This is a genomic window from Pseudomonas sp. B40(2017) (assembly GCF_002112855.1).
Taxonomy (GTDB): domain Bacteria; phylum Pseudomonadota; class Gammaproteobacteria; order Pseudomonadales; family Pseudomonadaceae; genus Aquipseudomonas; species Aquipseudomonas pharyngis.
In genome coordinates this window covers 57,097-809,670 of record NZ_NEIT01000001.1, presented here as the reverse complement: position 1 = coordinate 809,670, position 752,574 = coordinate 57,097, and the positions used below count along the sequence as shown (strand labels likewise).

Annotated in this window: 663 protein-coding genes, 5 tRNA genes, 11 pseudogenes and 2 riboswitches (1 of these 681 only partly in view); of the genes and pseudogenes, 358 read left to right on the top strand and 321 right to left on the bottom strand. The window is 59.9% G+C overall.

From position 1 onward, the window contains the following. Positions 1-155 precede the first annotated feature (155 nt). The 5 genes from CAF76_RS03615 (at position 156) to CAF76_RS28335 (ending at position 5,005) form a co-directional block, all read left to right on the top strand. Positions 156-776, top strand: coding sequence for a hypothetical protein (locus CAF76_RS03615; RefSeq protein WP_085646847.1), 621 nt, complete (start codon positions 156-158; stop codon positions 774-776). An 89-nt stretch (positions 777-865) separates the two neighbouring features. Continuing rightward, positions 866-1,501, top strand: a complete 636-nt coding sequence (locus CAF76_RS28350; RefSeq protein ID WP_143491807.1) for a hypothetical protein — start codon at positions 866-868, stop codon at positions 1,499-1,501. 99 nt (positions 1,502-1,600) lie between these two features. After that, positions 1,601-2,926, top strand: a complete 1,326-nt coding sequence (locus tag CAF76_RS28345; RefSeq protein ID WP_143491806.1) for a PIN domain-containing protein — start codon at positions 1,601-1,603, stop codon at positions 2,924-2,926. A 165-nt stretch (positions 2,927-3,091) separates the two neighbouring features. Then, positions 3,092-4,072 (top strand): putative phage abortive infection protein, encoded by a 981-nt coding sequence (locus CAF76_RS28340; RefSeq protein WP_143491805.1) that lies wholly within the window; start codon positions 3,092-3,094, stop codon positions 4,070-4,072. A 72-nt stretch (positions 4,073-4,144) separates the two neighbouring features. Further along, positions 4,145-5,005: a hypothetical protein gene (locus CAF76_RS28335; protein ID WP_143491804.1), complete on the top strand. Its 861-nt coding sequence runs from the start codon at positions 4,145-4,147 to the stop codon at positions 5,003-5,005. A gap of 244 nt (positions 5,006-5,249) precedes the next feature. Here CAF76_RS28335 and CAF76_RS03605 read toward each other — a convergent pair whose 3' ends face one another. Continuing rightward, positions 5,250-5,612 carry a DUF6124 family protein gene (locus CAF76_RS03605; RefSeq protein WP_085646845.1) on the bottom strand — a complete coding sequence of 121 codons (363 nt, stop codon included), beginning with the start codon at positions 5,610-5,612 and terminating at the stop codon, positions 5,250-5,252. A gap of 576 nt (positions 5,613-6,188) precedes the next feature. Continuing rightward, positions 6,189-6,569: a type II secretion system minor pseudopilin GspI gene (gene gspI / locus CAF76_RS03600; RefSeq protein WP_085646844.1), complete on the bottom strand. Its 381-nt coding sequence runs from the start codon at positions 6,567-6,569 to the stop codon at positions 6,189-6,191. A gap of 146 nt (positions 6,570-6,715) precedes the next feature. Here gspI and gspG point away from each other — a divergent pair, with 146 nt between their 5' ends. The 9 genes from gspG (at position 6,716) to CAF76_RS03555 (ending at position 29,055) form a co-directional block, all read left to right on the top strand. Beyond that, a complete protein-coding gene (gspG, locus tag CAF76_RS03595) occupies positions 6,716-7,174 on the top strand; it encodes a type II secretion system major pseudopilin GspG (RefSeq protein WP_011334561.1) in 459 nt (152 codons plus the stop codon). Positions 7,175-7,182: 8 nt separating this feature from the next. Beyond that, entirely contained in the window at positions 7,183-8,136 is a 954-nt protein-coding gene (gene gspK, locus CAF76_RS03590; RefSeq protein WP_085646843.1) for a type II secretion system minor pseudopilin GspK, read from the top strand. Next, positions 8,133-9,278, top strand: coding sequence for a type II secretion system protein GspL (gspL, locus tag CAF76_RS03585; RefSeq protein ID WP_085646842.1), 1,146 nt, complete (start codon positions 8,133-8,135; stop codon positions 9,276-9,278). Before gspK ends, gspL begins: the two co-directional genes overlap by 4 nt. After that, positions 9,271-9,816 carry a type II secretion system protein GspM gene (gene gspM / locus CAF76_RS03580; RefSeq protein ID WP_085646841.1) on the top strand — a complete coding sequence of 182 codons (546 nt, stop codon included), beginning with the start codon at positions 9,271-9,273 and terminating at the stop codon, positions 9,814-9,816. The genes gspL and gspM overlap by 8 nt, the downstream gene beginning before the upstream one ends. Continuing rightward, entirely contained in the window at positions 9,813-12,164 is a 2,352-nt protein-coding gene (gspD, locus tag CAF76_RS03575) for a type II secretion system secretin GspD (RefSeq protein ID WP_085646840.1), read from the top strand. The genes gspM and gspD overlap by 4 nt, the downstream gene beginning before the upstream one ends. Then, complete coding sequence (gspE, locus tag CAF76_RS03570) at positions 12,161-13,567, top strand: type II secretion system ATPase GspE (protein ID WP_085646839.1); 1,407 nt, start codon at positions 12,161-12,163, stop codon at positions 13,565-13,567. The genes gspD and gspE overlap by 4 nt, the downstream gene beginning before the upstream one ends. After that, the gene (gene gspF, locus CAF76_RS03565) at positions 13,567-14,778 is read left to right on the top strand and encodes a type II secretion system inner membrane protein GspF (RefSeq protein ID WP_085646838.1); all 1,212 of its coding nucleotides are present in this window, start codon (positions 13,567-13,569) and stop codon (positions 14,776-14,778) included. The genes gspE and gspF overlap by 1 nt, the downstream gene beginning before the upstream one ends. Before the next feature lie 496 nt (positions 14,779-15,274). After that, positions 15,275-16,384 (top strand): substrate-binding domain-containing protein, encoded by a 1,110-nt coding sequence (locus CAF76_RS03560; RefSeq protein WP_085610499.1) that lies wholly within the window; start codon positions 15,275-15,277, stop codon positions 16,382-16,384. Positions 16,385-16,572: 188 nt separating this feature from the next. Further along, positions 16,573-29,055 (top strand): filamentous haemagglutinin family protein, encoded by a 12,483-nt coding sequence (locus CAF76_RS03555; protein WP_085646837.1) that lies wholly within the window; start codon positions 16,573-16,575, stop codon positions 29,053-29,055. 49 nt (positions 29,056-29,104) lie between these two features. Here the strand turns inward: CAF76_RS03555 and CAF76_RS03550 are convergent, their stop codons facing one another. The 3 genes from CAF76_RS03550 to CAF76_RS03540 all read right to left on the bottom strand — a co-directional run bounded on the left by CAF76_RS03550 (position 29,105) and on the right by CAF76_RS03540 (position 30,774). Beyond that, positions 29,105-29,446, bottom strand: a complete 342-nt coding sequence (locus tag CAF76_RS03550; RefSeq protein ID WP_082934424.1) for a type II toxin-antitoxin system RelE/ParE family toxin — start codon at positions 29,444-29,446, stop codon at positions 29,105-29,107. After that, positions 29,379-29,573 carry a hypothetical protein gene (locus tag CAF76_RS03545; protein ID WP_064597149.1) on the bottom strand — a complete coding sequence of 65 codons (195 nt, stop codon included), beginning with the start codon at positions 29,571-29,573 and terminating at the stop codon, positions 29,379-29,381. The genes CAF76_RS03550 and CAF76_RS03545 overlap by 68 nt, the downstream gene beginning before the upstream one ends. 253 nt (positions 29,574-29,826) lie before the next feature. Further along, a complete protein-coding gene (locus tag CAF76_RS03540; protein WP_085646836.1) occupies positions 29,827-30,774 on the bottom strand; it encodes a transporter in 948 nt (315 codons plus the stop codon). A 211-nt stretch (positions 30,775-30,985) separates the two neighbouring features. Here CAF76_RS03540 and CAF76_RS03535 point away from each other — a divergent pair, with 211 nt between their 5' ends. The 11 genes and pseudogenes from CAF76_RS03535 to CAF76_RS03485 form a co-directional block, all read left to right on the top strand. Continuing rightward, positions 30,986-32,023, top strand: a complete 1,038-nt coding sequence (locus CAF76_RS03535) for an AraC family transcriptional regulator (RefSeq protein ID WP_085646835.1) — start codon at positions 30,986-30,988, stop codon at positions 32,021-32,023. A gap of 268 nt (positions 32,024-32,291) precedes the next feature. Continuing rightward, a complete protein-coding gene (locus tag CAF76_RS03530; RefSeq protein WP_085610495.1) occupies positions 32,292-33,179 on the top strand; it encodes a Dyp-type peroxidase in 888 nt (295 codons plus the stop codon). Positions 33,180-33,188: 9 nt separating this feature from the next. Next, a complete protein-coding gene (locus tag CAF76_RS03525; RefSeq protein WP_085646834.1) occupies positions 33,189-34,157 on the top strand; it encodes a Gfo/Idh/MocA family protein in 969 nt (322 codons plus the stop codon). 203 nt (positions 34,158-34,360) lie between these two features. Then, positions 34,361-35,107, top strand: coding sequence for a GntR family transcriptional regulator (locus CAF76_RS03520; RefSeq protein WP_064597137.1), 747 nt, complete (start codon positions 34,361-34,363; stop codon positions 35,105-35,107). A gap of 2 nt (positions 35,108-35,109) precedes the next feature. After that, a complete protein-coding gene (locus CAF76_RS03515) occupies positions 35,110-36,840 on the top strand; it encodes a fumarate reductase/succinate dehydrogenase flavoprotein subunit (RefSeq protein ID WP_085646833.1) in 1,731 nt (576 codons plus the stop codon). Between the two features lie 25 nt (positions 36,841-36,865). Next, on the top strand, positions 36,866-37,111 hold the full coding sequence (locus tag CAF76_RS03510; protein ID WP_003225615.1) for a ferredoxin family protein: 246 nt from the start codon (positions 36,866-36,868) through the stop codon (positions 37,109-37,111). A 233-nt stretch (positions 37,112-37,344) separates the two neighbouring features. Next, the gene (locus tag CAF76_RS03505; protein ID WP_085646832.1) at positions 37,345-38,748 is read left to right on the top strand and encodes an ABC transporter substrate-binding protein; all 1,404 of its coding nucleotides are present in this window, start codon (positions 37,345-37,347) and stop codon (positions 38,746-38,748) included. Between the two features lie 268 nt (positions 38,749-39,016). Then, a complete protein-coding gene (locus CAF76_RS03500; RefSeq protein WP_064597129.1) occupies positions 39,017-39,799 on the top strand; it encodes an ABC transporter permease in 783 nt (260 codons plus the stop codon). Beyond that, positions 39,799-40,647, top strand: coding sequence for an ABC transporter ATP-binding protein (locus tag CAF76_RS03495; protein ID WP_085646831.1), 849 nt, complete (start codon positions 39,799-39,801; stop codon positions 40,645-40,647). The genes CAF76_RS03500 and CAF76_RS03495 overlap by 1 nt, the downstream gene beginning before the upstream one ends. Next, entirely contained in the window at positions 40,644-41,606 is a 963-nt protein-coding gene (locus CAF76_RS03490; RefSeq protein WP_085646830.1) for a HEAT repeat domain-containing protein, read from the top strand. Before CAF76_RS03495 ends, CAF76_RS03490 begins: the two co-directional genes overlap by 4 nt. Next, positions 41,603-41,872 (top strand): annotated as a pseudogene (locus tag CAF76_RS03485) (DUF971 domain-containing protein); the annotation flags it as partial. The gene CAF76_RS03490 and the pseudogene CAF76_RS03485, both read left to right, overlap by 4 nt. 7 nt (positions 41,873-41,879) lie before the next feature. Here the strand turns inward: CAF76_RS03485 and CAF76_RS03480 are convergent. Continuing rightward, positions 41,880-43,538 (bottom strand): phosphoethanolamine transferase, encoded by a 1,659-nt coding sequence (locus CAF76_RS03480; protein ID WP_085646828.1) that lies wholly within the window; start codon positions 43,536-43,538, stop codon positions 41,880-41,882. A gap of 200 nt (positions 43,539-43,738) precedes the next feature. Here CAF76_RS03480 and lexA point away from each other — a divergent pair, with 200 nt between their 5' ends. The 4 genes from lexA to CAF76_RS03460 are packed head-to-tail and all read left to right on the top strand — an operon-like array spanning position 43,739 to position 49,470. Further along, positions 43,739-44,356, top strand: a complete 618-nt coding sequence (lexA, locus tag CAF76_RS03475; RefSeq protein WP_064381249.1) for a transcriptional repressor LexA — start codon at positions 43,739-43,741, stop codon at positions 44,354-44,356. Further along, entirely contained in the window at positions 44,356-44,973 is a 618-nt protein-coding gene (gene imuA / locus CAF76_RS03470) for a translesion DNA synthesis-associated protein ImuA (RefSeq protein WP_085646827.1), read from the top strand. Before lexA ends, imuA begins: the two co-directional genes overlap by 1 nt. Before the next feature lie 7 nt (positions 44,974-44,980). Further along, positions 44,981-46,396 (top strand): DNA polymerase Y family protein, encoded by a 1,416-nt coding sequence (locus tag CAF76_RS03465; protein ID WP_085646826.1) that lies wholly within the window; start codon positions 44,981-44,983, stop codon positions 46,394-46,396. Further along, positions 46,372-49,470, top strand: coding sequence for an error-prone DNA polymerase (locus CAF76_RS03460; RefSeq protein WP_218190793.1), 3,099 nt, complete (start codon positions 46,372-46,374; stop codon positions 49,468-49,470). Before CAF76_RS03465 ends, CAF76_RS03460 begins: the two co-directional genes overlap by 25 nt. On the opposite strand, the gene CAF76_RS03455 is transcribed toward CAF76_RS03460, so the two are convergent. The 7 genes from CAF76_RS03455 to CAF76_RS03425 form a co-directional block, all read right to left on the bottom strand. Beyond that, positions 49,471-50,130, bottom strand: coding sequence for a flavin reductase family protein (locus CAF76_RS03455; RefSeq protein WP_085646825.1), 660 nt, complete (start codon positions 50,128-50,130; stop codon positions 49,471-49,473). 11 nt (positions 50,131-50,141) lie between these two features. After that, a complete protein-coding gene (locus tag CAF76_RS03450; RefSeq protein ID WP_085646824.1) occupies positions 50,142-51,629 on the bottom strand; it encodes an amidohydrolase family protein in 1,488 nt (495 codons plus the stop codon). Continuing rightward, positions 51,626-52,822 carry an amidohydrolase family protein gene (locus CAF76_RS03445; protein ID WP_085646823.1) on the bottom strand — a complete coding sequence of 399 codons (1,197 nt, stop codon included), beginning with the start codon at positions 52,820-52,822 and terminating at the stop codon, positions 51,626-51,628. The genes CAF76_RS03450 and CAF76_RS03445 overlap by 4 nt, the downstream gene beginning before the upstream one ends. 219 nt (positions 52,823-53,041) lie before the next feature. After that, positions 53,042-54,094 carry an extracellular solute-binding protein gene (locus tag CAF76_RS03440; protein WP_064597104.1) on the bottom strand — a complete coding sequence of 351 codons (1,053 nt, stop codon included), beginning with the start codon at positions 54,092-54,094 and terminating at the stop codon, positions 53,042-53,044. 15 nt (positions 54,095-54,109) lie between these two features. Next, positions 54,110-54,898, bottom strand: a complete 789-nt coding sequence (locus tag CAF76_RS03435) for an ABC transporter permease (RefSeq protein WP_064597101.1) — start codon at positions 54,896-54,898, stop codon at positions 54,110-54,112. Further along, positions 54,895-55,812, bottom strand: coding sequence for an ABC transporter permease (locus CAF76_RS03430; protein ID WP_007959454.1), 918 nt, complete (start codon positions 55,810-55,812; stop codon positions 54,895-54,897). Before CAF76_RS03430 ends, CAF76_RS03435 begins: the two co-directional genes overlap by 4 nt. Position 55,813: 1 nt before the next feature. Continuing rightward, on the bottom strand, positions 55,814-56,899 hold the full coding sequence (locus tag CAF76_RS03425) for an ABC transporter ATP-binding protein (protein ID WP_085646822.1): 1,086 nt from the start codon (positions 56,897-56,899) through the stop codon (positions 55,814-55,816). 140 nt (positions 56,900-57,039) lie between these two features. Here CAF76_RS03425 and CAF76_RS03420 point away from each other — a divergent pair, with 140 nt between their 5' ends. The 3 genes from CAF76_RS03420 (at position 57,040) to CAF76_RS03410 (ending at position 62,636) form a co-directional block, all read left to right on the top strand. Then, the gene (locus CAF76_RS03420; RefSeq protein ID WP_039768861.1) at positions 57,040-57,729 is read left to right on the top strand and encodes a GntR family transcriptional regulator; all 690 of its coding nucleotides are present in this window, start codon (positions 57,040-57,042) and stop codon (positions 57,727-57,729) included. 132 nt (positions 57,730-57,861) lie between these two features. Continuing rightward, on the top strand, positions 57,862-59,973 hold the full coding sequence (locus CAF76_RS03415; RefSeq protein ID WP_085646821.1) for a PAS domain-containing hybrid sensor histidine kinase/response regulator: 2,112 nt from the start codon (positions 57,862-57,864) through the stop codon (positions 59,971-59,973). A 29-nt stretch (positions 59,974-60,002) separates the two neighbouring features. Then, positions 60,003-62,636 (top strand): excinuclease ABC subunit UvrA, encoded by a 2,634-nt coding sequence (locus CAF76_RS03410; protein ID WP_085646820.1) that lies wholly within the window; start codon positions 60,003-60,005, stop codon positions 62,634-62,636. A 95-nt stretch (positions 62,637-62,731) separates the two neighbouring features. Here CAF76_RS03410 and CAF76_RS03405 read toward each other — a convergent pair whose 3' ends face one another. The 7 genes from CAF76_RS03405 to CAF76_RS03375 all read right to left on the bottom strand — a co-directional run bounded on the left by CAF76_RS03405 (position 62,732) and on the right by CAF76_RS03375 (position 68,920). Beyond that, positions 62,732-64,675, bottom strand: a complete 1,944-nt coding sequence (locus tag CAF76_RS03405; RefSeq protein ID WP_085646819.1) for a response regulator — start codon at positions 64,673-64,675, stop codon at positions 62,732-62,734. Next, on the bottom strand, positions 64,665-65,540 hold the full coding sequence (locus CAF76_RS03400) for a sensor histidine kinase KdpD (RefSeq protein WP_085646818.1): 876 nt from the start codon (positions 65,538-65,540) through the stop codon (positions 64,665-64,667). Before CAF76_RS03400 ends, CAF76_RS03405 begins: the two co-directional genes overlap by 11 nt. Next, a complete protein-coding gene (locus CAF76_RS03395; RefSeq protein ID WP_085646869.1) occupies positions 65,533-66,543 on the bottom strand; it encodes an ATP-binding protein in 1,011 nt (336 codons plus the stop codon). Before CAF76_RS03395 ends, CAF76_RS03400 begins: the two co-directional genes overlap by 8 nt. Continuing rightward, positions 66,540-66,944: an anti-sigma regulatory factor gene (locus tag CAF76_RS03390; RefSeq protein ID WP_039768856.1), complete on the bottom strand. Its 405-nt coding sequence runs from the start codon at positions 66,942-66,944 to the stop codon at positions 66,540-66,542. The genes CAF76_RS03395 and CAF76_RS03390 overlap by 4 nt, the downstream gene beginning before the upstream one ends. Continuing rightward, entirely contained in the window at positions 66,941-67,303 is a 363-nt protein-coding gene (locus tag CAF76_RS03385; RefSeq protein WP_011334518.1) for an STAS domain-containing protein, read from the bottom strand. The genes CAF76_RS03390 and CAF76_RS03385 overlap by 4 nt, the downstream gene beginning before the upstream one ends. A 3-nt stretch (positions 67,304-67,306) precedes the next feature. Beyond that, positions 67,307-68,158, bottom strand: a complete 852-nt coding sequence (locus CAF76_RS03380) for an STAS domain-containing protein (protein WP_064597079.1) — start codon at positions 68,156-68,158, stop codon at positions 67,307-67,309. Between the two features lie 240 nt (positions 68,159-68,398). Then, a complete protein-coding gene (locus tag CAF76_RS03375) occupies positions 68,399-68,920 on the bottom strand; it encodes a DUF4142 domain-containing protein (protein WP_085646817.1) in 522 nt (173 codons plus the stop codon). Between the two features lie 205 nt (positions 68,921-69,125). Between CAF76_RS03375 and CAF76_RS03370 the strand changes: the two genes are divergently transcribed. Both CAF76_RS03370 and CAF76_RS28705 read left to right on the top strand, forming a co-directional pair. Beyond that, a complete protein-coding gene (locus tag CAF76_RS03370) occupies positions 69,126-69,368 on the top strand; it encodes a YdcH family protein (protein WP_064597076.1) in 243 nt (80 codons plus the stop codon). A gap of 109 nt (positions 69,369-69,477) precedes the next feature. Then, positions 69,478-69,648, top strand: a complete 171-nt coding sequence (locus tag CAF76_RS28705) for a hypothetical protein (RefSeq protein ID WP_178076150.1) — start codon at positions 69,478-69,480, stop codon at positions 69,646-69,648. 108 nt (positions 69,649-69,756) lie between these two features. On the opposite strand, the gene CAF76_RS03365 is transcribed toward CAF76_RS28705, so the two are convergent. The 4 genes from CAF76_RS03365 to CAF76_RS03350 form a co-directional block, all read right to left on the bottom strand. After that, on the bottom strand, positions 69,757-70,773 hold the full coding sequence (locus tag CAF76_RS03365; RefSeq protein ID WP_371857884.1) for an SMP-30/gluconolactonase/LRE family protein: 1,017 nt from the start codon (positions 70,771-70,773) through the stop codon (positions 69,757-69,759). 56 nt (positions 70,774-70,829) lie between these two features. Then, positions 70,830-71,975, bottom strand: coding sequence for a sterol desaturase family protein (locus tag CAF76_RS03360; RefSeq protein WP_085646815.1), 1,146 nt, complete (start codon positions 71,973-71,975; stop codon positions 70,830-70,832). Between the two features lie 109 nt (positions 71,976-72,084). Next, complete coding sequence (locus CAF76_RS03355) at positions 72,085-72,948, bottom strand: LysR family transcriptional regulator (protein WP_007959472.1); 864 nt, start codon at positions 72,946-72,948, stop codon at positions 72,085-72,087. Positions 72,949-73,008: 60 nt separating this feature from the next. Further along, positions 73,009-74,727 (bottom strand): hydrogenase maturation protein, encoded by a 1,719-nt coding sequence (locus CAF76_RS03350; RefSeq protein ID WP_085646814.1) that lies wholly within the window; start codon positions 74,725-74,727, stop codon positions 73,009-73,011. Positions 74,728-75,025: 298 nt separating this feature from the next. On the opposite strand from CAF76_RS03350, the gene CAF76_RS03345 reads away from it, so the two are divergent. The 13 genes from CAF76_RS03345 (at position 75,026) to CAF76_RS03285 (ending at position 91,514) form a co-directional block, all read left to right on the top strand. After that, entirely contained in the window at positions 75,026-75,532 is a 507-nt protein-coding gene (locus CAF76_RS03345) for a sigma-70 family RNA polymerase sigma factor (protein ID WP_085646813.1), read from the top strand. Further along, the gene (locus CAF76_RS03340) at positions 75,529-76,476 is read left to right on the top strand and encodes a FecR domain-containing protein (protein ID WP_085646812.1); all 948 of its coding nucleotides are present in this window, start codon (positions 75,529-75,531) and stop codon (positions 76,474-76,476) included. Before CAF76_RS03345 ends, CAF76_RS03340 begins: the two co-directional genes overlap by 4 nt. Positions 76,477-76,567: 91 nt before the next feature. Beyond that, positions 76,568-79,492, top strand: a complete 2,925-nt coding sequence (locus CAF76_RS03335; RefSeq protein WP_085646811.1) for a TonB-dependent receptor — start codon at positions 76,568-76,570, stop codon at positions 79,490-79,492. 269 nt (positions 79,493-79,761) lie between these two features. Continuing rightward, positions 79,762-80,238, top strand: coding sequence for an antitoxin Xre/MbcA/ParS toxin-binding domain-containing protein (locus tag CAF76_RS03330; RefSeq protein WP_172829488.1), 477 nt, complete (start codon positions 79,762-79,764; stop codon positions 80,236-80,238). Continuing rightward, positions 80,235-80,738, top strand: a complete 504-nt coding sequence (locus CAF76_RS03325; RefSeq protein ID WP_064597057.1) for an RES family NAD+ phosphorylase — start codon at positions 80,235-80,237, stop codon at positions 80,736-80,738. Before CAF76_RS03330 ends, CAF76_RS03325 begins: the two co-directional genes overlap by 4 nt. A gap of 117 nt (positions 80,739-80,855) precedes the next feature. Beyond that, the gene (locus tag CAF76_RS03320; RefSeq protein WP_085646810.1) at positions 80,856-83,510 is read left to right on the top strand and encodes a TonB-dependent receptor; all 2,655 of its coding nucleotides are present in this window, start codon (positions 80,856-80,858) and stop codon (positions 83,508-83,510) included. A 227-nt stretch (positions 83,511-83,737) separates the two neighbouring features. Next, the gene (locus tag CAF76_RS03315; protein WP_085646809.1) at positions 83,738-85,588 is read left to right on the top strand and encodes an extracellular solute-binding protein; all 1,851 of its coding nucleotides are present in this window, start codon (positions 83,738-83,740) and stop codon (positions 85,586-85,588) included. Continuing rightward, positions 85,575-86,639: a microcin C ABC transporter permease YejB gene (locus tag CAF76_RS03310; RefSeq protein WP_085646808.1), complete on the top strand. Its 1,065-nt coding sequence runs from the start codon at positions 85,575-85,577 to the stop codon at positions 86,637-86,639. Before CAF76_RS03315 ends, CAF76_RS03310 begins: the two co-directional genes overlap by 14 nt. Further along, complete coding sequence (locus CAF76_RS03305; protein WP_085646807.1) at positions 86,639-87,661, top strand: ABC transporter permease; 1,023 nt, start codon at positions 86,639-86,641, stop codon at positions 87,659-87,661. Before CAF76_RS03310 ends, CAF76_RS03305 begins: the two co-directional genes overlap by 1 nt. A gap of 1 nt (position 87,662) precedes the next feature. Then, on the top strand, positions 87,663-89,297 hold the full coding sequence (locus tag CAF76_RS03300) for an ABC transporter ATP-binding protein (protein ID WP_085646806.1): 1,635 nt from the start codon (positions 87,663-87,665) through the stop codon (positions 89,295-89,297). A 34-nt stretch (positions 89,298-89,331) separates the two neighbouring features. Then, entirely contained in the window at positions 89,332-89,859 is a 528-nt protein-coding gene (locus CAF76_RS03295; RefSeq protein ID WP_064381302.1) for a PAAR domain-containing protein, read from the top strand. Positions 89,860-89,871: 12 nt separating this feature from the next. Then, on the top strand, positions 89,872-90,912 hold the full coding sequence (locus CAF76_RS03290) for a hypothetical protein (protein WP_085646805.1): 1,041 nt from the start codon (positions 89,872-89,874) through the stop codon (positions 90,910-90,912). Beyond that, complete coding sequence (locus CAF76_RS03285; RefSeq protein ID WP_085646804.1) at positions 90,909-91,514, top strand: hypothetical protein; 606 nt, start codon at positions 90,909-90,911, stop codon at positions 91,512-91,514. The genes CAF76_RS03290 and CAF76_RS03285 overlap by 4 nt, the downstream gene beginning before the upstream one ends. Positions 91,515-91,604: 90 nt before the next feature. Here the strand turns inward: CAF76_RS03285 and CAF76_RS03280 are convergent, their stop codons facing one another. Further along, positions 91,605-91,922, bottom strand: a complete 318-nt coding sequence (locus CAF76_RS03280; protein WP_007959502.1) for an SCP2 sterol-binding domain-containing protein — start codon at positions 91,920-91,922, stop codon at positions 91,605-91,607. A gap of 48 nt (positions 91,923-91,970) precedes the next feature. After that, the gene (locus tag CAF76_RS03275; protein WP_085646803.1) at positions 91,971-92,681 is read right to left on the bottom strand and encodes a histidine phosphatase family protein; all 711 of its coding nucleotides are present in this window, start codon (positions 92,679-92,681) and stop codon (positions 91,971-91,973) included. Positions 92,682-92,888: 207 nt separating this feature from the next. On the opposite strand from CAF76_RS03275, the gene sohB reads away from it, so the two are divergent. Both sohB and CAF76_RS03265 read left to right on the top strand, forming a co-directional pair. Then, a complete protein-coding gene (sohB, locus tag CAF76_RS03270; protein ID WP_064597046.1) occupies positions 92,889-93,911 on the top strand; it encodes a protease SohB in 1,023 nt (340 codons plus the stop codon). A 193-nt stretch (positions 93,912-94,104) separates the two neighbouring features. Beyond that, positions 94,105-98,982, top strand: coding sequence for a dermonecrotic toxin domain-containing protein (locus CAF76_RS03265; protein ID WP_085646802.1), 4,878 nt, complete (start codon positions 94,105-94,107; stop codon positions 98,980-98,982). 48 nt (positions 98,983-99,030) lie between these two features. On the opposite strand, the gene CAF76_RS03260 is transcribed toward CAF76_RS03265, so the two are convergent. After that, a complete protein-coding gene (locus tag CAF76_RS03260) occupies positions 99,031-99,525 on the bottom strand; it encodes a DUF934 domain-containing protein (protein ID WP_007959510.1) in 495 nt (164 codons plus the stop codon). Further along, positions 99,509-101,167, bottom strand: coding sequence for a nitrite/sulfite reductase (locus tag CAF76_RS03255; RefSeq protein WP_085646801.1), 1,659 nt, complete (start codon positions 101,165-101,167; stop codon positions 99,509-99,511). Before CAF76_RS03255 ends, CAF76_RS03260 begins: the two co-directional genes overlap by 17 nt. A gap of 525 nt (positions 101,168-101,692) precedes the next feature. On the opposite strand from CAF76_RS03255, the gene CAF76_RS03250 reads away from it, so the two are divergent. Continuing rightward, positions 101,693-102,766 carry an ABC transporter substrate-binding protein gene (locus tag CAF76_RS03250; protein ID WP_085646800.1) on the top strand — a complete coding sequence of 358 codons (1,074 nt, stop codon included), beginning with the start codon at positions 101,693-101,695 and terminating at the stop codon, positions 102,764-102,766. Positions 102,767-102,771: 5 nt separating this feature from the next. Here the strand turns inward: CAF76_RS03250 and CAF76_RS03245 are convergent, their stop codons facing one another. Further along, positions 102,772-102,990, bottom strand: coding sequence for a DUF2970 domain-containing protein (locus CAF76_RS03245; protein WP_007959515.1), 219 nt, complete (start codon positions 102,988-102,990; stop codon positions 102,772-102,774). A 180-nt stretch (positions 102,991-103,170) separates the two neighbouring features. Next, positions 103,171-106,881 (bottom strand): methionine synthase, encoded by a 3,711-nt coding sequence (gene metH, locus CAF76_RS03240; protein WP_085646799.1) that lies wholly within the window; start codon positions 106,879-106,881, stop codon positions 103,171-103,173. A 158-nt stretch (positions 106,882-107,039) separates the two neighbouring features. Here metH and CAF76_RS03235 point away from each other — a divergent pair, with 158 nt between their 5' ends. From CAF76_RS03235 to nfuA, 3 genes are all read left to right on the top strand, one after another. After that, the gene (locus tag CAF76_RS03235) at positions 107,040-109,334 is read left to right on the top strand and encodes a fatty acid cis/trans isomerase (protein ID WP_085610457.1); all 2,295 of its coding nucleotides are present in this window, start codon (positions 107,040-107,042) and stop codon (positions 109,332-109,334) included. Positions 109,335-109,393: 59 nt separating this feature from the next. Beyond that, positions 109,394-110,395, top strand: a complete 1,002-nt coding sequence (locus CAF76_RS03230) for an acyltransferase (protein WP_085646798.1) — start codon at positions 109,394-109,396, stop codon at positions 110,393-110,395. 91 nt (positions 110,396-110,486) lie between these two features. Beyond that, positions 110,487-111,071 carry a Fe-S biogenesis protein NfuA gene (nfuA, locus tag CAF76_RS03225; protein WP_007959519.1) on the top strand — a complete coding sequence of 195 codons (585 nt, stop codon included), beginning with the start codon at positions 110,487-110,489 and terminating at the stop codon, positions 111,069-111,071. Between the two features lie 144 nt (positions 111,072-111,215). Here the strand turns inward: nfuA and cobM are convergent, their stop codons facing one another. The 4 genes from cobM to CAF76_RS03205 form a co-directional block, all read right to left on the bottom strand. Beyond that, positions 111,216-111,962 carry a precorrin-4 C(11)-methyltransferase gene (gene cobM, locus CAF76_RS03220; RefSeq protein WP_085646797.1) on the bottom strand — a complete coding sequence of 249 codons (747 nt, stop codon included), beginning with the start codon at positions 111,960-111,962 and terminating at the stop codon, positions 111,216-111,218. Between the two features lie 91 nt (positions 111,963-112,053). After that, positions 112,054-112,467, bottom strand: coding sequence for a cobalamin biosynthesis protein (locus CAF76_RS03215; protein ID WP_039768823.1), 414 nt, complete (start codon positions 112,465-112,467; stop codon positions 112,054-112,056). Next, positions 112,464-113,165: a CbtA family protein gene (locus CAF76_RS03210; protein ID WP_039768821.1), complete on the bottom strand. Its 702-nt coding sequence runs from the start codon at positions 113,163-113,165 to the stop codon at positions 112,464-112,466. The genes CAF76_RS03215 and CAF76_RS03210 overlap by 4 nt, the downstream gene beginning before the upstream one ends. Positions 113,166-113,176: 11 nt before the next feature. Further along, a complete protein-coding gene (locus CAF76_RS03205; protein WP_007959524.1) occupies positions 113,177-113,374 on the bottom strand; it encodes a CbtB domain-containing protein in 198 nt (65 codons plus the stop codon). A 120-nt stretch (positions 113,375-113,494) separates the two neighbouring features. Then, a riboswitch (cobalamin riboswitch) is annotated at positions 113,495-113,717 on the bottom strand. Between the two features lie 927 nt (positions 113,718-114,644). Next, positions 114,645-114,855, top strand: a riboswitch (cobalamin riboswitch). A 98-nt stretch (positions 114,856-114,953) separates the two neighbouring features. Here CAF76_RS03205 and cobW point away from each other — a divergent pair. The 6 genes from cobW (at position 114,954) to CAF76_RS03175 (ending at position 125,145) form a co-directional block, all read left to right on the top strand. After that, the gene (gene cobW / locus CAF76_RS03200) at positions 114,954-116,027 is read left to right on the top strand and encodes a cobalamin biosynthesis protein CobW (RefSeq protein WP_064597024.1); all 1,074 of its coding nucleotides are present in this window, start codon (positions 114,954-114,956) and stop codon (positions 116,025-116,027) included. A 3-nt stretch (positions 116,028-116,030) separates the two neighbouring features. Then, positions 116,031-119,879: a cobaltochelatase subunit CobN gene (gene cobN / locus CAF76_RS03195; protein ID WP_085646796.1), complete on the top strand. Its 3,849-nt coding sequence runs from the start codon at positions 116,031-116,033 to the stop codon at positions 119,877-119,879. 8 nt (positions 119,880-119,887) lie between these two features. Beyond that, positions 119,888-120,901: an ATP-binding protein gene (locus tag CAF76_RS03190; RefSeq protein WP_085646795.1), complete on the top strand. Its 1,014-nt coding sequence runs from the start codon at positions 119,888-119,890 to the stop codon at positions 120,899-120,901. Next, entirely contained in the window at positions 120,814-121,566 is a 753-nt protein-coding gene (locus CAF76_RS03185) for a VWA domain-containing protein (RefSeq protein ID WP_371857881.1), read from the top strand. Before CAF76_RS03190 ends, CAF76_RS03185 begins: the two co-directional genes overlap by 88 nt. Positions 121,567-121,606: 40 nt before the next feature. After that, entirely contained in the window at positions 121,607-123,253 is a 1,647-nt protein-coding gene (locus CAF76_RS03180) for a phospholipase D-like domain-containing protein (RefSeq protein ID WP_085646793.1), read from the top strand. A 335-nt stretch (positions 123,254-123,588) separates the two neighbouring features. After that, positions 123,589-125,145, top strand: coding sequence for a TerC family protein (locus CAF76_RS03175; RefSeq protein ID WP_085646792.1), 1,557 nt, complete (start codon positions 123,589-123,591; stop codon positions 125,143-125,145). A 5-nt stretch (positions 125,146-125,150) separates the two neighbouring features. Here the strand turns inward: CAF76_RS03175 and CAF76_RS03170 are convergent, their stop codons facing one another. From CAF76_RS03170 to CAF76_RS03145, 6 genes are all read right to left on the bottom strand, one after another. Further along, positions 125,151-126,227 (bottom strand): GGDEF domain-containing protein, encoded by a 1,077-nt coding sequence (locus CAF76_RS03170; RefSeq protein WP_085646791.1) that lies wholly within the window; start codon positions 126,225-126,227, stop codon positions 125,151-125,153. Next, positions 126,211-127,089 carry a DUF4434 family protein gene (locus tag CAF76_RS03165; protein ID WP_085646790.1) on the bottom strand — a complete coding sequence of 293 codons (879 nt, stop codon included), beginning with the start codon at positions 127,087-127,089 and terminating at the stop codon, positions 126,211-126,213. Before CAF76_RS03165 ends, CAF76_RS03170 begins: the two co-directional genes overlap by 17 nt. Then, positions 127,089-130,247, bottom strand: a complete 3,159-nt coding sequence (locus CAF76_RS03160) for a phage receptor (RefSeq protein ID WP_085646789.1) — start codon at positions 130,245-130,247, stop codon at positions 127,089-127,091. Before CAF76_RS03160 ends, CAF76_RS03165 begins: the two co-directional genes overlap by 1 nt. Then, positions 130,244-132,418: a cyclic di-3',5'-guanylate-activated glycosyltransferase NrfB gene (nrfB, locus tag CAF76_RS03155; protein WP_085646788.1), complete on the bottom strand. Its 2,175-nt coding sequence runs from the start codon at positions 132,416-132,418 to the stop codon at positions 130,244-130,246. The genes CAF76_RS03160 and nrfB overlap by 4 nt, the downstream gene beginning before the upstream one ends. After that, positions 132,415-133,569, bottom strand: a complete 1,155-nt coding sequence (gene wecB / locus CAF76_RS03150) for a non-hydrolyzing UDP-N-acetylglucosamine 2-epimerase (RefSeq protein ID WP_085646787.1) — start codon at positions 133,567-133,569, stop codon at positions 132,415-132,417. The genes nrfB and wecB overlap by 4 nt, the downstream gene beginning before the upstream one ends. 175 nt (positions 133,570-133,744) lie before the next feature. After that, entirely contained in the window at positions 133,745-134,176 is a 432-nt protein-coding gene (locus tag CAF76_RS03145) for a co-chaperone YbbN (RefSeq protein WP_085646786.1), read from the bottom strand. A gap of 203 nt (positions 134,177-134,379) precedes the next feature. On the opposite strand from CAF76_RS03145, the gene CAF76_RS28700 reads away from it, so the two are divergent. From CAF76_RS28700 to CAF76_RS03100, 9 genes are all read left to right on the top strand, one after another. Next, positions 134,380-134,526, top strand: a complete 147-nt coding sequence (locus CAF76_RS28700; protein ID WP_172829487.1) for a hypothetical protein — start codon at positions 134,380-134,382, stop codon at positions 134,524-134,526. A 273-nt stretch (positions 134,527-134,799) separates the two neighbouring features. After that, positions 134,800-135,648 (top strand): transporter substrate-binding domain-containing protein, encoded by an 849-nt coding sequence (locus CAF76_RS03135; protein WP_085603277.1) that lies wholly within the window; start codon positions 134,800-134,802, stop codon positions 135,646-135,648. 51 nt (positions 135,649-135,699) lie between these two features. Next, positions 135,700-136,362, top strand: coding sequence for an amino acid ABC transporter permease (locus tag CAF76_RS03130; protein WP_059405928.1), 663 nt, complete (start codon positions 135,700-135,702; stop codon positions 136,360-136,362). Between the two features lie 9 nt (positions 136,363-136,371). Next, positions 136,372-137,034, top strand: coding sequence for an amino acid ABC transporter permease (locus tag CAF76_RS03125; protein WP_085646785.1), 663 nt, complete (start codon positions 136,372-136,374; stop codon positions 137,032-137,034). Further along, the gene (locus CAF76_RS03120; RefSeq protein ID WP_007960239.1) at positions 137,031-137,828 is read left to right on the top strand and encodes an amino acid ABC transporter ATP-binding protein; all 798 of its coding nucleotides are present in this window, start codon (positions 137,031-137,033) and stop codon (positions 137,826-137,828) included. Before CAF76_RS03125 ends, CAF76_RS03120 begins: the two co-directional genes overlap by 4 nt. 31 nt (positions 137,829-137,859) lie before the next feature. After that, complete coding sequence (locus CAF76_RS03115; RefSeq protein ID WP_039768794.1) at positions 137,860-138,249, top strand: RidA family protein; 390 nt, start codon at positions 137,860-137,862, stop codon at positions 138,247-138,249. 143 nt (positions 138,250-138,392) lie between these two features. After that, complete coding sequence (locus CAF76_RS03110) at positions 138,393-139,157, top strand: IclR family transcriptional regulator (RefSeq protein WP_085646784.1); 765 nt, start codon at positions 138,393-138,395, stop codon at positions 139,155-139,157. A gap of 39 nt (positions 139,158-139,196) precedes the next feature. Next, a complete protein-coding gene (locus CAF76_RS03105) occupies positions 139,197-140,417 on the top strand; it encodes an amino acid deaminase (protein WP_064596998.1) in 1,221 nt (406 codons plus the stop codon). Next, positions 140,417-141,349: a sugar kinase gene (locus CAF76_RS03100; protein WP_085646783.1), complete on the top strand. Its 933-nt coding sequence runs from the start codon at positions 140,417-140,419 to the stop codon at positions 141,347-141,349. The genes CAF76_RS03105 and CAF76_RS03100 overlap by 1 nt, the downstream gene beginning before the upstream one ends. Positions 141,350-141,469: 120 nt before the next feature. Here the strand turns inward: CAF76_RS03100 and CAF76_RS03095 are convergent, their stop codons facing one another. Together CAF76_RS03095 and CAF76_RS03090 are read right to left on the bottom strand one after the other, a co-directional pair. Then, on the bottom strand, positions 141,470-141,745 hold the full coding sequence (locus CAF76_RS03095) for a peptidylprolyl isomerase (protein WP_007952044.1): 276 nt from the start codon (positions 141,743-141,745) through the stop codon (positions 141,470-141,472). A gap of 50 nt (positions 141,746-141,795) precedes the next feature. Next, complete coding sequence (locus tag CAF76_RS03090) at positions 141,796-144,333, bottom strand: PAS domain-containing protein (protein ID WP_085646782.1); 2,538 nt, start codon at positions 144,331-144,333, stop codon at positions 141,796-141,798. Positions 144,334-144,461: 128 nt separating this feature from the next. Between CAF76_RS03090 and CAF76_RS03085 the strand changes: the two genes are divergently transcribed. The 3 genes from CAF76_RS03085 to CAF76_RS03075 all read left to right on the top strand — a co-directional run bounded on the left by CAF76_RS03085 (position 144,462) and on the right by CAF76_RS03075 (position 149,656). Beyond that, positions 144,462-145,574 carry a PilT/PilU family type 4a pilus ATPase gene (locus tag CAF76_RS03085; protein ID WP_064596992.1) on the top strand — a complete coding sequence of 371 codons (1,113 nt, stop codon included), beginning with the start codon at positions 144,462-144,464 and terminating at the stop codon, positions 145,572-145,574. A gap of 219 nt (positions 145,575-145,793) precedes the next feature. Beyond that, positions 145,794-147,182 (top strand): hypothetical protein, encoded by a 1,389-nt coding sequence (locus CAF76_RS03080; protein WP_143491802.1) that lies wholly within the window; start codon positions 145,794-145,796, stop codon positions 147,180-147,182. Then, positions 147,179-149,656 (top strand): hypothetical protein, encoded by a 2,478-nt coding sequence (locus CAF76_RS03075; RefSeq protein WP_085646780.1) that lies wholly within the window; start codon positions 147,179-147,181, stop codon positions 149,654-149,656. Before CAF76_RS03080 ends, CAF76_RS03075 begins: the two co-directional genes overlap by 4 nt. A 33-nt stretch (positions 149,657-149,689) precedes the next feature. Here CAF76_RS03075 and CAF76_RS03070 read toward each other — a convergent pair whose 3' ends face one another. The 10 genes from CAF76_RS03070 to CAF76_RS03025 form a co-directional block, all read right to left on the bottom strand. Next, positions 149,690-151,648 carry an acetoacetate--CoA ligase gene (locus CAF76_RS03070; protein WP_085646779.1) on the bottom strand — a complete coding sequence of 653 codons (1,959 nt, stop codon included), beginning with the start codon at positions 151,646-151,648 and terminating at the stop codon, positions 149,690-149,692. Positions 151,649-151,769: 121 nt separating this feature from the next. Next, the gene (hbdH, locus tag CAF76_RS03065; RefSeq protein WP_007952053.1) at positions 151,770-152,543 is read right to left on the bottom strand and encodes a 3-hydroxybutyrate dehydrogenase; all 774 of its coding nucleotides are present in this window, start codon (positions 152,541-152,543) and stop codon (positions 151,770-151,772) included. 7 nt (positions 152,544-152,550) lie between these two features. Further along, positions 152,551-153,942, bottom strand: a complete 1,392-nt coding sequence (locus CAF76_RS03060; RefSeq protein WP_085646778.1) for a GntP family permease — start codon at positions 153,940-153,942, stop codon at positions 152,551-152,553. A gap of 273 nt (positions 153,943-154,215) precedes the next feature. After that, positions 154,216-155,631, bottom strand: a complete 1,416-nt coding sequence (locus tag CAF76_RS03055; RefSeq protein ID WP_085646777.1) for a sigma-54-dependent Fis family transcriptional regulator — start codon at positions 155,629-155,631, stop codon at positions 154,216-154,218. Positions 155,632-155,671: 40 nt separating this feature from the next. Beyond that, positions 155,672-157,246, bottom strand: a complete 1,575-nt coding sequence (locus tag CAF76_RS03050; RefSeq protein ID WP_085646776.1) for an ABC transporter ATP-binding protein — start codon at positions 157,244-157,246, stop codon at positions 155,672-155,674. 13 nt (positions 157,247-157,259) lie between these two features. After that, positions 157,260-158,282 (bottom strand): ABC transporter permease, encoded by a 1,023-nt coding sequence (locus CAF76_RS03045; protein WP_085610438.1) that lies wholly within the window; start codon positions 158,280-158,282, stop codon positions 157,260-157,262. Further along, positions 158,282-159,343, bottom strand: a complete 1,062-nt coding sequence (locus tag CAF76_RS03040; protein ID WP_007952064.1) for a microcin C ABC transporter permease YejB — start codon at positions 159,341-159,343, stop codon at positions 158,282-158,284. Before CAF76_RS03040 ends, CAF76_RS03045 begins: the two co-directional genes overlap by 1 nt. Further along, positions 159,343-161,211, bottom strand: coding sequence for an extracellular solute-binding protein (locus tag CAF76_RS03035; protein WP_085646775.1), 1,869 nt, complete (start codon positions 161,209-161,211; stop codon positions 159,343-159,345). Before CAF76_RS03035 ends, CAF76_RS03040 begins: the two co-directional genes overlap by 1 nt. A gap of 134 nt (positions 161,212-161,345) precedes the next feature. Continuing rightward, on the bottom strand, positions 161,346-161,627 hold the full coding sequence (locus CAF76_RS03030) for a peptidylprolyl isomerase (protein WP_007952068.1): 282 nt from the start codon (positions 161,625-161,627) through the stop codon (positions 161,346-161,348). A gap of 96 nt (positions 161,628-161,723) precedes the next feature. Continuing rightward, positions 161,724-162,593 (bottom strand): triacylglycerol lipase, encoded by an 870-nt coding sequence (locus CAF76_RS03025; RefSeq protein ID WP_064596978.1) that lies wholly within the window; start codon positions 162,591-162,593, stop codon positions 161,724-161,726. A gap of 340 nt (positions 162,594-162,933) precedes the next feature. On the opposite strand from CAF76_RS03025, the gene CAF76_RS03020 reads away from it, so the two are divergent. After that, on the top strand, positions 162,934-164,046 hold the full coding sequence (locus CAF76_RS03020; RefSeq protein WP_256579582.1) for a hypothetical protein: 1,113 nt from the start codon (positions 162,934-162,936) through the stop codon (positions 164,044-164,046). Between the two features lie 61 nt (positions 164,047-164,107). Here CAF76_RS03020 and CAF76_RS03015 read toward each other — a convergent pair whose 3' ends face one another. Continuing rightward, entirely contained in the window at positions 164,108-165,184 is a 1,077-nt protein-coding gene (locus CAF76_RS03015) for a 3-deoxy-7-phosphoheptulonate synthase (protein WP_064596977.1), read from the bottom strand. Between the two features lie 616 nt (positions 165,185-165,800). On the opposite strand from CAF76_RS03015, the gene CAF76_RS03010 reads away from it, so the two are divergent. From CAF76_RS03010 to CAF76_RS02980, 7 genes are all read left to right on the top strand, one after another. Then, on the top strand, positions 165,801-166,244 hold the full coding sequence (locus CAF76_RS03010; RefSeq protein ID WP_085646774.1) for an N-acetyltransferase: 444 nt from the start codon (positions 165,801-165,803) through the stop codon (positions 166,242-166,244). 127 nt (positions 166,245-166,371) lie between these two features. Beyond that, positions 166,372-167,013 carry a UvrY/SirA/GacA family response regulator transcription factor gene (gene uvrY / locus CAF76_RS03005; RefSeq protein ID WP_032829778.1) on the top strand — a complete coding sequence of 214 codons (642 nt, stop codon included), beginning with the start codon at positions 166,372-166,374 and terminating at the stop codon, positions 167,011-167,013. 2 nt (positions 167,014-167,015) lie between these two features. Then, positions 167,016-168,839, top strand: a complete 1,824-nt coding sequence (gene uvrC / locus CAF76_RS03000) for an excinuclease ABC subunit UvrC (protein WP_085646773.1) — start codon at positions 167,016-167,018, stop codon at positions 168,837-168,839. 32 nt (positions 168,840-168,871) lie between these two features. Continuing rightward, positions 168,872-169,432 (top strand): CDP-diacylglycerol--glycerol-3-phosphate 3-phosphatidyltransferase, encoded by a 561-nt coding sequence (pgsA, locus tag CAF76_RS02995; protein WP_064596971.1) that lies wholly within the window; start codon positions 168,872-168,874, stop codon positions 169,430-169,432. 60 nt (positions 169,433-169,492) lie between these two features. Continuing rightward, a tRNA-Gly gene (locus CAF76_RS02990) sits at positions 169,493-169,568 on the top strand. 46 nt (positions 169,569-169,614) lie between these two features. Next, positions 169,615-169,688: transfer RNA gene (locus tag CAF76_RS02985), tRNA-Cys, on the top strand. 194 nt (positions 169,689-169,882) lie between these two features. Further along, a tRNA-Leu gene (locus CAF76_RS02980) sits at positions 169,883-169,969 on the top strand. An 81-nt stretch (positions 169,970-170,050) separates the two neighbouring features. On the opposite strand, the gene xerC (CAF76_RS02975) is transcribed toward CAF76_RS02980, so the two are convergent. From xerC (CAF76_RS02975) to CAF76_RS02965, 4 genes are all read right to left on the bottom strand, one after another. After that, the gene (gene xerC / locus CAF76_RS02975; protein WP_085646772.1) at positions 170,051-171,085 is read right to left on the bottom strand and encodes a tyrosine recombinase XerC; all 1,035 of its coding nucleotides are present in this window, start codon (positions 171,083-171,085) and stop codon (positions 170,051-170,053) included. Continuing rightward, positions 171,086-171,295, bottom strand: a complete 210-nt coding sequence (locus CAF76_RS02970) for a DUF4224 domain-containing protein (protein ID WP_085646771.1) — start codon at positions 171,293-171,295, stop codon at positions 171,086-171,088. A gap of 88 nt (positions 171,296-171,383) precedes the next feature. Next, positions 171,384-171,539, bottom strand: coding sequence for a hypothetical protein (locus CAF76_RS28695; RefSeq protein ID WP_178076149.1), 156 nt, complete (start codon positions 171,537-171,539; stop codon positions 171,384-171,386). 30 nt (positions 171,540-171,569) lie between these two features. Further along, positions 171,570-172,181 (bottom strand): hypothetical protein, encoded by a 612-nt coding sequence (locus tag CAF76_RS02965; RefSeq protein WP_085646770.1) that lies wholly within the window; start codon positions 172,179-172,181, stop codon positions 171,570-171,572. A gap of 149 nt (positions 172,182-172,330) precedes the next feature. On the opposite strand from CAF76_RS02965, the gene CAF76_RS02960 reads away from it, so the two are divergent. Next, the gene (locus CAF76_RS02960; RefSeq protein ID WP_085646769.1) at positions 172,331-172,609 is read left to right on the top strand and encodes a hypothetical protein; all 279 of its coding nucleotides are present in this window, start codon (positions 172,331-172,333) and stop codon (positions 172,607-172,609) included. Positions 172,610-172,725: 116 nt separating this feature from the next. On the opposite strand, the gene CAF76_RS02955 is transcribed toward CAF76_RS02960, so the two are convergent. Both CAF76_RS02955 and CAF76_RS02950 read right to left on the bottom strand, forming a co-directional pair. Then, positions 172,726-173,127 carry a hypothetical protein gene (locus tag CAF76_RS02955; RefSeq protein ID WP_085646768.1) on the bottom strand — a complete coding sequence of 134 codons (402 nt, stop codon included), beginning with the start codon at positions 173,125-173,127 and terminating at the stop codon, positions 172,726-172,728. Positions 173,128-173,200: 73 nt separating this feature from the next. Then, on the bottom strand, positions 173,201-173,923 hold the full coding sequence (locus tag CAF76_RS02950) for a hypothetical protein (RefSeq protein WP_085646767.1): 723 nt from the start codon (positions 173,921-173,923) through the stop codon (positions 173,201-173,203). 123 nt (positions 173,924-174,046) lie between these two features. Here CAF76_RS02950 and CAF76_RS28325 point away from each other — a divergent pair, with 123 nt between their 5' ends. After that, a complete protein-coding gene (locus CAF76_RS28325; protein WP_143491801.1) occupies positions 174,047-174,901 on the top strand; it encodes a DUF3800 domain-containing protein in 855 nt (284 codons plus the stop codon). Positions 174,902-174,952: 51 nt separating this feature from the next. On the opposite strand, the gene CAF76_RS02945 is transcribed toward CAF76_RS28325, so the two are convergent. Continuing rightward, entirely contained in the window at positions 174,953-175,198 is a 246-nt protein-coding gene (locus CAF76_RS02945) for a DUF4406 domain-containing protein (RefSeq protein WP_256579581.1), read from the bottom strand. Between the two features lie 23 nt (positions 175,199-175,221). Then, positions 175,222-175,839: a hypothetical protein gene (locus CAF76_RS02940; RefSeq protein ID WP_085646766.1), complete on the bottom strand. Its 618-nt coding sequence runs from the start codon at positions 175,837-175,839 to the stop codon at positions 175,222-175,224. Between the two features lie 55 nt (positions 175,840-175,894). Between CAF76_RS02940 and CAF76_RS02935 the strand changes: the two genes are divergently transcribed. Beyond that, positions 175,895-176,572, top strand: a complete 678-nt coding sequence (locus tag CAF76_RS02935) for a DUF2971 domain-containing protein (protein WP_085646765.1) — start codon at positions 175,895-175,897, stop codon at positions 176,570-176,572. Positions 176,573-176,611: 39 nt separating this feature from the next. Here the strand turns inward: CAF76_RS02935 and CAF76_RS02930 are convergent, their stop codons facing one another. Then, positions 176,612-178,657, bottom strand: a complete 2,046-nt coding sequence (locus tag CAF76_RS02930; RefSeq protein WP_085646764.1) for a DNA cytosine methyltransferase — start codon at positions 178,655-178,657, stop codon at positions 176,612-176,614. A gap of 52 nt (positions 178,658-178,709) precedes the next feature. On the opposite strand from CAF76_RS02930, the gene CAF76_RS02925 reads away from it, so the two are divergent. Further along, complete coding sequence (locus tag CAF76_RS02925) at positions 178,710-179,534, top strand: hypothetical protein (protein ID WP_143491800.1); 825 nt, start codon at positions 178,710-178,712, stop codon at positions 179,532-179,534. Here CAF76_RS02925 and CAF76_RS02920 read toward each other — a convergent pair. Next, a complete protein-coding gene (locus CAF76_RS02920) occupies positions 179,516-180,466 on the bottom strand; it encodes a phosphoadenosine phosphosulfate reductase family protein (protein WP_085646762.1) in 951 nt (316 codons plus the stop codon). The two genes, CAF76_RS02925 and CAF76_RS02920, sit on opposite strands and share 19 nt — an antisense overlap. 86 nt (positions 180,467-180,552) lie before the next feature. Between CAF76_RS02920 and CAF76_RS02915 the strand changes: the two genes are divergently transcribed. Beyond that, complete coding sequence (locus CAF76_RS02915) at positions 180,553-180,780, top strand: hypothetical protein (RefSeq protein ID WP_085646761.1); 228 nt, start codon at positions 180,553-180,555, stop codon at positions 180,778-180,780. On the opposite strand, the gene CAF76_RS02910 is transcribed toward CAF76_RS02915, so the two are convergent. The 9 genes from CAF76_RS02910 to CAF76_RS02870 all read right to left on the bottom strand — a co-directional run bounded on the left by CAF76_RS02910 (position 180,758) and on the right by CAF76_RS02870 (position 185,600). Next, on the bottom strand, positions 180,758-181,147 hold the full coding sequence (locus tag CAF76_RS02910) for a hypothetical protein (protein WP_085646760.1): 390 nt from the start codon (positions 181,145-181,147) through the stop codon (positions 180,758-180,760). The genes CAF76_RS02915 and CAF76_RS02910 overlap by 23 nt on opposite strands. 81 nt (positions 181,148-181,228) lie before the next feature. After that, complete coding sequence (locus CAF76_RS02905; protein WP_085646759.1) at positions 181,229-181,693, bottom strand: hypothetical protein; 465 nt, start codon at positions 181,691-181,693, stop codon at positions 181,229-181,231. Beyond that, on the bottom strand, positions 181,690-181,932 hold the full coding sequence (locus CAF76_RS02900) for a hypothetical protein (RefSeq protein ID WP_085646758.1): 243 nt from the start codon (positions 181,930-181,932) through the stop codon (positions 181,690-181,692). Before CAF76_RS02900 ends, CAF76_RS02905 begins: the two co-directional genes overlap by 4 nt. A gap of 7 nt (positions 181,933-181,939) precedes the next feature. Next, entirely contained in the window at positions 181,940-182,503 is a 564-nt protein-coding gene (locus CAF76_RS02895; protein WP_085646757.1) for a siphovirus Gp157 family protein, read from the bottom strand. After that, positions 182,500-183,237 carry a hypothetical protein gene (locus CAF76_RS02890; RefSeq protein WP_085646756.1) on the bottom strand — a complete coding sequence of 246 codons (738 nt, stop codon included), beginning with the start codon at positions 183,235-183,237 and terminating at the stop codon, positions 182,500-182,502. The genes CAF76_RS02895 and CAF76_RS02890 overlap by 4 nt, the downstream gene beginning before the upstream one ends. Before the next feature lie 156 nt (positions 183,238-183,393). Then, the gene (locus tag CAF76_RS02885) at positions 183,394-183,588 is read right to left on the bottom strand and encodes a hypothetical protein (RefSeq protein ID WP_085646755.1); all 195 of its coding nucleotides are present in this window, start codon (positions 183,586-183,588) and stop codon (positions 183,394-183,396) included. Beyond that, positions 183,585-183,776, bottom strand: a complete 192-nt coding sequence (locus tag CAF76_RS02880; protein ID WP_085646754.1) for a hypothetical protein — start codon at positions 183,774-183,776, stop codon at positions 183,585-183,587. Before CAF76_RS02880 ends, CAF76_RS02885 begins: the two co-directional genes overlap by 4 nt. Further along, a complete protein-coding gene (locus CAF76_RS02875) occupies positions 183,773-184,177 on the bottom strand; it encodes a hypothetical protein (RefSeq protein ID WP_085646753.1) in 405 nt (134 codons plus the stop codon). The genes CAF76_RS02880 and CAF76_RS02875 overlap by 4 nt, the downstream gene beginning before the upstream one ends. Before the next feature lie 943 nt (positions 184,178-185,120). Next, positions 185,121-185,600 (bottom strand): hypothetical protein, encoded by a 480-nt coding sequence (locus CAF76_RS02870; RefSeq protein ID WP_085646752.1) that lies wholly within the window; start codon positions 185,598-185,600, stop codon positions 185,121-185,123. A gap of 138 nt (positions 185,601-185,738) precedes the next feature. Here CAF76_RS02870 and CAF76_RS02865 point away from each other — a divergent pair, with 138 nt between their 5' ends. Beyond that, positions 185,739-185,960, top strand: coding sequence for a hypothetical protein (locus tag CAF76_RS02865; RefSeq protein WP_085646751.1), 222 nt, complete (start codon positions 185,739-185,741; stop codon positions 185,958-185,960). 91 nt (positions 185,961-186,051) lie between these two features. On the opposite strand, the gene CAF76_RS02860 is transcribed toward CAF76_RS02865, so the two are convergent. Genes CAF76_RS02860 through CAF76_RS02845 form a run of 4 tightly spaced genes read right to left on the bottom strand, consistent with a single transcriptional unit; the run spans position 186,052 to position 188,499 of the window. Then, complete coding sequence (locus tag CAF76_RS02860; protein WP_085646750.1) at positions 186,052-186,549, bottom strand: type II toxin-antitoxin system VapC family toxin; 498 nt, start codon at positions 186,547-186,549, stop codon at positions 186,052-186,054. Then, positions 186,550-187,344: a hypothetical protein gene (locus CAF76_RS02855; protein WP_256579590.1), complete on the bottom strand. Its 795-nt coding sequence runs from the start codon at positions 187,342-187,344 to the stop codon at positions 186,550-186,552. It lies immediately after the preceding gene. Between the two features lie 56 nt (positions 187,345-187,400). Continuing rightward, on the bottom strand, positions 187,401-187,697 hold the full coding sequence (locus CAF76_RS02850) for a DUF6388 family protein (RefSeq protein ID WP_085646749.1): 297 nt from the start codon (positions 187,695-187,697) through the stop codon (positions 187,401-187,403). 31 nt (positions 187,698-187,728) lie between these two features. After that, entirely contained in the window at positions 187,729-188,499 is a 771-nt protein-coding gene (locus CAF76_RS02845; protein ID WP_143491799.1) for a S24 family peptidase, read from the bottom strand. A gap of 99 nt (positions 188,500-188,598) precedes the next feature. On the opposite strand from CAF76_RS02845, the gene CAF76_RS02840 reads away from it, so the two are divergent. From CAF76_RS02840 to CAF76_RS02795, 10 genes are all read left to right on the top strand, one after another. After that, positions 188,599-188,811, top strand: a complete 213-nt coding sequence (locus CAF76_RS02840) for a YdaS family helix-turn-helix protein (protein ID WP_085646748.1) — start codon at positions 188,599-188,601, stop codon at positions 188,809-188,811. Positions 188,812-188,864: 53 nt separating this feature from the next. Then, on the top strand, positions 188,865-189,482 hold the full coding sequence (locus tag CAF76_RS02835; RefSeq protein WP_085646747.1) for a hypothetical protein: 618 nt from the start codon (positions 188,865-188,867) through the stop codon (positions 189,480-189,482). A gap of 146 nt (positions 189,483-189,628) precedes the next feature. After that, positions 189,629-190,429 carry a Rha family transcriptional regulator gene (locus CAF76_RS02830; RefSeq protein WP_085646746.1) on the top strand — a complete coding sequence of 267 codons (801 nt, stop codon included), beginning with the start codon at positions 189,629-189,631 and terminating at the stop codon, positions 190,427-190,429. Further along, positions 190,426-191,352, top strand: a complete 927-nt coding sequence (locus tag CAF76_RS02825; protein WP_085646745.1) for a helix-turn-helix domain-containing protein — start codon at positions 190,426-190,428, stop codon at positions 191,350-191,352. The genes CAF76_RS02830 and CAF76_RS02825 overlap by 4 nt, the downstream gene beginning before the upstream one ends. Then, positions 191,339-192,136 carry a hypothetical protein gene (locus CAF76_RS02820; RefSeq protein WP_085646744.1) on the top strand — a complete coding sequence of 266 codons (798 nt, stop codon included), beginning with the start codon at positions 191,339-191,341 and terminating at the stop codon, positions 192,134-192,136. Before CAF76_RS02825 ends, CAF76_RS02820 begins: the two co-directional genes overlap by 14 nt. Then, positions 192,133-192,396 (top strand): hypothetical protein, encoded by a 264-nt coding sequence (locus CAF76_RS02815; RefSeq protein WP_085646743.1) that lies wholly within the window; start codon positions 192,133-192,135, stop codon positions 192,394-192,396. Before CAF76_RS02820 ends, CAF76_RS02815 begins: the two co-directional genes overlap by 4 nt. Continuing rightward, a complete protein-coding gene (locus tag CAF76_RS02810; protein WP_085646742.1) occupies positions 192,393-192,797 on the top strand; it encodes a recombination protein NinB in 405 nt (134 codons plus the stop codon). The genes CAF76_RS02815 and CAF76_RS02810 overlap by 4 nt, the downstream gene beginning before the upstream one ends. Next, complete coding sequence (locus tag CAF76_RS02805; RefSeq protein WP_085646741.1) at positions 192,794-193,393, top strand: recombination protein NinG; 600 nt, start codon at positions 192,794-192,796, stop codon at positions 193,391-193,393. The genes CAF76_RS02810 and CAF76_RS02805 overlap by 4 nt, the downstream gene beginning before the upstream one ends. Further along, a complete protein-coding gene (locus tag CAF76_RS02800) occupies positions 193,390-194,097 on the top strand; it encodes a hypothetical protein (RefSeq protein WP_085646740.1) in 708 nt (235 codons plus the stop codon). The genes CAF76_RS02805 and CAF76_RS02800 overlap by 4 nt, the downstream gene beginning before the upstream one ends. Positions 194,098-194,105: 8 nt before the next feature. After that, positions 194,106-194,651: a hypothetical protein gene (locus CAF76_RS02795; RefSeq protein ID WP_085646739.1), complete on the top strand. Its 546-nt coding sequence runs from the start codon at positions 194,106-194,108 to the stop codon at positions 194,649-194,651. Between the two features lie 589 nt (positions 194,652-195,240). Here the strand turns inward: CAF76_RS02795 and CAF76_RS28810 are convergent. Further along, positions 195,241-195,960: a type II toxin-antitoxin system HicB family antitoxin gene (locus CAF76_RS28810; RefSeq protein ID WP_256579579.1), complete on the bottom strand. Its 720-nt coding sequence runs from the start codon at positions 195,958-195,960 to the stop codon at positions 195,241-195,243. 51 nt (positions 195,961-196,011) lie between these two features. Next, complete coding sequence (locus CAF76_RS02785; RefSeq protein WP_085646738.1) at positions 196,012-196,191, bottom strand: type II toxin-antitoxin system HicA family toxin; 180 nt, start codon at positions 196,189-196,191, stop codon at positions 196,012-196,014. Between the two features lie 190 nt (positions 196,192-196,381). Here CAF76_RS02785 and CAF76_RS02780 point away from each other — a divergent pair, with 190 nt between their 5' ends. Genes CAF76_RS02780 through CAF76_RS02765 form a run of 4 tightly spaced genes read left to right on the top strand, consistent with a single transcriptional unit; the run spans position 196,382 to position 197,472 of the window. Then, the gene (locus CAF76_RS02780) at positions 196,382-196,705 is read left to right on the top strand and encodes a peptidase M48, Ste24p (RefSeq protein ID WP_085646737.1); all 324 of its coding nucleotides are present in this window, start codon (positions 196,382-196,384) and stop codon (positions 196,703-196,705) included. 1 nt (position 196,706) lies between these two features. Continuing rightward, on the top strand, positions 196,707-196,979 hold the full coding sequence (locus CAF76_RS02775; RefSeq protein WP_085646736.1) for a hypothetical protein: 273 nt from the start codon (positions 196,707-196,709) through the stop codon (positions 196,977-196,979). A 53-nt stretch (positions 196,980-197,032) separates the two neighbouring features. Further along, positions 197,033-197,221 (top strand): hypothetical protein, encoded by a 189-nt coding sequence (locus CAF76_RS02770; RefSeq protein ID WP_085646735.1) that lies wholly within the window; start codon positions 197,033-197,035, stop codon positions 197,219-197,221. After that, positions 197,218-197,472, top strand: coding sequence for a hypothetical protein (locus CAF76_RS02765; RefSeq protein ID WP_085646734.1), 255 nt, complete (start codon positions 197,218-197,220; stop codon positions 197,470-197,472). The genes CAF76_RS02770 and CAF76_RS02765 overlap by 4 nt, the downstream gene beginning before the upstream one ends. Before the next feature lie 35 nt (positions 197,473-197,507). On the opposite strand, the gene CAF76_RS02760 is transcribed toward CAF76_RS02765, so the two are convergent. Next, the gene (locus tag CAF76_RS02760; protein ID WP_085646733.1) at positions 197,508-197,891 is read right to left on the bottom strand and encodes a hypothetical protein; all 384 of its coding nucleotides are present in this window, start codon (positions 197,889-197,891) and stop codon (positions 197,508-197,510) included. 374 nt (positions 197,892-198,265) lie between these two features. Here CAF76_RS02760 and CAF76_RS02755 point away from each other — a divergent pair, with 374 nt between their 5' ends. From CAF76_RS02755 to CAF76_RS02700, 12 genes are all read left to right on the top strand, one after another. Next, positions 198,266-198,889, top strand: a complete 624-nt coding sequence (locus tag CAF76_RS02755; RefSeq protein ID WP_085646732.1) for a putative metallopeptidase — start codon at positions 198,266-198,268, stop codon at positions 198,887-198,889. A gap of 31 nt (positions 198,890-198,920) precedes the next feature. After that, positions 198,921-199,382, top strand: coding sequence for a DUF2280 domain-containing protein (locus tag CAF76_RS02750; RefSeq protein ID WP_039772281.1), 462 nt, complete (start codon positions 198,921-198,923; stop codon positions 199,380-199,382). Next, the gene (locus CAF76_RS02745) at positions 199,369-200,670 is read left to right on the top strand and encodes a terminase large subunit domain-containing protein (protein ID WP_085646731.1); all 1,302 of its coding nucleotides are present in this window, start codon (positions 199,369-199,371) and stop codon (positions 200,668-200,670) included. The genes CAF76_RS02750 and CAF76_RS02745 overlap by 14 nt, the downstream gene beginning before the upstream one ends. Further along, a complete protein-coding gene (locus CAF76_RS02740) occupies positions 200,667-202,085 on the top strand; it encodes a DUF4055 domain-containing protein (RefSeq protein ID WP_085646730.1) in 1,419 nt (472 codons plus the stop codon). The genes CAF76_RS02745 and CAF76_RS02740 overlap by 4 nt, the downstream gene beginning before the upstream one ends. Then, positions 202,060-203,148: a minor capsid protein gene (locus CAF76_RS02735; protein WP_085646729.1), complete on the top strand. Its 1,089-nt coding sequence runs from the start codon at positions 202,060-202,062 to the stop codon at positions 203,146-203,148. The genes CAF76_RS02740 and CAF76_RS02735 overlap by 26 nt, the downstream gene beginning before the upstream one ends. Positions 203,149-203,199: 51 nt before the next feature. After that, on the top strand, positions 203,200-203,865 hold the full coding sequence (locus CAF76_RS02730; protein ID WP_085646728.1) for a hypothetical protein: 666 nt from the start codon (positions 203,200-203,202) through the stop codon (positions 203,863-203,865). Between the two features lie 79 nt (positions 203,866-203,944). Next, positions 203,945-204,673 carry a hypothetical protein gene (locus CAF76_RS02725; protein ID WP_085646727.1) on the top strand — a complete coding sequence of 243 codons (729 nt, stop codon included), beginning with the start codon at positions 203,945-203,947 and terminating at the stop codon, positions 204,671-204,673. 12 nt (positions 204,674-204,685) lie between these two features. Next, on the top strand, positions 204,686-205,648 hold the full coding sequence (locus CAF76_RS02720) for a major capsid protein (RefSeq protein ID WP_039772291.1): 963 nt from the start codon (positions 204,686-204,688) through the stop codon (positions 205,646-205,648). A gap of 45 nt (positions 205,649-205,693) precedes the next feature. After that, positions 205,694-206,284, top strand: coding sequence for a hypothetical protein (locus tag CAF76_RS02715; protein ID WP_085646726.1), 591 nt, complete (start codon positions 205,694-205,696; stop codon positions 206,282-206,284). Positions 206,285-206,341: 57 nt separating this feature from the next. Next, a complete protein-coding gene (locus CAF76_RS02710) occupies positions 206,342-206,845 on the top strand; it encodes a DnaT-like ssDNA-binding protein (RefSeq protein WP_085646725.1) in 504 nt (167 codons plus the stop codon). A 16-nt stretch (positions 206,846-206,861) separates the two neighbouring features. Continuing rightward, entirely contained in the window at positions 206,862-207,230 is a 369-nt protein-coding gene (locus CAF76_RS02705) for a hypothetical protein (RefSeq protein WP_085646724.1), read from the top strand. Beyond that, positions 207,227-207,823: a hypothetical protein gene (locus CAF76_RS02700; protein WP_085646723.1), complete on the top strand. Its 597-nt coding sequence runs from the start codon at positions 207,227-207,229 to the stop codon at positions 207,821-207,823. The genes CAF76_RS02705 and CAF76_RS02700 overlap by 4 nt, the downstream gene beginning before the upstream one ends. 7 nt (positions 207,824-207,830) lie before the next feature. On the opposite strand, the gene CAF76_RS02695 is transcribed toward CAF76_RS02700, so the two are convergent. After that, the gene (locus tag CAF76_RS02695) at positions 207,831-208,316 is read right to left on the bottom strand and encodes a hypothetical protein (RefSeq protein ID WP_085646722.1); all 486 of its coding nucleotides are present in this window, start codon (positions 208,314-208,316) and stop codon (positions 207,831-207,833) included. A 59-nt stretch (positions 208,317-208,375) separates the two neighbouring features. On the opposite strand from CAF76_RS02695, the gene CAF76_RS02690 reads away from it, so the two are divergent. The 19 genes from CAF76_RS02690 to CAF76_RS28990 all read left to right on the top strand — a co-directional run bounded on the left by CAF76_RS02690 (position 208,376) and on the right by CAF76_RS28990 (position 225,037). Continuing rightward, positions 208,376-208,804, top strand: a complete 429-nt coding sequence (locus CAF76_RS02690; protein WP_085646865.1) for a phage tail terminator-like protein — start codon at positions 208,376-208,378, stop codon at positions 208,802-208,804. A gap of 39 nt (positions 208,805-208,843) precedes the next feature. Then, complete coding sequence (locus tag CAF76_RS02685) at positions 208,844-209,503, top strand: phage tail protein (RefSeq protein WP_085646721.1); 660 nt, start codon at positions 208,844-208,846, stop codon at positions 209,501-209,503. Between the two features lie 9 nt (positions 209,504-209,512). Then, positions 209,513-209,893, top strand: a complete 381-nt coding sequence (locus CAF76_RS02680) for a phage tail assembly chaperone (RefSeq protein WP_085646720.1) — start codon at positions 209,513-209,515, stop codon at positions 209,891-209,893. 77 nt (positions 209,894-209,970) lie between these two features. Then, positions 209,971-210,216, top strand: coding sequence for a DUF1799 domain-containing protein (locus tag CAF76_RS02675; protein WP_371857883.1), 246 nt, complete (start codon positions 209,971-209,973; stop codon positions 210,214-210,216). Positions 210,217-210,243: 27 nt separating this feature from the next. Continuing rightward, positions 210,244-213,300 carry a phage tail tape measure protein gene (locus CAF76_RS02670; protein ID WP_085646719.1) on the top strand — a complete coding sequence of 1,019 codons (3,057 nt, stop codon included), beginning with the start codon at positions 210,244-210,246 and terminating at the stop codon, positions 213,298-213,300. Continuing rightward, complete coding sequence (locus CAF76_RS02665; RefSeq protein ID WP_085646718.1) at positions 213,300-213,638, top strand: phage tail protein; 339 nt, start codon at positions 213,300-213,302, stop codon at positions 213,636-213,638. The genes CAF76_RS02670 and CAF76_RS02665 overlap by 1 nt, the downstream gene beginning before the upstream one ends. A gap of 9 nt (positions 213,639-213,647) precedes the next feature. After that, positions 213,648-214,397, top strand: coding sequence for a phage minor tail protein L (locus CAF76_RS02660; RefSeq protein ID WP_085646717.1), 750 nt, complete (start codon positions 213,648-213,650; stop codon positions 214,395-214,397). Position 214,398: 1 nt separating this feature from the next. Then, positions 214,399-215,172, top strand: a complete 774-nt coding sequence (locus tag CAF76_RS02655) for a C40 family peptidase (protein ID WP_085646716.1) — start codon at positions 214,399-214,401, stop codon at positions 215,170-215,172. Positions 215,173-215,219: 47 nt separating this feature from the next. Further along, positions 215,220-215,852: a hypothetical protein gene (locus CAF76_RS02650; protein WP_143491797.1), complete on the top strand. Its 633-nt coding sequence runs from the start codon at positions 215,220-215,222 to the stop codon at positions 215,850-215,852. 30 nt (positions 215,853-215,882) lie between these two features. Then, complete coding sequence (locus CAF76_RS02645; RefSeq protein WP_085646714.1) at positions 215,883-216,305, top strand: hypothetical protein; 423 nt, start codon at positions 215,883-215,885, stop codon at positions 216,303-216,305. Positions 216,306-216,358: 53 nt separating this feature from the next. Then, complete coding sequence (locus tag CAF76_RS02640; protein WP_085646713.1) at positions 216,359-216,961, top strand: tail assembly protein; 603 nt, start codon at positions 216,359-216,361, stop codon at positions 216,959-216,961. Then, positions 216,958-217,692 (top strand): DUF4145 domain-containing protein, encoded by a 735-nt coding sequence (locus CAF76_RS02635; RefSeq protein ID WP_085646712.1) that lies wholly within the window; start codon positions 216,958-216,960, stop codon positions 217,690-217,692. Before CAF76_RS02640 ends, CAF76_RS02635 begins: the two co-directional genes overlap by 4 nt. 56 nt (positions 217,693-217,748) lie before the next feature. Then, on the top strand, positions 217,749-221,354 hold the full coding sequence (locus CAF76_RS02630; protein ID WP_085646711.1) for a host specificity protein J: 3,606 nt from the start codon (positions 217,749-217,751) through the stop codon (positions 221,352-221,354). Then, on the top strand, positions 221,354-221,650 hold the full coding sequence (locus tag CAF76_RS02625) for a hypothetical protein (protein WP_085646710.1): 297 nt from the start codon (positions 221,354-221,356) through the stop codon (positions 221,648-221,650). Before CAF76_RS02630 ends, CAF76_RS02625 begins: the two co-directional genes overlap by 1 nt. Before the next feature lie 8 nt (positions 221,651-221,658). Beyond that, complete coding sequence (locus CAF76_RS02620) at positions 221,659-222,384, top strand: hypothetical protein (protein WP_085646709.1); 726 nt, start codon at positions 221,659-221,661, stop codon at positions 222,382-222,384. Between the two features lie 64 nt (positions 222,385-222,448). Further along, complete coding sequence (locus tag CAF76_RS02615) at positions 222,449-223,672, top strand: pyocin knob domain-containing protein (protein ID WP_085646708.1); 1,224 nt, start codon at positions 222,449-222,451, stop codon at positions 223,670-223,672. An 11-nt stretch (positions 223,673-223,683) separates the two neighbouring features. Beyond that, positions 223,684-224,097, top strand: a complete 414-nt coding sequence (locus tag CAF76_RS02610; protein ID WP_085646707.1) for a hypothetical protein — start codon at positions 223,684-223,686, stop codon at positions 224,095-224,097. Positions 224,098-224,155: 58 nt separating this feature from the next. Further along, positions 224,156-224,581, top strand: coding sequence for a cell wall hydrolase (locus CAF76_RS02605; RefSeq protein WP_085646706.1), 426 nt, complete (start codon positions 224,156-224,158; stop codon positions 224,579-224,581). A 243-nt stretch (positions 224,582-224,824) separates the two neighbouring features. Beyond that, entirely contained in the window at positions 224,825-225,037 is a 213-nt protein-coding gene (locus CAF76_RS28990; RefSeq protein ID WP_371857879.1) for a lysis system o-spanin lipoprotein Rz1, read from the top strand. A gap of 49 nt (positions 225,038-225,086) precedes the next feature. On the opposite strand, the gene CAF76_RS02595 is transcribed toward CAF76_RS28990, so the two are convergent. After that, entirely contained in the window at positions 225,087-225,431 is a 345-nt protein-coding gene (locus CAF76_RS02595; RefSeq protein ID WP_085646704.1) for a hypothetical protein, read from the bottom strand. A 202-nt stretch (positions 225,432-225,633) separates the two neighbouring features. Between CAF76_RS02595 and CAF76_RS02590 the strand changes: the two genes are divergently transcribed. Then, positions 225,634-225,846 (top strand): hypothetical protein, encoded by a 213-nt coding sequence (locus CAF76_RS02590; protein WP_085646703.1) that lies wholly within the window; start codon positions 225,634-225,636, stop codon positions 225,844-225,846. Positions 225,847-225,939: 93 nt separating this feature from the next. Here CAF76_RS02590 and CAF76_RS02585 read toward each other — a convergent pair whose 3' ends face one another. From CAF76_RS02585 to CAF76_RS02540, 10 genes and pseudogenes are all read right to left on the bottom strand, one after another. Next, the gene (locus tag CAF76_RS02585) at positions 225,940-226,149 is read right to left on the bottom strand and encodes a hypothetical protein (protein ID WP_085646702.1); all 210 of its coding nucleotides are present in this window, start codon (positions 226,147-226,149) and stop codon (positions 225,940-225,942) included. A 313-nt stretch (positions 226,150-226,462) separates the two neighbouring features. After that, entirely contained in the window at positions 226,463-226,747 is a 285-nt protein-coding gene (locus CAF76_RS02580) for a hypothetical protein (RefSeq protein ID WP_039768769.1), read from the bottom strand. An 82-nt stretch (positions 226,748-226,829) separates the two neighbouring features. After that, positions 226,830-227,060 (bottom strand): hypothetical protein, encoded by a 231-nt coding sequence (locus tag CAF76_RS02575; RefSeq protein ID WP_064596967.1) that lies wholly within the window; start codon positions 227,058-227,060, stop codon positions 226,830-226,832. A gap of 120 nt (positions 227,061-227,180) precedes the next feature. Beyond that, a complete protein-coding gene (locus CAF76_RS02570; RefSeq protein WP_085646701.1) occupies positions 227,181-227,411 on the bottom strand; it encodes a hypothetical protein in 231 nt (76 codons plus the stop codon). Positions 227,412-227,482: 71 nt separating this feature from the next. Further along, positions 227,483-229,108 (bottom strand): annotated as a pseudogene (locus CAF76_RS02565) (ABC-F family ATP-binding cassette domain-containing protein). Positions 229,109-229,251: 143 nt separating this feature from the next. Then, positions 229,252-230,289, bottom strand: a complete 1,038-nt coding sequence (locus CAF76_RS02560; protein WP_064596961.1) for a DNA topoisomerase IB — start codon at positions 230,287-230,289, stop codon at positions 229,252-229,254. Positions 230,290-230,362: 73 nt separating this feature from the next. Continuing rightward, positions 230,363-231,442, bottom strand: a complete 1,080-nt coding sequence (modC, locus tag CAF76_RS02555) for a molybdenum ABC transporter ATP-binding protein (protein ID WP_085646700.1) — start codon at positions 231,440-231,442, stop codon at positions 230,363-230,365. 3 nt (positions 231,443-231,445) lie between these two features. After that, positions 231,446-232,126 carry a molybdate ABC transporter permease subunit gene (gene modB, locus CAF76_RS02550; RefSeq protein ID WP_085646699.1) on the bottom strand — a complete coding sequence of 227 codons (681 nt, stop codon included), beginning with the start codon at positions 232,124-232,126 and terminating at the stop codon, positions 231,446-231,448. After that, positions 232,127-232,882, bottom strand: a complete 756-nt coding sequence (gene modA / locus CAF76_RS02545; protein ID WP_064596955.1) for a molybdate ABC transporter substrate-binding protein — start codon at positions 232,880-232,882, stop codon at positions 232,127-232,129. It abuts the gene before it with no gap. A gap of 173 nt (positions 232,883-233,055) precedes the next feature. After that, positions 233,056-234,117: a nitronate monooxygenase family protein gene (locus CAF76_RS02540; RefSeq protein WP_085646698.1), complete on the bottom strand. Its 1,062-nt coding sequence runs from the start codon at positions 234,115-234,117 to the stop codon at positions 233,056-233,058. A 214-nt stretch (positions 234,118-234,331) separates the two neighbouring features. On the opposite strand from CAF76_RS02540, the gene CAF76_RS02535 reads away from it, so the two are divergent. Beyond that, entirely contained in the window at positions 234,332-235,315 is a 984-nt protein-coding gene (locus tag CAF76_RS02535) for an MDR family oxidoreductase (RefSeq protein WP_085646697.1), read from the top strand. On the opposite strand, the gene ada is transcribed toward CAF76_RS02535, so the two are convergent. The 5 genes from ada to CAF76_RS02515 form a co-directional block, all read right to left on the bottom strand. Then, positions 235,316-236,389: a bifunctional DNA-binding transcriptional regulator/O6-methylguanine-DNA methyltransferase Ada gene (gene ada, locus CAF76_RS02530; RefSeq protein WP_085646696.1), complete on the bottom strand. Its 1,074-nt coding sequence runs from the start codon at positions 236,387-236,389 to the stop codon at positions 235,316-235,318. It abuts the gene before it with no gap. A gap of 88 nt (positions 236,390-236,477) precedes the next feature. Further along, positions 236,478-237,140 (bottom strand): DNA oxidative demethylase AlkB, encoded by a 663-nt coding sequence (gene alkB, locus CAF76_RS02525; protein WP_064596947.1) that lies wholly within the window; start codon positions 237,138-237,140, stop codon positions 236,478-236,480. 5 nt (positions 237,141-237,145) lie between these two features. Next, positions 237,146-237,859 (bottom strand): 2OG-Fe(II) oxygenase, encoded by a 714-nt coding sequence (locus tag CAF76_RS02520; protein ID WP_085646695.1) that lies wholly within the window; start codon positions 237,857-237,859, stop codon positions 237,146-237,148. Positions 237,860-237,950: 91 nt separating this feature from the next. After that, complete coding sequence (locus tag CAF76_RS28690) at positions 237,951-238,121, bottom strand: hypothetical protein (protein WP_172829486.1); 171 nt, start codon at positions 238,119-238,121, stop codon at positions 237,951-237,953. Positions 238,122-238,155: 34 nt separating this feature from the next. Continuing rightward, positions 238,156-238,458, bottom strand: a complete 303-nt coding sequence (locus CAF76_RS02515; RefSeq protein ID WP_007958929.1) for a DUF1883 domain-containing protein — start codon at positions 238,456-238,458, stop codon at positions 238,156-238,158. Positions 238,459-238,668: 210 nt separating this feature from the next. Here CAF76_RS02515 and CAF76_RS02510 point away from each other — a divergent pair, with 210 nt between their 5' ends. Next, a complete protein-coding gene (locus CAF76_RS02510) occupies positions 238,669-239,025 on the top strand; it encodes a hypothetical protein (RefSeq protein WP_064596943.1) in 357 nt (118 codons plus the stop codon). 72 nt (positions 239,026-239,097) lie between these two features. Further along, entirely contained in the window at positions 239,098-239,328 is a 231-nt protein-coding gene (locus CAF76_RS02505) for a hypothetical protein (RefSeq protein ID WP_011334337.1), read from the top strand. A gap of 2 nt (positions 239,329-239,330) precedes the next feature. Here the strand turns inward: CAF76_RS02505 and CAF76_RS02500 are convergent, their stop codons facing one another. Beyond that, the gene (locus tag CAF76_RS02500) at positions 239,331-239,627 is read right to left on the bottom strand and encodes a hypothetical protein (protein ID WP_064596941.1); all 297 of its coding nucleotides are present in this window, start codon (positions 239,625-239,627) and stop codon (positions 239,331-239,333) included. Between the two features lie 139 nt (positions 239,628-239,766). Beyond that, positions 239,767-239,955: a hypothetical protein gene (locus tag CAF76_RS02495; RefSeq protein WP_064596939.1), complete on the bottom strand. Its 189-nt coding sequence runs from the start codon at positions 239,953-239,955 to the stop codon at positions 239,767-239,769. Positions 239,956-240,202: 247 nt separating this feature from the next. On the opposite strand from CAF76_RS02495, the gene galU reads away from it, so the two are divergent. Together galU and gorA are read left to right on the top strand one after the other, a co-directional pair. Continuing rightward, positions 240,203-241,042: a UTP--glucose-1-phosphate uridylyltransferase GalU gene (gene galU, locus CAF76_RS02490; protein ID WP_039768735.1), complete on the top strand. Its 840-nt coding sequence runs from the start codon at positions 240,203-240,205 to the stop codon at positions 241,040-241,042. Positions 241,043-241,171: 129 nt separating this feature from the next. Further along, positions 241,172-242,530: a glutathione-disulfide reductase gene (gorA, locus tag CAF76_RS02485; RefSeq protein WP_085646694.1), complete on the top strand. Its 1,359-nt coding sequence runs from the start codon at positions 241,172-241,174 to the stop codon at positions 242,528-242,530. On the opposite strand, the gene CAF76_RS02480 is transcribed toward gorA, so the two are convergent. Then, positions 242,527-243,531, bottom strand: a complete 1,005-nt coding sequence (locus CAF76_RS02480) for a DNA-binding protein (protein ID WP_085646693.1) — start codon at positions 243,529-243,531, stop codon at positions 242,527-242,529. The two genes, gorA and CAF76_RS02480, sit on opposite strands and share 4 nt — an antisense overlap. A gap of 177 nt (positions 243,532-243,708) precedes the next feature. Here CAF76_RS02480 and CAF76_RS02475 point away from each other — a divergent pair, with 177 nt between their 5' ends. The 3 genes from CAF76_RS02475 (at position 243,709) to ahpF (ending at position 247,038) form a co-directional block, all read left to right on the top strand. Further along, entirely contained in the window at positions 243,709-244,647 is a 939-nt protein-coding gene (locus CAF76_RS02475) for a site-specific integrase (protein WP_143491796.1), read from the top strand. Between the two features lie 136 nt (positions 244,648-244,783). Beyond that, a complete protein-coding gene (ahpC, locus tag CAF76_RS02470) occupies positions 244,784-245,347 on the top strand; it encodes an alkyl hydroperoxide reductase subunit C (RefSeq protein WP_007958941.1) in 564 nt (187 codons plus the stop codon). 128 nt (positions 245,348-245,475) lie between these two features. Beyond that, positions 245,476-247,038: an alkyl hydroperoxide reductase subunit F gene (gene ahpF / locus CAF76_RS02465; protein ID WP_085646691.1), complete on the top strand. Its 1,563-nt coding sequence runs from the start codon at positions 245,476-245,478 to the stop codon at positions 247,036-247,038. Positions 247,039-247,120: 82 nt separating this feature from the next. Here ahpF and gloA read toward each other — a convergent pair whose 3' ends face one another. Continuing rightward, positions 247,121-247,642 (bottom strand): lactoylglutathione lyase, encoded by a 522-nt coding sequence (gloA, locus tag CAF76_RS02460; RefSeq protein WP_065260490.1) that lies wholly within the window; start codon positions 247,640-247,642, stop codon positions 247,121-247,123. Between the two features lie 142 nt (positions 247,643-247,784). Here gloA and CAF76_RS02455 point away from each other — a divergent pair, with 142 nt between their 5' ends. Further along, positions 247,785-248,303, top strand: a complete 519-nt coding sequence (locus CAF76_RS02455; RefSeq protein WP_085646690.1) for a DUF4946 domain-containing protein — start codon at positions 247,785-247,787, stop codon at positions 248,301-248,303. A 206-nt stretch (positions 248,304-248,509) separates the two neighbouring features. On the opposite strand, the gene CAF76_RS02450 is transcribed toward CAF76_RS02455, so the two are convergent. The 3 genes and pseudogenes from CAF76_RS02450 to CAF76_RS02440 form a co-directional block, all read right to left on the bottom strand. Then, entirely contained in the window at positions 248,510-248,875 is a 366-nt protein-coding gene (locus tag CAF76_RS02450) for a histone-like nucleoid-structuring protein, MvaT/MvaU family (protein ID WP_064596925.1), read from the bottom strand. 234 nt (positions 248,876-249,109) lie between these two features. Next, the gene (locus CAF76_RS02445) at positions 249,110-250,645 is read right to left on the bottom strand and encodes an EAL domain-containing protein (protein ID WP_085646689.1); all 1,536 of its coding nucleotides are present in this window, start codon (positions 250,643-250,645) and stop codon (positions 249,110-249,112) included. 106 nt (positions 250,646-250,751) lie between these two features. Next, positions 250,752-251,019 (bottom strand): annotated as a pseudogene (locus CAF76_RS02440) (LysR family transcriptional regulator); the annotation flags it as partial. Positions 251,020-251,330: 311 nt separating this feature from the next. Between CAF76_RS02440 and hppD the strand changes: the two are divergent. Continuing rightward, on the top strand, positions 251,331-252,407 hold the full coding sequence (gene hppD, locus CAF76_RS02435) for a 4-hydroxyphenylpyruvate dioxygenase (protein WP_007958955.1): 1,077 nt from the start codon (positions 251,331-251,333) through the stop codon (positions 252,405-252,407). A 63-nt stretch (positions 252,408-252,470) separates the two neighbouring features. Here hppD and rarD read toward each other — a convergent pair whose 3' ends face one another. From rarD to CAF76_RS02415, 4 genes are all read right to left on the bottom strand, one after another. Beyond that, positions 252,471-253,352: an EamA family transporter RarD gene (rarD, locus tag CAF76_RS02430; protein ID WP_085646688.1), complete on the bottom strand. Its 882-nt coding sequence runs from the start codon at positions 253,350-253,352 to the stop codon at positions 252,471-252,473. A 168-nt stretch (positions 253,353-253,520) separates the two neighbouring features. Beyond that, a complete protein-coding gene (locus CAF76_RS02425; protein WP_085646687.1) occupies positions 253,521-255,638 on the bottom strand; it encodes an acyltransferase family protein in 2,118 nt (705 codons plus the stop codon). A gap of 108 nt (positions 255,639-255,746) precedes the next feature. Then, positions 255,747-256,760 carry an aldo/keto reductase gene (locus tag CAF76_RS02420; protein WP_085646686.1) on the bottom strand — a complete coding sequence of 338 codons (1,014 nt, stop codon included), beginning with the start codon at positions 256,758-256,760 and terminating at the stop codon, positions 255,747-255,749. Between the two features lie 69 nt (positions 256,761-256,829). Beyond that, positions 256,830-257,729: a LysR family transcriptional regulator gene (locus CAF76_RS02415; RefSeq protein ID WP_085646685.1), complete on the bottom strand. Its 900-nt coding sequence runs from the start codon at positions 257,727-257,729 to the stop codon at positions 256,830-256,832. A 97-nt stretch (positions 257,730-257,826) separates the two neighbouring features. Between CAF76_RS02415 and CAF76_RS02410 the strand changes: the two are divergent. Continuing rightward, positions 257,827-258,183, top strand: a pseudogene (locus CAF76_RS02410) (hypothetical protein); the annotation flags it as partial. 548 nt (positions 258,184-258,731) lie between these two features. Next, entirely contained in the window at positions 258,732-259,103 is a 372-nt protein-coding gene (locus CAF76_RS02405) for a DUF6124 family protein (RefSeq protein WP_011334319.1), read from the top strand. A gap of 57 nt (positions 259,104-259,160) precedes the next feature. On the opposite strand, the gene CAF76_RS02400 is transcribed toward CAF76_RS02405, so the two are convergent. Next, the gene (locus CAF76_RS02400) at positions 259,161-260,471 is read right to left on the bottom strand and encodes an MFS transporter (protein WP_085646684.1); all 1,311 of its coding nucleotides are present in this window, start codon (positions 260,469-260,471) and stop codon (positions 259,161-259,163) included. 171 nt (positions 260,472-260,642) lie between these two features. Here CAF76_RS02400 and CAF76_RS02395 point away from each other — a divergent pair, with 171 nt between their 5' ends. The 4 genes from CAF76_RS02395 to CAF76_RS02380 all read left to right on the top strand — a co-directional run bounded on the left by CAF76_RS02395 (position 260,643) and on the right by CAF76_RS02380 (position 266,075). Continuing rightward, positions 260,643-261,767 (top strand): sugar diacid recognition domain-containing protein, encoded by a 1,125-nt coding sequence (locus CAF76_RS02395; RefSeq protein WP_085646683.1) that lies wholly within the window; start codon positions 260,643-260,645, stop codon positions 261,765-261,767. A gap of 91 nt (positions 261,768-261,858) precedes the next feature. Continuing rightward, a complete protein-coding gene (locus tag CAF76_RS02390) occupies positions 261,859-262,998 on the top strand; it encodes a glycerate kinase (RefSeq protein WP_085646682.1) in 1,140 nt (379 codons plus the stop codon). Between the two features lie 222 nt (positions 262,999-263,220). After that, positions 263,221-264,846 (top strand): methyl-accepting chemotaxis protein, encoded by a 1,626-nt coding sequence (locus tag CAF76_RS02385; RefSeq protein ID WP_085646681.1) that lies wholly within the window; start codon positions 263,221-263,223, stop codon positions 264,844-264,846. A gap of 41 nt (positions 264,847-264,887) precedes the next feature. Continuing rightward, the gene (locus CAF76_RS02380; RefSeq protein ID WP_085646680.1) at positions 264,888-266,075 is read left to right on the top strand and encodes a pyridoxal phosphate-dependent aminotransferase; all 1,188 of its coding nucleotides are present in this window, start codon (positions 264,888-264,890) and stop codon (positions 266,073-266,075) included. Between the two features lie 124 nt (positions 266,076-266,199). On the opposite strand, the gene CAF76_RS02375 is transcribed toward CAF76_RS02380, so the two are convergent. The 5 genes from CAF76_RS02375 to CAF76_RS02355 all read right to left on the bottom strand — a co-directional run bounded on the left by CAF76_RS02375 (position 266,200) and on the right by CAF76_RS02355 (position 271,729). Then, positions 266,200-267,177 carry a D-glycerate dehydrogenase gene (locus CAF76_RS02375; protein WP_064600846.1) on the bottom strand — a complete coding sequence of 326 codons (978 nt, stop codon included), beginning with the start codon at positions 267,175-267,177 and terminating at the stop codon, positions 266,200-266,202. 21 nt (positions 267,178-267,198) lie between these two features. Further along, the gene (locus CAF76_RS02370) at positions 267,199-268,497 is read right to left on the bottom strand and encodes an MFS transporter (protein WP_064596897.1); all 1,299 of its coding nucleotides are present in this window, start codon (positions 268,495-268,497) and stop codon (positions 267,199-267,201) included. Between the two features lie 66 nt (positions 268,498-268,563). After that, positions 268,564-269,583 carry a sugar kinase gene (locus tag CAF76_RS02365; RefSeq protein ID WP_143491795.1) on the bottom strand — a complete coding sequence of 340 codons (1,020 nt, stop codon included), beginning with the start codon at positions 269,581-269,583 and terminating at the stop codon, positions 268,564-268,566. Continuing rightward, positions 269,576-270,358 carry a sugar phosphate isomerase/epimerase gene (locus CAF76_RS02360; protein WP_064596894.1) on the bottom strand — a complete coding sequence of 261 codons (783 nt, stop codon included), beginning with the start codon at positions 270,356-270,358 and terminating at the stop codon, positions 269,576-269,578. The genes CAF76_RS02365 and CAF76_RS02360 overlap by 8 nt, the downstream gene beginning before the upstream one ends. Positions 270,359-270,700: 342 nt before the next feature. Beyond that, positions 270,701-271,729: a LacI family DNA-binding transcriptional regulator gene (locus CAF76_RS02355; RefSeq protein ID WP_085646679.1), complete on the bottom strand. Its 1,029-nt coding sequence runs from the start codon at positions 271,727-271,729 to the stop codon at positions 270,701-270,703. 225 nt (positions 271,730-271,954) lie between these two features. Here CAF76_RS02355 and CAF76_RS02350 point away from each other — a divergent pair, with 225 nt between their 5' ends. From CAF76_RS02350 to CAF76_RS02335, 4 genes are all read left to right on the top strand, one after another. Further along, the gene (locus tag CAF76_RS02350) at positions 271,955-272,758 is read left to right on the top strand and encodes a hypothetical protein (RefSeq protein ID WP_085646678.1); all 804 of its coding nucleotides are present in this window, start codon (positions 271,955-271,957) and stop codon (positions 272,756-272,758) included. Positions 272,759-272,914: 156 nt separating this feature from the next. Beyond that, the gene (locus CAF76_RS02345; RefSeq protein ID WP_085646677.1) at positions 272,915-274,921 is read left to right on the top strand and encodes a hypothetical protein; all 2,007 of its coding nucleotides are present in this window, start codon (positions 272,915-272,917) and stop codon (positions 274,919-274,921) included. A 194-nt stretch (positions 274,922-275,115) separates the two neighbouring features. Then, positions 275,116-277,359, top strand: a complete 2,244-nt coding sequence (locus CAF76_RS02340; RefSeq protein ID WP_085646676.1) for an autotransporter outer membrane beta-barrel domain-containing protein — start codon at positions 275,116-275,118, stop codon at positions 277,357-277,359. 298 nt (positions 277,360-277,657) lie between these two features. After that, the gene (locus CAF76_RS02335; protein ID WP_218190792.1) at positions 277,658-278,377 is read left to right on the top strand and encodes an IS4 family transposase; all 720 of its coding nucleotides are present in this window, start codon (positions 277,658-277,660) and stop codon (positions 278,375-278,377) included. A gap of 45 nt (positions 278,378-278,422) precedes the next feature. Here CAF76_RS02335 and CAF76_RS02330 read toward each other — a convergent pair whose 3' ends face one another. The 4 genes from CAF76_RS02330 to CAF76_RS02315 all read right to left on the bottom strand — a co-directional run bounded on the left by CAF76_RS02330 (position 278,423) and on the right by CAF76_RS02315 (position 284,073). Beyond that, positions 278,423-278,917: a hypothetical protein gene (locus tag CAF76_RS02330; RefSeq protein WP_085646675.1), complete on the bottom strand. Its 495-nt coding sequence runs from the start codon at positions 278,915-278,917 to the stop codon at positions 278,423-278,425. Positions 278,918-279,067: 150 nt separating this feature from the next. After that, positions 279,068-279,709, bottom strand: coding sequence for a DUF1345 domain-containing protein (locus tag CAF76_RS02325; RefSeq protein ID WP_085646674.1), 642 nt, complete (start codon positions 279,707-279,709; stop codon positions 279,068-279,070). 92 nt (positions 279,710-279,801) lie between these two features. After that, a complete protein-coding gene (locus tag CAF76_RS02320; RefSeq protein ID WP_085646673.1) occupies positions 279,802-282,900 on the bottom strand; it encodes an efflux RND transporter permease subunit in 3,099 nt (1,032 codons plus the stop codon). A gap of 15 nt (positions 282,901-282,915) precedes the next feature. After that, positions 282,916-284,073: an efflux RND transporter periplasmic adaptor subunit gene (locus CAF76_RS02315; RefSeq protein ID WP_064596879.1), complete on the bottom strand. Its 1,158-nt coding sequence runs from the start codon at positions 284,071-284,073 to the stop codon at positions 282,916-282,918. Positions 284,074-284,336: 263 nt separating this feature from the next. On the opposite strand from CAF76_RS02315, the gene CAF76_RS02310 reads away from it, so the two are divergent. Together CAF76_RS02310 and CAF76_RS02305 are read left to right on the top strand one after the other, a co-directional pair. Further along, positions 284,337-285,038, top strand: coding sequence for a response regulator transcription factor (locus tag CAF76_RS02310; RefSeq protein ID WP_007960391.1), 702 nt, complete (start codon positions 284,337-284,339; stop codon positions 285,036-285,038). 4 nt (positions 285,039-285,042) lie between these two features. Then, positions 285,043-286,344, top strand: coding sequence for an ATP-binding protein (locus CAF76_RS02305; RefSeq protein WP_085646672.1), 1,302 nt, complete (start codon positions 285,043-285,045; stop codon positions 286,342-286,344). Positions 286,345-286,469: 125 nt separating this feature from the next. Here the strand turns inward: CAF76_RS02305 and pncA are convergent, their stop codons facing one another. The 4 genes from pncA to CAF76_RS02285 all read right to left on the bottom strand — a co-directional run bounded on the left by pncA (position 286,470) and on the right by CAF76_RS02285 (position 288,983). After that, positions 286,470-287,096, bottom strand: a complete 627-nt coding sequence (gene pncA / locus CAF76_RS02300) for a bifunctional nicotinamidase/pyrazinamidase (RefSeq protein ID WP_085646671.1) — start codon at positions 287,094-287,096, stop codon at positions 286,470-286,472. 50 nt (positions 287,097-287,146) lie between these two features. Beyond that, complete coding sequence (locus tag CAF76_RS02295; RefSeq protein WP_085646670.1) at positions 287,147-287,905, bottom strand: anti-sigma factor; 759 nt, start codon at positions 287,903-287,905, stop codon at positions 287,147-287,149. Continuing rightward, positions 287,902-288,387 carry a sigma-70 family RNA polymerase sigma factor gene (locus CAF76_RS02290; RefSeq protein ID WP_143491794.1) on the bottom strand — a complete coding sequence of 162 codons (486 nt, stop codon included), beginning with the start codon at positions 288,385-288,387 and terminating at the stop codon, positions 287,902-287,904. The genes CAF76_RS02295 and CAF76_RS02290 overlap by 4 nt, the downstream gene beginning before the upstream one ends. 62 nt (positions 288,388-288,449) lie before the next feature. After that, positions 288,450-288,983, bottom strand: coding sequence for a tetratricopeptide repeat protein (locus CAF76_RS02285; protein ID WP_007951256.1), 534 nt, complete (start codon positions 288,981-288,983; stop codon positions 288,450-288,452). A gap of 158 nt (positions 288,984-289,141) precedes the next feature. Here CAF76_RS02285 and CAF76_RS02280 point away from each other — a divergent pair, with 158 nt between their 5' ends. The 3 genes from CAF76_RS02280 to nudC all read left to right on the top strand — a co-directional run bounded on the left by CAF76_RS02280 (position 289,142) and on the right by nudC (position 291,647). Further along, positions 289,142-289,915, top strand: a complete 774-nt coding sequence (locus CAF76_RS02280; protein WP_064596869.1) for a class I SAM-dependent methyltransferase — start codon at positions 289,142-289,144, stop codon at positions 289,913-289,915. An 82-nt stretch (positions 289,916-289,997) separates the two neighbouring features. After that, the gene (locus tag CAF76_RS02275; RefSeq protein ID WP_085646668.1) at positions 289,998-290,810 is read left to right on the top strand and encodes a crotonase/enoyl-CoA hydratase family protein; all 813 of its coding nucleotides are present in this window, start codon (positions 289,998-290,000) and stop codon (positions 290,808-290,810) included. 6 nt (positions 290,811-290,816) lie between these two features. Further along, positions 290,817-291,647 carry an NAD(+) diphosphatase gene (gene nudC, locus CAF76_RS02270; RefSeq protein ID WP_064596865.1) on the top strand — a complete coding sequence of 277 codons (831 nt, stop codon included), beginning with the start codon at positions 290,817-290,819 and terminating at the stop codon, positions 291,645-291,647. Here the strand turns inward: nudC and CAF76_RS02265 are convergent. Further along, on the bottom strand, positions 291,615-292,394 hold the full coding sequence (locus CAF76_RS02265) for a TSUP family transporter (protein ID WP_027611974.1): 780 nt from the start codon (positions 292,392-292,394) through the stop codon (positions 291,615-291,617). The two genes, nudC and CAF76_RS02265, sit on opposite strands and share 33 nt — an antisense overlap. A 334-nt stretch (positions 292,395-292,728) precedes the next feature. Between CAF76_RS02265 and sfnG the strand changes: the two genes are divergently transcribed. Further along, positions 292,729-293,823 (top strand): dimethylsulfone monooxygenase SfnG, encoded by a 1,095-nt coding sequence (gene sfnG, locus CAF76_RS02260; RefSeq protein WP_085646667.1) that lies wholly within the window; start codon positions 292,729-292,731, stop codon positions 293,821-293,823. A gap of 42 nt (positions 293,824-293,865) precedes the next feature. Here sfnG and CAF76_RS02255 read toward each other — a convergent pair whose 3' ends face one another. Together CAF76_RS02255 and CAF76_RS02250 are read right to left on the bottom strand one after the other, a co-directional pair. After that, positions 293,866-294,345, bottom strand: a complete 480-nt coding sequence (locus CAF76_RS02255; protein WP_007951263.1) for a nuclear transport factor 2 family protein — start codon at positions 294,343-294,345, stop codon at positions 293,866-293,868. A gap of 53 nt (positions 294,346-294,398) precedes the next feature. Beyond that, positions 294,399-294,965 carry a TetR/AcrR family transcriptional regulator gene (locus tag CAF76_RS02250; RefSeq protein ID WP_085646666.1) on the bottom strand — a complete coding sequence of 189 codons (567 nt, stop codon included), beginning with the start codon at positions 294,963-294,965 and terminating at the stop codon, positions 294,399-294,401. Between the two features lie 217 nt (positions 294,966-295,182). Between CAF76_RS02250 and pssA the strand changes: the two genes are divergently transcribed. After that, the gene (pssA, locus tag CAF76_RS02245; RefSeq protein WP_085646665.1) at positions 295,183-296,526 is read left to right on the top strand and encodes a CDP-diacylglycerol--serine O-phosphatidyltransferase; all 1,344 of its coding nucleotides are present in this window, start codon (positions 295,183-295,185) and stop codon (positions 296,524-296,526) included. Positions 296,527-296,675: 149 nt separating this feature from the next. Here pssA and efeO (CAF76_RS02240) read toward each other — a convergent pair whose 3' ends face one another. Genes efeO (CAF76_RS02240) through efeU form a run of 4 tightly spaced genes read right to left on the bottom strand, consistent with a single transcriptional unit; the run spans position 296,676 to position 300,885 of the window. Beyond that, positions 296,676-297,500: an iron uptake system protein EfeO gene (gene efeO / locus CAF76_RS02240; protein ID WP_085610380.1), complete on the bottom strand. Its 825-nt coding sequence runs from the start codon at positions 297,498-297,500 to the stop codon at positions 296,676-296,678. Between the two features lie 21 nt (positions 297,501-297,521). Further along, entirely contained in the window at positions 297,522-298,820 is a 1,299-nt protein-coding gene (efeB, locus tag CAF76_RS02235) for an iron uptake transporter deferrochelatase/peroxidase subunit (protein ID WP_085646664.1), read from the bottom strand. A 17-nt stretch (positions 298,821-298,837) separates the two neighbouring features. Continuing rightward, positions 298,838-300,037, bottom strand: a complete 1,200-nt coding sequence (efeO, locus tag CAF76_RS02230) for an iron uptake system protein EfeO (protein ID WP_085646663.1) — start codon at positions 300,035-300,037, stop codon at positions 298,838-298,840. Positions 300,038-300,045: 8 nt separating this feature from the next. Continuing rightward, complete coding sequence (gene efeU / locus CAF76_RS02225; RefSeq protein WP_085646662.1) at positions 300,046-300,885, bottom strand: iron uptake transporter permease EfeU; 840 nt, start codon at positions 300,883-300,885, stop codon at positions 300,046-300,048. A 179-nt stretch (positions 300,886-301,064) separates the two neighbouring features. On the opposite strand from efeU, the gene CAF76_RS02220 reads away from it, so the two are divergent. From CAF76_RS02220 to CAF76_RS02195, 6 genes are all read left to right on the top strand, one after another. Further along, positions 301,065-302,081 carry an AraC family transcriptional regulator gene (locus CAF76_RS02220; protein WP_085646661.1) on the top strand — a complete coding sequence of 339 codons (1,017 nt, stop codon included), beginning with the start codon at positions 301,065-301,067 and terminating at the stop codon, positions 302,079-302,081. A gap of 184 nt (positions 302,082-302,265) precedes the next feature. Continuing rightward, positions 302,266-303,930 (top strand): AMP-binding protein, encoded by a 1,665-nt coding sequence (locus CAF76_RS02215; RefSeq protein ID WP_085646660.1) that lies wholly within the window; start codon positions 302,266-302,268, stop codon positions 303,928-303,930. Between the two features lie 15 nt (positions 303,931-303,945). Continuing rightward, positions 303,946-304,707, top strand: a complete 762-nt coding sequence (locus CAF76_RS02210; protein ID WP_085646659.1) for an SDR family NAD(P)-dependent oxidoreductase — start codon at positions 303,946-303,948, stop codon at positions 304,705-304,707. Positions 304,708-304,719: 12 nt separating this feature from the next. Further along, positions 304,720-305,913 carry an acetyl-CoA C-acyltransferase gene (locus tag CAF76_RS02205; protein ID WP_085646658.1) on the top strand — a complete coding sequence of 398 codons (1,194 nt, stop codon included), beginning with the start codon at positions 304,720-304,722 and terminating at the stop codon, positions 305,911-305,913. 131 nt (positions 305,914-306,044) lie between these two features. After that, positions 306,045-307,172: an acyl-CoA dehydrogenase gene (locus tag CAF76_RS02200; RefSeq protein ID WP_085646657.1), complete on the top strand. Its 1,128-nt coding sequence runs from the start codon at positions 306,045-306,047 to the stop codon at positions 307,170-307,172. 14 nt (positions 307,173-307,186) lie between these two features. Further along, positions 307,187-307,960: an enoyl-CoA hydratase gene (locus CAF76_RS02195; RefSeq protein ID WP_039768644.1), complete on the top strand. Its 774-nt coding sequence runs from the start codon at positions 307,187-307,189 to the stop codon at positions 307,958-307,960. A gap of 89 nt (positions 307,961-308,049) precedes the next feature. Here CAF76_RS02195 and CAF76_RS02190 read toward each other — a convergent pair whose 3' ends face one another. The 15 genes from CAF76_RS02190 to argH all read right to left on the bottom strand — a co-directional run bounded on the left by CAF76_RS02190 (position 308,050) and on the right by argH (position 324,333). Further along, positions 308,050-309,201: an acyl-CoA dehydrogenase family protein gene (locus tag CAF76_RS02190; protein ID WP_007951276.1), complete on the bottom strand. Its 1,152-nt coding sequence runs from the start codon at positions 309,199-309,201 to the stop codon at positions 308,050-308,052. Positions 309,202-309,204: 3 nt separating this feature from the next. Further along, the gene (locus CAF76_RS02185; RefSeq protein ID WP_085646656.1) at positions 309,205-310,311 is read right to left on the bottom strand and encodes an enoyl-CoA hydratase/isomerase family protein; all 1,107 of its coding nucleotides are present in this window, start codon (positions 310,309-310,311) and stop codon (positions 309,205-309,207) included. Between the two features lie 166 nt (positions 310,312-310,477). Next, positions 310,478-311,332 (bottom strand): alpha/beta hydrolase, encoded by an 855-nt coding sequence (locus CAF76_RS02180; protein ID WP_085646655.1) that lies wholly within the window; start codon positions 311,330-311,332, stop codon positions 310,478-310,480. After that, the gene (locus CAF76_RS02175; protein WP_085646654.1) at positions 311,325-311,729 is read right to left on the bottom strand and encodes a RidA family protein; all 405 of its coding nucleotides are present in this window, start codon (positions 311,727-311,729) and stop codon (positions 311,325-311,327) included. Before CAF76_RS02175 ends, CAF76_RS02180 begins: the two co-directional genes overlap by 8 nt. Before the next feature lie 3 nt (positions 311,730-311,732). Beyond that, the gene (locus CAF76_RS02170) at positions 311,733-312,959 is read right to left on the bottom strand and encodes a cytochrome P450 (RefSeq protein ID WP_085646653.1); all 1,227 of its coding nucleotides are present in this window, start codon (positions 312,957-312,959) and stop codon (positions 311,733-311,735) included. 2 nt (positions 312,960-312,961) lie between these two features. After that, positions 312,962-314,575: an acyl-CoA dehydrogenase family protein gene (locus CAF76_RS02165; protein WP_085646652.1), complete on the bottom strand. Its 1,614-nt coding sequence runs from the start codon at positions 314,573-314,575 to the stop codon at positions 312,962-312,964. 395 nt (positions 314,576-314,970) lie between these two features. After that, positions 314,971-315,657, bottom strand: a complete 687-nt coding sequence (locus CAF76_RS02160; protein WP_064596825.1) for an HPP family protein — start codon at positions 315,655-315,657, stop codon at positions 314,971-314,973. Positions 315,658-315,814: 157 nt separating this feature from the next. Then, positions 315,815-316,993 carry an MFS transporter gene (locus CAF76_RS02155; protein WP_064596823.1) on the bottom strand — a complete coding sequence of 393 codons (1,179 nt, stop codon included), beginning with the start codon at positions 316,991-316,993 and terminating at the stop codon, positions 315,815-315,817. 16 nt (positions 316,994-317,009) lie between these two features. Beyond that, positions 317,010-318,362 (bottom strand): MmgE/PrpD family protein, encoded by a 1,353-nt coding sequence (locus CAF76_RS02150; RefSeq protein WP_085646651.1) that lies wholly within the window; start codon positions 318,360-318,362, stop codon positions 317,010-317,012. After that, on the bottom strand, positions 318,359-319,249 hold the full coding sequence (locus tag CAF76_RS02145; protein WP_085646650.1) for a polysaccharide deacetylase: 891 nt from the start codon (positions 319,247-319,249) through the stop codon (positions 318,359-318,361). Before CAF76_RS02145 ends, CAF76_RS02150 begins: the two co-directional genes overlap by 4 nt. After that, on the bottom strand, positions 319,242-320,090 hold the full coding sequence (locus CAF76_RS02140; protein WP_178076148.1) for a polysaccharide deacetylase: 849 nt from the start codon (positions 320,088-320,090) through the stop codon (positions 319,242-319,244). Before CAF76_RS02140 ends, CAF76_RS02145 begins: the two co-directional genes overlap by 8 nt. A 147-nt stretch (positions 320,091-320,237) precedes the next feature. After that, positions 320,238-321,062: an ABC transporter substrate-binding protein gene (locus CAF76_RS02135; protein ID WP_085646648.1), complete on the bottom strand. Its 825-nt coding sequence runs from the start codon at positions 321,060-321,062 to the stop codon at positions 320,238-320,240. A gap of 39 nt (positions 321,063-321,101) precedes the next feature. Then, positions 321,102-321,866, bottom strand: coding sequence for an amino acid ABC transporter ATP-binding protein (locus CAF76_RS02130; RefSeq protein WP_039768627.1), 765 nt, complete (start codon positions 321,864-321,866; stop codon positions 321,102-321,104). Between the two features lie 10 nt (positions 321,867-321,876). After that, positions 321,877-322,755, bottom strand: coding sequence for an amino acid ABC transporter permease (locus CAF76_RS02125; RefSeq protein ID WP_011334265.1), 879 nt, complete (start codon positions 322,753-322,755; stop codon positions 321,877-321,879). 150 nt (positions 322,756-322,905) lie between these two features. After that, entirely contained in the window at positions 322,906-324,333 is a 1,428-nt protein-coding gene (argH, locus tag CAF76_RS02120; RefSeq protein ID WP_085646647.1) for an argininosuccinate lyase, read from the bottom strand. Positions 324,334-324,644: 311 nt separating this feature from the next. Here argH and CAF76_RS02115 point away from each other — a divergent pair, with 311 nt between their 5' ends. Beyond that, positions 324,645-325,610, top strand: coding sequence for a LysR family transcriptional regulator (locus tag CAF76_RS02115; protein WP_085646646.1), 966 nt, complete (start codon positions 324,645-324,647; stop codon positions 325,608-325,610). On the opposite strand, the gene CAF76_RS02110 is transcribed toward CAF76_RS02115, so the two are convergent. The 10 genes from CAF76_RS02110 to arnB are packed head-to-tail and all read right to left on the bottom strand — an operon-like array spanning position 325,594 to position 336,553. Beyond that, a complete protein-coding gene (locus CAF76_RS02110; RefSeq protein ID WP_085646645.1) occupies positions 325,594-326,121 on the bottom strand; it encodes a GNAT family N-acetyltransferase in 528 nt (175 codons plus the stop codon). The genes CAF76_RS02115 and CAF76_RS02110 overlap by 17 nt on opposite strands. A 36-nt stretch (positions 326,122-326,157) precedes the next feature. Then, positions 326,158-327,777, bottom strand: coding sequence for a glycosyltransferase family 39 protein (locus CAF76_RS02105; protein WP_178076147.1), 1,620 nt, complete (start codon positions 327,775-327,777; stop codon positions 326,158-326,160). Further along, complete coding sequence (locus CAF76_RS02100; protein WP_085610361.1) at positions 327,750-329,129, bottom strand: UDP-glucose/GDP-mannose dehydrogenase family protein; 1,380 nt, start codon at positions 329,127-329,129, stop codon at positions 327,750-327,752. Before CAF76_RS02100 ends, CAF76_RS02105 begins: the two co-directional genes overlap by 28 nt. Next, positions 329,126-329,530: a 4-amino-4-deoxy-L-arabinose-phosphoundecaprenol flippase subunit ArnF gene (gene arnF / locus CAF76_RS02095; protein WP_064596801.1), complete on the bottom strand. Its 405-nt coding sequence runs from the start codon at positions 329,528-329,530 to the stop codon at positions 329,126-329,128. Before arnF ends, CAF76_RS02100 begins: the two co-directional genes overlap by 4 nt. Then, positions 329,527-329,871 (bottom strand): 4-amino-4-deoxy-L-arabinose-phosphoundecaprenol flippase subunit ArnE, encoded by a 345-nt coding sequence (gene arnE, locus CAF76_RS02090; RefSeq protein ID WP_064596800.1) that lies wholly within the window; start codon positions 329,869-329,871, stop codon positions 329,527-329,529. Before arnE ends, arnF begins: the two co-directional genes overlap by 4 nt. After that, positions 329,868-331,517 carry a lipid IV(A) 4-amino-4-deoxy-L-arabinosyltransferase gene (gene arnT / locus CAF76_RS02085; protein ID WP_085646644.1) on the bottom strand — a complete coding sequence of 550 codons (1,650 nt, stop codon included), beginning with the start codon at positions 331,515-331,517 and terminating at the stop codon, positions 329,868-329,870. Before arnT ends, arnE begins: the two co-directional genes overlap by 4 nt. After that, positions 331,514-332,398, bottom strand: a complete 885-nt coding sequence (arnD, locus tag CAF76_RS02080; protein WP_085646643.1) for a 4-deoxy-4-formamido-L-arabinose-phosphoundecaprenol deformylase — start codon at positions 332,396-332,398, stop codon at positions 331,514-331,516. Before arnD ends, arnT begins: the two co-directional genes overlap by 4 nt. Next, on the bottom strand, positions 332,398-334,389 hold the full coding sequence (gene arnA, locus CAF76_RS02075) for a bifunctional UDP-4-amino-4-deoxy-L-arabinose formyltransferase/UDP-glucuronic acid oxidase ArnA (protein ID WP_085646642.1): 1,992 nt from the start codon (positions 334,387-334,389) through the stop codon (positions 332,398-332,400). Before arnA ends, arnD begins: the two co-directional genes overlap by 1 nt. Further along, positions 334,386-335,408 (bottom strand): undecaprenyl-phosphate 4-deoxy-4-formamido-L-arabinose transferase, encoded by a 1,023-nt coding sequence (gene arnC / locus CAF76_RS02070; RefSeq protein ID WP_085646641.1) that lies wholly within the window; start codon positions 335,406-335,408, stop codon positions 334,386-334,388. The genes arnA and arnC overlap by 4 nt, the downstream gene beginning before the upstream one ends. Beyond that, positions 335,405-336,553, bottom strand: a complete 1,149-nt coding sequence (arnB, locus tag CAF76_RS02065; protein WP_085646640.1) for a UDP-4-amino-4-deoxy-L-arabinose aminotransferase — start codon at positions 336,551-336,553, stop codon at positions 335,405-335,407. The genes arnC and arnB overlap by 4 nt, the downstream gene beginning before the upstream one ends. Positions 336,554-337,000: 447 nt before the next feature. On the opposite strand from arnB, the gene xerC (CAF76_RS02060) reads away from it, so the two are divergent. Further along, on the top strand, positions 337,001-337,846 hold the full coding sequence (gene xerC, locus CAF76_RS02060) for a tyrosine recombinase XerC (RefSeq protein ID WP_256579588.1): 846 nt from the start codon (positions 337,001-337,003) through the stop codon (positions 337,844-337,846). A 14-nt stretch (positions 337,847-337,860) separates the two neighbouring features. Here xerC (CAF76_RS02060) and CAF76_RS02055 read toward each other — a convergent pair whose 3' ends face one another. The 5 genes from CAF76_RS02055 to CAF76_RS02035 all read right to left on the bottom strand — a co-directional run bounded on the left by CAF76_RS02055 (position 337,861) and on the right by CAF76_RS02035 (position 344,033). Next, entirely contained in the window at positions 337,861-338,412 is a 552-nt protein-coding gene (locus CAF76_RS02055) for a membrane integrity-associated transporter subunit PqiC (RefSeq protein WP_085646638.1), read from the bottom strand. Between the two features lie 16 nt (positions 338,413-338,428). Then, entirely contained in the window at positions 338,429-340,084 is a 1,656-nt protein-coding gene (locus CAF76_RS02050; RefSeq protein WP_085646637.1) for an intermembrane transport protein PqiB, read from the bottom strand. A gap of 113 nt (positions 340,085-340,197) precedes the next feature. Then, on the bottom strand, positions 340,198-341,499 hold the full coding sequence (locus tag CAF76_RS02045) for an FAD-binding oxidoreductase (RefSeq protein ID WP_085646636.1): 1,302 nt from the start codon (positions 341,497-341,499) through the stop codon (positions 340,198-340,200). Next, on the bottom strand, positions 341,496-342,584 hold the full coding sequence (locus tag CAF76_RS02040; RefSeq protein WP_085646635.1) for a polyamine ABC transporter substrate-binding protein: 1,089 nt from the start codon (positions 342,582-342,584) through the stop codon (positions 341,496-341,498). Before CAF76_RS02040 ends, CAF76_RS02045 begins: the two co-directional genes overlap by 4 nt. 90 nt (positions 342,585-342,674) lie before the next feature. After that, entirely contained in the window at positions 342,675-344,033 is a 1,359-nt protein-coding gene (locus tag CAF76_RS02035) for a glutamine synthetase family protein (protein ID WP_007951306.1), read from the bottom strand. Between the two features lie 161 nt (positions 344,034-344,194). On the opposite strand from CAF76_RS02035, the gene CAF76_RS02030 reads away from it, so the two are divergent. Then, positions 344,195-345,103, top strand: a complete 909-nt coding sequence (locus CAF76_RS02030) for a helix-turn-helix domain-containing protein (protein WP_085646634.1) — start codon at positions 344,195-344,197, stop codon at positions 345,101-345,103. Between the two features lie 109 nt (positions 345,104-345,212). Here CAF76_RS02030 and CAF76_RS02025 read toward each other — a convergent pair whose 3' ends face one another. The 15 genes from CAF76_RS02025 to rfaH all read right to left on the bottom strand — a co-directional run bounded on the left by CAF76_RS02025 (position 345,213) and on the right by rfaH (position 363,117). Further along, positions 345,213-346,262: an acyltransferase gene (locus CAF76_RS02025; RefSeq protein WP_085646633.1), complete on the bottom strand. Its 1,050-nt coding sequence runs from the start codon at positions 346,260-346,262 to the stop codon at positions 345,213-345,215. 127 nt (positions 346,263-346,389) lie between these two features. Continuing rightward, on the bottom strand, positions 346,390-347,862 hold the full coding sequence (locus tag CAF76_RS02020; protein WP_178076146.1) for a family 16 glycosylhydrolase: 1,473 nt from the start codon (positions 347,860-347,862) through the stop codon (positions 346,390-346,392). A gap of 5 nt (positions 347,863-347,867) precedes the next feature. After that, positions 347,868-348,923 (bottom strand): UDP-glucose 4-epimerase GalE, encoded by a 1,056-nt coding sequence (galE, locus tag CAF76_RS02015; RefSeq protein ID WP_085646631.1) that lies wholly within the window; start codon positions 348,921-348,923, stop codon positions 347,868-347,870. 29 nt (positions 348,924-348,952) lie between these two features. Further along, positions 348,953-350,371: an oligosaccharide flippase family protein gene (locus CAF76_RS02010; protein WP_085646630.1), complete on the bottom strand. Its 1,419-nt coding sequence runs from the start codon at positions 350,369-350,371 to the stop codon at positions 348,953-348,955. Between the two features lie 13 nt (positions 350,372-350,384). Beyond that, positions 350,385-351,338, bottom strand: a complete 954-nt coding sequence (locus CAF76_RS02005) for a glycosyltransferase family A protein (protein ID WP_085646629.1) — start codon at positions 351,336-351,338, stop codon at positions 350,385-350,387. Between the two features lie 16 nt (positions 351,339-351,354). Continuing rightward, positions 351,355-352,668 (bottom strand): O-antigen ligase, encoded by a 1,314-nt coding sequence (locus CAF76_RS02000; RefSeq protein WP_085646628.1) that lies wholly within the window; start codon positions 352,666-352,668, stop codon positions 351,355-351,357. Then, positions 352,665-353,777 (bottom strand): glycosyltransferase, encoded by a 1,113-nt coding sequence (locus CAF76_RS01995; RefSeq protein ID WP_085646627.1) that lies wholly within the window; start codon positions 353,775-353,777, stop codon positions 352,665-352,667. Before CAF76_RS01995 ends, CAF76_RS02000 begins: the two co-directional genes overlap by 4 nt. Next, positions 353,774-354,853, bottom strand: a complete 1,080-nt coding sequence (locus CAF76_RS01990) for a glycosyltransferase (RefSeq protein WP_085646862.1) — start codon at positions 354,851-354,853, stop codon at positions 353,774-353,776. Before CAF76_RS01990 ends, CAF76_RS01995 begins: the two co-directional genes overlap by 4 nt. 2 nt (positions 354,854-354,855) lie before the next feature. Beyond that, positions 354,856-355,560, bottom strand: coding sequence for a WecB/TagA/CpsF family glycosyltransferase (locus CAF76_RS01985; protein ID WP_085646626.1), 705 nt, complete (start codon positions 355,558-355,560; stop codon positions 354,856-354,858). 13 nt (positions 355,561-355,573) lie between these two features. Then, entirely contained in the window at positions 355,574-356,914 is a 1,341-nt protein-coding gene (locus tag CAF76_RS01980) for a UDP-glucose/GDP-mannose dehydrogenase family protein (protein WP_085646625.1), read from the bottom strand. Positions 356,915-356,981: 67 nt separating this feature from the next. Beyond that, on the bottom strand, positions 356,982-358,373 hold the full coding sequence (locus CAF76_RS01975; RefSeq protein ID WP_085646624.1) for an undecaprenyl-phosphate glucose phosphotransferase: 1,392 nt from the start codon (positions 358,371-358,373) through the stop codon (positions 356,982-356,984). A 148-nt stretch (positions 358,374-358,521) separates the two neighbouring features. After that, a complete protein-coding gene (locus CAF76_RS01970; RefSeq protein WP_039768574.1) occupies positions 358,522-360,834 on the bottom strand; it encodes a GNVR domain-containing protein in 2,313 nt (770 codons plus the stop codon). 2 nt (positions 360,835-360,836) lie between these two features. After that, positions 360,837-361,370: a polysaccharide biosynthesis/export family protein gene (locus CAF76_RS01965; RefSeq protein WP_085610331.1), complete on the bottom strand. Its 534-nt coding sequence runs from the start codon at positions 361,368-361,370 to the stop codon at positions 360,837-360,839. A 12-nt stretch (positions 361,371-361,382) separates the two neighbouring features. Then, a complete protein-coding gene (locus CAF76_RS01960) occupies positions 361,383-362,543 on the bottom strand; it encodes an outer membrane beta-barrel protein (protein WP_039768571.1) in 1,161 nt (386 codons plus the stop codon). Between the two features lie 37 nt (positions 362,544-362,580). Further along, the gene (rfaH, locus tag CAF76_RS01955; protein WP_085646623.1) at positions 362,581-363,117 is read right to left on the bottom strand and encodes a transcription/translation regulatory transformer protein RfaH; all 537 of its coding nucleotides are present in this window, start codon (positions 363,115-363,117) and stop codon (positions 362,581-362,583) included. Positions 363,118-363,720: 603 nt separating this feature from the next. Between rfaH and CAF76_RS01950 the strand changes: the two genes are divergently transcribed. Then, positions 363,721-364,698 (top strand): NAD-dependent epimerase, encoded by a 978-nt coding sequence (locus tag CAF76_RS01950; protein ID WP_085646622.1) that lies wholly within the window; start codon positions 363,721-363,723, stop codon positions 364,696-364,698. A 27-nt stretch (positions 364,699-364,725) separates the two neighbouring features. Here the strand turns inward: CAF76_RS01950 and CAF76_RS01945 are convergent, their stop codons facing one another. From CAF76_RS01945 to CAF76_RS01915, 7 genes are all read right to left on the bottom strand, one after another. Continuing rightward, positions 364,726-365,181 (bottom strand): TspO/MBR family protein, encoded by a 456-nt coding sequence (locus CAF76_RS01945; RefSeq protein ID WP_064600841.1) that lies wholly within the window; start codon positions 365,179-365,181, stop codon positions 364,726-364,728. A gap of 58 nt (positions 365,182-365,239) precedes the next feature. Next, positions 365,240-368,185 (bottom strand): PAS domain S-box protein, encoded by a 2,946-nt coding sequence (locus tag CAF76_RS01940; protein WP_085646861.1) that lies wholly within the window; start codon positions 368,183-368,185, stop codon positions 365,240-365,242. Between the two features lie 164 nt (positions 368,186-368,349). Beyond that, on the bottom strand, positions 368,350-369,888 hold the full coding sequence (locus tag CAF76_RS01935) for a cryptochrome/photolyase family protein (RefSeq protein ID WP_085646860.1): 1,539 nt from the start codon (positions 369,886-369,888) through the stop codon (positions 368,350-368,352). Positions 369,889-369,896: 8 nt separating this feature from the next. Then, positions 369,897-370,439: a DUF3833 domain-containing protein gene (locus CAF76_RS01930; RefSeq protein WP_085646621.1), complete on the bottom strand. Its 543-nt coding sequence runs from the start codon at positions 370,437-370,439 to the stop codon at positions 369,897-369,899. 461 nt (positions 370,440-370,900) lie between these two features. Continuing rightward, positions 370,901-371,884 carry an LLM class oxidoreductase gene (locus CAF76_RS01925; RefSeq protein ID WP_085646620.1) on the bottom strand — a complete coding sequence of 328 codons (984 nt, stop codon included), beginning with the start codon at positions 371,882-371,884 and terminating at the stop codon, positions 370,901-370,903. A 508-nt stretch (positions 371,885-372,392) separates the two neighbouring features. After that, complete coding sequence (locus CAF76_RS01920; RefSeq protein WP_085646619.1) at positions 372,393-372,755, bottom strand: response regulator; 363 nt, start codon at positions 372,753-372,755, stop codon at positions 372,393-372,395. 24 nt (positions 372,756-372,779) lie between these two features. Next, complete coding sequence (locus CAF76_RS01915) at positions 372,780-374,225, bottom strand: ATPase domain-containing protein (RefSeq protein ID WP_178076156.1); 1,446 nt, start codon at positions 374,223-374,225, stop codon at positions 372,780-372,782. A 266-nt stretch (positions 374,226-374,491) separates the two neighbouring features. On the opposite strand from CAF76_RS01915, the gene CAF76_RS01910 reads away from it, so the two are divergent. From CAF76_RS01910 to CAF76_RS01875, 8 genes are all read left to right on the top strand, one after another. Continuing rightward, on the top strand, positions 374,492-374,926 hold the full coding sequence (locus CAF76_RS01910; protein ID WP_085610674.1) for a hypothetical protein: 435 nt from the start codon (positions 374,492-374,494) through the stop codon (positions 374,924-374,926). Then, complete coding sequence (locus CAF76_RS01905) at positions 374,923-376,383, top strand: ATPase domain-containing protein (protein ID WP_085610326.1); 1,461 nt, start codon at positions 374,923-374,925, stop codon at positions 376,381-376,383. Before CAF76_RS01910 ends, CAF76_RS01905 begins: the two co-directional genes overlap by 4 nt. Positions 376,384-376,393: 10 nt before the next feature. After that, a complete protein-coding gene (locus CAF76_RS01900) occupies positions 376,394-377,419 on the top strand; it encodes a sensor histidine kinase KdpD (RefSeq protein WP_085646617.1) in 1,026 nt (341 codons plus the stop codon). Positions 377,420-377,726: 307 nt separating this feature from the next. Beyond that, positions 377,727-379,301 (top strand): phospholipase D family protein, encoded by a 1,575-nt coding sequence (locus tag CAF76_RS01895; protein WP_085646616.1) that lies wholly within the window; start codon positions 377,727-377,729, stop codon positions 379,299-379,301. Positions 379,302-379,394: 93 nt separating this feature from the next. Then, complete coding sequence (locus tag CAF76_RS01890) at positions 379,395-379,793, top strand: DUF5329 domain-containing protein (RefSeq protein ID WP_085646615.1); 399 nt, start codon at positions 379,395-379,397, stop codon at positions 379,791-379,793. Between the two features lie 148 nt (positions 379,794-379,941). Next, positions 379,942-380,763, top strand: a complete 822-nt coding sequence (locus CAF76_RS01885; protein ID WP_085646614.1) for an ABC transporter substrate-binding protein — start codon at positions 379,942-379,944, stop codon at positions 380,761-380,763. After that, a complete protein-coding gene (locus tag CAF76_RS01880; protein WP_085646613.1) occupies positions 380,760-381,605 on the top strand; it encodes an amino acid ABC transporter permease in 846 nt (281 codons plus the stop codon). Before CAF76_RS01885 ends, CAF76_RS01880 begins: the two co-directional genes overlap by 4 nt. A gap of 35 nt (positions 381,606-381,640) precedes the next feature. Then, positions 381,641-383,029 carry an LLM class flavin-dependent oxidoreductase gene (locus CAF76_RS01875; protein ID WP_085646612.1) on the top strand — a complete coding sequence of 463 codons (1,389 nt, stop codon included), beginning with the start codon at positions 381,641-381,643 and terminating at the stop codon, positions 383,027-383,029. A gap of 2 nt (positions 383,030-383,031) precedes the next feature. Here CAF76_RS01875 and CAF76_RS01870 read toward each other — a convergent pair whose 3' ends face one another. Both CAF76_RS01870 and CAF76_RS01865 read right to left on the bottom strand, forming a co-directional pair. After that, the gene (locus CAF76_RS01870) at positions 383,032-383,739 is read right to left on the bottom strand and encodes a cupin domain-containing protein (protein WP_085646611.1); all 708 of its coding nucleotides are present in this window, start codon (positions 383,737-383,739) and stop codon (positions 383,032-383,034) included. Between the two features lie 61 nt (positions 383,740-383,800). Continuing rightward, positions 383,801-384,655 carry a GNAT family N-acetyltransferase gene (locus tag CAF76_RS01865; protein WP_085646610.1) on the bottom strand — a complete coding sequence of 285 codons (855 nt, stop codon included), beginning with the start codon at positions 384,653-384,655 and terminating at the stop codon, positions 383,801-383,803. Positions 384,656-385,247: 592 nt separating this feature from the next. Here CAF76_RS01865 and CAF76_RS01860 point away from each other — a divergent pair. The 12 genes from CAF76_RS01860 (at position 385,248) to CAF76_RS01805 (ending at position 399,330) form a co-directional block, all read left to right on the top strand. Then, positions 385,248-385,916: a haloacid dehalogenase type II gene (locus tag CAF76_RS01860; protein WP_039768553.1), complete on the top strand. Its 669-nt coding sequence runs from the start codon at positions 385,248-385,250 to the stop codon at positions 385,914-385,916. A gap of 32 nt (positions 385,917-385,948) precedes the next feature. Further along, positions 385,949-387,223 carry an FAD-binding oxidoreductase gene (locus CAF76_RS01855; protein WP_085610317.1) on the top strand — a complete coding sequence of 425 codons (1,275 nt, stop codon included), beginning with the start codon at positions 385,949-385,951 and terminating at the stop codon, positions 387,221-387,223. A 94-nt stretch (positions 387,224-387,317) separates the two neighbouring features. Continuing rightward, entirely contained in the window at positions 387,318-388,955 is a 1,638-nt protein-coding gene (locus CAF76_RS01850) for an ABC transporter substrate-binding protein (RefSeq protein ID WP_085646609.1), read from the top strand. A 47-nt stretch (positions 388,956-389,002) separates the two neighbouring features. After that, positions 389,003-389,959, top strand: a complete 957-nt coding sequence (locus tag CAF76_RS01845; protein ID WP_039768548.1) for an ABC transporter permease — start codon at positions 389,003-389,005, stop codon at positions 389,957-389,959. Next, complete coding sequence (locus CAF76_RS01840) at positions 389,956-390,831, top strand: ABC transporter permease (protein ID WP_039768547.1); 876 nt, start codon at positions 389,956-389,958, stop codon at positions 390,829-390,831. The genes CAF76_RS01845 and CAF76_RS01840 overlap by 4 nt, the downstream gene beginning before the upstream one ends. A gap of 1 nt (position 390,832) precedes the next feature. Beyond that, positions 390,833-392,674: an ABC transporter ATP-binding protein gene (locus CAF76_RS01835; RefSeq protein ID WP_085646608.1), complete on the top strand. Its 1,842-nt coding sequence runs from the start codon at positions 390,833-390,835 to the stop codon at positions 392,672-392,674. Beyond that, on the top strand, positions 392,671-392,979 hold the full coding sequence (locus CAF76_RS01830) for a (2Fe-2S)-binding protein (RefSeq protein WP_039768543.1): 309 nt from the start codon (positions 392,671-392,673) through the stop codon (positions 392,977-392,979). Before CAF76_RS01835 ends, CAF76_RS01830 begins: the two co-directional genes overlap by 4 nt. Then, positions 392,961-394,337 carry an NAD(P)/FAD-dependent oxidoreductase gene (locus tag CAF76_RS01825; protein WP_085646607.1) on the top strand — a complete coding sequence of 459 codons (1,377 nt, stop codon included), beginning with the start codon at positions 392,961-392,963 and terminating at the stop codon, positions 394,335-394,337. The genes CAF76_RS01830 and CAF76_RS01825 overlap by 19 nt, the downstream gene beginning before the upstream one ends. Continuing rightward, on the top strand, positions 394,334-395,488 hold the full coding sequence (locus CAF76_RS01820) for an FAD-binding oxidoreductase (protein WP_085646606.1): 1,155 nt from the start codon (positions 394,334-394,336) through the stop codon (positions 395,486-395,488). The genes CAF76_RS01825 and CAF76_RS01820 overlap by 4 nt, the downstream gene beginning before the upstream one ends. Continuing rightward, positions 395,485-396,642, top strand: a complete 1,158-nt coding sequence (gene argE, locus CAF76_RS01815) for an acetylornithine deacetylase (protein WP_085646605.1) — start codon at positions 395,485-395,487, stop codon at positions 396,640-396,642. The genes CAF76_RS01820 and argE overlap by 4 nt, the downstream gene beginning before the upstream one ends. A 123-nt stretch (positions 396,643-396,765) precedes the next feature. Next, on the top strand, positions 396,766-398,223 hold the full coding sequence (locus CAF76_RS01810) for an NAD-dependent succinate-semialdehyde dehydrogenase (protein WP_039768536.1): 1,458 nt from the start codon (positions 396,766-396,768) through the stop codon (positions 398,221-398,223). Between the two features lie 27 nt (positions 398,224-398,250). Continuing rightward, positions 398,251-399,330 (top strand): tartrate dehydrogenase, encoded by a 1,080-nt coding sequence (locus CAF76_RS01805; protein WP_085646604.1) that lies wholly within the window; start codon positions 398,251-398,253, stop codon positions 399,328-399,330. 54 nt (positions 399,331-399,384) lie between these two features. Here the strand turns inward: CAF76_RS01805 and CAF76_RS01800 are convergent, their stop codons facing one another. Then, positions 399,385-400,311 carry a glyoxylate/hydroxypyruvate reductase A gene (locus tag CAF76_RS01800; RefSeq protein WP_085646603.1) on the bottom strand — a complete coding sequence of 309 codons (927 nt, stop codon included), beginning with the start codon at positions 400,309-400,311 and terminating at the stop codon, positions 399,385-399,387. A 286-nt stretch (positions 400,312-400,597) separates the two neighbouring features. Here CAF76_RS01800 and gabT point away from each other — a divergent pair, with 286 nt between their 5' ends. From gabT to CAF76_RS01785, 3 genes are all read left to right on the top strand, one after another. After that, entirely contained in the window at positions 400,598-401,890 is a 1,293-nt protein-coding gene (gabT, locus tag CAF76_RS01795) for a 4-aminobutyrate--2-oxoglutarate transaminase (RefSeq protein WP_085646602.1), read from the top strand. 96 nt (positions 401,891-401,986) lie between these two features. Beyond that, positions 401,987-402,643: a 2-haloalkanoic acid dehalogenase gene (locus CAF76_RS01790; RefSeq protein WP_085646601.1), complete on the top strand. Its 657-nt coding sequence runs from the start codon at positions 401,987-401,989 to the stop codon at positions 402,641-402,643. A gap of 45 nt (positions 402,644-402,688) precedes the next feature. Further along, positions 402,689-403,177 carry an Lrp/AsnC family transcriptional regulator gene (locus tag CAF76_RS01785; protein ID WP_039768527.1) on the top strand — a complete coding sequence of 163 codons (489 nt, stop codon included), beginning with the start codon at positions 402,689-402,691 and terminating at the stop codon, positions 403,175-403,177. Positions 403,178-403,239: 62 nt separating this feature from the next. Here the strand turns inward: CAF76_RS01785 and CAF76_RS01780 are convergent, their stop codons facing one another. Then, positions 403,240-404,703 carry an aldehyde dehydrogenase family protein gene (locus tag CAF76_RS01780; protein ID WP_085646600.1) on the bottom strand — a complete coding sequence of 488 codons (1,464 nt, stop codon included), beginning with the start codon at positions 404,701-404,703 and terminating at the stop codon, positions 403,240-403,242. Between the two features lie 225 nt (positions 404,704-404,928). On the opposite strand from CAF76_RS01780, the pseudogene CAF76_RS01775 reads away from it, so the two are divergent. Next, a pseudogene (locus tag CAF76_RS01775) lies at positions 404,929-405,069 on the top strand (diguanylate cyclase domain-containing protein); the annotation flags it as partial. A 40-nt stretch (positions 405,070-405,109) separates the two neighbouring features. On the opposite strand, the gene CAF76_RS01770 reads toward CAF76_RS01775, so the two are convergent. The 4 genes and pseudogenes from CAF76_RS01770 to CAF76_RS28805 form a co-directional block, all read right to left on the bottom strand. Continuing rightward, a complete protein-coding gene (locus CAF76_RS01770) occupies positions 405,110-406,210 on the bottom strand; it encodes a low temperature requirement protein A (RefSeq protein WP_085646599.1) in 1,101 nt (366 codons plus the stop codon). 159 nt (positions 406,211-406,369) lie between these two features. Beyond that, positions 406,370-406,897 carry a DsbA family protein gene (locus tag CAF76_RS01765; protein WP_064596690.1) on the bottom strand — a complete coding sequence of 176 codons (528 nt, stop codon included), beginning with the start codon at positions 406,895-406,897 and terminating at the stop codon, positions 406,370-406,372. Positions 406,898-406,908: 11 nt separating this feature from the next. Beyond that, complete coding sequence (locus CAF76_RS01760; protein WP_085646598.1) at positions 406,909-407,451, bottom strand: redoxin domain-containing protein; 543 nt, start codon at positions 407,449-407,451, stop codon at positions 406,909-406,911. A 32-nt stretch (positions 407,452-407,483) separates the two neighbouring features. Further along, positions 407,484-407,765: pseudogene (locus CAF76_RS28805) on the bottom strand (TolC family protein); the annotation flags it as partial. 348 nt (positions 407,766-408,113) lie between these two features. Here CAF76_RS28805 and CAF76_RS01750 point away from each other — a divergent pair. The 3 genes from CAF76_RS01750 to CAF76_RS01740 all read left to right on the top strand — a co-directional run bounded on the left by CAF76_RS01750 (position 408,114) and on the right by CAF76_RS01740 (position 410,457). Further along, entirely contained in the window at positions 408,114-408,413 is a 300-nt protein-coding gene (locus CAF76_RS01750; RefSeq protein ID WP_085646596.1) for a hypothetical protein, read from the top strand. Between the two features lie 128 nt (positions 408,414-408,541). Beyond that, positions 408,542-408,907, top strand: a complete 366-nt coding sequence (locus CAF76_RS01745) for a histone-like nucleoid-structuring protein, MvaT/MvaU family (protein ID WP_064596683.1) — start codon at positions 408,542-408,544, stop codon at positions 408,905-408,907. A gap of 233 nt (positions 408,908-409,140) precedes the next feature. After that, positions 409,141-410,457: an APC family permease gene (locus CAF76_RS01740; protein ID WP_371857875.1), complete on the top strand. Its 1,317-nt coding sequence runs from the start codon at positions 409,141-409,143 to the stop codon at positions 410,455-410,457. A 152-nt stretch (positions 410,458-410,609) separates the two neighbouring features. Here CAF76_RS01740 and CAF76_RS01735 read toward each other — a convergent pair whose 3' ends face one another. Together CAF76_RS01735 and CAF76_RS28985 are read right to left on the bottom strand one after the other, a co-directional pair. Further along, complete coding sequence (locus tag CAF76_RS01735) at positions 410,610-410,930, bottom strand: hypothetical protein (RefSeq protein WP_085646595.1); 321 nt, start codon at positions 410,928-410,930, stop codon at positions 410,610-410,612. A 283-nt stretch (positions 410,931-411,213) separates the two neighbouring features. Further along, positions 411,214-411,480 (bottom strand): annotated as a pseudogene (locus CAF76_RS28985) (short chain dehydrogenase); the annotation flags it as partial. Between the two features lie 240 nt (positions 411,481-411,720). On the opposite strand from CAF76_RS28985, the gene CAF76_RS01725 reads away from it, so the two are divergent. The 10 genes from CAF76_RS01725 (at position 411,721) to CAF76_RS01680 (ending at position 418,440) form a co-directional block, all read left to right on the top strand. Beyond that, positions 411,721-412,368: a hypothetical protein gene (locus CAF76_RS01725; protein WP_085646593.1), complete on the top strand. Its 648-nt coding sequence runs from the start codon at positions 411,721-411,723 to the stop codon at positions 412,366-412,368. Next, positions 412,368-412,796: a phage holin family protein gene (locus tag CAF76_RS01720; RefSeq protein WP_085646592.1), complete on the top strand. Its 429-nt coding sequence runs from the start codon at positions 412,368-412,370 to the stop codon at positions 412,794-412,796. The genes CAF76_RS01725 and CAF76_RS01720 overlap by 1 nt, the downstream gene beginning before the upstream one ends. Then, positions 412,793-413,614 carry a DUF3618 domain-containing protein gene (locus CAF76_RS01715; protein WP_085646591.1) on the top strand — a complete coding sequence of 274 codons (822 nt, stop codon included), beginning with the start codon at positions 412,793-412,795 and terminating at the stop codon, positions 413,612-413,614. The genes CAF76_RS01720 and CAF76_RS01715 overlap by 4 nt, the downstream gene beginning before the upstream one ends. A gap of 134 nt (positions 413,615-413,748) precedes the next feature. Next, positions 413,749-413,997: a hypothetical protein gene (locus CAF76_RS01710; protein WP_170844925.1), complete on the top strand. Its 249-nt coding sequence runs from the start codon at positions 413,749-413,751 to the stop codon at positions 413,995-413,997. Positions 413,998-414,010: 13 nt separating this feature from the next. Further along, positions 414,011-414,526, top strand: coding sequence for a CinA family protein (locus tag CAF76_RS01705; RefSeq protein WP_085646590.1), 516 nt, complete (start codon positions 414,011-414,013; stop codon positions 414,524-414,526). Next, the gene (locus CAF76_RS01700; RefSeq protein WP_085646589.1) at positions 414,516-415,034 is read left to right on the top strand and encodes a hypothetical protein; all 519 of its coding nucleotides are present in this window, start codon (positions 414,516-414,518) and stop codon (positions 415,032-415,034) included. The genes CAF76_RS01705 and CAF76_RS01700 overlap by 11 nt, the downstream gene beginning before the upstream one ends. A gap of 7 nt (positions 415,035-415,041) precedes the next feature. Then, positions 415,042-415,488 (top strand): DUF421 domain-containing protein, encoded by a 447-nt coding sequence (locus tag CAF76_RS01695; protein ID WP_039768514.1) that lies wholly within the window; start codon positions 415,042-415,044, stop codon positions 415,486-415,488. A 154-nt stretch (positions 415,489-415,642) separates the two neighbouring features. After that, on the top strand, positions 415,643-416,527 hold the full coding sequence (locus CAF76_RS01690; protein ID WP_064596678.1) for a manganese catalase family protein: 885 nt from the start codon (positions 415,643-415,645) through the stop codon (positions 416,525-416,527). A gap of 61 nt (positions 416,528-416,588) precedes the next feature. Continuing rightward, positions 416,589-417,518, top strand: coding sequence for a ZIP family metal transporter (locus CAF76_RS01685; protein ID WP_085646588.1), 930 nt, complete (start codon positions 416,589-416,591; stop codon positions 417,516-417,518). Positions 417,519-417,552: 34 nt separating this feature from the next. Next, entirely contained in the window at positions 417,553-418,440 is an 888-nt protein-coding gene (locus CAF76_RS01680) for an alpha/beta fold hydrolase (protein WP_256579578.1), read from the top strand. A 107-nt stretch (positions 418,441-418,547) separates the two neighbouring features. On the opposite strand, the gene CAF76_RS01675 is transcribed toward CAF76_RS01680, so the two are convergent. The 3 genes from CAF76_RS01675 to CAF76_RS01665 all read right to left on the bottom strand — a co-directional run bounded on the left by CAF76_RS01675 (position 418,548) and on the right by CAF76_RS01665 (position 422,038). Next, positions 418,548-419,471, bottom strand: coding sequence for a bestrophin family protein (locus CAF76_RS01675; protein WP_256579587.1), 924 nt, complete (start codon positions 419,469-419,471; stop codon positions 418,548-418,550). A 151-nt stretch (positions 419,472-419,622) separates the two neighbouring features. Then, a complete protein-coding gene (locus CAF76_RS01670) occupies positions 419,623-420,933 on the bottom strand; it encodes an NTP/NDP exchange transporter (protein ID WP_085646585.1) in 1,311 nt (436 codons plus the stop codon). Between the two features lie 58 nt (positions 420,934-420,991). Beyond that, positions 420,992-422,038, bottom strand: a complete 1,047-nt coding sequence (locus CAF76_RS01665; RefSeq protein WP_085646584.1) for an SDR family oxidoreductase — start codon at positions 422,036-422,038, stop codon at positions 420,992-420,994. Between the two features lie 145 nt (positions 422,039-422,183). On the opposite strand from CAF76_RS01665, the gene CAF76_RS01660 reads away from it, so the two are divergent. Continuing rightward, entirely contained in the window at positions 422,184-423,116 is a 933-nt protein-coding gene (locus tag CAF76_RS01660; RefSeq protein ID WP_085646583.1) for a LysR family transcriptional regulator, read from the top strand. 232 nt (positions 423,117-423,348) lie between these two features. Here CAF76_RS01660 and CAF76_RS01655 read toward each other — a convergent pair whose 3' ends face one another. Further along, complete coding sequence (locus CAF76_RS01655; RefSeq protein ID WP_064596666.1) at positions 423,349-424,200, bottom strand: LysR substrate-binding domain-containing protein; 852 nt, start codon at positions 424,198-424,200, stop codon at positions 423,349-423,351. Between the two features lie 241 nt (positions 424,201-424,441). Here CAF76_RS01655 and CAF76_RS01650 point away from each other — a divergent pair, with 241 nt between their 5' ends. The 15 genes from CAF76_RS01650 (at position 424,442) to CAF76_RS01580 (ending at position 440,940) form a co-directional block, all read left to right on the top strand. Next, positions 424,442-425,284 carry a transporter substrate-binding domain-containing protein gene (locus CAF76_RS01650; protein WP_085646582.1) on the top strand — a complete coding sequence of 281 codons (843 nt, stop codon included), beginning with the start codon at positions 424,442-424,444 and terminating at the stop codon, positions 425,282-425,284. Between the two features lie 65 nt (positions 425,285-425,349). Beyond that, positions 425,350-426,201 (top strand): transporter substrate-binding domain-containing protein, encoded by an 852-nt coding sequence (locus CAF76_RS01645; protein WP_064596663.1) that lies wholly within the window; start codon positions 425,350-425,352, stop codon positions 426,199-426,201. Next, on the top strand, positions 426,198-427,622 hold the full coding sequence (locus tag CAF76_RS01640; RefSeq protein ID WP_085646581.1) for an FAD-binding oxidoreductase: 1,425 nt from the start codon (positions 426,198-426,200) through the stop codon (positions 427,620-427,622). The genes CAF76_RS01645 and CAF76_RS01640 overlap by 4 nt, the downstream gene beginning before the upstream one ends. Then, entirely contained in the window at positions 427,619-428,830 is a 1,212-nt protein-coding gene (locus CAF76_RS01635) for an aminotransferase class I/II-fold pyridoxal phosphate-dependent enzyme (protein WP_085646580.1), read from the top strand. The genes CAF76_RS01640 and CAF76_RS01635 overlap by 4 nt, the downstream gene beginning before the upstream one ends. Beyond that, positions 428,827-429,561: an amino acid ABC transporter permease gene (locus CAF76_RS01630; RefSeq protein WP_064596656.1), complete on the top strand. Its 735-nt coding sequence runs from the start codon at positions 428,827-428,829 to the stop codon at positions 429,559-429,561. The genes CAF76_RS01635 and CAF76_RS01630 overlap by 4 nt, the downstream gene beginning before the upstream one ends. Next, entirely contained in the window at positions 429,551-430,339 is a 789-nt protein-coding gene (locus CAF76_RS01625) for an amino acid ABC transporter permease (protein WP_085646579.1), read from the top strand. The genes CAF76_RS01630 and CAF76_RS01625 overlap by 11 nt, the downstream gene beginning before the upstream one ends. After that, on the top strand, positions 430,326-431,162 hold the full coding sequence (locus tag CAF76_RS01620; RefSeq protein WP_085646578.1) for an amino acid ABC transporter ATP-binding protein: 837 nt from the start codon (positions 430,326-430,328) through the stop codon (positions 431,160-431,162). The genes CAF76_RS01625 and CAF76_RS01620 overlap by 14 nt, the downstream gene beginning before the upstream one ends. Positions 431,163-431,178: 16 nt before the next feature. Beyond that, positions 431,179-431,775 (top strand): cysteine dioxygenase, encoded by a 597-nt coding sequence (locus tag CAF76_RS01615; RefSeq protein WP_085646577.1) that lies wholly within the window; start codon positions 431,179-431,181, stop codon positions 431,773-431,775. After that, positions 431,772-432,428 (top strand): glutathione binding-like protein, encoded by a 657-nt coding sequence (locus CAF76_RS01610; RefSeq protein ID WP_085646576.1) that lies wholly within the window; start codon positions 431,772-431,774, stop codon positions 432,426-432,428. The genes CAF76_RS01615 and CAF76_RS01610 overlap by 4 nt, the downstream gene beginning before the upstream one ends. 21 nt (positions 432,429-432,449) lie before the next feature. Continuing rightward, positions 432,450-435,218: a cystathionine beta-lyase gene (metC, locus tag CAF76_RS01605; RefSeq protein WP_085646575.1), complete on the top strand. Its 2,769-nt coding sequence runs from the start codon at positions 432,450-432,452 to the stop codon at positions 435,216-435,218. Between the two features lie 488 nt (positions 435,219-435,706). Beyond that, on the top strand, positions 435,707-437,761 hold the full coding sequence (locus CAF76_RS01600) for an ATP-binding cassette domain-containing protein (protein ID WP_085646858.1): 2,055 nt from the start codon (positions 435,707-435,709) through the stop codon (positions 437,759-437,761). An 87-nt stretch (positions 437,762-437,848) separates the two neighbouring features. Then, on the top strand, positions 437,849-438,826 hold the full coding sequence (locus CAF76_RS01595; protein WP_371857882.1) for a glycine betaine ABC transporter substrate-binding protein: 978 nt from the start codon (positions 437,849-437,851) through the stop codon (positions 438,824-438,826). After that, a complete protein-coding gene (locus CAF76_RS01590) occupies positions 438,823-439,749 on the top strand; it encodes a homocysteine S-methyltransferase family protein (protein WP_085646573.1) in 927 nt (308 codons plus the stop codon). Before CAF76_RS01595 ends, CAF76_RS01590 begins: the two co-directional genes overlap by 4 nt. Then, positions 439,742-440,209 (top strand): peptide-methionine (S)-S-oxide reductase MsrA, encoded by a 468-nt coding sequence (gene msrA, locus CAF76_RS01585; RefSeq protein ID WP_085646572.1) that lies wholly within the window; start codon positions 439,742-439,744, stop codon positions 440,207-440,209. Before CAF76_RS01590 ends, msrA begins: the two co-directional genes overlap by 8 nt. A gap of 215 nt (positions 440,210-440,424) precedes the next feature. Beyond that, complete coding sequence (locus CAF76_RS01580) at positions 440,425-440,940, top strand: cupin domain-containing protein (RefSeq protein WP_085646857.1); 516 nt, start codon at positions 440,425-440,427, stop codon at positions 440,938-440,940. 283 nt (positions 440,941-441,223) lie between these two features. Here the strand turns inward: CAF76_RS01580 and CAF76_RS01575 are convergent, their stop codons facing one another. After that, complete coding sequence (locus CAF76_RS01575; RefSeq protein WP_085646571.1) at positions 441,224-443,014, bottom strand: thiamine pyrophosphate-requiring protein; 1,791 nt, start codon at positions 443,012-443,014, stop codon at positions 441,224-441,226. Positions 443,015-443,278: 264 nt separating this feature from the next. Between CAF76_RS01575 and CAF76_RS01570 the strand changes: the two genes are divergently transcribed. After that, complete coding sequence (locus CAF76_RS01570; protein WP_064596590.1) at positions 443,279-444,502, top strand: zinc-dependent alcohol dehydrogenase; 1,224 nt, start codon at positions 443,279-443,281, stop codon at positions 444,500-444,502. 124 nt (positions 444,503-444,626) lie between these two features. Here CAF76_RS01570 and CAF76_RS01565 read toward each other — a convergent pair whose 3' ends face one another. The 3 genes from CAF76_RS01565 to CAF76_RS01555 all read right to left on the bottom strand — a co-directional run bounded on the left by CAF76_RS01565 (position 444,627) and on the right by CAF76_RS01555 (position 447,301). Then, positions 444,627-445,286: a carbonic anhydrase gene (locus CAF76_RS01565; RefSeq protein WP_011334144.1), complete on the bottom strand. Its 660-nt coding sequence runs from the start codon at positions 445,284-445,286 to the stop codon at positions 444,627-444,629. Positions 445,287-445,420: 134 nt separating this feature from the next. Beyond that, positions 445,421-445,930 carry a nucleoside deaminase gene (locus tag CAF76_RS01560; RefSeq protein ID WP_011334143.1) on the bottom strand — a complete coding sequence of 170 codons (510 nt, stop codon included), beginning with the start codon at positions 445,928-445,930 and terminating at the stop codon, positions 445,421-445,423. Between the two features lie 30 nt (positions 445,931-445,960). After that, the gene (locus CAF76_RS01555) at positions 445,961-447,301 is read right to left on the bottom strand and encodes a nucleobase:cation symporter-2 family protein (RefSeq protein WP_085646570.1); all 1,341 of its coding nucleotides are present in this window, start codon (positions 447,299-447,301) and stop codon (positions 445,961-445,963) included. Positions 447,302-447,514: 213 nt separating this feature from the next. Between CAF76_RS01555 and CAF76_RS01550 the strand changes: the two genes are divergently transcribed. Beyond that, entirely contained in the window at positions 447,515-448,429 is a 915-nt protein-coding gene (locus CAF76_RS01550) for a LysR family transcriptional regulator (RefSeq protein WP_085646569.1), read from the top strand. 60 nt (positions 448,430-448,489) lie between these two features. Here the strand turns inward: CAF76_RS01550 and CAF76_RS01545 are convergent, their stop codons facing one another. After that, entirely contained in the window at positions 448,490-449,248 is a 759-nt protein-coding gene (locus CAF76_RS01545; protein WP_085646568.1) for an SDR family NAD(P)-dependent oxidoreductase, read from the bottom strand. Positions 449,249-449,478: 230 nt separating this feature from the next. Between CAF76_RS01545 and CAF76_RS01540 the strand changes: the two genes are divergently transcribed. Beyond that, positions 449,479-450,933 (top strand): MFS transporter, encoded by a 1,455-nt coding sequence (locus CAF76_RS01540; RefSeq protein ID WP_085646567.1) that lies wholly within the window; start codon positions 449,479-449,481, stop codon positions 450,931-450,933. A gap of 6 nt (positions 450,934-450,939) precedes the next feature. On the opposite strand, the gene CAF76_RS01535 is transcribed toward CAF76_RS01540, so the two are convergent. Beyond that, positions 450,940-451,791, bottom strand: coding sequence for a LysR family transcriptional regulator (locus CAF76_RS01535; protein WP_085646856.1), 852 nt, complete (start codon positions 451,789-451,791; stop codon positions 450,940-450,942). A 93-nt stretch (positions 451,792-451,884) separates the two neighbouring features. Continuing rightward, positions 451,885-452,115 (bottom strand): hypothetical protein, encoded by a 231-nt coding sequence (locus CAF76_RS01530; RefSeq protein ID WP_011334137.1) that lies wholly within the window; start codon positions 452,113-452,115, stop codon positions 451,885-451,887. A 282-nt stretch (positions 452,116-452,397) separates the two neighbouring features. Between CAF76_RS01530 and CAF76_RS01525 the strand changes: the two genes are divergently transcribed. Next, the gene (locus tag CAF76_RS01525; protein ID WP_085646566.1) at positions 452,398-453,198 is read left to right on the top strand and encodes a DUF1206 domain-containing protein; all 801 of its coding nucleotides are present in this window, start codon (positions 452,398-452,400) and stop codon (positions 453,196-453,198) included. On the opposite strand, the gene CAF76_RS01520 is transcribed toward CAF76_RS01525, so the two are convergent. After that, complete coding sequence (locus tag CAF76_RS01520) at positions 453,192-454,106, bottom strand: LysR substrate-binding domain-containing protein (protein ID WP_011334135.1); 915 nt, start codon at positions 454,104-454,106, stop codon at positions 453,192-453,194. The two genes, CAF76_RS01525 and CAF76_RS01520, sit on opposite strands and share 7 nt — an antisense overlap. Before the next feature lie 197 nt (positions 454,107-454,303). Here CAF76_RS01520 and CAF76_RS01515 point away from each other — a divergent pair, with 197 nt between their 5' ends. The 4 genes from CAF76_RS01515 (at position 454,304) to CAF76_RS01500 (ending at position 458,335) form a co-directional block, all read left to right on the top strand. After that, on the top strand, positions 454,304-455,053 hold the full coding sequence (locus tag CAF76_RS01515; protein WP_064381592.1) for an SDR family NAD(P)-dependent oxidoreductase: 750 nt from the start codon (positions 454,304-454,306) through the stop codon (positions 455,051-455,053). Positions 455,054-455,150: 97 nt separating this feature from the next. Continuing rightward, positions 455,151-456,449 (top strand): MFS transporter, encoded by a 1,299-nt coding sequence (locus CAF76_RS01510; RefSeq protein ID WP_085646565.1) that lies wholly within the window; start codon positions 455,151-455,153, stop codon positions 456,447-456,449. Between the two features lie 18 nt (positions 456,450-456,467). Next, positions 456,468-457,316: a transketolase gene (locus CAF76_RS01505; protein WP_085646564.1), complete on the top strand. Its 849-nt coding sequence runs from the start codon at positions 456,468-456,470 to the stop codon at positions 457,314-457,316. Further along, on the top strand, positions 457,313-458,335 hold the full coding sequence (locus tag CAF76_RS01500; protein WP_085646563.1) for a transketolase family protein: 1,023 nt from the start codon (positions 457,313-457,315) through the stop codon (positions 458,333-458,335). Before CAF76_RS01505 ends, CAF76_RS01500 begins: the two co-directional genes overlap by 4 nt. A gap of 20 nt (positions 458,336-458,355) precedes the next feature. Here the strand turns inward: CAF76_RS01500 and CAF76_RS01495 are convergent, their stop codons facing one another. After that, positions 458,356-459,333 carry a GlxA family transcriptional regulator gene (locus CAF76_RS01495; protein ID WP_085646562.1) on the bottom strand — a complete coding sequence of 326 codons (978 nt, stop codon included), beginning with the start codon at positions 459,331-459,333 and terminating at the stop codon, positions 458,356-458,358. 105 nt (positions 459,334-459,438) lie between these two features. On the opposite strand from CAF76_RS01495, the gene CAF76_RS01490 reads away from it, so the two are divergent. From CAF76_RS01490 to CAF76_RS01480, 3 genes are all read left to right on the top strand, one after another. Next, the gene (locus CAF76_RS01490) at positions 459,439-460,236 is read left to right on the top strand and encodes an SDR family oxidoreductase (RefSeq protein ID WP_085646561.1); all 798 of its coding nucleotides are present in this window, start codon (positions 459,439-459,441) and stop codon (positions 460,234-460,236) included. Positions 460,237-460,259: 23 nt separating this feature from the next. After that, on the top strand, positions 460,260-461,024 hold the full coding sequence (locus CAF76_RS01485) for an SDR family oxidoreductase (RefSeq protein WP_011334128.1): 765 nt from the start codon (positions 460,260-460,262) through the stop codon (positions 461,022-461,024). Between the two features lie 212 nt (positions 461,025-461,236). Next, positions 461,237-462,388 (top strand): L-dopachrome tautomerase-related protein, encoded by a 1,152-nt coding sequence (locus tag CAF76_RS01480; RefSeq protein ID WP_085646560.1) that lies wholly within the window; start codon positions 461,237-461,239, stop codon positions 462,386-462,388. 72 nt (positions 462,389-462,460) lie between these two features. Here CAF76_RS01480 and CAF76_RS01475 read toward each other — a convergent pair whose 3' ends face one another. Then, on the bottom strand, positions 462,461-463,432 hold the full coding sequence (locus CAF76_RS01475) for a LysR family transcriptional regulator (RefSeq protein WP_172829483.1): 972 nt from the start codon (positions 463,430-463,432) through the stop codon (positions 462,461-462,463). A 284-nt stretch (positions 463,433-463,716) separates the two neighbouring features. On the opposite strand from CAF76_RS01475, the gene CAF76_RS01465 reads away from it, so the two are divergent. Together CAF76_RS01465 and CAF76_RS01460 are read left to right on the top strand one after the other, a co-directional pair. Further along, complete coding sequence (locus CAF76_RS01465; RefSeq protein ID WP_085646558.1) at positions 463,717-466,122, top strand: glucose/quinate/shikimate family membrane-bound PQQ-dependent dehydrogenase; 2,406 nt, start codon at positions 463,717-463,719, stop codon at positions 466,120-466,122. Positions 466,123-466,206: 84 nt separating this feature from the next. Next, entirely contained in the window at positions 466,207-467,505 is a 1,299-nt protein-coding gene (locus tag CAF76_RS01460) for a carbohydrate porin (protein ID WP_085646557.1), read from the top strand. Positions 467,506-467,572: 67 nt separating this feature from the next. Here CAF76_RS01460 and CAF76_RS01455 read toward each other — a convergent pair whose 3' ends face one another. Next, entirely contained in the window at positions 467,573-469,768 is a 2,196-nt protein-coding gene (locus CAF76_RS01455) for an OsmC domain/YcaO domain-containing protein (protein ID WP_085646556.1), read from the bottom strand. Between the two features lie 207 nt (positions 469,769-469,975). Between CAF76_RS01455 and CAF76_RS01450 the strand changes: the two genes are divergently transcribed. After that, the gene (locus tag CAF76_RS01450; RefSeq protein WP_085646555.1) at positions 469,976-471,271 is read left to right on the top strand and encodes an OprD family porin; all 1,296 of its coding nucleotides are present in this window, start codon (positions 469,976-469,978) and stop codon (positions 471,269-471,271) included. A gap of 9 nt (positions 471,272-471,280) precedes the next feature. Here CAF76_RS01450 and CAF76_RS01445 read toward each other — a convergent pair. From CAF76_RS01445 to fdnG, 7 genes are all read right to left on the bottom strand, one after another. Further along, a tRNA-Sec gene (locus CAF76_RS01445) sits at positions 471,281-471,376 on the bottom strand. 6 nt (positions 471,377-471,382) lie between these two features. After that, positions 471,383-473,293, bottom strand: coding sequence for a selenocysteine-specific translation elongation factor (gene selB, locus CAF76_RS01440; protein ID WP_085646554.1), 1,911 nt, complete (start codon positions 473,291-473,293; stop codon positions 471,383-471,385). Then, positions 473,290-474,699 carry an L-seryl-tRNA(Sec) selenium transferase gene (gene selA / locus CAF76_RS01435; protein WP_085646553.1) on the bottom strand — a complete coding sequence of 470 codons (1,410 nt, stop codon included), beginning with the start codon at positions 474,697-474,699 and terminating at the stop codon, positions 473,290-473,292. The genes selB and selA overlap by 4 nt, the downstream gene beginning before the upstream one ends. A gap of 47 nt (positions 474,700-474,746) precedes the next feature. Next, the gene (gene fdhE, locus CAF76_RS01430) at positions 474,747-475,673 is read right to left on the bottom strand and encodes a formate dehydrogenase accessory protein FdhE (RefSeq protein ID WP_064596558.1); all 927 of its coding nucleotides are present in this window, start codon (positions 475,671-475,673) and stop codon (positions 474,747-474,749) included. A gap of 3 nt (positions 475,674-475,676) precedes the next feature. Next, positions 475,677-476,330: a formate dehydrogenase subunit gamma gene (locus tag CAF76_RS01425; RefSeq protein ID WP_011334113.1), complete on the bottom strand. Its 654-nt coding sequence runs from the start codon at positions 476,328-476,330 to the stop codon at positions 475,677-475,679. Next, on the bottom strand, positions 476,327-477,262 hold the full coding sequence (gene fdxH, locus CAF76_RS01420; protein ID WP_085646552.1) for a formate dehydrogenase subunit beta: 936 nt from the start codon (positions 477,260-477,262) through the stop codon (positions 476,327-476,329). Before fdxH ends, CAF76_RS01425 begins: the two co-directional genes overlap by 4 nt. 14 nt (positions 477,263-477,276) lie before the next feature. Then, positions 477,277-480,342, bottom strand: a complete 3,066-nt coding sequence (gene fdnG / locus CAF76_RS01415; protein ID WP_143491792.1) for a formate dehydrogenase-N subunit alpha — start codon at positions 480,340-480,342, stop codon at positions 477,277-477,279. Positions 480,343-480,664: 322 nt separating this feature from the next. On the opposite strand from fdnG, the gene CAF76_RS01405 reads away from it, so the two are divergent. The 4 genes from CAF76_RS01405 to CAF76_RS01390 all read left to right on the top strand — a co-directional run bounded on the left by CAF76_RS01405 (position 480,665) and on the right by CAF76_RS01390 (position 484,890). Next, a complete protein-coding gene (locus tag CAF76_RS01405) occupies positions 480,665-481,813 on the top strand; it encodes a MalY/PatB family protein (protein WP_085646550.1) in 1,149 nt (382 codons plus the stop codon). A 95-nt stretch (positions 481,814-481,908) separates the two neighbouring features. Beyond that, the gene (locus tag CAF76_RS01400) at positions 481,909-482,766 is read left to right on the top strand and encodes a glucose 1-dehydrogenase (RefSeq protein ID WP_085646549.1); all 858 of its coding nucleotides are present in this window, start codon (positions 481,909-481,911) and stop codon (positions 482,764-482,766) included. A 90-nt stretch (positions 482,767-482,856) separates the two neighbouring features. Then, a complete protein-coding gene (locus tag CAF76_RS01395) occupies positions 482,857-483,468 on the top strand; it encodes a Yip1 family protein (protein ID WP_085610274.1) in 612 nt (203 codons plus the stop codon). Between the two features lie 48 nt (positions 483,469-483,516). Continuing rightward, positions 483,517-484,890 (top strand): sodium:proton antiporter, encoded by a 1,374-nt coding sequence (locus tag CAF76_RS01390; protein ID WP_085646548.1) that lies wholly within the window; start codon positions 483,517-483,519, stop codon positions 484,888-484,890. A gap of 14 nt (positions 484,891-484,904) precedes the next feature. Here the strand turns inward: CAF76_RS01390 and CAF76_RS01385 are convergent, their stop codons facing one another. Genes CAF76_RS01385 through CAF76_RS01370 form a run of 4 tightly spaced genes read right to left on the bottom strand, consistent with a single transcriptional unit; the run spans position 484,905 to position 491,414 of the window. After that, on the bottom strand, positions 484,905-485,441 hold the full coding sequence (locus CAF76_RS01385) for a hypothetical protein (protein WP_064596549.1): 537 nt from the start codon (positions 485,439-485,441) through the stop codon (positions 484,905-484,907). 54 nt (positions 485,442-485,495) lie between these two features. Beyond that, entirely contained in the window at positions 485,496-487,436 is a 1,941-nt protein-coding gene (locus CAF76_RS01380) for a PAS domain-containing sensor histidine kinase (RefSeq protein WP_085646547.1), read from the bottom strand. Positions 487,437-487,446: 10 nt separating this feature from the next. Further along, positions 487,447-489,765 (bottom strand): ATP-dependent DNA helicase, encoded by a 2,319-nt coding sequence (locus tag CAF76_RS01375; protein ID WP_085646546.1) that lies wholly within the window; start codon positions 489,763-489,765, stop codon positions 487,447-487,449. Then, positions 489,762-491,414 carry a VRR-NUC domain-containing protein gene (locus CAF76_RS01370; protein WP_085646545.1) on the bottom strand — a complete coding sequence of 551 codons (1,653 nt, stop codon included), beginning with the start codon at positions 491,412-491,414 and terminating at the stop codon, positions 489,762-489,764. Before CAF76_RS01370 ends, CAF76_RS01375 begins: the two co-directional genes overlap by 4 nt. A 197-nt stretch (positions 491,415-491,611) precedes the next feature. On the opposite strand from CAF76_RS01370, the gene CAF76_RS01365 reads away from it, so the two are divergent. Beyond that, complete coding sequence (locus CAF76_RS01365) at positions 491,612-491,836, top strand: YgdI/YgdR family lipoprotein (protein ID WP_039768348.1); 225 nt, start codon at positions 491,612-491,614, stop codon at positions 491,834-491,836. A gap of 59 nt (positions 491,837-491,895) precedes the next feature. Here CAF76_RS01365 and CAF76_RS01360 read toward each other — a convergent pair whose 3' ends face one another. The 3 genes from CAF76_RS01360 to CAF76_RS01350 all read right to left on the bottom strand — a co-directional run bounded on the left by CAF76_RS01360 (position 491,896) and on the right by CAF76_RS01350 (position 493,895). After that, on the bottom strand, positions 491,896-492,270 hold the full coding sequence (locus CAF76_RS01360) for a hypothetical protein (protein ID WP_064596542.1): 375 nt from the start codon (positions 492,268-492,270) through the stop codon (positions 491,896-491,898). A gap of 218 nt (positions 492,271-492,488) precedes the next feature. Beyond that, positions 492,489-492,956, bottom strand: coding sequence for a hypothetical protein (locus tag CAF76_RS01355; protein WP_256579576.1), 468 nt, complete (start codon positions 492,954-492,956; stop codon positions 492,489-492,491). A 117-nt stretch (positions 492,957-493,073) separates the two neighbouring features. Continuing rightward, on the bottom strand, positions 493,074-493,895 hold the full coding sequence (locus CAF76_RS01350; RefSeq protein WP_085646544.1) for a GIY-YIG nuclease family protein: 822 nt from the start codon (positions 493,893-493,895) through the stop codon (positions 493,074-493,076). 150 nt (positions 493,896-494,045) lie between these two features. Here CAF76_RS01350 and CAF76_RS01345 point away from each other — a divergent pair, with 150 nt between their 5' ends. Then, positions 494,046-495,416, top strand: coding sequence for a hypothetical protein (locus CAF76_RS01345; protein ID WP_085646543.1), 1,371 nt, complete (start codon positions 494,046-494,048; stop codon positions 495,414-495,416). 237 nt (positions 495,417-495,653) lie between these two features. Here CAF76_RS01345 and CAF76_RS01340 read toward each other — a convergent pair whose 3' ends face one another. The 13 genes from CAF76_RS01340 to CAF76_RS01280 all read right to left on the bottom strand — a co-directional run bounded on the left by CAF76_RS01340 (position 495,654) and on the right by CAF76_RS01280 (position 516,694). After that, the gene (locus tag CAF76_RS01340) at positions 495,654-497,507 is read right to left on the bottom strand and encodes a polyurethanase (protein ID WP_085646542.1); all 1,854 of its coding nucleotides are present in this window, start codon (positions 497,505-497,507) and stop codon (positions 495,654-495,656) included. Positions 497,508-497,607: 100 nt separating this feature from the next. Further along, complete coding sequence (locus tag CAF76_RS01335; protein WP_085646541.1) at positions 497,608-499,296, bottom strand: polyurethanase; 1,689 nt, start codon at positions 499,294-499,296, stop codon at positions 497,608-497,610. Positions 499,297-499,353: 57 nt separating this feature from the next. After that, positions 499,354-502,440 (bottom strand): autotransporter serine protease, encoded by a 3,087-nt coding sequence (locus tag CAF76_RS01330; RefSeq protein ID WP_085646540.1) that lies wholly within the window; start codon positions 502,438-502,440, stop codon positions 499,354-499,356. Positions 502,441-502,622: 182 nt separating this feature from the next. After that, positions 502,623-505,574, bottom strand: coding sequence for an autotransporter serine protease (locus CAF76_RS01325; protein WP_085646539.1), 2,952 nt, complete (start codon positions 505,572-505,574; stop codon positions 502,623-502,625). Positions 505,575-505,824: 250 nt separating this feature from the next. Next, positions 505,825-507,186, bottom strand: coding sequence for a TolC family outer membrane protein (locus CAF76_RS01320; protein ID WP_085646538.1), 1,362 nt, complete (start codon positions 507,184-507,186; stop codon positions 505,825-505,827). 2 nt (positions 507,187-507,188) lie between these two features. After that, positions 507,189-508,538, bottom strand: a complete 1,350-nt coding sequence (locus CAF76_RS01315; RefSeq protein ID WP_039768319.1) for an HlyD family type I secretion periplasmic adaptor subunit — start codon at positions 508,536-508,538, stop codon at positions 507,189-507,191. Further along, positions 508,535-510,322: a type I secretion system permease/ATPase gene (locus CAF76_RS01310; protein ID WP_085646537.1), complete on the bottom strand. Its 1,788-nt coding sequence runs from the start codon at positions 510,320-510,322 to the stop codon at positions 508,535-508,537. The genes CAF76_RS01315 and CAF76_RS01310 overlap by 4 nt, the downstream gene beginning before the upstream one ends. A 205-nt stretch (positions 510,323-510,527) precedes the next feature. Then, positions 510,528-510,956, bottom strand: a complete 429-nt coding sequence (locus CAF76_RS01305) for an AprI/Inh family metalloprotease inhibitor (RefSeq protein WP_158090456.1) — start codon at positions 510,954-510,956, stop codon at positions 510,528-510,530. 93 nt (positions 510,957-511,049) lie between these two features. Further along, positions 511,050-512,516, bottom strand: coding sequence for a serralysin family metalloprotease (locus CAF76_RS01300; protein WP_064596527.1), 1,467 nt, complete (start codon positions 512,514-512,516; stop codon positions 511,050-511,052). 388 nt (positions 512,517-512,904) lie between these two features. Then, positions 512,905-513,990 (bottom strand): polyamine ABC transporter substrate-binding protein, encoded by a 1,086-nt coding sequence (locus CAF76_RS01295; RefSeq protein ID WP_085646536.1) that lies wholly within the window; start codon positions 513,988-513,990, stop codon positions 512,905-512,907. A 56-nt stretch (positions 513,991-514,046) separates the two neighbouring features. Next, positions 514,047-514,391 carry a cupin domain-containing protein gene (locus tag CAF76_RS01290; RefSeq protein ID WP_064596520.1) on the bottom strand — a complete coding sequence of 115 codons (345 nt, stop codon included), beginning with the start codon at positions 514,389-514,391 and terminating at the stop codon, positions 514,047-514,049. A 29-nt stretch (positions 514,392-514,420) separates the two neighbouring features. Beyond that, positions 514,421-515,827 (bottom strand): FAD-binding oxidoreductase, encoded by a 1,407-nt coding sequence (locus CAF76_RS01285; protein WP_085646535.1) that lies wholly within the window; start codon positions 515,825-515,827, stop codon positions 514,421-514,423. A gap of 51 nt (positions 515,828-515,878) precedes the next feature. Then, positions 515,879-516,694, bottom strand: coding sequence for an AraC family transcriptional regulator (locus CAF76_RS01280; protein ID WP_085646534.1), 816 nt, complete (start codon positions 516,692-516,694; stop codon positions 515,879-515,881). Positions 516,695-516,957: 263 nt separating this feature from the next. Between CAF76_RS01280 and CAF76_RS01275 the strand changes: the two genes are divergently transcribed. After that, positions 516,958-517,230, top strand: coding sequence for a DUF1652 domain-containing protein (locus tag CAF76_RS01275; protein ID WP_085610669.1), 273 nt, complete (start codon positions 516,958-516,960; stop codon positions 517,228-517,230). 58 nt (positions 517,231-517,288) lie between these two features. Here the strand turns inward: CAF76_RS01275 and CAF76_RS01270 are convergent, their stop codons facing one another. Then, positions 517,289-519,763, bottom strand: a complete 2,475-nt coding sequence (locus tag CAF76_RS01270) for a UvrD-helicase domain-containing protein (protein WP_085646533.1) — start codon at positions 519,761-519,763, stop codon at positions 517,289-517,291. Between the two features lie 278 nt (positions 519,764-520,041). On the opposite strand from CAF76_RS01270, the gene CAF76_RS01265 reads away from it, so the two are divergent. Beyond that, positions 520,042-520,737, top strand: a complete 696-nt coding sequence (locus CAF76_RS01265; protein ID WP_085610260.1) for a pirin family protein — start codon at positions 520,042-520,044, stop codon at positions 520,735-520,737. 61 nt (positions 520,738-520,798) lie between these two features. Here CAF76_RS01265 and pgm read toward each other — a convergent pair whose 3' ends face one another. The 4 genes from pgm to CAF76_RS01245 all read right to left on the bottom strand — a co-directional run bounded on the left by pgm (position 520,799) and on the right by CAF76_RS01245 (position 527,023). Continuing rightward, entirely contained in the window at positions 520,799-522,445 is a 1,647-nt protein-coding gene (pgm, locus tag CAF76_RS01260) for a phosphoglucomutase (alpha-D-glucose-1,6-bisphosphate-dependent) (RefSeq protein WP_064596506.1), read from the bottom strand. A 76-nt stretch (positions 522,446-522,521) separates the two neighbouring features. Next, complete coding sequence (locus tag CAF76_RS01255; protein WP_085610258.1) at positions 522,522-523,952, bottom strand: PLP-dependent aminotransferase family protein; 1,431 nt, start codon at positions 523,950-523,952, stop codon at positions 522,522-522,524. 49 nt (positions 523,953-524,001) lie between these two features. Continuing rightward, positions 524,002-525,456, bottom strand: coding sequence for a hypothetical protein (locus CAF76_RS01250; protein ID WP_064600815.1), 1,455 nt, complete (start codon positions 525,454-525,456; stop codon positions 524,002-524,004). A gap of 544 nt (positions 525,457-526,000) precedes the next feature. Then, entirely contained in the window at positions 526,001-527,023 is a 1,023-nt protein-coding gene (locus tag CAF76_RS01245; protein ID WP_064381679.1) for a zinc-dependent alcohol dehydrogenase family protein, read from the bottom strand. A 270-nt stretch (positions 527,024-527,293) separates the two neighbouring features. On the opposite strand from CAF76_RS01245, the gene CAF76_RS01240 reads away from it, so the two are divergent. From CAF76_RS01240 to tatA, 5 genes and pseudogenes are all read left to right on the top strand, one after another. Beyond that, complete coding sequence (locus tag CAF76_RS01240) at positions 527,294-528,208, top strand: LysR family transcriptional regulator (RefSeq protein ID WP_039768298.1); 915 nt, start codon at positions 527,294-527,296, stop codon at positions 528,206-528,208. Between the two features lie 154 nt (positions 528,209-528,362). After that, positions 528,363-528,746, top strand: a complete 384-nt coding sequence (locus CAF76_RS01235; RefSeq protein WP_064596500.1) for a putative quinol monooxygenase — start codon at positions 528,363-528,365, stop codon at positions 528,744-528,746. A gap of 105 nt (positions 528,747-528,851) precedes the next feature. Further along, positions 528,852-529,324 (top strand): annotated as a pseudogene (locus CAF76_RS01230) ((2Fe-2S)-binding protein). A 12-nt stretch (positions 529,325-529,336) separates the two neighbouring features. Then, positions 529,337-531,577, top strand: coding sequence for a xanthine dehydrogenase family protein molybdopterin-binding subunit (locus tag CAF76_RS01225; RefSeq protein ID WP_085646532.1), 2,241 nt, complete (start codon positions 529,337-529,339; stop codon positions 531,575-531,577). Positions 531,578-531,676: 99 nt separating this feature from the next. After that, on the top strand, positions 531,677-531,898 hold the full coding sequence (tatA, locus tag CAF76_RS01220) for a twin-arginine translocase TatA/TatE family subunit (protein ID WP_085646531.1): 222 nt from the start codon (positions 531,677-531,679) through the stop codon (positions 531,896-531,898). A gap of 104 nt (positions 531,899-532,002) precedes the next feature. Here tatA and CAF76_RS01215 read toward each other — a convergent pair whose 3' ends face one another. The 6 genes from CAF76_RS01215 to CAF76_RS01190 form a co-directional block, all read right to left on the bottom strand. After that, positions 532,003-532,881, bottom strand: a complete 879-nt coding sequence (locus tag CAF76_RS01215) for an AraC family transcriptional regulator (protein ID WP_064600813.1) — start codon at positions 532,879-532,881, stop codon at positions 532,003-532,005. An 88-nt stretch (positions 532,882-532,969) separates the two neighbouring features. Further along, positions 532,970-533,314 (bottom strand): hypothetical protein, encoded by a 345-nt coding sequence (locus CAF76_RS01210; protein WP_085646530.1) that lies wholly within the window; start codon positions 533,312-533,314, stop codon positions 532,970-532,972. A 398-nt stretch (positions 533,315-533,712) separates the two neighbouring features. Further along, positions 533,713-534,459, bottom strand: a complete 747-nt coding sequence (locus CAF76_RS01205; protein ID WP_085646529.1) for a YkgJ family cysteine cluster protein — start codon at positions 534,457-534,459, stop codon at positions 533,713-533,715. Between the two features lie 277 nt (positions 534,460-534,736). Continuing rightward, positions 534,737-535,870 carry an NADH-dependent flavin oxidoreductase gene (locus CAF76_RS01200; RefSeq protein ID WP_085646528.1) on the bottom strand — a complete coding sequence of 378 codons (1,134 nt, stop codon included), beginning with the start codon at positions 535,868-535,870 and terminating at the stop codon, positions 534,737-534,739. 118 nt (positions 535,871-535,988) lie between these two features. Next, positions 535,989-537,143, bottom strand: coding sequence for an aldo/keto reductase (locus tag CAF76_RS01195; protein WP_085646527.1), 1,155 nt, complete (start codon positions 537,141-537,143; stop codon positions 535,989-535,991). Between the two features lie 605 nt (positions 537,144-537,748). Further along, positions 537,749-538,999: an MFS transporter gene (locus CAF76_RS01190; protein WP_085646526.1), complete on the bottom strand. Its 1,251-nt coding sequence runs from the start codon at positions 538,997-538,999 to the stop codon at positions 537,749-537,751. A 101-nt stretch (positions 539,000-539,100) separates the two neighbouring features. Here CAF76_RS01190 and CAF76_RS01185 point away from each other — a divergent pair, with 101 nt between their 5' ends. Next, entirely contained in the window at positions 539,101-540,069 is a 969-nt protein-coding gene (locus CAF76_RS01185) for an AraC family transcriptional regulator (protein ID WP_085646525.1), read from the top strand. Positions 540,070-540,106: 37 nt separating this feature from the next. Here the strand turns inward: CAF76_RS01185 and CAF76_RS01180 are convergent, their stop codons facing one another. From CAF76_RS01180 to gcvA, 3 genes are all read right to left on the bottom strand, one after another. Beyond that, positions 540,107-540,868, bottom strand: coding sequence for an SDR family oxidoreductase (locus CAF76_RS01180; protein WP_085646524.1), 762 nt, complete (start codon positions 540,866-540,868; stop codon positions 540,107-540,109). A 29-nt stretch (positions 540,869-540,897) separates the two neighbouring features. Next, positions 540,898-541,725, bottom strand: coding sequence for an EamA family transporter (locus CAF76_RS01175; RefSeq protein ID WP_085646523.1), 828 nt, complete (start codon positions 541,723-541,725; stop codon positions 540,898-540,900). A gap of 75 nt (positions 541,726-541,800) precedes the next feature. Further along, entirely contained in the window at positions 541,801-542,706 is a 906-nt protein-coding gene (gene gcvA / locus CAF76_RS01170) for a transcriptional regulator GcvA (RefSeq protein ID WP_085646522.1), read from the bottom strand. A 430-nt stretch (positions 542,707-543,136) separates the two neighbouring features. On the opposite strand from gcvA, the gene mexE reads away from it, so the two are divergent. From mexE to CAF76_RS01155, 3 genes are read left to right on the top strand one after another with little or no spacing between them, the layout of a single operon-like run. Continuing rightward, on the top strand, positions 543,137-544,390 hold the full coding sequence (mexE, locus tag CAF76_RS01165) for a multidrug efflux RND transporter periplasmic adaptor subunit MexE (protein WP_064596473.1): 1,254 nt from the start codon (positions 543,137-543,139) through the stop codon (positions 544,388-544,390). Between the two features lie 15 nt (positions 544,391-544,405). Beyond that, positions 544,406-547,597, top strand: coding sequence for an efflux RND transporter permease subunit (locus CAF76_RS01160; RefSeq protein ID WP_064596472.1), 3,192 nt, complete (start codon positions 544,406-544,408; stop codon positions 547,595-547,597). Then, positions 547,594-549,015, top strand: a complete 1,422-nt coding sequence (locus CAF76_RS01155) for an efflux transporter outer membrane subunit (protein WP_085646521.1) — start codon at positions 547,594-547,596, stop codon at positions 549,013-549,015. The genes CAF76_RS01160 and CAF76_RS01155 overlap by 4 nt, the downstream gene beginning before the upstream one ends. A 60-nt stretch (positions 549,016-549,075) precedes the next feature. Here CAF76_RS01155 and CAF76_RS01150 read toward each other — a convergent pair whose 3' ends face one another. From CAF76_RS01150 to CAF76_RS01140, 3 genes are read right to left on the bottom strand one after another with little or no spacing between them, the layout of a single operon-like run. Beyond that, positions 549,076-550,056, bottom strand: a complete 981-nt coding sequence (locus CAF76_RS01150; protein WP_085610246.1) for an HlyD family secretion protein — start codon at positions 550,054-550,056, stop codon at positions 549,076-549,078. Between the two features lie 4 nt (positions 550,057-550,060). Then, a complete protein-coding gene (locus tag CAF76_RS01145; RefSeq protein ID WP_039768281.1) occupies positions 550,061-550,261 on the bottom strand; it encodes a DUF1656 domain-containing protein in 201 nt (66 codons plus the stop codon). Further along, a complete protein-coding gene (locus CAF76_RS01140; protein WP_085646520.1) occupies positions 550,251-552,386 on the bottom strand; it encodes an FUSC family protein in 2,136 nt (711 codons plus the stop codon). Before CAF76_RS01140 ends, CAF76_RS01145 begins: the two co-directional genes overlap by 11 nt. A gap of 191 nt (positions 552,387-552,577) precedes the next feature. Between CAF76_RS01140 and CAF76_RS01135 the strand changes: the two genes are divergently transcribed. From CAF76_RS01135 to CAF76_RS01125, 3 genes are all read left to right on the top strand, one after another. Then, a complete protein-coding gene (locus CAF76_RS01135) occupies positions 552,578-553,633 on the top strand; it encodes a tetratricopeptide repeat protein (protein WP_085646519.1) in 1,056 nt (351 codons plus the stop codon). 128 nt (positions 553,634-553,761) lie between these two features. Further along, complete coding sequence (locus CAF76_RS01130) at positions 553,762-555,264, top strand: ATPase domain-containing protein (RefSeq protein ID WP_064596462.1); 1,503 nt, start codon at positions 553,762-553,764, stop codon at positions 555,262-555,264. Continuing rightward, on the top strand, positions 555,261-556,931 hold the full coding sequence (locus tag CAF76_RS01125) for an ATP-binding protein (RefSeq protein ID WP_085646518.1): 1,671 nt from the start codon (positions 555,261-555,263) through the stop codon (positions 556,929-556,931). Before CAF76_RS01130 ends, CAF76_RS01125 begins: the two co-directional genes overlap by 4 nt. 13 nt (positions 556,932-556,944) lie before the next feature. Here the strand turns inward: CAF76_RS01125 and CAF76_RS01120 are convergent, their stop codons facing one another. Genes CAF76_RS01120 through CAF76_RS01100 form a run of 5 tightly spaced genes read right to left on the bottom strand, consistent with a single transcriptional unit; the run spans position 556,945 to position 563,489 of the window. Further along, on the bottom strand, positions 556,945-557,322 hold the full coding sequence (locus tag CAF76_RS01120; RefSeq protein WP_007954537.1) for a response regulator: 378 nt from the start codon (positions 557,320-557,322) through the stop codon (positions 556,945-556,947). Positions 557,323-557,366: 44 nt separating this feature from the next. Continuing rightward, on the bottom strand, positions 557,367-558,581 hold the full coding sequence (locus tag CAF76_RS01115) for a hybrid sensor histidine kinase/response regulator (protein ID WP_085610240.1): 1,215 nt from the start codon (positions 558,579-558,581) through the stop codon (positions 557,367-557,369). Then, positions 558,575-559,168, bottom strand: coding sequence for a chemotaxis protein CheB (locus tag CAF76_RS01110; RefSeq protein WP_085646517.1), 594 nt, complete (start codon positions 559,166-559,168; stop codon positions 558,575-558,577). The genes CAF76_RS01115 and CAF76_RS01110 overlap by 7 nt, the downstream gene beginning before the upstream one ends. After that, positions 559,165-559,998 carry a protein-glutamate O-methyltransferase CheR gene (locus CAF76_RS01105; RefSeq protein ID WP_064596454.1) on the bottom strand — a complete coding sequence of 278 codons (834 nt, stop codon included), beginning with the start codon at positions 559,996-559,998 and terminating at the stop codon, positions 559,165-559,167. The genes CAF76_RS01110 and CAF76_RS01105 overlap by 4 nt, the downstream gene beginning before the upstream one ends. Further along, on the bottom strand, positions 559,998-563,489 hold the full coding sequence (locus tag CAF76_RS01100; protein WP_085646516.1) for a response regulator: 3,492 nt from the start codon (positions 563,487-563,489) through the stop codon (positions 559,998-560,000). The genes CAF76_RS01105 and CAF76_RS01100 overlap by 1 nt, the downstream gene beginning before the upstream one ends. A gap of 264 nt (positions 563,490-563,753) precedes the next feature. Between CAF76_RS01100 and CAF76_RS01095 the strand changes: the two genes are divergently transcribed. From CAF76_RS01095 to CAF76_RS01035, 13 genes are all read left to right on the top strand, one after another. Next, entirely contained in the window at positions 563,754-564,116 is a 363-nt protein-coding gene (locus tag CAF76_RS01095) for a response regulator (protein WP_085646515.1), read from the top strand. Between the two features lie 434 nt (positions 564,117-564,550). Further along, complete coding sequence (locus tag CAF76_RS01090; RefSeq protein WP_143491791.1) at positions 564,551-568,444, top strand: hypothetical protein; 3,894 nt, start codon at positions 564,551-564,553, stop codon at positions 568,442-568,444. A 77-nt stretch (positions 568,445-568,521) separates the two neighbouring features. After that, the gene (locus tag CAF76_RS01085; RefSeq protein ID WP_085646513.1) at positions 568,522-569,811 is read left to right on the top strand and encodes a glycosyltransferase; all 1,290 of its coding nucleotides are present in this window, start codon (positions 568,522-568,524) and stop codon (positions 569,809-569,811) included. A gap of 156 nt (positions 569,812-569,967) precedes the next feature. Further along, complete coding sequence (locus tag CAF76_RS01080) at positions 569,968-570,858, top strand: phospholipase (RefSeq protein WP_371857874.1); 891 nt, start codon at positions 569,968-569,970, stop codon at positions 570,856-570,858. Between the two features lie 53 nt (positions 570,859-570,911). Continuing rightward, positions 570,912-571,817 (top strand): AraC family transcriptional regulator, encoded by a 906-nt coding sequence (locus CAF76_RS01075; protein WP_039768255.1) that lies wholly within the window; start codon positions 570,912-570,914, stop codon positions 571,815-571,817. 226 nt (positions 571,818-572,043) lie between these two features. Next, on the top strand, positions 572,044-573,354 hold the full coding sequence (locus tag CAF76_RS01070) for a sugar ABC transporter substrate-binding protein (protein ID WP_085610234.1): 1,311 nt from the start codon (positions 572,044-572,046) through the stop codon (positions 573,352-573,354). 169 nt (positions 573,355-573,523) lie between these two features. Beyond that, the gene (locus CAF76_RS01065; protein ID WP_039768250.1) at positions 573,524-574,450 is read left to right on the top strand and encodes a carbohydrate ABC transporter permease; all 927 of its coding nucleotides are present in this window, start codon (positions 573,524-573,526) and stop codon (positions 574,448-574,450) included. Positions 574,451-574,458: 8 nt separating this feature from the next. Further along, on the top strand, positions 574,459-575,289 hold the full coding sequence (locus CAF76_RS01060) for a carbohydrate ABC transporter permease (protein WP_007957423.1): 831 nt from the start codon (positions 574,459-574,461) through the stop codon (positions 575,287-575,289). Between the two features lie 23 nt (positions 575,290-575,312). Further along, positions 575,313-576,416 carry an ABC transporter ATP-binding protein gene (locus tag CAF76_RS01055; RefSeq protein ID WP_085610232.1) on the top strand — a complete coding sequence of 368 codons (1,104 nt, stop codon included), beginning with the start codon at positions 575,313-575,315 and terminating at the stop codon, positions 576,414-576,416. Positions 576,417-576,432: 16 nt separating this feature from the next. Further along, positions 576,433-577,905, top strand: a complete 1,473-nt coding sequence (locus CAF76_RS01050) for a mannitol dehydrogenase family protein (RefSeq protein ID WP_085646511.1) — start codon at positions 576,433-576,435, stop codon at positions 577,903-577,905. 219 nt (positions 577,906-578,124) lie between these two features. Continuing rightward, positions 578,125-579,621, top strand: coding sequence for a xylulokinase (gene xylB, locus CAF76_RS01045; RefSeq protein WP_085646510.1), 1,497 nt, complete (start codon positions 578,125-578,127; stop codon positions 579,619-579,621). Between the two features lie 13 nt (positions 579,622-579,634). Next, positions 579,635-580,573, top strand: coding sequence for a carbohydrate kinase (locus CAF76_RS01040; RefSeq protein WP_085646509.1), 939 nt, complete (start codon positions 579,635-579,637; stop codon positions 580,571-580,573). Between the two features lie 44 nt (positions 580,574-580,617). Further along, positions 580,618-581,238: a hypothetical protein gene (locus CAF76_RS01035; protein WP_085610228.1), complete on the top strand. Its 621-nt coding sequence runs from the start codon at positions 580,618-580,620 to the stop codon at positions 581,236-581,238. A 144-nt stretch (positions 581,239-581,382) separates the two neighbouring features. Here the strand turns inward: CAF76_RS01035 and CAF76_RS01030 are convergent, their stop codons facing one another. Then, the gene (locus tag CAF76_RS01030; RefSeq protein ID WP_085646508.1) at positions 581,383-582,684 is read right to left on the bottom strand and encodes an OprD family porin; all 1,302 of its coding nucleotides are present in this window, start codon (positions 582,682-582,684) and stop codon (positions 581,383-581,385) included. Between the two features lie 265 nt (positions 582,685-582,949). Here CAF76_RS01030 and tssI point away from each other — a divergent pair, with 265 nt between their 5' ends. The 10 genes from tssI to CAF76_RS00980 all read left to right on the top strand — a co-directional run bounded on the left by tssI (position 582,950) and on the right by CAF76_RS00980 (position 596,510). Then, positions 582,950-585,145 (top strand): type VI secretion system tip protein VgrG, encoded by a 2,196-nt coding sequence (gene tssI, locus CAF76_RS01025; RefSeq protein ID WP_085646507.1) that lies wholly within the window; start codon positions 582,950-582,952, stop codon positions 585,143-585,145. Position 585,146: 1 nt separating this feature from the next. Further along, positions 585,147-585,722 carry a lytic transglycosylase domain-containing protein gene (locus tag CAF76_RS01020; RefSeq protein WP_064596421.1) on the top strand — a complete coding sequence of 192 codons (576 nt, stop codon included), beginning with the start codon at positions 585,147-585,149 and terminating at the stop codon, positions 585,720-585,722. Beyond that, entirely contained in the window at positions 585,719-586,267 is a 549-nt protein-coding gene (locus CAF76_RS01015) for a hypothetical protein (protein ID WP_085646506.1), read from the top strand. Before CAF76_RS01020 ends, CAF76_RS01015 begins: the two co-directional genes overlap by 4 nt. Positions 586,268-586,458: 191 nt before the next feature. Further along, positions 586,459-588,513, top strand: a complete 2,055-nt coding sequence (locus CAF76_RS01010; RefSeq protein ID WP_085646505.1) for a type VI secretion system tip protein VgrG — start codon at positions 586,459-586,461, stop codon at positions 588,511-588,513. Then, positions 588,504-589,367 (top strand): DUF4123 domain-containing protein, encoded by an 864-nt coding sequence (locus tag CAF76_RS01005; RefSeq protein ID WP_085646504.1) that lies wholly within the window; start codon positions 588,504-588,506, stop codon positions 589,365-589,367. The genes CAF76_RS01010 and CAF76_RS01005 overlap by 10 nt, the downstream gene beginning before the upstream one ends. A 35-nt stretch (positions 589,368-589,402) precedes the next feature. After that, positions 589,403-592,699: a hypothetical protein gene (locus CAF76_RS01000; protein ID WP_256579575.1), complete on the top strand. Its 3,297-nt coding sequence runs from the start codon at positions 589,403-589,405 to the stop codon at positions 592,697-592,699. A gap of 9 nt (positions 592,700-592,708) precedes the next feature. After that, positions 592,709-593,674, top strand: a complete 966-nt coding sequence (locus CAF76_RS00995; RefSeq protein WP_085646502.1) for a tetratricopeptide repeat protein — start codon at positions 592,709-592,711, stop codon at positions 593,672-593,674. 2 nt (positions 593,675-593,676) lie between these two features. Next, on the top strand, positions 593,677-594,708 hold the full coding sequence (locus CAF76_RS00990; RefSeq protein ID WP_256579574.1) for a tetratricopeptide repeat protein: 1,032 nt from the start codon (positions 593,677-593,679) through the stop codon (positions 594,706-594,708). A 176-nt stretch (positions 594,709-594,884) separates the two neighbouring features. Beyond that, a complete protein-coding gene (locus tag CAF76_RS00985; RefSeq protein ID WP_085646501.1) occupies positions 594,885-595,868 on the top strand; it encodes a tetratricopeptide repeat protein in 984 nt (327 codons plus the stop codon). A gap of 153 nt (positions 595,869-596,021) precedes the next feature. Next, positions 596,022-596,510 (top strand): DUF3304 domain-containing protein, encoded by a 489-nt coding sequence (locus CAF76_RS00980; protein WP_143491790.1) that lies wholly within the window; start codon positions 596,022-596,024, stop codon positions 596,508-596,510. Between the two features lie 133 nt (positions 596,511-596,643). Here the strand turns inward: CAF76_RS00980 and CAF76_RS00975 are convergent, their stop codons facing one another. Both CAF76_RS00975 and CAF76_RS28635 read right to left on the bottom strand, forming a co-directional pair. After that, positions 596,644-596,940: a hypothetical protein gene (locus tag CAF76_RS00975; RefSeq protein WP_025109577.1), complete on the bottom strand. Its 297-nt coding sequence runs from the start codon at positions 596,938-596,940 to the stop codon at positions 596,644-596,646. 362 nt (positions 596,941-597,302) lie between these two features. Next, positions 597,303-597,440, bottom strand: a complete 138-nt coding sequence (locus CAF76_RS28635) for a hypothetical protein (RefSeq protein ID WP_158090455.1) — start codon at positions 597,438-597,440, stop codon at positions 597,303-597,305. Here CAF76_RS28635 and CAF76_RS00965 point away from each other — a divergent pair. Both CAF76_RS00965 and CAF76_RS00960 read left to right on the top strand, forming a co-directional pair. After that, positions 597,433-597,693 carry a DUF2790 domain-containing protein gene (locus CAF76_RS00965; RefSeq protein WP_085646499.1) on the top strand — a complete coding sequence of 87 codons (261 nt, stop codon included), beginning with the start codon at positions 597,433-597,435 and terminating at the stop codon, positions 597,691-597,693. The genes CAF76_RS28635 and CAF76_RS00965 overlap by 8 nt on opposite strands. Positions 597,694-597,783: 90 nt before the next feature. Continuing rightward, the gene (locus tag CAF76_RS00960; protein WP_064596409.1) at positions 597,784-598,182 is read left to right on the top strand and encodes a hypothetical protein; all 399 of its coding nucleotides are present in this window, start codon (positions 597,784-597,786) and stop codon (positions 598,180-598,182) included. On the opposite strand, the gene CAF76_RS00955 is transcribed toward CAF76_RS00960, so the two are convergent. After that, on the bottom strand, positions 598,179-598,448 hold the full coding sequence (locus CAF76_RS00955; protein ID WP_011334036.1) for a DUF1652 domain-containing protein: 270 nt from the start codon (positions 598,446-598,448) through the stop codon (positions 598,179-598,181). The genes CAF76_RS00960 and CAF76_RS00955 overlap by 4 nt on opposite strands. Before the next feature lie 371 nt (positions 598,449-598,819). Between CAF76_RS00955 and eco the strand changes: the two genes are divergently transcribed. The 3 genes from eco (at position 598,820) to CAF76_RS00940 (ending at position 600,053) form a co-directional block, all read left to right on the top strand. Beyond that, a complete protein-coding gene (gene eco, locus CAF76_RS00950) occupies positions 598,820-599,305 on the top strand; it encodes a serine protease inhibitor ecotin (protein ID WP_064596407.1) in 486 nt (161 codons plus the stop codon). A 20-nt stretch (positions 599,306-599,325) separates the two neighbouring features. Next, on the top strand, positions 599,326-599,631 hold the full coding sequence (locus CAF76_RS00945; RefSeq protein WP_039768220.1) for an NIPSNAP family protein: 306 nt from the start codon (positions 599,326-599,328) through the stop codon (positions 599,629-599,631). Between the two features lie 83 nt (positions 599,632-599,714). Beyond that, entirely contained in the window at positions 599,715-600,053 is a 339-nt protein-coding gene (locus tag CAF76_RS00940; protein ID WP_085646853.1) for a DUF2834 domain-containing protein, read from the top strand. Here CAF76_RS00940 and CAF76_RS00935 read toward each other — a convergent pair. Continuing rightward, positions 600,034-600,957 (bottom strand): magnesium transporter CorA family protein, encoded by a 924-nt coding sequence (locus tag CAF76_RS00935; RefSeq protein ID WP_064381745.1) that lies wholly within the window; start codon positions 600,955-600,957, stop codon positions 600,034-600,036. The two genes, CAF76_RS00940 and CAF76_RS00935, sit on opposite strands and share 20 nt — an antisense overlap. Positions 600,958-600,964: 7 nt before the next feature. Beyond that, on the bottom strand, positions 600,965-602,539 hold the full coding sequence (locus CAF76_RS00930; protein ID WP_085646498.1) for a RimK family protein: 1,575 nt from the start codon (positions 602,537-602,539) through the stop codon (positions 600,965-600,967). Positions 602,540-602,631: 92 nt separating this feature from the next. On the opposite strand from CAF76_RS00930, the gene CAF76_RS00925 reads away from it, so the two are divergent. Beyond that, positions 602,632-603,735: a GNAT family N-acetyltransferase/peptidase C39 family protein gene (locus CAF76_RS00925; protein WP_085646497.1), complete on the top strand. Its 1,104-nt coding sequence runs from the start codon at positions 602,632-602,634 to the stop codon at positions 603,733-603,735. A gap of 5 nt (positions 603,736-603,740) precedes the next feature. Here the strand turns inward: CAF76_RS00925 and CAF76_RS00920 are convergent, their stop codons facing one another. Together CAF76_RS00920 and CAF76_RS00915 are read right to left on the bottom strand one after the other, a co-directional pair. Beyond that, positions 603,741-604,886, bottom strand: a complete 1,146-nt coding sequence (locus CAF76_RS00920; RefSeq protein WP_085646496.1) for a PQQ-dependent sugar dehydrogenase — start codon at positions 604,884-604,886, stop codon at positions 603,741-603,743. Positions 604,887-604,936: 50 nt separating this feature from the next. Next, a complete protein-coding gene (locus CAF76_RS00915) occupies positions 604,937-605,278 on the bottom strand; it encodes a hypothetical protein (protein WP_085646495.1) in 342 nt (113 codons plus the stop codon). Positions 605,279-605,469: 191 nt separating this feature from the next. Here CAF76_RS00915 and CAF76_RS00910 point away from each other — a divergent pair, with 191 nt between their 5' ends. Then, on the top strand, positions 605,470-606,330 hold the full coding sequence (locus CAF76_RS00910; protein ID WP_064596394.1) for a Ku protein: 861 nt from the start codon (positions 605,470-605,472) through the stop codon (positions 606,328-606,330). 42 nt (positions 606,331-606,372) lie between these two features. On the opposite strand, the gene lpxO is transcribed toward CAF76_RS00910, so the two are convergent. After that, positions 606,373-607,272: a lipid A hydroxylase LpxO gene (gene lpxO / locus CAF76_RS00905; protein WP_085646852.1), complete on the bottom strand. Its 900-nt coding sequence runs from the start codon at positions 607,270-607,272 to the stop codon at positions 606,373-606,375. A gap of 392 nt (positions 607,273-607,664) precedes the next feature. Here lpxO and CAF76_RS00900 point away from each other — a divergent pair, with 392 nt between their 5' ends. Both CAF76_RS00900 and CAF76_RS00895 read left to right on the top strand, forming a co-directional pair. Next, positions 607,665-609,251: an ABC-F family ATPase gene (locus tag CAF76_RS00900; RefSeq protein ID WP_039768209.1), complete on the top strand. Its 1,587-nt coding sequence runs from the start codon at positions 607,665-607,667 to the stop codon at positions 609,249-609,251. A 144-nt stretch (positions 609,252-609,395) separates the two neighbouring features. After that, positions 609,396-610,583 carry an MFS transporter gene (locus CAF76_RS00895; RefSeq protein ID WP_085646494.1) on the top strand — a complete coding sequence of 396 codons (1,188 nt, stop codon included), beginning with the start codon at positions 609,396-609,398 and terminating at the stop codon, positions 610,581-610,583. A 4-nt stretch (positions 610,584-610,587) separates the two neighbouring features. On the opposite strand, the gene CAF76_RS00890 is transcribed toward CAF76_RS00895, so the two are convergent. Both CAF76_RS00890 and CAF76_RS00885 read right to left on the bottom strand, forming a co-directional pair. Continuing rightward, positions 610,588-611,625, bottom strand: coding sequence for a dienelactone hydrolase (locus CAF76_RS00890; RefSeq protein WP_011334022.1), 1,038 nt, complete (start codon positions 611,623-611,625; stop codon positions 610,588-610,590). 235 nt (positions 611,626-611,860) lie between these two features. After that, on the bottom strand, positions 611,861-612,472 hold the full coding sequence (locus CAF76_RS00885) for an FMN-dependent NADH-azoreductase (RefSeq protein WP_039768205.1): 612 nt from the start codon (positions 612,470-612,472) through the stop codon (positions 611,861-611,863). 127 nt (positions 612,473-612,599) lie between these two features. On the opposite strand from CAF76_RS00885, the gene CAF76_RS00880 reads away from it, so the two are divergent. Next, positions 612,600-613,508, top strand: coding sequence for a LysR substrate-binding domain-containing protein (locus CAF76_RS00880; RefSeq protein WP_064596388.1), 909 nt, complete (start codon positions 612,600-612,602; stop codon positions 613,506-613,508). Continuing rightward, positions 613,505-613,864 carry an MmcQ/YjbR family DNA-binding protein gene (locus tag CAF76_RS00875; RefSeq protein WP_085646493.1) on the top strand — a complete coding sequence of 120 codons (360 nt, stop codon included), beginning with the start codon at positions 613,505-613,507 and terminating at the stop codon, positions 613,862-613,864. The genes CAF76_RS00880 and CAF76_RS00875 overlap by 4 nt, the downstream gene beginning before the upstream one ends. Here CAF76_RS00875 and CAF76_RS00870 read toward each other — a convergent pair. Together CAF76_RS00870 and CAF76_RS00865 are read right to left on the bottom strand one after the other, a co-directional pair. Beyond that, positions 613,861-614,289 carry a DUF1294 domain-containing protein gene (locus CAF76_RS00870; RefSeq protein ID WP_085646492.1) on the bottom strand — a complete coding sequence of 143 codons (429 nt, stop codon included), beginning with the start codon at positions 614,287-614,289 and terminating at the stop codon, positions 613,861-613,863. The genes CAF76_RS00875 and CAF76_RS00870 overlap by 4 nt on opposite strands. Beyond that, on the bottom strand, positions 614,286-615,116 hold the full coding sequence (locus CAF76_RS00865) for an undecaprenyl-diphosphate phosphatase (RefSeq protein WP_039768199.1): 831 nt from the start codon (positions 615,114-615,116) through the stop codon (positions 614,286-614,288). Before CAF76_RS00865 ends, CAF76_RS00870 begins: the two co-directional genes overlap by 4 nt. A gap of 303 nt (positions 615,117-615,419) precedes the next feature. On the opposite strand from CAF76_RS00865, the gene CAF76_RS00860 reads away from it, so the two are divergent. From CAF76_RS00860 to CAF76_RS00820, 9 genes are all read left to right on the top strand, one after another. Beyond that, positions 615,420-617,054 carry a methyl-accepting chemotaxis protein gene (locus tag CAF76_RS00860; RefSeq protein WP_085646491.1) on the top strand — a complete coding sequence of 545 codons (1,635 nt, stop codon included), beginning with the start codon at positions 615,420-615,422 and terminating at the stop codon, positions 617,052-617,054. 81 nt (positions 617,055-617,135) lie between these two features. Continuing rightward, on the top strand, positions 617,136-617,699 hold the full coding sequence (gene pnuC, locus CAF76_RS00855) for a nicotinamide riboside transporter PnuC (RefSeq protein WP_085646490.1): 564 nt from the start codon (positions 617,136-617,138) through the stop codon (positions 617,697-617,699). Continuing rightward, a complete protein-coding gene (locus tag CAF76_RS00850; RefSeq protein WP_085646489.1) occupies positions 617,696-618,220 on the top strand; it encodes an AAA family ATPase in 525 nt (174 codons plus the stop codon). The genes pnuC and CAF76_RS00850 overlap by 4 nt, the downstream gene beginning before the upstream one ends. A 357-nt stretch (positions 618,221-618,577) precedes the next feature. Next, positions 618,578-619,027 (top strand): hypothetical protein, encoded by a 450-nt coding sequence (locus CAF76_RS00845; protein WP_064596378.1) that lies wholly within the window; start codon positions 618,578-618,580, stop codon positions 619,025-619,027. Position 619,028: 1 nt separating this feature from the next. Continuing rightward, positions 619,029-619,601, top strand: a complete 573-nt coding sequence (locus tag CAF76_RS00840) for a hypothetical protein (RefSeq protein ID WP_039768194.1) — start codon at positions 619,029-619,031, stop codon at positions 619,599-619,601. Between the two features lie 70 nt (positions 619,602-619,671). Then, positions 619,672-620,670: a hypothetical protein gene (locus CAF76_RS00835; protein WP_064596376.1), complete on the top strand. Its 999-nt coding sequence runs from the start codon at positions 619,672-619,674 to the stop codon at positions 620,668-620,670. Between the two features lie 63 nt (positions 620,671-620,733). Further along, on the top strand, positions 620,734-621,414 hold the full coding sequence (locus CAF76_RS00830) for a C39 family peptidase (RefSeq protein ID WP_007957477.1): 681 nt from the start codon (positions 620,734-620,736) through the stop codon (positions 621,412-621,414). A gap of 43 nt (positions 621,415-621,457) precedes the next feature. Then, positions 621,458-622,204 (top strand): hypothetical protein, encoded by a 747-nt coding sequence (locus tag CAF76_RS00825; RefSeq protein WP_085646488.1) that lies wholly within the window; start codon positions 621,458-621,460, stop codon positions 622,202-622,204. 45 nt (positions 622,205-622,249) lie between these two features. Further along, positions 622,250-623,554, top strand: coding sequence for a transporter (locus CAF76_RS00820; RefSeq protein WP_085603928.1), 1,305 nt, complete (start codon positions 622,250-622,252; stop codon positions 623,552-623,554). A gap of 82 nt (positions 623,555-623,636) precedes the next feature. On the opposite strand, the gene CAF76_RS00815 is transcribed toward CAF76_RS00820, so the two are convergent. Then, the gene (locus tag CAF76_RS00815) at positions 623,637-624,962 is read right to left on the bottom strand and encodes a sigma-54 dependent transcriptional regulator (protein ID WP_039768186.1); all 1,326 of its coding nucleotides are present in this window, start codon (positions 624,960-624,962) and stop codon (positions 623,637-623,639) included. A 346-nt stretch (positions 624,963-625,308) separates the two neighbouring features. Here CAF76_RS00815 and CAF76_RS00810 point away from each other — a divergent pair, with 346 nt between their 5' ends. The 3 genes from CAF76_RS00810 to nhaB all read left to right on the top strand — a co-directional run bounded on the left by CAF76_RS00810 (position 625,309) and on the right by nhaB (position 628,726). Then, positions 625,309-625,575, top strand: coding sequence for a hypothetical protein (locus CAF76_RS00810; RefSeq protein ID WP_085611679.1), 267 nt, complete (start codon positions 625,309-625,311; stop codon positions 625,573-625,575). Between the two features lie 284 nt (positions 625,576-625,859). Beyond that, positions 625,860-627,149: a hypothetical protein gene (locus CAF76_RS00805; protein WP_064596372.1), complete on the top strand. Its 1,290-nt coding sequence runs from the start codon at positions 625,860-625,862 to the stop codon at positions 627,147-627,149. A 74-nt stretch (positions 627,150-627,223) separates the two neighbouring features. Beyond that, positions 627,224-628,726 (top strand): sodium/proton antiporter NhaB, encoded by a 1,503-nt coding sequence (gene nhaB, locus CAF76_RS00800; protein WP_039768180.1) that lies wholly within the window; start codon positions 627,224-627,226, stop codon positions 628,724-628,726. Between the two features lie 46 nt (positions 628,727-628,772). Here nhaB and CAF76_RS00795 read toward each other — a convergent pair whose 3' ends face one another. From CAF76_RS00795 to gnd, 3 genes are read right to left on the bottom strand one after another with little or no spacing between them, the layout of a single operon-like run. After that, the gene (locus CAF76_RS00795; RefSeq protein ID WP_085646487.1) at positions 628,773-629,582 is read right to left on the bottom strand and encodes a Cof-type HAD-IIB family hydrolase; all 810 of its coding nucleotides are present in this window, start codon (positions 629,580-629,582) and stop codon (positions 628,773-628,775) included. Next, complete coding sequence (gene zwf, locus CAF76_RS00790) at positions 629,579-631,102, bottom strand: glucose-6-phosphate dehydrogenase (protein ID WP_085646486.1); 1,524 nt, start codon at positions 631,100-631,102, stop codon at positions 629,579-629,581. Before zwf ends, CAF76_RS00795 begins: the two co-directional genes overlap by 4 nt. Next, positions 631,099-632,079: a phosphogluconate dehydrogenase (NAD(+)-dependent, decarboxylating) gene (gnd, locus tag CAF76_RS00785; RefSeq protein WP_085646485.1), complete on the bottom strand. Its 981-nt coding sequence runs from the start codon at positions 632,077-632,079 to the stop codon at positions 631,099-631,101. Before gnd ends, zwf begins: the two co-directional genes overlap by 4 nt. A 273-nt stretch (positions 632,080-632,352) precedes the next feature. Here gnd and CAF76_RS00780 point away from each other — a divergent pair, with 273 nt between their 5' ends. The 3 genes from CAF76_RS00780 (at position 632,353) to CAF76_RS00770 (ending at position 634,934) form a co-directional block, all read left to right on the top strand. Next, entirely contained in the window at positions 632,353-632,535 is a 183-nt protein-coding gene (locus tag CAF76_RS00780; protein WP_007957508.1) for a DUF6026 family protein, read from the top strand. Between the two features lie 210 nt (positions 632,536-632,745). After that, positions 632,746-634,497: a phosphoethanolamine transferase CptA gene (locus tag CAF76_RS00775; RefSeq protein ID WP_085646484.1), complete on the top strand. Its 1,752-nt coding sequence runs from the start codon at positions 632,746-632,748 to the stop codon at positions 634,495-634,497. Between the two features lie 230 nt (positions 634,498-634,727). Then, the gene (locus CAF76_RS00770) at positions 634,728-634,934 is read left to right on the top strand and encodes a hypothetical protein (RefSeq protein WP_085646483.1); all 207 of its coding nucleotides are present in this window, start codon (positions 634,728-634,730) and stop codon (positions 634,932-634,934) included. 83 nt (positions 634,935-635,017) lie between these two features. Here CAF76_RS00770 and CAF76_RS00765 read toward each other — a convergent pair whose 3' ends face one another. The 7 genes from CAF76_RS00765 to CAF76_RS00735 form a co-directional block, all read right to left on the bottom strand. After that, positions 635,018-635,515: a GNAT family N-acetyltransferase gene (locus CAF76_RS00765; protein WP_039768172.1), complete on the bottom strand. Its 498-nt coding sequence runs from the start codon at positions 635,513-635,515 to the stop codon at positions 635,018-635,020. Between the two features lie 98 nt (positions 635,516-635,613). Then, the gene (locus CAF76_RS00760; RefSeq protein WP_085646482.1) at positions 635,614-636,195 is read right to left on the bottom strand and encodes a DinB family protein; all 582 of its coding nucleotides are present in this window, start codon (positions 636,193-636,195) and stop codon (positions 635,614-635,616) included. Positions 636,196-636,211: 16 nt separating this feature from the next. Further along, positions 636,212-637,330, bottom strand: a complete 1,119-nt coding sequence (zapE, locus tag CAF76_RS00755; protein WP_085646481.1) for a cell division protein ZapE — start codon at positions 637,328-637,330, stop codon at positions 636,212-636,214. 22 nt (positions 637,331-637,352) lie between these two features. Further along, positions 637,353-637,694 carry a nuclear transport factor 2 family protein gene (locus CAF76_RS00750; protein ID WP_007957516.1) on the bottom strand — a complete coding sequence of 114 codons (342 nt, stop codon included), beginning with the start codon at positions 637,692-637,694 and terminating at the stop codon, positions 637,353-637,355. Between the two features lie 51 nt (positions 637,695-637,745). After that, on the bottom strand, positions 637,746-638,462 hold the full coding sequence (locus tag CAF76_RS00745) for a YafY family protein (RefSeq protein WP_085646480.1): 717 nt from the start codon (positions 638,460-638,462) through the stop codon (positions 637,746-637,748). 88 nt (positions 638,463-638,550) lie between these two features. Further along, a complete protein-coding gene (gene speB, locus CAF76_RS00740) occupies positions 638,551-639,510 on the bottom strand; it encodes an agmatinase (protein WP_085646479.1) in 960 nt (319 codons plus the stop codon). A gap of 26 nt (positions 639,511-639,536) precedes the next feature. After that, positions 639,537-640,628 carry a polyamine ABC transporter substrate-binding protein gene (locus CAF76_RS00735; protein WP_085646851.1) on the bottom strand — a complete coding sequence of 364 codons (1,092 nt, stop codon included), beginning with the start codon at positions 640,626-640,628 and terminating at the stop codon, positions 639,537-639,539. 99 nt (positions 640,629-640,727) lie between these two features. Here CAF76_RS00735 and CAF76_RS00730 point away from each other — a divergent pair, with 99 nt between their 5' ends. From CAF76_RS00730 to CAF76_RS00715, 4 genes are all read left to right on the top strand, one after another. Beyond that, on the top strand, positions 640,728-641,627 hold the full coding sequence (locus tag CAF76_RS00730) for a LysR family transcriptional regulator (RefSeq protein ID WP_085646478.1): 900 nt from the start codon (positions 640,728-640,730) through the stop codon (positions 641,625-641,627). 99 nt (positions 641,628-641,726) lie between these two features. Continuing rightward, complete coding sequence (locus tag CAF76_RS00725; protein ID WP_085611690.1) at positions 641,727-643,193, top strand: nucleobase:cation symporter-2 family protein; 1,467 nt, start codon at positions 641,727-641,729, stop codon at positions 643,191-643,193. Positions 643,194-643,262: 69 nt separating this feature from the next. Further along, on the top strand, positions 643,263-643,736 hold the full coding sequence (locus tag CAF76_RS00720) for an LEA type 2 family protein (RefSeq protein ID WP_007957522.1): 474 nt from the start codon (positions 643,263-643,265) through the stop codon (positions 643,734-643,736). Positions 643,737-643,786: 50 nt separating this feature from the next. Further along, positions 643,787-644,344, top strand: a complete 558-nt coding sequence (locus CAF76_RS00715; protein WP_085646477.1) for a GNAT family N-acetyltransferase — start codon at positions 643,787-643,789, stop codon at positions 644,342-644,344. Here CAF76_RS00715 and CAF76_RS00710 read toward each other — a convergent pair. Continuing rightward, positions 644,334-645,257, bottom strand: a complete 924-nt coding sequence (locus CAF76_RS00710) for a carbon-nitrogen hydrolase family protein (RefSeq protein ID WP_085611692.1) — start codon at positions 645,255-645,257, stop codon at positions 644,334-644,336. The genes CAF76_RS00715 and CAF76_RS00710 overlap by 11 nt on opposite strands. An 84-nt stretch (positions 645,258-645,341) precedes the next feature. On the opposite strand from CAF76_RS00710, the gene CAF76_RS00705 reads away from it, so the two are divergent. Next, complete coding sequence (locus CAF76_RS00705) at positions 645,342-646,256, top strand: LysR family transcriptional regulator (RefSeq protein ID WP_085646476.1); 915 nt, start codon at positions 645,342-645,344, stop codon at positions 646,254-646,256. Here CAF76_RS00705 and CAF76_RS00700 read toward each other — a convergent pair whose 3' ends face one another. Continuing rightward, a complete protein-coding gene (locus CAF76_RS00700; protein WP_007957535.1) occupies positions 646,257-646,511 on the bottom strand; it encodes a hypothetical protein in 255 nt (84 codons plus the stop codon). A 153-nt stretch (positions 646,512-646,664) separates the two neighbouring features. Between CAF76_RS00700 and CAF76_RS00695 the strand changes: the two genes are divergently transcribed. After that, positions 646,665-646,982, top strand: coding sequence for a YqjD family protein (locus tag CAF76_RS00695; protein ID WP_007957537.1), 318 nt, complete (start codon positions 646,665-646,667; stop codon positions 646,980-646,982). 55 nt (positions 646,983-647,037) lie between these two features. Here CAF76_RS00695 and CAF76_RS00690 read toward each other — a convergent pair whose 3' ends face one another. After that, a complete protein-coding gene (locus CAF76_RS00690) occupies positions 647,038-648,069 on the bottom strand; it encodes an Ldh family oxidoreductase (protein ID WP_085646475.1) in 1,032 nt (343 codons plus the stop codon). 328 nt (positions 648,070-648,397) lie between these two features. Beyond that, positions 648,398-648,667 (bottom strand): PepSY domain-containing protein, encoded by a 270-nt coding sequence (locus CAF76_RS00685; RefSeq protein WP_085646474.1) that lies wholly within the window; start codon positions 648,665-648,667, stop codon positions 648,398-648,400. A gap of 154 nt (positions 648,668-648,821) precedes the next feature. Between CAF76_RS00685 and CAF76_RS00680 the strand changes: the two genes are divergently transcribed. Continuing rightward, positions 648,822-649,826 (top strand): FecR family protein, encoded by a 1,005-nt coding sequence (locus tag CAF76_RS00680; RefSeq protein ID WP_064596334.1) that lies wholly within the window; start codon positions 648,822-648,824, stop codon positions 649,824-649,826. A 62-nt stretch (positions 649,827-649,888) separates the two neighbouring features. Here CAF76_RS00680 and CAF76_RS00675 read toward each other — a convergent pair whose 3' ends face one another. Beyond that, entirely contained in the window at positions 649,889-652,225 is a 2,337-nt protein-coding gene (locus CAF76_RS00675) for an acylase (RefSeq protein WP_085646473.1), read from the bottom strand. A gap of 294 nt (positions 652,226-652,519) precedes the next feature. Here CAF76_RS00675 and CAF76_RS00670 point away from each other — a divergent pair, with 294 nt between their 5' ends. Next, the gene (locus tag CAF76_RS00670) at positions 652,520-652,897 is read left to right on the top strand and encodes a fe2+ zn2+ uptake regulation protein (RefSeq protein ID WP_085611698.1); all 378 of its coding nucleotides are present in this window, start codon (positions 652,520-652,522) and stop codon (positions 652,895-652,897) included. 18 nt (positions 652,898-652,915) lie between these two features. Here the strand turns inward: CAF76_RS00670 and CAF76_RS00665 are convergent, their stop codons facing one another. After that, positions 652,916-653,104, bottom strand: a complete 189-nt coding sequence (locus CAF76_RS00665) for a hypothetical protein (protein ID WP_085646472.1) — start codon at positions 653,102-653,104, stop codon at positions 652,916-652,918. A gap of 157 nt (positions 653,105-653,261) precedes the next feature. Between CAF76_RS00665 and CAF76_RS28685 the strand changes: the two genes are divergently transcribed. The 6 genes from CAF76_RS28685 to CAF76_RS00640 all read left to right on the top strand — a co-directional run bounded on the left by CAF76_RS28685 (position 653,262) and on the right by CAF76_RS00640 (position 660,690). Continuing rightward, complete coding sequence (locus CAF76_RS28685) at positions 653,262-653,402, top strand: hypothetical protein (protein ID WP_178076145.1); 141 nt, start codon at positions 653,262-653,264, stop codon at positions 653,400-653,402. Between the two features lie 262 nt (positions 653,403-653,664). Then, entirely contained in the window at positions 653,665-654,924 is a 1,260-nt protein-coding gene (locus tag CAF76_RS00660) for an MFS transporter (RefSeq protein WP_085646471.1), read from the top strand. Further along, entirely contained in the window at positions 654,924-656,054 is a 1,131-nt protein-coding gene (locus CAF76_RS00655) for an acyl-protein synthase (RefSeq protein WP_085646470.1), read from the top strand. The genes CAF76_RS00660 and CAF76_RS00655 overlap by 1 nt, the downstream gene beginning before the upstream one ends. Before the next feature lies 1 nt (position 656,055). Continuing rightward, positions 656,056-658,500 carry an aldehyde dehydrogenase family protein gene (locus CAF76_RS00650; protein ID WP_085646469.1) on the top strand — a complete coding sequence of 815 codons (2,445 nt, stop codon included), beginning with the start codon at positions 656,056-656,058 and terminating at the stop codon, positions 658,498-658,500. Continuing rightward, positions 658,484-659,773: a phenylacetate--CoA ligase family protein gene (locus tag CAF76_RS00645; protein ID WP_085646468.1), complete on the top strand. Its 1,290-nt coding sequence runs from the start codon at positions 658,484-658,486 to the stop codon at positions 659,771-659,773. Before CAF76_RS00650 ends, CAF76_RS00645 begins: the two co-directional genes overlap by 17 nt. Next, complete coding sequence (locus CAF76_RS00640; protein WP_085646467.1) at positions 659,773-660,690, top strand: GNAT family N-acetyltransferase; 918 nt, start codon at positions 659,773-659,775, stop codon at positions 660,688-660,690. The genes CAF76_RS00645 and CAF76_RS00640 overlap by 1 nt, the downstream gene beginning before the upstream one ends. A 40-nt stretch (positions 660,691-660,730) precedes the next feature. On the opposite strand, the gene CAF76_RS00635 is transcribed toward CAF76_RS00640, so the two are convergent. Further along, complete coding sequence (locus tag CAF76_RS00635) at positions 660,731-661,264, bottom strand: hypothetical protein (RefSeq protein WP_064596317.1); 534 nt, start codon at positions 661,262-661,264, stop codon at positions 660,731-660,733. A gap of 381 nt (positions 661,265-661,645) precedes the next feature. On the opposite strand from CAF76_RS00635, the pseudogene CAF76_RS28980 reads away from it, so the two are divergent. The 19 genes and pseudogenes from CAF76_RS28980 to CAF76_RS00545 all read left to right on the top strand — a co-directional run. After that, a pseudogene (locus tag CAF76_RS28980) lies at positions 661,646-662,776 on the top strand (cache and HAMP domain-containing protein); the annotation flags it as partial. Positions 662,777-663,115: 339 nt separating this feature from the next. Next, positions 663,116-663,637: pseudogene (locus CAF76_RS28975) on the top strand (methyl-accepting chemotaxis protein); the annotation flags it as partial. A 164-nt stretch (positions 663,638-663,801) separates the two neighbouring features. Further along, complete coding sequence (locus tag CAF76_RS00625; protein ID WP_007957572.1) at positions 663,802-664,248, top strand: DUF411 domain-containing protein; 447 nt, start codon at positions 663,802-663,804, stop codon at positions 664,246-664,248. After that, positions 664,248-664,682 carry a YqaA family protein gene (locus CAF76_RS00620; protein ID WP_085646465.1) on the top strand — a complete coding sequence of 145 codons (435 nt, stop codon included), beginning with the start codon at positions 664,248-664,250 and terminating at the stop codon, positions 664,680-664,682. Before CAF76_RS00625 ends, CAF76_RS00620 begins: the two co-directional genes overlap by 1 nt. Positions 664,683-664,767: 85 nt before the next feature. Then, the gene (locus CAF76_RS00615; RefSeq protein ID WP_085611706.1) at positions 664,768-665,793 is read left to right on the top strand and encodes an alpha/beta fold hydrolase; all 1,026 of its coding nucleotides are present in this window, start codon (positions 664,768-664,770) and stop codon (positions 665,791-665,793) included. A gap of 13 nt (positions 665,794-665,806) precedes the next feature. Beyond that, entirely contained in the window at positions 665,807-666,760 is a 954-nt protein-coding gene (locus CAF76_RS00610) for a D-2-hydroxyacid dehydrogenase family protein (protein WP_085646464.1), read from the top strand. A gap of 529 nt (positions 666,761-667,289) precedes the next feature. Beyond that, complete coding sequence (gene glgA, locus CAF76_RS00605) at positions 667,290-668,876, top strand: glycogen synthase GlgA (protein ID WP_039768136.1); 1,587 nt, start codon at positions 667,290-667,292, stop codon at positions 668,874-668,876. 18 nt (positions 668,877-668,894) lie between these two features. Continuing rightward, the gene (treZ, locus tag CAF76_RS00600; protein ID WP_039768135.1) at positions 668,895-670,697 is read left to right on the top strand and encodes a malto-oligosyltrehalose trehalohydrolase; all 1,803 of its coding nucleotides are present in this window, start codon (positions 668,895-668,897) and stop codon (positions 670,695-670,697) included. After that, positions 670,694-672,772, top strand: coding sequence for a 4-alpha-glucanotransferase (gene malQ / locus CAF76_RS00595; protein ID WP_085646463.1), 2,079 nt, complete (start codon positions 670,694-670,696; stop codon positions 672,770-672,772). Before treZ ends, malQ begins: the two co-directional genes overlap by 4 nt. Further along, on the top strand, positions 672,769-675,546 hold the full coding sequence (locus tag CAF76_RS00590) for a malto-oligosyltrehalose synthase (RefSeq protein ID WP_085646462.1): 2,778 nt from the start codon (positions 672,769-672,771) through the stop codon (positions 675,544-675,546). Before malQ ends, CAF76_RS00590 begins: the two co-directional genes overlap by 4 nt. 29 nt (positions 675,547-675,575) lie before the next feature. Beyond that, positions 675,576-675,911 carry a DUF2934 domain-containing protein gene (locus CAF76_RS00585; protein ID WP_085646461.1) on the top strand — a complete coding sequence of 112 codons (336 nt, stop codon included), beginning with the start codon at positions 675,576-675,578 and terminating at the stop codon, positions 675,909-675,911. A 109-nt stretch (positions 675,912-676,020) separates the two neighbouring features. After that, positions 676,021-678,180 carry a glycogen debranching protein GlgX gene (gene glgX / locus CAF76_RS00580; RefSeq protein WP_064596299.1) on the top strand — a complete coding sequence of 720 codons (2,160 nt, stop codon included), beginning with the start codon at positions 676,021-676,023 and terminating at the stop codon, positions 678,178-678,180. A 1-nt stretch (position 678,181) separates the two neighbouring features. Next, positions 678,182-679,180: an acyl-CoA dehydrogenase family protein gene (locus CAF76_RS00575; RefSeq protein ID WP_085646460.1), complete on the top strand. Its 999-nt coding sequence runs from the start codon at positions 678,182-678,184 to the stop codon at positions 679,178-679,180. Next, entirely contained in the window at positions 679,177-679,935 is a 759-nt protein-coding gene (locus tag CAF76_RS00570; RefSeq protein WP_085646459.1) for a PIG-L deacetylase family protein, read from the top strand. Before CAF76_RS00575 ends, CAF76_RS00570 begins: the two co-directional genes overlap by 4 nt. Beyond that, entirely contained in the window at positions 679,932-680,531 is a 600-nt protein-coding gene (locus tag CAF76_RS00565; RefSeq protein WP_064596295.1) for a class I SAM-dependent methyltransferase, read from the top strand. The genes CAF76_RS00570 and CAF76_RS00565 overlap by 4 nt, the downstream gene beginning before the upstream one ends. Continuing rightward, positions 680,528-681,187, top strand: coding sequence for a glycosyltransferase family 2 protein (locus tag CAF76_RS00560; RefSeq protein ID WP_085646458.1), 660 nt, complete (start codon positions 680,528-680,530; stop codon positions 681,185-681,187). The genes CAF76_RS00565 and CAF76_RS00560 overlap by 4 nt, the downstream gene beginning before the upstream one ends. Before the next feature lie 181 nt (positions 681,188-681,368). Next, a complete protein-coding gene (locus tag CAF76_RS00555; RefSeq protein ID WP_064596291.1) occupies positions 681,369-682,130 on the top strand; it encodes a PIG-L deacetylase family protein in 762 nt (253 codons plus the stop codon). Between the two features lie 91 nt (positions 682,131-682,221). Next, entirely contained in the window at positions 682,222-683,019 is a 798-nt protein-coding gene (locus CAF76_RS00550) for an endonuclease/exonuclease/phosphatase family protein (RefSeq protein WP_085646850.1), read from the top strand. A gap of 391 nt (positions 683,020-683,410) precedes the next feature. Then, the gene (locus CAF76_RS00545) at positions 683,411-684,481 is read left to right on the top strand and encodes an autotransporter outer membrane beta-barrel domain-containing protein (protein ID WP_085646457.1); all 1,071 of its coding nucleotides are present in this window, start codon (positions 683,411-683,413) and stop codon (positions 684,479-684,481) included. Between the two features lie 51 nt (positions 684,482-684,532). On the opposite strand, the gene glgB is transcribed toward CAF76_RS00545, so the two are convergent. From glgB to CAF76_RS00530, 3 genes are all read right to left on the bottom strand, one after another. Further along, a complete protein-coding gene (gene glgB, locus CAF76_RS00540) occupies positions 684,533-686,764 on the bottom strand; it encodes a 1,4-alpha-glucan branching protein GlgB (RefSeq protein WP_085646456.1) in 2,232 nt (743 codons plus the stop codon). A 2-nt stretch (positions 686,765-686,766) separates the two neighbouring features. Beyond that, positions 686,767-690,108 (bottom strand): maltose alpha-D-glucosyltransferase, encoded by a 3,342-nt coding sequence (gene treS / locus CAF76_RS00535; protein ID WP_085646455.1) that lies wholly within the window; start codon positions 690,106-690,108, stop codon positions 686,767-686,769. Between the two features lie 170 nt (positions 690,109-690,278). After that, positions 690,279-692,273 (bottom strand): alpha-1,4-glucan--maltose-1-phosphate maltosyltransferase, encoded by a 1,995-nt coding sequence (locus tag CAF76_RS00530; protein WP_085646454.1) that lies wholly within the window; start codon positions 692,271-692,273, stop codon positions 690,279-690,281. A 216-nt stretch (positions 692,274-692,489) separates the two neighbouring features. Here CAF76_RS00530 and CAF76_RS28680 point away from each other — a divergent pair, with 216 nt between their 5' ends. Continuing rightward, positions 692,490-692,648, top strand: a complete 159-nt coding sequence (locus CAF76_RS28680) for a hypothetical protein (protein WP_165369575.1) — start codon at positions 692,490-692,492, stop codon at positions 692,646-692,648. On the opposite strand, the gene CAF76_RS00525 is transcribed toward CAF76_RS28680, so the two are convergent. Continuing rightward, the gene (locus CAF76_RS00525) at positions 692,649-693,185 is read right to left on the bottom strand and encodes an MgtC/SapB family protein (RefSeq protein ID WP_039768121.1); all 537 of its coding nucleotides are present in this window, start codon (positions 693,183-693,185) and stop codon (positions 692,649-692,651) included. It lies immediately after the preceding gene. 125 nt (positions 693,186-693,310) lie between these two features. Here CAF76_RS00525 and CAF76_RS00520 point away from each other — a divergent pair, with 125 nt between their 5' ends. The 3 genes from CAF76_RS00520 to mapR all read left to right on the top strand — a co-directional run bounded on the left by CAF76_RS00520 (position 693,311) and on the right by mapR (position 696,817). Continuing rightward, positions 693,311-693,559: a DUF3203 family protein gene (locus tag CAF76_RS00520; protein WP_007952135.1), complete on the top strand. Its 249-nt coding sequence runs from the start codon at positions 693,311-693,313 to the stop codon at positions 693,557-693,559. 195 nt (positions 693,560-693,754) lie between these two features. Next, positions 693,755-695,185, top strand: a complete 1,431-nt coding sequence (gene ccoG, locus CAF76_RS00515; RefSeq protein WP_085646453.1) for a cytochrome c oxidase accessory protein CcoG — start codon at positions 693,755-693,757, stop codon at positions 695,183-695,185. Between the two features lie 222 nt (positions 695,186-695,407). Beyond that, positions 695,408-696,817, top strand: coding sequence for a GntR family transcriptional regulator MpaR (mapR, locus tag CAF76_RS00510; protein WP_039772397.1), 1,410 nt, complete (start codon positions 695,408-695,410; stop codon positions 696,815-696,817). A gap of 123 nt (positions 696,818-696,940) precedes the next feature. Here the strand turns inward: mapR and CAF76_RS00505 are convergent, their stop codons facing one another. From CAF76_RS00505 to CAF76_RS00470, 8 genes are all read right to left on the bottom strand, one after another. Beyond that, the gene (locus CAF76_RS00505) at positions 696,941-697,687 is read right to left on the bottom strand and encodes an SDR family oxidoreductase (protein ID WP_039772394.1); all 747 of its coding nucleotides are present in this window, start codon (positions 697,685-697,687) and stop codon (positions 696,941-696,943) included. Between the two features lie 85 nt (positions 697,688-697,772). After that, on the bottom strand, positions 697,773-699,854 hold the full coding sequence (locus tag CAF76_RS00500) for a bifunctional diguanylate cyclase/phosphodiesterase (protein ID WP_085646452.1): 2,082 nt from the start codon (positions 699,852-699,854) through the stop codon (positions 697,773-697,775). 322 nt (positions 699,855-700,176) lie between these two features. Next, on the bottom strand, positions 700,177-701,646 hold the full coding sequence (locus CAF76_RS00495; RefSeq protein WP_085646451.1) for an efflux transporter outer membrane subunit: 1,470 nt from the start codon (positions 701,644-701,646) through the stop codon (positions 700,177-700,179). Then, positions 701,643-704,750, bottom strand: a complete 3,108-nt coding sequence (locus tag CAF76_RS00490; protein ID WP_085646450.1) for an efflux RND transporter permease subunit — start codon at positions 704,748-704,750, stop codon at positions 701,643-701,645. The genes CAF76_RS00495 and CAF76_RS00490 overlap by 4 nt, the downstream gene beginning before the upstream one ends. Continuing rightward, positions 704,747-707,851, bottom strand: a complete 3,105-nt coding sequence (locus CAF76_RS00485; protein ID WP_064596269.1) for an MdtB/MuxB family multidrug efflux RND transporter permease subunit — start codon at positions 707,849-707,851, stop codon at positions 704,747-704,749. Before CAF76_RS00485 ends, CAF76_RS00490 begins: the two co-directional genes overlap by 4 nt. Beyond that, positions 707,848-709,155: an MdtA/MuxA family multidrug efflux RND transporter periplasmic adaptor subunit gene (locus tag CAF76_RS00480; protein WP_085611729.1), complete on the bottom strand. Its 1,308-nt coding sequence runs from the start codon at positions 709,153-709,155 to the stop codon at positions 707,848-707,850. Before CAF76_RS00480 ends, CAF76_RS00485 begins: the two co-directional genes overlap by 4 nt. Before the next feature lie 175 nt (positions 709,156-709,330). Beyond that, the gene (gene tpx, locus CAF76_RS00475; RefSeq protein WP_011333939.1) at positions 709,331-709,831 is read right to left on the bottom strand and encodes a thiol peroxidase; all 501 of its coding nucleotides are present in this window, start codon (positions 709,829-709,831) and stop codon (positions 709,331-709,333) included. Between the two features lie 149 nt (positions 709,832-709,980). Then, on the bottom strand, positions 709,981-710,493 hold the full coding sequence (locus CAF76_RS00470; RefSeq protein WP_064596265.1) for a hypothetical protein: 513 nt from the start codon (positions 710,491-710,493) through the stop codon (positions 709,981-709,983). 311 nt (positions 710,494-710,804) lie between these two features. On the opposite strand from CAF76_RS00470, the gene CAF76_RS00465 reads away from it, so the two are divergent. The 3 genes from CAF76_RS00465 (at position 710,805) to CAF76_RS00455 (ending at position 714,019) form a co-directional block, all read left to right on the top strand. Beyond that, on the top strand, positions 710,805-711,230 hold the full coding sequence (locus CAF76_RS00465; protein WP_064596264.1) for a YciI family protein: 426 nt from the start codon (positions 710,805-710,807) through the stop codon (positions 711,228-711,230). Between the two features lie 150 nt (positions 711,231-711,380). Beyond that, positions 711,381-713,027 carry a J domain-containing protein gene (locus CAF76_RS00460; protein WP_085646449.1) on the top strand — a complete coding sequence of 549 codons (1,647 nt, stop codon included), beginning with the start codon at positions 711,381-711,383 and terminating at the stop codon, positions 713,025-713,027. Further along, on the top strand, positions 713,024-714,019 hold the full coding sequence (locus tag CAF76_RS00455) for a DUF3829 domain-containing protein (protein ID WP_085646448.1): 996 nt from the start codon (positions 713,024-713,026) through the stop codon (positions 714,017-714,019). Before CAF76_RS00460 ends, CAF76_RS00455 begins: the two co-directional genes overlap by 4 nt. A 49-nt stretch (positions 714,020-714,068) precedes the next feature. Here the strand turns inward: CAF76_RS00455 and CAF76_RS00450 are convergent, their stop codons facing one another. The 4 genes from CAF76_RS00450 to CAF76_RS00435 all read right to left on the bottom strand — a co-directional run bounded on the left by CAF76_RS00450 (position 714,069) and on the right by CAF76_RS00435 (position 718,150). Next, positions 714,069-714,740 (bottom strand): DUF3313 domain-containing protein, encoded by a 672-nt coding sequence (locus tag CAF76_RS00450; RefSeq protein WP_085646447.1) that lies wholly within the window; start codon positions 714,738-714,740, stop codon positions 714,069-714,071. Between the two features lie 156 nt (positions 714,741-714,896). Beyond that, entirely contained in the window at positions 714,897-715,871 is a 975-nt protein-coding gene (locus CAF76_RS00445) for a hypothetical protein (protein ID WP_064381826.1), read from the bottom strand. A 129-nt stretch (positions 715,872-716,000) separates the two neighbouring features. Then, a complete protein-coding gene (locus tag CAF76_RS00440) occupies positions 716,001-716,480 on the bottom strand; it encodes a DUF934 domain-containing protein (RefSeq protein ID WP_085646446.1) in 480 nt (159 codons plus the stop codon). After that, a complete protein-coding gene (locus tag CAF76_RS00435) occupies positions 716,477-718,150 on the bottom strand; it encodes a nitrite/sulfite reductase (RefSeq protein ID WP_085646445.1) in 1,674 nt (557 codons plus the stop codon). Before CAF76_RS00435 ends, CAF76_RS00440 begins: the two co-directional genes overlap by 4 nt. Before the next feature lie 352 nt (positions 718,151-718,502). On the opposite strand from CAF76_RS00435, the gene ccoN reads away from it, so the two are divergent. Next, positions 718,503-719,930: a cytochrome-c oxidase, cbb3-type subunit I gene (gene ccoN / locus CAF76_RS00425; protein ID WP_085646849.1), complete on the top strand. Its 1,428-nt coding sequence runs from the start codon at positions 718,503-718,505 to the stop codon at positions 719,928-719,930. Between the two features lie 15 nt (positions 719,931-719,945). Continuing rightward, positions 719,946-720,167: a hypothetical protein gene (locus CAF76_RS00420; protein WP_064596255.1), complete on the top strand. Its 222-nt coding sequence runs from the start codon at positions 719,946-719,948 to the stop codon at positions 720,165-720,167. A gap of 246 nt (positions 720,168-720,413) precedes the next feature. On the opposite strand, the gene CAF76_RS00415 is transcribed toward CAF76_RS00420, so the two are convergent. Continuing rightward, positions 720,414-720,905 (bottom strand): hypothetical protein, encoded by a 492-nt coding sequence (locus CAF76_RS00415; protein ID WP_085646444.1) that lies wholly within the window; start codon positions 720,903-720,905, stop codon positions 720,414-720,416. Positions 720,906-721,020: 115 nt separating this feature from the next. Next, complete coding sequence (locus CAF76_RS00410; RefSeq protein ID WP_085646443.1) at positions 721,021-721,530, bottom strand: GNAT family N-acetyltransferase; 510 nt, start codon at positions 721,528-721,530, stop codon at positions 721,021-721,023. Between the two features lie 379 nt (positions 721,531-721,909). Here CAF76_RS00410 and CAF76_RS00405 point away from each other — a divergent pair, with 379 nt between their 5' ends. Then, positions 721,910-722,281, top strand: a complete 372-nt coding sequence (locus tag CAF76_RS00405; RefSeq protein ID WP_085646442.1) for a DUF6124 family protein — start codon at positions 721,910-721,912, stop codon at positions 722,279-722,281. Between the two features lie 75 nt (positions 722,282-722,356). Here the strand turns inward: CAF76_RS00405 and CAF76_RS00400 are convergent, their stop codons facing one another. The 13 genes from CAF76_RS00400 to CAF76_RS00340 all read right to left on the bottom strand — a co-directional run bounded on the left by CAF76_RS00400 (position 722,357) and on the right by CAF76_RS00340 (position 735,793). Continuing rightward, positions 722,357-723,334, bottom strand: a complete 978-nt coding sequence (locus CAF76_RS00400) for a LysR family transcriptional regulator (RefSeq protein WP_085646441.1) — start codon at positions 723,332-723,334, stop codon at positions 722,357-722,359. Positions 723,335-723,405: 71 nt separating this feature from the next. Beyond that, positions 723,406-724,353 carry a peptidylprolyl isomerase gene (locus CAF76_RS00395; protein WP_085646440.1) on the bottom strand — a complete coding sequence of 316 codons (948 nt, stop codon included), beginning with the start codon at positions 724,351-724,353 and terminating at the stop codon, positions 723,406-723,408. Further along, positions 724,350-724,817 carry a YbjN domain-containing protein gene (locus tag CAF76_RS00390; RefSeq protein WP_085646439.1) on the bottom strand — a complete coding sequence of 156 codons (468 nt, stop codon included), beginning with the start codon at positions 724,815-724,817 and terminating at the stop codon, positions 724,350-724,352. The genes CAF76_RS00395 and CAF76_RS00390 overlap by 4 nt, the downstream gene beginning before the upstream one ends. Positions 724,818-724,846: 29 nt before the next feature. Next, positions 724,847-725,476 (bottom strand): DNA repair protein, encoded by a 630-nt coding sequence (locus tag CAF76_RS00385; protein ID WP_085646438.1) that lies wholly within the window; start codon positions 725,474-725,476, stop codon positions 724,847-724,849. A 16-nt stretch (positions 725,477-725,492) separates the two neighbouring features. Beyond that, positions 725,493-727,190, bottom strand: a complete 1,698-nt coding sequence (locus CAF76_RS00380) for a putative porin (protein ID WP_007955107.1) — start codon at positions 727,188-727,190, stop codon at positions 725,493-725,495. Between the two features lie 39 nt (positions 727,191-727,229). After that, entirely contained in the window at positions 727,230-727,934 is a 705-nt protein-coding gene (locus CAF76_RS00375) for an energy transducer TonB (RefSeq protein WP_085646437.1), read from the bottom strand. 3 nt (positions 727,935-727,937) lie between these two features. Then, positions 727,938-728,363 carry a biopolymer transporter ExbD gene (locus tag CAF76_RS00370; protein ID WP_007955109.1) on the bottom strand — a complete coding sequence of 142 codons (426 nt, stop codon included), beginning with the start codon at positions 728,361-728,363 and terminating at the stop codon, positions 727,938-727,940. Positions 728,364-728,374: 11 nt separating this feature from the next. Next, a complete protein-coding gene (locus CAF76_RS00365) occupies positions 728,375-730,174 on the bottom strand; it encodes a DUF2341 domain-containing protein (protein WP_085646436.1) in 1,800 nt (599 codons plus the stop codon). 14 nt (positions 730,175-730,188) lie between these two features. Further along, positions 730,189-731,784 carry a ShlB/FhaC/HecB family hemolysin secretion/activation protein gene (locus tag CAF76_RS00360; protein WP_085611750.1) on the bottom strand — a complete coding sequence of 532 codons (1,596 nt, stop codon included), beginning with the start codon at positions 731,782-731,784 and terminating at the stop codon, positions 730,189-730,191. Between the two features lie 71 nt (positions 731,785-731,855). Next, on the bottom strand, positions 731,856-732,467 hold the full coding sequence (locus CAF76_RS00355) for a transposase (RefSeq protein ID WP_082934408.1): 612 nt from the start codon (positions 732,465-732,467) through the stop codon (positions 731,856-731,858). A gap of 275 nt (positions 732,468-732,742) precedes the next feature. Beyond that, positions 732,743-733,951, bottom strand: coding sequence for a DSD1 family PLP-dependent enzyme (locus CAF76_RS00350; protein WP_178076153.1), 1,209 nt, complete (start codon positions 733,949-733,951; stop codon positions 732,743-732,745). 74 nt (positions 733,952-734,025) lie between these two features. Next, the gene (locus tag CAF76_RS00345) at positions 734,026-735,354 is read right to left on the bottom strand and encodes a D-arabinono-1,4-lactone oxidase (RefSeq protein WP_178076152.1); all 1,329 of its coding nucleotides are present in this window, start codon (positions 735,352-735,354) and stop codon (positions 734,026-734,028) included. Positions 735,355-735,430: 76 nt separating this feature from the next. Continuing rightward, positions 735,431-735,793, bottom strand: a complete 363-nt coding sequence (locus CAF76_RS00340; protein ID WP_085646433.1) for a cytochrome c5 family protein — start codon at positions 735,791-735,793, stop codon at positions 735,431-735,433. Positions 735,794-736,024: 231 nt separating this feature from the next. Here CAF76_RS00340 and CAF76_RS00335 point away from each other — a divergent pair, with 231 nt between their 5' ends. The 3 genes from CAF76_RS00335 (at position 736,025) to CAF76_RS00325 (ending at position 740,703) form a co-directional block, all read left to right on the top strand. Further along, positions 736,025-737,650: an NADP-dependent glyceraldehyde-3-phosphate dehydrogenase gene (locus tag CAF76_RS00335; protein ID WP_085646432.1), complete on the top strand. Its 1,626-nt coding sequence runs from the start codon at positions 736,025-736,027 to the stop codon at positions 737,648-737,650. A 46-nt stretch (positions 737,651-737,696) separates the two neighbouring features. Next, the gene (locus CAF76_RS00330) at positions 737,697-738,737 is read left to right on the top strand and encodes an FUSC family protein (protein ID WP_172829531.1); all 1,041 of its coding nucleotides are present in this window, start codon (positions 737,697-737,699) and stop codon (positions 738,735-738,737) included. A gap of 73 nt (positions 738,738-738,810) precedes the next feature. Next, entirely contained in the window at positions 738,811-740,703 is a 1,893-nt protein-coding gene (locus CAF76_RS00325; RefSeq protein WP_085646431.1) for an acyltransferase family protein, read from the top strand. Between the two features lie 2 nt (positions 740,704-740,705). Here the strand turns inward: CAF76_RS00325 and CAF76_RS00320 are convergent, their stop codons facing one another. Continuing rightward, on the bottom strand, positions 740,706-741,599 hold the full coding sequence (locus CAF76_RS00320) for a DMT family transporter (protein WP_085646430.1): 894 nt from the start codon (positions 741,597-741,599) through the stop codon (positions 740,706-740,708). A 139-nt stretch (positions 741,600-741,738) separates the two neighbouring features. Here CAF76_RS00320 and CAF76_RS00315 point away from each other — a divergent pair, with 139 nt between their 5' ends. Both CAF76_RS00315 and CAF76_RS00310 read left to right on the top strand, forming a co-directional pair. After that, positions 741,739-742,176 carry an Lrp/AsnC family transcriptional regulator gene (locus CAF76_RS00315; RefSeq protein ID WP_085646429.1) on the top strand — a complete coding sequence of 146 codons (438 nt, stop codon included), beginning with the start codon at positions 741,739-741,741 and terminating at the stop codon, positions 742,174-742,176. Between the two features lie 40 nt (positions 742,177-742,216). After that, positions 742,217-742,543 carry a YceK/YidQ family lipoprotein gene (locus tag CAF76_RS00310; protein WP_064596208.1) on the top strand — a complete coding sequence of 109 codons (327 nt, stop codon included), beginning with the start codon at positions 742,217-742,219 and terminating at the stop codon, positions 742,541-742,543. 72 nt (positions 742,544-742,615) lie between these two features. Here the strand turns inward: CAF76_RS00310 and CAF76_RS00305 are convergent, their stop codons facing one another. Further along, positions 742,616-743,287 carry a Bax inhibitor-1/YccA family protein gene (locus CAF76_RS00305; RefSeq protein WP_007955123.1) on the bottom strand — a complete coding sequence of 224 codons (672 nt, stop codon included), beginning with the start codon at positions 743,285-743,287 and terminating at the stop codon, positions 742,616-742,618. A 122-nt stretch (positions 743,288-743,409) separates the two neighbouring features. Between CAF76_RS00305 and CAF76_RS00300 the strand changes: the two genes are divergently transcribed. Continuing rightward, positions 743,410-743,497 (top strand) — tRNA-Ser (locus CAF76_RS00300). 374 nt (positions 743,498-743,871) lie between these two features. Then, on the top strand, positions 743,872-744,123 hold the full coding sequence (locus CAF76_RS00295) for a DUF2790 domain-containing protein (protein WP_085646428.1): 252 nt from the start codon (positions 743,872-743,874) through the stop codon (positions 744,121-744,123). Between the two features lie 76 nt (positions 744,124-744,199). On the opposite strand, the gene CAF76_RS00290 is transcribed toward CAF76_RS00295, so the two are convergent. Then, positions 744,200-745,126, bottom strand: coding sequence for a LysR family transcriptional regulator (locus CAF76_RS00290; protein WP_085611760.1), 927 nt, complete (start codon positions 745,124-745,126; stop codon positions 744,200-744,202). Between the two features lie 239 nt (positions 745,127-745,365). On the opposite strand from CAF76_RS00290, the gene CAF76_RS00285 reads away from it, so the two are divergent. From CAF76_RS00285 to CAF76_RS00270, 4 genes are all read left to right on the top strand, one after another. Beyond that, complete coding sequence (locus tag CAF76_RS00285; RefSeq protein WP_085646427.1) at positions 745,366-746,802, top strand: NAD-dependent succinate-semialdehyde dehydrogenase; 1,437 nt, start codon at positions 745,366-745,368, stop codon at positions 746,800-746,802. 11 nt (positions 746,803-746,813) lie between these two features. Then, positions 746,814-747,146, top strand: coding sequence for a carboxymuconolactone decarboxylase family protein (locus CAF76_RS00280; RefSeq protein ID WP_085646426.1), 333 nt, complete (start codon positions 746,814-746,816; stop codon positions 747,144-747,146). Further along, the gene (locus tag CAF76_RS00275; protein ID WP_039772202.1) at positions 747,147-748,148 is read left to right on the top strand and encodes an NAD(P)H-quinone oxidoreductase; all 1,002 of its coding nucleotides are present in this window, start codon (positions 747,147-747,149) and stop codon (positions 748,146-748,148) included. Between the two features lie 106 nt (positions 748,149-748,254). Continuing rightward, a complete protein-coding gene (locus tag CAF76_RS00270) occupies positions 748,255-748,722 on the top strand; it encodes a hypothetical protein (RefSeq protein WP_039772200.1) in 468 nt (155 codons plus the stop codon). Between the two features lie 127 nt (positions 748,723-748,849). Here the strand turns inward: CAF76_RS00270 and CAF76_RS00265 are convergent. Next, positions 748,850-751,938, bottom strand: a pseudogene (locus tag CAF76_RS00265) (efflux RND transporter permease subunit). Beyond that, a protein-coding gene (locus CAF76_RS00260; protein WP_085646425.1) for an efflux RND transporter periplasmic adaptor subunit crosses the window boundary here: on the bottom strand, positions 751,935-752,574 show its 3' portion. Its footprint extends 470 nt past the window's final position; 640 of the gene's 1,110 nt are visible here — the last part of the coding sequence; the start codon falls outside the window, past its right edge; it ends in the stop codon at positions 751,935-751,937. Before CAF76_RS00260 ends, CAF76_RS00265 begins: the two are co-directional and overlap by 4 nt.

The following is a 752,574-nucleotide window of genomic DNA, read 5'->3' as shown; positions in this document are numbered from 1 at the left end:
GTGCGGTTGGGGGTGGAGAGGTTGGGGGAGGGGGTGGAGATGCCTAGGTTGGTTAGGCCGTGATCAGTGAGGTCTGCACAAAAAAAATAGTAGCCATTTAATGTCATACCGTTGAAAATCTCTTGACCGTCGTAACTCAATGGATGAAATACCTTATGGAAATAGGAACGATCGTAAAAATCATCATGGCTATTGGCGCGATGATCGGTGTAGCAAAAATCTTCTATGAACTTTCCTCCAGCAGTAAGTTGAAACTGAGGGAAGAGTATAAATTTGCGAAAGAATTTCTCGCCGATATAGATGAAGAAGTACCACCTCATCACCTTGCTGTTGAACGAGGCTACTACGCCTTGGCGGGAACCTCTTCTATTCAGGTTTCCGATATTAAGTACCTTATTTCACTCTCTAATCCTAACAAGTCTTTGAGCGATTACGCGCTTTCAAGGCGGTACGTAGAGTTAAATAAAAAGGTTCATAGGATTGAGTTTAGGTCAAAGTACCAAAATCGTTTTTCTAGAGTCTGGAGGAAATCATTTTATCTTCTTATTTACATCTTGGCATCCCTGTTGGCAATGTCCCCCCTTCTGCTTGCGGCACCCTTTAATCTTGGTCCGAAATTCATGCTGCTGGCGTTGGTTACAATCCCAGGCTGTGGTTTTTTTGCATTTGACGCGTTACGCAGTTGCATGAAAATCATGAGGGGTGAAGCTTTAGTCAAAGATCAGGAAAAACATGTGCCCCTTATCATCGTGAAGAACGATAAAAAGATAATATAAAACAAAAAAAGAGGCGATAAAGGTAGAGAGCTGCGTTTTCTGTCTCGTTCTGAAAAATAGCTTGCGATCATTTTCTATTGGGTTTTTCGATGACTCCAGAACACAAGTTTCACTCATATGTAACAGTCGCAACCGTGATTTTCATGTTTTATGTTATTGATTTAGTTGTTCCGCGCCTGACTTTTTCACCTGAGCTAAATCAATACATCAAACCGGTGGTGATCATTTTCTCCACTGTCGGGATTTACAGGGCCCTTGCGGCGCTAGTTGTTGGCTTAGCAAAGCGTTGGAACTGGGTAAAGCGCTGGTTGCTTGGCGCGCACTACCTTGGGGGCACTTGGGTCGGAAGCTTCAAGTCTGCTAGTGGAGAGACAATTCGTACGGTAGAACATTTCGAGCAGTCTCTTTCGACATTAAAAATCCGAGGGCAAGCTTTCAATGAATTTGGTGAATCATACGCATTATGGAACTCAGTCTCAGAGAATATAGACGCAGTTTCCGGACTCCTGACATACACTTACAACTGTGACAAAGATAGCGAAAAGTATTCGTTCCAGGGTATTGGCGTGTTTCATTTTCAGCGCGCCGATTCTACATGTGCCCCGACGAGTATTCGCGGATATTCCGCAGACTTGACCGACGGAAAGAGAACTGATAATGAGGAGCGGAAGTATTCAGACAGATTAATTGCCTTTAATGAAGTTTTGCGTGCCATAAAAATCTAGTCGGTGGTTGGGAAAATAAACTCAATAAGGGCGAGCGGATATTTCTTAAGTGCAAGGTTTTCCGATCAAATTGTTATAATTCTCAAGAGTGCAAGTTGAATGACGAATGGTACAAAACCAAAGGTGGCCGCTACAGAGAAAGGTCATATTTCGCCAACTATTTGGGCGCTTGAAGAAGCATTCCCAGACTTGACTCACTTGCTTCAATCGTCTGTACTTCATGCGCATGATAAAAATGAGTTGGTTGTACTAGACACCAATGCGCTGCTGCTGCCATTTGTAATGGGCGGTAGACAATTTGGAGCAATTAAATCGACGTTTGCTAAATTAGCTAAAGCAAAAAGGTTGTTTGTGCCTGGGCGAGTGCTTCGGGAGTATATATCAAATCGGGATCGCAAAATTTCAGATATTTTGAAAGATGTTGAAGCCAAAGCCAATGGTGTAAATAACGGGATGATTAATTTACCTGATTTTTTTGATGATCTCCAAGAGGCGGCCCCTGCTCTAAACGCAATAAAAAAAATTCGCCAAGCAAATAATGAATACTCAGAGTCATTGCGCAGTTTAGTAAAGACCATGAAGGCATGGCGCGGGAATGACCCTGTGAGTTCGGCCTATCGCGAAATTTTTGTGGGTGACGCCGTAGTTGATCCAGCTTTTGAACGAGGCGAGGTAGAGAGAAAATGGAAAGAGCGAGTAGCATCTAAAATTCCACCTGGATATAAGGATGCAGGCAAAGCAGATTCGGGTATTGGGGACTTTTTAATTTGGCTTAGCATTATTGAAATTGGCAAGAAAAAAAAGCAAAATCTCATATTTGTGACAGGTGAGGAAAAAGCTGACTGGCGTGTAAGGAGCAATAATAAGGGGATTTACCTCAGGCCTGAATTAATTGATGAATACCGCAGAGAGACTGATGGAAGAAGCCTCGAATTATTAAGTTTAGGTGAGCTGCTCAGCCGTGAAGGTGTAGAGAAGGACGTAGTAGCGGCAGTGAAGGATGCCGAATCCTCAGTTTCTACCAATGAGACGTTAAGACTGAACTATTACGAGAATATTGTTGAGTTTGACTATTCGACGTGTAATGGCGAACTGTCAATCAAGGTGGCAGATAAGGCAAGCTTTAAGTTGCAATTCAGCAAGGCAAGTGATGAAAGAATTTATGTGTATACAGTTCCTGGAACAAAAGTAGCTCGAGTGAAACATGTGTCTAGGGATGAGGTTTTAGTGTTTGACTCTTTTGACAGTAGTTCGCGAGTCTACGCTGTAGGGGTGGCAGAGGTTTTTCTAGTTAAAAATTTCGACGGAAGCATATTGGCTGCTAAAATAATAGAGATTAAAGATGACACTCGCGATTCTGATGAGGATGGTGTCACCTTTATTTATCGAACATTTGCTCCTGGAGTTACGGTGTACGCCCCGTAGGATTAAATAATCTTACTCTTGATAAGTGGTTGCTAAATAAGGCGGCCATGGGGGGGTAGGCAACTAACCGGTGTTGGTTAGAAAGGAGACTGGTTTATTTTCCGAGAATATTTTGGTCATGCTATAGAAAATAGTTAATAAGGCTTCGTTGGTTAAGGTGCAGAAATGAAAAAATTTAGTAATTTTTTTTACAAAGAAGATTTTGATAGTCCAAGCTCTCCACCAAATTTGCATATGCGAAATGTTGCTTTGGTTTGTTTTGGCGTGATACTGGTTTCTGTTCTTTCGTATGCTCTGGTTTTGATTTTAAAGACCTGGCCAATTGAAGAGTATTCAATAGCGAAGGCTGGAACTTTTGGAGATAGTTTTGGCGCGTTAAATAGCTTGTTCACGGGTCTTGGTTTCGCTGGACTACTTGTCACGATTTTCCTACAGCGCGAGGATATAAAGCTTACAAGAATGGAGCTTTCCGAAACTCGCACTGAAATAAAGCTTCAGAGCAGAACTTTTCAGCAGCAACAGTTTGAAGAGTCGTTTTATCGCCTTCTTACGCTTTATAAAGAAAATCTAAGTCATCTATCAATAAGATCGGAGGCGGCAGTAGGTGAACGAATTTATGGAATTGATGCGCTTAGTGTTCTTCAGCAGAAATTTGATGAGGCTTGTGCCGCGCACCGTATGTTGATTTTTCCCTTTAATCCTGAGGGGGATGATCAGGAAGATTACATATATTTACTCTATAAAATTAGTAGTGCAATTTTCTTTCGACAAACAAGATATACCGAGACGTTGAACACAATTTTATCTTTGGTTGAGGATGATTGCTTTTCGCCAGAAAGGCAGGAGCACTATCTTAATATATTGTCTTCTCAGTTTACTATCTATGAGGTGAAGTATCTGTTTTATCAAGCTTTTCTGAATCCGAACTACAAAAGATTGCGCTCTATTATTTCAAAGTCGCCGTCCTTCCGAGAACGCTTTTCTTCGTCAAGCATTCCTCCGAGCCATTTTAAGAGCTTTGAGCTTTTATGGGAGGTGCGTTTGGTCCAAAAAGAATTTAATTCTGATCGGCTTTTTTCAAGTGATCGTTTTAGAGCTGCGCGGAAGCGAGCTGCTCAACGTCGTCAAAAAAAAACGGGGCGTTGATGGGGTAAGGTTTGTATGAGTAAAGTGGAGTGGCGTATATAGTTATAATTCAATTTTGGGTGTGAGAAGGATATGGCTGCTAATCGTCCTACAAATGAACAAATAATCGCAGCGTTAAATAAGTCCGGATTTCTCTTTGAGCAAGAAGTTGCGACCGCTCTGGAAGAGGAGGGGTTTCATGTTGAAACATCTTGGCCCTATTTGGACCTGGATACGAAGAAATCTCGGGAGATCGACCTTCGTGCGGTGAAAACTTTTCTTCATGATGAGGAAAGGAAAATCCAAGTTTTTGCAGAGCTTCTAGTTGAATGTAAAGACTCCAGTTGTCCTTTTGTTTTTTTAGAACGCCCTAAGAATAAACGTGAATTGGTCACGCTTCGTCCCAAAGAGTACATTTTTCCTTGTAGGTTTTACCGAGAAAATATTGGTCCTAACTCCTTTAGAGAAGTGCCTGCGTTCAGTCATTTAGGGCTTGCTTCATCTCACTACTATTTTCAATCCCCGAACAAGGCTACCCAGTTCTCGAAAGTCGTAAGAAAAGGAAGCGACTGGGTTGCTAATCATGACGGAATTTATGACTCGATATTTCTTCCAATGGTTAAAGCTTTGGATATGCGTCTTAAATCCCTTGGTTTAAACAATTCGGGCGATTGGCGTGTTGTATGGTTGGTTTTTCCTGTGGTGGTGCTGCGCGATAACTTGATGTCACTTACTCTAGATGGTGAGGAGAAAACTTTAATGGAGCGAGGCAGGATTACATTTGTGCGTAATTTAGATTCGGATATTCTAAAAGGTGACTATCTTGTTGATTTTGTGACATCCCATTATTTACGAAGTTACCTTGAGTCCGATGTCGGGAGTTTTGCGACCGCCGTTGCGAATCTTAGTGTCTCATCTCCCGCTCTAATTAGAGGTGACAAAGTACTTAAGTAAACCCTCAGAAGGCGGTGCTTACCTTTAAGTAAATCGACCCCTTTGTATCAGTAGTAAACTGTCTGGCGGAGGAGCGAGAGATATTTATTACTGCAAGTGTTGGCTACGAATCGACAAACCTGAAAACCTAGGACGACATCGAAATCCTTTTAAAATAGAGCTCTTCATTTGGCCGAGGCTGTCAGTTACGACTGACAACCTCGGCCATTTTCTTTCCAGCTATTGATCTACAGCGCTCAGCCGCTTACGCCTTCACCTCAACATGATCCAACGCCTGATTCACCGCCAGCCCCGCAACCATAACCACCTGCGCAATTCCCAGCGCAGTCTTGCGGTGCGCAGGCTCCAGGATTGCGGCGAAGTTGCTGAGCATTTCGCTGGCGGAGCTGAGCGATTCGCAGGCGTTGGCCAACAGGGATTCGCTGTTGTAGGCGGGGTTGGCCAGGAACATGGGGTCGTGCGTGGTGTGGCTGCCCATGATGCGTTGTTGTGGGGTGAGGTAGTGGTCGAGGGCGCGTTCGGCGGCTTCGTTGAGGGTTCGGGAGTCGGGGAATTGGTAGGGTGAAACCGGATCGGTTTCTGGTGGGTTGGGTGTTGGCTTGATCATTGATGTAACTCCAGTACTGATTAAATTGGAGTCAACCACTCTCGCTACCAAACGAGGGGGTGGCGACCATACGCAGGTTGGTAGACCGGAGCACTGGAACCGGCGCTTCCGAAGAAGCCCTGAGCATGGCCACCATAAATCCAGTCGCATGAATGCAACTGCATAAGGTGACGCAATGCGTCAGCGCTGCGGGCTACCAAACCCGATCACTTGTTTTCAGTGACCATGGAACGATAAGACCCGCGTACTAGACGCACAAGCCGGCGGATTCTGGCTTAGTCGTAGGTAATGGCGCAAGGCGTTGTAGCCTTGGGGAAGTAACGGTGAGTGTCTTTTAAACGGGGTTTTTGGGCGCGTTAAACGGGTGGGTCAAGAGCGGCCCTCACCCCAGCCCTCTCCCGGAGGGAGAGGGGACTGACCGAGGTGTCTTGCGCTTTACATCGACCTGAGAGACCGAGTTGATTATGGATTCAACGCGGTGCGTGCAAGTTGGTTTAGATTTTTAGGTTGGTATCGGAAATGTCCCACGCTGATTCATTTGCCATCGAGGGGGCCGACATTTAAGGCGGGCTCGGGCTAGGGATTCTCGGGGCGGCTAAGCAAAGTCTCCAGCCTCGCCAACGCCGGCGCTTCCTGGCTGCGATCAAACACCTGCACACCAACCTTGAGCAAGCGGCCGTTTTCCGCTGCGGAGATGATCTGCTCGCAGCGCAGCATCAACCGCCCCTGATCGCAATCCTGCGCTTTCACGCCCATCGGCAACTTGCCTTCCAATCGCAACTCCGCCATCCGACTCTGCGCCGCAATCATCGCAATCGAGCGATCCCGCAGTATCCCGCTGCTCTGCGTCATCAACCCCGCCACACGAACAGCGGCGGACATGGCGACGGCGATGATCGCCAGCGCGACGAGCACTTCAATCAGGGTGAATCCGGCTTGCGGGGAGGGGGTGCGCATCGGGGGCTCGGGCAGTCGGGCAGCCCTTGACGCTAACGCCCGTGCTTGACGGCTTGACGACGAAAACACCCGAGGATTTTCAACATCCCTGACATATCTTCTTGCAACACTGCGCGTCGAATCGAATCAAGCCAGGGAATGACGAGATGGATATCGCGCAGTTCAAACAGCCCAGTCGACCGAGCCGGATGCCCCGTGGGCAGCAGGGTTTTACGCTGATCGAGATCATGGTGGTCGTGGTGATTCTCGGGATTCTGGCGGCGATGGTGGTGCCCAAGGTGCTCGACCGGCCGGATCAGGCGCGGGCCACGGCGGCGAAGCAGGACATTGGCGGGTTGATGCAGGCGCTGAAGCTGTATCGCCTCGATCACGGCACTTACCCGAGCCAGAGCCAGGGCTTGAAGGTGCTGGTGGAGCGGCCGGCCGATGCGAAGAACAGCAACTGGCGCTCGTACCTGGAGCGCCTGCCGAATGACCCGTGGGGTCGTCCTTATCAGTACCTCAATCCCGGTGCCAACGGCGAGATCGACATCTTTTCCCTCGGCGCCGACGGCCAGCCTGACGGCGATGGCGTAAATGCCGACATCGGTTCCTGGCAGTTGTAAGGCCGGTCATGAACAGCCAATCGAACCAGCAGGGGATGGCGATCATCAGTGCGCTGCTGATTACGGCGGTGGTCGCGGTGATCGCTGCCGGCATGCTTACGCGCCAGAGCGTTTCGACCCGTGCGCTGGAGGCCGAACAACTGCGCGTGCAAGGCCGTTGGGTGTTGCACGGCGGGTTGGAGATCAGTCGGCAATTGTTGTGGGATGCGCGGCAGCGCGATCCGCTGACCCGACTCGATCAACCGTGGGCGCAGCGGTTGAACACTCAGGGTTTCGAGGGGTGGCTGGAGGACGAGCAGGGCAAGTTCAACCTGCGCAATCTGGTGGCCAACGAGCGGATCGATGACGCGCAGGTGCAAGCGTTCGAGCGTTTGTGCGAGTTGATCGGTGTCAGCAGCGGCTTGAGCCGGCGCATCAGTCAGCGGGTGATCGGCTCTTATCCGCACCTGTTGAATGCCCAAGTGGTGGACAAGCCTGTGACGAAAAATACGTTCGACAGCGGGCGCGCCACGTCGCCGTCCGCGTCGCGCAAACCGCAATCGCCGACCTTGCCGATGCTGCGCACGCTGGACGATTTGCGCAGTGTCGACGGGGTCAACGATGCGCTATTGGCGAAACTGGCGCCGTACCTGACGGTGATTCCGGCAACCACCTGGCTCAACGGCAACACCGCCACAGCGCCGGTGCTGGCGGCTTATGTGCCGGGGCTGTCGCTGGAGCGGGCGCAGGCGTTGATCAACGAGCGTGACGCCGGGCGCTGGTTCATCAATCGCGGGGATTTCGTCAACCGTCTGCGACTGCCGCAACTGGAGATCACCAGCGTCAAGGTCGGCATCACCAGTGACTGGTTCCGGCTGCGCGGGCAGGCGCGGCGGGATCAGCGGCGGGTCAGCCTCGATGCGTTGTTGCATCGCAGCCAGGATCGGTTGCCGCAAGTGATCTGGTCGCGGGTGGGCGTATGAGCCCGTTGCGCGTGAGTCTGCCACCGCTGGCGAAGCTGAGTCTCGACAGTGAAGTGGATTGTGCGTGGCTGGATCGTCAGGGGCAGGTCACACGCCAGGAACGTGTGCGGCTCGGTGCACTGCCGAAGCAACCGCTGGTGTGCTTTCTGCACCCGTCGGACAGCCTGCTGGCGAGCATTGATCTGCCGCCGCTCCCCGCGAACAAAACTGCTGCGGCCGTGCAATGTGCGGCGCAGGCCTTGATGCTCGGTGACAGCGCCGAGATGCACATCGCCCACAGCACTCGCAATGAAAGCGGCCAGGTGCAGATTGCCTGGGTAGCACGCAAGGATTTGCAGCACCTCGGGCAATTCGGTTTGAACCTCAAAGGTCTGTACCCGGCGGCCTACAGTTTGCCGGTGATGGCCGGCGGCGTTGGTTGCCTGCACGACGATCACCTGTTGCTGCGCCACGGCCCGAATGCGGCGCAGGTGCAGCCGATGATCGACGAAGCGTGGCTGTTGGAAACCGGTCTGCCGGCGCACTGGATCGGTGACGGCGCGCCTGAGGCGGTGCAATCGACATTGGCTGACACGCAACGCTGCTCCGGCCCGTTGCCGAATTGGGGCCTGCACGGCGGCCTCCAACAACCGGGCACCGAACATCGCGGCTGGGGCCGGGCGCTCGGTTGTTGTGCGCTGGCGTTGGCGGTGTGGGTGATCGGTTTGAACCTGTACGCCGCCCGCGAGGCCGGGCAGGGCCAGCAGCTCAAGGCGCAGATGGCGCAGCGGGTGAAGCAGGCGTTCCCCGAGTTGCCGGTGATCCTCAATCCGCTACAACAGGCCCGTCAGCAAATCGCGGCGCGCCAGCAAGGCGCGGTGGATGCGCCGGGGCAGGATTTCACGCGGCTGGTGTCGCAGGCCGGCAGTGGCATGCCGTCCATGGCCGGTACGGTGCAGCGGCTGGAGTTTGTCGACGGTGCGTTGCAACTGAGTCTGTTGCCCGAGGCGCGGCGTTCGGGCAACGACAAGGATTGGCAAGGCACGCTGGCCCAGGCCGGCATCAGCATCAGCCCGAATGACGAAGGCTGGGTCCTGCGCCCGGCCGGCGAGGCGACCGCCGCCACCGACAACGACGACAGCAGCGGAGCCGAAGATGAATAGCCCCTCGCTTGCGAAATACCGCGCCGGTTGGCAGCGCTTCAATGCTCAGTTGCAGGCCCGTTGGCAGCCGTTGGCCGTGCGGGAAAAACGCATGGTCGGCGGCATGGCGGCGCTGTTGCTGGGGCTGTTTGTGTGGGTGGCGTTGATTCAGCCGCCGCTGAAGAAGATTGCCGTATCGCAAGTCGAAATCCCGAAATTGCGCGCCCAGGCCGAAGCGCTGGAAGTGCTGTTGCGCGACGTCAGCGTGCGCCCCGACGGGCAGAACCTGGAGCAGTCGCTGCAACAAACCTTGCAGGCCAGCGGACTGGGCAGCCATTACCAATTGGCGGCCGCGTCCGCCGGCTGGCAGTTGACCTTCGACGCTGCACCCGCCGACGCCGTGCTCGACTGGCTGCTGAGCCAACCGCGGATTTTTTCACTGCAAGTGGTCGAGGCCCGTCTGCAACGCGCAGACGACGCCGCGACCGATGACACCGCCGGCACTCTGTCGGGCACCGTACGCATGGATCAGGCGCTGGGCGCTAAGGAAGCTTCATGAAGGGGTCAGGATCCAAACGCATGGCGTTGCCGATGCTGTTGATGGCATTGAGCGCGTGCAGCAACACCACACCACCGAATCAACCGCCGCTGCTGGTGGACAGCGAACTCGGCCGGCCGCTGGCCAACACCCAGCGCAGCGGCGACGCAGTGCTCGACCGCGAGCGCGCGCAAGCTCAGGTCAGACCCGCGCCAAAGCAATTGCACAACATCACCGAGCGCGCCCGCAGCGGCGGCTCGGCGCGGGGCACGACATTGCCGGCCAATCCGTTGGGCGATCAGCCGGTAACGCTGAATTTTGTCGACGCCGATATTCAAGCGGTGGTGCGGGCGTTGTCGCGTTCCACAGGTCAGCAGTTTCTGGTCGACCCTCGGGTCAAGGGCAACCTGACGCTGGTCTCCGAAGGCCAGGTGCCGGCGCATCAGGCTTACGATATGTTGCTGGCGGCGCTGCGCATGCAGGGTTTCAGCGTGGTGGATGTCGGCGGCGTGGCGCAGGTGGTGCCAGAGGCCGACGCCAAGTTGCTCGGCGGGCCGATCTACAGCGCCGACAAACCGGCTGGCAACGGCATGCTCACTCGCACGTTCCGCCTGCAATACGAGAACGCGGTGAACCTGATCCCGGTGCTGCGCCCGATTGTGTCGCCGAACAATCCGATCAACGCCTATCCGGGCAACAACACCATCGTCGTCACCGATTACGCCGAGAACCTCACGCGGATCGCGCAACTGATCCAGGGCATCGACACCCCGAGCGCCATCGACACCGACGTGGTGCAGATCCAGAACGGCATCGCCGCCGACATCGCGCCCATGGTCGCCGACCTGCTCGACGCGCCGGGCAACGATCCGACCCAGAAAATCGCGGTGATCGGCGACCCGCGCTCCAACACCATCATCATCCGCGCCGGCAGCCCCGAGCGCACGGAGCTGGCGCGCAACCTGATCTACAAACTCGATAACGCCCAGAGCAATCCGAGCAATCTGCACGTGGTGTATCTGCGCAACGCTCAGGCCGGTAAATTGGCCCAGGCCCTGCGCGGGTTGTTGACCGGCGAGAGCGACAGCGGCACCAGCGACAATGCGCGCTCGGTGCTCAGCAACATGGGCAGTTCCACCAACTCGGGCGGCGGGCAAAACGGCCAGAGCGGTACGCAAACCAACGGCAGCACGTCGACCACCAACAGCGGCAGCACCGGCGGCAGTTACGCTCAGGGCAGCGGCGCCACCAGCGGCAGCGGCAATGCGCAAAGCAGCGAACAGAACGTCGCCTTCAGCGCCGGCGGCGTGACCATTCAGGCCGACGCCACCACCAACACCTTGCTGATTTCCGCGCCGGAACCGCTGTATCGCAACCTGCGCGAAGTCATCGACCTGCTCGACCAGCGCCGCGCGCAAGTGGTCATCGAAAGCCTGATCGTCGAAGTCGGCGAGGACGACGCCAGCGAATTCGGCGTGCAATGGCAGACCGGCAACCTCGGCGGCAAAGGCGTGATCGGCGGCGCCAACCTTGGCGGTTCGGGGATCAACGTCAACGGCAAGACCAGCCTCGATGTGCTGCCGCAAGGCCTGAACCTCGGCTACGTCAACGGCACCGTCGATATTCCCGGCATCGGCAAGATCCTCGACCTGAAAGTGCTGGCCCGGGCGCTGAAGAGCAAGGGCGGCACCAACGTGCTGTCGACGCCGAACCTGCTGACCCTGGACAACGAAGCGGCGAGCATTTTCGTCGGCCAGACCATCCCGTTTGTCAGCGGCAGTTACGTCACCGGCGGCGGGGGCACCAGCAACAATCCGTTCCAGACCGTGACTCGCGAAGAGGTCGGTTTGAAGCTCAATGTGCGGCCGCAGATTTCCGAGGGCGGCACGGTCAAGCTCGACATCTATCAGGAAGTCAGCAGCATCGACGAACGTGCTTCGGCGGCGGCCAATTCGGCGGGGATCGTCACCAGCAAACGGGCGCTCGACACCAGCATCCTGCTCGATGACGGGCAGATCATGGTGCTCGGCGGTCTGCTGCAGGATGGCTACAGCCAGAGCAATGACGCGGTGCCGTGGCTCTCGAATATTCCAGGGCTGGGTGCACTGTTTCGCAACGAACGCCGCTCGATCACCAAGACCAATCTGATGGTGTTCCTGCGCCCGTACATCATCCGCGACAGCGCGGCGGGGCGCAGCATCACGCTGAACCGTTACGACTTCATGCGCCGTGCTCAGGGCGGTCTGCAACCGGAGCGCAGCTGGGCGATGCCGGACATGCAGGCGCCGCAATTGCCGGCCACCGCCCAAGGCGTGCCGGCGCCGGTGTCAGGCCCGCGCGCGACCATCAAAGCGGTGCCGCTGCAATGAGCGCATTGCCTTACGCCTGGGCCAAGGCGCAGCGGATTCTGCTGCGCGACGGCGTGCTGACGGTGTGCCCGTCGACGCCGGGCTGGTCGATCAGCGAGGTGCGCCGACAGTTCGGCGCGGCGAGGCTTGAGCGGGTGCGCGATGACGAGCTCGACGGCTTGCTCGCCACGGCCTACGCCGACACCGGCAGCGCGGCGGCGGTGGTTGGCGCGGCGGAAAACGAAGTCGACCTCGACCGCCTGATGCAGGACATGCCGGAAATCACCGACCTGCTCGACACCCAGGACGGCGCGCCGGTGATCCGCATGATCAACGCCTTGCTCACCCAAGCGGCGCGGGATGAGGCCAGCGACATTCACATCGAACCGTTCGAAACCCATTCGGTGGTGCGCTACCGGGTCGACGGCACGCTGCGCGACGTGGTCTCGCCGCGCAAGGCGTTGCACGGTGCGCTGGTGTCGCGGATCAAGATCATGGCCCAGCTCGATATCGCCGAAAAACGCCTGCCGCAGGACGGCCGCATTGCATTGCGCGTAGCGGGGCGGCCAATCGACATTCGTGTTTCCACCGTGCCCACCGGCCATGGCGAGCGAGTGGTGATGCGTCTGCTGGACAAGCAGGCCGGACGCCTGCATCTGGAAACGTTGGGCATGGACGCGCAGGTGCTGGCCAAACTCGATCACCTGATCCGCCAGCCCCACGGCATCGTGCTGGTTACCGGCCCGACCGGTAGCGGCAAAACCACCAGTCTTTATGCGGCGCTGGCACGGCTTGATGCGAGCACCAGTAACATCCTTACCGTGGAAGACCCGGTGGAATATGACTTGCCGGGCATCAGCCAGATTCAGGTCAACGCGAAGATCGACATGACTTTTGCATTGGCATTGCGGGCGATTCTGCGGCAAGACCCGGACATCATCATGATCGGCGAGATCCGCGACCTCGAAACCGCGCAGATTGCGGTGCAGGCTTCGTTGACCGGTCACTTGGTACTCGCGACTCTGCACACCAACGACGCGGTGTCGGCGGTCAACCGCTTGGTCGACATGGGCGTCGAGCCGTTTCTGCTGGCCTCGTCGATGCTCGGCGTTTTGGCCCAGCGGTTGGTACGACGGCTGTGCAATCAGTGCAAACAGGAAGACCCGGCCACGCCCGGCACTTGGCGTCCGGTGGGTTGTGCCGCGTGCAATCACACCGGTTACAGCGGCCGCACCGGCATTCACGAATTGTTCTGCATCGACGACGACATCCGCACCCTGATTCACCAAGGGGCAGGGGAGCAGGCGTTGCGCGCAGCGGCGAGCAAGGCCGGGATGTTCAGCCTGCGCGAGGACGGCGAGCGCTGGATCCGCAGCGGTGCCACGGCGCCTGAAGAAATCCTTCGTGTGACACGGGACGCCTGATGAATCGCTATCGTTTTGAGGCCGCCGATGCCAGCGGCAAGATCGAGTCCGGGCATCTGGAGGCGGAGAGTCAGGGCGCGGCGTTTGGCGTGCTGCGCGGGCGTGGTTTGACGGCGTTGTCGGTGGAGAAGGAAAGCAATGTCTCTCAGCATGGTGGCGGTGGATTGTTCAGCGCCAAACTATCGGACAACGATCTGGCCTGGGCCACCCGGCAGCTGTCGAGCCTGCTCGGCGCCAGCCTCCCGTTGGAGGCTGCGCTGAGTGCCACCGTCGAACAGGCCGAAAAAAAACACATCGCCCACACCCTCAGCGCCGTGCGCGCCGATGTGCGCAGCGGCATGCGCCTGGCCGAAGCGCTGGCGGCGCGGCCACGGGATTTTCCGGAGATTTACCGGGCGCTGATTGCGGCGGGCGAGGAGTCCGGCGATCTGGCGCAGGTGATGGAGCGGCTGGCGGATTACATCGAGGAGCGCAACAACCTGCGCGGCAAGATTCTCACCGCGTTCATCTATCCGGGTGTGGTCGGGCTGGTGTCGATCGGCATTGTGATTTTCCTGCTCAGCTATGTGGTGCCACAGGTGGTCAGTGCGTTTTCCCAGGCGCGGCAGGATCTCCCAGGGCTGACTTTGGCGATGCTCAATGCCAGTGATTTCATTCGTGCTTGGGGCTGGTTGTGTGCCGGGATCATGGCCGGTGCGTTCTGGAGCTGGCGTCTGTATTTGCGCAACCCCGCGGCGCGTTTGAGTTGGCATCATCGGGTGCTGAAGCTGCCGCTGATCGGGCGCTTTGTGCTGGGGCTGAACACCGCGCGGTTCGCCTCGACCCTGGCGATTCTCGGCGGCGCCGGGGTGCCGTTGTTGCGCGCATTGGAGGCGGCGCGGCAGACCTTGTCGAATGATCGTCTGAGCCTGAGCGTCAATGAGGCCACCGCCAAGGTGCGCGAGGGCGTCAACCTGGCGGCAGCGCTGAAAGTGGAGAACGTGTTCCCGCCGGTGCTGATTCACCTGATCGCCAGCGGCGAGAAAACCGGTGCGCTGCCGCCGATGCTGGAACGTGCGGCGCAAACCCTTTCCCGCGATATCGAGCGTCGGGCGATGGGTATGACCGCGTTGCTTGAGCCGCTGATGATTGTGGTGATGGGCGGGGTGGTGTTGGTGATCGTGATGGCGGTGCTGTTGCCGATCATCGAGATCAACCAGTTGGTGCAGTAGGGGAGCCCGTTTATTTGATGTTGTTTGGGCTGGCCTCATCGCGAGCAGGCTCGCTCCCACAGGAGTATGAGGTGGACCCCAATTCTGTATTCACCACCGACCATTGTGGGAGCGAGCCTGCTCGCGATGGGGCCAGGCAGAGCAACAAATAATCCAAACTTTTTCCCTGGACTTCAGCATCACCCGACCCTCATTCCCCCCATCCTCGGGTTCTCCTTTCTGTCATCTGCAACGGCCCTTCAAGGGCTGTGGCCGACTCCCTCGAAAAGCTTGTCTTAGACCCTCCGGCTCACCACCAGAACACCCGAGAAAATCCCTCGAAAATCACCTCGCACCTCCCGAGGTTTTTTCCTTTATCTGTCACCGGAAGCTGCGAATTTCTCAGTGCGACTTAACCACGGACCCCGCTTGCGAAGGTCGGCGGTGAGTCTTCCCAGTGTCATGCAAGACCCCTGAAAACCTGTGTTCACAACCAACGTTGAAAAGGAGATTCTTCATGTTCAAGCGCACTCTGATCGCAGCTTCCCTGACCGTTGCCGCTCTTGCTTCCGCTCAAGCCATGGCTGTTACCGGTGGTGGTGCAACTCTGCCAGCCGCTCTGTACAAAGGTTCGTCCGACAGCATCCTGCCAGCCAACTTCAGCTACGCTGCCATCGGCAGCGGCGGTGGCAAGACCGCTTTCCTGACCAACAACCCGGCTGGCTTCAGCACCACTGGCACTGTGCACTTCGCCGGTAGCGACTCGATCCTCAGCGCTTCGGAACTCAGCACCTACAGCAGCACCTACGGCGCTTCGTTCGGCCCGCTGATTCAACTGCCTTCGGTTGCCACTTCGGTTGCCATCCCTTACAAAAAAGCCGGTCAGACCGCTCTGAACCTGACCAGCGCTCAACTGTGCGACGTGTTCTCCGGCGCCAAAACCACTTGGGGTGCTGTACTGGGCACTTCCGACACCACCGCCATCCGCGTTGTTTATCGCAACGTTTCCAGCGGCACTTCGGAAATCCTGACCCGTCACCTGAACGCCGTCTGCCCGACTCAGTTCGCCACCAGCACCACCTTCACCGCCGCTCGTATCGGTGGCATCGCGCTGCCTTCGAACTGGGTCGGCGTTGCCAACACTTCCGATGTCGCCACTGCCGTGAACGCAGTTGACGGCTCCATCGGTTACGTCGGTCCGGACGGTGTAGATGCCACCAGCAACGCTGTTGTTGCCCGCGTCAACGGTGTTCAGCCGACTTCGGCCAACGTCAACCTGGCACTGGCATCGGTTACCGCTCCTTCGACCGCTGCCCAGGCTGCCAACCCGGCCAACTGGTCGCCAGTGGTTGCCAACCCGGCTCTGGGTTACAAGCTCGCTGCCTACACCAACTTCATCTTCGGTCAGTGCTACAAGGATGCAGCCGTGGCCGCCGACGTCAAAGCCTTCCTGACCAAGCACTACAGCATCCCGGGCAACAACGCCGCGACTCAGGCTCACAAGTTCGTCGCAGTGCCTGATTCCTGGAAAAACGCTGTAACCGCCAACTTCATCACCAACACCTCGGGCAACAACCTGGACATCAACAACACCACCGTGTGCAACACCATCGGTCGTCCTTTGTAAGCTCGCGCAGTCGTAACAGAAATGGCGGCAACCTTCGGGTTGCCGCCATTTTTTTGGCTGGATACACCTCAATCATGAAGTTTGTGTGACATCCGTTCGGTCGCGCCCCTCGCCAACTGCCTATGACGTAACAGCAGGTTTTTGCACGCCTGCGGCCTTGTGTGGCAATCAAAAAGGATCTCGTAGTGATGCTCGCTCGCCCATCCCGTCGTCGTACCAGCGTTCTGTCCTCCAAACGTGAAGCCATGGAGCCGGCGCTGTGGTTGCTCAAACCGTTGGCGCACGCGGTGGCGTTGTGTCTGGTGGCGGGCAGCGCGCAGGCGCAGACGGCGTTCAGTTCGGGCTGGTTTGCTGCCAAGGGCGCGGCGCAACAGGCTGCGGCGGCGCGTCCGAGCGTGGGTGGCTTGCCTGGAATGACACCGCCGCTGGCCCAGCAGCAGAAGGCCAATGCGCAGTTGCAGCGTTCGATTCAGACCCTGAACAACACGGTCGCCGCGATTGCCGCGCAACAGGCGGCGCAGGCGGCCGGGCGCGCCGCCGCGTTGGGCTCGGTGCAGTTTGTGCCGGACGGTCTGGGCGAAGGCGGTCTGAAAGTCGACAACAGCCTGACCCAGGGCTGGCAGAACGCGAAGGGCCCGCAGCAGACCCAGGTCGATGGCAAGACCACAGTGACGATCGAGCAGACCGCCGACAAGGCCATTCTCAACTGGGAAACCTTCAACGTCGGTCGCAACACCACGGTCGATTTCGCGCAGCAGTCGAACTGGGCAGTGCTCAACCGGGTCAACGATCCGAACGCCCGGGCCAGCCAGATTCAAGGCCAGATCAAAGGCAACGGCACGGTGATGCTGATCAACCGCAACGGCATCGTGTTCAGCGGCAGCAGTCAGGTCAACGTGCGCAACCTGGTGGCGGCAGCGGCGAACATCACCGATATCCAGTTCCGTGATCGGGGTCTGTATTTCGACAGCACCGGCAGTCAGCCGACCTTCACCGATGCGGCCGGCAAAGTGCTGGTGGAGCGCGGTGCCTCGATTGAAACCCATAAACCGTCGGCTTCCACCGATGCCGGCGGCTATGCGCTGCTGCTCGGCAACGAAGTGCAGAACGACGGCAGCATCAACACTGCCAAGGGTCAGACCGTGCTGGCCGCCGGTGACCGTTTCTACATCCGCAAGGGCTCGGGCACCGAAGGCAATGCGCTGTCGACCACATTTGGCAGCGAAGTGATTCCGGGATTCAAGGCCGGTGCGGTGGCGGGCAAGGTCAGCAACAACGGATTGATCCAGTCCGCTACGGGCGACATCACCCTGACCGGTCATGAGGTCGTGCAAAACGGCGTATTGCTCGCCAGCACGTCAGTGGCGACGCGAGGCACGATTCACCTCACCAACCCGATCTCCGATACCAACGGCAGCGTGACGCTGGGGCAGGGCAGTGCCACGGCGATCATGCTCGACAGCAGCGACATGACCGCCCTCGACAGCCAGCATCAGGCCGCGCTGACGGGCGTCACGGCCAACAACCGGATCCGTGGCGACCAGTCGCGCATCGAGATCCAGAGCGGCGGTAGTGTCGAGTTCCAGAATGGCTCCATCACTCTGGCCACAGGCGGGCAGGTCGCGGTCAGCGCGCAGCGCCGCAGCCTGGTGCGTGAGGGCGCGATGATCGATGTGTCCGGTGCCATCGGCGTCAAGGTGGCGATGGAAAACAACAGCATCAAGATCAACGTGCAGGGCAATGAGCAGCGTGATGCGTCGGTCAACCGCGAGAAGGGCGCGCTCAACAGCAACGACATCTGGGTCGATGTTCGCGAGCTGGTGTATGTGCCGGCCGGCACCAACGGCTATGCCACGGATCGCTGGTACACCGCCGGTGGCCTGTTGGAAGTCGGTGGTTATCTCGGCACCCAGGGGCACAGCGTCGGCGAGTGGATGGCCCAAGGTGGCGTGGTGAGTTTCGCCGGCAACGACGTGGTCACCGAAAAGGGTTCGCTGATCAACCTGTCCGGCGGCACCCTGGATGTGCAGAGCGGGCAGATCCGCCAGAGCTGGCTGCGTGGCGCAGACGGGCGCTTGTACGAAGTTTCCCGTGCACCGGGGGATCTGCTCTACACCGGGCTGTACAAAGGTTATGAAGACAACAGCGAGCGCTGGGGCCAGACCAGCTACTTCTACAACCCGCTGATCGCTCCGCGTTCGCGCTTCGAGTCGGGTTACACCGTGGGCCGCGATGCCGGGCAACTGGTGATTTCCACTGCCAGCGCCGTGCTCGACGGGCAGATGATCGGTGATGTGTACCAGGGCGAGCGGCAGAATCAGGCGCCGAAACCGGTGCTCGACGGCTATCAGCAGAGCCAGACCGCGCTGGCCCGGCGTGCGCAATTGATTGTCGGCAGTTACGAGCCGACCTTTGTCGCGGCGTCGAACGGCCTGCTCTACACCCTCAATCCAATGCTTGATCAGGTGCAGATCGGTGGCACGCGCCCGGTCGCCGGCAACGATCTTGAATTGACCGGCGCGGTGTCCGATGCCCGCAAGGGCAAGCTGTATCTCGATAACGATCAGCTCAACGGATTCCGCCTGGGTGCGCTCAAGGTTTCGGCCAAGGATCAGATCGCCGTTGACGGCGCGCTCACGGTCGACAGCGGTGGCGAAATCACCCTCTACGCCCCGGATGTGCAGGTCGGCGCCGACCTGACTGCTCGCGGTGGCAGCCTGCGTCTGGGCAACGTACTCAACCAGTTCAACGGCGGTACAAACACCGACACTCGCCTGGCGGCCAAAACCGACAAGGCGACACAAACCCGCATAGCCGAGGGCGTGCTTCTCGATACACGAGGCCTGTGGAGCAACCTGCGCACCAACCCGGACGATAACGCCAGCCTGGCGTATCTGAACGGTGGCCTGATATCGGTCCGTAGCAGCGGCGATATTGACGTCGCTGCCGGCAGCCTGCTCGATGTCTCTTCCGGTGGTGCCGTGCTTGCCAATGGCAAGACCCGGGGCGGCAAGGGCGGCGATCTGACGCTGGAGTCGAGCGCTATTTCCGCGCCAGGAAAGACCCATCTGAACCTCGATGGCGAACTGCGCGGGTACGGCGTCACGGGCGGCGGCACCCTGACGGTGCAGGCCAACAAAATACTCGTCGGGCAAACGGATAAAACCCTGGCGGACAACACCCTGCAACTGTCCGCGGATCTGTTCGGCAAGGGGTTCTCCGCCTACAACCTGATCGGCCTGAGCGGGCTCGACGTTGCCGAAGGCACCACAATCGACGTGAACATGCCGGTCTACCGTTTCGGCGATGCGGCACCGAACGAGATCAGCGGCGTTGATCCGCGTACGGCGCTGGAGCTGTGGACCCCGACGCTGTTCCAGGAAAACCCGACCAAGGGCGTTCTGACCCAGCGCGCCGGTGCCAGCCTGACGTTGCAAGGTGGCGCGACATTGGACGACCTGATCGATGCCGCCAACAGCACCTTGACGCTGGGCCGTGGCTCGCGCATCAGCGTCGACCCGGGACAAAGCATCAAACTGCGTGGCGCCGGGCAGATCACCGTCGATGGTGAGCTGTATGCAAGGGGGGGCACGATTGACATCCGCCAGCAACAGTTCGGCTCGATCAAGCCGGCGACGTCCATCCTGGTTGCCGATCCGAAGGCCCATGACCGTTCGATCTGGATCGGTGAACAGGCCGTGCTGGATGTATCCGGCCAAGTCAGTACCGCAACGGACGTTCTGGGGCGCACGTATGGTCAGGTGGGCAAGGGCGGCAGCATCGTCATCGGCGGCGAGATCGACTCGAAACTCGCCACAGCCACCGCTGCCGATGCTTACGTGATCGTACGACCAGGCGCACGGCTGGATGCCTCGGGTGCAGAGGCGTTGCTCGATATCGCCGGCCAGGGTCCGACCCGCATCGCCACTGACGGTGGTCGCATCAGCCTGAGTTCTTACAACGGTCTGTTCATCGAAGGCAGTCTGCGTGCGGTGGCGGGTGGTCTCGGGGCCGCTGGAGGTCGTCTGGACATTGCCCTGGAATCACCGTTGTACGCGGACTCTGCGGACAACAAGGTGCGAGCGCCAAGGGAGATGATCATTGCTCAAGGCGCGGCTGATCAGCGATTGGGATCGGATCTGGAACCCGGCCATAGCGCTGACGGTTTGCGCTATGGGCAGGCGCGCTTGAGTGCCGATGGTTTGATGAGTGGTGGTTTCGATAACCTGAGTCTGCTCAGCAACGGTCTGCTGTCGTTCGACGGTGACGTGAATCTGCACATGAATCAGAGCCTGAGCCTGTATGCGGGCGCCTTGTCTCTGGCCGAGTCGTCGAACGATGCAACGCGTGTCAATGTCAGCGCACCCTATCTGCGCCTGTCCGGAGTCGGCACCTACTACGGCATCGTCGGTAAGGTTCGACCTCAGGCAACACTCAATCCGACGACCCGACTGTCAGAGGCCAGCTTCAACGCATCGGCGAATCTGCTGGATCTGAGCAACGGTCTGTCGTTCGGTACCCAGGGCGTGATCCGGCAAGTCAGCGGACCTGCCGCTGAATACAGCCGACGGGCTTTTGGCGAGGTATCGCTCGACAGCAGCGGTGATCTGCGTTTCCTGGCACAGACCGATGGCGCGGAGAGGACCCGCCTGTGGACGCCGGGTGACTTGAGCCTTGGCGCTGCACAGATTTATCCCGCCAGCGGCGTCCAGGCTGAAGTGCGTGTCGGTTATCAGGGCTCGATTACGGCGCCGGCGCACACGTTGCGCATCAGCGGACGGGGTGCGGCGCCCGTTGCATTGCCGTACTCGGTGTTCGGCAAGTTGAGTCTGTATGGCGGGTACGTCGAGCAGGGAGGGGTGATTCGCGCACCGCTGGGCCTGATTTCTCTGGGTGACGACCTGTTGACCCAGACCCGCGAGGTTCATCTGCTTCCCGGCAGCCTGACCTCGGTCAGCGCTGCAGGCCTGGTGATGCCGTATGGTGGCACCACCGATGGCATCGACTACCTTTACAACGGCAAGTCCGTCGCCCTTGAGGGGATCACGGGCGAGAACACCGGTGTGGCAATCCGCTCGCAATTCATTGACGTACAGAGCGGCGCGGTCATTGACCTTTCGGGCGGTGGCGATCTGCGCGGCGCCGGTTTCGTTTCCGGGCGTGGCGGCTCAACCGATGCGCGTTTCAACCCGCTGGTACGCAACGCCGCTGACGGTACATTCAGCTTGCCGGGGCTGGCAAGCAACCCGGTCTACGCCATTGTCCCGGGCAATCAGAGTACCTACGCGCCCGTGCTCGCCGAAGCCGGTGCGGTGGACCCGCGTATCGGCCAGCAAATCACGCTGGGGGCTGGTGTTCCGGGGCTGCCGGCGGGCACCTACACACTGTTGCCTTCTACTTTCGCGCTGTTGCCCGGTGCGTTCCGGGTCGAGGTCAATGGTCAGGCCGCACCAGGCACGACAACGGGCACATTGCGCAATGGTTCGTGGACCAGCAACGCACAGATGTCGATTGCCAATACCGGGCTGCGCGACAGTCTGGCCAGTCAGGTCATTCTGACGTCGGCTGATGTGTTGCGCCGTTATTCGCAGTACAACGAAACCGGATTCACTGCATTTATCCAGAGCGATGCCGCGCGCCGTGGCGTGCCAAGGGCGCTGGCACCGATGGATGGCAAGACACTGGATTTGCGTCTGGTTGCTGGCGGCAAGCAAGACATTGCGCTTCAGTTCGCGGGTAGCGCGTTATTCGCGGCAGCCGAAAATGGCAGGGTTGGCACAGCGGTGGTACGCAGTGGCAATGCCGGCGCAGATTTTGAAATCCTGGGTGCAGGGCATGCTCCCACGGAAGGTTTCAAAGGCGTCTCTCTCTATGCCGATACCCTGAACAACCTGAATGCAGGACGTCTGACCGTCGGCGCAATGCCGAATGTGCGGTACACCGTGGAAGGTAATCTCATCAGTTTCCTGGGTGATAACTCCAGCATCGTTCTGCGTGAAGGGGCCGTATTGTCGGCGCCGGAAGTGCTGTTGCGCACGACATCGGGCGCCGGCGGGATAACGGTCGAGGCGGGGGCGGGCATCAATACGCTGGGGCGCGGCAATGTCGCTTATGACTCCGCAGACGGCTATCTCTATAATCCGGGGGCCGCCAGCATGTTGTTGGTGTCCAACGGCTGGACCAATGTGCTGGCACCCGACCAAGGCGCCGGCGGCAACGTTCGTATCGGCACCTGTGCGTCTGACGCCTGCAGCAACCCGGCGCTGCTTTATTCCAATGGCAGCATTACCGCCGCCACCAACGATCAGTTCGAGCTGGGTGAGACAGTACGTTTCGGTACCCGACATCTGGCGCTCGCCGTTGGCGCGGTGAATGTCGGTAATGCAGCGTCGCTGGCGGCGGCAGGCAACCGCGTACCCAATGGCCTGGTACTGAACCCGACTGTGCTTGACCGCCTGTTACGCGGCGATACCCAGTATGGTGCGCCAGCCCTTGAAACCCTGAGCCTGACCGCTCGCGATGCAATCAACTTCTTTGGCAGCGTGACCCTCGATACGCTGGACCCGCAGACCGGTCAGAGCAAGTTGCAGAATCTGTTACTCGTGACACCTGCGATTTACGGCTCGGGCGATGCCAATGATGTGGCGACCATCCGTACCAGCAGTCTGATCTGGAACGGTGCCACTCAAAACCCGGGCACGGTGATCAAAGAGGGGGCCGGCACCGGAAAGGGGACGCTGGATATTCAGGCGCAACGCATCGAGCTGGGTTACGGGCCGATGCCACAGCCCAATGGTCTGGATCAGAACAATCGTCTTGCACTGGGTTTTGCCAACGTCAACCTGAGCGCCAGCGACCGTATCACCGCCAATCACAAAGGCAGCCTGGCGGTGTATCAGGAGCAGGGCGTTTACGACCCGGTCAAAGGCTACACCTACAGTGGCGGCAATCTGAATTTGCGCACACCGTTGCTGACTGGTGAAGCGGCATCGGTCAGTCTGCTCAAGGCCGGCAACAGCCTGACGCTCAGTGGCGCCGGGGCTGTTGGAGTGGCCAATGCCCTGGGGGCGGAGTTGAACCTTGAAGCCCGCGACATCGTGCTCGACAGCCGTATCGCATTGGCCAGCGGCAAGCTTACGGTGAAGTCCGAGGACGATCTGACCCTGGGCAGCGGAGCCGTATTGGATATGGCCGGGCGCACCTTGCCGTTCAACGATGTCAGCAAGTACAGCTGGGGCGGCGATGTTTCGCTGTACAGCGCCAACGGCAATATCCGTCAGGCCACGGGCTCGCGCATCGATCTGTCGGCGCAGAACAATCAGGCCGGCAATCTCAGCGTCGTCGCATTGGCGGACGCAGCCGGGATGGTCGACCTGCAAGGCGAGATTGTCGGCGGCAGCAGCGGTTACTACGACGCCGGGGGCACGTTGGTGCCGTACAAGGCCGGGGGCGTGGACATTCGCGCGCAGCGTCTGGACGGTGACGCCTCCGAGCAGTTTGCCGCGCTCAACCAGCGCTTGAACGCCGGTCAGGTGTTCGGCAGCCGCAGCTTGCAGCTCAAGCAGGGCAACCTGGTGATCGGCGACGGTCTCAAGGCCGGTGAGGTCAATGTGTCGGTGGACAATGGCAGCCTGACGGTGGCCGGTCTGATCGATGCCAGCGGCGAGCGTGTCGGCAGCATTCGTCTGTCGGCGAAAAACGGTCTGACCCTCGCGGGTAACAGCGTGCTCGACGCCCATGGTCGCGTGCTGCGGGTCGACAGCTACGGCAAGATCATCGATGCGCCGAACCGTGCCACGGTCGAACTCGGTTCCGGCGATGGCTTGCTCACGCTGGGCAGCGGCGCGCGCATCGACCTGCGCCACGGCACCGATGCCGTGCCCGGTTTCCTGGCGGGGCAACACGATGGAATGCTGCGCGGCACGCTGGAGCTGAACGCGCCACGCCTGGGCAGCAATGACCTCGCCATCGACGCCAGTGGTGCGCTGACCATTCAGGGCGCCCGTTCTATCGGGCTCAATGGCATGCGCCGTTACACCGATGCCCGTGATGGTGTCGATCAGGCCGTCAGCGGGCGGCCGTATCAGGTCATCGATCAAGCCATGCTCGATCGCATTCACGGTGACAGCAACAACTTCATCAACGCTGCGCTGGGCAACAGTGATCTGCTGCAACGCAAACTGGCCGGGCTGAACAACGCCACCTACGCCGATGCATTCCATCTGCGGCCGGGCGTGGAAATCGCCAGCAAGACTGCCGACGGTGATCTGGTGGTGGAGGGCGATCTGGACCTTTCGGGCTATCGCTACGCCAGTCTCAATCCGCACACGCGGCTGAACCCTGCCGTTTACGGTTCAGGGGAGGCCGGCAGCCTGGTAATCCGTGCCGGCGGCAACCTCGATATTTACGGCAGCATCAACGACGGCTTCGCCCCGCCACCTGAAACCGTCGATGATGCCGGCTGGAAACTGATTGCAGGTGTGCAGCCGTTCGGCGGCGATCTGATCGTTCCGGGCACCGGTGTTTCGCTGGCCGAGGGTACGAGGTTCCCGGTAGGTGCAACGCTGAACTATGACGTGGCGATTCAGAGTGCGACCTTCGCCAGCGGTACGTTGCTGCCAGGTCAAGTGACCCTGAAAGAGTCCTATACCTTCAGCGCCGGTACGGTGCTGGCTGGCGCGATTCACGACCAGAACGGCAATTTGCTGTACGCCGCAGGAACATTGCTCAGCGACAGCGTGACCTTGCCAGCCACTACGCGCCTGGGTGCAGGCATTCGCCTGAACAAGGCGACCGCACTGGATGCGATGACCTGGCCCAAGGGTGTGCCGCTCCCCGGGACTGTCGATGCAGACACCGGCAACACTGGCGGCGTTCTGTTGAGCGGTTCACTGGCCTTGTTGCGCGGGTCGCTGATTCCGTCAATGACGGACGTGAAACTGGCCGACGGTACATCCCTGATCGAGTTGCGCCCGTTCAACGGCACGCAGCAGGGCAAGAACTGGGCAGTGGCGAGCATGTTGCCGTCGGGCAGTGCTTCGTGGTCAATGCGTGTGGTGGCCGGTGCCGATCTTGAGGCCGCCGATAACCGCATGGTCAAACCGGTGACCAGCGAAGGCAATTTGCGACTGGCGGATACTCACTATGGCGTGACGGTCACTCAGGGTGCCGCGAAACTGGTCTGGGCCGTCGGCAACCAGTATGGCTTCCCCGCGTATGAGCCGATCCCCGAGGAGTACCTGATTCTGTGCGAGATCGGTCCCGGCGATTGCGCGCCGATGGCACGCTGGGTCTGGGCACCGGGCAGTGGCATGGGCGCCGATTACGAGCCCGTTCCAGATGACTACCTGATCCTTTGCCAACTGATGCCGGAGTTGTGCCTGGAAAACAATCCGCAGAAATCCGCCAAGGCTCACACTCAGATGTTCAGTGTGCTGCGCACAGGGACGGGCGATCTCGACCTGATATCGGCGGGCAATCTGAGCATGGACTCACCTTTTGGTGTGTACACCGCAGGGACGCAGTCGGCCAATGTCGATCCGCTCTATAACCAGCCACGCGGGCACCTTTCCGATACCAACTCGGTTCTGGGCAGCACGGGGGCCGACTACGAAAAATGGGTCAACGGTGGTACTGACAGCCTTTATCAGGCCTGGTATCCACAGCTGGGCGGTAACCTCACAATCAATGCCGGTGGATCGATTTCCGGCGATTCGGTAGGGCACAAGGAGCAAACCACTTCCGGCGGTTTCCGCGACCAGATCGCCAGCGTCGCCGTCGGCAACTGGCTGTGGCGCCAGGGGACGGGGAGTGCCGATGTTCCAACCGCCTGGTGGATCAACTTCGGCAGTTACATCACTCAGCCGATACCGAATGCAACCAGTACCGACCCGTATCTGGTGGGGTTTACCGGCTTTGGTACGCTGGGCGGCGGCAACATCAGTTTGCGCGCCGGGGCTGACGCGGGCCTGTTGAAGCCCATGGGCGATGCGCGCAATTACCTGCGCAGTCAAGGGCTGATCGTGGCAGTCGGCAGCACAGGCAGAATCGGCAGCGATGGTAGCGTGCAGATGACCGGTGGCGGTGACATGGATATCCGCATTGGCGGTCAGCTCAACCCGTCGCTGCAAGCCCGGGCGGGTGATACCGGCACGGCGCGACCATTCCACGATCTGCAAGGTGCACTGATCAACCTGCGCGGCGCGGCACAATTGAGTGGCGGGGCTGTGGGCGGAATTGATCTGCAATACGGCGCGGCCTCGCAATTCAATGACCCGCGAGAGACGCGCGCTTTCGATCCGTTTACTTCCACGCTCAGCAAAGCTTCCGGTGGCCTGGTGTTGATTCCCGGTGACTCGGGCATGAGCCTGAGCACCCGTGGCGATCTGGTGTTGGGCGGGGCTGGGGATCCGGGGCGAGTGAGCCTGCAGAACGCGACCCCTGTTTTCGACAGCAATGGGGACATCAAGAGAGGCGGGATCCTGAGTGGTTTTTCGTTGTGGACCGACCATACGGCAATCGACTTGTTTTCGGCGGGTGGCAATCTCACGCCCAGTACGCAGATCGCAGAGTTCGACGGTTCCAACAATCTGATCCTTGGGCGAAACACTTCGCCTACGGACGGTCGATTCGTCTATCCCTCTATCCTTCGGGCAGTGGCGGGGCAGGGTTCCATTTATGCCGGCCCGTCTGCCGCTTTTGACGGCGGGCTTGGCAACAACCCGCTTAAAGCCTATTCGTTGCTGCTGGCGCCATCGCAGTCAGGTCAGCTGGAATTGTTGGCGGGTGATTCGATCTACGCGGGTGGCTATGCGATCAATCAATCCGGTGCCAGTCCTTTAGCCATCGCGACACCATTCAATCCGGCGTTCAATCGCTTTGATGCCAATTCGCAAGGCACACTGGTGGCCAGCAATTACAGTCGCGACGGTGTTGTTCCGGACGGAAACACGCGTTATCCGTTGTTCGCATTCGGTCCCGACAGCTATTCGGGATTGAGCGATGTGCAGCAGCCTGCACGCTTTTATGCGTTGACCGGTGATCTGGTGGGTATACGCACCGGTGAGACCTTGAATTTCGAAACATCCAAACGTACCTGGTACGAAGCCGCGGGCCCCGTCTGGATGATCGCCGGTCGTGACATCGTCGCGTCCGGAACCAATCTTGGACAGCCAACCTCCGTGCAGCCGGAAGAGATGGGCATCAACCGTGAGAACATCACGTCCACCGGCAACCTGTTTGTCCATAACGATCCACGAGACATTTCTCGCGTTTCTGCCGGTCGCGACATTCTCTACAGCAGCTTCGATATCGCCGGTCCTGGTGTCCTCGATATCAATGCCGGGCGCAACATCCTCATGGAAAACCGCGCCAGCATCACCAGCCTCGGATCGTTGGTGGCAGGCGATAAACAGCCGGGGGCCAGCGTGGTATTGCAGGCCGGTGTAGGCGCGCAGGGGCCGGATTACTCGCGGTTCATCGCCCGTTACCTGAACCCGCAGAACCTAGCCGACCCGAATGCGTCGCTCAACGGGCAACCGGGCAAAGTGGTCAAGACTTACCTCGATGAGCTGCAGAGCTGGCTGACCCTCGGCTATGGCTTCAGCGGCGACGCAGAGCAGGCGCAAGCGTTCTTCGCAGCCCTGCCAAGTGCCGAGCAGGCGATCTTCGCCCGCCAGGTTTACTTCGCCGAACTGCGTGCCGGTGGCCTTGAGTACAACGATGTCGACGGCCCGCGCAAAGGCAGTTACCTGCGTGGTCGCAACGCCATTGCTTCGCTGTTCCCGACTACCGATGTGGCCGGAAACCCGATCCGGTATGACGGCGACATCACCCTTTACGGTGGCGCCGGGGTCAAGACCCTGTTCGGTGGCGATATCCAGATGCTCACGCCGGGCGGCGGTCAGGTGTTCGGCATCGAGGGTGCCGCGCCGCCGTCCACGGCAGGGATCATCACCCAGGGTTCGGGCAACATTCATCTTTACTCCCAAGGCAGTATTTTGCTGGGGCAGAGCCGGATCATGACCACGTTCGGCGGCTCGATTCTCGGCTGGTCTGCCGAGGGCGACATCAACGCCGGTCGCGGCTCGAAAACCACCGTGGTCTACACCCCGCCGAAACGTGTGTACGACACTTGGGGCAACGTGACCCTGTCGCCATCGGTGCCGAGCACCGGCGCCGGTATCGCCACGCTCAACCCGATTGCCGAAGTGGCGCCGGGGGACATCGACCTGATCGCGCCGCTGGGCACCATCGATGCAGGCGAGGCGGGGATTCGCGTGTCGGGCAACGTCAACATCGCCGCGCTGACGGTGGTCAACGCCGCCAACATCTCGGTGCAGGGCAAGGCGACCGGCGTGCCGGTGGTGTCGGCGGTCAACACCGGGGCGATCACCTCGGCCAGCTCCGCTGCGTCGTCGGCAACCCAGGCGGCGGAGGACGTCGCCCGTCAACAACAGGCCGCCTCGCGCCAGAATCAGGCTTCGGTATTCACCGTGCAGGTACTGAGCTTCGGTAACGAACAACTGGCCCCGACCCGCGACGGCGCCAGCCGCGCGCCGACACCCGGCTACAACCCCAACAGCCCGGTGCAGGTGCTGGGCGCCGGGGCGCTGGATGAACAGGCGAAACAGCAGCTGACCGAAGAGGAGCGGGGACAGCTGACGTTGTAAACGACTCTCGTGTAGTACGCTTCGGGCGGCCGTTTGGTCGCCCTTTTTTTTAGGTTGATGAAGTTGGAGGGTATTTTTGTCGGGCGTGAAGCACCCTCAGTATTTTGATGTGGCCATTCACTCGATAGACCAGCAGATAATTCGGATGAATCACCATTTCGCGAGTGCCAGGTACTCGGCCGGGTCGGTAACCATAAGGTATTGATGAAAGTCGCTGTGCTGCTGCACCCACCTTGTTTCTTAGCGAAATTGAAGCGTTGGTGTTGTGTTGCTCGATGTATTTGAAGATATCAGCCAGTTGACGCGAGGACTTGCTGCTCCATTCAAGCAGCAGAGCGGCGCTTCCTGCGCATCTCTTCCAGCATCTGGTCGAGCATTGCCATAACTTCATCATGGGGAATGCCAGGACTTGGATCATCAAGTGCATCCTGTACCTCCGCACGAAACCAGCGATCGTAGCTCTCTGCCTCTTCTTCGGATTCGAAGTCAGCGTAAAACGGGGAATGCAATATGCTCATAGTGATCTCCGTGATCAATTTCAGCAGTTTAAGGGGGAATGGCCCATTGTCGTCACTGGCAGACGATGTACCCCATGAGCCCTTGAAGAACCATGGGATAACGAAGCCCAGTATCTGCAAGCGCCCCTTTGAAATCTGCCGGACGTTTCCCCCCGTTGTCCGGCAATCTCGACCGCCACTGTAGGCCTATTCCTACCCTCTGTTTTTCAGGTTTTCAGCCTACAAATCCGCGCGCACCTTCCTACAAATGCACTCAGAATGCATACGGAATGCTCACCTTCGCCCACAACATTTCCCCCTCCGGCCGGTTCTCCACGTCGAACTCCTTGGCCCAGCGGATCTCCGCGCTGGCGTATTTGAGGAAGGTGAAGTGCAGCGCCGGGCCGATGGCGAAGACCTTGCCGCGCACGCCGTCGTTCACGTCTTCGCCGGCGAATTGCACGGTGTGGCCGAACTGTTTGTCGTCGGTGGTCTGCTTGAGGAAATAGCCGTTGATGCCGAGCATCAGGTCGTCGGTGATCTTGTAGCTGGCCGAGTAATCGAAGTGGAAGATCTGCCCGGACTTGTAGTCGGTGTCCTTGTTCTTCTCGTTGAAGCTGTAGGTGGTTTTCATCGACAGCTCGGTGCGCTCGGTCGGCAGCCAGGTGAAGGAAAACAGCGGCTTGTAGGTGTAGAAGTTGTTGCTGGTGTTGGCCAGGCGATCGACGCTGTATTCGCCGGTGGGCACGGTGATTTCCACGGCGGCGCCGAGGGTCAGGTCCTTGCCCATGTCCCACAGGATGATCGGCGCGATGGTGGTATCGCCCATGCCTTCGCGGGTGTCGCTCAGGCCGAACACCGAGACTTCCTGCTTGAGCCACGGCTGGGCGATGTAACCGGCCAGACGTCCGCCGAAAATCCGCACCGGGCTCAGGTAATCGAGGCGCGGGATGACGGCGGTGGATTCGATCTCGACATTCGGCACCTTGCCGCCGAGCGAACTGATGTTGAGCTTTCGTGACTTGTAGTGGTTGTAGTAGAGGTTGAAGGCGACCATGTTCTCCGGAAGGCTGTCGACTTCCAGCGGCAGCATGAAGAAGCCGTCGGTGCCGGGGCCGATGTTGTCGACGCCGGCTTCGGTGGCCAGCGCCGGCAGGGTCGCGGCGCAGCCGAGCAGGCTCAGCGCCAGTCGCACAGGGAATGTCGCGCGGTTCGGGGTCATGTCCGTCCTCATTATTATTGTGTTTGGGCGCAACGCCGGCACGCAGGGTGCCCGGCCACGATAGAAATAAGCCCTTGGCGCACAACAGGGCAGGGTATTGGCGGACACGGAAGGGGACTTCTGCGGACAGTCCGCCAACCCTGTGCTAACTTCCTTCGACATAACCGGTTACAAAAATAACAATTCAGCGTGATCCGGAATGTCAGCCCCCATGAACGTAAAAGTCCAAGACCCGACCTTCGAAATGGCGCTGGTGTCGCCGTTTCTCCTGCAAACCCTGGCCGAAGTCGCCGCCAACAAGGGCGTCGAGCCGCAGAGCCTGTGCCGTGGCCTGGGTTTTGATTTCGAAGATCTGCAGGATCCGGCGCAGCGGATTTCCTACCGCCAGGCCGTGGCGATGATCCAGCGGGCGCTTAAAGCTTTGCCCAATCAGGGGCTGGGCCTGTGGGTGGGCGCGCAGAACGTGCTCGGGACGCTCGGTTTGCTGGGGCACGTACTGTCGCTGTGCAAGACCTTGCGCGATGCGTTCGACATTGGCGTTCGGCATCAGCACACCTCCGGCGGGATCGTCGTTTCCAGCGTCGATGTGGTGGGCGATCAGGTCTACGTCGACGTTGAATGCCGGCTGCCGTTTGCCGAGGTGCAGGTGTTTGCGGTGGAAGAGTTTTTCGCCAGCCTGCTGGTCTATGGCCGGGCGCTGGTGGGCGAGACGTTCAAGCCGATTGCCGTGGAATTCATGCATGCGGCGCCGGATTACGTTGATGAATACCGGCGTCTGCTGGGGCCGGAGGTGCGCTTCGGTTGCCTGCACAATCGGATGCTGATCGACGTGCAATGGCTGGATGTGAACCTGCCCAACCACCATTCGCTGGCGCTGCGTCAGGCGGTCAAGTTGCTGGAACTGGAGGCGGCGCAGGTTCATCAAAAACTTGATCTGATCCAGGCTGTGGAGCGGGCGATTGCCCGGGATCTGAGCCGGGGCAGTCACATTGAAAAGATTGCCGGTGACTTGAACATGAGCAGCCGGACTTTGCGCCGGCGGCTGACTGAACATTCGCTGACGTTTGAGGCGCTGCTGGAGCAGGTGCGGCAGGCGCGCACCATGAGTTTGCTGGCCAATCCTGATATGCCGATCGAGCGGATTACCGAGGAGGTCGGCTACAGCGACGTGCGCAGTTTTCGCCGGGCGTTCAAGCGTTGGACGGGGAAGAGTCCGAGTGCGTGGCGCATGGAGAGTTCTGTGATTTGACTTGAGACCGATACCCCTCACCCCAGCCCTCTCCCCGAGGGAGAGGGGGCCGACCGAGTTGTCTTGCGCGATACATCGACCTGAAAATTCTGTGTCGATTATGGATTCACCATCGTTCGTTCAGGTCGGCGTACCTCCTCAATTTTCCCCAATCAGTTCCCTCTCCCTCCGGGAGAGGGCTAGGGTGAGGGGGCGCTTTTGAGGCCATTCAACTCCACACAAACCCTCCGCCTACAGTTAAACTCCGCGCTCTTTCCAAGGAGTCGACATGAGTTACTACCAGCCGGGCATTCTCGCCACCCCTGTTCCGCCGCAAGCACGTCACCTGTTTTTCGCTCTCGAGTCGGTTGAAGCGCTGCCGCAGGCGATCGACAACCTGCTGAACCTGGTGGATGGCAAGTCGGCGGTGGTCGGTTTCGGTGAATCCCTGGCCAAGGCCCTGAATGTGCACGTCGACGGCCTGCGCAGCTTTCCGGCGCTGACCGGTGTCGGCGTGGAAAACCCGTCGACCCAGCACGCGCTGTGGGTCTGGCTGCACGGCGTCGACCGTGGCGAGCTGCTCAACCGCAGCACTGCGCTTGAGGCCGCCCTGGCCCCGGCGCTGCGTCTGGTGCAGATGCAGGAAGCTTTCCGCCACAAGGACGGCCATGACCTCACCGGTTATGAAGACGGTACCGAAAACCCCCATGACGAAGCCGCCATCGCCGCCGCACTGCAAAGTGAAGGCGCTGACGGTCTGGTCGGTGGCAGCTTCGCTGCGATCCAGCAGTGGCAGCACGACCTCAAGGGTTTCCATGCACTGTCCGCCGAGGACAAGGACAACATCATGGGCCGTCGCCTGAGCGACAACGAAGAGATCGACGACGCCCCGGTGTCCGCTCACGTCAAACGCACCGCCCAGGAAAGCTTCGCCCCGGAAGCCTTCGTCGTGCGTCGTTCGATGCCGTGGATCGAAGGCGATCGCGCCGGCCTGATGTTCCTCGCGTTCGGCTTCTCCCTCGATGCCTTCGAAGCGCAACTGCGGCGCATGAGCGGTCTGGAAGACGGCATCACCGACGGTCTGTACCGCATCAGCCGGCCGATCACCGGCGGCTACTACTGGTGCCCGCCGCTGCAAAACGGCCACCTCGACCTGCGCGCACTGCGCATCGGCTGAGGCGCAAGCATGCACGTGGTGCGTTGGGGCATGATCGGTTGCGGCAGCGTTGCCGAACGCAAGAGCGGGCCGGCTTTCTACAAGGCCCCCGGCTCGGCGTTGGTGGCCGTCATGGGGCGACGCCTCGAAGCGGTGACCGATTACGCCTCGCGCCACGGCATCGCCCGGACTTACACCGACGTCGATGCCCTGATCAACGACCCCGAGGTGGACGCGGTGTACATCGCCACGCCACCCAACAGCCACCACGCCTACAGCCTGAAAGTCGCCGCCGCCGGCAAGCATTGCTGCGTGGAAAAACCGATGGCGCTCAACGTCGGGCAAAGCCGCGAGATGCAGCAGGTGTTTGCCGATGCCGGTTTGCACCTGTTCGTCTCCTATTACCGCCGTTCATTGCCGCGCTTCCAGCAGGTGCGGCAATGGCTGGAGCAGGGGCGCATCGGTGAGGTGCGGCATTTGAGCTGGACGCTGACCAAGGCACCATCGCCCAAGGATCTGGACGGCAGCGCAAACTGGCGCACCGATCCGGCGGTGGCCGGTGGCGGGTATTTCGCGGATCTGGCCAGCCATGGTTTTGACCTGTTCCAGTACCTGCTCGGCGACATCGTCGAAGTCGCCGGCTTCACCGCACGCCAGGCCGGGTTGTATGCGGCGGAAGATGCGGTCAGCGCCAGTTGGCGATTCGCCTCGGGCGCGTTGGGCATGGGCTGCTGGAGTTTCGTTGCGGACCGGCGCGAGGATCGGGTCGAGATCATCGGCAGCCAAGGGCGGATCGGTTTTTCGGTGTTCGACGAGCACCCGGTCGAGTTGCATGCCGGTGAACACATCAGCCTGGAAATCCCCCATCACGATCACATCCAGTGGCACCACGTACTGGGCATGAACGCGCAGATTCGCGGTGAGTCCCGGCACCCGGCAGTCGCCGCCGAAGCCCTGAAGACCGATTGGGTCATGGATCAAATTCTCAAACGAACCTGACCCAAATCCCCTGTGGGAGCGAGCCTGCTCGCGATAGCGGACTGTCAGCCGATGAAAGTGTTGACTGACCCGACGCTATCGCGAGCAGGCTCGCTCCCACAGTATTTTGTGCGCATCTAACCTTATGCTCATTCGGTATTTCTCAAGCTTGTCATAATGTCTCTAAGATCACGTCATAACTCGTTATAACAAGTGATCCCGTGATGACCGATAACGTTCTCTCCTTAAGCAGCGTTCCTCTGCATACCCAACTGCGCGACGTGCTGCGCGCCCGGATTCTCGACGGCGAATACCCGCAAGACAGCCAGATGCCGTCCGAAAGCGAGCTCGGCGCACTGTTCAAGGTCAGCCGCATCACCGTGCGCCAAGCCTTGGGCGATCTGCAGAAGGAAGGTCTGATCTTCAAGATCCACGGCAAGGGCACCTTCGTCGCCAAGCCCAAGACCTTTCAAAACGTCAGCACCCTGCAAGGCCTCGCCGAGTCCATGACCGGCCGTGGCTACGAGGTGATCAACCGCCTGCGCAGCTTCAAATTCATCGCCGCCGACAAACTGGTCGCCGAGCGTTTGCAGGTTGCCGAAGGCGAAACTGTTGCGCAGATCAAACGCGTACGCCTGATCAATCGCGAGCCAATTTCGCTGGAAATCACCTACCTGCCCAAAGCCGTCGGCGAACGGCTGGAGAAGGCTGATCTGGTGACCCGCGACATCTTCCTGATCCTCGAGAACGACTGCGGCATCGCCCTTGGTCACGCGGATCTGGCCATCGACGCGGTGCTGGCTGACAGCGACCTGACTCAGGCGCTGAACGTCGAGGCTGGCTCGCCGATCATGCGCATCGAGCGTCTGACCCACGACGCCAACGGTCAGCCGCTGGACTTCGAACACCTTTACTACCGTGGCGATGCGTTCCAGTACCGCCTGCGGATCGACCGGCAAAAAGGGGCCTGAACATGACCCGCAATACTCTCGAACAGGAATACGACATCGTCGTGATCGGCGGCGGCACTGCCGGCCCGATGGCCGCGATCAAGGCCAAGGAAAAGAACAAGGAACTGCGCGTGCTGTTGGTCGACAAGGCCAACGTCAAACGCAGCGGCGCGATCAGCATGGGCATGGACGGCCTGAACAACGCGATCATTCCCGGCCACTCGACGCCCGAGCAGTACACCAAGGAAATCACCATTGCCAACGACGGCATCGTCAATCAGGCGGCGGTCTATGCCTACGCGACGCACAGTTTTGAAACCATCGAACAACTCGACCGCTGGGGCGTGAAGTTCGAGAAGGACGAAACCGGCGATTACGCGGTGAAGAAAGTCCACCACATGGGCGCCTACGTGCTGCCGATGCCGGAAGGGCACGACATCAAGAAAGTCCTGTATCGCCAGTTGAAACGCGCAAGGGTCAACATCACCAATCGCCTGGTCTGCACCCGTCTGCTGACTGACGAGGAGGGCGCCGTCAACGGTGTGATGGGGTTCGACTGCCGCACCGCCGACTTCCATGTGATCAAGGCCAAGGCAGTGATCCTCGCTTGTGGCGCGGCCGGCCGATTAGGTCTGCCGTCCTCGGGTTACCTGATGGGCACCTACGAAAACCCGACCAACGCTGGCGACGGTTACGCGATGGCGTACCACGCCGGGGCCGAACTGGCGAACCTCGAGTGCTTCCAGATCAATCCGCTGATCAAGGATTACAACGGCCCGGCCTGCGCCTACGTCACGGGGCCGCTCGGCGGCTACACCGCCAACAACAAGGGCGAACGCTTCATCGAGTGCGACTACTGGAGCGGGCAGATGATGTGGGAGTTTCACCAGGAACTGGAGAGCGGCAACGGCCCGGTGTTCCTCAAGCTCGATCATCTGGCCGAGGAAACCATCCAGAACATCGAGGAAATCCTCCACAGCAACGAGCGTCCGAGTCGCGGCCAGTTCCACGCCAATCGCGGCACCGACTACCGCACGCAGATGGTCGAGATGCACATCTCGGAAATCGGTTTTTGCAGCGGTCACTCGGCGTCCGGCGTGTGGGTCAACGAGCGCGCCGAAACCTCGGTGAAAGGTTTGTACTCGGCCGGTGACATGGCCGCCGTGCCGCATAACTACATGCTCGGCGCGTTCACCTACGGCTGGTTCGCGGGTAACAACGCGGCGGAATTTGTCGCCGGGCGCGAGTTCTCCGCGCTGGATGCCGAGCAGATCGAGAAGGAAAAGGCCCGGGTCTACGCACCGCTGGATCGCGAACACGGTCTGCCGCCGGCGCAGGTCGAGTACAAGCTGCGGCGCTTCGTCAACGACTACCTGCAACCGCCGAAAGTGACGAAGAAGATGGAAATCGGCCTGCAACGCTTCAGCGACATCGAGCGCGATCTCAACGAGATGAAGGCCAACAACGCCCATGAACTGATGCGCGCCATGGAAACCAGCGTGATCCGCGACTGCGCCGAAATGGCTGCGCGCGCCTCGCTGTTCCGCGCCGAAAGCCGCTGGGGCCTGTACCACTACCGCGTCGATCACCCGCAACGAGACGACCGCGAATGGTTCTGCCACTGCCACCTGAAGAAGGGCGAAGACGGGCGCATGACCAGTTTCAAGAAAGCCGTCGAGCCTTACATCATCCCCCTCGATGCCGAGGAAATGCAGGCCTACGACCGTTTGCGGGTCGGCGCTTTCGCCGCTTGATGCATCACTAGAGAGAGTCCGAACCATGGCCTATCAAGCCCAGGAAATCTTCTTCCGCTCCAACGCCCCCGTCACCGTAGACGAGGACAAATGCATCGCCGAAAAGGGCTGCACCGTGTGCGTCGACGTCTGCCCGATGGACCTGCTGGCGATCAACCCGGCCACGCAAAAGGCCTACATGGCCTTCGATGAATGCTGGTACTGCATGCCGTGCGAAAAGGACTGCCCGACTGGTGCCGTCAAAGTGGACATCCCTTACCTCCTGCGGTGACCCCCAATCCACTGTGGGAGGGGGCTTGCTCCCGAAGAGGCCGGCATTGCTGGCATTACTATTGACTGAAACACCGCTTTCGCGAGCAAGCCCGCTCCCACAGGGGATTTGTGGCGAGCCGATAGCCATCCGGTAAACCCCGGACGCTGAATTGAAAAACACCCCTCGTTTCCCACCGCGCCCTGATCGCGGCGGAGACGAACATCCTATAAATGATTCGAGGGGATTCAACCATGTTGCGTGCAGCAATCGCCGGTCTGGTACTGGCTTCGTTCACCCTGTCGGCCTCGGCCGAAACCATCCGCATTGCCATCGGCACCCAGGACACCACCATCAACTGCGCCGCCGGCGGCCTGTTGATTCGCGAGCTGGGCCTGCTCGACAAATACCTGCCTCACGACGGCGCCTACAAGGACGCCAAGTACGACGTGCAGTGGAAGAACTTCACCAGCGGTGCGCCGCTGACCAACGAGATGGTCGCCGGCAAACTCGACTTCGGCGCCATGGCCGATTTCCCCGGTGCGTTCAACGGTGTGGCATTTGAAACCGCCGGCAAACACAGCCTGTTCATCAGCGTGCTGTCGGGCAGCATCAAGGGCAGCGGCAACGGCATCGTGGTGCCGAGCGCGTCGGGCGTGCAGTCGCTGAGCGAACTCAAGGGCAAGACCATTTCCGTGCCGTTCGCCTCCACCGCCCACGGCATGCTGCTGCGCGCGGTGGCGGAGCAGGGTTGGGACCCGCTGAAGGACGTGAACATCATCGCCCAACCGCCGGAGGTCGCAGGTTCCGCGTTGCAGGCCGGCAAGATCGACGCCCACGCCGACTTCGTACCGTTCGCCGAGCTGTTCCCGAGCCGTGGCTTCGCTCGCAAGATCTACGACGGTGCCCAAGCCAATGCACCGACCTTCCACGGTGCGCTGGTGGATCAGGCCTACGCGAAAAAATACCCGGAAATCGTCGTCGCCTACCTGCGCGCCAGCATCGAGGCCAATCAACTGTTGGCCGCCGAACCGGAGAAATACAGCGAGCTGATCGCCAAGGTCACCGGCGTCGATGCCGAGGTCAATTACCTGTTCCACGGCCCGCTCGGCGTGCAGACCCGCGACCTGAGCTGGAAACCGGAATATCGCCAGGCTGTGGGCACTGCCATCGACACGCTGAAGCTGCTGAAGAAGGCCGATCGCGGGCTCGATCTGAACACCTTTATTGACGATCAGTACATCCGCGCGGCGTTCAAGGCTTCGAATCTGGATTACACGGCGCAACTGGCCAACTACGCGCAGACGCCGTTGAAGTCTGTCGATGCGGTGACTGGAAAAACTATCAGCGATTTCAGCCATGTCGCGGAAATCTGGGTGCGCGGTGAGGACAAGGTCCGGCGCTATGCCTCGGCTGAAGAGGCGTTCACCGCGCTGGACGGCCTGAAGTCGGAAGGCAAGAACATCCGGGCGGTGTATGCCCAGGCGAGTGACAGCGGAATCAAGTTGCTGGCGGAGCAGGCGTGGTTTGCCAGCGATGCGAAGGGGCGGTTGAGCGCGTTTTTGCTCAAAGGCCAAGCCCAGCAATACGCGTCGGCGCAGGGCGGGAAGGTTTTCGACTTCACCGATGCCACGACCCAGGCCGTTGCTGCCCGCTAACAGCAGATCAAAAGCTCCCCCTCACCCTAACCCTCTCCCGGAGGGAGAGGGGACTGACCGAGGTGTTTGCTGGAGCTACACCGACCTGAAATATCGAGTCGAGCTCAGGTTTTGAACATCATGAACACCTGCTCGCTATCGAGCCGAACCGAGATTTCGAAAAACTTGAAGATCGGCTCCCTTTCCCCCTCGCCCCCTTGGGGGAGAGGGCTGGGGTGAGGGGGTAAATCTCAGCCACAACACAGCTCCATAATTGGAAACCCGATCCATGAAGTCACCCACCCTACGCTGGACATCGAGAGCCGCCTCATTGCTCCTCTGCCTGCTCTTCTGGCAACTAGCCGCCAGCCACCACTGGAACCTCGGCCTCGTCACCTTCGCCAACGTCCCGACCCCGCTGGCCGTGATCGAAGCCGCCCTCGGCCTCGGCGACTCCGGCAAGCTCATCCAGCACCTGAGCGCCAGCCTCGGCCGGGTCTTTGCCGGTTACCTCGCGGCACTGGTGATCGGCATCGCCCTGGGCCTGGCCATCGGCCGTTCGAAATGGGCCGAAGACCTGCTGCTGCCGCCACTGGAAGTACTGCGCCCAATCCCCGCCGTGGCTTGGATTCCACTGGCCATCCTGATGTTCCCATCGTCGGAACTGTCGATGGTCTTCATCACCTTCACCGGCGCGCTGTTCCCGATCCTGCTCAACACCGTGCACGGCGTCGAAGGCGTCGATCCACGCCTGATCGCCTCGGCCAAAAGCCTCGGGGCCGGGCGTAGGGCGATTCTGCTGGAAGTGATCCTGCCAGGCGCCGCACCGAGCATCATCACCGGCCTCGCCATCGGCATGGGCACCTCGTGGTTCTGTCTGGTGACCGCTGAAATGATCTCCGGCCAGTTCGGCATCGGTTACTACACCTGGGAGTCCTACACCATCCAGAACTATGCGGACATCGTGGTCGGCATGTTGCTGATCGGCGTGTTGGGCATGGGCAGCAGCCTGCTGATCAAACGCCTGGGCGGGCTATTCACGCCCTGGCATCGACCACGAGGAAAAGCCTGATGAGCATGATGCAAACCCCGGAAGGGCGGATCGATATCCGCCAGTTATCCATCGTCCTTGGCGAAGGCCGGCAAGCGTTCGAAGCGGTGCAGGGCCTGGATTGCCAGATCGAACCCGGCCAGTTCGTGTGCATTCTCGGTCCGTCCGGTTGTGGCAAGTCGACCTTGCTCGGCGCGCTGGCCGGGCATCTGCAGCCCCATGGCGGGCAGTTGAAAGTCGATGGCGCCGAAGTGTCCGGGCCGTCGCCACAGCGCGGCATGGTGTTCCAGCATCACACCCTGTTCCCGTGGCGCAAGGTGCGCGACAACGTTGCCTTCGGCCTGAAGATGCGCGGCATCGGCAAAGTCGAGCGCCATCGCGCCGCCGATGAAATCCTCAAACTGGTCGGCCTCGAAGGCTTCGCCGAACGCTGGCCGGATCAACTTTCCGGCGGCATGCAGCAACGGGTGGAGATCGCCCGGGTGCTGGTCAACCGGCCACGGTTGTTGCTGATGGACGAACCCTTCGGCGCACTGGATGCGCTGACCCGGCTGAACATGCAGGAACTGTTGCTGGACATCTGGACGCGGATTCGCACCACCGTAGTGTTCGTCACCCATGACATCGACGAAGCGCTGTTCCTTGCCGACCGCTTGCTGGTGATGAGCGCACGGCCAGGGCGAATCATCGAAGACCTGCGCCTGGATTTCCCCCGGCCACGCACCACCGAACTGGTGACCAGCCACGAATTTTCGCGCCTCAAGCGCCACTGCCTCGACCTGCTGCGCCACGACAACGACCGACCGCTGCCGCGCCTCAATCCGCTCGGCCTGCCTCCTGAAAACTCTTTGCCGAGATTTGCCCTGTGACTTCATTTTTTGCTTTGACCGATAACGACGACATTCTCGCCCTGCAACCACGCCTGACCGCCGATGATGCCGGGGTGCGGCGGATTGCCCTGATCGACCTGGCCGACCTCGAAGAGCCGGACGGTCTGCTCTGGCTGGTCGAACGACTGGCCGAAGACCCTGCCGAAGAGGTGCGTGCCGAAGCGGCGCGTTTATTGGAAGACTGGGAAGACGAGCCGGTGGTTGAAGCGCTGTGCCAGGCGCTGACGGATCCGTCGCCGGCGGTGCAGGCCGCTGCGGCGCAGAGCCTGAGCCTGCTGAAGACCGAAGCGGCGGGCAGGGTGATTCTGCCGTGGACCAGCCATGCCGAAACCGGCGTGCGGATTGCCGCGTTCCGGGCTTTGCGCGAGTTGCGTTTCCCCGGCGCTGCGCCGGCCGCGACTCAGGCGCTGAACGATGCCGACGCCAGCGTGCGCCGCGAAGCCGTCGGCGTGCTCGGCTGGCTCAAGCAACTCGACGCGCTGCCGGCCCTGGCCCGCTTGGCCAGCAATGATCCGGACACCGAAGTGCGCCGCGCCGCCACCGGCGCCCTGGGCCTGGCAAGTGACGCTGACGTGCTGCCTGCGTTGCGTCAGGCCTTGCAGGATCAGGCCTGGCAAGTGCGCGAAGAAGCCGCGACCACCCTCGGCAAGGTCGGCCACACCGATGCGGGCCCGGCGCTGATCGAAGCCTTGGCCGACGACTACTGGCAAGTGCGCCTGCGCGCTACCCGTAGTCTCGGGCGCCTCAAGTACGTCGCTGCCCTCGACGCGCTGATCGACACCCTCGGCCACCGCATCAGCAACCTGCGCAAGGAAGCCGCGCTGGCCCTCGGCGAACTGAATGATCGCGGGGCCGTGGCCGCATTGCAGGCCGCGCAGGAAGACGGCGATCCGGAAGTGCGCAAAGCCGTGCGGATTGCCTTGAGTCAGCTGCAATGAATCCGCTGTCGGTCGGCAATTCTCAAACTGAGCACCGGTTGCGGCTGAGCTGGCCGGATGGCCGCGAGCAGTTGCTTGACCATGCCGAACTGCGCCGCCAATGCCCGTGCTCGCAATGCCGGGCGTTTCGCCTGCGGGGCTCGCCGCCCATGGTTGACCCGCGTGTGCGGGTCATCGAATTGAACGCTCAGGGCTACGGTCTGCAACTGGTGTTCAGCGACGGCCATCAGCGCGGGATTTACCCGTGGGCCTATCTGGCGCAGCTGGAGGGGATCACTGTCCCGCCGTCATCGCCGGCCGACAGCCATGGAAAATATCCAGCCCCGGCTGATACAGCGACGTCCTGACCTCGAACAACCCCAGCACCGAGTGGAACAGGTTGTCGTGGCTCAGATCCGGCTGGCTGCTTTTGCCTTGCAGGCAGCCACGGTCGATGCCCAGTTGCGCTAGGGTGTTGTTGCCGAACCACATCACCATCGGCACATGGGTCTGCGCTTCCGGCGCCAGCGCATAGGGCGCGGCGTGCAGGTACAGGCCGTTCTCGCCCAGCGATTCGCCATGGTCGGAGACGTACAGCATCGACGTATCGAGGTGGTCCTGATTGCGCTTGAGCAGCTCGATCACCTTGGCCAGGAAATGGTCGGTGTAGAGGATCGTGTTGTCGTAGACATTGACCAGTTCGTCACGGCTGCAACTGCCCAGTTGATTGGTGTGGCAGATCGGTTTGAAGCGCTCCATGTCCTTGGGATAGCGCTCGTAGTACTCCGGGCCGTGGCTGCCGTCGGCGTGCAGGACAATGATCGCGTTGCCCTTGAGGCTGTCGATGTAGCCTTGCAGGTCGGCCAGCAGCGCTTCGTCGAGGCAGTTGTTGCCGTCGCAGAACGGCCCCGGCTGATTCTTCGCGATGTCGCGGTTCGGCACGCGCAGGCAGGTGCCTTTGCAGTCGCTGTTGTTGTCCAGCCACAGCACCTGCACGCCGGCCCGTTGCAGGATGTCCAGCAGGCCTTCGTAGGTTTTGCCTTTCTTGTCGCTGTAGTCCTCGCGCGGGAACATCGAGAACATGCACGGCACCGACACCGCCGTCGAGGTGCCGCAGGAATGCACGTTGGTGAAGTTGAGGATTTCGAGTTTGCTCAGTTCGGGATTGGTCTCGCGCTCATAGCCGTTGAGCGAGAAATGGTCGGCCCGGGCGGTTTCGCCGACCACGAACACCATCAGCGATTTCTTCTCGCGACCGGCCGCCTTGGCGCTCATGACTGCGTCTTCGCCGATGGCCTGCACCACGAAATGCTTTTTGATCCCCAGCCGTTGCTTGGTGTATTTGCTGATCGCGTAGATGTAGTTGGTCGGGTTGATGAAGTGGGTGAGCTTGTCTTCCTCGCGAAAAATCGGCGCGTAGGTCGAATAGAACGCGCCCACCGAAGCGCCGATCACCAGCACACAGGCCACGATCACCAGCACCTTGTTCAGCAAGCCCCGAAAGAACGACCGATAAACCACCGGCCAGCGCCAGATCAGCACGGCCGGCAACACACCGAGCAACAGCACGTAAGCCAACAGTTTGCCGCTGAACAGCGCCGTGGCTTCCCCGGGGTTGGTTTCGAACACGTTCTGGATCATCACCGTGTCGATGGTGATGCCGTATTCGTTCATGAAATACGCCGCGCAGGCCGAGAGCAGGGCCACCAGGGTCAGCGCCGGTTTCAGCGTCCAGCGAAACGACACCAGGGTCAGCAGCAGGGTGATCGCCGCCCATAGAAACAGCCCGAAGGACGCGAAAAACGCCAGTTTCTGTGCGCCTTGCAGGGTAATCAACGTTCCCAGCGCCTTCCAGGTCGCCAGGTTGTACAGCGCCACCAGTGCCAGCGAAAACAGCAGCACCAGGCGGGTCGGAGTGATGACTGGCAAGCGCAGTCCTTTGCCCAAAGCCATTTGAATCTTTCCTCTACCGATAGAAAACTCATACGAATGTGCTCCTGACTGTAGAAGATGATTGGTAAAAATTTTGTAAACATCCGGTAACAGTTTTTCAGCGATGGCTGACGTAACTCAGGTGGCCGTTGAGCACCGCGCGGTGAAGTCGGACCGAGCTGACTGGCGGTGCTTGTCAGGAAATTCCCACAAGAGTACAAATGTACTCCATGACGACCCTGACTCCCCGCCGTACCGCCATCCTGACCTTCATCCGCGAACGCATCGCCGAACACGGTCAGCCCCCAAGCCTCGCTGAAATCAGCGAGGCTTTTGGTTTTGCCTCCCGCAGCGTGGCGCGCAAGCATGTGCTGGCGCTCACCGAAGCCGGGTTTATCGAGGTCAATCCGCATCAGGCCCGGGGCATTCGTTTGCTCGGGCAACCGGCGCGACCGGAACTGCTCGAAGTGCCGGTGCTCGGCCGGGTGGCCGCTGGTGCGCCCATCGGTGCCGATGCCGACCTGCACAATCGGCTGATGCTCGACCCGGCGCTGTTCTCCCGCACGCCCGACTACATGCTGCGGGTGCAGGGCGATTCGATGATCGAGGACGGGATTCTCGACGGCGATCTGGTTGGCGTGCGGCGCAACCCCGAGGCGCTCAACGGCCAGATCGTGGTGGCGCGGCTCGACGGTGAAGTCACCATCAAACGCTTCGAGCGGGTCGGCGATGAGGTTCGCCTGTTGCCGCGCAACCCGGCGTACCAGCCGATTGTGGTGCGGGCCGATCAGGACCTGGCCATCGAAGGGGTGTTCTGCGGTCTGGTGAGGCAAGGCTGATGGGGGCCGTCGTTGCGCTGGATACGCTGTTCAATGGCGGCCAGGTCTGGAAGGGCCGGCCTGCGCCACCGGCCGCCAGCCCGCAACCCACCGGGCACGCGGCGCTGGACGCTGCCTTGCCCAGTGGCGGCTGGCCGGAAGCGGCGCTGAGCGAAATCCTGCTGGTCGGGCCCGGTGTCGGCGAACTGCAACTGGTGTGGCCGACGTTGGCGCGGCTGTCGGCGGCGGGCGAGCGCATCGTGCTGGTGGCGCCGCCGTTCGTGCCGTACCCGCAGGCCTGGGCCAGTGCCGGGGTCGATCTGCGGCAGTTGTCGGTGATCCAGGCCAGCGAACGCGATGCGTTGTGGGCGGCAGAACAATGCCTGCGCTCGGGCAGTTGCGGCGCGGTGCTGTGCTGGCCGCACAAGGCTGATGACCGTGCCTTGCGCCGTTTGCAGGTGGCGGCGGAAACCGGCCAGACCCTGGCGTTCGCGTGGCGCCCATTGAGCGAGGCGATCAACCCGTCGCCGGCCGCATTGCGCATTGCCATCGATGCACGACCCGCGCAATTGCGCGTGCTCAAGTGCCGGGGTGGTCTGGCGCGCAGCGCACCGATTGCCTTCGCCGTGGGGCATTGAGGTCGCCATGCGCTGGGTTTGCATTCTGTTCCCGCAATTGGCTCTCGACGCCGTGCTGCGTCAGCGCCCCGATCCCGAGCAACCGTTGGCGCTGCTCAGCGGCCCGGCCCAGCGCCGGGTGCTGCAAGCGGTCAACCCGGCGGCGCGGGCACTGGGCTTGCGTCCGGGGCAGTCGATGACCGCCGCGCAGGCCATGAGCAAAGGGTTCGCCACCGTCGATTACGATTCGGCCGAGATCGAGCACTGGCAGCAGTTTCTCGCCGCCTGGGCCTATCGTTTCAGCGCCCAGGTCAGCGTGCATTATCCGCGCACCGTGGTGTTCGAGATCGAATCGAGCCTCGGCCTGTTCGGTTCCTGGTCGCAGTTCGAGGCACGCTTGCGCACGGAGCTGACCGAGCTGGGTTTTCGTCATCGCATCGTCGCCGCGCCCAATCCGGTGGCGGCGCGGGTGTTGGCCAACGCCTACGACGGATTGGTGGTGCCCGACGGTGAAGCCCTGCGCCATCACCTCGGGCAATTGCCGGTCGACCGCATCGGCCTTGAACCGAGCGTGGCCACGGCGTTGTCGCGCATGGGCCTGCGCAACCTTCATCAGGTGCAGAACCTGCCGCGTCAGGCCCTGGCCCGGCGTTTCGAGGCGCCGATGCTCAAGCATCTGGACACGCTGTTCGGCGCACGGCCGCTGGCGCTGGCGTTCTACCTGCCGCCGGATCGCTTCGATGTGCGCATCGAACTCAATTTCGACGTGCAGTCGCATCAGGCGCTGCTGTTTCCATTGCGCCGCCTGACGTCCGATCTGGCGGCGTTTTTGTGCGGGCGCGACAGCGGCGTGCAGCGCTTCGACCTGCATCTGGAACACGCCGGGTTGCCGGACACGCTGATCAAGGTCGGCCTGCTCAGCGCCGAGCGCGATCCGGCGATGCTCTTTGAACTGGCCCGTGGCCGATTGGAGCAGGTGCAGGTCGAAGCCCCGGTGCGCGGTTTTCGTTTGCGCGCCGAGGATCTGCCGAGTTTCGTGCCGCAGTTTCAGGAGCTGTTCGACGACCGTCCCCAGCAGACCTTGCCCTGGGAGCAATTGCGCGAACGCCTGCGCGCGCGTCTGGGGGATGAGGCGGTGCAGGGCCTGCGCTTTCAGGCCGATCATCGACCGGAGTGCGCGTGGCAGAGCGCCGATGACAAACAGCGTTGTCCTGCGTTGCCGGGCGTGCAGCGTCCGGGCTGGTTGCTGGGCGAGCCGCAGTCGGTGCCCGAAGGTTCGGCGCGGATTCTCATGGGCCCGGAACGCATCGAGTCCGGCTGGTGGGACGGTGACGATGTGCGCCGCGACTATTACCTGATCCAGAACCGCGCCGGCCAGCAAGGCTGGGCGTACCGGGCGGTGGGTGAGGGCGGTCCGTTGTGGCTGCAGGGCTGGTTCGCGTGAGCCAGGGTTACGCCGAACTGCACTGCCTGTCGAACTTCAGTTTCCAGCGTGGTGCGTCCAGTGCGCTGGAGCTGTTCCAGCGGGCGAAGAAACACGGCTATCAGGCACTGGCGATCAGCGATGAATGCACCCTGGCCGGGATCGTTCGTGCCTGGCAGGCGGCCAAATCCGTGGAGCTGCCGCTGATCATCGGCAGCGAAATCCGCATCGAGAACGGCCCGAAACTGGTGTTGCTGGTCGAGAACATCGAGGGTTATCAGGCGTTGTGCGGTTTGATCACCCAGGCTCGACGGCGAACCCAGAAAGGCCAGTATCAAACACTGCGTGAGGATTTCAGCGAGCCGCTGCCGGGGCTATTGGTGCTGTGGGTGCCGGATTCGGTCGATGAGGTGGAAGAGGGCCGCTGGCTGAAACAGACCTTCGGCGAGCGGCTGTGGCTGGCGGTGCAGTTGCACCGCGGGCAGGACGATCTGCGGCGACTGGCTGCACTGCTGAGTCTGGCGGATGAACTGCAGATTCCAGCGGTGGCCAGCGGCGATGTGCACATGCACGCCCGTGGTCGCCGGGCCTTGCAGGACACCATGACCGCGATCCGACACCACGTCCCGGTAGCGGAAGCCGGATTGCGCCTGCACCCCAACGGCGAGCGGCATTTGCGCAGCCTCGATGTGTTGCGGGAACTGTATCCGCAGCTATTGCTGGACGAGTCGGTGAGCCTGGCCCGACGCTGCACGTTCGATTTGAGCCAATTGCGTTATCAATATCCGAAAGAGCTGGTGCCCGATGGACACTCGGGCCGTTCCTGGCTGCGACAGTTGACTAAACAGGGCATCGCCTGGCGCTGGGAAAACGGCGCGCCCTTCAAGGTGCGGAGGCAGATCAACAAGGAACTGAAGCTGATCGCCGAACTCGGCTACGAAAGCTACTTCCTCACCGTGCACGACGTGGTGCGCTTCGCCCGGGAGCAGAAAATCCTCTGCCAGGGCCGAGGTTCGGCGGCCAACTCGGCGGTGTGTTTTGCCTTGGGTATCACCGAGATCGACCCGGATCGCACCACGCTGCTGTTCGAGCGTTTCATGTCGAGGGAGCGCAACGAGCCGCCGGACATCGACGTGGATTTCGAGCACGAACGCCGCGAAGAAGTCCTGCAATACGTGTTTCGTCGTTATGGTCGCCGTCGTGCGGCGCTGACCGCGGTGGTCAGCACCTACCACGCTTCCGGCGCGATCCGCGATGTGGCCAAGGCGCTGGGTTTGCCGCCGGACCAGATCAATGCGCTGGCCGACTGCTGCGGCCACTGGAGCGATGACACGCCGCCCGTGGAGCGCCTGCGCGAAGGCGGTTTCGACCCGGAAAGTCCGCTGCTGCACCGGGTGCTGAGCCTGACCGGGCAACTGATCGGCTTCCCCCGGCACCTGTCGCAACACCCCGGTGGTTTCGTGATTTCCGAGCAACCGCTGGACACTTTGGTGCCGGTGGAAAACGCCGCCATGGCCGACCGCACGATTATCCAGTGGGACAAGGACGACCTCGATGCGGTCGGGCTGCTCAAGGTGGATATCCTCGCCCTCGGCATGCTCAGCGCGATCCGCCGCTGTTTCGACCTGCTGCGCCGTCATCGTAACCAGAAGCTGAGCCTGGCGACGATTCCGGCCGAGGATCGCGCCACGTACGACATGATCAGCCGCGCCGACACCATCGGCGTATTCCAGATCGAGTCCCGGGCGCAGATGTCGATGCTGCCGCGCCTGCGCCCGCAAACTTTCTACGATCTGGTGATCGAAGTGGCCATCGTCCGGCCGGGGCCGATCCAGGGCGGCATGGTCCATCCGTACCTGCGCCGCCGGAACAAGGAGGAAGAGGAAACCTATCCGTCCCCGGAACTGGAAGTGGTGCTCAAGCGCACCCTTGGCGTGCCGCTGTTTCAGGAACAGGTGATGCAGATTGCCATTGTCGCTGCCGACTACAGCCCCGGTGAGGCCGACCAGTTGCGCCGCTCCATGGCCGCGTGGAAACGCCACGGCGGGCTGGAGCCGCACAAGGAACGATTGGCCGCCGGCATGAAGAAAAACGGCTACAGCCCGGAATTCGCCGCGCAGATCTTCGAGCAGATCAAGGGCTTCGGCAGTTACGGTTTCCCTGAATCCCACGCCGCCAGTTTTGCCTTGCTGACTTATGCCAGTTGCTGGCTCAAGTGCCACGAACCGGCGGCGTTCGCCTGTGCGCTGATCAACAGTTGGCCGATGGGGTTCTACAGCCCGGATCAGATTCTTCAGGACGCGCGCCGGCATCATTTGCAGATCCGCCCGGTGGACGTGCGCGCCAGTGACTGGGATTGCAGCCTGGAGCCGATCACCGGCGAGCAACCGGCCATCCGCATGGGCCTGCGGATGATCAAGGGCTTTCGCGAGGAGGATGCGCGCAGCATTGAAAGCGCGCGGGCGAGGGGTGCGTTTGCCGATGTCGCCGATCTGGGCGAACGGGCCGGGCTCGACAGTCGCGCTCAGGCGCTGTTGGCCGATGCCGGGGCATTGCGCGGTCTGGCCGGTCATCGTCATCGGGCACGCTGGGAAGTGGCCGGGGTGCAGAAACAGCTCGGGTTGTTTGCCGGGTTGCCGAGTCAGGAAGAGCCGGATGTGCTGCTGCCGACGCCGAGTGTCAGCGAAGATTTGTTCACCGATTACGCCACGCTGGGCACTACGCTGGGGCCGCACCCGCTGACGTTGTTGCGCAACGAGTTGCGGGCGCGGCGCTGCCGCAGTTCCCGGGAGTTACTGGAAGTCGAGCATGGTCGGCCGGTCAGCGTGGCGGGGCTGGTGACCGGTCGCCAGCGGCCGGGCACCGCCAGCGGCGTGACCTTCGTGACCCTGGAAGACGAGTTCGGCAACGTCAACGTGGTGGTCTGGCGCGATCTGGCCGAGCGTCAGCGTCAGGTGCTGGTGGGCTCACAACTGCTCAAGGTCGATGGCCGCTGGGAGCGGGAAGGCGAGGTGCGGCACCTGATTGCCGGACGCCTGAGCGATCTGACTCCGCTGCTCAACGGCATCCGCGTACAGAGCCGCGACTTCCACTGATCAGCGCTGTGGCCAGAACCGCTCGCCACCCCCCGGCGCGTCCGTCCACGCTTGCAACGAGCGGGTCGGCAGGTCGAAGTAATCCCGGGTCCGCGCATAACCATGGCCGCCCATGCGTCCGATCGCATCCAGCCCCAATTGATCGATGTACAGGGTTTTCGGGTCGATCAACTCGTCGCGCACATGGGCCATTAACACCTCGCCAAAAATGATCTCCCGCGACTGACCGATGTTCAGCGCCATCATCCGTCGACATTCCAGTGCCACCGGTGCTTCGCCGATTCGCGGGCATTTGACCGAAGTGCCGGGAATCGCTGTGAGGCCCGCTGCGGTCAACTCATCGAAGCCCGGCGCGAACGGCACGGCGCAGACGTTCATGGCTTCCACCAAGGCGTCGCTGACGATGTTGACGGTGAACTCCTGATTCATCTGGATATTGCGCGTGGTGTCCTTCGGGCTTTGATCGCCGTAGTTCTCCACGCCGAGCGCCAGAATCGGCGGATCCGCCGACAGCGCATTGAAAAAACTGAACGGCGCGGCATTGACCCGGCCTTCGCCGTCGATGGTGGTGACCAGTGCAATCGGGCGCGGCACCACGCTGCCGATCAGAATCTTGTACTTTTCCCGTGGGCTCAGTTGGCTGAAATCGAAGCTGTGCATGGCAGTGTTCTCTAAAGAAGTGGATCGATGGCGCTCAACGGCGCCTCGGCGCTGTAGTCGTCGGCGAACGCAATGGCCGGCTGGAACAGGGTTTTCCAGTCCGGTCGGCCAAAGGCCCGGTCGCTGTGGCTGCGCATCAGTTTTTCGTATTGGCGCTGGGCCTGGCGTTGCAGAGAGGGGTAGTCGACGCCGATGACCTGATCGTCCTGCATCACGCAGCGACCGTCGATGTAACTGGCGAGGCAGTCGTCGCCGCGTCCGGCCAACAGCAGGTTTTTCAGTGGATCGAACAGCGGGCCCAGGTGCAGACCGCGCAGGTTGAACACGGTGATATCCGCTTTGGCGCCGGGTGCCAGACGACCGAGGTCGTCACGGCCCAGCGCCTTGGCGCCGCCGAGGGTGGCGGCGTTGTACAGGTCGAGGCTGCTGGTCAGCGATGGACCACCTTCCATGAGCCGGGCGATGTTCAAACCGTGGCGCATGTTCTCCAGCAGGTCTGCCGGCCAGGTGTCGGTGCCAAGGGCGAAGTTGATGCCTTTGGCGCGATAGCGGCCGAACGAATTCAGCGCCTCGCCGTCACGGGCGAACACCAGCGGGCAGTGCACCAGACTGGCGCCGCCATCAATGACCCGCTGCAAGTCGTCATCGCCCGAGGTGTAGAGGCCGTGGGGCAGCAGGCTGCGCGGGGTGAGCAGGTCGAGTTGCTGCAACCAGCCCAGCGGCGTGGTGCCGCGCAACTGTTCGATCATCGCCACTTCCCCCGGCGCCTGACAGCAATGCAGACGCATCGGTGCGTTCAGTTCGCGGCTCAAGGCGGATGTGCGTTGCAGCAGTTTCGGCGTGCAGGTCTGGATGCGATCCGGCAGCAGCGCGCCGCGAATCAACCCGGCGTGGGCGCCATCGAAATCCTTGAAAAACCGTTCGGCCGCGTCCAGTCCCGCCAGGCCCCGAGCCTCATCCCAGTGATGGGCGAGGGTGCCGTCGGCGCGCCAGTAACTCATGCCGCTCATGTAGCAGGGGCCGAGATAGGTACGCAGGCCCAACTCGCCCGCCACGTTAGCGACCGCGGCGAACTCGTCGTAGGTCTCCGCCCATTCGCGGTAGTACATCGAGGTGATCGGCATGGCCGTGGTGATGCCGTTGCGGATCAACTGGGTGAAGGCGTAGCGGTATTTGAAGACCTCTTCCTCGGGGCTGAACGACTCGTGCGGGCCGGCCGCCAGATACTCCGCCGACCACATGCGGCCCATGGCGCGTTCGTCGCCGTTGTCCAGGGTCAGCACGGTGGAGTCGAGATCGCCGAGGGCATCCAGGTCAATGAAACCGGGGCCGATCAGCGCGTTGCCGTAGTCGATCCACTGATCCACCGGGCCTTGGTAACCGCGCCCGACAAATTCGATGCGCGAGCCGGCAAACACCACTTCGCCGTCGCGCCACAGCACATGTTGCGTGCCGTCGAAACCGACCACGCAACCGGCCTTCAGGCCGATGCGTTTCACAGACGGCTGCCCAGCAAACGACCGCCGCTGGCGATCAGTTCGCCGCCGCGATAGACCTGACGCACCGGCCGCGCGACTACCGCTTCACCGAGGGTTTCGACCGGCATCAGCAGAAAGTCCGCCGGCCGGCCGATGGCGAAGCCGTAATCCTCGATCCCCAATGCGCGCGCACCGTTGACCGTCGCCGCGTCGAACGCCGCCGCCAGTTCATCGTCCTTGCCCAGATCAAAACGAAACGCCAGCAGCATTGCCCGTTCCAGCATGTCGCCATTGCCCATCGGCGACCACGCATCACGAATGCCGTCGGAGCCCAGGCACACGTTGACGCCGGTCTCGCGCAGCGCCAGGAACGGCGGCACCGCGCAATCGGCCGGCGCCGAACTCATCAGCGAAATGCCCAGTGCAGCGAGGCGTTCGGCGACCGGTTTGACCTGACTCCACGGCAGCATGCCCAAGCAATAGGCGTGGCTGATCATCACCCGGTTGTGCAGGTTGAAACGCTCGGTGTAATCGGCGATCCGGGCGATCTGCCACAGGCCCAGTTCACCTTTGTCATGCAGGTGAATGTCGACGCCACGCTGGAACTCGCTGGCCAGTTTGAACACGAAATCCAGTTGCGCGATCGGGTCGTTGTCGATGCCGCACGGGTCGAGCCCGCCGACGTTTTCCACGCCCAGGGCCATGGCTTCACGCATCAGTTCGGCGGTGCCGGGACGGCTGATCAGGCCGGTTTGCGGGAACACCACCAGTTGCAGGTCGATCAGGTCGTTGTAGGTTTCGCGCAGTTGTTGCATGGCCTCGACGTGACGCAGGCCGAATTCCGGGTCGATGTCGACGTGGCAACGCATCGTCAGCGAACCCCGGGCGATGCAGTTTTCCAGCAGGGCGCCGGCGCGTTCGGCGATCGGCGCTTTCACTTCGCGCAGCACGCGGCGCTCGTTGCTGATGTAGTCCTTGAGCGTCGGGCCGGCGCTGTTCGGGCGCCAGGGTTGGCCGTAGAGGGTCTTGTCGAGGTGGACGTGGCTTTCCACCAGCGGGGCGGTCAGGAGCTGGTTCTGGCCGTCGATGTCGGTGGCGGCCAGTGGAGCATTGGAGGCCGGGCGGCGTTGGGTGAACTTGCCGTTTTCGATCAGCAGGTCTTCGGCAGGGGCGCCGTAGGGGCGGATGTTTCTGAGCCAGCGGGGGGCAGTCATTGGAACCTCATTTGTTCTTTGGATTTTTTCCCCTCACCCTAGCCCTCTCCCGGAGGGAGAGGGGACCGACCGAGTCGTCTCAGGTACTACGCCGACCTGAGAGACCGAGTCGATTATGGATTCAGAGCAAAACGTTCAGGTCGGTGTATTTCTTGAATATTCCCCAATCGGTTCCCTCTCCCTTTGGGAGAGGGCTAGGGTGAGGGCTGCGGTTTCGGATCAACCCTTAAGCTTCGACCAGATCCGATCCTGCAGCTCCCGCGCCTTGTTGCTGCATTCCTTCTCCGGGCGCAGGCGCGAGGCGTACTCCTCGGGCATGTTGATCGCGTCCATGACCTTCCATTTCGCATCCAGCAACTGATCGCTCTGAATCCCGTTGGCATAGGCAATCGCGTTGGACACGGCCGCCGCGTTCTCGGGCTTCATCATCCAGTCGATGAAGATCTTCGCGTTGCCCGGATGCGGCGCGCTTTTGGGTACGGCGAAGTTGTCCTGGAACATTGCCAGGCCTTCTTTCGGGTACACGTATTTGATCGTGCTCTTCTGCAACGTGGCGCGGGCCGTCGAGCCGTTCCAGTTCTGCATCATGATCACTTCGCCCGAGGCCATGCGGTCGACGGTGTTGTCGGAGCTGTACATCTTCAAAAACGGTTTCTGCTTTTGCAGCAGTTCGAGGATGCGCTTGGCGTCCTGCGGGTTTTCCGTGCATTCGTCGACGTTCAGGTAATGGCTGGCGGCATTGATCACGCTGCTGGAGGTGTCGAGGGCGGCAAGCTGGCCTTGCAGTTCCTTGCGCGGTTCGAAGAATTCTTTCCACGAATCATCGAGCTTGCCGCCGGGTACGCGGGCGCTGTCATAGGAAAACCCGGTGGTGCCCCACAGATACGGCGCCGAGAACTTGCGGCCCGGGTCGAAGCTCGGGTCGCGGAACGGGCCTTTGACGTACTGGAAGTTGCTCAGGGTCGGGGCGTCGATTTCCAGCAGCAGGTCCTGCTTGATCAGCGTCTGCATGATCGACTGCGACGGCACGATCACGTCATACGCGGCGCCGCCGGCCTGCAACTTGGCGAGCAGGGTTTCGTTGCTGTCGTAGCCGTCCATGGTGACCTTGATCCCGGTCTCCTTTTCGAACTTGGCCAGCAGATCCACCGGGTAGTAATCGGTCCAGTTGTAGAAGAACAATTGCTTGGGCTCGGCGGCGTGGGCGCCGAACGCGGTGAAACAACTCAGGGCCAGACCGGATACTGCCAGACGCATGTTTTTCACTTTCATGAGCGCGCTCCAGGTTTATTGTTGTTTGCCGCGTTGGCCGAGCCAGAAGGCCAGCACCACCAGCACGATGGAAATCACCAGCATCAGGGTTGAAATCGCGTTGATTTCAGGTGTTACGCCAGCCTTGATCGCCGAGAAGATGTACACCGGCAACGTGGTCGAACCGGGCCCGGCGACGAAGAAGGTCATGATGAAATCGTCGAGGCTGACCACGAACGCCAGCACCGAACCGGACAGCACCGCCGGCCACAGCAGCGGCAAGGTCACGCGGCGGAACACCTGCCACGGATTGGCATACAGGTCGTTGGCGGCTTCCAGCAGGCTCTTGTCCAGATCGTTGAGCCGCGCGCGGATCGGCAGGTAGGCGAACGGAATGCAGAAGCCGATGTGCGCGACGATCACCGTCATCAGCCCGAGCTTGATGCCCAGCGCCATGAACAGCAGCAGGGTGGCCACGGCGGTGACGATCTCCGGCAGGATCAGCGGCAGGTTGATCCCGCCTTCGACCATTTTCTGTCCGTAGAACGGCCGGTAAGTCGCCAGCGCCGCCAGCAGTGCAATCGCCGTGGCGCAGACTGTGGCGATGGTCGCGACGATGATCGAATTCAGCGCTGCGGTCTGGATCGACGGGTTGGCCAGGATCCGCCCGTACCAGGCGAACGAGAACTCGGTCCACACCGTCGCCGAGCGGTTGGCGTTGAAGCTGTAGGCGATCAACACCAGGATCGGCACGTACAGATAGGCGAGGATCAGCAGGCTGATTTCCCGGGTCGCCGGGAGTTTTTTCAGGTGCAGAGAGATCATGCTTTCGCTCCCCGGTTCAGGGTTTTCGCCGCGCTGCGGCTGTACAGGGCGTAGAGCACCAGTGACAACAGCAGAATCCCCAGCAGCAGGAACGACAGCGAACTGCCCAGCGGCCAGTTGCGTGCGGTGCCGAATTGTTGCTGGATCAGGTTGCCGATCATCAGGGTCTTGCCGCCGCCGAGGATCGCCGGGGTGATGAAGGCGCCGAGGCTCGGCACGAACACCAGCAACGCACCGGCAATCACGCCGGGCATCGACAGCGGCAGGATGATCCGCCGCAGCGCATGCCAGCGGTTGGCGCCCAGGTCATAGGCGGCTTCCACCAGACGCCAGTCGAGTTTTTCCAGGGTCGAGTAGATCGGCAGGATCATGAACGGCAAGAAGCTGTAGACCAGACCGACGCTGACCGCGAAGTCGTTGTACAGCAGGGTGATGCCGCCGGCACTCGGGAACAGCGCGTTAAGGCTTTGGGCGACCCAGCCCTGTTCGCGCAGGATGATCAGCCACGCGTAGTTGCGGATCAGCAGGTTGGTCCAGAACGGAATGGTGATGAGCAACACCATCAAGTTGCGCCGACGTGGGGTCAGGCTCGACATCCAAAGCGCCACCGGAAACCCGAACAGGAAGCACAGCACGGTGGTGCCGCCGGCCTGGAACACCGAACGCAACAGCGCTTGGGCGTAGACCCAGTTCAGCTCCAGTTCGCCGTCAAAACCTTCCTGGAAAAACAGCTGCACGTAACTTTGCAGTTGCCATTGGGCCTGCCAGTCGACGCCGCCGTAGGTGTTGCGCGGCAGCAGGCTGATGTAGCCCATGATCCCCAGCGGAATGGCGATCAGGGCGAGCAGGGTCAACACCACCGGGCTGAGCAACAGCGCGCGGTTGAGAGAGGGGGAAGTGCTGCTGACGCTCATCTCAGGCCTCCATCAACAGACAGGCCTGGGGCGGCAAATGCACCGCCACGGGCTCACCGACTGCGCGACCACGGTTCAGGCCTTCGTTGTTTTCCCGCAGCATGACTTTGATGTCGTTGTTCAAACGGCACTGGTACAGCGTCGCGGTGCCGACATACAGCACCGCCTCGATTACCCCGCGCAGGTGATGCGGTTGATCCGCTGCGACCAGTTGCGAACGTTCGGGACGAAACGCCAGTTGCACGCTGCTGCCGCTGACGCCTTGGGGCGGGCAGGGGATTTCCACCGGCATGCCGCTGGGCACGAAGAGGTTTTCGTTGTGTTCGCCGCGCTTGAGCTCGCCGGGGAGGAAATTGATGTCGCCGATGAACTGGGCGACGAAACGGTGCTGCGGGCGTTCATAGATGTCGGTCGGGGTGCCGATCTGCAGTATCTTGCCGGCGGACATCACCGCGATCCGGTCGGACAGGGTCAAGGCCTCTTCCTGATCGTGGGTGACGAAGATGAAGGTGATCCCGGCTTCCTGCTGTACGCGCTTGAGTTCGACCTGCATTTCCTTGCGCAGCTTCAGATCCAGCGCCGACAGCGGCTCGTCGAGCAACAGCACTTTGGGCTTTGGCGCCAGGGCCCGGGCCAGCGCGACACGTTGCTGCTGGCCGCCGGATAATTCCGCCGGTTTACGCCCGGCCAGGTGCTCCATCTGCACCAGCGCGAGCATTTCATCGACCCGTCCCGGAATTGTCTTGCGATCAAGACCCTGCATCTCGAGGCCGAAGGCGATATTCTGCGCGACACTCATGTGCGGAAACAGTGCGTAACTCTGGAACACCGTGTTGACCCGACGCTTGAACGGCGGCAGGTGATTGACCGTTTCGCCCGCCAGACGGATCTCACCGTCGCTGACGTGTTCGAAACCGGCGATGGTGCGCAGCAGGGTGGTCTTGCCGCAGCCCGAGGGGCCGAGGAGGGTGAAAAACTCGTTGTCGGCGATGTTCACCGACACGTTGTCGAGGGCAGGCGCGAGGCCAGGGTCATCAGAATACCGCTTGGATACGTTACGCACTTCAATGGCTATTGGTTGACCCATAATGGTGCAATCCTCTAATTATTGTATGCAATATCTGAATGCAATTTAGAAATACCCGGATTAATCTGCTGGCGCAACCCCCCATTTCCCTGACTGAGTCGTTCGTCGGGCAGCGTCGCCAGCGTTGAAGGAGCTTCCAAATGACCGAGAAAAAAACGGAAACCACGGTCGACCGCGTCTACCAAGGGGTTTACGAGGCGATCAGCAAGCGTTCGCTGCGTCCGGGGATGAAGCTGGGCGAGGCGTCGCTGGCGGAATTGTTCAATGTCAGCCGCACGTCGGTTCGCGCGGCGCTCAAGCAATTGGAGGCCGACGGACTGGTCACCACCGAGCCCAATAAAGGTGCGTCGGTGTCGCTGCCCAGCGATGAGGAAATCCGTTCGCTGTTCGAAACCCGGCGCCTGATCGAGATCGGCATCGTCACCGAACTGTGCCGGCGCAAGGACTCTGCGGCGATGCAGGATTTGCGTGACCACCTGCTGCTGGAAGACGAAGCCCACGAAGCCGGCGATCACGAGCGGCTGATTCACCTGCTCGGCGAGTTCCACATCAAACTCGCCCGTAGCCTGAATAACCCGGTGTTGCTCGACTGGTTTCAGAAGCTGATTTCCCGCGCCTCGCTGTACGCCGCCGCGCTGGATGACGACAGCCACGAAGCCTGCCGTGATGACGAGCACCTGCGGTTGATCGAGTACATCGAGGCCGGCAATCAGAGCGCCGCGATCGAGCTGACCTGCATGCACCTGGACGGCATCCAGAAGGCGATCCTCGACGTCGCTGCGAAAATGAAGACCGGCTACCATCCGCTCAAACACCTGATCGGAGTGTGAGCGTCGAGTGCAGGTGAAATCGGCTATACCTCTAATGAAACCATCGCTGCCCGACACGCTCGAAACAGACGGGCGTGGCGTTTGAACGCGCGGCGATAGAACCGGACCCACTACAAGGCGTTGAAGCAGCTGATGCAGTTTTTATCCGATAGCCATGGGTGTGACGGCTGGCAAGGCGAGATGGCCGGGCGCATTCGTGCGTTTGACTGGAGCAGGACTGATCTGGGCCCCCTCGAAACCTGGCCGGCCAGCCTGTGCAGCACGGTCCAGCTGATGCTGGCCTCGCCGCTGCCGATGGTCATGCTCTGGGGCCATGCCGGTTACATGATCTACAACGACGCCTATTCGCGATTCGCCGGCGGCCGGCATCCGTACCTGCTCGGATCACCGGTGGAACTGGGCTGGCCGGAGGTGGCCGATTTCAACCGGCATGTGGTCGACACCTGTCTGGCCGGCGGCACCCTGGAATATCGCAACAAGGTATTGGTGTTGCTGCGCGACGGCGTGCCCGAGGACGTCTGGCTCGATTTGTATTACAGCCCGGTGGCCAACGATGCCGGCGTGCCTTCGGGTGTGATGGCGATGGTGGTGGAAACCACTGAACTGGTGTTGTCCGAGCGTCTGCGCCAGGCCGCTGAAGATGCCTATCGCGCCGACAACGAGCGGGTGCGCCTGGCACTGAATGCCGGGGCATTGCTTGGCTCTTTTGTCTGGGACGTCAGAAACAACGTGCTGTCGGCCGACGAGCGTTTTGCCCGGACATTTTCCTACCCGCCTGATCAAGACCTGAGCAACCTGCCGCAGCATATCGCCGAGACGCACATTCATCCGGACGACCGTAATTGGGTACAGGAGTGCGTGGAGAATTCGGTGCGTACCGGCGAGCCCTACAACGCCGAGTACCGGGTGGTGCGTGCCGATGGCAGTTGTCTGTGGGTGCTCGCCAGCGGTGCTTGCGAATTCGACGAGCAGAGCCGGCCTTTCCGTTTCCCCGGTGTGCTGATCGATATTCACGAGCGCAAGATCGCCGAAGAATCGCTGCTCAAGTTCACCCGCAACCTCGAACAGCGGGTAGCGGATGAAGTCGAGGCGCGCCTCGCCGCCGAAGAGCAATTGCGTCAGTCGCAGAAGCTCGAAGCCATCGGCGGCCTTACGGGCGGCGTGGCCCATGACTTCAACAACCTGCTGCAAGTGATCGCCGGCAATCTGCACCTGCTGGCTCGCCATGAACCGGACAATGCCAACGTCCAGCGTCGGGTCAGCGCCTCGCTGGCGGCGGTGGAGCGGGGCGCCAAGCTGTCCTCGCAACTGCTCGCGTTTGCCCGGCGTCAACCGCTGTCGCCGGCGGTGTGCAATCCCCGGCAGATTTTCGAAGGCGTCGGCGAGTTGCTGCAACGGGCGCTGGGCGAAACCATTCAGATCGACGTGCAACTGCCTGTTGAGCCGTGGCACATCAACGTTGACCGCAATCAACTGGAAAACGCCATTCTCAATCTGGCAATCAACGCCCGGGACGCCATGAAGGGCGAGGGCACGATTGTACTCGGCGCCTCCAACCTCTCACTGGACCGGGCGTTCTGTTCGGGCAAGGGCATCGTGCCGGGGGATTTCGTGCGGGTCTCGGTCAGTGACAGCGGCGTGGGCATTGCCCCGCACATGCTCGAGCAGGTGTTCGAACCGTTCTTCACCACCAAGGCCGACGGCCAGGGTACCGGTCTCGGCTTGAGCATGGTGTTCGGTTTCGTCAAGCAGAGCGGCGGGCATGTGGAGATCGACAGTCGGATCGGCGAAGGCACGCGGGTGCAGTTGTACTTTCCACGCAGCCTGCGCCCCGTGCTCGATGACTCGCCGAGCGTCAATCATCAGCAGGCGGGCGGTCACGAGACGATCCTGGTGGTCGAGGACAACGAAGCGGTGCGCACCTCGGCGGTCGAACTGTTGCGCGAAGAAGGCTACCGCGTGCTGATCGCCGGCAACGGCGATGCGGCCATGCAGATGTTGATGGAAGGCGCTCGGGTCGACCTGATCTTTACCGACGTGGTCATGCCCGGTCTTATCAAAAGCTCCGATCTGGCGGCGTGGGCCAAGGTGCAAATGCCGCCGGTGGCCGTGCTGTTCACCTCGGGGCACACCCGCGACATCATCTCGCGCAACCACCAGCTCAGCCCCGACACCCATTTGCTCGGCAAGCCCTATGGCCCCGAAGCATTGCTGCAGATGATCCGTTCCGTGCTCAGCACCTGAGCTCCAAATCCCCTGACCAAGGCTGGCCGATGACTTCCAGACGCAATTCCAGTTCTGCCGCCGGCATGGTTCGCGTGCGCGGCGCCCGTGAACACAATCTGAAGAACGTGGACGTCGACATTCCTCGCGATGCACTGGTGGTGTTCACCGGGGTGTCGGGTTCGGGCAAGTCGTCGCTGGCGTTTTCGACGCTGTATGCCGAAGCCCAGCGGCGCTATTTCGAATCGGTGGCGCCCTATGCGCGGAGGCTGATCGATCAGGTCGGCGTGCCGGACGTCGATTCCATCGAAGGCCTGCCCCCGGCCGTGGCCCTGCAGCAACAGCGCGGCACGCCGAGCACGCGCTCGTCGGTGGGCAGCGTCACCACGCTCTCGAGCCTGATCCGCATGCTGTACTCGCGCGCCGGCAGCTATCCGCCGGGTCAGCCAATGCTGTATGCCGAGGATTTTTCACCGAACACGCCACAAGGCGCGTGCCCGCAATGCCATGGACTGGGCCGGGTTTACGAGGTCACCGAGGCGCTGATGGTGCCGGATCCGAATCTGACCATCCGCCAGCGTGCCGTGGCCTCTTGGCCGCTGGCCTGGCAGGGGCAGAACCTGCGCGACATCCTGGTGACCATGGGCATTGATGTCGATATCCCGTGGCGCAAGCTGCCGAAAAAACAGCGTGACTGGATCCTCTTCACCGAGGAAACACCGACCGTTCCGGTGTACGCCGGGCTGACGCCGGAAGAGACCCGCGTCGCCCTCAAGCGCAACATGGAGCCGAGCTATCAAGGCACCTTCACTGGCGCCCGGCGCTACATCCTGCACACGTTCACCCATTCGCAAAGTGCGCTGATGAAGAAGCGCGTGTCGCAGTTCATGATCGGCAGCCTTTGCCCGCTGTGCGATGGCAAGCGCCTCAAGCGCGAGGCGCTGTCGGTGACATTTGCCGGGCATGACATCGGCGAGTTGTCGCGCATGCCGCTGCTGCAAGTTGCCGAAGTCTTGAAGCCGGTGGCGGACGCGAGCTGGCTGGAACACGCCGATGAAAGCGGTGAAACCCTGACCCACAGCCAGACCCGCGAAGCCCGCCAGCAGCGCGTGGCTCATGGCGCCAGCGGCCACGCCAACGCGCCGGACGTGCGCCATACGCCGAACCTGTCGCTGGAAAAACGCCTGGCCGCGCAGCGCATTGCCGAGGACTTGCTGGAGCGGGTCAGCACCCTGACCGATCTCGGCCTCGGTTATCTGGCGCTGGAGCGCAGCACGCCGACCCTGTCGTCCGGCGAATTGCAACGCCTGCGACTGGCCACTCAATTGGGCTCGCAATTGTTCGGCGTGATCTACGTGCTCGACGAACCCTCCGCCGGCCTGCACCCGGCTGACGGCGAGGCGCTGTTCGAAGCCTTGCAGCGCCTGAAGGCCGACGGCAACAGCGTGTTTGTGGTCGAGCACGATCTGGACACCATGCGCCGGGCCGACTGGCTGATCGACGTCGGCCCGGCGGCCGGTGAAAAGGGCGGGCAAATTCTCTACAGCGGACCGCCACCGGGGCTGGCCGCGGTCGAGGACTCGCAGACCCGCGCCTATCTGTTCGCCGAACATCAACGGCCGAACCGCGCCGCGCGCAAACCGTCGGGCTGGCTGAAGCTCGACGGCGTCACCCGCAATAACCTGAATAACCTCAGCGCCGAATTCCCCTTGGGCTGTTTCACCTCGGTCACCGGTGTTTCCGGTTCGGGCAAATCCAGTCTGGTCAGCCAGGCGCTGCTGGAACTGGTCGGCGCACAACTCGGGCGCAGCGTCAGTGACGCCGAGCCGGAAGAGCTCAATCTGGAAGACGATACCCCGACCGCCAGCACCGGCCAGGTCAGCGCCGGGCTGGAGTCGATCAAGCGTCTGGTGCAGGTCGATCAGAAACCCATCGGCCGCACGCCGCGTTCGAATCTGGCGACTTACACCGGGTTGTTCGACAACGTGCGCAAGCTGTTTGCCGCGACCGATGAGGCGAAAGCGGCGGGTTACGACGCCGGGCAGTTTTCCTTCAACGTCGCCAAGGGGCGCTGCCCGACCTGCGAAGGCGAGGGGTTTGTCAGTGTCGAATTGCTGTTCATGCCCAGCGTTTATGCGCCGTGCCCGACTTGTCACGGCGCGCGTTACAACCCCGAGACGCTGGCCATTGTCTGGCAGGGCTTGAGCATCGCGCAGGTGCTGCAACTGACGGTGGACGAGGCGGTGGCGGTGTTTGCCGAGCAACCGGCGATCCGCCGTTCGCTGGAGGTGCTGCGCGACATCGGTCTCGGTTACCTGCGCCTCGGGCAACCGGCGACCGAGCTGTCCGGCGGCGAAGCCCAGCGCATCAAACTGGCCACCGAACTGCAACGCAACCAGCGCGGCGCGACGTTGTATGTGCTGGATGAACCAACCACCGGGTTGCACCCGCGGGACGTTGACCGCTTGCTGGAGCAGCTGGATGCGCTGGTGACGGCGGGGCACACGGTGATCGTGGTCGAGCATGAAATGCGCGTGGTGGCGCAGAGCGACTGGGTGATCGACATTGGTCCGGGCGCCGGGGATCAGGGCGGCAAGATCGTCGTGGCCGGAACGCCGCAGAAAGTGGCGGCGAGCAAGAAGAGCCGGACTGCGCCGTTTCTTTCTCGTGCTCTCAGCCGCTAGCCGTAGCGTGTCGAATATCGTCATCGCCAGCAGGCTGGCTCCCACAGGTTGCTGGTTTTTCATGTGGGAGCCAGCCTGCTGGCGATGGCGGTGTATCAGGCACCGTCGAGCGTGCGGCGTACCTTGTCCAGCAACTCGCGGATCTGGAACGGCTTGACCAGCATCTCCATGCCGGCCCCGAGGAACACCTGACGGTTGATCGCGGTTTCCGCGTAACCGGTCATGAACAGGATCGGCAGCGCTTCACGCCAGCCCCGGGCAACGTCCGCCAGTTCACGGCCGGTCATGCGTGGCAGACCCACATCGGTCAGCAGCAGGTCGATCGACGAGTCGTTTTGCAAGCGCTCCAGCGCGGTTTCGATATCGGCCGCCTGGGTGCAGCGGTAGCCGGCGTCTTCCAGCACTTCGGCGACGAACAGGCGCACCGCCGGCATGTCTTCGACGATCAACACATGTTCGCCCGAGCCTTGCGGATCGATGGTCACCGGGGCCACATCGACAGCGGTCGGATCGCTGGTGGCCGGCAGCATGATCGTCACTTCGGTGCCGCGTCGCGCCACGCTGCGGATGTGCGCATCGCCACCGGATTGACGAGCGAAACCGTAGATCGTCGACAGCCCCAACCCGGTGCCCTGGCCCAGCGGTTTGGTGGTGAAAAACGGCTCGAACACCTTATCGATGACGCTGTGCTCGATGCCGGTACCGTCATCGCGCACCGATAGCGCCACATAGGAACCATCGGCGAGGTTCGGGTCGCCGTGGGAATACGCCGCGTAAGTGCTGACCCAGATATTGCCACCCCGTGGCAATGCGTCCCGGGCGTTGATCACCAGGTTGAGCACTGCGCTTTCGAGCTGGATCGGATCGACCAGCGCGATGGCAGGTTTGGTGGTCATTTCCAGTTTGAGGGCGATGCGTTCGCCGATGGTACGCACCAGCAATTCTTCCAGCGAGCGGACGTGCTTGTTGATGTCCACCGGACGGGTGTCGAGCGGTTGCTGGCGGGCAAAAGCCAGCAGGCGATGGGTGAGCGAGGCCGCGCTCATCGCCGAACTCAGGGCCGCTTCGGCATAGAACTGGACCTTGTCCGGGCGCGCATCGGCGACGCGTTTCTGGATCAGTTCGAGGCTGGTGATGATCCCGGTCAGGAGGTTGTTGAAGTCGTGGGCGATGCCGCCGGTGAGTTTGCCCAGCGCATCCATTTTCTGTACTTGCAGCAGTTGCGATTCGGCGCGTACCCGGTCGGCGACTTCCTTGGCCAGTTGCGTGGTGGTGTCGTCCAGTCGCGCCAGGTGCGAACGTTCGCGGTGACGGTGTTCGGTGACGTCTTCGACGAACACCAGGCTCAGTTTCGGGGTGCGGTAGGGGGAAATTTGCCACTCGGTCTCACGGATCTCGCCCTGCACGCGCATGTTCAGCGTGCCTTTCCAGCGTTCGCCATCCACCAGCCGCAGGCGCAGTTCGTCGAGGATCGCGCTCTGATCCTCGGCGAAGCATTCGCTGAGGGTCTGCGGGTCGCGGTTGTCCTGGATCAGTTGGGAGAAAGCGTGGTTGCACTCGTGGACTTTCAGGTCGGCATCCAGCACCGCGATGGGCGCGGAGATGTTGACGAAGATCTCGCGGAAACGCGCCTCGCTTTCGCGCAACGCGTTCTCCGTGTCGCGCACCCGAAGCAGGGTGCGCAATGTTGCCAGCAGCACATCGGGATCGACCGGGTGAATCAGATACGCATCGGCCCCGGCATCGAGGCCGGTGATGATGTCGCCGGTCTGGATCGACGCGGCCGACACGTGGATCACCGGGAGCAGGGCGGTGCGCGCGTCGGCGCGCAGTTCGCGGACAATATCGAAGCCGCTCATGTCCGGCAGGTTGACGTCGAGAATCAACGCGTCGAGCTTTTCACTGGCGATCAATGCCAGGCCTTCGCCACCGGTGCCGGCCTCCAACACCTCATAGTCGTGGCGTTCCAACCGCCGGCGCAAGGCGTAACGGGTGGCGACGTTGTCGTCGACAATCAACAGACGGATGTCATGTTTCATCGACGCTCTCCTGGGCGATCGCCAACGGGATGATCACGAAAAAGCACGAACCCACGCTCGGGGTACTCTGGACGCCGACCTCGCCACCGAGCAATTCGGCGAAGCGTTTGCACAGGGACAAGCCGAGCCCGGTGCCGCGCAGGCGTTTTTGCAAAGGAGAGTCAACCTGTGAAAAGTCCTCGAACAACGTGCCGTGCAGTTCGGGGGCGATGCCGATGCCGGTGTCGCTGACGGCGAACCGCACCTTGTCCTCACCTTCAAGGCGCGCCGAGATCCTTACTTCACCACGGGTGGTGAATTTCAGCGAGTTGGAAATGAAGTTGCGCAGAATCTGCGCGAGCTTCTTGTCGTCGGTATAGAGACGCGGCAGGCCTACCGGCTCCTCGAAAATCAGGTCGACGGCGGTGGCGTCGACAATCGGCCGGAACATTCCGCGCAACGCCGCGAACAGGTCGAACATGTCGAACCACGCCGCAGAAATGCTGATGCGTCCGGCCTCGATCTTCGCCAGATCGAGCAGGTCGTCGACCATGTCACTGAGTTCCCGGGCGGCGCTGCTGACGAAGGCCACCTGCTTATGTTGCTCGGGACTCAGCGGGCCGTCGAGTTCGTCGGCCAGCAGGCTGTTGATGCTCAGGATCGAGCCCAGCGGTGTGCGGAACTCGTGGCTCATGTACGACAGAAAGCGGCTTTTCAGATCGGACGCCTGGCGCAGTTGTTCGGCCTGAGTGTCGAGTTCGGCGTACAGCGCGAGCACGCCCTGATTGGTTTCGTCGAGCTCTTCGCGCAACGCAGCGGTTTCGCTCTGCAACTGGGCGATCAACGCAGCCTGTTCGGCATTGCTCAGTGTCGGGGACTCAGCCATGGGCGGCCTCCAGGGCAACGACCAGCACCGTTACATCGTCGCGCCCGCGACAGAAATCGCGGTGCAGGACGGTGGCTATCACGGCGGGATGGCGATGCACCAGACCGGGGTAGTCTTGAAGGTTCCAACGGGACTGCAAGCCATCGCTGTACATGATCAATAGATGTCCGTTCACTTGAGCATAGTCAAAGGGCTGGGCTTTTCGGTATTGGCCGCCGACTATCCCCGGGTGCGAGGCCAGTCCGCGCGACTTGTCGGAGGCGATCAGGCTGGCACCGATGTTACCGACACCGGTGAACGACAGACTGGCACGCCCTGCGTGAAACTGCGCGAATGCCACTGCGCCACCCCGGCTCCCGATCATCTCGCGGTGCATGTCTTCCATCAGCAGCGTCGGCGCACCGAACGGGCTCAGGGCAAAGGCTTTCTCTCCTGCACGGGCCGCACGCTCGGCGTCCTCGCCATGGCCCAGACCGTCGACGATCAGGGCACTGATGTCACGGCCATGAATCGCCAGATGCCAGACGTCACCGCAGGCTGGATCGTTGTGCAGCGAGTGCTGGCTGACACCATACGGCAGATCCGCCTGACGGTCGCTGCGCGGGTACAGACGAGCCAGCAGCACGGCGCCGCGATGATCGGCAAATACGTCGAAGATATCCGCCTGTCGAGCCACTGCACCGAGGCCGATGCCCTGAGTGCCACCAGTGGAAAAGCCGTCCGCCAGACACGCGTCCAGATCAAACCCCTGGGCACGGTCGACCGCAATCATCTCGATGCCGTCGTCACCCTGACGGGGCAACAGGCGCAGGTGCAATTCCCCGCGCCCGGCATGCTTGAGCACATTGCTCGCCAGCTCCGTGGCCACCAGGGCGACGCGGCCGGCATCGCTTTCGCCAAAACCGTGTTGCTCGGCCAGACGCTGGGCCGTACGCCGGGCATGGCCGATCTGGCTGCTGTCCTCGATCACCAACACCTGGGTCAATGTCCCGCTGATGTTCATGTCCATCGGGTGATCGTTATGCGAGTGCCTTTGCCGGGCTCGGTGTCCAGTTCAAATTCGTCCACGAGACGCTTTGCCCCGGTCAGGCCCAGGCCCAGACCGCTGCCGGAGGTCCAGCCGTCGGTCATCGCCAGTTTGATGTCGGGAATGCCCGGGCCTTCATCGCGAAAGGTCAGGCGCAGGCCGACCTTGTGGTTGTCGTCGAGGATCTGCCAGTCCATGTCTCCGCCACCGCCATACACCATGGTGTTGCGCGCCAGCTCGCTGACGGCGGTCACCAGTTTGGTCAGGTCGATCAGGCGCATGCCGCATTCGGTGGCCAGCTTTCGCGCCTGTTGCCGGGCCAGCACCACGTCCTGCTCGATGTTGATCGGTTGGGTACCGCTGCTGCGCACGGTCATTGCTGGCGTACTCGTTCCTGCAGCAGTTTCATGCCGCGCTCGACGTTCAGCGCGGTACTGACGCCTGGCAGGTACAGACCGAGCTCGACCAGGGTAATGGCGACCGCCGGCTGCATGCCGACGAGCATGGTTTCGGCATCCATGATTTTCGACAGGCCGGAAATGGTGCCGATCATCCGGCCAATGAACGAATCGACCATGTCCAGCGCCGAGATGTCGATCAGCACCCCGCGCGCGGAGGTCTTGCTGATGCGCTCGGACAGGTCGTCCTGCAGGGTGAGGGCGAGCTGGTCGTGCATGTCGACCTGGATGGTCACCAGCAGGAAGTCACCCATCTGAAGAATCGGGATACGTTCCATTGTTCAGACCGTCTTGGTGAGGGTGATGCCCAGACGGGTCAGGGCCAGCTTCAGTGCGTCGGCCAGATTGGCTTTGGTGACCACGCCTTGCAGGTCGAGGCCCAGGTGCACGATGGTCTGGGCAATCTGCGGTCGCACGCCGCTGATGATGCAGTCGGCGCCCATCAGGCGGATCGCGGTCACGGTCTTGAGCAGGTGTTGGGCGACCAGCGTGTCGACGGTCGGCACGCCGGTGATGTCGATGATGGCGATTTCCGAGCCGGTGTCGACGATGCGTTGCAGCAGCGATTCCATTACCACTTGGGTGCGTTGCGAGTCGAGGGTGCCAATCATCGGCAGCGCGAGCACGCCGTCCCACAGCTTGACCACCGGGGTCGACAGTTCGAGCAGTTCTTCCTGCTGGCGCTTGATCACCGCTTCACGGGATTTCTGGAACGTGCGAATGGTGTACAGGCCAAAAGCATCGAACAGTTCGGAAATTTCCCAAAGCTGTTCGGCGAGCAGGGCGGGCTGATCCTGATAATGGTTTTGCAGCAGGGCGAACAGCGGGCCCTTGAGCGAGAAAATGAAGCTGGCGGTCTGCTGGGAATCCTGACCGAGCTGGGCACGGCTGTGGGAGAGTTTTTCGAGGAACTGGCGCATGCCTTCCCAGCCCGGCGCGGTGATGTTGGTGCCGCTGTCGTTTTTCAGGCCACTGACCACCAGCTGCAGGAATTCACTGGTCTGCTGCTGCAAGTCGTGTTCTTTGAGATTGCGGGTGGCGCCGCTGTCTTGCAGTCCCTTGATCCATTCGCCCAGCAGTTGAACCTGATTGTTTTTTATCGCATCGAGTGTGCTGTTCTGCAGTGCTGCCATGTGCCTGTTGCTCCATTGCGAATTGGGGGCCGGTTCTTCGGAAAATGACCGGCGCGAAGTGAATGACCTTGGCCGTTCGAAATAGTTGTTCGTTCCCCCGAGGATATTTTTGATCTGCCGCAAGTAACGCACCCGTAACTCTAGTCGGCGCGGCCAGGAATGCTGATCTCTTGCCTGCAACAAAGCCCCAACGCAAAGAGGCCGCGTCCAATGGAGGCGGCCTCTTTGCGTACCTGGCGATTACTTGCTGGGGTGTTTGGCCTGCAGCTCTTTGGCGTGGGCCAGGTGTTTCTCCAGTGCCGGCAGCATTTTCTGCGCAAAGGCTTTGAGTTCGGTGGCGCCTTTGACTTTGTCGTCGGTCACGGTGTTGGCTTGTTTCTTGAACAGCTCGATGGTTTCTTCGTGAGCCTTCACCTGATTGTTGGCATAGGCGGCGTCGAACGACTCATCACGGACTTCGAGTATTTTTTCCTTGGCCTGTTTGACCAGGGTCGTGGTGTCCGGCACCTCGATGTCGTTGGCCTTGGCAATCGTCGCCAGTTCATCGTTGGCCTTGCCGTGGTCGGTGATCATCATGTTGGCAAACGCTTTGATGTCGGCGGATTGGCTTTTTTCCAGCGCCAGGCGACTGGTTTCGATTTCGGCGATGCCGCCGGCCGCTGCGTTGTCGACAAAATCGTTGTCGGTAGCGGCGAAAGCCGAGCCAATGCCGGTGCTCAACGCAACGGCCAGAAAGAGATGACGCAGTTTGAATCCGTCCATTGGTGTTTCTCCACGCAGGTTTTTGTGAGCGTTATTCAATGGAGGGAGTTCGCCGACCAAAGGTTTTATCGCATTTGCGAATGGGCGACGAACGGACACCGCTGGTCTGACAGGTGGTCGACAGAAGTGGCCAACCGAGGCCATTCTGATACTTGGCCAGCGCAATCGGTCGCGTTGGCTGCCGATCAACTGACGGAGGTGTTCCATGCCGGTGACCCATGATTTGTTACAGGACTTGAAACTTACAAAGGAAGAGATCCAGCAACGACGCACCGCGGATCCACATCTGGATGCACTGATCAACAAGTATTCCCAGGCGGACGCCGACGTCGTCAAGGCCGAGACGGCGACTTCGGATGCGCCCAGTGACGACACCCTGAAGAAACTGAAAGAGAAACGCCTACAGGTCAAAGACAAGATCGTCGAGCAGTTGCAGGCTCGATCCTGACCGTCAGTCGCACCACCGGCCTGCGGTGGTGAATTGACTGGAACGACAGCCCCGACCGGCACCTCGAATGTTCAGAGTCTTCACATTGCGACTCTCAACGAGGTGCCTTATGAAAGATCCAAAATTCCCCAGTGAAGAACAGGGTGCATTCGACCCGGTTCCCACCCATCCCGAGCCCAATAGTCCGGCGCATACCGTCCGTAATCCTGAAGAGGAACGCAAGAGCGAGGAAGTGCCGGAGGACGAAGACCCGGAAACCTTCGATAGATCCAGTAACTGACTATCCGCTATCGCCAGCAGGCTGGCTCCCACATTTGGGATGCAAATTCTTTGTGGGAGCCAGCCTGCTGGCGATAGGGCCAGTCGACTTAATACAAAGTCCAAGGCCTCACTTCAAGGCGGCGTCCAATGGCATCCGCGCCATGTGCGTGGCCTTCAGCGAGCCGAAATACAGCCAGTCGCCATACTCGCGCACCGTGGTGATCGGCGAGTAATTGCCGGCGCTGGCATCCTGCAGATTGGCGATCACCTTGCCGTCCAGATCCAGCCCCAGCACGAACCCGCGCTTTTCCACCGGTTTGGGCAGCACGGTCATCGCCCGCACCAGCATCTTGCGCACGAAAGGGTGGGCGGCGGTGCGGTCGAGCAACGGATTGCGAGGCGTGTACAACGCCACCCAGAAACGATCCCGACCATTAAACGCCAGGTTGTCCGGCAGCCCCGGCAGGTTGTCGATGAACAGATCGTGGGTGCCGGCCTTGGGCCCGGTCAGCCAATAGCGGCTGATACGGTAGGCGCCGGTTTCGTTGACCAGCACATAGGCGTCTTCCGGGCCGAGGGTCACGCCGTTGGCGAACTCCAGCCTGTCCAGCAATACGCTGGTTTTTCCGGTCTGGAAGTCGTAACGCAGCAGGCGCCCGTCGCCGCCATGCTCGATGATCGCTTCGCCATCGTGGCCGTAACCCCAGCGACTGGAGGCATCGCTGAAGTAGGCGTAATGCCCGGACTTGTCGATGGCCACGTCATCGGTAAACCCGAACGGCAGGCCATTGGCTTCGGTGGTCAGCGCCACCAGTTGCCCCTGTGCATCAAGGGACAGCAAACCCTTGACCCCGTCGGCGATCACCAGCAAACCGTTGGGATGCCGCGCCAGCCCCAGCGGCCGGCCGCCGGTATCGGCCAGCACCTTGCGCTGCTGGCCATCGATACTGGTGCGTAGAAGGCGTCCGTCGTGCAGTCCGGTGATCAGAAAGTCGTTTTCCAGCAGCAGCGCTTCCGGGCCTTCGATGTCACTCGGGCCGACTTGCGCCGCGCTCTTGAGCCGCTGATTGTCAGCGTACTGGCCCTCGGTCAGCGAGGGCGCCGGTTGCGGCGTCCAGGCCACGGGCTCGACCCTGGTCGGCATCAACAGCAAAAAGCCCAGAACCCCGACAACCAGCAGCAACACCAGATAACGCCATCTCACACGTGGGCTCCCGCGAGTGCGAGATGCCGGGTGGCCATGTCGCGCAGGGCCAGCATCGACGTTGCCGACTCGCGCTCGATGCGCCGCTTGAGCAGCAGATGGTTGGCGATGCGCAGGCCGATCCCTTCGAACTGGTAATCGAGGGTGCGCACGAACCGCGTGGCAGCGTTGTGCGCCGAGCATTCATAGGTCAGCCGCAACGACAGACCCTGATCACCCTGGGCCCGGGCGCACCAGCGTCGGCCGGGCAGGTACTCGGTGACCTCCCAGCGCAAATGCCCCTCGCGACCGCCGGCATGGATGTCCTCGTCGAATCGTGCGCCGGCATGCAACGCACCGCTCGGGCCGTCGATCTTCAGCGAAGACGGGTGCCACTCCGGCCAGCGACTGACGGTGGCGGCGTAGGCGAGGACGGCAATCGGATCACCGGCGATATCGACTGTGTGCTGCATGCGGGTCATGAGCGTTCTCGAATCGGTCAGAGGGGCGGTTTCCGGCTCCCGGTAGAGGGTGCCGAACAGGTAGTCCATCAACGGAAAAACGATATTGAAATTGCGTTCCTGCATCTGCTCGCGACGGTGATGCAGCTCGTGCAGACGGCGCATCTGGCGGATCCACGGCAGGCGGGTCAGCGGGTTCTGCGGCGGCAGATGCTCGCAGGCATGAAACACTTCATAGGTCAGGTAACCGAACACCATGCAGCCAGCGAACAGTCCGGCGACGTTGCTGTTGACCTGCGCGAACAGCCACCACAGGGGCAGGGTGATCGCCAGCGTGTGCAGCACGATCAGCCAGGCCGGGAACAGGATCACCCGCCAGTCGCGGGGGCCGTCGTAGGTCATGTGGCCGGGGGTGAAGAAACTGTGATGATCGCCGGCATGCCGGGCGTAGAACATCCGGGCGAAGCGCTTTTTGTGGTGGCCGAGGTGGCGGTGCACCATGTACACGCCGAAATTGAAGAACAGCAAGGTCAGCGGCACGGTCAGCCATTCCAGCGGCCGCACCTGGTGCACGCTGCTCCAGAACGCGCCGACGGCCAGCACACCGAACAGCAGCACGAACGCGCCATGCAGCCACGGGTTGTAGCGGGGATGGATCGCCGCCCGGTAGCGGCTGCGAAATGCCTCGGTGGTCTGCCTCACTGCGCTCACCTGCGGATATTGTCGTTATCCCGGCAGCGTAGCCGATCCGGCCGTTTGTGCAGCGCCAACCTTCAGGTCACAAGTGCCATGCTCCGGTGCATAGCGGCCGTCAGCTCAACGGGTTCCAGCGCTGCGACCAGTCGTCATCGGCCTTGATTACCTCACGCAGCAGGTCGAACGCCTGTTGCAGGATCGCCGAGTCGCGGTCGCGGGAGTAGACGAGGTAGGTCGGGTAGCCGAATTCCGGGGCTTTGGTCACCGGCTCCAGCGCGCCGCTTTCCAGATAAGTGCGCACGACCCGGGTCCGGAAATAGCCGCTGCCGCCGTTCTCCAGAATGTATTGCAGGGCCAGCGGGCCGAGGTTGAAGCTCAGGGCAGCCTTGGCTTTTTCCGGCAGGGCGGCGTCGTGCTGGCGGCGGAAATCCGGGCCCCAGTCGATGTACACGTAAGGGGCAGGGCGGCCGGGCGTGGTCACCAGAATCAGTTTCTCTTCCAGCACTTGCTCGACCTGCAGCCCCGGCCAGTATTCCGGCTGATAGACCAGCGCCGCATCGAGCACCCCCAGTTCTAGCTGACGCAGCAGGTTTTCACCATCGCGGATCTCCATGCGCAAGGCGTGGCCGGGGATTTTCTCGCGCAATTCGGCGGCCCAACTGAGCATCAACGGGTTGCACAGGCTGACCTCGCCACCGATGTGCAGCACGTTGTGATAGCCCTCGGGCAAGGGCAGGTCGCGGCGTGCGGCTTCCCAGGTCTGCACTAGCTGATTGGCGTAGACCACGAAGGCCTCGCCGTTGGCGGTCAGCCGCGCACCGGCACGGTTGCGCACGAACAGCGTGCTGCCCAACTGGCTTTCGAGTTTCTGGACCCGGGCGGTGATTGCCGTTTGCGTGACGAACAGCTTTTCAGCCGCCGCGGCGAGGCTGCCGTGGCGGACGATTTCCAGAAAGGTGCGGGCGAGGTCAATGTCCATGGGCGGGCCGGTGGTTGAGGTGCGCGCATTGTACGGGCAGCCCCGGGACCGCGTCATTGTTCAGTCAGCCACTTCGACTTCTCGCACCCGAGCCCAATCCTCCACCAACCGCGCCGGCGTGCAGCAAGTCTTGCGCTTATACACAAAATTCCGGCACTTCTCGGCAAACTGATTGCGGTTGTACAGCATGTCTTCCTGCATCTCCTTCAACTCAGCCTCGCGACACTGCCGGATCAACACATGATCGACCCGCAGCTTGCGTTCGCGCACCGGCGCATAAGTCGGATCGCTCAGCACGCTGTTGGCCCGTTGCAGCAGCCACAGCGAGAACTCGTCCGGGCAGCGCGGGCCGATTTCCTGAACCATGCCCAGTTGCAGCGCCTGAGCCGCGCTGACCGGCAGACAGGCCTGGGTCAGTTGTTCCGCCATGGCCGGGCCGACGGCGCGGGGCAGGCTGTAAGTCCAGTATTCCGAGCCGTACAAACCCATGCTCTTGTAGTGCGGGTTAAGCACGATGTCGGCGCGGGCAAACACGATATCGGCGGCCAGTGCGAGCATCACACCGCCTGCGCCGGCATTGCCGGTAACCCCGCTGACCACCAGTTGCCGTGCGCTGAGCAATTCTTCGCACACATCATCGATGGCCTGGATATTGGCCCAGGCTTCGGCACCCGGATCCTCGGCGGCCTGGATCACATTCAAATGCACACCGTTGGAAAAACTGCCGCGACCGCCCTTGATCAGCAGCACCTGAGTGTCGCGGGATTTGGCCCAACGCAGCGCCTCGGCCATACGCTGGCATTGCTCGGTGCTCATGGCGCCGTTGTAGAACTCCAGCGTCAGCTCGCCGACCTGACCGGACTCGCGATAACGAATCGGCTGATACATCTCGTCAGTGAACGGCGCGTTGGCAATCGACCAGTCCAGCACCGGCACGCCAGACAACTTCCCGGCCAGTACATGCCGCGCCGGACGCTTGAAGGTTTCTTCGCCCGGTTGCGGTTTGCGCCGCAGCGAGCCGATCCACAGGCTGTGATCACCGGTCGCCACCAGTACCGCGTCGTCGTGTACCGCGAGAATCTCGCCGGGCATGCCGGTGCGATGATCGAGGTGTACGTCGTACACGTAATATTGCCCGCCAGCGAGGCTGGCAAGTACGCCGGGCTGGCCGTCCGCCGCGTCGATGCAGCGCTTGATGAAGCGCGAGCAGTCGTGCCAGCTGAAGGTGCGGTCGTCCTGTTTCATGTTCGGTTGCAGGCGTCCGCGCACTTTCGGATCGTTGTAATCCAGCGCCACCGGCACGAAGCCGTCGATGAATTTCTCCACCACTTCACGGATGCAACGAATCGCCGCGTCGCTGACCCGACCGTTGTACAGCTCCGATTTGCGCAGGCCGGTCGGCAGGTTGAATTCGCAGGTGGCCCAGACCGGGCCGGCATCCATTTCTTCCACCGCTTGCAGGGCGGTCACGCCCCAGGACGGCAGCTCGCGCATGATCGCCCAATCCAGTGCGCTGGCGCCGCGATCGCCGACGATGCCCGGGTGGATGATCACCACCGGACGCTGCGGATTGCTCCACAGCGCATGGGGAACGCGATCCTTGAGAAACGGGCAGATCACCAGGTCGGCGCCGCTGTTTTCGATCTGCTCGCACACGGCGGTTTCGTCGGTGAACAGCACCACGCTGGGCGAATGTCCGGCCTGGCGCAGTTCCAGCCACGCGCGTTGGGTCAGGCCGTTGAACGCCGACGACAGAAGAATGATGTTGAGTGATCGCATGATTGCTCTTCCTTGAAAGGTCAGCCGCAGGCTCCCGGTGAGCCGTCCGTGGCTATCGATGGAGGCGCAAGGTTAGAGACTGGCGTGGGGGGCGCCACTGATCGAGATCAACGTTGTGTCAGGCAATGTTGCCGTGCCGACGGCGTGCCTTATTCTCAAAGGTTTGCTGATCCTGATTTTTTATTACTTCAAATGTATCCGGCGCTATTGCACAGTCGCACCCTTGATCACCGCCGGAAGATCCCGGCGTATCCATGGATTTTCGCAGCGGGTGGAGCCCGTTTTCAGGGAGTAAGGCATGGGGAGTCACAACCCGCATTACCAGGTCATCGGGCAAATGTTCCAAAAGGACTACCGATGGTTGTGCGCGGCGGTCAGTCGTACCCTCGGCTGCCCGCACAGCGCACAGGACATTGCTTCGGAAACTTTTCTTCGGGTTTTGGCACTGCCCGATCCGCTGGCGATTCGCGAACCCCGCGCGCTGTTGAACACGATTGCGCGGCGGCTGGTCTATGAAGGCTGGCGCCGGCAGGATCTGGAGCGCGCTTATCTGCAAAGCCTTGCCTTGGCGCCGGAACCGGTGCACCCGTCGCCCGAGGAACGGGAATTGGTGATCGAAACGCTGCTGGCGGTGGATCGCTTGCTCAACGGCCTGTCGGCCAAGGCCAAGGCTGCATTTCTCTATCACCAGCTCGACGGTCTGACCTACAGCGAAATCGGCGAACGCCTCGGCGTGTCCACCAGCCGTGTGCAGCAATACATGGTCGAGGCATTCAAACGTTGCTATCAGGCGATGCAGGCATGAGGCCGGACGACACGCTGATCGACGAAGCCGCGCAATGGATGGCGCTGCTGCAATCGGGGCACGTCAGCTTGCAGGAGCGCGCGGCCTTCGACGCCTGGCGCACGGCGGATCCACGGCATCAGCAAATCATCGAGCAAATGGGTGGCGGGTTGAACCTGCTGCGCCATGCGAACCTGCGCGGCTTGCCGCGTGAAAGTGTCCTGCACAGCCTGAATGCGCCGTCCAGTCGCCGTCGATTCCTCAGCGGCAGTTTGAGTGTGCTCGGGATCGCGGTGCTGGCGGGTCTGCTCGGGCGACGCTATGGCTGGCTGCCGGAGGCCGGCGAGTTGTCGACCGGAACGGGCGAGCGTCGGGCGTTCACGCTGGAGGATGGCAGCGCCCTGACCCTCAATGCCCGCAGCCGCGTGGTGCCGCGCTTCAACAATCTTGAGCGTCTGCTGGACTTGCGCAGCGGTGAACTGCTGATCGATGTGGCGAAAAATCTGGGACGCCCCTTTGTGGTCGAAACCGAGCATGGGCGGATGCGCGCGCTCGGGACCAAATTCCTGGTGCAGCGCGGTGAGGATTCAACGCGGCTGGTGATGCTGCATTCACAGGTCGAAGTGGTCACCGCCAGCGGCGCGCGGCAAGTGGTGGAGGCGGGCGAAAGTCTGCTGTTCAACGCTCAGGAAATCCTCGCGCTGGAACACAGCAAAGGGCAGGAAAGTGCCTGGGTGCAAGGGCGGCTTGAAGTGCGTGATCGCCCCTTGAGCGAAGTCATCGACAGCCTGCGCAGCTACCGTCGCGGCATCCTGCACCTGAGTCCCGAGGTCGCCGGTTTGCGCCTCAGCGGTCTCTATCCGCTGGACGACAGCGACCGCACCCTGCAGCTGCTGGAGCGTTCTCTGCCGATCCGTGTCACCTGGCACAACCCGTACTGGGTCAGCATCGAAGCACGGTTATAAATCCATAACTTCCCGGTCTATCCGCGACCCTATAAAAAGCGCCGGCCCGCTGCTCATTCCCTGCAGACGCCTTCAACAGGGAAGCCCCTCGATGTTCTCATTCAAACAACAACAATTGTCCCGCCTGACGCTGGCCATCGTGCTGGCGACGGGCATGGTTCCGGTCGCCGTTCAGGCACAAGACGCCGCCGCTCAGGTCTTTACCTTCGACATTGCCGCCGGGGCCCTCGACGAGGTGCTGCTGGACATCTCGCGCCAGACCGGCGTGCCGATTTCCTTCAGTCAGAATCTGGTTCAGGGCAAACGCAGCAGTGCGGTGCGCGGCGCATTGGGTGGCCGCCAGGCGGTTGAGAAGGCCTTGATCGGCAGCGGCCTGCAAGTCGAGCAGGGCAGCCAGGGCCTGAGCATTCGCCCGGCCGATACGCCGAGTGCCGCGCCGGCCAAGGCCGCTGCCGTGGCACCCGCCAGCACTGCCGATTACCGCATGGAAAAAGTCACCGTCACCGGCTCGCGCATTGCCCGCGCCCAGAGCGATGGTGCGACCCCGGTCAACGTCATCACCCACGAAGAGATGGAAGCGCGCGGCTACAAGAATGTCTACGACGCCCTCGCCACGCAAACCCAGAACACCGGCATGACCCAGGGCGAAGACTACGGCAACACCTGGCAACCGGCGGCCAGCGCCCTCAACCTGCGCGGCCTCGGCCCCAACCACACGCTGGTGCTGATCAACGGCCGACGGGTCGCCGATTACCCGACGCCGTATGACGGCAAGGTCAACTTCACCAACCTGGCGAACATTCCGTCGGCGATCATCGACCGCATCGAAGTGCTCAGCAGCGGCGCCTCGGCGATCTATGGTTCGGACGCGATTGCCGGGGTGGTAAACATCATCCTCAAAGACAAAATGAATGGCGTCGACGTCAATCTCAAGGGCGGCACCAGCGAGCGCGGCGGCGGTGACAACCAGCGCTTGCAGATCAGCGGCGGCGGCAGCTGGGGCGACTTCGACGGGCTGTTCGGGCTCGAACTGACCAATCGCGATCCGATCTGGGCCGATGATCGCGGCTTCATGCAGAGCGGGCCGCTGGCGGATGTCGGCTACCGTCGCGACCTGACCAACAACCGCTATCTGGGACCCGGCTGTGGCGCGTATCAGGGCACGTTCGACAACAAGCTGTTCAACAGCGGCGGGCGCTGCCGCACCGACCAGATTTACAACGATTACTGGACGGTGCAGACGCAAAAGGAAAACTACGACGGCTACACCCGTGGCACCTGGCATTTCAGCGACAGCGGGCAGGTTTTCGCCGATCTGATGTACGGCCTCGATCACATCCAGAACAACACACGCGGCCCGAGCTTCACCTCGCCGGATTTCATCAACCAGAACAGCGGCAATCTGGAGCGTTGGTATCGACGCTTCGGCGAAGAGGAAATCGGTGGGCGCACCAGCAACAACAGCAAGTGGCGCGATACCTCATGGACCGGCACCCTGGGTCTCTCGGACAAGATCGCCGACACCGGGTGGAACTATGAACTGGCGGCCAACCGATCCGAGTACAAAAGTGTGCGCACCACCCGTTACACGCCGCTGTCGTCGATCCAGGATTTCTACCTCGGCCCGCAACTGGGCACCCGTGGCGGTTACCCGGTGTTCGCGCCGGATGCCTCGCGCCTCGACCGGCCACTGACGCAGCAGGAATGGGAGCAGTTTCGCGGCAACCTGACGCAGAGCAGCAAGTCGGTTTCCACCAGTTACAACGCGTCGGTCAACGGCGAGTTGTTTGACCTGCCCGCCGGTCCGGTGGGATTCGCCGGGGTGCTGGAGGCGGGCAAGCAGGAATACCGCATCGACCCGGATGACAGCCTAAACGACGGCAGTTTCTACGGCGTGACTCCTGCGCAAAGCTCCGGCGGCTCGCGCAAGCGTTACGCGGCCGGTGGCGAGTTCAGCATTCCAGTCACCGACACGGTGCTGGCGACAGCGGCAGGGCGCTGGGACCAATACAAATTCAGCGGCCGCACCGAGCAACAGAAGACCTACAACCTCGGCCTGGAATGGCGGCCGGTAACCAGCCTGTTGGTGCGCGGCAGCTACGGCACCAGTTTCCGCGCCCCGGACCTGAACTACATCTATCAGTCCGACAGCAACGGTTACTACCCGGCGCAGATCGACTATTACGGTTGCAGCCAGGGCGTGGAGGGCGCCTGTGATCGCGGGCGGGTCGATTACACCCAGAGCGGCACGGCGGATCTGGAATCCGAACGCGGCAAATCCTGGACCTACGGTTTCGTCTGGTCGCCGTCGCGCAATTTCGATTTTTCCACCGATTTCTGGCGGGTAGAGATCGATGACCTGTTGACCACCGTCGACGAAAACCGCCTGTTGCAGCAAGAGAACGAATGCCGCAATGGCACCCAGGACATCAACTCGGCCAACTGCCAGTCGACCCTGGCGCGCGTCGATCGCAATCCCGGCAACGCCGCCGTAGATCCCAATCAGTTGCAACGGGTACGCGTGAACGCGATCAACGCCGCCAGCGAACGGGTCAGCGGCCTGGACTTCAAAAGCAACATCCGCTGGGGCGCCGGGCAGTACGGCGCGTTCAGTTCGGCGCTGGGCTACACCCTGGTGCTCTCGCATTACTACAAGGAATCGGACGAGGCGCCGACCCAGGACTGGCGCACTTCGCGCACCAACTACGACTGGCGCAGCAAGGTCAACGCCAGCCTGACCTGGGATTACCAAAAGGCCACGGCAACGCTGATGGGGATTCGTTACGGCTCGGTCACCAATGGTGCGGGCGACGGGCGTCTGTCGCCGTGGACGGTGTTCAACGCCAGTGCGCGGTACAAGCTCAACGACCGGGCAAGCGTCGGGCTGACCGTGAACAACGTGCTCAATCAGGTCAAGCATGACGACTCGGCGGGATGGCCGTATTACCCCACCGGCAACTACGACCCGTACGGGCGCCAGTGGTGGCTGGATGTGAGTTATCACTTCGGCAGTTGAGGACGGAATAATGCCCGGCAGCGTCCTACGGAAGTTGCCGGGCTTTGGGCGAAAACGGGGATATTTCCGACGACTTTTTAAGGTTGGCCGTCGGAAGCGGGGCCTATAGCATCGGTCGTGACATGAAGTCACTGACCGGCCTGGAGACTCGGGCCCCTGACATTGGATGGATTATGCGAATCCCACATCTCGAGCACGAAAACTCTACTTATTCCCCTCGTGATTCCTGGCGCCACGATCACGCCAGATGCCCTATGGAGGGTGTTCCGATGCCCCAAGCGAAAGCACCCCGGTTTACGGGGCTGAAGAAGGTCGAGGGGAAGCCTGTTGAGGTGTTGCTGAACGGCCGGATATGGGACAGAGACACCATGCACATTGTTGGTTACGCGCGGGAAGGTTTTGATCTGCGGGACGTTGTGAACATGATTTCAACATCCGAGCTCTACCGGGAAAGCGAGCTTGTGCAGCTCATCACCGGAAAGTCCGTCAGAACCGTGCGGCGCTTGCTGAATAGTGGCGAGCCGACGCGAATGAGCCGACAGCAGAGCATGATCGCTTTTCAGTATGCGCACGCTCTTGAGTCCGCTATCGAGGTGTTCCACGATCAGCCGAGCGCCGAGGAGTGGATGAGCAAGGCGACCAAATGGTTAAACGGTTACAGACCCGTTGCATTGATTGAAAGCTCACTGGGGTATCAATCGGTCATTGCTTATCTGCACCGGATTAAATACGGGGTTTATCAATGAACCCGCTGCCTTGGGACGACCGCTGGTATGCGTGGCGTTTGGACCCTGAGCTTTACCGGTGCACATGGGACAGCGGCATCGGTTCAGAACTGCAGGGCGGTCGATGGAACCGGCCCGGCCGCCGTGTCGTTTATGCTTCGATCGATCCATCTACAGCCATTCTGGAGGTGGCCGCTCACGGGAGTTTCAACGCACTTGATAGAAGTCCCTATGTGCTGACGTGCTTTGAGGTGGTCAGTGAGGCGCTTGTGAAAATCGTGCAACCCGAGGAGCTGCCCAACCCCTACTGGATGAGTCCCGCACAGGCCTCGCCCAACCAGCAGGATTTTGCCGACGCGTTGCTCGCCGAGCACCCGTTTGTACTGATTCCATCGGCAGCCACCCGGCACTCGTGGAATTTGCTGGTGAGCTGCGATTTGGCAGAGGGGCAATTCAGGATGGTCTCGCAAGAGCGATTCGGGCTGGATACGCGATTGCTCAAGGACGCGGAACTGGTATGAGAAATCACGCGCGTCTTTTTGCATAACCTCAGCACCCAACGGTCTAAATCGCGCCCTATAAAACCCTGTCTGCCATCGCACATCCCTGCATAAACCAAAACGCAGGGATGGCTGTTCATGATCCATTTTTCACCCGTTAAATCCCCTTTGAGCCTGGCCTTGCTGCTGGCGATCAACACGTTGCCGGCCGTCGCTGCCGACAGCACGGCAAACGAACCGACCACCCAACTGCAACGGGTCGAAGTCACCGGCACCGCGATCCGCCGGGTCGATGCCGAAACCGCCGTGCCGGTCACCATCCTGCGGGTCGAGGAGTTGCAGAGGCAGGGCGTGACCACCACTGAAGAGCTGGTCAACCGCATCTCGGCCAACCAGTCTTCGGTGGGCTCCGGGCGCTCGGTGGGGTCGAGCAGCGGCGGGGCGTCCTACGCCGACCTGCGGGGCATTGGCCCGAACAAAACCCTGGTGCTGCTCAACGGTCGGCGTCTGAGCAACAATGCGACCAATGCGATCAATGGCTCTGGCGTCGACCTCAACACTATCCCGTTCGCCGCCATCGACCGGGTGGAAGTGCTGCGCGACGGTGCTTCGGCGCTGTACGGCACCGATGCCATCGGCGGGGTGATCAACTTCATCACCAAGACCAGCCTCACCGAAGGCCAGATCAGCACCAGCTACGACACGCCGACCCATTCTGGCGGCGGCGAAAGTCGCAATTTCAGCGGCAGTTGGGGTTTTGGCGATTTACAGGACGATCGCTTCAACGTTTTCGGCGTGGTGAGTTACGACAAGCAGAATCGCCTGGCCGCCGATGATCGTGGCTACACCTATAACTACCAGCCAGGGCGCGGTCTGGATTACACCTCCGGCACGGCATCGCCCGCCAACTGGAGCCAGGGCAGCAATGCCACCAACCCGCTGGCCGGTTCCGGTTGCAATGCGCCGGGGCTGTTGTCACGCAACGGCATCTGCCGCCAGAGCCTGTGGAACTACCTTGATCTGGTGCCGGAAACCGAGAAGACCTCGGCCTTCGCCAAGGCCACCGGCAAGCTGTCGGACGATCACAACGTCAGCCTCGAATACTTCTGGGCGCGCAACGAAAACCGTACCCAGATCGGGCCCGGCACTTTGATGGGCAATCAGGTCAACCCTGGCACGGCGTTCTATCCGGGGAACGGCATTACGCCCGGACCGAGCGGTTTTGCTTTGGACCCGACGCAACCGGTGGACGTGAACTGGCGTGAGACCGCCGTCGGTGCGCGTCAGCATGAGGACGACAACACCGGTCAGCGCCTGCTGTTGAGCTTCGACGGCACCCTGGTCGGGTGGGATTACAACCTCGGCGCGTCGTACAACCAGAACAAAGTGGTCAACACGATTCGCAGCGGTTATGTGAACGACCGTGCCGTGAGCCAGGGCATCGCCAACGGTGTGATCAACCCGTTCGGCCCGCAGACCGCCGCCGGTTCGGCACTACTGGCAGCCAACGAGGTAGAAGGCGATTACGCGGCCGCAGTGGGCCGGGTCAAGGCGATTGACGGGCGTGTCAGCCGCGAGATCGGCGACTGGTTCGGTGCAGGGCCTTCGGCACTGGCGCTGGGCGGCGAGTATCGCAAGGAAGATTTTCATCAGGATTTCGCTGCGTTTGCCGGCGACGTGCAGAGCCTGGGTGTTGATCCCAACGGCAGCGTACAAGGGGATCGCAGCGTCTCGGCGCAGTACGCCGAGGTCAACGTGCCGGTGCTCGACAGCCTGGAACTGTCCGCCGCCGTGCGCCACGACAAGTACAGCGACTTCGGCAGCACCACTAACCCGAAATACTCGTTCCGCTTCCAGCCGTTCAAGGAACTGGTGGTGCGCGGCGCCTACAGCGAAGGTTTCCGTGCGCCATCGCTGTACGAGTTGTACAACCCGACGTTTACTTCGTTCACCAACGCCAACTACAACGACCCGCGCCTGTGCGCTGGAGGCAACCCGAGCAACGGCGGCATTGCCAACCGCGACTGCGCCCAGCAGTTCAATCGCACCTCCGGCGGCAACACCGACCTGAGCCCGGAGACCGCGCGCAACGTCACCCTCGGTTTCGTATATCAGCCGTTTGATCGCCTGACCACCGGCCTGGATTTCTGGTGGATCGACATCGCCAACCAGATCGCCGAGTTCCCCGAATCGGCGGTGTTCGAGAATCCGGAGCTGTACCCGGAGCGCCTGATCCGCAAGCCCGACGGTTCCATCGACCACATCGTCACCGGGCTGGCCAACCTCGGCAAGATCAAGACCAACGGCGTCGACGTGAGTTTCGACTATCGCCTGCCGAGCACGCCGTACGGTGATTTCGGCATCGGTCTGCAAGGCACTTACGTGACCCGTTATGACTATCAGCAGCAGCTCAAGGGTGACTACATCGACAAGCTCGGCGATTTTCGCGGCGGCGACTTTGCCTCGGCCGGCGCCGTGGCCCGTTGGCGTCACAGCCTGACCGGCAGCTGGAACTACGGCCCGCTCGGCGCAAGCCTGACCAACCGCTACACCAGTGGTTACCACGACTCGGATCGCGAGACTCACGATTACGTCGGTTCGTACAACGTCTGGGACGTGGCCGGCACCTACACATGGCGCAAGACCCTGGCGGTGACCCTCGGGGTGAAAAACCTGTTCGACCGCGAGCCGCCGTTCAGCAACCAGACCTACACGTTCCAGAGCGGCTACGACCCGAAATACGGCGACCCGTTTGGCCGCACGCTGTACACGCGGGTCAATTACAAGTTCTGAAAATGATCGGTCGTGGCGGGTTTTAGTCACTTATCGTTCTAAACCCCGCCCTATAAAAAATGCCTGCCTGCTGCACATCCCAGGTAGGCAGGAGGTGTGGTGACTGCTTTGGCCCTATCGCGAGCGGGCTCGCTTCCACAGGTGTTTTGTGTTCATTGCGAACCATTGTGGGAGCGAGCCTGCTCGCGATGGGGCCATCGAGGCGCCCAATTATCAGGATCTTGCCGATGCTCTCCAGACTCATGCTTTTCAGCATCTTCGTGTTGTCGAGCCCGCTCAGTTTCGCCGCGCCCCAGCACGCCCTCACGGTCTACGGCGAAGCCCCGAAATACGCCCCGGACTTCCATCATCTGGCCTACGCCAACCCCGACGCGCCCAAGGGTGGAACCTTGCGCCGCTCTTCGCTGGAGAGTGGTCCGTTCGATCACCTGATTCCCTACATGGACAAAGGCACCGGCGTCGCCGACATCGACGGTTGGCTCTACGCGCCGCTGGCCTATCGCAGCAAGGACGAGCCTTATAGCGTCTACGGTCTGGTGGCGCAGCAGATGGAGCTGGACGCGGACCGGCGCTGGCTGCGCTTTTACCTCAACCCCAAGGCCCGGTTCGAGGACGGCACGCCGATCACCGCCGAAGACGTGCGCTACACCTTCGAGTTGTTCACCACTCAGGGCAGCCTCAAATATCGCCAGCAGTTTCGCGATGTCGCCGAGGTGCAGGTCGAGTCGCCGACTCAGGTGCGTTTCGTGTTCAAGAACAACGAGAGCCGTACCTTGCCGCTGGATCTGGCGACGTTGCCGGTGCTGCCCGAGCATTGGTGGCGCACGCGCAATTTCGCCGATGGCGCAGGTTTCGAGATTCCGCCGGGCAGCGGGCCGTACAAGGTCAGCGCGGTGGATGCCGGACGCAGCGTGAAATTCCAGCGGATCAAGGACTGGTGGGCCAGGGATCTGCCGATCACGCGCGGGCTCTATAACTTCGATCAGTTGAGCGTGGAGTTTTTTGCCGACACCGACGTGTCGCGACAAGTGCTCAAGGCCGGCGGCTTCGATTACAACCGCGAGTTCTCCGCCACCAGTTACACCATCGGTTATGCCGGGGCGGCGCTGGAACAGGGCAAGTTGCTGCGCGAACACCTCGCACCCGGCGCCGCGCAAGGTGCCCAAGGCTTTGTGTTCAATCTGCAGAAGCCGATGTTTCAGGATCGTCGGGTGCGGCAGGCGATTGCCATGCTCTGGGATTTCGAATGGAGCAACCGGCAGATGATGCGCAGCATGTACCTGCGCCAGCGCAGCTTCTTTTCCCACAGTGCGTTGTCGGCCACCGAACTGCCGGATGCCGAAGAACTGAAAATCCTCGAACCGTGGCGCGGCAAGATTCCCGATGAAGTCTTCAGTCAAGTGTTCGAAGCGTCGCGCACCGACGGCAGCGGCAACATCCGCGCGCAACAGTTGCAGGCATTGAAACTGCTGGAGGCCGCCGGTTGGAAACCCCGTGGCGATCAATTGGTGAATGCCGCCGGCGAGCCGTTGCAGTTCACCTTTCTCAACGGCCAAAAGGGTTTCGAGCGCCTGCTGCTGCCGTTCAAGCGCAACCTGGCGCAGATCGGCATCGGCTTCGATATCCGTCAGGTCGACACCGCGCAATACACCAACCGCGTGCGCAGCCGCGACTACGACATGATCGTCGTCGGTTACCCGGTGAGTCAGGCACCGGGGCGCGAGCTGTTCAACTACTTCGGCTCCGACGGCGCCGATGATCCAGGCTCGAACAACTACATGGTGCTGCGCGACCCGGCGGTGGATGCGCTGCTTGAAGGCGTGGTGCAGGCTGACAATCGCGAGAGCCTTCTGCGCCACGCCCATGCTCTGGATCGGGTGTTGCAGTGGGGCTACTACTGGATTCCCAACTATTACCCGCCGGGGATTTCCACGGTCTGGTGGAACCGCTTCGGTCGCCCGGCAATTGCGCCGTTGTACGACGCCGGACTCGACACCTGGTGGGAAATCAGCCCGACCGCGCTGACCTCGACGCAGATGCAGCAACAGCACAAGGAGTACGCCCATGTGGGGTTATAGCCTGCGGCGTCTGCTGCTGATCGTGCCGACCTTGCTGGCGATTCTGCTGGTGAACTTCGTGATTGTGCAGGCCGCGCCCGGTGGCCCGGTCGAGCAGGCCATCGCCCGATTGCAGGGGATCGGTGTCGGTGCGGCGTTGGGTGCCAGCCATGTCGAAAGCATTGGCGGCGAGTCCCGCGCGACTCGGGGCCTGGATCCGAAACTGGTGGCCGAGATCGAGCGGCAGTATGGCTTCGACAAAAGCGCTGGCGAGCGCTTGTGGCTGATGCTCAAGAGCTACGCGCAACTGGACTTCGGCAAGAGCTTCTTCCGTGGCGCGACGGTGACCGAACTGATCTGGCAGAAGCTGCCGGTGACCCTGTCGCTGGGTTTGTGGGCGACGCTGATCACCTATCTGGTGTCGATCCCGCTGGGGATTCGCAAGGCGGTGCACAACGGTTCGGCGTTCGATGTCTGGAGCAGCGCGGCGATCATCATCGGCTACGCCATGCCGGGGTTTCTGTTTGCGCTGCTGCTGATCGTGGTGTTCGCCGGCGGTACGGCGCTGGACTGGTTTCCGGTGCGCGGGCTGGTCTCCGACAACTTCGCCGAGCTGTCGCTGTGGGGCAAGGTTGCCGATTACTTCTGGCATCTGGTGTTGCCGGTCAGTGCGCTGGTGATCGGCGGTTTCGCGACGCTGACGATCCTGACCAAGAACAGCTTTCTCAATGAAATCTCGCGGCTGTACGTGGTCACGGCCCGGGCCAAGGGCTTGAGTGAACGACAGGTGTTGTACGGGCACGTGTTTCGCAACGCGATGTTGCTGGTGGTGGCCGGATTGCCTCAGGCATTGGTCACGGTGTTTTTCGGCGGCTCGCTCTTGATCGAAGTGATCTTCTCCCTCGACGGTCTCGGCCGCCTGAGCTACGAAGCCGCAGTGTCGCGGGATTACCCGGTGGTGTTCGGTTCGCTGTTCATCTTCACCCTGTTCGGGCTCTTGATAAAACTGCTGGGCGACCTGTGTTACACGCTGGTCGATCCGCGCATCGACTTCACCGCGAGGACTGCCTGATGCCGACGCTTTCTCCCATCGGACAGCGCCGTTGGGCGCGGTTCAAGGCCCATCGACGCGGCTGGTGGTCGTTGTGGCTGTTTCTCGCGCTGTTCGGCCTGAGCCTGGGCGGCGAACTGGTCGCCAATGACAAACCGTTGCTGGTGACGTATCAGGGCGAGTGGTATTTCCCGGCGTTCAAGCGCTACACCGAGCAGGATTTCGGCGGCGAGCTGCCGTTCCAGCCCGACTACCGCAGCGCGCAGGTGCGTGAACTGATCGAGGGGCAGGGCGGACGGATGTGGTTTGCGCCGATCCCGTTCGGTTTCGACACGGCCAACTACGACCTCACTGAACCGGCCCCGAGCCCGCCCACCGCTGAAAACTGGCTGGGCACCGACGATCAGGCGCGGGACGTGCTGGCGCGGGTGATATTCGGCACGCGGGTCTCGCTGTTGTTCGCCCTGGCGTTGACGGCGGTGAGCGCGTTGATCGGTATCGCCGCCGGTGCCTTGCAGGGCTATTACGGTGGTTGGGTCGACTTGCTCGGGCAGCGTCTGCTGGAGGTCTGGTCGGGGCTGCCGGTGCTCTATCTGCTGATCATTCTGTCGGGCTTCGTCGAGCCGAACTTCTGGTGGTTGCTGGGGATCATGGCCCTGTTTTCGTGGCTGAGTCTGGTGGACGTGGTGCGCGCCGAGTTCCTGCGCAGTCGGGGGCTCGAGTACGTGAAAGCGGCGCGGGCGCTGGGTGTCGGCGATGCACAGGTGATCGTGCGGCACATTCTGCCTAACGCCATGAGTGCGACGTTGACGTATCTGCCGTTCATTCTGACCGGAGCGATTGCGACGTTGTCGGCGCTGGATTTTCTCGGCTTCGGCATGCCCGCCGGCAGCGCTTCGCTGGGCGAGTTGATCGGTCAGGGCAAAAACAATCTGCAAGCACCGTGGTTAGGGCTGACGGCATTTTTTGCCCTGGCACTGATTCTTTCTCTACTCGTATTCATCGGCGAAGCCTGCCGTGATGCCTTCGACCCCAGGACTTGATATGCGTGAACATCTGATCGAAATACGCGACTTGCGGGTGGCGTTCAACGGGCAGGAAGTGGTGCACGGCATCGACCTCGACATTTGCCCGGGCGAATGTCTGGCGCTGGTGGGCGAGTCGGGCTCCGGTAAGTCGGTGACGGCCCACAGCATCCTGCAACTGCTGGACCCGGGCATCACGCAGATAGACGGCAGCATCCGTTATGGCGGCGAAGAATTGCTGGGGGTGCACGAGCGCTATCTGCGGCAACTGCGCGGCAACCGCATCGCGATGATTTTTCAGGAGCCGATGAGTTCTCTAAATCCGTTGCACAACATCGAGCGGCAACTCGGCGAAAGCCTGGCGCTGCACAAAGGCCTGGCGGGCGAGGCGGCGCGCAAACGGATTCTGGAACTGTTGGAACTGGTCGGCATTCAACGACCGCGCGAGCGGCTGAAGGCGTATCCGCATCAACTCTCCGGCGGGCAGCGGCAGCGGGTGATGATCGCCATGGCGCTGGCGTGCGAACCGCAGTTGCTGATCGCCGATGAGCCGACCACAGCCCTCGATGTCACGGTGCAACGCAAGATTCTGTTGCTGCTCAAGGAGCTGCAACAGCGGCTGGGCATGGCGCTGCTGATCATCAGTCACGACCTGAATCTGGTGCGCACCATCGCCCAGCGGGTGGCGGTGATGCGTGCAGGCGAAATCGTCGAACAGGCGAGCTGCGAGCAGTTGTTCCGTGCGCCGCAACATCCCTACAGCATCGAATTGCTCAACGCCGAACCCGGCGGTGCGGCACTGTGTCGTGATGCGGCGGAGGATTTGCTCGAGGTTCGCGATCTGAATGTGCGCTTTCCGCTGGGTGGCGGATGGCTGCGGGCCAAGACTTATCTGCACGCGGTCAATGGCATCGATCTGAACCTGCAACGGGGCAAGACCCTGGGCATCGTTGGCGAATCAGGCTCGGGTAAATCCACACTGGGTCAGGCGATCCTGCGCCTGATCGACGCCGACGGCAGCATCCGCTTCAAGGGTGAGGCGCTTGAACGACTGAGCGGCAAGCAATTGCGTCCGCTGCGCAAACGCCTGCAAGTGGTGTTTCAGGACCCGTTCGGCAGCCTGAGTCCGCGCTTGTGTGTGGAGCAGATCATTGCCGAAGGTTTGCAGGTGCACAGCGACTTGAATGCGCAGGCGCGCGAGCAGGCTGTGATCAATGTACTGAAGGAGGTCGGGCTCGATCCGGCGACGCGTCATCGCTATCCCCACGAGTTTTCCGGCGGGCAACGGCAACGCATCGCCATCGCCCGGGCGCTGGTGCTCAAGCCGGATCTGATCCTGCTGGATGAGCCGACGTCGGCGCTGGATCGCACGGTGCAGAAGCAGATCGTTGCGCTGTTGCGCCGGTTGCAGGAGGAATACGGTCTGACCTATCTGTTCATCAGCCACGACCTGGCGGTGGTGCGCGCGCTGGCCCACGATCTGATCGTGATGAAGGATGGCGAGGTGGTGGAACGTGGCGAAACGGCCGGGTTATTCCATTCGGCCCGGCACCCGTATACGCGGGAGCTGCTGGCGTCGTCGTTTGTGACACCGGTCACGGCAGAAACGGGCAGCCAGGAGGGCAGACTTTCACCCACGGAGCAGATCCGGTAAATTTCCCGGCTCCGCTCATACAAGGATGTAGATGATGGCAAAACCTGCCGCGCGCCTCAGCGATCTCAATGCCTGCCCGATCACTGGACACAGTACCAACCCCAGCACCAGCGGTTCACCCAATGTGAACATCAATGGCATGCCTGTGCTGCGAGTCGGTGATACCACCGCCTGCGGTGATTCCGTCACCGAGGGCATCGGCAACATCCTGATCAACGGCAAGCCAATCGCCTTCCTCGGCAGCGCCACAGCCCATGGCGGAATGATCATTACCGGCTCCGGCGACGTTTTTGTCGGCACGCAGGTGGGCGAGGCTCCCTTCACCCCGATCGTTACAGTGCCTAAACATAGCGAACGCTTCCAGTTGGTGGACGAGAACACCGGCGATGCCATTCCCGATATGCTTTATTGCATCGAAACCGGTGATGGCCAGCGTTTGGTCGGCCACACCGATAACCACGGCAATGCCGCGCGAGTGTTTACCGCCAATCCGACCTCCATAACCGTGCAATGGGGCAAGGAAGCAGCTGCGCATCTGGATGCTTTGGGTATCGATTACTAAGGAGGGTGACGCGTGGCAGCACCGAAAAAGAAACAGGCCCAGACCACTGACCAGCATGGGACGACTCAGGTCAAAGGTACGCTCGCCCAGGATTATGTGACGGTGGTGGGGGCTTCCTACATCAGTTTCATGGCCAATATCCGTGGTCAGCGCGGCAACATGATGAACTTCATCAATCAGGGTATACGGCAAATAAAAAACTATCCTGAGCCCACACCGAATTATTCCGTGCAAAGAGCATTTCTCATCTTCAAGGATGAATACGATCCGAAACTTCTCGCCGAAGTCAAAAAGATCGTGACGGAACGCTATAAGGCCGAGTACCGCGAATACGACAATATCTCGCAACTGGTCGATTTTGTGGTTTCGCGCAAGCGCAGGGGGCGTGAAATCAAGCAGATGGATTTCTTCTCACACGGCGTGGTGGGTGCTATCGAGTTTGGTTATGAACTCGACAAGCGTGAAAGTTACCGCTTGCGCGACGCCCAGGCCCGAATGTTTACACCCGATGCTTTCGCTTATGGAGCCAGGATCTATTCCTACGCCTGTCGTACCGGGCTGGGAATCGATGCTGATTTGACGGTGAGAGAAAACGAGGATCCCCACTACGAACGCAGTCTGGCGCAGATTATGGCGAATGCGACCGGTGCCGTTGTGTGGGCATTTCCGCGACGCAGTCTGTATGACCAGACCTATGGAACCGACGAGGATCGTCAGGCTGTCGAGAAAGCACCTGCCCGCCAGGAAGCCGACAAGGCGGCGAGCCGTGCTTATCGCAAACAACTGAGTGACTATCAGCGACGCCTGGCTGCTCATCGAACGGCGCAAAAAAATCCCGAAGCGCAGTTACCGCACGAAACCGCTCCCGTTGCTCCGAAAAAAACCTTGTCGGAGAGAGATGCTGCATTGCTCAAACAGGCTCAGGGACGAGATCAGTACAACAGCACCCTTGGTTATCCTCTGGATGCCGAAGGCGCTGTCCACCCCGTTCGATCCGGTAATACGCCGGATGGCGTTCCAAAAAAGCTATGCGAATACAAACCCGTCAAATGACGACCACAACACGACTATCGAAGTGTTTCGCCGTAACCGCCCTGATTCTTGTGGTGGCAGGCATTGGCTATTTTCTGGTTGGCAAGGAAGACGACATGTCCTCAAAAGTGATGATGAATTACGGACTCTGGAGCCCTGAAGACAATCGTTTCGATGCATCTCGCTGGTTCGAAAGCGGAATGTACCGCCGGCGCACGACAGGGACGCCAGCAGAAATCAGCGTCGACACGATGCTGCGCAACAAACCACTGCCTGTAACACGAGAGATGAATGAGGATCTGGTGGCGATTGCAGGGGTTGCGCTCGAGTATGACTTTCCCGAAATCAATACGGACTCGCTGATCAACCATCCGCCACAATTGACTCAACGTGTCAGATATTGGGTCAGCAAGTTCGATCAGCCTGACAAGCCAGTTGATCTATACAACCTTTATCTTGAATTGGATGGGCAACGTTTTGTGATCACTTTCAGCAGGGATGCGCAGACAGGTGATCTGATCGACAACAACAGTGCGCGAAAGGTTTCGGTTGACCAGGAAGCAGATGCTGAATACCTACAGGAATTCAGAGCGATGGACGAGGCTGAACGCCCTCGGCACTGACCGACCCGATTTTTTCAAACCATAAAAAAATCCCGTTACAAGTACGGGATTTTTTTATCAGACAGGCTCCGCAATATCGGAGCCGCGATCTTACGCCGGAAACAGCTCGGACAGTTTCATCGACAGCATCATGTCGCCTTCAACGCGCAGCTTGCCGCCCATGAAAGCCTGCATGCCGTCGGTTTCGCCGCTGACGATACCTTTGAGGGTTTCGCTGTCCAGCACCAGCGTGCAGTTGGCGTCCGGGTTTTCGCCTTCCTGGATGTCGCAGGTGCCGTCTTTGACGATCAGGGCGTATTGCTTGTCTTCGTCAGTGATGTTGAAACCGAAGACCAGATCCAGACCGGCAGCGGCGGCTGGGTTGAACTTGGCTTGCATTGCTTTTACGGCATCAGCTACGGAGGTCATGGTTCGATCCTTTTTGGTTGATTGCAGCAGGGTCACAGTAATCCGGACTCAGCGAAAGGTGATGAGTTCCGGGGCCTTCAGCAGTTGCAGATGCGCATGACTGTTGAAGGAAGCCAGAGCCACCTCGCGACCGCGGAACTTCAGCTGGTTGAGCGAGGTGTTGACGATTTGCCAGTTCAGTTCAAAGGCCTGCCGGGCAGGCATTTGAGTGATGAGGTGGAGCAGGGCGGTGATCGTGCCACCGGAGGTGAACACTGCGATTTTCTGGGTGTTGTCGGCTTGTTCAAGTATTCGGTGCAGACCTGCCTGGACCCGCTCGACGAAAGCCAGCCAGCTTTCCAGGCCCGGTGTGTCGTAGGTGCCGGCGAGCCAGCGTTCGATGATCAAGGCGAAGATGCGCTGGAACTCGCCACGGTTTTGTGCGGCGTTGCGCAGAATCTCCAGCGCTTCGGGCTCTTCCGGCAGCATGGCCGGGAGCAGGGCGCGGATCACGGCGTCGGCATCGAATTCGTTGAAGGCCGAGTCGATCTCCAGAACCGGAACCGGCAGGCCGACGGCGGCGAACTGTTCCAGCGCGCTGTTGGCCGTGTGTTGCTGGCGGCGCAGATCGCCCGACAGGCAGCGGTCGAAGCTGATTCCGAGTTCGGCGAGGTGGCGGCCGAGGATTTCTGCCTGGCGTACACCGGTCGGCGACAGGACGTCATAGTCGTCTGCACCGAAGGAGGCCTGGCCATGTCGAATCAAGTAGATGCTGCCCACGTCCGCGTCATCCCGGTACGTTGAAGGTTGTGGCGAGGTTATGGGGATGACGGTGAGCTGTCAATGAAAAAACATACGCTTGTTTGAAATGCCCGTTCCAGCCTTGTTGCCAGAGGTTTCACGGCTGGCCGACGGGCCGGTGCATGGGTATGCTGGAGCCAATTCCCGCGCGTGTTTTACGACCGTGGATCGTTTGAAGGAGTCTCTGTGGAGTTTTTGACTGAATACGCCAGTTTCCTGGCCAAGACCGTGACGCTGGTCATCGCCATTCTGGTGGTGCTGGCAAGTTTTGCTGCATTGCGCAGCAAGGGCCGGCGCAAATCGGCCGGCCAGTTGCAGGTCAGCAAGCTCAACGATTTCTATAAAGGCCTGCGTGAGCGTCTGGAGCAGACCCTGCTCGACAAGGATCAGCTCAAGGCCTTGCGCAAGGGCCAGGCCAAGTCCGAGAAGAAACAGAAAAAGAAACCCGAAGCCAAACCTCGGGTGTTCGTGCTCGACTTCGACGGCGACATCAAGGCCTCGGCCACTGAAAGTCTGCGCCACGAGATCACCGCGCTGCTGACCCTGGCCACACCGAAGGACGAAGTGGTCCTGCGCCTGGAAAGCGGCGGCGGCATGGTGCACAGCTACGGTCTGGCCTCGTCGCAACTGGCGCGCGTCCGTGAAGCCGGCGTGCCCTTGACCGTATGCATCGACAAGGTCGCGGCCAGCGGCGGCTATATGATGGCGTGCATCGGCGAGAAGATCATCAGTGCGCCGTTTGCCATCCTCGGTTCCATTGGCGTGGTGGCTCAGTTGCCCAACGTCAACCGCCTGCTGAAAAAGCATGACATCGATTTCGAAGTGCTGACCGCCGGCGAGTACAAACGCACCCTCACTGTATTCGGCGAAAACACCGAGAAGGGCCGGGAGAAATTCCAGGAAGACCTGGACATTACCCATCAGCTGTTCAAGAACTTCGTCGCTCGTTATCGCCCACAGCTGGCAATCGACGAAGTTGCTACAGGGGAAGTGTGGCTTGGCATCGCCGCACTGGAAAAACAACTGGTCGATGAGCTCAAGACCAGTGACGAATACCTGGCCGAGCGTGCCAAGCAGTCCGAGGTTTATCACCTGCACTACGCCGAACGCAAAAGCCTGCAGGAGCGTATCGGCATGGCGGCCAGCGGCTCGGTGGATCGCGTGTTGCTGAGCTGGTGGAGCCGCTTGACCCAGCAGCGTTTCTGGTAACAATTGCGCACGCTCGCGAGGTTTTCGCCCCGCGAGCGCGATGCATTTTCAACGCAAGACAGTGCGGTATATAGATATTTTGAAGTTTGATAATGTTGCTGTTTTAAGTGACGAACTCATCAAATAAGCGCGCTGTATTCAAAGGTCTTTCGACTTTATTCTGAATGTCCACTTCAGAATAAAGTTGCTAAACATGGATGTTGAAAGTAGTAAATCAAGTTTGCCTGCCATGACGCCTGATCAACAAGGTGTCTTTTTTGAACTGTATAAAAAACAGATTCCTTCCTGGTTGCTGACGTCGGCTGAGACGGTTCGCAATGACCTCTACGAAAGTTTGAAAAAAAGTTTTAAGTCGCGACATGCGGCACTGCAGCAACTGCGCGCACTTAAATCTCCACAAAGCTTCTGTACGCCGCTGTTGGCCAAGGCGATGAGTGAGAAACTGGGTGAACCTTTCGAGGTCGAGGGAGCGATTTTTCAGCATGTGCGTTCCACCTCCAGCCTTTTGGGCCTGCGCAAGAAACTGGTATTACCCATCGAACGCGATTTACTGATGGCTGCCTGCGAAAATTTCGAATTATCGGAAACGCTGGCCAGCAACTATCACGAACATTCCTTGCTTTATATTCCGGAACAGATAACAGGGCGATCCAGTCGTGTGTTGTCGATGCGGCCCAACGAATTCGCCAGACTGTGCCGTTTTCTGGATCTTGGCGAGCAATATCAAAAACATGTGAAGACTTTTTTTGGTGGCGGTAGTCAAGTCGCAAGTCTGCAGGCTACTTCGGTAACGTACTCGAAAGACCAGTTTGATGTTGATCGGCACATTGCTTTGATGCGCGGCTACATCAGCCCCGATGTCTATCAGATGCTGAATTCGGTAAAGAACCAGGAACCGTCGATCAAACTGGGCAACAACACACTTGGATTTCAAAGCCTTGAAATGCTCGGCGTGACGCTCAGGGGCCCAATGTTCATCGGCCCGGTCAGCGAGCATGCCGACAGCGATTACCGCTGTGTGATCTATATGCCAGGCGATCCTGATCACCCGTTGAAAGAATACCCGTCGTTTCAGAGGTTCGAACTCGAATTGAGCGGGCGTCTGCGTGACGCCCGGTTCCACCGTTTTTTTTCGCGCTTCATTACGATGAAGGATCGTCCGGCGTTCCTTAAAGGACTGGATGTAAGGTTGTTGAAAGTCCAGCCGAATCAATTCCCGATCTCCACGACGTTTCTGCCCCTGACAGGTATCGATCTTGAAGGTGATGCAAAACAGGATCTGTTTCTGGCGATCTTCCAGCACCGTGCCGCGCAGGTTTGCGCCGACGCCCGTCTGCTGGTGGTGCCGACCGACGACGAAGACGAGAAAACCCGACTGGCGAGGCTGGACACTTATAAGACCATCGGGCTGAACACCGCGCTGTTCTTCCTTTCATTTGTCCCGGTTCTGGGTCAAGTCCTGTGTGCCGTGGCCGGCTTGCAGTTGCTCAACGAAATATATGAAGGCATTGACAGTTGGGCCCACGGCGATCAGGAACATGCCGCCGACTGCCTGTTTGACACGCTTGAAAACCTGATCCTGATGGCGGGGTTCGCCACCGGCGGCGTAGCGGTGGGAAAAGCCTTTAAAACCGTGCGCTCGTCGAATTTCATCAGGGGCCTTGAGCATGTGCCGGTGGCTGACAACCTGTCGCATCGGTTGTGGAATCCAGACATGAGCGCTTACCGCCAGCAGGAGTCGATGCCGAGCAGTATGTCGACCGATGCACAAGGTCTGGTCTGGCGCGGCGAGGACGGTTATCTGCCCTTGGGGCCCGATGCTTACGCGGTGCGTCCGTTGAGCGGCACCAGTCTGTGGGAGGTGCATAACCCCACATTGCCCAAACGTTATTCGCCATTGCTTGAGTCCAATGGTGCGGGCGCCTGGCGGCATGACTCGGAGCTGCCTCACGAGTGGAATGCGCTGACGCTGTTCCGTCGGCTGGGCTTTCGTGAAGAACAGATTTCGGACACCCGTGCCGAACAAATCATCGCCGCAACCGGGATCGACGAAGCCGCCATGCGCCGGCTGTTTGTCGAGCGTGGCAAGCCCATGGCGATCCTGACTGATTCGGTCAGGCGCTTTCGTGCGGATATCGGTGTCACCCGGTTCATGGACCAGATGGCCGTTGCTGCCTCCGCGCCGCTGGCCGATGCCGATCTGCAGCTGTACTTGCTGACAGCAACGGGCCGCTGGCCGCGGGATCTGGCAATCAGCGTGACGGATATCATGGCCAACGAAGTGGCCCGATACGGTGGGACCCAAGGCACCCGCGAGGTAAAAATCAATGAAGATCTCATGCGCGACGGCCGGTTTTATCCGCCGTTGCTGGCAGCGCTCAGTGACAGTGAGCGTTCGCATCTGCTGGGTTCTGCCACCGTAGAGCCCAACAATCAGAGCGCGCTGCTCGGGATGCACATTGCCGGGCTGGCGCCCCGCATGCGCATGGCAATGATGGATCGACTGTTTCGGCGCGCGGACGTCTGCGAACTTTCCAGGAGCGAGCCGATCGTCAAGGCCTTTCCGGGGTTGTCGGCAAGCGTCGCCGACGAGTTGGCGCATCATGCCGATGCGCATGAATGGGCGCAGCTTGACGCAGGTACCGTTCCGCTGCGTCTGGCGGAAGAAGCACGGCGATATCAGCAGGTCCTGCGTCTGAACCGCGCTTATGAGGCGTTGTATCTGGACGCCGCCAGCGGGCGCGATGCGGATATGTTGATACTCGACACCTTGACGCACTTGCCAGGTTGGCCTGGTGATGTGTTTATCGAAATACTGGATTGGGGTGTATTTGCCGATCAACGAGCCACGATCGGTCCTGACGGCGCTGAACATCAGGCGTTGCTCGAGGCTTACCCTGAACGCTATCAGGGCCTGGATTCGAGCCATGCCGTCGTTTCCAGGCAGCCGGGGCGTACCCGGACGAATTTTTTCCAGGCATTGTGGCAAAGCCTTCCGTCACACAGCCGTAAAGCCATTGGCGTCGATGCGGATCTGGATGGCACGGGCCTGAGAGAAAAAATAACCGCGCTGGCACTGCAGCGACGTGTGGCCTACGCGAAGGTGCTGGGAATGGAAGCTCCGCATGCCGACTATCGGTCTCCCATGGGGCTGGCGGATCGGAAAGTCGAACAATCGGTTGTGCAGGCGGGGTCGCCCACTCACCCGATGCCGCATCGATCGTCCGTGTTGATACGCCGTGCCCGACGGCTGTATCCCGCGCATTCAATGGCGCAGATTGAGCGCTTTGTGTCGACGCTTGGGACTGACGAAGTGCTGGCCATTCGAAAGCTTGAGGACATGCGTCAGGAATACCGGACAATCCTCGACACGCTTGAGCGGTGGGTTCATCGCGAAACGTGGTATCACGACGGCGATGGCATGAGGCTGAGGGTTCCTTTCCATACCAAGAGGCGCGCGGCGCAGGCGATCCTGCGTGCGTGGCGCAAGGAAGACCAGACGCCCGCACCTTCCGGTGAGAACCTGTACAACCTTGTTTTCGATGCGGTTCCGCTGGGAAATCTGCCGGTGGTCGTCGGTGATTTCACCCATGTGACGGCGTTGCAGATGAGTGGTGTGGGGGCGAGTTCAGGACTGAATGCATTTCTGCGCAACTTTACCCGGCTGCGAGCGCTGAACCTTTCAGGAAACGAACTGACCCGCATCCCTCAGGTCGTTGCGGACATGTCGGGACTCACGGAGCTGGATCTGAGTAACAACGAAATTCGCCTGAGCGAACGAGCAGCGCAGGAGCTGGGTAGCAAAACACACCTGCACTCGTTGAACCTGAGTCTGAATCCAGACTTGGGCCAAGTGCCCGCGTTGGCAGGGATGCGCAATTTGCGCCACCTGGATCTGCACCATACGGGAATCACCCAGTGGCCGGCGGACATCGACGCGCTTACGCACCTGGAAACCCTGGATCTGCGCAACAACAAAATCGTCGAGGTTCCGGATTCTGTGTTCAAGGCGCGCGCCGTGCTCAATCGAGGCACCCATATCGACGGCAATCCGCTGTCCGTGGCCAGCCTTCAGGCCCTTGCCGATTATCAGCGAGTGCAAGGTATCAGCCTGGGTGTGATCACCCCTGACTACCTCGCTACGGTACGACCGGCTGTCGATATGCAGGGTGCCGGGTGGGTCAGCGGGTTGCCGAGGACGCAGATTGCGCGGGCGCAGGAGGTCCTGTTATCGCTGTCGGCTGATCCCGATTCCCGGGCCTTTTTCGAGATGCTCATGCAATTGCGAGGGACGGCCGATTATTTCCACACCCGCACCCAGCTTGGGCAGCGGGTATGGAACGTGCTGGAGGCCGCCTGTGAAAACGACAGGCTGCGTCGTGTGCTGTTTCGGATGGCCAGAGAAGGGCGTGTGAGTACCGCCAATGCCACTGCGTTATTTAGCGATCTGGAGGTCAGGGTTCTGTGCTTCAGGGCTTTGGTAGCGGCTCGCACCGGCAGTCAGGCGCTAGAGGGTGATCTGATTCGTCTGTTGCGTGGACTGTTTCGATTGCAGGAGCTTGAAAAACAGGTTGTCCTGGAAACGGCGCGTCGCGCCAGAACGGAATCGCTGACCTTGCGCCAGGCTCTGGATATCAACCTGATTTACCGGGTGCGACTGGCAGAGCGGCTGGAGCTGCCTGCGCAACCGACTGAGCTGAATGTGCGGCTGGACGTCGAGGTCAGCGATGAGCAGATCGATGAAGCCTATCAAAAGGTGGTCAAGGCCGAAAATACTGCGCAATTGGCAAACTCGATCAGCCGGCAGGAATTCTGGGCCGAGTATTTGTGGACGAGTCGTCAGGACGTGTTTGCCGAGATTCTGGATCGCTGTGCGCGGGCTTTTTCCCTGCTGGAGTCTCAGGCCAATCTGTCTCGCGAAGCCGCCGCACAGCAAATGACGACAATCTACGACAACTTCAGAAATGAAAGCCTGGAGTTGCGCAAGCAACTGACCAATGCGGCATTGGCACGCCATCCAGGGCTGCCATTGCCGGCCACCTCGGGGCCCAACAGATTAGGAACGAAATAGGACTGAACAGAGGCCCCGGGCCCTTCGACAAGGGCCCGGGGCAGGCGGTCAGCGGCGACGGAACAGCGGCAGCGGTTCGTCAGTGGCGGCCTGATAGGTCACCGAAAAGTCCTTGAGGCTTTCAAGGGCGTCGTACGGGTCTTTGTCCGCGCGCAGGGCGAAGGCATCGAAACCGCAACGGCGCATGTAGAACAACTGGTCGCGCAGCACATCACCAATCGCCCGCAGTTCACCTTTGAAACCGTAGCGGTCACGCAGCAGGCGGGCGTTGGAGTAATTGCGGCCATCGGTGAAAGCCGGGAAGTTCAGGGCAATCACCTGGAACTCGTTCACGTCGTCACCGATTTCTTCGGCTTCTTCATCGGCGTCCAGCCACACACCCAGACCGCCATCGCGGGCCTTGAGCATGCGGGCGTGTTCACGCCACAGCTGCAGCGGGACGATCAGGTCGTCACAGTTGCTGATTTCGTCGATGTTGAAATCCTTGGGCAGCAGGTGCCAGGTTTCGTCGACGACCTCGTTGTTCTTAATGATTCGCTGCATAGACGCGTTCCTTGAAGAGGTCGATGCCAATACGCTGGTAGGTGTCGATGAAACGCTCGTCTTCGGTGCGTTGTTCCACGTACACGTCGATCAGTTTGGAGATCACGTCCGGCATGTCTTCCTGGGCGAAGGAAGGGCCGAGGATCTTGCCCAGGCTGGCGTCACGGCTGGCGCTGCCGCCGAGCGAGACCTGGTAGAACTCTTCACCTTTCTTGTCCACACCGAGGATGCCGATGTGGCCGACGTGGTGGTGACCGCAGGCGTTCATGCAGCCGGAGATGTTCAGGTCCAGTTCACCGATGTCGAACAGGTAGTCCAGGTCGTCGAAGCGGCGCTGGATCGATTCGGCGATCGGGATCGACTTGGCGTTGGCCAGCGAGCAGAAATCACCGCCAGGGCAGCAGATGATGTCGGTCAGCAGGCCGATGTTCGGCGTGGCGAAACCTTGCTCGCGCAGCTCGCCCCACAGGGTGAACAGCTGGCTCTGCTCGACGTCGGCCAGAATGATGTTCTGCTCGTGGGAAGTGCGCAGTTGACCGAAGCTGTAGCGGTCGGCCAGGTCGGCGACGGCGTCGAGCTGCTTGTCGGTGATGTCACCCGGTGCAACGCCGGTCGGCTTCAGGGACAGGGTCACGGCCACATAGCCCGGCTTCTTGTGTGCCAGGGTATTGCGGGTGCGCCAGCGGGCGAAGCCCGGATGCTCTTTGTCGAGGGCGGCCAGTTCGGCGGTCTGGTTTTCCAGCGCCTTGTAGTCCGGGTCGACGAAGTGTTTGGCCACACGATGCACTTCGGCTTCGGTCAGCGTGGTCTGGCCGCCGCGCAGGTGTTCCATTTCGGCATCGACTTTCTGAGCGAAGACTTCCGGCGTCAGCGCCTTGACGAGGATCTTGATCCGCGCCTTGTATTTGTTGTCACGACGGCCGTAGCGGTTGTACACCCGCAGGATCGCGTCGAGGTAGCTCAACAGGTCCTGCCATGGCAGGAACTCGTTGATGAACGCACCGACCACCGGGGTACGACCCAGACCACCGCCGACCAGCACACGGAAGCCGAGCTCGCCATCGGCGTTGTGCACTGGCTCAAGGCCGATGTCGTGGACTTCGATGGCCGCACGGTCGGAGGTCGAACCGTTGACGGCGATCTTGAACTTGCGTGGCAGGTAAGCGAATTCCGGGTGGAACGTGGTCCACTGACGAACGATTTCGCACCACGGACGCGGGTCGATCAACTCGTCGGCTGCAACACCGGCGAACTGGTCGGTAGTGACGTTGCGCAGGCAGTTGCCGCTGGTCTGGATGGCGTGCATCTGCACAGTGGCCAGTTCGGCGAGGATGTCCGGGATGTCTTCGACCGCCGGCCAGTTGAACTGCACGTTCTGCCGCGTACTGATGTGGGCGTAGCCCTTGTCATAGTCGCGGGCGATCTTGGCCATCATGCGCACCTGACGCGAGGTCAGTTGGCCGTAAGGCACCGCCACTCGCAACATCGGCGCGAAACGCTGGATGTACAGGCCATTCTGCAGGCGCAGGGGGCGGAATTCTTCTTCGCTCAGCTCACCTGCCAGATAGCGTCGGGTCTGATCACGGAACTGCTTGACGCGGTCCTCGATGATCCGCTGATCGTACTCGTCGTATACGTACATATAAGTCCTGTTCTCAGGCTTTGGCCACTCGGAAAACGCTGCGTTTTCGCTTGCTGGAGTCCGATGGTTCCTCTGCAATTCTGCGCGCACGGCCGCGCACTCCCTGACGGAGCCGGGGCAATATACCCGTTTGCAGTTATGCGCAAAAGTGATGTTTGAGTATATGTAAAGAACCAAATCGCCTAACAAGAATCACTGTCAACTAAACCACATTTGTCGTGCGGACAATCATCGTCTTAACTGTGGTCGAGTCTTTCTGCAATCACCGATAAAACCGACAAGAGGCGATGCAATGAGCAACCCAACCAAAGCAAGGAAAAGCGATAGCAGCGTCGATGCCTGGGCGATTCTGTTCCTGATCATTCTGGTCGTTGGAACGGCGGTATTCTGGGTCAGCCATCAGTAAAACGACTCGTCCGGGCCCCGCTTGCGACGATTGTCGGACAAAAGGCGGGATCAAGCGCCAAAGGCCAGGTGATCAATGGCTATAATGCGCGGCCATTTTTCCTTGGGCCCGGATGATTCATGTTCAAGTTTTTCCACCTCAGCCTGCTGCTGTTCGGCGCGGTTTTCGGTACCTGCGCGCGCGCGGAGTCGGTGCTGTTCCTGAATCCGGGCTCGACGCAGGAAGCATTCTGGGTCAGCTACTCGCAATTCATGCAGGCTGCCGCCCGGGATCTGGGGATCGACCTGCGCATCCTTTATGCCCAGCGCCAGCCGGAACTGACCCTGGCGCAGGCGCGATTGGCCCTGCAGGGGCCTGAGCGCCCGGATTATCTGGTGTTCGTCAACGAACAGTACGTGGCACCGCAGATTCTGCGCTTGGCCAACAGCAGTGGTGTGAAGCTTTTTATTGTCAACTCGGGACTGACGTCCAACCAGCAGGCACTGGTGACAGAGGGCGCGGATCGCATTGGTAGCCTGGTGCCCAACGACGAGGAGGGCGGCTACCTGATGATGAAGGAACTGATTCGCCTGCATCCGCCCGTGGCGCCCGGTGAAAGCATCGATCTGCTGGCGTTTTCCGGCCTCAAGATCACGCCATCGGCGCAATTGCGCGAAAAGGGCATGCAGCGGGCCCTGGCGGAGAATCCGCAGGTACGTTTGCGGCAACTGGTCTATGGCGGCTGGACCCAGCAACGGGCTTACGAGCAGGCGAAGCAGTTGCTGGTCCGCTATCCCAACGTTTCATTGGTATGGGCAGCCAATGATGAAATGGCCTTCGGCGCGATGCGTGCTGCGTCCGAGGCCGGCAAGTTGCCGGGCAAGGACGTGCTGTTCAGCGCGGTCAACACCTCGCCCGAAGCTTTGCAGGCGGTGGTCGACGGACGCCTGAGCGCGTTGCTCGGCGGGCATTTCACCCTGGGTGGCTGGGCACTGGTCGAGCTGCATGATCACGCGCAAGGCGTCGATCTGAATCAGTATGGAGGCCGGGATCGGCAGATTCCGTTGCTGCAACTGATCGACAGGGATCATGCCCGCCGAATCCTTGCAATGGGCGCCTCACCGGACTACGGCGTGCAATTTCGCAAGCTCTCGGCGAAAGGGCGCCCGGTTTCGTATCGCTACCCGTTCAATCTGCAGACCCTGATGCACTAGGGCCGTCAGACGCCCGCCAGATGCACCACCAGTTGCACAATGCCAAACAGCGTCAGAGCGAACACCGCCGTGAACGCGATACCCAAGAAGATGAAATGGCTGGGCTTGCCGTGGGTGAAGTCCCTCGCCCGGTTCTTGCCGCTCTGCACCCCGAACGCCGCCGCCATGACGCTATGCAGCATCTGCCAGAACGTCGGTGGCTTGTTGTCGACTGGATCGTCCATAAATCCCCCGTCTGCCGTGTGTGTCAGACAAGCATAGCCAACCGTCCGGAGAACACCGCAAAACGAACTGTGGGAGCGAGCCTGCTCGCGAAGAAGCCATCAGCTTCAACATAAGTGTTGGCTGATAGACCGCTTTCGCGAGCAGGCTCGCTCCCACAGGGATATTGCGTTAGGGCAGGATCAGTTGTCGTAACCCAGATTCGGCGCCAGCCAGCGTTCGGTCAGGCTCAGTTCCTGGCCTTTGCGCGAGGTGTAGCTCTGCACCTGATCCTTGTCGACCTTGCCCACGGCGAAGTACTGCGCCTGCGGATGGGCGAAGTACCAGCCGCTGACCGCTGCCGCCGGGAACATCGCGTAGTGCTCGGTGAGGAACACGCCGCTGCGACCGGCGCGCATTTCCTGGGCCTCAGGGTCGAGCAGGGCGAACAGCGTGGCCTTCTCGGTGTGATCCGGGCACGCGGGGTAGCCGGGAGCAGGGCGGATGCCGGAGTACTGCTCTTTGATCAGCGCCTCGTTGTCGAGAGCTTCATCCTTGGCGTAACCCCAGTGCTCCTTACGCACCTGCTGGTGCAGCCACTCGGCGCAGGCCTCGGCCAGACGGTCGGCGAGGGCCTTGACCATGATCGAGTTGTAATCGTCGCCAGCGTCCTGATAAGCCTTGGCCACTTCTTCGGCACCGATCCCGGCGGTGGTGATGAAACCACCGACATAGTCGGTCACTTCACTGTCCTTCGGCGCGACGAAGTCGGCCAGGGAGAAGTTCGGCTTGCCGTCGGTCTTGATGATCTGCTGACGCAGGTGATGCAGGCGCGCCATCGGCTTGCCGTCATCGCCGTACAACTCGATATCGTCATCGTGCACCTGATTGGCCGGCCAGAAGCCGAACACCGCACGGGCGCTGATCAGTTTCTCGTCGATCAGCTTGGTCAGCATCTCGCGGGCGTCGTTGTACAGCGAGGTCGCCGCTTCACCGACCACTTCGTCTTCGAGGATGCGCGGGAACTTGCCGGCCAGATCCCAGGAGATGAAAAACGGCGTCCAGTCGATGTACTCGGCCAGGACGTTGAGGTCGATATTGTCCAGCACGCGGGTGCCGGTGAAGGTCGGTTTGACCGGGGTGTAAGTGGCCCAGTCGAACTGCGGCTTCTTGGCGATCGCGGCGGCGTAGCTCAGGCGCTCGGTGCGGGCGCTGCGGTTGGAGGTGCGCTCGCGGACGTCGATGTACTCTTCGCGGGTCTTCTGGACGAAGCCGGCCTTCAGTTCCTTGGACAGCAACTGCGTCGCCACGCCCACGGCGCGGGAGGCGTCGGTCACGTAGACCACCGCGTCGTTGCTGTACTTGGGCTCGATCTTCACCGCCGTGTGCGCCTTGGAGGTGGTCGCGCCGCCGATCATCAGCGGCAGGCGGAAGTCCTGGCGCTGCATCTCGCGGGCCACATGGACCATTTCATCCAGCGACGGGGTGATCAGGCCGGACAGGCCGATGATGTCGCACTTCTGCTCCTTGGCCACCTGCAGGATCTTCTCGGCCGGCACCATCACGCCCAGGTCGACGATGTCATAGCCGTTGCAACCCAGTACCACGCCGACGATGTTCTTGCCGATGTCGTGCACGTCGCCCTTCACCGTGGCCATCAGGATCTTGCCCTTGGCTTCCGGCTTGTCGCCCTTTTCCAGTTCGATGAACGGAATCAGGTGCGCCACAGCCTGTTTCATCACGCGGGCGGATTTCACCACCTGCGGCAGGAACATTTTGCCGGCGCCGAACAGGTCACCGACGATGTTCATGCCGGACATCAGCGGGCCTTCGATCACTTCGATCGGGCGTGCGAAGGACTGACGGGATTCTTCGGTGTCTTCGACAATGTGGGTGGTGATGCCCTTGACCAGCGCATGCTCCAGACGTTTGTTGACGTCCCAGCTGCGCCATTCTTCGGTCTCGGCTTCCTTGACGCTGCCATCGCCCTTGTACTTGTCGGCGATGGCGAGGAGGGCGTCGGTGCCTTCCGGGGTGCGGTTGAGGATCACGTCTTCAACGGCGTCGCGCAGTTCTTGCGGGATCTGGTCGTAGATCTCCAGTTGACCGGCGTTGACGATGCCCATGGTCAGGCCCGCGCGGATGGCGTACAGCAGGAACACCGAGTGGATCGCCTCGCGCACCGGGTTGTTGCCGCGGAACGAGAACGATACGTTGGACACACCACCGGAGCTCAGGGCATACGGCAACTCGTCACGGATGTAGGCACAGGCGTTGATGAAGTCCACAGCGTAGTTGTTGTGTTCTTCGATGCCGGTGGCCACGGCGAAGATGTTCGGGTCGAAGATGATGTCTTCTGGCGGGAAGCCGACTTCATTGACCAGAATGTCGTAGGAGCGTTTGCAGATCTCTTTCTTGCGCGCTTCGGTGTCGGCCTGGCCGGCTTCGTCGAACGCCATCACCACCACGGCGGCGCCGTAGCGCTTGCACAGTTTGGCGTGATGGATGAACTGCTCGACGCCTTCTTTCATGCTGATCGAGTTGACGATGCCCTTGCCCTGGATGCATTTGAGGCCGGCTTCGATCACGTCCCATTTCGAGGAGTCGATCATGATCGGTACGCGGGAGATGTCCGGTTCGCCGGCAATCAGATTGAGGAAGGTCACCATGGCCTTCTTCGAATCGAGCATCCCTTCGTCCATGTTGATGTCTATCACCTGGGCGCCGGCCTCGACCTGCTGCAGGGCGACTTCCAGGGCTTCGGTGTAGTTGTCTTCACGGATCAGGCGGGCGAATTTCGCGGAACCGGTGATGTTGGTCCGCTCGCCGACGTTGACGAACAGCGAGCTGCGATCGATGGTGAACGGCTCTAGGCCCGACAGACGGCAAGCCTTGGGAATGTCCGGAATCTGCCGCGGCGCATAGCCGGCAACGGCTTTGGCGATGGCTTCGATGTGGCCCGGCGTGGTGCCGCAGCAACCGCCGACGATGTTGAGGAAACCGCTCTGGGCGAATTCTTCGATGACCTTGGCGGTGTCCACCGGCAGTTCGTCGTACTCGCCGAATTCGTTCGGCAGGCCGGCGTTCGGGTGCGCCGAAACGTGGGTGCTGGCCTTGTCCGACAGCTCTTCCAGGTACGGACGCAGTTCGCGGGCACCGAGGGCGCAGTTCAGGCCGACCGAAATCGGTTTGGCGTGGGCCACGGAGTTCCAGAACGCTTCGGTGGTCTGGCCCGACAGGGTACGGCCGGAGGCGTCGGTGATGGTGCCGGAAATCATGATCGGCAACTCGAAGCCCAGTTCTTCGAACACGCCTTGCACGGCGAAGATCGCGGCTTTGGCGTTGAGGGTATCGAAGATGGTTTCGATCAGGATCAGGTCGGCGCCGCCTTCGATCAGGCCTTTGGTGGCCTCGGTATAGTTTTCCACCAGTTCATCGAAGGTAACGTTGCGATAGCCTGGGTTGTTGACGTCCGGCGACAGCGAGCAGGTGCGGCTGGTCGGGCCCAGAACGCCGGCGACGAAACGCGGCTTGTCCGGGGTCTCGAGGGTTTTCGCGTCGGCGACCTTGCGCGCCAGACGGGCGCCTTCTACGTTGAGTTCGTAGACCAGTTCTTCCATGCCGTAGTCGGCCATGGAAATCTGCGTGGCGTTGAAGGTGTTGGTCTCGAGGATGTCGGCGCCGGCGTCCAGGTAGGCTTTCTCGATGCCGCCGATCACGTCCGGGCGGGTCAGCACCAACAGATCGTTGTTGCCCTTGACGTCGCTCGGCCAGTCGGCAAAGCGTTTGCCGCGATAATCCTGCTCTTCGAGCTTGTAGCTCTGGATCATCGTGCCCATGCCGCCGTCGAGAATCAGGATGCGCTCTTTGAGAGCTTGCTTGAGAGCTTGAAGGCGGACGCTGCGATCGGACATTGGGGCTACTCGAAAAAGACCATGACGAAGGGCCGGGATCATAACAAACCTGTGCGGTTTTAGAGCATGTGACGCTTTTGCATGAATATCGCTCATGTTGGTACGAGCGTCATAACGGTAGAATCGCGGCGTTTTTCTTCAGGATCAGGGTCAGGGACATGTCGTACCGCGTCATCAGCATTTTTTTGCTGTTCTTAAGCTGGGGCGCCGCCGCGCAGCAACCCTCGATTTCTCCCGCTATTTCTTACAGCCGCGATATTCAGCCGATCTTCACCGAGAAGTGCGTGGCCTGCCATGCGTGCTACGACTCTGCCTGTCAGCTGAATCTGGGCAGCGGTGAAGGCGCAGCGCGGGGCGCGAGCAAGATGCCGGTCTACGATGGCGAACGCACCCAGGCGGCGCCGACCACGCGGCTGTTCTATGACGCCTTCGGCAAACGGGCCTGGCAGCAGAAAGACTTCTACTCGGTGCTCGACGCCCAGGGCAGCCAGGCCGCACTGATGGCGCGCATGTTGGAGCTGGGACACAAAACGCCGCTGACCCCCAACGCCAAACTGCCGCAAGACATTGTGCTGGGTCTCAACCGCGAAAACCTGTGCGCGATGCCCGCCGAGTTCGAAGGCTATGCCGGCGCCCATCCGAAAGAGGGCATGCCGCTGGCGGTGACCGGGCTGACCGATCAGCAATATCAGACACTGCAACGCTGGCTCGCTTCCGGCGCACCGATCGATGAGCAAGGCCTGGCGCCAAGCGCCAAGGAAGCGATGCAGATCGTCCAGTGGGAAAATCTGCTCAACCAGCCTGGCGCGCGGGAAAGTCTGGTCGGGCGCTGGCTGTTCGAGCACTGGTTCCTGGCGCATATCTATTTCAAGGACGGCGAGCCGGGGCATTACTTCCAGTGGGTGCGCTCGCGCACGCCGACCGGGCAACCAATCGATCTGATCGCCACCCGTCGCCCGAACGACGATCCGGGTACTCAGGTGTATTACCGCCTGTGGCCGGTGCAGGGCGTGATCGTGCACAAGACCCACATCACTTATCCGCTGAGCGCGGCGAAGATGGCGCGGGTCAAAAGCCTGTTCTACAACGGCAACTGGCAGGTCAATGCCTTGCCGGGCTACGGGCCGCAGAGCCGGGCCAACCCTTTTGCGACTTTCGAGGCGATTCCGGCGCAGGCGCGTTATCAGTTCATGCTCGATAATGCCGAATACTTCGTGCGCACCTTCATTCGTGGCCCGGTGTGCCGTGGGCAGATCGCAACCGACGTGATCCGCGACAACTTCTGGGCGCTGTTCCAGGCCCCGGAACACGACCTGTACATCACCGACCCGAACTATCGCGGCCAGGCCACGCCGTTGCTGGCCATGCCGGGGCAGAACGACGATGTCGGCAGTGTCTTGAGCCTGTGGCACAACTACCGCAACAAGCGAAACCAATACGAAGCCCTGCGCCGTGACAGCTATGCGGATCTGCCGGCGCCGAGCTGGTCGACCCTGTGGGCCGGCAACGACAACGCCTTGCTCAGCATCTTCCGCCACTTCGACAGCGCTTCGGTGACCAAAGGCCTGATCGGCGAAGTGCCGCAGACTATGTGGCTGTTCGACTACCCGTTGCTGGAGCGCACCTATTACCAGTTGGCGGTGAATTTCGATGTGTTCGGCAACGTCTCCCATCAGGCGCAAACGCGATTGTATTTCGACCTGATCCGCAACGGCGCCGAACAGAACTTCCTGCGCCTGATGCCCGCTGATTCCCGTGAGGGCTACCTCGACGATTGGTACCAGAGCAGCGGCCAGTTCAAGATGTGGCTCGATTACGAAGCCATAGACGATGACAAGCCGACCGCGCTGAAACTCGACGAGAAAGACCCGAAACGCGATTTCGCCATGCAATTGCTGGCGCGCTACGGCGATCTCAACGCGCGTCCGGATCCGATCAACCGTTGCGAAGACGCCTACTGCTCGCGCCCGAACATCGACCCGGCGCTGCAAAACGCCGAACAGGCGCTGAGTCGCCTGACTTCGCGCCCGGCGGCGGGCTTGAAAGTGATCGATCAATTGCCGGAAGCCACCATGCTCCGGGTTGAAACCCGCAGCGGCAAGCGCGAGGTCTACAGCCTGCTGCGCAACCGCGCCCACAGCAACGTGGCGTTCCTGCTCGGCGAATCGCTGCGCTATCAACCGGGGCTGGACACGCTGACGATCTACCCGGGCGTGCTCAGCAGCTACCCGAATTTCATGTTCAACGTTCCGGCAGACCAGGTGCCGGCGTTTGTCGATGCGATGGAAGGGGCAAAGGACGCGGCGCAGTTCGAGAAAGTCGTCGAGCGCTGGGGGATTCGCCGCAGTCATCCGCAGTTCTGGTTCTATTTCCACGATTTGAGCCAGTACATCCACGAAACCGAGCCGGTGGAAGAGGGCGTGCTGGACATGAACCGGTACGAGAATCTTTGATCGTTTGAGCGATGGCGGTTGTCCCAATCCTGTGAAGTACGGGATCGGGAGCGCCATCGATGTTGATTTCAGTGCAGGCCCTGCGAGCGCTCGCCGCGTGGGCGGTGGTCTGCCATCACTTCATGCAGATTTTCTTCGACTTCGAGGCGCGGGGGCCGATCGGGCAGCTGTTCATCGACAAGGGCGCGGTGGGCGTCGATATCTTTTTCGTGATCAGCGGGCTGGTGATTTTCCTGTCCACCGAAGGCAAGGCGCTGCCGCCCGCGCGGTTTCTGCTGTATCGACTTTTCCGGATTGTCCCGGCGTATTGGCTCTACACCGTGCTGATGGCTTTGTTGGTGGTATTCGCCCGGCCGTTGCTGCCGGATCAGACGGTGGACTGGAGTCATTTGCTGCTGTCGTTGCTGTTTATCCCGACCGAAAACCCCGGCGGCTACGGGATCTACCCGACCCTGAATGTCGGCTGGACACTGAATTACGAGATGCTGTTTTACGTGTTGTTCGCCTGGGCGCTGTTGTTTCGGTTGCAGGTGCGCTTGCTGGTGGTCGCGGCGCTGCTGTTTGCGGTGTGCCAGGCCTGGACCGGATTTGGCTGGGTCAGCGAGTTTTATCGCTCGGACATCGTTTATGAGTTCCTGCTCGGGATCAGTATCGGCATGTTCTATCGCCGCGGCTGGATCGGACCGGCGCTCTGGCTGCCGTTGCTGGGGATCGGGGCGGCGTTGCTGGCGATCTATTACTTGCCGCCCGATCCCCGGTTGCTGAATTGGGGCGTGCCCAGTGCGGTGCTGGTCATGGCCAGTTTGGCGCTGGAACGCCATGTCGAGCGCAACAGGCTGCTCAAGCTGCTGGGCGACTGTTCGTACTCGGTGTATCTGATGCATGTGCTGGTGCTGTCGGCTGGCGGTTATCTGGCCCGACGCTATGGGATCAACCCGTATTTGATGTTTGTTGTCTGTGCGCTGGCCATCGTTATCGGTTCTTGGCTGAGCTACGAATGGGTGGAAAAGCGCAGTTATCAGTGGCTTAAAGCACGGATTGACGGCGAACGTGGCGCTTAGCCGATTTGCGAACTATTCCTACGTAAATACTAGGACTTTGTGCCGCGCGCCGATTGGCGTAAACTCCGCCCCAAGCCTGCGAGGAGTTTCCATGACCGCTATTACCATTACCGACGCCGCCCATGATTACCTGGCCGATCTGCTCTCCAAGCAGAACACCCCGGGCATCGGCATCCGCGTTTTCATCACCCAGCCTGGCACCCAGTACGCCGAAACCTGCATTGCCTACTGCAAGCCGGGCGAAGAGAAACCTGAAGATACGGCGCTTGGGCTGAAAAGCTTCACCGCTTACATCGACTCGTTCAGCGAAGCGTTCCTCGATGATGCCGTCGTCGACTACGCCACCGACCGCATGGGCGGCCAGCTGACCATCAAGGCGCCAAACGCCAAAGTCCCGATGGTCAACGCCGACAGCCCGATCAACGAGCGCATCAACTATTACCTGCAAACCGAAATCAACCCGGGGCTGGCCAGCCACGGCGGTCAGGTCAGCCTGATCGATGTGGTTGAAGACGGCATTGCCGTGTTGCAGTTCGGCGGCGGTTGCCAGGGCTGCGGCCAGGCGGATGTGACCCTGAAGGAAGGCATCGAGCGCACTTTGCTCGAGCGCATTCCGGAGCTCAAGGGCGTTCGCGACGTGACCGACCACACGCAGAAAGAAAACGCCTACTACTAAGGTGTTCGCTGCGGCATGAAAAAACGGCGCCCCGTGAGCGCCGTTTTTTTATGCCAGAAATTCAGCGTCCCAAATCGCGAGCAGGCTCGCTCCCACAGGGAAATGCGGTCTATTGTGGGAGCGAGCCTGCTCGCGATGGGGCCGTCATGGGCGGTAAAGATGTGCATGCCCCGCGCGATACAGCGACGACTCGCTAAAGTGATCGCTACCCAACACCCGCCCAACCAGAATCAACGCCGTACGCCGAAACCCCTTGGCGGCAACCTTCGCGGCAATATCCTCCAGCGTCCCGACCGCCCAGTCCTGATCCGGCCACGTCGCCCGGTGAATCACCGCAATCGGGCAATCCGCGCCGTAATGCGGCAGCAGCTCAGCCAGGATTTTCTCCAGATGATTGACCCCCAGATGAATCGCCATGGTCGCTCCGTGCTGCGCCAGACTGCCGAGCTCTTCGCCAACCGGCATTGCGGTCTTGTCCGCATATCGGGTCAAAATCACGCTTTGCGAGATGTCCGGCAGGGTCAGTTCAGCGCCCAACAGCGCGGCGCACGCGGCGGTGGCGGTCACGCCGGGAATGATCTGGAACGGAATATCCAGCTCGCGCAAATAACGAATCTGCTCGCCAATCGCGCCATACAGGCTCGGATCGCCCGAATGCACCCGCGCCACGTCCTGGCCCTTGGCATGGGCGGTCTTGATCAGGTTGATGATCTGTTCCAGGTGCAGTTCGGCGCTGTTGACCACGGTTTCCGCGCAATGACCTTCCAGCACCGCCGTCGGCACCAGCGAACCTGCGTAGATGATCACCGGGCAACTGCGGATCAGCCGCTGGCCTTTGACAGTGATCAATTCCGGGTCGCCGGGGCCGGCGCCGATGAAGTAAACGGTCATCGTTGGATCCTGTAAAAAAGGGGCAGGGCGGTGCTTCACAAGCGCTTCAGATGAAGAATGCTCATGATCGAAAGCATGGATTATCGGGAATTTACGCCGCGCCGGCCAATGCCAGAGTTGCCTGGGCGTATTTTTGCCGGGGTATCAGCAGTTTTGCCGGGCCGCTTATCAACTGTTCGGCGAGTGCCAGCGCAGCACTTTCCGCCACGCCGTAGCAGCCGGTGCGTTCGAAGGCGATCTGTGAATGGTGACTCAGTCGTTGCTGATAACTGGCCAGTTCTTCGCTGCTGAAATACAGCAACGGCAGCGCCAGTTGGGCGGCGAGTTCCTGCAGGCCAGGTTCGTCGCGCTTGAGGTCGATGCTGGCCAGCGCCTTGACCTTCTCCAGATCAATTCGATGTGCCTGTAATGCCTGATCAAGCAAGGCGCGCAGCGTGCTGGCCGGGCAGCCGCGCTGGCAGCCCAGGCCGACCACGAAGGTCGGCGCTGCGCTGTCATCGGTCATGCCTGGTACTGACCTTCGCTTTTGCGGCGGAACAACCACGCGCTGATCAGGCCCAGGGCCAACCAGAACGCGACGTTGGTCAACTGCGAAGCGATTTTGAACTGAGCTTCGAGGGCTTCCGGGGCGAGCATCGAGTGCACTTCCGGTTGCGGCGCGCCGATCACGTGCGGCACGGCAAGGATCGCCACGCCGAGGATCTTCATCAGCCAGTGACGGCTGAACGCAATCAGGGCCAGACCGACAGCGGTGGAAGCGGCGGTGCCGATCCACCACATCTGACGCGAGGCCAGATCCGCGGCGGCGGTGCCCGGCAGCTCAGGTGGCAGGCCTAGGGTCGGTGCAAGCACGAAAGTCGCATAACCGGCCAGGCCCCAGAGCAGGCCTTGCGAGGTTTTGGTCGGCGCACGCAGGGTATACAGGCCCGCGAGCATCAGGGCAAAACCCACGGCAACCACCAGATTGCCACCGGTGGTGGACACCACGCGCTGCCAGCCGTCTTCCGGCTCCCAGGCTTCGGCATCGTGGGTGTGGGCGGCGGTGCCGGCAGCGTGTTCGTGAACTTCGGCAACCGGTTCGGCTTTCTCGAAGGTTTCGGCCTGCAGAATCAGCGGTGATACCCAGAAGCTTTGCAGCAAGGTCAGGAGCAGGGCAGCCAGAAGGCCGGTGAAACCTGCGGTCTGCGCAATACGCTTGATCATGTCGTCAGGTCTCAGTGGCACGGAAACGCAGCGCTGTGGCGGGTATCGTGAGCAGCGTTGTGCACCGCTTCGATGTGCGAGAAACCGGCGAAATACACCAGGCACGCACCGAGGATCGACGCGCAGACGGCGGCGGTCAGGCGTTGGCTCAGGGTGGTGGTGCTGGAGATCTTGTCCGAATTGCTGCCGGTGCTGCTGATGATCGACATGGCGCTTCCCTCTGGAGTGTCAGCGGGTGAATAGAGCGCATGAAAACCCCTGCGGCCGGGCACGCAGAGGTTCGAACAGCGCCCGCCCACCGCGGGTTTGTTATGTTCAGTAACGCAAGATGCGCACTGTGTGTTGCGGGCCGGTCTCCGGGCTCACGAGGGGTTGGCGTCTAGCCGACCTGCAAGCGTCACCTTCCCATGCCTGTGGGCACAGTGGATCTGACGCTTCGCTCGCTTACCGTTGCGGGGGCAGCACCGGACTGACATGGCTTTAGAGTAAAGCACATGATTCACCGGTTTCCCGTTTCACCCTGTGAGGGGCACCCGTAACAAGTTGTGTAGGAGAGCATGGGCGGGGGATTTGAGTCAATTGTGATCGGGATCGGGATCGGGATCGGGATTGGGATTGGGATTGGGATTGGGATTGGGGGCAGATCCGTTGCTGCGGTTATGGCTGCTTAGGGTTCCGCCCTTACGGCGGGTCACTTTTGGCAAACGCCCCAAAAGTAACCAAAAGGTCTCTAACCCTGACGTACGGCCCCTCGCTTAGGCTCGGGGTTCCTTCGCTCCGGGATTGATCCGGGGGCATCGCCTACGGTTTGCTTCGCTGCACCTCCTCTCGATGCATGCGGCTGCGCCGCACGGTCGCTGCGCTCCCACCCCCGGATCAATCCCTCCACTCAGCCTGCCGACGGGCCCTGCGATCAAAAGCGGTACTCGAGCTAACGCTCATCGTGTTGAGTGGTGAGGGGCGGGTGTTCGGCTTTGGTTTTTTGGTGGGTTTACCCCTCACCCCAGCCCTCTCCCCGAGGAGAGGGAGCCGATTTTTGTGCTTTTCAGAACCTGAGTTCGACGCGGTATTGCACGTCGGCACAACTCTTCCAAACACCTCAATCAGTTCCCTCTCCCTCCGGGAGAGGGTTAGGGTGAGGGGCTCTTGATCTGGCTTTTGATCTTTAGCCCCTTCGGCAGGCCGAGCGGAGGTGTCCATCAGGGGGTAGGCGCGTAGCGCCGTGCGGCGAAGCCGCATACATCGAGAGGAGGTGCAGCGAAGCAAACCGTAGGCGATGCCCCCTGATGGACACCGTAGTGAGGGAACACTGAGCCTAGGCGAAGTGCCCTACGCCGGGGCAAAAGCCTTTTGGTTCCTTTTTGGCGTTTGAAAAAGGGACTCGCTGTAAGAGCGAAACCGCCAGCTGCAGCACCCGAAGCAACGGATATGCCCCCAATCTCAAAATCCACCAACCATTGACCCATCCCCACACCCTGCGTAGCCTTGCGCTTTCGAGGTTCTTCGGCCCACGTCGAAGCTAAGAAGGGAACGCGGTCCAAGCCGCGGCTGCCCCCGCAACTGTGAACGGTGCTGTTCGCTGCCACGCCACTGCCAACTCCATCCAGAGCCAGCGGGAAGGCGCAGCGAATACCGGGCCAAGGCCCGAACACCGTCAGCCAGGAGACCTGCCTCGTCACAGATTCTCACTTTCAACCGGGCGGGGTGATCCGGTGGCGAACTCTCCAGGCACGCACTCGCGTTACCGGTCTCGTCCCGTATGCCCGCCACCTTGCCAAAGGGCATCCGATGAAAACACTGGCCAAACTCCCCGTCACCATCGTCACCGGCTTCCTCGGCTCGGGCAAAACCACCTTGCTGCGGCACATGCTCGACAACGCCCAGGGCCGCCGCATCGCGGTGATCGTCAACGAGTTCGGCGAGCTGGGTATCGACGGTGAAATCCTCAAACAATGCACCATCGGCTGCACCGAAGAAGAAGCCACCGGCCGCGTCTACGAACTGGCCAACGGGTGCCTCTGCTGCACGGTGCAGGAAGAATTCTTCCCGGTGATGCGCGAACTGGTCGCGCGTCGCGGCGACCTTGACCACATCCTGATCGAAACCTCGGGCCTGGCCCTGCCAAAACCGCTGGTACAAGCCTTCCAATGGCCGGAAATCCGCAGCGCCTGCACCGTTGACGCGGTGATCACCGTGGTCGACAGCCCGGCCGTGGCCGCTGGCACCTTCGCCGCGTTCCCGGATCAGGTCGACGCCCAGCGCAAACTCGATCCGAACCTGGACCACGAATCGCCGCTGCACGAGCTGTTCGCCGACCAACTGGCCAGCGCCGACCTGGTGATCCTCAACAAGGCCGACCAGACCAGCCCTGAAGACCTCGCGCGCGTCCGTCTGGAAGTCGCCGAAGAACTGCCGCCGGCCGTGAAAATCATCGAAGCCAGCAATGGTCGTCTGCCGCTGGACGTGTTGATCGGCCTCGGCGCCGGTTCCGAAGAACACATCGACAGCCGCCACAGCCATCACGATCACCACCACGGTGAAGGCGATGACGATCACGATGACCACGATCACGACGCATTCGACTCGATTTCCATCGAACTGCCGCAAGCTGACGAAAGCCTGCTGCTCGACGCATTGACGCAACTGGTGGTTCAACACGGCATCCTGCGGGTCAAAGGCTTCGCGGCGATCCCGAACAAGCCGATGCGCCTGCTGATCCAGGGCGTGGGCACGCGTTTCGACAAGCACTTCGACCGTCAGTGGGGCGCCGATGAGGCACGCGTGACGCGTCTGGTGTTGATCGGTCAGGAACTGGATGCCGCTCAACTCGAAGCGCAACTGCGCGCCGCGCTCAGCGTTTAAGCCATGCACCTGCTCAGGACCCAGCCCGGCGGTTTCGTGTCGGACGACAACATTGCCGACCTCGGACAAACCCCCGCCGAGCTGGTGATCCTGTGCAGCGGCGATTCCAGCCTGGCGCTGCTCGCCGAAGCGGCGCAGCAACTGCCCGAGGATTACCCGAGCGTGCGCCTGGCCAACCCGATGCAGGTGCAGAACCATGCGTCGGTCGACCTCTATGTCGATGAGGTGCTGCGCCACGCCAAGGTGATTCTGATCTCGCTGCACGGCGGCATCGCCTATTGGCGTTATGGCGTCGAGCGGCTGGTCGAATTGTCCGAGCGTGGCGTGCAGGTGATTCTGGTGCCGGGCGATGACCGTCCGGACCCGGAGCTCAGCGACTTGAGTACCGTGGGCGCAGAGGATCGCGACCGGCTCTGGCAGTTTCTGCGTCAGGGCGGCATGGGCAATGCGCTGGATTTTTTCCGCTGCCTGGCCAATCGCTGGCTGGCGCGGGATTACGTGTGGGGCGAGCCGCAGACGCTGCCGCGCACGGCGATTTATCACCCGAACAAAAACACCGCCGCACTGAGTGACTGGCAAGCCGATTGGCTGCCCGGTCAACCGGTCGCGGCGGTGTTGTTTTATCGCTCGCATTTGCAAGCGGCCAACACGGCATTTATCGACGTGTTCTGCCAACGGTTGCAGGCGGCCGGACTCAATCCGCTGCCGGTTGCCGTGGCCAGTTTGAAAGAGCCCGGCTGCCTGTCGGTGGTCGAGGACTGGCTGGATGAAGTCGAGGCCTCGGTGATTCTGAACACCACCGGTTTCGCCCAGTCCAGTCCGGAAGCGCCGCATCTGCGGCCGTTCCGTCGCAACATTCCGGTGATCCAGGCGATTTGCGCCCAGGACAACGAGCCTGGCTGGCGCGAGAGCGAGCAGGGCCTCGGCCCCCGGGATCTGGCGATGCACATCGCCTTGCCGGAGCTGGACGGGCGGATCATCAGTCGGCCGATCAGCTTCAAGGATCTGGCGTGGCGCAGCGAGCGCAGTCAGTCCGACGTGGTGTGTTATCGGGCGCAGCCTGAACGCATGGATTTCGTCGCCGAACTGGCGCGCCGCTGGGTCGATCTGGCGCGGGTGCCGAACGCTGAAAAGCGCATCGCGCTGATCCTCGCCAATTACCCGACCCGGGACGGGCGCATCGGCAACGGCGTGGGCCTCGACACGCCGGCCGCTGCGCTGAATATCCTGCGGGCATTGCAGGCCCAAGGTTATCCGCTGCCCGCCGAACTGCCGGACAGCGGCACCGAACTGATCCGGCAACTGCTGGGTGGTGTCAGCAATGATCTCGACACCCTCGATCAGCGCCCATGCCAGCAAAGCCTGGCGATGAATGATTACCTGTCGATGTTCAACGCGCTGCCCGAAGCCAACCGCACGGCGGTGCTGGAGCGCTGGGGCTCGCCGCAAAATGATCCGATGTGCCGGGACGGGCGGATGATGATCGCCGGCCTGCGTTTTGGCCTGACTTTCGTCGGCATTCAGCCGGCGCGGGGTTATCAGGTCGATCCGAGCGCGGTGTATCACGACCCGGATCTGGTGCCCCCGCACGCATACCTCGCGTTCTATTTCTGGCTGCGCCAGACCTACGGCGCCCACGGCGTGATCCACGTCGGCAAGCACGGCAACCTCGAATGGCTGCCCGGCAAAGGTGTGGGCCTGTCGGAGAGCTGCTGGCCGGACGCGCTGCTCGGGCCGCTGCCGAACATCTATCCGTTTATCGTCAACGATCCGGGCGAGGGCGCCCAAGCCAAACGTCGCACTCAGGCGGTGATCATCGACCACCTGATGCCGCCGCTGACTCGCGCCGAAACCTATGGCCCGTTGCGTAATCTCGAATTGCTCGCCGACGAATATTACGAAGCTCAGTTACTCGACCCGCGCCGCGCCCGTGAATTGCAGCGCGACATTCTGCAACTGGTGCGTGACACGCAGATCGATCGCGAGCTGCAACTCGACGAAGCCCTCGACAGCGATGCCGATGCGGCGATCTGGCTGCCGCGTCTGGATACCTATCTGTGTGATCTGAAGGAGTCGCAGATCCGCGATGGTCTGCACATCTTTGGAGAGTCTCCGACCGGACGGCTGCGCATCGACACATTGCTGGCGTTGCTGCGGATTCCGCGTGGCGATGGCAAAGGGGCGCAATCGAGTCTGTTGCGTGCGCTGGCCAAGGCGTTTCAGTTGGGGTTCGATCCGCTGGATTGTGCACTGGCTGATTCCTGGACCGGCCCGCGCCCAATGGAACTGCAATCGCTGAGCGATGAAGTCTGGCGCACGGCGGGGGATACTCGCGAACGTCTGGAGCTGTTCGCCACCCAACTGATCTCCCAGTCACTGCCATCCCCCTGTGGGAGCGAGCCTGCTCGCGATAGCAGTGTGTCATTCAAAACGGAATGGCCTGACCTGACGCCATCGCGAGCAGGCTCGCTCCCACAGGAGCCGCGCTGGGTTGAAGTCGGTGCAATCCTCGACAACCTCCGCGAAGTGATCGCCCCGCGTCTGGACGCCTGCGGCCCGGCGGAAATGCACGGCCTGCTCGACGCCCTCGGCGGTCGTTTCGTCCCCGCCGGCCCGAGCGGCGCACCCAGTCGCGGCCGCCTCGATGTGCTGCCCACCGGGCGCAATTTCTACTCCGTGGACGTGCGTAACCTGCCGACCACCACGGCCTGGCGAATCGGCTTCCAGTCCGCGACCCTGATTCTCGAGCGACACCTGCAGGACCACGGCGATCACCTGCGTCAGCTCGGCCTGTCGGTGTGGGGCACCGCGACCATGCGCACCGGCGGCGATGACATCGCTCAGGCCATGGCGCTGATGGGCGTGCGTCCGGTGTGGGCCACCGGCAGTCAGCGGGTCGATGATTTCGAGATTCTGCCGCTGAACCTGCTCGACCGGCCTCGGGTCGATGTCACGCTGCGGGTCTCAGGATTCTTCCGCGATGCGTTCGCCAACCTGATCCGCCTGTTCGACGCCGCCGTGCAAGCCGTGGCGGAGCTCGACGAGCCGGACGATCTCAATCCGCTGGCCGCGAAAGTGCGTGCCGAGCGTGAGGCGCTGCGGCAATCGGGTCTGGATGAAGAAGCGGCGCGACGTCAGGCCGGCTGGCGGATCTTCGGTGCCAAACCCGGCGCTTATGGCGCGGGCGTGCAGGGCGCAATCGACGGTCATCTGTGGCAAACCCGCGAGGATCTGGCCGAGGTCTACCTGAACTGGGGCGCTTACGCTTACGGTGGTTCTGACGAAGGCACCGCCGCGCGCGCGCAGTTCGTCCAGCGTCTGAGCCAAGTGCAGGCGGTGCTGCAGAACCAGGACAATCGCGAGCATGACCTGCTCGATTCCAACGACTATTACCAGTTCCAGGGCGGCATGCTCGCCGCCGTGGAAAGCCTGCGCGGTGAAGCGGCAGCCAGTTATCACGGCGATCACAGTCAGCCGGACCTGCCGAAAATCCGCACCTTGAAGGAAGAACTGAACCGAGTTATCCGCTCGAGGGCGGCGAATCCGAAATGGATCGACGGGGTCAAGCGCCACGGCTATAAAGGCGCGTTCGAACTGGCGGCGACGGTCGACAACCTGTTTGCCTTCGATGCCACCACGCAACTGATCGACGACCATCAGTACGCCTTGCTGGCCGATGCGTATCTGCTGGACCCGGCGACCCGCGAGTTTGTGCGCGAGCATAATCCCCATGCGCTGCGCGACATGACCGAACGCATGCTCGAAGCGCAGCAGCGCGGGATGTGGCAGGCACCGGGCGCCTACAAAGAGGCGCTGGAAAGCCTGCTGCTGGACATAGAAGAAGAGAGCTGAGACTGAACATGACCGACACCCCGCATTTCCCGCTCTCCGCCGTGGTTGGCGCCGATGATCTGAAACTGGCGCTGTACCTGACGGCCATCGACCCGAAGATCGGCGGCGTGCTGATCGAAGGCCCGCGCGGCATGGCCAAGTCGACACTGGCCCGGGGTCTGGCGGATCTGCTGGCCAGCGGTCAGTTCGTCACCTTGCCGTTGGGCGCCACCGAAGAGCGACTGGTCGGCACGCTGGATCTGGACGTGGCGTTGAGCGACGGTCGTGCGCAGTTTTCTCCCGGCGTTCTGGCGAAGGCTGACGGCGGCGTGTTGTACGTCGATGAAGTGAATCTGCTGCCGGATCATCTGGTGGACTTGCTGCTTGATGTGGCCGCCAGCGGCACCAACCTGATCGAGCGTGACGGGATTTCCCATCGGCATTCGGCGAAGTTCGTTTTGATCGGCACGATGAACCCGGAAGAGGGTGAATTGCGTCCGCAATTGCTGGATCGCTTTGGTTTGAACGTCGCCCTGAGCGGTCACACGGCGCCGGCCGAGCGAGGTCAGATCATTCGTCGTCGACTGGATTTCGACAGCGATCCGCAGGCGTTCTGTGCGCAGTGGGAGGTTGAGCAGCAAGCTCTGCGTCAGCGCTGCGAGAACGCCCGCAAGGTTTTACCGGGCATCCCGCTGGATGACGCGGCGCTGGCCCAGATCACCGAGCGCTGCTTCGCGGCGGGCGTCGACGGTTTGCGCGCCGATCTGGTCTGGCTGCGTGCCGCGAGGGCGCATGCGGCGTGGCGCGGTGCGGACGCCATCGCCGAGCAGGATATCGATGCGGTGGCTGAGTTCGCATTGCGTCATCGTCGTCGCGAACAGTCCTCCTCCAGTGCGCAGCCACCGGCGCAATCACCGTCCGGCTCCCAGACTGATCCAAGCGAAGGGCAGGGGCAGTGGGGAGAAATGCCGGCGCCGGCACTGGCTACCGGCGCACGCCGCGAAGTCCCTACCTGGCCGCCACACCTACAAAAAAAGCCTTAGGCATTCGCCCCCGATCCGACGCGGGGGCGAATGCCAGACCCCGCGCCGGACGCCTCGATAACGGCCGCCAGGGCAAGCGTCATGCCGCTCGCAGTGGCTCGGTGAACTGGCCCGGTACCTTGCTCAATGGCCGCCCGAAAACCCGGGCGGATCTGCTGTTTCAACTGCGCACCCGCACGCCCCATGAACTGTGGCTGGTGATCGTCGATGCCTCGGCCTCGACCCGTCGCCATCAAGCCTTGAGCGATGCCAAGGGCGTGCTCGCGCAACTGTTCGACAACGCTTATCGGCAGCGCGCACGCCTTGCGTTGCTGACCGCAAGCGGCGCCGTGCCGAAATGGCAGGTGCAAGGGCTGAAGGCTTCCAGCGGGTTGCGTGCGTGGCTCGATGGATTGGGTGCGGGAGGCGGCACGCCTCTGTTGGCAGCGCTGACGGAAGCCGGGCATTGGCTGACGGTGCGGCGCAAGCGTTTCCCCGCTGAACAGCAACGGTTGCTGGTGATCACCGATGGCCGTTTGAAAGACTGGCCGCAACTGCCGGCGCTCGCGTGTCCGGGCCTGTTGATCGATATCGAGCGCGGGCCGATCCGCCTGAAGCGCGCAAGGCAATTGGCGACAGCGCTGGACGCGGATTACCGGCATATCGACGAGTTATTGTCGGTCTGAGGACTATGCTGCAGTGAGGCCAAATCACAAGGAGTGAATCATGCGCGTACTGGTCGCCAATCCGCAGGACGATTTTCGCGTCAAGGCCTACGCCGGCACCAACGGTGTGCTGCTCGCCATGGACCTCGCCGAACCCCGGCGCAAAGGCCTGCTGGGGTTTGCCATCGAGAAACAGCAGGGCGACAAACCGTGGTTGTTCCTGTTCAACAGCCTGACCTTTCCGGGCAGGGCCCATACCTTCCCGCAGTTCCACGCCACGCCAAGCGACAAGGCGCCGTTGCAGAAATTTCGCTGGGCCGATTACGCGGTCAATCCGGGGATGACGATTCACTATCGCGTGCACCTGGCCTATGGCTCGCCGGACGCGCCGCAACTCGGCGAAGCGCTGGAGCTGACGATCCGTTCTGATGACGGTCATCCTGCCAGTCAGGGCGTGATCTTCAACCGTGCCGTGGCAGCGAGCCAGGCGTTTCAGCGCAAATTCCCCGATCTCGACGCACAGATCAGCGCCAACAAAAACCTGCCCCTCGAAGCCTGGCCCGATGCCGCGCGTCAGTGGCTGGAGAACGGTCTGCTCGGGCGCCTGCAAGGCTTTATCGAACGAGCGGTGGACGCTCAGTGGGCGCTGGACATCGCGATCTACGAATACCAGTTGCAAGCCATTATCGACACGGTGAACGCGGCGTTCGATCGAGGTGTTCAGGTGCGCGTGCTGTATCACGCCCGGCCCGACGACGAAGACACCACGATCAATGAAGCGAGTCTTGCGAAACTGCCGGCGACCAGCAAACGCGGGCGGGTCACCCACAATATTTTCCATAACAAGTTCATCGTCCTCAGCCGCCTCGACGGAGGCGGTGAACGTCAGCCACAAGCCGTACTGTGCGGCAGCACCAACTTCACCGCCAACGGCGTGTACCGCCAGGCCAACGTGGTGCATGTGCTGGACGATTCGGCGGTCGGCACGAGTTACCTGAAAACCTTCGAGCAGATCTGGGCCGAGCCGGCGGACGTCGGCGCCACCCGCGACTGGATTACCCAACACAACCCGATGAATCCGGCGCAGCCCCTGTTCGCCGGGTTCTCCCCGCGTACCGGCGGCGCGGATCTGCGGGAGTTCGTCGATATCATCGAGGGGGCGAAGAAAGACCTGCTGTTCGTCACCGCATTCGCCTTGCCCGACGCGATTCTCAACGCATTGCTCGGCCAGCCGCACGACGACATCCTGCGTTACGGCCTGCAAAACACGGTCAGCCGCATCACCGGCTTCCACGCCGACCGAACCGCCGAATTCGCCGCCACCGCGTTGCTTAATACCGGGCTGGAAGGCTGGTTACGGGAAAACATGAAAGGCCAGAAAGGCAACCTGCTGGTGCACACCAAAGCGGTGGTCACCGACTTCACCAGCGACAGCCCGACCCTCATCAGCGGCAGTCACAACCTCAGTACCTCGGCCAGCAACGGAAATGACGAGAACTATCTGATCATTCGCGGCGACACCGATCTGGCGGATCGCTATGGCCTGGAACTGCTACGGTTCTACGAGCATTACCGTTTTCGCTACTTCGCGAAAAAACTGGCATTGAAGCAGGTGCAGCCGTTGGCGGCGGATGACAGCTGGACCAACGACTACTACGTCGAGGACGATCTGCGCCAGTTGTCTCGCCTGCGGTTTTCCGGGCGTTAGCCCTTACATATCCGTTGGCTGCCGATGCTGACAAGAGCGGCGATAGTCAGGCGGCGTACAGATTTTGAAATGATTTCCAGCTGTAGGAAAAGTCATCAGAGCCTGTACGCTTCAAGGCCTTTTTTCATTCAGGATTTGCATGAACACCCTCTCGGAGCCTCCCAGTTCTTCTAAAAAAACAACGTTCCCTTCGCGCCATTGCGCGGTCTTGACGCACTCGCAGCATCCGGTCTTCCGACTCCCGACTATCGTTGATGGCGCCGCCTTCGAGCTTTCGCGCCGCGCTTTGCCGTGTCCGGCAGCCTGAATTCACTGAAGAGAGACAGAGACAGATTATGGAATGGTTAGCGGATCCCACGGCATGGCTGGGCTTGTTGACACTGATCGTGCTGGAACTGGTACTGGGTATCGACAACCTGGTGTTCATCGCGATCCTGGCGGACAAACTGCCGCCGCATCAACGCGACCGCGCACGCATCATCGGCTTGAGCCTGGCGCTGATCATGCGTCTCGGCCTGCTGGCGAGTATTTCCTGGCTGGTTACCCTCACGCAGCCTTTGTTCGAGGTGTTCGGCAAGAGCTTCTCCGGCCGTGACCTGATCATGCTGTTCGGTGGTGTGTTCCTGTTGTTCAAGGCGACCATGGAATTGCACGAACGGCTGGAAGGCCATATCGGCGAGCGTTCGACCAACGCCGCTTATGCGCTGTTCTGGCCGATCGTGGCGCAGATCGTCGTGCTCGACGCGGTGTTCTCCCTGGACGCGGTGATTACTGCCGTGGGCATGGTCGATGAACTGGCGGTGATGATGATCGCGGTGGTCGTGTCCATTGGTGTGATGATCGTTGCCAGCAAGCCGCTGACCCGCTTCGTAAACGCCCACCCGACGGTGATCATGCTGTGTCTGGGCTTCCTGATGATGATCGGTTTTGCCCTGACTGCCGAAGGCCTGGGTTTCCACATCCCGAAAGGTTATCTGTACGCGGCCATTGGTTTCTCGATCCTGATCGAGATCTTCAACCAGATCGCCCGCGCTCGTCGCAAGCGCTCGATGCAGGGCTTGCGCCCGATGCGCGAGCGCACGGCCCATGCGGTGATGCGTCTGTTGGGTGGTCGCAAACTGGCGGCGGAGGAAGTCGGCGAGGAGATTTCCGACTTGCTGGATAACGGTGAGGCGCCGAGCGCAGAGCTGTTCGACCGTCGCGAGCGGGTGATGATCAGTGGTGTGCTGCAACTGGCCGAACGACCGATTCGCGCTCTGATGACGGTTCGCGCCGATGTCGATCACATTGATCTGGCGGACGACGCCGAGGCTATTCGCACGCGACTGATGCATTCGTCCTACTCGCGCTTGCCGCTGATTCGTAACGGCGCAGTGGATGAGCCGCTGGGCTTCGTGCACAAGAAGGAATTGCTCAAGGAATATCTGGCCGGCAACGAGCCGAACCTTGAACACCTGGCGCGCAAGACCGTCAACCTGCTGGACAGCTATTCGATCCTCAACGCACTGGAACAAATGCGTGCAGCCTCGACCCACATTGCCTTTGTGGTGAACGAGTTCGGTGACTTTGTGGGTGTGTTGACCATGACCGACATTCTCGAATCGATTGCCGGTGAACTGCCCGATGCCAGTGAAATCGCCGGCCCCGACGTGGTCGAGGAGCAGGGCGGGTTTATCGTCAACGGTGCGCTGAACCTGACCCGCATCCGCGAGCACACCGGTTTTCGCGCCGAGCCGACCGAGGACTACCAGACCTTGGCCGGACTGGTGATGAGCCTGCTGGATCGCCTGCCGATGAAGGGCGATCGACTGGAGCATGAAGGCTGGGGCATGACCGTGATGGCGGTCGAAGAACGTCGTGTGACGCGAGTGTTGCTGGTGCGTGAGGCCTGATGGCCTCACTGATGAAAAGTGTACCGGTCCTTGCCGGTATGCTTTGACTCGTACAACGCTTCGTCAGCCTTGATCAGGGCCTGGTTCAGGGTGTCGCCATCTTCGACCCGGGCCAGACCGATGCTGATGGTCACCGGGTGCCGGGTCGGTTGCTCACGCACCACCCGGCACAATTTCCCGGCCAGCGCCTCGACATCCTCGCGGCGCACACCGGCCAGATAGATCGCAAACTCCTCGCCACCCAGTCGCGCGTACTCAAACGGTGCCATCACCGCTTTTATGTCCGCCGCGATGCGCTTGAGCACCTCATCGCCGATGTCGTGGCCGTACACATCATTCACTTTCTTGAAGTTGTCGATGTCGACCATCGCCAGGTAATGGTCATGCTCGCGCGGTACCGCTTGCAGGGTTTTTCCGGCGCGGGTCATGAATGAACGACGGTTGGGGATTTCAGTGAGGGTGTCGTTGTAGGCTTGATCCAACAGCAGTTTGGACATGATGTAGTTGTAGAGCTTGGCCTCGCGTAGCTTCAGAAACGTATAGATCGTCAACGCACAGAGAAAAACGCTGTAGGCGATGGTCATCACGCCTTTGAGTTCCAGCAGGTCGATGCCGGTGTTCATGAACGGATTGAGCACCAGCCAGGTGATGACCTGGGCACCGAAGAACGACCAGCGGCTGAGCGGCAGTACCGAGGCGCTGTACAACGTAGTGGCTGCGGCGAGCACCAGCCAGATGCCATGAAAGGTCGGCGGCAGGCCGTCGATCACCATTCGGATGCCGAGTGTGATGATCACCACGAATGTCAGGTTCAGCCAGTCGAAGTGTCGGGCCTTGCGGGTGAACATCAACACCACAGCAAGAATCGCAAAGGCTGCGATGAACACCATCGAACGCCAGGTGAATCCCTGATTGCCGATGAAGCTGACGATCAGGTCGAAGGCCAGCCAGATGCCCATGCTCGCCAGGTAGATCAACAGGCAGAACGAATGCAGCCGCTCGAATTCATGCTGGATGAACTCGCTCCACAGTTCGGCGGGCGCGGTCTTCTTCAGGACTTCGTCTTCAATGGTTTTGTACATTGCTGCCCGGATGCTTGCGTTGGTTGTCGAGGATAACCGAGCCCCACGGTCGATAGCGCAGGGAAAACACCGCGTTCTGATGGCAGCCGGTCGAGGTCGCCTCCGGGCTGGCCGGTTCGGCACGGAATGGCTCGCCCTCGCGGCTGACCTGCCGGAAGGCTTCGCGCACGATCCCCACGGAGCAGGGCAGTGCACTGGCGTAACCGTTGCGCACCAGCGGTGACAAACGCCCGGTGCCCGCGCCGTCCTGCCACCAGACCTGCGCACCGGCCGCCGTCAGTTCCCCCAGCCATTGAGCGTTGACCGCCGGGGCCAGTTTGCCGGCACTGAAGGCGCTGACATGCAACGGTGCATCTAGCTTTGCAGCGAAGTCCTTCAACTGACGCGCAAGCGTGGCCCGTCGATCTGCCGGCAGAAAGTGCTGGTCATCCAGTTCCAGCGGCAGATACCACCCGCTGACTTGCAGCTTCCAGTCCTGCCGCAGCTTCTTCTGCTGGGCCAGCGATTGCCCCAGTTGCGCCTGCCAGTAGGTGCCGAGGCCGGCGCTGTCCAGTTCATCGATGCGCTTGTAGTAGGCCGGGTCCATCGCCAGGCCGAGCACCAGTTGCAGACCTTGTCGTTGAGCGAGTTTCAGGCTGTTGGCGAGCCAGCCATTGGCGCCACCGAAGTCCGAGTCGCCATAGGCCGTCCACTGCACGATCACGGTTCGCGTGCCTTGCTTCGCGGTGTCTTGCCAGACTTTCTGCCACTGCGCCTGGGTCAGACCGGCATCGACATTCAGCGGCTGATAGAACAGCCGCTCATCGGCCTTCGCGACGGTGGCGCTCATCAGCAGGCACAAACACAACATCCATCGAGCCATCAGAAATTCCACTCCACGCCCAGCAGCACACCGTTGCCGCCTTCATACAGATTGCCGCCCAGCGACTGTTGATATTCGGTGCGAACCGTCAGTTTCGAACGGTAAGCGTTGTAGCGATCCTCGTCGTACCACCATTGCCAGCGCAGACCGACACCGGTGCGCAGGTCCTGGCGCCAGTCGTTGCTCGGGTCCTGGCTGGCAAATTCGAGGAAGCCGTAAGGCATGATCGTCTGGGCTCCGCTGAACGGCAGTTTCCATGCATGACCTTGCTGGAACCGCGACAGCCACTGGTGATCGCCGGCCTTGGTCCACCACGCGGCGTCGAGGTACAGGAAACGCTCGTCCCAGTCGTTTTCGTCGACACGCCAGTCGTTGCGGTACTTGCCCTGATCGAGGAATGAGGCGGTGGCGCGCAGCAGGTAATCAGTGGTGGTGTGGCCGTCCTTGCGGTGATCGTTGACCTGATCGAACAGCTTTTCCGGCACCAGCATCTGGCCGAGGCTCAGGCTGTGACTGTCGTCATCGTCGAACTGGCTCTGCTTGTAGATCTCGCCGTAGAAGTTGATGTTCTGTGTGCCCCACGGTTTGTAGCGCAGGCCGACACCGGCGGCGAGGGACTCGGCGTAACTGGAGCGACCTTGTCCGCCCAGCAAGACGCGACCGTACACCGACAGCGTGCTGCCGGCGCGGCTTGGTTCTTCGCCGAGGGCGTGGTCCCACATCGCCAATTGCACATTCTGCGAATCCGAGCGACGGCGTGAACCTTTGCTGTCGTCCGGGCGCACGAAGTCGTTGGTGGAGATCCCGGCCGGCGACCAGGTGCTGGCAATCGTCCGGCTGTCGCGACGGGACAAGGTTTCATGGGCACGGCGTTGGCGATAACGGCGGGCCTCCATGCTGCCGTCTTCGTCATCGGCCGCCACCGGGTCCTGCTCCAGATCGATCACCCGACGCAGTTCCTTGCGCGCGGAGGCGCTGTCTTCCACTTCGTCGTAGCGCCAGGCCAGGGTTTCGCCGAGGCGGTAATCCTCGGGGAAATCGCGGGTGGCCTGTTGCAGATACGGAATCGCCGTGGCGCGTTCTTCGCGGGTTTCGGCACCGGCCAGACGCATGCCGTAGTCGGCGCGATAACGCGGGTTGTTCGGCTCGCGGCGTACCGCTTCGGCCAGCCACGCGGTGCTTTGTGGCAAGTCCCCGGCCTTTTGCGCGGTGACCGATGCGGCGTAGAAGTGGCCGGCATCCGGTGCCTGTTGCAGAGCCTGACGCTGACGTTGCAGCGCCTGGGCGTGATCACCCCGTGCATCGGCGATGGCTGCGCCGAGGGCCCACTCATTGGCGCCGCGAGCGGTGCTCTGCTGCCAGTAGTTTTCGGCGGTCTGGCTGTCGCCGACATTCAGCGCGCTGCGACTGGCTGTCAGACGCGCATTGTCGCTGAGTTCGGCGGTCGGGATGCTGCGCCAGATCGTCAGTGCACCGGCAGAGTCACCGGCCGCTTCCGAGGCATAGGCCAGCGGCAGGCGACTGCCACGATCACCGAGCTTTTCAGCCTGCTGGTAATAGACGACGGCCTCACCCGGGCGATCAGGCATGGCGCAGCGACCGAGCGCGCGGTAATCGCCAGCCGCTTGCGGATGGCTGCCGATGGCTTGCTGCACGGCGTCGCACTGGCCGGTCTCCGCGAGTTGCGCGAGCAGTTGGCCGCGGGTGGCGCCGTCCACCCGGTTGAGCAGCAGCGCCATACGCCGCTGTTGTTCAGATGTCGTGGATGGCGCTGCGGCATACAAACCGGCAAGACGCTGCAACGCCGTCGCCGGCAGACGCCCGCCATGACGATCGAACGCGGATTCCAGCAACTGTTGGGCATGCGCGCGATCACCCGCATTCACTGCCAGATAGGTGGCCTGATTCAGCGAGGACAGATTGTCGGTTTGCCGGTAATGCAGTTCCCAAAGGGTTTGCGCTTCGATCATTCGCCCCATGCGCTGTGTCAGTTCGGCTCGGCGCTTGACGATATCGGGCGTCTGTTGCTGACCGGCCAGCCACGCGTTGACCTCGGCGCTGCGACCTTGCTCCTGCCAGATGTCGAGCACCTGCGTTTGCCGACGGCTGTCCCAAGGCTCCGGCAGACGGGTGCTTTGCAACAAATCCGAGGCTTGCAGGCGCTGGGTGAGTACCAGCCAGGTTTGTGGGTCGTCCGTTGGCGTGCAATTGCGCAGTTGCTTGAGCGCCGCTTCCGGATCCTGCCGCGACAGCCATTCGGCGGTTTCCAGGCAAGGACGTTGCAGATCGTTGCTCAGACGCTGCACGGTGGGCACATCTTCGGTCTTGCGCGCCAGTTCCCACAGCCGCTGACGTTGCGCCGGATCGGCGAGGTCGCTGGCCGGCAGCGACTGCATCCAGCGTTGGGCCTGTTGCTCGTGACCCATGGCGATGGCGCGGTCGACCATTGCCAGGCGAATGTTGCGCGCGGCCTCGGGACTCGGCGCCTGTTGCAGCAGTTGCTGCAGCGGCTTTTCATCGAGGCGTTGCACGTAGGCATTGGCCAGACGTTGCCAGCCTTCGGCGTCCAGTTGTTTGCGTGCGGCCAGCGGTGCCAGTTGGTCGATGGTGCCGCTCCAGTCGCGCAGTTGCTCCGACCAGTTGGCGCGGGCCAGACGCAGGATATTGTCATCGCCCTTGGGCGCCAGTTGCGCCAGCCAGTCGTGGGCCTTGGCCGCGCCGCCGAACTTGGCCAGGCTCAGGCTGTAGGCCTGCCAAAGACGCACACGGTCATTCAGGTTGCTGGTGGCCATCCAGCTTTCCACTTGTGTGCTGGTCGGAGGATCCTGTTCGATCCAGGTCAGGCGCAGGTCGAGCAGCGCTTCGCTGTTGTCCGGCAAGGCTTGCAGCGCTTCCTTGTAACGACGCTGCTTGGCCAGGGACTCCACCAACAGTGCCCGGGCCTCGTCGTTTTTCGGGACCTTTTCCAGCAAGTGGCGCATCAGGCGTTCGACTTCTTTCCAGTTGCCCTTTTTCGCCTCGCGATAGCTGCGGTCCATGTAGGGATAGCTGCGGAACTGTTCAAAGTCGCTCAGCGGTGCCGCTTGCAGCGGATACGCGGTGCTCAGGCCCAGCAGCAGGCTGCCCATCAGCAAGGTTTGACGATGCACAGGCTTCATGCGACCTCCCGGACAATGCGGTAGGCAGCTTGCTGTTCGCTGGTCTGATCAGCCAGCGCCTGTTCCAGTACTTCCTGGGTAATCATGCCCCGAGAAATCAGGTGTTCACCGAGTGACATCTTCTCGGCATCGAAGTCGATCAGCGCCTGATTGAACAGGGTGGGCGGCACCATGCCGCGCACCTGCAACAGATTGCCGAGCAGCACTTGATGGCGACTGACCCGTTCCAGCAGGGCCTCATCGTCCTGATGGCGCTCAAGCACTTCGAGCATATGACGCACTTCCTCATTCTGGCGGGGGCTGGCGTACCAGTAGCGAATCCCCAATGTGACGCGGCCCTGTGGTGCGAGACGGCTGCGCACCGGGCGTTTCAATTGACGGCTGATGGCGCCCAGCGAGACCTGGCTGACCGGGCCTTCGGAGGCCAGAATCAGGGTGTCGCCTTCTTCGGCCACCGGCAAAATGCCGTAGTGGGAAGCGACCCGGCGCGGTACGGCATCGATCAGGCGTTTGTCGAGCTTGAACGGATTGAGTGGCGCCCATTCCAGATCAAGCTGTTCGGCCAGGGTTTGCACGAGTTGGGTGCTGTTGATGTATTCACGCAAAAGCAGTTCGCGCCCGAGGCGCCGGCGTACCGGGCTGGTGATCGCCGCTTCCAGTTGCTCTTCGGTAAGCAGGCCTTTTTCCACCAGCCGATGGCCAAGTGGAGTGCGCTGGGCCTTGGTCAGCGCCGGGAATTCGTGAGTGGTTTTGTCCCAGGCCACGCGTCGAGAATCGCCCATTTCCATCACCTGACGCAGGGCGCGCAGGTTGGCGAAGAAATTGACGAAGTTGCTCCACATCATGCGCGGCGCTGACAGCAGACCTTCAACCAATCCGTAGTAACGAGTGACAAACCAGCCGCGCTGGAACAGGCGGTTGAGTAGCATCAGGCCGTTGAGCCACAGCAGCACCGAGAGCAGCGAACTGTCGGCGAGAATCGATGGATAACGCCACGAGTCCGGGGAAATGATCGTGACCGCCCACATCGCCAGCAGTACCAGGAACAGCAGGTTCACCAAAAAGCTCAGCAGGTAGGCGATCAGCCCGCGACGGTCGCGCCACAGGAAGTAGTTGAGCAGACCCTTGCGGCTCCAGCCGAGGTTCTTGGTGCCCTGGAACACGATGCCGACAATCCACCGCGATTTCTGCCGGATCGCATGTTGAAGGTCGCGGGGAAAGTGCTCGCGCACGCAGATCACCTGGGAGAACTCGCGGTTCATCCCGAACACCCAGGGTTGCTCCAGCGCCAGTTTCGGATCGCTGACCGAATAACGGGCGAAGATGCATTTCATGCCTTTCTGCTTGAGGCGGAAACCGATGTCGTAGTCTTCGGTGAGACTTTGCACATCGAAGGCAATGCCATCGCCGTCTTCCAGCAGGGCGCTGATGGCCTTGCGGCTGAAGCAGGTGCCGACGCCGGCGCTGGGCACTTGACCGGTGAGGGCTTCGCGAACAATGACGTCTTTGCCGTGGTTTTCCGCGAACTCATCGACGTAGTGCCCGGCGGTGAAGCCTTTCCACTCCGGCGCGTAGGGGTAGACCGGAATCTGGATCAGATCCTTGTTGGGCAACAGGAAGTTGTAGAGGCGCAATTCCATCGGCGAAATCACGTCTTCGGCGTCGTGCAGGATGAACCCGGCGAACTGGATTTTCGCCTCGCTCTCGAAGCGCAGGATTGCGTCGATGATGTTGTTCAGACAGTCGGCCTTGCTGGTCGGGCCGGGGCGGGCGCACACCACTTTGTGCACGTTGGGGTAGTGCTGGCAGACCGCATCGACATCGGCCTGGGTTTCGGCATCGTTGGGATAGGTGCCGACGAAAATCTGATAGTTCTCGTAGTCGATGGTCGAGGCCGCCAGGCGCGCCATTTCACCGACCACGCCGACTTCGTTCCACGCTGGCACCATGATTGCCAGCGGCTTCTCGGGAATCGAATACAGGCGCTCCTCGTCGGCGCGCTTGAATTTTTCGTAGATCCGCCAGCGCCGGATGAACTTGCGGCTCCAGTACACGAGGTCGATGAACAGGTCATCGAGCCCGAGGATGAACATCAGCAAGGCGAGGGCGATCGCCACATATTTGAGACCGAACAGCACATACGCGAAGAAATCGACCCAACCCAGACTCATACCCCTTTACCCACCGCCGAGTGTGCGCTCAGCCAGGCGTGGAGGCGGGTGGCGATCAGTTCGCTGGCGTGACCGTCGCCATACGGGAAGTGAACGCGGCTCATGCGGGTGTAGGTGTCCGGGTCGTCCAGCAGTAGCCGGGCTTCCTTGATGATGCGCGCCTTGTCGGTGCCCACCAGCAACATCGTGCCGCTCTCGAGCACGGAAGGCCGTTCAGTGACGTCGCGCAGTACCAGCAGCGGTTTGCCGATTGCCGGGGCTTCCTCCTGGACGCCGCCGGAGTCGGTCAGGATGAAGTGCGCGCGGCCCATCAGCCAGACGAAGTTCGGATAGTCCTGCGGTGGCACCAGATAGATGTTCGGTTTGTCGGCCAGCATGCCGTACACCACCTCCTGCACCAGCGGATTGAGGTGCACCGGATAGACAAATTGCACGTCCGGGTATTGCCCGGCCAGTTCGGCCAGGGCCTGGCAGATATTGCGGAAACCGTCGCCGAGATTTTCCCGTCGATGGCTGGTCACCAGAATCATCCGGCGCTGGTCATCAATTGCCGCCAGAGGCGAATCGGCGGGCGGATGCCAATCGATGTCCTGCTGGTGCTTGCGCATCCACAGCAAGGCATCGATCACGGTGTTGCCGGTGATTTCAATGTTGTCTTCGGGTACGCCTTCGCGCAGCAGATTGGCAGCGGATTTGGAGGTCGGCGGGAAATGCAGGTCGGTAATCACGCCAGTCAGACGGCGGTTTGCCTCCTCGGGCCAGGGCGCGCGAAGGTTGCCGGTACGCAAACCGGCTTCGACGTGACCGATGGGCAACTGGCGATTGAAGGCGGCGAGGGCGGCGATGAAGCTGGTGGTGGTGTCGCCGTGGACCAGCACGATGTCCGGTTTGACCCGCTCGTAGGCCTGATCGAGCTGGGCGAGCAGATGTTGCGACAGACCGTTCAGGGTCTGGCCCTGGGTCATGACTTGCAGGTCTTCGTCGACCGTCAGTTCGAATGCGTCCAGCACCTGAGTGAGCATCTCGCGATGCTGGCCGGTAGAGCAGATGTTGAGTGTGATGTCGGGCCACTGACGCAGAATCCGGGCCAGCGGAGCCATTTTGATGGCCTCCGGGCGAGTGCCGAAAACCATCATGACTTTAAAGGACATTGACCCCTCCTGGGACGTAGCAAGGCTGCGACCCGAGGGCCGGCAGCACTCTTCTCTTTCTGAGAAATAAAGAAAAGCAGCCGGATTGGAGCTTGTCCAATCCGGTCTCGAGGCTAGCTGTTACAGATCAATAGCAGCGAAGGTGCAACTGCCTGATGGCGCTTGGATGGCACTTTCAGGAAAGGTTCCACCGTTTTGCGCGGTGGACGGTGCAGAGGGTGCGGAGGGTGTGACGCAGCCAGTTCAGGTCATGGGCCGATTTGCGCGGCGCAGCGGGGTGTCGGGTTTTGCCGAGGAATTGGGTGAAGTCGTGCAGGAGGGATTCTTCCGAACCGATGCCTTTCAGTTTTTTGACCAGAACGCCTTCCTTGTAGAACAACACGGTCGGTGTGCCCGTGACATCCGGATGTCGACACGACTGTGCGGTATCGAGCATGAAGATATCCATCCAGGGCCGGAAAGGTTTGGCGATCTTGAGAAAAACCGGGCTGGAAAACACGCAGGCAGCGCAATGCTCATTGAAGAAATACAGGACGACAAGACGCCTGGCTTTCAAGACTTTCCGGTACGTCGGGGGCAACGCTGAATATCGAGTCGGTGTCGTCATTGGAGCCTCCTGGTCAATGAGTCTGGAAGGCCTTTGAAGTTAAAGCAGGGCAAAACGGCGGTCTACTGTCAGAAATTACAGGTAGGTCCTGCAAAGGATGATTTCGTCCTACTTTGATGCAAGAGCATTCCCTCAGAAGACTCAGATCCGCGGAGGCCAGGCAGCTGGTATCGTTTTTCAGACATTTATCAAAGGAGCTCCTGATGGGCAGCGATGCAGGTTTGAAGGCAGTTTCCGTAGTACGAATCGATGAGGCACTTATGAATCGCCTTGAGGATCTGGAGCTGATAGCTCTCTGCAAGGAGCGGGAAAATGATCCGACCATAAAAGTTTCGATAGACGACCTTTGAGCTTGGTTCTCGGAGATAAACGCTGCTCCTGAATCGATCACCCGTGCACCGACTGGGAACCTGTTACCCGCATTGTTGTAGCCAACGGTAGCGCACGCTCCGCTCTCTCGCTGTTTCTCTATTTTTCCGTTTTACGTATCTCTTTGATTCCTGTGAATTTTCAAACGGGTGCAGATTCCCCGCGAATCCTGTGGCACACTTTCTGCTGTCTATTCCGTAGTAACAAACCGTGTTCCGGTATAGCGGAATAAACAATCCTCTGGAGTGCTTGCCATGCATCGCCGACCTTCCTTGTTCAAAGCGTGTGTTTTTGTTCTCGCGGCTTCGTCCGCTGTCATGGGTATGGCCCAGGCGGCCGACAGCAAGCTCGACAGCGTCCTGGCCCGTGGAAAACTGATTGTGGGCACCGGCAGCACCAATGCGCCGTGGCACTTCCAGGGTGCGGACGGCAAGTTGCAGGGTTTTGATATCGACATCGCGCGGATAGTGGCCAAAGGTCTGTTCAATGACCCGAGCAAGGTCGAGTTCGTGGTGCAGTCGTCCGATGCGCGGATTCCCAACCTGCTGACCGACAAAGTCGATATGAGCTGCCAGTTCATCACCGTCACCGCCAGCCGTGCGCAGCAAGTGGCGTTCACTCTGCCGTACTACCGCGAAGGCGTCGGCCTGCTGCTGCCGAACAACAGCAAGTACAAGGAAATCGAAGACCTGCAGGCAGGGGGCGATGGCGTGACCGTGGCCGTGCTGCAGAACGTGTACGCCGAAGAGCTGGTGCATCAGGCGCTGCCCAAGGCCAAGGTCGATCAGTACGACAGCGTCGATCTGATGTATCAGGCGGTGAACTCCGGCCGCGCCGATGCCGCCGCCACCGACCAATCTTCGGTCAAATACCTGATGGTGCAGAACCCTGGCCGCTACCGCAGCCCGACTTACGCCTGGAGTCCGCAGACCTACGCCTGCGCCGTCAAACGTGGCGATCAGGACTGGCTGAACTTCGTCAATACCGCGCTGCATGAAGCCATGACCGGCGTCGAGTTCCCGACTTATGCCGCCTCGTTCAAGCAATGGTTCGGCGTCGATCTGCCATCGCCTGCCATCGGTTTCCCTGTCGAATTCAAATGATCCCGTGAGAGTGGGGCGCCCTGATGCGCCCCGCTCAAGGTACTGCCGACCATGAACTATCAGTTGAACTTTGCCGCCGTGTGGCGCGATTTCGACACCTTGCTGGCGGGGCTCGGTCTGGGCCTCGAGCTGGCGCTGGTGTCGATCGCCATCGGCTGCGTGATCGGCCTGCTGATGGCGTTTGCCTTGCTGTCGAAGCATCGCGCCTTGCGGGTGCTGGCATCGGTGTATGTGACGGTGATCCGTAACACGCCGATTCTGGTGTTGATTCTGTTGATCTACTTTGCGTTGCCAAGCCTGGGGATCCGGCTGGACAAGATCCCGTCGTTCATCATCACCCTGTCGCTGTATGCCGGGGCGTACCTGACCGAAGTGTTCCGCGGCGGTTTGTTGAGCATCCCCAAGGGCCAGCGTGAAGCCGGGCTGGCCATCGGTCTGGGCGAGTGGCAGGTGAAAGCCTACGTCACTGTGCCGGTGATGTTGCGCAACGTGCTGCCGGCGCTGTCGAACAACTTCATTTCGCTGTTCAAGGACACCTCGCTGGCCGCTGCGATCGCGGTGCCGGAGCTGACCTATTACGCGCGCAAGATCAACGTCGAAAGCTACCGGGTGATCGAAACCTGGCTGGTGACCACGGCGTTGTATGTCGCGGCCTGTTACCTCATTGCCATGCTGCTGCGTTACCTCGAGCAGCGTCTGGCGATCCGCCGATAGGAGGCTGCGATGTACCAATCTCCCAGTTGGTTGCATGAGTTGTGGATTGCCCGCGAAGCCTTGTGGCAAGGCTTTCTGACCAGCGTGCTGGTGTCGGCGCTGGCGATTCTGTTCGGCACCGTCATCGGCGTATTCGCCGGGCTGGTGCTGACCTACGGCAAGTTCTGGATGCGCGCGCCGTTCCGTTTTTATGTCGACCTGATTCGCGGCACGCCGGTGTTCGTGCTGGTGCTGGCGTGCTTTTACATGGCGCCGGCGCTCGGTTGGCAGATCAGTGCCTTTCAGGCCGGCGCCCTCGGGCTGACGCTGTTTTGCGGCTCTCACGTGGCCGAAATTGTGCGCGGTGCGTTGCAGGCCTTGCCGCGCGGGCAGATGGAAGCGGGCAAGGCCATCGGCCTGACGTTCTATCAATCCCTTGGTTATGTGCTGTTGCCTCAGGCACTACGGCAGATCCTGCCGACCTGGGTCAACTCGTCCACGGAAATCGTCAAGGCCTCGACCTTGCTGTCGGTGATCGGCGTGGCCGAGCTGTTGCTCAGCACTCAGCAGATCATTGCCCGGACGTTCATGACCTTGGAGTTTTATCTTTTCGCCGGTTTTCTGTTCTTCGTCATCAACTACGGCATCGAATTACTCGGCCGGCACATTGAAAAGCGGGTGTCCCTGCCATGACTCAAGCTCAAGTTTCCAACGTCCAGAACGGTCAGCCGCTGCTGGACATCCGTGGCCTGCACAAGCAATACGGCGCGGTCGAAGTGCTCAAGGGTGTCGACCTGAGCATGCAGCGCGGCAACGTGGTGACGCTGATCGGCTCCAGCGGCTCGGGCAAGACCACGCTGCTGCGTTGCGTGAACATGCTGGAGGAATTCCAGGGCGGGCAGATCCTGCTCGACGGCGAATCCATCGGCTATGACGAACTCAACGGCAAGCGCGTGCGACACCCGGAAAAAGTCATTGCCCGTCATCGGGCGATGACCGGCATGGCGTTTCAGCAATTCAACCTGTTCCCGCATCTGACCGCGTTGCAGAACGTCACGCTCGGCCTGCTGAAAGTAAAAAAGATGCACAAGGACGAAGCCGTGGTCCTGGCCGAGAAATGGCTGGAGCGGGTCGGCCTGCTGGAACGGCGCAATCACTTTCCCGGCCAGTTGTCCGGCGGTCAGCAGCAGCGCGTGGCGATTGCCCGGGCGATTGCGATGAACCCGAGCCTGATGCTGTTCGACGAAGTCACCTCGGCCCTCGATCCGGAACTGGTCGGCGAAGTGCTGAACGTGATCAAAGGCCTGGCCGAGGACGGCATGACCATGTTGCTGGTGACCCACGAAATGCGTTTTGCCTTCGAGGTTTCGGACAAGATCGTTTTCATGAATCAGGGGCGCATCGAAGAGCAGGGGCCTCCCAAGGAACTGTTCGAGCGTCCTCAATCGCCGCGGCTGGCGGAATTTCTCAAAAGCACGCGGTTCTGACTTTTCACTTTTTCAATCAGGAGAAACACCCATGAGCATTACTCGTTACGGCACCGGCAGCACCGCCGCTGGCGGCCAGCCGCGTCCATTCGCCCGCGCCGTTGAGGCCGATGGCTGGCTGCACGTTTCCGGGCAGGTGCCGGCGGTGGATGGCGAGATCATTGTGGGCGGCATCGTCGAGCAGACGCACCAGACCATGAAGAACCTGATCGCGATTCTCGAAGAGGCCGGTTATGGCCTGGAAGACGTGGTACGCGCTGGCGTGTGGCTGGACGATCCGCGGGATTTCACCAGTTTCAACAAGGTCTTCGGCGAGTACTTCAAGCCCGAACACGCACCGGCCCGGGCCTGTGTGCAGGCGAGCATGATGGTCGACTGCAAGGTCGAGATCGACTGCATTGCGTACAAGAAAAAGGCCTGAGCCGGGGCGACTTCATCGCCAGCAGGCTGGCTCCCACAGGGGAGCGCATTCCAAATGTGGGAGCCAGCCTGCTGGCGATGGCGCCTAACGGTCGACGCAAAACTGTCGGTAAACTCCCGGCACTTTGAATGGGAACCACTGAAATGACCGAAGACACCATCAAGCGCCGGGCACGCGGTCTGGACCGGGCGTTCGATATCCTCGATTTCCTCAAGGAAATCGGCCAGCCACTGCGCCCCAACGACATCGCCAACGGCATCGGCAGCCCGAAATCCACGGTCTACGAACTGGTGGCGTCGTTGCTCGATCGGCGGATCCTGGAGCCGGTGGGCAAGGACGGTCACGTCTATCTCGGTCGTCAGCTGTACTTCCTCGGGCAGGCGCATTTGCGGCATTTCGACCTCAGTCGCGAGGCTGATCACGCGTTGCAGGAGATCGTCAGCCAGACCCGGGAAACCGCGCAGATGTGCCTGCTTAACGGGCGCAAATACACAGTGGCGCTGATGAAGGAGGGCGAGCGGCATTTCCGCATTTCTTCCGATATCGGCGAAAACGCGCCGATCCCGTGGACCGCCTCGGGACGCCTGCTGCTGGCGCACTTGAGTGACCAGCAGATCATCGATTTGATCGACCCCGAGGACTTCATCCTGCCGGATGGCGAACGCCTGCTAATGGAGACGTTTCTGGCGGAAATCCGTCAGGCCGGCATCGACGGTTTCTTCTCCTTCGACAGTGTCGCCGACACCTTTACCCACTGCTTCGCCGCCCCGGTCAAAGACCCGAATGGCGTGGCCATCTGCACCCTGTGCATCGTCGCCCCGCGCGCCGATGCCAAGACCCATTACAACGACTATCGCCGGGTCTTGATCGAGAGCGCCAACAGCCTCGCCCGGCGAATCAACGAATAACCGCGCTTGCCTGCGGGCGCGACTGTGAGGAGTTCGACCATGACGACTGCCAACAACACTGCTGCCGTGGAAAAGGGCGATGCCGCCGTCGGCGCGCAACTGGTGCGTGACATCAGCCTGCCGGCGCTGGTGCTGCACCGTGAAGCGCTGGAACACAACATCCGCTGGATGCAGAAATTCGTCAGCGACAGCGGCGCCGAACTTGCGCCCCATGGCAAGACCAGCATGACCCCGGCGCTGTTTCGTCGTCAGCTCGACGCCGGCGCGTGGGGCATCACCCTGGCCAGCGCCACCCAGACCCGCGCCGCTTACGCCCACGGCGTGCGCCGGGTGTTGATGGCCAACCAATTGGTCGGCACGCCGAACATGGCGTTGATTGCCGACCTGCTGGCGGCGGATTCGGGCTTCGATTTCTATTGCATGGTCGATCACCCGGACAACGTCGCTGATCTGGGCGCTTACTTCGCGTCGCGTGGCGTGCGGTTGAACGTGATGATCGAGTACGGGGTGGTCGGTGGCCGTTGCGGTTGCCGCAGCGAGCAGGAAGTCATCGAACTGGCCAAGGCCATCGGCGCGCAGCCGGCACTGGCCTTGACCGGCATCGAAGGTTACGAAGGCGTGATCCATGGCGATCACGCCGTCACCGGCATCCGTGAATTCGCCGCCTCGCTGGTGCGTCTGGCGGTGCAGTTGCAGGACAGCGGCGCGTTCGCTATCGCCAAGCCGATCATCACCGCGTCGGGTTCGGCCTGGTACGACCTGATTGCCGAATCGTTCGAAGCGCAGAACGCTGGCGGGCGTTTCCTCAGCGTGTTGCGTCCCGGCAGTTACGTGGCGCACGACCATGGCATTTATAAAGAGGCGCAGTGCTGCGTGCTCGATCGTCGCAGTGACCTGCACGAAGGGCTGCGTCCGGCGCTGGAAGTCTGGGCCCACGTGCAGTCGATGCCGGAGCCTGGCTTTGCCGTGATTGCCCTGGGCAAGCGTGACGTGGCGTTCGATGCCGGGATGCCGGTGCCGTTGCTGCGTTACAAGGCCGGTGTGCTGCCGGCGGTGGGCGACGATGTCGGTGCCTGCAAGGTGACGGCGGTGATGGACCAGCACGCGTTCATGACCGTGGCGCCGGGCGTGGAATTGCGCGTCGGCGACATCATTTCCTTTGGCACTTCCCACCCGTGCCTGACCTTCGACAAGTGGCGCGTAGGGCTGCTGGTGGACGAGCAGTTGTCGGTGATCGAAACCATGGAAACCTGCTTCTGATGAACATGCTCAGTGCATTGGGTCCGAACACCCCGCGCATCGCCCTGATCGGTGAATGCATGATCGAACTCCAGCAACGTGCCGATGGCAGCCTGCAACAAAGCTTTGGCGGTGACACGCTGAACACGGCGGTCTATCTGTCCCGCGCCATGGGCGACAAGGCGCAGGTCGATTACGTCACGGCGTTGGGTGATGACAGCTTCAGTGATGCGATGTGCCGCAGTTGGGCGGATGAAAACATTGGCCTGGATCTGGTCCAGCGTTTGCCCGGTCGCCTGCCGGGCCTGTATTGCATCCAGACCGATGCCGCCGGGGAGCGTCGCTTCCTTTACTGGCGCAACGAAGCCGCCGTGCGCGACTGCTTCACCACGCCGGCGGCCGCACCGATTCTGGCGGCGCTGCCGGATTATGACGTGTTGTATTTCAGCGGTATCACGTTGGCGGTACTCGGCGCACAGGGCCGTGAAAAACTGATTCAAACCTTGATCGAAGCCCGTCAGCGTGATGCGCGAATAGTCTTCGACAACAACTATCGGCCGCGACTGTGGGCTTCAGTGGAGGCGGCGCGGGCGGCGTATCGCAGCGTGTTGCCCCATGTCGATCTGGCGTTGCTGACGGTGGACGACGAGCAGGCGCTGTTCCATTTCGAGGACTGTGACGCGGTGTTTGAAGCATACGCGCAGAAAGGCACGCCGGAAGTGGTGCTCAAACGCGGCGCCGAAGCCTGTCTGATCCGTTGCGACGGGGAGGCGTTCGAAATCCCGGCGCAGAAGGTCGAGAAGGTGGTGGACACCACGGCGGCGGGGGATTCGTTCAGTGCGGCGTATCTGGCGAGTCGTTTGCTTGGGGGCAGCCCGGCGGAAGCGGCGCAGGCCGGCCATCTGCTAGCGAGCCAGGTTATTCAAGTACCCGGAGCTCTGATTCCGAAGTAACCGGTGACCGATTGCCGGGCAATCGGATCGTGAGCAGGCTCGCTCCCACAGTGATTGTGTGTCGTTCACGATTTTTTTGTGGGAGCGGGCCTGCTCGCGATTGGCCCTGAAGCCAAACACTTAATCGCGGTAAAACACCTGCACCAGGTGATAACCGAACTTGCTCTTGATCGGCCCGTGCACCGTGCGCAGCGGCTTTTTGAAGATCACCGCATCGATCGCGCCGACCATCTGTCCCGGCCGCACTTCACCCAGATCGCCGCCGCGCTTGCCGGACGGACAGGTCGAAAACTTCTTCGCCAGCACATCGAACGCTTCACCATTGGCGATGCGTTGTTTGAGTTTTTCAGCCTCTTCGGCGGTCTTCACCAGAATATGGCGGGCTTGGGCTTTCATCGTGCAATACCTGTAGCGGGGTGACGGCGGGGCGCGGATTATGCCTCAAGTCACGGGGTTTGGCTGGTCATCGTGCGGATCTTGACGGCCAGCTGTTCGATGGAAAACGGTTTGGCGACCATGTCCATACCGTCTTCGAGGAAGCCCTGGCGTTCGGCGGCTTTCTGCGCGTAACCGGTCATGAACAACACTTTGAGCCCCGGACGATGCTGGCGGGCGATCTCAGCCAGTTGCCGGCCGTTCATGCCTGGCAGGCCGACGTCGGTCACCAGCAGGTCAACCCGCATGTCCGACTCCAGCAGCGGCAGGGCACTCCTGGCGTCTTCGGCCTCATGGGCGCGATAACCCAGCTCCTTGAGCAGGTCCATCACCAGCATGCGCACCGCCGGATCGTCCTCGACCACCACCACGGTTTCGCCGGTCGCGGGGGTGGGTGTCTCGCTGACCGTTTCCGCCAATGGCTGCTCAGGTTCCGGCGCGTGGAGGCGCGGCAAGTACAGCCGCACGCAGGTGCCCTGGCCAGGCAGGCTGTCGAGGCTGACGTGTCCACCCGATTGCTGGGCAAAGCCATAAATCATCGATAACCCGAGCCCGGTGCCTTGCCCGATGGGTTTGGTCGTAAAGAACGGATCGAACGCCTTGGAGCGCACCGAAGGCGTCATGCCGGTGCCGTTGTCGCTCACCGCGAGCATCAAGTAGTCACCGGCCTTGACCGGTTCGAGGGTGGTGATGTCGTTGCCGTCGAGGTAGACGTTAGCGGTTTCGATTAATAGCTCGCCGCCGTCGGGCATGGCGTCGCGGGCGTTGATCACCAGATTGAGCAGGGCGTTTTCCAGTTGGCTGACATCCGTACTGACGGACCAGACATTGTCGGCGAGGCGCAACTTGAGCTCGATCGGATCACCCTTGGTGCGGCGGATCAGGTCTTCCAGCGAACGGATCAGTTCGTTGACGTCGATGGTCTTGCGATCCAGCGACTGGCGCCGGGAGAACGCCAGCAGACGGTGGGTCAGTGCCGCCGCGCGGTTGGCCGAGGACACCGCCGCGTCGGTGAAACGGCCGATCTCATCGGCGCGGCCATTGGCGATGTAGCGCTGCATCAGGTCGAGGCTGCCGATGATGCCGGTCAGCATGTTGTTGAAGTCGTGGGCGATGCCGCCGGTGAGCTGGCCGACCGCTTCCATTTTCTGCGCATGGCGCAGAGCGTCTTCGGCGCGTTCGCGTTCGAACATCTCGTTCTGCAAACGCTGGTTGGCCTGGGCCAGTTGTTCGGTGCGCGCACTCACGCGTTCCTCAAGGGTTTCATTGAGGTTGCGCAGGGCTTCTTCGGTCTTTTTACGTTCGGTCTCGTCGATCACGAAGATGTAGAAACCGTTCACCGCACCGTCCGCGCCGTGGCGCGGCAGGTAGTTCATCAAGGCATGCCGCTGGCTGCCGTCGCGGTGCGGCGTGTACAGGCTGAACGAGCAAGGGCGGCCGGCGAGGGCTTCGGCGATGTACGGCGCCCGCAGGAAATAGGCCTCTTCGCCGATCACCTCACGGATCGTGCGACCGTACAGCTCTTGAGGCGTGAGCCCGTACCAGTCGAGGTACGCGGCGTTGTTCAGGCGAAAGCGTTCTTCGTGGTCGACATAGCTGATCAGGATCGGCATGGCGTTGATGATCAGTTGCAGCTCGGTCTGGCTTTGGCGCAATGCCTGTTCGGTGTGCTTGCGCTCGGTCAGATCCAGCGCGGCGCCGAGAAAACGCATCGGCCGGCCATGATGATCCTTGTAGCAGCGCCCGCGGGCGAACACCCAGCGCAGCTCGCCATTGGCTTGCAGTAACCGGTATTCCTCGGCGTATTCGGTGCCGTGGGTGATGCAGTGCTTGATGCTGCGGGCAATCATCGCGCGGTCTTCGGGGTGCACGCCTTGCAGGTATTCGCTGATCGGCAACTGACCGGCCAGCGCCGGATCGACACCGTGCAACTGGGCGAAATGCGCGTCGGCGATGAAGCGGTCTTCGCCGATGTCCCAATCCCAGGTGCCGACCGCATCGGTGGCTGCCAGCGCCAGTTGCAGGCGCTCTTCGCTTTCGCGCTGGGCCTTGAGACTGTCTTCCGAGCGTTGCTGCAGTTCCAGGGCGATGCGCCGGCGTTCGTTGGTTTCAATGGCGGTGACCAGAATGCCAGCCACTTGCGCGCTTTCATCGCGGATCGGGCTGTAGGTCAAATCCAGCCAGAAGTCGGAATCCTTGCCGTCCCGTTGCAAGGTGAAGCGCCGTTCGCTGTAGGTTCGCACCTGGCCTTGTAGGACTGCGCTGTAAATCGGGTCGGTAAAGTCTCGAAGTTCCGGCCATATCTGGTGTGCCGGCTGTCCGAAAGCGTGCGGATGCTTGCTGCCGGCCAGCAGCGCAAAGCCGTTGTTGTAGATCTGGGTCAACTGCGGACCCCACAACAGCAGCATTGGCATCGGCGAGTGAATCACGATGTCCACCGCGGTGCGCAAGCTCTGTGGCCAGGTGCCGGAGGCGCCCAGCGGGCTGCGGCTCCAGTTGGTGCGGGCAATCAATGCCTGGGCGTCGTTGGTGTTCGGTACAGCGTTCATCACATCAATCCTGAGCATCGGTCGGTGAGGCGGCGTCTACTATCCTAGTGCGGTAGACGCTGTAAGGCCCGTTGCGTCACGACGACGGGCCTTGCGATTCATTGAAAGCTTCACGGGTGTTTCTTGCCATGGAAATCGACGCACTGCTCAAACTGCTGGCGAGCCGTCACGGTTCGGATCTGTTTCTTTCCACCGGTGCACCACCCAGTGCGCGGTTCGACGGGGTACTGACGCCCTTGAGCGACCAGCCCTTCAAACCCGGCGAGGTGAGCAGTGTCGCCGCCTCCCTGATGGACGCCGAGCAGCGCCGTGAGTTCGACCGGGATCTGGAAATGAACCTGGCGATTTCTCGAACGGGTATCGGCCGCTTCCGGGTCAATATTTTCAAACAACGCAACGACGTGTCGATTGTTATCCGTAACGTCAAACTCGACATTCCGCGATTCGAAGACCTCAAATTACCGCCAGTGCTGCTCGAAACGGTGATGCTCAAGCAGGGGTTGATTCTGTTCGTGGGCGCTACCGACTCCGGCAAGTCTACCTCCCTGGCGGCGCTGATCGATCATCGCAATCGCCACAGCAGCGGGCACATCATCACCATTGAGGATCCGGTGGAGTATATCCATCGACACAAGAAGTCGATCATCAATCAGCGCGAAGTCGGGGTCGACACACGTAGCTTTCATGCGGCGCTCAAGAACACCTTGCGCCAGGCTCCGGACGTGGTGCTGATCGGCGAGATCCGCGACCGCGAGACCATGGAGCATGCATTGGCGTTCGCCGAAACCGGGCATCTGGTTCTCTCCACATTGCATGCTGTCAACGCCAGTCAGGCGCTGGATCGAGCCGTCAATTTATTTCCCGAGGAGCGGCGTCCTCAACTGATGCACGCCTTGGGCAACAACCTCAAGGCTCTTGTGTCCCAGCGTCTGGTACGAACCGTCGATGGGCAGCGGCGCGCGGCCGTGGAAGTGATGCTGGGATCGCCGACGATTGCCGACCTGATCAAAAACAACCAGTTGGACGATCTGAAAGTCATCATGGAAAAGTCCGGGGAACTTGGTATGCGTACCTTTGACAGCGCCCTGCATCAACTAGTGATTGAAGGTGCAATCAGTGAAGACGAAGCATTGAGAAATGCTGACTCAGTCAATAACTTGCGTCTTTCACTGAAGTTAAATGAGCAAAATGTACGTGCCGACAAAACTTCTTCGGAAAGTTGGGGACTGCTTGATGAATAGTAAGCAACTGTAAAAAATGTTTTTCCGCAAGGCCTGGCAATTTTGAAGAGTAAAAGGCGTTGTGCTGGTTTTGTTATTGTTTTTTTGAAGTTTGCATACTTTTGAATGGTTCTGAAAAATTAGCTGACATCGTAAGGGTCGATTTTAAACAGTATTTGCTTGAGTCTGTTTAAAGGTTATTTGCCTGTTCTTTTGTCAGATATTTTTTGAGGATTATTTGTGAGAATTCAATCGAATGCGTCTGCTGTCTCGACGACAGAGGCGGATGTAAAACGTTTGGCAGCTGATCGTGAAGAAACACTATTGGTTGTAGAGCGACTGAATAAGAATGTCGGCAAGTATGGCGAGACCGATGATGTTCAGCTGGATCTGTCAGGCAGTTTTTTTAACATGGTCAAGGGCTCGTCAATTTACAATCTGCATGCACCGCTGGCTGGCCGCATCGAGGAACTGCAGGAGCGTGCATTCATACAGGACGTTATCAATGCACTTGCTATCGAAACCTATAGCCACGCCGCCTTGACGGAAGAGGGTGAACTGCTGATTTTTTCCAAAGGTAAGCTGCTGCCCCCGTTGCCGCTGTACGCCACCCTCGACCAAGACCGCAATGACTTGGACTTGTTGGCGCGGTGCGCGGCGCAGACAGGTGGAGTGATCTGGGACACCAATGAAGGGTCGCTGGAACAATGGCTGAGATTCTATGAGTTCGATATTCCTGCCACTGTGGGCGATTGCAAAAAGCTTATCGAGCATCTAAGCCTTGAAGCATTTGATCCTTGGTTTGGGAATTATTGGGGGCAGATCAGTGGCGAAGATGAGATGTCCGTCGTTCTGACAGATGCAGAAAAAAGTCGTATCAAGGCTTTTACAGCTACTTTATTAACCCATGATGTCCGATTGCTGGACAAGGTATACAAGGGCGCCGCAAGCGCGTTGGCAGGAGCCAATGCCGATAATGGATGGTTGATAGAGGGGATTTTGTTTCACGAGGACACTCAACTTCTGGCGAAAAAATATATCCAGGCACTGGATTGGTATGGCGCCGATGACACCGACTCCATGGCGCCGGAAGAACTGGGTCAATTGATGTTGAGCGCCATTATTATCGATCTAGACTCAACAGAGGGCTCTGAAAACAGAAACGTTATTTGTGGGTATGATCTTTATCAGCCAGCTAATTGCGATTTGCATCCTTATGCAGTCTTAAAACACTTCGAAAATCATTTGATTGCTACAAGAAAAGTGTCCCGGGAAGCCGCCGCTCTAGCCGCCCATATCATGCTCGGTGAACAGGCACCGGAATTTCTGGTGCAAGGCATCAGTGAAGATATGCTGGTCGGTTCTGTTGGCTGGATCAGCTTTTGCAGTGCGGTGGCGACCCTCGAGCTGAAAACCAAAGGGCTGGCCCGTGTAATGAATGCCAGCAAAATCCAAGTGTTTGGCAATATGGAACAGCCGAGCAAATCCTTGCGTGATCTACGAGCCATTGCGGTCATTGACCCGGTGCTCGATTGGGGGCTTATCAACGGCATCATCACTCATGACGCCTTGGCTGCGGACCCTCAGAGCGCATCGAATGTGGTGTTGGCCATTATGAAACGCACATGAAACTGTTAGCCCGGACAGCCGAGGTGCTGGCCAGACCATTGCCTGACAAAATGACCTGCGCATTGCAAGAGTTGAAAAGAGCCCTTCCGGGATGCGATTTCCTGGAGAAGGACGTTCTTTTTGAACAGCGAGTGCGTGATGCGGGCGAGGTGCCTGCACCATCGTTCGCGTTGGACATACGGCCTGTACTGGATAAAGTGACCAAACCCGATCCAAAAGCCAGATCAATGGTCGAAATTCATGCCTCGGGAGAACTTACGAGCCGGCAGTGGGACCTGATGAATCAACCCAGCATCTTCAGACAGTTCGGCGCGCCGATATACGCGTTGGCGCCGATCAAGCCCTTTGTAATCAAGGAGGTTTCGCGGTGGTATGACAACCTGAAAGGTGCAATGACCACCACGTTGAAGCTGGCCATTTCCAGAATGCCTTCGGCGGATCGTCGGGTATTTCTGAACGGTGATGTCAGTTTCTTCACCCTGCGACCGTCCGTAGGTGTTTATCACACGCCGCCGGTGTCCACACAGAATGGCTTGACGGGCGCCGCGTCAGTTTCCAGGACGGTGCTGTCGGAGACTCAGCAGGCTCGAGATGAAGCGACCGGCCGTTATGGCTTTGTCATGTGTGCCTTGAAGGGTGGCAATGAACTGCTCTGCTATGAAGTATTCACCTTGCAGGGTGTGTGTCGCAAAAATGAACGACTGGCTGAACTGGTCCGCCTTTGCGGTGCCATGAACAAGGCTTCGCGTCTGGACTATGACGGGAATCTGAAAGCGTACGTGCCGGCAGCAGCGGTACTGACGTTGCCGACGGACCTGGGGTGTTTCACCGAAGGGCGCAGAAGCGCCAGTGCCAACGACAGTCGCGGTGTCATCGACAAACTGGGAACGCTGCGCAAAATAAATCGTTCGGCCGAATACAACGGTACTGCCTATCAAAGTTTTGACGACGTTCAATTAACGGCGCTGGCAGCCTTTATCGTCGATCATCATCCGCCAGCGACCTACAAGGATGTCGAATCCGTCGCATTGCTGCCGACGCCGCTGGAAGAAGAAAGGCAACGTCTGGAGAAACTCGGGGAGTACGTTCTGAATCTGGTAGTGCCTTTCAGAAGCTGTATCGCCGATCTGACCTCCGGTGACAAGGACCGTATCGCCAGCGGTGTGTTTGGTTGCGTCATGGATGCTATCGGACTGCTCGGAACCGCTGTTGGCGTCGCCAGCAAAGTGATGAGCGTGATCGCGCGTTCGGTGTCGACTACGGCTAAGGTTGCCAGTCTGGCCAGGTTCGCCTTGAGCACGACGATTTCGGTCTTCAATCCACTCGATGGCTTTGGCGCGATGGCCAGAACTGGCGGCAAACTACTCGGACGAGGCGGTGCGCGGCTTGTTCGAAATGGTGTGAAGACCCTCACGTCCGCCAGGTTCCAGTTGCGTCGAATTGTGGGCCATGCAGCGTCTGTCGATCTGTGGCAGGCGAGTGATTACGCAAGACTGTGCCAGGGTAGCTGGCGGCCATCGGCTACGTCGGCTCAAGTACTGAATGTCCGGGCGCTCAAGCAAGGTACTCACTGGTTCGCAATCAACCGATCAGGGCGGGCCTGGGGGCCGAAGCTGAGTGATTTCACCTTTGCTCATGCGTTGCGACCCTATCAGTCTTTCCGAAAACTGCCGGATGCCTATATCGGCCAAATCATCGGCAGAGCCTTGCCCAGGGCGTCCAGCAAGGTCGATGGAGCCTTGAGGTCTCTAGTCAATAATGTCGATCAGCTCAAGACTGACCTGGTAGCCGGTTTGCTGTTTGGCAGCAGTGCCAGGGGGCGAGACAACATGCTGACGTATCTCAAGTTAATCAAAACCGACTTCGACGGCTTTTCGTTCGGCAACTGCCTTCTGGAAGCGGTTCAGGAGGATGGCCGAACGATGCTTATCGACTCCGCGCTTTACCTTGCGTGGAGGCGAGCGGGCATGCCTGCCTCCGAGACTCATCGGTTTATGAAGGTGTACGGAGAAAATCTGCAGGATCATTTCCACAATGCACATCTGAGTACCAACGTCATTGCCGATGACCTGATTCATGAAGTCTTTAAAGTCGATCCGAAATTCCGACAGCTTGCAATTGCCCCCATGAAGCCGGCAATCGAGGCCGAGCATTATAAGTTGGACGTCGCACCGTTGATTAATCTGGCGCGGGGTCACGCGCGCGTCCCGACGAGTATCCAGGCCGATGCCGGTGTGGATGCGAGCCGGGGCAGTTTCAAAGCATCGACCGGCGAAGGCGCGTCGGGAAAATACGACAAGAGTCGCGCCCTGGAGAATGCCGATACCTACGCCGTGATGACCCTGTTGCTGGATCAGGCGTCGGGTGAGTACAACTGGCGATTCCGTCGCAACCTTGAAACACTGCAGAGCGCCGTGACGGCCAGCAACGGCGAGCAGATTGAAGGAGAAGTCCTGCTGGCGTTCGACCTTTGATCGCTGGGGCATCCACTCAGAGGATGCCCCATTTCACTGACCAGTCAGTTCTGGTCGATCCCGAAACTGCTCCAATGCTTCGGGGTTGGCCAGGGCATCCGTGTTTTTCACGGGCTCACCGTGCACGACATTGCGAACCGCCAGTTCAACCACTTTGCCGCTGATCGTGCGTGGAATGTCGGTGACTGCAACGATCTTTGCCGGCACATGCCGCGGCGTGGTGTTGGCGCGGATCACCTGGCGGATCTGCTGTTGCAGTGCCTCATCCAGCGTTACGCCTTCCTTGAGACGCACGAACAGCACCACGCGCACGTCGTCCTGCCAGTGCTGGCCGATGGCGACGCTGTCCAGCACTTGCGGGACTTTCTCCACCTGGCGGTAGATTTCCGCCGTGCCGATACGCACGCCACCGGGGTTGAGCACGGCATCGGAGCGGCCGTGAATCAGCATCCCGCCGTGGGGCAGTTGTTCGGCGTAGTCACCTTGGGCCCAAACGCCGGGGAACTGGCTGAAATAGGATTTGTGCAGCCTTTCGCCATCGGGATCGTTCCAGAGCCCGATGGGCATCGCCGGGAACGGCCGGGTACACACCAGTTCACCTTTTTCGCCGATCACCGGCTTGCCTGCGTCGTTCCACACCTCCACCGCCATGCCCAGGCTCTTGCCCATGAGTTCGCCCCGACGCACAGCCGATAGCGGGTTGCCATTGACGAAGCAGGACACGATGTCCGTACCGCCGGACATCGAGGACAGGCAAACGTCCGGCTTGAAATCGCGGTAAACGAATTCATAACTCTGCGGTGACAGCGCGGAACCGGTGCAGAGCAGGGTTTTCAGGCTGCTGAAGTCATGGCTTTCCCGGGGCTTGATGCCGCTGCTTTCCAGGGTCGCGAGGAATTTCGGGCTGGTACCGAACACGCTGACCTGCTCGTCGTCCAGCAACTCCAGCAACCGCTCGTTGTCCGGATAAAACGGTGAACCGTCATACAGCACCACTGTGCTGCCGACCGCCAGTGCCGAGACCAGCCAGTTCCACATCATCCAGCCGCAGGTGGTGTAGTAGAACAAGCGGTCGCCGGGGCCGAGGTCGACATGCAGCCCGTGTTCCTTGACGTGTTGCAGCAGCACGCCGCCGGTGCTGTGCACGATGCATTTCGGCACGCCGGTGGTGCCGCTGGAATACAGCACGTACAGCGGATGGTCGAACGGCACCGGGACGAAGTGCGGCTCATCGCCGGGGTCATAGAAGTCGTCCCACAGCGTGACGTTGGCGGGCGTGCGGTAATCCGTGGCATGGGCGTGAGGTTGTGCGTAGGGCACGATGATCAACTGTTGCAGGGACGGCAGCTGTTCGAGGATTTCGTTGATCTTGACGGTCTGGTCGATCTCTTTGCCGGCGTAACGGTAACCGGCACAGGTGATGAGTACTTTCGGTTCGATCTGGCCAAACCGGTCGATCACGCCGTGGGTGCCGAAGTCCGGCGACGAGCAAGACCAGATCGCCCCCAGGCTGGTGGTCGCGAGCATCGCCACCAGGGTTTGCCAGGTATTGGGCATGCACCCTGCAACACGGTCGCCGAGCACGACGCCGGCCGCTTGCAGACTGGCCTGGAACCCGGCGACTTGCTGGGCCAGTTCGGTCCAGGTCAGCAGTTCTCGCTGGCCGTTTTCCCCGATAGCGATCACAGCGATGGCATCGTCGCGCCGACTCAGCAGATGCTCGGCGAAATTCAACGTGGCGCCGGGAAACCATTCGGCCCCCGGCATTTTCATGCCTCCACGCAGAACAGCGTCGGGCTGGGTGTGAAAACTGATGTCGAAGAAATCCACGATCGCCTGCCAGAACGCTTCGCGCTGGTCGATGGACCATTGGTGCAGGGCCGGGTAGTCGTCGAGCTTCAGGTGGTGGCGCTGATTGATGAAGCGCCGAAAGCCGTCCATGCGGGACCGGGCAATGCGTTTGGCATCGGGCTGCCAGAGAATGTCGGACATGGTTTGCCTCTTTTTTTTGTTGTTCACATGACCTGTGGGAGCCAGCCTGCTGGCGATTGAGATCGGTCAGTCAAATGATGATCCGCTATCGCCAGCAGGCTGGCTCCCACAAGGGCAGGGCTTACTGCGCCAGCCACCCGCCATCGATGTTCCACGCTGCGCCACGCACCTGGCTGCCGGCCTCGCTGCACAGAAACAGCACCAGCTCACCCAGATGTGCCGGGGTGACGAACTCCAGCGACGGCTGTTTCTCTGCCAGCAGGTCGTGTTGCGCCTGCTGCGGGTCGACACCCTTGGCTGCGCGATCATCGATCTGCTTCTGCACCAGCGGCGTCAGCACCCAACCCGGGCAGATGGCGTTGCAAGTGACGTTGCTGGCGGCGGTTTCCAGGCCGACCACTTTGGTCAGGCCGATCACCCCATGCTTGGCCGCTACATACGCGGCCTTGCCGGTGGACCCGACCAGACCGTGCACCGAGGCGATGTTGACGATCCGTCCCCAACCCTTGGCGCGCATGCCCGGCAGACTGAGGCGGGTGCTGTGAAACACCGACGACAGGTTGATGGCGATGATCGAATCCCAGCGCTCCACCGGAAACTCTTCCACCGCCGCGACGTGCTGGATACCGGCGTTATTGACCAGAATGTCCACGCCGCCGAACTCGCGCTCGGCGTAGGCGATCATATCGGCGATCTGCGCAGGGTCGCTGACGTCTGCCGGGTGATGGCCGACCTTGCCGCCGAACTGTTCGACTTCGGCGATCACCTTCGACGCGTCGCCAAAACCGTTGAGGATCAGATTGGCGCCAGCCTTGGCCAGCGTCAGGGCAATGCCCAGCCCGATGCCGCTGGTGGAGCCGGTAACCAGTGCGGTCTTGCCAGAAAGAGTCGTCATCAATACCTCACACAATGCCAGTGGCGTAGAAAGTGCCGATCACCACGAAAACCGCCAGGGTCTTGATCAGCGTAATACAGAAAATGTCCTTGTAGGCCTCACGGTGAGTCAGGCCGGTGACGGCGAGCAGGGTGATCACCGCGCCGTTGTGCGGCAGGGTGTCCATGCCGCCGCTGGCCATCGCGGCCACCCGGTGCAGCACCTCCAGCGGAATGTTGGCGGCATGGGCGGCGCTGATGAATTGTTCGGACATCGCTGCCAGCGCGATGCTCATGCCGCCCGAAGCGGAACCGGTGATACCGGCCAGCAGGGTCACGGTGATCGCTTCGTTGACCAGCGGATTGGGAATGCTCTTGAGCCAGTCGGCCAGCACCAGAAAACCCGGCAACGAGGCGATGACGGCGCCGAAACCGTATTCAGAGGCGGTGTTCATTGCCGCCAGCAACGCACCGCTGACTGCACTTTTGCTGCCTTCGGCGAGTTTGCTGCGAATCGCCTGGAAGCCGAACGCCAGCACCATCAGGATGCCGACCAACAGGGCTGCCTGCACCGCCCAGATCGCCGTGAGTTTGGCGATCTCGGTGGTGACCGGCGCGGCCATGCCCGGTAGCGCGAGGCTGTGGGTCTTGCCGTACCACTGTGGAATCCACTGGGTGAACAGCAGGTTCATGATGCCCACCGCCAGCAGCGGCGAAAGAGCGATCCACGGGTTTGGCAGTTTCAGGTCTTCGGCGGTTTCCGGTTCGTTGCGCAGTTCGGTGCCGTAGCCTTCACCGGCACGCTGCGCCTTGTTGCGTTGACGTTGCAGGAACAGCATGCCGGCGCAGAACACGAAAATCGTGCCGATCACACCCAGCCACGGCGCCGCCCACGCGGTGGTGTTGAAGAAGGTGCTGGGAATGATGTTCTGGATCTGCGGCGTACCGGGCAGGGCGTCCATGGTGAAGGAAAACGCGCCGAGGGCGATGGTCGCCGGGATCAGGCGCTTGGGGATGTTGCTCTGGCGGAACATTTCCGCTGCGAACGGGTAGACCGCGAACACCACGACGAACAGCGAAACGCCGCCGTAGGTGAGCAGGGCGCAGACCAGCACGATCACCAGCATTGCCTGGCGTGTGCCGAGCAGACGAATCGCTGCGGCAACAATCGAGCGGGAAAACCCCGACAGTTCGATCAGCTTGCCGAACACCGCGCCGAGCAGGAACACGGGAAAGTAGAGTTTGATGAAACCGACCATCTTCTCCATGAACACCCCGGTGAAAGCAGGGGCGACGGCAGACGGGTCGGTGAGCAGGACGGCGCCGAGGGCGGCGATCGGGGCAAAAAGGATAACGCTGTAGCCACGGTAGGCCGCGAGCATCAGCAGCGCGAGGGCTGCCAAGGCGATGATCACACTCATGGTGTGCTCCTTCGATTGTTATTTTTGTGGGTGGAACGGGTGTAGCCGAGGCCATAGCGAGAACTGTGCCAGCTAGTTAAGTTGTTGAAATAAAAGGAGTTAGTTTGATTTTTGGCGACGGTCTTCGGGGTTGTGTCTCGGTTTAGAGACTTCTATGACTGAGAGGACGCTTTCGCGGGCAAGCCCGCTCCCACAGTTGAACGCATTCCCCTGTGGGAGCGGGCTTGCGCACGAAGCTTTTGATGTTGTCCCTCTATGGAGAATGATGTCTCTTTAATGAGACTCTGCTATTCCGAGAGCAATCATTTTCTTGTAAAGCGTCGACCGCCCAAGTCCCAGCCGCTCAGCCGCTTCAATCACCTTGCCCCCGCATTGCGCGAGGGTCGATTGAATCAACTGTCGGTCAAACCGCTCGCGGGCCTGACTGAAAGTCTCGTTGGTTGCCGGCTCTGCCAGAGGCGTCAGCGTTCGCTCAACCGGAGTAAACGTGCCAATCGCCGCACGAATGTCATCCGCCGTCAGCATCAAGTCATCACTGAGCAACGCCGCCCGCTCCAGCACATTGCGCAGCTCGCGGATATTCCCCGGCCAGGCATGCTGACCCAACAGCTCAAGCGCTTCACGGTTGAGTTCGTGCTGACTGCGCAGCTCTTCAAGAATCGCCTCACTGAGCGCCGGCAGATCATCCAGCCGCTCCCTCAGCGGCGGCACCTGAATCGGAAGCACGTTGAGCCGGTAATACAAATCCGCGCGGAACTCGCCACGCTTGATAGCCGCTTCCAGATCCGTCGAGGTCGCGGCGATCACCCGAACATCGCTCTGGATCACGTCGTTGGAGCCTACAGGCTCGAATTCCTTTTCCTGCAACACCCGCAATAATTTGCTTTGCAGCGGCAGCGGCATGTCGCCGATCTCGTCGAGAAACAGCGTCCCGCCCTGAGCGATCTGCAACTTGCCGGTGCGGCCCTTGCGGTCTGCGCCGGTGAAGGCGCCGGGCGCGGTGCCGAAGAACTCGGCCTCGAGCAGCGCCTCGGGAATCGCTGCGCTGTTGATGCTGACGAAGGCCTTGTGCGCCCGTGGCGAAGCACCGTGGATGGCCTGCGCCAGCAATTCCTTGCCGCTGCCGGTTTCGCCCAGCAACAGAACCGGCGACTCGGCACTGGCGCTGCGACGGGCACGGCGTTTGACCTCCAGGCTGGCAGCGCTGGTGCCGATGAAGTGGGCGAAGTTGTATTTGGTCTGCCGGGCGCGCAGCAGCGAACGGGTCGAGGCCAGTTCTTCCTGCATGCTCAGGTAGCGTTTGAGCATCGGCGACAGCGTGCGCAATTCGTCGAACAGGGCAAAACCGATGGCGCCGATCACTGATCCGGCGTCGTCATGGATCGGCAGGCGCATCACCACCAGTGGTTCCTTCGGGGTGTCTTGCATGTCCAGCAAAATCGGCCGCCCGGTGCGCACCACTTCGCGCAGCAGGCTGCCGGGGATCACGCTTTCGCAGGGTTTACCGATGGCCCCGGCGGCGGAGTCGAGACCGAAGCGCCGGGCGTAGCGCTCGTTCATCCAGACGATGTTCGCATCGCGGTCGACAATCACCGTGCCTTCACTGGATTGCTCGATGATCTCGAACAACGAACGGATCGCCAGCGTGCGGACCCGTTGGTAATCCTTGAGGCTTTCGGTGGTGTTCATGGCGGCGTCCATTGGCGGAAGTCAGGTGGCGCGATTATGCCTATCCCGGATGCGCCGCCGCCAACAGCTCTTTGGTATAGGGATGCTGCGGTGAGTCGAACACGTCATGGCTGGCGCCGCGTTCGACCACCTTGCCGTCCTTGATCACGATCATGTCGTGGGCCAGTGCCCGCACCACAGCCAGGTCGTGACTGATGAACAAATAGGTCAGGCCGTGTTTTTCCTGAAGCTGGCGGAGCAGGGCGACCACCTGTTTCTGCACGGTACGATCCAGTGCCGACGTCGGCTCGTCGAGCAGGATCAGCGCTGGTTTGAGCACCAGCGCCCGGGCGATGGCAATGCGCTGACGCTGGCCACCGGAGAACTCATGGGGGTAACGATGGCGGCTTTCGGGGTCGAGGCCCACTTCCTTGAGCACGCGGATCACCTGATCGTCGCACTCGTCGGCGGTGGACTGGCAATGCACTTCCAGCCCTTCGCTGATGATCTGTGCCACCGACATGCGCGGGCTGAGGCTGCCGAACGGATCCTGAAACACCACCTGCATCTGCCGGCGCCACGGTCGCATCTGCTTCTGGTCGAGACCGTCGAGTGCCGTGCCCTGGAAGCGAATGCTGCCCTTGGAGTCGAGCAGCCGCAGGATCGCCTGACCGAGGGTCGACTTGCCCGAACCGGACTCGCCGACGATGCCCAGCGTCTTGCCACGCTGGATGTTCAGGCTGATGCCGTCCACCGCGCGCAGGTATTGCTTGCGCTGGAACAACCCGCCGCCGACGGTGAAATCAACCCGCAGGTCATCGACTTCCAGCACGTTCTCGCGTTCGTCCCGGGGCAGCGCTTCGCCCTCCGGTTCCGCATTGAGCAACACGCAGCTGTAAGGGTGTTTCGGCTCGGTGAACAGCGTTTCGCACGGCGCCTGCTCGACGATTTCCCCAGCCTTCATCACGCACACCCGCTGGGCGATGCTGCGCACCAGATTGAGGTCGTGGCTGATCAGCAGCAGCGACATGCCAAGGCGCCGTTGCAGGGACTTGAGCAGCACCAGGATCTTGCGTTGCACGGTCACATCGAGGGCGGTGGTCGGTTCGTCGGCGATCAGCAGTTCGGGTTCGCAGGCCAGGGCCATCGCGATCATCACCCGTTGGCGCTGGCCGCCGGACAGTTGATGCGGATAAGCCTTCAGCCGTTCTTTCGGCTTCTGGATGCCCACCAGTTCCAGCAGTTCGAGGATCCGTGCCTGGGCCTCTTTGCCGCCGAGACCACGGTGCAGTAACAGGGTCTCGCCAATCTGCTTTTCAATCGTGTGCAACGGATTGAGCGAGGTCATTGGCTCCTGGAAAATCATGGCGATGCGATTGCCCCGCAGGTCGCGCAGGGTCTTGGGATCAGCGCCGACCAGTTCCTGGCCACGATAACGGATGCTGCCGGTGGTCCGAGCATCGCATTCAGGGAGCAGTTGCAGGATCGAATGGGCCGTCACAGATTTCCCCGAGCCCGACTCGCCGACCAGTGCCAGGCACTCGCCGGGGCGGATGTCCAGGCACAGGTTCCGCACCACGGTCTGGCCGTGGAAGGCGACGCTGAGGTCACGGATTTCGATCAGGTTGTCAGTCATATCAAGGGTCCGTTCATGAGCGCGGGTCAAAGGCATCGCGCAACGCTTCGCCGATGAATACCAACAGGGAAAGAATCAGCGCCAGGGTGAAAAACGCGGTCAACCCGAGCCACGGCGCCTGCAGGTTCTGCTTGCCCTGACCGATCAACTCACCCAGAGACGCGCTACCGGCAGGCATGCCGAAGCCGAGGAAGTCCAGCGCGGTCAGGGTCGAAATCGCCCCGGTCAGAATGAACGGCAGGTAGCTCAGGGTCGCGTTCATTGCGTTGGGCAGGATGTGCCGGACAATCACTTTGCGATCGCTCAAGCCCAGGGCCCGGGCAGCCTTGACGTACTCAAGGTTGCGTCCGCGCAGAAACTCGGCGCGGACCACGTCCACCAGCGCCAGCCAGGAAAACAGCGCCATGATCCCCAGCAGCCACCAGAAATTCGGCTCGACGAATCCCGAAAGGATGATCAGCAGGTAAAGCACCGGCAACCCCGACCAGACCTCCAGCAAACGCTGGCCGAGCAGATCGACCCAGCCCCCGTAATAGCCTTGCAGGGCGCCGGCTGCGATTCCGATCAGGGCGCTGACGAAAGTCAGCATCAGGGCGAACAGGATCGACACCCGCGCGCCGAAGATCACCCGGGCCAGGACGTCGCGCGCCTGATCGTCGGTGCCCAGCCAGTTGACCGAAGTCGGCGGGCTCGGCGCCGGTTTGTTGAGGTCGTAATTCGGGGTGTCGTCACTGAACGGAATTGGCGGAAACAGCAGCCAGCCACCGTCCTTGCGGATCAGCTTCTGCACGTAATCGCTGCGGTAATCGGCCTGGAACGGCAGTTGTCCGCCGAACTCCTGCTCGGTGTGGCGCTTGAATACCGGGAAGTACCATTGGCCCTGATAACTGACGATCAGCGGCTTGTCGTTGGCGATCAATTCGCCGCCGAGACTGAGCAGGAACAGCCCGATGAATAACCACAGCGACCACCAGCCCCGGCGGTTTTTCTTGAAGCGTTCGAAGCGGCGACGGCCCAGAGGCGAGAGCTTGAACATCAGGCGTTCCTCGCGGCGAAGTCGATGCGCGGGTCGACCAGCGTGTAGCACAGGTCGCCGATCAGTTTTATCAGCAGGCCGAACAGGGTGAAGATGAACAGCGAGCCGAACACCACCGGATAATCACGGGACACGGCCGCTTCGTAACTCATGCGCCCGAGGCCGTCGAGGGAGAAGATCACTTCGATCAGCAACGAACCGGCGAAGAACACGCTGATGAACGCCTGGGGAATACCCGACACCACCAGCAGCATCGCGTTGCGGAATACATGCCCATAGAGCACCCTGTTTTCGCTCAGGCCTTTGGCGCGCGCGGTCACCACGTATTGGCGGGTGATTTCATTGAGGAACGAGTTCTTGGTGAGGATGGTGAGGGTGGCGAAACCGCCGATCACCAGTGCCGTGACCGGCAATACCAGGTGCCAGAAGTAGTCGGTGATCTTGCCCAGCGTTGACAGGGATTCGAAGTTGTCGGACACCAAGCCGCGCACCGGGAACCAGTTCAGTGAGGTGCCGCCGGCGAACACCACGATCAGGAACATCGCGAACAGGAATGCCGGCATGGCGTAGCCGATGATGATCGCCGTGCTGCTCCAGATATCGAAATGGCTGCCGTGGTGCACGGCTTTGCGGATGCCCAGCGGGATCGACACCAGATAAGTGATCAGCGTCGCCCACAGCCCGAGGGAAATGGTCACCGGCATTTTCTGCAGGATCAGGTCGGTGACCGTGGCGCCACGGAAGAAGCTCTTGCCGAAATCCAGCTGCGCGTAGTTCTTGAGCATCAGCCACAGGCGTTCATGGGCCGGTTTGTCGAAGCCGTACTGTTTTTCGATGTCCTTGATCAGTTGCGGATCGAGGCCGCGACTGGCGCGGGACGTGCCGCTCATGGTCTCGCTCGCCCCGCCGCCGACGCTGGCGCCGCCAATGCCTTGCAAGTGGGCGATGGCTTGTTCAACCGGACCACCTGGCGCGGCCTGGATGATCACGAAGTTGACCAGCAGAATGATCACCAGCGTCGGAATGATCAGCAGCAGGCGCCGCAGTATGTAAGCCCACATCAGTGCGGCCCTCCAGGTCTGCCACGGCTGATTTTCTCGGCCGTCATCTGCTGGTTGGTCAGCGGCGTGCTGCTGATTTCCCACCAGCTCTCGATCGCTTCGTCATTGCTCGCCTGCACGGTGGGAATGCCGAAACGGTTCCACCACACGGTGGACGTGCCCGGCGGGTAGTAGTTGGGAATCCAGTAGTAGTTCCATTGCAGAACCCGATCCAGTGCATGGGCGTAACGCAGCATATCGGCCTGGGTCGAAGCGCGGATCAGGCCGTTGATCAAGGTGTCGACCGCCGGGTTCTTCAGCACCATGTAATTGTTGGCACCGGGGTCATTGGCCGATGCCGAACCGAAGTAGTTCAACAGTTCGCCGCCGGGGGAGGTGGTGACCGGGTAACCAGTGACAATCATGTCGTAGTCGCGGCTCATCAGACGGTTGACGTATTGCGAGGAGTCGATGCGACGGATGTCGAGGTTGATGCCGATCTGTTTAAGTGTGCGCTTGTACGGCAGCAGCAGACGGTCCATGCCGTTCTGGCTGACCAGGAAAGTGAAGCTCAACGGCTCGCCACGGTCGTTGACCAACTGGTCGCCATCGGGTTTCCAGCCGGCCTGTTCCAGCAGCTCCAACGCTTGCAGTTGTTTGTCGCGGATAAGGCCGCTGCCGTCGGTTTTCGGCGCTTCGAAGACCTGGGTGAACACCTCGTCGGGAATCTGTCCGCGCAAGGGTTCCAGAATCTTCAGCTCGGCGGCATCCGGCAGCTGGCGCGCGGCCAGGTCGGTGTTGGAGAAGTAACTCTGCTGGCGAATGTACATGTTGCGCATCATCTGCCGGTTGCTCCATTCGAAATCCCAGAGCATGGCCAGGGCCTGTCGAACGCGGCGATCCTGGAACATCGGCTTTTGCAGGTTGAACACGAAACCCTGGGCCGACTGCGGTGCCTCGGTGGCCAGATGAGCCTTTTGCAGGCGCCCGTCGCTCAGGGCCGGACTGTCGTAACCGATGGAGTAGCCGGTGGCGGAGAATTCACGGTTGTAGTCATAGGCGCCACCGCGCAAGACCTGGCGGGCAACGTCGGTGTCGCCGAAGTACTCGATGCTGAAGTGATCGAAGTTGTACAGGCCACGGCTGACCGGCAGGTCCTTGCCCCACCAGTCGGGATTGCGTTCGAAGGTAATGCTGCGCCCGGAGTCGACTTTGCCGACCCGATACGGACCGCTGCCCAGCGGCGGTTCATAGCCGCCACCGCCAGCGAAATCACGGGTCTTCCACCAATGTTCGGGAAATACCGGCAGGGTCGCGATGTCCAGCGGCAGGGTACGGTTTTCGTTGCTCTTGAAATCGAAGCGCACGGTCAGCGGGGCTTCGACTTCGACGCCTTTGACGTCGGCGAACTGGGTGCGATAACGCAGGCTGCCCTGGGTCATCAGCAAATCATAGGTGTAGCGCACGTCTTCGGCGGTGATCGGCTTGCCATCGGCGAAGCGGGCTTTTGGATTGATAAAGAAGCGCAGGGACAGGCCGTCATCCGAGCGTTCCATTTTCTGCGCCACGAGGCCGTATACGGTGTAGGGCTCGTCGAGCGAGCGCTGGGCCAGCGGGGAATACAGCAGGCCGTCTATCTGGCTGACGCCGATGCCTTTGTCGATATACGGCAGCACATGATCGAAGTGGCCGATCTCGATGGCCGAGCGGCGCATCGTCCCGCCTTTTGGCGCCTGGGCGTTGGTGTAATCGAAGTGACTGAAGCCGGGCGGGTACTTTGCCGGTTCGCCATAGACGGTCATCGCATGCAGCGGTGCGGCGTCCACACCAGTGATCCCAAGCAGCAGGGTTAGGGCAGTGAACATCAATGTCGGGAAAGCCAGTCGCATTGTCAGCCTTAAAGCCGGGTAATCGATAAGCGCAATTTGTACGCGAGCGGCGCGCCGTTCGCCAGCGGTGCGGTGTAACCAAAACAAAACGGCCCGCCATCAGGCGGGCCGTTGCACAGCGGGTCGGGCTGAAATCAGTCCTGACGGCTGGTGACTTCCAGCAGGTGGTAGCCAAACTGGGTCTTCACCGGGCCTTGCACGACGTTGATCGGTGCGCTGAATACCACGGTGTCGAATTCCTTGACCATCTGGCCAGGACCGAACGAACCCAGGTCGCCGCCCTGACGGCTGGACGGGCAGGTGGAGTTGGCCTTGGCCACTTCGGCGAAATCAGCGCCACCTTCGATCTGGGCCTTGAGTTCGTTGCACTTGGCTTCGCTGGAAACCAGGATGTGGCGGGCAGTGGCTTTAGCCATGGGGAAATTCTCCAATCAAATCGATAAAGGGTGGAGCCTACCGGATTCAGTGGTCGATTTCTCGGCAAAGTTCCGTTCGCTGGTCTGATGAGACATCTATAGATCAGCGGCTTGAAGGCGCAAGGCGTGCTCGACATAGAGACGTATCGAGTCGTTAGCCATGGCGTGGTGTCCGCTTGCCCGCCGCAGAGTATGCAGGTGATCGAGGGAGTAGTCGGAGCGGATCACGGTGCCCAGGTGAGAGCTGAAGCGACCGACAAGTCCGTCGTTCTGGGCGAGTTCTGTAATGAAGTATTCCGAGAGGGCGCAGCAGATGCCCTGGACAGGGTCGAGCGACGGCTCTTCGGGTTCGGGTACGACGCCGCTCCATGAAAAATAGCGAACGCCATTCACCCATTCTGCACCGTGACCGCCCCAGACCTCGGGCAGACCCTGCGGGTATTTGTCGTTGAAGTTGCCGACCCCCTCCGTTGTCAAGGCACCCAGCGCAGCCAGTGCGCTGTGCGGCAATGCCTTTTGCCCGCTGAGCAGTGACAGAAAATCGGCAAACCGGGTCGCTACATTCTGTGCCACGACCTCCGGAAGTCTTCCAGGTATCAACGCCTTGCGCAGGAAGTCCGCCAGTTCCGAGCCATGGTTTGGCCCGCTGACTGACGTAACAGACGCAACGTTGTGTGGGGCTAGCGCTGCAGCATAGCGTGCCGTGAGTGCGCCTTGACTGTGGCCGATCAGGTTGACTTTGGCCGCGCCTGTGCCCCTTAACACGGCGTTGATTTGCGAGAGCAGTTGCTCCCCACGTATTTCATTGTCATGGATGACCGACAGATGGGGCACAAACACCTGCGCGCCAGCAGCCTTGAGCGCCTGTTTTACGTCGTGGAACAGTTCGAACGGGCCAATGCGCTCGAATCCGAACAGGCCATGCACCAAAAGAATAGGATGATTGGTTGTCGCATTTAGTAGCATTTTTCGTCCTTGATCGCAGATGATCGTCGATGTTTTCTGCTTGCCACTCTAAAACAGTCGTGAGGCTGGGGATGCCTGAAGAATCGCCGTCATGCGTTGGAAACTGGATCAATGCGTGTATGAATTTTCACTGCTGCATGAACTCCGCTTCGGAACATTCAGACAGCTCCCGCCTCATCGAAAGTACTTTTCCCTTTTTTGCCTACTTCCTTTAGTGCGTTTGGTCATCACTCGAACAGTAAGGAGCTGACATCCGATCGGTGGTGAAGCGGTTTAAATGGAGGCTCTTCGACGCAGAGCTCAGGCGACGTGTCATTTCCAGGGAATGGAGAGGCAACTGATGAATGATTTACAAGCAGCGGTCTTGCAAGAAAAGGACACAGGGATGGAGGGTGGCAGCGTTCAGTCGTTCGGACCCTGTCGGGAGGGCGCAGGGGCTTTGCCGTTGCCGGCGCCCACACTGGATTCGATTGTCGGCGCTGTCGTTGATCCGTCATTGAGCAAGGTTGTCGTGCGGATTGCGCCCTGGCCTGGAATGGCATGCGGTGACAGGGTCGTGTTGAGCTGGCATGGTTTCGATACAGAAGGCCTGCCGTATCGGCACGACATTGCGAGATCCGTCAGTGAAAGTCAGCTGGGCAAGGATGTCGTTCTGATCGTGCGGGACGTTCACATCGCAGTATTGGACGGGGGCACGCTGGAGGTGTTCTGGACATTGAACAGCGTCACGAGAACGGCGCCTGGTTCTTCAATGCGTACGCTGCTGGACGTGGGAGACGTCCGCTACAGTCTGTTACCGGTCCTCGTGGAGGATGCCGTCGGGGGCAGTCTCGATCCGGCTCGCGTACCCGACGGAACGACTGCCATCCTTCAACCCTATGCCGGAATGAGTGCAGGCGACCGGGTAGAGTTGATCTGGCAGGGGCCTTCGCCGGAGGCATCATTTCGAGACATTCTTATCGTTGAGTTCTTTGCTGTCGGTCAGCCCTTGGTGTTCGGAGTCGCGCCCGAATTCATCGCTCCGCATTTGGGGGGCGAGGTGTTGGTTCACTACCGTGTAGAGCAGAAAAGCGGAGCCATTCGCGAGTCAGGCGCTACGCGGATCAGCATTGGCCCATTGGCACGAGATGTGCTACCGGCACCCCGAGTGCTTGAAGCGGAAGACGGCGTGCTTGATATGCATGACGCCACCGATGGCATCAGCGTGATGATAAGTGATGCGCAGGTGGAGGAGGGTGAGCTGGTTTATCTCAAGTGTGACGGCGAGTCGTTCTTCCACCGGGACGACCGCGAAATCATCGGGGGGATGGCCATGCAGCCGTTGGTTTTCATTGTGCCTTACCGGTTCTGGCGAGAGCATGTGAACACTGTTGTGCGACTGTCCTACTCGGTCGAACGGCTGGATGATGTCAGTCAGGAGTCCGCGGTGACACTGGTTCGCGTACAGGCTTGATCTAGCGTTGCGAACGTAGCCCGCCCTCCGCTTGAAATTCGGCGGAGGGCGGTGCTCATCATCAGACCGAAGTCTGTTTGCGCATACGGTGGGCGGCGTCCAGCAGCAATTGTCTCGTAGCATCGAACCCGAGGCAGCCATCGGTTACCGAAACCCCGTAGCGAAGCGACTCGCTCAAAGGCTGGCATCCTTCGAACAGGTGCGATTCAAGCATCATGCCGATCAGCGAGCGTTCGCCCTGCAAACGCTGCTCCAGTACATGATTGAACACGTCAGGCTGGCGAAGGGGGTCTTTGCCGCTGTTGGCATGACTGCAGTCGACCATTATTCGGCTCGGGATTTTCAGTCGGTTCAACTCGCTGTTGATCCTGGAAACGCTTTCACGGTCGTAGTTCGGCCCCTGATGTCCGCCCCGCAACACCAGATGCGTATCCGGGTTGCCGAGCGTCGGGACGATAGCCGGATGGCCCTGGCTGTCCACGCCGAAATGGCGATGGGGATGAGCTGCCGAACGCATCGCATCGACGGCAATGGCGACACCACCATCGGTTCCATTCTTGAAGCCGACCGGCATGCCGAGCCCGCTGGCCATTTCACGATGGATCTGAGATTCAGTGGTGCGGGCGCCGATGGCGACCCAGCTCAGCAAGTCGTCGAAGTATCCGGCGGCCATGGGTTGCAGCAGTTCAGTGGCGACCGGCAGTCCGAGGCGGATCATTTCCAGCATCAGTTCGCGCGATAGCGTCAGGCCCGCAGCCATGTCGTCACTACCGTCGAGATGAGGATCGTATGCCAGGCCTTTCCAGCCAACGGTGGTGCGAGGCTTTTCAACGTAGGCGCGCATGACAAGCAACATGTCCTGACGGACTTCGCTGGCCAGTTGTGCGAGCTTTTCGGCGTATTCAAGCGCGGATTCGGGGTCGTGTATCGAGCAAGGGCCAACGATCACCAAAAGGCGTTGGTCTTCACCATTGAGAATCGCTCGGACCGCCTGGCGGTGGGCAACGACTTGATTGTTCAGGGCATTGCTGAGCGGCAATTGCTGCTTGAGTTGCAGCGAACTTGGCAGACGCAGGGTCAGTGCTTCGTTGGCAGAGTTCAGCGTGGACAGTGGCAGAGCAGAAACGGACGAGTTCATATTCGGTAATTCCTGGGCGGACGGCGGGGGCTTCCCGCTTAATCGGCCCTACTGGGGTGTTCGACAATTGGCCGGATTGGCTACGTGTGTTGGCTTGCCACCTGTGGGTGACCGATCGGAGGCGGCAGGTTTTCCCGAGCGGAGGCTGGTAAATCGCCAGGCGGAAAAACTGTCGTAACGGTAATAAGTGGCGTAGTTCATTGGTTGAATCCTCAAAGTGTCTGGTGTGTTGCTGAAAAAAGTTCGGGCCTGAAAAAACAAAACCCCCGGTCGGGAGGCCGACCGGGGGTTGAGAAATCTCTGGTAGGCGACCCGTTCAAATGGGCGCCGGTTGGGTATCAGGCGCGCCAGTGGCTAAACCAATACCCAAAATAAAAGCTTGCTGGAGCCGAGGCACCGTTCACCCGGGCAGCCGCAACCGAGCGCGAGGCGCTGGTGGTATGAAGCTGTGAAAGGGCGTTGAACATGAGCTGTCTCCGATGAATGCGCCGAGCTTACTAGAGGCTGCTGCGCGTCAGCAATCAGAAAATGCTATTGGAGTAGCAAGAAGGACTTTATGGGTTGAGCGCTCGCCTGGGTGTGCCACACTCTGCTTTTGACGCGTATCGAGGCAGGAATGAGTTTTGAACTGCGCCAGGCAACGGCCGCCGACCTGTCGTTTGTGCGAGAGCTGACTTGCCGAAACATGCTCCGCTACTACATTCACTATGACTTGCTGTGGCAGGACAAGGCGTTCGATGTCGCCTGGGCCGGGCGCGACAACTGGTTGATCCTTCAGGAAGGCGAGTTGACGGGGTATTTCAGTCTGAGCCGTGATGCTCGGGCCCTGTATATCCGCGAATTGCAGATCATCGAGAGCGCTCAGGGCCAGGGCGCGGGATCCTGGGCGATCGATCAGGTTGTTGCGATGGCGCGGCTGGAGCGTCGCCCGGCGTTGCGCCTGACGGTGTTCAAAAACAATCCGGCGCAAAACCTGTATCGAAGAAAAGGAATGTTGGTGCAAGGTGAGGACGAGTGTTTCCTTCGAATGCAGCTTGACGTGAGTACACCTGTGCTCTGAAACGCACGTCCGGCAAGCCCTCGATGAAGAATTGAAACTTTTTATATGTCGCTTGCCGCTAGGTCTGCCCCGCACTTTTTGCTAAGGTGTCCGGCATCCCAATAAGACCATATCGCGAGGTGTCTGCTTGATTAGGGTGCTAGTGGTCGACGACCATGATCTCGTTCGTACAGGCATTACACGTATGCTGGCCGACATCGATGGCCTGCAGGTGGTGGGCCAGGCCGAGTCCGGGGAAGAATCCCTCATCAAGGCTCGTGAGTTAAAGCCCGACGTGGTGCTGATGGACGTCAAGATGCCGGGCATCGGCGGCCTCGAAGCCACGCGCAAACTGTTGCGAAGTCATCCGGACATCAAAGTGGTTGCGGTCACCGTGTGTGAGGAAGATCCGTTTCCTACACGTTTGTTGCAGGCCGGTGCGGCGGGGTATCTGACCAAGGGCGCCGGATTGCCGGAAATGGTTCAGGCCATTCGCCTGGTGTTCGCCGGCCAGCGCTATATCAGCCCGCAGATTGCCCAGCAACTGGCAATCAAATCCTTTCAGCCGACCAATGATTCACCGTTCGATGCGTTGTCGGAACGGGAAATCCAGATTGCGCTGATGATTGTCGGCTGCCAGAAGGTTCAGATCATTTCCGACAAACTGTGTTTGTCGCCGAAAACCGTGAATACCTATCGCTACCGCATTTTCGAAAAGCTCTCGATCAGCAGCGATGTCGAACTGACGCTGTTGGCGGTTCGTCACGGCATGGTTGATGCCAGCCTCTGACCATGACTGAAATATTCGATTCGGGCGCTTTCTTATCGACCGTCAGCGGGCGCCCCGGCGTGTATCGCATGTTCGACAGCGACGCGCGTCTGTTGTACGTAGGCAAAGCCAAGAACCTGAAGAAACGCCTGGCCAGTTACTTTCGCAAGACGGGCCTGGCGCCGAAAACGGCGGCACTGGTCGGGCGTATCGCCCAGGTCGAAACCACCATTACGTCCAACGAGACAGAGGCGTTGCTGCTTGAGCAGACTCTGATCAAGGAGTGGCGGCCGCCGTACAACATCCTGTTGCGCGATGACAAATCCTATCCCTATGTCTTTTTGTCTGACGGGCAATTCCCGCGCCTGAGCATTCATCGCGGGGCCAAGAAGGCCAAGGGTAAGTATTTCGGTCCCTATCCGAGTGCCGGGGCTATCCGCGAAAGCCTCAGTCTTCTGCAGAAGACGTTCTTCGTGCGTCAGTGCGAGGACAGCTACTACAAGAACCGGACCCGACCGTGCCTGCAATATCAGATCAAACGTTGCAAGGCACCCTGCGTCGGGCTGGTCGAGCCTGAGGTTTACGCCGAGGACGTGCGTCACTCGGTAATGTTCCTCGAAGGGCGTAGTCATGCGTTGACCAATGAATTGTCGACGGCCATGGAAGAGGCGGCGATCAATCTCGAATTCGAGCGCGCCGCCGAACTGCGCGACCAGATTGCCTTGCTGCGTCGAGTGCAGGATCAGCAGAGCATGGAAGGCGGAACGGGTGATATCGATGTGATCGCCGCATTCGTCAATCCGGGCGGTGCTTGTGTCCACCTGATCAGCGTGCGGGGAGGGCGGGTGCTTGGCAGCAAGAATTTCTTCCCCCAGGTCGGGATCGAAGAAGACGTAGCCGAAGTCATGGCTGCGTTTCTGGGGCAATACTTCATCAGCAGCCCGGAGCGCGACTTGCCGAGCGAGTTGATCGTCAATGTCGTTCACGAAGACTTTCCTGCGTTGATCGAGGCTATTCACACGCTCCGCGGACGCGAGCTGACCATCAGCCATCGGGTGCGCGGTACGCGTGCGCGCTGGCAACAACTGGCCGTGACCAATGCCGAACAGGCACTGGGTGCGCGGCTGGCCAATCGTCAGCACGTTGCCGCACGTTTCGAAGCGTTGGCAGAAGTGTTGAACCTCGACGAGCCGCCGCAACGGCTGGAATGCTATGACATCAGCCACTCCAGCGGTGAAGCGACGGTTGCTTCCTGCGTGGTGTTCGGGCCGGAAGGGGCAATCAAGTCGGATTATCGCCGCTACAACATCGAAGGTGTGACCGCTGGCGACGATTACGCCGCCATGCATCAGGCCCTGACCCGACGCTTCAGCAAGCTGAAGGAAGGCGAGGGCAAGTTGCCGGACATCCTGTTGGTGGACGGCGGCAAGGGGCAGTTGTCGATGGCGCGTGATGTGCTCAACGAATTGGCTGTTCCTGATCTGATCCTGCTGGGGGTCGCGAAGGGCACCACGCGCAAGGCCGGATTCGAGACTTTGTATCTGAATGATGCGGCGCATGAATTCACCTTGCGGGGTGATTCTCCGGCGCTGCATCTGATCCAGCAGATTCGGGACGAAGCCCACCGCTTTGCAATCACCGGCCACCGTGCTCGGCGCGGCAAGACCCGCCGCACGTCAACGCTGGAAGGCGTTGCGGGTGTAGGGCCGACCCGGCGGCGGGACTTGTTGAAACATTTTGGTGGATTGCAGGAGCTGTCTCGTGCAAGCATCGAAGAGATCGCCAAAGCACCGGGGATCAGCAAAAAGCTAGCAGAGTCGATTTATGCAAACCTGCATAGTGAGTAGAATGCCCATTCACCTCGTAGCCAGTTGTGCCGATGAATATCCCTAATCTGATTACCGTTCTCCGCGTCCTGCTCATTCCGATCTTCATTCTGCTGTTCTATCTGCCCTACCAATGGAGCTATCTGGCCTCAAGTTCGGTATTCGCCTTTGCGGCAGCGACGGACTGGCTGGACGGCTACCTCGCGCGACGCCTGGAACAAAGCACGCCTTTTGGTGCGTTTCTCGATCCGGTAGCCGATAAGCTCATGGTCGCCGTCGCACTGGTCTTGCTGGTGCAAGAGCATGGCAACCTTTGGCTCACACTGCCGGCAGCTGTCATTATCGGTCGCGAGATCGTGGTCTCGGCGTTGCGTGAATGGATGGCCGAACTCGGTGCCCGGGCTCATGTGGCCGTATCCAATCTGGGTAAATGGAAAACTGCTGCGCAGATGCTGGCACTGGTGATTCTCCTGGCCAACCCCAAGGCTTTCAGTTTCTGGGTTCTCATGGGTTATGCGTTGCTGATGATCTCTGCAGGTCTGACCCTGTGGTCGATGGTTCAATACCTTCGCGCAGCCTGGCCACATCTGAAGACCGATGTAGAAAAGAAATAAAACTTTTTTGAATCAAAGGGTTGACGGGGCATCTGGAATCTATAGAATGCGCCACACCAAGCGGGAATAGCTCAGTTGGTAGAGCACGACCTTGCCAAGGTCGGGGTCGCGAGTTCGAGTCTCGTTTCCCGCTCCAATTTGTACAACGTTTGTTGTTGCGCTACTGACAGCAAATGTTTTGAGGCCGAGTAGCAAAATGGTTATGCAGCGGATTGCAAATCCGCCTACGCCGGTTCGATTCCGACCTCGGCCTCCACTATAAACAAGCTCCGTAGATCCATGATTTACGGAGCTTTTTTATTTGCGTTGCAGTGAAAGATTTTGTCTTTGAAACGGCAACTGCAAACTTGCTTCACCGGGAAGTGATGTATATATTTCCCCCTCTGCTGCCAATGTGCAGTCCTGTCAGGATTGTGAATCGTCGTCAGCACAGTGCAACATCGCGCTACCGCCCGAATGGCGAAACTGGTAGACGCATGGGACTTAAAATCCCCCGCTCGTAAGGGCGTGCCGGTTCGATTCCGGCTTCGGGCACCATGAATATCAAGGGCTTGCGTGAGTTTACTCATGCAGGCCCTTATCATTTGCGCTCCGCAATTTCGGAGCCTGCTCCGCAACTCACTTGGTCGGGGTGACTTTTTTGCCGATCCTTTTTCGGATGTAGTTCTCCGTCATCACCACAGTTGTGTGCCCGAGCTGATCCTTGGCCTGCATGATGTCGCCGCTCGATTCTGCTTTATCGGTACCGGCCTTGGCACGAAGATCTCGCATCTGGAAATCTCCTTTTTCTACTCCTGCGGCCTCGCGCGCCGCGTCAAACCTCCCTCGCAACATGCTGCTGGTCATCGGCTGACCGTTGTCCATCACTATCAGCCTACTGGTCCTGATCATGTGTCCCGCCTTCCGGGCCAGGATTCGATCGATCACGACTTTCAACTCTCCGACAATCTCAATCCTTCGCTTTGCTCGCGTCTTGCCTTGCTGAACCGCTAGTTTGTTGTCCCGGATATCTTTTTCGTCCATTTTCAACGTGTCGGCGATGCGCTGGCCGGTTAGGTAGAACAGATCAAGCGCGTCTTTCAACGGCTGATCGGCGTGGCTATAGACTGCTGCAAGTACCTCGTCCTCGATGTAGGCATCGCGACCGGTCTCTTTGTGGCCTTTTACCCCGGCGCAAGGATTCGCCAGCGATGTGTAGCCACTTGTCCTGGCGAAGTTCCAGATTGCGCTCAGCAGTGCTTTTTCCCGGTTCGCCCTGACCGGTGCTTCTTTGCCACGCTTCCTGAGGTACTGAACGATGTGCTGAGGCTCGATTGCTTCGAGGGGGGCTGGCGGATCATCGAAAAACTTCAGTAGTTGCTTCAGCTCGCGGGCGTTGTCCCTTTGTGTGGCCGGCGCCTTCGTTGGAACTACTTCCTCCATATAGATATTGGCTACGTAGGCGAAGGTCAGCACGCTCTGAACAATTGCTGACGACGCGCGGCTCTTCTCCAGCTTGGCGTACTCGACGATTGCCAGTCCGTAATCGCTACCCAGTGGAATTTCTTTTCGTGGGGTGCCGCCGGTGTCGTAGTAGTAATAGACAGTGCCACTGCGCTGAGTACGCTTCCGTAAGCGTGTGACGCTGTCTGGCTTCGTTGGCTTTCTTCCCATTTATCCCACCAGCCGCGGCTGCCATTTCGGTTTCTCTGCTGCAGTTACAGGCTCACCGGTCAGGGCTGACGCCAACACGCATGGCCAGCCACTGCGCTTGATGGTGTGCCGTATTCCATTTCTTTTGAGAACCATCAGCTGCCCGGCTTTCGTTTTGGCTCCCGTGAGGGTGCAAACCTCTTCATGCGATAGAAATTGAATGCCTTCCATGATTAGCCTCCGTCGCTAGTCTTGAGTCGCGGTGCGTTAAATTCTTGACTCATAGGATTCTCCACGCCGCCGGCGGCGGCAGAAGGTTTTAATGAAGGCTCACGCTGTCCTGCCCTGGGGCGATGGCGCGAGCCTGTTGTTCGGTGCGGAAGGACATGTGCTGTTTGGTGCCGTTGCAGTCAGCGGTAACCCACCAGAGCCCGAACAGCTTGTGCGGGCCCTTGATGATCTTCGTGATGGTCATGGCGCACTTCCTTGCCCGGGTGGGCGGAGGTTACTGAGTGGCTTTCGCGATGGTTTGCTCGAAGCGCGCGGCGAGTCCGGCATTTACCTCGGCCTTCGCCTTGCTCTCTTCAGTGCCTTTGTCGCGGTGCAGCTGCTCGTATCGACGCAGGGTGGCGGCTGCCTCCCGCAGGTCTGCCAGCAACTCGTCGCGCTCGGCGGTCAGCTTGGCCGCGTGCTGGCGCAGCTGGTCAGCATCACCCATCCACTCCTCAGCCATGATTTCGAAGTGTTCCGCTGGCTCCCAGGGTGAGGGGATTACGTTCGTTACCCAGTCGTGCCAATGTTCGACGCTCTCACCTCGCGCAATGCGGTCTTGTTTCATTCGCTCGCCAAGGTCGTGTAATTCCTGGGCTCTCCGTTCGGCGTCCTCCTTGTTGAAACATGGATACTCTTCACCGGGACCAACGCTGTGGAGCGCCCAGAGCTGCGGCGCTGGCTCGGCAAGGATGCCGCGCAGCTTGAGGATATCGCTGGCGCTCGCGCCCGTTTGTTCAAGAGCTTTCAGGCCTTGCTCCGCCAAGGCGCGTGGCAATGTGACAACCTCGATCGCAGGAGCGGACGGAGCGGTGAGGATCGCGATTTGTTGTTCAATCGTGAGCACGGGAATTCCTCGCCCGCCGTACACCGGCAGGCATGAATTGTTGAAGTAATAGGTCCGGATCGCCGGTTACCGACGACTTTTATCTGAATTTTTTTTCAGTTAAGATCTTAATTGCGCAATTAAGATCTTAATCGTTGGGTGAGGTGGCTATGGCTGTTCAAGCACGCGTACACGTGGTCGAAAGTGTCGAAAAAAAATTTACCGAGAAAGGCTGGACTCTCTGCTTTCAATGGTGCCACTACAACTACAGCGATGGTTCGCAGCAGCGAGGCTATCGCTTTATTTGGAAACGCCCAGATGGTTCGCTCCAGGCTGCACGGGGTCAGGCACGTTTGCCCAATATGGATATGATTACTGAGTTAGTCGAAACGGCGAAAAAGCAAGGCTGGGGCTTCAAAGGAGATGAAACGCCTGAGTCGAACAAGTAGCTTATGGATACGGGCGTATTCATCGCCGCGGCCCCTTGTAGCAGTACACGTAGGTGAACCAGGCAAGGGCGATCATGGCGTCACCTTCTTTGCGGCGCGCTGCGCTTCGTGGAATTTCAGCACCTCTTCCATGCCGGTGTTGACCGCAACAATCTCCCGATCGAAGTAGGCCTGGGCGTCGATCTCGCCCTCCGGCGGGAGCTGGCCCGGTCCAACCAGTGGTTGTAAATCCACTCCATGGCTGCGACAGGCCCTTTCCCGTGCTCCTCCTCGATCAGCGCAGAACGCATGGCCAAGATGTAGCGGCCGAACATCAAATCCATTTCCTTGATCATGACGCGGCGTGTTTCGCTTTCGGCGATCAAAGCCAGAACGACTTCCTCTCTGGCGGCCGCAGAGAATTCTGTGACCGCCTTACACCAAGCATCATGGAATTCATGGCTATCCGCTTTGCTGTGCTTCTCCCAGGCCTGTATCGAAGCCTCAGCCAATTGTTTCAGTTTTGAATGGTCGCTCATCCGATCACCGCCTTTATGGTTAGGGCCAATGGAAGCCAGAAGAAGAGGGTGCAGCCGAGTACGCACTTCGTGATCATGGCTGCACCCGTTTGAACTCGACGACCCAGACCCAAGGGTTGGCGTCCCAGTCGCCGCCGGTTGAAGTCCAAAGTCCCTCAAACGCCTTGGCGGCTGTGGTTTCGAGTTTCGATTTGCCATCGTCCGGGCCGACCATGTAGCCGGTGCAGATTGGCCATCCGTCATCAGGGCGAAAGGCGACTCCGACTATTCCTTCTGCTATGGACTGACTCTCGCTGATGTCCTGCAACCGCTCGACGCGGACGTCGGTGATCTCCAGCAGGATGCGGCAGGCCCAGCGTGGCATGTGGATCGAAGGGCGGCCACGACCCTGGGTGATCATGGAGCAGCCAGTTTGCCGAACTGCGCCATCTGCTGGGTAAAAGATCGGTTCGCCATGGCTTAGATCTCGCGGGGCGATCGCATCAACCTGCGCATCAGCTGCCCAGGCCTCGCGCACCCACAGGCGCTCGCCGCGGCGGCCGTGCGGGCAAGGCGCCAACTCTTCCAGCTCCTTGGCGCACTCCGCCTCTGTCGCTCCAAACACGCAGAAGCCGTAACGCGGGTCTCGCTGGGCGATTGCACTCCAGCGGTGACGCTCACCTGCTGCAACTGAAACGTCCTCAGTCGGGAGCTGGCCACCTTTCACCGGCCGCCGCGTGACCGTCTTCCGGCCATCCAGAATGGCGCGCACCATCGGCGCCGAGAACAGGATCGGCCGTTCCTTTATTTGAGACATGAGTCGTCCTTGCCGCTATAGCGGCTGACTTTGAAGGGAGGAATTCCAGTAGATGGCCGAAAGGACATTGCTGGAGTAGTGTGGGTTAGCGAAATCGCCCGCCTACGGAAGGGAAACAAGCTAATGGATACAGATACTGTAGTAACCGGAAACTTGACTAGTGCCCCTTATATGGCATTTGGTGACGATAGCCAATATAAGGGGCAACTTGTATACGCTTACGTTTTCTTTAAACGAACAAAATTAAAGTCAATACTCAGAGAGATATCGCTTGTAAAGAAACGCTTTAGATTTCCGAAGGGAGTGGATCTACACTGTCGGAATTTAACCAGCGGTCAGCAGAAAGAAAAGCTTGGGCTAAGTCACTTGAATAGGGTTGATGTTGAAAGTATTTTTCGAAATATTATTACCATTTTAAATAAATATAAGGTTTTGGTTAGATACTCTCATGCCTCGGAAGATGTTAAAGAATACTTTGATCGCGGGATAGAAGTTGGGTCTAACGATCCTGGTATGCCTAATTTCATGCTTAATACTCGTTATGATCCAAAGGGTGTGCTCGGTTTACTTGCAAATATATGCTTTGCTATTAATCCTGATGGGTCAGAAGGGCCGATTGCAGCCCAGTGCGAAATATATACATCTCCTGATAACTCAAAAGTCGATTTCTGGGGCGGTGCCAAGCAGCAGGCCCATTATCTAACTCGCGGGTTTTCGGCGATAGGAGCAGCTCCCAATGGGGTATATAAAATAGAGTCGAACATTGGCGGGACGTTCCCCGAGCTTCTCCAACTAGCGGATGTCGTTGCGTACGTATGCTGCCATGCTGTCCATGGAAAACTAGCCGAACCGTTTTATTACGAGCTACTTTCAAAAATAAAATGGAAAGTGGAACGTCCTTTTGTGCCAATAGGTGGCCGGCTAAACAATGGAAAACCTGTTCATGTAGGGCCTTGGCCTGCTACTTCCGATTCATAGTCGATAACAGATCATGAGCATTCACAACCGTCATGCCGAGGCGGTCAGCGATCAGCACGTCAAGTCGGGCTCCCTCAAATGCTCCCAGCTTGGGAGCGTGGCTACTGTGTCGCAGCCCATCAGGGCGGCGATGTCACGGCGCATGCAGTCGTTCCAGCTGCCTACATCAGGATTCAGCTCGGCGGGGTTGGTGACGACATGACCGGCATCGCGGAGGCTGGTGGTCATTGCGTGAAAGGCTGGAAAGTTGAGGCCGGGCAGGCCGGTCATGGGCCCGCTGAGGTAGATGCGCTTCATGCTGCCTCCTGCTGCGGCTGTTCCTACCGCAGCGCTTCCTGAACTGCCTCGACAACGCGCTGCAGGTACGTGAATTCGTGGTTTTCCTCGACGGCCTTGTCGCCGACGGGGTAGTGCCACTCATCACCAAAAAGCTCGGTCAGCAACTTGTCGTGATGCCAGCATTCGTTCGGTGACTCGACGCTTCGCAGAACATCGATGTCATGCCAGAGCTCGCGGGCTTCACCCTTGCTCAACTCATCCAGTTCCCAGTCGTGACGGCCCGTCTGTTGCCGGCGGCGCTGGACAATGCACTTTTTCGCGAATGCGTGAAGCGCTTTTCCGCTGAACCGCGTGCTGCTGATCCCTCGATCCAGGCAGTTCAGGACGTAGTGCCAATCACATTCGGCCACGAACTGGGCAACCGTGCGAGGTCCCATGCCGCCCCAGTAGGCGTTCCAACTCTTGTCCCAGCAGTTGATCGTGATCTTTCCTTGGGCGGTCTGGTAGTTCGGATCCGCCTCGGTCGGGCAGTTGCGGCGCCCGAAGTCCTCAAGGAACACGGTGATCTGGTCAAGCCGTGGCGCGCCGGTGATCACCAGCTTCGTAACGGTCGAGCGCTCAACCTTAAGCGGCTCGGCCGGTTTGTTTTCTGTGGGCATAGGGAAGTCTCGACGGTATATTTGGTGCCTTGTCTTCTGTCTGGTGAGGGAAAACATGACAAATGCGTCAACGATTAGGGTTTATCATTTTTGCAATCAAGAATTTGGTTTGCAAAACCTTGAAAAAGCTAGGCTGAAAGTTGCAACAGTTATGGATTTAAATGATCCGTTTGAAATGATGTGCTACTCCTCTTCTGAGGAAGGTATGAGAAAAGCCATTTCTTACTTCAAAAGTCGTGTGGCTGAGCTATATGGGATGCTCTGTTTTAGTAAAACGTTTGTTAGCCCTGTTCAGTGGGGACATTACGGGGACAGGCATAAAGGGTTATGCTTGGCTTTCGATGTGAGTGCCGAGGATTTGCACACGGTTGAGTATCGGAAAGGTCGTATGCAGTTTGACCCCGAAGGCTTTATCAAAAGATCGAAAGATGAACGATTTAATATAATGTTAAGGCAGCTTCGCATAAAGCACTCCGAGTGGTCATATGAAAAGGAGGTCCGTCAAATTTTTCTGTTGTCCAAAGCAGAAAAGATTGGTGAGTTATACTTCAAGCCATTCTCGGAGATTGGTAAGTTGCGTCAGGTGATTCTCGGTTGTAATTCTTCAGTGTCTAGAGAACAACTCAAGCGTTCGCTTGGTGATAGATACGGTGAGGTTGAATGTTTTAAAGTCCGGACTGCATTTAAGAACTATAAAATTGTTAGGAATTTAGACGACAGCCTTTGGAAGTAATAGTAGATAGGACGTAGAGCTGTATTTCGGCCTTATGGGTTACGCGGCCTCAATCTGGTATGTCGTCTGACGCCATGGGTCATTGGCCCGGGCCAGCGCCGCCATCGGCGGTGGGCTGACGCTGTTGCCGCACATGTGCACCTGCTGGGTCTTGGTGAACGGCTTACCGTCGGCACCGTGGCTGATGATGTAGTCGGCGGGGAAACCCTGAGCTTTGTACAGCTCGGCCGGTTGCAGCATCCGCAGGCAGATGTCGACGATTACGTACGGCGTGCCCTTGATGGTGACGGTGACCAGGCCCAGCCGATCCTTGGTCGTGATGGTTGGTGTTGGCGCGTCGGCGGCGCTCATGTTCTCGGTGCCGTAGTAGCTGATCAGGAATGCGGCAACCCGCAGCGCACCGGCTTCGACTTCAGGGGAGAGTTGCAGCTCGACTAGTGAGCTCTTGCCGCCACCGACGGCGGTGATGGTCGGCGCCGGTTCGTCCACGCCCTGGCCAACGCTGGTGCCGAACTGGCGCTCCATGAACGCAGTGACCAGCCCGTGGTGAGTGCCGCCGGCGCTGATGGTGTGCAGAGGGTCATCAGCATCCCGCGCATCGCAGTTTCCGCGCAGGTGCACCAGGTTCGCCGTCACCAGCTGCTGCTGGCTGCCGGTGTTGGTCACCGTGGTCATCGGGTCTTCGATACTCTTGGCGTCCGTGGTGTTGAAGCCGCCATTCATCTGGGCCATGAACACCGTTGAGATGCCCATAGCGTGGGCGGCGCCGGCCGGGCGCTGGTAGTTGCCCCCGCTGGTGATGGTCGGCAGTGGCTCGTCGAGGGCTTTGCCTTCATCCGAGAACCGGAACTTAACCAGGTGCGCCGCCGCGAGTGCGCGGTGGTTCTGGGTCATCAGCGTGCCGACTGGCTGATCGGCTGACGCTGGTTTGCCGCTGTACGCCGGGCCACCGGCGCCGACCATCACCGGACTGATCAGCGTCAGCTCGCCGCGATTCGCGCAGGTCACCGTCGGCAGCGGGGCGTGAGGATCGTTGATCCGGTCGCTGTCCTGGTGCGTGGCTGGGGCAATGATCGGGCTGGCCATGGCGAACGATCCGCCGCGCGGCCAGGACGTCACGGTGCGCAGCGGCTCACTCGCGGACTGAACGCTTTCGCCGGACCAGTTCGCGATCGGCACAATGAACGGGTCACCGGCATCGATGACGAACTTCTTCATGCCCTTGGCGATCCGGCGCAGGGTGGCCGGTGCGAGCGGCTTTGTCCGGTCGAAAATGCTTTTGCTCGGGATGGTCCAGTCGATGCACTCGGCGGCGGTGCGCCACTTCTGCTGTCCCTTGGCCGGGTTCTTTGCGTGGGTCGGCTCGGGCCAGACAATCGGCTGGCCGTCACAGCGGGCGATCATGAACAGGCGCTCACGGCTGGTCGGTGCTCCGAAGTCGCAGGCCTTTATCACCCGCCATTCAACTGCGTAGCCCAGACGCTGCAACTCGGCGACAAACACGGCCCAGGTCTTTCCGCGCCGCACCGGGTCCGGTACCAGAAACTGCTGGCTGACCGGGACCACTTCACCAGGTGCGGCAACACCGCCGCCCAGCTTCACGACGCGCCTTGTGGACTTGCAGCGCTTGGCGATCAGCGGCCCCCACTGGAGGATCTGCTTCACGTTCTCCAGGCTGATCACCCGTGGCTTCTGCTTGCCGGCCCACTTCAGGCCAATCCACGACAGGTTCCGGATCTCGCGTTTGCGCGGCTGCCCACCGGCGGCCTGGCTGTGGTGCGTGCAGTCCGGCGACATGTGGAACCAGCCGACGGCCTTGCCGCCGCACTCGGTGTTTGGGTCACCGTCGAACACATCGGTGGTGTAATGCACGGCGCCCGGGTGATTCACGGTATGCATGCTGATCGCCGCTGCGCTATGGTTCTTCGCTAAGTTCACCGCGCGGCCCAGTCCCATCTCCAGCCCGGTACCGGCGCCGCCTCCACCGCAGAAGAAGTCGACAACGATCTCATCGTCCTGAGTGCTGAAGCCGAGTCCGTATTGAGTTTTGAAATCGAAGGGGTGTTTCTTCTGTTGTGCGGACATCGGGGATCCTTGTCGGTATATTTGGCCGAATTGATTTTTTGGGGCTAGCGTTATGATTTGCGCACTTTGTAGGGAAGAAAAAGGCAAGCTTATTGATAGCCACTTTATGCCAGCGGCGGCCTACCCTCATATTCGAGGAACCGAAGAAACGGGTGATGGACCACCCGTCTTGATTAACTTACGAAGAAAGAGCGCGATACAAACAGATAGGCAGGTGAAGCGTCCGCTGCTTTGTATCGAGTGCGAAGATCTTTTCTCAAAAAATGGAGAAAAAAGGATGGGTCAGCTTTGGGCTACTGCATCCGGATTCCCGTTGCTGGACCTGTTAAATTCTGAGGCACCAATCTCCAAAGGTGAGAGATTCGACATTTACGACAGCCGTTTGCTGGATGCAGGCGTTGTAAACTCGATTTTCTATTTTGCGATGAGTATTTTTTGGAGGGCTCAGGTCTGGGATTGGGGCTATGAAGGGGACGCTTATAAGCGTGCGCTCGGGAATCATTACGAATTAAAATTCAGGAGTTTTTTGTTGGGCAAGGAGGCATTGGATAACGTTTTGTTGCTCGTCGATGTGAACTCCGACTTAGATACTTCAGCTGTTATGACATTTCCTATTTCAGGGAAGAGTGGGCCGGATCGGCTTCACTCATTCAGTCTGCTTGGGATGAAATTCAGCATGTATGTTGGCCGATCAATTAGTACTGTGGCTCGGACTCCCTTTGAGTTGCATAATACGCAAATTATGTTTGTTTCTTCAGACTTTAAAAAATCGGCCGCATTTCAGAAGTTGGCAGGCCGAGTCCAATCAGAAGTGGAAGCGAAAGGGAAGTTGAAAGCCAGTCCCGCGAATAAATTCAATCATTCACAAAGGCCATAAGCGGAAGAGCAGCTTTTCTGACTGTCGGTGCGAGCGATCAGGTCGACCATGTCGAACTGCCGGCCGCCCCGCGCGGTGTTGCTCCAGTCCACCATCCGGTCAATTCCATGCGTGATGGCGTTGACCTTGTCGGCAGATCTGACGGTGGGGTCGGTTACGGTGGCAAAGAACGTGGCGGCGCCACTCTTGCTGGCGATGGTCACCAGTCGCTCCCACTCCCGCACACGGTCAACTTCCTCTGGCCACCTGGCCGCGATCTGCCTGAGTTCGTCTTTCGCACACATGATGCACGGCATGCACCCGACACGATTGCAGCCTTGCAGGTACAGCGGGTTCGGTTTGATGCCGGCCGCTCGATGAGCCTCGAAAACTGAATCGACACTCCATTTCAAGATCGGTCGGTAGTTGAACAGGCCGCCCCCAACCTCGTCGCATTCTGGCAGGTACTTGCGTGACGGCGACTCATCGGCCCGCACGCCTTGCCAGGACAGCAGCATGTTCTCGCCGTCCATGAGTGGCAGGTAGACCTGCTCGATGATTGGGTTGCGCTTCAGCTCATCAGTGCAGAAGCGGGCTTTGGTGCTGGGGAATCGGCCTTTCCACAGGCACAAGTCCAGGAATGGGTTGCCGGTAGGGTGCAGAACTTCCAGAGCGCCCAGTACGATGGATTCAGCCACACCCTTTTCGCGCCATTTCGTTTCGATGAATTTGCGTTTGCCGGCGATCTGCCTGGAGAAGTCTGCCTTCACCCACCGTATTGGAACGCCCGTGGCCTCAGCCAGGTAGTGGATGTAGTCGTACGTTTCTGGATGCTCATGCCCGGTGTCAGCCACCACTGCGCTTAGGTTCGGCACCTCCAGCTCTCGGGCGACCAGCAGCGTAGCCGTGCTGTCCTTACCGCCGCTCATGCTGACGATGTTGTAAATAGGCATAGGGGATCCTCGCCGGCTGGCGTGATTCGTAGAAGTGGGGTATTTGTGTTCGGCCCGGCATGGAGCCGGATCAAGGAGAAAGTTCGATGGCTGGTCCAAGCAATAGAGAAATCGCAATTGAGCAAGCAGCAGTCGCTATGCTCTTTGAAGCCGAGAAGCTCGGAATAGACCTTTCTGACCTAGCTAAAAAAGCGAAGGTTGGCATTCTGGGTAATGCTTCCTACACGTGGGTATCCGATCACGGCCTAAAACAAGAGTCTGCAGAAGCAGCCTCTTACCTCGTATCCGCTGTTAGGAACGAACCGGCGGAATAACTTCGTCGCCAGGCTCTGGTGGATCGTCAGCGAGCGACTTCATGCCGGCCGCCTGAATGATGCGCGACACCTTTTCAGTAACAACAAAAGGTGTCGTGACACACTTGAGCATCTGGGCCTGGGTTTCGAAGTTGGCCGCGATCAGGTTCCGCAACAGGTTCTGATACACCTCCTGCTGGTTGTTGAAGCCGTGGGCCTCCATGATCCGCTTGAGGTCTGGTTTGAACACCCCGGCGACCTCAACCGTAAACTTCTCGACGCCCAATGCAGCGTCCTTCGCTGCTGCCTTTTCGCGCTTCTTGCGCTGCTTGATGGCTTCCGCCGTCAGCTGCGGCTCGACCGACGCAAGTTCCTGCTCTTCGGCCATGACCTACCTCTTCAATTCCGCTGGCCGGCAAGTCCAGCCAGGTCTGTCGGCGGCGCGTGGCCGCCCGGTTGGTGGTTCGTTTCACGCTGCGACCTTCACCTGATTCCAGGCACCGGCGGCGTAGAACAGCTTCGCGGCTTGCGCCTCTTCCAGCGTGATCTCGGCCGGGATGGCGATCCATCCTGATGCGAGAATGTGGTTCGGGTTGCAGCCCTTTCGCAGATCCAGGTAGTAATGCTCGATCGCATCAGTCAGGCGCTCGACCTTGTACATGCCCTGCGGCGAGATCTCCGTGGATTTGAGGTACTCGGTGCCCAGCTCATCGCGGCACATCGCGGCGATGTAGATCGTCCAGTGATAGGAGAAGTCGAACAGGGCGTTGGCGATCGCCAGACTGCGGATCTGCCGGCAGTTCTTCCAGTTCACCATGATCTGGCTGCCGCTCGGGTCGATGTGCACTACCGCGACGTGGTTGGTGCTGAGTAGCGCCCGGCAACTGCGCTCGGCCCGGGCGAAACCGTTGTTGGGTTTGCGTTTCGATTTCATAGTGAGTCCGCCATCTTGCGCAGCGCCCTTCGTTCTTCGGCCGATATCGGCTTCGGGCGCCGCTTGAGGACCGTTTCAGGGTCTATTTTCTTCGAGCGGGGCGGTGGCAGCGGATTGCGCGGCGGACTTTTCAGTTGGTCGATCTGTCCACCGCCGGCCAGGTACTGGGCGACTCGTTCAGAGATCGCCTCAGCGTCCGGCCGGTGCTGCTCCACCAGGTTGAGGTGGTTGCTGATCATGCTGGCCTCACTTGATCCGGATCGAGCTCTCGCCGCGCTCAAGGTGCGCCCAGGCTGGTTCCGGAAGCAGTTCATGTGCCACGTCTTCGCCGGCGGCGATGCGCTTGCGCACGGCTTCGTTGTGCTCACGAATCTCCTTGAGCTTGGCGGCGATCGCATTCTTGTCCGGCGCGATGCTGGTTTTCACGGCGGTCAGCTCGTCCGGTACCGCGTCTTCGTTATCGACGATGACCTTCTCCTTGCCCAAGGCCAAGGTGATGGTGAACAGCGGGCGTTTGATCGACTTGAGGTTGGCGGCTTCCATGTTCCGGCGCAGGTAATCGCTGATCTTTGCAACGCTGTTAGACTTGATCCGCTTCAGCTCGGTCAGCCGCTCAATTTCCGATTCGATGGCGGTCACGTCGCTTTCAATGTTGCGGCGCAGCATGACGATGTTGTCGGCCTTCACCTCAAACTCGCCTTGGATCTCGTCCATTGCATGCTGCAGGGCTTCTTTCAGGCCCTCGTCATCGGTGTCGGCCATTCCCTGAAGTTCGGCGAGCTTGCCGGTCAGTGCGTAAAGTTGAGTCATGCTGCGTTCTCCCGCTCAGCTGCTTCGGTGATTCGTTTCCACTCGAGCGAGACTCGCTCGGCGCCCTTGGTGTCTTTGCGAAGGGTCAGTTTGCGCACGGCAACGTCGTGGATTTTCTTCAGCTCCTGAGCGGACTGCGCACCACCCATGGTTTCGATGACCGACTTGATGTACTCCAGCCGCTCTTGTTGCTGGCGGTCGATCTCTTCCTGCCTGTCTTCAGCCTTGGCGATCGCAACCTCATCACGCACCGTCTCTACATATGCGGCGTCATCAAACAGTCCCATGTGGATGTCCGCGGCGAATCCGAGCGGCTGGAGGCATTTACCGATTGCATCTGTAAGCGACTTCTTTGCCGCCTCCCAGTCGGTGATGATCTTGCCTTGCTGCAGGAGAACGAACGGCGTGTGCCCGTAGTGCGTCACGGTGCATTTCTGTCCCCCTTCGCCCTGGTACCAAAGCTCAATTCTCACCGTGTGGACTTTCGCGTTGATCAGTGGCGCGGTGGGCCATTCCTTGGTTGGTGCCTGCAACGGACCGCCTTCGTCGAATCGCTCCTCAAGAATCGTCCAGCCCCAGCCTTCACCGCACGGGCCGAATACTTCAGTGGCCTTACGCATCAGGTAGGTCGGTTTGATGGCTGTGCCCTTGAAGCCGCCCATCCCGGTGAAGTTCTTTGTGGCACTTGGATCGGTCGTGTTGACCTGATCCCAGATCCGCGTATTCGTGGACATGAGGAATCCTTGCCGCGCCCAGCGCAGCGATTGAATGCTTGGTTTATTGAGTGATGCGATCGGCGAGGGCGCTGAGCAGCATCAGGAAGGTGAAGACGCCGATGGCGGAGAACGAGCCGCGCCGGATCAGCAATCGGCGGGCGAGCTGGTGACCGGTCACGGCCGAACCCTCACTGCGATCCGCTTGCCCTTCATGGACGGCGCCAGACGGTGCGGGAGATTCGAAACCAACTCCTCGCGCTCGCGACCGATCACCTCGTTGAAAGGAAGACCGAAGCCGAGCAGGGCGATCTTGTGTTCGATGTCCTCCAGCTGCTCGTCGATCAGCGATTTAACCGGTGCCGTACTCATGCCGTCCCCTTGCGCTGCTGACAGACGTCACGCAGCCGCTTGCAGTAGTGGTTGAACTCGTCGATGGTGATCGCGCCATCTGTGAAGAGGCGGGTGATCAGCTGCTGTACCAACAGACCTGTTTCTTCATGGGCGAAGCTCGCGTTCACGCCATCAAGCGCCTTGTCGATCAGGATGTGCGGGCTCAAAACCCACACTCCTGCTCGACGCGATCGCTTTCGCGCTTTGCATCGCGGTATTCGTTGGCGTGCACCGCGACCAAGTCGCCGGCGAGCGTCCGAACGACTTGTGGATCACCGCCCACGGCTTCGACGGCCCAGGCGTGCAAGATCCCGCCGTCGCCGCGCCGGATCAGCTCAATCAGGATCTTCTCGATGTACCGGTCTGGATCTGGGTTCGCGGCCATGTGATCCGCCAGGGCTTCCGGCAAGTGATCAGCATTGACCAGGACCTTGCTTCGGCCCACCGGATTCGGCGCTTCGATATGGCGTCGGCACAGCAGATCGTCGACCGACTCGGTCAGCCACTCTTGACCTGCCTCCGTATCGAGAAAGTCGTCTTCCGGGATGAGCTTGCGTAGAGCTGACATGGTCGCCTCCAGGGTGGCGGGTGTTGATCCAACAAAACTCGGATGCACTCATCCGCTCCGCTGGTTGCCGTTGAGCGCGGAGGAGAGTGCATTCGGGTGGTGTCGGAAGGGGATGGGGAGAAAAACGGTGTAGCGGGGCAGTGGGGCCGGCGGTGGAGTCTTAATCCAAGCCGCCGGCAGCGAGCATGGTTACTCTACGGTGCAAATCCAGCGGTGGTTATGCCGGTATGGTGCGCGGGTAAAGTGGACATCTGAGACCAGATTCATTCCGCGCTGCTGCAGCGCTTCGGCCAGTTGTACGAGTGTCTCTGCTTGGATAGTCATTGCTGTCACCTCGTCAGATTTACTGCGTTCATAATTCTTGACCGAGCGGGCAAGTTGCTAATTCATTTTTTCTACTTCGGCGATTGTTCAATCCATACCGCAGAGCGCTCCCTGACTGTCCCCTTCATCTGAGATTTAGGGCAAGGAGAGCTCTGCGCTATGGATTGATGCCGCTCCAGAAAAGCGGCATCAGTAAATCTACGGAAATTGCTCGCGCCTCCTACCAGGTCATTCGCCAGTTCGGTCAACACCTCGTCCGCCGTCGCAGTTCTGCGCGTTGGTAGCCTTTCGGGGCTATCGGATCGCCGGTCGCCAGTAGTGGCAGCGCGATTTTGTTCACCTGACTTCATCTCGCCCCACAGGTGTGGCCGGGGCTGACCTCCCAGCGTGAGCCGGGTAATCGTTTATGGCGCGGGTTGTTAAAGAGCGACGCGGCTTTCGCTGCTGGGCCGAAGTTACGTCGGCTTGAGGTAAATTTACCATTTGGAAATTACCTGTCAATGCATATTGGTAAATAGCTTGGTAAACAAATTTTGGTTTTTGGTAAATTGCTGATGCAGCTCATTTTTCTCCAGGCGAAAAAAAGCCCGCACTGAGCGGGCTGCAATGGAATGGAATTCTATTTGGTGGCGTCTACGACCCTTCTCAGTCCCGCCATATCTTGCTCGGAGACCTTTCCCTCTGTGCCACAGACTTTGAATTCAATAAGCTTGGATGAGGCCAAGCGCTCAATGTTCGCGCGATCTACTCGTTTGCTAAAGCTCTCCAGCGTCGAAGATCCCGCCGTAGAATTTTCGTATTTCATCTCAAGATATGGATCACGCTTACCGTCGACCAACCAGTCAGTGTGGTGGCAGTCTAGGTACTGCCATTGATCGGAACGTGTCAAAAGCTGGATGCGATATGAGTAGGGAGTCGTTTGGCCCTTTGGGTAAAAGGCAAAGACCGAAAAAGAAAACTCTTCGGGTTGAGATGGCATGGCCATCCAAGAAACAGATCGGTTATCAGTGAATCGATCAACCTCATCCTTGAATACCCCTGCGTCTGAAGCGCTCGAAAAAAGCAGAGCCCCTACAAAAAAGATAGTTCTCTTGCTCATCGGATCCCTCCATCAATTGAGCCGAAATTTTATCATTCGTGGCTGAGCGCCACCATCTGCTGCGCCGTCAGTCGCCGACATCGAACCGCCAAGTAACGTGCGGTCTCTACCGACTCACAATCCATTAGGTGAATCGCCATGAGAGTAGAAGAGAAACAAAAAGCACTGTCTGCCTGGCGCAAGCTGCTGGAGGAGCCCGAGCTCAGGATGGATACCGAAGAGCAGTACGATGAGTTGCTCAAAATGGCAGACGCCATGGAGCAAGATGGCCTGATCACTGCAGGTGAGTGGCGCCAGCTGGTGAGAGAGGCTGGTACGAGGTTCGCTCAAGCAACTGAAGGGCTCGAGGGCGGAACGTAGGAGGGAAGGGCGGAATGAAAAAGCCCGGCGCTGGGCCGGGTTTTTCGAAGACGGGCGGAGATGAATTCGCCAAGGTGAGTCGTGCAGGTAACTACTTCCTCTCCAGTATCAAATCGTGTTGCCTGAGATGGTCAGGAATCGGTAGATCACAGATACGCATGCTTGAGATCCCAGAACGTTGAGATTCTGCGAGCATGTCAACGTCGTTTGTGATTAGCAGTCTAGCGCCATTGGCTTTAGCTATTGCAATGATCTGCCAATCGACCTTGACGGACTGTCTGGGGCGCTTCTCTCCCTTGATGGCTTTCCTGGCGGAGCGCCCGGCTTTCACCACTTCAACCGTCTCCATGACAGCTTTTAGGTCATATGGAAGGAGCCTGAAGGCTGCGGTTTTGAAAATGGTCTGTGTCTCTATCAGCTCTCGCTCGCCGGCTTGATCGAGAAACTCAGCCCAGACCTGCGCAGGAATCCCTATGCTCTCTCTCTTCGCACGAAGCGCGTGAAAGAGCCCCTGCATGCGTAGGCTGTCATCCGAGTTGAGTCGCTTCCCAAAAAACAGGACCAACGCATTGGTGTCCAGAATTACCAATTAATGACCTTTCCTTAGACCCGACAGGTAGTCTTCCACGTCAGGAACATCAGCCCAACCGATACCTATGGCTTCCATGGATGCGTAAGCCTCATCCCAGTCACCGGATAGCGGAGACCATGACTTTACGTTCAGCTGGAGGAGTTCCCAGTGACCACTAGATGTCCTTTTCCACTTGCCTTTGCCGGTTAGCTCAATCGGATCGCCGAGGTAGTGGGATGAAATCTCTTTGGCTAGCTGCGCTCCCATGATGGTGCAATTGTATTCTCGCCCATCGCTGTCTTTTACCAAGACAGGGATCGTGTCATCTCTCCCGCCAATTTTTATAACTTGGCCGGTAATTGTGCTTTCTTGCTCCAAGGTAATCTCTTTCGCCGGGGCTGACTTTTTGCCTCCAGGGAATGGATAGATTACTGCTCCGGACGGATCCTTTAACTCCCCCCTTGTTCCATCTTGAATCAGGAGTTCATTAATTCTCACGAGGGCGCTCAGAGCATCCTTTGGAGCCTGATTGCTTTGTGCTATCGCGAGAGAAAGACGCTTTGAAACGCGTGGAGCTGCCTCGTCTTCCGTCCAGGCTTTGAGAGCGGCACTGCCTGCCGAAAGCTTATCGAAATGGACTTGATCTTTCTCACCCATCAGCTTTGCCAGCTCAGCCAAATAGACAGCCATCCGCTCAAGCGTAAGCTTGTTCGGGTGCGAACCGACTATCCGAAGAGTGTAAATGTTGGGCTTTTTCATAAACTGATTATAGGCATGCGTCCCTGCCAATTTCGATGTCTTTCCTTCGTTCATGGCCACTAGAGGCCCCCTCACAACCCTTGGGGCTTTCACGCAGACCAGATCAGCCTCTACTTCAAAGTACTCAACCCCAATGCGCCAGCTTCTGCGAGATCATCCTCAGCACGAATCGAAGCTACGTCCATGCCAATTTTCTCCGCCAGCCTCAGCTGGTACTCCCAAGGGGAAATGCCGAGCGATTTGGCGTTGCTCGTAAGTATGTTGGTGATTCGAAGGATTTTGTAATCATCGTGGGTCATGCCACATAGCTCTGCTTCTGAGGCGTTTTCCGCCTCTCGCATAACCTCTGGATTCGCTTCTGCGATCAGGCCTACTGCATTTTGATGAATCTGTTTTCGAAGTTCCATTTCGCGAAGCCCTGTGCAGATTTAGTAGGTTTTATCGAGAATACATCGCCCACCAGAACACATGCCCCAGGATCGAGATCTGCTGTTCCTGGATCTGTTGGAACGTGTAGTCCTCGTCCGGATGCTCATCACGGTTGAAACTGCGTAGGCGTAGCCCGGTAGGGATCCGGTAGACCTGCTTCACGCGAAGCTGACCGTTGTGATTGATGGCATACATCTCGCCGTCGACGATATCGCTCAGTGAGTTTTTCCCCACGTTCACGCCGACCGTCGCGCCGTCGCGCAGTACGGGAATCATGCTGTTGCCGCTCACCACTACGCATTTGGCATTGCTGAATTGCACACCATTGTGCCGGAGATCTTTCTTGAAAAAGCGCAGCCGAGAGGTATCGCTTTCCTCAATCACAAACCGGCCTTCGCCAGCGGCGAGCTCCACTTCCTGGAGGAAGGGGACGTAGACCTCATCGTCATCGAGCGGGGTCTCGTCGTCCCAGGTATCGATCGAGGACAGTGGAATCTCGACTTGAATTCTCGGCTTGGCGGCACCGGACACCGAAGCTGCAGACAGCTCACCCTCGCTCAACGGGCGATCAAGTGATCCAGGTACGAGCCCGCACTTCAACTCGAAGTCGCGTGCCATTTTCTCCCCGATGTTCCGGAGATGCTCGGCCTTGTCGGTGAAAAGCCGGGAGATATAGGACGGCTGCTTATCCACGCGGGCGGCGAAGTCAGCGTCTTTTCCGCCGAAGTCGCGATCAATGATCTGGCGAACTCTGGCTCTGCGTATGTCTTTGATTTCCATGTCCCCATTAGAACCTTTATTTCCCTTTGGGGAAATTACCTTTACTTGGTAAACATTTATGGTAAATTCGTGCATAAATGAACCAGAAGGTAAACCCAAATGGACTTCCCCACGTACGCAAAGCAGCTTCCGCGCGGCGGAAGAAAACGCCTCGCCCTGAGCCTCGGCATTCCGGCGAGCTACCTCTCTCGTTTGATCTCTGGCGACCGCTCCATCACCGCGGAGCGCGCCATTGAAATTGAACACGCGACAGGCGGGAAGGTGACTCGGCAAGAGTGCCTTCCGGGTATCCAGTGGAAGAACGCTTCGTAAGTTCGACCCGCCGCGCCAATCCGTTGAAGCCAGATTAGAAGAGAGCAGTCCCCATGGAAACGTCCAGTCCAAGACACACCGCACAAACTCGTGATCAGGTTCTGATCGCGCACGCTCAAAACCAGATCGCACGCACCAGCTTGAGCCAAGACGATTTCGCCCAGGCGCTGAGCCGGGAGATCTCCCTGCGAGTTCCAACAGCGAAGATCATTTTGGCAAAGATCCCGGACTTTGATGAGCTGGCGCGCCTGAACGACGTTGGCGAATTCGTGAAGGCAACAGGCCGCTGGCTGAAGCGTGTGCAGCGCTGGCTGTCCGGTGATCAGGAAATGCCGTCGTGGCTGGAAGAGTCTTGGGTGAATGCCCTGGAGCCTGAGTATCGCGACCACTGCATCAACGAACTGGCCGGTCGCCACGGACTTACTGGTGCCCGCCAGATGCAGAGCGACCAATGCGCCAATAAAAGCTTCGGGGCGCTGATCCGCGCCCTGGGCGACGTGATCGATACCGGCAGCGAAGTCTTTGACGACCAGGTGATGTGCGAAGAGGACCTGCCGCATCTGCCAGCGTTCGCCGAGCAGTGCCGCCAGGTTGAAGCGCGGGCAGGGGAGCTTGGCCGGAAGGCCGAAGCGCTGATCGCAAAACACCGACCTAATTTGAAGCTTGCCTGATTTTCCGCGCATGCGCGGAAATTCTGAGTTCACCACCAAAAAAGGGGTCTTTGGGTCAGCACTCTCAAGTAGAAGCCCCAGAAAGCCCAGGCACAAAAAAGCCGACGGTCGAGGTCGGCTGATTCGTAAACTAGAGAGGCCAGATTATGCAGAGCCAACCCAATTCAAGCAATACCCCCAAAAGTGTCGCGACACGTTTTTCTAATTCTGAAAACGTGTCGCGCACAACAATGTCTTCTCGTGAGATTGCCGATCTGGTCGAGTCACGCCATGACAGCGTGAAGCGCACCATCGAGCGCCTGCAAGAAAAAGGCGTCGTTAGCTTTTCACCATCGGTGGAAACCTCCCACGAAGGTTCTGGCGCACGCCCGGTTGAGGTGTATCTCGTAAACAAGCGTGACAGTTTCGTCGTTGTCGCTCAGCTCAGTCCTGAGTTCACCGCCGCGCTGGTAGATCGCTGGCAGGAACTGGAAGGGCAGATCGCCCAGCCCCGCGAACTCTCCCGCATGGATCTGATTCAGATCGCCTTCGAGGCCGAGCAGCAGCGCCTGCAACTGACCATCCAGGTCCAAGCCCAGGCCTCGAAAATCCACTCCATGGAGAACCTGTTCAAGGAAGGGATGACTCACACCCAATTCTGCAAGGGCCTCAATGGGGTCAATGTCATGCAGGTGGGCAAGTACCTCGAGGGTCGGAGCTGGCTCTACAACGAGAGCAAATCCGGCCTGCGCTTCCGTGTGGCGTCTTACGCCCGCGACAAGTACATGACCGAGCATCAGACCGAAGTCGCCCTCCACGGCAAAGAACCGTTCATTGCCTTCACGCCGAACTTGCTCAAGAAGGGCGCCGTGCGCCTCTACGATCTGTATCTGGCCGGCGAGCTGCCCATGAAGAAAAACTGGAACGGGTTGTTCACTCACGATAAAGCAATGCGCGGTGCCGCATGAGCATGGGCCTTATGGTCGCCGCTATGAAGCTTCGCGTCGGTAACCCACTGCGTAAGCTGGTCCTCATCAAGCTGGCAGACAATGCCAGTGATATGGGGGAGTGCTGGCCGTCCTACCAACACATCGCCGATCAGTGCGAGATCAGCAAGCGTTCCGTTATGAATCACATCACCGCGTTGTGCGAGTCAGGGCTGCTGCGCAAGGAAATCAGGAAGGGTGGGCCGAAGGGCAATTCGTCGAATGTTTATTTCCTGACCCTCGATGGTGGTGCACCTCCTGCACCAGGGGTAGTGCAGCAGATTCACCAGGGTAGTGCAGCAGGTTCACCCCCTAGTGAATCTCCTGCACTAGGGGGTAGTGCAGGAGCTGCACCCAGAACCAGTCACTCTTCTGAATCAGTCAATGAAGCGGTCATTGAACCAATTGCACCCCTGGTCTCCGCCGAGGGCGTGCCGGCTCAGTCCGGCAACCTAGTGCTGGTGGTTGATCGCGACAATGCTCCACGGGTCGAGATTCCCGCTGACATGCCGGGCCCCAAAGACCAGTCCTGCAAAACCTTCAAGGTCTGGGCGAACTACGCCATGGCCTACCGCAAGCGCTACAGCACTTGGCCGGTGTGGAACGCCAAGGTCGGCGGCCAGCTCGGCCAACTGGTCGACCGGCTCGGCGCCGATGTTGCCCACCACGTCGCGGCTCACTACTTGAAAACCAGCGACGCCGGCGTCCTGCGCAAGTGCCACAGCCTCAACGAGCTGCTGGCCAACGCCGAGAGCTACCACACCCAGTGGGTTACTGGTCAGCGCATCAACGGGACCACCGCCCGCCAGATGGAGCGCACTGAAGCGAACGTCTCCGCTGCCGAGCAGGCCGCGCAAATGGTCTTGGCCAAGCGCCAAGGAGGAGAGCGCAATGAGTACCTCTGAAATGAACGATCACCAGGTTGCGGGGCTCGCTGCAGCGATATGCGCCACCGCCGAGGCCATGGGTCAGGAAATGAACCCAGGCACCGCGGCGATGATGGCTGAAGACCTCTGCGCTTACACGGTGCCTGCCGTGAAGGCGGCGCTGAAGGCCTGCCGCTTCGAGGTGAAGGGCAAGCTGGCGATGGCCGACATTCTCCAGCGCGTCCAGACCGCCGACGGTCGTCCGGGAAAGGACGAAGCATGGGCGATCGCAATGACCACGAACGACGAGTTCGAAACCGTGGTGCTGACTGACGAAATCCAACTCGCGCTGGCGGCTGCAAAACCTGTCCTCGATGGCGGCGACAAGGTCGGTGCGCGCATGGCGTTCAACAGCGCTTACGAGCGGCTGGTGGGGCAGGCCCGGGAGGACAACAAGCAGGTCAACTGGCACGTGTCTGTCGGTTTCGACGCCAATCGCCGCACTCAGGCGATCACCAAAGCCGTGCAGATGCAGCGAATCCCACAAGAGCGCGCTCAGCAGTACCTGGCCGACTTGAGTGTCGTGCCGGTCACTGAAGACGGGCGGGCGGTTGCGGCTCTGCTCACCGGCGATGTCGCGCGTCCGTCTTCGAAGCTTCGGGAAAGACTCGCTGCGGTGAAGGACTCGATGCTCGCCATGCGTAAAGCATCAGCAGAGGAACAAACAGAACTGCGAATTCTAGCAGCCAACGAGCTGGCGGATCGCCGGGCGCTGCTCATACAGCAGGCCGAACTATTGAAAGCAAGGAGCGCGGCTCAATGACCGATATCACTGACCAGAAAAAGCAGGCTGAGGCCGGCTTCAAAAACTTCCACCGCAGGCTTTGCGAGCGCTTCGGCTACTACTACGACGAGCTCGACTGGCAGCGTGACCAGGTCTCGCTGGAAGAACACATCGCCACGCAGTTCAGCCACGTCAATGCGGAGAACGCAGCGCTGCGCGGGCAGGTTGAGGCGTTGCAGCGCGGCGCCGGCCAGCTCCAGGAGCAGGTAGAGGCTCTGAGCCTGAAGGTGACGCCATGAATCCCGAATACACGATCCGCGACCAGCGCGACATCAACCGCCTCGCCGGCGTGCTTCACGCAATCGACCTGAGCAAGCCGAAGGTGGTGGTGATCCGCGACGAGAAACGCCCGGACGTCTGCAACCGCAAGATGTGGGCAATGCTCAAGGACGTTTCCGATCAGGTGATCTGGCACGGCAAGAAACTGACCAGTGAGGACTGGAAGTGCCTCTTCAGTGCCTCGCTGGAAAAGCAGCGCGCGGAGCCAGGCCTTGATGGCGGGTTCGTCGTGATGGCCGTTTCGACCCGCAAGCAGTCGCAGAAGTGGTTCAGCGATCTGTTCGAGCTGATGCATGCCTTCGGCGCCGAGCATGACGTGCGCTGGACCGAGCAGGACAAGTGGGGAGGGCGCTACGGATGAGAACTGCCCTCAAGGATGTGAAGCAGAAAACCTGCAAGGCCTGCGGCGAGAAATTTGCCCCGATGTTCAACACCACGCAGGTAGTGTGCAGCCCGAAATGTGCGCTGGCCTATGCGCCGGCGAATAGCGAGAAAGCCCGCAAGGCCATCGCCCAGCGCGACCGCCGCGAGATCAAGGTCCGCAAGGAGAAGCTGAAGAGCAGGGCGGATCACCTGCGCGAAGCCCAGGCCGCTGTGAACGAATACGTCCGCCTGCGTGACGCGCATCTGCCGTGTATCAGCTGCGACTCGAACCCGAGCGACCAGGACCTGATCACCGGCAGCCGCTGGGACGCTGGTCATTACCGATCCGTGGGCGCCTGCCCGGAGCTGCGTTTCGAGCCGCTGAACATCCATCGCCAGTGCGTGAAGTGCAATCGCAATCTATCCGGCAACGCGGTCGAGTACCGGATCCGGCTGGTGCAGCGCGTCGGCGCCGAGACCGTGGCTTGGCTTGAAGGGCCTCATGAGCCCCGTAAGTACACCGTGGAAGAAATCAAAACTATCAAGGCTGAATACCGGGCCAAGTCCCGCGAACTGAAGAGGACTGCAGCATGATCTATCCAAGCGTTCTGAACGCAGTTGTCTCCGCCCTCGCGGCCGAGGCCATCGACAACACCAGCAAACAGGCATGGCAGAAACTGTACAACTCTGCCGATGAGGAGGAGGGCGGCGACATGGCGACGCTGGTTCGCTCCCGTGGCGCTGACACCATCGACCGCACGCAAGTGGACTGCTGGGTATCGGCCCGGCTGCACAGTGCGCTTGAGCAAAAGCACTGGGATGCGCTGGTGGCGAAGTACAGCACCCACAAAGGGCGCAAGGTTCAGGCCATCTCTGCGTTGCAGACCCTCATCAACACCCCGGCCCCGAAGCTGTTCCTGTTCAAGGCGACCACTGCCTGGGCTATCCCGCAGTTAAAGGGTGCGCGGCCGAAGGTGGCGACGTCCGTATCCGTCGAGATCCCGCTTGATGCGCCGGAGTGGCGCCGTGAAGCAGTAGTGAAGGCTGCGCTGGCGGCAGGCCAAGCCAAGGCGAAGAGAGACGAATCCCGATCTGCCGATATGATCGTGCTGAAGGACAGCTTCTACGACATGAACACCTGGGACTTAGATGCAAACACTGAGCGGACTCGTCAACGCTGGCGTAAGAATATTCAAGAAGCACTCAGCGATATCGTTGTGGAGGCATTAATGTGTGCAGAGGTGATCCTGCAAGGAGAGGGGGTCTTGCTATCGGACAATGCGGCAGATGCCGCTTAGGGAGTTTTATGGATTCCATTAAGCCTGAGGTGTGGTTTCCAGTTGTAAGTTTAGTGGCGGGCGCGCTTCTAAAAGCAGCATTCGACTATTTCAATGAGTCAAGGTTGGAGACTCGGGAGCGTCGAGTAAGGTTGGAAAAGCGAAAAGAGAGCTTTCTTATGCAAAAGATTGAAGCGCAACGAGTGCTTCTTCCTCAGCTTCAGGAGTCGATTGTGGAGCTGATGCGAACAACACATCTGCTTAATATCGAGGATCAAAAAAACTATCGGAAAAGTGGGTCGTGGGGGAAGCTTCCGGTCGGCGACGAGCTAAGCGACCGCTCAATGACTGCTTTCCGGCAAGTTGGACTTTTCAGGGTTCGTGTTCAAGACGATGAACTCAGGGATCAAATTACGCAACTGTCCGCGCTTTGCACAAAGGTGATTTATGGTCAGGGCGAGCTGGAATCCGATGAAGCTATGCGCCGAGTTGGCATTCACTTTTCGGAAGTAAACGAGCATTTAGGTGAGGCCATTCGCTATTTAGATGCACAAGAGCAAGCAATTTTGCATTGAGGGTTGACTGGCAATGTCGCCTTGTCGCATTATTAACCCATCCTGTCATTCCTGCGCATGTCGGGGATTGATGATCTTCTTTGGGGAGCGTCGGGTTCGAGACCCGCGGTTATGTCGGCTACCCGGATGGCAGTTCTTTTAGCTTTAACGGTCTGTGTGACGTGCTTGCCTGCAACACAAGAACTGATGTCTGTATTAACTCAATTAACATTCGAGGGTAGCAAAATGGTGACAGAAATTTCGAAGTTGGTTTTTCCGCCTGTAGTAACGACGATTTCTGCCATCTGGTGTAGCTGTTTGGCTGCTGGTAGCCTGCCCCACTCCATCTGAGGCTCAGCCTCAATAAGAACCCGGCCATTGAGCCGGGTTTTTTTATGCCTCGAATTTACCTGTAGCCAGGACAGCCTTCGGGAGGCCTGGACGCCGTTGGCCGGTAGTGCGGCGCATCTGAAAAACACCGGCAGCCCGCACACCCTGACCTCACCATTTGCTTCAGGGTGGCGCGAGACTGGATCAGTGAGATCGATGCAATGGGGCGTCGACGTTGAGAAGGCCCTTGGCGGACAGCGCGGAAAGACGCGCCCACAAATTAAATCAGCTCGATGCTTTCGACTACTTTGCCAGTCACCGGATCCGACATCTCCGATCGACGGAAACGACCAGTGGCTACAATCTGATCGAGAACCGCATCCACCGCCTGCATTGTGTTCGGTTGGCGTGCGTATCGGGTGCGCAAGATGAAGTCCAGAGCATAGCGTTTGACCTTTGCCAGGCCTTCGCGAGTTTTACCGACTGGCATTTCAGTCACGCCGGCCTCTTGGAATGCATCCACCAGTCGCTCGATGTATAGACCGGCTTGGGCTCCTCCATATGGGAGGCTGATCCAGCCCGGCTCAGACGGGCTCACGCGGATAGAAGTTCGTAGCGCACTCAGTGCTGCTTCGAGTTGTTCCATCTTGGACGTATGCAGGAAATCCACAAGGCGATCGCCTTGTGCCTGGTGTACGCCGAGTGCGCGGCATAGATCCGCTTTGCGCAGGCCTTGTTTCATCATTTCGTTCCAGAGAGCGATCTTCGCAACTGTAACCGCTGGCGAAGGCACAACTTGCTCTCCGTCTTCTGGTGGAGTCGCTTCTGGAATGACTCGGCGCTGATCGACATACAGCGAGAGCGTGGTGGCAATTGCGTCGTCAGCCTCGCTGATAGCGTGCTTGAGATCATCTCCAAAGCTGTTCAGTTCTGGTAGGTCACGGCAGAAAACGGCGACGCCGGTATCGTCTTGTTCAAAGCGGATTGCATAGTCGTACATTCTTACTCCTCGGAGGTGATGGCCCAGCTTTCAGATGTGGTGAAGGGGCTCTCAGAGCCCCAGTTGTTTAATGATCGCCTTGCGGGTCGGTTCTGGCATTTCTTTACTACCGTGATCCGCGAAGGTGCTCCTGTTGCCGTTGGGGGCGATGATCTTGAAGTGGCTTCCTTTGCCGGCTTCGAAGGTCACCCCTTGGGCCTTCAACCATCGTCTGAACTCGCTGAACTTCATCACCTCGCCTCGTTGTTTGGATGAGTCCATTCTACAACATTTATGTGTTAATACAACAATTTTGTTTTATTGATTCAGTGCCTATTCAGGGCCTCTGCATTCGCAGAGGATTTTTCGTTTTCGGCTCCCAACACCCATTGCTCCGAGCTAGGAGTGCAGCGGGGCCGACCTATTTCCCATGGAGACTCCAATGGCAGAACCGGCGAGCACTGCCGCCAGCGTCGTGCTGGTGAAGTACGGTGTGGTCATGGCTGCTTTCGTCGGTTCGATTCTGTCCCTTGGTTTTCTGAAAGACCTTACCAGGGGGCAGGCGGCGACTGCTGTGGCTACTGGCTTCGGATTTTCGGTTTACCTGACGCAACCAGTGACGTTATGGCTCGCGCCAAAGCTCGATCTGGCCGTGAATGATGATCTGCTGTGTGGGGTGGCATTCGTGCTGGGCCTGACAGCGATGAACATCATTCCGGCACTGAAGGCGGCAATGGGGTCGGTCGTGACGGCGCGAGGTGCATGACATGAACAGCATCATTGTTTCAGCGCTTGGGGTGCTCGATGCACTTTTGTGCGTCTTGGTGGCTCTGGCTGCGTGTGACTACCTTCGCCGGATTCGCCCGGTGGATCAGCCGCTGCTATGCACGGCGTTCTACCTGGTGGCCATTGGGGCGTTTGGCGCGTTCGTCACCGCCATCCAAGGGCACTGGGTCAACCCGTTCGGCGTGATGCTTCATGCTGGTGTAGTGGCTTATGCGTGGGCGCGGCGTGGACATGTATTCGAACTAAAGGTGTAAGTCGCGACACGTTTCGCGAATCAGCAAATTGTGTCGCGACACTGGAGCAAGACATGACCGCGGACATCCACGACATCGCTGATCAGCGCCCGCACCTGACGGTTGTGGCTGATGACGGTGTTCACGTGCTGCCGTGTGATTTGGTGCGCTCGGTGATCGCTGGCGGCCAGCAATCAGCCATTCTGACCGAGCCGGTTCTTCGCCGGATCATTGAAGAGTGGTTCCAGAGAGTAACGGCATGACCGCGAAGCTCATTGAGTTCAAGCGGGAGGATTGGCGCGACGCCGCCAAGACCCTGCGCAAGATAGCTGACGACCTCGATGCTGGTGTGCATCCGGAATGCACTGTAGGCGCGCTGACCCTCATGGGGCCGAAAGGCGAGGTGACTGTTTTCGGTCTCGGTCCAAAGTGCGACGACCTGCAGTGCCTGGGTGCCATGCGTCTAGGTGAGCAGAAGCTGATTGACGTGCTGCTGGATGACGGGGAAGGGTAAGTGTGCCGCAGGTGAGTGCGGCACCAGAACGAGGATCATCCCAAGGCCAGAAAAGCCTTCTCCGTTTTCTCTCTAAGCGGGGATCTAGCCCAAGTCCCCGGCATGAATTGATCCGAGTACTGCTTGGCAGAATATTCGTTGATAGGAAAATCCTGTTGATTCCTCTCGACAATTATCCGAGCTGGGAGCTCATCGCCATTGATTGGTCGGCCTGAACTTGGAAGTCTCACCCTTTCGTTGTGCATGGTAACCGCATAGACGGTTACTCCATGAGCTTCAAGAACGGAGGCGCAGCGGGGGCTAAGATCCCTCGCAACCTTCCAGTCCAGCTGCTGGGGTGAATCAATCGCTTCTTCAAGCGACAAGCATGTCGCGGCAAATAGCTCAGCGATAAACCAAAGCGCTTCGTCCTTGTTCATTTTGTCTCCAGTGATTTGACTGCTCGATGCCGGAAGCGGCGTACCAAGCTACCGCACTCAAAACTAACTGCAAACACGGATTTAATTCATGACAACCAAGCAACCCGACTGGGAGGCGATCAAACGAGCCTACCCAGCCGAGTTTGCAAACGTCAGGGCTTACTGAGCAGGCAAGCAACAATTCCGGGCTATACGCATTCCGGAGCGATCATGAAAATGATGACTGCTACTGCAAGTACTACGTAAATCGTGTTTTTCATCCAGTGAGCCTCGTTGGTTAATGAGCACTCATTAGGCCCCGGCCGCCTCGCACATAGGCGCGCAATCTGCCCCTCTTTCGGGGGCGAACTCTGAATTGAGAAGGTTCTTCTGGTATGAGTCGGCCGCGCCCTCCTGCGTCATTGGTCGAGCTATCCGATCTTTCGGATTTCGGCACCCGCCTGATGCCAGCCCCCGAAGTATGGGAATGGCTCCAAGCCGAAATCCTCGCCGACACTGGAAGCATCCACAACGAAGAGCATGCCCATCTGATCGATGCGGACATCCGTGTGATGTGGGCGTCTGCTGCCTTCACGAAAAAGGGGCGCACAGTCGTCGGCCAGGCCGAGCAAGTGGCGTTCCGCGCTGGAGGTTGGCAGAAGGCCCGGATGGAACAGCAGATGCGTGATTGGTTCGGCGATGTGCCGGCCTACATCATCACCTTAGCTGCCGACTACTGCACCGACTGTTCAGACGCTGACTTCTGCGCCCTGGTCGAACACGAGCTGTATCACATAGCCCAGGCGACCGATAAGTACGGTCAACCAGCGTTCACCCAGGAAGGCTTGCCCAAACTTGAGATGCGCGGACACGACGTTGAAGAGTTCGTCGGTGTGGTGCGTCGGTACGGGGCAAGCCCTCAAGTGCAAGAGTTGGTGGACGCTGCAAACAAGCCTGCTGAGGTAGGGAAAATGAACATTGCGAGGGCCTGCGGAACCTGTCTGCTCAAGTCGGCCTGATTCTGGACAGGCTCTGGACGGATGAAAATCTATGGCAGCCCTTCAAAACGACGTGAAGGCCTTTATCGTTCAGGCCTTGGCGTGCTTCGACACGCCTTCACAGGTTGTTGAAGCCGTCCAAAAGGAATACGGGATATCGGTGACCCGCCAGCAGGTGGAGACACACGACCCTACGAAGACATCAGGGAAAGGCCTGGCCAAGCGCTGGGTGACGATGTTTGAAGATGCCCGCAAGCGTTTCCGCGAAGAAACCGCCGAAATCCCGATCGCCAACCGAGCTTATCGCCTCCGCGCCATGAACCGGTTCGTCGAGAGGGCCGAGTCGATGAAGAACATCGGTCTGGCCATGCAGATCCTCGAGCAGGCCGCGAAGGAAGTCGGCGACGTCTACGTTAATCGGCACCGGAAGGATGAGCCTGACGACGAACCGGCAATCCCGACGCGCATTCAGGTCGACGTAGTGGATGCGAGGAAGCCGAATGCCGAGCCTTAACGTTCCGCAGTCGCAGTTCCTCCTTTTGCCCCACAAGTTTCGCGCTTTCGTTGCTGGCTTCGGCTCTGGGAAGACCTGGGTCGGATGCTCAGCGCTCAGCAAGCATTTCATGGAGTGGCCGGGCGTCAACGCAGGTTACTTCGCTCCGACTTACCCGCAGATCCGCGACATCTTCTATCCCACGATGGAGGAGGTGGCCTATGACTGGGGGCTGAAGACCAAGATCAACCAGGCGAACCATGAGGTTCACATCTACAGCGGCCGGCAGTATCGCGGCACTGTGATTTGCCGGTCGATGGAGAAGCCGCAGACCATCGTCGGCTTCAAGATCGGTCACGCGCTGGTCGATGAATTGGACGTGCTGACGTCGATCAAGGCGCAGCAGGCCTGGCGCAAGATCATTGCCCGGATGCGTTACAACATCCCCGGGCTGAAGAACGGCGTGGACGTAACTACGACGCCGGAAGGCTTCAAGTTCGTCTTTCTGCAGTTCGTGAAGCAGCTACGCGACAAACCGGCGTTGAAGGAAATGTATGGCCTTATCCAGGCCAGCACCTTCGACAACGAGCTGAACCTGCCGGACGATTACATCGCCTCGCTGATGGAGTCGTACCCCGAGCAACTGATCCGCGCGTACCTGAATGGCCAGTTCGTCAACCTGACGTCTGGTTCGATCTATCACGCCTACGACCGCAAGCTGAACCAATGCTTCGACACCGTGCAGGCCGGTGAGCCGCTGTTCATCGGCATGGACTTCAACGTCGGCAAGATGGCGGCGATCACACATGTCAAACGTGATCAGGGACTGCCGCGCGCCGTGGACGAGCTGATGGATGGCTACGACACGCCGGACATGATCCGCCGCATCAAAGAACGCTACTGGGAACACACCGGCAACGACTTCCGGAAAACCTGCGAGATCCGAATCTACCCGGACGCCTCCGGCGATTCGCGCAAGTCGGTCAACGCCAGCCTTACCGATATCGCCATGCTCAAACAGGCAGGCTTCACGGTCATTGCGCCGGCGGCCAACCCGCCAGTGAAGGATCGGATCAACGCCATGAACGCCATGTTCTGCAATGCACAGGGCGAGCGGCGTTACCTGGTCAACCCGTTCACTTGTCCGACATACGCCGACGGCCTGGAACAGCAGATTTGGGCACCCAACGGCGAGCCAGACAAAAGCCAAGGCAACGACCACGCCAACGACGGCGGCGGTTACTTCATTCACCGCGAGTACCCGATCATCAAACCGGTCACCGCCATCAAAATGGGATACGCCCGATGAGCAACGACGTCTCCTTCAAGCGGGCGGATTACATCGAAACACTGGATCGCTGGTCGACCGTCCGCGACGTTTGCGCCGGCCAGCATCGGGTTGTCGACCGGCTGCCGTACATCAATGCTCACGACAAGTCGCCGGAGAACTTAGACCGAAACAAGGCCTATCGCGAACGGGCGGTGTTCAAGAACGCCACCGGTCACACGCGCAATGGCTTGCTCGGTTTGGCGTTTCACAAAGACCCGACGCTGACAGTCGCCAAGAAGATGGAGTACTTGCAGGACAACGCTAACGGCTCTGGTGTGAGCATTTACCAGCACTCGCAAGGCACACTCGAAAAGTTGCTTGAGGCTGGGCGGCATGGTCTTTACGTCGACTATCACCAAGACGCCGGCACCGGTGGGCACTCTGTGATCCTGTCGTACTGCGCCGAAGACATCATCAACTGGCGCACGGGTATGGTGAATGGTCACTGCGTACTGACCCTGGTGGTGCTGCGCGAGTCGCCGGAGATCGAAGACGGGTTCGGTTTCAAGGTGGTCGAGCAATACCGGGAACTGGCTCTCGAGGATCATGGCTTTGTCTGCCGCGTTTGGCGCCGATCCGGGCCGAAAGGAGGCGGGCCGCTGGCCGTCGTAGAGGAATTCAAACCCACCGGCGCAGCCGGCCGCTTGAAGGAGATCCCTTTCACCTTCGTCGGCGCGCAGAACAACGACCCGAGTATCGACGAATCACCGCTCTACGATATCGCCATGATCAACTTGGGCCACTATCGGAACAGCGCCGACTACGAGGACAGCGTCTTCTGGTGTGGCCAGGCCCAGCCATGGATTTCCGGCCTGGACGAACAATGGCGCGACTGGATGGAGAAGAACGGTGTTTACGTTGGCTCTCGCGCTCCGATGATGCTGCCTGCCGGTGGTCAGTTTGGGTATGCCCAGCCACTGCCGAACACACTGGTGAAGGAGGCCATGGCCGACAAGAACCAGATGATGATCGAGCTGGGCGCCCGGATGGTCGTGGCGTCTCTCTCGTCCAAGACGGCGACCGAAGCCCGTGGTGATCAATCTGCGTCGACTTCGGTGCTCGCCGGCTGCGTAGCGAACGTCAGCGAGGCTTACACCCGGGCGATCATGTGGTGCTGCACCTACATGGGCGTCAACGACGCGAAGGTCGCTTACCAGATCAATCAGGAGTTCGTGGAACTGACGGCCGATCCGCAGATGATCACTGCACTGGTCGGCCTTTGGCAGAACGGTGGATTCGCCAAAGCGGATCTTCGGGCGTACCTGCGCAAGTTGGGCTTGATTGCGCCTGAGCGCACAGACCAGCAGATCGATGGCGAGCTGGCAGAGCAGGGCGACGGCCTAGGCCTGGACGATGAGGACAAAGTAGATGGCGGCAAACCAAGCAATCCTTGACGCCACGATCAGGCACGCGGTCTTCCTTGAAAAGCTGAAAGCCGGGGAAGTCGGCAAGTTTGCTCCCTTCCTGAAGGAGATCGACCGCTCGATCCGCGCCCGGCTGACCCAGTCGGATTTGACCGAGTACAACGTGAAGCGGCTGGAGGCGCTGCTGAAAGAGGTCGACAGTCTGCTGCTGGGCATCTTCGACCGCTTCAGCGCGCAACTGAACCTCGACCTGATCGACATCGCCAACTACGAGGCTGAATTTGAGGCGTCGAGCCTGGGCCGGTCAGCGCCGGTTGGCGTCTCGCTGGATGTGGTCGCGCCAACGGCAGCGGCTATCCGCACCGCGGTGCTGACCAATCCCCTCAGTGTGCGCGGCACCGGCGGCGGCAAGCTGCTGAAGTCGTTTATCAAGGGGTGGACCAGTGCCGAGCGCGAGCGCGTCACCGGCAAGATCCGGCAGGGTTTCTTCGAAGGACAAACGAACTTCCAGATCATCCGCAACATCCGCGGTACGAAGTCGACCGGCTACAAGGACGGTATTCTCGCCACCACCAACCGCAATGCCAGCACGGTCGTGCATACGGCGATTCAGCATGTGTCGTCTCAGGCGCGCATGGAGGTGGCCAAGGCCAACACGGATATCGTGTCCGAAGTCGAGATGGTCGCCACTCTGGACAGTAAGACCAGCCAGCAATGTCGGTCGATGGACAAACGACGGTTTCCTGTCGACTCTGGGCCGCGCCCACCGTTTCACCCGAATTGCCGGACCACGTTTGTCCTGCTGACCAAGCTCAGCGAGATTTTCGCTAAGGGCGCTACGCGGGCGGCAGTGAGTGCTGATGGAGCAGGGCAGGTCAGTGCGAGCCTCGACTATTACCATTGGCTTCTGCGACAACCAGCATCTTTTCAGGACGTGGCAATCGGGCCGGTGCGGGCGAAGCTTTTTCGCGAGGGCGGGCTGAGCGTCGAACGTTTTGCAGAGTTGCAACTCGATCGGAACTTCGCGCCGCTGACTTTGTTGCAGATGAAAGGCTTGGAGCCCTTGGCATTTGAAAGGGCGGGTTTGGCTTGAAATAGCGATTGGCTTCGTTAAGGTGTCTTTGACATAAACAGGGAGTTACACATGCACCTTACCAAGCCAGACATTCCATATTTGACCAGCGAGATCATCGGCACTGATGAAGGTTGTGGGATTTTCATCCCTGCTAACCGAATGCTTTATCAGTTTGTGAGAGATAACCCGAGCAATACTGACAAGGCGCAGATCGCGTCTAAGGCATTGATCATTGGACGAAGTCTTTCTGCATCTGCAGAGCGGCGAACACCAAGCGAAGTGGACCCTGTCACTGGTACAGCAAATTTCTATGACCTGCTGGGGCAGACTATTGCCGACTCGATGGTAGCTGAGCTGCTCGATATGCTGGATGAACACCAGGAGCTCACGTCCATGGTGGTGGGCGACGTTGTCAAGGTCCACGCTTTTCTATGTGATGCAGTCACCAAAATAACCGAGAAAGATTGCAGTAGCTTCTCTTCGAAATACCTTCATTTTCATCGCCCAAAGCTATTTCCGATGATGGACTCGAGAGCACGTACGGCTTTGAAATGGGTGGCAGACGAGCAAGAATGGGTTTTCGCACACACAACGGCCGGGCAATCAAAAAACTACAGGGTTTACGTGGAGCACTTCCTTAAAGCCCGCCAGCTTTTCGAGGATTACCTGAAGCGACCATTAAGCTTGAGAGAGATGGATAACATCCTTCTGAACCGATTCGACTTATACATTTGACGATCATGAATCTAACCCGCTTCGGCGGGTTTTTTTATGCCTGCAAAGCGGGCGGCACATACCCAAGGGGTGCATCAACGTGGCAGAAGAAAACGAAATCGACCTGGACAATCCGGCAATCAAGGCCGCTATCGCGACTGCTGTTGAGGCCTCTGTTTCTGGATTGAAAACCAAGAACTCCGAGCTGCTCGGAAAGCTGAAGGACACCACCACCAAGCTGTCGCAGTTCGAAACCCAATTCGAAGGCATCGATATCGATGCCGTCAAAGGCTTGCTCAGTCGCGCCGGCCAAGACGAAGAAACCAAGTTACTGACAGAGGGCAAGGTAGACGAGGTTTTCAACCGTCGCACCGAGCGGCTGCGTGCGGACAACGACAAGCAGTTGAAAGCCGTCACCGCGCGCGCCGAGAAGGCCGAAGCGTTCGCCGCCAAGTTTCAGGGCAAAGTCCTGGGCGACTCGGTGCGCGGCGCAGCACTGAAAGCTGGCGCTCTACCGGAAGCAACTGACGACATCATCTTGCGCGCCAAAGGCGTGTTCTCGCTGAACGAAGAGGGTGAAGCGGTCGCCGTTGATAAATCCGGCCAGGTCATCCTCGGTAAAGACGGCAAGACCCCTCTGACTCCGCTCGAATGGGCTGAATCACTGCGCGAAAGCGCACCTCATTTGTGGCCAAGGGCTACAGGAACAAATGCCCCGGGCGGGGGTGGCGGCCAGGCTGCATTCAAGCGCTCCGAAATGACTGCCGAGCAAAAGCGCGACTACCAGCGCAAGCACGGCCAAACCGCATACCTGCAATTGCCCAAGTAAGGGGATTCACTCATGGCAACGACTGTGAACAGCGACCTGATCATCTACAACGATGAGGCGCAAACCGCATACCTGGAGCGTGTCCAGGACAACCTCGACGTGTTCAACGCATCGTCCAATGGCGCGATCGTGCTCGACAACGAGCTGATCGAAGGCGACTTCCGCAAGCGCTCTTTTTACAAGATCGGCGGCTCGCTGGAGCATCGCGACGTCAACTCCACCGGCAAGGTAACCGCGAAGAAGATCGGTGCCGGTGAGGCCGTTGGCGTGAAAGCGCCGTGGAAATACGGCCCTTACCAAACCACCGAAGAGGCGTTCAAGCGTCGCGGTCGTCCGGTCGACGAGTTCTCCCAGATCATCGGCGCCGACGTTGCTGATGCCACTCTGGAAGGCTTCATCCAGTACGCCACTGCCGCGCTGCGCGCTGCCATCGGTTCCAACGCCGGCATGGTGGTCACCGCCAACATCGAAACCGACGGCAAGAAGACCCTGACCCGGGGCATGCGCAAGTTCGGTGACAAGTTCGGCCGTATCGCCCTGTGGGTCATGCACTCCAGCGCCTACTTCGACATCGTCGACGAGGCGATTACCAACAAAATCTACGAAGAAGCAGGTGTCGTCATCTATGGCGGCCTGCCGGGTACGCTCGGTAAGCCGGTGTTGGTCACCGACACCGCCCCGGCCGATGTGATCTTCGGTCTGCTGCCGAATGCTGTGGTGATCACCGAATCCCAGGCTCCGGGATTTCGCTCCTATACCGTCGACGACGAAGAAAACCTGGGTATCGGCTATCGCGCCGAAGGCACCGTGAACATCGACGTGCTGGGCTACAGCTGGAAGGACGCTACGGGCGGCTCGAACCCGACGCTGGCTGCGGTCGGCTCGGCTGCCAACTGGGTCAAGCACGCCGACAGCAACAAGGTCACTGCCGGCGTAATGATCACCCTGACTACCACACCACCAGCCGGCGGCTGATACTGGCCCTGACAGCGGTCAGCGATGGCCGCTACGGAGACTTTTATGGAACTGGTTTATTCCACTCAGAATTCGGATTTCGATCCGGAAAGGCGGTACCGCAATCCGGCTCACTTTGATCGGCCAGAGTCTGGCGTAACCCATGCGGTCGTGATCGGCGACTGGCCAAAGGTGGTCGATGCCTATGAGGCGCTGGGAGTCGAGGTTTCAGTATTACAGCCTTTGATCAGCCAGCCGGCTGCTTCGGGTAATGCTGACGCCATTGTCGGTTTGGAACAGGACAACGCCGCGCTGCGCGCTGAGCGCGACGGCATTTTGCGACTGATCGACGCCGCCGAGGGGCAATCGGAACTGGAGCATCCGGGCGCCGGCGAACTGCCGCTCCGTTTGTTCGGTGCGCTGAAAGCCATACATGAGGGGTTCGAAACCCTTACGGGTGAGCGCGACAATTTGGTTGGCGAGGTTGAATCTCTGCGCGCTGAAGTCGAACGCCTGAAGGCGGCAGCGGAACCGGTCGACAATGCCGAGAAGATCGCGAACCTCAAAGCGCAACTCGACGCCGCCAACGTGACGTATCGGGCGAATGCCTCGGTAGAATCGCTGGAAAAGGCAGTTGCTGACCTGCAGCAGGCGTAATCACCCGGGTGCCCGATGACGTGGTATCCGGTCCAGAACACCACAGCGAGCTGATTCATGACTCTGATCATAGAGGACGGCACCGGCAAGCCTGACGCCGAAAGCTACGCATCCGCCGAAGACCTGGCGATGTATGCCGTGAAATTCGGTGTGACCATCCCGGCGGAAGTGCCAGCACAGGAAGCGCTGCTGCGTCGTGCCGCACTGGCGATGGATGGCATGACGTGGAAGGGGCGGAAGACCAGCAGCGAGCAGGCCCTGTCCTGGCCGCGCCGTGGCGTTGAGCTGGATCGCGAGATCAAGCCAGACAACTACCTTCCGGCGCGGATCCAGTACGGTCAGATGGCGCTGGCTGCGGAGATCCATCAGGACGATATTGATCCGCCTGAAAAGCGCAAAGGCGCGGTAACGCTGGAACGAGTCGAAGGCGCGGTAACTCGCGAGTACGCGACGATCCCAAACACCAGCGGCCGACTGCTGCCGGCGGCGCCGGATCGTCCGAGCGCAACCCAGTTTGCCGACTACCTACAGAAGCGCGGACTGTTCGCGGTGCGCGCATAGCTGAAACGGAGCCCACATGGCCTTCTACGACGAAATGGCCGTGATGGCTCTGGAGATGATCACAGAGTTTGGTCAGCCGGTGACTATCCGGGCAACAACAGTCGGTGAGTACGACCCGGAATCCGGATCGGCACCTCCCGACAGCACCAAGGAGCAGATCGCCCAAGGCATCCTGCTCGACTTCACCGGTCAGGAATTCCAGAACAACAGCCTCATCAAGCAGGGCGACAAGAAGCTCAAGATCGCCGCGCAGGGGCTGGAGTGGGTGCCGGACCTGCTGAACAAAGTGATCATTCAGGGCCGCTCCTGGTCCATCGTGCCGCCTCTGAAAGAGGTCAACCCGGCCGGCACACCGATTTTGTATGAGCTGCAGGTGCGGTCATGAGCAGAGCGGGCGCTGGCCAGTCCGGTAGCTTCGCCCTGAGCCTGGCCGAATTCGCGGCCCAAACCAGTGAGGCGATCGACGCCAGTGTGCGCGAGATCATCATCGAGGTCGGCAGCAGCCTGATCCGTATGTCACCGGTGGGCAACCCCGAGATCTGGGCGCAAAACGCCGTAGCGACGCAGTACAACAAGGCCGTCGACGAACACAACGCTGCGCTGCGCAATGACCCGGACAACCTCACCAAGAGCGGCCGGCTCAAGAAAGGTCGCAAGCTCAACGACGGCATGGACGTCAAGGCGCCAGAAGGATACGTCGGCGGCCGCTTTCGGGCGAACTGGCATCTATCCATCGGCGTGGTCGAGAACGTCACATTCGACGAGGTGGACCCGAGCGGCGCTGAGACCATCGCGGCATTGGTTGCCGCCATCAGCGACTTCACCGCTGGACAGGTGGTCTACCTCATCAACAACTTGCCCTATGCGATCCCGCTGGAGTTCGGCTATTCCAAACAGGCTCCCAGCGGCATGGTTCGGGTGACCGTGGCTCGCTTCCAGCAAATCGTGCAGGAGGCCATTAGGAACAATCAGGTATGAGAAAGAGTTAGGTCATCGGTCGTTGAGATTCCTGGTCTTGATGAATGGCATCAATAGCAGCAGCGACTAGTTGTGCATCAGGGATAATTTCATTTTGGGGTTGCTCATATTCGTCCACCAGCCTTCGTATGCCAATGATGTTGAGCTTGTTAATTTGCCAGTTGTACGTCTGCATAAATGCGATGGAGTCATCGAAAGCTCGCTCCTGAAAGTCTTTCGACTGTTCAGTGCCCAGTTGCAGTGATTTGAAGACCATTTGAACATGATCCAACACTGACTTATCTATGAGGCCTTGCGCATACATTGCAAGCGCGGCTGTTCGTCTCGCATAACCGTAGGTCATTTTTATAATTGGGGTGTTCGCCATGATTGCCTCTGCTGCGTCACCCAAATCGTTATTTATGTCAACGAATACGTAGCCGGTTCTGTGGTTGCGTAAAACCAATTCAGATAGCTTCTGGCTTGGTTCTTGAGTTTTCTTCTTGAAAAACACAATCCATTTCCTTCTGTGAAATGAAAGCACTATGCCACCTGAAGGGCAAAGGGGAAATCATGAGTCACGCACGCGCCCGTCAGGCCATCGAAACGAAGCTGGTTGCGTGGTCGGCTGCGCGTCCTATACGAGTGGCCTATTCGAATCAGCCATTTACACCAGGTCCATCTGAAACCTATTTGCGGGCCTTCCAGCTACCAGCCAGTACCAACTGCCGTTATCTAGGCGGCGACGCCTACGAGTACACCGGCATTTATCAGATCAGCATCGTCTGTCCATCTGCCCAGGCCATGGCCACCGCCGAGACGCTCGTTGAAGAGCTGACACGGCTCTTCCGCGTAGACACGCCGCTGGCCCGCAACGGGTTCGATGGGCTCATCACTGAGCCGGTAGATCAGGGGCCAACTATCACAGAGTCGGCGACCTATACGGTCCCGACCAGCTTCACCTACGCAGGTGTCGCAGACCAACCGCCCGCTGGGGCATAACCTACCGCCGTCAGGCGGGCATTCAAGAGGAAACAAATCATGGCCGCACGCTTCCCGCTGCCGAACGGCGCTGTGCTGGAGATCGCCAGCATCATGGGGTCCGCCGTCCCTTTCACTGCTTTGACCAATGCGAAGCCGCCGGTAGCAGCCTCCGTTGGCCACGACATCGAGAACGGCGATGTTTTGCTGATCAACTCCGGCTGGGCGCTCATCAATGATCGCGCGGTAAAGGCGTCCGGCGTTACCGCTGATGCTTTTGCGTTGGCTGGTCTCAATACCACCAACACCGACAAGTTCACCGCCGGTGCGGGGGTAGGTTCCGTGATTCCGGTGTCAGGCTGGACGCAAATCTCGAAAGTCACCTCTTTCACATCCTCCGGCGGCGACCAGCAATATCAAACTATCGGTTACCTGGAGGATGACGACGACAAGCAATTTCCAATCAACCGCAACCCGACCACGATCACCATCGTGGTAGAGGATCAGCCGACCGCTCAATACGTGGAGACAGTCGAAGGATTCGACGACACCAAAGAGCTGGCCGTCGTACGCATCAAGCTGCGTAACGGCGATCAGATTCTCTACCCGGGTTATGTGAGCATCACTCCAGATCCGACGATGGAGCGAAACAACGTCATGACTCGCACCATCAGCATCGGGCTTTCGGCTCGATCGCTCCGCTATCTGGCCGGCGTCTAAGGAGTTCCCATGGCAAAGATCAGGATCGCCCAGAACCCTACGTTCAAGGCTCTCGTTCACATCCCTATCGTTGGGTGTGAGCCCGAGGCAATCGAATTCACCTTCAAGTATCGGGATCGACCGGCACTCGCTGCGCTGTTCGACGAGTGGAATTTGAAGGCGAAAGAAATGCGCGAGGGATTCGGGGAAGTCGCCACACTGTCGGATGTCGTTGCTGCTGAAACTGAGTTTCAGGTGCAGCAGATCAAGGATCTGGTCGCGGGCTGGGGCTTCGATGACAAGTTCGACGACAAGAGCATCCTCGCCCTTGTTAAATCCTGTCAGGGCACCGCTGAAGCGGTGGTGAATGCCTATCAGAGTGCATTTAATCAGGCCCGCTTGGGAAACTGAAGGAAGCAGCCGCGGCGTTGTACGAAAGCGGGCCATCTGCTGAGCAGTTGGCCGTCCTCGGGCTGACGGCTGCCGATATGGAGGGTGACGATGTAGAGGTTTGGCCATGCAACTGGCCGGTCTTCCTGCTGTTCAAACGAATGTCCACGCAGTGGCGGGTCGGCGCCGGGGGCGCCATCGGCCTGGATTACAACTGCATCCGCGACGTTGCCGGCTTCCTCGGCATCAAGAAAAAGAATCTCGCTGAAATCTTTCCTGACCTGCAGGTGCTGGAAGGCGAAGCCCTGCGCGTCATGGCGGAGGAAAGGGAAAACAGCCCGTAAGAACGGGCACTTATTCAAGGTGAGTCGATGAACATTTCCGAACTCGGCATCAAGATCGACTCGGCCGATGCAATCGAGGCAAAAACCAGCCTGGATGATATGGCGAAAGCTGGTGGCCGGGCCGAGCAGTCCGCCGTTTCGCTGATGAACGAAATGCAGGCGCTGGAGAAGTCGCTTTCAACCAGTGCCAAGACCACGCAGGATCTCGCGAAACAGCGCGATGCGCTCGCGAAACTGACCAAAACCGGAGCCTATGGCGAGGCCGAAGCCGCGAAGATCTCTGCACAGCTCGACAAGCAGCAGGTCGCTCTCGCCAAGTCGACCATGGATGAGCAGAAGGCGCTCAATAGCCTGCTGGGCGCCATTGACCCGGCCCGCGCCGCGCTGGCGAAACTGGATTCTCAGGTCGAGCAACTGGGCAAACACCTGGATGAGGGGCGAATCAGTCAGGAAGACTACAACTCTGCCCTGAGCAAGATCGACAAGGACTACGACAAGCTCAACAAAACCACCACCGGTTTCGACAAGCTGCGCCTCGGCACCCGTCAGGCACAGGAAAACGTCGTACAGCTGGGAAATGCGCTGTCGTCTGGCGACTGGGGTAGTGGTGTTCGTGCGGTTGCTCAGTTGGGGGCCGGAGCCGGTGAGGGCGCTGCCGGTCTGCTGGCCATTCTCGGCCCGCTGGCGCTGGCCACTGCTGCTGTTGGCGGCCTTGCCTATGCCTTCTACAAAGGCAGCGAGGAGCAGGACAGCTACAACAAATCGCTGATCCTTACCGGCAACTACGCTGGCGTGAGTGCTGGGCAATTGGGCGATATGGCGCGGCAGGTTAGCGCTACGGTCGGCACCACCGGACAAGCGGCCGAGGTTTTGGCGCTGCTTGCGGGTAACGGGAAAATTGCCGGTGAAAGCTTCACGGGCATCACCCAAGCTGCCGTGTCGATGCAGGAAGCAACAGGCAAGGCCGTCAGTGAGACGGTGGCTGAGTTCGCCAAGCTCGCCGAGGACCCAGTCAAGGCGTCCGCCGCGCTGAACGAGCAATACCACTACCTGACCGCGTCTGTTTACTCGCAGATCGCCGCACTGGAGAAGCAGGGCGACCACGCCGGCGCGGTGAAGCTGGCGACCGAATCGTTCGCGGATGCAATCAATCAACGCACCCCGAAGATCCTGGAGAACTTGAGCTTCTGGGAAAAGGGTTACAACGCCGTAGCCCGCGCCGCTGATGGACTGAAGAACATCGGCCGTCGCGACATCAATGCAGAGATCGAGACCGCACAGAACGATCTCCGCGAAGCCGAATCCATGGACGGCTTGTTTCAAAGCCAAAAGTCGAAGGATGCCCTCATCGAGTTCCGGCGCAACCGCCTGAACATGCTGGAGGACCAAAAGGCCGCAGAGGCTGACATAGCCAAATGGGAAGGCGAGCAAGCGAAGGCTCAGCAGGATGCCGTTACCGCCATGGGAAAGGTCGACTCCTTGACCAAATCTGCGTGGACGAATGAGAAGAAGCGCACCGAAGCGATCAAGGAGTACAAGCGGCAGCTCGAAGAGATCCGCAAGGTCGCACCCAACGACCCGCGCCTGAATCAGGCAGCGATCGACAAGAACCTGGCGAACATCAACGACCAGTTCAAGGATGCAAAGGCGGCTGGCACTCAGGTCGATCTGACCGGCTTCAACAACGCCAAAAACAACCTGGCGGCCATCAGCGAGGAGTACAAAAACGCCCAGAAGGAACTGGACGCAGCGCAGAAGGCAGGGCTCGTTTCGCAGGCCGACTATGCCCTGAAGCGTGAAGCCCTGATTGGCAACGAGCGCGACGAGGTGACCGCAGCCTACGAGGCTGAAATCGCCGCACTGGAAGCCGCCAAGGCGAAAAAGACCACTTCTGCTGCGCAAAGCATTCAGCTCGACCAGAAGATCGCCGATGCGCAAGCCGGGTTGGTCAAGGCGCAGAAAGAGGCGGACAGCCAACTTGAGGTTCTGGCTACGAACGAGACCGGTCGCCTTGCTCGACAAGAGCGGTCGATCACGACCTACGTTCAGGCACTGGCTCAGCAGCAGCGAGCGCTGGAGCTGGCAGGACAGCGCGCCGTTCTCGGCGTCGGCCAGGGTGATCGCCAGAACGCACTCAATAACGAGCTGAATAGCCAGCAAGACCGGTTCGCACAGCAATCTCTGGAGCTGGCAAACCAGAAATCTGACCCGTCGCGGAATATGTCCGAGGAGGAGTTCAGCCGTAAGTCGCAGGCTCTCGCCGATGCAAACAAGGCCGCCACCGACCAGATCCGCCAGAACTACGCGGATGTGGAGGCGGCGCAGGGAGATTGGACTAAGGGCGCGACATCGGCCTGGGCCAATTACCTGGATTCGGCGAGCAACATTGCCGGCCAGACGAAAACCCTGTTCGGTAACGCCTTCAGCTCGATGGAAGACGCAGTCGTCAACTTCGCCATGACCGGGAAGCTGTCGTTTGCTGACTTCACCAAGTCGATTCTCGCGGATATGGCGCGGATCGCGACCCGGCAGGCCAGCTCGGCATTGCTGAGCAGTCTCGTCGGCGCGGCCACCAGTTACTTCACGGGCGGTGGTGGCGGGAATGGGCTGGCGGCTGGATCAGCAGGTGCGACGTCGTCGAATCTCGGGGCGTCCTCGGCGGGTTATTCCAGCAGCTACTTCCCGCAGGCGCTCGGCGGTGCCTGGTCGTCAGGCGTGCAGATGTTCGCCAACGGCGGTGCCTTCACCAACAGCATCGTCAGTACGCCAACCGCCTTCGGGATGGCCGGCGGCCGACCCGGTGTCATGGGTGAAGCGGGGCCTGAGGCGATTATGCCGCTCACCCGGACTTCCAGCGGCAAGCTGGGTGTTCTCGCCGCCGGCGGTGGTTCCGGGACTGCGATCAGCATCAGCGCACCGGTCACGGTGGTGACCCAGGATCGAGGCTCCGAAGGAATGCAGATCGACCAGCAAGCCCTTTCGAAAAACCTTCAAACACAGATGCGAGCCGTGGCGGAAAGAGTCGTGGCCGACTCTTGGCAGCCTGGTGGAGCCAGCTTCCGACGCGCAAATGGGAGGTCCTGATGGCCATCGAGAAATTCACCTGGCCAACCGAGCGCGGGGAAACACCCGATATTACTTATCGGGTGCGCACCTCGAAGTTTGGCAACGGCTACGTGCAAAACGTCGGGGACGGACCGAACAACAAGGAGGACTCGTATCCGGTTACCTGTGTAGGTCAAAAGGCCAAGGTGTTGGAGATCATGAAGTTCCTCGACCGGCACGCTGGTGCGAGGGCGTTTCTCTGGACAACGCCGCTCGGCGAACTCGGTCTGTTCACCTGCAAAAATCCCGCTCCAACTCCGGTGGGCGGCGGCGTCTTCAAACTCACCGCCACGTTCGAGCGGGCATTCCAACCATAAGGGGCAATCATGCCGCTGATCAGTGACATCCAGGTGCTTGAGCCTGGCAGCGAAGTGCTGCTCTTCGAATTGGACGGCACGGACTACGGCGCGGATGTTCTGCGCTTCCACGGGCACGCGATACCGCACACGGCGGCCGAGTTGGTCGCCGCCGGCGACGACGCGGACCAGCTGCCGGCGAAAGCGATCTACTGGCAGGGCAACGAGTACAGCGCCTGGCCGATGCAGATCGACGGCATTGAGGCGAACGGCGACGGCACGGCAGTGCGGCCAACCCTGTCGGTCGGCAACGTCAACGGTCGCATCACTGCGCTCTGTCTGGCGTTCGAGGATCTGCTCGAGTTCAAACTGACGATGCGCCACACGCTGGGCACGTACCTGGACGCGGCGAACTTCCCGGCGGGTAACCCAACGGCAGATCCAACCCAGGAGACGATCGAGGTCTGGTACATCGACCAGAAAACGAACGAGGACGGGGAGACGGTGAGCTGGGAGTTGGCCAGCCCTGGCGACGTCGGTAACGAGTCAATAGGCCGGCAGGCTACGACGCTGTGCCACTGGTGCCTCACCGGAGGTTACCGAGGGCCGAACTGCGGCTACACCGGCCCGTACGTGACCAAGGACGGCATCGTTACTGACAACCCTGAACTTGACGAGTGCGACGCCACGCTGGGCAAGGGATGCATCCCACGCTTCGGCGAGGGCAACCAGCTGCCCTTTGGTGGCTTCCCGGCCGTTTCGCTGATCGCACGGAGCTGACATGCGCAAACACATTTTGAACGCGATCCAAGCGCACGCGGCGGCCGAGTACCCGAAAGAGTGCTGCGGGCTGCTGCTGGGCGTCGGCCGCAAACAGCAGTACTACCCGTGCCGCAACGTCTCGAGCGAGCCGAACGAAGAGTTCCGAATCGATCCGGAGGAATACGCGGCGGCGGAGGACATCGGCGAGGTTATCGGCGTGGTGCACTCGCATCCGGACGCCACCAGCCGACCGTCACCGCGCGACCTGGCCATGTGCGAAGCGACCGCGTTGCCCTGGCACATCCTGAGCTGGCCCGAGGGCGACCTGCGCACCGTGATGCCTTCCGGTGAGGTGCCACTGCTAAAGCGGGCATTCGTCCACGGTGCCTGGGACTGCTGGCAAGTCTGTGCAGACTGGTACAAGCGCGAATGGGGGTTGGAGTTCGAAGCCTTCAAACGCGCCGACGGCTGGTGGGAAAGCAAGGAAAACACCAGCCTGTACGAGGCGAACTACGAGGCCGCCGGCTTCTATCGGGTCGACCAGCCGCAGCGCGGCGACATGATCGTGATGGAGGTGGGGCGAACCGTGTACCCGAACCACGCCGGTATCTTTCTCGGCGCCGATCCTTCGCTACCTGGCGAGGATGCCGCGACATTCGGCTCCGGGCCGTTTCTGCTGCACCACCTGTATGGCAGGCCTTCGGAGGTCATTGTATACGGTGGACCTTGGGCACAGCGCGTCAGATTCATATTAAGACACTCGACTGCGCGCGGAAAAGTTGCTTCGAATTGAGTCCTCGTTCAAGCTTTCCCCCGCTCAATATTTACATTGATTCAGCCATGGACGAAGGAAAAAAGCCGATGCGCGAGAAGATGCAACTAGGCGTGCACTACAGAGTGGACAATCCATTACTTGAAAAAATTAGAATCATAGATGGATATGTTTATCCCGGCTCTGGACCGCGTGGCACAGGGGGGTATGTAGGCGTAAGAGGGGTCGGCCCGAAATACGAGGGAGAGCTTTACCTTTCGAGTGCTCCAGGAGGGGAGGATTTAAGACATCTCAACGGAAAAATCCTCATCCAAGGTCTATTAGCAATTTTTCCCGACGGCGGTCAGTATGATATTTACAAAGAGGGCACAGAGGCTCCCTCCGGTAAGATCGGGCGACAAAAAGCGATAGACGCCATGCTTGTTAAATTCAATCACGACATCAAGGCGGTGCTAGATGTATTCAACAGGGCACTGGGAGAAAGGCTTGATAATGATGCTCGTACCGATCTGATCAATCTGTTTGGAATGCTGGGCCCCAGAGCAACATCTGATTCGGCCGTAGCCAAGTTGAACGGAATTCTTTTTGGGCTCCAATTGGCCGGAGCCATGTCACAAGATGACGTTATTGAATCACGAGTCCTGTTTAAGAAAATTGGCGAAACGAGATCAGAGTTGTCGACACTTGGATATCGTAACTAGCGGGCGCTCTGGTGAGCGGAGAGACTGCATATGCGAATTTTTATAGCTGGAATGGCAGTGGTAATGCAGACGGGATGTGCCTCGACGGCGATTTCGGTAATAGATGCGAAGCCGGTACCGCGAGATGAGTTGTACGCTTTTCAAGCCAAGCCAGCCGGGGAAAGCGGCAAGATCACTGTTGTCAGAGATTCCGGAATGGTTGGATCTGGCTGTGACATCGTGGTGTACGTTGATGGCCGGAAGGCGGCAAAGATTGGAACCGGACAGCGCGCTTCCTTTTACCTGCCTACGGGCAACCCAAGTATCGGGGCAGGTCTCGCCGGCTCTGGACTCTGTGGCGGGGCGGCTATCCGCACGATCTCTGCCAATGTGCAAAGTGGCAAAGAAAGCCTCTACCGTATCAGTGGCGATATGAGCGGCTTTTTCATCGGCCCTTACGTCGATTACCAGTAAGTGAATTTGCAATCAGCCGCCTTCGGGCGGTTTTTTTATGTCTGGAGAAAGTCATGCAGTCGACTGTTGCTCACTATCAGCCGATCACCACGATCAAATTATCCGGGTCTTTGGCGGCCAAGTTTGGCAGGGTTCATCGTCGAGTCTTGGACTCGGGCCAAGCATGGGAGGCGTTCCGAGCGCTGAAGGCGACACTCGAAGGTTTCAAAGAGGAGATACAGCGTCTTGACCGGCTGGGTATGCGCTTCGCCGTGTTTCGCAATCGAAAGAACGTTGGCGAAGCGGAGTTTGGCTTGGGAGGTGCGGCCGATATTCGAATCGTGCCGGTCATCCACGGAAGCAAGAAGGCTGGATTAATTCAAACCATCGTCGGCGCGGTTCTGATCGTGGCAGGCACGTTTCTTTCGACCACGCCATTTGGTGCGCCACTGATTGGCGCCGGTATCGGCCTTGTCGCCGGCGGCGTGATCCAGATGCTAAGCCCCCAAGCCTCAGGCCTGAAGCAAAGCGCATCCCCAGAAAACGCCCCGTCCTACGCCTTCGGCAGCGCGAAGAACACCACGGCCAGCGGCAATCCGGTACCGATCTGCATCGGCGAGCGTCAGTGGGGCGGGATGATCATCTCTGCATCGATTTACGCTGAAGATAAGACATGACATCCTCAAGTATCAGCGTACAGGTGGTGAAGGATTCTATGGAAAGCATTTCGTTTGAGATGGTTCGACAGTGGGGAACAACCGGGAGCAGCAGGTATCCGAAGTCCATTAGTCAAATGTGCCCATGCTGTGGAGACTTGGTAGTTTATACAACTGCCATTGCTTATCATGACTCTGCAACTTGCAGCATCGGATTACGTTCTTCGTGCCCATCTTGCAGCGAGTTTGTCTCCTTCTGGGCCATCAGGTCTTCCGCATCGGAAATTAGCGATGGCAACCCTGCCGAAGTGTTCATGTATCCAAGATCGCGCCCTTCATCGCTTGTTACCGATTTCCCTGAGTCCGTACCTGTTGCGATAAGGAAATCTTTTGAGTCCACATCCACTTCATTTATGACCAAAAATTATCCAGCTACAGCTGTCATGGCTCGTAGGACATTGGAGGGTATTTTTAAATACCTACTCCCGGAAGGGAGCAGAAAGGGAAGCTTGGCGGCGCTGATAAAACAAGCGATGGAGCAACATAATTTGGCAGCTCCTCTGTCCACCTTGGCTCATGCAATCCGTGACGGTGGCAATCTTGGTGCTCACTTTGACGAAGAAAACGAACCAACGGAATTAATGGCGCAGCAGATGGTTGAGCTGCTGAAATATTTGATTTCTTATCTGTATGTGCTTCCAAGCCAGATCAAGGATCTAGAAGATTCGCTCGCCAAGGAAGCACCGCATTAGACGTATTTTTTAATGAAACCGCCCGTGAGGCGGTTTTTTTATGCCTGGAGGAAAGCATGGGCGCAGCAGCACAAAAGGAAATCTTCGGCGAGAAGGGCGGCAGCAGCAAACCGAAATCACCGGTCGAAGCCAGCGACAGCCTGCGCTCGACCAACCTGGCAAAGCTGCTGATCGCCGTGGGCGAGGGTGAGTTCGACGCCGTACCGACTGAATACGACATCTACTTGGACAACACGCCGATACGCGATGCCAGCGGCAATTACAACTTCCCGAACGTGAAATGGGACTGGCGCCCGGGCTCTGTGGATCAGACCTACATCCCGGGCATTCCGTCCGTTGAAAACGAGACGTCACTGAACATCGAGCTGCGCAGTGATGCGCCGTGGGTGCGCTCGATCACCAACACCCAGTTGTCGGCCGTGCGCTTGCGTCTGGCCTGGCCCGCGCTTCAGCGCTCTGACGATCAGGGCAACATTGGTGGCTACCGGATCGAATACGCTATCGACGTGGCCACTGATGGCGGCGCGTATCAGCAGGTGCTGGTGGACGCGGTCGACGGCAAGACCACCACGCGCTACGAGCGCTCGCGCCGAATCGATCTGCCGGACGCCACCACGGGCTGGCAGATCCGCGTGCGCCGCCTGACGCCGAACCAGAACAGCAACAAGATCGCCGACACCATGCTGGTTGCCGGTTACACCGAGGTGATCGACGCCAAGCTGCGCTACCCGAACACCGCGCTGCTCTATATCGAGTTCGACGCCGAGCAGTTCACCAACATCCCGGCCGTGACCGTGAAGTGCAAGGCCCGGCGCTGGATGGTGCCGAGCAACTACGACCCGATCCTGCGCACCTATACCGGGACGTGGGATGGCTCGATGAAGTCGGCTTGGACCAACAACCCGGCGTGGATCACCTACGGTATCTGCACCGAAGAGCGTTTCGGGCTGGGCAAGCGCATCAAGCCGTTCATGGTCGACAAATGGGAGCTGTACCGGATCGCCCAGTATTGCGACCAGTTGGTGCCGAACGGGCTCGGCGGCCAGGAACCGCGCTTCCTCTGCGACATGAACCTGCAGGGCAAGGCTGATGCCTGGTCACTGCTGCGCGACATCTCGGCCATTTACCGGGGCATGACGTACTGGGCACAGGGCCAGCTGGTGATGCAGGCCGACATGCCGCGCGCGCAGGACTTCGACTACGTGTTCACCCGGGCCAATGTCATCGACGGGAAGTTCTCGTACGGCAGCGCATCGGCGAAGACCCGGTACACCCGGGCCCTGGTCAGCTACGACAACCCGGCCAACAACTACGACACCGACGTCATTCCGTTTGCCGACCTGGACCTACAGCGCCGATACGGCGACCGGCCGACCGAGCTCAGCGCGATTGGCTGCACCCGCGCCTCCGAGGCGCAGCGCCGTGGCAAGTGGGCGATCCTCAGCAACAACCAGGATCGCACCGTGTCGTTCAAGACCGGCATGGAGGGCGTCATTCCGCTGCCCGGCCACATCATCCCAGTGGCGGACTCGTTGCTGGCGGGCCGTGAAGTTGGCGGACGGATCTCGGCAGTGGCGGGGCGCGTCATCACGCTTGATCGGGATACCCAGGCCAAGGCCGGTGACCGGCTGATCATCAACCTGCCCGGCGGGCGTGCTGAAGGTCGCACCGTGCAGAGCGTCAATGGCCGCGCCGTCACTGTAACGGTCGCCTACAGCGAGCCGCCGGTGGTGCAGCTGCAATGGGCGCTCGATGCCGATGACTTGGCCATCCCGCTGTATCGCGTCCTGCGAACCAAGCGCACGACCGAGGGCGACTACGAAATCAGCGCCTTGCAGTTCGAACCGAGCAAGTTTGCGCACATCGACACCGGCGCACGCCTGGAAGAGCGGCCGATCAGCGTTATTCCGATCACCGTGGTGCCGCCGCCGGCCAGCGTCACCCTGGCGTCGAGGTCGTCGGTGGTGCAGGGGCTGGCCGTGGCCACCATGACCATCAGTTGGCCCGCCGTGGACGGCGCAGTCGGCTATGACGTGGAGTGGCGCAAGGACAGCGGCAACTGGATCAAGGTGCAGCGCATCGGGATGACCAACGTGGAAGTGGTCGGCATTTACGCCGGTGCCTACGTGGCCCGCGTTCGCGCGGTGAGTGCGTACGACATCACTTCGATCTGGCGCAACTCGATCCTGACCAACCTCAGCGGAAAGCAGGGGTTGCCGCCGGCGCTGGCGTACCTCAAAGCCACCAGCAAAATTTATGGGATTGGACTGGAATGGGGTTTTCCACCTGGTGCTGAGGACACCCAACGCACGGAGATCTGGAACAACAAGGTCAATGATCTGGCCTCCGCAGTGAAGTTGGCAGACTTTGCCTACCCGCAGTCGAATCACGATATGCAAAACATCGTGCCTGGGACCAGCCTGTTTTTCTGGGGACGGCTGATTGACCGCATCGGCAACGTTGGCCCTTGGTTTCCGCTGATCAACGGTGTGAATGGCCAAGTCAGCATTGATCAGTCGGAGTATGAAAAATATTTCCTCGGCAGAATTCAGGAGTCGGCGCTTGGTGAGCAGTTGCTCAATGAGATCGGCAAGATCTCTGGTGACGGCGAGGGCTCGGTCAATGAACGACTTGAGCAAGCGAAGCAAGAACTCGCCGAGCTGATCGGTGAAATCACTGACGCGATGGTCTACGACCCGAGCAAGTCTTACCTGAAAGGCGAGGTGGTTCGGCTCGATGGCCGATTGTTCTCGGCGCTGAAAGCCGTACCTGCAGGAACTGCGCCGCCGAATGCGGAGTTCTGGTATGACATGGGTAGCATTGCCGAGACCACCAACGCCCTGGCCTTGCAAGTTCAACAACACTCCGCACAGATCGACAACATCGACGGCAAAGTCACGGCAGTCGCATCGTCCATGCAGGCTCTCCAAGCGGCATGGCGGCCGGACGACGGCACTGGAGACATGGCAGACGCGCTCAGTGAGTGGAAAAACAAATCGAGCATTGTCACCAATGACAAAGTCAGGGCTGAGGAGAGCCTTGCATCGGCGACCCGGATAACCACCCTTGATGCAGCGGTCGGGCAAAACGCGGCCAACATCACCACACTCGAATCGGCAGTAGCCACGGACAAGGAAGCCACGGCTCGGCGAATCGAAACGGTCACAGCGACAGCAAACGACGCAACGGCCAAGGCTGAAACGGCAAGCACGGTAGTGGCCGGGCTCAACGGCAAGGTATCGGCACTGACCACCATCAAGACTTCGACCACGGTCGGCGGGCGGACAGTGATGGCCGGGCTGGCGATTGGGGTCGACGGAGAATTGCAGGAGTCTCAGATTCTCGCGTTCGCCCAGCGCTTTGCCATTCTCGACGAAGTCAGTGGGCAAATGATTGCGCCGTTCGTGGTTCAGGGCGGTCAAGTGTTCATGAACACGGCGATCATCAGCCAGGCCTTCATCAAGGAGCTGGTGCTGGGCATGACGCTGCGGTCTGCTGCGCTCAATTCGCAAGGATTGCCGTTACTGGAAATCAACATTCCAGCAGGGACGTTCACGTTGCGCGGCCAGTCCAGCACCGGCTACACGCTCCTCAACAACAACGGTATCTACGTCTACGACCTGAACTACATCGAGCGCGCTGCACTCGGGAAGATGACTTGATGGACTACTACGGTGCGCGGACGAAAAACGCATTCGGGGTGGTGACGCTTGAGACATCGACCATGACGGTGCGGTCGATCGTGACGAAACAAATCACTGTGCCTCCCATCACCAGTGATCTCACCAGCTTCATCAACATGCCGGAGATCACCGCACAGTCGTTTGTGTGTGTGACGCTCCCTGACCCCACAAATGAGTTTGCTGCTTTGCCGGCCGTATTCTGGTCGGTGGGGCAGCTGAGGGTTCGGCGCGGGCAAGGAATGGTACTCAACGTTTTTATCCTGACCTACCAATAGGAGGGGGCATGGATTATGGATTCAGGTCACGCAACGGGCTGAACTTCTTTCAGGTCGACAGTGAAAACAGGGTGCTCAATGTGGCCGCATCCGGTAGTTACACCATCGGAAAGCCAGCCAGCGCTCCGGTCACAATCACCCAGGCGGTGATCACGTATCCGGTGCCGATCACCACCATTGAAGCGCCACATGTTTTTCTCAATCCCACGAATCAGGGGATGTATCACTCGCTGGTACAGATGGGCGGCCCGGGTAACTGGACCGGGTTTTATTTCAAGCTTCACCTGATGGCACCGTTCAACAGTTCGGACTGCAGCGGGCGCTGGTTGGTGGCGACGTTTCGTTCAACATCACCGCCCAACGAATACGACTTGCGGCTGCGAAACGCGGCCAACGAGCAAATCTTTGTGGGCGCCGACAACCTCCTTGTCATGACCGGCTTTCCCATCAACGAAGGCTGGTCACTCGACAATCGAGGGGGGGAGGCTTCAGGCGTCTACTGGAGCGGTTACCAGATGCCGTGGACGGGGTCCTATGACGATTACTTTCTTGCATCAACGCTACTCGGCGGAAAAATTTACAACGGCAACACCACACTCGAAACCCCGTGCGGCTTCCACGCCGGAGTGCGCACAACGCTCAATGGGTACGTTGGGGCACTGGTAAGCACGGAGGGCGGGACCGCGAAAAACGGAAGAACCACATTTGCTGCCCGGCCTATGCGCCCGTTGTAGCGTTGCAGCAAATTCACAAGCCCGCCGATTGCGGGTTTTTTATTGCCAAAAAATAGGAGGCGCCATGCCTTGGCTGAGAGGTGGGACGGTCGCCGTTACCAATGGCTCCACAACGGTAGTCGGAACGAATGCGGATTTCGCCGCGAACGCGCGCAGCGGTGATGCATTTGTCGGCCCGGACGGCTTGAACTATGAGATTGGCAACGTTGCCAGTGCGACAGTGATTTCTATCATTCCGGCATACAAGGGCCCCACGGTCAGCGGATCGGCTTACGCGATCATGCCGGTCCAGGGCTACCCGAAGACGCTGACGGACGAGTTCAGAAATATCAGTCTGCAGTGGGGGCAGAAGCTCGCTGCGCTGGGCACGACCGGCAACTATGAAACCCTGCCGATCAGCAAAGGCGGCACCGGAGCGACAACGCAGGCAGCTGCACAAACGGCTCTGGGGCTGGTGCCAACATCCAGCCGTCTCGACACCACGGCGGGTCGCATGGTGAAGGTCGGCGACTACGGACGTAACGGTGGGGCGAACATCGTTCAAACCGCAGGCGTCGATGCAAACGCACTCCCGGTGCCGGCCAGCTACGTTTTCAACGGTGGCGGCATCAACGTGCCGGAGTCGGCTTATCTGGATGTGATCAACCACGCGGTCGCCGGATATTCCAAGCAGTTTGCGACTGGCCTGCTCACCGACAACTGTTACACCCGCGTCCAGAACAATGGGAGTTTCGGGGCTTGGCGCCAGTTCGTTACCCGGCCGATCGGCGGCGCAATCGCGGTAGCCGAAGGCGGCACGGGCGGCACCACACAGGCCACGGCCCGAACTGGGCTCGGGCTCAAGTCAGCGGCGGTGGCGGATATTGTGGGTCCGGTCAGTCAAGCGGCGGGTGTGCCGACCGGGGCCGTGATGAGCTATTCCATCGACACAACCACCGGCGACAGGAAAACGCTGTATGCCAATGGGCAGATGACCTTTGACGGCACCCGGCAGGCGAACGTGGCGGTGGGCCCCGGAGCATTTATTGCACCAGCGATTGCCCGCCCGGCGGAATTTGTAGGAAACGTATCGTCGTCCAGCGACCTTGCGTTTTTCACTGGCGGATCCGCAACTGGGAACCAGCTCTACGCAACACGTCAGTCGCTGACATCTTCGACCAACCTGTATTTGGGGGCTTTCATCAACATGGGACGATCTCCAGCGACAGAGACCCCAAACCTTGCGCTTGGCTCGACGACAGCACAGAGCTATCTGTTCTGGTTCTCGTCCGTCGGACGCTGGTTCTAATCGAGGTTCACATGCCATACGCAGCAACCAACCAGATCAGCACGGCACCCATTGAGGGCGGCATCGAGATCACCGAAGAACAATACGCCGAGGCCGTGGCCAGCATCGAGGCCGGCAATTTCCTGTTCGTTTCGGTAGAGGGTGGGATTTTCAGCACCAGTCCGGCGCCACAACCGCCTGAAAGCCAGACTCCCGAAGAGCAGGCGCACTGGGACCGACTCAGCGAAATCGCGGGCGAGGACGCTTGGCGCGCCGCCGAGGTGGCTTTCATCACCGATCAGATCATTGCGCTTGAGGACGGCGACCCATCGGCCATGCCCGGAACGGTTCAGCAATGGCGCGAGTACCGCATCGCCGTCCGAGGATGGAAGGACGGGGCGCCGGGATTCCCGGAACCATCGGCCAGGCCATCCCGCCCGGCGTAATCAGCTGAACCACGTCAACCCGCCGTCGAGCGGGTATTTTTTTGCCTGGAGAAAAGTGATGCCTGTAACCGAGAAAGACCGCGACGTCCTTGCTCGCACCCTGTGGGGCGAGGCGCGCGGCGAGAGTCTGGCCGGAAAGATTGCCGTGGCCTGGACGATTCGCAACCGCGTGTTCGACGGCAAGACCAATTCATGGTGGGGGGAGGGCTATGCCGGCGTGTGCCAGAAGCCGTACCAGTTCAGCTGCTGGAACAAGGGTGACCCGAACTATCCATTTCTGAGTGGCGCGCGGGAGATCCCTTTCCGCGAGCTGGCGCAGTGTCGGATTGCGGCTGACCAGGTAATCGACGGCAAGGTGTCGGATCCTACCGGCGGCGCCACGCACTACTACGCGCGCAGCATGAGGACGGCGCCCGGCTGGGCGGCGAAGGCCAAGCAGACCTTGAAACTGGGCGGCCACGTATTTTTCAAGGATGTGCCGTGATGGTCGTGCCGTGGCGAGTTGTCGGCGCGGTGGTGCTGGCGCTCGCCGGCGCTGCCTTGGCTTGGCAGGTTCAGGACTGGCGCTACGAAGGGCATCTGGCCGAGCAGTCCAGGCTGCACACCGAAACCCTGAATCAGCTGACCCTGGCAGCCGCCACCGCGCAGCAGGCCGAGCAGGACAAGCGGCTGGCGCTCGAGCAGCGGCTGGCGGCCAGTGACAAAACCCACTCCGAGAAAATGACCAATGCCCAAAAAGACCAGGCTCTTCTGCGCGATCGCCTTGCCACTTCTGATCTGCGGCTGTCAGTCCTCCTCGATGCGGGTTCAGCCGATGGCTGTTCAGTGCCTGCCACCGCCGGCCCCGGCGGCGTGGATCATGCAACCGTACGCGCCCAACTTGACCCAGCGCATGCTCAACGAATTGTCGCCATCACCGACGAAGGTGATCGGGGATTGATTGCTTTGCAGGCGTGCCAGGCCTACGTCAGGGATTTGGCTCCCAGCCGCTAGATGCTTGTCTTCGTCTGGGGCGTCAGCCCTTCAAGCATTCCGCGAAGGGTGGCCGCTTCCTTCTTGTGCGCGTTTGCCGACGTGCGAAGGCTGGACATTTCTCGGCGGAGCAATGCCGTCTCTGCCGCTTTTTCACGCAGTGTCGCCATATACCCGTCCCGCTGCTTGACGGCTTCGGCGTGCATTTCGACCAGCTTGAATATCCGTTCCCGCTCTTCGCGGAGCTGACGGTTCAGTTCCTCGAATTCATTTTCGTAGAGTGCGAGCTGATGCCGGCAGGTTTCGAGCGGCGTCGGACAGCCGAGCCAGTCGTCGGTTTCTTCTATATAGAGCGGATCCACGGGAGTGCCTTGCTGTGTACTGTTTGGATATACAGTAATCGAGGCGCGGCAGGCGGGCGAGGGTGAGGCGACGAGCTGTAGGATTTTGAAATGGTGTTCGGTTGGCAGAACGCCGGAGTAAGGAAGTGCTATCAGTTTGGCTGCAATTGGCCATTCTTTGCGATAGCCTCGAGAAATCAAACCCAAAAGAGGAGTTTTGGCGATGGCAAAAGCGTTGTACGGGGTTTATTTCATTTTCACCCTAGGAGTTGTCGGAATGGGATATTCATTTTTTACGGCGTCCAAGGACATTGAACAGGACGCCTATTCATGCTTGAGGCTTCCCCAGGCGGAAATGGATAAATGCATGGATGGTGTGACAAAGCGCGCCACGAGTCTCCAAAAGACTGCCAGGGTCATGACAGGCCAGAATTGAAGATTTGAGTAGTCACCTTGACATGGTGGGGGCGCGAAGCCGAGCTCGTTATGCCTTGGTACGGTCCAGCGCGACGCTTTTGATCGACTGCAATCAATCCGGCGCCATCAAAACCGCTAGGGTCATCTTGATGAATTCTTCATTTCTGTCGATCGCAGTGAGGGAGCTACGAACATTCTCGCCGACCTCCGTAGCTCCACGTTTCTCAACCCAGAGGGTGAGCTCCATGATGGCTGCCTCAAGAGCGAGCTGGTTTTCGTTGATTTTGTAGAGCAGGGAAGGGAGCAGATCAGAGTTCGGCATTTTGGTTTCCTCCGTGGATGAAACCAGCGTAGCAGTGGTGGTTGGTTATGAGCTGGCTGGGCGCCAAAGGAGGGAAGTGAAGCGCAAAAATCTGCACCGCAAAATTTTTACGGTGCTTGAATATAAAGGCTTTCAAAGGTGTCGTTTACATCTGATTGCGTAGCGAAATCAGATATAAACTATTGATTTGTAAGGTAAAATTATCGGACTTAAAATCCCCCGCTCGTAAGGGCGTGCCGGTTCGATTCCGGCTTCGGGCACCATGAATATCAAGGGCTTGCATGACATACCTCATGCAAGCCCTTTTTCGTGCTCATACAAACGCCTGCCCGCTAAATCCTCTAGGCAAACGCTGAAGCCCGGCCATAGCCGTCAACCGCTCGATCCACTCGGAACGCCAGTCGGACGCCGAGCGTGCAGCCCAGGATTGGCGAGCCGCGCGCCGCGCCTCATTGCGCTGATTTTTGCGCGCATCCTTGTACGCATCGGTATTGCGGCAACTACGGCACTTCACTCGATTGAGTTCGCTGCTGGAGGAGAGGTTGTTGCCCTTGTGCCCACAGGCCAGATGCCCGTCGACTTTGAAATGAATGACCATGGGACGTCTCCTTGGTGACGTGTAAAGGTTTTGACCTCTCACGACCAAGGGCGTTCTTTCATGCCCCAGGCGAATCGACGAGCTATCTGAAGCGTGGTAGTGGCCGATCATTGGGTTTGAGCGACGACAAGGTACTGCGAATGAGGGGAGTGTCCTTGTCGATATCGTTCAGCCGGTCGCGGATGCGCAGAGCGGTCGGGTGTCCGCCTTGATGATCGACCCAGTCGGCGATCTCTTTGCAAGCTGCCGCGAGACGCGCCTCCCGAGCCTCGAGCAAGGTAAGCAGAGTGGTGATGGACTCTTTTTCGGACATGGAGCACCTCCGTTCATTAATCCGTTCGGTAGCAGCAAAAAGCTCGCCAAGCGCGAGCTCTCTGCCGTTGGGGCGCTGCTCCTTCAGCTGGTTTGAGTATAGACCCGTAAATGACAGCTATCAGCCCGACGACTCGGGGGCGGTCACTTGCGAGCTGGCGGCGTTGAGCCGATGACATTCCTTGCGGGCGTCTTCTTCCAGGTCGTAACCATCGCCGATGAAACCACCGGTTCGCGTGTCGCAGATGCGATACCAGCCCAAGGCTTCGGCGGGCTCATGGAGCGTTTCTCCGGCGCGCCGGCCGTGGATGACAATCTTGTTGCAGCGCTTCACGACAAATATGTCTTCCATGGCGTCACCGCAGCTGATTCCTACCAGATCAACTATAGAAGCCCTGACCAATCGTGCAAAAAATAGGCAAGTCAGTTCGTCGGTTGCAGTTGCCAGCCTGACTGCCGCCAGCGCAGGTGGTGGGTCGGATTCAACGCCTCAAGGAAATCCTGATCGTGGGAAACGGCGACAATGGCGCCCGGAAATGTCTGCAATGCCCGCTCGAATGCTTCCACGGAAGGCAGATCCAGGTGATTGGTCGGCTCATCCAGCAACAATAGCTGCGCAGGATCCGATCGCCACAAGGCCAGTGCCAACGCCGCTTTCAGGCGTTCGCCACCGCTCAACGACGCGCAGGGGCTCGTGGCGCGGCTCGCATCCAGTTGCAAGTGAGCGAGATAGCTGCGCAGAGTGCCCTCGGTCAGCGCAGTTCCCTGCATCATCAGCTGTTCGGTGATGGAGCGCTGATCGCTCAGTTGGGCCAACTGCTGATCCAGGAATGCTAAGGGCACGTGTGTTGTGGCGGTTCCGTTGATGGGTGCGAGTTCCCCGGCGAGCACCTTCAGCAAGGTTGATTTGCCGCAGCCGTTGGGACCGCTGACAGCGATCCGCATCGGGCCATGGATCGCGAGATTCAGTGCATCGCCCGGCAGCCACGGCAATCGGGCTTCACTCAGCGTGCAGATCTGACGGTTGTTGGGCACGGCGCTCCCGGGTAGGTTGATCAGCACGCCGTCCTCGGGCTGTACCTTGGCATAAGCCTCGCGTACCTGGGCATCGAGCTCGGACTTGCGGGCCTGATGACCCTGACGGACATGCCCCATGATTTCGCGGGCGGCGCCCTTGATCGCCACGTATTCGAAACTGGCAATGTTGGCGGTTTCGGCGTTGCGTCGGGAGTTGGCAGCGTGGCGCTGTATCGTGTCGTGCTCGCGTCGTAATCGAATCCGCTCGCGCTGGCGTTCGCTTCTGGCGCGGTCGAGACGTGCTTGCGCCGCTGCTTGATGAATTCGCTGATGCTCACGAAACGCCGAGTAATTGCCACCGAATTCGACAGCCCCCGACGCGCTCAACTCGAAGATGCGCTGCATCCGGTCGAGCAGTTGCCGATCATGGCTGACAACGATCAACCCGGTGTGCCAGCGCTCCAGTGAATTCATCAGCCATTGCCGTCCCGATGCATCCAGATGGTTGGTCGGCTCATCGAGGATCAGCAGCGGAGCCTGACTCAAAAACGCGCCAATCAGGGCGATGCGCGCTTGCTGGCCGCCACTGAGGTTTCCGGTCTCGTCGGTGAAGGCGACTTCGGTCAGCCCGGCGTCATCGAGCAAACGACGCAGACGGTCTGCCAGATCCCATTGTTCGCCAATCAGGTCGAAATCCTCGACTGATCCGCAGCCCCTGTTCATTCGATCCAGAGCCTGAAGAATTGCGGCGCTGCCGGTGGTCTCGGCGACCGTTTCGCCGGGTGCGGCAATAAAGGTTTGCGCCACGTAGGTCGTCGTTACGGAACGCGTCACGCTACCGGTGGTGGGTTGCCATTGTCCGGCGATCAGGCGCGCCAGTACGCTTTTACCCACGCCATTGCGCCCGACGATGGCGGTCGGGGTGTGATCGAATTACAGGTTGAGTGCAGTGAAAATCGTCTCGCCATTGGCGAACTGAAAACCCAGCTGGTTCAGGGAGACGAGAGCAGGCGTACGCGAGACGTGAGTCATCGGCACCTCCAAAAAATGTTGTGAGCACTGACAGGCGCCTTGAGCGGCGTGTCGCGATTACATTTTTGAAGGCTTAGTTGTTCACTTCTGCGGTCGTCCTGAGGAGGTGGGAGGGCGTAGCCTATTCGAGATGGGCGAAGGCTTCAAGGCGCTGTTGCCTTCTCTACCATGCGTTCGAGAAACAGGGCCAGCGCGACTTCTTCCTTGCGCAGCCCCTTGCGGACGCGCGGCTTCGGCAATTCGGCCAAGGCGCCGAGCATGAAGTGCTCCACCACCGCCGGGTGGATGTAGCATTTGCGACAGACCGCCGGCGTGTTGCCCAGCTGGCGGGCGACACCCTTCACCATCTCGACCACATGCCGCTTGGCTTCGGCCTCGGACTCCCATTGCAGCTCTCGCAGGACCGCCAACGCCAATGCGCTGCCGGCCCAGGTCCGGTAATCCTTGGCGGTGAAATCCGCACCGGTCAGGGTTTGCAGGTAGGTGTTGACGTCGGAAGAGCTGACGCTGTGTCGCTCGCCGTTTTCATCCAGATACTGAAACAGGTTCTGCCCTGGTATTTCCAGGCAGCGCTTGATGATCCGCGCCAATCGCCGGTCCTTCACTGTGATCTGATGCTCGATGCCGCTCTTGCCGCGAAACTGGAACAGGATCGCGCTGCCGTTGACCTCGACATGCCGGCTGCGCAGGGTGGTCAGGCCGTAAGAGCGATTGTCCCGCGCATATTGCGTATTGCCGACGCGAATCAGGGTGGCGTCGAGTAACGTGATGACCGTGGCCATGACTTTGTCGCGGCTGAACCCGGGCGATGCCAGCAGCGCTTCCAGCTGTTTGCGTAACTTGGGCAGCGCCAGCCCGAATTCGCGCAGGCGCGAATACTTGTCCGCGTCGCGCACTTCGCGCCAGCGAGCGTGATAGCGATATTGCTTGCGTCCACGGGCATCGCGACCGGTGGCTTGCAGATGGCCGCACGGGTCGGCGCAGATCCACACGTTGGTGTAGGCCGGCGGAACGGCCAGCGAGTTGATGCGCTTGATCTCGTCAGGGTCGGTGATGCGCTGGCCTTCGGGATTGAAATAGGCGAATTTTCCGCGCAGTTTTCTTCGGCTAATACCCGGCTGGGTGTCATCGACGTAATGCAGATCCGAAGGCAATACCTCGGTGAGCGCAGTATCGGGCATGGCGGATTTTCCTTCGCGGCAATCAGGCTGTTAAAACCATTGACCGCACGCCATGACGGACGTGCCCGCGGGTTTACGCCAGCACCGCGACGGCCTTGATCTGGGCCCACAATGACTGGCCCGGATGCACGCCGAGTTGGTCCCGCGAGTAGCGAGTGATGCGCGCCAGCAGTGGTGTGCCCCCAACATCGAGGCGGATAAGCACATGCGCGGCGTTATCCGCCTTCTGCTCGCTGACGACCGTAACCGGCAGTCGATTGAGGATGCTGCTGAACTCACTGTTTTGCAGAGTCAGGCTGATGTCTCGCGCGTGTACCTTGCAGCGAAGACTTTGGCCCGTCGTCATCGGCGCGTGGGTCACGCGAATGCTCAGTGGCGAGTCCGGCAGTTGCAGGGTGAGCAATTGATAGTCGGCATCGTAGCCGCTGACCTGGCCTTCGATGATCACCCCGGCGTCATTGTCCATGGCCAGCGGCAGATCGAGCCGCGCTAGGGTTTCACCAATCGGGCCGCTGGCCAGCGCTTTGCCGTCGCTGAGCAGCACCAGGTGGTCGGCGAGCCTGGCCACTTCGTCCTGGGCGTGGCTGACATACAGCACCGGGATTTCCAGTTCGTCATGCAGGCGTTGCAGGTAGGGCAGGATTTCGCTTTTGCGCTGACTGTCCAAGGCTGCCAGAGGCTCATCCATCAGTAGCAATTCAGGGCTGGTCAGCAGCGCTCTGGCGATGCCGACACGCTGACGCTCGCCGCCGGACAGATGCTGAGGGTGACGATCCAGCAAATGGCCGATGCCCAGCAGTTCGGTGGCTTGGGTCATGTCGACCCGGCGCTGCGCCTTGGGAATGCGTTTGAGGCCAAATTGCAGATTGGCCAGCACCGACAGGTGCGGAAACAGGCTGGCTTCCTGAAAGACATAGCCGACCGCACGTTTGTGTGGCGGCACGAAGATGCCTTTTTCGCTGTCCTGCCAGACCTGGTCGTTGATGTGGATAAAGGCTTGCGGCGCGCGCTCGAGCCCTGCGATGCAGCGCAGGCACGTGGTCTTGCCCGAGCCGGACTGACCGAACAGCGCCGTCACGCCGCGACCGGGCAGCTGCAGATCAACGTCGAGACTGAAGCCCGACCAGGCCAGTTTCAGGCATGCATCAATCATCGATCAGCTCCAGCCCGTGCGGGTCTTGCGGCTGGAATACAGCGCCAGCAATACCAGAAACGAGAACACCAGCATCGCCCCGGCCAGCCAGTGCGCCTGTGCGTACTCCATGGCTTCGACGTGGTCGTAAATTTGTACGGAAACCACCCGGGTCTTGTCGGGAATATTCCCGCCGATCATCAGCACTACGCCGAATTCGCCGACGGTGTGGGCAAAGCCGAGGATTGCCGCGGTGATGAAGCCGGGGCGAGCCAGGGGCAGAATCACGCTGAAAAAAGTGTCCCAGGGATTGGCGCGCAAGGTCGCCGCCACTTCCAGAGGACGAATACCGATTGCGGAGAAGGCGTTTTGCAACGGCTGCACCACGAATGGCATGGAATAGAGCACCGAACCGATGACAAGGCCGGTGAAGCTGAAGGTCAAGGTGCCAAGCCCCAGCCACTGAGTGAAATGCCCGATGAAGCCATTGGGGCCAAGGGCCAGCAGCAGATAAAAACCGATGACCGTCGGTGGCAGCACCAGCGGCAGCGCGACAATCGCGCCGATGGGACCGCGCAGCCAGGAACGGCTGCGCGACAACCACAGGGCAATCGGCGTACCGACGACCAGCAGGATCGCGGTGGTCAGGGACGCCAGTTTCAGGGTCAGCCAGATCGCCGCGAAATCGGCACTCGTCAGCGACATTTACAGCTGGTAACCGTAGGACTTGATGACCGCAGCGGCTTTCGGGCCTTTGAGGTAATCAACCAGCGCCTTGGCAGCGGCATTGTCCTTGCCTTTGTTGAGGATCACGGCGTCTTGTTTGATCGGGTCGTGCATGTTCGCCGGAACGATCCACGCGGAGCCGCTGCTGACCTTGCCGTCCTTGTAGATCTGCGACAGGGCGACAAAGCCCAGCTCGGCGTTGCCGGTGGACACGAACTGGTAGGCCTGGGTGATGTTCTGGCCTTCAACGATCTTGGCTTTGGTGGCGTCCGTCAGTTTCAGTTTTTCCAGCACCTGAGTGGCGGCCAGACCATAAGGGGCGGCTTTCGGGTTGGCGATGGACAGGTGCTGGTATTGGTTTTTCTTCAGGACATCGCCGTTGGCGTCGACGTAACCTTCCTTGGCCGACCACAGCGCCAGGGTGCCGATGGCATAGGTGAAGCGCGACCCCTTGACGGTGTCGCCTTCTTTTTCGAGTTTTTCCGGGGTGGTGTCATCGGCCGACAGGAAAACTTCGAACGGCGCGCCGTTTTTGATCTGGGTGTAGAACTGGCCGGTGGCGCCATACGCAGCGACCAGTTTGTGCCCGGTGTCTTTTTCGAAATCGGCGGCAATCGCCTGGATCGGTGCGGTGAAATTGGCCGCGACCGCGACTTGCACTTCATCGGCCTGCGCCGCGCCGATGGCGAATACCGCGAGCAGGGCAGGGGCAAAACGTGAGGCACGATTGATCATGTAACGGCTCCGTGGGTGGCAAGTGCAGTGGGCAGTTGTTATTGGAAGGTAGACTGCGCCGATGCGAAGGGGTGAAACGCTATATAGCGAAATATATAGCGAAATGCCGCCAAACAGGAAGCACTGCTTTTAAACCGGGCGAGGGCGCCACGCCCCTCACCCGTTCGGGTTCATCACCGCGTCAGTCTTGCCAGTGCGCCCTCAGCCAGTTGCCGGGTCAATTCAGCGCTGCCGAGATCTTTGCCGAGTGTGAAGGCCTGGCCGGCCCAGAGGTTGCTGAAATCTGCTTCGCCCTTTGCACGCAGCGGCATCAAGGCACCGCCAGCCAGCGGAAAAGCGGGGGCCTTGTCCGACATCGGGCCCAGTTCGCGCATCACCCGATTGAGAATCCCCCGCGCCGGGCGTCCGGTAAACAGGTTGGTCACCGCCGTCTCGCTTTCCTTGGCGGTGCGTAAGGCCTTGTGATGCGACGCACTGACTTTCGCTTCCGGGGTAAACAGATACGCCGTCCCGACTTGAACCGCCGAAGCGCCGAGCATGAACGCTGCCGCGACGCCGCGCGCATCGGCAATCGCACCGGCCGCAATCACCGGGACGCTCACCGCGTCGACCACTTGCGGCACCAGGGCAAACGTACCGACCTGACTGCTCAGGTCAGCGCTGAGGAACATCCCGCGATGGCCGCCGGCCTCGTAACCCATGGCGATGATCGCGTCGCAACCGTTCTGCTCGAGCCAGATCGCTTCGTCGACGGTGGTTGCCGACGAGATGATTTTCGCACCAGTGGCCTTGACTCGATCCAGCAAGGATTTTTCCGGCAGGCCAAAGTGAAAGCTCACCACTTCAGGGCGAAATTCTTCCAGCACTTCACAGGCGGTCGCATCGAAGGGCGCACGGTTTGACACCGGCGTCGGCGCATCGAAATCGACACCCAGTTCGCGATAGTAGGGTTCCAGCAGGTTTTTCCATTCACGGGCTTTTTGCTCATCCGCGCCCGGAGCTTGATGGCAGAAAAAATTGACGTTGAATGGCTTGCTCGTGCCTTGGCGAATGGTCTTCAGTTCTTCGCGCAGTTGCTCGATGGTCAGCATCGCGGCCGGCATCGAACCGAGGCCACCGGCGTTGCAAGTTGCGATGACCATGGATGAATTAGTGGCTCCGGCCATGGGGCCCTGGATGATCGGCAGTTCCATGCCAAACAGGTCAAGAATGCGGGTATCAGGCCATTGGCTCATGGAATAGCTTCTCCGACGACAAAACAGGGCAGGGACGGTAGCAGCCGGTTTTTTAACGCAAAGCCACCCCCATGACCAGCACAGATTTGTAGCTTGAGCAGCGGGCGCTGGCTCGGTGTTCACGCCCGATTGGCTAAAAGTCGAGTGGGGCAAAATGTTGCAATGTGCTATTCCAATGCCTCGACATCCTTAATTTCACCGATAAGAGGCAGTCATGTTCAAAGGCATTCTGATCGATAAAGACGACAGCGGTTATCGCGCCAACCTGCAGGAAATCAGCGACGAGCAGTTGCCGGAGGGCGATGTGACAGTGGATGTCGCTTACAGCACGCTGAACTTCAAGGACGGCCTGGCGATCACCGGCAGCAGCCCGGTGGTGCGCAAGTTTCCGATGGTGCCGGGGATCGATCTGGCGGGCACCGTCGAAGTCAGCTCACACCCGGACTACAAGGTTGGCGACGCGGTGCTGCTCAATGGCTGGGGCGTCGGCGAAAGCCACTGGGGTGGCCTGGCGCAGAAGGCGCGACTGAACGGTGACTGGCTGATTCCGCTGCCCAAGGCATTCACTGCTGCGCAAGCCATGGCCATCGGCACGGCGGGTTATACGGCGATGCTGTGCATCATGGCGCTGGAACGCAACGGCGTGACACCACAACAGGGCGAAGTGCTGGTGACCGGCGCCAACGGTGGCGTCGGCAGTTTTGCCATCGCGTTGTTGAGCAAGCTGGGCTACCGCGTGGTCGCTTCTACCGGTCGAGTGTCGGAACACGAATACCTGACACAACTGGGTGCCAGCGAAATCATTGATCGCGCCACCCTGTCCGAACCCAGCAAGCCGCTGGCCAAGGAGCGCTGGGCGGGCGTCATCGATTCGGTCGGCAGCCACACGCTCGCCAATGCCTGCGCCAGCACCCGGGCCGAAGGCACCGTGGCCGCATGCGGTCTGGCTCAGGGCATGGACTTTCCGGCGTCGGTGGCGCCGTTCATTTTGCGTGGCGTGACGTTGGCAGGGATCAACAGCGTGACCCAGCCCAAGGCGCGGCGCATCGAGGCTTGGGATCGTCTGGCGAAGGATCTGGATTTTGCCCTGTTGCCGCTGATCAGCCATGAAATCGGCCTCGGCGAAGCTATCGACGCGGCACCGAAGTTGCTGGCGGGGCAACTCCGGGGGCGAGTTGTCGTTGATGTGAATCGCTGATTACTGTCGGGTTTTGCCTTCACGCTCGAGCAATTCGCGCTTGCGCTCCACGCCCCAGCGGTAGCCCGACAAATTGCCGTCACTGCGCACAACGCGATGACAGGGGATCGCTACCGCCAGGCTGTTGGCGCCGCAAGCCTGGGCCACTGCACGTACGGCTTTTGGTGAGCCGATTCGCAGGGCGATGTCCGCGTAGCTGGCGGTGCTGCCGACCGGTATTTCGCGCAGCGCCTGCCACACCCGCTCCTGAAATGCTGTGCCGCGCACATCCAGCGGCAAATCCAGTCCGATGGCAGGCGCTTCGATGAAGCCTACGACGTGGGCGATCAGTTGTTCGAACTCGGCATCGGCGCCGATCAGGTTGGCCCGGCGAAACTGGTCCTGCAGGTCGCACACCAATTGGTGTGGATCGTCGCCCAGCAGAATCGCGCAGATCCCGCGCTCGCTCTGTGCCACCAGAATGGCGCCGAGCGAGCACTGGCCGACGGCGAAGCGGATGTCGTTGTTCTGCCCGGCAGCCCGGAAATCGCCGGGTTTCATACCCAGTAACTGATCGGCCGACTCGTAAAAACGGCTGTTGGAATTGAAGCCGGCGTCATACAGCGCTTCGGTCACCGAGCCGCCGTCTGCCAGACGCTGACGAACCCGGCGCGAGCGATGCGCGGCTGCATAGCCTTTGGGCGTCAGGCCCGTCGCTGCTTTGAACACGCGATGAAAATGAAAGGCGCTCAGGCCAGCGGTCTCGGCGAGATCATTGAGTGCGGGCAGGCTGTCCGACGCTTCGATCTGGCGACAGGCTGCCGCAACGGTGGCGGCATGCTGCGCGGCGACCTCGGTCTGATCCTTGCTCACTCGTCTGCTTGGGCGATAGCCTGCGGCTTCGGCTTCTTCGACGGTATCGAAGAACTCGACGTTCTGCGGTTTCGGCAAGCGAGCCAGGCTGCTGGGGCGGCAATAGATGCCGGTGGTTTTCACGGCATAGACAAACTGGCTGTCCGCCCGAGGGTCGCGCGCCACGACAGCGGCCCAGCGTGGATCGTCTTCAGTGTTCAGCGAGGTGGTAAGCGTTTTCATGATGGAGAGTCCGTTGACCTGTTGAATTTCAGGTTAACCAGTGCCACCGGCCGGAACACTCCGAGCCTTGCGGTCAAACTTTGCAGAATTATCCGGCGGTGCGAAACGTGAGATTGAAGCGTTGTTCGCCCAGGCGCGGGTGCCGGCCAGGTTTGATCGGCAGGATGCCGTGGTAGCGCAACCGGTCGGCGCCGCCCCAGATCACCATGTCGCCGTGCAGCAACGGGATTTTCTGGCTCCTGTCGCCGCGCGCGAAACCGCCGAACAGGAACGTCGCGGGCAGGCCCAATGACAGCGAAACGATCGGCGCTTCGTAGGCGTTTTCGTCTTTGTCCTGATGCAACGACATCTTCGCGCCCGGAATATAACGATTGATCAGGCAGGAATCCGGCGTGAAGTCGGCAAATCCGGCGCGTTTCGCTGCTGCCTGGGCCAGTTCACGAAACACCTCGGGCATCGCCGGCCAGGGTCGATGGCTCACGGGATCTTCGGATGAATAGCGGTAACCGCTGCGATCGGTGATCCAGCCCAGTGCACCGCAACTGCTGGTAGCCACCGACATGCTGAACCCCCCGGGCGTCATCATGTGGCGCAACGGAGCGCAGGCTATGATCGATTCCAGGGCCGGCAACAACTGCTCGATTCGCGCCAATGCAAAGCCGCGCAACACCCAGGATTGCTCGCCGATCTGTTCGGCGCGTCGTGGTTGCTCGGATTCTGTGTCGGCGAACAGGTCGAAGGTGGTTTGCATGATCGTCAGGTCGCGTCGTGGAAGATGATGCCCAGAGTATGCCGTTTTCCGCTGTGCAGTCGGCTGACACCGTGGCGCATGGTCACCCGGTAGTCACCGCGCACGCCTTTGACCGGGCGCTGGCTGACGGCAAAGATCAGCGCGTCGCCTTTTCTCAGGTCCATCACCAGCGGGCGCGACTGCATTCTCGGACGTTGTTCGGTCATGACGAACTCGCCACCGGTGAAATCTTCGCCAGGTTCTGACAGAAGAATCGCCACTTGCAGCGGAAACACATGTTCGCCGTACAGATCCTGATGCAGACAGTTGTAGTCCTGCGGGCCGTATTGCAGCAAGAGCGGGGTAGGCCGCAGTTGACCGGCGGCGTGGCAGCGCTCGAGAAATTCGCGGTGTTGCGCTGGAAAACGCTCCGGTAGTCCCATTCGTTCATACCAGCGGTTGGTCAGAGGCACGAGTCGCGGGTAGAGCGCGCTGCGCAGGCGTTCCACCACGGATGGAAGCGGATAGCGCAGGTATTTGTATTCCCCGCGTCCGAAACCATGGCGGGCCATGATCACCTGGGACCGGAACGGTTCGCTTTGTGGGTAAAGCGCACTCAATCGATCACAGGTCTCCGGGCGCAGCAGCGTGCGGATGACGGCACAACCGTCCTGATCCAGTTGCCGCTCCAGGGCGATCCAGTCGAGCGCAACGAGCGGGGAGGCGGGTGAGGATGACATGCTGATTCCTTGGCTTGCATTCAGGTATCAGTCTGGGTCGTCCACCCGGCCGCAACACTCCGCCGCTTGCGGTCGAATTGTCACCCGGGTCTTACAGGGCCTTGCTGACGCTGATGTCGCTGATCTCATCAGCGCTCTGGCCGTGCAGGGCATCCAGTGCGGCCTTGGCTTCTTCCGGCGTGCCGTTTTCCAGCTGGGCGAACTCGAAGCGGCGCTCACCGTTGAGTTTGTACTTGATCACGTATTTGGTTGTTTGGGCCACGTTGATGCTTACCTGTCTGCGTTGGCGGAACCGCTCAGCTGAGTTTGGAGCTGGAGCGGCGGATGATTTTGATCGAGTGCGTCAGGGTTGGCTTGCGGGTCACGCTGATCGCGCGGCGGTTGACGGTGTCGATGGTGATGTTCCAGAAACCGGTGCTCGGGGCGGTAATGCGGGCCGGGAATGTGTCGAAAGCACCGCCGTGATAGGTGTGACGGCCGCCATTTTTGAAGCTGCGGAAGTTGGCGTCGTTCATCAAGCGGATGTTGCAGGTTTGCGAGCATTGAATGACGACGATGTCGTCTTCGTTGAGGTGCTCGCGCTGGTGAATGAATTTCATGGGCGCCTCCAGAAGGGCTTTTTCTACAAAATCAAAACGATAGCATTGTCGATCGGCGCAGTTTATCAGCCCGGACAGGTTATTATCCGGCCGTCGGGCAGCGCTTTGACAATTAAAAACAGAATTCACGATTCGATGTGGGTTAAATGCAGTGAGCCTCGGAGAAAAACGGCATTCATGCTGTCGGAGGGTCTTTATTGGAGGTTTTGTATGAAGTGGGGTGTGGTGATTCTGCCGTTGGCATTGGCAATGGGTGGTTGTGCAAGTGTTTCGGAAATCAATGAAACACTGCCGACCATGAACGTCATTTCCGGCAAGAAGCCCCATGAATATGCTGAATGCCTGGCCGAAAAGCTGTCCAGCAGCCGCGGTGCCCTGCAGGTAGAGCGGCACAAGGACGAGGTTCGGGTCATTGTGCCGGGCAAGCTGGGATCGGGTCCGGCGGCGGTGTTTGACATCGAGGATCGCTCCGGTGGCAGCAGCATCAAGCTGCACGAGCGGATGTCCAACGTGCCGCTGCGTCCATGGGATGTACGCAAAGCCGCCACCGCCTGCATTTCCGGCTGATAGACTGTCAGCAGTCAGCATTGATGCCGTCACAGCGTTGCTGTGGCGGCATTGTCATTTCTGGAGAAGTGAATGAAGAGAGAGCAGGTGCGGGAACGACACAAGGAAGGGCTTATTGCGGCTACCCATGTGATCCAGAACCCGGCGAATCCGGGGGAGTGGATCGTGTTTTTCAAGAAAAGCGCCGGGCGCAGTTACTTCCTGGTCGACGATAACGACGAAGTCGAGTCGTTCAACCGGCTCGACGACCTGATCGAGGTCGTGCGCGGGCTGGGGATCAAGTTCGCCGAAATTCACATGTAAAGCTATTTGCAGACCACTACCACGCTGCGGTTTTTGTAGTTGCCGACGTCGACGCCCAGCGTCTTGTCGTCTTCCTTGGGCGCCGGTGTGCCGTCAGTTCCGACGATGCGATAACCGGTGCCGGCGCAGGACGCGTCAGCCTTTTCATAGCAGGTGGCCCAGGAATTGGCCTCGCCGGAGCAATCGATGCTCAACCCTTGTTCGCCATTGTTCAGGTAAGTGGTCTGCGAAGTGGCACAGCCGGTCAGGGCGGCGAGTGCAATCAGCGGCAGGAAACTGATGAGGGAACGGTTGGTCATGGCAATGTCATCTTCGAGGAGGAGGGGGCTAGACGCTATGACAGCGCCGGCAGGAAAAGGTTATAGCGATTGGCCACTTCTTTTCGCGCAGCCAAAAAAAGCCCTGCACAATGGCAGGGCCGGCCTTCATCATTACCGATCAGTCTTGTTCCTTGCCGCGACGTTTCGGGGCTGCGGGCGTGTAATCGAGCACCGCGGCGACTTCAATCGCCATCGCCTCTGTGGGCAACGGGCCGGACACGTCTTCGCCGTTGGCGGCAGTGATATGCCACTGGCCATCTTTAGCCTTGGCGACGGTGTACCCGTTGATGATTTTTGCTGCGGACATCTAGCGGCCTCGTTGGCTGGTTCAAAGGCGCCATGATAACGGTAAATGGGCGAGCGGGCGCAGCTCGATGCGGCGTTCCGAGATCTTTGGGCTAAGCTGAATGCGCAGCCTCTGTGAGCGGATTGAACTATCCGCCAGATTATTTCTCTATGTTGACATCGGTTAGCCAGTGCGGGGCATTGTAAGGTGCACGCCGCCTGATTAGACTGCGCCGAAACTCGTACACACAGCCCTTTCAAGGACTTATATGATCAAGAAATGCTTGTTCCCAGCAGCCGGTTACGGTACTCGCTTCCTCCCAGCGACGAAGGCCATGCCCAAAGAAATGCTGCCGGTGGTAAACAAGCCACTGATCCAGTACGGCGTCGAAGAAGCTCTGGATGCTGGCCTGAACGAAATTTCCATCGTGACCGGCCGTGGCAAGCGCGCCCTGGAAGACCACTTCGACATCAGCTACGAGCTGGAAAACCAGATCAAGGGCACCGACAAGGAAAAATACCTGGTCGGTATCCGCAAGCTGCTGGACGAGTGCTCGTTCTCCTATACCCGCCAGACCGAAATGAAAGGCCTGGGTCACGCGATCCTGACCGGTCGCCCATTGATCGGCGACGAACCGTTCGCCGTGGTGCTGGCGGACGACCTGTGCGTTAACCTCGACGGTGACGGCGTCCTGACCCAAATGGTCAAGCTGTACAAACAGTTCCGCTGCTCGATCATTGCCATTCAGGAAGTTGATCCGCAGGAAACCAGCAAGTACGGCGTGATCGCTGGTGAAATGATCCGCGACGACATCTACCGCGTACACAGCATGGTCGAGAAGCCAAAGCCGGAAGACGCGCCGTCGAACCTGGCGATCATCGGTCGTTACATCCTGACTCCGGACATCTTCGACCTGATCGAGCAGACCGAGCCAGGCAAGGGCGGTGAAATCCAGATCACCGACGCCCTGATGAAACAAGCCCAGAACGGCTGCGTGATGGCTTACAAGTTCAAGGGCAAGCGTTTCGACTGCGGTGGTGCTGAAGGCTATATCGAAGCCACCAACTTCTGCTTCGAAAACTTCTACAAGACTGGCAAGGCTTACTGATAGCGCCTGATCTGCCTGTACGAAAAAGCCACCTTCGGGTGGCTTTTTCATTTTCCGCCCCTATATCGGCAGGAGTGCTTGCCCAACGGACGACGGCGGGTATGCTGATCGCCTGCCGAGGAGATAGAAATGGCCTACGATTTTGACCTTTATGTGATTGGTGCCGGTTCCGGCGGTGTGCGGGCTGCGCGTTTTGCTGCCGGGTTCGGTGCGAAAGTGGCGGTGGCCGAAAGCCGTTATTTGGGCGGTACTTGCGTCAACGTCGGTTGCGTTCCGAAAAAACTGTTGGTGTATGGCGCGCATTTCGCCGAAGACTTCGAGCAGTCCTCGGGTTTTGGCTGGAGCCTGGGCGAGGCGAATTTCGATTGGGCCACGCTGATTGCCAACAAGGATCGCGAGATCAATCGCTTGAACGGCATTTATCGCAATCTGCTGGTCAACAGTGGCGTGACCCTGCATGAAGCGCACGCGAAAATCGTTGGTCCGCACGAAGTCGAGGTCAACGGTGAGCGATACACTGCTAAGAATATTCTGATCGCCACTGGTGGCTGGCCGCAGATCCCGGAGATTCCGGGTCATGAGCATGCGATCAGCTCGAACCAGGCGTTCTTCCTGAAAGAGCTGCCCAAGCGCGTGCTGGTCGTCGGCGGCGGTTATATCGCCGTCGAATTTGCCGGGATTTTCCATGGGCTGGGCGCCAACACGACGTTGCTGTATCGCGGGGATCTGTTCTTGCGCGGTTTCGACGGTTCGGTGCGTAACCATTTGAAGGAAGAACTGACCAAGCGCGGTATGGATCTGCAATTCAATGCCGACATTGCGCGCATCGACAAGCAGTCGGATGGCAGCCTGAAAGCGACTCTCAAGGATGGTCGCGTACTGGAAGCGGATTGTGTGTTCTACGCCACCGGTCGGCGTCCGATGCTAGACAATCTGGGGCTGGAAAACACTGATGTGCAGCTCGACGACAAGGGCTTCATCAAGGTCGATGAGCAATACCAGACCACCGAGCCGTCAATTCTGGCACTGGGTGATGTCATCGGTCGCGTGCAGTTGACGCCGGTGGCGCTGGCCGAAGGCATGGCAGTGGCGCGACGCCTGTTCAAGCCTGAGCAATACCGTCCGGTGGATTACAAGATGATCCCGACGGCTGTGTTCAGCCTGCCGAATATCGGCACCGTCGGCCTGACCGAAGAAGAGGCGCGGGAAGCGGGTCACGACGTGGTGATCTACGAAAGCCGCTTCCGGCCGATGAAGCTGACTCTGACGGATTGCCAGGAGCGCACGCTGATGAAGCTGGTGGTCGATGGCAGATCTGACAAGGTGCTGGGCTGTCACATGGTAGGGCCGGATGCCGGCGAGATTGTGCAGGGTTTGGCAATCGCATTGAAGGCTGGCGCCACCAAGCGTGACTTCGACGACACCATCGGGGTGCACCCGACGGCGGCCGAAGAGTTTGTCACCATGCGTACGCCGGTCGGCGCTTAAGTCTTTTTCGGTTCTACTGCGTCTGGTGCTGCCGCAACGGTGGTGGCCAGGCGCAGGCTGGCTTGTGCCGTGGCCAATTCCTTTTCCAGTGACTGATTGAGCTGCGACTGCTCGTCGACGTTCTGCTTGAGCGTCTGGCTTTCCAGCAGTGCCACACGCAAACGTTCCTGGAGGAGGGTGCGTTCGCTGTCGACGCGAGACGCTTGCTCCAGCAGTTGATCCTGACGCTGATTGCTTTGTTTGAGCTGATCCTGCATCAGGCTCAATTCGCGCACGGTGCCGCGATTCTCGGTCAGCAGACGTTCGTTGTCGCGGTGCAACTGAGTGATCTCGTCCTGACGTACCAGTGCGCTTTGCTGCGCCTGGCGCAACTCCATCTGCAACTGCTGAACCTGAGTTTCGTGACGGCTTTGCTCCTGCTCGCGCTGTTCCTTGATGGCGTTGCGGTAGTGCTCAAGCGCATCGCGGGCGTGCAGGTGCTTCTCTTCCAGCGAGCGGATCTGCTCGTCCTTGTCCTGCAGGCGCAATTCAAAGTCTGACAGTGCCTGATTCAGCCCGGCGTTGCGGGTCTGCTCGGTCTGCAACATCGAGCGGGTATCGCTCAGCGCTTCGTATTCCTTGGCCAGCGCGGCAGCCTGAATGTCGTGCTTCTTCTCCAGTTGCACATGATCCTGACGAAGCTGATTCAGTTCGTCCTCCAGTGCCTGACGCTGTTGCTCGTACTGCTCGCGCGCCTGGTCAATCGGTTCCTGCGCCTGTTCTTTCAGGCGTTGTGCAAGGCGCGTAACGAGTGCCAGCAGCTCGTCATCGATGGGTTCCGCCGAAGGATCGGCCGGTTCGCTGCCGTCATCCAGTTCTTTTAAATACCGATGAATCGTGGTTTTCGATCCTGTATTGCCCAATTCGATACGTACTGCGTCGATGCTGGGGTGTTCGCCACGGGCGAGGATCGCTGCGCGCGCGATCTGGACCACTGCTTTGTTAACGCCGCCACGGGCCATATTTGCTCCTACCATTTCGTACTGTGGTACATGCCACTAAAGTACGCAGTGTACCATGTTGAAAATAAAGTGAAACAAGCGCTGATAAACGGACGGGATATACTGGTATTACCCCATGTGAAACCCATAAAATCGGTTTCCGCACAAACCTTCAGTACGCCACGAGAAAATCAGCCCATGAGCGATATCGATCGCTATCTGCAAGCCGCCACCCGTGACAATACTCGCCGCAGTTATCGTGCGGCCGTCGAGCATTTCGAAACGGTATGGGGCGGATTCCTGCCCGCGACAGCGGACAGCGTCGCGCGGTATCTGGTGGCGCATGCAGGCGTGCTTTCGGTCAACACGCTGAAGTTGCGCCTGTCGGCGCTGGCGCAGTGGCACAACAGTCAGGGCTTCGCCGATCCCACCAAGTCGCCGGTGGTGCGCAAAGTGTTCAAGGGCATTCGCGCCCTGCATCCCGCGCAGGAAAAACAGGCCGAGCCATTGCAACTGCGCGATCTTGAGCAGACCGTCACCTGGCTTGAGCAGGAAATGAAAGACGCCCGGGAAAAACAGGACCGACCGTTGCTGCTGCGAGCCTGCCGTGATCGAGCATTGATCCTGCTGGGCTTCTGGCGTGGCTTTCGCAGCGATGAATTGTGTCGTGTGCAGATCGAGCATGTGCAGGCGCACGCCGGCAGCGGCATCACCCTGTACCTGCCGCGTAGCAAGGGTGATCGGGAAAACCTCGGGCAGAACTATCAGGCCCCGGCGCTGCTGAAGTTGTGCCCGGTGCAGGCTTATATCGAGTGGGTCACCGAAGCGGCTCTGGTACGGGGCCCGGTGTTTCGCGCCGTCGACCGCTGGGGCAATCTGAGCGAAGAGGGCTTGCACGCCAACAGTGTGATCCCGTTGTTACGCCAGGCCCTGGAGCGCGCGGGGATCTCCGCCGAGCGCTACACCAGCCACTCCTTGCGTCGCGGCTTCGCAACATGGGCCCATCAAAGCGGCTGGGATCTCAAATCGTTGATGAGTTATGTGGGCTGGAAGGATATGAAGTCCGCCATGCGCTATGTTGAAGCGAGCCCCTTTCACGGGATGGCCCGGATTACGGATAAGCCGCTGTCGCCGTAGATATCGTTTTCTTCTATTAATATCCTCAGCTAATAGCGAAAACAAATCAGCAGCATCAGGTTTGCCAATGAGCCATCCGTCGAGTGACTGGGTAGGATTCACCCATCGAATTCACAACCCTGACGGAGAGTTATCAATGCCTATCATCAACAGCCAAGTAAAACCGTTCAAAGCTACCGCGTTCAAAAACGGCGACTTCGTACAAGTCTCGGACGCTGACCTGAAAGGCAAATGGTCCGTAGTGTTCTTCTACCCGGCCGACTTCACTTTCGTTTGCCCAACCGAGCTCGAAGACCTGGCTGACAACTATGCCGCCTTCCAGAAACTGGGCGTAGAGATCTACAGCGTTTCGACCGACACCCACTTTGCTCACGCTGCCTGGCACAACACTTCGCCAGCCATCGGCAAAATCCAGTACACCATGATCGGCGACCCGACTCAGGTCATCTCCCGCAACTTCGACGTGCTGATCGAAGAAGCTGGCCTGGCGGATCGTGGCACCTTCGTGATCAACCCTGAAGGCCAGATCAAAATCGTTGAACTGAACGATGGCGGCGTTGGCCGTGACGCTTCCGAGCTGCTGCGCAAAATCAAGGCTGCTCAGTACGTTGCTGCTCACCCAGGCGAAGTTTGCCCAGCCAAGTGGAAAGAAGGCGAGGCCACTCTGGCTCCGTCCCTGGACCTGGTCGGCAAGATCTAAGTCTGTGACACGCAATGCAGGGCGGGACTCCGCACCTACTTAAGTAAGCTGCACCGCCCAATAGAAAAGCCCGGGCGAGATTCGCTCGGGCTTTTTTTCGCCTCAAATAAAGTCAGGAGATCGCCCGTATGTTGGACGCCAATCTTAAAGCCCAGTTGAAATCGTACCTGGAACGGGTCACCCAGCCGATCGAGATCGTTGCTTCACTCGACGACGGTGCGAAATCCCGTGAAATGCTCGACCTGCTGAAAGACGTTGCCAGTCTTTCGCACCAGATTACCTTGATCGACAGCGGCGACGATGCACGCAAACCGTCGTTCTCGATCAACCGCCCCGGTGCCGACATCAGCCTGCGTTTCGCCGGCATCCCGATGGGCCATGAATTCACTTCGCTGGTGCTGGCCCTGCTGCAAGTCGGCGGCCACCCTTCGAAGGCCAGTGTCGAAGTGATCGAACAGATCCGCTCGCTCAAGGGCGAGTTCAACTTCGAGACTTACTTCTCGCTGTCCTGCCAGAACTGCCCGGACGTCGTTCAGGCACTGAACCTGATGGCCGTGCTGAACCCGAACATCCGCCACGTCGCCATCGACGGTGCGCTGTTCCAGGACGAAGTCAACGATCGCAAGATCATGGCTGTGCCGAGCATTTACCTGAACGGCGAAAACTTCGGTCAGGGCCGCATGGGCCTGGAAGAAATCCTCGCCAAACTCGACACCGGCGCCATCGAGCGCCAGGCCGATAAAATCAGCGCCAAGCAAGCCTTTGATGTGCTCGTAGTCGGCGGTGGCCCGGCCGGTGCTTCGGCGGCGATCTACGCCGCACGTAAAGGCATTCGCACCGGTGTAGCGGCAGAACGTTTCGGCGGTCAGGTGCTGGACACCATGGCCATCGAAAACTTCATTTCCGTGCAGGAAACCGAAGGCCCGAAACTGGCGACCGCGCTGGAAGAACACGTCAAGCAGTACGACGTCGACATCATGAACCTGCAACGTGCCGACAAGCTGATCCCGGGAAAAAACGGCGAGCTGCATGAGGTTCACTTCGCGAGCGGCGCGACCCTCAAGGCCAAGAGCGTGATTTTGGCGACCGGCGCGCGGTGGCGTGAAATGAACGTGCCGGGCGAGCAGGAATACCGCAACAAAGGCGTGGCGTACTGCCCGCACTGTGACGGTCCGCTGTTCAAAGGCAAGCGTGTGGCGGTGATTGGCGGCGGTAACTCCGGCGTCGAAGCGGCCATTGACCTGGCCGGTATCGTGTCTCACGTCACCTTGCTGGAGTTCGACGTACAGCTGCGCGCCGACGCCGTATTGCAACGCAAGCTGCACAGCCTGCCGAACGTCACCGTGATCACCAGTGCGCTGACCACTGAAGTCACCGGTGACGGGCAGAAGGTCAACGGCCTGCGCTACAAGGATCGCAATACTGACGAGTTGCGCACGGTCGAGCTGGAAGGGATCTTCGTGCAGATCGGTCTGCTGCCCAACACCGACTGGCTCAAAGGCACCATCGAGCTGTCGCCGCGCGGTGAGATCATCGTCGACAATCGCGGTGAAACCTCGATCTCCGGCATCTTCGCCGCCGGTGACGTGACCACCGTGCCGTACAAGCAGATCGTGATTGCAGTGGGCGAGGGCGCCAAGGCTTCCCTCAGCGCTTTCGATCACCTGATCCGCACTTCGGCTCCGGCGTAAATCCCGGGCCTGAAAAAAGAAAACCCCCATCAGTGATGATGGGGGTTTTTCTTTGCGGGGTGCTTTCTACTCAGGTTCAGCTTTACAGCGGCGCCGGTTGGATGATCTCGACCCAGTAGCCATCCGGATCCTTGATGAACGCCAGGCTCTTCATGCGGCCATCGGTCAGACGCTTCTGGAAGTCGCAGCCCAGCTCTTCAAAGCGTGCGCAAGCCGCAACGATGTCCGGTACCGAAATGCAGATGTGACCGAAACCGCGCGGGTCGGTGTTGCCGTTGTGGTAGGCGAAGTCCGCGTCGTTTTCAGTGCCGTGGTTGTGGGTCAGTTCCAGAATGCCGGGAATCGACTTCATCCACTCGGTGCGGGCGGCAGCGTCGGCGGGGATCTGCGATTTATCGACCAGGGCGAGGAAGTACAGGCTGAATTCCGCTTCCGGGAAATCACGCTTCTCTACCAGCGAGAAACCCAGTACGCGGGTGTAGAAATCCAGCGACTTGGTGATGTCTTTGACGCGCAGCATGGTGTGGTTGAACACGAAGTTGCGGGTTGCGCTGTCCGGGGTGGCGGTGACGCCGGGGAAGGTGTTCAGTTCTTGCAGGCTCATGGGCCCTCCGTAACAAATTGGGGCGAGTGAATGGGCGCAATGATACGCATGCCAGGCAGCATCGCCAAACCGAAAGCGCGGGCTTGCCCTGCGAGCGGGCGGGCCTCAGACTTTACGGCTCAATCCGCGAGTGCCTCTGGTAATGATCCGACCTTTCAAATCGCTGTTCGTTTTCCTGGGTTTTTCCCTGCTTGCTCTGCCGGTTTTTGCCGAGGCACCGAGCATCACTTGGCCGGCCGGCTGGGAAGTCGAGGCGCTGCCCGAAACCTCGCCTGAGGTCTCGCGTCAGCGAGCAGTGAAGACTGACGCCGATGGCAACCAGGTGATGGTGATGGAGTTGACGATGACCCGTGTGGAAAGTGGTCATCAGGTCAACTTGCAGGGCGTGTTGCTGGAGATGCGCAAGTCGGTGCAAAAAGACTTTTTCCAGAGCGGTTATCAGAGTGTCTGCAACAGGGTTCATCCGAGTACGCTGGGTTCGCTCACAGCGCTTGAGACCACTTGTACGGTGACTGAAAACGGCCGTCATGTGTTGTCGCAAACATTGGTTGCAGCGGTCGAGGCGGATAAGGCTTACGTACTTTCGTATGCTGGGCAGGCAGAGATTTATAAGGCGAGCGGTGACGACATAGTGGCTGCGCGAAACAGCTTGAAATTCTAGTCGTCTGTTCGTGGTCAGCCTGATGTTAGATACCGGAACTGATTAAACATAAAGTTAATCTCCGGCTAACGGGGCAACATTCGGAAGCATAGTTTCAGCGCAAGAGCGGTTTGATACTCAACTTTCCCACCAGAAAAATCGTTGCATTTGTTAAATATTGTCCAAAAAAAGCCCTGCATATGCAGGGCTTTCATGTTTGCGAGGGATTAACCGCGCAACCAGGAGTCGACGGTGGCTACACCGTATTGTTCCTTCCAGGCTTTCAGGCCACGGTGGTTGCCACCCTTGGTCTCGATCAGCTCGCCAGTGTGCGGGTTCTGATAGACCTTGACCACGCGAGCTCGGCGGGTTTTAGGTGCGGCGGTCGATTGCAGACCGGATTTCGCCGGGTTCGGATCGAGAATGGCGATGATGTCTTTCAGGCCTTTGCCGTAGGTTTTCATCAGCCCCTGGAGCTTTTCTTCGAATTCGATTTCTTTCTTGAGCCCGGCATCGTTCTTCAGCGATTCCAGCTGCTTGAGCTGTTCCTGAAGGGCCTTTTCAGCTGCACGAAATTCAGCGAGTCTGGACAATATCTTTACTCCAATAGTGTGTTTGGCTGATACCAACCGCAAACAAAGCTATAAGCCAAGAGCCTTGAAGCGACTCGGTGATAATGGCTCACCTGCCCATCTTGCAACAGGTAAGAAAAATTGTAGTAGTTAATGTGGCAAGAGTAAATCCTGACTTTTTCTTCATGTAACAACAACGTTGTTTTGTATCAATTTGGTGCGGGCTGTCGGCAAATCAGGATTTATCCCGCCAAGTTAATGATGAGTTAATGCTTCGATGAAATCTGCGGCCGGCATCGGCTTGCCGAAAAGGTAGCCCTGCAGAAAGTTGACATGGTGGGCGGCCAGATAATCACATTGCGCTTGGGTCTCCACACCTTCGGCCACAATGCCCAGATCCAGTTTGGTGGAGAGCTCGATGATGCTGTCCAGAATGTGCCGGGACAGCGCATCCTTATCGATCATGGCGACGAATGTCTGGTCGATCTTGAGGAAGTCGACATTGAATGTCCTCAAGTAGCCGAGGCTTGAATGGCCGGTGCCAAAGTCGTCAATCGCGATCTTCACACCCATCGCACGCAACTGTGTGAACAGTTGATGAGTGATGTCGGACGGCTCGATCAGCTCGCGTTCGGTCAGTTCCAGGACCAGCGTGATGCTGCCGGGCTGGAAAGCTGACAAAAATTCACGGCAATCCTCAACCAGCTCAAGATCGCGGCAGTGGCTGGCGGTGATGTTGATGCCGATGTGGAACGGCGAATCGAAGGTTGGTGACAACGGCCCCAGTATGACAGCGGTTTGCTGCATCAAGGCGCGAGTCATCGGCACGATCAGCCTGGAGTGTTCGGCAAACGGTATGAACAGATCCGGACGCACCAGTCCCTCCTTGGGATGGTTCCAGCGCATCAGCACTTCCGCGCCCGACCAGCGTTTGCTGTCGCCGTGCACCACCGGTTGAAAATAGGGAATGAATTCACCTGCTTCCAATGCCCGAAGCATTTCATGGCTGGGCGAGGTGGAGCGCTTCTGCACGATGTAGCCGATCGCTGCCGATACCGCACCGAAGAACATCAGCAGGCTGAACAGCGGCGGGTATTCATCTTTCATGTAGCGCCAGGTCTCGCCTTCGGCAAACGCGGCGGTGACCGTGAACGCATAGTGCGACGAGTGCAAGGTACTTTGCGCCACCGGCAACGCGGGCAGGGCGCCCTGATGCACTTTGCCGTCGGCGGAGAGCCAGTTGTTGCCGACTTGCAGCAACAACAATGTATGCCGGCCGATCAGGCGCAGGATGTTGCTCAGGTGGTAGCCGTCCAGCGTGGTCAGCGCGCCACCGCGCCCTTCGCTCAGGCGATACACCAGCAGCGCGGTATTGGGTGTCACCGGGTTGCCGTTCATGAGCCACAGCTTGCCTTCGGCGTAATCGCCCGGATTCACGGCTTCCTTGAAGTCGCCGAACAGCGAACTGCAATAGAGATTGTCGTCCCACACCAGGTTGGTCGAGCGTACGAACGGGCGACGGGTGACTTGTTCGCGCAAGGCCAGTTTGACGGTTTCGCAGGTCTGGCCGGCCAAAGGCAACAGTTCGCGGGCGGCCTGGGCAGTGTTGTCGAGCATCAGTTCGAACTGGCGCAGGGCTTCATCGGCGGTGTGTTGCGAACTCTGCTGGAGGGCGCGTTCAGCCTGCATATAGAGAATGACGCTGCCGAGTACGATCGGCAGCAGGCCACACAGCAATGTCACGATAATCCGGGTGCTGCGCTTGCGGCGGGGCCTGACGGTCAGTGGCATGGGCGCATCCTGTCGCGATGGAGTGGGGCTCTTGATGGCAGGAGAAGCGTGCGCGCAAAGCCCAAGGTCTGAGCCCATGATAGATGGCCAATGGCACCTGCGCCGCTCAACGGTAATCCAGTCGTGTTGCCAGTTGAATAAACGCCTGCGTGGCGGGCGAAGTCTGGCGCTGATCCAGCACCGCCAAACCGACGTGCCGGGTGACTGCAGGGGACAGCGTTCGCTTGACGTAACGCGGGTCTGGGTCGGAAGGCAACAGAGGCTACCACGGTCATCGCATCGGCCCGGCCAGTGGCATCGAGGGTGCTGAGCAACTGCGCGTAGCGATAGCGAATGTTCGGGCTCAGCCGGGCGGCGTTGAATAGGCGCGGAACTTACTGGCGGGCATCTGGCTGTATACAAACCCCTTGCACCAGCCGGAAAAAAGCGGATTTTATAGAGAGGGCAGACAACCCTATTTACGCTGTGTAGAATCGGGTTACGCATACAATAATAATCGTCTTCTGGCAGCAGAAGCCTCGCCCGCAAGAGCCTTGGGTCGACAATGAAGATATTCGGGTTTCAACTGATCTACGGTGACTTCCTCGCCCGCAGTGTGCGTGGCATCTCCTGTGCGCCGCCCACCGGTCTCAGCATTACTGACAAATAACTCTGGTTAATTGATAAGAATGATGAGGCGCCAACCATGGCAGATTTATACGAAAACCCAATGGGCCTGATGGGCTTCGAGTTCATTGAGTTCGCATCGCCGACACCTGGCACCCTGGAGCCGATCTTCGAGATCATGGGCTTCACCAAGGTCGCGACCCACCGCTCCAAGAACGTGCACCTGTATCGCCAGGGCGCGATTAACCTGATCCTCAACAACGAACCCCACAGCGTTGCTTCGTACTTCGCGGCCGAGCACGGCCCGTCGGTTTGCGGCATGGCGTTCCGGGTCAAGGATTCGCAGAAGGCTTACAACCGCGCACTGGAACTCGGCGCCCAGCCGATCCACATCGAAACCGGCCCGATGGAGCTGAACCTGCCGGCGATCAAAGGCATTGGCGGCGCGCCGTTGTACCTGATCGACCGTTTCGGCGAAGGCAGCTCGATCTATGACATCGACTTCGTGTTCCTTGAAGGCGTTGACCGCAACCCGGTCGGTGCCGGCCTGAAGATCATCGATCATCTGACTCACAACGTGTATCGCGGTCGCATGGCCTACTGGGCGAACTTCTACGAGAAGCTGTTCAACTTCCGCGAGATCCGCTACTTCGACATCAAGGGCGAGTACACCGGCCTGACCTCGAAAGCGATGACCGCGCCGGACGGCATGATCCGCATTCCGCTCAACGAAGAGTCGTCGAAGGGTGCCGGGCAGATCGAAGAGTTCCTGATGCAGTTCAACGGCGAAGGCATCCAGCACGTGGCGTTCCTCACCGACGATCTGGTCAAGACCTGGGATCAGTTGAAGAAGATCGGCATGCGCTTCATGACCGCGCCGCCGGACACCTACTACGAAATGCTCGAAGGCCGCCTGCCGAACCACGGCGAGCCGGTCGATCAACTGCAATCGCGCGGCATCCTGCTCGACGGTGCGTCAGATAAAGAAGACAAGCGTCTGCTGCTGCAGATCTTCTCGGAAACCCTGATGGGGCCGGTGTTCTTCGAATTCATCCAGCGCAAGGGCGACGATGGTTTCGGCGAAGGCAACTTCAAGGCACTGTTCGAATCGATCGAGCGTGACCAGGTGCGTCGTGGCGTGCTCGCTACCGAGTAATCCGCCTCAGATGTAAAAAAGCCCGGCCTGCAGAAATGCAGGCCGGGCTTTTTATTGCGCGTATTACGGGCGCCGCTGGCGCATCAGGTGCTTGAACCCTTCAAACACCAGCACCACCACCGCGAGCCAGATCGGGATGTAGGTCAGCCATTCACCGGGCTTGATGCTCTCGCCGAGCAGCAGCGCCACTCCGAGCAGCAACACCGGCTCAACGTAACTCAACAAACCAAACAGGCTGAACGGCAGCAAGCGGCTGGCGATGATGTAGACCACCAGCGCCGAGGCACTGATCAGGCCGAGCAGCGGTATCAGCCACGTCAGCGCCGGGTACTGATCGAACACGCCGAAACCCTGTTCACCGCCACGCACAAACCAGTACGCCACCGGCAGCATCAAAGTCATGTCGACCCACAAACCGCCGAGATTGTCGGTCTTGAGGTATTTGCGCAGCACGAAATACAACGGGTAACCGACGACCACGACCAGCGTCGCCCAGGAAAACCCGCCGACCTGATACAACTCGTTCAACACGCCGAGGCTGGCAAAGAACACCGCGACTTTTTGCAGGTACGACAGGCTTTCGCCATAAGCGATGCGCCCGGTCAGCACCATGGCCAGCGGCAACAGGAAGTAGCCCAGCGAAACATCGAGGCTGTAGCCATTGAGCGGCGCCCACATGAACAGCCACAACTGCACGCCCAGCAGCGCTGACGAAATAATAAGGCCGCCAATCAACTTCGGCAGCGCAGGAACCCGGCGCAGCAGCTCCAGCACTCGCCGCCATTCGCCGGAAACCAGCATGAACACGGTCATGCAGGGCACGGTCAGCAGCATCCGCCAACCGAAGATTTCCACGCCGCTCAACGGAGTGAGCAGCGAGGTGTAGTAATACATGACGGCAAACAGCGTCGAGGCTGTTACCGAGAGAGCGATACCTTTAGACAAACTGTCCTCGCGGGGGTGATGGTCAAACGGGGAGCGAAGGATACGTGGTTTTTGTGCTGAATATTGGGCAGGTGCTCAATATTTGCCACACATCAAACAGCCTGTAGACCTTCGCCTGCTCGCGAAGCGTTCAGCCTTGCTGCGGAGCCCGTCCGGAGGCACGAATCATCACTGCGCACCTTGCAAGGGATTGCCAAAGTTCATGAGGTACATCTCGCCAAACTTGTAAGAGGCGTAATCGGTGATGTGCCCTATGTCACGATAGACCGGAAAACCGTCGACCGTGTTCATGCACGCATCACCTGTGCATTGCACGGTTTTCGGGTCAATGACAATTAACCCGGGGTACTCAGTCTTCAGGTCATTAAAGAGTGTTTCCAGCGCTGGTTCTTTGCTGCCGGACCATGGCGTAGTAGCGCAGAGGTTGCCTTGCTCGACACTGCCCATCAACCCACGCAACTTGACCTGGCGCAGCAGGCACGCGTTGATCCCAGATGGCATGGGCAGCGTGTTCTCCAGAAACACCGGGATAGCGCCTGATGCGACGATAATATCCAGGGCTTGCCGGATTGCTACGCCAAAGCGTTGTCGAGACAGTTCCAGGCTGTGAGGATCATCGCGTTTAGTGACGATGTCACCGTTCAGATAAGCCTCCCAGAACTGGCCCAAAATCACATACTTGAAGTGCTTGTTCGCAATCATCTCGTAATAGCGTTGAGCGGCGTCGTGGCATTTTTGAAACAACGCGTTCTTGTATTTTTTCGCGTCGTACTGGTAGATCCCGGGCAACGCCAGGCACGCCGGGTAAGCCTGTGCGAGTACAGCAAGATTGGCGTCCCTGGCCAGCGTTTCAACGAAACCCCAGTAGTGATTCGAAAACGAATCGCCCATCAGAAATATTTGTGGCGCCGCGTGATCGGCGCCCGATATGCAGCCAGGATCGGCACCATCGCTGACACCAAGACATCCTTCCCGAGCAACTGGCACGGATGCTTTCAAATCGTTGAGCATGTTGCTGTAGCCCTGATTGAAGCGGCCCGGCCAGCCTTCGTGCCTGACACTGGCCGAGTGCAGCAGCGACAGGCCGATAGCGGGCAAAATCATCAGTACCACGAGCGTTTTGGCAAAACCAAATCGTGCCTTGCGGAACTTGTTTTCAATCAGCACATAAGAGAGCCAGGCCGAGACGAAAGTGCAAACGAAGTAAATGATTGTCATCGACGGGGTTAGCGCGATTCCCATGTAATTCATCACCGCCAGGATCGGCCAGTGCCATAGATACAAGGAGTACGAGAGCGTGCCGATAAACACCAAGGGTCTAAACGCGAGCAGCTTGGCGAAAATGCTTGCATCACCAATCCCCTGATACAGCAATGCTGCAGTGGCGAGACACACGGCAATGGCATGGTATTGCGGGAATCCCGGCAAGATATCGTCCCGGGTGGCGCAATAGATGATCGTGACCAGCGAAAGTGCACAGACCACAGAGGCGCTCAGGCGATTGAGCCGGAACTTGCCCGTACTGAAGATGACCGCACAAGAGCCGATCATCAATTCGAAAATCCGCGCAGCGAAGAAGTAGTAGTTTTTCTCAGGAGTGGCGTAAGACAGGTACAGTGCGAGCACCATTGCTGCCACGGTCAGGCCGAGCACCGCCGCTTTGAAAATAACGTTCGGCAGATAGCGGTTGAGCAGCCAGATGCCCAGGGGGAGTATCAGATACCACTGCCATTCGATGGCCAGAGACCAGGTGTGCAACAGCGGCAGGCTTGCTGCATCCGGTGTGGCGTAACCCGTGGTCACTTTGGAAAAGTACTGGTTGGAGATGATTAACGAGGTGTACTTTTCGCTTTTTAAAAAATCGACGTAATCATCGGGCAAGTACAGCAGCGTCGTGAGCATCAATGTGACGATCAATAAAGCAATAACGGCCGGTTGCAGTCGCCAGATCCGGCGCGTGTAGAACCCGGAGAAAGTGAACGTACCGTTGTGCAGCGACTTCATGATGATAGCGGTGGTCAAATAACCCGAAATCACGAAGAAGATATCGACGCCGATGAAACCGGACGGGAAAAGCGCCAGTCCGCCGTGGAAGATCAACACCAGTAGAACAGCGATGGCGCGAAGTCCGTCAATGTCGGCCCGGTACGCGAGGGAAGGGCGGCGATCGCCGAAAGTTGCGGGCTCTATAGCGCAAGTGAGGGGGCGCAGATCTTTATCGCCCGTTAATTTGAACAGCAGCCCGCGCAGTGGCTTTCTGAAGAGCTCGGCGGAGCGATTGGACATGTGCTGATCCCTGGCAAATTCCGAACGATCAATCAGCTTCCGTTTGATCGCGCTTGATTCGATTAAAAAACAGCCGATTGTATCGGCTGTTCAAGGTTTAGGAAAATCCTACGCCTGATGGGGTTTGCGGCCTGAAACAAAATGGCTCACATCATTAAACCCCGGCGTCGACGCATGCCCCGGCGTCACCAGCGAGTCGATAAACGCCTCATCCTGCGCTGTAATCTTCACCGACTGCGCTTTGGTGTACGCATCCCACTGCTCTTCAGTGCGCGGCCCGACGATCGCCGACGTCACCGCACCGTTGTTCAGCACCCAGGCAATCGCAAACTCGACGATCCCGACCCCACGCTCCCTGGTGTATTGCTGAATCTGCTGGGCAATGCGCAGCGACTCCACGCGCCATTCGGTTTCCAGAATGCGCTTGTCCTGACGCCCGGCACGGCTGTTGGCATCCGGAGTCACGTCCGGCGCGTACTTGCCGCTGAGCACGCCACGGGCTAGCGGGCTGTAAGGCACCACGCCGAGGCCGTAGCTCTGGGCGGCGGTAATCTGCTCGGTTTCGGCCTGGCGGTTGACGATGTTGTACAGCGGCTGGCTGATCACCGGGCGATCGACTCCCAGTTTGTCCGCCACTCGAATCACCTCGGCAATCCGCCAGCCGCGATAGTTCGACAGGCCCCAATAACGGATTTTGCCCTGGCGAATCAGATCGCCTATGGCCGAGATCGTCACTTCCAGCGGGGTGTTGTGGTCCTCGCGATGCAGGTAATAGATGTCGAGGTAGTCGGTGCCGAGCCGGGTCAGGCTGGCCTCCAGACCATTGAAAATGTGCTTGCGGCTCAGACCGCTGCGGTTCGGCACGCCGTCCACCGGGCCGAAACCGACCTTTGTCGCCAGCACCCATTCATGCCGATGACGGGCAATGGCCTCGCCGACGATCTCTTCCGAGCGGCCATTGGTGTAGACGTCAGCCGTGTCGATGAAATTGATGCCCTGATCCCAGGCCTTGTCGATGATGCGCAGCGAATCCTCTGCGCTGGTCTGCTCGCCGAACATCATCGTGCCAAGGGTGAGAGTGGAAACCTGCAACCCCGAGTGACCCAGTGTGCGATAGCTCATGCCGAAATCCTTTTGTCGGTGGGAAAGCTTCCATCAAATACCAGAAGCGCCCGGCGCGGCAAAGTGAATTTATCGGCGCAGTGCCTCGCAGCGCACCCGCAAAAACGCCTGCAACACCTTCACCCGCTCCGACACCTGCACCCGGTGCGGGCACAACAGATTGAACGGTACGCTCTCGCCGTGCCAGTCATCGAACAGTGTCACCAGCCGCCCGGCGCGCACGTCTTCGGCGACGTCGAGCCAGGCTTTATAGGCGATGCCGTGCCCGGCGAGTGCCCAGCGGCGGGCGACTTCGCCGTCGTCGCTGAGGTAGTCGCCGCGCACTTCGACTTCCAGCGTTTCGTCGTCGCGATGGAAACGCCAGGTGTTGTAAGGACGGCCGTTGCGCAGGTAGAGCAGGGCGCTGTGCTCGCTCAATTCGGCAGGATTTTGCGGTGTACCGTGGCGCTTCAGATAGGCAGGACTGGCGCAGGCGACACGACGATGCTCAGGCAGGATCGGCAACGCCACCAGCGTCGAATCAATCGGCACGCCAAAGCGCAGCGCCACATCCACAGTCTCGCGAAACAGATCCGCATGCCGGTCGTTGAGCAGCAATTGCAGTTGAATGTGCGGGTGTTCGCGCTTGAAATCATCCAGCCACGGCAGTAGCACATTGCGCCCGAAATCCGACGGCGCTGCCAGTTGCAGCACGCCGCTCAGGCCTTCGGTCTGCTGCTTCAGGGCCTGCTCGCCCTCGGCCAGTGTCGCCAATGCAAGACGCACGCTTTCCAGATAGCGCCGGCCTTCTTCGGTCAGGCGCATGCTGCGGGTCGAGCGGGCGAAGAGGCGGATGCCGAGGCGGGTTTCCAGGCGTTTCAACGCGATGCTGGCGGCGGCCGGCGTCAGCTCCAGCGCCCGGGCGGCGGCGGAAATGCTGCCGGAGTCGGCGGTGCGGACGAAGATTTCCAGATCGAGGATTGAGCTCATTAGTAAAAATCCGTTGAAGATCCTTGGCGTTTTGCGGGATTTTTCTGCGATTGGCAAGCACAGATACTGGAATCCTGAATAACCGCAGGAGACAGACATGACGTGGACATTTGATCATCTCGCCTTCAACACCGCTGATGGGCAGACGCTGCAGGACGCTTTCGGCGGGTTATTGGGATTGACGCCGGGGCGTCGGCCGCCGTTTCCGTTTCCTGGGCGGTGGTTGTATCAGGATGGGGAGGCGTTGGTGCATGTGATTGAGCAGCCTGCGCCGGGCGAGACTGCTTTGAGCCATATTGCGTTTCGCACCGATGAAGAGGCGGCGGTGGTTTTGAAGCGGGTGCAGGGGAGTGGGTTGCCGTATCAGGTGGCGCAGGTGCCGGAGGATGGGATCTGGCAGATTTTTGTGCAGATGCCGGGTGGGGTGGTTCTGGAGTTGGATGCGAAATCGGGGCCTAGAATCAAGAGCGCCCTCACCCCAGCCCTCTCCCGGAGGGAGAGGGAGCCGACTGAGGTGTTCTCACGAGGTACGCCGACCTGGGATATCGAGTCGAACTCGGGCTTTGAAAAGCACCTGGATCGGCTCCCTTTCCCCCTCGCCCCCCCGGGGGAGAGGGCTGGGGTGAGGGGGTAGGTTCTCAAGTGCACCGCAGTGTTTAAGCCATACGTTTAAAGGACACTTCCAGACACGCACCCAGGCTACGCAACCTTGCGCCGTTGCCTACGACTAAGCCAGAATCCGCCGGCTTGTGCGCTTATGGGCCGGGTTTTATCGTTGTCCCGTCGCTGAAAAGAACAGCGATCGGGTTTGGTAGCCCGGGTCTTTAAGTGCAGAGTGCTCCATTTTGTAGAGTCTTTTGTCTCTGTTTTATGGTGGTCATTCGCAGGGCACCTTCGGGTGCGCCGTTTCTCCTAAGGCCCGGTCTACCAACCTGCGTCTGGCCACCACCATCGTTTGGTAGCGAGTGTGGTGGCTCCAATAAGCGCCTTAGGAGTTTCACCATGATCAAACCAACACCCAACCCACCCGAAGCCGATTCAACGTCCCCCTACGAAACCCTCGATTCCAAGAAATTCCACGAAGCCGCCGAACGCGCCCTCGATCACTACCTCAATCCGCTGCTTCCCAGAAAACCGCTGCTCAAACCCAACGCCCGCTACCTCATCGCCCCCGGCATCGACAGCGAAGAACTGCTGGCCGATGCCTGCGAGACGCTGACCTCTGCCAAAGTCATGGCGACCGACTTCGCCGGACTGGTGGACGGCTCGCAGAGGCATGTGCTGCTGGGCATTGCGCAACTGATCATGCTGAGTGAACTGGCGGTGAACCGGGCACTGGATAATCTGGAACTCAAGACTGAAGCACCGCTGTAGCTAGATCCAAAAGAAAAACGGCCCGGTAATGGGCCGTTTCTGTATTTCGACTAAGGCTTAAGCCCGCAACGTCCGCGTCATCCGCAACGCCAGCAAACTCCCGCCAACAATCACACCCGCCAGCAGGTACAACGCCGCATCCGTCGACCCGGTGCTGTCTTTGACCCAACCCACAAGGTAAGGGCTCAAGAACCCCGCCATCTGCCCCATGGAGTTGATCAACGCCAACCCACCCGCCGCAGCACCCGCGCTCAGCATGGCCGTCGGCACTGGCCAGAACATCGGCAACCCAGTCAACGCACCCATGGTCGCAATGGTCAGACCGAGGATCGCAATCGCCGGATTCGCCGCGAAGTTCACCGCGATCAGCAGGCCGACAGCGCCCATCAACATCGGCACCACCAAGTGCCAGCGACGTTCTTTACGCAAGTCCGCCGAACGACCCACCACCAGCATGAACACGGCGGCCAACAGATACGGAATCGCACTCAACCAGCCAATCACCAGGTTGTCGCTGAAGCCGAGGTTCTTGATGATCGACGGCAGCCAGAAGTTGATCGCGTACACGCCGCTCTGGATGCAGAAGTAGATCAGGCCGAAGGCCCAGATCGCCGGGTTCTTGAACACGGCGATCAGCGAATCGGAGGTGGTTTTCGGCTTGTTCGCCAGGTCTTCGGCCTGGTCCGCTTCCAGCACCGAGCGTTCATGCGGGGTCAGCCATTTGGCGTTGGCGAAGTTGTCGCTGAGCAGGAAGTAGGCGAGTGCGCCCAGTACCACGGTCGGAATGCCTTGCAGCAGGAACATCCACTGCCAGCCGGCCAAACCGCCCTGGCCGGCGGCGAAGTGATTGAGGATCCAGCCGGAGAACGGGCTGCCGAGCAGGCCGGACACCGGGATCGCCGACATGAACAACGCCATGATCCGGCCACGGCGGAAGGTCGGGAACCACTGCGAAAGGTAGAGCACAACGCCCGGGAAGAACCCGGCTTCGGCCGCGCCGGTGAACAGGCGCAGGGTGTAGAACTCGGTCGGCGTGGTGACGAACAGCAGGCAGGTCGACAGCGTGCCCCAGGTGATCATCATCAGCGCGATCCAGCGCCGTGGCCCGAACTTGGTCAGCGCCAGGTTGCTCGGCACGCCGCACAGCACGTAGCCGATGAAGAAGATACCGGCACCGAGGCCGTACACGGTTTCGCTGAATTTCAGCGCGTCGAGCATCTGCAGTTTGGCGAATCCAACGTTGACCCGGTCGAGGTAGTTGAACAGGTAGCAGATGAAGATGAAGGGGATCAAACGCAGGGTGATGCGTTTGTAGACGGCATTTTTATCGTCAGCGATGGTCTGGGCGGCAGCGGCGCTCTGCGACATGGCGGCTCTCTCTTTATTATGATTTTTTGCGATGCAAAGGGTAACGTTGATCGCCCTGAGAGTCTCGGCCACCTTTGGCCGGATTGTCTTTGTGCCTGAGCACAGGGTTTGCCGCCAGACCCTGTGCGGGTGAACAACCGTCCGCGCCTGTTTTCAAGGATTCCAGCCCCTATGTTCGAACTCGATCACGACCTCGCCCAGGACATCGTCGACCGGGCCATGGCCATTTTGCCGTACAACGTCAACGTCATGGACAGCCAGGGGCTGATCCTCGGCAGTGGCGAGCCGGAGCGGATCAACACCCGCCACGAAGGCGCGCAACTGGTGCTGGCCAACGGGCGGGTGGTGGAAATCGACGCGCAGACGGCGGTGCATTTGAAAGGTGTGCAGCCGGGGATCAATCTGCCGTTGCTGCTGGATCAGCGTTTGATCGGTGTACTCGGTATCACCGGCGAGCCGGAGCAACTGCGCACTTACGCCGAACTGGTGCGCATGACCGCCGAGATGCTGGTAGGTCAACGCAACCAGCAATCCGAACAGCAATGGCGGCGACAGCGCTGCGATGACTTGCTGGCGCTGCTGTTGAGCGAGGCGGGGGATTCGCCAAGGCTGATCGACGAGGCCCAGCAACTAGGCCTCAAACCGCAACTGACGCGGGTGCCGTATCTGTTCGAGTTGGGGGTGGAGCACGGGCCGGGGCAAACCGTCGAGGCGCTGAGTGCCTGGCTGGTGTCGCGCTATCCCGACAGTTGGTGTGTGAGCTCGGCCAAGTCGTCACTGCTCTGGTGCCGGCCGGCGAGTCAGAATGTCGAGCATGATCGCCTGCTGGAAAAACTCGATGGTCTGGGCTGGAACATTCTGCGTATCGCGGTTGGCGGGCAGGCCGACGGACTGGCCGGGTTGCGCCGTTGCTATCGGCGGGTCGGCGATCTGCTCGCCTATGGTCGCGAAGTGCTGCCGCGTTCACGGCTCCTGACTCTCAATCGCTACCGCTTGCCGGTAATGCTCTGGCGCCATCGCAACGACGATGCGCTGGATGAACTGCTCAAACCATTGCGCAAAGTCATCGCCAAGGACAGCAACGGCCAGTTGCTCGCAACCCTGCGCAGTTGGTGCGATCACGACGGGCAGAGCCAGGCTTGCGCCGATGCCTTGGGTATCCACCGCAACAGCCTGCGTTACCGGATGGAGCGGATTGCCGAGTTGAGTGGGGTCGATCCGCTGAAACTCGACGGGATGCTGGCGTTATATCTGGGTGTGCAATTGCTGCCGCAGACCGACGATTTGTCGAAATGAACAATAAACGCCTGCACGACTTGTGCAGCGGACAGGCGTCAACGCGCAAGGCGACTGGCAGCATGAGGGGCATTGGAACTGGAGAATTCGCATGAAAATCGTCATCGCCCCCGATTCGTTCAAGGACAGCCTGAGTGCCCAAGGCGTTGCAGAAGCCATTGCGTTGGGCCTGGCGCAGGTCTGGCCGCAGGCGACGCTGGTCAAGTGCCCGATGGCCGACGGTGGCGAAGGCACGGTGGAGTCGATTCTCGCCGCGTGCGAAGGCGAATTGCGCCGGACCCGCGTGCGCGGCCCGTTGGGCGCAGCGGTCGAAGCTGCGTGGGGCTGGCTGCCACACAACCACACCGCAATCATCGAAATGGCCGAGGCCAGCGGTCTGCAGTTGGTGCCGCCGGGGCAGCGTGACGCGTGCATCAGCAGCACCTTCGGCACGGGTGAGCTGATCCGCGCCGCGCTGGATACCGGCGCGCAGCGAGTCATTCTGGCCATCGGCGGCAGTGCCACCAACGACGGTGGCGCCGGCGCCATGCAAGCGTTGGGCGTGAAACTGCTGGATGCTCAAGGGCAATCGCTGGTGCCGGGAGGTTTGGCGTTGGCGCAACTTGCACGTCTGGACCTGAGCGAGCTCGACCCGCGTCTGACGCAAGTGCGTTTCGACATCGCCGCCGATGTCAACAATCCGCTGTGCGGCCCCCACGGCGCCTCGGCGATTTTCGGCCCGCAGAAGGGCGCATCCCCTGCGCAAGTGCAACAACTGGATCAGGCCCTCGGTCACTTCGCCGAACTCTGCGCGCAAGCGCTGGGCAAGGATGTACGGGATGAACCGGGCAGCGGTGCCGCAGGTGGATTGGGCTTTGCCGCCAAGGCGTTTCTCGGTGCGCGATTCCAGGCCGGTGTCGAAGTGGTCGCCGAGCTGGTCGGTCTGGCCGAAGCTGTGAAGGGCGCGGATCTGCTGATTACCGGCGAAGGGCGCTTCGATGCCCAGACCCTGCGCGGCAAAACCCCGTTTGGCGTGGCGCGGATCGCCAAGCAACACGGCGTCCCCGTGATCGTCATCGCCGGGACCCTCGGCGAGGGCTATCAAGCGCTCTACGATCACGGCATCGACGCTGCATTCGCGGTCACCAGCGGCCCGATGACCCTTGAACAGGCCTGCGCCGAAGCCCCGCGCCTGTTGCGTGAACGTGCAACAGATATTGCTCGCGTATGGCGTATTGCAACTCCGGCCTGACCTGTCAGTCATCATCTGAAACGACGGGTGTTTCAGTGCTGAAACACCCGCAGCGCCGTGAAAAATATTTCATCTTTCCCCGCAAACTTCCTCAAGCCTGGCCGATACAGAAATCAGGCGCACACAAGATTTTCCAAAACAGTGACGCCGGAACGAAGCCCGCCCACGGGCCCGTGATAACGGCATGGACGCTCGTAGTTTCAACTATCCGAGAGTCCTCCTATGTCCCTGCGTAATCTGAATATCGCGCCCCGTGCCTTCCTCGGTTTTGCCTTCATTGCCTTGTTGGTGATCGTGCTCGGCGTGTTCGCCGTCAATCGCATGTCGATCATCCGTCAGGCTTCCCTGGAGATGGACTCGACGCAGTTGCCAAGCGTCACCCAACTCGCGGTGGTGACGGAGAACGTGCTGCGCCTGCGGATTCTCTCGTTCCGCATTCTGGTCAACCGCGAACCGGCCGGTTTGCAGGAAGCCCAGACCCGCATCGGTGTGCTGGTGGACAAGGTGCGCGCTGCCCAGGCCAGTTACGCGGTACTGCCGGCCGGCCCGGAGGAACGCGCGTTATATCAGGAGTTTTCGACGACTCTCGACAACTATGTGCAAGCGCAGAATCAGATGATGGAGCTGTCGCGTCAGGACAAGCTCGACGAGATGCGCGCCTTGATCAACACGAAGATCAAGGACGGCACCGACAAGATGGGCGAACAACTCAACAAGCTGATCGCGATCAACGCCGCCGACGCGAAGACCGCTTCCACTCAGGCGGGTGAGTATTACAACAGTGCCATTACCGGCATCGTCGCCGTGTCTGTAATTGCCGCGTTGTTGACCGTATTGCTGGCCTGGCTGCTGACCCGCAGCATCGTCACCCCGCTGAACCGCGCCGTCGCTGCCGCGCAAACTATCGCTGGCGGCAACCTGACCAAAGCCATCGAAATCGACGGCAAGGACGAACCGGCGCGCCTGCTTGAAGCGCTGGCAGCGATGCAGACCAACCTGCGCAAAACCATCGAACAGATCGCCAGCTCCGCCACGCAACTGGGCGCCGCCGCCGAAGAACTCAGCGCCGTGACCGAAGAAGCGTCCCGTGGCTTGCAACAGCAGAACGACGAAATCGAACAGGCCGCCACTGCGGTCAACGAAATGACCGCAGCGGTGGAAGAGGTGGCACGCAACGCAGTGTCGACCTCCGAAGCTTCGAACCAGTCGACCCACGCCGCCCGTGAAGGTCGCGATCAGGTGGTGAAAACCGTCGACGCGATCCAGACCATGACCCACGACGTGCAGAACACCGCGCAAATGATCGAAGGCCTGGCCGCTCAGGGCCGCGACATCGGCAAGGTGCTGGACGTGATCCGCGCCATCGCCGAACAGACCAACCTGCTGGCGCTCAACGCCGCCATCGAAGCGGCCCGTGCCGGTGAAGCCGGGCGCGGATTCGCGGTGGTAGCGGACGAAGTTCGCGCCCTGGCCCATCGCACTGCGCAATCGACCCAGGAAATCGAAAAAATGGTCGCCGGCATCCAGAACGGAACCGGTGAAGCGGTCGAGTCGATGCAGCAAAGCAACCAGCGCACCCAGACCACCCTGGAAATGGCCCGCGCCGCCGGTGTTGCACTGGAGCAGATCACCCAATCGATTCACCAGATCAACGAGCGCAACCTGGTGATCGCCAGCGCCTCGGAAGAGCAGGCGCAGGTGTCCCGCGAGGTCGACCGCAACCTGGTCAACATTCGCGACCTGGCCACCCAGTCAGCTGCTGGCGCGAATCAAACCAGCGCCGCGACCCACGAACTGTCGCGCCTGGCGGTGGATTTGAATGCGATGGTGGCGCGCTTTGTGATTTGACCTAGGGTGAAGGCTGGAGACCGCGCAATCAGGAGACGTACATGCGCTATTCAGCCTTGACCCAACGAATTGCCGGGGAGGGAGCAGCGGCCTGGCGGATTCACGACCGAGCGCTGGAGCTGCGCGCCGAGGGGATTGATGTGTTGCTGCTGTCCGTGGGTGATCCGGATTTCGATACGCCGCTGCCGATCATCCACGGCGCCATCGACAGCCTGCTGGCGGGCGATACCCATTATTCCGACGTGCGCGGCCGGCTGGAGCTGCGCAAGCAGATCGCCGAGCGCCATCGACGCAACAGCGGCCAGGATGTGGATGCCGAGCAGGTGATCGTGCTGCCCGGCGCGCAATGCGCGGTGTATTCGGTGGCGCAATGTCTGCTGGATCCGGGCGATGAAGTGATCGTTGCCGAACCGATGTACGTGACCTACGAAGGCGTGTTCGGTGCCTGCGGCGCAACCGTGGTGCCTGTGCCGGTACGTCCGGAGAATGGTTTTCGCGTCGACCCGGCGGATGTCGCGGCGCGGATCACTCCCAGGACACGAGCCATTTTGCTCAACAGTCCCAACAATCCTTCCGGTGCGAGCCTGTCGCTGCTGATCTGGCAAGAGCTGGCGGCGCTGTGTATCCGTCATGACCTGTGGCTGATCAGCGATGAGGTCTACAGCGAATTGTTATACGAAGGCGAGCACGTCAGCCCGGCGAGCCTGCCGGGCATGGCCGAGCGCACCGCGACCATTAACAGCCTATCCAAATCCCATGCGATGACCGGGTGGCGGATCGGCTGGATGATCGGGCCGAAACCCTTGGCGGAACATCTGGTGAATCTGTCGCTGAGCATGTTGTTCGGGCTGCCGGACTTTGTGCAGAAAGCGGCGCAGATCGCGCTGGAGAAAGATCTGCCGGAAGTGACGCAGATGCGCGAGGAATACCGCTTGCGTCGGGATCTGGTGTGCGAGCGGTTACGTGGGTGTCCGGGGTTGTACCCGATCAAGCCGGATGGCGGGATGTTCGTGATGGTCGATGTGCGCCAGACCGGGCTCGGCGCGCAGGACTTTGCCGAGCGCCTGTTGGAGGGGTATGGGGTTTCGGTGCTGGCAGGGGAAGCGTTCGGGCCCAGTGCGGCGGGGCATATTCGCATCGGGCTGGTGGTGGATAGAGTGAAACTGGCGGATGCGTGTTCGCGGATTGCCTTTTGTGCTGCGCAGCTTCTGCAAGTGCGCAGTGCCTGAAGGTTCTGTGTTGTCTTTACTGGCCCCTTCGCGAGCAGGCTCGCTCCCACAGGTATTGTGTACACCGCAGAACACTGTGGGAGCGAGCCTGCTCGCGAAAGGGCCGGTACAAGCGCTGAAAGCTTCAGCTCTGCCAAGCTGATGAGTTCACCAGATTCATCGGCTTCTTCCCAGCCAACGCCGCCAACAGATTCTCCACCGCACACCGCGCCATCGCCTCGCGCGTCTCATGGGTCGCCGAGCCCATGTGCGGCGTCGCCACCACGTTGTTCAGCTGCAACAACGGCGAGTCATGATTCAACGGTTCACGCTCAAATACATCCAGCCCCGCCGCGCGAATCCGGTTATGGCGCAAGGTGTCGATCAGCGCCGCCTCGTCCACCACCTTGCCCCGGGAAATATTGATGAAGATGCTCTCCGGGCGCATCAACGCAAACTGCTCGGCGCCAATCAAACCTTCAGTCTGCGCTGTCAGCGGCAAGGTCAGGCAGATGAAATCCGCCTGCTGCAACAGGTCCTCCAGGCTGCGGTACTGCGCATCGAAACGTTCTTCAACCGCCGGTTTGCGCGACTGGCTGTGATAGATCACCGGCATCCCGAAGCCGAAATGCCCCCGCTGCGCCAGCGCCTCACCGATCCGCCCCATACCGATGATGCCCAGCGTCTTGCCGTGCACATCGGTGCCGAAATGCGCCGGGCCGATGCTGCGATGCCAGTGACCGCCGCGCACCATGTTCGCCAGTTCCACCACGCGCCGGGCGCTGGCCAGGATCAGGGCGAAACCGGTGTCGGCGGTGGTTTCGGTGAGCACGTCCGGGGTGTTGGTCAGCAGGATTTTGCGCCGGGTCAGGTAGTCGATGTCGTAGTTGTCGACGCCCACCGAGACGCTGGAAATCGCTTCCAGCTGCGGTGCCAGATCGAGCAGCGCCGCGTCCAGTTTCAGGCTCGCGCCGAGCAAGCCGTGGGCACCGGGCAGGGCGTCGCGCAGTTTCATCAGGCCATCGGCGTCGAGGCTGTCGATAAGCGTCACATCGACCTGTTCCTCAAGGCGCGCCATCAGCGCCGGCGACAGTTTTTTGTACAGCACAACCTGCTTTTTCATCGCAGTCATCTCTCTATCAATTCAGGAATGGGCCGGCTGCGGACACGGTGCGACGCGCTTGGCCGTCACCCGGTCGCTGGCGCCGGGCTTGAGAAAAATCGTCAGCACCACCGAGAGCATCAGCGCGCCGCTCATCAACAGGTACGAAGCACCGGGCGAACCGGTGGAGCTGTTCAGGTAGCCGACCAGATACGATCCGCCGAACGAACCGAGGGCGCCCATGCTGTTGATCAGCGCCATCGCACCGCCGGCGACATTGGCCGGCAGGATCTCGGGGACGATGGCGAAGAACGGCCCGTAAGGCGCGTACATGCAGGCGCCAGCGATCACCAGCAGCGTGTACGACCACCAGAAATGCTCCGCGCCCAAGGCGTAGGAACCGTAGAACGCCACCGAGGCAATCAGCAGCGGCGGCCAGACGAAGCGTTTGCGCTTTTGCAGTTTGTCCGAGCCCCAGGACACCAGCAGCATGCCGATCACTGCCGCCAGATAAGGCAGGGCCGAGAGCCAGCCGGCCTCGATCATGTCCATCTGCGCGCCGGCCTTGAGGATCGACGGCAGCCACAACACGAAGCCGTAGACGCCGATGCTCCAGCAAAAAAATTGCAGCGCCAGAATGATCACCTTCGGCGAACGGAAGGCTTCGGCGTAGTTCTTCACCGCTTTGATCCCGACCTGTTCGGCAGCCAGGGCGCTTTCCAGATCGTGCTTCTCCTGGTCGTTGAGCCACTTGGCCTGGGCCGGACGATCATCGGCCAGCTTCCACCAGATAAAGGCCCAAAGGACTGCCGGCAGACCTTCGATGATGAACATCCAGCGCCAGCTGAAATGCTGCACCAGATAGCCCGACACCACCGACATCCACAGCATCGTCACCGGGTTGCCGAGGATCAGGAAGGTGTTGGCCCGCGAGCGTTCGGCGCGGGTGAACCAGTGGCAGAGATAGACCAGCATCGCCGGCATCACCGCCGCTTCGACCACGCCGAGCATGAAGCGGATGACGATCAGCCAATAGGCGTTGGAGACCACGCCGGTCAGCGTGGCGAGCCCACCCCAGAGGATCAGGCTGACGAAAATCAGCTTCTTCACGCTGTGCTTTTGCGCGTAGATCGCGCCGGGCACCTGGAAGAAAAAGTAACCGAGGAAGAACAGCGCGCCGAGCAGCGAGGACAGGCCCGGGGTGATCATCAGGTCGGCGGCCATCCCGGAGGCGGCGGCGAACCCGTAATTGGCCCGGTCCAGGTACGCCAGGCTGTAGGTGATGAACACGATCGGCATGATGTACCACCAGCGGCGGGTGGCGAGGGTTGCGGTTTTCATGGTCTTGCTCCTGAGCTTGTTGTTTTTGTCGCAGCAGGTTCAATTGATTGGTTGTTTGTACTGGCCCTATCGCGAGCAGGCTCGCTCCCACAAGGGGTCTGAGTTGGAACCCGATCCTGTGTGGGAGCGAGCCTGCTCGCGATTGGTGGCCTCGAATTCAGCAGACAGTTCGGATCGGGTCGGCAAACCTTCCATATCACCACGGCTCTGCACCGCTCGACTGCCAATCCAGTTGGCGCGTCTCACCGCCTCGGGAAAACTCTGGTGCTCCAGCAGGGCGCTGATCATCCCCACCGCAAATCCGTCCCCGGCCCCCACCGTATCGACCACGGTCTGGACCGGCACGCCGGCGACAAACCCCTGATCCAGATGGGTGCGGTAATACGCACCCTGCGGCCCGAGCTTGATCGCTACGGCTTCCGCACCTTGATCGAGATAAAACGCCGCGATATCCGCCGGGTCCTCAAACCCGGTCAGCAAGCGACCTTCGCTCAACCCCGGCAGCACCCAGTGGGCGAGGGCGGCGAGACGGTTGATCTCGCTGATCATCTCCCGTTCGCTGGCCCACAGGCTCGGGCGCAGGTTCGGGTCGAACGACACGCTGCGCCCGGCGTTGCGCATGCGCGTCATCAGTGCATGGGACATTTCCCGCGCCGACGCGGACAGCGCCGGCGGAATACCGGTGGCGTGCAGGTGCCGGGCGCTTAATAACGTTGGGTTGATCGACTGCGGTGACAGATGGCTGGCTGCCGAGCCACGACGAAAGTACTCGACCGTCGGATCGCTGCCGTCATCGTTGCGCGACTTAAGCTGGAAACCGGTCGGATGAGCCTTGTCGACTTCGACATGGCTGCAATCCAGTCCCTCACGGGCCAGGGTTTCGACGACAAATCGTCCCAGCGAATCAGCACCGACCCGGCTTAGCCACGCGACCCTGAAGCCCAGCCGCGACAAGCCGATGGCGACGTTGCTGTCCGCCCCGGCAATCCGTTTGTGGAACTGCTCAACCGCTGCCAGATCGCCGCTCTGTTCAGCGACAAACATGGCCATGGTTTCGCCGAACGACAGAATATCGATCTCAGACATGAGCAGGCTCCAGACGGGATTGGCCGAGGCGGGCGAGGGCGGCGACGTGTTCGGTGGTGAGTTGCACCAGGTCATCGCCCTGCAACGGGTATTCGGCGGCGCGCATGACCCCTTGGGCCATGTGCCGCAGCAGTTGTTCCCACAGATGCAGGTCGGTGGCGGCGGGCGGTACTGCCACCAGTTTGCCGTCGGCACGGCGGGCCACGGCTTTGCAATGCACGTAACCGACATGACGGCCCAACAAGCGTGCGGCGCTGGTGGCGGACTGGTCTTGCCACTGCCAGTTGCCGATGTCGAAGGTCATCTTGATCGGCAGGTTGTGTTGCTCGACGGCAGCGAAGAAACGCTGGAACGGTTCGATCCGCCCGCCGTGCAGGGTCTGGTCGTTCTCTACCAGCAGTTGCACAGGGCTCTGCGCAAGAATTTGCGCGAGGGTCTGCAAATCGTTGTTGTCGGTGAAGAAGCCCAGGGAAACCTTTAGCCACTTGGAACCGAAAACCTCGGCATTTTGCAGCGCGGTGATGAGTTCGGGATTGGGTCGCGACTGACCGGCCAGCCACAGTTCGGTGGGTGAGGAATAGATGCTCTGCAGGCCTTGAGCGTGTGTGGCGGTGGCGAGTAGATCGGGGACTTCGTTGGTCAGCAGTTCTTCGCGCCACTCGATGCGATTGGCCCCGGCAGCGGCCAGCACCTCGATGAACGAAGCCTGACCATTGCGGCGAACGAGGTCAGCGCCGTAGCTGGACAGGCTGATGGAAACGGCGGGTTTAGTCACTTGGGCAAAAGAGTCATGATCCGTGCATGACACATGGGTCGAGCCTTGGTTGGGGAAACTGCTGGAAACGGCGGGTTTAATCACTTGGGCAAAAGAGTCATGATCCGTGCATGACACATGGGTCGAGCCTTGGTTGGGGAAATTGCTGGAAACGGCGGGTTTATTCATTGTTATTTACCTCTGAAACCGGTTTCATTTTTGTTCAAAAAAAATCAGCCAAGGCTGTGTTGTTTTTTTTGGCCTCATCGCTGGCAAGCCAGCTCCCACAGATAGCGGGTCGCTCACAAATCTCAGGTACACCCCAATACCTGTGGGAGCGGGCTTGCCCGCGAAGAGGCCGTATTAGTCACTACAAAACCCACGGGTCGAACCGCGCTCAATAAGCACCGGCGCAAAATCCAGTGTCCGCGCCGCTTCATCATTCCCACGCAACCGCTTGAGCAAACACTCAAACGCCTGCGCCCCAATCTCGGCAGTTGGCTGGGCAAGGGCAGTAATCCCGCTGCCCACCAACGGATACCAATCCAGATCATCCAGCGCGATCAGCCCGACATCCTCGAATAACCGGCAGCCGATCTCGCGCAAGGCAAGGGTGCAGGCCAGCGCCGCCACGCCATTGGCGCAGAACAGGGCCTTCAGGCCTGAATCAGGTGTGTTCAAAAAGGTTTGAAGGTCTTTAACCAGACTGGAGCCGGTTTCCAGCACTGCACCACGCATGTCTTCGCGCTGGCCAATCTGCTGCTGAAAGCTGCTGACCCGCTCGATCCGCGAACTGGTGCCGTCATAGGGTTCGGTCACCAGCAGTACATCGCGATAGCCACGTTGCTGAAGATGTTCGAGCGCCATCTCGATGGCTTGCGGGTTGTTCAGCCCGACCATGTCGCTTTCCAGCCCATCGACTTTGCGATCCACCAGTACCAGCGGCATTTCCCGCTTCAACTCATCCAGCTCATCCCGGTGATGGCCCAGGGTGTTCACGATCAGCCCTTCGATGTTGTACGAGCGCAACAGCGCCAGGTGCTGGCGTTCCTGTTCGTCATCGCGGTCGGTGTTGCACACCACCAGGCTGTAACCGTGTTGGCGGCAGGCGGTTTCCACCCCGTGCATCACGGCAATCGAATAGGGGTTGCGGATATCGGCCACCAGCATGCCGATCAGGCGGGTGCGCCCGCGCTTCAAGCCTCGAGCCATTTGATTGGGACGGTAGCCGAGTTCGGCAATCGCCAGCTCGATGCGCTGGGCAATCGCATCGGAGAGCAGGGCGCGGTCGTCGCCGATGAAGCGCGAGACGCTTGCCTTGGACACGCCGGCGTGTTCGGCGACGTCTAGCATGGTGACGCGGCTGCGCTGGGCGGCGGAGAAATCGTTCACGGTTGGGTCTTCTTATTCTCTGAAACCGGTTTCAGGAGACAACAGGCGCTTCGTTCAAGTCAAGTGAAAATGCCTTTGATTTAGGGGGTGAAGTCAGAAATATCCGACAGACGGTAGAAATACCTGTCAGATCTGACAGTAGCCCAAAGTCATGAAAGCGCCCTTAATCTGTACAGGAGTAACAGGCACCAGCGAACAGAATTTCAGATTGAAAGAGGTGTTCAAATGTCATCCAGTGGGCCGCTGAATTTCAATCCTCCTCAAGTTATTGGGGTACTGGATCATTCACTGGATCCAGAGGGGCATATTCCCTATGAGTTGCTTTCCGAAGGCATTGATGTGGTGGTCCCTCTGTGGCCTTCCTATGCCACGAAGCCAGGGGAAAGAGACAAACTCATTGTCCGTTTTGAAAAAAATGATCAGGCACCTGTAGAAATCATAAAGGAGTATCTTCCAGCGGATATACAGCCAGAATTCGTCATTCATATCGGTCCTGAGCATTTGTTAAATGATGGCGTCGGCCAGCTATGGTATGAAGTTTATGATACTGCGGACCACCTGTCCTGTTCAGATCCCCGCAATTTGACAATCGATCACACGCCTATAGCCGATGAACTTGATGAGGCCGATTTTCGTGATGCAACCATATGGGGCTACGTTAATTGTGATACCGACCCGCCCATTTGGGAAGGCATTCGGGTTGATATTCCACCGTTGAATAATTTTAAAATCGGCGACCGCTGTGAAACGCTCTGGAGAGGATACCGTTCATTGAACGGAAGCGGTGTCGAGTTTGTACGAGCTCGCTGGAAAGATGTGCGGAAAAGCTTGTCTGCGGAAGATATCGAAAGGGGATACGGCCTGACTGTTCTGCCTTACGAACCCCATATAAAGCCAATGGATGACCAGTGTTCCGCGACAATTGTCTACCGGATTTTTCGCGGTAAGAGGCTAGTAGGCATTTCAAAACTTGCGGTTCTGAAAATTGATCGAGTGATATCGGGTGACGGTTTTTGCGGCCCGACCTAGCGTCTTTCCAAAGGGAAGGCAGGGGGTAACAAAGAAAGCAAGTGATGTATTACGCTGAATGAATGCTTGATGGATATTGATTTTCATTTTGAGCAAGGGCGCGATGACGAATGTTTGTTTATTGTTGCGCTATTACTTTGATGGAGCGAGGAAATCATGAGTGCGATAATTGAGAAAGGCAAAGCGGTACTTCAATCAAAAACCAAAAGGGCAGATGGCATACTAGTTGATCCCCCCGCTGCGCCCACTTTTCCCGCGCAGACTATTCCGGATGGTGATAAGCGAATTCCTGTCGCACATCTTGATAAAGATCTGGATTATCTGATCAGGAAGCCTACTTTGGAGGCAGACCGCGACTTCATTCAACCGCAAATTCGTAAAAAAGGCACTACTGTCTGGAACGATATTCTTGTTGATCAATATTTGGAATTGGGACCGGTAGCGAGCAGAGACTGGACTCAACCCTTTAAAATTGCGCAATCTTTTTTGAGAGAAGACCCCACCCCTGAAGAGCCAACTGAATGGGAGTTTCGCTACATCTTTTGGGCGGACGGTACAAACGACGTTGCGTCACTCGAGAGCTCCTTTGCCATCGACCGGACGCCTTACAACGTAGTCAAGACCCCGCCATCTGACCGCACACCAAGCGCACCTACCTGGCCTTCCGATCTCGGCCCCACGGACCCAATCGATGATGCATATCTCGACGGCAAGACCGGCATTATCGTCAAGCCATTTATCGCGCATAATTACCTGCCCAATGATACCTTTCACTGGTTCTTCAGCCCGGCGCCCGATACTGAGCGCGACACACCGGTCCATAAAGGATCTCTGTCTCCCACCAACCGGGACACCGAAATTCCTGCCGCTGTTTTCTTGGCGGCTGAAGAGGGGCCCAATCGGTTGGTCTATGTAAATATCGATGCGGCGGGTAATAGGGCGCGCGCTTCCCATTTCAGCCAACGCGACGTGGTCCATACACCTGAGCCTGATCCTGGCACGTTTTTTCCGCCAATTGTTACGTTGGCCGATGGTGATGGCGATAACCTGATTAACCGTGAAGACATGCTTTCTGATCCGCGGGGAGTCGAGATTGTAGTTAAAGTCCCTACTCCGAATTCTCCAAGAGACACGATCTTCGTTACTCTGCACAACGAACAGGTTGGAACTGAACAGAGAGTCGGAACTGAGACTGAACTTAAGTTTTATGCACCGCGTGCGTTGGTAGAGCAGATATATGGAGATACAGACGGTATCGTTCAGCGGACGGTGGCCTTCGAAATGTTTCGTGGTGTCAAGGACCTGGCAACCGACAGTGTCGATATTGATGTGGATATATCAATTGTCGGCGCAGATCCACTGCCGGCGCCAAGCTTGGAAACAACGGCGGGCAGTGACAACGAAATCAAGGAGTCCGATTATGGCGATAATGGCATACAGGCCAGTTTGGCTATGCCGGCGACTCCACCGACAGAAGAGGGTTGGTTGCTTGATTTTATTTTTGGCTCTAAAACGTTCGCTACCGTTCCCCTGACTACCGGGCAGGAAGGCACAACCATTTCCAGAAACCTGCCGTGGTCGGTGGTGGAGGCACTAGGCGGTGGATTGACACACGTTCTACGCTGTGAAATCTATGTGCCCACCGGTAACAATCGAAACAAGTCCGCTCCTCGGGGTATTCCTGTAGAAGCCTTTCCGATTCAAATGGACGCGCCGGAGATACTCAATCTTGCAGGCCCGGCCCGAAGAATCGGATGTGCGACTCTAAATTTCCCTACCGGTACACTCCCAGGAGATGGCACACCACGGCGAAATTTGCAGGTGCGTATATTGCCGAACGCATTCACTGTGGATGGCGAGGAAATTACATTGAAATATATCGCCTATCCAAGTAATGACCCGTCAACGCCTATTCCCGATACAGACGCTGAAACCAAGTATCCGATATCAGGGACTTTTCCCACCGATGGGGTTGTTATCGAAATCGGCGATTATGAAGAGGATTTCAAACCTGCCCACCAGGCATTGGGCCATGTCTGGTATGTAATTTCGCGAGGTGGGCCAGGCAACAACCCTACACCTGATTCAGGAGTGGCGATCCGGGAACTGGATTTGGATGACAGTGAAGGGCGGTTCTGCGAAGACTTTGTACCGACCCCTTAGCGATCACGACTACGGGCGGCGAGGTTAAAAACTCGCCGCTTTTTTCGCCCTTCCAAGAGTTCTCGCGGAATATTCGTCGGCAAATAGAGATTAATCCTACATAAATATTTGAATAGTCCGGATAGTCTGCCAGCCCTCGAATGGTCGGTCGTCTGTGTGGAGGGCCGCAAGCGTTAATCCAGCAGGTGACAGTTATGTGGCAGAAATCGACAACCTATTCAAACATTCCGTTTTTAAGAATCGTTTTAAGTACGTCGTTATTTTCCGTGTGTATTTCATCGGTCTCCGCAGCCCCGGTTGTTGGTAGGGACGAAACCGTAAGCGGTGGTACCCCGGAATCCTGGGACCTCAGCCAGGGTGCCAAGTTAACGGTCAATGGTGCGCAGACGCTTCAGATCACCTCTGATAGTTCTATCCTTAACGTCAACGCTGGCAGTACGACCCAACAAATATCCGCGCGTAATGGATCCACGGTCAATCTGAGCGGCGCAACCGTTGTCGGTACGGGCGGACTGGCCGCTGTTCTTCTGAGCAACAGTGACGCCACGATCGATAGCAGCACGATCACTGGCAATCGCATTGGGCTTCAAGCGATTCGTGACTTCACTACGCAGATTGGCTCTCACGTCACGGTTGCCAACAAAAGCACGATCAGCGGTGTTCTGGGCGGAGCGCTGGTGAGTGCTTTCAGTACCCTTGATCTGGTCGACTCGACACTGATCGGCACTGGAGCCACCAGCTACGGGCTTCGATTGCGGAGTGGTCAGGCATCTGCGACAGGTAGCACGATTGTGGGCGGGCAGGAAGGTGTCGTGATCGATCTGGATCCCAACGAAGTCCGGCCCGCGGTCCTGAATCTTGAAAACACTACCGTCCAGGGGCAAACCGGATCGGCCATATTGGTTGACTTTGCCAATGCGTCAGACTCGACAGCCACAGTTTCACTTACCCGCGCTCGCTTGCTCGCGGGTAATGGCACTCTGCTTGACGTAAAGGGCGGAGCGAATACTTCACTATTGGTCAACGACAGCCAACTGGCAGGCAACATTGTCTCGGAGCAGGGCAGCACGACACATTTGACGCTGCAGAACAATTCCACCTTGACAGGTCATTTGGAAAACGTTGCCAGCGCTACTGTCAATGACACGTCGAGTTGGGTCATGGTCGGCAATGGCAGCATTGAGCAATTGACGCTTAACAACGGTGGGTCGGTGGTGTTTGGCGGCAACGATGCGTTCTACCAGTTGAACGTGGGCTCGCTGTCCGGTGAGGGTCGGTTTTTTATGGGCACTGATTTCGCCACCGGGCAGACCGATTTGTTGAACGTCACTGGCAATGCCAGTGGGACGCACGAATTGTTGATTGAGAGCAGTGGCGTTGATCCGGCGGCTGGACAACCTATCCGCGTCGTCCAGACCGCTGGAGGCGATGCACAGTTCTTCATCAACCGCGATGTCGATCTGGGTACTTATTCTTACGGCCTGGCAAAAAGTGGCAACGACTGGATCCTGGACCCAAGCACTCGGACGGTCAGTCCGGGCGCGAGGTCTGTTCTCGCCTTGTTCAATACCCCCTCGACAATCTTGCTTGGAGAACTCGCACCCTTGCGCACGCGTATGGGGGAATTGCGTTTCAATGGCGGGCGAGCCGGTGCCTGGGGCCGCACTTACGGCAGAAAATACAATGTCGCCGATGGTTCTGGCGTGGGTTACAAGCAAACTCAGCAGGGTTTCACCCTGGGGGCAGATGCTGCAATTGGCGACTCCCAGTGGTTGGTGGGCGCAATGGCTGGTTACAGCAAATCCGACCTCGATCTTGATGCCGGAACTTCAGGAAAGATCGACAGTTACTATCTGGGCACCTACTTGAGCTGGCTCGACGCGGTCTCCGGCATTTATTTCGATGGTGTCTTGAAAGCCAACCGATTTCGTAACGAAGCGAAAGTAAGCCTTAGCGACGGCAAGCGTGCAAAAGGTGACTATGACAACACAGGTATTGGAGGATCAATCGAGGTCGGTCGCCATATACCGCTTGGCGATGGTGTGTATGTCGAACCTTTCACCCAATGGTCTGCGTCCGTGGTTCAGGGCAAAAACTTTTCCCTCGATAACGATTTGCAAGCTGAAGGCGATCGCATGCATTCCTTTATCGGCGAGGCAGGTGCAACGGTCGGTCGTAATATTGAACTGGAGAAGGATCGAGTCCTGCAGCCGTATCTGCGCGCCAGTTGGGCGCACGAATTCGCCAAAAACAATAAGGTCGAGGTCAACAATAATGTCTTCAACAATGACCTGTCGGGGTCACGGCTGAAGTTGGCTACGGGCTTTGCCATGACGCTGACGAAAAGCTTTCATGTACACGCCGACTTCGATTACAGCAATGGCCGCAATATCGAACAGCCATTGGGCGTCACTATCGGTGGACGTTATGAATGGTAAGCGCTGACATTCTTTGCAAAAAAAGGAAACCGCGTGGTTGATGCCGATCAGTTAAGCCTCGATGCTTGACCTTTGGCCGCAAGAAATCAAAATCCGATGCCTGAATAGGCATCGGATTTTTTTATGCGTCTGGCTCGGGCATTGGAACTAACCCACAACTTCGTCTCGACTCCCGATTCCCTCGAGGGATTGGACTCGTTGCTTGACCCTTTTCTGGTCGAGCAGGCCTTGAAACAGTCTGGTGTCGCCGAAATGAAGCTGGCAGAGCAACTGATCGAGACCACGCCGGATCACATCGTTGACGTTGTTCGATCGCGGTTTTTATTCCCTGGGGTTGCTGCACCAATGGCAGCAGGCCGGCACCGAGCGGCATTGGCTGATGCCGTTACGCAAAGGGGCGCAGTACGAAGTCATTCAGCGATTGGGCCGTCAGGATGCGGTGGTCTCGTTAAGCACTTCGCCGCAGGCCCGCAAGCAATGGCCGGAATTGCCGGAGCGCCTGACCGCAAGGCTCCTGAGCAAAACCGTCAAGGGCAAGGTCTGTCAGATTTTGACGTCGATGGCCGATCCGCTGCGTTTTCCTTCCGATGAAATCGTCGACCTGTACAGCCATCGCTGGGAGATCGAATTAGGGGGCCGGGAGATGAAACAGACACTGCTCAACAGCAGCTACATGCTGCGTAGCAAGACGCCCGAGATGATCGAACAAGAGTTGTGGGGCGTATTACTGGGCTACAACCTGTTGCGTTATCAGATGGTGGAAATGAGCCGCCATTGTCCAGGCATCCATCCGTGCGAACTGAGCTTCACCGCGTGTACCTGGGCGATCCCGGGGTTTATCAACGGCGTTTCTGCGGATCGCTCAGGGAACATCCCCAAATATCTCGCCGAACTGCATGCCTCGGCCTCGCACTGTGTGTTGCCCCAATGCCGGGAAGAGCGCATTTATCCTCGGGCTATCCGGCTAAAATCGCCGAAGTACCCGATCAAAAACAAAAATGCCAGTCAGCTTAACTGACTGGCATTAAACCGCGTGGTTTCATTTTTTATTTTATGCCAGTTATTACGCGACACGTTTTTGTTTGGTGGCACCGTACATAACAATGTGGTTGACCGCTTCGAATTTTACGTTGATTTTCAGTTGGACCGGTGTTTCATCCTCTCTGTATTCAACAATCGCGTCTTTCAGTTCGCCGCTTAGGACGCCGCTGATCGAATCGAATTTCAAATCTGCTTTCCCACTCATTTGTGAATAGATGTAAGCCTCTGTTTGACTTCTATTGTAAACATACGTCAACCTGACTACGGTCTGTTCGGGAGTCAGGTCGTACGTGCCATCGGCCGCTCCTTCGGAGAAAGAAAGAATGATTTCCTTCGTGGCGCGTTGTTGTAAATCGCGATGGCGGGCATACATTTGAAGTGCTTTACCATGTGGCGGATCGTATTCCTCTAAGGTGAGTTCAACCAGCGATGCCTTGAACTGTTCAGAGTCATTCAGCTTTCCTTCACACATTCCTGCTCGGGGAGCCTGCCGGGTGTTGAGCGTTTTTGCGTTCATCGAAATAATCTCCATGTCATCACAAAGTATCCCGCTTCATAAAGACTACCCTCGGGATGAGGTATCAGACTGCTAAAGTGGCGCACTGTAAACTGTCAGAGTTGACAGTTTACAGTGCGCCGTTTGTGTGATTTTTATCTGATGCACTGATTAGCCGAACAGCCCGGCCGCAATGTTGATCGAGAGCCCAAGAATCGCCGTATTGAACACAAATCCGATCAACGACTGCGCCAGCACGATCTTGCGTATCTCCCGCGTGGCCACGCCAACATCCGCCGTCTGCACGGCGACGCCGATGGTGAACGAGAAGTACAGAAAGTCCCAATAGTTGGGCGTCGTCAGGCCTTCGGCAAAGCGCAGCGCCGGTTCGTTGCCGTCCCAGGTATAAAACAGCCGGGCGTAGTGGACGCAGAAAATCACTCCGATCAGCAGCCATGAACCGATGACCGTCAGTGCGGTGAAACCATAGTGCAGGAGTTTGCGGGTGGTTTCGAGGTCCTTGCTGCCGGCCAGTTCGAAGGTGATGGTGGCGAGGCTGGCCAGCGCCGCGATGCACACAACGAACAGTACCAGCCCGGCATTTTCATCCTCGACTTCGGCGATGCGTCTGACGTCCGGTGCTTTCGCGCGAGCTGTCAGCCAGAACATCAGGAGCAGATAGGTCCAGACGCCGGCGTTCCAGCCGATAAGGATTTTGCTGATGACCGAGTCGGCAGGGACCAGCAGGCCGACGGCAAGACCGAATAACACGGCGGCGGAGAGGCGAGGGTGGGTGCGGGCGAGGAAGCGCATGGGAACTCGATGGGCCAGGGTGTGCTGACACCTTAGCCCAGCGTTGACAGGTGTGGCCACAATGCCGGATGTTTGCCAATCCCGCATTGAGATCAGTGAGGTTTGGTGAATCGTTGTACAAGCTTCATGACGACAACAAAGAACACCGGCACAAAAATCACCGCCAGCGTCGCCGTAATCATCCCGCCAATCACCCCGGTCCCAATCGCCTGCTGACTCGCTGAACTCGCGCCGGTGGCAATCGCCAGCGGCACCACACCCAGAATAAACGCGAGCGAAGTCATGACAATCGGCCGCAACCGCAGACGCGCCGCTTGCAGCGTGGCATCAATCAGATCGTGACCTTCGTCATACAGGCTCTTGGCAAACTCGATGATCAGGATCGCGTTCTTCGCCGACAGACCGATGATGGTGATCAGCCCGACCTTGAAGAACACGTCGTTGGGCATCCCGCGCAAAGTCACCGCCAGCACCGCACCGAGCACGCCGAGCGGTACAACGAGCAGCACGGAAGTCGGAATCGACCAGCTCTCGTACAACGCCGCCAGACACAGGAACACGATCAGCAGCGACAGCCCTAGCAGAATCGGTGCCTGACTGCCGGACAAACGCTCCTGCAACGACAGACCAGTCCATTCCTGACCCAGACCTTTCGGCCCTTGCGCCACCAGCCGTTCGATTTCCGCCATGGCTTCGCCGGTACTGTGGCCGGGTTTCGGCTCACCGGAAATCGAGATTGCCGGGTAGCCGTTGTAACGGGTCAGTTGCGCCGGGCCTTGAGTCCATGTGGCTCGCACGAATGCCGACAGCGGCACCATTTTCCCGGCGTCGTTGCGCACGTGCATCTTCAGCAGGTCATCGACCTGACTGCGACGGTCGCCTTCGGCCTGCACGACAACCCGTTGCATCCGCCCCTGATTGGGGAAGTCATTGACGTACGAGGAGCCGATGGCGGTGGACAGCACGTTGCCGACGTCGGCGAAGGAAATCCCAAGTGCATTGGCCTGCTTGCGATCCACTTCCAGCTGCACTTGCGGCGCTTCGGCCAGCGCACTTTCACGCACGTTCATCAGGATCGGGCTTTTCTCGGCGGCCGCGAGCAACTGGGTGCGAGCCTCCATCAAGGTCGCATGACCGAGGCCGCCGCGATCCTGCAGGCGGAACTCGAAGCCGCTGGACGTACCCAAACCATCCACCGGCGGCGGCAGCACGGCGAACGCCACGGCATCCTTGATCTGGCTGAGGGCGATGTTGGCGCGGTCGGCAATCGAACTTGCCGAGTCGTCGCTGCCGCGCTGTGACCAGTCCTTGAGCGTGGTGAACGCCAGCGCGGCGTTCTGCCCGCTACCGGAAAAACTGAAACCGAGAATCACGGTGCTGTCGCCCACACCCGGTTCGCCGGCGTTGTGCGCTTCGATCTGCTCGACCACCTGCACCGTGCGGTTCTTGCTCGCACCGGGTGGCAGTTGAATGTCGGTGATGGTGTAACCCTGATCCTCGACCGGCAGGAACGAGGAGGGCAGGCGCGCGAAGCACAGACCCAGGCCGACCAGCAACACAACGTAGATCAGCAGGTAACGACCGGTGCGTTTCAGCGCGTAACCGACCCAGGCCTGATAGCGATCGGTCAGTTGCTCGAAACGGCGGTTGAACCAGCCGAAGAACCCGGTTTTTTCGTGGTGTTCGCCCTTGGCAATCGGCTTGAGCAAGGTGGCGCACAGTGCCGGGGTCAAGGTCAGGGCGAGGAAGGCCGAAAACAGGATCGAGGTGGCCATCGACAGCGAGAACTGGCGGTAGATGACACCCACCGAACCCTGCATGAAGGCCATCGGAATGAACACCGCCACCAGCACCAGGGTAATGCCGATGATAGCGCCGGTGATCTGGCTCATCGCCTTGCGTGTCGCTTCTTTGGGCGACAGGCCTTCGGTGGCCATGATCCGTTCGACGTTCTCCACCACCACGATGGCGTCGTCCACCAGAATGCCGATGGCCAGCACCATGCCGAACATGGTCAGCACGTTGATCGAGAACCCCAGCGCCAGCATGGTGGCGAAGGTACCCATCAGCGCCACCGGCACCACCAGGGTTGGAATCAGGGTGTAACGGATGTTCTGCAGGAACAGGAACATCACCGCGAACACCAGCAGCATGGCTTCGCCGAGGGTGTAGACCACTTTGGTGATCGAGACCTTCACGAATGGCGACGTGTCGTAAGGAATCTTGTATTCCACGCCCGCCGGGAAGTAGCGCGACAGTTCATCCATCTTCGCCCGGATCAAAGTCGCGGTGCTGAGGGCGTTGGCGCCCGGCGACAGTTGCACACCGACGGCGGTGGACGGCTTGCCGTTAAGACGGGTGCCGAATTGGTATTCCTGGCTGCCGATCTCGACCCGCGCCACATCCTTGATGCGCACGGTGGAGCCGTCCGGGTTGGCCTTGAGCACGATGTCGGCGAACTCTTCCGGCGTCGACAATTGGCCCTTGACCAGAATCGTCGCGGTGATTTCCTGAGTGCTCGGGTTCGGCAGATCGCCGATGCTGCCGGCCGACACCTGGGCGTTCTGCGCGGCGATGGCGGCGTTGACGTCAGCGGGTGTCAGGTTGAAACCGATCAGCTTCTGCGGATCGACCCAGATCCGCATCGCCCGCTCGGCGCCGTACAACTGGGCCTTGCCGACACCGTCGATGCGCTTGATCTCGTTCATCACGTTGCGCGCCAGGTAATCGCTGAGCGCCACGTCGTCGAGCTTGCCGTCGCTGGAGGTCAAAGTGATCAGCAACAGGAAGCCGGCGGAGACTTTCTCCACCTGCAAACCTTGCTGATTGACCGCTTGCGGCAGGCGTGACTCGACTACCTTCAGGCGATTCTGCACATCAACCTGCGCCAGCTCCGGGTTGGTGCCCGGCTGGAACGTGGCCTTGATCGTGGCGCTGCCGAGGCTGCTTTGCGATTCGAAGTACAGCAGGTGATCGGCGCCGTTGAGCTCTTCCTCGATCAGGCTGACCACGCTTTCATCGACGGTCTGCGCCGAGGCGCCCGGGTACACGGCGTAGATTTCGATCTGCGGCGGCGCGACGTCGGGGTATTGCGCCACCGGCAATTGCGGGATGGCCAGCGCACCGGCCAACAGGATGAACAACGCGACGACCCAGGCGAACACCGGGCGGTCGATAAAGAACTGCGGCATAGAAGAGCGTCCTGCTTACTGACCAGAGGTCTGGGCAAGTGGAAGAGGGGTGTCGTCGATCTGCACCACTTCGCCCGGACGGGCGTGTTGCAGGCCTTCGATGACAATGCGGTCGCCGGCCTTCAGGCCACCGGTGACGATCCAGCGGTCGTTCTGCACAGCGCCAAGCTGCACCGGCTGCTGGGCAACACGCATCTGATCGTCGACAGTCAGGACTTGCGCCACACCGGCGCTGTCACGCTGTACCGCGCGTTGCGGCACGGTGAGACCGTGCTGGATCACGCCTTGTTCCAGGCGCACGCGAACGTAGCTGCCGGGCAACAGATCGAGATCCGGGTTGGGGAACTCGCTGCGCAGGATGATCTGCCCGGTGCCCGGATCGACCGTGATGTCGCTGAACAGCAACTTGCCGGGTAACGGATAGAGGCTGCCGTCGTCCTGGATCAGCGTGGCCTTGACCTGATCCTGGCCGACCTGCTGCAACTGGCCGGAACGGAATGCCCGGCGCAGTTCATTCAATTCGCGGGTCGACTGGGTCAGGTCGGCGTGGATCGGGTTCAGTTGCTGGATCAGCGCCATGGGCGTGGTTTCGTTCTGGCCGACCAGCGCGCCTTCGGTCACCAGAGCACGACCGACGCGCCCGGAAATCGGCGCGGTGACGGTGGCGTAGCCCAGATTCAGCTTCGCCCGCTCGACGGCAGCCTTGTTGGCGGCCACGTCGGCGGCGGTCTGCCGGGCGTTGGCGCGGGCGTTGTCATAGTCCTGAGCGCTGATGGCCTTGTCTTCGATCAACTGGGCGTAGCGCTGCTCCTGCAGTTTTGCCTGGAACGCGTTGGCCTCAGCCTTGCGCAGCGCGGCTTCGGCGCTATCGAGGTCGGCCTTGAACGGCGCCGGATCAATGCGGAACAGTACGTCGCCCTTTTTCACGTCGCTGCCTTCGCGGTAGGTACGTTGCAGTACCACGCCGGCGACCCGGGCGCGGACTTCGGCGATGCGCGGGGCGGCAATCCGCCCGCTCAGTTCGCTGCTGATCGACAGGGGGCGCGCCTCAAGGGTTTCGATCCGCACGGTGGCCGGCGGCGCCTGTTCCTCGGCGTTCGAGGATTTATCACAGGCGCTCAGCGTCAGCGCCAATGCGATCAGGCCGAGCCCGGCCAGCAGATTCTTCGACATGTACAACCCCCAATATTGATCTGCGCATCCTACGGACAGTCGCCGAGGGTAGCGGTGAAGCTTTGTAGGTGCTGTGTGAAATTGTGTAAGGGTTTTGCTCAGGGACGGGTGAGGGCGTATATCCTTTACGCCTTGATATTTATTGCGACAGATAAAGCATCGCGAGCAGGCTCGCTCCCACAAGGGATTGCATTCCAAATGTGGGAGCGAGCCTGCTCGCGATAGCGGACGATGGGTCGCCACTGTATTTCTGGATCACCTCAATGCCCAACATTCTTCTGGTCGAAGACGACACCGCCCTCGCCGAACTGATTTCCAGCTATCTGGAACGCAACGGTTACTCCGTCAGCGTGATCGGTCGTGGCGACCATGTGCGCGAGCGGGCACGGCTCAATCCGCCGGACCTGGTGATTCTCGACCTGATGCTGCCGGGGCTCGACGGTTTGCAGGTCTGTCGCCTGTTGCGCGCCGACTCGGCAACGCTGCCGATCCTGATGCTCACCGCCCGTGACGACAGCCACGATCAGGTGCTGGGCCTGGAAATGGGCGCCGACGATTACGTCACCAAACCCTGCGAGCCGCGCGTCCTGCTGGCTCGGGTGCGCACATTGCTGCGGCGCAGCAGCCTCGGCGAGCCGATGACCGCCAACGACCGGATCCTGATGGGCAACCTGTGCATCGATTTATCGGAGCGCACGGTGACCTGGCGTGAACAACCGGTCGAGCTGTCCAGCGGCGAATACAACCTGCTGGTGGTGCTGGCCCGCCACGCCGGTGAAGTGCTGAGCCGCGACCAGATTCTGCAACGTCTGCGCGGCATCGAATTCAACGGCACCGACCGCTCGGTAGACGTAGCGATTTCCAAACTGCGGCGCAAGTTCGACGACCACGCCGGCGAGGCGCGCAAGATCAAGACCGTGTGGGGCAAGGGGTATCTGTTCAGCCGTTCCGAGTGGGAATGCTGATTCGATGTTCAGAATCCTGTTTCGCCTCTATCTGGTGACGATCGTCTCCTACAGTGCGGCGATCTATCTGGTGCCGGATCTGGTGGTGATGGCGTTCAAGCAGCGGTTCGTCACCTACAACCTCGACTATTCCCGTGGCCTGCAATCGTTGATCACCAAGCAGTTTCGCGCGGTGCCGCAGGATCAGTGGCCGGCACTAGCGGCGTCGATGGACAAGGATTTCCAGCCGCTGCACATCGTGCTCGCCCGTATCGATGACCCCGGCTTCACCGTCATCGAGCAAGAACGCCTGCGGCGCGGCGAGAACATGGTGCGGGTGGGCGACTGGGGCTGGCGCACGCTGGCGGTCACGCCGCTGAATGACGAAATGGCAGTGCAGATGGTGGTGCCGCCGGATCCGATGGACGTGAATCTGTTGTACTGGAGCATCAACGTGCTCATCGGCGCGAGCCTGCTGGCGTGCCTGTTGCTCTGGTTTCGTCCGCACTGGCGCGATCTGGAACGCCTCAAGGGCACGGCCGAACGTTTCGGCAAGGGCCATTTGAGCGAGCGCACGCAAATTGGCCCGAGCTCCAACATCGGCAGCCTGGCCAACGTGTTCGACACCATGGCCGGCGACATCGAAAACCTGCTCAACCAGCAGCGGGACCTGCTCAACGCCGTGTCCCACGAGCTGCGCACGCCGCTGACCCGTCTGGACTTCGGCCTGGCGCTGGCGCTGTCCGACGACTTGCCGCAAGCCAGCCGCGAACGCCTGCAAGGGCTGGTCGCGCACATCCGCGAACTGGATGAGCTGGTGTTGGAGTTGCTGTCTTACAGCCGTTTGCAGAATCCGGCGAAGTTGCCCGAGCAGGTCGAGGTGTCGCTGGACGAGTTCATCGACAGCATTCTGGGCAGCGTCGACGAAGAGCTGGAATCCCCGGAAATCGTCATCGATGTGCTGCTGCACAATCAGCTGGAGCGCTTCACCCTCGATCCACGCCTGACAGCCCGGGCGATTCAGAACCTGCTGCGCAACGCCATGCGCTATTGCGAAAAACGCATTCAGATTGGCGTGCAGGTCTGCCCGAAGGGCTGTGAGATCTGGGTGGATGATGACGGGATCGGCATTCCGGAAGACGAGCGGGAGCGAATTTTCGAGCCGTTCTATCGACTGGATCGCAGCCGTGACCGCGCCACGGGCGGGTTTGGTCTGGGACTGGCCATCAGCCGTCGGGCGCTGGAGGCCCAGGGCGGGACGTTGACGGTGGAAGGTTCGCCGTTGGGCGGGGCGCGGTTCAGGCTCTGGCTGCCAACCCCCGTTTAGCACTCGTGACGATCGTTCCCACGCTCTGCGTGGGAATGCCGCCATGGGCGCTCTGCGTCCACTGTGACGCGGAGCGTCACGGTATGCATTCCCACGCGGAGCGTGGGAGCGATCAGTGTTCTGGATTAGAGGATCTCAGTCGACTGGATCAATCCAACCCCGGCCACTTGCATCCGTTCGATCGCCGCCGCCAGTGATCCATTCAAATCAATCGCCCGGCACGCATCCAGCACCACAAACGCATTGAACCCAGCCGCCCGCGCATCCAGCGCGGAGAACATCACACAGAAATCCAGCGCGAGACCGACCATATACACCGTGTCGATCCCGCGTTCCTTCAGATAACCGGCCAGACCCGTAGTCGTGACGCGGTCCGCTTCCAGAAACGCCGAATAGCTGTCGATGTCCGGGTTGCAGCCCTTGCGGATGATCAATTGCGCATGGGGAAGATCAAGTCCCGAATGAAACTCGGCACCGTGTGAGCCCTGAATGCAGTGATCCGGCCAAAGCGTCTGCTCGCCATACGTCAGTTGAATCACGTCATAGGGCTGACGGCCGGGATGGCTGGTCGCAAACGAAGCATGTCCGGCCGGGTGCCAGTCCTGGGCAATGACCACTTGCGTGAACTGCCCGGCGAGCCGGTTGATCAGCGGAACAATCAAATCACCTTCCGGCACGGCCAGTTGGCCGCCGGGAATGAAGTCGTTCTGCACGTCGATGACCAGCAGGGCTGTGCGTGGCGAAATCGGCATAAATCCATCCTTCTTGGAAAATCACCCGAGCAGCATAGTGACAAAATTCTTTAAACGTTCAGCCTGGTCTTAAACATTTTCGCCATGTCTTCCAGCTCGGAAGCCGGGTGATGGCCGATCAGCATCCAGGCGTGTTCGCGTTCGGTCCAGTACACCACGTTCATCCCGTGCCGGCGTTCATGGGCCAGCGGCTGGCTGCCGCTGTTGGTGCGCGTGACGCACAGCGCCAGCGGGCCGTGGGTGGCGTCGAGCCAGGTCATCTGGGCGATGGGCACGCCGTCATACTCGAGCAATTGCGCGCGTTTGAACTGCGCGCCGGGCAGTTTGAGTTTCGCCGGCGACAGGCTTACACCCAGCCGCGCATCGACGGTTCGCAACTGCGCCAGTTGCGAGGCTTCATCGGTGGGCAGATGTTCGAGGGTCTGCGGCACATACAGCGCCATGTAATCGCCCACCAGTTCGCGCCAGTTGTGCGATTGCTGCGCTTGCCAGGCCAGAAACAAACGGTCCGCCGCAACAGCTGCGAGCGCCACGCCCGCTGCCGCCGCGCCGATGAACCAGCGCCGGCTGAAACCGGGTTTCTGCGGTGACGGCGCGGCATCGAGCCGGGCCTGCAAACGGTCGAGCGGCGCCTGTTGCGCCTGTTCGTCATAGGCGGCCTTGAACGGCAGGGTGCTGCGGCTCAGCCATTGCACCCGCAAATTCAGCAGCGGATCGTCGGCGATGAGGCCGTCGAGTTGGCTGCGCTGTTCGCGGTCCAGTTCATCGTCCAGATACGCCACCAGTTGCTCGTCGGAAGGCGTATTCATTGCCGGTCTCCTGCGGGGGGGTTCGGTACCGCTTGCAGCGGCGGGTATTCGGCCAGCTTCAGGCGCGCGGTGGCCAGGCGGCTCATGACCGTGCCGATCGGCACTTGCAGGATCTCGGCGACTTCGCGGTAGGACAGGCCTTCAACGTAGGCCAGATAAACCGTTTCACGTTGAGTTTCCGGCAGCGCATCGACGCGGCGGATCACCTGCGCGGCCATCACATGAGTCTGCGCGGCGTATTCGCCATCGAAGGTCAGCTGCCTGTCGGCATCCGCCACACCCTGGCCCTGGCGCACCCGGCGGGAGCGCACTTCGTTGAGCCAGATCGAATGCAGGATACTCAGCAGCCAGCGATCCATGCGCGTGCCGGCCACGTACTGGCCCGAACGCTCCAGCGCCCGCACGCAGGTGGCTTGCACCAGATCCTCTGCCACGTGCCGATTGCGCGACAGCAGCAAGCCGTAACGCCACAGGCGCGCCAAGTGTTGCCCGAGTTCGGCTCTGAAGGCCTGATCGCTGAAAATGTTCGCCTCCGCGTGTCGTGTCAGGTTTTCGATGAATCGTTGATGGCTTCGGCCAGGTCCCGGTATTCCTCGCAGGTCGTGCCGCAGATCTTCTGGATGTGCTGCAACTGTTCCTGCGCCAGATCGACGCGGCCCTTGATGACGTAAGCCTCGCCCAGGTATTCGCGGACCTGCGCGTACTGCGGATCAAGCTTCACCGATTGCAGGTAATAACCGATGCCTTCGTCGGTGCGCCCCAGTTTGCGCGTCGCGTAACCGCGATAGTTGAGAGCCTTGGCGGTGTTCGGTTGTTCCAGCGTATCGAGCAGGGCCAGGGCTTCTTCGTAACGGCCGGCCTTGGCCAGGCGGTAGGCGTAATCGGTCCGGTCGGCGTCGGGCACCAGATGGCTGGTCTGCATCACGCACTTCTGCGTTTTGGTGTCGAATACCTGGCCTTTGGGGCAGTTGGGTTTCTGCACCGGCGCCTCTTCATCGCCATTGGCGAAGGCGAGGGGGCTCGCGAAAACGGCGGCTACCAGCAACGGGGCGGCGAACATAACGGAACGGATAGTCATGGGCAAGGCTCCACAAGGGGTCATGTTTCACTTTGAACACCGCAGGGTGAACATTTATTCATTGCTTTGTCAGGCTTTGTTAAAGGAAAGCCGTTTTTCCGGCGCTATGCTGGTCAGCGTTCGTCGTCGATCTGCAGTTCTACCATGGGAGTTTGGCCATGAAAGATCAGGTTCACCACTCGGCCGCCAGCGGCTACAAAACCGCCGCCGACACCTACGTCAAAGGCCGGCCCGACTACCCGCCGGCCGTCAGCGAATGGCTGACCGGCACACTGGGCCTCGATGCCCACAAGACTGTTATCGACCTCGGCGCCGGCACCGGCAAGTTCACCGGACGGCTGGTGGCGACCGGCGCCCAGGTGATTGCCGTAGAGCCGGTGGCGCAGATGCTGGAAAAACTGTCGCTGGCCTGGCCGCAGGTATTGGCCGTCAGCGGCACAGCAACGGATTTGCCGCTGCCCGACGCCTCGGTGGATGCCGTGGTGTGCGCGCAAGCCTTTCACTGGTTTGCCCGTACCGAAGCCCTGGATGAAATCGCCCGGGTCCTCAAGCCGGGTGGCAAGCTGGGCCTGATTTGGAACCTGCGCGACACCCGGATCGACTGGGTGCCCAAGCTGGACGCCATCGTCAATGCGCTGGAAGGCGACACGCCGCGCTTCTACACCGGCGAATGGCGCAAGGCCTTTCCCCATCCGGCGTTCGGGCCGTTGCAGGCGCAGCATTTCCAGCACGGGCATACCGGCGCGCCGGAAGATGTGATTTTCAACCGAGTGCGCTCCACCAGTTTCATTGCCGCGCTGAGCGATCAGCAGCGCGCGAAGATCGACGAGCAGATTGCTCAACTGATTGCCGGCGAGCCGCAGCTGCGGGGCAGGGAGATAGTGACGGTGCCTTACGAGACCGCCGCCTTCGTGGCGGTGAAGAACGGCTAGAGTCCCGCATTTGGCCGAACCGCCGTGCTGATGCCTTGTTATAGTTCGGGCCTCATTTTCAGCCCGGTAAAGGATTTCTGCCATGACTCAATACACCGCCTTCAGCGTCGAACTGGCCGACAACATCGCCCATGTGCAGATCAATCGTCCGGAAAAGATCAACTCGATGAACGCCGCGTTCTGGAGTGAAATCGTCGAGGTGTTCCAGTGGATCGACGACACCGACGAAGTGCGGGTGGTGGTGCTCAGCGGTGCCGGTAAACACTTCTCCTCGGGCATCGACCTGATGATGCTGGCCGGTGTGGCCAATGAGCTGGGCAAGGACGTCGGCCGCAATGCGCGCCTGCTGCGCAAGAAGATCCTGAGCCTGCAAGCGTCCTTCAATGCGGTCGACAATTGCCGCAAACCGGTACTCGCGGCGATCCAGGGTTATTGCCTGGGCGGCGCCATCGACCTGATCGCCGCCTGCGACATGCGCTACGCCGCCGAAGACGCGCAATTCTCGATCAAGGAAATCGACATCGGTATGGCGGCCGACGTCGGCACCCTGCAACGGTTGCCACGGATCATCGGTGACGGCATGCTGCGTGAGCTGGCTTACACCGGTCGCACCTTTGGAGCCGAAGAAGCGCGCAGCATCGGCCTGGTCAATCGCGTCTACAGCGACAAGGACAGCCTGATCGAAGGCGTGATGGACATCGCTCGGGACATCGCCGGCAAGTCGCCGATCGCGGTCACCGGCACCAAGGAAATGATCAGCTACATGCGCGACCATCGCATCGACGACGGTCTCGAGTACGTTGCCACCTGGAACGCCGCCATGCTGCAATCCAACGATTTGCGCGTGGCCATGGCCGCCCATATGAGCAAACAGAAACCCGAATTTCTGGATTGAGAAACCATGACATCTCGCTGGACCACTGCAGTATTGGACACCGATCAACCCGGCGGCTGGGCCGTGGCGCGCAGCCCCGAGGGTTTTCTGTTCGATGACAACGGCGCGCTGTTCCCCCGGGAATGGCTCAAGCGCCAGGACTTGTCGATCCTGGCCGAGCACGGTATCGGCCACCTTGATGGCGAGCCGGTGTACCTGCTGGAACTGCACAGCACCAGCGAGGTGCCGGGGTGCAACTGGAAAGGCCTGCGGGCGTTCATGCTCGACGGCGATCACACGATCTACAAAGTGCTGGGTTACGCGGCGCAAATCGGGACGTGGGCTCGGGAACACCGTTTCTGCGGCAATTGCGGTCAGGCCATGACCCAGGTGCCACGGGAGCGGGCGATGTATTGCCAGCCCTGCGATCTGCGCAGTTATCCGCGGATTTCGCCGAGCATGATCGTGCTGGTGACCCGTGGCGATGAGATCTTGCTGGCGCGTTCACCGCGTTTTGTCACCGGGGTCTACAGCACGCTGGCCGGGTTTGCCGAACCTGGGGAGTCGGCCGAGGATTGCCTGATCCGCGAAGTGCGCGAGGAAGTGCAGATCGAGGTGAAGAACATTCAGTACATGGGCAGCCAGTGCTGGCCGTTCCCGCACTCGATGATGCTCGGCTTCCATGCCGAATATGCCGGTGGCGAGATTGTCTGTCAGGAAGACGAGATCGAAGACGCCCAGTGGTTCAACGTGCACGCTCTGCCGCCGTTGCCGGCGTCCAAATCGATTGCCCGTTACCTGATCGACGTCTATGTGGCGCGGCGCTTAGGCCACGCTGAACCAGTGTTGCCAGGCTAGGCGCACGGTCAACCCCAGCACCACGGTGATGAACACCGGACGAATGAACTTGGCGCCGCCGCTGATCGCGGTACGCGCCCCGAAGAATGCGCCGACCATCACCGACAGGCCCATGCTCAGGCCGATGATCCAGTCCACCTGCCCGGAAAACACGAACACCGACAGCGCGGCAATGTTGCTGACGAAGTTCATGCTGCGTGCCACGCCGCTGGCCTTGACCAGATCGATCGGGTACAGCAGCAGGCTGCTGACGGTCCAGAACGCGCCAGTGCCGGGGCCGGCCACGCCGTCGTAGAAACCGAGGCTGAAGCCCTGGGTCGATTGCCACTTTTTCTTGATCGGCGCGTCGCTGTCCAGCGGCGCTTTCGGCGTGCCGCCAAACAACAGGTACAGGCCACAGGCGAAGACGATCACCGGCAGCATTTTGTTCAGCCATTCGGCGGGCAGGTAATGGGCGACGATGGCGCCGGTCAGCGCGCCAACCAGGGTGCCGACGATGGCATGCATCCACTGCCGTGGGTGAAACAGCTTGCGTCGGTAGAAAGTGAAACTGGCGGTGGCCGAACCGAAGGTCGAACTCAACTTGTTGGTGCCCAGAACCAGGTGCGGCGGCAGGCCGGCGGTGAGCAACGCAGGCGTGGTCAACAGACCGCCACCGCCGGCGATGGCGTCGATGAATCCGGCAATGAAAGCGACAAGGGCCAGAACGGCCAGGGTGGTGAGGTCAACGCTGAGTTCGAAAGGCATGGAATCGGCTTATTCGGCAGGTTGCAGAGCTGGGCTGCGGGGAGGGCAGTCATGTTACTCATTTCCAGGTGTTGCGGCGACCCATGTGGTCCTATCGCGAGCAGGCTCGCTCCCACATTGGAATGCATTCCCACTGTGGGAGCGAGCCTGCTCGCGATAGCTTGGGTCCAGCCACTTCAAATCCCAACTGTTGCCCACCCAACACGCTAACAACAAATCACCCTCTCACCATGCATGCCGTTTGCCGGAAGCCCCAATAAAACCGGTCTTCAGGGGCTGGCACGCTTGCTGCTCTAGCTCACTCACCTTCATCAACTGTCCCGAGGACACGCCAATGAGTCAGCAAGCCGTTAAATTTGCCTACTGGGTGCCGAACGTCAGCGGTGGGCTGGTGGTCAGCAAGATCGAGCAACGCACTGATTGGGGCATCGACTACAACCGCAAGCTGGCGCAACTGGCCGAGGCGGCGGGTTTCGAATACGCCCTGACGCAAATCCGCTTCACTGCGGGCTACGGTGCCGAGTTCCAGCATGAATCGGTTGCTTTCAGCCATGCGCTGCTCGCGGCCACCAGCAAACTCAAAGTCATCGCCGCCATTTTGCCCGGGCCGTGGCAACCGGCGCTGGCGGCGAAACAGTTGGCGACCATCGATCAACTCACCAACGGCCGGATCGCGGTGAACATCGTCAGCGGCTGGTTCAAGGGCGAATTCCAGGCGATTGGCGAGCATTGGCTGGAGCATGACGAGCGCTACCGTCGCTCGGAGGAGTTCATCCGTTCGCTGCGAGGGATCTGGAGTCAGGACAATTTCACCTTCCGTGGCGATTTCTATCGCTTCGACAACTACAGCCTCAAGCCGAAACCGCTGGGCCGGCCGGAAATCTTTCAGGGCGGCAGTTCTCGTGCCGCGCGGGACATGGCGGCACGGGTGTCGGACTGGTATTTCACGAATGGCAACAGCGTCGAGGGTATCAAGGCGCAGGTCGACGATATTCGCGCCAAAGCGGCGGCGAACCAGCATTCGGTGAAAGTCGGGGTGAATGCGTTTGTGATCGCCCGGGATACCGAGGAAGAAGCCAAAGCAGTGCTGGCGCAGATCATCGATCAGGCGGACCCGGAAGCGGTGAATGCCTTTGGGGATGCGGCGAAACAGGCGGGCAGGGCGTCGCCGGAAGGTGAGGGTAACTGGGCCAAATCGACCTTTGAAGATCTGGTGCAGTACAACGACGGCTTCAAGACCAACCTGATCGGTACGCCACTGCAGATTGCCGAGAGGATCGTGGCGCTGAAAGCGGTGGGTGTCGACCTGGTATTGGCGGGATTCCTGCATTTTCAGGAAGAGGTGGAGTATTTCGGCCAGCGGGTGTTGCCGTTGGTGCGGGAACTGGAAGCCAAAGCGCAATCGATCCAGACCGCTGAAGTTGCTTGAAAATCCCTCCTGCACACTATGCAGGAGGGATCGGCTACTTAATTACAGACCCAGCTCGGACAACCCCGGATGATCATCCGGGCGCCGGCCCAGCGGCCAGTGGAACTTGCGTTCGCTTTCCTTGATCGGCATGTCGTTGATGCAGGCATAACGCTGGAACATCAGGCCGTGCTCGTCGAATTCCCAGTTTTCGTTGCCGTAGGAACGGAACCAGTTGCCCGAATCGTCGTGCCATTCGTAGGCGTAGCGCACGGCGATGCGGGTGTCGGAGTAGGCCCAGAGTTCCTTGATCAGGCGGTAATCCAGTTCCTTGGCCCATTTGCGGGTCAGGAAACCCTTGGCTTCTTCGCGGTTGTTGGCGAACTCGGCGCGGTTGCGCCATTTGGTGTCCAGGGTGTAGGCCAGCGACACGCGCTCCGGGTCGCGGGAGTTCCAGCCATCCTCGGCCAGACGAACTTTTTCAATGGCCGATTCACGGTTGAACGGTGGCAATGGCGGACGAACTTCGGCTGCAGTAGACATGTTTGTCTCCCGATCTGTTAACAGTTAAACAACTTGTCAGGCTTATTAAGGCGTTACAGGTCCAATAACTTTCGCGCCATGCATTGCGCATTATCGGCGGCACTGTGATCACCCATCACAAGCGCTACGGTAATGGCGCCGTCAATCAGGATCAGCAACTGTTTGGCCAGCAGTTGCGGGTCCTCGGCCCCATGTTCGGTACACAGCTCGCACAGGTAGTCGAGCAGTTTCTGTTTGTGGTCTTTGGCGACCTGGCGAACCGGATCCTCGGGATCGCCGGTCTCGCCACTGGTATTGATGAAGGCACAGCCCCGGAAGCCTTCCGAGGCGAACCAGCCCTTGAGCACGGTGAACAGGTTGAGCAGGCGGTCGGCCGGGGTCTTGGCCTGATCGACGGCGCTTCTGTACCAGTGCATCCAGCGCACGTCGCGGCGTTGCAGGGCGGCGACGGTCAGCTCCTCCTTGTTGGCGAAGTAGCGGTAGATACTCTTTCTGGAAACGCCGGCGGTTTTCACCAGAAGATCCATGCCGGTGGCGGCGATGCCACTTTTGTAGATCAACTTTTCGGTGACATCCAGAATGATGTCTCGGGTGGTGTCGTTACGTGTGATTTCGTTCATGTGGTGAACAGTAGAACGATCGTTCTCCTTGGTCAAGCGGATATTTATTTCATCTGGAAGATAGCGATCGCCAGCAGGCCGGCTCCCACAGAAAAAATGCATTTCAGCCGAGGGAACCTGGCGGCTGGTGATGAAGTCATTACAGACACTCACAAGACCCGAAGGAGTTGATGGTGTAAGCTCTCGGGTTCTTCGGATTCGACCCATTGCGAGCCCTATGCCGTTGCTTTTCAAACGCTCTCTGCTGCCCAAACTGCGCAGCTTTCCGCTGACCGCCGAGGCCGTGACGATCCTGCCCGGCGCCGCCGATTTCCGTCGTTGCCTGCTGGAGAAAATCGCCCAGGCGACCCGGCGCATTTACCTCGTCGCGCTTTATCTGCAAAACGATGAAGCCGGCCAGGAAATCCTCGATGCCTTGCACGCCGCCAAACTCAAGCGTCCCGAGCTTGAAATCGCGGTGGTCGTCGACTGGCTGCGGGCCCAGCGCGGCTTGATTGGTGCCGGCAAGCAGCCGGGCAATTCGGCGTGGTATCAGGAAATGACCCGCACCCACCAGAGCGTGGTGCCGGTCTACGGCGTGCCGGTGCAGACCCGGGAGCTGTTCGGCGTGCTGCACCTCAAAGGCTTCGTGATCGACGATTGCGTGGTCTACAGCGGTGCGAGCCTGAACAACGTCTACCTGCACAAGTTCGACAAGTACCGTTTCGACCGTTATCACGTGTTGCAAAGCCGAGAACTGGCGGACTCGATGCACCATCTGGTCAAGCACGGCCTGATCGAATCGAAAGCGGTGCATCGCCTCGACCTGCCGAACCTGCCGACCACCCGCAGCCTGCGCAACGACATCGGCGACCTGCGCAGCCGCCTGAAATACGCGGCGTACGACACCAGTGCCGGCAGCACGGCGCACACTGGCCTGTCGGTCAGCCCGTTGCTGGGTGTGGGCAAGAACAATCCGCTGAACCGGGTGATTCTCGAGCTGATCGCCAGCGCCCAGAAGCAACTGACCATCTGCACACCGTACTTCAACCTGCCGCTGGGGGTGATCCGCGAGATCAACCGCGCACTGGCGCGCGGCGTGAAGATCGACATCGTGGTCGGCGACAAGACCGCCAACGACTTCTACATTCCGCCGAGCGAGCCGTTCAAGGTGATCGCCGCGCTGCCGTATCTCTACGAGATCAGCCTGCGCCGCTTCGCCAAGCGGCATCAGCGCAACATCGACAGCGGCCAGTTGAACCTGCACCTGTGGCGTGAAGGCGACAACAGCTATCACCTCAAGGGCATGTGGATCGACCAGCGCTACACGTTGCTGACCGGCAATAACCTGAACCCGCGGGCGTTTCGGCTCGATCTGGAAAACGCCTTGCTGATCGATGACCCGAAAGGCGAGTGGCTGGAGCCGCGCCGTCTGGAACTGGAGAACATCTTCGAACACACCACGCGGATCGAGCGATTCCAGGACCTGGAAGCCTTGCCGGACTACCCGGCGGGGGTGGCGAAATTCCTCAAGCGCGTGAGCCGGGTGCGGGTCGAGCGGCTGCTGTATCGCATTCTCTAGGATCCGAAATTTTCGGCGCTGCTAAAAATACCTTCGCGAGCAAGCCCGCTCCCACACAGGGTCTTTGTTGAACACAAAATTGTGCTCAGCGAAGATCCAGTGTGGGAGCGGGCTTGCTCGCGAAAGGGGTAGAACAGGCGCTACACGTCTCAGTTCAAACCCAATTTCCCACGCAATGTGGAAAGGTCTTCCGCCAGGGTATTGACCGGGCCGACCAGCGCCTTGCGGTCGTTGTCCTTCACCTTATCGTAAGTCTCGAAACCACCGTCCCTGGTCTTGTACTTGGCCAGGATCTTGTCCACGGTGGCGAAGTTCTTGTCGACTTTGGCGACGAAGGCTTTGTCCTGTTTCTCGATCTGCGGACGGAACAGGTCGACGATTTTCTTCGCGCCGTCGATATTGCCCTGGAAGTCGTAGAGGTCGGTGTGGCTGTAACGGTCTTCTTCACCGGAGATCTTGGTGGCGGCAACTTCTTCGAGCAGTGCAGCGGCGCCGCCAACGACTTTTTCCGGCGGGAAGGTCAGGCCGGCGACGCGGGTTTGCAGGTCCTTCACGTCCTTGTTCAGGCCATCAGCAAGGGCGTCGAGATCCTTGGTGCTCTTTTCCGAGAACAGCGAGTACTCGATGCGGTGGAAACCGGTGAAGTCTTCGGCTTTCACGCCTTGCTCGTGGTCGTCGACGCGGGAGTCGATGGACGCGTCGAGGTCACTGAACAGCTCGGCGATCGGCTCGATCGACTCGTAATAAACGCGGGTCGGTGCGTAGAGCTTCTGCGCGGTGGCCAGGTCGCCTTTTTTCACCGCGTCGGTGAACTGCTGAGTGTGGCTGGCCAGTTCATCCAATTGTTCGGTGACGTAGATCTTGTAGTCCGACACCGGCCCCACCAGATCCAGAGGCGCGGTCGCGGCCAACGCCGACAGCGGGGTGTTGAGCAAACCAAGGGTCAGCAATAACGCGAGTGGCGTCTTTTTCATGGGGGCGGCTCCTGTTGAATGCTATGCAGTTGTTTTTGGTTGAGTAGCGTTGAGCAGCGAGCGACCGATGAAGTCCTTGTCGCCCGTGACACCCGGCAGGGTGAAGAAGTAACCGCCGCCGACGGGCTTGAGGTATTCCTCCAGCGGTTCGCCGTTGAGACGGGTCTGCACGGTGATGAAGCCTTTTTCCAGATCCGCCTGATAGCAAATGAACAAAAGGCCCATGTCGAGCTGGCCGTTCTTGTTCACGCCGTTGGAGTAGTTGAACGGCCGGCGCAGGATCAGATTGGCCTGACTTGCGGCGGTGCGCGGATTGGCCAGGCGAATGTGCGCGTCGAGCTTGGTCAGCTTGCCTTCCGGATCCTTGCTGTAATCCGGGACTTCGGTCTCATGGCTGGCGCCCATCGGCGCACCGGTGGTTTTGACTCGGCCGATGATGCTTTCCTGTTCCTGCAACGGCGTGCGGTCCCAGCGTTCGACGAAGTTGCGGATGATCCGCACCGCCTGATAACTGCCGTGGGTGGCCCAGGCCGGTTCATCACTGCCCGGTTGCACCCAGACGATGCGGTCCATGGCTTTGCCGTCGTTGGAATCCGGGTTGGCCGAACCGTCGCGGAAACCCAGGAAATTACGCGCCGATTGCGCCGGCACACCGGGCTTGGCCGGGGCTTGCGGCGGCACGCTGCCTTCCTGTTTCCAGCGCACCAGCAGCAGGTCCGGCAGGTTCTTCACGATGTCGCGCAGGGCGTGGATGTTGGTGTCGGCGGTGTTGGAGCAGAACTGCAGGCTCAGGTCGCCGTGGCAGCAATCGGCTTCCAGCGCATCGTTGGGGAAACCGACCATGCGCACCAGACGCTTGGGTTTGGCGGACGCGAGGCCGAAGCGCTCATCGAACAACGATTCGCCGACGGACACGGTGATGGTCAGGTTGTCCGGCGTCACCACCGGGCCGAGGATTCCGGAATCCGGCGGCGGCAACTTCGGATCGATCTGCGCCACCGGGCCGCCCTTCATCAGGAATGAGATGCGCTCGTTGAGGGTGCGGAACAGCCGCTCCAGGTCTTCACGGTCGCTGGCCAGCACATCGAACGACACCAGCATGCCGGCCGCCGGACGCGGGGTGACGATGCCAGTCTGGTGCACGCCATGGAAATCGTGGTGATCCTGGGTCTTGTCGCTGCTCGGCGCTTCGGTGACTTGCGCAGGGGCGGCGGCCATTGCCGGGCAGCTCAGGGCAGTACCGGCCAGTGCGACGCCGGCGGCGCCCATGCCCATCAGTACGCGGCGACGTTGCAGGTTGAAGTGTTCGGAATCGTTCATCGGTATTCGTCTTCTGCTTACAGGCCGGAGAGGCCGAGGGCGGGATCAATGGCGTCGAGGGCGTCGGCCAGGGCCTTGGCCTTGTCGGCGATCTGCTTGCGTTGCTCACCGTTGACGGTGTCGTAACTGGCGTAGCCGTCCTTGACCTTGAAGCCGTTCAGCTTGGTATCGAAATCAGCCAGTGCGCTGTCGATTTTCGGCAGCAGGTCGGCGGCGGATTTGCTCAGCAGCGGGCGCAGCAGTTCGACGACTTTCTGCGCGGTTTCCTGATTGGCCGCGAAGCCGTTGAGATCGCTGTGGCTGTAGCGTTCCTCTTCGCCGCTGGCGGCGCGCACGTCGGCGAGGGTGTTGAGGTTGCGCACGACGATTTCCACCAGCTGCTCCGGTGGCAGCGACTGGGCCAGCAGTTGCTGTTTCAGCGTGGTGACGTTGTCGAGCAAGCCCTGGGCAATCGGTGTCAGCCCGTCGAGTTTGCGTTGCTGGAACAGCGCGTATTCGAGGCGGTGGAAACCGACGAAGGCCGGATCCAGCTCGCGTTTTTCGAAGTAATCGGCGCGGGCGTTGATGCTGTTGTCCAGTTCCGCCAGGCGTTGTGCGGCCGGGGCCAGACGCTGGTACGCGGCGCGGGCCGGCAAATACAACGCCTGGGCCTGGGCCAGATCGCCGCTGTCGATGGCTTGATTCAGCGCCGTCACGGCTTTGATCAGCGCGCTGCCCTGGCTGGCCAGGTAGACACGGAACTCCGACAGCGGCCCGACGAAGGCAACCATCGACGGCTTGGCCTTGGCGGCGGCATCCGAAGCGGCGGTCGGCGTCACGTGCAGGGTGCCGCGCGGGTTGCTCAGCAGGCCGCAGGTGATGGCGTAGTCGCCGGGTTGCAGGTTGGCGTTGATCACCTGGCTCAGGCCCGGCGCGATGTTCTCGCGCTCTTCGATCACCAGCACGCCGTCGAGAATTTCCCACTCCACCGCCCGGTCGGAGCGATTGACGATGCGGAAACTGGCGCGGCCGGCCGGCACCGTCAGGGTGTTCGGTTCGCAACTGTGCGGATGGATGTTGACCACCACTTCGTCACGGTTGTGCTGACGTTTGGCGGCGGCCAGTTTCGAGGCGTAGTAGAACAGGCCACCGGCGGCGATCATCACGACCACCGAACCGGCCACCGCCCAGCGCAAGGCACGGGGAGGGGAGGCCAGAGGAATATTAGGCTTTGACATGAAGGCCCTTATTGGCTGGAAACGGAAGACGATTGGGCAGCGGGTTTGGGTGCCGGCATGAAGAACATGACCAGCGCCACCAGCAGATAAATCAGGTACGCGCCGAGGGTGCTGACGGTCGGTGCATCCTGATAACCAAACATGCCGGCCAGCACCGAGCCCAGCGGGCCGTCCATCGGCAGCGTCGTGCTGAAGTCGAAGAGCACGGTTTGCAGGTGGTTCCACACCCCGGCTTCATGCAGGGCCTGCACCGAGTTGGCGAGAATCCCGGCGGCGACCACGAGGATGAACAGCCCGGTCCAGCGGAAGAACGCCGATAGATTCAAACGCATGCTGCCGCTGTAGATCAGGAAGCCGACGACGATCGCCAGAATCAGGCCGAGCAGGGCGCCGATCGGCGCGGCCGGGCCTTCGCTCTGCTGGAACACGGCGAGCAGGAAGAACACGGTTTCCAGGCCTTCCCGTGCCACGGCGAAAAACACCATGGCGATCAGCGCGATGACCTGATGCTTCGACGCGGTCAGCGCATGATCGAGGGAGGCTTGCAGTGAATGCTTGATCGAACGCGCCACCTTGCGCATCCAGAACACCATCGAACTGAGAATGCCCACGGCCACCAGCCCGACCACGCCTTCGAACAGTTCCTGCTGCTTTTGCGGGAATTCGGCACTGACCAGCTCCAGGCCACCACCGACCAGCAACGCCAGCGCAGCAGCGAGAAACACCCCGATCCACACCGCCGGCATCCACTGGCCACGGCCGGTCTGTTGCAGGTAGCTGGCGATGATGCCAACGATCAGCGCGGCTTCGATGCCTTCGCGCAACATGATCAAAAAGGGAACGAGCATTCGGCGGTCACTGTGTAACGAAATGAGGTTACAAGTTGTAACATAATGAAAGTCATTCTCACATGGCATTCATTGACATTTAGCTGAACCTCAGCTGAACGAGTCTGAACATCCACGCCGCCCAGCCAGCTGCGCTAAGATGCCCGCCACTCGAACAACAACAGGATTGCGCGCGTTCCATGTCGGAAAAAGACACCATCGCCATTCAACTGGTGCGCGAAGCACTGCTGCAAAGTTGTGCCCCGGGCGTGGCCACGGAAGAAGTCTTGAGCAAGGTCGGGATCGATCCGGCGTTGCTGCCCACCGATGACGCCCGTGTGCCGGCCAGCCAGTACGCGCGGTTGTGGCGCCTGTTGGCGCGGCGCGGCGATGACGAGTTCTTCGGCATGGACCCGCGCAAGCTGAAATCCGGCAGCCTCGAATTCCTCTGCCGCAGCGCAATGGCCCAGCCGAACCTGGCGGCCGGGCTGAGCAGCGGTTTGAATTTCCTGTCGTTGATGCTTGAACGCCTGCCGGCGCAACTGGTGCACCAGCAGAGTCTGGCGGAGATCGTGCTGCTGGAAGACGATCCGGAACCGCGTCGCGCCTTCACCTATTTCACTTACTGGATGATCGTCCACGGCGTGGCGTGCTGGCTGGCGGGGCGGCGGATTCCGATCCTTGCCATCGAGCTGCGCTGCCCGGCGCCGGATTTCTGTGATGACTATCGGGTGATGTTCTCGGAAAACCTGCGTTTTGATCGGCCGCGCACGCGGATGATCTTCGCCGCTGACGTGCTGGATCTGCCGATCAAGCGCAGCGCTGAGGAGTTGAAGCGCTTTCTGGCCCATGCCCCGGCCAACATTCTGGTGAAGTACCGCGACCCGGAAAGCCTCGCCAGCCGGATCAAGCAGGATCTGCGGCAACTGCCCGCCGAACAGTGGCCGGAAACCGACGCACTGGCCCAGCAACTGTGCATGTCGGCCTCGACCCTGCGCCGACGTCTGGCGGAAGAAGGGCACACCTATCAGGGTTTGAAGGACAGCGTGCGCAAGGAGCTGGCGATTACCTGGCTGGCGGAGCCTTCGATCAGTTTTGCCGACATCGCCACGCGGCTGGGGTTTGCCGATGCGAGCTCGTTCTACAAGGCGTTTCGCAAGTGGTCGGGGACTAATCCTGGGCACTATCGCAGCTTGATCCTCAACGAAGCGTCCTGACCCACACCTCCCTCCGTTGATTCTCGTTCCCACGCTCGGCGTGGGAGCGATCAAAGTCCGGAATCTTGGCCAAACCAGTCATCCACTTTGAGGGCTTTGACCATTGCCGCAGCCGGCGTGCGGCGCGAGTATTCCTCTGTTGTTTACGGTTCCCCAACCTAATAAGAACAGAGGGATTCTGGCAATGCGCGATTACTTGTCTGCCACCGCACAGTTTGATTATCAGCACACCGTGGACGCCGCGCTCAGCGGCACGCTCGAGGCGCTCAACGCTTGCGTCGAATGTTGTGACCGCCACGCCTTGCCGGGGCGCATCGCCCTGTTCTGGGAAGGCCGCGATGGCACCAGTGCGACGTACACCTTCAGCGACCTGCAGGACAAAGCCGCGCGTTTCGCCAATTTCCTTCTCGCCCAGGGCGTGCAGAAGGGCGACAAGGTCGCCGGCCTGCTGCCGCGCAATATCGAATTGCTGATCACCGTGTTCGCCACCTGGCGCATCGGCGCGGTGTATCAACCGCTGTTCACCGCGTTTGGCCCCAAAGCCCTCGAACATCGCCTGAACAGCTCCGGCGCCAAAGTGGTGGTCGCCGATGCCGCCAACCGGCCGAAACTCAGCGAAGTCGCCGATTGCCCGACGCTGGTCACTGTCGGCGGCCCGAAAGGCCAGGGCATTGTCCGTGGCGATTTCAGTTTCTGGGCCGAGTTGCCCAACCACTCCAATGTTTGTGAACCGGTGATGCTGACCGGCGAAGAGCCGTTCCTGCTGATGTTCACCTCGGGCACCACCGGCCCGTCGAAAGCACTGTCGGTGCCGCTCAAAGCCATCGTCGCGTTCCAGAGTTACACCCGCGATGCCGTCGACCTGCGCCCGGAAGATGCGTTCTGGAACGTCGCCGATCCAGGCTGGGCCTACGGCATTTATTTCGGTGTCACCGGCCCGTTGTCGATGGGCCACCCGATCACGTTCTACGATGGCCCGTTCACCCTCGAAAGTACCTGCCGGGTGATCAACAAGTACGGCATCACCAACCTCACCGGTTCGCCCACCGCGTATCGCCTGCTGATTGCCGGCGGCGACGAGTTCGCCAAGTCGATCAAGGGCAAGCTGCGCATCGTCAGCAGCGCCGGCGAGCCGTTGAATCCGGAAGTTATCCGCTGGTTTGCCGACAACCTCGGCGTGGTCATTCACGACCACTACGGCCAGACCGAACTGGGCATGGTCCTGTGCAACCACCACGGCCTCGAACACCCGATCCACCTCGGTGCCGCCGGTTTCGCTTCGCCGGGCCATCGCATCGTGGTGCTCGACGAGCAGAACAATGAACTCGGCGTCGGCCAGCCCGGCATCCTCGCCATCGACCGCACTCAGTCGCCGATGTGCTGGTTCGCCGGCTATGAAGGCGTGCCGACCAAGGCCTTCGTCGGCGATTACTACCTGAGCGGCGACACCGTCGAGTGGAACCCGGACGGCAGCATCAGCTTCGTCGGCCGCAGCGATGACGTGATCACCACTTCCGGCTACCGGGTCGGCCCATTCGACGTGGAAAGCGCATTGATCGAACACCCTGCCGTGGTTGAAGCCGCAGTGGTCGGCAAGCCCGACCCAGAGCGCACCGAGCTGGTCAAAGCCTTCGTCGTGCTCAACCCGCAATACCGCGCGGAACCGGCGCTTGCCGAAGAACTGCGCCTACACGTGCGCAAGCGTCTGGCCGCGCATTCGTACCCCCGTGAAATCGAATTTGTCAGCGAGTTGCCGAAAACCCCGAGCGGCAAATTGCAGCGCTTTATCTTGCGCAACCAGGAAATAGCCAAGGCTCAAGAGGCCGCGGCGCACAACGTTTCAGCTTGAATCAGGAAGTCAGTCATGCAGATCGAGAACAAGGTTTTTATCGTCACCGGCGGCGCGTCCGGCCTGGGTGCCGCTACCGCTGAATTGCTGGTGAACGCCGGCGGCAAAGTGATGCTGGTGGACATGAACGCCGACGCCGTCGCTGCCCAGGCCCGGCGCCTCGGCGCGCAAAGCGTGGTGGCCGACATCAGCAACGAAGCTGCCGCCGAAGCCGCCGTGCAGGCGACTGTCAAAGCCTTTGGCAGCCTCAACGGGCTGGTGAACTGCGCCGGCATCGTTCGCGGTGAGAAGATCCTCGGCAAGAACGGCCCGCACGCCTTGTCCAGCTTCGCTCAGGTGATCAACGTCAACCTGATCGGCAGCTTCAACATGCTGCGTCTGGCAGCGGCAGCGATTGCCGAAAGCGAAGCCAACGCCGACGGCGAGCGTGGTGTGATCATCAACACCGCGTCGGTTGCGGCGTTCGACGGCCAGATTGGCCAGGCGGCGTACTCTGCATCCAAAGGCGCCATCGCCAGCCTGACCCTGCCTGCGGCCCGTGAGCTGGCGCGCTTCGGCATTCGCGTGATGACCATCGCCCCGGGCATTTTCGAAACCCCGATGATGGCCGGCATGACCCCGGAAGTGCGCGACTCGCTGGCCGCCGGCGTGCCGTTCCCGCCGCGTCTGGGCAAACCTGCCGAATACGCCGCGCTGGTGCGGCATATCATTGAAAACAGCATGCTCAACGGTGAGGTGATCCGTCTCGACGGTGCCTTGCGCATGGCCGCCAAGTAAGGAGGATTTCCCATGACTATCTCCAATGATCCGATTGTCATCGTCAGCGCCGTCCGCACCCCGATGGGCGGTTTCCAGGGCGAACTGAAAAGCCTGACTGCGCCGCAACTCGGCGCAGCAGCAATCAAGGCGGCGGTTGAACGCGCCGGTGTCGCCGCCGATGCGGTCGATGAAGTGCTGTTCGGCTGCGTATTGCCGGCCGGTCTCGGTCAGGCGCCTGCGCGTCAGGCTGCGCTGGGCGCCGGGCTGGACAAATCCACCCGCTGCACCACGGTCAACAAGATGTGCGGCTCGGGCATGGAGACCACCATTCTGGCTCACGACATGCTGCTGGCCGGCAGTGCCGATGTGGTGATCGCCGGCGGCATGGAAAGCATGTCCAACGCGCCGTACCTGCTGGACCGCGCTCGCGCCGGTTACCGCATGGGCCACGGCCGGGTGCTGGATTCGATGTTCCTCGACGGCCTCGAAGACGCCTACGACAAGGGCCGCCTGATGGGCACCTTCGCCGAGGATTGCGCTGAAACCAACGGCTTCAGCCGCGAGGCTCAGGACGCTTTCGCCATCGCCTCGACCACCCGCGCCCAGCAGGCGATCAAGGACGGCAGCTTCAAGGCCGAAATCGTTCCACTGACCGTGACCGTTGGCAAAGAACAGGTTGTGATCAGCAACGACGAGCAGCCACCGAAGGCCAAACTGGACAAGATCGCTTCGCTGAAACCGGCGTTCCGCGAGGGCGGTACGGTAACTGCGGCCAACTCCAGCTCGATTTCCGACGGCGCCGCTGCGCTGGTGCTGATGCGTCAGTCGCAAGCGCAGAAACAGGGTCTGAAACCGCTGGCGGTGATTCACGGCCACGCCGCGTTTGCCGACACCCCGGGCCTGTTCCCGGTGGCGCCGATTGGGGCGATCAAGAAGCTGATGAAGAAAACCGGCTGGTCGCTGGATCAGGTCGATCTGTTCGAGGTCAACGAAGCCTTCGCCGTGGTCGGCATGGCGGCGATGACCCACCTGGAAATTCCTCACGACAAGCTCAACATCCACGGCGGCGCCTGCGCCCTCGGCCACCCGATCGGTGCGTCCGGCGCGCGGATTGTGGTGACCTTGCTCTCGGCCCTGCGCCAGAAAGGCCTGAAACGCGGCGTCGCGGCGATCTGCATTGGCGGCGGCGAAGCCACGGCGATGGCGGTCGAGTGCCTCAACTGAGGTAAACACCAAATCCCTTGTGGGAGCCAGCCTGCTGGCGATAGCGGTGTGTCATACAAGCAAATATTGACTGACAGACTTCAATCGCCAGCAGGCTGGCTCCCACAGGTTTTATGTTTTAAGGATTTGCCATGATTCCCAATGACGACCAACAACAAATCCGCGACATGGCCCGGCAGTTTGCCGAGGAACGGCTCAAACCGTTCGCCGCCGAGTGGGATCGCGAGCACCGCTTCCCGAAAGAAGCCATCGGCGAAATGGCCGGGCTGGGCTTCTTCGGCATGCTGGTGCCGGAGCAGTGGGGCGGTTGCGACACCGGTTATCTGGCCTACGCCATGGCCCTGGAAGAAATCGCCGCCGGCGACGGCGCCTGCTCGACCATCATGAGCGTGCACAATTCGGTGGGTTGCGTGCCGATCCTCAAGTTCGGCAACGACGACCAGCGCGAACGTTTCCTCAAACCGCTGGCCAGCGGCGAGATGCTCGGTGCGTTCGCGTTGACCGAGCCCCAGGCCGGTTCCGACGCCAGCAGCCTGAAAACCCGCGCTCGGCTGGAAGGCGATCAATACGTGCTCAACGGCTGCAAACAGTTCATCACCTCCGGGCAGAACGCCGGGATCGTGATCGTGTTTGCGGTCACCGATCCGAGTGCCGGCAAGCGCGGGATCAGCGCCTTCATCGTGCCGACCGACTCGCCGGGCTACAAAGTTGCCCGCATCGAAGACAAGCTCGGCCAGCACGCCTCGGACACCTGCCAGATTCTGTTCGAAGACGTGAAAGTGCCGGTGGCCAACCGGTTGGGCGAGGAGGGCGAGGGCTACAAGATCGCCCTGGCCAACCTCGAAGGCGGCCGTGTCGGTATCGCTTCGCAATCGGTGGGCATGGCCCGCGCCGCGTTCGAAGCGGCGCGCGATTACGCCCGCGAACGCGACACCTTCGGCAAGCCGATCATCGAGCATCAGGCCGTGGCCTTCCGTCTGGCGGACATGGCCACCCAGATCGCCGTGGCGCGGCAGATGGTGCATTACGCCGCCGCCCTGCGTGACAGCGGTCAGCCGGCGTTGGTCGAAGCGTCGATGGCCAAGCTGTTCGCCTCGGAAATGGCCGAGAAGGTCTGCTCCATGGCATTGCAAACCCTCGGCGGTTACGGTTACCTCAGCGACTTCCCGCTGGAGCGCATCTACCGCGACGTGCGGGTCTGCCAGATCTACGAAGGCACCAGCGACATTCAGCGCATGGTCATTTCGCGCAATCTTTGAGAAGGAATCTGCACATGAGTTACGAAACGATTTTGCTGGAAACCCATGGCCGCGTCGGCCTGATCACCCTCAATCGCCCGCAGGCGCTGAATGCCCTCAACGCGCAACTGGTCAGCGAAGTGAACCGCGCGCTCGATGGTTTTGAAGCCGACGCGAACATTGGCTGCATCGTCATCACCGGCTCGACCAAAGCCTTTGCTGCCGGCGCCGACATCAAGGAAATGGCTGATCTGACCTACCCGCAGATCTACATGGACGACCTGTTCAGCGACAGCGATCGCGTGGCCAACCGGCGCAAGCCGATCATCGCCGCCGTCAATGGTTTTGCCCTCGGCGGTGGCTGTGAACTGGCGCTGATGTGCGACTTCATTCTGGCCGGCGACAACGCCAAATTCGGCCAGCCGGAAATCAACCTCGGCGTGCTGCCGGGCATGGGCGGCACCCAGCGTCTGACCCGTGCGGTGGGCAAGGCCAAGGCCATGGAAATGTGCCTGAGCGGCCGCATGATCGACGCGGTGGAAGCCGAGCGCTGCGGCATCGTCGCGCGGATCGTGCCGAGTGCCGAGTTGCTGGACGAAGCGCTGAAAGTCGCTGCAGTGATCGCCAGCAAATCGCTGCCGATTGCGATGATGGTCAAGGAAAGCGTGAATCGTGCATTCGAAGTGAACCTGACTGAGGGCGTGCGCTTCGAGCGTCGGGTGTTCCATGCGGCGTTTGCGACGCAGGATCAGAAGGAAGGGATGGCGGCGTTTGTGGCCAAGCGGCCTGCCGAGTTCCAGGGCAAATAACGCGGCGCTTCCATCGCCAGCAGGCTGGCTCCCACATTGGATCTGTGATTACACAAATCCCTGTGGCAGCCAGCCTGCTGGCGATGCTTTTAGAGCTGATAGTTCTTCAACTCCCGAGCAATCACCATCCGCTGTATCTCGCTCGACCCCTCATAAATCTGGGTGATCCGCGCATCCCGGTAGTACTTCTCAACCGGGTAATCCTCCAGATACCCATACCCGCCATGAATCTGAATCGCTGACGAACACACCTTTTCAGCCATCTCCGACGCAAACAGCTTGGCCTGCGAAGCCTCCGACAGACACGGCTTGCCCGCCGTGCGCAGCCGCGCCGCGTGCAGGATCATCAAGCGGGCCGCGTTGATCTGCATCTGCATGTCCGCCAGCAGGTTGGCGATGCTCTGGTGCTCGACGATGGCCTTGCCGAACTGCACCCGATCACGGGCGTAACCCAACGCCGCCTCGAACGCCGCACGGGCGATGCCCAATGCTTGCGCGGCAATACCGATGCGTCCGCCTTCCAGGTTGGAAAGGGCAATCGCCAAACCTTTACCGCGTTCACCCAGCAGATTGGCTTCAGGAATGCTGCAATTGTTCAGCGTCACGGCGCAGGTATCGGAAGCGCGGATGCCCATTTTGTGTTCGGTGCGATCAACGATGAACCCCGGCGTATCGGTTGGCACCAGAAACGCCGAGATGCCACGCTTGCCCAGATCCGGATCGGTCACCGCAAACACGATCGCCAGCTTCGCCCGCTTGCCGTTGCTGACAAATTGCTTGGCGCCGTTGATCACCCATTGCCCGTCGCGCAGTTCGGCGCGGGTGCGCAGGTTGTGGGCTTCGGAGCCGGCCTGGGGCTCAGTCAGGCAGAAGCAGCCGATCACCGCGCCGCTGGCCAGATCCGCCAGCCAGGTCTGTTTCTGTTCTTCGCTGCCATAGTTGAGCACCGGCCCGCAGCCCACCGAGTTGTGGATGCTCATGAACGCGCCAGTGGCGCCGTCACCGGCGGAAATCTCTTCCACCGCCAGCGCATAAGCCACGTAGTCGACGTAAGTGCCGCCCCATTCTTCCGGCACTACCATGCCCAGCAAGCCGAGTTCGCCCATCTTTGCCACCAGGGCATCATCGATCCAGCCGGCCTTTTCCCAGGCTTGTGCGTGGGGCGCGATTTCGCCACGGGCAAAGTCCCGGGCCATGTCGCGGATCATGACCTGGTCTTCAGTCAATTCGAGATCGTGCATGGCTCAGCTCCCGCTCTCTGCGAAACCGTGGAAGAAACTCGCGACCTGTTCGGCGTGCAGCGCAGCCAGGGTCGGCGGATTCCAGCGTGGTGATTTGTCTTTGTCGATCAGCAGGGCGCGCACGCCTTCGATCAGGTCGCCACGTTCGAACCACTGGCGATCCAGATGCAGTTCGAGGGCGAAGCACTGTTCCAGGCTCAGGTGACGGCCGCGACGGAGCATTTCCAGGGTCACGCCCATGGCCAGCGGCGAGCGGGTTTCCAGCAGGTCGGCGGTGGTGGTTGCCCATTCGTGGCTGTCGGCGACGGTTACGGCGCGCAGTTGCTCGACGATGCTCGGCACATCTTGCAAGGCGAAGAAGTGGTCGATGGCCGGGCGCAAGGCTTCGAGCGGCGCATCCGGCAGGGTTTGCACGGCGTGGCGGGCCAGCAGGCTTTGCAGGTCTTTGAGCGGCGTGTCGTGCCACTCCAGATGATCAAGCTGTTCGTCGAGGATGCCGAGTTTGCTGCTGTCCAGATACCAGTCGGCGAGGCCGCAATACAGCGCATCCGCGGCGCGAATCTGCACGCCGCTGACACCCAGGTAAATCCCCAGCTCGCCGGGAACCCGTGGCAGGAAATAACTGCCGCCGACATCCGGGAAATAGCCGATCGCCACTTCAGGCATCGCCAGACGGCTCTTCTCGGTGACCACCCGCAGATCCGCGCCTTGCACCAGACCCATGCCGCCGCCGAGAACGAAACCGTCCATCAGCGCCAGCACCGGTTTACGGTAGTGGTGGATCGTCAGGTCGAGGGCGTATTCCTCGACGAAGAAATCTTCGTGCAGCGTGTCGCCGCTTTTGAAGCTGTCGTACAGCGAGCGAATGTCGCCACCGGCACAGAAGGCTTTCTCGCCGGCACCGCGCAGTACCACCGCGTGGATATCGGCATCGGCGGCCCAGACGTCCAGGTGCTGCTGGAGCTGGCGCACCATGTCGAGGGTCAGGGCATTGAGGCCGGCGGGGCGGTTGAGGGTCAGATGACCGATGTGGTTGCGAACCTCGGCCAGCACTTCGTGTGGCGTGGCGTCCATGGACGAAGTCCGCGGGGATGAAACCTGAGCAGTCATCACTAACTCCCTGCTTTTATTGTCTTTATTCGAGAAACTCGCGCGCGAGCGTTAGCGGATCGTAACAGTGCAAATTTGCCGTGTACAACGGGGATATGTGCATGGGCTGTCTGCATTTTTGCCTGATCTTGACCGGGGGAACTCCCGCGCAGAGAAGCACTGGCTGTCACTCCCCGCGAAACTGTGCCTGCAGCGAGCGGACGCATGACAGCAGTGCCTGCCGAGCCTCATCATGCGCCGCGGGATGGTTCATGAAACCATGGCGCATGCCTTTAAATTCCAGGTGTTCGACGCTCACACCTGCTGCACGCAATCTCGCTGCATAGGCACGGCCTTCATCCCGCAGAATGTCGAGTTCGCTGGTGATGATCAGCGTCCGCGGCAGTCCGTGCAACGCGTCGTCGAGCAGGGGGGACAACCGCGGATCGGCGCGCGATGTGCCGGGCGGCAGATAGTGTCCGAGATACCATTCGAGCATCTGTGTGGTAAGGCCATGTCCTTGCGCGAACTGCTCGTGGGACGGGTATCGGGTGTGACAATCGAGCAAAGGGTAAAGCAGCAGCTGAAAGCCGAGACACGGTCTTTGCTGCGCCGAGTCGCGCTGACAGATGACCGCGGCCATTGCCCCTCCGGAGCCACCGCCGGCGACCGCGATTCTCGAAGTATCAAGGCCATGCTCGCGACCCTGCCGTACGACCCACTGCAAAGCTGTCCAGCAATCATCCAGGGCTGCCGGAAACAGGTGTTCCGGAGGGCGGGCGTAATCAACGGCGATCACCGCACAGCCAGCCCAGTCACACATCAGTCGGCAGAAACCATCATGGGTATCCAGGTCGCCCGTGACCCAGCCGCCACCATGGAAGAACACCAGCACGGCAAAAGGCCCCTTGCCCGCAGGCCAGTAAAGGCGCAGCGGCAACCGGCGACCGTGACTTTCAATCGCCATGTCGTGAACACGGGTCACTTGTGCCTGACGCAACGCTGCTCTGGCGTCCTCTACGGTCAAAGAGGCCTCATTCATGACCGCGATCCCGGGTCGAGCGCGCCTCTGCCTCAATCTCTATAACGAATTCAGGGCCGATCAATCGTGCGACTTCCAGCAGCTTGGTGGTGGGTGGATGTTGATCAAAGAATTCCTTGTGGGCCTGGGCGATTTTCGGCCAGAGATCCATATTGCTGGTGTACATGCTGGTTGCAATGATGCGCGTGCGATCCGCGCCCAGTTGTTTTAGTGCCTGTTCGATGATCTCCAGGCACCGCAGCGTCTGGGCATAGGCGTCGCCGGGCTTGAAGGGTTTGCCGTCATCATCGAACGCCACCGTGCCGCCTACCAGAAGGGTATCGCCAGCCTTCAAGGCTCTGCAGTAGCCGGCGATGGATTCCCAGGGGGCGGCAGAAAACACACGTTGAAACTCCATGGTTCAGACTCCTTTGCCAAGATTGATCGGAAGTGCCTTCAAACCCCGGAATTGAAGGTTGCTGTTGCGCCAGGTCGCAGGGCTGTCCACGACAAGACCCAAATCGGGAAAGCGCTTGAGCAGGGACGTAAAAACGATCTCGGCCTCCAGGCGGAACAGCGCCGTGCCCATGCAGAAGTGCTGTCCACGGCCAAATGCCAGATGGTCATGGTCAGCTCGACGGATATCGAAGGTGTCAGGGTCAGTGAATTTCGCAGGATCGCGGTTGGCGGAGGCTCGTATCAGATAGACCAGGTCTCCTGCCTTCATCGTGACGCCTTCGATCGTGACGTCTTCGGTCAGCACTCGATGGCTCAAGGAACCGGCGGCATCGAAACGCAGCATTTCCTCCACGGCCAGGTTTACCAGGGCCGGATCGTCTTTGAGGGCCGCATGCTGCGCAGGGTGTTCGAGCAAGTGCAGCAGGCCGATACAGAGTTGGTCAGCGCTGGTGGTGTAACCGGCAACCAGAATGAAGACAATCTGCGCCAGTACCTCGTCATCGCTTGCCGCACTTTCCAGACTCGACTCAAGCACCCGACTGACCAGATCGTCCCGGGGCTGGCGGCGGCGCTTTTCAATGAGGTCGGCAAAGTAGGCGTACATTTCTTCAATCCCTGCCAGCGCCTGTTCAGGCCCATAGTCGGGATCGTGGCTGCCGCCCACAAACATTACGATGTCCCTCGTCCAGCGCCGCAGTTTCAGGGCATCTTCGCGATCGATGCCGTACAGCTCGGCGAGTATCAGCGCGGGAATCCGGTCGAAAAGGCTGGCCTTGAGGTCGACCTGGCCTTGCAGGCCGGACAGTTCTCGATCGGTGATGTCCTGAATGATCTGGCGCAACGACTCAATGGCGCGAGGTGTGAATGCCTTGCCCAGCAACTGACGACTGGCCTTGTGCGCGTCTCCATCCTGGGAATACATCCATTGCGAGGCCAGGCGGACGAAGACGTTCAGCTGCTCGCGTTGTTTTTTCGATACGCGGGTGTCCACCAGTTGCCGCATACGGTTCGAGGAGTAACGTCGGGTATCGGCCTGGGCGGCATGGACATCGCCATAGCGGGTCAGAAACCAGGCATGCAAGTGATCGCACCAATAGACCGGTTGATGAGTTCTCAGGTACGCATACGCCGGATAGGGGTTCTGGATGGTGTAGCGGTCAGAGAAGTCCGGAAAGGAATGAATGGCCATGCTCACGCGTCCTCATAGAGTGCAGCCGTGAAACGCTCTACGTAATCGGATTTGTCGATGGGGGCGCTGACCAGCTCCGGCGGTGGCTTGAGCAGATCGTCGATCTCGCCGAGCCGGGCTTGCGTCGCGTGCAGTTCCAGTTCGTCGCCAGCGACCGACAGCCCCCAAGGGTGCAACACCGGGGAAAAGACATGGAGCATGTCCTGAAGCGTTGCGGGCGAAACGAGCCGGTCGCGTTCGCCTTCGACCAGTATCAGGTCCAGCGCGCGGGCGTAGGTGAGTGCCACGGCCTGGCGGTGGGAAAAGTCAGCACTGGCGCGGCATTGATCAACGATGAGCGACTCGATGCGCTGGGCGATGTTATGGGAGGCAAACCGTGGTCGGGTAATGGCGTCCCTGGCGACCTGAGCACACAGGATGCTGTTATCACCGGCGAACGTGGTGCTGATCTCGTGATCCATGCACAAGGTGACGATCTGATTGTCATGGTGAAACCCCTGGGACCCACAGAGCTGCCGGGTTGCCCGGATGACGTCCAGCCCCAGCCAGGTGCCGACGCTTTTGGCGATGGCGGCGAGAATATGCAGCTCGGTGCGCTTTTTCGGCTGGCTCCACATTCCCTCGAACCGGGCCAGGACCGCCTGTTCCAGCAGCTTCAGGGCCAGGACCTTGAGTTGCTCGACATACAACCGTTGTCGAAACAGGGCCCGGCTCAGCAGTGGCTGGTTGTTATCGGCATTCTTGACCAGTCGATGGCAAGCGAAACGATACCCCAGGTGGACACACAGGCTGGCGGCCCCGCAAGCGGCCGCAATAAGGAACAGGCGTTCCTGAATGAATGTCTGCATCGCGCACGTCAGGCGCTCCTTGCGCATGATGTCGCTGCTGAAGACGCCGTCTGGCGAGAATCGGGCATAGCGTTGCATCATCGCTTCCAGCGGTAGTTTCATTGCACAAAAGCGGATGCCGGCAACCTGATTGGCATGAATGCCGCCCTTCGGATCGCAGGTGGTAATGCGCACGCCCGGCAGCAATGGGCCGTTCTCGTTCTCGCGAATGCGCACTCGGAACCAGTGAAGTCCCTCATCCACGCCATTGACGATCAGACGTCCCAGTACCATGACCACCTGGGCCGCGTGCAGGGCGTTGCCGATCCAGAACTTGCAGGCTTGCGCAGACGGTGAGTCAAGGATCAGGCAATGGTTTTGCGAGTCGTGGATGACCGTGGTCTGCAGATTGCCGACTTCCGAACCCCTGGCGATTTCCGTGCAACCAAATGCATAGACGGCACCCAGTCGGTTGATTTCTTCACGGTAGTCATGCACCTGACGATCATCGCCATGAGCAAGCAAGGCATCGCCGGCAATCATGTGATCGACGATGCTGGCAATCAGGGAATAGTCATAAGCGCCCAGGTAGGCGGCGCGTTGAAGCAGCAGTCGGAAACCGGACTGACAGGGTTGGCCCAGCCACATGCCGTTGGTCATGTGGCCGCCGCCTAAAATGGCGCGCATACGATCGATGTTCAGATCCATGTATTCGCGTAAGGAAAGACGATGGCGCTTGCCGGGGTCGAACAAGGGCGTGCGCAGCAATTGCAGCAGTGGGTCGCTCATGAAACGTTCCTCTCGCAGATCTCGAAATCAGGGATTCGAAACCACCAGATTCACGGAGCTGGCGAAGAACACATGTACCTGTGTACAACAGGCGGGGCATCGAGCGGACAACAGGTTACGCAGGCAATGCGGTGTTTTTTGAAGTGAACGGTTCAATCAAAGCGCAAAGCCAGCTCGCTTCTCAACGACGTTGAGCGTTTCTCCATGGCCAGACTTCCGATGTCATCGCTACTGGGCGTTACAGCGAGCCAGACTTCTTAGTGAAAGGCAGACAACTCTGTGCGGTACAGAGATGAAATCTAGTGACTCCCGATCATTTGGCAAGGTTGGCGAAGGGCCTTTTGTCGGAAGCACGCGCACAGTCTCTTCAATCGTCGAGGCGGGGAGCGATTCGGTCAGCTGAATACCTGACCAATGCTGCGCCGCTTGGCATGCAACTCACTGGCATGAATCAACCGTTCCAGATCCTCCGGCGTGACATCGATGAATGCCTCCATATCGGCCATTGCCCGTTTCAGATCCTCGGCCGTGATGGCCTGAATATCCACCGGTGCCATGGCCGGCGCCGGTTCGGCGGGGCGTTTCGGGTAGCGGATGCGAGTCAGGTTGTTGTAGGCCAGTGCGGCGAGCAGCAGGCAGGCGGCGCTGAGCATCACCGGTTCCAGGGCTTTCCAGTCCATGGCGATGGTCAGCGGGTCGGCCAGCACCATCGTCAGCGCCACGGCGCCGGCCGGCGGATGCAGGCAGCGCAGCCAGCACATCAGGATCAGCGCCATGCCCGCCGCGAGGCACGCGCTGCCGAGGGTTCGGCCGAGCACGTGGGCCACCAGCAACGCGACGACACCGGCGCACAGGTAGCCGCCGATGATCGACCATGGTTGGGCGAGGGCGCCGGAGGACACCGCGAACAGCAGCACCGCCGAAGCGCCCAGCGGGCCGATCAGGTGGTAGGCCACTTCAATGCCGAATACCTGACTGCACGCCCACACGCTGAACAACGTGCCCAGGGCCATGCCGATGGCGGCGCGGCTCCATTCGGTGGGACGGGTGTTGATGGCGGCGGGCAACCAGCGAGCGAGCATGCAGAATCGATCCTTTGCGAAATTCAGGGCAAAAAAAAGGACTTGTCCGTAAACGCGGAAAGTCCTTCGAAGTGTTCCAACTATTGGGGGAGGAACGCGCACAGTGTGCCAAGCAATCACGATGCTGACAAATTCATATAAATGCAGTTTCAGTGCATTATTTATGCAGTAAAGCCACGCGCCGCCCACTCATGAAACATAGAAACCCGCCCATCGCCGTCAGTGCGCTGAGGGCGTAGAACATGGTCGGCGCAGGCGTATGCATCAGCAGAAAGCCGCAAATCACCGGGCTCAGCGCGCCGCCGAGGGCCGCCAGGTTCTGCGCGCCGTAATAGCTGCCGCGCAGTTCTTCCGGGGCCAAAGTGTCGACGAACAGGAATTCCGACGGGTAAATGATCATCTCGCCGAGGGTGAAGATGAACATCGCGATGCACCAGGTCACCAGGCTGTCGGCCAGGCTGAAGCCGATCAGGCCGAGGATGAACAGGCTGGTGCCGGCGGCGATCCAGTAGCGCAGTTTTTCCCGGTTGAGGAAGCGACCGATCTGGTATTGCAGCAGGATCACCGCGATGGCGTTGCAGGCGAGCAGGGCGGCCATGGTTTGCAACGCGCGCTGCGAATCCTCGACCACCAGCAGGTATTGCGACAGGTACAGGGTGAAGCGGCCGTGAACCACGGTGCTGAGCAGACAGCCGCAGGTGAACATGATCAGCGTGCGGTCGTTTTTCAGGGTGATCAGGGTTTTCAGGAAACTTTGCGGCTGGCCGATGGCGGCGACCGGGCTGGCATCCTTGGGAATCCCGATCATCAGGAAGATGCTGCCGAAAGCGATACCGGCGGCAATCAGGAACGGCGCAATCGGGTAGACCCCGGCGATTACCACGCCGAGCATCGGGCCGGTGGCGTAGCCGATGTTGGTCAGCGTATAGCGCAGGGAAAACGCCTTGGCCCGCTGGCCCATGGGCAGGTTTTCACTGAGGATCGCCTTGGAGCCGATCAGGAACAGCGCAGAGGCGGTTTCGGTGATGACCAGGGTGGCGGTCGTCAGGTACAGGTCTTTGGCGAAGGTCAGCAGCACGAAGCCGATGGCGCTGGAGAGCATCGCCAGAATCAGCAACCGGCGCTTCTCGAGCCGGTCGATGATGTAGCCGCCGTACAGCGCAAGCAGGGTAGCGATGAACACCGCGATGCCCAGCAACAGCCCGACATCCTGTTGGTTGAGGCCGAGCTTGTTGCTCAGAAACAGCGTGAGCAACGGACTGGTGATGGCGCGGCTGACGACGATGGTCAGCGAGACGATCATCAGGCGGCGGATAACGAGCGAGTAGGTGGCCACGGAAAATCAAATGTCCTTATTCGGTTAACAGGTGCTCAAGATCGCGCACGGAATCCAGCGTTTGCAGTTGCCGCAGCTGCGCCAGTAACGGCTCGGCCTTGACCGGTGAAATGACCCGCAACGCCAGACTGAAAAACTTCTCCTCCAGCGCCGCCTCGCTCAACGGATTGCCCGGCGCGCCCAGCGGAACCTCGACACACAGGCTCGCCTGACGCCCGTCGCGGGTTCGAAGAATGACCAGCGGCTCGCCATCCTCCGACAGTCGCTCATCCACTTCAAGGCGAATGCGCGTCAGCCAGTGGGTGATTTGCGGATCGTTGCGCGGCTGCTCATCGTAAGCCTCGAGGCGGCAATGACCATGCACCAGTCGCGCGGCGAGGGCGTAGGGCAGGCTCATCTGCGCGGCGGCCAGACTGCGGGTGTCGCGGCCGCCGCACATGTCGAGCAGAAACCCGCACAGGTTCACCTGGACGTCTTCCACCTGATCGGCGCCGACCTGCAATTGCTCCAGCAACAAGCCGAGTGCATCGATGGCCGAATGGGTGCCACGACACGCGGCATAGGGTTTGATCGAACAGCGCGCGAGTTTCCACACACGCCCCAATTCGGCATCCAGCGCATCCGGTTGCGCGCTGCCCGGCGCCAGGGTCTTGAGAAATCCACCCCAGACATCCTCGAACAACACCGACGGCCCACTGACGCCTTCACGGGCAAAACGCGCTGCGAGCAAACCACCCTCGGCCGCCCGGCCACTGTGCAGTTTTTTGCTCTGCGAACCGTCATGGATGAACGCCCACAACCCGCCGCTGAAACTGCCGGCGATGCCCAGTGCCGACACGGTTTGCCCGACATCCAGCGCAAAGATCCGTGCACAGGCCGCCGCCGCGCCGAACACGCCGCAAGTGGCGGTGGAATGCCAACCGGCGCCGTTGTGCGCCGAATAACTGCCGCAGGCTTCCAGCACCCGCCGACCGATTTCGTAGCCGATCACCACGGCGGTGATGAATTCGCGACCATCCACCGGCCGATCCACCAGCGACAGCGCCGCCATCACCGCCGGCAACACCACCGCGCCCGAGTGATCGCAACCGCCGGTGTCGTCCAGCTCCAGCGCATGGGCGGCGATGCCGTTGAGCAAGGCCGCATGCCCTGCGCCGACCCGCAACGATGAACCCCAGACCAACGCGGTGCCCGGCTCTGCGCCGAACACCTGCCGTGCCTGAAGCGCCACCGCACTGTCAGCCCCGGCCAGCGCTGCGCCGAAGGTGTCGAGAATGTGCCGCTTGGCCTGTTCCACCAACGCTGGCGGCAGGTCTTCAAAGCGGGTCTCGACGCAAAACTGCGCCAGCCGCTGCATGCGTTCGGTCATACGAGGTAGTCCCGATAATGGCGCTCATACACCGACGCCGGATGATCCTGCGCAACCGGCGCCGCCGTCTGCGCCCACCACTGCGCGACTTCGGCGCCGCTGGCGATCCACACGTCGTCGTGCTGTTGAATGCCTTGCAGCAATTCCCGCAGCACGCCGATGCGCCCCGGCGTGGCGATGATTTCCGGGTGCAGGCGCAGCACGTAGCACAGGCCGAAGCGGTGAAATCCGGCGAAGTCCATTTGCAGGTTGCCCAGGGTGTGGCTGTAGGAGGCGATCCGCGATTGTGCCGGCGGCACGGCCGGGCTCAGGTTGAAGGCGAAGTAAGGCTCGTCTTCCAGTTCGTAATGCAGCGGCAGCTCGACCACTTCGGGCGCGGTCGGATGCAAGAACGGCAGGTCATCGCCACGCCATGATGACGACCAGTGAATGCCGTGGTCTTTCAAGGCTTCGATGAAGCCCGGCGCGCCGTTGCCGGCGGGAATCCGGAAACCGGTCGGACGCACGCCGGTCAAGGCTTCCAGCGCTGCGCAGCCTTTGGCGACTTCCGCACTCTGCGCCGCCAGATCCAGCGTGTCGAAATCCTGATGGCGGTAGCCGGCGCAGGCGATTTCATGGCCGTCAGCCAGAATCGCGGCGATGTGCTGCGGGTTTTCCTCGGCGACGATGCCGGGCACGAACCAGCTGCTGCGCACCCCGAGTTCCCTGAACAGGCCGAGCAAACGCTCGACGCCCCGTTGCGTGCCGTAGCGCCACACAGACAGCGTCTTGTCGCGCCCGGCGACTTCCGGGGCCTGGGTGAGAATGCCGTGGATGTCGTTGTAATCGACGGTCAGCACCACCGCGCAGCGTTTGCCGGCGGGCCAGAGGTTGTCAGCGTCAGCCATGGTGATGCTCCTTCAGCCACCAGCGGGCGACGTCGCGGCAAGTGGCGAACCACACGTCATCGCGCTGGCGCATATGGTCGAAGAGTTTCTCCAGCAACAGGATGCGCCCCGGTTTGCCGGTGATTTTCGGGTGGAACAGGGTGGTCAGGCACAGGCCTTCGTCCATCGCGCCGTCGTACTCGCGTTGCCAGTTGTCGAGGGTCAGCTCGTAGCTGGCAGTGCGGTCGAGCCCGGACGGGAAGTTCGGTGCGCGGGTGTAGGCGAGGGAGGCGTAGTCGTCCATTTCCCAGCGGCCGGGAATCTCCACCAGCGGCGTGTCATGGCCGGGGACGTTGACCAGATACGGGCGGTCATCGCCGCGCATGCTGCTGGAATAGATGACACCGTTGTCGGCCAGCATCGCCGGCGTTTCCGCGCGCCAGTCACCCGACGGGGTGCGAAACCCCTCGGCGCGGATGTGCAGGTATTGCCAGAACACGTCGCGGGACTTGTTCATCACGGCCTGCTGCTGGTCCAGCGTCAGGGCGTAGAAGGATTCGTGTTTGTAGCCGTGGTAGGCGACTTCATGACCGCGCTCGACGATGGCCTGGCACTGTTTCGGCCAGTTTTCCACGACCCAGGCGGGGACGAAGAAAGTGGTCGGGATCTTGAAGGCATCGAGCAGATCCAGCAGGCGCGGCAGGGCGCGGTAGGGGCCGTAGCCGCCGAAACCGAAGTATTCGGGTTTGTGCCAGATCGAGCCGTTGAGCATGGCATCGCCGGTCGGGCCGTCGAGGTCGAAGGCCAGGGCGAGGCAGGCTTTGTGCTGGTCGGGCCAGGTGGGTTGCAAGGAGGACATCAAGGGTGCTCCAACTGTCTGAAGATGGGCACCTGACCTGTGGGAGCGAGCCTGCTCGCGATGAGGGTATGACTGGCAGCATCAATGTTGAATGTGCCGGCCTCATCGCGAGCAGGCTCGCTCCCACATAGGGTCGCGGTGCCTGCAGCGTTACTTGCCGGCGTTGACGGTCACCGTCTTAATGGCACCCAACTCCAGATCCCACTTCTTCAGGATCGCGCCATAACTGCCGTCATCCACCATGCTCTGCAACGCCACTTTCACCGCCTCACTCAGCTCAGGCTTTTTCTTGCTCACGCCCAGCCCGGTGAACTGCACGGAGATCGGCTGGCCGACCGTCTTGTACATGTCCTTTTCCTGGGTCTTGAGGTACGACAGGGTTTCGCTGCCCTGCATCGCCGCGTCGATACGGCTCTGGCGCAGTTGGGCGCGGGCGTCGGCCGAGCCTTCGGTACCGATCACGTTGATCGCAGGTTTCCCGTCGGCTTCACAGTTGGCCTTGCTCCACTCGGCGATTTCCGCCGGGAACGTGGTGCGGCGGCTGGTGCCGACTTTCTTGCCGCACAGGTCGATGATCTCGTTGGTCGCGGTGTTCTTCTGCAAGGTGTAGAACTGCGGGCCGCTGGTGAAGTAGTCGACGAAGGTCACGCTGGCCTGGCGCTCGGCGGTGTCGGTCATGCCCGACAGGACCATGTCCACGCGGTCGGTGGTCAGGGCGTTGATCATTTGCTCGAAGCCGGTTTCCTGCCATTTGATCTTCACCCCGAGACGCTCGGCCAGGGCGTTGCCCAGATCGTAGTCAAGGCCAGTGAGCTTGTTGGTGGCCGGGTCCTTGAAATCCATCGGCGGATAGTTGGGCATGATCGCGACGACGATCTCGCCTTTTTCCTTGATGCTGGCCGGCAACTCGGCGGCCACGGCGATACCGCAAGACATGAGGGAGGTGAGTACTGCTGGAATGACGAAGTTCTTCATGGACGTTCTCTTATGAATGTTGTGAAGGCCAAAGGGGCCTCAGGTTCGAACGGCAGAAATGAAGCTTTGGGTGCGCGGGTTTTGCGGACTTATTAGTATTTCTTCGGGGCTTCCAGCCTCCACGATCTGCCCGCCGTCCATGAACACCATGCGGTTGGAAACCTCCCGGGCGAAGCCCAGTTCATGGGTGACGACGATCATGGTCATGCCGGTCTGCGCCAGATCGCGCATCACCGACAGCACCTCACCGACCAGTTCCGGGTCGAGTGCCGAAGTGGGTTCATCGAACAGCATCAGCTTGGGTCGCATGGCCAGCGCGCGGGCAATCGCCACCCGTTGCTGCTGACCGCCCGACAGTTCGATCGGGTAGCTGTTGCGTTTGTCGGCCAGGCCGACCCGGGCCAGCAGTTCCAGGGCTTCTTCGTGCGCCTCCTTGGGCGAACGCTTGAGCACCTGACACGGGCCTTCGATGATGTTTTGCAGCACGGTCATGTGCGGGAACAGGTTGAAGCGCTGGAACACCATGCCGGTGGCCAGGCGCTGACGGGCGATCTGCGACTCGTTGAGTTCGTGCAGCTTGTGCCCGACCACGCGGTAGCCGACCAGTTCGCCGTCGACCCACAGGCCGCCCTTGTCGATCTTTTCCAACTGGTTGACGCAGCGCAGCAGGGTGCTCTTGCCCGAGCCGGACGGGCCGATGATGCACAGCACTTCGCCTTGCTCGACTTCGATGTTGATGTCCTTGAGCGCGTGGTACTGGTCGTAATATTTGTTCAGGCTCACGGCCTTGACGATGTTTCTCATGTTCGACTCCTCAGGAACGCTTGCCGGCGCCGCGAGCGAAACGACGCTCCAGACGGCTTTGACCAAAGGACAGGACGGTGACGGTGGCCAGGTACCAGATACCGGCGACGATCAGCAGCTCCATGACCCGGGCGTTGGCGTAGTAAATGTTCTGGGCGTTGTAGAGCAGTTCCGAGTACTGGATGACGCTCGCCAGCGAGGTCATTTTCACCATGCCGATGAACTCGTTGCCGACCGGCGGAATGATGATCCGCATGGCCTGCGGCAGGATGATCCGGCGCAGCGCTTGCAGGCGCGGCATGCCGATCGATTTGGCTGCTTCGTACTGACCGGTGTCCACCGACAGCAGGCCGGCACGCACCACTTCAGCGGTGTAGGCGCCCTGGTTGATGCTCAAGCCGAGCAGGGCGGCCACGAACGGGGTCATCAGGCTCACGGTGTCGAGTTCGAACAGTCCGGGAATGCCGATGGTGGGGAAGATCAGCGCCAGGTTGAACCACAACAGCAGTTGCAGGATCAGCGGCGTACCGCGAAACAGCCAGGTGTAGGTCACGGCCACGTAGCGCAGGATCGGGTTGGCCGACATGCGCATGATCGCGGTGATCACGCCGAACACGATGCCCAGCGCCATGGCCAGCACGGCCATGATGATCGTGTTGAACAGGCCCCACATGATCGCTTCGGAGGTGAGGAACTGGCCGATGTACGACCATTCGATCTTGCCTTCGGCGAAGGCGCGCACCAGGCCGATGATCGCGATGACGATCACGGTGGCGAAGAAGATCCGCCCGTAATAACGCCGTGGCACGTGCTGGTACTGGGTAATGTCGAACTGGTTTTCCGCCAGTTTGCGCTCCGCCTGGAGTCGTTCTGCCTGAGTCTGGCTCATGGTGTTTCTCCGAACTGTACTTTCAAATCCACCGCATTCCACTGTGGGAGCGAGCCTGCTCGCGATTGCTGTAGCACTCTCGACATCTCTGCTGGCTGATCCATCGCCATCGCGAGCAGGCTCGCTCCTACAGGGTTTGCGTATTGGCCGTTAGAGGCGGAAGCCCTGGTAGTTTTCGGTCCACTGTTGTTGCGCGGCGAGGGCGGTTTTCAGGCGGCCGATCTGCTCGCGCACCTGTTGCGGTGCGGTGCCGCCCCAGCCGCTGCGGGCAGCGATGGCGGCCTCCAGGGTCAGGCTGTCACGCACGTCTGCCGTGAGGCGCGGGTCGATCTCGGCCAGCAGCGCCGGCGAGGCTTCCCACAGTTCGATGCCGTGTTTCTCGCAGGCCTGCACCAGCGCGCCGGTGATTTCGTGGGCTTCCTTGAACGGCACGCCGCGCACCGCCAGCCAGTCGGCGACTTCGGTGGCGAGGGTGAAACCCAGCGGTGCCTGACGCCGCAGTTCCTCGACGTTGACGGTCATGGTCGCGACCATCCCGGCCATGGCCGGCAGCACCAGCAGCAGGGTGTCGACGCTGTCGAGCACGCCGTTCTTGTCTTCGCTCAGGTCGCGGTTGTACGACAGCGGCAGGGATTTGAGCGTCGACAGCAGGCCGGTCAGGTTGCCGATCAGACGGCCAGCCTTGCCCCGCGCCAGTTCGGCGATGTCGGGATTTTTCTTCTGCGGCATGATCGAGCTGCCGGTGGCATAGGCGTCGTCCAGATCGACCCAACGGAACTGGCGCGACGACCACAGGCAGAACTCTTCGGCCAGACGCGAGATGTTGATCCCGAGCATGCTGGCGATGAACAGGAATTCGGCGACGTGATCGCGGCTGGCCACGGCGTCGATGGAGTTTTCGCAGACCCCGGCGTAGCCCATTTCCCTGGCCGACTGCTGCGGCTGGCGAGCGATCGCGGAACCGGCCATGGCCGCAGCACCGAGGGGCGACAGCGAAGTGCGGGCGTCCCAGTCCACCAGCCGTTGCACATCGCGCAGCATCGATTGCGCGTGGGCCAGCAGGTGATGGGCGAACACGATCGGTTGCGCCTGCTGCAAGTGAGTGAAACCCGGGCAGATGCTTTCGATGTGCTGCTCGGCCTGATCCACCAGCGCCGTTTGCAGGGCCAGCACTTCCACGGCCAGGGTGCGGACGTGATCACGCAGGAACAGGCGCAGGTCGTTGGCGGTCTGGTCGTTGCGCGAACGGCCGGCGCGCAGCTTGCCGCCCAGTGCGCCGAGGCGTTCGGTCAGCAGGCGCTCGATAAAGGTGTGAACGTCTTCGTCGTCCAGGGTCGGGGCGATGCGCCCGGCAGCAAAATCGGCACCGATGCCGTCCAGGGCTTCGATCATCGTGCGGGTTTCCTGCTCGTCGAGCAGGCCGGCACGTTGCAGTTCCCCGGCGTGGGCCTTGGAGCCGGCCAGATCGTACGGCGTCAGGCGGAAATAGCGCTCGGGGCAACGGGACAGGGCCGCCAGGGCTGCGGACGGGCCGCTTTTGAAACGGGCACCCCAGAGACGGTCGGTGGTTTGAGACATTTGTTGTTTTCCTCGTCGGTAACGCGAACTGAAATCGGTGTGCTGGGCCCTGAAAAATCGTGCCGGCCAATTAGTGGACAGAAGCGGCAGACAGAATCAGGCCAAAGCAGTTTTCAAGAGGGCAGTTGCAAGAGACAAGAGCTGATCGAAGTGTCAGCTTTTAATGTTTGGCGATCAGTGAGTTGGCACTGATGTTCGGGATTTTCTGGCGGTTGCCAAGGCTGGTTTTCTGTGATCATTATTATTAGCCGGCGATGTTTTTGTTGTTGGACACAGATTGTTGAACATTGCGCCAGAGGTAAATCAGCATTATGGAAACCCCACTTTCCAATTCCGGAAACCCACCGGTCAAAACCGCTCACCGGGCACCTTTGGCCCTCAGCGGACTGGATTTCAAACTGCTCAAGGTGTTCAAGGCGGTGGTCGAGGCCGGCGGCTTCAGCGCGGCGCAAAACGAGCTGAACGTGGGCCTGGCCGCGATCAGCAAACAGATCTCCGACCTGGAAATCCGCATCGGCATGCGCCTGTGCACCCGTGGCCGCGAGGGGTTTCACCTGACCGAAGAAGGGCGTCTGGTGTATCAGGCGTCGATTGATCTGTTTGCTTCGGTCGACAACTTTCGTGACCGGCTTAGTTCCGCGCAGAACGAACTTATCGGCGACCTTGGAGTGGGAGTGGTCGACAATACAATTAGCGACGATAATTCACCGTTAGTTGCCGCGCTTAGAAAGATAAATGAGCATTCACCGAAAGTAAGGTTTCAACTTCAGGCGACCCAGTTGGATGAAGTGGAAAGAGGCGTGGTGGAAGGTCGCTTAGTTGCCGGAATAGTCCCGGTTTATCAAAAGCGCGAAGAGTTCGATTATTACCCGCTCTATGAAGAACGCTCGCAGGCTTACTGCGCCGTCGGCCATCCGTTGTTCGAGATGCCGACGGAGCAGATGGGCGGCAACGTGCTGCAGGATTACGAGTGCATCAACCACCGCTACGCGATCCATCGCGACAAGCTCAACTTCGCCCGCTACGACAGTTTTTCCGCCTCGGCGACCCAGGTCGAAGCGGTGGCATTGTTGATCAAGACCGGGCGTTTCGTGGGCTTTCTACCGCAACACTACGCCGCCACGCTGGTGGCCGCCGGGCAGTTTCGCGCGGTGTGCCCGGAACTGATCCACTTCGTCACGCCGTTCAATTTGATCCTGCGCCACAACACCGTGCGCAGTCCGTTGGTCAAGGCGTTCGCCCAGGCGCTGGGGGTTGATCTCAAGGCGACGGCGTGAGCATCAGGCGCATGGCGCAACGTCGCTCGCCGGGCAATCCATGAGCGATTTCATCGCGCAATACATGCGTCAGACGCGCGTCCTTTTCCTCGGCGTTCAATAGCGCAAAACCCATGCGTTGATAGAACGGCGCATTCCACGGCAGGTCGCGAAACGTCGTCAGCGTCACCGCCCGAAGTTGCCACAGGCGTGCCTGTTCAATCGCCGCCAACAGCAACTTGCGACCGACACCCCGGCCCTGAAAGTGTTGGCTGACGGACAGTTCCTCAATGTGCAACTGTTGGTCGACCGTCACCGCCCTTAAAAAACCTGCAAGTTGCCCGTCGTTGTTTTGCGCCACCCACAGTTCACCCCGTTCAATGGCCGGCAAATGCGCCGAAGCCTGCGGCACAGCGGCATCCGCCAGCCAGGCCAGTGAAGGGTCGAGGCGAAACAGCGCGGCGGCCGAACGCTCGATGGCGGGGAGGGCGATGGCATCAGCTGCAAGGGCCTGTCGCACGGTAAAGGTCATCAGTCAGCGGTCCCTGTGGAAATCACGTCGCGCAGGTTAAGGCGCCAGCCACAGCAACACATAATCGTTCTTATCGAAACGGCCGCTCAACGCAGGCTGCAACGCCCCGAGCGGCGTGCCTTGCAGCGCTCGATAGTCGCTGCGATCCATCATCAACCATGCCGGCCCCTTGAGTGCTTCGAGCGCTTGCGTGGTTTCGCTGAACTGCGGTTGCAGATCCTGATCGACGTTGACCATGAACTTGATGGCCTTGGCGTCCTTGCCCATGCCGTGCAACACCAGCGGCGCGGGTTGCGCGTGGATTCGCGCAAGCGCCGACTGGCTGAAGCTTCGCGTGTCGTAGAGCAGCCGTTCCACCGGCTCGAACACCAGAACGTAGGCCGACCAGACCGCCAAAACAGCGCTGAATGCGAGGATTTCGGTTCGCCAGCGCGGCAGCCACAACCGCGACAACGCGGCCAGTTGCAGCAATCCGAGCACGATCATTACCGGCGTCAGGTTGGTCAACGATTCGGGAAACCGTCGCTTCGCCACCCACAACAAGACGATCAACAGTGCGGGAATCAACAACCACAATCCCTGCATGCCGACGCGCAGCCAGGCAAACACCCGGCCATGCAGTACCTGAAACGGATACGCCGCAATGATCGCCGCCATGGGCAGCATCGGCAGCAGATATCGGGCCTTTTTCGCCTGGGGAATCGACAGCCCGAGCATCACGATCAACCCCGCAGCGGCGCAATACTGCACCAGGCGCAGGGCCGGGCCGCGTTGCCGGGGCTTGCTCAGCCATGCCGCCGCCAGCGCGAGCAAGGCCAGCGGATACGCCAGCGCGTAGTTGCCCAATGAACTGGTGAAGTAATACAGCGAACCACTGACGCCTTCGCTGCCGTCCATGCGCCCCATGAACTGCATGCGGATCACGTCCTGACGAAACGCCGGCCCGCCGCTGACCTCCGCCAGCCACAACAGCAGCCCGACGCAGGCCGCCAGCAACAGCGAAGCCAGCACACCGAAGGTCAACAAGCGTGACCATTGGCGATCCAGCAGGTAGTAACTGCACAGCATGCCGGTCGGAACCACCAGCCCGATCGGCCCCCGAATGCCGAACCCCAGCAGCAACAGAACGAACACCAGCGGCCAGCGTCGACCGGCAGCGAAATGGTCGTGGGCATAGCCGAGGTAGAACACCGAAAACGCCACGGTGGCGAGCATCAGGTCCTGCGACACCGCCCGAGTCTCGGTGATGAAGGTGCTGGTGAGCATCAGCAATGCGATGCTCACCACCGCCCAACGCACGGATGAGGGCGCGAGCAAGCGATACATCAACGTCACGATCACCGCGCCGGCGAAAGCGCTCGGCAGCCACGCCGTCAGGCTGTTGACCGTGCCGAACGGCAACGACAACAGCCAGATGAACAAGGTCGAGAGCGCCGAATAATCGGCGTACGGCTCATCGTAAGTGGTGGGAAATACACTGGGCCCGTGCCGGAGCATTTCCTGTGCGAACAACACGAAGCGCGAGTCAAAACCGATGGGCGCCTGCCCGTACACGCCGGCGATGAACAGCAGAAACGCCAGCAGCCCTGCGATCAGGGACTGCCGGCGCCGGGCGGGAGACAGCGCGATCAAGCCACGTCCGAAGCGTGCGGCCATTGCTGCAACGGAATCGGCAAGGTACGCGATTCGCCACGGCCCATCGGGAAGTAATGGAAGCCGTTGCGGGCCAGGCGTTCGGCGTCGTACAGGTTGCGTCCGTCGAAGATCACCGGGGCCTTGAGACGTTGTTGGATCAGGTCGAAATCCGGCGCCTTGAACTGCTGCCATTCGGTGCAGATGATCAGCGCATCGGAACCGGCGAGTACCGATTCCGGCGTACCCATCAGCATCAGTTTCGATTCGTCCGGGTACAGATGCTGGGTTTCCTGCATCGCTTCCGGATCGAACGCGCGCACATTGGCGCCGGCGGCCCACAGCGATTCGAGCAGGACCCGGCTCGGCGCGTCGCGCATGTCGTCGGTGTTCGGTTTGAAGGCCAGGCCCCAGACGGCGAAGGTCTTGCCGCGCAACTCGCCCTTGTAGAACGCGTTGATGCGCTCGAACAATTTGTGTTTCTGCCGCTGGTTGATTGCTTCCACCGCTTGCAGCAGGTCGCTGGAGCAGTGCGCCTCTTCGGCGCTGTGAATCAGCGCGCGCATGTCCTTGGGAAAGCACGAACCGCCGTAGCCGCAACCGGGGTAGATGAAGTGATAGCCGATACGGCTGTCGGCGCCGATGCCCTGGCGCACCGACTCGATATCCGCGCCCAGGTGTTCGGCCAGTTCCGCGATCTGGTTGATGAAGCTGATCTTGGTCGCCAGCATGCAGTTGGCAGCGTACTTGGTCAGCTCGGCGCTGCGCAGGTCCATGAACATGATGCGGTCGTGGTTGCGGTTGAACGGCGAGTACAGGTCGCGCATTACGTCGCGTACTTCTTCGCGTTCGCAGCCGATGACGATCCGGTCTGGACGGCGGCAATCGGCGACGGCTGAGCCTTCCTTGAGAAATTCCGGGTTGGAGACGATATCGAACTGCAGCAGGCGTCCAGCCTTGACCAGGGCTTTGTCCAGGTGCGTGCGCAGGGTGTCGCCGGTGCCGACGGGTACGGTGGATTTTTCCACCAGAATCAGCGGCTGTTCACGGTGCCGGGCCACGGCGTCACCCACTGACAGCACGTAACGCAGGTCGGCCGAGCCGTCTTCTTTCGACGGGGTGCCGACGGCAATGAATGCGACCTTGCCGTGCTGCACCGCGAGTTTTTCATCGCAGGTGAATTGCAGGCGTCCGGCATCCAGGCCTTCGCGGACCAGACTGGCCAGCCCCGGCTCGAAGATGCTGACGTGGCCCTGGCGCAGCAGCTCGACTTTTTTCTCATCGATGTCCATGCACACCACGTCATGGCCGACTTCGGCCAGCACGGCGGCCTGCACCAGACCGACATAACCGCTACCAAACACTGTGATTTTCATGGCGAACTCCTCAATTCGGGCGCACGGGCCGGACGAGTGTTGATGGTGATGACCCCGAGCATGACCAGCGCCACACCCAGTGATTTAGAGAAACTGAAGGATTCGTTGAACAGCGGCAGGCTGGCCGCCAGCAGGTACACCAGCGCATAGCTGATGCTCAGCAGCGAATAGGCCCGGCCCAGCGGCAGATCGCGCAGGGCGGCGAGCCAGCAGAGCATCGACAGCGCATAGGCGAAGATCGCCGCGAGCACCACGGCCAGCGCGGTTGAATCGACGCTGGGCACGGACAGCCACTGATCCGGTCGGGGCAGGCGCGTCATGCTCCAGCGCATGCTCAATTGCGCCACGCTGACCAGCAGCACACTGGCAAGGGCGAAGACGATTCCACGACGTGAGTTCATGACTGTTGCCCCAACAGCGCCACGCCACCAATCACCAGCAACACGCCGAACCAGTGCTGAACGTCGACGGGCTCCTTGAATGCGAAGCGGGCGATCAGGGTGATGATCACGAAATTGAGGCTGAGCATCGGGTAGGCGATGCCAACGGGCAGGCGCTGCAACACCAGCAGCCACACCAGCAGACCGGCACCGAGGGCAAACAGCGCCAGCCACAGCCACGGCGAGCGCACTTTGCGCGACCACGACAGGCTCGCGCCGCGCCAGCTCTCGACGGCGTATTTCTGCGCGACCTGGCCCAGGCAGGTCAGCAGGCAGGCGAGCAGCAGCAGCCACAGGCTCATGACGCCTCCTGCGGAAGAATCATGATCACGAGGTTGCCTTGCTCATAACGAACGCCGTCCTTGGGCAGTCTGTCGAGTTCGTCCAGTTCGTCTTGCCCCTTGACCCGCATCACCACGCCGACCGAACCGGTCCTGCGGGCTTCGCGCATCCACTGTTGCACCTGATCGGGGTCGACCCGTTGGTGAATGCCGTCAGGATAGGCAAGGCCATATTTCAATTCGCCTATCGTGTTGTACAGCGCCACCTGCGGGCGTTTGACCCGCCAGGACAGGGCCGACGCGGCGCCCAGGTCGTTGCTCAACAAGTGCGTGGTGGCCGCCAGTTCCGTCTGGTGGGCGAGGACGAACTGGTCGGGCATCTTGTTCGCCACCACCGATTTGGGCAGCGCCGCCGGCAGCAGCGCGATCAGCAGCAGACTGCCCACCGCCGGCGCCGCCCAGCATTGCAATGGGCGGAACGCTTGCAGCAGGTTGCTGATGATCCAGCCGGTCAGGGCGATGAACACCAACACCAGACTGTGCAATTCGTGGTCGTACAACGGACGCTTGAGCTGCACGTAAACCAGCCCGATCAGCGTGACGATGCCCAGCAACAGATTCAGTAGACCATTGAGGCCCAGCGCTCGGCCGTGCTCCAGACGCAAGCGATCGGCCAGCGCGTGGCCCAGCAGCAAGGCCAGCGGCAGCAGGCACGGCAGGATGTAGGTCGGCAGCTTGCCGTTGCTCAGGCTGAAGAACAGCAGCGGCATCAGCAGCCACAGGCCGAGAAACGCGATGCCGGTGTCGCGGCGGGTCTGCCACGCCTGCTTCAGCGCCACCGGCAGCATCCCCACCCACGGCAGACTGAACGCCACCAGCAGCGGCAGATAGAACCACCACGGCGCGTCATGCTGGGCGTCGTCACCGGCAAACCGACGAATGTGCTCATGCCAGAAGAAGAACCGCCAGTAATCCGGTTCCTGACCATGAACCGCCAACACCCACGGCAGGCTGACGATGATCGCCACCGCAATGGCCACCGGGCCGTACAGCAGCAATTCCTTCCAGCGTTTTTGCCAGAGCATCCACGGCAACGCGATCAGCACCGGCAACAGCCAGGCGAGAAACCCTTTGGTCATGAAGCCCATGCCGCACGCCAGGCCCAGCACCGCCCAACCGGCCAGGCGCTGGCCGTTGGCGCGGCTGTCGAGGGCAAACCACAGCGCCACCAGACTCAGGTTGACCCAAAAGGTGAATTGCGGATCGAGGTTGGCGTAACCGGCCTGGCCGGCGACGATGACGAAACTCATGTAGAGCAGGGCGCAGACGAAGCTTTTGCGCGGCTCGTTCCACAAACGGCGGGCGATGAGGAAGCACAGCAGCACGCTCAACCCGTTGCTCAGGGCCGAAGCAAACCGCACGCCGAACAGGTTCTGGCCGAACACGGCCTGCCCGAGGGCGATCATCCAGTAACCGGCTGCCGGTTTTTCGAAGTAACGCAGGCTCATGAAATGCGGCGATACCCAGTTGCCGCTCAGCAGCATTTCCTGGCTGACTTGCGCATAACGGGTTTCATCGGGAATCCACAAACCGTGGCTGCCCAACGGCAACAGATAGGAAAGCAGGAAAATCCCAAGCAACAGCGGCAATGCCCAGCGTTTGCTCATGCGCCTTGCACTCCCAGCCAGCCTTCACGGCCTTGGAGAGTGCCGCGTTGCACACGGCCGACGGGCAGGGTGTTGAGAAACTCGGGCAGCAAATCGCCCAGGGGCTGAAAGTTGATGTGTTGCTGGCGTGCGTCGGCCAGCAGTCGACGAAAATCTTCGGCCATCAGAATCCCTTCTACTTCGGCGTGAATGGTGTAGACGTTGAGGTTGTCCGGGCGGAACCGGTCGAGGATGAAGGCGTTGAAATCCTTCGCTGCCACGCTCGGCCCTACCACTTCATCGAAGGTCGGCAGGTCCACCGGAATCTGCGGCGCACCGACCGAACCATCGGCCAGCAACGGGCGGAACAGCCGCTGCCCACGGCAATCGCTGTTGTAGCGAAAGCCAAAGGCCTGCTTGGCTTCGATCACACGCTCGTCCGCGCGCCAACCGGCGGCGGCCGAGCACGTGACCTTTTCGCCAAGGATGTCGCCCAAAGTGTCGACGCCCTGACGGATCTGCTCGATCAGTTGCGCATCGCTCCAGCGCCCGGCATTGGCCTGCCAGCCATGGTGGTCCCAGGCGTGCAGGCCGACTTCGTGGCCGGCGGCCCGGGCCTGACGCATCAGGTGCCCGAGGTCGCGACCGATCGGTTTGCCCGGCCAGGCGGTGCCCGCCAGCAGGATGTCCCAGCCGTACAGGCCGGCGGCGTTGGAACGCAGCATCTTCCACAGGAACTGCGGACGGATCAGGCGCCACAGATGCCGGCCCATGTTGTCCGGGCCGACACTGAAGAAAAACGTCGCCTTGATCTGCGCTTCATCGAGAATTTCCAGCAGACGCGGCACGCCTTCACGGGTGCCGCGAAAGGTGTCGACGTCGATGCGCAGGCCGGCCTGCATTAACGCTTGCTCTCGATTTCGGCCATGGCCTCACGCAGGAAGAAATCCAGCGTGTTGCCGATGGTCTCGCGCATTTCCACGGTCGGCGTCCAGTCCAGCAGGCGCTTGGCGTTGGCAATGCTTGGTTTGCGGTGCTCGACATCCTGATAACCGGCGCCGTAGAACGCCTTGCTTTCCACGTCGCGGAAACCGGCGAACGGCGGGAAGTTGGAACGCAGCGGATGAGCCTCGAACTGACGCAGCAACTCTTCGCCCAACTGGCGGATGCTGGCCTCGTTGTCCGGGTTGCCGATGTTGATGATCTGGCCGTTGCAGACGTCGTTGTCGTTATCGATGATCCGCGCCAGCGCCTCGACGCCGTCGGCGATGTCGGTGAAGCAGCGTTTCTGCTCGCCGCCGTCGAACAGGCGGATCGGCGTGCCTTCCACCAGATTGAGGATCAACTGGGTGATGGCGCGGGAGCTGCCGATGCGCGCCGAATCGAGGCGATCCAGCCGTGGGCCCATCCAGTTGAAGGGGCGGAACAGGGTGAAGTTCAGGCCCTTGGCGCCGTAGGCCCAGATCACCCGGTCCAGCAGTTGCTTGGACACCGAGTAGATCCAGCGCTGCTTGTTAATCGGGCCGACGATCAGGTTCGAGCTGTCCTCGTCGAAGTGCTTGTCCTGGCACATGCCATAGACTTCCGAGGTCGACGGGAAGATCACGCGCTTGTTGTACTTGACGCAGTAGCGCACCAGTTTCAGGTTTTCTTCGAAGTCGAGTTCGAATACCCGCAGCGGGTTGCGCGTGTATTCGATCGGCGTGGCGATGGCCACCAGCGGCAGGACCACGTCGCATTTCTTGATGTGGTACTCGATCCACTCCGAGTGAATGCTGATGTCGCCTTCGACGAAGTGAAAACGCGGATGGCTGCGCAGGCGGTCGATGGCGTCGGAGCCGATGTCCAGGCCATAGACTTCGTAGCGCTCGTCGCGCAGCAGGCGCTCGGACAAATGGTTGCCGATGAAGCCGTTGACACCAAGGATCAGCACCCGTGTACGGCGCGGGCCACGGCCGGATTCGGCACCGCGCAGCAGCGAGCCGTCCACCAGACCCAGTTCATTGGCCAGTTGCGGGCCGCTCAGGTACAGGCCGTTGTCGTTGCGCTGGCCGGCGTTGATCACCAGCGAGTCTTCACCGCAGGCGATGCGCAGCGGATCGACACTGATGACCCGGCCCGGCGCCTGGCCTTCGTTGCCCTTGACCACGTCGGCGTTCCACACGATCAGCTTGTGTTCGCCCACGGCGCAAAAGGCGCCGGGGTAGGGCTGAGTCACGGCCCGCACGAGATTGAACAGTTTTTCGGCCGGTTGCGCCCAGACCAGTTTGCCGTCCGCCGGGGTGCGACGACCGAACACCGTGGCCTGGGATTCGTCCTGCGGGGTTTCCCGCAGTTTGCCGTGCAACATCGCTGGCAGAGCATCGCGCAGCAGGTCGCTGGCGGCGATCCGCAGTTTGCCGTGCAGGCTCAGCGCGGTGTCGCTGCTTTCGATGGCCACGCGTTGCTGGGCGAGGATGGCGCCGGCGTCGGCGCGCTTGACCATGCGGTGCAGGGTGACGCCGGTCTCGGTTTCGCCGTTGACCAGTACCCAGTTGGCCGGAGCGCGGCCACGGTAGCGCGGCAGCAGGGAGCCGTGCAGGTTGAACGCGCCTTTTTTGGCCAGCGCCAGCAATGGCTCGCTCAGCAGATTGCGGTAGTAGAACGAGAAGATGTAATCCGGGTCGAGCTTGGCGATCCGCTCGATCCACAGCGGATGGTTGGCGTCTTCCGGTGCGTGAACCGCGATGCCTTTGTTGGCGCACAGTTGTGCAACAGAGGCGTAGAAGGTGTTCTCCTTCGGGTCATCGGCATGGGTAAATACCGCCGCAATGTCATAGCCACTGTCGAGCAGGGCTTGAATGCCGGCGCAGCCAATATCGTGGTAAGCGAAGACAACGGTTTTTGCGCTCATGAGAGAACCTGATCGGACGTGGAGTTGGAAGTGAGGCCGTCAACGGTGATGGCGGGGGCCGGCGTGGCGGGATGGCCGCGCAGGACTTTTTCAATGAAGAAACGTGGACGAGCGCGCACGTCGCTGTACATGCGGCCCAGGTATTCGCCGAGCAGGCCCATGCCGATGAACTGACCGCCGGTGAACACGAACAGCACGGCGAACAGTACGAACAGGCCGTCGCCGGCCCATCCGGCACCAAAGGCCAGGCGCATGACGATCAGCGCCGCCGCGAACAGCACGCCGAGCCCGGCCATGGCGAAACCGACAATGCTCAGCAGGCGCAGGGGCGTGGTGGTCATGCAGGTGATCAAGTCGAACATCAGGTTGATCAGGCGCATCGGGCTGTATTTCGAATCGCCGTGTTCGCGCTCGGCGTGGGCCACGACGATTTCGGTGGTGTGGCGGGCGAAGCTGTTGGCGAGGATCGGAATGAACGTGCTGCGTTCGCGGCAGGCGAGCATCGCGTCGATGATGGTGCGGCGGTAAGCGCGCAGCATGCAGCCGTAGTCGCTCATGGCAACGCCGGTGGAGCGTTGTACGGCGAGGTTGATCAGTTTCGAAGGGTAGCGACGCAGCGCCGAATCCTGGCGATTGCCGCGCACGGTGCCGACCACGTCAAAGCCTTTTTCGGCCTCGGCCACCAGGCGCGGGATTTCTTCCGGCGGGTTCTGCAGGTCGGCGTCGAGAGTGATCACCACGTCGCCCTTGCACTGCTCGAAACCGGCCATGATCGCCGCGTGCTGGCCGTAGTTGCGGTTGAGGATGACGGCCACAAACGGGCTGTCTTCGACTGACGCGGCGTCTTCGAGCAATTGCGCGGAGGCGTCACGACTGCCGTCGTCGACCAGCACGATTTCGTAGTCATGGCGCAATTGCTGGCAGGCGGCCTGGGTGCGGCGCAGCAGTTCCGGCAGGCTGTCTTCTTCGTTGTAGACCGGGATGACGATCGACACACAATGAATCGGATAAGGTCTCACGGGCGTTTCCCCATCAGGTTTTCAATGGCCCCGACGACCCGGTCCAGATCCTGGTCGGTCATGTCGGGAAACAAGGGAATCGAGCACAGCCGCGCCGAGTTCCACTCGGTGTCGGGCAGGGACAGGTGCGGATCACGCTGGCGATACCAGGTGTGCAGGTGGGTGGCGATGAAGTGGATGCCGGTGCCGATGCCTTGCTCCTGCAAACCCTTCATGAAGGCCTCGCGGTCCATGCCGCAGCGCTCGCTGTCGATACGCAGGATGAACAGGTGCCAGGCGTGGGTTTGCGCGTAGGCAGGCACAGCCAGCGGTTGCACCGGCAGGCCTTCGAGTTTTTGCAGGTATTGCGTGGCCAGTTCGGTGCGGCGGGCGTTGATCGCGTCCAGGCGCTCGAGTTGCACCAGGGCAATCGCGGCGTTGATGTCGGCCAGGTTGTACTTGAAGCCTGGCTCCATGACCTGGGCCTGAGGCTTGCGGCCACCGGTCAGACGATCGTAGGCATCGACGCCCAGACCGTGGAATTTCAGCATGCGTACACGGCTGGCCAGGGCTTCGTCGTCGGTGACGAACATCGCGCCTTCGGCGCAGGTCATGTTCTTGATCGCGTGGAATGAGAAGATCGCGGTGCCTTGTGAACCCACGTGGCGGCCCTTGTAGCGGGTACCGGCGGCGTGGGCGGCGTCCTCGATCACGGCGATGCCGTGTTTGTCGGCCAGGGCGTAGAGCGGATCGAGATCGAATGCAGCGCCGGCGTAATGCACGGGAATGATCGCTTTGGTGCGCGGGGTGATGGCGGCTTCGATGCGCGCGGCGTCGGTCATCAGGGTGTCGCGGTCGACATCGACGAACACCGGCGTGGCGCCGAGCAGGGAAATCATGTTGGCGGTGGACACCCAGGTCTGCGACGGGGTGATGACTTCATCGCCGGGGCCGATTCCCAATGCCAGTAAAGTTACATGCATGGCACCGGTGGCCGAGGAAAGTGCCACGGCATGGCGACTACCGACATAGTTGCCGAAGTGTTCTTCCAATGCCTGATTCTTCGGCCCGGTGGTGATCCAGCCCGAACGCAATACTTGTTCGACGGCGGCAATTTCTTCTTCGCCGATACTGGGGCGGGAAAACGGGAGAAACGCTTGACTCATAAGAACCTCGGGGCGACAGCCATCCTTCAGCCAATTGTCTGAAAAACACGTGTTTTCAAGGGTTTGAAGTACCGCCCGGGGAATGCCTGATTGACTTTTGCGTCCCCGGACGGCACGTTGTGAGCCATTCGGGGCCCACTGGATGCAATTAAGGTTATGCGCGTTTTTGTGAAAGGAACATGAAAAAGCGGTTGGCGAATCGTCTATCTGAAACTTATACAGCCACCGTTCAGACTTCTTCCGTTCATCGGCGTTTTTAGTAGAAAAGTCCTACAGAAGTGCCCCGTCTTATTTAAGTTTTGTTGCCGTTTTTAGTTGTTTTGTTGAACTGTTTCTTATTCAAGGCCGTTTCGTTTGATTGACTTGTCGAGTACTGAATCCTCACCCTCCAACAGCAATCCGCTGACTGTTTATCTGGCGCGCCTGGCGCCCTCCAGCCAACTGACCATGCGTTACGTGTTGCAGGACGCTGCCGACCGCCTCGGGTTCGAAGACGTGAACCTTGAGGACATTCCCTGGCACGGGCTGCAACCGGATGACGTCGTTGCGCTAGTCGCTGCATTGCGCGCGGACAACTACGCACCGAACACTTCTTCGCTGTATGTAAACGCCATTCGCGGTGTAATGAATGAAGCCTGGCGCATGAGCCTGATCAGTCAGGACCATCTATTGAAGATGCGCTCGGTCAAAGGCATTGCCGGCACGCGACTGTCCCAGGGGCGCAATCTGAAGCGCACGCTGATTCATGAATTGATGGAAGTCTGCGCCGCTGATCCACGGCCACAAGGTTTGCGCGATGCGGCGGTGATTGCATTGTTGTACGGCACCGGCATGCGCAAGTCGGAGTCGGTGGATCTGGACCTGAATCAGGTGGACTTCACCGAGCGCAGTCTGTGCGTGACTGCCAAGGGCAATAAACAACTGATCAAGTACGCGCCAGCCTGGGCGTTCTCCAAGCTGAATGCCTGGCTGGAGTTTCGCCGCTCGGAACTCAAGGAAGGCGAGAGCGACGACGCGTTTCTGTTCAACCGCATCCGCCGTGGCAGCCACATCACCCGCGAGCGCATTACCAAGCACGCGATCTATTACATCGCCCGCCAGCGCGGCACCCAGGTCGGGGTGAAGATCATGCCCCATGACTTCCGCCGTTCGTTCATCACCCGAGTGATCGAGGAGCATGACCTGTCGATTGCCCAGAAGCTCGCCCACCACAGCAATATCCAGACAACCGCCAACTACGACGTGCGCGACGACAACGAAAGGCGCCGCGCGGTGGATCGTTTCGACTTGTAGGCATTGCGTTTCGATCAGGAGGCGGGCGGGCAGCCGCGTGAGCCGGCGGACGCCTGGCTGATCAACGCGGCCAGACGTTTGATGTTGTTCTGCTGGGCGATCACCAGATCGTCGATGGTCGGCCCGGAAGGAGTTCGCAACAGGGAGCGGCAGGCGAGCAGGGCGTCGTCGCCTGCGTTGGCCTGGCGCAGGCGCCATTTGACGTCGATCAGCCCGTATTGCCCGGGAATCGAATCGAAGCGTTGCACATCGATGCGCACCGAGGTTTTGCGCGGGCCGCCGGCATTACTGAGCTGATCCACCAGCGCGCTGCGCAACTCATCGCTGAGGCTGGCGCCCCACCATTCGGTCTCAAGGATCGCCAGGCCGCTGTTGCCCTGGCGGATCACGATTTGCGGCCGGTCGACCTGGGGTGGCACGCTGATGCCTTCGATGGTGATTTCCGAGCCGGCGCGGCCGGTCATCGGTTGCGTCGGTGTCAGGGTATGAAAGCTGATCGGAGCGCTTTTGCAGGCGCCGAGCAGCAGGCCAATGGCGAGCACGGTGAACTTCAGCTTTAAAGCCATGGGACAGCTCCTGTGCTCAGTTGCGCGGCGGCCCTTTGAGGTCCAGCGGCGGGGCGTTGTCGGGACGGCCGCGAATCAACGATTCCGGATGACGGCCCAGGTAATCGGACAGTTCACGCAACGAACGCGACATGCGCCCAAGCTCGTCGAGGGTCTCGGTCAGTTGTTCGCGTTGCGGCGAATCTTCGGCCAGGGTCGAGCTGGCCGACTGCAGGGTCTTGCTCAGGTCGGCGAGGGTGTTCTGCACGCCGGGCAGGGTCCTGGCATTGAACTGGGTCAGGCCTTTGCGCAATTCCACGAGGTTGCTGTCGAGGTTGCCGGCAATCCGTTCCACCGGCAGTTTGTTGAGCTTGTCGATCATCGCTTCGAGTTTTTCCTGCAACTGTTCGAGGCTGCCGGGGACGGTCGGAACGCTGATCGGGCGGGCGGTCGGGTCGAACGCGACTTTTTCGGCTTTGGGGAAGAAATCCAGCGCGATGTACAACTGGCCGGTCAGCAGATTGCCGCTGCGGGCCTGGGCGCGCAGACCGTTGTCGATAAAGGTGCCGATCAGGCGCACGGCGGCGGCTTCGTCGTCCGGATTGTGCTCGAGTACCTTGAGCATCTTGACGTGAGCCTGGCCGAGGCGTTGCGGGTAAATCACGATGCCGACGTTGAGCGGGAAGCTGCGTTTCTTCGCGTCGAAATCCAGGTTGACGCTCACCACCCGGCCGATTTCGATGCCGAGAAACTCCACCGGTGCGCCGACTTTCAACCCGCGCAGGGCCTGATCGAAACGCAGGGTCAGGTATTGCGCCTTGCCGTTGGGCGGGGCGAGGGCGGTTTGCTGGTCGTCGAACAGGTCGTAAGTTCTTTCTTCGGCGGCGGCAACGTCGTTGGGGCTGTACTCCGGCGCGCGGAAGGCGATGCCGCCCACCAGCAAGGTCGACAACGATTCGGTTTTCACCGCAAAACCGTTGGCGCCGACGTTGACGTCAATGCCGCTGGCGTTCCAGAACCGGGTGTTTTCCGTGACGTAGGCGTCGTTCGGCGCATGGATGAACACCTCGATGTTGACCCCTTTGCCATCGGCATCCAGCGCGTAGGCCACCACCTGGCCCACCGGGATCTTGCGGTAGTAGACCGGCGAGCCGATGTCCAGCGAGCCGAGGTCCGAGGCGTGCAGGTTGAAGCGTTTACCCGGCTCGCCGTAGGTGATCGGTGGCGGGTTTTCCAGGCCTTTGAAGTGCTTGGCGCGCGAATTGGACTGACCGATGTCGGCGCCGATGTAGTCACCGGACAGCAACGTATCGATGCCCGAGACGCCACCCGCACCGATGCGCGGCCGGACGACCCAGAACTGCGAGTCTTCGCGGGTAAAGGTTTCGGCCTGCTTGGCCAGTTTGATCGTGGCGTTGACGCTTTTCTGGTCGTCGCTCAGCTCGACGTCCGTGACCTGGCCGATCACCACGTTGCGGTATTTGACTTCGGTCTTGTTGGCGGTCAGGCCGCTGCCGGTCTTGAAGGTGACGGTGATGGTGGGGCCTTCCTGCATCAGGTTGTGCACCACCAGCGACAGGCCCACCAGCACCGCGACGATCGGCACGATCCACACCAGTGAAATGCTGAAACGCCGGGTCTTGACCGGCGCCTGGCCGGGCGCTCGCGGTTGATCGGCGGCTGACGACTCCATCCATGACCTCCAGGGTGTGTTGGGCACTGAGCGTCAGGAACGCAAAAGCACTTCATCAATATAGAAGTGCTTCGCGATAGAGCAAATGCGCAGGCCGCTTTAACCGGGAAGCGTCATCCCAGCAGTTCTCTCAGGCGATACCAGAACATGCCCAGTGCCAGCAGTGGCGAACGCAGCGCCGGGCCGCCGGGGAAGGTCATGTGCGGCACGCTGCTGAACACATCCATGCCCTGACTGTGACCGGCATGAATTGCTTCGCCCAGCAGCTTGGCGCACCAGTGGGTGACGTTCAGGCCATGGCCGGAATAGCCCTGGGCGTAGAACACATTCGGGTGCTGCTTCAGTCGGCCGACCTGCGGGAAGCGATTGGCGGTGATGCCGATCTTGCCGCCCCACTGATAGTCGATGCGCACATCCGCCAGTTGCGGGAACACCTTGAGCATCTTTGGTCGCATGTAGGCGGCGATGTCCGTCGGATCCCGCCCCGAATAATGGCAGGCGCCACCGAACAGCAAGCGTCGGTCCGCCGAGAGCCGGTAGTAATCGAGGCCGACTTTCTGGTCGCACAGCGCCAGGTTCTGCGGAATCAGCTCGGCGGCGCGTTCCGCCGGCAGCGGTTCAGTGGCGATGATGTAGCTGCCGGCGGGCAGGACCTTGCCGCTGAGTTGCTGTTCGAGTTCGTCCAGATGCGCGTTGCAGCCGAGTACCAGACTGCCGGCGCGCACGCTGCCGCTCTGGGTGCGGACTTGAACGGTCGGGCCGTGGAGAATTTCCAGCACCGGGCTCTGCTCGAAAATCCTCACCCCGAGGGATGCCGCCAGCCGCGCTTCACCCTGCACCAGATCCAGCGGATGTAGATGGCCTGAGCCCATGTCGATCAGGCCGCCCTTGTAGACCCCCGCGTTCACCACTTGCTGACGAATCAGCTCAGGGGCAACCAGCCGCGTTTCATGGCGGTAGCCCAACTGCGCCAGGCTGTCCTGCTCGGCCTTGAAGGCGTCGAACTGCGCTGGCGTGTTGGCCAGTTCGCAGAAGCCCCAGCGCAGGTCGCACTCGATGGCGTTGTCGGTGATGCGCTGGCGCACCAGCTCCACCGAGTCGATCCCTGCTCGGTGCAGGTAGCGCACGCCTTCGCTGCCGACATGCCGGGCGAAGCCTTCTACGTCATGACCGATCCCGCGAATCAACTGCCCGCCATTGCGCCCGCTGGCGCCCCAGCCGATGCGCCGGGCTTCGAGCAGAATCACCGAAAGCCCGCGCTGCGCCAGTTCAATCGCCGTATTGACGCCGGTGAACCCGCCACCGATCACGCAGACATCGGCAATCAAGTCACCCGTCAGTTCCGGATAGGGTGTGCTGGCCCGGGCCGACGCGGCGTAATAGGAGCGGGCGTGTTCCTGGGTGTACTGATTCATTTGTTCGACTTCACTTTGCTCCAGGACCGGGTCATCAGACGCATGATCGACTGGGGCGGGGTAGAGGAGATGTAGAGCTTGTCGAGGACTTCCTGAGACGGATAGACCTCGGGATTATTGACCAGCTCCGGATCCATGTATTGCTTGGCCGCCGGGTTCGGGTTGGCGTAGCCGACCGAGGCGCTGACCTTGGCGATTACTTGCGGATCGAGCAGGTAATTGATGAACGCGTGAGCTTCCCTGGTGTTGCCGGCGTCGGCGGGAATCGCCAGCAGGTCGAACCACAGGTTCGCGCCTTCCTTGGGAATCGAATACGCGATGTTCACGCCGTTCTTGGCTTCCTTGGCGCGGTTGGCGGCCTGGAACACGTCGCCGGAATAACCGAAGGCCACGCAGATGTCGCCGTTGGCCAGGTCGGACACGTATTTCGAGGAATGGAAATAGGTGATGTACGGCCGGATGCTCAGCAGTTTCTCTTCGGCCTTCTTGTAGTCCTCGGGTTTCTCGCTGCGCGGATCCATGCCCATGTAGTTGAGGATCGCCGGGAACACTTCATCGGCCGAGTCCATCATCGACACACCACACTGGGTGAGTTTCTTCAGGTTTTCCGGTTCGAACAGCACGGCCCAGGAGTCGATGTGATCGATGCCCAGCACTTGCTTGACCTTGTCGACGTTGTAGCCGATGCCGTTGGTGCCCCACAGGTACGGCACCGAGTGCTCGTTGCCCGGATCGTTCTTCTCAAGCATGGCCAGCAGTTTCGGGTCGAGGTTTTTCCAGTTCGGCAGCTGCGCGCGATCCAGTTTGAGGAACGCGCCGGCCTTTACCTGACGCGCGAGGAAGTGGTTGGACGGCACCACCACGTCATAGCCGGTGCGGCCGGCGAGCAGTTTGCCTTCGAGGGTTTCATTGGAGTCGAAGACGTCATAAATCACCTTGATCCCGCTGCTGGACTGGAAGTCGGCGAGGGTGGTTTCGCCAATGTAATCGGTCCAGTTGTAGACGCTGACCTGGGGTTGGGCGAAGGCACCGGCACTGCACGCCAGGGCCAGCGCGGCGGGGATCATGGATTTCAACAGACGCATATCGACACCTCTTCGAATTATTGGGTTTTTCAGGTGAGCACGTTCCCTTGTGGGAGCTGGCAAGCCATGTCCCACAAGGGCGGGTGTTGGTTACACGCTCAGCAACAGGAACTCCCGCTCCCAGGAACTGATCACGCGCTTGAAGTTTTCATGCTCGGCGCGTTTCACCGCGACGTAGCCGCGCACGAACTTGCTGCCCAGGTACTGCGCGACGGTGTCGCACTCTTCCATCTGGGTCAGGGCCTCTTCGATGGTGATCGGCAGGCGCAGGTTGCGGCGCTCGTAGGCCCGACCTTCGACGGCAGCGCTCGGTTCGATGCCTTCGACCATGCCGATGTAACCGCACAGCAGGCTCGCGGCGATGGCCAGGTACGGGTTGGCGTCGGCGCCCGGCAGACGGTTTTCAACCCGCATCGCCTCAGGGCCGGAGGTCGGTACACGCAGGCCGACGGTGCGGTTTTCTTCGCCCCATTCGACGTTGACCGGTGCCGAGGTGTCCGGCAGGAAACGGCGGAACGAGTTCACGTTGGGCGCGAACATCGGCAGCACCTTCGGGATGTACTTCTGCAGACCGCCGATATGATGGCGGAACAGGTCGCTCATGCTGCCGTCGGCATTGGCGAAAATCGGCTGGCCGCTGGCGATCTCGACCACGCTCTGATGCAGGTGCATGGCGCTGCCGGGCTCATCGCCGATCGGCTTGGCCATGAAGGTCGCGGTCACGTTGTGCTTGAGCGCGGCTTCACGCAGGGTGCGTTTGAACACGGTGATCTGGTCGGCCAGATCCAGTGCATCGCCGTGGCGGAAGTTGATTTCCATCTGCGCCGGGCCGTCTTCGTGGATCAGCGTGTCCAGGTCCAGGCCTTGCAGTTCGCACCAGTCGTAGACGTCTTCGAACAGCGGATCGAATTCGTTGGCGGCGTCGATGGAGAACGACTGACGACCGCTTTCGGCGCGACCGGAACGGCCCAGCGGTGCTTTCAATGGCAAGTCCGGGTCTTCGCAGCGCTGGGTCAGGTAGAACTCCATTTCCGGGGCCACGATCGGCTTCCAGCCTTTGTCGGTGTACAGCTGCAGGACTTTCTTCAGCACGTTGCGCGGCGAGAGTTCGATCGGGTTGCCGAACTTGTCGAAGGTGTCGTGGATCACGATGGCGGTCGGCTCGATGGCCCACGGAATCACGTACACCGCATCGCTCACCGGCTTGCAGACCATGTCGATGTCGGCCGGGTCGAGCAGGTCGTAGTAGATGTCGTCGTCGACAAAATCCCCGGTTACCGTTTGCAGCAGCACACTTTCCGGCAGGCGCATGCCTCGCTCATGCAGGAACTTGTTGGTCGGTGCGATCTTGCCGCGGGCGATGCCGGTCAGGTCGCTGACCACGCATTCCACTTCGGTAATCTTGTGATCTTTCAGCCATGTGAACAGCTGATCGAAAGGGGCATTCATAAAGACCTCGTCGTTGGTTTTGTTGACGCGGGGGAACGCGATTTCATCTTTCGCAGGCTTCCCCTGTGGCGCGTTGACGACTATCTTGGGCGGGCCTTGCCGTTCCATCTATCCACTTTCAGCAGCACCAAAGCGCACCAAAAGAGTGCGCAAGGTTCCCCATGACGACGTGCAATCCGCTTCAGGTCCAAGCGTTCAACACCGCCGATGTCACCGAACAAATCCGCGCCACGCCGGGTTGGGTGCAGCATTACCAGCAGATGTCGCCTGGGCATTTCGCCGGGCAGATTCGCTATCTGGATTTGCAGGGAGTGGAGGTTTACGAAGAACAGATGAACACCCGGGTCGAGCAGAATTTCAGCGCACCGCAAGGGTCTTTGGCGTTCTGTTTCGATCGCAGCGACAACGCGCTGTATCTGCTCAATGAAGAGAGCCGCAACATCTGGATCACCCCGGAGAACTACCAGGAAATCGCCGTGGTGTTCGGCCCGGAATTCGTCCAGCGCAACGGACTGGACGTGGCCAGGCTGGAAGGTATGTTCATGGCGCCGCTCAATGGCGCGCAGAATGGATTGTTCAGTCGCTGGTTAAGCTCGACTCTCACGAAGTTGTCGCAAGCCCTTGATCTGCCGAGTAAAGAGGCACTGACTCAGCAGCTGTTGGAGGATTGCCTGTTCATCCTCGACAACGCGAGCGTGTGTCTGGATGGCGGCGGTTTGCAGCGTCGCGCCGAGGAGCGAATCACCCTCAAACGCGTGGGCGAGTGGGCGGCGGATTCGCCGGAAGAAACCCTCAATCTGCTGGAATTATCGCGGGTCGCCGGGGTTTCCCTGCGCCAGTTGCAGCAGACCTTCAAGGCCTATACGGGGATGTCGCCAAGCCAATGGCTGCGTTTGCGCAGGCTCAACAGTGCGCGGCGCGAATTGCTCAAGCGTTCGCCCGCGGAGACCACCGTGGCGGAAGTGGCGATGAATTGGTCGTTCTGGCATTTAGGCCGTTTTTCAAGCAGTTATCGAGCATTGTTCAAGGAGTTACCGAGCGAGACGTTGAAGCGTTCATCGTCCTTGTAACGGGTGCTCTGCGCCACAAACAAAAAAAGGCGGGAGAGGTTTCGGTATTCACCGAAGCCTCTCCCGCCTTTTTCATCTGCCGATATTGCCAAGCCTGTTGCGTTACCGACTAACCAACTCTGAGACGCTTGAAGGAGGACGAAAGGGATCTTTTCATCAGTCTGGCCATCGGGGTTTCTATTTCTTTATGGATGACATGGGACGCACCTATCATCAAAGCGATGGTGCCCCAGAGCAGCACGTGTGGATTGATGGTCGGATAAGCGATGTTGAAGATCATGAAGCCGATCATTTGATGCAGCAGGTAAAGCGGGTAGGTCAGTGCGCCCAATGCTGTCCAGTCGAACTTCCCCACGGCTGACGTCTTATGCGTCGCGATAAAAAGGAAGGTCATGAAAAACAGGGCAATGACACCGCAGATGATCAAGGAGTCGTATTCGGTCGAATATTTCAGTTCAATCGACTCGGCCCACTTGATCGCGTTGAAGCTGGCCAATGCCTGCGCGGCTGCCAGCAGGGAAATACGGGATTTGGTGAAACCCTTGTCCCAGATGATGTAGAACGTGGCGCCAGCGATGAAATAGGCCGCGTAGTCGGTGATCAAGACCGAGCGCAGTTTTTCGAAAGCAAAGACTTCCGCTGCGGCCGAGATCAGCAGCCAGAGTACGAGGAAGGTTTCTATTTTCTCTATCTTCTTGAAAGCCAACAGGATCGCGATCATCAAGTAGAACTTTATCTCGACGAACAATGACCAGTAGACCCCGTCTATCGGTGGGACACCGATCAAATCGCCCAGGAATGTCAGGTTGATCACGTACTGATAAAAATCAGCCGAAAAACGTGGCTGCCCGATCGCCAGCGTGATGAGAAAGGTGATCGTGCAACACACCCAGAACGCAGGGCAGAGACGAATGACGCGGGAAATGAAGAACACCTTGAGGTTGTTGCTCGAAGCCGTCATCAGGATCACGAATCCGCTGATCATGAAAAACAGTTCAACGCCCAGATAACCGTATTTGGCAACGTCAGCCAAAAGTGGATAGGGCATGACCGACATCTCACCCCTCGCATAACCGCGAAACGCATAGTGAAAGATCACCACCGCGAACGCCGCAAGAAAGCGCAGCAAATCCAGTTCTGTCAGCCGTCTGTTGTTCATGTGCATGCGCTCCGGGGGTGTTAGCGCGGATTGAAAACTGACGACTGTGCCGAGTGAAAATCGACTCAAGGCGAAAGCTATGACGGTTGGGGCGGCTCATCGTCTGGCCCCAGGCTTGGTGTGAGGGTCAAGGATTGCGTTGCCACATGCGGATGTAATCGACTTCAAAAGTGGAGGGCAGGTCAGCATCGTCGACCACGCCGAACCATTTCCACATGGCCTCGCTGTCGAAGACGATCTGCATGGGGAAAAAGAAATAATGGTTCTTCGATTCTCTGACCAGCACACCATCGACGTACCAGCGCAGGGTATCGGGCTGCCAGTCGAAGCCGTAGACATGAAAGTCGCCGGCCAGCCGCCAGGGACTGGTCCAGGTGCTGCCGTTGGCGATATGTTCGGTGCTGTGCGGCGTGGCCCAGAGGTGGGCGTTCATGTTGTAGGCGCGGTCTGAAAGCGCATTTTTGGTCTTGCCGCCGATTTCAAAGATGTCGATTTCGGTGGCGTTGTCAGTCATGCCCGTCCAGGCCAGCCAGAAGGCGCTGGACGCTGCGGAATTCATGGGTTTGGCCCGCGCTTCGTAGTACCCGTAGAAGCCGCGTTCAAGGGTACGCACCATGGCTGAGGTGTAGTCCTTGAAGCCGAGCTCGACGTACTTTTGTGGCAAGGTTTCCTTGCGAAAGACAATGTTCAGGTTGCCATTGCCGACGCTGGCGTTGCGCTCGGTGAACAGCGCCGGCTTGCGGCCCAGCGACTCATTCCCGACGGCATTGTTGACGTGCCAGCGTGTGCGGTCGAGGGTGGTGCCATCGAACTCGTCGGACAGCGTCGTGTTGAGCACCCATTGCCCGGCATTGGCCTGATCGGACAAGGGCAGTTGGGCGTTGATGCGCGTCGGCAATGTCCCCAATGGGCCGACGCGGGTCCAGGTGTCGGCATGCGTGGGGATGGCCACGGACCATTTGTCTGCCAGGTATTGAAAGGCGCGCTGGCGCTCGGCGAGCGAGGCGAATGGACGGTCATACACCAGCACTTCGGCGATGTCGCCGCGAAAATTTTCCGAGTGACCGACGGCATTGCGCCCGACCCCGTAGGGGCCGATCGGCACGTCGTGCAGTTCCAGCACGGAAACCGTCGGCTCGTACTCCCCGGTTTGCGCCAGGCTGACCGCGAAATTCGGCAGCACGTTGTCGTTGCTGGCGGCCTGCGGGCGTGAACTGAACAAGCGTTGCCAGGGATCGACTCCGGCCTGTTCCGGCAACCGCCGGGACACGATCAGTACGGTCACAGATCCTTTAGCCGTGCGCAGGGCCCGGCCGAGTAATCCCGAATTGCCGTCGAAGCGCACCACCGCATGGCCATTGAGGCTGTTTCCTATCCACTGTGGCGGTGAGGTGGCGTCAGCGACCGTCGCGTCATTGGCCTTGCCCGACTTGTCACTCCAGCGCTGGAGCCGGTTCTGCGCATCCAGGGTCATCGCGGATGAGTCGGCCGCGTCCAGCCACAACACGAGGCCGGTGGTCGGTACGGGCGTAGGCGCCTGCGCGGCGTTGCTTGCCAGCGCAACCGAAAACAGCACGGCCAGCAGACATTCCTTGAGCATCGGCATCACTTCACCGCAACGGGTGCCGGAATCTTGAATGACGATTGATACCCCTGCGGATTGCACGACTGCCAGCGCCAGCTATCGGTGATCATCTGTTCCAGGCCGCGTTGCGCGCTCCAGCCCAGTTCGCGTCCCGCCTTGGCCGGATCGGCCCAGCACTTGGCGATGTCGCCGAGACGTCGAGGGGCGAAGCGGTAGGGAATGCTGATGCCGGTGATGTCCTCGAAACTGTGGATGATCTGCAGCACGCTGTAGCCGACGCCCGTGCCGAGGTTCCAGAAGTGAATGCCATTGTCGTGCTGCAGCACTTGCAGGGCCTTGAGGTGACCGATGGCCAGGTCGACCACATGGATGTAGTCGCGCACGCAGGTCCCGTCCACGGTGGGATAGTCGCTGCCGTACACCGTGAGTTCGGGTATCCGGCCTATGGCAACCTGGGTCAGGCACGGCAACAGGTTGTTGGGGCGGCCGCTCGGGTCTTCGCCGATCATTCCGCTTTCGTGGGCGCCGATCGGGTTGAAGTAACGCAACAATCCAATGCTCCAGCGCGGATCGGAGTTGCACAGATCCGTCAGCAACTCCTCGATCATGAGCTTGGTGCGGCCATAGGGATTGACCGGTTTGCCGGTGCCGAAATCTTCGGCAATCGGCGTGCGCGTCGGCTCCCCGTACACCGTGGCTGACGAGCTGAACACCAGCCGGAATACGTTATTGCGGGCCATCGCCTGACACAGGCCAAGCGTGCCGGCAACGTTGTTGACGTAGTAGTCCAGCGGCTTGCGCACGCTTTCTTCGACGGATTTGAGACTGGCAAAGTGCACGACGGCGTCGATGTCGTATCGGCTGAAGATATCGTCGAGCAGGACCGGGTCGCGAATATCCCCCTTGATGAAGTCGACCCGGGTCAGGGTCAGTTGCTCAAGGCGCCGGATGCACTCTCGACAGCTGTTGCACAGGTTGTCGAGCACCAGCACCTTGTGGCCGGCGTTAATGAGGGCCAGAGCCGTATGCGAGCCGATGTAGCCGGCACCGCCAGTAATCAACGTGGTTTTGCGCATGGTGAGGCCTTCCTGTCTCAGGGCTGAACTCAGCGGGAGGTGAAAACCGATTTGAATTCCTGTGGCCAGTGCGGGTGCAGGGCGCTGTAACCCACGGCATAACTCAGTGCGCCGAGCACGACGCTGCCGATCAAATGCAGGTAACCCTGGAGACCCAGCTGCGGTAGCACCAGCAGCACGGTTGCAGCCATGACCAGGGAAGCGATCACGCTGCGGTAACTGGCTTCGAAAAAGCCGCGCCAGCTGTAACCGATCGCCGTGTTAAGGCCACGGATCTGCAGCGGCGTGATGACCAGCATGCGCGCCAGCAGAGCGACGGCTGCAGCCATGCCGCCGTACAGGTTGCCGAGGGCGTAGACCAGCGCCAGGGCCAACGCGGTGGTCAGCACTTCAGCCTTGACCGTGAGGTGGCTGCGGTTGACCGCCACCAGTGCGGTGGTGGCGTACATGGCGCTGTTGCCGATGGCGGCGGTGCAGGCCAGCACTTGCAGCAGCGGGATGGCCTCTGCCCATTTGGCGCCGAAGATCAACAGGATCAGGTCGCTTGCGGTGAGTGCGAGTCCAACGAACAGGGGCGTCAACAGAAAACCGCTGACGGCGGTTGAATCGCCAACGATCCCGATCAATCGTTTGGGCTCTGCGCTGCGCCGGGAGAACGCCGGCAGCGCGTAGCTCAGCAGGCCGTTGTAGATTGCGGTGCGTGGCAGTTCAATGATGCGCATTGCCATGTTGAACATGCCGACAGCGTTCGCGCCGGCGGTGATGCCCAGCACCACGTTGACCCCGCGCTGCAAGGTTTGCGAGCTCAGCGCGTTGATGGCCACCGGTGCGCCTGACCTCAACAATTCACGCAGGATCGGACCGTCGATGTAAAAAGGGATATGTCGCGGGTCGGCGCGCATCAACACAATGATCGACACCAGTTCCATGATCAGCGCCTGGGCAATGACCGCCCACGCACCCAGTCCCCAAAGCGCAACGGCAATGCCACCGACTCCACCCGCCACTTTGCCCAGCAATGTGCGCGACGCCAGCATCTTGAAGTTCCCGCTGCGGCGCATCTGCGCCACATAGACCCGCGCCATCATGGTGAACAGGATCTTTATCGAGGCTATCGCCGTCATCCATTGCAGCAGCGGGTCGGGGGTGTACAGCATGACCGCGCCCGAAATGACGCCGATGCTCGCCAGACTGACCAGCACCGCCGCCCAGTAGGCGGTGCTGATGTGCTTGTCCTCCAGTCGCTCAAGCCGGACCAGCGGGTCTTCGAGCACCGACGAGTACACCAGACCGATCAACTCGACGATGGCGATGATTACCGTGCCCACACCCAGCTCGGCAGGCGACAGCAGCCTGGCGTAGGCGACAAAGGTAATCATCGACAGCAGGATCAGGCCGAATTTCTCGGTGAAGATCCAGGTCAATGTCGTCAGACGGTGGTTGGCCATGGCGGATACCGGATCAATGAGCCGTGGTTGACGCCGTTGCCTTGCGCAAGGTTCTGGCGCGGGCATACAGGTAGCGCAAGGTCGGTTTGCCGCTGGCGAAGATCAGGGCCTGCCAGGAGCAATCCAGCATTCGCCGGTACACGCCGAGGACCTGGTCATGCTCGCCACGTCGGGAAAACGCCTCGAGAAAATCGGTGTGGTTGCCCAGCACGAAATCGATCCGCTGCTGCCGGGTCAGCTGCGCGCCGTAACGGGCGAGGTACACCTCGATGAAGCGGATTTTGTTCTGGTAGTACTTTTTCGGATTCGCGGTCATGTTGCCGCCATTAACCGTGCGCTCCAGCAGCACCTCCGGCACCGTGTGGATCTCCCAGTGTTCGGCGATCCGCGTCCACATGAAGCGGTCTTCGGAATAACGCAGGCTGGCGTCGAAGCCGCCGAGTTGCATGATCACGTCACGTTTGACCAATGCGGTGGAGACGCCATTGACGACGTTGGCGTGGATGAAATCGTAGAAGTGCCGGCCGTTCTTCAACCGGTCGTCCAGTTGGCGCCTGCCATCGCTGTAGTTGACTTGCGCGTAGCAGTCGATCAGCCCCACAGGCCGGCCCTGTTGCGTGAGCTCGCCATACAGTGCCAGCTGTAACTCCAGCTTTCGCGGATGCCATTGGTCATCGGCATCGAGCATCGCCACAAACGTCTCTTTAGAGTGGCGCATCCCATGGTTACGGGCACTGGCCTGGCCTTCGTTGGCTTGCTGCAACAGGGTCAGGCGAAACGGCGCGGTGAAGTCTCGGACCCGTTGTGGTCCGTCATCGGTGGACCCGTCGTCGATGACGATGACGTGATCGGGCAGTCGGGTTTGCCGGGCCAGGGAGGTCAGTGTCTGCTCGATGCTGTCGGCGCCGTTGTACATCGGAATGATGACGCACACTGAATCTGCTGAACGGGGAGCTTGGTTGGGCACGGTGATTCTCCTTGGGTTACGCGCGGGCGGAATCGCGCGGTAGTGCGCGGCCCGACGAACGCTGACGCAGCGCTGCCGGTGAGGATTCGGGGTAGGTCGCGTGGTGGTGCCGGAAGGTCAGGGCCAGGGTGCAGAACACCAGAAACTCGGCGGAGCGGTAGTTGGGGATCACGTACGCCACATAATTGGTGACGGCGAACAGACCGATGATGACCAGCGCACTGGCACGAAACCGGGCTGCCTGATTCGCCGTCACGGCGCGGTATTGCTTGAACAGTGCTTCACCGAACATCAACGCCAGCGCCGTCAGCTGAATGACGCCACCATTGAGCAGGGTCTCCATGTAGCCGCTGTGGGCGTTGCCGATGTAACCCCAGCGGGTGATGAACGCATCGGCATCGGGACTTGCCCAGAAGGCGCCGAAGCCGTAGCCCTTGAGCAACTGGCTGTCGATGAAAGGCGCGAGCAGTTCCCAGATCAGGGTTCGATCGGTCAGTGACGGGTCGCGCCCGGCCATTTCCAGCAGCACCGCAAAGTTGCTGTACAGAAACAGACAGACCAGCAGGTAGAGCAGGGTGCATCCGAGGAACATCAGCTGCGAGCGATTGATGCCCAGACGGATCATCGTGAGGAAGTACCAGTAGCTGATCGTGCCGGAAATAATCAGCGCTACACCGGTGGCTGACTGGGCAAGCAGGATCGCGACCAGCGAAAAGAATGAGCACAAGAGCGCCCAGCGATTGCGCTGCCGGATCATCGGCAGCAACAGCATGATGGCGATCGCATTGAGTCGGGCGCCGGCATTCTTTTCGGCGAAAACGCCTTTGAACGCGCCGTCGCGAATGCCCCCGGAGAGAAACGCCACTTCAGGCATGACCACGGCGAGCAACAACCCGATCAACGCCGCGATGCCAATGGCGCAGCCGAGCATGAAGGCGATTTTTTCAAGGGAGTAGTTATAGGCAATGAAGCCTGCAAAAAACACCACGCCGAGCAGGGCGATAAACCGCTTGAGACTGAGCATCGGGTCGTGGGACCAGCCGATCGATGCGATGACACAGAGCAGGAACACCAGCAGAAAGAAATTGCTGCGATAAAAGGTCTTGCTGAGGAATACCTTGTTGCGGATGAAAAAGAACAACGGCACCAGCAGCGTGATGAGGCCGCAGACCTGATTGGCGACATTGCCTTCGAGGTCTTTGTTGATATCGCCGAAGCTCGCGGCACTGCCCAGCCCCAGGACAAAGGTAATCACCTGGATGTAGAACAGGATGCCGAACAGCGTGAAGGCGTCGCGCAGTGTCGAATAGCGGATCGTCAGGGGGCTCATGATGACGGGTCTCCAACCAGTGCTTTGAGGTAGGTCTGCACTGCACTGGCACTCATGAATCGTGCGGCCGCATCAAGGCGTGATTGACGCTGCAGATCGCGCGGTATGGACAGTTGCTCGGCGATGGCCTGTGCCAGGGCGATGGGATCCTCCACTGCGACCAGCGGGGCAACCACGCCGCCGCCGAGAATCTCCTGAGGGCCATGGGGGCAGCGGGTCGCCACCACCGGCGTACCCGTGGATAACGCCTCGACCAGCGCGTTGGGGCTGCCCTCGAAACGCGACGACAGCACGAAGCAATCGGCTGCGGCTACTTCTGCCAGGGGATCATCGGCATACCCCGGCAGATCGAAGCGCTCCGTCACCCCCAGCTGTTTCGCCTGTTCAAGCAGTTCGGCCCTGAGGGTGCCTTCGCCAAAAATGATCAGGCGGGCTCGGCGATCCGGCAGCGCGGCGAACGCTGTGATCAGCGTGTCGAAACCTTTTTGTGGCGCCAGACGCCCCACGGCGACGATCACCGTGCCGGACTTTTCCAGCAGCCAGCGGTGGCGGGGCGGTCCCGGTGTCTTCTCGCGAAAATCGTTGTCGAGCACCGGGTTGTCGGCAATGGTCACATCCCGGCGTCGGGCGAGTGTGGTGTCGACCAGGTCCTGGGCGACACCGCGCGAAACGCAGATCACCGGATTGGGAATCAGCCGATACAGCAGCGGCGCCACCCGATATGCCATGCGCACCATGAAATCGGGGTTCACGTGCCGGTCATGGGAAAAAGCATTGCGCTCGCTGACGTGCAGCCGGGCCAGCGTGCCGGAAAGTGCCGCCGCGATGATCGCCACCACGTTGACGTGGGTGAGGGCTGCCAATTGAGCGTCAAAGCGATTGGCGCGCAGAAAACGCGTCAGTGCCGGCACCGCACGGACGCTGCGCGGGCTGTGCAATTCGACTTTTTTCACACGCGGATCGAGATGCGCTGCGTGAAGGCCACCGCCGGTGAGCATCAGCAATGTTACGTCGTTGCCTGCATCCACCAGCGCTTTGGCCAGGCGCGCCATCATTTTTTCAGCACCGCCGGCGCTGAGGTCATGGAGGATGATCAGTAATTTTTTCATTGATTCCAGACCTGGTAATACGCCTGTGCCGCGTACTGACTGGTGTACGGGCGCAGGGTGGCAGTGAGCGTCTCTTCGCCGGGGGCGATGGCATGACCTGAGGTCAGGTTGCGCAGCATGCCGTCGGCCAGTGCCTGTACATCGTTGACGATCACCAGTTGACCGAGTCGGCCGTGGTCCAGCAGTTCTCTGGGCCCGGTCTCGCAATCGCAGGCCAGCACCGGCGTGCCCAGCGCCAACGCCTCGATCAGCACGGTCGGCATGCCTTCTTGCAGCGAACTCAGAATGAACAGTCGGGCGTGCCTGAGCACGGGATAGGGATTGCTCATAAAACCGCTGAAATGCACCCGTTGCGCGATACCCAATTGCCTGGCCTGGGTGACCAAGGCTTCGCGCAACGGGCCATCACCGACGATCACCAGATCCGGCAGCGCTGCGCTGCGCAGCGCCAAGGCGTAGGCATCGAGCAGCAGATGAAACCCTTTGGGTTCGACCAGACGCCCCAGGCTCAGCCAGTAGTTGCGGGGCAATCCGGCCGGCCTGGGCGCCTGGGCGGCTTGAAACAGTTGGTCGGTGACGACGGCGTTGGGGCAATAGCTGATGCGCTGTCGCCCCCATGGCACGGCGTCGGCGAGGGTCTGGCGCAAAGCCGACGAAACCGTCACCACCTTGCCACTGCCACACAGGTACAAGGCGTAGAGAAAGCGCAGGCTTGAGGGGCCGGTTTTCTGTTCGCTGCAATCGAGGGTCGCATGACGGCTGTAGATGACTTTGCAGGCACTGCCCAGGGTGGCGAACCACGTGCAGAGGTTGGCCTGCTCCTTGGCGGAAATGAGATGGGTGACACCTTCGTGCCGTATGAGCCGGCGCAGCAAAACGATGGACTTGAACAGGCCGACTAGGCCGTTGCCGCCACCGCTGTAGGATTGAATGTCCCGGGCGTCGGGCATGTCTGCGTTCATGACGAAAAAGCTCACCCGCCGGCCATCCTTGAGAAACTGCTCGGACAGCCGCTGCTGAACGCGCTCGACGCCACCGCCGGGCTTGAAATCCTTGAGGATAAACAGGATGTGCATGGTCATTCCCCAACGCTGATGGCGACTTTGTGTCGAAAGATCATGTTCAGCAGGTGCAGGAAGTTGCTCGGGTAATCGATGAGGTAGCGTTTGATCGTGTGGGGCTCGCGGTACATGCGATAGAACGCGCGCAAATGCAGGCGATTGATCAGCGCCGGGTAGTACTGCCGCGTGGCCAGAGCTTCCTGGCGGATGAACCCGCCACAGGTGAAGGCGACCCCGCGAAAGCCTGCGCGCAGGGCATCCTGCTCGAACTGCTCTTGCCGTCCGGCGCCCAGGCCGACGATCAGAATGTCCGCTGCGCTGCGACAGATGTCGTTCCGAATGCCTTCGGCCTGGGCAGCGTCGAAATAGCCGTTGTGATAGCCGGCGATGCTCAGCTGTGGATAAAGGCTCTTGATCTTGCTGATGAACAGGTCGAGTTCGGCTTGTCGGGCGCCGACGAAATAAACCCGTTTGCCCTGTTGCTCGGCGCTGCGCAGCACAACGTCGGCTATCGAGGTGAAGTCGAAGCTGACCCGGCCAATCGGTCTGCCGGTGATGCGAGACATGAAGGTCGACATCAGCATACCGTCGCAAAAATAGGCAACGCTGCTCGGGTTTTGCTCGAAAAAACTGCCGATCGAGGCAAAGTTAATGAAGGAATAGGCCTGGTTGGCCTCCAGCAATTTCGCCGAGTAGTGCCCGACTATTTCCAGTTTGAACATGGCGCGGCTCCTCTCAGAGAACTGAAGGGGTCTGCCGACCCACGGAGACGTAGGTGAACCCACGTTTGCTCAAACGCTGCGGATCGAACAGATTGCGCCCGTCGAAAATCAACGGCTGTTTGAGCAACCGGCTGAGCTGGTCGAAGTCCGGTGCCCGAAAGGATTGCCACTCGGTGACGATGATCAGGGCGTCGGCATTTTTCAGCGCCGCTTCCTTGGTGCCTGTCAGCGTCAGGTCGTCGCGCGAGCCGTAAAGGCGCTGGGCCTCTTCCATGGCTTTGGGATCAAACGCCTGCACGCTGGCGCCGGCTTGCCACAAAGCCTCCATCAGTACCCGGCTGGGGGCTTCGCGCATGTCGTCGGTATTGGGTTTGAAACTCAGCCCCCACAGGGCAAACGTCTTGCCGCGAAGGTGGCCGTCGAAGTGATCGAATACCTTGCGGTAGAGGCTGGCTTTCTGTTCCTGGTTGCGCGCCTCCACGGCCTTGAGCACCCGGGCGTCAATGTCGACACCGTCGGCCGCCTGTATCAGCGCTTTCACGTCTTTGGGAAAGCACGAGCCGCCGTAGCCCAGACCTGGGTAGATGAACTGGTAACCGATGCGCGGGTCGGCGCCGATGCCGTGGCGCACTTTTTCAATGTCGGCGCCGAGCCTTTCGGCGAGGCAGGCCATTTCGTTCATGAAGCTGATCTTGGTCGCCAGCATGCAGTTGGCGGCGTACTTGGTCAGCTCGGCGCTGCGAACGTCCATGACAATGATTTTTTCGCGGCTGCGATTGAACGGTTCATACAGTTCGCGCATGACCTCTTCGGCACGCGGGCTGTCGGTGCCGATGATGATCCGGTCCGGGCGCATGCAGTCTTCGACCGCGCAGCCTTCCTTGAGAAATTCCGGGTTTGAAACCACGTCGAACGTCAGATCGCCGCGACCGTTGTCGGCCAGCACCTGCTCGATACACGCGCGAACTCGGTCCCCCGTACCGACGGGCACGGTGGATTTGTCGACGATGATCTGGTGCCGATCCATGTTCAGCGCGATGGTCTGCGCCACGCTCAGCACGTATTGAAGATCCGCCGAACCGTCTTCGTCGGGCGGTGTGCCGACGGCGATCAACAGCACATCGCCATGGTGAACGGCGTCCACCAGGTCTGTGCCGAACCCCAGCCGGCCGCTTTGGTAGTTGTCGCGCACCAGGCTTTTCAGGCCCGGTTCGTAGAGCGGCAGCGTGCCCTCTTTCAATGCCTCGACCCTGCCGGCGTCGACGTCGACGCAGAGCACGTTGTGCCCGACCTCGGCCAATGCAGCACCCTGGACAAGGCCTACGTAACCAATACCGAATACGCTCACATTCATGGTCGAACCTCAGATCGTGGTGACGGTTATCAACGGTCGGGCAGGGGACGGCAGAGTTGGGGCGGGCTTAGTAGATGTTTTTCGAGAACAGGGTGAAGGGGGTCTTGATGAGGATTTTGATGTCGAGCCACAGCGACCACTGGTTGATGTAGTTGAGGTCCTGGGCGACGCGCAGCTGCATCTTTTCCACGGTCTCGGTTTCGCCACGATGGCCGGTGATCTGGGCCAGCCCGGTGATCCCCGGCTTGAGGCGATGCCGGGCCATGTAGGCGCGCACCTTGCCGGTGTAATAAAGGTTGTGGGTGACGGCATGCGGACGCGGGCCGACCAGGGCCATGCGGCCGGACAGCACGTTGAACAGCTGTGGCAATTCGTCGATGGAACTGCGGCGCAGAAAACCACCGATCGGCGTCAGGCGATCATCGTTGCGGGTGGCCTGCCGAACCTGCTGGTCGTCGTGGACGTGCATCGAGCGAAACTTCCAGACCTTGATCACTTCGCCGTTGCAACCGTGACGGTTCTGCTTGAACAGCACCGGGCCGGCGGAGGTCAGCTTGACGGCGATGGCCACCACCAGCAGCACCGGGCTGAGCAGAATAATCGCCAGGGCGGCAAGGCTGCGTTCAAACAGATCCTTGCAAAACAAGCTGGCAGGGTGCGAGCTGATCAGGCTCTCGTTGAGGTAGATGGCCGGCATTCGCTCGATTTCCGAGATCGAATGGTTGAGCAACACCATGCTGCCGAAATCCGGGATCCACACCACGTCGACGTTCATGTCCAGCAGGTCGATGTAGAGCGCTTCGATGGTGGCGGCATGGGCCATTGGCAGCACGATATAGACACGACGCACTTCCAGGCCCGTGATGATCTCGCGGATACCGGAAACGTGGCCGAGCAACGGCAGAATGCTGGGGGCAGGGCCGCAGCTGTCCTCAGCGGCAATGAAGCCCAGCACCAGCGCGCGGTTCGGTCGGGACAGTTTTTTCGCCAGTTCATGGGCCGTCGGGCAGGTACCGATGATCACCGAACGGCGTCCGTTGCAGACCTTGCGCGAGTACAGGCGGGCCAGGTAATGCAGGGGCAGAAAGCTCAAGGCCTGAACCACAAAACCCAGCACCGCCCAGACCATGATCACCTGGCGTGAATAAATGGCGCTGGTCTGGGTGAAGAACGCAATCGCCGCCAGTACGGCCAGCAGGGTCAACCACCCGGCCAGCAATCTGCCGAGCCCGACCAACAGGCCATGGCGCTTGTGGTAGACCTGCATCACGCTGTAGATCGGCACCGAGCCGAGCACCGTCAGAATGATCAGGATGCGGTATTCGCTGGTCAGACTGCCGACGCGCCAATGCACGAGCAATATCAACAGCGCCGTCACCAGCGACAGCGCGCAAAGCCACTGGCCCCAGAACGTCAGGCCTCGGCGGTGTGTCATGTGAGCGGTATAGAGCGATGTCATGGGCTTAACCTCGAGACAGCATTCATGCATCAGCGCGAATCGAGCAGGCACGGCGTGCCTCCCGATGGCTTTTCCGTAGCTCGGCGGAGGTGAAGCGAGTAGTGCGTTGGCAGAAGAGGGCGTAGCGGCGGGCGTACGCGCCCGATGGTTACCTGGGCGCGAAATCGTAGTTATAGAACGCCCGGGAGTGGTGGTAGCCGTACTTGCGCGCCTTGCGCAGGTCGACCTGGTTGAGCACCGTGCCAAAGACCGGCACATGGCTTTGTTGCAACATGGCAATCCCTCGCTGAACCTGGCTGATCGACGTGCTGTCAGCCTTGACGACATAGATCACCGCGTCCGAATGTTTTGCCAGCAGCAGCGCGTCACTGATCATCTCCGCTGGGGGAGAATCGATGATGATGTGGCGATAACGTGACCTGAGCGCTTCGAGCATGCGCGCCATGCGCGGCGAGCTGAGCAAATCCTGTGGCGGTGGCTGAACCGGGTTGAGCGGATCGCCAGGGGACGGCAGGCGTGGCGCAACGAACATATCCAGCGACGGCGGCAAGACCTTCCCGGCCGGCAGCATGTCCAGATTGCCCACTGAAACAATGCAGTCTTCAAGTCTGGCCGTGCCGGCAATGACATTCGCCAGTCCGGGGCTGTCCGGCGGAAAATCGAAGTTCAGCGACAGGGTTGGCTGACGCATGTCGGCATCGATCAGCAGCACGCGTTCCAGCGGTGTCAGCGAACTGGCGAGGTTGGTGGCGATGGTGCTTTTACCCTCGCCGGCAACCGTGGAGGTCACGAGCACCACTTGTGACGGTTTTTCGCTGCTTTGCAACATCAACCAGGTGCGCAGGTTGCGAATGGTCTCGGAAAAACGCGGGTTGTCGTTGTCCTCGAACAGGCGTGCCAGTTGCCGGCGACTTTTCTTTATCACCAGCGGCACGACGCTGAGCAGTGGAACATTCAACACGCTCTCGATCGATTCATCGGTTTTGAAGGTATTGCTCAGACTCTCGAAGAGCAGTGCCAGCCCGACGCCGATCACCGCTGCAATCAACCCGACAATCGCGACAATCAATGTCTTGCGCGGTTTGCTCGCGTCGACGGGAACGATGGCCGGGTCGACGATGCGCACTTTCGTCGAGTCCATGTCGGCGGTGGCCGTGGTTTCTTTCAGGCGGGTGACGAAGGTTTCATACAGCGCGCGCGTGCTGTCGACTTCACGCTGGAATTCGCGTAACTGGAACTCTTTGCGCGCGATGTCCTGGATCTGCGCCTTGTTGCTGTTGAAGGACTGACGCAGCGACGCTTCACTCGCCGTGGCGAGCTGGTATTGCCGCTCGATACCGGCCACCACTTGCTGCACCTGCAATTGCAGACTGGTGGTGGCGGTGCGCAACTCGGTTTGTGCGGAGATCAGGCTGGGGTGCTTCGGACCGTAGCGCCCGGCCAGTTCATCAACCTTGGCCTGGGCCACCGCGCGATCGGCCTGGAATTTCTGCACCAGAGGGTTGCTCAAGACCGCCGGCACGCTGGACAGTCGGCTCAGATCGCCGTTGCCCAGGGCTTTCGCCTGCCGGTACTCGCTCTCGGCTTCAGCGCGGTTGCGTCGGGCGTCGACCATGCGATTGCCGGTCATTTCCAGTTCGTTGGCGCTGATGGTGGCAACGCCGCCAACATCCACCAGACCTTGTTCTTCGCGGTAACCCTGGAGTTTTTTCTCGGCCGCCCGCAGGTTGTCGCGCAGCTTGATCAGACGTGTGTTCATCCAGGCCGTGGTGGTTTGCGACGATTTCTCGCTGGTATCGAGCTGGCTGTCGGTAAAGCCCTGAGCCAGTGCGTTGGCCGCCGCCGCTGCGAGAACAGGGTCTGGCAACTCGACTTCGATTTCGAGCAACTGACTTTTGCCGACGAACTTGACGCTGGTGTGCAGCATGAGGTTCTGCGTGACCTGGTTGAAAACGTCTGCTTCAGTGAGTGGCTCTTTCTTTTGCGGTAGATATCGACCTAGCCCCGGGATCCATTGATCAAGGTCCAGATCGGCCAGCCATTGGCGCGGCGCAAACCAGGACTTTGGCTGCTGGCGCGGATCGGTGACCGGGTGAGTCGTCAGCCCGAGTTTTTTCACCGCGCGTTCGGCGAGGTCTCGCGATTGCAGGAGCGCCTGCTGAGTCTGCAAGTAATCTGTGGCGTTGCCGCCGGAGTCCTTGACTTGCTGGAACGACATCAGCGGAGGTGTTTTGTCGTTGAACAGCAGGGTGGTGCTGCCAATGTATTGCGGCGTGATATTGGAGACCACCACGGCCGCCAATACGCAACTCAGCAGAACCAGCCAGCCGATGCGCCACTTGGCGCGCCAGATGATCCTCCACAGATTGAGCAGATCCAGGGTGTCCTTGTCTTCGGCGTGCTGCGGATGCAGATGCGCTTGAAGAGGACGTTCGACGTAGTTGCTTGGGCTGTTGTCCATGATCAGAAAAAGCCTTGTGCAATGGAAATGGTGTCGCCGGGGGCGATCGTGGTGCTGCGCGTGACGTTATCGGTCACGGTCGCGCCACCATCACCGCGCAAGATGGTCACTCGCTTCATCGAGGCCCGCTCGGTCAAGCCACCGCCCAGTGCAATGGCTTTTTCCAGTGTCAGTCCGGGCACGAACGGATAGCTGCCGGGCTTTTTCACTTCGCCATTGATGTAGAACGAGCGGTATTCGATCTGGCTGAGACTGACTTTCGGGTCGATCAGATAACCCTGCTTGAGCCCGTCGACGATGATTTTCTCGACCTGGCCGGGGGTCAGTCCCTTGGCGGATATTTCGCCGAGAAACGGGTAGGAAAAGGTGCCGGCATCACTGAGCCGGATCTTTTTCATGCTCAATTCCGGCTCACCGAAAACGATGATTCGCAACACGTCGCCGGCAGCGAGTTTGTATTGCGTATCGGGATCTGCCGCATAGGTGTGGGGCAAGAGAAACAACGCGAACAAAAGGACAAGTGTGCGAGTGTTCATGTCGAGACCCTCTTAAAGGCTGACGTTGAAGCTGATCTGAAACACGTTGCGGGTGAAGCTTTCATTGTCGGCATCGGAATCGTTGTCGCGGTATCGATAACCCAGTTCGATATCCAGCCAACGGCGCATGGCGTACACCACGGCCAGGTTGTAGTCCTGAAGATTGTCGGTACGGCTTTGGCCTTCGTAGACATAACGCCCGTAACCGGCCTGGGCCACGGTAGTAATCCGTTCAGTCCAGCCGTGACGCCAGCCGACCTGGGTGAAGGTCGACTTCACGGCATCAGCGCCGTCGTCACCTTCGGCGAGGGCCTGGCGAGCGACGAAGGTGAATGTCGAATAGGTCCGCGGTTTCCATTGCAGATCGACTTGCCAGGTCGGGTTGTCGAGGTCTTTGGATTCGCTGTTGTCGAAGTTCTTTTTCTCGTAACCGACGCGGACCTTGCCCGTCGTGCGTGCCGTGAAATCCCATACGGCACCGGCCATGACGGCGTCGGATTTACTGCTGCGCGGGCTGTTGGCCTGCTGGTAATCAAAGTCGGTGTGGTTGTATTCCACCAGACCTCGGGTGTTGCTGCCGATGCGGTGATACCAGGTGCTCGTCAAGGCAGTGGTATTGCGCTCCTTGTCGTCGTTGATGCCATCGGCGTTGTCGTAGCGCAGTTGTGCGTAACTGGCCCCGAGATCGATTTGGTTGTCAGCGCTTTTCGCCCCGAAGGTGTAGAGACCGCCCACCCGTTTGTTGTTGAGCTTGTCGTTGATGCCTTCGACCGCCGTCGATTCCGTGCGCTCCCATTTGCGGTACTCGGCGTCGAGCTTCAGACGATGCCGGTCAGTAAACTCCATGATGCTGTCGGCACGCACGCGTTGTGCCGTGTTCGAGGCATCCGACTCGTCGTGATAAATGTATCGAGTGGGTTGCCAGATCAGTCGCGTGGCACTGTTGCGATCCTCGGCCTTGAGCTCGAAAGAAGGCGCCAGCTTGGTGACCATGGAGGACTGTTTGCTGTTTTCCAGTTCGCGAAAGTTGTCGTCATAACTTTCCGAAAACAGGAACGATGGCGTGAAGTCGAATCCATACACATCAATGGCTTGCGGATTGATGCTCCAGGCCATTTCGGGATAGAGACAGGCCATCATCAGTGCGACGGGGCATCGTGACTTCAAAGCCATGTTATAGCTCCTGAGCAAGGGCATATAAGGCAAGTCGTTAGTTGTAGGGGTGAAAACCGGCTTGTTGTCGTTCAATCACGCTCAATGGCAGGCAGACAGGCTGCTCACGGTTGAGAAACTGCAGGAGGATCATCACGCGGTCGGTTCCGTGCAATCCGAGGAACACGCCCTCCAGTGGCGCGAGCGGGCCGCTGACAATCTGTAGATTCTCTCCGGGTTTCAGCGCTTCATCCGGCCCCGACATCATTGATTCGATGCAACGCGTACGCAGATGCTCGATGACGTGCTCAGGCACTGTCGCGGGACCATGATTGAATTCGACAAAACGACTGACCCCTCGGGTGGAACGCAAGGGTGCCCAGTTGTCGTCACGACTGAGTTGGATGAACAAATATCCAGGAAAGAGGGATTCGTGCACTCGCTGGCGTTTTCCGCGAATAATGCGCTCGCTGACGAGTTGGGGATGAAAGACCACGTAATTCTGTTGAAGCAGATTGAGATGAGCACGCTCATCCTGACGTGGCTTGCATTGCAAAAGGTACCAATTTGGGTGGTCCGAGCTGATGACTGGCATGCTGGTAAACTCTGTAATGATCGAAAGTTTATGGCAGGCAGAAGCTCTATTGAGGGCTAAGTAAGGGCTGTCAGCGAAAGTGCTTTTTTATTATGGGTTATTGAAGTGTTTCAAACATGAATCACAAAGTGTTTCATTGGTGTGCATCGAGCAGTGAAGTTTCGCTCTGTTATGCGTCACCTCTGGAGGAATTATCGGTTCAACTTTTTAGAAGGCAAAGCTACCGCACGGTCTGTTCATTCAGGCTTAAGGTTAGGTAACTAAGTAGTTGTCCCTGAAGCGACAGGGCGCGAGTAAGTGACTGCTCGCGCCCTGCAAAAAATCAACCTTGGTAGTTATCGGCCAGTCTTTCTGGTCTGTCAAACGTTAGCAGTCAAAAAACACGCCATCCATCCAGTAATGCTTTTGCCGATGTATAACCAATTGTTTTTTAATGACTTGTTCTTTTAGCTGGACGGTAGAAACTTTTTCTGCCTGTCATGGTCGCGACTATTATTTAGATCGAAAGCTTTCCCCACTATTGGGTGCTGTTATAAAACCTGGACTGAATAAGTCATCCAGCGCTATAACTTATCGCCTGTCGGCTTGTGTGGAGCAGGGATTATGACCGTTCTTGTTACAGGCGCTGCGGGCTTTATCGGCTATCACGCGGTCAAACGATTGGCGCAGCAAGGCCAGGAAGTTGTCGGTATCGACAACCTTAACGATTACTACAGTGTGGATCTCAAACAGGCGCGGCTTGAACAGTTGAGTAGTCTGCAGAGTTTCAGTTTTGAAACACTGGATATTGTCGACAAGCCTGCCTTGATGGCGTTATTCAAAGCGCACGATTTCACCGAGGTGGTGCATCTGGCCGCTCAGGCGGGTGTGCGCTATTCGCTCGACAACCCGGATGCCTATGCGCAATCGAACCTGGTGGGGTTTCTGAATGTGCTGGAAGCCTGCCGACATTATCCGCCCGCGCATCTGATCTACGCGTCGAGCAGCTCGGTATACGGGGCCAACAGCAAGTTGCCCTACAGCGTCGATGATGCGGTCGAGCACCCTGTCTCGCTGTATGCCGCCACCAAGCGCGCCAATGAGCTTCTCGCCGACAGCTATTGCCATCTCTACGGCTTGAAGGCCAGCGGCCTGCGCTTTTTCACGGTTTACGGGCCCTGGGGCAGGCCGGATATGGCGCTGTTCAAATTTACCGAAGCCATTCTTCAGGGACGACCGATCGACATCTACAACCAGGGTCAGATGGCGCGGGACTTTACTTACGTCGATGACGTTGTCGAAAGCATCGTCCGCCTGTGTCCGAAACCGCCAGCGCCGGAGAAGGAGGCGAGTGGCGTCAACCGGATTTTCAACCTGGGGCGCGGCAAACCGGTCGCGTTACTGGATTTCGTCGACTGCCTCGAACAGGCACTGGGCATAAAAGCCCAGCGCAATCTATTGCCGATGCAGGCCGGCGATGTCATCAAGACCTGGGCTGATGTTTCGGCATTGGAACAATGGATCGGGTTTTCTCCGCGAGTGGAAGTTGCAGAGGGTGTGGCGCAGTTTGTGAGTTGGTATCGCCAGTACTATCGGATTTGAGCGGCGCTTCATGCGCCTGTAGTACGGTCATGAGCCGAGACCCACCCGGTTGTTGCGCATGATCGAAAAATTAAGCGCCGCAGCGACACACAGCCAGGCCAGATAAGGAAACAGGATCAACCCGGTGATCACATCCAGGCGCAGGGCCAGGACCACCATCACGGCGACGACCAGCCACAACAGTACGAGAATAATCATCGCGGCAACGATCCGCTGCGCGCCGAAGAACACAGGCGTCCACAGTGTGTTCAGCGCAATCTGCGCCGCCCACAATGCCAGCACCTGTTCGCTGCCGGGAATCATGGTCAAGCGATAGCCGACCCAGGCCAGCAGCAGGTAGATCGTCGTCCAGGCCACCGGAAACACCCAGTTGGGTGGCGTGAACTTCGGTTTGTTGAGCTGCGCGTACCATTGGCCGGGCTTGAAAACCATGCCGGTGGTTGCCGCCGCACCGCACGCGATCAGAAAAATCAGGAAAGTCACCATTTCATACTCCTTGGCCGCAGCCCGTTTGCCTGGTTTGTTCCGCCGCAGCGGTCGTTCATTCGGATCTTGAGCACATCAGTTCACTGACCCGCGCCACCAGCGTGTCGACCGCGAAGGGCTTGGTCAGCACCTGCATGCCCGGGCCCAGTTGGGCGGCGCCGATTACTGCGTTCTCCGCGTAACCGGTAATGAAGAGGGTCGTCAGGTTCGGGCGGATCTCCCGGCCGGCGTCGGCCAGTTGCCGGCCGTTCATGCCACCTGGCAGGCCGACATCGGTGATCAGCAGGTCGATATGCACGTTTGATTGCAATACTTTCAGCCCGGCAACGCTGTCGCCTGCCTCAAGCAAGTTGTAGCCGAGATCGCCAAGCACTTCGGTCAGCAGCGCGCGCACCGTGGGTTCGTCGTCCACCACCAGAATGGTCTCGCTGGCCTTGGGCACCACCGCCGGTGCGATGTGCTTGTCATCGTGGCTCTGCACGGGATCGCCACGGTGACGAGGCAGGTAGATGCACATCGTGGTGCCCCGATCGACCTGCGAGTGCACGCGCACTTGGCCGCCGGACTGTTTGGCGAACCCGTAGATCATCGACAAGCCCAGCCCAGTGCCCTGGCCCAGCGGTTTGGTGGTAAAGAACGGGTCAAAGGCCTTGGCGATGACATCGGCCGACATGCCGGTGCCGGTATCGGTGACGCATAGGCACACATACTCGCCCTCGGGCATGTCCAGCGCGCCGGCGATCTCGGCATCCATGATGCGATTGGCCGTCTCGATGGTGATGCGTCCGCCATCGGGCATTGCATCACGCGCGTTGATACACAGATTGAGCAGCGCGTTCTCCAGTTGACTGGCATCAACCAGTGTTGGCCAAAGCACGGGCGAGCCAATGGTTTCCAGGAGAATGCTCGGGCCCACGGTGCGCTGGATCAGCTCGGTCATGCCGGTCATCAGTGTGTTGACGTCGGTCGGTCGCGGATCGAGGGTCTGGCGTCTGGAGAATGCCAGCAGGCGGTGGGTAAGGGCGGCGGCTCGCTTGACCGCGCCCTGTGCGGTCACCATGTACTTGTCGACTTCGTTCAAACGGCCCTGATTGATCCGCGCGCCCATCAACTCCAGTGCGCCGGAAATGCCGGCCAACAAGTTGTTGAAATCGTGAGCGAGGCCTCCCGTCAGTTGGCCGACTGCTTCCATCTTCTGCGATTGACGCAGTTTTTCCTCTGCCTGCATCAACTCGGCGGTGCGCGACGATACCCTTTGCTCGAGGGTGTCGTTGAGCGAACGCAACGCGGCAAGAGCCCGGTCGCGCTCCGCCTCGACGGTGCGCCGCTCCTCGACGTCGATCAGCACGCCGGGAAAACGCAGGGGAACTCCGTCATCTGCACACTCAACGCGCCCGTTAGCTTCGATCCACTGGTATCTGCCGTCCTCGCGCCGTACACGGTACTGATGGGAATAGGCGCCACCGCGGCCAATGGCTTCGTCGATTGCCATGGTCAGGCTATCGCGGTCGTCGGGGTGCACGCTGGGGATCACTTGTTCGAGGCTGAGGCCTTCGCGCCCCAGTGCCGGGTCGAGGTTGAACACCTGGGCGAAGCCTTCGTCGATGGCAAAACGGTCGGTCAGCAGGTCCCAGTGCCAGGTGCCGATGATGGCGCCCGCGGCAAGGGCCAGTTGCACTCGTTCGACGTTTTCCCGGGCGATTGCCTCGCTGGCGCGCAAGCGTTCCTCGGCGGCGCGCCGCTCGGTGACGTCGTTGAACAGGATCGCGATCTGCCGGTCGGCCGGATCGCCGACCCGCACCGCGCGCACATCGAACCAGCGTTCAAAGGTATTGGCGTAATTTTCGAAGTTCGCCGGTTCCCCGGTCTTGGCCACGTGGCCGTAGGTTTCGAACCAGAAGCGTTCAAGATTGGGCGCGAACTCGGTGACCCATTTACCGCGCAGGTTGACCCCGCACTGGCGCTCGAAGGCCGGGTTGGCCTCGACAAAGTAGTAGTCGACAGGCTCGTCGTTGGCGTCGAATTTGACTTTGACGATAGCGAACGCCGACTCGATGGTTTCCAGAATGGTACTGAAGCGTTCCTCACTCTGGCGCAGCGCCGTTTCGGCACTGCGCGAGCGCGTCAGGTCAAGCATCGCGCCGATCATGCGTTCGGCCTGGCCAGCGGGATTGCGGATCAAGTGTCCGCGATCCAGCACCTCGGCGTAGGAGCCGTCCTGACAGCAGAACCGATACTCCGCGCTCCATGTCGTGCCGTCGCCTTCGATGGCGGCGCGCATCGATGCCTGCACCCGCGCCTGATCCTGCGGATGGATCCGCGCGAACCGCCAGTCGCCACTGGGATCAACATTCTCCAGCGGGAAACCGTACGCCTGTTGCAACGCCTGGTTCCAGATGATCTGGTTGGTTTGCAGGTCCCAATCCCACACCGCATCGCTGGTCGCCTTGACCGCCAGTCGATAGCGCTCCTGGGTTTCGGTCATGGCGCGTCCGAACAGATGCTCCTGAGTCCGGTCGCGGAGAATTTTCACGAAACCCAGGTGAGTCTGGTCTTCATCGTAAAGCGGCATCAGCTCGCCCGAGGCCCAGAATCGCTCGCCGTTCTTGCGCAGATGCCAGCGCTCATCGTAGGCACGGCCAGCGCAAAGGGCGCGTTGCATTTCCTCTTCTACACGGCCGGCGGCGCGGTCCTCAGGTGTGAAAAAGCAGGCCGCGCTCTGGCCGCGAACCTCTTCGGCGGACCAGCCCAGCACGTTGGTTGCGCCGCAGTTCCATTCCGTGATGTTCCCGCCAAGGTCAGTGACGACCATCGCAAAATCCACTGCACTCTCAAAAACCGCCCGCTGCCGCGCCTCACTACGAGCGAGCGCGGCCTGACTGGCGTGCAGTCGCGCCGTGATGTCGCGGTCATTGTCGACTTCATTGCTCTGCAGCGCGGCGCGTAATCGCTTGACCTCGGACTCGAGCGCTTCGCGACTAAGGTGTTTGAGGGTGTCCATCTCGCCTTCTTGGTTGAATTTTTCAGGGGCCGATTTCAGAGGGTCGTGCATGCCCGACAGGTGCCGTCAATATCGGGAAGCGTTGTGGCTGCTGATCCGTTGACAGGTTGCTTCGTCGTTAAGTTTCACTGATGGAGCAAGGTCGCTTCGGGTGAACGCTGATTTCAAATCGATTCGCCGTTATCCAGGCGCGCCAACAGTGCCTGGCCGCGTTGCCAGAGTGCCTGTTGCCTGGTTTGCGGCATGCGGTCGAGGTTCTTGTACATCATGGCCATGCGCTGATTGCCGCGCAGCAGCTCACCGTGGCGCATCAGGAAATGCCAATACAGCGCGTTGAACGGGCAGGCATTGTCCGCCGTGCTTTCGCGGACCTTGTACGCGCAACCGCGGCAGTAATCGGACATGCGATTGATGTACTGGCCGCTGGCGCAATAGGGTTTGGAGCCGAGATAACCGCCATCGGCGTGCATGACCATGCCCAGCGTGTTGGGCAGCTCGACCCAGTCAAAAGCATCCATGTAGATCGCCAGGTACCACTCGCAGATCTGGCTCGGCGCGATGCCGGCGAGCAGGGCGAAGTTGCCGGTGACCATCAGCCGCTGAATGTGATGCGCATAGGCGTGCTGCAAGCTTTGCCCGATGGCCTGGCGCATGCAGTTCATCTGCGTGTCACCCGTCCAGTAGAACTCGGGGAGCGGCCGGCTGTTGCCAAAAGAGTTGCCCAGCGCATAATCCGGCATCTTCAGCCAGTACACGCCCCGCACATATTCCCGCCAGCCAATCAGTTGCCGAATGAAGCCTTCGGCGGCATTGAGCGCAACGCTGCCGGCCCAGTACGCCGACTCCACATCACTGCAAATTTGCCGCAAATCCAGCAGGCCAATGTTGAGCGCTGCGCTGATGCGCGCATGAAACAGGAACGGCTCGTCACTGGCCATGGCGTCCTGGTAATCGCCAAACCCCGCCAGGCCATAATCGAGAAAGTACGCCCAGAGTGCCTGCGCATCGGCATGGGTGACGGGATAGTTGAAGTCATCGAGCGTGCCGTAATGGTGGCTGAAGCGCGCCTTGACCAGTGCCAGCACATCGAGGGTGATGGCGTCGTTATTGAAGCGTACCGGGTAGGGCGCTTTGACGCCTTTGGGCAGGGCCTTGCGATTCTCGGCATCGTAGTTCCACGCGCCGCCCACTGGTGAACCGTCGCCATTGAGCAGCAAGCGGCTCTTGCGCCGCATCTCACGGTAGAAAAACTCCATGCGCAGCTGTTTTTTGCCCTCGGCCCATGCGGCAAATTCTTCGCGACCGCACAGAAAACGCGTGTCGGCGTGCCATTGGACGGGCAAACCGCATTCCTTGATCGAATGCTCCAGCCGCCAGTCGCCACACTCAGTCACGTGCACTTCGTCGGCCTGCAACAGCTTTTTCCAACGATGCAGCTCACCCGGCACCGAACCGCTGTTTTCCGGGTCATCCAGGGTCACGTATTCAACACGTATGCCTTGGTCTTCCAACGCCTGAGCGAAGTGGCGCATGGCACTGAAGATCAGGGCAATCTTCTGTGGATGGTGGGGCACATGGTTGGCTTCTTCCATGACCTCGACCAGCAGCACCGTATCGCGCTCCGCATCGAGTGCCTGTAAGGAAGCCAGGTCGAAGGACAACTGGTCGCCCAGGACCAGGCACAAGCGGCGGGTAGTGTTCATTTTGCGGTTCATTGGCTTGCTTCGGTGCTCTGGCGACGGAAGAACAAGGTCACCTGGCCGACCTCCACGCCGAACTTGGACATGCGGGTGCGGTTGATCAACGTGTCCTCGTCCATCAGGTACATCCAGTCGTCCATGCTCATTTCATAGGTCGAATCGTCGACCGGTACGTTCAGCCGATAGCGCCAGTGAAATGTGTTGCCCGCCACCTGGCCTTGGGCAACGCCGACTACATCGCCGGCGCGACCGCTCCAGCGCCCCTGGCCCTCGGGCGTCAATGTCCATACGCGGTGTTGGCGGGTGCCATCGCTGTACAGAAAGCGCTCGTCGAGAATCAGGTTGTTGCCTTCGCGACGGCTGACGATATTCACTTCGAAACGCTTGGTCACTTCGCCGCTGCGCTTCTGAAACATTCCCCAGGCCTTGACGGGCTGGCTGAAAAACCGATGCAGATCCAGGGCTGGTTGTTGGTCGGCATAACGGGCGACGTCCACGCTGGTGCAGCTTGCGATGCTGAATATCAGTGTCAGTAACAGCAGGAATCGCGTCATTGCCTTACTCCCTGATTGCAAAGGTGTCGAAGGCCAGGTTCGAACCATTCGCTTGTACGGTGGGCTGGACATGTACAGGTTTATCGTTTTTTCCCCGGCTGGTCTTGACGCTCGACTTTTGACGACGTCAACGAGAGTCTTACGGCGATGGGCGGCTTTGTTTTTCTCGCGGCAGCGCTGTACGTGAGGCCAAGCGTTTTGCGAATAGTTGTACGTAGACAGATAGTTTGTATAGGTATGAATCAAGATAGGCCGAAAAAAACCACCTGACAATACTTCTTCCCTCACGCAGGGCGCTTGCTGCGCCTTAACGCGATGCCGAACGTTTTGCCTTGGAAACAGCGGTTGGCCGGTCTGCCGGGCGAGCGCTGGTACTGGGGAATATCCAGCGCAGTGAACGCCGGACCGTGAGGCGCAGGATGCTCAGTGAGCATCCTGCGGGGATAGGAGTGGCCGACAGATCAATGCGCTGTCGGACTTGGCTGTGCACCGAATTGCGCAATGACGTGAGTACCCAGCTCCTCAATAACCTCCGCTGCCGGGCGCTTTCCGTATTTGAGATTCAGGATGACGTGATCGACGCCGATTTCCTCAAGCGACTCCAGCAAAAACCGCAAATGGTAGCGTCCGAGTTTGAACCCCAAATGAATGCGAGCGGGTGGCGTGGACGGGTTTTCATCAAGGTCGATGTAAAGCGACTGAGTGAAGGGCTTATAGACGGAACCACATTGCTTCGTGACCTCCAGCCGCCAATCTTCCACGACCAGTCTCTGCATGTTCGGTATGCGTGGATAGTTGATCCATCCGTTGCTTTCGCGCGCGATCCAATCCAGTGACTGACGGCTATTGCCGGTCACGAGCATTGGAATGAATTGGGTGGTCGGTTTCGGAATCAGATCCGCGCCGCGCATTTCCCCGGCGCTCCAGTGGATGGGTTCGAAACTGGTGCTGTGGGCTCGGCGAATCACCGCGTAGTGCTCGCGAAAGATATCCCCGCGCCTTTCGGGATCGACGCCAAAAGCCGAGAACTCCACCGGACGGTCGCCGGACGCCACCCCAAGAATCAAGCGACCTGCGCTCAACTGATCGACGCTGGCTGACGCCTTGGCCGTGTGCAGGGGATGGTGCAAAGGGATGGCGATGGAGGCGGTGCCAAGCGCAATTTCCGATGTATGGGCGGCCATATAACCCAGGTAGACCCAGGGGTCGAAGACTTGGCCGACATCGCCGAATCCGGGATCGCGAAGCGGCACGTCACGAAACCAGAGCGCGCTGAAGCCCAGTGCCTCGGCCTGTTTCGCCAATGCGACCTGGTTGAGCATGCTCGGCGTGTCGCCGTCGAAGGCCTCCATGGGAAAGAACAATCCAAGGCTCAAATGCCCCGGCGTGAAGGTTCGGCTGAACCCTCGATGCTGCTGATAAGGAATCGTGCTCGGCCGATACATACTGATTTTCCTCAGTGGCAGAACGTGAACAGCGCCCCGTTGCCAGAGGTGCTGCGGCATCGGTCGCTTGGGAACGACAGGTGGGGGGACTGAGTGCAGCTTTGCCCATTGCGCTGTACTGCCGGTCGGGTGGACCGGATTGAGGAGCCAGTTGCTGGCGATATGCGCGGGCAGGTCCGGATGGGTGATAAGCGGACGGTAAAAGTAATCATCTCCCGGCTCGATACCGTCAACTCGGAAACGGGCCCAGAGGTTACCTCATCAGCGTAGGCGGTATTGCCGTGTTGCGCCATTGTGCCTCGCACATCGCGGGAGACCTTTGCGACTTCACCCGATCACAAGCAGGTGGCAGGATCATGATCCATCGAGTCCCACTCGACATGTCTTCGGTCATTGAGCGAATCATCGATGAATCTCGAGCGGTTCCAGCAAAGGGTGAAGGCTGCATGCCATCAGGCATGCAGGGCCGAGCGGGTAGGTTCAGTCTTGGAGATGGATTCAATCCGTTTCAATTTGCAGCCAGCAGTCGCCTGGCGGTAGCAAGGATTGAATCGATATTGAAAGGCTTTTCCAGGACAGCATTGAACAAGTCCGATCTCTCCATGCCGAGGTGGGCTTGCGCGCCGCTGATCAGAATGATGGGCAAGAGATGCGCTGAGGGCAGGGCGCGGACGGCCGTGGCGAATTCGAGTCCGTCCATTACCGGCATCATGAAGTCGGTAATGATCAGGTCAGGGCGCTCTCGATCAAGTACCTCAAGCCCTTTTTTGCCATTGCTGGCTTTCACGACCATGAAGCCTTCATCCTCCAGCGCAAAGCCGAGAATGTCAGCGATCAAATATTCGTCGTCGACAACCAGGATGGTGGTCATGAGAATGCAACCTGAATAGAAGACCTAGGAAAATGAACCTGGCAGGGCTGCAGGATTAGGAACTGGCGGTTCATTTCTTGAAGCCTTTTTCAGATCAACGTCCTGGTCACGGATGACCACTTCAAATCGCGAAGGGTCATAAGAGCTATCTCTGACTTTAAGAATGGAAATGGTTCTGCTTAGTTCAGAGTCATTCTCGAAGAACCGCATCAGCATCAGATTGTCGACAATGCTGGACAGGTCAGAGTTTGGTGAACTGATCTCGGAGCCGAACAGATCTCGCATTTCCCAAGAGGCGAACACTGTCACGCCCCTGGAGCGTAATTCGTTCATGAGGGCACTGTAAAAGTCAGTAATTCGGGCTGGATTCGTCGACACCCGCGTCATGCCGCTAAGGCTGTCGATGAATAAACGCTTGATGCGCTTTTCTTCGACGATGCTCAGCAACCTTGAGCCCAGGCCGTCCAGGAGACCTTCGGTGGTCGGTTGCCACGCGATGCTCAACGCACCGCTTTCTTCCATGCCTTTGATGTCGATTCCTAGTGACTGGCCCTTCAGGCGTAACCGCTCCGGGCTTTCATAAAAGCCAAAATGCAGGCCCGGTGCCTTCACCGTCGACTCACCCAGGAATTTAAGACCCAGCGTTGTCTTGCCTATTCCTGATGGGCCCATGACCAGCGTCACGCTGGAACTGTGCAGCCCGCCACCCAGTATCGTGTCCAGAGAATGTATACCGCTGGGGATGCGCGTCATGTTGGCGCTGTCGGGCGAAGAGGGGTGGCTGTAGAGGCTTTCCAGGCGCGGATAAACCACCAGACCGTTCTCGGTGATTTCGCACTCGTGAAGTCCGGTCAGTGCCGCGCTACCCCGGGTTTTACGCAGTTGAATACGACGCACCGAGCGGGTGCCATAAAGCTCCTCTCCCATTTCGATCACGCCATCCACCATGGTGTGCTCGGGGCTGCCGTCATCCAGTCGGGAACTGGTGAGAAACAACACGGTGCATCCAGCAAATGCAGCGTGCCCTTGCAATTCAGAGATGAACTTCTTGGTGTCGATGGGCGAGTCGGCTTTAGAGCGTGCGTTCAGCAATCCGTCGACAACCATGACTGTCGCCTTCTGGCGGCTGATCTCACGCCTCAGCAGTTTTACGACTTCATCCAGACCTTCATTTTCCAGCGTATCGAATGCGCTGACGAACTGGATTTCAGCGCCAACTTTGGAAGCGTCGTAAAAGCTCAAGGTGGACAGAAACTGAAAAAGCCGGTCATGGGATTCGGCAAGCAGTGTCGCTACCAGTACACGGCCGCCGTTGCGCGCATGATGGAATCCAAGTTGGTTGGCGAGGATCGTTTTGCCCGACCCTGGACGCCCCTGAATAATGTAGGAAGCGCCTGAGACCAATCCGCCCTTGAGCAGAGCATCCAGGCCTTCGATTCCACTCTGAAGGCGATTTAACTTTTCCACTATGCGACCCTGATCTTGAAATCATGCTGTTAAACCGAATGTACGGGATGCTAACGCCATTTGTGTGCCGGGGCTATCTGCACTTCACTGACGTTTCAGGCAGCAGTGCCGGTAAAGTTATTCATTCGCTTAAATCTGGAGCTGCGAAGCCTCAATGTGGGCGATAAATCGGGGGAATCGAAAGTAAAGAAGGTTCTCGGGCCAATTGAGTCTCTGCAACGCCTTGCAGGGTGTACTATCAAGACCTGCCCATCAGAAATCAGCTAGCCATGTCCGCGCTAAACGAAGAGAGCCGCCAGATCGTAGCTGCTCTGGCGCACCGGGTTGGCCCCAATGCTGATACTGCAAGTATCGCGCAAGCGACTGTCTCGATTTTGGAGGCTATGCACACAGCGCTTACCCCCATCATTGGTCAGCAGGGAGTCGCAGCGCTTTATCGACGCAGCCTTCATCTCTGCGCCTCCCGCCAACCGCACCTGGGCCCCCTGTCTGATCGTGTACAAGCCGCGCCGGGTCTGAACGCTCTTCATTCTGAACTCGTTACAGAAAGCGAAGCAGACGCCTTGTTGTTTGGTGAAGTGATGCTGACCACCTTCTACGAACTGCTCACTACGCTGATCGGGCCCTCGCTCACCGCACGCTTGCTTCGTGACGTGTGGAAACCTTCTTTGAGCGACACATCTGCGCAGGAAAACTCGCCATGAACACCAAAGTGACTATCAAGCGTCTGTCCACCGGAGTGCCAGGACTGGACGAGGTGCTGGGCGGGGGATTGCCGGAGTTCTCGTTCAACCTGATCGCCGGCCCGCCTGGCTGTGGCAAAACTACCCTGGCGCATCAGATGATGTTTGCCCTGGCGACGCCCGAGCGTCCGGCACTGTTCTTCACCGTGCTCGGCGAGCCTCCGTTGAAGATGTTGCGTTACCAACAGCAATTCGACTTTTTCGACGAGGAAGCCGTCAATCAGTCAATCCGTTATATCAACCTGGCCAGTGACACCCTGGCGGGGGATCTGGACGAAGTGCTACGCCGAATCGTCGCCGAGGTAGAGGCGTACTCTCCGGCGCTGGTGTTCGTCGATTCGTTTCGTTCAGTGGTGCTCGCGAGCCAGACCCAGGACAATCCCAACAACAACTTGCCGCAGTTCATTCAGCAGTTAGGCATGTTGATGACCACTTGGCAGGCCACCACTTTCCTGATCGGTGAATATTTCACTGAAACTGACACCAACCCTATTTTCACGGTGGCCGATGGCCTGATCTGGCTGCGTCAGAGCGTTCAACGCAACTCCATGGTGCGCAAGATGGAAATCATGAAGATGCGCGGCCAGCCGACGCTGCCGGGGCTGCACACCTTTCGCATCGCTACATCAGGCATAAAGGTTTTCGCACCGGCCCCCCTCAACCACGTTGAACCCACGCTGACGTTTCCGATGCAGCGCCTGAAAATGGGTGTGCCCCAACTCGACGAAATGCTGGGCGGTGGCTTGCCCCGTGGATACTCCCTGCTGGTGGCAGGTCCATCAGGTTCGGGCAAAAGCATTCTGGCTGCGACCTTCCTCGCCGAAGGCGTGCGCAATGGTGAGACCGGCGTGATCGCGGTATTCGAGCAGCGTCCCAATCGCTCCCAGAACGCCACCCTCGCCGGGTTGATTCAGGGCGGGAAGGTGGGTTTGGTCGACAGTCGCGCGCCAGACTTGTCAATCGACGAAATCGTCCAGTTACTGTTGAGCGAGATCAACCGCCTGAACGCTACTCGTTTGGTGATTGACTCCCTGTCAGGCTTTGAGCTGGCGTTGGCTCCGACATTCCGCGAAGACTTTCGTGAGTCGCTGTCACGCATGGTGACCGCTCTCACCAGTGCAGGTGTCAGTGTATTGATGACCTCCGAGCTGGAGGATCGCTACACCGACCTGCGTTTCAGTCCTTACGGCACGGCGTTTCTCACCGATGCCATCATCGTCCAGCGCTACATAGAAGTGCAGAGCCGCTTGTTGCGCATCATGGCCGTGGTCAAGGTGCGGGCCAGCGCGCATTCCGACGAGTTGAGGTTGTACCGGATAGATGATGATGGCTTGCAGATCGGCGAAATGTTGCCGGACAGGGAAGGGTTGTTAGGGGGACGTCCTACCCAGCAGCGCGCGGTCACCATCGAAGGATGAGCGAAATATCATGAGCGAGGGTCACGGCAAGAATGAGCAAGCCATCGCTGGCGCTGCACGCGAACTGTTCGTGCTCGGCCAGAAAACGGTGGCGGCGCGTGCGGTGCTGGCAGCGGTTCATAAAGAACTCAACCAGGCCAATGCCCAGCTCGTCGATAGCCACCATGTCGAACAATTGATTGAAGCCAACCAGCAACTGGTGCTGTCAATCCTGTCGGCGCAGTCGGATGCAGAAAATCCGACAGTCGCCCAGGCAGAGCAGCAAATGTATCTCGAATTGCGCGAGGCAAACGAGAAGCTGGTGATAGCCGCGCTGAGTGCCCAGGATTTGCAGGCGGCCGCTGAACATGCGCTGGAACAGCAACGCATCTTCCTCAACCTGGTTGCACACGAACTTCGCAATCCTCTGACACCCATCAGCATGATTGCCGGCCGGCTGGTACGTGTGCCGAGTGAAGAACTGCCGCGCATGCAGGTGTTGATAGAGGGGCAAGTGAAGCAGATGTCCCGCTTGGTCGAAGACCTGCTCGATATCGCCCGCGCCAGTACCGGCAAGTTTCGACTTGATTGCCAGCGTGTCGATATGGCTCGAATCATTCATGAGGCGATAGATGCCTGCAGCCCGCTCATGATCGCTAACAGTTTGAGTTTCAGCTCGAATCTGCCGGAATGCGCCTTGATGGTTAATGGTGATCCAGCGCGCCTCACTCAAATCCTCGGCAATCTACTGGGCAACGCCGCCAAATATACGCCCGCCAATGGCACGGTCTCACTGACTGCGACGATTGAAGTCGATCACCTGACGATATGCATTCGCGATACCGGTATTGGAATAACGCCCAAGGCACTGCCGTTCATTTTTGAGCCGTTTGTACAGGATGTTCACGCGGTCGGTTTCAATGGCGCAGGCCTGGGCATTGGACTTACGGTCGTGCGGGAATTGATCGAAGCCCACGGCGGTACTGTGACGGGGACCAGTTCGGGAGAAGGGAAGGGTAGCGAGTTCGTCATGAAACTGCCCTTGGCTGAACATTGACGCCATCTACAAGTCGTCCACCGTTATACCAAGGCCTCTGACTGCGGGAGCGCAGCGGAAATGCTTCGCGCTGCCATTTTAATCAGCGGTAGCAATTGCTTTTTTTCTTGCCGATTGCGGTCCACACACTCTTCTCCACCCTGGGCGGCTCCAGCAAGTGTCAGCGGATGAACTACGCTCCTGAAACAACCCCCGCAGATTGAAGAAAACAGTGCAAAGGGTCGATATGACCACAAGGCTGGAGGGAACCACAGGCCATTCTTCAGGATCCGGTTTCCCTGATGTTTCATTGCTCGGAGTACGCTCCGTGAGAAACCAGCAGCGCTTGTTTGTTCTTCTGTTGCTCGCCGTACTCTTTGGTGGGTGTACGACCCCCAATGTCCTCCACGAACCCAGCCAGGCTTTGCCGGCAAGCGATTCGGCGTTCGGGCGTTCAATCAAGGCCCAGGCTGCCCCGCATCAGGGCCAATCGGGGTTTCGTTTGTTATCCGAAAGTGCCGAAGCGTTCAGTGCCCGCGCCGAGCTGATTCGTAATGCCCAAAGCAGCCTGGACCTGCAGTACTACATCGTCCACGACGGCATCAGTACCAGAATACTGGTGAGCGAGTTGCTCGACGCCGCCGACCGCGGCGTCCGCGTGAGGATTCTGCTCGATGACACCACCAGCGATGACCTGGACCGGATTATCGCGACACTGGCGGCGCACCCGCTGATTCAAGTGCGCGTGTTCAATCCGCTGCACCTGGGGCGCAGCACCGTCGTAACGCGAACGATGGGGCGGCTGTTCAATCTGTCGCAGCAACACCGACGGATGCACAATAAATTGTGGGTGGCAGACAACTGTGTGGCAATCGTCGGAGGCCGCAATTTGGGCGATGAGTATTTCGATGCGCAGCCTGACAAGAATTTCAAAGACATCGATATGTTGAGTGTCGGCCCGGTTGCGGAGCAGTTGGAGCAAAGTTTTGATCAGTATTGGAACAGTGCGCTGAGCAAGTCGATCGAGCAGTTTCTCTCGATCAGGCCGACGACCAGAGACCTGCAAAATACCCGGACCCGGCTGGATGAATCCTTGGAGGAAACACGCAAGCAGGATCACGCGCTCTATCAGCAATTGATGACTTACACCACTCACCCTCGCCTGAATGTCTGGCGCCGGGAGCTGATCTGGGCCTGGAACAAAGCGATGTGGGATGCCCCAAGCAAGGTGTTGTCCAAGGGCGAACCCGCTCCGCACTTGCTGTTGGCCACCCAGTTGGCGCCTGAACTTGACGGCGTCAGCAAGGAGTTGATCATGGTTTCGGCCTACATGGTGCCTGGTCAACCGGGATTGTTGTACTTGACCGGTCGTGCCGACGCCGGCGTGTCGATCACCTTGTTGACCAACTCTCTGGAAGCTACCGATGTACCCGCCGCGCACGGCGCTTACGCGCCTTATCGAAAAACCTTGCTCAAGCATGGTGTGCAGTTGTTCGAATTACGCCGCCAGTCCGGCGACAATGCCGACAGCCATAGCGGACCGCGTCTGTTCCACAGCGGGTCCTCCAGTAGTTCCGACTCCAGCCTGCATAGCAAGGCGATGATTTTTGACCAGCAGAAAGCTTTTATCGGGTCGTTCAATTTTGACTCGCGATCCTTATTGTGGAACACCGAAGTCGGGGTGTTGGTTGATGATCCCGAACTCGCGGGGCGGGTGCGTGAACTAGCCCTGGAAGGTATGGCGCCTGCTCTGAGTTATCACACCGTGCTGGAAAAGGATCAGTTGGTCTGGGTCACCGAGGATGACGGCAAAGAGCATACGTTGACCAGGGAGCCGGGGAGTTGGTGGCGACACTTCAATTCGTGGCTGAGCAGCGCGATCGGGCTGGAGAGGATGTTGTAGAGACCGCATCGAGCCTGGGTCAGCACCGACCGGACAACGACGGGCGATACTGCCAGAGCTCGTTCCATTCCTTTTTCAAGAGCAGGATGAATCATGCGAATGAGGGCAGGGGAAACGGCGAGGCATATCAGCCAATGGGTCATGATTGCAGGGATCAGCCTCATCGCAATCGTCGCAGATGCGCAGGTTCAAACCAGACCTCAAACCATTGAAGAGATAAAAGCCTTGCTGGACTTTGTCGAACACAGTGAGTGTCAGTTTGTGCGTAATGGCAGCGAATACCCAGGTCCCCGTGCTCGAGCGCATCTGGAGAAAAAGCTGAATTATCTTGAAGCCAGGAACAGGGTGAACAGCGCAGAAGATTTCATCGATCTTGCTGCCACTCAAAGCAGCATCAGTGGGCGCGCCTATGAGGTGCGTTGTGCAGAACGCACAGAACCCGCCGGCACTTGGTTGAAGAGGGAGCTCGACAGGCAACGGCAACTTCATTAACGGGCCTTGGAGATGAAGGCTTTGCCGGATGCTGGCGGCTGGATCTCATATAGCCTAAGCGTAGCTTTTTATTCCTAAAACGAAGTTCATATTAATTTTATAGTGCGTTTTAATCTAACCAGGCAATTCCTGATTGGAGCATTCGCACTTGAAGATCCCCACACATTTGACACTTGGCCTGGCGCTCGCCGTCAGTTGCGCGGCAGCCTTCGCCGGGCCCACCCTCGATCGCGTGACGCAAAAAGGTGAGCTCACCGGTGTCCTGATGGAGAGTTACCCGCCGTTCTCTTTTCTCAATGACCAGAACCAGCTCGACGGCTTCGATGTGGATGTCGCTAAAGCTGTGGCCGAGCGCCTTGGGGTCAAGTTGAAACTTGAAACGCCTTCCTGGGACGTGATTGCCGCGGGGCACTGGAACGGTCGATACGACATCTGCGTGTGCTCGATGACACCGAGCAAGGTGCGGGCCGAAGTGTTCGACTTCCCCGTGGAGTATTACCAGTCACCGGCGGTGATCGTGGTCAATGCGAAGGACAAGGAGATAGTCACCGGCAAGGACTTGTCCGGCAAAAAAGTCGGTGTGATCAGTGCGTCGACCTATGAGGCCTATCTGAACAAGGATCTGGTCATTGAAGGCGCCGAGGACAAACCGTTGAGCTATCCGTTCGACAAAGTCCAGATCGCCCCTTACGACAACGAAACCGTTGCCTTCCAGGATCTCGCACTGGGTACTGGCGTGCGCCTGGATGCCATGGTCACCAACCTCATCACCGCGCGTGAACGCATCGCTCAGGATCCGCGTTTCAAGATTGCCGGAGATCCACTGTATGCCGAGCCGAACGTCGTGGCGGTCGAGAAGGGCGATCCGCAATGGAATGCGAAAGTCACCGAGGTCATTGCGCAACTCAAGACTGACGGCACGCTGAGCAAAATATCCCGCAAGTGGATCGGTTCTGATATCAGCCAATGACAGCCATCAATCCGCATCCGGCCAAAGCGGCCGTCAGCCCGCAAAAGCAGCCGCCACTGACACGTCAGCTATTCGGTTTTCGCACGCGCCTGTATCTGACGTGGGCGGTGCTGTCGGGTCTGGGCGTGTGGTTTTTCATGCGCTTCGATCTGAAATTTTCGATCATTGTGGAAAAGTTGCCGAACCTGGTCGGCCTGCATCTGGGGCCGAACGGGTTCTTGCAGGGCGCGGCGCTGACGATATTCCTGTGTTTCTGCTCGATCTGGTTTTCGCTATTGCTGGGCTTTGTCACCGCGCTGGCCAGGCTGTCGAGCAGCGCCGTGGCATTTGGTATCGCCAGCTTCTACGCCTCGTTCTTTCGCGGCACGCCGCTGTTGATCCAGATCCTGTTGATCTATCTGGGGCTGCCGCAGTTGGGTGTGGTGCCAGGCGCAATCAGCGCCGGGATCATCGCGCTGTCGCTCAACTACGGGGCTTATCTGAGTGAGATTTTTCGTGCCGGCATCCTCGCAGTTGCCCCAGGTCAGCGCGAAGCAGCCGCCGCACTGGGCCTGAGGCCGGCCGCGACGTTCATCCATATCATCCTGCCGCAAGCCATGCGCACGATCATTCCGCCGACCACCAGCCAGTTCATTTCGATGCTCAAGGACTCTTCCCTGATTTCGGTCATGGGGGTTTGGGAAGTGATGTTTCTGGCGCAGTCGTACGGGCGTTCGTCCTACCGCTACATTGAAATGCTGACCACCGCAGCCGCCATCTATTGGCTGTTATCCATCGGTCTCGAACTGATCCAGCATCGCCTCGAACGCCATTACGGCAGGGGCTTCAAGCATCAGCGCTGAGCCATTCCGTTGAATGATTTCTTGCAGGAACCAAGATGTCCGATCCTAAACCTCTGCTTTTTGCACTCTATGAACAAGCCAGTGTCGGCTGCGGCGGTGCGCCGAGTCTGTGGACGCACCCGGCTGACGAACGCCTGGCGATCAACTCGCTGGGCTACTGGTCAAACCTGGCGCGGATTGCCGATCAGGCGCACCTCGATATGTTGTTCTTTGGTGATGTGCTGGGTTTCTACGATGTGTTCGGCGGCAATGCCGATGCAGCCATGAAGTGGGCGGTGGAAGCACCGGCCAACGATCCGTTGATGATCATTCCAGCGTTGGCGGCCGTGACGGAAAACCTGGCGTTTGGTGTCACGGTGACCACCAGTTATGAGCACCCGTTCACCCACGCCCGGCGCTTCAGCACGCTTGATCACCTCACCAATGGGCGAGTGGGCTGGAACATCGTCACCTCTTACCTGTCCAGCGCCGCCCGCAATTTCGGGCTGGAGCAAATGATCAAGCATGACGATCGCTATGAACGCGCCGAGGAGTTTCTCGATGTGGTGTACAAACTTTGGGAAGGCAGTTGGGCCGACGACGCCGTGGTTGCCGACAAGGCCCGCCAGCTGTATGCCAGAGGCGACCGGGTGCGACCGATCAATCACGAGGGTACGCACTATCGTGTGGCCGGGCCGCACCTGACCGCTCCGTCCCCGCAGCGCACACCGTTGCTGATCCAGGCGGGCTGGTCGGGACGCGGTCGAGAATTCGCCGCCAAGCATGCGGAACTGATCTTCATCGCCAAATCCAACCCGCAGGAAATCCGTCAGGGCCTGGAAGACATCTGGGCCCAGGCGCAGGCGCGAGGACGTCAACGTGAAGACGTTAAATCGCTGACGGTATTGCGCATCGTCACGGCCAAAACCGAAATCGAAGCCCAGCGCAAATACGACGAGTTGCAAAGCAACTATCACTTGCAGGCACAACTGGTCAGTTACGCCGGCGACACCGGCATCGACATCAGCCGCTACGCCGACAGCGATGCACTCTCGACGCACACCGAAGGCCTGACCTCTTACGTGATGCGCCCCGATGGCAGTGGCAAGCCGCTGACGGCGGGTGATGTGAAAAAGCGCTTCGCTAGCGTTACCCGTGGCAGCGACCTGATTCTCGTCGGAACACCGCAACAAGTCGCCGAGCGCATCGAAGAACACGCGCGAATTTCCGGCACCAGCGGCTACATGCTCAACCCGTTGATCAGCCCAGGCAGTCTTGAGGACTTTGTCGAACTGGTTATTCCCGAATTGCAAAAGCGAGGGCTGTACCGGACTCAACCGCAAAGCGGCACTTTCCGTTCGCGGTTACGGGCAGATCACTCCAGCCACCTGCCAGCCTCGGCCTATGGGGCTTCGTTCCGCTTCGACAGGGCGCTTCATGGCTGACGCTATTTAACCGCATACACCTTGCGTACATAGCGCGTGCTTTTCCAGGCGCACGGTGCCCCGCGCGCAACAAATACGCTGTCGCCGGTATTGACGGTCACGCTCGAGCCCTCAGGTGTCTGCAACGTTACGCTGCCTTCGATCAGGTACATCAGCTCATTGAGCTTGTGCGGGCGACCGTGACGTTCGTAGGGCGTCGAGTCCCACACGCCGACACGCAGATCGGTTGTGGCATCTTCGAAGGCATTGCGTGAGCGGCATTGCGGTGCCGGACCGATCAGTATCTGCTGCTCCGGCGCGGCGGAGGGAGATAGGTGCGCCAGCGGGTCGAGCGGGGTCAGGCCGGGTGTCGCGGCTTTGGTGGCCATGGCGCAAAACACCCATCGGGTGCCGGTCTTTGCTTCGATCCGCAGGGCCGTGCCGCGGCCGATGACCGCGCTGGCGCCGACGGCCAGTTCCAGCGTCCGCTCCCGGGTTTTCAACGTCACATGCCCGGCGTGAACCACGATCACTTCGGTGTGCGGGAAGTTCTCGATATCAAGGCTTGCGCCTGCTTCGACGATGCCTGCAGATATGCCGTCGCTCCCTGACCAGGCGACCTGACGTCCGGTCGAGAAAGGGTCTGCAGCGTTCAAGGGTTGCTGTTTGAAAGCGGTGTCGACGCGACTGCCATCGGCGCGAGCCAGCAGCATGATGCAAGGTTCGAACATACGGGTGAAGCTCCAGGTCTTGAGGGATTTCTTGGGGGGGCGACCAGCGCCAGCCCGATAGTCAGCCAATGGCTTGAGTGACCAGGGCAAACTGCCGAACGCCATGGTGTGCCTGCGGTGCGGCACCGCGGGACATTTGGGCCACGGTGTCGACCTTTTTCAGGCCGGCGGCTTCCAGCCAATCGGCCAGGCCACAATCGGCTGGAATATCGATGCGCACAAAGGCGTCCGGTATCCCGGCCAACAATGTCGCGATCAGATGTTGGGCCTGCCCAAGGTTTTCGGCGATCAACGGGCCGATGCAACGACCGCGACCGAACGGGCGCAGCAGGGCGAAGGCGCGCAACTGACCGTCGCGCACAATGCCCACCGAATGTTCTACGACAGAGAACAGATCGCTGAGCACCGCTTGCCGATCCAGCCCGCTGCCGGCATTGGCCAGTTCCAGCACCCGCCCATGATCCGCCTCGTGCAGTGGGCGGCATTCTTCACCGTCTGCCAATGGCCCGGGCACGGGGGCTTGCGCCTGGCCCTGATGCTGCTGAATCCGGCCAAAGTCGACAAAGCCCTGGCTGGCATACAGCGGTGCGCCGGCCACGGTTGCATTCAATATCGCCGTGCTTGACTGGCAAGCCTGCAGTGCGTGTTCCATGAGCTTTCGCCCGATGCCCTGGCCCTGGTAATCGTCACTGACAATGACCAGGCCAATAGTCGTGAAATCACCTTGCGGGCAGGCGAACGCGGTGCCGATCAAACGCTCGCCATCGAGTACGACAAAGCCCTTGGTGACCCGTTGCAGCATGGCCCAGTCGTCAAGTCGATGGGGCCACTTCAATTGCACGGACAGGGCATGGGCCTTGGGCAGGTCGTCGGCAGTCATCGGCCGATAGACGTAGGAAGGGAGTGTGGTGGACATGGCGATTCTCCGATCAAGAGTGTGCGCTGGCGCCGGGTTTTGCGGCGAGGTGACGCCTGTATCCCATCTGGATGAAAGCCTGACAAGGGGGCAGGGAATATTCGGCAGATTCCGCAAAGTGAGGTCCCGAAGACCACACTTACTACTTAATCGGGGCCTTCTGCCGGCAGCAAATGCTTGGGCTTATTTACCCTATAAAAGGCTTGCGCGCAGCCTCGTCGCTCACGGCGCTGGATGCGCTTTCAATTGCTTCAATCAGTACCGGACAGACCTGCGCCGCAGCAACTGATGCCACGGCTGCGATGGGGCGCAGTTTCTGCGGGCAAAGTCGATGCCCGAAGTCCAAAGCGGCTGATAAAGGTCCATAAGTGCGCATAAACCGGGGCTTTGCCCAAGGCTGGAGCGCACCGCAAAGTCTGCTGAGCGGCGTGACCAAAACGGTGATTTGTATCGAACGGAGGTCGCTTTTAACGCCATCTGCTGATTTCACGGTGTTGTAATGACGGTGTGCTGCAGCGTTGCATCGCTACTGCGCAAACCAGGCAAATGCTTGTAGCGCCATTGACCTCAACGAACTTCAGGAACGCACTCAATGAGCTTTCTTCGCCCCAAATTCATTACCTTCGACTGCTACGGAACGCTGACCAATTTCCACATGGGCACGATGACCCGCGAACTCTTCGCCGATCGCGTTCCCGCTGAGCAGATGGATCAGTTCGTCAAGGATTTCTCGGCCTATCGCCTCGATCAGGTCATGGGCGACTGGATGCCGTATGACGAGATTCTCAAGACCGCTCTGGCGCGTACCTGCAAGCGTTGGGGAATCGAATACCGCGAAGAAGGCCAGCTGTATTACGACGCCGTTCCGACCTGGGGCCCGCACCCGGACGTACCGGCCGGCCTGTCGAAAATCGCCGACAAGATTCCCCTGGTGATTTTCTCCAACGCCAGCAACAGCCAGATCATGTCCAACGTCGAAAAACTCGGCGCACCTTTTCACAAAGTCTTCACGGCCGAACAGGCACAAGCCTACAAACCACGTCTGGCGGCGTTCGAGTACATGCTCGACAACCTCAACTGCGGCCCGGAAGACATCTTGCATGTGTCCTCCAGCTTCCGTTACGACCTGATGCCGGCCCACGATATGAAGATCAAGAACAAGGCCTTCGTCGCCCGTGGCCACGAAGTACCGGGCAATGCCTTCTACAGCTACCACCAGATCCCGGACATCGGCGGTCTGGCCGCACTGGTCGGCCTGTAACGACATCCTCATTGGCAAAGGCGGGATTGAACATGGGCAGTGAATCCTACTGGCTCGACAGCGCACCGGCCTTCACCGGCGCACAGCTCGGCGGTTTGCCCGGGCAAGTCGATGTGGCCATCGTCGGTGGCGGTTTCACCGGGCTGGCGGCGGCCCGGGCCTTGGCGCTCAAGGGCGCCAGTGTGGTGGTGCTGGAAGCCGGGCGCGTGATCGGCGAGGCTTCGGGACGCAATGGCGGGCAGTGCAACACGGGGGTGGCGCAGGATTACGCCAGCCTCAGCGCCAGCCTCGGTGCCGACCGGGCCAAAGCCTATTACCAGGCTTACGAAAGTGCCGTGCAAAGCGTTGTCTCGTTGGTCGAGCAGGAGCAGATCGCCTGTGACCTGTTGCGCAACGGCAAGCTGAAACTGGCGGCAAAACCGCTGCACTACGAAGGGCTGGCCCGCACCTGCGAGCTGATTCGCAACGAAGTCGATGCCGATGTTGAATTGCTGTCTGCCGAACAGACCCGCACCGAAGTCAACTCTGCGCAGTTCCATGGCGGCCTGCTGCAGCGCAATGGCGTGCAGATGCACGTCGGGCGTTTCGGCGTCGGTCTGGCAGAAGCGGCGGTGCGTCACGGCGCGCTGATCCATGAGGGCACCTCGGTGCTCGACTGGAAAGCCCGGGCTGGTGGTTATCAGGTCAACACCAGCAAGGGATCGCTGCACGCCGGGCAGGTTCTGCTGGCGACCGGTGCCTGTCAGCACGGTGGTCTGGGCTGGTATCGGCGGCGGATTGTGCCGGTGGGCAGCTTCGTCATTGCCACCGAGGTTCTGCCGCGGGCGCTGATCGACCAGTTGCTACCGGGGCGCCGCGCTTATGTCACCAGTCGAATGATCGGTAACTACTTCCGCCTGACCCCGGACAACCGCCTGCTGTTTGGCGGGCGCGCGCGGTTTGCCATGTCCGACAGTGTCAACGATGCCAAGAGCGGCAAGGTGCTGCAGGCGGCAATGATCCAGATGTTTCCGCAACTGGCCGGCGTCAGGATCGATTACTGCTGGGGCGGCCTGGTAGACATGACCTCCGACCGTTTGCCGCGAGCCGGCCAGCACGGCGGCGTGTTCCATTCGATGGGCTACAGCGGCCACGGCGTGCAGATGTCGGTGCACATGGGGCAGGTGATGGCCGATGTGATGGCGGGCAATGCCGAGGCCAACCCCTGGCGTGAACTCGACTGGCCGGCGATCCCCGGGCATTTCGGCAAGCCGTGGTTCCTGCCTTTCGTGGGCGCCTATTACCGCTTTCAGGACTATTTGCATTGAGCTGATGCTGTGGCTTTACCGTCGTTTGCGTTTCCAGGACGTTCCGGCCAACCGGAACACTTGAGCCTTCTTAATTTCGACAGGTAGCACTGAAATGACTGATCACAAGAACGACTCACCTCTGATCTCGGGCGAAGAAAGCCTGCGGGTGTTCGAAGGCCTCAATCGCGGCATGTCACGCCGTCACGCGTTGCAAATGCTTGGTGTGGCCGGTGTAGCGGCTGCCGGCGCCGGCAGCCTGTTTGGTGCCGCCGGCAAACTGTTGGCCGACGATACGGCGACGCCGGGCAAAGGCAAGCCGGGTGGGCGCATACGTGTCGCCGGCATATCCAGCTCCACCGCCGACACCCTCGACCCCGCCAAAGGCGCGCTGTCCACCGACTATGTGCGGCACTACATGTTCTACAACGGCCTGACCCGTTTCGACGCGCACCTGGTGCCGCAACTGGAACTGGCCGAGCGCATCGATAACACCGACGCGACCCTGTGGACGATCACCCTGCGCAAGGACGTGACTTTCCACAACGGCAAAACCCTCAGCGCGGCGGACGTGGTGTTCTCGCTGTCACGACACAAGGATCCGCTGACCGGCTCCAAAGTCATGCCGCTGATGGAGCAGTTCGCCGAAATCAAGGCCACAGGGGCCAACGAAGTACAGATTCGCCTGACTGCACCGAACGCCGAATTGCCGTCGATTCTGGCCGTCTCGCATCTGCTGATCGTTCCCGAAGGCACCACTGACTTCAACCAGGGCATTGGCACCGGACCGTTCAAGGTCAAGGAGTTCAAACCGGGTGTACGTTCGGTCGCCGCACGCAACACCGGCTACTGGAAGCCTGGCCTGCCGTACCTCGACGAAATCGAATTCATTGCCATCGGCGACGAGCCGTCGCGGGTCAACGCGCTCCTGTCCGGCGACGTGCACATGATCAACGAGGTCAACCCGCGCTCCACCGACCGGATCAAGGCCAGCGCCAAACACCGGGTCGTTGATGCGCCGTCGGGCAACTACACTGATTTGATCATCCGTCAGGATCAGCTGCCGGGTCAGAACGCCGATTTCACCCAGGCGATGAAGTACCTGCTCGATCGCGAACAGATCAAGTCGGCGGTGTTTCGCGGCTTTGCCGTGGTCGGCAACGATCATCCGATCGCGCCCGGCTCGCGCTACTACAACAGCGACCTGCCGCAAACAGTCTACGACCCGGAAAAAGCCAAGTTCCTGCTGAAAAAAGCGGGCATGGAAAACATCAGCATGGAGCTGTTTGCGTCGCCTGCCGCAACGGGTTCCGTCGATATCGCAGTGCTGTTGCAGCAGTCGGCCAAACAGGCCGGGCTCAAACTCGACGTCAAGCGCCTGCCGAGCGACGGCTACTGGTCCAACCACTGGATGAAGCACCCGATCAGCTTCGGCAACATCAACCCACGCCCGAACGCCGACGTGATGTTCTCGCAGTTCTTCCAGTCGAAGGCGCCGTGGAACGAGTCCGGCTGGAAGAACGAACAGTTCGATCAGTTGCTGATGCTCGCCCGCGGCGAAACCGACGATGCCAAGCGCGGCAAGATGTACGCGGACATGCAGACCCTGGTGCACGACCACTGTGGCATCGGCATACCGGTGTTCATCAGCAACATCGACGGCGTCGATCAACGGATCAAGGGCTACGGCAGCAACCCGCTCGGCGGCTTCATGGGTTACATGTTCGCCGAGCAGGTCTGGCTGGACGCTTGAACAGAGCCGTCGAAATGAACGGCAAGCCAGGTGCAGGAGGGTAGGCGATGAATAGCAGCACACTGTGGTTGATCGGTCGACGGCTGGGCGCCGCGATCGTGACTTTGTTGATCGTATCGATGGTCGTGTTCGCGATCACGGCGGTATTGCCTGGAGACGCGGCGCAACAATCCCTTGGCCAGTTTGCCACTCCGGAACAGGTGGCGGCGCTGCGCCTGAAACTGGGGCTCGATCAACCCGGTGTGGTGCGTTACCTGCACTGGTTGATGAGCCTGCTCAGTGGCGATATGGGCGTGTCGGTATCCAACGCGATGCCGGTCGTCGAGCTGATGGCCGGGCGCGTGCCCAACACCTTGATGCTGGCGGCCGCCACCGCGCTGGTGTCGGTGCCGGTGGCGCTGGTTCTCGGCATCGGCTCGGCGATGGGCCGGGGCGGGCGGATCGACAGTGTCCTGAGTTTCACCACCCTGGCCATGGTCGCGGTGCCAGAGTTTTTGGTGGCGACCCTCGCGGTGCTGATCTTTGCGGTAAACCTGGGCTGGTTGTCGGCGCTGTCCTATGCCAGCGACATCACTTCACCGTGGCAATTCATGCGCACCTACGCCTTGCCGGTGATGACGCTGTGCTGCGTGATCGTTGCGCAAATGGCGCGGATGACACGCGCGGCAGTGATCGACCAGCTCGACAGTCCCTACGTGGAAATGGCCCGGCTCAAAGGCGTCAGTCCGATGCGCATCGTACTGCGTCACGCTTTGCCCAATGCCATCGGGCCGATCGCCAATGCGATTGCGCTGAGCTTGTCGTATCTGCTCGGCGGGGTGGTGATTGTCGAAACCATCTTCAACTATCCCGGCATCGCCAGCCTGATGGTCGATGCCGTGACCAACCGTGACATGGCACTCGTGCAGGCCTGCACCATGTTGTTCTGTACGGCTTATCTGGGTCTGGTGCTGATTGCCGACCTGTGCGCGATTCTGTCCAATCCGAGGCTGAGAAACCAATGAACAATCTCATTGTGAAATCGACGCCCGCAGCCCCCGATCTGTCAGCCGGCAAGGTGTCTCACGGGCCCGCGTGGCTGGGACTCATCGGCGCCGCCATCTGCGTTATCTGGCTGCTGGTCGCGTTGTTCGGCCCGTGGCTGGCGCCGCATCCGGTCGGCGAGGTGGTCTCGGGCAACGTGTTCGACAACATCAGCGCGGTGTACCCGTTCGGCACTGATTATCTGGGCCGCGACATGCTCAGCCGGGTGCTCGTCGGCGCTCGCTTCACCGTGGGCCTGGCGTTGATTGCGGCAGTGCTGGCCAGTGCGCTGGGCACCGGTTGCGCGCTGCTGTCGGTGGTGTCGCCGAAATGGCTGGACGAAGTGATCAGCCGCTTGATGGACGCCTTTATCTCGATCCCGAGCAAGATGCTCGCGTTGATCATGGTCTCGGCGTTCGGCTCTTCAGTGACGCTGTTGATCAGCACGGCAGTGTTGAGCTTCGCCCCGGGCGCGTTCCGTATCGCCCGCAGCATGGCGGTGAACATCGAAGCGCTGGAGTATGTGCAGGTCGCCCGAACCCGTGGCGAGCGGCGCTTGTACATCGCGTGCGTGGAGATCCTGCCGAATATGCTCAACCCGGTGCTGACTGACCTGGGCTTGCGGTTTGGTTTCATCGTGCTGCTGCTCAGCGGCATGAGTTTTCTCGGACTGGGCGTGCAACCGCCGGATGCCGACCTCGGTTCGCTGGTGCGGGAAAATATCGGCGGCCTCAATCAGGGTGCGCCGGCCATCGTCATCCCGGCGCTGGCCATCGGCACCCTGACCATCGGCGTGAATCTGTTTATCGACAGAGTGTCGTCGCGACGCAGTCGCCGCACGGGAGGCCATTGAAATGACCCAATTGATTCGAGTTGAAGACCTGCGCGTGGTCGCTTGCGGCGAACACGGGGAAACCGAAATCGTCAAAGGCGTAAGCTTTGCCCTGGAACAAGGTGAAGTGCTGGCGTTGATCGGCGAATCGGGCTCGGGCAAGACCACCATTGCCCTCGCTCTGCTGGGGTATGCCCGACGGGGCTGTCGGTTGTCCGGCGGCGTGGTACAGGTCGGCGAGCACAACATGCTCGCGCTCAGCGAGCAGCAATTGCAGGGCCTGCGCGGTAATCGGGTGTCGTATATCGCGCAGAGCGCTGCGGCGGCTTTCAACCCGGCGAAGAAGCTGATCGACCAAGTGGTGGAGGGCGCCTTGATTCACGGCCTCGGCACCCGCGCCGCCCTTGAGGCCAAGGCCATTGAACTGTTCCGCGACCTGGCCTTGCCGGACCCGGATCACATCGGCCAGCGTTACCCGCATCAGGTGTCCGGCGGGCAACTGCAGCGGGTGATGGCGGCAATGGCGCTGATCAGTGATCCGTTGCTGGTCATCCTCGACGAACCGACCACGGCGCTCGATGTGACGACCCAGATCGACGTGTTGCGAGCGTTCAAACGCGTGGTGCGTGACCGTGGCGCGACAGCGGTGTATGTGTCCCATGACCTGGCCGTGGTGGCGCAAATGGCCGATCAGATTGTCGTGCTCAATGGCGGTCAGATCTTCGAACAAAGCGCCACGGCGGCGCTGCTCAAAGGCCCGCGTCATGACTACACCCGCAGTTTGCTGGCCGCCGCGCGGCCGGACACGACGATCCGCCCACCTGGCGGTATTGCCGAAGAAACCCCGCTGCTGACCATTCGCGGCCTGACTGCCGGTTACGGCAACAAGAATACCCAGGGCATGCCGGCCATTCGTGTACTGGAAGACATTGATCTGACCGTGCGCCGGGGCCAGGCGATTGGCGTGATCGGCGAGTCGGGTTCGGGCAAGTCAACGCTGGCCCGCGTGGTGGCCGGCCTGCTCACGCCGGCATTGGGCGGGCTGACCTTTGACGGGCAACCGCTGGGCGGTTGTCTGGCCGAACGCAGCGACGAGCAATTCCGGCGGATCCAGATGGTGTTCCAGAACGCCGACACGGCGCTCAATCCGATGCACAGCATCAGCACGATTCTGAGTCGGCCGCTGAAAATGTATTTCAACCTCAAAGGCGCGGCGTTGCGCGAGCGTATCGGCGAATTGCTGGATCTGGTGCGCCTGCCGCGAGCCCTGGCCGAGCGTCGTCCGAGCGAGTTATCCGGCGGGCAGAAACAGCGGGTGAACCTGGCGCGGGCACTGGCGGCCAAACCCGATCTGATCCTCTGCGATGAAGTGACCTCGGCGCTGGACACCGTGGTCGGTGCCGCGATTCTCGAATTGCTCCGCGACTTGCGTGAGCAGCTCGGCGTGTCCTACCTGTTCATCAGTCATGACATCTCCACCGTGCGCGCGCTGTGCGATGACGTGGTGGTGATGTACAGCGGCCACAAGGTTCAGGCCGGCAGCCGCCAGTCGTTTGCGCAGGCACCATTCCATCCCTACACCGATCTGTTGATTCACTCGGTGCCGGAGCTGCGCCAGGGCTGGCTGGAAACCTGCGGGACGACTTGCGGCGAACTGCCGCCCATCGGGCCCAAAGCCAATGTCGCCGAACTGTGCACTTTCCTCAATCGCTGCCCGGTGCGCGTCGATGGCCTGTGCAACCGTACGGCACCCAACCGCCGAATCATCGACGGTGGCAGTGAAATTCTTTGCCACCACGACAGCGTCGAACTGCTGAAAACCCAGCGGGACGTGACCACCTTCAATCAGGGAGCCTATGCATGAGTGCTCGTTTTGTGAGACTGGCCGAGCAGGGCCGGGTGACCGTCGGGTTGACCGTGGATGGCGTGCCCATCAAGGCGTTGCAGGGCGACACATTGATGGTCGCATTGCTCACTCAGGGCAATGCGCTGCGCCAGTCGGAGTTCGATGCCGGTCGACGTGCCGGGTTCTGCCTGATGGGCGCCTGCCAGGATTGCTGGGTGTGGACGCGCAGCGGCGAACGTCTGCGTGCGTGCTCCAGTGAAGTCCGTGAAGGGCTGGATCTCGTCACCACACAACCGGAGGCGACATGGCCACTGCACGGGTAGTTATCGTCGGCGCCGGCCCTGCGGGGATTCGCTGCGCCGAGACGTTGGTGAAGGCCGGCATCAAGCCGGTCCTGATCGATGAAAATCGCCGCGACGGCGGCCAGATCTATCGGCGCCAACCCGAAGGTTTCACCCGCGACTACCGCGCGCTGTACGGCACTGAAGCGGCCAAGGCGCGCGACCTGCACGAGAGTTTCGAGCGCTTGCGCCCACACATCGATTACCGCCCTGACACGCTGGTGTGGAATCTGGTGCCCAGGCAGTTGTGCTGCGTCAGTCAGGGGCACCATACGACGGTGGACTACGACGCACTGATCCTCTGCACCGGCGCCACGGACCGTTTGATGCCCATTGAAGGCTGGCAGCTGGCGGGCACCTACAGCCTCGGCGGGGCGCAGATCGCGCTCAAGTCGCAGGCGGTTTCCATCGGCCATCGCGTGGTGTTCATGGGCAGTGGTCCACTGCTGTATCTGGTGGCCAGCCAGTACGTGAAGGCCGGCGCCAACGTCGCTGCGGTGCTTGATACATCGCCGATGAGCAAACGCATTGTGGCGCTGCCGAAGATGCTCGCGCGGCCCGGGGTGTTGCTCACCGGGATGAAACTGTTGGCGCAGTTGTATCAGGCGAAAATACCGGTGCATCTGGGGATCAAGCCGGAGCTGATATCGGGAGATGCCACCCACGGCGTCAGTGGTGTGCGCGTGCGCTCAGCCAAGGGCGAAACCCTGGACATCGATTGCGATGCCGTGGCCCTGGGGTATCACTTGCGTCCGGAAACCCAGCTGGCCGATCTGGCCGGGTGCCGCATGCGTTTTGATGAAGCGTCCGGCCAATGGTGGCTGGCGCTTGATGAAGAGGGCCGCACGTCGGTCAGCGGTGTGTATGCCGCCGGCGACGGGGCAAAGATCCGCGGTGCCGATGCGGCTGAACATGCCGGACGTCTGGTGGCGATGGCGCTGCTGGAGGATCAGCAACAACCGGTGGATGCCGGTTTGCGCGCAGAGCAACGGCGTGCACTGGCGGTGATGGATCAGTTCCGCCTCGGTCTGGCGCAGGCATTTCCCTGGCCCGCCGAACAGGCCGGGGCGTTGCCGGATTCGGCGATCGTCTGTCGCTGCGAAATGATCAGCGCGGGCGAACTGCGCCGTACGGTCAGTGAAAAGGGCGCGTGTGAAGTCAATCGGGCCAAGGCTTTCAGTCGGGTCGGCATGGGCCGCTGCCAGGGCCGCTACTGCTCGCAGGCCGGCGCCGAAGTGATTGCCGCTGCGGCCGGTGTCAGTGTGCAACAGGTCGGCCGCCAACGCGGTCAGGCCCCCGTCAAACCGTTGCCGATGGTCATCATCGAGGAGCCGTCATGAACCCGCAGAAAAGTGATGTATTGATTATCGGCGGCGGCATCATGGGCGCGGCGTCAGCGTTTTTTCTGCGCCAGCGCGGACACTCCGTGACCCTGCTCGAGCGCGACCAGATTGGCCAATACGCCAGCGGCGTCAATTTCGGTAACGTACGGCGTCAGGGTCGTTATCTGGGGCAACTGGAATTGGCCAACCGTTCCTTTGCGCTGTGGAAGCGCTTGCCGGAGCTGATTGACGACGATCTGGAGTTCATCGCCAGCGGCCACATGCGCGTGTGTTACCGCGAAGACGAAATTGCCGAGCTCGAAGCGTATGCCGCTGCGCCGGAAGCAGCGCAACTGGATCTGCAGGTCTATCGCGGCGCTGAACTGCATCGGCGCTTTCCGTTTCTTGGGCCGGACGTGAAGGGGGGCTCCTACGCGCCGCACGACGGTCACGCCAACCCGCGTCTGGCGGCGCCGGCATTTGCCCGGGCGGCGCGGCGGATCGGTGCGCGTATCGAAGAACAGACCGAAGTGGCCCAAGTACAGAAAACCGCAGGCGAGTTCAGCGTCACCACCACCGATGGCCGGCAATATCGCGCCGCACAACTGCTGATCACTGCCGGCGCCTGGGGCGAGAAACTGTCCGCGCAGTTCGGCGAACCGGTTCCGCTGGACACCCATGGCCCGCAGATGGCGGTGACGGAACCGGTGCCGTACGCCTTGCCGACGGTGATCGGCGTGTTCACCAAGATCCCTGAGGAAGTCATTTATTTCCGGCAGATTCCGCGCGGCAACATCATCATTGGCGGCGGCTATCGCAGCAAACCGGACATGCTCAATCGTCGCGCTTATGTCGAGCCGCGCAGCATCCTCAACCAGATCCGGCAAATGCGCCGACTGCTGCCGGGTGTCGGCAATCTGAACATCATTCGGGTCTGGAGCGGCATCGAAAGCTATCTGCCGGACTCGCTGCCGATCATGGGGCCAAGCGGTACGGTCGATGGCCTGTATTACGCGTTCGGCTTCTGTGGCCATGGCTTCCAGTTGGGGCCGGGCGTCGGTGACGTCATGGCTGAATTGATCAGTACCGGCAGTACCTCCACGTTGATTGAACCCTTTTCCATACGCCGGTTCGCCCCCATGGCCGAACAACGGAGCAAAGCCTCATGAAACCCCGTGTACTGGAGATTCTCAAACGATTGATTGCGTTCGATACCGTGTCGTCGGAATCGAACATGGCGTTGATCGAGTACGTTCGCGAGTTGCTGCTGAGCAAGGGCATCGAGTCGCTGATCGTCAAGGACGAAAGCGGCAAGAAGGCCAATCTGTTTGCCAGTACCGGTCCGAAAGACCAACCGGGCATTCTGCTGTCCGGACACACCGACGTGGTGCCAGCAGCGGGGCAGGCGTGGACGGTTCCACCGTTCCAGCTGACGCAGCAGAACGGGCGGGTTTACGGGCGCGGCAGTTGCGACATGAAAGGCTTTATCGCGCTGGCCATCGACGCGATGCTTGACGCTGCTGAACATTCCCTCAGCCGTCCGCTGCAACTGGCGCTGTCACACGACGAGGAAATCGGCTGCGTTGGCGTGCGGCGTTTGCTCGATGTGCTGCATCTGGCGCCGGTGCGGCCGTTTCTGTGCCTGATCGGCGAACCGACCAACATGCAGTTTGTGCTGGGGCACAAGGGCAAGGGCTCGTACCGCACCTATTGTCGGGGGCTGGAGGCGCATTCTTCGCTGGCGCCGCGCTCGGTCAACGCGATCCACGTGGCCTGCGATTTCATTGCAGCGTTGCGTGAATCCCAGCGCCAATTGCAGGAGCAGGGCGCCCGGGATGCCGATTACGACGTGCCTTACACCACTGTGCACGTCGGCCAGATCGGCGGTGGCCGGGCGCTGAATATCGTGCCGAATCTGTGCACGGTGGATTTTGAAGTGCGCAATTTGCCGGCCGATGATCTGGAACAGATTCTCGCGCAGATGCAGGAGCGTGCTGAGGTGATCGTGCGCGAGGCGCAGAAGCTCTCGAGCGTGGCGGCCATCGAGATTGAAACGGTCAACGTCTACCCCGGACTGGACACCCACCCGAGCGTCGAAGCGGTACGGTTCCTGAAAAATTTCGCGGCGCCGGATACCGCGACGTCCAAGGTTTCGTTCGGTACGGAAGGCGGGTTGTTCAAGCAGCGTCTGGATGTGCCGGTGGTTGTCTGTGGGCCCGGATCGATCGAGCAGGCACACAAGCCGGACGAGTTTATCGAGATCAGCCAGATGGAGGCGGGGGAGCGCTTTCTGGATGGCCTGCTCGGTTCGCTGAAACGATAGAAAACAGCAGTTCTGCTGTTCCACCGCCAATTTCAGCAGCCGACACTGTCCGCTACGCGCTTTCAGCATCCTTATCCGTCGAGTCTCCCTAGACTGGAATCTGTCTCGGATCAGGACTCGACCATGCTCAAGAATCGTTTGAAAGACCCCGGTCTTCTCGCAGAACTCGCTTACGTGAACGGTCAGTGGATCGGCGCCGATGACCGCGCGACCCTGGATGTCGTCGACCCGGCCAGCGGCGAATTGATCGGCCGCGTGCCCGCCATGCAAGGCGTGGAAACCCGACGCGCCATCGCCGCCGCCGAACAGGCCTGGCCCGCCTGGCGGGCACGACCGGCCGCCGAACGTGCGGCGCTGTTGGAGCGTTGGTATCAGGCGATGATCGACAACCTTGACGATCTGGCGCTGATCATGACCTGCGAACAAGGCAAGCCGCTGAATGAAGCCAAAGGTGAAATCCGCTACGGCGCGGGTTTCGTCAAATGGTTTGCCGAAGAGGCTCGGCGGATTTACGGCGAAACCATGCCGGCCCCCAGCGGCGACCGCCGACTGTTGACCCTCAAACAACCGGTGGGTGTCTGCGCGGCGATCACGCCCTGGAATTTCCCCAACGCGATGATTACCCGCAAGTGTGCACCGGCCCTGGCGGCAGGGTGCCCGATCATCGTCAAACCGTCGGATCTGACGCCGCTGTCGGCGCTCGCATTGGCCGTGTTGGCTGAGCGCGTCGGCATTCCGGCCGGGGTGTTCAATGTGCTGACCGGCATGCCCGCCGGGATTGGCGAAGAGCTGACCGGCAACCCGACGGTGCGCAAGATTTCCTTCACCGGTTCCACTGCGGTGGGCCGTTTGCTGATGCGCCAGAGTGCCGAACACATCAAACGATTGAGCCTGGAGCTCGGCGGCAACGCACCGTTCATTGTGTTTGACGATGCTGATCTTGAGCAGGCGATTACCGGGATCATGCTGAGCAAGTTTCGCAACGCCGGGCAGACCTGTGTCTGCGCCAACCGGATTCTGGTACAGGACGGCATTTACCCGCGTTTTGCCCAGCGTCTGGTCGAGGAAGTCGGCAAGCTCAAGGTCGGCAATGGCCTGCAGGACAACGTGACCATCGGCCCGCTGATCAACAAGGCGGCCGTGAGCAAGGTGGCCCGCCACATTGATGATGCCTTGAGTCAGGGCGCGCAGCTGCTTTGCGGCGGCGTTCCGCAGGGCGACAGTCAATTTGTGCAACCGACGGTGCTTGGCGATGCCCACGCCGGCATGCTCCTGGCCAACGAAGAAACCTTCGGCCCCGTCGCGCCGCTGATGCGGTTCACCGACGAAGCCGAAGCCTTGGCCCTGGCCAACGCCACGCCGTTTGGCCTCGGCGCCTATTACTTCACTCAAGACTTGCGTCGCTCATGGCGTTTCGGCGAAGCGCTGGAATTCGGCATGGTTGGCCTCAACACCGGAATCATCTCCATGGAAGTCGCGCCGTTCGGCGGCATCAAGCAATCGGGGCTGGGTCGTGAAGGCAGCAAATACGGTCTTGACGAATACCTTGAAGTCAAAGCCTTCCACATCGGCGGCTTGTAACTTCACAACAACGGGGAGCCACAACTGATGAGCAAGGTCTTCAAGATCGCCGCGATTGCCGGCGACGGGATTGGCAAGGAAGTGCTGCCCGAGGGGCTGCGGGTTCTGGAGCAGGCCGAGAAGAAATGGCAGCTGGACTTGAGCATTGAAGTGCTCGACTGGGCGCATTGCGATTATTACCTGGAACACGGGCAGATGATGCCCGAGGACTGGTTCGAACAGCTCAAGGGCTTCGACGCGATTTACTTCGGCGCCGTGGGCTGGCCGGAGAAAGTGCCGGACCATATTTCCCTATGGGGGTCGCTGCTGAAATTCCGTCGCGACTTCGACCAGTACGTGAATATCCGCCCGGTGCGCTTGTTCCCCGGGGTGCCATGCCCGTTGGCCGGACGCGAACCGGGGGATATCGATTTCGTGGTGATTCGCGAGAACACCGAAGGCGAGTACTCATCGGTCGGCGGCAAGATGTTCGAAGGCACCGAGCATGAGTTCGTGCTGCAGGAGTCGGTGTTCACCCGCCGAGGTGTCGACCGGATTCTCAAGTTTGCCTTCGACCTGGCCCACACCCGGCCACGCAAGCGCCTGACCGCAGCGACCAAGTCCAATGGCATTTCGATCAGCATGCCGTACTGGGACGAGCGCACCGCGCTGATGGCTGCGCAGTACCCGGAAGTGACGTGGGACAAGCAGCACATCGATATCTTGTGCGCGCGCTTCGTTCTACAACCGGATCGGTTCGATGTGGTGGTGGCGTCGAACCTGTTCGGCGACATCCTCTCCGACCTGGGGCCGGCGTGTGCCGGAACCATCGGCATTGCGCCGTCGGCCAACCTTGATCCGCAGCGACGCTTTCCGTCGCTGTTCGAGCCGGTGCATGGTTCGGCGCCGGACATCTATGGGCAGAACATCGCCAACCCGATTGCGATGATCTGGTCCGGGGCGCTGATGCTCGATTTCCTGGGCAACGGTGACGAGCGTTATCGTGCAGCACACGACGGGATCCTGCAGGCGATCGAGCGGGTGATCGCCGAGGGGCCGATCACCCCGGACCTGGGCGGGAAGGGCTCGACCCAGGATGTCGGCAGGGCCATCGCCGAATTCCTCTGAAACATCGTCATCCTCTGCATGAGTGAGCCTGCTCGCTCATGCAGAGGGTCTGAATCAGTAGCCCTTGTTGCGGTCGATCTGACCGTTCATGGGCTCGCCGCGTTCGAAGCGGCGGATGTTCTCCAGCAGGACAGCAAATGCACTTTCCGGCTGGGTCATCGCCGCGATATGCGGCGTCAGCAGAATCTGCGGATGGCCCCAGAAGGGATGATCCGCCGGCGCCGGTTCGTTCTGCACCACATCCAGCACCGCTCCGCTGAGTTGCCCGCTGTCCAGCGCTTCGAGCAAATCTTCTTCCACCAGATGCCCACCGCGCCCCATGTTGATCAGTGCCGCGCCACGCGGCAATTGGCGAAAAAACTCACGGTCGAGAATGCCACGGGTCTGCTCGGTCAGCGGCAATACGCACATCACAATGTCGCACTGGCTCAGAAACGCCGGCAGTTGCTCGTGACCGGCAAAACACTCGACACCGGCAATCCGATGCGCACTGCGCGCCCAGCCCTTGAGGGCGAAGCCCAGGGGCTGCAAGGTGGCGAGAATCTGCTGCGCCTGAGTTCCGAGGCCCATCACCCCCACCCGACGCTGATGCGCCGGCTGCAACAGGTGCGCCTGCCAGCACCGCGCCATCTGCTGCTGGCGATAGCGCAACATATCCCGGTGCAAAGCGAGCACGGCAAAACTGGCGTACTCGCACATGCCTTGAGTGATCCCGGGATCGAGCAGGCGCACCACTGGAAGACTCGGCGGGATACGCCTCAGGTCCAGTTGATCGACGCCGGCCGACAATGCAAACAACACCTGCAGATTCGGCAGCACAGTCTGCAGATCTTCCGGCGCCTGCCACGCCGCCAGGTACTTGATGTCTGTGGGATCGCCGATGTCCGGCCAGGCGCGCCATTCGATATCCGGGGCATGTTCGGCGAACAGTGCTTTCCACTGTTCGCCGCGCACGGGGTCAGCTTTGTAAAGCAGGGCCATGGTCAATTCCTGAGTGAGTTGAAAGTGCTCCCATCATCGCCCAACCCCAGAGCAGGATCTGTCGAAAGCAGCGCTGCGAACACTGCGCGCCACGTCATATACGCACGCGTCCGGCAGATTCGGCGGCCTGAAGGAATCTGCCGTTTGGCAGGGTGAAAACAGTCGATCCGGATTTCTCAGGGGCCAAGTTCGGCGTAGTTCGTTCCGCACAAGTCTTAATCTTAAGACCCTGTGTAACCACCTCCTGCATTCACTCCGGGCTGCCGGACTCACGAAGGGAAATGCCATGAACAGCCAAGTCGACCAAACGCCTCATTTACTCCGTCAGCGTGATCAGTTCGTGCCTCGCGGACTGGTCACCGCTCATCCACTGGTGATTGATCGCGCCCAAGGGGCTGAATTGTGGGACGTGGACGGCCAGCGTTATCTGGACTTCGTCGGCGGCATCGGCGTGCTGAACATCGGCCATAACCATCCCAAAGTAGTTGCAGCGGTGCAGGCCCAATTGCATAAGGTCTCGCACGCCTGCTTCCAGGTGGTGGCCTACAAGCCGTATCTGGATCTGGCCCAGCGTTTGTGCGAAATGATAGGTGGCGAGGAACACTACAAAGCGGCGTTCTTCACCTCCGGTGCCGAAGCCGTGGAGAACGCGGTGAAAATCGCCCGCGCTCACACCAACCGCTCTGCGGTGATCTCCTTCCGCGGCGGTTTCCATGGACGCACCTTGCTCGGCACCACGCTGACCGGCATGAGCCAGCCCTACAAACAGAACTTCGGGCCATTCGCGCCGGAGGTGTTTCACACCCCATTTCCCAATGCTTATCGCGGCGTCACCAGTGAGATGGCACTCAAGGCGCTGGACGAGTTGCTCGCCACTCAGGTTGCGCCGGAGCAGGTTGCGGCGATCATCATTGAACCGGTGCAGGGCGACGGTGGTTTCCTTGCGGCGCCGGCACCATTCCTCCAGGCATTGCGCGAGTTGACCGACAAGCACGGCATCGTGCTGATCCTCGATGAAATCCAGACCGGATTCGGCCGCACCGGCAAGTGGTTCGGTTTCCAGCACGCCGGCATCCAGCCTGACCTGGTCACCGTCGCCAAGAGTCTGGCCGGCGGGCTGCCGTTGTCGGGCGTGGTCGGCAAAGCTGACATCATGGATTCGCCACTGCCCGGAGGCCTCGGCGGCACCTACGGCGGCAATGCACTGTCCTGCGCGGCGGCCCTGGCAGTGATCGACGCTTATGAAGAGGAGAAACTGCTCGAACGTGGCGATGTATTGGGCAAGCGCCTGCGTGAAGGTTTGCTGCAGTTGCAGCGCCGTCACCCGCAGATCGGTGACGTACGCGGCACCGGTTTCATGCTGGCCATCGAGCTGATCAAGGACGATGAAGCGCGCTCCCCGGACGCGGATCTGAACCAGCGTGTGATCGATGAAGCGCGCAAAGGTGGCTTGCTGGTGATCAAGTGTGGCGTCTATCGCAACGTCTTGCGCTTCCTCGCGCCACTGGTGACGACCGAAGCGCAGATCGATGAAGCGTTGCAGATTCTGCAGGCTGCATTGGCACGGGTATTGAACTGATGTCCGCCGGGTTCAGCGGCGCGGTCGCTGGCCAGCGTCGCTGAACCTTTTTGGCGCACGGATTGATGAAACGCATCATCGGAGGCTGTGTACACCATGGGGCTGACTGATTATCGAGCACTGCTCATCGATTGCGACGAAGTCCTGGTTGACCGTGATTCGGGGGTCTGGACAGCGCTGCAGCCGTTGCTCGACAGCCGGGGCGGGCGCCCGGACAAGGAACAGGTGCTGGGCGAATTTCGCGAGGTGGTGCAGGCGCTCTATCCGCGCTTTGCCGAACTGGGCTTCAGCGGATTGCTGTGTTTTGCCCATCGCCAACTGGCCGAGCGCTGGAGCTTGAACGCGAGTTGGGAGGAGGGCATGAGTTTCGCGCGCTCTGCTGCCAATTGGTCATTGTTCGAAGACGCACCGGGAGCGATGCTGTACTTGCGCAAGTTTTATCGCCTGTTGGTGGTGGGCGACCGGGATGCCGAGGATCGCGCCGTGTTGTGCGAGCATCTGGGGATTGTGGCCGATGACTTTATTTCGCTGGCCAGCGATCCGTTGCGGGACGAGGGCTGGTTGAATGCCAACGAGCTGAAGCCGGAGCACATTCTGCGGGTGACCCGACCCGCCGCCCGTGGCCCGGCGCTGACCGATGTGTGTCTGATCGGTCGCGAACGGGGCCAACAGCCGACCCCATGTGCTGCGGATTATTGCATCAACAGCATGGCTGATCTGGTCGCACAGCATCAGCAGTGTTTACGGCGCTGATTTTGCTAGTAGATTGTCCTACAAATGGCAGTCAAGAGGTTCGCAATGGAAGGTTTAGTCAAACTGGACCGCATCGACATCAGTATCCTGGTTGAGTTGCAGAGGGACGGGCGCATGACCAATGTCAGCCTGGCCGATGCCGTGGGATTGTCGGCCAGCCCCTGTCTGCAACGGGTCAAACGGCTGGAATCGGCCGGATACATTTCCAGCTACAAGGCCCACCTGAACCTGGCGAAGATCACCGAATCGGTAACGGTCTTCACCGAAATCACCCTGAGTGACCACAAGCGTGAAGACTTCGCCAAGTTCGAGTCGAACATTCGGCTGGTGGATGAGGTGCTCGAGTGCCATTTGATCAGTGGTGGCTACGATTATCTGGTGCGTTTCATGACGCGCAGTATTCAGCACTATCAGGAAGTGATTGAAAGCCTGCTGGATAAAAACATCGGCATTTCCAAGTACTTCAGCTACATCGTTATCAAGTCCCCGGTGCTCAAGGACGGTGTGCCGTTGCGCAAGTTGTTGCGGCACTGAAGTTCCCTACATCCATCAGGCGCGATCCAATAGGGGGACAGCTGACTGTCCCCCATTGTGTGCTAGCCACCGAAGCCTACGATTGCTTTGGTTTCCAGATATTCCTCAAAGCCGTAGACACCAAATTCACGACCATTTCCGGATCGTTTGTAGCCACCGAATGGGGCCATGGGATTCCAGGCCGGGTGATTCAGCAGCACTTGTCCTGCGCGGATGCGTGAGGCAACGGCGCGTGCATGATCAAGGTCGCGGGATTGAACGTGGGCGCTCAGTCCGTACACGGTGTCGTTGGCGATCGCGACAGCCTCATCGAGCGTTTCATAGGCAATGATGCACAGCACTGGCCCGAAGATTTCCTCCTGGGCAATGCGCATGCTCGAGTCGACATCGGAAAAGACAGTCGGTCGGGCATAGAAGCCTGTTTCATGACCAGGCACGCGGCCTGGTCCGCCGCAGACGAGTTTGGCCCCTTCATTCAGGCCCGATTCGATCATGGCTTGCACGCGCTTGAACTGAGCCTCATTGGCTATCGGACCGAGTACCGTTTCTTCCGATTGTGGATCCCCCACGATGATCGCGTTGGCGGTTGCGGCGGCCAGTGCCTCGACTTCCGCCAGCCGGTCCCTGGGTACGATCATTCTGGTCGGGGCGCTGCAGGATTGTCCGACGTTGCGAAACGCCGTCATCACGCCCAGTGGCACGACGTTGGCGAAGTCGGCATCGGGCAGCAGCACGTTGGGTGACTTGCCGCCCAGTTCCTGGGTGACGCGTTTCACTGTAGGGGCGGCTGCCTGTGCGACCAGCGCACCTGCGCGGTTTGAACCGGTGATCGAAATCATATCGATATCCGGGTGTGCAGCCATGGCGCCGCCGACCTCGGGGCCCGTGCCATTGACCAGATTGAAGACACCCGGTGGCAGGCCGGCGTCATGCACCAGTTGGGCGAAAAGAAGGGCGCTCAACGGTGACAGTTCGCTGGGTTTCAGCACCACCGTGCATCCGGCGGCAATCGCTGGAGCCACCTTGGCGGTGATTTGATAAAGCGGCCAGTTCCAAGGGGTGATGAGACCGCAGACGCCAATGGGTTCGCGGTCAATCGCGGTGCCGCCTTCAACCGTCTGGAAGCGATAGGTGGACAGCAGATCACGGGCAATCCGAACGTGTTCGGCCGCCAAAGGCACTTGCATCGCTCGGGCGAAACCGATGGCAGCACCCATTTCCAGAGAGAGCGCCTGCGCAAGCGACTCTTTTCGTTCAAGGATCAGGTCGTAAATCTTTCCAAGAAGGCTCGCGCGCGTTTCGGCGGAGGTCGCAGACCAGCGAGGAAACGCCGCACGCGCTGCAGCGACGGCCCGATCAACGTCTGCGGCCGACCCGCTGGCAACCTCTGCAACTACGCTTTCAGTCGCTGGATTGACCACGGGCGAACTGGCAGGCGTTGCCGGCGAACACCAGCCACCATTGATATAAAACTGTTGAGCCGTTTGCGAATCCACGGCGTGGATATTCGAAGATTGTGTTGTCATCCAACTAGCTCCTTAGAGGACTGATGGGGGCTGTTAACCGCAGGGACGGAGGGAGGTCAGAGCAACGCCGGGGCACCGGTATATGGGGTGCCCTGTGGTTTGAATAAGCTAGCAAAAGGGCTCAGTCGAAATATGCCGTTCTTGAAGTCGGCAAGGGATAATCTGCTGTATCTCAGGGGCTGACGTTGTGTCTGTGCGATCGAGCATCAAAGCTGATAGCTAATGCGTAAGCGTCGTCTGGCGGTGATGTGTATTGATCTGGATGGATTCAAATCCATCAACGATTCGATCGGACACTACTTCGGCGATCAGGTACTGATTGAAGTGGCGCAGCGAATGACTCAGCAGATTCGTCCCGGTGATACCACTGATGCACCTGCGAGCTCCATGCTCGAATAATAAACATTTAACGATATCTGAAATTCAACAAAACATAACAGATCATGGTTGCTGTTAGTCCGATCAATATGTACTCGATGCGGGGCAGGAATATAACCAGTCCAGCCAAAGACAACACGATCAAGGTGTTTTGCAGTATGTACTTCCTTATTTTAGGTACGGCTACGAAATAGCCATATTGCTTGCCCAGGAAAAACAAGGTCATGCCGATGATTGACATAATCTGAAAATCGCGAATCACAATGTCATTCAGGATTGCATGTCTAATCAAATTTGCTAGGAGGGCCAGCCCTATAAATAGAAAGAGGTGCGAGTAGATTAAGGAGTGCCCACTCATACTGCTATCATTTTTGCTCAGCAGGTAAAAGCTATCAAAATAGATCCACCAGATACTGCAAATCATGATAAAGCCGGTGATTGCTGCCATTACATTATAAAGATCCCATTGAATGCCGGATAATCCTCCAGCAAGGCTAATGACTGACTCACCCAATAAGATGAGGGTGAGTAAACCTAGTCGTTCGACCAAGTGTTCCGTATGTGCTGGCAAAGGCTTTGATTTGCTCCAAAAAAATACAGGAAGCAGAATATCAAGAAAAATCCCAATGTAAGCGACAACGTAACGCACAGGTGGGTCAAAAAGAATGGATGTAAGACTAACCATCGCGCTAACTAACAGGGCAAAGCCAAGCCTGGAGGATAATTCGCTGCGGTAATCGATTTTACTGATGGATGAAATGTACATGATGCTGATGATGGCACGTATTCCAAAATAGCAGGAAATAACAAGCGGATAGTTTACTCCTGATTCCTCCCCGATCCGTGCAGACAACACAATCAGCAGCAACATTATAAATAGTGTGGCCAGGCGGTGAAGGCTGCTGTCTGTATCAAATCTGTTGGAGTAAATCGTGTGGCTGGACCAAACCCACCACAATGGAACAAAAAGCAGGATAAATGTCCATAGTTGCTCTTGTTCAAAGTGGCCTTGATGAACATGTCCGAGAGTGTGCGTAACCTTGCCAATTGCAACAACAAAAATCAGGTCAAAAAACAACTCTAACCATGTGGCGTGTCGATTTTTTTCATAATACTTCAAGGATTTCATTCGCTGCTGGCTCCGTGTCGGCGATCTGTATATGGCCAAATGGCGAGTGCGCAGCAGCGAGCCAATTGGATCGGGCAGATGCTGCCGTTCAACAGCCGTAAATGCCGCCTCGACTATGGTGTGGGGGCTGGCAAGCGAGTTGACTATCCGGCAATTTCGTCAACTCACCAACGAAAGCTCAATCATCTGACTCATTTCGGCGAACTCTGGAACCCCGTCATAGCGAAGCCCGTCAATGTAAAACGCGGGGGTGCCATTAACGCCACTCCGTACGCCGCCATTAAAGTCGGATTTTATTTTGGCCAGGTAAGTGCCTTCCTGCAGCGCAACATAAAGTTCTTCACTGGAGAGACCGTGTTTTAGAGCGATGGCCCGAAACAGTGGCATGCCCAATCGATCCTGATTTTCATAGAGTTCGTCGTGAGCCTCCCAGAAGAGTCCTCGACTCCCTGCATATTCAGCGGTGACGGCTGCACCCATTGCGTGCGGGTGGGCGGTGGTCAGGGGAAAGTTACGGAACACGAACAGCAGATCATTGCGAAAACGCTGTTGGAGATTTTTGACGACCCAATACGCTAAACCGCAATAGGGACATTCATAATCGCCAAATTCCACCAAGGTGACTTTGGCATGCGCGCTTCCCTGGCGATGGTCGTTGGCACTTACCGGCACTTTGAGAGTGGCCATGTGATCACCTGTTAATTTTTGGTTGGCGTGCTTTGTGGCGCGTTCGCCAGTGCATCCAGCGCATCCAGAATGCCGTCCGCCCCTGGGTTGATTGCCATTGGTGAGATGTAGCTCCAGGTGATCACTCCCTCCTTGTCAATCACGAACAGTGCCCGCTTACAAACTCCCAGGTGGGAGTCGTACGCTCCATACCGTCGCGCTACAGCTCCTTTGGGCTCAAAATTGGCCAGCAGGCTGAAGTGGAAATTCCGATCTTTGGCAAAGGCCTGATGACACCAGGCGCTGTCGACTGAGATACCCAGAAGCGTCGCACCGTATTCTCTGAATGTGGGTAGCAACTGGTTGTACAAGGTCAGTTGATCGCCACAAACCGAACTCCAATCGGCGGGATAAAACGTCAGTATCACGGGATTTCCCTTCAGCTCGCGTAGCGACAATTGCTGATCGGGAGTCGCGTACAGTAAGAAGTCGGGCGCTACGGTGCCGGCTGGCAGCGGCTCCTGAACCAGATCGTCTTTCGTTTCCTCTGCATCACCAAATTCTGAAGTGTTCATTGCTTGAGCCCTGATAGATAGGAGTTTGGGGTCTACTCAGGGGGGATGCGACTTGCCCGGCGGGGATAACTCCATCCACCATAAAGGGATTTATAAGAGGCAACGCTGCCACGATCTCAGCCTGAGCCTGAGTGTTTTCGGCAGCAAGACGTTCATATTCCGCGTCCAGAAGCACGACGACGCCCGCCGTGCTTTCGCGGTATTGGATTGAGGGCCAGGTGGGGAGAGCAGCGACAGGATTCGCTCTGGCTCACCAATGACTATAGTCGCTGTTGTCGCTTGTCGTAGTCGCTAAACGCGTTTTCGGTTTCCTTGGCAAGACCTCGCGCGCTCGTTCTGTTGCCATGCACCTTCGCCGTAAATACCTGGTCATCTCATTACTGATCGATTCGCCTCTGCGAATTCGCAGCTCAAAGCGTTGCTCGATCACTCTGGTGATTCCATAGCCTCAATTGCTGATGAGTGGGTGATTTACCACTGGCGGTACTTCTGATCATGAAGTCGATGTTCTTTGCGGGTTTGGCTGAGGTGCAGGAAGGGCTGGAAGCAGACGAACGGGATGGTTTCGTCATCAGCGGCAATCGCAGTGAACTGCCTTCACTTGGAACGACCCCTGGGCCCGTAAGTCTATCTGTATCTACTCATTGGTAAGGTACAGCGCAATGGATAAGACAATCACTGTCGATCAACTTGTTACCACCGACCTCAGATCAATCAACGAAATATGGCTCGGCGAAACTCATACTCAACTTTGCCTATGTCGAGGTGAACAAGTCTTTACGCACGAGATGATGAGTGAGGGCACCCACGATCAGAATATCCAGCGCCTGTGCCTGCAGCTGGTCGACCCTGACGATCAAGCCGCAGTTGCCAGCGTTGAGTTGATCGTGCGCGAACAGCTCAAAAGGATAGGGAATGAAGGTGAGTTTTATCCGGCTGAGGAGGCGGATACTCATCGATAAGACATTCACAGGGAATCAATTCAAGGCCTGTTGAGGCTGTCCAGTTAAAGTCCCAGCGCCAGTCCTTGTAAGTGCGGTCCGTGATTTATGGTGTAACCTTCAGGTATTACTCACATCGAGATTTTTTCATGTCTAAACTTGCCGAATTCCGCCAGCTCGAAAAACACCTCGCCGAACAGCTCCAGGCCCTCGAAACCCTCAAGGGTGATGCTGGCCTCAAGAAAGAAATCGAGTTCGAAACGAAGCTGCGCGACTTGCTCGCAAAATACGGCTACAGCCTTAAGGACGTGATCAACCTGCTTGATCCGCAAGCAGGTCGTCGCGCTCCAGCCGCCGTGTCCAAAGCCGGCAGTCGCAAGCCTCGCCAGTTGAAGGTCTATAAAAATCCGCACACTGGGGAAGTTGTTGAAACCAAAGGCGGCAATCATAAAACGCTGAAGGATTGGAAAGCAGAGCACGGCTCCGACACTGTGGAGTCCTGGCTGACCAAATGATTTTGGTTTGAACACAAAAGGGCCTGATTACGGCCCTTTTTTGTTTTCGATTTTTAGCTACTTGAGAGGAATTCCTTAGCTCTAATCAGGGTGTACGTGAGGCACCTTTTACTTGTCACCCTGGCAAGATATGTGAACTTTAGTGATACGCGAATTTCCATTGCTTGAGAGTGAAGCCGCCTGGCTTCCAGCCCGGTAATCGGCCCTCCGAACCTCAAGTCAGGAAGTAGATCGTGAAGACCTTGCCCTCCAAGACCTCCCTGCGCCGGGCCGTTACCGGCCCGATGCTTTTTCTATTTATTCTCGGCGATGTGCTCGGAGCGGGCGTTTATGCTCTTGCCGGGACAATTGCGGGGGAGGTGGGTGGCGCAATATGGATGCCGCTGCTCATCGCTCTTTTTTTCGCGATGCTTACTGCAGGCTCCTATGCCGAGTTGGTGACAAAATATCCCCACGCAGGCGCCGCTTCGGTTTTCGCCGAGAAAGCGTTCGGGTCACCGCTCATTTCTTTTCTCGTGGGCTTTTGCATGCTATCTGCAGCTGTCACGAGCGCTGCGGGTTTATCGCTGGCGTTTGCGGGTGATTACCTGGCGGCGTTCATCCATGTACCACCTCACATTTCAGCCTTACTGTTTCTTCTCGTGATCGCGCTACTAAATGCGAGGGGAATCAAAGAATCCTTGGGAGCCAACCTGGTGATGACAGTCATTGAGCTGTCAGGCCTTCTTTTGGTCGTTGTTGCCGCCGCTTGGTATTTCCGTACAGGTGATGCAGATTTGGGTCGCAGCCTGGAGTTCAAGCCGGGAGTCAGCCCGATGTTAGCCGTTTTGGGTGCGGCACTGATCGCCTTCTATTCGTTTGTAGGATTCGAAACATCCGCCAATCTTGCAGAAGAAATTCGAGACGTTCGAAAGGTTTACCCACGCGCATTATTTGGCGCATTACTGACCGCCGGAGTCCTCTACATGGCGGTCGGTGTAGCTGCATCTTCCGTACTGCCCATGGAAAAACTGGTTGCAACCTCTGCTCCTCTTCTTGAGGTGGTTCGGGCGTCAGGTTTGAACATCCCGCCTCGCGTCTTTGCCTTTATTGCGTTGGTCGCAGTCGCCAACGGCGCACTTCTAACCATGATAATGGCCAGCCGCCTTACTTATGGCATGGCCTGCCTTGGACTTTTGCCGAATGCCTTGAGCAAGGTGCTGCCTCAACGACGCACCCCGTGGATAGCAGTGATCGCTACCACCCTCGTGGCAATCGGGCTCACGCTGACGGGGACGCTAGCCACACTCGCTGAAACGGTCGTCCTGCTCCTGCTGTTCGTATTTCTCAGTACCAATTTGTCCGTGTTGATCCTGCGCCGTGACGAGGTTGCGGAAGATCACTTTCGAGTACCTACGTGGGTTCCGGTACTTGCTATCGTCTCGTGCCTGATACTGCTTAGTCAGCAAAGTCTGGAGACCTGGATGCGTGGAGGCGTATTGATCCTGACAGGCATGCTGCTTTTCGCCTGTGCAAGAATGGCACTGCCGGCGCCAGTGGAGCCTGGCTAGGCTTGTAAGCGCTTTCCCTGTCTACCGCAGCGTTAACTTGGCTAAGTTATACAAGTGCCAGGGCGAGCGGTTGTATGGGTGCATTCAATGCCTTGGATCGGCGGTTGTGAGCAACACTGGAACATCATCAGAATCCCGCCTTACGCCGAGAGTTAATCAGCCTCTTGGAGCGAGCTGAACCATTCGGCATAAGGGGAATTGACGACCAGCCGCCGGTTGAAGTCCGGGCTTCCATCAGTCCACCAGACAGGCCCCCGTTCCCCGAGGGCCACTTTGGCCATTTGTACCTTTTCCCGAGCGCGTTTCAGTTGCGATGCGTCTTGCGAACCCTTTGCGTTCTTGACCTCTCGTCGAGCGGCCATAAGCGCATCGACAAGACGCTGGCGCACATCTTCATCCAATGATGGGTTGGAACATCGCCATAGCTGGCCTTTGACAACAAAGTAGCGACCGTCTGGTGTCACTGGATGCATTCCTGTCTCCGACCGTTCAAAGAGCACTTCTCCAAAAAATCAGCAAGGACGGCTATCTCCGTTTTCGGGCAGGAAGGCGATTGGCTTGTTTGACTCCAAGCAGTATTCCCAGTATTAGCGCGGCGCCTGCCGCCAGGAGTATTGGATATGGATGTTTACCTGACATCCGGACGCCCTCGACTCCGTGTTGATCGCTTGCCGGAGCAGGTCGATGTCGTGTTGACGATGGAGTAAGACGGCTTGGACTGGCAGCGGGGTCGGCATCTGCCCTGTACGGCATTTCGTTCAAGGGCAATCGCGCACCGTCCGCGAGAGTCAGGGTGAGGTCTTCGACAGTGCCGGCGAGTCGATCGGGAAACACCGGCTCACCCGTGGGATCAAGCTCATCGTAATAAAACTGCTTTCCTTCCAGCCAACCGATGGCCGTCATCAATTCCGGGCCAAGGTAATATTTTCCGTCGAGGAAGAAACCCGGGAAATGTCGCGTGCGTTCGAGACTGTCTATGGTGTAGCGCTCGCCTGCCTTCATACCGGTTGCTGGGTCGATCATGATGAAATCCTCAGATTCGCTGGTGTTGCGATAGAGGACGGGGCCTGGCGCAACGTTCCATCGAGATTACCGAAAGGCTGATTGCCAAAATGGCGACGGTCGTGATTTCGATGCGCCATCCTGACGTTCATCAACCACTTTGAACTCTACCGACAGCTGATCCGTCCTCTGCTTTGAGGGGCTCAGGGCAATTCTGCTGCGCAGTCCCGATTACGTTTTCAGTAGAAAGCGAGGGACGAAATGAATACGTCAGACAGCAGGGCCGGAGCCTCATCAGGGGCCCCGGACGATGGCAAACCTCAGAATTTTCAACACTTGAAGGAGGACGTTACCCAGGCGCTGGGTGGTGCCAGACAACAGGCAGATGCGCAATTCGGTGAGTATCGCGATACCGCAGCCGATCAGATTGAAGCATTGGCCCAGGGGGCAAAAAGTTTCATCTCCGAGATCGAAGACAAGGACACCCTGGGCATGTCCGATTACCTGACCGACATGGCAGAGTCCATGACCGGCCTGGCGGGAAACCTTCGGGGAAAGAGTGCCGAACAGTTGTTGCACGACGCAGCCGACCTGGCACGCAGTAATCCGGGCTTGTTCATTGCCGGCAGCATCGCGCTGGGTTTCGGCTTGTCGCGGTTTCTAAAGGCTGGCAGTGCTGCCGCCGCGACCGTCACCGCAAGTCACGACCCGGCGGCGGGCACCTCGACACCGCCGACCGCAGGATTTGGAGCGCATCGTCCTTACGAGACTTCCGCTCCATCGCCATCCGATCCGACCCCCGGATTGGCTACCGGCATCACACCGAGTTCGCCGAATGAAACCGACCATCCCACGGACTTTGCTGAAGCCGCGACGCCCGCTTCGCCAAGCACGAAAGGAGCACTGTGATGAACAGAGACGATTCAGAACTGCCGGGTTCAAGACCGTTGACCCAACCCGAAGACGCGTCGGTGGTTGGCCTGCTGCGTCAATTATCCCGAGAAGTACCTGCTTTGTTCAGCAAGGAAATCGCTCTTGCCAAAGTTGAGCTTCAATCCAGCCTCAACACGTTGAAGGCTGGTATCGCTGCGGTGGCGGGTGGAGCGATTGTGTTCCTGGCGGGCTTCATCATCCTGCTGATGTCGGCAGTCTACGGTTTGAGCCTGTTCATGGCACCGTGGCTGGCGGCTCTCATCGTTGGTGTTGTGGTGATGATCATCGGCTTCGCCATGTTGCAGACAGGCAAAAAACAATTCGAACCGTCCCACTTCAAACCCGACCGGACGCTGGACGCTTTGAATAAAGATCAGGAAGCGCTGCGGAGGAAAGTCTCATGAACAGTGAACTGGAAATCGAATCCGAAAAAAGCCCTGAGCAGATCGAGCGCGAGATCGATGCGCAGCGCGCCAGCATCGGCAACATCGTCGACAAGCTCGAAAGCAAGTTCACCCCCGGTCAGATGATTGATCAGGCGTGGGGCATGATGCAGAGCAATGGATCGACGTTCATCAGCAATCTCGGCACCAGTGTGCGCAACAATCCGGTTCCTGCGGTGCTGACTTCGATCGGGCTGCTGTGGATGATGATGAGTCAGAACCGCCCGCCCGTGCCGCAACCGGTATATCGCACAGGGCCGGATCAGGACAGAGCAGGGGAGTGGGCAGATGGCCTGGCTGAAGGGCTCGACAGTGCGCGCGATGGCCTGCACCACACGGCCGATTCTCTGAAAGAGGGATACCAATCCTTGAAAACCAAGGCCAGTCACCTTGGCGATAACGTCGGCGCCGCCGGCGAAAATCTCAGCAATGCCGTGCACGATGCCGGCGACCGGTTGAGTCGCAGTACCCAGGTATTGGGGCAGCAGTTTAATCAAGTGCTCAGAGAGCAGCCGCTGGTCGTGGCGGCGGCGGGTATCGCATTGGGTGCGCTCATTGGCGCCGCGCTGCCTGCTACGTCGACTGAACAGCGCTATATGGGTCGTACCAGTGCGGGCTTGGTCGACAAGGTCAAGAAGCAGGCGCAAGAAGGCTACGAGGCGGTGCGTGACACCGTTACAAAAACGACGGAGCAAGCCGACGCAGCAGCAAGGACTGACCCGCCGCAGAACTCTGTGCCGGCCAGCGCCGATCTCTCTCGAGGGTTAGGAACTTCTTGAAGTCGCAAAAAAAACGTGAGGCCTGCACCAGGCCTCCCGTTTTTGACCGCTTTGCGAATGGCTGTTTTTCGTCAGACCTATTGAACCTAATTCGAAAACTGTTGCTCAACCGGGAAATGTTTGGGGTGGGTGAAATGAATGCTTTCAAGAATCAACTGACGCTTGAGCAGGAATCCAAATTGAAAGCCCTGGATGCCTGGCATCGTGCGCTGGAGAATCGAGCGCTACGCATGGAATGTCCCGATGCCTATCACGAGGAGCTATTGCGCCAGTCTGATGAGATGCATCGGTTGGGTATGTTGACCGATACCGAATGGCGTGACCTGCGAAGGGGGGCAGATGCAGCCTATCTGCGTGCCGTCGCCGGCGAGGATTATCACTGAGGTCATTCAGCTCATGTCTATTGCCGACGACACTGTTCACTACCTGCGCGCCAATGGTTTGGTGCTCACCACAGCGGAGTCGTGTACCGCCGGTAAAATTGTGACGCTGTTATCCGAGGTCGAGGGTAGTGGCGAGTTTATCGAGTGCGGGTACGTGGTGTATTCGCCTCAGGCGAAACAACGCCTCCTGCATGTCAAACCGCAGACCATCGAAACGTTCAACCTCACCAGCGTGGAAGTCGCGCGTGAAATGGCAATGGGCGCATTGCGCGACAGTACCGCCAACGTTGCCGTTGCTACAACGGGCATTCTCGGCCCGGACGATGTAGACGGTATCCCGGCTGGCACGATCTGCTTTGCTTGGGCATATCAGATAGCTGATGAGTGTCACGTGTTCAGTCACCAGCATCGCTTCTGCGGCGGACGCTGTGAAGTACAGAAATACGCCACCGAGCATGCGTTGCAGTACTTGACGCGTTTCCATCAGCGAGTTCTGCAAGGTGAGAAAGGTGAGCCCGATGAGCGATGAACGAGACCATCCCCACTTGCGCAGCCGGAATTATCCAATACGCGAGGACATGGCCTATCAGTTGAAAGTCTGGCGCTTCGAGCGTGTTGGCTGGTACGTGTTGGTGTTAGTGGTGGTACTGGGGCTGGTCGGGGTGTTTTCCAGAGGTTTGGTCAGCTCCCGAGATGTGCGCAGCGACGACGGCAAGATCAGGGTGGAATATGAAATGTTCCATCGCAATGGATCCACCAACCCCATGAAAATCACTGTAACCGCGAAGCCCGACTCGGCGGTGGAACTGGAGTTGGCAGATCAGTTGCTTGAAGGGTTCAGTATCGAAACGCTGCAACCTGAACCTTTGCGCTCAAGAAGCTCTTCACAGGGCATCAGGTTTTGGCTGCACACCGATCTCAACGGTCTGGCGACGCTGTACATCACCCTGCGTGGAGATGGCCTCGGCCTTTTCCGAAGTCAAATCGCTTCTCCAGGCACCAGCGGCGTAAGGCTGGAACAGTTCGTTTTTCCCTAGGTGATTTATGGATTCGGTACTACGTGCGGGTGCGATGTATCTGGCGCTTATGGTGCTTTTCAAAATCGCTGGGCGGCGCTCCTTGGCGGAGCTGACCACATTCGATTTCGTTCTGTTGTTGATGATTGGTGAGGCGACTCAGCAAGCGCTGCTGGGCGATGATTTTTCACTGACCAACTCGATGATTGTCATCGTTACGCTCGTCGCCATCGATGTTGGCTTGTCCCTGCTCAAGCAGCGCTCGGGGTGGATCTCGCGACTGATTGATGGTGAGCCGACCATCATCGTCGAGAACGGAAAACTTCTCCACGAACGCCTCCGTCGAGCGCGATTGCTGGAAGCGGACGTAATGGAGGCAGCACGTTCCAGCCAGGGTATTGAGAAGCTTGAAGAGATCAAGTTCGCCATCCTTGAGCGCAACGGCAAGATCTCCGTTATTGCACAGGAAGACTGAGTCGCGGGTTTCGAACAGCCAAGCAGCACCCGTTGGTCGACAGGGCAGAAGGTTTTTGAAATTAACTCCGGCGCATTTGCTTCAGATGAATGTGGGTTGGCATTCGGTCTATTGCCGAGTGAACGGCAGCCCTGGTTCACCTGAGGAGAATGTCATGTTCCTACATAACAAACGACTTCAATACACCGTGCGCGTTGCACAGCCCAATCCGGGGTTGGCCAATCTTCTACTGGAACAATTCGGGGGAGCCCAAGGGGAACTCGCCGCAGCTTCACGCTACTTCACACAGGCGTTGGCCGAAGATGATCCAGGCAGAAAGGATCTCCTTATGGATATTGCCACCGAGGAGCTCAGCCACCTTGAGATCGTCGGGTCGATTATCGTGATGTTGAACAAGGGCGCCAAAGGGCAAATGGCCGAAGGTGTCGAGGAAGAGGGCGAGTTGTATCGCGCCATCAACGGGGCCGGCAACGATTCCCACATCACAAGTCTGTTGTACGGAGCGGGTGCTCCCTTGACCAACTCGGCAGGCGTTCCCTGGTCGGCGGCTTACGTCGATACCATCGGCGAACCGACTGCAGACATGCGCTCCAATATCGCCGCTGAGGCCAGGGCGAAGATCGTCTACGAGCGTTTGATGAATGTCACAGATGATCCGGGTGTAAAGGAAGCCCTCGGATTTCTGATGACCCGTGAAATCGCCCATCAACTGTCTTTCGAAAAAGCACTGCACGCCATCCAGCCTAATTTCCCTCAGGGCAAACTGCCGGGTATGCCTGAATTCACCAACGTTTACTTCAACATGTCTCAGGGCGAAGGCAGCACCCGCGGGCCGTGGAACGAAGGGGAGGACTGGGAGTTCGTAGAGAATCCAGCGCCGGCGGTGGATGGAGGCGAGGGCACCGCGACTGTGCAATTGAGCGCCGAGGATGAAGCGCTGCTCATGGACATGAAAGCCAGGACGATGTCCGACCCAGACAGCAATCCGATCACGGGTGCGGACCTGGGGGCGGGTGTGCAAGGCGAACCACAACCTTAACGACGCGACCGCACGCCAAAAGGCGTGCGGTTTTTCCAACTCAAGAAAACAGGAGGGTGCGATGTCCGAGCCGTTGACCTCATCTGGCGCAACACTTCGCTCACGGTTTGTTCGGCTCTCAAAATCCGGATGGGGCGGGCTAGCCTTCTGGTCAATTCTGATTGGCGTGACGCTTTGCTTGCTGATCAGCGGGTACGGCGCCTTCGTCGGCGCCAACAAACAAAATCTGCACTTTGCATTTCTCGGCGGCATGTCAGGCTTCGCTGCGACGGCCATAGGTGCGGTGGCAGCGATTGCGTTACGCGATATCGCCGCCAGAACGCAGGACATCATGCTCGGCTTCGCCGCCGGAATGATGCTGGCCGCCAGTTCGTTTTCGCTCATTCTTCCGGGCATCGAAGCCGCCCAGGCGCTGTACGGTAACCAGTTGCTCGCAGCCTGCGTCGTCGTCGCAGGATTGGGATTGGGGGTAGCGCTGATGATCGGTCTGGATCGCTTCGTGCCTCACGAACATGAGAAAAGCGGTCGCCGTGGGCCCGAGGCGCAGCGCATCAATCGTGTATGGCTGTTTGTCCTGGCAATCACGCTGCATAACTTGCCGGAGGGGATGGCCATTGGAGTGAGCTTTGCCAATGGCGATATGAAGGTGGGATTGCCGCTCACCACTGCCATCGCCATTCAAGACATTCCCGAAGGCCTGGCGGTGGCGCTTGCGTTACGCGTGACCGGGATTTCAGCGCTTCGCGCTGCGCTTATTGCGGTGGGCTCAGGGTTGATGGAACCCATTGGCGCGATCGTCGGCTTGGGGATTTCGAGCAGCTTCGCATTGGGATATCCCATAGCGCTCGGTCTCGCGGCGGGCGCGATGATTTTTGTGGTGTCCCATGAGGTCATTCCCGAGACCCATCGCAATGGTCATGAGACACCTGCAACCTTGGGGTTGATGCTCGGTTTCGGGGTCATGATGTTCCTCGATACGGCTTTGGGTTGACCCTTTATTTCCCATCCATCATTGGACGGCTTGGTTGAAGAAACTGGAAGGAAAAAATCCGACGGTAGACGTCGCGATCCCACCTGCACTGCCTTTCAATTACGTGCAGCAAGGAGAAATCATGACAACGCACAGGCTGACAACGAAGGGCTTGCAGTTGAACGTTTCGATCTGCGGTCAAGGCTCTCCGCTGCTTTTGCTCAATGGTTTGGGTGGTTTGATTCGTACCTTCGATCCGCTGCGCAATGAACTTGACGACTTCATGACCATCACGCTGGACGTGCCCGGAGTCGGCAAGTCGCAAATGCCCCGTTGGCCCTTTCGCCTGCCACGCCATGCCGACGTGATTGCCGGGATGCTTGAGCAATTGGGGATCGACCAGGTCGATGTGTTCGGTGTGAGTTGGGGAGGTGCATTGGCTCAGGAATTCGCTCTTCGTTACCCGAGCAGGGTACGCAGGCTGATCCTCGCGGCGACCTCTCCCGGTCCATTGCTGCTGATGAAGCCTGCAGACGTTATGGATTTTTTCCGCAAGAGTAAAAACACCAACATGCACCAGCAAGAAAGATCCAGAAATTCAGTTCAGGCGCTGCTGCGGTTCGGTGTGATGAAAGGCATGCTCTCTGTTAATCCGCGAACCTACTATTTCCAGCTCGCAGCCTTGATTGGATGGACAAGCCTGCTTCGCTTGTCCCGGCTGCTTCAACGCACGCTGATTCTTGCCGGCGACCGCGATCCGTTAATACAGGCGTACAACGGCCATATCCTGCGCCGCACAATTGGACGTTCAGAACTTCGCCTTCTGAAGGGTGAGGGACATTTCTTTGTGGTGACCAGCGCTAGACGAACTGCCGTCCTGGTCCGCGAATTTCTTTGCCGCCATTACGACGATGAAGAGAAGGCGCCGAGGATCACAAACTGAAACACCAAGGCTGGCCTGGAGCGCACACGCCCGTCTCATCAATAGTCGCTCTGCACCTGATAAAGAAAAGGGGAGCCCCGCTATCACACTGCTGCTGAAGCAGCGCCTCACGAGTGCTCCTCAAGCCTGCGCACATCCCCCAACGAATCACGTTGCATCGACTGCAAGTTCTTTTCAATGGTTTCGCACAGTGCTTCCATTTGAATCTGGTGTTCGCTGTGGCGAAACGGGCTTTGCAGATCGGTGCCGATGCGTTCGATGGCCAGCAGCATGAATCCCACCACGGTCGACGCCAGCGGCGTGAACCAGCCCAGGGATTCGACCAGTCCCACCGGTACGATCAAACAGAACAGCGAAATAAACAGCCGCGGAAAATAGACGTAAGGGTAGGGCAGCGGGGTATTGGCGATCCGCTCCATGCCGCCCTGACTGTTGGACAGGTCGACCAGCGTCGACTCAAGCCGCGCCAGGCGAATACTGTCCAGATGCCCGGCCTTGTATTCCTTGGCGAGCAAAGTCGCGGAGCCGGTGAGGATATCGTTGGCAAAGTTATTGGTCGTGCCACTGCGGGCGAACTCTTCGGCGGGAATAAACGCCCGCACCTCGTCAGGACAAGGCTGACCTTGCAGATGCGCGGCGAGGCAGTTCACATACGCGACGTGGCGGCGCAGCAGAGTGGATTTGACCGGATTCACCTCGCCGCCGACGTCGTCCAGCAGCGTCAGCACCTGCCGGGCGAAGCTGCGGGAGTTGTTGATCATCGCCCCCCACAACGTTCGCGCTTCCCACCAGCGGTTGTAGGCGCTGCTGTTGCGAAAACTGATCAATACGATCAACGCCGAACCCAGCAAGGTCAGCGGCATCAGCGGCAGGTTCAGCTTGGCGTTGAGAAACAGCATGAAGTCGACGGTGACGGCGATGTCCCACAGCAGCAACCAGAACAGAGACCAGCCCACGTAGCCCAGGGTCTTGATGATCAGGCGATATTTTTTGACGATGGCAGCTTTCAAACGGAACCTCGTGGCGAGCAGTTTGCTTAAACGCTTAAGCTCGGACGACGCCTGGCATCGGCAGTTCCCTGGTGAAGCAACCAACCGTCAGTCAATCTGCGAATGCAGAAGGGAACGGACAGAGCGACCGAGCAAAAAGTTGTTCGTCCGCTCTCTCAAAGACTCTTGAGCGCTAGGCGGGGGTTTGCCGCGCTGCCGACACACTGGATCGTCGGTCCGCCCGCTCGCCGAGCCGCCATCCCAGCAGCCCCCATAGCAGTGCACACAACGCGCCGACCAACGCGGCCATGCCTGCACCTTGGCCGAGCGCGTCCAGCGCGCTTTTCGCCCAGGCACTGATGGCGTCGCCGGCGCGGTAGACCACGGTGTCGATGACGTTCTTTGCCTTGTACTTGCTTTCGGCATCGAGCGGGGCAAACAGCATCTCCCGGCCTGGGCGAACGAGGGCGTACTCACCGATGCGGCGCACGATCATCAGCGCGGCGATCAGGCCAAAGCCGGGTGCGAAGATCAGTCCGATAAACCCCGCGCACATGACCAGCGGCACCATTGCCAGCAACACGCCGACACCTAGCTTTTGGGCGACGCGTCCAGTGATGAACAACTGACAGAGCAAGGCGCCCGCCTGCACGACAAAGTCGATGATGCCGAACACGCGCACCTGCGACTCGCGGTCCGGGAAGTGGTCGGCGACAACACGTGCCTGCTCGAAGTAGAGGAAAGTGGTGACCGTGGCCAGCAGCACCACAAAGCCACAGATGCCGAACAGATAAGGTGATTTCAAAATCGCCGTCATCCCACTGAAGGGATTGCCCGGCAACGGCCTGCGGGGGCTTTCGCTCGGCGCTGCACCTGGGCGTCCTGCGCCACCCCGATCACGCCAGCGCATCAACTTGCGCTTGAATAACATCGCAGTGCCCAGCAGAACAGCGGCCAGCAGCATCAGGCCGGACTCGCCCAGCGGACCGATCAGCAAGGCGCTCAGAGCAGGGCCACTCAGGCCACCCACGCTGGCGCCCGCCGCGATGAAAGCGAACAGGCGTTTGGCCTGGGCACTGTCGAATACATCGGCCATCAGGCTCCAGGCGACCGATACGACAAACAGGTTGTAGACCGATATCCAGACGTAAAACACTCGCGCCAGCCACGGGCTTTCCTCGCCCAGGAACAAGGCGGCGAACAACAGCAGGTTGGCGCAGAAAAATCCGTACACCCAGTCTACGAAATGCAGGCGCGGCACGCGTGTGCTGAGCCAGGCGAACAGCGGAACGGCCGCCAGCATGACGAAGAAGGTTGCGGTGAACAGCCACTGCAGGTTTTCGACGCCGGCAGTGATGCCCATCGATTCACGGATCGGACGAAGCATGAAATAGCCGGCGAACAGGCAAACGAATAGCACAAAGCCATTGAGCGCGGGGCGCAGCTCGTGAGCCTCGGCATTGATGATGGCGCTCGTGCGTTGGGCGAGAAGGGACATATCCATGTTGCGCTCCTGTAGGAGTGTCGAGGCAATAGCACGCGGCTTGCCCGTGCCGGGTTGGTCAGCGGTAGGTGATGCCGGTCAGTCGCTCGGACAGTTGCCACAGCGCGTCGGAATTCGAGCGATCGGCAGCGGCCGGAGGCATCTTGGCGAAGCCCAGCGGCCCGCGCTTCTCGTTATCACCGGTGGGCCCATAGTAGGCTCCGCCGACGGCCTCCGGCGCCGTCGCCGCATACAGTGTGGGCAGTGCGCCCTGCGCTGCGGAATGGTACATGTCCCGCTCTACAGCCCATTGTTTGCCGAATTCACTGTCCAGGCCAGGCCCTCGGGCGATCAGCTCGGTCACGGCAACGCCGGGGTGAGCGGCGATGCTGCGTATCCCCCAACCGGCGGCATCGCTGCGCTGCTGCAGCTCAATACTCCACTTGAGTACCGCCAGTTTCGATTGGCTGTAGGTGGTGAATGGGTCGTAAGCGCGCTCAGCCTGCAGGTCATCGAAGTTCAGGACGGCGCGCCCTGCGGCGATGCTCGACAGACTGACTACCCGACCATCGTCGCTTTTGCGTAGCAGAGGCATCAGCAGGCCGGTCAAGGCGAAATGCCCCAGGTAGTTGGTCGCCAGCTGCATCTCGTAGCCGTCGGCCGAAACGCCTCGAACAGGCGGCGACATGATGGCGGCGTTGTTGATGAGCACGTCGAGCCTTGGCAGACGCCCTTGCAGACGGTTGGCGAGGTCGCGCACGGATTGCAGATTGGCAAGATCCAGCGTTTCGAATTGCACGCGCGCCTCGGGCACGGCTTGCTTGATGTTTGCGATCGCTTCGCAGCCGCGCTCGGCGTTCCGTGCGGCGATGATCACCTCGGCACCGGCTCGCGTCAGGGCCAGCGCGTCTTCATAGCCCATGCCGCTGGTCCCTCCGGTCACCAGCACGATGCGGCCATTCTGGCTGGGCATGTCCTGGGTTGACCAGTCCGGCTTCGGCTCTGTTCGGGGAGTGGCTTGCGCAGCCAGTGTGCTGGCCAGCGCGGAAATGGCGAACAGCGTCCGGACGGCCTTGAGGATGCGTTGGGTTGCGGTAATGCTCGGCGTAACGGGTGAATGAACCATCGGGGAATTCTCATTCGCGTTGTAGGTTCCCGGTTTACGGGGCGAGCGAGCAGTATCGGTGTACGAGTGCGCGAGGATAAGTCGGACATTGGTGGATGGCCCGTACGGTATGGCGTACAGTCAACCGCCTGCGGAGGAATAATCCATGCGTAAGCCAAACCTTACCGATGTGTCGATATTTGCTGCGGTGGTCGAGGCAGGGGGATTTCGAGCTGCGGCGCAGAAGCGGGGTTTGTCCGCCTCGTCGCTGAGCGACTGCATACGTCGGCTGGAAGGCGACCTGGGCTTGCGCCTGCTCAATCGAACCACGCGCAGCGTCACGCCAACGGCGGCCGGCGAGCGATTGCTCGAGCGCCTGCGCCCGGCCTTGCAAGAAATCGACGCTGCTTTCAATGATCTGGACGACGACGCTCAGCGTCCGGTCGGCACGCTGAAGCTCAATGTGCCAGTGCCGGTGGCCCGCTTTTTGTTGCCCGACCTGCTGGCGCGTTTTCTGCGTCTTTATCCAGGGATCAACGTCGAAGTCGTCATGGACAATACATTTGTCGACGTCAACGCTGGCGGGTATGACGCCGGCGTGCGCTATGAAGAGAGCCTGGCCAGGGACATGATCGCCGTTCCCATCGGCCCACGTCGCCAGCGCTTCGTTGCGGCGGCTGCCCCGCGCTATCTGGCTGAACGTGGGACGCCTACTCAGCCCGAAGAACTGCCGGGCCATGACCTGCTCGGGCATCGATTCGAGAGTGGAAAAGTGGGCGTGTTTGAGTTCCACCGAGACGGCCGTGTGGTGCGTATCCCGCCTCAAGGACAATTGCTGACGTCATCCCACGATTTGAAAATCCAATCGGCCATCAACGGGCTGGGCATCGTGTATACCTTCGAGGATTTTCTGCGCGAGCCGCTATCCGATGGTCGACTGGTGCCGATTCTCGAGGACTGGTGGCAGGCCTTCGACGGTCCGTTTCTTTACTACCACGGGCGCCGTCACATGCCTTCGCCGCTCAGGGCGTTTGTAGATTTTCTGCGGGCCGAGCGGCAACTCGCAGAGAGCTCAAGCGTCTTCAGCGCCGTGTCGTAAGGCCTGCATCAACCGCAACCTGCGTGTCCGCTCAGGGTCAATCCGCCCCAACGAACACTGCAGCAACCCAAGGCCGTACCTCGGAGTGAGCCGTGGGCGTCCGGAAATCGGGTCACCAAGCGTTTTGCTGTCTGGATGCCGGCATCGGCCCATGGCGCCTCGTTCCGTTTCGGCAACGTTGTTTGACGGGGACGGGAAGAATCGCCGCGAGCACCCCGTGCATCGTCGGTATTCAATGCCCGCGGCTGCTGCGAATCAACTCATAGGCCCGGCGCACCAGCGGATTGATCGTATTGGAACGGATCCACAGGTAGTAGGTGACGTCCGGCAAGCGTGGCAAGCCATCGCTTTCCCCCAGTACCCGCATATCCGGGCCCAACATTTCCATGCTTCTGGCGGTGACGCCAAGACCTGCGCGCGTCGCCGCTTTGATGCCAATCAGGTTCGATGCGAGATAAGCCTGACGCCAGGGAATGTTGGCGCGCTCCAGGGCCTCCAGGGCATACCGTCGATAGATACTCGGTTCGTCGACCAGAATCAGCGGCAACGTCTCGCCCGGGTTATGAATGAACTGCGCAGAGCAAATCCACCATACCGGCGAGGTGCGCAACGCAAAACCTTCCAGATTGGGTGCTTCGCGGGTGGAGATCACCATGTCGATCTTGCCCCGTTGCAGATCGTCCATGAGAAACGGGCTGCGGCCGACATCGATCTCCAGGCGCAAGCGCGGAGCCGAACGCGCGATGTGGCTGAGGATCGGGGGCAGGATGGTGTCGGCGATGTCATGGGGCGAGCCGATACGCAGCACGCCGCTCAAGCTGCTTTCGCGCAGGGAGTTCAGCGCATCATCGTTGAGTGAAAGCATCTGCCGGGCATGGCGCAGCAACTGCTGTCCGGCTTCCGTCAGCTGCTTTTGCCGCCCGCGCTTTTCGAACAGGTTGACCCCGACCTGTTGTTCCAGGCGCTGCATGTGCTGAGTGACCGACGACTGGGTGCGGGCCAGTTGCACGCCGGCCTCGGCAAAACTGTGGTGATCGACCACGGCAATGAACGTGCGCAGCAATTCGAGATCGAGGATCGTCATAGGCAGGTTTTATATCAAAGGGACGAACTTAAACATTACATATCTTTATGCATTGGCAGGAAGTTTTTTCTCTCGATGTTCTCTTGAGTCAATAAACTCACGCTTATATGCGTTTGGTAAAAAAGTGACGGTGCCTGAGTTATAACGATATTAGATATTTGTATTTCCGTTATGCCGGTGCTGTCAGCAGGATGCCCACTCACTGGATCGGGGTTTGCCGATCAATCATGAGGGGAAATCCATGTCGTCCGATCGCGCGCCTTCAAAACGTTTTTTGCCCCTGATGCTGGGCGCCTTCATATCGCTGGCCGCCAGCACCGCTGCCCTGGCTGATGCGACGCTGGACAAGATCGAGCAACGTCATGTGCTGGTGGTCGGCGTGCTGTTGTCAGGTGGCCCCTTTGGCGGGATTGATCCTGCCACACAGAAACCGCGTGGTTTGAACGTCGAACTGGCCGAAGAACTGGGTCGGCGGCTAAGCGCCGAGGTGCAACTGGTGCCGGTATTGCCAGCCAACCGCGTGCAATTCCTGCAACAGGGCAAAGTGGATTTGCTGATCGCCAACATGGAATGGACGGCGGAGCGTGGTGAGATCCTCGGTTTTGTACCCACACCGTTTTATCGGGTTGGCGGTACTGCAGCCGTGCTGAAGGACAGCAAGATCGCTCGTTGGGAGGATTTGAAAGGGCAACCGGTCTGCACTTCCCAGGGCAGCAGCTACATCAAGCCGCTCACTGAATTGGGCGTCGAGTTGAAAGCTTTCAAAAGTTCATCGGAGTCCTTGTTGGCACTGCGTGGCAACAACTGCGTTGCGGCGGTTCATGACGCCACCCTGATCAATCCGTTAATCGCCGACAACGCCGAGTGGCGAGGCTACCGCGCCATCACCCCGGAGCTCAATCCGGCGCCTTCGGTGATCTGGACACGCCGTGGTGAAAACGACACTCAGGCCAGGCTCGACCCGATTGTGAAGGAACTGCACCGCAGCGGCTGGTTGATCGAAGCCCAGACTCGCAACCACATCACCCCCGCGTCACCGGCGCTGGTCGAACTGCAAAAACAGTTTCAAGCCAACGGGGCCTGAAATTCCTCCCTCAGAGTTTTCATCCGACCGTCGTGTCACTCGACGGTCGTTCAAGGTAGCCCTGCATGAAACGTCATTTTTCCGCTAAAGCCCTGACCACGTTTTGCCTCGGCGCCCTGGTTGCCATCGGCACCAGTGCCGTCCGGGCCGATGCCACGCTGGACAAGATTCGCCAACGCCACGAAATCAGCGTCGGGGTGATCCTCAGCGGCCCGCCGTTCGGCACCATAGATCCCAAGACCGGCGAGCATCTGGGTTACAACGTCGAACTCGCCAAGGGTGTAGCCAAGGCTCTGGGTGTGGAAGCGAAAACGGTGTCGGTGCTGGCGCCTAACCGGGTGCAGTTTCTGCAGCAAGGCAAGGTCGACATCCTGATCGCCAACATGCAGTTCACCGATGAGCGCGCGCAGATTCTCGACTATGTGCCGACGCCCTACGAGGAAGTGGGCGGGGCGGCGCTGATCCGCAAGGGCGCGGGCATCACTCGGTGGGCAGACCTGAAGGACAAGCCGGTGTGCGTGTCCCAGGGCAGCAACTTCATCAAACCGTTGCAGGAAACCTACGGTGCGCAGATCAAGGCGTTCCGCAGCCAGTCCGAATCGTTGCTGTCGCTGCGCGGCAACGGCTGCGTGGCGGCGGTGCACGTCAGCCCGACCATGCACGCCTTGCTCGGCGATGCCGAATGGGCCGGTTATGAAATTCCGCTGCCCAATGATCTGATTCCCTCCAACTCGGTGATCTGGCTGCGCAAGGGCGAGCACGACACTCAGGCGAAACTCGACGCCATCGTGCGCGATTGGCACCGCAGCGGCTGGCTGATTGCATTGGGCGAGCGCACCGGCATGGCGCCGTCCCAGGCCCTGCGTGATCTGCACGAGCAGTATCGCAACGCTCAACCGCTGGCGTCGCAGCCATGAGTGAGGTTTTGTTTGCGCAGTTGCAACAACTGCTGGGCGAGCGTCATGTGCAGCGCAGCGAAGAGGCGAGCGCTTTTCTGACTGACAAGCAGGGGCGCTACGTGGGCGCGGTGATCGCAGCCGTGCACCCCGGTAATACCGAAGAAGTCGCGGCAGTGGTGCGGGTTTGCGTCGCTGCCCGCGCTCCAATCGTGGTTCAGGGCGGCAACACAGGCCTGATGGGCGCGGCGACACCGGATGCCAGCGGGCATTCGGTGTTGCTGTTGCTCGATCGTTTGAATCGAGTGCGCGCAGTGGACACCGACAACGACACGCTGACCGTCGAGGCCGGCTGCATTCTGCAACACGTGCAACAGGTCGCCGAGGAAGCAGGGCGGCTGTTTCCCCTGAGTCTGGGGGCCGAGGGCAGTTGCACGATCGGCGGGAATCTGGGCACCAACGCCGGCGGCACGGCTGTCCTGCGTTATGGCAACACCCGTGAGCTGACCCTCGGGCTGGAAGTGGTGACGGCCGAGGGCGAGATCTGGCATGGCCTGCGTGGGTTGCGCAAGGACAATACCGGCTACGACTTGCGCGACTTGTACATCGGCAGCGAAGGCACCCTGGGCATCATCACTGCCGCAACCCTGAAATTGTTCCCGCTGCCCAAGGCGCAATCCACGGCCTTCCTCGCGTTCGATTCGCTGGCGCAAGCGGTAGCATTTCTCTCCCATGCCCGCTCCGGTTTCGGCGCCGGGCTTACCGCATTCGAGTTGCTCAACGCCGATTGCCTGGCGTTGCTGCGCGAGCAGTTTCCTGAAGCCCCGCAACCTTTTCTCGGCGCTGTACAGCCGTGGTTTGCGCTGCTCGAACTCTCCGACAATCGCGGTGAAGCACAAGCCCGCGAGGCCTTTGAAAGCGTGCTGGGCGAAGCCTTCGAGCAAGGCTTGCTGGCCAATGCACTGATTGCCGAAAGCCTGGCCCAAAGTCAGGCCCTGTGGTTGCTGCGGGAGAACATGAGCGAGGCGCAGAAGCGCGCCGGGCGCAATATGAAGCACGACATCTCGGTACCCATTTCCAGGGTCGTGGATTTCGTCGCCCACACCGATGCCCTGTTGCAGGTGCACTTTCCGGGCGTGCGGCACTTCACCTTCGGCCATCTGGGCGATGGCAACCTGCATTACAACGTCGCCCATCCGCTGCATTCGACCGTCGATGAACACATGGCCCATTACGCCGCGCTGAGTCTGCTGGTGCACGACAGCGCCCACGCCCATGGCGGCTCCATCAGCGCGGAACACGGGATCGGCCAGCGCAAGCGCGACATGCTGACTCGTTACAAAAGTCCGGTGGAGCTGGATCTGATGCGCCGTATCAAACAGGCGTTGGATCCGAACAACCTGCTCAATCCCGGCAAGGTCATTGAGGTGTCCCGCTCATGACGCTCCGTCTCTCCAGACGCGTGCAACGCGTCTCGCTGTCCGCCAACGCGGCAGCCAAATCCCGCGCGACCGAACTGCGTGACGGCGGTCGCGACATTCTCGACCTGACCACCGGCGAGCCGGATTTCGACACGCCCGAACACATCAAGCAGGCCGCTTGCGCAGCGATTGCCGCCGGCGCCACCAAATACACCCCGACGCCCGGCGTCAAAGGCTTGCGCCTGGCGGTGCAACGCAAGCTCGAGCGGGAAAACCACCTGAGCTATCCGCTGCCCTCGATTGTGATTGCCAACGGTGCCAAGCAGATCATCTTCAATGCCTTTGCTGCCACCCTCGACGACGGCGATCAAGTGCTGGTGCCGGTTCCGTACTGGCCGTCGTTTCCGGACAGCGTGCGGTTCAACGGTGGCGAGCCGGTGTTCATCGAATGCCCGCTGGAGCAAGGCTGCAAACTCACGGCTGCGCAGCTGGAGCAGCACATTGGCGAGCGTACCCGCTGGCTGATCCTCAACGGGCCGGGCAATCCCAGCGGCGCGGTTTATACCGAGGCAGAATTGCAAGCGATTGCCACCGTACTGAGGCGGCATCCGCAATTGCTGATCCTGCTGGATGAACTCTACGAACACATTCGTTTCGACGACCGTCCGGCGCTGAATCTGCTGAACGTTGCGCCAGATCTGCAAGAGCGTTGCCTGCTGGTCGGCGGTGTTTCGAAAACCTATGCCATGACCGGCTGGCGCGTCGGCTTCGGCGCCGGGCCGCAGGCGCTGACAACGGCCATGACCGTGGTGCAATCGCAATCCACATCCGGCGCATCGTCCGTTGGCCAGGCTGCTGCGCTGGCGGCGCTGGAGGGTGGCCTGGGGTTTCTGCCGCCGCAGGTCGAGGCCTATCAGTTGCGACGGGATTTGCTGCTCGACGCGCTGCGCCCGGTGGAGGGTCTGCAGGTGCTTGAGCCACAGGGCGGCTTCTTTGTGTTTGTCCGCTGCGCCGGCTTGATCGGCCGATATCGCCCTGACGGGCAGCGGATGAGCTGCGACGTCGATGTCGTCGACTATCTGCTGGAGGAGGGCGTTGCCGGTGTGGCGGGCAGTGCTTATGGTCTGTCGCCGTGGTTCCGCCTGTCCATCGCCACGGCCACTGACAATGTCGTTGAAGCGGGACGCCGAATCGCACGAGCCTGCGCGCAGCTACGGAGCGAGCCATGACTCACTGGCTGGAGCTTTTCGTTCACTGGACGGCGGGGCTGGGTCTGAACTACAGCTTTCTTCTGGACGCGTACCAGCGCGGCACACTCGGGCAAGGCGCACTTACCACCGCATTGCTGTGTGCGTTCACCATCGTCGGCAGTTTGTTGGCCGGTGTCGCACTGGCGGCGATGCTGACATCGGGCAAGTCGTGGCTGGCGACACCGGCCCGAATCTTTGTCGAAGTCACGCGCAACACGCCGACGCTGGTGCAGCTGTACTGCGCCTTCCTGGTGTTGAACATGCTGCTGACCCAGGCGGTGGGTGCGGCCAATCCGCTGACACCGTTTGCCTGGGTGGTGATCGTGATCTCCCTGCACAAGGGCGCGTTCCATGCCGAAGCCTTGCGCGCCGGCATCGAGGCGGTGCCTGCGGTGACACTGGAAGCGGCCAGTTCGCTGGCTTTCAGCAGCCGGCAGTTGTTGTGGAATGTGCAGCTCCCGCTGGCTCTGCGTTTTGCGCTGCCCTCGCTGATCAACAACCTGATCGACCTGGTGAAGATGACCGCCGTGGCGTCGGCCATTGCCGTGGGCGACATCACGTACGCGGCGATCATGATCTGGACCCAGAGTGACAACGTGCTGGAACTGATGATCCTGATCCTAAGTTTTTTCGGTCTGCTGAGCTTTATCGTCAATTGCGTGGGGCGCTACCTCGAAGCGCGCCTGAGGATGCCCGGTTATGGCCACTGAATCGACCGTCACTGCAATGACGGCCCTGCCGCGCCGACACCTCGGCAAGCTGTTGATAGTGGCGGGCATCGCACTGGCGCTGCTGTATTTCAGCGCGCAGAGCCCGGTGCTCAAGGCCTTGCTGCAATGGTCGCCGGCACTGGCGGCGGGCTTCGCGCAGAACATTCTGATCAGCCTGGTGGCCATCGGGCTGGGTTCGCTGCTGGGGTTGCTGGTAGGGGCTCTGGCCTTGTCGCCGTTGCGCCTGATGCGTCTGCCGGCGCAAATCTGGGTGCAGGTGTTTCGCAATGCACCGTGGCTGGTACTGATCTATTTCACCACCTACGTGTTTCCGTTCGAGATCCGTATTGCCGGCACTTACGTGGCGTTTCCGGACTGGGTCAAGGTCACCCTCGGCCTCGCACTGCCGGCCAGCGCCAACGTCGCGGAGATCTTTCGTGGTGCCGTGGCGTCGATCCCGGCCACGCAATGGGAAGCCGCTCGTTCGCTGGCTTTCACGCGGGGGCAGATCTTCCGCTCGATCATCCTGCCGCAGTGTTTCAAACGCATGCTGCCGCCGTGGATGAACCTGTACGCGGTGATCACCATGGGCACGGCGCTGGCTTCGCTGGTGGGCGTGCATGACGTGATCGATACCGCACAGATCGCCAGCAATACCGTGAACATGACCGGTTTTACCGTGGTGATCTACTTCAGCCTGCTCGCGCTGTTCTTCGTCTATTGCTACCCGATTTCCCGACTTACCCGACGCCTGGAGCGACGTTATGCCTTCTATTGAAACCGGCGGCGAACCGCTGGTCCGCCTGCGGGATTTGCACCTGTCATTCAGTGGCAACCCGGTACTCAAGGGCATCGATCTGGAGGTGCATCGCGGCCAGGCGGTGTCGATTATCGGCCCGTCGGGTTCCGGCAAGTCGACGATTCTGCGCTGCATCACCGGGTTGTTGCAGCCCCAGCGAGGCAGCATCCGGGTCGGCGCCACCGACGTCCACACCCTGACGCAGGAAGCGCAGCGCATCCAATTGCGCAAACGCGTGGGGTTCGTGTTCCAGCAGTACAACCTGTTCCCGCACCTCTCGGTGCTGGAAAACCTGGTGGTGGCGCCACGCAAGGTATTGGGGCGCAATCGGGTCGACGCCGAGAAAGACGCGCGCGCCTTGTTGGCCAAAGTGCGTCTGGAACACAAGGCCGATGCCTATCCCGGCCAACTGTCCGGCGGTCAGCAACAACGCGTGGCGATTGCCCGTGCCCTGGCGATGCGCCCGGAATTGATCCTGTTCGATGAAGTGACCTCGGCCCTCGATCCGGAAACGGTCGGCGAAGTGCTGACGGTGATTCGCGAACTGACCGAGGAAGGCATGACCTGTGTGCTGGTGACCCACGAGATGCGGTTTGCCGAGGAAATCAGCGATGTCGTCTATTTCACCGAAAACGGGGTCATCGTCGAGCACGGCAGCGCCGCGCAGATTTTCCAGCACCCCGTTAGCGAACGGACCCAGACCTTCTTGCGCCATGCCCTGGGCGATCCGGGGCGGCGCGCGGCGCTTGCCAATGATCCTTATCTGTTGACCAACCTCAGCCGTTACAGCCTGTCCGTCTGACCCCGAGGAGATATTAATGAGTACCGTGAACCGTGCCGATGTCATCGAGGACTTCCTGAAGAAAGTCCGCGTCATCCATCAACGGGGCGTCGACCGCGCTGCGCTGGACGAAATCGTCAGCCTGCTGGAAACGCTCGCCGAACGCCGCGACCTGTTCAACTTCGATGAATTCCCGGCGCCGGTGCCGGGGCAGGGCAGCACCGCGTCCCGCTATCGTCTCAACGATGACGGCGACACCCCGACGCTGTACCTGAACTCGCTGCTGCCGGGCAAAAGCACCATCCCCCACAACCACGAGACCTGGGCAATCATCAGTGCCATCGAAGGCCAGGAAATCAACTACGTCTATACCCGCAGCGATGAGGGCCGCGAGCCTGGTTTCACCACGTTGCATCTGCAAAAGGAAGTCATCGTGCAGCCCGGCACCTCGATCTCGTTTTTGGGTGAAGACTTGCACGGGATTCGTGTCGATGGCGAACAGCCGACCCTGCATTTCCATTTGTACGGCTTGCCGCTGGAATCCCTCAACGGGCGTTACGGCGTTGAGGCCGACGGGCGCATTCTCAACTACAACGCCTCGCAAATGGCGCCGTCGATCAAGGCCTACGCATGATCGATCTGTATTACTGGCCGACCGGCAACGGTTTGAAAATCGGCATTCTCCTGGAAGAACTGGGGCTGGAGTACCGCGTGCTGCCAGTCAACATCCGTGAGGGTGAACAGAAGCAGGCGGCATTCCAGCGCATCAGCGCCAACGGGCGGATTCCGGCGATTGTCGATCATGCGCCTCACGGCTTGATTGAACCGCTGAGCCTGTTCGAATCCGGTGCCATCCTCAATTATCTGGCCGACAAGGCCGGGCGATTCCTGCCCGCGGCGGGCACTGCCGAACGTCAGAAGGTGCAGGAATGGCTGTTCTGGCAAGTGGGGCACGTCACGCCATACCTGAGTCAGTTGCAGCTGTTCAAGGAGAAGGCGCCGCAACCGCAGGCGTTTGCCCTGGAACTGCTGGCGGGCGAGGCGGCGCGCTTGTACGGCGTGCTGGAGCGACGGTTGTCCGAAGTGCCCTGCGTGGCCGGTGATTATTCCATCGCCGACATGGCGATATTCCCGTGGATTCAGCCGCAGCGACAGGGGCAGGAACTGCAGGATTTTCCGCACATTCGGGCCTGGCGCGAACGCCTCAAGGCGCGCCCGGCCATTCAACGTGCGTATGCCAAGGGCCGCGACGTGGCGACCAGTGAACGCGCTCTGGCGCTTCAATAATTTTCTTTCGAGCGCAACCCCATGAGTCAGATCGTAACCCCAGCGCAATTGCAGCAGTGGCTGTTCGACGGGCAGGAAATTGCCCTGTTCGATGTGCGTGAACATGGCCAGTATGGCGAAGCCCATCCGTTCTTTGCCGTCAATCTGCCCTATAGCCGGCTGGAACTGGAGGTTCGGCGACTGGCGCCCAACTCTCAAGTGCGACTGGTGATTCATGACCAGAACGGCGGCGATGTTGCCACGCGTGCCGCGCGGCGCCTTCAGGCGTTGGGGTATGACCGCGTGCATATTCTTGAAGGCGGTGCCGATGGCTGGCAGGCCGCCGGTCATCAGTTGTTTGCCGGCGTGCATGTGCCATCCAAGGCATTTGGCGAATTGGTCGAAGAGGTCAATCACACGCCCCATGTCACCGCGCTACAACTGGCCGAATGGCAAACCCGAGGCGAGCCTCTGGTGCTGCTCGACGGCAGGCCGTTCGATGAATACTACAAAATGACCATTCCTGGTTCCGTGTGCTGCCCCAATGGCGAACTGGGGTATCGCATCCATGATTTGGTGCCTGACGAAGACACGCCGATCGTGATCAATTGCGCCGGTCGTACCCGCAGCATTATCGGTGCGCAGACCCTGATCAACCTCGGATTGAAGAACCCGGTGTATGCCTTGGAAAACGGCACACAAGGCTGGTATCTGGAGGACTTCGAGCTTGAGCACGGCAGCACCCGGCGTTATGCCGAGTCGGTGACCGCAGCGCCATTGACCACACAGCGCCTGGCGGCTGCCCGACTGGCCGAAAGAGCCGGCGCAGAGACAGTGACGGCTGCACAGGTCGAGCAATGGGCCGGCGATGCTGATCGCAGTCTGTTTTTGTGTGATGTGCGCACCGCCGAAGAGTTTGCCGCCGGCAGTCTGCCGGGCGCGCAACACACGCCAGGTGGTCAGTTGGTTCAATCGACCGATCTGTATGTCGGCGTGCGCCAGGCGCGACTGGTGCTGATCGACAGCGATGGTGTCCGCGCCCGGATTGTCGCGAGCTGGCTGCGTCAGGCGGGGCATGAAGCCTACGTGCTGGCAGGTGGTGTGAGCAGCACGCTGTCGCTACCGGAAAACGATGGGGTCGCCCACGAAGCATTGCCGCTGATCACGGCGCAGGCGCTTTCCGATGCACTGAAGGATGACGCCGTCGCGCTGATTGATCTGCGGCCGAGCATGACTTATCGCAAGGGCCACATTGCCGGGGCGCGCTGGTCGATTCGCTCCTTGCTCGCACAACACGTGGCGGGCGAGCAGCGGCCGCTGGTGCTGTTGGCCGAGGTTGCCCAACTGGCTGCGCTCGCCTCACAGGAACTGCCACAAGCTCAGCGCGCGCAGGTACGGCTTCTGGACGGCGGCCTTGATGCCTGGCGTGCGGCCGGTTTTGCTGTGCAGGAAAGTCCGGACGCGCTCTCTGATGAGCAATGCATTGATTTTCTATTCTTTACCCATGACCGCCACTCCGGCAACAAGGACGCAGCGCGTCAATACCTGACGTGGGAAATCGGTTTGCTGGCGCAGATGAACGCCGACGAAATCGCCAGTCTCAAACCGTTGCAGGTGCAGGCACGTCCGGGGTCGCACGTGCATACGCGGCTGGTGCATTCGGCACTGGCCCAGGGACCCGGTGGCCGCGCAGTCAATGTGCCGGTGACTCGCTTGAGCACGGTGTTGTTCGACAACCTGGCGCAAATGCGTGACGCCCGTGCTCGTCGTGATAGCGAGCGGGTGCTGAGTTATGGCGCGCGCGGCAATCCGACGGCGTTCGCCCTCGAAGACCTGGTCACCGAGCTGGAAGGTGGGTATCGCACGCGCTTGTACGGTACCGGGCTGGCAGCGATCGCACAGACGTTTCTTGCTTATCTGCGACCCGGTGACCATGTGCTGATCACCGACGCGGTATACGCGCCGGTGCGGCGCCTGGCACGGGAGTTTCTTCAGCCCTTCGGCATTGAAGTCAGCTATTTCGCGGCCGACGGCCGTGACCTGGAGGCCCGGCTGCAAGCCAATACCCGAATGGTCTACACCGAAGTGCCTGGCTCGTTGTTGTATGAACTGTGCGACTTGCCGGCCATGGCTGCCCTGTGCAAACCGCGAAGTATCCTGCTGGCTGTCGACAATACCTGGGGCTCCGGTTACCTGTACCGTCCCTTGGCGCTCGGTGCAGATATCTCGATCATGGCACTGACCAAATACCTGAGCGGCCACAGTGACGTGGTCATGGGCAGCGTCTGCACGACCGAAGACGCATGGCCCGCACTGGCGGCCATGAGCGACAGCTTTGGAACGACCGTCAGCCCTGACGACGCGTATCTGGTGCTGCGTGGCGCTCGAACGCTCGCGTCACGACTGCAAGTGCATGAGCGTCAGGCTCTGGAAGTCGCCCACTGGTTACAGGCACACCCGCAGGTGAAGCAGGTGTTTCATCCGGCCTTGCACGATCATCCCGGCCATGCCTTGTGGCGCCGGGACTTCACTGGCAGCAATGGCCTGCTGTCCTTTGAATTGCGTGAAACGGACGCCGCGTACGTGGAACGCTTCATCGATGCGCTGCAACTGTTCGGATTGGGGGCTTCCTGGGGCGGTTTTGAAAGTCTGATCACCGTGGCCGATACCGGCGATCGCGACAGTGCGGCGGATCGCTTATTGAATCCGGTGTTGCGCTTGCACGTTGGCCTGGAGGATGTCGCCGACTTGATTGAAGATCTGCAGCGCGGGTTTGCGGCTTTGGAGAGGGAACAAGGTCGTGCCGTTTGATGTTGGCTCACTCAGTGAGGGGGCTCTGAGGTAGCGTCTGCACAGGCGCGGAACACTCCATCAAAACCGGGCTGAGTCTGCTGCTGGACGTCAGCCCGTCGATGAGTCGATCAAGCGTTGACCGGCACGGCTTTGGGCCTGCGATACAGGATCGTTGTCGGTGTGCAGCACGTCCAGCCGTCGGCACGCAGCAATACCAGATCGCTTTGAAAAGCACCTCCGGAAACCCGGGCGGGAAGGCCTAAGCTCATTCCAAAAAGATATTTATTTAATCTTTTTAAGATCGTTTAGCTTTTAGCAAAGGAAACGTGCAGCGCCTCGCTTGCGGCGTTTGTTTTGCCTCAGGCCGACCCCGTTCGCGGTCGTTGTCTGAGGCTCCTGTCCATTTTTTCTACCCTGGTACGGCCACACATCAGGCCGTCAGCGGTTTGTTGCCCGGAGCCCTCGTGACACTTATTCAAACCTCTTTGGCAACGGTACAGGTCGACTTGCCTGAACGATTGGCCCCACCCATCGACGATAGCGCCGAGGAGGGCGATGTTGTCCTCGAACTGCGAGGCGTCACTAAAGCTTATCTGCGCAAAGGCGGGTCGCCGTTGCCGGCTGTCAACCATGTCAGCTTGAAGGTTCGACGCGGCGAAGTGCTGTGCCTGATGGGCACCTCCGGCAGCGGCAAATCGACCTTGCTTCGCCATATCAATCGTTTGATCGAACCCACCAGCGGTGAGGTCTTGATTGAAGGTCAGGCTATCAGCGGCCTGAGCCACAAAGCGTTGCGGGATTTGCGCTCGCGGCGAATCGGCATGGTGTTCCAGCATTTTGGTCTTTTGCCCCATCGCACGGTGCTGGACAACGTTGCGCTGCCTCTGGAGTTGCGCGGCGAATCCGAGGCCGTCCGGCACGCAGCGGCCACCCGACAGTTACAGGCGATGGGCCTGGAGGGATGGGGCGAGCATTATCCCCACGAGTTGTCCGGCGGTATGCAGCAACGGGTCGGACTTGCGCGGGCATTGGTAACTGATCCGGATATTCTCCTGATGGACGAGCCTTTCAGCGCACTGGATCCGACCATCCGGCGAGACCTGCAAAGCCACTTTCTGGCCTTGGTCCGCGAGCGCGGAATCACCACGTTGCTGGTCACCCACGATCCTGCCGAAGCGGTCCGTCTCGCTGACCGGATAGCGGTATTGCGCCAGGGGCGTCTGGTGCAGTCGGGCACCCCGAAACAGCTGCTCGAGACGCCGGCCGATGCTGAGGTCGCGGATTTTTTCCGCGATTGCCTTCCAGCCGCACCGGTATTGCACGATGCCGGTTGGCCGGTACGTCAGGTTCCCGAAACGGCACCGAAGCAGCAACCGGTTCAGCCGGGCTTGCGCGGCTGGCAAGCCCTGTTGCTCGGGCCGGCAGCGCTGGCGGCGCGGGGCCGAGGCGGGTTGTTCTGGCTCGGGTTCGCCGCAGAACTCGCGGCCCTGGCCACTGCGGTGCAAGGCATTGCGAGCGCATCCTGGATATCGGTCGTGGTGGGATTGGCCGTGCTGGCGGCCAGTCGTTTCATCGCGTATTCGCTGGGCCGTCAACCGGTGCGGCGCGCCGTTTCGAGTTGGGCGTTGCCGCTGGCGGTGCTGCTGGTCAGTCAGGCATTGGTGATCTGGCGCGTGTTGACGCCCGATACCACCCAGGCGTTCTTGCAGTTCCCGGCCAGCCGCCAGGCGCTGTTACTGACTGCACAGAGCGTGGATGACTTTATCGGTTGGTCACAGGTGACGTTCGAGAGCGCTTTTGTCGGCGTGATCGTTGCGGTTCGCACGGTCATTGAAGGGATCGAAACCCTGCTCGGTTGGCTGCCCTGGCCGGTTTGCGCGCTGGCGCTGGTATTGCTGGCCTGGCGCTCGGCGGGCCTGGCCCTGGCGCTCACCAGCAGCGCTGCGTTGTTGTATATCGGCCTGTTCGGGTTTTGGGAGCGGACAATTGCCACGCTGGCGCTGGTTGGTTCGTCGGTGCTGATCGCACTGGTGATCGGCGTACCCACCGGCATTCTGCTGGCGAAGCGGCCATTTGCCCGCAGGCTGCTCACGCCTTTGCTGGATGTCATGCAGACCCTGCCGACCTTTGTCTATCTGATTCCCGCTGTGGCGTTCTTTTCGGTGGGCAAGACCCCGGCGGTCATTGCGACGGTGATTTTTGCCCTGGCACCGATGATTCGTCTGACGTCCCTGGGCATTCAGGAAGTCCCGAAGGATGCCGTGGAAGCGGCAATCGCCCATGGAGCAACCCCTTGGCAAACCCTGGTGAAGGTGCAACTGCCGCTGGCGCGACGATCCCTGTTACTGGGGATCAATCAGACCATTGTCATGAGCCTGTCGATGGTGGTGGTTGCTGCCCTGATCGGCGCTGGAGGACTGGGTTACGACGTCATGACGGCGTTGCGCAATATCAAGGGCGGCGAGGGCGTGCTGGCCGGCGTGGCGATCGTGCTGTGTGCATTGATCCCCGATCGAATCATTCAATCGAGCTTGCGCAAGCAAGACCATCTGCATAACTGAACAGTGAGACTTATCGTGACAAAACATCTATTGCGTAACCTGAGTGCGGTTGCAGTGCTGGCTTCCCTGATCGTGCCGGCCAGCGTGATGGCCAAGGACAAAATTGTCATTGGCGAGCAGAACTGGACGGGGGCCATCGCCATTCAACACATTCTGGGTGAGGTGATCAAAATTCGTCTGGACGGTGATGTGTCGTATCTGGCCGGGGACGTGCCGGTGCTGTTCAGTGCGGCGGCCAAGGGCGACGGTTCTGTGGATGTGCTGACGGACATCTGGCTGCCCAATCAGTCGGCGGCATGGGCCAAGTACGTCACCGGCGGCACCCGCTCACTGGTGCCCAATGCTCACCCTTATGCCGGCGAACAAGGCTTCTACATTCCCGGTTATCTGCAAGACAAGTACGGCGTCAAATCGATCTACGACCTGAAAAAACCGGAAGTGGCCAAGCTCTTCGAGCCAGTGGGCGGCGGCAAGGCCGAACTGCTGGTGGGGCCGGCGGGCTGGGAGTCGACCTATATCGGCCAGATCAAGGCCAAGGATTACGGCTTCGCCGATAAATTCGAGTCCGTGTCGACGGAAGCCTCGGTGACTTACGCCAAACTGGCCTCGGCTTACAAAGCGCAACGCGGCGTGGTGTTCTACGCCTACACCCCTGACTGGATTTTCTCGGCCTATGATCTGCGTCGTCTGGAAGAGCCCGCGTTCGATGGCTACGCCCAGGACAACAAAAAAGAAGATCCTCTTTACAAGGCGGATGGCTGCTGGAAATTCATCAGCCCGACCGTCGATCCCGACTGGCTGAACAAGAGCCACATCACCTGCGCCTTCCCGGATGCCAAGGTGTACGTCCTGGCTTCCACCGCACTGCAAAAGCGCGCGCCGAAAATTGCCGAGTTCCTGCACAACTTCTCCATCGACCCGGCACAGTTGAACGGACTGATCCAGAAAATCGAAAAGGAGAAACAGCCAGCAGACGTCGCCGCCAAGGCCTGGGTTCAAGCCAACCCTTCTACTGTTGACCAGTGGTTTGCAGGGCAGGCGCAGCAAGTGAGTTCAGCCCAATGACCAGAGCGAACGTACGTGTGCTCGATGGCGGCATGGGGCGGGAGTTGAAGCGAATCGGCGCGCCGTTCCGTCAACCGGAATGGTCGGCCCTCGCGCTGATCGAAGCGCCCGAGTATGTGCTGCAGGCGCATCAGGCGTTCGTGAAAGCGGGCGCACGGATCATCACCACCAACAGCTATGCGGTGGTGCCTTTTCATATTGGCGACGAGCGATTTGCCGAGCAGGGAAGAGCGCTGGCTGAGCGCGCCGGACGGCTGGCGCGGCAGGCCGCCGGCGAAAGTACCGATGCGGTCACCGTGGCCGGGTCGTTGCCGCCGGCGTTGGGGTCGTACCGGCCGGATCTGTTCGATCATAAGCGTTCAGTAGCGATCCACCGCGAACTCATTGCCGGATTGCAGGCGCACGTCGATGTGTGGCTGGCCGAAACGCAAAGCTCCATTGCTGAAGTGCGGGCGGTGGTCGAAGCCCTTGGAACGGATTCCGCGCCACTCTGGGTGTCATTCACGCTGTTGGACGAAGAGGGCCGGGAACCGCGATTACGCTCAAACGAGGCTGTTGCCGATGCGGTTCGCGTGGCGGCTGAGCTGGGGGCCAAGGCGGTGCTCTTCAATTGCAGCCAGCCGGAAGTGATGGCCGCGGCCTTGATTGAGGCACGCGCTGTGATTGAAAACCTGGATCATCCTGTCGAACTGGGGGTTTATGCCAATGCTTTCCCCCCTGTCAGTGCCAAAGCCGAGGCCAATAGCGATTTGTTGGACATTCGGCGCGATCTGGGCCCCGAGTCCTACCTGGACTGGTCGAAATCATGGGTTGCCGCAGGGGCCAGCATTGTCGGCGGATGCTGTGGGATCGGCCCGGAGCATATCGCCCAGTTGCATTTGCACCTGCACTATCTAAAGGGTGAGGAGGCCGCGCATGAGTGATTTTTCAGGCGACGTTCTGTCAGAGCAGGCGATATTGGGTGCCGGCTGCTTCTGGGGGGCGGAAGCCTCATTCCGGGCATTGCCGGGTGTGCTCGACACCCGCGTCGGATTCGCGCGGTCAGACTTGGGCGACGCCACCCTGATCGAAGTCGTGCAAGTCGACTTCGACCCCCGACTCATTTCCTACAGCCGTCTCGTCGAGCACTTCTGGACACTGCACGATCCCACGTCAGTCGACCGGCAGGGTGCGGACGTCGGGGCGAAATACCGCTCCGCGCTGTTTTTCAACAGTGCCGAGCAGGCCCGACTGGCGCTTGTCGCCAGGCAGCAGCTGGACGCCAGTGGCCAGTTGGACAAGCCAGTGGCTACGGTGATCCTGCCACTGGGTGAGTTTCAAAAGGCGGATGAAGAACATCAGCGCTACCTTGAAAAGCACGGTGGCAGCGCCTGTTCCATTTGATGCATAGGCAACGCTTTTGCCGTCTGGGCCGGGGCGTTGCGATTTCTCGGGTCGGCGAGTGGGCAAGCCGATATTGGCGCAAGAGTGAATCCACAGGAATACGGGCAGGTGAGGGTGTATAAAAGTGATTAAAATCGTCGAAATACAGTTAACTACACTAAATGGTCGTTTAGTCGAGTTATTACATAATGTATTGAAAATCAATGGAGCAGGCCATGAATCCGAGTCAGATCAGTGCGTCGAACCTGATTGCATCACTGGACCTTGAACCTCATGTTGAGGGCGGCTATTTCCGCAGGACATACCAGGCTGATCACCGGGACATGCTTGAAACCACGAGCGGCTCACGCTTTCTGATGACGTCGATTTACTACCTGCTTACCGAAGATTCACCGGTCGGCCAGTTTCATTTCAACCATTCGGACATCCTGCATTATTTCCATCTGGGCGATGCCATTGAGTACAGCTTGATCCTTGAAGACGGTTCACTGCAGACGTTGGTGATGGGCAGCGATGTTCTAGCCGGACAACATTTACAATTGCACGTACCGGGCGGAATCTGGAAAGCCTCCAGACTGCTGAATGGTTCGAACGGATTTGGTTTGATCAGCGAAGCGGTTTCACCAGGCTTTGATTTCGCCGATATGGAAATGGGGAGTCGGCAGAAACTCACAGCGCGGTATCCGCAGCATCGAGCGCTGATTGAAAAGCTGACGCGTGCCGAGGATTGAGAGCGGCACGTTTTAAATAGAGGGACCTACAGCCAACAAAGATCAGGTCGTTTGAAAGCGATGCTGGAGATCGAAATGGCGTGCACAACCGGGCTGACTCCGTAATACTTTGTTACGTGTAATGTATATTATGTTAAATAGTGTGTCTGATCGGAACTTCCTCGGTTCACCTTTGCCGCCAGGACGCCAGGACGCCAGGACGCCCTGACTCCCCGGCGTCCTGGTGATATGCAGATTGAAAACCAAGCCATCGTCACGAAACTCTTCGCGGGTCTTACCGTCACTACTTGCGCTTCCCGGGCAATACCGTCCCCAATACCTGTTTAGCCGTTTGCACGATGACGCCCGCTTCGTCCGGATCACCCTTGAGCAACGTGCTGGCGAATTTCTTTGCCTGTTCCAGCTTGATATGCGGCGGCAACGGCGGCACATTCGGGTCGGTCTTGAATTCAATGACGACCGGTACTTCGGAAGCTAACGCCTGCTCCCAGGCTGCGGCCACGTCTTCCTCCCGATCGACAAAAATGCCTTTGAGGCCGATGGAGATGGCGAACAAATGGTAAGGCACATCCGGAATACTCTGCGAGGCAACGAATTTCGGATCGCCCTCCATCACGCGCTGTTCCCAGGTGACCTGATTCAGATCCTCATTGTTGAACACGGCGCAGATCCACTTCGGGCTGTCCCACTGTCGCCAGTATTTGGCGACCGTTATCAGTTCGGCCATGTTGTTCATCTGCATGGCGCCATCGCCCACCAGGGCGATCACCGGCCGTTGCGGGAAAGCGAACTTCGCCGCTATCGCGTATGGCACAGCGGCGCCCATCGAGGCCAGGCCACCGGAGAGCGAGCACTTCATGCCCTTGCGGATTTTCAGGTCACGGGCGAACCAGTTGGCGCAAGAACCGGAGTCGCTGGTGATGATGGCCTGCTCGGGCAGACGCGGGGACAACTCATACACCACCCGTTGCGGGTTAACCGGGTCGGCCTTGGCCATCGCGCGCTTCTCGAGGGTTTTATCCCAGCTCGCCCGCCAGCCTTCGATCTTTTTACGCCACTTGCGCAGCGGCTTGTGTTCGAGCAACGGTGCCAGTGCCGCGAGGGTCTCGGCCGCGTCGCCGACCAGATTGACTTCCATCGGGTAGCGCAGACTGAGCATGTCGGGCTGCAAATCGATCTGGACCCCGCGCGCCTGCCCCTCCTTCGGCAGGAATTCGGCATAGGGAAACCCCGATCCGATCATCAGCAGGGTGTCGCACTCCGTCATCAATTTGTAGCTCGGTTCGGTGCCGAGCAGACCGATACAACCTGTGACCCAGGGCAATTCGTCCGGTAATACAGCTTTGCCGAGCAGTGCCTTTGCCACTCCGGCGCCCAGTTTCTCGGCAATCGCAAACACTTGCTCGCTGGCGTGCAGCGCTCCGGCACCCACCAGAATCGCAACCTTCTCCCCTGCATTCAGCACGTCGGCGGCACGTTGCAGATCAGCGTCGTAAGGCAGCACCTTCGGTTTGCTGTAACCGATCCCGGAATGCGCGGTGCCATGGGCCCGGGCGGGGGCCTTGTATTCGATGTCTTGCAGGTCGTTCGGCAATATCAGCGCCGTCACCCGGCGTTCGCCGACCGCCGTGCGTACCGCGCGATCCAGCAGGTGCCGGACCTGCGAAGGTGCCGAAGCCTGCTGCACGAATGCGCCGGCCACGTCCTTGAACATCGAGACCAGATCCAGCTCCTGCTGATAATGGCTGCCCAGTGCCGTGCGCGCCTGCTGCCCGACAATCGCCAGCACCGGCATGTGGTCCAGCCGAGCGTCGTACAGTCCGGTGATCAGGTGCGAGGCGCCGGGGCCGGATGTCGCGATGCACACACCCAGTTCACCGGTGAATTTGGCATGGGCGGACGCCATGAACGCCGCCATTTCCTCGTGACGCGCCTGGACGAATTCGATCTTGCCGCCCGCCCGGCTCAACGCACCGACGACGCCGTTGATACCGTCGCCGGGATAACCAAAAATTCGCGTCACACCCCATTGGCTCAGGCGTTCGACCAGAAAATCACCCACTGTCACCGTCATGTCCGACCTCATCTTTTCATTGCGTATGACATCCCGGTGCGCCGACATCCACGACACGCTCGGGAGATGTAAAGGTCTGGACCGCCCGGCGGACGGCGAAGTTTCGATTAATTGCGGATCACGACGGAGACGCAAGACAGGGTGATAAGGCGCTCTTCATTGTGAGGACCACCGCCAGTCACTTCCCCCGCCTTTCATTATGAACTTACGCTCTCCGTGTGCCCTCTCCCACTTACATCCAGTGAAAGTCAGAGGTAGGACGCCATGAGAGCACTTACGTATCACGGCGCGCACAGCGTCAAAGTCGACAACGTTGCGGATCCAGTCATCCAGGACAGCGATGACATCATTCTTCGAGTGACGGCAACCGCGATTTGCGGATCTGACCTTCACCTTTATCGAGGAAAGATTCCAACTGTCGAGCATGGCGATATTTTCGGTCATGAGTTCATGGGGATCGTCGAGGAGGCAGGTTCAGCGGTCACCGCCGTGCAGCCGGGCGATCGGGTTGTCATTCCCTTCGTTATTGCCTGCGGCAGCTGTTTCTTCTGCGCAATGGATCTGTTCGCGGCCTGCGAAACTACAAATACGGGGCGTGGAGCGATCTTGAATAAAAAGGCGATCCCCCCGGGAGCCGCGCTGTTCGGATTCAGCCATATGTACGGCGGAGTGCCTGGCGGGCAGGCCGAATACGTGCGTGTACCGAAAGCCAACACCGGGCCGTTCAAAGTGCCAGGGACACTGCCGGATGAGAAAGTTCTTTTCCTCTCCGACATCCTCCCGACTGCGTATCAGGCTGTAACGAACGCGGGGATTGGCAACGGCTCCAGCATCGCCATTTATGGTGCGGGCCCTGTCGGTTTATTAAGTGCAGCCTGCGCAAGAATGCTCGGGGCCGACCAGATTTTCATGGTCGATCACCATCCTTACCGCTTGGCTTACGCGCAGAAAACATACGGCGTAATTCCCATCAACTTCGATGAAGACGACGACCCTGCAGATACGATCATTCGGCAAACCAAAGGAATGCGGGGCGTCGACGGCGTCGTGGACGCGGTCGGGTTTGAAGCGAAAGGCAGTACGACGGAAACGGTTCTGGCGACACTCAAGCTCGAGGGAAGTAGCGGCAAAGCTCTGCGCCAGTGTATTGCAGCTGTCAGACGTGGTGGCATTGTGAGTGTCCCTGGAGTCTATTCTGGATTCATACATGGATTCCTTTTCGGGGACGCGTTTGACAAGGGTCTGACTTTCAAAATGGGTCAAACCCACGTGCATCGCTTCCTGCCGGAGCTGCTCCATCACATCGAGGCAGGCCGCCTCTCACCGGAGGTCATCATCAGCCATCGTATGTCGCTGGAACAGGCTCCAGAGGGCTATAAAATTTTTGATAAAAAGGAAGAGGATTGCCGCAAGGTCATTCTGACGCCGGGCGATAGCGATGTGGCTCTACCGGAACACGATGTCAACACCACGGCGTTGGCCACGTAAATGTGTGAATAAAAGAAAGGACGTGAAATATCAAACGATTGTGAGTCATCGGTGGGTCTTTGATTCGGGCCAGGGACCGATCGGCCGGGACGAAATTTTCCCCGTCCCGACCTGTCTGTCGCCGTTATATCTGACCACCGTTGCGCGCAGCGACGGCAACGGTGGTCGGTGAATCGGACAGTGGAACGAAGCGTCGAGTGGCTCCATCCAGCGCATCGATGCAACCTGCCTCGATGTCATAGACCCAGCCATGCAAATTCAAACGTCCTTGCTCAAGCGCAAGCGCCACCGATGGATGAGTCCGCAGGTTCGCCAGTTGTGCGATCACGTTTTCACGAACGAGGCCATCGAGCTTGTCGCGTGGCGTATCGAACTCATGCGCCGCGTTGATCGCTTTCGCGGCGTCCGAGTGCCGAAGCCAGTTGGCAACTGCCGGCAGATGATCCAGACACGTGCAGCGTGAAATCGCGCCCATCGCTCCGCAATCCGAGTGGCCGCAGATCACGATGTCCCGTACGCCGAGCACTGCAACCGCATATTCGACGGTGGCCGAAACACCACCGGGTTCAGGGCCATACGATGGCACAATGTTGCCGGCGTTGCGGATCACGAACAGCTCACCCGGCTCCCGCTGTGTGAGCAGTTCAGGCACTACACGACTGTCCGAGCATGTTACGAACAACGCCTTTGGGTTTTGCTCTGTCGCGAGCTGCCTGAAAAGCTCGACGCGTTGTGGATACACCTCGCGTTGAAAACGCAGAAAGCCATCAATAATGTCACGCATGGAGTCCTCCAAAACCTGATTCCTGATGCCGAGACGAGCACTTGATGCCTTCGCGTCTCAGTGGGGCGTCATTATTGCAGACGTCGCATGCGAGTGCGCGACATCACATCACTCGAGCTTCGTTTCAAAACCTGTTACGACCAAAACCCCCTGTGCGGTTCAGCCGCCTCCCCCTCCAGCATCGGCCCCAACACACTGACCTTACGTTGCCCCTTGGCGAACACCTCGCGGCACGGCAGCGAGAACGTCGGATTCTCCGGATGGTCCCCCGTCAGTCCCAGCAAGGCATGCTCCGACAAGGCATAGACCACACGTCCGATCCCCGTCCAATACACCGCGCCGGCGCACATGCAGCATGGCTCGGCGCTGGTGTACAGCGTGCACAGTTCCAACTCCTGCGGCGACAGGAGTTTTGCCGCTGCCGCCGCTGCCACCAACTCGGCATGCTGGGTTGGATCACCTTCCGGGGGCATCGAGTTGTTCCCCGCTTCGACAATCACCTTGCCGTTGCGGTCGGCCACCAATGCCGCGAACGGATGGCGACCGCGTTGCTTCGATGCCTCGGACAAGGCAATGGTCTGGCGCAGTAACGTCAGATCAAGCGCGCTGATGCCAGCCGGGATGAGTTCAGTCAATTGATTCATGGGTAACTCCAGGGCAGTGGAAAACAAAAGTCAGTCGGCCAGTTCAGCCGATGTAGCGCCGATGGTTTCGGTCGATTTTTTTTCATTGTTGAGCAGGATGTTGAGGACGATGGCGGTGATCGCTCCGAGAAAAATCCCGCTGTCGAGCACCAGTTTCAGGGTCGGGCCGACGTGTTCGAACAGCGCCGGAAAGGACATCGGCAGCACCCCGACACTCACTGACACGGCGACGATAATGCCGTTGCGCGTGCCCTCGAATTGCACCCGTGACAGTTCCTGAATCCCCGCCACCGTGGTCATGCCGAACATCACAATCGCGCAGCCACCGAGCACCGGCGTCGGCACCGCGGCGATCAACGCGCCGAGTTTCGGGAACAGGCCCATCAGCACCATGATTGCCCCGGCAGCGGCCACAACGAAGCGGCTTTTAACGTTGGAGAGCGCAATCAAGCCGGTGTTCTGAGTAAAGGCGTTGTAAGGAAAGCTGTTGAACAAGCCACCGAGCATGGTCGACAAGCCATCGGCGCGGAATGCGTTGCCGAGGGTCTGTTGCGTGGTCGGTTTGCCGGTCAATTTGCCGATCGCCAGACAGTTGCCGGTGGTCTCGGCCATGATGACCAGCATCGCCAGGGTCATGATCAGAATCGGCACCGGCGCGAATTCCGGCGCGCCGAAAGCCATCGGCGCACTCAACTCAAACCAGGCCGCTTCGCTGACCCGATTGAAGTGAGTCATGCCGCAAGCCGCTGCGATCAGGCTGCCGACAAACAGGCCAATCAGCACGCTGAGGTTGCCGATGAAGCCCTTGAATCTGGCGTAGATCACCAGCGTCACGCTGACCGTGGCCAAACCGAGCAACAGGTTGGCGGGATTGCCAAAATCTGCCGCATCGGGATTGCCACCCCCCAGCCATATCGCCGCCGCCGGCATCAGCGAGATGCCGATAATGGTGATCAGGCTGCCAATCACCACCGGCGGAAAAAACCGCAACAAGCGGCTGAACACCGGTGCCAGCGCGACGGTGATAAATCCCGCCGCGATCACCGCGCCGAAAATCTGACTGAGGCCGAACTCTTTGCCGATCATGATCATCGGCGCCAGGGCAATGAACGAGCAGCCCTGAATCAGCGGCAGGCGGGCGCCGAACTTCCAGAAACCGAGGGTTTGAATCAGCGTCGCCACACCAGAGGTCAACAGGTTGGCGTTGATCAGCAACACGACTTGCGCCGAGGTCAGCCCCATCGCGCTGCCAAGAATCAGCGGCACCGCCACCGCTCCCGCGTACATCACCAGAACATGCTGCAAGCCAAACGTGAACAACTGTCGCAGTGGCAAAACCTCGTCCACCGGATGAATGCGTTGTGTGGTCATTTCACACGCTCCTGAAGGTGCGGCATCTGTTGAGATTGCGGGCATGCCCAGGGCGTTTGAAGGTGGATCCGCCCCGGAGATCGTTTGAAGCGGGGCCATATTTGAACGTTTATTGCGATGAAACAAATTAGCAACCATCGCTTTTTCCGATGGCACGGATCTGGCATCCGTTAGCCGCTCCAAACCTTCATTTTCGAACCGGGAGTTCAACGCTTGCGCTTCTCACTCGATCAACTGTTGATGTTCGTCCAAGTAGTCAAAAGCGGATCGTTTTCCGCCGCCGGGCGCAAACTGGGCAAGACCCAATCGACCATCAGCGCAGCGATTGCCAACCTCGAAACCGACCTTGGCGTCGACCTGTTCGACCGCAGCAACCGCAGCCCTGCCCTCACCGCCAGCGGCCACAAATTGCTGGTGCAGGCCGAAGCCGTGCTTGAACGCTGCATGACCTTCGAAGCCCACGCCGATTGTCTGTCGGAAAACGTAGAGCCCAGCCTGACACTGGCCATTGAAACGCCGTACGGCCCGATCATGCCGGTGCTCAAAGCCTTCGAAGCAGCCTTCCCCTTTGTCGACCTGATCATTCGTCATCCGGTCCATGGCGACGTCAGTGAACTGGTCAGCAGCGGCGAAGCGGTGCTCGGTGTGGCGTTCTCACAGCCCGGCTACCCCAAGGAGCTGGCGTTCCAGCAACTGGGCAAACTGATCATGCTGCACGTCTGCCATCCCCAGCACCCATTGGCGCAACTCGATAACGTCACGTTCGAGGATCTGCACGTCCATCGCCGCCTTGCCTTCAGCGCCCACGCGAGCAAACTGCCGAGCAGCGAATATCTGCGTTCGACCCAGCTGTGGCAGGCGGAAAGTTATCTGGCGTTATTGGAAATGGTCCGCGCCGGACTCGGCTGGGCCACCCTGCCCCGCCAACTCATTCAGCGTGAACTGGCCAAGGGTGAGCTGGTGGAACTGCAGCTCTCGGCGTATCCGCATACCGACTGGCAGATTGGTGTGGATTTGCTCTGGGCGCGGCAGCGGCCGTTGGGTAAGGCAGAGCGATGGCTGAAGGAGAAGTTGCAGGGCAACAAGGTGTATGAACTGGATCGCAACGGGCAGACCACCACGCTTTGAGATCAATGCAGATGGAACAAGTCGCCTTACGCCTGCCCGATGCTTTACCAATCCCCTGCTTCAGATTTGCGATAAACCACCATCGACCATCAGCTCCACGCCGTTCACGTATCTGGCGTCGTCCGAGGCGAGAAACAGTGCCGCGCTGGCAATTTCTTCGGGTTGCGCCATGTAGCCCAATGGCGTGATTTGCTCGACGTGCTGGCGCAGCGCGGCAATGTCGCTCTCGCTCATTTTCAGCCCGTTGTCCATCAGCGGTGTGCGGGTGAAGCCGGGGCTCAACACGTTTGCGCGGATTTTGCGGTCCTTGAGCTCATTGGCCCACGTGCGTGCAAACGATCGCACCGCCGCCTTCGACGCGTTGTACAGACTCAATCCTTCCATGCCGTTGCTGGAGCAGATTGAGGCAGTCAAAACGATGGACGAAGCGTCATTCATCAAGGGAAGAAGCGTTTGAACGCTGAAGAAAACGCCTTTGACGTTCACGTCGAACATGGCGTAGTAAGCCGCCTCGCTGGTCTCTCCGAGCGGATTTTTCTCACAGATCCCGGCATTTGCGAACACCGCGTCCAGCCGGTCATCGCGCGTTTGGATTGTCGCTTTGAGCGTGTCGAGATCGGCCTGAAGCGAGACATCGGAAACCACCGCGACAGCTTTGTCGCCGAGTCTGGCAACTGCCGCCTCCAGCCTGTCTGCTGCCCGTGCAGTGATGTAAACGCGTTTGGCGCCCTCGGCGATCAAGGCTTGCGCGATGGAAAACCCGATCCCTGTGGAACCGCCGGTCACGACGGCAACCTGATCGCTGAATTTACCTGACATGTCTGACTCCTCAGTCGTTGATGAAGGGAATGTCTGAAACGACCTGGCCCATGGTGAGCGTCAACGGCGCAGAACGGCACTGACAGCAATGAACGTTGGCCGTGCAGTTTTGTAAGGCGAAAACGCAGTAGCGATTGCCTAAATTGGGACGCGGCGACCTGACCCGGGCAGGCGCAAAGCCTTGCCCTTCAGTCGTCGTCAAACCTGAGTTTCCCTACAGGATGCCTGTCATGTCTCGAATCGAAATCGAAGTGCCCGAACCCCGGCGCTGGTTGATGTTTGCCATCTTGCTCGTCGGTGCGTTTCTGCCGCCCCTGGATTTTTTTATCGTCAACGTCGCCCTGCCCTCGATACAGGAGGATCTGGGGACAGGCTCCTCTGCCGAGCAGCTGGTGATTTCTTCCTATGCAACGCTCTATGCCGTGACGCTGATTACCGGCGGACGACTCGGCGATCTGTACGGCCGCGGGCGGATGTTCTTCCTTGGCCTGCTGGGCTTCGCCGCCGCGTCGCTGATGTGCGGCCTGGCGGTTTCGCCGTGGATGCTCATCCTCGGACGCGCCTTGCAGGGTGTGACCGCCGCGGTAATGGCCCCTCAGGCACTTGCATCGGTGCAGGCGATTTTCCCAGTGTCGGAAAGACCATTGGCATTGAGCATTTACGGGGCCGTATTTGGACTGGCGTCTGTGATCGGTCAGGCACTGGGCGGCTTTTTGATTGAGGTCGACGTGTTGGGCATGCGATGGCGCGCGATCTTCCTGGTCAACCTGCCGATCGCGTTGCTGGTGATTGCGTTCGGCATCCGTGTGATCAAAGAAACCCGTGCGCAACACGCGAGCAAGCTGGATCTGGTGGGCACCGCGTTGTCGATGCTGACCCTGACCACCCTGGTCGTGCCATTGATTGAAGGCCGCGAGGCGGGATGGCCGTGGTGGGCCTGGCTGTCGCTGGCCGCCAGTCCTGTGCTGGCGGTAGTGTTCTGGCGCTACGAGAGCTGTTTGCACCGGACCGGAGGAACTCCCATCCTCGCCCCGGCCGTACTGAATGCACCGGGCCTGGGGCGAGCGCTTCTGGTCGCGCTTTGCTTCTATTCAATCGGTGTGTTTTTTCTGATGTTTTCGATGTACATGCAAAGCGCATTGCATATGAGCGCACTGCATGCCGGCCTGATCTTTCTGCCGTTTGGCGCGGGATTTCTGCTCGGTCCCCTGTCGGTTCCGCTCCTCAGGCGCGTCCTCGGGGGCTACGTGAATCCGGTAGGAATGGGGCTGGAAATAGTCGGATTACTATGGCTGGGCTGGCTCGTGTCAGTGACACCGACTACCCTCGCCCCGCCCTTCACTTCCATGACGGTCATCCTGTTCCTGATCGGTCTGGGACAAGGGCTCGGCCTGCCGACATTGATGCGCATGGTCACGGGCCGGGTAGCGCCGGCGTATGCCGGGATGATCGCAGGCATTACCAGCGCAACGCTGCAGATCAGCACATCGCTGAGCGTCGCACTGATTGGCGGTGTGTTTTATACCTTGCTCGGAGAACCGGCGACGGCGGTCAGCATCACTCATGCGTTCACGATCGCTGTTCTGTGCATCGTCGTTTGCCTGGCCGTAGGGGCAGCGATAAGCCTGACGTTAGCGCGCGAGCCAGCGACGGTAGCGCAAGCCTCGGCTGTACGCCCGACCTGAGGCGCGCTACCCCGCACCGATCATGTTGGAGGCAAGGTCAGCCAGGGCGCGCAGCCGGTCCATCTGGCGCATGTCCTGGTGATACCCCATCCAGATATCCCGCCCTGGCGGTGGCTCGTCCTCATCCAGCAGTTGCAGTCCCGGCACGGAGTCGCCGAGGACGCGGGGCAACACCGCAACACCCAGCCCCTTCGCGCACATCTGTGCCTGAACCGTACGGCTGCTGCTGGTGAACACGGTGCGGGCCAGCGGATAGCGTTGCTGCAGCCATTGCACGTCCGGGTAATGGGCCTGGGCGATGTTCATCAGGATCAGGCCAAGCCCCTCGCCGTCCGGCTGCGGCGCCGGGGCATGCAAAGCCGCGTATAGGCCGTACGACAGAGTTGTCAGCTTGCGGTGCACTATGTCGGGTTCGGTGAAAGGCACGATCCGGAAAGCGATGTCGGCATCCCGGCGGGCAAGGTCGAACAGTCGATGCCCGGCGATGACTTCGGGAACGATCAACGGGTAGCGGTGCACCAGTTCGCTGAGAACCGGCGACAAAACATGACAGGCGAACCAGTCAGCTGAGGATATCCGCAACAGGCCTTCAGGCTGATCACCATGCCCCGCCAGACGCCGCTCGATGGCCAACGCGCTGTGCTCCATGTCCTGCGCCAGACCGAGAATCCTCTCGCCATTGTCCGTGAGCACCAGCCCTTGAGCGGTCCGCAGGAAAAAGGCTTGCCCACTGGTTTGTTCAAGCACCTGCAAGCGCCGTCCGACCGTCGGATGACTGACCCCCAACTCGCTGGCGGCTCCGCCCAGCGAGCCGCTGCGGGCAATCGCCAGGAAGATCCGCATGTCACTCCAGTCCATGCCCTCGCCCCGTACAAAAATGAACATTGAGTGGTCAGCTTATAGTTCAAGTAGATGGCTGTTCATGAATTTCGATTCAATCAGCCGATCTGATCAGCCTCGCGACAATGACTTCAAACGCTCCACCAGCGCGGCTTCGAAAATGATGTACAGCCTCTCGGCATCACCAGCACGCAAGGCCCCGCCGGTTTCCAGTCCCAGCACGAAACCATCCGCCCGCGCCCCTGCCTTGACAGCAATGATCATCGAGTCTGCCCGGACAATCTGCGCCAGCAGTCGATCCGCTTCTCGCTGAATCTTGTCGCCCAATACCACGCCTTCCACATCGCCACCCAATACGTTCAATTAGACATCCAGTACATGACCGCGATAACCGCTGAAACCCAGATGATGGTCAATACAATCGAGTAACCAGCCAGTTGCTTGTCCATTTTCACCACGGCATCAATATGAATCTGAATGATGGGTCAGGATCGTCCGGCTCGCAACGTCAGCTCGTCCCCTTCATCCATTGCACTCCGGGTAAATGTCCGGACTCCGATTTGTAACAGAACCCCTTTCAGCGACAAGGGTCTGCTCTCTTAATACACCTCGGAAATCTATCCAATGTCCGCGCAACGCAGTCTCGTCATACTCGCTCGGGGCGGATACGCCGCTCGCGGAGTGCTTTATTTGATCATCGGCATATTCGCGCTATTGGCAGCCCAGGATTCGACAAAACCCAAAGACAGTCACAAGAGCCTGGAGGCCTTGCTGAGCCAGCCGTTCGGCTATTTTCTGGTGGGCCTTGTGGTGGCGGGTCTGCTTGCGTTTGCCGCCTGGCGTGTCCTGCAAGCGATACGCGATGTCGATCATCACGGCACGCAGCTCAAAGGGCTGGTGATTCGTGCAGGCCTGTTTGCAGGAGGTCTGGTCAACGGTGCTCTGGCGTTTTTTGCGTTGGGCCTGCTTGTGAGTGGTAGCCGCAGTTCGAACCATTCCGCAGAGCAGACCAAAGACTGGCTGGCGCATCTTTTGTCGTGGGAACACTCGAATCTATTGTTGTACCTGATTGCGCTCATTCCGCTGGGGGTTGGCGTTGCGCACATCATCAAGGGCTGGAAGGCCTCGTTCGAGAAGTATTTTGAGGCCGACGAAGAGGTCATGCGCTATGTCCGTCCGGTGTCTCGCTTCGGTCTGATCGCACGCGGCGTCGTGTTTATGGAAATTGCTTTGCTGCTGGCCGTCAGCGGTTCCGCTTATCAAGCCATGGACCCGCCTGGCATGAAGGAAGCGCTGGACGCGCTGCAGAATCTACCCGCTGGATGGCTTGTCCTGATGGTGATGGCCCTGGGGCTGATTGCGTTCTCGGTTTACAGTTTCTCGGAAGCGTGTTGGCGCAAGATCAATATGGATGTGCTTCAGTAACTGAAGTCATGCCCCAGCTCACGCTGCATCCATTCCAGAAAACGCCTCACCCGTGGAAACCCCGCATGCGCCTTCGGGAAAACCAGGTGGTGTGCGGTGATCGGGGCGCTCAACCCGGGAATGACTTCGACCAACTCGCCGCGCGCCAGGTAGTCCTGCGCCAGCAGCGTGCTTTCCAATGCAAATCCAAGCCCGTGGCTGGCGGCTTCGAGGGTCATGTAGGAGCGGTCAAAGCTCAAGGTATAGGGGCTTTCAGGGCGCGACAGCCCGTGTTGAGCAAACAGTTGCGGCCACTTGATCAGCGTCGCTTCCGACAGGATCAGGTTGCAGTCCAGCAAGTCGGCGACGGCGCGGATGGGGCGTTTTTCCAGAAGCTTGGGTGATGCGAGAACTGCGATTTTTTCGTTGCGCAGCGTACGCACTTCGAAACTTGGCCAGTTCGGCATGCCGTGGCGGATGTCCACGTCGATCTTGTCCCGACTGAAGTGCAGCGATTCATAAGAGCATGAGAGATTGAGCTGAATGTCGGGATGGCTCTCGCGAAACTGTTCCAGGCGCGGCATCAGCCACAACAGGCCGAAGCTGGGTGATGAATGCAATCTCAGACAGTCGAGGCTGACATCACTGGTCGCACGCTCTGTTGCCACCGCCAGGCTGTGCAGGATGCCGGAAATCTCGGACAGGTATTGCTCGCCCACGGGCGTCAACGTCACCCCTCTGGCCGTTCTGAGGAACAGCTGCCGCCCGATCATCGCCTCGAGTTTGGCCAGTTGGTGGCTGACTGCCGAGGGCGTCAGGTCCAACACTTCGGCCGCACGCGCGACGTTGCCAAAGCGCGCAGTTTGCTCAAAGGCCTGAATGGCTTTCAGGGGTGGCAGGATTGGCGGTGCTTCGCCGGATGAACTCATGATGAGGGTTATTCCGCTGCAAGTGGCTGAGGCCGGGCGTTCGGCTATTCAAACACCGCAACCGCATGTTGGCGAGTGCTGAATTTTTTTCAGCATCCAGTGAAGTTTGCGTTATTGCTCAGGGTCGTTGCGGGAGACAAGCTGAGTCATCGGTTCTGCACGGACCGACTCAATAACAACAATCAGAGGTTTCTCCCATGCTTCTTCAAGGCAAAGTCGCGATCATCACAGGTGCTGCCTCCGCACGTGGTATCGGCCGCGCGACAGCAACGACCTTCGCTCAACATGGCGCCCGGGTGGTGATTCTGGATCTGGACGCATCCGCTGCCCGCGATGCCGCTGCCTCTTTGGGCGAGGGTCATCTCGGCCTGGCTGCCAACGTCGCCGACGAGTCCCAGGTGCAGCAGGCTGTCGCGACCGTCATCGAACACTTTGGGCGGATCGACATACTGGTCAACAATGCCGGCATCACCCAACCCCTCAAGACCCTCGATATCCGACCCGGTGATTACGACAAGGTGCTGGACGTGAGTCTGCGCGGTACGTTGCTGATGTCCCAGGCGGTGATACCGCTCATGCGCCAGCAAGCCAGCGGCAGCATTGTGTGCATGTCTTCGGTTTCCGCACAGCGTGGCGGCGGCATTTTTGGCGGGCCTCATTACAGCGCCGCCAAGGCCGGTGTGCTGGGCCTGGCCAAGGCCATGGCGCGTGAACTGGGGCCGGACAACGTGCGCGTCAACTCCATCGCTCCCGGCCTGATTCACACCGACATTACTGGCGGCCTGATGCAGGACGAGCGCCGCCACGCGATCATCGACGGCATTCCGCTGGGTCGCCTGGGCGAGGCCCAGGATGTGGCCAATGCGGCGCTGTTCCTGGCCAGCGACCTGTCTTCCTATCTGACTGGCATCACCCTGGATGTGAACGGCGGCATGCTGATTCACTGACACACGTGGCGGGCCTCGCGGCCCGTGCGGTTCTGGATCGATGATACGGCCGGGCAGACTTGCCCGGCGGTCAATAAAAACAAGAGATCAGACCATCATGACTACCCTGTCGCTCGAAGCCGTTTCGGCGGTGCGTTCCAACGCCTACCGTAAAACCGCCTGGCGCCTGATGCCGTTCCTGATGCTGTGCTACCTGTGCGCCTACCTCGATCGCGTCAACGTCGGCTTTGCCAAACTGCAAATGATGAACGATCTGGCGCTCAGCGAAACAGTCTACGGGCTGGGCGCGGGCATGTTCTTCATCGGCTACTTTCTCTGCGAAGTGCCCAGCAACATCATCCTGCACAAGGTCGGCGCGCGGGTCTGGATCGCGCGCATCATGATCACCTGGGGCATTGTTTCCGCCCTCTTCGCCTTCGTCGAAACCGCCTGGCAGTTCTACGCCCTGCGCTTTCTGCTGGGCATTGCCGAAGCCGGCCTGGCGCCGGGTCTGCTGCTGTACCTCACCTACTGGTTTCCGTCCTACCGGCGTGCACGCATGACGGTGTTGTGGTTCATCGCTATCCCGTTGTCGGGCATGGTCGGCGGCCCGCTCTCCGGCTGGATCATGAACCACTTCGCCGGTATGCACGGCTGGGCCGGCTGGCAATGGATGTTTGTGCTGGAGGCTGTGCCTACGGTGGTTGTCGGACTGTTGGTGCTCAGCTATCTCAAGGATGGCGTGCATCAGGCCAGTTGGCTCAACGACGACGAAAAAGCCCTGATCGCTCGTGAGCTGACGGAGGACGACCAGCAGAAAGTGACGCATGCGTCCGTGGGCGAATTCATTCGTGACCGTCGCCTCTGGCTGCTCGCGGGGATCTATTTCTGTGTGGTGATGGGGCAGTACGCAATCACCTTCTGGCTGCCGACCCTTGTGCGTAATGCCGGGGTCTCCGATCCGATGAAGATCGGCTTGCTGACCAGCCTGCCGTACCTCTGTGCCATCGCCGCCATGTTGCTGGTCGGACGCAGTGGTGACAAACATCGCGAACGCCGCTGGCACCTGATCGTGCCGATGATCGCCGGGGCCATCGGCCTGACCCTCGCGGCGCTGATGGGAGGCAATGTGATGCTGTCCATTCTCAGTCTGTGCCTGGCGGCTTCCGGCATCCTGTCCGCGACCTCGCTGTTCTGGATGCTCCCCACCACGCTGCTCGGTGGTGTCTCCGCTGCGGCAGGCATTGCCGCCGTCAACAGCTTCGCCAACCTTGCCGGCTTCTGCTCGCCCTACCTGATTGGCTGGATAACCACACTCACCGGCTCCAGCGCTATCGGCATGTATCTGATCACCGGCGTGCTGCTGATCGGCGCCTCGCTGGTCCTGCGCATTCCCGCTGCCTTGGTCAATCGTTGATTCACAGGAGAATTCACCATGACTGCCAACCTTTCATTCACAACACCCCAGACGCTGGCCGAGCGCGCCCACAACATTCGCCGCCATGCCTTGCGCATGGGGCAGGTGCAAGGCCAGGGCTACGTCGGCCAGGCCCTCGGTGCGGCGGACCTGCTCGCGGTCGCCTACTTCCATGCGCTGAGCTATCGCCCCGAAGACCCGGCGTGGGAGCCGCGTGATCGTTTCTATCTGTCGATCGGTCACTATGCGATTGCGCTGTACGCGGCGCTGATCGAAGCCGAGATCATTCCGCTCGATGAGCTTGAAACCTACGGCTCGGATGACAGCCGATTGCCGATGTCGGGAATGGCCGCCTACACGCCGGGCATGGAAATCACCGGTGGCTCGCTGGGTCAGGGGCTGGGCATCGCCGTCGGGGCTTGCCTGGGCCTCAAGCGCAAGGGCTCGACATCGTTCGTCTACAACTTGCTGTCGGACGGCGAGCTGAACGAAGGTTCGACCTGGGAAGCCGTGATGTCGGCCTCGCACTGGAAGCTCGACAACCTGATCGCCATCGTCGACGTCAACAACCAGCAAGCAGACGGCCATTCCAGCGAGATCCTGTCGTTCGAACCCATCGTGGATCGCTGGAAAGCGTTCGGATGGTTCACCCAGCGCGTCGACGGTAACGATCTGGACGCACTGGTCGAAGCCTTCGATGCCGCCCGCCACCACCCCGGCGCTCAGCCACGGGTGATCATCTGCGACACCACCATGGGCAAAGGTGTGCCCTTCCTCGAAAACCGCGAAAAGACCCATTTCATCCGCGTGGACGAACACGAATGGGATCTGGCACTGACCACGCTTGAAGAAGGAAAAAACCAATGAGCAACGCCGCCAACACACCGACCTCGACTGGCGAACCGATCAAGAAGCGCCTGACCACCTCGGCGATGATTGCCTCGATCGCGTCAGAAGGTCAGGTCACCAGATCTGCACCTTTCGGACATGCATTGGCTGCACTGGCGGATCAGCGTCCGGATATCGTCGGCCTTTCCGCTGACCTGTCCAAGTACACCGACCTGCACATTTTTGCCAAGGCCCACCCGGATCGTTTCTATCAGATGGGCATGGCCGAACAGTTGCTCATGAGTGCGGCCGCAGGCATGGCCCGCGAAGGCTTCGTGCCGTTCGCCACCACGTATGCGGTGTTCGCCTCGCGTCGCGCCTATGACTTCATCTGCATGGCCATTGCCGAGGAAAACCTTAACGTCAAAATCGTTTGCGGATTGCCCGGCCTCACTACCGGCTACGGCCCCAGCCACCAGGCCACCGATGACCTGGCGATCTTCCGGGCGATGCCCAATCTGATGATCGTCGACCCTTGTGACGCACTGGAAATTGAACAGGCCGTGCCCGCCATTGCCGCGCATCAGGGGCCGGTTTACATGCGCCTGCTGCGCGGCAACGTGCCGCTGGTGCTGGATGAGTACGGGTATCAATTCGAGATCGGCAAGGCCAAGACCCTGCGCACCGGTAACGATGTTCTGATCATCTCGACCGGTTTGATGACCATGCGCGCATTGGAGGCCGCCAAGGCGCTGCAGACCGATGGCGTCGATGTCGCCGTGCTGCATGTGCCGACGATCAAACCGCTGGATGAACAGACCATTCTCGCCGAGGCTCGCAAGTCTGGCCGGCTGGTGGTTACCGCAGAAAACAGCTCGATTATTGGCGGGCTGGGTGAAGCGGTTGCCGGGGTACTGCTGCGCAACGGAGTGACGCCGACGTTCAGGCAGATCGCATTGCCCGACGCGTTCCTCGACGCCGGTGCACTGCCGACACTGCATGATCGCTACGGCATTTCCACCGACGCAGTCTGCGCGCAAATCAAGTCCTGGCTTTGACTGCTGGCTGATCGGGGCGCTTACGGATGAGCGGCCCGATCAGATGGATTCTCCTGGCCGATCCGCCTGGCATCCCTTCGAACTGCCTGTGGCGGAACGCCAAACCCTCGCATGAATACTTCGCGCATGTGGCGACGGTCTCGAAACCCCGTTTCCTTCGCCACGCGATCCAGGCTGTGACGACTTTGCTCGATCATCACGCGAGCGGCCTCCAGACGCAGGCTTTCAACAGCCTTGGCCGGTGACTGGCCTGTCTCGGCAGTAAATACCCGGGTGAATTGTCTTGGGCTCAAGTGCACGACGTCGGCAAGTTCCTCCACGCTGAGCGGGCGGTCCAGGTGCGTGCGCGCATACTCCAGCGCACTTTGAATACGGTCCGACTTTGGAGCAAGCGTAAGCAGTTCCGAATGCTGGGATTGCCCACCCGAACGCCGTTGATGCATGACCAGTTTGTGCGCCACCGACCGGGCCATGTCGGTGCCCAGATCCTTTTCCACCATGCCCAGCGCCATGTCCAGCGCGGCTGTCATTCCTGCCGACGTCCAGACGGGACCGTCGACGATGAAGATCCGGTCTTCCTCGACCTCGATTCTTGGATGCAGCTCACGGAGCTTGTTCGCATAGGCCCAGTGGGTGGTCGCCCTCCGATCGTCCAGAACCCCTGCCTGCGCCAGAACGAACGAGCCGGTGCACAGACCTGCTGTGCGTCGTGCCCCGTCGACGAAGGCTCGCACGCTGGCCAGCACCTCTTCACGTGGCGGGTTCAAGGGGGTCAGCGTACCGGTAATCATCCAGGTGTCGGCCAATCCCGGGGCGCCCAGAGGGAGCGTGTCGATGTACATGCCCAATGAAGAACGCACGGTTCCGCCGCCGATCGAGAAGTTCTGGACCTTGTAGATCTCTTCCCCCGCAACGATGTTTGCGAACTCGAATACAGCCTGGGTTGCCAGGGACATCACCTGAAAACCCTCGGTAATCAGATAGCCGACGCGATGCATGACTGAACTCCTTTTTGAATGTCCTTAAACACTACCATATACGTCGTTTAAGACATCAGTCCCCTCCTTCATCATGGCTCCACACACAACCCACGGAGCTTGATCATGACGCAACAATACAAAGGCACTGCGCTCATCACCGGCGCGTCCACCGGCATCGGCTCGATTTACGCCGAACACCTTGCCCGCCGGGGTTACGACCTGGTGCTGGTGGCGCGCAACCGCGAACGTCTGAACGCACTGGCTAGCCGCCTGACCAGCGAAACCCGGCAGAACATCGAAGTGTTGCAGGCCGATCTTGGCCGCCCCGAGGACCTCGCCAAGGTAGAACGCAAGTTGCGTGAGGACGCCAGCATCACTTTGCTGGTCAACAATGCCGGTATCGGCACCCATACCGGCCTGCTGGAGAGTGATGTCGAGCGGATGGCCGAGATGATCACGCTGAACGTCACCGCCCTTACCCGCCTGACCTACGCCGCGATTCCAGGTTTTGTCGCCCGTGAACAAGGCGCCGTGATCAATATCTCCTCGATCGTCAGCCTGGCGCCGGAGCTGCTCAACGGCGTGTTCGGCGGCAGTAAGGCCTACGTGACCGCGTTCACCCAGTCCCTGCATAAGGAACTCTCGGATAAAGGCATCCGGATTCAGGCTGTCCTGCCCGGCGCAACCGCGACGGACTTCTGGCAAATCGGTGGATTGCCTGTCGAGCATCTGGATCCGGGCATTGTGATGTCGGCCCAGGACCTGGTCGCTGGCGCTCTGCAGGATTTCGACAACGGCGTACTGATCTCCATCCCCTCGATGCACGACCTGCAAGGTTACGAGCGTTACGAAGCCAGCCGCCAGGCCTTGTTCTCCGAGCTTTCGAGCAACCGGCTCGCGCCGCGCTACAACGCCAACTGATCGCTATCAAAAGGATATGAATCATGAAACTCAGCGCTAACACGATCTTCATCACCGGCGGCACCTCCGGCATTGGCCGCGCTTTGGCCGAGGCATTTCACCAGCGCGGCAATCAGGTCATCATCGCGGGCCGTCGCCAGGCCCTGCTGGATGAGATCGCCCGGGCCAATCCCGGTATCGACACGGTCCAGCTGGACATCAATGACCCGCAGCAAATCAAGGATGTCGCCCAGGAAGTCATACGCCGCCACCCCTCGCTGAACGTGATCATCAATAACGCCGGGATCATGCCGTTCGATAATCCAGCCTCGGGTGATTACGACGACGAACAGGCGGTGAGCCTGCTGCAAACCAACCTGCTCGGCCCGGTGCGTGTCAGCGCCGCATTCGTCGAGCACCTCAAGCGTCAACCCGAAGCCTTCATCATCAACAACAGCTCCGTGCTGGCCTATCTGCCACTGGCTGCGACAGCGTTGTACTCGGCGACGAAGGCGGCCATTCACTCCTACTCGCTGTCGCAACGCTTCACCCTGCGCGACACCCGCGTAAAAGTGCTGGAGATCGCGCCGCCATGGGTCGACACCGACCTGATTCACAAAAGCGGCGATGAACGCGCCATGCCGCTCGACGAATTCATTCGGGAAACCCTGGAAAAACTCGAAACGGCGACCACGGAAGTGTTGGTGGATCGGGTCGTCCCGTTGCGAGCCAACCAAGGCATTAATGAGCACGCTCTGATCAATCAGTTCAACCAGGCACTGGAGGAGAACCCGATTCCGGTCGCCTGAGTTGAAGCCATCTGTCGTCAAGGCTGCCAGCCCTCCCTGATGGAAGGCTGGCAGTTTTGTATTTTCCGCAAAATGCGGAAAGTCTTCCTGCGATCTGCTTCTGTCTGAAGAAGGTCGTCGCGCATAGCCTGTCACTGCCTTCTCGCGCTCACTGATTTATCGCGACTCGTGCTGGAAGGCTCCTCATATCACTGGCGCTCAAGGACTTGAACATGAACAGATTATTTAAAATCGCAGGCCTGGCCCTTGCGGTATCCGTAAGCGGCCTGGCCGTAGCGCAAAGTGATACGGGCAAAGGCGCCGCCATCGAACGTGTTTACGCGTTCAACGGGGCCATGCCGACAGGCGTGACGGTGACCGAAACCGGCCGGATCTTCGTGAACTTCCCCCGCTGGGGCGATGACGTGCCCTACACCGTTGCGGAAATTTCCAACGGTCAACTTGTGCCCTACCCTGATCTGAAAACCAATGTCGCGGATCCGCAGAACCCGGCCAAGGGATTCATCAGCGTGCAAAGTGTGGTTGCCGACGGCAAAGGCCGCGTCTGGGTGCTCGACACGGCAGCACCGAAGTTTTCCGCGCCTCAGGCGGGCGGAGCCAAGCTGGTGGCGATCGACCTGGCCTCCGACAAGATCACAAAAACGATTGTGTTCCCTGACGACGTCATCCTGCCGACCACCTATGTCAATGACGTACGCTTTGACTTCCGTACAGGCAAGGAAGGGACCGCCTACATTACCGACTCTTCGGTCAGTGGTCCTGGCGGCATCATCGTGGTCGATCTGGCGAGTGGCCAGGCAAGCCGCAAACTGACTGGCGCCCAATCCACCTCGGCCGACCCGTCCTTTATCCCGAAGGTTGAAGGCAAGCCCGCACTGGTGACGCGCGACGCTCAAGGCAAAACCGGCCTGTTGACGGTGGCGTCTGACGGTATTGCCCTGTCCAATGATGGCAAGACGCTTTACTTCTGCCCGTTATCGAGCAGGCATCTGTACGCCGTGCCGACTGCCCTGCTGCGTGATCCGGGGGTGAGCGATGCCGAACTGGAAAAAGCCGTCGTCGACCTCGGTGAAAAAGGTGCTTCCGACGGTCTTGAAGCCGATGCCGACGGTGCCGTGTACGCCGGTGACTACGAGCACAACGCGATTCGCAAACGCCTGCCGGACGGTCGCTGGCAGACGCTGGTCGAAGACTCACGAGTGCTTTGGCCCGATACGTTGTCGATCGGCCCGGACGGCTATCTGTATTTCACCGCCAACCAGCTTCATCGCTCGGCAGGTTTTAATGACGGACAGGACAAACGCGTCAAACCGTACAGCCTGATGCGCGTCAAGATCGGCGCAAGGCCTGCAGCGACGTACTAAAGAAACGTCAGAGCAATGAGGTGTGGCTCAAAGGCCTGAACCTGACGCGGCACCTGCAGCTTCGTCAGGTTCTCAATGAGCTACGTAACGTTCGAAGCGTTGCGCCAGGAAAGCCCTCAAAGCCTGTACGGCAGGTGTGAGCGAGGTGCGATGGGGGCACACGAGTTGGAGCGGTGCCGGCTGTCCGACGTCTGCCGGGAAAAGCTCCACCAGTCGACCGCTGCGCAAGTCATCCAGCACATCGATTTTCGACCTGTAGACGATTCCGAAACCGGCAACCGCCCAGCGCCGGACGATATCGGCATCATCACTGACCCGGTCGCCCGTCACCTGAACGGTCCTGACACCGTCCGCCGAATGAAAGCTCCAGCGTTCGTAGGTCTGCTCCCCCATCACAAACCGAAGGCAGTTATGGTTGCCCAATTCTTCAGGTGTGGCTGGCCTGCCATGGCGAGCCAGATAGTCCGGCGAGGCGCAGACCGTTCTTCTGTTTGAGGGCGCCAGGGCCAGAGAGACGAGGCTGGAATCGGCCAGCAAACCATAGCGGATACTGGCATCCAGTTGTTCGCCGACCAGGTCGGCAATCTGATCGCTGACCCGTAACTGCAGCAGCACCTTCGGATGCAGTTGCTGAAACTCGTCGAGCCATCGCAACAGCACGTTTCGGCCGATATCCGACGGTATCGACAATCGAATCGTGCCGGCGATTTCATCGCGACCTTCACTCAGCGCGATCTCGCCATTTTCGAGCGCTTCGAGTGCCTGCCGGGCATGGGAAAGATAGCGTTCGCCATCGTCCGATAATCTCAAGCGCCGGGTCGAGCGAACGAACAACCTTGCTCCAAGACTGCCTTCAAGACGCTGAACCGCTCCGCTGGCCAAGGCTGGAGAAATGTCCAGCAATCGGGCGGCGGCGGAGAAACTGCCGGCCGCAGCCGTGGTGACGAATACCTGAAGGTCATCTACGCGGACTATTTTCTTCACGATCACGAAATTCTGTAGGGTGCGGACGAAGTTTTTCAGCGTAATGGGAAAAATGATCATTGCCCAGCCGCCGCTCTGACGCCGGCGCTGTTAGCCATTAGTCTAATCAGCCCAGGCACCGACGTAATCACTGCGCGAGCCATGCCTGTCACAAATCCCACTTCCCCTGACAGAAAAGCGACTTTCAACCACTTTTCAATATCGCCCGCAGCCTGACAGGCGCAAACCGTCCCCCGATCCGACGCTTCGCTGAGCAGCAAACTACACTTCATGCTGATTTAGTGATTTAACTAGGTAGTTACCTAACTATATAATGCTCGCCTCATTTCAACGGGACATTCAACGTGAAGCAGAGTCAACGCCTCTCGGGCATATCAACATTCATTCTGGTCGGGCTCGGGGTGATCATCGCCCTGCTCGGCCTGGCACTGGCTGCTGGCGGTGTGAAATTGGTCAGCCTGGGAGGCTCTTGGTACTTCCTGGTGGGTGGTCTGGTGATGGCCGTTTCCGGTCTGCTGATCGCGCGGCGCAAGCCTGCCGGTGCCTGGCTGTTCGCGGCATTTCTGGTTGGGACCGCCATCTGGGCCGTGATCGACGCAGGGCTGGTGTTCTGGCCGGTGTTCTCGCGCCTGTTCATGTTCAGCGCGGTGGGTCTGGTGGTCGCGCTGGTCTATCCGCTGCTCAAACGCGCCAATGGTGACGTTGCAGGTCGCGGTGCTTACGGCGTTGCGGCTGTTCTGGCCGTTGGACTGGCCGTGGCTGCCGGCAACATGTTCGTTGCGCACCCGACCGTCGCCCCTACCGGTACCGGTCCGGGCCTGACGCCGGTCGAGCCGGAAAAGGCGCAGAAAGACTGGGCCCACTACGGTAATACCGAAGGCGGCAGCCGCTTCGCCGCGCTTGACCAGATCAATCGCAGCAACGTCGACAAGCTGAAAGTCGCGTGGACCTACCACACCGGCGACATCGCCGAGAGCGATGGCAACGGTGCCGAAGACCAGCTGACTCCGCTGCAGATCGGCAATAAAGTCTTCATCTGCACCCCGCACAACAACCTGATCGCACTGGATGCCGACACCGGTAAAGAACTCTGGAAAAACGCGATCAACGCTCAGTCCAAAGTCTGGCAGCGTTGCCGTGGCATGGCGTATTTCGACGCCAGCACCGCCGTCGCCAAACCGGCCAGCTCGCCAGTGACTGAAACCCCGACCGCTCCGGTCGCTAACTGCACGCGTCGCTTGCTGACCAACACCATCGACGCCCGCCTGATCGCGGTCGACGCTGACACCGGTGAGTTCTGCCGGGGTTTCGGCAACAACGGCCAGGTGGATCTGAAGGCCGGTCTGGGTGATGTGCCGGACAGCTACTATCAACTGTCCTCCGCGCCGCTGATGGCCGGCACCACCGTGGTGGTTGGCGGTCGTGTGGCCGACAACGTGCAGACCGACATGCCGGGCGGCGTGATCCGTGGTTTCGACGTCATGACCGGTGCCATGCGCTGGGCGTTCGACCCGGGCAACCCGCAGGATAAACAGGCACCGGCCGATGGCCAAACCTATGTGCGCAGCACGCCGAACAGCTGGGCACCGATGTCCTATGACCCGGCGACCAACACCGTATTCCTGCCGATGGGCAGTTCTTCCACTGACATCTATGGTGTCGAGCGCAGCAAACTCGATCACACCTACGGTGCCTCCGTCCTGGCGCTGGACGCCAACAGCGGCGAAGAAAAGTGGGTATTCCAGACCGTCCACAACGACCTCTGGGACTTCGACCTGCCGATGCAGCCAAGCCTGATTGACTTCACCAAGGACGGTAAAACCGTACCGGCGGTGGTCATCGGCACCAAGGCCGGGCAGATTTACGTGCTCGACCGCGCCACCGGCAAACCGTTGACCGACGTTAAAGAAGTGCCGGTCAAGGCCGCCAATATCCCCAACGAACCGTACTCGCCGACCCAGCCGAAATCGGTGGGCATGCCGCAGATCGGTGCCCAGCACCTGACTGAATCGGACATGTGGGGCGCCACCCCGTACGACCAACTGCTGTGCCGGATCGATTTCAAGTCGATGCGTTACGACGGCTTGTACACCGCGCCGGGCACTGACAAATCCCTGAGTTTCCCGGGTTCGCTGGGCGGCATGAACTGGGGCAGCATTTCCACTGACCCGGTGCACGGTTTCATCTTCGTCAACGACATGCGTCTGGGCCTGTGGATTCAGATGATTCCGTCGCAGAACAAGGCTCAGGCCTCTTCCGGTGGCGAAGCGCTGAACACCGGCATGGGTGCCGTGCCGCTCAAGGGCACGCCTTACGCCGTGAACAAAAACCGCTTCCTGTCGGTTGCCGGCATTCCGTGCCAGGCTCCGCCGTTCGGTACGTTGACCGCCATCGACATGAAAACCCAGAAAGTCGCCTGGCAAGTGCCGGTCGGCACCGTTGAAGACACCGGTCCCCTGGGCATCCGCATGCACCTGCCGATCAAGATCGGTCTGCCAACCCTCGGCGGCACGCTGTCGACCCAGGGCGGCCTGATCTTCATCGCCGGCACCCAGGACTTCTACCTGCGCGCCTTCAACAGCGCTAACGGTGAAGAAGTCTGGAAAGCGCGTCTGCCGGTCGGTAGTCAGGGTGGCCCGATGACCTATGTGTCGCCGAAAACCGGCAAGCAATACGTGGTCATCACCGCCGGTGGCGCTCGCCAGTCGACTGATCGCGGTGACTACGTAATGGCTTACGCCCTGCCGTAAACCGTCTCGTTCGCCTTCGTTTCACTTGTGCGCGGCACCTTCGGGTGCCGCGTTGTTTCATGTCCTTCGCTCTGGATTTGCGCAATGTCATTGGCTGTTCGCTTTTCTCACGCCGGGGTTTTCACCGGCATGCTGTTCGGTCTCACCTGCGGCGCTGCCCTGCCCGCCCTTGCCGATACCGATTCGAACGTATTTACCCGCAGCACCCTGACCGGCGACTGGGGCGGCCTGCGCCACCAGTTCGACGAAGACGGCATCAAGTTCACCGGTGATTACACCGGCGAAACCGCCTACAACGCCGACGGCGGCCTGCATCGCTCGGCGCGTTACTCGCAGAACATCAAGCTCGGCGCGCAGTTCGACCTGAGCAAACTGTACGGCGTGGACAACGCGGGCAAGATTCAGCTGACCATCAACGATCGACGCGGCAACAGTGCCTCCGAAGACCTGGTCGGCAACCGTCTGCCGATTCAGGAAAACTACGGCGGCCTCTACACCCGCCTGACCGAGCTGAGCTACGAGCGCAGCCTGTTTAGCCCGGCACTGAACGTCAAACTCGGCTACATGGCCATGGGCAACGACCTCGGCGGCCTCGACAGCGGCATTCTCTGCAACTTCATGAACGCCGGTTTCTGCGGCCATCCGCTGAACATGTCCGGTGGCAGTGGCTGGACCAACTACCCCAACGCCCACCTGGGTGTGCGGGTGAAATACGACCTCTCCCCGGCCTGGCAACTGCGCGTAGCCGCGTTCAATGTCGATCCGGAAAGCAACGGCAATTCCAGCCGTGCCTGGCACCTGGGCCCGAAACACACCACCGGCACCGTGGTGCCGATCGAACTGGTCTACAAGCAGGCCGGCAAACTGCCCGGCGAGTACAAGCTCGGGTATTACTACGACAGCTCCGACGTCAAACGCATCGGCAGTGACAAGGAAGTGTCCGGACGCGGCGGCCATTACGTCCTGATCGATCAGGCCGTCTGGGCTTCGGACGTCTCTGAAGGTCGCAGCCTGCACGCTTTCGGCCAATACTCGGCGGCCAGCGAAGCAGCTTCGCCGTTCAGCAAGTGGTACGGCACCGGTCTGGTTCTGTACAAGCCTTTCGAAGGCCGCCCGCGTGACACCGTAGCGCTCGGTTACGGCCGCGCAGTGCCGAACCCGCGCAGCCGCGATGTGCTGCAGGACACCGCCACGGCCAATGGCGCCGCGTTCCCCAATCTGGACAGCGCCGAACAATTGATCGAACTCGGTTACGGCTATCAGGCCACGCCTTGGCTGACGCTGCGCCCGAATGTGCAATACATCATTGAGCCGGGCGCGTTTTCCGGCCAGGACATCGACAATGCGTTGGTGTTTGGATTGCAGGTGAAAGCCGCGCTCTGACACCATCATTTGCCGACCACAAAAAAAGCACTCGAAGGTGCTTTTTTTGTGCGTGCCGCCAACCGAATCAACCCGCGAAGTTGGCCCGCGCTGCGTGCAGTTTCTTGTAGCTCTCGATCAGGCGCAGATGCCGATCCAGCCCTTCCAGCTTCATGCTGGTCGGCGTCAGGCCGTAGAAGCGCACAGTGCCGTTGACCGAGCCGATCGCCGCATCCATGCGCTCGTCGCCGAACATGCGGCGGAAGTTGGCTTCGTAGTCTTCCAGCTGCAGATCCTCATCCAGCTCCATTTCCAGCACGACGTTGACCGCTTGATAGAACAAGCCACGCTCGACGGTGTTGTCGTTGTATTGCAGGAAGGCCTCGACCAGATCCTTAGCCTGCTCGAACTTCTGCAAGGCGAGGTAGATCAGCAGGCGCAGTTCGAGAATGGTCAACTTGCCCCATGGCGTGTTGTCGTCGAACTCGATGCCGATCAGCGTGGTGATGTCGGTGTAATCGTCCAGCTCGCTGTGTTCCAGGCCTTTGGCGAGGTTGCGCAGGCCGACCTTGCTCAGGTTGTGCAGGTTGAGGATGTCGGCCCGGAATTGCAGCGCTTTGTTGGTGTTGTCCCAGATCAGGTCTTCTACCGGATAGATCTCCGAATAGTCCGGCACCAGAATGCGGCAGGCCTTGGCGCCGATGTGCTCGTAGACCGCCATGTAGACTTCCTTGCCCATGTCTTCGAGGATGCCGAACAGCGTTGCGGCCTCTTCGGCGTTGGAGTTTTCGCCGTTGCCGGAGAAGTCCCACTCGACGAATTCGAAGTCGGCCTTGGCGCTGAAGAAGCGCCACGACACTACGCCGCTGGAATCGATGAAGTGCTCCACAAAGTTGTTCGGCTCAGTCACGGCCTGGCCCGAGAAGGTCGGCTGCGGCAGATCGTTGAGGCCTTCGAAGCTGCGGCCCTGCAGCAACTCGGTGAGGCTGCGCTCCAGCGCCACTTCAAAGCTCGGGTGCGCGCCGAACGAGGCGAATACGCCGCCGGTGCGCGGGTTCATCAGCGTCACGCACATCACCGGGAATTCACCGCCCAGCGACGCGTCCTTGACCAGCACCGGGAAGCCCTGCTCTTCCAGCGCCTGGATGCCGGCGAGGATGCCTGGGTATTTCGCCAGCACCTCTTGCGGTACATCCGGCAGGGCCATTTCGCCCTCAAGGATTTCGCGCTTGACCGCCCGTTCGAAAATTTCCGACAGGCACTGCACCTGCGCTTCAGCCAGGGTGTTGCCGGCGCTCATGCCGTTGCTGAGAAACAGGTTCTCGATCAGGTTGGACGGGAAATACACCACTTCACCGTCAGACTGACGCACGAACGGCAGCGAGCAGATGCCGCGCTGGGTGTTGCCGGAGTTGGTGTCGTACAGGTGCGAGCCGCGCAGTTCGCCGTCGCGGTTGTAGATGCCCAGGCAATATTCATCGAGGATTTCTACCGGCAACTCATCCTTGGCACCCGGCTTGAACCAGCGCTCGTCCGGGTAATGCACGAACTCGGCATTGGCGATGTCTTCGCCCCAGAACTGATCGTTGTAGAAGAAGTTGCAGTTGAGCCGCTCGATGAACTCGCCCAGCGCCGAGGCCAGCGCGCCTTCTTTGGTCGCGCCCTTGCCATTGGTGAAGCACATCGGCGACTGCGCATCGCGGATGTGCAGCGACCAGACGTTGGGCACGATGTTGCGCCACGAAGCGATTTCGATCTTCATGCCCAGGTCGGCCAGAATCCCCGACATGTTGGCGATGGTCTGTTCCAGCGGCAGGTCCTTGCCGGCAATGCAGGTGCCCGCGCCTGAGGTGGACGCCGGCATCAGCAAGGCCTGGGCATCGGCGTCGAGGTTCTCGACTTCCTCGATTACGAACTCCGGCCCGGCCTGCACCACCTTCTTCACCGTGCAGCGGTCGATGGAGCGCAGGATGCCCTGGCGATCCTTCTCCGAGATGTCTGCCGGCAGCTCGACCTGGATCTTGAAGATCTGGTTGTAGCGGTTTTCCGGGTCGACAATGTTGTTCTGCGACAGACGAATGTTTTCGGTCGGGATATTGCGGGTGCTGCAGTACAACTTTACGAAGTAAGCCGCGCACAAGGCCGACGACGCCAGGAAATAGTCGAACGGACCCGGTGCAGAGCCATCGCCCTTGTAACGGATCGGTTGGTCGGCCACCACCGTGAAGTCATCGAACTTGGCTTCGAGTCGGAGGTTGTCGAGAAAATTGACCTTGATTTCCATGCGGGTTACCAGAATAGCGAGCTAAACAAATTGGCCGCCATTATCCGGCTTTTGAGCGTGAAGTCTTGTGCTTTGAGCAATCAATCCTGAGCCGGCCGGCGGAACATGACGCTTGTTCACACATTCAACTCAGCACATGCGCTCAATCGCCGGCAGCCGATCCGCGTGACCATGGCGTCACCTTCCGCCAATCCTGGTTGCTGACACATGATGGTTTTATCCAAGCCGCGCCTCGCGCTCGCCTTAATGATTGGCGGGTTCGCCGACACCGCGTGCGCCAGCGGATTTCTCGACGACGCCAAGACCGAAGTGCTCAGTCGCAATTTCTACTTGAGCAACGATTACCGCTCGCCCTCGCCTGCCGGAAAAAACTACAAACAGGAATGGGCTCAAGGGTTTATCGGCACTTTCGCATCCGGTTTCACTGAGGGAACCGTCGGGGTTGGTCTCGATGCCCACGCCTTTTATGGGCTGAAACTCGATGGCGGCAAGGGGCATTCCGGCACCGGACTTTTGCCGGTGGACAGTGATGGCCGTAGCGAAAGCGAATACTCCAGCGCCGGTGGTGCGCTGAAGTTGAAGACTTCGAAAACCACCCTCGCCTTCGGTGAAATGACCGTGGAAACGCCGGTGTTCGATACCTCGGACAAACGCTTGCAACCGGAATACGCCACGGGTTTTCTGCTCGACAGCCATGAGATCGATAACGCGCGCCTTGTCGCCGGGCGCTTCACGGCGTTCAAGAACCAGGACAGTTCTTCCGGCAAAGGCGACTTTCAGGGCTATGGCGCCAGCACCCAAGGCGAAAGCATCAGTTTTGTCGGCACCGAGCTGTTCAGCGACAGCCCGGTGGGCGGCGCGCTGTATGCGTCTTACCTGAGCGACACCTGGCGCCAGTACTACGCCAACCTGCATTTCAAGCAGTCCGGTCTGCTGCTCGACGCCAACGTCTACCACACCCGCGACACCGGGCAGGCACTGGCCGGCGACATCGACAACACCGCGTTCAGCCTTTCGGGCAAATACACCGTTGGCGCCCACGCGGTCATGCTCGGCTGGCAACGCATCAATGGCGACACGCCCTTCGATTTCGTTGGTGGCGACTCGATCTACCTGGCCAACTCGATCAAATACGCCGACTTCAACGGTGCCCACGAGCGCTCCTGGCAAGCGCGTTACGACCTCGATCTCGGCGCCTTCGGCATTCCGGGGCTGAATTTCATGACCCGCTACGTTTCCGGCAGCCACATCGACGGCACCCACGCGCCCAAGGGCGGCGCCTATAACCCGTTCGACGCGGATTCCGGTGAATATCAGCCTCAGCAAGGGGACGGCGGCAAACACTGGGAACGCGACATCGATCTGCGTTACATCGTCCAGTCCGGCGCGGCCAAGGATCTGTCGGTGCAGCTGTCCCACGTGTCGCACCGGGCCAACAGCGCTCAGGCGGGCGACGACATTGACCGGATCTACGTGGTGATCCAGTACCCACTGGGGTTTTGAGGGGAGAAATGGCGGAAGGCAGCCGGAGTCGAACCTGCCCGGGAACGGATGCCGTCCCCAACCGGGTTTGAAGCCCGGCCGCGCCACCGGGCGCGATTGCCTTCCTTGAACTCAGTCCGCGCCGGGGTTGGCCAGCGCACTGTCGCAGCGGATTTGCCGGCCTTCGCCGACGCGCCGGGTCAGGCCCAGCCGATCGAAGTATTCGAGGATCTGAATACTGCGCTTGCGTCCCAAGCCTAGCGCATCGCGGAAGGCCGTGACTTCGATCTGCGGATTTTCTTCGGCCAGGCGCAACAGCACCGCCACCATTTGCCGCAGGGTGATGTCGGTGACAAACAGGTCGCGCACCACTTGATGCATCACGCCAAGGCGCGCCAGTTTGCGCAGCAGCAAACGCACGATCGCGTCGTCCTGACCGACGACTTTCGCCACGTCACGTACCCACGGTGGATCGAAGCCGGCCTGTTCAAACAACGGCTGCAACGCCTGCCACAGGGTTTCGTCGTCGGCGCTCAGGCGCACCTGATGGTCGGGCAAATGCAGCCACGGGCCGCTGGCGACCAGTGAGCCGGCGCCGAGCAACTCTTCCAGCAGGCTGATGAAGGTCGCGCGTTCGAGGCTCAAACTGCTGAAACGCCGCAGACGGTCGCGGTCCGGACCCATCTGATCGGGCTCCAGCTCATGAAAGCGCGCCAGTTGCTCCAGCAGCCTGAACTTGAGCATGCCCCAGCGCTGCGCATTGAACAGCACCGGGCCCTGACGGGTTTCGATCAGGCGGACGTTGTCCGGCAGCGTCCAGCCGTCACGCGGACGATTGAACTGTCGCTCCAGGCGTTGCGGGTCGAGGCCGCTTGCGCTGTATTCCAGCAACGTAGGCAAGGCCTGTTCCAGTTCGGAGCTGATCGCCAGTGCCCGCAGTTGTGCCAGCCGTTCCGGACTGCGCCGTTGGCGGGCCGGGGCGAAGGGATCGAGCACGCGCCCACCGCCGAGCGTTCGCTGGGCGCTGGCATCACGAAGGATCAAGGGATCACCGTGGACGCCGTGCACCGGGACGTTGGTCAGCAATTGCGCAAACATGCGCTCGCCGGGTGCCAGACTCGGTCCCTCCAGCAAGGCGACCCGGGCGATCACATCTTGCGTGCCCAGATGCAGGTGCACTGGCTGGAAGTGCTCGAAAAACCGCTCGCCCGGCAACAACCGGAATTCGATATCCAGCCGCTGGGTCGGTGCGTGCAGCCATTCGGCGAGCAACCATTGGCCGCGATGGATCTGCCCGAGTTCCAGACGATCCGCGCTGATGTTCAGGGCCACGCGCTGGCCGGCGAAGGCTTGTTCGGCGGTCTGATTCTGCGCGTGCAGGCCCCTGACCCGCACGTTTTTGCCCGCCGGGCCCAGACTCAGCTTGTCACCCACCGCGACCGAGCCCGAAAGCGCCGTCCCCGTCACCACAATACCGGCGCCGGCGACACTGAACGCGCGGTCGATGGCCAGGCGAAAACCGCCTTCGCGACTGCGCTCCTCGCCTTCTATCTGCCGCAACGCTTCGCGCAGCGCATCGACGCCCTCACCCGTCACACTGGAAACCGTCAGCAACGGTGCTTCGGCATAGGGCCCGGTTGCCAGCAGGCTTTCAACCTGTCGGCGCACCTCTTCCACCCTGCCCGCCTCGACCCGATCACACTTGGTGATCGCCACCAGCGCCCGTGGAATGCCCAGCAGCTCGACAATCGCCAGATGCTCGCGGGTCTGCGGCATCACGCCGTCATCCGCCGCCACCACCAGCAACACCAGATCGATGCCTTGGGCTCCGGCCAGCATGTTGTGGGTGAATTTCTCGTGGCCCGGCACGTCGATGAAACCGGTCAGCCCGGCGCCGGGCGCCAGTTCTGCGTACAGATAACCGAGGTCGATGGTCATCCCGCGCTCGCGTTCCTGCGGGCGGCGGTCGCCGGTTTGCCCGGTCAGCGCTTCGAGCAGTGACGTCTTGCCATGGTCGATGTGCCCCGCCGTGCCGACGATCACGTTTGCAACTGCCCGAGTTGTGCCTGCCACGCCGGTTCATCGTCGAGTTGCCGCAGATCCAGCCACAACGCATCGTCATCGATGCGCCCGAGCACCGGGATCGGCAAGGCGCGCAGCGCGGCTTCCAGATTCAGCAGGCAACGTCCGCGCAGGCGTTTCGATACCTGCGGGCGCAGGCACAGCGCCGCGCTCGGCAGGCGCGCCACCGGTTGGCTGCCGCTGCCGATCATGCCCAAAGCGGGTTGCGCCGTGACGGTCCAGCCCTCGCCCAGCAGTTGGGACAAGGCCGGTTGCAAGCGTGCGGCCTGGGCCAGAATCTCGGCTTGCGGACGGGTCAGCAAACGCAGGCTCGGCAAGCGCTCGGCCAGCCGATCCGGGTCGCGATAGAGCCCGAGTACTGCTTCGAGTGCGGCCAGGGTCAGTTTGTCGACCCGCAACGCGCGTTTCAGCGGGTTCTTCTTGATCTTCGCGATCAAGTCCTTGCGCCCGACGATCACCCCCGCCTGCGGCCCGCCGAGCAGTTTGTCGCCGCTGAAGGTGACGATGTCGGCGCCATCAAGCAACGCCTGACGCACCGTCGGTTCCGCCGGCAGGCCCCAACGGGTCAGATCCAGCAGGCTGCCGCTGCCAAGATCTTCCAGCAGCGGCAGATCATGCCGATGGGCCAACGCGGCCAGTTCGGAGGTTGGCACCCGGGCAGTGAAGCCTTCGATGCTGTAATTGCTCGCGTGCACGCGCATGATCAGGCCGCTGCGTGGGCCGATCGCCGCTTCGTAATCGCGGGCATGGGTGCGATTGGTGGTGCCGACCTCGTGCAGGCGCACGCCGGCGCGGCTCATGATGTCGGGGATGCGGAACGCGCCGCCGATCTCGATCAGCTCGCCCCGGGAAATGATGCCTTCCTTGCGCGCGCCGAGGCTGTTGAGGGTCAGCAGCACGGCGGCGGCATTGTTGTTGACCACGGTCACGGCTTCGGCACCGGTCAGCTCGCGGATCAGGCCTTCGATCAGGTCGTCGCGGTCACCGCGCTTGCCGCTGGCCAGATCGAATTCCAGATTCAACGGATAGCGCGCCGCGAGTTGCACCGCTTCAATGGCTTCTTCGGGCAACAAAGCGCGCCCGAGGTTGGTGTGCAGCACGGTGCCAGTCAGGTTGAACACCCGGCGCACCTGGCTGCGCTGCTTCAGGGCCAGGCGTTCAGAAACCCTTCCGGCCAGCGCTTCAGAGCTGATTTCTACGGCGGTCAGTTGCCCTGCCACCACGGCGTCGCGCAAGTCATCCAGTAACTGGCGAAACCCCGTCACCAGGGCCTCGCGTCCGTAACGCTCGGCCAAGGGCTGGCACGCGGGGTGGCGTAACAGGCTGTCGAGGGAAGGCAAACGCAAGGCACAGACACTGACGGACATCAGGCACTCCGGAAAAAAGCCGATGCGCCTGAGTGTAGACCCTTGCCTCATTCGTCTCCTGGCGCCAACAGCAGATTCGGCGCCAGCCGCTGATAGCCATCCTGAGCCAGGCGCATGTCGAGCAACAGACTGCCCAGATCCGCCGACAGTGCCTCGCCCTCGCCATCGTTTTCCAGATACAGCAACTTCAGATAGCTGTTGCAGCCCGGACAGACTTCGGCGCGCAGCGGCGCCTGATTGGCGGCGTGGCGGTCATCCTCAAGGCTCAGGTATTCCAAGCCTTTGCTCTGTTCGCAATACACGCACTTGACCCGTACCACATGCCATTCGCAGGCGCACAGCGAACACACCAGATAACGCAGGCCGTTGTGCTTGCCGCGATGGCGGATCACCCCGGCCATGGCCGGCGAGCCACAGGCCGGGCACTGGCTGAGGCTGTCGCCGGGTGTCAGTTGCAGGTTCGGTGCGCTGAGCAGCCAGTGACTCCACGCCGCTTGCAGCGCCGCCCCGAGAAACGGCACCAGCGCCGCCGGCACCAGCGAATACTGGCCGCTGACCAGCGCCACGGCCCAGGCGCGCAACTGGCCGGGGCTGGCGATGCGCAGCGTGGTCACGGCCTCGATCACGGCCGGTTGCTCGGGGGCGACATAACGCTGAAGCAAGGCCTCGAGATACAGCTGCCAAGTGTCCTCGCGAATCAAGGTGTCGGCGGCAAACGGCGGCATGCCGTGTTGCCGGCAGACTTCCAGCCGCTGTTCATCAAGCGGCGCGGTCGAGGGCGGATCATCGAGGATCTGCTGCTGGACGCGGCACAATCCAGCGATCAGGTGCAGGTAATCGGCCAGCGGATGTCCTTCGGCCAAACGCTCCAGACGCTGGGCTCGCAGCATGAACAGGTTGGGTGGCGGCAAATGCAGAAACGGCGGCGAACTGGCCGCCGCTTCGATTTCTCCGGGTTCGAGGATGGTTGGCAACTGTCAGCCCTTTTTTGTGACCGGTCGCTCTGGCGGATCCTGGCTTTCCACCTCGCGATACCAGAGTGCATGGTGTTTCCTGGCCCAGGCGCGGCTGACCCAGCCGTGCATCATTGCGTCCACCGAGCCCTTGATCCAGATCCCGGCATAGATGTGAACGATGATGCTCAGGATCAGCACAAACCCCGCCAGAGCGTGCAGCAACATCGCCCAGCGGATCGTGGTGATACCGAAGTAGTGACTGAAATACGCGCGCCAGATCACCAGCCCGGTGAACAGCAATCCGAGCATGCACAGCAGTAAAGTCCAGAACAGCAGCTTTTGCCCGGCGTTGTACTTGCCCACCGCCGGCACGGTTTCTTCATCGTTGACCATCACCCGGTCGATGCGCCGTAGCCATTTCCAGTCGTTGTCGATGAAGAAGTTCGAGCGCCAGAAGCGAAACACCAGGCCCAGGAAGAACACGAACATCAGCACGCCCATGAAGGGGTGCAGGATTCGCGTCCACGGCCCGCCGCCGAACAGGTTTGTCAGCCAGAACATCGACGGATGAAACAGCGCGAGCCCCGACAGCCCGGCCATGAAGAACAGAATCGCCACCAGCCAGTGATTGGTGCGCTGGTTGGCGGTGTAGCGCAGGATCGTCTTGTTGCTCATGGCCGGCCCTCCCCGCGTGGGTCGAAGGTGTGCACTGCCGGATCGACGACGTGCACCGAGGTGTCGGGCGGATCTGGATGTTCATCTTCCTCGACCCGGTTCGGGCCGATCCGCACGTAATGGAAGAACCCGGCCAGCACCGCAGCGCCCATCGCCAGCAGACCCAACGGCTTGCTGATGCCTTTCCACAAGCCCACCAGCGGACTGATCTCGGGGTTGTCCGGCAGGCCGGCGTAGATTTTCGGGGTGTCGGCGTGGTGCAGCACATACATGACGTGGGTGCCGCCGACGCCTTGCGGGTCATACAGGCCGGCGTTGTCGAAGCCACGGCTTTTCAGGTCGACGATGCGCTCGGCGGCGTGGGTCTTCATGTCGTCCTTGGTGCCGAACACGATGGCCCCGGTCGGGCAGGTTTTTACGCAGGCCGGTTCCAGACCCACCGCCACCCGGTCCGAACACAGCGTGCATTTGTAGGCCTTGTGGTCCTTCTGCGAAATGCGCGGGATGTTGAACGGGCAGCCGGTGATGCAATAACCGCAGCCGATGCAGTGATCCTGATCGAAATCGACGATGCCGTTGGCGTGCTTGATGATCGCGCCGGGGCTGGGGCACGCCGACAGGCAACCGGGTTCGGCGCAGTGCATGCAGCCGTCCTTGCGGATCAGCCACTCGAGGTTACCGGCGTCGGTTTCATGCTCGGTGAAGCGCATCAGCGTCCATGAATCGGCGCTCAAATCCTGCGGATTGTCGTAGGTGCCATGGTTGTGGCCGACCTCGTCGCGCAGCTCGTTCCATTCCGAGCACGCGACCTGACAGGCCTTGCAGCCGATGCATTTGGTGGTGTCGATCAGCTTGGCCACCTGTTCCTGGCCGCGTATCGAAGGCGCCGGCGTGGTGGTGGCCGAGCGGGCAATGATGTCTTGGCTGGCCATCTAAAGATTCTCCATCAGAGCTTCTCCACGTTGACCAGGAATGACTTGGATTCCGGGGTCTGTGTATTGCCATCGCCGAGAAACGGCACCAGGGTGTTGGTCAGGTAACCGTGGCGCGTCAGGCCGGTGAAGCCCCAGTGCAGCGGGATGCCGATCTGGTGCACCACCTGGTTGTTGACCTGCAACGGCCGGATCCTTTTGGTCACCACCGCCACCGCTTCAATGAACCCGCGCTTGCTGCTTACGCGTACCCGGTCGCCGGCAACGATGCCCTTCTCCTTGGCCAGTACTTCGCCGATCTCCACGAACTGCTCGGGTTGGGCAATCGCGTTCAACTTGCAGTGCTTGCTCCAGAAGTGGAAGTGCTCGGTCAACCGGTAGCTGGTGGCGGCGTACGGGTAATCCTTGGCCACGCCGAGGCTGTCCCACACCGAATCGAAGATCCGTGCCGCCGGGTTGCTGGTGGCTTTCTTGTTGTCCGGGTGCAGCGGGTTGATGCCGATCGGCGTTTCGAACGGCTCGTAGTGCTCGGGGAATGGCCCTTCGTTCATCTTGTCGACGGCGAAGAACCGCGCCACGCCTTCGGGGTTCATGATGAACGGGTTCATCCCGGCTTCCGGCGGTACGTCGGCCTTGTAGTCCGGCACGTCGGTGCCGCCCCAGGCTTTGCCGTTCCACCAGACCAGGCGTTTTTTCGGATCCCAGGGTTTGCCGGCGACGTCCGCCGAAGCGCGGTTGTACAGAATCCGCCGGTTGGCCGGCCAGGCCCACGCCCAGCCTTGATGCTGATGCATGCCGTAAGGGTCGTTGTTGTCGCGGCGGGCCATCTGGTTGCCGGCTTCGGTCCAGCTGCCGCAGAAAATCCAGCAGCCGGACGCAGTGCTGCCGTCATCCTTGAGCTGGGCGAACCCGGCCAGTTGCGAATTGCCCTTGATCGCCGCACCCGTGGCGTCGGTGAAATCGGTGGTGGCGTAGCCGTTGACCTCTTTGGCGATCTCTTCCGGCGAGGGTTCTTCGGCGATCTTGTACGGCCACGACAGTTTCAACAGCGGGTCGGCGAATTTGCCGCCCTCCGCCTGATATCGCTCACGCAGACGCAGGAACAGCGCACTCATGATTTGCACGTCGGTGCGCGCCTCGCCCGGGCCGTCGGCACCTTTCCAGTGCCATTGCAGCCAGCGGCTGCTGTTGACCAGCGAGCCGTCCTCTTCGGCAAAGCACGTCGTTGGCAGGCGGATGACTTCGGTCTGGATGTCGGCGCTCTTCACATCGTTGAACGGCCCGACGTGTTCCCAGAACTGCGAGGTTTCGGTGGCCAGCGGGTCCATCACCACCAGCCATTTCAGTTTGGCCAGTGCCGCCATCACCCGGTTCTTGTCCGGCAACGCGGCAATCGGGTTGAAGCCCTGGCACATGTAGCCGTTGACCTTGCCCTGCCCCATCAGGTCGAACACCTTGAGGATGTCGTAGTTGGGGATGTCGAGTTTCGGCAGGTAATGGTAGGCCCACTGATTCTCGGCGGTGGCATTGGCGCCGTACCAGGCTTTCATCAGGCTGACGTGGAATTTGCTGTAGTTCTGCCAGTAGGACAATTGCCCCGGCCGCAGCGGGACTTGCGTGCGTTTATGGATGAAGGCCGCGTAATCCTGCTCGGCGTCGGTCGGCAAGGTCAGGTAACCCGGCAGCGCGTTGGACAGCAGACCGAGGTCGGTCAGGCCCTGAATGTTCGAGTGCCCGCGCAAAGCGTTGACCCCGCCGCCGGGCATGCCGACGTTACCCAGCAGCAGTTGCACCATCGCCGCGCTGCGGATGATCTGCGAGCCGATCGAGTGCTGGGTCCAGCCCAGTGCATAAAGAATCGTCATGGTCTTGCCCGGCGCCGAGCAAGTGGCGATTTCCTCCCAGATCTTTTTCATCGCATCGACCGGCATGCCGCAGATCTGGCTCGCCAGGTCGATGTTGTAGCGGCTGTAATGCTGCTTCATCAATTGGTAGACGCAGCGCGGGTCCTGCAGGGTCGGATCGACTTTGACGAAGCCGTCGTCACCCAGTTCGTAACCCCAGGTGGATTTGTCGGTGTAGCTGCGCTTGGCCGCGTCGTAACCGGTGAACAGCCCGTCCTCGAAGCCGAATCCGGCTCTGACGATGAACGATACGTCGGTGTAGTTGCGCACGTATTCGTGCTGGATCTTGTCCTCGGTCAGCAGGTAATTAATCAGCCCGCCCATGAACGCGATGTCGCTGCCGGTGCGAATCGGCGCGTAGTAGTCGGCCACGGATGCGGTCCGGGTAAACCTCGGATCGACCACAATCAGCCGCGCGGCGTTATGCGCCTTGGCTTCGGTCACCCATTTGAAGCCACAAGGGTGGGCTTCTGCTGCGTTGCCGCCCATCACCAGGATCAGATTCGCATTGGCGATATCGGTCCAGGTGTTGGTCATGGCTCCACGGCCGTACGTCGGGGCAAGACTTGCCACCGTCGGGCCGTGTCAGACACGCGCCTGGTTATCAAACCCCAGCATGCCGAGACTGCGAACCACCTTGTGGGTGATGTAACCCGCTTCGTTGGACGCCGCCGACGCCGCGAGGAATCCGGTGGTCAGCCAGCGATTGACCGTTTGCCCCTGGGCGTTCTGCTCGACGAAATTGGCATCGCGGTCGGCCTTCATCAGGTCGGCGACGCGGTCGAGGGCTTCGTCCCAGGTGATCCGGGTCCATTCGCTGCTGCCGGGCTTGCGCACCTGCGGGTACTGCAAGCGGCCGGGGCTGTGAATGAAATCCAGCAGGCCGGCGCCTTTGGGGCACAGGGTGCCGCGGTTGACCGGGTGGTCGGCGTCGCCCTCGATATGGATGATGTTTTGCGCAACATTCTTCGCGGCATCGCCCTGGCTGTACATGATCAAGCCGCAGCCGACCGAGCAATACGGGCAGGTGTTGCGGGTTTCATGGGTGTGGGCAAGCTTGAAGTGGCGCACCTGCTCGGCGAAGGCCTGCGTCGGGGCCATGCCCAACGCGCCCAGGCTAGAGCCTGCAAGGCCGATACCGGCGACCTTGAAGAACTGACGACGGCTGAGATCCATCGTGCACTCCTGATCAGGTGGAACCCGGTACTGGTGCCGGGTTTGTTCTGGACAATCACGGTTGCGGCACACGAGTGCCGACTTTTTCACTGTAGACAAAGCCTCTGCGACCTGTGTGAAAACCGACCGTCGGCCGTTTGTCGGAGCATCACCTCCCTGTGGGAGCAAGCTTGCTCGCGAAAAGCGGTGTGTCATTCAACATTGATGCTGCCTGACCAGACGCATTCGCGAGCAAGCTCGCTCCCACAGGTTTTGTGTGCTCCTTCAAGGGCATGGGCTTATCATGGCGGGCACGACCCATCTCCGCCTTCAGAGACCGCGCATGACTTTCGATTTTGATCAGGTATTCGACCGCCACGACACCGGCAGCACCAAGTGGAGCCGCTACCCGGCCGACGTGTTGCCGATGTGGGTCGCTGACATGGATTTCGCCGCCCCGCCGGTGGTCATCGAGGCGCTGCAACGACGTCTGCTGCACCCGTTGGTGGGCTACAGCGTGGCCCAGGACAACCTGCGCGAGGCCATCGTCGCCGACCTCTGGAACAAGTTCGCCTGGCGGATCAAACCGCAAGAGCTGATCTTCCTGCCGGGGGTGGAATCGGGTTTCAACATGGCGCTCAAGGCGCTGGTGCAACCGCAGCAGAACGTCGTGGTGCAAACCCCGAACTACCCGCCGCTGCGTCATGCACCGGGCCATTGGGGCCTGAACAAGGTCGAACTGGAATTCAACGCCCAGGCCGACGGCACCTACGCCACCCCGCTGGACGTACTGCGTGAGTCCCTGAACGGTGGCGGCGCTCTGCTGCTGAGCAACCCGCACAACCCGATCGGCAAGGTCTTCGGCCGTGAAGAACTGCAAGCCGTGGCAGACATCTGCGTGGCGCAGAACGCCTGGATCATCTCCGACGAGATCCACGCCGAGTTGTGCTACGACGGCCGCGTGCACATTCCGACTGCGTCCCTGAGCCCGGAAATATCCCGCCGCACCATCACCCTGATGTCGGCGAGCAAGGCCTATAACATCGCCGGCCTCAAGACTTCTTTCATGATCATCCAGGACGCTGCCCTGCGCGAGCGCGTCAACCATGCCCGCTGCGGCATGGTCGACAGCGTCAATCCGCTGGGCATGGAAGCCACCCGCGTGGCCTACAGCGAAGCCGGTCCGTGGCTTGAGGCGCTGAAGCAGTACCTGCAAGCCAACCGTGACTGGCTGGTGGACGCCGTGCGCAACCGCTTGCCCGGGGTGACCATTAATGTGCCGCAAGGCACGTACCTGGCCTGGCTCGACTGCTCGGCGCTGGATCTGGACGACCCGCAGAAGTTCTTCCTGGACCACGCCCGGGTCGGCCTCAGCCCGGGTCTGGACTTTGGCGACCACAGCCAGCAATTCGTGCGCCTGAACTTCGGTTGCCCGCGTTCGATGCTGGAGGAAGGCATCGCCCGGATGGAGCGAGCCCTCAAGTCCCGGTAATCAAGTCAGGGCAAATCCAAGCGTCAATCCGATCGAACTCAGCGCAAGCGGGTCGGGTCAACCGGCCTACTTGCCATGAGACCCGGAGATTGACGATGACCGACTATCCAAAACCCCCGTTCCCGAAACAGGCGCAGCCGGTTCCCGGTTCACAGCGCAAGATGGAGCCGTATCCTGATTGCGGCGAACAGAGCTACACCGGCTCCGGTCGGCTGGCCGGCAAGATTGCCTTGATCACCGGTGCCGACAGTGGCATCGGTCGGGCGGTGGCGATCGCATTTGCCCGCGAAGGTGCCGATGTAGCGGTCGCCTATTTAAATGAACACGAAGATGCCAAGGAAACCGCGCGCTGGGTCGAACAGGCCGGTCGCCAGTGCCTGTTGCTGCCTGGAGACATTGCCCAGAAAGCCCAGTGCCAGGCGTTGGTGGACCAAACCGTCGAGCGCTTCGGCCGCATCGACGTGCTGGTCAACAACGCCGCCTTCCAGATGACCCACGAAACCTTCGAGGAGATTCCCGACGACGAATGGGTGATGACCTTCGACGTTAACATCACCGCGATCTTCCGCCTGTGTCAGGCCGCGATCAAACACATGGGACCTGGCTCCTCCATCATCAACACCAGTTCGATCAACTCGGACATGCCCAAGCCCACCCTGCTCGCCTACGCCACCACCAAAGGCGCCATCGCCAACTTCACCGGAAGACTGGCGCAGATGCTCGGCCCGCGGGAAATCCGCGTGAATTGCGTGGCGCCGGGACCGATCTGGACGCCGCTGATTGTCTCGACCATGCCGGATGAGGAAGTGCAGCATTTTGGCGAGCAAACACCACTCGGGCGTCCCGGCCAGCCAGTGGAGGTCGCGCCGATCTATGTACTGCTGGCATCGAATGAAGCCAGCTACATCACCGGCCAGCGCTACGGCGTGACCGGCGGCAAACCGATGCTCTGAACCGCCTGCCAGAAAAAGTGAACCGCTGGACACGGCGACCTCTCCATACCTTCATGGCCCGTTCGGGTTGCAAGAGATCAGGAGGTCGTCATGTCTGCGCCTATTATCAAACTCTTCACCCAGCCGAACTTTGCCTGGACGGACATCCGCCGCGAAGAAGAGGCACATCCGCGTCATTACCTTGCTCACCTGCTGTTGCTGGCCCTCGTCCCGGCGGTGTGCCTGTTCATTGGCACCACGTATGTCGGCTGGAGCCTGGCAGTGGGTGAAACCGTGAGGCTCAGCAGTGCCAGCGCCTTGCAGCTGAGTGTCCTGCTCTATATCACCATCGTGGTCGGCGTGGCGATCATTGGCGGTTTCATCCGCTGGATGTCGCGTACCTTCGATGCCCGGCCGACACTCAACCAGTGCATCGGTTTCGCGGCGTACACCGTCACCCCGTTTTTCATCGCCGGTCTCGCCGGCCTGTACCCCAGCCGCTGGCTGGCGGTGCTGGTGCTCGGCGCTGCATCGATCTATTCGACATTCCTGTTGTTCGTCGGCCTGCCGACCTTCATGCACGAGCGCAAGGAACAGGGCCTGTTGTACTCGGCCAGTGTCTGGGGTGTGGCGCTGCTGGTGCTGGTGACGTTGTTGGTGTCGATGATCCTGCTGTGGTTCAACGTGCTGACGCCGGAATACCTGCGCACGACTGCAGGTTAGGCCGATCATGTCGGGGCGGCATCGAACTGACCTTACGGGCCGCGCGTCATGAGCTTCATCATCTGGGTGGCGGTGCTCGGTGCCGTGCTGCTGACCCTGGCGCTGACATCGTCGTACCTGCGCTGGATGCCGGTCACGACCTCGGCTGTTTGCCTGCTGCTGGGCGTCGGCATAGGGCCGGCAGGGCTTGATCTGCTGAAACTGCCGCTGGACGAAGCCTCTTTGTGGATGGAACACCTGACCGAAGTCGCGGTGCTGTTTTCCCTGTTCGTCTGTGGTTTGAAGTTGCGGTTGCCGTTGCGCGACAAACGCTGGCGGATTGCATTCGGTCTGGCGGGCCCGGTGATGGTGCTGACGATCATTGGCGTCTGCCTGTTGCTGCATTTTGGCCTGGATCTGAATTGGGGCCCTTCGCTGTTGATCGGAGCGATTCTGGCTCCGACCGACCCGGTGCTCGCGGCGCTGGTGCAGGTCAACGATGCGCGGGACGTCGACAGCGTGCGTTTCGGCCTGTCCGGCGAGGCCGGGCTCAACGACGGCGTTGCATTTCCCTTCGTGATCCTCGGGCTGTTGCTGCTGCACGGTGAAGGGTTTGCCGCCGAGTGGCCCGACTGGGTACTGCGCAGCCTTTTGTGGGCGGTTCCGGCCGGGTTGCTTTGCGGCTACTGGATGGGCCGTGGCATCGGTCGACTCACCTTGTCGCTGCGCATTCGCAACGATGACAGCACCCTGAGCCCCAATGACTATCTGGCCCTGGCGTTGATTGCGCTGGCGTATGTCGTGGCTGAATCCATTGGTGGCTACGGCTTTCTGTCGGTATTCGCCGCCGGCCTTGGCTTGCGTCAGGAGGAAGTCAAATCCACCGGCGCCCACCAACCGCCCGCCGAGCACATGGTGCAACCGGTGGTCGGTCATCAGAACGTCGAGCCGCAGCAGGCGGTGCACGGCGATACCGAGCGGCTGGAAGACAGCCAGGTGGCCGCCGGCATCATGATGGGCGACATGCTCGCGTTCGGCGGTCTGGTGGAACGGGCGATGGAAGTGTTTCTGGTTACCCTGCTGGGCGTGGTGCTGGTCAGTCACTGGGATTGGCGGGCGCTGTTGGTCGGCGGCGTGCTGTTCTGCGTCATCCGCCCGGTCTGCGTGGGGTTGATGCCGTGGGGATCGCTGCTCGCGGGGCGCCAACGGTTATTGATTGGCTGGTTCGGTATTCGTGGGATCGGCAGTCTGTTCTATCTCTTCTATGCGCTGAACCATGGGTTGGGCGACAGCGTGGCGACGCTGTGTACCGACCTGACCCTGTCGGTGGTGGCGCTGAGCATTCTGCTGCACGGCGTCAGCACCCAGCCGATCCTCGCCAGCTATGAGCGGCGCAAGAACCGAAACGGGCGAAAAAAGCCCGGCCATGATGACCGGGCTTGATAGCGGGGTGTCATTCATCCTCCCGGATTGGTCACCTGAATATAGAAGGCATAGCTGCCGAGCAACATCCAGAATGTGGCGAAAATCCACGGCGTACGAATGGAAAACAGCAATGACTTGCGATACCCCTTGTGGCTCGACTCCATTTCGCTGAATAACGGCGATTCGTCATAAGCCAGGCCCATCAGGGGTTCGCTGCGCAGCAATTCACTTTGCTTGTAGTGCCAATGATCGATGATGTCGTAGGCGGCGCGAATCCCCGGCCAGGCATTGAGCGAACTGAGCAGGCCGAGCAAGGCCAGGAACGGTGGCACCACCAGGGTGAACAACTTGCCCCACTCGGGGTTGAGGTTGGCCATGCAGGACGCGAAGGCAATCACCAGAAACGATTGCGCCGCCAGATAGGCGTCGGTTCGGTTGGCCAGAATGCTGGTTTCGTACTGGATTTCCCGGCGGTAGAAATCCAGCCGTTCCTTGGGTGAACCGAACATCTTCGCGTTGTGTTCAGTCAGGGTTTCTTCGGCGGTCGGTTGGGTCAGTATGCGTGGCACGGTACGAACGCTCCGAAAGGCAAAGCGTTTGGAGCCGCCCCGTCGCGGACAAGTTCAGCCGGATTCAGCCCCGGTTCGTTTCATCGTCTGGGCAATAATCGTTACAAGATTCATCTGATTGAACGGTTTCGACAGCCGTGGCAACCCCGCTGCGAAGCCTTCGAGGCGTTCGGCAAAGCCGGTGGCGAGAATGATCGGCAGATCCGGCTTGAGCAAACGCACGGCATGAGCCAGTTGCGCGCCGCTCATATGCGGCATGGCCATGTCGGTGATCATCAGGTCGATGACCTCTCCCTGGTCAAACAGCTCGAGCGCGTGGGTACCAGAGGCGGCGCTGATTACCCGATGGCCGAGGTCTTCCAGCAGCAGGACGGTACTGGTACGCACCAGACTGTCATCATCCACCACCAGTACGCTGAGGCGCGGCACTGTAACGGTGGACACCATCGTGCCAGGCGATTGGGTCGCGACTCCGTCGATGGCGACCGGTAACCAGAGTTCAGCGGTGGTGCCCTGCCCCTTGATACTTTTCAGAATGAACCGACCGCCCAGTTGTTCGATGAAGCCATGGACCATCGACAATCCCAGGCCGGTGCCCTTGCCCAAACCCTTGGTGGTGAAAAACGGATCGGTTGCCGACGCCAGCGTATCAGCGTCCATGCCTTCCCCGGTATCGGTCACCCGCAGACAGACATAGCGCCCGGCTGCCAAGGTCGAATCGCTCTGCTCGAGCACCACTTCCGGCTCGCCACTGAGGGTGACGCTGCCGCCGTCCGGCATGGCGTCACGGGCGTTGGTTGCCAGGTTGAGCACTGCCAGTTCGAGCTGGTTGCTGTCGGCCAGCACCGCTTGCAGATCCCCGGGAAACTGCGTTTCGATGCGGATCCCCGGCCCCAGCGAACTGCGCAGCAGCCCGGTAATGCCCTGCACCAGCTTCGCAATGTCGACAGGTTCGGTCTTGAGCTCCTGACGCCGGGCGAAGGCCAGCATGCGTTGGGTCAGCGATACGCCGCGCAATGCTCCCTGAGTGGCGTTCTCCAGCAGGCGGCTGACCTTCGGGTCGTCGCCTACACGTTTGCGCACGATCTCCAGATTACCGAGGATCACCGTCAGCAGATTGTTGAAGTCGTGGGCAATGCCGCCGCTGAGTTGACCGATGGCCTGCACTTTCTGCGCCTGAAACAGCGCTTCACGGGTTTTCTCCAGTGCGTGCTGGGCCTCTGTGGCTTCGGTCACATCACGGGTGATCTTGGCGAAACCAAGCAGCGTTCCGGTTTCACCGCGAATCGCATCGACCACCACATGCGCCAGGAATCGCGTACCGTCCTTGCGCAGACGCCAGCTCTTGTTCTCGAAACGGCCCTCGCGCGCGGCGGTTTCCAGAGCGCGCTGGGGTTCGCCGATCTCACGATCTTCAGGGGTGTAGAACATCGAAAAGTGCTGGCCGATGACCTCTTCCGGCCTGTAGCCCTTGATCCGCTGCGCACCAGGGTTCCAGTTGGACACGCGGCCGTCCGGGCTGAGCATGTAGATCGCGTAGTCGCTAACGCCCTGCACCAGCAGGCGAAACTGCTGTTCGCTCTGCTTGAGGGTTTCTTCGGCCATCTTGCGGTCGGTCAGGTCGCGGGTGATCTTGGCAAACCCGAGCAGTTGCCCGCTCGGACTGAAAATTGGATCGATCACCACGTGGCACCAGAAATGCGTGCCATCCTTGCGTACCCGCCAGCCCTCACCTTCGAACCGGCCTTCGCGGATCGCCGTGTCCAGCGCCCGTTGCGGCAAACCGTTGGCGCGATCTTCGTCGGTGTAGAACCTTGAAAAGTGCTCGCCAAGGATCTCGGCTTCTTCGTAACCCTTGAAGCGTTTGGCGCCGGAATTCCAGCTGGTGATGATGCCTTCGGGGTCGATCATGTAGATCGCGTAATCGACCACCGCATCGATCAGCAAACGAAAGCGCATGTCTTCGATTGCAGCGGACTTCTTGTTCTCGCTCATCAGGCTTGGCTCAAAGCAAATTCTCAATGACAGGAGTATGCGTCAAACCGGGGGAATGGACAGCGTCTTCTGTGTGATCGAGATGCCACCAGCGCGGCAACAACTGCCTGATGCGACTTTCGGCGAAGCGATCATCGATCAGCATCACCACGCCGCGATCCTGCTGGGTGCGGATTACCCGCCCGGCAGCCTGCACCACTTTCTGCACGCCGGGGAAAAGATAGGTGTAGTCGTAGCCGGCACCGAAGATCGCCGCCATACGGCGCTTCATCTGTTCATTGACCGGGTTGAGCTGGGCCAGTCCGAGGGTGGCGATGAACGCGCCGATCAGCCGCGCGCCGGGCAGATCGATGCCTTCACCGAAGGCGCCGCCGAGCACAGCGAAGCCCACGCCTTGGCTGTCGGCGGTGAATTGGTCGAGAAAATCCTGCCGCGCGCCTTCGGCCATGCCCCGGGATTGTTGCCACAGGGTGATCTGCGGGTGGCGCTCGGCCAGTAACTGCGCAACCTGTTGCAGGTAATCGAAGCTGCTGAAGAACGCCAGGTAGTTGCCCGGACGTTCACTGAACTGGCGGGCGATCAAATCGACGATCGGTTCAAGCGACGCCTGACGATGCGCGAAACGCGTGGAAATCCGGCTGACGATCTGCACCTGCAATTGGTCGGCGCTGAACGGCGACTCGACGTCGATCCAGACCGTGTCGGCCGGGGTGCCGAGCAAATCCGCGTAATAGTGGCGCGGGCTGAGGGTGGCGGAAAACAGCACGCTGCTGCGTGCCGCGCTCAGGCGCGGGCCGATAAATGCCGCCGGCACCACGTTGCGCAGGCACAGTTGCGATAACGGGCGTTTGCGTTCGAGATCGCGTTTGCTGATGTCGAACAGGTAATGCGCGTCGAACAGTTCCGCCACCCGACCGAACTGCAGCATCTCGAAGTAGAAGTTCTGCAATCCGCTGTCGAGCCCTTGCGGGTGATCGTTGAGGTAGTCGCCGATGCTCGCCGTGCAGGATGAGAGCGCCTGCAGCAGTTTTTCCGGCACCTTGTCGTAGGCCTGATACGGCGCCAACTGGTCATTGTGCAGCGCGTTCCATTCACGATTGACCCGTTGCAACGACTTTTTCAGGACCTCGGGCGCGGTTTTGCGCACGCTGCCCAATGTCGCCTGATCGAGGGTGGCGCTGTACATCTGCCGCCCGCGCTCGACCAGGTTGTGCGACTCGTCCACCAGCACCGCAACGTTCCATTGATTGAACTGGGCCAGACCGAACAGCAGCGCGCTGAAATCGAAGTAATAGTTATAGTCCGCCACCACCACGTCGGCCCAGCGGGCCATTTCCTGGCTCAGGTAATACGGACACACCGCGTGTTGCGCCGCGACGTCTCGCAGCGCGGTCTGATCCAGCAGGCGCAATTGACTGGCAGCCTCACGGGCGGCGGGTAAACGGTCGTAAAAGCCTTGGGCCAACGGACAGGATTCGCCGTGACAGGCCTTGTCCGGGTGTTCGCAGGCCTTGTCCCGGGCGACCATTTCCAGCACCCGCAGGGGCAAGGTTTCGCTGTGATCGAACAGCACTTGCGCTGCATCCAGCGCCAGTTTGCGTCCGGGCGTCTTGGCGGTGAGGAAGTAGACCTTGTCCAGTTTCTGCGGCGTCAGGGCCTTGAGCATCGGAAACAGGGTGCCGAGAGTCTTGCCGATGCCGGTGGGAGCCTGGGCCATCAGGCAGCGGCCGGTGCTGACGGCCTTGAACACCGATTCGGCGAGGTGACGCTGGCCGGGGCGAAAGGCAGCATGAGGAAAACCCAGCTGCTGCGCCGCCCGGTTGCGCGTTTCGCGGTGGGCCATTTCCTGTTCGGCCCACGCCAGGAACAAACCGCACTGTTGTTCGAAGAACTGCCGCAGCGCTTCGGCGCTGAAAACCTCGACCAGGCAGGTTTCCTTTTCCGTGACGATGTCGAAATACACCAGCGCCAGGTTGATTTGCTCAAGCTGCAATCGACAGCACATCAACCAGCCGTAGATCTTCGCCTGGGCCCAATGCAACGAACGGTGATTGGCCGGTTGCTTGCTCAGGTCGCCACGGTAGGTTTTGACCTCTTCCAGGCAGTTCTGCGTCGGGTCGTAGCCGTCCGCCCTGCCCTTGACCTTCAATGGCCCGAATGCGCCCTCCAGCGCCACTTCGCTCTGGTAGGCCTCGTTGCGCCGGGACGCCACCGTGCGATGCCCGGCGATGCCCTCCAGCGCGGTCGGCGACGGCGTGAAGCGCAAGTCGAGGTCACCGGTTTTTGCGGTGAATTCGCACAGCGCCCGCACCGCGATGCTGTAGCTCAAGCGCCCTGCTCCGCCCATTGCACGTAACACACGGCGACCGGCATCCGATGCGTGTTGCAGAACTCCAGCCAGCGCAGCTGGTTGTCCTGCAAACGATCGCCGGGCCCTTTGACTTCGATCATCCGGTAGGTCTTGTGCTGCGGCCAGAACTGGATCAGGTCGGGCATGCCGGCGCGATTGGCCTTGATGTCCAGCAGCAGACGGCTGAACCAGTGCTTGAGGTGTTCGGCCGGCAGACAGGCCAAAGCTTGCTCCAGCAGTTCTTCATTGAGCGCGCCCCAGAACACGAACGGCGACTGCACACCCCATTTGGTGGTGAACCGCGCGCGGATGGTGTCGGCATAACGGCCATCGTCGAGTTCGGCCAGACAGGCCTGGAACAGCTCGGCGCGTCGGAGCTGGAAGTCTTCATTGAGCAGATCCACCGGCCCGCGCTGGAACGGGTGAAAGAAAGCGCCCGGCAATGGTGCGAAGATCGCCGGCCAGCACAACAGGCCGAACAGTGAATTGATCAGGCTGTTTTCCACGTAATGCACCGGGCCCGTTTCTTCGTGCAGGTGCGCCTGAACGTGATATTCCACCGACAACGCCGGATCGAGACGCGGCAGATGCAGGTCCAGCCGTTCCACCATGCCGGGCGCCGTGCGCTTGATCGGTGGGCCGCCGAGCTTGCGCCGCAAACGCGGCACCAGCCGTTGCAGGCCCTGTTGTTCGGTGGCGGTTTCCGGCGCCTGCTCGGCAATGACCGCCAGTTCCAGAGCCAACGCATATTCGGCGCTGCGCTCCAGCACGCGGATCATCCGCAATCGCGCGCCGGGATAGGCGCAGTCGCGATAGATCTTCAGCGCCAGGGCGAATTCGCCGAGGCGCTCGCAGTATTGGCCGATCTGGAACAACAGCTTGCCGCGCCGGCGTTGCAGCCACGGGTTGTCGAAATGCAACGCGGCGACCTGTTCGACGATCGGTTCCAGTGGTTCGCCCGCTTCGAAATACAGCTGGCAGTTGTGCAGAAACAGGCACGCATCGACGTCGGCACGGCTGCGCAAGCCACGGGAATCGGCGCTGAATTCGACTTTTTCGTAGGTGAAAATGCCAAGGTCGGCGAGCACGAACTCTGACCAGTCCTGATAGAGGTTGCCGAAAAACATCATGCGAAAACGGTCGCACAGGTCCATCAATGTCAGGCTGAACAGCCGGTCGGCCAGCGTCGGACACCATTGCTGGAAACTGCGTGGCTCGGGGAATTGTTCGTGCAGCAGCGGTAGCCAGTCGACTTTCTTGCTTTTAGGCTGGTCGATGGCCGGGCCAAAGGCTTGCAGAAGCTCCGCCTTCAGCAACACCTCGAACAGCTCCACCATCGTCAACGGTGCCTGTTCATCGAGCCAGCCATGCTCCAGCAGTGGTTGCGCCGCTTCGGCGATGTCGCCGATTTCCGTGTAATTCAGCTTGCTGGCCCGGAAATGTACACCCTTGCGCATCACCATACGCACCAGCAAACCCTGGGACGGACGCGGCAGCGCCTTGAAGTCGCGAATGAAGGCATGTTCCGTTTCGCTCATGACATCGACGTAGCGAAGCTCAAGCCAATCAAGCACCTGGCGGAAGTTGTTGAGGTAATAGAACGGGTCGTCAAGGGGATTGGCAGTCACGGTAGATTCGGGGCCATGGCAAGCGAGTACTGGTTATGCGTACAGATACCAGCCTGTCCCGGCGGGCGCAAACGGAAAAGGATCAGTGGCATCGGCAAAGCAGTTTTTTTCACTTGGCCATCGAACTTTTCCGGGTGTCACGGCACCAACCGCGTTAGAGGACCGACAATGGTCGAAATGAATGAGGAAGCCGTCCTATGAAAATCAAAACCTTGGGTATCCCGCTGGCAGTCGCTGCGCTGTTGACGCTGGCCGGTTGCTCGACGCCAACGGTGGTCACCCTGCAGAACGGCACCCAGTACCTGACCGAAGACATGCCCGATACCAAAACCGAGGATGGCTTCTACGAGTTCAAGGATATTTCCGGTGCCAAAGTCCGCGTACGTGCCGACGAAGTGGCCACGGTGCGCAAAGAAGACTGACGGATAAAACATCAAAAAAGGCTGCGAACCCTATGGGATCGCAGCCTTTTTTGCATTCATCAGCGTGGTAACGCCATGCCCGGGAGAGAGCCGTCGCAACTGAAGGGACGCTCGCCACGGCGAACCAGTTCTTCCTGCAAACGTTGGCAGCGCTGACGCTCCTGTTGCGCCATGCGGTCGATGCTCAGATTTCCGGTCATTTCCGGCTCATGGTCTTCGCCGATGCGAATCGTCACGAACGGTTGTTCGGGCTGGATATGAAAGCGGCTTTTTTCTTCGACGGGTTTGGCGTCTTCGCTTTTGGCCGGCTCTGGCAGTTGATCGGGTGTCACGCCATAGCGGCTCAGAATCGAGCTGTGAGGCAGATCGGCCCAGGCATTGGCCGACAGCAGCACAAGCCCCGCAACACCGATATACCCCTTGAAACCTTTCACGTGTGAATCTCCTGTACTCGTTGGCAGCCCTTGAATGACGAACGTCGACGTCATGGCTTTAGGCCGCATTTCCTATTGGTGCAGGGATTGGAGTCAGGGAGTGGCTGGTGAGTCACTTTTCATGATGTCAATGTTTTTGGTTTCGACGGGAGTTTTGATGAGGATCAAATCGCCATTATCAAAAGTGCACTCACCAATTCTCGTCCTGGGGCCCAAACCTAATCTTGGTTCGGCTTTAGCTGAAGGTAATCACTAGCGACTGTTGCCACACCCAACTCAGTTAAAAGTAAGTAGATGTGGCGGCCTCTGATTTGACTCATGTAATCAAAAAGTCGTCCTTCAGTCAGGAGAGGCTGATTAGGATCATTGATCAACAAGACGGCATCTGTAACCCATCCGCTAGGATGGGTATAACCTTCAATCGGCTTTGGTGTTTTCGGCTTGTCGACATCATTGAAGCCGAAGGGGTCATCGAGATCCAAGTCTTTTGCCCAGTCGTATTGGGCTGGAGCAGCATATTCAACAGTGTAGGTCCCGACAGTACCTGTCTGGTGGCCAACCATGCTCTGAGTAAACTCACGTTCGTTTTTACCGCTTTGGCGCTTCAGTTCTCTGAGCGCCATGTCAAGTAAGGTAGATATTTGATCTGGACTATCTGCTTCGATATTGATGGTGAGCTTTGCCATTTTAACCTCTTTCTTGAAGATAATTTGTTGTCACCGTTGATCTGAAGTTACTGCGTTATGTTGTACACCTCGCGGTTTTTACGCTCGTTACGCGCAGATTCAGGGAGGGCCGCAGTCTTAATTGAGGTTGTAGCCGTGCACGCGAGTCAGTAGCACTTCTTTCCAATGATTTTCTCGTGCGGCAATTTCGCTGCTCATCGCATGTAGATCCGCGATCTCAAGGATTGAGAATCGTAGATCGTATTTCCGCTCGGGCATCGTCTCAATGCCGAATTCTTTTTTTAAAGCTACGTTGCCTCCATGCGAAGTGGACGCGTAAGTGCGCCATCGCCCCCATATCCCGTCTTCCCCATCAGCTTTGCCCACATATAGCTTACCAGTGGCGCTGTCGGTGATCAGGTAAATTCCCTTTACGTTTGCCAGTGCTGCTCGCCATGTAGAAGCATCTTGCCGAACGACGATGTCAAGGTGCTCCTTGGTCAGATTCACCGACTTGTAACCTGGGAAATCGCCGATGGTCAGGCGCTTGGGCAATAGCTCTCGGATTACCAAATCATGCGCCAAAGTAGTACCTAGGGGGTAAGAGTGGCGATTCTTGTACTGGCTATCGAGATATAGGCGTCCTACCCATTCCTCTGCCGCTTGGATTCGCTCAAGTTCGTATAAATAGTGACGGCGAGGTTCACTGTAAGGGATACAGCTGACCTTGCGGAACAGGCCCGCGAAGAGCCATCGAGTTGGGCGACCAGCTTGGATAAGCGATACGACGAATTCCTTTTTGAAGCTTTGGTTACTCTGCCAGGATTGCCACTTGTCAAATCTGCCTTCAAGGAATACATCAAGCGGATGCTCCTTACCGTTATGTCTTGCGAGGTGAACCTTTGCTCGAGGCGCAGTGAAGGCCGGCTCCCAAAGCTTCAGTAGGTCGAATAGCAACATTTAGCTTTCCATTGCAATATAGGTGCGAGCTCGATAGAGACAGTGCTGAATCTGCTGCAATCATTAGCGTACGCTGCATTTCGAACGCATAAGGCAGCGAAACGGTTTCTTCTAGCGTGTGTTTTTCTCACCATTAAGGTATAGACAAATATGGATATTGGCTTTGTTGACCTAGACATTTTAGTAACCCAAATTCGACACTCTGCCTCAAGGCGTTACTTTCTGGATGCTGTGAAAGCCTACAAGGCCGGAGCCCTTCGTGGGGCTCTTACCTCACTATGGGTCGCCCTTGCTTACGATCTCATAGCCAAGTATCGCGAGATTAGTGCCGATGGAGACGCGGCGGCAACCGAGTTCATCAGGCAATGGGATGCCGCAACCGCTGCCGACAATATTCCAAAATTATTGAGTCTGGAAGCTGAGATTCTTGACCATGCCGTGGATACGACACAGGTCATTGACGGTATTGCCAAAAGGCATTTAGGGCGTTTGCGACAAGATAGGCACCTCTGCGCCCACCCTGCGTTTTCAGCAGAGGCTGAGCTTTTCGAGCCTTCGCCGGAGTTGGTACGGCTTCATCTCGTTAACGTCATTGATTGCGTACTGTCGCGTGAACCTCGTCAGGGAAAAGCGATTTATGAATTTTTCAGTCTAGATGTCCAGTCTGCGGGATTTCCTGCCGATGCTGATAGCATCCACAACTACGTAGACCAGCGTTATTTGAGGCGCATAAAAACACAGAATGTTCAGAATTTTGGAACAATTTTGGCTAAATCGTTACTTAAAGGTACTCCAGCAGAATGGGAGGCTCATCAGAAAAAGATTTGTCACTCTTTGATTGCTCTGCGTGACCGCGCTCCCGATGCATGGCCTGATCTGTCTACGACAATTTTGAGGCTCATTGACAATTCTGAGCCTCAGACTCGACCGAGGGCGATATCATTTTTGTCGGAACTACCTGCTTTTTGGCCTCAACTGCAGCCCGCTACTCAAACCGCCCTGCAAGAAACCGCAGCAAATTTTGACCCAGCCAATGCGCCGGACTTTCGCATACTGGCGGGCGTATCTTTGCCGACGTTTCGAGAGGCGCTGCTGGATGTCATAGAAAACTTGAATGAGTCCCAGCTGGCACTCGCCGTCGGTGTATTCCCACTTCCAGACCTGTGGAGACCAGCAGTCGATTTTTATGCTGATTCTGGTAGCTACCGAGGATCAGAGGGCAATTTTCGAAGATTACTCGCGCCGTTCTCAGGCCATCTCACAAGTGGCCAGTTTGATCTTCTGCTGGATAAACTCATGACGAACTCACAATGTTGGGATGCTGGAGCTACCCCTGGTTTTTTACTTGGCTTGCTACGAGATGCTGGGATTCGCGATTTGCCAACCAGAGAGGCAAAAGATCGTTTCTATCAGCTAATTCAGCAAAGGAGAGCAGAAGCTGAATATGCTGATATCCTCGAGCTTTTCGTCGCCCACGGCTGGGAGCGCCCAACTCTCGCAGAAATAGATGGCGATGAGTGACGCGAGTTATGTGGTCAAGCCGACTTATATCGGTCGGCTTAGCGATCGGATGGAAAAAATATATGACGGTGCTTTCGAATCAAATTGGCCCGACTAGTGTTGCTGTCAAAAAAACGACCACTTCAGTGACCACGCTTTGACGCTCGCGAGCAAGCCCCTCCCCGCATTGACCAAGTTGCAGAAAATACGTGGTGTGTGGCTGCTCGCGAAAAGGCCGTTACTGGCGCCCGATCAACCTCAGGCGATCACGATCCCGTCGGCACTCAGGCTGTTCAACGCAACCCCGACCAGCGTCACCGAATCAGCGCCGAATTTCAGCACCGTGTCCTGCCCCACCGCCGTGGCATGGGCGCGGAAGTCGTCGTTGGGCAATACGCCCTGCACGCCGAGGAACACCAGTTTGTCGTTGGCGGTGTAACCCACCACGCGATCCTGGCCGAATGCGCCGCTGAACAGGAAGGTATCCGCCCCGCCGCCCGACTCCAGCAGATCATTGCCGGCTCCGCCGACGAATACGTCGTTGCCCGCCCCGCCGATCAGGTGGTCGTTGCCGTCCAGGCCGAACAGCCAGTCTCCGCTGGCCTTGGCCTTGAGGGTGTCGGCACCGCCGGTGCCCTTTACGCTCGATTCGTACTGGGTGACGTTGTTGCCGACCTTCAAACCGGTCGCAGTGACGCTGTGGGTCACGTCGTCCTTGAACAGGCCCCAGAGAAAGCCCGGCTCCTTGGTGACGATGCTGCCGATGTCGCGGGTGATGCTGATCCCGCCGTTGGCATCGCGGATGTACAGGTTGCCGGCGCCGTCGTTGGCGAAGTCGAAGGTATTGACCGACTTCTGCAACTCCAGGGTGTTGTTGCCCGAGCCGCCGAGCAGGATGTTGTAACCCCCACCATCGCGGAACGTATCGTTGCCGGCGCGGCCCTCCAGGTAATCGTTGCCGTTGCCGCCCTGGATCAGGTCATTGCCGTCGCTGCCGATGATGAAGGTGCTGCCCTTGTGGGTTTCGGCGTTGCGGTTCAGGTCTTGCACCCAGGTGTTGGCCCGCGCCGGATCCGACAGGTTGGCGACGATGATCGTCGAGTCCTTGCTGGTCAGGTCGTAGAACTTCGACTCGATCACCCGGTTCATGCCGTCGCCATAGGCGGTCGGCAGGTGCGAGATCCAGGTCGGAATGTTGACGATCGAGAACGGCAGCACGTTCCACGCCGCCGAGGCGTAGTGGTCGTTGAAGCTGACGATGTTGTCGGTCGCCGACTCCTTGGGCGCGTCGTGCACGCCGAGCGAGGCGCCGGTGAAGGTCGAGCCGTCGAGGGCGCGGAACACCGGATCGTTTTCGTAGCCGACGTTGAGCACCTTGTCGGTGCTGCTCTGGGTCGGCGAGGCGTAGGCGATGTAGTTGGAATCCTGGAAGAACCCGCCCCATTTGCTGGTGCTCAAGTCGGCCATGCTGTTGACCGCCAGCCCGCCGAGGCTGTGGCCGCTGACCAGCACGTCCTTGCCGCTCAGGCCGTTGGCCTTGGCGAACGCCACCACATCGTTCATCAGGTTGCCGAACGCTTCGCCGACGTAGTTCCTGGCGTAATCATTGGGGCCGAACGCGGCGAGCAAGTCGTTGATTACGTCACCGATGGAATCGCCGATCAGGATTTCCCGCGGGCCGCTGGTGCCACGAAAGGCGATGCCGATTTCCGTGAGATGGCCTTGAGCGTCGTATTTGCCGAGGATTTCCACCTGGGCGCTGGTGTAGCCGGCCTTTTCACCGAAAAAGGTGCCGCGGGCATCGGTCTCGCCCTCGTAACCCAGTTGCGAGGCGGTGATCGGGGTCCAGCCGGCTTTTTTCACCGCATCGAGCGCGGCTTTTTCCGAATCGGGGTTCCACGGAATGCCGGGGATCACCCCCTGGGAATCCGTGCCGCCGATCAGCGCGGTCACCAGCGTGGCCGGCAAACCGAGGCCGAAGCCGTTGTGCTGATAACCGACGGCAAAGCCGTTATCGAGGTTGTGGTAGGAATACAGCGTAATGGCCATGGCGTCGCTGAACAGCGCCTTGGAATCCGCCGTACCGAAATTCTTGTAGTCATACACACCCATTGCTGTTGCCTCTCTCTTTGTTGGAATTGTTCAGAGATAGCTCACAACCAGAACGCCCCTCCCGAGGCGCCCCGGAGCATTTCAGTACAACTTTCGTTTGTCAGGCGAAGACGAAACTCGAATCCGACAGGTTAGCCACACCAACCCCAACCAGCGTCACGGCAAAGTCGCCAATCTTCAGCACGGTATCGCTTCCGGACTGCGACGCGTGTTGTTTGTAGTCGTAGCCCTGCCCTGCACCCTCGACGCCCATGAACACCAGTTTGTCGCTGCCCTGGTAGCCATTGATCGCGTCAAAACCGAAGGTGCCGCTGAACAGGAAGGTGTTGTTGCCACCCACCGCGCTCATCACGTCATTGCCGGCGCCACCGACGAAGGTCACGTGGGCCTTGTCGCTTTGCAGGTGATCGTTGCCGCCCAGGCCGAACAGCCAGTCGCCGTCGGCGGTGGCTTTGAGGGTGTCGCCCATGGCGCCGCCGCTGAGCGAATGGTTGTACTGGGTCAGTTCGGCACCGTTGGCCAGGCCTTTGGCGGTGACGGTCCAGGCGATTTCCTTGCTGCCCCACCACGAACCCGACTCCTTGCTCACCAGCGCGCCGATGTCACGGGTCATGCTGATGCCGCCGTAGGCGTCACGCACGTACAGGGTGCCGTCACCGTCGTTGGCGAAGCTGAAGTTCTGCAGCGGCTTTTGCAGCTCGAAGGTGTTGTGGCCCTGGCCACCGAGCAGGATGTTGAAGCCGCCGTCGTCACGGAAACGGTCATCGCCGCCCAGACCTTCCAGGAAGTCGTTGCCCGCCCCGCCCTTGAGCCAGTCACCGCTGTCGGTGCCGATGATGAACGTGCTGCCGGTGTGCGGTTCGCCGCTGCGGCCCAGATCCTCGACCCAGGTCTTGCCCCGCGACGCTTCTTCAAGGTTGGAGACGATGATCGTCGAGTCCTTATGCGTCAGGCCGTAGAACTTCGACGCGATCACCCGATTCAGACCGTCGGCATACCCCAGCGAGCTGTGGGCCGACCAGTTCAGCGGATTGGCGATGCTGAACGGCACCAGGTTCTGCGCGGTGGACGCGTAGTTGTCGTTGAAGTTGACGATGTTGTCGGTGGTCGAATCGTGCGGCTTGTCGTGTTTGCCCATCGACGCGGTACTGAACGTGGTGCCGTCGAGCACGCGGAACACCGGGTCGTTCTCGTAGCCGATGTTCAGCACGTTGTTGCCGGTGCTGCTCTGGGTCGGCGAAGCGAACGAAATGTAGTTGGCGTCCTTGAAGAACCCGCCCCAGTTGCTCGCGCTCAACTCTGCCACGCTGTTGACCCCGAGACCGCCGAGGCTGTGGCCGCTGATCAACACGTCCTTGGACGCGATGCCATGGGCGACGGCGAACGCGGCCACCGATTTGAGCAGGTTGTCGAAAGCATTTTTCGCGTACTGAGTGGCGTAGTCCGACGGGCCGATGGCGGCCAACAGGTTGTTTTTCATGTCGCCGAAGGTATCGCTGTAACCCAATCCACCGGTGCCCCGGAAGGCCACGCCGATGCCGATCAGCTTGCCCGCGGCGTCGTATTTGCCGAGCACTTCGGCTTCGGCGCTGGTGAAGCCGTCCTTCTCGCCGAAAAACGTGCCCTGCGCCCCGACCTTGCCCTGATAGCCCAGCGCCGTGGCGCCGATCGGCTTCCAGCCAGTGCCGGGCAAGGCCTGCCCGGTCGGCGTGTAGGCATACAGCGTCAGGGCGATGGCGTCGCTGTACAGCGCTTTGCCGTCGGCGTTTTTGTAATCGAACAATCCCATGTTGTGCTCTCTCTTCCTTTCAAAAACGGCAGTTCTCGAAAGAACTGCCGCTACCCCTTAGAACTGCCAGTCCAGCGTAAGGCCCACACCGTGGTCCTTTTCGTTGGAGCCGATCAGCCCGTTGTAGTCCAGGTTGACCCGGACATCGCGATTGAGCGCCAGCCCGGCGCGCACGCCGACCACCGCGGCATCTCGATCCATCGACACACTTTGCACGGTGAATGCACTGTTGCCATTGGCGAACGCCAGGTGACTGTCAGCATCCACGCGGCTCAAGTTGTGCTGCCAGCCCAGGCTTGCGCCCAGTTCCAGCTGATGTTTCTCCGACAGGGCAAACGTGCGCTTGGCCCGCACACCGAGGGTCGACAACACCACATCGCGGTTGTCTTCGCCGCCCTTCAGTGCGGCGGCATCACCCTTCTCGGTGAAGCTGTCGCTGTTGAGGTGCACGTAGGCCAGATTGGCGAACGGCTCCAGGTTCATCGGTTGCAGGCCCAGGTCGTAGGCCGCTTCAGTGAACAGTTGCGCGGTGGTCGCATCGCGCTTGGTTTTCTGTTTGCCGCTGACGCCAGCGAATTGCAGGTCGCGTTTGACGTCGATGCGATGCCAGCTGTAAGCCGCACCGGCGGTCAGACGCAGCGCATCGATCTGATGCCCCAGGTACGCGCCCAGGTGATAGCTATCGACCGAGGCGGACGAATGTGTACCCTCGCCCATGCTCAACGAGCTGTCGCTATAACCGGTCACGAAACCCAGACGGGTATCTTCAGCGATCAAGCCGTCGACACCGGCCAGCAGGCCGCCGATGGAGCTGGTGGAATCGGCGTATTTCGACCCGCCATCGCTCTTGCCCCAAGCGCCGAGCACTTTGAGCCAGGCGTTGCTGCGGTCATCGGTCGGCGCGCCGGCATCGAACAGATCGCGCTCACGCAGACGTTCTCCCACCGCATCGCGCAGGTAGCGGCTGTCGTTGATCAGCAGCGTGCCGATGGCCGGGTGAATCTCGCCGGACAGTTGCTGGAAGGCATCCTGCGCAGCGGCCGCCGACGGCGACAGCAACAGGGTTTCGAACAACGCATTGCCGGCGCCGAGGCGTTCGGCGGCAGCACCGACCGCGCGCTGGTTCGGGGTCAGGCCGACGCTGGCGAACGAGGCGCCATTACGGCCGACGTCCAGTTGCACACCGTTTGCCGAGTACGCCAGGGTGCCGCCGAGGAACGCGTAGTCGGGCAACACCTGGCCGAACTGCCCTTCAATGCCACCCGCTGCCTGCAAGATGTTGAACTGGGTCCCGAGCAGGCTTTTCACTTCGCCCGTGGTCAACAGCGTCGGGCTGTTTTCCAGCGACATGGTTACGGTTGCGCCTTCGATCAGCGCTTTGCCGCCGGCGACGATCCGGTCGCTGCTGGTCGGGGACACTTCCACCGCATAGGTCGAACCCGGTGCGAAGGTCACGTCACCGGCCACATTCAAGGTGCCGATGGAGTTGCCCGGCGCCACCGTGCCGCCACTGTTGGCGGTCAGCGCAGCGATCCGACCGTTACCGCCGAGGATGCCGCCGTCATTGACCGTGACCGCCGATTGCAGCGAGCCATTGATTGCCAATCGCCCCTGATTGACCAGGGTCGGGCCGCTGTAGGTGTTGTTGCCGGTCAGCACCAGGGTGCCGATGCCCTGCTTGGTCAAACCGCCATGGCCGGAAATGTCGTTGCGCCAAGTGTCGAGCCCGCAGGTGATGTCGTTGCACACGCGCTCGGTGGGCTTGCCCGCATCGATGATCGCGCCGATGCCCGGCAGATCGGCCACGAACTGACCGGAACCGTAGGCGCCCTGGATGCGGAATTCTTCGGGAATGTCCTGCTCGGTGACGAACATCGCCGGGCCGTCGATGCCCTTGCGCAGGTTGATCATGCCCCAGCCGTACAGGGCGTCGATGCCCGGTGCGCCGAGGTCGGTAGCCGTGGTGCGCAACACTCTGGCGACCTGATCGCCGGACATGTACGGGAAGCGCTCCATCAGCACTGCGATGGAACCGGCCACGTGGGGCGCGGCCATCGAGGTGCCGTTGTAGTTCTTGTAACCCGTGGTCAGGTTGTCGGCGTTGGTGCCTTCGATGATCGAACTGAAGATTTTCGTACCCGGTGCCGACACGCAGAAACTCGCGGTGTAGCCGCAACGCGAAGAGAACGTACTCATGATGTACGGGTTGGCGCTGGCCAGATCCGGGTTCTTCTGCAAGGCGGCGACGGTGATCCAGTTCGGCGCGATGTCCGGCACGAAGTAACCGAGGCCGGCGATGGCGTCCGGGTTGTTCAGGTTGTAGTCGTTGCCCGCTGCGAAAATCGTCACGATCCCGCTGCGTGCGGCGGCGATTGCGCCGTCGTAGGCGCCGCCGGGTTTGGTGCCCAGCAGTGTGCGAATTTCGTTGAACTGCAGTTGCGCGTCGTTGACGGTGAAATGCGGGTACGCCGGGTCACGGCCGCCGAGGTCGAAACGGTCGGTGATGCCGATGCCCCAGCTGTTGTTGATGATCCGCGCGCCGCTGGCGATCAGCGCATCCCAGCCGGCCTTGTACACTGCGCCGTCGTTGCCGCGCACGATGCCGTCTTCCGGGCCCGGGTCGCCGTTGTCGGCGCTGATGATCTGTGCGCCGAACGCCACGCCGTGCATCGGCCCGCCGTCACGGCTGCCGGCAGCGATACCGCCGACGTGAGTACCGTGGGCGCCGAGCTTGCCGTCGGAGCCGACCGAGGGCGAACCGTCATAGCGAAACGCGTCCCCGGCTTTGACCGGAATGTACGGGTCGGTGTATTCGCGGATCCCCGAGGTCACCAGGGTGATGACTTTGTTACTGCCGGAAAACTCCGGGTGCGCGGCGTAGACCGGCTGGTCGAAGATCCCCAGTTTCACGTCCTTACCGGTGTAACCGGCGGCGTACGCGTGGTCGGCACCAATGGCGCCCAGGCCCCAGTCGGCCTGGAATTCGGCGCTGCGCCAACTGCCCGGATCTCCTGCCCGGCCGCTTTCCACGTAGGGCGCCGCGTTTGCGTTGCCCCAGGTGGCCAGTGCGCAGAGCAAGGCGACGTTGAGAGTTTTCAGGCGAAAGCAGCCACCCGATTGCGCGGGGGTGTTGTTGTTTTTCATCCAGCGACCTTCCTTAGTGATGTTGCGAAAAATCCGTCTATTGAAGTGATCGTTGATCGTTCCCACGCTCCCGCGTGGGAATGCAGCCCGTGACGCTCCGCGTCACTGGACGCGGAGCGTCCCTAGAGGCATTCCCACGCAGACGGTTCGACGCCTCGACGTGGGAACGATCATCCGTGTGTTTAGAACTGCCAGTTCAGGCTCAGGCCCACGCCGTGTTGTTTCTCGCGGCTGGCCAGTTGTCCGGTGTAATCGAGGTTGACCCGCACGTCGCGGGTCAGCGCCAGGCTGGCCTGCACGCCGACCAGGGCGGCGTCGCGCACCAGTGGCGAGCTTTCGACCGTGTACGGCGCGCTGCCGCTGGCGAAACGCACATGCTGTTCGGATTCGATGTCGGTCAGGCTGTGCTGCCAGCCCAGATGACCGCTCACTTGCAGTTTCTGCGCGGACGGCAGGTCAAAGGTCTTGATCGCCCGCACGCCGAGGGTGCTCAACACCGCGTCGCGCTGGTCGTCATTGCTTTTCAACGCGGCGGCGTCGCCCTTCTCGGTGAAGCCGTCGGTGTCGAGATGCACGTAGGCCAGATTGGCGAACGGCTCCAGGGCCAGAGGTTGCAGATTCAATCGATAAGCCGCTTCGCCGAATACCTGAGTGGTGGCGGCATCGACCTTGGCTTTCTGCTTGGCGCTGACGTTGCCGTACTGCAAGTCGCGCTTCACATCGGCGCGATGCCAGCTGTAAGCGGCGCCGGTGCTCAGGCGCCAGGCGCCGATGTCGTGACCGGCGTAGGCGCCGAGGTGATAGCTGTCGACCTTGGCCGAGGAATGGGTGCCCGAGCCCATGCTCAGCGAGCTGTCGCTGTAACCGGTGACCAGACCGATGCGGGTCTGCTCGTCGACCGCGCCGTCGACACCTGCCAGTAGCCCACCGATGGAGGTGCTGTAACCGGCGGTGTCGTGTCGCGAGTCGGTCGTACCCCAAGCGCCGAGGGCCTTGATCCAGCCATTGCTTTGCGTGGTTTGGGCGTCATGCAGGCGCTCGCCGATGGCGTCGCGCAGTTGGCGGCTGTCGTTGATCAGCACCGAACCGAGGGCCGGGTAGATTTCACCGCTCAACTGTTGAAAGGCTTGTTGCGCGTCACCGGCGTTGGCCGACAACAACAGGCTTTCGTACACGGAATTGCCCGCGCCCAGACCTTCGACGGCTGTGGCCACGGAGCGCTGATTCGGTGTCTGGCCGACGCTGGCGAACGATGTCGCGTTGCGCTCGACATTCAAGCCGATGCCGTTGCCGCTGTAGGCCAGGCTGCCACCGATGAACAGATAATCCGGCAGCACTGCACCGAACCGACCCTGAATGCCGCCCGCCGCTTGCAGAATGTTGTACTGCTGGCCGAGCAGGCTTCTGGCTTCGCTGGTGCTGAGCAGTGTCGGGCTGTTTTCCAGCGACAGGCTCACGGTGGCGCCGTTGATGGAGGCGATGCCGCCGGCGACGATGCGGTCGCTGCTGGTGGGAGACAACTCCACGGCGTAGGTCGAGCCTGGCGCGAAGTTCACGTCACCGGCCACATTCAAGGTGCCGATGGAATTGCCCGGTGCGACACGGCCACCGCTGTTAGAGGTCAGTGCACCGATCCGCCCGGCACCGCCAAGAGTGCCGCCGTCATTGACAGTCACGGCCGAGGTCAGCGAACCGTTCACCGTCAGCAGACCGCCATTGACCGTGGTCGGCCCGCGATACGTGTTGTCACCGGTCAAAATCAGTCGCCCGTCACCGGATTTGATCAGGCTGCCCTGATACACCCGAGCGGAAGCCGCTGCGTCACGGGCCATGCCCACGGCGTAGTCGGTCTGATCCTGCTGGCTGGCACCGGCCGGCACGCCGTTCTGCCAGCCCTTGCTTTGCAGGGTTTGCTGCCAGGCGCTGTGTTCGGCGAGGTCTTCGCTCTGGCGCTGGATCAGGGCTTTGTCGCTGATGTCATTGCTCCAGACATCGCTCTGCCCGGCCGCCAGATGGGCGTCGAACGCCCCGAGCAATTGCCCCGGCCCACGCATCGCCCGGTACAGGTTGGCCACGCCCCAGCCGACCCGTTCGGTCGGCGCATTGGTCACCGAACCGTCGAGCTGGGTGGCGGTGGTCAGCAACACTTCGAGCGCCTGCTGATTGTTCATGTACGGATAGCGCTCCATCACCAGCGCCAGTGCGCCGGTGGCGTGCGGCGCGGCCATCGAGGTGCCGGACTTGATCGCATAACCGCCGTCGGGAATGGTGCTGTCGATCTTCGCGCCCGGCGTGGTGATGCACCAGTATTTGGCGATGCCACACTGGTTGTACTTCTGCTGATTGCTTTGATCCAGCCCGGACACCGCCAGCCAATGCCCTTCCAGGTCTGGCTGAAAGTACGGCAGCGCCGAGCGCACGCTGGCATTCGGGTAGCCGCTGTTGCCGGCGCTGAACACATTGATCACGCCGCGACGGGAAACATCCGCCGCCGCATCCAGCCAGGTGCCTTTGTTCCAGTGCTGGGCGTAAGCGGCGTGCAGATCCGCGAGGGTTCGATAGCTGACATCCGGCGGCTGGCTGCCCCAGCTGTTGTTGATCGCCCGCACGCCGGCGTCGGCCAGGGCGTCGTACACTGCTTTGAAGTAACGCGGATCGGGGTTGGGGCCGAACAGGAAACTGTCGTTCTTGTTGGTGTTGCCAACGTAGATCTGCGCGTTGTACGCCACGCCATGCATGCCGGTGCCATCACGGGACGCGCCCATGGTGCCGACCACGTGGGTGCCGTGGGAATCGTTGTTCGGATTGAGGGTGCCGTTGACATTGAACAGCGTGCCGTCGATGTAACTGCCGCTGGCCAGTACCGGGTGATAACGGTCGCTGGCGAACTCGGGATGGGCGGCGTCGAAACCGGAGTCCAGCGCGCCGACCTTCACGCCCTTGCCGGTGATGCCGGCGGCGTAGGCCTGATCGGCCTGCATCCGGCCCAGGCCCCAGTCACGCAGGAATTCGGCGCTGCGCCAACTGGCCGGATCGCCGGGCTTTCCGGATTCGAGGTATTGGGCCTGAGCCTGGGTTGCAGACATCACAAGCAGCAGGGTGCCGACCGTGATCGGCTTGATGCATACGTCCATGTTCACCACTCACTTTTATTGTTTTATGCAGGTTGATTCTGCGGTGTTGCCCATTCCCCTCACCCCAGCCCTCTCCCCAAGGAGAGGGAGCTGATCGAGGTGTCTTGCGTCATACATCGACCTGAAAACCGGGTCGATGCTGGATTCGGTGACGCCCGATCAGGTCGGTGTACCTCCAAAATATCCCCCGATCAGTCCCCTCTCCCTCCGGGAGAGGGTTAGGGTGAGGGCCAGTCTGAAGCCATGCACATCAACGTCCAGCCACCCCAAACGCCTCATCCACCCGCGCCAGATCCTGTTCGCTCAAGGTGCCCGCGTAGTAATGCAATTTGGTCCAGGCCATAAGGTAGTCATAGCGTGCCTGGGCCAGGTCGCGGCGGGTGGTAAATAGTTGTTGTTCGGCGTTCAGTGCGTCGAGGTTGGTTCGCTCGCCACCGAGAATGCTTTGCTTGGTCGACACCACCAGCGCTTCGGCCGAGGCCAGGGCCTTTTGATAGGCGCGCAGCTTGTTGACCCCGGACAGGCAGGCGCTGAACTGACGACGCAATTCGATCAGGGTCTCGCGGGTCTTGCCATCCAGTTCGTATTCGGCCTGTTCCATGGTGCGGCTGGCCTGGCGGGTCGAGGCCGACACACCACCACCGGCGTACAACGGCACGCTGACTTCAAACCCGATGGTGTTGGTTTCGTAACGCTGGTTGTAGGTGTTGCCGCTTTCCGATTCGTTCTGGCGCATCGTGGCGTAAGCGCTGACTTTCGGCAGGTGCCCGGCGCGGTTGCGCTCGACTTCGTAACGCGCCACTTCCACCGCCTGACGCTGGGACGCCAGGTTCGGGTTGTTGCTGATCGCCAGTTCGTGCCAGGTGTCGTAGTTGGCCGGCATCAGGGCGAATGTCTGGAAGTTCTGATCCAGTGGCGCCAGATCACTGATGTCCACCGCCGGCACCCCTACCAATGCGCCCAGTTCCCGTAGCGCGGCGTCTTGCTCGTTGCGGGCCTCGATTTCCTCGGCGGTTGCCAGTTCATAACGCGACTCGGCTTCGAGGATGTCCGTACGGGTACCCTCGCCCTGCTTGAACATGTGCTCGTTCTGCTGGAACTGCTGCTCGTACGCCTTCTTCTTGGCCAGCGCGATGTCGATCTGGTCCTGGGCAAACAAAGCCTTGGTGTAGTTATCCAGTACGCGAACCAGCAGTTCCTGGCTCTTGCCGCGGAAGTTCTCGTCGGCAAACAGCGACTGGGCCACGCCCTTGCGATACGCCGCGTAGGCTTCGTAGTCGAGCAACGGTTGTTGCAAAGTCAAGCTCGAGCCGTAGCTGTTGTAATTACGCTCATCGGTGCGATTGCGCGCGCGTTCGTCGAGGGACGTGGCCTTCGACGAGTTGCGACCCTTGTTGTAGTTGTAACCCAGTTTCGGCAACAGACCGGCGCGGCCGATAGCGCGGTTTTCAAGGCCTGCATCGCGCTCCTTGATCGCGCCGAGGAACACCGGGTCATTGCGCAACGCCTGTTCGTAGATCTCGAACGGCCCCATGGCCGCCACTGCACTGTTGCCCGCGAGCAGCGCGAACACTGCCGCCAGCATGGAAAGCTTATTCATACAGCCGAACATCCTTATTCTTCGGTCAACGCGGAACCGGCGCGGTCGAGCAGCGGCTTGAACAGGTAGTTGAGGAGCGAACGTTCGCCAGTGCGCACGAACATTTCCGCTGGCATGCCGGGTTTGATCACCAGGCCGTTGAGTTTTTCCATGGCCTGATCGCTGACGCTGCTGCGCAACACGTAGTACGGAACGCCGGTTTTCTCGTCGACCATCTGGTCGGCGGAAATCAGGCTGACTTCGCCGGGCACCCGTGGCGTCTTGCTCTGGTTGAACGCGGTGAACAGGATGTCGACCGGCAAGTGCGTGCCGACCTTGTCGATCAGGTTGATCGGCAGGTGCCCTTCGACTTCCAGGCGCGTGCCTTGCGGGACGATTTCCAGCAGGGTTTCGCCCTGACGCACCACGGCGCCTTCTGTGTGCACACCGAGGTTGACGGCCACGCCATCAGCGGTGGCGAGGATTTCGCTGTGTTGCAGGTCGAAACCGGCGGAGGTCAGTTGCTCGGACAGGGTGACGCTTTTCAGTTGTGCGTCGGCCAGCTGGGTGCGGACTTCCTTCTGGTATTCCTCACCGTGCTGTTGCAGTTTCAGCCGGGATTCAAGAATGCCCTGCTCCACCCGGCCGCTTTCACCGGTGTTCTCGGCCAATTGCTGCTGAACCTGCGACAGCTGACGCTGGTATTCCATCAGGCGGTTGCGTGGGATATAGCCGTTGTCGGCCAGCGGTTGCAGGTTGCTCAACTGCTGTTGCAGCGAGTCAGCCTGGGCGTTGAGGTCAGTTCGGGCGCGGCGCATGCCCGCCAGCTGCGCGGTGGCGCCCTCGATGCTCGCGCGCAGGGCGGCCTGTTCGCGGGCAAACGCTTCGCGACGGCTGCTGAACAATTGCCGCTGACCTTCCAGCACCAGCGCCAGGCGCGGATCGGCGTTGTCGCTCAGTTCTGCCGGAAACGTCACTTGTTTGAGGTTGTCACGCTCGGCCTGCCAGCGCGCCAGGCTGGCCCAGGCCATGCGGTATTGCGCCTGAAGTGACTGCACGTCGGCGGCAACCTGGGTCTGGTCGAGGCGGAACAGTGGCTGGCCCTGCTTCACGATTTCGCCTTCACGCACCAGAATCCGGCTGACCACGCCGCTGCTCATCGACTGCACGGCCTTGCGCTTGCCCGACACCACCACGGTGCCCTGCACCGGAATGCCCTGATCCAGCGGCGCCAATGCCGCCCAGGTGAAGAAGCTGCCGGCGCCGACCAGCGCCAGAATCCAGCCCATGCGGGCGAAAAATCTGGCGTCGCGTTCAGGGCGCTCGGTGATGTAGTCGTGTTCCATCGTGGCTTCGTTTTGCGTGTTCATGCTCGCGCTGCTCATACACCCGAATTCCTTGTCGTCGGCTGATACTGACGGCTCATGCTGAGCCCGGCCGGTGCTTGCGCAGGTTTTTCGTTTGGTTGTGGCGGGTTGCCGGGCTGGTTACCGGACAGTGCCTTGAGCACATCATGGCTCGGGCCGAAGGCCTGCAGACGGCCGTCGTTGAGTACCAGCAGCTTGTCGGCCTGAGCCAGTACCGAAGAACGGTGGGTGACCAGTACCACGGTGGTGCCCTGGGCCTTGAGCTGCACGATCGCGCTGGACAACGCGGCTTCGCCGACGGTGTCGAGGTTGGAATTCGGCTCATCCAGCACTACCAGGCTCGGGTTGCCGTACAACGCACGGGCCAGTGCCACACGCTGTTTCTGGCCGCCGGACAAACCGCTGCCGTCCTCGCCCAATTGCGTGTCGTAGCCTTGTGGCATGCGCAGGATCAGTTCGTGCACGCCGGCCTGTTGCGCGGCGGCCACGACCTTTTGCGGATCGGCTTCACTGAAACGGGCAATGTTCTCGGCGATGCTGCCACTGAACAGCTCGATGTCCTGCGGCAGATAGCCGATGTATGGGCCGAGCTGATCGCGGTTCCAACGGTGGATGTCGGCGCCGTCCAGACGTACCGTGCCACCAAGGGCCGGCCATACGCCGACCAGCACACGCGCCAGGGTCGATTTGCCGGAACCGGAGGCACCGAGCACGCCCAGCACTTCACCGGCCGCCAGGTTGAAGTTGACCATGTGCAGGGTCGCGGAGCGTTGACCCGGAGGGCCGGCGCTGACTTGTTCAAAGGTGATCTGGCCTTTCGGCGCCGGCAGCGCCATGGCGTCATCGCTCGGCGGGAAAGCTTGCAGCAACGCATCGAGGCGACGGTAAGCCAGCTTCGCCCCGCTCCACTGCTTCCACACGGCGATCAACTGGTCGATCGGGCTCAGTACCCGGCCCATCAGAATGGAGCCGGCGATCATCATCCCGGCGGTCATGTCACCCTTGATCACCAGCAGTGCGCCGAGGCCCAGCACCAGCGATTGCAGGCACAGGCGCAGGGTCTTGCTCAGCGAGCTGATCACCGCGCCAGTGTCGCTGGCCTGATTCTGCAGGCCGAGGAAGCGCGAGTGCACCTGGAACCAGCGCTTGCGCAAGGCGCCCAGCATGCCCATGGCTTGAATGGTTTCGGCGTTGTGCAGGTGGCTGGTGGCCAACTGGCTGGATTTCTGCGAATAACCGGCGGCTTCGCCCAGCGGCTTCTTGGTCATGTATTCGTTCAGGCACGCCAGCGCGATCAGCAGCAGCGCTCCCGCTGTGGCCAGCACGCCGAGCCAGACGTTGAACAGGTAAATCACAAACAGATAAACCGGGAACCACGGCGCATCGAAGAACGCGAACAGCGCAGGCCCGGTGACGAATTGGCGAATGTGGGTCAGGTCGCCCAGGGACTGCCCGGCGTTGCCCTCGCCCTTGAACAGGTTACGTTCGAAAGCTGCCTGATAGACCCGCAGGTTGAAGCGGCGCTCCAACTGGCTGCCGATGCGGATCACGATAAAGCTGCGCACCACTTCCAGCAGGCCGATAAACGCGAAGAAACCGACGACCATCAGCGACAGCATCGCCAGGGTAGTTTCGTTCTGCGAAGACAGCACCCGGTCGTAGACCTGGAGCATATATATGGAAGGCACCAGCATCAGCACGTTAATCAGTGCGGTAAAGCATCCGACGCTGATCAGAATGCTTTTATAGTCACCTAATGCCTTGAATAAGGGAGCGGTGGCTGGGGCCTTCGCCATCTTCATTGATTATTCCTGAAATGGTATTTCCCGCCCTGCTTGGCGAGACTTCAAATTAATTGCTCGCCATGAGAGCGAGACATACACCGCCAGCATTTGCTTACACTTCAATAACAACTTCCCCGATTAAAACCGGCCTCCGTGTTATTGCACTGCGGCTTATAACTGTAACGGGGTGCTTTATATTTAAACTGTCAGTCGGTTTTGGTCATCAAGGTTGCTGTACAGCACGCTTGAGTGTAATCACCAGGCCCGACTTCAAAGTGCTCAGATAAAGCCCATCACGTTGTCGGCTGAAAAACTGGATTCTTGAGCCTTCCTTGCCAGTGATCGACAGACCGTCAGGATCGGGGAACCAGCCGATGGCCGCGTCCTGCAACCACGCGCTCAGGCAATCGGCACCGTTGCCCAGCGTCTGGTTGGCTTCAAGGTCGATCAGGCAAGTGTTCGACGGTTTGTCCTGCAAAGCCTGGGCCTCTGGAGCGTCGTTGCGGTCGCTCAGGGTCGCTTGCCACTGCCCGGCAAATACCGATGGGTCTTCGAGTCTCAGGCTGCTTGCCATGGTTGTTTCTCCGGAAATCATCATCAGCATCGGCAACAGATACGCCGCCGCTTTGCGGGTAAAAGCGAATTGGATCATAGGAAATTTCACTCCGGCACGTAGCCTTGCTTACCGGTCACGGCGATGCAAGTGAAGAAAGCGGCGCATGACGCGCCGCTTTCCCGTGTTACATCACGCCACAATGTCGCTGGTGGCTGCCTGGCCAACGGTGCTGACCTGGAAATCAGCCACGCCGTGCCCGGAGAAGTCCACTGACAGCAGGCTGTTGCCGCCCGAGGACGTCAGAACCGCATCACCCGCCGCGCCGGTGAAGGCGCTGACGAAGTGCAGGCCGGCGCCCTTGGTGATACCGGTCAGGTCGATTTTGTCGAGACCGCTGACGAAATCGAGGATCTGATCGATCGCACCCGGCTTGGAGTCGGAGCTGGCTGCGAACACAAAGGTGTCCGAACCCGCGCCGCCCCACAGCTTGTCGGCGCCACCGCCACCCCAGATGATGTCGTTACCGGCACCGCCCTTGAGCTCGTTGGCCGCGCTGTTGCCGATCAGCAGGTCGTTGCCCGAACCGCCGATCGCGTTCTCGATGGTGACGCCCTTGGCGATGGACACGTTGCCCACCAGGCCGCCAACGTCGGAGAACGAGGCTTCATTGAGGTTGATCTTCTGGTTCTGGGTGAAGCCCGAGAAGTCGAAGGTGTCCTTGCCGCCCGCATCCCACACCGAGAACACCAGCTTGTCGGCCGACGACGAGGCGCTGAGGAAATCGCGACCGGCGTTGGAGTTGAAGCCGTAGGTGGTATCACCGGTTCGGGTGGTCATGTTGGCGCCGTAGAGCTTCTGGATCGCTGCGATGTCATCCATCAGCGGACCGGAGGAATAGGCTTCCACGCCGCCCTTGCTGAAGTTCTGGCTGGTGTTGCTTTCGCTCCAGTAGCTCATGACGCTGTAGCCGCGGGTGTCTTGCCCGTAGGTCGCGTCGTTGTAGGTCGGGTTGCCGTTGCCGGCGTTGTAGTCGCCCGGGTGCGCCAGGCCAAGCGTGTGGCCGATTTCGTGGGTCAGGGTCTGACGGCCGTAGTTGTTCAGGTCCGGGGTCTTGTTCTGCGTGTAACCGCTGTTGATCAAGTACCACGAAGTGCCGTCGTAACCCGGACCGGTGCCCGGCAGGTAGGCGAACGCTGCTGCGCCGTCCACGCCACCGCTGTAGTTGGCGAAGGTCATGTGGCCATCACCGCCCGAGGCTTTCTCGGTGAAGGTCACGTTGGCCACATCGGCCCAGGATTGCATGGCGAGCACGGCCTGGGCTTTCTGTTGAGCACTGAACTGACTGAACCCGGTGATCCCGTGCTTGTTCATCGTGCTGGACGATACCGAAGTCAGGAACGTGTAGGTAAGTTCGATCTTGCCGCTGCCATCCTTGTCCTGGTAGGCAGCGCCGTCGCGCAGCAACTGGGTTGCGGCCTGGTCGACGGAAAAGGAGGGTTTGCCATTGACCGTGAGGTTACCGCCACGATCGTACTGATGGCTGAAGCTATTGATCTGGTTATACGCCGTGCTGGTCGCTGCCAGAGGTTGCGGCGCCGCGTTCAGCTCAAAAGCCTGTTCGGCGGTATCAATAGCGTTAGCTTTTACTTTCGACATAAACACACTTCCTTGTTTAGCAATGGAACAGTTTTTGTCCGATAGCGACAACCTCTGGCGAGATTGTCCTATCACTCGCCCAATGAAGGCGTAAGAAACCTGACACAATTTGAAATCTGTCGTCTAGCATTTTTTCGAGATCAAATTGAACTGTTCCGGGAAACTCCCGTAAACAAAGCACGTGCCGCCGAAAGAAGTTTGAAAGTGTGGTGAGGCTGCCTAATTGTCTGACGATTTCTTATTTAAATATTAAATATCGGTAAGTTGTTTTTTGTTAGCAGCGTCTCACTTTGCTGCACTTTAGCGATGCAATGCCAGTGGTTTGATATCAAGTTGATCCAACAGAACATAGTCAGGCGAGGGCTGTGCCGCCCTCGCCTTTTTTCCTTCAGCTACCGGTACGAATCTTGTTCCACACCCGTGTCCGGATCCGGTCGATGTTCAGCGGCATCGCTTCCAGCGCGAACAGCTTGCCCATCATTTCCGGGCTCGGATAAACCTTGGTGTCGTTCTTGATCGCCGGGTCGATCAGGCTGTCGGCCTGTTCGTTGCCATTGGCGTAGTGCACGTAGTTGCTGATGCCGGCCATCACGTCGGGCTGCAGCAGGTAGTTCATGAACGCATAGCCGGCCTTCTCGTCCGGTGCGTCGGCGGGCATGGCGACCATGTCGAACCAGATGGCAGCGCCTTCCTTGGGAATTTCGTAGCCGATGTCGATGCCGTTCTTCGCCTCTTTGGCGCGGTTTTCCGCTTGCAGGATGTCGCCGGAGAAACCGACAGCCACGCAAATGTCACCGTTGGCCAGGTCGCTGGTGTATTTCGAGGAATGGAAATAGCTGACATACGGCCGCACTTTCATCAGCAGCGCTTCAGCTTTCTTGTAGTCCTCGGGATTTTTGCTGTGGTGCGGCAGCCCCAGGTAATTGAGCGCCGCCGGCAACAGTTCCGGGCCGTTGTCGAGGATTGCCACACCGCATTTCTGCAGTTTTTCCATGTATTCGGGTTTGAAAATCAGATCCCAGGAATCCACCGGCGCGTTGTCACCCAGCACGGCCTTGACCTTGGCGATGTTGTAGCCGATGCCGGTGCTGCCCCACAGGTACGGAAAGCCGTGTTCGTTGCCCGGATCGTTGGTCTGCAAGGCCTTGAGCAACACCGGGTTGAGGTTCTTCCAGTTCGGCAACTGGCTCTTGTCGAGTTTCTTCAGCGCCCCGCCTTCGATCTGCCGCGCCATGAAGTGGTTGGACGGAAACACCACGTCGTAACCGGATTTGCCGGTCATCAACTTGCCGTCGAGGGTTTCGTTGCTGTCGTAGACGTCATAGGTGACGCCGATGCCGCTGGCCTTTTCGAAGTTCTTGGTGGTGTCCGGCGCGATGTAGTCGGACCAGTTGTAAACCTTGACCGTATCCGCCGCCTGAGCGAGGGAAACGGCGAGCATCAAGGGTGCGAGCGCGAGGGTCTTTCGGATCATGGATCGATTCCTGTATTGGCTATTGTTGTTGGCAGGCAATCAAAAGGATCAAAACGTCAGAAAATCAGGACATAGGTCTTGCGTACGGTTTCCTGGATGTCCCAGATCCCGAGCGTATTGGCCGGCAACATCAGTGCGTCGCCACCTTGTATGTGCAGGGTTTCGCCGCCGTCGTCCGGGGTGAACGTGCAGCGACCGGAAATGAAATGGCAGAACTCTTGAGCAGTGATCTGCCGGCGCCAGCGACCTGGGGTGCATTCCCAGACGCCGGTTTCGACGCCGTCGTCGCGCTCGACGCTGGTGGTCGAGGCAATCGCCACTGGCGTGCCGAGCGGCACGGCCACCGGGTTGGACTCATCCAGTTGCAACGTGGCGGTGTTCTTGAATTGGGTGATGCTCATGGCGTTACCTGTCTGATAGTAAACAACGTTTAGTGCATGAAACCTTCCATGAACCCGGCCACCTGGCTGGCAAGCTTGCGCCGCCAGGGCGCAGTCGCCGGGTTGGCCAGGGTCTGGTCTTCGTGGACAAAGCTTTTGATGATCGCGTTGTAGCCGAGCCAGCGGCATGGCTCCGGCTCCCAGGCCCGCAGTGCGTGGATCCCGCCATCGGGCAGCACCCATGGTTGATGCGTCAGCTCGGTGTCGCGCTCGAGAATCAGATCCGCAAGCGTCCGCCCGCCCAGGTTGGAAGCGCCGACACCCTCCCCGCCATAGCCGCCGGACAGCGCGATGCCGTTGGCCCGATCGCAGAGCATGTGCGGTTTGAAATGCCGGGACATGCCGAGGTTGCCGCCCCAGGCGTGGGTGATCTGTACGTTTTTCAGTTGTGGGAACAGTTCGCCGAACAGGTAGCGCCGCAGTTCGACTTCATCGCGGGTCAGGTCGAAGTTATGCCGCAGTTGGCCGGCGAACTGATAACCGCCACGGGCGCCGAAGATCAGGCGGTTGTCGGCGCTACGCTGGCCGTAAGTGACCTGACGGCTGAACTCGCTGAAGGCCTGGCCCCGACTGAGGCCGATTTCATCCCAGGTCGCAGCGGGCAACGGCTCGGTTGCGACGATCAGGCTTTGCACCGGCAATTGATAACGACCCAGCGGTGGCAGCGTGACGGAATAGCCTTCGATGGCCGGAACGATCCAGCGACTGCGCACACTGGCGTTGTCGGTCCGCAGGCTGCCGGCCTGCCAATGGGTCACCGGGCTGTTTTCGTAAATCTTCACCCCCAGGCCTTCGACGGCTCGCGCCAGACCGCGCACCAGTTTCGCCGGGTGAATGGTCGCCACATGCGGGGCGAAGATGGCGCCGTAGGGCTTGGCGATGCGCAGCTGCTGCGCCAGTTGTTCGGGGCTGAGCCAACGGTAATCGTCGTCGGTCAGGCCCTGGGCGTGGAGCTTTTTCAGGTAGTCGCGAAGATTGGCTTCCTGCTCGGGATAGCGCGCGGCGCAATACAGCACTCCGCCCTTACGGTAGTCGCAGTCGATGCCTTCGCGTTCCAGGACGATTTCTACTTCATCGGGAATGCTGTGCAACAGGTCGAATGAAGCGCGACGTTGTTGTGCGGACAGGCCCGCCAGCAGGCGATCTTCGCCCAGCAGATTGCCCATCAACCAGCCACCGTTGCGACCGGAAGCGCCGAACCCGGCGGTTTGCGCTTCGATGATGGCAATGTTCAGGCTCGGCGCCTGTTGTTTCAGGTAGTACGCAGTCCACAGTCCGGTGTAACCGGCGCCGATGATCGCCACGTCGACATCCAGGTCCTGCGCAAGCGACGGGCGCGCGGTCAGCGGCTCGTCGAGTTGGTCCATCCACAAACTGATAGTGCGCCACGCCGGCATGCAAGACTCCGCCAATCCAGGTTTCGATGGCGTCGATCCTAGTGGCTGGACTCAGGGATTGTCTTGCGCGCGTGTCCGCAAAGAAATTTGCTTCGCATAAGCTTTCGGCGACTGCCCGGTGTGCTGGCGAAAGCAGCTATAGAAAGCCGACAGTGAATTGAACCCGGCGGCGAAGGCCAGCTCATCGATGCGCAGCGGCGGCGTAGCGTTGTCCAGCGACTGCAATAGATGTTGCAGACGCGCCTGATTGACGTAGCGGTAGAAGCTTTGCCCCAGCACCTGATTCAGCAAATAGGAAATCTGGTTGCGGCTGTACCCGCACTCCTTCGCCACCCGTTGCAGGTCGAGCTCCGGATCGAGATACGGTTGCTGGCGCTGGAAATACTGCTGCAAGTCATCGGCCATGAAGCTCAACTGGCGCGGCGACAGGCCCAGGCGACTCACCGCCGGACGCTGGCGGGTTGTCGTCGGACTTTCAGCCTGTTCGCGCACCAGCGAGGCATATTCGTTGACCCGCCAGATCCGCCCGTCCTTGACCGTGATCGCTTCACTGGAGCGAAACGACACCAGCCCGTTACCACCGCGCAACGTCACTTCGTATTGAATGAAGGCGGTGTTGCCGTCGATACGGATGCGGTCGCAATGCTCCAGTGCTTCGTCGGACTCGCGCGGCATGCTGACCCGAACGTACTCGCGCAACTCGTCGAGGCCGAGCACGCGGTTCTGGAAGAAATCGTTGTACTGGATGTCCGGGTGGTACAGCGCCATCACGCCATCCAGGTCCCGGTGTTTCCAGCACAGGTGATAGCGCATGACCGTCTCGGCCGTAGCCTGGCTCTGATCCGGGCCGTCATCATCGGCGTGCATAAGAGACTCTTGGAAAAAGAACCGAGCTTGCCCAACTTCCGGCGCTGCTTCAACAACCGGTGGTGATGGCATTTTGGCGACGATTGGGGTGGACCGTGACTTACATCAAAAGAATCCTCGCAATCGCTAAATGAACTGAAAATTCTCACAGGAATTTCACATTCAGATGCTACTTTTAAAGGCAGTCACCGGTTGAGCCAATGAAGGCTCTTCCCACCTACCATGAGCAAACGGAAGCGCTCGATGAAGAAGGCGGGCAACACATGATCAAAGGGTCAAGCAAAGTCACGTTCCCCAATGCCTGCCAGCTGATGCGCTGGCATTTTCATCCCATGGGTTTCGAGGCGACCATGGATGCGCCTGGCAGTCTGGTCGCTCGCCTGTTCGATCGGGCCAGCGGCGAAACCTTGATTGCCATCGCCGGCATCCCCTGTGCCACGGTGATGAACGCGGCGGATGTGGAGCGAATAATCGAAGCCGTCGAGGACGAACTGGAGGCTTTCATTCCTCCGGAATCTCTCAAGAGTTACGCGTAACTGGCTGATTTAGAATAAAAAAGCCCGCCTTGTGCGGGCTTTTTCATGGGCATTGGATTCAGGCCATTTTCTTTCCCGGACGATGATCGACGAAGAATGGTTTGCCTTTGGCGACCCGGTCCGAGGCCCGAGGCATGTTGACCGCCTGAGTGTCCTGCGGCTCGACATACCAGTAGCAATGGCTGACTGCACGGGTGATACCGACGTAGGCCAGGCGCAGGATTTCGTCTTTTTGCGCGCTGTCGTACGGCTCGCTGTCGCCAGCCTTGCCCAGTCCGGCCATCCGATACACCTGATTCTTGTACGGCGAACTGGTCAAGTGCTGGCAATCGCCCAACAGAAAAACCGCGTCGGCCTGCAGACCTTTGGCGCTGTGATAGGTCAGTTGTTTCAGGCGCCGGGAGTCGTACGGCAAGCTCGAATCAACATTAACTACTGACTGAATATGCTGTTCTATCAGTAACTTATCGCTGCTTTTTCGATAAAGCATCAGGATTGAATCGCCGTTTCGATAGTGTTCCGCCAGGCGCTCGCCGAGCGCCTGATCGTCGCGCTCCAGCACATTAACTGGCTGCAACGGCCTCTCCTCGCCGCTGGCCTTGGCCTTTTTGCCCGGGATCGCCGGCGCTGCCCGAACGATGTGTTCTGCCGCGTCGATGATGTGCTGATGGCTGCGATAGTTGTCGCTGAGCATCACCCGCGTCGTGCTCGGCGACGGGAATTCTTTGTTGAACTCCATGAAATAGCTCGGCGAACTGCCGCGCCAGCCATAGATCGATTGCCAGTCATCGCCCACGCAAAGCAGCGACGATCGCTGCGCACCTCGTCCGACGTGCATGGCCGGGCCGCGACTGCGTATTTCCGAGAGGCTGGCGCGGATCCACGAGACGATCTGCGGTGAAACGTCCTGAAACTCATCGATCATCAGGTGCGACATTGGCCGCAGCAGTTCATCGCTGAGCAATTTGAAGTTTTCCGGCGAGTGCTCGCTGAACAGGGCAAACATCCGGTTGTAGGTCATGACCGGCGGCTTTTGATCCAGCAAGTGATCTTCCAGCGCTCGCCAGAACAGGCTTAAAGCTTCGAAGAAAAACCGGTCCGGATCGTCCTTGGCGAAATTCATGCGGCCAACGGCGTCCGGAACATCCAGGCCCAGGTTCTCGATGAAGCCTGCGGCAGCGACAAAACAATCGAGCAACGGCGCGGATGCCAGCTCGCCTTTGACCTTGTAATCGAAGCCCGGGCCGGCGCTGGCATCGCCCGCCAGCGTGGCCAATACACGTTTGGATGATTCGTAACTATCAAGCCATATCAACGGCTTACGGCAGAAAGCTTGAAACAGGGTGCGCTTGACTGCCCACTCTGCACGAACCGTCAGCTTGGCGTTGGGACGGCAAACCTGCGAGTTTTCCCGAGGATCGAAACCCAACACGACCCAGGCATCCAGGCTCGGAATGTAACCATGGCAATGGAACGATGCGCCGTTGATTTCGAATGTCTGGCGGCTCGGTTCGATGCCCTTGATCGGCCAGGCACCGGCACGAAGCCACATGTCTTCGATCATGTCGCACAGCTCTTCATCGCGACGGGCCGCCAGTTCTGTCACAGCGACGCGTTTTTGCACGTCCGGGTGATCGCGTTCCAGCTCCTTGAGCTGCAAGGCGTGCCGGGACAGCGGCTGGATCAGTTGCGCAAAGCGCGGATCTTCTTTGTAGAGACGGTGGTAACAGGCGTTGAGTTGCTGACGCTGCGCGTCGTTGATGCGCAGATCGAACGGATTGCTGTCGACGTCTTCATCTCCGCCCGGCGCGCGGTGGCTGAGGTTTTCGAATGCCTGCAAGCGCTCGAATCCGGGCAGACTGCGAACCATCGGCAAGATCCGCGAGTGGAAAGTGCGCACCAGATCCTTCGCAGCTTTCTGACTGAGTGCCCGGTCCCATAACGCAAACAGTTCGATCAGTTTGCTGATGAAATCCTTGCGCGACTCGCGGGTGAAGGTCACCACGGTCATCGAATCGAGCTCGAAGCCCAGATAGTGAGTCAGCAGCAGGATCCGCAACACCAGCGTGGTCGACTTGCCAGCTCCGGCCCCGGCAATCACTGATGTTGACGGCGTATCGCTGAAAATCATCTTCCATTGCGCCGCGCTCGGCTGGGCGTGCGCAGGCAGCAGACGCGCGACGTCGGCTTTCATGCGCTTCTTCAGTTCTGCGCTGAGCGGCAGGCGCCAGTCGTCGAACAGGTGATTGTCAATGCCCGGCGGGCGATGCTCGGTATTGCGGCTGTCGCGGATCAACAAGACCTGGCGCCCCTCTTCCAGCCCGTCAGCCTTGCCTTCCTTGTACCCGTAATCCACGCCGGCGGTATGTCCGCTGCGAAAGCCGTCAGCCTGGCCGTGCAGCCACGAGGCACGGTGTTGGGCGCGTAGTTGCGTCAGACCGTGGCCAAGGAAACGCGCCGCCAGGCGTTTGAACCAGGGCATCTCGGCCAAGGGACGAAGTTCGGGAGGAAGATCGGGGGTGTGTTGCGCCACGCTGACGGACTCCGGATGTGAGGCTGTTGAGGGCTATGGTGTCTGGATTTGCTTTTTTGTTCTAGCGAAATGCTTACAGGTCATTGGTTTAGGCGATGAATTGAAGGTGGGATGAGACGGTTTCGAGCTTTTTTCATATCAACCGATTCGATTGGAATGCAGCAGTTTTTACGCTTTTTCTCGATGGTTGACTGATAGATGATGGCTGCCATCAATCACCGGTCTCGCTTCGTGGCTCAGGCATCACGCCCCATGACGAACCTTTTGAGGAGACGATCATGCTTGAACTCAGACCTTTCAGCTCGCTGGGTGGCGCCCATCACGGCTGGTTGGATGCCCATCACCATTTTTCGTTCGCCGAGTACTACGATCCGCAACGCATGAGCTGGGGCAACCTGCGTGTGTGGAATGACGACATCATTGCCGCCGGCACGGGCTTCCCTACCCACCCGCACCGTGACATGGAAATCATCACTTACGTGCGTGAAGGTGCGATCAGCCACCAGGACAACCTGGGCAACAAGGGCCGCACCGAGGCTGGCGACGTCCAAGTGATGAGCGCCGGCACCGGGATCGCCCACAGCGAATACAACCTGGAAGCCACGGACACCAAGATTTTCCAGATCTGGATTCTGCCGACCGAAACCGGCGCACCACCGTCATGGGGCGCCAAACCGTTCCCGAAAGGCGACCGCGAAGGTTTCGTAACCCTCGCCAGCGGCAAGACTGGCGACGATCAGAGCCTGCGCATCCGCGCCGACGCACGCCTGGTGGCGGCCAATATCAAGGCCGGGGAAACTGCTGAATATCGCCTCGATGCAGGACGTCGCGCGTATCTGGTTCCGGCGACGGGCGTCATTGAAGTCAACGGCTTGCGCGCACAAGCTCGAGACGGTGTGGCGGTGGCTGATGAACAAGTGCTGACCGTCACGGCGCTGGAAGACAGCGAGATCGTGTTGGTGGATCTGGCCTGAACGGCGAATCGCGGGCACAAAAAAGGGCGACCTCAGGGTCGCCCTTTTCCGTTGTCTGGATTTACTGGGTGCTGATCGCACCGTCCACCAGGGTTTGCGCTTCAGCCACCAGCTGCTTGAGGTGGTCGTCGCCGATGAAGCTTTCGGCGTAGATCTTGTAGATATCTTCAGTGCCCGACGGACGTGCGGCAAACCAGCCGTTTTCGGTCATCACTTTCAGGCCTCCGATGGCCTGATCGTTACCCGGAGCCTTGCTGAGAATGCTCTGGATCTTCTCGCCCGCCAGTTCGGTCGAGGTGACCTGCTCCGGCGACAGCTTGCTCAGCAGCGCTTTCTGTTCCGGATTGGCCTTAGCGTCGACACGTACCGAGAACGGTTCGCCCAGCTCGTCGGTCAGCGCACGGTAGGCCTGGCTTGGGTCGCGGCCGGTGCGGGCAGTCATTTCAGCGGCCAGCAGGGCTGGAATCAGGCCGTCCTTGTCGGTGCTCCAGACACCGCCGTCCTTGCGCAGGAACGAGGCGCCAGCGCTTTCTTCGCCGCCAAACCCCAGCGAACCGTCGAACAGACCGTCAGCGAACCATTTGAAACCGACCGGCACTTCGTACAGGCGACGGCCCAGACGCTTGGTCACGCGATCGATCAGGCCGCTGCTGACCACGGTTTTACCCACGGCCGCGTCGGCACGCCATTGCGGACGGTTCTGGAACAGGTAGTCGATCGAAACCGCCAGATAATTGTTCGGTGCCAGCAGGCCGCCGGACGGTGTGACGATGCCGTGACGGTCGTGATCCGGGTCGCAGGCGAAGGCCACGTCAAAGCGCTCTTTCAGACCGATCAGACCTTGCATGGCATGGCTGGACGATGGGTCCATGCGGATCTGCCCGTCCCAGTCGACGGTCATGAAACGGAACGTCGAATCGACTTCCTTGTTCACCACATCCAGGTCCAGACGATAGTGCTCGGCAATCGCCGACCAGTAGCGCACCCCTGCTCCGCCCAGCGGATCGACGCCCAAGCGCAGTTTGGCGCCGCGAATGGCATCAAAGTCGATGACGTTGATCAGATCGGCCACGTAGGTGTTCACGTAGTCGTGGCGATGGGTGGTGCTGGCTTTGAGCGCCTGCTCGTAGCTGATGCGTTTGACGCCTGCCAGTTTATTGGCCAGCAGTTCGTTGGCCTTGGCTTCGATCCACTTGGTGATGTGGGTATCGGCCGGGCCGCCGTTGGTTGGGTTGTACTTGTAGCCACCGCTTTGAGGCGGATTGTGCGACGGGGTGATGACGATGCCGTCGGCCAGGCCGGTGGTGCGACCACGGTTGTAGCAAAGAATGGCGTGAGAGACAGCCGGCGTCGGGGTGTACTCATCCCCTTCGGCGATCATCACGGTCACGCCATTGGCCGCCAGTACTTCCAGGGCGCTGGCCCCTGCCGGAGTCGACAGCGCATGCGTGTCGATGCCGACGAACAGCGGCCCGGTGATGCCCTGGGCTTCGCGATACAGGCAGATCGCCTGGCTGATGGCCAGAACGTGCCACTCGTTGAAACTCAAATCAAAGGAACTGCCCCGGTGCCCAGAGGTGCCGAACGCCACGCGCTGGGTGGAAACCGAGGCGTCGGGTTGACCGGTGTAATACGCCGTAACCAGTCGCGGGATGTCGACCAACAGTTCTGCCGGTGCCGGTTTGCCCGCAAAAGGACTGAGTGTCATGCAAAACCTCTGAAATAGAGTGGTTCAAGAAATTACAAGGGAGTTTACTGGCAGTTTGTCCGGAGTGCGATGGGGTCTATTGCACACAGGCCGGGTGTTTTCGAACATCCGCCCGCGGAGCCAGTCGTAACGCATCCCCAAGCAATCCGACAAGTCTTAACAACTCGAGTTCGGCGCTGCCGGTTACACTCAGACGCAGGTTCTGCGCGTGCAGCCCTTGGAGGCTGAACAGCTCTCCGGGTGCAATCAGCACGTGTTGTTTAAGTAGCCGCTGAAACACGGCATCCATGGTGATCGGGCGCGCAGAATGCAGCCAGATCGTTGCACCGCCCCGGGGTTCGATGATCTGCACAACGTCGCCGAGGCGTTCATGTATCAGCTCGATCCATCGCGTCCGACGCTCCCTGAGTATGCGCTTGAGCACCGGCAAGTGCTGGTCGACCCGCCCGCTTCCATAGAGTCGGGCGATGGCCTTTTGCCGGATCGGTGAAAGGCGAAACGAACGCAACAGGAAGTGACGCTGCAAATCGGCGCGCCATTGTCGCGACAGGACAAACCCATAGGGGGCTTCAACCCCGATGATTTTTTCGAACATGGAAAAGATCAACAGCCGGTCGGGATCCACCAGCTCGCGCAGTGGCTCACCGTCATCGTCGTCCAGCAACTCGCCATGACAATCGTTCTCCAAAACCCAGGTGCCATGATTCGCGAGAAGTTGTGCGACGGCCTGGCGACTGTCCGGAGGGTGACGGCTGCCGTGGGGCATGTTCAGTTTCGAGGACAACAGGATCAGCCGCACCCGCTCGGTTTCGAGCAGCCTCTGCAGTGTCTGCAGATCGAGCGCCCCGTCTGGCTGAATCGGGAGTTCAATGACCCGGACTTCGGCAGACTCAAGCAAGCGCAGGATCATCCAGTCACACGGCGACTCGACGACTACGGTTGAGTGGCGCAGCCCGAGAACTGCGATCAGGATTTCCAGCACCCCTCTCAGATCGGCACCGATATAGACATCTTCGGCGTGCCAGCAATGTGTCGCCGACGAGGTGTAGCGGGCCGCCAGCAACGTGCGCAGCTCCAATTCGCCGCAAGGCTGGGCGGGCGTCTGCAAGTGCTGGGGATACTGACGCAGCAGCTCTCGCTCGAGCGTCAGCAAGGGACGATCCAGGGGCTGAACCAACGCCGGCTCATCGGCACTCAGTACCTGCATGCCAGCGCATCTGGCATTGACGTAGACCGTTTCCAGCAAATCACTGCCGCGTCCTGGCGGCATGACCGTCGATGTCGCCTGTGCAAAGTATCCGGACTTGGCCACGGAGTAGACCCGCCCTTCTCTCTCCAGCAGCGCGTAGGCGTACTGAACGGTCGAGATCGATACGTTCAACCGTTCGGCCAATTGCCTCAACGATGGCAATCGAATGGCTCCCTGATTGCCCGGTTCGCTGATCAGTTGGGTCAGGTAGCGGTAGACCGCCTGATAGGCAAAATCGGAGGTTTGCGACTCATTCATGAGCCGGTGCCCGTAGATACTTCCCCGTGGCCGGGCAGCAAGATCACATTCAACCTTCCGCCGAACGATCACTCGCTGTGACCTCGTGCTCGGGCAATTCCTGCGTTTTGGCGAAAGGCTCACCCATCCGGATTGCATCCATTGCATATAACCGACAGATCAGTCGCAGGGGTAAACCGCTGACATCGGTCATCCATTGCAGAACCTGCTCTGGCGCGTGCAGGCCCTGCATGGCACGGTGCAGATCGGGCATGGCGACCAGCATGCCCGGATGGCAAGTGCGCAAGAATCGTTCAAGGCCGGCGCCGGCATCGATAAAGGGCGCGAACAACAGACAAACCACCTGCGCCTCGTTGAGGCCGAAATTCTTTTGCAGCGCCGCCGCAGCCAGCGACCGCTGGCCGTCCAGATCGGAGAGATTGCCGAACCGGGATATGAAGCGTTCGCAAACCTGTTCAGGCGTGTTCCGGCGGCGCATCATCGCCAGGCATTGCTGCAGATAGTCCGATACACCGGCCTCGTAACTGCGGCCTTCCAAGTAACTGGCTTGCAGCCCCTTCAGGTAGGCACCGAGCAAGGGGTCGTTACATTCACCGGCACGCGCTTCAAACATCAGTTCATCGGCTTGGAACCCAAGAAAATCGCTGAGCAAAGGCCAGCGCTCCTCCATCTTGCCGACCACCATATCGTCGATGCCGATATAGCTGGTGCGGCGACAGGCCTCGAACTCACCCAGCGGCCGCCATGGCACCCGGTCTTCCTCGGAATAGAGCTCGCGATAACAATCGCCACCGATGCTGTCGAGCAATCCGAACAGTTCATCGAACCCCACTCCCCTTCGCACCAGCTCGCCAATGCCGGCCTTGCGCACCGCCCGGTCGAGACCGTCGATAAACTGCTCCTGACGGCGCGCGTTGTCGCTGCTGATCAAGGCGTCGACACCGTTGTTCCAGCGGGCAACCTGGCCATAGAACTCGGCAGTGGTCAGATACAGGTCGTCCCACAGTGTCAGCTCCTCATCCCGTCCACGACGATGACCCACCATCAGCAGATTGAGTCTGCCGGCCTCTCGCCCCTCATCGCTGACAGGCGCCAGATGGTTGAAAGGCAGGATCTCGCGATGATCCACCATCAGAAGCTCGACCCTTGGGTCGTCATGCAGGAACAGAGCACTGAAGCTGCGATGCATGTTGTGCAGTGCGGAATCCGGTACGCCATTGCAACGCACGGTGGCGACCCGCAACTGAAATGTGGCGGGCGCACGGCCGGCGATGCTCAACTGGGCGGCGCGTAACAGGGCCAGGCTGTAACAGCAATCACGGGTACCGGATTGAGTCACCAATACCTTGAATTCACCGATGCGCTCCATCCCCCCCGCAGCAACCGCCAGGCGCTGGATCAACAGCTGCAATGCCGTGCGTTCGGCACGTGAAAAGAAACTCAGCAGGCGTTGCAATACTTGCTGGTAGACATAATTCATTGCCTGATCATGGATCGTGCTCATCAGTACTTCACCCGGTATCAAAGGTTTATATCGCGCGGCCACGAATGGCGAACGCACAATCATTCTTCATTAATTAATAGACGCTGAAATGCTAACACTTAAGTTTTCGTAGTTATTTGAAACAGTTGAGCGCGCGGCGTCTCGGATTTGCGAGCAGCATGACCGAAAGCCCCGTCGTAGCTGGGCTCTTCGAGAAAGTGAGTTTTCCTAGGAAACTTCTTACAAGCCCCTGCGCACGATGAGCACAAGAAAAAAAGAAGGGATTACATAGCGCCCCTACAAACATTAAACAAAAGTTTGAGGCGCGATGATAAACAGCTGATTGATATTGCACGGAGCAAATAGAATGCACAGACATAGCTCATTCCTTGAGATGAAAGTAGTCATTCAATTATCAGGGTCTTAAGGGCAATTAGAAGATACAGATCGAGAGCAAAAACCAGTTCAGTTGCTGAACAGCCCCAGGCGTCTGGCCCAGGGTTTCTCGATGTCTGAAGGGAAAAACGCACAAGAGTCCGTGGGGCCACGGACTCTAATTGGAAGGTCAGGCAGTTTCGATTTGCAGGGCAACCCGCTCGCGGCATGGGCACTCGTCCATGTAGCGGTGAGCTTCGACAAACTCGTTGAACGGAAACACCCGGGTCTTGAGCGGAAGCAGCACACGGTCGGCGGTGAGCTGGTTGATATCACGCAAGGCACGTTGCAAGGCGACGTGGTCCTGGATGATGCCCAGCTCTGGCTTGCCGGTGAAGTTGCCGATGCAGTGCACGAAGAACTGAATGTTCTTCTGGAACGCCGCACAGGCCGGGAACGGCGTCTGGTTGCCGCCCTGCAAGCCGTACAGCACCAGGCTTCCACGGGGCGCCAGCACATCACCGAGCAGCGACATCTGTGGCCCGCCGAGCCCGTCGAACACCACGTCGACACCCCGGTTGTCGGTGATCTTGTTGATTCGCATCAACAGGTCTTCTTCTTCGGTGACGATCACTTTCTCGGCACCGAGCGACAGCAGGTACTCGCGCTCTTCCGCCGTTTTGGTAGCGGCAATCACCCGCACACCCAGCGCCTTGCCCAACTGGACGAAGGACGGCCCGGCACAGTGACTGGCGTCGGTCACCAGGGCGAACTGTCCGGGTTTGACCCGTGCCAGATCGACGTAACCGAAATAGGCGATCAACAGCGGCGTGTAATGCACGCTGGCTTCAATCGGGCTGAGCACGTCCGGATAACGGGTCAGCGCGGTGCGCGGCAGAACGATCAGTTCGCCGTAGACCGGATAATCATTGGGGCTCTCGGCCGGGAAGCTGGCCACCTTGTCGCCCACGGCCAGATCTTCGACGCCGTCGCCGATGGCCGTGACCACGCCAGCCATTTCATGACCCAGGCCTGAAGGCAGACGCGCCTGGGACGACGCCAGATTCTGGCGCCACAGCGTGTCATACCAGCTGATGCCGATTGCCTCGACACGCACCTGCACTTCGCCAGGACCTGGCTGAGCAGCCGCATGCTCTTCGCATTTGAGCACCTCGGCCGGACCAAACTTGTGAAAACGGATCGTGCGGGACATCGCAAACCTCGTCAAAGTAACCTCTAATGCCCTGAACTCTATCTGGGCTTTCCAGCCAAGACTATCAGTGGCTATTAATAGTCGACATGCCTGTCATTGATTCCGCAGCATGGCCAGCATTGAAAAAATCCATGAAAAATCTGCTGCCGCCTTCTCAGTAAAGCTGAATTACCCGGTGCAGAGTACCAGCCTTTCCCCGTAAGATTCATGCCGGCCATTGTTCTCATATGGTCGCTCTCGTCAAGCTTGATGACTCTGCCAGGACTCCAGATGAATCGTAATGACCTGCGTCGTGTCGACCTCAACCTGTTGATCGTGTTCGAAACGCTGATGCATGAGCGCAGCGTGACCCGTGCGGCGGAAAAGCTGTTCCTCGGACAGCCGGCGATCAGCGCGGCGCTATCGCGCCTGCGCGGCCTGTTCGACGATCCTTTGTTCGTGCGCACCGGACGCAGCATGGAACCTTCCGCCCGTGCGGTGGAAATCTTCGCCCTGCTCTCCCCGGCCCTGGACTCGATTTCCACCGCCGTCAGCCGTGCAGCGGAATTCGACCCGGCTACCAGCACTTCGGTATTTCGCATAGGCCTGTCGGACGATGTCGAATTCGCGCTGCTGCCGATGCTGCTCAAGCGCCTGCGCGCCGAGGCGCCCGGCATCGTGCTGGTGGTGCGTCGCGTCAACTACATCCTGATGCCCGGCCTGCTCGCCTCCGGCGAAATCTCCATCGGCGTCAGCTACACCACCGACCTGCCAGCCAACGCCAAACGCAAGGTTCTGCGCCGCAGCGCTCCCAAGTTGCTGCGCGCCGATACCGTGCCGGGGCCGCTGAGCCTGGACGATTACTGCGCCCGCCCGCATGCGCTGGTGTCGTTTGCCGGCGACCTCAGTGGTTTCGTCGATGAAGAGCTGGAAAAACTCGGGCGTAAACGGCATGTGGTACTAGCCGTGCCGCAGTTCAACGGATTGGGTACGCTGCTGGCGGGCACCGACATCGTCGCGACCGTCCCCGATTACACAGCGGAAGCACTGACGGCGGCTGGTGGTCTTCGCGCGGAAGATCCACCGTTGCCGACGCGCACGTTTGAACTGCACATGGCCTGGCGTGGGTCGCAGGACAACGATCCGGGTGAGCGTTGGTTACGGTCGCGGATTCAGATGTTTTTTGGCGACCCTGACAGTCTCTAGGTGTCGCCGGGCAGGCTTTTCATCTGATCATTTCTCGCTTTTCCTAGGCCATGTAGATCCGTTCACTTCCAGTGGATTGCTACATTGGGGACACATCTGAGGGCATGCATTGGATGGTGCGAAAAGGATGCCCCACTATCTGGAATAACTGCACATGTCGGTCTTGCGTATAGCTGGTGTATTTGGATGCATTTGGGTAGGTTCGGTGTTGGCCGCGGAACCGACCGCAAAAGTCGTGCGGATTGCACAACTCGTGATAGACCCTGCTCAATTGGCGGCTTACCAAACGGCGGTCAAGGAGGAAATGGCTGACTCTGTTCGCCTTGAGCCAGGCGTGCTCGCGATTTATTCGGTGGCGGAAAAGGACCACCCGAACCGCCTTCACTTCTTCGAAATCTATGCAAACGAAGCCGCCTACAAAAGCCACATCGCCTCTGCCCATTTTCAGAAATACGTGAATACGACAAAGTCGATGATCGTTTCCAGAACGCTTATAGAAACCGACCCGGTGCAACTCAGCGCTCAGCAAGGTCAATGATTGGGCAATTATTTGCTCGGATTGTGCAATCAAGCCCGAAGGCACAGCTCTATAGTCAGCCGTTATTGAGAGCAAATTGCTGCTCACACATTCCGGAGAGCTATCATGAGCGTCCTCACCATCAATGGCCGTGAATACACGGTTGACGTAGATCCCAGCACCCCCATTCTCTGGACCCTGCGTGACACCCTGGGGATGACCGGCACTAAGTTTGGCTGCGGCGCGGCGCTGTGCGGCGCCTGCACTGTTCACCTGGATGGTCAGGCCATTCGATCATGTGTGACGCCAATAGCCGCGGCCGAGGTCGCAAGATCACCACCATCGAAGCCGCGACAAATGGCAGCGACCCGATCGGTACTGCCGTGCATGAGGCTTGGGTCAAGCATGACGTGGCGCAATGTGGCTACTGCCAGAGCGGTCAAATCATGAGCGCGACGGCTTTTCTAAAGGCCCAACCCAAAGGCAAGCAACCCACCGCTGCCGAGATCGATTCAGCCATGGCGGGCAATATTTGCCGCTGCGGTACCTACGCCCGTATTCGCGCGGCGGTCGCGGACGCCGCCAAAGTCCTTGCCTGACCGGAGCTCACCATGCTGAACGACATCTTTACTACAGAGCTCCCCCGTGCCCTGCAACATCTGCTCGAACGCGATCAAGCCCGCGGCTCCTTCACACTCCCACGCCGCGACTTCCTCAAGATCGTCGGCATTGGCGGGCTGGCTCTGGGTGCATTTCCTCACCTGGCGCTGGCGCAGGAGGCTACCGGCGGTGACGTTGCGCCGCTCAAACCGAGTCAGCAGCCCTCTGCATTCGTGCAGATCGCGTCCAACGGAGAAGTCACGGTGACGATCAACCGGTTGGAGTTCGGTCAGGGTGTTCAGACCGGACTGCCGATGATTCTCGCTGAGGAACTCGATGCCGACTGGAGTCTTGTGCGCAGCCGCAACGGCAGTAACAACAATGCCTACCAGGACCCGCTCTTCGGCATACACCTTACTGGCGGCTCAAATTCGATCAAGAACAGCTTTACACAGTACCGCGAGCTGGGTGCCCGCGCTCGGGCCATGCTGCTCTCGGCGGCGGCAGCGCGTTGGAACGTGGACGTGGCGAGCCTGACCACGAAAGCGGGCATGGTGTTCGGCCCTGCCGGCCATAAAGCGAGCTATGGGGAACTTGCAGAGGCTGCGATGGCGTTGCCCGTGCCCGACAAGGTCACGCTCAAGGATCCCGGGGATTTCCGCATCATTGGCCAGGCCACTACGCGCATCGATGCCAAGGCCAAGAGCAGTGGGCAGCAGGATTTCGGCATAGATATGCACTTGCCCGGACAGCTCACTGCCGTCGTTGCCCGCCCACCGGTGTTCGGTGCAAAAATCGCGTCCCTGGATGACAGCGCAGCCCGTGCCATTAAAGGCGTAAAAGCGGTATTGCGCGTGCCGCTGGACCGCGGCGCCGAAGGTGTTGCGGTGGTTGCGGACGGGTATTGGCAGGCAAAGCTGGCTCGTGATGCGCTGAAGGTGGAATGGAACTCGACCACCGTAGAAAAAGTGGACAGCGAAAAACAATTGGCGCAGTACCGGAAGTTGGTCAACCAACCTGGTCTACGCCAATTTGATGCCGACATGACGCCACTTGCTTCGGCGCCGCATCAATTGGATGCAGAGTTCGTATTCCCCTACCTCGCCCACGCCCCCATGGAGCCGTTGAATTGCACCGTCCAGATTTCTGAGGGGCGCGCTCAGTTGTGGACTGGCACCCAGTTCCCTGGCGGCGACAGTACAGCTGCCGCAAAGGTGCTTAATCTTAAGCCAGAACAAATACAGATCAACGTGCAAACGGCAGGCGGTGGCTTTGGCCGCCGCGGCGTGCCGAGCAGTGATTTCATTGTGCTGGCTTGCGAGGTGGCCAAAGCTGCGCGTGTCGCCGGACTGACCGTTCCTGTCCGCACCCTCTGGAGCCGTGAAGACGACATCAAAGGTGGCTACTACCGCCCCATGTATCTGCACCAGGCGCGTATCGGTTTTGACGACAGCGGTAAGGTGTTGGCCTGGGATCACGCCCTGATCGGGCAATCCATCCTCGTTGGTACCGTGTTCGGCGGGCAAGTGAAGAACGGTATCGATCCCACCGCGACAGAGGGGATGCGTGCCCCTTATCCGCTGCCAATGCGCCTGACGGTTCATCACCCGGAACTCAACGTACCGGTGTTGTGGTGGCGCAGCGTGGGGTCCACCCATACGGCCTTTGTGATGGAGACGCTGATCGACGAGATCGCCCGAAAAACTAAGCAGGATCCAGTAGATTACAGGATGAAGCTATTTGCCGACCAAAGTCCGCGCCATCGGGCCGCACTGCAACTGGCGGTGGACAAAAGCGAATATGGCAAACGCCAGCTGCCTGCCGGCCGTGCCTGGGGGGTGGCCGTACACGAATCGTTCAGTTCGGTAGTCGCTTATGTCGTCGAAGCCTCAGTGCAAGACGGCCGCCCGGTGCTGCACCATGTGACTGCTGGCGTCCACTGCAATTTGGTCGTCAACCCACGCAGCGTTGAAGCCCAGGTGCAAGGCGCTGCGCTTATGGGGTTGTCGATGTGCCTGCCGGGTGGTGCCATCACCCTGAAAGAAGGCGTAGTGCAACAAAGCAACTTTGCTGACTTCAGCGTCCCGCGCATCACCGACATGCCCGAGTTCGCGGTTCATGTAGTGCCAAGCGCAGAGCCCCCCACCGGGATGGGTGAGCCCGGCCTGCCAGCGCTGGCCCCCGCTTTTGCAAACGCCATAGCCAGTTTGACGGGTAAGCCAATACGTCAGTTGCCCTTCAAACTCGCATAAATCGACGAAGCAAGTGCCTGGCTATGATGGTGTGCTGTTACACCATGATCGCCAGGCGCTGACTACCCGCAATCAGCGTTAAATCTCGCCAGGAAATAAATGTGGCTATTCTTTGATTGGAAACACTGGGCCGTCATTTTGGTCGTGGTGGTCTTGGTCTTCGGCGCTAAAAAACTGAAAACCCTGGGCACGGATATGGGGGAGACAATCAAAGGCTTTCGCAGAGCCATGAGCGAGGAGGAAAACAAACCTGAGGAGCTGGCTTCTACCGCGCAGGCCCCCGTCAACTCTATCCACCGGTTCGAGGCTGGAGAGGCCTAGAAAAACTAGGGGTTACGCACCTATCGGTGGCCTCTTATGGGAGATCGGAACAGGACGACACAAAGGTCTCTGTTGCAGGCTCATCCCATAACTAACCATTAGCGTCACATGCGAATCCGCTTGATATCGCGCTGAGGTGGCTCACCAAACAGGCGACTGTATTCGCGGCTGAACTGCGATGAGCTTTCATACCCCACCAGCCCGCCCGCACTGCTTGCATCGATATTCTGGCTGAGCATCAACTGTCGAGCTGCCTGTAGCCGCAACTGCTTCTGATATTGCAGCGGGCTCATCCCGGTCACGGCCCGAAAGTGTTGGCGAAACGTGGAAGGGCTCATATGCGCTTGTACCGCTAGATCATCCATGCGCAACGCCTGACGAAAATTAACTTTGAGCCAGGCTAATGTCTTGGCAATTTGCTGGCTGGGTGAACCGGCGGCAATGACATGCAGCAACTGCGGCCCATGGGTTCCGTTTAACAGCCGGGCAATGATCTCTTCCTTGATCAGCGGCGCGAGGGTCTCAATCCAGTGGGGTTCTTTGAGCAGGTCCACCAAGCGCCTCAGCGCATCCAGCACCCCCACATCCAAAGGCTGTACGGTCACGGGACGAAACGCGTCATCTCGCATACGTTGCGATAACCGCATGCGCTCGGCGACCTGCGTCACGGTGGTACTGTCGAGAGCCAGCATCATGCCGAGGAATGGCTTGAGCGCGCTGGCTTGAGTGACATGGGAAGTGACCGGGAGATCGACACTGGTCACCATCGACTCGCCGGGCGTATAGGGGAGCACCTCACTGCCGACGATCACCTGCTTGCCGCCTTGCAAGGTCACGCCAATTCCCAGGCCGTAGATACAGTGCATGGGCGCCGTAACGGCTTTACGCCGATGCAGGCTCAGACCGGGAATGTCGGTAATGCGGTCACCATCGCCAGGAACCAACTGACTGACCGATTTAGCGAGACGCGTGATATCAGTCATGATTTGGTCGTTAGACACATCGCTATTCACATTCAACTCCAAAAAAACCAGACTTAGAGATGGGCACGGTTCAAGCCATTACTCATCCTCACGTCGACAAGTGCTGCGCTTGCATCTGCGCGACGACATTGAAGGAGCTGAAGAGCAGCGCTTTAGCCGACGGTTGGCCCGCCATGTGAAACAGATCGAGCTCCAGGCGCTGCGCCCTCTCCAGCGCTTGCTCCGCGTGTTCTCTGGAGGACCAGAGAAGCTGCATGAGCGCGTGATCGCCTTCGTCACTCACTTGCACGCACGCTCTGATGAACCCTGGACATGAGCAGGTAAAGCGTTCAATACGGCTCATCAACGACGCCACCAGTTCCGGCATGTGGATAGGGTCGACGGTAAACTCAACGAAGTGACTGAACCCGCAGTTTCGTCTTGACCAAGTCATGAAGGCTCTCCAAAAAAGTTATCGTACGGCCGACGTGCACTTCCAGTTTTCATGCCCATGTGAACAAGCGGTTGAATACGCCGCGCGGGGGCCCGCAATGTCCGGATCGAGCACTGCCTGGAATGACCAGCGAGGATTTGCCGGCAAGGTTCGAGCGAAACCAACCAGGTCCAGGCGTCCTTTAATACGCAGGGAGCCAGAAGAGAGGCCATTTGAGGTCCTTCATCGTTGATCAGCATGACCTCAGTATGCTGCGCCAACGAACCTCGCTTCTTGCCCGATCAAGGCGATTGATTGCCTGATTCAACGCTTATCAAGCAACATCAACCCCGCTGACCTAGTTATTTCAATATATTTCAGAAATGAAAGCTGCCCGAATCAATCAGAACGCCTGACACCTACAGCGCATGAAAAATGTAGTCAGTGGGCAGTTGGTCATCAAACGCCAAGCCCACCTGGTGAAGCTGCTCGCGCAACGCCAGAGCATCGACGCGGACTTTCCAGTTGGAACGAGCATGCCCCACTTTTCCAGCATCGTAGCGGGCAATCGCCTCGGCGAGCTTAGGGCGATCTGGCAAGTACACCGCCAGCGCATTTCCTTTCCATGCAGCCACGTTCAGCCCCAAGGTTTCACAAAGCGCAATTTTTGCCTGCGCATCCTCTCTGTCAGCCTGGCGGGAGCGTTCAATCTGATCAGCAAGAACCGGATCAACGATCCGATCTGTAAACAACACTTCACCCTCCTCCCAGACTTCGGGCGGGCAAATCTTGTGTTCCGGATCAAGCGCAATGAACGGATTGATCTCCGCCGGATATATACGACACACCAGCGGCCGCTCTTCATAGATGCCGCAACGACCGTCATCGCCGAGGCTTGGGCATTGCACCAGCGCATTACCCGCAAACACTGCAATGGCCCGCACATGGGAATTACCGCAAGGCACCTCGACTGCGCGTCCTGCGGCGTGGGCAAACTGTTGCGGCCCAGCAGTCCAGAAGGACTGTTCAAATGCCTCCAGTATGATCGCGACCTCATGACCTCTTTCCAGCCACTGCCTTGTCTCGTTCAAAGTCAGTGGAACCAACCGCCCCTTGCAGCAGATCCCGCAGCCATTGCACGCAAACCGGATGCTGTTGTTTTGCATATCCCTACTCGCCTGTAAGTTCGACTTTCCACAGAAACACCCGCCACCTGCCCACAGCACAGGCAGGTCTTGAGGCACCTTGGGAGTATGTGAAATGCAGCGCGGTTGCGTTTGCTCGATCGAGTGGCATCTTTGCTCGATTCAAGCGATCTCAAATGCGGGAGATTGAGGAGCGGCGGGAGCTACTCGTCGAGTGGTCTGGGCCTCCCCACTGATATTGATGTGGCTGAGGCACGCTGACCGAGGTTCGCAGTTGCGCACCACGGCCAAATCTACGTTACGGTGTGCCCTGGAGTTTGAACCAGCCCGTGGTGGCCTCGATTACGCTCCACAGTTTTGGCGGAATTACGATCTGCGAAACACGTGCCGGGTTAAGCGCCGTTTGAATCTGATCGTCGTGGCCTTTTTCTGCCAGTTCCACCCAGTCAGGATTTATGACAAGGCCCTGTCCAACCGCGACGAGCGACAGGCCGAGCTCAAGCGCTTCCTCGGCTTGGCGGGGCGTCTTGATCTGCCCGGCGGCAATCACCGGGATGCGTCCGTCGACATGATCCAGTATCACCTTCGCCGTGGTCTGATCACCCTGTCCGTCGACAGGTACCGTTTCCAGCACGCTTCCCAGGGAGACGTGGAGATAGTCGATACCGCTTTCGATCAGTCCATCGACAAGCACGCAGGTGTCGTCGATGCGCAATCCATTTTCGCCAGATTCATCTGGCGAAATGCGATAGCCGAACAGGAACGGTCGATCAGCGTGTGCCTTGATGACTCGATGAACCTCATGCACAACCGCCAATGGAAAACGCAGACGGTTCTCGAGTGAGCCGCCCCACTCGTCATCGCGCTGGTTGAACTTCGGAGAGAAAAAATTCTGGATCAGAAATCCATGGGCGCCATGCAGTTCTATACCATCAAATCCTGCCTCGATGGCACGACGCGTCGCCTCACCAAACGCCAGGATAACGTCGTGAATTTCTTCCCGGGTCATTGCGCGCGGGGTAGCGGGAACGCTGAACGGTCCTGCGTCAATACTCACTGCACTGGCGCTGACAACGTCCGGCACCAACTCCATAACGGCCTTGTTACCCGCGTGGAACAACTGCAGCACTGCCGTTGCACCACCGCTCTTCGCGGCCTTTGCCAATCGCTTGAGACTGGGAACGAATGTATCGTCGAACGCTGCAAATTCGTCAGTGAATCCAATACCGTTGGCGAGCACGTGCGTGCAACCGGTGATCACCAGACCGACACCGTTTACCCGACGCTGGTAGTAAGCAATTTCCTCGTCGGAAACAGTACCGTCCGTGTTGCCGGCCCACGTTGTCATGGGGGCCATCGCCACGCGATTGCGCAACTTGATTCCGTTGTCGAACACAAACGGCTCGAATACCTTACGCGTAACTTGATTCATTTGAGTACCTGATAAAAAACGGGGGGATCAATGACGCCCTTCTCCACACCGCACCAAAACGCTCCGGCTGGAGGAAAATCGCTAATGGACGCCTTCAGCGGCTTTCACCTTCTGAAGGTCACTGGGTGACGTCGACGGCACGCATATGCATTGGGCTCATTCGACCACCGTGCACCGTCAGCTTTGCCAGAGCAGCATCCATTTCCACCAGTTCGGCGGCCGTCAGCCTCACGTTGACGGATGCCAGGTTCTCCTGGAGGTGATTAAGCTTGCGTGTGCCTGGAATCGGGACGATCCAGGGTTTCTGCGCAAGCAACCATGCCAACGCTATCTGAGCGGGAGTGGCATGCTTTTCCATTGCGAACAGCCTGAGCAAAGCAACGATTGGCTCGTTTGCTTCCAGGTTCTCGGGCGTGAATCGGTCAAACCCTGAACGCAGATCGGTGTCGGCGTCGAACCGCGTACTGCCATTCAGCGTACCGGGTAAATAGCCCATACCCAGCGGGCCCCAGCACACGAAACCGATACCCAGTTGTTCACAGGTATCAAGGACTCCGTTGTGCTCGACGCTTCTCTCCATGACGGAGTATTCGGTTTGGACCGCAGTCACACGCTGAACGGCATGCGCTCGGCGAATGGTGCTTGCACTTGCCTCCGAGAGACCGAAGTGCAACACCTTGCCCTCTTTTATAAGGTCCTGGACCGTACCCGCAACATCCTCTATCGGTACGTTTGGATCGACTCGGTGTTGATAGTAGAGATCGATACGGTCGGTACGCAGCCGCTTCAGCGAGCCCTCAAGCACCTTCCTGATATGTTCCGGGCGGCTATTGAGGGCGCCGCCGGCATCCATGTCGAAACCGAATTTTGACGCGACGACAACCTCGTTGCGAAACGGGGAAAGCGCCTCACCTACCAATTCTTCATTGGTGTACGGCCCATACACTTCGGCCGTATCAAAAAAAGTGACGCCCTGTTCATTGGCCGTGCGGATGACCTTGATGCCCTGCTCCTTGCCTGCAGGTGCGCCGTAATTGGCGCTGATGTTCATGCACCCGACACCGAGTTCCGAGACTTCCAGCGAACCCAGCTTGCGCGTGTTTGTGACGCGCGCCCCGCTCACTTTTGCGCTATCCGGCGAGGCTGCCCAGGACAGCGGAGCAACACTCAAACCGGCCCCAACGACCGCCCCGCCAATCAAAACGTCACGGCGACTGAAGCCTGGATGATCCTGGAATGTGTTTTCCGATGTGCCTCTATTATCCTGCTGCATGGTCGGGTCCTGTCTGTAAATTGCTGCCATGGGATAGACGTTGGTTAAACCCGTCGATACCCCGGGTGAATCCTGGTTTCAGTATGCGGCGCACCTGCCGGGATCATTTGCCCGTTTTGTCGGCATCACTGCCTATTCCAAGGATTCTTCTGAGCATTTCAGACAGTCAGCGGACCGCGCGGTCGTTTACAGAGGGGAGTCCGTACCCTGGGAAAAGAACGCCGGGAACAACCAGATGCTCTGCCACTGGTGCCCCGCAGGGGTGGCGTAGTAATCAGAGACATGGCCCGCGACCCAGAAACCGATCAGCAGGCCAGGGTAATCAGGCCCAGGGCCGAGCTGCTTCCCGAGGCCGCGCAGGCCTTCCGTTTCATTGGGGGCAAAAATGGGGGCATCACTAGTTTTTTAAAACCTGAAACCACCGCCCTAGAGCCCAGTCAGAATGTTTTTTGGCGACCCTGACAGTCTCTAGGTTTCGCCGGGCGGGCTGTTCATCTGATCATTTCTGGCTTTTCATGGACCCTGGAAATCCAGTCACTTCCAGTGCACCTCGCGGTTACAGCCCACCCGCTACCAGTACCCAAGGCTGTAGCGCGCAAACCGGATCAAAGGTGCAACGCGGGTTTGGTCTGGCGAACGTCATGGCCAGAAGGGACGCGGACCCGCAGCGCAATCAGCAACGCGGCCAGTAGCATCAGCGCGGCCGCTGCGACGAATACGCTTGCGCTGCCACCGAGGCTGAATACCGCACCGCCAGCGGCCGCGCCTGTTGCGATAGCGGACTGCACAGAGGCCACCACCATGCCTCCGGCGCTTTCCGCCTGATCAGGTACCGCATTGGCGACCCAGTTCGACCACGCCACCGGCACACCACCAAAGGCCAGACCCCAGATCGCCAGCAATACCGCCTGCCCCGGCACCGACGCCGGCAACAGCACCAACGCCAGTGCTGCGACACCGACCAGCGCGGGCATCAACACCAGAGTGGCCAGCGGGTAGCGCTCCAGCAGCCTCCCGGCTAACAACGTGCCGACGAAGTTCGCCACACCGAACCCAAGCAGCATCAGCGACAACCCTTGCGGGCCGATGCCGGTAGTCCCTTCAAGGAATGGCCGAACATAAGTGAACATCGCAAAGTGCCCGCTATGCACCAGTACACAACCGAACATGCCCATGGCGATGCCCGGGCGCAGCAATACCTCCAGAACGGTGCGCAGTCTTGCCGGCCGGCGCGGCGCGAGGCGCGGCAGAGTGAGAGACTGGAAAGCCAGGGTCACCATGCCTACCGCCGCCGCTGCAAAGAACGCGCTGCGCCAGCCATATAATCCGCCCAGATAACTGCCCAGCGGCACTGCCACGACCGTCCCTATGGCTATGCCGCTGAAAATGATCGACAACGCCCGAGGCAACAGAGCATTCGGCACCAGGCGCATCGCTACCGCTGCCGCCATGCTCCAGAACCCGCCAAGGGCAATACCCAGCAAGATGCGCATCAACAACAGCACCACGAAGCTGGAAGAAACGGCGACCAACAGATTCGAGGCGACCATCAACGTGGAAAAGCCCAGCAACACCCAACGTCGGTCGATGCTGCGGGTCAGACCTGGCACCAACAAGCCAGCGAACAGCGCCACCACGGCTGTTACCGTCACCGCCTGGCCAGCCAGCGCTTCGGACACTCCCAGTTCGGTAGCCATCAGCGTCAACAAACTCGCGGGAAGGTACTCAGCGGTGAGTAACCCGAACACACCCATTGCCAATGAGAAGACGGCCATCCACGCGGGCGTCGCAGGCTCTACATCCGCACCGACGCCGCAATGGCGGTCGGAAACGGCGTTACATACACAGTCATTCATTGCACGGATCTCCCAATGTTCATTGCGAGCCGAGTCTAGGCGCTGAAAACTGGATGATCTATGATCCAAAGTCTCTACTTTTTGATCAGAACCCCTGAACGATGTCTGCAGACCAGTTTGCTCTTTCCTCGGACCTCATCAACGAGCTGTTGCGTGGCATGCGCCTGCGAGGCGTTGAATACCGGCGTATCCAGGCGGGTCCAACGTTCGGATTGAGCTTCGCGGAAAAACCTGGGCACGCCTGGTTCCACTTCATGGCCGTCGGCAATGCGGAATTGCGAATGGAGGACGGCAACAGGTACGCGCTGTCTGCCGGCAACGCCGTGTTCATCTCCCATGGCGCGGCTCATCAACTGTTTTCCCATCCGGACGCGCCTGTTCAAGACATCGACGGTCTAGACGGCGAAACCTTGGGTGACACCGTCAGCGCGGTGGATACCGGAGCCGATGCCAGCCCCACGCCGAGCACTCTTTTGTTCAGCGGTTGCATGGAGTTTGAACTGGGCAGTATCCATGGCCTTGGCCGGCTGATGCCGGGTCTGATGCTGATTGATGCCGGTGGCCAGCGTTATCCCGGGCTGGTACCGATCCTGACCACCATGGAGCGCGAGGTCAGCGCCGCCCGCGTGGGCTTTGCCGGCATCCTCGCGCGGTTGGCCGACGTGGTGGCCGCGATGGTTGTTCGCGGCTGGGTGGAGTGCGCCTGCGGCAATGCTTCGGGGCTGATCGCCGCCTTGCGCGATCCACGCCTGGCCGGTGCACTGCTTGCGCTCCATCAACAACCGGGCCGCGACTGGACCGTTGCGCAGTTGGCAGAGCACAGCAATACCTCGCGCTCGGTATTCGCGGAGCGCTTCCAGGTCACGATTGGCATGACTCCGCTGCGCTACGTGACCGAACTACGAATGCGGCTTGCAAGCCAGTGGCTGACGCTCGAGAGGCTGCCGATCGAAGAGGTGGCGCAGCGTTTGGGTTATACCTCCCAGGCTGCTTTCAGTCGTGCATTCAAGCGCATTACGGGCAGGACACCGGGCTTGAGTCGCAAGGTGAGGCGGCCCGCGGTTACTTGAAGTCGAGCGCAAGGAGTTGACGATCCGTGCCTCTGACTCATTTACCACCCGTTACGTCGAGGAATGTACCGGTAACAAATGATGCCTCTGTACCAGCCAGCCACAAAATGGCCCGCGCCACTTCTTCCGGCTGCCCGCCACGCCCCATCGGGATCGAGTCCTTGACCCGATCGACCCGCCCCGGCTCGCCGCCGCTGGCGTGCATGTCGGTATAGATATGCCCCGGTCGGATACAGTTGACGCGAATGCCCTCACGGGCCACCTCTTTGGCGAACCCGATGGTGAACGTTTCCAGCGCACCCTTTGATGCTGCGTAGTCGACATATTCATTCGGACTGCCCAGACGCGCCGAAGCCGACGATACATTGATCACCACGCCGCCCGCACCGCCGTGCCGCAGGGACATGCGCTTCACGGCCTGTTGGGCGCACAGTATCGGCCCGAGAGCATTGACCGCAAAGATGCGTTGCATGCGCGCGAAGCCCAGGTCTTCCAGGCGTGACTGTTGCGCCAGCACGCCAGCGTTATTGACCAGGACATCGATGCGCCCGAACGTGTGGTCGATCGCTGTGAAAAGCCCCGCGACCTGCTCGGGGTCGGCACTGTCGGCGCGAATCGCCAACGCCTTGCGCCCCATCGCTTCGATATCCGCCGCCACCGCCAGCGCGGCGGACTCATTGGCAACGTAACTGATCGCAACATCGTAGCCTTGGGCAGCAGCGAGTCGGGCGGTGGCGGCGCCTACTCCACGACTGCCACCGGTAATCAGAATCAGCGGAGCCTGCGAGACGTTAACCATGAAACTACTCCTTAGCAGATGATGCCGAGTCAGCCGATGATGATCGCGCCGCTGGCGATCACCACACAGGCCAGCATCCGGCGGACGGTAAGTGTTTCACCGAGGAACAGGTAGCCAAGCAACGCCGCGAACAGCACGCTGGTTTCACGCAAGGCTGACACCGCGCCCAGCGGGGCTTCGTTCATCGCGTAGATAACGATTGCGTAGGCAAGCAGAGAAACCAGCCCGCCCATTGCCGCAGCGAACATTCCGGGCCGAATCGAAAACAGGCTGCGGGCATCGCGCAGAACGATGTAGACCACCGGCATCAGCACGCCCCACAAGGCACTCATCCACACCGTGTAGGCCAGCGGCGCACCGGACAGCCGCGCGCCAATGCCGTCGACCACGCTATAAGCCGCGATAAAGCAACCGGTTCCCAATGCGTAAGGCAGGCTGGGCACCGACAGGCTGCGTCCCCGGAAAGCCAGCGAAATGATGCCGCCTGACACCAGCGCAATGCCGAGCATTTCGCCGGGGGTGATGGTTTCGCCGGCAAACAACGCGGCGCCGAGCGTAATCAACGCGGGTGATGAACCGCGCGAAATCGGATAAATCTGTCCCAGATCGCCGACCCGGTAACTGCGCACCAGAAACAGGTTGTAGCCAACGTGCAGCAATGCCGACAGCAGCGCATACCCCCAGCTCTGAGGCGCAGGCGCCACCATGAACATCGCGGCAACTGCACAGACTATGGCGATTGCAACGCACATCACCGTCATCGACCAGAGCCGATCGGCACCGCCGCGCAGCAATGCATTCCAGCCGGCATGCAGCAGCGCGGCGAACAGGACAAGGAGGACGAGATGAGTAGGCATTGGCCATTTTAGGCAGCCCGAACGGCCGGATTACAGAGAAGGCTCCTCATTGCACCATGAGCGATTCTTCATGCCTCAAACCTGCCCGCCTTGCACTTTGAGCGCCTCACCGAGCAACCACTCGCGAAAACTCTCAATGTGCGGCTGCGTCTCAACGCCCTTGGGGCAAACGAAGTAATAAGCGAGCGGTGACTGAAACGGCACATCGAACAGCCGCACCAGCCGGCCATCGCCGATTTCCTTCTCGACATGCCCGCTGCGCACAAGAGCAATTCCATGGCCGAGCAAAGCCGCCTCGACCGTCATATTGGTATCGCCAAACCTGACGCTTTCCCGCAGCGGCAAAAACGCCAGCCCGACGGACTGGAACCACGCTTCCCATTTCGGTGCCAGTTCAGCGCCGTCACGTGCCAGCAGCGGCAACTGCAACAAATCGGCGGGACTGCTCGGTATTCCGACGCGTTGCAGCAGTTCGGGACTGGCCACCGGGAAAACCTGCTCACCGAACAAAAACTGTGAATACAGACCGGGATAGTTGCCCTTGCCCAAGCGGATCGCAACATCGGCTTCGCTGCTGGCGAAATGGATGACCTTGTCCGTGGTGTCCAGCGACACCAACAGTTCCGGGTGCTGGCGGGCCAGGCTCGGCAAGCGTGGCAGCAACCATTTCAACGCAAAGGAATAGGTCGTGCTGACGCTGAGCCGGACCCTGCCCTTTTGCTCACGCAAGTCGGCCAGCGTCGCCTCAAGGCTCATGAAGAACTCGCGCACAATCGGCGCCAGGGTAGCGCCCGCAGGTGTAAGGCGTAACGACTTGCCCCGTTCAAACAGCTGCAAGCCCCAAAGCTCTTCCAGATGCCGCAGCTGATGGCTGACCGCGCTCTGGGTTACATGCAGTTCCTGCGCGGCGGCGGTGAACGTCGGGTGCCGGGTGGATACTTCGAAAGCCCGCAAGGTCGCGGTCGGGGGCAGATCTCTCATAAACAAAGGGTCCGGCATTGTCAAAACATCGAGGTATGAGTATCAGGTCATGTTAGAGCGAAATGTTGTAGGTTGCCTGTTCCGGGTAACAGGACTCTTGATGTTGGCGTATTGATCCAGCAGCCAGGCGAGGTCTTTGTAAACAAGCGCCATATGCTCCGCAAGGATGTCGAGGCTCGGTAACTTCAGCGCAGCATTTAATCGCCGCATAATCCTCACCCAGCAATTTCGCCTGCGACAGTTGCCGATCGCGCAACACAGAATTGTCATCAGGCCAATTGATAGCCCCCTAACGAAAGGCGCATGCTAGAGGGCTTCTCTCGGGCTTATATCATTCCGAATGATAGTTACCTTCGTGTCATTCGATTCGTTTTGCTATCGACCCGCCGAGCATCATCCGCCCATCTTCAATACATTGGCGGATGCATCCATGGAACAATCACTCAAACATTTGCGCTTCCCGTTGGCTCTGTTGGCCGTGCTGGTGATGAGCGCCTGCGGCAAGACTCCGGAAACCGCCGCCACCATGCCTGCTGCCAAGGTCAGCGTGGCCAAGGTGCTGGAACAACCGGTCAACGAGTGGGACGAATTCACCGGGCGCCTCGAAGCGCCGGAAACCGTTGAAATCCGTCCGCGGGTCTCCGGCCAGATCGACGAAGTCGCCTTCACCGAAGGTGCTCTGGTCAAGAAAGGCGACCTGCTGTTCCAGATCGACCCGCGTCCGTTCCAGGCCGAGGTCCGCCGCCTCGAAGCCCTGGTTGCCCAGGCCCGTGCCAACGCCACTCGCAGTGAAAACGAAGCCGGCCGTGGCGAACGCCTGCGCGCCAGCAACGCCATCTCCGCCGAACTGGCCGACTCGCGTACCAGCGCTGCACAAGAAGCCCGTGCGGCTGTTGGCGCGCTGCAAGCGCAACTGGACCTGGCCAAGCTGAACCTGAGCTTCACCCGCGTCACTGCGCCAATCAGTGGCCGCGTCAGCCGTGCCGAGATTACCGCCGGTAACCTGGTGACCGCCGACACCACCCCGCTGACCAGCGTTGTGTCCACCGACAAGGTCTACGCCTACTTCGACGCCGACGAGCGTGTGTTCCTCAAATACACCCAGCTCGCCCGTCAGGGTCAGCGCGGCGCGACCACCCCGGTCTATATGGGCCTGTCCAATGAAGACGGCAACCCACACCTGGGCCAAATGAACTTCGTCGACAACCAGGTCAATCCGAAAACCGGCACCATCCGTGGTCGCGCCGTGTTCGACAACAGCGACGGCACTTACACCCCGGGCCTGTATGCACGTCTGAAACTGGTCGGCAGCGGCACCTACAACGCCATGTTGATCAACGATGAAGCGGTCGGTACCGACCTCGGCAAGAAGTTCGTGCTGGTGATGGATGGCGACAACAAGACCGTCTACCGCGCCGTTGAACTCGGTCCGAAGATCGAAGGCCTGCGTATCGTGCGCAGCGGCCTGAACAAGGACGACACGATCATCGTCAAGGGTCTGCAACGGGTTCGCCCTGGCTCCCCGGTTACGCCTGAAGTGATCCCGATGGCCAGCGAGCAAACCATTGCCGCTCTCGCTCAACAACGACAAGCGCTGGAAGCCAGCAACCTGCCCAAAGTCGCACCTGCCAAAGGCGCGCCGGGTTCGGTTGTAAAACTGGCTGCTGCGACCCCACGCGGTTAAGGGACGACAACTCCGATGAATTTTTCCCAATTCTTCATTTCACGGCCGATCTTCGCAGCGGTGCTGTCGCTGTTGATCCTGATCGCCGGTGCGATTTCGCTGTTCCAGTTGCCGATCAGCGAATACCCGGAAGTCGTGCCACCGACCGTGGTGGTGCGTGCCAATTTCCCGGGCGCTAACCCAAAAGTCATCGGTGAAACCGTGGCGGCTCCACTGGAGCAAGCCATCACCGGCGTCGAGAACATGCTGTACATGTCCTCGCAATCCACCGCTGACGGCAAGATCACCCTGACCATCACCTTCGCCCTGGGCACTGACCTGGACAACGCGCAGGTGCAGGTGCAGAACCGCGTGACCCGGACCGAGCCGAAGCTTCCGGAAGAAGTGACGCGCATCGGTATCACCGTCGACAAGGCTTCGCCCGACCTGACCATGGTTGTGCACTTGACCTCGCCGGACAAACGCTACGACATGCTGTACCTGTCCAACTACGCGATTCTCAACATCAAGGATGAGCTCGCTCGCCTCGGTGGTGTCGGTGACGTGCAGTTGTTCGGTATGGGCGACTACTCGCTGCGGGTATGGCTCGACCCGAACAAGACCGCTTCGCGCAATCTGACCGCGACTGATGTGGTGACCGCCATTCGCGAACAGAACCGTCAGGTGGCCGCCGGCCAGTTGGGCGCGCCCCCTGCTCCGACTGCGCAAAGCTTCCAGCTGTCGATCAACACTCAAGGCCGTCTGGTCTCCGAGGAAGAGTTCGAGAACATCGTCATTCGCGCCGGCGACAACGGTGAAATCACTCGCCTGAAGGACATCGCCCGCGTCGAACTGGGCTCCAGTCAGTACGCCCTGCGTTCGTTGCTGAACAACCAGCCAGCCGTAGCGATCCCGATCTTCCAGCGTCCGGGCTCCAACGCCATCGAAATCTCGAACGAAGTTCGCGGCAAGATGGAAGAGCTGAAGAAAAGCTTCCCGCAAGGCATGGACTACAGCATCGTCTATGACCCGACGATCTTTGTGCGCGGCTCCATCGAGGCGGTGGTTCACACCCTCTTCGAAGCACTGATTCTCGTGGTTCTGGTGGTGATCCTGTTCCTGCAGACCTGGCGCGCCTCGATCATTCCGCTGGTGGCGGTGCCGGTATCGTTGATCGGTACGTTTGCGGTGATGCACCTGTTCGGCTTCTCGCTCAACGCCCTGTCGCTGTTCGGCCTGGTACTGGCGATCGGTATCGTGGTGGACGACGCCATCGTGGTGGTGGAGAACGTCGAGCGGAACATTGAACTGGGGCTCAACCCCTTCGATGCGACCAAAAAGGCCATGGGTGAAGTGACCGGCCCGATCATTGCGACAGCGCTCGTGCTGTGTGCGGTGTTCGTACCCGCCGCGTTCATCTCGGGCCTGACCGGTCAGTTCTACAAGCAGTTTGCTTTGACCATCGCGATCTCTACGGTGATCTCGGCGTTCAACTCGCTGACCCTGTCACCAGCACTGGCCGCCGTGTTGCTCAAGGGCCACGACGCGCCGAAAGATCGGTTCTCGAGAGTGCTGGACAAGATCTTCGGTGGCTGGCTGTTCCGTCCGTTCAACCGTTTCTTCGACCGCGCCAGTCACGGTTACGTCGGTACCGTGCGCCGGGTCATCCGTGGCAGCGGCATCGCCCTCTTCCTGTACGCAGGCTTGATGGTGCTGACCTTCTTCGGTTTCTCCAGCACCCCGACCGGCTTCGTACCCGGCCAGGACAAGCAATATCTGGTGGCCTTCGCGCAACTGCCGGACGCCGCGAGCCTGGACCGCACCGAAGACGTCATCAAGCGCATGTCCGACCTGGCACTGAAACAGCCAGGCGTGGAAAGCGCCGTAGCGTTCCCGGGTCTGTCGATCAACGGCTTCACCAACAGCCCGAACGCCGGCATCGTATTCGTGACCCTGAAACCGTTCGACGAGCGTAAAGACCCGAGCATGTCCGCCGGTGCGATTGCCGGTGCCTTGAACGGCCAGTACGCCGGGATTCAGGAAGCCTATATGGCGATCTTCCCGCCGCCGCCGGTACAGGGGCTGGGCACCATCGGTGGTTTCCGCCTGCAAATCGAAGACCGGGGCAACCTGGGCTACGAAGAGCTGTACAAGGAGACCATGAATATTATTGCCAAGAGCCATAACGTTCCGGAACTGGCCAACCTGTTCACCAGCTACACCGTGAACGTGCCGCAGGTCGATGCCGCCATCGACCGGGAAAAAGCCAAGACCCACGGCGTGGCCGTCAGCGACATCTTCGACACCCTGCAGATCTACCTGGGTTCGCTGTATGCCAACGACTTCAACCGCTTCGGTCGTACCTATCAGGTCAACGTTCAGGCAGAGCAGCAGTTCCGCCTCGAATCCGACCAGATCGGCCAGCTGAAAGTACGCAACAACAAGGGCGAGATGATCCCGCTGGCGACCTTCATCAAGGTCAGCGACACCTCGGGCCCGGATCGTGTGATGCACTACAACGGCTTCATCACCGCTGAAATCAACGGTGCAGCAGCCCCGGGCTACAGCTCCGGCCAGGCCGAAAAAGCCATCGAGAAACTGCTCAAGGATGAACTTCCGAACGGCATGACCTACGAGTGGACCGACCTGACCTACCAGCAGATTCTGTCCGGTAACACAGCGCTGTTCGTGTTCCCGCTCTGCGTATTGCTGGCGTTCCTGGTGCTCGCGGCTCAATACGAAAGCTGGAGCCTGCCACTGGCGGTGATCCTGATCGTACCGATGACCCTGCTGTCGGCCATCACCGGTGTGATCATCTCTGGCGGCGACAACAACATCTTCACCCAGATCGGCCTGATCGTACTGGTGGGCCTGGCGTGCAAGAACGCGATTCTGATCGTCGAGTTCGCCAAGGATAAGCAGGAAGAAGGCCTCGATCCGCTGGCCGCCGTACTGGAAGCCTGCCGTCTGCGTCTGCGGCCGATCCTGATGACCTCGTTCGCGTTCATCATGGGTGTGGTGCCACTGGTTTTCTCCAGCGGTGCCGGTGCCGAGATGCGTCATGCCATGGGTGTGGCGGTGTTCTCCGGGATGCTCGGTGTGACCTTCTTCGGTCTGCTGCTGACCCCCGTGTTCTATGTGCTGATCCGCAACTTCGTGGAGCGCAGCGAAGCTCGCAAAGCGGCCAAGGCGCAAAATCTTCAAAAGCCACTGGAGGCGCACCAATGAGTCTGAAAGTCTTCCTGCCGAGCCTGCTGGTGCTGGCCCTGAGTGCCTGCGCCGTCGGCCCTGACTACAAGACCCCGACGACGGAGGCGGCGAACATCACGTCCGCCACCGGCGGCGCCGCCGGCCAGAAGAACTTCGACCGTTCGAAATTCGAAGGCATCTGGTGGCAGCAGTTCGACGATCCGACCCTTAACCAGTTGGTGACTCAATCGCTGCAAGGCAACCGTGAACTGCGCGTGGCATTCGCCCGCTGGAAAGCCGCCCGGGCGATCCGCGACGACGCCAGCAACGATGCAATGCCGACCATCACCAGCCGCGCCAGCAGCGATCTGGCCAAAGGTCAGATCCCGGGCCAGACCACCAATCGGGTCAATAGTGAACGCTATGACCTGGGCCTGGACATGGCTTGGGAACTGGACCTGTTCGGACGTATCCAGCGCAATCTGGAAGCCAGCGACGCCGACCAGCAAGCGGCCGAAGCCGATCTGTACCAACTGCAAGTCACCATGATTGCCGAACTGGTGGACGCTTACGGTCAACTGCGCGGTGCGCAACTGCGGGAAAAGATCGCGCTGGCCAACCTGAAGAACCAGCAGGAATCGCGCAAGATCACCATCAGCCTGCGTGACGCCGGCGTTGGCGATCAGCTCGATGTCGAACGTGCCGATGCACGTCTGGCATCGGTCGAAGCCAGCGTGCCGCAGCTGCAGGCAGAACAGGCCCGGCAGAAAAACCGCATCGCCACCCTGCTGGGTGAACGTCCGGACAAGCTGACCGTCGACCTGAGTCCGAAAGACCTGCCGGCGATTGCCAAGGCCTTGCCGATCGGTGATCCGGGCGAACTGCTGCAGCGTCGTCCGGACATCCTCAGCGCCGAACGCAGACTGGCTTCGGCCACGGCGCGTATCGGTGTAGCCAAGGCCGACCTGTTCCCACGGGTCAGTCTCAGCGGTTTCCTCGGCTGGACGGCCGGGCGTGGTTCGCAGATCGGTTCCTCGGCGGCCAACGCCTGGGCACTGGGCCCGAGCATCACCTGGGCGGCGTTCGACCTTGGCAGCGTGCGGGCCCGTTTGCGCGGCGCCGATGCCGATGCCGAAGGCGCACTGGCGACTTACGAGCAGCAAGTATTGCTCGCGCTGGAAGAGTCGGAAAACGCCTTCAGTGATTACGGCAAGCGTCAGCAACGGTTGATCTCGCTGATCCGTCAGAGCGAATCGAGCCGCAAGGCTGCCGACCTCGCCGAAATCCGCTACCGCGAAGGCACCACCGATTTCCTGGTCCTGCTCGACGCCCAGCGTGAGCGTTTGAACGCTGAAGACAGCCAGGCCCAGGCCGAAGTGGATCTGTATCGCGGCATCGTCGCGATCTACAAGGCCCTCGGTGGCGGTTGGCAGCCAGAAACGGTCGCCAGCAAGTAATCGTTTTTTTAAAGAGCTCCTTTGGTTGGCCGCAACCAACCAAATTTTTTGCCCCGCGTATCATTCGGTCGCGGGGCTTTTTTGTCTCTGTCTTTCATGGTTTTCCAGCACCGTGACCGTCGCGGTGGTACCGGCTCTGAGTCGGTCCTTGCCCGCGTAATCGGGATCGATGCCAATCCGCACCGGCACCCGTTGCGCCAGTTTCACCCAGGTGTAGCTGGGGTTGATGTTGGCCAGCAATCGGCTGCCCGGCGCGTTTTCCCGATCAGCAATGGCGAAGGCGATGCTTTGCACGGTTCCACCGAATTTTTCCCCGCTCATCAATTCGATCCGCACCCGATCACCCTCCTCGATCCGTGGCAGTTTGGTTTCCTCGAAATAGCCGCTGACGTAAAAGGAGTCGCTATCCACCAGCGCCAGCAAGGCACTGCCGGCTACCGCGTAATCCCCCTGCCGGGTCAGCAGATTGGTGACATAACCGCTGACCGGTGCTTCGACGCGGGTGCGTTGCAGATCCAGTTCAGCCTGGGTCAATGCAGCAATCGCCAGTTGCACGTTGGCTTCGGCGAGACCGAGATTGGCCTGATTGCGCAACAGATCGGCCTGGGCCACCGCCACATCGGTGCTGGACTTCTCCCACTCTTCCCCGGAAATCGCGAACCCTTGCTTGAGCGTACGTCGCCGGCGCTCTTCACTCTGGCGTTGTTTGAGCAATGCCTCGCTGGCGACAATGGCCGCTTGCGACTGCCCAAGCGTAGCCTTGGAGACCTCCACCGAGCGTTTCGCATGCTCGACGGCCAGACTGTAGCGAGCCGGATCGATTTCCAGCAGCAACTGGCCCTTGACGACATACTGGTTGTCCTGCACCGCCAGCGTGACGATGCGGCCCGAGACATCCGCCGAGAGTGTCACCACATCCGCCCTCACCCGCGCATCCCGAGTCCACGGGGCCCGGGTGTAATGTTCCCAGGCAAACCAGCCGAGCACGATGGCCAGCAGCACCACCGCCAATGTCGTCAATCGAGTGAGCAACGTCTTCAAGGTTTCAGGCTCCCATCAGCAGAATCAGTGCGGCGCACACACAGGCATAAAGGGCGCCTTCGAACAGCGCCTCATGCCAGACAAAACGCAGGACGCCGAGCCGGCGCAAACCCCAGTCGAGCAGCAGAAAAACCGGTATGGCCAGCAACAAGGCCTGAGCGATTGGCGGCAGGTAAACGCCGCCGATCTCGAAATCAATGGGCAAGGATGGGCTCTCCTTCAGATCGGTCGGGCTGCAAACGCTCGCCATGTCGTTCCAGAAACGACACCACGATCAACAGGGCCACGCGCATGCGAAATACCGACCACAAGTGCTCATGGGTGGCGACATGCAAGGCATCCAGCTCATCGCCGAGCGCATGCAGCGTAGCCAGTAAAGGTGTCAGGCGTACATCCGGTCGGCCGGCGACGAAACGGCCGGTCTGACGCAATGCCGTCGACAGCTGCCTATGCAAATCGTCCGTAAGCAGAGCATTGTTTTGCGCCTGTTGCCTGAGCTGGTGCATGGCCACGCCCAGCGCTACACAAGCGAGGCTGATTTCATACAGGCGCTGCATGTCCCGTTCGTTGGCGGCCGGCAACACGCCCAGCATCGAGGTCAGGCGATCTACCATGCGGCTTTCGAAGGCGAATTGCTGTTCATCGGTGGCCGGGCTCTTGGTCAGTTGGTAGACCTGCTCCCGCGCTTCGTTGTAAAAGCGCCGGATGCGCAGAGCCGGGCGGAACGGGAAAATCCAGGCATAAACAATCAGAGCCAGCATCGCCGCACTCACGTAGGCTCCGGCAAATTCGAACCATTGAATGGCGGTGTTCTGCCCGGTGCCGACGTTCTGCGGCCCGAGCATCAGGAAACTCGACAGCCCCAGGCCCATGCCGATACCGGTGGTGGCCGGTTTGGCCAGTCCGACCGCGATCACATACAGCAGAGGCGCGAGCAGCAAGGCCAGCATTTCGAAATCACTGATAGCCGGGACCAGCATGAATTGATAGAACGCCGAGACGACCAAGGCCAGTCCCAATCCTCGGGCGTAACTCTGTGCAGCGATCAAGGGACGCGGAAATGTCGCCATCAACGAACACAGAATCCCCACCAGAATCATCCCGCCCCGCGCGCCGTCCCAAGCGGTCTCGATCCAGATCAGCCCAGCCACCAGCAACGCGCTGAAGGCGCGAATGGCATTCATCGTCGCGAGGGTGAAATCCAGGTGCAAGGGGCTGGACTGGCCACGAAACATGCAACTGGCTTCGCGTCCTTCCTGTATCGCGTCGCTCAGTTCGAGAATCTGCTCCAACTGCTGCAACAGCCGCGCCTGCTCCCAGCGCAGTGCCCACGCCAGCGAACGCAGGGTTGCACTCATGTCTTCGGTCAGTTGTTCGGCCCTGTAGGCGAGCCCTTCGAACTGCTGTTGCAGCGCGACGAACTGGTGCCGCGCCTCTGCCGGCAATGAGCGCCCTTGCTGTGCGAGCTGGTCCAGTAGCGCCAGTTCTTCTGCACGCAATTGCTGGATCTCCAGCGGCAGATCGCCCTCCCAACGCTCGGTGAGCAGTTCCCGCTGGTGACGCAGCGCGGTCAGGCGCGAGGTCAGCAGCATCAGTTGATTACCCAGCAACAGCACCAGATTGTTGGCACTGCGCAGACGCGGGGCGTCGAAATACAAATGCCGGCGCAGGCCTTCAAGGGCGCTGATTTCCCCCAACAACTGCATTTGCCGGCGCTGAAAGTCCGCTTCGCTTTCTTCGGTGCGAAGTACAGCGGCGGCATGGGTGGCAACCAGCCTGATCACCTGATCGACCTTTGCAAAATAGTTGCGCGACACCGCCTCGGGCCGCGCCGTCAACAGACTGACAACGCACACGCACGCTACCGCCAACAAGGTTTCGGTGACCCGGGTCACCGCCAGCAAAAAGGTGCCGTCCTGATCCGGAATCGCCAGCAGCGCCACTACCACAGCGGTATATCCGCTAAGCACGAACGCCTGAGAACTGGTGTAGCGCAGTAGCGTGCCGCCCGCCGTGCACAGCGCCAGCCATAAGGCCAGGGTCGTGATGAACGGCAACGGCGCCTGGGGAAAAATTGCCATCAGCACCACCGCCACCACCGCGCCAAGGGTCGTCCCGATGATTTGCCCGAAGCTGCGTGCCAGCGCCATCCCGGCCAGTGGCTGGCTGATGATAACGACGGCCATGATCGACCACTTCGGTTGATCCAGATCGAACAGAAACGCCAGGTACAAGGTCAGCAATCCGGCGACGATGGTGCGCAAACCAAACAGCAGCACTGCCTGACCGGGGTGGATCAGCGCCTTGAAATAAATGAGCAGGGACTGCATGGATAGCCTCGTCGAAACAACTTCTGCAAGCGTAGTCACTGTATTAAGGATTGATGGTTTACGGGAGCCACAAAGCTCGTAGGGCGTTTCAGCACTTGTAGTAGGTCATATCAGGCACAGTGTTTGACTCACGGCGCGAGCTGACAGAAGCTTGCGACCTCCGCTGCAAAACGAAAGTTTCGGAAATTCGCATGCCTCAGTCTCGCCGCTATTTGCTCATCAGCCTCGGCCTTGCGCTGGTCCTGATCGTCGCCTGGCTGTCTTTGCGCAGCACTGCGCCGGTTGTGCCGGAAGCGATCAAACACGGTTACAGCGAAGCGCTGGCCGCCGCGCGTGCCGGTCAACCGGGGGCTGCGCGGGTTTTATACCAACAGCTGGGGCGCCCGGATCTGTCGGTCAAACGGCGTGTCTGGCTGCACGCCGAGCTGCCCAACTACCCGAGCCCGCAGGCCTTGAAACTGGCGGACGCCGATCTGCAAAACGAATCGCCGGACGTTCGACTGGCCGCAATCAAAAGCGTGACGGGCCTGGTGCCTGGCGGTCAGCGCAGTTTGCTGTTGGGCCCGTTGCTCGATGATGAGGATCAAACCGTACGCTTTGCTGCAATCAACGCCCTGCTCGGTTTGTCTCCGGATCAACTGGGCCTGTATTTCGCGCCGTTGCAGCAAGGCATCGACATGTGGGAAGAGGCGCTCAAGAGCCAGCCGGAAAGCGCCGCCAACTATGCCCAACTGGCGCGCCTGTATCTGCACAATGCGGAGCACAAACAGGCGCAGCAAGCGTTGGAGCAGACCCTGCGCCTGGATCCCGGCAATCTGCCGGCGTTGGTGATGCAGATCGAAGTACTCGATCGCCAGGGCCAGAGCGACGCCGCGCGTCAGTTGCTCGCCCGACAATTGAAGGCCCAACCCGATTCGGCTTATCTGCAACATGCCCTGGGCCTCTGGCTGCTGCATCACGATCAACGCGAGTACGCCCTGCTCGGTTTGTCCAAAGCCGTAGAACTCGAGCCCGACAACAAGGACTACCGCTACGACCTTGCTACCACCCTGCACAGCGCCGAAGAACTGGAAGCGGCGCAAAAGCAGTTGCAGGAAATCGTCCAGCGTCACCCCGCCGACCGCAAGGCGCGGGTGTTGCTGATCAACTACTGGAAAGAAAGCGGTCAGTTGCAGAATGTGCAGATCCTGTTGGCTCAGCTTGAGCAGATGAACCCTGACGATCCCTCGTTGCAGCAAGGCCTCTAGCCGCCTTCCAGACACATCCGGCAAGAAACTCGGAACCGCAGTCTCCGCAAAGGGTCAAGTAATCAAGCAGTACCAATCGGCGTCCGGCGCCCGCTGCCTCGTTTCCCCTAGTCATGAGAGGGCATTTTTTGTCTACATCGAACGCGTTGATCAGTGCAAAAGCCGCCACCGGCATCGAAGGGCTGGACGATATCCTCGCCGGTGGCCTGTCCCGCAGTCACGTTTTCTTGCTGGAGGGTGAGCCTGGAACCGGTAAAACCACGGTCGCGTTGCATTTTTTACTGGCCGGCGCCCGTGCCGGTGAGCGCTCTTTGTACATTACGCTCTCCGAAACCGAGCATGAGCTGCGTCAGGGCGCGGCCTCCCACGGATGGGAGCTGGGCGAAAATATCGAAATTTTCGAGCTGACTCCCCCGGAAAACCTGCTCAACGCCGAGCATCAGCAGAGTCTCCTGTATTCATCGGATCTGGAGCTGGGCGAGGCGACCAAACAGATTTTCGAGGTGGTCGAACGCTTCAAGCCGACCAGGGTGGTACTCGACAGCCTTTCAGAGATTCGCCTGCTCGCGCAAAGCTCCCTGCGCTACCGTCGACAGATTCTGGCAATCAAGCATTACTTCGTGCGCTATGACGCCACGGTGCTGCTGCTGGATGACCTGACCACCGAATCCCTCGACAAGACCGTGCACAGCGTTGCCCACGGCGTGATCCGGCTCGAGGAATTAACGCCCAACTACGGCGCCGAACGCCGACGCGTCAGGGTGGTCAAGTATCGCGGCCAGAAATATCGTGGTGGCTACCATGACTTCACCATCATGGGCGATGGCGTGCATGTTTTCCCGCGTCTGGTGGCGGCCGAGCACCGGGGCGATTACCCGCGTCTGCAGCTGTCCAGCGGCATAAAAGAGATGGACGCGCTCTTGGGCGGCGGCATCGAAACCGGCTCCAGCACATTGATTCTGGGCCCGGCAGGCACCGGCAAGTCGTTGATCTCGATGATCTTCGCGGCCGCAGCGGTGTCACGCGGGGAAAAAGCCGCGCTGTTCATCTTTGATGAAGAGCTGGAGCAGCTGTTCGAGCGCATGAAAAACATCGGCATCGACCTCAAGGCTCTGCGAGCCACCGGTAATCTGCTGATCGAACAGGTCGACGCCGCCGAACTGTCCCCCGGCGAGTTCTCCCACCGTGTGCGGCGCTGCGTCGATGAAAGAGACATCAAGACCGTGGTGATCGACAGCATCAACGGTTATCAGGCCGCGATGCCGGAAGAAAACGCCTTGGTGCTGCACATGCACGAACTGTTGCTGTACTTGAACCGCAAGGGCGCCGCGACCTTCATGACCGTCGCCCAACACGGCCTGGTTGGCGACATGCAGGCGCCGGTGGACATCACCTATTTGGCCGACACCGTAATTCTGCTGCGCTACTTCGAAGCGATCGGCAAGGTGCGCCGAGCCATCTCGATCATCAAGAAACGTACCGGCAGCCATGAATCGACCATTCGCGAATACCGCATTTCCACGAAAGGCATGACCATCGGCGAACCACTGGAAGCCTTTCAGGGGGTGCTGCGCGGCGTACCGACCTACCTCGGCGCGAGCAATCCGCTGCTTAAGGACGATTTCTTGTGACAGTCACCGTACCACTGTCGGAACGGGCGTTGATCCTCGCCCCCCTCGGGCGCGACAGTCAGGTTGCGCTGATGATCCTCAACGAAGCGGGCTACGGTGGCCTGATCACTCCCGACCTCAGAACGCTTTGCACCGAACTCGAACCCGGTGCCGGGTTGCTGTTGATTGCGTCCGAAGCCTTGCTGGGCCCGGATCTGGAAACCCTGCTGGCGTATCTGGATCAACAGCCCGCCTGGTCGGATCTGCCGATTGTGTTGTTGACCCACCACGGAGGATCCCAACAGGGACCCTCGTCGCAGTTGAGCAAATTGCTGGGCAACGTGACGTTTCTTGAACGTCCTTTCCATCCGGTGACCCTGGTCAGCCTGATCTCCACCGCCCTTCGCGGTCGACGACGACAGTACGAAGCCCGCGACCGCCTGATCGATCTGAGCGAAAGCGAACGACGCCTGCAATCGACCCTGGAAACCCTTGAGCAACAAGTCGAAGAACGCACCGCCCAGCTGCGGCACAACGAGGAAGCGCTGCGCCAGTCGCAGAAAATGGAAGCGGTCGGGCAATTGACCGGCGGTATCGCCCATGACTTCAATAACATGCTGACCGGCATCATCGGCAGCCTCGAGTTGATCCGCCGTCGACTGGCGCGTGGCCGGACGGAGGATCTCGACAGCCTGATCGATCTCGGCGTGACCTCGGCCAACCGTGCCGCCGGCCTGACTCATCGCCTGCTGGCTTTCTCCCGACGCCAGTCGCTGGACTCCAAAGCCGTAAAAATGAACGATCTGGTGCAATCGATGGGCGAGTTGCTGCAACGCAGCCTCAACGAAAGCATTCATCTGGAAATGCGCCTGCACCAGGAGCTATGGGTAGCCGAGGCTGACCCCAATCAACTGGAAAGCGCCCTGCTCAATCTGGTAATCAACGCCCGCGACGCGATGCCCAGCGGCGGCCATCTGGTGGTCGAGACCGGTAATCAGGTGCTGGGGCGCGACTTTACTGCCGCTTACACTAATCTGGAGCCCGGCGATTACGTCGTATTGAGCGTGAGCGATAACGGCTGCGGCATGCCGGAAAACGTCATCAACCGGGCGTTCGATCCGTTTTTCACCACCAAGCCGATCGGCCAGGGCACGGGGCTCGGCTTATCGATGATCTATGGCTTCAGCAAACAATCCGGTGGTCATGTCTCGATCGAGAGCGAGATTGATAAGGGCACCACGGTCAAACTTTATCTGCCACGGTTCAAAGGCGAGACATTGCCGCATGAGCCGCTGGACATTGAACAGGCCCCCGACGCCGTGGAAGGCGAAACCGTATTGATCGTTGAAGACGACCCGGCGGTGCGGGTGCTGGTCAGTGCGGTCTTGAGTGAGCTGGGTTACCGGTTTTTCGAAGCCAGCGATGCTGACGGCGCAGTTCCCATTCTTGACTCGCCGCAGCGCATCGATCTGCTGATCAGCGACGTTGGCCTGCCAGGCATGAACGGCCGGCAACTGGCGGAAATCGGCCGGCAATACCGGCCCGACCTGAAGGTTCTATTCATTACCGGTTACGCCGAACACGCCGCTGTACGCGGCGGGTTCCTCGACTCCGGGATGCAGATGATCACCAAGCCGTTCACCTTCGATCTGTTGACGGCGAAGGTGCGGGAAATGATCAAGAGCTGAGGCGGTTCACGCCTCAGGCCAGCAGTTCCTGAATCTTCTCTTGCAACACATCCAGATCGAACGGTTTTTCCAGGATCGGCGCCCGGCGTGTGATAGGGCTGCCGGTCTCGCGGATTTCCTGCGGATAGCCGCTGATGAAGATCACCTTCAGATCAGGACGCAATTTGACGGCGGGCTCGGCGATCTGCACGCCGGAGATTCCGCCAGGCAAGCGGAAATCAGTAATCAACATGTCCAGATGCGGCTTGCTCGCCAGAATCTCGAACGCCTGCTCGCCGTTCTCGGCCTGCAATACACGATAGCCCTGCCCTGACAGATAGTCTGTCAGCACCATCAGGATCACCGGTTCGTCCTCGACGACGAGTACTACATCTTGTGCATCTACGCTCATGGGAAGCCTTTGTTCGGTCAATAGCTGCTGATACGACCGTGCGGTCACTCAGAGGTTGCGTTTGTTTCGCCGTTTTCCTGGAGCGGCAGACAAACGCGAAACAGGGCGCCCTCGTTGATCTTGCTTTCGACGACGATGAAGCCGCCATGGGCGGCGACGATCTGTTCGGAGATGAACAGACCCAGTCCGAGGCCGGCCACCACCGTCTTGGCGGAGACCCGTTCGAACTGTTGAAAAATGCGTTTCTGATTTTCCTCGCTGATGCCGATGCCGTGATCCTGAACCTCGACCCGTGCGTGGTTGCCCTGGCGATAGACGCGCACCTGAATCGGGCTTCTAGCGCCATAACGCAAGGCATTGGTCAGCAGGTTGGAAATCACCTGTTCGATGCGAAACTCGTCCCAGCAGCCTTCGACCGGACTCTCCGCTTCGAAGGAAACGGTGGTTTCCGCCGCCTCGATCTGTTGCGCAAAGTTTTGCAGCAAGTTGCTCACCAACTGCGCGAGATCGAAGCGACTCGGTCGAATCGACAGCTTGCCGGTGCGGATCCGCGAGACGTCGAGCATGTCCTCGATCAGGCGGATCAGGCTTTTGATCTGGCGTTCGTCGCGGTCAACCATCGCGTGCATTTTGTCGAGGGTGAACGCGGCGGCGTTGTCCCGGGCCAGATGCATCTTGCGCAACTGGGTTTCGAGGATAAGACCGTTAAGGGGCGTGCGCACTTCGTGGGCGACGATCGACATGAAATCGTCACGCATGCGTACCGCCTGCTCCAGTTCGCCCTGGGTTCTTTGCAGTTGCTGAAGCAGCGCCTCCTGTTCGCGACGACTCTGCTCCAGCGCTTCGACCTGTTGCTTCATCGCCTTGCTCTGGCGGTACAGATCGACAAAGACATTCACCTTGCTTTTTACCGCATGGATGTCCAGCGGCTTGTGCAGGAAGTCCACTGCCCCGCTTTCGTAGCCTTTGAACGCGTAATTGAGTTCGCGGCCAGCGGCGCTGACGAAGATGATTGGAATGTTCTTGGTTTTCTCGGTACCGCGCATCAATTCGGCCAGTTCAAAGCCGTTCATGCCGGGCATTTGCACGTCAAGAATGGCCATGGCGAATTCGTGTTGCAGCAGCAGCGACAGTGCTTCGTCCGCCGACAATGCTTTGTAGACGGTGCGATCCTCACGTTTGATCAGCGCTTCGAGGGCCAGCAGGTTCTCGGGCAGATCGTCGACGATCAGCAGTTTTGCCTGGATATTACTCAGCATGCGATTCGTTCCAGCTCGACAAGCAGACGGCCGATGCCGTGTATGGGAAGTATGTAATCCGGTTGATGCGTTTTCAGTGCCGCGCGAGGCATGGTATCGACCTGTGCGTCATCCGGATCCTGCACGACGGTCAGCCCGCCCTGGCGTTTGACCTGGGCCAGGCCTCGCGCGCCATCGTGGTTGGCGCCGGTCAGCAGCACGGCGGCCAGCGCCGGCCCGTAGGCATCAGCGGCGGATTCGAACAGGAAATCGATCGAAGGCCGCGAATGATGCAAACGGTCTTCAAGGCTCAGCGACAGGCTGCGATCCTGCTCCACCGACAGGTGATAACCCGGCGTGGCGAAATACACGGTGCCGGGCATGATGTCCTGTTTGTCGGTGGCTTCAGCGACCGGCAGCGCCAGCCGCCGGGCGAATACCTCGACGAGCTGACTGCGACGCTCTTCCGGCAGATGCAGCACGATGATGATTGGCAGCCCGAACCCGGCCCGCAGCGAACCAAGCAAGGTCAGCAACGCCTCGACGCCACCGGCGGAAGCTCCGACCACAATCGCCTCGACCCGAGGCAAATCCGCGGCACTGTTCATGATTTGCGGTAAATCCGTTCTTGTTTAACCAGGGGTTCGAACTGGTTGGCATAGCCTGAGAAGTCGAGGGTTTCCTTGCTGCCCAGCACCAGGAATCCACGGTGACACAACGATTCATGGAACAACCCGAAAGCTCGATCCTGAAGTTTTTTATTGAAATAAATCAATACGTTACGACATGAAATTAATTGAGTTTCGGAGAATACGCTATCGGTCGCCAGGCTGTGATCGGCGAACGTCACGTTCTCGCACAGGCTCTTGTCGAAAATCGCATAGCCATAGGCCGCAGTGTAGTAGTCGGCGAACGAACGCTGGCCGCCTGCCTGCTGATAGTTGGCGGTGTAGGCACGCACGTTTTCCATCGAAAAGATCCCTTGCTTGGCCTTGTCCAGCGAGCGCGGGTTGATGTCGGTGGCGTAGATGATCGTACGATCAAGCAGGCCTTCTTCGCGCAGCAGGATCGCCATCGAGTAGACCTCCTCACCGGTGCTGCAGCCGGCGATCCAGATCTTGATCGACGGATAAGTCTTGAGCAGCGGCACCACTTCCTGACGGATCGCCAGGAAGTGCGATGGATCGCGGAACATCTCGCTGACCGGGATCGTCAGCAATTGCAGCAACTGCATGAACGCCGTCGGGTCATGCAGGACTTTCTCCTGCAAGGCCGAGATGGTCGCGCACTCGAACTGGCTCAACGCATGTTGCACACGGCGCTTGATCGAAGCGCCGGAGTAATCGCGAAAATCGTAGCTGTACTTGAGATAAATCGCTTCGATCAGCAACCGCAGTTCGATTTCACTGTTCCGCTCAACGGAATTACTACGTTCCACTAAATGCGTTCCATCTTGGGTAACCACACGCGAATCAGCGAGAACAGGCGATCCAGGTCAATGGGCTTGGCCAGGTAATCATTGGCACCCGCCTGCAGGCAGCGCTCCTGATCGTCCTTCATGGCCTTGGCCGTCACCGCGATGATCGGCAGCTTGCGCCAGCGCGGATCCTTGCGGATTTCCATGGTGGCTTCAAAACCATCCATTTCCGGCATCATCACGTCCATCAGCACCAGGTCGATGTCCTCGACTTCATTCAGTTTTTCAATCGCTTCGCGACCGTTTCGGCCAATCACCACGACTGCACCCTTGGTTTCCAGCGCACTGGTCAGGGCGAATATGTTGCGTACATCGTCGTCCACCAGCAGCACCTTGCGTCCTTCGAAGACCTTGTCGCGGCTGCGGGCGGTCTTGAGCATCTTCTGCCGTTCATGGGACAACTGTGATTCGACTTTGTGCAGAAAGAGTGTGACCTCGTCCAGCAGACGTTCCGGCGAGCGTGCGCCCTTGATGATGATCGAACGCGAATACTTGCGCAGTTCGGCTTCTTCGTCGCGGGTCAGATTGCGCCCTGTGTAGACAATGACCGGGGGGAACGAGCAGATGTCCTCGGTGGACATGCGCTTGAGCAGATCGTTGCCAAGCATGTCCGGCAGCTTCAGATCGATGACCATGCAATCGAAAATCGTCGTGCGCAGCAGTTCCAGCGCGTCCTGCGCCAGGCCGACGGCGGTGATTTCGATGTCATCGTCGCCGATCAGGCGGGCGATGCTTTCCCGCTGCAGATCGTCGTCCTCCACCAGCAGCACACGTTTGACCTTCTGCGTGAGCTTGGCTTCGAGACGGGCAAACACGTCCTTGAGCTCTTCGCGAGTGGTCGGCTTGACCGCGTAACCGATGGCGCCCATGTGCATGGCCGCTTCGACGCGGTCTTCCACGGAAATTACGTGCACCGGGATGTGCCGGGTCTCGGCGTGTTCTTTCAGACGCTGCAGGACGGTCAGACCCGAGTGATCCGGCAGGCGCATGTCCAGCAGGATCGCGTCCGGCACGAACTCTTTGGCCAGGTCATAACCTTCGTCGGCACCGTGGGCAACCAGGCATTGATAGCCCAGTTCATGGGCCAGGTCATAGAGGATGTGGGCGAAATTCGGCTCGTCTTCCACCACCAGAATGCAGCGGGTATCAAACGGCGCTTTATTGCGGTCATCGTTGAAACGTGGAATGTCGACAGAGGCCAGCGGCGAAACCGTCACGGCGGGTGCAATGACCGGAGCGGCAGCGGGCGGGCTGAACGTCAGCGGCGCGACCGGCGCGTCGCCCGGCTCGCGGTATTGCTGCGGCAGCACCAGGGTGAAGACACTGCCCTGCCCCGGCGCACTGGTGACGCTGATCGAACCACCCAGCAGCGTCGCCAGATCCCTGGAAATCGACAGACCCAATCCGGTGCCGCCGTATTTGCGGTTGGTGGTGCCGTCAGCCTGACGGAAGGCCTCGAAAATGCTTTCCTGTTGATCCGCTGCGATCCCGATCCCCGAATCGCGCACGATAAAGGCAATGTGATCGTCCGGCTGGCCGGCGATGGTCAGGCTGACCGTGCCCTGTTCGGTGAATTTCACGGCGTTGGACAGCAGGTTCTTGATCACCTGCTCCAGACGCTGGCGGTCGGTAAACAAGGTGATGGGCGCATCGGGCTGCAACTCGACGGTGAACGTCAGTTTCTTGTCCGCGGCCAGCGGTTCGAACACGCTGCGCAGGCCGTCGGCCAGGCGCGCCACGCTGGTGTTTTCCGGCATCACCTCGAGTTTGCCGGCTTCCACCTTGGAGATGTCGAGAATGTCGTTGATCAGGTTGAGCAGATCGTTGCCGGCAGAGTAGATCGACTCGGCAAACTTGACCTGCTCGGCGCTGAGATTGTCCTGCGGGTTTTCTGCCAGCAGCTTGGCCAGAATCAGCGAACTGTTCAGCGGCGTGCGCAGCTCGTGGGACATGTTGGCGAGGAATTCAGACTTGTACTTGCTCGAGCGCTGCAACTCTTCGGCACGCTCTTCGAGCTGCACCTGGGCCTGATTGAGCTCGTTGTTCTTTTGATCCATGGCGTCGCGCTGCTCGGCCAGGGTCTGGGCCTGTTCGGCCAGTTGCTCGTTGGTCTGCTCCAGCTCGACTTGCTGGGTTTCCAGGTGAGCCTGGGACTCCTTGAGAATCCGCGACTGTTCCTCCAGCTCTTCGTTGGCGGTCTTCAGCTCTTCCTGCTGCACCTGCAACTCTTCATTCAGTTGCTGGGTTTCGGCCAGCACTTCCTGCAAACGCTGGCGATAACGCGCCGCTTCGATGGACGTGCCGATGTTGCCGGCGATCAGTTCCAGCAGCGCCACATCACGGTCGGTGAGCGGACGCAGGAACCCGAGTTCGATCACGCCGTTGACCCGGTCGTCATCACTGGTCGGCACCACCAGCACACTGTGTGGCAGGCCTTCGCCCAGACCGGAGCTGACCTTGAAGTAATCGGATGGCACCGAGTCGAGACGGATCAGCCGAGCCTGCTGGGCGACCTGCCCGACGAGGCCTTCATCGCTGTAAATCAACTGATCCTGTTGTTCCTGTTCGCGGGAGAAACCGTAAGTCGCCACGCGTTTGAGGCCGCCATGCTCCTCGCGCACATACAGCGCGGCCACGGCGGTGCCGAGGTACTGGGCGCAGAATTGCAGGATATTGCGCCCCAGCAGATTGACCGTCAGTTGCCCCAGCACTTGCTCGGCGAGCTGAGTCTGGCCGTTGCGCAACCAGGCTTGCTGTTCCAGACGCTTTGCACTGGCCTCTTGCGCCGCCAAGGTCGCGCCATAGCTTTGCGACAGGTTGAGCAGATCGCGCCGACCGACATAGGCCAACAGACCGCTGATGCCCGCCACGAACAGCAGATAAAGGCTGATGCTCCAGACCGTGGTGCGGCGAACGTCTTCGTTGCGGGAGGCGCGCAGCAACTGTTCGGTTTCAATCACATCTTCGAACTGTTTACGTATTTCGTCGGTCAGGCGCTTGCCCTTCCCCGCTTTGACCGCCGACTTGTAATCACCGCTGGCGCGTTGCAGATCGATCATCGACTGCGCATAGGTCGCCCACTCGGTCTGCAGCGCCTGAAGTCGACGCAGGCGATCGGTCTGCGCCGGATTGTCGGCAGTCAGTTCAAGCAAGGTATTCAGTGCCACGGCGATGCGTGGCTTGGCCGTTTCGTACGGATCGAGGAAATGCTCGTCGCCGCTGAGCAGATACCCGCGCATGCCGGTTTCCAGATCCACGGTGAGTTTCACCGCTTCGTTGGCGTTATTGATCACCCGGTCGGTGTGCTCCACCCACTGGATCACAGACAACAAATAGGTGATCAATGAAATGAAGAACACGGCACTGATGACGCCGACGCCCAACGGCAAACTGACGTTGCGGCTCAGGAGTTTGCGAAACCGTTGCTCATCAACCGAAGACGGAGAGGACATGTGGCAGCCTTGTCGAACTGTTGAAAACCAGGGAGTTTGCCCCAAAACGGCACCATGGATCCATTTTTCTCACAGCTTTAATACTGTTTTCCTACATTTGCCTACGCCGAATCGCGGCCCAACAGTTATCCTTGCCCGCCCGTTTGCGCCTATCCTTTTTTTGTATGCAGTCGGGAACTTGTGGCTATGCGCCACTTACTCATGCAAGAGCCCGGCATTTTTGATCGACCGGCGCCCCGTCCCCCATTCTTGAGAGCCGCCACTATGTCCACCCCCGCGCCCACCATCCTTGTAGTCGAAGACGACGCCATCGTGCGCATGCTGATCATCGATGTGCTGGAGGAACTGGACTTCAAGGTCCTGGAAGCAGATGGCGGCGAACAGGCACTGGAAATCCTCAAGGATGACAAGCACATCGACCTGATGATGACCGATGTCGGCTTGCCGGGTATGGATGGGCGTGAGTTGGCCACCGAAGCCCGCAAGCTGCGCCCGACCCTGCCAATCCTGTTTGCCAGCGGTTACGCCGAAACTATCGATGTACCGGCGGGTATGCATGTAATCAGCAAACCCTTCTCGATTGATCAACTGCGCGACAAAGTCAAAGCCGTTATTGCTCAACCCTGAAGTCGGACCGATTATTTGCGCAACATTCAATGGGCAGACATTCGATCTGCCCTGACCCACTTTGAAACCAGCCACAACTGCACCTGCGTCGAAGAACTCAGTTATTCTCAGGCCGCCGGCAGTTGTGGTTTTTTTTGCATTTTCACCTTTGATACGACCAAGCCAGAGCTCTGAAAAAACCACTCGACGCGCTGGTTATATTGAAATGCTCGTCACTTCCGGACACTTGCTTCATAGCCACACTGTTATCGGTCGCGCAAGTTTCAGCGCAACAATTTAAAACTTAGCGAACAACCCCGAAATCAAATTCAACTACCAAGTCAGCGCGGAGCACTATTACTCTGCGGCGACTCATGGCGCATGCACCATCAATAAAGCCCCCGCACGACCAGTGAGGAAGTCATATCTTTAAAACAATAAGGATTTTTTTACTTATGCAACCTGCTCCGACCTTGATACCGGACATCAATTCGATAAGTTTATTTACGTTTACCCAACAACCAGAACTCGACAAAAAGGAAAAAGCCACGGTTATTGTGGCTCTTAAAGACTTGAAAAGTAATCGCCCTGTCAAGGTATCCGGTACTTTTCACCCTGCCACTTTTCCACGAACGGCTGGCTCCACTTTTGACACCGCCGAGGAATTCGTTCGCGTTGCATTGTCGAAGTTGATCGCAAGCGATGCCTTTTCCAGTTTGAAAACCAAGTATTACTTACCCTCCGACGCTCTTGTCAGTGTCGATGAACACGCTGTTCTCTGGGTACTGAAGGACGGAATCTGGATTGACCTGACTCACGACGGCGAATCATCTGCTCTGCAAGATGAACTGCAAATGCTCGCCGAATGCACGCTACAGACAGGCGGCTGTGTTTTTTCGGGGCCGGTCATCGGTGTTGAACAATGGCTGCGCTATCACCAGTTCGATATACCAGTCACCGATGATGAGACGCAAAGCCTGATCGATTTCCTGGAGTTCGAAATGCCTTCCGCCCCTGCGACCGGGGACTATCACGAATTGTTGATGGAACCCCCGGAGTCTGCCTTTCATCTGTCGACTGCAGACCGGCAAACCATCCGCGACGTGATTGACGAAACAACCCACGGACAGACAAGCCTGCTGCAGTACATCGCCCTGAAGAACTTCAGTGCATTCCCCGACGCCGTCAGACGTGAGCGTGCTGGTGGCTATTTGAAAGATTTTCTGAAAAGGGCGAAAGTCAGGACACTGGGCGAAACGTTGCACAAACGTTTGGAATGGCACCTGGATACCGACCATCCTGACGTCGCCACGCGCCAGCTCGATTACCTGGTGGTCACTGCCTTGATTCTGGATCTGGTATCGGATGTCGACAGACACAGCAAAGCCGTTGCCGGTCTCGCGCTGTACCAGCCTGCCAATGCCTCGCGCACCGCATCCGACATTGTGCTGGAGGTGGAACAACACCTCGTCGCCAACACGTTACTGGAACCGCACAATGCTTCGTTGGCAGCGCATCTGCTGCTGTCGGGGGTGGCTCCCGAATTTCTCGTGCAAGGCGTGCCTGATGAACTGACCATCGACAAACCGGGATGGGTAGTGCTCACCCAGGCTGTAGCGCTGATCGAAGCGGCTGCACCGGGTACATCCCGGTTGATGAAGTACAGCGACATCATGGCATTCTCCGATCTGGCGCCTGTCAGCAAGGCGCAGCGCCTTCTTCACGAGGTGACGGCCATTCGACCGATCATCCACTGGGCCATGCTCAACGAACTGATTCCTTATATTGCCGATACGGACTACGACGTCGCGACTTTCAATACCGCTGCCTCTTACTTCACCCAATACGCCGAAGCGTTGAACCAAATGGAATCCGGTCTATCGGTCACTCCACCCAATAGACGCAAGTTGGCGCTGGAGGCCTTGAAGCGCGTCATGCCGGGAGGAGACTATCTCGAACAGCGTGTTTACAAGATCAGATACGTTGCATCTTTAAAAGAGCGAAACTTTCTGAATCTGGTGCTCACGCAGATCCCGTTAAATATTCCCAATATTGTGGAGTCACTGGCTCATGAAACTGGAGTGGACAGTCTTGTTTTCTCTAGAGTATTGAACCTTCGCGCTTCGATTCTCGATCTATACATGTCTGACGATCTCGAAGTTGGCGGGCAATTCAATAATAGCTTTGTGGCCACTACCAATCTCAAACTTCCGAAGGGGGCTTTTTCAAGATTGAGCAAACTTGAGTCCGTGGATGAATTGTTCGATGCGGCATTTGATCAGTACTATCCGACGCTACAGAACGGCCTCGCCTCTGTCATAAAAATGGCAATCACCCAGTTGCCCGAGGAAGACAGAAAGTTCCTGATCAATGGTTCCACCACTCTCTATACCGTGCGCAATGAAGTGAATCCGCTGAATGCATTTCAGGAGACTCAGCGCCAGCGCAATGCCGCCAAGGGACGCTACGGGATTATTCTGGGCAGTCGCAGCGATGGTGAATTCCGTTGTTATGAGTTGTTCCCACTTAAAGGGCTGTGCCGCGCACGACCGGATCTGGCTACCTTGATTCAATCGCGCGGGGTGATCGACGACACCCCGGAATTATCTTACGTCGGTGCTGAGACGGACTTTCAGGACAAACGGTTCGAGCAGCCATGGCCGCTCGACTTTGCAGCCTATCTTGACGGCAGCGAGCCCAGGTCAGACGTCAGTTCCAGAGTCGTGGTGGAAAAGCTCTGGCACTTCACTTGCCAATCGAATGATGCGCGTCCCGTGCCTTTATTCTTCTCCGTTGCACTCGATGCCTTGGCAGAAAGCGTTTTGAGCTGTCATCCAATGGCCACCCGCGAGGAACTGTACACGCTGCTGAACACCCGGACCGAGCTGCAACAGTTGCGTGACTACAACAATGCATTGGATACATCCCTCGTTAATGTTCTCGTGCCTTTCAAGAAGTGCATCGAAGACATCAACTCCGGCGATGCCGAGCGCGTCACCGAGGGCGTCGGTGGCTGTGTCCTGGATGGCCTGGCGCTACTGGGATTGATTATCGGCTTCGGCGCCTCGGTGGCCGGCATCGTTGCCAGAACGGCCTCGATGACCAGCAAGGTGCTGAAGATTGCCAAGGCCAGCGCCCATTTTGCCTTGTCACTGGTCAATCCATTGGACGGTTTGCCCACGCTGGTGTTGAAGGGTGCCCGTCTGACCAGACGCGGCGTCCTGTTGCTGACCGGTCACGCCATTGAAGCGGTGGAAACGGCCACCGGTCAATTGCGCCGACTGGCAGGTAGCGCGCAATCCTATGACTTGATCAAGGCCGCGCAAAAATCCGATCTGCTGCAAGGCACCTGGAAAGCCGTCGGTGACCTGGGTGAGTCGAAGAGCCTGATCGCCCTTGAGAGAAACAGCGACTGGCGTGCACTGAACCTTAGAACAGGTGGCCCATGGGGGCCTGCCCTGAAAAATTTCAAAGTGGCGGCAACCTCCCCTTTGCGCAAGCTATTCAACCTGATCAATCCGTTCAGCTATACCCGCACTTATGTGAGTAAAGCCATTCCACTTGCCAGAACCAAGCTCGACAACGCTATCGCGCTGCTGTCGAAGGCTCCCGACGATGACGTTCGATCGATTCTGAAGTATGTCTTCGGCAGTGATTCCGATGAGGCCCTGAATTACTTGCTCGCGAATCTGAAAGTCATGCGCAAGGATCTGGACTCGGTCACCCTGGCCAATATGTCCTTCAAGCGCGGTTCGGAAGCGGCAGCGGCATTACGTACCAATGCCTATAAACGATGGAAAACCAGTGTGCTGGCCGGCGGCACCGTCCAGGACAGCACCGAGCACTTTCTGGTGATTTACAAGGATGGCCTGGACGATCTCTACAGAATCTCCCGCTACGACGAAGCACGGATTGCCGATGCGCTGATCCATGAAATGTCCCACGGTGCGCCGCAGACCCTGGATTTCTACTATGGTTATCCAATAACTTCGGGCTCCGGAGCCGCCCCCATCGATGCGGCGGGCCTGATCGACTTTGCGAAGGACGCCAAAAGCGCCCATCCCGATAATCTCGTCAATCCGCACTTCAGCTCAGCTCAGCCACCTTCATTTACCGAGTTCCAGGCAAGTATCAACAGTCAGCCCGATATCGTTCGCCAGCATCCGGCGCTTCGCAATGCCGACTCCTATTCGTTGGCGGTGTCCCTGCTGGATCAGAGTCGAAGCAACCCCCGCGAGCTGATGTTCAATCTGGCCTATATAAAGGGCTCACTGGAGGCAGCCGATAAAACGAAATACAAGTTCATTCAGGGAACACTGCCGATTCAACTCGCCAGACCCAAGCCCTAAGAACGACAAACCGGGCACTGCCCGGTTTGTGCTTTAATGCGCGCCCTGTTTTTTTCATGTTTCAAGGAATCGCCCTCATGTCCCAGCCCGAAACCAACATCCTGGTCATAGGCTATGTCTGGCCGGAACCTCGCTCTTCGGCGGCAAGCGGACACGTGATGCAGATTCTCGAGACGTTTCTTGAACAGGGCTGGCAGATTACCTTCGCCAGTCCAGCAGGCCCCGGTGAACACCGTGCCGATCTGACTTCAATGGGCATCCGCGAAGTCCCTATCGAACTGAACAACAGCAGTTTCGATGTGTTTATCAGCGAACTTGCACCGGACATTGTCTTGTTCGACCAGTTCATGATGGAAGAACAGTTCGGTTGGCGCGTTGAAAAGCACTGCCCGAACGCCCTGCGCGTGCTGGAAACCTCAGACTTGCAAAGCCTGCGGCATGCGCGGCATCATCGCCTCAAGGAGCGCCTGAAAGCCGACGCCGATCAGAACGACTTCCGCCAGTTGTATGTCCCGGCGTTGCGTGAAGAGTTTGAATTGATGGCGTGTTCTGATCTGGCGAAACGGGAGATCGCATCCCTGTACCGCTGTGATTTGAATCTGATGATTTCCGAAGTCGAGATCGAGCTGCTGGTGTCTCAGTTCGGGCTGCCGCGACAATTGCTGCACTGGTGCCCGTTGATGGTCGAGATTCCAGACGCGGTCTTCCGTCCGTTTGATGAGCGCGCGCATTTCCTCAGCATCGGCAACTTCCGTCACGCTCCCAACTGGGACGCGGTGCTGTGGATGAAGACCACGGTCTGGCCGCTGATTCGCGCTCGATTGCCAGAAGCCCAATTGCATGTCTACGGTGCTTACACACCGCCCAAAGCCACGGCACTGCACAACGCAGCCCAAGGTTTCCATGTCATGAACTGGGCGGAAGATGCGTTACAGGTGATGTCTCAGGCCCGCGTGTGTCTGGCGCCGCTACGCTTTGGTGCCGGCATCAAAGGCAAACTGGTTGACGCCATGCTGTGTGGCACGCCCAGCGTCACGACACCGATTGGCGCCGAGGGGATGCACGGCGAACAGGCCTGGCCTGGGACCATCGATGCAACCGCCGAAAGTCTCGCCAATGCGGCGGTGGCGCTTTACCAGGACGAATCTTTGTGGAAACAGGCCCAAGTCCAGGGACGCACTCTACTCAGTGATCGATATTCAAAACGGGTACATGGTCCAGCGCTGATCGAAAGACTGCTGAGCTGCCAGAAAAATCTGCAACTTTCAAGAAACACCAACTTCATCGGAAGTATGCTTCGCCATCATGCACACAAAAGCACGCAGTATATGTCGCAATGGATAGAGGCCAAAAAAAAGATCAAATAAATCCAATGTTGAAAACTTTAAACACATCAACCAATAACTTGCATCAGACCAAAATTAGACAACCAACCAATTAGCCATTATAAAAATCCCTGCAAATGCCGAACAAACAATTTCACACTTCGGCATCACCATAAAACTTCAATGCAGGACTCAACCGTGAACAATATTGACAACAACTTTGAAACTCGTACCTGGATGGCAGCCACACCTGCCATCAATATGCTTTCGATCAGCGAACTGACACTCCCGGGCACTCATAATGCGGGCAGTGACTGGCTTGCCTCCTATCCGTTTTACGTGCCACGGTATTACGTGGCATGTCAGCATGCCTCCTTTTACTCTCAGCTTCTCAATGGTGCCCGGGCACTCGACCTGCGTTTGATCTACGATGCAAAAGCCGAGGGTGCCCGACAGTTTCAAGCGCATCACGGTGGAGTTCGAAGTTCCCGCACTCTTCATGATCTGATCATTGATATAGAATCGTTTTTACAGTTGTGTCCCGATGAATTCATCGTTCTGGACTTTCACGAACTCGACGGCAATAACTTCGATTACGAGCAATTCAATAAAACAATGATTCAATTGCTGGGGCATCGTCTCATCCCCAGCAAGAACCTTCCCCTCAGTCTCCATCAACTTAAACAAGCCAGCTCTCAACAACGCGTATTTGCAGCCGCCAAATCACACTGGCAGCTGGATTACCATGTATTTAACAATTACATCAGCCATAAATGGTCGGGCATTGACAGAACCGACCCCGATGAGTTGAAACAATTCATCGAACGTGTCATGCAGGTACCACCAGGCAGCTGGGCACCATGGTCGTTGTCTGCAACCAGTTACACGGCGCGGAGGGGGCCGGCCAGAATCTCACAAGAACTCAATGCCTGGTTTGATCCGGCAAAAAGTGACTGGGCGATGAAGTGCAACATCATCAACGTCGACTTTATTAAAGACAGCCGGATCGTTTCCTATTGCCGAACGGTAAACCTGGAAAAGGCTCGCCGAAAGGTTGTCCGCACCACCGAACAGAGCATGGTGGCGTAACAGGCGTGGAAAAAGGCATGATCGGTCGGCTATAACAAGAAAAGTGCCCTGCCATGACCCGCACAGCCCGCGTAACCGACCCCTCCTACGAACTGATGGATGACCATAACGGGTTGTCCATCATCTATCGTCAGCACGGCTTCCCCTGCCCGCTGGTGCGCTGGCATTTCCACAAGGAATACGAGCTGCACCTGATCGTCGCCAGTTCGGGCAAGGTCTTCATCGGCGATTACATCGGCAACTTCTACCCGCAGACCCTGTTTCTCACCGGCCCCAATCTGCCGCACAACTGGATCAGCCAGGTGGCCGAAGACGAAGTGGTCGAGAAACGCGACATGCTGGTCAACTTCACCGATGAGTTGTTCGAAAGCGGTCATCAGGTGTTCGCCGAACTCAAGACCCTGGCGCCGCTGCTCGAGCGTGCGCAGTACGGCATCGAATTCCGTTCCCCGCACACCATTCGCCAAGCCATGACCCTGATGCAACGTATCGCCGATTCAAACGGCATCACCCGCCTCGGGCACTTTTTCATCCTGATGGAGTTGTTGGCGGCCTGCGACGACTACCAGCTGCTGTCCGGCGCGACCACCCCGCAACTGGCCGACGAGCACAACATCGACCGCACCAACCGCGCAGTGGATTACATCTTCGCCCACTACGCCCGCGAGTTGCCGCTGGAGGAAGTCGCCGAGCACCTGGGCATGAAGCCGACCTATTTCAGCCGGGTGTTCAAGCAGGCCACCGGGCGCAACTTCATCGAATTCGTCAATCGCCTGCGCATCAGCAAATCCTGCGAACTGCTGGCGGACGGCGACAAACCGGTGACCGAGGTGTGTTTCGAGTCGGGTTTCAACAATATTTCCAATTTCAATCGGCGCTTTCAGCAGCTCAAAGGCATGACGCCTTCGCATTATCGGCGACTGGTGGTACAGCGCCTGACCGAGCAAAACCACGGCTGACGCCGGAAAACCTGTACGGATTAATGCAGGCCGTCCTTCTGAAACGCCCTTCCCTGCGTTTGCCGCACCAATCCCGAGTGCAAAAAAGTATCGATTCAAGTGCTAGGGATGATTTGTCAGCCCTGCGTCAGAAGGCTGTAATCAGTGCACATTCTTCCCCCCCTGGAAGAACACAAAAACAATAACTGTCCTTCTGCCCCCGCCGGGTGCAGAAAAGGAGTGCACGATGCAACCCACTGCAAAAGCTCTGCTGGCCCTCACCTGCATGACCCTCAGCAGCGTCAGCCTTGGCGCCCAGACCCTGACCATCGCCACCGTCAATAACAGCGACATGATCCGCATGCAAAAGCTCTCGAAAACCTTCGAGACCGAGCATCCGGACATCAAGCTCAATTGGGTGGTGCTGGAAGAAAACGTCCTGCGTCAGCGCCTGACCACAGACATCGCCACTCAGGGCGGGCAGTTCGACGTATTGACCATCGGCATGTACGAAGCCGCACTCTGGGGTGCAAAAGGCTGGCTTGAACCGATGAAGGATCTGCCGGCCAGCTACGCCCTCGACGATGTGTTCCCGTCGGTGCGCGAAGGCCTGTCAGTCAAAGGTTCGCTGTACGCCCTGCCGTTCTACGCCGAAAGCTCGATCACCTACTACCGCACCGACCTGTTCAAGGACGCCGGCCTGACCATGCCCGAGCGTCCGACCTGGGAACAGATCGCTGGCTTCGCCGAAAAACTCACCCACAAGGACAAGGAACAGTACGGCATCTGCCTGCGCGGCAAGGCCGGCTGGGGTGAAAACATCGCGTTGATCACCACCATCGCCAACGCCTACGGCGCACGCTGGTTCGATGAGCAGTGGAAACCCGAATTCAGCGGTCCGGAGTGGAAAAACGCGCTGAACTTCTACGTCGACACCATGAAGAAGTCCGGCCCACCGGGCGCCTCCAGCAATGGTTTCAACGAAAACCTCGCCCTGTTCAACAGCGGCAAGTGCGCAATGTGGGTCGATGCCAGCGTCGCCGGTTCGTTCGTTACCGACAAGACTCAAAGCAAGGTCGCCGATCACGTCGGCTTTACCTACGCGCCGCATCAGGTCACTGACAAAGGCTCGGCGTGGCTGTACTCGTGGGCGCTGGCGATCCCTACCAGCTCCAAGGCCAAGGATGCCGCCAAGGAATTCAGCGCCTGGGCCACCTCAAAAGAGTACGGCGCACTGGTCGCCAAGACCGACGGCATCGCCAACGTCCCGCCGGGCACTCGCGCCTCGACCTACAGTGACGCTTACATGAGCGCCGCGCCGTTTGCCAAGGTCACGCTGGAATCGCTGAAAGCGGCTGATCCGAGCAAACCGACCCTCAAGCCTGTGCCGTACATCGGCATCCAGCTGGTGACCATTCCTGAATTCCAGGGTGTAGGCACCCAGGTCGGCAAGCTGTTCTCGGCGGCGCTGATCGGCCAGACCACGGTCGACCAGGCACTGACCGCTGCCCAGCAAACCACCGAACGCGAGATGAAGCGCGCGGGTTATCCGAAGTAATCCTGCGAAAGCCTCTCCTGCCTTCTGTGGGAGCGGGCTTGCTCGCGAAAGCGGTGTATCAGTGAAACATTTGTTGTCTGACACCACGCCTTCGCGAGCAAGTCGAATCGTCGCACCGTCGCTCCCACATGGGATCTCCATAGGTCTGTATGACTCGGTTGTAAACGCCATGAATACTTCAACTGCCAAAGCCCACATCGACCTGTCGCAGCCCCGGCGCAAAAGCCGCGTGGCCAATCCCGGCTGGTTTCTGGTCAGCCCTTCGGTGGCCCTGTTGCTGCTGTGGATGATCGTGCCGCTGGGCATGACCGTCTATTTCTCGATGATCCGCTACAACCTGCTCGATCCGGGCACCAACGAATTCGTCGGGCTGGAAAACTTCACCTACTTCCTGACCGACTCCGGCTTCATGCCTGGCGCCACCAACACGTTGCTGCTGGTGGGCAGCGTGCTGCTGATCAGCGTGGTGTTCGGCGTGTTGATCAGTGCGCTGCTGGAGGCCAGCGAGTTCTTCGGTCGCGGCATCGTGCGGGTGATGCTGATTTCGCCGTTCTTCATCATGCCCACGGTCGGTGCGCTGATCTGGAAGAACCTGATTTTCCATCCGGTGTCCGGGATCCTCGCCTACATCTGGAAATTGTTCGGCGCGCAGCCGGTGGACTGGCTGGCCCACTACCCGCTGTTGTCGATCATCATCATTGTGTCGTGGCAATGGCTGCCCTTCGCGATCCTGATCCTGATGACCGCCATGCAGTCCCTCGACCAGGAACAGAAAGAAGCCGCCCGCCTCGACGGCGCCGGCCCGATCGCGATTTTCTGGCACCTGACTTTGCCGCATCTGGCACGGCCGATTGCGGTAGTCGTGATGATTGAAACCATCTTTCTGCTGTCAGTGTTCGCCGAAATCTTCACCACCACCAACGGCGGCCCCGGCTACGCCTCGACCAACCTCGCCTACCTGATCTACAACCAGGCGCTGGTGCAGTTCGACGTCGGCATGGCCTCGGCCGGCGGCCTGATCGCCGTGGTCATCGCCAACATCGCCGCGATCATTCTGGTGCGGATGATCGGCAAAAACCTGACTGACAAAGCCTGAGGCCTGCCATGACTCTTCAACAATCCCGCCGGCTGCAAAGCCTGCTGCTCGGCACGCTGGCCTGGGCCATCGCGATCATCATTTTCTTCCCGATCTTCTGGATGGTGCTGACCAGTTTCAAGACCGAAATCGACGCTTTCGCCACGCCGCCGCAGTTCATCTTCACGCCGACGCTGGAGAACTACCTGCACATCAACGAGCGCAGCGACTACTTCAGTTTCGCCTGGAACTCGGTGGTGATTTCCTTCAGCGCCACCGCCCTGTGCCTGCTGATCGCGGTGCCGGCGGCCTACTCGATGGCGTTCTACGAAACCCAGCGCACCAAGGGCACGCTGCTGTGGATGCTCTCCACCAAGATGCTGCCGCCGGTGGGCGTGCTGATGCCGATCTACCTGCTGGCCAAGAGTTTCGGCCTGCTCGACACGCGCATCGCGCTGATCGTGATCTACACGCTGATCAACCTGCCGATCGTGGTCTGGATGGTTTACACCTACTTCAAGGACATCCCCAAAGACATCCTCGAAGCCGCCCGCCTCGATGGCGCCACCCTGGCTCAGGAAATGCTCCGCGTGCTGCTGCCGATCGCCAAGGGCGGCCTCGCGTCGACCGTGCTGCTGTCGCTGATCCTGTGCTGGAACGAAGCCTTCTGGTCGTTGAACCTGACTTCGTCCAAAGCCGCGCCGCTGACCGCGTTGATCGCTTCCTACTCAAGCCCCGAAGGCTTGTTCTGGGCCAAGTTGTCGGCCGTCTCGACGCTGGCCTGCGCGCCGATCCTGATCTTCGGTTGGATCAGCCAGAAACAACTGGTGCGCGGCCTGTCGTTCGGTGCCGTGAAATAAGAATTCGCATGAGGAGCGCCACCATGGCCAACCTGAAAATCAAGAATCTGCAAAAAGGCTTCGAAGGTTTTTCCATCATCAAGGGCATCGACCTTGAGGTGAACGACAAGGAATTCGTGGTGTTCGTCGGCCCGTCGGGCTGCGGCAAATCCACCCTGCTGCGCCTGATCGCCGGCCTTGAAGAAGTCAGTGGCGGCACCATCGAACTGGATGGGCGCGACATCACCGAAGTCAGCCCGGCCAAGCGCGATCTGGCGATGGTGTTTCAGACCTACGCGCTGTACCCGCACATGACCGTGAAAAAGAACATGTCGTTCGCCCTCGACCTGGCCGGCGTACCGAAAGCCGAAGTCGAGAAGAAAGTCGGCGAAGCGGCGCGCATTCTGGAACTGGGCCCGATGCTGGAACGCAAGCCGAAACAACTGTCCGGCGGCCAGCGTCAGCGCGTGGCCATCGGCCGGGCGATCGTGCGCAACCCGAAAATCTTCCTGTTCGACGAGCCGCTGTCCAACCTCGACGCCGCCCTGCGGGTGCAGATGCGCCTGGAACTGTTGCGCCTGCACAAGGACCTCAAAGCCACGATGATCTACGTGACCCACGATCAGGTCGAAGCCATGACCATGGCCGACAAGGTCGTGGTGCTCAATGGCGGCAAGATAGAGCAGGTCGGCTCGCCGCTGGAGCTGTATCACAACCCCGCCAACCTGTTCGTCGCCGGTTTTCTCGGCACGCCGAAAATGGGCTTTCTCAAAGGGCAGATCGCGCGCATCGACGGCGCGAGTTGCGAAGTCTCGCTGGATGCCGGCACCCGCATCACCCTGCCCTTCAACGCGGCGAACCTGAGTGTCGGCAGCGCCGTGACCCTGGGCATTCGCCCGGAACATCTGGAGCTGGCACAAGCGGGCGACTGCACCCTGCAAGTCATCGCCGACGTCAGCGAGCGGCTGGGCAGCGACACCTTCTGCCACGTCAAGACCAACGCCGGCGAAGCCCTGACCATGCGTGTGCGCGGTGATCTGGCGAGCCGTTACGGCGAACAACTGAACCTGCACCTGGACGCTTCCCACTGCCATCTGTTCGATGCTGACGGCGTGGCGCTGACCCGCCCGTTGCGCGCGGCCGCCTGATTTCGAGACTGACCCGATGAAACTGAACAAGCAAAACCTCAACCGCCTGGCCGCCGAAGTGAAGCTTCCGGCCTACAGCCTCAGCGACACCCGCCAGGGCATCGCCCATATCGGCGTCGGCGGCTTCCACCGCGCGCATCAGGCGTATTACACCGACGCGCTGATGAACACCGGCGAAGCGCTGGACTGGGCGATCTGCGGCGTCGGCCTGCGCGCCGAAGACCGCCGCGCCCGCGACGATCTCAAGGAGCAGGACTACCTGTTCACCCTGTTCGAACTGGGCGACAGCGACGACACCGAAGTTCGCGTCATCGGCGCGATCCGCGACATGCTGCTGGCCGAGGACGGCGCCCAAGTGCTGATCGACAAACTCGCCGAACCGCAGATCCGCATCGTCTCGCTGACCATCACCGAGGGCGGTTACTGCATCGACGACAGCAACGGCGAATTCATGGCGCACCTGCCGCAGATTCAGCACGATCTGACGAACCCGCAACAGCCGAAAACCGTATTCGGTTTCCTCTGTGCGGCGTTGGCCAAGCGGCGTGCGGCGGGCACTCCGGCGTTCACGGTGATGTCGTGCGATAACCTGCCGCACAACGGCGCGGTGACCCGCAAGGCGCTGCTGGCGTTCGCCGCGCTGCTCGATCCGGACCTGCGTGGCTGGATCGACGCCAACGTCAGTTTCCCCAACGCCATGGTCGACCGCATCACGCCGATGACCAGCACCGCGCATCGCCTGCAACTGGCGGACAAACACGCCGTCGACGACGCCTGGCCGGTGGTCTGCGAACCCTTCGTGCAATGGGTGCTGGAGGACAAGTTCGTCAACGGCCGCCCGGCGTGGGAAAAGGTCGGCGTGCAGTTCACCGATGATGTTTCCCCCTACGAAGAGATGAAGATCAAACTGCTCAACGGTAGCCATCTGGCGCTGACTTACCTGGGCTTTTTGAAGGGCTACCGCTTCGTTCACGAAACCATGAACGACCCGTTGTTCGTGCGCTACATGCGCGCCTACATGGACCTGGACGTGACCCCGCAACTGGCGCCGGTGCCGGGCATCGACCTGACCGAGTACAAGGACACGCTGGTGGCGCGGTTTTCCAATCAGGCGATTGCCGATCAGTTGGAGCGGGTTTGCTCCGATGGCTCTTCGAAGTTTCCCAAGTTCACCATTCCGACGATCAATCGGATGATTGCCGATGGGCGCGAGACCAAACGCGCGGCTTTGGTGGTGGCGGCTTGGGCACTTTACTTGAAGGGCGTGGACGAGAATGGCGACACTTACTCGATTCCGGATCCTCGGGCGGCGTTCTGTCAGGGGTTGGTGGCGGAGGATGCTTTGATCACTGAGCGGTTGTTGGGGGTTGAAGAAATCTTCGGTACGGCGATACCGCGTTCGAAGGAGTTTGTGGCAGCGTTTGAGTGGTGCCTGAACAGCTTGCGAGAAGAAGGCGTCACTCGGACTCTCGAGCGTATTCTGGCCTGAAAAGCCCCTCACCCCAGCCCTCTCCCAAAGGGAGAGGGAGCCGACCGAGGTGTTTATCCGAGGTACATCGACCTGAAAGTCCGGAGCCGAACTCAGGAATTGAAACCTACACAAATCTGCTCCCTTTCCCCCTCTCCCCTTTGGGGCGGTCCGACGTTTCGGGAGGGTTGGGGAGAGGGGTGGCTTTAGAAGTCGCCAAAAAACCAACAGGTTCACACCATGCACAAACAACAACTATTCCTCGGCATCGACTGCGGCACCCAAGGCACCAAAGCAATCATCCTCGACGCTGTCAGCGGTCAGGTTCTCGGCCAGGGCGCCGCCGCGCATACGATGATCAGTGGCGCCAACGGCCGCCGCGAGCAAGACACCGCGCAATGGCTGGAAGCCTTCGCCCTCGCCACCCGCCGCGCTTTATTGGCGGCGAATGTCGACGGTCAGTCAATCCAGGGCATCGGCGTTTCCGGCCAGCAACACGGCCTGGTGTTGCTCGACGATCAAGGCCAGGTCCTGCGCCCGGCCAAGCTCTGGTGCGACACCGAAACCACGCCTGAAAACGATCGCCTGCTGACTCATCTGGGCGGTGAACAAGGTTCGCTGGAACGCCTCGGCGTGGTCATCGCGCCGGGTTACACCGTCTCCAAATTGTTGTGGGCCAAGGAGCAACATCCGGATGTGTTCTCCCACATCGCACGGATCCTGCTGCCCCATGACTACCTGAATTTCTGGCTCACCGGCCGTGCGTGCAGCGAATACGGCGATGCATCCGGCACCGGCTATTTCAATGTGCGCACCCGCCAATGGGATTTGCAGCTGCTGCGCGACATCGACGCCAGCGGTCGTCTGCAAGCCGCGCTGCCGGAACTGATCGACGCCCATCAAGCGGTCGGCACGATCCTTCCCGCCATTGCCGAACAGCTGGGCATCAACCCCAACGCGATGGTGTCCAGCGGTGGCGGCGATAACATGATGGGCGCCATCGGCACCGGCAATATTCAGCCGGGCGCGATCACCATGAGCCTCGGTTCTTCCGGCACGGTGTACGCCTACGCCGAAGCACCGAAGGTCAGCCCGGATGCGTCGGTCGCGACCTTCTGTTCCTCGAGCGGCGGCTGGCTGCCGTTGATCTGCACCATGAACCTGACCAACGCCACCGGCGCGATCCGCGAACTGTTCAACCTCGATCTCGACGCGTTCAATGCCTTGGTGGCCCAGGCCCCGATCGGTGCCGAGGGCGTGAGCATGTTGCCGTTCCTCAACGGCGAACGCGTGCCGCCCCTGCCCCACGCCACCGGCAGCCTGCACGGCCTGACCATCGATAACCTAACCCAGGCCAATCTGTGCCGCGCCGCCGTCGAAGGCACCACCTTCGGCCTGCGTTATGGACTGGATCTGTTGCGCCAGAATGGTTTACAAAGCCGCAGCATTTGCCTGATCGGCGGCGGCTCGAAAAGTGCGGTGTGGCGGCAGATCGTCGCCGACATCATGAACACCCCGGTGATCTGCACCGAGCAGAGCGAAGCCGCAGCCCTCGGCGCGGCGATTCAGGCGGCGTGGTGCAAATCGTGGTCGAACGGCCACGAGGACACTCTGGCCGATCTGTGCCAGCGCTGCGTGAAGCTCGACCTGAACAGTGAAACCCTGCCGGTTGCCGCGAATGTCGCGGCTTTCCAGCAGGCCTATGAACGCTATCGACTGCATGTCGCAACCTTATAAAGAGCAAACAACTATGTACCTGGTGTGTGGCGAAGCACTGTTCGATTTCTTCAGCGAAGACGATGCCGGTGGGCAGGCATCGAAAGTCAATTTCAAGGCGATTGCCGGTGGCTCGCCGTTCAACGTGGCGGTGGGTTTGCGCCGTCTGGGCGTGGATTCGGCGCTGTTCGGCGGGCTGTCCACCGACTACCTCGGCCGACGCCTGCATCAAGTGCTGCGGGATGAAGGCGTGCGCCCGGATTACCTGGTGGATTTCGCCGCGCCAACCACGCTGGCGATGGTCGCGGTGGGCGCCAATGGCTCGCCGCATTACAGCTTCCGTGGCGAGGGTTGCGCCGACCGCCAGTTGAGCCTGGCGCACCTGCCGACGCTGGGCCCTGAAGTGCGCGGTTTGCACTTCGGTTCCTTCTCGCTGGTGGTGCAGCCGATTGCCGATACCTTGCTTGCGCTGGTGCAGCGTGAAAGCGGCAAACGCCTGATCAGCCTCGACCCGAACGTGCGCCTCAACCCCGAGCCGAACATCGACCTGTGGCGCGAGCGGATCGCCACGCTGGTGCCGTTGGTGGACCTGATCAAAGTCAGCGACGAGGATTTGAACCTGCTGTACCCCGAGCAGGATCCACAGCGGGTCATCGAAGGTTGGCTGCAGCATCGCTGCCAAGTGGTGTTTCTGACCCGTGGCGGTGAAGGCGCGACCGTGTTCAGCCGTGCCCACGGTTCATGGTCGGTGCCGGCAAGCTCAGTGAAGATTGCCGACACCGTCGGCGCCGGCGATACCTTCCAGGCCGCTTTGATCACCTGGCTGACCGAACATGAACTGGACTCGGTGGAAGGTGTTCAGCACCTTAACCGCGAGCAGATCGACGGCATGCTCAGGTTTGCCGTACAGGCCGCCGCCCTTACATGCAGTAAAACAGGTCCGGATTTGCCTTATCGCCACCAGTTGACCTGACCGCGTAGACTGGCGCCCTTTTTTGCACGACGGGATGACGGCTTTTGAATTCGCGGCGCACGGTTGGACTGTTGGTATTGGCGGCACTGTTGACCGGTTGCGGAACATCGCCACCGCGTTCGCCGGAAAACCTCTGCGAGATTTTCCGCGAAAAAAGTGATTGGTACGACGCGGCGCAAGTCACGCAAAAGCGCTGGGGCGTGCCGATCCAGGTGCCGTTCGCGATCATGTATCAGGAGTCCGGCTACCGCTACGACGCCAAGACGCCGCGCAAATACCTGTTGTGGGTGATCCCGTGGGGCCGGGTTTCGACGGCCTCCGGCTATGCACAGGCCAAGGATGAAGTCTGGTCCGACTACCAGAAAAGCACCGGTCGCTACGGCGCCGATCGTGAAGACTTCGATGACGCCATCGACTTCGTCGGCTGGTACATGGACAAAACCACCTCGATCAACGGCGTGTACAAGTACGACGCCTACAATCAGTACCTCAACTACCACGAAGGCTGGGGCGGTTTTCGCCAGAAGACCTATGCCAGCAAGGCGTGGCTGATGCCGGTGGCGCGCAAGGTGCAGAACCGCTCGGACATGTACGGCCAGCAATACGCGGCGTGCAAGGATGATTTGAATCGCGGATTCTGGAGCCGGTTCTGGCATTGGCTCTAGCGGAGCCCGTAATGACGCCTTCGCGAGCAGGCTCGCTCCCACATTGAGATCTGCGTCGGACGCATATCCTGAGTCCGCTGAAGATCCCCCGTGGGAGCGAGCCTGCTCGCGAAAGCAATTGAACAGGCTCTACAGTTCTAACGGTTACAACACCGAAAAGTTGTAACTCACGATCAACCGGGTCTCATCCACATCCCGAGCGAACTTCTCGTAGTTGGTGCGATAAGTCGCATTACGCAACCGCAGGCTGACATCCTTGAACGTCCCGCTCTGAATCACGTATTTCAACTCGCTGTCGCGTTCCCACTCTTTGCCTTCCTGATCGCTGCCCGGCACCTTGATGTGATCGCCATTCACATAACGGGTCAGGAAACTCAGGCCGTTGATGCCGATCGCCTTGAAGTCATAGTCATAACGCAGCTGCCAGGAGCGTTCCTGAGCGGCGGCGAAGTCGTTGACCTGCACGTAGTTCACCAGATACGGGTTGCTGCCATCCAGATACGGCATCGAGTTGTCACCGTTCATACGCTGCCAGCCAGCGCTGAAGGTGTGACCGCTGATGCCGTAAGACAGCATGCCGCTCAACGCGCGGTTGTCGATTGAGCCCGCTTTCGCATCGCCGCTGTCGGCGCTTTTCAGCAAACGCAGATCGGCTTTCAACACGCCGTCACCCAGCGGCTGATTGGCCAACAGACCCACGAAGTGCTGGCGATAGATATCTTCAAGCTCGGCGTAGTGATACTGCGCGGTCAGGCGATCGTTGATCTTGTAGTCGAAGCCGTACATGTCGAAATGATCGGCGGTGGTGTTGCAGGCATAGCGCTTGTTCTTGCAATGCACGCGGATGTCTTGCGAATCGGTCGAATCCCGGGCGGTGTACTTGTCCAGCCGCGCGGCCATGAAGGTCAGGTCCTTCACCTCTTTGGAGGTCAGCATCGCACCGTTGAACATGGTCGGCAGCAGGCGACCGTCGTTGTATTTGAGCAGTGGCAGATCCGGCAGCAACGCGCCGTATTTCAGCACCGTATCCGAGACTTTGACCTTGGCGGTCAGGCCCATTTTTGCGTACTGACCTTTTGAACCGCGCGGGTTGTCACCGCTGGACGGCAACAGGCCGCTGTTGCTGCGGTCTGGACTGGAATCGAGCTGGAAACCCGCCATGCCCAGCGCATCGATACCAAAACCGACGGTGCCTTCGGTGTAGCCCGATTGCAGATTGAGAATAAAGCCCTGCGCCGACTCTTCGCGCTTGGACGCGCCCTGATCACTGGAGGTGTGCCCGTCACGGAAATCGCGGTTGAAGTACACCGTGCGCGATTCGATCTTCGCCGTGGTGTCTTCGAAAAAACCGCTGGCCTGGACCTGCGCGGTAAAACCGGCGCACAGCACAAAGGCTCCGAAGCCAAGCGACTGGCGCGGGGTGATGAGGGGAAATGGGGGACGCATTGAAAACTCCAACAGAACAACGATTGCGCAAAGGCGCAAACAACCAGAAATAGCTCCCGTCCCGGACCAGTGAAGAACCGGGACGCAGTGAACACGCGGGGGTGAACGGCAATGATGGCAGATGGCTTTGACGTGCTACAGGCGACTTTAGTCTGAAACTGACTGGTTGTTCCGCTGACATCCGTGCGCAGGATTTTCCGATTGTGCGAAATGCGTGAACCCCGCTACATTTGTTTCTTGCTTATTCAAGGATGGAATTCAAAGCATGCTGGACGCCAATGCTACTCACATCAGGTTTGCCATTGATGGCGCTTCCCCCGACCTGCAAGTCCTCAGCTTCACCGGTCGCGAAGCCCTCAACGAACCGTTCCGTTTCGACCTCGAACTGGTCAGCGCCCGTCCCGACCTCAACCTTGAAGAACTCCTGCACAAGCCTGGCTGCCTGACCTTCGGCGCCACTGGCGAGGGCAAGATTCACGGTCTGGTGTATCGCATCGAGCAAGGCGATTCCGGCAAGACCCTGACCCGTTACAGCCTCAGCCTGGTGCCGCAACTGGCCTACCTGCGGCACAACCATGACCAGCAGATCTTCCAGCAACTGACGGTGCCGAAAATCATCGCCCGCGTTCTGGAAGATCGCGGCATCCTGGCCAACGCCTACAGCTTCCAGCTTGGCGCCGAATACCCGGAACGCGACTACTGCGTGCAGTACGACGAATCCGACCTGCATTTCATCCAGCGCCTGTGCGAAGAGGAAGGCATTCACTTTCACTTCCAGCACAGCAGCAGCGGCCACAAACTGGTGTTCGGCGACGACCAGACCGTGTTCCGCAAACTGAAACCGGTGAACTACCAGCAAGACTCCGGCATGACCGCCGACAAACCGGTGATCAAGCGCTTCAACCTGCGCCTGGAAACCCGCACCAGCCGCGTCAGCCGCCGCGATTACGATTTCGAAAAACCGAAGATCCTGCCCGAAAGCGCGGTCAAGTCCGCGTTCATGCCGGACCTTGAAGACTACGACTACCCCGGCCGTTTCACCACGCGCGAGCGTGGCAAGTTCCTCTCGACCCGCGCGCTGGAACGCCATCGCAGCGACTACAAACTCGCCGAAGGCAAAGGGGACGAACCGACCCTGACCAGCGGCCACTTCATGACCCTGGCCGAACACCCGCGCGCCGAGTGGAACGATTTGTGGCTGCTGCTGGAAGTCTTCCACGAAGGCAAACAGCCGCAAGTGCTGGGCGAAAACGTCACCAGCGACGTCACCGACAACAAGAGCGATTTCCACCAAGGCTACCGCAACAGCTTCGTGGCCACCCCGTGGGACGCCCACTACCGCCCTGCCCTCGAACACCCGAAACCGAAAGTCCTCGGCAGCCAGACCGCCATCGTCACCGGCCCCGCCGGCGAAGAAATCCACTGCGACCAGTACGGCCGCGTGAAGGTGCAATTCCACTGGGACCGCGACGGCCAGGCCGACGACAAGACCACCTGCTGGCTGCGCGTCGCCAGCGGCTGGGCCGGCGCAGCGTACGGCGGCATCGCCATCCCACGCATCGGCATGGAAGTGCTGGTGACCTTCCTCGAAGGCGACCCCGACCAACCATTGGTGACCGGCTGCCTGTACCACAAGGAAAACGTCGTTCCGTACGATCTGCCGGCGAACAAGACCCGCAGCACCTTCAAGACCCTGAGCTCACCGGGCGGTAAGGGCTATAACGAATTTCGCATCGAAGACAAGAAAGGCGCGGAACAGATCTACATCCACGCCCAGCGCGACTGGGACGAGAACATTGAGCACGACCAGAAGATTCGCGTCGGCAACGAACGGCATGACACCGTCGAAGCCAATGTTTTAAGTGAATTCAAGGTCGAGGAACACCGCATCACCCACCTGGATCGCAAGAGCGAAATGCGCGCCAACGATCACCTGACCGTGGGCGTGACACAGCATGTGAAGGTCGGCACCGGGCAGTTCGTGGAGGCGGGCACGGAGATTCACTACCACGCCGGCGACAAGGTCGTGATCGAGGGCGGCATGGAACTGACGGCCAAGGCTGGCGGCAGTTTCGTCAAGGTCGACGCGGGTGGTGTGACCATCAGTGGTGCCGAGGTGAAGGCCAATACCGGCGGTGCGCCGGGTGTGGGTTCCGGAGTTGCGATTCTGGCGCCATTGATTCCTTTACCGGCCACCAGCGATAAAAGCGGAAACCTGCTCGCCCGCAAGGAAGTATTGGAAGCCATCGAATACGACATGGATTTCATCATCACGGATCAGAACAGCGGTCTGCCCTTGCGCAACTTTCCCTATGTGATCAAAACCACTTCGGGTCAGAACCTCGTCGGGCGAACGGATGAGCATGGCAAGACGCGCAAGATCAGCAGCCTCGAAGCCGAGACCGCGACAATCGAAGTCTACGATGACGTACCTCCCCTCAATCCACATTGGGATGCCTGACGTGGCAAAGAACCAACCGCTGGCCACCAGCAAAGCCGTGCTGACGCCCACGACCGTGCAAAAGTCTGCTGCGCTGCCGGTGGACGACAGTGCACGCCTGAAAGAGATCCGGGCACTGGTCGCCAAGAACAATCAATCGTCGATCGATGACGACACCATCATTTGCCAGATTTACATGGAGTCTCGTTTTGATGCCAAAGCCGAATCAAGCGAAAGCACGGCGCGGGGACTGATGCAGTTATTGAAGGGGGCTGTTCGGGAGTTGTACAGAATAGAAGATCTGAGCAAGCCCAGAGCAGAGCGTTCGCCGGAAACAAAACTGTATCTTGAGGCCGACAAATTCCATGACAGCCCCGGTTTTCTGGATGAAGCCACCAACATTCGTGCTGGCACGCGATATCTGGAATTGCTGATTCAACGCCAGAAAAAAAACGGCGCAGCCGATCCGATTGCTGAAGCGTACAAAAAGTATCGCGGCAGGACTGACGGCCGGTACTACACCAAAATCAAGGCCTGTGCAGACAAGCTGCGTGCAGCGCCCAATTCAATGCAGGTATTGAGAGATATGGCCAAGTGAAGGGTCTTCTTACAGGCTTGATTATCGGACTGGTGAGTCTGCAGGTGTCGGCTGCCGAGCTCAAATTTTCCACCGTAACCCGCTGCGATCTCTCCAGTGCTGAAAGTGCGGTTTCGCTACTCAGTGGCCATCCCATTCTCGACTCGCATGTTTACAAGATCCGCCAGTCACAGAAAACGAACTATCTGTACGAAGACTCGGACGCTTCCAGAGGCAGCAACGTTCATTGGCAATGCGTCAATCTGACAAAAGATGTGAACGCACTCGTGATTTCGGGAGAGTTCACCTCGAACTACCTGCAAGGTGCGCTGTTTTACTTCGATGGAGACAGCGCGCAGGTAGAACGCCTGAACTTTGCCGAGAGAAATCGGCCCGGCTGGATCCTGCTGACTCAGCAAGGACCTCAGGTCATTTTCGAGAACAAGGGGAACGAAAGCTCTCACAAGTTCTTGAGCTACGGTAGAAATGACGCTTTTCTGGAAATCGACGAGCTTCCGGTGCCCGACCCTGCCAAGGGAGAAACGCTGACAGAACTTGAGCCCTGATGCTTCGGTACAAGTCGGGCTGTCTGGACTGATCCGATGGGTGAGACGACTCTGACGGCCCCGATTTCACTGAGTCAAATGCCCGTTCTAAGGGAATACCCTACGCCCCTGAAGGGCATTTGCGGGTTGTACGAGCCCGGCTAATCCTGCACCATCCGTCCCTTGCTTATTCAATGGACGGAAATAAAGGCATGCTGGACGCCAACGCTACCCACATTACCCTCACGCTCGAAGGCGCTTCGGCCGACCTGCAAGTCCTCAGCTTCACCGGTCGCGAAGCCCTCAACGAACCGTTCCGTTTCGACATCGAACTGGTCAGCGCCCGTCCCGATCTCAACCTTGAAGAACTCCTGCACAAGCCTGGCTGCCTGACCTTCGGCGCCACTGGCGAGGGCAAGATTCATGGTCTGGTGTATCGCATCGAGCAAGGCGATTCCGGCAAGACCCTGACCCGTTACAGCCTGAGCCTGGTGCCGCAACTGGCCTACCTGCGGCACAACCATGACCAGCAGATCTTCCAGAACCTCACCGTGCCGAAGATCATTGCCCAGGTTCTGGAAGATCGCGGCATCCTGGCCAACGCCTACAGCTTCCAGCTCGGCGCCGAATACCCGGAACGCGACTACTGCGTGCAGTACGACGAATCCGACCTGCATTTCATCCAGCGCTTGTGCGAAGAGGAAGGCATTCACTTTCACTTCCAGCACAGCAGCAGCGGCCACAAACTGGTGTTCGGCGACGACCAGACCGTGTTCCGCAAACTGAAACCGGTCAACTACCAGCAAGACTCCGGCATGACCGCCGACAAACCGGTGATCAAGCGCCTCAACCTGCGCCTGGAAACCCGCACCAGCCGCGTCAGCCGCCGCGATTACGATTTCGAGAAACCGAAGATCCTGCCCGAAAGCGCGGTCAAATCCGCGTTCATGCCGGACCTGGAAGACTACGACTACCCCGGCCGCTTCACCACACGCGAGCGCGGCAAGTTCCTCTCGACCCGCGCACTGGAACGCCATCGCAGCGACTACAAACTCGCCGAAGGCAAAGGGGACGAACCGACCCTGACCAGCGGCCACTTCATGACCCTGGCCGAACACCCGCGCGCCGAGTGGAACGATTTGTGGCTGCTGCTGGAAGTCTTCCACGAAGGCAAACAGCCGCAAGTGCTGGGCGAAAACGTCACCAGCGACGTCACCGACAACAAGAGCGATTTCCACCAGGGCTACCGCAACAGCTTCGTGGCCACCCCGTGGGACGCCCACTACCGCCCTGCCCTCGAACACCCGAAACCGAAAGTCCTCGGCAGCCAGACCGCCATCGTCACCGGCCCCGCTGGCGAAGAAATTCACTGCGACCAGTACGGCCGCGTGAAAGTGCAATTCCACTGGGACCGCGACGGCCAGGCCGACGACAAGACCACCTGCTGGCTGCGCGTCGCCAGCGGCTGGGCCGGCGCAGCGTACGGCGGCATCGCCATCCCACGCATCGGCATGGAAGTGCTGGTGACCTTCCTTGAAGGCGACCCCGACCAGCCATTGGTGACCGGCTGCCTGTACCACAAGGAAAACGTCGTTCCGTACGATCTGCCGGCGAACAAGACCCGCAGCACCTTCAAGACCCTGAGCTCACCGGGCGGCAAGGGGTACAACGAATTTCGCATCGAAGACAAGAAAGGCGCGGAACAGATCTACATCCACGCCCAGCGCGACTGGGACGAGAACATTGAGCACGACCAGAAGATTCGGGTTGGCAACGAGCGGCATGACACGGTCGAAGCCAATGTTTTAAGTGAATTCAAGGTCGAGGAACACCGCATCACCCACCTGGATCGCAAGAGCGAAATGCGCGCCAACGATCACCTGACCGTCGCCGTGACCCAGCACCTCAAGGTCGGCACGGCGCAACTGGTCGAAGCGGGAACCGAGATCCACTACTACGCCGGCCAGAAAGTCGTGATCGAAGGCGCAATGGAACTGACCGCCAAGGCCGGCGGCAGCTTCGTCAAAGCCGATGCCGGCGGCGTGACCATCAGCGGCGCCGAAGTGAAGATCAACACCGGCGGCGCGCCGGGCGTGGGGACACCGGCAGCACCGTTGTTGCCGGGGCCGATGAAGGTGGTGGATGCGGATAAGGCCGGGAAAGTCCCGATTCCGCTGCCTAAACGACTGAATGAATCCGGTATCACGCCGCTGTGCGGAAAACAGAGTAACGGCGCTTGCAGCCGTAAGGATTGCACATGCATGTAAAAGCGCTGAGTGCTTTGTTGGCGGCTCCGCGCCACACATTCGAACAGCTACCCCGAGAGAGCGCCGGCTCGACACTGTGTTTCATCATTGACCGTACCCGTCAGCCTGACACCATGAGCCGCCTCTATCGCATCGGCGAGCCTATCGACTCCCAAGGCCTGTTTCTCGCCACCGATTTCGCTGAAATGGCCAATGACGGCCCGTTATGGCTGATCGCGCCTTGGGGCAGTCGCCTGGCTGCCGAAGCAGCAAAACTCTGCGAAGAAAATTACGCCGGCATTGCACTCATCACTGATGAGCCGGCCAAGGCACTGGCCCATGCTCGCTGGCTGCTGCGTGCCAACGATGGGTCCGGCGGTCAAAGCCTTCTGAGTTACCAAAAGCCAAGCCTTTGGGCCGCATTGGCCTATACCGCAGACGAAACTTCGCATCAGTTATTCGGCCCATGGCAACGCGTCTACAGCCCTGCCCCGGTTCACTTTGGCAGCAGTCGGGGCCATTGGCTAAGCTGGCGCAGCGTTTCGGAACTTGAATGGCTGGGCGACGTCTCAGCGTTCAACCTGCCACCAGCAGCGCCAAAGGTTCAGGAATATCTGGGCTGGGTTTATTGGGTTGATGAGCATTACGCCATCTATGGCGAACCCACTGACGAGGAACTGCCCAACCTCGTCGAAAACCTCAATGTACTGGTTGCCCACAACATTTATGAAGGTCGTCATTTACTGAAGCTGGGCCAGATCACCAACGGCCCGCTGCTCGAAGCGCAGCCTCAGGCAATGACCATCCTGCAATCCAGGGAAGAGTCGTTCATCAAGGTTCAGCAGCTGCAGCAACTCTCCACCAGCGCTGCCTGATGACCCCGTCCGCGTAAAGAATGAATGGAAGCGAAATGGAAACTGGTATTTCGAAAGCCCCCAAGGAAAATCTCAACGGTCCAACTGCAAATGCATCGACCCAAACAGCAGCGGTTGAAAGCAAGCCAGCGCTGGAGCTTGATCCGCAGCCCAAAGCGCCTGACAGTTGTTCCAACGCGTTCGACAAGGTAAAGACACCTTGCTCGACGTCCTATGGTGAGGTGATTTACGCCACCAAGGAAAAAATGTTCTATCTATTGCCAGAACGTGCTGCCAGCTCGATCAAAGAAGCGATGAATGAACTTGAACAACATATCAGCGTAAGCAAGTCTCCAGAAGAACGGCTCAAGGGGATGAACACCGCAGGGCTGCTGGAATACTTCCTTGAGCCAAAGCTGACTAACTTCCTGCAAGGCGAGCAAAAAAGCCGAATGCTGGAAATCGAAGCTCAGGAGCCGGATATCGCGCAACCCACGATGGCTATGCGCTTGAAGGCTGTCAGCCGAGAAGCCCGCAATAGTGCGGCGCTGGACAAGCAACCGGACCAGAGCGAATACGCTCGCAATCGGGAACTTGCCAATCAACAACAAGCGAGTCTGCTTGAAGCCAACTCTGATGGGCAGAAACTGCAGCGGCTCTACAGCGAATGGAAGAAGCTGAAAAACATCGCCGTCGCGCAAGCCAAAGTAGCAGGCTACACCTACGAAAGTGGCAACCTGTTTTCTCCGGGAGCACTCGAAGCGAGAAGTCGTGTACAGACCTATCTGAAGGCACGTTCGGCACTCACCTCCAGTGGCAAGCTGACGACTCTGAAAGAAGAAGACTTCCAAAAAAACAAAAAAGCCTATCTGGACGCGACTAACTGCGTAATCGATGGCAAAGCCCGGATGTGTGGCTATTTGAAGGAAGTCGCCAACGAGCGCAAGAAAGTCGAAAAAGACTTCGCCGCGTATATTGATTCGATCTTGAAAGTTGCTGACTACGGTTTGGCCCTGCCGGAGTTTGCACTCATTCCCGACACTGGCGATATCAGTGCAGGCATCGAGAAATTCAAGGCTTACCTTGAGATGGAACAGCAACAGATCAAGCTCACCGAGCAGATCCGTTCGAAATATAAAGCCTGGATTGACGCGAGCGGGCAGAACGTCGCGGCACCTACAGGTATCGTTGAAGCGGAGCAAGCAGAATGGCAGCGTATCCAGCAAGCTCGTCTGAAGCTTCGTGAAGACGCCGAGGCAGCAGTGGCTGCTGCCTTGCCATTACGTCACCTGTTATGGGAGCCCGAGCAGTTTCAACCGAAACCGGAAGAGCGCTTGGTCAAGGCAGGATTTCCTTTGCGCGAAGTCGCGCTTTTCAATAGCCCCAACAGTCCAGTCAAACACTTGAGCTTGCTCAATCTTGAAGGCATCACAAAGGTGCTGAAAAAAGACGCAAGCGAAATCGGTGCCGCTGCAAGCAAGGACTTGCAGAAACTTCCAGGTAACAGCAACGGAAAGGCAGAGTCGGACTCTGACGACAACCCCTTCCATGAATGGCTTCGTGAACAAGGCGCTTTGGCCATCAAGGACCAACAGAGCGACTGGTTTGATGAAAAAGGCTGGTTTGACGTTGAGATGTTCCACTCTTACTTGAAGTCAAAGAACTACAAGGTCGAAACGTTTGAGGATGCGGGGGCGCGCAAAGACTGGGGGCTCCGTCTTCGTCAGTTGCTTTTTAAGGAAGAAGTCAGAAGCTCGTTGCGTCTGTTCGACAACAGCCCTCAAGCTCAACTGGTTCGCTGCCTCACCCCACCGCAGTCATCAATTCACACCGCTACCAAAGTCAGCGGCCCAAGCTTCAGCGTTGCGGATAATTTCAAAGCCTCCGCCAAAGCCGAAGCAAGTCTGGGAATCGACCTCGCTCGCGGTGAGGTTGAATTGATGAAAATGGATCTTCCGGGGAGAGATCAAGCGAAAGACATCCTAGTGCCTTACCTGGATTATGAGAAAAACCGCAAAAATCTGAACCTGGGTCGGTTCTCGATTCACTTGGGCGCTAGAGCCTGGGGGTATACGGGTGCAACCCTCCTCCTTTCTTCCAGCGTGCAGTTGGGCCGCGCGAACGTACAAGGCGGGCTCAACCTTCCGGAAATCACCGATGCAAAACGCGCGGATACCACCAATGCGACTGCCGCAACCGCGCGAAGTGAACCTGTACTTGAGGGCGACGCTGCCAAGGTTCGGGTGGAAGACGGCGCTAAAGCCCAATTCAATCTTTTTGCTGGGGTGCAAGCCGGGATTCTGCTGACCGGTGCCTTGAACTGGGCACCACCAAAAGACATTGCAGCCCTGCGCGCAGCGCCAACACCGGGAATGAGTAACAGCGTCAACAGCACGAAAGCCAGCCAATGGTCGAGTTTAGCGAGACTGACAGCTGGACTTACTGCCGCTTACGGCCTCGGTGCAAACGCGGACATTGGAATTTCCTTGCACGAAGGCCGCTTCATCATGCGGTTCAAGGCCTCTCTCATTGTCGGCACAGGTGCCGGCGGCGAATTCCAGTTTGAAGTCGGGTATGACGGCGTTACTGACCTGATTAACCTGCTGCGTCGTGAGATGCACAAAAACCAAAATAAATCTTTAATTTTCATCGAAAATGATGCAGCCGAATACATCGATGTATTAAATTTTTTAGGTGCTTCTGGCATGCAAGTCGCTATGACTTATATGCAAGGAATTGACATCGCAATGTCCTTGTACGAAGTATTAACGGCGGGTGGTAAAGGGGCTACTATCGCCCACACGATCATAACTTATCGCAACCAGGCTGAGTTGGAGAAATGGTTTTTGAATGCAACTCCCAATGCACTTGGACCGATGTTAATGACGTTGATTTCTAGCGCTAATAGTTCGACCATTACGGACGTCTCGGCAGATGGCGCGACTCGTGAGAAAAAATATACGTACGACAGAGAGCAGGCGCATTTGATTCAACAGCAAGCCATCGAGAGAATTCTTGGATGGATTCTAAAAAACGCCAAAGAAACAAACACACTGACACAAGCCCAAGCACAGTTTGAAGAAGCTTGTATAAGCATGAACACTTTCGGAGCAAAAAATCCGGATAAGGGCCAAAGTTACTGTGAGCAGCGCTTGGCGATGGATAATTTCATGTCGGAGGCGGTGCTTCGCCTTACAGACCAGAGAAACGATCAAATGAGAGCGAGATACAAAAAGCATGTTTCCGAACTTGGTGCGCGACTTGACGGATTCTGCCAACGCTCCACATATTATGGCCGAACATATCTGCCCGGTGGAAGAGCAACATACAACGGCCCGGAAAAACAACACTGAGCGATAGCAATGACAGTAATTAAAGCAATAATTGCGCTAACCTTCGTCGCCTTTCCAATATTTGCTTCTGCGACACTTAATGTGCAGCAGCAAAACGCAAAGGAACGCGGAATTATATTGTTCAATCAGTATAAACCCGCAGCCCCCGAACTAAGAATAGCTGCGGAAGCTGGCGACCGTGAAGCTCAGTTTTTTTTGGCTGAGGAAATTCGGCAAGAAAACCAATACATCTCAGATGAAGCGTATAAGTGGTACGAGGCCGCTGCTAAACAAGGCGACTTCTACTCCATGATCCGAATAGGTCGAAGCAGTAGTGACTTATGCGTGAAGATGAAAAACTGCCCAACAGGAATAAAAAAACCAGAAGAATGGTTGGCCGAAGCGCAAAAGATAGCAAAAGAAAAATCTAATCATGGCGACGCAGAAGCGCTTTATATAATGTATGAACTAACCGCTGACCGAGATTGGTTAAAAAGATCAGCACTTGCAGGCGATGCGACAGCGCAATATCGAATGGCTATTGGTGATAGACAAGGCGAGGGCCTTATGCTCCCTTGGAAGCGCCAAGAGTCAGTTGAGCAATGGTTTCTGCTTTCTGCGAAATCTGGCAATCCCAAAGCGATGATGCAGCTCTTTGGAATATACCGAGAAAAGGGCGAACTCGATCAAGCTCGTTATTGGGTGGAGCGCGCCGCATCGATAGGTTATGAAGCTGGTCTCTACAATTATGGATATTTTTTAGCTGTGGACTCCGAGGCGCTCGGATTCAAGGAAGATAAAGTGAAAGGGCACGCACTAATCTCCCTTCTTAAAGAACTGGGCAGCGGTACGACGCAAGCAGACATTGAAGAGATACTTCCACAAATTGAAGAAAAAATGACCACATCCCAAATTAAAGAAGCTGAAGAATATGCAGCCGAATGGAAGTCCACGCACCCTCCTCTGTCCTTCTATCCGGAAAAATTAGGTTTCTGATTTTGGATTACACTGGCCGATCAACAACCAACTTCACCACACCATTTAGGTTATTATTTTTAGATAGCCTTATAGCTCTCAGCTTGGCATTATTTTTCGCTCCATTTGGCAATTTTGCAATCGCCGAAATATCACACTTACAGAAAGAATCGAAAAGCAAAGGATTAGTTCTTTTCAGTCAATATAAACCTGCAGAAGCGGAGCTGCGAATTGCTGCAGAAGCAGGTGATACTGAAGCACAATTTTACTTAGCTGAAGAACTCCGACGAAGAAGCAAATACATTACACCTGAGGCAAAAAAATGGTTGGAAGCAGCAAGTGCACAGGGTGATCTTTACGCCATGCTTAGGCTCGCCCGCTCGGATAATGATCTCTGTGCGACGATGAAAAACTGCCCTTCCGGGCAAAAAACTTCAGCAGAGTGGTTGGATACGGTTAAAGAGCTGGCAACATCCAAATCTGAAAAAGGTGACGCTGAGTCCGCTTATGTCATGTATTTGGCGACTGGCCAGTTGGATTGGTTAAAAAAATCTGCAGAGTCTGGTTTTGCTCAAGGTCAATGGCTGCTTGCTATTCGATATAAAGAAGGTAATGGATCTTTTTTGTTGCCTTGGAAACGGTCGGAAGCTGTCGAGAACTGGGCAAAGGCGTCTGCTCTTGGAGGTAATCCCAAGGGAATGATGGAGTACGCTGCCATTCTTTTCGAGAAGGGTGACATGGAAAGTTTTCGATATTGGAACGAACAAGCTGCCTCAATTGGCTTCGCCACTACGGTGTACGGGTATGGATCAGACCTGGCCCATGAGCCTGATACGTATGGCTTCCCTTATGACATCATCAAAGGGTACGCCTTGATTTATTTATTGAAAGAACTTGATGGCGGAGGCGGCATGGATGCCAACGTCAATGATAAGCTTCCTAAAATCGCTGCAAAAATGACGCAAACGCAAATAGCGGAAGCAAAAGTATTCGCACAAAAGTGGAAAGCCACACATCCGCCGCTCTCTTTTTTCCCTGATAAGTTAGGTGACTAATATGGTCACCCCCCTTAATTACGTTTAAAGACAGCACTTGGAACTACTATATTTACTGGCGTGGGGAACTACACAAAATTGAACCACTCACGTCATCGCGCTAAATTTCAAGAAAGACTTTTGTCACATGTGAAAAAACAGTTAAGAGGATGCAATACGCAGAAGGACGAAGCAAGATGTTCCGCACACCAATAAAAGCCATGGCGTTGATTGCATTAATATTTTCAACCTACGCTTTCGCACAGCTCACTCCTGATCAAGAAGCCGCGAAAAAGCGCGGAATTGCACTATTCAATCAATATAAAACAGCCGAACCCGAATTACGTATTGCAGCAGAAGCTGGCGATGCGGAAGCTCAATTTTATTTAGGCGAAGAGCTGCGTCTACAAAAGCAGCGAATGACAACCGAGTCGCAAAAATGGTACGAAGCCTCAGCATCCCAAGGTAACTATTATGCGATGTTCAAACTTGCTACCACCACTGGAGATCTATGCTCCGTTATAAATCAGTGTCCTGTAGGTACTAAAAAACCCAGTGACTGGCATGAACTGCTGATAAAAACAGCAGAGCCACTGGCGTTGAACGGTAGCGGCGAAGCAATGGTGGTCTTGTATAATGCGACAGCCAACGTAGAGTGGTTAAAGAAGGCAGCCAAAGCAGGCTATGCTCCTGGACAATGGTTACTCGCCACTCGTTACGCTGATGGCGAAGACACATTTTTATTGCCATGGAAGCGTAAAGACGCAGAAGAGGAATTATTGAAAAGTGCCTCCGAAGGTGGATTTCCCAAGGCGATGATGGAGTACAGCACTATTCTTTCTGAGCGAAATGATCTTGAAGGCGTTCGGTACTGGTTGGAGGCAGCAGCCAAAACCGGATATGTAAATGGGGTCAGTAGTTATGGGGCGTACGTTGCTCACACTCCTGACAAAGTTGGATATCCAATTGACCTAATAAAAGGTTATGCGTTGATATCACAACTTCAAGAACTTGATGGCGGAGGAAATATCCAATCCTATGTTGAAGCAAAGCTTCCTGCAATTGCAGAAAAGATGACTTCCACCCAAATTGAAGAAGCAAAAAAATACGCTACTGAATGGAAAGCTACACATCCACCTCTTTCCTTCTATCCAGAAAAATTAGGTTTTTGGACACAGTGAGCGCAGAAGGCTAGTCAGCCCGGCAGACTTCTGCCTGTTTGCCAGCCTGCAATTGATGGATCCCGTGCTCCCGGCGAATTGGTCGATGTGGACAAAGCGAAAGAGCGGTATGTCGAGGAAAAGTTGCCGCTTGGGGTGTGATAAGGGCGCTGTTTGAATGAATCAGCAAATATGCCTAAAAAGCCGATTCGTGAAAAAGGGTCTTGGAAATTTTCAATGTCGTTAAGCCTGAATAATTTGAACCAACTTAGATGGAAAAACCGAGCCTTAGCAATCGCCATCCTTATCATTGCTATCCCATTTTTAATACTTTTCATTTATAGCAAAACCCGAGTGCCGGGCGCAGCGTTGACGTCTCATAACTACATGGACAGACCTGTCGGTAGCTACTGGGTAAATGATAACTGGGGTGGAAACGGAGGCGTCACCTGCTGCTGGGATATCTCTGGAGAAAATGCCAAATTGGTTTGGATCTTGAGCATGTCAAAAGCTCAGGAGGACCTGGGCATGAAAATTGAGAAACATCGAGCACTGTTGCCCCTGCCAAAACGTAAGCCCGGACAAGATACATTGCATGTCTATTTTCTCCCCGGAAACAAGATCGAACTCATGTGGTCTACCACGACCCTTGATACGAGGTAGTTCGGATATCTTTGATTTGATACATGATCCAGTCCCGGAGGAAGCGCCTCGCCTTTAAATCACCGAAAACCTCCAGCAGCATCACGGGCAGATAATGCTTCTGCCCGTGAAAGCCAGGCCGCCTTTCAGGTCCTCAAACCGGCGCCTGCCAGTTCAACATTTTCTGCTGGGCAACCTGAAGTAAGTCACTGCCATCCTGCGTCAGCAGGTACAGCGCATGAGTGATGTGGGGAATGTCCTGGACATCGGCGTGTTTGAAGCACAGGCAGTGCAGGGTTTCGAGCAGGTCGGCAGCGGCGCGGATGCGTTGCACGGCGGCTTCGAAGAGGTCTTTCGGGTTGGCTTGGGTGTCGATGACCAGCGGTGCGCTGTCAGTGACGCCGCTGTTGAGCGGGAGGTAGCGGGCGGAGCTTAGCTTCAGTATTGGCATTAGGATTACTCGATTAGGTTGTAAGTAACCGCCGACACCGTGACCAAACGATGGGGAGGCGGACTGTGTACAGGCTTGGTCAACCGAGAACAACCCAACTCAGCACGCCCGAAGGCGACCCTGCACACAGCCGCCACTGCAATGCACTTCGAGGACATAGATGTCCACGGAGCGAATAATGGCACACTTGTGAGGGCTGTTATTTTAGGTGACCAAACCTAAGTCGCTGATTTTGCAGCGACGCCAAACCATAACCGCCCCACTCCAGCCCCCGAAAGCAGACAAGGCATCCACCCTTGTAGGAATCCGCCGAGACTCCCCCACGAAACAATCCCCGCCCAGACAGCCGGCGTTCAGCCCGGTTAACCATCGCTTAACGCAGCGGTCAAAAACTCTACTGAACCGCACACCCTCAGCCCTTGGCTGACGCCGAGTGCGGCAGGTTTGGCTGGCAATCTGCCGAACTCAATTTCCGTCGCACCGGAGTCCATCATGAACATTCGTCCGTTCCTGCTCACCACCGCCCTCGCCTGCACCGCGTTTGCCGGGCTGGCCCAGGCCAATGACACCTCCAAGGCTGTTCCCTATGAATACGGCATGCCGCTGCATGTCGCCAAAGTGGTTTCCCTGACCGAGCCGCAGACGCAGGAGTGCAAGGTCGTCACCGCCTACATGAAATACCTCGACAACAACGGTAAACCGGAAGAAATCAGTTACCGGAAATTATCTGACGCCTGCAGCTTCCAGAACTGACAGAAAGCTCTGATTTGCGGCTTTGCGGTAGGCGAGCACAGGTCTCGAAGAGTATGCTCGGGGCCCTCCTCACTGCCGCAAGGATTCGCCATGCAGTTGTCGTTTCGCACGTTGTCGACCCTCACCTTCTGTCTGTGTTTTCTGCTTTCTCTGGCCTGGGGTCTGGCTCCACAGATGTTGCTGGCGATCTGGAGCATCGAGTATTCGGAGGCAGCCGGATTCGTCGCACGGCGCAGCGCGGTGCTGTTTGCAGCGTTGGGAGTGATGTTTTATCTGGTGCGCAACGCGCCGGTGTCGATCGCGCGCAATGCGCTGAGCAACGGCTTTATCGTCGGCTGTTTTGGCCTGGCGGTGCTGGGGTTTGCTGAATGGCTCAACGGCCACGCCGGCCCCGGGATTCTGCTCGCGGTGCTGGTCGAGTTCGCGCTGGGCCTTGGCTTCTTGCAGGCCCGGCGCGTGACGGTCGAACTGGGTGAAACAGTCGGTTAGACGACTCGGGATCGCGGCACTGAATGTTGGGTTGCCGTTTGTAGCGCAAGATCCGAGCGCAACCCGGCGATCAGGCCGTTGATTTCGCGACAGCTGTTCAAATGACTGGCATCGATGCCACTCACCTGCAGCTCAACCTGATCGGTCTGGTGATCGCCATACACTTTGACGGTCATCGACAGATCCGGGGACAGCGTGCACTGGCAGCGTTTCGGTAGAAAGCTGCTTTCAATGATGTTGCGGAGTTCCAAGGCAGACAGAAACATGGCGAAACCTCTCCTTACTGTGAGACTGCCAATCAAGTATTCACGTCGACCGTTGCCACGGTTCCCACGGGTGTGTCCCCGCTGAATCCTTGGGTTGTGACAAGCGGCTGTACTGCGAAATGCCCATTGGAGTGTAGGCGCCCGAACTCGGTGCGCTGCACCAAATCAACGCATAAAGCGTGCCTTTCATCAGGTTGCATTCACCTCCTTGCAAATCAAAGGCTTGGAAAAAAGGCAGGCCACTGGCCAGTTGCAAAATGCAAGATTCGCTCGTGCAGGCACTGCAATTTGCAAGCGGTCGGCGGTTTGCATTCATCGACCGTGACAGTGAGAATGCCCGTCTACCAACGTACACCCGCCAGGAGGCTTCAATGGGAAATTTCACCGTCCGCGCGACGGCCGGCCTGATGCTCGCCAGCCTGTCCACCCTCACCCACGCCGCCAAACTTGAGGACACCGCGCCTTATCCGAAGGCCGAAGCGGGCTTTACGCGCCAAGTGATCCACCTGCCGCAACAGGCCCAGGAAGAAAACTTCAAAGTCGAAATCCTCGCCGGCAAGACCCTCGAAGTCGACTGCAACCGCCAGCGTCTGGGCGGCACCCTCGAAGAGAAAAACCTCGAAGGCTGGGGCTATCCGTTCTACCGCCTGGAAAAAGTCAGCGGCCCGATGAGCACGCTGATGGCCTGCCCGCCCGGCACCCAGAAAAAACGCGTATTCGTGCCGGTGATCGGTGACGGTTTCACCGTGCGCTACAACAGCAAGCTGCCGATCGTGGTTTACGCACCGCAGGACGTTGAAGTGCGTTTCCGTATCTGGTCGGCTTCGGACAAGATTGGCGTGGCAATACCTGAATAATCTGCAAAGGAGCCGCAGCCTTGATTACCTGCCACGTCAGATACGTGATTGATCCCTATCAGTTGGACGCATTCGAAGCCTACGCCAAGACCTGGCTCGGCATCGTCGAACGGCTGGGAGGAACGCATCATGGTTACTTCCTGCCCTCGGAAGGCGCGAGCAATATCGCGTATTGCCTGTTCAGTTTCCCGTCGCTGGCAGATTACGAAAGTTATCGCCACATTGCACTGACCGACCCGGAAAGCACGGCGCTGGTGGCCGATCTGGTCGAAAAGAAGTTCATCATCAGCTACGAGCGCAGCTTTCTACGCCCACTGCTGCCCTGAACGCTTCAACGCCGTTGGCAACTGCCAACGGCTGATAGCTGCGCAACTTGAAATTCCGACTCATCTGCCCAAGGAAGGAATACCTGATGTCCATCGCCCTGCCCCTCACCGCGTTGATTGCCTTCAGCGGCTACACCGTTTCCGTGATGCTTCAGGCGGAACAGTCGCTGATCGACTTCGGCATCAGCCTGATGTCGCGGCCCGACACCGCACAAGTGGTGATCGATCTCTATCTGCTGGCAACCCTGGCGGGCGTCTGGATGTACAAGGACGCGCGCAAGCGTGGGCAGTCGGGCTGGTCGGTGGTGCCTTATCTGTTGCTGACGGCGGTATTTGTTTCAATCGGGCCGCTGATGTACCTGGTTGTTCGGGGCCTGCAGGATCGCAAGCGTTCGGCCCCGGTCACTTCGCCAGACGCCTGAGCCCGAACAGCATCCCGCCCGCCCCCAGCAGCATCGCCGCCAGGAACAACGGGTACGACACCCACCACGGTGTGCCGGCGGTCATCATGCTGAATTCCGACATGCCGCCAATGCTCGCGATCAGGTTGAGCGGCAGGAATACCACGTTGATCAGCGTCAGTTTGCGCAGCAGGTTGTTCATGCTGTTGTTCATCAGGTTGCCACGGGCGTCGATCAGCCCGGAGAACACCGTCGAATAGATTTCCGCCTGCTTGTAGCACTGGTTGTTTTCGATGATCAGGTCGTCGATCAGGCCGATGGCTTCGCTGCCGAAGTGCTGTTTTTCCGCGTGATTGCGCAACCGCGTGAGCACCGCGCCGTTGCTGTGCAGGGCGTTGATGTAATAGATCAGGCTTTCGCTGAGGTTGAACATTTGCACCAGATGCTGGTTCTGCATCGAGGCGTTGAATTTCTGCTGCAACTCCCGGGCGACCAGTTTGATCACCTTCAGATGCCCGAGGTAGTGATGGATGTTGTTGAACAGCAAATCCAGCAACACATCCAGCGGCGTGTTCAATGGCTGGCGGGTGCCGACACCGTGCAGCGGCGTGTCGTCGGTTGCGATGACCAACAACTGGCCCGGCGAGAACAGCAAGCCGCAGGACGACACCTCGAATGCCAGGCTGCCGCCTCCGGAATAGTTCTCGGGGCGTTTCCAGATCAGGAACAAGTGATCGGGGTGAAACTCGATCCGTGACACCTCGTCCGGGTCGAGCGCCGAGGCCAGCGCGTGTTCATCGAGTTTGAAGTGACTGTGGAGCAGGTCGCGCTCGGCGGCGTCGGGGTCGCTGAACAGCATCACCTCGGCGTCCAGCCGCTCGACCCGCTGCAAGGCGCCGTGATTGAGTGCAAAGCTGTTGATCATCGGCCGGTCACCAAGCCTGGCCGCGGCGTTTGAGCTCGAGACGGCGCACGAATTCTTCCAGCACCAGCGAATACAGATCGTCTTGCAGGTAGGCGTCTTCGATGCCCGCGTCGAGGTTCGGGTTGTCGTTGACCTCGATCACCACGACTTTGTCGCCGGCCTGTTTCAGATCGACGCCATACAAGCCGTCGCCGATCAGGTTGGCGGTCTTCACCGCCAGTTCCACCACCGCGCGCGGCGCCTCGTGGATCGCCAGCGTGCGACATTCACCGTTGACGTCCTGACCCTTGGCCTTGTGGTTGTAGATCTGCCAATGGCCCTTGGACATGAAGTACTGGCAGGCAAAGATCGGTTTGCGGTTGAGCACGCCGATGCGCCAGTCGTACTCGGTGTAGAAAAATTCCTGGGCCAGCAACAGCACCGAGTGTTCGAATAGCTCGGCGGTGGCTTCCAGCAAAGCCTGCTGGCTCTCGACCTTGATCACGCCACGGGAGAAACAGCCATCCGGGATCTTCAGCACCAACGGAAAACCGAGGCGTTCGCCGACCCGCTCGAAGTCTTCGGGTCGCTCCTTGTAGAGAATTTCCGTGGCGGGCATGCCCAGTTGATGGCTGTTGAGCAGGTCAGTGAGATAGACCTTGTTGGTGCAGCGCAGGATCGACGTCGGGTCGTCCATCACCACCAGCCCTTCGCTTTCGGCCTTCTTGGCGAAGCGGTAGGTGTGGTTGTCGACGCTGGTGGTCTCGCGGATCAGCAGGCCGTCGTACTCGGCCAGCCTTGCGTAGTCCTTGCGTTCGATCAGCTCGACATCGATGCCCATGCCTTTGCCGACCCGCACGAAGTTTTCCAGTGCGCGGGCGTTGGATGGCGGCAAGGCTTCCTGCGGATCATGCAGGATCGCCAGGTCATATCGCGCTACTTGCGGCGAGCGCGGTACACGCCAGATCTTGCGACTGAAGCCGTCCAGCGCATTGGCGAACTGATCTTCCTGATCCTCTCGCAACTTGTGCAAGGCGCCGGATTTTATACCTTCGATGTGCCAGCCGTTAGTTCGACGGAACTCAACTAACAGAATCGGACACGGGAATACTTCAAACAATTGCCGGGCCAGATCCTGCAACGGCTCGATATGGGTTCTGCCGAAATAAAGTGTCAGCGTAAAACCTTCGGTGTCACTGTAGAGATGATGGCTGAGGGCTTTTTCCAGGGTTTTATCCAGGTCATCCAGCGCCAGACCGTAAAGGGATTTTCGGGTCAGCTCGCTGATGGTGCGTACCGACGGAATCACCTTGTGCCCTCGGGCTTCAGCCAGCAGCGAGCAGTAGTAGCCGTGGCCCAGGTACTTGTAGCTGCGGCACAGATTGATCACCTGTACGCGTTTTCCCGGCTCGCTGTCGGGTGGCTGTTCAAGGTATTCCTGGGCCGTCAGGATGTCTTCGCTGGGGAAGTACGAGGCCCAGTCTTCCTTGCGTTCGACGATGATCAACACTTGACTGGAAGTTCTGATCTGCGGTTTTAAATAAGTTGCCGGTGGCAAACTTTGACTGGATACTTCGCGCCAATGACCCTGTACCGCTGACATAGAAATTGATCCGTTGGAGAACAAGACCTTTTCTATTAAGCACGAAGTTTTTCGAAAGTCCCGTTTCGTTACGCAACTTTTACGGTGGTCATATGAATGCTGTTTTTCGCCTGGCGGTCGTTGATGATTTGCCAGCGTTGCTTACGCTGGAGATGCACTGTTTCACCACGGACCGGCTCACCCGCCGCAGTTTCCAATGGATGATCACCCGGGCCCACGGGCAATTGTGGGTGGCCGAACGTGAGGGCCAACTGGCCGGTTATGCGCTGGTGCTGTTTCATCGCGGCACCTCGCTGGCCCGTCTGTATTCCATTGCGATTGCCCCCGAGGCGCGCGGCGGTGGTCTGGGCAAGCAATTGCTGCAACGGATCGAGGCCTGTGCGCTTGAGCACGACTGCGCCTATCTGCGGCTGGAAGTGCGCACCGACAACCCCGCCGCCATCGCCCTGTACGAGCGTAACGGCTACCGGCGCTTTGCACTGATCCATGACTACTACGAGGATCACGCCGACGCGCTGCGTCTGGAGAAACGCATTCTCCAGCACCACGATTCGCGCAACATCAAAGTCCCCTATTACCGACAAACCACCGATTTCACCTGCGGCCCGGCCTGCTTGCTGATGGCCATGGGTGCGCTAAAGGCCGATCGCTTGCTGGAACGGCGCGAGGAATTGCAGTTGTGGCGCGAGGCAACCACGGTGTTCATGACGGCCGGCCATGGCGGTTGCAGCCCGCAAGGCTTGGCTCTGGCGGCTTGGCGCCGGGGTTTCAGAGTGCGATTGCAACTGAGCATGACCGGGCCGCTGTTTCTCGACGGCGTGCGCGATGCGCATAAAAAAGACGTCATGCGCCTGGTCCACGACGAGTTCATGGCGCAACTGAACGACACCGATGTCGATCAATCCATTGGCGTAGCGCTGGATTTACCCGCGCTGTTGGCCAACGGTGGTCAACCCTTGGTGCTGATCAGCAGCTATCGGCTAACCCGTTCCAAGTCGCCGCACTGGGTGATCGTCACCGACTGCGATGAAGACTTCGTTTACCTGCACGACCCGGATGTCGATCACAGTCAGCATCGTCAGCCCATGGACTGCCAGCACGTGCCGGTCAGCCATGGGGAGTTCGAGAAGATGTGCCGCTTCGGTCGTGGCAAGTTGCGGGCGGCGGTAGTGCTCTACGCTCGCTCACCCGCGTGAAGGGTTCATTTGAGTCCGATCTTGTACAGCGAACCGTCGGACTCATCGGTCAGCACATACAGGTAACCATCCGGCCCTTGGCGTACATCACGAATCCGTTGCTTCAGTTCGCCCAGCAAGCGTTCTTCATGCACCACCTTGTCGCCGTCGAATTGCAAGCGGATCAGCTCCTGCGTCACCAGCGCACCGATGAACAGATTGTGCTGCCACGGCTTGAAGCGGTCGGCATCGTAGAACGCCATGCCGGTGACGCCCGGGGATTTTTCCCAGACATGGTGCGGCCCGACCGTGCCTTCGGCGGTCTTGCCCTTGGCTTCCGGGATCGGTTGCATGGAGTAGTTGATGCCGTGGGTCGCCAGCGGCCAGCCGTAGTTCTTGCCGCGTTCGATGATGTTCACTTCATCGCCGCCGCGCGGGCCGTGCTCGTTTTCCCATAAGGTGCCGGTCCATGGATTGAGTGCGGCGCCCTGGGGATTGCGGTGGCCGTAGGACCAGATCTCCGGGCGCACGCCGGACTGGCCGACAAAGGGATTGTCGTCCGGCACCTTGCCGTCGGGGTAGATCCGCACGACCTTGCCTTGCAGCTTGTCCAGGTCCTGCGCGGTCGGGCGGTCGTTGTTCTCGCCCAGGGTGATGAACAGATAACCGTCCCGGTCAAACACCAGCCGCGAGCCGAAGTGATTTCCGACCGACAGTTTCGGCTCCTGACGGAAAATCACGTTGAAGTCCTTCAGGGTTTTCAGGTCATCCGACAGGCGTCCGCGCCCCACCGCCGTTCCGGCCTTGTCACCCGCACCGCCACCCTCGGCGTACGACAGGTAAACGAGGCGATCCTGTTTGAAATCCGGTGACAGCACCACATCGAGCAATCCGCCCTGCCCCTTGGCCCAGACGTCTGGCACACCGGTGATCGGCGCAGACAGCTTGCCGTCGGCATCCACCACGCGCAGGTTGCCGGGACGTTCGGTCACCAGCATGCCCTGGCGATCAGGAAGGAAGGCCAGAGCCCATGGGTGCTCGAGGCCCTGGGTAATCGTTGTGACTTCAAGGGTGCCCTGCTCGCTTTGCAGCTCTTTGGGAGCGGCGGCGAGCGCCGGGGCGGCGATCAGTGCACTGGCACACAGGCCGGCCAGAAGGGTTTTACGCAACATGCACGATTCCTTTTGTTCGTTTGAAGGGCTGACAGAAGCGGTTCTGCCATTCAACGGTTGCTCCCGCTGTCACGGGCTGGAGGGTTGGGGATGAAGGTGGGTGGCGTGCTCGGCACGGAGCGCAGCGGCTGACCATTGCCGATACCGCGATTTTCCAGGGTCGGCGGCCGTGGCACCGGCACCGTGTTCGGCCCGCGAACGGGCGGAGTGCCGGGCTGGGTGCCCTGCATGCTGTTGGGGTTCGCCCGGCGGATCGGGCTGTTGTAGGGGTTGTTGCTGTTGCCGGTCGGACTTTGTGCCAGCAACAGCGATGTATGGCTTATTGCGCCATCGGCGTGAACCAGCCCGCCACTGAGGGCGAGCAACGCAATGCCAAGCAGGAAACGGTTCATGAACGGCCTCTTTCGGTGCGCAGGGACTAGAGCCTTCGAGTCCACGCTACGCCGTGGGTTCGCATTTGTTAACCCGTCACCGCTAAACAAGATGTAACACGGCTTGACCTGACGTTTAGAGGCACCCAGCAAACAACGGAAACTTTTACACCGGGCCACGGGTCACCCGAACATCACTCGGAGAACAGCACATGGCTCGGGCAATCTGGAAAGGCGCAATCAGTTTCGGTCTGGTCCACATCCCTGTGGCGCTGGTCTCGGCGACGTCATCCCAAGGCGTCGACTTCGACTGGCTCGACAGCCGCAGCATGGACCCGGTCGGCTATAAACGGGTCAACAAGGTCACCGGCAAGGAAGTCACCAAGGAGCACATCGTCAAAGGTGTGCAGTTCGAAAAAGGCCGCTATGTGGTGCTGAGCGAGGAAGAGATCCGCTCGGCACACCCGGTTTCAACCCAGACCATCGATATCTTCGCCTTTGTCGACAGTGAACAGATCCCGCTGCAGAACATCGACACGCCCTATTACCTGGCTCCGGACAAGCGCGGCGGCAAGGTCTACGCCTTGCTGCGTGAAACCCTGAGCAAAACCCGGAAGGTCGCCCTCGCCCGAGTGGTTTTACATACGCGCCAATACTTGGCGGCGCTGATGCCTCTGGAGTCGGCGCTGGTGCTGGTGAAGTTGCGCTGGCCGCAGGAAGTGCGCAGCCTGGACGAACTTGAGCTGGGCAGCGAAGTGACCAAGCCGCAACTGGCCAAGGGCGAGCTGGACATGGCCAAACGGCTGGTGGAAGACATGACAGCGGACTGGACGCCCGAGGATTACAACGACGAGTTCGAAGACAAGATCATGGCGCTGGTGGACAAGAAGGCCCATGAAGGCAAGATCGAAGACGTTGAGACCGTCTCTGGAGAAGAAGAGCGCAAAACCGCAGATGTTATCGACCTGACCGAACTGCTCAAGCGCAGCTTGGGCGGAAAAGCTCCGGCCAAACCGGCGAAGAAGACCGCCAGCAAGACAACAGCGGCGAAGAAAACCAAAAAAGCGTCGTGAAAATGAAATCGGGCGACCGTCTTTCAACAGTCGCCCGATTCGTCAGATCAGAATGAAGATCGCCAGCAGACCGCCGAAAATCGCCCACTTTTCCATGTAGTAGAGTTTGCGATTGCGCTTTTTCAGCTCTTTGCCGCGCAGGCGAATCTTGTAGATCTTGGTAAACAAGCGGTTGATGCCACCGGTGCGGTCACCCGCATCGTTCGGCGCACCGGCCGCCGACATCACGGTGCGGCTGAACCAGCGGTTGAACGCCGCCGCCCAGCGATACTTCATCGGGCGCTCGATGTCACAGAACAGGATGATGCGGTTGTGGTCGGTGGTGTTTTCCGCGTAATGAATGAACGTCTCGTCGAACATCACCGCTTCGCCATCACGCCAGTGATAATTCTCGCCATCGACGTTGATGTAGCAACCGGCGTCGTTCGGCGTTTCCAGGCCAAGGTGATAGCGGTACGAACCGGCGTACGGATCGCGGTGACGCACCAGTTTCGAGCCCGGTGGCAATTCTGCAAACATCGCAGCCTTGATTGAGCCGATGCTCTGCACCAACTCAGTGGTGCGCGGGCACAGTTGAAGCGCCGACGGGTGGCTGTCGCCGTACCACTTCAGGTAGAAACGCTTCCAGCCAGTCTTGAAGAACGAGTTGAAACCGACGTCGTCGTACTGGTTCGAGCGCTTGATCTCGCCGGCACGCAGCAGGTTACGACCTTCTTCACGGATTTCTTCCCAGTGGGTCTGCAACGGAGTCAGATCGGGAAAGTCCTTTGGATCAAGGTAAGGCGTGTTGGGCTTTTTCGAGAACAGATAAAGGAAGCAGTTGATCGGTGCCAGGAACGAGGAGTGATCGCTCAGTTGACGACCGAGTTTGTGGCGTACGCGACCGCGCAGGTGAACATACGCAATGGAAATGACATATACAGCGGCAATGATGAGTTTCACGGAAATCGTCACACGTCAGAAGTGAACAAACTGCGCGCCTTTCGGGCTGTGGCCCAAGGTCTGTGGCAGTGGTCTGAAATCAAAAAAAACGTCCCGGTGGCGCATCCTTGAGCCCATGCCGGACAAGGCATTGGGTGAATGGATGGCATTTTAGCCACAGTTTGTAACCAATAGTGAACCTTCATCTGTGAAAAACTGTCTCGCGATTGCGCCAAACGGCAATCGGAATGTCACCGCCCTATCGTTTAAAGAGCCAGACCAGTACAATCGCCGCCAAACTTTACGCGCCCCCCTTGGTTGATGACGGGATTGCCCCGCCTCAGCGCACTTCGACTCGGGCCAAGCGCTCCGGCTGCACCCTCGCTACTCAGCACGCTTCGCAGGAAAAACCTTTGATTTCTACAGCTAACATCACCATGCAGTTCGGCGCCAAGCCGCTGTTTGAAAACGTTTCGGTCAAATTCAACGGCGGCAACCGCTACGGCCTGATCGGCGCCAACGGTTGCGGCAAGTCGACCTTCATGAAGATCCTCGGCGGCGACCTCGAGCCGTCCGGCGGCCAGGTCATGCTGGAGCCGAATGTACGCCTGGGTAAATTGCGCCAGGATCAGTTCGCCTACGAAGAATTCACCGTGATCGACACGGTGATCATGGGTCACGAAGAGCTGTGGAAGGTCAAGGCCGAGCGCGATCGCATCTACTCGCTGCCGGAAATGAGCGAAGAAGACGGCATGGCCGTGGCCGAGCTGGAAACCGAGTTCGCCGAGATGGACGGCTATACGGCCGAATCCCGCGCCGGTGAACTGCTGCTTGGTCTGGGTATTCCGCTGGAACAGCATTTCGGCCCGATGACCGAAGTCGCGCCGGGCTGGAAACTCCGCGTTCTGTTGGCTCAGGCACTGTTCTCCGATCCGGAAGTGCTGCTGCTCGACGAACCGACCAACCACCTGGACATCAACACCATCCGCTGGCTGGAAACGATTTTGACGGCGCGTAACAGCACCATGATCATCATTTCCCACGACCGTCACTTCCTGAACAGCGTCTGCACCCACATGGCCGACCTGGACTACGGCGAGCTGCGTCTGTTCCCGGGCAACTACGACGAGTACATGACCGCGGCGACTCAGTCCCGCGAGCAACTGCTGTCGGACAACGCCAAGAAGAAAGCCCAGATTGCCGAACTGCAAACGTTCGTCAGCCGCTTCTCGGCCAACGCCTCGAAAGCCAAGCAGGCCACTTCCCGCGCCAAGCAGATCGACAAGATCCAGCTGGCCGAAGTCAAGCCATCGAGCCGCGTGAGCCCGTTCATCCGTTTCGAACAGACCAAGAAGCTGCACCGCCAGGCCGTGACCATCGAGCAGATGTCCAAGGGCTTCGACGGCAAGACCCTGTTCAAGAACTTCAGTTTCACCGTTGAAGCCGGCGAGCGCGTAGCCATCATCGGCCCGAACGGTATCGGCAAGACCACCCTACTGCGCACGCTGATGGGCGAACTGACCCCGGACGCAGGTTCGGTGAAGTGGACCGAAAGCGCGGAGCTGGGCTACTACGCTCAGGACCACGCCCACGATTTCGAAGACGACGTCAGCCTGTTCGACTGGATGGGTCAGTGGACTCAGGGCGAGCAAGTGATCCGTGGCACCCTGGGTCGCATGCTGTTCTCCAACGACGAAATCCTCAAGTCGGTGAAGGTGATTTCCGGTGGTGAGCAAGGTCGCATGCTGTTCGGCAAGCTGATCCTGCAAAAGCCGAACGTGCTGGTGATGGACGAACCGACCAACCACCTGGACATGGAATCGATCGAGGCGCTGAACCTGGCGCTGGAAAACTACCCGGGCACGTTGATTTTCGTCAGCCACGACCGTGAGTTCGTATCGTCCCTGGCCACCCGCATCATCGAGCTGAGCCCGAACGGTGTGACCGACTTCAGCGGCACCTACGACGACTACCTGCGCAGCCAAGGCGTGGTGTTCTAAGTCGAATCGAGCGGTAAACAGAAAGCCCTGTCCTTGTGACAGGGCTTTTTTTTCGTCGAGGAAAAGATCGTTAGCCTGCTTCCTTTTAATCCAGCGCCACGCCATGATGCGGACTCTCCCACCGCCGCCCGCGAACGAGTCCTCATGTCTGCGCAGCAACAGCCACCGCAAAGCTCCATGGCGATCACCCTGCAGATCGTCTCCATCGTTTTCTATACCTTTATTGCCTTCCTCTGCATCGGCCTGCCGATTGCGGTGCTGCCCGGCTACGTGCACGAACAATTGGGTTTCAGTGCCGTGATCGCGGGGCTGGTGATCGGTTCGCAATACCTGGCTACCCTGCTCAGCCGGCCAATGGCCGGGCGCATGTCGGACACCATCGGCACCAAACGGGCGATTGTTTATGGTTTGTCGGGGATTGTGCTCAGCGGTGTGCTGACGCTGGTTTCGACGCTGTTGCAGAGCTTGCCGCTGTTGAGCCTGTCGATCCTGATTGTCGGGCGCCTGTTGCTGGGGATTGCCCAGGGCCTGATCGGCGTCGGCACCATCAGTTGGTGCATGGGCCAGGTCGGTGCCGAACACACCGCGCGCTCGATTTCGTGGAACGGCATCGCGTCCTATGGCGCGATTGCCATTGGCGCGCCGTTGGGCGTGGTGATGGTCGCCAACTACGGCTTCGAAAGCCTTGGCATTGCGCTGTCGCTACTCGCGGCCGGCGCCTTGCTGCTGATCCGCAATAAGCCCTCGGTGCCGGTGGTACGCGGTGAACGCCTGCCGTTCTGGGCGGTGCTCGGACGGATTGCGCCGTTCGGCGCCAGTCTGAGCCTGGCGTCGATTGGCTATGGCACGCTGACCACCTTCATCACCCTGTATTACCTCAATCGCGGCTGGAGCGGCGCTGCGTATTGCCTGACGGTGTTCGGTGTGTGTTTCATCCTTTCGCGGCTGCTGTTCATTTCCGCCATCGGCCGTTTTGGCGGATTCACCTCGGCGATTGCCTGCATGACCATCGAAACTGTCGGCCTGGTCATGCTGTGGCTGGCGCCCTCGACCGCGTATGCCTTGGTCGGCGCCGGTCTGGCCGGGTTCGGCCTGTCGCTGGTATACCCCGCGCTGGGCGTCGAGGCGATCAAGCAGGTGCCCAACTCCAGTCGTGGTGCCGGGTTGAGTGCTTATGCGGTGTTTTTCGATCTGGCGCTGGCGATTGCCGGCCCGTTGATGGGCGCGGTGGCGTTGAACCTGGGCTATTCGTGGATTTTCTTCAGTGCGGCCGTGCTGTCCGTGACCGGACTGGCGTTGACCTTGCTGCTCAAGCGCCGGGCCATGGCGTAAACGCTCACTGATCCGCCGTCTGCATCCCCGCGCGGGTCGGCCTGCCCAAGGCATGGGAGAAGAACCGTCCGGCCTCGGAAATCAGGTTGCGGTGGATGTCTTCTCGATCGACCCCGTCCGCGTCGGTGCACAGCGCCGGCATCGCCCGGATCTGCTCTTCATTGCATGGCGCCATGAACACGAAGTGCCCTGCCCCGGCCAGCAATTTAAAGTCGGGTGCGGTCGGCAGCTTGCGCGCCAGGGCCGCAGCGTTTTTATCGAAGGCCACCAGTTTGTCGCCATCACCGCTGTAGAGCAGCACCGGCACATGCACATCAGCCAAAGTGTGACGACCAAACTTCAGGCTCAGCGGCGCCATCAGCAGCAACGCATGCACGCGCGGATCGGCCACCGGTTGCAGATCGTCGCGGTCGACAATCAGCTCGCCCTGGGTGTTGCAGGCGTCGCGGTCGTCCGGGCGCTCCTGGCAGTAGCGGCGCAGGCGATCCAGATCCGGCTGCGCGCCGGACAGAATCAACGCCGTTTCGCCGCCCGCCGAATAGCCGATTACGCCAACCTGCTCGGCGTTCACGTACGGCGCGAGCATGCGGTCGCCCAGCGTGGCGGTAATGGCTTCGGAAATCTGGATCGGCCGGCCGTAGAGATTGCTCAACGTGCCGAGGCGGCTGTGATCCTTGGAGTTATCGCCGGGGTGAATCACCGCCACCACCACGAACCCCTTGCGTGCCAGTGACGTAGCCAGGTCGTGCAGCGCCAGCGGCGTGCCGGTGTTGCCGTGAGAGAGCATCAGCATGGGGAAACGGCCGATGGCGACTTTGGTGTCTTCGCCGGCCTCGACCGAATAACCTTCGAGCAGGCTCAGGTGTTCGCGGTCGCTGGAGGGATAGAACGCGATGGCGCGCATCGGTTGCAGGTCGAGCGGATCGAGGAATGTCATCTCGTGATAGCCGACGCTCCAGCGCGGGTGCTGCCCGGGCGCAGCGTGCACTGAATTCAGGCTGCCGAGCAGGCAAATCAGTAACGCTGCACAAAGACGCATCATGGGATGCCCCACCCTGTTGTTACTCAATCGAAAGATCCGTTGTGTTCGACGCCCGAAATTCCGAAATTCGGTAACCCGGCGCGGCGTTGCACTCAGACGTTGATCATCAGACTGCATAACCCGGGCCAGATTATGTAACAGTCAGAAACAAAAAACTCCGTATCTGGCCCTTGCGGAACCAGAATACAGAGTTTTTGGAGATTTGCCTGAACAGGAGCTGTTCTTTACGCAAGCCTTACGCGGCGGCGAACAGCTGCTCGCTGATCTTCGCTTGCGCGGCGCTCATGGCGTTGTTGCGCACTTCTTCGCCGTAGGCCAGGCCTTCGGCACGCACGACTTCGATGTCGGTGATGCCGAGGAAGCCAAAGACCAGTTTCAGGTAGTCTTCGTGCGCCACGCCCGAAGCTTGACCGGCGTGGATGCCGCCAGCGGTGGAAACGATCACTACTTTCTTGCCGCCGCACAGGCCTTCAGGGCCGGCTTCGGTGTAACGGAAGGTCTGGCCGGCGACGGCGATGCGGTCGATCCAGGCTTTGAGCTGGGTCGGCACGGTGAAGTTGTACATCGGTGCAGCGACGACGATGGCGTCAGCGGCGATGAATTCGGCCAGGGTGGTGGCGCTCAGTTCGGCTTCGTGCTGTTGTGCGGCGTTGCGCAGTTCAGCGGTGGTGCCGGCGGCAACCAGGGTGGTCGACGAGAAGTGGCTGATGGCATCAGCGGCCAGATCGCGGTAGGTCACGACAGCGCTTGGCTCGGCGGCTTGCCAGGCTTTAGTGACTTGACTGCTCAGCTGACGGGAAGCGGAGTTGTCGCCCAGAATGCTCGAATCGATGTGCAGCAGTTTCATGTGGAATCTCCTGGAATGAATCGCCGGTGGCGACGGAATGGAGACAATCCTACCGACGAAACCAATAGCTGATTAGACGGCAACAATGCGATAGTTTGTCCCACTGATAGAACAGTCGGGTTTCTCCATGCAAGACCTCAACGATCTCTACTATTTCGCCAAAGTGGTCGAGGCTGGCGGTTTCGCCGCCGCCGGCCGCTTGCTCGGCATTCCCAAGTCACGCCTGTCGCGGCGCATCGCCGAGCTGGAAGAACGCCTTGGCGCACGTTTGCTGCAACGCACCACCCGCCAATTGAAGCTGACGGCGGTCGGCGAACGCTATCTGCGTCACTGTCAGGCCATGCTGCTGGAAGCGGAAATGGCCGATGAAACAGTGGCCAGCATGTCCAGCGAGCCTCGCGGACGCTTGCGGGTTTCCAGCCCCACGGGGCTGGCCCATGAAATGCTCCCGGTGGTGATCAGCAATTTCCTTGGCAAATACCCTCAGGTGCAGCTGGAAGTCACCCTGATCAATCGACGGGTCGACCTGATCACCGAAGGCATCGACGTGGCCCTGCGCGTGCGCGAACACGGCGATGAAGAACCGATGCTGGTGACCCGCCGCCTGCGTCAGGCGCAGATGGTGGTGGTCGCAAGCCCTTCCTTTATGCAGGGCGTGGAAATCAATCATCCGCAGGACCTGAAGAACCTGCCGGTGCTGGGCGCTCTGGAAGCCGATCGCATGGTGCATGTGCGCCTGCTCGATCAGCACGGCAAGAGTTGCGATCTGGCGCTGGAAGCCCGGCTGGGCATCGACGATTTCATCGTGCGCAAGGCCTGTGTGCTGGCCGGCCAGGGTTTCACCCTGCTGCCGATGATGTATTGCGAAACGGAACTGAACAACGGCACGCTGGTGCAGTTGTTGCCGGACTGGTCACTGCCCGGCGGCTGGCTGCAAGCGGTGTATCCGCATCGGCGCGGGGTGATGCCGGCGGTGCGCGCGTGGATCGATCATCTGGTCGAATCGTTCAATGCCTGTGGAGAACGGCTGTTATGAAACAAGGAAAGATGAGCGAACAGGATGTCGCGGACTTCTGCCTGGCCCTGCCCGGTGCCAGGGAAGACTACAAATGGGGTGGCGTGCGAGTGTTTTCGATTGCCGGCAACAAGATGTTCGCCTTGCAGGGACTGCGCGGTGATTCGCTGGCGTTCAAGGTCGACAAGGACCTGTTTCTTGGTCATTGCGACCGGCCGGGCATTCACCCGGCGCCGTATCTGGCCCGGGCGCAATGGATCATCATGCACCCGCCCTACCCGCTGGGCGCCGATGAACTGCAAGGGTTGCTGCAGCGTTCCCATCAACTGGTGGTGAGCAAGCTGCCCAAGCGCGTGCAGGTCGGGCTGCTGCTTTAGAACAACGCCAGGAGGTTCGAACCGAGAAACAACTGATCGATCCAGAACACCTGATGCAAAGCCACAATCATCCAGAACAACACCTGAAACGACACCTTGCGCGTCTTGTGCCGGAAGACCTGCTGGGCGATCAACGCGCCCGGCCAGCCTCCCGCCAGTTCCACCGCGTGCAGGATGTTTTCCGGTGTGCGCCAGGCGTCGGCCTGGGCCTTGCGCTTGTCCGCCCAGTACAGGAAAAACGCCAGCACGCTGACCAGCCCGTAGGCCGTCAGCGGTACCAGGGAAATCCCGCGCAGCCACATCGACAACGAGCCGAACAGTGGCAGCGCGCAGACGATCAGCAGCACCACCAGTTTCAATTTCAAGTGCTGGATATTGCCACCGGAAGGACCGCGATCCGGGCGGCGTGCGCGGGAATCACTCATGGCTTGGCTGCCGTCCAGTCGACCCAGCCGAACTGCCACGTTGCCAGAATCACCAGACCGAAGACGATCCGGTACCAGGCAAACGCCGCGTAGCTATGGCTGCCGATGAACTTGAGCAGGCCGCGCACCGCGATCATGGCGAAGATGAACGCGGTGACGAAACCGATGGCGAATACCGGGAAATCCGCCGGTACGAACAGGTCGCGATACTTGTAGCCCGAATACACCGCCGCACCGACCATGGTCGGCATCGCCAGGAAGAACGAGAACTCGGTGGCGGTCTTGCGCGACAGGCCGAACAACAGGCCGCCGATGATGGTCGAGCCGGAGCGCGAAGTGCCGGGGATCATCGCCAGGCACTGGGCGAAGCCGATCTTCAGCGCATCCGTCCAGCGAATCTCGTCGACCGTTTCGGCGTGCACTTCATGCTGACGCTGCTCGGCCCACAACATCACGATGCCGCCCACCACCAGCGCGGCGGCCACGGTGATCGGGTTGAACAGGTAGTGGTGAATCAAGTCGGCGAAGACCACACCCAGCACCACGGCGGGCAGGAAGGCGATCAGCAGGTTGGCGGTGAAACGCCGCGCACTCGGCTGGGTCGGCAGGCCAATGACCACGTCGAGAATCTTGCGCCGGAATTCCCAGACCACCGCGAGAATCGCACCAAGCTGGATGATGATGTTGAACGCCATGGCCCGCTCGCCTCCGAAATCGAGCAAGTCGGCAACAATGATCTGGTGTCCTGTACTGGAAATGGGCAAAAACTCCGTCAGCCCCTCTACAACTCCTAGAATCAGTGCCTGCAAGGCCGTCCAAAGATCCATCAATCCCCCAGAGAGCGATGCACAGAGGCATGCCCCGATAGTATTTTTTACGTTCACTGCGTTCAGCGTAGCTGGTTAAAGCTGTACCGATTCCGCGCGCACAGGATCCACACGAAACAGTCAAAATTCCGTGAAAAATCAATTTCGATTCAGGTTTTCACGCGCGGGGCCGAAATCCTAACAGACAAGCCGTAATAGCGCTGCCGCGTTCTACGACTTGGGTCGCGTATGCCCGGTCACCGAAACGTGGTTGGATGCTGGCGGTGGTTTATTACAAGAAAAAGAATCCGGAGTGACAGCGTTATGAACAGCTTGCGCAGTGTGTCGATCAGCCGACGCTTGTGGCTCATCTTGATTGTGGCCGTGGTCATGCTGTTGACGTTGGGCGTGTTGATGCTCAAGCAGATCCATGATGACCTCTACCACGCCAAGGCCCAGAAAACCCAGCATGTGGTGCAGACCGCCAGCGGTTTGCTGACTTACTACCAGGGCCTCGAAGCCGCAGGAACCCTGACCCGCGATGTGGCACAGAAACAGGCGCTGACCGCGATCCGTGGCCTGCGCTATGACCAGAACGACTATTTCTGGATCAACGACCTCACGCCCGTGATGGTCATGCACCCGACCAATCCCAAGCTCGAAGGCCAGAACCTCTCGGCGATCCGCGACCCGGACGGCTTTGCGGTGTTCAACGAAATGGTCGCCATCGCCAAGGCCAAGGGCGCCGGCATGGTCGACTATCGCTGGCCCAAGCCCGGTGCCAGTGAACCGGTGGCCAAGACCTCTTACGTGAAATTGTTCGAGCCATGGGGCTGGGTCATCGGTTCGGGCGTGTACGTCGACGACGTGCAGGCCGAGTTCCAGGATCAGGTGATCAAGGCATCCGTGGTCGGACTGGTCATCGCGGTGATCATGGCGCTGCTGGTGATTCTGATTGCCCGCAGCATCGTTCGTCCATTGCAGGAAACCGTGAACGCCATGGCCAACATCGCCAGCGGCGAAAGCGATCTGACCCGCAGCCTCGACACCCACGGCCAGGACGAAGTCACTCAGTTGGCGCATCACTTCAATGCCTTCACCGCCAAACTGCGCCGGGTGATCGGGGACTTGCAGCTATCCGCCAGTGCATTGGGCCAATCGTCCAGCGAGCTGGGCAACGATGCTGCGCAGGCTCAGCAACGCAGCCAGCAGCAGTCGCAGCAGATGGAGCTGGTAGCCACTGCCGTCAACGAAGTGACCTACGGCGTACAGGACGTGGCGAAGAACGCCGAACACGCCGCCAGCGAAATGCGTGACGCCGAAGCCCAGGCCCAGCAGGGCCAGATCAACATCGACGGCAGCCTGCAACAGATCGACAAGCTCTCCGGCACCATCGATCAAGCGGTGGAAGTCATCCGCACGCTGGCGACTGAAAGCACACAGATCGGCAGCGTGCTGGAGGTGATCCGCTCGATTGCCGAGCAGACCAACCTGCTGGCCCTCAACGCCGCGATTGAAGCGGCTCGGGCCGGCGAACAGGGTCGCGGGTTTGCAGTGGTGGCCGACGAAGTGCGTTTGCTGGCGCAGCGCACGCAGAAGTCCACGGCAGAAATCCAGACGATGATCGAACGCCTGCAAAACCACTCCGAAGCCGCCGTAAAGGTGATCGGCGACAGCAGCAAGGCTTCGCAGCTGACAATCGAACAGGCCGGCCTGGCCAGCGCCAGCCTGAATGCGATCGGCCAGGCCCTGCGTAACCTCAATGGCCTGAACGCCTCGATTGCCAGCGCAACGCTGCAACAGGCGCATGTGGTCGAGGACATCAATCAGAACGTCACCCAAGCGGCGGGCCTGTCCCACAGCACCGCGCTGGCGGCCGAGCAGTCGAGCCTGGCGAGTGTGAAACTCGGCCAGCTCAGCGAACAACTGAACGGGCTGCTGCGCCAGTTCCGCGTCTGATCCCTGCAACAGGTGGGAACTCGTTTCCCACCTGTTTTTCGGTACAATCCGCTCCCTTCCCAACTCCCCCAAGGATCCTGCATGTCCGGGCTAGAACTGTTTGCCGCCGCCCTCGGCGTGATCGCCGTGTGGCTCACGGTCAAACAGAATCCGTGGTGCTGGCCGATCGGACTGGTCATGGTGTCGCTCTACACCTGGGTTTTCCTCGAGGTGAAACTGTATTCGGACATGCTGCTGCAGGTCGTGTATGCCGGGCTGCAAATCTATGGCTGGTGGCAATGGACGCGGGCCGGGACGATGCATGACGGGCGTGAAGTCAGCCGGCTCGACAGCCGCTCGCTGGTGCAGGGGCTGGCCATCGGTGCGGTGGGCAGTCTGCTGCTGGGCGCGGCCATGGCCCATTGGACCGACGCGGCGCAACCATGGCTCGACGCAGCGCTGACCGGTTTCAGCCTGGTCGCGCAATTCTGGATGGCCCACAAACGCCTGCAATGCTGGGCACTGTGGTTCGTGCTGGATGTGATCTTCGTCGGACTGTTCCTCTATAAAGGGCTGTACCTCACGGCGGCGCTGTATGCCCTGTTCACCCTGATCGCGGTGCAAGGCTGGCGCGAATGGCGTGCCGATCCGGCGTTGCAACGATGAAAGTGATTGTCCTGACCGGTCCCGAGTCTACGGGCAAGAGCTGGCTGGCGGCCGGGATTCAACAGCAGTTCGGCGGTTTGCGGGTGGACGAATATGTGCGCTGGTTCATCGAGCAGAACCCTCGGGATACCTGCCTGGCCGACGTCCCCGAGATCGCGCGCGGCCAGTTGCAATGGGAAGACGCAGCACGCGCGCAGCAGCCGCGCCTGTTGATTCTCGACACGCATCTGCTGAGCAACATGCTGTGGAGCCGGACGTTATTCGGCGAGTGCCCGCCCTGGCTGGAAACCGAGTTGCTGGCCCGTCATTACGACCTGCACCTGCTCCTGTCCCCGGAGCAGATCGAATGGACGGACGACGGTCAGCGCTGCCAGCCCGACTTGAGCGAACGACTCGCGTTCTATCAGGCGACCCGGACGTGGCTGGAAAACCATCACCAACCCTTGCAGATCATCAAGGGCGACTGGGCCGAACGCCAGCAGCGGGCCTTCGATGCGGTGCACACCTTGCTCGCGGACTGACCCGATTTGCGGGGCGTTTGACCCGCTGTATCCCCCTGCTTTGGGGGAAAAGTGTCCATTCCTGAAACACTCCTTCAGGTGCAAAGTGCCCGTCTCAAGGCCCTTCATCCCTTTGTCATCCGACTTGTTACGCCACTGAAACACCTGCGCGCAAACCCTTGGTCCAGAGCTTTGCACTGTCTTTAACGGGTTGCACAGGCAGTGTTTTGTTTCATCGATGAAACAGCTGTTGTATCAGCCCCACGCTCAATCCACTCAACACATTGAAACTCAAAGACATTTCAAAAGCGGCACAGCTTTCGCTCTCTCCTTCACAACGCTGAACAGGCTCAGCCCACTGAAGAAGGAATTGCCGCCGTGGGGAATATCAAAAAAGCCTTTACCTGCCTTCTGCTGATCGGATCAGCCGCCAGCCCGTTTCTCAGTTTCAACGTTCAGGCCGAAGGCAATGGCGTGATCGTGCTCAATCGTGATGTCCAGCCGATCCCGATCGGTCGCAGCGGTGGCAAAGACCCCTATCCCACCACCGTCAATGCCAACCCGTCTGCCCGCATCAATTCGACGCTCAGCAATACCGAACTCAGTGATGGTGACTTTGCCCGTGTAGCCAGCGGCTCTTCCATCCGCGGCAACATCAACACCCCCAGCTCAAACCTGCCCGGCATGAACAACCTGACCAACCAGAACGGCCTGCCCGGCATGAGCGGCGGTCATGGCGGCGGTGCCGGCAGCTCGATTTCCAATACCGTAAACCGCGCGATGAGTTCCGGTCTCGCTCCGTTGACCCGCATGGCTGGAGGCCAGTGACATGAATCGTTCCCTGCTCCTGCTTGCCCTGCTCGGTTGCTCCAGTGTGATGGCCGATCCCAGCGCTGTGAACAACGCGAACATTCAAGACTCCGGTGCTCAGTACCGCGGCAACTTCAACGTCAACCAGGCCGCTGGCGATCAGATGCAGCAGGCCAACGTCAAGGCGATCGCCATTGGCACCGAGTCCCACGCCAGGACCAGCGTGCAGCAGAAAATCGACACCCCCGCCGACCGCTCGATCAACGCGAGCGCCAACATTGGCGGCACCTCTTTCAGTAACGGCAACGGGATCCTTGGCGTGAACCAAGGCGCCGGGGCCAACAACCAGATGGCCAACGTCACGCGCGTCAGCATCAGTGCTGGCCCGCAGGCCGTTGACGATAGCGCCCTTTCCCAACAGAACGTGGCGTTGTTACCGAGCTCAGGAGCAACTGGCACCTCACCCGGCAGTCGCCAGGTCACGACAAGTGATCAGGCCTTCACCGGCAGCCGAGGGGTAATCCAGGTGAACCAGAGTGCCGGGGTGGGGAACCGAATGGCTAACACCCTGAGCATCCGGGTCGCTGACTGACCCAAACAACAAAAGCAGTGCAATTAGAAAGTACCAACACTTAACCAACTAATAAGCACGGAGAAACACCATGAAACCTACAATGGCCCTCAAACCACTGGTTTTCGCACTTGCAGCAGTGATGGCAATCGCAGCACAGGCAGGCGGTCGTGATGATGATCACGGTCATGGTAACGGGCACGGCAACGGTCATGGCAACCATGGTCCGAAAGGCCCAACCCTGGAACAACTGCTGCAAATTACCGCCGGCGCCGGCGCTGCAGTGCTCGATGCACAAAACAGCGATGGCAACGTGGTGAAAAACCAGGGCACCGTCAACAATGCCAACGCCAGTGACTCGCTCAATGGCTCCAACGGCAACATGGGCGCCAACGTTGCAGCCGGTGACGGCAACCAGCAAGACAACGCCGCCGCCCTGGCTACCGCCGACGAAAGCTTCATCTTCGGCACTGCTGTTGCTGCCTCGAGTGCCACTCAAGTCAACAACAACAACTATGTGAAAAACTCGTCCACCTTCAATAACGCCACGCTCAACAATGCAGGCAACAATGGTTCCGGCAACATCGGTATCAACGTGACCTCCGGCAACTTCAACCAACAGAAAAACAACCTGGCAATCGCCGTATCGGGTGGTCGTGTAGCCACTGCCGCTGCTGCTGCCAACCAGTCCTCCACTGGCCTGGTCGTCGACAACAAAGGCGTGCAGACCTACAAAAAAGACACCCTTACCGGTACCTTCGCAGCCGCTGGCGTGTTCAAGGCCAAAGGCACTGCGACCATCGAAGACGATGACCACCACGGTGGTTATGGCAATCGTGGCGGCGGCCACGGCGGCAACGATGACCAGAAAGCCAAGTTCGAAGCCGTGGGTACCTTTGGCCTCGCTGGCGTCACCACTCAGCAAGTGCTGACCAAAGATGGCTGGAAAGCACCTGTTGTGAACAATGCCAACATGACCAACTCGATGAACAACTTCTCCGGCAACGGCGGAGCCAACGTCTCGGCGGGTGTGGGCAACCAACAAAGCAACTCGCTGTCCATCGCTGCAGGTTGCAAAGCCTGCATGTAATCGCGATCGAAACGAAAGCCCCGGAAACGGGGCTTTTCCTCAGTCCGCAAAGGCGTATCGATCATGCGTAAGACTGCCCTCCTCGCTCTGCTTTGCTTCTGCGGCCTGACCCAGGCTGCCCAGATGCCTGTTGCTGCCCTGCCTGGCGGCACGCTCGTCTACAAGAACGTGCAAAGCATTCGTGAGCGCAAGTTTGCCGACATCGTCGAACAGAAAACCGACTTCAGTTGCGGCGCCGCTGCACTGGCAACGGTATTGCGCCAGGCTTATTGGCTCGACGTCGATGAAGAGCACATCATCAAAGGCATGCTGGTCAACGCTGACCAGGACCTTGTTCGTACTCAGGGTTTTTCCATGCTGGACATGAAGCGCTACATAGAAAGCATCGGCATGCGCGCCAGGGGCTACAAGATCCCACCGGAAAAACTCGACGCAGTGACGATCCCGGTGGTGGTACTGATGGAAATTCGCGGCTACAAGCATTTCGTGGTGATGCAGCGGGCGGACAAGGATTGGGTTTACATCGGAGACCCGGTTTTAGGACACAAACGCTACTCCCATGATGACTTTGTCAAAGGTTGGAACGGCATTGTCTTTGCCATCGTCGGCCCCGGATATGACAAGGCCAATGCCTTGCGCAGCCCTCCGGTACCGGTGACGGCCAAAAACAAGCTGGATGCCTTCAACCCGGTCAAAGATGCTGAATTGATGGACTTCGGGTTCATACAGAGCGACTTCTTTTAATCGCCGATTACAAGAGTGGGGCTGGATGTCCCGGGAGCAGCAGATGAAAACCTCATACTGGCTGGCCGCCGCCTGCCTGGCAGCGAGCGCGTCAGGCTATGCCAATGCAGGATTCAAACCCATCGAAATCAAGGACCAGGAGCTCGCAGAGCTACGCGGTCGTTATGTCATGCCGGGGCGGATCATCAGCTTCGGTGTCGTCATGAGCAGTACCTGGCGCAATGCCAGTGGAGATCTGATCGGGGCCTCGGCCACCATGCAATTGCAGGCCGCTTCGGTCAAACCTGAATTCTACGTCTCGACCATCAAGGAACACGGCAATGGCAGTACCCCGGAACTGGGGACTGGCTCGGTCGTGGGTGGCGCGGCACTCAACTCCAGCCAGGGCGTGACGCAGAGTGTGCGCGCCGCTGGCGACGGCAACGCCGCCTACAACAACGTTGCGATCAACGTCAAAGAAGCCAGCCAGGCACCTGCGCTGATGCCTGCACAAGGCCAGGCCTTGATGGCCGGCCAGACCATTTCCGGCAGCAATGGCGCCGGCAGTGTCGCGGTTTCGGCCACAGGGGGCGGTGTGCAAATGGCCATTCAGGCCTCCGGCAATCAGGGGACAGCCTTGCAACAGGTCGCCCAGGGCGGACTGCTGCAAAACACCCGTTTGCTCGGTAACGCAAACGTAGTCAACAACCTGACCCAACTCAACGTTGTCCTGAACAATAACGGCATGACTGCCGGCGCACTGGACTGCAACCTGACTCAACTCAGGGCACTACGCAACATCGGATATTGAACTACGCTGAGTCTCGATCATTGGGCTTAAAGGGACGGCTTATTCATGTATCGATCAGTATCACTGCGTGCTGCTGTATGTTTGAGTACTCTTCTACCCGCGGCAATGTTGCAAGCTGCACCCGACGCCGATGTAGAAGCCCTGAAACAGGAACTTCTGGAGCTTAAGCAACGATACGAAGTACAACAAAAAGCCCTGGCGGTACTCGAACAGCGGGTCCGCCAGGTTGAAGAACAGCCCGCCTCCCCACCCCCAAAACGCCTGGCCAAATCGCCTTCGGACATGAAAGGCAACCGGGTCGCCACCGGCACCGGGGCTGCAGCAGCGTCGGGGGGCGCCGCCGGGGGCAGCGGCGCATCCTACGGCCAGTCGCTGGCCGACGATTCGCAACCGGCACAGAGTGTGTCCAACCTGTACGACGAAGCCAGCGGTTTCTTCGGCGGCGGCAAATTCAGCTTTGAAACCGGCGTGACCTATTCACGCTATGACACCCGCCAGCTGATTCTCAACGGCTTCCTCGCCCTGGACTCGATTTTTCTCGGCAACATCAACCTCGACCGGATCAAGGCCGATACCTGGACGCTGGACCTGACGGGGCGCTACAACTTCGACAATCGCTGGCAGTTCGACCTGAACGTGCCGGTGGTCTACCGCGAATCGACCTATCAGTCCGGCGGCGGCAACGGCGGTGCATCCAACGTCACCACCGAACAGGACGTAAGCCGCGACCCGACTATCGGCGATGTCAACTTCGGCATTGCGTACAAGTTCCTGGACGAGTCGGTCAACACCCCGGACGCCGTGGTTTCCTTGCGGGTCAAGGCGCCTACCGGCAAGGATCCGTTCGGGATCAAGCTGCGCCAGACCGATGCCAACTCGAACCTGTTTGTGCCTGACACCCTGCCCACCGGCAACGGCGTCTGGTCGATCACCCCGGGCATCTCGCTGGTCAAGACGTTTGACCCGGCCGTGCTGTTCGGCAGCCTGTCCTACACCCATAACTTCGAGGAATCGTTCGACGACATCAGTTCGACCGTCAACCAGAAAAACCCGGGCAAGGTACGCATAGGCGACAGCTTCCAGATTGGCGCAGGTGTTGCCTTCGCACTGAACGAGAAGATGAGTATGTCGTTCTCCGTATCCGACCTGGTGCAACGCAAGAGCAAGCTGAAACAGGATGGCGGGGATTGGGAATCGGTGGTGTCCAGCGACGCCAACGCCGGTTACTTCAACGTCGGCATGACCATCGCGGCCACCGACAACCTGACCATCGTGCCCAACCTGTCCATCGGCATGACGGACGATGCCCCGGACTTCTCCTTCAGCCTGAAATTCCCGTACTACTTCTAAACCGCAACATCATGAAAAGGCCCGCTGCGACTTGCATCGCAGCGGGCCTTTTCAGCTTCCCGGGCCAGGGAAGCGCCGCGCCCTAGCGGATCTGGTGCTTGTGCAGCAAACGGTAGAAGGTCGGCCGGGAGACTCCCAGCACCTTGGCGGCGACACTGAGGTTGTCACTGTGGCGGTTCAATACATCGCAAAGGGCCTGGCGTTCGGCGCGGGTCTTGTAGTCTTCAAGGGTGCCCATGGGTGCCGCGATCGACTGCTGGCTGATCAGCCCCAGGTCACGGGCCTCGATCTGCCGTCCTTCGGCCAGCACCAGCCCCCGACGCACGCGGTTGGCCAGTTCGCGGACATTGCCCGGCCAGTCGTGCTTGCCCATGGCGATCAGCGCGTCTTCACTGAAGCTGCGCGGACGACGGCCGGTTTCGTGACTGTAGAAATGGGAAAAATGGTTGGCCAGCATCGACAGGTCGCCGTGGCGCTCGCGTAAGGGCGCGGTCACGACTTGCAGCACATTGAGCCGGTAGTACAAATCCTCACGAAAGCGCTTCTTCTCGATGGCGGCTTCGAGATCGACGTGTGTCGCTGCCAACACCCGCACATCAACCGGGATCGGTTGACTGCCGCCGACCCGTTCAATGTGTTTTTCCTGAAGAAAGCGCAACAGATTGGCTTGCAGTTCCAGTGGCAGATCGCCGATTTCATCGAGAAACAAGGTGCCGCCGTTGGCTGCTTCGATACGTCCGACCTTGCGCTGATGGGCGCCGGTGAACGCGCCTTTCTCGTGGCCGAACAGCTCGGACTGGATCAAATGTTCGGGAATTGCCCCGCAGTTGATCGCCACGAAAGGTTTGCTGTGGCGCTGCGACTGCCGGTGCAGGGTCCGGGCGACGAGTTCTTTACCGGTCCCGCTTTCTCCGCGAATAAGCACTGGCGACTCGGTGGGAGCCAGTTTACTCAGCAGTTTGCGCAGCTCGCGGATCGGTTTGCTGTCGCCCAGCAGCTCGTGCTCCGGCTGATCGACGTGAATCGTGCCCTGACCACGAAGGCGCGCCATGCCGAACGCGCGACCGAGGGTGACCTGCACCCGGGAGACGTCGAACGGCAAGGTATGGAAATCGAAAAACCATTCGCAGACGAAGTCGCCGACGTTCTGCAAGCGCAGCACTTCCTGATTCAACACGGCGATCCATTCGGTGCCGCTGCGGCTGATCAGTTCTTTGACGGCTTCGGGACGTTCCAGGTGGAAAGGCTGTAAACGCAGCAAGCCGACATCGCAACTTCGGTCGGCGGCATTTTCCAGGCTGCAACTGTCGACGTCCCAACCCACGGCACGCAAACCCGGCAACAATCGGTGACAGTCGTCGCACGGGTCGACGACCAGTAAACGTCGTAATGCAGGCGCTTCGTTCATGACTGTTCCTTGGCGCCAAATTTTAGGAAATGATCGTAAAAACAGTCATTTGGCGAACCTGACTGTTACATTAGCAAGAATTTGACGGGGCCTTGTATCGATTGCTTATAGGTGTACAAGTGAAGCAGTTATAAGAAAGCGCTTTATTAGTTAGCTATCGACTTGATTCTTTCGCCAGGCTTTCAAAAACCGGTCGGAATATTGAAGGTATGAAAGAAATTCGAAATTTCTTCAAATTCGGTGTGACCTGCCAACGGGTTGCGTGCATCAGTACAAGTAACTCGCCGAACGGTAAGCCCAACCGACGGCACATCACTTGACTGGGCACTTAAAGAGAGAAGACCCCATGACCGCCCCGCTCCGTATCAACGAAGCTCTTTTGATTGCCAACCGCGCATTTGAACCGTTTCAATGCGTCGCCTGGGCCCCACAAGATGGCAATGGCGAACTTTGCCTCACCGTGATCGACCGCACCAACTCCCACATCGGTCGTACCCAGATCCCAAGCAGTGCCTACTCTGATCCGGCGCAACTTGAACACCTGTTGCAACAAGCCCGCGCCGAACTGAGCGAAGAAGGCTATACGTTGCAATCCTGGTCGATGCCACACTGATAGTTGCGGGTAATGCGGATGACGCTCAAGTCATCCGCCCTCTTCTGTTAGTTGCCAATCTTTTTCCAACTTCAGTCTTTTGTACAACTTTCCTCGATACTTTCGCGCCTGAATACTTGGCAGGCTTGCGACTGGTTCAAAAAGACACTGTTCTGGCACAGTGCGACTCTCCACCTGTTAGTTCCGTCAGTTGTACTTGCGCCTATTCAGGGATTGAATGTCTCGCTCATGCAGTTACCCGTTCCGCCTCCCGGAAATCGGTCGACTCGCAAGGAGAAGCATGCATGTCAACCCAGACCGCCATCGCGTTACCGACGCTAGCGAAAAACGCCGGACAACTCGACAAAACTTTTTCCAGTAATGGTGTGGCGCAGGTTTACTTCGCCGGCAGTACGTCCAGCCTGACCCAGAGCGTGGCACTTGATGCGCAAGGTCGGATTCTGGTCGCCGCCAAAGTCGGCACGGCTCAGGGCAACTGCTTCGGTCTGGCCCGCTTGCTCGGGGACGGATCGGCGGACCTTGGTTTCGGCAATCAAGGCAGCGTGATCGGCCGGTTCGCCAGCGGATTCGAAGCGACGGGCAGCAAGGTTCAGGTCTTGCCCGACGGGCGGATTCTGCTGGCAGGCCTGCACTATGAATCGGAACACTGCACCCTTCCCGCCCTGGCCCTGTTCGACGCCCAAGGCCGGCCTGACCCGGATTTCGGCGACAACGGCCGGCAAATCGTTCGCTTGCCCGGCGACCTGTCCATGGGCACCCGCGACGCCTGGTTGCCGCCGGGCGTTCCGGGCGCCGAAGCCTGCGATTTTGCGGTGCAACCGGACGGACGTATCCTGTTGATCGCCAACCATCACTTTGAACTGGCCGATCACGTCGGCATGCTGATCCGCCTCACACCCGATGGCAGACTCGACCCGTCGTTCAACGGTCGCGGCTTCGTCATGGTTCGCCACTTGCTGCTCAATACCTGGCTCGGCAGCGTGCTGTTGCAAGGAGACGGAAGAATCGTGGTGGCCGGCTCCATCGATTTCCCACAGGAAGGCCTGCTCGCCCGCTACCTGCCGGACGGCCAGCTCGATGAACGTTTTGCGGTGGACGGCTTCATGGCCTTCAAAGTCCAGGGGCACAGTGCACTGGTCAATCAGGTCATCCAGTCGGCGGAGCATTTGCATTGTTTTGGCAGCAGCCGCGATCCGATTCGATGCATGGCGCAGTCTGTCCATGGCAACGGCCGCCCTGACCTGCACTGCAACGGTGGTCAACCGCATTTGCTGGCAATCGGCTCCAGCGGCTGCCAGTGGAGCGCGGCGCAGGTAATGCCGGACGGACGCATGATCGCGGTTGGCGCGACGATCGGCGGTGTTGAAGCCGATTTCATCGTCGCCCGCTATCTGGCCAACGGCAGCCTTGATCGAAGCTTCGGTTCCGGTAATGGCTGGTTGCGCACGCGACTGGGGCGCAGCCTCGATACGGCCACCTCGGTGGCGATACAGCCTGACGGGGGAATTCTGGTGGGCGGCTATTCGCTGGATGGCAACTACCGTGCGATGGTGGCGCGGTATCTGAATCACTGATGCGAATCCGACTGCACTTGATCTTGCCCATCGCTTACGGCAACTTGCGCGCTTCTTAATACAAGGAGCAACCAATGTCCGGTTCGATGGCCCAGGCGTTCGCGCACAACTTTCTCGGGCATTCACCCCGCTGGTACAAGGCGTGCATCGTCGGGTTTCTGCTGCTCAATGCGCTGGTGCTGTGGGCCGCAGGTCCGGTCGCCGCCGGCTGGTTGCTGGTGATCGAGTTCATTTTCACCCTGGCCATGGCGCTCAAGTGCTACCCGCTGATGCCCGGCGGCTTGCTGTTGATCGAAGCGCTGCTGCTGAAGATGACCACGCCCCAGGCGCTGTACGAAGAGCTGCAGCACAATTTCCCGGTGATTCTGCTGCTGATGTTCATGGTCGCCGGTATCTACTTCATGAAAGACCTGCTGCTGTTCCTGTTCTCGCGCCTGCTGCTGGGCGTGCGTTCAAAGGCACTGCTGGCCCTGATGTTCTGTTTTCTGTCGGCATTTCTTTCGGCGTTTCTCGACGCGCTGACCGTCACCGCAGTGATCATCAGCGCCGCCGTCGGCTTCTATTCGGTTTATCACCGGGTGGCCTCCGGCAACGACCCGCGCCAGGACAGCGAATTCAGCGACGATCAGCACCTGCCCCAACTACACCACGAGGATCTTGAGCAGTTTCGCGCCTTCCTGCGCAGCCTGCTGATGCACGGCGCGGTCGGCACCGCATTGGGCGGTGTCTGCACGTTGGTCGGCGAACCGCAGAATCTGTTGATTGGCCACGAAATGGGTTGGCACTTCGCCGAGTTTTTCCAGAAGGTCGCGCCGGTGTCGCTGCCGGTGCTGGTCGCGGGACTGGTGACCTGCCTGTTGCTGGAGAAACTGCGCTGGTTCGGCTACGGCACGCTGCTGCCGGACAACGTACGTGCAGTGCTCGCCAACTACGCCGCCGAAGACAACGCCGAACGCACGCCACGCCAACGCGCCGCCCTTTTGGTACAAGGCTGCGCTGCGCTGATCCTGATCGCCGGGCTGGCGTTCCATATTGCGGAAGTCGGGTTGATCGGCCTGATGGTGATTGTGTTGATCACTGCATTCACCGGGATCACCGACGAGCACCGGCTGGGCAGCGCATTCAAGGACGCCATGCCGTTCACCGCGCTGCTGGTAGTGTTTTTTGCCGTGGTGGCGGTGATTCACGACCAGCAACTGTTCGCGCCGCTGATCCAGTGGGTGCTGGCACTGCCGGCCGAGCAGCAACCGGGGATGCTGTTCATCGCCAACGGTTTGCTGTCGGCGATCAGTGACAACGTGTTCGTCGCCACGATCTACATCACCGAAGTGAAACAGGCGTTCCTGTCCGGACACATGAGCCGCGAACATTTCGAGACGCTGGCGATTGCGATCAACACCGGCACCAACCTGCCGAGCGTGGCGACGCCCAATGGTCAGGCGGCGTTTCTGTTTCTGCTGACGTCGGCGATTGCGCCGCTGGTGCGGTTGTCGTACGGGCGGATGGTGTGGATGGCGTTGCCTTACACCGTGGTGATGGGATTGCTTGGCTGGTATGCCGTGAGTTACTGGCTGTAAAAACAACAACGGGAGCCGAAAAGGCTCCCGTTTTTTTATGCCTCGATCAATGCGGCAAGATGTACTTCTCGATGGCTTGCGCCACGCCATCCTCGGTGTTCGGCCCGGTCACCACATCGGCCTGACGCTTCACCGCGTCCTCGGCCTGGCCCATGGCGATCGACAGACCGGCAACATGGAACATTGCCGGATCATTGCCGCCATCGCCAATCACAGCCGTCTGCGCCAGCGGCACACCGAGGTGTTCAGCCAGCGTGACCAGCGCCGAGCCCTTGTTCGCCTCGACTGCCGTCACGTCCAGGTACACCGGTTGCGAGCGCGACACCTGTGCCATGCCTTCGACCTTCGGCAGCAACCGCGCCTCCAGTTCGACCAGCAGTTCCGTGTTGTTGCTGGTCGCCACGATCTTGTCGATACGCTCCAGATACGGCTCGAAACTCTCCACCACCACCGGCGGATAACCCAGCCCGTGCTGCTCGCGCGGCACCATCGGCCCGTGCGGATCCTTGAGCAGCCAGTCACCACCGCTGAACACCCAGATTTCGACATCCGGCTGATCGGCAAACAGCGCCAGCGCCGTCAGCGCGGCCGTGGCCGGCAGGTAATGCGCGACCAGAATGCTGCCATCCGGGTTGACGATCGTGCCGCCGTTGAACGCAGCGGTCGGCAGATCGACACCCAGCGCTTCGATCTGCTGCAGCATGGCTTTGGGCGGCCGCCCCGTGGCGAGACTGAACAGCACGCCCGCTTCGCGCAGCGAACGAACCGCGTCAATCGTGCGCTGACTCAGGCTGTGATCGGGCAGCAACAGCGTGCCGTCCATGTCACTCAACAGAAAACGGATCGGCTCGCTCATCCGAGACCATGCCAGACGCGACCATCGCGAGTCAGCAGGTCATCGGCGGCCTTCGGCCCGTCTTCGCCGGCGGCATAGGTTTGTACACTGGCGTCCTGTTGCCAGGCATCAAGGAACGGCTGTACCGCGCGCCAGCCGTTCTCGATGTTGTCGGCGCGCTGGAACAGCGTCTGGTCACCGGTCAGGCAGTCGTAGATCAGGGTTTCATAGCCGGTGGACGGCTGCATTTCGAAGAAGTCCTTGTAGGCGAAGCCCAGCTCGATGTTGGCCATGTTCAGCGCCGGCCCCGGACGTTTGGCCAGCAGGTCGAACCACATGCCTTCGTTGGGCTGGATCTGGATACGCAGGTAGGTCGGCTGCAATTCGTCGACCTCGGTATCCCGGAACTGCGCATACGGCGCCGGTTTGAAGCAGATGACGATCTCGGTGTCACGCACGCTCATGCGTTTGCCGGTACGCAGGTAGAACGGCACGCCGACCCAGCGCCAGTTGTCGATCATCACTTTCAGCGCCACGTAGGTTTCCGTGGTGCTGTCGGGGGAGACGTTGTTTTCATCGCGATAACCGGCCACCGGTTTGCCAGCGACTTCACCGGCGCTGTATTGGCCGCGTACCGAGTTTTCCCGTGCTTCTTCGATAGTCCAGGGGCGGATCGCGCCGACCACCTTGGCCTTCTCGCCCCGCACCGCATCGGCGCCGAACGCGGCCGGCGGCTCCATCGCGACCATGGCCAGCAACTGGAACAGGTGGTTGGGCACCATGTCCCGCAGGGCGCCGGTGTGTTCGTAAAAACTGCCACGGGTTTCGACGCCGACGGTTTCGGCGGCGGTGATCTGCACGTGGTCGATGTAGTGGTTGTTCCAGAACGCTTCGAACAGGCTGTTGGAGAACCGGCTGACCAGAATGTTCTGCACGGTTTCCTTGCCCAGATAGTGATCGATCCGGTAGATCTGCTTTTCCGACATGACCTTGAGCAGGCAGGCGTTCAACGCCTCGGCGGTTTGCAGGTCGGAACCGAACGGTTTCTCGATCACCACCCTTCTGAAGGCTTCCGGGGTTTCTTCGAGCAACCCGGCGCTGCCGAGACGGCGCACCACTTCGCTGAAGAAACGTGGCGCGGTGGCCAGGTAGAACACCGCATTGCCAGTGCCGCTGTCGGCGATTTTTGCCGCCAGAGCTGAATAGGTGCTGTCGTCCAGGAAGTCGCCCTGGACGTAGCTGATACCTTTGGCGAATTTGGCCCACAAGGCCGGATCAAGCATCTGATCGCCCTTGCCGACCTTGGCTGCCACTTCGGTGCGGATGAAATCTTCGAGCTTCTGCGCGAAGGTTTCATCGGTAATGGCGTTATGGTCAACGCCAACGATCCGCAGGCCATCATCCAGCAGGCCGTCGCGACTCAGGTTGTACAGCGCCGGCATGAGCAGGCGCTTGACCAGATCACCGTGGGCGCCGAACAGAAACAGCGTGGTCGGTGGCGCGGGTTCTGCCTTGGATTTCCTGCGGATCGTATGGGTCATTTCTTCGCAGTCTCCACATGGCCGCCGAAGCCGAAGCGCTGGGCCGAAAGAATCTTGTCGCCGAAAGTGCCCTGGCCGCGGGAGCGGTAGCGCGAGAACAGCGAGTTGGACAGCACCGGTACCGGCACCTTTTGTTCCATGGCCGCTTCGATGGTCCATTGACCTTCGCCGCTGTCGGCCACGGAGCCGGAGAAACCGTCGAGTTTCGGGTCGACCGCCAGGGCATCGGCGGTCAGGTCGAGCAGCCACGACGCCACCACGCTGCCACGACGCCAGACTTCGGCGATGTCGGCCACGTTCAGGTCGAAACGCTGATCTTCCGGCAGGAGCTCGCTGGACTTGGTCTTGAGGATGTCGAAGCCTTCGGCGAAGGCAGCCATCATCCCGTACTCGATCCCGTTGTGGATCATCTTCACGAAGTGACCGGCACCGGCGGGACCGGCGTGGATGTAGCCGTGCTCGGCGCGGTGGTCATCGGACTTGCGGTCCCTGGTGCGCGGGATGTCGCCCATGCCCGGCGCCAGCGCGGCGAACAGCGGATCCAGACGCTTAACGGTCTCGGCATCGCCGCCGATCATCATGCAGTAGCCGCGCTCCAGGCCCCAGACGCCGCCGGAGGTGCCGACGTCGATGTAGTGCAGGCCCTTCTCGGCCAGGGTTTTGGCCCGGCGGATGTCGTCCTTGTAGTTGGTGTTGCCGCCATCGATGATGGTGTCGCCCGCTTCGAGCAGCGTGCTCAGGGTTTCGATGGTGTCTTCAGTCGGTGCGCCGGCCGGCAGCATGACCCACACGGCACGCGGCTTGGCCAGGCCTGCGACCAGTGCAGGCAGATCGGCGACGCCGGTAGAGCCCTCGGCGGCCAGGGTGTCGACAAAGGCGGTATTGCGGTCGTAAACAACGGTGGTGTGACCGTTGAGCATCAGACGTCGCGCAATATTGCCGCCCATGCGGCCCAGTCCAATAATCCCGAGTTGCATGTGCTGATGCTCCTTACTACAAATAAAAGTGTGTCAAAGGTTATAGCCCAACGTGAATCATGGAGCTTAGTCCAGAGCGTCGGTGTGAAGTTTCCGGGCATTGTGCCCGATCCAGACTGATAACGTCGGGAAACGTGCCGAAGACACAACGACCATGAAAAATAAAAAAGTTCCATTCACGAGCAAAAGAAATCAAAATCGGCGCCGATAGTATGTCAGCAACCGAATTCGGGGCTGAACTACAGTTGAGACACGCCATTTGCGAGGTGAGCAATGGGCACAGTACACACAGCAATGCCGCCACAAACCCTGTACGTCACCATCCGTCGTGATGAATTGCGTCAGTTGAAAGATGAACGCGACCAGCTCAAGCAGGAACTCGCGCAATTGCGCCTGCTGACCCAAGGCGCCGAGCCGCAGCCCTTGCCACGCGTACAGCGCTCGCCCCACGCCTGATCCCCGCCCGCTTCGGGAGCAGCCATTGCTGTTCCCGACATGCTGCACCTCCTGCCCTTTTCGGCAACTAACAAAGTTTTCACATTCGCTTGTTGATACTCCCGCGCATTCTGGCCGTGCGTCTGTGCGCATGGCCTCCGTTAGTCGGGCTCATGCGTCCTTTGCATGAAACGCCCGGTGGTGGATGTAACGACTGAGCTGGAGTGCTGAATGGCGGTGTTCAAACGCAGCAATACGACTGCGACAGGTTTTGATTGGGCCGGTTTTATCTGGCTGTTCGTGTTCTTCTGGTACTTCTCCGGTATCACCCAACTGCTGATCCAGTTGACGGGCACCTCTGGGTTCACCGGGTTCCGCCAGGCCTTCGTGATGAGCGCCGTGTGGCTCGCGCCGATGCTGCTGTTCCCCAAACGCACCCGTCTGCTCGCCGCGCTGATCGGCGTGGTGTTGTGGGCCTGCTCGATGGCCAGCCTGGGTTACTTCTTCATCTACCAGCAGGAATTCTCCCAGAGCGTGATCTTCATCATGTTCGAGTCGAACGTGTCCGAAGCTGGCGAGTACATGACCCAGTACTTCGCCTGGTGGATGGTTCCGGCGTTCCTTGCACATACTGCGTTCGCGTATTTCCTGTGGACCCGCTTGCGTCCGGTGTACCTGCCCCGTGGCCGGGCATTCGTCGCCGCCATGGCAATCCTGGTGGCCGTGATCGGTTATCCGCTGGTCAAGCAGACAATGCGTACGGGCAGCTTCGAGCAAGGCTTCGAGAAGTTCGAAACCCGCATCGAACCCGCCGTGCCGTGGCAGATGGCCGTGGCTTATCACCGTTATCAGGAAACCCTGGCCGACATGCAGGGCATGCTGCACAGCGCGAGCAAGATCCCGCCGCTGAAAAACCTCAAGGACTCGGGCGCCAATCAGCCGGCGACTCTGGTGCTGGTCATCGGCGAGTCCACCAATCGCCAGCGCATGAGCCTCTACGGTTACCCGCGCAAAACCACGCCGGAACTGGACAAGCTCAAGGATCAGCTGACGGTTTTCGACAACGTCATCACCCCGCGCCCTTACACCATCGAGGCGCTGCAACAGGTGCTGACCTTCGCCGACGAAGAAAACCCGGACCTGTACCTGTCCACGCCGTCGCTGGTCAGCATGATGAAACAGGCCGGTTACAAAACGTTCTGGATCACCAACCAGCAGACCATGACCAAACGCAACACCATGCTCACGACCTTCTCCGAACAGGCCGACGAGCAGGTGTACCTGAACAACAACCGCAACCAGAACGCCGCGCAGTACGACGGCGACGTGATCGAGCCGTTCAACAAGGCTCTGGCCGACGCGGCGCCGCGCAAGTTGATCGTCGTGCACCTGCTCGGTACGCACATGAGCTACCAGTACCGTTATCCGCCGAGCTTCGACAAGTTCCAGGATCGCAACGGCGTTCCGGCCGGTGTGCGTGACGATCAGGTGCCGACCTACAACAGCTACGACAACGCGGTGCTGTACAACGACTTCGTGGTCTCGAGCCTGATCAAGGACTACGCCAAGTCCGATCCGAACGGCTTCCTGCTCTACCTCTCCGACCACGGTGAAGACGTGTTCGACTCGGTGGGCCACAGCACGCTGGGTCGCAACGAAAACAAGCCGACGGCGCCGATGTACACCATTCCGTTCATGGCCTGGGCGTCGCCGAAGTGGCGTGAAAACCACAACTGGAGTTTCGCCGGGGATCTGAGCCGCCCTTACAGCAGCTCGCACCTGATCCACACCTGGGCGGACCTGGCCGGTTTGAGTTTCGATGAACTGGATCGCAGCAAGAGCCTGGTCAGCGACAGCTTCAAGCCGCGTCCGCTGTTGATCGGCAACCCTTACGAACGCGAGCAGCGGGCCCTGATCGACTTCAGCCTGATGAAGCCGAAAAAACCCGCGGCCACGACCACGGAAGTGGTGTTGCAGGAGTAACAGAAAGGGCCGGAACCGGCCCTTTTCAACATTTACAATCGTACTGCCCCTTCCCTTGCAACCTGCACGCGTCATTCACGCGTGCAGCGTTCGTCCGATACGCCGTGGAAATACGCTGTAAAACCTAGACTGAACGAGCGTTAACCTCTTGTTAATGCCCTCGACGGACACTGCCCCTCGAGGCCCTGATTCATGGATGAACGGCTCCGACATTTTTCGTAGGAGGCACCATGAAAACCACGACTGCAATTCTTGCCGGTCTACTCATCCTGGCATCCGCCAGCGCATTCGCCGAAGGCGGCGCCGAGCGCATGAGACATTACTGGGCCAACTTCCCGGTCCATTCCGCACAAAGTCAGCAGGCTGACGCGAAGACCAATGAACTCAAGGTTCCGGACGACCAGACCGCCCAGGTCACCGAGTCCTATCGCCCTTGAGCGAACGCTGTACCGATGGACCTGCGCTGGCCCGGCTCTGGCCTCGCAGATGACAGTTGGGCGCCCTTTCCGGGCGCCTTTTTTTACGCCTGCAAATCCTTGATCCAGAACAGCATGCGCCCGTGATTCGGGTCGAACATGCCTGGCGCGAAGCCGAATTTGGCATAGGAATTTTGCGCTATGGCGTTACCTTCGAGTACCTCCAGAGTGATCTTGCAGCAACCACGCTGACGGGCGATGTCCTCGACCTTGCGCAGCATTTTCTGACTCAGCCCCAGACCGCGAAACTTCGTCACCACTGACACGTCGTGCACATTGACCAGCGGTTTGCAGGCAAACGTGGAAAACCCTTCAAAGCAGTTCACCAGCCCCGCCGGCTCGCCACCGACAAAGGCCAGGACGCTGAACGCGTGGGGCCGTTTGGCCAGTTCGGCGGGCAGTTGCTGCAACAGTTCAGGGGCAATCGGATGGCCGCCGCCCATCGGGTCCTCGGCGTAATGATTGAGTACGACACCGATGGCTTCGGCATGCACCGGATTGGTGTAACTGGCTTGAAGCACAAGAATTTCTGCGGAATCCATTTCCTTCCTCGATCGCACGGGGCCCCGGCGCGTTTGATACGCACTGATAGGCTCGGCGACCTTAGCGCGAGGCAGGTCCCGGCGACAACCCGACGTTTTCAGTGGCCCCAGATGAGTTCTTCGGTCCAGCCCAGCTCGGCAAAATCCTCGGCTCGCATACCGGATTCGCCGGCACAGAAAAACTCGTCCAGTTGCGGCGGTTTTACCGAGGTGCCGCTGAGCATGGCGTGAACCTGGCCACGATGGTGGATCTGATGTTCGAACAGGTGCGAGATCATCCGCAGACGGCTGTCGTGCTGTGGCGTGTCGCGGGCGATGGTGACAATGCGCCCCAGATCGGCATCGCGCAGTTGCTCGCAGTAGGCGATCAGCCTGCGGTCGACATGGGCCTGTTCCCGGCGCAAGGCCTGTGACTCGGTGAAGGGTTCGTCAGCGTTGAAGAACACGTAGCAATCGGGATGCGGTTCGTCACCGCGCAACTCCCGCTCCAGCGCGTCGACGTAGAACCAGTCGCAGGTGAGGATATGGTTGAGGGTCAGGCGGATGCTCGGGAAGAAACTGGCCCGTGGCGCCGCCAGCTCCGTGTCGTCGAGCTGGCTCCAGGCGTTGGCCAGTCGATGGTTGGCCCACGCATTCTGATAAGCCATGGTCAGCAAATGGTGGGACAGGGGCTGAGTCATGTGGCGCCTCCGTGTTTCAGGTCTCGGCGAAGCGTTGCAGCTGCATCTCCTGCAAGCGGCTGAGGGTCCGGCGGAACGGGAATTCCAGATAGCCCTCGGTATACAGCGCGTCCATCGGCACTTCAGCCTCGATGAACAGCGGCACCTTGCGGTCGTAGCACTCGTCGACCAGCGCGATGAAGCGGCGCACGCCGTCGTCATGCACCGACAACTGCGGCAATTCGCGATCGCCGGCCACCACCCGCTCCGCGCCATCCTCGGTGCCACGGGCGATCCGCCCTTCGCGTTTTTTCGCGCTTAGGTTCGGCACCTCGCTCAACAGGATAGCCCGGTAGGTGTCGCACAGCGCGATGAAATCCATGGCGGCGAACGGTTGCTCGCACAGGTCGGCGTAACGGCACCACAGCACCGAATCGCTGGCCTGCACCACGTTCAGGGCACGGTAACCGACCGGCACCGGTTCGCCACTGACGGTTTGCCCGGCCGCCAAGGCGTCGAACACCTGGCTTAGCGCGCTACCCTGCCCCGGCTGAGTGACCCAGTAGCGCTGCTCGATGGCGCCGGGATGCAATCGATGATCTTCGGCGCCGTTTACCGCGACCACTTGCATGTGCTGTTTGATCGCGGTGATCGCCGGCAGGAAGCGGTCGCGGTTGAAGCCGTCGGCATACAGCTGATCCGGTGGCAGGTTGGAAGTGCAGACCACCACCACGCCCTCGTCGAACATCACTTGAAACAAGCGCCCGAGAATGATCGCGTCGCCGATGTCATTGACGAACAGCTCGTCGAAACACAGCACTCGCACTTCAGCCGCCAGCTCACGGGCCAGGGCTCGCAACGGATCGGTGATCCCGGTCAACTGAAAGGAGCGTTGGTGCACCCAGCCCATGAAGTGATGAAAGTGTTGCCGCCGCGCCGGCACCCGCAGGCTCTGATGAAACTGATCCATCAGCCAGGTCTTGCCGCGCCCGACCGGGCCCCACAGGTAAACGCCGGTAACCGAACGGGCACCGGCGTGCAAGGCTTCATGGCATTTTTGCAAGGCCCAGACCGCGTGTTCCTGGGCTTCATCCTGGATGAAGCCCTTGTGGTCGACGGCATATTGCCAGGCGCTCAGGGGGGAGTCGAAAGTCATGCGCGGCAGTATGCCACGACGGCTACAGGGAAATATCCAGCCGAGCGATTTTGCCCTGTTCGTTGAGGCGGAACGTGTAGCGCAGCTCCAGCGGGCTGCCGGGAAACGTTCCGGAGATCAGCCCTTGCACCAGTACTTTGCCGGTGCGCTGCTGGACGCCGAGCACTTCGACCCGTGGCTGATAGCGCTGGGCGGTGTCCTGCATCCAATTGGCGATGGCCTGCGGGCCGACCTGATGATGGCCCTCATCGAACACATGGGCATCCTCGGCAAAAAAACTGCCGACCCGGGAGGTATCGCGAGCATTGGCAGCATTGATGTACTCAACGATGGCCGGGGCGAGTATCGAGGTGGGATGGAACATGGGTGCAGCTCCTTTTTTCGGGTTCTGTCGCCATCCTAGAACAGCCCTGCGTCAATTCCTGTCAGGAGTGAAACGGCCGTTTTCGTCCAGTTGCATCAGCCGCTGCCAGGTGCGCAACAGGTCGCTGCGCCGCCCCGGATAGCGCTCACCGTGCAGGCTGGCGGCGGCAATCCGGTCGGTGCGAAACGTGCGATAGGCACCGCGCAATTCACACCACGCGACGATGATCCGCACCTCGTTGAGAAAACCCAGCGCCAGCGGCCAGATCAACCGCTGGCTTTGCACCTGCTGCGCATCGGCATAATCGATGTGCAGCTTGGCCTGATCGCGGATGGCGTGGCGGAACACGTTCAACGGCACGGCGTTTTGCGGAAAACCGTAACCCGGCGGCCCGGGCATGACGGTTGGATTGCGCAGCGCTTCCTGGGCCTGCGGGTCCAGCACCGCAGCGATTTTCGCCAGTGCATCCGCTGCAGCCTTGCTCAGCACTTCGTCGCCGCGCTGATCGACATAACGCAGGCCCAGCACGATGGCTTCGGTCTCGTCGGCGTTGAGCATCAGCGGCGGCAGAAACAGACCGCTGCGCAGCACATACCCGATGCCCGCCTCGCCATGGATCGGCGCGCCGAGGGCGGTCAGTTCGGCGATATCGCGATAGAGGGTGCGTTCGGAGATTTCCAGCTCGGAGGCCAGCGTCGCGGCGGTCACCGGGCGCTTCTTGCCACGCAGCACTTGCAACAGGGTCAACAGTCGAGTGGTTCGCGACACGGTGTGAGGCTCTGGGCAGAAATTTGCCGGAGCTTAGCAGAGCCTGGTGTCAGAAATTGTCAGGAGCTTTCACCAGGCTCGGAGGGGATCACGCGTCGACTTTATGCCTGGCCGCGTACAGGCAAAGCATCTCCATGGCCAGGGTTGCCGCCGCCAGCGACGTCACATCCGCATGGTCATAGGCCGGCGCCACTTCCACCACGTCCATGCCCACCAGATTGATCCCGCGCAGGCCGCCAAGGATCTCCAGCGCCTGCACTGTGCTCAGGCCGCCGCACACCGGCGTACCGGTGCCCGGCGCAAATGCCGGATCCAGACAATCGATGTCGAACGTCAGGTACACCGGGTGATCGCCGACCCGCGCGCGGATCGCTTCGACAATGGCTTCGCAACCACGGCGATGCACCTGCCGCGCATCGAGCACCTGAAAGCCCTGATGATCGTCGTTGGTGGTGCGTAAACCGATCTGCACCGAACGCGCCGGATCCACCAACCCTTCCCGCGCTGCGTGCCAGAACATGGTGCCGTGATCGACCCGTTTGCCGCCCTCGTCCGGCCAGGTGTCGCTGTGGGCATCGAAGTGGATCAGCGATAACGTGCCGTGCTTGCGCGCATGGGCCTTGAGCAGTGGATAGCTGATGAAGTGATCGCCGCCGAAGGTGAGCATGGCGCTGCCGGAACCGAGGATGTGCTCGGCGTGGGCTTCGATGCTTTCCGGGATGGTGTGCGGCGAGCCGTAATCGAAGTCGCAGTCGCCGTAATCGATCACCGCCAGATGATCGAACGGGTCGAACGTCCATGGCCAGTGCCGTTCCCAGGCGATCCCGGTGGACGCCGCGCGAATCCCGCGCGGCCCGAAACGTGCGCCAGGACGGTTGCTGGTGGCGGTGTCGAACGGCACACCGCTGACCGCCACGTCCACGCCGCGCAGGTCGCGGCTGTAGCGTCGGCGCATGAAACTGGTGATCCCGGCGTAAGTGCTTTCGGCAGCAGTGCCGTAAAGGCTGTCACGGGTCAGGGCCTGATCGTTTTGCACTGGCACGTCCATCGGTGTGCTCCTGTTGTTATGAAAGGCTATTGGCGGCTACGGAAAGTGGTCCACAGGCGTGTGCGCTGGCGCATGTCCTTGAGGCTCATGCTGTGGTCGGCGTACAGCCGCTCGCGCACTTCGGGTTTTGGGAAAATGTCCGGATCGTTGCGCACCGCCTCATCCACCAGCGGCGTGGCGGCCTGGTTGGCGGTGGCGAAGAACAGCGTATTGGTCAGCGCCGCCACGGATTCGGGGCGCAACATGAACTCGATGAAAGTCCTTGCGGCTTCGGGGTGGGGCGCGTCTTTCGGGATGGCGAGGTTGTCCTGCCACACCAGCGTGCCTTCCTTGGGAATCCGGTAAGCGACTTCGAACGGCTTGTTGGCCTTGCGCGCCTGATCGGCGGCCATGCTCGCGTCACCGTTGTAGGTCAGCGCCAGGCAGACGCTGCCGTTGGCCAGATCATTGATCTGCCGCCCGGTGGCGACGTACAGCACCGAGGGCTGCAGCTTCTGCAATAAGGCTTCGGCGGCGGCCAGATCGTTCTTGTCGGTGCTGTAGGGATCTTTACCGAGATAGTGCAGCGCCAGGCCGATCACTTCCTGTGGCGAATCGAGAATCGCGATCCCGCAATCCTTGAGCTTGCTGGCGTATTCGGGCTTGAACAGCAGATCGAGGCTGTTGAGCGGCACGTCGGGCAGCCGCTGCTTCACGGCTTCGACGTTCATGCCCAGGCCGAGCGTGCCCCAGGTGTAAGGCACGCCGTAACGGTTACCGGGATCGACTGCCGCCAGTTTTTCCAGCAGATCCGGATCGAGATTGGCGTAGCCCTTGAGCCCGTCGCGAGGGATTTCCTTCAATGCGCCGGCGGCCAACCCACGGGCCAGCACGCTGGACGAAGGCACCACCACGTCGTAACCACTGCCACCGGTGAGCAATTTGGTTTCCAACACCTCTGAGGTATCGAAGGTGTCGTAGCGCACGTGAATGCCGGTTTCCTTTTCGAAGCGCTGCAAGGTTTCCGGCGCCACGTAATCGGCCCAGCTGTAGAGATTGAGCGTCTTCTCTTCGGCCTGGGCGGCGATGGAGACGGTAAGCAACAACGCGGGCAAACACAGCTTGAAGACGGGAGCCATGACGAACACCTGACCGAAGGAAGTGGTGGCAGGATGCGCCGTCGGATACATTCGAAAAATATCAAGTTTGTTAACCTGACTTTATCCAGGAGTAATGTGATGCTCGGTCAGCTCCACGATGTCGATCTTCAGCTTCTGCGGCTGTTTCTCGGCGTGGTCGAATTCAATGGTTTCAGCGCAGCCCAGGGTGAACTGGGGCTGAGCCAGTCGAGCATCAGCCAGCAAATGGCCAAGCTTGAAACCCGTCTCGGCTATCGGGTGTGCAACCGGGGCAAGGGCGGTTTCAGCCTGACGACCAAGGGCGAGCAACTGTTGATTGCCGCGCGGGCGCTGTTCGACTCGATTGAAACCTTCCGCCATCAATCCAACGGCGTCGCCGGGCGCTTGATCGGTGAAGTGCGCCTGGGTCTGTCGGAAGCGGTCGATCAATCGGTGCTGCAACGGGTGGCGGATGCGATCCGCCGGTTTCGCGAGCGGGACGAATCGGTGCGCATCGAGTTGATCAGCGCCATGCCCGGCGAAATGGAGCGCCTGCTGCTGCAACAGCGGCTGGACCTGGCCATCGGTTACTTCTCCCAGGTGCAGAGCGCGTTCGACTACCGCGAGCTGTTCAGCGAAACCCAGCATCTGTATTGCGCCCCCGGCCATCCGCTGTTTACCGACGAGGCCCCTGATGACGCGGCGTTGCAGGCCTGCGACCGGGTCGATCACCCCTACCGGTTTTTGCGCAGTGACGAGCCATTTCAGGGCAAGGTCTGCTCGGCACGCTCGGAACAGGTCGAAGGCACCCTTGCCTTCATTCTGTCCGGCAAACACGTCGGTTATCTGCCCAACCATTACGCCCGCCAATGGCAGGACAAGGGCCTGTTGCGGCCAGTGCGCGAAGGCGAGTTGAGCTTTGACGTGGCGTTCCATCTGGCCCGGCATCGGGCGCAAGTGCCCGGCGATGCGCAGAAGGCTTTTGAAGAAGACCTGCTGTCAGCCTTTGGTCGAACCTGACCTTTTGGGCAGTTTTAATGCGTTGCCCTCGCCCCTCGCTTACGGCATCCTGCGCACCCATTTTCCGACCCGGCCCCGCATTGCGGCACGCAAACCACCATGACCGTCTCTGAAAAAGCCCCGCGCAACAACGATCTGATCTACGGCCTCAACGACCGTCCGCACTTCACCGCAACGGTGTTTGCCGCCCTGCAACACGTGCTGGCCAGCTTCGTCGGCATCATTACCCCGACCCTGATCATGGGCGGCGCTCTTGGTCTGCAGAGCGAAATCCCGTACCTGATCAGCATGGCGCTGTTCGTCTCGGGCCTCGGCACTTTCGTTCAGGCCAAGCGCTTCGGCCCGGTCGGTTCCGGGCTGCTGTGCCTGCAAGGCACCAGTTTTTCCTTTATCAGCGTGATTCTCAGCGCCGGCTTCATGGTCAAGGCCCGGGGTGGCGGCACCGATGAAATCCTCTCGACGATCTTCGGCGTGTGCTTTTTCGCGGCGTTCATCGAAGTGGTGCTGAGCCAGTTCATCGGCAAGTTGCGCATGCTGATCACCCCGGTGGTGACCGGCACCATCATCACGCTGATGGGCCTGTCGCTGATCAAAGTGGCGATGACCGACATTGCCGGCGGCTTCGGCGCGGCGGATCTGGGCGCGGCCAGTCACGTGTTCCTGGCAGCGCTGGTGCTGGGCACCATCGTGGTGTTGAACCGGGTCGACGTGCCGTTCCTGCGGTTGGGCGCAATCGTCATCGGCCTGACCCTCGGCTACGTGGTGGCGTGGCTGATGGGCACCGTGGACTTCGCCAATCTGCCCGAAGTGCCGGTGGTGAGCGTACCGGTGCCGTTCAAGTACGGTTTCAACTTTGATTGGGTGGCGTTCGTGCCGGTGGCGGTGATTTTCCTGGTGTCGCCGCTGGAGGCTGCCGGTGACCTGACCGCCAACTCGATGATCTCGCGACAACCGGTCAAAGGCCCGCTGTACATCCGCCGGATCAAGTCCGGACTGCTCGCCGACGGCCTCAACTCGGCCATGGCGGCGGTGTTCAACAGCATGCCGATGGTGACCTTCGCCCAGAACAACGGCGTGATTCAGCTGACTGGTGTGGCCAGCCGCTACGTGGCGTTCTTCATTGCCGGGCTGTTGGTGCTGCTGGGACTGTTCCCGATGATCGGCGCGGTGCTGCAACTGATGCCGAAACCGGTGCTCGGCGGCGCAGAGCTGGTGATGTTCGGCACTGTGGCGGTGGCCGGGATCAAGATCCTCGCCGAGGCCGGCCTGCATCGGCGCAACATGCTGATCGTAGCGATTTCCGTCGGCATGGGCCTGGGCATCGCCGCCGTGCCGGAAGTGCTGCGCGAGCTGCCGCAGGCGCTGCGCAATATTTTCGAATCGCCGATCACCGTCGGCGCGCTGTGTGCCATCGTGCTGAATATCTTCCTGCCGGAAGAATTCATCGAACTGGAAGAGGATGACTTCGATCCGGAAGCCTCTATCCTTCAGGTCATGGAAAACCCCGACCTGCCGGCCAAAGCTGAACCCGCAACAAACGCCGCTGTCGCACAGTTGAACCGTTGATCCTGTCCGCTCCATCAAAAAGGGCTGATACCGGCAACGGTTCAGCCCTTTTTCAATGAGAGAGCATCAATGCGCCGCCTCCAAGCCGTCATCCTGTCCCTGCTTCTGCTCTCCCTCAGCGCCTGCGCGCTGTTCCCCAACCGCGACCCGGTGAACATCAACGTGGTCGGCCTCGAACCGCTGCCGAGCCAGGACCTGGAAGTGCGCTTCGCGATCAAGCTGCGCGTGCAGAACCCGAACGAAACGCCCATCGACTACAACGGCATCGCGCTGGATCTGGAGGTCAACGGCCACTCGCTGGCGTCGGGTGTGAGCGATCAGAGCGGCTCGATTCCACGGTTTTCCGAAACCATTGTCAGCGTCCCGGTGAGCATTTCCGCGTTCTCGGTGCTGCGCCAGACACTTGGCCTGAGCCAGACGCAAACCCTCGACAACCTGCCCTATGTGCTGCGCGGCAAACTGGCGGGCGGGTTGTTTGGCACGATGCGGTTTGTCGATACCGGCAAGCTCAGTCTGCCGAGGGCCAGTGCCGCAACCTGGTAAAGATGCGGTAGTCTGCACGGCCCACTGTCAGAACATGGAAGTTGTGGTTTATGCAAGACACGCCCACGCTGTACACCGAACGGCTGATTTTGCGTCCGCTTGAACTCGCGGATGCCGAGGCCATCCAGCAGCAATTTCCCCACTGGGAAGTGGTGCGTTATCTGAACGTTTTTGTGCCCTGGCCGTATCCGGACGACGGCGCCCTCACCTATCTGCGCGACATTGCGCTGCCTGCCGTTGCAGCCGGCAAAGAGTGGCACTGGACGATTCGCCTCAGATCGGCGCCAGAGCAATTGATCGGCAACATCAGCCTGATGGACGAGCCGGATAACCACCGTGGGTTCTGGCTCGCCCCGGCGTGGCAGGGTCAGGGCCTGATGACCGAAGCCAGCGAAGCCGTGACCCGGTATTGGTTCGAAACCCTCGATCAACCGTTGATGCGCGTGCCGAAAGCCGCACCGAACCTCGGTTCGCGAAAGCTATCGGAGCGTAGCGGCATGCGCTTGATTCGCACGGACGAGGATGACTTTGTCGGCGGCCGCTTCCCATGGGAAATCTGGGAAATCACCCGCGAAGAATGGCGGCGCCGACAAACCGTCAAACCGTGAAACGCACGCCCGGTTTAGCCCGCTCATCGACGCTCAACTCGAACACATCCGGCCGCGCATAGTGGCCAACCACGTCGTAGTCGTAGCGGGCGCGCACCAGTTCGGCGGTGTCGATCTCGGCGGTGAGCAGTCCGGCCTCGCCGCGCAACGGCCCGGCCAGCACATCGCCCATCGGCCCGACGATCACGCTGCCACCGGCGATCAGCGGTCGATCCCCCGGCCAGTTGGCAACTTCCACGCCCAGCTCATTCGGCGAGGCCTGGACTTGACAGGCGCTGACCACAAAACAGCGCCCTTCATGAGCGATGTGGCGCATGCTGACCTGCCACATCTCGCGCTCATCCACAGTCGGCGCGCACCAGACCTCAATGCCCTTGGCGTACATCGCCGTGCGCATCAGCGGCATCATGTTTTCCCAGCAGATCACTGCGCCGAGCTTGCCGACCTGAGTGTCGAGCACCGGCAGCGTCGAGCCGTCGCCCTTGCCCCAGATCAGCCGTTCGGTGCCGGTGGGCATCAGTTTGCGGTGCTTGGCCACCAGGCCCGCCTGCGGGTCGAAATACAGCGCGGTGCAGTGCAAGGTGCTGCCGGCCCGCTCGATCACGCCGATTACCAGATTGGCGCCAGTGCGCGCCGACAGCCCGGCCAGCGCTTCGGTTTCCGCCCCCGGCACATCGATAGCGTTGGCGAAGTAACGGGCATAGGCCTCGCGGCCTTCCGGCAAGCGATAACCCAGCTGCGTGCCGAACCCCTCGCCTTTCGGGTAACCGCCGAGCAAGGCTTCGGGCATCACCACCAGCGCGGCGCCGGATTCGATGATCGCGGTTTCCCAGCTCAGGATCTGTTCCAGGGTCTCAGCCTTGCCACCGGGCAAGGCGCCGATCTGCAGGGCGGCAACGATTGATTTGGGCATGACGGTCACTCCGTGAAGTTCAGGTGTTGCTCATTCTCCGGCGCCACGGGATCATGAATAAAGACCGATCCACTGCTGAATGATATGAACCAGATGAATATCGCAACCGTCGACCTCAACCTGCTAAAAGTCTTCGAAGCCCTGCATGAAGAGTCCAGCGCCAGCCGCGCGGCGTTGCGCCTGGGCGTGACCCAGTCGGCGGTCAGCGCGGCCTTGCGCCGGTTGCGCGAACTGTATGGCGATCAATTGTTCGTGCGCACCGGCCGGGGGCTGGCGCCGACGCTCAAGGCCAACCAGTTGAAACCGGTGGTCAGCGATGCGCTGAACAAGTGCCGACAAAGCCTGGCCATGGTCGACCCGACCGCCAATCACTACGAAGGACGCTCGGTCACCGTCGGCCTTTCGGACGATTTCGAGATCGCTTACGGCCGTCGGCTGATCGAAGACATCGCCCGCCGCGCACCGAAACTGCGGCTGATTTTCCGCCAGACCCACAGCCAGATCGTCGCCCGGGCGCTGATGGAGCGCAGCATCGATCTGGCGATCACCGCCGGCGGCTTCGCCGAGCGGCTGCTCAGCCGTCAGGTATTGGGTGAAGGGGGTTATGCGTGTCTGGTGGATCCGGCGAGCCTGGCGCCGGGCCAGCAGCAGATCGATCTGGAGGAATTCGTCACCCGCGAGCATCTTCTGGTGTCGTCGGGCGGTTTTATCGGGATCACCGATGAAGGGCTGGCGGCGCTGGGCCGCAGTCGCCGGGTCTGCGCCTCGACCACGCATTTCGCTGCGTTGCCGCATCTGCTCAAGGGCAGCGAGGCGGTGGCGACCATTCCCACCCACGCGGCGCAGGCCATTGCTTCAATGAGCGGGCTGGCGCTGTTGCCCTGCCCGCTGGCATTGCCGCGTTATCCGATCGAACTGGGCTGGCGTACCAGCACCCAGATCGATCCGGTGGTGCTGACCGTGCGCGAAGCGATAGGCGCTAGTTTCAGGGCCGAATGATTACTTGTTGGCCGCCATCAGGCGATTGACTTCACTGCGCACCATGTTGGCGAATTCCGGCGGCGACATGCCGTCCAGTTCCGCGCGCACGAACTCGGCCCATTTGCCCTTGCGCTTGGAGCGCTCGCCGAACAACCGCGCGGCCTCGCCCTTGGCTTTGCCCAGATTGTTCTGCCAGAGTTCGAACAGTCGGGATTTCTCATCTTCCAGCGCGGCGCGCTCTGCGAGGGATTTGTCGGCCAGATTGAAACTCATCGGGAATTACCTGCTGCATGAAATGGCGACATCTTACACGCTGGACGGAAACCTCTGACGCTGGTTTTTGTTCCGGATGGAAAATCGCTGCAACTTTTCAAGGCGCGCCACACTCCATTGTTCACTGTCCATTCACCTGCAAGGAGTCACCCAATGGCCCGGAAAACCGCCGTTCAAGCCGCCGAAGACCAAATCAAGGACCAGGCCTTCAGCGAACTTCAGGCGCTGATCGAAGAGTCGGAAAAACTGCTCAAGAGCAGTGCATCCCTGGTCGGCGAGGAAGCGGAGACCCTGCGCGGGCAAATCGCCCAGAAATTGCAGCAGGCGCTGGATTCGGTCACCAGTGTGCGTGATCGCACCAAACCGGCGGTGGACGCCACCGAGAGCTACATCGGCGGGCACCCGTGGCAGACCGTGGCGATTTCCGCCGGGTTCGGCCTGGTAGTCGGATTGTTGCTCGGTCGCCGCTGAGCGCGAACAAAAAAGGCGAGCCCTCGGGCTCGCCTTTTTCATGCCCGGCAAAAACTCATTCGCCGGCCAGTTCACGCAACTGCGCCAGGGTCTGCTGATCCAGTTCGATCCCTTTGGCCAGTGACTTGGCCCGCTGCAAATGCCGCCGATCCCCCGGCAAGCGCTTGAGCCCTACCCCGTGCATCTGCCGCACCAGTTCCTGACTGCGCTCGGCAAAGCTTTGCCCGGCGGTCTTGCTCGGGTCGATCACTATCAGTAACTGGCCGGTCCACGGGGTCTTGGCACCGGGGTGATTCTTCCAGTCGAATTCGAACGAAAAGTTGCCGCCGGTCAGCGCAGCGGCGAGCAGCTCGACCATCATCGACAGCGCCGAACCTTTGTGCCCGCCAAACGGCAGCAACGCGCCGCCTTCCAGAATCGCTTTCGGATCGCAGGTCGGCTGGCCGAGGCTGTCGACGCCCATGCCCGCCGGCAGTTTCTCGCCCTTGCGCGCGGCGATCTGTACGTCGCCATGGGCAATGGCGCTGGTGGCCAGGTCAAACACGATTGGCGCGCCATCGGCCCGGGGTGCGGCGAAAGCGATCGGGTTGGTGCCGAACAATGGCCGGTCGGCGCCGTGCGGCACCACGCAAGTCATGCTGTTGACCACGCTCAGCGCCACCAGGCCTTCGTCGGCAAAAGGCTCGACGTCCGGCCACAGCGCGGCAAAGTGGTGGGAGTTGCGGATCGCCAACACCGCAATCCCGGCACTGCGGGCCTTTTCCATCAGCAGTGGACGTGCCGCCGCCAGCGCAGGCTGGGCAAAACCGTTGCCGGCATCGACGCTGACGAACCCTGAAGCCACGTCCTCGACTTTCGGCACGGCCTTGCCGTTGACCCAGCCGCTGTTGAGCGTCGAGACATAACCGGGAATCCGGAATACGCCGTGACTGTGCGCACCGTCCCGCTCGGCACTGGCGCAATTGGCGGCCAGGGTTCTGGCGACTTCGGCCGAGGTGCCGTGACGGGTGAAAATCGTTTCCAGCAGTTGAGTCAGCTCGTCCAGGGACACCGTGGACGAGAGCGAATGATCGTGTGGCGCAGACATCTGAAGCTCCAGAGTAATTATTGGAGGGAACAACAGCGAACGGACAACCCGCCAGAGGATTAACCACGGCTGGCCGGTGGCCTGTCAACCCCGCAATAGACAGCCGATTTCCAGACAGCGGGCTCAATACCCTTCACATTCAGGTCAATCCCAATCTGACACTGGCGGGCCCCGCCAGAAACCTCGTCGAATTTGCCCTCGATCACATCAATGTCGCCCAGAGCACCGGTTAGAAAGGGTCGGCCAGCTGGAGCCGATCCGAGCGTTTGATTCACGCATAAAAAATGCGCAGGCTCGACACCTGCGCATCGCTCCACAACCGTGGGGGTCAGTCTTTCTGATCGCGAAGGACATTGCCGGAGGCGCCGTCTATACGGAATTCGTACACCACCCCGTCGGCCTTGCGTCCTTCGCCTTTCCAATAACCATTGTTGTCGGCCTCGATCTCGTAGACCTCGACATAACCGGCCTTGGTTTTCACGATCTCGATGGCCTTCTCGATGGTGATCCAGCCCGCGCCCGGGCGGTCGGCCAGTGCCGCGCCTGCGCTCAGAAGACTGGCGGTTGCAACCACAGCGGCCAAGGTTCTTTTGATCATGTTTTCACTCCATTTATGGTTAATGTTCGCGGGATGTCCTGTTTTTTGGGGCGCTGCAGCGAAAAAAAGTTCCACGTTTGATGGGTAAATGCCATGACGGCTGTTCTCGGCGCCTTCCGCCCAAGGTTAGAATGCGCGAAATCAGGATGAGTCAATGACCCAGAACCCTCTCTCGGAAGCCGAATACGATGCAATCACCGATGCCGCCGCGCATTGGTGCATGCGCCTGCACGCCGTTGACTGCACCGCTGAAGAGCGCATGGCGTTCGAACAATGGCGCGATGCGCACCCGCTTCACGCGTTCGAGTATGAGGCGATGCTGGAAATCTGGGACGTCGCTGAACACCTGCCCCGGCCGGCAACGGCACCGGCCCTGCCGATTCACCCGACGGCGACCCGATCATGGCGCCAGTACGCCGTAGCGGCTTGCGTCTGCGCACTGGCTTTGCCGCTGGCGGCCTGGACCGGATGGAACCTCGGCTGGCTGCCTGACAGCTATCAGCATTTCGCGGCCACCGACAATGTCCGCCATGTCACCCTGGGCGATGGCAGCCAGGTCGAGCTGAATCTCAACACCGAACTGACCTACAGCAATTACAAGGACGAGCGTCGCGTCACCCTGAAAAAGGGCGAGGCGTTCTTTGAAGTCAGCCACGACCTGAGCCACCCGTTCGTCGTCAGGGCCGCCGAAGGCAGGATTCGCGTCACCGGCACCCGCTTCAACGTCTGGATGTATGAGGATCAGGTGAAGGTCAACCTGATCGAGGGTTCCGTGCTGGTCACCAGCAACACTCAATTGCCCGGCGATGGTCTGCGCCTGGGGCCTTCGATGCAGGCACGCTACAGGCATGGCGATTTCACTCCGCAGATCAGCCAGACCTATGCCAACGACAACGCACTGGCCTGGCGCAGCGGCAAACTGGTGCTCGACAACCTGCCGCTGAACGAAGCATTGCCGCAGATCAACCGTTACCTGGACAAGCCCCTGATGCTGGCCGACAACGCCACCGGTTCGATCCGAGTGGGCGGCATTTACAACATCAAGGAACTGAACAGCTTCGCCAGTTCTCTGCCCAAAGTCCTGCCGGTCTTCCTGACCCGCAACAAGGACGGCAACCCGGTGATCAACCCGATGCCGCAGCAACCGCCAAAAAACTGAAGGCCGTTCCCGTGAGGGAGCGGCCTTGTGCTTTTGCGGTTGTCCGCAGGTTGAACAGCTGATTACTGCGCCGCGACTTTCCCCGTTTTTTCCAGGTCATCGCGCACGGTCTGCACCTGATATTGCGGATCGGCCTCGATCTGCTGTTCGGTGAACGGCAACACACTCCACTGTTTCTTCGAGAAGGCCTCGGTCTGATCCCGGGAATACTTCGACGCCGGATCACTGGATAACGAGAATGCCAGCAGGCCCTGGGCATGCGGTCCCTTGTCATCGAACGTCACGACTTGCAGGTAACTGGTGCCGCTGACCACTTCCAGCTTGCCGTCTTCACGGGGCACGCTCTGGATGGCGTTGTAGATGCCGAGCGTGCCCGGGCCACCGTGAATCGGCGTTTGCTGGCCACCACTGCTGACCACCTGCACATCCCCCCAGCGGGTGCTGGCGTTCAGGCCCATTTTTACCGCCGATTCGGCCGACGCCAGCATGGCCTCGCGCAGTGCCTTGGCCACTTCCGGTTTTTCAACGGCCAGCCCGCGCGGGGTGTGCTGAGCATCCTTGGGATCGAACGCCACGCGCCAGGCCTGCGGCGATTCCTGCATCGCTTGCATGATGTTCTGGAAATGCACCAGGCCGACGCCCGACTCCAGATTCGCCCGACCATCCCACGCCTTCAGGCTGCTGCATACCGATTTCAACGCGGCCTCAGACTGCGAAGCACAGAACTTTCGCAGGTCCGGCACCACCTGAGTCGCCAGGAATACCTGATCGTCCATCACCATGTGTTGCAGATCCTGCACCGACACCGAGCCTTTCTTGCTCAGGGTCGCCAGACGATCCAGCGCAAAGCGCGAGCGCAGGCCCAATGGCTGGCCGTCCTGACTGATCAACGGCGAGAAACCGGTCAGCGGTTGTGCCGGGTTGGCCAGCCAGGCCGAATCGTTGGAGTGCTGGACAAAGTCCTTGCGCAGCAGCTGCGGCAACTGGCTGGAGGCGTAAATGCCCTTCTGTGCGGCTTGCGGGTCGATGTCCCAGGCGCAGGCGCTGTTGGAGCCGTCGAGCACGATCATTTTCAGACCGGCGCGCGGGTCGCTGCACCTGGCCAGTTTGTCGGCGCTGACGTTCGGCACCACCGACAGGTTCATGTACAGCGTCTGGCCCTTGTCATCCACGGCCAGGGTGTTGACCCACGGGATGCCCTGAATCGTGTGCACCGAATCCTGCAGATCCTTGAGATTGCCGGCGCGGTTCATGGCGTACCACTGTTTCAGCACCCGGTCGTTGTCGAGGTTCGCATCGCGAAGGCTATAGGCGAACTGATTGTCCCAATCGAGCTTGCCGGGCCATTGCACAATCGGGCCGAACTGCGAACTGTAGACATCCCGCGAGACCGGCACCACCTGACCGTCCGCCTGTTTGACCTGCACGGTGACCGTCTGCTTGTTCATCGGCAGGGACTGGCCGTCGAGCAGGTAACGGGTCGGATCCTTCGGATCGAGTTGCAGGCGATACAGGGTGAAGTGCTTGGACGAATCGACGGTGTGGGTCCAGGCCAGGTGCTGGTTGAAGCCAATGTTGATCATCGGCAGGCCCGGCAGCGCCGCGCCCATCACATCCAGTTTGCCCGGAATGGTCAGGTGCATCTGATAGAAGCGCATGCCGCCGACCCACGGGAAATGCGGGTTGGCCAACAGCATCCCACGGCCATTGAACGAACGCTCGCTGCCCACCGCCACCGCGTTGCTGCCACGGTCCAGTGCGAAGCGTTGCAGGCGCGTGTCCGCCAGTTGATAGGCCCGCGCATCGTTTTCAATCTTCGCAGTGGCCTGCGGCGGAGTAGCACCCGCCAGCGCTTCGGCGAACTGGCCCACCCCGCCCTCGACCAGCAGACGACGGGTCAGCTTCACCAGGTCCTCGGCGGCGATATCGCGCACCCATTCACCCTGGCACTGTTGTGGCAAGCCCTGCTGACGGCGTTCGGCCAGATAACGGTTGTAGCCGGCGGCATAACCCTCCACCAAATCACGCACTTCGACCGGCTGGGCCTGCCAGAAAGCGTTCACTGCCTGCGGCGTGTTGAGCCACTGGAAGAACACGTCGCTGACGCGGTTCTCGCGCTCTTCGACCGTCAGTTGCTCCGGCCCGAAGTACCGCGACCGCTCGCCGTTGACCGTCACGACTTCGTTGGCCAGCAGGCACAGGTTGTCCTGCGCATAGGCATAACCGATGCCGAACCCGAGACCACGTTCGTTTTCCGCGCGGATGTGCGGTACGCCAAAACCGGTGCGACGGATATCGGCGCCGGTCTGGCCGGAAGGGCTGAACGCCTGCGCCGACAGACTCAGCCCGAGAAAGAGGCCGGCAAGGGTCAGTCCGGTGAATTGCCTGGAAATAGTCACGCTCGCTCCTGATCGAAATGCCGAAGAGCGAACCGCCAGCCACCGTGAACACGTCGGACCCGGCTCGCTCTGAAATCACCCACGCGTCACGCGCAATGAGTCTGTCCAGAAAACGAAGCCGTGGGAAAAAAATTTAGTCGGTCACACACCCGTTTCATGCCGCAATCACGGGGAAAAGACAAAACTACGACAAATTTTCTACATTTTCCGCTTCATGATTTGTCGGGCTGAAACGTCTTGTTTAGAGAGAGCACGAAAAACCTTTCCTGATCAGGCTCTGAAAGGAGTAATCGCATGTACAACCCACCCCTACCATCGGAAGGTAGCCAGACCCCACAAGGAGCGCCCATGGGTTCACACGCCGACGTATTCGGGCAACGGGTCGAGCGTCACGGCAATGAACGCATCCGTATGCTGCTTAAAAGCTTCGGCCTGCGCACCAGCCTGATTCGCCTCAAAGTCATCGACACCCTGCTGGTCGCCGCCGAGGACGACCGTCGTCTGGGTGTGCGGGGAGTTCACAGCCAGTTGCTGGATCTGGACATTCCCTTGTCCTTTCTCAGCGTGCGCGAAGTCCTCAAACGCCTGTGCGCCGAAGGTGTCATCACGTTCAACGACGACAAGAGCTACAGCCTCCATCCCCAGGCTGCCGCCGTGCTCAACCACGATTGAAGCGCCCGGCAGATGCCGTCAGGGCTTGACCTTGCGGCGCATCACGCCGTTGATCACCACAACCACCACCGCCACACCGATGGCGATGTACTGAAATGTTTGCTCGCTGAGCTTGCCGGTGTTTTGCAGCCAGGACAGGCCGAGCATGATCAGCAGTACGGCGAGGGCGATCAGAATCGAATATTTCAAGCGTTGCTTCTGGGTCATTACAGGTTCCTGAACCGTTGGAATGTATCGGGTTTGTATCGGCGTCGATGCCATGCACATACCCTTTCACGGGGATATGCCGCTGCAAACGGGGTCTCATGTTACAGCCGATGAAGAGCTTTGGCTTCAGGCGGCTTTAACCATGAGGATTTTCGAAATGCTGCGTCGAATCACCTGGCTGATTCCTGTCCTTGCACTGCTCACCCTGAGCGGCTGCATCATTTTTCCCCACGGCGGCTGGCATGGCGATCATCGCCACTACGCGCCGCAAGGTCCGGGCTACTACGACCATCGTTAAGTCATGCCGCGAGAAGGATGCCAGCGTCCATTCATTCAAATGCAACAACTGATTTAGTGTCAGCCGAAATGCCCACAGGAATGTGGGCATTTTTCTTAAGACTCTATTCATTATCTTGTCAGGCAATTCGCGCTTGCGAGTAGGCATCCCGACTTGTGCAACATCACGCAACCCCCCGTCATAGAGCGTCACAGCAATGACGTAGGAACAGTCTGACCCCGCCTCTACCCTTTGCGCTCTCTCTCGAATCTCGTGGAAGCGTATGCAAAGAACTCTCATCAATCTCTCGCCGCGGCAGGCGCTCGGTTTCTGCCTCGCCATCATGCTGTTCGAATGGCTGACCTACATGGCCAGCGACATGGTCATGCCGGCGATGCTGACCGTCACTCGGGATCTTGAAGCCGATGCCCGTCATATCCCCAACGCCTTCAATCTCTACCTGATCGGTGGTGTGTGCCTGCAATGGCTGATCGGACCGCTTGCCGACCGGTTCGGCCGACGCCCGCTGTTGCTGGCCGGTTGCGCACTGTTCGGTGCAACGTGTGCAGCGACAGTCTTTACGCCCGGTATTGAAGTTTTCAACGCATTGAGGCTTATCCAGGGCATGGGGCTGGGGTTTGTGGTGGCTGTCAGCTATCCCGCACTTCAGGAAGTATTCTGCGAAGCCGATGCGGTGCGCCTGATGGCGCTGCTGGGCAATGTTGCACTGCTTTCGCCGCTGATCGGTCCGCTGCTGGGCAGTCTGTTGTTGGAATGGCTCAGCTGGCGCGAACTGTTTCTCGGCCTGGCCCTGGTTGCCGTACTTGCATGGACCGGACTGTACGCCTGCATGCCCGAAACCATCGGCGTGGTCCGTCGTGATGGCACTCAGCAACCGCCCATGGCCTTTTCCCTTCGCCAGATCGGTGTTCGATACCTTGCGTTGGCGCGCAACAAAAACTTTCTCGGGACCTGCGTTGCACTTGGCCTGATGAGCCTGCCGCTGATCGCCTGGATCGGTCTTGCACCGCTGTTGCTGATCCAGTCACTGGGGCTGACAACGCGGGAATATGCCCTGTGGCAGATACCGGTCTTTTCAGCCGTCATTCTCGGCAATCTGATTCTCGACCGGTTGCTGCCCACACGTGAATTGCCGCAGTTGATTCGTCTGGCACTGTGGCCGTACTGCCTGGGGCTGCTGACCCTGGTGGCCGTTGCCATGACCGGTCTCTCCCTCACCGCACTGATTGCCGGCCTCGCGCTGTACGCCGTAGGGCTGGGCATGAGCAACGCAGCCCTGTATCGGCTGGCGCTGTTTTGCAGCGATGACAGCAAAGGACTGGTCTCGGCCGCGATCGGCATGATTTCGATTGCCGTAATGGGTGCCGGTGGATCGTTGATTGCCGCCATCGGCGGCGGCCTTCGCCTCGATTTCTTTGCGCTGTGGGCCGCGGTCGGCGGCCTGCTGTGCCTGCCCCTGCTCAACCGGTTTTTGCCTGCTGCGGCAAGGCCGACCGTTCACCATAACGATAAGGACGTCTGATGTTCCATTTCCCCCACAGCGACAAGCTCTGCGCGTTGACGCAACCCTATTGCCCGGACGCCGTGCCGGACGGGCTGTTCGATCAGGCCATGGTCGAGATCAGCCGTTTCCACAGCCTGCATACCCCGGGCTACGAACGCTGGCTGAACGCCAATGGGCTGACCGTGGACAATCTGGACAGACTCGACGACTGGTCGCGTCTACCGCCGATTTTCGCCAGTTTTTTCAAGCAGCACCTATTGCTCAGCCCCACCGGTACCCACGCGTTGGAGCTGACATCCTCAGGCACCAGCGGTCAGAAAAGTCGCATGCGTTACGACGAACGCAGCCTGGGCGCCGCCCAGTACATGGTCGAACGCATCTTTCACCATTATGGCTGGAACAACCCGCAAACCCCGTGCAACTACTTGCTTTTGAGCTATGAGCCGGAAGAGACGATCAGCCTGGGAACCTCCTTTACCGACCAGTTCCTGTGTCGGTTCGCCCCCGTCAATCGAGTGGCCTATGCCCTGCGCCGTACCGGCGGCGGCCACGAGTTCGACAGTTTCGGCGTCATTGTTGCCCTGCAATCCTTCGCCGAAGAAGGCTTGCCCGTACGGATTCTCGGCTTTCCCGCCTTTCTCTGGCAGACCCTTGAACGCATGCGGGCCACCGGCGTTCGCGAACTGCAACTGACACCGGACTCGCTGGCGCTCTTCGGGGGTGGCTGGAAAACCCATGCCGCGCAGGAGATTCCCCGTCAGCAACTGTACGAGCGCATGCACCGACAACTGGGCCTTGAGGTCTCTCGCTGCCGTGACGGTTACGGCGCGGTCGAGCATCCGGTGCCTTACCTTGAATGTGCTCATCATCATTTCCATGTGCCCGTCTATTCGCAGGTCTTCGTGCGCAATCCGTCCGACTTCACGGTTCTGCCGTATGGCCGTCAAGGCTTGCTGAGTTTCGTCTCGCCCTACATTTCATCGAGTCCGGCCCACGCCGTGGTCATGAGCGATCTGGCCACCCTGCATCCAGGCGCCAGCTGTGGCTGCGGTCTATCTGCAGACTGGTTCGAACTGCATGGCCGCGCCGCGACCACGGCCGGCAGAAGCTGCGCCCTGGCCGCCGCTGAACTGCTGGGGAGGCATTGACATGTATCTGATCAATGGACAGCTTCACCCCGACTACCGGCTCGACGCCGCACTGGAGCAACTTCATCTGGACCTGCCACAGCGACTGGGCACGGCACTCCAGCGTGGGACAGTCCTCGATGCGGTCGCGGTTTTCTCCACCCGACTGCACGATCCGGATCTGCCTCTTGAACCTGAACACCGTCAATCCCTGATTGAGTTCTGCCAGCCTGATGCCCTGCAGCACAAACTGCAACGTGAGCTGGGGGAGCAACCGGATGCCTTGCGCCGCATCGACTATCGCGAGTCGCACTTCGAACGCTGGAGCCCGCTGGGTCTGGTGGTGCACATCACCCCTGGCAATGCGCCGCTGCTGGCCTTCTGCGCCGTGATCGAAAGCCTGCTGGCCGGCAACGTCAACTGGCTGCGTCCCAGCAGCAGTGATCAGGGCCTGACCGCTCGCTTGCTCCATGCGCTGACTCAGTGCGACGCCACCGGCCAGATCGCAGGACACGTCGCGGTCATACCAGCAACGACCGAGCAAATCGGCCAACTCTGCGAACGCGCCAACGGCATTTCAGCCTGGGGCGGCGAATCGGCGCTTCAATCCATCCGCCGACAGATCCCGGCCGGCTGTCGCTGGATCGACTGGGGTCATCGGATCAGTTTTGTTTACCTGACTCCCGAGACCGCCTCGCCAGAGGCGCTGGACGCGGTGGCGGATGAAGTCTGTCGTCTCGACCAACAGGCCTGTTCCAGCCCGCAATGGCTGCTGGTGGACAGCGATGACGAAGCTGTTCTGCGCATCATCGGCGCGGGCCTGGCAAAGGCGTTGGAACGTCGGGCCCAGCACTGGCCGGCCTTGATGCCGTCACTTCAAGAGGCGTCGCAAATCACTACAGACACGGCGATCGCGCAGTTGACCCAGAGTTTTGTCGGCCCCCCCGGACATGTCTGGAAAGCACCGGGCTGGCGGGTGATCTGGACGCATGACCAGCAACTCGCGCCCTCGCCGCTGTTTCGCAGTGTGCTGCTCAAACCACTGCCACGAACGCAAGTCATCGAGGCGCTCGTGCCTTGGCGAAACATGCTGCAAAGCTGCGCCCTGATCTGCTCCGAACACGAGACAGCAGAACTTTCGCAGATGCTGATCGCAGCAGGCGTCACGCGAATCGCCCCCGTTGAATCGATTCACGAAGGTTACGAGGGCGAACCTCACGACGGTGTCTATGCCTTGCAGCGCCTGAGTCGGCGGGTGTCGGTCAGCCTGCCGGTTGCGACGCTGTCTACCTGTGCCACGCTTGATCCGCTACCGGCACCGCCGTGCATCGCAGCTCGCCCGATCATGAACAAGGAAACGTTTGTCACCCGACCGATCAATCCGGCGGCCCGCCTGTACTTCCGCTCCGGGGGCAGCAGCGGCGTTCCGGTGTTGTCGGGTTTCAGTTACCGTGATTTTGAACGGCAGATGCGCGCAGCCGCCGATGGGCTGTTTGCGGCAGGCCTTGACCCGGCCCGGGATCGGGTGATGAACCTGTTCTTCAGTGGAGGGCTGTATGGCGGCTTCTTCAGCTTTTCCAAAGTGCTGGAGCTACTGGGTGTCACTCATCTGCCGATGGGCGCGCCCGCCGATGACGATTACCGCGAAATCGCCCGTTTGATCATCGAACAACGCGTCACCACACTGGTCGGCATGCCGAGCACCCTGCATCGTCTGTTTCTAAACGAGCAGTCACGATTGCGTGACTATGGCGGCATCGAAAAGGTCTTTCTCGGCGGTGAGCATCCCGGCGAACAGAGCCTTGCGTTGATGCGCAGCTGCGGCGTCAGGCTGATCCGTTCGGCCATTTACGGCAGCGTCGACGCCGGACCACTCGGCCATGCCTGCCCGGCAACGTCTGATGGCGTATTCCACCTGATGAGCGCTATTCAACACCTGGAAATCGTCGCGTTTGAAGCCGATCAGCCGGTGAATGGCGATGAAATCGGCCGTCTGGTGTTCACCTCGATAGAACGGCAAGGCCAGGACGTTCAGCGATACGACCTTGGCGACAGCGGCCGCTGGATACCCGGCCGTTGTCCATGCGGGCTGCCGGCTCCACGCTTCGAGCTGCTGCAACGTCACGGCCGGCTGCTGCGCATCGGCACGGACTTTATCTGTCTGGAAACACTGGCTCGGCATCTGCAGGTCGAGTTCCAGCTGGTCCTGGAGCACGCACCCGATGGGCTGGAGCGGATGCGGTTTCGCAGTTCGCTGCCCGCCCGCGAAGTTCATGACCGCCTGCTGGATTACCCGACGCTGGCGACCCTCATCCGCACGGGACTGCTGACGGTGGACGCAGAACACTGTGCGATCGATCAGTTCGCCCGAAACAAACACAGCGGAAAGACGCCGCAGGTGATCGACAACCGTAGCGTGGTCCCGCCCACTGACTTGCAAGGAATGCAACATGAACACAAGGATTGAGTTGAACGAGCTCGTGGCGTTTGCCCGTCGCCATTCAAGCTTTTACGCAGGCCACTTCGCTGATGTGCCCGAGCACGTCACTTCGCTGGCTGAATTGCCGGTGATCGATCCCGCTGCCTACTGGGAAGGCAGCCAGGATCTCGACCTCTGGCCTGTACTGACCGATTCTCTGGAAAACGCACTGGTATTCAAGACAGGAGGAACCACCAGCACCGGCAAATTTTCGGTTTTTCAGCGCAAGGAATGGCAAACACTGGTAGCGGACTTCGGTCGCAGTCTCGGCGGGCAGTTGAGCGCGGGAGACCGCATCGCCAACCTGTTTTTCGCTGGCGACCTCTACGCCAGTTTCATCTTCACCCACGATGCGCTGGCACAGGTGGAAACGGACATTGTCGAATTTCCGTTCACCGGTCATGTCGACTCGCTCATCCTCGCCGATGCCGTCGTTCGGCACCGAATCAATGTGCTGGCCGGACTGCCCGCCCATTTGCTGACCTTCGCGGCCTGGCTGGAACAGCACGGGCGGGTACTCGAGGGCGTGAAAACCCTGCTCTACGCCGGGGAAAGTCTCTTTCCGGCACAACTGCGACGATTGGGGCGTGTCTTTCCCGGTGCGCGCATTGCGTCTCTCGGCTATGCCAGTGTCGACGCCGGTTTCATCGGCGCCAGTCAACGGGATTGCGCGTTGGGCGAACATCATGCGGCGGACAACCATAGCGTGCTGGAAATTCTCGACGAAGAAACCGGAGAGGTGATTGACGGGTGCAACCGGGTGGGACGACTGGTGGTGACCAACATGACCCGTCGCTTGATGCCGTTGATTCGCTATCCGGTCGGCGATCGCGCCTGTTGGCGAGAGCCCGGTAATGTTCCCCGGCGCAAATTCGCGTTGATGGGACGCTGTGCCGACAGTCAGCGGGTTCGTGTCGGCATACTGACCCTCCTGCCTCAGGCCATCGGCCAAACCGTACAGCGGATTACCGGCAGTGAAGACTGGCAACTGGTGATCGAACAGGAAGGCACAAGGGATATTCTGTGCCTGCGCTGGGTACCGGATGCCCTGTCTGCGATGGCTGAGCAGGCAGACCGGTTACTGCACCGTGCGTTGATCGAAGCCTATCCATTGATCGAAGAGTTGAGCACCGGGCATTTGCTCGAATTGCAGATCCGGCGCTGCACGATTCAGTCACTGTCACGCCATCCACGGTCAGGTAAACAGCAGCGTGTAGTCGATCTGCGGGTATACGACAATCTGCACCGGGAGGACCGTTGATGGAAACCCTGATCCTGCGCAGTTACCGTAACAGCGACGCCCGTGCCGTCAGCCAGCTTTTCAGAAAGGTCTACGGCAACCAATACGCTCAGCCCCATGTTTACCTGCCGCGCATGATTACGCAGAACCATGTCGGCGGTCGCTGGCATTCATTGGTGGCGGTGTCGCAGGGGCGGATTCTGGGACACGCGGCATTGATTCGCGACAAGGAGTCGCGCATCGCCGAACTTGCATTGAGCGTGGTGGATCCACAGAGCCGTGGCCAGAACGTGGCCACCCGACTGAGCCGACAATTACTGATTCATGCCCAGGCGCTCGGATGCCACGGCGTGACGATCAAGCAGATGACCCATCATCTCTACACGCAACGGATGGCCGCCCGTCTGGGGTTTCACAACACCGGGCTGCTACCCGATCATGCCCCTTCGCCCTTTGGCGAACCGGTGCCGGAGTCGTTGGTGCTCGGCTATCTCCAGATCGACGGATACCAGCGACCGTTGCCAAGCCTCGCATGGCCGGATGGCTGCCGCGAATTCATGCAGCAGATGGTCGAAATGTTCGGGACACGGGACAACCCATCACCCTGGGTCGGCGACCCCATCCAACTGGATCAGCGTTGGGGGCGCTATGACTGCGTATTGGAGGCGCTTGACGACGGATTGCTCAAGCAATTGCAGCAGTTGCCGGACCATTGGCTGATTTCGATCAGGCTCAGACTCGCGCAGGGTTTCGATAGTGCCTGGCGCCAGTTGTCGACCATGGACTTCACCTTCACCGGGCTGGCACCCGATGAAAAAGGCTCTGGATGGCTGGCGTTGTTTCATCGCGGATTTCAACCAGGACCGCTGACATTGCACTGCCCGCGCATGCAGGTTCTGCAGGACGACACGCGACGGCGCAAACTCAAGGCTGCGTAAACGACGAGGCCCGCTCCGTTGCCGGGGCGGGCCTGCCTGATCACGCCTTGGCGCTGACACCCTTGTCGGTAGGAGGCTTGCGTTCCCCACCCTGACCGTAGGTCTGCAGATTCTGCAGCACATAGATGGCTTTCTTGTACTCGGGGATCAACGTATTGGCGTACTTGTTGCCCTTGAGATTGTTGTTCTGGATGGTATCCAGTTGCGTCGCGAAGTACTCCAGCGCATTGAACTTGGCGTCCGGATCCTTCTGAATGCCGAAGCGATCAAACTTGTCGCCGGCGTTGAGCAGCGTAATGGACGTGACTTCGGAAATCAGGCCACGGCTGCGCAGCATTGCACTGAGGCTGCCCAATTGTTTGGCCGAAACGTTGGTGGGATCGAAACCCTTGATGTTCTTGTGCAGACCCTGCTTGTCCATCTCGGCGATGCTGATTGCGTTGGGGTCGTTGCCGACCAGAGCCAGCATCTGCTTGACCTTCACGCTTTGGGAAACCGGTTTGCTCGAGCTTCCTGTGTCTCGAACCAGCAAACCCGCCTTGGGTTGCCAGGCACCGGTATAGCCGATAGTCATGTGCAGGCTCCTTGCGAGGAAAACATGAAAAATTCCTTGTTGGACGACTTTTGAGTTGCCCGGAGTATCGGCCGGCAAACTAATGGCACCAACTCCTTTCTGCACTTTTTTACAATTTTCGTACATTCACGATACAAACCGGTAACAGCTCGGAAATACGGGACCAGAGCGTTCATGACAATGTGATGAAAGTGGGTTTATCGCTCTAATGTTCGGGACAGTTAGTTCTCGTGTATCAGGCCGGATACGTTCCATCGGTCGGGATTGCATCTTTTAGGACGCAAGTACCTAAAGCTTCCCGATGTCGCGACGATACGTTAGGAAACCCGCGCTGTTTTCCCCTTGCCCACAATAAGAATCCCTGCTCAAGGACCGGTTTCCATGCCCGCATTCCGCACCATTCAGGCTCGCTACACGCTGTTTCTGGTTCTGTTCATTCTGTTGTTGTCGGTGCTGACCGTGGTTGGCATCAGCCAGCTGGTTGCGCCCAAGCTGCGCCATACCGAAGAACAGGTGGTGCTCAATCGCATTGCTGAAGTGGCCGAGCAGATCCAGGGCGAACTGAACAAGGTCCAGGCGCAACAGCGCAGCATCACCCAGACCATCCCGCTGCTCGACAGCGCAGCCATCGACACCGTGTTGCCGGGGCTGGTGGATCAATACGGCGAGCTCAAAGTATTCGGCGGCGGCATCTGGCCGTTGCCCGGCCAGCGTGAGGCCGGACGCAACAAGTTCAGTACGTTCTGGCACCGCGACGCCTCCGGCAAACTGGCGGTAAACACCTTCTGGAACAGCGACGCAGCCCCCAACTATTACGACCAGAGCTGGTACAAGGGCGGCATGCAGACCCCGCGCGGCCAATGCGCGTGGGCCGCTGCCTATAAAGATGACGCCAGCGCCGAACCGCGCACCAACTGCGCCATGGCCATCCAGAAAAACGGCAGCGCCTGGGGCGTCTCGACCATCGACGTGACATTGGGCTTCTTCAACGATCTGGTGGCGCGCAAGGAAAAAGACCTCAACGCCGAAATGCTGATCGTCGAGGCCGACGGCAAGATCATCAGCAACAGCTCGCGCATCAGCGGGCCGATCGTGCTGAAGAACATCAGCGAACTGGCCGGTGGCTCGACCTTCGCCAGCCAGGTCAAGGCCGGGCTGCAAAACCGCGAGCAGGCGCAGCGCGTCGAATTCGACAATCACGGTGAAGCCAGCACCTTCTTCATGCGCCCGATCGAAGGCACCCCGTGGTTCCTCGCCACCGCGCTGCCGACCAAAATGCTCACCGCCCAGCGTGATGACGTGCTCAGCAGCCTGAGCCTGTTGCAGATTCCGCTGGTGATCCTGCTGGTGCTGCTGCAGGTCTACGCGATTCGCCAACTGGTTTCGCGCATGAAAGCGCTGAAAGCCAACATCGATTCGCTGTCCAGCGGCGATGCCGACCTGACCCGGCGCATCACCATCCGCGCTGAAGATGAGCTCGGCGCCATCGGGCACTCGGTCAACACCTTCATCGCCTACCTGCAGAACATGATCGGCGAGGTCACCCAGGCCACCGGCGCCATGGCCTCAAGCCTCGACAACCTGCAACGCACCTCGGCGCACACCAGCCAGATTCTGCTGCGCCACGCTTCGGAAACCGACCAGACGGTTACCGCGATCAACGAAATGAGCTCGACCGCCGAAAGCGTCGCGCAAAATGCCGCTGAAACCGCCGCCTTCACCCAACGCGCCAATGAAAACGCCGACCGCTCGCGCGTGGTGGTTGGCGAAGCGTCAAGCAGCGTGGTGGCGTTGATCGACGAAGTGGCCAGCGCCACGCACAAGGTCGAAAGCATGCAGCAGGACGCCCAGCGCATCACCGAAATCCTCGGCGTGATCGGCGCCATTGCCGGCCAGACCAACCTGCTGGCGCTCAACGCCGCCATCGAAGCAGCGCGGGCCGGTGAACAGGGTCGCGGTTTTGCAGTGGTGGCGGACGAAGTGCGTGCCCTCGCCGCCCGCACCCAGGCCAGCACCTCGGAAATCAACGAGATGTTGAGCCGTCTGACCCAGGGCGTGAGCTCGTCGGTCAGCGCCATGGAAAACACCCAGGCCAGTTGCCAGTCGGCCGCCGATGCCACGGCGCGAGTCAACAGTGGCCTCGACGAGATGGCCGGTTCGGTCAGCCACATCAACAGCCTCAGCACCCAGATCGCTACCGCTGCAGAGCAGCAAAGCGCGGTCACCGAGGAGATCAACCGCAGCATGGTGCAGATCCGCCACATGGTTGATGAGCTGGTGGAAAGCGGTCAGGCCAGCGAACTCAACACCCGCCAGTTGCTGGAAGCCAACAGCCGGGTCAGCGCGATCATGGGGCGGTTCAAGGTTCGCTGACCGTTTTGTCATCTTGCGCTCAGTGGCCTGTCAGCTTTGATCTACGATCATGTTGGCAGGCCTGCCTCGTATCACTTGGAAACACTCCGTTGATGCCCGGCAGGAAAAACCGGTCAAAATGCCTTCCTTTTTTGACCGTTTCTCCTCTAAGCCGAGAGCCCTCCATGCGAAACCATCTGCGTCTGGCCGCCCTGAGCGCCCTGTTCATCTCCTCCCTGGCGCAAGCAGCCGACCTTATTCCGATCGAAGTCCACCGCGACGCCAACTGCGGCTGCTGCAAAAAATGGATCAGTCATCTGGAAGCCAATGGCTTCAAGGTCGAAGACCACGTCGAAAGCGACATGAGCAGCTTCAAGCAGCAACACGGCGTACCGCCACGTCTGGCGTCCTGTCACACGGCAATCATCAACGGCAAATTCGTCGAAGGCCATGTACCGGCGGAACAGGTGCTGGCCCTGAGCAAGCGTGACGACCTGCTGGGCGTTGCCGCACCGGGCATGCCAATGGGCTCACCGGGCATGGAAATGGACGGCATGAGCGATGCGTATCAAGTGATCGGCCTGAAGAAAGACGGTGCCGATGTGGTGGTGGCGGATTACCCGGCCCATTGATGGCGGCGGGTTATCTCGGGCTGTTTGTGGCCGCGTTTGGTGCGGCGACGCTGTTGCCGCTGCAATCGGAAGCCGTGCTGGTCGGGCTGCTGGTCAGCGAGCGCTATTGGCTTTGGGGGCTGTTGGCCGTGGCGACGCTGGGCAACGTCCTCGGTTCGCTGGTGAACTGGTGGCTGGGGCGCAGGCTGGAACGCTTTCAGGACCGGCGCTGGTTTCCGGTCAGCCCCAGGCATATGGAGCGAGCCCGCGTTCACTATCAGCGTTACGGTCACTGGTCGTTGCTGCTCAGTTGGCTCCCGGTCATTGGCGATCCGCTGACGCTGATCGCCGGGGTCATGCGCGAACCTCTCGGGCGATTTCTGTTGATCGTCACCCTCGCCAAAGGCGCCCGCTACGGGGTGCTGGCGATGCTCACCCTCGGCTGGCTCGGTTGAACGATCGGGCCCGGGGATTGCCTGTGTTTAACGTCGCCCTAATCCGGCCGTTCCAGCATCGGCCGATTTCTTGTGGAGTTGTCCTATGTCCGTATCGCTGACCCGCTGGCTGCCCGGCCTGCTGCTGACCGCCGCCCTGCCCCTGCTCGCTCACGCCGAAGGCCCGCAATACGGCCCGCAATTGCAGGGTTTCGAGTATCCCTACACCCTCAAGCACTTTGCCTTTCAGTCTCAGGGCAAATCGCTGCAGATGGGTTACATGGACGTCGCCGCCCACGGCAAGGCCAACGGGCGCACCGTGGTGCTGATGCACGGCAAGAATTTCTGCGGCGCGACCTGGGACAGTTCGATCAAGGCCCTCAGCGAAGCCGGTTACCGGGTGGTCGCCCCGGATCAGATCGGTTTCTGCACCTCCAGCAAACCCGATCACTACCAGTACACCTTCCAGCAATTGGCGGCCAACACCCAGCAATTACTCAAGGCGTTGGGCATCCAGAAGGCCACCCTGCTCGGCCACTCCACCGGCGGCATGCTCGCCACCCGTTACGCGTTGCAATACCCGGATCAAGTCGAGCAACTGGCATTGGTCAACCCGATCGGCCTGGAAGACTGGAAAGCCCTTGGTGTGCCGTATCGCAGCGTCGATCAGTGGTATCAGCGCGAATTGAAAGTCACCGCTCAGGGCATTCGCGACTACGAACGCACGACCTATTACGACGGCCGCTGGAAACCCGAATTCGACCGCTGGGTGGACATGCTCGCCGGCCTGAGCAACGGTCCGGGCAAGACTCAGGTCGCATGGAACTCGGCGCTGATCTACGACATGATCTTCACCCAGCCGGTGTACTACGAGTTCAAGGATTTGAAGATGCCGACCCTGCTGCTGATCGGCACCTCCGACACCACCGCCATCGGCAAGGACATCGCGCCGCCCGAAGTGAAGGCGAAAATCGGTCACTACGAGGTGCTGGGCAAGCAGGTGGCGAAACTGATTCCTCAGTCCACGCTGGTGGAATTCCCCGGCATGGGCCACGCCCCGCAGATGGAAGAGCCGGCGAAGTTCCACGAGGCACTGCTGGGCTGGCTGGACAAAACCAATCCCGTTCGTTGAAGAGGTAACGCTGATGGCGGTGCAGATTGCGGTGATCGATGACTGGCAGGACGTCGCGCGGGGCGTAGTCGACTGGTCGGTGCTCGACAGTCTCGGCGAAGTCACCTTCGTCCATGAGTACCCGGCGGACAACGCCACGCTGGCCGAACGTCTGGGCCGGTTCGAAGTGATCTGCGTGATGCGCGAACGCACGCGCTTCGACGAAGACCTGCTCAAACGCTTGCCGAACCTGAAGCTGCTGGTCACCGGCGGCATGCGTAACGCGGCGCTGGATATGCCGGCCGCGGCCCGCCTCGGGATCAAGGTCTGCGGCACCGACAGCTACAAACACGCAGCGCCGGAACTGACCTGGGCGCTGATCATGGCCGCCACCCGCAATCTGCTGAACGAGGCCAACGCCCTGCGCGCCGGCCAGTGGCAGCAAGGTCTGGGCGGCGACCTGCACGGCAAGACACTGGGCATCCTCGGGCTCGGCAGCATCGGCCAGCGGGTGGCGCAGTTCGGTCAGGCGTTCGGCATGCGCGTCATCGCCTGGAGCGAAAACCTCACCGCCGAACGCGCCGAACAGGCTGGCGTCACTTATGTCAGCAAGCAGCAATTGTTCGAACAGGCTGACGTGCTGTCGGTGCACCTGGTGCTCAGCGATCGCAGCCGGGGCCTGGTCGATGCCCAGGCGCTGGACTGGATGAAGCCGACCGCCCTGCTGGTCAACACGGCGCGCGGGCCGATTGTCGACGAAGCGGCGCTGATCAAGGCCTTGCAGAAACAGCGTATCGGCGGTGCGGCCCTTGACGTGTTCGATCAGGAACCGCTGCCGGCACTGCACCCGTTTCGCACCCTCGACAATGTGCTGGCCACGCCTCATGTCGGCTACGTCAGCCGCCAGAACTATGAGTTGTTCTTTTCGCAGATGATCGAAGACATTCAAGGGTGGTCAGCCGGGGAACCTATCCGCCTGCTTAACTAAGTCATCTCGCCTTCGCGGGCAATCCCTGCCCGCGAAGCAGCACCCACTGCCTGCCCGCCAACACAACTGTCCGCACCGCAACAGTGCGCCCGCACTTTCCCGGCGCCCGAAATCGTGACTGGTCGGTCACCATTTTGCGTCACCGAACCCGCCAGACATGCACTTCGTCGGGGCGCACCCCCTCCCGAAGCCACGGATTTCGTGAGCCTGCAACAGATTGTCGAACAATTCATCCAATTGCCCTGGCCCGCTCTAGGATCTGGCCTAGACTGGTTTTCGCGGGGTAAAACCGGCCGGTCACAAAGTCAAAAATTCGTCGAAACTTTTGCAGATCGCGGCGGGTCATCTGATAGGCAGGGCCAAAGCGACTGGTTCAAGTCTTGCAATGGCCCCCTCACCCATTCTGCTTGCACGTGTTGGGTAGCGATTTGCTCACTCATGCGTGGCGTGTTTGCGCCCGGCCACAGGACCTGGCCATGGACATCGCATGTTCAAGACAAGAATCAGATCAAAAAGACGGGAGATTCATATGATCAGTGCGGCATTGGAAATTCAGGGAGAACGGGCTCATCAGCCGATGGGTGAATCGAGCACTTTAAGCGTTCCCGGCAGCCGATCGATCAGCGTCCCGATCACCAAGACACTGACGCCGATAGCCAGTCAGAACCCCAACAAGAAAAAAGTGTTGTTCGTGACCTCGGAAATCGCCGATCTGGTGAAAACCGGCGGTCTGGGAGACGTTTCTGCCGCCCTGCCCCGCGCGATGGCACATCTGCATGACGTGCGGGTATTGATCCCGGGTTACCCGCAGGTCATGAACAGCGAAAATCCGATCCACATCATCGGCGAACTGGGTGGCCACGCTGCACTGCCACCCTGCAAGATCGGGCGCATGGACATGCCCGACGGTCTGGTCATTTATGTCTTGATCTGCCCTGAACTCTACGCCCGTGACGGTGGCCCGTATGGCGCCAACAATGGTCGCGACTGGCCGGACAACCACATTCGCTTCGCTCGCCTAGGTCTGGCCGCTGCTGATATCGCCGCCAACCTCGCGCAAATCCACTGGTGCCCGGATCTGGTGCACGCCCACGACTGGCCGGCCGGTCTCGCGCCTGCCTATATGCACTGGCGCGGGCAACGCACGCCGACCCTGTTCACCATTCACAACCTCGCTTATCAAGGCGTGACCAGCCTGGGCTCGTGCCCGGAACTCGGGATTCCCGCCCATGCCCTGCAACAGGAAGGCATGGAGTTCTACGGCAAAATGTCGTTCCTCAAGGCCGGCATGGCCTATTCGAGCCATATCACCACGGTCAGCGCTACCTACGCGCAGGAAATCACCACACCGGATTTCGGCTGCGGTCTCGACGGTTTTCTCGCCGCCAAGACCCAGCAAGGTTTGCTCAGCGGCATCCCCAACGGCATCGATGAAAGCTGGGACGCCGCCACCGACCCGCACCTGTTCGCACCGTTCGCCATCGGCGACTGGGAAGGCAAAGCGGTCAATGCCGCCCACGTTCGCGAACTGTTCGGCCTAGAACAATCGGAAGGTCCGCTGTTTGCCGTGGTCTCGCGGCTGGTCTATCAAAAAGGCCTCGACCTGACCGAGGCGGTGTCGGAATACATCGTGCAGAACGGTGGCCAGATCGCAATCATCGGCCGTGGCGAGCCGGAAGAAGAACAAGCCATGCGCGAACTGGCGCTGCGCTTCCCCGGCCAGATCGGCGTGCGCATCGGCTTCAACGAAACCGACGCCCGGCGGATGTTCGCCGGCAGCGATTTCCTGCTGATGCCGTCGCGTTATGAACCGTGCGGTCTGAGCCAGATGTACGCCCAGCGTTTCGGCTCGTTGCCGGTCGCGCGCAACACCGGCGGGCTGGCCGACACCATCGAAAACGGTGTCACCGGTTTCCTGTTCAACGAATCGACCGCCGACAGCTACCGCGAAGCCCTGAGCCGCGCGTTCAAGGTATTTGCCTTTCCCGAACTGCTCAACGCCATGCGCTGCCGGGCAATGGCCGCGCCATTCAACTGGTGCAAGGCGGTCGAACCCTACGCCGAACTCTACGAACAACTGGTGGCCAAGTCGCTGGGAAAAACGCACCACAAATAACCAGGGAGCTTTACAACAATGCCGTCACGGACACCTGAAAGCTGGCCCCACGGCGCGATCATGCTGGATGCCGACCACACACAATTTGCGCTGTGGGCGCCGGATGCGTTTTACGTCAGCGTCGAGCTGGGCAACGGCCAGTCGCTGCCTATGCTGCCCCAGGGCGATGGCTGGTTTGTCATCAAGACCCGCTGCCCTGCCGGCAGCCGCTACCGCTTCAACATCGACGGTGAACTGGAGGTGCCCGACCCGGCCTCCAGGGCGCAGGACGGTGATATCGACCGTCACAGCGTGGTGGTCGATCCCCACGCCTATCCATGGCAACACGTAACGTGGCGAGGTCGGCCGTGGAATGAAGCGGTGATCTACGAGTTGCATGTGGGTGCGCTAGGCGGATTCGATGAGGTCGAAAAGGATCTGGCCCGACTGGCCGCCCTGGGCATCACCGCTATCGAACTGATGCCGATCGCACAATTCCCCGGCTATCGCAACTGGGGGTATGACGGCGTACTGCATTTTGCGCCACAAGCCTCCTATGGCACTCCGGAACAGCTCAAGCATCTGATCGACAGCGCCCATGGCCACGGTCTGGCGGTGATTCTCGACGTGGTCTACAACCATTTCGGTCCGGACGGCAACTACCTGCATCGCTACGCCAAGGGCTTTTTCCGCGAAGACAAACACACCCCGTGGGGCGCGGCCATCGACTTTCGCCGTCGTGAGGTGCGGGACTTCTTCGTCGAAAACGCACTGATGTGGCTGCTGGAATACCGTTTCGACGGTTTGCGCCTGGATGCCGTCCATGCAATAGAAAGTCAGGACTTCCTGCCCGAACTGGCGCAGCGTGTCCGCCAACAGGTCGACCCTGCCCGTCATGTATGGTTGACCGTCGAGAACGAACTCAACCAATCGAGCCTGCTGGAAGAAAATTACGACGCCCAATGGAATGACGACGGCCATAACGCTTTGCATGTGTTGTTGACGGGCGAAACCGATGCCTACTACGCCGACTACGCTCTGCAACCGACCGAACAACTGGCCCGCTGCCTGAGCCAGGGCTTCGTGTTTCAGGGGCATATCACCCGCCACGGCGAACCACGCGGCGAACCGAGCGAGCATCTGCCGTCCACTGCCTTCGTACTGTTTCTGCAAAACCATGACCAGATCGGCAACCGTGCCTTCGGCGAGCGCCTGCATCAGTTGGCCGATCCGCGCGCGCTCGAGGCGGCGACGGTGCTGCTGTTGCTGTCGCCGATGATTCCGCTGATGTTCATGGGCGATGAATATGCCGCCGAGCAACCGTTTCTGTTCTTCACCAGCCACCACGGCGAACTGGCGAAACAGGTACGAGAAGGCCGTCGCAACGAGTTCGCTGCATTCAGTGCGTTCACCGACCCGCATAAGCGCGAACGGATACCCGACCCCAACGCCGAATCGACCTTCCACGCCTCGCGGCCAACGCGGTCCGGTAATGGCACACCGCGCCAGCAGGCAACGAATGAGCTCTATCGTCACCTGCTGCAATTGCGTCACCGCTACATCATCCCGAACCTGTCCGGCACCCAGGCCCTTGGCGCGCAAATGCTGGGCCGTGGTGCGGTCAGCGCACGCTGGCGTCTGGGCGATGGCAGTGAGTTGCGAATTGACCTGAACCTCAGCGGGACGGCAGTGGTCAACCCTCCACGGACCGGCGCGGTGTGGCTGTTTCAACAGCCCCCCGCTGCCGAGATGTCGGATAAGGGCCTTCTGCCCCCGTATTGCGCGCTCGTCAGCCTCACGGCCGCAACCCCTTTGCCCCCCTTGGATGGAGAGCGCCTATGAGCGATGCGCAACTGGAAATTCTCGCCAGCCGAGCCGGCCTTGCCGTCGACTGGATCGACGCCAACGGGCGAGCCCAAAAAGTCGCCCCGGCCGTGCTTCGCAATGTGCTGATCGGTCTCGGCCACCCGGCCGGCACTGCCCAGGAAATCGACGCCAGCCTGCTTGAACTGCAGCAGGTACAGGAAAATCGCCAACTGCCGCCACTGCTTACTGCCGATCTCGGCAAGGGCCTGGATCTGGCCCGCTATTTCGAACCAGAAACCCCTTGTGAGATTCACCTTGAAGATGGCTCGCGCTTGAGCCTGCGGCTTGATGCGGAGTCGATACTGCCCGGAGAGATTCCGGTCGGCTATCAGCAAGTGCACATCGCCGATCAGCAATTCACCCTGGCCGTGGCGCCGGAACGCTGCTTCAGCGTGGGCGACGCGGTGGACAGTCCGATCCCGCGCGCTTGGGGCCTGAGCGTGCAGCTTTATGGTTTGCGTCGCCCTGGCGATGGCGGTTTCGGCGATACCCAGGCCCTGGAAGAACTGGCCCGGGTGGCCGGCGAACGGGGTGCCGATGCACTGGCGATCAGCCCATTGCACGCGATGTTCAGCGCCGACACCGGGCGCTACAGCCCTTACTCGCCGTCCAGTCGGCTGTTTCTCAATCCGCTGTATGCCGCACCGGGGACCATCCTCGGCGAGCGCGCGCTGCGTGATGCGATTGACGCCGCCGGCTTGACCGACCAGTTCAAGCAACTGGAAGACCTGAAACTGGTCGACTGGCCGAAAGCGGCCGAAGCCAAATTGAAACTCCTGCAAGCCTTGTACGACGGTTTCATCAGCGGCGAACACCCGTTGCACGCCGACTTCTCCAGTTTCCGCGATGCCGGCGGTGAAGCGCTGGAAAACCACTGCCGCTTCGAAGCCATCCAGGAAATGCGCGCCGCCCGTGGCGAGAGCCTCGACTGGCGCGAATGGCCGGAACACTGGCACGACCCGCGCGGCGCAGCGCTCGGCGCATTTGCCGAGGAATACGCCGAGCGCATCAGCTACTTCGCGTTCTGCCAATGGTTGATCCACCGCTGCCTGGAGCGCGCCCAGACCGCCGCTCGCAGCGCCGGCATGGGCATCGGCCTGATCGCTGACCTGGCGGTGGGTGCCGACGGCGCCGGCAGCCAGGCCTGGAGTTTTCAGGACGAACTGCTTGCCTCGCTGACCGTCGGTGCGCCGCCGGACATTCTCAATCGCTCCGGACAGGGCTGGGGTATTTCCGCGTTTTCCCCGGAAGGCCTGGTGCGCAACGGTTTTCGCGCGTTTATCGAGATGCTGCGCGCCAACTTCGCCCACGCCGGCGGGCTGCGCATCGACCACGTCATGGGCCTGCAACGGTTATGGGTCATCCCCAACGGTTCCGCCCCGGCAGACGGTGCGTACCTGTATTACCCGGTGGACGACTTGCTGCGTCTGCTGACCCTCGAATCCCATCGTCATCAAGCGATAGTGCTCGGTGAAGACCTCGGCACCGTACCCGACGGCCTGCGGGAGAAACTGATCGCCCGCGCCATGCTCGGCATGCGCGTGCTGTTGTTCGAACAGGACAACACCCATTTCAAACCGATCCTCGACTGGCCGGACAACGCACTGGCCACTACCAGCACCCACGATCTGCCGACGCTCAACGGCTGGTGGCATGGCCGCGACATCGACTGGAACGCGCGGCTCGGGCTGGTCGATGCCAACGGCGAAATCGACTGGCGCCGTTACCGCGAACGCGAGCGTGAAGGCCTGCGCAGTGCCTTGAGCCAGGATCCGCAGAACTTTCGCGAGGAATCCCACGAGGCCGATCAGGTGGTCGACGCCGCTGTGCGTTTCCTCGGCCACACCCGCGCGCCGCTGGTGCTGTTGCCACTGGAAGATGCGCTGGGGCTCGACGAACAGGCCAACCTGCCCGGCACCATCGACACCCACCCGAACTGGTCGCGCCGCTTGCCGGCCACCAGTGAGACACTGCTCGACGGTGTAGACGCCGCAAGACGCCTGGAACTATTGGCGTGTGCCCGCCTTCAAGCAGCCGAGCGTGACCAATGAGTTCATTGCCTATCCCGACACTGCGCGCCACGGTTCGCCTGCAATTTCATCGCGGTTTCACCCTTGATCAGGCGGTGCCGCTGGTGCCGTATTTCTCTCGACTCGGCATCAGCCACATTTATGCCTCGCCGCTGCTGGCCGCGCGCGCCGGCTCGATGCATGGCTACGACGTGGTCGACCCGACCCGGGTCAATCCGGAACTTGGCGGCGAGCCAGCCTTGCGTCGTCTGGTCGCCAGCCTGCGCGAGCACGGCATGGGGCTGATCCTCGACATCGTCTCCAATCACATGGCAGTCGGTGGCGGGGACAACCCGTGGTGGCTCGATCTGCTGGAATGGGGACGGCTCAGCCCCTACGGCGAGTTCTTCGACATTCAGTGGCACTCGCCCGACCCATTGATGGAAGGCCAGTTGCTGTTGCCGTTTCTCGGCAGTGACTATGGCGTCGCGTTGCAGGACGCGACTCTGCCGCTGGTGTTCAACGCCGAGAGCGGCACCTTTCACGTCGAGCATTACGAGCATCACTTCCCCATCTGCCCCGGCGACTACGGCGAACTGCTCAGGTCCGCTGACACACCGAACGAAGCCCTCAGGGCCCTCGCTGAACGTTTCAGCGCGCTCAGTTATCAGACCGACGCTCGCGCGCTGGCGATTCCGCTCAAGGAAGAACTTCAGCAACTGGCCAGCGACCCGCAGATTCTGCAGGCCATTGAGCGCAACCTGACGCACTACGATTCGAAGACCGAAGACGGTTTTCAGCGTCTGCACCAATTACTGGAGCGGCAAAGTTATCGTCTGGCGAGCTGGCGCACGGCAGCGGATGACATCAACTGGCGGCGCTTCTTCGACATCAACGAACTCGGCGGTTTGCGGGTCGAGCGTCCGGCAGTGTTCGAGGCCACCCACGGCAAGATTTTCCAGTTGATCGGCGAGGGCATGATCGACGGCTTGCGCATCGACCACATCGACGGCCTCGCCGACCCACGCGGTTACTGCCGCAAGCTGCGCCGCCGCCTCGATCACCTGGCGCCGGGCCGGCACTTGCCGATCTACGTCGAGAAGATTCTCGGCGACGGCGAAACCCTGCCCACCGACTGGGCCGTGGACGGCAGCACCGGTTACGAATTCATGAACCAGCTATCGCTACTGCAACACGACCCGGACGGCGAACACGTGCTCGGTGACTTGTGGCAACGCCGTACCGAGCGCCCCGCCGCGTTCATCGAAGAAGCCCAACTGGCGCGCCAGCAGATCCTCAACGGCTCGCTGGCCAGCGATTGCGAAAGCGTCGCCCAGGCCCTGCTGCAAGTGGCACGCGACGACCTGATGACCCGCGACCTCACGCTCGGCTCGATCCGCCGGGTGTTGCAGGCGCTGATCGTGCACTTCCCGGTCTATCGCACCTACATCACCCCGATGGGCCGCTCGGCCCGGGACGAGGTGTTTTTCCAGCAGGCCATGGACGGTGCACGGCAGACATTGAGCGAAGCCGATTGGCCAGTGCTGGACTCCGTAGCCGGTTGGCTCGGTGGTCAGCCATGGCGGCGCAAACCCCGTGGGCGCTCGCGCAAAATCCTGCGCCATGCCTGCGTGCGCTTTCAACAGCTCACTTCGCCGGCCGCCGCCAAAGCGGTGGAAGACACCGCGCTGTATCGTTCGGCGGTGCTGCTGTCGCGCAATGACGTCGGCTACAACACCGAGCAGTTCAGTGCGCCGGTCAGCGACTTTCACGCGGTGAACCTGCAACGTCTGGAGAGCTTTCCCGACAATCTGTTGGCCACCGCCACCCACGACCACAAACGCGGGGAAGACACCCGCGCGCGGCTGGCCGTGCTCAGCGAGCGCAGCCATTGGTACGCCGAACAGATCGAGCTGTGGCGCGCCCTCGCCCGACCGCTGCGCCATGACGATCAGCTGCCGTCGTCTGCGGACGAACTGATCCTTTATCAGGCGCTGCTCGGCAGTTGGCCGCTGGAGTTGCGTGACGACGATCAGGCGGGCTTCGCCGATTACGCCAAACGTGTCTGGCAGTGGCAGCAGAAAGCCCTGCGCGAAGCCAAGCTGCAAAGCAGCTGGAGCGCGCCGAACGAAGCCTACGAAAACGCAGCCCAGGCGTTCACCGAACAATTACTGCTGGCTCCTGAAGGCGAACTGCTGCGCGGAGCGCTGGCCAAGACCGTCAACAGCATCGCCGCCGCCGGCGCCCTCAACGGTCTGGCGCAAACCTTGCTGCGCATGACGGTGCCGGGAGTGCCGGATCTGTATCAAGGCAACGAGTTCTGGGACTTCAGCATGGTCGACCCGGACAACCGCCGGCCAGTGGACTACGCCGCCAGGCAGCAGGCGCTGGAGGCACCCGGGCCGGTTCAGGAACTGTTGGCGAACTGGCGCGACGGGCGAATCAAGCAAGCATTGATCGCCGAGGTGCTGCGTCTGCGCGCCGACCACACCGAGTTGTTTCGCCAGGGTTCGTACCAGGCCCTCGAGGTGCTGGGCAGCCAGGCGCACAACGTGCTCGCGCTTGCCCGCGAGCATGGGGAGCGACGGATCATCGTGATCGTGCCGATCCGTTGCGCAACCTTGCTGGAAAACAGTGCTGTGCCGATGGTTGACGCGCTGCGTTGGGGCGATACGCGGGTGGTTTTACCGTTCGACACCTCTGACGAAAATCCGAAGGGACTTTTTTCGAGCACCGCAGTCACAAAAAACAGGGAGCTGCAGGTCAGCGCCGCGCTGGGGGATTTCCCGGTCAATCTGCTTATCCAACACGTCTAGCAGCATGAGTTCAGTTCAGGAGCATTGCGATGAGTACCGACGATAAACGCATCCGCGAATTCGCCTATCAGATCTGGGAATCCGAAGGTAAACCCGAGGGCCAGGACGCCCGCCACTGGGAGATGGCGCGCAAACTGGCCGAAGCCGAAGCATTGGCGCCGAAAAAATCGCCAAAAGCCGCCGGCAGTAAAACCGCCGGCAAGACCGCCACCAGCAAAGCGCTCGACGGCAAAGGGACAGCTGCCAAACCCAAGACAGCCGCCACGACGAAGGCCAAGCCCGCCGGTGCTGCCAAAGTGATTCCACCGGGCGAAAAAGCCACCGAGAAAAAGCCCCGCGCGCCACGCAAGCCGCCTGCGGTCTGACGCCCCCCCGAACCATTGATTTGAATAACCGTGTGGCGGGTTCGCTCGCCACCGAGGGCTCGCTCGTCCTCGAAAAACACCTACCCCCCGATTTTTTGCAGGAGCACCTATGACCCGTCCAAAGAAAGCCGAGCCCGCCGCGCACGCCGAACCCTCGCGCATCCGTGAAGGCCTGCCCTTCCCGCTCGGCGCGACCTGGGATGGTCTGGGGGTGAACTTCGCGCTGTTCTCCGCCAACGCCACCCGGGTCGAGCTGTGCATTTTCGACGATGCCGGCGAAGTCGAACTCGAACGCATCGAACTGCCGGAATACACCGACGAGATCTACCACGGCTATCTGCCCGATGCGCATCCGGGACTGATTTACGGTTACCGGGTCTACGGACCCTACGACCCGGCCAACGGCCACCGCTTCAACCACAACAAGTTGCTGATCGACCCCTATGCCAAGCAATTGGTGGGCGAATTGAAATGGTCCGAAGCGCTGTTCGGCTACACCATCGGCCACCCGGACGCCGACCTCAGTTTCGACGAGCGCGACAGCGCGCCCTTCGTCCCCAAGTGCAAGGTCATCGACCCGGCGCACACCTGGGGCCACGACCATCGCGTCAGCGTGCCGTGGGACAAGACCATCATTTACGAGACCCACGTGCGCGGCATCAGCATGCGCCACCCTTCGGTGCCGGAGAATGTGCGCGGCACGTTTGCCGGGTTGATGGTCGACGATGTGCTGGAGCACATCCGCAAACTCGGGGTGTCCACCGTCGAACTGTTGCCGATCCATGCCTTCGTCAATGACCAGCACTTGCTGCACAAGGGCATGACCAATTACTGGGGCTACAACAGCATCGCGTTCTTCGCCCCGGATCCGCGCTATCTGGCCAGCGGCAAAATTGCCGAGTTCAAGGAAATGGTCGCGCACCTGCACGACGCCAATCTCGAAGTGATTCTCGACGTGGTCTACAACCACACCGCCGAAGGCAACGAGCAAGGCCCGACCCTGTCGATGCGCGGGATCGACAACGCCTCGTACTACCGCTTGATGCCGGACGACAAGCGCTTCTACATCAACGATTCCGGCACCGGTAACACCCTCGACCTGAGCCACCCGTGCGTGCTGCAAATGGTCACCGACTCGCTGCGCTACTGGGCCAGTGAAATGCACGTCGACGGCTTCCGCTTCGACCTGGCGACCATCCTCGGTCGCTATCACGACGGCTTTGATGAACGGCACAGTTTCCTCGTGGCCTGCCGCCAGGATCCGGTGCTGCGCCAAGTGAAAATGATCGCCGAGCCCTGGGACTGTGGCCCCGGCGGTTATCAGGTCGGCAATTTCCCGCCGGGCTGGGTCGAGTGGAACGACAAGTTCCGCGACACCGTGCGTGCCTTCTGGAAAGGCGACGACGGCCAACTCGCCGACTTCGCCAGCCGCATGACCGCCTCCGGGGAAATGTTCAACCAGCGCGGTCGCCGGCCTTATTCGTCGGTCAACTTCGTCACTGCTCACGACGGTTTCACCCTCAACGATCTGGTGTCGTACAACGACAAGCACAATGAGGCCAACGACGAAAACAATCAGGATGGCAGCAACAACAACCTGTCCTGGAACCACGGCGTCGAAGGCCCCACCGACGACCCGGAAATCAATGCGCTGCGCCACCGGCAGATGCGCAACTTCTTCGCCACCCTGCTGCTGTCCCAAGGCACGCCGATGCTGGTGGCCGGTGACGAATTCGCTCGTACCCAGGACGGCAACAACAATGCCTACTGCCAGGACAGCGAGATCGGCTGGGTCAACTGGGACCTGAGCGAGGACGGCAAGGCGCTGCTGAAATTCGTCAAACGCCTGATCAAGTTGCGCCTGGCGTATCCGATCCTGCGACGCGGGCGGTTCCTGGTCGGCGAATACAACGAGGACATCGGCGTCAAGGACGTGACCTGGCTTGCGCCGGACGCCACGGAAATGACCACCGAGCACTGGCATGACGCGCAGAACCGCTGCATGGGCATGCTGCTTGACGGTCGTGCCCAGGAAACCGGGATCCGCCGCAAGGGTGGCGACGCCACGTTGCTGCTGGTGGTGAACGCCCATCACGACATCGTCAACTTCACCTTGCCGGAAGTGCCTGAAGGCAGTTTCTGGACGTGCATGATCGATACCAACCAGCCTTCGATCCGTGGCCAGGAGCGTTTTGAGTTCGGTCATGAGTACTCGGTCACCGGACGCTCGCTGTTGCTGTTTGAACTGCAACGCGAAGAAGAGGACTGACATGGACTTGCCCGTCTATCTCTCACGGCACGCGCCGGACTACCGCGACACTGCCGCCCTCGGCCTGTGTCTGCGGCAACTGGTTGAGGCCGGCCTCGATCGCCTGCCGTTACCCGGTAGCGGTCGTACGCTGGAGCGCTGGCAGAGGCTGTCCGAGGTCGGTGGGCACGATCTGGGGCTGTGCAAACTCTATGAAGGTCACACCGACGCGCTGACGATCATCGAGCAGCTCGGTGGCTCGCCGACACCCGGCAGCACGTGGGGCATGTGGGCAGCCGAACCACCGCAGGCGCGGGTTCGGGTCAGCCGTTCGGGGCAAATGGTGCGGTTGAATGGACGCAAGGCCTGGTGCTCCGGGGCGGCAGTGCTCAGTCATGCCCTGCTGACGGCGTGGGATGAGGACGATCATCAGCAACTGGTGGCCGTGGCCCTCGACCAACCGGGCGTGACCGTCACCGATCAAGGCTGGCAAGCGGTCGGCATGGCCGCCACCGGCAGCGTCGAGGTGCTGTTCGATGAGGTCGAGGCGCAGGCGATCGGCGATCCTGGCGACTACCTGCAACGTCCGGGTTTCTGGCACGGCGGGATCGGGATCGCCGCGTGCTGGTACGGCGCCGCGAGGGCGATCGGCGAACGCTTGCGCCAGCACTGTGCGCGGCGTGAGGACCCGCACGCACTGGCCAGTCTCGGCGCCGTCGACAGCGCGCTGCACGGCGCCGCACAGGTGCTGCGCGTCAGTGCCCTGGACATCGACAGCAATCCCGGAGCCGACGCCGAGTTGTTGGCCCGGCGTGTGCGTGCCGTGGTCGAGGACGCCGCTGCACAGGTCATGCGCGAGACTGGCCGGGCACTTGGCGCCGGGCCGTTCTGCAAGGACCTGCACTTTGCCCGCCTGGCGGCCGACCTGCCGGTGTATCTGCGCCAGAGCCATGCCGAACGGGATCTGGCAGTACTGGGCCAACTGGCTGCGCAGCAACCGCGCGAGGGTTGGGCCCTATGAAGCGCAATCCGATCATCGGTGAAGGAACCTCCTTGCATGAGTGGCAGGGCTCGCGTCATCTGGCAGCGGTGGAGAGCATCGACATTCTCGACCTGGTTCCGCCGGGATCCCGGGCCGTGGTGATCGCGCCGCACCCGGATGATGAAGTGCTCGGTTGCGGCGGGCTGTTGCAACAGCTCGCAGCGGCGGGCCGCACCCTGCAACTGATTTCGGTCACCGATGGCAGCGCCAGTCACCCTGGCTCGGAGCGCTGGCCGGTGGAGCGCCTGAGTGTGGTGCGCCCGCAGGAATCCGCCGAAGCCCTGCGTCGTCTCGGCCTGCCCATGCATCAGGTGCAATGGCTGCGCGGCGGCTTTCCCGACACTCAGGTCGCCGCGCGCGAGTCGATGCTGTGTGACTACTTGACCCGCTACCTGCAACCCGACGACGTGATCTTCACCACCTGGCGCGAAGACGGCCACAGCGACCATGAGGCCGTCGGCCGCGCCAGCGTCGAAGCAGCGTACCGCGTGGGTGCGATTTGCCACGAGCTGCCGGTCTGGACCTGGCACTGGGCGACGCCGGAAGACGCCATCGTGCCCTGGGAACGGGCGCGCAAGATTCTGCTCAGCCCGGCGCAGGTCGCACGCAAGCGTCACGCGGTGCACGCCTTCGCCAGTCAGCTGGAAGGCGATCCCGACGCAGGCCTGCCACCGGTGCTCGCGCCCTATGTCATCGACCGTTTGCTGCAACCGTTCGAGGTGGTCTTTCTATGAGCGTCGAGGATCGTTACTTCGAAGGCCTGTTCGCCGGCAATAACGACCCTTGGGGATTTCGCCAGCGCTGGTACGAGCAGCGTAAACGCCTGGTGACCCTGGCGGCACTGCCCCGCCCGCATTACCGCGCGATCTTCGAACCGGGTTGCGCCAACGGTGAACTGAGTGCCGCGCTGGCCGAACGCTGTGATCGACTGTTGTGCTGCGATACAAGCGCCGCCGCGGTGAATCTGGCGCGTACCCGGCTGAGCCTGTTCGACCACGCCGAGGTGCGGCAGGGTCGCCTGCCTGTTGACTGGCCTGAGGAAAAATTCGACCTGATCGTATTCAGCGAAATCGGCTACTACCTTGATCGACAGGATCTGACAGAGGTCATCCGTCGCATCAGCGATTCGTTGACGGCAGACGGTCAATTGCTGGCCTGTCACTGGCGCCCGCCCATCGATGGCTGCCCGCTCAATGCTCGCCAGGTCCATGACCTGATTCATGAACAGTTGCACCTGTCACGATTGGTCCTGCATCAGGAGGCAGATTTCCTGCTGGAAGTCTGGAGCCGCGAACCGCGTTCGGTGGCCGCGCTGGAGGGTTTGCGATGATTGGCATCCTGATCCCGGCACACAACGAAGAAGAGTGGCTCGATGACTGCCTGCAGGCCGCCCTGCGCGCCGCCGGGCATCCGATGCTGGTAGGTGAACCGGTGGAGATTCTGGTGGTGCTCGACAGTTGCACCGACCGTTCGGCGCATATCGTCAGCCAGTACCCTGTGCGGGCGCTGAGCATCGAGGCACGCAATGTCGGCCAGGCCCGAGCCATCGGTGCGCAACAGCTGCTTGATCGGGGTGCTCGCTGGATTTCCTGCACCGACGCCGACAGCCGCGTCGCCGAAGACTGGCTGGTGGAACAACTGGGATTGGGCACCGATGCCGTGTGCGGCACGGTGACGGTCGAGCGCTGGCATGACACCTTCGATGAAGCCGCGCAGATTCGCTATCACGGTCATTACCAGGCCTGCGAAGGACACCGGCACATCCATGGCGCCAATCTGGGCGTCAGCGCACAAGCTTACGTGCGTGCCGGAGGCTTCGAACCATTGACCTGTGACGAAGATGTGCGGCTGGTGCGCCAACTGGAGCTTTGCGGGGCCAGCATCGCCTGGAGTCATCGGCCGCAGGTCATTACCAGCGCCCGTCTGGACAGCCGCGCACGCGGTGGTTTTGGCGACTATCTGCGACAGTTGGCACAGACTGAATAAAAAAAAGCGGATCAGATTGATCTGTGACGCGACGAACCGCCCGTCTTGAGCAATACTCTGCTGCGCAGCAATCCAGGGTTCGGAGCGCTGCAGGGCTATCCACCAGCCTTCACGGGTCGAACACGCCTGGAGACCGGCGCTTGTGCGACTGAGGGCGAGACACAACAAGGACGTATCACTCATGAAACCGTTATCCCTCAGCGAAAACGGCCTGCCGGCGCAGATCTGGAACAGCGCCCCGCAGCTCGACAACATTCCCGTCATCAATACCCACACCTTGGTGCCACCCGGCGCCCGTGCCGTGGTCATCGCCCCGCACCCCGGCGATGAAGTGGTGACCTGCGGCGGTTTGCTGCAACTGCTTTCCAGCCTCGGACATCCCTTGCAACTGCTGTCGATCACCGATGGCAGCGCCAGTCATCCGGGCTCGCGCCAGTGGTCGGAAAAACGCCTGAGCGTTTTCCGCCCGCAGGAAAGCGTCGAAGCCCTGCGCCGCCTCGGTTTGCCGATGCACAGCCTGAAATGGGTGCGCGGCGGTTTTACCGACAAGGCCCTGCTCGACCAGGAAACCCAACTGACCGATTTCATCGCCCGCTACCTGCGCCCCGGTGATGTGGTCTTCAGCACCTGGTGCGAAGATGGCACCGCCGATCATGAAGTGGTCGGCCGGGCCAGTGCCAAAGCGGCGCAACAGGTCGGCGCCACTTACCACGACGTGCCGGTCTGGGCCTGGCACTGGCCGGAACGCGATCAGGGACAGATTCCGTGGCATCGCGCGCGCAAGCTGCGCCTCGACACCTGGACCGTCGCGCGCAAGAGCCACGCCACCCATGCCTACGCCAGCCAGCTCAATGGCGAACCGGCGATCGGAATCGCGCCACTGTTGCCCAAGTCGATACTGGAACGCATGCGCCTGCCCTACGAGATCGTCTTCGTCGATTGACTGTCCATCGGGCGCGGGCAGCCAGTCAAAGTGAACTGCCCGCGCCCGGATCAGTCGCATGAACAGGCAGTCATGATTCAGAGGAGTGAACGTGTCCAGCGATCCCAAGCGTCATGTCGTCGACGCGCAGACTTCCACCCCGTCCTCCATCCATCGCCTGCGGGTGCTGACGGTCAACACGCACAAGGGTTTCACCGCGCTCAATCGACGTTTCATCCTTCCGGAACTGCGTGAAGCGGTGCGCAGCACCTCGGCCGATCTGGTGTTTCTGCAGGAAGTGGTGGGCGAACACGAGCGGCATTCCAGCCGCTACCACGAATGGCCGCAAACCTCGCAGTACGAATTCCTTGCCGACAGTATGTGGAGTGACTTTGCCTACGGCCGCAATGCGGTCTATCCCGATGGCCATCACGGCAACGCCCTGCTGTCGAAATACCCGATCCGCGAATATCGCAATCTCGACGTCTCGATCACCGGCCCGGAACGGCGCGGGCTGTTGCACTGCGTACTGGATGTGCCGGGGCATGCCGAAGTGCATGCCATCTGCGTACACCTGAGCCTGCTCGAAAGCCATCGGCAATTGCAGTTGCAGCTGCTTTGTCAGTTGCTCGAATCCCTGCCCGACGATGCGCCAGTGATCATCGCCGGCGACTTCAATGACTGGCAGTTGCAGGGTAACGTCGCCCTCGCCCGCCGCGACTACCTGCACGAAGCCTTCGAACGCCACCACGGCCGCCCGGCCAAGACCTATCCCGCGCGCTTCCCGTTGCTGCGACTGGACCGGATCTACCTGCGCAATGCCAGCAGCCACGACCCGCAGATCCTCGGCAACAAACCGTGGACGCATCTTTCGGATCATTTGCCGCTGGCGGTTGAAGTGCATTTATAGCGCGATACTGACAGCTGTCCTTACATACGCAACGATGCGAAATTGGTCGCCAGGCCCGGTTTCGCAGACCGACTGTCGGCTGCAAAAAGTCTCTGCCTCGCGGCTTCCACAGCGATTAGCCCTACAAACAAGAACTTAGATAAATACGCAAAAACAAAAACTTGCATCACCTGTTTTGACTCGACCGCTCATCGTTCAATTTCTTGACGCAGCGGCTCGGGTCTTCTTAGCTCTACCTTACTACCCCCGGAAACACTACTCGGGGCGAACCCCAGGTCACTCGTCAAAAACGGGCGGCCACGGATTCGCCACGCTCCATTCGGTCGCCCCTCGTTCGGGGTAGGAGAGACGCCAAGGCGAGATACTGCATGCGCTAGCAAGGTAGACCTCCATGAAAACCTCACTCACCTCACAAGAGATCAAAGTTACCTTTTGCACCGTTTCAAGTTCTATCTTGCTGTGCTCGTCCATGGAGGCGCAGGCGGGTCCTGTGGCGGACGAAGCAACACCCTGGTATCGCCAGGACATTCCCGTCATGACCCTCCCCGCCACGGTCGTGACACCAGGCCCGCAACGGCTCAGCCCACAGCCGGACCTGCGCGGTACAAAGCTGATTACCGAAGACCTCGCCCCCTCGGCCTGGGAGCAGCTTTACGGACCGACGTCCCGTCAGGCGCAAACCGACGTCATCAATTCGGGCTTCGCCATGCCCGGCACGGGCGAATCCAAGGGTCCCGCCGTACTGACGCTGAAGAGCAACAGCGGCCACACCCAGCAGGTCGGGCTGATCGGCGGGGTCAATCAGATCCGGGGCAATGGCAACGGCCTGATCACCAGCCGCGCCCTCGCCGACCCGACCACCGACACTCTCAACTTGCAAGGCCAGAGCCTGGGCGCCTACTACAGCCTGATCGGCCCACAAGGCTGGCACGTCGATCTGTCGGCCAGTGGCGGCCGGGTCAGCGGTTTCAGCCGTAACGAGCAAGGCGCACGCCTGGCCACCGAAGGCAGCGCGATGACGCTGTCGGTGGAAGGCGGATTCCCGATCGGTCTGGGTGAAAACTGGGTGGTTGAACCGCAGGCGCAATTGATCAACCAGCGCATCACCCTGGACACACCCTATGCGGGCTCGGGCAATGCGTCTTCCAGCGATATTTCATCTTGGAGCGGCCGGGTCGGTGCACGCTTGAAAGGTAGCTATGACCTGAACGGCTTGCCGGTCGAACCCTACGTGCGCACGAACCTGTGGCACACGGTGTATACCGGCAACACGGTGACGCTGGATCAGGTGGACAAGATCAGCAGCAGCCGCAAGTCCTCGACCGTGGAAGTCGGCCTGGGGCTGGTGGCGAGGATGACACCGACGGTGAGCCTGTACGTCAGCGCCGATTACAGCAGCGACGTGGACGACAACGACCTGAACGGGTTGATTGGCAGCCTGGGGATCCGGATGCGCTGGTGAGCACCCGTATGATCGTTCCCACGCGGAGCGTGGGAACGATCTCGCGTGGGGTCAGCCCTCAGGTTTGAGGATCAACACCGCCAGCGGCGGCAGGTTCAGCTCCAGCGACAACGCCTGCCCATGGCTGGCCACCTCTTCGGTGAACGCCCCGCCACCATTGCCATAGTTGGAACCGGCGTAGGTGTCGGCATCACTGTTGAGCAATTCCTTCCAGCGCCCGGCAAACGGCACACCGACCCGGTACGACTGGCGCGGCACCGGGGTGAAGTTGGCCACCACCAGCACTGGCGTGCCGTCCTTGCTCCAGCGCAACCAGGCGTAAACGCTGTTGATCGCATCATCACCGATCAACCACTGAAAGCCTTGCGGCGCATCGTCCTGCTCGTGCAGCGCTGGCTCTTCGCGGTAGAGCCGGTTGAGGTCGCCGACCAGTTTCTGCACGCCTTGGTGTTCCGAATATTGCAGCAGATACCAGTCCAACTGCTGGTCGTGATTCCACTCACGCCATTGGCCAAACTCGCAGCCCATGAACAGCAACTTCTTGCCCGGATGGGTCCACATGAAGCTCAGGTAGGCGCGCAGATTGGCGAATTTCTGCCAACGGTCGCCGGGCATCTTGTCGATCAGCGAATGCTTACCGTGCACCACCTCGTCGTGGGAAATCGGCAGGATGAACCGCTCGGACCAGGCGTAGACCAGACCGAAACTCAACTCGTTGTGGTGATGGGCGCGGTACACCGGATCCTGCTGGATGTAATGCAGCGAATCGTGCATCCAGCCCATGTTCCATTTGTAAGCGAAACCGAGACCGCCCTGCTGGGTGCTCTGGCTGACGCCCGGCCACGCTGTGGACTCCTCGGCGATCACCAGCGCGCCCGGCGCTTCCAGTGCCACCACGTCGTTCAAGTGCCGCAGAAAGTCGATGGCTTCCAGGTTCTCGCGACCGCCATGACGATTGGGCACCCACTCGCCGGCCTTGCGCGAATAATCGCGATAGAGCATCGACGCCACCGCATCGACCCGCAGCCCATCAACGTGGAAATGCTTCAACCAGTGCAGCGCCGACGCCAGCATGTAGCCGTGCACTTCGGTGCGGCCCAGGTTGTAGATCAGCGTGTCCCAGTCCTGATGAAAACCTTCTTGCGGATTGCCGTACTCATACAACGCCGTGCCATCGAACTGCGCCAGACCGTGGGTATCGGTGGGGAAATGCGCGGGCACCCAGTCGAGAATCACACCGATGCCAGCCTGGTGGCAGGCATTGACGAAATCGCCGAACTCCTCGGGCGTGCCGTATCGCGCACTCGGAGCGAACTGCGACAGCAACTGATAGCCCCACGAACCGCCGAACGGGTGCTCCATGATCGGCATCAGTTCAATGTGGGTGAAGCCCAGCTCCTTCACGTAGGGAATCAAACGCTCGGCCAGTTCCGGCCAGGTGTACTGACGCGCCACTTCGCCGAGATCATCGAGTTCGCACTGCCAGGATCCGGCGTGCAATTCATAGATCGACAGCGGCGCGCTGTGCTGCTGTCGCTCGTGGCGGCTGCTCATCCAGTCCTGATCCTGCCAGTCGATCTGCAACGGTGCGGCGACTTTTGACGCAGTGTCCGGCGGCAGGCTGGTGGCCAGCGCCATCGGGTCGGCCTTGAGCGGCAGGATGCCGTGAGCACCGAGGATTTCGTATTTGTACAGCTCGCCCGCCTGCAGGCGCGGAATGAACAATTCCCACACGCCAGACGGATGTCGCAGGCGCATCGGATGCCGCCGGCCGTCCCAGACGTTGAAATCGCCGACCACCGACACCCGCCGGGCATTCGGCGCCCACACGGCAAAGCGCACACCGTCGACGCCATCGACGGTTTTCAGCTGCGCGCCGAGGCAGCTGCTGAGGTCGCGGTGATTGCCTTCGGCGAACAGATACAAGTCCATTTCACCGAGCAACTGACCAAAGCTGTAGGGATCTTCCGCGACCTGTTCACCACCGGCCCAGCGGGTGCGCAACAGGTACGGCCGCGCGCCCTCGAAATGCCCGACAAACAGCCCCGGCGTTTCGGTAGCCTCCAGCGGACCGAGTTCTTCGCCACTGTTTTTATCGACAACAGAAACACTCAACGCGCCGGGCAGATACGCCCGGATAAACTGCCCGCCGGCGCCATCGCCGTGGGGGCCAAGAATGGAAAACGGGTCGTGGTGTTCTGCGCGCACCAAGGCATCAATGTCTTTTGCAGTGGGCAGCAATCTTTCTTTAGCGTGACCCTGTTCCCTGTTCGAGAAACTCATGACTACTCTCCACCAAGATCGTAAAAGGGTTTGAGCCCCGTCAATAACCCATACAGACCGTGCAGCGGCACGGGCAGCCAGGTGGGGCGATTTTCGGCTTCATAGGCCACTTCGTAGGCCGCTTTCTCCAGACCGAACAACGCCAGTGCGGCGTCGGCACCTTCAGGATCTTGCCAGGCATGATCAAGACTAGCTGCCGCTTGGCGATATGCCTGGAGAAATGCTTCCCGGGCTTCGCGCAGGTAACGCTCCGTGACCCGCCGACGCGCGGCTTCGGCCTCGGGGCTGTTGTCGACGTTGTGCACATTCAGGGCCATGGCCGCGGCATAGTCGAAGGAGCGCAGCACTCCGCTGACGTCCTTGTACGGACTGTGCTTGCCACGGCGCTCGGCCAGTGGCCGCGCCGGTTCGCCTTCGAAATCGATCAGGTACGCGTCGCCCTTGATCACCAGCACCTGCCCCAAATGCAGGTCGCCGTGCACACGAATCCGCAGACCGCCGGCGGATTGCTTGGCCAGTTCCTGAACGTGGGCAAGGATGGTTTTCTTGTTGTCGAGCAAACGAGCGACCAGCTTCTGATCCGCCGCATTGAGCTCGCCCTGATGCTGTTTGAGCAGCTTCAGCGCATGCTCGACCTGCGCCGCGACATCCTTGCCGCTCGCCTGGGCATCCTTGGCCGAACTGACTTGCGGCGCGAAGTCCTTGTTGTCGCTCGGCGCTGCCAGTACCTGATGCATTTCCCCCAGACGCTGGCCGAGCATCCCGGCGAAATCCTTCAGTTCGCCCAAGGCGTTGTAGTGTTGCGCCTGCTCGGACACCGCGTCGGCCAGTTCGTCGCGCAGTGCACGTTCGAGGTTGTTCTGCGTCCATTCCCAGGCGTCGCCCTGATTGCTCAGATAGCCCTGTGCAATCATCAACAGATTGTCTTCGCCCTTCCCGTCCCGACGAATCACCGAGCCGAGCAGCGGTGAGATATTGGCAAATCCGGCCGCGGTCAGGTAAGCGCTCATCTCCAGTTCCGGGTGTACGCCGGAAGCGACTTTGCGGATCAGCTTGAGCACCAGACTGTTGCCGATCACCACCGAGCTGTTGGATTGCTCGGCGGACAGATAGCGCACTTCGGATTCCGCGCCGAGGCCGAGTTTTTCCAGTTGCGGCGTCGCCTCGAAACGGATCTCGCCATCACTGGACTCCAGCACCGTACCGCCCTGCATACCTTGCAGCACCGCGCGAACAAATGCTTCAAGGCTGAAGGCATCAGTAATCAAGCCGACCTGGCGAACCCGGCGCACTCGGGCCAGGGCCAGTTGTTGCGGCAATGCCGGCCCGACCTGATCTTCGGCAATGAAGCCGAACGGCAGTTGATACCGGCTGGTTTGCCCGCCGCTCTGCACTTCGATTTCGCTGAACAACACCGGATGCTGCGCATCGCCGAAGCGCACGCCGTAGGCCAGTTTCACCTGTTCGATGGCCGCGTCCTTGCCGGCAAACCAGCGGCGGTTCTGCAGCCAGCTCGGCAGGATCGCCTGTTCGAGGGTGGCCCGGGACGGTGCTTCGAGCAGTTCCTCCATGCGCTTTTTCAGCACCAGCGTGGTGAAGTCCGGCAGGCTCTGCGCAGGTTCCACGTGCCAGCTCGGCATCTGGTTTTCCGCCGCCAGGCCGAACCAGTAGAACCCGTAAGGCGGCAGGGTCAGCAGGAAACTCAGCTGGCCGATGGGCGGGAACGCGTTACCACCGAGCATTTCCACCGGCACCATGCCGACGTAAGCCGACAGGTCGAGTTCCACCGCTTGTGCACTGCGTGACACGTTGGCTACGCACAGAATGATTTCGTGCTTGCCGTCCGGCCCGGTGTATTCGCGGGTGTAGGCCAGAACGCGACGGTTGGCCGGCGACAACATCTTCAAGGTGCCACGACCGAACGCCTTGGATTGCTTGCGCACGGTCAGCAGGCGTCGGGTCCAGTTCAGCAGCGAATGCGGGTCGCCGGCCTGGGTTTCGACGTTGACCGACTGATAGCCGTATTGCGGGTCCATGATCGGCGGCAGTACCAGACTGGCCGGGTCGGCGCGAGAGAAGCCGCCGTTGCGGTCGATCGACCATTGCATCGGCGTACGCACGCCGTCGCGGTCGCCGAGGTAGATGTTGTCGCCCATGCCGATTTCATCGCCGTAATACAGGGTCGGCGTGCCAGGCATCGACAGCAGCAGGCTGTTGAGCAGTTCGATGCGGCGGCGGTCACGTTCCATCAACGGCGCCAGACGCCGGCGGATGCCGAGGTTGATCCGTGCGCGACGGTCGGCCGCGTAGTAATTCCACAGGTAGTCGCGTTCCTTGTCGGTGACCATCTCCAGCGTCAGTTCATCGTGGTTGCGCAGGAAGATCGCCCATTGGCAGTTAGCCGGGATCTCCGGGGTCTGGCGCAGGATGTCGGTGATCGGAAAGCGATCTTCCTGGGCCAGGGCCATGTACATGCGCGGCATCAGCGGAAAGTGGAACGCCATGTGGCATTCGTCGCCATTCACGCCCTCGGCGTCGGTATCACCAAAATACAGCTGGGTGTCTTCGGGCCATTGGTTGGCTTCGGCCAGCAGCATGCGATCAGGGTAATTGGCGTCAATCTCGGCGCGGATCTGCTTGAGGACGTCGTGGGTTTCCGGAAGGTTTTCGTTGTTGGTGCCGTCGCGCTCGATCAGGTACGGAATCGCGTCCAGGCGCAGGCCGTCGATGCCCATGTCCAGCCAATAGCGCATGACCGACAGCACGGCTTTCATGACTTGCGGGTTATCGAAATTAAGGTCCGGCTGGTGTGAATAGAAGCGGTGCCAGAAGTATTGGCCCGCCACCGGGTCCCAGGTCCAGTTGGACTTTTCGGTGTCGAGAAAAATGATCCGGGTGCCGTCGTATTTCTGGTCGTCATCCGACCACACGTAGAAGTCCCGCGCCGCCGAGCCTGGCTTCGCCTTGCGCGCTCGCTGGAACCACGGGTGCTGATCGGAGGTGTGGTTGATGACCAGCTCGGTGATCACCCGCAGGCCACGCTTGTGTGCTTCGGCAATGAACCGTTTGGCGTCGGCCATCGTCCCGTAATCGCTGTGGACGCCCCGGTATTCGGCGATGTCGTAACCGTCGTCGCGGCGTGGCGAGGGGTAGAACGGCAACAGCCAGATGGTGTTGACGCCAAGATCGGCGATGTAATCGAGTTTGGCGATCAGGCCGGGAAAGTCACCGATCCCGTCGTTATTCGAGTCGAAAAAGGATTTGACGTGAACTTGATAGATGACCGCGTCCTTGTACCAGAGCGGGTCTTTGATGAAGGTGGCAGCCTTGGGTTTCTTCGCCATGTGAAACTCCTGTTCAATTCTATAAACACGGTGAGCCGATCACTTGGCTCGCAAAACGATGAGCACCCTGTGGGAGCGAGCCTGCTCGCGAATTCGAGTTGGCAGGCAACCTATGTATTGAATGTTGGCCCGCATTTGCGAGCAGGCTCGCTCCCACAGGGGCTCTGTGTTCAGGCAGTGATGCGCCAGATTCCGAACGGCTGATACGCCGGGTCGATCCGCATGAATTGGTACTTGCCGTGCCAGTCCCAGCGATGGCCGTTCATCAGGTCTTCGCCGTGGGTGGTGGCATCGTCCGGCAGGCCCATTTCCCACAGCGGCAGCTCGAAATTCGCCTCCTGTACGTTATGCGGATCCAGGCTGACGGCCACCAGAATGAAGTTGCTGCCGTCCGCGCTGCGCTTGCCGAAATACAGAATGTTGTCGTTCCAGGCGTTGTAGATCTTCAGTCCCAGATGGCTGTGCAGCGCCGGGTTCTGGCGGCGGATGCGGTTGAGCTGGGCGATCTCGGCAATGATGTTGCCGGGCTGGTTGAAGTCGCGGACGCGGATCTCGTACTTCTCGGAATCGAGGTATTCCTCCTTGCCCGGCACTGGCGCCGATTCGCACAGTTCAAACCCCGAGTACATGCCCCACAGGCCCGAACCCATGGTCGCCAGCGCGGCGCGAATGAGGAATCCGGGACGTCCCGACTCATGCAGGAACGCCGGGTTGATGTCCGGAGTGTTGACGAAGAAGTTGGGCCGGTAGCACTCGCGCCACGGCGACTCATTCAGCTCGCTGAAATAGGTCGCCAGTTCGGTCTTGGTGTTGCGCCAGGTGAAATAGGTGTAGCTCTGGGTGTAACCGACCTTGCCCAGCCGCGCCATCATCGCCGGGGTGGTGAAAGCCTCGGCGAGGAAAATCACTTCCGGGTACAGCGTACGGACATCGGCGATCAACCATTGCCAGAACGGCAGCGGCTTGGTGTGCGGGTTGTCGACGCGAAAGATCTTCACGCCCTCCTGCACCCAGCCGATCACAATGTCGCGCAACTCGACCCACAGACTCGGAATCGCTTCCGGCGCATAGAAGTCGACGTTGACGATGTCCTGGTATTTCTTCGGCGGGTTCTCCGCGTATTTGATCGTGCCGTCCGGTCGCCAGTTGAACCAGCCCGGATGCTGCTTGAGCCACGGGTGATCCTGGGAACACTGAATGGCGAAATCGAGGGCGATTTCCAGACCATGGTCAGCGGCAGCGGCCACCAGCCGACGGAAGTCCTCACGGGTGCCGAGTTGCGAGTGAATCGCTTCGTGGCCGCCCTCCTCGCTGCCGATCGCATACGGACTGCCGGGATCGTCCGGGCCGGCGGTCAGGGAGTTGTTGCGACCCTTGCGATGGCTGCGACCAATCGGGTGGATCGGCGTGAAATACAACACGTCGAAGCCCATGTCCTGAATCATCGGCAGGCGCGAGTGCACGTCATTGAAGGTGCCGTGGCGGGCGGGATCGTCGGTGATCGAGCGGGGAAACAGTTCGTACCAACTGGCGAATTCCGCCAATTCGCGCTCGACGTCCACCGGGAATTCCGCACTGAGGCTCAGGTAGGCGCGGTGATCGGCCTCGGCCATCAGTTGCGCACTGCGCGAGTGCAGAAACAACGCGACCTGCTCGGTTTCGAGCAGGCCGGACAATTCGTGGTGCAAGCCGGCCAGTTGTTCGCTGAGCTGACCTTCGCTGCGCTCGGCGGCCTGCTGCACCATGGTGCGTCCCTCTTGCAGCTCGAGGCTGACCGGGACGCCGGCGGTGTGCTTTTTCTCCAGTTCGTACTGAAAACTGGCGAACTGGTCGATCCAGGCTTCGATCAGGAACAGATAACGGCCCATGCGCTGCGGCTGAAACACACCGCGCCAGCCATTGTTGCCCTGATCGCTCATGACTTCGGTCTGCCAGGTCTCGTCACCCTCTTCGCGCCAGCGGATGCGCACCGCCAGTTTGTCGTGACCGTCGGCGAACACTTTGCTGGTGACCACGATCTCCCGACCAGCGATTGCCTTGACGGCAAATTGCCCGCCGTCGAGGGTCGGCATGGTGTTTTCAATGACGATGCGCGGCAACAGCAAGGCCTGCGACAGCGGCATGTGCGGGTTGTAACTCTGTTCGGAAGGTTTTTCAGCAGTCATTGAGCATCTCTCCTTAACGCCCCAAGGACGCTCGTTTGCCTGTTTGGCGGTCACGGTCGGGCCTGGGCCCGGATGAACTCTCTCAGGTTCCGAGCGGCCGTCGCCGGGAAAAGTTCACAGGGATTTGCCGCGCTACAAAATCGGATCGATTTCGCAGTGAAGTGGTCAATCCACTTAAGCACGTCCCACGCCAAGTGCCACACGGAGGTTCACCCGATGACTATTCCAATTCCCGCTGAAACACCCGATCCGAACATCGACAAACCGACCCTGCCCGAAACCGAACCGCAACCGATCCCTGAACAGGAGCCGCCTGGCACCACGCCACCGCCCAAGGAAGAACCGCCGACGACCATGCCGCCGGTAATCGTCTGATCAGCGTAGGTCGTTGTGGTCTTTCTCGATGCGGTCCTTCTCGATGTGATCCTTTTCGAAGACCCTGACGATCCGCGGCATGACACTGAATATTCCCAACGCGAGCAACGTACTGAGCACCGCCGTCGCCTCGCGGCCCAGACCGGCCGCGACGCCGATGGCGGCGGTCATCCACAGGCCGGCGGCGGTGGTCAGGCCCTTGACGTGGCCTTCGTCGCCTTCATGGTTCTTGAGGATGGTGCCGGCGCCGAGAAAGCCGATCCCGGCAATCACGCCCTGCACCACCCGGCTCATGGCGTCGGCCTGGGAACCGGACAATTGCGGTACCAGCACGAACAACGCCGCGCCAAGGGCTACCAGCATGTGCGTTCGCACCCCGGCGGCCTTGCCCTTGTGCTCGCGCTCAAACCCGAGAATCCCGCCCAATATGGCCGCCATCAACAGGCGCACGGTGATCCGGGTCAGCTGCGACGCATCGCCGATGTCGGCGAATTCCGCTTGCAGTGTTTCCCACACTTCATGCCACCAGGCGTTCATCGTCCAGTCCTTGTTATAAGTTGATAAAGGATGGACAGCGCCGACCATTAATCGGTTGCGTAGAACGATCTGCAGAACCGCGCACCCTAACGTCTCAGACTCCCGTGAAAAAAAAGGACAACCCCATGCCCCTTCGTATCGATGAAAGCAATCCGGAATCGAAAGTCTGTTTTTTCACCGTTGAGAATGGTGAGGAAATCCGGATCTGCGACACGCTGGAAGTCAGGACAGATAGCGAAAAAGCCATGTCGTTCGTCGAGGTGGAAGGACGGCGCATCTACGTCACCGAAGCCGAAGCGGACGCATTGACCGTCGCAGGCGCCCGGGATGGGCGCAAACACCTGAAGGCCGACGACAGTGATTCGGTGATTTGACTGACCTCGATCAACAACCGGCGCAGAGCTCTGGGATAGGCCTCTGCGCTTTGGCCTGCGGGCTGCTTCAAGTTGTCGCAGGCGTGGCAGAACAGCCCATCTGATACGCTTTTTATTGAAATACCTGAGTCTGTTATGCAAACAGATCGGCGCTCATAGTTCCCTGGCCTGATGGAGGCTGATGAGCGAACGACCATGAGCGAACGAATCCCCGTCCGAACCGTAGAAGCATCTCCCCGGATAAAAAAAGTACCGGCGCGCCCAATGAAGGCGAAACACGCCACCAGCGACAACCAGATCTTCACCCGCAGCTTCACCGGCCTGTTCCGCACCTTGCGCATGAGCGGCGCGGGGTTTCTGTTTCTGCTGTTCTTCGGCACGGTATGGCTGAACTGGGGCGGACGTCAGGCGGTGCTCTGGGACCTTTCCGAAAGCAAGTTCCACATCTTTGGCGCGACCTTCTGGCCGCAGGATTTCATTCTGCTCTCGGCGCTGCTGATCATCGCCGCGTTCGGCCTGTTCGCGATTACCGTGTTCGCCGGCCGGGTCTGGTGTGGCTACACCTGCCCGCAGAGTTCGTGGACGTGGATTTTCATGTGGTGCGAGAAGATCACCGAAGGCGAGCGCAACCAGCGGATCAAATTGCAGGCGGCGCCGTGGAGCCTGAACAAACTGGCGCGGCGTGCGGCCAAGCACACGCTGTGGCTGGCAATCAGCGTGCTGACCGGCCTGACCTTCGTCGGCTACTTCACCCCGATCCGGCCACTGGCCGAAGAACTGCTGACCTTGCAGATCGGCGGCGTCAGTCTGTTCTGGGTGCTGTTCTTCACCGCCGCCACCTACATCAATGCCGGCTGGCTGCGTGAAGCGGTGTGCATGCACATGTGCCCGTATGCGCGGTTCCAGAGCGTGATGTTCGACAAGGACACCCTGACGATTTCCTACGACGCCGCCCGTGGCGAAAACCGGGGCCCGCGCAAACGCGAGATCAAACCGGCCGAGGCCGGCCTCGGTGATTGCATCGACTGCCAGTTGTGCGTGCAGGTCTGCCCGACCGGTATCGACATCCGCGACGGCCTGCAAATGGAATGCATCGGCTGCGCGGCATGCATCGACGCCTGCGATTCGATCATGGACAAGATGAATTACGCTCGCGGCCTGATTCGCTATACCTCCGAGCGTGAGTTGCAGGGTGGCAAGACCCATCTGCTGCGTCCAAGGCTGATCGGCTACGTCGCGGTGCTGGTGGTGATGATCGGTGCCCTCGCCCTGGCGTTGGTGGAACGACCGATGGTGTCGCTGGACGTGACCAAGGACCGTGGCCTGTTTCGTGAAAACGGTCTGGGCCAGATCGAAAACATCTACACCCTCAAGGTCATCAACAAAACCCAGCAGCGGCAGGACTACAACCTGACGCTGGTGGACGGTGAAGGCTTCGAGCTGCAAGGCAAGACCGAACTGAGCCTGGCGCCAGGCGAGATCGTCGATGTGCCGGTGTCGGTGGCGATGACCTCCGAACGCCCGGCCAGCAGCTCGCAGACCTTGAGCTTCAAGATTGCCGACAGTGATGAGCCGGGGATTTATAGCGTGGCGAAGAGCCGGTTTGTTGCGCCGATGAATCGGTGAGCCGTTAGAATCTCCCCCCTCACCCCAGCCCTCTCCCCCGAGGGGGCGAGGGGGAAAGGGAGCAGATCTCAGTTGCTTGCAAACCCGAGTTCGACTCCGGACTTTCAAGTCGGCGTAACTCGAACAAACAACTCGTTCAGTCCCCTCTCCCTCCGGGAGAGGGCTAGGGTGAGGGGGCTTTTCCCTGACACTCTACACATTCAACCAGCACCAAGGCCCCCGATGAAACGCTACGAAAAATTCGCCGACGACATCGCTGAACTGATCCGCTCCGGCGTCCTCGGCCCCGGTCAGCGGGTGCCGTCGGTGCGCTACGCGAGCCAGACCTACGGCGTCAGCCCGTCCACGGTGTTCCAGGCCTATTACCTGCTGGAACGTCGCGGCCTGATCCGCGCCCGCCCGCGCTCCGGCTACTTCGTCAATACCCACGCCCCGAGCCCGTTCTCGGAGCCGGTGATCAGCAGCCAGGTCAACGAGTCCACCAAGGTCGACGTCAGCGAACTGGTGTTCTCGGTGCTCGAATCAATCAAAGACCCGAGCACCGTGCCATTCGGCTCGGCGTTCCCCAGCCCGACCCTGTTCCCGCTGCAACGCCTGTCCCGCTCGCTGGCCAGCGCCGCTCGGGAGATGGATCCGCGCATGGTGGTCACCGACATGTCGCCGGGCAACCCGCAACTGCGTCGGCAGATCGCCCTGCGCTACATGGTCGGCGGCCTGATGCTGCCGATGGAAGAATTGCTGATCACCAACGGCGCCCTCGAAGCGCTGAACCTGTGCCTGCAAGCCGTGACCGAACCCGGTGATCTGGTGGCCATCGAAGCCCCGGCGTTTTACGCCAGCCTGCAAGTGCTGGAACGCCTGAAGCTCAAAGCCGTGGAAATCCCCGTGCACCCGCGCGACGGCATCGACCTCGGCGTGCTCGCCCAGACACTGGAACGACACCCGATCAAGGCCTGCTGGTGCATGACCAGTTTCCAGAACCCGATGGGCGCGACCATGCCCGAGGCCAAGAAACAGGAACTGGTGGAACTGCTGAAACAGCATCAGGTGCCGCTGATCGAAGACGACGTCTACGCCGAACTCTATTACGGCCAGCAGGCGCCGAAACCCGCCAAGGCCTTCGACACCGAAGGGCTGGTGATGCACTGCGGCTCGTTCGCCAAGAGCCTGGCCCCCGGCTACCGCATCGGCTGGGTCGCCGCCGGCCGCTACGCACAGAAAATCGAACGACTGAAACTGATGACCTCGCTGTGCGCCTCGATGCCCGCACAAGCAGCCATCGCCGACTACCTGCAACACGGCGGCTACGACCGTCACCTGCGCAAACTGCGCTATGCCCTGGAAGAACAGCAAAGCGCCATGCTCGCGGCCATCGCCCGCTACTTCCCGGCGCAGACGCGCGTCAGCCAACCGGCCGGCGGTTACTTCCTGTGGCTGGAACTGCCACCGCAGATGGATTCGTTGAAGTTGTTTCAGATGGCGTTGGCGCAGGGGATCAGCATTGCGCCGGGGCCGATCTTTTCGCCGACCCAGCGCTTCAGGAATTGCATTCGATTGAACTACGGCAGCCCGTGGACCGAGGATGCGGAGAAGGCGATGGAGACGCTGGGGCGGATTGTGCGGTCGTTTTGAGGAATAGATATTGCCTGATCGATTGCAATCGCCAGCAGGCTGGCTCCCACAGGGAAATGTATTCCAAATGTGGGAGCCAGCCTGCTGGCGATTAGGTCGGTCGCTGCAATAGAAAGATCGGGCTTAGCGCCCGCCGCCGAGATCGACGAAAGTGCCGGTGGCATACGAAGCCTTGTCCGATAGCAACCAGACAATCGCCTCCGCCACTTCATCCGGCCGCCCGCCCCGGGCCATCGGAATGGCCGACTCCAGCTTGCTGACCCGATCCGGGTCGCCGCTCAAGGCGTGGAAGTCGGTATAGATGTAACCCGGACGCACCGCGTTGACCCGAATCCCCTCGCCTGCCACTTCCTTGGACAGCCCGATGGTGAACGTGTCGAGCGCGCCTTTGGACGCCGCGTAATCGACATACTCATTCGGCGAGCCCAGCCGCGCGGCGACCGAAGAAACATTGACGATGCTGCCACCCTGCCCGCCGTGTTTGGGCGACATGCGCAGGATCGCGTGCTTGGCGCAGAGGATCGGCGCCAGCACATTGGTTTTCATGATCTTGAGAATGCGGAATTCGGACATTTCGTCGACCCGGGATTTTTGCCCCACGGTGCCGGCGTTGTTGACCAGGGCGGTGACGCGGCCCAGTTCGGTGTCAACCCGGTGAAACAGCGCAATCACTTCGTCTTCGATACTGACGTCGGCACGCACGGCGATGGCCGTGGCGCCGCGCTCACGCACCTGGTCCAGCACGTGGTGAGCGGCCTGTTCGTCGGTCTGGTAATTGATGCAGATCCGATAGCCTTGCTCGGCAGCCAACAGCGCGGTGGCGGCGCCGATTCCACGACCACCGCCGGTGATCACAATGACTTTATCCATGCTGGCCTTTCCCCCGATGCACACGTAACAGTCGGGGCAAGAATAACCGTCATTGCAGGGTTTTGCATGACCTGCGATTAGCGGCTCAGCTCACCGCCAATTGTTTGCCGCGCACGATGTCCTGCAGGAAGCGATCCGCCGGCATCGGGTGACCGAGCAGATAACCTTGCAGTGAATCGCAGCCCAGTTGCGTCAGGAAGTCCTGCTGCGAATCGGTTTCCACGCCTTCAGCCACGATGCGCAGCCCCAGCGCCTGACCGAGGGCGACGATCGCCGAGACGATGGCCGCGTCATCGCTGTCGTGTTCCAGATCGCGGACGAAACCGCGATCGATCTTCAACTCGTTGGCCGGCAGACGCTTGAGGTACATCAGGCTCGAATAACCGGTGCCGAAGTCGTCGATGGACAGATCGACGCCCATGTCGGACAGTTCCTGCAACACCGTCATGCTCGCATCGGCGTCACTCATGGCGGTGGTTTCAGTGATTTCCAGGGTCAGGCTGTTGGCCGGTAAATGGTGGGTGGCCAAGGCCTTGGCCACGCTGCTTACCAGCCCTGCATGGCAGAACTGCAACGCCGACAGGTTCACCGCAATTCGCCAGTCGGTGTAGCCCAGTACGTACCACTCGCGCATCTGCCGGCAGGCTTCATTGAGCACCCACTCGCCAATCGGAATGATCAGCCCGGTCTTCTCCGCCAGATCGATGAACTTGTCCGGCATCAGCATGCCCTGGGTCGGGTGCTCCCAGCGCAACAAGGCTTCGGCACCGACCGGACGACCGTCGGCCGCATGGAATTTGGGTTGGTAATGCAGGCTGAACTCGCCATGCTCCAGCGCCGCCCGCAAGTCCTGCAGCAATTGCAGTTGCTTGCGCGCGTTGCTGTTCATCGAAACGTCGAAGAAGCTGTAACCGTTCTTGCCGCCGCCCTTGGCGTGGTACATCGCGGCGTCAGCGTTCATCAGCAGTTCCTGGGCGCTCTCCCCGTTGCCGGGGTACAGGGCAATGCCGACGCTGGCGGAAATCTGCAACTCATGCTCGGCGACCCGGAACGACCGGGCGATCAACCCGACCTGACGCGCCGCCAGACCCAGCGCATCGTTGGGTTCGGTCAGGCGCACCAGCAGGACAAACTCATCGCCGCCGATCCGCGCCAGTGTGTCGAGGCTGCGCAAGTCTTCGCGCAGGCGCACCGCCACTTCGCGCAGCAACTGGTCGCCCATGTGGTGACCAAAAGCGTCGTTGACCGGTTTGAAGCCGTCCAGATCGATGAACATCAAAGCAAAACAGCCGCCCTGCTCGTTGACCTTTTTCATCGCTTGATTGATCCGGTCATCCAGCAGCATGCGGTTGGGCAGGCCGGTCAGAGTGTCGTGCAACGCCAGCTGGGTGAGTTCGCGGTTGGCCACGGTCAACGAATGGGCCAGATCAGCGGTGCGGGCTTCGAGGCGCGCGTCGAGAATCGAGGTCAGCAGCGCGATGGCCAGCACCGCCAGCGTGGTGATCAGTACCAGATTGTCGAGACCGTTGCCGTTCAGGCCGCTGAGTGCCGCGCCGCAGAAACTGCCGTCGGGAAACCGCGCCGCCGCCATACCGGTGTAGTGCATGCCGACAATCGCCACGCCCATGACAATCGCCGCCCCGGCTCGGAACAGCCGCACGTAAGGCGAGTGCTGACGCAGGCGAAAGGCAATCCACAGCGCAGCCGCCGACGCCCCTACGGCAATCAGCAGCGAAGCGCCGAACAGTGTCGGATCGTAGTCGATGCCCGGTTGCATACGCATCGCGGCCATGCCGGTGTAATGCATCGCGCTGATGCCGGCGCCCATGATCAGCGCGCCAAAGGCCAGTTGCCAGGCCGGCAGTTTCGGCTGGCTGACCAGCCACAGGGCAAAACCGCAGGACAGCACGGCGATCAGCAATGAGAGCGCGGTGATTGAAATGTCGTAACCGAGGCTGATCGGCAGCTTGAATGCCAGCATGCCAATGAAGTGCATCGACCAGACGCCGACGCCCATGGCAAACGCCCCGCCGGCCGTCCACAAATGCACGGCGCGGCCCTTGGCAGTAGCAATGCGCCCGGTGAGATCGAGCGCGGTGTAGGAAGCGAGGATCGCCACACACAGCGAAATGAAAACCAGCGTGAAGGAGTAGCTACCGATGAGCATGGGAATTCTCGTGACCACCCCGCCGTACTGCGTCCGTTCTCCGCGGGGCCAAATGCGCCGATTGTACTGATTGCGCAGAAGAACGCACTGACAAAGTAATCAAATGGCCATCAACCCGATGAAACGCTTGTTTGATCGTCGGACAAGGCTCTGGAGTGCTGCTTTGACAGAGCGTCCGCCCTCGCCCGCAGATCGTTCCCACGCTCTGCGTGGGAATGCAGCCGGGACGCTCCGCGTCCCTTCCAAAGCCGAACGCGGAGCGTCCGTTGAGGGATTCCCACGCGGACGCGTTCGACGCCTCGACGTGGGAACGATCAACAGGCTAGCGGTTATCAGTGGTTTCCAACTGCCCATCCCAACCACCGCCCAGCGCCGCAATCAACTGCACGCTGGCGATCAAACGGCTCTGCAACACGTTCAACACACTGCGCTCGTTGCTCAACGCCGTGGCCTGCACCGTCACCACATCGAGATAAGCAATCACTCCGGCCTTGTACTGGTTTTCGGTCAGACGCAACGAATCCCGTGCCGCATCGAGGGCTTCCTGGCGCACGACCGCTTCGTCTTCGTACACCTTCAACTGCACCAGATAGTTTTCCACCTCGCGGAAGCCATCAAGCACGGTCTGGCGGTATTTGGCCACGGTCTGGTCGTACACCGCTTCGGTGCGGTCGACTTCGGCCGAACGGATGCCGCCGTCGAATAGCGGCAGGGTCATTTTCGGCCCTACCGACCAGAAGCGGTTCGGCAGGCTGATCAAGTTCTGCGAGGTACTGCTGCTGTAGCCACCGCTCATGCTCAGGCTGAAATCCGGGTAGTACGCAGCCTTGGCCACGCCGATGTTGGCGTTGGCGGCAATCACCGAGCGCTCCGCCGAGGCGATGTCCGGACGGCGCTCAAGCAACTGCGACGGCAGGCTCAGCGGAATCTGCGGCAGCTTGGGAATGTCCTGGGTCTCGGCAATATTGAATTCGGCCGGCGGCTGGCCGGTCAGTACCGCGATGGCGTTTTCGAACTGCGCCCGTTGCCAGATCAGGTCCACCAGATCACCCTGAGTGGTTTTCAGCTGGGTCTGCGCCTGCGCCACCGCGTCCCGCCCGGAAACCCCGGCGTTGTACTGGTTCATGGTCATTTTCAGCGAGCGCTCGTAAGCCGCCACGGTCGATTCGAGCAGGCGTTTCTGCTGATCGATCACCCGCAATTGCAGGTAGTTCTGCACCAGTTCCGACTGTTGGCTCAAACGCATCGCGGCCAGATCGGCGAAGCTCGCCTGGGCACTGGCTTCGTCGGCTTCCAGGCCACGACGCAGCTTGCCCCAGACATCGGCTTCCCAACTCACGCCCAGTTGCGCACTGTAAGTGTCACGAATACCGCTGGAGGAACTGCTCAGGCTCGAACTGCTGCTACCGGTACCCTGACTGGAACGGGTCTTGCCGGCACTCAGATCAATACTCGGATAAAACGCGCCGCGCGCACTGCGTACCAAGGCCTGGGCCTGACGGTACTGGGCTTCGGACTGGGCGACGGTCTGGTTCGAGCTGTTGAGTTTCTCGATCAGTTCGTTGAGCTGACGGTCGCCATACAGCTCCCACCAGGCGCCGCGTGCCAGGGAGTCGCTCGGGTTGGCCTGACGCCAGCCTTCGGCTTCCTTGTACTGGGCGATTTCGGCGGTCTGCGGGCGCTGGTAGTCCGGGCCGACGGCGCAGGCACTGAGCATCGCCACGCACAGCGACAGGCTCAGCAGACGCGAGCCGCGAACGGTAGCCAGATTGATAAGCGAACGGTCAGTCATAGCGGAGTTTCCAGAGCGGCATCAGTGCGCACGCCACGCCATTTGTTGAAACGATGGCGCAACTTGTCGAGATAGAGGTAAACCACAGGCGTGGTGTAAAGGGTCAGCACCTGACTGAAAATCAGCCCGCCGATGATGGTCAGGCCCAGCGGCTGGCGCATTTCCGCGCCTTCGGCCCGGCTCAGCAGCAACGGCAAGGCGCCGAGGATCGCCGCCAGCGTGGTCATCAGGATCGGCCGCAAACGTTGCAGACAGGCGCTGCGGATCGACTCCAGCGGCGCCATGCCTTGATGACGTTCCAGTTGCAGCGCCAGGTCGATCATCAGGATCGCGTTCTTCTTCACCACGCCGATCAGCAGGAACAGCCCGAGCAGCGAGATCAGGCTGAACTCGCCGCCCAGCACATAGATCGACAGCAAGGCACCGACCCCGGCCGAAGGCAGCGTCGACAGAATCGTCAGCGGATGAATGTAGCTTTCATACAGCACGCCCAGCACCAGATACACCGCCAGCAGCGCACCGAGGATCATGAACGGCTGGCTCTTCTGGGTGGCGGCGAAGGCATCGGCGGTGCCGGCCATTTTCACGATCACGTCTTCCGGCAGGCCAAGTTTGGCAATCGCCCGTTCGATGGCGGCGCTGCCCTGCTCCACCGTCACGCCTTCGGCCATGTCGAAGGAAATGCTCTCGGAAGCAAACTGGCCTTCGTGGCTGACCCGGTCGTCTTCCAGGCTGTTTTCATAGTGAGCGAAGGTCGACAGCGGAATTCGTGCACCGTCGGCGGTGATCACCTGGACCTGCTTTAGCGTCACCGGGTCCTGGGCGTATTTCGGATTGACCTCCATCACCACCTGATACTGGTTGAGGCTGTCGTAGATCGTGGAAATCTGCCGCTGGCTGTAGGCGTTGTTAAGCACCGCAGTGACTATTTCCATGTCCACGCCCAGGCGTTTGGCCTGATCGCGATCGACGATCAATGTCACCTGCTGCGCACCCGCGCCTTCGCGGGCGTCGATGGCGGTCAGCTCGGGCAAGGCCCGCAGCGCGGTGACCACTTTCGGGTACCACTCGCGCAACTCACCCAGATCACCGCTTTGCAGAATGTAACTGTACTGCGAAGTGGTCTGCTCGCGGCCGCCGCCAAATTGCAGGTCCTGGTCGGCCATCAGCATCAACTGCGCACCGGCTACCTTGGGCATTTCCTTGCGCAGGCGCTCAATGACCTTCTGCGCCGAGATATTGCGCTCCTTGATCGGTTTCAGGCGCACCAGCATGAAGGCGTTGTTGGTGCCGTTGGTGCCACCAATGAACCCGGCCACACTCTCCACCGCTTCGTCCTTGAGCACGGCGCGGCGGAAGACTTCCATTTTCGGCTGCATCACGCTGAACGACAGGCCGTCGTCACCGCGCACGAAACCGATCAACTGGCCGGTGTCCTGCTGCGGCATGAAGGTTTTCGGCACGACCACGTACAGGGCAACGTTCACCCCGACGGTGATGATCAGGCTCAGCAAGGTCAGGCGCCGATGACGCAACACCCAATCGAGGCTGGTGGCGTATTTGCCGACCATCCAGTCGTTGGTGCGGCGGCTCCAGCGTTGCAGGCGGTTTTCCTCGCCCGGCGTATGGGGTTTGAGCCAGCGGGCGCAGAGCATCGGGGTCAGCGTCAGGGAAACCACCAGCGACACCACAATGGACGCGGCCAGGGTGATGGAAAACTCGCGGAACAGGCTTTCGATGATCCCGCCCATGAACAGGATCGACAGGAACACCGCCACCAGCGAGACGTTCATCGACAGCAAGGTAAACCCGACTTCCTTGGCCCCGAGGTACGCGGCCTTCATCGGTTTGACGCCTTCGTCGATGTGCCGGGAAATGTTCTCCAGCACCACGATGGCGTCGTCCACCACCAGCCCGGTGGCGAGAATCAGCGCCATCAGCGACAGGTTGTTCAGCGAGAATCCGTAGAGGTACATCACCGCAAAGGTGCCGACCAGCGACACCGGCACCGCCAACGTCGGAATCAGGGACGCACGGAAATTGCCGAGAAACAGGAACACCACCAGAATCACCAGCGCGACGGCGATCAGCAGGGTCATTTCCGCTTCGTGCAGCGTGGCCTTGATCACCGGCGAGCGATCCATCGCCAGGTTCAGTTTGACGCTGGCCGGCAGCACCGCCTGCAACGCCGGCAACTGCGCCTTGATCTCGTTGACCGTCTCGATGATGTTGGCGCCGGCCTGGCGGTTGATCACCAGCAGCACAGCCGCGTCGTCGTTGAAGAAACCGCTGTTGTAGCGGTCTTCCACGCCGTCGCTGACCTTGGCCACGTCTTTCAGACGCAGGGCCGCGCCGCCGTTGTAGTGGATGATCAGCGATTCGTAATCCTTGGCTTTCTCCAACTGGTCGTTGGCCTGGATCTGCCACAGACGCTGGTCGTCCTCGACCGAGCCCTTGGGCCGGCGCACATTGGCTTCGGCGATAGTCTTGCGCACATCGTCCAGTGCCACGCCGTACTGGTTCAGCGCCTGGGGCTCGAGTTCGATGCGTACTGCCGGCAACGAGCTGCCGCCGATCTGTACTTCACCGACGCCCTGCACCTGGGACAGGCTCTGGGACAGGATGGTCGACGCCAGGTCATAGAGCTGGCCTTTTTCCAGCACGTCCGAGGTCAGCGACAGCACCATGATCGGTGCCTGCGACGGGTTGACCTTCTTGTAGGTCGGCATGCTGCGCATCCCGCTCGGCAGCAGGTTGCGCGAGGCGTTGATCGCCGCCTGCACTTCCCGCGCCGCGCCGTTGATATCGCGGTCGAGGTCGAATTGCAGAATCACCCGGGTCGAGCCCTGGCTGGAGCGGCTGCTCATGGTGTTGACGCCGGCGATGGCGCCGAACGAGCGCTCCAGCGGCGTGGCCACGGTAGACGCCATGACTTCCGGACTGGCGCCGGGCAGGCTGGCCTGCACCACGATCACCGGGAAGTCCATTTGCGGCAGCGGCGACACCGGCAGCAGACCGAAGCTCACACCGCCCAGCAGCATGATCGCCAGGCTCAGGAGCATGGTCGCCACCGGGCGCTTGATGAAAGGACCGGACAGGTTCATGGCTGTTCCACCGGTTCCACGGCCGAAGGAGCACGGCCCCAGCGCCGGCCGAGACGATCGAAGTACAGGTAGATCACCGGGGTGGTGAACAGCGTCAGCACCTGACTCACCAGCAACCCGCCGACCATCACCAGCCCCAGCGGTTGACGCAACTCAGCGCCGGAACCGGTAGCCAGCATCAGCGGCACCGCACCGAACAGCGCTGCCAGCGTCGTCATCAGGATCGGCCGAAAGCGTAACAGCGCCGCCTGATAGATCGCCTGCTCCGGCGCCATGCCCTGGGTGCGTTCGGCGTCGAGGGCAAAGTCGATCATCATGATCGCGTTCTTCTTCACGATACCGATCAGCAGAATGATGCCGATGATCGCGATCATCCCCAGATCATTGCCGCTGAGCAGCAACGCCAGCAAGGCCCCGACCGCCGCCGACGGCAAGGTCGACAGAATGGTGATCGGGTGAATGTAGCTCTCGTAGAGCACGCCGAGCACGATGTACATGGTCACTACCGCCGCCAGAATCAGCAGCAAGGTGCTCGACAACGACGCCTGGAACGCTTCGGCGGCGCCCTGGAACTGGGTCTGCACGCCGATCGGCATGCCGATGTCCTTCTGCACCTGTTCGATGATGTCCACCGCATGCCCCAGCGCCACGCCCGGTGCGAGGTTGAACGACATCATCACCGCCGGGAATTGGCCGATGTGGGTAATCGCCAGTTGCGCCTGCCGCTCCTCGACATGGGCCAGGCTCGACAACCGCACCTGACCACCATCGGTGGTCTTGACGTGAATCTGATCCAGCGCCTGCGGGCCGATCTTTTCTCCGGCCTGAGCCTGCAGCACCACGCGGTACTGGCTGGCCTGGGTGTAGATGGTCGAAATCTGCCGCTGGCCGAACGCGTCATACAGCGCATCGGTGATATTCGAGACCGACACGCCCAGCCGTGAAGCGGCGTCGCGGTCGATCACCAGGAACACCTGCAAGCCTTTGTCCTGCAAGTCACTGGCGACGTCGGTCAGCTCCGGGCGCTGGGCCAGTGCTTCGACCAGACGGCCGCTCCACTGACTGAGCAATTCGGAATCCGGCGACGACATGCTGAACTGATACTGGGTGCGGCTGACGCGGTCTTCGATGGTCAGGTCCTGCACCGGCTGCATGAACAGACGGATGCCCACAAGCTTGTCCAGCTGCGGCTGCAGGCGGGCAATCACTTCAGTCGCCGTCAGATCACGCTGGCCATGGGGCTTGAGGTTGATCAGCAGCCGGCCGCTGTTGAGCGTGGCGTTGTCGCCGTCGACCCCGATGTAGGACGACAGGCTTTCCACCGCCGGATCTTCCAGAATCACCTTGGCCAGCGCCTGCTGACGCTCGCCCATGGCGGCAAAGGAAATTGACTGCGGTGCTTCGGAAATGCCCTGGATCACCCCGGTGTCCTGCACCGGGAAGAAGCCCTTGGGCACCACCATGTAAAGGAACACGGTCAGGGCGAGTGTGCCGATGGCCACCAGCAGGGTCAGCGGCTGGTGCTTGAGCACCCACTGCAACTTGCGCCCGTAAGCGGCGATCATCCAGTCGATGAACGCACCACTGGCGCGGTAGAAACGGCCCTGCTCATGTGCTTCCGGCTCACGCTTGAGCAGACGCGCACACATCATCGGCGTCAGGGTCAGCGAGACCACCAGGGAAATCAGGATCGCCACCGCCAGGGTGATGGCGAATTCGCGGAACAACCGCCCCACGACGTCGGCCATGAATAGCAGCGGAATCAGTACCGCGATCAGCGACAGGGTCAGGGAAATCAGGGTGAAACCGATCTGCTTCGCGCCCTTGAGCGCAGCCTGCATCGGGCTGTCGCCCTCCTCGATGAAACGCGCGATGTTTTCCAGCATCACGATCGCGTCATCGACCACAAAACCGGTGGCGATGGTCAATGCCATCAGCGTCAGGTTATTGACCGAGAAGCCAGCGAGGTACATCACGCCGAACGTGCCGATCAACGACAGCGGCACAGCCACCGACGGAATGATCGTGGCACTGGCACGCCGCAGGAACAGGAACGTCACCATCACTACCAGCGCGATGGCGATCAGCAATTCGTGCTGCACGTCGGTGACGGAGGCGCGGATGGTCTGGGTGCGGTCGGTCAGCACGACCACGTCGAGACCGGCCGGCAGGTTGTCGGTGATGCTTGGCAGCAGCGCCTTGATCCGGTCGACCACTTCGATCACGTTGGCGCCCGGCTGACGCTGGATGTTCAGCAGAACAGCCTGATTCTGGTTGGCCCACGCTGCCAGACGCTCGTTTTCGGCGCCGTCGACGATCTGCGCGACATCCTTGAGCCGAAGCGGCGCGCCGTTGGCGTAGGCCAGGATCAGATTGGCGTAATCCTTGGGCGAGGTCAGTTGGTCGTTGGCGTCGAGCATCGACACCCGGGTCGGACCGTCGAAGTTGCCCTTGGGCTGGTTGACGTTGGACGCACTGATCAGCGTGCGCACGTCCGACAGGTTCAGGCCGTTGGCCGCGAGGGCCTCCGGGTTGACCTTGATCCGAACCGCCTGACGCTGACCGCCGGCAATGCTGACCATGCCGACGCCGCTGATCTGGGCGATCTTCTGCGCCATGCGCGTATCGACCAGGTCATTGAGTTTGGGCAGCAACATGGTTTTCGAGGTGATGGCCAGGGTCAGCACCGGGGTGTCCGCCGGGTTGACCTTGTTGTACACCGGCGGCGCGGGCAAGTCGGTCGGCAACAGGTTGGTCGCGGCGTTGATCGCGGCCTGCACCTGCTGTTCGGCGACGTCCATGTTGATGTCGAGGCTGAACCGCAGGGTCAGCACCGACGCGCCGCCGGAACTGGTCGAGGCCATTTGCGTGAGGCCCGGCATCTGCCCGAACTGGCGCTCCAGCGGCGCGGTGACGGCACTGGTCATCACGTCGGGACTGGCGCCCGGATACAGGGTCATGACGCGGATGGTCGGGTAATCGACCTGCGGCAAGGCCGAAACCGGCAGCAGGCGGTAGGCGATCAGACCGGCCAGCACGATGGCCAGCATGCTCAGCGTGGTGGCGACCGGGCGGAGGATGAACAGACGCGAAATGTTCATGCGCCCTTCTTGGCCTTGTCGGTGACGGTGGCGTCAGGCGCGGTGGCGGCGGACTTGCCTTGCAGGTGTTCGGTCGGGGTGGTCGGCACATCCTTGCTGTCGTTGACCACTTCCACTTCGCTGCCTTCCTTCAGACGGTCGGTGCCTTCCAGCACCACCCGGTCGCCGGCGGCCAGACCTTCGGTGACTACCGTGTTTTCGCCGTCGCTGGCACCGATCTTCAACTGGCGGATGGTGACTTTCTTGTCGCCGTCCAGCGCGTAAACGAAGGTACCGTTGGTGCCGAACTGGATGGCAGCCGACGGAGCCAGCACCACACCTTTCAAGGTGTCGGCCAGCAGGTGAACGTTGACGAACTGGTTGGGGAACAGCGACTGATCGCGGTTCTCGTAGCGCGCCTTGAATTTCAGGGTACCGGTGGTCACGTCGATCTGGTTGTCGAGGCTTTGCAGCACACCGGTGGCCTGCAGTTTGGTGTCGCCACGATCCCAGGCCTCCGCCGGCAGTTTGGCGCCGCTGCGGTAGCGGGCGAGCACGGTTTCCAGGCTGTTTTCCGGCAGGGTGAAAGCGACGCTGATCGGTTGGGTCTGGGTGATCACAGCCAGGGAGGTCGTGTCGTTGGCCGCCACGAGGTTGCCGACGTCGAGCTGACGCAGGCCGACGCGACCGGCAATCGGTGCGCGGATCTTGGTGAATTCGAGATTGAGCTTGGCGTCGTTGACCGCCGCCTGATTGGTTTTCACGGTGCCGAGGTATTGGCCGACCAGGGCTTCGGCGGTGTCCAGTGTCTGCTTGGCGATGCTGTCTTCCTTGTACAGGCCGCGATAGCGCTCGACATCGACCTGAGCGTTTTTCAACTGCGCCTGATTCTGCAGCAAGGTGCCTTCAGCCTGGAGCAAGGCGTTCTGGTACGGACGCGGGTCGATCTCCGCCAGCAGGTCGCCGGCCTTGACCATTTGCCCTTCCTCGAAATAAATCTTCACCAGTTCGCCACCGACCCGGCTGCGCACATTGATGGTGTTGAGCGCCGTCACCGTGCCCAGCGCCTTGTAGTACAGCGGGAAGTCCCCGGTGACCGCCGGCGCCACGCGCACCGGAATCGGCCCGGCCGCCCCGCCGAAGCCCGGACGCATCATCCCCGAACGACCGGTATGGCCGGCCTGCGCCTTCTCGCCGCCCTCCTTGTGGGCCGAACCAGCGGGCCAGAATTTCCAGCACAGACCGGCAATGACCAGCAGGACAAGCAGGCTCAGCAGCCAGCGACGGGAGTTTCGGGAAGACGATTGCATGGAGTGATTAACCATTGGGCGCGTGGGCTTCTTTTACGGGAGGCTGAACGATAAGCACTGGTGGGGATTTAGCAAAGCAGCTTTACCGGCAATTTACCTTCCACTTACGTTTCAAGGTGTGAGGCAAAACACTGATACACAAATGAAAACGGCCTGGACAGAGCCAGGCCGTTAACAATTGTAAAAGCGCTTACTTGAGAACGGACAGCGCCGCTTCGTAGTTAGGCTCTTCGGCAATTTCCTTGACCAGTTCGCTGTGCAGGACGTTGTCGTTTTCGTCCAGTACAACCACCGCACGGGCGGTCAGGCCTTTCAGCGGACCGTCAGCGATGGCCACGCCGTAGTTCTCGAGGAACTCGGTGCCGCGCAGGGTCGACAGGTTTTGTACGTTTTCCAGGCCTTCGGCGCCGCAGAAGCGAGCCTGGGCGAACGGCAGGTCAGCCGAGATGCACAGCACCACGGTGTTGCTGATGTCGTTGGCCTGAGCGTTGAACTTGCGCACGGAGGTGGCGCAGGTCGGGGTGTCGACGCTTGGGAAGATGTTCAGCACTTTGCGCTTGCCGGCGAAGTCTTTCAGGGTGACGTCGGACAGATTGCCGGCTACCAGGGAAAAGGCTGGCGCCTTGGAACCGGCTTGTGGCAGTTGGCCGTTGACTTGAACCGGGTTGCCTTTGAGCGTGACTTGAGCCATGAACGGAGTCCTTCTGAATGTTATGGGTGAGAATCTCGAGGCCGAAGTTAACCACGAAATGACGTCTGCAGCCTATGCCGATACTGAACCAACAGTGGCATGCTGTGATCAGTATCGGCGGCTCCCCATCCACTCAAGCCATCACCAAGTCAGGGGGTAATAGTATCGATTGCACTAGCCTCGGGATCATCAGCCCAGCTTTTATCAAATACGAAAGTGGCTGCGAGCAGGATCGTGCTGGACCGGATGACATCGAGATTGGTGGCCAAGGTATGCCATTCCCTGTCTTGAATACCGTTGTCTATTTCCGCAATGGCTAGAGACCCGCCAGCGAGAATAGCTCCAACATTGGCACTGTTTCCTCCGCTGTTATTTCCCTTATCAATCCTGTATTCAATTGTTTCAAATCGAACCCCTGCATCCAAGGATCGCCATTTGAAATACATTTCTCCGCGAAATGGGTGAATGCCGCCGGTTTGTGCCGTAAGCATTCTCTCTCCGGTTTGAAGCGGCTCCCGTTCGCCGGGACCTTCCTTTCCCGTTGCCGGAGTTAATGTGATATCGACAGCCTGGTACCGGGAGGCTGCGATAGCCTCCTTTAATAAAGGAACCAGTACATTTCTGGTTTGCGCAGTATCATCTTTCGGTCTGTCCGTGCTCATGACTTTCTCCATTTGCGTAGATGTTTTCAACATGTACCATCAGGAAATTTTCGGCAAACTGAAACTCGCCTGTTAAAAGTTCAACCTATATCCAGCAACGCGTTTATCCAACTGTTATAAATGACAGTTTTTTATATCATCCAAGCATATTAAGTAGCGTTTCAATAACCATTAAAAACTAGCGCCGAGGAAGCCATTTTTGAGGGGCATAGCCGGTGAATGACAGTGCTGACGTTTTGATCTATCTGTCGATTCAAGCCCGGCCCGTTCGACTAAGCCATGAATCCCCCACTAACCTGCGGAGAAACACCATGCGCTTCATGATCATTGTCAAAGCCAGCCACGATTCCGAAGCCGGCGTGATGCCCAGCGAACAGTTGCTGACCGACATGGGCAACTACAACGAAGAATTGGCCAAGGCCGGCATCCTGGTTTCAGCCGACGGTTTACACCCCAGCAGCAAAGGCGCCCGCGTACGTTTCAGTGGCGAAAAACGTAGCGTGATCGACGGCCCGTTCGCCGAGACCAAAGAGCTGATCGCCGGTTACTGGATCTGGGACGTCAAGTCCAAAGAGGAAGCTATCGAGTGGGTCAAGCGTTGCCCGAATCCCATGCCGGGCACTGAATCGGAAATCGAGATTCGCCAAGTGTTCAGCGCGGAAGATTTCGGCGCCGAGTTCACCCCGGAACTGCGCGAGCAGGAAGAACGCATACGCGAGCAAGCCAAAAAACACTGAAGCCCCGAATCGAGCGCGTCAGCATTTTCCGTAAGGCCGGTGACGACTGAGCGAGACACGAGGACTTTTCGACGCGAAACAGGTAGGGTGCGCAACATCACAATGCCACCACTGGATCGCGTCGTAGTTTTTTATGGAGTTGTCATCGCAATGAGTTGCTGGACCGTCCTTGGCCTGTCGGCTGACGCCGATGTGCGCACGATCAAACGCCAATATGCCGTCCTGCTCAAGCAGACCCGCCCCGACGACGACCCCGAGGGTTTCCAGCGGCTGCGCGATGCCTATGAGCAGGCGCTGGCGTACAAGGAATGGCAGCAGTATCACGAGCAGAATCAGGACGAAGAGCAAGAACAGGGTATTGAAGAATCCTGGGATCTGAGTGGCCTGAGCGTGATTGAGGTCGATGCCCTGCAACTGGCGACCCGTTCGCTGGATGGACTCAGCGTTGAAGAGCTGAATCATCGCCATGCCGTCACCCTCGAACAGGGTTGCGCGCACTTCTTCGAAGACACGGTGCTGCACCATTGCATTGAACACCCTGACACTTCGCAGACGCTGGTGGACTGGGCCATCCCGACCTTCTTCTGGTTCAGCGCCTGGCAACGCCTCGAGTTGGACGAGATATCGATCGACCTGTTGCTGGATCAACAACGCGCGCGCATTACGCAACCGATGAGTGATTCCCTTGAACGGGAAGACGTCGACGGATTTCTCCAGGCTTACGAGCATTGCGCGGATCACAACTGGTTGGCGATTCAGCAACATCAGGAATGGTTCAACCGGATGCTCAGCCATTTACTGCTGGATGCCCCGGTCTGGTCTCCCGAGATTTTCGAACGGGTGCGCGCCGGTCAAGGCTGGCACGGCTGCACGGGAAATCCCTGCCCTGACGGCGAATGGCAACGCCTGCTGGCTCGCCAGAATGCGCCGCTTTTCCTGGCTCACCAGCAACAACTGGCCACGGAGCCCGCCGTCACCCCCGAACACCGCGCCGCCCGCCTGCTGCTGGGCACCGGCTCGTTCAGCGCCCGTCGCGCACTGGCCCGACGCCTGCGCGAGGACGACTGGGCGCAATGCCGCAAGTTGAGTTCGGAGCTGTACGCCAATCACCCCAAGGTCTGCGCGCAGATGCCCGGCGGCACGGCGTTTTTCTGGCAAAGCTGGGAACTGAGCTTCAATGACTGGCCGACGTATGTGGGCGTTGTGCTGGCCTGCCTGATCGGTGCGTTCACCCATTACATTCCGCTGGGCCTGCGCCTCAGCGGGCTGATCAATATCGTCATGATCTCGACCGTGGTGTTCGGCGTGATCGTGGCCGGGCTCAATTGGCTGGTGCACAACGTCGCCCATCGCGTATGGCGGCTGGATGACCGGCTCAGCGCTGTTCTTTGCCCCGGATCCCTCAAAGACTCGCCGCCGTTCGGCGTGTTGCGCGACCTGGTGCCCGGCGCGTTGATGGTGGCCGGGCTCAGCTGGTTTTTCGGCCCGATTGCCGGCGGGGTGTATGCCTTGACCCTGGCGACCTTCGGACTGGTGCGGCGCTGGCGGTCCAGGCCACGGGGGTCCTGGGAAGAGAACCAACCTGCCGTGAAAGTCGGCGTGACGATCCTCGGAATCTTGGTTTTAGCCATCGTGCTCGGCGTGTTCAAAGTGGTCGCCAGCCAAGGCACGGTCAATCGCAATCAGGGCCTGCAACCCTGGACCGAACGCCTGTGCAGCCGCTTGCCGGCCACTACCGCCGAATGCAGCGCACCGGCCACCGATGAACAGTGGTACGGCAAGGAGGCGCGCCCATGACCACCAGAGTGATGTTTTGCGTCGGGATCTTCTTCGCGCTGGTGATCATGGGGCTGACGGGCGCGACCCGCCCGTTCCTTCAGCTGGACCTCTGGCTGGACGAGCGCGATGCACCGATCACCGCCCAAGCCAATGCCCTGAGCCCGGTGATTGCCTGCGTCAACCGGATCGACGTGCAATGGCGAGTGGCCTACGACCGCTACAAGAACCCTCAACCGCCCTTGCCCCGCGACCAGCGCTGGTTGAAGAGCCTCAATGATTTCGACGACAGCGACGCGTTCAATGTGCGAGACATTCAGCGCGATGTCTGCGGTCAGGGCCTCACGGAAAAACTCGATCTTCTGGCGTGGCAGCCTGAACTGGCGCGACAGGCGAACGAGTACGTCCGGGCGCTGAGTCACGTCACGACCACCATTGCCCCCACGCGTTTTTACCGAGAGGCGAGCTTCATCTCCGGATCACAACAGCCCTCCTCTGGAGAACTCGCTGCCATCGAGCGTGTGTCACAGGAGTACATCGGCGCCTCGACCGCTCTGCGGCAAAGCCTGATGTCGCTCGACGCCGCGCAACGTCCCGAACAGCTCAAGCTGATCGAGGCGCGTCTGGGCCGGGACATTCACTGGGACTTGCTGGCGTACATGATTCAGGCGCGGGAGACCATCGACGTGCTCGACGAAGCGATGAAAAACCGCACCCTGACCCCGAAGTTGCTGGCCGACACCACCGCAAAGCTGCAACAGGCGTGGAACCGTCGCGAACCCTACCTCGCGCCGCGCACGGGTGGATTCCAGAACAAGACCGATGCCGCACGGGACCTGTGGCTGCGCATCGGCGAGCCGGGGCAAAACTATCTCGAAGCATTGAACACCCTGCAAGCCGACTGGCAGAACCACGCCAAGCCCGAGCGTTTGAGCGAGGACTACTACGCCGTGACCCGCCGTTACGACGGCTTGCTCAGCCATTACAACCGCCTGGCCCGCGCCAGCTTCTGACGCAGTGCACACGCCGGATCGTCCTCAGAGGCGACCCGGCGTGCCGGTCTTACTTGGCCTTGAGCTTGAGGTAGGACTGATGCAGATCCGCCGCCCAGCCATCGATCACGCCTTTCACGTCATCGGCCTTCATCACCTGCGAATCGTTTTCCAGCGGTTTGCCGGTGCCTTTGCGCACCACCTGCGCCGCCACCTTGTTGGTGCCGCCATCGAGGAACACCGCTTCGGTCGCCAACGTGGTTTCCTGATCGCGAATGCCGCTGGCGGTGCTGACCGCTGCCGCCACCAATGCCACCGGAATCACCTCATAAGCATGCAGGCCTTCGGTCTTGCTGCTCACGGCGGTGATCGCCGCACGTACCACAATCACACCCGGCCCAGGGCCCGAGGCCAGCGGCAGGGATTTACCCAGTTCACGCTTGAGCGCCTGATCGTAATAGCTGGTGATGCCGTTAAGGGTCTGCTGCGGAATCTTCACGGTAGGTTGCGGTTTGGGATAGAGCTGGGTCGGTTCGACGTAGAAGCTGGTGAATTTGCCGATGTCGACTTTCGGGTCGATCCAGCGCATCACTTCGGCCCCCGACGGGGATTTGGCCTCCCTCAGCTGGCTGTAGTCCTTGAGGAAGCCTGAGTACTCGTCGGGTGCGACGGTTTTGCTGGAGCAACCCACCACGCCCAGCGTGGCAATGCACAGGGTGCTCATCATTACGGCTAGCTTCATGCTGTAACTCCTGTCGGAAGGCCGAATTTATTGCGTCGGGGGAGTTACAGGTATAGCTAAATTCGCGCCGTTTGCGATCAGAAACCCCAACATTGCGCAACGTCGGGTCCGGACCTTTGAAAGGTCCGGACCATCACAGGTGCTCAAGGCTTTCTTCTACCAGCTCGAAGTCTCTCCGCTGCGCAACGCCATCTCCCGCCGGCTGTTGGCCCGCATCGCCTTGATCAGCGACACCGTGCCCACCAGCAGAATCGCCGCACCGAACAGAAAATCAATGTTGTACAGCTGGAAATCCTGCACCGGCCCCACCAGCACCGTGCGCACTACGCCAATCCCCACCAGCGTGGCAAGGAAGTCGATCCCCGGCTCATCGCGGTAGAACACCAGCAGCAACGGCAGGCACAGCACCAGCAGCATCAACAGCACCACGACCTTGAACGAGCCTTTGCGCTCGACGCTGAATGCGCATTCGTGGGGGCCGTAGGCCTTGTAGTCCTCGTCGCGGATCATCGAGTTTTTCTCGTTGATGTAATCGGCGCGGTTGTACTTCTGGATCGGCGTGAAGGTGTTGGACATCTCCATCAGCGTGGTGATGTTCTTGAAGCGCAGGTCGATGCGCTCGCTACCCTTGAGGTAATACAGGACTGGCTTGTAGCCGTAGCGATAGGTGTCGAAAGGAAACTCGGTGACCCGGCCCTGGACGCTGATCGGCCGCGATTCGAGTTCGGCGAAGGCGCTCTTGTCGGTCGAGGCGAGGTTGCGGCTCAGGGGCAGGACTTTCACCTGTTCGAGGAAGATCGGCGTGACGCCAAACGACCATTGCAACGGTTCCAGGCGAAGACGCAGTTCGTTGCGGCCCAGGTCATAGCGGTTGAAGGTACGTTCGGACACCACCACCGCGCCGCTGAGCATGAACTCGCCGCGCAGGTTGTTGGTGATGCGCAGGGTCAGTTGATCCTTGCCCAGCAGCGCCGCTTCGGTGTTCGGCGGCGTGCCGCACCAGGCGGTGCTTTCGCCGACACCACCGAGCTGACCGCCACGGTTTTCGTTGAACACATAGATGTAACCGGCCCACAGCGTCACCATCAGCAGCAACGCGGTGATGCCCAGAATTTTTTTGCCCGGACTCACTGATCAGACTCCCTTCTTCGTTCCGTCGTCCAGCCGAAAACCCGCTGGCGACGGGGACTCTACCAAAAGGCCACCATCGACCCAAGGAAAAATCCCCGATTCATCAAGGTTCTAAGGGTTTCCCCTGCATCACCTGCGCCGGAACAACGGTCGCGGCTCGATCACCGAGCGCCCGTACAACACGCTCATCCCGGCCAGGCCCTTGAGCGCATCTTCGGCGGACTTGTCCTCGCGCACGGCGAAGCTGTCGAAACCGCACTGGCGCATGTGGCTCAGTTGATCGCGCAGTACATCGCCGATGGCGCGCAACTCACCTTTCCAGCCGAAGCGGCTGCGCAGCAGATAGGCCTGGCTGTAGGCGCGGCCGTCGCGAAAGCTCGGGAAGTCGAGGGCGATCAGTGGCAGCGAGCTCAGCCATGGCAGCAGGCTTTCGACGCCGTCGTCCGGGCCGAGCCAGACCGCATGGGTCGAGGGCGATTCGAGCCAGTGGGCCAGCGGCAGAATCAACATCCCGGCGCTGGGCTCTGTTTCAGGCGAGCGGATCAGCGTCCATGGATCATCGAGCACGATCCGCGCCCCACTCGCCTCCATCCGCAGCAGATTGTTCATACCGAGGCCTCCAACGCTTTCGGGTAGACCCGCTCCTTGAACGGCTCCAGTCCGATGCGCGCCACGGTATCGACGAACAATTCTTCAGCTTCGCGATAACGCACGAAGGTGCCGATGATCCGCTCGATCACCTGCGGTACTTCGGCGGCGCTGAACGACGGGCCGATGACTTTGCCCAGCGCACTGTTCTTGCCTTGCGCGCCACCGAGGGTGATCTGGTACCACTCGCTGCCGTTCTTATCGACGCCGAGAATCCCGATGTTGCCGATGTGGTGATGGCCGCAGGCGTTCATGCAGCCGGAAATATTCAGGCTGATGTCACCGACGTCGTGTAGGTAATCGAGGTTGTCGAAGCGCGCCTGAATCGCCTGGGCAATCGGGATCGACTTGGCGTTGGCCAGCGCACAGAAATCACCGCCGGGGCAGGCAATGATGTCGGTCAGCAGGCCGACGTTGGCGGCGCCCAGCCCGTGCTCTTTCGCCAGTTGCCACAGCGCGAACAGCTCGGACTTGGGCACATCCGGCAGGACGATGTTCTGCTCGTGGGCGATGCGGATTTCGCCGAAACCGAAGCGCTCGGACCAGTCAGCCACGGCCTGCATCTGCGCATCGGTGACGTCCCCCGGCGGCGAGGCCAGGCCCGGTTTGGTCGACAGCACGACGCTGGTATAGCCCGGCACTTTGTGCGGCTGAACGTTGCGAGCGACCCAACGGGCGAACGCCGGGTTGTCGGCCAGGTGCGTGCCGAAATCCAGATCGGTACCCGCCAGCGTGCGGTAGCTCGGCGGCACAAAGGCACTGGCGACGCGCTGGTATTCAGCCTCGGTCAGTTGCGCCGGGCCGTCCTTGAGGTGTTGCCATTCCTCCTCGACCTCTTTGGCGAACGCCTCGATGCCCAGCGCCTTGACCAGAATCTTGATCCGCGCCTTGTACTTGTTGTCGCGCCGGCCGTGGCGGTTGTAGACCCGCAAAACCGCCTCGACGTAAGACAGCAAGTGTTGCCACGGCAGGCCGTCGCGGATCTGCAATCCAAGGATAGGCGTGCGCCCCAGACCGCCGCCGACGATCACTCGCAGCAGCATTTGCCCGTCACGGCCGGGGTAAAGGTAGAGGCCGATGTCGTGCATCATGATCGCCGCGCGATCCTGCTTCGCCGAGCAGATGGCGATCTTGAACTTGCGCGGCAGGAACAGGAATTCCGGGTTGATCGTCGACCATTGCCGCAGGATTTCCGCCAGCGGACGCGGGTCGATCAGTTCATCTGCCGCGACCCCGGCGAAGGCTTCGGTGGTGATGTTGCGCACGCAATTGCCCGAGGTCTGGATCGCATGCATGTTGACCTGGGCCAGACGCTCGAGAATGTCCGGCACCTCGTGCAGTTCGATCCAGTTGAACTGCATGTTCTGCCGGGTGGTGAAGTGGCCGTAACCACGGTCGTAGTCCCGGGCGATGCTTGCCAGTGTGCGCATCTGTTCGGCGCTCAAGGTGCCGTAGGGAATCGCCACCCGCAGCATGTAGGCGTGCTTTTGCAGGTACAGACCGTTCTGCAGGCGCAGCGGCAGGAACTCTTCTTCGCTCAACTCCCCGGCCATGAAGCGCTCGACCTGATCGCGAAACTGCGCAACGCGCTCGAACACCAGCGCCCGGTCGTAATCATCGTACTGGTACATGCAGCGGCTACCTCATCAGTTTTGATCGCGGTCAAGAACTGTGGGAGCGGGCTTGCTCGCGAATGCGGAGTGTCAGGCAACTGACTTGTTGGCTGACACTCCGCATTCGCGAGCAAGCCCGCTCCCACAGGATTTTTCACGACTATGGACGAACGGCGCAGTGCACAACAGATTCACCTGAACGCATAAAAACCGTATCAGGACGCGGCAGATGGCCGCAGGCAGCGCCTGGATCTGATCCGCATAAATGATCAATTCCTGAGCCTGTTTTGTTTCCGGTGGGGTTTCTACAGTGCAGTTCGAGCCAGACCGGGTGGCCTGGCAAGACTTTGCAACCGTGGATGAACTGACCATGAGCACAGCAACAATCGGACAGGCTTATAACTACAAGGTCGTCCGCCAATTCGTCATCGCGACTGTTTTCTGGGGTGTCGTGGGCATGGCGATGGGGGTATGGATCGCCTCGCAACTGGTATGGCCGGACATGAATCTGGACCTGCCCTGGACCACCTTCGGCCGCTTGCGACCGTTGCACACGAGCCTGGTGATTTTCGGTTTCGCCGGCAGCGCGCAATTCGCCGCAAGCTACTACGCGGTGCAGCGCACCTGCCAGGTGCGGCTGTACTCGGACAAGCTCGCAGCGTTCACCTTCTGGGGCTGGCAATCGGTGATCGTGATCATGCTGGTCACCCTGCCGATGGGCTACACCACCACCAAGGAATACGCCGAGATCGAATTCTCCGGCGCAGTCTGGATGGCGATAGTCTGGGTCGCGTATGCCGTGGTGTTCTTCACCACCGTGGTACAGCGCAAGACCAAACACATCTACGTCGGCAACTGGTTCTTCGGCGCGTTCATCCTGGTGATCGCCATGCTGCACGTGGTCAATCACCTGTCGATTCCGGTGGACTGGTTCAAGTCCTATCCGGTGTATTCAGGCGCCACTGACGCGATGGTGCAATGGTGGTACGGCCACAACGCGGTGGGGTTCTTCCTGACCACCGGGTTCCTCGGGATGATGTACTACTTCGTGCCCAAGCAAGTGAATCGGCCGGTGTATTCGTACCGGTTGTCGATCGTGCATTTCTGGGCGCTGATCACCCTGTACATCTGGGCCGGCCCGCACCATTTGCACTACACCGCACTGCCGGACTGGGCGCAGTCGCTGGGCATGGCGATGTCGCTGATCCTGCTGGCGCCGAGCTGGGGCGGGATGATCAACGGGATGATGACCCTCTCCGGCGCGTGGCATAAATTGCGCACCGACCCGATCCTGCGCTTCCTGGTTTTGTCGCTGGCTTTCTACGGCATGTCGACCTTCGAAGGGCCGATGATGGCGATCAAGACCGTCAATGCCCTCTCCCACTACACCGACTGGACCATCGGCCACGTCCACGCCGGGGCGCTGGGCTGGGTGGCGATGATCACCTTCGGCGCAACCTATCACATGGTGCCCAAGGTGTTTGGCCGCGAGCGCATGCACAGTACGCCGCTGATCAACCTGCACTTCTGGCTGGCGACCATTGGCACGGTGTTGTACATCGCTTCGATGTGGGTCAACGGCATTACTCAGGGCCTGATGTGGCGGGCGATCAACGAGGACGGCACGCTGACCTATTCGTTCGTCGAAGCGCTGCAGGCCAGTCATCCGGGGTTCATCGTGCGCTTTGCCGGCGGGGTGTTCTTCCTCAGCGGCATGTTGCTGATGGCCTATAACGTGTGGCGCACGGTGCGGGTTGCCGACGTTGCACTCGCCCATCGTGAAGCGCAGATCGCCTGATCAAGGGAGCTGATCATGTTCGATGTTTTATTGAATGTGTTGGGCGTGGTGTTTCTGTGGCTGGCGGTTGAGTACTGCCTGCGGCACGAGACGGCCGAGAGTCTGGATGAGGCGAGTCTGACGCCGTTTGCGGATGATCCGGAGGTGGCGCGACGGGTTGAGTTGGCTACTGGTAAAACCGTGAAAGCGGTGGCGCCGGAGGTGGCGAAGCCGGGGTGGGTGAATCTTGAGATGTGAGGTGTGTCAGCCGCGCGGCCCTCACCCTAGCCCTCTCCCAGAGGGAGAGGGAACTGACCGGGTTGTACTTTCGAGTTACGCCGACCTGAAAAATCGAAGGTGAATGCAATATCAACAACGAAGAACTGCCCTTTCCCCGTGAACTGAGTTTTTGACAACCACGAAGATCTGCTCCCTTTCCCCCTCGCCCCCTTGGGGGAGAGGGTTGGGCGGGCGGCGTTCCGATGAGGGGGTAGGCTTTTGATCTTAGGTGCGGTCGCGAGGGATGAGGCTCTGCAGTTGCTGCGCGAGAAAATTCGCATCGAAGGCAAAGGTATCCGGATCCTTCAACCCATTGGTCTTGCGCCACTGCCACTCCCCACCCGGCAGCCCCACCAACGAAACACTCCCATAACGCGCTGCCGTCAGCCCCATCACCGCCAGCGAAATCTGCCCGCCACTGCCCATCACATCCGGCACGAACTCCACCGGTTTTCCGGCAATCACGATGCTCAGTTTCTCAGCCTTGAAGGTTGAGGTCTCAACCGGAGTGCTCGGCCCGAACGCCACATAAGCCTCGCGACTGACCTCCAGCAACCCCGGCGCCTGTACCGGTTCCAGCCATTGCTGAATCTGCCCGAACAACTCGGTAATCCGTGTAGCCCAGGTCGCCGATTGCGTCTCGAACAGTTGCTTCTTGTGCGCTTCGCTGTCGGCATAGTGGCGAAGCATTTCGCCCAGTTGCTGTACGTCGTCCATTGCGGTGTTCCTTCAAGGAGCGATGCTGCGGACTTCGAGCATGGCAGATGCCGGTGACGGCCGTGCAAGTCATTTGCCTGCACGGTCGCCTCGTTAGCCATTGGCTGACAAAAGGTCAGCGTTTGCGCAGGCGCGCCATGCTCAGGGTGTCGACCCATTGCCCGTCACGCACCGCGTAATCGCGGAACAGGCCTTCGGTTTCGAAGCCGAACTTGCGATAGAGGCCGATGGCCGCCTCGTTGTCGGCGTACACCGAAAGCTCGACCCGGTGCAGGTTCATCCAGTTGTCGGCGACGTCCAGCGCCGTTGCCAACAGCTTCGAACCCACGCCCTTGCCCTGCCACGCGACCGCAACGGCCATGCCGACACTGCCCGCATGGCTGCGGCGAATCCGCGAATACTGCTCCAGCCCCAGATTGCCGATCACCACCCCCTGATGCAGCGCCACCAGTTGCACCACCCGCTCGTTGTCCGGCGCCAGGCGTTTGCGCCAGACCTCGGTGGTCTGAAACGGCATCTGCAACACCTGCCGGGTCACGGCCGGGTCGTTATAGAGCGCGGTGATGCCCTCGACGTGGGATTCGTTGTAGCGCTCGAGGTGAATGGCGGGGTTGTGCTCAGGCATGAAAGATCCCTCCTGGATCAGTGCGTGGCCGGTCACTGTAAACCGCTTCTTCACGGATTCGCCACGACTGTTTAAAGCCGTTGACCGAAACGTCCGGCAAGCCACAACGGCTTGCGCCATTGCCTACGCATCCGCCAGAATCCGCCGGCTTGTGCGCCTTGGGGGCCAGCTCTATCGTTTCCGGGTCGCTGACGAATCAGTGATCGGGTCTCGCAGCCCGCGATCTCTAGACGCACAACATCCTCCAGTTTATGGCGGCTGTACGTGGGAGACCCTCGGGTCTGCCGGTTCTAGAGTCCCGGTCTGCGACCCGCGTATAGCTGCCACCTCTTCGTATCGCAGCGAATCGTGGCGGCTCCATGACTCTGGAGATTCAATCATGATCAAACCAACGCCAAACCCACCCGAAACCGACACCACCTCGCCCTACGAATCCCTCGACTCAAAGACCTTCCACGAAGCCGCCGAACGCGCCCTCGACCACTACTTCAATCCCCTGCTCCCCAGAAAACCGCTGCTCAAACCCAACACCCGCTACCTCATCGCCCCCGGCATCGACAGCGAAGAACTGCTGGCCGACGCTTGCGAAACCCTGACCTCGGCCAAAACCATGGCCACCGATTTCGCCGGGCTGGTGGACGGCTCGCATCGGCATGTGCTGCTGGGGATTGCGCAGTTGATCATGCTCGGCGAACTGGCGGTGAACCGGGCGCTGGATAATCTGGAGTTGGCGGCTGAGCCGCGGCCCTGAGTGCTGAAACCAAAAACGGCCCTGCATGGGCCGTTTTTTGAGTCTGTTTAAAAAACCAGAACAAAATTTATGCAGCTATTCAAACCACTCCTGTCGCTCATTGAACGTCCGCCGTATCAACTCCACCAGTACCTGCACCTCTTCAACCTCCTGCGATTCACTGTTCACCGCCAACCAAGCCTGCAACCGCATCGCCTCCTCAAACAACCCCGGCAACGCCACCAACCCGCGATCAAACCGGCTCATGTACATCGGCAACAACCCGATGCACGCGCTGCAACGAATCATCTCCAGCATCAGCTCGTAAGACTGCATCTGCACCACGCCGGCCAGACGCTGTTCAACCAGTTCATTCCACGGCCGAAAGCTGTCGATCTGCCGATCGTGCTGCCATTGCACCAGCATGAAATCGGCGAGGTCATCGGGGCTTTCCGGGCGTGCAGTCACGCGCGAATAGCGTTTGGCGATGTGCGGCTGGTATTCCAGTTGTGCAAGGCGTTGCGGTTCGCTGGTGGCGAAGGTCGGGCCCGGATGCGGGGTATCGCCGTGGGCGAGCCACAGCACGATGTCGGCGCTGACCGCGCGCAGGGCCAGTTCGCTGTCGAGGGCGATGATCTCGAGGCGCACGCTGGCGTTGCGGCGCAGCAGTGCGATGAGGTCGCGGCCAAGGATGTCATGCAGGATCGATTCGGCGACGGCCAGCCTGATCAAGGGCTGCTCAATCACCGGCAGCTTGCGTTCGTGGGCCAAAGCGATCAGTTGCGCCTGCAATTGCTGGCCTTCGCGGGTCAGGCTGAGGGCGCTGCCCTGAAAGCTGAACAGCGCGCATTGCAGTTGCTGTTCGAGCTGCGCCAGTTGCTTGCGCAGCAGGGTCGAGCGCACGTTGAGGCTGCGGGCGGCCTGCATGAAGCAGCCGCAACGGGCGCTGACCAGAAAGTATTGCGCGACGTCGCCGTCCAGGGTTGCGGCTTGCGCCAGCCAGGGTTCGTCCTTGTCCCGGGGCCAGCGGAAATCGGCGCTGCTCGGTCGTGCTGCGGGTTCGGTGAATGACATCGATGACTCCCTGTCGATCTTTGTTGTTTGCCTTTGCACACATTCCCTGTGGGAGCTGCGGTGGATCTGAATTACAGTTTTCCCTCCAGCACCTTGTTGAGCTCGGCCCCGTCGATGCTCAGCGTTGCGGTGTTGAGCATGCCGTCCAGATAGGCCTGGGCGATCTGTTCCTGACGCTGTGCCCGCAAGGCCTGGGTCAGTTGATCACGCAATTCGTCGAGGGTCGCGGTGCGGGCCGGTTGTTGTTCGGTGAGTTTGATCACGTGGAAACCGGCGCTGCTTTGAACGGGATCGGAGACCGCGCCAACCTTGAGCCGTGCCACGGCGCCACGTACTTCCGGCACCAGTTGCTGCAACGGTTGCAGGCCGGTGTCGCCGCCGCGTTCAGCGGTCAGGCGATCTTGGGAAAACTCCTTGGCCAACGCCGCAAAGCCAGCTGGGGTTGCCTGGGCTTTCTTGCTCAACTCCGTCGCCTGCTTGCGCACCGCCTCAAGGTTCTGTGGCTCATTCACTCCGAGGAAAATCTGGCTGACCCGATACAGCGCCGGCGTCTGCCAGTTGGCCTTGCCCGCGTCATATGCCTGCTGCAATTCAGCAGCGCTCGGGTAATCCGCCGGCACTTGGCTCACCGACTGCAAATAGTCGCGGAACACGATCTGTTCGGTGGCTGCACGGGTTTGCCGAACTACCTCCGGACGCCGCGCCCAGCCTTGGGCGTCGGCCTGTTCGAGCACGGCTTTTTCGGCCAGGCGTGAACGAATCCAGCGCTCCAGCGCCTCGCGATTGCCACGCAGTTGCTCGCGGGTCTGTGGCGGTACGGCGGCCAGCAGCGCCTGCAATTCCTCCGGCGACACCTGCTGATTGCCCAACCGCGCCACCGCAGGCCCGCTGTTGGCCGCAATGACCGGCGCCGGTTGCTGGGCGGCGACCGGGTCATTGCCCGGCCGCACCACCAGCGCCACGGCCACCACCAACAGCGCCACCGCAGCGGCGCTGATTACCATGGCAGGTTTTGTCACAGCGCGACTTCCTCTTGCTCAACCTTTGGAGCCTGGGTGGCAGCAGCGTTCTGGGTGAAATCACGCAGATACACGATGAACTCCTGCAACAGGCGATCCCACAGTTCCAGGTTGCCGCGCAGGTAATCGCCGCTGACGCCAGCGGCCACCACCACGTCCATTTCCATCACCAGAAACTCGCCCTGCAACGACAATCGGGCAAACCGGCGTGTTGCGTTCCACTGCTCGGCCACACCCGCCGGCAACTCACCCTGCACGCGCAAGGCGCAGCTGAAGGTGAAGTCGACGTAGCTGCCCTGCTCCACCACCGCAGGGTTGCCGAAACGCACGGCATAGCCGATGCCCTGGCTGGCGCTGAGCAACTGGACGATGCCGTTCTGTTCGGTCTGGTTGACGCGGTAACCGGCGGCTTGCAGCACGTCGGTCAGGGATTGCGGGGATACGTGGGAGATCAATTGAGTCATTACTTCTTCCTTGTCCATGAGTCTTTTAATCAGTGCGCGATCGCGGCTTGCGGCGCATCGAATTGAGTCTTGTACAGTTCATCGCCAAAGCCCTGAGCCAGTTCATCGAACTTGACCCGGGCACTGCCGGCGAAGGGCTGGCGGATCTTCATCACCTCGGCCACATCGATGTTTTCGTAGGCGCTGAGAATCTGCTTGGCCACGCCGTACATCTGCTGATTCTTGACCGAACATTGCTGCACTTGTGTGTCACGTTCAGCCAATTGCGCTTGAAGCTTAGACCGTTCTGCCTCTTTGGCACGGGCCATGACCAACAACTCGTCATAGGCTTTCTTGAACTTGCCGGTCTGCTCGTTGCTGGCCGCGACTTGCGCCTGGGCCTGGCTGTGCAGGGCTTGCTGCTGCCCGGCCAGTTGCTCGGCGAGGCCTTTGGCCTTGGCCAGTTCCGCGGTCAATTGCTTGATTTGCGCCTGCGCAGCCTTGGCTTCGTTCTGCGCCGCCAGTTGCGCGGCGCTGGCCTGGGCCTGCTGGCTTTGCAGGGTTTGCAGCTGCTGGGTGGTGCTGCGCAACTGGGTGCGCAGGCGCTCCTCCATGCCTTCGGCGCTCGCCCCGGTGGCGATCAACATCCCGAGCCCAAGCCATAAACAGCGGATTTTCATAACCCTCTCCCGGCGCTTAGAAGCGCGTATTGATCTCGAGCTGCATGACGTCGATGTCGAACGGCGCGCCATACACCGCTTCCGAACTCAGCCAGCGGCCGGTGGCGTAGACGTTCTTCGCCAGGCCGTAATTGCCGCCCAGGAAGTAGCCCTTGGCGTTGGTGCCGCCGAGGTGGAACGACGAATCGTTGAAGCCGTCCGGCAAGGCATCCGGCTGGATGTACTTGTAGCCGGCGAACAGGTTCCAGTCGCCCTGCTTCTTCAGCTCCAACGCGTTGCCGAGGGTGAACTGGACCATCCACGCATTGGCGCCGCTTTCGATGTTGCCGTTGCTGTCGAGGTTGTTGACCAGTTGCCCGGCCGAACGCTTGCGCATGTCGCCTTCGTCGTAGCCGAGGTTGTGGATGTAGTTGCCCTGGCTGCGCAGTTTGAAGTCTTCCGGCAGGTCGGCGTCCCACACCACGTTGAGGTCGAGCAGGTTGAACTCGGAAGCGAGACCAACGAACTGCGGTTGCGGCGTGGTGGTCGGGTTGAGCGGGTTCGGCGTGATGTCACGCAGCAGGAACACGCTGTTGCCCTTCTGCATGAATGCTGCGCGGGTGCCGTCGCTGTCGCAGCCCGGTGCGCCGGCCCAGGGTTCGCAAGGACTGGAGCGCTGGCCTTCGATGTCGTCGAAGCGGTAGTAGGCCAGCGCGCCTTTCAAGCGGTTGTTGCTGTTGATCGCCCATTTGGCGCCGATCTGCGCGCCGTACAGCCATTTGTTGTCGCTTTCTTCCTTGTCGAAGCCGTTGCTGGTGGTGGTGTCGTTGGTGTAGTCCACCGGGAACGCGCCGACGGTGCCGAACACGCCCCAGTCGCGGCTGAGCTTGTGGTCGAAAATCGCCGCCACACCGTCGAAGTTCAGGTCGTTGGAATACAGCATGTCGGTGGACATGAACGGGTTGGCGAAACGGCCACCGGTCAGAGTCAGCTCATCCGACGGCTTCCAGGTCAGGTAACCCTGATCGAGCCAGATGTCCTTTTTCGAGAAGCCGCCGCCGAGGTTCTGGGTGGTCGACACCGGGTTGTTGTCCGAGCCGGTGCCGATGCGGATGCCGGCGGTCCATTCCGGCGAGATCACCGCTTTCATGCCCAGTCGGGCGCGCAGGCGGAACAGGTTTTCGCGGTCTTCGCGGGTGTTGAGCAACGGCGGCAACGCGGTGCTGCTGTTGGGGTTCACGTCGTATGGGCCGTTGTTGTTGAGCTTGGCGAAGTCGACGATTTCGTTGCTGTTGCTGCCCGAGTAATAGCGCGATTCGTCACGCAGGCGAATGTCGCCGTCGAAGCTGATGCGCGACGCCCAGTCCGGGAAGGTGTTGGGCGCAGCCCAGTTTTCCTGCTTGGCGGTGGCCATGACCTCGGCCTTGACCTGATCGCGGATCTGGTCGCGCACCGCGGCCGGCACGTATTGCACCCGCACATCGCCAGGCGCTGCGACCGGCCCGGCTGCCACGGCGGTGGATGCGGCAGCCTGCTTGGCCTGGGCCGCTTCGTTCTGGGCCTGGGCAATCAGCGCGTCGGCCTTGTCCTGTTTCAGAATGCCCTGCTCGACCAGCAAGCGGATCAGATTGATCGTGGCGTTCTCCGAGGGCGCAGGCGCTGCCGCGGCCTGACCGACCAGGGTCGCGATGACCATGCCGACCGCCAGGGACAATCGATTCACGTTGGAAATCATCTGCACACAACTCCTTTTCATACAGCTTTATGAATTCGGTTAACCCGGACGCCGCCCTTGCAGGGACATGCGCACAGGCAAGGTGATGGAGGCCGGTGGCCGTTCGCTCAGGTGGGGCGCGTTACGCAAGGCGGCCAGCACCTGACTGTCAATCTCGGGGTTGCCGCTGGACTTGATCAGCTCGACCCGGGTGATCTCGCCGACGCTGCTCAGCCACACATCGGCCTGCAGCGAAAACGCGAGGTTGCGCAGGTCGGGGTTCTCGCGCAGCAGCTTCTGGAAAGTGAACGCCAGGAACTGGCTGTAGGTGCCGTTGCCCAGCCGCCCACCACCGGAACCGGCCATGCCGCCGCCCTTGCCCGCGCCGATGTTGAAGGCGTCGCTGCCGCTCTGGGCGTCGCCGTCCATTTGCATCGGGTTGGCCAGGTCGTCCGCCGGCGATGGCGGTGCCTCTTCCTCGGGCTTGACCTCTTGCGGTTCGGGCGTTGGCTCGGGCTCGACGATTTTTTCTTCCACCGGGGTTTCCGGCTCCGGCGGTTTTTCCGGCGGCGGTGGTGGCGGTGGCGGCAACGGAATGATCGTCGGCACCTTCGGCGCTTCCCGGCGGATGCCGCTCATGTCGTTGGCCCACTGCCACAACAGAAACGCCGCAATGGCGCTCAGCAGCAGCCCGGCGCCCCACTTCGCGTAGCGCAGTGGCGACTTCTTCACCGGCAAAGGCTCGATTGGCAGTTGTGCAGTCATCACTCAGCCCTGCGTCGGTTTGCCGGTAACGAGACCGACCTGGGACAGTTCGAGCCGGCGCAGCAGGTCCAGCACTTCGATGACTTTCTGGTACTGCACCGTAGCGTCGCCGCGCACGATCACCGGGAAGTCCGGGTTCTGCGCCTTCTCGATCCGCAGGCGTTCTTCCAGCTCCGGCAAGGTCACCGGGTAGGCGTCGAGGAACACCTGGCCGCCGTCGTTGACCGAAATCGCCTTGGTCTTGGCCTCGGACAGCGACACGGCGGCGCTGGCCTTGGGCAGGTTGATCTGGATCCCGGAGACCTGCGCGGTGGCGGTGAGGATGAACATCACCAGCACCACCATCAGCACGTCCACCAGAGGCGTGATGTTGATGCTGTCCACTGCGGCATCTTCGTCATCGTCGTGGGAGGCATTTACGGACGCCATGTCTTTGCTCCTCAGGCCGGTACGGAGTGGTTGGCGTGATGACCGCGCTGATGCGCCGCTTCACTGGACTGGCCTTCGCCGTGCATCTCCGCCAGCCGGGTAATGAACTCGTCGACGAACACGCGCATGTCGGCGCTGACTTCCTTGTTGCGGGTGATCAGGCGGTTGTAGCCAAACAACGCCGGGATCGCGACGAACAGGCCCATGGCGGTCGCCAGCAAGGCTGCGGCCATACCCGGCGCGATGGCGTTGATGTTGACGTCGCCGGCCATGGCCGTGCCGAGGAACACCACCATGATCCCCAGCACCGTGCCGAGCAGGCCGATGTACGGGCCGCCGGCGATGGCGTTGGACAGGGTCGAGAGTTTCGAGCTCAGTTGCTGGTTTTCCCGGGTGCGCACGCCGTCCATCGAGCAGCGGATGGCTTCGATGGTTGCAGCGGAAACCGACGAGGTATCGGCGCCCTGCTCGCGGCGGGTGCGGATCTCTTTTACCGCTACTTGATACAGACGCCACAGCGGCGAGTGCTGCAGGCGCTGGGCGAGTTGAGTGTCGTCGGCGAACATTTCCAGGCGGGTGCCGACCTTGGCGAATTGCACGCGGAAGTCTTCGTTGGCAGCAGTGACGCGGCTCAGGGTGCGGTTCTTGCGCAGCATGATGATCCACGACTGGAACATCATCAGCACCAGCACCGCGATGATCACCCAGGCGTCCACCGGCACCGCGTTGAGCAGGAAGCCGAGGCTGCCGAAACCGAAGCCGGACTGTTCTTCATCGACGCCGTAAGCCACCAGTTTCGACTCGGCGCCCTGGGAAGTGGCGTCGGCCAAAAGCAGCGGCGCCGGACGGGCGACTTTCGACAGGCGCAGTTCATCGATGGCGCCCACGAACGGCTGGAAAGGACCTTCGTGCAGATCCGCGCCGATGGCCATGACCGAGTTGAACGCCGGCATCGCCTGAGCCAGTGTCGCACCCTCGCGACCGTTGATGTACAGCGTCACTTTCGCCCCTTCGGCGGTCAGCGCGACGTGCTGCCATTGGCCGGGATTCAGCGGTTGCGTGGCGACGGCGCGCTGGCCGTCGATGTCCACGAACGGCACGCCCTGATTCACACCGACCAGCAGGCTGTTGGCACCTTCGCGGCGGGCCAGGATCAGTTGCTCGCCATTGGCCTGATCCAGTCGCAGCCAGGCACTGAAGGTGAACGCGCTGCCAGCGTTGTGCTGCAACGACGGACTGGCCGGCAACAGCAACGGCTGGCCGCTGAACTGCAAGGCCCGCCCTACTACGCCGTCAATGCTTGCGCCGGTCGCGCTCTGCGCGGTGTTGCCGTAAGCAGTAGTGTCTTTCGCCGGAGTGCCGGTGGCGCCGTCGAAGTGATAGAGCGCGGTGTAATTCGGATCGAACGTCAGTTGGCCGTTGCCGGTCGCCGGGGCTTTCTGATTGCCGTAATACATCCAGATGTCCTGACGCTGACCGCCCTCGACATTCGGCACATCGACCCAGATCAGCGCCATGCCCATCAGCGCGTCGAAACTTTCGATCTGGTGGTTGAGCACGGTCTTGTCATCGGCGGCGACAAAACGCAGGTCCGAGCCGTCCTCTTTCACGCCGTCGAAGGTGAAATTGCCGGTGTGCAGGCGCACCAACAGCGCGGTGCGGCCGAGGGCCTGATTGATCGCGGCGCCTTGCGGCGTGGTGTCGACGGCGATCTGTTTGCGGTAATGCCAGTCATCCTGCCACCAGGCCTGAGCCGTGGCCGGGAGCACGAAGCCCAGGCAGATCAACAACGAAATGAAAAGGCGCTGCATGAAAAGTGCTCCTGTTAGAAAGTGGCCTGAAGGTTGAAGTGCAGGCGCGATTCCTGTTTCGAGGTGTTCGGCCCTTCGAGTAGCGGATAGCCCCAGTCGAGGCTGCCGGACAGCCATTTGCTCAGGCTGGCGCGGGTGCCGAGGCCGACGCTGGCCAGGGCGTAATTGGCGTCCTGATCCGGCAGTTCGTCGCGCAGGTAGAGTTGCGCGCCCTCGGCGAAGGCGTAGAAGCGCCAGTCCTGCATCCAGCCGCCGACGTACTTGGCCAGCGACGGTGTGCGCAGCTCTTCGCTCAACAGGAAGCCGTCATCGGCGGTGCGTTCGGCAGCCAGATAACCGCGCACCGAAGTGGCGCCACCGGCGGAGAATTGTTCGTTGGAAACCAGCGGCCCCGACGCCAGCTGGAACGCGGCTTTACTCGCGCTCTGCCAGTCGCTGTCGAAGGTCCAGGTAAAGTTGGTATCGCCCTTGAGCACGGCGAAACTCGGGTTGGCGCGGTAGCGTTTGTAGTCGAAGTCTTCGTCGGAGCTGCCGTAGCCAAAGATGCTGCGAGTGGCGGCGACCAGGCTCAGACCCAGGCCGAGCTGGCTCTTTTCGCTGTAGCGATAGCCGTTGTAGGCGAAGGTGAACGGTGCGTATTTGAGCGGCACCTTATCGCTCTCGCCGGACAGGGTCAGGCGTTCGTCGAAGTCCTTGAAGTCGATGCCGGCCGACAGCGAGTTCGACCAGTTGCCGCTGGACGGGATCGTGTAGATCGCCGCTACGCCGTAGGAATGGCCCTTGCCGAGCACGTTGCTGCCGCCGATGGTGGCGACGTTGCTGTCGGACTGGTAACCGGAGAACTGCACGCTCCAGCGCTCGGTCAGCGGCGCGGTGTAAGAGCCGGACCAGACCTTGGCGTTGTCAGTCTCCTGCGGCGCGGTGAAGAACGTCAGGTTGACGCTGTGCCCCAACTGCCAAAGGTTGTTGTAACCAAGACTGGTGACGGTGCGCAGTTTTTCGGTGTCGGCGCTGTAGTCGTTGTTCAGCCCCACGCTGGCGGTCCACGGGTTCTGGTCTTCGACCTGCAAGTCCACATCCATGGTGCCGGGGCGCTGGCCTTCGCGCACCAGCGGCATCACCTGCCGACCCGGGGTCTTGTTGAGCTGCGCCAGTTCACCCTGAACCTTGGCGAAGTCCGGCACCTCGCCTTCCTTCAGCGCCGGGACATTGTCGCGAATATCCAGCGGCGAATAGTGTTTGGCGCCGACCACCCGCACCCGGCCGACCTTGGTTTCGCTGACTTGCAGGTAGACGATGCCGTCGGCCACCGCCTGCTCCGGCAGTTCGACGAACACCGATTGATAACCGCGCTCCTGATAGGCCTTTTGCAGGGCATCCCGCGCGCCTTCGATGTCGCTCAAGGCTTTTTGCGGGCCGAGGAACGGGTACACCGCTTCTTCGATCGCCCGCGCATCGAGCACGGTGTTGCCGCGCACGAAGTATTCGTTGACGTCCACCAGACGCTGCGCCGCTGCGTTCTCGGCCTCTTCGGCGAACGCCGGCTGCGCGCCGGCCGTCACCAGCAGCCAGCCCCACAGCGCCAGCCGTGACGTGAAAATCTGCTCCACACTACCCCCTGAAATTCGCGATGACCTGTTGGCGCTTTTGCGCCTTGCGTGTGCGTCAATGACTGGCGTTGTTAATTGCTGACGTGCGGGACCGCGGCGTGCTTGCCCAGCCAGGTGTGCAGCAGCGCGAAGTTCAGCGAGAACTCGGGCATTTGCAGCAGCGCGCCGCAGAACACTTCACCGATGATTTTCTGGATGAGCTGCACCGCACGCGGCTCGTTGAGCAGCGTGGCGATGTCGCGACTGAGGACGTTGAAGCTCCAGACTTTCTGGTTCAGGCCCAGGCCGACGAACCAGCGGAACAGCAGGTTGTAATTGAGCTGTTCGTAGAGCTGCTGCTCGCTGGGCACCGAATACAGCAGTTGCAGGAGCAGGATGTGCATGACCGTCTGCGGGGCGATCAGCATGCCGGGTTGGGCATTGAGGTCGTGCAGGAGGTCGCGGTGGGCGTCGAGCAAATCGTCGATCTGCGGGCGCAGCAGCACCAGCGAATGCCCCGGCGGAATGTAGCTGGAGACCTCTTTCAAGGCGCCCTGCCAGTCATCCTGCGACACGATCCAGACCCACGGCGCGCCGTAGCGATACACCGAAACCGGCTTCTTGCGCGCGGCTTCGACGATCTTCGACAGGCGTTGATCGAGTTCCTGCATGCCCACTTTCGAGTAGCGTTCCATAGTCCCCATTGCCTCACTCCCGGCGTCCCGCCTCGGCTTGTGAAAAGCGCCCCTCAGGGCCCCTCAAGCGCGTTACATAGGCATGACCGGACTGGCGATGTGCTACCGAACTTTTGTCATAAAAGCTTCATTACAGAAATTGATCGGGATTTGGCAGACAACACAAAACCCTGTGGGAGCGAGCCTGCTCGCGAATGCGGTGTGCCAGTCAAATAGATGCTGACTGACAGGACGCCTTCGCGAGCAGGCTCGCTCCCACAGGGGGGATTTGTGGTGGTTTTGAGTCAGGTGTAGACCGGCCAGGTATCGACAATCTTGCCGCCACGCACCGCCAGCAAATCGCCGAATTGAAGGAGGACGGCTTCAGTCTGGGTCGGACGCAGGAACACTTGATCCTCCACAGTCAGCCCCACGGCATTCGAACCATTGACCATCTCCTGATTCGAGCTACGGCCGTAAACACCATTGCTCTGCAATCCGGGCGGTGATTCGAACTCGGCCATCCAGTTGCCGCCGTAGATGAAAAAGGTCTGCCGCTGGTTGGTGTCCCACCACGAAAACAGTTTCGACTTGTCATCCAGCGCCGGAATATTCACCGCCCCCGTGCTTTTCAGCACCGGCGTGGCGATGTACGCGGCAGGTTCATGTTCAACCAGCGACGGCAGATCGTAATGCGTCGGCTTGAGCATCGCCGTCCCCACCGACACTTCACTGCTCAGGTGTTCGTTTTCATGCATGCGATAACTAGGGCTGCCGGCGGTGTTCAGGCACAAGCCGTCATGCCACAGCGCCGGATATTGCTGCCGGGTGAAGTCGATGCAGCGCTGATAAATCACCATCACCTTGGCAAACAGTTCCTCGGGCGAGCCAAGAATCCCCGGCACGCCCATGCCCACGAACGGGTCGTAGCCCATGAACCCGGCGAACTCCAGGTGCTGCGGGTTGGCGGCGATCAGCGTGAGCATCTGCCCGAGCACGTTCACGTCACTGACGCCGCCCCGGTGCAGGCCGACGTCGAGCTCGATATTGATCCGCATCCGCGTGCCCAATCCCTGGGCCAGCGCGAGGTATTGCTGCAAGCGTTCGGGGTTGTCGATCAGCCATTGCAGTTGCTTCGTCGGGTCGAACGGACCTTTGTGGGTTTGATAGAACAGCTCGGCAGAACGGACCGGCAACGGCTTGCCGAGCAGAATGTCCGACTGCGGAAACGTCACCGCATCGTGATTGAGAAACGGCTGATGAAACGACATCAGTCGCTGCGTCCCTGCCCGTTGAGCGATGTAACTGAGCAGGCCCGGTGACGGCAGCGACTTTTCCACCAGCCGCAACTGCTTACCTGCGCGTTTGACCGAGCGCATTACCACGTCGATGTTGTGATCGAGGCGATCCAGATCGATCAGCAACACCGGGCGCATCGGGCCGTTGGCCTTGAGTTCGTTGTTCAGCGCTCGGAAATAGTCGCTGTAAGGCCCGCCGCGATCCCCCGGCCGCAGCCACGCACCCACGCCCACCAGCAACGCACCGACACCCAACGTACCCAGCACGAAATCACGTCGATTGACCGCCATCAGCTCACCCCCAGAATCGACAAAAGATGCCCGTTGAGAAACTTGCCGTTCGGGTCCAGCGCCTGGCGTACCTGAATGAATTCCTGCCAGCGCGGATAGAGCGTTTGCAGCGTGCGGGCATTGAGCGTGTGCAACTTGCCCCAGTGCGGGCGGCCGTTGTACTTCCAGAAGATCGGCTCGACGGCGGCGAAAAAGTTGTGATGGTCCATCTGGTAATGCTGGTGGACCGAGATCGAACAGCTGTCGCGGCCTTCGAACATGCTCAGCGGAATGTCGTCAGCCTTCACGTAGCGGTACTCGATGGGAAACCAGGTGCGCAGGTCTTTGTCGCGGATCAGTTTGAGAATCTCGCGCAGGCAGGCCGGGCCGTGTTCGGCGGGCACCGAATATTCCATCTCGTTGAAACGCACGGTGCGCACGTTGGCGTAGATGTCGAACGAGTCGCCGACCCGGTCGTCGAAACTCGCCAGGTGCCGCAGGCTGTTGAGCAGCGAACTGCGCAGGTTCGGGAAATCGCTGCCGTACTTGTCGATCTTCTCGATCAACGTCACGAACTCGTTGCCGCCCTCCTCTTCGGGCGGGATCGGCGGCGTGGGCGGGTCAGTGGTTTCGTTGAGGGCGATCGACAAGGCGTAATCGGAATGGGTGACGACGAGCATTTCCCAGTGCTGGTTTTCGCGGGTGTTCTTGTCCAGGTCTTCGAGCAGTTCTTCGGTCTTGGCGATCCACTGGGTTTCCCGCAGGCGATAGGCCGGGCGGTTTTGCAGGCGGATTTTGGTCGCCACGCCCAACGCGCCGAGGGATACCCGCGCGGCGTTGAACACTTCGGGATGACGCTGGCTGTCGCAGTCCAGCACCTCGCCACTGGCGGTCACCAGTTGCAGTCCGCAGACGTGGGCCGAGTAGGACTGGAAGGTTTTGCCGGTGCCGTGGGTCGAGGTGGAAATCGCCCCGGCGAGGGTCTGGTAATCGATGTCGGCCATGTTTTGCAGGGCCTGGCCGATGTCCTTGAGCGGCACGCCCATGCGCGACATCGGAGTGCCCGCGGCGAATTCGGCTTGCAGGGTTTTCGGGTCGTGATCGAGCAGACCATTGAAATAGCTCAACGACAGCAACGTGCCATCGGTGGGCACCAGCGCACTGAAGGAATGCGCCGAACCGACCGGACGAATCTTGCCCGGTGCCTGCTGAATGACCGTCGTCAGCTCATCGAGATTCTTCGGCGCCACCCGCGCCGCCGGCAGGCAACTCTGCCCGCCCGACCAGTTGCGCCAGGGAATCAGCCGCGGCGCGCGCATCAACTGGCCCAGCGCCGGATTGGAAGCCAGCGCGCTGAACGCGCCGACGATGCTTGCCCGTTGCAACAACTGCCGGCGTGTCAGATCTATCGGCATGCCAGGGTCCTTATTGTGGGAGCGGCTGGTCGGCCATGAAGCCGATCAACTGAAGGAATTGGTCTTCCGAGCACTCGACGCACTGGCCCATCGGCGGCATACCGTTGTAGCCGTTGATGGCGTGGTCGAGCAGCGTGTCGGCGCCCTGCTGGACGCGCAGTTCCCAGGCCTTGCGGTCACCGGTCAGCGGCGCATTGGCGGCGGGGTTGGCGTGGCAGAGCTGGCAGCTGTTGGCGTAGATCTGCGCCAGCGCCAGGTCGGAGGGCATGGCGCTACGGGCGATGCCGGATGAGGTCGGGGAGTTGGCGTCTTCGCCGCAACCGGCCAGTGCAACGGCCAGCATCAGCAGCCAGGTGAATCGGGATGCCCGCATAAAGATCCTCGCGTGAGGTGCCGCTTATTGTTGTGATCACACCTTAAGGCAGCGACGGCGGCGGGTTGAGGGCATTGCGGGACAGTGAGGGGGGCATACGGGGCCAGTCAGGGCTTACGCCTTGCGTGACATTCCCGTGACATTTGCGGGTTTAAATTTCAGTGAATTCAGGCGTATAACCTGTAAAGCCTTTTCCAATCGGCCCGCCGACATCTTCTACGGGGTAGCGACATGACCACAGCAAACATCCTTGGCAACCTGTTCCCTTCTGTCAGCGACATCCCGGAAAAATACCGCCTCGACGGTCAGGTCGAGCAACGCGAATACCTGGTCGATGGCCAGCTGCGCCGCTGGGACGGCCCGCTCGCCACCGTGCGCAGCCCGGTCTACCTGCACGGCGACAACGGCGACGAACAAGTGATCCTCGGCAGCACACCGCTGCTGGACGCCGACACCGCTCTCACCGCCCTCGACGCCGCCGTGCGCGCCTACGACCGGGGCCAGGGCCTGTGGCCGACCCTGCGCGTGGCCGAACGCATCCAGCACGTCGAAGCCTTCCTCGGGCGCATGCGCCAGCAGCGTGACGCCGTGGTGAAACTGCTGATGTGGGAAATCGGCAAGAACCTCAAGGACTCGGAAAAAGAGTTCGACCGCACCTGCGACTACATCGTCGACACCATCAATGCGCTGAAAGAACTCGACCGTCGCTCCAGCCGTTTCGAGCTGGAACAGGACACCCTCGGCCAGATCCGCCGCGTCCCGCTCGGCGTGGCGCTGTGTATGGGCCCTTACAACTATCCCCTGAACGAGACGTTCACCACTTTGATTCCGGCGCTGATCATGGGTAACACCGTGGTGTTCAAACCGGCCAAGCTCGGAGTGCTGCTGATCCGCCCGTTGCTTGAAGCCTTCCGCGACAGCTTCCCGACCGGCGTGATCAACGTGATCTACGGCAGCGGCCGCGAGACCGTCAGCGCGCTGATGGCCAGCGGCAAGATCGACATCTTCGCCTTCATCGGCACCAACAAGGCCGCCAGCGACCTGAAAAAGCTGCACCCGAAACCACACCGTTTGCGTGCCGCGCTGGGCCTGGATGCGAAGAACCCCGGGATCGTCCTGCCCGAGGTGGATCTGGACAACGCGGTCAGCGAAGCGGTCACAGGTTCCCTGTCGTTCAACGGCCAGCGCTGCACCGCGCTGAAAATCCTGTTTGTGCATGAGGATGTGGTCGACAGCTTCATCGAGAAATTCAACGCCAAACTGGCCAGCCTCAAACCAGGCATGCCATGGGACAGCGGGGTTTCGCTGACGCCGCTTCCAGAGTCAGGCAAGGTCGATTACCTGCATGGGCTGGTGGCTGATGCGCAGAGCAAAGGCGCCCGGGTGGTCAACCCGAATGGCGGCGAAGCGCGGGCCTCTTTCTTCTACCCGGCGGTGTTGTACCCGGTGACGCCGCAGATGCGTGTCTATCAGGAAGAGCAGTTCGGCCCGGTGGTGCCGATCGTGCCGTACCGTCACCTCGATACCGTGATCGACTACGTGCTGGAATCGGACTTCGGCCAGCAACTGAGCATCTTCGGCACCAACCCGGTGGCGGTCGGCCGCCTGGTCGACACCTTCGCCAACCAGGTCGGGCGGATCAACCTCAACGCCCAGTGCCAGCGCGGCCCGGACACCTACCCGTTCAACGGGCGCAAGAACTCCGCCGAAGGCACGCTGTCGGTACACGATGCGCTGCGAGTGTTTTCGATCCGTACGCTGGTGGCGACCAAGTTCCAGGAACCCAACAAGGATCTGATCAGCGAGATCATTCGTGGACGTGATTCGAACTTCATCGCCACCGACTACATCTTCTGAGGAGGAATCAGCGCTGAGCACTTTCAGCCCCCACCGTTGGCCGCCGCTGTTGCGGCGGATCCTGCGGCCATTGCTCGACCCGTATCGACGTTATCGCCATGCACGAACGATTCACGCGGTGCGGGTCGCGCTGGGATTGCTGGCGACGATCCTGCTGACCACCGGCATCAACCTGCCCCACGGCGAGTGGGCGTCGGTGACCATGCTGGTGGTGATCGGCGGCTTGCAGCACCACGGCAACATCGGCAAGAAAGCCGCCGAACGCGCCACCGGGACCTTGATCGGTGCCGGCGTCGGTTTGTTGATAGTGGCGCAGCAGGCGTGGCTTGGCATGCCATGGCTGACCTATTTTGCGATGGCGGTGGTGTGCGGATTCTTCTCGTATCACGCCATCGGCAAGGGCGGCTACACCGCCCTGCTCTCGGCCATCACCGTGTTCATCGTCGCCGGGCATGGCGACAACCCGATCACCGACGGGCTGTGGCGTGGGGTCGATATCCTGATCGGCATCGCCCTGGCCCTGGCCTTTTCCTTCGCCCTGCCGCTGTACGCGGTGTACTCGTGGCGCTACAACCTGGCCGACGCGCTGCGCGATTGCGCGACGGTGTACGGACGGATCATCGGCGGCCAACCGGTGACCGCCGACGAACACTTGAAGTTGATGAACCGGCTGAACGCGGTGATGGTGCAACTGCGTTCGCTGATGCCTTCTGTGTCCAAGGAAGTCAAAGTGTCGATGACCGAGCTGGACGCTATCCAGCGCAACCTGCGCATGTGCATCAGCACTCTGGAAATCCTCGGCAACATCCGCCCGGACGCCAACGACCCCGACGCCATGACGCACCTGCAAGCGGCGCTCAAGGCCGAACACCGGCACATTCGCGTGCAATTGATCGGCATGGCCCGAGCGTTGAAATCCGGTGCGGTCCAGCGACTGGGACGTCCGGTGGAATTGCCGGACGCCAGCCTCGACACGCCGATTTACAGCCCGCTGGATGGCTACCGTCTGCTGACCCGACAACTGGCAGCCAACATCGGCGAGATGCGCCAGCGTCTGGCGAAGACTGAGCCGCGCTGGAATATCTGAGACTTTTCCGATGTAACAAACTCGACATACTCTCTACAATGCGCCTCCACAATGGACGTGGACGGACGCTTCAATGCAATTCAGGACGAATATCAATGCCTTGCGGGCGCTTGCCGTGCTATCGGTGGTGCTCTATCACTTCGCGGTTCCAGGGTTCGGCGGCGGATTTTCAGGCGTAGACGTGTTCTTCGTCATTTCCGGCTTCCTGATGACCGGCATCATCTTCACCGGTCTGGAACAGCAGCGTTTTTCGCTACTGGGGTTTTACGCTTCGAGAGCCCGGCGCATTATCCCGGCGTTGCTAGTGGTGTGTCTCGCCCTGCTGCTGTTCGGTTTCGTCTTTCTGCCGCTGGATGACTTTCGCGACGTCATCAGAACGATCAAAAGCAGCCTGCTGTTCAGTTCCAACTTCATGTTCGCCAAGGGTGGCAGCTACTTCGACGCACCGCTGCACGAGAACTGGTTGCTGCACACCTGGTCGCTGTCAGTCGAATGGCAGTTCTACATGCTGTATCCCTTGCTGCTGATGGCGCTTTACAAGTGCCTGGGCGCACAAAAGACCCGCTACAGCTTGTTGATACTGGCTGCTGCGTCTTTTGCCGCCTCGACTGTCATCACACGCTCGGATCCGGTGTTTGCCTTCTACATGCTGCCGACCCGAGCCTGGGAATTGATTGCCGGTGGCCTCGTATTTCTCTTTCCCTTGCAACTGAGCAAGCGCAACGGCTCCATCTGTGAAGGCCTTGGGCTTCTGGCAATTTTGGGTAGTGTGTTGTGTTTTTCGGAACAGGACCTTTGGCCGGGTTACCTGGCACTCTTGCCGGTTCTGGGCACGGTACTGGTGATTTACGGTAATACCCGATCGGTTTTCAGCACGTTCAAGCCACTGCAATTGACCGGCACCATTTCCTACTCGGTTTATCTGTGGCACTGGCCACTGGTGGTTCTTCTCTACACTTGTGGCCTGCTCAATAGCTGGCCACACGTCTGGGGCGCAGTGTCGCTGTCATTTGTTCTGGGTGCCGGGTCGTATTACCTGGTGGAATCCAGGATCAAGCCGATAAAGTCGGTACGCGGTACGCTCTTCAGGTATGCATCGTGGGTGACCGGAATGGTTGTCGTGTCTGCCGCGACGGCGTCGCTGGTCAAGAATCACCCATCACTGCGCTTTGCCTTTGTCGACCTCGGGCAACCCGAGTACACCAGCAAACTCTATACCCAGGAATGCCACCCGAATGCCCATGGCGCAGCCGATTGCAAACTGGGCAACGGCGAGGTGTCAGTCATTCTGTTTGGCGACAGTCATGCGCAATCCACCGCCGCTGCCGTGCAGATGGATAATCCGCAAGCAGCTTTGTCGTGGTCCCTGGGCGGTTGTCCGACATTGCAGAACTTCCAGATGCACGACAAAACACTAGAGCGTAAATGTCAGGCGTTCAATCACGAAAAACTGCAAATATTGAAGAATTCATACACGGGAATTCCAGTGGTGCTGTTCAGCAGAGCGGCGCTGTATGCCGATCCGAGTCGTAACAACAGCTATCGGATTCGCTTTCCCGATCAGCAGCCAATGTCTTTCAGCGAGGCCTACGTCGCTGAATACGCGAACACCGTGTGCGCCATCGCCGAAAACCATCCGGTTTACATCGTCAAACCAATCCCGGAGATGCCGTTCAGCGTCTATAAAGGCCTGAATCTGCATCAACGCATTTTTGGTGACACTGCCGATATTTCCATCCCGTTGCAGGATTACGAGCAACGCAACCGAATCGCCAACGATGCCATTGAAACTGTGGCGAAACGGTGCAATGCACAGGTGCTGGACCCGACCCCGCTGCTTTGTCCGGACGGTAACTGCATGGGGTCAAAGCAAGGTGTGCCGTTGTATTTCGACGATAACCATCTGGTCGATGCCGGCAATCAACAACTAAGAGGACTGTTCAAAGCCGCGGTCAAGGAGATCTGAATTCACTGAGCGAGCAGACGACGTGACTTCAATCCCCAACCCTGTTGCATGCCGGCTGCTGCCAGCAGGATTGCCGCCACGCCGACCCATTGCAGAGTTTGCAGTTGGTGGCCGAAGGCAAACCAGTCGACGAAAATCGCCGCGATCGGGTATATGAACGACAGAGCGCCGGTCAATGCGGTCGGCAGTTTCTGAATCGCGCCGTAAAGCAGCACATACATCAGACCGGTGTGGACAATGCCCAGCGTCACCAGACTGGCCCAGGCACTCGGTGCCTCGGGCATCGCTGAAAAATGCGCGAATGGCGCGAGCAGTAACACCCCGGTGCAGACCTGAATCAACGCAATCAGATGCGGCGGTGTGCCGGTCAGGCGCTTGATGATCAACGCGGCGATGGCGTACAGAAACGCCGCCCCCAGTGCCAGCGCGATCCCCATCAGGTAATCATTGCCACCCTCGCCCTGCCCCCCATGGGCACTGACAATGGCCAGCATCCCCATGAAAGAAATCGCCAGCCAGAACAGCTTCTGCAGGGAGATCTTCTCGCCCAGAAACAATGCCGCCAAACCCACCAGCATGAACGGCTGCACGTTGTACACCGCCGTGCCGATGGCAATCGATGCCCGTGAATAGGAGGCGAACAGCAGCACCCAGTTGCCGACAATTGCCACCCCGCTGAGCACCGCCAGCAGGAAGGTGGTGCGGGTCAGGATGCCTGGGCGCAGAAAGCCGAATGCGGCGCAGATCAGCAGCAAGGTCCCGGCACCGAATACGCAGCGCCAGAACACCACGTCCAGCACCGGTTGCCCCGACACCAGCACGAACCAGCCGATTGTCCCGGATATCAGCATGGCGGCGGTCATTTCGAATGAGCCGCGACGGATTGTTTTGTCCATCATCAATCTCCTTAATGTGTGGCAAAAGTATGCCAAGCGAGACCGAAACTTCTCCAGCGCAAAAAGCAGGCTAAACTCGGTTTCTGCCTTTTTTATCAAGGGTGGTTTGTGCCATTCGCCTAATGCTGGAGTTTCTTGTATGACCGACGATATCGACCAGATCCTGATCGGGGCTCTGATGGAGGATTCGCGCCGCTCGCTCAAGGCCCTTTCGCAAATCAGCGGGTTGTCCTCGCCCAGCGTGGCCGAGCGCCTGCGGCGTCTGGAGGAGCGCGGTGTGCTTAAGGGTTACACCGTAGAGATTGACCCGAAGTGCTTCGGTTATCAGTTGCAGGCGATTGTCCGGGTGCGGCCATTGCCGGGGCAGTTGCAGGGAGTGGAGCGGCAGATCCTTTCGATTCCCGAGTTCACCGAGTGTGACAAGGTCACCGGAGAAGATTGTTTTATCGCGCGCCTGCATGTGCGCTCGATGGAGCAGCTGGACACCCTGCTTGACCGGTTGAACACGCTGGCGGAAACCAATACCGCTATCGTCAAGAAGACCCCGGTGAAACGACGATTGCCGCCGATGGCGTGAGCGGCGTAGATTGTGTTTTTTCCGACGAAGGATTGGCGGTATGAAAATTCAGGCAATGATGCTGGCGATGTTGATGCTGGCCGGGTGCGGGACGGTGCAGACCGTGGCGTTCAGCGATAAGTCTTCCACCGACCAGTTGAAGACTAAAAAATCCTACTGCGGCGCTGTACCGCGCATCTACAGCGGCGTGACGTACGATTTCTGCATGCTGCACGCCGAAAAGCCGGATGACGTCGATGCGTTCAACTACAAGAACGCGACGCCGGGTCTGCTGGTCGATGCAGCCGTGTCGGGAGTGCTCGATACGTTGCTGTTGCCCTACACGATTTACAAGCAACAGGCAGACGGCAGCATCGAGATCAATTGAGCGCCTGCTCGCATTTTCGCAGGCAACAAAAAACCCGCTTTCGCGGGTTTTCTGTTTATAGCGGTGCAGCGATCAGTCGTCGCGGCTCATGATGCCGAAGATCTGCAACAGGCTGACGAACAGGTTGTAGATCGATACATACAGGCTGATGGTCGCCATGATGTAGTTGCGCTCGCCGCCGTGGATGATGGCGCTGGTCTGGAACAGGATGCAAACCGAGGAAAACAGCACGAAACCTGCGCTGATCGCCAGTTGCAGGCCGCTGATCTGGAAGAACATGCTTGCCAGCGTCGCACCCAGCAGAACGAAGAAACCGGCGGTGATGAAGCCACCGAGGAAGCTCATGTCCTTGCGGGTGATCAGCACGTAGGCCGACAGACCACCGAACACCAGTGCGGTCATCGCGAACGCGGAGCTGACCACTTCAGCGCCGCCCTGCATGCCCAGGTAACGGTTGAGGATCGGGCCGAGCAGGAAACCCATGAAACCGGTCAGGGCAAACGCCGACACCAGGCCCCAGGCGGAATCACGGAGCTTGTTGGTGAGGAAGAACAGCCCGTAGAAACCGATCAGCACTACGAAAATATTCGGATAGCCGACCCGCATCTGCTGGGCCACGAACGCCATCACACCGCTGAATGCGAGGGTGAGCGCCAGTAGACCGTAAGTGTTGCGCAGGACGCGGCTAACCTCTAGCTGCTCAGCCTGCACGCTGTTGTGAACTGCGTAATCCTGTTCGCGCATGGCGACACTCCTGTTGGTTTGAAACGTTCAGTCGCAAAGATCATAACAGACGCTCTGTAACAAGCCATGCACAGAGTTTGACAGTGTGTTTCATTCAGGTATTATGGCGCCCGCAACGCAACGGAGGTGTGGCCGAGTGGTTTAAGGCAACGGTCTTGAAAACCGTCGACTGTAACAGGTCCATGAGTTCGAATCCCATCGCCTCCGCCATCTTATGTACGACAAAGCCCTGATTATTCAGGGCTTTGTCGTTTCTGGCATCCGGGAATTTTACTCCTCTCCCTCAGGAGGGTTTGCGCATCTTTCCGGTCATTTCCGCCCCCCTGCTCTTCCGACACGGCTGCGCGCGCCCCCAAAAAAATTTAGTTCCTCCACCTCGCAACTGAGGGAGGCAGCTGTCTTCAACATGCGGTTTTCAGTCAAAAGCCGACAGTCCCAAAATCAAGCGTTCTGACGTCCGAAACCTGACGATTGTGTTCGGAATGTAGAAAAGTCTTTCCCTGATTCGCTCCTGTTTCCACAAAACCCTCGAGCCTAAAGTTCGTCCTGCCAGCAAGATCACACTTACTTCAGGAAATCTCATCATGAAAACTGCAATGATCATCGTCGCACTCTTGGGCTTCAGCTCTGTGGTAGCGGCACAGGACGGTAATGCCAAGAATCAACAGGTCGAGCAATATGGCTACGGCACCCACCTTGATATCGCCAAGGTCATCTCTGAAGACCCGGTGCCGGATATTTGTGCAGTCGTACCGACACACATGACCTACCAGGATTCGCAAGGCAAACAACACGTACTGGCCTATAACGTCATGGGCCGTTGCAGCCAAGGCTAATTAACCTGTTCGCCGATCATTGCGCCTCGGGAAGTTGCTTCATCGAGGCGCAAATACCTTTCTGCCCCGCAGCGTTTCAACCGATAAGTGCTTTGGCCGTGGCTGCCAGCTGACTGCCAACCTGATCTTTCAACGTTTCGATGAAACGCGTGATTTTGGCATCGACGAACTGTCGCGAGGTATAGACGGCATACACGTTACGCTCGTAGGTATGGTAGTCAGGCAAAACCCGCACCAGCTTGCCGGAGCGCAGATCGTCGATGGCCGTGAAACCGGCCAGCAAGCCAATCCCGGCACCCTCTCGAATGGCAAGCGCCATCGCATCCATATCGTTGACGCTGAAACTCGGCCCTGTCGGGATAAATGTCGCGTCCCCCGCCTTGCTTTTGAGCTGCCACTCATCCCGCGCATAGTCCACCGTACCCAGCAGCAAACACTGGTGATCACGCAGATCTTCAGGCGTCTCAAGAGGCGCATGCCGGGCCAAGTAGTCTGGCGACGCCACCAGAACACAATGGCTGACACCGATCTTTTGGCTGACGTATGCGGAATCGGGTAGCGCTCGGGCGATCAGAATCGAGACATCCAGTTGGTCTTCCAGCAGGTTAGGCATACGTTGTGAAAGCAGTAAATCCACGGACACCTCCGGGAATTGCTGGCGGTAATCCAGCACGGCCCGCGTGACCAGATGCCGAGCCAACCCGGGGACGCAATGCACCCGCAGTGTTCCACGAGGCTCCAGCGCCGCATTGCTGGCTTCGGCTTCGGCACTTTCCAGATCAGCCAGAATTTTCGTGCAGCGCTCATAGAACCGTCGCCCCGCATCGGTGACCGACAGGCGCCGCGTCGAGCGCTGCAACAGCCGTGCGTCGAGCACGTTTTCAAGCGCCGATACAGCACGCGATACGTTACCGACCGTGGAGTCCAGATGATTGGCCACGGCCGTGAAACTGCCCATCTCGACAACCTTTATGTACACCGACATGTTCGAAAGCTTATCCATCGCGACCTTCCTGTGGATCTGGCGCACACCCGTGATAACCGCTTTTTTCAGGATGCTACACGGTCGGCCCGCAGCCCGATATTACCTCTGCAGACAACAATGATTCCCTTCGGCCCGACTAAATCAACGGGCCCTCCCTCCATAGACTTGGTTGCACAAGCTTCCTGATCAGGCTCTGCGGCACAGCCCATCAGGCACCGAGCTTCATACGAATCTCACAACCAACTGAAGGCCACATCATGAAGACTTCCTACGATCCGCTTTATCTTTTCATCGGTGGTGAATGGCTCAACGCCGCAGGGCGCGAGACTGCCGCCGTTGTTAACCCGGCAACCGGCCGGGAAATCGGACGCGTCCCACTCTCCACCGCAGACGACCTTGATCACGCTCTGGCAGTGACTCGCCTGAGCTTCGAGCAATGGCGCCAAACCGTACCCGACAAACGCGCAAAAATTCTCAAACGCGCCGCCGACCTGATCCTCGAACGTGCACCGCAGATTGCTGCGCAGATGACCCTGGAGGAAGGCAAACCGCTGGGTGAAAGCCTGGATGAAGTGACCCGCGCGGCGGAGTATTTCGAATGGTTCGCCGAAAGTGCCCGGCGAATCGATGGCCGTGTGGTCCCGGCCAATCGACCAGGCGTGCTGCAACTGGTCAAACGCCAAGCCATCGGCCCGGTGGCCGCATTCACGCCCTGGAATTTCCCGGCCATCACCCCGGCACGCAAACTCGCGGCAGCGCTGGCTGCGGGTTGCAGCGTCATTCTCAAGCCAGGTGAAGAAAGCCCCTCCACAGCGCTGGCCCTGGCGCGTGCACTCGACGATGCAGGATTGCCCAAGGGTGTGCTGCAAGTGGTCTTTGGCGTACCGGATCAAGTGTCCAGCCATCTGATCGCCTCGCCGATCATCCGCAAAGTGACGTTCACCGGTTCGGTGCCCATCGGGCGCCTGCTCTCTGCACGAGCGGCTGAAGGCGTGAAGCCCATCACCCTCGAACTGGGTGGGCACGGACCGGTTCTGGTATTCGAAGATGCCGACATTGAAAAAGCCGCCATTGAAGGTGTCGCCAATCGGTTTCGCGGGACCGGGCAAGTGTGCATTTCATCCACTCGGTTTCTGATCCAGCGTGGTGCCTATCAAGCCTTCGTTGATCACTTTGTCGCTGCGACCCAGGCCCTGCGGATCGGCGACGGCTTGCATCCTGACACCCAGGTCGGACCGTTGGCCAACCCGAGGCAATTGGCAAAGATGGAAGAACTGGTCGCCGACGCCGTCGAAAAAGGTGCGCGGGTATTGGTCGGTGGTGAAGCCTTGTCAGGCGAAGGCTACTTCTTCCAACCCACGGTTCTGGCGGATGTGCCGATGGATGCCCGCGTGATGCACGAAGAGCCTTTCGGCCCGATCGCCGTGCTGATGCCGTTCGATGAACTGGCTGATGGCTTGAGAGAAGCCAACCGCCTGCCCTACGGCCTCTCTGCCTACGCGTTCACCTCCAACGCGCGCACGGCCATTGATGTCGCTGACGGATTGGAGGCCGGGATGATCGGGATCAACCAATACCGCATCGTCGCTACCGAGCTCCCCTTCGGCGGGATGAAAGAAAGCGGTCACGGCTCCGAAGGTGGCATTGAAGGTATCGAGCACTATCTCACCCACAAATTCATCAGCCAGGTTTAAGGAGCTCGCCCATGTCCAGGATCAATTTCAGCAGTCCTCGCGAAGCAGCGCGCGCGTTCACTCCAAAGCTGTCGCAATTCGTCGACTCGACGCTTTATCCACTCATCTGGAGCGATCCGGCGCTGTCCCCGCGCGACCGTAGCCTGATCACCGTGGCGGCATTGATTGCCGCTGGTCACTCGGAAGAGTTGCCTGCCCACTTACGCCGCGCGGCTGGCAACGGTGTAACCCAAGACGAACTGGCGGCAGCGATCACGCACCTGGCTTTCTATGTGGGCTTCCCTGGCGCCATCACTGCTTCTGCTATTGCCAACGCCACGTTCAGCGAAACGGAGAACAACTGAATGAAAGCCATCAACATCAGAGAATTCGGTGCGCCAGACGTCCTTGAACTCGTCGAAGTCGCCAATCCTGAAGTGCGGCCTGACGACCTGCTGGTACGTGTCTATGCCGCCGGGGTGAATCGTGCGGACCTGACTCACCGGACCGGTGGGTACGGCCGTCCGAATTTCGGCGACTCAATGATCATCGGTCTGGAAATCGCCGGCGAAGTGATCGGGAAAGGTAGCGCGGTGACGGGGTTCGAAGCAGGAGATCGAATCATGGGCGTGGTCGGAGGCGGTGCCTACGCCGAACTGGCACGCATCGATTACCGCATGGCCATGCACATCCCGGCGCAGCTTGACTATGTACACGCGGCAGCCATTCCCGAGGTCTTCGTCACGGCCCATGAAGCGATGATGCATCTGGCTCGGCTCAAGGCCGGCGATTCAGTGTTGATTCATGCGGCCGCCGGCGGCGTCGGGTCTGCCGCGGTGCAGCTGGCTTACGCCACGGGTGCCACGGTGTATGCGACGACCGACGGCAGCAAGTTGGCGCGTGTCGAGCATTTGGGCGCTGACGTGGCGATCGACTACAAGACGCAGGATTTCGCTGACGTAATCGCTGCCAAAACCCAGGGGCGCGGCGTCGATGTCATCATCGACTTTATCGGGGCGCCCTACTTCGCACGCAACATCGCGTCCCTTGCAAAGGGCGGTCGCCTGGTTCAAGTGGGCATCCTCGGCGCAGGCGGCAACGTGACCGTAGCGCTGGAGGACATTCTTTACCGCCATTTGCAAATCATCGGCACGGTGATGAAGTCGCGTACGCAGCCGGAGAAGCACGACATGATCAAGCGCTTCCGCGAGCACTGGCTTGATCGCTTTGAGGGGGCCGGAAGCCTTGAGCCTGTCGTCGATAGCACCTTTGCGTTATCACGGGCTGCCGATGCTCACCGCCGAATGGAGTCTTCCGAGAACGTCGGGAAAATCATTCTGACGATGCAGCCTGAAGACTTGCTTTGAGTCTGGCCAAAACGGGATGAAGACGCCTCCCGGAGAAATCGGCAAGACTATCTTGCTAACATCGCGCGCTCCAGCCCAATTGCACGAAGTAAACGCAGGTATTTACATGTTCGACAGAAGCGATTTCGATCAACTATCGAGTGACCAGCAGATTTGTAGTGCTGCACGAAGTGAATGTCGCGGTCTCTACTACGTCACCTATCCAAACGACGCCTTTCGATATTCTGAGTCGCAGGAGACCATCAGAATAACTCGCGCACCCAAACGACATGGTGAAGACGGACTGAAATTCTGGCTCCAGGCGGAGTACCTGGATTGGCGACCTGAAAGTGACAGCCGTTTCCCGCAACACGTATCCGACGCCAAGTTTGAGAAAATCCCGGAAGCTGTTTTCAATCAGATGATTGTGGATCGGACGATTGATTTGATTGCTCCGCTCAAGCAACCGCTGCATGAGCCGACAGGTTTTGTCGGAGCGTTGCTGATGTACTCAATGAAGACGGATTTCATCGTTTCACTGTTCGCGGAGTATGAAGACGAGTACATCCATTTCCACTGGTACACGATTTCATAAGCTCTGGCACCAAGGGCTGACGCGGACGTTTCCGGGGTTTGGAAATGACGAGCCAATAGCGCCAGGCTGTTCACGTGCGCGGACAAAGAGGCCCGCCAGAACGGGCCTCGATTTCCTGCATTTATCGCTACACCGGTTTGACTGTTGCAGTCGGCGCCCTGGCGTCGGGACCGATCTTGAACCAGATCGAGTACATCGCGGGCAGGAACACCAGCGTCATGACGGTACCGACGAGTGTGCCGCCAATCAGGGTATAGGCCAGCGTCCCCCAGAACACCGAGTGTGTCAGGGGAATGAACGCCAGGATCGCCGCCAGGGCCGTCAACAGCACCGGTCGCGCACGTTGCACCGTGGCTTCGACGACAGCGTGAAACGGATCCAGCCCTTCTTGCGCGTTGTGATGAATCTGACCGATCAAAATCAGCGTATTGCGCTCAGGATCCCCGACAGTGCAATCAATCCGACCAGCGCATTGATGCCAAACGGCTGATTGAAGATCAGCAGTGTCGGCACCACGCCAATCAAGCCTAACGGCGAGGTCAGGAACACCATGATCATCGCCGAGATCGAACGGACCTGCACAATGATGATGACCAGGGTCATGGCGATCATGATCGGCAACAACGGCAGGATCGCCTTGCCGGCCTTGCCGGACTCTTCGATCGCACCCGCCTGCTCGATCCGGTAACCGGAAGGCAGTTTCTCGATGATCGGCTGCAATTGCTTCAGCAGCGCACTGGAAACGTCCGGTGGCTGCAAGTCTTCGGCAATGTCGCCGCGCACGGTGATGGTCGGGGTGCGATCACGCCGGCGCAGGATCGGATCCTCCATGCGCACATCGACCTCGCCTATCTGCGACAACGGGACCCGCTGCCCCGACGCACCGACCAGGGTGAAGCCTTCGATTTGCTGTGGATCGAGCCGGATATCGCCCGCTGCCCGCCCCATGACCTGCACTGAACGAATATCCTCACGCACCGCCGTGATCGGTACTCCGCTGAGCAGGAACTGCAACTGCTGCGCAACCGCAGTCGATGTCAGCCCCACAGCCTGCAGACGGTCCTGATCCAAATTGAAATGCAACGACGGAGTCAGCGGGCCCCAATCAGTGTTCACGGTTCTCATCATCGGGCTGTCCTGCATCACGCCCCGCACCTGCTCGGCGATCACCCGCAACTTGGCCGGATCAGGCCCCATCACCCGGTAGGCCACCGGAAACGGCGAGTAAGGACCAAACACGATTTGCGTTGCCCTGAGACGCGCCTCCGGGGCGAGCCCTTGAGCGACCGCGTCACGAAAACGCAACTTGAGGGTTTCCCGCGCTTCCTGACTGTCGGTCAGCACCACGATCTTGGCGAACGACGGATCGGGCAGTTCCGGCGCCATCGCCAGGAAGAAACGCGGCGCCCCCTGACCGATATAGGCCGTGACGATTTTCGCCTCATCCTGCTGGCGCAGCCAGGCTTCGACCTTGGCGGCCGTGGCGCTGGTCTGCTCGATGGAGGTGCCGTAGGGCATTTGCACCTCGATCATGACTTCGGGACGGTCAGAGGTCGGGAAGAACTGTTTCTTCACCAGGCCCATGCCCGCCGCCGCCACGAAGAACAGCGTAATAACCATGCCCGCGACCAGCCATTTGCGCGCAATGACCCGGGTCAGAATCCGACGGAAGCGGTTGTATCGCGGCGTGTTGTAGATCGCCGCATGTCCACCCTCGACTGCCTTGATGTCCGGCAACAGTTTCACGCCCAGATAAGGAGTAAACGCCACCGCCACGACCCATGAAGCGATGAGAGCGATGCCCACAATCCAGAACATGTTGCTGGTGTATTCGCCAGCCGTGGACTGAGCGAAACCGTTGGGCAAAAAACCGATCGCCGTCACCAGGGTTCCGGACAACATCGGCGCCGCCGTGTGGCTCCAGGCATAGGCAGACGCCTTGATGCGATCGTAGCCCTCCTCCATTTTCACCACCATCATTTCAATGGCAATGATCGCGTCATCGACCAACAGCCCGAGCGCCAGAATCAACGACCCCAGGGTAATACGATCAAAGTTTTTGCCGGTGGCCGCCATCACCACAAACACGATCGCCAGGGTCAACGGCACGGCAGCGGCGACCACCACGCCGACACGCCAGCCCATGCTCAGAAAGCAGACGAGCATGACCACCAGCAGCGCGACGAAGAACTTGACCATGAACTCGCCGACGGCGGAGTCGATATTCACTGCCTGGTCGGTGACTTTCGAGAGGGTCATACCCAAGGGCATTTCCTCATTGATCCTGACGGTCTCGGCATCCAGCGCCTTGCCCAGATCAAGGCCGTTCCAGCCCTCACGCATCACCACACCGAGCAACAGCGCCTCTTCGCCGTTATTGCGCACCAGGAAGGTGGCCGGGTCTTCGTAACCGCGTTCGACCGTCGCCACATCAGACAACTTGAGTGTCCGCCCCTGCACGATCACAGGGGTGTCGCGGATTTTTTGCAGCTTGTCGAACGCACCATCGAGACGCAGAAAAACCTGTGGCCCGCTGGTGTCGATTGATCCGGCCGGGGTCAGTGCGTTCTGACTGTTCAGCGCGGCGAAGATGTCCTGCGGCGACAAGCCCAGGGTCGCCAACCGGTCATGCGAAAAGGAAACAAATATTCGTTCGGCTTGTTCGCCGATGATGTTGACCTTCTTCACCCCCGGCACATGCAACAGGCGCTGGCGCATGGACTCCGCATCGCGGACCAGCAGACGCTGCGGCTCGCCCTTGGCTTTCAGGGCGAACAGCGCAAAGGTCACGTCCGAATACTCGTCGTTGACCATCGGCCCGATGACGCCCGCCGGCAACTTGATCGCTTCATCGTCGAGTTTTTTACGCGCCTGATAGAACTCTTCCTGCACTTGCGAGGGCGGCGTGCTATCGAGCAACGAGACCATCGTGAAAGCGAGCCCTGGTCGCGTATAGGTTTCCGAGCGGTCGTACCATTTGAGTTCTTGCAGGCGTTTTTCCAGTGGTTCCGCGACCTGATCCTGCATCTCCTGTGCGGTCGCCCCCGGCCACGCCGTGATGACGGTCAACTGCTTGACCGTAAACGGAGGATCTTCGGCACGCCCCAGCTGGAAGAACGCCAGGGTGCCGGCAACGGCGATCAGGAAAATCAGAAAGACCGTGATCGAACGCTCGCGAACGGCGATGGCGGAAAGGTTGAATCGGCCCTCGCTCATGGACGACTCCCGGCAACGGTCGCCGCATCAGGCACGGGCATTCTTACTGCTTCACCTTCGCGTAACAGGTGAGCGCCCAGCGCCACAATCTGTTCGCCGACCCGGAGATCGCCAGCGACTCGGGCCGAATCGTCGCTCAACCCCAGCACCCGAACCGCTCGCCAGGTCACGGTTGGCGGTGTGCCGTCGATGACCCACACGCCAGGACCTTGACCCGCGTCGTAAAGCGCGGCAACAGGCACTTGCAACGATGCGGCAGGTGTCGAACCCTCGGCGATTCTGAGGGTGACTGTCGAACCTATCGGCGCATTGGCCAGCGCGCCTTCCAGTACGTAGCGCGCCTCGAACGTACGCGTTGTGCGGTCCGCCGAATCCGAAAGCAACCTCAGTTTCGCGGTAACAGCACCCGAGGCGTCGCCATAGAGTGTGGCTTGCGCGGTGGATCCTGCTGCGGGGCGCAAGGTCTCGGGCAAGTGCACGATGGCCTCGCGCTGCCCTGCCCGCGCCAGTCGAACCACCGGTTGTCCAGGGCTGACGACTTGTCCGGGTTCGGCGAGAGTTTCCACCACAACGCCGTCGGCATCGGCAACCAGCACCGCATAACCGGAAGCGTTGCGAGCTACGTCCGCTTGCGCT

What these genes read in the sequence shown, in the direction of transcription:
- CAF76_RS03615 (WP_085646847.1), top strand. Translation starts at nt 156, where the DNA reads ATGGAAATAGGAACGATCGTAAAAATCATCATGGCTATTGGCGCGATG.
- CAF76_RS28350 (WP_143491807.1), top strand. Translation starts at nt 866, where the DNA reads ATGACTCCAGAACACAAGTTTCACTCATATGTAACAGTCGCAACCGTG.
- CAF76_RS28345 (WP_143491806.1), top strand. Translation starts at nt 1,601, where the DNA reads ATGACGAATGGTACAAAACCAAAGGTGGCCGCTACAGAGAAAGGTCAT.
- CAF76_RS28340 (WP_143491805.1), top strand. Translation starts at nt 3,092, where the DNA reads ATGAAAAAATTTAGTAATTTTTTTTACAAAGAAGATTTTGATAGTCCA.
- CAF76_RS28335 (WP_143491804.1), top strand. Translation starts at nt 4,145, where the DNA reads ATGGCTGCTAATCGTCCTACAAATGAACAAATAATCGCAGCGTTAAAT.
- CAF76_RS03605 (WP_085646845.1), bottom strand. Translation starts at nt 5,612, where the DNA reads ATGATCAAGCCAACACCCAACCCACCAGAAACCGATCCGGTTTCACCC.
- gspI (WP_085646844.1), bottom strand. Translation starts at nt 6,569, where the DNA reads ATGCGCACCCCCTCCCCGCAAGCCGGATTCACCCTGATTGAAGTGCTC.
- gspG (WP_011334561.1), top strand. Translation starts at nt 6,716, where the DNA reads ATGGATATCGCGCAGTTCAAACAGCCCAGTCGACCGAGCCGGATGCCC.
- gspK (WP_085646843.1), top strand. Translation starts at nt 7,183, where the DNA reads ATGAACAGCCAATCGAACCAGCAGGGGATGGCGATCATCAGTGCGCTG.
- gspL (WP_085646842.1), top strand. Translation starts at nt 8,133, where the DNA reads ATGAGCCCGTTGCGCGTGAGTCTGCCACCGCTGGCGAAGCTGAGTCTC.
- gspM (WP_085646841.1), top strand. Translation starts at nt 9,271, where the DNA reads ATGAATAGCCCCTCGCTTGCGAAATACCGCGCCGGTTGGCAGCGCTTC.
- gspD (WP_085646840.1), top strand. Translation starts at nt 9,813, where the DNA reads ATGAAGGGGTCAGGATCCAAACGCATGGCGTTGCCGATGCTGTTGATG.
- gspE (WP_085646839.1), top strand. Translation starts at nt 12,161, where the DNA reads ATGAGCGCATTGCCTTACGCCTGGGCCAAGGCGCAGCGGATTCTGCTG.
- gspF (WP_085646838.1), top strand. Translation starts at nt 13,567, where the DNA reads ATGAATCGCTATCGTTTTGAGGCCGCCGATGCCAGCGGCAAGATCGAG.
- CAF76_RS03560 (WP_085610499.1), top strand. Translation starts at nt 15,275, where the DNA reads ATGTTCAAGCGCACTCTGATCGCAGCTTCCCTGACCGTTGCCGCTCTT.
- CAF76_RS03555 (WP_085646837.1), top strand. Translation starts at nt 16,573, where the DNA reads ATGCTCGCTCGCCCATCCCGTCGTCGTACCAGCGTTCTGTCCTCCAAA.
- CAF76_RS03550 (WP_082934424.1), bottom strand. Translation starts at nt 29,446, where the DNA reads ATGAAGTTATGGCAATGCTCGACCAGATGCTGGAAGAGATGCGCAGGA.
- CAF76_RS03545 (WP_064597149.1), bottom strand. Translation starts at nt 29,573, where the DNA reads ATGAGCATATTGCATTCCCCGTTTTACGCTGACTTCGAATCCGAAGAA.
- CAF76_RS03540 (WP_085646836.1), bottom strand. Translation starts at nt 30,774, where the DNA reads ATGACCCCGAACCGCGCGACATTCCCTGTGCGACTGGCGCTGAGCCTG.
- CAF76_RS03535 (WP_085646835.1), top strand. Translation starts at nt 30,986, where the DNA reads ATGAACGTAAAAGTCCAAGACCCGACCTTCGAAATGGCGCTGGTGTCG.
- CAF76_RS03530 (WP_085610495.1), top strand. Translation starts at nt 32,292, where the DNA reads ATGAGTTACTACCAGCCGGGCATTCTCGCCACCCCTGTTCCGCCGCAA.
- CAF76_RS03525 (WP_085646834.1), top strand. Translation starts at nt 33,189, where the DNA reads ATGCACGTGGTGCGTTGGGGCATGATCGGTTGCGGCAGCGTTGCCGAA.
- CAF76_RS03520 (WP_064597137.1), top strand. Translation starts at nt 34,361, where the DNA reads ATGACCGATAACGTTCTCTCCTTAAGCAGCGTTCCTCTGCATACCCAA.
- CAF76_RS03515 (WP_085646833.1), top strand. Translation starts at nt 35,110, where the DNA reads ATGACCCGCAATACTCTCGAACAGGAATACGACATCGTCGTGATCGGC.
- CAF76_RS03510 (WP_003225615.1), top strand. Translation starts at nt 36,866, where the DNA reads ATGGCCTATCAAGCCCAGGAAATCTTCTTCCGCTCCAACGCCCCCGTC.
- CAF76_RS03505 (WP_085646832.1), top strand. Translation starts at nt 37,345, where the DNA reads ATGTTGCGTGCAGCAATCGCCGGTCTGGTACTGGCTTCGTTCACCCTG.
- CAF76_RS03500 (WP_064597129.1), top strand. Translation starts at nt 39,017, where the DNA reads ATGAAGTCACCCACCCTACGCTGGACATCGAGAGCCGCCTCATTGCTC.
- CAF76_RS03495 (WP_085646831.1), top strand. Translation starts at nt 39,799, where the DNA reads ATGAGCATGATGCAAACCCCGGAAGGGCGGATCGATATCCGCCAGTTA.
- CAF76_RS03480 (WP_085646828.1), bottom strand. Translation starts at nt 43,538, where the DNA reads ATGGCTTTGGGCAAAGGACTGCGCTTGCCAGTCATCACTCCGACCCGC.
- lexA (WP_064381249.1), top strand. Translation starts at nt 43,739, where the DNA reads ATGTACTCCATGACGACCCTGACTCCCCGCCGTACCGCCATCCTGACC.
- imuA (WP_085646827.1), top strand. Translation starts at nt 44,356, where the DNA reads ATGGGGGCCGTCGTTGCGCTGGATACGCTGTTCAATGGCGGCCAGGTC.
- CAF76_RS03465 (WP_085646826.1), top strand. Translation starts at nt 44,981, where the DNA reads ATGCGCTGGGTTTGCATTCTGTTCCCGCAATTGGCTCTCGACGCCGTG.
- CAF76_RS03455 (WP_085646825.1), bottom strand. Translation starts at nt 50,130, where the DNA reads ATGCACAGCTTCGATTTCAGCCAACTGAGCCCACGGGAAAAGTACAAG.
- CAF76_RS03445 (WP_085646823.1), bottom strand. Translation starts at nt 52,822, where the DNA reads ATGACTGCCCCCCGCTGGCTCAGAAACATCCGCCCCTACGGCGCCCCT.
- CAF76_RS03440 (WP_064597104.1), bottom strand. Translation starts at nt 54,094, where the DNA reads ATGAAAGTGAAAAACATGCGTCTGGCAGTATCCGGTCTGGCCCTGAGT.
- CAF76_RS03435 (WP_064597101.1), bottom strand. Translation starts at nt 54,898, where the DNA reads ATGATCTCTCTGCACCTGAAAAAACTCCCGGCGACCCGGGAAATCAGC.
- CAF76_RS03430 (WP_007959454.1), bottom strand. Translation starts at nt 55,812, where the DNA reads ATGAGCGTCAGCAGCACTTCCCCCTCTCTCAACCGCGCGCTGTTGCTC.
- CAF76_RS03425 (WP_085646822.1), bottom strand. Translation starts at nt 56,899, where the DNA reads ATGGGTCAACCAATAGCCATTGAAGTGCGTAACGTATCCAAGCGGTAT.
- CAF76_RS03420 (WP_039768861.1), top strand. Translation starts at nt 57,040, where the DNA reads ATGACCGAGAAAAAAACGGAAACCACGGTCGACCGCGTCTACCAAGGG.
- CAF76_RS03415 (WP_085646821.1), top strand. Translation starts at nt 57,862, where the DNA reads ATGCAGTTTTTATCCGATAGCCATGGGTGTGACGGCTGGCAAGGCGAG.
- CAF76_RS03410 (WP_085646820.1), top strand. Translation starts at nt 60,003, where the DNA reads ATGACTTCCAGACGCAATTCCAGTTCTGCCGCCGGCATGGTTCGCGTG.
- CAF76_RS03405 (WP_085646819.1), bottom strand. Translation starts at nt 64,675, where the DNA reads ATGAAACATGACATCCGTCTGTTGATTGTCGACGACAACGTCGCCACC.
- CAF76_RS03400 (WP_085646818.1), bottom strand. Translation starts at nt 65,540, where the DNA reads ATGGCTGAGTCCCCGACACTGAGCAATGCCGAACAGGCTGCGTTGATC.
- CAF76_RS03395 (WP_085646869.1), bottom strand. Translation starts at nt 66,543, where the DNA reads ATGAACATCAGCGGGACATTGACCCAGGTGTTGGTGATCGAGGACAGC.
- CAF76_RS03390 (WP_039768856.1), bottom strand. Translation starts at nt 66,944, where the DNA reads ATGACCGTGCGCAGCAGCGGTACCCAACCGATCAACATCGAGCAGGAC.
- CAF76_RS03385 (WP_011334518.1), bottom strand. Translation starts at nt 67,303, where the DNA reads ATGGAACGTATCCCGATTCTTCAGATGGGTGACTTCCTGCTGGTGACC.
- CAF76_RS03380 (WP_064597079.1), bottom strand. Translation starts at nt 68,158, where the DNA reads ATGGCAGCACTGCAGAACAGCACACTCGATGCGATAAAAAACAATCAG.
- CAF76_RS03375 (WP_085646817.1), bottom strand. Translation starts at nt 68,920, where the DNA reads ATGGACGGATTCAAACTGCGTCATCTCTTTCTGGCCGTTGCGTTGAGC.
- CAF76_RS03370 (WP_064597076.1), top strand. Translation starts at nt 69,126, where the DNA reads ATGCCGGTGACCCATGATTTGTTACAGGACTTGAAACTTACAAAGGAA.
- CAF76_RS28705 (WP_178076150.1), top strand. Translation starts at nt 69,478, where the DNA reads ATGAAAGATCCAAAATTCCCCAGTGAAGAACAGGGTGCATTCGACCCG.
- CAF76_RS03365 (WP_371857884.1), bottom strand. Translation starts at nt 70,773, where the DNA reads ATGCCGACCAGGGTCGAGCCCGTGGCCTGGACGCCGCAACCGGCGCCC.
- CAF76_RS03355 (WP_007959472.1), bottom strand. Translation starts at nt 72,948, where the DNA reads ATGGACATTGACCTCGCCCGCACCTTTCTGGAAATCGTCCGCCACGGC.
- CAF76_RS03350 (WP_085646814.1), bottom strand. Translation starts at nt 74,727, where the DNA reads ATGCGATCACTCAACATCATTCTTCTGTCGTCGGCGTTCAACGGCCTG.
- CAF76_RS03345 (WP_085646813.1), top strand. Translation starts at nt 75,026, where the DNA reads ATGGGGAGTCACAACCCGCATTACCAGGTCATCGGGCAAATGTTCCAA.
- CAF76_RS03340 (WP_085646812.1), top strand. Translation starts at nt 75,529, where the DNA reads ATGAGGCCGGACGACACGCTGATCGACGAAGCCGCGCAATGGATGGCG.
- CAF76_RS03335 (WP_085646811.1), top strand. Translation starts at nt 76,568, where the DNA reads ATGTTCTCATTCAAACAACAACAATTGTCCCGCCTGACGCTGGCCATC.
- CAF76_RS03330 (WP_172829488.1), top strand. Translation starts at nt 79,762, where the DNA reads ATGCCCCAAGCGAAAGCACCCCGGTTTACGGGGCTGAAGAAGGTCGAG.
- CAF76_RS03325 (WP_064597057.1), top strand. Translation starts at nt 80,235, where the DNA reads ATGAACCCGCTGCCTTGGGACGACCGCTGGTATGCGTGGCGTTTGGAC.
- CAF76_RS03320 (WP_085646810.1), top strand. Translation starts at nt 80,856, where the DNA reads ATGATCCATTTTTCACCCGTTAAATCCCCTTTGAGCCTGGCCTTGCTG.
- CAF76_RS03315 (WP_085646809.1), top strand. Translation starts at nt 83,738, where the DNA reads ATGCTCTCCAGACTCATGCTTTTCAGCATCTTCGTGTTGTCGAGCCCG.
- CAF76_RS03310 (WP_085646808.1), top strand. Translation starts at nt 85,575, where the DNA reads ATGTGGGGTTATAGCCTGCGGCGTCTGCTGCTGATCGTGCCGACCTTG.
- CAF76_RS03305 (WP_085646807.1), top strand. Translation starts at nt 86,639, where the DNA reads ATGCCGACGCTTTCTCCCATCGGACAGCGCCGTTGGGCGCGGTTCAAG.
- CAF76_RS03300 (WP_085646806.1), top strand. Translation starts at nt 87,663, where the DNA reads ATGCGTGAACATCTGATCGAAATACGCGACTTGCGGGTGGCGTTCAAC.
- CAF76_RS03295 (WP_064381302.1), top strand. Translation starts at nt 89,332, where the DNA reads ATGGCAAAACCTGCCGCGCGCCTCAGCGATCTCAATGCCTGCCCGATC.
- CAF76_RS03285 (WP_085646804.1), top strand. Translation starts at nt 90,909, where the DNA reads ATGACGACCACAACACGACTATCGAAGTGTTTCGCCGTAACCGCCCTG.
- CAF76_RS03280 (WP_007959502.1), bottom strand. Translation starts at nt 91,922, where the DNA reads ATGACCTCCGTAGCTGATGCCGTAAAAGCAATGCAAGCCAAGTTCAAC.
- CAF76_RS03265 (WP_085646802.1), top strand. Translation starts at nt 94,105, where the DNA reads ATGGATGTTGAAAGTAGTAAATCAAGTTTGCCTGCCATGACGCCTGAT.
- CAF76_RS03260 (WP_007959510.1), bottom strand. Translation starts at nt 99,525, where the DNA reads ATGCAGCGAATCATTAAGAACAACGAGGTCGTCGACGAAACCTGGCAC.
- CAF76_RS03255 (WP_085646801.1), bottom strand. Translation starts at nt 101,167, where the DNA reads ATGTACGTATACGACGAGTACGATCAGCGGATCATCGAGGACCGCGTC.
- CAF76_RS03250 (WP_085646800.1), top strand. Translation starts at nt 101,693, where the DNA reads ATGTTCAAGTTTTTCCACCTCAGCCTGCTGCTGTTCGGCGCGGTTTTC.
- CAF76_RS03245 (WP_007959515.1), bottom strand. Translation starts at nt 102,990, where the DNA reads ATGGACGATCCAGTCGACAACAAGCCACCGACGTTCTGGCAGATGCTG.
- metH (WP_085646799.1), bottom strand. Translation starts at nt 106,881, where the DNA reads ATGTCCGATCGCAGCGTCCGCCTTCAAGCTCTCAAGCAAGCTCTCAAA.
- CAF76_RS03235 (WP_085610457.1), top strand. Translation starts at nt 107,040, where the DNA reads ATGTCGTACCGCGTCATCAGCATTTTTTTGCTGTTCTTAAGCTGGGGC.
- CAF76_RS03230 (WP_085646798.1), top strand. Translation starts at nt 109,394, where the DNA reads ATGTTGATTTCAGTGCAGGCCCTGCGAGCGCTCGCCGCGTGGGCGGTG.
- nfuA (WP_007959519.1), top strand. Translation starts at nt 110,487, where the DNA reads ATGACCGCTATTACCATTACCGACGCCGCCCATGATTACCTGGCCGAT.
- cobM (WP_085646797.1), bottom strand. Translation starts at nt 111,962, where the DNA reads ATGACCGTTTACTTCATCGGCGCCGGCCCCGGCGACCCGGAATTGATC.
- CAF76_RS03215 (WP_039768823.1), bottom strand. Translation starts at nt 112,467, where the DNA reads ATGACCGATGACAGCGCAGCGCCGACCTTCGTGGTCGGCCTGGGCTGC.
- CAF76_RS03210 (WP_039768821.1), bottom strand. Translation starts at nt 113,165, where the DNA reads ATGATCAAGCGTATTGCGCAGACCGCAGGTTTCACCGGCCTTCTGGCT.
- CAF76_RS03205 (WP_007959524.1), bottom strand. Translation starts at nt 113,374, where the DNA reads ATGTCGATCATCAGCAGCACCGGCAGCAATTCGGACAAGATCTCCAGC.
- cobW (WP_064597024.1), top strand. Translation starts at nt 114,954, where the DNA reads ATGAAAACACTGGCCAAACTCCCCGTCACCATCGTCACCGGCTTCCTC.
- cobN (WP_085646796.1), top strand. Translation starts at nt 116,031, where the DNA reads ATGCACCTGCTCAGGACCCAGCCCGGCGGTTTCGTGTCGGACGACAAC.
- CAF76_RS03190 (WP_085646795.1), top strand. Translation starts at nt 119,888, where the DNA reads ATGACCGACACCCCGCATTTCCCGCTCTCCGCCGTGGTTGGCGCCGAT.
- CAF76_RS03180 (WP_085646793.1), top strand. Translation starts at nt 121,607, where the DNA reads ATGCGCGTACTGGTCGCCAATCCGCAGGACGATTTTCGCGTCAAGGCC.
- CAF76_RS03175 (WP_085646792.1), top strand. Translation starts at nt 123,589, where the DNA reads ATGGAATGGTTAGCGGATCCCACGGCATGGCTGGGCTTGTTGACACTG.
- CAF76_RS03170 (WP_085646791.1), bottom strand. Translation starts at nt 126,227, where the DNA reads ATGTACAAAACCATTGAAGACGAAGTCCTGAAGAAGACCGCGCCCGCC.
- CAF76_RS03165 (WP_085646790.1), bottom strand. Translation starts at nt 127,089, where the DNA reads ATGGCTCGATGGATGTTGTGTTTGTGCCTGCTGATGAGCGCCACCGTC.
- CAF76_RS03160 (WP_085646789.1), bottom strand. Translation starts at nt 130,247, where the DNA reads ATGAAGCCTGTGCATCGTCAAACCTTGCTGATGGGCAGCCTGCTGCTG.
- nrfB (WP_085646788.1), bottom strand. Translation starts at nt 132,418, where the DNA reads ATGAGTCTGGGTTGGGTCGATTTCTTCGCGTATGTGCTGTTCGGTCTC.
- wecB (WP_085646787.1), bottom strand. Translation starts at nt 133,569, where the DNA reads ATGTCCTTTAAAGTCATGATGGTTTTCGGCACTCGCCCGGAGGCCATC.
- CAF76_RS03145 (WP_085646786.1), bottom strand. Translation starts at nt 134,176, where the DNA reads ATGACGACACCGACTCGATATTCAGCGTTGCCCCCGACGTACCGGAAA.
- CAF76_RS28700 (WP_172829487.1), top strand. Translation starts at nt 134,380, where the DNA reads ATGGGCAGCGATGCAGGTTTGAAGGCAGTTTCCGTAGTACGAATCGAT.
- CAF76_RS03135 (WP_085603277.1), top strand. Translation starts at nt 134,800, where the DNA reads ATGCATCGCCGACCTTCCTTGTTCAAAGCGTGTGTTTTTGTTCTCGCG.
- CAF76_RS03130 (WP_059405928.1), top strand. Translation starts at nt 135,700, where the DNA reads ATGAACTATCAGTTGAACTTTGCCGCCGTGTGGCGCGATTTCGACACC.
- CAF76_RS03125 (WP_085646785.1), top strand. Translation starts at nt 136,372, where the DNA reads ATGTACCAATCTCCCAGTTGGTTGCATGAGTTGTGGATTGCCCGCGAA.
- CAF76_RS03120 (WP_007960239.1), top strand. Translation starts at nt 137,031, where the DNA reads ATGACTCAAGCTCAAGTTTCCAACGTCCAGAACGGTCAGCCGCTGCTG.
- CAF76_RS03115 (WP_039768794.1), top strand. Translation starts at nt 137,860, where the DNA reads ATGAGCATTACTCGTTACGGCACCGGCAGCACCGCCGCTGGCGGCCAG.
- CAF76_RS03110 (WP_085646784.1), top strand. Translation starts at nt 138,393, where the DNA reads ATGACCGAAGACACCATCAAGCGCCGGGCACGCGGTCTGGACCGGGCG.
- CAF76_RS03105 (WP_064596998.1), top strand. Translation starts at nt 139,197, where the DNA reads ATGACGACTGCCAACAACACTGCTGCCGTGGAAAAGGGCGATGCCGCC.
- CAF76_RS03100 (WP_085646783.1), top strand. Translation starts at nt 140,417, where the DNA reads ATGAACATGCTCAGTGCATTGGGTCCGAACACCCCGCGCATCGCCCTG.
- CAF76_RS03095 (WP_007952044.1), bottom strand. Translation starts at nt 141,745, where the DNA reads ATGAAAGCCCAAGCCCGCCATATTCTGGTGAAGACCGCCGAAGAGGCT.
- CAF76_RS03090 (WP_085646782.1), bottom strand. Translation starts at nt 144,333, where the DNA reads ATGAACGCTGTACCGAACACCAACGACGCCCAGGCATTGATTGCCCGC.
- CAF76_RS03085 (WP_064596992.1), top strand. Translation starts at nt 144,462, where the DNA reads ATGGAAATCGACGCACTGCTCAAACTGCTGGCGAGCCGTCACGGTTCG.
- CAF76_RS03075 (WP_085646780.1), top strand. Translation starts at nt 147,179, where the DNA reads ATGAAACTGTTAGCCCGGACAGCCGAGGTGCTGGCCAGACCATTGCCT.
- CAF76_RS03070 (WP_085646779.1), bottom strand. Translation starts at nt 151,648, where the DNA reads ATGTCCGACATTCTCTGGCAGCCCGATGCCAAACGCATTGCCCGGTCC.
- hbdH (WP_007952053.1), bottom strand. Translation starts at nt 152,543, where the DNA reads ATGACGACTCTTTCTGGCAAGACCGCACTGGTTACCGGCTCCACCAGC.
- CAF76_RS03060 (WP_085646778.1), bottom strand. Translation starts at nt 153,942, where the DNA reads ATGAGTGTGATCATCGCCTTGGCAGCCCTCGCGCTGCTGATGCTCGCG.
- CAF76_RS03055 (WP_085646777.1), bottom strand. Translation starts at nt 155,631, where the DNA reads ATGAACACCACCGAAAGCCTCAAGGATTACCAACGGGTCCGCACGCTG.
- CAF76_RS03050 (WP_085646776.1), bottom strand. Translation starts at nt 157,246, where the DNA reads ATGACTGACAACCTGATCGAAATCCGTGACCTCAGCGTCGCCTTCCAC.
- CAF76_RS03045 (WP_085610438.1), bottom strand. Translation starts at nt 158,282, where the DNA reads ATGTTCAAGCTCTCGCCTCTGGGCCGTCGCCGCTTCGAACGCTTCAAG.
- CAF76_RS03040 (WP_007952064.1), bottom strand. Translation starts at nt 159,343, where the DNA reads ATGTGGGCTTACATACTGCGGCGCCTGCTGCTGATCATTCCGACGCTG.
- CAF76_RS03035 (WP_085646775.1), bottom strand. Translation starts at nt 161,211, where the DNA reads ATGCGACTGGCTTTCCCGACATTGATGTTCACTGCCCTAACCCTGCTG.
- CAF76_RS03030 (WP_007952068.1), bottom strand. Translation starts at nt 161,627, where the DNA reads ATGGCTAAAGCCACTGCCCGCCACATCCTGGTTTCCAGCGAAGCCAAG.
- CAF76_RS03025 (WP_064596978.1), bottom strand. Translation starts at nt 162,593, where the DNA reads ATGCTACTAAATGCGACAACCAATCATCCTATTCTTTTGGTGCATGGC.
- CAF76_RS03020 (WP_256579582.1), top strand. Translation starts at nt 162,934, where the DNA reads ATGAATGATTTACAAGCAGCGGTCTTGCAAGAAAAGGACACAGGGATG.
- CAF76_RS03015 (WP_064596977.1), bottom strand. Translation starts at nt 165,184, where the DNA reads ATGAACTCGTCCGTTTCTGCTCTGCCACTGTCCACGCTGAACTCTGCC.
- CAF76_RS03010 (WP_085646774.1), top strand. Translation starts at nt 165,801, where the DNA reads ATGAGTTTTGAACTGCGCCAGGCAACGGCCGCCGACCTGTCGTTTGTG.
- uvrC (WP_085646773.1), top strand. Translation starts at nt 167,016, where the DNA reads ATGACTGAAATATTCGATTCGGGCGCTTTCTTATCGACCGTCAGCGGG.
- pgsA (WP_064596971.1), top strand. Translation starts at nt 168,872, where the DNA reads ATGAATATCCCTAATCTGATTACCGTTCTCCGCGTCCTGCTCATTCCG.
- xerC (WP_085646772.1), bottom strand. Translation starts at nt 171,085, where the DNA reads ATGGGAAGAAAGCCAACGAAGCCAGACAGCGTCACACGCTTACGGAAG.
- CAF76_RS02970 (WP_085646771.1), bottom strand. Translation starts at nt 171,295, where the DNA reads ATGGAAGGCATTCAATTTCTATCGCATGAAGAGGTTTGCACCCTCACG.
- CAF76_RS28695 (WP_178076149.1), bottom strand. Translation starts at nt 171,539, where the DNA reads ATGACCATCACGAAGATCATCAAGGGCCCGCACAAGCTGTTCGGGCTC.
- CAF76_RS02960 (WP_085646769.1), top strand. Translation starts at nt 172,331, where the DNA reads ATGGCTGTTCAAGCACGCGTACACGTGGTCGAAAGTGTCGAAAAAAAA.
- CAF76_RS02955 (WP_085646768.1), bottom strand. Translation starts at nt 173,127, where the DNA reads ATGAGCGACCATTCAAAACTGAAACAATTGGCTGAGGCTTCGATACAG.
- CAF76_RS02950 (WP_085646767.1), bottom strand. Translation starts at nt 173,923, where the DNA reads ATGTCTCAAATAAAGGAACGGCCGATCCTGTTCTCGGCGCCGATGGTG.
- CAF76_RS28325 (WP_143491801.1), top strand. Translation starts at nt 174,047, where the DNA reads ATGGATACAGATACTGTAGTAACCGGAAACTTGACTAGTGCCCCTTAT.
- CAF76_RS02945 (WP_256579581.1), bottom strand. Translation starts at nt 175,198, where the DNA reads ATGAAGCGCATCTACCTCAGCGGGCCCATGACCGGCCTGCCCGGCCTC.
- CAF76_RS02940 (WP_085646766.1), bottom strand. Translation starts at nt 175,839, where the DNA reads ATGCCCACAGAAAACAAACCGGCCGAGCCGCTTAAGGTTGAGCGCTCG.
- CAF76_RS02935 (WP_085646765.1), top strand. Translation starts at nt 175,895, where the DNA reads ATGACAAATGCGTCAACGATTAGGGTTTATCATTTTTGCAATCAAGAA.
- CAF76_RS02930 (WP_085646764.1), bottom strand. Translation starts at nt 178,657, where the DNA reads ATGTCCGCACAACAGAAGAAACACCCCTTCGATTTCAAAACTCAATAC.
- CAF76_RS02925 (WP_143491800.1), top strand. Translation starts at nt 178,710, where the DNA reads ATGATTTGCGCACTTTGTAGGGAAGAAAAAGGCAAGCTTATTGATAGC.
- CAF76_RS02920 (WP_085646762.1), bottom strand. Translation starts at nt 180,466, where the DNA reads ATGCCTATTTACAACATCGTCAGCATGAGCGGCGGTAAGGACAGCACG.
- CAF76_RS02915 (WP_085646761.1), top strand. Translation starts at nt 180,553, where the DNA reads ATGGCTGGTCCAAGCAATAGAGAAATCGCAATTGAGCAAGCAGCAGTC.
- CAF76_RS02910 (WP_085646760.1), bottom strand. Translation starts at nt 181,147, where the DNA reads ATGGCCGAAGAGCAGGAACTTGCGTCGGTCGAGCCGCAGCTGACGGCG.
- CAF76_RS02905 (WP_085646759.1), bottom strand. Translation starts at nt 181,693, where the DNA reads ATGAAATCGAAACGCAAACCCAACAACGGTTTCGCCCGGGCCGAGCGC.
- CAF76_RS02900 (WP_085646758.1), bottom strand. Translation starts at nt 181,932, where the DNA reads ATGATCAGCAACCACCTCAACCTGGTGGAGCAGCACCGGCCGGACGCT.
- CAF76_RS02895 (WP_085646757.1), bottom strand. Translation starts at nt 182,503, where the DNA reads ATGACTCAACTTTACGCACTGACCGGCAAGCTCGCCGAACTTCAGGGA.
- CAF76_RS02890 (WP_085646756.1), bottom strand. Translation starts at nt 183,237, where the DNA reads ATGTCCACGAATACGCGGATCTGGGATCAGGTCAACACGACCGATCCA.
- CAF76_RS02885 (WP_085646755.1), bottom strand. Translation starts at nt 183,588, where the DNA reads ATGAGTACGGCACCGGTTAAATCGCTGATCGACGAGCAGCTGGAGGAC.
- CAF76_RS02875 (WP_085646753.1), bottom strand. Translation starts at nt 184,177, where the DNA reads ATGTCAGCTCTACGCAAGCTCATCCCGGAAGACGACTTTCTCGATACG.
- CAF76_RS02870 (WP_085646752.1), bottom strand. Translation starts at nt 185,600, where the DNA reads ATGAGCAAGAGAACTATCTTTTTTGTAGGGGCTCTGCTTTTTTCGAGC.
- CAF76_RS02865 (WP_085646751.1), top strand. Translation starts at nt 185,739, where the DNA reads ATGAGAGTAGAAGAGAAACAAAAAGCACTGTCTGCCTGGCGCAAGCTG.
- CAF76_RS02855 (WP_256579590.1), bottom strand. Translation starts at nt 187,344, where the DNA reads ATGAACGAAGGAAAGACATCGAAATTGGCAGGGACGCATGCCTATAAT.
- CAF76_RS02850 (WP_085646749.1), bottom strand. Translation starts at nt 187,697, where the DNA reads ATGGAACTTCGAAAACAGATTCATCAAAATGCAGTAGGCCTGATCGCA.
- CAF76_RS02845 (WP_143491799.1), bottom strand. Translation starts at nt 188,499, where the DNA reads ATGGAAATCAAAGACATACGCAGAGCCAGAGTTCGCCAGATCATTGAT.
- CAF76_RS02840 (WP_085646748.1), top strand. Translation starts at nt 188,599, where the DNA reads ATGGACTTCCCCACGTACGCAAAGCAGCTTCCGCGCGGCGGAAGAAAA.
- CAF76_RS02835 (WP_085646747.1), top strand. Translation starts at nt 188,865, where the DNA reads ATGGAAACGTCCAGTCCAAGACACACCGCACAAACTCGTGATCAGGTT.
- CAF76_RS02830 (WP_085646746.1), top strand. Translation starts at nt 189,629, where the DNA reads ATGCAGAGCCAACCCAATTCAAGCAATACCCCCAAAAGTGTCGCGACA.
- CAF76_RS02825 (WP_085646745.1), top strand. Translation starts at nt 190,426, where the DNA reads ATGAGCATGGGCCTTATGGTCGCCGCTATGAAGCTTCGCGTCGGTAAC.
- CAF76_RS02820 (WP_085646744.1), top strand. Translation starts at nt 191,339, where the DNA reads ATGAGTACCTCTGAAATGAACGATCACCAGGTTGCGGGGCTCGCTGCA.
- CAF76_RS02815 (WP_085646743.1), top strand. Translation starts at nt 192,133, where the DNA reads ATGACCGATATCACTGACCAGAAAAAGCAGGCTGAGGCCGGCTTCAAA.
- CAF76_RS02810 (WP_085646742.1), top strand. Translation starts at nt 192,393, where the DNA reads ATGAATCCCGAATACACGATCCGCGACCAGCGCGACATCAACCGCCTC.
- CAF76_RS02805 (WP_085646741.1), top strand. Translation starts at nt 192,794, where the DNA reads ATGAGAACTGCCCTCAAGGATGTGAAGCAGAAAACCTGCAAGGCCTGC.
- CAF76_RS02800 (WP_085646740.1), top strand. Translation starts at nt 193,390, where the DNA reads ATGATCTATCCAAGCGTTCTGAACGCAGTTGTCTCCGCCCTCGCGGCC.
- CAF76_RS02795 (WP_085646739.1), top strand. Translation starts at nt 194,106, where the DNA reads ATGGATTCCATTAAGCCTGAGGTGTGGTTTCCAGTTGTAAGTTTAGTG.
- CAF76_RS28810 (WP_256579579.1), bottom strand. Translation starts at nt 195,960, where the DNA reads ATGTACGACTATGCAATCCGCTTTGAACAAGACGATACCGGCGTCGCC.
- CAF76_RS02785 (WP_085646738.1), bottom strand. Translation starts at nt 196,191, where the DNA reads ATGAAGTTCAGCGAGTTCAGACGATGGTTGAAGGCCCAAGGGGTGACC.
- CAF76_RS02780 (WP_085646737.1), top strand. Translation starts at nt 196,382, where the DNA reads ATGGCAGAACCGGCGAGCACTGCCGCCAGCGTCGTGCTGGTGAAGTAC.
- CAF76_RS02775 (WP_085646736.1), top strand. Translation starts at nt 196,707, where the DNA reads ATGAACAGCATCATTGTTTCAGCGCTTGGGGTGCTCGATGCACTTTTG.
- CAF76_RS02770 (WP_085646735.1), top strand. Translation starts at nt 197,033, where the DNA reads ATGACCGCGGACATCCACGACATCGCTGATCAGCGCCCGCACCTGACG.
- CAF76_RS02765 (WP_085646734.1), top strand. Translation starts at nt 197,218, where the DNA reads ATGACCGCGAAGCTCATTGAGTTCAAGCGGGAGGATTGGCGCGACGCC.
- CAF76_RS02760 (WP_085646733.1), bottom strand. Translation starts at nt 197,891, where the DNA reads ATGAACAAGGACGAAGCGCTTTGGTTTATCGCTGAGCTATTTGCCGCG.
- CAF76_RS02755 (WP_085646732.1), top strand. Translation starts at nt 198,266, where the DNA reads ATGAGTCGGCCGCGCCCTCCTGCGTCATTGGTCGAGCTATCCGATCTT.
- CAF76_RS02750 (WP_039772281.1), top strand. Translation starts at nt 198,921, where the DNA reads ATGGCAGCCCTTCAAAACGACGTGAAGGCCTTTATCGTTCAGGCCTTG.
- CAF76_RS02745 (WP_085646731.1), top strand. Translation starts at nt 199,369, where the DNA reads ATGCCGAGCCTTAACGTTCCGCAGTCGCAGTTCCTCCTTTTGCCCCAC.
- CAF76_RS02740 (WP_085646730.1), top strand. Translation starts at nt 200,667, where the DNA reads ATGAGCAACGACGTCTCCTTCAAGCGGGCGGATTACATCGAAACACTG.
- CAF76_RS02735 (WP_085646729.1), top strand. Translation starts at nt 202,060, where the DNA reads ATGGCGGCAAACCAAGCAATCCTTGACGCCACGATCAGGCACGCGGTC.
- CAF76_RS02730 (WP_085646728.1), top strand. Translation starts at nt 203,200, where the DNA reads ATGCACCTTACCAAGCCAGACATTCCATATTTGACCAGCGAGATCATC.
- CAF76_RS02720 (WP_039772291.1), top strand. Translation starts at nt 204,686, where the DNA reads ATGGCAACGACTGTGAACAGCGACCTGATCATCTACAACGATGAGGCG.
- CAF76_RS02715 (WP_085646726.1), top strand. Translation starts at nt 205,694, where the DNA reads ATGGAACTGGTTTATTCCACTCAGAATTCGGATTTCGATCCGGAAAGG.
- CAF76_RS02710 (WP_085646725.1), top strand. Translation starts at nt 206,342, where the DNA reads ATGACTCTGATCATAGAGGACGGCACCGGCAAGCCTGACGCCGAAAGC.
- CAF76_RS02705 (WP_085646724.1), top strand. Translation starts at nt 206,862, where the DNA reads ATGGCCTTCTACGACGAAATGGCCGTGATGGCTCTGGAGATGATCACA.
- CAF76_RS02700 (WP_085646723.1), top strand. Translation starts at nt 207,227, where the DNA reads ATGAGCAGAGCGGGCGCTGGCCAGTCCGGTAGCTTCGCCCTGAGCCTG.
- CAF76_RS02690 (WP_085646865.1), top strand. Translation starts at nt 208,376, where the DNA reads ATGAGTCACGCACGCGCCCGTCAGGCCATCGAAACGAAGCTGGTTGCG.
- CAF76_RS02685 (WP_085646721.1), top strand. Translation starts at nt 208,844, where the DNA reads ATGGCCGCACGCTTCCCGCTGCCGAACGGCGCTGTGCTGGAGATCGCC.
- CAF76_RS02680 (WP_085646720.1), top strand. Translation starts at nt 209,513, where the DNA reads ATGGCAAAGATCAGGATCGCCCAGAACCCTACGTTCAAGGCTCTCGTT.
- CAF76_RS02675 (WP_371857883.1), top strand. Translation starts at nt 209,971, where the DNA reads ATGGAGGGTGACGATGTAGAGGTTTGGCCATGCAACTGGCCGGTCTTC.
- CAF76_RS02670 (WP_085646719.1), top strand. Translation starts at nt 210,244, where the DNA reads ATGAACATTTCCGAACTCGGCATCAAGATCGACTCGGCCGATGCAATC.
- CAF76_RS02665 (WP_085646718.1), top strand. Translation starts at nt 213,300, where the DNA reads ATGGCCATCGAGAAATTCACCTGGCCAACCGAGCGCGGGGAAACACCC.
- CAF76_RS02660 (WP_085646717.1), top strand. Translation starts at nt 213,648, where the DNA reads ATGCCGCTGATCAGTGACATCCAGGTGCTTGAGCCTGGCAGCGAAGTG.
- CAF76_RS02655 (WP_085646716.1), top strand. Translation starts at nt 214,399, where the DNA reads ATGCGCAAACACATTTTGAACGCGATCCAAGCGCACGCGGCGGCCGAG.
- CAF76_RS02650 (WP_143491797.1), top strand. Translation starts at nt 215,220, where the DNA reads ATGGACGAAGGAAAAAAGCCGATGCGCGAGAAGATGCAACTAGGCGTG.
- CAF76_RS02645 (WP_085646714.1), top strand. Translation starts at nt 215,883, where the DNA reads ATGCGAATTTTTATAGCTGGAATGGCAGTGGTAATGCAGACGGGATGT.
- CAF76_RS02640 (WP_085646713.1), top strand. Translation starts at nt 216,359, where the DNA reads ATGCAGTCGACTGTTGCTCACTATCAGCCGATCACCACGATCAAATTA.
- CAF76_RS02635 (WP_085646712.1), top strand. Translation starts at nt 216,958, where the DNA reads ATGACATCCTCAAGTATCAGCGTACAGGTGGTGAAGGATTCTATGGAA.
- CAF76_RS02630 (WP_085646711.1), top strand. Translation starts at nt 217,749, where the DNA reads ATGGGCGCAGCAGCACAAAAGGAAATCTTCGGCGAGAAGGGCGGCAGC.
- CAF76_RS02625 (WP_085646710.1), top strand. Translation starts at nt 221,354, where the DNA reads ATGGACTACTACGGTGCGCGGACGAAAAACGCATTCGGGGTGGTGACG.
- CAF76_RS02620 (WP_085646709.1), top strand. Translation starts at nt 221,659, where the DNA reads ATGGATTATGGATTCAGGTCACGCAACGGGCTGAACTTCTTTCAGGTC.
- CAF76_RS02615 (WP_085646708.1), top strand. Translation starts at nt 222,449, where the DNA reads ATGCCTTGGCTGAGAGGTGGGACGGTCGCCGTTACCAATGGCTCCACA.
- CAF76_RS02610 (WP_085646707.1), top strand. Translation starts at nt 223,684, where the DNA reads ATGCCATACGCAGCAACCAACCAGATCAGCACGGCACCCATTGAGGGC.
- CAF76_RS02605 (WP_085646706.1), top strand. Translation starts at nt 224,156, where the DNA reads ATGCCTGTAACCGAGAAAGACCGCGACGTCCTTGCTCGCACCCTGTGG.
- CAF76_RS28990 (WP_371857879.1), top strand. Translation starts at nt 224,825, where the DNA reads ATGCCCAAAAAGACCAGGCTCTTCTGCGCGATCGCCTTGCCACTTCTG.
- CAF76_RS02590 (WP_085646703.1), top strand. Translation starts at nt 225,634, where the DNA reads ATGGCAAAAGCGTTGTACGGGGTTTATTTCATTTTCACCCTAGGAGTT.
- CAF76_RS02585 (WP_085646702.1), bottom strand. Translation starts at nt 226,149, where the DNA reads ATGCCGAACTCTGATCTGCTCCCTTCCCTGCTCTACAAAATCAACGAA.
- CAF76_RS02580 (WP_039768769.1), bottom strand. Translation starts at nt 226,747, where the DNA reads ATGGTCATTCATTTCAAAGTCGACGGGCATCTGGCCTGTGGGCACAAG.
- CAF76_RS02575 (WP_064596967.1), bottom strand. Translation starts at nt 227,060, where the DNA reads ATGTCCGAAAAAGAGTCCATCACCACTCTGCTTACCTTGCTCGAGGCT.
- CAF76_RS02570 (WP_085646701.1), bottom strand. Translation starts at nt 227,411, where the DNA reads ATGGAAGACATATTTGTCGTGAAGCGCTGCAACAAGATTGTCATCCAC.
- CAF76_RS02560 (WP_064596961.1), bottom strand. Translation starts at nt 230,289, where the DNA reads ATGCCCGATACTGCGCTCACCGAGGTATTGCCTTCGGATCTGCATTAC.
- modC (WP_085646700.1), bottom strand. Translation starts at nt 231,442, where the DNA reads ATGATTGATGCATGCCTGAAACTGGCCTGGTCGGGCTTCAGTCTCGAC.
- modB (WP_085646699.1), bottom strand. Translation starts at nt 232,126, where the DNA reads ATGTCGCTGACGAGTGCCGATTTCGCGGCGATCTGGCTGACCCTGAAA.
- modA (WP_064596955.1), bottom strand. Translation starts at nt 232,882, where the DNA reads ATGATCAATCGTGCCTCACGTTTTGCCCCTGCCCTGCTCGCGGTATTC.
- CAF76_RS02540 (WP_085646698.1), bottom strand. Translation starts at nt 234,117, where the DNA reads ATGAGCCAATGGCCTGATACCCGCATTCTTGACCTGTTTGGCATGGAA.
- CAF76_RS02535 (WP_085646697.1), top strand. Translation starts at nt 234,332, where the DNA reads ATGTTCAAAGGCATTCTGATCGATAAAGACGACAGCGGTTATCGCGCC.
- ada (WP_085646696.1), bottom strand. Translation starts at nt 236,389, where the DNA reads ATGAAAACGCTTACCACCTCGCTGAACACTGAAGACGATCCACGCTGG.
- alkB (WP_064596947.1), bottom strand. Translation starts at nt 237,140, where the DNA reads ATGCAAACCACCTTCGACCTGTTCGCCGACACAGAATCCGAGCAACCA.
- CAF76_RS02520 (WP_085646695.1), bottom strand. Translation starts at nt 237,859, where the DNA reads ATGTCATCCTCACCCGCCTCCCCGCTCGTTGCGCTCGACTGGATCGCC.
- CAF76_RS02515 (WP_007958929.1), bottom strand. Translation starts at nt 238,458, where the DNA reads ATGAAATTCATTCACCAGCGCGAGCACCTCAACGAAGACGACATCGTC.
- CAF76_RS02510 (WP_064596943.1), top strand. Translation starts at nt 238,669, where the DNA reads ATGAAGTGGGGTGTGGTGATTCTGCCGTTGGCATTGGCAATGGGTGGT.
- CAF76_RS02505 (WP_011334337.1), top strand. Translation starts at nt 239,098, where the DNA reads ATGAAGAGAGAGCAGGTGCGGGAACGACACAAGGAAGGGCTTATTGCG.
- CAF76_RS02500 (WP_064596941.1), bottom strand. Translation starts at nt 239,627, where the DNA reads ATGACCAACCGTTCCCTCATCAGTTTCCTGCCGCTGATTGCACTCGCC.
- CAF76_RS02495 (WP_064596939.1), bottom strand. Translation starts at nt 239,955, where the DNA reads ATGTCCGCAGCAAAAATCATCAACGGGTACACCGTCGCCAAGGCTAAA.
- galU (WP_039768735.1), top strand. Translation starts at nt 240,203, where the DNA reads ATGATCAAGAAATGCTTGTTCCCAGCAGCCGGTTACGGTACTCGCTTC.
- gorA (WP_085646694.1), top strand. Translation starts at nt 241,172, where the DNA reads ATGGCCTACGATTTTGACCTTTATGTGATTGGTGCCGGTTCCGGCGGT.
- CAF76_RS02480 (WP_085646693.1), bottom strand. Translation starts at nt 243,531, where the DNA reads ATGGCCCGTGGCGGCGTTAACAAAGCAGTGGTCCAGATCGCGCGCGCA.
- CAF76_RS02475 (WP_143491796.1), top strand. Translation starts at nt 243,709, where the DNA reads ATGAGCGATATCGATCGCTATCTGCAAGCCGCCACCCGTGACAATACT.
- ahpC (WP_007958941.1), top strand. Translation starts at nt 244,784, where the DNA reads ATGCCTATCATCAACAGCCAAGTAAAACCGTTCAAAGCTACCGCGTTC.
- ahpF (WP_085646691.1), top strand. Translation starts at nt 245,476, where the DNA reads ATGTTGGACGCCAATCTTAAAGCCCAGTTGAAATCGTACCTGGAACGG.
- gloA (WP_065260490.1), bottom strand. Translation starts at nt 247,642, where the DNA reads ATGAGCCTGCAAGAACTGAACACCTTCCCCGGCGTCACCGCCACCCCG.
- CAF76_RS02455 (WP_085646690.1), top strand. Translation starts at nt 247,785, where the DNA reads ATGATCCGACCTTTCAAATCGCTGTTCGTTTTCCTGGGTTTTTCCCTG.
- CAF76_RS02445 (WP_085646689.1), bottom strand. Translation starts at nt 250,645, where the DNA reads ATGCCACTGACCGTCAGGCCCCGCCGCAAGCGCAGCACCCGGATTATC.
- hppD (WP_007958955.1), top strand. Translation starts at nt 251,331, where the DNA reads ATGGCAGATTTATACGAAAACCCAATGGGCCTGATGGGCTTCGAGTTC.
- CAF76_RS02425 (WP_085646687.1), bottom strand. Translation starts at nt 255,638, where the DNA reads ATGTCCAATCGCTCCGCCGAGCTCTTCAGAAAGCCACTGCGCGGGCTG.
- CAF76_RS02420 (WP_085646686.1), bottom strand. Translation starts at nt 256,760, where the DNA reads ATGAGCTATCGCACACTGGGTCACTCGGGGTTGCAGGTTTCCACTCTC.
- CAF76_RS02415 (WP_085646685.1), bottom strand. Translation starts at nt 257,729, where the DNA reads ATGAGCTCAATCCTCGATCTGGAAATCTTCGTCCGCACCGCCGACTCC.
- CAF76_RS02405 (WP_011334319.1), top strand. Translation starts at nt 258,732, where the DNA reads ATGATCAAACCAACACCCAACCCACCCGAAGCCGATTCAACGTCCCCC.
- CAF76_RS02400 (WP_085646684.1), bottom strand. Translation starts at nt 260,471, where the DNA reads ATGTCGCAGAGCGCCGCTGCCGCCCAGACCATCGCTGACGATAAAAAT.
- CAF76_RS02395 (WP_085646683.1), top strand. Translation starts at nt 260,643, where the DNA reads ATGTTCGAACTCGATCACGACCTCGCCCAGGACATCGTCGACCGGGCC.
- CAF76_RS02390 (WP_085646682.1), top strand. Translation starts at nt 261,859, where the DNA reads ATGAAAATCGTCATCGCCCCCGATTCGTTCAAGGACAGCCTGAGTGCC.
- CAF76_RS02385 (WP_085646681.1), top strand. Translation starts at nt 263,221, where the DNA reads ATGTCCCTGCGTAATCTGAATATCGCGCCCCGTGCCTTCCTCGGTTTT.
- CAF76_RS02380 (WP_085646680.1), top strand. Translation starts at nt 264,888, where the DNA reads ATGCGCTATTCAGCCTTGACCCAACGAATTGCCGGGGAGGGAGCAGCG.
- CAF76_RS02375 (WP_064600846.1), bottom strand. Translation starts at nt 267,177, where the DNA reads ATGAAAAAGCAGGTTGTGCTGTACAAAAAACTGTCGCCGGCGCTGATG.
- CAF76_RS02370 (WP_064596897.1), bottom strand. Translation starts at nt 268,497, where the DNA reads ATGAAAACCGCAACCCTCGCCACCCGCCGCTGGTGGTACATCATGCCG.
- CAF76_RS02365 (WP_143491795.1), bottom strand. Translation starts at nt 269,583, where the DNA reads ATGTCTGAGATCGATATTCTGTCGTTCGGCGAAACCATGGCCATGTTT.
- CAF76_RS02350 (WP_085646678.1), top strand. Translation starts at nt 271,955, where the DNA reads ATGTCATCCAGTGGGCCGCTGAATTTCAATCCTCCTCAAGTTATTGGG.
- CAF76_RS02345 (WP_085646677.1), top strand. Translation starts at nt 272,915, where the DNA reads ATGAGTGCGATAATTGAGAAAGGCAAAGCGGTACTTCAATCAAAAACC.
- CAF76_RS02340 (WP_085646676.1), top strand. Translation starts at nt 275,116, where the DNA reads ATGTGGCAGAAATCGACAACCTATTCAAACATTCCGTTTTTAAGAATC.
- CAF76_RS02330 (WP_085646675.1), bottom strand. Translation starts at nt 278,917, where the DNA reads ATGAACGCAAAAACGCTCAACACCCGGCAGGCTCCCCGAGCAGGAATG.
- CAF76_RS02325 (WP_085646674.1), bottom strand. Translation starts at nt 279,709, where the DNA reads ATGCGCTTCCTCGCCCGCACCCACCCTCGCCTCTCCGCCGCCGTGTTA.
- CAF76_RS02320 (WP_085646673.1), bottom strand. Translation starts at nt 282,900, where the DNA reads ATGCCGCAGTTCTTTATCGACCGCCCGGTGTTCGCCTGGGTCGTCGCG.
- CAF76_RS02315 (WP_064596879.1), bottom strand. Translation starts at nt 284,073, where the DNA reads ATGTCGAAGAATCTGCTGGCCGGGCTCGGCCTGATCGCATTGGCGCTG.
- CAF76_RS02310 (WP_007960391.1), top strand. Translation starts at nt 284,337, where the DNA reads ATGCCCAACATTCTTCTGGTCGAAGACGACACCGCCCTCGCCGAACTG.
- CAF76_RS02305 (WP_085646672.1), top strand. Translation starts at nt 285,043, where the DNA reads ATGTTCAGAATCCTGTTTCGCCTCTATCTGGTGACGATCGTCTCCTAC.
- pncA (WP_085646671.1), bottom strand. Translation starts at nt 287,096, where the DNA reads ATGCCGATTTCGCCACGCACAGCCCTGCTGGTCATCGACGTGCAGAAC.
- CAF76_RS02295 (WP_085646670.1), bottom strand. Translation starts at nt 287,905, where the DNA reads ATGAATACGCCTTCCGACGAGCAACTGGTGGCGTATCTGGACGATGAA.
- CAF76_RS02285 (WP_007951256.1), bottom strand. Translation starts at nt 288,983, where the DNA reads ATGACTATCCGTTCCGTTATGTTCGCCGCCCCGTTGCTGGTAGCCGCC.
- CAF76_RS02280 (WP_064596869.1), top strand. Translation starts at nt 289,142, where the DNA reads ATGAAAGATCAGGTTCACCACTCGGCCGCCAGCGGCTACAAAACCGCC.
- CAF76_RS02275 (WP_085646668.1), top strand. Translation starts at nt 289,998, where the DNA reads ATGACTCAATACACCGCCTTCAGCGTCGAACTGGCCGACAACATCGCC.
- nudC (WP_064596865.1), top strand. Translation starts at nt 290,817, where the DNA reads ATGACATCTCGCTGGACCACTGCAGTATTGGACACCGATCAACCCGGC.
- CAF76_RS02265 (WP_027611974.1), bottom strand. Translation starts at nt 292,394, where the DNA reads ATGCCTTTCGAACTCAGCGTTGACCTCACCACCCTGGCCGTTCTGGCC.
- sfnG (WP_085646667.1), top strand. Translation starts at nt 292,729, where the DNA reads ATGAGTCAGCAAGCCGTTAAATTTGCCTACTGGGTGCCGAACGTCAGC.
- CAF76_RS02255 (WP_007951263.1), bottom strand. Translation starts at nt 294,345, where the DNA reads ATGTCTACTGCAGCCGAAGTTCGTCCGCCATTGCCACCGTTCAACCGT.
- CAF76_RS02250 (WP_085646666.1), bottom strand. Translation starts at nt 294,965, where the DNA reads ATGAACGAAATCACACGTAACGACACCACCCGAGACATCATTCTGGAT.
- pssA (WP_085646665.1), top strand. Translation starts at nt 295,183, where the DNA reads ATGCCGTTGCTTTTCAAACGCTCTCTGCTGCCCAAACTGCGCAGCTTT.
- efeO (WP_085610380.1), bottom strand. Translation starts at nt 297,500, where the DNA reads ATGAAAAAGACGCCACTCGCGTTATTGCTGACCCTTGGTTTGCTCAAC.
- efeB (WP_085646664.1), bottom strand. Translation starts at nt 298,820, where the DNA reads ATGAACGATTCCGAACACTTCAACCTGCAACGTCGCCGCGTACTGATG.
- efeO (WP_085646663.1), bottom strand. Translation starts at nt 300,037, where the DNA reads ATGTCAAAGCCTAATATTCCTCTGGCCTCCCCTCCCCGTGCCTTGCGC.
- efeU (WP_085646662.1), bottom strand. Translation starts at nt 300,885, where the DNA reads ATGCTCGTTCCCTTTTTGATCATGTTGCGCGAAGGCATCGAAGCCGCG.
- CAF76_RS02220 (WP_085646661.1), top strand. Translation starts at nt 301,065, where the DNA reads ATGTCGGAAAAAGACACCATCGCCATTCAACTGGTGCGCGAAGCACTG.
- CAF76_RS02215 (WP_085646660.1), top strand. Translation starts at nt 302,266, where the DNA reads ATGCGCGATTACTTGTCTGCCACCGCACAGTTTGATTATCAGCACACC.
- CAF76_RS02210 (WP_085646659.1), top strand. Translation starts at nt 303,946, where the DNA reads ATGCAGATCGAGAACAAGGTTTTTATCGTCACCGGCGGCGCGTCCGGC.
- CAF76_RS02205 (WP_085646658.1), top strand. Translation starts at nt 304,720, where the DNA reads ATGACTATCTCCAATGATCCGATTGTCATCGTCAGCGCCGTCCGCACC.
- CAF76_RS02200 (WP_085646657.1), top strand. Translation starts at nt 306,045, where the DNA reads ATGATTCCCAATGACGACCAACAACAAATCCGCGACATGGCCCGGCAG.
- CAF76_RS02195 (WP_039768644.1), top strand. Translation starts at nt 307,187, where the DNA reads ATGAGTTACGAAACGATTTTGCTGGAAACCCATGGCCGCGTCGGCCTG.
- CAF76_RS02190 (WP_007951276.1), bottom strand. Translation starts at nt 309,201, where the DNA reads ATGCACGATCTCGAATTGACTGAAGACCAGGTCATGATCCGCGACATG.
- CAF76_RS02185 (WP_085646656.1), bottom strand. Translation starts at nt 310,311, where the DNA reads ATGACTGCTCAGGTTTCATCCCCGCGGACTTCGTCCATGGACGCCACG.
- CAF76_RS02180 (WP_085646655.1), bottom strand. Translation starts at nt 311,332, where the DNA reads ATGAATGAGGCCTCTTTGACCGTAGAGGACGCCAGAGCAGCGTTGCGT.
- CAF76_RS02175 (WP_085646654.1), bottom strand. Translation starts at nt 311,729, where the DNA reads ATGGAGTTTCAACGTGTGTTTTCTGCCGCCCCCTGGGAATCCATCGCC.
- CAF76_RS02170 (WP_085646653.1), bottom strand. Translation starts at nt 312,959, where the DNA reads ATGGCCATTCATTCCTTTCCGGACTTCTCTGACCGCTACACCATCCAG.
- CAF76_RS02165 (WP_085646652.1), bottom strand. Translation starts at nt 314,575, where the DNA reads ATGAGCGACCCACTGCTGCAATTGCTGCGCACGCCCTTGTTCGACCCC.
- CAF76_RS02160 (WP_064596825.1), bottom strand. Translation starts at nt 315,657, where the DNA reads ATGCTCGCTCGCTGGTTGCCCGCCGCCATCAACACCCGTCCCACCGAA.
- CAF76_RS02150 (WP_085646651.1), bottom strand. Translation starts at nt 318,362, where the DNA reads ATGACCGAACGCATGCAGCGGCTGGCGCAGTTTTGCGTCGAGACCCGC.
- CAF76_RS02145 (WP_085646650.1), bottom strand. Translation starts at nt 319,249, where the DNA reads ATGGCTGACGCTGACAACCTCTGGCCCGCCGGCAAACGCTGCGCGGTG.
- CAF76_RS02135 (WP_085646648.1), bottom strand. Translation starts at nt 321,062, where the DNA reads ATGAAGAACTTCGTCATTCCAGCAGTACTCACCTCCCTCATGTCTTGC.
- CAF76_RS02130 (WP_039768627.1), bottom strand. Translation starts at nt 321,866, where the DNA reads ATGAGAAACATCGTCAAGGCCGTGAGCCTGAACAAATATTACGACCAG.
- CAF76_RS02125 (WP_011334265.1), bottom strand. Translation starts at nt 322,755, where the DNA reads ATGAGCCAGACTCAGGCAGAACGACTCCAGGCGGAGCGCAAACTGGCG.
- argH (WP_085646647.1), bottom strand. Translation starts at nt 324,333, where the DNA reads ATGTCTCAAACCACCGACCGTCTCTGGGGTGCCCGTTTCAAAAGCGGC.
- CAF76_RS02115 (WP_085646646.1), top strand. Translation starts at nt 324,645, where the DNA reads ATGGAAACCCCACTTTCCAATTCCGGAAACCCACCGGTCAAAACCGCT.
- CAF76_RS02110 (WP_085646645.1), bottom strand. Translation starts at nt 326,121, where the DNA reads ATGACCTTTACCGTGCGACAGGCCCTTGCAGCTGATGCCATCGCCCTC.
- CAF76_RS02105 (WP_178076147.1), bottom strand. Translation starts at nt 327,777, where the DNA reads ATGGCCGCACGCTTCGGACGTGGCTTGATCGCGCTGTCTCCCGCCCGG.
- CAF76_RS02100 (WP_085610361.1), bottom strand. Translation starts at nt 329,129, where the DNA reads ATGAAAATCACAGTGTTTGGTAGCGGTTATGTCGGTCTGGTGCAGGCC.
- arnF (WP_064596801.1), bottom strand. Translation starts at nt 329,530, where the DNA reads ATGAACTCACGTCGTGGAATCGTCTTCGCCCTTGCCAGTGTGCTGCTG.
- arnE (WP_064596800.1), bottom strand. Translation starts at nt 329,871, where the DNA reads ATGAGCCTGTGGCTGCTGCTGCTCGCCTGCCTGCTGACCTGCCTGGGC.
- arnT (WP_085646644.1), bottom strand. Translation starts at nt 331,517, where the DNA reads ATGAGCAAACGCTGGGCATTGCCGCTGTTGCTTGGGATTTTCCTGCTT.
- arnD (WP_085646643.1), bottom strand. Translation starts at nt 332,398, where the DNA reads ATGCAGGCCGGCCTGCGCATCGACGTCGACACCTTTCGCGGCACCCGT.
- arnA (WP_085646642.1), bottom strand. Translation starts at nt 334,389, where the DNA reads ATGAGCGCAAAAACCGTTGTCTTCGCTTACCACGATATTGGCTGCGCC.
- arnB (WP_085646640.1), bottom strand. Translation starts at nt 336,553, where the DNA reads ATGAGTCAAGCGTTTCTCCCGTTTTCCCGCCCCAGTATCGGCGAAGAA.
- xerC (WP_256579588.1), top strand. Translation starts at nt 337,001, where the DNA reads ATGCGTTACGTGTTGCAGGACGCTGCCGACCGCCTCGGGTTCGAAGAC.
- CAF76_RS02055 (WP_085646638.1), bottom strand. Translation starts at nt 338,412, where the DNA reads ATGGCTTTAAAGCTGAAGTTCACCGTGCTCGCCATTGGCCTGCTGCTC.
- CAF76_RS02050 (WP_085646637.1), bottom strand. Translation starts at nt 340,084, where the DNA reads ATGGAGTCGTCAGCCGCCGATCAACCGCGAGCGCCCGGCCAGGCGCCG.
- CAF76_RS02045 (WP_085646636.1), bottom strand. Translation starts at nt 341,499, where the DNA reads ATGAATCAGTACACCCAGGAACACGCCCGCTCCTATTACGCCGCGTCG.
- CAF76_RS02040 (WP_085646635.1), bottom strand. Translation starts at nt 342,584, where the DNA reads ATGCGTCTGTTGAAATCCATGATCCCCGCCGCGCTGGCCCTGGCGTGC.
- CAF76_RS02035 (WP_007951306.1), bottom strand. Translation starts at nt 344,033, where the DNA reads ATGAATGCCCCTTTCGATCAGCTGTTCACATGGCTGAAAGATCACAAG.
- CAF76_RS02030 (WP_085646634.1), top strand. Translation starts at nt 344,195, where the DNA reads ATGACGACGTGCAATCCGCTTCAGGTCCAAGCGTTCAACACCGCCGAT.
- CAF76_RS02025 (WP_085646633.1), bottom strand. Translation starts at nt 346,262, where the DNA reads ATGAACAACAGACGGCTGACAGAACTGGATTTGCTGCGCTTTCTTGCG.
- CAF76_RS02020 (WP_178076146.1), bottom strand. Translation starts at nt 347,862, where the DNA reads ATGCTCAAGGAATGTCTGCTGGCCGTGCTGTTTTCGGTTGCGCTGGCA.
- galE (WP_085646631.1), bottom strand. Translation starts at nt 348,923, where the DNA reads ATGCGCAAAACCACGTTGATTACTGGCGGTGCCGGCTACATCGGCTCG.
- CAF76_RS02010 (WP_085646630.1), bottom strand. Translation starts at nt 350,371, where the DNA reads ATGGCCAACCACCGTCTGACGACATTGACCTGGATCTTCACCGAGAAA.
- CAF76_RS02000 (WP_085646628.1), bottom strand. Translation starts at nt 352,668, where the DNA reads ATGAGCCCCCTGACGATCCGCTATTCGACACTGCGCGACGCCTTCACG.
- CAF76_RS01995 (WP_085646627.1), bottom strand. Translation starts at nt 353,777, where the DNA reads ATGAAAAAATTACTGATCATCCTCCATGACCTCAGCGCCGGCGGTGCT.
- CAF76_RS01990 (WP_085646862.1), bottom strand. Translation starts at nt 354,853, where the DNA reads ATGCACATCCTGTTTATCCTCAAGGATTTCAAGCCCGGCGGTGGCGTC.
- CAF76_RS01985 (WP_085646626.1), bottom strand. Translation starts at nt 355,560, where the DNA reads ATGTTCAAACTGGAAATAGTCGGGCACTACTCGGCGAAATTGCTGGAG.
- CAF76_RS01980 (WP_085646625.1), bottom strand. Translation starts at nt 356,914, where the DNA reads ATGAATGTGAGCGTATTCGGTATTGGTTACGTAGGCCTTGTCCAGGGT.
- CAF76_RS01975 (WP_085646624.1), bottom strand. Translation starts at nt 358,373, where the DNA reads ATGACATCGCTCTATACCGCTCACATGACACACCGCCGAGGCCTGACG.
- CAF76_RS01970 (WP_039768574.1), bottom strand. Translation starts at nt 360,834, where the DNA reads ATGGACAACAGCCCAAGCAACTACGTCGAACGTCCTCTTCAAGCGCAT.
- CAF76_RS01965 (WP_085610331.1), bottom strand. Translation starts at nt 361,370, where the DNA reads ATGAACACTCGCACACTTGTCCTTTTGTTCGCGTTGTTTCTCTTGCCC.
- CAF76_RS01960 (WP_039768571.1), bottom strand. Translation starts at nt 362,543, where the DNA reads ATGGCTTTGAAGTCACGATGCCCCGTCGCACTGATGATGGCCTGTCTC.
- rfaH (WP_085646623.1), bottom strand. Translation starts at nt 363,117, where the DNA reads ATGCCAGTCATCAGCTCGGACCACCCAAATTGGTACCTTTTGCAATGC.
- CAF76_RS01950 (WP_085646622.1), top strand. Translation starts at nt 363,721, where the DNA reads ATGACCGTTCTTGTTACAGGCGCTGCGGGCTTTATCGGCTATCACGCG.
- CAF76_RS01940 (WP_085646861.1), bottom strand. Translation starts at nt 368,185, where the DNA reads ATGGACACCCTCAAACACCTTAGTCGCGAAGCGCTCGAGTCCGAGGTC.
- CAF76_RS01935 (WP_085646860.1), bottom strand. Translation starts at nt 369,888, where the DNA reads ATGAACACTACCCGCCGCTTGTGCCTGGTCCTGGGCGACCAGTTGTCC.
- CAF76_RS01930 (WP_085646621.1), bottom strand. Translation starts at nt 370,439, where the DNA reads ATGACGCGATTCCTGCTGTTACTGACACTGATATTCAGCATCGCAAGC.
- CAF76_RS01925 (WP_085646620.1), bottom strand. Translation starts at nt 371,884, where the DNA reads ATGTATCGGCCGAGCACGATTCCTTATCAGCAGCATCGAGGGTTCAGC.
- CAF76_RS01920 (WP_085646619.1), bottom strand. Translation starts at nt 372,755, where the DNA reads ATGACCACCATCCTGGTTGTCGACGACGAATATTTGATCGCTGACATT.
- CAF76_RS01910 (WP_085610674.1), top strand. Translation starts at nt 374,492, where the DNA reads ATGTCCGCGCTAAACGAAGAGAGCCGCCAGATCGTAGCTGCTCTGGCG.
- CAF76_RS01905 (WP_085610326.1), top strand. Translation starts at nt 374,923, where the DNA reads ATGAACACCAAAGTGACTATCAAGCGTCTGTCCACCGGAGTGCCAGGA.
- CAF76_RS01900 (WP_085646617.1), top strand. Translation starts at nt 376,394, where the DNA reads ATGAGCGAGGGTCACGGCAAGAATGAGCAAGCCATCGCTGGCGCTGCA.
- CAF76_RS01890 (WP_085646615.1), top strand. Translation starts at nt 379,395, where the DNA reads ATGCGAATGAGGGCAGGGGAAACGGCGAGGCATATCAGCCAATGGGTC.
- CAF76_RS01880 (WP_085646613.1), top strand. Translation starts at nt 380,760, where the DNA reads ATGACAGCCATCAATCCGCATCCGGCCAAAGCGGCCGTCAGCCCGCAA.
- CAF76_RS01875 (WP_085646612.1), top strand. Translation starts at nt 381,641, where the DNA reads ATGTCCGATCCTAAACCTCTGCTTTTTGCACTCTATGAACAAGCCAGT.
- CAF76_RS01870 (WP_085646611.1), bottom strand. Translation starts at nt 383,739, where the DNA reads ATGTTCGAACCTTGCATCATGCTGCTGGCTCGCGCCGATGGCAGTCGC.
- CAF76_RS01865 (WP_085646610.1), bottom strand. Translation starts at nt 384,655, where the DNA reads ATGTCCACCACACTCCCTTCCTACGTCTATCGGCCGATGACTGCCGAC.
- CAF76_RS01860 (WP_039768553.1), top strand. Translation starts at nt 385,248, where the DNA reads ATGAGCTTTCTTCGCCCCAAATTCATTACCTTCGACTGCTACGGAACG.
- CAF76_RS01855 (WP_085610317.1), top strand. Translation starts at nt 385,949, where the DNA reads ATGGGCAGTGAATCCTACTGGCTCGACAGCGCACCGGCCTTCACCGGC.
- CAF76_RS01850 (WP_085646609.1), top strand. Translation starts at nt 387,318, where the DNA reads ATGACTGATCACAAGAACGACTCACCTCTGATCTCGGGCGAAGAAAGC.
- CAF76_RS01845 (WP_039768548.1), top strand. Translation starts at nt 389,003, where the DNA reads ATGAATAGCAGCACACTGTGGTTGATCGGTCGACGGCTGGGCGCCGCG.
- CAF76_RS01840 (WP_039768547.1), top strand. Translation starts at nt 389,956, where the DNA reads ATGAACAATCTCATTGTGAAATCGACGCCCGCAGCCCCCGATCTGTCA.
- CAF76_RS01835 (WP_085646608.1), top strand. Translation starts at nt 390,833, where the DNA reads ATGACCCAATTGATTCGAGTTGAAGACCTGCGCGTGGTCGCTTGCGGC.
- CAF76_RS01830 (WP_039768543.1), top strand. Translation starts at nt 392,671, where the DNA reads ATGAGTGCTCGTTTTGTGAGACTGGCCGAGCAGGGCCGGGTGACCGTC.
- CAF76_RS01825 (WP_085646607.1), top strand. Translation starts at nt 392,961, where the DNA reads ATGGCCACTGCACGGGTAGTTATCGTCGGCGCCGGCCCTGCGGGGATT.
- CAF76_RS01820 (WP_085646606.1), top strand. Translation starts at nt 394,334, where the DNA reads ATGAACCCGCAGAAAAGTGATGTATTGATTATCGGCGGCGGCATCATG.
- argE (WP_085646605.1), top strand. Translation starts at nt 395,485, where the DNA reads ATGAAACCCCGTGTACTGGAGATTCTCAAACGATTGATTGCGTTCGAT.
- CAF76_RS01810 (WP_039768536.1), top strand. Translation starts at nt 396,766, where the DNA reads ATGCTCAAGAATCGTTTGAAAGACCCCGGTCTTCTCGCAGAACTCGCT.
- CAF76_RS01805 (WP_085646604.1), top strand. Translation starts at nt 398,251, where the DNA reads ATGAGCAAGGTCTTCAAGATCGCCGCGATTGCCGGCGACGGGATTGGC.
- CAF76_RS01800 (WP_085646603.1), bottom strand. Translation starts at nt 400,311, where the DNA reads ATGGCCCTGCTTTACAAAGCTGACCCCGTGCGCGGCGAACAGTGGAAA.
- gabT (WP_085646602.1), top strand. Translation starts at nt 400,598, where the DNA reads ATGAACAGCCAAGTCGACCAAACGCCTCATTTACTCCGTCAGCGTGAT.
- CAF76_RS01790 (WP_085646601.1), top strand. Translation starts at nt 401,987, where the DNA reads ATGGGGCTGACTGATTATCGAGCACTGCTCATCGATTGCGACGAAGTC.
- CAF76_RS01785 (WP_039768527.1), top strand. Translation starts at nt 402,689, where the DNA reads ATGGAAGGTTTAGTCAAACTGGACCGCATCGACATCAGTATCCTGGTT.
- CAF76_RS01780 (WP_085646600.1), bottom strand. Translation starts at nt 404,703, where the DNA reads ATGACAACACAATCTTCGAATATCCACGCCGTGGATTCGCAAACGGCT.
- CAF76_RS01770 (WP_085646599.1), bottom strand. Translation starts at nt 406,210, where the DNA reads ATGAAATCCTTGAAGTATTATGAAAAAAATCGACACGCCACATGGTTA.
- CAF76_RS01765 (WP_064596690.1), bottom strand. Translation starts at nt 406,897, where the DNA reads ATGGCCACTCTCAAAGTGCCGGTAAGTGCCAACGACCATCGCCAGGGA.
- CAF76_RS01760 (WP_085646598.1), bottom strand. Translation starts at nt 407,451, where the DNA reads ATGAACACTTCAGAATTTGGTGATGCAGAGGAAACGAAAGACGATCTG.
- CAF76_RS01750 (WP_085646596.1), top strand. Translation starts at nt 408,114, where the DNA reads ATGGATAAGACAATCACTGTCGATCAACTTGTTACCACCGACCTCAGA.
- CAF76_RS01745 (WP_064596683.1), top strand. Translation starts at nt 408,542, where the DNA reads ATGTCTAAACTTGCCGAATTCCGCCAGCTCGAAAAACACCTCGCCGAA.
- CAF76_RS01735 (WP_085646595.1), bottom strand. Translation starts at nt 410,930, where the DNA reads ATGCATCCAGTGACACCAGACGGTCGCTACTTTGTTGTCAAAGGCCAG.
- CAF76_RS01725 (WP_085646593.1), top strand. Translation starts at nt 411,721, where the DNA reads ATGAATACGTCAGACAGCAGGGCCGGAGCCTCATCAGGGGCCCCGGAC.
- CAF76_RS01720 (WP_085646592.1), top strand. Translation starts at nt 412,368, where the DNA reads ATGAACAGAGACGATTCAGAACTGCCGGGTTCAAGACCGTTGACCCAA.
- CAF76_RS01715 (WP_085646591.1), top strand. Translation starts at nt 412,793, where the DNA reads ATGAACAGTGAACTGGAAATCGAATCCGAAAAAAGCCCTGAGCAGATC.
- CAF76_RS01710 (WP_170844925.1), top strand. Translation starts at nt 413,749, where the DNA reads ATGAATGCTTTCAAGAATCAACTGACGCTTGAGCAGGAATCCAAATTG.
- CAF76_RS01705 (WP_085646590.1), top strand. Translation starts at nt 414,011, where the DNA reads ATGTCTATTGCCGACGACACTGTTCACTACCTGCGCGCCAATGGTTTG.
- CAF76_RS01700 (WP_085646589.1), top strand. Translation starts at nt 414,516, where the DNA reads ATGAGCGATGAACGAGACCATCCCCACTTGCGCAGCCGGAATTATCCA.
- CAF76_RS01695 (WP_039768514.1), top strand. Translation starts at nt 415,042, where the DNA reads ATGGATTCGGTACTACGTGCGGGTGCGATGTATCTGGCGCTTATGGTG.
- CAF76_RS01690 (WP_064596678.1), top strand. Translation starts at nt 415,643, where the DNA reads ATGTTCCTACATAACAAACGACTTCAATACACCGTGCGCGTTGCACAG.
- CAF76_RS01685 (WP_085646588.1), top strand. Translation starts at nt 416,589, where the DNA reads ATGTCCGAGCCGTTGACCTCATCTGGCGCAACACTTCGCTCACGGTTT.
- CAF76_RS01670 (WP_085646585.1), bottom strand. Translation starts at nt 420,933, where the DNA reads ATGGATATGTCCCTTCTCGCCCAACGCACGAGCGCCATCATCAATGCC.
- CAF76_RS01665 (WP_085646584.1), bottom strand. Translation starts at nt 422,038, where the DNA reads ATGGTTCATTCACCCGTTACGCCGAGCATTACCGCAACCCAACGCATC.
- CAF76_RS01660 (WP_085646583.1), top strand. Translation starts at nt 422,184, where the DNA reads ATGCGTAAGCCAAACCTTACCGATGTGTCGATATTTGCTGCGGTGGTC.
- CAF76_RS01655 (WP_064596666.1), bottom strand. Translation starts at nt 424,200, where the DNA reads ATGACGATCCTCGATCTCGAATTGCTGCGCACGTTCATTGCCGTGGTC.
- CAF76_RS01650 (WP_085646582.1), top strand. Translation starts at nt 424,442, where the DNA reads ATGTCGTCCGATCGCGCGCCTTCAAAACGTTTTTTGCCCCTGATGCTG.
- CAF76_RS01645 (WP_064596663.1), top strand. Translation starts at nt 425,350, where the DNA reads ATGAAACGTCATTTTTCCGCTAAAGCCCTGACCACGTTTTGCCTCGGC.
- CAF76_RS01640 (WP_085646581.1), top strand. Translation starts at nt 426,198, where the DNA reads ATGAGTGAGGTTTTGTTTGCGCAGTTGCAACAACTGCTGGGCGAGCGT.
- CAF76_RS01635 (WP_085646580.1), top strand. Translation starts at nt 427,619, where the DNA reads ATGACGCTCCGTCTCTCCAGACGCGTGCAACGCGTCTCGCTGTCCGCC.
- CAF76_RS01630 (WP_064596656.1), top strand. Translation starts at nt 428,827, where the DNA reads ATGACTCACTGGCTGGAGCTTTTCGTTCACTGGACGGCGGGGCTGGGT.
- CAF76_RS01625 (WP_085646579.1), top strand. Translation starts at nt 429,551, where the DNA reads ATGGCCACTGAATCGACCGTCACTGCAATGACGGCCCTGCCGCGCCGA.
- CAF76_RS01620 (WP_085646578.1), top strand. Translation starts at nt 430,326, where the DNA reads ATGCCTTCTATTGAAACCGGCGGCGAACCGCTGGTCCGCCTGCGGGAT.
- CAF76_RS01615 (WP_085646577.1), top strand. Translation starts at nt 431,179, where the DNA reads ATGAGTACCGTGAACCGTGCCGATGTCATCGAGGACTTCCTGAAGAAA.
- CAF76_RS01610 (WP_085646576.1), top strand. Translation starts at nt 431,772, where the DNA reads ATGATCGATCTGTATTACTGGCCGACCGGCAACGGTTTGAAAATCGGC.
- metC (WP_085646575.1), top strand. Translation starts at nt 432,450, where the DNA reads ATGAGTCAGATCGTAACCCCAGCGCAATTGCAGCAGTGGCTGTTCGAC.
- CAF76_RS01595 (WP_371857882.1), top strand. Translation starts at nt 437,849, where the DNA reads ATGGCCAAGGACAAAATTGTCATTGGCGAGCAGAACTGGACGGGGGCC.
- CAF76_RS01590 (WP_085646573.1), top strand. Translation starts at nt 438,823, where the DNA reads ATGACCAGAGCGAACGTACGTGTGCTCGATGGCGGCATGGGGCGGGAG.
- msrA (WP_085646572.1), top strand. Translation starts at nt 439,742, where the DNA reads ATGAGTGATTTTTCAGGCGACGTTCTGTCAGAGCAGGCGATATTGGGT.
- CAF76_RS01580 (WP_085646857.1), top strand. Translation starts at nt 440,425, where the DNA reads ATGAATCCGAGTCAGATCAGTGCGTCGAACCTGATTGCATCACTGGAC.
- CAF76_RS01575 (WP_085646571.1), bottom strand. Translation starts at nt 443,014, where the DNA reads ATGACGGTGACAGTGGGTGATTTTCTGGTCGAACGCCTGAGCCAATGG.
- CAF76_RS01570 (WP_064596590.1), top strand. Translation starts at nt 443,279, where the DNA reads ATGAGAGCACTTACGTATCACGGCGCGCACAGCGTCAAAGTCGACAAC.
- CAF76_RS01565 (WP_011334144.1), bottom strand. Translation starts at nt 445,286, where the DNA reads ATGCGTGACATTATTGATGGCTTTCTGCGTTTTCAACGCGAGGTGTAT.
- CAF76_RS01560 (WP_011334143.1), bottom strand. Translation starts at nt 445,930, where the DNA reads ATGAATCAATTGACTGAACTCATCCCGGCTGGCATCAGCGCGCTTGAT.
- CAF76_RS01555 (WP_085646570.1), bottom strand. Translation starts at nt 447,301, where the DNA reads ATGACCACACAACGCATTCATCCGGTGGACGAGGTTTTGCCACTGCGA.
- CAF76_RS01545 (WP_085646568.1), bottom strand. Translation starts at nt 449,248, where the DNA reads ATGTCAGGTAAATTCAGCGATCAGGTTGCCGTCGTGACCGGCGGTTCC.
- CAF76_RS01540 (WP_085646567.1), top strand. Translation starts at nt 449,479, where the DNA reads ATGTCTCGAATCGAAATCGAAGTGCCCGAACCCCGGCGCTGGTTGATG.
- CAF76_RS01535 (WP_085646856.1), bottom strand. Translation starts at nt 451,791, where the DNA reads ATGGACTGGAGTGACATGCGGATCTTCCTGGCGATTGCCCGCAGCGGC.
- CAF76_RS01525 (WP_085646566.1), top strand. Translation starts at nt 452,398, where the DNA reads ATGTCCGCGCAACGCAGTCTCGTCATACTCGCTCGGGGCGGATACGCC.
- CAF76_RS01520 (WP_011334135.1), bottom strand. Translation starts at nt 454,106, where the DNA reads ATGAGTTCATCCGGCGAAGCACCGCCAATCCTGCCACCCCTGAAAGCC.
- CAF76_RS01515 (WP_064381592.1), top strand. Translation starts at nt 454,304, where the DNA reads ATGCTTCTTCAAGGCAAAGTCGCGATCATCACAGGTGCTGCCTCCGCA.
- CAF76_RS01510 (WP_085646565.1), top strand. Translation starts at nt 455,151, where the DNA reads ATGACTACCCTGTCGCTCGAAGCCGTTTCGGCGGTGCGTTCCAACGCC.
- CAF76_RS01505 (WP_085646564.1), top strand. Translation starts at nt 456,468, where the DNA reads ATGACTGCCAACCTTTCATTCACAACACCCCAGACGCTGGCCGAGCGC.
- CAF76_RS01500 (WP_085646563.1), top strand. Translation starts at nt 457,313, where the DNA reads ATGAGCAACGCCGCCAACACACCGACCTCGACTGGCGAACCGATCAAG.
- CAF76_RS01495 (WP_085646562.1), bottom strand. Translation starts at nt 459,333, where the DNA reads ATGCATCGCGTCGGCTATCTGATTACCGAGGGTTTTCAGGTGATGTCC.
- CAF76_RS01490 (WP_085646561.1), top strand. Translation starts at nt 459,439, where the DNA reads ATGACGCAACAATACAAAGGCACTGCGCTCATCACCGGCGCGTCCACC.
- CAF76_RS01485 (WP_011334128.1), top strand. Translation starts at nt 460,260, where the DNA reads ATGAAACTCAGCGCTAACACGATCTTCATCACCGGCGGCACCTCCGGC.
- CAF76_RS01480 (WP_085646560.1), top strand. Translation starts at nt 461,237, where the DNA reads ATGAACAGATTATTTAAAATCGCAGGCCTGGCCCTTGCGGTATCCGTA.
- CAF76_RS01475 (WP_172829483.1), bottom strand. Translation starts at nt 463,432, where the DNA reads ATGATCATTTTTCCCATTACGCTGAAAAACTTCGTCCGCACCCTACAG.
- CAF76_RS01460 (WP_085646557.1), top strand. Translation starts at nt 466,207, where the DNA reads ATGTCATTGGCTGTTCGCTTTTCTCACGCCGGGGTTTTCACCGGCATG.
- CAF76_RS01455 (WP_085646556.1), bottom strand. Translation starts at nt 469,768, where the DNA reads ATGGAAATCAAGGTCAATTTTCTCGACAACCTCCGACTCGAAGCCAAG.
- CAF76_RS01450 (WP_085646555.1), top strand. Translation starts at nt 469,976, where the DNA reads ATGATGGTTTTATCCAAGCCGCGCCTCGCGCTCGCCTTAATGATTGGC.
- selA (WP_085646553.1), bottom strand. Translation starts at nt 474,699, where the DNA reads ATGTCCGTCAGTGTCTGTGCCTTGCGTTTGCCTTCCCTCGACAGCCTG.
- CAF76_RS01425 (WP_011334113.1), bottom strand. Translation starts at nt 476,330, where the DNA reads ATGAGCAACAAGACGATCCTGCGCTACACCGCCAACCAGCGCACCAAT.
- fdxH (WP_085646552.1), bottom strand. Translation starts at nt 477,262, where the DNA reads ATGGCCAGCCAAGACATCATTGCCCGCTCGGCCACCACCACGCCGGCG.
- CAF76_RS01405 (WP_085646550.1), top strand. Translation starts at nt 480,665, where the DNA reads ATGACTTTCGATTTTGATCAGGTATTCGACCGCCACGACACCGGCAGC.
- CAF76_RS01400 (WP_085646549.1), top strand. Translation starts at nt 481,909, where the DNA reads ATGACCGACTATCCAAAACCCCCGTTCCCGAAACAGGCGCAGCCGGTT.
- CAF76_RS01395 (WP_085610274.1), top strand. Translation starts at nt 482,857, where the DNA reads ATGTCTGCGCCTATTATCAAACTCTTCACCCAGCCGAACTTTGCCTGG.
- CAF76_RS01390 (WP_085646548.1), top strand. Translation starts at nt 483,517, where the DNA reads ATGAGCTTCATCATCTGGGTGGCGGTGCTCGGTGCCGTGCTGCTGACC.
- CAF76_RS01380 (WP_085646547.1), bottom strand. Translation starts at nt 487,436, where the DNA reads ATGAGCGAGAACAAGAAGTCCGCTGCAATCGAAGACATGCGCTTTCGT.
- CAF76_RS01365 (WP_039768348.1), top strand. Translation starts at nt 491,612, where the DNA reads ATGAAAATCAAAACCTTGGGTATCCCGCTGGCAGTCGCTGCGCTGTTG.
- CAF76_RS01355 (WP_256579576.1), bottom strand. Translation starts at nt 492,956, where the DNA reads ATGGCAAAGCTCACCATCAATATCGAAGCAGATAGTCCAGATCAAATA.
- CAF76_RS01350 (WP_085646544.1), bottom strand. Translation starts at nt 493,895, where the DNA reads ATGTTGCTATTCGACCTACTGAAGCTTTGGGAGCCGGCCTTCACTGCG.
- CAF76_RS01345 (WP_085646543.1), top strand. Translation starts at nt 494,046, where the DNA reads ATGGATATTGGCTTTGTTGACCTAGACATTTTAGTAACCCAAATTCGA.
- CAF76_RS01340 (WP_085646542.1), bottom strand. Translation starts at nt 497,507, where the DNA reads ATGGGTGTGTATGACTACAAGAATTTCGGTACGGCGGATTCCAAGGCG.
- CAF76_RS01335 (WP_085646541.1), bottom strand. Translation starts at nt 499,296, where the DNA reads ATGGGATTGTTCGATTACAAAAACGCCGACGGCAAAGCGCTGTACAGC.
- CAF76_RS01330 (WP_085646540.1), bottom strand. Translation starts at nt 502,440, where the DNA reads ATGAAAAACAACAACACCCCCGCGCAATCGGGTGGCTGCTTTCGCCTG.
- CAF76_RS01325 (WP_085646539.1), bottom strand. Translation starts at nt 505,574, where the DNA reads ATGGACGTATGCATCAAGCCGATCACGGTCGGCACCCTGCTGCTTGTG.
- CAF76_RS01320 (WP_085646538.1), bottom strand. Translation starts at nt 507,186, where the DNA reads ATGTTCGGCTGTATGAATAAGCTTTCCATGCTGGCGGCAGTGTTCGCG.
- CAF76_RS01315 (WP_039768319.1), bottom strand. Translation starts at nt 508,538, where the DNA reads ATGAGCAGCGCGAGCATGAACACGCAAAACGAAGCCACGATGGAACAC.
- CAF76_RS01310 (WP_085646537.1), bottom strand. Translation starts at nt 510,322, where the DNA reads ATGAAGATGGCGAAGGCCCCAGCCACCGCTCCCTTATTCAAGGCATTA.
- CAF76_RS01305 (WP_158090456.1), bottom strand. Translation starts at nt 510,956, where the DNA reads ATGATCCAATTCGCTTTTACCCGCAAAGCGGCGGCGTATCTGTTGCCG.
- CAF76_RS01300 (WP_064596527.1), bottom strand. Translation starts at nt 512,516, where the DNA reads ATGTCGAAAGTAAAAGCTAACGCTATTGATACCGCCGAACAGGCTTTT.
- CAF76_RS01295 (WP_085646536.1), bottom strand. Translation starts at nt 513,990, where the DNA reads ATGATCCGAAAGACCCTCGCGCTCGCACCCTTGATGCTCGCCGTTTCC.
- CAF76_RS01290 (WP_064596520.1), bottom strand. Translation starts at nt 514,391, where the DNA reads ATGAGCATCACCCAATTCAAGAACACCGCCACGTTGCAACTGGATGAG.
- CAF76_RS01285 (WP_085646535.1), bottom strand. Translation starts at nt 515,827, where the DNA reads ATGCCGGCGTGGCGCACTATCAGTTTGTGGATGGACCAACTCGACGAG.
- CAF76_RS01280 (WP_085646534.1), bottom strand. Translation starts at nt 516,694, where the DNA reads ATGCACGCCGATGATGACGGCCCGGATCAGAGCCAGGCTACGGCCGAG.
- CAF76_RS01275 (WP_085610669.1), top strand. Translation starts at nt 516,958, where the DNA reads ATGATCAAAGGGTCAAGCAAAGTCACGTTCCCCAATGCCTGCCAGCTG.
- CAF76_RS01265 (WP_085610260.1), top strand. Translation starts at nt 520,042, where the DNA reads ATGCTTGAACTCAGACCTTTCAGCTCGCTGGGTGGCGCCCATCACGGC.
- pgm (WP_064596506.1), bottom strand. Translation starts at nt 522,445, where the DNA reads ATGACACTCAGTCCTTTTGCGGGCAAACCGGCACCGGCAGAACTGTTG.
- CAF76_RS01255 (WP_085610258.1), bottom strand. Translation starts at nt 523,952, where the DNA reads ATGAATGAGTCGCAAACCTCCGATTTTGCCTATCAGGCGGTCTACCGC.
- CAF76_RS01250 (WP_064600815.1), bottom strand. Translation starts at nt 525,456, where the DNA reads ATGAGCACGATCCATGATCAGGCAATGAATTATGTCTACCAGCAAGTA.
- CAF76_RS01245 (WP_064381679.1), bottom strand. Translation starts at nt 527,023, where the DNA reads ATGTCCCGCACGATCCGTTTTCACAAGTTTGGTCCGGCCGAGGTGCTC.
- CAF76_RS01240 (WP_039768298.1), top strand. Translation starts at nt 527,294, where the DNA reads ATGAATCGTAATGACCTGCGTCGTGTCGACCTCAACCTGTTGATCGTG.
- CAF76_RS01235 (WP_064596500.1), top strand. Translation starts at nt 528,363, where the DNA reads ATGTCGGTCTTGCGTATAGCTGGTGTATTTGGATGCATTTGGGTAGGT.
- CAF76_RS01225 (WP_085646532.1), top strand. Translation starts at nt 529,337, where the DNA reads ATGCTGAACGACATCTTTACTACAGAGCTCCCCCGTGCCCTGCAACAT.
- tatA (WP_085646531.1), top strand. Translation starts at nt 531,677, where the DNA reads ATGTGGCTATTCTTTGATTGGAAACACTGGGCCGTCATTTTGGTCGTG.
- CAF76_RS01215 (WP_064600813.1), bottom strand. Translation starts at nt 532,881, where the DNA reads ATGACTGATATCACGCGTCTCGCTAAATCGGTCAGTCAGTTGGTTCCT.
- CAF76_RS01210 (WP_085646530.1), bottom strand. Translation starts at nt 533,314, where the DNA reads ATGACTTGGTCAAGACGAAACTGCGGGTTCAGTCACTTCGTTGAGTTT.
- CAF76_RS01205 (WP_085646529.1), bottom strand. Translation starts at nt 534,459, where the DNA reads ATGCAAAACAACAGCATCCGGTTTGCGTGCAATGGCTGCGGGATCTGC.
- CAF76_RS01200 (WP_085646528.1), bottom strand. Translation starts at nt 535,870, where the DNA reads ATGAATCAAGTTACGCGTAAGGTATTCGAGCCGTTTGTGTTCGACAAC.
- CAF76_RS01195 (WP_085646527.1), bottom strand. Translation starts at nt 537,143, where the DNA reads ATGCAGCAGGATAATAGAGGCACATCGGAAAACACATTCCAGGATCAT.
- CAF76_RS01190 (WP_085646526.1), bottom strand. Translation starts at nt 538,999, where the DNA reads ATGAATGACTGTGTATGTAACGCCGTTTCCGACCGCCATTGCGGCGTC.
- CAF76_RS01185 (WP_085646525.1), top strand. Translation starts at nt 539,101, where the DNA reads ATGTCTGCAGACCAGTTTGCTCTTTCCTCGGACCTCATCAACGAGCTG.
- CAF76_RS01180 (WP_085646524.1), bottom strand. Translation starts at nt 540,868, where the DNA reads ATGGTTAACGTCTCGCAGGCTCCGCTGATTCTGATTACCGGTGGCAGT.
- CAF76_RS01175 (WP_085646523.1), bottom strand. Translation starts at nt 541,725, where the DNA reads ATGCCTACTCATCTCGTCCTCCTTGTCCTGTTCGCCGCGCTGCTGCAT.
- gcvA (WP_085646522.1), bottom strand. Translation starts at nt 542,706, where the DNA reads ATGAGAGATCTGCCCCCGACCGCGACCTTGCGGGCTTTCGAAGTATCC.
- mexE (WP_064596473.1), top strand. Translation starts at nt 543,137, where the DNA reads ATGGAACAATCACTCAAACATTTGCGCTTCCCGTTGGCTCTGTTGGCC.
- CAF76_RS01160 (WP_064596472.1), top strand. Translation starts at nt 544,406, where the DNA reads ATGAATTTTTCCCAATTCTTCATTTCACGGCCGATCTTCGCAGCGGTG.
- CAF76_RS01155 (WP_085646521.1), top strand. Translation starts at nt 547,594, where the DNA reads ATGAGTCTGAAAGTCTTCCTGCCGAGCCTGCTGGTGCTGGCCCTGAGT.
- CAF76_RS01140 (WP_085646520.1), bottom strand. Translation starts at nt 552,386, where the DNA reads ATGCAGTCCCTGCTCATTTATTTCAAGGCGCTGATCCACCCCGGTCAG.
- CAF76_RS01135 (WP_085646519.1), top strand. Translation starts at nt 552,578, where the DNA reads ATGCCTCAGTCTCGCCGCTATTTGCTCATCAGCCTCGGCCTTGCGCTG.
- CAF76_RS01120 (WP_007954537.1), bottom strand. Translation starts at nt 557,322, where the DNA reads ATGAGCGTAGATGCACAAGATGTAGTACTCGTCGTCGAGGACGAACCG.
- CAF76_RS01115 (WP_085610240.1), bottom strand. Translation starts at nt 558,581, where the DNA reads ATGCTGAGTAATATCCAGGCAAAACTGCTGATCGTCGACGATCTGCCC.
- CAF76_RS01110 (WP_085646517.1), bottom strand. Translation starts at nt 559,168, where the DNA reads ATGAACAGTGCCGCGGATTTGCCTCGGGTCGAGGCGATTGTGGTCGGA.
- CAF76_RS01100 (WP_085646516.1), bottom strand. Translation starts at nt 563,489, where the DNA reads ATGTCCTCTCCGTCTTCGGTTGATGAGCAACGGTTTCGCAAACTCCTG.
- CAF76_RS01095 (WP_085646515.1), top strand. Translation starts at nt 563,754, where the DNA reads ATGTCCACCCCCGCGCCCACCATCCTTGTAGTCGAAGACGACGCCATC.
- CAF76_RS01090 (WP_143491791.1), top strand. Translation starts at nt 564,551, where the DNA reads ATGCAACCTGCTCCGACCTTGATACCGGACATCAATTCGATAAGTTTA.
- CAF76_RS01085 (WP_085646513.1), top strand. Translation starts at nt 568,522, where the DNA reads ATGTCCCAGCCCGAAACCAACATCCTGGTCATAGGCTATGTCTGGCCG.
- CAF76_RS01075 (WP_039768255.1), top strand. Translation starts at nt 570,912, where the DNA reads ATGACCCGCACAGCCCGCGTAACCGACCCCTCCTACGAACTGATGGAT.
- CAF76_RS01070 (WP_085610234.1), top strand. Translation starts at nt 572,044, where the DNA reads ATGCAACCCACTGCAAAAGCTCTGCTGGCCCTCACCTGCATGACCCTC.
- CAF76_RS01065 (WP_039768250.1), top strand. Translation starts at nt 573,524, where the DNA reads ATGAATACTTCAACTGCCAAAGCCCACATCGACCTGTCGCAGCCCCGG.
- CAF76_RS01060 (WP_007957423.1), top strand. Translation starts at nt 574,459, where the DNA reads ATGACTCTTCAACAATCCCGCCGGCTGCAAAGCCTGCTGCTCGGCACG.
- CAF76_RS01055 (WP_085610232.1), top strand. Translation starts at nt 575,313, where the DNA reads ATGGCCAACCTGAAAATCAAGAATCTGCAAAAAGGCTTCGAAGGTTTT.
- CAF76_RS01050 (WP_085646511.1), top strand. Translation starts at nt 576,433, where the DNA reads ATGAAACTGAACAAGCAAAACCTCAACCGCCTGGCCGCCGAAGTGAAG.
- xylB (WP_085646510.1), top strand. Translation starts at nt 578,125, where the DNA reads ATGCACAAACAACAACTATTCCTCGGCATCGACTGCGGCACCCAAGGC.
- CAF76_RS01040 (WP_085646509.1), top strand. Translation starts at nt 579,635, where the DNA reads ATGTACCTGGTGTGTGGCGAAGCACTGTTCGATTTCTTCAGCGAAGAC.
- CAF76_RS01030 (WP_085646508.1), bottom strand. Translation starts at nt 582,684, where the DNA reads ATGCGTCCCCCATTTCCCCTCATCACCCCGCGCCAGTCGCTTGGCTTC.
- tssI (WP_085646507.1), top strand. Translation starts at nt 582,950, where the DNA reads ATGCTGGACGCCAATGCTACTCACATCAGGTTTGCCATTGATGGCGCT.
- CAF76_RS01010 (WP_085646505.1), top strand. Translation starts at nt 586,459, where the DNA reads ATGCTGGACGCCAACGCTACCCACATTACCCTCACGCTCGAAGGCGCT.
- CAF76_RS01005 (WP_085646504.1), top strand. Translation starts at nt 588,504, where the DNA reads ATGCATGTAAAAGCGCTGAGTGCTTTGTTGGCGGCTCCGCGCCACACA.
- CAF76_RS01000 (WP_256579575.1), top strand. Translation starts at nt 589,403, where the DNA reads ATGGAAACTGGTATTTCGAAAGCCCCCAAGGAAAATCTCAACGGTCCA.
- CAF76_RS00995 (WP_085646502.1), top strand. Translation starts at nt 592,709, where the DNA reads ATGACAGTAATTAAAGCAATAATTGCGCTAACCTTCGTCGCCTTTCCA.
- CAF76_RS00985 (WP_085646501.1), top strand. Translation starts at nt 594,885, where the DNA reads ATGTTCCGCACACCAATAAAAGCCATGGCGTTGATTGCATTAATATTT.
- CAF76_RS00975 (WP_025109577.1), bottom strand. Translation starts at nt 596,940, where the DNA reads ATGCCAATACTGAAGCTAAGCTCCGCCCGCTACCTCCCGCTCAACAGC.
- CAF76_RS00965 (WP_085646499.1), top strand. Translation starts at nt 597,433, where the DNA reads ATGAACATTCGTCCGTTCCTGCTCACCACCGCCCTCGCCTGCACCGCG.
- CAF76_RS28635 (WP_158090455.1), bottom strand. Translation starts at nt 597,440, where the DNA reads ATGTTCATGATGGACTCCGGTGCGACGGAAATTGAGTTCGGCAGATTG.
- CAF76_RS00960 (WP_064596409.1), top strand. Translation starts at nt 597,784, where the DNA reads ATGCAGTTGTCGTTTCGCACGTTGTCGACCCTCACCTTCTGTCTGTGT.
- CAF76_RS00955 (WP_011334036.1), bottom strand. Translation starts at nt 598,448, where the DNA reads ATGTTTCTGTCTGCCTTGGAACTCCGCAACATCATTGAAAGCAGCTTT.
- eco (WP_064596407.1), top strand. Translation starts at nt 598,820, where the DNA reads ATGGGAAATTTCACCGTCCGCGCGACGGCCGGCCTGATGCTCGCCAGC.
- CAF76_RS00935 (WP_064381745.1), bottom strand. Translation starts at nt 600,957, where the DNA reads ATGATCAACAGCTTTGCACTCAATCACGGCGCCTTGCAGCGGGTCGAG.
- CAF76_RS00930 (WP_085646498.1), bottom strand. Translation starts at nt 602,539, where the DNA reads ATGTCAGCGGTACAGGGTCATTGGCGCGAAGTATCCAGTCAAAGTTTG.
- CAF76_RS00925 (WP_085646497.1), top strand. Translation starts at nt 602,632, where the DNA reads ATGAATGCTGTTTTTCGCCTGGCGGTCGTTGATGATTTGCCAGCGTTG.
- CAF76_RS00920 (WP_085646496.1), bottom strand. Translation starts at nt 604,886, where the DNA reads ATGTTGCGTAAAACCCTTCTGGCCGGCCTGTGTGCCAGTGCACTGATC.
- CAF76_RS00915 (WP_085646495.1), bottom strand. Translation starts at nt 605,278, where the DNA reads ATGAACCGTTTCCTGCTTGGCATTGCGTTGCTCGCCCTCAGTGGCGGG.
- CAF76_RS00910 (WP_064596394.1), top strand. Translation starts at nt 605,470, where the DNA reads ATGGCTCGGGCAATCTGGAAAGGCGCAATCAGTTTCGGTCTGGTCCAC.
- CAF76_RS00895 (WP_085646494.1), top strand. Translation starts at nt 609,396, where the DNA reads ATGTCTGCGCAGCAACAGCCACCGCAAAGCTCCATGGCGATCACCCTG.
- CAF76_RS00890 (WP_011334022.1), bottom strand. Translation starts at nt 611,625, where the DNA reads ATGATGCGTCTTTGTGCAGCGTTACTGATTTGCCTGCTCGGCAGCCTG.
- CAF76_RS00885 (WP_039768205.1), bottom strand. Translation starts at nt 612,472, where the DNA reads ATGAAACTGCTGCACATCGATTCGAGCATTCTGGGCGACAACTCCGCT.
- CAF76_RS00880 (WP_064596388.1), top strand. Translation starts at nt 612,600, where the DNA reads ATGCAAGACCTCAACGATCTCTACTATTTCGCCAAAGTGGTCGAGGCT.
- CAF76_RS00875 (WP_085646493.1), top strand. Translation starts at nt 613,505, where the DNA reads ATGAAACAAGGAAAGATGAGCGAACAGGATGTCGCGGACTTCTGCCTG.
- CAF76_RS00870 (WP_085646492.1), bottom strand. Translation starts at nt 614,289, where the DNA reads ATGAGTGATTCCCGCGCACGCCGCCCGGATCGCGGTCCTTCCGGTGGC.
- CAF76_RS00865 (WP_039768199.1), bottom strand. Translation starts at nt 615,116, where the DNA reads ATGGATCTTTGGACGGCCTTGCAGGCACTGATTCTAGGAGTTGTAGAG.
- CAF76_RS00860 (WP_085646491.1), top strand. Translation starts at nt 615,420, where the DNA reads ATGAACAGCTTGCGCAGTGTGTCGATCAGCCGACGCTTGTGGCTCATC.
- pnuC (WP_085646490.1), top strand. Translation starts at nt 617,136, where the DNA reads ATGTCCGGGCTAGAACTGTTTGCCGCCGCCCTCGGCGTGATCGCCGTG.
- CAF76_RS00850 (WP_085646489.1), top strand. Translation starts at nt 617,696, where the DNA reads ATGAAAGTGATTGTCCTGACCGGTCCCGAGTCTACGGGCAAGAGCTGG.
- CAF76_RS00840 (WP_039768194.1), top strand. Translation starts at nt 619,029, where the DNA reads ATGAATCGTTCCCTGCTCCTGCTTGCCCTGCTCGGTTGCTCCAGTGTG.
- CAF76_RS00835 (WP_064596376.1), top strand. Translation starts at nt 619,672, where the DNA reads ATGAAACCTACAATGGCCCTCAAACCACTGGTTTTCGCACTTGCAGCA.
- CAF76_RS00830 (WP_007957477.1), top strand. Translation starts at nt 620,734, where the DNA reads ATGCGTAAGACTGCCCTCCTCGCTCTGCTTTGCTTCTGCGGCCTGACC.
- CAF76_RS00825 (WP_085646488.1), top strand. Translation starts at nt 621,458, where the DNA reads ATGAAAACCTCATACTGGCTGGCCGCCGCCTGCCTGGCAGCGAGCGCG.
- CAF76_RS00820 (WP_085603928.1), top strand. Translation starts at nt 622,250, where the DNA reads ATGTATCGATCAGTATCACTGCGTGCTGCTGTATGTTTGAGTACTCTT.
- CAF76_RS00815 (WP_039768186.1), bottom strand. Translation starts at nt 624,962, where the DNA reads ATGAACGAAGCGCCTGCATTACGACGTTTACTGGTCGTCGACCCGTGC.
- CAF76_RS00810 (WP_085611679.1), top strand. Translation starts at nt 625,309, where the DNA reads ATGACCGCCCCGCTCCGTATCAACGAAGCTCTTTTGATTGCCAACCGC.
- CAF76_RS00805 (WP_064596372.1), top strand. Translation starts at nt 625,860, where the DNA reads ATGTCAACCCAGACCGCCATCGCGTTACCGACGCTAGCGAAAAACGCC.
- nhaB (WP_039768180.1), top strand. Translation starts at nt 627,224, where the DNA reads ATGTCCGGTTCGATGGCCCAGGCGTTCGCGCACAACTTTCTCGGGCAT.
- CAF76_RS00795 (WP_085646487.1), bottom strand. Translation starts at nt 629,582, where the DNA reads ATGAGCGAGCCGATCCGTTTTCTGTTGAGTGACATGGACGGCACGCTG.
- zwf (WP_085646486.1), bottom strand. Translation starts at nt 631,102, where the DNA reads ATGACCCATACGATCCGCAGGAAATCCAAGGCAGAACCCGCGCCACCG.
- gnd (WP_085646485.1), bottom strand. Translation starts at nt 632,079, where the DNA reads ATGCAACTCGGGATTATTGGACTGGGCCGCATGGGCGGCAATATTGCG.
- CAF76_RS00780 (WP_007957508.1), top strand. Translation starts at nt 632,353, where the DNA reads ATGGGCACAGTACACACAGCAATGCCGCCACAAACCCTGTACGTCACC.
- CAF76_RS00775 (WP_085646484.1), top strand. Translation starts at nt 632,746, where the DNA reads ATGGCGGTGTTCAAACGCAGCAATACGACTGCGACAGGTTTTGATTGG.
- CAF76_RS00770 (WP_085646483.1), top strand. Translation starts at nt 634,728, where the DNA reads ATGAAAACCACGACTGCAATTCTTGCCGGTCTACTCATCCTGGCATCC.
- CAF76_RS00765 (WP_039768172.1), bottom strand. Translation starts at nt 635,515, where the DNA reads ATGGATTCCGCAGAAATTCTTGTGCTTCAAGCCAGTTACACCAATCCG.
- CAF76_RS00760 (WP_085646482.1), bottom strand. Translation starts at nt 636,195, where the DNA reads ATGACTCAGCCCCTGTCCCACCATTTGCTGACCATGGCTTATCAGAAT.
- zapE (WP_085646481.1), bottom strand. Translation starts at nt 637,330, where the DNA reads ATGACTTTCGACTCCCCCCTGAGCGCCTGGCAATATGCCGTCGACCAC.
- CAF76_RS00750 (WP_007957516.1), bottom strand. Translation starts at nt 637,694, where the DNA reads ATGTTCCATCCCACCTCGATACTCGCCCCGGCCATCGTTGAGTACATC.
- speB (WP_085646479.1), bottom strand. Translation starts at nt 639,510, where the DNA reads ATGGACGTGCCAGTGCAAAACGATCAGGCCCTGACCCGTGACAGCCTT.
- CAF76_RS00735 (WP_085646851.1), bottom strand. Translation starts at nt 640,628, where the DNA reads ATGGCTCCCGTCTTCAAGCTGTGTTTGCCCGCGTTGTTGCTTACCGTC.
- CAF76_RS00730 (WP_085646478.1), top strand. Translation starts at nt 640,728, where the DNA reads ATGCTCGGTCAGCTCCACGATGTCGATCTTCAGCTTCTGCGGCTGTTT.
- CAF76_RS00725 (WP_085611690.1), top strand. Translation starts at nt 641,727, where the DNA reads ATGACCGTCTCTGAAAAAGCCCCGCGCAACAACGATCTGATCTACGGC.
- CAF76_RS00720 (WP_007957522.1), top strand. Translation starts at nt 643,263, where the DNA reads ATGCGCCGCCTCCAAGCCGTCATCCTGTCCCTGCTTCTGCTCTCCCTC.
- CAF76_RS00715 (WP_085646477.1), top strand. Translation starts at nt 643,787, where the DNA reads ATGCAAGACACGCCCACGCTGTACACCGAACGGCTGATTTTGCGTCCG.
- CAF76_RS00710 (WP_085611692.1), bottom strand. Translation starts at nt 645,257, where the DNA reads ATGCCCAAATCAATCGTTGCCGCCCTGCAGATCGGCGCCTTGCCCGGT.
- CAF76_RS00705 (WP_085646476.1), top strand. Translation starts at nt 645,342, where the DNA reads ATGAACCAGATGAATATCGCAACCGTCGACCTCAACCTGCTAAAAGTC.
- CAF76_RS00700 (WP_007957535.1), bottom strand. Translation starts at nt 646,511, where the DNA reads ATGAGTTTCAATCTGGCCGACAAATCCCTCGCAGAGCGCGCCGCGCTG.
- CAF76_RS00695 (WP_007957537.1), top strand. Translation starts at nt 646,665, where the DNA reads ATGGCCCGGAAAACCGCCGTTCAAGCCGCCGAAGACCAAATCAAGGAC.
- CAF76_RS00690 (WP_085646475.1), bottom strand. Translation starts at nt 648,069, where the DNA reads ATGTCTGCGCCACACGATCATTCGCTCTCGTCCACGGTGTCCCTGGAC.
- CAF76_RS00685 (WP_085646474.1), bottom strand. Translation starts at nt 648,667, where the DNA reads ATGATCAAAAGAACCTTGGCCGCTGTGGTTGCAACCGCCAGTCTTCTG.
- CAF76_RS00680 (WP_064596334.1), top strand. Translation starts at nt 648,822, where the DNA reads ATGACCCAGAACCCTCTCTCGGAAGCCGAATACGATGCAATCACCGAT.
- CAF76_RS00670 (WP_085611698.1), top strand. Translation starts at nt 652,520, where the DNA reads ATGTACAACCCACCCCTACCATCGGAAGGTAGCCAGACCCCACAAGGA.
- CAF76_RS00665 (WP_085646472.1), bottom strand. Translation starts at nt 653,104, where the DNA reads ATGACCCAGAAGCAACGCTTGAAATATTCGATTCTGATCGCCCTCGCC.
- CAF76_RS28685 (WP_178076145.1), top strand. Translation starts at nt 653,262, where the DNA reads ATGCTGCGTCGAATCACCTGGCTGATTCCTGTCCTTGCACTGCTCACC.
- CAF76_RS00660 (WP_085646471.1), top strand. Translation starts at nt 653,665, where the DNA reads ATGCAAAGAACTCTCATCAATCTCTCGCCGCGGCAGGCGCTCGGTTTC.
- CAF76_RS00655 (WP_085646470.1), top strand. Translation starts at nt 654,924, where the DNA reads ATGTTCCATTTCCCCCACAGCGACAAGCTCTGCGCGTTGACGCAACCC.
- CAF76_RS00650 (WP_085646469.1), top strand. Translation starts at nt 656,056, where the DNA reads ATGTATCTGATCAATGGACAGCTTCACCCCGACTACCGGCTCGACGCC.
- CAF76_RS00645 (WP_085646468.1), top strand. Translation starts at nt 658,484, where the DNA reads ATGAACACAAGGATTGAGTTGAACGAGCTCGTGGCGTTTGCCCGTCGC.
- CAF76_RS00640 (WP_085646467.1), top strand. Translation starts at nt 659,773, where the DNA reads ATGGAAACCCTGATCCTGCGCAGTTACCGTAACAGCGACGCCCGTGCC.
- CAF76_RS00635 (WP_064596317.1), bottom strand. Translation starts at nt 661,264, where the DNA reads ATGACTATCGGCTATACCGGTGCCTGGCAACCCAAGGCGGGTTTGCTG.
- CAF76_RS00625 (WP_007957572.1), top strand. Translation starts at nt 663,802, where the DNA reads ATGCGAAACCATCTGCGTCTGGCCGCCCTGAGCGCCCTGTTCATCTCC.
- CAF76_RS00620 (WP_085646465.1), top strand. Translation starts at nt 664,248, where the DNA reads ATGGCGGCGGGTTATCTCGGGCTGTTTGTGGCCGCGTTTGGTGCGGCG.
- CAF76_RS00615 (WP_085611706.1), top strand. Translation starts at nt 664,768, where the DNA reads ATGTCCGTATCGCTGACCCGCTGGCTGCCCGGCCTGCTGCTGACCGCC.
- CAF76_RS00610 (WP_085646464.1), top strand. Translation starts at nt 665,807, where the DNA reads ATGGCGGTGCAGATTGCGGTGATCGATGACTGGCAGGACGTCGCGCGG.
- glgA (WP_039768136.1), top strand. Translation starts at nt 667,290, where the DNA reads ATGATCAGTGCGGCATTGGAAATTCAGGGAGAACGGGCTCATCAGCCG.
- treZ (WP_039768135.1), top strand. Translation starts at nt 668,895, where the DNA reads ATGCCGTCACGGACACCTGAAAGCTGGCCCCACGGCGCGATCATGCTG.
- malQ (WP_085646463.1), top strand. Translation starts at nt 670,694, where the DNA reads ATGAGCGATGCGCAACTGGAAATTCTCGCCAGCCGAGCCGGCCTTGCC.
- CAF76_RS00590 (WP_085646462.1), top strand. Translation starts at nt 672,769, where the DNA reads ATGAGTTCATTGCCTATCCCGACACTGCGCGCCACGGTTCGCCTGCAA.
- CAF76_RS00585 (WP_085646461.1), top strand. Translation starts at nt 675,576, where the DNA reads ATGAGTACCGACGATAAACGCATCCGCGAATTCGCCTATCAGATCTGG.
- glgX (WP_064596299.1), top strand. Translation starts at nt 676,021, where the DNA reads ATGACCCGTCCAAAGAAAGCCGAGCCCGCCGCGCACGCCGAACCCTCG.
- CAF76_RS00575 (WP_085646460.1), top strand. Translation starts at nt 678,182, where the DNA reads ATGGACTTGCCCGTCTATCTCTCACGGCACGCGCCGGACTACCGCGAC.
- CAF76_RS00570 (WP_085646459.1), top strand. Translation starts at nt 679,177, where the DNA reads ATGAAGCGCAATCCGATCATCGGTGAAGGAACCTCCTTGCATGAGTGG.
- CAF76_RS00565 (WP_064596295.1), top strand. Translation starts at nt 679,932, where the DNA reads ATGAGCGTCGAGGATCGTTACTTCGAAGGCCTGTTCGCCGGCAATAAC.
- CAF76_RS00560 (WP_085646458.1), top strand. Translation starts at nt 680,528, where the DNA reads ATGATTGGCATCCTGATCCCGGCACACAACGAAGAAGAGTGGCTCGAT.
- CAF76_RS00555 (WP_064596291.1), top strand. Translation starts at nt 681,369, where the DNA reads ATGAAACCGTTATCCCTCAGCGAAAACGGCCTGCCGGCGCAGATCTGG.
- CAF76_RS00545 (WP_085646457.1), top strand. Translation starts at nt 683,411, where the DNA reads ATGAAAACCTCACTCACCTCACAAGAGATCAAAGTTACCTTTTGCACC.
- glgB (WP_085646456.1), bottom strand. Translation starts at nt 686,764, where the DNA reads ATGAGTTTCTCGAACAGGGAACAGGGTCACGCTAAAGAAAGATTGCTG.
- treS (WP_085646455.1), bottom strand. Translation starts at nt 690,108, where the DNA reads ATGGCGAAGAAACCCAAGGCTGCCACCTTCATCAAAGACCCGCTCTGG.
- CAF76_RS00530 (WP_085646454.1), bottom strand. Translation starts at nt 692,273, where the DNA reads ATGACTGCTGAAAAACCTTCCGAACAGAGTTACAACCCGCACATGCCG.
- CAF76_RS28680 (WP_165369575.1), top strand. Translation starts at nt 692,490, where the DNA reads ATGACTATTCCAATTCCCGCTGAAACACCCGATCCGAACATCGACAAA.
- CAF76_RS00525 (WP_039768121.1), bottom strand. Translation starts at nt 693,185, where the DNA reads ATGAACGCCTGGTGGCATGAAGTGTGGGAAACACTGCAAGCGGAATTC.
- CAF76_RS00520 (WP_007952135.1), top strand. Translation starts at nt 693,311, where the DNA reads ATGCCCCTTCGTATCGATGAAAGCAATCCGGAATCGAAAGTCTGTTTT.
- ccoG (WP_085646453.1), top strand. Translation starts at nt 693,755, where the DNA reads ATGAGCGAACGAATCCCCGTCCGAACCGTAGAAGCATCTCCCCGGATA.
- mapR (WP_039772397.1), top strand. Translation starts at nt 695,408, where the DNA reads ATGAAACGCTACGAAAAATTCGCCGACGACATCGCTGAACTGATCCGC.
- CAF76_RS00505 (WP_039772394.1), bottom strand. Translation starts at nt 697,687, where the DNA reads ATGGATAAAGTCATTGTGATCACCGGCGGTGGTCGTGGAATCGGCGCC.
- CAF76_RS00500 (WP_085646452.1), bottom strand. Translation starts at nt 699,854, where the DNA reads ATGCTCATCGGTAGCTACTCCTTCACGCTGGTTTTCATTTCGCTGTGT.
- CAF76_RS00495 (WP_085646451.1), bottom strand. Translation starts at nt 701,646, where the DNA reads ATGACTGACCGTTCGCTTATCAATCTGGCTACCGTTCGCGGCTCGCGT.
- CAF76_RS00490 (WP_085646450.1), bottom strand. Translation starts at nt 704,750, where the DNA reads ATGAACCTGTCCGGTCCTTTCATCAAGCGCCCGGTGGCGACCATGCTC.
- CAF76_RS00485 (WP_064596269.1), bottom strand. Translation starts at nt 707,851, where the DNA reads ATGAACATTTCGCGTCTGTTCATCCTCCGCCCGGTCGCCACCACGCTG.
- CAF76_RS00480 (WP_085611729.1), bottom strand. Translation starts at nt 709,155, where the DNA reads ATGGTTAATCACTCCATGCAATCGTCTTCCCGAAACTCCCGTCGCTGG.
- tpx (WP_011333939.1), bottom strand. Translation starts at nt 709,831, where the DNA reads ATGGCTCAAGTCACGCTCAAAGGCAACCCGGTTCAAGTCAACGGCCAA.
- CAF76_RS00470 (WP_064596265.1), bottom strand. Translation starts at nt 710,493, where the DNA reads ATGAGCACGGACAGACCGAAAGATGATACTGCGCAAACCAGAAATGTA.
- CAF76_RS00465 (WP_064596264.1), top strand. Translation starts at nt 710,805, where the DNA reads ATGCGCTTCATGATCATTGTCAAAGCCAGCCACGATTCCGAAGCCGGC.
- CAF76_RS00460 (WP_085646449.1), top strand. Translation starts at nt 711,381, where the DNA reads ATGAGTTGCTGGACCGTCCTTGGCCTGTCGGCTGACGCCGATGTGCGC.
- CAF76_RS00455 (WP_085646448.1), top strand. Translation starts at nt 713,024, where the DNA reads ATGACCACCAGAGTGATGTTTTGCGTCGGGATCTTCTTCGCGCTGGTG.
- CAF76_RS00450 (WP_085646447.1), bottom strand. Translation starts at nt 714,740, where the DNA reads ATGAAGCTAGCCGTAATGATGAGCACCCTGTGCATTGCCACGCTGGGC.
- CAF76_RS00440 (WP_085646446.1), bottom strand. Translation starts at nt 716,480, where the DNA reads ATGAACAATCTGCTGCGGATGGAGGCGAGTGGGGCGCGGATCGTGCTC.
- CAF76_RS00435 (WP_085646445.1), bottom strand. Translation starts at nt 718,150, where the DNA reads ATGTACCAGTACGATGATTACGACCGGGCGCTGGTGTTCGAGCGCGTT.
- ccoN (WP_085646849.1), top strand. Translation starts at nt 718,503, where the DNA reads ATGAGCACAGCAACAATCGGACAGGCTTATAACTACAAGGTCGTCCGC.
- CAF76_RS00420 (WP_064596255.1), top strand. Translation starts at nt 719,946, where the DNA reads ATGTTCGATGTTTTATTGAATGTGTTGGGCGTGGTGTTTCTGTGGCTG.
- CAF76_RS00415 (WP_085646444.1), bottom strand. Translation starts at nt 720,905, where the DNA reads ATGGACGACGTACAGCAACTGGGCGAAATGCTTCGCCACTATGCCGAC.
- CAF76_RS00410 (WP_085646443.1), bottom strand. Translation starts at nt 721,530, where the DNA reads ATGCCTGAGCACAACCCCGCCATTCACCTCGAGCGCTACAACGAATCC.
- CAF76_RS00405 (WP_085646442.1), top strand. Translation starts at nt 721,910, where the DNA reads ATGATCAAACCAACGCCAAACCCACCCGAAACCGACACCACCTCGCCC.
- CAF76_RS00400 (WP_085646441.1), bottom strand. Translation starts at nt 723,334, where the DNA reads ATGTCATTCACCGAACCCGCAGCACGACCGAGCAGCGCCGATTTCCGC.
- CAF76_RS00390 (WP_085646439.1), bottom strand. Translation starts at nt 724,817, where the DNA reads ATGACTCAATTGATCTCCCACGTATCCCCGCAATCCCTGACCGACGTG.
- CAF76_RS00385 (WP_085646438.1), bottom strand. Translation starts at nt 725,476, where the DNA reads ATGAAAATCCGCTGTTTATGGCTTGGGCTCGGGATGTTGATCGCCACC.
- CAF76_RS00380 (WP_007955107.1), bottom strand. Translation starts at nt 727,190, where the DNA reads ATGATTTCCAACGTGAATCGATTGTCCCTGGCGGTCGGCATGGTCATC.
- CAF76_RS00375 (WP_085646437.1), bottom strand. Translation starts at nt 727,934, where the DNA reads ATGACTGCACAACTGCCAATCGAGCCTTTGCCGGTGAAGAAGTCGCCA.
- CAF76_RS00370 (WP_007955109.1), bottom strand. Translation starts at nt 728,363, where the DNA reads ATGGCGTCCGTAAATGCCTCCCACGACGATGACGAAGATGCCGCAGTG.
- CAF76_RS00365 (WP_085646436.1), bottom strand. Translation starts at nt 730,174, where the DNA reads ATGCAGCGCCTTTTCATTTCGTTGTTGATCTGCCTGGGCTTCGTGCTC.
- CAF76_RS00355 (WP_082934408.1), bottom strand. Translation starts at nt 732,467, where the DNA reads ATGGGGACTATGGAACGCTACTCGAAAGTGGGCATGCAGGAACTCGAT.
- CAF76_RS00340 (WP_085646433.1), bottom strand. Translation starts at nt 735,793, where the DNA reads ATGCGGGCATCCCGATTCACCTGGCTGCTGATGCTGGCCGTTGCACTG.
- CAF76_RS00335 (WP_085646432.1), top strand. Translation starts at nt 736,025, where the DNA reads ATGACCACAGCAAACATCCTTGGCAACCTGTTCCCTTCTGTCAGCGAC.
- CAF76_RS00325 (WP_085646431.1), top strand. Translation starts at nt 738,811, where the DNA reads ATGCAATTCAGGACGAATATCAATGCCTTGCGGGCGCTTGCCGTGCTA.
- CAF76_RS00320 (WP_085646430.1), bottom strand. Translation starts at nt 741,599, where the DNA reads ATGGACAAAACAATCCGTCGCGGCTCATTCGAAATGACCGCCGCCATG.
- CAF76_RS00315 (WP_085646429.1), top strand. Translation starts at nt 741,739, where the DNA reads ATGACCGACGATATCGACCAGATCCTGATCGGGGCTCTGATGGAGGAT.
- CAF76_RS00310 (WP_064596208.1), top strand. Translation starts at nt 742,217, where the DNA reads ATGAAAATTCAGGCAATGATGCTGGCGATGTTGATGCTGGCCGGGTGC.
- CAF76_RS00305 (WP_007955123.1), bottom strand. Translation starts at nt 743,287, where the DNA reads ATGCGCGAACAGGATTACGCAGTTCACAACAGCGTGCAGGCTGAGCAG.
- CAF76_RS00295 (WP_085646428.1), top strand. Translation starts at nt 743,872, where the DNA reads ATGAAAACTGCAATGATCATCGTCGCACTCTTGGGCTTCAGCTCTGTG.
- CAF76_RS00290 (WP_085611760.1), bottom strand. Translation starts at nt 745,126, where the DNA reads ATGGATAAGCTTTCGAACATGTCGGTGTACATAAAGGTTGTCGAGATG.
- CAF76_RS00285 (WP_085646427.1), top strand. Translation starts at nt 745,366, where the DNA reads ATGAAGACTTCCTACGATCCGCTTTATCTTTTCATCGGTGGTGAATGG.
- CAF76_RS00280 (WP_085646426.1), top strand. Translation starts at nt 746,814, where the DNA reads ATGTCCAGGATCAATTTCAGCAGTCCTCGCGAAGCAGCGCGCGCGTTC.
- CAF76_RS00275 (WP_039772202.1), top strand. Translation starts at nt 747,147, where the DNA reads ATGAAAGCCATCAACATCAGAGAATTCGGTGCGCCAGACGTCCTTGAA.
- CAF76_RS00270 (WP_039772200.1), top strand. Translation starts at nt 748,255, where the DNA reads ATGTTCGACAGAAGCGATTTCGATCAACTATCGAGTGACCAGCAGATT.